The following is an 899,589-nucleotide window of genomic DNA, read 5'->3' as shown; positions in this document are numbered from 1 at the left end:
GACAGTGCCTGGTGGGTAGTTTGACTGGGGCGGTCTCCTCCCAAAGAGTAACGGAGGAGCACGAAGGTTTGCTAAGAGCGGTCGGACATCGCTCGGTTAGTGTAATGGTAGAAGCAAGCTTAACTGCGAGACAGACACGTCGAGCAGGTACGAAAGTAGGTCATAGTGATCCGGTGGTTCTGAATGGAAGGGCCATCGCTCAACGGATAAAAGGTACTCCGGGGATAACAGGCTGATACCGCCCAAGAGTTCATATCGACGGCGGTGTTTGGCACCTCGATGTCGGCTCATCACATCCTGGGGCTGAAGTCGGTCCCAAGGGTATGGCTGTTCGCCATTTAAAGTGGTACGCGAGCTGGGTTTAGAACGTCGTGAGACAGTTCGGTCCCTATCTGCCGTGGGCGTTTGAGAATTGAGAGGGGCTGCTCCTAGTACGAGAGGACCGGAGTGGACGAACCGCTGGTGTTCGGGTTGTCATGCCAATGGCATTGCCCGGTAGCTACGTTCGGAATCGATAACCGCTGAAAGCATCTAAGCGGGAAGCGAGCCTCGAGATGAGTTCTCACTTGGAGTTTAACTCCACTAAAGGGCCGTTGGAGACTACAACGTTGATAGGCAGGGTGTGGAAGCGCTGTGAGGCGTGAAGCTAACCTGTACTAATTACCCGTGAGGCTTAACCATACAACGCCAAAGTGGTTTAAGTTGTTAGAAGTTAAGTATTGACTAAAGTAGACAACGACGAAGTAAAAGACATTAATATCAGAATTCCAGATTTAGTTTACTTGCGGTAGCGAGTAGACGACCAGCTTATGCTTGGTGACAATAGCGTTGTGGACCCACCTGACCCCATGCCGAACTCAGAAGTGAAACGCAACAGCGCCGATGATAGTGTGGCAGCTGCCATGTGAAAGTAGGACATCGCCAGGCTCTAATTAAAGAAAGCCCGATTCGAAAGAGTCGGGCTTTTTTGCTTTGTATGTCTGTAAACTATTATTCATAGTAAGTTAAAGTATTTAATAGCTGTTCTGAATAACTATAAATATCATCTATACTCTCTATGGCATGACGAGTTTCAACTTTATCATTGTCGAAGAGACCTAAATATTTTAGCTTTGTATTAAACCATAGGCGGCAAATAGGTTTTCTATTATTGTCATCAAGCAATATACCGAAATAGCTTTGAGTATCCCTTGCAATTACTCTATGTATATCAATCTTTTGTCTTAAAATAGCTTTAACAACATGGAACGCTTCAATTTCATCCTCTGTAGTTACTATTTTAGGTTTTTCCTCATCGATTTCTGCCTTAACTTCCTGTTCAGAAACATTGGTTGTTTGTGATTCCTCACCTATCGCTGATTTCAAACGAGCATTAATACTATCATTCAAAAATTGCTTCATGGCCTTTTTAGTAATCTCTAGAAATTGGGCCTTAACCTTTGCGGTTTGAACACCGTCATAAACTTTTGATGTTAGTAATTTTACGATGTCTTCTTCTGGATCTAGAAATTGTTCTTGAAGGACACGTTTAATTTGATTTAAATACTTTAGCTCGCCAGCAGCATCTACGATTGATTCTACATCAAATGAAACCTTGGTAAGTTTCTTAACTTCGGGTACTAAATGCTCATCAATATTCTCAATATCTAGAGTTAGAAAAGGCTTCTCATCCATCTTATTGGGGGCATCTAAATCCGTATAAAACTGGTACTGGATACCGTTGGTTAGAATAGCAATTCGCGCATTAGTAACAGAAAAATATCTAAATAGTTGAGCAGCATGCTTCACTGAAAGACTTTCATTATATTTTTTACATTCGATGAGAATCTGGATTTCGCCATTCTTCATGAGTGCATAATCAACCTTTTCTCCTTTCTTGGTTCCTACATCCGCTGTAAATTCTGGTATAACTTCGTTTGGATCAAATACGTCATAGCCTAATACAGTATGGAGAAATGGCATGACAAGAGCATTTTTTGTCGCTTCTTCAGTTTGTAAGCTTGTAGAAACCTGCTTAGCTTTCTGTGATAGTGCTTGCAATCGTTCAATAAAATCCATTAGCAATTCCTTATATCGCAATGTCTAATTTGAGAGTATTGCTGAACGCTTGGTGAATACTCATCCCTTATAACTAACTTATACTAGTAATTTGAATAAATCTAATTAATCGAAGTCAATGAGTAACATTCATACTGCAGCAAAAATTAATTATGCGATTGGGTAGCGACTTCACAAATAGGCGAACTTTTAGAAAGACTTAGCACCTGCAACAATAAAAAAAGCCAGCGTTAGCTGGCCCAATGGGATAAATAAATCGGTTTGAAGGGTTAGATCTTCGTTTTGTACGCAAATAGTTTATAGTCAGCAAGCACTGGAACTGCAGCCGTCAAGGTGTTTTCCTGCTCTGCTAACGCCGCAAAATCACCGCATAACTGATCGGCTCGAGCTTCGATAACTTTGGCCTGTTTTTCCACCTTCTCGTCAATGTTTTTGCCCATACGGTCCATTCGTTCACCAAATTCATCCATGTTTCCACCAGAGCTAATCATTTCGCTACCAAGCGTAACTAACAAGCTGCCTACAGATTGGAACATCGTACTTTGAATAGCATCCTCTAAACGTGATTCAAATTTGTCACTAAACTGATCGCCAAATTCATTAAACGTTTTTTCACCCATAACAAAGTCATTTTGCTGATAGAAGGTGTTTTTCACTTCAACAGATAGCTCATCCATAATCTCATGCATGTCCTTCAGTGAATCCATATCTAAAGCCGTACCCACTTCTTCCAGTGCAACGCCCGCTATTTTGACCGCATCTAGTGCTATTTCAGCCACTTTGGGTAACTCAGCTCTTAGGCTATCGCTATAGTGGCTTGCAGCTTGTCGCTGAGCTGCGGATAAATCCACTCGTTCACCTTGAACATAAACCTCACCTTTGCGAGAAATAGAGATCTTGTTGTTAGCTTTATTCTCTATCGTAATATCTTGATCTGAAATTCTGACGTCATTTTGGAATTCGACTTCACAGTTATCACTACTGATATTGAAGCTGTTCTCATGTGCGACAGTACTAGCACTGATTAATAATGTTCCGATTAAAGCGATTTTTTTCATTTTTGAGTCGTCCTGTCTTTTCAGTTATGAAAGACTAATCAAATTCAATGCCAATATTTAAAATCCAATAAAAACATATAGATAGCTTGGTTTCTAAAAAAGAGAAGAAAGAGTGAAATACATAAATTGACTAAAAATTGGTGAAAATGGCGATTCGCTCGCCATCAATAAAAATATTTTTTTAAAACGATAAAAAAGACTCACTTTTCAGAATTCAAATTAGCAGCTATTTAGACATCTGTAGACCGTTGATGCGCATGAGTGTGCTTTTGACGGGCTTAGAGCAGATATTTAACACCTATTTGGAGTGGATTGTGGGTAAAACATTTTCTTATGATGCGCTTGAAGATGAAGGTTTTGTCAGTGATGATTTAGGCGATAGTGGCCGTAATCAACAAGACAAACATAAGCGAAAAATCAAGAAAAGACTCGATGATTATCTAGAACAAAAGCGTTTGCGCAAGAACTTAGGCGAAGATGACTTTGACTATTTAGATGACGATTACTAGTTTTTAACGAGAATTTTGAAAAAGAGGCTTTTGCCTCTTTTTCACTATGGTGACGTAATCTCAAGAAATTCATCGAGCAAGGTTTTTAGCTGGCGAGCCTTTTCGAGAGAAAAGCGGCTTTGTGTCAATAACTGTGTTGGCAAGCATTGGCAATGTTCTTTTAGGGCCGCCCCTTTGTTTGTTAGCTCGACAATACAGCGTCGCTCATCCGTCTGTAGGCGTTGACGCGTTATTAAACCGTTCGCTTCCAATCGTTTTAGCAGCGGTGTCAGCGTATTCGTGTTTAACTGAGCCGCGTTACCAATTTCACCGACTAATTGCTTATCTTTTTCCCATAATATGAGCATCACAATGTATTGCGGGTAAGTTAATCCCAACTCGCGGAGAGCTGGCTGATACAACCTCGTTACCGCGCGAGACGCTGCATAAAGACTAAAACATAATTGGTTTTTTAACTGTAGCTTGTTTTCGTCATTGCTCACGACAACAATTTCTCGATTTCTTTCTCAATTGCATCTGGCTTCGTAGTGGGTGCAAATCGTTTTACCGGATTGCCCGAGCGATTAACGAGAAATTTAGTAAAGTTCCACTTTATTGCACTTCCAAATAGTCCAGATTGTTTTGTTTTTAAATACTGATAGAGAGGGTGTGCATCTTTACCATTTACATCTATTTTCTCCATCATCGGGAAGCTTACGCCGTAATTGATCAAACATCCCTGTTGAATGCTTTCTGGGCTACCAGGTTCTTGCTGTCCAAATTGATTGCAAGGAAAACCTAAAATCACTAAGCCTTTGTCGTGATATTTCTCGTGTAGTTGTTGCAAGCCCTCATACTGTGGCGTTAAACCGCATTTACTCGCCGTATTGACGATGAGTACTACTTTTCCTTCAAGTTGTGAAAGCGGATAAGGCTGACCTTGAAGCGTGTTCGTTTGAAAATTATAAATAGATTCTGACATAGAAATAACCAAATAAGTCGTGTGCGATATAATCGAGTTCGATTTTATAACTGAGATTGATGTTTTTTCAACCTGTTTATGCGTTGTTTTGACGATTCAAATAAAGGTCGGAAATTCGGCGACGAAGTATTTCATGTTCGCTAGGCGGAACATGGTTGAGGTGAAGGTTCAAAAATTCATGGCTTGGATAAAGTTGCAGCAGAGTTTCATTGATTAACTTAATGATTTCTTCAGATTGGGGTGTTTGTGAACAGGCAATGTGTCCCGCAATGAAACTGGGATGATTAGCAATACTGACCGATCTAATGTCCTCGTTTTTTGGCGCATGCGCATACTGTTTGAATACGGTTGGGTAGGAAACAAGAAAATCAACACGATGTTTTTCAAACATGGCGACCATGGCTGCGTATGCATCCCCGCCCGCCCGCGTGATTAATTGCTCATCACTGAGTAACTGAAACTGGGCGTCTAATACGGGGCCATAGGATTTGCTTGCTTCTATCGCTATTCGGGCATGAGGAAATTGATTCATCAATCTTGGTAGGTTAATCAATTCGTCTCGGTGATTGAACAGTGACTCTGGGAGCGCCGTTCGATTCTTAAAATAGTATAAGCGATGACTTGGATAAAGATGTATGGGGTAGCTATACAGATGATACAAGGCACGCTCATTCGTCTTTATACGGTTTATTGCACACACCGGCTCTGTGCCGCTTAAGATGGCATTAACACGTGCAATAGGCGCTATCTGTAAATCAAAATCAAGTTGTTTGAGGTGGTCAAAAAGCAATCTGTATGAATCGCTCGCGATGTCTTTCGGGCCTTCTTGGACAAATAAGAATTCATCCGCAGGATCGTCACTCAAAATGAGGATCTTGGCCTGCACAAAAGGACATAAAAAGACGACCATACTCAACAGCACGAAACGAAAAAAAACCATACGACACACCTCAGCCATTTTGTTCAAGTATAGACAAACTTTCTGATTTAGCTGGGGTTAAAATGCGCGAGTAGAAAGTCAATTAAGCACTTTACCCGATAGGGCATAAAGTCTTTACGTGGATAAACAAGCCAAGAGGCATTGTCTTTAATTTGATACTCTTCGAGTAAGTAGTGGAGTTGTCCATTGGCTACATAGCTACCCGCAATATCTTGTGCCAAATGAGCGATACCGACACTGTTCAAGCAGGCATGCAGAATAGCTTGTGGATGGTTACTTCGCCACCGACCTGCGACTTTAACCTCAAAAGGCTCATTGTTTTCCACAAATCGCCATTTGGGGTTTATGGCGACCAAACATTCATGTTCCAACAGATCGTCAGGGTGGTTTAGCTGCGGATGTGAGGCGATATATTCAGGTGTTGCGACAAGTGTCATCACTCGATCGGATAGCTTGCGCGCAATCAGCGAGGAATCCTGTAGACGCCCGAAGCGAATGGCCAAATCGAAGCCTTCTTCGATTAGATCAACATTGCGATTATTAAAATCGAGCTCAATACTCACTTCTGGGTGCGCTTTTGCAAAGAGTGCTAAAACAGGACTCACCTGATTTGATACAAAGTCGCCTGCTCCGGTTATGCGGATAGGCCCTTTAATTTCTTGTTGTGCACCTTGAAGCAAGGCGGTCGCGTTTTGTAGTTCAAGCGAAATCGCTTTTAATCGTTTGGCATATTCGGCACCCGCCGCAGTGAGTTTAACGTTGCGTGTGGAGCGTTGAAATAACGCGGTCCCGAGTCTTGATTCCATTTGCTTGAGGTGGCGACTGATAAAGGATGTCGAACAGTCTAGCGCTTCCGCAGCTCGGCTTAATGTTCCGTGCTCCACGATTGCGAGGAAGATTTCAATGTCTTGCCACATAATACGCCTCCGAGATAAAGCGCCATTATAGCTGAAAAAAGCGGTCTATTGTTGCACAACAGCAAAAGTGATTTATTTTATAGCTAGTGTTTAATTTATTATTGCACAGTAAACTTAATGCATCGTTTAGGATAATTGCTTTGGAGTTCACATGTTAAATTTCAGTTTTGTAAATCCGACTCAAATTCATTTCGGCAAAGATCAAATTGCTCATATCGCAAAGGCGATTCCTGCAACTGCAAAAGTACTTGTAACGTACGGTGGGGGCAGTATTAAAAGTAATGGTGTGTACGACCAAGTTGTTGCAGCACTTAAAGACCATGCTTGGGGTGAGTTTTCAGGTATTGAGCCAAACCCTAGTTACCAAACCTGTATGAAAGCCGTTGAGCTAATTAAGCAAGAAGGTTATGACTTTATCTTAGCGGTTGGCGGTGGTTCTGTGATTGATGGCAGTAAGTTTATTGCCGCCGCCGCGAAATTTGCGGGAGAACCGTGGGATATTTTGGCTAAAGGTGCACAAGTTTCAGCGGCACTGCCGCTTGGTGTTGTATTAACGTTACCTGCGACTGGCTCAGAGTCGAATAGCTTCAGTGTCGTCAGTAATCTCGACACACACGACAAATTGCCATTTGCATCGCCTCTTGTTCAGCCATTATTTGCCGTATTGGATCCAACCGTGATGGAATCCCTGCCAACACGTCAGTTAACTAACGGTGTTGTTGATGCGTTTGTACACGTTATGGAGCAGTACTTAACATACCCAGTACAAGGGAAAGTACAAGATCGTTTTGCTGAAGGCTTACTGCAAACATTGATTGAAGAAGGTCCGAAGTTGTTTGCCGATGACGTTAGCTATGAAACGCGTGCGAATGTAATGTGGGCAGCAACGATGGCACTGAATGGACTTATCGGTGCAGGAGTTCCACAAGACTGGTCAACACACATGTTGGGACATGAGATCACTGCGCTTTATGGGCTTGACCATGCACAAACGCTGGCTGTTGTACTGCCGCGCATGATGGCTGCACAAAGAGAGGCCAAACGTGAAAAGCTATTGCAGTACGCGCAGCGCGTACTTGGTTTAGATGTCTCGAATGAAGACGTGGCAATTGAACAAGCAATTGCTGAGACTGAAAGCTTTTTCCACCGCGTACAAATGAAAACGCGCTTCGCTGATTATGGAGTCGGTGCAGAAGCGGTGGAGAAAATTACCGCGCAGCTTGAACGTCACGGCATGACGGCACTGGGCGAGCATCAAGCCGTAACGTTGGATGTAAGCAAGGCGGTACTAAGCGCGTCTCTTTAACTTATAAAAAACAGTAAAACGCTGCCATTCCAAGGAGGGTGGTAGCGTAGATATTATGTGTTTTATACGCGACAGCTACTGCGACGATTGCACCAATTAGGTATGGATTCGAGTAGTGCACATTGAGTTCACCTTCAGGCAGCAACACGATAGGAACCCAAATGGCCGTCAATACGGCGGGTGCGCTAAAACTTAAAAAGCGCTGACCTTTCGGACCAATTTCAAATGGTAAACGCTTGTGGAGAAACAAATAGCGCGTAAGAAAGGTCACCATCGCCATTAAACATAATGTATAAATCATTTCACGCTTCCTCTACTTAAGCCATACCCCACGCTCATGCTAAGGAGCGCAGCAAAAACCAGCCATAATTCTAGCCCTAACGCTTTAAACCAAGTGGCACTGGCACCAGCCGTAATTACCGTTGCAAGTGTTGGCCAATTCTTAATACTTGGGATAACCAATGCGATAAAGGTGGCGGCAATCGCGAAATCGAGGCCTAAATGGGTCAAGTCAGGTAACAGGCTTCCTGCGACAACCCCGATAAAGGTCCAAATATTCCAAAAAACATAAAAGCTAAAGCCAGCACTTAATGCATATATTAATCGTGCTTTTGTTTGATACGCTCTCGGATGGTGCGAAAAAGCAAACAACTCATCGGTGAGCACAAAGCTGACAGGCAATCTTACTTTGAGCGGTTGGGCTATCACCTTGTGACGTACTGATAAGCCATAGAGAAAATGACGCGCACTGATTATAAAGACCGTGATTAGCAGCGTCATAAGTGGCGTATTCTTTGCGATGAGTTCAATGGCAACCAGCTGTGCAGAGCCTGCAAAAACAAGCAGCGACATGAGCTGCGCTTCCCAAGGCGAAAAGCCATTTTGCACCGCCAAAGAACCACATAAAATCCCCCAAGGCACAACCGCTAAATTGAGCGGTAACATATCTAGCTGGCCTTTCCAAAAAGCCAAGTAATTCGCTTTACGCTGTCGACTCATTTTATACCCTCTTTATCCCAGTTATGGGAGAATGGCATAGTGCTTGTGATAGGCTCAAGCTGTTTAGGATAAAAATAGAGGTTCTAATGACAAAAGTATGGGATGGATTTATCCGTGGGTTTCATTGGTTGTTAGTCACGGGAATTGTGTTGCTCTACGTGAGCGGCGAACAAGAGTGGATGGATTTGCATTTTGTCACAGGTTATCTGCTTTTAGCATTATTCGTAGCGCGACTCATTTGGGGCGTGGTAGGGAGTGATACAGCAAAAATTGCGAACTTATTTCATGGTCCTAGAGCGGTTAAACAAGCCTTGAAACATGAGGATAAACGTTATGGTCACAATGCGGCGGGTAGTTACATGGTGCTGCTGTTTTTTGTTTTAATTGCTGTTCAGCTCATCTCGGGTTTGATGTCGACAGACGACATCATGATGGAAGGGCCTCTGGTTGCGATGGTACCAAGTAGTTGGGTTGAAATCGCAAGTGACGTCCATCACCTTAACATCAATTTGCTTATTGCAGCGATTGCCCTACACGTTTTGGCAATTGTCGTTTATCGCTTGCGTGGCAAAAACTTAGTAAAAACGCTTGTGACAGGTAGAACAACTAAAGACCAAACCATTGCAGCCGAACCTAAGATGCGAGCGGGCGTCGTTGGTTACGTCATTTTTGGTGTGTTAAGTGCAGTGTTGATGGCGACTTGGGGCAGTGCTCCACTAAGTGCTCTGTTTAATTAGTCTGATATACGTGAATTAGAAAAGGCACCCATAGGTGCCTTTTTTGTGTAGAACAACGATAAAAGCGGTTTATTTCTGCTTTAACCAAATTGCCGCTTGTTTCGCAAAATACGTCAAAATGCCATCCGCGCCGGCACGCTTGAATGCCAACAGTGATTCCATTACGCAGGCTTCTTCGGCAAGCCAACCATTGTCGATAGCAGCTTTATGCATGGCGTATTCACCACTAACCTGATATGCAAAAGTTGGTACACCGAATTCATCTTTAACACGGCGAACAATATCTAAATAGGGCATACCCGGTTTAACCATCACCATGTCCGCACCTTCTTGGAGGTCTAGCGCGACTTCACGAATGGCTTCATCCGAATTGGCGGGGTCCATTTGGTAGGTCTTTTTATCCGCGCCTTTGAGATTGCCTGCTGAGCCGACCGCATCACGGAATGGACCGTAATAGCTAGACGCATACTTTGCCGAGTAAGCCATAATACGCGTGTGGATGTGGCCTTCAGCTTCAAGTGCTTCTCGGATTGCGCCAATTCGACCATCCATCATATCGGATGGTGCAACTACATCGGCTCCAGCTTCCGCGTGAGAAAGCGCTTGCTTAACCAATATTTCAGTGGTGACGTCATTGATGACATAACCTGTCTCGTCGATAATGCCGTCTTGTCCATGTACTGTAAATGGGTCAAGCGCTACGTCTGTGATCACCCCTAACGAAGGACACGCTTGTTTTACAGCACGCACAGCGCGCTGTGCTAACCCGTCCGGGTTGTAAGCTTCTTCCGCTAAAAGCGACTTTTTGTCAGCTGGCGTGACAGGGAAAAGCGCGATAGCCGGAATACCTAGCTCAACGAGTTCCTTTGCCTCTTCAACCAATAAGTCGATTGAAATACGTTCTACGCCAGGCATTGAGGCAACTGCTTCGCGTTGATTTTCACCCTCAAGGATGAACATCGGATAAATTAGGTCATTCACGCTAAGTTGATTTTCACGCATTAAACGACGTGAAAAATCATCACGGCGCATACGGCGCATGCGAGTATATGGGAATAAATCTAGGCCTGATTGAGCCATCATCGCTTCTCCTCTTCGTTGCGATAAAGAACAACCCGATTGCGACCTTGTTGCTTGGCTGAATATAAGGCTTTGTCTGCGAGGTCGGTAAATAGCGTCGGGTTGTGAATATCAGTGGCAATGGCGCTGTAAATCCCTGCACTGATGGTAAAATCGATAGTCAGTTCGCCAATAGTTAATGCGAAGTTTGCTACATTAGATCGAATTTGTTCTGCGAGTTCATTTGCACCTTCCTCCGGCGTATTAGGAAGAAGTAACACGAACTCTTCACCGCCATAGCGAAACACTTCATCAAAAGGTCGCTGAAGTGCACCTTTTAGTAAATCGGCAATGGCGCATATAGCTTGGTCGCCAACCAAGTGACCGAATCGGTCGTTGATTGATTTAAAATGATCAATGTCGAGCATCACAACACTTAAAACCGATTGTTCACGTCGAGATCGACGTACTTCCATCACAAGACGTTTATCAAAATAACGGCGGTTTTTCACTTTAGTGAGCGCATCTTCCATGTTTAATTTTTCGAGTCTCTCGATTTTTTTCTTCAAGTTCTCGTAGCGTGACTTGGAGCTCAAAGGTACGTTCGTCTATGCGAGTCTCGAGTTCTTCACTGGCTTGTTCTTGTAGTTTCAAACGCTCTTTCAACAAAGCGTCTTCTGCTTGGCTTGCTGCAATTCGTTGTTGTTGGGCTTGGATTGTGCTGTCTCGCATTGCCACGTATTGCTGAGTCAACATATAGCTGACAAACATACTAATAAACAGTGCGCAAAGGTACACGATTGGATGGTCAAGCCAAGCGTGGGTCATCACGCCAAGCGCTTGCAAAAATTGGTAGAGCAATGAGAACAGCAGTAACAAACAACTGCCACTGATCGCCACGCGGTAGCGAAAACCCAAGTGGATGCCAACAGCGGTGAGCGCTAGGTAGCCACAGGTCAACACGAGACTGACAATATAGCTGCTCATAACGGCAAGGCCGATAGGCAGTGTGCTTAGCAATAACAAGCAGATAGCACCAATGATTCCCATGATCTCTAAAGCACGTTTTGCAACGTGGATCATGTGTTGCTTGCCTATGGTATGCCATATCAAAGGAGTAAACAGTAGGGTGGATAACAAGACTAAATGCGCTTGCCCGTACTGTTGTAGCCATTGCCATTCAGAGTAGAGGTAGCGATAACTAAAGCCGTAAATATGGATGACCAACATCCAAAACGCGGCAATAAGTGCAGCACCGGTAATAAAATAGGGTTGACGTGAAAAGTAGTACAGCACGCAATTTGTGAAAACCATGGCGAGCATAAATCCAGCCAGCACGCCATACACTAAGTTAAACCGACTTTTGTATTTTAAGTATTCAATTTGATTCCACAAACTGAGTGAAAACGTCAAAGGGCCATCATGGTCTAATTGAATGTAAATATTTTTATCGACATTTGGATCAAGATGCAGCGGGATCAGTTGCGATTCGTGGCGGATAGGCCTTTTGAACAGTGGGATCTTATCGCCCAAGGCGAGGGTCTGCAGCGCGCTGTTTTGTTGCTGAATATAAACGGTGATTTTGTCCAGTAAGTTGTTGTTTACACTTAAAAGCAAATCTTGTGCTGTCATACCGTGATTGGCAATGTTGACCTTCAACCACAAAGGTTTGGAGACGAGTCCAAGGTTAAGTAAGCCGCCCTCGTGCCGTTGCCACGTCGCTTTATCCAGTAGGCGAATATCCGAGACATCATCGAACGTATATTCAAAATCAATGCCCTGCAACTGCGTAAATTGTGTATCTAGGCTAACATCAGCTCGACTAGGTAGAGCACACAAACATAACCAAATCAGCAGCATCCATTTGTTCATGTTACGCAACCCCAAACAATTTAACGAAGTTGTCGTAACATTGCGTTTTGAGGTCATCAAGTGAGATGTTCTTGAGCAAAGCGACCTGTTTTGCGACTTCAATGAGATACGCAGGTTCATTACGTCGACTTTTAGGTTTTGGCGTTAATGTACGAGGTATTAAAAAAGGAGCGTCTGTTTCCAACAATATTCTGTCATCGGGGATCAAGGGAATCTGAGCTTGCAGCGCTTGTCCACGACGTTCATCACATACCCAGCCTGTGATCCCGATGTATAAACCTAAATCCAGATAACGTTCCAAAGCGTCCTGATCGCCCGTAAAACAGTGTAAGACGCCACGTACATTGTGCTCTTTCAGTATGGCCAATAACGTTTCGGATGCGTCGCGGTCATGCAAATAAACAGGAAGGTCGAGCTTCGCCGCTAACGCTAACTGTTCCGACAAGACCTGTTGCTGTACAGGACGAGGGGAAAAATCTCGATTAAAGTCGAGGCCGCACTCGCCAACAGCTAGGCACTGTGGTGCTTTCAGCAAAGACTCAAGGACATCAAGATAGTGCTCTGATACGGATTTAGCATCATGCGGATGCACGCCCGCGGTGCAATGAAGTTGATATTGCTGCGCAAATTCAAGCGCCGCTCTGCTTGAGTCTTCATCGCAGCCCACCAGTAGCATGTCGTGTACATCCGCCTGTTTTGCTCGGGCGATTACGTCCGCAACATCATCAGCAAATTGATGGTTGCTAAGATTGACCGCAATATCGACCCAAGTTACTGGCATGCTATGCTCACTTATTCATCGTTGTCTGCAGGCTGATTGAAGCATGTCTCCAGCCTATTCTTCTTGTTGTGTCGGTTTAGTGTAAAACGCCGCCAAGATTAAACCAAGCTCAAAAAGTAATAACATGGGGACTGCAAGCAAGGTTTGCGACAAGACGTCAGGTGGCGTTAAAAACATCGCGACAACAAACGCACCGACGACGATGTAAGGACGCTTTTCGCGCAGGCTTTGTGTGGTTGTTGCTCCAGACCAACACAACAGCATAATGGCCACCGGGATTTCAAAAGCGAGACCAAACGCAAAAAACATTTTTAACGCGAAATCGAGATAACTGCTGATGTCTGGTGACAGTGTCATCATCTCAGGACCCACGCTTGTGAAAAACCCAAGGATGATCGGTAAAACCATAAAGTAACAAAAGGCTATGCCACCATAAAACAACAACACACTTGCTGCTAAAATGGGCATCAACAGGCGCTTTTCGTGTTGGTACAAGCCCGGCGCGATAAAGCTCCAAAGCTGGTGCAAAATAAAGGGGATAGCCAAAAACAGCGACACGAACAGCGTGAGTTTAAATGGCGCAAAAAATGGCGCGGTGACGTCGGTTGCTATCATCGTAGCATTGCTTGGTAGCTTCGCGACCAACGGATCTGCCACAAAAGCGTAAATATCATTGGCAAAGTACGCCAGCGCTAAAAAGACGACCAAAATACTAAATAGTGCGCGCATGAGGCGATCGCGCAATTCGACAAGGTGGGCAATAAACCCAGATTGAGTTGTTTCAGACATGCTCACAGCTCGATTAGTTATTCTTTCGGGGCGTCGGGGCTTTTTTGGTAGCTGTGTCGAACTGACTCGGCTGCTTTTTGAAGCTCCGCTACCGACTGCTGAATTTCCGGCGCGAGATTTTCCATGCCTTGCTGTTCAGCTTTTTTCAGGTTGCTGTGCAATTCGTGAATGCGTAATTCTTCATTCACTTCAGCGGTTACCGCGTTAGCGTATGTCTTAACAGTGCGGACCCATTTCATTACTGTTCGAATGGCCACAGGCAAACGCTCTGAAATTTCAGCACGACCAAGCCCACAACAAACACAACCACTAACTCCCAAAAACCCATTTCAGCTTAAGCCTTATCTTTTGCTTTTTGCGTTTCAGCCGATGTGGTCGCTTGGTTATCTTTGAGTTGAGCTGTAGGTTCGTCTTTTGTCGGCGTTTCGTCTTCCGAAATGGCCTTTTTGAACCCTTTCACAGCGCTACCTAAATCGTTGCCAATACCGCGTAATTTTTTCGTTCCGAACAACAATACGATGATTGCTAAAACGATAAGTAATTGCCAAATGCTGATTCCGCCGATACCCATAAAAACTCCAATTCGGTAAACGTTCTATTCAGGCGAATTATACGCCGCTTGTGTAAAATATCATCTTGTTTGTGGATTAGTGGCTCGATTTTCGCCACGCAACCCAAAAACTGACCATGCCTGCCAGCCCAAATGACCCTGCAAGTAAATTTGCGCCTTGAAAGTAACTCAATAATGATCCCATGACCCCTGTCATTGCCAGCAAACCAAGCAGAATAGGTTTCACCGGCGTTATGGTGGTCATGTTTGCACTCGCTGGTGGACGTTTTAAGTTTTGATAAACCAGATCAGGCAATTCCGGCATTTTTTCAGCCCAGAATGGCAAATTAGCATATAACTTTTTTATGACAGCTAATGGACCGACTTGCTCTTGCACCCAATTTTCTAGAAATGGCTTCGCCGTTTTCCATAAATCCAATTGAGGATAGAGTTGTCTACCTAATCCTTCCACGTACAACAGCGTCTTTTGCAACAACACGAGTTGCGGTTGCACTTCCATATTGAAACGACGTGCGGTGTTAAACAAATTGACCAGAACGTGTCCAAACGAAATTTCTGCTAATGGCTTGTTGAAAATTGGCTCACAGACTGTGCGAATGGCAAATTCAAATTCTTCAACATTCGTGTCGTGAGGTACCCAGCCAGAATCCACGTGAAGCTGCGCGACTTGGCGATAATCGCGATTAAAAAAGGCGATAAAGTTCTCAGCAAGATAGCGTTTATCTTCACGGTTCAACGTGCCCACAATACCGCAATCAATGCCGATGTATTGGGGATTATGCGGATTCTCGCGTGACACGAAAATGTTTCCTGGGTGCATATCTGCATGGAAAAAGCTGTCTCTAAATACCTGAGTAAAAAAGACTTCTACGCCTCGTTCCGCCAGCAATTTCATGTTCGTGCCTTGCTCAAGCAAAGCATCGGTATCTGAGACTGGAATACCGTAAATTCGTTCCATGACCAACACATTTTTTCGTGAGTAGTCACTGTAGACTTCAGGTATGTAAAGTGCTTCTGATTTAGTGAAATTACGACGTAGTTGCAGGGCGTTTGCTGCTTCACGCATTAGGTCCAATTCATCGAGTAACGTTTTGCGGTATTCTTTGACGACTTCAACGGGTCTCAAGCGTTTGCCTTCACTAAACCAGCTCGCCAAATAGCGCGCAAATTGCTCCATAAGAGCCAAATCTGCTAAGATTTGCGCTTCGATATTCGGGCGGATCACCTTAATGACCACATCCAAGGCCTGTCCATCTTGTTTTAATGTCGCAGTATGAACTTGTGCAATTGAGGCTGAGGCCAGCGGCGTAGTATTAAAGTGGTCAAACAGTTCGCTGACATCGTCAATTCCAAGTGCCTGTTCAATCAACATTTTTGCGGCATCACCTGGAAAAGGTTCGACTTTATCTTGTAAAAACGCAAGTTCTCTGGCGATGTCGTCTGGCAATAAATCGCGACGCGTTGACAACATTTGCCCAAATTTAATCCAAACAGGCCCTAAGGTTTGAAGTGCAAGACGCAGACGCAGACCCAGAGATTTTTCGGTATGACGATTCGTTAGCCAAAATGCACTACCACGAGCACACTTGGCTAAAAAAGGTTTCTTGTTATCCGGAACGAATTCATCCAGCCCATATTGCAAAAACGTTTTCGTGATTTGATATAAGCGCGACGCAGACAAAGGTTACTCCTTGGTCGATAGCAAGGCATTAATGCGTTGTTCTAAGCTATCTACTTGCTGTTTGAGCTGTCGAGTGTGCTCGGTAAATTGAACGAGTTCGAGAGGATGAATCGTTACTTTTAGTTCATCTTGGCACAGTTGGGTCAGGATTTGACGCAGTGATCCCGCGTGTTTTTGACCCTGATTTTTGGTGTTCACCATGAAATCAAAAAGCTGTTGTGCAGGTGCATCACCTAGGTAGTTTGAGAAATGTTCAGCCCAGTCGATGTCCATGTTACTAAACGCTTTACTGAATGCCTGTGCCAGATGGATATCGCCATCTAAATCGAGTTCGTTCTGACGGATTAATTGCGTCAGTAGGCTGGGATCTTGGAGACGGGTTAAGGTGTTGAAATCCGCACTAACCCAGCAGTCTCCTTTATCTTCAATACCCATAAAGACATGAAATTGAGTACCGGTATAAACCAACCCGATTTGCTGTTGCCAGTCGCGGATGTGCACAACCAAGACTCGATGTTTCACCGCATTGAGCTGCTCACCAATGGTCGGCGACAGCTTCAGAATTTGATTGAGGGCGCGTTCGGCAACCGCCCCAAAAAAGGTCGGTAGCATAACGTGATCAGTATTTGAAACCGCGGTGCAGCGCAACAATGCCGCCCGTCATGTTTTGGTAAGTTACTTGTTCAAAACCCGCTTCGTTCATCATGCTCTTTAGCGTTTCTTGATCGGGGTGCATGCGAATAGACTCTGCAAGATAACGATACGATTCACTGTCATTTGCAACCAATTGACCCATCGTGGGCAATATGTTGAAAGAGTAAAAATCATATGCTTTGGATAGTGCTTCGTGCTGTGGTTTTGAAAACTCAAGCACCAATAAGCGACCGCCTGGTTTCAACACGCGGAACATAGAACGCAATGCTTTGTCTTTGTCTGTCACATTGCGAAGGCCAAAGGCGATAGTAATGACGTCAAAAGTATTGTCCGGGAATGGCAGGGCTTCTGCATTCATTTGAACGTATTCGATGTTACTGACCAAGCCGCGGTTACGGAGCTTTTCGCGGCCGACTTTCAGCATTGAATCGTTGATGTCACCAAGTACAACTTTACCTGTGTCACCGACCAGTTCGCTAAACTTAGCAGTCAGATCGCCAGTGCCACCCGCTAAATCCAACACGGAATGACCTTGTCGAACACCCGAGCAAGCAATTGTTTGACGCTTCCACAGACGATGGATCCCCATCGACATCATGTCGTTCATAATGTCATATTTTGCAGCGACGGAGTGGAATACGTTTGCAACTAATCCAGCTTTGTCGTCCGCAGCAACGGTTTGATATCCGAAATGTGTCGTCTCTGTTTGCTTGTCTGTCATGGCAGTATCTTAACTATGTGACCGAGTTTGGTCATAGTGTACTTGATTGTAAGGCGCTGGTGCAATTGATGTTGTGCCTTGGTTTGATGGGTATCAAACCAAGACGAGGTGTTAGTCACTGATATAACAAGATTGTCCGAGTGAAACGGCTTTGTGTGCAGCGTACGATGCTTGTTTAGCAAGCCCATTGAAATCTTGAGTTGCTTGGTGTTTGGCGATACCAAGTGACAACTTTATGGTGGGTAAGTTGATGGCATTTTTAGAGCTAACAAACTTTAGCTTTTCAACCCCATTGCGGACTTTCTCTGCAATAATATTGGCTGTTTCTGGTTCAAGATCGGCAAGTAACACCGTGAACTCATTATTGCCAGTTCGCCCAGGAAGGCCACTGTCTTTCACATACTTATGGATTTGTTTGGCGACTTTGTTCAGAACCACTTCGCCGACAGTTTCCCCGTAATGTTGGGTGAAGTCGTCCAAATTCTCAACGTGAATTGCGATTGCACAAAGTGCTTTTTCTTGGTTTATCCAAAGCTGAGTTTGTTGATTTAAGTAGTGACGTTTATACAACCCAGTATGCGGGTCAATCATATGTTGCTTACGCAGTTCATTGAGTTGACGCAGGGTTTTCTGGTGTAGCGCCTTCGCTTTGCCTAACTCAGTTTTAAACTGACGATGCTCTTCAAGCAGCGAAGCAGTGTGTTGATTGAGTCTCGAACAGAGCGCGTTTAGTCTTCTGGATATTGTGCTCATCTAAACTGTGTACACATTGACTGATTTGTTCTGCAAATTGTGCCACGTTTCGCTCAGAGCGATCAGCTTGATTGGAAAGTGAAGTAATAACCGTGTCCACGCTTTTTAACATGGCGGTTTCTTGTTTGTGCCCTGGATTTAAATGTTCAAAATAAAGGTGCTCTAGATAGACACTGTCAATTTTTTCATTTTTGACCAAAGCGCGGTCAATCACTTGATTGAGCTGCGGAATGCTTTTACCAACATAGGTATAGGCGACATGATAATTCAATGGCGTAGGGGGCAACTGATGCTGTTCTAAAAACAGACATACCCGAGTCATTTTGTCTTGCGCAACGGCCATGGGATCATGGAACATCATTTGAATTACTGCAACCTATTTACAAAATATCAACAAATAAACATTGAAAACGACTTTGTAGCATCCTGCTTTGGATCAGAAAAAGTTTGTACCTTATTTCTTACACCCTCAGTAACTGTGCATTTCCGAGCACAGTGTTCGATACCATAATCGGTATTTTCGGTATTTAAAAGCAAAATAATTCTATTTGAAATAGAAAATTTACATATTCGCGATTATCCGCTGAAAAACTCAGCAATTTTTCGTAATTTGTCGTAAATTTAATCGCTAAACTAACGCCTCTGGTCGAATTTTCTTGCACCGTGGCTTTGCACTTAGCTATGGTGCGTCTATTCCTTTTGAGTGAGATGTTTTCCGTGAAGTATATTCTGAAACCACTGAGCGCGGCGTTTTTCGCCTTATCATTGGGCGCTTGTCAATTAACTGGCTCTGATAATAACCAACAATTTACGCAAATAGCAGAGCAAGTTTTGCAATTTCGCACCCAGATTGATCCTTATCAACGAGATGATAAAAATGCCGAATACCTACTGCCAAATCTCAGTGCAGAGTATCTCGCGTCGGAAAATGCCAAACGTGAAATGTTCATCGCACAACTTGATGCAATCGATCAGAAGCAGTTAAGTGAAGAGAATCAAATCAACCTGACGATTTTGCGAGATCAAATCCAAAATAATATTGATGAGTACCATTTTCATAGTCATTACATGCCGTTGACTTCTGAATATGGCTTCCACTCATCGTTGTCTTTTATGATCAATTCACATGACTTTAGTAAAAAGTCGGGCTACGAGTTATATCTGCAACGATTAGCGCAAATTCCACGTTATTTTGAGCAAAACATAGGCTGGATGCGTGAAGGGATGAAAGTGGGATTAACACAACCTAAAGCGGTGTTAGAAGGTTATGAAGATTCCATCTCGGCATATATCGTTGAAGATGTAACAAAATCAGAATTTTATAAGCCGTTATTGAAAAATAATACGGCACTTTCAGAAGCGGAATTTGCAGCGTTGCAATCCCAAGCTAAAGCGATTTTGGCTAACCAAGTCATTCCCTCGTATCAGCACTATTTAACCTTTTTTACCGAGGAATACCGTCCGGCAGCGCGTAACGCGATTGGTTTGTCTTCGACTCCTAACGGTGAAGCGTATTACGCGAATCGCGCACGCTATTACACCACGACAGCAATGACGCCAAAAGAAATTCATGAGTTGGGTCTGCAAGAAGTCGCGCGTATTCGTGCTGAAATGGAAGCCATCATCGAGAAAGTCGGTTTTAAAGGCTCCTTTGCCGATTTCGTCACGTTCCTCCGCACAGACCCTCAATTTTACGCCAAGACACCGGAAGCGCTATTGAAAGAGGCATCGTTTATTGCGAAGAAAATTGATGCTCAGCTACCAAAGTTATTCCACACATTGCCCCGACGACCATACGGTGTTGCGCCTGTGCCTGCGAGTATCGCGCCTAAATACACGACAGGTCGTTACGCCGGTGCGAGTAAAGACACCGAGGCTGGTTACTATTGGGTTAACACGTATGCGTTGGACAAACGTCCACTCTACGTATTAGAGGCGTTGACGTTACACGAAGCCGTGCCTGGTCATCATTTACAAATCTCGCTGAATGAAGAGTTAGACTATCTTCCTGAGTATCGCCGCAATTCTTATATTTCGGCATTTGGCGAAGGTTGGGGACTCTACTCGGAATATTTAGGAACGGAAGTTGGATTCTATCAAGACCCTTACAGCCAGTTCGGTCGATTAACGTATGAAATGTGGCGTGCAGCACGTTTAGTTGTGGATACAGGAATGCACATGTATGGATGGAGTCGTGAGCGAGCGATGAATTTCATGAAAGACAACACCGCGTTGTCACTGCATAACATTAAAACGGAAACGGACCGTTATATTTCGTGGCCAGCCCAAGCGCTGTCGTACAAAATTGGAGAGTTGACCATCAAACGTTTGCGCAGAGAAGCAGAAGAAGCCTTGGGCGAGTCGTTTGATATTCGTGAATTCCATCATCAGATATTACGCCATGGTTCCGTGCCTTTGTTTGTGCTTGAGCAGCAAGTGCGTGCATACATTCAAAAAGCGAAGGCTGCATCGAAAGCTTAGTCGTGGTGAATGACAAAATAGAAAGGCAGCGTTCGCTGCCTTTTTCATATTATCTTATCGTTGACCTACTGAATTAAACTCAGCAACAATTGAGAGAAGTCATCTTTATTTTTTACGCTTGAGGCGTTCAGGATCAGTTGCTGGCCGACAAAAAGCGCTTGTACTTGTGCGGCAAGACGTTTGTTGTCGTCTTCAATGCCATCAATATCAGAAACATGAGCAAGTCCGATGGTACGACGAACCAGCTCGGTACCACAATATCCAACCGCGTCTTGTAAAACGTCGACCAAAAAACTCTCCACGTAGCCTTCGGTTTGTAAAGCGAGATCGCGTGTCTTTGTGTGCGCCAAATGCTTAAACTGTTGTTCAAAATCAGACAACGTTGTTTGGATTGTGGACAGCAAGTAAGTGTGTACATCGCGTCGTTTTGGTAAGGCGCTGATCCGGCCATTTTGAGCCACAAAATTAAGCAGCAAATTTCCAATAAACGATCCTAAGTCGAAGCCAATAGGACCGAAAAAACCAAATTCAGGATCGATCAGTTTCGTCGTATTGACATCGACAAAAATGCTACCACTGTGCACGTCACCATGTAATAACGCCTGAGGTGAGGAGAAAAACGTTGCTTTGAGTTTTGCAACGGCAAGCTTGAGTGCAAGATTTGCCTGCAGCTTAGTTACTTCTGGAGCAAGTGCTTTCGGGTAGTTATTGCGTTCGCTTGGGCGATAGGGATCATCAAAGAACAAGTCCTCTGTAATTGAGCACAATTCAGGATTGGTAAACTCCATCACCAGCGCTTTTTTTTCAGCGGGTGTTAAATAAAAATCTGAATAATAAAATGCTGTTGTTGCTAAGTAGGTAGCAACATCGCGACCAAGATTTGGAAAGGTTTTTCCATGATTAAGTTCACCGCGCAAAATGGCCAAGTGGCCTAAATCTTCAAGAATCGTCACGGCTAACGTGTCGTTTTGATGCAGAACTTTAACGGTGTGTGCTTCACACACTGCGCCGTGTTTTAACAACACGTTCGCTTCAATGCGCGCTCTATCAAGGGTGAGTGGCCAGCTTTCGCCAACGCGGCGAGCGTAAGGAAGTGCTTGCTTCAAAATAATGCTGTTGTTTGAGTCGTCAGCAATACGAAATACAAGATTTAAATTTCCGTCCCCAAACTCATAGCAGTTTAAAACCGCATCATCAGCGAAGAACCCACCTAATTGTTGAACATATTCAAGCGCTTTGGCGCTATCGAAGGCGATGTATTCGTTCATGATTGCCACCTCAAGAAGTAAACTGAATATAGCATTCTATATTTTTAAACGTTTGGATGTCTACACATCTTGCTATCTTTAGGTAAAATGGCAATAAGCAAAACAGTATTGAGGAATTGTTATGAAAACATTGGTTGCACGAAGCCTTAAATACCAAGAGGGCGTAGTGAGTGTTTTGGACCAGTATTTACTGCCACATCAAACGACTTGGCACATCTGTCAATCGGTTGAAGAGATGGCCGAGCTTATCCTCACGTTAAAAGTGCGCGGTGCGCCATTAATCGGTTTAGCTGCTGCTTTGTTGGTCGCCCATTTGGCTGAGCAAGGTGCTGACAAAGAGGCGTTGGCTAAAGCCATTGATGAGTTAGAAGCGACGCGACCTACAGCCGTTAATTTAATGCATTGCATGGCGAAATTGCGTATTGCCCTACAACAACCCAACTGGGTTGAAGCGGTTGTGTCGACTGCAGAATCGCTATTTGAAGAAGACATTGCTCTTTGCGAACGTATGGCAAACTTTGGTGCAGAGCTTGTCTCAGCGGGAGATAACCTTCTTACTCATTGCAACACTGGTGCATTGGCAACCGCTGGAATTGGCACAGCGTTAGGTGTGATTCATCAAGCGCATGCAGCCGGGAAAAACATTCATGTATGGGTTGATGAAACCCGACCATTGCTGCAAGGAGGCCGGCTAACCGCGTATGAACTTTCTTGCTGGGATATTCCCTACACCCTGATCTGCGACAACATGGCTGCCAGTCTGATGGCCGCAGGTAAAGTCGATAAAATCTTTGTTGGGGCAGACCGTATTGCGGCAAATGGAGACTTTGCCAACAAAGTGGGCACCTACAATCTGGCGGTACTTGCAAAGCATCACAACATTCCGTTTTACGTTGTTGCCCCAGTAACCACACTCGATACAGCTTGTCCAAATGGTCAGGCAATTCCAATTGAAGAACGTAATCCGTTAGAAGTAACAGGAGTGAGTGGCAGTTTTGGTCAATGCCAATGGGCACCAAGCAATGCCAACGTGTTTAATCCGGCCTTTGATGTCACACCGGCTGATTTGGTGACAGGCTGGGTGTTGGATTCGGGCGTCTATGACCAAGAGGCTGTATCAAGTGGAGCACTGCTGGCATTAAATTAAGGGGATGTATTCGGCAGTACAGATCTGGCGAATGCATCCCAAAACCTGGCTGGTGGTTTAGTCGAGCAACGGAAACTCGTTGGCAAGGGGGGATCCCGTTGCCTTCGCAACCCATCCTTCAGGGTTGTTAAATAAACGAATCGCAGTAAATTCAGGATCTGGTCCCATGTCAAACCAGTGTGGTGTCAGCGCAGGTACGGCGATTAAATCACCTTGTTGACATAAAACTTGGATCACTTCGTCTGCAATGTGCAAACAAAATAGTCCTTGGCCTTTTACAAAAAAGCGGACTTCATCTTCTCCATGGGTATGTTCAAACAAGAACTTTTGACGCAGTTGCGCCGCATCTGGATTGCCTTTCGCGAGTGAGATCACGTCGACAGTTTGGTATCCACCATCGGCTTGAAGACGTGCAATGTCATTGCGATAAGCCGCAATAACATCAGTTTGCTCCATCGCGGGTGTAATAGCTGTTGTGGCCTGCCACTGTTCAAAACGTACCCCTTTCGTTGCAAGCGTGGTCGCGATGACGTGTGCGTCGTTGCTGCTCAATGTGCTCTTTGATGGGTCGATTGCGTTGAAGATAGTCAGTTTGTTCATGCCAATAACTCGCTATTAAATTGTTCAAAATGCTCTATTTTCGGGTGTGACGGGCTGGTGGCTTGGTTATCGCGCCACAGTTGCAGGGTTCTCATGCCCGCTTCTTTGGCTGCGTCCAACTCGTCAACGACGTCGCTTAAAAAGAGAATCTCAGCGGCTTCAACTGGCAGTGCATTGAGGATATTGCGGTAAGACTGCGGGTCTTTTTTGCCGCCGACATTTGTGTCGAAGTAGTCTTTAAACAGTGGGCGAATGTCGCCAAAATCTGAATGGGCAAAAAGCAAATGCTGTGCTTTTACGGATCCAGATGAATAGACGTATAGCGCAAGGCCTGCTTGATGTTGTGCGTTTAAAAACGCCATCGCATCAGGGTAAAGATGACCTTTAAAGTCGCCTTGTTCGTAACCAGTTTGCCAAATTAGCCCCTGCAATTGCTTTAACGGCGTGATTTTCTTGTCTTCTTTAATCCATGTTAAAAGCGCTTGGATCACGTCATCAATGGATGCTTGGGGTGAACCAATTTCTTCACGAACGGCATTGATTTGCTCTGCCACGAAGGCATCGTCTTGATGTGCTTCAACAAAGGAGGGTAAACGAGCTGCTGCATAAGGAAATAGGATGTCTTTTACGAAGGTAATTCGCGTAATCGTACCTTCGATGTCCGTTAAAATTGCTTTAATCATTTAATGCCCTCTAGTTTTAATCGTTCGAGTTCGCAGGCAAACAAAAATTCGAGTCCTTCAATGTGTCGGCGCGTTTCAAATACGTTATCACCCATTGCGTACATGCCGTGTCCACGGATCAATACGCCATGCACAATCGGTGTTGTTTCATGGTGCTTAGCAACAAGTTCGGCCAAACGAGGAATATCTTGGTCATTATCAAAAATGGCGATATTCAGAGGTTCAAGATGAGTTGTTACGCCAGAAAGGGATTTTTGCATTTCATAGCCCGTAACGGAAAAGGCATCACCTTGAAAAAATCGCGAAAGTACCGTCGCGGCAACAGAATGCGTGTGTAAAATACATTGGGTGCTTGGTCTCAACGCATAAAGTTTCAAATGCAATGCCGTTTCAGCCGAGGGTTTTCCCTCACCTGCGACAATGTTTCCATTGTCGTCTAGTTCCAAAAAATGGTGAGTGTCGAGCTTGCCTTTATCATGGCCACTGGCGGTGACCACGAAACCGCTTTGTGTACGCATCGAAAAGTTTCCGCCCGTTGCCGGTACCCAGCCTTTATCGGCGACCCAACGGCCCGCGTCAATCAGTTCCGCTTTTGCAGCATCGTTGTGCATCTTGTGTTACCTTTGCGTTAGGCCATCTATTAGTTTTAGACGGCTATACATCCAATTGATGCAATGATAGCATTCGACGCGACGAAGTACCATATTGAAAGAGAGTCCAGCCGTGAACAGTAAACTACCTCATGTCGGCACCAGTATTTTTAGCACCATGACAGGTTTGGCTAACCAGTATAAGGCCATCAACCTATCACAGGGTTTTCCTGAATTTGATGCGCCTCTTAGATTGAAGACTCAACTGGCGCACTACAGTTCAGAAGGTTTTAATCAGTATTCCCCCTCGTCTGGATTACCGGTGTTGCAAATGCAAATTGCTGCGCTTATTGAGCGAAAGTATGGCCGAACTATTGCGGCGAGCGACTGCGTGACGCTGACGTCGGGTGCAACAGAAGCCTTATTTGTTGCAATCACGGCGCTGGTTCGTGAAGGTGACGAAGTCATCGTCTTTGACCCCGCTTATGACTCTTACGAGCCTGCCATTGAATTGGCTGGTGGTAAAGCTATACATATCGCGTTGTCTGCACCGGATTATGCGATTGACTGGGCGGTTGTAGAGCGAGCCATTACGGAAAAAACACGGGCGATTATTGTCAACACACCACACAATCCTACAGCACGTATTTTGTCAGAAACTGATTTTGCCGCTCTTAAACGCTTGGTGCTTTCTCATGAATTGTATTTGATTAGTGATGAAGTCTATGAACACATTACTTTCGACGGGCAAACACATCTGAGTGTGCTGCGTGACGCTGAGTTGCTTGAACGCGCGTTTGTGGTATCTAGTTTTGGCAAGACCTTCCACTGCACCGGCTGGAAAATGGGTTATTGTGTTGCACCAAGCACACTGAGCCAAGAGTTTCGAAAAATCCACCAGTTTGTGACGTTTTCAAGTTTTACGCCTGCACAGTTGGCTTTGGCCGACATGCTTGAGCATGAGCCGGAGCACGTCGATTCCTTGAGTCTCGTTTTACGAGCATAAACGCGACGTATTGATCAATGCGTTACAGAATAGTCGTTTTAAGCTATTGCCAAGTCACGGCACGTATTTCCTTTTACTCGATTACAGTGCGATTTCTGAACTGGATGATATGGCATTTTGCGAATATTTAGTCAGAGAAATCGGTGTCGCTGCCATACCACTGAGTGTATTTTATCAAACCCCCACATCCGACAAGGTGATCCGTTTATGCTTTGCTAAGGAAGATGACACCTTAATTCGAGCAGCGGAGAAACTATGTCAACTTTAAGTGTCGCATTGGTTCAACATGATATTGTGTGGTTAAACCCAGTTGCAAACCATCAGCGTATTGAGTCTCAACTGGCGGCATTGCCCCGTGTGGATCTCATTTTGTTATCCGAAACCTTTGCAACGGGTTTTGCCATCAATTTGGCGTGCGGCGAGGTGCCGAATGGCCCATCTATGGCTTTTCTAATGTCATTAGCACGTAAACATGATGCCGTCGTTGCTGGATCGGTGCTTGTCGATGTTGATGGTAAGAAAGCCAATCGCTTTTATTGGTGTTGGCCGAATGGTAACGTGGCTTACTACGACAAACGTCATCTTTTTTGCTTAGGCAAAGAAGGGGATTTTGTTGTGCCTGGCACCACTCGACCGATATTTGAAATCAATGGGTTTCGGATTTTACCTCAGGTTTGCTATGACCTGCGTTTCCCCGTGTTCCAGCGCAATCGCAACGATTATGATGTGATGGTGAATGTGGCAAATTGGCCTGCAGCCCGACGCCGTATTTGGGATACGCTATTACAAGCTCGAGCGATTGAAAATCAATGTTTTGTGCTTGGTGTTAATCGTGTTGGCGCGGATGGCAATGGTATTGCGCATAGTGGCGGAACTGCGGCATATGATTTTGTTGGTGAAGCGCTCGTCTGCGCGCAAGACGAGGTAAGCGATGTGATAATCGTAACACTCGACAAAGCATCCCTAAGCGCTTTTAGAGACGCTTTCCCAGCGCACCTTGATGCGGATGAGTTTGAGTTAAACGCAACACTCGGTCAGTAACCAATTCTCAAAATGTTGGTAGTGAACGGTGACTTGGGTTCCTTTTTGGACTAAGTCACTGAGTGACTTGGTGATTTCAAATCTCAGTTGAGTATTGTTAAACTCGATGAGTGCTGCAGCCTCAAAGCCAAAAAACGCGTTAACTGATGGGTAAAGGGCTTTAAATATGCTCTCTTTGGCAGAGAAAACTAAGGTGAGCGGATGTGAACATACGTGCCCAAGCAATTTGAATTGCGTTTGCTCCTGTTCACATAGTAAATGTTTTTGCAAATCATGCTCACGCTTATCACTCATAAAATGCTCAATGTCCAGCCCAATCCCTTTGTATGCAGAAGCATCAATGACCACGGCCATGGCGATGCCCTTTACTGTGCGTAATAGCGCCGAGCACGTTTTTAGGCCAAATAGGCGCGCGATCTTGGCCTGCAAGAACTTGAAAGTCGTTCACTCCGACCATCGAGAGTGCGTGTTGTGCGCAGATCCGTCCTGCTAAAAACTCCGCTCTACGCTTAGGCACGGCTTTGTCTAATTTCGGTGGAAAGCTGGTTCCATGCGTTTCGAAGTCCTGCTGTTCGAACGAATCCATGTCAAAACGTAGAGCAAAAGAGGCGTTAGACAGAGTGCTTTGTACAGACGGAAGTTGACTAAAATACATTAAGATCTCAAAACAAAAAGCGGAAAGTCGAGGATTGCCTCGACTTTACTTTCATTACTATTTAACGGGCAAATAAATCGCGTTGCTTTGTAAAATACTGGCTGGCGCAGGAATGGGTAAACCATCACTGACAAGCGGTGGCGCTTGTCTTGGTGATTTCGGTACAACAGTTGGGCACTGTCCAGTCGAAATATGTGATAGAGCAGTACTCAATAACGCCTCGTCGTTTGAACCTAAAAGGTGTTCAAAGTCGTCTGCAACTACACAGCCTTTCACATCGGTAGCCACAGAAGGGGATTGCGAAGGCGAAAAGCCATCTGCATAGTCGCCAAATCCTTTTTCATTGCTGCTTTTGAATTGGATGGTATAAAACACGTTGCCGCAGTTCGGTGTTGGGAAGAAACCATAAGGTTTTCCACACGTTGTCTCGCCGATAAGCACCACATTTACATCAATACCACGCAAGCCATTAATTAAGGATTCGCTCGCAGAACACGTGTCACCCGTTGCCAAAATATAGACCGTGTCTAAATCCAAATTAGGCAGTGTATTTGCCGTAAATTCATAAGTGCTGTAATTGATTTCTCGGTTATAAAACGGGGAAATGCGTTGATTGTCATTTTTGTAGAGATTGCCTTTCCCGTTATCAATGGCTTGGTTGAAGATGCGATTAGATGTGCGACCAGGACCTGCAACCATATAACCGAGTTGCGAAGATAGGGCGAGCGCCCCACCGCCGTTGTAGCGCATATCCAGTACCAAGGCATCGATTTGGGCACTTGAAAACGTGTTAATAGCTTCAATCAGCTTGGGTTGAGCAATGCTAATAAATTGATTGAATTGGACATAACCTACATTTTTACCATTAAATGGGATCACCTTGGCATTCTGTACGGGGGTTTGCTGTACTTCTTGAGCCAGCAAAGTCACGTCGCGCTCCTCTCCAAGCATTGTCTTCACACGGAACGTATGAGTTTCATTAAGCTTTGGTGCTAAGCCCGCATTCAACGCTGCAACGCCTTCGTCGGTGTTATCATTAATATCAAAACCATCCACTGCAAGGATCGTATCACCTCGGATCAAGCCGGCATTTTCGCCAACCGAATCCGTTTGAGTGTAGGCTACGCGGACTTCGCGCGGAGGAATCGCGTTAATGATTGCCCAGTTAACACCATAACCAGATGCGAGTTCCACTTTGGGCTTCTTTCGCGTAGGCGTCATACGGCTGAGAAAAATGGAATTGATCTTTTAATTTGCCTGATTCGGTGGTGGCAAAGGTTTTTAATTGATTGAAGTAATCAAGTACGGAACTGTAGGTTCTAGGATCGTTATCGCGTAATTCATCAGCCCAAAGGTATGTTTCATGGCTATAAGAACGGATCCAGAGTTTTTCTTGTAGTGCTGTACCTTGTTTGTCCGGATAAGGCGTATTCTCGTTATAGGGATCGTTCCCTACACGCGGCACTTCGCACATGTTCTGAAGTACGCTGCTGTCAGCAAAACTGCCCTGTATCCAACTGGTGGTGTTGCCAGCGTTTGGCGGCGTTGTAACTGGGGTTGTCGTTGTCGAAGTACCTCCACCGCCACACCCGAATAAGGATAGCCCTAGGCTAAATCCAAGCAAGCATCTCGCAAAACGCATTAATTTCTCTCCCTGAATTGAGTTGCTGACCAAAATATCATTCTAGTACCTTTTCGGCAAACGCTATTGGTGCGTGTTACTTAACCATACTTGGTAAAGTTTTCGTTGTTTATCTGAAATCTGCAAGCCATATTTTTTTTCCATATAAAAATATGCTTCGGCGATTTTCTTGCGAGCGCGCATCGGAGGTTCCACTAATTTGTTTTTAAAATCAATTTTCATGTCACACAGCCCATATCGACCCTTTTCTTGAGGTAGCATCGCAAATTTATAGTTACTCCTATCGCCGTTCACTTCGCCGACAGCAGGCACGAGATTGTGAATGTCGGCTTCCATGAGACGAAATTGCTCGCTGACTTTTATGCAATTTTTTCGACCACCGTCTTGCCAACACTGCAATTGATGGCCAAATTCCCACGCAGAGACGATATGTTCCCATTCAATGCGGTGAACACGCGGGTTGGGATGACCATTCTTCAATGTTGGATTTCGTGCTTTATAGCCACAGGATTCGAGATCGGGTTCCAACTTTTTACCTTTTTTCTTGATATCGCAACCACAATAAAACGTTTGTGCGTCTTTGGGTAAATGAGTGCGTAAATAGGTTTTTGCCTCTGAAAAGTTATCAATATCGGCAACGTTGGTTGGTTTTGCGAAAGACGCAAAAGAAAGACTTAGAAACAGCAGTAAAATGTAGCGCATAGAGTTAAATTTCAAATTGTTATATGCGCTACTATTTTAATTATTATTGATTACGGTGCAATGAATGCGGTTTATTTTTGCGTGCGTCGACGTCGCCAAGGGGGTGACTGAAATAGCAATATGATGCCGCTTAAGCAAAACAGCACGCTCGTTGCGGAGAAGGTGATAAGCAATGGGTTATTAAAGTCTTCACGTTCGTTGTAATCCATAATGTGAAGCATCCAGAAAAAGTCGAATATACGCCATAAACGGCTTCGCACGGTCACGACTTGTCCTGATTGAGCGTCTAGGTACAGCGTGGTTGAAAGTGTGTCGGCCATTTCAACACGCCAAACCTGTTCGCGGTAACCCACTTCTCTTGGCCCTTTTTCTACCTTCTCGATGTGTTTAATACTTTTCGTTTTATCCATTAAATGCGCTTTTGCTTGCATGATAATGTCTGTTTGGGTCGGTGCGGCAAAGGGTTGCGCGGTTATTCCGTTAAAGTAGCGCGTATCGTTATCTTCGATGATTTTAATGACTGGCGTGGTTAAGAAGTGTGTCAACTCAACGTTGTGCAAGGCACCAAAGGAGTCCCATGGTAGAAGAGGCCAACCTGAATAATCCTTAAAAACAAATGGGTTATCTATCTGACGTTGCGCTAGATGTTTACCATGGACTTTTTCAAGCGGGATCGCACTCATAATTAGGCCGCCCAATAGCCAAAAGAAGAGTTGAATTGCTAGCAAGTAGCCGAGTGTTTTGTGAATTTTCCGAGCCGTTTTCAACCAAGCTGATGGCATAACCAGATATTCTTTTTATTGTTTGCAGGCACAGTAACATAGCTTGTTTCATTCCCAAAATTGGTTTGTTAAACAAATTTTAGGCAAAATGGCTTTTCGCGTAGCAAGTCATGCAGTACTTCGATAAACTGAGCGGTGTAATAGATTATTTTGTAAAGAGGGTTGTTTCGCTTGAAACCAGAAATTCAGTTTTTAAATGTCGATCTTGAGCTTGAATCTAAACAAGATATCAGTGTATTGGTTGCCGATTTAAGTAAGCAAGCTGTTGTATTGCATTACGATAAAGACGAATTTCGTCAGCTAGCTCGTATCGAAGCTGGGGAAGAAGTTAGCAGCCCAGATAAAGCCATAAATCACTTGTGTGAGTTAATCGAGTCGTGCTCACGAGAAGGCTTGAAACAATGGTTATCCTGCTCAAAACGTACTTTTGATCTTGGTTTCAGTTCTGGCGTCTCGCCAAAATGTTACTCGCAAGCGCTTCACGTTGATACGTTGCTGCGTATTTCCGCAATTGGCGCGGGTATCGAAATCACGCTTTACCCTGTTGAAGGATGATACAGGGTATAGCCGCACTCTCCATTCAATCGATTTTCCTTTTATTAACCCTTTAGAATTTTTGCTCTAGCCATTATTGAGTTATTAGTGAAGATTGGTTTTACAACGTGGATTACGGTGTAAACCCTCCAGCTTAACGCTTCCTTCTTGAGACATAAATCGGATAAGCCAGCGGCTCTATTTGCGTTCAATGTCAGGTTTTCAGCTATTTCCATTTAACAAAGCGTTGAAGCATTGGTGTCTTCGTGGTTCGTGGAAAATCATTTATTTTTAATGACTAAGCATAATACAAACGGGTTGTTTTTCGTTTTTGAACTAGGTCGAATATCGATCCGATTGCAAAAAAATTATATTTAACAGGTAAAATTGTTGATCATTTGTTAAATAAAGTTTAATGTTTGTTTCGCACACGAGGATAGCAAGGAACAAACAATGAACGCATTATCGACCATCTTATTCGCAGGCCTAGCGGCGACCACAGCGGCAAACGTCAATGCTGAACCTGTTGAACAAACGTTAACAGTTGAACAACAGAGCATGTCTGTTTTTTCGCAAAAGCAAATCATGGCGAAGCAACTAGCTAAGCAATTACCGCAGAGCGCAGCGCACTGGCAAAGTGCCTTTTCAAGTTACCAGTTAAATGTATCGGTAGATGAATTACGCGCGCCAAGTACCTTAAAACAACAACTTCGCTCGTTTAATTCGCAAACCCGAGCTATGCAGGGTCTTAACGAAGACGGCCAACAGTTATATCGACTACGTTTGGTGAATGGCGAGATGCTTGCGCAGTGGCAGCAAGGTGAAACCCCATTGATTGCGTACGCACCTCAAGGCGATGAAAAACAATGGCAATACATTGAAGCATTTGATTCAAAAGGTAATGTGCATCTTCTTGATGTTTACGCACAACCTAACGTGCCTGTTTTAGTGCTAGAGGTGAATGCAAAGCAGAGCCTACGTGAAGGTTTAGCCGTTATGCAAGCTGAGTTTGATAGAGCGCGCGGTGTGACGTTTGCAGCAAAAGACCAAAGTATTTCAGGGACTGATGCACCAATTTCAACAAGTGTGATCAACCGAATTCGCTTAAATGATGACCAAGAGCCGTGGATTTTAGGTGACGCGGAGATTTATGCTGTCGTGAATGGTGTAAATCCAAGCCGTGATGAGCCGGTCTTAGATGTGGTTGATATGCCATACCTAGATACGGATGGTCGTGATTATGCGCCAAACCAAATTCTGATTTATTGGGATCGTTACCGCTGGCAGGCTGCGGATGTGCTGCTGATGGAACATGATGACAATACAAACTACAAAACGCTGGCAACGACGTTACTCGATATTGTTGCAGCAGCAATGCGTGCCATCCCTGATCCAACCGTGCAAGGGTATGCGCTTATCCCACAATTAACGAACCAGCTAATAAAAGCGATGCCAGATCATTGGTTCAGCAATGATGATGACTACGTTGATGTATTTTATACCTTATTCGAAGGCCGTCAGTATGTTGGTCAGATGGGTGCAAGTGGTAACGCGAGAATGTCTTTATCTCCCTTGACCATCAATCCACGTTAACGAATTAAGGATTGACATGTTGGTATTGGCTTAAAGGACTAAGCCAGTTTTTTTCCAAGGATCGAAGAAACGATATCAGCATAATATAGAGCTAAAGAGAGCTACAGAGTCTTAGCGCGGTAGACCGTGTTCGCAAGGAAGGTCGTGAGTTCTACTGCTTGAGCGTGTAAAGCAAATGCCACCGGTATTCGGTGGCATTTTTTTTTGTTTACGGCCTTTCATGTTGCAAGGGGTATCAATAGGTTTATTTCTGTATAGCTTGCTTGCGCATTTGTCCTTTTTGTTACCCTAAGTGAGCTTTATTGATGTTAAAGAAATAAAAGGCTGATGGCGATTTGGCTTAAATTCACAAATTTGTTCAGTAAAAATACATTTAATACTGCGTTTTCAATTGATTATTATAAATTAGTGCTTTAGTATTATTTTTGCTGGAAAAGCAAGATTCACATTATTACAAAAACAATTTGGTCATTCTGAAAAAAGGAACGGCCCTTTGATGGATCTTTACTGATGGAATTCGAGGCCTCGTTAGCACATTCTGCGCAATGCTTAAAAAAAGCAGTACCTTTAATGGTGAAGTATGCGATTCCCGTCACACCAATGAATTACGCGATATGGTATTGCTATGTTTCAGGCTCCCAGCCTGCGTTGAACCAAGAACTTGATGCCACCATTGCTCATTTAGCGACATGCCCTCCTCATGTAGCTAGACGACTTTTTGATAGGTACTTGTCTGAGCGAGATTTAGCCCTTTTCCATGAACTTTCTGGCTCTTTTCATGGCGCTATTTCCACTGTGCAAGGTGATATTGCTAAAACCCTTGAGACTGCACAAGATTATTCTGCCGTATTGGCTGAGTGTTACGCGGGTCTTTACAACATTAAACGTAATAATGTGGAATCGTTTGATGGGGTACTGAACTACGTTGAACGCTTAACCGCAGAATCCATTACTATGCAACAAGAAGCGTTTTCGTTTCAGAAAAAACTCGAATTTGCATATCAAGAAATTACCGAATTGCGAGAAGCATTACTCGATTCTCAGATCCAAGCAAGTATTGATAAACTCACTGGTTTGTACAATCGCGGCAAATTTGATGAGGATGTCGTGCATTTTTGTCAGTCTTTCACGGATCTGAAACAAGCGGCGTTGATATTTATCGATGTCGACCATTTCAAATCGTTAAATGATACTTTTGGGCATCAAACAGGCGATGAAACGCTGAAAAAAATAGCGGCCAAAATCTCTCGTCAGACAGAAGGTAAAGGTGCTGCTTATCGTTATGGTGGTGAGGAGTTTTGTATCCTAGCCTGCTTTAGCAGTGTTGGTGAAGCTGTGAATTTTGTCCAATTGCTACGTCAAGACATCAGCAAATTATCCGTGAAGAACAAAGAGCAGAACAAAGCGGTGCATCCGATCACCGCCAGCTTTGGCATGGCGTTTGTGAAAGTGGATATGGATAAAAGTGAGTTGATTGCAAAAGCAGATAAAGCACTCTATCTTGCTAAAACACATGGCCGGGATCGGGTCGAGATCGCTTAGATTGCGCTTTAAAAGCCGGATAAAAAAGAAGGGCACGAGGCCCTTCTAAAACTCAGATAATGTTTATTACCAAATTGCTTCTACGTATTCTGGGTGGTCAACGTACGGATTACGGTTACCTTGATGATTGAATGCGGCATCATTGCGCGCACGCTCAATTGCATCAACCGGGTCATTTTGGTGCCAACGTTTTAGCATGTTGATAACCCAAGGTTCGAACACGACATCACTTGTACCGTTTAGTACTGCATCGCTGTACGTGGTGTTCTTTTCCCAAGTTGAAATGACATTCTGGTAGCGTGTTGCCATGTAGAAATACGCACGAGCGAAATCACCTTTAAAGGCGTCAATTGGTTCAAACACGGTGCCAGTATAACCAAGCGATGTTGACGCTGAACCTAGCTTGCTGCCATTACTTGATACATAGCTTGCACTCGCCACTTCACCATAAGGGTAGTTGCTACGCTTAGAGTTCACGTAGCCGTCTGTTGCGAAGATGTGATGAACATCTGAATGCATCGGTTCTACTGTGCCGCCAAACCAGCTTTTCGGGAAAGAATGCTCACGGTTGTAACAACCACCTTCCGTGCTGTACGTGCCACATTGGTCCGTAACGGCCGTGAAATGAATGCTATCAGCACCACTTGGTTTTTCAGAGTAACGGTCAAGAATTGAGTTATCTTTTTCGAAGTACGTATCGCGCTCGTATTGGTCGTAGAAGTTCCAAATCGCGCTATAGCCTTGGTTCTGATGGTTATTAATGATGTTGTATAATGCTGTTTTCAACGCGAAACCATTAAGGCCTTGTGCTGATGCATAATAACCCGTGGTATCACCACCATTATTGCCACCTGTGTCACCACCACCGGTATCGCCTGAACCAAGAGTAAAATTGTGGCTTTGTTGAGATGTAAAGCTGCTACCTGACGCGAGTTCTGTCGAGCCTTCTTTTAGTGCGTAATTGCCATTGCCGTAGCTACAACAGATACCGTCACCGTATGCATCAAAAATAGTGAAAGTATAATCACCATCGTTTAAGCAGAAGTTTTCAGTCACAGTTGCATTGTTGTTGTAACCGTTGCCGGATGCAACTTGTGTACTTCCTGCTTTTAACGTCCAGCTAGTTTCGCTTGCGTAACTATCTGTGGTCAACGTCAATGCAACGTTATGGGCGCTACAGCTTTGTGGTGGAGGCGTTGTGCTTGTCTCACTTGGCTGGAAATCATCTACATAGACAACTTCACTGCCATCAAAACCACTGACATCATAAAAACGAAGACCAATTTGAATGGTCTTCGATGCAGATGCTGTGTAATTAAAACTTATTTGTTGCCACTGATTCAGTGTAAAAGGGTCTGAATAGTTTTGGTAGCCATCTGCAATCAAGCGTGCCTTGATACCACCTTCAGTGTGATATACCCAAGTACTAAAGGTATAGCTTTTTCCTGCTTCTACAGCGATGTCTTGTAAAAAGTCAGTATCGCCTTGCGTACCTGTATTGACCGTTACTTTTGCCGCGGTTTGGCCGGCTTTGACGATTTGTGTCGTCGACGTAACGTTAATACCACTGTCGATAATAGACCAATTACTCGGTACGCCATTAGACCACGTTTCAAAGCCGCCATTGGCTACATCAGCCGACGCCATAAACGCGCTGCTCAGTGCAGATAGCGCTAATAGTTTAGTTATATTCCCGTGTTTCATTGTTTTCTCTTTATTTAAGTTATAAAAAACAAAGGCTGAGCTTACGTTACCTTTGTTGCAGCAATGTTAACATGCTTTGTCCCGATTTATTAAATAATTCTTTAAAACTGTTTTTTAAGGATAAAAGTGTTTTCAATAACTAAATGGAATAACAAAGGCGATTCTATTCTTTTTTGTTGGGCGTAGATCTCAGTATCCTGCACGTATAGAAATCCATACTCCGGGAATCGGAGTGCCACCATTTCGGGTTACGGGGAATCATCAGATGTTGTTAAACCTACTCAGTGCCGCGGCAAGTCCGCTAACACAAGAGCAAATTCAGAAATTACAAGGGTTAGTGGCTGAGCTAAATCCAATCCAACAAGCGTGGGTGAGTGGTTATTTAGCGGCGAGTGCGAACAGTGCGTCTTTGGGCGGTATTGCACCAGTAGCTGCAGCAGGCGAAAGTGCGTCATTGACGATTTTATATGGTTCGCAAACGGGTAACGCGAAAGGCGTGGCAAACAAGTTAAAAGAACAAGCAGAATCACGAGGTTTGGCTGTTCAACTTGTGAATATGGCCGATTACAAGCCCGCCAACTTAAAGAAAGAAAAGTTTATTGCTATTGCCGTTTCGACATACGGTGAGGGTGAGCCACCTGAGCCTGCAGAGACGCTGCATGCCTTCTTAGCGAGTAAAAAAGCACCTAAACTTGAAGGGGCAAAAATCGCGGTATTGGGGCTTGGTGATACAAGCTATGAATTTTTCTGCCAAACCGCAAAAGATTTTGAAACGCGCCTGAGCGCACTTGGTGCTGAAGTACTGCATCCTCGTGCCGATCTGGATGTTGATTATGACGCGGAAGCCGCAACTTGGATTACGGGTGCACTCGACGCATTCGAGCCGTTAATTAAAGCACAAGCTGGTGCGCAGAACGTTACCGCAAATCCGTTTGCAATCAGTGCATCACTTGAATCTCAATACACGAAACAAAACCCATTTGACGCAGAACTGTCTGTAGTACAAAAAATCACGGGTCGTGATTCAACAAAAGACGTTCGCCACATTGAAATTTCGTTGGAAGGGTCAGGTATCACCTATCAACCTGGTGATTCATTGGGTGTTTATTTCCTCAATGATGAAGCGCGAGTTGAGGAAATAATTGCGTTGTTGAAGTTGGATGCATCTACGCTTGTGAACGTCGCGGACGAGCAAATCACGTTACGTGATGCGCTAATCGAAAAACTCGAGCTGACACAATCTTATCCGGGCTTTGTTGAAAAGTACGCGCAAGCAACGAATAGCGCTGACTTGCAAGCGGTCGCGGCAGATAAAGCTGCGCTTCGCGAATACATCGCAGCACGTCAAATTTTCGATGTCATCAAACAAAATCCGGCAACAATTGACGCTCAAACGCTGGTGGACTGCTGTCGAAAAGTTCAAGCCCGTCTTTATTCTATTGCTTCTAGTCAAGCTGAAGTAGAGGAAGAAGTTCACTTAACGGTCGGTTTAGTCGAATTTGATGCCTTTGGTGAAACACACCACGGCGGTTGTTCGGGTTACCTTGCTTTACGTGCAGAAGAAGGCGCAAAAGTGAAGGTTTTCTCTGAGCACAATGATAATTTCCGTCTTCCGCAAAATGATGCGACGCCAGTAATCATGATTGGTCCGGGTACAGGTATTGCGCCATTCCGCGCGTTCTTACAAGAGCGCGATGCACGCGGCGCGGAAGGAGAGAACTGGTTGTTCTTTGGTAATCCTCACTTTACCCAAGATTTCTTGTACCAAGTTGAAATTCAAGGTTACGTGAAATCAGGTTTACTGACAAACGTCGATCTGGCGTTTAGCCGAGACCAAGCGCAAAAAGTGTATGTGCAAGATCGTATTCGTGAAAAAGGTGCAGACGTTGTTGCTTGGCTTGAAAAAGGCGCGCATGTTTATATCTGTGGTGACGCAAACCGCATGGCAAAAGACGTACATCAAGCGCTTGTCGATGTACTTGTGTCGCACAGTGGTCGCGATGCAGAACAAGCGGAAGAATATTTAAAAGAGTTGCGCAGTGCGCATCGTTATCAAAAAGACGTGTACTAATTCTTGTGTGGAGGTTTGCGGCGAGTAGCGACGCAAACACCACCAAATTACACGTTTACTACCGTCAAAGAACAGAATTTAGGATTTAAAATGAGCAATTCAGAATTCAAGCCAAACAGTAAGCTCGACCCGAATGCAAAATTGGCAGATAACGAGCGCTTAAAAACACAAAGCAACTTTTTACGTGGCACGATAGAAGCGGATTTATCGGATCCGCTAACGGGTGGTTTTAACGGCGATAACTTCCAGTTGATCCGTTTCCACGGTATGTATCAGCAAGATGACCGTGACATTCGTCCAGAGCGCACAAAACAGAAATTAGAACCATTGCATAACGTGATGCTTCGCGCCCGTATGCCTGGTGGGATCATTACGCCAGCGCAGTGGTTAGCGATTGATACGTTCGCCGATGAAAAGACGATGTACGGCAGTATTCGTTTAACGACACGTCAAACATTTCAGTTCCATGGCGTATTAAAACCGAATATTAAAGACATGCACCAAATGCTCAATAGCGTCGGAATTGACTCCATTGCGACGGCAGGTGACGTGAACCGTAACGTACTGTGTACGACCAACCCGGTTGAGTCTGAGCTGCATCAAGAAGCGTATGAGTGGGCGAAGAAAATTTCTGAGCACCTCCTGCCTCACACCAAAGCCTATGCAGAAATTTGGTTGAATGGTGAAAAAACAGAGACCACCGAAGAGCCTATCTTAGGGTCAACGTACTTGCCGCGTAAATTTAAAACAACGGTTGTTATTCCGCCGAATAACGAAGTCGACGTGCATGCGAACGACTTAAACTTTGTTGCCATTGCTGACAACGGCAAGTTAGTTGGGTTTAACGTGCTCGTTGGTGGCGGCCTTGCGATGACACACGGCGATGTGGAAACGTACCCACGTAAAGCGGATGATCTTGGTTTTATTCCACTTGAGCATACGTTGAAGATTGCAGAGCACGTCGTGTCTGTACAACGTGATTGGGGTAACCGTGTTAACCGTAAGAATGCGAAAACAAAGTACACCTTAGATACCTTCGGTACAGATGCATTCAAAGCAGAAGTGGAAAATCGCGCAGGTGTAAAATTCGAACAAAGCCGTCCATATGAATTCACACACCGTGGCGACCGCTTTGGTTGGGTAGAAGGTATTGATGGCAAGTTCCACTTAACCGTGTTTATCCAAAACGGTCGTATTCTCGATTTCCCTAACAAGCCTCTTAAAACGGGTTGCCGAAAAATTGCAGAAATTCACCAAGGGGATTTCCGCATGACAGCAAACCAGAACTTGATTATCGCTGGTGTGCCTGCGGACCAAAAAGTGGTGATTGAACAGCTCGCCCGTGAACATGGACTAATTGACGATACCCACACGGAGCAGCGTAAAAACTCAATGGCGTGTGTGGCTCTGCCAACGTGTCCATTAGCGATGGCTGAAGCGGAGCGTTATTTACCAGAGTTAATCGACAAGGTTGAAGTGTTACTTGCAAAGCACAATGTGGCTGAAGACCACATTATTCTGCGTGTAGTGGGCTGCCCGAACGGGTGTGGTCGAGCCATGTTGGCGGAAGTAGGCTTAGTTGGAAAAGGACCGGGTAAATACAACGTGTATTTAGGTGGTAACCGTGAAGGCACGCGTATTCCGAAACTTTATCTTGAGAACGTGGGTGAAAACGTTTACTTACCAGCCCTCGATGAATTGATTGGTCAATGGGTTGCAGAGCGTCAAAGCGAAGAAGGTTTTGGTGACTTTGTTATTCGTAAAGGCATCGTAGCCGAAGTCAAAGTCTCAAAGACAGACTTTCACGCTTAATTGAATGAGGCTTGGCAGCAAAGCTGCCAAGAAAGCATATGAGCGACTATAAACAGTTATTGCAGTTAGGTTCGGAAGAACAAGCTGCGTTGTTGGCACAAGCAAATACCTTGCTGTCATCAAAGACAGCGGAAGAGCGAGTGGCATGGGCACTTGAAAACTTACCTGACACTGCATTTTTATCGTCTAGTTTTGGTATTCAAGCAGCCGTGATGTTGCATTTGGTCACGCAAGCCCGTCCAGATATTCCGGTCGTGCTGACCGATACCGGGTATTTGTTTCCTGAAACATATCAGTTTGTGGATTACTTAACTGAGCGTCTAAAACTGAATTTAAAAGTGTATCAGGCTCCTGTGGTCCTGCTTGGCAAGAAGCACGTTTTGGTAAACTCTGGGAGCAGGGCGAAGCGGGTATTAAACAATATAATCAGTTGAATAAAGTCGAACCAATGACTCGCGCTTTAAAGGACATTGGTGCAGGTACGTGGTTTAGCGGTCTGCGTCGTAGCCAATCGTCGACACGTGCGGAAAAGCCAATTCTGGAAATAAGCCGTGGTACGGTGAAAGTGTATCCGATCATTGAATGGCACAACCGTGATATTTACCAATACCTCACGAAACACGATTTGCCATACCACCCTCTCTGGGAGCAAGGTTATGTTTCGATGGGCGATGTGCACACAACACGTAAATTAGAACCCGGTATGACGGAAGAAGAAACACGTTTCTTTGGATTAAATCGTGAATGTGGCTTGCATATTGACGGAGATGGTATTTAATTAGAGACGCGTAACGATTTTTTCATTCTCCTTAAAAAAGGCGCAACGGATGCGCCTTTTTACTTCTCGATTCATCGATTCAGACCGTGAACAGAAGATCCCAAGGAGCGGCATTGTCTCCCCAACACGGAGAGTTTATGCGTTTTTTAATCGTGATAGTGTCTTATTTTTGTGTGTGTTTTTCTTTGGCAGCTTCCGAGCGGCCATTGTCTGTCGTATTGCTAAATTCCCCTTATCCACCCTATGTATTAGCGCCTGAGCAAGGCACTGGCATTGTGCTTGATATTCTGAATGCCTATTCAGCCAAAACTAAGCAACCACTCAAAATCGAATACGCACCGGAAGTGCGCACTCTCAAGTTAATCGAAACCCAGCAAGTCGATGCTCGGATCGAATCGGAAGTGTGGTTCTTAGGCACTACAACCCATTGCTGGAGTCGACCGCTAATTCAGGTGGATGATGTTGTCGTGATCCAAAAAAATAGTGGGATCAGCGAGCATCGAGGTTTTAATGGAATGGTGATGTTCGCGCGTTTTGGGTATACCTATCCCAAATTTGAAGACGCCGTTAATCATGGTGAAATCGAGCGCCGTGACTTTTATTCTGAACTCGAGATCTTATTAGCGTTGGCGAAAAGCGAGGTCAATAATGAGCAGTTTGGTGTAGTAGCGAAACCAACTCTCGAGTGGTATCAACGGCACTACGAGCTGCTAAACGAGCGTTTGGAAAATTTAACCGTGATTGATAGCGCACCATTACAACTTCAGTTTGCTGCAAACGACGAAGCCACTAAAGCTTGCCTCCATCTCAACCAGTTTTTAGATGAGTTTCTTGGGTCGAAGGAGTACTATCAGATACTCAAGCAGTATCAACCTGAGCATTAAAGGATTAATCATGAAGTCAGCGAGTTATTTCCTCATAATGATATTACTCATCGGTCTTGGCAGTTTGTTTGTATTGAAGCGTCCCGATGGCAAGCCTTGGCTGAGTTTTGAGCAAATTGAGGAAGCCACCTCCCGTAAAGCAAACGCGTTGAGCTATGAAGGAAAGCAACTCCTTCAAAAGGCGGCGCAAGAAGTAAAGAGCGTGTCAGATAGCCCATCTGATAACAGCGGTAAAATATACAAGTGGCAAGATGAACAAGGCGTTTGGCACTACTCGGATAGACCAAATGCACGAGGTGAATCAGAAGAGGTCATCCTCGACCCAACTAAGATCACGGTAATGAGTGCCGAAGATACAAGCGTTTTCGGGGGATTGTCGACGCCAAAAAATGAACCCATGAAATCTCCGCTAGGCCTCACGACAATAAGTCCCGCTTCGGTAAAACAACTTGTGGATGATGCTAACAACGTGCAGAAACTGATGGATGAGCGACAAAAGAAGCTTGATGAGGCGCTCGAGAAAAACAACTAAACTGCGGAGCCGTATCGCTGAACAAAACAAAAAACGATACGGTTTGTGACGTTACTCAAGCCATGCAGGGCTAATCTTCAAGAGCCCTTTCAACGTATTCAGCAATCGCTAAACTCGCCGTCAATCCCGGCGACTCAATCCCATATAAGTTAACAAGACCTGGTACAGCATGATCTTTTCGGCTTTGAATGACAAAATCTTGAAAGCCAGATTGACTGAGCTTAGGTCTTACTCCGGTATAATCAGGTAGTAGCTTACTGGCATCTAGGTTAGGCCAATATCGTCTAATTGCCTCGACAAAAGCGTACTGCCGAGTCTCGTCTAGGTGATAATCAAGCGAATCGATAAACTCCGTATCTGGGCCGAATTTCAACTGACCATTGAGATCTAGCGTCGCATGTACGCCTAAACCATGTGCTTCAGGCATCGGGTATATTAGGTGCTTAAATGGGTGTTGACCATGGTATCGAAAATACACGCCTCGACAAAAAAACTGCTCGGGAATAGTGGCGGCGTTTAGCCCCATAATACTATGTGCCAAAGGCTGTGCGCCATGGCCAGCGGCATTGATGAGTTGTCGACAGCGAAGCTGCATCGTTTCGGATTGGCTGTTGAGCGTCACAATAAATCCGTCGTTGGTGACGTCAATATGGGTGACTTGTGTTTGGCAGACTAGTGATCCTTGATGTTGTTCCAGTTGTGCAAGAAGAGATAGCATGAACTGATGGCTGTCGATAATGCCTGTTGAGGGAGATAACACGCCTTGATGTGTTTTTATGTCAGGTGCGTAGTGCGATAATTGTTGCCTGGATAAAAACGCCAAATCTTCCACGCCGTTTAACGTTGCCTGCGCTACTAAGGCGTTGAGTGACGACGTTTCCGATGCATTCACGGCGACTAATACTTTACCGAGTTGGGCATAAGGGATTTTTCGACGTCGACAGTACTCATAGAGCAGCGCTTTGCCAAGAACACACAGTGTGGCTTTGAGACTGTCGGTCGGATAATAGATACCCGCATGAATGACTTCACTGTTACGACTACTGGTGTGCATAGCAAACTGTTTTTCGGTTTCGACCAGCAATACTTCGTGTTTTTCAGATAAACGAGCGGCAATAGCAAGCCCGATGCAACCTGCACCCACGACTAAGGTGTCAATGTAATCCATCGTAATCTCAAACGTTCAACGAGACGATAGCATAGCAAACTTTGTTGAGTCTCGCAGTGGGTAGCAAAGCGAATAGTGTTGTTTAAACACTTGGCTTTTCTTGTGTCGAGGGTTTCTCTCGACGCATCAACAGAATCGTCAGATAGATTTTAGTTGGCAGGGACATAATCAGGCCTAAGGCAATACAACTTGCGCCGATAACAAAGCCAAGTGGGCCAAGGTGATTTAAGGTATCCGAAGTCACGAGATAGTGTCCTGTAAAAATTAGCAACAGGCCAGACACAATAACTAAATGCAGAATTCGGATGAGTGTTTTTTGCGCCATTTGGTACTTCCAATCTCGTTGTCTATGTCCAGTATAGAGAGTGGTTGCCAGATGGCGAGAGCTAATGGCGCGAGTGTTGCGGCAGATCAAACTATCCGAAATCGCGATTAATCTTGTGCCTTCGCGCGTTCAATGACGGCGGCAGTCATCCTTGATACACAGCATAACTCCCCACGTGAGTTTACGATTTTGACTTCCCATACGGAGGTGCGTTTGCCAAGATGTAACGGGCGTGCTGTCGCGGTCAATAAACCATTTCGGGAGGCTTTCAAATGGTTTGCATTAATCTCTTGGCCGACACAATAAAACTTCTCAAAATCAACAACAAAATTGGCAGCGTAGCTTGCGACCGTTTCCGCTAATGCCACATTCGCACCGCCATGGACCATACCAATTGGGTTGTGGTGGTCTGGTGTTGCAGGCATGGTTGCCACGATAAAGTCATCGCCGATTTCGCTTACGGTGATACCCAATGTCTTCATTAAAGAGCCTTTGCCATGCATTCCTTCATCGAGTTGCTGACAGAATTCGAGGGTGATTGGACGAAACCAAATCGACATGTAACTTCCTTAAATTAAAAACCGCTGTTGTTCGCAGCTTACTCGATTGTGTTCAGTTTGCCCATCACCACAAAATGCCAAAAAAAGAAAATGCCGCTGAGAAAATGGATTTTTCCACTTGTCAGGTACGGGAATGTTTTGTAGATTACGAGTGTAATCTACAATAAAAGGACTTGCTATGCGTCATTCTGTGCTCTGTGTTATTGCGTTAATTTTATTGGGCTGCCAGAATTCAAAAGTACATGTATTTATGGAAACACTCTCTGAATCTCGACAAGCTCAAGTTGAGCAGTCGCTCAACGAGCATCATATTGCCTATGAGATTGCGTCGAGCCGGACGCCCAGCAGCTATTCGGGTGCTCGATTGAATAAATTCCCAGGGAATGAAAATCGTGCGCTCTATGATACGCTCAGGGAGTTAGTTCAACATATTGGATTTCAATCCTTGGATATTCAGGATTTCAACCAAGACAAACACTCGTTCAGCAATGGGCACGTGGGTTTATATTTGATTGACGAGTCAAAAGTGCGAACTGTGCCGGAGTTAATGGTTGCCCAACACTGTGAACAATCCGAGCGGCCCATCGTGTTCAACGCAAATTACCGATGGAAAACACAAGATGGTCAATGGCGTGGGGACTGGCGATATTACCAACCCTACTTGACGCTTAGGTATGACAGTGATGATGGATACTTTGAAGAGCAATCATTCGAATTGCGTGAGGAAATCGAATTAACGCCGTTTGGTGAAAAACCTAAACTAACGTTTGTTGCAATGGGGCATCGTCGTAAAGCAATGCCCATCTTAAACTGCGACTTTGTCGCGGTGATTATGGATTAACCGAAGGAAATTGGTTTTCGACCGGTTTTCTTGTCACGTGATTTATCCGCTCGTGATGTTTTAGCCGGCTTATTTTGTTTTGGTGCGGTTTGAGCTGTTTGACTTGCCGTGTGAGGCATGGGGGTTGACTGTGCGCGTTCAGCAGGGACGACACCTTCTGCTAGTGACACCACAAACTCTTCGTCATTAAAGCTAAACTGATCGCCCGCGTAGATTTTTTTGCGCTTTTGCGTGCAAAGCTCACCATTTAGGTGCACATAACCTTCACTAATAAACAGTTTTGCTTGTCCACCCGTATCCGCAAGACCCATGAGTTTTAACAAATTACACAATTCGATTGGTTCTTCTTCTAATTCAATCTCGTACATCATCAAACCTTACAGGCGTTCAATCTGCTTTACGATAGTATACCGTTTTTGTGCGATAACGAACGCAACTTTTTTCGTTTTCGAAGTGTCTTTCATATAAATGCAGTAATTGGTGTGTATCTTGCAATCCGCCAAATGAAGCGTTGTATTTTGCACTAAATTGGAGAAAACATGGGCATTCGTTCTACTCTTAAAAAAGAACTAATGAATTTAGACGCGCAAGGGTTAATGACAGCAGATGATGTCAGAGATTTTTTGAAACGCCGTTTACAACCTAAGTCTCAAGATGATTTTACCCAGATTAGTTTAATTGGGCGATTTAATGAGCACCACAGTTTAGTTCAAGCGGGTTTACCAAGCCGTGAGCGAGAGTTGGCGTTTGAACGTCATCGTTTGTTTAAGGAAATTCTATACCCGAAGAAAGCGGTCGAATCTTGGTTAAACCGAGTTTAATGGGACAAACCCTTAGCTCACCAAAGTGAGGCCCGCGCTTGGCGAGGTTATTTCAAGGAATGGAGTAACTCGTCAAAGCGATGAATGACTTGGTAGTCTTTTTGCCCGCTATGGGTGAGTGTCAGTGCTCTGAAATCAATTTTTTCCCACTCTTTGGACTGCCGTATTGCACTAAATTGAGCAATGTTGTCCTTCGTGATTGCTTCCAAATCAAACTCCATTTTCTGATGTGTTGCCCAATATGGATTGCCATGGTGGTAGTCATATAGAGATATGAGCGCCCATACGCCCATCATGAAATGCCCGCCGACCGATGCACTCAATTTATCTTTTTCAATGAAGGCCAACGCATCATCAAGCCAATCAAAGCCACCAATCGCCACATGGGATGTTGTTGCCGATTGCCGCAATGCGGTTTCACTGCCCAGAGCCATGAGGTCCGACGCACACCAAATCAAATTTGTGTCAGGGTAACGTTTCATTAATTTTTCGGTTTTCTCCATGGCTTGGTCTTTTGACCACGCAGCAAAAACTGTTTGGGCAACGTCGATACCTTGTTCTTTAAAGTAGGCTTTAGCACCGTCGCTACGCGCATCTGACTCACTACCGTAATGACCATTAATCAATATGGGTTTAACGAGTTCTTTGGGTTGCTGAAGTGTTTGTGTCAGGGTTTTGGCGAGCAGATAGCCCGCTTTAAAATTGTCATGGTATATCTCACCTAACCAATTTTTGAAATGCTCCCCAGCATGACCTATTGCGGTTCTCTCTGCGCCTGAAATCGTTTGTTCTAACGTGACAAATTTGATGTTGTATTTGCTAAGCATCGACAAGGATTGCTCAGCACCACCTGGGTAGTTAATGAGAATGAGGTAGTCAGGGGTTGCACGATATTCTAAGTAGCGCTTAAGCACATCAAGCTGCGCGAAGCGGTTACCTTCACCGTAAATCACTTCAAAATGAACACCCAATTGTGTCGCGGCCTCTTGCGTAAGCTGCTCTACTTTACGCCAAAAAGGGTCATCTTTAACGGATGGATTTACCATCACAACGGACATCGGTCGTTCTTTTTCGGGGCTAGGCGTCGCGCTAAAGGCATTGATTGAGAGTGTGATAAAGAGAAAACACCAAAAATGACGCAGCATGATAGGCAGTAAACCAAAGGGGACGTTAGTGTGAATAATAGCACAGCAATGGCAGCTGGTTGTTCGAGTAAAATTGAATTAGGTCTTTTTTGTGACGGTATAGCGAAGTGGGGGGACAAAATTATTCGTATAATAAAGAACAATTTTGTCCATCAGACGAACCTCAGGTGAGCGTATTTCTAGGTGATGAACTGGTTAGCTTTGGGTTATTTTAAAAAGCTGTCGTCATAGACACTGAAACTGTCACTGGAAGCCTTGTGCCACCAGTTTGTCCAGTGGTTTATCTCGCTCGACATCAATAACTCGTCGGTCGACAAGGGTTTCACCAGACTACCTATAGACATTTGTAAGCCATGTGGTGTGCGGCGTTTTACCATTTGTGGAAGGAGTTTGTCTGGGTCATCTAAGCCAATACTACCTAACAGTTCATAGAAGGTATGTAGCGTGTTCTTGTGGAAGTTTTTAACACGCTCACTCTTATTTTCCACGTCTATAGCTTTGGCTCTTGCAGGGTCTTGCGTTGCAATGCCGGTCGGACAACGGTTGGTATTACAGTGTTTAGATTGGATACAGCCAAGAGCAAACATCATAGTGCGTGCTGCGTTCACCGTATCTGCACCAAGGGCAAGCTTGGTGAGTAAATCAAATGCTGAGGCCGTTTTGCCAGACGCAATGACCTTAATGTGTTCACGAAGACCCGTTCCGACCAAGGCATTATGTACAACATACACTCCTTCGAGGCAGGTCATACCTAGGTAATTGGCAAATTCAACTGGAGCTGCGCCTGTGCCACCTTCTGACCCATCGACGGTGATAAAGTCGGGATAGATTTTCTCTTCGAGCATGGCTTTGCAAATCGATAAAAACTCAGCCGGATTACCAATACACAATTTGAACCCAACAGGTTTTCCCCCGCTAAGTGCACGTAGTTTAGCCACAAAATGCAATAACTGTTTCGGGGTTTGGCATTCAGGATGCATTGCCGGTGAAACGCAATCTTGGCCTTGATCTATCAAACGGATCCGCGCAATCTCTTCCGTAATCTTGGCCTTAGGTAATACACCACCGTGACCAGGTTTAGCGCCTTGACTGAGCTTGATTTCAATCATTTTAACCTGTGGCAGTTGTGCCTTTTCTTTGAAGGTCTCTTCATCAAAACGGCCATCCAAGGTACGGCAACCAAAAAGTCCGGACCCAATTTGCCACACAATGTCACCTCCATGCTTCAGATGATAGGGACTCAAGCCGCCTTCTCCCGTGTTGTGACTGAAATTACCTTTCTTGGCCCCTAAATTCAGCGCTTCAATCGCTGTGTGGCTTAACGCGCCAAAACTCATGGCGGAGATGTTTAATCGAGAGGCGCTGTAGGGCTGAGTACAATCCGGACCACCAAAAGTGATTCGTTTTGTTTCATCTTTAACTTCAGTCGGCTTTAAGGAGTGCCACAAACTCAAATAATTCTCTTCAAGTAAATCATGTTGTGTACCAAACGCGATGGTGTCTCTGACATTCTTCGCACGTTGATAAACCAGCGAACGCTCCTCGCGATTAAAAGGCCGCTCTTCGGTGTCGTTGGCAATGAAATATTGTTGAATTTCAACACGAAAAGATTCTAAAAAGTAACGAAAATACGCAACAACGGGATAAAGTCGATTGAGGTTTCGTTTGGAGAAAAACAGGTCGTGCAAGCCAAGAATGCTGTACAACCCGATAAAACAAACTAGAAAAAAGGTGAAATCGTCGGGGTGGTATTGCCAAAGCGCAATGCTGGTGGCGTTACCAAAGAAGAAAATGGTCCAGAAGACCTTTTGCATGAGTGTCACGTCAACATCCGTTTAATAATTCTTGGTTATTTTTATAGCATATTGAACGACACGAACCAATTAACTTTGCGTAAAGTTGACGCGCGCGAGGACCCATACCTTTCCATATAACGCATTGACGTGTTTGATATTAATCTAGCTGATAGCGACTGGCTTCTTTTGTTGCAGCAAGAAGTGCCTCAAAGTTATCAACAGTACCGAGCAGTTCTCGTTTTATGGCGCGCCACTGCAAATTATGATGGCCGAATTGTTGGTTCCAAACCGCACGCTCACTTTCGTTGGGATGATAGACTTGAACACCTCGTTGAATAAATTGATTGAGACATCGTTCATACGTTTGATGGACGGTTTTTAAATGCATTTTAAAGGTTGCATCGGAGGCTGCAGTTACTGCTTCTCGTAAAGAGCGAGGCAAATTATTTAGCCATGTTTGGTTGACCACATTCACCCATGCATCTGGCACACTTTGAAGTGTACTGATAGCCCCAACCTGATCTCGCAATTGATAAGGACCAGCGTAAAGACCGACGACTCCGGGGTCTAGTACATCAATGTGTCCCGTTCTGGCCATATCCGCGACTTTCGACCAAGGCACTTCAACCACATTAGCAGGCGTCATCTTGTAAAACTGCGCGAGTACTCGACTGGCTGGCACGCGCACAACGACATTGTTTAATTCATTTGGTAGCCGAAAAATTCGACCGCATGATTTAGTCGCTGAAAGCGTTCGTGCTCCCACGACATAATGATAGAGCACTTCAAGTGGACTTCTTGGCTTTGATGACATCAAGCACGTTTTGTTGCCAATAACTCGAGGTGACTAAATTTAAATATGCTTGGTCATTGGATGCCCAAAAGGGAATGTTGAGTATATCTAAAATAGGCAGAGACTCGGGAGAGATTAGAAACCGAAATGAGTGCACAGGCAACTTGTCCTCGAGTAACGGCGGCCATCAATTCAGTACCGATGCCAACGTGTCCCGCATCGACAATTTCCACGAAAATACGACCTTGGGAAAACTGTTCAATATTTTCCTTAAATTCTCGATGCATATGGGGAATGTAAAGGGCTTCAGCCGAAGAATACGGCGACGCAAATTGCATGACGTATTTAGCCGCACGTCGTTTGTCTGCTTCTACCTCTTGCGCATTACTCGTAAATAAAGGCCCCATGCCACCCACTAACGCACCTACGCTCAGCAACGCAGAAGATTTCAAAAACTGTCGGCGATTGATTTTGACCTGAGTCACACTACAAAACGCTTAATACGAACAACGGATTAGATAAGCATAGTTCAAAATAGATGAACTGAACAAAATAGGGTTGATTCAAGGATAATCTAGGAAAGAAGAGAAAATGGTGGCCCCACCTGGACTCGAACCAGGGACCTAACGATTATGAGTCGTGTGCTCTAACCAACTGAGCTATAGGGCCATTTGAGGTGCAGAATAAAGAAATGGGATTTCTTAAAAGCGCTGGCAGTATAAAAACTTTTGTTTGGCTTGTCACTAATGAATTGCCAAAATTTAGCTGTCTTTCAATCGATTGCTTAAAATACAGGCAAGTTTGCTGCATGAAAAAAGCCGGCATAGCCGGCTTGGAGAATGGGTTTTTACAAACCTAATTTTTTTTCTAAATAGTGGATGTTTGTACCACCATTTTTGAAGTTTTCGTCCGCAAGGATTTTCTTGTGCAGAGGTGTATTGGTCTTGATGCCATCGATAACCAATTCATTCAATGCGTTACGTGCGCGAGCAATCGCGACATCACGGTTTTCACCGTACGTAATCAGCTTTCCTATCATTGAATCGTAATGCGGAGGTACAGAGTAATCGGCGTAAATGTGGCTATCCCAACGAATACCTAGACCGCCAGCAGGGTGGAATCGAGAGATTTTACCTGGTGATGGAATAAACGTTTCTGGGTCTTCCGCATTGATACGACACTCAATCGCATGACCGCGGATCACGACATCTTCTTGCGTGATAGACAATGGTTGACCCGCTGCTATCTTCAATTGTTCTTTGATGAGGTCAATGCCGGTAACCATTTCTGTTACAGGGTGTTCTACTTGAATACGTGTATTCATCTCGATGAAATAGAACTCACCATTTTCGTACAAGAATTCAAATGTACCTGCACCACGGTAGTTAATTTCAATACATGCACGCACACAACGATCACCGATATACTTACGCATCTCTGCCGTAATGCCTGGTGCTGGAGCCTCTTCCACGACTTTTTGGTGACGACGTTGCATTGAACAGTCACGCTCGCCTAGGTGGATTGCATTGCCTTGGCCATCGGCAAGTACTTGCACTTCGATATGACGAGGGTTTTCAAGGAATTTTTCCATGTAAACCATGCTGTTACCGAAGAATTGTTTTGCTTCAGATTGTGTTAGTGCGATCGCATTAACCAACTCGCCTTCGTTGCGTACAACTCGCATACCACGACCACCGCCACCGCCAGCCGCTTTGATTATGACTGGATAACCGATACGTTTCGCGATTTGTAGGTTGCGGTCATTGTCGTTTGTCAGCGGGCCGTCTGAGCCTGGTACACAAGGTACACCAGCTTTACGCATTGCATCGATAGCAGAAACTTTATCACCCATCAAACGGATGGTGTCACCACGAGGACCGATAAAAATGAAACCGCTTCTTTCTACTTGATCAGCAAAATCGGCATTTTCAGATAGGAAACCATAACCTGGGTGGATAGCAACAGCGTCTGTTACTTCCGCAGCTGCGATGATACGAGGAATATCCAAGTAGCTTTCAGAAGCAGCAGGCTTTCCAATACAAATGGTTTCATCAGCCAGAAGCACGTGTTTTAGATCGCGGTCTGCTGTTGAATGCACAGCCACCGTTTTGATCCCTAGTTCTTTACAGGCACGCAATACGCGTAGCGCAATTTCGCCACGGTTTGCAATGAGCACTTTATCTAACATGGAGTTGACCTCGTGCTCAATTATTCGATGATGAAGAGTGGTTGATCGAACTCTACTGGCTCGCCGTTATCAACAAGGATTGCTTTTACAACGCCTGATTTGTCAGAAGTGATTTGGTTCATCATCTTCATCGCTTCGATGATACACAGCGTATCGCCTTCTTTCACACTAGAACCGACTTGCACATATGCAGACGCTTCAGGAGATGGAGACGTGTAGAAAGTACCAACCATTGGAGATTTCACTTGATGACCTGACGGTTGTGCCGCGGCCGCTGGAGCTGCTTCTGCAACTGGCGCTGCTGCTGGTGCTGCCATTGGGGCTGGTGCTGCTGCATAGTGCATAGGCGCTTGCATAACTGGTGCGTTGCTGTAACGGTTGATGCGTACTGATTCTTCACCTTCAGTGATTTCTAGTTCCGCGATACCTGATTCTTCTACTAATTCGATAAGCTTTTTAATCTTGCGAATATCCATTGCTTGACCCGCCTGTTAGTTAATTTTTGTTTAATCTTTATTTTGCAAAAGGTCGATAGCACCAAAAAGAGCGGCTTCATAACCTCTTGCACCTAATCCACAAATGACCGCCTGCGCAACATCCGAAAAATACGAATGATGGCGAAACGATTCGCGTGCATGCACGTTGGTGAGATGCACTTCAAAAAACGGTATTGCAACACTGAGGAGCGCATCACGTAACGCCACACTGGTGTGGGTAAAAGCCGCAGGGTTGATAATAATGGCGTCTATTTGCTGCCAAGCAGCATGGATCGCATTTATCAATTCGGCTTCGCTGTTACTTTGGATGTCTGTCAGCACTACATTATGTTGTTGTGCGGTTGCGTGCAGCGCAGTCAAAATATCATTCAATGATTGCGTGCCGTAGCGTTCAGGTTCGCGTTTACCCAACATATTTAAGTTTGGGCCATTTACAACTAAAATCTTTAACTTTGCTGTCATAATTCGCGAAATCCCTGAGTTAAGTGAACAAACTAAAATTATTATCAGATTTGTTTGTTAACTTAAGCCGTTCAACAACAAATAGCAAACTTTTCTCACGTTCGTGCACTATTATAGAGCGTTCGAGGTAAATAGCAGCAAAATACTGGTCTAATGAGAGAGGGAGCTTGAACGCTCCCTCGTTGACATTACGGATGGACCGCAGAATAAACGCGATCTAAATGCGTGGCAAAAGCCTCTTCACGAACGAAACCCGTTACGCGATATTGCGGGAGTTCGTCGCCATTGGCATCAAAAAACAAAATGCTAGGGAGGCCGAAGACTTGGAAGGTTTCCATAATCTTGATGGTGCGCTCGTCACTTTCGGTTAAATCGAGTTTAAACAAGGCGTAGTTTTCGAAGGCCTTTTGGACTTTTGGTGTTGGGAATGTGTATTTCTCGAATTCCTTACACGCAACACACCAGTCAGCATACAAATCCACCATAGCCACTTTGCCTTCAGCATTGGCCTGTGCCACGGCTTTATCGAGTTCCTCTAAGTTCGCGACTAGCGTAAACTCCCCCTTTTTGCAGCTCTGGTGTTTTAGAGAAAGTCGTTTGCGCTTGCTCAAAATACACGTGATGAAGACTCAATCCGCCCCCCATTAACCCTATAACCGCAAGTACTCAAAGCACGGTTTTTCCTTTACTTTGTACAAGTCCACTTTGCCAATGATGAAGATACAAGGAAAAAGCTATGCACCACAGTGCAAATGCTGTCCATAACCATTGACCATCAACGATACGTTCGAGTAGTACAAGTGGTACGACTAACATGACAAAACCAAATGCGGTTTTGACCTGTTCCATCCAAGCGCCTGCTTTTGGTAGTAGTTTGCCGCCAGATGTACCAAGTAAAAGCAATGGCACACCCATACCTAAACTGAGAGCATATAAGGTGATCCCACCAACGAATAGGTCGCCACTTTGTGCCACATACAATAAAGCAGCCGATAACGGTGCTGTTGTGCAAGGTGATGCAATTAGGCCCGACAAAACGCCCATAATAAACACGCCAAGGATGTTGCCACCTTGTTGTTGATTACTGATGTTGGTGAGTTTTTCTGTCAATTTACTAGGTAAACTCAGTTCGTACCAGCCAAACATGGATAATGCGAGCAACACAAAGAGTAAACTGAAACTGATTAATACCACCGGTTGTTGTATATAACCTTGAACTTGCCCACCAAAATGGGCGATCACTAAGCCCAGCAGTGCGTATGTTATGGCCATGCCCTGAACATAAACAAAGGAAAGGCCAAATGCTTTACGTGTTGATAAGCCTTGTTGCCCTGCAATTAAACTAGACAATATCGGGAACATCGGGAAAACACAGGGTGTAAAGGCGAGACCGAGGCCTGCGATAAAGAACAGCCCAATGTTGGTTAAAAGCCCTTGGTTTGCCAATTTTTCCGTAAACGTTTGGTCGCCAGCAGTTGACGTGTTTTCTTTTTGTGCAGTGGTTGGGTCTTTTGTTATTTCAGGTTCTTGACCGATGGCTGACAAAACTGACGCCGCAACAGAGGGAGTTTGTGTTGGCGTTAACGGAATGGTGAAAATCTCAGGAGGGTAGCACAATCCTGCTTCAGCACAGCCTTGATAGCGCACCTTGATAACGCCATCTTGTACGATATCACTCAGTTTCGCCACCACGGAAAATTGATTGAAATATACTTCGGTTTTACCAAAAAACTCGTCGTCGATTTCAGTCCCGTGGTCAAATTCGGGCAAAGCGATGGATGCACCTTTGCCGATAAACTCAAGCTTCTTCTTATATAAGTAGTAACCTGGTGCAATGTCCCATCCAACAAATAGGGTATTACCTTGCTGATCAAAGTCGAGCTTAAACGCTTCATGTACGGGTAAAAACGTTTGTTGTTTTGGGGCTAATAAATTGTCTAACACTGAAGTGGTCGCTTGTGCGGGCAGAAGCACCAAACTCAGCAATAAAAGCAGCAAAATCCGCATTAACCTAATACCTCGTCCATCCAATGAAAATAATCGGCATGACCATCAACAACCGGAACAACTTGGATCTCTGGTACGTCGTAGCTGTGATGTTCAATTAAAAATTGTTTTAGCGCGTCCACTTTGTCCGCACGCGTTTTAATAATGAGTTTACACTCAGTGTCTTCAACGACGTTACCCTGCCATTCGTAAATAGAGTGCACGTTGTTTAATAAGTTCACGCAACTCGCTAATTTGTTTTGCACAATTTGTGTTGCAAGCGCTTTGGCTTGCTGCTCATTGCCAGTTGTCGTAAACACCAGCCGATATTTGCATTGCTCCATGATGGTTCTCATGTCGTTGATGTCTATACAGTCTATCGAATGCAAAGTAAAAAGTGTACGCATTGTCGGTCAATCGCCGTAGCGAAAGATACTGACGTTGACTTGATTTAAGACCGCCTAGCCCATAGATCGCTTTCATTACTCAGGAGAACTTATGTTTCGATTTTTATTTTTGTTGTTTATTGCAGTGCCAATCATTGAAATTGCATTGCTCATCCAAGTAAGTGAAGTAATCGGCGGTTTTTCAACTATTGCACTTGTGATCATCACCGCAATTTTAGGTGCGAGATTAGTAAAGCAACAAGGCGTTCATGCTCTTCGCTCAGTTCAAGGCGAAATGGCGCGTGGACAAATGCCCGCAAAAGAATTATTTGACGGTCTGTGTGTGGTCATAGCTGGCGTATTGTTGTTAACGCCTGGGATCATGACGGATGCATTCGGCTTTTTATTATTGACCCCGATGGTGCGTGCACATCTAGCAAGCCAAATTATGAAACACGCTACTGTGCATGTCGCTGGGTATTCGGCTCAGACATCTGGCTTTGAAAGTTACTCAGAACCAAGAGTGACACGTCCACAATCAAACTCGTCCAGTTCGAACACCATCGAAGGCGAATTTGAGCGAAAAGATTAAAAAATTTTTTAACTCGCCTCTTGGGTTTTCAACGAATACCCCCCATTAAAAGAGGCAATTAATTTGAAAAGAATTTTCTGTAGTTGATCAGAAACTGTTAGGAGAACTTAATAAAATGAACATTCGTCCTTTACATGATCGCGTAATCATTAAGCGTCTTGAAGAAGAAACCAAGTCAGCTGGCGGTATTGTTTTAACTGGCTCTGCTGCTGAGAAGTCAACTCGTGGTGAAGTTATCGCTGTTGGCAATGGCCGCGTGCTAGATAATGGTGAAGTGAGAACGCTTGAAGTTAAGGTAGGCGACACTGTGTTGTTCGGCTCGTACATTGAAAAAGCTGAGAAAATCGAAGGTCAAGAGTACTTGATCATGCGTGAAGACAACATCCTAGGGATCGTTGGTTAATTCGTCTCAACCCATTTTCAAACAACCGAATTTAGAGGAATTTAAACATGGCAGCAAAAGAAGTTCGTTTCGCAGGTGAAGCACGTGGCAAGATGCTAAATGGTGTGAACATTCTCGCAGATGCAGTAAAAGTAACATTAGGTCCAAAAGGCCGTAACGTTGTTCTAGACAAATCGTTCGGTGCGCCTGTAATCACTAAAGATGGTGTGTCTGTTGCTAAAGAAATCGAGCTTGAAGATAAGTTCGAAAACATGGGCGCACAAATGGTAAAAGAAGTGGCGTCTAAAGCGAATGATGCAGCAGGTGACGGCACGACAACAGCGACAGTACTTGCTCAAGCAATCGTGAACGAAGGTTTAAAAGCGGTTGCAGCGGGTATGAACCCAATGGACCTTAAGCGTGGTATCGACAAAGCCGTTGCTGTAGCGGTTCAAGAACTTAAAGCGCTTTCAGTGCCATGTGCTGATGCAAAAGCGATTGCACAAGTAGGTACTATTTCTGCGAACTCTGACAGCGAAATCGGCGACATCATCGCAACAGCGATGGAAAAAGTAGGTCGTGAATCAGGTGTTATTACGGTAGAAGAAGGTCAATCACTCGAGAACGAACTTGATGTGGTTGAAGGTATGCAATTCGACCGTGGTTACCTATCACCATACTTCATCAACAACGCTGAAAAAGGCGCGGTTGAATTAGATAATCCATACATCCTATTAGTGGATAAAAAAGTATCTAACATCCGTGAATTGTTACCAACACTTGAAGCGGTTGCTAAAGCAAGCAAACCACTACTTATCATCGCGGAAGACCTAGAAGGCGAAGCGCTTGCAACACTCGTTGTGAACAACATGCGTGGCATCGTGAAAGTAGCGGCGGTTAAAGCACCTGGTTTCGGTGACCGTCGTAAGGCGATGCTACAAGATATCGCTATCCTAACAGGCGGTACGGTGATCTCTGAAGAAGTAGGTCTAGAACTTGATAAAGCAACAGCAGAAGACTTAGGTACTGCGAAGCGCGTTGTGATCACTAAAGATGACACAACGATTATCGATGGTGCGGGCGATCAAGGCGCGATCGACGGTCGTGTATCACAAATCAAAGCACAAATCGAAGAAGCAACGTCAGATTACGACAAAGAAAAACTTCAAGAGCGCATGGCTAAATTAGCTGGCGGTGTAGCGGTTATCAAAGTAGGCGCTGCAACTGAAGTTGAAATGAAAGAGAAGAAAGACCGCGTTGAAGATGCGCTACACGCAACACGTGCAGCGGTTGAAGAAGGCGTAGTCCCTGGTGGTGGTGTTGCACTTGTACGAGTGGCTGCAAAAATCACTGAATTAACGGGTGATAACGAAGACCAAAACCACGGTATTAAAGTTGCACTTCGTGCGATGGAAGCACCTCTTCGTCAAATCGTGACAAACGCGGGTGATGAAGCATCTGTGGTGGTAAACAACGTTAAAGCAGGTGAAGGTAACTACGGTTACAACGCAGCAACAGGTGTTTACGCTGACATGCTAGAAATGGGTATTCTTGACCCAACTAAAGTAACGCGTTCTGCACTGCAATACGCGCCGTCAGTTGCTGGTCTGATGATCACAACTGAAGCGATGGTTGCAGAAGTACCGAAGAAAGATGCTCCAGCACCTGATATGGGTGGCATGGGCGGAATGGGCGGCATGGGCATGATGTAAGCCCTTACGTTCAATCGTTCAAAAAACCCGACTTTAGGTCGGGTTTTTTGCTTTTAAGCGGCCATTAAGTTTGGATGATCTTAACTCATCGTATAAGGGTAATAAGTCACTTCAGGCTTTTGATAGACGGATTACGTTGTCTTAAAAATCGCCCAAAGTAATGTTACGTGGTATAAGTTGTTATCGAATGTTGTAGGGTGTCGGCGTTTGTCTTAGTTTGTGCCACAGTAAGTCAAATGCAGTCCTATTCTCGTGTACTGATTCCTTGCTAAGGAGGCTCAAATGAAAGGTTCGTTTTTTACTTTGCTTGTTGCAGTTGGATTGTGCCACGGTGCAGCACAAGCTGCTGAAGTTGCCGTACAGTGGAAAGACTTCAAAGAATATCGCGATGTATATCCTTCAAACGAAGCGCGAGGCGGCTATCATAAGCGTATTGCCACTCAATTCGAAAAGCACTTGAATAAGCTCGCTGAACAGCTGCCTGCAGGCTATAACCTTGCAGTGAGCTTTGATGACATTGATTTAGCGGGTGATGTTCACTACGGACGCAATGATATTCGAGTAATAAAGCCGATTCATTTCCCAAGTCTAACAATCAGCTATACGCTAAAAGATAACAGCGGCAAAGTGCTGTCTGAAGGGCAAGCCGTTCGCTTAAAAGACATGTCCTTCATGGACCGATCAAGACTCGGTGACAATGAATCATTCCATTACGACAAACGTTTACTAAGTGAATGGTTTGAGCAGACAATATTGCCTGCTACCACTAAGTCAGCGAGCTAACATAAGACCAATTCTCACTCGCATATCCGTTGATAGAGAATTGGTATAGATGCAACTTATTTGAAGCTTGCAAGCAGACTGTGAAGTTGCTGCATTTTAGCGACAGTGTGCTTTAGTTTTTCTTGGTCCATATTATCCTCTTCGCTGAGCGCTGAAACGTCGGCAGCTACATCGAGGACGTAAGGTTTAAAGCGCTTTGATTCGACGTTGAATCCAGCGTCTTTTTGAAAAAGTGCGGCGAATTTGCCGTGACCTTGGCGCTGGAGTTCATCCAGTTTTTGGTCCGCATCTAAAGCTTGGCGATACAAGACCTTAAGGTTTTCGTTCAAGTGTTCGATGACCGATTGCATAATTAACCTAAAGTTTCCGCTAAAACGGCCGATAGTCTACGTGGATTCAAACAAAATGTCAGGTACATGCTTATGAATATTTCCGGAAGTAACCTTCCTGTAATGTCTGGTATGGGTCAAAGTGGCGAAGTATACAGCGCTTCATTGGCTAAAAAACAGCAGCAAGCAGATGGTCGAGCAGCACTTGCATTGATTGAAGCCGCAGGGTCTACAGCATCAGCTCAAAGCCCCGCTAAATCAACCACTGCAAGTTTAGGGAACAACATTAACGTTTACGTTTAGTCGTTCCTTACTGTAGTTGTAAATCAATCGGTGTCTTACTTCGTTTGCCACCGATTTCTCTTACTAACTTCGGTACCAAAAAGCCCGGTAGCGTCTCGAGTAACCCAGCCATCAGTAGACGCGCCTCTTTTTCTTCCACATCAAAATGACTCGCCCCTTCAACCTTGTCGAGTAAATGCAAGTAATAAGGCAGTATATCTGCGTCAAACAACGCCTCGCTTAGTTCAGCTAAACAGTCAACGGAATCATTAATTCCTTTAAGCAACACCGTTTGGTTTAATTGCGTTACCTGTGCAGCCTTTAGACGCTGGGCCGCCGCTTTAAAAACCTCGTCAATTTCGTTGGGATGGTTTATATGGTGAACAAACACGACCTTAAGTCGAGAGGTACTAAAGCGCGCGCACAGCGTGTCTGTAATTCGCGACGGAATAACCACCGGAAGGCGCGAATGAATGCGTAGACGTTTAACGTGAGTTATTTGCTCTAGCTGCGTCATAAACCAATCAATCGAATCGTCTTTTGCCATCAGCGGATCTCCACCGCTTAAGATCACTTCGTTGATTTTGCTATCCGAATTGATGTACTCAAGCGCATTTCTCAAACCTTGTTTGTTAATTTGATTGTCTTGGTATGGAAAATGGCGTCTAAAGCAATAGCGACAATTAACGGCACAGCCTGTTTTGAATAACACCAATACGCGTGATTGGTACTTGTGCAAAAGCCCTGGGATGGCGCTTTCTTGCTCAGCGAGAGGGTCTTTAACGTATCCCGCTTTTTGCAGAAATTCAGTATGAAGGGGTAAAACTTGACGGAGCAATGGGTCATTTGGGTCACCTTTTCGCATTTTTGCGATAAAAGGTCTCGGTACACGCATTGGAAATAGTTGTCTAGCCGCTACATCCTTTTCGCCAAAAAAGCTATCTATTTCTAAGGTTTGCATTAACTCTTTAGGGTCGGTAACCACATTTGTTAATTCTTTTTGCCAGTTATTGTGCAAATGAACTTCATTTCTTTGTATCATTACGGGGATAGCAACTCAATATATAGAAGATTTAGAGGATACGATGGCGAATTATAGCACCAACGAATTCAAGGGCGGTTTAAAAATTATGATCGACGGCGAGCCTTGCTCGATCCTTGAAAACGAAATGGTTAAGCCAGGTAAAGGCCAAGCATTTAACCGCGTAAAAATCCGTAAGCTAATCTCTGGCAAAGTGCTAGAAAAAACATTTAAGTCAGGTGATAGTGTTGAAGGCGCAGACGTAATGGATCTGGATTTAGCCTACTTATATACTGATGGTGAATTCTGGCACTTTATGAACAACGACACATTTGAGCAAATCGCTGCAGATCAAAAAGCGGTTGGCGATAACGTGAAGTGGTTAGTTGAAAACAACATGTGTACTATCACACTTTGGAACGGCAATCCGATTGCGGTAACGCCACCAAACTTCGTAGAGCTTGAAATCACGGAAACAGATCCTGGCCTAAAAGGCGACACAGCTGGTACTGGCGGTAAGCCTGCAACACTCACCACTGGTGCAGTTGTACGTGTTCCATTGTTCGTACAAATCGGCGAAGTGATCAAAGTTGACACGCGTAGCGGTGAATACGTGAGCCGTGTAAGCAAATAAATGATTTTGACTTACGAAAATCCCGGTTAGCCGGGATTTTTTTTGGATGGAATTTAGGAGTAAATCGTCATGTGGCAACCAAGTGCATCCATCGACACGCTCAAGCAGCGCGCAAGCATGCTGGCACAAGTGCGAGCCTTTTTCACGGAGCGCGGCGTATGGGAAGTTGAGACACCCATTTTAAGTCAAGCAGGCGTTAGTGACGTCCATTTACGTACGTTTGAAACGACGTTTGTAGGCCCTAGGTACGCGCACGGTTTACCTTTGTTTCTTCATACCTCGCCTGAGTACGCGATGAAGCGCTTAGTGACTGCGGGCAGTGGTGCAATTTTCCAGATCTGCAAAGTGTTCCGTAATGAAGAAGCGAGCAGTCGGCATAATCCTGAATTTACGATGTTGGAATGGTATCGACCGGGTTTTGATGCTTTCGCATTAATGGCGGAACTTGAAGCTCTTATCATCGACTTGCTGAAATGTGGCAAAGCAGAGTATTTGTCCTATCAGACGGCATTTAACATGCACTTAGGGGTGTGTCCTTTGACTGCGGACGTTGCAACATTAAAGCGATTGGCCAGCGATAAAGGCTATGCAGACATCGCCGAAATTGAAGATGACAAGGACACGTTGTTACAGCTGCTTTTTTGTATGGAAGTCGAGACTCAAATAGGACAGGAAGTGCCTTGTTTTGTGTATGATTTTCCAGCTTCACAAGCGGCACTTGCCCGAGTAAATCCCGAAGACACACGTGTTGCAAGTCGATTTGAATTGTATTTTCGAGGACTTGAACTGGCCAATGGTTTCGATGAGTTGACTGACGCGACGGAGCAAAAAGCACGTTTTGAACGTGACAATGCGCAAAGACAGGCCATGGATTTGCCCTCTGTCGATATCGACACTCGCTTTATTGCTGCATTGGAAGCCGGTATGCCAGATTGCGCTGGTGTTGCGGTTGGTTTGGATAGGGTCATGATGCTGGCATTTAACAAACCAACCATAGCCGATGTGCTTTCCTTTGACGTAACCCGAGCTTAGGCTCGGGTTATTTGACAAAGCGCTGTAGATCTTTTTGGGTATTCTCACTTAATCGCGCCGCTTGCTTGCAGGCTGTGACGGCGGTGTCTACGTGTGTTTTGGCATCTTGTCCTAGTTGAACAATTTGCTCGACGGTTTGATGTGTGCGAGCTTGTGTATTTTCGAGTTGGTGTACTGCACTGACAATGGCTTCGAGTTGTGATTGATTGTGCGCAAATTCTTTTGTCATTGCATCAAAGCCGTTTGACGTATCTCGAATGGCTTTCTCTGCACTGCTGGAGTGGGCTATCAACTGTTCGGATTCTTGATTGGTTTCACTCACCAACACATTCATTTGATTGATAAACTCGCTGATCTGCCTCGTGGCGTTATTCACTTTGACTGACAAGTTACGCACTTCATCAGCCACCACGGCAAAACCACGTCCTGCTTCACCTGCTCGGGCGGCTTCAATCGCGGCGTTTAACGCCAGTAAGTTGGTTTGGTCGGAAAACTCTTCCACCATTTTTAGAATACTGCGAATGTTTTCACTGTTTTCACGAAGGCCTGACACGGTGGTCGAAAACTTGCCAAGCAACTCCGTGATTTTTTTCACTTCTGCCACAAGCGCAGTTAATTCTTTTGCGGAATTACGCACAAATCCTAAACTTTCGGTGTTGGCTTGATAGACACCATCAGTATTAACCACAATGCTTTGCAAACTCTGGGTGACTTCATCGCTGGCGGCAATGATAGTATCACCTTCTCGGATTTGTTTTGCACCGAGTTGTACGGTGGTTTGCATCGCATCAGTCACGCTGTGTGTACTGGTCGCCGCCGCTTTCGCACTTTCATAGCTGTCGGCCAACAATTTACTCAAGTTGCTCGTGAACGCGTTGTATTGCTCGGAAAGATCACGAAACTCATCAAAAGTGAATTGTGGTAATTTGGCGTTAAGATTGCCATTTTGGTGATTGATTTGAATAAGTTGGTCGCGCATTGCTCGCACGGGACGCACGATAAGATAGCACATGTAAAACACGGTAAAAGCAAACGCAGACAAGGTCACGAAAACCAGTCCCCAGAACCAGCCAACGGTTTGAGCCGTCTCACTTAGTGCCTGATAAAGCCAGTAAAAGCTGACTAATTGGAAGAGCAACACAAAGGCTAAGTTACCAACAATCTTCCGTGTAAGCGTAAAGAAAAAGTGTTCTTCTATTAAGTTATAAATGCGCATGTACCAACTCATTGTAGGGCGGCCTCGATTGTCCATTGCCCTAAAGTATTAGTTATTTATTCAAAATATCAAGTACTTAAGAATATTTTTGCCTGGCATGGATAATTACTAAAAATGCCATCAACGCCCAAGGATTTAAGGTGTTCGATGTCTTTTTGCTTATCGACCGTGTAAGCGTAGACTTTAAGTCCACGCTGTTTTGCGTCGTTAACAAAATCAGTATTAATAAACTCTCGGTCGACATGCAAACTAAATGCGTTCAAGTCTTGCGCAAATTTCGCGTATTCAAGAGGAATACTTGCCGTTAATGCGCCAATTCGTGCGGCTGGGAGCAATTCTTTTACGCGTTTCAGTAGCGGGTGATTGAATGACGAAATAAGCAACTGTTCAATGCGGATAGTCTGGTCATCAAGGTTACGCAAAATGAGGTCAATAAAACCTTCGATATTTGGTACCGTTTTGAGTTCAAGATTAATTTCTAAGCGCGTACCGACAAGGTCAAAGACTTGCTGGAGAGAAGGGATCGCTTCACCTTGGCCTGCATCAAATTGAGCCAGCTCCGCTGCGGTGTAATCCGAGACTTTACCATCACCCGATGTTGTCCTATCCAACCAAATGTCGTGTAAAACAACGAAATCGTCTTTGCAGCTTTGAATATCGATTTCAATACCGTCAGCTTGGCTTACGAGCGCGCCTTGAATTGCACTCAAGGTGTTTTCGGGGAAGTTACCACTGGCTCCGCGATGGGCAAAAACCTTCATTTTTTACCTCGTGCCTTTTTTGAAATTGACCAAGTTTCATAAAATGCGGCGCTTATTACCAATAAACCACCGACTAACGTGGTTAAGGTTGGACGCTCAGATAACAGCATAAATGCCAGCACAGTTCCATACAAGGGTTGCAAGCAGGATATTAAACCTGCGGTGGTGGCGGATAAGTGTCGCAAGCTTTGCGCAAACATGGCATGAGGCAAAGCGGTAAAAACAACCCCCGCGAGTAGTAATAGGTATACGCTGGGTTCCGTGAGTGCTTGAGGAGGAACTTCAACAAATGCGCACAGCATCAGTGCTGCGACAAACGTTTGATATAACATGGTATGTGGGCCACTGTAGGCGGAGAAATACTTCTTTTGGAGAATGTTGCGAAGCGCAAAGAACGCGCCAGACACAATACCCGTGAGTATGCCAAGCGTTACGTCATTGCCTAAATTAGCCTCAGGGACAAGCAAATAAATACCAAAAAGAACAACCACAGCAATCAAAATGTCTTTAAGCTGTGGCCTTGTTTTAGCAAACAGTGGTTCTAAGAAAACCGTCATCACAGGATAAGTAAAAAACGCAATGATCCCGATGGTCACTCCTGCCAGTTGCATTCCAACGAAATAAGTCACCCAATGCAGTCCAACCACAACACCCAACATAATCGCAACAAAATAGTCTCTGCGACTGTCGAGCTTAATGGTTTTGCGCTGAATAAGTCGTAACGCTAATAACGTACAACCCGCGATGGCTGTTCGATAGACCGTAATGTCTAAGGCGCCGAGATCGATTAATTTAGAAAAAAGAGCCGTACCACCAAAGAGTAAGACGGCTAGGTGTAATAAAAGTAAGCTTTGTTGTTCTATGCGCATGAGTGAGGGGGGATCATTTTTTGGCTCATGATAAAGGCTTTTTGTGTCGGTTTATAGTGTTGACGAAGTAGACGGGTGAGAATGTTGTGACAGTTGTCACTCGGATTCTGATATGGTTTCCCTATAATGGATAAATGTGATTGAAAAACGTTACGACTTTTTCATTTCGCGAAAACCGAATCGTATTTTTGTTTCCGATGGAGCTTCACCATGCGTTGGCAATCTCATTCAATGCAATTAGCCACCCCAAGTAGACAATTTTGGAACTGGGTACTCTTTAATTTTTTCGGGCTTTTACTTTTTACCATTGGTAAATACTTGGCATAAAGTCTCTACGTTTAATCTCATTATGCAGGTTGTTATCTACCTTGTGTTTGTTGGGTTATACGCAGTGGCTTTATATCAGCGTGGGGCGCGAGTTTTCCCTATCCTCGTTTTGATGTTTTCGGTGTGTTCTATCGGCTCGTTCTTTACTTACGGTACCCATAGCATGTTTGGGTTTATCGCTTACTTCTGTGGGTTCAGTTTTCTTTTTCCTTTCAACTTACTCATGCTGGCTTTGCTGCTTGCGGTGGTCGGCATAAATGCCGTGTTGATCCTACCGGAAATCAGTTACTTTTATTTGGGGCCTGCTGGCCTTTTGAGTATAGGTTTGTTCGCATTCGGTTGGATGGAGCAGCGTGAGCGAGTCCATCGCAAGAAAGAAAAGCAATCGCAAGAACAACTTGAACAATTAGCTGCGATTGCTGAGCGAGAGCGCATTGCGCGCGATTTACATGATGTATTAGGGCACTCATTGGCCTCGATAGCACTAAAAGCAGAACTTGCGAACAAACTCTTATTGTCCAATCAAACGGAGCGTGCGCAGTCTGAAAGTGCACAAGTGGCGCAATTAGCTCGGGAGCTATTGAGTGAAGTGCGCGAGGCTGTCAGTGGGTTGAAAGCAAAAGGGCTTCGAGCGGAAGTGGATAGTACGGAATCGTTGCTAAAAAGTAAGGCGATTGACGTCGAGATTGAGTTGGATGAGGTTGCGTTAAATGCCAAACAGGAAACCACTTTGGCGATGGTGTTAAGGGAGGCCACGACTAACATAATCAAGCACAGTAGTGCCCAGCATGTGTCGTTAAAACTGTGGCAAGAACAAAACAACGTACATTTCCAAATTTCGGACAATGGCACATGTCAATTGCTCAAATTTGGTAATGGTTTGAATGGGATTAAGGAACGTGTTGAAGCGTTAGCAGGAGACATTAATTTGTCGACGGACAAAAATGTAACCATGACAGTGCGGTTACCCGTCTGAAATGAGACGTTAAGGTAGTGAGGTTTTTATGCGTTTTAGTATCTCTAATTGATTGAAGTTTAATGTTTTCTATCTTTATTTCAAAGGGTTGTGGGTTTGGCTGACACGGTTGTGAGTTAAATAAATGACCTCATGCAATTTATTTTTGCTTGAGATGTTGCAAGAAGAATATATCTAAAAATTTAGCAGATTGTTAAATTGTTGTTCTTTATACCTAAAGATGGTACTTTGAGGTACTCTTTTGAAAAAGGGTACAAATGAACAATAAGGAAAATAAAAAGTGAAATTGAAATTACAAAAAAAACTACTTAAATCCCTATCTAATAACGCAGCACTAAACGCACAAGTAACTCCTCAAGTAGCTGGTGGCGTTAAGCAAACCGAATGGTGTAGCATGGGTCCAAAATGTCTAGTTACGAATACCTGCTATCCAACGGATAAAGTTGGCTGTACGGAAATGTAATATCAGTTCGTGATGCGAACGTAGTTCGTATCACGTTTGCTCTTCAACTGCGCTTCATTCAATTCCATCTTTTAAACATGCCAATCGCGCTATTTATTATGTAGTAATAAATTTAGATAAATCTTTAAATCCTTGTTTATAAATGATAACTAGGCATTATCCCGAGTTCTAATCGATCTGTTTGGGGGATAGGGCTACTACAGAGTGTTGGCGAGAGACAAATTTTACGGAAGGGAAAATGTATGATTAAAGTATTAGTGGTTGAAGACCAAGCTTTGGTTCGAGGGGCGATAAGTGCCTTGCTGGGCCTTGACCCACATATTGATGTGATTGCTGAAGCAAGTAACGGCAAAGAAGCACTGCAATCACTACAAGAACACACACCAGATATTATCTTGACCGACATTGAAATGCCGGAAGTCACCGGACTTGAATTGGCCGAACATCTAAACAAAAGTGGCCATAAGGCAAAAGTCGTGATCATGACCACTTTCTCTAGAGCGGGTTATATTCGTCGAGCACTTAATCACGGAGTGCGGGGTTTTGTGTTAAAAGAAGCGCCAAGTGAGTACCTCGTTGATACCCTAAAAAAAGTCATGCAAGGCCAAAAAGTCATTGACCCTGAAACTCGCCATAAATGCGTTAGATGATGCCGATCCTCTGACTGAGAAGGAGCGTAAAGCATTAAGACTCGCAGGCGAAGGAATGACAACAGCACAAATTGCTAATAATTTGTATCTTGGGGAAGGGACGGTCAGAAACTACCTTTCTGAAGCAATATCAAAGCTTAATGCGACAAACCGAATTGATGCAGCACGAATTGCTAAGCAAAAAGGATGGCTCTAACGGATTTCTGGGTGCAGAATTTGCTTAAATTAAACGATACGGGTTTATCTGTTCCTCGATTAACGATAAAATTACGTCTTTCGTATTAGTTTTTATTATTGGTTTGTTGAATTTTTATCATGAAAGAACTGCTGCTATTACATGTAGTCATCACGTTATGCTCTTGTGTGAGTACGGTTTTCTTATGGTTAAATTGGCGTATTCATCGCAATTTGCACGGTACGAAAGAGTGGGCGCTTTATGGCGCAAGCCTTACTCTGGCCAACGCGGCGTTAACGTTACAAGACTATTTACCAACTCAATGGATGGTGTTGCTAGCCAACTTATTCACCTTTGGTTGCAGTTACTTTTTTGCAAAAGGCACAGAAACATTTTATGACAGGCCAGTTTCGGCACGCTTGTGGTTGGGCCTTATGTTGGTTTGCATACCCACGCTGTGTTGGTTTGCCCTTATCGACCCGAATATCCAAATACGTTTATCGATAAATTATCTCGTGTCGTCTGTGAGTTTGTTTATTGCACTTCGCGCACTATTAATGTCGACAATAATTTCAAGACAAACCATCGCTGAGAATGGTTTGATGTTTTCTATCGTCGTGATCTGGTCAGCATTGACGGCTCGCGTGGTCATGCTGGCTGATTTTAAAGCCACAGACAGTGTACTTACTCCCAATCTTGCCAATGAAATCTTTGCGGTTGCCGTTGCGATTGTGCCTTTAGTTGTGGGTTTTTCGATGTGTTTGCTGTGCAGTGCGAAACGAGAACGAACGCTTTCAACACTGCAAGAGCAGGCGAGTTTAGATGCAGATAGAAAAAGTCGTTTTCTCGCGATGTTAAGTCATGAACTGCGCACACCTCTAAATGCGATTGTTGGCCATGCACACATGCTTAAGCGTATACCACATGAGCCAGCCAAGCATGCACAACTGTGCGATACGATTGAACACGCCGCTTTATCGTTGGCTGATTTAGCAAATCAAGTCTTGTTGCAAGCAAAAGGCGAGGTGACACCTGGTCAGCATCAATCCACTACCCTTAAAGCGATGGTGGAGCCTTTGTTTAAATTGTTACGCCCTTTGTCTATTCAGAAAGAGCTACATTTCCATTATGCCATCACGCCAGGGTTTCAAGATTTACATTACTCCTTGGTCAAAGAACCCGTTCAACTTGTGCTGAAAAATCTTCTATCCAATGCGATTAAGTACACGGATAAAGGAGAAGTGATGCTGTCTATCAGTGTTGAGCAGCAAATCGGCAATAATGTGCGTCTGACATTTGCGGTATCCGATACTGGACCAGGGATTTCGGACGAGCTGCTTGAGAAGATTTTTGATCCGTTTGTGACCGGGCAACTTGTTGAAAATATTGCGGATGGGGCTGGCTTGGGGCTGGCACTTTGTCAGCAGTTGCTTAGCAATGTTGGGAGCAGTCTCGATGCAGAGTCAGTACTCGATGAGGGCAGTTGTTTCCGTTTTTCCATTGAATGTGAATTGAGTGAAAGAACCCCAATTGCAATGGAATCTGAACTCAGCCCAATGCCCTCTAGTCGGATGATGTGCAATGTCCTTGTGGTTGAAGATGTAGAGTTAAATCAGAAAGTGATTGAACATTATCTTGAGCTTGCACATTGCAACTATCGAATTGCAGGCGATTTACGACAAGCGAGCCAATTCTTGACTGAATACGCCTTTGACGTTGTGTTACTGGACATGCGTTTACCTGATGGTTATGGGTTAGATTGGTTGACTGAGATCGTGCCCAATCTCACTGTAAAGCAAAAACCCTGTTTTATTGCGTTAACCGGTGATGTCTCGCAAATGGACCGAATTGCGTATCAACGCGCAGGGATCTTTGGCTGTTTAGATAAACCCATCGAACCTCAAGTCTTGTTTAGTCTCTTGCGTCAAGCGTTGGGCGAGCCTCTCGAAAAACAAAGTGGACTACTCGATTTAACTGCAGTTGACCATTTATTATCTGTGGTAGAAGAACACTATTTACAGACTAAGTTAATGTATCTTTCTGATACCTATGACTATGAAATTGCGCAATTGCAAGGTTTGGCGGATATTGGTGCTGAAGAGGCATTGACTGAGAAGTTAGATAAGTTAGTCAGTGAAAGTGCCGCTTTGGGCATGCAGTCGCTGACAGAAAAATTGAAGTCATTAGCGGAAATTGAAAATGGGGTTGAGAATTACAATTGGTCTGAACTTCGCGTGTGCATCAAACAAAGTTTAGAAGAACTGAAACAGTATTGCCGAGAGTTCCGAGCGAAAGAAGCAAGTCCTGATTAAGCACCAAATCGGCTGGCTATTTAACGCGTTAATTAGGCCACCTTTCCCCTGTTTATACAACGTAAAAGCATTGATCGATCTGTCGCGGTTGGTGGTTTTACGTTACACTAGCTAGCATAATGCAGTGAAAAAGAACGCGCATGTCAAAACAAGACCCATATCTAAGTCGTGAACAAGAAAAATACGATAACCCCGTTCCCAGTCGTGAATTTATTTTAGAGCATATCGCCAAAGCTGGTAAGGCAACGTCGTTTGCCGATCTGTGTAAAGCAATGAATGTGCTTGATACGGAACGCCAAGACAACTTTAAACGCCGACTACGCGCCATGGAACGTGATGGTCAATTGCATTTTAATAAATTCAAACGCTATGTGATCCCAACGGATGATGGCTTAGTGAAAGGCCGAGTCATTGGTCATCGTGATGGGTTTGGATTTCTTGAGGTCGAAGGCGAGCCAAAAGATTGGTTTATTGCAAAACATCAGATGCAATCAGTCATGCATGGTGATTGGGTGCTTGCCAAAGCGGCCAGTCGAGGTTCGGGCGGTAAAGTCGAAGCACGTATTGTGCGTGTGTTGGATGGCGAACGTTCACCGATCATTGGTCGATTTTTCAAAGAGAAAGGTACCTCTATAGTCGTGCCTGAAGATCCGCGTATCACGCAAGAAATTATCGTATTACCGGGTGGTGAAGGCGGTGCACGGCACAATCAAATGGTGCAAGTACAAATCACTCAACCCCCTTCACGGAATATGAATGCGGTCGGCAAAGTAATCGATGTACTCGGTGAACATATGGCTCCGGGTATGGAAATCGAAGTTGCACTTCGAAACCATGACATCCCTCATGTGTGGCCGGAAGCCGTGCTTGCGCAAGTTGCACCGTTAGGCGAAGAAGTGGACGAAGCTGCGAAAGCTGAGCGCGTTGACTTGCGTTCACTGCCACTGGTTACCATTGATGGTGAAGATGCCCGAGACTTCGATGACGCTGTGTTTTGTGAGCGCAAAAAATCTGGCGGTTGGCGCCTTTGGGTCGCAATCGCTGATGTGTCGCACTATGTGACGAAAGGCAGTCCGCTTGATCTCGAAGCGATAGAGCGTGGTAACTCAGTGTATTTCCCTGAGCAAGTCATCCCAATGTTGCCAAAAGTGCTATCAAATGGACTTTGTTCGTTGAATCCGCAAGTAGACCGTTTATGTATGGTCGCAGAAATGACGATTGCGGATTCGGGTAAGTTATCAGGCTATAAATTTTATCAAGCGGTGATGAACTCCCATGCTCGTTTGACCTACACCCAAGTACATCAAATACTGCAAGGTGACGAAGTACTCCGTGAGAAATATCAAACGCTAGTGCCGCATTTGGTCGATTTACACCAGCTCTATATGACGTTGAAAGCAACACGCTTAGAGCGAGGGGCCATGGAGTTTGAAACGTTAGAAACCCGTTTTGTGTTCAATGCTCAGCGTAAGATTGAAGCAATTGTTCCTCTTGTGCGTAATGATGCTCATAAACTAATTGAAGAATGCATGATTTTGGCCAACGTAGCGGCGGCGAAACTGTTGGAAAAGCATGAAGCGCCAGCGTTATATCGTGTACATGATGAACCAGACCAAGAAAAGCTCAGTCATTTTAGACAATTTTTACATGATCTTGGGGTAGAAAACAGCCTACCACTAGATCCATCACCGATTGAGCTGAGCAATGCTATTAGTTCGCTGGGTCCACGTCCTGAATTGGAATTAATTCAGACCATGTTGCTTCGCTCAATGAAGCAAGCGGTGTATCAAGCGGAAAACATAGGACACTATGGTTTAGCGTTACCTGCTTATGCGCACTTTACATCTCCGATTCGTCGTTACCCAGATTTAGTGGTTCATCGCGCCATCAAAGCAATTTTAGCGGCTCAAGGGCAAGTGGTTTCAGGCGCATTTGCCTATGAAACAGAAGAAGTAAATCAGCTCGGTGAGCAATGTTCGACAACAGAACGTCGAGCTGATGATGCGACGCGTGAAGTTGCGGATTGGCTGAAATGTGAGTTCATGCAAGACCATGTTGGCAGTGAATTCACGGGGGTTGTCTCTTCGGTGACGAATTTTGGCTTGTTTGTGCGTCTCGACGATTTCCAGATTGACGGCATGATCCATGTCAGTACGCTGGGTCAGGAATATTTCCATTACGATGGAGCTAAACAAGTGTTGGTGGGTGAGCACAGCAAAACGGTGTTCCGTTTGGGTGATAAACTGACGGTTCAGGTTGCTTCTGTAAGCTTAGATGACAGGCGCATCAACTTGGTGTTAGCGGGAGAGGCAATACCTGATCGCTACGCGCGTCGCAGCCGCCCGAAGGGCGATAGTAACAAGTCGTCATCAGCCAAGAGTGTCCGAGAGCAATTACGTGTTGGTGATGTACCAGGTAAAAAAGGTAAGAAACCAAGCAAAAAAGGCAAAGTAGCAAAGTCGACCGGAAAAGCAGGCAAAGACACTAAAAAGTCTGTGAAGAAGACCAAAGCAAAACGCCCGGGTAAAAATGCCCGAAAACGCAATAAAGCTTAATTCAGGAGAGACATTGCTGTGAGCAGTGAATTGATTTTTGGCTTCCATTCGATAGAAGCTATTTTGGCAAAAGAGCCTGAGCGCTTTTTAGAAATTTACGCACTAAAAGGACGTGAAGATAAGCGTCTCAATCCGGTACTTGAGCAAGCCCGTCGTTTTGGCATTTCTGTGCAATTTATGCAGCGTGCGGCTTTAGATAGAAAAGCGGATGGTGAACAGCATCAAGGGATCATCGCAAACATTAAGCCGGGTAAAACTTACAATGAGCGTGATTTAGATACCATTTTGCAAACGAATACTTCGCCGTTCTTTTTGGTGTTGGATGGTGTCACCGATCCACATAACTTAGGCGCCTGTTTACGAAGCGCAGATGCGGCAGGCGTACATGGGTTAATTGTACCAAAGGACAAATCCGCAAAGCTGAATGCTACGGCGCGGAAAGTGGCTTGTGGCGCAGCAGAAACGGTTCCGCTCATTCAAGTGACGAATTTAGCGCGCACACTTCGTGATTTGAAAGAAGCGGGAGTTTGGATTGTGGGTACTGCCGGTGAGACGGACACCGAGTTGTTTGACGCAAGTTTAACCGGACCTATTGCGATAGTAATGGGGGCCGAGGGCGATGGGATGCGTCGCTTAACGCGTGAGCACTGCGATGTTTTAGTCAAAATCCCAATGGTCGGTAGTGTATCGAGTTTAAACGTATCGGTTGCGACTGGTGTGTGCTTATTTGAAGTTCTACGTCAACGTAAAGCGGTAGCCGTTTAACGACAAGAAATTTGAAAAGCGCCTTTTGAGGTCACTCGAAAGGCGTTTTTTCGTTTAGTTATAGCGATTAGTAGCCAAATCCAAGCAACAAATCCTCCAACTCTACCAACGAGTTTACCGTGTAGGTTGGCAGGATTGCTTCAGGGCAAACCGCGCCGGGATGTTGAAGCCAGCATGAATCTATGCCGAATTGGTTTGCACCTAAAATGTCAGATGCCGCTGTGTCACCAACCATAAGCACTTTCGCTTTATCGGGATTGCCGAATAGATTGAGTGTGTGTGCGAAGATACGTGGATCCGGTTTGGCACAACCAATCAGTTCCGAAATGACAATATGTTCAAAGCTATCTTTTAAGCCCGTGTGTGCGAGACGTCTTTCTTGCAGCGCAGCAAAGCCATTAGTGATAATGCCAAGCGATGCTTTGCCTTTTAGGCGTAGGAGCATTGAACGAGCCTCCCGGTAAAGGCTCACATATGCTTGCCATCGCATTTAAAAAACCTTCATTCAGTTCTTCAGGCGAAACCCCCAAGCGTTCTCCCCAGGCTTTAAAGCGGGTAACTTGTAACGTGCGGGCATTGATTTTACCATTCTGGTATTCCACCCAGAGCGGCGCGTTGACGGCTTGATAGGCTTTGTTATCGTTTTCTGTGAACTCAACGCCGTACTCTGCAAACAAGGTTTTAAGACCGAGGAAGGCATTGAAACTAAATAAGGTTTCGTCAGCATCGAATAAAATGTGCGTGTACTTCAAAATTACACTCCTATATACAGCTCAGGAAAGTTAAAAGGCGCCATCGCGAGGGTTAAGGCTTGCGTATAGGTACTTTCTCGTGTCGCATGATGATGTGTAAGCAGTCCAATTGCACCGCCTTTTTGCTTCACGTTGGTGGTATTAAACGCGTTGTCCAACACATTACCAAGCTCTTCACCACTCAGTAGCGCCTGATAGAAAACTGGCGGCAAAGGCAGATTCGAGCTACGTCCAATACTGGTGTGGTCACGATTGGCGATAACGACATACGCAAAGGTTGCTGGACCGAAAGAAAAGTCAGCGGCGCCACCTTCCATTGCACAGTAGAAATCAGCGTCATGATTGGCTTGTAAAAAGATCACACGATTTTCTGCGCCAATACGGGTTTCATCTTCACCAATTGGTTGATCCGGTACTTTGCTCGGAGCATGAAGGCCTAGGCAATCAATTTCATGATCTGGGTAATACAATTCGAAAACGGTTTTTGCCGCGACGACTTTGACCGGATTTTTTGAACCCACAAGAATTTTTAATTTTTTCACGACGCATCCCATGCAAGTAAAACAAGCTCGTAGTTTACGAGCTTGTATGCAATGGCACAACAGCGGAGCGGGTGAGAATGTTCGAAGAAAAGGTTGGGTGTATTTAGATAGGTAAATCAACTGGCGCCATGTTTTCAAGCGCGCGTTTTTTGACAAGTAAATCGCGAATAAGCGGTGTAAGTACCAACTCCATTGCCAAACCCATTTTCCCGCCAGGTACAACGAGTGTGTTGATACGAGACATAAAACTGCCATCTATCATTTGCAGATAGTAAGGGAAATTTACGTCTTCAATGCCACGAAACCGGATCACCACAAAGCTTTCGTCAAGCGAAGGAATATCTTTGGCACTAAATGGATTCGACGTATCCACAGTTGGTACGCGCTGAAAGTTAATGTGGGTGCGCGAGAACTGTGGTGTGATGTGCTGAATATAATCGTCCATACTGTTGACGATGGAACTCATCACTGCCTCACGAGAGTGACCTCGCTCATTGGTATCACGGATCAGTTTCTGGATCCATTCGAGGTTAATAATTGGCACCATGCCAATGAGCAAATCGACGTGCATCGCGACATCATGTTGCTCCGTCACCACACCACCATGTAGCCCTTCATAGAACAGAATATCTGAGTTTGTTTCTAATTCTTGATAAGGCGTAAAGGTACCGGGAAGTTGATTATAAGGAACCGCTTCATCGAAAGTATGAAGGTAACGTCTGACTTTCCCTGCACCCGTAGCGCCATATTCTTCAAAAAGAGACTCTAATGCGCCAAAGTCATTGGCTTGTTCGCCAAAATAACTAATGTGTTTACCCGTTTGGATAGCTTCTCGTTTGAGCTTATCCATTTCTGGGCGAGTAAAACGATGGAAGCTGTCTCCTTCAACGTAGGCAGCTTTAGCATTAAGACTTCGGAAAATGTGTTTAATAGCACTGGTTGTCGTTGTTGTCCCTGCACCTGAACTACCTGTAATCGCGATGATGGGATGCTTGTCTGACATAATTTCCTCGGAACGTGTAAGTTTAAGGCAGGGCAAATTGCCAGCCTTTTGGATGACGTCGCAGATCAACATATCCTAAGTTTTGTGATTTGTCACCCAAGCCGTTATGATGGAAAAAATGGACAAGTGAGATGGATATATGAACTACCTAACCTGCTGCGTAACCGCGTTGTTGCTACCATTGAGTGTTAATGCGAGTCAAATTTTTCTAGCTAAAGCGAAAGATAATGTACTGCAAGTAACGGCCATTACAAGTGATATTGGTTACCATAACCAACCGCTTATCGCTGCGAATGGCGTGTATTTTACAGGCGAAGCCGGCAATGAAAAAAATACGCAAACGGACCTGTTTTTCTATGATTTTCAGTCTCAACAAACTCGTAATCTCACTAACTCATCGGTAAGTGAGTTTTCTCCAACATTGTATCCTTATGATGCAGGGCTTTCGTCGGTTGTTGTAGAACCCGATGGCACACAGCGCCTGTGGTTTTACCCTTTTGATACGTCTAAAAAACCGCAGCGGTTATATGATGATTTGAAGCCGGTGGGTTATCATGCATGGGGTGCAAAAGACGATATGATTTTGTTTATGCTCGGTGAGTCCCCATTATCTCTACTACAGCGACAGAGCATCAACGCACCGACAAAAAATGGCCAATGACATAGGCCGAAGCCTTTCGTACAACGCAGCTGCACACGCGTTTTCTTTCACGGTTAATGCGGATTCCCAGCAATGGTTTACAACGCTTGATGACGAAAACAAACAAGTACAGCGCCGTTTTGCCTTGCCGGAACAAGTACAAGACTACACATGGGTGGATGAAAATCACATCGCCTATGCCATTGGTGCGAAGGTTTTTCGACGCAATGTCAGCAATCCAACAGAAATTCAACCTTGGTACGATTTTGCAGAATATTGCGGTCAGATAAGTAGAATGAATTATCTTAACGAGACTCTGGCATTTGTGTGTGAACAGCGCTCAAACGAGCAATAAGGCACCTGCAGAACGTCAATATTGTTGAGCGAGCCTCCAAGGGTTTTAGGTTGTTGCCCACATAAATTCTCGGTATCAATGCTCCAATATTACCTTCGAATGTGGTTAAATAGCGCTAATTTATTGGAATTTAGACTGAGGCAATTGATGGCCATATTAGTTACAGGCGGAGCTGGGTACATCGGTTCACACACTGTTTTAGAATTACTCAATGCAGGGCAAGACGTTATTGTTGTCGATAACTTAAGCAATTCGTCTTCAGTATCTCTTGAGCGAGTAAGTCAACTGACAGGAAAGACGGTAACGTTTTATGAAGGGGATATTTTGGATAAACCCTTTTTGGACACCGTGTTTGCACAACACACTATCGAGCAAGTAATTCATTTTGCTGGACTAAAAGCGGTCGGAGAGTCAGTGCGAAAGCCGATTGAGTACTATCAAACGAATGTACAAGGCACATTGTCATTACTTGATGCGATGCGTGATGCAGGCGTCTTTAAACTGGTCTTTAGTTCTTCTGCAACCGTGTATGGCGATCCTGCGTCACTGCCTATTCGTGAACATTTCCCTGTTGGCGGCACCACGAATCCTTATGGCACATCGAAACTCATGGTGGAAATGATGCTACAGGATGTGGCGAAATCGGATACGCGTTGGTCGTTTGCGATTTTACGCTACTTCAATCCGGTTGGTGCGCACGAAAGTGGCTTGATTGGTGAAGATCCTAACGGAATACCAAATAATTTATTGCCTTATATTGCGCAAGTCGCAGTTGGAAAGTTGTCGCAGCTTGGTGTATTTGGCGATGATTATGATACACCTGACGGAACGGGGGTTCGTGATTATATTCATGTCGTAGACCTTGCGATTGGACACCTAAAAGCAATGCACAAAATTGAAAACGTTTCGGGTGTACACATCTACAATCTTGGTACAGGAAATGGATATTCAGTATTAGACATGGTGAAGGCATTCGAAAAAGCAGCTGGGAAAGCAATCCCATATGAGGTAAAGCCGCGTCGTGCTGGTGATATCGCTGCAACGTATGCCGCGACAGAAAAGGCACTTGAAGAACTTGGATGGCAAGCTGAGCGAGGTATTGATGACATGATGATTGATACTTGGCGTTGGCAAAGCAATAACCCTAATGGTTATCGAACTTAATATCCGTTAGGAGGGTGTGCGCACACCCTCCAGTGCTTTACCTGCTTCTGTGGTGATGAAAACGAATTTAGCAGTTTCTGTCGTTTCAACCGTCAAGACGTATTCAATTAATGGCCACTTAATTGGTTTTCTTAGTCAGCTTTCTCTAACCAATTCAACGCTAAATCACCTATCAACGCACAGATTGGCTTACTTGCAACTTTTACGTGATTATCAAGATAGACGATGTGCTTACGATTACGCCCCTAACGCGCAAATATAACCCCATCGCTATTCTGTCATCGAGTTTAGCAAGACGTTAAAACACCAAACAAAGCCCAAATCCGCCCCAGCCAAAACAAATAGCCCAGTCAGTAAACATTTCTCCTGTTGAAGCCAACGTGGCACTTGAAAATGCGAGTAGTGCAACCGTGCTCATTGCTTTAATCATATCAATATTCCTTATTTAATATATATGTTGAGTAATTTGGAGTGACTGTCTAAGACGTAGTCTTGCATCGACTCCTTTTGCATTGTGCAGGCCGTACAGTCAAACCAGTCAGGTGAAGCAGAAAGTAAAACTATTTTCTGCTCCTTACCTGATTGCTCTAACAAACCTGCCATTCCTGGCAAACGTTTTAGTTTTTGCCATGAAGACTGGGTATAACTGGCGTCCTCTGAATGCTCTCCTGATTCAATTAGTTCATTCAAGGCATCGCTAGAACCGCCAATTTGATAGTAGATAGGTGACCCTTCCGGATTTAACACAAAAAGATGTGGAAGGCGTTTTTTTAGTCCTGATTGTTTGAATGCCGCCTTATCAATATAGATCGATTGAGATTTTATTTCTGAGGCAACACTTGAAAATGCAATACATGTAGCGGCAAGTGCCACTGCGAGTCCTTTCATTTTTAATCCTTGCTGATTCGTGTGAAAACAAGTGTAGTTAGATATTCTTGGCTTGTAATAAAAATGCAATGAAACTTATTCAGTTTGACAGCTCAAATTGTCGCTTCAGCTTCGTAGTGTGTATATATGCACGCTAACGGCCTATTTAACTTATTGTATTTTAGTTGTTTTATTGGTTTAGTTTTTTTCAATTGTGAAAGGCCGTTAATAACAGAATCTAACCTTAACTGTATAAAATTCCTTTTCCCAAAGTTTAATTGAGATGACGTTGTTGGGGTGCTGCTTTAATTGGATTGATGTATAATGATGGATTGAGATTGTACTTGTCTTGCATGTTCATTTTCCTGAGCAGAGTGACGCCGATTAGCCGTATGAGCGATTTTTCATGACTGACTTATCCCCAAAAAATACAATGAGTGACTTCCGTCGTTTTTCCGTGGCACCGATGCTCGACTGGACGGACCGCCATTGCCGTACTTTTCACCGCAAGCTGACAAAGCATGCTGTGCTGTATACCGAGATGGTTACGACGGGTGCAATTATTTTCGGTAAAGGTGATTACCTCAGTTTTGGTGAACATGAAATGCCCGTGGCATTGCAACTTGGTGGTTCAGATCCAAAAGCATTGGCGGAATGCGCTAAACGAGCTGCAGCGCATGGTTACAGTGAAATTAATTTAAACGTGGGTTGTCCATCAGATCGTGTTCAGAATGGTCGTTTTGGCGCCTGTTTAATGGCTGAACCGAAATTAGTGGCTGAATGTGTGGCGGCGATGCAGGCAGAAGTCTCAATTCCTGTGACGGTTAAAACGCGGATAGGCATTGATGAACAAGATTCGTATGAGTTTCTAACTCAATTGATTGAAGATTGCCATAAAGTTGGCTGCGATGATGTCATTATCCATGCACGTAAAGCGTGGCTAAAAGGCCTAAGTCCAAAAGAGAACCGCGAAATTCCACCACTCGATTACCCACGTGTTTATCAGCTGAAAAAAGATTACCCGCAACTACACGTAAGCATTAATGGTGGCATTAAAACTATCGAAGAATGCCAACATCACTTGCAGTTTGTTGATGGCGTGATGATAGGCCGTGAAGCCTACGCAAACCCGTTTATGCTCAGTCAAGTGGATGAACTTATTTACGGTGATGCACCGTTTACAATGACGAAGCATGAAGTCGTTCGCAGCATGTATGACTACATCGAAACACAAATGACGCAGGGTTCTAACTTCTGGCATATTGCACGCCATATGTTAGGTATTTTCCAAAACCAGCAAGGTGCGCGTTTATTCAGACGCCATTTGTCAGAAAACGGCCATAAGAAAACGGCTGATCTTAGTGTGTTAGAAGCTGCTCTCGCCCTCGTACCAGAATAAAGTAATTTTCAACTGTCGCGAAAGCCACGTTTTGCCAATAACAAAACGTGGCTTTTTTATTGCCGTTGCAACATTGTTTACACTCTATCTCGCCTGAAATTGGGTCGACACTCAGCCTACCTCTGCCTTTGTGTTGCTCTTTTAAAAACTCACTAAAAAATAGTCAAATTGACTAACTTTGCCTCATACTGAGTTCGGCTTTAGTGATTCAATCTTTTCTAATTTATTGATTTTTATTATTTTAACTAAAGTGGCACGGAGCTTGGAATATCTTCCGTAACAATAAGTTGAACTCTGAGGAAAATACCATGGCGCTAATCGAACGAATCGAAAATGTCATTAAAGCAGAACTAAATGCACTTTTAGACAAGGCGGAAGATCCAAAAAAATTGGCGAGTGTCACGCTTAACGACTTGCAAGAATGCCTTGCGGAGTGTCGTGCTACGGCGGCTGGTTTGATCTGTGAGCAAAAAGCAATTTTAAGACATCGTGAGCAAAGCGAAAAACAGATCGAACAGTGGCAAGAAAAAGCAGAACATGCGTTAACGAAAGGCCGTGATGATTTAGCGAAAGCGGCGTTGTTTGAGAAACAAAAAATGGCTCAAGCGATGGAAAGCAAAGCGTCAGAACTCGTACGTATCGACGAAGCGCTTGCCAAACTTAATGAAGACGCGGGTACGTTGCAAGCAAAGATAGAACAATTGAAAACGTTACAATCTCAGTTGCAGCGTCGTGAAAACACAGCGAGCGTCCGTCTGAAAGCAAAACAAGTGCAAAGCACTGAGCAAGCACATGCAGCGATGGAAAAATTTGAGTTTTTAGTGTCTAAGGTGGAACGTTTGGAATCGGAGGTCGAAAGTTATGATCTGGGCGCGCAATCCACACAAGCACAATTTGCGAAATTAGAACAAGACGAAAAAATGGAGCAAGAACTGGCTGCATTAAAAGAAAAAGTTTCTAAGAAAAAGGCGAGCGCGTAACTGCACGCGCTGATATTGCACAAAATAGGCTGAATTGGAGGGCATGACATGTCTCAATTTTATCAAAAAAAATATCAACCGATGACGCGTAACCTAAGCAACAAAAAGTTAGCGGGTGTGTGTAGTGGATTTGCTGAGCGTTTTGACATGCCAGTTTGGCTTGTACGCCTACTAACTTTATTGGTTTTCTTTAAATTCCCAGTGTTGATTGTGATTGCGTATGGTTTGGCGGCATGTTGTTTACCGACTAAAACCATTGGGTCGTAAGGACTTTAAATGATGAAAACGGTATTTATAGCCTTACTTATATTGATGTTATTTATGGCATTGCCGTTGACGCAATCTCCTATTGTATGGTTTTCGATGGGAGATTGGCTTGCGGATTGCGATTGGGTCGGACTTGAGTTGTTAAGTTCTATCGCCGTTATAATTGCCATATTTGTCGTTATTACACTGATTAGCTTAGGCATTTTTGCCGCCGTTTTGATGGCCTTGTTTGCTGGGCTTTTAGCGCTACTCTTTAATTCAGCGTTTATTTTGTTGCCACTGGGACTTATCTTACTCGTGTATTGGCTTGTAACCGACAAAAAAGCGGCTCAACCGTAAGAAACGGTGGGGCTGCGGTGCAAAACGCCGTTAACGTCTAGAGACAATATGCGTATCGCGACAAAACGTTGTAACTTTAGCCGATACAAGTACGCGAGGTGCGTAAAATATGCTAGGTTATTCCTCATCTTATCTATAAAGGAATCGCCATGTTTACGCGTTTATTCAGTCTTATTTCGTTAGGCTTTTTTACTTGCACATCTTTTGCGCATCAAGGTCACGAACATGAACATCACACTGACACGGTAGAAGCTATATCGGTTTCTCACGCGTGGGTACGTGAATGGCTGCCGGGCACACCCTCTACTTCGGCCTATTTTATGGTTTCGAATCAAGATCATCACGCTGCGAAGTTAGTCAAGGCGACGGTGGAGGGTGTTGGACGAGTTGAAATGCATGAACACATTCATGCAGATGGCATGATGAAAATGCAGCAAGTGGAGTCCGTTGAGGTCGCACCAGAAAGCACATTGGCGTTTCAACCAGGCGGCTTCCATCTCATGTTATTTGAGCCAGCAAAACCAATCAAAAAAGGCGATAGCCTGAAGTTAACGCTATATTTTGCTGATGGCGATCGTGTCTTTACGATGGCTGACGTGAAAAGCGTAATGGAACAAGAGTCTTCTCATCAACATCATCATTAGGAGATACGATGGCTGAACATAAAGGAAAAATAGCGGCGGCATTTGGCGCTATCTTACTGCTTTTTTACCTTATTGCAGTTTATTGGAGTATTGAACCGGCGCGCTTTAATGTCGTAGAAAGCGCGAAGGCGGATGCGATGGCACGCAATGAGAAAATAGTTGTTGGTTATACGACAACCACGACTCTGATAAAGGTTGCCGAAACGCTATTGGATAAAAATGGGGGGTATCTTTCAAATGATGTGATACCACCCAGTGTCCTGATGGACAACATGCCTGCTTGGGAATACGGTGCGCTTGAGATGGTACGCGACTTGGCTTTATCAATGCGCAAAGATTTTAGCCGCTCTCAGTCTCAATCTACAGAGCATCCAAGTTTGAAAAAAGCACAACCGCAATTTAACATCAGCTCGACAGCTTGGATGTGGCCAAGTGCTGAGGGCGAATATCGTAAGGGCATTGAGTACCTTTACGAATATCGCGCGCAAATCGCCAATCAACAAGACGCGAATAGCCAGTTTTACGCTCGGGCAGATAATCTCCGTGGCTGGCTAAAAGAATCGGAAAAGCGCCTTGGTAGTTTGAGTCAACGCTTGAGCGCAAGTGTCGGCCAAGAGCGAGTAAATACCGATCTTGCTGGTGACAGCGCTGCGCATCAAGCTACTAATGCACCTCTTCGTCATGAAATTAAAACATCGTGGTGGCAAATTGATGATGTTTTCTACGAGGCTCGTGGCGCGACTTGGGCGTTATTGCATTTCTTAAAAGCGGTCGAGTATGACTTTGGTGACGTTTTAGATAAAAAGAACGCACGTATTAGTTTGTTGCAAATTGTACGAGAACTTGAAGCGACACAAGATACAGTTTGGAGTCCTATGATCTTGAACGGCAGTGGTTTTGGTTTAGTTGCGAATCATTCCTTGGTCATGGCAAACTATATCTCACGCGCCAATGCGGCATTAATCGAACTAAGTGAACTCTTAGCGCAAGGATAATTTGAATGAAAAAACTTTGTTTAGCGTTAGCTCTAGCGACAGCTGGATTAGCACCCGTTGCTCACGCAGATACCTTATTAGGGTTATACGTCGGCGGTGAAGGATGGAAAACTTCAAACGAAGGTAGTTTCGCAAATAAAGGCAATCTGCAAAAATTTAATTTCGAGGATGAAACGTTCACGAGCTACTACGCAGCGCTTGAGCACCCGATCCCATTAGTACCAAACATCAAGTTAAAGCACACCGAACTTGAGATTACCGGTTCAACTACGTTATCAGAAACGTTTGAATTTGGTGGCACCGAATATCGTACGAATACGGCTGCAACAACCGTTTCTGACCTCACACACAACGACATTATTTTATATTATGAGCTGTTTGATAACGATCTTGTCTCGATTGATTTTGGTGTCAATGTGAAGCAATTCGACGGTGAAATAACGGTAAAAGGTGAAGATCAAGCAACTGGCAATATGACGACAGAACGCGTGGATTTCTCAGGCTACGTTCCTATGGGTTACCTGCGTGGTGAAGTGGGCATGCCGTTTACAGGCTTAAGTCTTTTTGCTGAAGGTAGTGTACTCAGCATTTCTGGAAGCAGCATCCAAGACTACCAAGTTGGTGTCGCTTGGGCTTTTGTTGAGAATATGGCGGTAGACGTTGCGGTTCGCGCAGGTTACAGAAGCTTGCAATTAGAGCTAGACGATATTGACGATATTGATACCGATTTAGATTTTTCGGGTCCATTTTTGGGACTAGAACTCCACTTCTAATCGTTGTTAGTATTAGACAAAAAAGGGGCTTAAGCCCCTTTTTTATTGGAACCGAACAATCCTAAGCTTTATGTCAGAGGGATTATTCACTCCATTGTAACTGAAAGTCTTCTTCAAAGGCTTGCTGCAACGCCTGCTTGTAAAGCTTGTTAATGGGCGAATTGATGAGCTTTTTAAGTTCATCCCCCGTCTGGGTCAATTTGTAATAGCACAACACTAAATCACTGTGCTTGGCATTGAGAGCTAACTTTTGGCGTTGAAAACGAAATTGCAAAGCTTGATCCGATTTAAGTTCAGCTGATTCAATTTCTTGTCGATAAATTAAGCCAATATCCATCAGGGTAAGAATGTGTGGAAAACTTAAACCCGCTTTACTCAAATTCAAGCTCTCACGGTTACTTTTACGTAATAAGTCGAAGAACGAAGGTTTGCGATAGAACCCGAGAATGATGATGTGACTGTCGTCTTTTTCTGAGTAACCACACAAGCCAGCAGCACGGTGTAAGGCATCGGCTTCTCGTTGCGTCATTTGCTTTAATGTCTGCAAACTTTTAATCGAAAACGTACCCGGCGAGATTGTTTCCCCAACCAAAATTTTTGCCCATAGCAACTGCATTTGTGTGTTGGAGGTGTCTTCAGCAAGGTGAATAAAACGGTCCACCCAATCTGCATCTGGCAAGCCTTGGCTGGTCACCTCGGGGCAGACACGCATTGCTTCGCACATGATGGCTTCAATATTTTTCTGGCGCTGGATTTTGGTGAGTTGATTTCGTTTCAACGCACGTTTAAGTAAGCCGACATTGCTTTTTATCGCAAAGTTTTCGCCTTGCTTTCCACCCACCGTATAGCTGTTTTCATCAGCAGAACTGAGGCGTCGAGAATCAGCTTTGATAACTGGAAAGCCCAATTTGTCCTCAATGATGTAGGCCAAACTTAGCTTGGCTTGGGCATTTTTTACCGTCATGCGTGTCACTTTCTTGTGTTGATTGTTTATTTCTACAGGAGTCTGCAATATTTGGCTAGTCCCTTGTTAGAGCTAGGCATTGTAGGACGCCTTTTGGTCTTGGATAAAGATGTGAGAGTCTGATATCCCCCCCGCCAAATGAATATCGACAATGCGCAATGTCATCGGAAAAGACAAATTTGATGAGAGAATGTTTGCAGCAAATGTGCGGCGTCTAAGCTCAAGTCATTGGAATTAATTTATTTTCAGTCAGGTAGCAGCAATGCTGCGAACTTAGTCTATACTAATTGATGTCAGAAAATTTATGCTACGTCTTTTCTTTTATGCACATATGTTTAAAGCCGATTTATCAAAACAATTCGAATATTATCAATGGCTCGGCATCAATGCGGGCTTTTCTCGTGTAATACCCGCTTGTATTGGACTGAAGGAAGTAGAATGACACCAGAAGAGACCGATTTCCTATTTGCCGATCATGAAGATGAGGCTACCCCTGTTGCTGAAATTCGGGATTTTTGGGATGTACTTATTGTAGATGATGACCCAGAAATTCACTCCGTGACAAAGCTCGCGTTATCTGGTGTTACGTTTTGGGAAAAAGGTATTCGCTTCCATGATGCGTTTTCAGGCAAAGAAGCCATCGAGATCCTTTCACAACCGAATTCGATTTGCGTTGTTTTACTTGACGTCGTAATGGAAACGGATGATGCGGGTTTTCATGTTGTTCGGTTAGTCCGCGAACAATTAAACAATCGGTTTATTCGCATTATTCTGCGAACGGGTCAGCCAGGTTTTGCACCTGAAGAAAATGTGATCCGTGAGTACGACATCAACGACTACAAAACTAAAACCGAGTTAACCCGTAGCAAACTCGTTACTTCGTTAATGACAGCGATTCGTTCTTTTGAACAGTTACAGCAATTAGAATCTCATAGTGCGTCACTGGCGAGTATTCTGGAGGCGTCAAAAGCGATTCTTGGTCACACGGATATTCAAGTGTTCGGCGAAGCGGTGATCCATCAACTGGCGAATATTCTTGATGTTGAAGCCAAAGGGATCATGTGTGGCATGATCGGTGACGACAAACGAATCCTAGTCATTGGGGGGAGTGAAGATTATCAGCAGTATGTCGGCTCAGGACTCGAACAGCTCGATAATGGCCGAATTATTTTGCAGATGCAAAATGCCTTTGATTGTTTGTGTCATCAACGTACCGACCATGATTTAACCTTTATTTTGAAAACAAAATCGCGTTCAGCGGCAATTTACTTGGAATTAGAGGCGCGTCCCAATGATGCGCAGTTGCAGTTTGCCGAGTTATTTTTAACTAATGTGAGCGTCGGTTTAGATAACATTCGACTGTTCAACAAATTACGTGATGTTGCCTACAAAGATCCGCTGACCAAATTGCCGAATCGTTCCAACTTTGTTGAGATGATTGAAAAAGAGTACGAGCCGGACCATAACGAGTTTATCTTCGCGATTGTCGATATTGCGCAATTCTCCGATATCAATAACGAGAACCGGTCAGGAAGTGGGTAATTTGCTGTTGCTCGCGGTAATGGAACGTCTTCGCGTCGAATTTCCTGAGGCAAAAATGCTGTCACGTATCGGCGCTGATGTTTTTGCTCTGTTATTACCAAATGCAACGTTTGATGACGAACTGTTTCTTGATGCCTTATTAATCCCATATGCGGTCGGAGAACACGTACTAACAGTCCATTTCCATGTTGGTCTGTGTGAACAGCAAGACTTTCATAAACAAGGACTCGAGACGTTAAAATTGGCCTATATTGCATTGAACCAAGCAAAAATGGGCAAAGTCACTGTTGGACGTTACTCGGCGGACTTGGAAGAGCGAATGGCATGGCGACTGGGAATTATTCGCCAACTTCGACAAGACTTTGAACATCGGAAATTGGAAGTTTGGTATCAACCACAGCTTAATTTCCATTCACTTGAGGTTATTGGCTGTGAAGCGCTGCTGCGCTGGCCTTCTGGTAATGGCAATTACATTTCGCCAGCGGTGTTTGTACCAATGGCTGAAGATTCCGGTCTCATCGTTGATATTGGCCAATGGGTATTAGAGCAGGCTTGCGAACAACAACGGTTGTTGGCTCAACGTGGTTTCGATATCAGCGTCGCAGTCAACGTATCGGTACCTCAATTTAAAGTCCCTAATTATGCTCAGTCCGTTAAAGATACGCTCGAAGCCTATAAAATCCCATCGAATAAAATAGAATTAGAAGTCACTGAAAGCGTAGTGATGGATGACATCTCAGGTGTTATTGAAACACTTAAAGAACTCAAGAATTACGGCGTGGAAGTCGCCATAGATGACTTTGGTACCGGCTTCTCGTCACTGAGTTATTTACAAAAACTGCCGCTTGCAAGGCTTAAAATTGACCGTGCGTTTGTTAAAGATATTCCAGATAACGACAGTGGTGCGATTGCCTCATTGGTTATTTCTTTAGGCAAAAGCTTAGGTTTAAAAACGATTGCGGAAGGGGTGGAAACTCAAGAGCAGGCAACGGTACTTAAAACACTCGGATGTGATGAGGTACAGGGGTTCTTATATGGTAAACCCATGAAGAGCGATGAGTTATTCGATTTCTTGCAAAATACCAAGAGCGAAAGCCAGTAAACAAGCGGGATTACGCTATTTTTATTGTAGTAAGACGTGTATAATTCGCTCCTTTTTTAGCCACGGCCAAAGATTTCACTACGACTATGAGCGGATTAAAAGCAGAACGTTCGTTATTTTCCTATCCTAAATTTTGGGCAGAATGTTACGGCCCAGCACCATTTTTGCCTACAACTCGCAAAGAAATGGAACAACTGGGTTGGGATAGTTGCGACATTATAATTGTTACTGGTGACGCGTACGTCGACCATCCAAGTTTTGGTATGGCGGTGATTGGTCGTGTGCTTGAGGCGCAAGGTTTTCGTGTAGGTATCATTGCGCAGCCGGATTGGTCCTCTAAAGCGCCTTTCATGGAGCTTGGTAAACCAAACCTATTTTTTGGTGTTACCGCGGGTAACATGGACTCCATGATCAACCGCTACACTGCCGAAAAACGTTTACGTCACGATGATGCCTACACGCCAGGCAATGAAGGGGGTAAACGCCCAGATCGCGCCGTTATTGTTTACAGTCAACGTTGTAAAGAAGCGTACAGCGATGTTCCACTGGTCATTGGGGGAATTGAGGCAAGCCTACGCCGTATTGCACACTATGACTACTGGCAGGAAAAGGTACGTCGCAGTATTATTTTTGACGCCAAAGCAGACATCTTAATCTACGGAAATGCCGAACGTCCGCTTGTTGAAGTTGCGCATCGTTTAGCTGCAGGTGAAACGCCAGAGCAAATTCAAGACGTTCGTGGCACTGCCGTGATCCGTAAGACACCACTACCTGAATGGCGCGGTAGCGACTCCACCGCAATTGATAAAATTGGTAAAATTGACCCTATTCCGAATCCGTATGGTGCCGACGATGTGGGTTGTAGCAAATCCGAATTTGCTGCGGCAGGGATCGATTTGCAAGCGGAAGCGGCAAAACCCATCGTAGTACAACCGCCACGCTTAAAACCATATGAGAAAGCTTATGTGAAGTTGCCAGCCTTTGAGCAAGTGAGCGTCAACAAACCTCTGTACGCACACGCTTCACGTATTTTGCACCAAGAAACAAATCCAGGGTGCGCTCGAGCATTATTCCAGCGTCATGGCGATCGTTATGTATGGGTAAATCCGCCTGCCTATCCTTTAGAAACCGAAGAAATGGACCACGTTTTTGGTTTGCCATACCAACGTGTTCCTCATCCAAAATACGGTAACGCGAAGATCCCGGCTTATGACATGATCAAAACGTCGGTCAATATTATGCGTGGGTGCTTTGGCGGATGTAGCTTCTGTTCAATCACGGAACATGAAGGTCGTATTATCCAAAGCCGTTCGCAAGAGTCGATTTTGGAAGAAATTAATCAGATCCGAGACAAGGTGCCTGGGTTTACTGGAGTGATCTCGGACTTAGGTGGGCCAACGGCCAATATGTATGGGTTGCGTTGTAAAAACAAGCGTGCAGAAAGTACCTGTCGACGTTTATCGTGCGTTTATCCGACCATATGTGAACACATGGATACGGATCATACTCCAACGATTGAACTCTACCAAAATGCGCGCCAAGTCAAAGGGATCAAGAAAATCCTGATTGCGTCGGGCGTACGTTATGATTTGGCAATTGAAGATCCACGTTACGTGAAAGAGTTGGTGACACATCATGTGGGCGGATATTTGAAAATTGCGCCTGAGCATACCGAAAATGGTCCATTGTCAAAGATGATGAAACCGGGCATGGGAGCATACGATAAATTTAAGGAGCTGTTTGAGCAGTATTCGAAAGAAGCAGGTAAAAAACAGTACCTGATCCCTTACTTTATCTCGGCTCACCCTGGCACTACAGACGAAGACATGGTGAATTTGGCGCTTTGGTTGAAATCACATGACTTCAAGTTGGACCAAGTACAAAACTTCTATCCTTCACCGATGGCAAATGCGACAACGATTTACCATACTGAAATGAACTCGCTAAGAAACATTAAGAACAACACGGAGACCGTGGCCGTGCCGAAAGGGGCGAGGCAACGTCGCTTACATAAAGCGATTTTACGTTATCACGATCCGGCTGGTTGGCCAATGATCCGTGATGCACTTCGAGCGATGGGGAAAGCGAATTTAATTGGTAAAGCGCCGCATTGTTTGGTGCCTGAAGAAGGTCGCAATGAACGACCAAAGACAACGTCGAAAGGCCAGCCTGCGTTAACGAAACACACCGGTTTTGCTCAATTCAAAAAAGCGAATACCAAGCCGCGCGTTGGCGATAATAAAAATCGCAAAGAAACGTTTGGTAAGAAGCGTGCAAAAAACGCATAAAGAAGGCGAGCTTAGCTCGCCTTTTTCTTTAATTTAGAACCTTAAAAGCGATATTCCCAACTGCTACTAAAACGTGTATCGCTCGAGGTGTCTTGCGGATTCTCTTGGCGGACATAATTGGCAGATACGCGCCAAAGTCCATTGAACAATCCGCGTTGATAGCGAAGTTCAAGTTCAGAGAAATCGCTTTCTTCTTTAGAGTGTCTTTTTAGTTTGGCGCCATAACCTTGACCCGACGACTCAAAACGTTCGTAACCTAGCGTCCAGCCTGACATTTGCTGTGGCAGTGCACTGCCAAGCCACCAATCGCGGTTGGTAAACTGGTTTTTAGGAACGACGTCTAAATTACAACCCACCAAAACGCGACTTTCAGAACAATTTTGCTCATTGTCCGTGTACTCAATATAGTATTTACTGCGACTTGAAGCGGTTGCAGTGAACGTTTCAAAGCCTGCCGTAAACGTAGGAGAAATGGGTGTTAAGCCGGATTGGTTGTGGCCCATCCATTCCCCGTAAATACTAAATGGAATCTGGCCTGCAAGCATTGAATATTTGACATCGAAACTTTGCAGCGTCTGTTTTTTCGGGGTTTCTCGTTCCAACGTTCGGTCATATTCAAAAACGAATTCACTGCTCAATGTGCTGGTGGCGATTTCCAAGCCCGGTAGAGGGGTGGCTGCAAATCGCAAAGCCCACAAGTTAGATGAAGGGTTCTTTTTTACGTTAGCGATTGGTTGACTAGGACGCTGTTGCGCAGCAATCGCCGTCACTTGCCAAGGACCTAAAAAAGATAAAAATGACGGGCCAAGTTGCGAACTTGCACGAGTTAGGCGAAGTCCTGTCATTGGTGGAGCATGATTTGACAAGAGCTGTGCGTTGTCATTGCTTGAATTTCCACCAGTACGATAAGCGCTCTGCACTTACTGCCCAGTTATCAAATAAAACCGCAAGATGACTGCCATCGTAATTGGTTGTCTTGCCATCAAGTCCATCACGCTGATAGTTCACTTGCACTTTGGCACTGACATTTTCACTCGTCATTAAGCCGTATGTGTCCAACCCTGCTTTTGCTTTGTCGCGTGGAGCGAAACCTTGCGTCAATTTAGCATCACTGGAATAGTAGGCTCGAACCCCAGAATCACGCTTTAACTTTGCGACGCGCAGAGAATGTTCAACGTGTTGTAGGGCAAACATCACTTCTTGTGGAAGTGTGGCTCTATCAATATCAACCAGATCAGACGCAATACCCTGCCACATCAAAGGATATTGATTTACCGGGTGATGAATAACACCGTAGCTGACAAGCAAGTCGATAGAGTTTTTTAGTTGAGTATCACCTGCATCAATCCAAGGTGACGCTAGGGAACCTTGGCTTACTAATGCAAGACTCAGACAAAGCAGACGCTTTTTCATCCGTGGAGTTTTTCCTGTAGTGCTTTTGAGACGAGAGGGTGGACAAATTGGCTAACGTCACCGTGGTGAAGCGCCACTTCTTTAACTAAGGTCGATGATATGAATGAGTTTTTTTCTGATGGTGTTAAAAACACGCTTTCCAAATCTGGGTTTAAACGTCGATTCATGTTGGCAAGTTGAAATTCATAGTCGAAATCAGACACGGCTCGAATGCCTCTAATCAACACATTCGCATTTTGTTGTTTCGCTAAATCAACCAATAACCCTGTAAAACCAATGACTTTTACATTCTTCAAATCACGTGTAATTTCGCTCGCTAATGCCACTCTTTCATCCAACGTGAAACATGGTTTTTTATTTGGGTTGTGTGCAATAGCCAAAATAACGGTATGAAACATTTTTGCGGCACGTTGGATTAAGTCCATATGCCCATTCGTTAACGGATCAAACGTACCAGGGTAAAGTGCAACTACATTCATTGTCGTATCATCGAAATTCAAATTATTGATATATTAACAAGCTTTTATTGGAATAACAGCAGTTACTCTGTGTGAAACTGTTTCCGTTAAAAGACCAATCTGTCTCACGTGAATAGGTTGATAGAGCGTAGCAATGGGGGTTGCACGATAGCGAATTCCAAACCGTGATTTAGCATGGAATTTTCTATAATCATGGTGTTTGAACAAAATTCATCCCCATTTGGTGAAGTTACCCTAGGTATCACCTTTGGAATTGGCTATACTGCGGCCAAGCTGTTGGTCGTTGTAGCGACACTTATTCGCGGATCTTTGTTGCGTGGCAATATATTACCTGCGGTAAGAATGCGCACTTGGCTACTGAAAATTGTTTCGTCATTTGATTAAGCGTTCTATGGCGAAACCTTTACAACAGCATCGTTTATTTGCAATTCAATGGGACTAGGAAATGAATACCAAGGAAAAAATTATTCGAACTAGTATTGCCATGTTTAACCTAAATGGTGAGCGTGCCGTGACGACAAATCACATTGCAGCGAATTTAGGAATCAGTCCTGGCAATTTGTATTATCACTTCAAAAATAAAGAAGACATCATTCGTCATATTTTTTCCTTGTACAGCGAACATCTCAATACGCATTTTAAACCACTTAGTCTTGGAGAAAATGCGCTAGAGCAGCTAACGTTATACTTGGATTCCTTATTTGATTTGATGTGGCGTTACCATTTCTTTTACGACAATCTGACCGACATTTTGGCAAGAGACAACGAATTGAAAAAAGACTACATCGCTTTTCAATCTCAGTTGTTTGAGCAAGTGAAGGCCGTTGTCATTGCATTGCGAGATGTAGACGTAATAGCCATCGACGATGAGGATGCAAAAGAGTTAGCTCACATGTTGAAAATGACGGTTAGCTTTTGGACGCCTTACGTTAAGGCTAGACGGTTGACAGGGGTGTTAGAGCAGCAAGATATCTACAATGGTATCGTGAAAGTGTTAATGTTGTTCAAGCCTTATTGCACGCAAATGAGTAAGCAAAAAATTGCCCAACTGCAAGCACATTATCAAACGCTGGCAGACGAATCATTACCGAGCATTGCGTAAAAAATCAGCGTTTCCTACTTGCTGACATTTTTGCTATAATCCCGCGCCTTGTTTTTGGGTGCGGGTTGTAGTCGTCACATTTGAACTCACTCAGCACACGCAAGCTTACTTCGTTTGTCGCAAACAAGTAAACTAACCTCTTAATTCGAGTGAGTTTTATGTTGAAATTTATCGTTAAACTACATCCTGAAATCATCATTAAAAGTAAGTCTGTGCGTAAGCGTTTTACGAGCATTCTTGAGCGCAACGTGAAAATGATTCTGCGCAAATTTGATGAGAAAGTCGCTGTAAAAAACAATTGGGACAACATCACGATTACCACCCAACTGAGTGATGAACAAACTCGTCTAACGTTTATTGATGAGTTAAAGCGCGTACCAGGTATTGAGCAAGTGGTTGAAGTTAAAGAAGTGATCTTCGACACGTTGGACGACATCTATCAACACGCGCTGGGTTTAGTCGCGCCAGTCATTGCTGGTAAAACGTTCTGCGTGCGTATTAAGCGCCAGGGTACTCATGACTTCACGTCGACTGAAGCTGAGCGATATGTTGGTGGTGGCTTGAATCAAAACGTAGAAGGGGCGAGCGTTAAGCTTACGCGTCCGGACGTAACTGTAAAAATCGAGATTAAAGACAATCGCGCTTACCTTTTAACTGAAATTCACCGTGGTTTGGGTGGTTTCCCTCTACCAACGCAAGAAGATGTTCTCAGCTTAATTTCAGGTGGCTTTGATTCTGGTGTGGCTACGTACCACATGATGCGTAAGGGCGCCCGCACGCATTTCTTGTTCTTTAACCTAGGTGGTGCGGCTCATGAAATTGGGGTTAAGCAGGTAAGTTATTTCCTTTGGAAACAGTTTAGCTCAACACACCGCGTGAAGTTTATTGCGGTTGATTTTGAACCTGTAGTGGCCGAGATTTTAGAAAACATCGACAGTGGTGAAATGGGCGTGGTGCTTAAACGTATGATGATGCGTGCAGGTAGCAAAATCGCAGAGCGTCTCAATATCCCTGCACTGGTCACTGGTGAAAGCATTGGCCAAGTTTCTAGCCAAACATTGGCAAACTTGAGCGTCATCGACCGTGTCACTGAAACACTTATTCTACGTCCACTTATTCACTTGGATAAGCAAGAAATCATCAGCACCGCACGTCAAATCGGGACGATAGAAATGGCGGAAGCGATGCCGGAATATTGTGGTGTCATTTCTAAGAAACCGAACGTCAAAACACGCATTGGTAAAGTGCAAGCGGAAGAAGAAAAGTTCGATTTCGACGTGTTAAACACCGTAGTTGATAACGCGCGCATCATGGATATTCGTGAAATTGAAGAAGCCACGAAAGAAGAAGTGAAAGAAGCTGAATCAGTTAGTGAATTACCACAAGGTGCAGTAGTCCTTGATATTCGTTCACCTGAAGAAGAAGACGACTCACCACTGGAAATTGAAGGCTTTGAAGTGAAGCACCTACCATTTTTCCGTTTGGCTACACAGTTTGGTGATTTGCCTCAAGATAAAGAATACTTCTTATATTGTAAGAAAGGGGTAATGAGTCAGCTTCAAGCCCTGATTTTACATGAAAAAGGGTATCTCAATGTACGAGTGTACAAGCCGTCTAAGTAGTTAAAAAAAGCGCCTCAGGCGCTTTTTTTCTGTATCTGTGTAAGTAAACGCGCGTTGAAAGGCGTTTGAGAGCCTTTCTGCTGTGCCTGCCGACATATGAAACCACAAATAGCATCTATTTCTGTTTCCCTTTTTAAATGAATATCTTGACGCATGGATGAGCGATTATGAGCTGTCTGCTGCATCACTTGGTAGGCTAACGCGAGCGCGTCCGAAAGCGAAATAGTTACTCCATTTTGATTTGCTATCCAAACCGCTTCATTTAATAGCCCCAGTATTTCACTGGCAAAGTAGGGTTGCCGCAACACGCCATTATCGACATCTTCACGCGCTGATATCGGATTAATGGCGACATTGACCAGTAACTTTTGCCAGCGCAGCAGCTGTATATTTTCATGTATCGCACACTGTGGAAAGTGAGTTTGCATGGCAGTAATCAGAGAAGGAATGGCTAGATTGCCTTGGCTTAAGTTACCCAACCAAGTCGCTCCAATCCCTTTGTGTACAACCGTGTCAGGGGATGACTTAAACCCCCCCATATTTGTGGTTGCAAACCACATCTGTTGCTGTTGAGTGAGCCTTTCAAGCCATGGGGTCAAATCACTCATGCCATTGTGACTGATTACAATCGTTGCGTCGTTGCTTAGGTAAGGCCAAAGTTGCTCAAGCGCTGTGGGCAACTGGTAAGCCTTTACACAGATCAGTACTCGTTCAATAGACTGCCGTTGCAGGTGATCAAAGTGAGCATGACTCACGTTGAGCGGCGTGGTGACCAATTCATGTTGATAAAAATAGGGTGTACCGGTTTGATTAGACCGAGTGACCACGGTAACCGGAGCGAAAAGTTGGCAATATCGTGCAAAAAGCAGCCCAACGGCGCCCGCTCCAACTACATAAACAGGCTTATCGCGTTTTTTTGGTTGCTTTTGTCCAGCCATAATATCCTGCGAAATAGACAATAGCGCCGGCCATATCGGCAACGAAATCCGCAAACGAGGCTTGGCGATAAGGAACAAAAGATTGCAACACCTCGATACTAGCACCATAAAATGCGAGCAGCACTAAATGCAGCCACACGGGAAGTCGAAAGGCATGGTGAAGGATAAACGCCAAGCCAAAGAAGATAACAAAATGCACAACCTTATCGACATGTGCAAACAGTACGAGATTCGTTTTTACCTCTTTGATGAACAATGCGGTACAAATAATGAGACTCGCTAAGAAAAGAAATTGGTAAACACGCCTTGTCACGTTAATTCCTACTACGACTTTATTATTGCCTCGAGTATATCATCGAAACGTGGACGTAACATGAATATTCTGGTCTCTCCTTCGAGTTTCCATGTGCTTACTTTGGATTTTGTTTGCGCACAATTATGTTGAAATTTTCCTTCTGATAACGAGGGCTGGTATACTAATCGTAATCAATTTTAGGAGAAAATTATGCCATCATTTGACATCGTGTCAGAAATTGAAATGACAGAAGCAAAGAACGCTGTAGATAATGCTGCTCGTGAATTAGAAACGCGTTGGGATTTTCGTGGTGTAAATGCGTCGATTGAATTAGATGACAAACTGGTTGTGTTAAAAGGTGAAGCGGAACACCAATTAATGCAACTGTTTGATATTTTAGTAAGCAAAGCAGCTAAGCGCGGCTTAGATGTTTCATGTCTTGAGCTGCAAGACGTTGTGCATTCAGGCAAAACGTTTTCTCGCAAAGTAGGCTTAAAACAAGGTATTGATAAGGATATGGCGAAGAAAATTACCAAACTTATCAAAGAATCAAAAATTAAAGTGCAGTCGAGCGTTCAGGGCGAAGAAGTACGTGTAACGGGTAAAAACCGTGACGATCTTCAAGAGGTGATGCAACTCATCCGTGGTGCAGAACTTGGTCAACCGTTCCAGTTCAAAAACTTCCGCGATTAATCCTGCCTGTCGGAAGCAGTACCCACTGCTTCCTGCATCCACTTCACCCCTTTTATAGCTTTCTAGACGTCCATTGACATTTGGCCGCCAAATTTGGACAATAGCGCCTCTTTTCAAGGTGCTTGATAGTCGTTGTTTTGGACAGCAGACTGGCAAGATAATCGGGAAGCTTGGTGCGGTTCGCAAGATGTAAGCCTAATCCAACACTGCCCCCGCAACGGTAAACACAATAGTGTAAGTCCGGAGACCGGCCTTGGAGCTATCTTACTTACAACTTGTGCGGTGGGCGCAGGTCAGGGGACATCATGTACAAACTATCATTGCTTGGCGTTGCAATTGCTGCGTCTTCGTCACTTTATTCCACATCTGCTCTGGCAAACAATGTTGAGCGCATAACGATTACAGCAAATAAATTAGAGCAAAAAGTCGCGGATGTAGCTGCTTCTGTGATTGTTATCGAGCGCGCGGATATTGAAAAAAGCGGTGTGAATGATGTTGCAGCATTGCTGTCACAACAAGCTGGTTTCCAAATTAATCGTAACGGCGGACTTGGTCAAAATACTGGGTTGTCACTTCGCGGTTCGAACACACGTCACACACTCGTCCTTATCGATGGTGTACGCGTTGGTTCTGCAACGCTCGGTTATAAATCAATTGCCAATATTGCACTTAGTAGCATCGAAAGAATTGAGGTCGTCAAAGGTTCACGTGCTGCTGTATATGGTTCGGATGCATTGGCAGGTGTGATTAACATTATTACCCGACAAACGACGGCAACAGAAATTACAGTCGGAGTGGGGTCAGACAGTTATCACGTTGCTGAACTGGCTGCGGGCACACAAAAAGGTGGCTGGGACGTCGACCTTAATGCGAGTTTTGAGAAAACCGACGGTTTTGATGTTATGCAGACACTCCAATTCGATAACGATGGCTACCACAATGTCAATGTTGGGCTTGCTGCATCATACCAAGACGAAAGCTTAGGTCAGGTATCGGCGAAAATTCAACATAACCAAGGTGAAGTCGATTACGACAGTGCTTGGGGTGGTATTAACGCAACCGATTACCGAAGTGAATTCAAAAATGATTTGCTGTCATTAGGTTGGAATAAACGCATTGATAATGTCAGCCTCGCGTTGGATATCAGTCGCGCATCAGATGAATCGGACGATATAAGCGAAGGGTTTGTTAGCACTTTTGACACCACTCGAACCACGAAAGAAGCAAAAGTAACGTGGTTTGCGCTTGATTCTGTGACCGCATTAGCAGGCTTCTCGCACAATAAAGAAGATGTTTCGGGCAGTTCTACGATTTATGATTTAAATTCCCGTTCGACATCAGCTTGGTTCATGGGCGCGACATATGCAGAGAAGGCTATCCAAGCCGAGGGCTTTGTGCGTCGTGAATCCGATGATCAGTTTGGCAGTGAAATAACGTACAGTATTGGGGCAGGCTACGATATTCGTCAAAACTTGACGCTCCATGTATCACAAAGTACCGGTTTCAAAGCGCCAACCTTCAACGATTTGTATTTCCCAAATTCGGGTAACGCAGCATTAGAGCCTGAGAATTCACGTCATCAAGAACTTGGTATTAAAGGCTTTACGCAAAACGTGAGCTTTGAGACGGCTATTTTCAGCACCGTATTCGACAACAAAATTGCATGGACTCCAAATGCTCAAGGTAAATGGCAACCTGCAAATATCAATGAAGCGCGCCATCAGGGCATCGAAGTGAGTGTCTCTCATACGTTGTTGGGACTTGATTCATCTTGGAACTACACGTACTTAGATGCTAAAGACGAACAAACAAACAATGAACTGACCTACGTGTCCAAGAACACATTGAACTGGCGTTTGGCTGAACAATTCGATGCGTTGGAAGTCGCGACAGAAGTGCAATATCGCAGTGACCGTTTAGGGAAGTACACACAGTTACCGTCATATACGCTTTTTAACTTAGTTGCAAACTACACATTTACGAATGAAGTTTCGTTGAATGCGCGCATCGAAAACGTATTTGATAGGGACTACAACGCGGTAGATGCGGGTATTGCTGACAGTGGCGTGTTTTATTACAACACGGCTGAGCGTCGATTCTACCTGAATTTACGAGCTAAGTTCTAAATCGGTTTGAGCTTGAGATGAGAAGAAAGAGGCAACCCGAGTTGCCTCTTTTTTTGTGCGATTAGTCGTTCAGCAGTTCTGCAAAATGCCGCGAAAACTTCGCTAACTTAGGTGCAATAAGTACACTGCAATATCCTTGTTCTGGATTCAAATTGTAATAGTCTTGGTGGTAAGTTTCCGCCGAGTAAAAGACGCCTGCTTCACTCACTTCAGTAACAATGCGCTCTGAGAAATGCGGCGCAACTCGCTCAATGAATTGCAGAGTTTGTGATTTCTGTTCATTGGAGTGATAGAACACCACACTTCGGTATTGCGTACCAACATCGTTACCTTGACGATTGAGCTGAGTTGGATCATGCAATACAAACAGCATCTCTAACAGGGTTTCAAAGGACACAATACGTTCATCAAACGTGATTTGTACCACTTCGGCATGGCCCGTTAAACCTGAACATACAGCGCGATAGGTGGGGTTGTCGATATGCCCGCCCATGTAGCCGGATTCAACGTGTGAAACCCCTTTGACACGGCGAAAGGCCGCGTCAATACACCAAAAACAACCACCACCAAACGTTGCAACTAGCATCTTAGTTTTCTCCTTATTTTAAAGGATGTTGGGTATCTTGCTCGTCGAGTCGTTTTGCAAGGAACTCAGGCGATTGTGTTTTTCGCGCGAGCGCAAGATAAGCGGTTGGGACGACAAAAAGCGTAAGTAATGTGGCAACGCTGACCCCAGCGAAAACCACGACCCCGATAACAGCACGACTTTCTGCACCTGGACCTGTTGCCAACACCAGCGGAATTGCGCTCATAACCGTCGTTAACGAGGTCATGATTATTGGACGCAAACGTTGCTTCGAGGCACGGATCACCGCTTCTTTGAATTCTACACCACGGTCACGCAATTGATTGGAGAATTCAACGATGAGAATACCATTTTTGGCGCTTAAACCTATCAACATAACAATACCGATTTGGCTATAAATATTGATGGTATTGTCGGTGACAAATAATCCAAACATCGCGCCGACCAAACCAAGAGGTACGGTCAACATGATCACAAACGGATGCACAAAACTTTCAAACTGTGCCGCTAATACTAAAAAGGTGACCGTAAGGGCGAGAATAAAGACATACGTCATTGCGGAGGCGCCCTCGTAAAACAGTTGAGATTCACCTTTGTAGTCGATTGCACCGTCGTTTTTGTTTTCTTCCGCCGCGACTTGGTTGAGGAAGTTAAGGGCTTCTTCGAGCGTGTAATTATCAGCTAAGTTGGCTGATATAGTGATAGCCCGCATGCGGTTGTAACGGTTAAGTCGGGCAGCGGTCGCTTGTTCCGTTAATGTTACTAAACTGTCCAGCGGAACAAGTGCACCCGTACGTGACTTCACGTAGATGTTGGCGATATCCGACGGAGATGAAAAATCGGCTTTTTCCCCTTTTAGTATGACATCATATTCTTCACCGCGATCGATAAAGGTCGTGACTCGGCGTTGCCCTAACATGGTTTCAAGTGTTTTGCCCACATCGTTTACGGAAACACCGAGATCGGCCGCTTTCGCTTTATCGATACTGACTAAAAATTGTGGGAAGGTTTCTTTGTAATCGTGGTCGATACGGACCAAGCCAGGATTTTTCTGAGCTTTAGCAATGATGCGATCGCGCCACTGCGCCAATTCGCTGTAGTCGTTTCCTTGGAGCACAAATTCAACCGGGCGAGAATTGCCGCCACCACCAATGCCTCGGCGCATAATCGCAAAAGCTCGAACGTCGGTGACTTCTGTCATTTTGCCACTGATTTCATCCATGACTTGCCAAGTTGAACGTTTACGTTCATCCCAATCCGGCATCCCGACAATCGCAACGCCGCCTTGTCCACCCCAGCCCGGTACTCGCACTAAAACACGGCTAAGCTCGCCTTGTTCTAGGTAAGGCATTAAACGTTGTTCGATTTCCGCCATGTTTGCAGCGTTGTTTTCATAGGACGCACCTTCAGGACCGTTCATCATGATGAAAAACGTGCCACGATCTTCTTTCGGTGTGAGTTCTGATGGTGTGAGTTTAAACAATTGATAACTTGCGAGAGCGGCTAACGCCAACACACCAAAAAGCCCCAATTTGCTCTGAATGTTATTGTGCAGGATGCGCTCATAGCCTTGCTCGATTCGACCAAATTGTCTGTCCATCCAACGGCTAAATGCGCTGTCATTCTGATGGTTTTTCAATATTTTAGAACAAAGAGCAGGAGACAGCGTCAGTGCCGTAACGCTCGAGAAAATTACCGCAGCACTGACCGCCATTGCGAATTCGGTAAAGAGGGCACCAATTCGACCTTCCATGAAAACAAGAGGAACGAATACGGCAACTAACACCAACGTCGTTGCAATAACCGCAAAGCCAACCTCACGAGCACCACGGTACGAAGCAAGTAGCGGAGGCTCGCCCATTTCAATACGGCGGTGGATGTTTTCCAGCATAACAATCGCATCGTCCACCACCAAGCCTATGGCTAAAACGAGCGCGAGCAAGGTCAGCAAGTTGATTGAGTAACCCATAGCTAACAAGAACATAAACGTTGCTACCAAGGCAACGGGAACGGTGACTGCTGGAATAAGCGTCGCGCGGACACTTCCCAAAAAGAGATAAATAACCATAACGACCAGTGCCATTGCAATGGCGAGCGTACGATAAACTTCATGGATAGATTCGCGTATGAAAATTGACGAATCGTAGCTGTCTTCGATGGTTGTACCTTCAGGCAGGTTACGCTTAATTTTGGCCAGTTCTGCGCGGGCGTTATCGACCACCTCTAAAGTGTTCGCTTTTGCCTGTTTTACAATACCAAGACCTATCATATTTCGGCCGTTGCCACGGAAAAGACTTTCGTCGTCTGCGGCTTCTAGGCTTACTTTTGCAACTTCACCTAATCGCACTAGATAGCCCTGGTCACCACGTTTGATGACCAAGTTATGGAAATCAGTTTGTGATTTATAGCTTCTCGAAATGCGAACAGCAAAATCTCGGTCGAGCGACTCAATTTCGCCTGCGGGAAGTTCAACGTTCTCATTACGTAACACTTGTTCAATGTCGCTACTCGTAATACCACGTGCGGCCATTGCTTTTCTATCCAGCCAGATTTTCATGGCATATTGGCGTTCACCACCGATGCGAACGTTAGAGACGCCATCGACCACGGCTAAGCGGTCAACGATGTAGCGCTGTGCGTAGTCCGACAGTTGCAGTGAGTCCATCGTTTGGCTGTTTAGCACAAACCATGCAATGGGACTTTCATCGCTGTTTGATTTTGAAACTTCAGGCGGTCGAACTTGATCCGGCAACCTGTCTTGAGCGCGAGATACGCGTTCGCGTACATCGTTTGCGGCGGCATCGATATCACGGTCAATTGTAAATTCAATCGTAATGTTCGAACTGCCATTGCGACTTGATGAGGTGATGCTTTTAATGCCTTCAATACCGGAAATACGGTTTTCAAGAATTTGAGTGATTTTGGTTTCGACTACTTCGGCACTTGCACCTGGGTAGTCGGTACTCACACTGACAATAGGCGTATCAATATCTGGATATTCCCGAAGCGGCAACATGGTAAAGGCAACTAAACCAAATGTGAGCAACAAGAGATTGATTACAATAGCGAAAACGGGGCGTTTGACGGCGGTATCTGTTATTTTCACGCAATTACCCCTTTACTGACACAGCACTGCCTTCACGCAGTTTTAAGGTTCCTTCAGTGATCACTTGTTGTCCTTCTTCAAGACCCGAAGCGATCGCTACCCAACCACTGAAGCGAGTTTGGATTTTTACTTGGGTTCGGTGTGCTTTTCCGTCGTCGCCAATAGCGAAAACAAAATGTTTGTCTTGAATGGGAATAATGGCCTTTTCAGGCACCATCAGTGCTGAGACCTCAGCTAACTGAAGTTTGGTAAAAAGTAACATCCCCGGACGTAAATAGTGTTTAGGGTTGTTGAATTTCGCGGTGACAGAGACTGAGCGAGTTTTGTCATCAATACGTGTATCGACGTGGGATAATACCCCTTCAAAAGGGGCGTTTGGGTAGGCATCACTCAAGGCGGTGACACGCATGCCGATTTTTAGTTGCGCGAGGTATTTTTCCGGTACTTGGAAATCTACTTTAATTACGCTTAAATCATCCAATGTGGTGATCACGGTATTGGTTGTAACATACGCGCCGACAGAGATTGAACGACGTCCTAATGTGCCTGCAAAAGGAGCGCTGATGGTCATTTCTGCGAGCTTCGTTTTTGCAGCATCGAGTTGAGCAGTAAGTGCATCCACTTTTGACCGTTGTTCTTCTAATTGTGATTTAGCGGCGCTTTGACTTTTAGCTAATTCGGCTAATCGTTCGAGTTGACGTGTTTGTTCTTTCAAATTAATGGTGAGCTTCACTCACTTGAAGGCGTTCTTGTTGGTCTTGCAGTTGGACCAGCTTTTGCCCTTTTAATACAGTATCGCCATCTTTGAAATAAATACTGGTTACATAATCGTTTTGTGCACTGGTGATGTCTATCGCCTGGTTAGCTCTAGCGCTACCTACGCCATCAACGGTGACGGGTTGATTGTCCATCATGACTTTATGAGCAGACACTTCGACTTGTTGTGCGCCCAGTTGAGTTTGCCCGTCGGCTTTTGGCAGATAAAGATAAACACAAAGCCCTAATAGCACGAGCATGATGAAGGGGAACAGCGCTTTTCCTGATTGATGTGAATGCATGTTTTGTAACCGCTAAATAGATTATTATTAAGTGTACTTAAAAACACCCATGGCTTGCGTACGGGATGTCTCATTATTTTGTGTATTAACCGTAAAAAAGCCTAAATTCTTTCATAAGTACCTAAAAGAAGAACTAAATTAAATTCAAATGAGAGGTAAAAGTGGCAGAAAAGGAGCCTTGTCAGCGATGCCGAACTATCCGCCTATTGGTGATTTGGGCAATCCTAATGTATGGTTTTTACTACTGGATTAATTTGGTATGACAAAAAGTGTAAACAACGAATCAGTTAAGTTGCGCGCCACCGCGAACCAACACGCCGTTGAGTTTATGTTGGTGGGGGCGATTGCAATCATTGTGGTGATGTTGTTTGTGTTATTACGTCCTACTCCTATCTCCAAGGTAGAGATTTTCATCGCCAGTGCTGGCATCGTGGCGATAATTATCGGTTTTTTTAAAAGCCAAGAACCGTATTTTAGTGTAGAGATAAATTGTAACAATCTGATTTATTGGCATAAATTTGGTTTCTGGCGATTGCCTAGGAATAATTTAGTCGAAGCAGGTATTCCAAAATCGATTCAAGGTGAATTTGAGCTTGAGTTAAATGCTGTTGGTATTAAAATTAAAGACATAGATGAATTTTTACTGTCATTATCACCTCGATTAGCAGCAAAATTATTGATTGAACAGCGGCATATTTTTTTACAAGCTGTTAAAATGCATTGCGAAAATGGCAACTGCCCAGAGGATTGGTTAATCGAAGACTCTGCATATTGTTCGCCTAGCGGTAAGAAGTATAGTGGTTTACTCGCGATGTTCGGCAACAGAATGGCACACTTTAAGCTGGCGACAGGCTATGACTTAATGTTGACGGAAACGGTGCTTGACCGAGACATTTGGCGATTTGCAAATTTGCTAAATCATTGGAAAAGAGACCCTGAAAGGGTGCTTAACCAATTGCAGCAGAGTTTGCTGAGAAGTAAATAGGGTAAAGTGATGAGCATAGAAAGAGCGTTTCTTAAAAGTGGTCGAAACACTATCATTCACAAAGAAAAAAAATTAGATTTGGTGATAGTCAACGGGGATAACCATCCCAAGATCAAGGTTACCCATATGGGCCTTGTACCGTTTAAAGAAGAGTTGCCACGTAATCGACGTGAAGCAAAAGAGCGAGATTTGGAGATCGTTCAGATTTCGCATAATGATGTCTTTGGCGAGGTCAAACGTTTGTTGTTTATTCAAGCGCTTGATGGTAAAGAATATAAAGTTGATTACAGTAAAATAGGCACAAAATTGTTTGTGCGTATTCATCAGGACAGTTATTTATAACATGAAATCATATCACGCCATTGTATTGTTCGTTTTTACCTTGCTATCGGCCTGCGGAGGCGGGGGAGGAGGGACTGGCAATGGCAGTGTTAAAGCCAGTGTTAATGTTGGTGATGATATTAATGCAGACGAAAAAACGTCAGTCAAACTTTCAGCTGTCGTCTCACCTTCCGGTGGTACGGTGACTTGGTCTGTAAGCCAAGGTGACAGTATCGATGGTTTGCCCGAAGAAGGCGAGTCAATCGATCTTGAGATACCTGATGTCAAATCAAATAGCACTTATACAATCAAAGCAGACTACCGAGCGCCCGATGGTAGCCTCGTGTCGGATACTCTCATTCTTCAAGTCGCCTCTCTCAATCAGGTGCCAACCGTATCAGTCACACAGACAGGGCCAGAAGAGCTTCCAAGTAAATGGGGTGATACAGTTGTTCTCAGTGCCGAGGAGTCTGAAGATCCAGATGAAAATGGTCAAATCGTCTCTTATCAATGGCAGCAAACTGGCGGTGTTAGCCTAACACCAACGTCGCTGACCGACAGCACATTGCAATTTGAGCACCCGTTACTTGCGGCGAGTTCCACAGTGAGTTGGCAAGTTACGGTCACGGATGATGAGGGTGGGCAAGCGAGTAACAGTATTTCGATTGTCTTGGCAAAGAACGACCAGCTTGTTTTTGCCAAAGCCGGAAATGATGAACTTATAACTGAATATGAAACAGTGACGCTGGATGGTTCATCAAGCCAAAGCGTAAGCGCTGACTATCGCTGTAATTGGCAACTAGTCAGTGGACCTACGGTCACATTAGCTGACGCCAATGCGTGCGTAACAACCTATACGGCGCCAGATGTGGATGCCGAAGTTGCAATGACGTGGCAGCTCACAGTAACGGATGTAGCGGGCTACGTCGGGACAGATACTAAAGTTGTTACTATAGCGCCGATGAAACTTGGTTACCTCAATGACTCTGGACAGGTTAGTTGTTATAACGCAACGGCGAAAATAGACTGTACGAGTAGTAATGATTTTGCGGGTCAAGACGCTAAAACAGGGCGTGATAGCGTAGTTGCAAGGCTTGCTAAAACAGGACAAGGCGACAATGGATTTGATTTCACCAAACTAGACGCGTTTGCAGACGAATTACCCAATGACAGTTCGTCGTTTAGCTGCGTTCGGGATAACGTGACAGGTCTCATTTGGGAAGTGAAAGAAGCTCCTGTCGGAACATTACCAAATGTAACGTTGCGCGCCTCTCATAACCGCTACACTTGGGGATTTTCGGGTGTCACGGGCAGTGTTTTCGGGGCAGCAAATAGCACTTGTGAAAGTGACGTGAATTGTTCACTCGAGGCCTATGTGCAAGCCGTAAACGCAACAAATTACTGCGGTGGTGTGAATTGGCGTGTGCCTACTTATGTGGAGTTATTGGGATTATTAGATTTTGAAAAGCGAAGTCAAAACTTAATGATACCGACCCAATATTTTCCTAACAGCCCTGCTGCATCACTGAATGGAAACTTGTACTACTGGACCAAACAAACGAGTGCAGATGGTACCAGCTTGTCTCAAGCCTATGTGATTGACTTGCAGACGGGCAATGACGTTGCCTACCCGAAAGCGAACACCGCGTATGTTCGTTTAGTGAGAACCCCATAGGAGTTTCTGCATGAAGCAAAAGTTCAGTTTAGTCTTTGCTCTGTTGGTGCAGCCTTCGATTGCATTTGCTCAAACGTGTTTCACACAAATCCCTGCTTCAACACCTACCACTCGATTCGTCGTGAATGAGGATGGCACGGTGTCTGACTCGAAAACAGGCCTTATGTGGCAACTGTGTTCATATGGTCAAACGTATTCGGTCGCGGATAAAGTGTGCACGGGCACTGCTGCGAGAGTCACATGGCAGCAAGCACTCGTGGTTGCAAAAGCGAATACAACAGCCAACCATGATGATTGGCACGTACCTAACATCAAAGAATTATCAACCGTTGTTGAGCATCAATGTGTTGAGCCGTCGATAAATGAAAAGGTGTTTATTGGTACACGTAACGAAAACTATTGGACCAGTACATCGGATCAGGTAAGAACGGATCATGCGTGGGTCTACCAGTTCGCCGATGGCAAAAATAACCTCAAAGAAAAAATTTCCGACTTATATATTCGACTCGTTCGATTCGAAAAATAAGCTTCCCGCTGTTTCCAAATTTTGCTACGCTCTTCGCGATATTGGTGGGAGAGTAACATGCGTGTTGTTAGTTTAGTCGTTGCGTTTGCATTACAGTGCGGTGCCGTACAGGCTGCGACAAGTAAGTGTGATGTCGAACTTGGTCATGGTTTGATCATTACGGATGACAGCATTCGCATTGTCGATAACAACCAAACGCGTGTACAAATCAATCATGATGATCAATTACTTATCGGTGGATATTGGATCAATCTCAATGAAGCCGATACCATTGTATTACGTGAATATTCCCAAGGGATCCGTGATACGGTGCCAGAGCTTGTGAACCTCGCCACTGATGGAGTCAACTTAGGCTTGTCAGCCATTGAACAAGTCGTTGAAAGTATGTCAGACAAAGAACCTGAAGTACTTAAAACGCAGCTCCAATATGTCGAGCGAGCTCTAATGGACAAGTTTAAGCGTGGAGATGACTTTTTCTTTATTGCGCCACAGTCGCTTTCTAAAATTGATGATTTTTTTACAAAAGAAATCAGTCAAAAAATCCATTCAGCAGTTCATGGTTCGTTGGGTGCTATTTTAGTGTCGTTGGGAGATGCGTTTAAATCTCGTGAGGGCAATATCGAAGATAGGATTAACGATATGGGACAGCGTATGGATATCATTTCTAAAGAAATAGATAAGTCATTGCAAAAGAAAGCACATCAACTTGAAGCGAAAGCCACTGAATATTGTGAATGTTTGAATCGTTTGGACGATACGGAGTCGCGTTTACAGGCAATTGTACCGCAGTTGCTGGATTATGATTTAGTGAGAATTCGTTCTTAACTCAAGCCAGCCAAACTACAAGCCATAGCACTTCTTGGCATTTAAATAGGCTACTTTGTTAAAACTCGATGGCGATGGCCACGACGTCAAATATTGCTGCCACATCTTTTCATACGTCATTTGCTGTAAGCATACCGGATAATTGGATGCGAGCATTATTCTATCCTCACCAAATGTCGCAACAAGAAGTTCAAACGCTTTTTTTGTTTCTACAGGGTTGGACAGCATTTCTTGCCCCGAATACTTTATCCAAATGTTGGGTGCGCTGGCTAATTCCTGTAAAACGTCAGGCACGTTTTCTGATTCTTCCAATAGTCCAAAGTGTGTGACGACAATGCGAAGCGCAGGACACGTAAGAGCGAGCTTGAGCAGTGTTTTCCGCGCCAATTCCAGTCCAAAATGACCTTGTGCTTCCCAAATAAGCGAGCGTTCACTCAGCGATGCTAAATTCGCTAGTACATTTGGTGATAGTAGGCGCTGATAGTCTTCGTTTTCCGTAATATCACGAATACCAATCAAAGCATCTTTAGGCATTTTTTCCAGACGTTGCAAAAACTCGTTTGGCTCAGCATCAATGGGGCAATAAGCGATCGCTTTAAAGGGAAACTGGCCGAGTGTTTTTTCTAGCCACTGAAGCTCTCGCTCAGGGTGTACATTATCGAAGCCGGCTTCGATATGTACAATGCCTTTGAGAGCAAATAAAGCGACGTTTTGGATGTCCTTCAAACCGTGGTCTTGCTTGATCTTATCAAGATTTTTCCAAGGTGGAGGTGTTGAGTCCACAAGCCAAGAATAGTTGCCTTCTTGAAGTGCAAAAAAATGCAAGTGAGGGTCAATAATGTCCATTATTGTGCTGTGTATCCGCCGTCGATGGCTTGTAGGCTACCCGTAATAAAGGATGCCTCGTCGCTCAGCAAAAATGCGGTAAGCGCAGCAACTTCTTCGGGTTGACCGAGACGGCCGAGAGGCTGTAGAGCGGCCTCTTCACTGACAATATCTTGCTTATTTGCGCCAGAGCGCGCGCAGTATTTATCGATAGCATTGTGAAAAAGCGGCGTCTCGATTGTGCCAGGGCAAACGGCATTTGCACGAATGTTGAACGGTGCATAATCTAACGCGGTTGTTTTGGCGATAGACGCGAGAGAGGCTTTGGTTAGGTTGTAAGCGAAAGAGTTTCGTTTACCAACGAATGCCTGATCGGATGCAACAAGGACTATTGATCCCGAGTTTGCAGCCTTCATTGCGGGGAGTACGGCTTGAATAGCGGCATACGCCCCTTTTACGTTCAATGCGAACATCGCATCGAGGGTATCTTCATCTGTTTGCTCAATATTAGCACTCAAATGCTTTCCGGCATTTGAAACTAGAGCATCAACGCGTTGGGTTTCGGTAACAATCGTCTGAATCGTTTGCTTAACCGCAGTGACATCAGACACATCACAATGGCGATATTCACCTAATTCACTTGGGTGAATGTCGAGATTAAACACACGATAATTCAGATCTTGTAATTTTTTGACGACAGCGTGGCCGATACCCAAACTGCCGCCCGTAACGATTGCAACGCGTTGAGACATAATGAATCCTTAGTGCGAGTGACCACAACCGCCGGCGGCATGTACGTGACCGTGCGCTAATTCTTCAGCCGTTGCTTCACGCACTGACATTAACTCAACCGCGAACGTTAAGGTTTTGCCAGCTAAAGGATGGTTCAAGTCACAATCTGCATTGAAACGACCTACTTTAACGATAGTGACTTGGTGACGACCTTGATCAGTGTGAATGATTGCAGTCATACCAGGTTTCCATACCTTTGCACCTTGTAGGTGTTTAAGTGGAATACGTTGTACGAATTCGTCACGGCGCTCACCGTACGCTTCAGCAGGTTCAAGCGTAACACTGAATTTATCACCAGCCGCTTTACCTTCCATCGCTGCTTCAAGACCAGGCAGCATGCCTTCATTGCCGTGCAAGTAAACGAGCGGCTCACCGTTTGTGTGGCTGCTTTCAATTTGGTTGTCTGCTTCGCTTAGCGTGTAGTGAAATTCAACTACGGTATCTTTTGCAACTTGCATGATAAATTCTCGAAAAAGTGAAAACGGTTATTCTACGTGAGCTTAACGCGGTTGGCTATTTTGTTTCAATTTTAGTTGGAGATCGGCAAGTGGATCATTGGGTGACACCGGTTCGGAGGACAGTGGACGAGGAAGTTTAACGGTGAGTATTTGTCCCAGTTTGAGCAAGGATTTTCTGCCTAGTTTATTCCAGTCGCTTAAATCACGCATACTGACATGGTATTGCTGACTGATAGACCAAAGCGATTCACCCGACGCGACGATATGTTGGTGATCGGCGAGCGTTATTTTTGGTTTATTGAGTTTGGCTAAGAAAGGGCTGATTTCATAGTCGACCAACAAATTAGCCTTCTTCGTTGGCCGACTGACTTTGAGTGTATCACCCACTTTGAGTAGATTGTCTTGCTTGTTGTTTAACGTACGAAGAGTGTCTAGGCTCATACGGTGGTTCTTGGCTATCTTGTAGAGGGTATCGCCAGAAACGACACGATAGTTCAGAGTAAAATGCTCTTTAAAAAAAGGTTTACTTACGAGCGCCGATTCAGCAAATGGAAACAATACATTTTGTGGACCTTTTGGTGAACTTCGGTGTTGTAAAAAACCGGTATTCAAACGATGCAGCTTGTCTTTGTCTACCCCCGAAAGTTTAGCCAGTACGGCAAAGTCAAAAGGCTGTCCAATATCCAAAACGGTCGTGATCGGCCTGTTGGCAATAAACGGTTGTTTAAACTTCCCATGCTGAGTTTTGAGCAAATACGACAGGGCGAGTAATTTAGGTACGTATTCTGAGGTTTCTTTTGGTAATTTCAGGTGCCAAAAATGAGTACTTTTACCCTGTTTGCGATTTTTCTCAATGGCTTGCTTTACGCGCCCTTCACCACTGTTGTAGGCGGCAATGGCATGCAACCAGTCACCGTTAAACCGTGTATGGAGGTACTTTAAATAAGCCAATGCGGCGTCCGTTGAGGCTAACACATCGAGTCTTCCCTCATACCATTCATCTCGTTTTATACCGAAGTGATGAGCAGTGGAAGGCATTAATTGCCACACGCCGAGCGCTTGCTCAGATGACCGTGCTTTTAAGCGAAAATCACTTTCAACAAACGGCAGTAGAGCCAGTTCCATGGGTAAATGCAGTTGCTTAACGCGTTTAACGATGTGATAGAGATAAGGCTCAGCACGTCTATTAGCACTGGTGAGATAGGTCGGTTGCTGCAAATACCAATCGATACGTTTTTGTAAACGCGGATGGGATTGGGTATTGAATTTTAGGTTAGCGCCGATTTCATCCCAAAGGTTATGGTACGCCACTGGTGCAGTCTGCTTTGGGGGGATTTCACTTCGGGTTTCGGCGTTTCGACTTTACGCGTCGGGATGTCGAGCGACGCTACAATCTGCTGCGCAGAAGCGTTTTGCTCGTTAAAAGGCGCTGGTTTCTCGGAAGTTGGGAGCGATTTACAAGCCCCCAAAGTTGAGATGGAAAATATAAAAATCAATAACTTAATGTGAGACATCTGCACTTCCTCATATCATCCATTATTGTAGCAGGAGATCCATTCCACTGCGTAGGATTGTGCAACAAATAACCAAGCTAGTGTGCCTGATTATTTCGTCGAGTCTCAACTTTTCACACAGAGTTTTGAGCGCGGAAGATGTGTTATCAGCGTCTTTATTAAGTGCATTCACTTCATGGCAAAGGTGTAGCGCTGCCATTAATAAGGCATTGTGCTCATTTCGTACTGTCGAGCGATTCTTCATTTCCTCGACGCGTCGATTCAACAGCGAAACTGCATCATAAAGTTCCTGCTCTTGACCTTGCGTACAGGTAAACTGCTGTGGTTTACCAAGTACGTCAGCAGTCACTTGAATCGTTTTGTTGGCCATAATGATGTGGAAATCTTTGTTTCGTTTAGCGAATTAGTCGATGCTTTGAAGCTTCGACAGCAATCCAGCCAATGCAGTGCTGGTTTCTTTCTGTTTTTCTTCGCTTTCTAGGATCTCAAGTTGCAGGGTTTCATTCTCGTCAATCAGTTTTCCAACTTGTTCCTTCAATGAGGAGACTTCACTATTGAGTTGTTGGTTTTTCTCTAATAATTTTTCAATCAGCTGTTCGAGTTGAGGAAGAATTTCGTTCATGTAAATAGCGCTCATAGTTACGGTGATTGGTGCCGCCAATGTAAATCAAACGCCAAGGCAATACCAGTATTTACGCTACTTTGTGCTGATTTTTGTGAAGATTTCGGCGATAATGCCGATAACAAATGTTTCCGTTCATTTTTGATTCATCGACTGATTAATAAATCGCCGATGTTTTTGTTCGCTTCAGCGTTTTGAGGACACTATGCTCAGCTACCGACATTCTTTTCACGCGGGAAATCCTGCGGATGTAATAAAACACCTAGTACTGGCGCAAGTTCTCGATTACATGAATCGTAAAGATAAGCCATATGATTACATCGATACGCATTCGGGAGCTGGTTTCTTCGAACTCGCGAGCAGTGATGCGCAGAAGACACTGGAATTCGAGCAAGGGATTGGGAAGCTTTGGCATGCGCCACTTTCGCATCCAGCCCTAGTTGATTATGTCGAACTGGTAAAACAGTTCAACAAAGAAAAACTGGCTTTTTATCCAGGTTCACCAAAAGTGGCAGAGTCGTACCTTCGTCGCCAAGATAAAGGGTGGTTTTTTGAACTGCACCCACAAGATTTAAAACGACTCGAAGCGAATACAGAACATAAGAAGTCATTGCGCGTAAGAGCAGAAGATGGATTTAAGGGCTTACTTGGTTTGCTGCCGCCTTCAAGTCGTCGCGCGGTTGTTTTGATGGACCCGCCCTATGAAATCAAAAAAGATTACGATACGGCTGTGGAATCCATCGTGAAAGCGTATAAGAAGTTTGACTCTGCTACGTACATGATTTGGTATCCGGTGGTTGAACGTGAACGAATTGATGGTATGGAAACCCAATTGAAAGCATCCGGTGTCAGAAACATTCATTTGTATGAATTGGCGACAAGCGCGGATACTTTGGAACGCGGTATGACCGCATCAGGTATGATAGTGATTAATCCCCCTTGGACATTGACCAAAACAATGTCTGAAGTGTTACCGGAATTGACCACTCTGTTAAGTGATGCAAGTGGGTTCTATCGCTGCGAAGAACTTGTACCTGAATAGTGTAACGCCATTAGCCCCGTTTCATTGGTAAATTAGTGAGGATCGTGGGGCAAAGAATGTAGATTAGTAACATAGCTTTGCTCTATTTCCGCGACCCGACCACTGTCACGCAAGACCTGAATTGCAGCATTTAACTTCGGTAAAAGTGCGCGATGTTTGGCGAGCAAACGTAAATGCAAAGAACCGCTGGAGTGCTCTGCGTTGAGTTCAAAATCAATTCCGAGTTTCTCGCCCCAATATCTGGCCGGTAAATCACCGATAATGATTCGGTCCACTCGCCCCATCTTAAGTGCCTGTAGTAGTTCCCTTTCCGAACTAAAATCAAGGCGCTCAAATAACATGTCGTCGTGGTAGTAATACCCTCTCACTGTGCCGACTTGTTGACCTCTTAGCAAAGGGCCTTTTGGTGTTTTCTGTTGCGTTACCACAAATTCTTTGATGTCCATGATGGGCGCGGAGAAAACAAACTTTGGGTTACGCTTTTCTTCGTCGGTAAGCCAGCTTGGGCTTAGAATATCGAAATCGATTTGCTCACTATTCAGGTATTGAATGGTTCGTTTAGCGGGCAACTCTAGATTCTCGCCTTGGATATTGGCCGTGGTTAGAATAGCTTTCACAATTTCTGGGAGAATGCCTGGTTTGTCTGCATCGTGGGTGTAATAAGGATAATAGTTACCTGAGCCGCTTAGACAATATTTTAAGGTCGTAGCAACTGGGTCAGGAGTATCTTCACTCGCCACAGAGGCGAACGGCAGAAGGAAATAGAGTATTAAGATAAACCTCATTTACTCATCATAGCGTATTTTTTTTTCACAATGCAAAACTGTTGCTTTGTCTCCAAATTTTTTCAATTTTGTTATCGCTTTGGTTTGCCGTGGCCGAATTGTTACCGTATGCTCAAAGTATAGATAGTAAGTGTAAATCACATTAATTAGCTTGATGTAGGAATGGGATGTTAATGAGCGGTATTGAAGCGAAAGTAAAGAATTCGACCGTGCAGTTTATTGCTCGACAGGCAATCCTTGACGCGGAACAGAACATATTCGCCTACGAATTATTATATCGAGATTCACACAATAATGCGTTTCCGGTGGGCGTGAGCGACGCGCAAGCTACTGGGCGTTTGTTTTTTAATTCTTTAATGTTTATAGGTATTGACCGCTTAGCAGCTGGCCAGCGCGCATTTATTAATTTATCGGACGAGTCTTTATTACAAGAATTGCCAAGGTTGTTAAAACCAAACAATTTAGTGATCGAAATCGTTGAGCGTTCACAAAATATTCCCTCGTTAGTTGAAACGGTGACGAAGCTCAAGAAACAAGGGTACAAATTTGCGCTCGATGATTACGACGGTGACGAAAAGTGGGAGCCGTTACTCGGGTTAATGGATTACATCAAGTTAGAAGTGCAAGAACCATTAATTAAGACCACGATGGCGTTAAAAAAATTAAAACGCCAATTCGCTAACGTGAAAATAGTGGTTGAACGAATTGAAGACATGAACACGTACGAATACTTGAAGCAAGCTGGTTGTGATTTGTTCCAAGGCTATTACTTTGCCCACCCAGAAATGATGAATCATGGCAACATTGAGCCATCAAAAATGGTGGTTTTCGAATTACTACGTTGCACGGCAAAAGCGAATATCAACTTCAAAGAAGTTCAAACCATGGTGGCAAAAGACATCAGTTTGACTGCGCGTATTCTGAAGTTGGCGAACGCCCGCTCAGGTGAAGGACGGTTAGAAATGAAATCCATTTCACAGGCCGTTGTTTATCTTGGTGAAGACGCTATCCGACAATTTGTTCGCGTACTCGCGTTAAGTGAACTTGGTGTAGACAAGCCGACAGAACTAACCAAAATGGGACTTCGCTCGTGCTCGATTTCTTGAGGTATTTCTATTCCCTGGAGGTCCAGAAATGGCCGAGCAAGGCTATTTGATAGGTTTGATGTCCATCCTTGACGCCATTTTAGAAATAGAACTCGCTGCAATTGTTGCTGAGTTTTCTTTGGATTCTTCGCTCTCTAGTGCGCTGCTGTCCTATCAAGGTATGCTCGGAGGCAGTTTACAACTTGCTTTGGCGGTTGAACGTAACGATTGGCAAGAAGCGGAAAATATTCTACTTGCTATTCGCCCAGCTACGCCGGTTACAAGCTTGTATGAAATGGCGTTAGAATCTCGTCAGTACAGTGATGACATTTTCAGTGTGGTGAGTGACATCGCTTAACGCAATGTCACTTTGCTTCACGTCCAGCCAATCAAGCGGAATGTGCTTGTCCTTTAATTGAACTGCAAATGGAAATTGATTGAGCGCCAGTAATTGGCTTCTCGCTCTAAATCAGCAGCAAATAGTGTATGCTGTTCAAGCCATTCAGGGTCTTCAAATTGTATGGTAAGACTTTGTTCTGTCGGGTGCAATTGAACTGCTGGACGCAGTTCTGGCTGTCGCTTTTGGTTCAGCAGTACAGCGAGTCGAAACACGAGCAGTAATCTAAAAAAATGGTGATTACTGAGCGTTAAAAAGAACGGCATCTCATTGATTTTCAGCTTTTTACGGTAAAAACGGATCAAGCTGCTCAGTAACTGTTGTTGTTCTTGTGTAAACCCGGGTAACTGCGTATTACTCACAATATAGGCGCTGTGTTTATGTAAAGCCGAAGAGTTTATTGAGAGGCCTACTTCATGAAGTTGTGCAGCCCATTTTAGCAACTTAATGTCCATTTTTCCCAGTTGCCAAAGCTCACTGACCTGTGCGGCGAGTAGTTGGATAGAGTCGCAAATGTTTGAGGCGTGTGTGGTGTCTACTGCATAACGTTCACTCAAGGTATTGATGGTATTTGCCCGAATGTCGACGTCGTAATACGACTGCTGCATGTCGTGAAGTAACCCTTCGCGAAGCGCGAAATCACAATAATGCATTTCTTTCAGTTGTAACTGATTAAAAACGGCAATTAGTACAGCCAGCCCCCCAGGTAAACTGGTTACACGGTCTGGTGTTATGCCTTTCACTTGTAATTCACTGAGTGAATTAGCTGTCGCTAAGTCTGCTTTAATGCTGTTCAAGCGCTCCAATGTGATTAGCGGGTCTTGCCAGCGATCTTGGCAAATAGCACTGATTGCTTTAATTGTTCCGGACGTGCCATAACAAATTTGCCAACCGTGTTGGCAATATTTGCCGGCAATATTTTCTAACTCTTGTTCCGCTGCAATAATGGCTTTATTGAGGCGCTTTTCTGTTAATTTATCATCAGCAAAGTAGCGTTGAGTGAGAGTAACGCAGCCACAATTGCGACTTGCAAGTAAGCTGTGCTGTTGATGTTTACCGATAATAAGTTCAGTACTCCCACCTCCGATATCAACAACCAGACGATGGTGGGCATCATGTAGGTGCCTAGCAACCCCTTGATAAATCAAACGAGCTTCTTCTTGGCCTGAAATCACTTCAATTCGGTAGGGAAAAACCTTTGCCGCAAGACTCAGAAATTGTTGGATATTTTTAGTTTTTCTAAGTGTGTAGGTGGCAACCACTTTGACGTTCTCGGCTGGAAAGCCTTGCAACGTGGCGGCGAACTGCTGCAATACAGCTATACCACGCTCAATGGCTTCTAAAGACAAATTATCGTCCTCATCCAAACCCATCGCAAGAAAGACACGTTGTTTTTCACGGTGCAACAGTTGCATCTGGCCATCCACTTCGCGTGCAACGACCAGATGAAAACTATTTGAACCCAAATCGACAGCAGCGATAGCAGGGTAGTCTGACATTTATTAAGTGCTCTCCCACTTTTTCAGCAAATCGTAAATGGCGATTTGCGAGCGAATTTTCTTATTATTACCACGTCTTACGTAGGTATTCTTTTGTTCAGCATCGACAATTCGAGCTTTAGTGCGATCTTTAAAATGCATCTCAACAATATCAATGAGCAATTGCTTAAGTCGAGGGTCTAATATAGGCGTACCGACTTCAATGCGATGATCAAGATTTCGAGTCATCCAATCGGCGGACGACAAGTACACCTGTGGATCGCCCGCGTTATGAAAAATCATGACACGAGGATGCTCTAAGAAGCGATCGACAATACTGATCACTCTAATATTCTCACTGAATTTTGGCAATCCCGGCACAAGGGAACACATCCCACGTACAATTATACGAATTTTCACACCTGCACGGCTTGCTTGATAAAGCCTATCAACCAATTCCTTATCAACCAAATTATTGATTTTGATTGTTATACGTGCGGTTTTGCCTTCTTTAGCGGCTTTCACTTCATTACGGATCAAGCGGTATAGTTTTTCGCGAACATTGATTGGCGAAACCATTAAATGTTCGAACTTGTACTGACGAAAACTACTCTCGATAAAGCGGAAAACCATATCGCACTCTTCCGTGAGTTCTTCGTGTTTCGTGAATAAACTGAAATCGGTATATATTTTTGCCGTCTTTTCGTTGAAGTTACCTGTACCGATATGGGCGTATTTTACGATTTGCCCTTTTTCTTTTCGGTGTACAACACACAGCTTGCTATGCACTTTCAGGGCTTGGATCCCCATTAATACTTTTACGCCGGATTCGCTCAGGGTTTTTGCCCACTCGATGTTGTTCTGCTCATCAAAGCGAGCTTTGAGCTCAACCATTACCGTGACCTTTTTGCCATTCTTTGCGGCGTTGATCAACGAAGAAATCAGGCGCGATTTAGACGCTACACGATAGATGTTGATTTTGATTTGAGTCACATCGGGGTCAAAAGCAGCTTGACGGACAAACTCCAACATATGATTGAAGGTATGGTATGGGTAATACAGTAAAATATCTTGGTCGCTGATGGATTTAAACACACTCGCATGACGCAAAAAGGCAGAAGACTGCAAAGCAGGCAACGGTTTATTTTCCAAATAGCCGCGACCCACATTCGGAAAGCTGATGAAATCTCGGAAATTGCGGTAACGGCCACCAGGGATCAGCGCATCGTGAGAGGTAATACCTAGGCGCTTACGCATAACCTTCTGCATTTCTTCAGGCATCGACTGCTCGTAGACTAGCCTTACGGGTTCTGCATATAGGCGTTGCTTCAAACCTTTTGACATTTTATCCAAAATGCCTTCTTCAATTTCGTCATCAAGGTTGTATTCGGCGTCTCGTGTTACCTTAATTGAATAACCTTGAATGCTGGTGAACTCAAAAAAGCTATTGAAAACATCAGCAAGGAAATAGCGGATCACATCATCAAGCAAAACAATGGTCTTATGGCGGCGCGTGCGTTCAGGCGGCAGTAGAATAAAACGGTTCAAACGGTCGGTGGGTATCTCTAAAAACGCGTAGTGGTTCTTCTGACCAATCATTTCAACGAATAAATAGGTCATTGTATCGTTGATGTTATCGGAATAGTCGATGGCTTCGGTCAACAGCATCGGAGCCATGTGTTGCAATACGTCATCTTGAAAATAGCGCTTCAACCAGTTTATGTGAAATTCCGATAATTCTTCTGGCTGAACTAAGTGAATATTGTGTTCGTGTAAATCCAACAGGATTTGTTGATAAATGCTATTAAACTTCTTACCAAGCTCCAATACCTTGCTTTGCATAACAGACATTAGTTCTTCTGCTTCATCAAAGTTCGTATCGGGCAAGTTATTCAAAAGAATACGGCGACGAACGTCAGCGACACGTACACGAAAGAATTCATCTAAATTGTTGGAGAAAATACCGAGAAAGCGAATTCGTTCGATAATTGGATTGGATGGATCTTTTGCTTCTTGAAGCACACGGTCGTTAAAGGATAACCAACTCAATTCTTTAGGAAAGTAATTGATCACGTGCGTCGGTTGGGTTGAGGCGTTCATTTTTCTGTCCATGATACTGCAGGCCATACTATACTAAGTGGCACTTGTGACGCTTTTGTGACAAACGCCGTTTTCGCGGCGCTTGTCCCGTAATGCCTAGGCTTCTTCTACGTCGACTATCAAATCGGATGTAATATTCTCCAAAGCATCAATAACCGCATCTTTATTCATTCCAGGCGGAAGTGTAACGGTTGCCATTGCACTAAATATTGGCACACCCCAATTAGGGGCACTTCGTTGTTTCGAACTAAGCTGGGTGATGTTCGCCCCTTTGTGGCGAATAACTGATGCTAATTCTTGAACAATGCCAGGGCGGTCGTTACCTGTGATGATTAAATTGATGCGTTCAGCTTCTTTGTTGGTATCCATTTCGCCGTCACCGCATTCAATGCGGATATCAAGACTTGGAAGCTCTGATAAAGCGGATTGCAATGGTTGCAAATGTTCATCTGCGACTTCAAGTTGAACAATCCCTGCGAAATGTCCGGCCAAGTAACTTAAATTACTTGTGAGCCAGTTACCGTGATGATTGAGTACAGTGGTCGAAATTTCTTCCACGAGACCAGGTCGGTCCTTACCTATGATAGTTAAAACTAACTGCTTCATGATGCATGTCTCTTATTATTGTGGGCCTGATGAGTGTGGCCAATTTGTAATACCGTTTGTCATAAAACTTACTCTAAGTGTGTAAATCTTAAAGTATATTGGTACAAGTCTTAGCGCACTTTTAAGTATTAGCGTTGTAATTCCTTTTGTCCAATTTATTAAGACAAGAAAATACCTATTTTTGCAAATAAAAATAACGTAAAAATGAATAAGTATGCGCCTTTCTAGGCCTTGTCATTGCTGTAATTAATGCGCGTTGTAACATAACTGTCATCTTCGCGTCATATAATGTTGGGAATTATCGTAATTAAGGGTGTTTTGATGACTTCCAATCCGCACAAACCGTCTTTTACAACGGATAGAAGCCGTCTCATCAAAGATCGTTTTGCACAGTTTGGTATTTCAGCTGGTGGCTTAATGGTGTTGGTGGCTTTGCTATTAATCTTCTTCTACCTCCTGTACGTGGTTCAGCCTATTTTTGAATCAGTGAAAGTAGAAAAGCGTGCTGAAGTGAGCTTGAACGACGCAACTCGATATGTCGGAGTGGGTGTTGAAGAGCAAACGGAAGTGGCCTACGTGTTGTCAAACACAGGTGAAGTGGATTTCTATCAAGTTGCAGGCAAGAGCGCAGGTAAACCGCTTATTCAGGCACAAGTTACGCTAGAAGGTAAAGTAACCAGCTTTGCGAAATCGGCCCCACATGAAGGCCTGTTTGCATATGGTTTGGACAATGGCCAAGTACAAGTAGTTAAGCCTAGTTTTCTTGTGACGTTTCCAAACAACAAGCGTTTACTGACACCAACCGTACGATACCCGCTTGACGAAAAGCAGCTTGTGGTTGATGAACAAGGTAAAGCACTGACCAAATTCGCGTTTACGCACACCGGTGAGAAAACTGCAGTCGTGGCACAAACATCGGATAAACGCGTACTTTTTGCGTCGTTCACGCAAGAAGAAAATATGTTTTCTGGCGAAGTTGAATGGACGTCTCAGCGTACTGAATTGAATGTTGAAGGTCGAGTCGACGAGTTGCTTATTACACCCGATAGCAGCCGTGTATTCGTTCGTTCAGCGAACCAAATTTACATCTACAATACGCGCAACGCAGACGATGTTGAATTAATTCAAGTGCTTGCTGCAAATGAAGAAAATGCCAACTTAACGGGCATGAATCTACTAGCTGGTGCAAACTCGTTAATGATTGCAAACGATAACGGTGAAGTTTCACAGTGGTTTGAAGTGAACACGGATGAAGGTCGTGTGTTTACCAAAGTTCGCGCCTTTGAAGGCGTGAAAAAAGCGTCAATGGCGCTTCACAGTGAGTTTTATCGTCGTTCATTTTTCACCACAACCAATCACGGTGACCTAGGTGTGTATTACACGACGAGCCAAGCTACGCTTTGGAAAGGCAAGATCAGTGACGGTGCGATCAGCCAATTTGCCATTGCGCCACGTGCAAACGCCGCAGTCCTTTTGACAAACGATACCCTTGTTGTTTTGGATATTCACAACGAACATCCAGAAGTGACGTGGTCAGCACTTTGGCAAGAAGTATGGTACGAAGGGTATCCAGAAGCCCGACTATGTATGGCAATCAACTTCAGCAAGCGATGATTTCGAATCGAAGTTCTCACTTGTACCAATTTCGTTCGGTACGATTAAAGCTGCGTTATACGCGATGCTGTTTGCGGTGCCAATTGCGCTTTCCGCTGCAATTTATACCGCATACTTTATGTCGAGTGAATTACGTCGTGTGGTTAAGCCGACAGTAGAAATTATGGAAGCACTTCCAACGGTTATTCTAGGTTTTCTCGCCGGTCTTTGGTTGGCGCCGTTAATTGAAGAAAATTTGCCGGCGGTCATTGCTATCTTATTCTTACTTCCTCTAGGGATTTTAACGGCGGCGTTCTCTTGGACTAAGTTGCCAGAGACTATCCGCCACCGCGTACCTGAAGGTTCACATGCCATCTTGTTGATCCCGGTAGTATTGGTGATCGGTTGGCTGTCGTTTGCGATGAGTGAGACACTTGAACTTTGGTTCTTTGACGGCAATGTGCGTAAGTACCTGACCAACGATTTAGGTTTGACGTTTGACCAACGTAACTCGCTGGTTGTTGGTATTGCAATGGGCTTTGCTGTTATTCCGACGATTTTCTCAATCGCAGAAGATGCGGTATTCAGTGTACCAAAACACTTATCAAACGGTTCGTTGGCGCTTGGTGCAACACAATGGCAAACGCTAGTACGTGTTGTATTACTGACGGCAAGTCCGGGTATTTTCTCCGCAGTAATGATGGGCTTGGGCCGTGCTGTTGGCGAGACGATGATCGTGCTGATGGCAACAGGTAACACGCCAATTATGGACTGGAGTATTTTCCAAGGGATGAGAACACTCGCGGCAAATATCGCGGTTGAAATGCCGGAATCTGAAGTCGGTAGTTCACATTACCGTATCCTGTTCCTAGCCGCGTTTGTACTGTTTGTGTTCACCTTTATTTTCAACACGATAGCTGAATTTGTTCGTCAGCAGCTACGTGAAAAATACAGTTCAATGTAAAGGAGAGACGAGACATGGTAAAGCAGTGGTTTAAGTCAGGTTCTCCTTGGATCTGGATGACAGGCGGCGCAGTAAGTATCAGCCTTATCTCAGTAATTGGTTTGCTCGCAATGATTGCTTGGAAAGGTTTGTCCTTCTTTTGGCCATCAGAAGTTGTGCAATTGGAATTGTTGTCAGCAAATGGCAAACACACAGTTATCGGTGAAATTTACGACAAAGAGCTGGTACCGACATCGCGCCTGAAGGCTGCGGGTGTGGATGTGTCAGCGATGAACACGGATCACGTCGAGCGATTTTTGGTAAAAACAGGTAATCGTGAATACGTAGAGTTGGATTTCCGTTGGGTACTGGAAACCGACATCACGAACAAGTCAGCACCAGCCGCATTGGCCGTATTCGAGCGTAGTAAAAATGGTAACTTTTATGGTTACGTAGAACGCGTGATAGAAAATGGCCAAGTGGTTGCAGACAAACCCGTTGAGCGTCTTCATGAACTCGTTGAACGTGCCGTTGATTTGAATGACAAAGCATTGAGCCTACAAAATGGTGATATTGGTCATATTAACTACGAGCTAGAACGCCTTCGTTTAAAAGAGCGCGCATATCTATTGGATGATGCGCTGACGGATGAGCGTGTGGCTGAGCTTGCGGAGCAACGCAAAGCGTTACGTGAGCAATACAAAGTCTACGAAACAGAATTGTTTGAGTTACGTAAAGAAGCAAAACGTGACCAAGTTATTGTTCGTGACATGCGTGGTGAAGAAGTGACTTTACCGCTTTATCAAGTGCTCGACGTGTGGTTCCCAAATGACATGAACTTCGCACAAAAACTAGGTCACTATTTAGTTCAAATTAGTAAGTTTGTCAGTGACGATCCGCGTGAAGCAAATACGGAAGGTGGGGTATTCCCAGCTATCTTCGGTACGGTGTTTATGGTTATGTTGATGGCGGTTATCGTAACGCCGTTTGGGGTGATTGCAGCCATCTATTTACATGAATATGCGGCGAAAAATGCTATTACGAAAATGGTCCGTATCGCGGTTATCAACCTCGCGGGTGTCCCTTCAATCGTTTATGGGGTATTCGGTCTAGGTTTCTTTGTATACATGTTAGGTGGTTCTATTGATGAATTGTTCTATCCTGAAGCATCACCGAGTCCAGTCTTTGGTACACCTGGCGTTATTTGGTCAGCACTGACCTTGGCGATTCTAACGTTGCCGGTGGTGATTGTTTCTACGGAAGAAGGTTTATCGCGAATTCCAAGTGCAGTCCGCCATGGTTCACTCGCGCTTGGTGCGACGAAAGCGGAAACGTTGTGGCGCATCGTTGTGCCAATGGCAAGTCCTGCGATAATGACAGGTTTAATCTTGGCAGTTGCTCGTGCTGCGGGTGAGGTTGCGCCATTGATGTTAGTTGGTGTTGTAAAAATGGCACCGACTTTACCAATCGATGGTAACTTCCCATTTGTGCACTTAGATCGCAAATTTATGCACTTGGGCTTCCACATTTATGATGTGGGTTTCCAAAGTCCAAACGTTGAGGCGGCACGTCCGCTTGTGTACGCCACCGCATTCTTACTGGTAACAGTTATCGTGGCTCTGAATATTACGGCTATCGGGATCCGCAATCACTTGCGTGAAAAATTCCGTTCACTTGAACACTAAGCGTAAAGAATTAAAGTAGGTATTGAAAATGATTACAGTCGCGCCTCACGTTAATCAGGCAAACGGTCAGTTAAAGCTTGATTTAGAAAATCTAAGCCCAGAGCTTACTGCACTAGAGATCAAAAACCTCGATCTTTACTACGGTGAAAAGCAAGCGCTGAAAAGCATTAATATGAAAATCCCAAAAGGCCAAGTGACAGCGTTCATCGGTCCTTCTGGTTGTGGTAAATCAACGTTACTCCGTTGTATTAACCGCATGAACGATCTTGTTGATTCATGCCGTGTAGAAGGTGAAATTAACTTACACGGTCAAAACATTTATGACAAACGCGTCGACGTAGCGGCTCTGCGTCGTAATGTTGGTATGGTGTTTCAGCGTCCAAACCCATTTCCGAAGTCAATTTATGAAAACGTCATCTATGGACTTCGTCTTCAAGGCGTTAAAGATAAACGTAAATTAGACGAAGTCGTTGAGCGTTCACTGCGTGGTGCAGCGCTTTGGGATGAAGTAAAAGACAGACTTCATGATAGCGCCTTTGGCTTATCCGGCGGTCAGCAACAACGTCTTGTTATTGCTCGTTCTATAGCGATTGAGCCTGAAGTGCTATTATTAGATGAGCCGACATCAGCACTTGACCCTATCTCAACGCTGGTGATCGAAGAGCTGATCAATGACCTGAAAAATAAATACACTGTAGTGATCGTTACGCATAACATGCAGCAGGCGGCACGTGTGTCGGATCAAACCGCGTTCATGTACATGGGCGAGTTAATTGAGTATTCCGACACTAACACGTTATTCACTACGCCTGTTAAGAAGAAAACGGAAGATTACATCACGGGTCGTTACGGTTAATTGTTGCGCGGATTGACGAGAGGTTAGGCTATGGAACACAACATTAGTAAACATATTTCTGGACGTTTCAACGAAGAGCTTGAAAACGTTCGTAACCATGTATTGAGCATGGGTGGTTTAGTTGAGCAGCAATTAAACTTAGCACTTGAAGCAATCGCTGAAAACGACGCGGATAAAGCAAGAAAAGTCAGTGAAACTGACTATCGCGTTAATGCGATGGAAGTGCAAATTGATGAAGAATGTACGCGTATTATTGCGAAACGTCAGCCAGCAGCAAGTGACTTACGTTTGGTTGTTGCGATTGCGAAGACAATTGCTGATTTAGAACGAATTGGTGATGAAGCGGAGCGTATCGGCAAAGTGGCACTCGATTCATTCACGAAAGACCAGCAGGATTTGTTGGTCAATCTTGAAAATATGGGTCGCCAAGTATCAAAAATGCTTCATGACGTACTTGATTCATTCGCGCGTATGGACGCACGTCGTGCATTCGAAGTGCATAAAGAAGACGTAAAAATTGACCGCGAATATGAAGCATTGACGCGTCAAATTATGACTTACATGATGGAAGATCCACGTTCAATACCAAAAATTATGGATTTGATTTGGTCTGTTCGCTCGTTAGAGCGCATCGGTGACCGTTGTCAAAATATCGCAGAATACGTGATTTATTTTGTAAACGGTAAAGATATTCGTCATACATCTCAAGAAGATATCGAAAAAAGTCTGTGATGTAAGGCGAATTTAAGCAAAAAAATTTAGCGGTATTTTTGCTTAAGATGGCGGCATTTTGCCAAATAAAAGCGTTCAAAATCGTGTTGAATGCTGTAAAATTCATACCGCAAGCATATAAATATGATTTAAGGGTCAGTTATGCCTACAAATGCGTTTTTAGGAGTATTTGCAAAATCTCCTATTAAACCAATCGAAGAGCATATCAAAATTGTGCATCAAGCGTCTGAGACCTTGGTTCCATTTTTTGAACATGCCTTCAAAGGTGAGTGGAAAGAGGCTGCTGAATATCAGCAGACAATTCGTAATCTAGAGCGTGAAGCGGATGAGCTTAAGCGAGTAGTGCGTTTAACGTTACCTCGTGGCTTGTTTATGCCTGTAGAAAGAACGGATTTGCTCGAACTAATTACGCACCAGGATAAAATTGCGAATAAGGCGAAAGACATCGCAGGTCGTGTAATCGGCCGTGAACTGCTTATTCCTGCTGCAATTCAAGAAGATTTCCTTGCTTATGTGAAGCGTTGTGTTGACGCAACGAAACAAGCATCAGAAGCCATTAACGAGTTAGACGAACTATTGGAAACGGGTTTCCGTGGTCGTGAAGTCACTTTCGTTGAGAAAATGCTTGTTGAGCTTGACGCAATTGAGCAAGACACGGACGACATGCAAATCAAAATTCGTCGTGAACTTCATGCCATTGAAGGCCAATTAAACCCCATCGATGCTATGTTCCTATATAAAATTATCGAATGGGTTGGGACGCTTGCTGATCAGGCAGAGCGTGTTGGTTCAAGACTAGAGTTGATGTTAGCGCGCTAACGTCTCGACGTTCTTTTAAAAAAGGTTAAGGTTTTACAATGGATATCATTGCATCCTACGGCTCTGTGCTGGTTATTATTGCCGCGCTTGTGGGCTTTTTCATGGCTTACGGTATCGGTGCTAACGACGTTGCAAATGCGATGGGTACATCTGTAGGCTCAAAAGCGCTTACAATTAAACAAGCTATCCTCATCGCGATGGTTTTTGAATTCGCTGGTGCTTATCTTGCTGGTGGTGAAGTAACTTCAACTATCCGTAAAGGCATCATTGATGCGACACCATTCATGGACTTACCAGAGTCTCATGGTACTTGGTATGATCTCGGCGCTTTTGCCGCTGGCGTATGGTTATTGCTTGCTTCGTACCTTGGTTGGCCGGTGTCAACTACACACTCAATCATCGGTGCTATCATTGGTTTCGCATTAGTTGCTGTTGGCAGCGAAGCAATCCAATGGGGTAAAGTAACAGGTATCGTAGGGAGTTGGATTGTCACACCTGCAATTTCTGGCTTTATTGCGTACCTTGTATTCATGAGTGCACAGAAGTTAATTTTTGATACAGATGAGCCGCTTAAAAATGCAAAACGTTTTGTTCCAGTGTATATGGGCTTAGCGGGTTTTGTAATGGCGCTTGTGACTATCAAGAAAGGACTTAAACACGTTGGCCTACAAATGGGTAACGTTGAAGGTTTTGCATTGGCAATTGGTATTGCGGTACTTGTGGGTTTCATTGGTAAGTTGGCAATTGGCCGCTTGAACATCGACCCATCTGCAGACAAAAAGATGCAGTTCAACAACGTTGAAAAAGTATTCGCTGTTCTAATGGTAATGACAGCATGTTGTATGGCTTTCGCGCATGGTTCGAATGACGTTGCAAACGCGATTGGTCCACTAGCTGCGGTTGTGAGCATCGTTGAACACAATGGTGAAATTGCGAAGAAAGCGGCACTTGCGTGGTGGATCCTACCACTTGGTGGTTTTGGTATCGTTGCGGGTCTTGCTATCCTTGGTAAGCGCGTAATCAAAACAATCGGTGAAGGCATTACACATTTAACGCCAAGTCGTGGCTTTGCTGCAGAACTAGCAGCGGCTTCAACAGTCGTTATTGCTTCAGGTACTGGTCTACCGATTTCAACAACGCAAACGTTAGTTGGTGCGGTACTCGGTGTGGGTATGGCGCGTGGTATTGCGGCCCTGAACATGGGTGTTGTAAGAAATATCGTTGTTTCTTGGGTAATTACCTTGCCAGTTGGCGCTGCACTCTCTATTGTTATATTCTACATCCTACGCTTAGCATTCGGCGTTTAAGTAGAGACAGACTTTTAGCTTGAAAAGATCTCAGTGCCGTTGGTGCTGGGATCTTTTTATTTTTGGGGTATCTGAAACGTGACAAACCTACCTAGTATCAAACAACTTCAATATTTAATCGCAGTTCACCAGTACCAACATTTTGGTAAGGCGGCAACCGCGTGTTTTATTGGCCAATCAACGTTGAGTAGCGCCATTCAAAATTTGGAAGAGATCCTAGGTTGTCAGTTAATTGAACGTGAAAACCGCAGTTTGATGTTTACGGATATTGGTGAAGAGGTTGTAGAGCGAGCAAGAAAGATAATTGATGACACCATGAGCATCAAGGAGCTAACTCGAAGTTTCAAGCATCCTTTAAGTGGTAAGTTAACGCTCGGTGTGATTCCGACGATTGCATCGTTTATTGCCGCGCCGTTATATCAGTATTGTAAGCAGGTTTTTCCTGATCTTAATTTTGTCTTGGTGGAAGACACCAGTGACAATCTACTCGACAAGCTCGAACATGGTCACGTTGACATGGCGTTACTTGCACTGCCTTATCGTACCGAACGATTCCACACGCAAATTTTGGCTCAAGATCGTTTTTCTTTAGTGCATCATAAAGATTACGATGCGGCAAAAGCGGTGGTTGATTTCAACGAGCTTCCTGAACACAGTGTCTTTTTATTGGAACGTGAACATTGCATGACCGGCCATGCATTGAGTGCGTGTCACTTGAATCGAAGTGAATGCATCAATCCCTTTGAAGCATCAAATCTACATACGTTGCTTAGCATGGTTGAATATCAAAATGGTGTGACGTTCTTACCGCAAATGGCAATCAATGCAGGGATCCTCGCTGGTAAAGACATGGTCGTAAAACCTTCACAAGGCGATGCATACCGAGACATAGGTCTGATATGGCGTAAGACAACAGGCCGTATTCGTGATTTCCGCTTATTCAGTGATAAGGTCGGGGAGTTCATCCAAACACGTTGTGAAAGTAAATAGGATCCCTCTTCACCGCGTCATCTATTTATTCATGCCCTGCGGATGTGGGGTACTCTCCTCTTTATCGCTACTCTCGATGAGTTTTCGCATCGCCGCCTTTCTATACATCGCAAATTTTTAAAAAACTTTCATTCAGATTAAAACTATTTGCGATTGCTAGTCGACTAATTGAGTAAATGAATTCATGTTATTAAGTGACCATCGGGTACACATGGCATCAGCACACAAAGAGGTCTCGTGATTTTTTCAACGGAAGCAGGGCTAATCAAAAAAGCACAGGCTGGACATAAGCAAGCATGGCTTACTTTGGTTACGCGTTATGAGAAGCAGGTGTTCAACCATTGCCTACGTATGGTGGGGCATCGTGAAGACGCGTGTGACTTAATGCAGGAGGTGTTTGTAAGCGTGTTCACTGCATTGCCTCAATTTGCAGGGGACAGTCAATTTTCAACGTGGCTGTATAAAATTACCCATGCGCGCTGCGTTGATTTTTTTAGACGCAAGAAACCGCTTGAAATCATCGACGAAGAGCAACATGACTTAAGTGCGGAGCAGTCGATGGTGATTGATGCAACAAACAGAGAAGTGTATTCAGCTCTACAGCAATTGCCGATAGAGCAAAGACAGATTGTTGAACTTAAATTCTTTCAACATCTTACGTTTGAAGAGATTGCCGACATAACGGATCTGAGTACGAACACCATTAAAACAAGGCTCTATAGCGCGCTGAAGAAGATGAAAAATCAATTAGAGGTGGTTCATGGCTAGTGCAGAAATTCTATTCGCAAAATGGCTGGATGGCATAGCGCTATCAGACGATGAGCTGAAGCAATTACGTCTTGACGCTGATTTCGGTCCCATGTTGGCAGAAGCGCAAGTTTGGCAATCTCGGGCACAAAATATGTTAGATGAGGATGTTCCCACGTGGAACAGAGAATCCACCTATGTCGGTACTAAGAGGAGCGCAAGCCAATGGTACGCAATTGCTGCCAGTGTAGCGGTCATCGCATTGGCAAGTTGTGTCTTTATGTGGTCCCAAAACCAGCAATTAACGGAACAAATGGCTTCACAACAGCAGCTAGTGCAACAGCAACAGCAACAAATCACAACCTTGCTTGGTCGGATAGACAATCAACAGTCTAGCCAAAACTCGAAGTTGTTAGATGCTGTAGAACACGTACTGGCGACAAGTCGGGATGAACGACGTGAAGACATGAACGCGTTACTGCAACTTTGGAAAACACAAAGGGCACAAGACCAAGCTTTACTTCGATTGCAATTGAATGACATTGCTGAACAAGTTGAACACCTACCACAAACGAATGTGGCTAAATTAGAGGATCGTTAGTATGAAGATGAATTATATCGTTGCTGCATTCGCGGTTGCCTTTAGTGGCAACACCCTAGCAAAAGATCTTGATCTCAGTGCGATGGAAAGAGACGTGAGTATTTTTGAAAATGTACTGGAGAGTGCACTCCAGCATGATGTGGGTAAGTCTATTCGTGACGTTAAGGGGTTCTATCTTAAGCACCAAGGGATTGTATTTAATGTCAACGTTAAGACAGGGAATCGCTGGTTTTCACGATTCAGTGATGACAGTGGCGATGGCGCAATGGCATTCATGAGTCTTGACCCTGAAAGCCTTGACGCAATTGCAGAGCATTTGGGGAATTTCGGTGAAGATTTGGCCGATGCCTCGCGCGAAGCTTATCACCAAACCATGGAAAATGTGCGTCTGCAGGCCGAAGAAGTGCGCAGAAGTGCCGAGCAAGAGCGGGAGTTAAGTCGGGAGATCCGTGAACTGGAGCGGGAACGAAGAGAACTCGGGTTCGCGAAGGGCTTAGAAGATAAGGATGAAAAAGCGGAGACCGAGCAGCGGCTAAAAGAATTGGAAGCGAAAATTAAGACGCTGCAATCTCAACAAGAAACCTTAGCGGCTGAGCAAAAAGAGCTTAAGCGCACAATGGCAGATCAAAAAGCAAAGCAGGCGTCACAAAAACAAGAAGCACAAGCTGCAACCCAAGAAAAGCTAGACCAAGCATTGAGCAAATCGCTTTGTGATTATGGGGCTGGTTTAAAAACACTACCCGAGAATGAACACGTAAGCTTTATTGTTACGGGCCTTACAGGCAGTGGCAAACAGGTACATGTTTATACAAAGGATGATATTCAAGCATGCGTGAGCGGCAAATTCAGTGTTGCCAAATTACGAGAGAAAGTAGAACGTTACACGTTTTAAGAAATTAGGTGGCATTAGCCACCTTCTCGTATAGCTAAAAAGGCTCAATATTGGTGAAAACGGCCTGTTTCAGCGAGATTTGGCAAGAAGAGTAAATACACCCACACGACCAAATTAAAATAAGGAATAAAGCCTAGTCCTGCAAACAGCTTAACTGGATATCCTTTCAAGTGCGCATTTTTGTAACATTGGTAAGCGATAAAGCAATTGGCTACCAGTAAAAAAGAGAGCAAAGCGAACATAATGAATCTCCTATTTATCCATGACGAGCCAATATCCATCAAACTAAACTATGTATTATCTAATTTAGGTAATCAGTAAGTTATGTAGATTGGTGTTTTTTAGCTCGATGTCGCCTATTTATCTGGAAAATCCCATTCCAAGGCGACATCACTCGTAATGATCAGTATAGACGCTTCTAGGGGAAGTGGAAGCAAAAAATCGTGTAAAAGTGTTATGAAGCTGTTTTCTCGAGCAAAATAGTTTTGAGAGCGAGCGATAATTTCTCTATTGGCAATGGTCTTGAAATGTAATATCCCTGTCCATAATCCACACCAATTTCCTTCAAAGCATCAAAAATTTCTTCATTTTCAACGTATTCAGCAACAGAACGCTTGTCTAGTGATTGACTAATATCATGCACCGCTTTGACCAGAGCGTGATCAATCGGATCATTCAACATATCGCGAACGAATGAGCCATCGATTTTAACGTGTTGGGCCGGTAGTTGTTTTAAGTAACTGAATGTACTAAACCCAGTACCAAAATCATCAATCGAGAAGTGACACCCCAAGTCATTGAGCTTTTCAATCATCGATCGAGTCGCGTTCAAATTGTTGATACTTGCCGATTCCGTGATCTCAAAGATGATCTTTGCAGGTGAAACTTGATATTCCACCAAGCAGTCTTGAATATGTGGCAATAATCGCTCGTCCAAAAACGATTGTGCGGAAAGGTTTATCGCAACTTGGTTGAGATCCCTATGTAGTGACACAGCATGAATGGCATTGCGAATCACACATTGGTCCATCAAGTAAGTGTCGTTAAGCATTTCTAGAGACGGAATAAATTGATTTGGGAATATCAGCTCATCGTTGATTTTAAGGCGCAGCAACACTTCAAAGTAAGCGACTTGAGCACGCTTAAAGTCCCAAATTGGTTGGTAGTGCAGCTCAATTTGATTGTTTTGTAGAGCTTGGCGTACGTTGTGTCCCCATTCAAGACCGGTTTGCATTGCATTGTTGTGTGAATCTTCTTTTGAATAACAATGGACAAGATTACGACCGAGGCTTTTAGCAACATAAAGCGCAATGTCTGCTTGTTTTAGGCATTCGCTTGGGTCACAGTTTTCTGTAGTAATTTGAGTCAATCCGATAGAGCAGCTGATTGCATAGCTTTGTTCTTCAGAGTGGAATTGGTGACTATCAATCGCCATACAGATGCTTTCTGCAATTAAATGCGCGTCCAGCAATGACTTATGCTTCAACAGTACCGCAAATTCATCACCGCCAATACGGAAAATTAAATGTTCGTCATCGATGTTGTGATTAAAAAGTTCAGCTACCTCTTTTAAGACGATGTCACCTTGTTGGTGGCCTTTTGAATCGTTGATGATTTTAAAGTGGTCAAGGTCGATGTAAATCAACGCATGCTCTTCATCCTCTGCCGCACGCGTTTCGTTGCAGAGGTTATTAAGCTGTTGGTCAAAATAATAGCGATTATGTAGACCGGTTAATGTGTCATGCAAGGCAAGATGGCGTAGCTGTAATTCTGCTTCTTTACGTTCATGGATGTTGTCGAGCGTAGCGGTAATTGTCGCTCGGCTAGTTGAATTTTTAATGAGCTGAAAACGGCATTCTACCCAAACCTCTCGGCCATTTTTGTGCATAAGACGAATTTCAGTCTGTGCTTGTTGTTCATGACCCGACAAAATACGTGCCATGACCTCGCGAAGCGGTTTGCGGTTTTGTGGAACCGTAAATTCGGTTAATTCATGCCCAAGGCTCATTTTTATGCCATGGCCCGAAAGCTGCTCCCACGCTGGATTAATAAAGCGAATAAGCCCTGTTTCATCAAGCTCCATAACCACCGTGTTGAGATGGAGCAGAATTCGTTGGTGGGCAGAGAAAAGGTCTTTATAACGTTGTTCACTGCGACTGAGTTGTTCCACTTTTTCGGCAAACTCGGCATAACTCACCATGAAATCCTCACGACGAGCGGCGTGGTCACAGACCTTGCTCAAAATGGAAATATCATAAGGTTCACGCACGAAGTCCGTGACCCCCAAAAGCAGTAACTGCTCAGCGTAATCCGCATCACGGTTATCTATGATAGTAACAATCGCTTGATTGGGGTTGTGCTTTAGTATGCTTTCAACGAGTTGCTTTGCCGATTCTGAGCGTGTGGATGTCGCGTCAAGCAACACAATTGCGTACTGATTTTGAAGATATAAAGACAACGCTGCTGTGTGTGATGTGACATGAGTACATGCGAAGTTCAGCGCAAGGTGCTGACAAATTTCGTCTGCGCGCAACGGATTCGGTTCTAATAATAGTAAATTTAACCGGCTGCTTTTTTCTAAATGCGTAGACAATACGTTGGCGAGCACCTGCGGCAAAATATCTTGGCGTTCAAAAGGAAGCACCGCATCAATGCTGTAGCTGCGAGCTGTGGTTTCTGCAATACGTTCGCAATAAGTAGGTGGCGTGAGCAATATCGGTGTATTTTTGGGCGTGTGTAAAAGCCCCGAACGCACCATACGCGCGAAACGCCAACCATCGATACGACCTACGTTGAGTTCCCGTAATAATGACATCAACGGATCGTGTTTTAAGCAGCTGCAATGCTGTTAAACTGTCGTCGCTTTCAATGAATTGAAAAACGTCGAGGTTACTGAGGGTTTTTTTAATTATCGACCGTTCAGTATCACTGGCATTCAAAATGAGTAATGTCAGTTGTTCAGCCATGAAGAGAACACTCCAAGCCGATGTTGAGGTGATAAACCACGCGCGCCTCGAATCTAATATATTGCTTCATAAAGTAAAATAGCAAAAGTAATGTGCCGAAACAGGTAATGTACAGCAATTACTAACGGTTGAACGGTTAGATTAATGCCTAATTGAGTGATAGACAAGCACTTGATTATACCTTTATTGCGCAATAGACTTGCGGCAATTTTGGTAAAAGAGGTCTGTCATGCGCGTAGCTGATTTTAGTTTTGAACTTCCTGATGAATTGATTGCACGATTTCCAAAGCAGGAGCGTTCGTCGAGTCGTCTTCTCGCACTTAACGGCAACACGGGTGAAATCACGCACAAAGTCTTTACCGATATTCTCGATTACATCGAGCCAAACGATTTAATTATTTTCAATAACACCAAGGTGATCCCGGCTCGCATGTTTGGGCAAAAAGCCTCGGGTGGCAAAATCGAAGTGCTGGTTGAGCGCGTGCTAGATGAACACCGAGTGCTTGCGCACGTACGTGCGAGTAAAGCGCCAAAAGCAGGTGCCAAATTGTTGCTTGAAGGTAAAGTTGACGCGACGATGGTGGGTCGTCATGGTGAATTATTTGAATTGCATTTTGATTGCGAACAAACGGTTTTTGATGTTTTAGAAGACATTGGTCATATGCCGTTACCACCTTACATCGACCGCCCTGACAACGATTCTGACAAAGAGCGTTACCAAACTGTCTACGGTGAAAAACCTGGCGCGGTTGCTGCTCCAACGGCAGGATTACATTTCGATGAGCCGCTTTTGGAAAAGTTGAAAGCCAAAGGTGCCGAGATGGCATACGTGACGTTGCATGTTGGTGCTGGCACATTTCAGCCAGTCCGTGTCGATTCGGTAGAAGAACATGTAATGCACTCTGAGTACATTGAAGTGCCACAAGACGTTGTGGATGCGGTAAACGCGGCCAAAGCCAAAGGTGGACGAGTTATTGCAGTAGGGACTACGTCTGTACGCTCGCTGGAATCTGCGGCAAAAGCCCATGGTGGGGAATTAGCGCCATTCTATGGTGATACCGACATTTTTATTTTCCCAGGCTATCAATTTAATGTGGTTGACGCCATGGTAACGAATTTCCATTTGCCTGAATCAACCCTCATCATGTTAGTGAGTGCGTTTGCAGGGCAAGACCATATTATGAATGCCTATGATGTCGCGATAAAAGAACAATATCGCTTCTTTAGTTATGGCGATGCGATGTTCCTTACACGACAAAACGAAAAATAAAAAAAGCCTCGAGTGTCTCGAGGCTTTTTTTTACGGCTCTTTAATTGTGGTTTTTTGGCTCAATAATTAGAATTGCTTCTCTAAACAAGGTAAAATCGGGCAGTTTTAATCCATTGAGTTGAGCTACAACTCCTAAGCAGTTGGACTGTTTTTCCGACAAAAGAGGTCAAAATGAAATTCGAATTGGACTGTACATACGGTAAAGCCCGTCGCGGACGCTTGATTTTTGAACGTGGTGTTGTTGAAACACCTGCATTTATGCCAGTAGGTACTTACGGTACAGTTAAGGGCATGACGCCTGAAGAATTGGCAGGAACTGGGGCGCAGATTTGCCTTGGTAATACTTTCCACCTGATGTTGCGTCCTGGTACAGAAATCATCAAGCAACATGGTGATTTACATGATTTTATGAATTGGGATAAACCAATTTTGACTGATTCAGGCGGTTTCCAAGTTTTCAGCCTTGGTGCAATGCGTAAAATCAGTGAAGAAGGCGTGTTGTTCAAGTCACCAGTAAACGGTGAACGTATTATGCTAACGCCTGAGAAAGCGATGGAAGTACAGCGCGACTTAGGATCAGATATCGTGATGATTTTTGACGAATGTACGCCATACCCAGCGACAGAAAAACAAGCGCGCGATTCGATGGAATTGTCGTTACGATGGGCGAAGCGTTCTAAGCAAGCGCATGAAGGTAATGACTCTGCGCTGTTTGGTATTATCCAAGGTGGTATGTATCCAAACCTACGCGCTGAATCTCAGCAAGGTCTAGAAGAAATCGGCTTTGATGGTTATGCATTAGGCGGTTTATCCGTCGGTGAGCCAAAAGAAGACATGATCAACATTTTGGACAATTGTGCCTATAAGATGCCAGCAGATAAGCCGCGTTACTTAATGGGCGTCGGGAAACCAGAAGACTTGGTTGAAGCCGTACGCCGTGGTATCGACATGTTTGACTGTGTTATGCCAACTCGTAACGCGCGTAACGGTCACTTATTTGTGTCAAATGGTGTCATTAAAATCCGTAACGCAGACGCACAAAACAGATACCAGCCCGCTGGATGCTGAATGTGATTGTTACACCTGTAAAAATTATTCTCGTGCTTACTTACATCACTTAGACAAGTGTAATGAAATCTTGGGAGCACGTTTGAATACGATTCACAACTTACGTTTTTATCAACGCGTTATGGCAGGGCTTCGCAACGCCATTGCGGAAGGTAGGTTAGATGAATTCGTGGCAGATTTTTATGCAAGACGTGGATTGCCTGTACCTCCTCTTGCGGAAAACGAAGAATAAAACATTAAAAATTTAAGAAACTAAGAGGAAGTGTTATGAGTTTATTTATCTCTTCAGCACACGCAAGTACTGCTGGCGCAGCGCCTGCAGGTGGCGGCATGGAAATGTTAATTATGCTAGGTATTTTTGGCCTAGTGTTTTATTTCCTAATATACCGTCCACAAGCTAAGCGTGTGAAAGATCATCGTGAACTAATGGGTGCATTAGCTAAAGGTGACGAAGTTTTAACGCAAGGTGGTCTTGTAGGTCGCATTACAAAAGTGTCGGATGACAAAGATTTTCTTGTAATTGCGCTTAACGACCAAGCAGAAGTGACTGTGCAAAAGGGTGCAGTTACGGCTGTGTTGCCTAAAGGCACAATGAAAGCACTATAACAATAAGGACTAAGCAGTGTTAAACAAGTATCCTTTATGGAAATACTTGCTAGTACTTACCGTTTTGCTAATGGGGATGCTTTACGCTGCCCCAAACTTGTATGGCCGTGATCCGGCCATTCAGGTTTCTGGTACGAAAGGTGCCAGTGCAGATCTGACGGTACTTGAGCAAGTAAATACCATCATCAACAAGCACCAGCTCACGCCAAAATCATCACGTTTGGAAAATGGTCAAATTCTCGTGCGTTTCAAAAACGTAGAAGACCAATTAAAAGCGCAAGATGCATTACGTGAAGAGTTAAGCAGCGAATACATTTCCGCAATTAACATGACGCCTGCGCAACCAGAATGGTTAAAACAACTAGGCGGCAACCCAATGAAATTGGGTCTGGACTTAAGTGGTGGTGTTCATTTCACGATGGAAGTGGACATGTCTACTGCGCTCGACAATGCGTTGTCACAAATGGAACAAGATTTCCGCTCAAGTTTACGTGATGAGAAGCTTCGCTATCGCACGGTACGCCGAGTAGCTGGAAGTGAGCGTATTTTGGTTGAAATGCGTTCAGCGGAAGACAAAGATGCAGCGGAACGCTTCTTGAAAAAGCGCGATCCATTAAACGTCTTTACTGATGACAGCAGCAACGAAAATGCGTTTTATGTGGCCTTGAGCGAACAAAAACTTAAAGAAATTCGTGACTATGCTATCAAGCAAAACGAAACCATCATTCGTAACCGTATTAACCAGTTAGGTGTTGCAGAACCAAACGTTCAACGCCAAGGTGCAGAGCGTATTATTGTTCAACTTCCTGGTGTTCAAGACACAGCGTTAGCAAAAGAGATTTTAGGTGCAACCGCAACGCTTGAATTCCGTGAAGTAGACGAAGAAGCGGATGTGCGTGCAGCCGCCGAAGGACGCGTACCACCAGGTGCTGAAGTGCTGAAGCATAAAGATGGTTACCCTGTTGTACTGAAAAAACGCGTGATTCTTGAAGGTAGCCACATTACGGGTGCGCAAAATAGTCTTGATGAATACCAACGTCCACAAGTTAACATTAACTTAGACAGCGCAGGTGGTGCAAAAATGAATGCATTCACTAAGCGTGCGATTGGTAAACGTATGGCAACGGTCTTTATCGAATACAAGCCTTCAGGGAAAAAAGACGCCAACGGTAAAGCGCTTCCTCCAACGAAAGTGGAAGAGGTGATTAACGTGGCGACTATCCAAGCACGTTTAAATAGCTCATTCCGCATTACGGGTATCGACAGCCCAGCAGAAGCACATAACCTTGCGTTATTACTTCGTGCCGGTGCTTTGGTGGCCCCAATCCAAATCGTTGAAGAACGTACGGTAGGTCCAAGCCTTGGTCAGGAAAATATTGATGCTGGTATGATGGCTGTGGTGCTTGGCTTCGTGTTTGTACTTGCGTTCATGGCGATTTATTACAAAGGCTTTGGTCTCATTGCGAACTTGGCGCTTGCAGCGAACCTTGTCATGATTGTCGGTGTTATGTCGATGATCCCAGGTGCGACACTGACCTTGCCAGGTATTGCTGGTATCGTTCTTACGGTCGGTATGGCGGTTGACGCCAACGTACTTATTTTTGAGCGTATTCGTGAAGAGTTAGCGGAAGGACGCAGTCCTCAGCAAGCAGTACACCATGGTTATGACAGCGCGTTTAGTACTATTTTTGATGCGAACATTACTACATTAATTGCGGCGATTATTCTGTTCGCAGTAGGGACTGGCCCAATTGCAGGTTTCGCGGTAACGTTAGCGATTGGTATCATGACGTCGATGTTTACAGCAATCGTTGGTACTCGAGCGGTAGTGAACTTACTCATTGGTGGTAAGAAAGTCACTAAGTTGTCGATTTAAGGAGCGAACATGCAGTTATTGAATTTACAAAGCACCGTCCGCTTTATGTCCGTACGCAATCTAGCGATGGCGTTTTCGGGTTTACTGATGTTGGCAGCCGTTGTGTCTATGTTCACAAAAGGGATCAACTTTGGTTTGGACTTTACCGGTGGTACATCGGTAGAAGTGAGTTTTTCACAACCGGCAAATTTAGCTGAAGTACGTAAAGTACTTGCTGAAAACGATTTTGCCGATGCCTCTGTACAACTTTATGGTAGTAGTACAGAAGTATTGGTGCGTTTAGCCCCTCGTGAAAGCAGCATTAAAGCGGAAGTTATTGGTAACCAACTGATTTCAGTTTTAAAAACGGTTGATCCTCAAATCGTAATGCGTAGCATTGAATTCGTAGGCCCAAGCGTCGGTGAAGACCTTAAAGAGCAAGGTGGTCTTGCTATGCTGACCACGCTTATCTGTATCCTTATCTACGTAGCGTTTCGTTTTGAATGGCGCTTCGCAGTCGGTGCAGTACTGGCGCTTTTCCACGACGTGTTATTGACTGTCGGTTTATTCTCGGTGTTAGGTCTTGAATTTGACTTAACTATCCTTGCAGCCATCTTGGCGGTAATCGGTTACTCGCTGAACGACACCATCGTTGTGTCGGATCGTATCCGTGAGAATTTCCGTAAAGTGAGAATCGACGACACGATTGAAATTGTCGATATTTCATTAACGCAAACTTTAAACCGTACATTGATCACTTCATTGACAACGATTTTAGTACTTATTGCACTGTTCGTTTGGGGTGGTCAAACAATCCACGGTTTTGCGACCGCTCTGTTGTTTGGTATCTTCGTAGGTACTTATTCATCAGTTTACATTGCAAGTTCAATCGCCATTTTAATGGGGATCAGCAAAGAAGATTTGATCCCGGTTGAAGTTGAGAAAGAAGGTGCAGAGTTCGACGCAATGCCATAAGCACGTCGACGCTCTATCTTTAAACGCCGCGACCTCGCGGCGTTTTGTTTTTAAAACCTGACATTTGGAGAAGTCTATGCAGACCAAATGGCTTGTAAATGCCTTAATGCCTATCTTGTTCACGTTGCTTGTCGCGTGTGGGCCAACGAGTCCAAACGAATCGACTTCACCACCATCCGCTTTCCCGTTAGATGACGTACTTACAATACAAATTGAAATGCAATTTGCGTTGGATGAACTGGACGCTCAGCATGATACTGCACGAATTACTCGTCATATCTTAGCGGTACTTGGGCAGTTGAATCTAATGCAGGAAAGTATGGTTCAACAAGAACGCTGTATAGCTGATTTCAAAGTGACAGAGGTGTTATTTGGTGCGTTAGAACAAGAAATGGAATTGAGTAAAATGGAAAAGGAATACGAGCGTATTAAACAAAAGAGCTCAGATTCCACATGCTTTTACATCAATGCGACAATCTGGCAGCTCGCGCGTGCAAACCAACAAGTTGAACAAAGTGCGTATGACAACAGCCGTTATCATCTCTTATTGGCACTGACATTCTTTGATCAATACATTCGTACAAAGACACGTTAAATGATTGAAAAACATTCAAGGATAAACCACTGAATTCTATCGAGGAGTACATCGAACAAAAAACGACAACGAAAGCGTAAATTGGCGTGGTTTTGGTAAAATCTATCTGAAATATAAAACAAACCTAACTAAAGTTGTCAAAAAATAGGCAATTTAATGTTTTGAGTCATCTCAAGCATAAACAGGTACAAGCTGAAAATCTGCCATATTAGTGTAATAAAGTACTGATAACGTCAGTCATCTTTCATGTTCTTTAGGTTTTGGCGCAGTGAGCGAGCAGCAGGTATTACACAGCATCATTGAAAAAGGGGAAATACAAACCGTATTTCAACCCATATTTGATATTGCGAAGAAGCAAATACTTGGCTACGAAGCGTTAAGCAGAGGACCTAAAGGATCGGTGCTTGAATCACCTGATAGGCTATTTACAACCGCGAATGAAGCCGAAAAGCTCTCAGAGCTCGAGCTTCTTTGCCGTGATAACGCCATAAAACAGTTTGTCGCACTCGACCTCCCTGGCAAGCTGTTCATTAATGTTAGCCCTGTTACGTTACTCGACCCACATCACCCTAGAGGTAAAACGCTTCATTTGCTTGATAAGTATGGCTTATCGGCCAATCGGGTGGTCATCGAAGTTACAGAGCAAGACAAAGTAGACGATGGGTTTTTGTTACTAAAAACCATTGCTCACTATCGTGAACTTGGCTTAAGTATTGCGATTGATGACTTAGGTGCAGGCTATTCAGGGTTAAAACAATGGTCGGAATTGTGTCCTGATTTTGTCAAACTTGACCGCTATTTTGTCGACCATTGTGACCAAAGTATCGTCAAGCGCGAGTTTTTAAAAACCATTATTGAATTGGCGAAAGCAACAGGGACGGCCGTGATTGCTGAAGGCATTGAACGTTCTGAAGAGCCTCCGGCTACTTGAATCCTTGGGAATTGCACACGCGCAAGGTTTTTTGTTAGAGCGCCCTTCAAACAAGCCAAGTAAAGCACTGCATGACAATCGCTTATCGCAATTAAATCTAGCCGGTCCGAAAAGTACCTTACAAACGTCGATGGTGATCGGTAATTTGGTACTAAAGCAACAGGCGATTGCGAGTTATACCAAGTGCAAAGACGCACATCATGTTTTTGAACAAGATAAGCGTGTTGTCAGTCTTGCCGTGGTGAACGAGTTTGGTCAACCAATTGGCTTGTTGCACCGTGACCAACTCACGGAAGTGTTTGCAGGTCCGTACGGACACGCTTTGTTTGCGAAAAAGGCCGTGACGGAGTTGATGGATAAGCAGCCGTTGATAGTTGACGAAAATGATAAGCTAGATGTTGTCAGTCATCAGATCACCGAGCATGAATTTGATATTCGTCGCCACATCATTGTGACGCGCCATAGCAGTTACTTGGGTCTGGCGCCGCCGCGTGACATTTTAAAACACATCACCGAAGAAAAAATTCGTCACGCGCAACACGCGAATCCGTTAACCATGTTGCCAGGAAATGTGGCAATTAACGAAGCCATTGAACATCGGCTGCGGTCACAAAATGATTTTTCTCTTGCTTATGTCGACCTAAATCACTTTAAACAGTTCAACGATTTATATGGCTACGCAAGCGGAGACAGTGTGATTAAATTGCTTGCGGATGTTACGGTCCAAGTCTGTGCCGCGAGTCAATGTTTTGTGGGTCACATTGGCGGAGACGATTTTATGGTGGTATTTGATGGAGACGATGCGGAATTGCTATGTCATCAAATCATCGAGCAATTCGAAACCCAATCAAAAGCCTTTTTTACACCAGAGCACGTGAAGTCCGGTGGATATTGGGCGACGAATCGGGAAGGGCAAAAACAATTTGTGCCCTTATTGACGTTGTCGATTGGCCTTGTCAGACCGGATCTTGAGTTTTGTCAAAATAGTCATCAGGTTGCAGCATTGGCAACGGATGCGAAGAAAGAAGCGAAACGTTACCGTAACAGCTATTTGTTCGTCTGTAATCGCCGTAAACCTTCCGCTCCCGTAGTGCGACTGGCAAAATCAACGCAAGAAATGGTGTAAGTAAGCGGCTATTTGACTCCGCTTTAACGGGCTTCAATGAGTCTTTTTCACTCTAAACAACACGTTTTAGCGCGTGATATTTCTCTTTTATACGTCGTTAAGCCTTCATTCCAAATAACAATTATTTCACTTGAGTATTTGCACCAGCCTGTGTAGCTTAGTTTAAACACAAAAAGGGGACAATCCATGAAGTGGTTAGTGACGCTGTTGGTATTGAGTCAAAGTTTTTGGGTCTATGCACTCGACACGGTGTATGTTGTGAAAGAGCAACGGCCATTGTATGACAGAGATGTTTATCTCTTTGAGTTATTGGAAAAAGCGCTTCAGGCAGCAAAATACAATGCACCACTGGAATACGTAAAAGTGCATCCTCATCAACAACGCACGTTAATGATGTTAGCCCAAGGCAAAGTCGATGTACTTTGGAGTATGACCAGTCCTGAACGAGAAACCTTAGGTATCGCCGTCAAAGTGCCCTTGTTTCGAGGTTACATTGGAAAACGCGCGATATTGGTGAATCAAGACCAATTGGACCGCTTTGCCAATATCACAACGCTAGATGGGCTTCGTCCACTCGTCGCTGTCCAAGGTCATGATTGGCCTGACACGAAGATACTTGCCCACAATGACCTGACCGTTCGCCCCCAAGCTAAATACGAAGCGATGTTTTCGATGCTCAATAGCCATCAGGTGGATTATTTTCCTCGCGCTTTTATCGAAGTATCCTCAGAGCTTGCATCATTTCAACGCTTTCCCTTAGCCATCGTGCCCAACGTTTACCTTCATTATCCAGCCGCATTTTACTTTTTCGTGAACAAAGATAAGCCCGCACTGGCCAAGGCGATAGAAAATGGGTTGGCGATTATGGAAAAAAATGGCGAGTTTAAATCGTTGTTTGATCGCTATTTTGCGGCCAGTATCGCCGCGCTTAAGTTAGACAATGCGACCGTTATCGAGTTGGAAAATCCATATTTTGAGGTTGATGCGAATGAAGGTTAAGCGTAGAAAAAATTAAAGGGCAAAAAAAAGGCTCGTCCTCGAGCCTCTTAAATGGAGAATTCTAAGTAGCTTACTTAAGTAAAGATTCAGTAAGTACTGGGCGAATTTCTTTCACGATAGCTTGGCAAAGCTTCGGCGCACCACAAATGATGTTACCGCTACGGTTGTAGTTTGCACCGCCTGCGAAATCAGTGATCATACCACCGGCTTCTTTTACCAGTAATTCACCAGCTGCTGTATCCCACGGCTTAAGACCAATTTCATAGAAACCGTCAACGCGACCTGCTGCAACATACGCCATATCTAATGCCGCAGAACCTGCGCGACGAATATCGGCTGTGTGCACGAAAAGGGCTTTGAACGCATCTAAGTAAGCATCCATGTGGTGCTTGTTTTTAAATGGGAAACCTGTCGCAAGTACAGTACCAGATAAATCGTTTGCATTTGAAACACGAAGACGCTTGCTGTTAAGTTGAGCGCCTTGGCCACGGCTTGCCGTAAATAGTTCGCTACGCACAGGGTCGTATACAACCGCTTGTTCTACGCGGCCTTTAACTTTAAGTGCAATAGAAACTGCAAAGTGAGGAATACCCTTGATGAAGTTTGTTGTGCCATCAAGTGGATCGATAACCCAAAGGTAATCTGCATCTGTTCCTTCGATTTGACCTAGTTCTTCGCCCACAATTGAATGATTTGGGTAGGCTTTTAGAATTGTTTCGCGGATTACCGCTTCAGCGTCTTTATCTACATTCGTTACAAAGTCATTGCTGCCTTTTTGTGACGCTTCAACTTTTGATAAATCTTCACAAGCACGAAGGATAACTTTACCTGCATTACGCGCAGCGCGTACCGCAATGTTTAACATTGGATGCATAGCATTACCTTTAAGTTTTAAAAGAACAGGATCATTTCAAGCCGGCGTATTTTAGTGATTTTTATTCCGTTGTAAACATCTATTCGAAAAATTTTAGTGTAAAATTTGAACAGTGTTGTTATCGCTGACAAAATATGCAAAAGGCTAGGTCACGTTGCGAGCCTGTGCTAAAATCCGCGCCCGTTGTAAAGATTAAGAGTTGTGCTAATGGCTTTAAGTGATATTCGAATTGTACTGGTGAACACCTCCCACTCTGGCAATATCGGCTCGGTAGCCCGAGCGATGAAGACGATGGGGCTGTCAAAGTTATATCTTGTCGATCCTGCGTGTGAAGTGGATAGTCATGCAAGTGCACTGGCTGCTGGTGCAACGGATGTGCTTGGCGCAAGTCAAACGGTTGCTACGTTGCAAGAAGCCATTGCGGACTGTTCATTGGTGATTGGCACGAGCGCGCGTTCAAGAACGTTGTCTTGGCCGATGGTTGAGCCACGTGAATGCGCGGATAAGTTAGTTGCGGAAGCCGTCAATGGCCCTGTTGCATTAGTGTTTGGTCGTGAAAACAGCGGCTTAACCAATGAAGAACTACAGCTGTGTAACTACCACGTATGCATTCCGGCGAACCCAGAATACAGCTCACTAAACCTAGCGATGGCCGTTATGACGCTGAGTTATGAAATCCGCATGTCGCATCTCGCCACTCAAGATAAAGTGATTGAAGAAGACGACGTACGTTACCCAACTCAACAACAAATGGATCTGTTTTTCGAGCATTTAGAAAAAACCTTGAATGAAACGGGTTTCATCATCAAACAGCACCCAGGTATCGTGATGACACGCCTGCGTCGCTTGTTCACACGCGCAAGACCAGAAGATCAAGAACTTAATATTTTGCGCGGTATTCTGACGTCTATAGACCGTTCAATGAATGACAAAAAAGTAGACTAATCGCTAAGACAAATTCTGAAACGCGACGTCTATAATACTTGACTAATTTACTCAGGTAATTAGAATATGAGCTAATACCTGAGTAAATTTATCAAGTATTCGCTGTTAACTGAACAACAATACTTGACTATCTTAGTCAGGTAATTAAAATTTGCGGTCTGGTTTTTAGCAAGGGGCGTGCATGAAACTCACATCAAAAGGTAGATACGCGGTTACCGCCATGTTGGACGTGGCATTACACGCGAGTATTGGGCCAGTTCCCCTTGCCGATATTTCCGAGCGACAAGAAATTTCATTGTCCTATTTAGAGCAACTTTTTGCTCGTTTACGTAAACACGGACTTGTCAGCTCGGTACGTGGCCCTGGCGGTGGTTATTTACTCGGTCGTGAAGCCGTCGCGATTTCCGTTGGTGACGTGATTAACGCGGTTGACGAATCGGTTGACGCGACACGTTGCCATGGTTCAACCGGTGGTTGCCAAAGTGGTCTACGTTGTTTGACCCACTCGTTGTGGTCAGACTTGAGCATTCGAATAGAAGACTTTTTGAACAATATTACACTCGCTGAGTTGGTATCGAATACAGATGTACAATCTGTGGCGACACGCCAAGATAACCAAGTCAAAAATACAGTGCAGCAATTAAATAATATTCAGGTGAGCTGTCAACTTTAGGTTGAAGCACAGCGGAGATAGAGATGAAGTTACCGATTTACTTAGATTATGCAGCAACTACTCCTGTGGATCCACGCGTTGCAGAAGCAATGATGCAATGTTTAACGATGGATGGCACATTTGGCAACCCGGCTTCGCGTTCACACCGCTTTGGCTGGCAGGCTGAAGAATTAGTAGATCAAGCGCGTAACGATATCGCTGACTTAATCAACGCAGACCCGCGTGAAATCGTGTTTACCTCTGGTGCAACTGAATCAAATAACTTAGCGATTAAAGGCGCTGCGCATTTCTATCAAAAGAAAGGCAAACACCTAATCACGGTAAAAACAGAGCACAAAGCGGTACTTGATACGTGCCGTGAACTCGAGCGTCAAGGTTTTGAAGTCACATACATGGACGTGGAAGAAAACGGCATGTTGGATCTTCAGAAACTTGAAGCGGCAATGCGCGACGACACGATCCTAGTGAGCGTAATGCACGTAAATAACGAGCTAGGTGTTATTCAAGACATCAACGCAATCGGCGAAATGTGCCGCGCGCGTAAAATCATGTTCCACGTAGACGCTGCGCAAAGCGCGGGTAAAGTGGAAATCGATTTACAGTCGCTGCCAGTAGACTTTATGTCTTTCTCAGGCCACAAAATTTATGGTCCAAAAGGCATCGGCGCTTTGTATGTTCGTCGTAAACCGCGTGCACGTTTAGAAGCACAAATGCACGGTGGTGGTCATGAGCGTGGTATGCGTTCAGGCACTTTGGCGACACACCAAATCGTTGGTATGGGCACGGCGTTCCGCGTCGCGAAAGAAGAATTTGCAAAAGACCATGCACACATCAGCAAGCTACGTCAGCGTTTGCTTGACGGTGTGAATGGTATGGAAGAAGTGTATTACAACGGTTGCCCTGAATCGTCAGTCCCGGGCATTGTGAACGTAAGTTTCAACTTTGTGGAAGGCGAATCATTGCTGATGGCAGTAAAAGACATTGCGGTTTCTTCAGGTTCTGCATGTACTTCTGCAAGCCTTGAGCCATCGTATGTACTTCGTGCATTAGGTCGTAATGATGAGCTAGCGCACAGTTCAATCCGTTTCAGCATCGGTCGTTTTACAACTGAAGAAGAAATTGATTACACCGTTGATTTGATTAAAAACTCAATTGGTCGTCTGCGTGAAATGTCTCCACTTTGGGAGATGTTCAAAGATGGTATCGATTTGGACAGCGTTGAGTGGGCACACCACTAAGCCGCAATTACCGAGCAAGTAAAGATTTCGGGTAGTCAGAAGTGAAGGCTGGTTACCCAAACGAGTAGTGAGGAAAGCGTTATGGCGTACAGTGAAAAAGTAATTGATCACGTGGAAAACCCACGTAACGTTGGCTCGTTAGATAAAAACGACCCAAGTGTAGCGACAGGCATGGTTGGGGAATCCAGCATGTGGCGACGTAATGAAGCTACAAATCAAAGTGTCTGAAGATGGCGTAATTGAAGACGCAAAATTTAAAACTTACGGTTGTGGTAGCGCGATTGCTTCTTCATCACTTGTAACTGAGTGGGTGAAGGGTAAAACGCTTGATCAAGCTGCTGAAATCAAAAACACGGATATCAGTGCTGAGCTTGAATTGCCACCAGTGAAAATTCATTGTTCAATTTTGGCAGAAGACGCAATCAAAGCAGCAATTGCAGATTACAAGAGTAAACACGCGAAGTAAGAGAGTCGTAAACGATGGCAGTGACATTGACAGACGCAGCAGCCAGCCGCGTTCAAGCATTTTTGAAAAACCGTGGTAAAGGCGTTGGTTTGCGCGTAGGCGTTAAAACCACCGGCTGTTCAGGTCTTGCTTATGTACTAGAGTTCGTTGACGAAGTTGCAGAAGATGACGAAGTTTTTGAATTAAAAGACGTTAAGATCATCGTTGATGCAAAAAGCTTAGTGTACATTGATGGCACTGAGTTGGATTACACCCGCGAAGGTCTCAATGAAGGGTTTAAATTTACTAACCCAAATCAAAAAGACGAATGTGGATGTGGTGAGAGCTTCACCGTCTAACGCCTATTACTTTGCTTGAGTCCGAAGCCCTGCCTTGGTGGGGCTTTGCCGTATCATAAAGATAGGACATTATGCGCTATTTTGAACTTTTTGGATTAACGCCAAGCTACCAAGTAGATTTAGCCAAGCTAAATCAACACTATCTCGAACTACAACGTGCCGTCCATCCTGATAAATTTGCGGGCAAAAGCGAACGTGAAAAATTGTTGGCCGTACAAAAAACGGCAGAGATCAATGATGCCCTCGCCACCTTAAAACACCCCGTGAAACGTGCAGAGTATATGCTTAGCGAAAAAGGCGTGGACATTCGTGCGGAACAACAAACTCTCCAAGACCCAATGTTCCTGATGGAACAAATGGAACTGCGTGAAGCCTTAAGTGAAATCCCAGACGCTGCAGACCCTGATGATGCGATTGCTGATTTCGAACAACAGATTAAAGTGTTGGATAAACGTTACAGCAGTGAACTGGGTGAGTTATTGAGTTCGAATGACAACGCGCAATTACAAAAAGCAGCAGATCACATTCGCAAATTGAAATTCGTTTATAAACTTAAAGACGAATTATCTCGCATTGAAGACAGTTTATTGGATTAAGCATTAGTAGAGCATTGACCTCTATTTATGACGAGTGAAGAGCATCATGGCATTATTGCAAATTGCTGAGCCGGGGCAGAGCGCGGCACCTCATCAACACAAATTAGCTATCGGTATTGACCTTGGCACAACCAACTCTTTGGTTGCGACGGTACAAAGCGGAGAAGCAAAAACGCTAGTTGATCACGACGGTAAAGCCATGCTTCCGTCCGTTGTTCATTACCAAGAGAGTCGCGTTGTTGTCGGTCAAACAGCGTTAGATAACGCGATAAACGACCCTAGTAACACGTTGGTGTCGGTAAAACGTTTCCTTGGTAAGACAGCTACAGAGATCACTGCAAGCTATGGCCAGCTACCCTACGTATTCAATGAAACGAGTGGTAGTTTGATGATTGAAACTGCGCATGGTCTTCAAAGCCCAGTGCAAACGTCCGCTGAAATTTTAAAAGTCTTAAAAGCGCGTGCCGAAGAAAGTTTTGGTGGTGAACCCATTGTCGGTTCAGTCATTACAGTGCCTGCCTACTTTGATGATGCGCAGCGCCAAAGTACAAAAGATGCCGCGGAACTAGCTGGCCTAAATGTGTTACGTTTATTGAATGAACCAACAGCAGCCGCAGTAGCTTACGGTCTGGATTCGGGTCAAGAAGGTGTGATTGCCGTTTATGACTTAGGCGGTGGCACATTTGATATCTCGATTCTGCGTTTGAACAAAGGGGTCTTTGAAGTACTTGCTACTGGCGGGGACTCGAGCCTAGGTGGTGATGATTTTGACGCCATTTTGGTTGAACACTTCAAAGCGCAAACGGGCATTACGGATCTCAACAACAAAGAACACCGTTTATTCATCAATAAAGCAAAAGCCTGTAAAGAAGCGTTGAGTAGTTATGAGAAAGTCAATGTAGGCCTTGAGCTACGTGATGCTCAGCATATGGTGACCGTAACGCGTGCACAGTTTGCGGAGTTAGTCGAAAGCTTAGTGAAAAAGACGCTTCGAGCGTGTCGTCGTGCAGTTAAAGATGCTGAAGTAGAACTCGACGACATCATCGAAGTCGTGCTGGTTGGTGGTTCAACTCGTATGCCGGTTATTCGTGAGGCTGTTGAAGAATTCTTTGGCAAAACGCCTCTGACGAGCATTGACCCTGACCGTGTTGTTGCTATTGGCGCAGCGATTCAAGCGGACGTGTTGGTCGGTAACAAGCCTGACTCTGAAATGTTGCTTTTGGACGTGTTACCACTTTCATTAGGACTCGAAACCATGGGTGGATTGGTGGAAAAGATCATTCCACGCAACACCACAATCCCCGTTGCAAGAGCGCAAGAGTTTACGACGTTCAAAGATGGTCAAACGGCAATGTCTTTGCACGTACTGCAAGGTGAGCGCGAGTTAGTGGATGATTGCCGTTCACTTGCTAAATTCAGTTTGAAGGGTATTCCACCAATGGCTGCGGGTGCTGCACACATTCGTGTGACATTCAAAGTGGATGCGGACGGATTACTCAGTGTAACGGCTATGGAAAAATCCACAGGTGTGCAAGCTGAAATCCAAGTGAAGCCTTCATTTGGTTTGTCAGATGACCAAGTGGCAAACATGTTGAAAGAATCCATCAGTCATGCTCGAGATGACATGAAACTACGCATGCTCAAAGAGCAGCAAGTTGAAGCGCTACGTGTATTAGAAGCGCTTGAAGCATCACTTGCGACCGACGCACATTTATTGGATGAAGAAGAACTTAATGAACTTCGCGTCGCCATGAACGAGTTAAATGTGAAACGCGAAAACGCAGCAGACCCAGATGAAATTAAAACGGCAATCGAAGCCGTAGATAAAGCGAGCAGTGAATTTGCTTCTCGCCGTATGGACCAATCAATCAAGCGAGTACTGCAAGGGCAGTCAATCGACGAGGTGTAACATGCCACAAATTATTTTCTTACCCCATCATGAGCTTTGCCCTGAAGGTGCGGCAATTGAAGCCAAAAGTGGCGAAACAGTACTTGATGTTGCATTGAAAAACGGCATTGCGATTCCTCATGCCTGTGAAAAATCGTGTGCCTGTACGACTTGTCACATTGTCATTCGTGAAGGCTTTGATTCGCTCGAAGAAAGTGATGAGTTAGAAGAAGACATGCTAGATAAAGCATGGGGTTTGGAACCCGAGTCACGCCTAGGTTGCCAAGCGGTTATTGCAGACGAAGACTTAGTTGTCGAGATCCCGAAATACAATCTGAATATCGTGAACGAAGATCACTAATCGAATGCAGAAAAGAAAAGGCGGTTTACGAAAGTAACCGCCTTTTTTGTTTGTGTATGGAAGGTTTCGTGTTGCAGTGGATATTAAATCTTTCGAGGTTAAGAGATAATTCACCCTTTCTCCCCTAAAGTTAGGGTTAAAACGGTTCACATCACAATTGAATCCCATCAATTTTATGACTTCTAGGAGTAACGCTATGGATAAAATCACATCTCGTTTTAAAGGTGGTTGGCAGCAACCTGAGTCTGCACAAGCAGGCTTCTTTGCCGTGTACGATCCTGCGACTCACGAAGTCATTGCCCGTGTTGAGGAAACTGCACTGGATTCATTCGCGCAAGTGGTCGTTAATGCACAAACTGGGTTAGCCGCTCTTCGTCAGAAAACGGCAACTCAACGAGCACAAATTTTGCGAACCTGGTATGAGTTGATTGTCGAAAATCGCGATGTGTTAGCGGAACTTGTAACACGAGAAAGTGGTAAACCTTTGAGTGAATCACTCGCCGAAGTGGATTACGCTGCAGGCTTTGTGATTTGGTACGGTGAAGAAGCGAAACGAGCTTACGGACAAATCATTCCCGCGACAGCCATTAATCAAAAAGTCTCCACGATTAAACAGCCTGTTGGGGTGGTGTTTGGTATTACACCATGGAATTTCCCATTGGCGATGATCACGCGTAAAGTCGCCCCAGCCTATGCCGCAGGATGTAGTTTTATTTTAAAACCGTCGGAAACCACGCCGCTTAGCGCTATTGCGCTGCATCATCTTGCACTTGAAGCGGGTTTCGAAGCGCAAGATTGGCAACTGGTCCATACACAAGAACCGAAAGCTCTCGCGTCCTATTTCTGCGATTCAGCAGCGGTGCAGAAAATTACGTTTACTGGCTCAACTCAAGTGGGCAGAAGCTTAATGGAGCAGGGTGCATCGACGATTAAACGGATGTCATTAGAACTTGGTGGTAATGCGCCGTTTATTGTTTTTGCGTCCGCGGATGTAGATGCTGCCGTAGAGGGGTTGATAGCTGCAAAGTACCGTAATGCGGGGCAAACCTGTATTGCGGCGAATCGCGTGTTTGTTGAATCGGCTTGTTATGAGGAGTTTTTGACGAAATTAACGGCCAAAGTAGCGACACTCAAACAAGGAAATGGTCTGCAATCGGGTATTGCCTTAGGGCCTCTCATTAACGCGAAAGCAAAAGAACGCGTAACTTCCGTTGTAAACGAGGCGCTTATTGCGGGGGCGACTTTGCATTATCAAGCGAAAGATTTGGGTGGGAATTTCTATCCGGCCACTATTTTGACTGAAATTAAGGCTGAGATGGCAGTGGCGAATCAAGAGTTGTTCGGCCCGATTATCGCCATTCAACAGTTTACGACTGAGGATGAAGCCATCGCCTTCGCTAACAACGTGCCAGAAGGTTTAGCGAGCTATTTCTACAGTTCGCATGCTGGGCAAATCGAACGTGTGGGCAATGCCCTGCAGTTTGGGATGGTTGGCATAAACACGGGGGCAATATCCAATCCCGCCGCGCCTTTTGGGGGGATGAAGCAATCGGGTTTAGGTCGTGAAGGTGCGCAGATTGGATTGGATGAATATTTGGAAGTGAAATACCTTTGCCAAACTTTTTGATCAGTGAGTCATCCTCGCATGACGTTGCTCGACCTATGGTCTATTGCAATTTCACCTGATGACGCTAGACTCTCGAACCTATTATTGTTTCTAAATCTAGTTCAATGGCATGACTGATCCTGTCTCTGTTTCGTTGTTTATTCTAGCTGGTGGTTTTGGTAGTCGCTTTGGTGGCGATAAGCAAATCGCTGAACTGCCTCATTTTCGTAAAACGATTATGGAACTCAATATGCTAGATGCGTATCAAGCGGGGATCCGCAGAGTGGTACTTATCATTAATGACAAAGTTGAAACAGCGATCCGAGAGGTTATTTTGTCGAGGCTTCCTAAAGATCTCGATGTTGTCTTAGTCAATCAGCGCATAGAAAACGTGCCAAAAGGGTTTGAGCTTAAAGCACAAGCACGAGTGAAACCGTGGGGAACAGGCCATGCGCTTTGGTGCGCAAGAAGCCAAGTAATTGGACCCAGTGTGTTAATTACCGCGGATGATTACTATGGTGATGATGCGTTTTCACAGATTGTCGCGCATTTTGCCAAAAAGTCCGCGCAGTGCGCCATGGTGGCTTACCCATTGGAACACACATTGTCGGAGTCGGGTGGCGTGAATCGTGGTATTTGTCAGGTGAAAGATGGGTTGCTCGAACTTGTTGTCGAGCACTTAGACATTGAAGTTTATGCAGGGCAACTCATGGGGCGCACTGATGCAGAAGCAAGAGTCTTGCTTGATAATAGCGCACCATCATCAATGACGTTTTGGGGTTTAACACCAGCCATTATTCCTTGTTTGGAGACGGGTTTTGGCGAATTTATGGAAAAGTATGACACCGATGTCAAAAAAGAGTACTATTTGCCCGATTGCATCCAGCAAGCAATCGTTGCTAACCACATTGAGGTTGCAGTATATACTGCGACTCAGCCTTGGTTTGGTATGACTTACCAACAAGAATTAGAACGCATTTCGGAAAAGATTTATGAATCACGTCAGGGACGCTATTCAAACTGCCCAGCCAGTGACATCAAAGAGTAGTTTAGATATGAGTAATTTACCCCTCGCTGTAGAACTTGCCGGCCTGTTTGGGCTTTCTGAGCAAGGTCTAAAATTAAACCCTATCGGTAATGGTCATATCAATACAACAATGTTACTTCGTGACAAAGAACAGGCTTTGGTTGTGCAAAAGTTGAATACGGACGTATTTCCAGATCCGGAACAGCTGGTGAATAATGCTCGTTTGATTGAAAAGCATCTGTCAGAAAAAGCGGAAAACGCGCTTTATTCGCTAGAGATAATCAAACATCTCCCAACCACACAAGGCGAGTTTCTTGCGGATATAAATGGTGAGAAATGGCGTGCTCTCGAATTTATCGGGGGAAGTTTTAGCGAAGAAGTAGTGAAAAGCGCCGAGCAAGCAGAAATTGCAGCCAGTGCGTTTGGGCAGTTTGCTGCAGCGCTACAAGACTTTGACGCCAAGCAATTGTTTCCCGTTATCCCTAATTTTCATAATTTGGCGATGCGTGTCGAATTGTTTAAAGACAAAGTGGCAAAAGACGTGGTTAGTCGTGTTGCTACCGCGCAAAATGAAATCGCATTTTGTTTTGATCAATTTGGTTTAGCGGATGAGTTGGCCAATTTACGCAATGTGCCGTTACGTCCCTGTCATAACGATACGAAAATCAACAATATGCTTTTCTGTACTGAAACAGAAGTCGCCAAAGCGGTGATTGACTTAGATACGTGTATGCCGGGTTACTGGTTGTGCGATTTCGGCGACATGGTACGCACATGCTGCTCTCCAGAAGCGGAAGACTCGACAAACTTAGAGAACGTTAAGGTACGAGAAGATATCTTTCATGCACTTGTGAAGGGCTATGCGAAGCCTCTTGCGCCATTTATTACAAATGATGAACTTCAGAGTTTTTGGCTCGGTGCGAAAGTGTTGCCGTTTATGATCGGGTTGCGTTTTTTGACGGACTACCTCGACGGTGATAACTATTTTTCGACTAAATACGCCGAGCATAACTTGGTGCGAGTCCGTAACCAATTTGCGTTATACCAAGACGTATGTCGCCAAGAATCAGTCTTAAAATCGATGCTGGAAGCGATTTAAAGCCGCGTCGACAAGACAATGATTACCCTAAAAAGCGCCTTGGCGCTTTTTTTGTTTGCTGAACGCAATGTTTTGATTTTAGAAACTGCTTGAGCTAGGTTCGATGCAAAAGAAAAACCAAGGAAATGTAATGAAACACGTGAATCGTCGCGACTTTTTAAAAGCCGCAGGAGTCGCCGCGGCTGCGGGAGTCGTGGCTGGCTGCGCAAGTTCATCAAATGCCACTGCAACTTTGACACCTCGTCGTCAGGGAGAATCGGTGATTGGGCTAGTTGTTCCCAAAATGCCGGTTGTTCGTGTGGGATTCATTGGAGTCGGACAGCGTGGATACGGTCATGTTAAGCGTATGAGCCATATCGAAGGGGCACAGATTGTGGCGTTATGTGATACGCACGATGAGGTCCTTGAGCGTTCCGCTGCGTTTTTGGTTGAACGAGGTCTTCCTAAGCCAACGTTATATCGAGGCAGTGACACGGCTTATCAAGCGATGCTTAATCGCGACGACATCGACATAGTCATCATTTCTACTCCGTGGCGTTGGCATGCGCCTATGGCCATTGATACGATGAACAGTGGCAAACATGCCTTTGTTGAAGTGCCATTGGCTTTGACGGTTGAAGAAATGTGGGCCATTGTCGACACCGCAGAAAAAACCCAAAAGAACTGCATGATGATGGAGAACGTCAATTACGGTCGTGATGAGTTGATGGTCTTGAATATGGTTCGTCAAGGCGTCTTCGGTGAGCTTTTACATGGTGAAGCGGCCTATATTCATGAGTTGCGTTGGCAAATGAAGGAAATAGAACACAAGACGGGATCGTGGCGTACCGCGTGGCACACACGCCGAAACGGAAACTTATACCCCACACATGGTCTTGGCCCTGTTTCGCAATATATGAACATTAACCGTGGCGACCGCTTTGATTATCTGACGTCAATGAGACTCACCGGCTCTTGGTCGTGCAGCTTACGCGCGACGTGAATTCGCCCCCGAACACGGACGTAATCGGTTGAATTACATCGCGGGTGACATGAATACAACGCTTATTAAAACGGTGCAAGGCCGTAGTATCATGGTACAGCATGATACCACTACGCCGCGCCCATATTCGCGTCACAATTTAATCCAAGGTACGAATGGCGTATTTGCCGGATTCCCTAACCGCATTGCGCTGGAAGACGGGGGATCGCAATCGTTCCACGAATGGGATTACGAAATGGAAAGCTGGTATCAACGTTACGACCATCCGCTTTGGAAAAAAATGGGGGCGGAAGCGGAGCGTAATGGTGGGCATGGTGGTATGGATTTCTTAATGTTCTGGCGCATGATTTACTGTCTGCGTAATGGCGAAGCGTTGGATCAAGATGTCTACGATGGTGCCGCGTGGTCAGTGATTTCACCATTGTCAGCGCAATCGGTTGCGAACCGCAGTGATTCCGTTACTATCCCCGATTTCACTCGAGGTGCGTGGCAAACAGCAAAGCCTCTTGGGATCGTAGATATCAACGTTTAATCATGAACTTCGGCTCGGCTTTTCTGGTGTTTTTCAGTTACAATGAAGGCACAAACAACGAAAAGGCGAGCCAATGAAACTCTCTGTTGAAATCAGTAAATACCCGCTCCACAGTGATTATATTCCATTTATAAAAGACTTTATCGATCGCCTGAATCAGCATGAAGGTTTGCAAGTACTGACCAACACGATGTCGACCCAAGTGTTTGGAGACTATGATCTGGTTATGCGCGTGCTGACAGAAGAAATGAAGCGTTCACATGAGCAATTCGGTAAAGCAGTATTTGTGTGCAAATTCATTGGCGGAGATCTCTCGCCAGAGGCCTAAAGCATGAGTGAGTTTTTTTCACAAACATTAACTGGCTTTACAGCGATGTCGCATTGGGAATACATCGCGGTGTTTTTTTCTGTTGCCTATTTGCTGTTCGCGATTAAAGAAAACAGTTGGTGTTGGCCTGCAGCGTTTGCCAGCACATTGATTTATACCTTGTTGTACTGGAATGGGGCGCTTCTGATGGAGTCGCTGCTCAATGTTTATTACATGGTAATGGCCATTGTGGGATGGTATTGGTGGAAAAATCCCAAGCAGCAAACGCCGTTAGAGATCCAGTCATGGTCACTTGAAAAGCATACCGTGGTGATCGTGTGCACCGGTGTTGCAACATTGGTGTTTGGTTATTTTATGGATAACTATACGCGTGCAGAGATGGCCTACTTGGATAGCTTTACGACCTGCTTTGCTATTGTGACAACCTACCTTGTGGCTCAAAAAGTGTTGGAAAATTGGCTTTATTGGGTCGTGATTGATGCGGCTTCAATGTACTTATACTACGCAAAAGGGTATTACCCTACTTTGGCGCTCTTTGTCTTCTATACATTAATGGCAATGTGGGGGTTCAAAACGTGGTACGAAGAACTGGAACAGCGCACGGGAAAGAAACTTGTTGAATTGTGACCAGTTGCTTGGTTTAGCGACGACGTTATTAAAAATTGATTCGACGAATGTAGCCTGTTCGCTTAGCCGTTTAGCAAAAGGGCTAAACAATAATAATTACTTGCTTGTTGTGGGTGAAGCTCGTTATTTAGTGAAAGAGTATCGAGTCTCATATGCCGGTTGACGCGCTTTTTCAACAGCAACGACTCTCCTTGAAAAACATCACCACTAACCCCATCGCGTGGCATACGAAAGCCCAAGTTGCTGTCTTTGATTATTGGCCAGGACAAGTCTATCGCGGCCAAGAGTGGACTCGGTTTCTACCACTGCTTCTAGACGTTCATCAGAGTTTTCGACCAAAAAAGCATTCTAAGCAAGATTGGAGTATCGACTTAACACAAGAGTTTCAACGTATAGTGTTTAACGATGAACGTGAAAGTAAGGCTGTGGCTCAGGCGCTTTTACGCTTAAATGACTTTCCAGATTATACTGCGTATTGCCACAACGATTTAGTCATTGAAAATTTACTGTGCGATGGTGAGTCTCTGCGAATGATTGATTTCGAATTTGCGGGGTTTAATGATGTGTATTTTGATTTGGCGGCGTTGGCAGTGAGTCTACAATTGGCCGAGAGTGAAGCGATGCGGATGCTGCGGGCTTATCACGAATTCGATGCCGGCTCGCCAAAAGCAAATGAAGAAAAACTCAAAGTTTATCGTTATTTATACATTGTGCTGTGTAAACATTGGTATTTGACTCGAGGCCACACAAGGGAAGCCACACAATTAGACATGCAGCTTCACTTGTGGTCGTAAGGCAAATTAGATACCGCCTAAACGTTGTGCTAACTCTTTATATTTTTCAACGTCCGTTTTGTCGAAGGTTGGTTCGCCTTGGTCATCCTGGCCTTTCGCAACCAACAGATTTTCACGAGCAAGACGTCTTACACGCTCAACCTTCACTCCTAAAAATTCTGCAACTTGTTCTGTAGTCATTAGTGACATATTTGTATACCTCATTGATGAATGAGCGTGCTTTCTAGGAAATTAGTCGCTCATACTTAATTATTGTTCTTAAAGGATAGTTAAATAACGCGTTTTTAACAGTCTGTATAGTTTTTTTTGTTTTTTGATGGTTTATTAACCATATAAACGTTCCAAACTAGCAATTTACACGTTATCTCATTATTATGGCGAAGTTCTTTGAACATGCGAAACGCTCTCGTGGTGAAATGGATATCACGTGGCCCTCCGGAGGCCAAGTTACAGGTTCGATCCCTGTCGAGAGCGCCATCAGCATCCTCACTAATTTAAAGCCATTTTCGCCAGCGAAAATACACGCCAATTCCAAACGTTAATACCACCAAAAAGACAACAAACAGTATAAACGCGAATGGGTTTTCAGTGCCTGGGATCCCGCCGATATTCACACCAAGTAAACCAGTTAAAAAGCCTAAGGGTAAAAAGAGTGCCGCGACGACCGACATCACGTACATACGCTGGTTAAGTTGCTCCGACATTTGGCTGGTCATGCTCTGATGCAGTACGTTTGCGCGCTCAATACTGGTTTCAAGCTCTTCGATATAACGGGTTAAATCATTGACGATTTCGGCCAGTTTTAAGCGATCTTTGTCCTCGAGCCAGTCGACTTTTGCTTGACCTAGTTGCCAAATTGCCTCTTTTTGCGGGCGAATGTGTCTTTTTAGGCTAATCGCTTGGCGACGACATTGAGACAGTGTCGTTGTGTCATAGGGTGGGGCGTGCGCTTCAACATGTTCTTCGATAACATCAAGCTGCTCGTCCAATGCGTAGATGACATCTTGCATTCGAATAGTGAGGCGATTGAGTATTTCATCGACTAACGCTGAAATAGAAGCAGGGCCTTGTTGCTGCTTAAGGGTACCAAGTACATCTTGCACGGAACGAATTAAACGTCTTCGACAGGTGATCAATAGATTGTCCCTGACGAAAAAGCGAATGGCGACCATGTCTTCTGGACTTTGGTCTGGATTGAGGTTTACGCCCCGCACGAACAACATATCGCCTTTTTGTGCTTTACTGAGTCGTGGACGTGTTTCATCCGCAATGAAGGACTCAAGTTCAAGGGTGGTGAATAAGTTTTGTTTGCTCAACCAATCAATTGAACTTTCGTCACTAAAGTCCATATGAACCCAAAGCGGCTGCTCTTTTGTGGCCATGTTCATGGCTTCAGCCACGTTTGGAATCGTAATACACCCACCTTTACCGTCAAGTTGTACAGCGTGTACGAGTCCTTTAAATTCTCTCATCCTAATACCTAAGCTAGTTTCATTGAGTTGTTTATATCTTTATCGCTTATAGTTTAAATAGCAAACGGTTTCAGACTTAACGCATTGCACGGCTTTTTTATTGTTTAAATGTCATTAAATGTACGCCGTTAGCTCAATAAAATTCCCTTATTTATTGGATAAAAATATCTTGCTGGCGTATTGTAACTGTTAGCGTATAAAGCACTTTTTTAGCGAAGAAGAGACGATGGCAGAACAGTTTCAAGTAGGATGGCGCGAGTGGCTGGCATTGCCAGAACTGGGCCTCGACCGTATTAAAGCAAAAATCGATACGGGAGCACGGACGTCTTGTTTACATGCTTTCGAAGTTACACCGTTTAAAAAAAATGGCGAGCAATGGGTGGAATTTTGGATTCATCCACATCAAAACGACACCGAAACAACGTTACGTTGTGAAGCTAAAGTGAAAGACAGCCGTGTTGTCACGGATTCAGGTGGACACAGAGAAAGACGTTTTGTTATCGAGTCGATGTTGGAAATTGCCGATCATCGTTGGCCTATCGAAATCACGCTAACAAATCGAGATTCAATGAAATTTAGGATGTTGCTTGGGCGCACGGCGATGAATGGCCGAATAATTGTTGACCCAGCAGCATCATTTTTAACCGGACAATAGGACTTACAAGATTATGAAGATAGGTGTGCTCTCACGCAACAAATCCCTATATTCAACCAAACGATTAATCGAAGCGGCGCAACAACGTGGTCACGAAGTGGAAGTGATCGATGCACTGCGTTGTTACATGAACATTAATTCGGATAAACCTGAGATTCATTACAAAGGTGAAGAATTAACGAATTTTGATGCAGTTATTCCACGCATCGGCGCATCGGTGACATTCTATGGCTGTGCGGTTTTGCGTCAGTTTGAATCTATGGATGTGTATACGCCTAATGGCTCAGTCGCGATTACACGCTCGCGCGATAAATTACGTTCGCTCCAGGTTTTGTCAAAGCGCGGCGTAGGCATGCCAATTACTGGATTCGCGAGCAAGCCTGATGACGTTAAAGATCTTTTAACGATGGTCGGTGGTGCGCCGGTGGTCATTAAATTACTTGAAGGTACGCAAGGCATTGGTGTGGTGCTTGCGGAAACGCGTAAAGCGGCAGAAAGCGTAATTGAAGCGTTTATGGGCCTTAAAGCCAACATCATGGTGCAAGAGTACATTAAAGAAGCGGGTGGTGCGGACATTCGTTGTTTTGTCATTGGCGACAAAGTGATTGCATCAATGAAGCGTCAAGCGCAAGAAGGTGAGTTCCGTTCTAATCTACACCGTGGTGGTTCGGCTGCGCTGGTCCGTATTACGCCTGAAGAGCGCCGAACGGCGGTTAAAGCTGCAAAAGCAATGGGCCTTGGCGTTGCGGGTGTTGACTTACTGCGTTCAGAGCGTGGACCATTGGTTATGGAGGTTAACTCTTCACCTGGTCTTGAAGGTATTGAAACGGCAACAGGTAAAGACATTGCGGGTATGATCATCGACTACATAGATAAAACGCTTCAACAACGCAAAGGGTCGACTCGTGCCGAGGGGTAAGATAAACCAACCCTTTACTCTTTTAGATACGACCGTAGGCGTCGGCGAAAGGCGGACGCTTGATTTGGAAGTATCTAAATTATACACCCACACGCCGCTGACGATCCCGATTGAGGTTGTTAACGGTGTGCTCAAAGGGCCTGTACTTTTGGTGTGCGCTGCCATCCATGGTGACGAATTGAATGGTGTCGAAATTGTGCGCCAGCTACTCTCCAAAATTGACCCAAGAACCCTGCAAGGTACGCTTATTGCCGTACCGGTTGTGAACGTGTTTGGTTTCATCCATAAATCACGTTATCTGCCAGACAGACGAGATTTGAACCGGTGTTTCCCAGGATCTGTTCGAGGCTCTTTAGGGGCGCGCATGGCTGAGATTTTTTACCGCCAAGTCGTCGGGAAATGCACGCACATTATTGACCTACATACCGGGGCAATCCATCGCTCAAACTTACCGCAAATTCGTGCCGACTTAAGTAACCAAGATGCCGCTGAAATGGCGAAAGCATTCGGTACGCCAGTGGTCATCGATGCGTCGTTACGAAATGGCTCTTTACGCAGTGAAGCGGCTAGTATGGGGATCCCTGTGGTGACTTACGAAGCTGGTGAAGCATTACGCTTTGACCCGATTGCCATCGGGGCGGGACTGTTAGGCGTTGAAAACGTCATGCGAAAGCTCAAGATGATAAAAGGGCGTGGCAAAAAGCGTAAAGCGGACCCGGTCATCGCCGCGGCAACGAGTTGGGTCCGTGCGGATACGGATGGCATTGTACGAGCGCAAGTAAGCCTAGGTGAACGCGTTGCGAAAGGGCAAGTACTCGCCTTTATTGATAACCCGCTTGGCAGTAATGAGGTGCAGTGTGTCGCACCGCGAAGTGGGATTGTGATAGGCCAACAAACGCTGCCATTAGTGAATGAAGGTGATGCGGTCTTTCATCTTGCGTATTTTGCGCATGCAAACAGCTTGGTTGAGCAGCAGTTGGAAGATTTTATTGATGAAGTCAGTGATTTTGATGAACTGAAGAGCGCTGATTTTTATGGTAATTCCTAAACTGGGCTGAGCGGTTTTTGAGAGATTGGCCGCAAGTAAACCAATCTCTCTTGTTTTACTTCACGACTTATTTTTTTGGCCCCAATGTGCGTTTCGGCGCGATCACTTTTGGTTTTTGTGGTTCGTCATTCAAAACAAGCACTGGACGCGTCACAAACAAGTTGTTTGGGTACACAATTTTGTGGCCATCAACATGTCGTAACATCACATTCATCAATCCCATTTCAACAATGCGACCTTCCATAAAGTTAGCCCCATCAACGACACGAACCCATGTGCCCACTTTATAGTCATTCTGTACGAACATAATTAGAAATGAAGTCAGGTTTGATAGCAGCGACCATCCTGCAAACAGTGCGACACCCGCGACAGCAAAGAGTGACGACCCCACGACCAACAGGCCTTTTAATTCAATGCCCCAAAACACCAGCAACGCGCAGAATAAAATGATGGCCACAATGATTTTCAGTAGTAACTCCGCGCGAAACTGACGATGTTCATCAATTTTTCCTCGAGTTACTTTGGCAAGAATGCGCACTGATGCAGATTGAAACAGTGGAAAGCTGAGTAACACCAGTAAGGTAATGATCAGACGATATTGGCTTTGTAGAAATTGGATGATTTCCATGCCAGAAAATGCTCCTTTGCAATGAGAACGCTTAGGATAAATAAATTGGCCGTTAAAAGCGATTTTTCACGGTAAATTGCCATTGCATTGAGTCGACTTTTTCGTCTTTTTGTATCGGCCAAGCAATATCCATGTGCAGCATTAAATTTGAATTAGCGCGGCTCGGTGCGAGTCGAAGACCGAAACCCGCATCACTGAGAGTACCCAGTTCCGGTTGAAAAAGGGGTTTACCCGTTGTTTTGCCAATATCGACGAACAGTGCACCGCCGACTTTAAATAACTGCCATAAATCGTATTCCCAATAGTAGCGCTTTTCTAAATTCAGTAACCATTTCGAATCACCTTGGAGGTAATGAGCGGGGTAACCACGAAGTCCGGTTTCACCGCCAAGAGTGAGTTGTTTATCTAGCGTCATCTTGCGAATGTGTTGGTATTCAAGGTTGGCAAACCAAGATTCAGTCGCGCTATCGTTATAGTAGTATTGAAGCCCAAGCTGCAGGAGTTGATTTTCAGCGTCACTGCTGTCGACCTTCCATGCACCTTGGCTTAGTGCACTAAATTTTACGAGACTGCGATCATTGACGTAGTGTGATTTCGAGGCAAAAAGCCAATACAACCATCGCGATTCGTCGTCACTTAGCCCTTTATCCGAATACCCTAATTTTGCACTGATATTCCACCCTAGCTGTAAATCTTCGGTTCGAAAAATCGAGTCTACATTGCGGACTTTGACGTACGCGTTTTCAAGCCAGTTGTATTCAATGTAAGGATAACGAGCACTGCGGTCTGCGGGTAAGGCTCGAGTGCTGGCTAAAAGAGAAGTAAAGCGTTCTTTATCTTCTTGATAGCCAAAAAGGAGGCGGCGAGTCCAATTTTTCGCCACGGTCGTTGAGTGCCCAAAATAGATTTGATGGAGGTCAGTTTGCTGACTGAATTCATGAACAACTTCACCGCGTTCATACAAAGATTCAGTCCGCTTATTTGAACTCGTAGCAAAACCATAGGCGTAGGGCGTATCGAGTGCGTAAAAAGGGTAGGCCATCGACAACATGTGCATTTGCCCATCGTCATTGTCGGCGTAATCAAGGCGACCAGTATAACGAGAAGCTCCCAAATATTGGGGTCTTCGTAGACGAATAGGTACCCTTTTCGGCTTTCATCCGTGGTGTAGGTGAGCGACAAGCGCTTCCCTTTTCCCAGTAAATTTGTTTCTCGAAATCCAATGCGACTTTTGCTTTCGCCACCGCTGTGGCTAAAACCGAGATCGGGTAATAAAGTCCATAAATCACGCGTGACCACGGTGACGTGAATGTCTCCTTCACAGGCTACATCGGCGTAAATGCGAGCATCGTAAAGGTAGCGTTGTTGACGCAATAAACGTTCGCTTTCCATTAATTTTTCGGGCAAATACTCATCACCTTCTTGAAACAGTAAAACCTGCTTAATGACTTCTGCTTCAGTTTGAATGTGCGCGCGATTAGCGAACCGAAACAAGGCGTTATTTTCTTCGGGTAAATCGGTGTTGAAAACGTTTAATTGCACAAGCTCAATGTGGTGAATCGTGCGCTTAGGCTGGCGATTTGGGAGTGGACTGGCTTCTAAAATTTGGCGATTTGGCGCCAGCGATTCTTGATTTTTATCGTGCGCATTGGCGCAGGCTTCATTGCTAAAATCCTGTGCCATAAGTGGGGCGCTCAGTAAGCAAATGCTGAACCAAACAACACCGTACGCACGCCTTAAGCTGCGAGGAGCGTTGAATGTTAGGCTTTCAAAAACAGCAAGTTGCATTGTGCGCCCTTTATAACTTTGTAAAGATGGTTTTCTTTTAAGTGTAATGGGCGCAGGCGAGTTTGCTTAAAATATTTTGTGAAGTTGAAGCAGTAAAGCCTCCGCTTCTATCCCTTCAGGGTTTATCCAAATGCTGTCCGAGTAATAATCGTAATTGAGATTAAAGCTCTCTTCTTGAAAACGAAATCGAACTTGGCAGCGATCTGCTCCCGTATGCATTTCAAGCCAAGTTAACGCATCATGATGCAAAAAGACGGTCGCCCAAAGCTCAAACTCTTCTTGGTACGGAAACAGGTCTGGTTTAACCCAAATAATGGCGTGTTGTTCATCAAAGTGAAGCGTGGTCATAATGGCCTTTGTTAGGATTCATCTAAAGCGAGGTGATTCTCGATGAGCTGCATAAATGGCCCACCGTATTTCATTAATTTGGTGAAGCCAACACCGGACACTTTCAAAAACTCGCTGTCTGTCGTTGGAGTTTTCTGAGCCATTTCAGCCAGTGTTTTATCGTTAAAGACCACATACGGTGGAACGTCATCGGCATCCGCCAGTTCTTTGCGCAAGCTTTTTAACTTCGCAAAGAGTTTACGGTCGTAACTGAACTTGGCCAATTTGTCTTCGTATACGTGCACTGCTTGTAAGCGTGGTTCGGCTAACTCTAACGTGTATTCGTCGCGTAGCACCGCTCGAGACGCTTCGGTTAATCGCGACGTAGCACCTTGCGTGATATCTTGTTCCAGCAAGCCATGGTGGACGAGTTGCCGCAATACGCTGAGCCAATATTCGCTGCTGTGATTTTTTCCAATTCCATAGGTACTGAGCGCATGATGCTGGTTGTCGCGGATGCGACTCGTGTTTGCACCACGCAGTACATCAACGATGTAACCAAAGCCAAATCGTTGTTCAGCACGATACACACAGGATAGCGCTTGTTGCGCGACCAGCGTACCATCAAATCGCTTTGGTGGGTTAAGGCAGATGTCGCAGTTACCGCAAGGGTTGCGCTGATATTCACTGAAGTAGTTTAAGAGAATTTGGCGTCGACAGGTTTGCGCTTCAGCAAAAGCAGCCATAGCAGAAAAGCGTTGTTCTTCGACTCGTCGACGATGCTCGTCTTCAATGTCTTCAAAAAAGCGACGCACGCGCCCAATATCCGCAGGGTCAAAATACATAATTGCTTCGGCAGCCAGTCCATCTCGGCCAGCCCGACCTGTTTCTTGATAATAGGCTTCAACGCTTTTAGGAATGTCATAATGTAAAACGAAACGCACATTGGGCTTGTTGATCCCCATGCCAAACGCCACAGTTGCAACCACAATATGGATGTCGTCACGAGAAAAGCCGCTTTGTACAAATTGCCGTTCTTCGTTTGATAAACCCGCATGGTAAGCTGCAACATTAAATCCCGCTTCGCTCAACTTTTCGGCGACTTCATCGACGCGTTTGCGACTAGTGCAATAGATAATGCCACTTTGACCCTGTTGAGTTCGCAAATAACGCATCAGCTGCGCCATCGGTTTAAATTTTTCTTCGATGGTGTAACGAATGTTAGGGCGATCAAAGCTCCCCGTATAGATAAACGGGTTTTGCAGAGCAAGCTGATGCACAATATCGCGCCGTGTTGCGGTGTCTGCAGTGGCGGTTAATGCCATCATTGGGACATTTGGGAAAGCGTGCTTGAGTTGTTTCAGTTGACAATAATGAGGTCGAAAATCATGGCCCCAATGAGAGACGCAGTGCGCTTCATCAATGGCAAACAGGGATAACGGCAAATGGTGCAAGCGCTCGATAAACTCACGTTGCAGCACTTTTTCAGGCGCAACGTAAAGCAGTTTAATTTCACCATCGTGCAAGCGGCGATAGATGTCTACTTGGTCTTCGCGGGCAACACTGTTATTGATGAATTCCGCGGCAACACCCAACGCTTGTAACTGTGCAACTTGGTCTTGCATTAAAGATATCAGTGGGGATACAACAACCGTGAGTCCACTGAGTGCTAAAGCAGGAACTTGATAGCAAAGGGATTTTCCACCTCCGGTTGGAAGCAAAACTAAACTGTCTTTGCCGCTGAGTGCTGCTTGAATAACATCGCGTTGACCATCACGAAACTCGTGATAGCCGAAAACGTCATTCAAAATAGATTGCACATCAGGCGTAACAGGCATAGGAGTGGCTATCTGGTTCATGCGGGGCATTCTAGAAGTTTTTGTAGGGGATGTCTTTAGCTTTTTTAGGTTGATGCGGCAAGAGAAAGCGAGTAGGGTAAACTCATCGTACCAGTCGTGTTGGATAAGCTCATGGATAAAAAAGCATTAATGGATAAGGTTGAATGGATTTTTGTAAACCAAATGCCGTACAACCAATTTCTCGGTATTTCGGTTGCGGTGTTGAATGCTGAGCGGGCAGAAATCGTCTTGCCTTGGAAAGATGAATTTATTGGCAATCCAACGCAGAAAATCCTTCATGGTGGGGTTATTTCAGCCGTTTTGGATAACGTGGGCGGAATGTTAGCGGCGGCATCCATCATTGATAAACTCCCCGACTCGGAACTTCACACCGTACCAAGCAAACTGGCCACATTAGGGACGATTGATATTCGCACGGATTTTATTCGTCCAGGACGTGGTGATTCGTTTGTGGCCAGCGCACAGCTCATACGTTCGGGTAATAAAGTGTGTGTATGTCGGATGGAATTACACAATGATGAAGGTGTACAAATTGCCTTCGGTACAGCAACTTACTTAGTTGGATAGCCAAAAGCGAAGCGAATGCCTCGCTTTACCAGTTGCTAGACAAGTTTATCGTACAGTGCCGTGCCCCACACGAGCGCAACGATCGTCAAGCTGAATGTCACAGCAGCGGAGTCCCATGTCTTTGGCGCGCCCAGACAATTCGTGACGCTCTAAACTTACCCGATCGGTTAAGGCTTCGATAGCTGAGTTGAGCAGTTCAACAATCATCACCAACAGCAATACGCTCACCAGCAATGCCCAGTGACCTAAAGATTGTGCCAGCCAAAATGAACCTGGCAACATAACCAATGCAAGCATCGCCTCTTGTCTGAAAGCAGCCTCGTTTTGCCATGCGGCAATCATGCCTTTTCGAGAACAATCAGTGGCTTTAATCACACGCAGAATACCGTCACCGTTGGGCTTGTTTATCATGCTTTATCTCTTGAGGTTAAATGAGTAAATGGTGTTAAGGAGATGACTATCCAAATAATGGAGTTTGCGACCCCTCTGACTTTGCGGGACAGGGTAATGCATCCATATTGGCTCTGCAACGGAAAATCTGTAAAGAAGTGCAAGTTGCGAAATAGTGAGATTCTGCTTAACTGACAGAACGCTAATTAGGAGCAAAATTATGGCTATCGTTTCGTCTTCACCCGTTCACACATTTTGCTGGGCAGAGCTTTGTTCAAGTGATTGGAAAGCCGCTAAACAATTTTACCAAACCTTATTTAATTGGACATCGATTGATCAACCCATTGGAGCCGATTGCTTTTACACCATTACCCAAAAAGACGGGGTTGATGTCGCGGCAATGTATCAGATGATGGCCTCTCAACAAGCTGAGCAAATCCCAAGTCACTGGCTACTTTATATCGCTGTGAACAACGTGGATGAAATGGCTGTAAAGGCCACCGCCCTCGGGGCTGAGATCATTCATGGTCCCCATGATGTGCCGGGCGCCGGGCGTATGGTTATGTTGAATGAACCGGGTGGTGCGGTGTTCGCTTTATGGCAGGGCAGTGAACACATGGGCACGCAACGGAAATTAGAAACCAATGTGCCTTACTGGCATGAACTGGCGAGTAAAAATGCGTCAAAAAGTCGAGCGTTTTACAGTGCGCTGTTTGATTGGGAAGTCCAGATAAAACCAATGGAGGGCATGGAGTACTCGTTGTTTTGTCAACATGGCCAGCCTATCGCAGGACTCATGGAAATGACTGAAGAATGGGGAGATATTCCTGCACATTGGATGGTCTATTTTGCCGTTGCAAACACCGATGCTATGGTGGACAACGTCATCAACTTGGGCGGTGAGGTGTGTGTTCCGGCGACAGACATTCCCGAGGTTGGACGATTTGCTGTGATCACCGATCCGAGTGGGGCCGTATTCTCGATTATTCAGTCGTCAATGGGCGATGTTGAGTTGGCTTAGGCGCAAAAAAATAATCTCGTATCCTTGCATTAATTGGTATAAGTATTCGATGGGGCTATAATGCCCCTTTATTTTTGATGGGAAGAGACAATGGCACACACACAGCAAACCGTGGTTATTACTGGTGCAAGCCGAGGGATTGGGTTGGCATTATGTGAGCAGTACCAGCGCCTCGGCTATTCTGTTGTCGCGGTTGTTCGGACTTCATCTCCTGAACTTCGTCAGTTAGGCGTGGACATTCTAGAAGGAATAGACGTCACCAAAGCCAATGATGTCGCCAAGCTTGCACAATACATGGCAGGGCGTGCAATCCATCTTTTGATCAATAATGCTGGGCTTTTCCACAACGAGACATTAGACAGCCTCGATTTTGATGCGTTAGAACAGCAGCTTCAAGTAAACGCCATCGCCCCAATTCGGGTAACGCATGCGCTTTGCGCGTGCTTGAACTCTGGTAGTAAAGTGGCCATGATCACAAGTCGTATGGACTCAATTGCAGACAATAGTTCAGGCGGTTACATTGGCTATCGTATGTCGAAAGCGGCATTGAATGCGGCGAGTGTTAGTTTGTCGCACGAACTGAAACCAAAAGGCATCGCCCTTGCGTTATTGCATCCTGGGTTTGTGCAAACTCAAATGGTAGGGTTTGCAGGTGATATTTCGCCAAGCGAAGCGGCAGATCGATTAATTACTCGAATTGATGCGTTGAATTTAGATAATACGGGTCGCTTTTGGCATGCAAATGGCGAAGCGTTGCCTTGGTAATTTAGGAAATAACTCGTGAACGAAGAAAATAAGATTGTGCTGACTTTTGGGTTGTTTGAACTCAATGACACACTCGCCACTCGCGATATGAATGCTGCGGATTTAGAACTCACCGTCGTATTGGCGGATGATGCGATTGAAGCGTTATCGCAAGAACCAACAGAAGAAGAAAGTGTTAGCATTCATGTTGAGCAGTTTAATGTTGAGGCATTGAATAGCGCGTTTGCCAAGACGATAGAAGGTGACCTTGATGTACAGCTACTGTTAAATCATGGACCTGTACTGAGCGCGGTTGTTGAAGTGCCAACCGGTAAATTGTTTGTGTCTCCACCAATGGAATTACTGACCGCCTAAGCGCGTTGAAAGTTGAGCGAGCCGCTTGCCATAGCGTATGATAAAAACAAAGAAATTGAAGAGAGTGGAAGATGTCTACAAACGTTGCAAAACTAGTTGTTATGCTTGAAATGCAAAATGCGATGAACACCAAAGTACATGAAAGTTGGTTTGACCAAGGCTTTGATTGGTATCGTGCTATTTGGGTTGAATGTGCAGAAATGTTGGACCACTACGGTTGGAAATGGTGGAAAAAGCAAACGCCGGACACAGAACAAGTGATCCTTGAGCTGGTGGATATTTTCCATTTTGGATTGTCACTGCGTATTGATGGCAAAACATCCTTTGCGGACATCGCGGCGCATTTACACACGGAGCTAGACGCGCCAGTCCAAGGCGAAGACTTTAAAGTAACGCTCGAAAAACTAGCGGGTGCAGCAGTGACTGAAAAACGTTTTGATGCGCAGGCATTTGCTGGTTGTATGGCTCAAATCGGTATGTCATTTGATGATTTATATCGTGGTTATGTTGGTAAGAATACGTTGAATTTCTTCCGTCAAGATTTCGGGTATAAAGACGGTACTTACATCAAAGTTTGGGATGGCAAAGAAGATAACGAACATCTCGTTGAAGTGGTTAAATCACTTGATACCAGTGCGTCTGACTTCGCGACGCAAGTGTACGAAGGCTTAAAGTCTCGCTATCCAGCTTAATGATTTAGCTCTACACCCCATCGGGCACCTATTGGTGCCCGAACCATTGCTTTTCACTTTCCCACTAAAACGTGACACGCATGCCAAGGCCAATGACATCCGCTTCCTGTTTATCATTTTGATTGGACTTTGCCTCACCATGAGCGCCATAGAACATCAGCGTGCTATGTTGGCTGAGGTGGTAATCTACACCCAACGTGACGCTTGCATTGTTATCACCCTTAATCCCGTAGAAGGATTTGATACCCGTAGTAAAGCGAGCATTTATCCACTGCGCTTTGAACGTTAATTTGTCTAAATGATAGAGCACACTGACCAGTTGGCCGGATTGCTTGTCGAGATTGTTTTCCGTCGCGACACTCTGTTCAGTTAACACCCCGATTTGCCACTGTTCATACTGATAGGTTGCCGATAATCTGAGCAGATCTTGTTGCGTAATGTTTTGTTCATAAGCCAGTGCAACATAAAGGTTGTCGAGTTGGTATTTAATGCTGCTAGAGGTTCCTCGGCGTTCACGCGCATCCCCGTCTTTATCAACCAACACATAGGCAACAGCAGCGCTGACACCGTGAAGAGGCGCGGATTCGATGACCACCATGTTTTCAACGTATTCACCGGGTAAAAAAGTCCTTAAATCAACTACATCGTTAAATGCATCAACGCGGCCTTGAGACAGTTTAAATGGGGTATTACTGAAACCGAGCTTGAGACTACCATATTGATTTTTAAGTCCTACAACGGCTTCGCGTAAGAAAAACGAGTCGTCCTTTTTTTGTGTCTTCAAGTTCACACCATATTCCAATAAATAGAAGGCGTGCTCACTGTCAGAAAACGCTTCTTCACCTTTTACACCAATCCGTGATGCCTTACTTCGAAACGCACTGCTGTCATCCGACAACGACTCATCCGTGTACTGAACGTCTTCGCCAGCCAGCGCGACAATGCCATAAGAGGTTAAAGAAGGTGATGCCGCAAAAAGCGGTGTGGCGACGAGTAAAAGTGCCGTAGTGCAGGCGTGAGTGATTAATTTCATAGCGGGTAAGTATCGGTTTTACAACTTGTTTAAATTTACAAATTATTAAACTTTAAGGCGATAAGTTAATCTACTGTAACATGTTGCAGTTGTTGCTTTCGAGCAATGCAAGAATAATTGGCCTCATAAACACGCACACTTATTGAACGAACCGAATGGCGAATGCGCTGAGTGAGCAACGAATACTTTAATTATATGTAGGCCATAAAATGACCCGTAAATCAGAAATTATCTTTAACGAAGCAAACAAATACATTCCAAATGGCGTGAGTTCACCGATGAGAACGTTCTCTCTTGTGGGCGGTGACCCAATCATTTTGGAATCAGCGAAAGGCACGAAAATCATTGACGTAGACGGCCGTGAGTACACGGACTTTCTAAGTGGTTTTGGCGCAATTTTCCTTGGCCATTCACGTGAAGAAATCTCTCAAGCAGTCGCAGCTCAGCTAGACAAAGGTCTAGTTGTGGGGCTTTCTACAGAAATAGAGAAAGAGCTGGCGAGAAAGATTGTGGAAAGCACACCGGCTATCGACAAACTTCGTTTTGTTGTGAGCGGAAGCGAAGCGGTTATGACAGCACTTCGTATCGCACGAGCGTATACCGACCGTAAATATTTCGTCCGCTTTGTTGGCTCATATCATGGTCATGCAGACGCATTGTTAGCGCAACCAGGCGGCAATGTTGCGGTGGCTGTGAAAGGCACTACAAACGGTGTTGCTGAAAACAACGTGATCATGTGTGAATACAATAACTCTGAACAACTACGTCAAATTTTCGAAGAACGTGGTCATGAAATTGCAGCTGTTATTGTTGAGCCATTCGCAACAAACATGGGGTTTGTTAAACCTCACGCAAACTTCCACCAAGACATCAGACAGTTGTGTACAGATTACGGTTCACTGTTCATCTTCGACGAGGTTGTGACTGGCTTCCGTTTCCGCTTTGGTGGCGTGTCTGCGTTACTCGGTGTTGACCCAGATTTAACGACGTTCGGCAAAATCATTGGCGGTGGCGCTCCAGTTGGTGCGTACGGTGGTAAAGAGAAGTTCATGAAGTTAGTCGAAATCGGCAACAAAGTGTTCCAATCAGGTACGTTTGCAGGCAACCCAATCACCATGGCTGCAGGCAATGCAGCGCTAGATTTGATGGCTAAGCCTGGTTTCTATGAAGCAATGGATGAAAAAGGCGCGTTGCTTGAAAAAGAAATCAAACAGAATTTCGAAAAATACGACATCCCATTCCACTTTACTCGCTTTGGTGCGCTTTCTGGCATCGCATTTAGACGTTCTGCTGCAGACATGCAGAACTATTCCGATGTGAAACAACAAGAATACGAAATCTATAAAAACGTGCATTTAGCGATGCGTGAAAAAGGTTTCCTAATGGCACCGAGTTTAGAAGAGCCAATTTTCTTGAATGATGCACATACAAACGACGACATCATCCGTTTTGCTGAAGCGTTAGCGGTATCGATCGCAGAACAAATTAAGTAAATGAATTACCGCGTGCGCTTCCTGTAGCAAAGCGCACCGACTCAATTTTGAATACCAATTTTAAAGGATCTAAACCATGAGCAATTTAGCAACCAAAATTCTACCAAACGTAGAAAACGTGAAGAAAGAAGCAAACAACATTAAGCATTGGTACCGAAAAGCGACGGTGAGAACAACCGATCGTATCATCGTGCCAAGCTTAAACAGTGATGAATACATTTTCCCACCATCACGTCAGCCTTTAGTGTCACACCCAATGGTGATCAACAAAGGTAAAGAGACAATTTCTTATATTTTGGCGCAATCAGCGTATCGCTACATGTATGAAATCGGTTTGTTGGAAACGCGTTTTGTTATCGACTGTTCATTAAACATCGTTAATAACGTGATTGAAGGCTTCAGCGATGTCACCAAACGTGAAGCGTTAGCTATCGTGATTGACGAAGGCTACCACGCATACGTTGCATTGGATTTCATCATGCAAATGAAAGAGCAAAATGCAATTCAACCGCTTGAAGTACCACAAACAAATGGCAACTTAGATGCTGTACGCCACGCATATCAGGTATTGAGTTCAGAAATTCATCACCATTTCCAACTACTGTCAGTCACGCTTGCTGAACACACGTTAACAAAAGATTTGTTGGCGATTGGGGAAGAAAAGAGCGCGACTGAAACCTTTAACCAAGTGATGACAGACCACGTAGCGGACGAAGGTCGCCACGCGAGTTTCTTCATGACGGCAACGACAAACTACTGGGTGAAATTACCTGACGTAGTTAAAGATGAAATCGGTCAGTTCTTACCTGCGTACATCGACGAATACTTGAAAGGCGACGAAGAGCGAGATTTCGACCGCAAAGTGTTGTTAGCAAGTGGTTTCACTGACGCTGAAACACAGCAAATTCTGGATGACACGGCAGAAGTTTATCTTGGCAAAATGAACGCATACATTGAAAAGACAACTCTTCAACTTGTTGAGTGTGTTGAAAAAATGGGTTTATTGAACCACGAGAAGACAAAGCAAGCGTTCATTGCTCACGGCCATAACGTTTAATTTCCAAAGTGCAGGCAGGCGTGGCGAGAGTGTCACTCTCGTGACCGCTTGCTCACTTTAAATCAATGAAATGACATACCTCTTGTCAGGGAAGCTAAAACCAGACGACGTGCTTAATACCGAGGTATGAATGTTCTCTGCACAGGGGAGTTAAGCAAAATGATAGTACAAGCCTTATTAAACAACGCATTAAAATTTGAACATGATAATGCTGTAGTCGCCCAAGGAAAAAGCGTTACGTACGCTCAATTGGCGACTCAAGCGACGATGATGGCCAAAAATCTTGTACGTTTAGGCGTATCACGTGGTGATGTTATTGCGATTTATTCAGATCGTGGCATCAACACCGTTGTAAGCATGTTTGCTGTCATGCTATCAGGCGCTGCCTACACCATCGTAGAAATGACAGAGAAGCGCATTGAATGCGTGACTCACACAAAAAACATTGAACCTGATTTCGTCTTAGCGGATGCGAAGGAAGCGGCGATATTCTCTGACGTCGTGCCATGTTTTATTTTTGAAGAATTGACACGTGCAACATCTGACGACATTACCTTGCCAGAATTAGCGCAAGAAGACGTTGCCTATGTGCTGTATACCTCCGGGTCTACTGGCAAGCCAAAAGGCGTAAAAGTGAGTCACGGGAATATTGAGCACTACACTCAGTCTATTGCCACACTGACGCAAGTTCCTGAAGGACTCAACTATGGTCATTTAAGTACGTTAGCCGCGGACCTTGGCAACACCTCATTGTTTTTGTCGCTCTACAAAGCGGGTAGCTTGCACCTTATCGATCAATACACACGTAAAGATCCCATCAAGTTATTCGAGTACTTTGTTGCGAACCGCATTGAATTTGTGAAGATCACCCCATCTCATTGGTCTGCTGTTTCGGACGCGCACCAATTGAGTGGTAACCCATTCCCTCACCTTGAATACCTTGTTTTTGGTGGAGAGCCATTGCTCAAAACCGTCGTTGAAAAGGTGTTGAATTCAAACACAGTCAGTAACGTATTTAACCACTATGGACCAACTGAAACGACCGTTGGGGTTGCCGCGTTACGTTTAGAAAGCCTTGAACATGTGTCGCACATTCCAGGTGATGTGATCCCAATTGGATCCCTTTTGGCGAAACGACGTTCTATATTTTGGATGAGCAAGGGCACTACCGTTCAAGCTCGGTAAAAGGTGAATTACTGATTGCAGGGCCTTCTGTGTCAAAAGGCTACCGTAATTTGCCAGAAGAAAACGCGAATCGCTTTATTACCATTGAACTCAATGATGGTCGTGCCGTGCGTTGCTACAAAACGGGCGATTACGTAGACATCGATGAGGATGGTATCACCAGCTTTATTGGTCGTTTAGACCGCCAAGTGAAAATCAATGGCTATCGAGTTGAGTTGGAAAGTATTGAAAATACGATGCGTGACAACTTACCTATCTTTGGTGCATCGGCTGCGTATTTTGAATTGAACCAAAAGAAATGGTTAGTTGCCGCGATTACGCCACCGAGTGAACCATGTGCGGATATGACAGCTCGCCTTGAAGACGTCATGCCGGGTTATATGGTGCCACAGCGCATTTACGTGTTGGAAAACTTCCCGCGTAATGAGAATGGCAAAACAGACGTTAAAGCCATCAAAGCTATCTTGACCGAGAAACTGACGGAAGAATTGGCAAATCAAGCGAATAGCTCAGACACGCCGTCAATTGAACAAGATTATGACGGTGTCGCGTTAGAGGTCTACCTCGGCGTACAGCCGATATTCCACAAATACATCGCGAAAACCGAGTACACCATCCATGATAGTTTCTTTGAATTAGGCGGTAACTCACTTGATTCGGTGCAACTAGTCGCGAACCTTCAGTATAAAGGACTGTCGCTGTCGGCATTCGATTTTAACAACACGCCGACCATCGATGGCATTGTCAAAAGTGTGGTTAAAAACCGCGAGTCAGCGAATAAAGCGGGTAACGTTGTCGAGCGTACGGAAGTGACTGCGTTCGCAGCCGCGCAAGATTTCTTCTTTAAAGAAGAGCTTGCGTCACCTGATCTGTACAACCAAGCGTTGATGTTCCGCATCGACCAGCGTGTTGATTTTGACGTGTTGAAACAGGCGATGGGGATTTTGTGTGAACAGCACGAATTGCTCCGAACCTCATTTGCGCGTCAAGAAGGTCATTACGTTGCCAAACCACTCAACGCGTCAATTGATAGCGTGTTAAGCCGCTCTACGTTGCCTGCGAATGAAGATCATCGCACACTCATTAAAACGCGATCAACAGCGGTACAAGAGGCAATTAACCTTGCGTCTGGCGAAGTGTTTAAAGCACACCTTTTTGAAACAACCGATGCTGAAAGTTACTTGTTGCTCGTGGCACACCACATCAGCGTGGATGTGATTTCATGGCGCATCATCACCAGTGAATTGTCACAGCTTTATGGTGATTTAATTGACGGGATCGACATCGTGTCGAACCCCGTGCGTTGTAGCTTTTGGGATTGGGTTGACCACCTTGATTCGTCAATTGCAAAAGACACGTCCTCCTCGGTTAGTGCAGATCCTAAGCCGTCAGTATTCGCGTCAAAAATGCCGCACACAGAAGGTAACGCGCATACGTTTTGGTTCGCCTACTCCAAAGAACACTCGATTGAATTGGAGGCTGCATCAGCCGCTAAAAACGTCCCGCTGCATACACTTTTACTTGGCACATTGGCACATGAATACGGCAAGTTGAACAACGCAAACCGCGTATGCATTGATGTTGAAAGCCATGGCCGTGTGTCGTTTGACCCAGAAGTGGATATTTCACGCGTTGTTGGGTGGCATACTTCAACGTATCCGTTTGAAGTGGATGTGGACGCTTACGTGATTGACCAAACATTGTTGAACACCAAAAAAGAGTTCGATAGTGCAGTCAATTTAGGTGTCGAAAAAAGTTGGCAAGTAAAACACATCGAAGATGTTGAAACGCTTTACCACGCACCAATTTGTTTTAATTACTTGGGTGACACAGACTTCCCACATGACGACCGTTTAGCCTTAACGCCTAGCACGATGGACATCGGGCCATGTCGTGGCCGAGATAATATTCGTTTCCATGACATCAAAGTGTCTATTCAAAAAATGCATGGGCAATACGTCGTCGATATTTCCTATCCGTCGGTTTGCGATGAAACCCAAAAAGCACAGATCGTTGCGCTACTTGAACGCTATCGTGACCGCTTAAACAGTCTTTTGGTCGACCAATCGACGGTAATGGCACCGGTATTAATGGAAGGAACCAGTACAGGAGCAATTCATTATTGCCCTGAAGGCTTTATTTCAGCATCGGAGTCAATGCATCAGCGTCACTACGGTACGGTTCTGCTCACAGGTGCAAGCGGGTTTATCGGCGTGCATTGTTTAAAAGAGCTGCTAGATACCACGTCGGCTGAAATTGTCTGTTTGGTTCGCTCTTCAGCGGACAAATCAGCCGCAGAACGCCTATATGAAAATTGGTGTTGGTACTTCAGTGATGAAGATTGGCAGACCTATGCAGGCCGTATTGCGGTGTTAGAGAGTGATTTAACACGCACGCAATTTGGCCTTCGTGATGAACAGTATGAAGGGCTGAAAAACGTCGTTGATGCGATTTACCACTTAGCCGCAGACACGCGCTTAATTGGCTCAACGCAAGAGTTTTATGAGTCAAATATTGTCCCTCTAAAACAAATCATTAATTTCTCAAAAGTGGGCAAAGTTAAGGATCTGCACTACATGTCGACACTGGCTGTATGTGGTGTGAACCGTGACATGGTGAAGTTTAGAGAAAGCTCACTCAACATCGGTCAAGACTTCCAAAACGGTTACGAGAAAACCAAGTACCAAGCCGAAGAGTTGGTGAATAGCCACATCGTTGAGGGCTACCGTGCGTATATTTACCGAACAGGTAACGTATCCGGTAACTCTGTAACAGGTAAGTTCCAACGTAATTCCAAAGCAAACCGCCTCATTCAATTTTTGAATGCCACGGCAAAAGTTGGGGTATTGCCGACCAGCATCGACGAAGAGGTCAACTTAAGTCCTGTGGATGTGGTCGCTGCCTTCGTTGTGAAATTGTCATTGGATCACGAACAAGCCCCGGGCGTTTTCCATGTGGATACACCGCATTATTTCTCCATGAAGGCGCTCTATAAAGCGTTAGCGAATAACGGCTTTACGTTAAACCACTCAACAAACAAAACCTTTGGTGACGTGTTTGGATGGCTCGACAGTACGGTGGATTCCGATTTTGCACTTGGCAAATTATGGAGTTCGAGAAGCCCCCGCAACGTAATTTACGACCACAGTGTCACGCTCAGAAAGTTGGAGAAATTGGGTTGTCGTTTCGAGGAGCCAACAGAGGCTTGGATTGAAAAATTCATCTGCCACTTGATTGAACAAAAGGCGATTTCGAAATCCGACCCAGATCTACTGCACTTGGGCCAATTTACGAGAAAACGGATTTTCAAAAATCCGGATTATCCATCAGTTTTGCTGAAAGCTTCAGCGTAAAAATGTAGCAATGTTTATTTAATTCTGACAAAGAAAAGGACTAGTAAAATGAGAAAGTTAAACCCAGATTTCCAGCTAACAGCGGATCACGTCGAGAAATATCAACGCCAAGGATTTGTTGTATTAAAGCAATTCTTCTCGCTAGAGATGATTGAGTTTTTAAAAGCACGTGTAAACGATGAGTTTGAAACGCCAACAGACCACTATCAAAAAGGGTTTGATAAGTTGCGTTATGACCTATGTAACGGTGACGAAACGATTTTTGAATTACTTGAAGAAGAAATGTTCCAAAACGTTATGTTGTCACTGTGCCAAGAAGATTTGTTCTACACACAAGGCGTGGGTTTTAGCTTAAAACGCAGTGAACCAGGTAAAGTAAACAAAGGCTTTACATGGCACATCGAGTCACAAAGCTTTGGTTTTAACCGTGCAGAAGACAACGGTACGACGCTTTGGGCACCACTGCACGCAATCGATAGTAAGAAGCAACGTGGTGGAATGTGCTACGTGCCGCGTGACATCATCTCGGGTGAATTCATGTATGACTTCATTGACCCAGCTGTATTCAGATGTATGGATGAACACATCAAATCAGGTGGAATTGAATTTGAAGACTACGTAGCGCTTCGTGACGACCCGCTAAACTCAGGTGGTATTGCACGTTTGCTTGAATACTTCTCAATCGAAGATGACTTTGAGCTTGGTGACGTCATTCTATTCGACAAGTACGTTTTACACCGCGACGCACCTTTAGAAGCGGGTCCACTTGAAGCGCGTGATGCGTTCTCATTACGTTTTATTTCAGCAGACTCTCGTTATGACAAAGAGCGTGCAGAAATGATTGAAATTCCACGCAACTACTACGGTTACGAAGGTCCAACAAAGTTCCACTTAGAAATCTGCAAAGAAGACAACGAACTGATTGTTGAAAGTGCCTATTTTGACGCAGACCGCGAGCGCCGTTTCATTCGCGCAGACGCGAATTTCTACGATAACTTGAAGCCAAACAAACTTGAAGAAGTCGCGTAAGGATTAACATCGTGGATCAAATTAAATTTTATGAAAGTAAATTAGCGTTTGAAATGGATGCGTGGGATTTACACGAAGCGATGAAAGCAGGCCAAGACGTTGTGGTACTTGATGTGAGACAAACTCCGTCTTTCAACAAAAAACACATTGATGGTGCGGTAAGTTATCCGCACAAAAACATCACGGCGGAAAACCTCGCTGACTTTAATCAAAACACCTTATACGTCACGTACTGTGACGGCTTGGGCTGTAACGCGGCAACCAATGGCGCACTCAAAATGGCGAAATTAGGGTTGAATGTGAAAGAGACTCATCGGTGGATTGAGCTGGTGGAGTGAACACGGTTACCCAACGGTGTTGGAAACGTCACCAGCACGAGCTGCTTCTTAACCATAAGCTGTCAATGAGACAGCGAGTAAGACAAAGGATAAATATAATGCCGTACGTAAATATTAAAGTGACACCAACGCCAACAGGTATCACTAGAGAGCAAAAAGCAGAGCTAATTGAAGGCGTTGCAAAAGTACTAAAAGATGTACTCGGAAAACCAGAAAGCCTAACCACCGTCGTTATTGACGAGGTGGCATTAGATAACTGGGGTTCTGGAGGTAAACAAGTTCAGAAGCCTGTTTAAGCCATATTTAGTAAATATATTTATTAGCGTCGAGTATAGGTGCTCTTTATTAAGTTATATTAATAAGAGTGCCTATTATTTTTTGCTAATTATTATTTGCATAAATATTATCTGGCACTATAAAACATGTTATTGTGCTGTTGATATTGTGAAAAGGATAGTGATAAAATATTATGGCTGATTTATTTAAAGTATTTAAAGAGATAGCGAAGGATATGTCTCTTTCAGCAATTAATGCTGGATTCGTGACGGTATTGGTGGGTTTCACCAGTTCAGTTGTTATTGTATTTCAAGCCGCTCAGGCACTTGGTGCTAACCCACAGCAAATCAGCTCGTGGATTTTGGCGTTAGGCCTTGGGATGGGGATTTCAGGTATTGCGCTCTCCATCCGTTATAAAACACCAATTACCACTGCGTGGTCGACATCCGGTGCGGCGATGCTGGTGACGGGCGCATCTGGTGTTAGCCTTAACGAAGCAATTGGCGCATTTGTGCTTACTGGTGTGTTGATCAGTATCGCTGGGTTTAGCGGGCTGTTTGAGCGCGTGATGAAGAAAATCCCACTCTCACTTGCTGCTGCAATGCTGTCGGGCGTATTACTGGACTTCGGTATTAATGCATTCTCGGCGATGCAATCAAACTTAGTGCTGGTACTTGCGATGTTGTTAGTGTTTATCGTTTGTCAGAAGTTTTCAGCACGCTACTCGGTGATCTTAGCGTTATTGGTGGGCTGCTTAATTGCCTACAATCAAGGGATCATCCAGGCTCAAAGCCTAGATTTTGTGATAACAAAACCTGAGTTTATTATGCCTGAGTTTAGCATGCAGGCATTTATCGGTATTACTATCCCGCTGTTCATCGTAACGATGGCATCGCAAAATCTACCAGGCCTTTCTGTATTGCGTGCCTCTGACTATAAAGATACGCCCGTTTCTCCGCTTATCGCATGGACAGGTGTGAGTACAACGGTACTATCCGTGTTTGGTGCTTATGCCATCAACCTAGCGACGATTACGTCAGCAATTTGTGTCGGTAAAGAAGCACATCCTGATCCAAGCAAACGCTATGTCGCGGCTATCGCAGCGGGTTTTTTCTATATCTTAACGGGAATTTTTGGCGCAGCAGTTGTGCAAGCGTTTACGATTTTCCCTGAAGCGCTGATCCTCGCGATTGCCGGTATTGCGCTTCTTGGCACGATAGGTAATGCGTTAAATTCGGCAGTGCAAGATGAATCAAACCGTCAAGCGGCGATGATCACCTTCTTAGTGACAGCTTCCGGTATCTCATTTATGGGAATCGGCTCAGCATTTTGGGGCATTATTGCAGGCGTGTTTGCGATGCTGGTGAATCATCCACGTTTTGTGACTTTCTTTAGCTCAAAATGGGCAAAAAAGAGTAAAACGGCTCAGTTCGAAGTGTCGAAATAGGTAAGTACTCAAATGGATCTATTCTTTGGATATGAAATTTGGGTCGTGGTCACACTGGTTTTTGTCGCGCTGTGCGCTGGCTATATCGATGCCATCGCCGGCGGTGGCGGGGTATTGCAAGTGCCTGCATTACTCTTATGTGGTGTGAGTCCGATTTCATCGTTAGCAACGAACAAAGTGGTGTCGATGGTGGGCACCAGCTTTGTTGTGCTGAAATACTCGCTCAACAAGTTAATCAAATGGCGTTATGTCGCGTTGGCTATCATACCGTGTTTCTTAGGGTCTATTTTAGGTAGTAAATTGGCGATTTTGGCACCGGATTGGTTTCTCGAAGGCCTTATCCTGACCAGCATCGTGGTCGCATTGGTGTTCACGCGTTTAGTCAAAACCGATCAACACGTTGAAGACCAGCCACAAAGTAAGCCTAAATTTGTGTCACTCTTAACCGGTATTGGTGTATACGACGGATTAGCAGGGCCGGGTACGGGCTCTTTTATGGTGCTGGCAACCAACAAAAGCCTACGTTATGACTTGCTGGTGTCTACTGCCATCGCTAAACCAATTAACTTGACCACTAATGTTGCAGCAACACTCGTGTTTGTGTTTGCAGGCAAGGTCGTGTGGCCGATAGCCATTCCTATGTTAATCGCCAACTCCATCGGTGGTTGGATAGGTGGACATGCCGCGGTTGCCAAAGGTGCTGGATTTGTGAAGAAAATACTGAGCTTTGTTCTCATTGCCATGCTCTCAGCTAACGTTGGGAAAATGGTGTTTAACTTTTAGCCTGTTTCACGTTCACTATTTTTACCTCGCACGGCTGGATACGTTTATGTAACCAGCCGTTTTTATTTCTACGCCGCTATTAGCTCCCCGATACCTGCAGTTGTGCGTGATGAAAAGCGTGCTAATTGGCTGCATAACCTTAAAAACAGCGCTGTATTCGATACACTATTATCCATTTATAAACAGCTGGTTACCTGTAGTTTATATTTGCATATTGCAATACCGTATGTTGTAGGTGAGGGGCAAAAGCCGAGGCGGTAGCTTAATGGCTAAAGGATAGGTCAATACCCGTACCATTGAGACTGCTATCGAGTTGACGAACTGATTAAGGTGTCGTTTCTATTCCGATTTTCAGCAGCAAGGCATTTATATCGGACTCTTTTTATAGGCAATTAGGTAATAAAGTGTTGAGTTAAAAACGGTGTTGTTGTGATGAGAGGTGCAATTTGCAGATTTAAAGCAGTTGTTTGTGCATGTAGACAGAGTGAGTAATCAAGGGTTGGTACCACACGTTTTTACAACGAACCAACATCCTTATGTTTAATGCTTATTAGGGCTGTTCGCGCTTCGCTTTACGCAGTGCCCAAACGTAATCTAATCCTAGGTAAGGAATCGCTTCGCCATTACCATCTAAGAAGAGTTGTGGGTTCGGTGGACCAACGTAACCTAGCTTTTTACCATGAATATTGACTTCTTCGAGTAAAAAACCAATCGGTTTTGGTGCGCCTTCTTCACCTTTTACAGCCAAAGCATGGCAGGTGATACAAGAACTGGTTTCCAAGTCCATAAAAGCTTCAAGTTGTGAGTTGGCCAATACCGTTGGAACCCCTCTATTTGTTGACCAGTCAACTTGAGTGCCACGTAATCGGTAGTTTGCCCAGCGAGTACCTTCAAGTCCAAAGCCACTAGGGATCTCGTTACACGCTAAATTATCTGATGAGCAAGCAGCATGATCAACGGATTGTGTTAACCAACCGACAAAAGCGGTAGGGTATGTTTGCGCCCAACGGCGTTCGTTGTCTACGTGCTCAAAGGTCGCCCAAAACCACGTTGGACTGTCTTTTGAAACAATGTGCAGTCCGGATAAACCGTAGAGGTCAACATGGCCATCACGTTCGATTTCTTGCCAGTGGTAGTTCGGTTTATCCGCTTCAGTAATACGCACCCAGTTGCCTTTTACCGTCATTGACCCTAGTGGGAAATTAACGTTTTCGACACCGGCGCGAGCCAGACGTTCTTGCTCGTCAAGGCTATACAATTTGTGGTCTCGGATGTAGTCATAAGCGGCTTTATTGAGACGAATTGTTTCGTCAGCAAAGACACTGTAATCGCCCGTAGGCAAAGAGGTAAAGCCGCCTTGTTTACAGCCTTGTCGCCAGGTTTGCGGTTCAGCTGCTCCGTCTAAAAACGTTTCTTCGCGTGATTGCCAGCTTTCCCAGACTGTTAATCCCGCTTCGCCAAGTTGTGCATACGTGTCTGCTTTGCAGCGCGACGTGTCTGCAGGCCAGTTCAATGCGACAAAAAGCTGCCATGCATAGTAATCAGGGTTATTCATCGCCGTGGTTGTATCTTGAGGGATCAACCAAGGTTTTTCCGCGTTCCAAGGGCGGTGCTTAGGCCTATCGATGTTTTCTGCGGCCGAAAGCTGAGAAAATAACATCAAATTTATTAATAGGAGTCTTCCCACTAAACTTCTCATTATATTTCCTTATGTGTTGTGTTGTGTTGTGTTGTGTTGTGTTGTGTTGTGTCTTCTAGACTTGTACATTTCTAAAAGTTGGTTTCACGATCCCTTTCATGATCGCGAGTGCGACAGCGTGCTGCCTGTTATTTGCTTGTAGTTTTGAGATGATATTCATCAAGTGAAAGGTCACTGTACGTTGTGAAAGACCAATAATTTTGGAGATTTCCCATGCAGTTTTTCCTTCGCATGCCCAAAATAAACAGTCGTTTTCACGTGGTGAGAGTTTGCTAACTGCGCCGCATTCTTCTTTGATTCGCACATAACTTGCGAACAAATAAGAGGAAAAGGTATGTGCAAACACGAGAATTGAATCCAATTCATTGGCCTCCAATGGTGTTTCACATACCAAGTTAAAAAAGGCTAAGTCACCACTTTTTGCTTTTATTGGGATATTAACCCCACAAGTGAAACCATATTTACTGAAGAACGTTGCAACCATTTTTACATCAGAATTACCCTTAGAACTTTTCGCATCCCAATGTTGAGGTGTGTAATTATCTAATTGGCAATTAATAAATGCACTTTCACCTTCGCTACTCGATTTAATATCATTTTTAACTTCATCAGAAAGGTTTGAAAAGTTTCTTAGTTTTGATGAATATAATGAATTATTCTCAACGATGGTGAATATAAATTGCTTCATGCTTGCTAGTTTTGCAAACTCTTCACATAATAAATGAATGCTTTCGAAACAGCTGATAGATGTTGTTCTTTTTGCTAGACTGGAGAACTTTTTAATATCCATGGTGACGAATTTCCTTGTATGCTTATATCAGCACTTAGGTCTCAATATTTCGAAGTAAATCGATGAAATATTCAGGTGGTCGAGTACCGATAACCACTTGTTTGCCGTTAATACGAAGTGCCGGAACACCTCGTGTCGTGATTTGTCTTGCACGTTGGTACTTTTCAACTAAAGCAGGTTCTTGGAACTGTGCTGTGAGAGCTTGTTTTGCTTCACCTAGGTCTAAATCTAGACGCGCTGCTAGTTCCAACAATTGGTCTACTTTTGTTGGGTTAAGGCCTTTTTCAAAGTACCCTTCAATCAATAGCTCATTCATTGCGGCTTGTTTGTTCGACAGGCTTGCAAAATGCACCAAGCGGTGGCCAAGCGAGGTATTGTAGTAATGCGTGCGTTTTGAAAAGTCGATTTTGACGCCAGCTTGAGCCGCAGTTCTTAATAGACTTTCTCTGTATTCCGCATGCTGTTGCTCATTCCAGCCATTTAGCTTCATGAGATGTGTACTGATTTTTTCACCTTCCACTTTGAAGTTTGGTTTTACTTCATAAGGAAGAAATTCAATCTCAACGCTCACTTCATCGTTAAGCGCTTTAATTGCGGTTTTTAAATTTGCGTAGTTGATCGGACACCATGAGCAATCGATGTCGTGAACATACTCAATTTTTAAATTTTTCATAAAATTGGGCCTATATTCAGTGAATGAGGACAGGCGCTGACGCGCCTGTCTTCGAGTTAACGCTAGTTTTGCTGTTCAGCTTCTTGAGAAGCTTTGAAGCTAGGTAGATTGCTAACTGTGTCGATAAGCTTCGCCGTTTTGTCACCAATAACGATATCAACTGGGAAGTACTGACCCCATGAGTGATAAACAGTTAAAAGAATATCTGCAGCAGAGTAGTGGTCGCCGCCAAGGAAAGGTTGGTTTGCTAATTTAGCTTCAACCACTTTCCATAGTTGGTTGATTGACTGTGCAGCACTTTCTAGAGTAGCTTGTTTTACTTCCGTGTCAGTCATTGATTGACCGATGAAGAATAGCTTGCTGTACGCAGGATGCATTGTTGCGTTAGCAAAAAGTAGGTTTTGAATTGCTTCTTCACGTGCATCACCAGACGCCGGGAATAGGTTGTTTGCGTGCTTATCTAAAAGGTGTAGCAAAATTGCAGCGCCTTCAGTGTACTTTTTGCCGTTGTCTAAAAGTACTGGTACCGCGCCAACTGGGTTGATAGCTTTGAAATCTTCTACAGAGTCTTTGTTGATTAGCTTGAATTCAACGCCTAGCTCGCGAAGTACTACTTGAGTCGCTAGAGAACAAGCGCCCGTCATATAATAAAGTGTATACATGATAGATCCTTTTAAATTGATATCGCTTAGAGGGCCTTCTAGCTCCTAAGCACAAACGTTCAGCTCCTATTGCTCAACGTTGTGACAAGGTTAATCAGTTCGACTTTGACGATAAACAGTCGCTTTTCAAACATACCGTTTACGTACAGGAAACAATCCTGTTTATGGATGATTGTAAAAATGTAATTTAAATGTTGTTTTTTTTGAGGGGCGTTAGTGTACGATACGCCTTCATTTGTTCATTTAGGTAGGTGGTTCAATGGATAGATTAGGGGCGATGGAGATTTTTATCCGTCTATCAGAGTTAGGCAGTTTTACCGCAGTGGCGGAAGAAGCAAACTTGTCTAAATCTAAAATAAGCAAAGAAATAAGTAAGTTAGAAGAATATGTTGGAGCGCGTTTGTTACACCGCTCGACACGCCATTTGCAGCTCACGTCACTTGGCATGATTTACTTAAAGCGCTGTAAAAGTATTTTGCGCGAAGTAGAAGAAGCCCATTCTGACATTCAATTAATTCAAAAACGTCCAGCCGGAAAACTTAAAATTAGTCTCCCGATGGCATTGGGTTTGACAGAACTGTCTCCCATTTTCACCGAGTTTATGCGTTTGTATCCGCATATTGAGACTCGAAGTTTTTTTAAGTGATGAATCAATTGATCTCATCGAGCAGGGATTTGATGTCGGATTTCGAGCCGCGAGTGCGACATTCGATTCAAACTATGTAGGTAAAAAATTAACGCAATTCAACTACCATGTGGTTGCATCACCTGAGTATTTGTCTGCGCATGCGCCTATTCTCTTGCCTGAAGATTTAGAACGGCACAACTGTTTTGTCTATCGTTACTTTAGAAAAAAGAATGTGTGGCCCGTTGGGCAGGGGGTTGCGGTCAACGGATCGTTAAAAGCCAATAGCACAATTTTCATGTTAGATTTGGTCAGGGCGGGTCATGGAATTGGCTTCTTTCCCGATTTTGTCTGTCAAAAAGCGATTGATGATGGGGAAATCGTGTCCATCTTATCGGAGCATAATACGGCGAAATTAACGCTTTATGCGATGTATCCAGCACGTCATCATGTGCCTACTTCGTTACGGCACTTTTTAGACTTCTTTGAGCAGTGGTTTAAGAAGAAAAACGACCTAAAATCATCAAATTGATAAATGTCTTTGAGTCAGTGAGCAGTCAAGCAACAATTCAATATTGCGCTGTTTGACCTCACTCGAGTCCAGCTCGCCGGTGGTGTAAAAGGTCACCTCTGAGGTTTTAGCCTGTTCGTTGAGATTACATTCCATTTTTAGCAATGTATTTACTCGGTTTGCAATTGCCAATCCTGAATCAATGACATTTACATGACTTGGGATTGCACTTTTGATCTCGTCATTCAATAACGGAAAGTGCGTGCAGGCAAGAACCAATACATCGGTTTCGCTCGCCGTATGTTGAGCGAAAATGCGTTGCATTTCTTGTGTTACATTTTGTCCATCGAAGGGATCTGATGTGAGCTTTTGCTCTGAGGCTAGGACTAACGCTTCAGAGTCTTCAACAAGTACTCGACACCCCGTCGCAAAGTCGGCGATGAGTTGTTTTACATAGGCGGAATTAACGGTAGTATGCGTCCCGAGTACCATCACTACCCCTGATTTTGTCAGCGCTGCAGCGGGCTTAATCGCGGGTACAACACCAACAATCGGCACATTGAGTTTTGCTCTGAGTAAATCGAGCGCAATCGTACTTGCGGTATTACAGGCAATGACGATGATGTCGGGTCGAGTTAGTTCGCTTGCGGCTGAAACGACATCTAAAATGCGTTGTTTGAGTAAATCATGTGGCTTCTTTCCATAAGGAAAAAAACCACCATCAGAGACGTAACTCAGTTGTACGTTTGGCATTTTCTTTCTGATTTCGGCTGCGACCGTGAGTCCACCAGAACCTGAATCAAACACCAAAACCGAATTACTCATTGCACCTACCTTCAGATATACCTTAATTCTATGATTAGAGAGATGCCCCCCAGTTAAACGGGTTCTAATTCACTTTGGCATGTCTCTTCAAGAGGCGTATCTTGCGCTTTCAACTTGTTCTGATCAAGAGGAAGGTGCTTAGTAAGCACTTTTTTCGCAAATAAAAAGTCTTTCGGGTTGTTGACGCAATCAACAGCTTGCAGTTGTTCGCCATCAAAATACCATAGCGAAAATTTATCATTTGTGCCTCGTTTTATCGTGTGAGTATATCGCAAACTCAGACCCGCAATTTGCAGTTTGGTCTGATATTGATCTGACCAAAACCAAGGTGTTTCTTCATTTGGTATGGTTTTTTGGCACAGCGTTGCTGCCGCTTTCTTGGCTTGAAAAACCGCATTTTGAATCGATTCGATGCGAAGATGGCGACCACTTTGTGGATGAAATTGGACGGTACAGTCGCCCGCCGCAACAATATCCGGATCGCTTGTTTGACCTTTGGCATCGACCACTATGCCATGGTTAACTTCAAGCTTAGCTTCTTCAGCAAGCATGCTATTTGGTGTCACACCAATCCCAACGATGACAAGGTCGGCATCAAAGTGTGCACCATTGTCGCACTCCACGCCCGAGACCGTGTCGCTGCCCTTAAACGCCGTGACTTTTGTATTGAGTATGATGTTTACACCTGCTTGTTGATGCAAAGCAGTAAAATAGGACGATATTTCTGGAGCAGAAACGCGCGCAAGAATTCGGCTTTCGGTTTCAATCAAGGTAACATCGATGTTGAGTTTGCGAAGGCTACTGGCAATTTCAAGACCAATAAAACCGCCGCCGACGATCACCGCTTTCTTTGGTTGCTGCACTGAAATCATGGAACGTAAAGACTGAGCATCAATAAAGCTGTTTAGATAAAAGATGTTTGCTTTGTTGTATCCTTCAATCGTGAGATGCCTTGGTGTTGCTCCTGTACATATCGCGAGTTTATCGTAGTGAAGCTGCTGTCCATCTGACAACGTGACCTGTTTGGCCGCTCGGTCTATTTTGGTGACTACGGCGTGCCGCTGCACGTGAATGGCTTTTTTTTCATACGCCCCAGTACTTTTTATCGCGATGTCATCCGCTGTTTTTTCACTAAATAAGAATTCTTTTGATAAAACGGGTTTTTGGTATGGCGCTTCTGCCTCCGCGCCAAGTAACGTGATAGGGCCAAGCCAGCCTTCTTTTCTTAAGCTAAATGCAAGTTGCGATGCGGCCTGACCGGCACCGATGATGAGACAAGTTTCAGAGTTCATATGTGTCCTAATTTCAAGCGCGACTTTAAATGTTTCTCAAATGTTATATTTTTATTTATTAAAAATTAACCTGAAACATTTTACATCTATACAGTGACTAGGCTCGTCCGTAGTATGGAAGTCGATATTGAGATTTAAGAAAAACGAATTAGTTAAGGAGAATGCATGCCAAATATCATCGTCACCGACACAGAAGGTCAACGTAGCGAAGTGCCAATTGCTGTTGGCGAAATTTTAATGGAAGTGTTAAACGAGAATGATTTTGAGGAAATCGAAGGGGTATGCGGCGGCATTCGTTCTTGCGCTACCTGTCATGTTTATGTGAAAGAAGGTTGGTTAGATAAATTATCTGACAAACACGAAGAAGAGTTGGAACTGTTATCAGGACTTTCAACGCAGCAAACAAACTCGCGTTTGTCTTGCCAAATTCAAATGACTGACGCATTGGACGGCTTAGAGCTTACTATCGCGCCATTTGAAGATTAAGCACAAAGCAGCGGTAACATATAAGCTATCGCTTCGATGCTAAGCAATGATTCTAGTCTCCTAGTTTGGGAATTCGATGCGGTAGACGAGTATTAAACGCGCATACTCGTCTTGAATTACCCAGCGGTGTACTAATGTGAAAAGGAATGGGCTTTCATTACGGTCGCCACAACCCGAAAAGTATCTACCCATGCTTGTCGAAGTTCAGGATTCCATTTTTCACCAAGCCCTTGTTTTAGCGTATAAAGTAGAGCATTACCTACCGGCGTGAAATGAGAAGCTTTGACACCATAATCCACGTGACGAGCTGCAAGTTGTTGCAATACAGGGACTAAAGCATCTAAATCATCGGTGCCCCTTGACGGCGACTTTTTAGCGTCATCATGAGTTTTTTACCTTGGCTTTTTAGGTCAGATTTAAATAACGGTTTCAAGCTTGGTTCGTAGGTAAATAAGGTTTGATAAAAAAGCCCCGCAGCTTGCTCAGCAATGGGTTCGACCAACTTGAAACTTTCTTGTACAAGCAATTTTTGGCGTGGAGTGATGGCCATTGTCCTTTCCTGTAGTGCGATATTCCATTAACTATAAGTAGAGATTTCAATTATTTCCAAATTTACATTAAAGAGCTGCGTTACAACTGACATACTTTTTTACACTTCACGATGCAACTAAATCGACACTTTCACCGTCTTATCTTATGAGTAGAGCATTTAGCGTTTTGAAGTTCGTTTTACTTTTCACATTCTCCCATTATTTTGATGTTACTGTTTGGCCAGTTTTTCTGGCCTTTTTTTTGCCTGCTACAAACACAAACAAGATATGCACTGATCACTGTTTTAGGTGGTTGTCGGCAAAAGTTGCGATAGATCATGTTGTGATGACTTAGCGCAAGAGTCAAAAGCGATTTGTACTAGAGTTAAAGTAACAAAGGAGAAGCCAATGACTGAAGCTCGCCAACAATTACTTTCGCTCCAATTGCAATTACAAACCCGTTTGGAGAAAGTCCGAACCGATTTAACACGCTTAACTTCAGCGGACAGCCAAGAACAGGCTCAACAGCGTGAAAATGATGAGGTTTTGCAAGAGCTGGAAAAGCACCTAAGTGATGAGCTGGACTTAGTGGCCTTTGCGCTTGCACGAGAAGCCGCAGGTCAATACGGGCATTGCAGTGCTTGTGGTGACGATATTGCAAAGGAACGACTAAACGCCGTGCCCTATACGATACACTGCCAACGCTGCGCCTTATAAAGCGTCAGTTCAAGGCAATGCTTGTGTTTCGCGTTCAAAGTACGGATTGACTATGCATTTCTACTCAATTCGTATTCTCGACTGTGATAAGTCAGCTCGGGATCCAAATAGCCAACAAACGGATAATTCGAAAGGGGTTTAAACGAGTTGCAAAAAATATTGGCGAACTAGTGAAAGCAAACTCCAAGATAAAACCCAACATGCAGTACAGAAAATGCCCTTACTACTGTTGCCTGCAGTAAGGGCATGTGAAGAGGTTTTTGGTTACAACGCTTTAAATCGAATTGCTACGCCACCGCTAGTTGCTAAGTGCAAAGACAGCGTGTCTTGTTGTGTGACAATCTGTTTTCTTACCTCTAACTCATACGGTTTCCATTTCCATTCCGCGTCTTTACCGTCTTGGTAAATTTGCGCTTCAAAGCGTTTGCCCGCTTCAAGGAAATCCAGTTTGACCTCGATATCGCGTGCCTGTTCATCGGTAATAGCACCAAGGAACCAATCGTTACCAGAGTACTGTTTATGCTTTTTGGCCTTTCTCGTATACACCACGTAGTCACCAACTTCTCCTGCCAGTGCGATACTTTTTTCCCAATCGGTTGGTACATCCTTAATAAATTGGAATGCATCTGGTCTTGCTTCGTAGTTTTCAGGCAAGTCAGCGGCCATTTGAATTGGACTGTAGAGCACCACGTACAGTGCGAGTTGTTTCGCAAGGGTCGTTTGTGGACGATTTGTTTGATCACCTAAGCCGTTAAAGCTCATATCAAAAATGCCAGGCGTAAAGTCCATAGGACCCGCCAACATACGTGTGTAGGCGAGCATTGTAGTGTGTTCCGGAGGATTCGGTGGCGTGCCCCATGCATTAAATTCTTGGCCTCGCGCGCCTTCGCGAGCTAACCAGTTCGGGTAGGTGCGGCGAAGGCCCGTGTCTTTAATAGGCTCATGGGTATTGATGCTGATTTTGTATTTTGCAGCCAATTTCACGTTGTCGAGGTATTCGTTCACCATGAACTGACCGTCATGCCACTCGTAGCGCGCGATTCCATCGGCATCAATTCGCTTGATGTTACCGCCATCTGCAACGTAGCCGGTTTTCACTTGGCTGACGTTGTTTTTCGCATAAAGTTCGAATGCGTCCGTCATTTGATTGCGGTAGTTGGTGACATTCCCTGAAGTTTCATGGTGGCCGATAAGCTTTGCACCGACCTTTTTACCGTACTGTGCAATCGCTTCAATATCAAAATCATCATAAGGTTTTGAAAAGCTGAACACATCGCCATTGAAGAACCAATCGCCATCCCAACCGATGTTCCAACCTTCAACGAGCACACCATCAAAGCCATTTTTTGCAGCGAAATCGAGGTAATGTTTGGTGTTTGCAGTTGTCGCACCATGCTTGTCGCCACTGCCCCATGTATTTTTGTTTATGTGCATGCCCCACCAGATACCCACATACTTGCCTGGTTCTACCCATGAAACATCGCCAAGTTTGTTTGGTTCGTTGAGGTTTAGAATAAGGCGAGAGTTGAGTAACCCTACGGTGTCTTTGGCGATTTGAATGGTGCGCCATGGCGTTTTAAATTGTCCGTTGGTTTTCACCGCAGTGCCATCAGACCAAGGCGTTAAATTACTTACAAAGGTTCCTGGACGGCGCTGATCCAGTACCATAGCTGAGTAGTCAACGAGCGCAGCTTCGTGAATACTTAAATGAACGTTATCAGCGTTTTTAAACGTAAATGGCGTGTGGACGAGTTGTGCTTGTTGCAAGGGGGTTGTGTTGTAGACATATTCATAACGGTTCCAACCGCGTGCGGGGATCCACCATGCTGTGGCTTTCTCGCTTTGCGCCACTGAAAACTCAGTCAATTCACGCACAACCGTCAGCGGTTTAGCATTATTGACTTCGTAACGAAATCCAATGCCATCATCGAAGGCACGAATGCGTACAGTATAAGCTTGTTGTTTAGCTTTATTGTTGAAGGTCACGGCAAGTTCATGGTGGTTGTCGGTGATTTCTCGTTCTTCACCCCATGGTTGTTGCCAAGTAGACGAAACGTTATCTTGGGAGGACGAGACAATTTCGAAGCCATCGCGAAATGAAGGGGCCGTTTGAAAATCAAAGCCGAGCTTCGACTCATTAATGACGGGCTTACCTTGGAAAAAGACAGAATAGTGCGGATGATTGTCATCCGAAATGTGTACTTCAATCTGACCATTGGGCGAGCGGACTTGCTCTGTTTTTGCCAAAGCGTTTGCAGACAACACTGCTAAACACAAGGACAGATAACGTAATCGCATAGGTGGTCCTTTATTTTTTGTAAGTAATTCTCTCACCTTACCTAGGGGAACAGGTCTACACCATATTTTGCATACGTATTCAAACATTGAATGAAAACCTCTACTTAGGCGGTCTTGTCGCTAAAGCCACGCATTCGTTGAACACTTTAGGTTTTGGCTGTGCAAAATCTAAACTTGGCGTATAGTGAATGGAATAAAATCAGGTCTGATTAGTATGGAAAACGTGATGAAAAAAATGGGACTGTTGCTATTGGCGCTCAGCTTGCCTACACACGCGGTCACGGTATCAGTGACGGATAAGCAAGGCAATGCCTTATCAAATGCCGTGGTTTGGATGATGGCAAAAGTGCCTACGGCTATTTCGAGCGACGCCCATTATGAAATGGGCCAGAAAAACCGAACTTTCCAACCACACATCTTAGCCGTGCCAGCAGGCGCGAATGTCGATTTTCCTAATTTCGACAATATCTTGCACCATGTGTATTCCTTTTCTGAAACAAAGCCCTTTGAACTCAAGCTGTATCGCGATAAACCCCATGCGCCTATTCAATTTGAACATGCGGGGATTGTTGAGTTGGGTTGTAATATTCACGACTGGATGCTTGGCTATATCGTGGTGGTGGATGGGCCTTACTTCGGTATTACCGATGCGTCAGGACAGGTTGAATTGAACATTCCTGATGGCCAATATCAAATGAAGGTTTGGCACGAGCAATTTGCTGATTTGAACCAACCGGAAACGCTCGCGTGGCGAACGTTCCAAAATACCGACAGTGTGTCGTTGAGTATTAAACAAGACCTTGTGCATAAATTAGAATCGATGGCGGATGAATTCGATGAATATGAATAATAGTCGCATTTGGCACTGTGCCATTGCCGGGTTTGGGCTTGTGGTTTCAATGGCTGCGCAAGCAAATATTACGTGGCAGGGGAAAGTACAAGCCAGTGCTTTTGAACGCGATGACAGCAAAAGTTGGCTAAACCATGGCTGGGGAAATCAGCGTTTTGATAAAGAAGCCGAACTGATTGAAATATCACGAGCGTGGGTTGATGTACGTGCAGAACTTGGCATGGATTGGTCAGCGCACGTCAGTGCTCAATATGTGCCGGATCCTTCCGATAAAATAGGCGTTACAGAAGCTTTCTTAAAATACAACCCTTTGACAAACAATCCATATCAATGGAATGTCAAACTTGGCGGTTTTTATCCTGCAATGTCGATGGAAAATCCACAAGTGGGTTGGAGTTCACCTTACACCTACAGTTTTTCAGGCATCAACGCATGGCTAGGGGAAGAGGTGCGTACCTTCGGAGCTGAATTTGAAATCAGCCGATTAGGTAAACGGTTTCGTTCTCCACACGATGTGAGTGTACATGCGGCGTTTTTCAAGGGGAACGATCCCGCGGGAACGATGCTAGCTTGGCGTGGTTTTGCGTCACATGACCGTCAATCCATGTTCAATGAATCGGTGTATTTCCCGCCAGTTCGTTCCTTAAACGAACCGCAACTGCGTTTTCAAGCGCCTCAAGTGAAACCGTTTTCAGAAGTGGATGGAAAATGGGGATATTATTTTGGCGTACACTGGGATTATCAAAAGCAGCAGCAATTGAAAGTGTATTGGTATGACAATCAAGGGGACCCTGCGGCGATTAACAAAAATACCGGTCAATATGCGTGGGATACCAAGTTTTTAAGTGTCGCTTGGTTATATAAATTCAATAAGCAAACGCGTTTGATTGCTCAGTGGTTGGATGGCTCAACTGCGATGGGTAAAAATAGAGGTGTGAACAACGACTTTTCAAGTTACTACGTTCTGTTGAGCCATAAAATGGCGGCGCATCGTTTTTCGGGGCGAGTAGAGCGAAGTAAAGTGACGGATAAGGACACATGGGCATTTGATCCAAACACGAGTGACACCGATGCGTTAACGTTGACTTATCGTTATCAATTCGACAAGCATTGGCAAAGTGGTGTGGAATGGCTTTACCAAAAAAGTGATGTTGAAAATCGCAGTGCAGCAGCGTTGCCAGAGCAAGTTTCGCAGTCGCAATGGCGCTTTGTGACGGAGTACTCATTCTAATGTCGAAATCCTTCACGTTCAGCTTGTCATTTAGAAAAATGCTGTTGAGCATCTGTGTATTTGCGGCGTGGCAATGCCATGCGGCAGCAAGTTTTCGTTTTACCGCAAGTGCACCTGCGTATGAAGCCAATGCCTATTTACTGGAATCAAAAGAAGGTTGGGTGCTGGTGGACGCTCTCATGTTACGCGATGATTTAGCCCCAATTATTGCGACAATTAAAAACAGCAAAAAGCCATTGAACGGGGTGCTAATCACGCATCCGCATGTTGATCATTTTGCGGGTATAGCGTGGTTACAAGCGGAGTTTCCGAAGCTCTCGGTCTATATGACAAAAGCCTCGGAAAAGGCGATGTATGAGGTACATAAGGATGCACTGGCAAGCGGCTGGATAAACGTATTTGGCGATCAATATCCCAAAACGTTAACGCCTAACGTTGTGGTTATAAATGATGGCCAGACGCTTAATGTAGATGGATTAATCTTTAAAGCGCATGCGTTGGGAGCGGGAGAAGCTGCTGAGCATATTGCCTACGAACGTGTGGATACACGTCAACTCTTTACGGGTGATGCGTTGGTATCTTCTTATGTTGTCTATGTAGGGGAGGGGCGTTCAAAAGCGTTGCTTGCGCTTTACGATAAAATGGAAACCCTTGTTGCTGCGGATTACAGGGTTTATCCAGGTCATGGTGGTGTACAACCTATTTCTCAGGTCGTGGCAGACAACCGTAAGCAGGTGATGACGATGCGTAACATAGCCATGCAGTATGTGCAGCAAAGCACCGAACAGCTCAAAACAAAGCGCTTCACCGCGGATGATATTCGTCACGTTGGAGGCTTCTTATCTCAACGCAATTCAGTGGTTATTCTGGCTACGGAATGCCCATTCAAATGCTTATCACAGGATATAATGTGCGAGGATTGTTGGCGGAAGTCGCGAATGAACTTAACGAAAATAAATAAAGGGCATTTAGCCCTTTATTTATTTGAATAGGTGTTTTATTTCTGGACGGTCAGTGTCGGCCAAGACCACGGACTGAGTTCAAACACGCTATCACTAGACGTATTTCCTTGGCTACACACATCGTCCTGTCCAATGATGCGAACAGGGAGCTGCTCGGTGTAGCTTTTCATGATGAGTTGATATTGGTAATTCGCAACTGGCGAATCTAAACTCACATGCCATGTCATTGATGGACCATCAACAATACAACTTTCAAAATGGGCACTGTTTTCAATTGGTAAAAGACGAAAATACAGCGCGTTGTCGCCATTTGGCCCTGAGCGCGTAATCACCTCACTTACCGTGCCATAAACATCATTGGCAGCAAATGCGTTACTGCTTAATAGAGTCAGCACACTGAGTAAAAGTGCATTTGTTTTCATTTCGTATCCTTACCTGTAAATAATTTATTCTTGTTAAATAATACGTTAACATTTTGTGGTGGAAAATAAAAGAAACGAGTAGAAGTAGAAGGGCAGGAAAACAAATGCGCAGCAGGTTTAGTCACTACGCATTCGTGTTAGTCGGTATTAAAGCCAGATTTTTTGCAATTCTTGCCACTGTGTATCGAACACAGCCGAGGGACTTTGTTTAAAGTCACTGCGTACGAATTGGTTCATTTTACCTTCAACAAAGGCAAGAAAGAGGTTGGCAAGAGCACCTTCATCTGTTGAGAATGCTTTACCTTCACGCAGTTTTCGTTCGCGAAGTACCTGTTTGAATTGCGTTTCCAGCTTATTAAAAAAGCCTTGAACGCGCTCGCGCAAACGTTCTTGTTCACCTTGTAGCGCGTCACCCGTTAAAATTCGTGTGATTCCGGGGTTACGTTCTGCAAACGTAAGTAGCAACATCATGATGTTATAGATACGACTTTGCGTTTCTTTTTCGTTTTCCAAAATAAGATTGATGCGAGACAGCAAAGTATCTTCGATGAACTCTATCAACCCTTCAAACATACGTGCTTTACTTGGAAAGTGACGATACAGAGCGGCCTCTGATACGCCCACTTCGGTGGCCAATTTAGCGGTTGTGATGCGTTGTCCTGGACAGGTTTCGAGCATTTGAGCAAGACATTGCAGGATCTGCTCTTTGCGGTTGCTGCGCTTTGTCGCTGGCATGAAGCTTCCCTTATTTATCATTATTATAATTTTGCATGAACCCACCTCCATGCAAATGGTGAGTTCATGTTAATGTTTTATTCAGTTTCTTTCCAGCATTTTAAAGGGTGGTTATGACAGCTTGGTGGCAAGCCGTTTTAAGACAGTAAGCGCTAGCTCTTTTTTATCACTCTGTGGTAATTCAACACTTTCATCTTGCCAAAATAACGTTAACGCATTGCTGTCCGCATTAAATCCTAAGCCTTCACGCGATACATCGTTGGCACAAATCATATCGAGCTTTTTGTTTTTCAATTTGCCCTTCGCGTAATTTGCCACATCCTGCGTTTCTGCAGCAAAACCCACGGTATAAGGTCGATTTTCGGTTAAATGGGCAACTTCTGCGATGATGTCTGGGTTTTTCACCATTGTAATGGTGAGTTCATCACCTTGTTTTTTCATTTTTTGCTCAGCAACAACCGCGGGGCGATAATCTGCAACAGCAGCGCAGCCGATAAAAATGTCTGACTGAACGGCTTGTTCGAGTGCAGCAGCTCGCATGTCGAGTGCGCTGTCAACGTTAATACGTGTCGCGCCTTGTGGTGTACTGAGTGAAACAGGCTCCGCAATCAGTGTGACCTTTGCACCCAATTTGAGTGCCGCTTCGGCTAACGCAAAGCCCATTTTTCCTGAACTGTGATTACTAATAAAGCGTACGGGATCAAGTGCTTCTCGAGTAGGACCCGCTGTAATTGTAACGGTTTTGCCTGCAAGTAATGGTACTTCAGGTGAAAGAGCTGCAAGGCAATGGGCAACTAATTCATGGGGTTCAAGCATGCGACCCGCACCGACATCACCACACGCTTGTTCGCCAACGCCTGGACCCCAAATCGCAATTCCGCGACTGGCGAGCAGGCTTAAATTCGCTTGGGTTGCGGCGTGCTTGTACATTTGCTGGTTCATTGCCGGGGCAATCGCAACCTTTGCCGGAGTGGCGAGCAGCAAAGTTGTGAGTAAGTCATCAGCAATGCCTGCCGCCATTTTAGCTATGGTATTTGCTGTAGCAGGAGCGACCAAAATCAAATCAGCCCATTTCGCAAATTCAATATGGCCCATCGCAGCCTCAGCACTTGGGTCGAGCAGCGAATCTGAAATCATTTCGCCAGACACTGCCTGCATGGTCAAAGGCGTAATAAATTCTTTGGCCGATTCAGTCATGACGACTTTCACTTGATGGCCGTTGTCTTTTAATCGGCGTACTAGCTCTGCACATTTATAGGCTGCAATACCACCCGTGATCCCCAAAACGATTTTTTTAGCACTTTGACTCATTCACGTTTACTCAAACTCGAAAAACTCGCACAACCTTACCACACTCTGTTTAGTCTGTTGAGCTTTCGCCGTGAAGTTGCAGTGTCAACTGGCACTTAGTGCAATTCGGTCTACACTTAGCGGCCCAATCAATTCAAGGAAGGATAGTATCGGGATGCATTTACTTGCTTTACCTAAATCTCAGCGACCAAGAGAAAAACTGTTGAATCTCGGGCCTGAAACGCTTTCAGACGCAGAACTTTTGGCCATCTTTTTACGCACCGGAATCGCCGGGATGAATGCGGTCGAACTGGCGGAAATGCTGCTTCGAAAAACGGAAAGTCTCCACAATTTGTTTAATGCAACATTGCCTGAATTTGCTGCGATTAAAGGTATGGGAGAAGCGAAATATGTTCAACTTCAAGCGGTGCTTGAATTGTGTAAACGTTATCTCAAAGAGCCTTGCTTGCGCACCACGTTGTTTGATTCACCAGATGCTGTGAGAAACTACCTCACCATGAAGTTACGAGGACTTCGGGCATGAAGTCTTTGTAGTACTTTATTTAGACAATCAAAATCGTTTGATTAAAGACGAAGTACTTTTTCAAGGAACAATCAATGCAGCGTCAGTGTATCCCCGAGAAGTAGTGAAGGCAGCGTTAAAAATTAACGTCTGCGTCACTGATTTTGGCACACAATCATCCTTCGGGCGTAGCAGAACCAAGCCAAGCAGACAAACTGATCACCAAAAAGTTACAACATGCACTTGGATTAATAGATGTGCAGGTTTTAGACCACCTGATAGTGGCAGGTCCAGACTGCTTGTCGTTCGCGGAGCGAGGCTTGATATAGCGTAAATTCGCGCTAACTTCGTGGTTCTAGGCGAGATTTCATACAGCAGCTCCTGCGTCGGTAAAAATAGTTTAATTTAAATGCAGTTTTTGCTTTCGTTTCGGGCGATGGATCATTATAATTGGCCGCTATCAAATTTACACATGAGCTGATTACATAGGATCAGATCCTTGATCTCTGCCTGTATATGCTGTATAAAGAGCGCCCTTCGATTAATCCCGGGGCACGCAGTTAACGGCCTCAAGGGAAAAATTAAGCTCGAGCGAAGTTATTGGAGATACATAGACATGTCTAAAGTCTGTCAAGTTACAGGTAAGCGCCCAGTGGTTGGTAACAACCGTTCACACGCGCGCAACGCGACTAAGCGTCGTTTCCTACCTAACCTACAAACTCACCGTTTTTGGGTTGAAAGCGAAAAGCGCTTTGTTACTCTACGCACTACTACTAAAGGTATGCGTATTATCGATAAGAAAGGCATCGACGCGGTATTAGTAGATATCCGTGCTCGCGGCGAAAAGATTTAAGGAGCTAAGTCATGCGTGATAAGATCCGTTTAGTTTCTACAGCTGGTACTGGTTATTTCTACACTACCGACAAGAACAAGCGTAACATGCCTGAAAAGATGGAGATCAAAAAATACGATCCTAAAGTTCGTAAGCACGTGATCTTCAAAGAAGCAAAAATCAAGTAATTTGCTTCCATGTTCGCAAAAAGCCCGGTTTAGCCGGGTTTTTTTATGCCTGTGATTTGAGTTTTAATACAATAGCTTGCGACGCCTTGCTACCAGATAAAAGTAAATTGCTTCGTTCAAATTACGGCGTAGCAGCCTCTACTTCGCAGTGAAACTGAATGTTGACAATATAGAAGTAATAAAAACATAATTAACATTTTTATAATGTTGTCGTTGTTGCTGAAGGATTGAATAAGTGGCTATGGGGATTCAATGTAGTTATTCGGATGTGTGTAATGCAAACACCTGAAGAATATGAAATTACCCTACGCGTAAATGCGTTAGTGAAAGGGCTTAAAAAACGCCGAGGTTATACTAAAAAGGACATCAGCCAGAAACTAGGTATTGGCCTTACCACGTTTAATGACTACTTAAATGGCGTTAGCTCTTTTAAACTCGGCACGCTTATTAAATTTGCATCTCTGTGTAAACTCACCTTACCGGATATTCTCGATGATACGCTGGAAGCGAAAAAACTTTACTCGGAAGACCTAGCGGATAGAGCTAATACTGGTAAAAATACGCTGGATTTTTTGGCTTTCATTTTATTGGTACCTGCTGCTACTAACGCCCATAACACTCAATATTTATTCTGCTTTCTACATATTTTGCTCATTTTTTTCGCAAGAAAAGATCTTAATAGTATGACAATGTCGTTAGTTTTTTTGGTTACATACGTAATAGCTGATCTCATCTTTTACCCAATTGATATTTATATATTTCCAAACTTCAATAGCTTGATACAAAATGCAGTGGCTTTTGGGGCGTGCATTGTAGTCGATATCTTGTTGATTGTACTTTTAAAAAACCGAACCTTACTTTCACTTTGGTTTTCAAAAGGAAATAACAAACGAGTGCTGGAAAAGAACTTTATTGAAGGGCCTATATATGCTGTAGCGATAGGTTTTTTGTTGGTGGATGGAGTGGCATTTGTTGAAAATCTAATTCGCAATCTAGAGTATTTAGGTTTTGACGAAAGTTTTGCCAAATATTTTTGGAAAATAACGTATGTCTATGACTATTTTGAATACTTAAAATCAGGTCTGATGGCAAGCGTTGTAATATTGCTTTTCATTGGCACTCGCATTAGACAGCAGCCGCCAAATTTCGCGTTAACTTAACTAACATCTTAAAAAGCCTTTTAATCAACAGCATGTTCTTTATACATAACCGGATTAGATAGACTGGGTTCGGTATTGAGTTTTAATGAGTAAATTAGCATGTTAACTGATTTTCATGACATCAAATGAAGGATAATACCGTGCAAAGGACAGATTATTAAAGATGCAATCACCAGAAGAGTATGAAATCACGGAACGTGTAAATGCGTTAGTGAAAGGGCTGAAAAAGCGCCGAGGCTATACAAAAAAAGACATTAGCCAAAAACTAGGTATCGGTCTCACCACGTTTAATGATTACTTAAATGGGGTTAGTTCTTTTAAACTCGGCACGCTTATTAAATTTGCAGCGCTGTGTAAGCTCACCTTACCGGACATTCTCGACGATACATTAGAAGCGAAAAAGCTCTACTCGGAAGACCTAGCGGATAGAGCTAATGCCGGTAAAAATACGCTGGATTTTTTGGCTCTTGCTTTCTTCTTACCTGCAATTTTGTCTGTCAAATATATGCTTATAACCACTTGCCTTTCATTTATTGCACTGATTTTCCTTTCTGGAAAAAATATAAACAATCGGTATTTATCGGGATTGATGTTAGTTCACTTTTGTGTTGAATTACTAATACTCTATCCTATAAAGCTAGTTGTATTTCCTCATGTAAATGGCTTTGAAGGAAATACAATTGCATTTGGTATTCAATTCATTCTTTTTGTTTTACTTATTTATTTTGTTCGATTCCGAATTGTCATTTCTCTTCGTATGACAAAAGCTAAAGACCCAAAAGTGTTACAGCTAAACTGTATCGACGCACCTTTAATTGTTCTATTGTTTGGTTATGCGATACTTAACTTAGGCGCATTCATTGAGAACTTAATAAGAAATTTGGAGCATTTGGGGATAGAAGAGGACTATGCAAGGCAATTTTGGAAACTGACATATATTTACGATAATTTTGAAGCTTTCAATCTAATCTTGACGTTCATGACTGTAATTGTCCTATACATAGGAATCAAGATCCAAAAACGACAAGATAGGCAGAGCGTGGTGTTTCAATCGCAAAAATCGATTTAAAAATAGGGAATGAGGGATAGTAGCGTGCAAAGGACAGATTCTTAGAGATGCAATCACCAGAAGAGTATGAAATCACAGAACGCGTAAATGCGTTAGTGAAAGGGCTTAAAAAACGCCGAGGCTATACAAAAAAGGACATCAGTCAAAAACTAGGTATTGGCCTCACTACGTTTAATGATTACTTAAATGGGGTTAGTTCTTTTAAACTCGGCACGCTTATTAAATTTGCAGCGCTGTGCAAACTTACCTTGCCGGATATTCTCGATGATACGCAGGAAGCGAAAAAGCTTTACTCGGAAGACCTTGCGGATAGGGCTAATGCAGGTAAAAATACCTTAGATTTCTTGGTCTTTGTAATTCTTATCCCTACAGTACTAGGTGCATTTACAATTCAATGGGTCTTTTTAGCTATATTGATTCTCCTACTTTTTTACGCAAGAAAAGATCTCAATAGCCAGTCTCTTTCACTGGTATATATTGTTGTTATGGTTCCATTCTACCTCATGTTCATTCCTATTGAAGAGTATATATATCCAAATTACAGTGGCTTTATTCAGAATATTGCTGCTTTTAGTTTGGCGATATCGTCTGATTTATGTCTACTGTATCTATTAAAGAACAAAATGCAGCTTGGGATCAGATTGAGAAAGAGCAACTTTTCGGTATTACTAGAGAAAAACTATATTGAAGGGCCTCTTTATGGTGTAACAGTTGGGCTTCTATGTGTTGATTTATTAGCATTTTTGGAAAATATTATCCGTCATTTGGACAAACTTGGTATTAGTAAAGAGTTTGCCAAACAGTTTTGGAAAGTCCGATTTATTTATGACCATTTCGAGTACTTTAAAATTTTCTTAATGGCGTTGATTCTTGTCTTGCTATTTGTAGGCACGCGAATTAGGCAGCGACAGCACCGATTAGCTATGGGCGAGTCCAGACTTGGTATGAATACCTAGTTCACAAACAGTGAATCTGAAATGCAAAAAAGATGCGTGTCTGAAAAAGGTCCGAAATCCATCACATTTCGTTGAATATTTTTTTGTTACTGCTAAAATTCACTTTTGTTAAATTTATGTGTGATTCTAGGTTGCTCGATACGAGCGTTTGATGGTGGGGCAAGATGCAAACACCCGAGGAATATGAGGTCACTGAACGCGTTGCTACGCTAATGAAAAGCTTGAAAAAACAGCGCGGTTATACCAAAAAGGACATTAGCCGACTATTAGGGGTTGGCCTTACAACGTTAGACGATTACTTAAATGGTGTCAGTTCATTTCGCTTAGGGACATTGCTAAAATTTGCACAACTTTGTAAAGTAAACTTAAGTGATATATTAGAAGATTCGGAAAGATTAACGAAACTATATGGAAGAAATACAGATGAAGCTGATTCACAGTCAAAAATTGAAACTGAATGAAAAAAAACAACTTAATGCTAGACAATGCGAGCAGATATTTGGTTCAAATGGCACATTTAAAGGACCAACCAAGAGGACTGAAGCTAAATTGGCTCCGCCGATTGAGTCTCAGCCTGTAATCCCTGTAACAGAGGTTAGTCCATGAAGGCATTGCTATTGTTATTATTAGCAATTCTTGGTGGGGTATTACTTGTAGATTCAGTATCTGCAGGACAGAACATTCAATCAGTATTTTGTGTCATTTTACTGCTTTTGGTTGTTTTGTCTAAAAACGAGTTTAACAGTCTGTTTTTGGTTCTTATTTTTTTTGTAACATTTTTGCTGAGTAAAATATTATTTTACCCAATAGAAGCATTTATTTACCCTAAATATTCACCTTTATTAGTTAACTCAGTTGCTTTTGGTGTGCAATTTTTTGTTGATGTATTGATGATATATTTTGTAAAAAATAGAATGCGATTCTCATTGATGCTTACTAATGGTAAAGACCCTTCTGTAATGGAAAAAAACTATGCTGAAGGTCCCCTTTATGGGTTACTTTTAGGGTACGCGACTGGTGGATATGTTAGCGTTTATAGAAAATGTTGTTCGCAATTTAGATAAGTTAGGTATAAACGAGCAGTACGCAAAGCATTTTTGGGAAGTGTCATTTTTTTACGACTACTTCGAATATCTAAAAGGGGCTTTAATGGCCTTAAGTATAGCTGTGCTTTACATGAGCGTTATTATCCGTAAGCGTCAAATGCCAAGTGCTGCATAGAAAATCTGCACGATAAGAATTCAGACAATAAAAAACCGAGGTTAGCCTCGGTTTTTTATTGTCTCGATTTGATATACCAAAAAGAGCTTATGCAAATGCGTCTTGTAGTGGTGGCACAACTTGCTTTTTACGGCTTAGCACGCCATCTAACCATACGCGGCCTGCTTCAGGCTTCGCATTGTATGCTTTCTCGATGATAGATTCATCGTTAGACACGATGAGCATCTCTGAACCTTCTTTCATGATGTCAGTAAGAAGAAGCAGGACAGAGTGACGGTTTCCTTCTTCTTTTAGTTTGGCAATATCAGCTTCTAGGTCAGCTTTGATGTCGTCAAATACCGACAAGTCAATTACTTCAAGTTGGCCGATTCCAACTAGATTGCCGTTCATGTTGAAATCTTTGAAATCACGCATAACGAGGTCACGCACTGGTGTACCTTGTACTGCTGATTTTACTTTGAACATGTCCATGCCTAGCTCTTTAAAATCTTCAACACCTGCGATTTCAGCAAGTGCTTCAACACACTTGATGTCTGCAGTTGTGCACGTAGGTGATTTGAAGATAACCGTGTCGCTTAGGATTGCGCACATCATGATACCCGCGATGTTCGCAGGGATTTCAACGTTGTAGAAGTCATACATCATTTTGATGATGGTGTTGCTACAACCCACTGGGCGGATCCAACACTCAAGTGGTGTTGACGTAGTTAGGTCGCCTAATTTGTGGTGGTCTACGACGCCGACAACGGTTGCTTGGTCGATGTCATCAGGAGCCTGTGTTTTTTCAGTGTGGTCAACAATGTAAACTTCTTCACCTGCGTAGCTCATTTTTAGTTCTGGTGCGTCAAAACCAAAACGGTCCAGAATGAATTGGGTTTCAGGCGACACTTCACCTAAACGCGTAGGGATTGCTGCTTCACCGATTTGGTTTTTTAGGTAAGCAAGCGCGATTGCACCACAGATTGAATCAGAATCAGGGATCTTATGACCCACTACATACATTGCCATTGACGGAACTCCTTAAAAATTTGCTGGATATTTTAGCAAAGATTAGCCTGAATGAAATCCTTGCCGAGCGGCAATTGTGCTTATCTTAGATGATGATTTTCGATACACTGGCAAAATGAGGTAAAGGAGAGACGAATGTTAAGTCGTGCTGGTTGGAATAACGTGGTGATTTTCTCCATGTTATTAATGATATTTTTTCTAAATGGCTTACATCATAAACTGTTTAAAGAGTCGGATTCCTATCCTGTTTTGCCCGTGCTACCGGAATCGAGTTTTGTACTTGCCGCAGCACTGCCGGGTGTAAAGGTTGAGCGAATTGGGACATCATGGCGAAGTGAGGGGATTTGGCAGACAAATGCAGCGGACATTGAAGCTTGGCTTGTTGCTTGGACCTCCACAACGTTACAAACCATTGAGATGCCGCAAAACTTGCCAGCACCATCGAGTGCAATTCAATTTTGGCTTGCAGGACAAGAGTTACCTTGGGTGGTGACTCTTTATCAACAAGGGAATACCCCATTTTTTTATGATAAACAGCGCCAAGTTTGGTTTGCACCTACGGCTGAACAAGTCAGTCAATTTTTTAAACCTATTTATGCCAATGCACGTATGTCTGAGTCGTCGGAAGTAACGTCAGAACAAAGCGAATAAGTCCATGCCAGAATTACCAGAAGTCGAGGTGAGTCGACTGGGCATAAGCCCGCACATTGAAAAGCAACTTGTGGTTGAGGTGAAAATCCACAACCCGAATTTACGTTGGCCAGTACCTGAAGAGGTTAAATCGCTCATCGGACAGACGATTACACAGGTTGAGCGTCGAGCCAAGTATCTACTTATCCATTCCGCAGTTGGTAGTGCGATTTTGCATTTAGGGATGTCTGGTAATTTGCGGGTGGTCACGCAGTCTGAGCCATTGAAAAAGCATGACCACATTGAATTTCACTTCGACAATGGGTTGGCGGCTGCGGCTAAACGACCCTCGTCGCTTTGGTGCTTGTCTTTGGCAGCAACCGAATGAATGTCATTCGGTGTTTAAAAAACTTGGCCCAGAGCCACTCACTGATGCGTTCACAGCAAAACATTTATTTGACGCATCACGAGGAAAGAAAGTCCCGATTAAACAATTTATTATGGACAATCACATTGTGGTTGGTGTCGGGAATATTTACGCGAATGAATCGCTGTTTAAGGCGGGTATTCACCCACAATTCGAAGCCGGTAAAGTGTCTTTAGCACGTTATCAGCGCTTAACACCTATTATTAAGTCGACCTTAGCGGCAGCCATTGAACAAGGTGGAACGACGCTTAAAGATTTTGCGCAAAGCGATGGTAAACCAGGCTACTTTGCGCAGGAGCTGTTAGTGTACGGTCGTAAAGGACAGCCTTGTGTAACGTGTTTCACTGAGTTGACGGAAATCCGCTTAGGGCAGCGCAGCACGGTGTATTGTAAGCGATGCCAACGTTAAACGTTGGCCATCTCTACAGCTTCTTCGAAACAGAGCGCCGCAAGGATTTTACTGACTTGCTCAATGCGTTTTGTGAAGCTCGATTTCAACGCGCGTTCATGAATCGTGTGGTCACCGTCACCAAATGGGCCAAATCCATCTAAGGTGGGCACACCCGCGACGGCGACAATATTGGCATCTGATACACCTCCGCGGCGTTCTGTTGGAATGCTTTCACCCAAAATTGCCGCTACCTCTTCGAGCAATTGTTGTTGTGCTTCTGATGGCATCATCACGGGACGCTGCAAGCCCCCGGATAGCGTTACTTTTACGCCTGTCACCTCAATGGCTAAACAAATATTTTCAATGCTATTGAGTAATCGCGCTTGCTCAACGTCACTGGTAAAGCGAGCTTCAACCAACATCGAAGATTTGGGTGAGATGGTGTTGGCACCAATACCACCTTGAATTTTACCTACATTGACCGTGCTACCCTTTTTCAAATCAGTTAGGTTACACAGCTCAATGATCATATTGGCCGCCGCGTAATTGGCATCGATGCCATCGGCGTAATGATTGCCTGCGTGGGCAGCTTTGCCTTCTACGTTGATTTCAAAGGTTGCAATGCCTTTACGGGCAACCACCACTTCATGATTCTTGCCCGCTGCTTCAAAAACCAAACATGCGTCATAGTTTTTGGCGAGGTGTTCTGTCAATGAACGACTATCGTCACTGCCAATTTCCTCGTCACTGACTAAAAGAAAGTCGACGTTCGCGAGCTGACCAAATTGTTTTTTGAGAAAACGTAGCGCTTCAAGTGCAACGAAGTTGCCACCTTTCATATCGCAAGCACCAGGTCCATAAACCCACTGTTCGTCCATGTGGAAATCGGTAAAGGTATCGGGTGGAAAAACGGTATCTAGGTGGCCTAGTAGTAACACTTTCTTACCTGAACGACGGGCTGAGCGAAACAATAAATGGTCGCCCACTGTGTCGCGTTGGTAACGAGTTAGAGACATTCCTAATGGTTGGATAAGTTCAACCATGAGTTCTCCGTGTTTATCTACTCCGGTTTTGTGTTTGCTGTATGAATTGCAGTTTATCAACGTAGCTAAGTCGGTGAAATTGAGCGTGTCCATGATGCTTCCCTTTTCAAAACTGCGCTCATCGTGGCGAGGATTGGTTGCAGTTCAGTGAAGGTTTTATGAACAGTTTTTGGCGTGCGGATTTGGTCAAAAAGTTGTCATAGAGCAACGCGTACAATAAAAAAGGATTAAATTTTGAGCAAAAATGCTCGCGCAAAATGGAGACAGGCATGACGAACACAGAGATGAATCCTCACGTAGGACTTTGGATGTATCAAAACAGTGGTGGGGCAGCGATTGAAGAGAAATTAGTAAAAGCGTTGAAAGCGCGTGGCATCCAAACGACGACGGGATTGAATCTGCGCGATGCGCGCGCGCAAGATGGGATCATCACGTGCAATGGCGTCAACATGGAATCGCTTTCAACATTTTTAAGCTACAACGCTGGTGAACAAAGCCAATTCCAAGTTTATCTCTATCAAGTGTTAAGTCAGTCTATTCCGACGATTAATGATTTTAATGCCTTTGCGTTAGCAGAGGATAAGTTCCGCACATCGCATTTGCTTAATCAGCATGGGATCCACACGGCTGATTATCGCTTGTGCCATAAACATGATATGGACGGGTTAAAGCAGGCTCTGCACGAGTTTGGTGGCAAGCTAGTATACAAGCCAACCGAAGGTTGGGGCGGTGTGGGAATTGTTAAAATTGACAGTGAACAAGCACTCAACATGCTGACGCCATTCCTCACGCGCACGGATTTACGTTACTTCTATGTCGAGCGTTTCATCAATTATGATCACACCGATTTTCGAGTGGATGTTGTCGATGGTCAAGTTGTAGGGTGTTATGGCCGTAAGGCACCCAAAGACGATTGGAAGACCAATATCACCAGCGGTGGTTCGGTGTTTGTGCGCGAACTCAATGATGAAGTGGCCGAGCTCGCTATCAAAGCGACAGCGATTTTGGGATTAGACATTGCAGGCGTCGACATTATTTATGACCGTGATTTCGAGCGTTATGTAGTACTTGAAGTAAATACTATTCCCGCATTTGCGACGCCTGATCAGGAAGCTCTGGGGATCAATTTCAACGCGCGCAAATTAGAGGCGATGGTGGGCTTAATTGAAAAGCGTGCTTACGGGCAACTCGCAAAAAAGCAATCTAAGGTGGCTTAGTCATGAAATCATCATTACCTAAAATCGGCTTATTGTATTTGGATTATGTACTGCGCTTTTTTGATAAATCGAATTTCAAAGGCTGGCCAGAAAAAATTGAAACGGTTACTTATCACTGGGGCAAAGATAAAGCGCGTTTCATTGCAGAAGTAAAACGCAAAAAGATCGATGTGTTAATCGGCAACATTCCGGCAACGGCGTATGAAACGTTTCGTGAAATCGCGCGAGCACTTCCTCATGTGCGTTTTTTACCGTCACTCGACAGTCAGTTTTCCAACAAATCAAAAGAAAACGTGACGCATTTTTGCCACAAGTACGATTTACCGGTCCCTCACACCGAAATTTTCTACATCCCAGAAAACGCAGAGCGTTATCTGGCAAAAGCGACGTATCCGAAAATTATTAAACGCTCATATGGCCCATCGAATTATGGCGGTTATTTTGTCCACAAAGTGGATAACGCGAAAGAGGCGATGGCGCTGCTACAAGAACGTAAATATTACCCCGTCTACGTGCAAGACTTTGTGCCAATGGAAGCTGACATTCGAGTGATGTTAATTGGTCACAAGCCAGTTTGTGCATTTTGGCGTAGACCGCCTGAGGGTGAATGGTTAACGAATACCAGCCAAGGCGGTTCGATGGACTATCAAGATGTGCCTAAATCCGTTCTAGCGTTGGCCGCTCGCGCATCGAAAGCGGCAAAAGCGGAATACTGGGCGTGTGATATTGCGCTTGGTAAAGATGGCAAGTTACGCATTTTAGAATGTGCAACAGCCTTTGCCGCCTTTCCGTACATCCGAGATTGGATAGGGCAGTATTTAATGTGGCTATTATCTGACGGTAAATTCCGCAAGCCGTTCATCCCACTGTTTAACTGGGAAGAGCTTGGCAAAATTGATTCAAGTTTGCTGCGAACAATGCGCCATATCTATTTTGGCCAATATACGCCAAGCCAAGATGTTGGTGACCAATTTGTGGATATGGATGAACAGCAATTTCCATTGCTTTCTAACTCCCCCTTTAATGGCGAAGAATGGCCAAGTGAGCACTGGAACTTCCAGGATAATTTCCGTCTTAGTGCAAAAGTGATCCCTGCCAAAGCGGTGCAACGCATGTTAGATGCGGATGAAAGTGGCGAAATACTCTCCAACGTATCCGGCGCGGAATTCAGCGAAGCTGAATTAAAATCCTTGCTTCTTGAGGTCAAAGGCGTGGGCAACAAAATGGTCGAAGACATGTTTGGATTATTTGGCGTGGCGGGCATTGTCGAGGCGTTAAACCACGATCCTTATCGTCTTTGTGAAGTGCCTAATTTGAAGCAAAAGAAACTAGAAAAAATCGTTGCTCATTGGCGTGAACAATTCGCCCCAGCGTGACCAATTGGGGGGAGGGGAAACCCTCTCCTCCTCGATTCCTCTATTCGCGCGGAAAGTCACAAATCAGGACGTCAAGCTTATGAAAATTCAATACACTTCGTATCAAGAAACCATTGCCTTTTTGCAGCGTGCAATGAGCGCTCACCCACATTTAATTCGCCTACAAAGTATCGGTGAAACGTGGGAAGGCAGACCTATCATGCTCGCGACTATTTCGCTCGACGTGACATACGCAGACGACAAACCTGCGTTACTGTATACCGGTTCTATTCACGCAAGGGAATGGATTGGTAACGAACTCGCGATCAAATTCATTCAATATGTGATGGATAACTATCGTTTTAACCCTAAATTACAAAGCGCGTTGACGCGTAATACGTTGTATATGGTGCCTTGTTTAAACCCCGATGGTTTTGAATACTCGCGCAATCATTTCTCTTTTTGGCGCAAAAATCGTCGCAACAATGGAGATGGCACGTTTGGGGTCGATTTAAATCGCAATTTTGATGCTAAGTTTATGAAAAACCAAAATACGTCATCTAACACGTATGGCGGTCCTCACGCTTTTTCAGAGCCTGAAACGTGCGCTATCCGTGATTTTGTGGAAGCGCATGCCAACATCCGTATTGCGCTTGACTACCACTCTCAAGGCAACGTGTTTTTCCCAGCGCATAAATTCAATCACGAAGTTGAAATTGAAGGTACGGATCTCAACGTGCTGTGCGCCAACATGAATCATGAAATTAAGAAAGTAACGGGACGCCAATACGGTATCCACCGAGGCAAGCCGCCAGCACAACTCATTCATGGAAGTGGCCGAGAATATTATTATCGAAAAGGGATCATTGCGACCGTTGTTGAGGTGGGTACACGAAACATCCCTGATTACATGAAAAACATGTCAGAGAGCATTGCTGAAAATATCCCTGCGATTTTGTATGCGCTTAGCGAGTCGATAAATTATTCCCCCATTGCTCCTGCTCGTGTTGAAGGATTTACAATCAAAGACGTGGATCATGATAGTGTGGAGCTTGAGTGGCAATATCAGAGCCGTGACGATATCTATTTTGAAGTGTATCGCAATGAACACAATAAAAGTGCGTGTGGTGAAAGCAGCTTAGTCGCTATTACTAAATCTCTGTCGTTCACGGATACGCAGTTGAAGAGTGGACATTTCTATTTCTACAACATTCGAGCGGTAGACAAAGTAACGAAAATCAAATCACCTTTTAGTCCTGAGCTGCGCCTCAAAACCCGTCTTGAGCGCCATGAAAGTGCGCGAACCTTATTTCCAACTCGTGACACCGTTGGGTACTTGTCTAAATTGAATCAGCAAAAAAACCGTGAGCATTTCGGTTATAACTCGATGTTTATTGGGATAGACAAACAACGCGGGATAAGCGTTGGGGTCGTGCAATTTGATTTATCCACGCTTGTGCCAAAATCCACAATTCAAACGGCACACTTTTACTTGTATCCCATGAATCGAGTGGCCGCAAAAATTGAAAATTACGGTGAGTGGTCCGTGTCTATCTTAGATGTCACGAGCGTGGCAGACATCTACGATTATGACAGCGTGATGGGGGCAAAGGTGTTGCATACCCTTGGCTACACGTATGGCTCAGACAAAATGACGCAAGGCATTTGGTTAAAATGGTCGTTTAACGGTGTTGAGCGTGCGATTCTCGATAAGCTTATAGAAGGACGTAAATTGTTACTTCGTATTCAAGGGCCAACGAGTCTGCCACTTGGAAACGATTCACAAATTATGCAGTTTGATATTGGTTATGGTCCATTTGGTTGTGGCTTACACTATCGTCCAAATCTTGAACTCGTTTACCAACTACCTGAAAGTGAATTGAAACTTGCCCCGAGTAGCTGCAACACCATTTTTAAAGAGTACGTGGTAGCTGACCGATTAGCATCTGGATTTGATGGCGCGGGTGACATTGTTTATGGGCAAATGGCGTTTGAATTGAATACCGAACTTGAGCCTGAAAAAACCGTTTTCACCAGTGCGAGGCTAACGCTACGTTCCAGTAACGCCATTGCTGGTGCAAAAGACGTACGTTTTACGATAGAGTTGGTTGAACTGAATGACGTGGATTATGCCCATGTGAAACAACGTCAAAAAATCGAATACATTGGTTATGAAGTCAGTAACGAGCAATTGAAGGAACGTGCTGTACATCACTTCATCTTTGACAGTTTCAGTTTGCAGGAGCTAGAACGGTTACATGAAGCGAAACGTCCTTTTTATTTTATTATCCGAGCCACGGCAGAATCAAAGGCAACAGACGCGCTAGTCAATTGGAATAATTGCCAAGATTCACAACCAGCAGAGCTTCACATTCGCTACATTGAACGACGCAAAGAACCCGTCGAAGCACCCACCAATTTGCAGGCGCAAGTGGAAAATGGCGTCGTCAAACTCACGTGGAATAACCCAAGTGATGAGGATTTTGTGGGTAGTTTTGTCGTGCGTAACCGCTTCCATCCCCCCCGTTCACCATTCGATGGTGTGAAATTATATGGGGGTAAAGATAACTACACCTTAGACAATTTTGGCAATCCGAGTGTGCCAAAATACTACGCCGTATTCAGTTATGATGATGCGCCGAATTATTCAGAGCTCGCGCAGTTGCATTATTCTGGCAACCAATAACGGCTAACAGACAAAGCGAATATCTTTGACCCTATGGGCGATATTCGCCTTGTTTGGTTTACGTTAAACAACGTGAGCGGTCATTAGTGTGTCAATGCATTTTGGCAGGTAGACACCACTTCTTGCAGGATAAAATTCACTAACGTCGGTGAAATTGCGCAAATCTGAGCAATGTCCTTTTGCTTGTAATCCCCCCATTTGTACAAGCTTAATATCGTTTGATGGCGACTTGATAATGTTGTCACAGCTTGCATGATCCGGCGATTGAGGTTTTGTTCGATCAGTGAATCTTCAGCACTGGGCTGATTATCGATACATTGGCATGGGGAGGTATTGTCGAGATCTACCCAGCTTTCGCGTGTGCGCTTACGCAGCATATCAATGGCAATGTTACGTGCAGTTTGATAGCAATAGGCCGATGGATTTTCAACCTCCTTAAGCTGCTCTATGGACAGGTTTGAAAGGCGGATAAACGTTTCTTGCAATGCATCTTCTGCAAGATAGTGGCAGTGCAAAATGGACGTTAGATACGCAATCATTTTCTCTCTCTGCGTTTGTATCAGCCAAGCCCAATGATCCCTTTTTGCTACGCAGTTTGAGCTCACGACCTCACTCATTTTATCCCTCAGTAATCAATAATGAAAATAATTATCATTTAGATTCTAAGATCGATACAGGGTTAATGTCAAGGCTTCTTAAAATTAAAAATTTACCTATTTGTAACGTTTGTATCTTATTTAGGCGCTTGGTTTGGTTTTTGCTCTGAGATAAAAATAATTCGTATTTTTATTAAATTTTTCTAAAAGTCACTCGTCATGATGGCGTTGGATGTACAGAAATTTTTTGTTTTAACTATAAATTTCAGTTGTTTAAATTTTATTCTCGAAGCCTTTTCACATTGTTCGAATTGTTTCATCACAATTGGGATTCGAGGAATATGCAAATACAAAATTAGACTGGGTGGTTTTATGTTAAAAAGTTGTATCGATTGGCCTATGGAGGAACGTGCGCAGTATCGTCAAGCTGGGTATTGGACCGATGAAGAGCTTAGTCTTATTTTGGAACGTCAAGTTCGAGACAACGCCAATGGCGTTGCTATCATCGATGGCGCGCGCGAAAAAACCTATGCATGTTTGGATAAAGCATCCACCCAACTTGCAGGCTATCTCCATGCTCAGGGTGTGCGAGCGGGTGATACCGCAATCGTTCAGTTACCAAACTGCTATGAATTTTACGTGGTGTTTTTCGCGTTGCAAAAACTGGCCGTGCTTCCGGTTAATGCGTTGATGAATCATAACCAAATAGAGTTATTGCAATACGCAGACGCGCTGAATCCAACACTTGTTATTGCCGATGCAAAACACCCACTTTTTGGCACAAACGACTTTACCCAAACATTGCAGGCGAAGGCCAATAACTTGCGGCACGTATTGCTCAAAGGGCCTAGCAGTTGGGCACGTAATTTAGTTGAGAAACTGCATGCCTCGGCGTGTATAAATCATCATGCGGCGTTGCCATTTCGAAAGCACAACGCGGATCATGTGGCGTTTTTCCAACTTTCCGGTGGCAGTACTGGTACACCTAAACTCATTCCGCGTACGCACAATGATTACTTCTACAGCATTCGTCAAAGTGTGGATGTATGCCAATGGAGTTCAAACACGCGCTACCTGTGCGCACTGCCTGCTGCTCACAATTTCCCGCTGAGGCTCGCCTGGTGCATTGGGTGTATTTTACGCCGGTGGTACGGTGGTGTGCGCACCAGATCCTTCTCCAAGTAGCTGTTTTCCGTTGATAGCACAACACCGCGTAACGTGGACCGCGTTGGTGCCACCCGCTGCAACCTTGTGGTTGGATTCCAAAGAGCGTTGCCATGCTGATTTAAGTTCGCTTGCCATTATTCAAGTGGGTGGAGCAAAGCTCAGTGCCACTGTTGCAGCAAGGCTGGAAGATGAACTGGGCGTGCTACTGCAGCAAGTGTTTGGGATGGCGGAAGGACTGGTGAATTACACGCGTTTAGATGATGACGCGTGGACGCGCCATCACACGCAAGGTCGGCCGATGAGTGAAGCTGACCGCGTTCAGATTGTGGATGAACACAACCAACCCGTCGCGCTAGGCGAAACGGGTCTTTTGACGACAAAAGGACCGTACACTTTCCGTGGTTACCTCAATGCACCTGTTCATAACTTACTCGCTTTTACGCCTGAAGGATTTTATCGAAGTGGTGATCTGGTGAAACAAACCGCGTCAGGTTATCTGATTGTGGAAGGACGCGATAAAGATCAGATTAACAAAGGTGGAGAGAAGGTAGCGGCGGAAGAGCTCGAAAATCACTTCCTTGCGCACCCTGCGGTGCATGATTGCGCGGTGGTCGCGATGCCGGACACGCTGCTCGGCGAACGCATCTGCGCGTTCATTGTTAAACGAGAACACGAAGCTGAACCGGTTAGTCGCGCCAGTTTAGCCCGCTTTATTCGAAGTGTCGGGCTTGCCAACTACAAAATCCCTGATCGTATCGAGTTTATCGATGTTTTACCCAAAACCAAGGTTGGGAAAGTCGATAAAAAAGCGGCGCGCGAACACATCAAGCGTCTACTGAACTGTTTACCTACAGCATAATTTTTAAAGGGAACCTTTATGGCTATTCCACGTATTGCATCTTACCCATTGCCAATCACTCGACCGGACAATCGCACACAGTGGCAACTTAACCCAGACAAAGCGGTGTTGCTTGTTCATGACATGCAATCTTATTTCGTCAATTTTTATGACGTAAACAGCGCACCAATGAAGCCGTTGATAGAGCGTATTGACGCACTCATCCGCGTCTGCGAAGACTGCGGGTATTCCAGTGGTGTATACCGCGCAGCCCGCGGATCAAGATCCGAGAGAGCGAGCATTATTGACGGACTTTTGGGGAACCGGTTTGACCGCGAAAGACACGGCTATCTTACCCTCGCTTGCACCCAAAACGGACGATAAGGTTTACACCAAGTGGCGCTACAGTGCATTTAAACGCAGCACTTTACTTGACGATATGCAGGCGCAAGGTCGCGATCAGCTACTTATCTGCGGTATTTATGCACACATTGGTATCTTATCGACGGCACTGGACGCGTTTATGTATGACGTAAAAGCCTTTGTGGTGGCGGATGCGGTTGCGGATTTTAGCCAATCTGAACACAACCAAGCCATGCAGTATATTGCAACACGATGTGGGCAAGTACAGCTACTGGATGAAGTTATCGAAGCGTCGCGGTCAAGCGACTCGTCGCAAATTATTTCGGTCAAATCCATCCAACAAGCAATTGCATCGGTATTGTCTATTGATGTTACAGAGGTTTTACCAGACGAAAACTTGATTTACTTAGGCCTCGATTCAATACGGGTGATGGTACTCATTGATGCATGGCGGGCACAAGGAATAGACATTAGCTTAGCCGAGCTGTCGGAATGTACCACTGTGCTTGAGTGGCATGACGTGCTGAGTCAAAAAGCGCGCAATGAGGCTGCCGCGGCATGAAAACATGGCCTATCACTCAAGCACAACAAGGCATTTGGCTAGGGCAGGTTAAGTCGCCTGAAAGCACCCGCTATAACACAGCCGAATTTATTGAGTTGAATGTTGCCCTTGATTCGCAAAAGTGGCTTGGTGCGGCATCCCGTGTGTTGCACCGTTGTACGGCGCTGAATGTACAGTTTGTGGAAATGTCTGGCGTGTTGTCGCAAAACCCGCTGTGTGAGGCGCAGCGCGTAAAGGTGCTTGGCGAATACCTCGACCTAACGAATGAGGTTGAGCCGCTTGATTCGGCAAAGCGATTTTTAACCAACTGGTATGCGCAACCTTACAACTTGAGCGAAGGGCACCTTTATCGCCACGTGCTCATTAAACTTGCAACCAATCACTATTATTGGGCGTTAGGAGCACATCACATTGCGTTGGATGGCTTTAGTTTTTCGCTTTTGACGAATCGAGTGGTTGCAGCCTATGACGGTGAGTCTGTGACGTCGGATGAAGCGCAGTATCTGGCAATACTCGAAGAAGATACCAAATATCAACATAGTACCGCATATGCGCAGGATAAAGCCTACTGGCTTGAAACGTTGCGAGACTTCCCAAGTGCAGCGACGCTACGAGCTGGGGATGAGCCAAGCGGCGATGAAAAAATTAAAGTTGCCACCACACTGAGTCTCAAATTTAATTAATCGTTTAGACGCACAAGCACAGGAAGTCGGTGCAAACTGGACGGAACTGCTCTTGGCGGCGGTGGCGTTTCTAATTCATGAAAAGACGGGTGTTGCACGCACAATCATAGGCTTACCTGTCGCCAACCGTTTTGGTTCAAAAGCCGCGAATACACCCTGCATGCATATGAATATTGTGCCGGTGTGTATGCAGTTTGAAGACTGTGAACGCTTCGCTATGTTACTGCAGCAGGTGTGTGTTGAACTCAAAAAGGCGCGCAGACACTTTCGATTTCGTTATGAAACACTTGGCAGCCTAGCGCACGTTGAGCCGCTTCCTACCCGTTTGTTCGGGCCAGTTGTTAATATTTTACCATTTGAACGACAAGCCGAATGTGACGGTGAACCAATCTTAAGTCATACCTTAAGTGCCGGCCCAGTAGATGATTTGGCCTTTATCTTCATTAAGCATGCTGATGGCAAAGTGAGCTTTGAACTGGAAGGTCAACAATCAGGTTATACCCATGGCGAGCTTTTGGTATTGCAAGCCAAGGTGGTGAGTTTACTGGGGGCGCTCAGTAAAACGCTTGATGTGCCTTTGGAACTTAAAGATGCAAATTTGGCGATGACTTCGTCGCCAACCGAATTGGTTTACTCAGAGACGTTCGATGTGGTCTCACAATTTTTTGCGTGTGCGAATGCCACGCCGACTGCGACGGCACTTGCCTTGGTCGATGGGCCAAGTTGGACGTATGCACAATTGGCTGAGCAGGTGAGTCTACTTGCAAGCCACCTACAAGCTCTGCATCAAACCAGTGGAAATACGATTTTATTGCTACTGCCAAGAAGCCCAAAAACCATTATTGCCATGTTAGCGGTGCTCGCGGCCAAACAACGCTTTGTGTTCATTGACGTGGACGCACCGATTGAACGCAACAAACGCATTGTTTCAGATGCAAAGCCGTCATTGGCGCTGGTGGATGAACAGACCGCGTTGTTTATGTCAAAACTCGATGCATTGCTACCGAGTATGAATGTGACAACGCTCGCCGCGTCAAACACGATGGCGGCATTGAATCCACTTGATGACAGTGATGAAGCGTATTTAATTTACACATCCGGTTCTACTGGCCAGCCCAAAGGTGTGCAGGTGAATCATGGTGCGCTGACGGGGTTTATTGTTGGAGCGCGTGAAGCCTACCAAGTGAATGCTGACGATACAGTACTGCAATTTGCACCGTTTCATTTCGATGCCTGTATTGAAGAAGTGTTTTTGACCCTTACAACAGGGGCTAAATTGGTGCTTCGCAATGACGCGATGCTCGATTCCTTCGATGCGTTTATTGCCGAAATAGCACGTTTGCAGATCACCGTGTTGGATTTACCGACCGCGTACTGGCATGAACTGTGTCGTTTTGTGTGCGAATCAAACCTCACCCAATTAGGTCAAGTGCACACCATCATTATTGGTGGTGAAGCAATCAATCGCCATCGTATCGACGCGTGGCGTAGGCAGATGGGATCGTCAATTCGAGTGTTGAACACCTACGGCCCAACAGAAACGACGGTCGTGGCCACGTGTATCGATTTAAGCCAAAGTAATTCGACCAATTCGATAGGCTTGCCGTTACCAGGCCGTGGTGCTGTGGTTATGCGCGATGCGGAGCACATCGCCAAAATGGGTGAGCGTGGCGAGCTTTATCTGACGGGCGCTGGACTGGCTACAGGCTATTTAGGTCAAACAGAACTGACCGAGGCCGCGTTTGTGTCGTTTTGGGATCCTGTTGTGCGGCAAAGAACGCGAGCTTATCGCACGGGCGATATGGTACGCATGCTGGGTCGTGGTCAATTAGACTATTTAGGACGTGAAGATGCGCAGCTAAAAATCAGTGGCTATCGCATTGAACTGGGCGAAATCGAAGCCGTCATGTTAGAAAACGCGGCGATAGTGGATGCCGCAATCACGCTTTTACGTGATAGTGAAGGTCATCCTAAAGCCCTTGCAGCACATTTAGTTTGTGAGACACCGTGGTCATTGGAAGCATTCCGTGCCCAGTTCTCAGATCAGCTACCTGCTCCCATGCTACCTGTGCAAGTGAACTATTACGCGGCATTACCAAAAACACCTGCTAATAAAATTGACCGAAAACGTTTAGCGGCTACGTCACAGATGACCAATACCCCAACAGAGACTCAGCGATTTTGAGGGGTTAATCGCGGACGTATGGCGTGACATTCTGGGTGTGCCGTCGATTTGTCGTGACGACAATTTCTTTTCCATCGGTGGGCAGTCGTTGCAATGTATTCAAGTGGCTGCTCGTTTATCCAATTTGTTAGAAAAACCGGTCAATGTCACCTTTTTGTTTGCCCACCCGAAGTTAAGCGATTTGTGTGATGCACTCAATAATGAGACCGAGCAAGCGCAAACGTTGCACACTCAATGGCAAGAACCACTCCTCGAGAACGTTGCCGCCTTTAACCGAAGACTGGCGCATATCGATGAAGTAAAGACGGTGAAATTAGCTCAGCCAACCGTGTTGCTCACCGGTGCAACGGGCTTTGTCGGGGCGCAGTTGTTGAGTGTTTTGCTCGCAAGTCCAAACGTAAACGTTATTTGTCATGTCCGAGCCACGACAACGGAAGCTGCTTTTGAACGGCTAACGAAGGCGTGCCTACAGCAACATCTCGACGTACCAGATTTTACGCGAGTAGAAATTTTATTAGCGGATCTAAGTACGCCAAACTTGGGGTTAAATGCAAAGGACTATGACGCGCTCGGTAGTGGTGTCACGCATGTGATCCATAATGCCGCGCACACGTCAGTGCTTCGTGATTACACCAGTTTAAAAGCCGCAAACACCGAGTCGACAGCAGAGCTTTTGCTGTTCGCGAAACGTTTTTCTGTGCCATTTAATCATGTTTCAACCATCGCCGTTGCACCGCTGTCGCCTGAGCCTTTGGCGGAGAACTTTGTCGCCCTTCATGACGACTTACATGATGGTTACCAACAATCCAAATGGGCCGCAGAACGTCTTGTTGAGTCTGCCATCGAGGCGGGGGTGAACGCACAAGTGTATCGTCTTGCTCGGGTCATCGGCGCAAAACAGACTGGGTTCATTAATGGCAATGATTTGGTGTGGCGAATTTTACGTACGGGATTGAGATTAAAGCGATTACCTGACTTGTCGGTCGCCGAGCCATGGACGCCAGTCGATGTGGTCGCACGCTTTATTGTGGCGCAAACGTTTGCTGGACGCGCCTCGCAAGTATTTAACGTGACACCTGAGACGTCGCTGCATTTAGTGGATCTCTATCAGTGGTTACGTGAGTTTGGGTTTGAGTTTGACTCGTTGTTGATAGCGGATTGGGTGCGTGAAGCTGAGCAATCAAGTGATGAAAACGATCTTACCATTGCGAGCTTCTTCAAAGGACAAGCACAAAAAAGCGCAAGCAATCGAGCGATGCTCACGGACAACACCCAGTTCAAACAATCCGCCGCGGAGTTCAAGTTAAGTTTAGCGCCATTCGACCGCGACGATTTAGCAACGTATCTGCAGTTTGCGTTTGAACAGGGCATTGTGGACGCGGCTCAACATCCACATGCCTTTTTGCGATTACAACGCATGGCCAAGACGACAAGCAACGAGGTGTATTCATGAGCGTAAGACAGCCAATTCCACCTACAGGGCCACGCCGTGTGTACTGCACCGCGAAGCGATACATCACCCCGAACTTGTTGCGCATAACCGTCAGTGGTGATGAATTACGAGGCTTCCCAGAAGGTTATCATGGCGCACACATCAAGTTATTTTTCGCCAATCGTATTACAGGCAAATTAGAACTTCCCACAAGAGAAGCATCTGGAGCCATACGCTGGCCAGCCGACCGTCCAATTACACGTGCCTATACCGTGCGCGCCTTTCGTGCCAATCAAAACGAACTAGACATTGATTTTGTGGTGCACGGCGATAAAAGCCCGGCTTCGGGTTGGGCTGTGAACGCTGAGATAGGCAGTGAACTGGGGGTCGCAGGCCCTGGTGGTCCAGATCCGTTGCTTGCGCCTGCGGATTGGCATGTGCTGGCTGGCGATTTAACGGCTGTGCCAGCTATAAGTGCATTGCTTGAACATCTGCCAGAGAATGCACTGGCGGCGGTATTTATCGAAGTTGAAAGTGAGCGCGATATTCACTTCATAAAAGCCCCAAGCGGTGTGCACATTCATTGGCTTAAACGAGTGCAAGGACAACCTACTCAGCTTGCAAGCGCTATCCAAACGGTATCACTTCCTCCAAACACAACCTCAATCAGCGCCTTTATCGCTGGGGAAAACAGTGCCGTTTTAGCGTGTCGGAAGAAGTTGATTGAGGACTTCGGACTAACCAAACAGCAGCTTTATGCAATACCGTATTGGCGAAGAGGTCAAGATGAGGAAACCTACCACGAGCAACGCCACGTGATAATGGATGAGGTGTACTGATGTCTGTGAAAACGGAATTTACAGGTCGAGTTGCTTTGGTGACAGGTGCCTCACGTGGCATTGGCGCTGCAACGGTGAATGTGTTGCGAGCAAAAGGCGCCATTGTTGTCGCGGCAGATATTGCGTTTTCCTCGGCGGTGTTACAGGAAGCGGCCGCGAATTACTACCAAATTCAGCTAGATGTCACCAAGCAACAGGATGTGCTGCGTGTTGTGAATGAAATTGAACGAACACTGGGTGCTATTGATTACTTAGCGAGTGTTGCTGGTGTTTTACATATGGGTGAGTTAACCGAGGTAACGGATGTTGAGTGGCAACACACCTTTGCCGTTAATTGTCATGGCCCCTTTTATCTTTGCCAAGCGGTGGCCCACCACATGAAAGGTCGGTGCGCTGGCGCGATGGTGGCCGTTAGCAGTAATGCCGCTTCTACACCTAGGATGGGCATGGGTGCTTACTGCGCCTCGAAGGCAGCGCTTTGCGCCATGGTGAAAACGTTAGCACTTGAGTTGGCGGCATCAAACATTCGCTGCAATTTAGTCGCCCCAGGTTCGACTGATACGCCCATGCAGCAACAAGTATGGCGAGACGCGCAAGGAGCAACTCGCACGATTTCAGGCGACCTAGAGCAATTCAAGGTGGGCATTCCACTTGGTCGTATCGCCTCGCCCGAGGACATCGCCAACAGCATTATTTTTCTTTTAAGTGAACAAGCCAGACACATCACGATGACCAGTTTATTGGTTGATGGTGGTGCGACGTTAGGCCACTAATTTTCCGAGGATGTTATGAATAATCAGCCACTGTCTTTTACGCGTTCAGAGCAACTGCAAGCGCAAGGCGAACAACTGATTGCGGGGTTCACGCAATCAATGATGAAAAAACCAGAGCAATTTTCACCGGGCGCATTTCCGGTGTATATCGAAAAAAGGTGAAGGAGCTTTGGTTACGGATGTTGATGGTAATCAGTACATTGATTTTATTTGCGGATTGGCTGCCAATACGCTTGGCCATAACCATCCAGTAGTGGTGAATGCCATTACCGACAATTTGAGTAAAGGGTTAATCCATTCTTTGCCGACACCGATTGAAGTAAGTACGGCAACAACGTTGCTTGAGGTGATCCCTGGCGCTGAAATGGTACGCTTTTTTAAAACGGGTGCGGATGCTAATTCTGCCGCGGTACGTTTAGCGCGTTACGCAACGGGTCGTGATGAAATCATGACCGTGGGCTACAACGGTTGGCATGATCAATACATGTTTGATACACCTGGAGTCCCCGCAGTCATCGCTTCACTCACTCATCGAATGCCATTGTTTGCACCTACCGATGAACCGCTCATTTTGGAAAAGATTGAAGCTCGCGGCGATAAGCTGGCAGCGGTGTTACTGTCAGTTCCATACAATCGAGAGTTGGACAACGCGTTTTTGCAGCAATTACGAGAGGTGTGTACTCGTACCGGCGTGATACTGGTCTTCGACGAAGTCGTGACTGGTTTTCGTCTAGCGCCCGGTGGCGCGCAAGCCTATTTCGGTGTGCAAGCGGATCTAGTGACGTTGTCAAAAGGTATTGCGGCGGGTATGCCGCTGTCGGCAGTGGCGGGGAAAAAGGCGCTCATGTCTAAGCTTAATGAGTTACAAGTATCCACAACGTTTGGTGGCGAGATGTTATCACTGGCGGTGTGTGACGCAGTGCTTAAAGAATATCAGCGCATTGAATTTACCAAGCATATTGCCAAATTAGGGGCGTTACTCAAAACCGAAGTGAACCAAATTGCAGAACAACTTGATACACCCCTGCGGATTGTTGGTTATGATGCTATCCCAATGTTTTTATTTGCCAAAGACCCTCAAACCCATGTGAAGTTTGCAATCCCGTTTCTGGCTGAAATGGCGAAGCGAGGAATTTTGCTACGCCGTGAAGTGAATTTCATTTGCGCTGCTCATACTGAGGCTCACATCAATCAAACAATTACCGCAGTCAAAGAATCGTTAATTGCGATGAAAGAAGCGGGTTTATTTAAGCCTTCGGACGTCACTTCATGAGCTGTTCATGCCTAACTTCTTCACGATTTTCGGCCCTAACCCGTGCGTATAGCGTGGGTTCGGAACCATTTGGCAGTGCGCAATTGACCGAGCCTCTAAATTTACACGCGGTACGTAAAAAGCCTCAGCCCCAAGGAAAGCGTACACTCATTCACAATGTGTTTATTTACACCGCAGACGAAGCGAATACCACTATCGCGAATGGTTGGCTGCTGGTGCATGATAAGCGGATAGTCGCGCTTGGCGACGCAAGTCAGTTACCGCTGGATTATGACGTCAGTATCGACGGGCAGGGGAAACTGATGCTGCCGGGGTTGATTAATCCGCATTGGCATGAAAGTTTTGTCGCACCGAATTTTGAGTCTCCAGATGATTCGCACCTCGAGCCTACGCCGTACTCAAATGGCGGCGATATTCAAGCATTAGGCTCGATGTTTGGATTTATCTCAACGGTGGGCGATAAACTTACATTGGAAGAAGGTCTTGCCATTGCCAGATGGAGCATGTGGACGCAACTGCGTTCGGGAACGACAGCGCTTGGCGACGTTGGCTCGGCAAATAAAGCTGACGCGATGGCCCTTGCGGCTATTGATTTAGGGATGCGGCTACGCGTCAGTCGATGGGGTTCTGACATTATGTTGGAAGCAAACAAATCGACGCCAACCTATATTGCGGACACGGCAGCGCAAACGGCGGATTGGCTTGCGCTCATCGAGACATGGAACAATCACAGTTCGGGATTGGTTGGAGCAATGCCCTCGGTTATGGGGGCCTTTGGTAGTTCAGATAAGCAACTTGAGGCATTGGCTAGTATCGCGCAGCAATACGATGTGCCGTACGCGACTCACCTTGCGCCACTCAAACATGAACGACTCGAAGTTGAGCGGGTGTTCGGCCGCTCACCTATCGCTCGATTTGATGAAATGGGTTTGCTCACGAATAAACTCTTGGCGGTGCACACAGCATATGCAAGCGACGAAGAATATCAACGCCTTATCACGACAGGTGTCAATTTGTGTCATTCGCCAGCCCACTACGGCATGTTAGGGGAGGCCACGATAAGTGAAACAGGGCAGTTAGGGCGATTCTTACGAGACGGCGTGTGGGTATCCAGCAGCACCGATGGCGATATTTCGTTTATTGGCGGTATGTGTGAAGCCATGCGTGGCGCGCACCTCGGTCATAATGAGGCACAAAACTGCAATACAGCCTGCCCTCCAACCTTGGCATTAAAAACCGCAACCTTGTTTGGTGCAAAGGCATTGGACTGGCTATCAGAGATTGGTTCCTTAGAAGTGGGTAAGCAAGCGGATTTTATATTGGTTAATAACGATGATTATCGTTACAAACTCTCAGCCCATCCGTTACGAACCTTTATTGTTACTGGCAGTAGTCATGACGTTGATTCGGTTATGGTTGCAGGGGATTTTGTGGTGAAAGACGGGCGCAGCACGCGTTTTGATGAAGACGAATTGTATCAGGATTACCTCAAAGCGGTGGCCGCGGCAAGAACACGTATCGGAGGTCCATCATGACACATACGCGATGGGCAACGTGGTTTTTGCTGCTCGCCAGTACGATGACCATTCTTGCGAGTGCAACCTTAGCGCCGGCTATGCCCGCAATGACAGAGGCCTTTAGTACGCTGCCGAGCGCGGAGTTTTGGGTTAAAATGACACTCACTTTGCCCGGTTTAGTGATTGCGTTGTGTGCGCCATTGGCAGGGGGCTCTTGTCGATAGATGGGACAGTCAGAAGTTGCTCATGTGCGCCTTGGCAGCGTTTGCGGTCAGCGGTTTTTTAGGATTTTACTGGCAGACATCGCTGTGGCTTATCCTCTTTAGTCGAGCGCTAATGGGGATTGCGGTGGCCTTCATTATGGTGAGCTGCACAACGATTGCGAGTCGGTATTTTGAAGGCCCAAATTTTTCACGCTATATGGGCTGGCAAGCGGCGTTTGGTGGATTCGGTGGGGTGCTATTTTTATCGATAGCAGGCGTGCTTGCTGAGCAACATTGGACATGGGTATTTGCAATCTATGGACTGTCGCTTCTGGTGTTGCCGGGTGTTTGGCGATTTGTTAAAGCCCCACCTCTGCAAGACCAAGATTCGTCAAAAACAACACCAGCAACGAAGTGGATGAGTCAGGCATTTGCAGGATGTTGTGTGCTGGCTTTTGTGGAAATTATTGTGCTGTATGGCTTAACCATACACTTACCGTTTTATCTGAGCCATCACCATGCTTCCGCAACCGAAATTGGATTTGTGATCGCAGGTTTCTTACTTGCCATGTCTTGTTTATCAATGAGCTATGGGTATTTCAGACGTTACTTCGGGATTAAGCAACTGCATATGATAGGTTGGATAGTCATTGCTCTGGGTTTTGCTTTTTTGAGTGTGGTGGAAACCATTCCTCGCATTGTCTGTTCAAGTTTAATTGTCGGGACGGGACTTGGTTTGATCCGCCCAAACTTGGTCGTTTGGTTGTTTGAGTTTGTTCCGCCGATGATGCGAGGTAAAGCGATGGGGATCATGATGACCTGTTATTTTACAGGCCAGTTTATGAGTCCGGTTTTGCTAGAACCACTGACGTCCACGTTGGGGTATGCTTTGTTTTTCCGCTCGTTGGCCGTCATTATTTCAATGGTGGTCGTGGTTGTTTGCCTTACCTATTTTATGTGGTTCAGTAAACGCCAAGCCGATGTGATTTAGTCTCCTGCCTAATGCTTTAAAACGGCCGATGCTGTTTAATAAACTGCATCGGCGTTACACCAAATTGTTTTTTAAATGCCGCGATAAAATTCCCAACGTGATCGTAACGCGCTAAATAAGCCGCTTCACCAATTGAAAGACCATCGACCAGCAAAGCGTAGCGTGCTTTGAATAGGGTATGTTGCTTAATGTATTGTTTTGGTGTGGCATTAAAGTGAGTTTTAAAAAAACGCAGCAAACTACTCAAACTCATGGCTAATTGCTGTGCGACGTCTTCGACAGTGTGACCCGCTTCAAGCAAGGCAACGACTTTAAGTTTTTTCACTTCGACATCCTCCTGGGGAGGCAAACGATAGCTTGCTTGCGAAGACGGATTGTCGCTAAGCATTGGCAGGATAAGCGCACTTAACCATTGCATTGCTAATCCTTCACATTGCAACTTTTGAATTTTAGAAAGTGTGTTTGAAGTCGTCAAAAGATGCTGTGTTTGCTCAAGTGTCTCGTCAGTGACAGGCAATTCAATCACTTTGCTGGTGGTCAGTAATTGCCCGTCCTCCTTTCCAAAACGATCCATAAACCAAGGGAGAGACACGCTGACGGTGACTTTTTCTATTTTCTGTTGGCTTCGCATATAGCGAGTAAATGGCTCGGCGACAGCGATAATATTGGCAAATGCAATGGGGCATTGAGCTGCATCAAAACGGTAGAACTTATTCCCCACGCGAAATTCGACACACCCTTTGAGTAGTACCGTGATATTGAGACTTGGTGAAAGAAGTACCGCGTTACTGGCTTTTTGTTGCTCGACATAGCAACAGAGGTGTAATTGCATCGCCTCACTTAACGGGATAAAGGAAAGACGCCCAATCGCAATAGGGGTATCGTGTTGTTGTGCAACTCGGCTATCCATACCATTTGAGACCAAAAGTCGGTCGCTCAGTTGCTCTGCTGAAATTATCCCTTCCATGAACCCTGCCATTTATTTTTAAAACGCATAATGGATTGACGATTTTGCATAACTAATATTTAGAAAGCAATAAAAGGAAAGAGATATAATATTGCGAGTGATTCGTATTAGCATCTAATTTTAAGGGACATATATGTTAGTTTCTCGCACTAAGCAATTAGGCTTTCGCTATTCAACTATCGCATTAACATTAGCTGGAGTGTTATCTGCACCGGCTTTCGCGGATGACGACAAAATTGAAAAAATTGAAGTTTGGTCAACGGAAGTCAAAACGTCAGCATTGTATTTGAAAGAACAGGACATCGCAGATAAACAAGCGGATCATATTTCTGATTTACTGCGTTCAATCCCTGGCGTAGATGTGGGTGGTGCGCACTCACTTAACCAGCGTATTACTATCCGAAGCATGGATGATAAAGATTTACGTATTTCGATAGATGGCGCAGACGCAGAACACGTATATGTACCACCATATGGGTAACTTACAGATCCATGCGGATATTCTGAAGTCAGTTGAAATTGAAACTGGAACTAACTCAGTTATTAATGGTGGCTTAGGTGGTTCAGTTCGTTTCGAAACAAAAGAAGCACGTGAACTACTCACGGACGATGCACGTTTTGCCGTGCGTGTTTCCGCAGGTGCCGCAGACAATGCAGGTCGCAACTACTCCGTCACCAGTTTTGGTTTGTTGAGCGATGACGTAGATTTCCTAGCCTATTATAACTCGGTACAGCGTGATAATTACGAAGTGGGCGGTGGCAAAATTTTGGACCAAGACGACAAGGTCGTTGCTGGGACAGATGGTAAAGTACGCGGATTAGAAGGCGATGTGAGCGACGCGTTGGTTAAGCTTGGTTGGAACATCGACAACAACCAGCGTATTGCGGTGAGTTATGAAGCCTACAAGGATGAAGGCGATTATAGCTATCGACCAGACATGGGACTTGCTACGGATACGGCTATTACCAACAGTTTGCAAATCCCTTTATTGTGGCCAACAGAGTTTACGCGTGACACCGTGACGCTCAGTTACGATTTAAATTGGGGTGGTCATTCAACGCTTAAAGCAAGCCTTTATTCAAACACCAGTGAGCTGTACCGTGATGAATCTGGATGGTCACAATCACCGAGTCCTCGATTCCAAGCATACGCGGGTAAGGTAACCGGCGAGGCGAAGAACTCTGGCTTTAACGTATTGGCTGAAACCTTTACAAATGGTCTATTTGGCTCAGAAGAGCACACGTTCACCTATGGTACCGATTACGTCAAACACGACACAGAATATGATTTGGTTATCAGCACAGGTGGGAATAAGCATTCGGAAGAATCGGCGAAAAACTTGGCGTTGTTTGCACAAGATCGTGTTGAGTTCGGTAACGGCTTTGCCGTGATCCCGGGTGTACGTTATGACCGTTATGATATCGATTCTGGCACTGTTGATAACGACTTTACTGAGTTTTCATTCTCGTTAGCCGCAGAGTATCAAATCACCAATAACTTGATGGTTAAGCTAAGCTCAACGGAGCTATTCAAAGGACCTGAGATTAGTGAAGTATTTGTGGGCGCGGGTCTGGATGACAAACCAAATCAAGACATGGAAGCTGAAACAGGTTTAAACAGTGAATTGTCAATTGCCTATGAAGGAAAAGTGGCGGCGGACAAAACACTGCGTTTAGGTGCCACCGCATTCAATACCAAAATCGATGACTATATCTTTGACAATGCGGCAGTACCTGGTGGCCAACCCCGTGAAACATGGAAAGACAACGTCGGTGATATGACGGTGAAGGGATTTGAAGTTTATGCGGGTTTTGCATTTGATGCGTTTTCAATGCAGCTAACGTATTCAAATTCGGAAAGTGATCTGGACGCCTATTCTCAATACGCTTCACTCGATGGTGCGCGATTGGAGCGTGAACAGGGTGACACGATTTCGGCTGATTTTACGTATCAACTGAGCCAGTACAACTTAACCTTAAATTGGGATTTCATGGTGGTGGACGACGTGGCAGCCGGCACGGATTTGTATGGTGCTGATTTGGACAACAGCAAGGATGGCTTTAGCGTACACAACATCAGTGCTCATTGGCAGCCTGAAGCGGTGGCGAATCTACATGTTCGAGTCGGTGTGGATAATGTGTTTGACGAATTCTATGCGTCTCAATCTTCCAAAAATGGTGTGTCATTCCATCCTGTATTTGGAAAACTATTCTTAATGGATTACGAACCAGGTCGTAACATTAAAGCCAGTATTTCTTACCAGTTCTAAACTGGTACCCTGACCCAGAACAAAGCCCGGCAATATGCTGGGCTTTTTTTGTTTCCAGCGTTCGCTTCTTTGCGTTTGGACGGGGGCTTTTTTTTAACAAAAGCAAGGCGTGGCCGAGTGTAAAAATAGGCAAACAGGGTCACGCTAGACATTTAACGTGACCGCGCTATCGGCAAGGTTTAGACAGGTGATTAGGCTGTTTCTAATAGGGATTCTTGAGTGACTTGTCGGTAGGCCGTGGTAGCGTGTAAGGCGTTCAACATAGTAGACAGTTTTGCTTCAGTTTCTAACCATTCGGCGGTTGGATTTGACGCGTGGACAATACCTGCACCTGCAAAAAGACGGGCATGGCGACCGTTTATTTCACTACTTCGGATCACCACAACCCATTCCCCATTACCGTGCTTATCACACCATCCGACTATGCCTGAGAAAAAGTGACGGGATTCACCTTCGAGAGCTTTAATCCATGGGTAGGCGTGTTGAGTGGGCTTTCCACACAATGCGGGTGTGGGATGAAGGCGATTGGCTAATGCTAAAACATGGGTTGCGGGGGTGTGCAGTTGGCCTTCTACTTCGGTCGATAAATGCCACATTGTTGCTGTACTTAAGAGAGAAGGTACGCTTGGAATGTGCAGTTGATGACACCAAGGTTCGAGTACTTGCGACATTTCAACCAACACGACCGCATGCTCGAACCTATCCTTTTTTGAGTTCATGAGTGTTCGTTGGCGTTGCACATCCACAGCGGGATCTGACGTCCGCTTTGCTGAACCGGCTAATGGGTTGCTGAAAATAGCGCGGTTGCTTTTTTTGAGCAGTAACTCAGGACTGACGCCCAAAAGAGTTGCCCCCGATTCTGTGGGAAACGAAAATGGAAAGCCACTTGCACTTTGTTGCAATAAATTGGCGAGCACTTGTCCTTTAGGGAGCGCATCATCAAAGTACAAATCAACTTGTTTGCCTAGCACAATTTTTTCTAACTCCTCCCGCTCAAAGAGTGCCTTTGCGCGCAAAATGGCATGTTCGTACTGTGTTTGTGATTGTCGATGATGAACATTATCTAATTCAGGAAAACGAACGCCATCAAGCTTATTTTGGGACGCGAGGTACGCGGTAAAATGCGATTTGTCGAGGGTCTGAACGTGATCCGACACTAAAAACTGCGCTTGCTCCGATTTGCAAAAAGGCAAGACGCCAAAAACGACAGCATCCTCACTTGGACATTTTGCCAACTCCGTTTCGAGTGTGTTGACGAGTGTTTCATGATTGTCGATGGGGGATGTAAAACGATGATGTGGATGCTGTGCTAAGTAACAGCGTTGACCTGACACAAACAAGGCGTGTTGTTGAGGGTCAAACGGGCGTTCTGGTGCAGCAAGGTCGGTTAGCGCGTCGAGTTCGCTTAACATGGATTTTCCTCATTTCCAGTGCATAAGTTTTGGTTATCCAAATGACGAAATGAGGTGAAGAATATTTAGAGAAAGTTTGGTGTTGATGCTGAAAGAGAAGAAGGTTGAGTTTGCAAACCGACTAGGGGCTACAAACTCGATAATGTCAAAAAGGATACTGGTTAGAGTTCAAACGGGGCAACGCCCACGGCTTGCATGGTGTAACCAGTTTGGGCCATATCCCCTTTCCAAGTTTCCACTTTAATGACCCCAGTAACTGAAATCGCGTCATAAAGACTTTCTATGGGCACGCCGTCTTTAATCTTAACGTGCACAATTTGATTTGGTGGTGGCGGTGGAACGTGAATGCAGGCACCGAAGTAAGGCACAAGCAGGAACTCGGTAATGATCTCACTGTTGCCTTCAAGAGGCACGACAAAGCCTGGTAACGTGACTGTTTGATTGTTGAGCTCTGGGACAACAGGAGCGTTAAGATCTGGCTGAACCCAATTTTGCTCTGTCCCATCGTGACTTGCCGCATCTTGATTACTTATTTGTAAGTGGCCTTTTGGAATAAGGTCTTCCCAAAATATTTCTTTGGGTTCATTCGCTAAAAGGTGAGTGCTGACAAGGCCTGCACATAAGAAAAACGCGACTCTAAAAAATATTTTCATGTAATGTCCACTTAAACTTTAATGCTCATGCCATCGGCTAAAGAATAGAAATAGGCGCGAAGTGCTGGAATTAAACCGATGAGCGTGCCCGCCCCAATGATAGCGGCAAGAATCTGCAGTTCATAGTGATTCAACACCGAAAGGCTAATTCCAATCCCAAATTGTGCCTGCAATACAGCGTATCCAGCGTGCAGTGCAAGATAGAATAACCCAACGCCCGCAAGGCATCCAAGGGTTGTGATAAGTAATGCTTCACCCATTAACAGGGCAATAATATGGCTAGGACGCGCTCCCACTGAACGCAAAATGGCAAGTTCACGTCGGCGTTGTTGCAATGTGGCCAACATGGTCGTTAGCATTCCTAGTAAACTGATGAAAACTAATGCAATTGAAAACAACAACAGCAGTTTTTCGACCATGCCAAGCATCTCCCAAAGTTCACGTAGCGTAACGGTTGGCATAATGGCTAAAAGCGGCTCGGCTTTATATTGATTGATGTTTCTTCTCACCTGTAGGGTGTAGAGCGGCGAGTCAAAGCCCATAAGAAAGGCCGATATTTGCTTTGGATGACCGACTAAATCGTTGTCATCATCTTCATCATGGTCGTGTGTTGTGTGAATTTGGTCATGTATTTGTTCAATGGCAGCAAGCGGCACATGCAAGGTTTTATCGACGGGTGTGCCTGTCGCAGCTAAGATCCCGACGACCGTCATCGGGTGGTCGTCGTGATGGTGGAAACTCGTTTTGCCAAGGCCATGAGACAGAATAATCGGATCGCCCAGTTGGTAATGCATTTTCGCGGCGACCTCAGCACCAAGGACTACCTCATGTGGGGTGGTAAAAGGGTGTCCGTGCGCAAAGCTAAGTAACTGCTTATTGCCATAGCGGTAATGTGCAAAGTAATCAAGGGTCGTACCGAGTACCGCAAAACCTTTGTGACTGTCACCCAGACTCAGAGGTATCGTCCAAGCGACGCCCTTTTTCGATTGAATGTCTGAGTAGCTTTGCCAAGACACACCATTATTGGTGTAACCCAACCGGAATACACTGGCTAGGAGCAATTGAATATCACCTGTTTTTGCACCAACGATAAGGTCAGTGCCTGAAAGGGTGTTGCTAAAACTGACTTTAGCTTCGTGTCGAATGCGTTCAATTGTTAATAGCACCATGACACTAATGGCAATGGCGAACAGGGTTAATAGAACAGCACCTTTGCGGTTGAAGGTACTTTTAATCGCTAATCGAAATAACGTCATTATACCTTCTCATCTCGTTGGTTAATCTCAGCTAAACTCAGTTGCCTTGAAAACATCGGGGCTAAACTTTGGTCGTGGCTAACAAATAACAACGTTGCGTTACATTGTGTCGCCTGTTCAAACAGTAAGTTAATAAATGCAGCGCGGTTGTCTGCATCCAGCGCAGATGTTGGTTCATCAGCGATGATAAGTTCTGGTTTGCCAATTACAGCACGTGCCGCGACGATGCGTTGTTGTTGCCCTATGCTGAGTTCGCCGACGCTATGGTGAAGTAGCGGCTCTGAGATGCCCAGTTGAGCGAGTAAATGGCGGGCTGCTTGTTTGACCGAGCCATGTTGTTGCACTGCTTTGTTTGTACGGAGCGTTGAAAAGTGACAGCCCAACATCACGTTTTCAAGTGGGTTTAAATAAGCAAGTAAATTGAAATTTTGAAAAATAGTACCAATGTGATCTGCGCGAAATTGGTCTCGTTTGGCGTTCGACAGAGACGTCAAATCTTGGTTCAAAATGGAAATTTTGCCGAGTGTTGGCCGGTGGATACCTGCTAATAAACCCAATAAAGTCGATTTCCCTGTGCCGCTTGGACCAAACAGAAAAATGCGTTCCCCTTGCTGGATTTGCAACTGCTCAATGTGAATGGTGTCAATATCGTGTTTTGGCCAGCGATAACGTAGCTGTTCGAGTGTGATCATAGTCATTCGTTATAATGGGACTCTCACCATGTTAGCGCACTTAACCTTGGACACTAAACCCTCGTGCGGCAAAGTGCGAAAAAACACCGATGATTGAAGACGCCCCCCTTCGTTTGCTTACACATCAAATTTCGGGCGACCAAGCTGGCGTGGTGCAAAGTCATTTGAATACGATGGCAACAATTGTGATTTTTGCGCTGCTCGACTATTATACTCGCCTCTAACCCCCTCATTATTTTGCGCCCTTTAGCAAGGTGCAGCCATTCCTTGGAGACACAATGAGTAGCTACAAAGTTTTAGACGTCAATGACGATCTTCCTATTCGCACAAAAGGTGCGGTTCACAGTGGTAAAGTACGTTCAGTTTACTGGTTAACCGACGAAGACAGTGCACGTTTAATCGAAGAAAAAGGCTACGATGTACCAAAGGGTACTGAGCTTGCGATCATGGTTATTTCCGATCGTATTTCTGCATTCGACTGCATTTGGCAAGGTGAAAACGGTTTAAATGGTGTGCCTGGTAAAGGTATCGCACTGAACAGTGTGGCATCACACTGGTTCAAATTGTTTGATGCTGCGGGTCTTGCGGGCAACCACATTGTAGACATTCCACACCCATACGTTTGGATTGTGCGTAAAGCAAGCACCGTTCGTGTTGAAGCGATTGCGCGCCAATATATTACAGGCAGCATGTGGCGTGATTATAGCAAAGGCGTGCGTAACTTCTGTGGTATCGATTTACCGGAAGGATTAACGGCAAACCAAAAATTAGCCGAAGTGCTTATCACTCCTTCTACGAAAGGCATCATTCGCGGCGTAGCGGAAGTGCCAGAACAAGACGACGTGAACATTACCCGTCAAAACATTCTTAACAATCTTGACGCGTTTAACTTCAAGTCGGCAGCGGACGTTGATAAGTACGAGCAATTGTTAACGCAAGGCTTTAACGTGATTGCGGCGGAACTCGCAAAACTAGACCAAATCTTTGTGGATACGAAGTTTGAGTTTGGTTACGTTGAAGACACTAGTGGTGTAGAAAAATTGATTTACATCGATGAAGTCGGCACGCCAGATTCATCACGTATTTGGGATGGTGCGGCATACCGCGATGGTAAGATCATCGAGAACTCGAAAGAGGGTTTCCGTCAGTTACTCATTAATAACGTACCTGACAGTGACGTATTGCTAAACAAAGACCGTATGCCTGAGCGTGAAGCACTTGCTCAAGGTTACAAGTTACCTGAGTCGGTGATGCTTGACGTGTCGAATACCTATGTAGGTATTGCGAGCAAAATTGTAGGTCATGCACTGACAATCCCTGCGGATCCGCGAGCTGAAGTGATTGCGATTCTTGATGAGCAATATGGTCTAATTGATTAATAACGCTCCATTTTTAGGGAAAAGTTGGTTTTTTTATGGCTTTTCCCTCATTCCCCTTGCAATTGCACTGCAACTCACTTTTACTTAACGTATTGCGCATTTTTTAATATTGAGTAAATCATGTCTGTTTGGAGCAACTTAGTTGCAATGAGTTTTATCACATCATTGTCAATGAGTAGCTATGGCGCAACCGTGTTCATTGTTGATGGGCAGGGTGGCCCGCTTGCGAATGCGGTGGTCGAAGTGCTGGATGATTCGGTGCTGGCAGAAAAGCCAATGGCTATTATGGATCAAGTAAACAAGCAATTTGAACCGTATGTGCTGGCTATTACTCAAGGCCAACTCGTGAACTTTCCAAACAGTGACGACATTCGCCATCACGTTTATTCATTTTCAAATACCAAACCATTCGAGCTTAAGCTGTATCACGGGACACCGAACAATCCAATCTTATTTGAGAATCCTGGCGTGGTGGTGTTGGGCTGCAACATTCATGACTCGATGGTGGGATACATTTACGTTGCACACTCAGCCAACGTATTTAAAACCAATGATTCAGGCACAATCCGTTTGCCTGAGTTGCAACCACAAACTGTTTTGCGGGTATGGCATCCAGAACAACAACAAGGCCCAGAAAGCGCGCAAACAATACGTTGGTCAGAGGTAGAAAAAACAGGCTCCGTGGTGATTAACACACAAGCTCCTGCGCCTCGCAACACATTTGGGGAAAAGTTTAAGGTAAATCATGCTCACTAGTTTGAAGCACAGGATTATTGCACTATGCATAGGCTTAGTGGTGTTAACGGCCACAGGCAGTTTAATGGGAACTTGGTGGTCTTCCAGCCAATTTAACGAGCGGAAAACGCAAGAAGCCATCAGCGTTGCAGAAAACGTTTATACGCAATATTTGCAAGCGAAACAGCGGTTATTGTTGACTGCAGCGAGTGTCTTGACGTCGGATTTTGGGTTTAAGCAAGCCGTCGCCACGCGCGATGCGGAAACGATTGCCAGTGTCCTGTACAACCACAGCCAACGTATTGATGCTGAATTGATGGTGTTATTAGATACAAGTGGCAACCTTATCTCAGCTAACCGCCAAGACTTACAATTACCAAGTGATTCGCGCAGTGTGATGCGTGACCTGCTTTCACACGAAGATGATTCGACATTCATTGTTATCGATAAAACGCTTTATCAAGCCATCATTTTACCTGTCAAAGCACCAAGAACGATAGCATTTACCATTGTTGGCTTTGCAATAACCCCTGCGGTTGCAAAAGATTTGCGCAAAGTCACCGGCATGGAAGTGAGCTTCGTGGTTGAAACGGGCACTACGAAAGTATCGAGTATGGCATTACCTGAAGGCATGGGCGTGCTTGAGTACACAAACTCTAAGCGAGTACAACGCATCATGGGGACATCGCCGATGTATGCGAATGCGTCCGTTGCTTTACCTGCTTTGACAGACAGCGCAGTGAGCGTCATTTTGAGTGCTGACCTAAAAAGGGACTACGCTGAATTCGATAAAATGGTTCTGACGGTAGTGATTCTCTCGCTCGTGACCGTGTTATTGGGTTTTTTGGCCAGTGGCTTTTTAGCCCGAAATTTAACACGCCCATTGCAACAATTGACGCAAATGGCGAAGGCGTTCGCGCAAGGTAACTATAAAGCGAAAGTCGCATCCACAAAACCCAGTTCAGAAATTTGTGCTCTGATGGATGCCTTCCATGACATGGGTGAAAACATTCAGTCACGTGAAGCTCAAATCCGCTTTGCCGCGAGTCACGATTCCATGACGGGATTTTTAAATCGCAGTGCCACACTTGAAACGTTGAACGTACGACTGATATCCGAGATGCCGCAATATTTAATCGGTGTTGATATTAAAGGGCTGCGCCACATCAACGATAAGTTAGGTCCACGAATTGGTGACGAATGTATCGTACAAGTTGCTGAAAGAATGCAAAAGCATGCCTCGGATTTTAACGCCGAATTCGCGCGTTTAGGTGGTGACGAGTTACTGGTTGTTGTTGAGGGAAAACCTGACTGGTCGATTGAACGTTATGTCACGACACTAAAACTGGCTCTGGAAGCGACCTACCATATTCAAGGCCTAGAATTGACGTCTGCGGTTTAGTATTGGAGCCTTATGTGCCCCGGAGCATGGCGACAACGCTGAAGATTTGTTACGCCGAACCCTGATTGCTGCGGATAATGCAGCTCAAGAAGGGGTCAATGTTTATTACTATCGTAAGGGCGAAGACGAGGAATACTTAGCGCGATTGCAATTGATAGACGAGTTGAAACAAGCGCTGTCGGATAACGATGGCCAGTTGTTTATGGCTTATCAACCTAAACTCAATTTCCGCACTCATCAAATCGACAAAGTCGAGTCGCTAATTCGTTGGCGACGTTCTAATGGTGAATGGGTGTCACCAGAAATGTTCATTGACTTAGCAGAACAATCTGGGCTGATTGTGGAACTTACTCAATGGGTTATTGACACGGTGGTTGGACAAATCGCGGCATGGCAAAGCAAAGGCATTGTTATGAAAGCGGCGATTAACGTTTCAGCTCAAGACATTGTTGATGAAGGGTTTTTACCTCACTTACAAGAAACGCTGATCAAATATAAAGTGCCATCTAAGCTGGTCACCATTGAGCTGACTGAGCGAGACATGATTGAAAACGAAACAAAAGGCATTGCAGCCCTAAACAGTTTGAAAGCATTAGGGGCAGTTGTTTCTCTCGATGACTACGGCGTCGGTCAAACTTCGCTTGGGCGTTTAAAAATGCTGCCAATTGACGAACTTAAGTTAGATAAAGTGTTCATTCTTAAACTCAATGAGTCACATGAAGATCAATGTATCGTGCAATCGACAATCAGTCTTGGTCATCAACTGGGATTCAGTGTGGTGGCAGAAGGTGTCGAAAATCAAGCATCGCTTACTTTGTTACGAGAAATGGGATGCGATTATGCACAAGGCTACTATCTAAGCCGACCATTGCCAGCGCTTGAGTTTGAGAAGTGGCTAGGAGAGTATCATGAAGCGGGTTAACTCATTGCTTCTTGCTGTAGTGTTTAGTGGTTCAGTCATGGCTGCCGACGGTAAAATTCTGGCCACACCCGGCGTTTCACAAGTGGAAGGCAGTGCTGGCGGGGGGATTGTGCCTTGGGCGCAATTAGCGGGTTACGCCAGCGAAGACGAATGGTCCATCAGTGGTTTTTGCAGTCGCGCGGATGTATCGGATTACCAATTAGATGTCTGCGGCGTACAAGGAAACGTGTTTGACACCGTTGAGTCTCAGCGTTGCAGAACAGCGTTTTGATGTTCCGGCGTTAAACACGACAATAAAACAGCGCATTTATGGTGCTAAATGGCGCGTTTACGGTGATATTGTCTACAGTTCAATGCCTCAAGTGAGTATCGGATGGCAGCACAAATCGTTAGATGATGGCACCGTTGCGTCCTTGGTTGGCGCGAAAGCGCTTAGTGGAAATGATTTTTATATTGCGGCTAGTAAACTTCATTTAGGTGCGATAGCCGGATACAACTGGTTTTGGAATGTCGCGCTACGGCATTCGGAAGCCAATCAGCTTGGCTTACTTGGTTATGGCGGTGCGAAGCAAGATAATCGCTGGCAGCTAGAGGCAAGTAGTGCGGTATTCATCAATCCAAACTGGGCGGTTGGCGTCGAGTATCGACAAAAACCAGATAACTTAGGTCTTGGGGAAACGCATTGGCAAGACGCTTTTATCGCTTGGTTTCCAAACAAATCGATAAGCGTGACAGCCGCCTATTTGGATTTGGGGCGTATTGCAGGCGCACCAGATCAAACAGGATGGTATGTGTCGCTTACTGGGTATTACTGAGGTTCAGGAACGATTTATTGAAGGTGCAATTTGATGTTTTTTCCGAATTTTAAGCAGACAATCAACATGCTGCTCTTTGCACTGATTGTGAGTGGATTGAGTGCTTGCCAATCTACTTCTGGAACATTGTACGAGCAAATTGGTGGTGCTGAGGGCAATGAAAAGTTAGTGGATGCGTTTATAAATCAAATTGGTAACGACCCGGTGATTTTACCTTTTTTTGAAAACGCGAGTGTCGCGCATTTTCGCGCGGGATTCCTGACTCACCTGTGTGATGTACTCGACGGTCCTTGTGAATTTCGAGGTGACTCAATGGTGCAAATCCACACAGGTATGCACATTGGGGAAAGTGAGTTTAATCGTGTTGTCGAGTTATTAGTGGCAGCGATGAATGAGCGACGCATTTCAACGCCGCTACAAAATCAAATATTAGCGCGTCTTGCGCCGTTACGCGGCGAGGTTATTCATCGCTAAGCCGTGACATGAGCGATTGGAACGTACGCAGCACTTCAGCGGGTTCAATCGATTCAATGATACGGTGATCATCTAATGAAAATCCATTGGCCACGATCGCCTCAAACTTAGCCACTTTGGGCGCGACAATGCTCCAAGGCGATGTACCGAGGCCAACGAGGGCTACGCAGGGTGTTCCTGTCGCACAGGCCATGTGCATTGGGCCAGAATCAATAGAAATCAGTGCGGTTAATTGACCAGTTACATTCACCAGTTCCGGTAGGCTTGTTTTTCCTGCTAAGTTCAGAACACGTGTTTGATGATTTGTGAGCTGTTCTATGATGGCCTGATTATCCGCAACTTCTTGTTGGTCGCCGAGTAATACAACATCGCATGGCGTATTGTCTAAAAGTAGCGCGACAACCTGCGCACTCAATGCGGTCGGGTAATAACGGGTATCTTTGTTTTTTCCACCAAAATAACAGCCGATCGTCGGTGTTTGTGGGGATACAAACGGTGATTCACGTGTAGACAACGAAGGTGCATTAAATGAGTCGAATGGGGAACCATGTGCCTCGTTAACGATACGGCAATAGCGATGAATGTAGTGGTGATTCTCATTCAGCTTAAGGGCGTAACTCAGTAAAGGTTTCCGGCCATTTTGGGCGTAACCAATCACGGATTTGATACCTGCAAGTCGACAGAGCACTGCTTCGGCCAATGAGCCGCGAAACAGTACCGCAAGTTGGTAGTTTGCTTTTTTCAGTGCTCGTGACTTTTTAAATATCCCCCATTTTGGCTTCGCGTAGCGTTTGTCTTCAATAACATCGACTAGGGGGAGGTTTTGCGCTTCAAACAGCGCAACAAGATGTGGACGCACGAGAAAATGAAAAGGCGTTTTTGGATACAGCTGTCTTAACAATTCAATTGCAGGTAACGTATTGATTGCATCGCCAATAAACTTCGGAAAGACGATTAATATTGGGTCAGATTGATTATCTGGCGTTATCGTTTTGTTCGACATGGTGTAATCTATATATTTGATTTGTCCGCATTATAACCGAGCTAAATTGAGGATTCACGCCATAACTAACGTGAAACACTTTCGGCCATAAACACAAGGAGAGGCGATGAAACACTTTAAGTCGTGCGAATGGGTCTACGAGCATTTATCAACAGTAAAGCTTCTCGATGCAGGTATTGTTAAAGCTGGACTCAGCGGTCCTTACGTTCCTCCAGCCGTCATTCAGGGTGCTCAACGCTTTGACTTCGGTAAAACATTTGCAGATGAGCAAAGTCTCATTAGTAATACCATGTGTTCAGCCAATCAATTTGAGCGCGAAGCGCAAAAGCTAGGTCTTTCGCAGCAGGACACTATTATCGTTTATGACGTACAAGGGTTGTACAGTGCGGCAAGAGCGTGGTGGATGTTCAAGGCCGTAGGATTTAACGAAGTCTATGTGTTAGATGGTGGCTTAACTCGTTGGATGACGTTGGGTTATCCAACAGCTTCATCTTACGCAAAGGCAAGTGAGATTGGCAATTTTAAAGCCTCGGCGCTTACAGATTTCTTCGTTGATAAACACCGTATCTTAGAAGTGATGGAAACGTCGCACAGCCTCATTCTGGATGCGCGTGGTCAGGCTCGTTTTTCTGGGGTGGAAAAAGAACCGCGAGCGGGAATGCGTTCAGGTCATATTCCGTCAAGCCAAAGCTTATCCTATAGCTTAATTAGTAACGAGGACGGAACTGTAAAATCAACCGATGCGTTAGCATCGCTGTTTCGTGAGCGTCAGGCACAAGATAAAACATTGTATTTTAGTTGTGGTTCTGGCGTGACGGCTTGCGTGCTAGCTATCGCGGCAAGTGAATGTGGTTACAGTGACTTGCATGTGTATGATGGTTCGTGGAGTGAGTGGGGCGCTGACGATTCACTGCCCATTGCGACGGGTCAGGAATAGGGGCAATGGCGACAGCCGTTGCCACAACAAGCGCCTCGGCGAAGGTGATACCAACGACCGAGTACCATCAAGCCATCTTCGATGTGGTAGTCCAAACCTTCTTGCAGTGGGGCTTGTTTGTAAGGCGCGGCAATGGCTAGTTGTTCCGCAATGGGTTTAGCTGAAAGGGCGTCGAGGTAGGTGTGAATTTTAGTCAACAAACAATCTCGACAATAGCAGCCAGCTCCCTCGTTGAGCGGCAAAATAGCCGGCAGCGTCATGCACCAGCAGCCATCAGGGTTACATGCCATGGTTTGGTGGCAAGCGGTACATTGTGTAGTCATAGTGAATTGGATCAGGTGAAAAGTGCAGTCTAACATAACTCCCCAATTAGCAATACAGGCCCTACTAAGTTGGGGGGCCGACCGAAATCAAGCAATTAGTTTATTGCTTGCTGGTGAATTAGATCGTTTTCTGCCGATTGAGGTGAAGGTATCGGATTTACGTGATGTGCTCGTTCGCGTGATGAGTCAGCAACTCAGTCTTGATGATCTCGAATTGTGGGCCAATATGCTAGAAGCACGAGATGAGTTTGATATTACGGAAATTGAAGGTGAAATTTATGCGCTGGCTAACGCAGAGCAAATGGGAGAACTTTCGCAAGAGAAAGTGCAGCAATTGCTTGATTTACTAGATTAAAAAGGAAAGTTTTAAATAAAAGTCGTGCAAAAATTAGGGGAGGAGCGTTGTATAAGACAACGCTCCTAGCCGTGCATTACGCTTGGTCAGAATTAATTTTGGCTTCTAACTCAGCAACTTTGGCTTCAAGTTCCATCAACTTTTCACGTGTACGGATCAGTACTTTACTTTGAATATCGAATTCTTCACGGCTAACAAAATCCATTTCTGACAATTTATTTTGTAGCACTTGCTTCGTTTTGCTCTCAAACGAATCAGCAATATTTTTAAGGCCTTGAGGCATATTGCTTGAAATTTGCTTTGCAATCTCTTCGAGTTTTGATGGGTTTAACATGGAATAACCTTAATTCGCGTTGATACCTTCATCTTAACGCGAATTGGTCCTTGCAGCAAAACAAAGGGGACCGCTTTTGTGACTTTGCGCAAACTCCCCCTTAGTTTACAATATCAGGCTTCCAGTTCTTATGTTTGTGGTGCTATGAAACTCAATCCTCGCCAAGATGAAGCGGTGAAATATATCAGTGGTCCGTGTCTGGTGCTTGCTGGCGCAGGCTCAGGTAAAACGCGTGTTATTACCAACAAAATTGCTTATCTAGTGCAAGAATGTGAGTACAAAGCGAAAAACATTGCGGCGGTGACTTTTACGAATAAAGCCGCTCGTGAAATGCGTGAACGTGTTGCACAAACGTTAGGTAAGCAAGATGCCAAAGGACTTTGGGTATCAACATTTCACACCCTTGGCCTTGAAATCATTAAAAAGGAAATTAAAACGCTGGGCTATAAGCCTGGTTTTTCGCTTTTTGACGATCAAGATACCAACCAGCTGTTGGCGGAACTGACTGAACCCGAATTGGAAAGAGACAAAGACTTACTCAATTTGTTGAAAAACCAAATCAGCAACTGGAAAAACGAATTGATTCTGCCTGAGCGTGCTATTCGCGAAGCCCGTGAAGCGCAAAAGGCACAGTTTGCTCAGCTTTATGCTCGTTATCAAATTCAGCTACGTGCCTATAATGCGCTTGATTTCGACGATCTGATTATGATCCCAACCCTGCTTCTCAACCAATCTGTAGAAGTTCGGGAACGTTGGCAGGCACGTTTTCGCTACCTTCTAGTCGATGAATATCAAGACACGAACACCAGTCAGTATCAGCTCGTTAAGTTGCTGGTTGGTGAGCGCGCGCGTTTCACTGTGGTAGGGGATGACGATCAATCCATTTATTCATGGCGTGGTGCGAAGCCACAAAACTTAGTGTTGTTGAAAAAAGACTTCCCGGGTCTTCGTCTGATTAAACTTGAGCAAAATTATCGAAGCAGTGGCCGAATTCTTAAGGCGGCCAACATTTTGATAGCGAACAACCCGCATGAGTTTGAAAAACAGTTATTTAGTGAATTAGGTTATGGTGAACCTCTGCGTGTTATTGCAACAAAAGATGAAGAACACGAGTCTGAGCGCGTTGTGGCGGAGATCATTTCCCATAAGTTTATGAATCGCACTAGTTTTAAAGATTACGCGATTTTATATCGAGGTAACCACCAAGCACGTGTATTTGAAAAGGCGTTGATGAGCAACCGCATACCATACAAACTCAGTGGTGGAATGTCCTTTTTTGGCCGTGCAGAAATCAAAGACATGATGGCGTATTTACGTATTTTGGTGAACCAAGATGATGATAATGCGTTTATTCGTATCGTTAATACGCCAAAGCGTGATATTGGACCCGTTACCTTGGAAAAGCTAGGGACGCTCGCCAATGAAAAGCACATCAGTTTGTTTGAGGCGTGTTTTGATCAAGAGACTCGCTGGACGACTAAACGGACGAGGTATGAATGCCCTGATGGGATTTGCACGTTGGGTCGTCGAACTTTCTGACCGAGCAATGCGAGGCGATACATTAGATGCTGTGCGCGACATGGTTCGTGAAAGTAATTACGAAGCTTACTTGTACGAGTCATCAACGAGCGCAAAGGCTGCCGAAATGCGGATGAAGAACGTTTCGGAGGCTCTATCGTTGGATAAGCGAAATGTTGTCAGGGGATGAAGATAATCCACCGATGACGCTACCGGAGGTCGTCAGCAAGCTCACGCTTCGAGATATGTTGGAGCGTAACGAAGGTGAAGATGAAAGTGATGCGGTGCAATTGTTGACTCTGCATGCGTCTAAAGGTCTGGAATACCCGCACGTGTTCATGGTTGGCATGGAAGAAGGCTTACTGCCTCACCAAACCAGCATCGACGAAGACAATGTTGAAGAAGAACGCCGTCTGGCCTACGTCGGTATTACGCGTGCACAACAAACCTTGACGATGACGTATGCCAAAAGCCGACGTCAGTTTGGCGAAATGATCACACCAGAACTCAGTCGCTTTGTGGAAGAGTTACCGCAAGATGATTTGGCTATCGAAGGTAAACAACCGGTAAAAAGCCAAGAAGAGCGCATGCAGCATGGGCAAAGCCGAGTCGCGGGTTTGCGGGCGATGTTAAAACGAGATTAGTGCTGATAGGCTATTTGGATTGCTCGTTGAATCTGTTATTCGGCGAGCAACTCACTGTCCGGTAAATCATACAAATTTTGAGCTTGTAAACTTTGTTGCTTACCAAAAAAGAGTTTCAAACCGTGTTTTTCGAGTAAGGTTTGAAAATTCAAAATCGCAGGGCCTTTAGCCACTACTTGAATGTGTTTACACGCGGTGACAGCCAAAATCCCTTTCAATTGCACTTCATAGCTCGATTGCTGTAAAACTCGTTTACTGAATGTAGAGCTGAGCAATACGTATTTAAAATCCAATTGGCTCACTAATGTCAAATCGCATCGGTCTTTTGCAAACTCATTAATCCCAACTGCCACGCCACTTTGGGTGAGCAACTTGAGGTTTTCGAGTTGACGACTAGACGCAAAACGCACGTCCAACTCATTAAACAAAAGACACAGTTTGTACTGGCTTGCGTTCAAATGTTTTTGTAGTTGAGGGAAGGTGTGTTCTTCAAGCAATAATGTTGAGCATGAGAAAAGGGTATTTCCGTCGAATTGCTTTGACCAGTTTTGTGCTTCTTGAAGTAGCTTTAACTCAATTTCAATTTGTTCGTCTTTCTCTGCTGCAAATTTTTTGAGGATATCAAAGCTCGTACTACCTAAAACGGGGTGTTCTCCGAAGGCTTCAAGTACGCGAATTTTAGCCCGCTTTCCATCGTTAGAATCGTCTAAGTTGCTTATCTCAGTTGAACGGAAATGGGTAGGCAGATCACATAAATGATGTTGTTCAGCGTGACGTTGGATGTTCTTGCCAGCCGTTAGGAGAGGATGATAGAACTCGAAACGTCCTCGGCCTGCATTTTTCGCATAGTACATTGCCGCATCAGCATCGCGGATAATTTCGTCGGTATCTGCATAACGCTTGTTGCTGTAAGTTATCCCAATACTTGCACCACTTTGTACACAAATACCTTTCATACAAAATGGCTTTTGCATTACTCGAATGATCCGTTTCGCGACATCTTCAGCTTGCTGTTTATCCGTTAAATGGTTTAACAGCACGACAAATTCATCACCGGCTAAACGGGCCAACAGGTCGTGTTCACGAATACAATCGGCGAAGGATTGGCTGACACTTATCAAAAATTGATCGCCAGCATGATGGCCTAATTGATCGTTAATCTCTTTGAATTTATCAAGGTCGATAAACAAAACGGCAAAATGGTGGTCAGGGTGGCGTTGATAAACCTGCAGTGTCCGCTCGAGCTGAGTTAGAAATAGACTGCGGTTTGGTAATCCGGTTAAAGAGTCATGGTGCGCATCGTGGTAAAGTTGCTGTTCAATTTTCTTACGTTCGTCAATCTGCATTTGTAAATGCAAGTTGGTCTGGCGCAACTCTTTGGTTTTTTCGAGTACACGATGTTCCAGTTCTTGATAACTTGCTTTTAAGGCTTGATTGGCCAAATGCGTTTGCAAGACAGCCGCAATTTGATGCGAGACGAAGGAGATCAATTCCATGTCATCGTGATCAAATTCATATTTATGATCATACGCCTGACACGCGATCAGACCGATAACCCCTTGAGACGTTTTGAGTGGTGCGCCAAGCCAACTGGTTGCACGGTTTTCTTCAGGAACATGGACGGCTCGTTCAACAATCCCATTTTCAATCAACAACTTTGCACGGTGGCTATCAATTAATTGTACACGCTCAGTGCTGATAACGAGTTCACTGTAGCCTTTGGCAAATTCGCGAGGTTTTGACGCTGCGGTTTTTTGATCCACACAATAAGGGAAAGTGAGCCAACCGGATTCTTTGTCATACAGCGCAATGTAGAGATTTTCTGCAAAGGTGATTGAACGAATGATTTGATGGACTTGTAAGTAAACGTCTTCGATGTGTTCAGAGCTGGTTGCCAATTCCGCTATTTTAAAGAGAATTTGTTGGCGTTCTAACGCTTTCTTGCGATGATCAATTTCAGAATTGAGCGCTTCATTACTTTGCATCAGTGCACGTGTACGGATTTTGACTTCCGATTCGAGGAGTTCTCGTTTTTTCACACGTTCAATGGCTGTTGCAAGGTACAAAGACATCACTTCCAAGAGCTCAATTTGTTGATCTGAATAACTTTGTGTCGGATTGTAGCTCTGCGACACCATCACTCCGATGATGGTTTTTTCTCGATAAATAGGCACCCCAACCCAGTGTTCAGCGGGTGAACCTAGCGCTTTAAAATGGCCATCTTTTACGGCATCTTGCATCGACTCTTTCGTATAGTAGACGGTTTCCCCCAGTCTAAAGACATGGCCCGTTACGCCTTCGCCAAACTGATTGGCCAGATGCATCGGTACTGAAATGCCATCCTTCTCATCAACGAAATAGGAGAGTTCAAGGGCTTGGGTAAATTGGTTTTGCAGAACGACGTAAAAGCTACGACTAGGTAAGTGTTGCTCAAGAATGTGGTGGATTGCAGGATAGAGTAAGGTTAATTCAGGGACAGTGCTAGCTTGCTCTGATAATTGGATCAGTGCATTTTGGAGCTGATGGAGCTGTTTGTACTTTCTTAACAGTGCTTGCAAACGGCGATTATGCCGAGCAAGTTTGTTATGCCCTGTTGTGGAATCGTCCAATGATATTAACCGATTATTATTGTTTAATTATTATTCACTATAATTTCACTTATTGCAGCGAAAAGTCAAGTTTTAAACGGTTTTAGTTGTGTTGCTCGAGGAGGGAAAAAGGGCCTAATTTAGGCCCTTTTTGGGATTACTTTGATGACATAAATTCGATTGCCGCAGCAAGCTCATCATCGCTACAGTTCATACATGTACCACGTGGTGGCATAGAGTTAAAACCGTTGATAGCATGATTAAGTAATACGTCTTTGCCTTTTGCTAGACGAGGTTCCCAATCGGCGTGCGCTTTTGGCGCGCCAAGTGCACCTGTACCGTGACAGGCGAAACATGCCGCTTGATATACTTGCTCGCCAGAACGAGGACCAGTCGGCTCAGCTGCAGCAGCTGATTCAGCGCCTGCAAGGTATACAGAACCAACAGGCTCTAGACGCTGTTTGATTGCATCTTCTGTTAGTGAATTGTCATAAGGCTGTGCAAACACAGCGGTAGATAGCAATAATAATGCTGCTGAAAGTTTTTTCATTTTGCCTTGCTCACTTCGATTTGCACGTGATATTCACGAGCTGACCCAAATGCGGGTGATTATAACGTCACCAATCGATTTATAAAACGTAAACTTAAGTATATCTTCGCAAAAAATACAATTATTTGTGCCATCGCAAACAAATGTCGGCTTTTTTGGCCTTTTAATGGGCACAAGTCGATTGTTTATTTACGCGATTTTTACTTGCACATTTTTAATACTTGATTAACCAGTTTTTCAAGTCCAGTGTTGGCTTCAACGATTGATTGAGCCAGCATATAAGCAGGTGTACTCACAACCTGATGCTTTTCGTCAATGACGATTTCATCCACTAAACACGTGACATGAGAGCCACCCATTGCTTCGATTGCGGTAGCTGTGTCCGTATCATTGCCAATGGTTAGTTGTACGCCTTGACCATACACTTGTGGAATGAGAGCTGGCGCAATGCACGCATAGCCTGCCGGTTTTCCCGCTTGTGCAAAAGCATGACATACAGTGAAAACGTCCTCGTGAATAACCATGTTTGCGCCGCTAAGTGCAAAATCACACAGGTTTTTGGCTGCGCCAAATCCGCCGGGCACAAGTAGTGCGTCAAAGTCTGCAACATTGAGTTCACGCAGAGACTTCACTTCACCACGTGCAATGCGTGCCGATTCAACGAGCACATTTCTATTTTGCGCCATGACTTCACCAGACAAATGGTTAATGGTATGCAGCTGGTCTATGTCCGGAGCAAAACACTGGTAATGAGCACCAGCTTTTGCAATATGTAAAAGCGTGAGCACAGATTCATGAATTTCCGCACCATCAAAAACGCCACACCCAGAGAGAATTACCGCAACACGTTTCATCATGTTTGTCCTTTAAATGGTTTAATTGCTGCTAGTTTAGCATTAATTCAGGGTCGTTTTGATGAAACTCGCTGTTTAGATTAATTTCAGTAGTAACGCTTACGAGTTCGTAGTTAAACAAAATAACTTTGGTTGTTTCTTGTGCGAGAAACGGTGTCGATCACAGGGTGAATCGGCTATATGCCGAACGGCAAAAGGGCTTACAATAAAAAATTATAAAGGATCTACTTTGATCTTTGATCCAATGTGGTAGTATACCCGTCCGCTCAATGAAAAGCGGTCATAAAATGTGCTAAATAATAGAGCTTAAAACTCGTTTTCCACATTCAACGGAATAATAATAATAACGAAAGCCGTACCATTATTCCTTTTAAATCCAATGAATTACAGGTCCTCTTGGGAAGCGCTTTACGCTCAGTTCCTAGAGTCTTTTGTGTTTGTCTACAAAGTTATCCACAGATTATGCAGCCCGTAAAGTAAGACATCTTGGGTATTTCAAAGCTCGTTTTCTAACGGTTGCTATGGCATGCTATAACCTATTCATCTTTGTTTCTTTCAGGATCCCTTCTTTATGTCAAAGATCCCTCAAAATCCACTTATTTTGGTTGATGGTTCATCCTACTTATTTCGTGCTTATCACTCACCACCGCACCTGACTAACTCAAAAGGCGAAGCCACGGGGGCTATCTACGGTGTGGTCAATATGTTGAAAAGTTTGATAAAGCAATATCAACCTTCGCACATGGCCGTGATCTTTGATGCTAAAGGTAAGACGTTTAGAAACGATCTATACAGCGAATATAAAGCGCACCGTCCACCTATGCCGGACGATTTACGTACCCAAATCGCACCATTGCATGAGATCATTAAAGCGATGGGCTTTCCGCTTATCAGCATAGAAGGCGTTGAAGCGGATGACGTAATTGGTACGTTTGCACGCATTGCGTCTGAGCAAAAGCGTCATGTACTTATATCCACGGGAGATAAGGATATGGCACAGCTCGTCGATGAGCACGTGACACTGATTAATACCATGACAGATACGATTTCCGATCCAGACATGGTGAAAGAAAAATTTGGTGTGGGACCTGAGACTCATCATTGATTATCTTGCTTTAATGGGTGATAAGGTCGACAACATTCCTGGTGTTGAGGGCTGTGGACCAAAAACGGCGGTAAAATGGTTGCAACAGTACGGATCGTTGCAAGGCGTAATAGATCATGCGCACGAAGTCAAAGGTAAGATTGGCGAGAAACTTCAACGAGCACTCACACAGTTACCGCTGAGCTATGAATTGGCTACGATCAAATTAGATGTTGAGGTCGACAACGATCTTGAATCACTGATTTTAAAAGAGCAAAACAATGATGCTTTAATTGAATTGTACGGTCAGTGTGAGTTTAAGCGTTGGCTTGCGGAGTTGTTAGATGGCAGTGCTACCGCGAAACAAGCGGCTACAGTTGACCGCTCTGCGGTCGCTGAAGATGAGCCAAATTCAGTGGTTGTGGAAGCTCACTATGAAACGATCCTTACCGAAACTCAACTAAAAACATGGTGTGACAAACTGAAAGCGGCAAAGGTGTTCGCTTTTGACACCGAAACGACCAGTTTGGATTATATGGAAGCAAAGCTTGTCGGGATGAGTTTCGCTGTGGCAGCTGGGGATGCCGCGTATCTACCTTTAGCTCACGATTACGTTGGCGCACCGGAGCAGCTACCGCTCGATCTTGTGTTATCGCACATGGCACCAATCCTTGCGGATAAACAACTGCTTAAGATTGGCCAAAACTTGAAGTACGACAAAAGCGTACTTGCGCAGGCAAACATCGAGTTAGATGGAATTGCGTTTGATACGATGTTGGAATCGTATGTGTTTAACAGTGTAGGTACACGACATGACATGGATTCGCTAGCGCTCAAATATTTAGGCTACAAAACAGTGAGTTTTGAAGACATTGCAGGAAAAGGCAAAAACCAGCTTACGTTTAATCAAATTGAGTTAGAGAAAGCGGCATTTTACGCGGCTGAAGACGCGGATGTAACGTATCGACTGCATGAGGCGTTGTGGCCTAAATTGGCTGCCGAGACGCCACTAATGAGTGTCTTTACTGAAATTGAATTGCCTCTACTTAGTGTACTTTCAGACATCGAACGCACTGGTGTAGCGATTGACGTTGATATGTTAGGAGCACAAAGCAAGCACATTGCAGAGCGATTGATTGAGCTTGAACAACAAGCACATGAAATTGCTGAAGAGCCATTCAATCTAAGTTCGACAAAGCAACTCCAGCATATCTTGTTTGAAAAACTGGGTTTGCCAATCGTCAAGAAAACACCTAAAGGTGCACCATCTACGGCTGAAGAGGTATTGCAAGAGTTAGCGCATGATTATCCATTGCCTAAAATTATTATGGAGCATCGCGGCCTGTCGAAATTGAAGTCGACCTACACGGACAAATTACCATTGATGGTGAATGCGCATACAGGTCGTGTGCACACGTCTTACCATCAGGCAGTAACCGCAACTGGTCGCTTAAGCTCAACAGATCCGAACTTGCAGAACATTCCAATCCGCAGTGAAGAAGGGCGTCGAATTCGAGAAGCATTTATTGCCTCCGAAGGACATCAAATTGTTGCCGCGGACTACAGTCAAATCGAACTGCGGATCATGGCGCACTTATCGCAGGATAAAGGTCTGCTCAATGCGTTTGCACAAGGTCAAGACGTTCACAGCGCAACTGCCGCAGAAGTTTTTGCGGTGAGTTTAGACGACGTCACGACGGATATGCGTCGAAAAGCGAAAGCCGTTAACTTTGGCTTGATTTACGGAATGTCTGCATTTGGTCTGTCTCGTCAATTGGATGTACCGCGAGCAGAAGCACAGCATTACATCGATAAATATTTCGAACGTTTCCCAGGCGTACTAGAGTACATGGAATCCACGCGTCAAAAAGCGTCTGAAAATGGGTATGTCGAAACGTTGTTTGGTCGCCGTTTGTACTTGCCTGACATTAACGCGCGAAATGGCGCAGCTCGAAAAGCGGCTGAACGTGCAGCAATCAATGCGCCAATGCAAGGGACCGCTGCTGATATCATCAAACGAGCAATGATTGCGGTGCATGACTGGTTGAAAACAACCAGCAAAGACGAAATTAAAATGCTTATGCAAGTACACGATGAATTAGTCTTTGAAATCCGCGCCGATAAAGTTGACGAGTACAAGCAACATATATGTGAGTTGATGTCGAATGCGGCTAAGTTAGATGTGCCACTTTTAGTGGAAGCGGATAGTGGCGACAACTGGCAACAAGCACATTAGTTCTAAACAAGGTCTGGGGAGCAAAGAACGCGTCATCTTTAACAAAATGTAAGTCGCTATAAATTATTGTAGCCAAAACATCAAATAGGCCTATATTTTGCTTGGAAGTGTTTATTTCTGGATGGCTATTTGCTAGAGTGCGCGCCGTCCTTATCCTGTAGGACATCCTGTTGATGATGTATCTCTCTTTTTGAGGATACAGCGTATTGATAGCTTCTCCCCAGATTGCTATACCGGCTCGTCGTTTTGACGAGCCGTTTTTTCTTTTGATGAATCTTTTCTTTTCCCCTCATTCGAATAGCCTTACACTTAAGCGCATAGTGGACTTTATTAATCATCTTAACTTTATAAAGGAATTCGTCATGCTTAAAACGATTTTCATGGCTGGGGCTACACTGGCATCTAGTTTGTTTGCAGCAAACGCTGTAGCAGATTGGCAAATCGATCCAAGTAACAGTGATGTTCAATTTGTCTCTGTGAAGAAAAACACGATCGGTGAAGTGCATCATTTTACGCAGTTCGCTGGTCGTCTATCAGATGCAGGCGAGTTCTCTTTTTCTATCGAACTCGCGTCAGTTGAAAGCATGATCCCAATCCGCAACGAGCGTATGCAACAAATGCTGTTCGAAGTTGCTGCGTTTCCTAAAGCGCAATTGACCGCATCATTAGCAAAACAACTTAGCGGTTTGAAATCAGGTATGAACAAAGTGGACGGCGTTGAAGCGACGTTGTCACTGCATGGCAAAACACAAAAGGTGATGTTGGACCTGAATGTAGCGAAGCTAGGCAACGATCTTTTCGTGACGACGCGTAAACCTCTTCTAATTAATGCAAAAGATTATGCATTGGATGCAGGCGTAGAAGCGCTTAGAAAAGTTGCGGGATTAGACGCCATTGCACACGCGGTGCCTGTTTTTGTATCTCTTCATTTAGTTCAAAAGTAATAGCAATGCGTGGCGCTTTGTTTGCGCCACGTATCGTATTCTAAACCATTTTATGCAAAGCCTTGATGCTCTTATTACTCAGCTAGTGTCCGTACAGGGACCACAAGCACATTGGCAACCCACTCAATGTGGAACGCTACCAATCAAAATCGATACAGAGGCAAATTGGTTTCATGATGGTACGCGGGTAACGCGGCAAGAAATGATAAAGTTATGGGCTAGTGTTCTTCGTGTTGAGTATGAAAACGGCGAGTCGTTTGTCGGTGCGAGCTATCATTTGACCACACCCGCTGAAGATGTCGAAATTGAAGTAGATGATGTACCCTTTATTATTCAATCTTGGACAATCGTGTCCGTTGAGGAAGGAGAGGTCATTGTCGTTACTGATAATTTACACCGGCAATGGCCATTGTGTACGCACTTTCCCCTCATTAATCGAGCCTTTCGAGAACAGCACATTCCCTACATGGTATTAAAAGGGGGGTTATTAGCTCGAATATCAAGACATGTTTATTATCAATGGGCAGAGCGGGCGATTGAGAATGAAGGGCTGTTTTGGTTAGTGTCGGGAAACGACCGCTTTTTATTGGCAGACTAGGGCGCTCAGTTCACGCCCTTCCGACACATCGCTTCGTTAATTATTCCGCTTCTGCAGGTACTTCTTTAACGTAGGGACCTAAAAACCAATCGTCAAGTGTCCACGCCAAGTCAGTTAAACCAATGCCTTTCAACGATGAAAAAGCATGAACTTTAATGTCACCGCCAAGTTCTGCAAGCGCTTTGCGGACCTGCAGTACTTCCGACTTACGTTTTCCTTGCGCATATTTGTCAGCTTTTGTGAGTAACGCTAAAACAGGAATTTCACAGCCGACCGCCCATTCAATCAGATCTAAATCCAGATCCTTAAGTGGATGACGAATATCCATAAGCACGACGAGACCTTTCAAGCTGTCGCGTTTTTGTAGGTATTCACCTAGCGACTTTTGCCACTTAATTTTCATCTCGAGTGGGACTTTTGCGTAGCCATAGCCTGGCAAGTCGATTAATCGTTTTTCTGCATCAAGCTCAAACGTATTGATCAATTGTGTGCGGCCCGGCGTTTTACTGGTGCGTGCCAATTTTTGATTTGTCAGTGCGTTTAGCGCACTTGATTTACCTGCGTTTGAGCGACCAGCAAATGCCACTTCGATACCTTCATCAGCAGGTAAACGCGTAATATCGGGTGCACTGGTAACAAACTTTGCAGTGCTGTACTTAATACGAGATTTGAGCACGTACACATCCTCGATGCTAAAAAAGCGATAAAAATAAAGTTAAAGGGTGTCCAAGGATGGCATTTTAGCCTAAATTGCGCTGTCACAAAAGCAAACAACGGGTTAGTTGGCGCTTTGAAAAATTAATCTATGTCAAAACCCTATAATTTATAAGACTAATGTGGGTAGAAAACGTGCCACATAAAATATTATCGTGTAGAATGTAGCAATTGCATCTTTTAGAATGTAACCGTATACATACAGGGTCGGAAACAGAGAATTCACCATGAAAAAAATAGCACTCACTATAACTATGCTGCTTGGTGCGTTGTCAGCAAACAATGCAGTAGCATTTGACGGCAATGCAGAAGCAGGCAAAGCAAAATCAGCAACGTGTGCAGCGTGCCATGGTCCAGATGGTAATGCACCAGTCGCAATGTATCCAAAAATTGCGGGTCAACATGCTGATTACATCTATAAGCAGTTGAAAGATCTTAAGCTTGGTATGACTTCTGGTGGTAAAGAAGGTCGTATGGATCCTGTGATGAGTGGTATGGCTATGCCTCTTTCTGATCAAGACATGAAAGATTTAGCTGCGTATTTCTCTTCTCAGAATATGTCTGCAGGTTCAACACCTGAAGAAATCGTTGAGATTGGTAAAAAGCTTTATAAAGCAGGCGACGCTGAGCGCGGTATTCCAGCTTGTTCAGCGTGTCACGGTCCGCGTGGTAACGGTACGTCTCTGGCTAAGTTCCCGAAAATTTCGTTCCAACACCCTGATTACATCAAGTCACAGCTATTGAAGTTCCGTGAAGGTACTCGTGCGAATGACATGAATGGCATGATGCGTGACATCGCGAAAAAACTAACTGATAAAGACATCGAAGTATTGTCAAAATACCTTGGTGGTCTTCACTAAGCCTATAAACTAAAGTCGTATTGTGGGGTAACCACCTACTACTTTATGATATATGTTGTGAGAAAGCGGCTTTTAAGTCGCTTTTTTTATCTGTGAAATTGTGAGATATATCCTACAACAATGTAGGATAATGGCTTGGTTTAGTTGTAGGTTATAGCTTATTTTTCAGTTTGCGTTCATTTTAACCTAATGTAAAACCTGATTTTTTTATGTTTTAAATAATTTTTTTTTAATAAAATTGTTATTAATGTGTTGTGTATAGATGACGAAAGGGTACATTTATTCGTGTCGCAGACAACAATAACAACACGGATTTATTCGTACAGGAAGCGGGCGACAACGGTTGGTGTTAAGGTTGACACCCTATGGAACTAACAAGAAAGTGTTAGGAAGACCGAAAATAAAAAAGTAAGCATGGAAGTCTGATAATAAAAACAAAATGGAATGGCCACGGAAGTCATAATAAAAACAACACGGAAGCGATAATAAAAATAAGAATAAAGCAGACTAAAAAGTCGAAGGGAGAAGTGTCCAGTATTTGAGACGCTCAGATTAGTAGGCGGTAGAGCTAAGCTCTATCGCCTTTTTATTTTCTACCAAGTAACTTCAATTCAAACTCTTTTAAGCAAGTCATGTTGTACGGCGACCTGAGCGCACGTCTTTTCCGCATATTTTACCTTTCTAGAACACGAACAAAAAAACATTTTATCCGTTGATTTTGATAATGCGGGCAAGGCAATTGATGGTACAATGTGCGATTGTGAATTCCTTTGTTTGGTTTCGACATGGTTTCAGAATGCTGTGGATTATGTGGTTGTTCGCAACTATTGTTTTTCGTTGAGGATAAACGTCGCACTTATCTACAATGCGCAGAATGCAAATTGGTGTTTGTACCTTCGCAGCAGCATTTATCTCAGCACGACGAGAAGGCCATTTATGATCAACATGAGAATGCGTTGGAAGATGATGGCTATCGTCTCTTCTTAAGCCGAGCGTTAGAACCTGTAGTAGCGCGTGTCGGGGTTGGTTCTTGTGGATTAGAGTTTGGCTGTGGTCCAGGACCTTTATTGGCTAAAATGCTTGAAGAGAGAGGAATGCAAGTCGAGTTATACGATTTGTACTACTATCCTAATAAGACTGTATTTAACAAGCGCTATGACTTCATAACGTGTACAGAAGTCATAGAGCATGTGGCGCAACCGAAAGCGGTATTTGAACAGTTATTTTCAATACTGAAATCGGGTCAGCCTTTAGTGATGATGACAAAGCTTGTCATTGATGCCGAGCGGTTTAGTACTTGGCATTACAAAAATGATTTAACCCATATTTCCTTTTTTAGCCGTGAAACGTTTGAGTTCGTTGCTCGGCAATATAACGCGACGCTCGAGATAATCGGTGCAGACGTTATTGTCTTAACACAGTGATTGCGTCTTAGACGTAAGGTGAATTAGCAAGATGACCAGAAAGAAAAAGTCGCGCAAAGTAAGTACAAACATTGCGCCAAAGTTAAGCAAAGAGAAATTGCAGGCCCTTCGCGCGGCAAAAGAAGCACGTGCGAAGAAGCAAAGCAAAGGCTTAAAAGCAGGCTCTCGTAACGCACAAGAAGCTAAAGTAGTAGATGCCAAGAATGGTGGTTCGAGTTTAAAAGATGCGCGAATTGGTAGTAAAAAGCCAATTGCTCTTGTGCCGACGAAAGATGTACAGACAGCAAATGATGAGCCTAAGTTTAACCGTAGCGCTCAGCCAAAAGTCGTTCTGAAAAAAGTGGCAGAACCTACTTTGACGCCTGAAGAAGAGTTAGCGCAATTAGAAAACGATGAACGTTTAATGGCGTTAATCGACCGTCATGAGCGTGGTGAATTACTCACAGGCAAAGACGCGAAATTCTTTAATAAGTCGATTGCCCGTCATCAAGAGCTATGTGAAATCCTAGGTATCGATGATGAGTTCGAAGAAGATGAAATCTTCGAAGCGGATCCTATGGCTCAATTTATGAGTGATGATCTGGCGAAAGAGTGGTTTGATGATGAGGACATGAAGGACTAATGACTTCTTCTTGGTATGTTGCCATTGTTGTTGGTGCGTTGATTATCGCAGGTCTGGCATTTTATGCCGGACAACTGCTTTGGCAAGTCAAAACGCAGCGTGAAAACATGGCCAAGCAACAAGCAAAGGCAAAAGCGGAGCTAGAAACTAAACGCGCAGAACGAAATGCAAAGCTTGCAGACAACATCAACCTGATTGCGAGGGCGATGAAAGAGAAGCAGTGCGAGTATTCTGAGGGCTGTTTGCGTGTTTGGGTGCTCATGTCGCAATACAGTTTCGAGACGCAACGTGACTTGCAAACCGAGTTTTCTGGTATCTTCAAGATGTACGAAGAAGTGAAGGAAATGCCGACGCACGATGCGCGAAAAAAGTACTCAAAGAAAGAAATCTTCAAAATGGATTCGCAGCGTTGGCGAGCTGAAGAACGTTTGGCCGATGAAATAGCGGCGGATTGTGAAAAGTTAATCGGTGAATTTCATCCGTTACCAGGACAAGAAAACGTCGTATTTAGCTAGAAACACCTGTTCTAGAAGAAGGCGACGATTTAGTCGCCTTTTTTATTGCCGCTTTTTGAGTCAGACAAGTTTTTGTTCAGCTGCGCGCTCTATATTTGTGATGATGTACAAGCTCAAATTGCGTGACCTAAAGTCTGTAAGCGCGTGAATAAAAAACGAAATCGGTAAATTGGTATACAGTTAAACTAGCTTAGTATTGAGATGAAGTGGTCTTTGAGTAAATTGAGCTAACTCGCGCTCAAAGCAACCAACGAATAAAAAGTAGAGAGTAACATGCAAGATCTTTGGCATTGGTTTGATTTAGTCGGTGTGGCTGTATTTGCTATCTCTGGCACCTTAATTGCGCACAGCAAACATATGGATGGATTTGGGGTGATCGTTCTCGCAACGGTTACTGGTATTGGTGGCGGTACCGTCAGAGATATTATTTTGGATACTCCGGTGTTTTGGCTACGAGATCCGAGTTACTTTATTGCTATTTTCACCGCCATTGCGCTCAGTATTTATGTGTTGAATCGTCAACGCAATATGCCTGCGCAACTGTTGCAAATAGCGGATGCGTTTGGCCTCGCGTTTTTTGCTGTTATGGGAATGCAAAAAGCTGTATTGCTCGGCATGCCGAATACCACCGTTGTGATTATGGGCGTTTTAACGGGTTGTTTTGGTGGCGTGATCCGTGATGTGTTAGCGAGAGAGATCCCCCTTTTACTGAAAGGGGAATTGTATGCGATTACCTGCATTGCTGGCGGTATTGTCTATACTCAAGCCTTATCGTTTGATTTAGGTATGACGGTTGCGATGTGGTCAGCGATGGCGACGACCTTATGCATGCGTTTAGCTGCCATGCGGTGGAATTGGGTAATCCATGTTTTCCGTTATCCAGAGGGACATCAATCGTCATAATATTACCTTCATACATTTGTGGAGAACGACAAGGATATGTCATTAGCCAGAGTATTAACCCGTGCTCAAGTGGGAGTACGGGCACCACTAGTCCAAGTGGAAGTTCATTTGAGTAATGGGTTGCCAGCTTTTCAGATAGTAGGTTTACCTGAAACCTCCGTTAAAGAAGCCAAAGAGCGTGTGAGAAGCGCACTAACCAATGCCCATTTTTCATTCCCTGATACACGTATTACCGTTAATTTAGCCCCCGCAGATTTGCCAAAAGAGGGAGGTCGCTTTGATTTGGCAATCGCCATCGGTATTTTGGTGGCATCAGGGCAATTGCCAGACACGGTGACCAACCAAGCTGAATTCTTTGGAGAGTTAGCCTTAAATGGTGAACTTCGGCCTGTGCATGCAATTTTGCCCTCCGTTATCGCTGCCTCACAAGAGAAGCACCATTGCTTCATACCACTATTGAATGATCCCATGGCCAGCCTCGCATCACACTCAGAACGATATGCGGTCGATTCACTGCAGTCATTGTGGAGATTTGTGCAAGGTGAACCCACTGCACAGGTTAATGCGATTTATCACACTGACGTAGAACAATTGAACATGGATGTCGATTTTAGTGAAGTCAAAGGGCAGAGTGCGGCGAAGCGTGTACTCGAAATTGCGGCGGCAGGCGGACATAATGTATTGTTTCTTGGTCCCCCTGGTACAGGAAAGTCGATGTTGGCGCAGCGTTTTCCATCAATTATGCCATTAATGAGCGAGTCGCAAGCACTTGAGAGTGCAGCTGTGCATTCACTCATGGGGCATGCCTTTGAACCCAAACGTTGGCGGATCAGACCGTTTCGAAGTCCCCATCATACTTGTTCTGCTGTCGCCTTAGTAGGCGGTTCATCGAATCCTAAGCCTGGCGAAATTTCGCTTGCCCACAACGGCGTACTCTTCCTTGATGAGTTGCCTGAATTTGATCGAAAAGTGTTGGATTCACTTCGCGAACCGATGGAAACCGGTGTGGTGACTATTTCTAGGGCTGCGAGACAAGTGGACTTTCCAGCCCGTTTTCAATTGGTTGCAGCATTGAACCCGAGTCCAACAGGACATCACACCGATAAACGAGCAACACCTGACCAAGTATTACGTTATTTAGCCAAGATAAGTGGTCCATTTGTAGACCGAATTGATTTACAGATAGAATTGCCCAAACTTTCCAGCATTGAGCTGATGTCGTCTTGCCAAGCGGAGAGTAGCGCTGTTATTCGAAAGCGCGTTCAAGCGGCTTTTGATTTTGCACAACAACGTCAAAATAAAACCAATGCGTTATTAGGGTCTAAAGAGGTGGAACGTTTTTGTCATTTAAATTCGGAATGCCAAGCCTATATGAGTAAGGCGATGGAGAAATTGAATTTGTCACCTCGTTCTTATCATCGAGTATTGAAAGTCGCGAGGACAATTGCTGACTTAGAGCAATTGCCTGTAATACCGCTACAGGCAATCAAAGAAGCGCTCAGCTATCGGGCTTTTGAGCGCTTATTAAACCAATTAGGTTGAAAGCATGTAGCCTTTACCACGTACAGTGACGATACGTTTTTGTTCTTTTTCGTCACCAAGCTTCTTGCGTAAACGGCCAACCAGCACATCGACGGTACGGTCATTTGGACTCCAGTCTACTTGACCTATGTCTTCCGAAATTTTTTCACGTGAGGTGGCTTTACCCGCGTTAGCAATGAGACAAATTAACACTTTATGCTCAGCTTCGGTTAAACGTGATTCATACCCTTGGGGATTAATCAATGTACGGTTATCTGGATGCAACTTAAAGTCTGCATATTCGATGTATTCTTCTTCCTCGTCGTCTTGTTGCTGGAATTGACTCGCAAGGCGTTTATATACAGCACGCATGCGCAGTTCAAGTTCCAATAAATCAACGGGTTTACAGATATAGTCGTCTGCACCTTGTGCAAGACCCGCTATCCTATCAGCTTGAGAATCTCGACTGGATAACACAATAACGCCGACGTTGGTCAACGTATTGAGTTCACGAGAAAGCTGTAAACCATCATGATGAGGCAACACCACATCGACAATAGCAAGGCGAATGGGATTGTTTTCTTTTACGCTTTGTTCGACCTGCTCCAAAGCTCGCGCACCCGTGTCATCAACCGAAATAAAAAATTCGGTGTTCTGAAAGTGGCTTTGGATCCGTTTTACTAAAAGCTCGTCGTCTTCGACTAACAAGACGTGAATGGCCATACTTAACCTAGTATTTTAACATTATTCTTATATTAGCATCGTAAAAAGCGCGCTGAGAAGGGTAAGTCCATTAATTCTTTGTAAATTTTCGTGTATTTATTTAGGGACTGTTGAAAAAGTCGATTCAATGGTCTTTGTCTTCACAAACTAGAACGCGTTCTATTGTCTATTTTTAGCACTAACTTTATAAAATTTATAGAAATTATTGAATGTTTTTTATTCTAGATTGATTCGGCAATTACGCAGTATGAGAATGTAAAAACATAAGTCGTACCAATAAAAAAGGAGCCGAGGCTCCTTTCTAATCGCTATTTACCTTGATATAGGTAATCCCACCATTGTGGCTCATCTTTTAGATGCTTATCAAAGTAGGCTTGCATTGTATCCCACCATTTAAAGCGACGGTCGCGTGCAAAGATTTGATGGTTAGCGCCTTTGAATTCAACTAACTCAACATCTTTACCTAGGATTTTTAGCGCCGTATACATGTTATGACTTTCGCCTGGTGGCACGTTTGTATCGGCATCACCGTGGATTAGCAGTAAAGGAGAGTTCACTTTGTCTGCATGGAAAACCGGACTGTGTTGTGAGTACAGAGTTGGGTTATTCCATGGGAAACTATTTTTTGAAGCTTCACCTGAATACAAGTATCCCCACCAACCTTGGCCCCAATAGGACGTAATATTGGAAATACCAGCATGGGCAATTGACGCACTGAATAAATCGGTTTTGGTCGCAAGTAACATGGTCATGAAGCCACCATACGACGCGCCTAAATTCCCCACTTTTTTAGGGTTTACAAAGTGATACTGCTTCAAAAATGCCTGAGTACCTTGAATAATGTCATCCGCTGTTTTTTCACCCCATGCATTTACGTGTGCAGAAGAGAATGCTTGGCCAAAACCAGTGGCACCTGTTGGTTGCAGCACATAGACGACATAACCTTGCGCAGCCCAGTAATTAAATGGGTAACGTCCAGTGAAACCACGATTAACCGGTGATGTGCCACCGTAATAATAGACTAATGCAGGGTATTGTTTCGTCTTATCTAGGTTCGTAGGTAAGTAAACTCGACCTTTTATCTCAATTCCATCTTGGTTTTTGAAATTGAACTCTTCCAATTGAGGAATCGCGGTATCCGCATAGGCAAGTGGTTTCGAGTCCCACAACGTTTCTGGTTTGTTTTTATTGACGTTCAGTTTTACCAATTGTTGTGGTGAAGTCGCGGTTGAACCTGTGACGTAAACGTCAGGAGTACTAGAGTGAGTGACCGCAAATTTTTCCGTGACATCCAGCCCCGTTTTCAAGCGTGTGAAGCGATTTTTAGAGGCGTCGTAGAAGAACAAGGGTTTTGTGTCTTCTTCGGTGACGGACAATATCAGGTCTTCTTTGTTAACGACTTCAAAGCCACCGATGGAAGGGTCGAACGTTTTGCTAAGCGCCTCGACGTCTTTACCATCCGAAGAAAGCCAATAAAGCTGTCCATCATAATTATTAGCCAACTGTCCTTCTGGAATAGCGCGACCGGCGCCGTTCATAAAATCAGGACCCGCCACAACATAAAACCCTTTTTTGCCGTAACGCGCCTCATTGAAGGTTCTGTATTGACCAATCATCGTTTCTTTATCTGATGTTAAGTCAACCTCAACCAATTCCGTCATCGCATGGGGTGCTGCGGCATAATCGCTTAATTGGCGACTAATAAGAATCGTGTTTCTTTCGGAATCGAAATCTTCAAGTGTGGCACTTAATTTACCTTTGGTCGCAGCGGTGATAAGACCACTTTCGAGATCAAGGCGGTAGATTTGGCTGTTTTCTCTAAAGTAAGACCAGCGATCTTCAAGTCCTCGATAATGTTTAGTGATTTTATCATTATCATCCGTGTTTTTTGACCAAGAGAAAATCAAAGAGTTGTTATCGAAGAACTGCCAATCAGAGGTCGATGCGAGATTATATGGCATAGTGTTGAGATTAAGTGTCGCCACATCAAGGATGTTTAATTCATCATTCGATAGAAACGCAATACGCTTACTGTCTGGCGACCAACTTAATGCAGCAGCGGAATTTCCAGCAAAACGGTATTTCACGTCACCGTTTGCGCTAAATAATGTTGTAACGCTAATAGGCTTATTGCCTGTTTTATCACTGTACTTACGTTCCGTTGTAATATAGAACTTACCGTTTGGTGACAAAGAGATAGCGCTTACGGTTGGCGCATCGAATAATTGTTTAGGAGACAGTGAGTGTGTAGGAGAGGTGTGTGGCAAAACTACATCATGATCTGCTTTACCCTCAAATGAGAGCGTGACTTTATTCCAATCAGGGACTTGCTCGGCCACAACTAATAATTCGTAATCACCGGTAGGCAATGCGATAGACTGTGTCGTTGAGTCACCTTGACGCTCGCCATTCAAATAGACGGTCGCTTTCTCAATTCCAACAAGCGTAAATTTACCTTCAGTAAAACGAGTTGTCGAAAAACGATATTTTAAGGCTTGCATCCCTTCAATTGTCAGTGCACTTACAGAGTCGTAAGACTGCCACTTCAGCGTTTTTTGACCCAGTATTAGTTTTTCATGTGATGCACTTAACGTAGCTGCAAGCGCATCAACCATCTCATTTCTATGCGGCGTTTCAAACGGCTTCAGCGTTGAACCTGAGGTCAATGGTCCAATGAATTCTATTTGTTGTTTTTCAATCTGAGCTGCATTGAGGTGTAATGACAATGCACAACACAGCAAAGAAAGTGTCGTTGTTATCTTCATGGGTGAGCCTATTGTAGGTAATTTTGTGTGACTATATCACGGATAAATTGGGAGGTATGCCGCATGCGACTAGTCGCAAAGTTTTACGTTGCATCGCGAGCCAATGTTGATGTTTTTAAATGCACAACGTTCAGCTTACTAACGTTTAAAAGCTGAAGCTTTCTCTGATTCAATCAGCTGCGTCAAAGTATTGTCTACTGGTCTGAATTAATCATCCTGAGCCAAGACAGCGCCCAGCGCAGAAACTCTCGTTTCGATTTTGGGCGTGATATTAGAAAGCCTTGCATGAGTAGTGTATTTTTATAACGTTCAAGGTAGTTCAGTTCCTCGATGCGTTCAATGCCTTCGGCGACAAGGACAATGCCTTCATTTTGTGCGATGTCGACGAGTCCATCGACAATAACTTGCGAAAATCGATCCGTATCGATGTGTGACACCAATGAGCGGTCTAGTTTTATTTCATTTAAAGGTAAGGTTTTTAATTGACTTAGGTTAGTAAACCCTGTGCCGTAATCATCCAGTGAGATATCAAAGCCCCGCATACGAAGTCGGTTTAGTGTTTCTAACTGAAGTGGGCGATTTAAGGGTTGATGTTCTGTAATTTCTAAAATGATGTTTTCCGGTTTTAGATGATTGAGTTCTAGTATTAGTGCCAGCTTGTCAGGGCAGCCGTAATCATCTAATTGCAATGGCGACAAATTGAAAGCGAGTTTAACTTCGCCATGTAAGGTTTGGCGAATTTCTTGGAAGTCTTCAGTCGCTTTTTCAAATAGCTGGAATGTAATTAGGTTTATAAGATCGAGATCTTCAGCAACGCCAATAAAGCGATCGGGTAAGATCAGTTGCCCAGTTTCGTTGGATACGATGCGAGCCAGTACTTCAACACTTGTGATGCGTTTTGTTGCTCGGTTGATTTTGGGTTGGTAAAACGGCGTGATTTCATTTTTACTGATAGCATCGAGCAGCAGGTCTTCCGTAATTGGCTGATTGGCTTGCTCAACAGGCTCTATGAAAAGTTTTAATTTTTCTAATACTCGGCTGACTTCACTTAATTGTACTGGTTTAGATATATTGCCAAGGAGATGAGTGCTGTGAAACCGAGCGAGATTGGCAGCCAATTCGATGATTTTGGAATCCATTTCAGAAATGATAACGATGCCACCCTGAAACTTACATTCACCAAGCTGGCGAATAAATTCCATTCCGTCCATTTCAGGCATATTTAAATCGGTAAAGACGGCATCGTAACCTAGAGGGCGCTTTTTAATGAGTGCAAGTGCATCAATCGCGGAATTACACATCGTTGCGTTGGTCACGTCCAACTCTGTCATAATGGCTTGCATGACCAATAAAATCGCGGGTGAATCATCAACTATTAAGATCCGCGTCTCTGAATTTTGCATGCTAGCTCCCCTGCTATCAACGGATAAATCTAATACTAAGTGTAGTAGAGTTCCTTATCTTGTCATCAATTTTGCTCAGAAAATGGACGATGGCATGGTGGAAGAAGCACGCTTTTTGCTAACGTAATGCAATTTATAAACTTAATACCAAATTCAACGTGTGGCGTTGTGAGTTTTGGATCAAGTTGCGATAATGGAACCACGTCGTCGAGATATAAACAACAATGAATAGAATCGAATTACACCTTGCGAATAAGCCGTGTCATGTTTTGTATAACCAACATGATATCCTGCAAGTTTACGTTGATCAGCAAGCATTACCTCTCAACTCCATTGATGCGAACAAATACCAAGTCGAAATCGATGGTCAACAAGTCATTTTGAATGCGCAGCATTTGGCAGAGGGGGTTTTACTCGTACAGATTGGCAACGACCCTGAATTTGCAGCTGAAGTTAACCATTTTAACGTTGAAGGTCGAGGAGGAAAACTCGGTGTTTTAGCGCTGGTATTTAAGCTGTTTAAAAGTACCAAAGTAATTAAGGCGGCACTTGCTGGCGCGTCTGTCGCAGGCTATGCATGGTTATTTAGCTGGCAATTTGCACTGATGTTGGTGCTATGTTTGGTCGTTCATGAATACGGTCACGTTCGTGCCATGCAATATTTTGGCATTAAGACCAAAGGGATTTATCTAATTCCATTCGTTGGTGGTTTGGCTGTGTCCGATGAAAAAATCACCACGCGCTGGCAGGATGTTGTGATCTCCCTAATGGGGCCTGCATTTGGATTGCTCACCTCATTTTTAGGGGTTGCGTTATATTACGCGACTGAACTCGAAGTGTTTGCAGGTGTTGCTGCGCTCAGTGCGTTGATTAATTTATTCAATCTATTGCCAATGTTGCCACTTGATGGTGGACATGTGCTGAAAAGCATCAGTTTCTCTTCCCGTTCTTGGGTTGGTTTAACCTTGTGCTTAGGTGGTGTACTGTTTGGATTATGGCTAAGTTACACGTTTGGCCTTACGTTGCTCGTCTTATTTTTATTTTTGGGCACGCTTGAAATTATCTTTGAATGGCGAATGAGGAATTTGTCGCATTTGTTACCGTTAAATACATACGGACAAGTCGTGTCTGCGCTTATGTATTTATTGGTGGTGCTAGGCCATTTGGCTGTTATTTTCCATTTTGCCGATTCAGAGCATCCAATATTGAGTTTACCAGTTAAGATTCTGTCTAGCTGAGACTGCTGATAAGTAAGCGGATAGATGGCTTTTAGTCCTCTATCCGTTGATTCGGATCCACTAAGCTGGAATGAAGGTCAGGCACAGCGCGATGATAGCACCTGTAACGAAGAGCTGAACAAGACAAAAACCCATAATGTCCTTTGCACGTAAACCCGCAATGGCAAGTACCGGCAACGCCCAAAATGGCTGAATTAGATTCGTCCATGCATCTCCCCAAGCCACTGCCATCGCGACTTTCGGTATATTTGCTCCCAATTCAAGCGCCGCTGGCAGCACGATAGGGGCTTGAACTGCCCATTGGCCACCACCTGATGGAACCATGATGTTAATGAGTCCTGCACTTAGAAAACTCCAAAGTGGCAAAGTCTGCGCATCGCTGATGTTAATAAAACCCTGAGCGATGGATGCGGCTAATCCTGTTTTTACCATGACGGCCATAAGCGCCGCGTAAAAGGGAAATTGAATAATGATCCCCGCGCTGCCTTTTACTGCTTCATTTAGGCTACGAAGTAAGTTTGCCGCAGATTGATGGAGTGTAATTGATAAAAATAAAAATAGGGCGATGACGCTGTTTAAGTTGAGCGTTCCTGCTTGTTGGACAAAATAAACAAGCAGGTAAACTAGCCCCAAGAGACCGATGGTAGTGCCTAACACTTTGCTTTGTTCAATACGCTCTGCTGGTGTTGTCGCCTTTGGTATATCGATAGGTACTTCGTTTAGTTTTGATGCAGAAACGATGATTTGCTCTGACTCTGGCGGGAGTAAAGCGCGGTTGAGTATCGGTAATACGATAAGGAGTGCAATTAATATAATTAAGTTGAACGGTGCAAACAGCGTTGATTCAGTGTTGATGATTCCTATCAAATCGCTAGTGAAATGGGATGGTGTAGCGATAGTAAGCGGCACTGATCCGGAAAGACCACCGTGCCAAACAATAAATCCCGAATAACTGCTGGCAATCAGTACTCGATAGTCAACGGTTACACGTTGCGCAAGGGCTTTGGCAAAGAGCACGCCAACAACAAGACCAAATCCCCAATTGATCCAACTAGCAAGCATAGAAACGACGGTGACCAGCAGAATCGCTTGACCACCACTTTTGGGTTTTTCAGCAATTGCATCAAGGAGTTTGATACATGCAGGGGTATTGGCTAACATGTAACCACATAGCAGGACGAGCACCATTTGCATTGAAAAGGTGAGTAGATTCCAAAAGCCACTCCCCCATATTTGCAAGACGTCAAGAGCTGAAGTGGGCGTAGCGAGCGTCGCAATCGCTAAGACCATGAAGGTGAGCAAGATAACGAAAACAAATGGGTCTGGTAAAAAGCGCTCCACACATTTTGTGAAAGGCTTTGCGATGTGGTTGAGCATATTGAGCAAATCCTGTTACTTTTGACTAATAATTAGTAAAACACACAAGGAATATCATTATTAGTGTTTTTATTATTTTAAATCATGTTGATTTTAAAGGAGTTTAAGAGTTGGCATGAAAACTGTAAACATTCCAATAAACGTAAAGAAAACAAAGTAAGAATAGTGAGGTTACTATGGCAGGACAAGGTTCAGGCGGAAATGTATTGGCTGCAATCTGTAATGTGTTTTTTCCAGGGTTAGGGCAACTCGTTCAAGGTCGTGTTTTAGCTGCTTTGATCTTCGCCATTGTTTTTGTTGGTGGTGCGGCGTTGTGGTGGCTAGTTGTTCCAGGCATTATTGCTGCAATTGTCTATGTGTGGGCAATCATTGATGCAGCCAAGTATGACCCGAATCGATAGCGATGATGATAGGGTGTGCAAAGAGTTAGGCGAGTAAAACGGCCTAGCTCAATGCCGACCACATTAGGGTGTTAAAATACTTATCCAACCACTGAGTGTTAACGCACTTAACATAGTTGAAAGTACCACTCCTCCAGCCAATTGAGGCTGCATAGTATTAAGCTGACGTGAAACTAAATAAGCGTTAACGCCAAGTGGCGCTGCACTCATGAGTGTGACCACTGCAATTTGTTGTGATGTTAGCGCGAATCCATATTTAGCCAGAGCAAAGACACTTGCAGGTAAAAGTATCAATTTAATGAGACTGATTAATGCCGCTTCTTTCCACATAGATCCAATTTGGTAGTAGCTTAGGTTAGCACCTAAGACAAACAGTGCGCCTGCCAGCGCAGGTTGTCCAGCCAAAGTCATGGCATCAAGCAACACAGATGGGAAAGGTGGCAAGAGCAAATTAGCTAAAATACCTAAAGTGATGCTGGCTACAATGGGATTTTTCACCAAAGAAGACATTATTTGCCGTTTACTTGCTTCTGGGTTGCGAGCAAGTAAAAAGGTCATTGCAAACAGCAACGCACTGTGAAAAGTAATGATGACAAACACCATTGCACCAGCTTCTAAACCAAATTGCAGCAAGATAACTGGGAGCGCCACAAGCACGGTATTTGAGTAAGTACACCCCAACGCAAAAACCGCCATATCGACTTTTTTATAGGCTAACACCATGCTTCCTATTGCGTATACGATGACAAACGTGAGCACCACAGGTACATAGAAAGACAACATGCTCGCGAGATTCAATTGCGCGTGAAGATCCGCTTTCAACATATTGGTAAACAAAAAGATGGGCAGGATTAAATTAAAAATAAAATGGCGTATCCCATCGAGTTGAGCTGTGTTTACCCAAAGGCGTTTTGAACTGATAAAGCCAAATAACACGATAAAGGCGAGTGGGAAAATAGTGCTGAATGCGCTCATTTATATAGCTTGAATGGAGTTTTAATTATTATCCCAATCGAACATTGAAGTAGCAAGCAAAAGGCTATTTGCGTGAATAACTTGCCAAAAAAAGTGATAAACATATTTGATTATTCAATCTGTCTTTCTCGCAAGTGGCAAAGTGTTGACCTTCAAACCATGCTTTAGTAAGTCAGGCTTTTGGGTTCGAACAGGTGGGACTGCACACAGGAGTAAGCTACAATGCGCATCCATTTTTCGAGGAAGTTGTATGGAATATCAATTCATTCGAGATCCCCTCTTTGGGATCCGCTGTAAAATGACCGACGAGCACGTCTTAGTAGGGCGCTGGTTAAGCGATGAAATTGGCCCTGAGCGCGTTGCAGAAGTGGTCAAATGGATTGAACTAGTTGAACGTGAGCCTCAAACGCTGGTGGACATGGGGTCGGAAATACGTTTGACCTTAACTCGGCAAGAAGCATTATTAGAATCACATGCGTTATTCATGGACGACGAGAGCCTGCTAGATGCTTATCGAGATGATCAGCTTGAATTTGATGAAGAAGGATTAGTTGCGGCGTGTGGTTTTGAAGACTTCAAAGCGCTGATCCACGATTTCTCTGAATTCATCTCGAAGCGCTAGCGACGAGATGAATCAATACAGCCTTTTTATTGTGGTGGCTGTCCGTAGATCTGTTCCGCACGATTGAACAAAACCCAAGATGTAAGAATGTATTTGTCATTCGATTTAGGCATGTTTCCGCGGTGCGTATGCGTGAAGTAAGCAGGTGCAATCACCATTGAGCCTTTCACAGGTTTCAACTTTCTTTGCTGGTAAAAGAACTCAGTCTCTCCACCTTCTTCAACATCATTTAAATAAAACATAAACAAAACTACGCGATGCAATGCTTCGTTGTGCCCAAGTTGCGGATAAACCTCACTGTGCCAGTAAGGATAACCACCTTGATTAATCGGATATTTTTGTGCCTGTATCGGCCCTAAGCGGAATAACTGCTGCGTCAGTATGGGAAGCTGAGGTTTGGCCACTTCTTCAAAGTTATCAGCGGTAATGTCAACGGGTTGGCCTGTTTGTGGATGATACACTTTCAGTCCAAATGCTCCGATCATCATAAAAAAGTGTTCTTCAATGTATTCAAATAGGTATTTTGCCGTAACTTGTTGAATGTGTGTCAGTTGCTTGGCATAGTCAGGGAAAGAATTTAAATACAAATCCTGACTGACTTTTTTACTCGTATCAATGCCGCCAGAAGTACGGCCTTGAGTGATATGCGGGGAGTTATCAAATGTTTGAACGAATTGATCGCAAAAGTCTGCGCTTAACGCATTTTCGTAAATACGAATAAAATCAGTCATAAGAACCTAACTTGTTATTGGAATTTTTATGTATAAATTGATGGAACAAGTACACCCTCGTTTTAGCGAAACGGATGCGCTCGGACACATTAACAATACCGTAGTCCCTGTTTGGTTTGAAGCCGCGCGTACCCCAATCTTCAAAATATTTACACCAAACCTTGATCCAAAGCAGTGGAAGCTCATCATTGCCAAAATCGAAGTCGAGTTCAAAGGCGAACTTTTTTATGGTGAAGAAGTCGAGATCCGAACAGGGATAGAACGTATTGGTAATAGTTCTTATGTGATAGTTCAAGAAGCTTGGCAAGGGGGGCGCGCGTGTGCCGTGGGGAAAACCATTATGGTGCGATATAGTTTTGCAGATAAATCAGCGGTGTCCTTGTCAGAAGAAGAGCGTACGGGACTATCCGCATTCCTCATCTGAGTTTAAATAACGTGCAACTCTCCCTTTGAACATTTCGGGAGAATTGCACCCTTGCCAATCGTAGGCTCTACGCATTATTTAGGTTGCTTGAACTGGTGACCAAGCGCCGCGGAAATGCACGGTTTGACTTCGTATCGGTATCGCAAAGGTTGCGTTGAGTCTCGGAAAATTTCAACTATCTCAAAATCATTTAATTCCACAATACGACTCTGTGTATCATGCTCACAACGTGACTTTTCATCGGCTTCCTGAAAATAAACGAAATTCGCGATGAACTGTTTTATATGTTGGTCGTAGGCTTGCCCTTTTTGGCGGATCTTTGAGTTTCGTTCGCGTACTTTGTCCAATTTCAACTGGTTCGCACTGACGTTTTCCGGCTGGGGAGTTGGTGAGTCCTCTGATTGTAATTGAACATCTAAACTGATACCGAGCGGTTCTTCAGGTTCAGCGTCTTGTGGAGCATCCTCATTATTGACATCAATAACCCCATCAAAACCTCGCGCAATTCCGCTCAGCGTTTCATTTATACTGGTTGATAAGCCGCTCTCTTGTGTCATGGTCACTGCAGCCGCTAACAACGTTAGGCTAAATCCATAACGCACAATGCCGGTGATAAATGGAAAACGATAATCTGGTGAATGAAAATATTCATGGACACCTAATGGTCTTAATATGAGCAAGGCTAAAAGATACAGCGGCATAGCCAATTGCGTAATCAATAAGACAAACAAAGTGGTGATGGCAAACCATGAAGGGATGGAAAGTAATAGTGCCATATTGTGACTGTAGGGAAATTTGTCTGCATTTAGGCCAGTGATATCGTTGATCATGCCTGCAGCTTGAACTAAGGCATAATTGGCGACAAAGGCATAAAACAACAAGATGATTGCTTTACCCGGTAAACTTTCCCAAAAATGGTAGAAGCGAGGCCAAAATTCAACAACGAGCGCAATGAGTGCAATGAACAGTGCAAAATTTATAAAAGGATTCGAAAAAGTGGGTGGTGTCTCGTCCATCACTGGCAAATCGACAAACAACCCGTTAAGACAAATCATCAAAGCTGAAAAGTAACAACGTTGTGGAAATGTGAGGCTAAGCCAAAAAGATTTTATGCGGACGAGTCCAAATCGACTCGACCAGCGTTTTATGGGAGCGAGCAAGCGCATCATGTCATCCCTGTTTTTTTATTATGATGCGCTCATCTTAGGGTCTTAAAGTAGGGGTTTCAAGTATTTCCCTGTGTGAGATTGAGGACAATCAGCAACTGCCTCAGGTGTGCCCGAGATTAAGATCTGCCCTCCACCTGAACCGCCTTCTGGACCCAAATCAACAATCCAATCTGCCGTTTTAATCACATCAAGGTTGTGCTCAATAACGACAATTGTATTTCCATGGTCACGCAATCGATGCAATACGGTTAACAGTTGAGCGATGTCGTGGAAATGAAGACCCGTGGTTGGTTCATCCAATATGTATAGCGTCTTACCGGTATCACGTTTAGACAACTCTCTTGCCAGTTTTACACGCTGTGCTTCACCACCAGACAAGGTTGTTGCTGCTTGACCCAAGCGAATGTAAGACAAGCCAACGTCCATCAACGTTTTCAACTTCCGATGGATAGCTGGAATGTTAGTAAAGAACTCACATGCATCTTCGACCGTCATCTCAAGGACTTCGTGAATATTCTTACCTTTGTACAAGACTTCTAATGTTTCACGGTTATAGCGTTTACCCGTACAGACATCACAAGGTACATAAACATCAGGCAAAAAGTGCATTTCAACTTTGATCACGCCATCACCCTGACATGCTTCGCGGCGTCCGCCTTTGACGTTAAAGCTAAAGCGCCCAACTTTGTAACCGCGAGAGCGAGCTTCTTGGGTGCCTGCAAACAATTCTCGGATCCCAGTAAAAATTCCGGTGTAAGTTGCAGGATTAGATCGTGGTGTACGACCGATAGGGCTTTGATCAATGTCGATCACTTTGTCGAAATGATCGAGGCCTTTAATTTCTTTGTACGGTGCAGGCTCCGCGGTCGTTGCCCCGTTTAATTCTGTCTGCGCAAGCTGATACAACGTGTCGTTAATTAACGTTGATTTACCTGAACCAGATACACCCGTAACACACGTCATTAAACCGACGGGTAACTTTACATCAACGTTTTTCAAGTTGTTGCCACTTGCACCAAATAGTTCAAGCCATTTATCACTTGGTGCGTTGCGCTCTTTTGGTACTTCAATGCATTTAGTGCCAACAAGATATTGCCCAGTTAGAGAGTCTTTACATGCCATGATGTCATCACGAGAACCTTCCGCTACAACACGACCACCATGCACGCCAGCTCCTGGGCCAATATCGATAATATGGTCTGCCGCACGAATTGCATCTTCGTCGTGTTCAACGACAATGACGGTATTGCCAAGATCTCGAAGGTGCGTCAATGTGCTGAGTAGTCTGTCGTTATCACGTTGGTGTAAACCAATAGATGGTTCGTCTAGCACGTACATTACGCCAACGGTTCCAGCTCCTATTTGACTGGCAAGTCGAATACGCTGTGCCTCACCACCCGAAAGGGTTTCGGCACTGCGTTCGAGCGACAGGTAATTGAGGCCAACGTTGACCAAAAAGCTCAATCGATCTCGGATCTCTTTTAATATTTTCTCAGCAATTTGTGCTTTTTGACCGGTAAGCTGAATTTCGGTGAAAAACTGCAATGCGTCACCAATGCTCATTAACGTGACCGTTGGTAAGTTTGTTTTACCGATGAAAACATGGCGAGCTTCTTCACGTAGTCGAGAACCGTGACAGGTTGGACACGCTTGTGAGGTTTGGTATTTTGCCAGTTCTTCACGCACCGAATTCGATTCTGTTTCGTGATAACGGCGCTGCATGTTGTTCAAGATGCCTTCGAACTCATGATGGCGCGTTAATACATCGCCACGGTCATTCCGATAGTGAAAGGCTAATTTCGTTTTTCCACTGCCTTCGAGCACGACTTTTTGCGCTGCTGTAGGTAGTGAGTTAAACGGCGTATCTAGATCAAAATCGTAGTGTTCCGCGACAGATTGCAACATCTGAAAATAGTAGAAACTGCGTTTATCCCAGCCTTTGACTGCGCCTCCCGCTAAACTCAGTTCAGGATTATGAACAACACGTCTGGGATCAAAGTATTGTCTCACACCAAGGCCATCACAGCTTTGACAAGCACCTGCTGGGTTATTGAATGAGAACAAACGAGGCTCTAATTCTGTCATTGCATACCCACAAGTTGGGCAAGCAAAGTTCGCTGAAAACACCATTTCTTCGGAGAGTGATTCATCCATCGCGGCGATTTGTGCAATGCCACCAGATAACTCAAGTGCAGTCTCGAAAGACTCAGCCAAGCGTTGTTGTAAATCGGCTTTTACTTTAAATCGGTCAACAACCACTTCGATGGTGTGTTTTTTGTGAAGTTCAAGCGTTGGCGGATCGGATAAATCACACACTTCACCGTCAATTCGGGCACGAATATAACCCTGTGCAGCGAGCTGTTCTAACAATTTGACGTGCTCGCCTTTTCGCTCTTTAACCACCGGAGCAAGGAGCATTAATTTACTGCCTTCAGGCAGTGCAAGTACACTATCGACCATTTGTGACACTGTTTGTGCTGATAATGGCAGGTCATGCGTAGGACAGCGTGGCTCGCCCACGCGGGCAAACAGTAGACGTAAGTAATCGTATATTTCAGTAATAGTGCCCACTGTTGAGCGAGGGTTATGAGACGTGGATTTCTGTTCGATTGAAATGGCGGGAGAAAGCCCTTCAATATGGTCAACATCGGGCTTTTCCATCAAGGATAAAAATTGTCGAGCATAGGCGGAAAGCGACTCGACGTAGCGACGTTGTCCTTCAGCATAAAGGGTATCGAATGCAAGCGACGATTTACCCGAACCAGATAGGCCGGTTATCACTATAAGTTTATCACGAGGGATCGTCAGTGAAATGTCTTTCAAGTTGTGCGTTCTAGCACCACGTACTTCAATATTGTCCATGTTGACCTTGTATATTACTGAAACGTATAACTGTGATTTTGTACAGTATCGCATACTTTTTGAAAAAGTAGAGACTCTTTTTAAAAACCAACTAAGCTATTTAATAGAGTGAGTTAAACTACGACAAATAGATGTACCGAATTATTTTATTTGCGTGTTTTGTTTTCGTATTTAGCAGTTATGGCTGCGAAATAACAGTTCGTTTTGAACGATACGGAGTACAAGCGCAAAAAGATCCTGAATTGGGTTGGCATGGCCTTGATGTTGATTTTGCCAAAGCGTTACTTGAAAAAGCGGGTTGCAAATATCGTTTTGTCAGCACGCCTTGGGGTCGTGCAATTAAAATGCTGGAACTAGGTGATTTAGATCTTGTTTTGAGTGTGAGTGATAATCCAAAGAGACGCGCTTTTGCGTATTTTGTCGGCCCTCAACGTATGGAAAATATTGTCTTCGCAGTACATCGAGACGCTCCGGTTGAGTTGAATTCAATGGAGCAATTATTTGCGCTTGATAGGCCAGTGGCAATTCAGCGTGGGGCATTTTACGGTCAAAATTTTGAGACTCATTTAGCGGCGCTGAAAGATCCAGAACAGCAATTTATCTATGTTGCGGACAATAACGTTAAGATTAACTTGCTTAAAAATCAGCGTATCAGCGGTTTTCTAGAAGAAAAATACAACTTACTTTATCAGATAGAAAATAATCCAAACTTTTCAGAGGTGAGGATCAATACATTTATCGTGAATCAGGAGTCCGTGTATTACGCGTTTAGTAAAAAGTCCATCACGCCAGAACAACTCACGCAGTTTGAAGCAGCCTACATTGCGTTACAAAAAAGTGGTGAACTCAAAGCGATTTTGAAGAAGTACAAGCTAGATTAATTGTGTTAGACTAATCGCCGCTTTTTAAAACAGTAAACAATTCGGTAATTATGTCGTCAGCTGCGCTTAATCAATTGGAAAAACGCGCTGCCATTTCATTGGCCAGTGTTTTTGCGTTTCGAATGTTAGGTTTGTTCATGCTCATGCCGGTATTGGCAGTGTATGGACAACATTATCAAGATGTTTCCCCTCTGTGGATTGGTATTGCTATTGGCGCTTATGGCCTTACACAAGCGTTGCTTCAAATCCCAATGGGATGGTTATCCGATAGACTTGGGCGAAAGCCAGTTATCGTGGGCGGCCTCTGTGTTTTTGCGCTTGGTTCCGTTATTGCCGCGATGGCTGAATCCATTCATTGGGTCGCAGTCGGACGTGCATTGCAAGGGATGGGCGCTATCGCGAGTGCTTTGTTAGCATTGGCGGCAGATTTGAGTCGCGACGAGCAAAGGCCAAAAGTTATGGCCGTGATTGGTATGTGCATTGGCATGAGTTTCGCCGTTGCCATGTTACTTGGGCCGATGGTAGCAGCATCGTTTGGTGTTACAGGCGTATTTTGGCTGACAGCCGCGTTGGCACTTTTAGGTATAGGTATTATTTTGTTCCTTGTGCCCAATGCGGTTAGCCGAGCACCAAAAGGTGACACCGTTGCAAGTATCAGTGCAATTAAGCAGCTTATTAGAGATGGACAACTGATCCGCCTTGATTTTGGGGTACTCTTGTTGCATTTAACCATGACGACCCTGTTTGTATCTTTACCGGGGCAATTGATAAAAGATGGGCTTGCTGCAGAATCTCATTGGAAATTGTACATTCCCGTCTTTCTACTGGCGTTCGTGCTCATGGCCCCGATGATGGTTATCGCCATCAAAAAACAACAGGAACGCGCCGTTTTCCTATTGTGTATATCACTGCTCGTTTTGAGTACCGGATTGCTGAGCGTGCTGGCTACAAACGTTTGGGCAATTGCAGGCTGTTTGCTGATTTATTTCATTGCATTTAACTTTCTTGAAGCAACCATGCCAGCACTTGTATCTCGCTTAGCGCCAGCTGCACAAAAGGGCGCGGCAATGGGGATATTTTCCTCTGGCCAATTCTTCGGAGCGTTTTTAGGTGGGATGCTCGGTGGAGTGTTGGCGCAATATTTTAATGCGCAGATGGTGTTTGCGGCTTCGGCTATGGTTGGGTTAATATGGTTACTTATTGCTTGGGGAATGCAAATCCCTCAACGTAGCAAAGTGATCAATATTTTGGCCGATATCGCCAATGATAAGGCCGCACAAGAGCTTGCTGCGAAACTTGTCGCGCTACCAGGTGTATTGGAAGCGACAGTAGTGAACGAAGAAAATCGTTGCTATTTAAAAGTGGATGAAAAAGAGTTTGATTTAAACGCGGCAAGACAACTTGCTGGGTTAAGCTAATTTAGTTTGAGGAGACGGTGCCATGGCACGTGGTGTAAATAAAGTCATTTTGGTTGGTAACTTAGGCCAAGATCCAGAAGTGCGTTATATGCCAAATGGCAATGGTGTTGCGACGATCAGTATCGCGACAACGGATAGCTGGAAAGATAAAAACACGGGTCAAATGCAAGAGCGTACAGAATGGCACCGCGTAGTGTTATTTGGAAAACTTGCAGAAGTGGCTGGTGAATACCTGCGTAAAGGTTCACAAGTGTACATCGAAGGTCGTCTACAAACGCGCAAGTGGACTGATCAAGGTGGTCAAGAACGTTACACGACAGAAATCGTTGTGGACATGGGTGGCCAGATGCAGATGTTAGGCGGTCGTGGTGAAGGTCAATCAGGTGGCGGTTACCAAAATGCGCCTCAGCAATCGGCTCCGCAGCAACAAGGCCATTCAGGTGGTTATGCACCGTCACAGCCAGCTATGCAGTCTCAAGCACCGCAATCTGCACCACAACAAAATCAGTACAATCAAGGTGGTTATAGCAACAACCAAAACCAAGGCGGCTACGCACCAGCGCAAAGTCAACAAGCCTATGGTGGTTTTGCACCTAAGCCACAGCAATCTGGTCCACAAGGTGGCGCGAGCAACCCGATGGAACCACCAATCGATTTTGACGACGATATTCCGTTCTAATCGAGTAATGGATTGAATTTAAAAAAGAGCCAAGCATTTGCTTGGCTCTTTTGTTTTCGCTGCTTGCAGAACGTCCTCTTTTGAACAACACTTAGTAAACACTCACGCAATCTAGGTGCATTATGGCGAGCGATTTTTCGCACATTCGTACACCCGTTTTCACGTCGTTGATCTGGGTTGCTTTCCTGTGTGCATGGGTTGCTTCAAGCGCCTTTCTATACCATTCTCTTCATGCAAAATTACACCAGCAGGGTATTTCGTTAGTAAAAGAAATTGAAGAGGCATCACTGGACCCAAATAACCCATCAGATGTAGACGGAATTCAAACTATTTTAGAGCGCCGTGGCTTTTCGCTAGGTAGTATTGATGAGCAGTCGCAAGATTGGTTTTACAATAACGTGGAACATGAAGTCTTCACTGCGAAAGGGATCACTCTGACGCTCAAACATCCGACGATTGGTATTTACTATGCGCATTGGTTCGTCGTGTTAACCGGTTTGTTCATTGGTGTTGGCTTTGGCCTTTGTCGCTGGAATTTAAGACTCAATAAAAAATTAGCGATAGAGAGTAAGGTCAACGCCAGTCATCTCGTAAATCAATCACCTCAAAAACCAGACAGTGCCGAAACCGTCAATATGCTGTTGGTGGAACAATATGGCTTGTTCAGCCTTGTGAACTTTGACGTTAAATTACCGGAAGAGTGCGATGCTGAAACGTATTTTAAAGTCGTGTTGGCAAAGGCATTTACAAAATATCAGAAATGCCGTGTACGTTATTTAAATGATGGACTACTCGCTATAACGTTTCCGGTGGTACCTAAACCTGAAATACAGGATATGACCGCCGTTATTCATGAGCAGATATTCAAATCGCTGCGCAAATTTCGTCATGATTTGTCGCGTAAAGCCGTTAAAGTTGGCACATGCTACTATCCACATAAAGCAGAACAAGCCAAAGTGTATCAGTTGGCTCGGTCTGCTTTAGCTATCGCAACAAATAATCTCTGGCACCATTATCATTGCCAGCCTTTGAATCACACACAGAGTGAATTGTTTGAAGAGCAACAAGAAGTGCTTAACTACATTACTCGTGGCCGTTTTTTACTGCTGTTTCAACCACTCATTGGATTTGATCAACAGGATATCGTAGCAAGCGAAGCATTATTGCGTGTTCGGCACAGTAAAATAGGATTGATGTCTGCTAAACAATTTATCGTACACGTTCAAGAGCCGACCCATTTTATTGAACTAGATAAGCACGTCATTGGGCAGGTATTTAACCTGTTGAATAAAGAGCCATCAAACTTAGATGTCCATATTAATATTCATTGCATGAGCTGGTGTAGTAGTGATTTTAGGAGCTGGCTTTTGGCGCAATTAGCGGATTTTAAATATGCGTATCGTCTCGTGTTCGAAATCGCCGCGTTTGATTTCTACCAGTACAGTATCCAACTGCACGACATTTTTTGTGCATTACAAAAGTCAGGTGCACGTGTCATGGTTGATCATATCGAAAAACCTCTCGAAGTGAGTCGCTTTCGAGCGCTTCCTGCGGTCGTCGGCCTTAAACTGAGTGTTGAGTTAGTGCACAACATAGAAGTAGACCTGCAACGTCAGCGGTTGGTTAGAGAGATCGTGACCCAAGCGAAATTACTGAAGTTACCCGTTTTTGCTATCGGAGTTGAAACGCATCAAACACTTCTGTGTTTGCAGAAATTAGGCATAAAAGGCGCACAAGGGCACTACTTTAGTGAGCCGCTTCAGCAATTCTCTGATTCCGATCTTATATCAGGCCACGATACTTAAGCCCCATTAATCCCTGTAAACCGCCAGTGTGAACTGCGCAAATCGTGGTTTCAGGTGCGAAATAGTCAGCTTGGATGAGTTGCCAGAGTCCGTAAAACAGCTTACCTGTGTATATTGGTTCTATCGGGATATGATGTTGTTCGGTAAAAGCTTGGCAAAATGCCCACAATTCGGGTGTAAAGCGCCCATACCCACCCGCGTGAAATTGCTCAAAGAGTTGCCAATGTGAGTGTTGATGTAATTCTGGATATTTTTCGAGTATTTCGTCCTGCAAATGTTCATCTTTTAGAACAGCAAAGCCTAAAACACGCTTCGTTGCTTGCAACCCAAGCGCTAAACCTGCAAGGGTACCGCCACTACCGACTGCGCATGCAACGGTATCGCAAGGAGGTAAACTTGCAGCCAGTTCCAGCAATCCAGGTAGTGCTAATTGGTTACTGCCACCTTCTGGTACGACCCAGTAGTGAGGAAAGGATTGTTTGAGTTCTTGCAAATATTCATCTTCATATCGACGACGGTATGTCTTTCGGTCGACAGCAATTAATCGTGCCCCACACGCTTTTGCAATTTTGAGAGTCGGGTTATTGGCGTCAAGAGGTGTTCCTCGGACAATGATTACACTGTCAAGTCCAGCCAATTTACAAGCCATGGCTGTTGCATACAGATGATTTGAAAATGTACCGCCAAACGTGAGCAAACCTTGATATTGCTGTTGTTTTGCATGCTCAATGTTGTATTTCAGTTTGCGAAGTTTATTCCCACTGATGACAGGATGATTGAGATCGTCGCGTTTCACCAATAATCGAATTTTTTTCTCACTAAGCAAGGGAGATTGTAATACTTGTATGGGAGATTCAGGGTATGACAGCATCAGTTGTTAATTTTTATAAAGTCTCAGCGGAAGTTTAGCAAAATAAACGTGCATAAATGTGGAAAATTTCCCGACAAAACTGGTCAGACGTAGGCTAATGGTTGTAAACTCAGATATTAATTGTGCAAAGCTTGTGTTTTAGGCGTTAAGTACATAGCATAAAGCCCTAATTATAAAAAATAACAATGACCAAATAATTGCCGCTTTTGGGAATGGAAACTATGCGAATTGCTCCTTTATCTCTTTTCGTGACTGCAGCATTGCTGGCGACTAGTGCCTTTGCTCAGGACACTGCCACAGTGAATGCAATCGAGTCTGAATTAACAGCTAAACAAGCTGAATTAGACAATTTTACCACGGTGTTGGATAAGCATATTGCTGAAGAAACCCGTTTACAAAGCCAATTAGGCTTGCTCAGAAAGCGTTCTACAGAGCTTGAAAAAGAGAAAAATCAAGCGCTTGATGCAATGAACGAAATGTATCGTCGTATGATTGACGATCCAAATCTAGATATCTCTGCGGCACAAACGAGATACCAGCAATCAGTAGCAACCCACAAACAGAACAAAGATGACATTGCGATGCAACTGGCGGCAATTGCGGCGCAACGTAAAGAAATTGAGCAAATTCGAGTAGCAAAACATACGCTAGTCAACACTTTAGAGAATCTAAAAGATCAACTTAGCACGGCTCGAGTTGAGCGTCTTCGTAATGAATTTACACGCGAAGGTACGTTAGAAGTTGAACACACTATAAATTGTAAACGTACTGAAACCTTGGCCGCGTGTGAGCAACGAGGCCAGCAGTTAGGTCTACAAAAAGCAACAAAGCGATTTATCGATCAAATCTTTGCTAACCTGACGGAACAACGAGTTGTAGAGCCAAAACGCAACATTGCCGGTGCACAAGTTCAAGTGATGAGCAGCCATGTAGTGAACAGTGCTTTCAGTGGCCAAGGTAACTACACCGTCAATTTGAGTGTCACCATGCGTGGCGATGTAAACGGCAGTCGACTGTGTGGTTTACTGAACATCGACAATCGATTCTGTTCAGAATATGGCCAGCCACTTGCAATTGGTTATCAATCACTTTACCCGACGACCTACAGCGATGCTCAGCTCAGTTTCCCTGAAGACGCACCTGTTGCCCCCGCTTCAAACACCTCAGATACCGTGAGCGTTGCAAAAATGGAGGTGGCACCCATTGTCGAAACTTCACTAAAAAAGTCTGAACCTCTACCTGAAAAAAAAACGACGGTAGAGTTTACAGTTCGATCTAATGTTTTCGATGATGAAGTGTTTATTAATGGGGTGAGTTACGGCTCTACTAAGCTTGTCACAAGCCTTGCTCCGGGAATGTATTCTCTCGAAGTAAGAAAACTCGGTTATGAAACCTATTCAGCACAAGTCGATTTACGTAAAGCACGTACATTGAATGTTAAACTATTAAAAAAACCTGAGTTGATTGCAGCTCCCACACCAAAAAAAGTTGAGCCAATTGTCGCCACAGCGGACAACACACCTAAAAATCAAACGGTTGTGATCCCTGCAGGTAAGTTCATGATGGGCGATTTGACAGGCAATGGACTGGCAAATGAACGTCCAGTTGTTGAAAAAGTGCTTAGTCATTCATTTTCTATGCAAAGTACAGAAGTTACAGTAGCGCAATTTCGTCAATTTATTGAGCGTTCAAGCTTTGTAACCGATGCGGAGAAAGGCCGAGGTTGTGCGCACTACAAAAATGGTGAACCAGTTTGGGACATTGATTACAACTGGAAAAATCCAGGTTACGAGCAAAAAGATTCCTTTCCAGTTGTTTGCGTTTCATATGAAGATGCAAAGGCGTTTGCGGATTGGCTAACGGCTGAATCGGGTGAACAATATCGTTTACCAAACGAAGTTGAGTGGGAATACGCCGCGCGTGCAGGTTCAAGTGCCGAGTACCCGTGGGGTAATGAAATTGGTCGCAATCTAGCAAACTGTGGTTGGTGTGGCAGCGAGTGGTCGAATATAAGCCCTTCTCCCGTCAGTGAGTTTTCACCCAACGCTTATGGGTTATATGATACGGTTGGTAATGTTTGGGAGTGGACGCAAAAGCGTGCATCGCAAGAAGACGTTACGGTCCGAGGCGGAGCATGGAATTTCGCGCCAAGCTTAGCACGTGTTTCAACTCGCTTAACGCTTGCGCCTGATTTCAGAGCGAATTACATCGGCTTTAGGTTGATAAAAGAAAGATAAAAACACTTGTTTTTCGACAGGGTAGGAAGGCAACGAAAGTTGCCAATGGTTAAGAATTCAAAGGTTGTTCAGCCTCATGTTTAAAAAATTACGCGGATTATTTTCGAACGATTTGTCGATTGACCTTGGTACGGCAAACACACTTATTTATGTAAAAGAAGAAGGCATTGTACTCAATGAGCCTTCCGTAGTTGCAATCCGTCAAGAACGTGCGGGTGGCCCGAAATCGGTAGCTGCGGTAGGTACCGTCGCGAAACAAATGCTGGGTCGTACACCAGGCAATATCAAAGCGATCCGTCCGATGAAAGACGGTGTCATAGCTGACTTTTACGTCACTGAAAAAATGTTGCAGCACTTCATCAAACAAGTGCATAACAATAACTTTATGCGTCCAAGTCCACGAGTACTCATTTGTGTACCATGTGGTGCAACGCAAGTAGAAAAACGTGCTATCCGTGAATCAGCTATGGGTGCGGGTGCAAGAGAAGTTTACCTAATCGAAGAACCAATGGCAGCCGCGATTGGCGCAGGTTTACCAGTGTCAGAAGCAACAGGCTCTATGGTTGTTGATATTGGTGGTGGTACCACGGAAGTGGCAATTATTTCCCTGAACGGTATTGTGTATTCCTCTTCAGTTCGTATTGGCGGTGATAAGTTTGACGAAGCGATTATCAACTACGTGCGTCGTAATTTCGGTAGTTTGATTGGTGAAGCAACCGCTGAACACATCAAACATGAAATCGGTTCTGCTTGGAAAAGTGAGACACCAATCGAGATTGAAGTACGTGGTCGCAATTTAGCTGAAGGTGTACCTCGTTCATTCATTCTTAATTCGCATGAGATCTTAGATGCATTGCAAGAGCCATTAATGGGGATTGTGAGTGCGGTTCGCGTGGCGCTTGAGCAATCTCCACCGGAACTTGCGTCAGATATTTCCGCACACGGTATGGTACTCACGGGCGGTGGTGCGTTGTTGAAAGATCTTGACCGACTGCTAATGGAAGAAACGGGTATTCCGGTCGTTATCGCTGATGATCCACTGACTTGCGTTGCAAGAGGTGGCGGTAAAGCGCTAGAAATGATAGATATGCACGGTGGCGACGTATTTAGCTACGACTGATGAATCTATTATTTGGCCGAACAATCTCTTTACAACTGCGACTGTCTGTCGCAGTTGTGCTTAGTATTGCACTCATTGTTGGTGACCGTTACACCGTAGGTGGCTCAATGGTCCGAACAGGGTTGAATACGCTAGTTAGTCCCTTGTTATACCTTGCTAATGTGCCTTATGAGCTTCTTAACTTAAGTGTGCAAAATCTACAAACGAAAGAACAATTACGTCTTGAAAACGAACAGCTGAAGGAAAAACAGCTGATGCAAGGCGAGCAATTGCAGCAGTTGGCGTTCTTACTCAAAGAAAATAAAGAATTGCGGGCGCTGCTAGGTTCATCGGCACGAGAAGCTAATCGACGCTTAATTGCGCAAGTGCTATCTGTTCACTCTAATCCTTATAGTCATCAAGTCGTGATCAACCGTGGTACTGTAGATGGTGCTTTCGAAGGTCAGCCTGTGATCGACGAAATGGGCATAGTGGGTCAGCTCTTAAAAGTAGGCACAACGACTTCCCGAGTGATCTTAATGACGGACACTACCCACGCGACGCCGGTTCGTATCTTACGTAATGATGTCCGAACGGTGGTAGAAGGTATCGGTAAGCTTGATAAAATGCGTTTGTCTCATGTACCTCATAGCCTTGATATCCGCATTGGTGACGTACTGGTCACATCAGGACTCGGTGGCACCTTCCCTGAAGGATACCCCGTTGCCGTGGTGACGGAAATTAACCGTGATGAAGGACGTCCGTTTGCACAGGTCTATGCTGAGCCTGTTGCTCAGTTAGATCGTATTCGCCTGTTGGTGCTCTTGTGGAAACAACGAGAGGGGCAGCCATGAAGTCGGCTCATTTTTTAATTTCCGTGTCCGTGTTTGCAGCTTTAGTTATGGCGCTGATGCCATTGCCGCTATCCTTTGAACCGTTTCGTCCCGATTGGGTGCTGCTGGTGCTGATGTATTGGTCACTCGCTGTGCCGCATCGTGTCAATCTAGGATGGGCCTGGATCACCGGTTTGATTATGGATTTAGCCATGGGTTCAACACTTGGTGTGAATTCATTGACGTATTCGGTTTGTATATATATTACCGCTAGCAATTATCAGAAAATTCGCAACTTTTCAATTTGGCAGCAAGCGGTGCTTATTGGGTTGTTCTTAACGCTTTATCATTTACTGCAATTCTGGCTCAATCATTTTTTAATGGATATCTTTTTTAATCCGCAATATTTGTGGCCTGCAGGGGTGGGTATGCTTTGTTGGCCTTGGGTCTTTTTGTTATTAAGAAAATACCGTCGTCATTTTAGGATCCGTTAATGGCTCGAAAAATCTATTTAGCGTCAGCTTCACCTCGTCGTCGAGAGCTTGTGGAGCAACTTGGCTATCAATTTGAACAATTCTCCGTAGATGCCGATGAAAGTTTACTTGATTCTGAATCCCCTCGCGAATACGTTGAACGTTTAGCTCGTTTGAAGGCCGAATCAGGTGTTGCGCTTGGTTACACGAGTTACCCTGTACTTGGTAGCGACACCTCTGTTGTTGTGGACGGACAAATTCTTGGGAAACCTGAGAGTTATGAAGACTTTCAACGTATGATGACGCTGCTATCTGGCCGCACCCATGAAGTATTAACTGGTATTGCATTTGCGACTAAGCATTCAACTATCAGTGACGTTGTAGTGACTCAAGTCACGTTCAAAGCATTGACCGAAGCCGAGGTTGAGTCTTACTGGCAAACAGGTGAGCCTGCGGATAAAGCCGGTGGATATGGAATTCAGGGGTTTGGCGGCCGATTTGTCACCAATCTCGAAGGTAGCTATTTTGCGGTGATGGGCTTACCTTTATATGAAACGGATAGGCTGTTAACACGTTTTTTAGCGGAGGCGAAATGAGTAGTGAACTACTGATAAACGTCACACCCAGTGAGTGCCGAGTCGCTTTAATCGAGAATGGGGTGTTACAAGAGGTTCAAGTTGAGCGTCAGGGAAATCTGGGTATTGTCGGCAATATTTATCTAGGCAAAGTAAGCCGTGTGTTACCAGGTATGCAAGCCGCATTTGTCGATATTGGGCTTGAGAAAGCCGCATTTCTTCATGCATCAGATATTGTGAACAGTGCGTCTTTCGAAGAAGGCGTGGATGAACAACCTGTAAAAAAAGTGCAGGACATTCGAGAGCTCGTAAAGCAAGGCCAGTTCATTATGGTACAGGTGGTGAAAGATCCACTCGGTACCAAAGGGACTCGATTAACTACGGACATTACTATCCCGTCTCGCTATCTTGTATTTATGCCAGACGCGACGCATGTCGGTGTAAGTCAACGTATCGAAACTGAAGAGGAACGAGGTCGACTCAAAGAAATCGTTCAGGCCTACAATGACGAACAAGGTGGCTTCATTGTGCGCACAGCGGCAGAAGGTGCGACCGAAGCAGAACTCCAACACGATGCTGAGTTTTTGAAAAAAGTATGGACTAAAATCGTCGCAAAACGCAGAAAAACAAGTAAAGCAACGATTTTACATAAAGACCTTACTCTCGCGTTTAGAACCCTTCGGGATTACGTCGGTGAAGATATGGAGCGGATCCGTGTTGATTCTAAATTGACGTATCAAGAGCTGACGCAATTTACAGAAGAATTCGTACCGCAACTGGCAAATGCGTTGGAATATTATCCGGGTGAACGACCAATCTTCGATTTGTTTGATGTTGAAAATGAAATTCAGAAAGCACTCCACCGCAAAGTGGAATTGAAATCAGGCGGCTATCTAATCATCGATCAAACAGAAGCGATGACGACGGTAGATGTCAATACGGGGGCATTTGTTGGTCATCGAAATTTAGAAGAAACCATCTTTAATACCAACGTAGAAGCTACATCGGCGATTGCACGTCAGCTTAGGTTAAGAAATCTAGGTGGTATCATCATTATTGATTTTATCGATATGATTTCGGAAGAACACAAACGTCGTGTATTGCACTCTTTAGATGTTGCGTTGTCAAAGGATAGAGCAAAAGCGAACATTACTGGCCTGTCTGCGCTTGGATTGGTTGAAATGACGCGTAAGCGTACTCGTGAGAGCCTCGAACATATTTTGTGTGATACGTGTCCGGTGTGTTCCGGACGTGGGTCTTTGAAAACGGTGAAGACAGTTTGCTACGAAATATTAAGAGAGATCATGCGTGTGAATCGTGCGTACGATGCGGATAAGTTCATGGTGTATGCCTCTCCAGCGGTGAGCGAAGCCTTGTTGAACGATGAATACCATAATCTCGCAGAGCTCGAGGCTCTTTATAAGTAAGCAAGTGGTTGTTCAAACCGAGAGCTTATACAGCCAAGAACAATTTGATGTCGTTATGATGTAAGTGATTTTGAGAGCATGAAGTTTAGAACCATATCGTTTTATTTACTGCGCAAAGTGTGGCAGCTATTCGCTGTTACGCTTGTGCTGCTTGCGGTGGTTGTTTCTGCTCTCAAATACTCTTTGCCGTACGCTAATGACTATAAGCAAGACATCGAAACGTTGTTGTTTGATGAGTTCGGGGTCGATATTGCTATTGGTTCTATTTCTGCAAGTTGGCAGGGCAATGGCCCTGCATTGGTCTTGGAGGGTTTGTCCTTTGCTGATAACCAGACTTCGCCAATTGCACTTGATATTGAAAACACCAGTTTACATATTAACCTTGTCGAGTCGGTTAAGACTTGGCAACTTAAATCCAATTACTTTGTTTTATCCGGCCTTTCGGCCAACATAGATGCGAGCCGATTCAATTCTGGCAATGGGGAATTTGAACAACAATCCCTTCTTGAAAGCCTTTTCTTGGGTGAGACAGGCCATTTTGAAGTCAAAGACAGCCAGCTCCAAATCAAACTACCAGATGGGAAAAAACGGACGTTATTGGTCGATAGTTTGCTTTGGCAAAACCAGCCTGAACAACATCGAGGCTATGGTAAAATTGCAATTCCGGGAATTTCGGAAGGTGAGTTTACAGCTAACTTAGCACTACATGGCCGCACCTTTGGTGACGTGGCTGGTGATATCTACTTTTCAGCACAAGGTGTTGATGCGGCAACGTGGTTAGGGCCTTGGCTAGATAAAAATAAGCAGCAGGTTAGTACCGACCTTAACGCGACGGCTTGGTTATCGGTGAATTCGGGTCGTTTTTCCACCGCTTTGATGCAATGGCAGCCGAGTTATATTCACTGGCAGCAAGATAATATTGCTCAGGAATTGAGTTTAGATGCGGGTGAAGCGCAAGTTTTCTTTGACCAGAATCAAGGGTGGGATGTCGCAGCATCGGCTTGGCATTTTAGTCATGGAGGCCGCGATTATCCTGCGATTGAATGGCAAGCAAGTCAAAAGCAAGGGAAATTAGACATTTGGCTTAAGTCACTCAGCCTATCACTAGTCAGTGAGTTATTAGACTTCTCAAATCAAGAATCAATCAAAAATACCTTAGCCTTTCAACCGCAAGGAATGGTTTCTGCCGCGAAAATTGAGTGGCAGGACAAAACAAATTGGCAAGCTTATGGTTCGGTTGAGGAATTAGGTTGGCAAAATAGGGATGGTGTGCCTGGCGCGCAAGCGTTATCCGCTGAGATTTTTGCTGTGCCTGAGCGTATTCGACTGGCGGTAAACGGTGAGAACAACCATCTATTGACTGGTAATGTGTTTAGTAAAGCGATGGCTTACGAGCAATTACATGCCGTTATTGAAGCAAGGCAAAGTAGCGAAGGGTGGTCATTGCAAAGTGATGATATTTGGTTTGCAAATAATGAACTGAATTTGGCGGCTGAATGGCGAATGGACCTATTTGGCGAGCAGTTATTTTCACTCTATGCCGAACTGACTGGGGGCGATGGAAAAAATGCCTCTCAGTATTTTCCCATTCCTGTCATGGATGCAAATCTTATCGCTTACTTAAAAGGTGCTATCAAGTCAGGTCAACATCAGCGCTCTCAGATATTACTCAATGGCAATTTAAGTGATTTTCCTTTCTCGGATAATAGTGGGCAGTTTGAAGTTAAATCTGAACTCAATCAGGTTGAATTTGCGTTTGCGCCAGATTGGCCTGCGATTACGAACGCTCAGGTTGAGCTAGATTTTACCGATGAGAAGATGACGATTTTGGCGAAAGATGGGCAATTACTCAATCAAACGATTCATCAACCAGTCACTGTATACATCAATGATTTAATGCATGCCGATCACTTGTATGTAGACATAAAAACCACCACAGAGTCATCAACGCTGCCTCGTTTTTTTTCGCAAACGCCATTAGCAAAACATTTAGATCCCGTATTTGAAGTGATTAAGCCACAAGGTAACGTAAGTGGCGATGTATTGCTAACTGTCGACTTGCGCTCTAGTCATGTGAATGCGGTGGGTAATGTGGATTTTCTCAGTAATACCTTAGAGATAACTCAGCCGGGCATGTCTTTAACCAATGTTTCTGGACGCCTCGACTTTAGTGACGAAAACTTATCAATTTCTGAATTGAGTGGGTTGTGGCGAACGATGCCCATTGTAGTTTCATTAGATGCTCAAACCAAGCAACAAGACTACGTGGTTGCAATTCAAAGTGGGTTGTCAGCTAACCACGAAGAGCTGGACCAAGTAACGAGTGGACTTACCCAAAAGTTTGTTACCGGTGAGACAGAGATCAAGACTGACATAACACTGAACTTTTCACCGACAGGGTTTCATTACACCGCGAAAGCAACGTCAGACCTAAAAGGAATGGCCATTTCATTACCTGAGCCTTACACCAAACGTAGCGATCAAACACAGGCACTTTCTGTGTCGATACAAGGCGACGACATCTCAAATTTAATTACGGCTCAATTGAATAATCAACTGTATTTCAATGGCATTTTAGACAATGCGACAGGCAAAATCAGTAATGCCAATATTGTGGTGGGTAACAAGAATCAAGGGTTGTCAGATGAAGGTCTAGTTGTTTCGGTGAATCAGCCATCATTACAGTTAGAACCATGGTTCCCATTTTTAAAACGATTGATTGACGTTAGTTCAAAACCAAGTGAGCAGGGAATTCTACCGTCACTTACTCGAGTTAATGGCGATTTTAATCAGTTGGATATTGGGCCGCTGCCCTTTAGTGAAGCGCAGTTTGTTCTCAAGCCCGACCCAGATGGTTATGGCGCAACAATAACGGCAAAAGAGTTGCGCGCAAAAGCCACATTGCCGCCGAGTGGCTCTTCAAGACCAATCGGCGTGTTGATTGATTATTTACGTTTACTACCAAAAGAAAATACGACAGAACAACAAGATACGGTTGAGAATTTAGAGTGGTTGACGCACATTCCCGCCGTAGAAGCACAATGTCTAGATTGTAAAATAAAAGGGTATCAACTCGATAAAGTCAGCCTATCGTTATTTGGCGATGGAAAAAATTTGATGATCCCTGAATTGGTTGTTGATAAGAAAGAACATGTTTTGCGTGGTGAAGCAAAGTGGAGCCAAGGCGTATCTGAGTTTAAAGGGAAACTTGAGAGTAAGGATGTGGGGTCATTGTTCGATGAGTTTGATATTACCACTACGGTAAAAGACTCTACGGCGGACGTTAACTTTGCATTGAATTGGCAAGGAGCACCGTATCACGTCGACCTTAATAGTTTAGGTGGAGAAGTGAAATGGCGTCTTGGCGAGGGGCATCTTACCGAAGTCAGTGATGGAGGTGCGCGAGTATTCTCATTGCTCAGCCTTGATTCACTAGTCAGAAAACTCAAACTCGACTTTCGTGATGTGTTTTCAAAAGGCTTTTTCTACAATCAAATAACTGGCTCAATGCAAATAAAGTCAGGGATTGCTTACACTCAAGATACAAAAATGGATGGCGTTCCAGCGGACCTTACCATAAAGGGATACGCGAATTTAGCCACGAGAGAGATAGAATATGATTTATCCGTTGCGCCTCAAGTAACATCGAGTTTACCCGTTATTGTTGCTTGGATGGTTAATCCGGTATCAGGGTTGGCTGCGCTCGCTTTAGATAAAGTCGTACACTCTGCTCGAGTTATATCTGAAATTAAGTTTAAGGTTTCGGGGACAATGGATGAGCCGCATGTGACTGAAATTGATAGGAAAAGTCGCGAGGTGGAATTACCACAAGCCGCACAGAGTCAGCCACCAGAGGAACAGAACGATCCAGCAATCGAGCAACAACAAGATGCAATGGACATGTCGGAACAAACTCAGGGTATTTCATTATGAGTAAGTTAGTTTTTGCGTTACAAATGAACGCCACATGTAATGCTCAAGAAAACATTGATTTTATTGATGAGCAAATTAGTGCGTTGAATTTACAAGAACCAGCACTGATTTGTTTGCCAGAAGCTTGTTTGGCCTTTTGTCGAAACGTTGCCGAGAACCAACAGCTCGCGACTGAACATGAAACGTGGTTAAAGACATTTGGAAAACTGTGTCAGCGTCACAATGTTTGGTTGGCGATTGGTAGTATGCCTGTTCCAGCGCCAGATGGCCGCTATTACGCCGCGTCTATTTTGCTCAATAATGATGGGCAGATTGTCGGCGACTACCATAAATTGCATTTGTTTGATGTAACAGTAGCCGATGGTACAGGTAACTATCATGAATCTAAAGGCACCGCTCCTGGTCAGCATATCCAAGTACTGAAGACACCATTTGGGAAAATTGGTCTCAGTATTTGCTATGACATGCGCTTTCCGAGTTTATTTCAACAGCTACGTGCTTTAGGTGCCGAAATCATCCTAGTCCCAAGCGCGTTTACCACGGTGACGGGCGAGGCTCATTGGCATGTATTATTACGTTCTCGAGCAATTGAAACACAATGTTATGTGATTGCTGCCGCGCAAGTTGGCTTGCATGAAAATGGTCGTCAAACTTATGGGCACACTTTGATAGTCTCCCCATGGGGAAATGTTGTCAGTGAGACTCGGTTCAGGTGTCGGAATGATACAGGCTGAGCTAGACTTTGATAAGTTACAAGAAATCCGCCAAGCCATGCCCTTGGTTAATCACAACCGATTTTTAGAGCAGTTAGTATGAATCAAGTAGAACAGCATTTATTAGCGGACAGTCAGCTCACTCGCGAGCAACTTGCACAAACATTGTCATACATTCATCAACATAGTGTTGATTATGCGGACCTCTATTTTCAATCGAGCTACAACGAAACTTGGGTGCTCGAAGATGGTTTAATTAAAGAAGGCACGTACAACATTGAGCGCGGAGTCGGAGTTCGAGCGGTCAGTGGAGAAAAAACTGGTTTCTCGTACTCAGATGCAATCAACATGGAAGCGCTTAATAAAGCGGCTGAAGCAGCAAGAAGTATTGCCCAAGCTGGCGAAGAGAAACGTATTCAGGTATTTAGCCAAGTTACAGCTCCTGAGCAATTTGCACCAAGACAGCCGATCACAAGCATGACAGACGATGAAAAAGTGCTGTTGCTACGAGAAGTCGAACAGGCAATTCGAGAATTAGCACCAGACGCAGAGCAAGTCGTCAGTTCGATGTCAGCGGTTTATGAAGAAGTACTGATAGCGGCGAGCGATGGTACATTTGCGACAGATATTCGTCCTTTAGTGCGGTTAAATTGTTCTGTGCTACTCAACCGCAATGGTCGCAGAGAACGAGGTAGTGCAGGTGGCGGAGCGCGATTAGATTATGGCTATTTCCGCGAGCTACAAGATGGAAAGCCTCGCTGGTTTGGCTATGTTAAAGAGGCGGTACGTCAAGCTGAAGTGAATTTAGAAGCCATAGACGCGCCAGCGGGTACGATGCCAGTGGTTTTAGGTTCAGGGTGGCCTGGCGTGCTACTTCATGAAGCGGTTGGACATGGTTTAGAAGGGGACTTTAACCGCAAAGGTGCTTCAGCGTTTAGTGGGCGAATCGGCGAGAAAGTCGCATCTTCACTTTGCACCGTGGTGGATGATGGCACTCTTGTCGATCGCCGAGGATCACTCAATGTCGATGATGAGGGAACGCCTGCTGGTTACAACGTACTCATTGAAAATGGCATCCTGAAAGGGTACATGCAAGACAAGCTCAATGCTCGACTCATGGGGGTTAACCCGACGGGCAATGCTCGTAGAGAATCCTATGCGCACCTGCCTATGCCACGTATGACGAACACTTACATGTTGCCAGGTCAACACAGCCAAGAAGAAATCATTTCTACAGTGAAAAAAGGGATTTTTGCGAGCAATTTTGGTGGTGGTCAGGTTGATATTACATCGGGTAAATTTGTTTTCTCTGCATCAGAGGCCTACTTAATTGAAGATGGCAAAGTAACTCGTCCAATCAAAGGAGCAACGCTGATTGGCAATGGTCCGGATGTTATGCAGAAAATTTCGATGGTAGGGAATGATTTGCAATTAGACAAAGGCGTTGGAGTTTGCGGCAAAGATGGCCAAAGTGTTCCCGTTGGCGTTGGGCAGCCAAGTTTGAAAATTGATGAAATCACGGTCGGTGGAACCGCTTAACGACTAACTGAAAACCCCGCTCTCGCGGGGTTTTTAGTTAGAATATCTCACAGTCATTTGCCCTACGGCATAATGACTTCTTTGATGTACTGAAACAGTTCTTTGTAGCCTTTTGCTGGTTTTTCCGCTGCCGCTTCTTTTTTCGCTTGGCGAATTAACTGACGCAATTTTTGGCGTTCGAGCGAGGGATATTTATCTAACAATTCATTCGCTTTTTCGTCGCCAGTTGAAATTAATTCGTTGCGAATACGCTCAATTTTGTTCATCAACACGTCTGCTTGATTGTTCTTATTTAAAAGTAAATCAATCATCGCTTGGATATCAGGAACATTATCGGTTTCACGTAATGTTTTTGATATGTAACTCATATGGCGGCGTAAAGCTTCATGTTTACCTTGAAGTTTGTCGGCTAAAGCCATTGCTTCAACAAGCGCTGGAGACAAAGGTAACTTCTCTCGTTGCTTCTTACTTAAACCAACAATATCAACACCCAGTTGAAACAGTTCTTGTGCATCGCGCTTTAATTCGCTTTTTGAAACGTAGATGATCTCTTCTTCGACTTCAAACGGATCGGGACGTTTTCTCGCCATGATAAATTGCCAAATAGAATACTTATTGGCAAGTATACCAAACCCATTACCACTTTGCTTCTGTGTTGTAGAAATGTCGGCTTTAAATACTCTAGGTAAAATCTTATTTGTTGTTCCTAAGGCCGAAATGAGAGATGTGTGGTAGCATTAAAAGAGAAAGTTTAAATATGGAATATGCCATGAACCAAACACGAAACGCGCCTATTTATCAACGTATTGAAGAAGTTAAACAAGCTGTATCCGAAGCGTTGGACTATGCAACCTCATTGGGCGCAACTGCGGCAGAAGCCGCAATGTCGAGCACCTCAGGTTTGTCTGTGAGCACTCGTTTGGGCGAAGTGGATACCATCGAATTTAATCAAGATGGTGGGTTAGGCATATCCGTTTACGTAGGCAACCATAAAGGTTCAGCTTCTACTGCCGATTTAAGTCCTTCTGCGCTTAAATCGGTGGTAAAAAAGGCTGTTGAAATAGCGAAATATACGTCTGATGATCCTTGTAACGGTCTGGCGGATAAAGCGCTGATGGCGTTTGACTATCCTGATTTAGATTTGTTTCATCCAGAAGATATATCGCCTGAGCAAGGTATCGCGCTATGTCAGCAAGCTGAAAAAGCAGCGCTTGATTTCGATTCACGTATTGTGAACTCTGACGGGGCGAGTTTTTCAAGTCATCAAGGGCTTCGCGTCTATGGAAATACGCACGGCTTTCTGGCCGGTTTTCCTCGTACACGGCATTCTTTAAGTACGATGGTGATAGGCAAAGAAGGTGACATGATGCAGCGTGATTCTGCATACACAATTTCTCGCGTGTTTTCTGAACTAAAGCAAGCGGCTGATGTTGGTGTGGAGGCGGCAGAGTCAACGCTTGCGAAGCTTAACAGTCGTCAAGTTGCGACCCAGAAAGTCCCTGTGATTTTCCGTGCAGACATCGCCAATAGCTTGTTTGGACATTTAGTGAATGCCATAGGCGGTGGCGCGCTTTACCGTAAATCGAGCTTCTTACTTGATAGTTTAGGTACTCAAGTTTTTAGCTCATGCGTTTCTGTTTCTGAACGTCCACATATGCTTAGAGCATTAGCCTCAAGCCCGTTTGATAGCGAAGGCGTCAGAACCTCAGACAGAGAAGTATTAGTGGCTGGAGAGCTACAAACCTACCTGCTTGCTAGTTACGCGGCGAAAAAGCTCGGGATGCAGGCGACTGGGCATGCAGGTGGTACTCACAACTGGTTAGTTCATCCAACGGAAGGCGGGCTAGACAGCTTGTTGAAATCAATGGGTAAGGGATTATTAGTGACAGAATTAATGGGCCACGGTGCAAATACGGTAACTGGCGATTATTCTCGGGGTGCTGCGGGTTTTTGGGTAGAAAATGGCGAAATCCAATTCCCTGTGAGTGAAATTACCATTGCGGGTAATCTTAAAGAAATGTTCAAAAACATTGTCGCGATTGGTAATGACATTGAGAAACGCGGCTCAGTACAGACTGGTTCGATTTTAATTTCAGAAATGCAAATCGCAGGTCAGTAACACGCCGAATTTGGTAGACGTTTAGTCTACCAAAATCCACGTAGCAGTACCTAAGAAGGCGAAAATACCCACAATATCGGTCACGGTTGTTAAGACCACGCTACCAGCAAGAGCGGGGTCAATGTGTAAACGTTTTAGGATAAGCGGAATACTTGCCCCAGCAATACCAGCCGCGACTAAATTCATAAACATCGCAAAGGCGATTACGGCGCCAAGTTTAAAATCCCATTGCCAAACGGCGATAACACCCGCAATAAGTACAGACCAAAGCAAACCATTCAAAGCCCCAATCGCCAGTTCTTTACCTAAAATAAACCGTTGGTTGGCGCTGTTAACGTGTCCTAATGCAATACCGCGAATGACCAGTGTCAATGTCTGACTCCCTGCAACACCACCCATACTCGGTACGATGCCATTGAGAACCGCAAGGATTGGGAGAATGTCTAACGTACCTTCAAAAAAGCTTGCAACAAATGCAGCAAGCAATGCAGTTAGCAAGTTAATACCAAGCCAGATCGAACGGCGTTGGCTGGACTTCATGACGGGCGCAAAAGTATCTTCTTCGTCATCAAGACCCGCCATACTCATTAAACTGTGCTCTGCATCTTCACGGATAACATCGACGATATCATCAATCGTAATACGACCTAGGAGATGTTTGTTGTCATCAACAACGGGCGCTGAAATCCAATTGTGACGCTCGAACAACTGTGCAACTTCGCTTTCATCCATGGAGATAGGAATGGCCTCTTTTTCAAGATCCATGAGATCCCGGACAATTTTATCCGGCGAATTGGTGAGCAGCACACTCAGCGGCAATGAGCCTAAGAAGCAATTATCTTTATCGACAACATACAAGTCATCTGTACCGTCAGGTAGCTCTCCTTTCAGCCTTAGATACCGTAACACAACATCAAGCGATACATCCGGACGAATAGTCACGGTATCGCTGTTCATCAACGCACCCGCAGTACGCTCCTGATAGGATAGGGCTTGCGTTGCACGTTCACGGTCAATCGCATCCATTGCGCCTAATACATCTTGATAGACAGGCTCGGGTAAGCTTCGAAGTACTTCACCTAAGTCATCGTCGTCCATGTCTTCCGTTGCTGCGGCGATGAGTCTCAGGCTCCATCTGAGCGATGATGCCAAGACGCACGTCTTCAGAGAGTTCTTCAAGGATGTCGCCTTGAATATCAGGGTCAACTAATTGCCAAAGTTGTGTACGAACTTTATGTGGAGAAGATTCAAGTAATAGGGCGGAGTCGCAAGGTGCCGTTTCGGCAAGCATACGTCGAACCTGAACAAACTGCCCACTGTTAAGCGCTTTTGTGACTTGTTTTAATTGCTGCAGTGTGTAGTCTTGCTCGAAGGTTTCCGGCATAGGCGTTCCTTGATTGTACGGTTAAATGAATGTGCTAAGCACAAAAAGGAGGCCTCTAGTATAAGTGTAACGAATTAACTCACGCTTACCAAGCCGGATTTAAGGAGAAAATCAGCAACTTATTCAGATTCATGGAAACGATCGTCGATAAGTTCCCCTATTGCATCCAAAGCAGGTTCCGCATCGGGTCCTTCACAAATAACTTTAATTTCTTTGCCTTGGCTGCTTTCGAGTAACATTAATGCGAGAACACTATCGCCTTCTGCCATTTTATCGTCCTGATACAGCGTAATTTGTGCATCGAACTGCATGGCTAGTTGCGCTAAAACCGTGGCTGCGCGCGCATGTAAACCTAGTTTATTTTTAATTAAAAACGTGTTCTCAACTCGCATGATTGGGTTGCTCTCTATGGCGAATTTTTACGTTGCTGTGCATGGTTTGGAAACTTTCACCAATCGTTTGGGCAAGATACACGGAACGATGTTGGCCACCTGTACATCCAATAGCAATGGTGAGATAGCTGCGGTTATTGCGCTCTAAATGTGGCAGCCACGTTTGTACAAACGTCTGAATTTGCCATGTGAATTTTTGCACAATACTGTGGTTGGCGAGATAATCTTTTACGGGTTGATCGAGGCCGGTCAACGGTTTTAATTCAGGTTCCCAATGCGGATTTGGCAAGAAACGAGCATCAAAAACGTAATCCGCTTCTTTTGGAATTCCATGTTTGAAGCCAAATGACATAAAGGTAATGATGAGCGTTTTATCTTTCTTACCTAAGATTTTCTCTCTAATCGTCTCTGCAAGTTGATGTACGCTCATGTCTGTTGTATCGATGAGAACATCTGCTCGATTGATGATAACGTCTAATAATACTTTCTCTTGCGCAATAGCCATATCCAGTGGAAGACTGTTGATTGAAAGAGGGTGAAGTCGGCGAGTTTCAGAAAATCGGCGAATTAACGTATGATCATCACTGTCTAAATAAAATAAGGTTGGTTTAGCAAACTGCGGTAAGTATTCGAAGATTTCATTAAATTCTTGTTGTTCTTTTGGTAGGTTACGGACGTCAATGCTTACTGCCACTTTGTCATAGTTATCGGCAGATATACGCACAAGAGAAGGTAATAAATTAACAGGAATATTATCTACGCAATAAAACCCTAAGTCTTCTAAGACTCTTAATGCAACTGACTTTCCGGATCCAGAGCGACCACTGATAATTATAAGTTCCATTTTACCACCTCTACTTAGCTATCCAGTACCTCAAACAATTCTTCATCTGTTTGTGCATGTCGTAAACGACGACAGTATTCTTTGTCCCTAAGTTTATCAGCGATAGTGGCTAAGGTCTTTAGATGTGATTGATGTTCCCCTTCTGGTACGATCAGTCCAACAAATACGTCGACTGGACGATTGTCTATTGCATCGTAATCAATCGCTTCTTGGTTCGTAAGGATCATGACGAGCGGCTTTTCTATACCGATTAAACGCCCATGCGGAAGAGCAACACCTTTACCAATTCCTGTGCTTCCCAGTTTTTCTCGAGCAAGCAGAGCATCAAGGATTTCATGCTGATCTACTTCTGGAAGCTGCTGTTGTGCTAATTCACTAAGATATTCTAGAACGCGCTTTTTACTAGTAAAAAGGACTGCAGCTTTCGTGCAGTCCTTTGAAATGAGTTCGCTAAGTTTCATTGTTAGTGTCGAGTCATCTTTTCTTTATGTTTTATTACTTGACGGTCCAACTTATCCAAGAGTAAATCGATGGCCGCGTACATGTCCTGGTGTTCCGTTGATGCAAAGAGTTCCCCACCATTTACATGTAGAGTTGCTTCTGCTTTATGCGTGAGTTTTTCAACATCTAATATAACGTGAACATTATTGATGTGATCAAAATGTCGCTCCAGCTTCGCAAACTTACTGTTTACATAGTCTCTTAAAGAATCTGTGATTTCTACGTGACGACCAGTTAGATTTAGTTGCATAAGCATTTTTCCTTCTTGAGTTTTACGTCTTAGATCAGGCTTTTACGCTGATTTGACGGTGGTATAGCCAAAGACTCGCGATATTTTGCAATCGTGCGTCTCGCCACTTGAATTCCTTGTTCCGCTAAAATATCCGCAATTTTGCTATCACTCAATGGTTTAGCTGCATTTTCTGCGGCAATTAGCTTTTTAATGAGCGCTCGTATCGCAGTGGATGAGCACTCACCTCCGTTTTCGGTACTAACATGACTTGAGAAGAAGTATTTCAGTTCAAAAATGCCGCGAGGTGTATGCATGTATTTTTGTGTTGTAACACGTGAAATGGTGGATTCGTGCATTTCGACCATCTCAGCGACATCATTTAACACCATTGGACGCATGGCTTCAGGGCCATGTTCAAAAAAGGCCTGCTGCTGTTTTACGATGCAGTTAGCCACTTTCATTAGCGTCTCGTTACGACTTTCTAAACTTTTAATAAACCATTTGGCTTCTTGCAGGTGAGAGCGAATAAACTGACTATCACTTGAAGAGCGAACGGAACGACTCATTGCTGCGTATTGATCGTTAACACGGATCTTTGGCATGCAATCAGGATTTAATTCAACAACCCAACGGCCTTTGACCTTTTTCACTGATACATCTGGCACCACGTACTCTGGTTCTTCATGGATCACTGAGGCTGCAGGTTTAGGATTAAGGCTATGAATTAGCGTCATGACTTCTTTTAAATCACTTTCTTTAAGCTTAGTCTTTTTCATTAAAGTGCGATAGTCACGACTTGCTAAAAGCTCAATGTGTTCATTAAGTATTTGTTTTGTCTCAGCTAACCATGGCGTTGATGAATCATATTGGTTTAGTTGGATACAGAGACATTCTTGTAAGCTTCGAGCCGCGATACCAATAGGATCAAAGAGTTGAACTCGCTTTAATACGGCTTCGACTTCATCAAGCTCAATGGGCTTCTTCTTCATCGCTACCTTCATTCAGACTGTCAACTATGTCTTGTGTTGAAACGGTGAGCGTACCTGACTCATCTACGGCCTCAACAATGGCAACCGCAATGGCACGATCAGTTGGTGAAAATGGGGTGAGTTCAAGTTGCCACATGAGATATTCATGAAGCGTTTCGGTCGTTTCGCCTTGATAAACCATGTCATCGTCAGGCATTGGTCCTGACGAGGCGGCTGGAGCCGCACTCATATATTCATCCCAAGTTACGTCCATTGCCAGTTCGTCACTGACCGTGTCTTTATTTAGTGCGTCACCGGATTCCATTTCATAGTCAGTGACTTGTTCTTCGAAGTCATTGGCTGGTTCTGATGAGCTGGTTTCTTGAGATGAGGCATAATCGAAGTCGTCATCTTGTTGGTTATTTTCAGGACTATTTTCCTGATCATCGACTTCTAATAAAGGATTGCTGTCCAGCGCTTCTTGAATTTCTTGCTGAAGATCTAGCGTGCTCAACTGCAACAAGCGTATTGCTTGCTGCAATTGTGGTGTCATTGTCAGTTGCTGCCCCATGCGGAGCTGTAATGATTGCCTCATGTATCTGTAACAATCCTTTCTCTAGTGTTCAATTCAATTAGGCGACTGTACTACGTAAACTATAGCCTGAATTGTTCGCCTAGGTAGACATCGCGGACGGTTTGATTTGCCAAAACGGATTCAGGGGGGCCTGCCGCGATTAATTCACCATGAGAAACAATGTAGGCCTTTTCACAGACATCTAATGTTTCTCTTACGTTGTGGTCCGTGATGAGTACGCCGATACCACGATTTTTTAGGTGTTCGATTATTTTCTTTATATCTAACACTGAAATGGGATCAACGCCAGCAAAAGGCTCATCTAAAAGGATAAATTTTGGCGAAGCGGCTAAAGCGCGAGCAATTTCAACTCGACGACGCTCTCCACCGGATAAAGCCATACCCAAACTATCTCTAATATGTTGAATATTAAACTCATCAAGAAGTTCATTAAGGATTTGCTCACGGCCAGCTTTGTTGAGATCTTTACGAGTCTCAAGGATCGCCATCAAATTTTGATAGACGGTCAGTTTTCGAAAGATAGACGATTCTTGTGGTAAATAACCAATACCTAATCGCGCTCGACTATGCATTGGCAACAAAGTGATATCTTGATCGTCGATATGAATCGTTCCTTTGTCACTTGGAACCAAACCAACAATCATATAAAACGTTGTGGTTTTTCCAGCGCCATTTGGACCGAGTAAGCCAACAATGCTGCCCGCTTCGATACTCAAGCCGACGTTCTTTACGACTTGCCTTCCCTTATAACTTTTTGCTAGGAATTCTGCGCGTAACGTACTCATGGATTACCTTGCTCCTTGCTTTTGTCTTTTTGTTCCGGCACAAGGATGGTGCGCACTCGCGACTGGCTTTCATTGCCTCGCTCTGCACTTATAAGCTGTTTTTCCATGTCATAGACAATCACTTCAGCATTAATTTTTTGACCTGCTTGGCTGATTTCAGCCCCACCTTTGATGGTCAGTAAGCGATTTGCGACGTCATAACGAACTTCTTTCGCTGTCGCTTTCAAAATGCTGCCGTCATCTTGAGTTTCTTGGAATACTGCTGGATTCCCTGTCGCTACGAGCAATTCAGCATTTTCGCCCATTTCTTCGCGGCGATGGACTTCTAATCTGTCCGCTTTAATTTTTCGCTTGCCATGAACGATTTCAACATTTTTTTCAAAAATACCAATGTTGGACTTTAATTGTGCAAGTTGTTTCTCAGCGACGATCGACACAGGTTCAAGCGGCATTGTCACAGCAAAAACCGATGTGCTCATTAAAACTGCGATTAGCGTTATCAAAGGCTTATTTTTCATAGTAAATCGTTCGTGTATGGTTATTAAGTTCAATTGTGTCGGTTTTGAGATCCGCCAATAAACCTTGGCCAGTGATCGTTAAGTTTGGACCAGACACAACAACGGGTTGTTCGGAAAGCATTTTTTTATTCGTTATATCAACACGAATATGAGCAGCGTTTATGTGGCTAATCATACTTGTATTGTCCATATTTGTAGCAACAACATCGCCTTCCAAAATGAGGGTATTGTTTTCATACAGCGTTGCTTCATTTGCTGTGAGTTGCCAATTCTGTTGCTGGTTATACAAGGTGAATGTCGGTGATTGAAAGTGAGAGAAGCCAAGCTCCTGAAACATTTCAACTTTTATCGCATTTACCGTATGAGTCAGCTGTCCTTCTTTGTTGTACATCGACTGTCTTAAGTCCATGGCAATGTAGTCAGGTTGCGCTAGGACGTCTTGTTTATCATCTTGAGCTGCTTGCTCATTTGATAGGTAAGAGTACCAAAGCCATACCATGACCGCTAGAAAAATGACGAGCAGCAAGGCACGTGAATGACTCATGCACTGGTTCCTTGATAACCTAACGTCTTATTTTGACTCAACATAATTAAATCGGTCAGTTCTCTAACTGCGCCATATCCACCAGGTAGCAATGTTGTGTAATGTGATAAATGTCGAATGATGGGATGTGCATCATTTACTGCAACAGCAAACCCAACTTTTTCCATTACTGGCATATCTGGCGAATCATCACCTATATAAGCAACTTCGTCGTCGGCCAAACCGAGTTTTGCCTTTAAATCAGCATAGGCAATCAGCTTGTCTTCTTGGCCTTGATAAATATACTTTACGGTTAAACTAGTCATGCGTTGCTGAACTATTTGTGAATGTCGGCCAGTGATAACGGCCACTTCTACGCCTGATTGGATCAAGGCTTTGATGCCGAAGCCATCTTTCGTGTTGAATGCTTTAAGCTCTTCACCATGATTACCCAAATAGATACGTCCATCTGAGAATACACCATCAATATCGCAGATTAGTAATTTGATTTTCTTGGCTTTGTTGAACACTACATCGCTAACAGGTTGGTATAATTCTGCAAACTGCATGGTTAAAGCACTCCCGCTTTGAGTAAGTCTTGCATATTAAGTGCGCCAATTGGACGGTTTTGGCTATCAATGACAATTAGACCGTTAATGCGTTTTGTTTCCATAATATTTAGCGCTTCGGCAGCGAGCATTTCTGGATTCGCGGTGGTGCATTTTCGTGTCATGACGTTTTCAATCGTGGTCGAATGGATGTCAATGCGTTGTTCAATAATACGGCGTAAATCGCCATCAGTGAAGATCCCAACCATACGCCCAAAACCATCGACGACAGACGTCATGCCAAGGCCTTTAGCAGAAATCTCAAACAGGGCAGCCGTGACCGTTTGATTAAGCTCGACTCTCGGCACCTGAGTTTCTTTATGCATGATGTCATCAAGTGTTAGAAGTAAACGTCGGCCCAGACTTCCACCAGGGTGTGACAGCGCAAAATCATCCGCGGTAAAGCCTCTTGCTTCGAGCAGTGCCACGGCTAGTGCGTCGCCCATGACGAGGGTCGCGGTTGTACTTGCAGTAGGCGCGAGTCCTAATGGGCAAGCCTCTTGAGAAACGGTGACTTGAATATGGCAATTAGCTAGCTTAGCCATCGAACATTGGGCATTCCCTGTCATCGCGATAATGTATGCACCAATTCGCTTTATGACTGGAACTATGTTGAGGATCTCGCTTGTTTCCCCTGAGTTGGAAATAAGCAAAACAACATCGTCTTTGGTGATCATGCCTAAGTCGCCATGACTTGCTTCACCAGGGTGTACAAAGAAAGCGGGTGTGCCCGTTGACGCGAGTGTTGCGGCTATTTTATTACCGACATGACCGGATTTTCCCATTCCAACAACAATGATCCGGCCTTGGCAATCAAACATGGCTTGGCATGCCGTGTCGAAGTTGACATCAACATACTGTTTTATTTCCGAGATAGCCTGTCGTTCGATATCGATGACGCGTTGTGCACTAGAGATAAAGTTGGTTTCTGACATGCCTTACCCAAAACTAAATAATAAAATAAAGATATGCGAAAAACGCAGCAACCAATACACCGCCTTCTAAACGGTTTATGCGTCGCATGCCTTTTATATTTAGGCTCATCACGACTAAAATCAATGCCGTCGCGAGCATGACGTAAATATCTCTGCTGGATACGGCGCTATCAATGGTTGCAGGGTGGATAAAACCACCAATAGAGAGAACGGCGAGAATATTAAAAATATTGGAACCAATAATATTACCAAGCGCGAGGTCGTCTTCCTTTTTCATAGCACCCGCAATTGAGGCTGCAAGTTCGGGCAAACTCGTGCCAATCGCAATAATTGTTAAGCCTATAAGTAAATCGCTCATGCCAAAGTATTTGGCAATATCCACAGCCGCATCTACTAAGTATCCAGAACTCACTGGCAACATAATCATACCGATAATCAGCCAGAAAACCGCTTTAGAGGTTTTGACCCCCTCTGGAATTTCGTCACACGTTTCGCTTACAAGCGGGTCTTCGTTGTCGGTGTTGTTTTTCGTAATGTAAATTAGACCTAAGATAAACATCACAAAGCCTATCATAAGCGCTATCGCTTCGTTAAAGCTGAAATAATTATCACGGAAAATATACCAAGCACTGAGCGAAACAATGATTAGAATTGGCATTTCACGTTTCAGAATGCCAGAGCTTACCGTCAAAGGGCGAATTAAGGCTGTAGCACCGAGTACTAGTAGAACGTTAGTGATATTAGAACCGACTACATTTCCGACGGCCGTATCTGTTTTTCCAGCAAGTGCAGCTTGAGCTGCTACCATCATTTCAGGAGCTGATGAACCCATCGCAACAATAGTCAGGCCAATGATCAAAGAAGGAACACCAAAATTTTTGGCAAGTGCCGCGGCACCAAAGACGAATCGATCAGCACTCCAAACAAGTGCGGCAAGACCTAGAAATAGGATTGCAAAAGAAGTCAGCATAGATTGTGGGTAACTAAAGCTATTGGTAATGCAATAAATAGTAACAAATTAGCGCGTAAATGTATAAGCAATTGCGATGTGCTAGTTTGCATTTAAACAGGGGTCTATCGTATAATTGAACGATTATTCAAGATTACAAAATTTTACGAATTCTCTTTTCCCAACATAATTTAAAAAACGTATGATGGGCGAATATTGAGGAATCACACATGGAGCGCGAGTTGTCTAAAGCTATAGTCGAAGTCAAAGGACTTACTTTTTCGCGCGGTGATCGGACGATTTACGAAAATATGAGCTTCACTGTTCCAAAAGGCAAAATAACAGCGATTATGAATTTCAAGTGGAATAGGTAAAACGACGATGTTGCGGTTAATCGGCGGGCAATTGAAACCGGACAACGGTGACATTCTCTTCGAAGGGAACAGCATCCCTGCAATGTCTCGCTCTGAGCTGTACCAAACTCGTACTAAGATGAGTATGCTTTTCCAAAGTGGCGCGTTGTTTACAGATATGTCGGTTTTTGACAATGTCGCGTTTCCTTTACGTGAACACACTCAACTTAGCGAATCGCTTATCCGATTAATCGTGCTTATGAAATTACAAGCTGTGGGTTTGCGCGGTGCGCAATCGTTAATGCCCGCAGAACTTTCGGGTGGTATGGCGAGAAGGGCGGCTTTAGCGCGTGCTATTGCACTTGACCCTGAACTTATTATGTACGATGAGCCTTTTGCCGGCCAAGATCCTATTTCGATGGGCGTATTAGTTCGTTTAATCAAATCACTTAACGAAGTGTTAGGGCTTTCTTCATTAATCGTTACGCACGATGTAACTGAGGTGATGAGTATAGCCGATCACATTGTGATTATTGCGGAACAAGGCGTTATAGGAGAGGGAACCCCTGAAGAAATGTTGAAGCATGAATCACCGCTAGTGCAACAGTTTTTACAAGGTCTTGCAGATGGTCCTGTGCCATTTCACTTCCGCGCTGAGCCGTACGAAGATGAATTGCTGTCCGGGAGCGCAAGATGATTTCATTGTTTCAAGCGTTAGGTCAAAAAACGTTAGAGCGTTTTGCGGCAATCGGACGTGCAACGCAAATGTTGCTTGGCGCGCTTTTAAATGTGCCGAATGTTCGCAAAGGTACGCCGTTGCTGGTTCGTCAACTTTACATGGTTGGCCACCAATCTTTGTTAATTATCATGGTTTCTGGTCTTTTCATTGGTATGGTTCTGGCGCTGCAAGGCTACACCGTACTCGTTGATTATGGTGCTGAAGACAGTTTAGGTCCTCTAGTTGCGCTTAGTTTGCTGCGAGAATTAGGGCCTGTTGTGACTGCGCTATTGTTTGCTGGACGAGCAGGCAGTGCATTGACAGCCGAGATAGGCTTGATGAAAGCAACTGAGCAACTATCAAGTTTAGAGATGATGGCCGTTGATCCATTGAAACGCGTTATTGCTCCTCGCTTTTGGGCAGGTTTTATCAGTATGCCATTATTGGCGCTTATCTTTTCAGCCGTGGCAATCTTAGGTGCACATTTGGTTGGGGTAGATTGGCTCGGTATTGATACAGGTAGTTTTTGGTCAATTATGCAAGCGCAAGTGTCGTTAGAAAAAGACATTTTAAACGGTCTTATTAAGAGTTTTGTGTTTGCTTTGGTCGTGACTTGGATAGCACTTTATAAAGGTCATGACTGTATCCCAACGTCTGAAGGGATCAGTAAAGCAACAACGGAAACCGTTGTGCATTCATCACTTGCAGTACTCGGTTTAGACTTTGTATTAACCGCAGTGATGTTTTCGAACTAATTAGGTTGAGATATGAATTCACGGAAAATTGAAATTTTAGTTGGTGTGTTTGTTTTCTTAGGGATTGCTGCATTTACGATGCTGGCATTAAAAGTAGCAAATGCAGGGATTGGCGGTAGCAACGAAACTTTCGGCCTACACGCGAAGTTTGACAACATCGGCTCTTTGAAAGTGCGTGCGCCAATCAAAGTCGGTGGTGTTGTGATTGGTCGAGTTGATGGGATCTACGTTGATCCGGTTGAATTCGTGCCTGTCGTAAACATGGCTATCGATAAACAGTATGAATGTAAGTTTGCTGACACAACCAATGTATCAATCTTAACGTCAGGTATCCTTGGTGAGCAATATCTAGGGCTGTCGCCTGTGATTGCATCTAATTCGTCCCAGCAAGCTTGTTTAGGACACGAAGTAAAGCAAGAGTCGGACGATCTTGATTCTCTGTTTGGTGTTGAAAGCAAGGCACTTAAAAATGGCGATCGCGTTACAGATACTAAGTCTGCGTTAGTATTAGAAGAGTTGATAGGTCAATTCCTATTTAATCAGGGGGGTGAATAACCCATGTTGAAACGAATTTTAACAATGCTGTTTGTTTCAGTGAGTCTGTTTTCTACTGCACATGCTGAAGTAGATACAAAAGATCCATTTAAAATGGTTCAAGAAGTTGCAGACAACACATTTAAACGAGTGACTGCTGAGCAACCAATTATTGTGAAAAACAAAGAGCATCTTCGTGTTATTGTTGAAGAAGAGCTTTTACCTTACATCGATTACAAATACGCAGCATATCGTGTGCTTGGTAGCTACATTCAAAAAGTGCGCGCGATTGAGGATCCAGAAGAGAAAAAGCAAGCGGTTGAAAACATCAAAGTATTCATCGATGTGTTCAAACGCTACTTGGTTGCAACCTACGCAGGTGTATTCACACAGTATACCAATCAAAAAGTCGAATTTTCTCAAGATCGCGACTTTGCTGGTGACGATATTGCGATTGTGCGTACACGTATAGTGGAGCCGGGCAAGCCTGACATCAGTATTGATTTCAAAGTGCGCCGAGACAAAGATAATGAGTGGCGAGCATATGACATGATTGCTGAAGGCATTAGCTTGCTGGACGCGAAGCAAACAGAGCTTCATGGCATTTTACGCCAGCAGGGCATAGAGTACGTTATTGAACTTCTCGACAAGAAAAGTAAGTTACCTGTTCAGTTTCGAGGTAAGAATAGCGATGAGTGAGCTGCAGCTCAAACCAATGAATGAAGGCCATTGGCAGTTGGTTGGCGAAATGACGAGAAACAGCCTCGGGAATGAACGGCTTCTTAACCAACTGCTACAAAATGTCCAAACAACACTTAAATTAGACCTTTCTGAGGTGTCTAGGGTTGACACAGCGGGATTAGCTTGGTTAATTCACACATTGAGTGAATTAAAGAAGCGAGACTGTCGTCTCGAGCTAATCAATAAACCTGACCAATTACTCAATTTGATGGAATTGGGGCAGGTTAGCAATCTATTTGAGTGAGTCTAATGGAAACTACCCAAGTTGAAGCGTTGCTTCGTGAAAAACTGGCTTTGTCAGAAGTCATCGTAAAAGCGAATGGCAACCACTATGAAGTAATCGCAGTTGGTGAGTGTTTTGACGGTTTAAGCCGTGTTAAAAAACAACAATTGGTTTATGGCCCACTGATGCAAACAATTGCTGATGGCACCATCCATGCGGTCAGCATCAAAGCGTATACGCCTACAGAGTGGCAAAGAGAACGTAAGTTTATCCTTCCTCAATAATTGGAGCCGCTATGGATCAGTTTGTTATCCAAGGTGGCACTACGTTAGCCGGAGAAGTTACAATCTCCGGCGCGAAAAACGCCGCCTTACCTATATTATTCGCCTCATTACTTGCCAATGGCAAGAGTACCTTTCTGAATGTTCCTCAGTTACGTGACATCTCAACCACAGAAGCGTTATTGCGCACGCTGGGTGCGGAAGTTTCGTGGCAAGGGGATGCCTTGTTGGTGGACGGTAGTACAGTTAATAGTGTCCTTGCACCTTATGAACTCGTAAAACAGATGCGAGCGTCTGTTCTTGCTCTTGGACCCTTATTGGCTCGTTTCGGTCAAGCTCAAGTATCTCTACCTGGTGGATGTGCGATTGGTGCACGCCCCGTCGACCTTCATATTCAAGGTCTTGCAAGAATGGGAGCTGATATTAAGGTTGAAAATGGCTATATCCATGCCAAATCAGCGGGTCGTTTAAAGGGCGCTGAAATCTTTATGGATATGGTGAGTGTTGGCGCAACCGAAAACTTATTAATGGCTGCGGCATTAGCCGATGGCCGCACTGTTTTAGAAAATGCAGCTCAAGAGCCTGAAGTTGTTGATTTGGCTAATTGTCTCATTGCGATGGGCGCTAAAATATCAGGAGCGGGTACGAAATGCATCACGATTGATGGCGTAGAATCGCTCGCAGGTTGTGAACACCGTATCCTGCCTGATCGCATTGAAACAGGAACTTTCCTCGTCGCAGCGGCAATGAGCGGTGGAGAAGTATTGTGCCGTGAAACGGATTACCACAGTTTAGAGCCGGTGATTGAGAAACTTAGAGCGGCAAATGCGTTTGTCGAGTTAACGGATTCGTCAATTTATCTTGATATGCGCGGTCGCGAATTGAAAGCGGTTAATATCAAGACCATGCCACATCCTGGTTTCCCGACGGATATGCAGGCGCAATTTACCGCGCTAAACGTTGTGGCAAAGGGCAGTGCAACAATCACAGAAACGATTTTTGAGAATCGTTTTATGCATGTTCCAGAGCTACAGCGTATGGGTGCCAATATTCGACTTGAGGGCAATACCGCGATTTGTGGTGATACTGAGCGACTGACCGGTGCCCAAGTTATGGCAACCGATTTACGTGCTTCAGCGAGCCTTATCTTAACGGGGATTGTTGCGGAAGGAGAAACGGTAGTCGACCGTATCTATCATGTAGATAGAGGCTATCAACGTATTGAAGATAAGCTTAGCCGATTAGGTGCGAAGATTAAGCGCCGTTCAGCGTAAGTTACTGTCTAAACGGAAGATATAAAAACGCGGATACCAGTCCGCGTTTTTTATATTTAAATACGAGTTTCAAGCTCTGCGACTTCGACTTCCACTTCTTTGTACTCGCCGTCACGGTAAATCTCGAATGTCAGCTTTGTACCGGGGCGTGTATTCCCAATCAGATGAAGTGCGTCTTGAGGCGTCGTGACGGATTTCCCCGCCATCTTGACGATAATATCATTGTCTTTCATGCCCGCTTGCCAAGCAGGCCCCAGAGGATCAAGATTGTTTATGAGAATGCCAAATACGGGCGTGTAGCGGTCAGTGATCTCAATACCGTACTGATCAACTGGTTTTCCGGTAAAACCTAGGTAACCACGGATCACTCTGCCATCTTTAATCAACTTTGCCATAACCTCTTTAGCGAGAGCGTAAGGTACGGCGAACGAGATACCTTGAATATCGATATTATATCTTGCTCTAAACTGTGCGGAGGTAATGCCGACTAAAATACCATTTGAGTTGACCAAGGCGCCCCCAGAATTCCCCATGTTTACAGCGGCGTCCATCTGCAACAAGCTGTTATATGGGCTATCGGTAAGCGTTTGCTTACCCGTAGCGGAGACAATACCCTGTGTGATTGTTTGCCCAATGTTGAGTGGGTTACCAATTGCTAAAACGACATCGCCAACTTCAGGGATAAAATCGTCATCTTTAGGGATCACAGGTAAATGCTTCGCGTCTATCTTTAATAGTGCAAGGTCAGTGATCGGATCGAATCCGATGAGCTGTGCATCTGTAAAGGTACGCCCGTCCGTTAAAATGACCACGATTTGGTCTGCATTATTGACGACGTGGTAGTTTGTCAGAATATAACCATCCGAGGTCATGATAACGCCAGAGCCTAACTCTTGAACTTTGTTCTGCCTTTTATAGCGAGGCTCGGTGACATCCCCTTCTGAGAAAATGGTAACAACAGCCGGGGCAGCTTTTTTAACCCCATCCGCAAAACTCATATGGCCAGCTTTGATTTTCGCCGCGATTGATAGGTTGGGCAAAATGCTCGAACGCATTTCAGGGACCGCCAAAATAATGATAAATGCAATCGCAAGTCCGAAAAACAAAGGGGGTACAAGAAACTTTAAGAATTTAAGCACGTATCAAAATCATTTTTATAGTTGTCGAGGGTTTATGATGGCACAAAAAAAAACACAGCGGCAAGTGCCACTGTGTTTTTCTAGCGTTTTTCTTACTGAATTAATAAGAAGACAGAATCTCTTCCACGTTTAATTCCAAGCACCACGTTGCCTTTGATGTCATCAATGATGCTGCTCATTTCACGTACCGAAGTGACGCGTTGACGGTTGACTTGCATAATAACATCGCCTTCTTCCAAACCAACGCGCGTCGCGTTTGAACGAGCTTCGACAGCAGTAACAACAATACCTTGGTTTCCATCGCGTTCACCACTTTCTAGCGTTGCGCCTTGAAGCGCTGGGTGAATTCGTTGTGCATCAGCAGTCTTCTCGCTTTGGCCTTTCAATGTAACATCGATTTCTTTCGTTTTCCCATCGCGGTGAATGCCCATTTTCAGTGTTTTGCCTTCACCATGCGTTGCTACTTTGCCGCGTAACTCTTCAAAACTCGCAATTGGATCACCATTTAAGCTGACGATTACATCACCGGCTTTGATCCCTGCTTCATTTGCCGCACCTTCAGGCATAACTTGCATGACATAGGCACCTTGTTTCACCTCTATACCCTGCGCTTTCGCGAGACCCGCATCGAGTGTTCGACCAGCAAGACCAAGCGAGCCACGGCGAACTTGACCATATTCAATGATCTGATCCACTAAGTTTTTCATCATATTTGATGGGATAGCGAAACCGATACCAACGTTACCACCTGATGCGCCGAGAATAGCCGTGTTAATCCCAATTAACTCACCATTGAGGTTCACCAATGCTCCACCAGAATTACCTTGGTTAATTGCGGCATCTGTCTGAATAAAGTCCTCATAGCCTTCAATATTAAGGCCACTGCGGCCGAGAGCACTAATAATACCGGATGTTACGGTGTGGCTCAGACCGAATGGGTTACCAATCGCAACGGAAAAGTCACCGACACGCAGTTTATCTGAGTTAGCTAATTTGATTTCGGTAAGGTCTTCGGCATCAATTTCAAGCAATGCGATGTCGGCTTCTTTGTCGGTGCCAACTAATTTAGCTTCGAATTCACGGCCGTCTTGTAACGTCACCACAATTTTCTCTGCGTCTTCAATAACGTGGTTATTTGTCACGATATAACCTTCGCCCGCATCAATGATGACACCAGAGCCTAAGCCACTGAACGGTCGTTTTTGACTTCGTGGTTGTGGATTACCAAAAAAGAAATCGAAAGGGTCGACTCGGCGGCGTACTTCTTTTGCCCCAGAAACTTGAATACTCACTACACCTGGCGTGACGCGTTCAAGCATCGGTGCAAGCGTAGGGAGGTTTTGTCCGTCTACCGCGATAGGTAATTTCGCTTCTGCGTAAACTGGGCCTAGCAGCATAGTAGCGGAGAGAAGTGCTGCCGAAAGTACAGATAATTTCATTTTCATAGTCTTGTTCTGCTCCAAATAGAGATTAATCGTTATTAAAGCGGACACATTAACCAACATTTTGTGCTCAAAATTTGTTTGCGTTAAACATTAAGTATTTTGATATCAAAATGTTAAAAGGATAGTGTGTCGCACAAATGATTTAAGACGTTCACTATCCCTAAAGACTATGGGGTCAAAAAAAAGTTCATCAAGAAATTTTTATTTGCTCGTTTTCTGAGCTATTTCCAGAAAAAATACCTGATTTACCCTCTACGAAGTCAGTTGGCTGCGATGTTGCGTTTGAGCGATCACTGCGACGTTCTGGGCGCTTTTTAAGGGAAGCTTGCAGTTGTTCAGTCGTTTCTTTTGAAAAGAATGGATCACTGCTGATGACTTGCTTATCAGACAGTAAAAGTTGATTAGTTTCTTCTACTTGATTTAACAACTGGGTGTAGTTGTCTTGCATGCGCGAAACCAGTTTGCGCGTGTTATCTAAATGATCGGCGACATCCTGACGAAACTGTTCTAGGTCTGCTTTTGCTTCGTTCGCTTGTTGCTCAAGCTCATCCTGTTTAAACTTTTTCTTGGTAAACATTGCGCCAAGCGAAAAAGCCGCGACGGCAACAATAACAACTAAACCAATCCAAGCAATTGTGTTCATTTAAATACTCCTAAGTTATTGGTTTGAATCTTGATAAAAACAGAAACCAAATTTCCACATTCGCACATGCGCTAATATACGCTGTAGCAGGATGCGTGTTAAGATATAGCTATCAATTCAACCAGATTTAAATACGTTTCTTATGACGCCTTGGCAAAAATACCAACACGATCTCAAACGCGATGATTTTCAATATGATGCTGCTCAAGAGAATGCGGTAAAGCATTTGCAACGTCTATATGATGACTTGTTGACCGCAAGTGAGTACAAACCTACGTGGTTGGACCGTCTATTAGGTAAAGATAGCATGCCAAAAGTAAAAGGGCTTTACTTTTGGGGGGCGTGGGGCGTGGTAAGACCTATTTAGTTGACACGTTTTATGAAAGCTTACCAACAGAACGTAAGCTTCGAGTTCATTTTCACCGCTTTATGCACCGCGTTCACGATGAATTGAAACAACTGCATGATGTCACAAATCCACTGGAAATCGTTGCAGATAAGTTTAAATCTGAAACCGATATTATCTGCTTTGATGAATTTTTCGTCCAAGACATCACTGATGCAATGTTATTGGGTGGTTTAATGCAAGCGCTGTTCAAGCGCGGCATTGTGCTCGTGGCGACGTCGAATATTATTCCAGATGAACTGTATCGCAATGGCCTTCAGCGTGCGCGGTTCTTACCAGCTATTGAGCTTGTAAATGCCAATACTGAAGTAGTGAATGTTGACTCTGGCATTGATTATCGACTTCGAACATTAGAGCAAGCTGAAATTTTCCATAGTCCACTGGATGAACAAGCGGACAAAAACCTCTTTGAATATTTTGATAAGTTAGCGCCTGAACCTGGCACATTCGATGAACCAATTGAAATTGAAGGGCGTTTAATCAAAACGCGCAAAGTAGCAGATGGTGTCGTACTGTTTGATTTTTCTTCAATCTGTGAAACAGCTAGAAGCCAAGTTGATTATATGGAGATCAGTCGTCTATATAACACCGTTTTGATTTCTAATGTGAAACAAATGGGGCAGCAAAATGATGATGCTGCAAGACGTTTTATTGCATTAGTGGATGAGTTTTACGAGCGCCACGTCAAATTGATTATCTCTGCTGCAGCACCGATTGAAACCCTGTATACACAGGGTACTTTGAACTTTGAGTTCAAACGTTGCATCAGCCGTTTGCAGGAAATGCAATCGTTAGAGTATTTAGCGAGAGAACACCTCGCATAACCTTTTATTCCCTTCGAGAAATTTATGTGGAAAAAAGCACCAGCCTCTAGTCAGGTGTCTTTTCTGCTGCTATAATTCGCGGCCTGCCACGTTGCGTTCTATTCCTTTCGTCGGTTTAGCCTCTGGCGTCAGGGTATAAAGTCTTCAACTCGAAGGGGTTAAAGCACCAATAGTAGAGCGGCAGTTAATTCTGCCTGTGGTTTTAATTGAAACATTGGATTTTTATAAATGAAAACGTTTGTTGCTAAACCAGAAACAGTAAAACGTGACTGGTACGTAGTTGACGCTGAAGGTAAAACTTTAGGTCGTATTGCTACTGAAATCGCTCGTCGCCTTCGCGGTAAGCATAAAGCTGAGTACACTCCACACGTAGATACTGGTGATTACATCATCGTTATCAACGCTGAGAAAGTTACTGTAACAGGTAACAAATTCGAAGACAAAATGTACTACGCTCACTCTGGTTACCCAGGTGGCCTTAAGTCTGTAAACTTCGCTAAGCTTCAAGCTGCAAAGCCTGAAATGATTATCGAAAAAGCAGTTAAAGGTATGTTACCACGTGGTCCTTTGGGTCGTGAAATGTTCCGTAAACTTAAAGTTTACGCAGGTAGCACTCACAACCACGCTGCGCAGCAGCCTCAGGTTCTTGACATTTAAGGAGCACTAACATGGCAAATCAATACTACGGTACAGGTCGTCGTAAAAGTTCAAGTGCTCGCGTATTCCTACGCCCAGGCACTGGCAACATCGTAATCAATAAGCGCTCTTTAGAAGAGTACTTCGGTCGTGAAACTGCTCGTATGGTTGTTCGTCAACCTCTTGAGCTAGTTGAAATGACTGAGAAGTTTGACCTATACGTCACTGTAGAAGGTGGTGGTATCACTGGTCAAGCTGGTGCAATCCGTCACGGTATTACTCGTGCGCTTATGGAGTTTGACGATTCTCTTCGTTCAACACTTCGTAAAGCTGGCTTTGTTACTCGCGACGCTCGTAAAGTTGAGCGTAAGAAAGTGGGTCTTAAGAAAGCACGTAAGAAGACACAATTCTCTAAGCGTTAATTTATTACGTTTCAGAATTCAAAAACCCAGCTTTTGCTGGGTTTTTGTTTTTTAAATCTTTTCTTTTTCCTTATATTCAGAATTTTCAATATTTTTCGCATTTTTAACAGAATAAATGTCGATTCCTTCACCCCTATGGATATTTTTTTTGCTACAATTGCGTGGCAAGTAATGTGAATAAGATCAAGGCTTACGACCTTGAGCGTTGTAGTCTCGTTGATCTTGGTCAGTAAATTGTGAACCTAGAAGTGTTACCATGCGAAGTCCTTCCCAGAAGAACGTTTTAAAAATTGGGAAAGACCGTATTTGTGCGGGTAGAAAATAGGAATAACCTTGTTTTAATCAAGGCTTTTCTTTATGATCGCTTCTATTTTGTAATTTCTTGAAAATTAACCTGCTGTAACTGATTTTCTCAATATAGCAAGTGTTGAGGATCATAGTGGAGATAAGTGGATGAGCAATGCGCCTGTAGACAACAGCCGACGTCGCTTCTTAACCATTGCTACCTCGGTTGTAGGTGGTGTGGGTGCGGTTGGTGCTGCTGTTCCTTTTATAGCGTCTTGGAATCCAAGTGAGCGAGCTAAATCTGCGGGTGCGCCTGTAGAAGTAGATATCAGCAAACTTGAACCAGGGCAACTAATTCGTGTTGAATGGCGAGGTAAACCTGTTTGGGTTGTATACCGTACGCCTAAGATGCTAGAGCAAATGAAAGCTCATGAGAACAAGTTGAAAGATCCAGGTTCAGAAGAACCACAACAACTTGAATCTGCAAAAAACCCTTACCGTTCAAAGCGCCCTGAGATTTTCATCGCGGTTGGTATTTGTACACACTTAGGTTGTTCTCCATCGTTCCTTGAAGGTAGCTTTGGTGAGAAGGTTGAAGGTACCGAAGATGGTTTCTTCTGCCCATGTCATGGTTCTAAGTTTGATATGGCGGGACGCGTCTTCCAATCTGTACCTGCACCATTAAACCTAGAAGTTCCTCCGTATACTTTCTTAGATGAAACCACCATTATTATCGGTGAAGAACAAGGGGTTGCGTAATGTTTGGCACTATCATCAACTGGATTGATGACCGTATTCCAATGACTCGTGTCTGGAATATGCACATCGCCCAATATCCAGCACCAAAGAACTTTAACTTCTGGTATTTCTTTGGCTCGCTAGCTATGTTAGTACTTGTTAACCAGATCGTTACTGGTATTTGGTTGACAATGAACTTCGTTCCTTCATCAGAAGGCGCGTTTGCTTCTGTTGAATACATCATGCGTGATGTTGAATATGGTTGGTTACTACGTTACTTGCACTCAACGGGTGCGTCTGCATTCTTTATCGTAGTTTATCTGCACATGTTCCGTGGAATGATCTACGGTTCTTACCAAAAACCACGTGAACTATTGTGGTTGTTCGGTATGTTTATTTTCTTAGCGCTTATGGCAGAAGCATTCATGGGTTACTTACTTCCATGGGGCCAAATGTCATTCTGGGGTGCTCAGGTAATCATCAATCTGTTCGGTGCAATTCCGGTCATTGGTGGTGACTTAACTGAATGGATCCGTGGTGACTACGTAATTTCGGGTGCAACGCTTAACCGCTTCTTCGCACTACACGTAATCGCGCTTCCACTTGTGCTTGTTATTTTGGTCTTCCTTCACATTGTTGCACTTCACGAAGTAGGTTCAAACAACCCAGATGGCGTTGAAATCAAACGCAAGAAAGGTTCTGTTGCTGAAGAAGATAAACCAAAATTCAAGTTCCACGAATACTATACAAATAAGAAAGACATTGTTGATGCTATTCCATTCCACCCGTATTACACAGTGAAAGACATTGTTGGTGTGGTTGGTTTCCTTCTTATTTTCTGTTGGATTGTATTCTTCTCACCAGAGATGGGTGGTTTCTTCTTAGAAGCGCCAAACTTTGAACCAGCTAACCCGCTGAAAACACCTGCGCACATTTTCCCAGTATGGTACTTCACGCCATTCTATGCGATTCTGCGTGCGATCCCTGATAAGCTAATCGGTGTTATCGCGATGGGTGCGTCAATCGTGGCACTTGCGTTATTGCCTTGGATCGACCGTGGTTCAGTTCGCTCAATCCGTTACCGCTGTGGTTTCCACAAGTTGAACATTGCGCAGTTTGTTGTAACGTTCGTAATCTTGGGTTGGGTTGGTGCAACTCCACAAACTGATTTCAAAACGTTGTTATCACAAATCACGACGATCACGTACTTCATGTTCTTCGTACTATTGTGGTTCTACAGCAAAAACGAAAAGACTAAGCCATTACCAACGAGGTTGACGAAATGATGAAAAAGCTAATTATCGGTTTATTCGCATTCTTGCCAACGCTTTCAATGGCTTCAGGTCCTGACGTTGAGCTACAACATGCAAAAATTGACTTAACAGATAAAGCGTCTTTACAACGCGGTGCAAAATTGTTCATGAACTACTGTCTTGGTTGTCACCAAATGCAGTATCAACGTTATGAGCGTACGTTCCGTGATATCGGTATCCCTGTGGAAATCGGTAAAGAACAGCTTATTTTTGATGGTTCAAAAGTAGGTAGCCACATCCTTAACGCAGTTAAGAAAGAAGATGCGGCAAAATGGTTTGGTGCAGCTCCACCAGATTTAACATTGATTGCTCGTGTTAAATCACCAGACTACATCTACACCTATTTAAAATCATTCTATAAAGACGAGTCTCGTCCTTTTGGTGTGAACAATATCGTGTTCCCATCAGTAGGTATGCCACACGTACTTCAAGAGTTACAAGGTCTTCCAACACCAGTAACACACGAAGTTGAAGAGCACGGCCACAAAGTAACCAAAGTAGTGGGTACAGAAGTGGATGGTTCTGGTGAACTGAGCACGGATGAATATGATCAAGCTGCTCGTGACATTACAAACTTCCTAGAGTATGTTGGTGAACCAACTCGTCTAACTTCAGAAAGCATTGGTATTAAAGTATTAGGTTTCCTTGTGATCCTATTTATCCTTGCTTTCTTATTGAAGAAAGAATACTGGAGAGATGTTCATTAATATTGAACAACTACTTCAGTAATTTGGTGATAGGGGCATGTGCCCCTATTGCTGTTTAAGAATTGCTTATGTAATGAATTTGGAGGTAGGCATGGCTATTGCTGCCAATAAGCGCCCTGTAATGACTCTGTTTTCTGGTGCAAACTGTATGTACAGTCACCAAGTACGTATCGTACTTGCGGAAAAAGGAGTAAGTGTTGATATTCATCTGGCTGAAAAGGACAATCTGCCGGAAGCGCTGCATGAGATTAACCCTTACGGCACGGTTCCAACACTGATCGATCGTGAATTGGGTTTATACCAAGCAAGTATCATCAACGAATACCTAGACGAGCGTTTCCCTCACCCTCCATTGATGCCTGTATATCCTGTAATGCGTGGTCGCAGTCGCTTAATGATGTACCGTATTGAAAATGATTGGTACAGCCTTGCAGAGAAAGTAATTGCAGGTGGTAGCGATGCAGAGCAAGCTCGTAGAGAGTTAACTGAAGCATTGCTTGCTATTGCTCCTATTTTCAACGAAGCACCTTACTTTATGAGTGAAGAGTTCAGCTTAGTTGATTGCTTCCTAGCTCCATTATTGTGGCGTTTACCAGAACTCGGTATTTCGTTAACAGGTGCTGGTAGTAAAGAGCTTAAAGAATACATGGTTCGTTTGTTCGAACGTGAATCTTTCAAAGCATCTCTTACTGATGCAGAACGTGAGATCCGTGCGTAATGAACATGACCCCGAATCGTCCTTACTTGCTACGTGCGTTTTTTGATTGGATTATCGATAACCAGTGCACTCCGCACATTGTTGTTAATGCAAACTACACGGGCGTGCAAGTGCCGGTTCAATTTGTTCAAGATGGGCAAATCGTACTGAATATCAGTCCATCTGCGGTGATGCAGTTTAGCTTAGATAATCAAGCATTAAGTTTTAATGCACGTTTCTCAGGGCAGCCTATGCAAGTTTATGTACCAATGGGTGCAGTGCTTGCCATATATGCTCGAGAAAATGGTGAGGGTACTGTATTTTCGGCTGAATCGTTTGAAGAGGAAATGCTGGAAGAGACAATACCCGAAGAGACACAGCCAAGTGTTTCAGAGAGTCAGCCTGAAAAGAAAAAAGGCTCACACCTACGGATAATTAAATAAGTCACGCACATCGAAAAAAGCCCCTAAAATAGGGGCTTTTTTGTATCTTCATTTATCTGCGGGTTGGCTAGAGGTATTCAAATACCTTCACTACGCGTTCTACTCCATTGATATTACGCGCAAGGTCTACCGCGAGACCAGCTTCATTTCGACTTACAAGGCCGAGCAAGAATACTTCGCCATTTTCAGTTACAACTTTAATGTTGTTGAAACTCACGTTTTCAGTCGTCAAAAGACGTGATTTAACTTTAGATGTCAGCCAAACGTCATGTGTTTTAGTGGTGATCCCAACATTACTGCCGATGCGGATTTGATTGTGTATTTGACGAATACCGTCCACTTCTTTAAGGGACGCTTCTACTTGGCTTCGAAGCTCTTCATCAGGCACCTGGCCGACGAGTAAGACAACACCATTAACGCTTACTACTGAAATATTCGCATCTTTTGCCGTATCGTTGATGGATTTGATTGCAAAAGTCGCTTTGATCTCAATGTTGTTATCGTCAATCTGTGCGCCAATTGTACGTCTATCAGTCGCTGCCGTAACGGCGCCAGCTGTCCCTGCAACAACAGCGGCTGCACAACCTTGCAAAAGTGCGACAGTGCACAACACAGTCGCTAATTTAATTTTTGTATTCACATGTCCTCCTGTGGGAAGAGCGTATTGTCAATTAACTGGCTGAGGCAATGTAAATTAAATAAATGCGATTCAACAATACGAGCTGGGCGCTTACTTGGTACTTTAATTTCAACATCATTTGGACCCAGTAAACCAGTGAGTTCGCCTCCATCATCACCTACGAGCGCAATGATCTTCATATCTTTCGTTAGCGCCGCTTCGACAGCAGAAATCACCGTTTTTTCTGAACCATCGACAGATACAACCAGCAGAATGTCACCCGATTGACTAAATGCTCTAACTTGGCGAGCGAATAGGTCGTGATCTTCAGTGGATGCTGAATAGCTTAGTTGGCGGTGTTCTGCGGTTAACGGAATTGCTGGAAGACAAGGTCTTTCAGTTTCAAAAAAGTTCACCAAAAGGCCAGCAAAGTGTTTTGCCAGCATATCGCAGCTCGCACTTCCGCAGCTTAATAGCTTATTCCCATTAAGCAGGGTTTGTGCAATCGATAGGGCACCCGATTCTAGGGCGTCTTGGAGAACTTCCCCTGCGGCTATCTGAGCTTGAATACTCTCTGTAAAAATCGTTTTGATTAATTCTTGCATAGCTAGTAAATATTTTTGATCCAGTGAAATTCTTGTTCGCCATCGATGGCTACGAAATCTATTCGTAAGGCTCGTTGCGATAAGTGATTGCTTTGACAATAAAACGCTATTGTCCTACGTATACGTTGCATTTTTTGGGGCGTTAAGCTGTGTATTGCACCACCAAACTGTTTTTCCGCCCGGTATTTTACCTCAACAAAAACGATTGTCTCGCCAAGTTTCATAATCAAATCAATCTCTCCGAAACGACATCGAAAGTTTCGCGCGACAGGTGTTAGACCCTGTCGAATTAGAAATTGTTCAGCTTGTAACTCGTAGTAGCAACCTTTTTCAGTTGAATTAGCGAACCAACCTAACCATTTTTTCATTTAAACCTTATTTAAGAAGCGACACAGTTGAAGCTGCGATTTCCTGCATAAATAAAGGTTTAGGTGGTTTTTCATTAAATTCAATGCGGTTAATCGTTTTATTACGATATTGCGCCCAACTTAATGCGCGAGAAAACTGATTATTTTGAGTGACTTTCAGTTTGCCCGTTAATCCCACAAATTCTCGGCCTGGAATTGAGGCGAGCTGTTTAAGGTCGGGAATGACATTGACGGCATCATAGGCCATGGCGAATAAGCGTTGTTCTATGTCGGCTTGTTCAGGCCAAAGTTGGTCATACGCTTCGCGCAGTTGACGTTGTTCAAGCCCTGGAAGCATCCATGGTTGTTCCGTAAAATACAGACCTTCTAAATCACTTTTATCTGTGCTGTCGATGCTTTTACTGTAGCTACGAGAAGTCGCAAATAGAGGAATTCGCTGCGCAAATGTACTGACATTGACGTCTAAATAAGGTTTTAGCAGACGAGTTTCAGTTGAATCACCCAAAATATACACCGCATCCAAATCTGCTCTCGAACGTGTTTCGCTTTCAATCTCATTTTTGAACAACGACTTAATCGTCTTTATACGGCTTTTAGAAGCATCCACTTCAAGTATCGCAGCAACGACGTCAGCCATGTTTTTACTGTCAGTGTAAAAGCCGACTTCAGGCTCATTTTCGCTGTATACTTTCCACTGATTTTTGAATCGTTCAACCAAGCGTTGACCATTAGCCGTTTGTGGCGCGAGTAGCATCGGTTTTTGATAGCCTTTCGAAAGAAAATGAAGCATGGCTTGGTCAACTTCATGTTCAGGATTTAAGGCAAAGTAATAGTGGTCAGGATTGGTGTTGGTTATGTCATCTACATTCAAAAATAACGTTGGTCGTGACTGTAATAAGTTCGCCTGTTGAATTTTCGTTACGTTATTTTTTAACAGCGGGCCAATCACAAAATCAATATTTAGCAGACTGAGTTGCGACTCAATGTCCTCGGCACTCGCCATTTCATCTATAAAATACACGCGCTCGATAGGGTTTTCATCAAGCGCAGCTAAAATGCCATTTTTCAAAGCCGAGCCAAGGCGTTCGCTGAAGTTCTGATTGTGGCAATAAAACGGCGAGTCGGTTTATTTGATAAGGCGCTAAATTCACTTTGCTGCGAAGCGCTTTGGGTATAATGGCTGTTGCTGGGTGATTCACATATCGCTTTTGCCAATTGTTCAGTGCTTCTTCAAAAAGCGGCCCTTTCCCGACGTAAATTTGCTGGTATTTAGCCAATTTAACCCAGCCTTGCTGGAGTACAGAACCTCTATCGAAGCGGTCTAGGGCATAAATAGAGAGTTCTTGTAGAGCTTGCCAAATCTCTTCATCTAGACCGACTAAAACGAGCTTTTCATCATCGACGATATCTGCTGCATTAAAGAAGTGAGGAAGTGCTTGCTTAGGTAAATTTTGAGATGCGTAAATGCTGCCCATCAAGTATTGATGCCACGCCCGATGCGCAGGTGATTGCAAGGCATCTTCTACAACACGAAGAATGGCTAATGCGCTTTCATATTGCTGGAGATGCTGACGAGCAAGCGCGAGATAAAGTGCATTTTGCACGTGGTCAACACTTGCTTTTTGACTGAGCATTTCCGCTACTTTTTCGAGTAATGCCCAATCTTGGCTTTGTAACGCGGCATCTCGTGCCATGTAAAGCAATTGAAATTGAGCGGCAGGATTAGCGGTTTGTGCTCGGTCAAAAAGGGATTGTGCACTGCTATCTGTTGTTGGGTTTGCCGTATTTTCTATCGGTTGTGACTTTCTAGGCGTATTTTCAGTTGTACTACACGCTGATAACCCCGACAATACCACTATTAACAGACTCACATGTTTCAGTCGCACACAACACCTTTAGGTTATTCAATTGAATGGCTTATCTTACTGACAGTCGCAGGAGACCACAATGACAAATGCGGAGAATGGCAACAAAATTGGCACTCTTTTCATCGTTGCAACGCCGATTGGCAACCTCGCTGATATTAGCGAACGTGCTTTACAAACCCTAGCGAATGTTGACTTAATCGCGGCTGAAGACACGCGCCATACCGGTAAGTTGCTTAGTCATTTTGGGATTAAAACACGCACATTTGCGCTTCACGATCACAATGAAAAGCAAAAAGCGCAGCAACTACTGGATTGGCTCAACGAAGGTAAAGATATAGCGCTAGTGTCTGATGCGGGTACGCCGTTAATCAGCGACCCCGGTTACGCAGTCGTCAACTTATGTCGACACGAAGGCGCAACAGTGACACCTGTTCCTGGGGCATGTGCGGCAATCTCAGCGCTGTGTTGTTCTGGCTTGCCAACCGATCGCTTCCAGTTTATCGGCTTTACCCCTGCAAAAAGTCAGGCACGTCAGCAGTTTTTCATCGACGCGTACGACAGCGGTATTACGAGCATTATGTATGAAAGCACGCATCGAATTATGGCAAGTTTAGAAGATTTGAGTGCGGCGCTTGGAGCTGAACAACACGTCGTGTTTGCCAAAGAGGCTCACTAAGACGTATGAGACGTTTTTCAGTGGTACGGTAAGCGAGCTATTTGCATTTTTAACCAGCGAGCCAGAACGTCAACGTGGCGAGTTGGTGTTGATGTTACCTGGAAAGCCAGCTCAACAGGATGAAATTCCTGATGAAGCAAAGCGTATGTTAACTCTGCTTGAACCTGAAATGCCGCTGAAAAAAGCCTGTGGTATTGTGGCGGATTACTTTGGATTGAAAAAAAATGCCCTCTACAAATCGGTTATTGATTCGCGCGAAGGATAATTCACTGGGCAAAGCCAATAGTTTCGGTATAATGCGCGCTGAGTCGGCTAGATAATCGCTGCCTGTGACGAAAATGATCAGGGGGAGGAAAGTCCGAGAACCACAGGGCAGGGTGCCAGCTAACGGCTGGGGGGCGCGAGCCTACGACCAGTGCAACAGAGAGCAAACCGCCGATGGCCTTCGGGCACAGGTAAGGGTGAAAGGGTGCGGTAAGAGCGCACCGCGCGGCTGGTAACAGTTCGTGGCACGGTAAACTCCACCCGGAGCAAGACCAAATAGGGTTCCTTAAGGTGTGGCCCACATCGGAACCGGGTAGGTTGCTTGAGCCTAAGAGTGATCTTAGGCCTAGACGAATGATTATCCACGACAGAACCCGGCTTACCGGCTGACTCAACAAATTATAAAAAAGCCTCGCATTTTGCGGGGTTTTTTTATTCACAAATCGAACTAAGACTTGAAAACAGGTTACCTAGCCCTTATCTTCTAGCAAGATTAAGGGAGTCGTTGTCACTATGCCGCGCGTTGTTTTAGCCATTTTGTTGTTTTGTACGCTACTGGGTTTTGGTAGTCGTGACGCTATGGCAACTACTTGGCATACAACGTCAGTAACCTCAGTGCATACATTAGTAAGCGATCAAGACGTCGCCAATGAATTGCTATCGGTAGACGAGACCTACGCATTTGGGGGAGGTGTTAAGCTTTTCCATCCGACGATGCCTAAATCAGGAATACAGCACCAGTTGCCAGCGCCACATCCTGTGGAGCTTCCTGAACGCAGCCGCGTGACTCACCCAAGCTATTTTTTACATCCAGATCAACAACCCAATTATTTTCTCGTTTACACTTTGGCGGATACTGAAATCTGTCGAGATGTTCAATATCGTCCTGAGAAACCTGAGATTCAACCATGGTATCAATGCGCCTCCAGGCCACGTACTGGTGCTATTGATAACTGCCAACCAGCCAATTTAACCTATCGAGCCAGACTGACTTACCAGTTAAATGCCTGATCTCTATTCATAACACAAGTTAAGCCACGGCTTAGCAGAATGGAATTTTTATCAGGTAACAAGCTGTCGTGTTTTGCCTTTTGCATTTGCACAGCAGCAAAGTGAGTTTAGTATGTTTAAATCAAAAAAATCAGTGCGCACGCCCTGGCAAGCGCATTTAAAACGCATGGTTATCCTTCTGGTCATTATTGCGCTTGGGTTGTGTGCCTTACCCAATTTTTACCAAAATAACACGGTGTTGCGTATTAGCCCATTGAAGGCTGGGGATGAAATTCCTAGCCCTGATGTAATTCAACAGGTGCTACTACAACATCAGTTCAATGTCGCGACTATTCGTTCAAACACGGACTCGGCAAGCACCGAAGTGATGTTAATACCTCAAACAGCGTCCGCTGCTGCACAAGAAGTACTTTCCGATGCCTTACACGCGAATGTAACGGTGAAAGTCGCGGAGCAGTCTACCGCGCCAATCTGGTTACAAAAGCTCGGGTTATCGCCAATTAAACTGGGCTTGGACCTAAACGGCGGGGTGCTTTTTGTACTAAAGGTTGATACAGACAAGGCGCTAGAGAAACGCATGGAAAATATTGCGTTGGAAGCGCAGGCATTCCGCGTAAAAGAGAAATTGCACGGTGTGCGCATTGAGCGCAGTACAACCAATAACGTGGAACTCATTGCACTACCAAAAGGTCAAGATGCCTTGCGACAATTGCAAGCCGCGCTGTTAAAGCAATTCCCACAATTAAGTGCAGTTACTCACCAACAAGGTAATTTGCAACGTTCGACACTAAGTTACAACGAAGAGGGTAAAGCCACATTTGAAAAGCAAACCATGATACAAGCCTTGACTACATTACGTTCTAGAATTGAAGAGTTAGGTATTACGGAAGCGGTTACACAGCGCCAAGGTGCGAATTACATTCGAATTGAATTACCCGGCGTACAAGACCCAACAGCAGCGAAACGAATTATCGGTGCGACAGCACAACTCTCATTCCACGCACTACAGGACGTTGGAGGCAAAGCGGTTAAAGCTGAACACGGTATCGTGAACTTAAATCCACTCGCCATTTTTAGTGGCGCAGACATTGACTCGGCCCAAGCGGGACGAGATGACTATGGCAAGCCGTTAGTTCAACTTCACTTAACTTCGCAAGGTGGGGCAAAGATGCTCCGCTTTTCTAGGAACAATGTGGGCAAACCCATGGCGACATTATACAGCGAATACGTGGCCGACAGTCGGGGGGAAATTCATGAAAATAGTACAGTAATTTCTGTTGCCACTATTCAGCAAGTACTTGGCCAGCGCTTTAGTATCACGAACATGGGGTCGTGGCAAAAAGCGGAAGACTTAGCGCTTCTGTTACGCGCAGGTTCTTTAGATGCGCCTTTGACCATCGTGACTGAGCGGACAATTGGTCCAAGTTTGGGGGCACAAAACATCAATAGCGGATTTAAAGCGCTTGCACTTGGCTTGTCGTTAACACTTGGGTTCATGTTGCTTTGGTATCGCAAACTCGGGGTGATTGCTTGTATCGCACTCGTTGCTAACTTGGTGTGTTTAATTGGTTTAATGTCGCTATTACCAAATGTCGTGTTGACCTTGCCTGGTATCGCGGGGTTGGTACTTACTATCGGTATGGCGGTTGATACAAATGTCATTATTTTTGAGCGGATCAAAGAGGAACGCAAACAAGGTAGCCGTATGGTCACGGCTTTGCAGCGTGGCTATCAACAAGCTCAAAGCAGCATCGTCGATGCGAACTTAACCACAATGATCACCGCACTAGTGCTTATGGCTATTGGTTATGGCCCAATCAAAGGATTTGCAATTACGTTAGCCCTTGGGATCGTAACCAGTATGTTTTGTGGGGTAGTGGTTTCAGCTCAATTATCGCATTGGTTTTATCGAGCACCAGAACTGGCAAATAGAACGATAGAAAATAACAGTGTGAAAGGGGTGCAACATGGTTAATGTATGGCAAAAAATTCGTACATCTGGTCTGTGGTTGAGCATCCTTGCCGTTGTGTTGAGTTGTATTTTGATTACCCAGCGAGGTGTTTTACTCGGGCAAGATTTTACGGGGGGCTACGTTACCGAATTTCAAATCGCAAAAGACTTTACTGCAAGCGAATTAGAGCATGAGTTGAATGCGGTTGTACCGGGTAGTTTTCGTTTATCAAGCAATGGTGTGCTGCAATGGCAACTGTTTCAACCGCCTCAAAATGAGGTTGCTGAGCCATTGAGTTGGCAAACTAAACTCCCTGAATCAATGGGATTAAAAATTTTGGACAGTCGCTTTGTTGGCTCTCAGGTAGGAGCGGAATTAGTTGAGCAAGGCGGATTGGCCTTGCTTGTTAGTTTGCTTGCGGTTGGGCTATATCTCATTGTGCGATTTGAGTGGCGTTTGGCCGTTTCTGCGAGCTTAGCGTTGTTGCACGATATTGTGATTACGGTCGCGTGTTTTTCGTTAACGGGAATGGAGTTCGATTTAACCGTACTTGCTGCACTGTTAGCGATTATCGGTTATTCCCTGAATGACTCCATTATCATTGGCGATAAAGTGCGAGAGCTGGTACGTGTACGTCCGAATGCTCCGGTAAGTGACACGATTGATGAAGCACTAGGTACTACGCTTGGTAGAACAACGATAACGTCTTCAACCACGTTGACGACTGTCGCGGCGATTTGGTGGCTCGGTGGAGCGAGCCTACAAGGTTTTGCCTGTGCGCTTTTTGTTGGGGTTGCGGTTGGTACGTGGTCATCTATTTTTGTTAGTGCCACTTTACCTCAATGGCTTGGACTCAGCTTCGCGAACTATCAGCGCGTTTACACTGAGCAAGAGCAACAACAGCTAGCGGAGCCCTAATTGTTGCGGGCAGGGCAAGATGTTAACTTGCCTTGCCCTAACGTTGCAACGGTATCAAGCATTATTGGTTTCGTGCACTTGCGACATCACACTGCTCGACTGCATTTGCTGCGTTTCGTGCATCAAATTTAACCACAACACACTCGTCGTATTTGTCCTGATTTAATTGCTGGAAAATAGAGAGGGTTTGCGCCAACGCGTTTCCCACTAAACACCAAGTCGCGTCCTTTTTATTTAAATTTGAACAGGCCGCGTCCACTTCTTGGTTGGCTAAACGGTTTCGATTGCGTAGTTGGTTTGCCAACTCAATATAAGCTAGTTGATGCGATTGAGGTATATCCAGAAGTGCCAGCGAGCCTGCGTTACGCAACATGTAAAAGTCACCGACAAAATCCATGAGCGTAGTGCTTTTTAGCAGCTGTAAGTCTTTACTTGGTAATGTATCCGTATGTGTGGGCAGCTTTTGAAGTAAATTGAATAGTGAGGTATCCAATAGTTCTGATTTGAATACTTTTGACCATTCCGTTGGGAAAAATCTCATTCTGGCAAGCGCCAACAAATGAGCTTTGGCAAATTCATGATAATTCCTTGCATGCAAGATATTGTCGTCCCAAACCGCCTTAGAGTGAGTCGCTGTTAGGTATTGGTGTTCAACAAGGTAAGCAGGAAAAAGCGCATTGAAATGAGTGACTTCATCCAATTTAATCGTGTTAATCTGCGCCACATCATTGTGCACCGAAACGAGTTTGTATGCAGGTCGATACGCTGCAATAGACGGAGATTGTACGTTTACCAGTACATTTTCTGGTGTACGCGTGACACTGGTGTCGTTCATGTGCATATGGCCTGCGATGTGTAAGCGTAGACCTGTTTTCGCAAGCACGTCACTGGTGCTCGATAGTGGTTCTCGCGCAAGTTGGAATGCCTCATGACCAAACACGTCACGTATAGCTGGTGATTGTTGCTTGTAGAATTCGGCCATCGGAAAATGGCTAAATGCAATCAAGGTCTTATTTTCAACTTTTGCCCGAGCCACAATCTCCTTTATCCACGTAAGTAAAAAAGGTTTTTCCGTCAATATCTTATTGTATCCCGCATTGCCGGATCCCTGAAAATGGACTTCGCTGGATACCAAGGATGGCATATAAACGTTCGCGTCAATCGCTAAAAGCCAAAGGCCTGGAGTGGGTTCAACGAGATAGCTGGTATCAGGCATCGAGACACACGTTTTTTTATCACTTGAACATTGTTTGTAATGACGAAAAGTTAACGAAGACTTGCTTCTGTCTTTGGAAAAGGGCGTTTCCCAAAGAACATCGCGTGGGTCAGGTGTTAAACCGAATGGCGCCAGTTGAGCCATAATATCAGCGTAGCCTGCGTGTTTTATCGCCTCACTGCAAATAGTTGGCGTTGTTATTCGGCGTTTTGTCGGCTGGCAATTTTTATGTTCAAGACTGAAAACGCCGATTTCAGTTCCGGTAGCCGTTAGAAAGTCGCTTTTGCCACCCGCTTTACCAAATGGACTGACCGGATCGTGATTTCCAGGAATGGCGAAAAATCGCATACCATGTTTTTTTTCGTATTCTTTTAATAGCGTTTTTAAGCCTTGCAAGTGGGCAGGTTGCCCATCATCGGTAAAGTCTCCTGGTAGTGCGACGAATTTTATTCCTCGGGAGGCTATATCATCTAGCGCACTTATTAGCGCAAAGTAATTCTCGTTAAATAAGCGAGTAGAGTGAAGCTGAGCTGCCATTGAGCGAATGCTGACGGGCTTATTGAGTCCAGCAAGTTTAATACCCTGAAATGCCGCAGAGTTAAAATCGGCATAAATATCATGGAAATGAACATCAGGTAGAAAAGCGATGTCGACATTTTGCGCATTCCGTGCGGACAGCGGTTGGCAAAAAAGGCATAGAAGAACGGCTAAAAAGGCTTTCATATTCAGTTTTCTAAAATCACGTAATGTTTAAAAAACGCTCGACCTACGTTGATTTAAACGCAGGTCAAGCGCCAACTGGGTTTAGAAATTACCTCTGATACCCAAGGAGAGGCGGCGACCCGAAAACTCATACATCGTTGGGAAAACAGGGTTGAGCGTGTAGCCCGTCGTCTCTTCATTGAGAATGTTTATCCCTTCAAGTGTTACCTTAACCATGTCATTCACACGGTAGCCCAATGAAATATCCGTTTGTCCATAAGCATTGCGGTACACGGGATACATATCACGCTCAATTCGCTCGACGTATTTATCTTTGTAGTTGTAAGAGATACGGGCATCAAAGCGCTGATTTTCGTAATAGAAAGTCACGTTATAGGTTTCTTCCGCAAGCCCTTCCGGTGGCGTCGGGATCCCAAGGTCAGATGCGCCCGTTAACGAGTTATCGAGTACGGTGTAGTTCGCATTGATGCCAAAGCCACTGAGCATTTCATCAAAGTAGGATAGAGGTAATTGAGCGACCAATTCGATACCACTGACATCGTACGAGCCTTCAGCATTTACTTTTTGGTAGATGTCGAAATCATAAATGCCATCGACGGTGCCATTGTCATTGTATTTCGTGACATTGTTGACCACGCCCGTAAGTGATTCACGCACAACGCCTTCTATTTCTTTCTCAAAATATGAAACGGCTAGTAATGCACCTTCATCCAAGTACCATTCAAGGCCAAATTCCCATTGATCAGCATAAGTTGGCTTCAGATCCGGGTTACCATCACGATATTTAAATTCGTTTAAGCTCACACTACGTTTATAAGCAATGTCAGTTAACGCAGGGCGAATAAAGGTTTTTGAAGCGGCCGCGCGAAGCAACAAATCGTCTGTTAATTCCAAGGCGAAGTTCACGCTTGGTAACGTTTCTTTGTAATTGCCATCTTTAGAGACTGGTTTTGCGGTAAAACCCGTTGTGCCATCTTCATTTTGCACTTGGTGATAACCAGAAGAGTGCACTTTTGTGTCAATGTAACGGACACCCGCATTTAACGTCGCTGGCATGGTGGCGATGTCGAAGTGGAAATCAGCCATTGCATATAAAGCGAGCGTTTTTTCCTTCACTTTATAATATTGATCCGGCTCGTAGGCGACGCTAAAGCCCGTGTAACGCAATTCGTTACGGGCATAACTATTGGCAATTTGCATCCAGTTTACTTTGCTGTCTACTTCGGAGAGGTACTCACCACCAGAGACAAGGTTTGAAATGTCGGTCAGTTGACTGTCAGCCAGTGTACGTACACCAACCCAAGAACTGTCGCCTTCCGATGGACCTTTCACGCGATTTGTACCGTAGTCTCGCTCTTTCGATTTGTCAGTGACACGCACCCCAAATTGTATTTGCGCCAACGCTGGGAAAAAGTCGAGCTGCAAGTCGCGTTTGAAATCGAGTTGTGTCGCGTATTTGTCGTCGTTGATGTGTTCTTGGTTCACTTCGTAATAGTCAAACAGATAAGCATCTGGCGAGTTATACATATCAAACGTGTTTGGGTTACTACTTGGCAGAGTTTCACCACCCGTGCTGGTGTATCGCGTTCGCGTTGGACGATAGGCTGTATGTTTAAGGTTTGTGGTTTCTGCTTGTTTTTCCGCGCCACTGTAGCCTACTATGCCGTAGATTTTCCATGCCGCTAGCTGCCAATCCAGCGTTAAACTAAACTGCTGATAATCAGTATCTTGGCTATTTTCTTTGCTTAGAAATTCGTGTTGTGTTGCGGCATAGTCTACATCCGTTAGTACCGTGATGCCGTAGTCTGAAAGTGTAGCGCTATCGTATTGATTGATTTTTTCAAGTGAACTGATACTGGATGCTGTATAGGCTGCTGCGTCGTACTCGTCTTCATGGTTGTCGAAATTACCTAGCAGTCCATCAAACGTTAAGCTCAATTCACTGCTTGGTTTGTATTGTAACGACAGTGTAGCCCCCCATTTATCTTGCTCCGTTAGATAGGCGCGATCGCCTACTTTATCTAAGAATACGACGCGGCTAGTTTCGTCTTTGTTTTTACGGTCATTGATGGAAATGCCGGTGTCACGAAGCAAAACATCCGCTGCTTGATCGGCTTGCCATTGTGATTTGCCTGTTTTTTCTAACCAACGTGAAAGAGGGCGGAAGTTAATCCCGGAATTACTGTCGGTACGGTTGCTGCGCTTTGAATAGGCAAACGACGCAAGTGCCCCCCAATCACCAAAGGTGTCACTGGCAAGTACGGCAAATTTGGGGTCTGATTTTTCTGATATGTCGTTGTAAGCGCCTTCTGCAGAGACAACCAATTGGCGGCCATCGTAGTCAAATGGGCGAGCGGTGGTGATTGCGACTGAGTCCGCAATACCACCTTCTTCATCTGCCGCAGTAGGGGACTTTTTCACTGTAACACTTTGAATGATCTCTGATGCGAACATGTCAAACTCGACATCGCGTCCGCCGCTGCCTGATGCTGTCGCCAAGTTATTAATAGACACGAAGGTAAATTCACTCGGTAGGCTACGAACATTGACTTTTTGACCTAGCCCCTTATTTCGTTCTATCGTTACGCCCGGCATACGTTGCAGCGCTTCCGCAAGGTTTTGCTCTGGAAAATCGGCAATGTCCGATGCAACGATGGAATCCGAAAAGCCAATATTCACACGTTTTAAATCAATCGCCTTTTCTAAGCTTTTGACATAACTGCCAGTGACAACAATTTCTTCGATGTCATTGGATGGTGTTGCTTGGTCATCTGCAAGCGCATTGGTGCTTGATAAAAGAGTGCCGAGAGCAAGCGCTAGAGGCGAAAGTACAAATAATCGGTGAGTCTTCATAATTGTTCCTGTCAGTATGAATGGCGACTTTTATTAAAATTCGCCAGTAAAGACAGCGAAGGAATTCAGAAGGGGACGTTTGATTTTAATGAAGTTTTTGTTTCATTTTTACGGCAGTTACGACATAAAACTGTCATGGAATGTTCATGAAAAAGATGTCCCCTCTAGGTTAAGTTTGCCGTCTTATAGAAAAAGCGATGTTGTATAAGAACAACCCATTTATGTCTTCAATTCATTTTTCTTCCTCATCGTTCGGCGAGGAAAAGGAACAGGCGCGAACGTTAGTACAGTGCTTTATCGCTAATCAGGATGCGTTGAAAGGGTATTTTCGTCGAGCTGTGGGTGAACAAGCTGACGCTGAGGATTTATTCCAAAAGTTGTTACTCAAAGCGCTGAAAGCAGAGCCTAGTTCACACATTGAAAACCCATTGGCTTACGGTTATCGAATGGCGCGGCATTTGGTCATTGATCACCATAACGAACAAAATAAATCACCTGAAAGTCTTGAACACGAACCTGAGTGCGATGCCCAATCGTTGGAATCCATGCTGGAACATGAACAACGTGTGCAACTCTATCAGCGGGTGTTGAGCGAAATGTCCCCGTTGAGGCGAGAAATATTCGTTCGTCGTCGTTTACATGGCGAAACGCGCGTGCAAATAGCACAAAGTTTATCGTTAACGGATGAAGCCGTGAAAAAACATATTTCTAGAGCGATGGACACGTTTAAACGTGCTATGCAAGATTCTCTGGATACGTGTGTAGGTGACTTAGCGCGTTGATTAGGCAACCTCCACCTTGTAGGTATATTTTTTAGGTAGATAGATCCGATGACTTCACCAGAATTCGATAAAGATCAAAAACGTAATTCGCTAGAAAATGCGATCTGGAATGATCCAGCTTTACTTGAAGCCCTAACTAAAGTGGCGGAAAAGGTTCCCAGCGAAGAGGCAGCTGATATTCGTTCTTCAGTTCCCCAATCTGGGTGGAAATGGTTTGCTGTTGCCGCGGCAACATTACTGCTCTCATTCTCAAGCTGGTGGTTTTCGAATGCGGACAAGCTGAAGAATGAAGTAGTGGTATCAAAAGCTCAGCATTTTGACGCCAGTGGTCCCAAAGACGTTAATCTTTCAGACGGTACATTGGTCAACTTAAATCGTCACGCGAAATTGCAGTTCAAAGAAAGCGGCGCACAACGTATGGCCACATTGAGTGAAGGTGAGGCTTATTTTGAGGTAAAACGCGATGAGAACCGACCCTTTACCGTCTTTACGGGGAATGCGACCGTACAAGTGCTTGGTACAGCATTTAATATAGATAAAACATTAGTAGGAACTCAAGTTGATGTATTTCATGGCAAAGTGTCTGTAAGCACCCAACAAGGCAACAAACGAGTTGAATTAACGAAAGGGATGCGTGCATTTGTCACATTAAATGACATCGAAGTCACCGCTTTCTCGGCGTCTCAGCCGGATTGGCAAATGGGGTGGCTAGAGTTGGATGATGTGAGTATTCAAGATGCGATATTTCAGCTAAATCGTTATAGCGATATTCCTGTTGTATTGACGAGGGTGGACCCAAGTATTCGTGTAAGTGGTCGTTTTAAGGCAAATGATGTGCTAGGTACGACTCAATTGATTGCAGAATTACACCAGTTGAATGTGCGAAAGTTTCCCGACTCTATCGCGTTGGAACCTAGATAAGTGCTTGCTGTTATGGCAACTGAAGTTGAATGACGTGATGTCTATTTAGTTGCCCTTATCTCAATAATTAGTCATATTTTCTTCATCTGTTTTCGTCAAACTAGTCTTTTTCAAAGCAGGAAGGAACAAAGAGCAAATGTCGCCGTTTTGCCGAAATTTACTGTGTTTCGCGATAGTTTTGCCCTTTTCCTGTATTGCAAAGGAAGAAAGCTTAAGCCTTTGCTTAAATCGTCTCGCCCAACATCACGATCTCCCATTAGTGTATGACCATTCTAAGCTTGCTGATGTATACGTTGACTGTGAATTATCTACCGATGATTCGATAGAAAACGCGTTTGCACATTGGCTCACGCCACTCGGTTTACGTTGGCGACAAACGGAAGTGGGACTTGTGATCGACACCGTCGAGCCTCTTCAAAGACAAAACGAGCAGGCAACGCAAGCGACCATAGAAGAAGTGACGGTTATTGCAGAGCCAGTCCGCTACGGGTCAATTCAGCGTTTTCAACATAATTATCAACAAGCAGCTGAATACGCGAGAAAAAACAAACAAAATGCAGTCGGCGAACAAGCGTCTTTGGTCGGCGCCATGTTGACTCAGCTTCCAGCCGAAAACTTGGCGGAAGCTTTACAAGTTGTACCCGGTGTTAGCGTCACACGAGATAGAGGCGAAGCGCTAAATATCAATGCCATGGGGTTGGGGGCAGAATACCAAATGGTTTTGTTGAACGGACGAAGGGTCGCGAATACGGAGAATGTTCGCAACTCGAACCAGTATGGGCAACAATTCCGTTTCGATACGTTGAGACTCAGGGTTGTTCTCAAATGTGTCGGTATATAAAACCTCAGATGCGCGTTTACCGCTTGGTGGAATTGGGGCAAACATTGATTTAAAAAGTACACGTCCGCTTGAGTTTGAACACAGTGCAATGAACATCGGTTTAGATGTAGCTGCATTGGAAGGTGATCGCAACTTTCAGCCAAATATCTCCATGTCAGCCAATACCATGAGTGCAGATAGGGCTGTAGCCGGGGTATTCAAAGTCTCGTATGAAAACCGGTTACAGCGTCAGTACCAATTCGAGAGTTGGCATTGGGGTGAAAACCAAGGTGCGACAATAGACTACCATTGGCCTGCGTTACCAGACAGCACCTTAGTCCCTACCGATGGTTTGGCGCTGACCATTGAAAACGAAGATAGAACGCGTACCTCTGGATTGGCTGAAATGAGTTGGCAGTTAAATGACCATGTGCAACTAGATGGGTTGTGCTTTCACTCAAATACGGACTTCGCCTTTGATGAGCATCGACTCGCTATCAATCCACAGAGTGCACTTGGACAGGCTGCAGTCGATGAATCAAGCGGCCAAATTAAGCAGTTATCTTTTTTGAATGTCGATGCAAAAACTTCTCGTGAAGAGTCGCAACTGAACTATACCAATCAAACAACACAGCTAACCGCAACTCTAGATATGAAAGCATGGCAGTTTTCGCCTTTTTTCAGCCATAGTGCTGCAACGAGCATCACAAAAAAGCCCATTTCGCGTGTACACGTAAAACTAGCGCCGGGTAATGCGTTGGTCGAGTTTCAAGGCAGCGCAATCAATCGTTTTCAATTTTCACACTCGCTTGGGCTTGTTGAGAGCTATAACCAGATTTCCCAGATGCGAAAACGTTTAACCAAAGTACGAAATCGTGTTGATGAATGGGGGCTAGATTCGCGGTGGCAAGCCACTGAACAAGCGCGAGCATGGTGGGTAGAATTGGGATTTCTCCATTCTAAACAGCGCCATCAGTATCAACGTCAAGATGTGAGTCTTAGCGCCTCGTCGCTCAACGCATTACCGAGTCTCGACGGCCGTTGGTTGGAACCACTGCCGGTGGCGTTTGACGCAAAGTTTATAAGCAATACGCCTTACTGGTTAATTCCAAAAAGGGATTTATTCCAGTTGTTTGATATCGCACTTCCATTTAGCGACAAAACAGAGAGTGATTTGCTCAACAGTTATGAGGTATCGTTCGAGTCGATAGAAAGTTACTTCACATCAAACTGGCATTACGCGGAGCTCGAGTGGCAAGTTGGAGCCAGATATTCTGACACACGCAGTGCCGCATTGGGCACCCGTATTGGCGACAGTGGTGGGCTGCGCGCTGACGAACAGGTGCAGCGTTACGTAAAGTGGCTTCCCTCCGTTAATGTTAAATGGCAATCATCGGCGCATTGGCAGTGGCGCAGTACCTACAGTTGGGCCTTGAATCGCCCCAACTATTCTGACATGAACCCAAAACTGCACGTCAATTCAGGTGGACTCCCCTATGCAGAGCAAGGTAATCCAGCTTTAAAGCCAGTGCTTGGGAAAAGTTACACGTTATCGCTGACGCATAGTGCTGAGGCTACGGATATTCAGGTATTAGTATTTCAACATGAGATTGATGATTTCATTGTCGAAGACGTTACAACTCTGGACTACCAAGGGCAATCCTTTAGCGTACTACAAAAAAACAATTCAGGTCAGGGCCACATCACTGGATTTACGAGCAGTATAGAGTGGCAATTACCGGCACTGACACAGGTATGGCGACAAAATCGATTGTCAGCTAACGTCACCCAACTAGTTGAAGCTGATGTTTACACTGAATTTAATGAGAGGTTCAATCTGGAGGGCGTCTCCGATTGGATGGGAAATGTACGATTTCTAACGGGCAATGAAGTTTGGCAATTCGCATTCAATTTAAATTATCGCAGTGCATTTCTCGAACATCGAGACAGAAGCAACAATGCGGATATTTGGGTTGATGCATTCACGAGTTTAGATTTGGGCTTGCTGTGGCATTTATCGCCACGTTTCAGTGTACGATTTGATGTGTTTAACACGACGAATCAAGTATTGCGCCGTTTGGCGGTTGCCGACCATGCTTCAAGCCTTATGAAAGTTGAGGAATTTGGGCGGCGCTTCATGGTGGGATTGGAGTTTTCGTTGTAATAAAGATGTGTGGTAACAATAAATTCACAATATTATCTGTCTCCTTTTCGCTTAAATAGGCGTTAGACATGTGACCCATTTAACTTAACTAAAGGAAAGTCACATGAAAACCCCCGCAACACTTAAGACCTCGGTTATCGCCATCTCGCTCATTTCAATGATCCATATTACGCATTCTCATGCCGATGAGGCTCCCTCGCTTGGACGAAGCGGTGACGTGGTATAACCAAGCTGCAGTAAGAAACTTCGCGCCGGTCTTTGATTTTGATTCGGATGGGTGCTATCCCGCAACGCCGTTCAACAAAAATAATAACCTTTCGCAAAACAATGGATTGGACGCTGCTTGGTCAACTCCTTGGGGAAATTGCCGAGATGCGGGTTGGGAACAGTTTGCCAATACAATTCACCGCCAGATATGTCACACATCCCCAAATGGAGAGCAACTAAACTGCGCACATTTTTATGAACTTTATTTTGAAAAAGATCAGGCCGTTCATTGGTCCTTTTTAGGTGGGCATCGTCATGACGTTGAAACCGTTATCATTTGGACGGTTAAACAAGGTAGCAAAGAAAGCATCACCCATGTAAGCACGAGTGCACATGGCAACTACGACACCAGAGCGTTTGCAAGTGTGTTGCAGCAAAATGGGCATCCCATGGTGGTGTACCATAAAGATGGTGCAGGAACACACGCATTCCGATTCGCCAATCAACAAGATAAAGATAATGTGGAGTTCCAAGGAAATTGGGGTGTGTTTTATACACCGCAAATATTGAGTCATTATCGCGCCGTGGCCAGCTATCAATCGACAAGTTGGGATAGATATTGGGCAAATCGCCGCTATAGAGATGCTCTGGCGCAAAGTAACTTTGGCTCCGCGAGTTTTAAAACACGAAGTGATAACGTGCTAATAGACCAAGCGAACGCCGCGAAACCAACCGATGAGGTTTGGCAATCAATGCAATTCAACACCAATGATGTTGAGCAAACAAAGCGTGCGGAATTAAGTGCAAACTACGCGGATATAGCGAGTGAAATAAACGAATAATTAGAGGTACGTATAGCAGGGTGAGTAGATTGCCCTGCTATACAAAAAGACTGTACGCAAAAATAGAGCACTATCCGTTCTCTTATCAACTGGTTAGAACTTATAGCAGAGAATACGACATCAATGAGCCGAATGTGATCGAATCGACAAACAGTTATAGTCGATGAGTTATTTTGAGACCGAGACATTCTTTTAGTGTGCTTGCGTCACTGTTCTTGATAACGCATAGTGGTTGAGCCATCTTAACGCTAAGATAGTGCCATAATGCGGCAAGGGTTTTTCTTCCGCTTACGAATATCAATCAAGGAAAGTCATTTTGAATTATCACGCATTGGCATGGGTTGGAATTGCAATTTTCGTTTATTCGCTTTCCGTTCGGCAGTTACAGCGGGCTGAGTTGACCGGACCAATGTGGTTTGTACTGATTGGCATCAGTTTAGCGCTCGGCTTTGATCAAACGCTTTTATTAAATCAGTTAGACCGAGAAATTTGGCAACCGCTGGTGGAATTAACGTTGGCCATTTTCCTGTTTTCAGATGCCGCCAAAACACGTCTGCGAGTGCTAATGGAAAGCGTTCATCTACCCCTGTTGTTGTTGCTTGTTGGGCTACCTTTAACGGTTGTGTTTGCAACTGTCATGGCTCACTTTTCTTTAGGTCTATCGTGGCTCGCGGCCGCCCTCTTAGCCATTATTATTGCACCGACAGATGCAGCGTTGTGTCGAGGATTTATTACCGCTAAACAAGTACCTGCCAATTTACGTGAAGCTATCAATGTCGAAAGTGGCTTGAATGATGGTTTATGTGTGCCGCTTTTCCTTCTGGCAATGAGTGCATTTAATAATCCTGAAGAACTCTCCGGTGCTAGTTTGTTGGCTGTGTTCGTACGTGAAATAGGGATCGCGGTATTGGTTGCCGTGACCTTTACCGCATTAGCGATATTTCTCATTTCAAAAGCAAAAGAGCGTCATCTTTTTGCACAAAGCACGAGTCCTTTTTTGTTTGTTGGATTTGCCATTACGGTTTATGCCCTTACTCAAGGCCTGCACGGCAGTGGTTTTATTGCGGCGTTTGTCAGTGGCTTGTTGTTCGATAAGTTTTATCATGATGCGTTCAAAGACCAATTGATCGAAGAGGGTGAAAACATAGCGGAATTGGCGTCGGTATTAATCTGGATACTGTTTGGTTTTATTTCGGTATCCACAATAATGAGCTTGAGCTGGGAAACGGTTTTCTATGCACTTTGTGCTGTCACATTACTCCGTATTGTACCGGTTGTATTGGCCTTATATTTTAGTCGGGAAAGCTGGAAATCAAAGCTAACACTAGCGTGGTTTGGGCCGCGTGGGATGGCGTCTGTCGTCTTTACGATGATGCTGTTAGAGCTGGAACAGCCAGAGGTACAAACGATCTCCCAAGTTGCGGTATGTACCATCCTGTTAAGTGTGTTTCTACATGGACTTACTACACGACCCATTTCTTTGAGTTTTTCAAATAAATCATGAGGTTGTGACTTTTAAATGTAATTTTCGTGAAATAAAATCGTCATTAAATGTCCCTAGACTGTGCCGCAATTTAGAACAAGAACTCTACTTTGGGGACAATAATGAAAAAATCCGTGCTCGCGCTCAGTATTTCTGCGCTCTTTCTAACCGCTTGTAATGACACTGATACAAAAACAGTTGAAGTGATTAAAGAAGTCGAAGTCATTAAAGAAGTACCAGTGACACCAACACCTGTCACTTCCGTGAAAAACGTGATCTTAATGATCGGTGACGGAATGGGTGCTCAGCAAGTTGGTTTACTTGAAGAATACGCAAGACGTGCCCCAAACTCGACGTACAATTCAAAAAATAACAAGACCGCGTTACAGAAGCTGGCAGAGGTAGGTCAATTAGGTCTATCACTTAACCAACCTTATGGTGCAACGTCAGGTAAGTTGGTTGTGGATTCAGCGTGTTCTGCTACTCAACTTGCAACGGGTAAACCGGCCGGTTCAGAAATGATTGGTTTGGACGACCAAGGCTACGTTGTTGAAACCATCCTTGAAAAAGCAAAGAAAGCAGGTAAGGCAACGGGTCTTGTATCAGACACGCGCATTACACATGCGACACCTGCGGCTTTCGCATCTCACCAACCACATCGTTCACTTGAAGATAAAATCGCCGTTGATTTAGTGAGACTCAGGCATGGTGGACGTGTTGTTGTCAGGTGGTGCTCGTGTGTTTATTCCATCCGATATCAAAACGAATACAGCAGCACAAGAAACATTAGCAGCCCTAGGTGCACCTGCCGGTGTTGTGAAAAAATCAAAGCGTAAAGATTCACGCAATCTTATCGTTGAAGCAAAAGAAGACTATGGATACAGCCTTGCATTTGACAAAACACAACTAGCAAATGCGGACGCAACAAAGTTATTAGGTTTGTTTGCAAACTCAGGTATGGCAGATGCGATTGCTTACAAAGCATGTCAAGAAGCCAACACCTGTTCAGAGCCTTCATTGAAAGAGATGACGGTAAAGGCACTTGATATCCTTTCTAAAGATGAAGATGGTTTCTTCCTAATGATTGAAGGCGGTCAAATCGACTGGGCAGGTCATGCGAATGACGCGGGTTGGATGTTGAACGAACTTTTAAAATTTGATGAAGCTGTTGATGCTGTTTATGAGTGGGTGAAGGATCGAAATGACACGTTAGTCGTTGTGACGGCAGACCATGAAACAGGCAGTTTTGGCTTCAGCTACTCGCGTAAAGACATGCCTGAAGGTAAGTCGTTGCCGGGTGATGGTATGGGTGGACAAGATTACAAGCCAAACTTTAATTTTGGCGATCTGGCAAACCTAGACATGCTTTACAAACAGACAGGTACATTCTTCAACATGATGGATGCAGCGAATGCGGATTGGGATTTTGCTTCTGCGACAGCATCTGATTGGATGAATGCAATCAATATGTACAGCGAGTACAAAGTCACTATTGACCAAGCGGCAAAAGTAGGTGAGCGCGAAGTGAACGAATATTACGTGCCAGATCACAGCTACCAAAGTGCGACGATGGTGCCTAAATTTGAAGATTTCAAAGAGTTCTATGTTTACGCAGATGAAGACCACACAGGTAAAATTGCACGAGCGCTTGCAGCGGACCAAAACGTTGTATGGGGCACAGGCACGCACACTGCAGCGCCAGTTCCAGTATATGCATTTGGCCCTGAAGGTGTGACACGTGCCTTCTCTACAATGCAACACCATATTGATATTGCAAATAAAATGATGGTTGCGTTAGGCGTTTCTGAATAACCGTAACGATCCCTAGATCAAAAGCCACTTCTCGATATTGAGGGTGGCTTTTTGTTTTTGAGTTGCGACCAAAATATCGACTTCCGCGACTGTTTGTTCTGACCTTTAACCTTGTTCTACTCATCCCTTATTCTAGGTTCCTCAATCGATTTTAAATGCTTTTTGGTGGTGTTTTATAGTGTCGTATGGCGCTATTTTCGTCAGTTTGCGCTGAAAAATAACGCGAATTTAATAGTTTTGTGTGACGTCCATTTCTAATCCCATTTTTGGGATTATTGTGATTTTTCTGTTATTGCACTGTTCATTTTTATGCATCGCCACATTTTCCCACCGAATTCATAGACTTCCTTGGAGGCCTTATTTTTTCTGGCTTTACAGGTGATATTCACCGGGCTATTTCCTTGACAACTAGGTGGTTCAAGCCCTAGACTGTTCCATTGTGGTAAAAAGTGGTTTTAAGTGGATCAAACTGGATCTTGGTATGAGTTTTTAGAGTCATCTGGTAACAACAATGAATTTTCGCGGTGCAACATCACTGAGTTTGGATGAGAAAGGACGCTTCGCGGTACCAACAAAGTACCGTCATAGTCTGCTGTCTGAACACGAGGGAACTGTGATATGCACTGTGGCATTGAATGAACCGTGTTTGTGGCTCTATCCGCTAAGTGAGTGGCAATTGATTGAAGCCAAGCTAGCGAAGCTCTCTAGTATGAATCCGCGAGCTAGACGTATGCAGCGGCTGTTACTTGGTCATGCAACGGAATACCAATTAGATAAAAATGGCCGAATTTTATTAGCTCCTTCGCTGCGCGCTCACGCAGGGCTTGGGAAAAAACTAATGTTGGTTGGCTTGTTAAACAAATTTGAGATTTGGGACGAAGATCGCTGGGCTGCTCAGATGGAACAAGATGTTGAAATCGAGCGAAGTGGTGATTTCGAATTTGATCCGGATCTTGATTCGATATCGTTGTAAGCAACAATTTTAAGGCATACACAAAGCACATGACTGCGCAATTTCAGCACATTTCTGTATTGATGGACGAAACCATTGATGCACTAGATATTAAACCGGATGGCATTTACGTCGACGGCACATTTGGTCGCGGTGGTCATTCGGGACAAATCTTAGCTCGTTTGGGTGAGAATGGTCGTTTACAAGCAATCGACCAAGACCCGACGGCAATTGCAGCTGCTGAAAAATTCGCGAACGATGCTCGTTTTTCAATTGCACACAACCGTTTTTCCAACATGCGCCAAGTGGCTACCGAAGCTGGTATTTTAGGCCAAGTTGACGGCATTCTACTGGACATTGGCGTGTCGTCTCCACAATTGGATGATGCGGAACGTGGTTTCAGTTTTATGAAAGATGGTCCGCTTGATATGCGTATGAATCCAACGTCTGGACGCGGCGCGGCGCAGTGGTTAGCCGAAGCGGATTTAGAAGACATCACGTTTGTCATCAAACAGTACGGCGAAGAAAAATTCGGCCGTCGTATCGCGACGAAAATCATTGAAACACGTGATCACACACCGATAACGACGACTAAACAACTCGCCGATTTGGTGGACGAAGCCGTACCGGTAAAAGATAAACACAAGCACCCTGCTACGCGCACGTTCCAAGCAATTCGTATTTACATCAACAGTGAGTTGGAAGAAATCCAAACGGCGCTGAGCGAAGCATTGGATGTATTGAAACCAGGTGGCCGTCTTGTAGTGATTTCGTTCCATTCATTAGAAGACCGAATTGTTAAACAGTTTATTAAAAAACAAAGTAAGGGAGAGGCGATACCTAGAGGTCTGCCTTTAACGGATGCACAATTAAAACAAAACTTGACGTTGAAAGCGGTAGGTAAAGCCATAAAACCAAGCGCAGCAGAGATTGCGCAAAATCCACGGGCAAGAAGCTCGGTGTTGCGGGTGGCGCAGAAACTCTAATGAACCAAAAAGCGCAGTTGCGCCAACCCAATTTATTTAACGAAATTATCAAGGGCTTGTTCGCGAACAAGTTCATTGCGTTTTTATTGGTGTTGATTTTTTTTTCGAGTTTAGTGCTTGTACAAATCACGCATTTAACTCGTCAGCAACTGATTGAACAAGACAAGCTATTACAACAACGCGATGAGTTGGATCTTGAATGGCGTTATTTGATTGTTGAGGAGGAGTTTTATTCTCAACATGCTCGCATTGAAGAAGTTGCTATCAGCCAGCTCGATATGAAAAGACCAACAAGCAAAGACGAACAGGTGGTGGTACTACCATGATTGCCCCGAAGAAGACCGTGAATAATTTGATCACATGGCGCTTCATTTTAGTGTGTGTAGTGCTGGTTTTTGTGTTTGTCACGCTAATGGCAAGGGCTGCCTATTTGCAAGTTATTGAGCCGGACAAAGCTCGTGAAGAAAACGAGAAACGGACCGTCCGCGTTGAAAAGCTTAAAGTTCAGCGAGGAATGATTTTCGACCGCAATGGAAATGAGCTTGCAATCAGTGTTCCTGTAGTGAGTGTGTACGCGGATCCGCTTGCGCTTGATAAAGAATTGGCGAAGCGAGTTTTAAAAACGGCGAAAAAATCGGGTGAGAATGTTGATGCACTCGAAAAAAATGAGGTGGAATTAACCCACCGAAAACGCGAACTCTATCAAAATGATCTGCGATGGCGAGAGCTCGCAGACGTATTGCAAGAAGACAACACCGAAATTAATGGAAAACTGCGCGCTAACACGAGTCGGCGCTTTGTGTATTTAAAACGTCAAGTAACTCCAGCAGTTGCAAACTACATTGACGATCTGAAATTGCCAGGTATCCATCTCCTCGACGAATCAAAACGTTTTTACCCAAGTGGTGAAGTGTCTGCGCACGTACTTGGTTTTACCAATATCGATGGTAAAGGGATTGAAGGGGTCGAAAAGCTTTACGACAAAGCTCTTACGGGAGCTGAAGGTCGACGTACCATCCGTAAAGATGCTCAAGGCCGCGAAATTCAAGTACTTGATGAGCAGCAACGCGTAGAACCTGAGAGCATCACATTATCGATTGATGAACGAATTCAAGCAATCGCCTATAAGGCGCTCAAGTCGGCGGTTTTATCCTACCAAGCGACCTCAGGTTCGGCCATGGTGGTGGATGTGACAACGGGTGAAATATTGGCGATGGTTAACAGTCCTTCATTTAACCCTAACAATATGCGTGATGCCGCACCACACAAAAGACGCAATCGTGCGATCACCGACTTATTTGAACCGAGACTCAACTGTTAAGCCTCTAGCCATATTAGCTGGTTTAGAGTACGGCGCTGTAAAGGCAACTGACACCATAAATACATACCCAGGCTGGATGCGCATCGGAGGAAGTCTTGTCACTGATCCTCGAAATCACGGTGAAATGACGCTTCGCGAGATTTTGAAAGTGTCGAGTAACATGGGCGTTGCTAAGATAAGCCAAATGATGCCAAAGGATTACTTCGTTGAAACTTACCAAAAAGTAGGGTTCGGTGAAGAATCGGGCACGATGATGATTGGTGAAAGCAACGGGTTGTTTTACCCAAATCGTCGCTGGTCAGATTTTGAAATTGCAACGCTTGCGTACGGTTACGCGGTAAGCGTGTCGACGGCGCAAATGGCTCGGTTTTACTCGATATTAGGCGCAGGTGGAATTAAACGCCCATTGACCATTATCAAGCAGGATTCGCCACCACCAGGTGAGCGTATTTTTCAAGAAAGCAATGTAAAAGCGGTTGTTGAGATGATGGAAAGCGTGTTTGAAAGCGGCGGAACTGCATCCAAAGTGAATGTAGACGGTTACCGTGCAGCGGGCAAAACAGGGACTTCCATTAAAGCAGTCGCAGGCGGGTATGGTAATGAATATGTCGGTTACTTTGCAGGCATCGCACCAGTAAGTAATCCTCGTTTAGCGGTCGTTGTTATGGTCAACGAACCTGGCGGAGATGTTTATTATGGCGGTGCTACTGCGAGTCCTGCATTTGCCGAAATTATCTCAAATGCATTGCGTATATTGAATGTTGCGCCAGACAAAGAACGTGTGGCGTATTTAACAGGAAAAGATAATGATGCGTGATTTAAAAGATGTACTTGCGCATTTTGGGAAAACCATCAAAAGCTTGATGGTTAAAGACTTGCGAATTGATAGCCGAGAAGTCAAAGAAGGGGACGTTTTTGTTGCCCTTGATGGCCATCAAGCACATGGTGCACAGTTTATTGATGCTGCATTAAATGCTGGCGCAGTGTGCGCGTTAGTCAACACCGCGAACGTGTCGCAAGGTCATGACGAACGTGTGATTGGCGTTGATAATTTAGAAGATCAGATTGCGGCACTGGCGACGGAGTTTTATAGAAAACCGTCTTCAGCCATTCAGCTTATTGGTGTTACTGGGACTAATGGTAAATCCACCACGACAGCACTTATCGCAAATTTAGCAACGTTATGTGAACATGCCGGTGCGGTTATTGGCACGCTAGGTTATGGAAAACCAGATGACCTCGCGCCTCTTGCGAATACGACGCCGAGTCATGTGGACCTTGCACGAATTTTGAACGAGTTGAAAGAAGAACACCAAATAGTGGCAATGGAAGTTTCTTCCCATGGCCTTTCTCAAGGTCGTGTTGACGGACTTGAATTTGATGTTGGCGTTTTTACTAACTTAAGTCGCGATCATTTGGACTACCATGGCGACATGGCAAGTTATGCGGATGCAAAACTGCAACTATTTAAAAAGCACCAACCTACTTTTTCCGTCATCAATGTTGATGATGCGATTGGACAAACTTGGATCAAAAACGATCAAGTACAGTCAATCGTTGGATTTGGGCGTATGAGTGCACAATTAAGTGCGCTACCACATTTCGTTGCGTTTCAGCATGAAGAATACACTCCGGATGGTATCCATTGTGAATTTGTGACCAGTTGGGGAACGTGCCAAATCGTAACTTCGTTATATGGTGAATTCAATCTTTACAACCTCGCCGCTGCATTCGCCACTTTGTTAAGTCTTGGCTATGAGTTTGATGCACTGGCAAGAGCGGTGAGTAGCTTACAGACAGTTGCAGGTCGCATGCAGCCTTTTAGTGTAGCGGGCAAACCAACCTGTATCGTCGATTACGCACACACCCCAGATGCACTTGAACAAGCGCTCAAAGCGTTGCAACAACACGTGCCGGGCAAAGTTACGTGTGTTTTTGGCTGCGGGGGGATCGTGACAAAGGTAAGCGCCCACAGATGGCTGCTATCGCTCAAAAATATGCGGATAAAGTAATCGTCACAAGTGACAATCCTCGAGCGGAATCACCGATTGCGATTATTGACGATATTCTCGCTGGCTTTACTTCACTGCAAGGCGTGCACGTTGAGTCAGACCGAGACTCGAGCGATTGCGTCCGCAATAGCCATGTCTGCACCGGATAGCGTGGTGCTAATTGCGGGCAAAGGACATGAAGATTACCAAATCATTGGCAAAGATATCTTGCCGTTTTGCGACCGAAAAGTGGTTCAAGCGCTTCTAGCAGGAGAGTCATTATGATTGCCATCGATTTAAATTGGATTGCAAACGTACTGAATGCGGAAAAACCCGCACACAACCTCGCAGTACACCAAATTAGTACAGATACGCGAAGTGTAAAGCAAGGCGATGTATTTGTTGCGCTTCAAGGCGAGCAGTTCGATGCGCATGACTTTGTAGCCAAAGCGGTCGAAAAAGGCGCTATTGGCGTGGTGGTCTCAAAACCAGTTGATGTGAACATACCTCAATTTGTAGTTGCTGACACCAAGCTCGCTTTGGGTGAACTGGGCAAAGCGGTCATGAGTCATGTTCAACCCAAAACGATAGCAATTACGGGCAGTGTTGGCAAAACCACGGTTAAAGAAATGTGCGCTGCAATCCTTCGTCAAAAAGGGAAAGTGCTCGCAACCGCAGGAAATTTTAATAATGAAATTGGTGTGCCATTAACGTTATTGCGACTCAGTGAAGATGATGAGTTCGCGGTAATTGAATTAGGGGCAAATCACATTGGCGAAATTGCTTACACTGTTTCTTTAACTCAACCAGATGTTGCGACGGTCTGTAATGTTGCACCTGCGCATATTGAAGGTTTCGGTTCAATCGACGGTGTTGGTCAGGCAAAAGGGGAGATATTCACAGGGTTGAAAGCGACTGGCACAGCACTGTTTAATGAAGAATGTCCTTACATTGTGGATTGGTATCACCATTTGTCTTCACAGTCCGTAGTGAAGTTTCACAGTGAAACACCGAGTGACTTTTACCCTACCGAGATTTCGCTTGACGCTTTAGCGCGTGCAAGTTTTACGTTGAACACGCCAAATGGATCTAGACGTATCCAGCTTCCTTTGTCTGGCCGACATAATGTGATAAATGCGGTGATAGCCGCGGCTTTAACCAGTCGTGTAGGCGCATCGCTAGACGACATCATGAATGGTCTTATGCAAATGGCTGAGGTAAAAGGTCGAGTTAACGTCAAACAAGTTAATGCCCTCCTGACTGTGATTGATGACAGCTACAACGCGAATGTGAAATCGGTAAAAGCCGCAATCGATTTGCTTGCTGATTTACCAACACATCAAGTACTCGTGTTGGGGGATATGGGTGAATTAGGACCAAACGCCGCACAGTACCACACCGAAATTGGTGAATATGCCAAGCAAAAGGCCATCCCTACGTTATTTGCATTAGGAACGCTAAGTCGTTCATACGTCGATGCTTTTGGTCACAATGGACAACATTTCACTACGCGTGAAGCATTGCTGCAAGCGTTAAAAAATTACCTAGAAGAACAACAAAAAGAAATTACCGTTTTAGTTAAAGGATCTCGAAGTGCACGCATGGAGTTAGTGGCAGACGAGCTAGTTTCAGAAAGCCGACACGGCAAAGAGGGAGTAGTATCATGTTAGTTTGGCTGGCTGAATATCTGACACAATTTTACAGCGGATTTAATGTATTTTCGTACTTAACATTCCGAGCTATTTTGGGCATTTTGACAGCACTTATGTTGTCACTTTATTTTGGCCCTAAGTTGATCCGAGCGCTTCAGCGTATGCAAATTGGGCAGACAGTGCGTAACGATGGCCCTGAATCTCACTTCTCTAAGGCGGGTACACCGACAATGGGTGGGATTTTAATTCTAGGCTCTATTTTTGTCAGCACGTTAATGTGGGCTGATCTGAGCAACAAATATGTTTGGGTAACCCTATTTGTTGTTGGAAGTTTAGGTATTGTCGGGTTTGTTGATGATTATCGCAAAGTGATCAGAAAAGATTCAAAGGGGCTAATTGCTCGTTGGAAATATTTCTGGCAATCCGTTATTGCGATCAGTACCGCTTGTTTTATGTATTTTTCATCTGTAAATCCATCGGAAACGATGTTGGTTGTGCCGTTCTTTAAAGACGTGCTTCCACAACTTGGTATTTTCTATTTGGTTGTGACGTATTTCGTACTTGTAGGCACATCCAATGCTGTAAATCTCACCGACGGTTTAGATGGTTTAGCAATTGTCCCAACGATTTTAGTTGCTGGCGCGCTCGCAATCATTGCGTACCTATCAGGTAACGTTAACTTCTCGCATTACCTCAATATCCCTCATTTACCCCTTGCGAGTGAATTGGTTGTTGTGTGTACCGCGATTGTCGGTGCGGGTCTTGGCTTTTTGTGGTTTAACACTTACCCAGCGCAAGTGTTCATGGGCGATGTCGGGTCGTTGGCACTTGGTGGTGCGCTTGGCATTATTGCAGTGCTTGTCCGTCAGGAGCTTGTGCTTGTGATCATGGGGGGAGTATTTGTAATGGAAGCCTTGTCGGTCATTCTGCAAGTAGGCTCGTACAAGTTACGTGGTCAGCGAATTTTCCGTATGGCACCGATCCACCACCACTATGAGTTAAAAGGATGGCCTGAACCTCGAGTGATTGTGCGCTTTTGGATTATTTCATTGATCCTAGTTCTCGCTGGCTTAGCAACGTTGAAGTTACGATAAATGACCTATTTAGATGAGTTAAAGCAAAAAAATATTATAGTCTTAGGCCTCGGCATAACGGGGATAGGGATTGTACGTTTTTTACTTCAACATGGTATTACGCCAAAAGTAGTGGACTCTCGCAACGAACCTCCTGGAGCGGCTTGGTTATCGCAACAGAATGTGGATTGTGATGCCGTATTTGGCAATTTGGCTGAAGCATGTCTGCACGAGTGTGATTTACTCATTGTAAGCCCAGGTATTCCGCTGTATGAGCCGAACATTGCGAATGCAATTACTCATGGGGTTGAAGTAATTGGCGATATTGAATTATTTGCTCGCTTTAACGATAAACCTGTTGTCGCGGTAACCGGATCGAATGGTAAATCGACCGTCGTTTCACTTGCGGCGGCTGTCCTGAAGGAAGCGGGTTTCAAGGTTGGTCTAGGTGGTAACATCGGCACAGCAGCGCTTGATTTACTCTCGCTTGATGCCGATGTATACGTGTTGGAGCTGTCTAGTTTTCAGTTGGAAACGACGCACACTTTGCATTGCGAAAGCGCGATGATCTTGAACTTATCTGAAGATCACATGGACCGATACGCGGATTTTGCCGCTTATTGTGCTGCGAAACAACGTATCTATTCACATGCAAAACGCGTTGTCGTGAATGCCGATGACGAAAATACGCACTTCTCGATGCAACCAAATAGCCAACAAGAACGGGTGACAGTGTCTTTGACACAAGGCGACTACAGCTTAGTGGTGGAGCAACAGCAGGCTAAATTCAGTGCATTTGGAGAACCTTGGTTTTCGACAAATGCACTGAGCTTACTTGGCGGCCATAACCAGTTCAATGCGTTGTCTGTGATGGCTCTACTTCAACCGTTTAATGTTCCTGTGAATGTTTTTGAACGCGTTTTTACTTCTTTTGTTGGGTTACCTCATCGCTGTGCGCTCGTCGCCGAAGTGAACGGAGTGCGTTATATCAATGACTCAAAAGCCACCAATGTGGGTGCAACTATCGCCGCGATTGAGAGTTTAAATGACGCGCTAGGGAAAATGATTGTCATTGTTGGTGGTGACGCAAAAGGCGCTGATTTGTCTGTGCTTAAATTCGTGCTTCGCAAATACTGTAAATCGGTATTAGCGTTTGGCCAAGACGGAAAAGCCTTTTTAGGACTCCACCCTAATGCTCAGCTTGTGGCTGACTTAGGTGAAGCCGTTGGCGTTGCCGCTGCACAAGCAACGAGTGGAGACCAAGTTTTATTGGCACCAGCGTGCGCAAGTATAGACATGTACAGCAACTACGTTGCTCGTGGTGAGCATTTTGTCTCTCTGGTGGAGGCACTCTAATGCAACTGGTCGATAAAGTGAAAGCATGGTTTTTTCCAGAGCCTCAAGTGCGCTCTACGATGTGCCATTGTTATATGCCATGTTGTGCTTGATAGGTGTTGGCTTTGTGATGGTTACAAGTGCCTCAATGCCAGCAGGTGAGCGTATTTTTGGCAACCCGTATCACTTTACGTTAAGACATGGTGCTTTTATCGCGTTATCAAGTTTATTGTTTGTGATGGCGACAACCGTACCGATGGATTGGTGGAAAAAAGCAAATCCATATTTGCTCCTTATCGGTGTTGTACTCTTGCTTATTGTATTAGTTGTAGGTCGAGAAGTGAACGGTTCAAAGCGTTGGATTCCCGTGGGACCTGTCGGTATTCAGGCCGCGGAATTAGCTAAGCTATTTTTCTTCAGTTACATCGCCGGTTATCTCGTACGCAAACGGGAAGAGGTTCAAGAAAACCTTAAAGGCTTTGCCAAACCAATGGCTGTATTTGCCGTGTACGCTTCGTTAATTTTGCTTCAACCGGATTTGGGCACGGTTGTCGTTATGTTCGTCACAACGGTGGGGTTACTGTTTTTGGCTGGCGCAAAATTATGGCAGTTCTTTGCACTGATATTGACCGGTGTTGGCATGGTGGTATTACTCATTATTGTTGAGCCATACCGCATGGCACGTGTTGTTAGTTTTTGGGAACCGTGGAATGACCCATTCGGCAAAGGTTACCAACTGGTTCAATCGCTTATGGCGTACAGTCAAGGTGGCTGGTTTGGTCAGGGGCTTGGCAATAGTGTTCAAAAGTTGCAATACCTACCAGAAGCACATAATGACTTTATTTTTGCTGTTATCGGTGAAGAACTTGGTTTTGTAGGCGTGGTCAGCATTTTGATGTTGTTAGCTACCTTAGTATTTCGTGCCTTATTTATTGGTCAAAAAGCCCTTAAAAATGGCCGTGAATATGAAGGATACTTAGCGCTTGGGATTGGGATCTGGTTTGCATTCCAAACCATGGTGAACATTGGAGCAAGCGCCGGTATTTTGCCAACCAAGGGCCTAACATTGCCTTTTGTATCTCAAGGTGGCTCTAGTTTTATGGTGATGACGGTTGCTGCGGGTGTATTGTTCCGCATTGATTTTGAAACAAAGATGGCAACACGCCAAGCAACAACGCGAGGCTCAAAACGATGAGTAAGCATTTATTGGTTGTTGCAGGAGGCACGGGTGGTCATATTTTCCCGGGAATTGCAGTCGCTGAGACATTAAAACACGCCGGTTGGACCGTCAGTTGGATAGGAACTGCAGATAGAATGGAAGCGGACGTTGTACCAAAGCACCACATCGAAATCGACTTTATTGAAGTTAAAGGTGTGCGAGGCAATGGTTTAAAACGTTTGTTGAGTGCGCCGTGGATGGTCACGAAAGCAATTAAAGACGCCATAGCAGTGATTAAAAAACGCCAACCAGACGTGATTTTAGCTATGGGGGGTTATGTTACTGGTCCTGTTGGAGTTGCGGCTAAATTGCTTGGGATACCACTGGTTATCCATGAACAAAATGCCGTTGCAGGGTTCAGCAATCGTTGCCTATCTCGCATAGCGTCAAAAGTGTTAGCGGCGTTTCCTGGGGCCTTCAATGGTGCGGAGGTTGTTGGAAATCCGGTCAGGGCAAGTGTTGTAAAGCTTTCACCAAAAGAGGCCATCGGTGCGTTAAAGGTTCTTGTGGTAGGTGGTTCATTGGGGGCACAAGTCTTTAATGACGTTTTGCCAGAAGCGTTTAAAACCTTAAGCGAACTAGGTGAAATACAGGTTCGCCATCAGACTGGTCGCAATAATTTATCAAAAGTTCAATCGTCGTATGACGCCATTGGATTGTCGGCTCAAGTTGACGAATTTATTAGTGACATGGATGCAGCGTATGATTGGGCTGACATCGTGATTTGCCGAGCAGGCGCATTGACGGTGAGTGAAATTGCGGCGGCTGGGAAAATGGCGTTATTTGTTCCGTACCCATATGCGGTAGATGACCATCAGACAGCAAACGCTAAGTTTTTAGTCGATGGTGGAGCCGCACATTTAATCGCTCAAAAAGACTTTAACAAAGAAAGTATTGTGGCATTATTACGCCCTTATTTTTCAGCTCGTGACGCGATTTATGAAAAAGCCTGCATGGCTAAGCAACTTGCAGTGACTGACGCTAGCCAGAAAGTGGCGGCAATATGTGAAGCATTAACGAGTTAATACTCAAACAGATTAATAAGAGAATCACGTGATAGAAACGAACAAACCAAGAGCAATGAGACGGATCAACACGATTCACTTTGTGGGCATCGGTGGTGCCGGCATGGGGGGAATTGCTGAGGTGATGGCTGTTGAAGGTTATCGCATCACCGGTTCTGATCTTGCAACCAGTGCGATGACTGAACGGTTAATCAAAGTGGGTGCAGAAGTGTTTATTGGTCACCATGAAAACAACGTGAAAGATGCTGATGTCGTGGTAGTTTCAAGCGCAATTGATGAGCGTAACCCGGAGATTGCAGCTGCAAAAGCGGCGCGTATTCCAGTTGTTCGCCGTGCTGAAATGCTCGCGGAGTTGATGCGCTATCGTCATGGTATTGCTATTGCGGGTACGCATGGCAAAACTACAACGACAAGTTTGATTGCGAGTATTTTTGCAGAAGCGGGTCTCGATCCTACGTTTGTGATTGGGGGTCTGTTAAACAGTGCAGGTACAAACGCGAAATTAGGCAGCAGCCATTATCTTGTCGCTGAGGCAGACGAATCAGACGCGTCTTTCCTACATTTACAGCCGATGGTATCTGTTGTCACGAATATTGAAGCCGATCATATGGATACCTATGGTGGCGATTTTGAAAAGATGAAAGACACTTATGTCGAATTCATCCACAACCTGCCTTTTTATGGTTTAGCGGTGGTTTGCAGTGATTCAGATGTCATCAATGAGTTGATCCCGCGTTTTGGACGCCCTGTGATCACATATGGCTTGAATGGTGAAGCGGATTACCGTTTGTGTGAATTTACGCAAACCAGCGGCAGTTCGACATTTAACGTAGTGACAAAACAAGGTCATAGCTTGAATGTGACTTTGAATATGCCAGGTCTGCATAATGCGCTTAACGCGACGGCGGCAATTGCGGTAGCAAAAGATCATGACATCGCGGATCACGCGATTTTAAGTGCACTAGCTAAGTTTGCCGGGGTAGGTCGTCGATTTCAGCATTATGGAACGTTCACGACCGAGAAAGGTGACGTCATGCTGGTTGATGATTACGGTCATCATCCATCTGAAGTTGCAGCGACTGTCCAAGCAGCACGCGCAGGATGGCCTGATAAACGTTTAGTGATGATTTATCAACCGCATCGTTTCAGTCGTACGCGCGATTTATATGAAGATTTCGTAAAGGTACTTGCTGAAGTCGACCAATTAATCTTGTTGGATGTGTACTCAGCAGGTGAGGCACCAATAGTCGGTGCTGACAGTAAGAGTTTATGTCGAAGCCTTCGCAAGCGAGGCATCGAACCAATTCATGTGGCAAATCACGTTGAGTTGGGCCAAGTCCTTGCGGATGTCATGGAAAACAATGATTTGGTCATTACACAAGGCGCAGGCAATATCGGTCAACTGGTGAAAAAGTTGGCGGCGGCAGAACTTTCAATTTCGGTTTTAAAACAGGTGGATTATGAGCCAGTTTGGTAAAGTAGCAGTCTTACTAGGCGGGCATTCAGCGGAGCGTGAAGTTTCGTTGAAGTCAGGCAATGCCGTATTAAACGCAATACAGAATGCAGGTATTGATGCGTTTGGGTTTGACCCAAAGGAACAATCTCTTTCTGCTCTTGAAGATTTGGATGTATCACGCGTATTTATCGCGTTGCATGGTCGAGGCGGTGAAGATGGGACGGTGCAAGGTGCACTGGAATATCTGAATTTACCGTACACCGGCAGTGGCGTACTTGGTAGTGCGCTTGCAATGGACAAAGTACGTTGTAAGCATCTGTTTAAGTCAGCAGGCCTGAGTACCGCGCCTTACGAAGTGGTTTCGGCTTCAGAACCTTTTGATTCAGAAGCAATCATTGCCAAGTTGGGCAAAGTAATGGTGAAACCTAGCCATGAAGGCTCAAGCATTGGTATGTCACAAGCTTCAAATGCTCAGGAGCTGGATGTTGCGCTACAAGAAGCGTTTAAGTACGACAGCCAAGTATTAGTAGAGCAGTGGATCACGGGACGTGAATTCACCGTTTCGGTGCTAGGTGATCAAGTATTGCCAGTAATTGAAATGACTACACCTCGCGGTTTTTACGATTACCAGGCAAAATATCAGTCTACAACAACACAATATCATTGCCCTGCCGCGCTTAGCGAGACGGAGACCGTTGATTTGCAAAAGCTTGCCAAGCAGGCATTTGACCTAGTCGGCGCAAATGGTTGGGGTCGCGTTGATGCAATGCGAGACGAAGCGGGAAATTTCTATTTATTGGAAGTAAACACCGTCCCGGGTATGACCGAGAAGTCTCTCGTGCCAATGGCTGCGAAAGCAGTAGGATTAACATTTGAGCAATTAGTTGTTCGCATTTTGGAGCAAACACTTTAATATGCGAGCATTTTTGGGAAAGGTTTACCGCGGTGCAAAACGTCAAAACTGGTCGTTGATTGGCGGGGTAAGCTTTTTCCTTTGTGTCGTGATTGGCATTGGGCAGTTGTTCTTTGGTGTGAGTGATTGGTTGGTCACTCATAAAGACGCTCAAATCAAACAGTTAGCTGTTCTTGGAAAGCCAAAGTACACAAATGAAAATGAAATATTGAAGGCAATTCGAAAAGTTGATTTGAGCAGCTACTTTGAATTGGATGTCAAACAGGTTCAGCGAGAAGTGCAAGCGCTACCTTGGGTTGCTACAGCTTCAGTTAGAAAGCAGTGGCCGAATACACTGCAAGTTTATGTTGTTGAGCATACGCCTGTGGCCATTTGGAACAGTGATTTATTGCTCAATCAGGCTGGGGAAGTGTTTCAAGCGAATAGCGACAAATTGCCCCCACATCTGCCGCAACTGTATGGCCCCGAGGGAAGTGAGCAAGAAGCGTGGGAAGTGTTTGGTCAGCTAAAAGCGCTATTGGCTGTGAATCAGTTCAAATTAGAGAGCCTTGCGCTGTCTGAACGATTTGCATGGCAACTATGGCTAGATAATGGGATCCGTTTGAATTTAGGGCGGACCGAAAAAGCGAAACGAGTACAACGATTTATAGACGTTTTTCCGCATTTGGAAAAACCTGAAGGCGCGCAGATAGATGTAGTCGATTTGCGTTATGACACTGGCCTTGCGGTCAGTTGGAAATACCCAGATAAAGAACAATCACAAAATAAGAGTGCAGCATGACCAAATCAGTTGAGAGAAATTTGGTAATTGGATTAGATGTTGGAACGTCAAAGGTCGTTGCAACGGTCGGTGAAATCACCGCAGACAATAAATTAAGTATTGTCGGTGTGGGTCGTCAAGTTTCTCATGGTATGGATAAAGGTGGCGTGAACGACCTTAATTTAGTGTCTGACTCCATCCGTCGTGCGATTGACGAAGCTGAATTGATGGCAGATTGCCGCATAAGCTCGGTGTACTTAGGTATTTCTGGAAAGCACATTCAGTGTCAAAACGAAAGTGGTGTTGTGGCGATTAACAATGCTGAAGTCACTGATGATGATATTGCCAATGTGATCCACATTGCGCGCTCAGTCCCTATTTCTGCTGAACGCAAAATGTTGCACTCATTACCACAAGAATACAGCATTGATATGCAAGAAGGGATAAAAAACCCTTTAGGTATGAGTGGTGTGCGTATGGAAGCTCGTGCGCACATCATTACGTGTTCCAATGATATGGCAAAAAACATCGAAAAATGTGTGGAACGTTGTGGATTGCACGTCGACCAACTGATTTTCGGCGCTTTAGCGTCTTCTTATTCTGTGTTGACGGAAGATGAAAAAGAACTTGGTGTTGCGGTTGTCGATATTGGCGGTGGCACAATGGATATCGCTATTTTCATTAATGGCGCTCTGCGTCACTCAGCGGTCATTCCAGTGGCAGGTAATCAAGTGACGGGGGATATTGCAAAAATATTCCGTACACCTATCTCACATGCTGAATCGCTTAAAGTACAATACGCGTGCGCAAGCAGCCAAATGGCGAGCAGTGAAGAAACAATCGAAGTGCCAAGTGTTGGTGGTCGTCCAGCTAGATTGATGTCTCGACATACCCTTTCAGAGGTAGTTGAGCCACGTTTTAGAGAATTATTTGAACTTGCCTACGAAGAAATTCGCGACGCAGGTTTTGAAGAGCAAATTGCAGCCGGAGTTGTCCTTACGGGCGGCACGGCAAAGATGCAAGGGGCTTTGGAAGTGGCGGAAGAAATCTTCCAAATGCCAGTAAGAGTTGGTAAGCCACTCGGTGTAGTGGGTCTTACTGATTATGTTAACGATCCTGCTTTTGCAACGGCTGTTGGTCTTTTACAATATGGCCGTACGTTGCAAACGATGAATGCACAAAAATCGAAGGACAACCAGCAGGATAGTTGGTGGAGTCGCATGACAAAGTGGTTCCAGGGTGAGTTTTAAGACTCAATAGTCGGAGAGTGATGAAGATGTTTGATATTATGGAACAGCACAGCGAAGAAGCTGTCATCAAAGTCATCGGTGTAGGTGGCGGCGGCGGAAATGCCGTTGAACACATGGTAAAACAACAAATCGAAGGCGTTCGTTTTATCGTTGCAAACACTGATGCGCAAGTATTACGTAAGTCAGCTGCTGACATTACCGTTCAGCTAGGCAAGCAAATTACCGCCGGTCTAGGTGCTGGAGCTAATCCAGATGTAGGCCGTAAAGCAGCCGAAGAAGATGAAGAATCAATCCGTAACGCGCTTGAAGGCGCAGATATGGTGTTTATTGCAGCTGGCATGGGCGGTGGTACTGGTACCGGTGCTGCACCTGTCGTTGCGCGTGTCGCAAAAGACATGGGTATTTTGACGGTTGCAGTGGTTACACGTCCTTTCGACCTTGAAGGCAAAAAGCGTATGGCGGCGGCAGAGCAAGGTATCTCTGAACTAGCTGAAATCGTTGATTCACTTATCACTATCCCGAATAACAAGCTTCTGAAAGTTCTAGGCAAAGGCACGACGCTTCTCGATGCGTTTGGCAAAGCTAATGACGTGTTATACGGTGCGGTACAAGGCATTGCAGAGTTGATTACGCGTTCAGGTCTAATCAACGTCGACTTTGCAGACGTAAGAACGGTTATGTCGGCAATGGGCACAGCGATGATGGGGACTGCGTCAGCAACCGGTCCAGATCGAGCACAAGAAGCAGCAGAAGCAGCGATTTCAAGCCCATTACTTGAAGACGTAGATCTAACGGGAGCGAAAGGCATTCTCGTTAATATCACCGCAGGTATGGATATCACGATCGAAGAATTTGAGATTGTGGGGAACCATGTGAAAGCGTTGGCGTCTGAGAATGCAACTGTTGTAGTCGGTGCAGTTATTGATCCTGAAATGAGTGAAGAGTTGCGCGTTACTGTTGTAGCGACAGGTTTAGGCGGTGATCGTCGCCCTCAATTTGGCATTGTGAATAACAATTTCAAAAAGGCGGTGGGTGCAGATACAACCCCAACAATGAGTCTCAAGCACAAATGCAGGTATGTTTGTACCAAGTTTCACTAGCCCAGTTTCGGATGATGATCTTGGGATGGTGTCAAAACCTGAAGTGCAAGCAAGTGATGCTCCAAAAGCAGAATCAGTAAAACCAGCGGCTAAGAAAGATAATGCAGATTATTTTGATATTCCTGCATTTTTGCGTAAGCAAAGCGATTAATTAACCGTAAGTTGTGCTCGGTGAACATACAATCAATGAAAAATCATTGGTTGATGTTTAAACAATTTGGCAGCTGGTCGTATCTGTGATACGATCCGCACCCTTATGTATTAGAGTGGGCGAACCTATGATAAAACAGCGTACGATTGCAGAAGTAGTCAAAGCAACTGGAGTAGGGCTTCACAAAGGCGAAAAGGTCACTATTACTCTCCGACCCGCGAGTGCGAATACCGGTGTGGTATTTCGTCGCGTTGACCTCAACCCTGTTGTGAACTTTGAAACTACACCGGAAGCGGTTGGTGATACGCAGTTGTGTACCTGTTTAACAAACAAAGATGGTGTTCGTCTATCCACAACCGAGCATTTAATTGCAGCTGTTGCTGCATTAGGGATCGACAATCTAATCGTCGAACTTGATAGTGCTGAAGTGCCAATTATGGACGGGAGTGCATTACCGTTCATTTACCTTATTCAAAAAGGTGGCATTAAAGAACTAAATGCAGCGAAAAAGTTTATTCGTATCAAAGAAAAAGTACGTGTTGAAGACGGTGATAAATGGGCTGAAATTGAGCCTTACGACGGTTTTCATATCGATTTTGAGATTGCGTTTAACCACCCTGCGATTAATGATAGTCGCCAACGTATTGGTCTTGATATCACGCCACGCAGTTTTACTGAAGAAATCAGCCGTGCTCGTACCTTCGGATTTATGAAAGACATCGAGTACATGCATGCTAACAACCTAGCATTAGGTGGAAGCATGGATAATGCGGTTGTACTAGACGAGTTTAAAGTATTGAACCCGAATGGTCTTCGCTACCCGGATGAATTCGTTAAGCATAAAATCCTAGATTGTGTAGGTGACATGTTTATGGCGGGGTATAACATTCTTGGCAAAATTACGTGTTTCAAATCAGGTCATGGTTTGAACAACAAGTTACTGCGCCAAATTATGGCGACAGAATCTGCTTGGGAATGGGCGACGTTTGATGAACAAGTTCACATGCCCGCACCGGGATTGGAACTTGTTACTGCATAATTGAGTTGATTAAGAAAAATGGCGCTTAGGCGCCATTTTTTATGTCTGAAAATCAACAAAATCAGCGGCAAAGTGCAACATTGCAGCTAGTTGTCCTACTCTCGGTATTTGTTATACTTTGCCGGCGTGTTTAGCAAGGCGCTGTAACTTTTCTTTCAAGCCTTGCGGGGCATTTTCTGCAATCGCATTTAAATGTTCAGCGGTTTGTTCGCTCATTTGTCGTTTAGCACTGTTGTTAGATGTTTGGTAAGCTGTTTGTTTTTCTTTTACTGCAAACCGAGTCTGAGCGTCCGGAGAGCTGGAGATTTTCACCTGAATACATTCAGGGTAACCGGCTTGACGCACGGCGGATAGAATATCCATTCTCATGTAATTTAATCGAGTGGCAAGCGTCGCTGAAGCCGCTTCAATAAAGAGAGTGCCATTTTGATAATGAGATACACGGCATTTTTTAATTAAAATAGGCCCTAGAGCCAGTTCAACTGCTTGTTGCAATTCAGTTTGTTTCGCTGTCTGTGAAGCAAATGTGCGTAATTTATTACTTACGGACATTCCTTGAAATACCTCTTCAACAGGTTTTGGTGCGTAACGATTTTTAGCCATTTTTTAATGCGATAAATTGCAGCAGTTGGGTTAAAGTCTAGCAAAGTTCGGGTTGGGTGAGAATCGGAGATTTGTTTTTTGGATCAAACTTGAAATTCAGTCATGCCGCCTTCATATCTTACCAATACAATGTACATTTTGTTGTCTCGAATAAGATTTTTAACGTTGTTATGCATTCATTTTCATCAATTGGTTTGCAGCGTCGTTAAGTCTGGTATGATATGGCAACTTTTTAGACTCTAGAGCTATTCAACTTAACATTAAGTTGACGAAGGTGAGCACGCGGCTCATCAAAAATAACGTAACGGTTTTAACATGATAACTAAAATTTTTACCAAACTGTTTGGTAGTCGAAACGACCGCACCATTAGAAACTTAAGAAAAACAGTCGCCCTCATCAATGCATTAGAAAAAGACATCAGTGCCCTTTCTGACGAGCAATTGAAAGCGAAGACCGCCGAATTCCGTGAACGTTACGATGCAGGTACGAGTCTAGATGACTTATTACCAGAAGCGTTTGCAGTGGTCCGTGAAGCGTCAAAACGTGTGTATGGCATGCGTCATTTCGATGTACAGATGATTGGTGGTATGGTGCTTCATCAAGGTCGCATCTCTGAAATGCGTACAGGTGAAGGTAAAACGTTAACAGCAACGTTACCTGCTTACCTTAACGGTATTACGGGTAAAGGGGTTCACGTTATTACGGTAAATGATTACCTTGCAAAACGTGATGCTGAAAATAACCGTCCGCTTTTCGAGTTCCTAGGCTTAAGCGTGGGTTGCAATGTCCCAGGTATGATGGGAATGCAAAAGAAAGAAGCGTATGCGGCCGATATTACGTACGGAACCAACAACGAATTTGGCTTTGACTACTTGCGCGATAACATGGCGTTTAGCATTAATGAACGCGTACAGCGCCCTCTTCATTACGCGGTTGTGGATGAAGTGGATTCAATCCTTATTGACGAAGCTCGTACTCCACTCATTATCTCTGGACCAGCGGAAGACAGCAGCCAACTTTACACTGAAATCAACACGATCGTCCCTGAACTGATTCAACAAGAAAAAGAAGATGAAGAAGGTGTTGAAGGTGACGGCGATTACACGATTGACGAAAAGAGTAAGCAAGTTCACCTTACTGAACGCGGCCAAGTTAAAGTTGAGGAGCTACTAACTTCTCGAGGTTTGTTACAAGAAGGCGACTCTTTGTATTCAGCGGGCAATATCACGTTGCTAAGTCACGTTTATGCGGCACTTCGCGCTCATAAACTGTATCAAAAAGACGTTGATTATGTTGTGAAAGACAACGAAGTTGTGATCGTCGATGAACACACCGGCCGTACGATGGAAGGTCGTCGTTGGTCTGAGGGTCTTCATCAAGCCGTTGAAGCGAAAGAAGGTGTTCGTATTCAAAACGAAAACCAAACACTGGCTTCGATCACATTCCAAAACTATTTCCGTCTATACGAAAAACTTGCCGGTATGACGGGTACTGCAGATACTGAAGCGTTTGAATTTCAATCTATTTATGGTTTAGATACCGTTGTTATTCCTACGAATAAACCGATGATCCGTGATGACCGTACTGACTTGGTTTATTTGACTCAAGAAGAAAAGTACGAAGCCATTTTGGCAGACATTCGCGACTGTCAAAAACGCGGTCAGCCAGTTTTAGTTGGTACAATTTCAATCGAGAGACTCAGAGTATTTGTCTCACTTTTTACGCAAAGAAAAAATTGAACACAATGTACTGAATGCGAAATTCCATGCGCAAGAAGCCGAAATCATCGCGGATGCGGGTCTTCCTGGAAAAGTAACCATTGCAACAAACATGGCTGGTCGTGGTACGGACATTATGTTGGGTGGTAATTGGCAGGCGGAAGTTGCAAAAATTGAAAATCCAACGGATGAGCAAATCGCAGACATTAAAGCGACTTGGAAAGAGACGCAAGCGAAAGTCTTAGAAGCCGGTGGTCTGCATATTATCGGTACTGAGCGTCACGAGTCTCGTCGTATTGATAACCAGCTGCGTGGTCGTTCTGGTCGCCAAGGTGATGCGAGCTCAAGCCGATTCTACTTGTCGATGGAAGATGCATTGATGCGTATCTTCGCTGGCGAACGTATGACCAACATGATGCGTAAGCTTGGTATGCAACGTGGTGAAGCGATTGAACACCCGTGGGTAAACCGTGCGATTGAAAATGCACAGCGTAAAGTCGAAGCGCGTAACTTTGATATCCGTAAGCAACTTCTCGAATACGATGACGTGGCGAATGACCAGCGTAAAGTGGTGTATGAGCAACGCAATGAACTGCTAGAAGAAGGCGATATTTCAGAGACTATTACCGCTATTCGAGCTGATGTAGTGAACGATGTTATCAATCAATACATCGCACCGCAGAGCTTAGCGGAAATGTGGGATATCTCTGGGCTTGAAGAACGCTTACGCGCCGACTTCCTTGTTAGTTTACCGATTTCGCAGTGGCTACAAGACGACAATAAACTTTACGAAGAATTATTGCGTGAACGTATCCTTGAAAACATCGAAGCAGCGTATAAGCAAAAAGAAGAAATGGTTGGAGAATCAGTGCTTCGCCAATTCGAAAAAGCAGTGATGTTGCAAAGCTTAGATCAGCATTGGAAAGATCACCTTGCTGCAATGGATCATTTACGTCAAGGTATCCACTTACGTGGTTATGCGCAAAAGAATCCTAAGCAAGAATACAAGCGTGAATCTTTTGAGTTATTCTCGCAAATGCTTGAAAACTTGAAGATCGATGTTGTCGGAATTTTGAGTAAAGTACAGGTTCGTGCGGAAGAAGATGTTGAGAAAGTTGAAGAACAGCATCGTCGCAGTGAGCAAGCGCCACGTGAATATCAGCATGCAGAAGCAGAACACATTGGTGGCGAAATTCCTGAGGGTGCAGTGGTTGCACGTAATGAACCTAAAGTGGGTCGTAACGAAGCATGTCCTTGCCAATCAGGTAAAAAGTACAAGCAGTGTTGTGGTAAGTTGAGCTAATCACAACGCAATGAAAGAAGCGACGTAAGTCGCTTTTTTTTATGGAGTAAATATGTCTAAAAAGCAAGTTAACGTCGCTGTTGGCGTGGTTGAACACCATAACCAAATACTCATTTGCAAACGCTCAGCAGAACAACATCAAGGCGGTTTGTGGGAATTTCCGGGTGGCAAAATTGAACAGGATGAAAGTGTATTTGACGCACTTAAGCGAGAACTTAAGGAAGAAGTCGATATTACTATTCAAAGCGCAACACCGCTAATCACCATTGATCATGATTATGGTGATAAGTGTGTATCGCTTAAAGTTCTTTTAGTTCAAGATTTTATAGGCGAAGCTAAAGGGTTGGAAGGTCAACCTTTGTGTTGGGTTGATAAGCAACAACTTTCTACTTATGAATTTCCAGAGGCGAACAAGCAAATTATCGCAGCAATCTTGAAATAGAGACACATATCTTGTTACAAAATACATGGTTTTCAGTGTAAACCTTAGAAGGGTACACTACTCAAGTTTGCTTCACTATTAACAACAAACGACTCACGCATTTAGCGAATGGGTCGGGTATACAAAGAGATGGCGATGAAAAAGATTACATTAACGGCAGCAAGTATTGCGCTTGCACTAGGCCTTGTTGGTTGCGGCGAAAAGGTCGCAACGGAACAGGTAAAACCAGCAGCAGAACAAGCATTACAGAAATCAGGTATTGATCTCTCTAATATGGACGAGTCGGTCCGCGCGCAAGATGATTTTTATTACCATATCAATGGTAAATGGCTTGCTCGTACAGAAATTCCTGCAGATAAATCAAACTACGGTTCTTTCACTCAGCTTTATGAAAACTCACAAAATGCGATGAAGGAAGTGCTGGAAGCGGCTTCTGCAAAGCTTACTGCTGACACAAACAGCGATGAGTTCAAGTTAGGTGCTTTCTATAAAAGTTACATGAACGTCAACGCGCGTAATGAACTCGGTATGGCTCCTCTCAAGCCTTACTTAACTGAAATTGCGGCGTTGGAAAGTAAAGACGGCTTATCTGAGTTGATGGCGGATTTACAAATCAAAGGTGTGACAATGCCTTTTGGTTGGTACGTAAATAATGACGAGAAGAATTCAAGCCAATATGCGTTATATGTATATCAATCAGGTCTTGGTTTACCTGACCGTGATTATTACTTAAAAGACGACGAAAAATTCAAAACGATTAGAGATAAGTACGTAGCTTACATGTCGAGTGTACTTATGCGTGCAGGTATCGCGAATTCAGATAAAGCGGCAGAGCAAGTGCTTGCGCTTGAAACGGCAATTGCACAAGCTCAATGGAGCCGTGTGGAAACTCGCGATGCAACGAAATCGTATAACAAAATGTCTGTTGAAGACATGAACAAGCTACTTGGTGATATTGATGCTTCTGCATATTTGAATGCTGCAGGTGTGTCGATATCTGAACTTATCGTGGGCCAACCAAGTTATCTTGAAAAGCTAGGTGCTATTTACAGTGAAACTGATTTAGCAGTATGGAAAAACTATTTAGCATTCCACACGGTAAACGATTTCGCTAATTTACTTGGCCAAGAGATGGTTGATCTAAACTTTGACTTCTATTCAACGACTTTACGCGGTGTGAAAGAGCAATCACCAACGTGGAAAAAAGCGGTGGACGCGAGTAATGAAGTGTTAGGTGAGATTCTTGGTAAAATTTACGTCAAAGAGTATTTTCCACCTGAAGCGAAAGCGCGTATGGAAGGCTTAGTTGCAAATCTAATCAAAGGCTTTGAGCAAGCGATTGATGGTCTTGAGTGGATGAGTGCTGAAACGAAAGTCGCAGCGAAAGAAAAACTCAACAAATTCACGCCTAAGATTGGTTATCCAGACAAATGGAAAGACTACTCAGCGCTTGAGATCAATCCAGATGACTTAGTCGGCAACTATGTTCGACACAATACTTGGGCATATCAAGATATGGCTCAAAAATTGGGTAAACCAGTGGATCGCTCAGAGTGGTTTATGACACCACAAACTGTGAATGCGTACTACAACCCAGTAAATAACGAAATCGTATTCCCAGCCGCTATTCTACAGCCGCCTTTCTTTAACTTAGAAGCGGATGATGCGGTTAACTATGGTGCTATCGGTGCAGTAATCGGCCATGAATTAGGTCACGGATTTGACGACCAAGGCGCGAAATACGACGGTGAAGGTAACCTTCGTAATTGGTGGAGTGAAGCGGATCTTGCGCAGTTTGAAACTCGTGGTAAGCAATTGGTTGCTCAATACGATGGTTTCAAACCATTTGACGATGCGAACGTAAATGGCCAATTGACACTGGGTGAAAACATTGGTGACTTGGGTGGTTTAACTGTAGCTTACAAAGCGTATCATATCTCTCTAGGTGGAAAGCAGGCGCCAGTAATTGATGGTTACACGGGCGAACAACGCTTCTTTATGGGATGGGGTCAGATTTGGCGTCGTAAATACCGTGACGAAGAATTACGTAACCGTTTGATGACGGATCCACATTCACCAAGTCAATACCGTGTAATTGGTATTCTGTCTAATATGCCTGAGTTTTACCAAGCATTTGACGTAAAAGAAGGTGACAAAATGTACATCAAACCAGAAGAACGTGTGAAAATCTGGTAAGTCTTTTTTGGACTATATTTGTACCGAAACCCGCCGTATGGCGGGTTTTTTGTCTCAGTACAGTTAGGATTGGTCGCAATCACGTTGCTGCTTTGAAATTGAGCGATAAAGTGAATACACCAATTCTCTGTATAACGAAAAAAATAATGATACTTACAAAGTCGGTAGGCTCACTCACTAAGCACACCTTGTTACTCACGTTAACGCTTCTCTCAAGTTTCTCAGTTTCCAGTTTTGATAGGATAACGGGAGAGCATTTTGCAAGTCGTTCAGAAGTCATCGCTCCACATGCGATGGCTGCAACTTCGCAACCATTGGCAACTCAAGTAGCGCTAAATATCATGAGACAAGGAGGAACCGCTATCGATGCAGCGATTGCCGCGAATGCGATGCTTGGCTTAGTGGAACCGACGGGTTCTGGGATTGGCGGCGACTTGTTCGCGATAGTTTGGGATGCCAAACAGCAAAAGCTATTCGGCCTTAACGCAAGTGGTCGCTCACCAAAGTCGCTCACGCTAGATATACTTAAACAGCAAGGTACCAAAATTCCATCTTACGGCCCGCTTCCTGTATCTGTTCCTGGCGCGGTTGATGGCTGGTTTGAACTGCACGCTAAATTTGGCAAATTACCAATGAAAACATTGCTTGCCCCTGCAATTGAGTATGCTAAACAGGGTTTTCCGGTCAGTGAACTTATCGCTTATTACATGCAAAAGAGTGTGGCGGTTCGCGGGCAGTATCCAGGCTTTAAAGAAGTATTTATGCCAAGTGGCACAATGCCTAGAAAAGGAGAGTTATTCAAAAATCCGGCATTAGCCAAAACCTATCAGGAAATTGCTGATACAGGACGAGATGCGTTTTATAAAGGAAAAATAGCGCGAGAAATTGCCAGATATATGAAAGCGCAAGGTGGTTATTTAAGTTACGAAGATTTAGCAACACACCATAGTGAGTGGGTTGAACCGATAGGCGTGGATTATCGTGGTTACACGCTTTGGGAATTACCACCAAACGGGCAAGGTATCGCTGCACAACAAATTTTAAACTTACTTGAGGGTTTTGACTTAAAAGCAATGGGTTTTGATAGCCCCGAATACGTACATACGTTTGTCGAAGCGAAGAAATTGGCGTTTGCAGATAGAGCAAAATATTATGCAGATCCTGATTTCAATTCTCTCCCTATAAAACAATTAGTATCAAAAGAGTATGCAGAATCGCGACGAACGTTGATTGACCCTGAGAAAGCCGCTAAGCGTGACCATGCTGGACCTGTTGAAGGTGATACCATTTACCTGACCACGGCTGATAAAGACGGAAACATGGTTTCACTTATTCAAAGTAATTTTAGAGGAATGGGATCAGGCATGACACCACCAACACTCGGATTCGTGTTACAAAATCGAGGCGAATTATTTAGTCTTAAAGAAGGTCATAACAACGTTTATGCTCCAGGCAAGCGTCCTTTCCATACCATTATTCCAGCTTTTGTGACGAAAGAAGGTAAGCCCTTTATGAGCTTTGGTGTTATGGGTGGGGCAACTCAACCGCAAATGCATGCCCAGATCCTGATCAATATGATTGATTTTGGCATGAACCTTCAAGAAGCTGGCGATGCGCCAAGGATCCTACATTCGGGATCAAGTCAGCCGACGGACGAAATTATGCTCGATGGCGGTTCTGTGCATCTTGAGAATGGCTTCAGTGCTCAAACTCGTCGTAGCCTTATCGAAAAAGGCCATAAGTTGCAGGAAATGGTTGGACCTTATGGCGGTTATCAAGCCATCATGCGTGACCCAACTACGGGTGTTTACTATGGCGCTTCAGAATCTAGAAAAGACGGCCAAGCTGCCGGATACTAGTCTTTTCAGGCGTTTCTGCGACGAAGCGCCTTTTTTATGAGGAAAAATTGATAGCGCTGTCATTTTTGTTTATATATGATGAAAGAGACAAGTTGAGCAAAATATCTGCAATAATTAGAAGGTTGCCTGAAACCACCAAGGTTCGGAGAAAGAAGAATGAAAAAGCAATATCAATGGATTCTGGGCGCGTGTGCCGCGGTCCCGTTGTTTGCCAATGCAAACTTTAATCAGCAAAGTTTAAATGCGTTTGCGAAAGACACCACACTAATGTTCACGTCTGAAGATAATTTTTTTGGTAAAACAGGAGAAGTATTAGCTTCAATTGCCTTAACCAACAATTCAAACGTTGAGCTGCCCAAAGGCCTAGGTGATTGGCAAATTTACATTCATTCTATTCGAAAAATTGCAAAAGTTCGCCACCCAGGTTTCAAACTTGAACACGTTAATGGCGATCTCCATCGCCTTATCCCCACCACTGAATTTCCAGGATTAGCACATGGTCAGTCAATAAAAGTTGAATTTGAAGCTGCCGCGTGGATTGCGGCATACTCCGATTTTATGCCACGTGCTTTCATCGTATCAAAACAATTGCAACCAGCTATTTTTGCTAATACGGACACGGAAGATCTGACTCAATTTGTGACACCGTTTACCCGTGAAAATCAACTAAAGCGATATAACGACCCAGTAGATCAAACGGTGACGCCGACTGCGGCTATCCGTTTTGAACAAAACTTGGCAGTAAATAGCATTGAAATCAAAGATGCGTCCACACGCATTATTCCAAAACCTCAGCAAGTTGAGTTTAAACGAGGTTCAACAAGACTCAGTAATGATTGGCACGTTCGATTTTCGGGTCGTCTGGCATCCGAAGTCAGCGTTTTCAAAGAAGATTTGGCTGAGTATGGTCTTACATTAGCAATGCAGGCTGACCACATACCTTTAGAGAAGGGGGCTAAAGCGATAGAGCTTTCTGTTGATAAAAAACTTAAGGATGCCCAAAGTTATACATTGAATATCGATAGTGACCGAATTCGCATTGTGGGTGCGGATAATGCGGGGGTATTCTATGGTATTCAAAGTTTATTAGCGCTGTTCCCGGCCAATGCAAACAATGAAGTCGTGCTTCCTCGCGGTGAAATCAAGGATGCACCTAGATTCAATTGGCGAGGTATGCATTACGATAATGGACGTAATTTCCATGGCAAAGACGCGATGTTTAAACTTGTTGGACAAATGGCAAAGTACAAACTGAATAAGTTTCATTGGCATTTTTCGGACGATGAAGGTTGGCGACTTGAAATTAAAGATTTACCCGAACTGACTGACATAGGTGCTACACGTTGTTTTGATTTACAAGAGCAGACATGCTTACTTACTCAGCTTGGCACGGGGCCGTTTAAGTCGGGTAGTGGGAATGGATACTTAAGCCGAAATGATTTTATTGAACTACTTAAGTTTGCCAAAGCTCGACACATTGACATCATTCCTGAAATCGAAAGCCCTGGACATGCACGTGCTGCGATTAAAGCAATGGAAGCTCGTTATCACCACTATTCTGCCAAGGGAAATTTGGTCGCTGCAAAGGCATATCTGCTTAGTGAAGCAACCGATACTTCAACTTACTCAACGGTTCAAAGTTATACCGACAATGCACTGAATGTTTGCATGGATTCCTCGTATGCTTTTATTGAAAAAGTGACTTACGAAATTCAATCGATGTATCGAGAAGCAGGTGTACGTTTGACGAACTTGCACTTTGGCGGAGACGAGGTCGGGCACGGGGCTTGGACTGGTTCCCCTGCGTGCCAAAAGCTGTTCGAACAAGCTGACAATGGCGTGGCTGGTGTTCAAGATTTAAAGCCTTACTTCACACAACGTGTTGCTCAAATATTTTCCCGCCGTGGAATAACGCCAGGTGCGTGGGAAGATGGTTTGATGTATGACGCAACCACACCATTCAACCGCGAAGAGTTTCCAAACAAATCTTTTACAGTTAATGCGTGGGACAATATTTGGGAGTGGGGAGTTGCGGACAGAGCGTATCGTCTTGCGAATGATGGATATCAAGTGATTTTATCTCACGGAACTCACCTGTACTTTGACCACCCGTACGAAGCGCATCCTTTAGAGCGTGGCTACTATTGGGCTGCTCGCGCGACGGATACGCAAAAGGTGTTCGGGTACATGCCGGACGATTTATATGCCAATGCTGACGTGACTCGGGATCTTGACCCAATTGATAATTTGGAAGCGCTCGTAGGGCGTGCATTGCCACAGCTTGAAAAGCCTGAAAATATACTCGGTATACAAGGCCAAGTGTGGAGTGAAACAATACGGACTGAATCTCAGTTTTTAGAAATGGTATTTCCGCGTTTATTGCCGCTTGCCGAACGTGCTTGGCATAAAGCAAAATGGGAAGGCCAAACGATAAACAAAGCTCAGCGCCTAGAAGATTGGGCACAATTCGCAGCGACACTTAGCGAAAAGGAATTAGCAAAACTTGACGCCGCTGGGATAGGTGCACATTTACCTGTGCCAGGTGCAATTATTGAAGATGGCAAACTACACGCCAACAGTGCATTTCCTCTATTACCAATCCAATTTAGTATTGACGGTGGAAAGTCATGGCAAACTTACTCAGGTCCAACCTCTGTGGCACAGGGTTCATCAGTACAGATCAGAACCTACCTCGGTAATAAAAATGTAAGCAGAATTACATACTTACCAAATTAAGGTACGATATTTCATGCAATAAAGGGCTATTTGGCCCTTTTTCACTATTGTTTGGTTAAGAAAAACACACTGGTCAAATAATAAATTTTAACGTAAAGTAAAATGTCAGCGCTGTCATTTTTAAGCGCCTATTCATAATAGATAAAAAAACACTGACATTGAGTCGGTGATAACATAACCTCAATTGCAACGAGATGAAGTTTATGGAAGCCACAGTGGAATATGAACAAAACAAAAAAAGCAGTTTAATGCCTATGATTGTTGCTGCGTCGTCGTTTTTCTTGCTTGGATTTATAGCATGGATCAATGGCTCGCTAATGCCTTATCTTAAGCAAATGCTTGAACTCACCCCTTTTAAAACCTCACTTATTATTTTTACTTTTTACATATCGGTGACGTTTAGTGCGATTCCATCAGCGAAGGTGATCCGAAAAATCGGTTATAAGAACAGCATGGCGCTTGGCATGTTAATTATGATGACTGCCGCACTTCTGTATATTCCTGCTGCCAAAACACATATGTTTGAAGTGTTCCTCGCTGCCCAGATTATTTATGGTATTGGTTTTACATTACTTCAGACCGCCGTTAATCCTTACGTAGTTAAATTTGGCCCAGAAGAATCCGCTGCGGTACGTGTTAGTATCATGGGCATTTTGAACAAATTTGCAGGTGTTATCGCACCGCATATCTTTACTGCGTTAATTGTTGTAAATCTTGATTTTTCTGTGGGTAGCACGTTAACGGAAGAGCAAAAGAACATGATGGCGCAAAGTTTGGTGATGCCTTACATTTATATGGCACTGCTCATTTTGGCGTTTACTCTATTTGTTAAGTTCTCTTCGCTGCCGGAATTACAGTCCGAAGATGATGGAGTAGAGCCAGGCGCTGGCGATATCAAAGAAGCCCTTAAATACCCAAATCTCGCATTAGGTGTACTTGCGCTTTTCGTTTATGTTGCCGTAGAAGTGATTGCCGGTGACACCATCGGTATTTATGCGCTTTCATTGAAGGTCGAAAATTACAGTATCATGACGTCTTACACGATGTTTTGTATGGTAATTGGTTACATTATTGGTATTTTGTTAATTCCAAGGTTTATTTCGCAACAATCGGCATTGACGGACTTCGGCTGTGATTGGTATTTTGCTATCACTAGCGATTGTGTTCGGCAATTCAGAATCTTATGCTATTTCTAATGTGCTGTTAGTTCCGTTTGGGCTTATTGCATTACCAGATACGTTGATGTTTATCGCAGCGTTGGGTCTTGCGAATGCAATGGTCTGGCCAGCCGTTTGGCCATTGGCACTTTCTGGACTCGGGCGCTTAACTAGTGTAGGTTCTGGTTTATTGATTATGGGTATTGCGGGCGGCGCGTTTGGTCCATTGATTTGGGGCGGCGTGAGTGCAACGGGTCTTGGCCAGCAAGGCGCTTACATTGTTATGATCCCGTGTTATCTGTTTATTTTATTCTACGCGTTGAAAGGCCATAAGCTTAAGCGCTGGAACTAATGAGTTTTAAAATAATAATAAAAGAAACGCATTTCTATCTGTAAATAGAAATAATCCCGTGTGTGATGCCACCGAAAGGTGGCATTTTTGTTTGCTTCTTCCAATAGTTAAAGGTACCCAAAGTAATCTCTGATATTTTTACCTAGCAACCTAAAACCCATCCATAAATTAAGAAATGGAATTGTGGAATGTTTTTAAACTTCTGCTAGTACAGCACAAAGAGCGTGACGTAAATTCTGGCTGGTTATATTAAAAGGAGCTAGAAAGCGTACCATTAGTTTAGGCAGTTTTTATCATTGGTCATTATAACGTTTTACGATATCTGTCATTGCCCCTGATGCTACAACTTTCTGAATTGCTACTAGAAGTCTTGAAATTTCATCCGCGGACAGTTTTGGCGATAACGCACAGTATAGGTAGTTGTGATCAATTAAAGCGCTATGTTGTGTTTGCGCAGTGTCGATTATCGAAGCTTCAGTCTTTGCAATGACAAACATTGGAAAATCCCCTCGCAAGTAGCGTTGATAGCTTATTGAAGGAGAGATACTATCTATTCGAACGAGTTTGCCACGGTCAAAAAGTGGCTCCAAGCTAGGATAGCGATAGCCCAGAACAGTGCCAATCAGCGTTGGATCCGCTTTACTCTCAGCGTAAGTAATCAACTGCTCAACAGAACTCAAATTGAGGTGGTTGATCAGCAAATCAGGATTATCATATAGCGGCTCACTCCAAATCAATTCGGATGAGGTCAGCCATTTTGGGTTTGCTGTACAGTTAATATCAACAAATTTGTCTAAAAGTAATTGTTCGAGCCTCGCTCTTGGTGTTTTTAAAAACTCGATTTGAATATTCAGTTCACTACCGAGGGCATTCGCTAAGTCAAATAAGATCCCAGATTTTATGTCACCGTCATCACTTAGGATTACTTGAGGAAAAGTGTTTACTTCGCCATAGGAAAAAGTAAGTTTTGGTATGGATGCAACTACGGTATAAGAGTTGAAAAAAAACACTAAACCAAGAAAAATCGATTTCAAAGACAAATAAAGAACCAAATGAAAAACGAATAGAGTGTCAGCTTAATAATTATTTTATGAAAATGCTAGGGAATCGTAAAAGAAGTGGGGCGACTGATGGGGATTGAACCCACGACAACCGGAATCACAATCCGGAATCTACCAACTGAGCTACAGCCGCCACTATAAAGAGTTGTACACCTCGTGTGGTGTGGCGCGCATAATACATAAAACATCCTGTAATGGAAAGGAAAAATTTAAGTTTTTTTGAAATTAATAAATTTTTCTGTTGTACAGGCAAAATTCATATACGCTATGTATGATCAATGGATCATATAATAATCAGCTCACATTCAAATCGGAGTGGACATCATGGAATCAATTTTAGATTGGGTTAGAAATAATACTGATTTAATCATACATTACACAATCCAAGGCGTATTAGCGATCGTCATTTTGTTCGTTGGTATGCGGATTGCGCGTTTTTGTGAAGGTCTAACTGAAAAAGCGTTTGCAAAAAAAGGCGTAGATAAAGCGGTAGGCTCATTTGTTGCGAATATCTTTTATGCGTTGGTCTTTGCTGCATCGGTACTAATGGCGCTATCGCAAGTTGGTATTGAAACGACGAGTTTCATTGCGATATTAGGTGCTGCAGGCTTAGCTGTAGGTCTTGCCCTTCAGGGATCGTTATCAAACTTTGCGTCAGGCGTATTGATTATTATGTTACGTCCATTTAAATCGGGCGATTACATTGAAGCCGGTGGTCGTGCGGGGAGTGTTCAAAAGATTGAAATTTTCTCTACTGAACTTCGCACTCCAGATAACAAAGTTATCATTATGCCTAACTCGGCAATTATGTCGGGTCCTATCGTGAATTTCTCGCGCGAAGCGACACGTCGGATTGATTTAGTCATTGGCGTTAGCTATGACTCCGACTTGAAAAAAGCAAAAGAAGTGCTTCAGTCGGTGCTCGACAACGAGTCTAGAGTACTTAAAGATCCTGCTTATACAGTAGCGGTGCTGGAGTTAGCCGATTCAAGTGTTAACTTCGTGGTACGCCCTTGGGTCAATACGAGTGAGTATTGGCCAACGTATTTTGCTATTGTAGAAAACATTAAATTAGAGCTTGATGCAAACGACATCACTATTCCGTTCCCTCAAATGGACGTTCATTTACACAAAGATTAATTGAAAAGGGTTTGAAACACATGAAACTACCAGTTTTTACGGTATTGGCGGCTGCTTGTTTAAATGCGAATGCTTTCGCGGATAACGACAAAACATGGGAAGTCACAAGTGAAGTTGGCGCGATTATTACAAGTGGTAATACCGAAACGACAACACTAAAAGGTGGCATCAAAGCTAAACACAGTTTAGAAAGTTGGGAAAACGAATACAAACTTGATGGAATCTACAAAGAAGATGAAATTGAGGGCGATAACGGGGAAAAACGCACGCAGCGTACAAATGAAAAATACGCGGCCTCTGTTCAAGGTAACTATAAACTAAACGAAAAGCACAGCCATCTGTACCTTTATGGAAGCTATGTTTCTGATTATTTTGGTGCATTCCGAAGTGAATCAGTTGTTTCGCTTGGTTATGGTACTCGTTTCATCAACACACCAGATATGGTGTTGAATGCGGAAATCGGTCCAGGTTATAAGTATTTTGAACATCAAGAAAGTGATGATGGTAGTGACCCAAAAGCCGGAGAATTTGAGGGAGAGATGATTGCCCTTGGAAAACTGGATTTTAGCTGGAAGCTTTCAGACAACGCAAAGTTCACGCAATTGGTTGCAGTTGAATACGGTGATAGCAACACGAAAACGAAATCTGAAACAGCGCTTTTAACTAAAATCAATGGCTCACTTCAGATGAAAGTTGCATACAACATCACAAACAACTCCGATGTTGCGGAAGGCAAAGAAAACACAGATACAGAGACTTCTTTGACTTTGGTATACAGTTTTTAACAAACTAACTAAATCAGGGGCGCACTGCGCCCTTTAATTTCTTTCAAACTCAGGTAGAATTGCCTGCAATAAAATCTATAACGGAAGAGATTTACGTGAATTTCCTCAGACTGTTCATCTTGTCGTTGTTTTTGCTTGTAGTAGATACAGCGTTTGCAGCATCCCCAAATCAACAACAAATCGAGCAATTCAAAAAATTGCCAAAAGCTCAACAAGAAGCTTTAGCTAAACAATTGGGTATAGCATTACCGAGTTCTTTGGATGAGAAATACAAAAACGATGAAAAGTCGAATGAATCGTCTATTTTGCCACGAGATCAAAAAGTGGAGCCGGAAGAATCGGACTTGGATGACAAGTTCAAACCGAAAAAAGAAGAAATAAAAGCATTCGGTTATGAGTTATTTTCTGGTCAGCCGACTACTTTCCTTCCAACAGAAATGGCACCGATAGCGGATGATTATTTGGTCAATATCGGCGATGAAGTAAAAGTGAATTTATATGGAAAGACTACATCGGAATTTTATCTAAAGATTGATAGAGAAGGACGCCTATCAATCCCTAATTTGTCGCCAATTCATGTAATCGGGTTAACTTTTTCTGAATTAAAAGAACTTGTTAAAACCAAGATTCAAGAAGAAATGATTGGTGTACAATCCTATTTAACGATGGGGTCCCTAAGTTCTATGCGCATCATGATTGTCGGCGATGCATACAGACCTGGAAGTTACATGGTTTCACCATTGGCAACTGTTACACATGCTTTATTTGTCGCAGGAGGTGTCAATGAAGGGGATTCTCTTCGTAATATTCAAGTTAAGCGCGGTGGAAGACTAATAGCGAATTTCGATCTTTACGATTTATTGCTGTTTGGCGATAGTTCAAGCGATGTTGTCTTGAAATCTGGTGATGTTGTATTTATCCCTCCTGCCCAGAAAAAAATCACTGTCAAAGGTGAGGTTAATCGTCAAGCTATTTTCGAGTTAAAAGAGTCTGATAGTATCGAAAGTATCATTGCTATGGTGGGCGGACTTAAAGCTAATGCAAATAAAAGTAAGGTAGTTGTATCTCGTTATGATGCCAGTGGTCGTCGCGTTGTTGTAAATGCAAACTTTAATGAGAATAAGGGATATACCCCAATTAATGGTGACGAAATCACGGTAAACCAAACGTCATCTAGGCTACAAAATACAGTAACTGTTGTTGGAGCAGTGACGAACCCAGGAAACTTCCAATGGCAAGAAGGGCAGACGCTTCAAACATTATTTTCAAATCCTCGAGAGGACTTCTTAGCGATCGCGGATTATTCTTATAGCTTGTTGATTCGTGAAGTTAATTTGAAAGGCGACATTGAAATAGTTCAATTCGCATTGCAAGACATCATTATCAATAAAACCCAAGATATTGATTTGAAATCGAACGATACCTTGGTTATTTTTAGTCGTTATGAACTCAAAGAAGAAGAAGAGAAATTACTCTCTGATTTTGCATTTAGTAAAGAGCAACTAAAGCTGCAAAAGAGTATTCAGTTGTGGGAACAGTATGAAAAACAACAATTTTTACGTTACGTTGGTCAATACGATGAAGAAGCTTTGTTGCTGGAAGAAGAAAAAAGCTCTGAGGTTGAACGCAAAAAGGCGCAAAAAGTAAAAAGTATTGATTCATTACTAGAAACTGAAGAGCCTGATGAGGCTGATTTTGCAGTATTTAGTCGCCGTAGTCTATTACCTGCGATTCTAACAAAATTGCAAAGTCAATCATCGGCTGAAAACCCCGTAAAAGTATTAGCCATTAATGGCAAAGTTAAATTTCCAGGTGTATATCCTCTGCCTATAAACCCTAGTTTCAAATTAGCTATTCAAGCGGCGGGAGGATTACAGGAATCAGCTTATCTTGAAAAAGTTGAGATTACGCGAATATATAATTCTAGTAAGGATGATAAACGTGTAGAGCATATTCAATTTAATGCTGCAAATTCAGAACAAATAGAATCGTTAATTTTGACCAGCAAAGATACTATCACCATTTTCCCGAAACCGAATTGGCAAGATAAATTAGAGGTCAAGTTAGTTGGGGAAGTCATGTTCCCTGGCTTATACACCATATATCGAGGTGAAAAGCTTGATGACGTTATTCGAAGAGCTGGAGGTTTTACAAGTTATGCGCACAAAGAAGCCGCCATTTTCACAAGAGAATCCATCAAAACACGTGAACGCTCCCAAATTCAGAGACTTTCTGAAGAGTTGAGGCGTGACATTGTATCTTCTACTTTTAAAAATGGCCCGTCTAATGTATCTCGTATGTCGTATACAGATATGGATAAGATAATGCAAGATTTGGCTGACGTCGAAGCTTTAGGTAGACTTGTAATCGATCTTGATAGCCGTGAATCACTTGATTTACCTTTAGAGAATGGTGATGCGCTCTATGTTCCATCTCTTCAAAACTCAATCAGTGTAATAGGTGAAGTATATATCGCATCAACCCACATTTATGAACCAGGAAAGGACGTTTATGACTACATACGAGCATCTGGAGGTTTTAAACAAAAAGCAGATGAAGAGCGGGTGTATGTGATTAAGGCCAATGGTTCAGTTGTTATTCCAAAATCACAGTCTTGGTTTAGTGTTTCTGACGCAAAAGGCTATTTAGAGCCGGGAGATTCTATCGTTGTTCCATTGGATACTGAACAGTACGATACTTTAACTGTGTGGAGTCAAGCAACCCAGATTCTTAGCCAAATTGGTTTAGCAGCAGCTTCTCTTGCGACATTAAATAAATAAGGAATCATCATGCAGTATTCTGAAGCTGAACTGATTAAATACAGTGAAATTGATGTACAATCTTTGTTTCGCGTTGTTTGGAAAGGAAAGTGGTTTATAGCCGCCATAACTGCATTATCGATTACGGCTGGAGTTTGGTTTGCTTTGAGCTTACCGAATGTTTACTCCTCTACAACGTTACTTGCGAAGGTAGAAGATGGAAAATCAAGTGGATTCTCTTCTTTGAAATCAGAGCTTGGTGGATTTGCTGCGCTTGCGGGTGTTGGTCTTAATGCAAAAGGTGGAAATAACACAGATTTAGCATTGCAAATTCTAAAAAGTCGTCAATTCGTCAATGAATTTGTTAATAAATACAAACTCAAAGCTGTTTTGATGGCTACAACTTCTTGGGACAAAGATAATGATAAACTCATTTTCAATCCTGATATCTATGATGTGAAATCGGGAAGTTGGAAGGTGAATCAGCAGACTGGAAAGTCTTTTGAGCCAACAGTCCAAGAAGTCAGAGATTATTTCATAGGTAAAATAATTGGTGTTGAAGAGGATAATAAAAAAGGCTTAGTAACTATTACAGTGACTCATTTTTCACCGCGAGTCGCAAAAGAGATATCCGACAAGTTAGTTTCCGAAATTAATCTAAATATTCAGAATGCTGATATTGAAGAGGCCGTAACTCGTATTGCCTACCTCAAAAAGGCTTTACTTGAAACACCAATTGCTGATATGCAAAAGATTTTTTATCAGTTGATCGAACAGCAAGAGCAAAAGAAGATGCTTGCACAAACGCAAAATCAATATGTATTTAAGGTGATAGATCCTGCAATAGAACAAGATAAAAAGTCAGGCCCCCGCAGAGCACTGATATGTATTGCAGCGGCGTTTGCAGGCGGTGTTTTTTCACTGTTTGGAGTGATCGCTTTTCATTATCTTGTTACTAATCGTTCTCGTAGATAGCGTATGATGGAATTTAGCAATGAAGTGCAATACAATATCGGATCGTAAATTCAATTTAACCAAAAGTAGCAGACTGTGATTATCGCCATTTTCGCTTTTATCAGTTCATATTTAGCAATATTGGCTATTAAGCCAGTTGCGGTGCGTGCAGGTTTAGTCGACTTACCCAATCAGCGTAAAAAACACGTAGGTGCCATTCCGCTGATTGGCGGCGTATCAATCTTTATTGCTGTTTTTAGCACTGCGCTCCTATTCTTTCCGCTGGAAAAAGCACTTCTGACCTATTTGGCTTGTGCTGGTGCGATAGTTCTACTTGGTGTTATTGATGATTATCGCGAATTAGGTGTAAGAGTTAGACTTTTTGTGCAAACGATCATTGCGTTAGTCATGATTTGGGGCGCAGAAAATACAATTTCCGAACTCGGGAACCTTTTTGGCTTTGGGAATGTCTCACTGGGATATTTCGGTGTTGTATTTACAGTGGTTGCAGTGGTCGCAGCTATCAATGCTTTTAATATGATTGATGGTATAGATGGTCTTGCCGGCTCGATGAGTTTGGTGACTTTCACATCAATTTTTATACTTATGGCGTTTAATGGCGATACTCAATGGAGTCTATTAGCGCTTGCGATTATGTCAACAATGCTGCCTTACCTTGCGTTTAACTTAGGGCTATGTGGCCACCAAAATAAAAAAATATTTATGGGTGATGCAGGGTCTATGTTTGTAGGGCTAAGTGTGATTTGGTTGTTAATGCAAGCGACTCAAGCTATTGATGTTAAAGTGTTTCGCCCTGTTACAGCGCTTTGGATTATTGCAGTTCCATTGATGGATATGGTTGCAATTATCATTCGCAGGGTTCGAAAAGGTCAATCACCATTTAAACCCGACAGAGATCATTTACATCATGTGTTTATGCGTATTGGCTTTAGCTCTCGTCGTGCCTTATTCAGTATCGCCATGTTCTCTATTTTCTTGGCTGGAATAGGGATAGTGGGTGACATATCGAATGTCCCAGAATGGGTGATGCTTATTGTATTTGTTGGTGTTTTTTTGTGCTATTTGTATTGTTTGATACACGCTTGGAAGGTAGCCCGCTTTTTAAGAACTCATGTTGTTAGAAAATCAAGACGAAGAAGAAAGAGTTAAATATATGCTTAAAGTAAGTTTGAGAAAAAATAAGAATGCTGGTTTTACTATGATGGAGTTACTCATAGTAATTGTGATTTTGGGCTTATTGGCTTCTCTTGTAGCTCCAAAATTTTTCGGACAGTTAGGTAAAGCCGAGCGAGGAACTGCGGTAAGCCAGATGTCAGCCCTTGAAACTGCTCTAGATACGTATCGTTTAGATGTTGGTCAATATCCACAAACGCTTGATGAATTGCGAAAGAGCCTCACATCCTCGTTGGGATGGTCCGTATTTGCCTAAAGATGTGCCATTAGATCCTTGGGGCAATCAATATGTATATAAAGTACCGGGCGATAATGGTAACCCTTATACATTAATGTCTTATGGTGCAGACGGAAAGCCGGGTGGTGTTGAAAATAACGAGGATATTTTACACTAATGCAACTCGCGGAATTGTTGATTGAATCATATGGAATTAGCGCCTCAGATTTAGAAAAAGCAAGCACTTACCAACAACGAAACGGCGGTCGTTTGGAGCAGATTCTCTTGAACATGGGAAGTCTTGCTGAGGAAAACTTACCAAAGGTCATTGCTGAAGCATACAATTTTTCCTTACTCGATATAAGCCTATGGGAAGAACAGCTTGATAGCTACAGTAATACTAAGCACGGAGCATTTCTTCACGAACGAAAGTGGGTTGTGCTGAAGAGCGAAAATCAACACTGGACCTTTGCTACATCAAACCCATTGGATTTGGAAGTGAGCGAATGGATTAGTCTGCAGGGAATTACTCCGACTATTTTTGTAGGCGCTGAATCCGATATTCAGACTTTGATATCAGCGGTCATTTCAACAGCCATAGAAGATGAAAATTACTCCTTAGATGAAGAAGAGCGACTAAAAGAGTTAGCAACAGAAGCACCAGTAGTCAATTTATTAAATACATTAATGTCTCGAGTCTCTTCGTCAAGGTGCCTCAGATATGCATGTTGAACCAAACAAAGGCAGCTGGCGGGTCCGTTATCGCGTGGATGGGGTTTTGCACGAAGCTGAGCGTATTCCAACTAAACTTCAAAAACCATTAATTACACGTTTAAAAATATTGTCAGGGATGGATATTGCTGAAAAACGTAGACCTCAAGACGGAAAGATTGAAACGCGCATAGCGAATCAAGAAATAGATATTCGTGTGTCTGCATTGCCTTTAAACGACGGTGAATCTATTGTTATGCGTTTTTTGCGTAAAGATAATGTGAAATATGACATGGCAGTGTTGGGATTATCCACTGATATTGAAAATCAAATAAAGCGTGATATTAAATGCACGGCAGGAGTTATTCTGCTCACAGGACCTACAGGTTCAGGGAAAACAACGACACTCTATACTTTTCTTAATGCGCTTAATAGCGACGATGTGAAAATTATCACCTTAGAAGATCCTGTCGAATATCAATTGGAAGGCATTAATCAAGTTCAAGTTAACAGTGAAATAGGTTTCGATTTTTCCGCAGGTTTACGGTCAATAGTGCGTCAAGATCCGGATATCATTATGCTCGGGGAAATTCGGGATAGGGAAACTGCTCAAATAGCATTGCAGTCAGCTCTTACAGGTCATTTAGTGTTTAGTACTGTCCACACAAATGATGCGGCAAGTGCATATACACGTTTACTGGATCTTGGAGTAGAGGAATTCCTACTTAACGCAGCGTTAGTTTCAATTGTAGCCCAGCGTCTTGTACGTAAATTGTGCATACACTGTTCAGAACCCATTTCTGTAGAGGAAGCAAAGACAAGTGAGCTTAACTTAACTGCAATAGCACAGCGATTCAATATTGAGAGGATTGACTTACGAAAAGCGAAAGGTTGCGAACATTGTAATCAAACTGGTTACAAAGGACGAATGGCAATTACCGAATACTTGGGTTGCGATGAGGTGATTCGAAGCATACCTAAGGATGAAAACTTTATTGCCCAAGCCAAAAAACACAATGAAGCACTAAATCGTAGGACTCTATTAGAAGATGGAATGCTCAAAGCATTGCAAGGTTATACGACTATAGATGAAGTATTCAGAGTTGCTGGTTAGTGAAAACATTTCAATATAAAGCGTTCGAACAGTCAGGCGCTAAAAATAATGGTTTTATAGAGGCGTCGGATGAGTTAAAGGCTTTAGAGATTTTAAAGTCTCAAGGTCTGCTAGTTGTTTCTATTGAAGAACCACAAAAAAAGCTTGGTCTTTCATTATTCAAGCAAAAAGTATCGTTAGCGGATGTGGAGTTCTTAACTTCAGAGTTAAGTCTTTTATTAGCTAGCGGAGTTAAAATTGACAAAGGCTTGGATATTATCAAGCGTTCAAAATCAAATCCCGCATTGGCTGTTTTACTAAGTGAACTGAGCAAATCTCTTAAGTCTGGCATGAGTTTATCTGAAGCATTCAGGCAGCAAAGCGATACCTTTGATGAGTTGTACTGTAGTTTAATTGCTTTAGGTGAAGCTTCTGGGAATTTAAGCCAAGTGTTCCATGATCTTTCACTTGATCTAAAGTTTAAGCGACAATTACAGCAAAAGATAATTAGCTCATTAACATACCCACTTGTGATTTTTTGCGTCTGTATTTTAAGTGTTTTTTTTATTTTTAACGTGATCATCCCTCGCATGGCAGTGATGTTTAAAGATGCAGACTCCATTCCGTGGTACACCGAACTGATGCTTAATACCAGTGATTGGATGACAAATTACCAATGGTTTTTGATATCTGGAGTTGTACTTTCTGGCGCTGTGATATGGAAATTTAGAAAGTCTCCACAATTTCAGCTTTGGTGGCAACGTAAAGCGATAAAACTCCCATTGATTAAAAAAGCAGTTTTGCTTATTGAATCTATCCGATTTAATTCGGGTCTTACTATGATGATCAAAGCCGATGTGCCTATTGATAAGGCGCTGGCGCTGTCTTGTAATAACATCAAGAATCTAGAGATACGCCGCGAATTAGAAATCGCGAGAAATAACATCAAAAAAGGGCATGTGTTATCATCGGTGCTAAGACAGACCTCAATTTACCCAGAATTCTACATTTCGCTACTAGAAGTCGGTGAAGAGTCTGGAAAGCTAGATGTTGTATTTGATGAAATTACCAATCGCTCAAGAACTGAATTTGAAACGTGGACACAGCGAGTGACATCATTGATTGAACCATTAATGATACTTATTATGGGTGGGTTAGTTGGCGGTGTTGTGGTGATCATGTTACTCAGCATGGTGTCAATTAACGATATTGGTGTCTAATGTTAAGTCGCATTAGGGGCTTTACTTTATTCGAGTTGCTTATAGTGATTGCAATCACATCACTTATGGCTTCCCTGGTTGGGCCAATGGCATTTTCTAGTTTAGAGCGAGTTCAAGCAAAAGACGAAATGTTAAGGTTAAAACAATTAGTATCAAATACTTCTAAACGCGCTTTCGTTCGTCAAATGGCTCATGATATCTATTTAGATGGAAACCATTATTCAGTTAAAATGAACCAAGTAGTTCTAGCGGAAGGGACTTTTGATTATATCACCGCACATCAACTCCACATTCACCTAAATGCAGTAGGGCTTAGCGAACACCCTTCCTATCAAGTTCTGTATAAAGATAAGCACTATGCGATAGAACTAAGGAAACTCGACAGTGACACAGTTTCAGATTAAACCCCGTAAGAAGCGAGATACTGGATTCACACTGATTGAAGTTTTAGTTGCCAGTGTAATCTTGTTTAGTGCAGTAAGTGTTAGTGCTTTGATATATAGAAACGCCACAATGGCGAGTATTAAAGCAACAGAAACACTATCTTTCGCGACACAGCTTAAATCGACATTGAGCGCAATAGAAGATGACATACGAGTGCGTAGTCAAAGTACTGACACTAAGTTGTCAGGTCAAGGAACAGAGGATCATTTTCAATATCGTTGGATTGCGGTGTTAGCGGAACAGGCATCCCCACCTCCTCGTTTTGACCCTGATACAGGAAGTTTTTTACCGGCAAAACGCAGCTATAAGTTGTGGCATGTTGAGCTTACAACCACTATTGCAGGTAAATCAAAAGAGTATGATTTTTATGAAATGGGCTGGCATGATGAAAAGTAAACGAGGGTTTACCTTAATTGAGCTGTTAATCTCATTTGTCATATTATCTATGTTACTGACTGTAGCGACCACCACCTATCAGTTACTTGTTAGCAGGTGGGAGAAAAATAGCACTGCATTTGAAGAGGCTTATCAGGTGTATCGTGATCAAGAACTGCTACAGAATATCTTGGCAAACACATATCCATATGTTGTTGTCGATAAAAATGAACCGAGTTTCTTTTTTGTTGGTTCTGAAAGCTCTATTTTGGCAGTGACAAGAAAAGGGGTTTTTGACCGTGACTATCCTGAAATTTATAAATTAAGTGTAATTACAGAGCCATCAGGTAAACAAAAATTGCTTTACCAAGCTAAAAGTTTCAACCATTTATTATTGAATAGCCCAAACCAAGAGATTGTATTTGACCAGCAAATTGAGCTTTTTGCTCAAGCTGACCGAATCCAATTTCGTTATTATGGACAGGAATCTATTTTTACCGCCACTTCGGAAAACGTTGTGAATGCGACATGGTACGAACGGTACTCAGGGCTAAGTCGGATGCTATTTCCAATTAAAATTGCTTATGAAATAGAAGCTGGAGAGCAACAACTAAAGTTTCAGGCGGCATTTCATGAGGACTCATTTAAAGAGCTAAGTCGTTACGTGGTGGGCGAGCAATGAAGCTGCAAAGGGGTATCGCATTAGTACAAATTTTATTGTTTGTCGCCATATTTAGTGCAATTATGCTCTACTTCAGCCAAACCGCAAAAGAGCAAATAAAAATAGCGCAATTGGTCCAGGATAGAGCGCTTGCGGAGCCTCAACATACACAGTGCATCGCAAAAGCTTTATTTTGAGCTTTTAATAGAGGATAACGGGTTTTCATCATACGACCTGCAGCATCGTAAAAATTATTTCGGTAAAGCGTTTGAGCTTGTTGAAGATGTGGAAGTCAAACTCTTTGACGTGTCCAGTAGACTGGATTTGCGTTACCCGAATCAAGACAACTTAAAGGCTCTACTGGTCTATGGTGGTCTTAATGAAGAAGATGCAGGGGCTTTGGTGAGTGACTTGTTAGACTATCAAGATGTTGATAAAATCGGCCGCTTAAGTTTTGATGAAAACAAGGTAACTCAATTTGGCAACCGAAATGGTCCGCTAAGTGATATAGGTGAACTGCGTTTGTTTGAGTTGCCAAAAGAGATGCTCGAACTCTTGATTGATAACACCTCAATTTTTAAAACAGGTTCATTTAATCCATTAAATGCCAGTGCAGAGCTGTTAACCGCATTGTATGGACAGCAAACTGCAAATGAAGTAATTGCATTACGCGAACAAACGAATATCAGTAAACAAGAGTTTTTAATGAGAACAAGAATAAAAGAAACAGAAGACGTGTTTGTCTTTACTGGTACGTCGTTTGAAATTCATTTTTCAAGCAAAGTGAATGATATCAAATTGAACAAGCAAGTTACTTTGCAAGTAAAACCATATTCACAAGCTGACCAAAGCCCACTAAATATTTTAGAGATTAGGCAATAGATTTCCCATGCTTCAAATTAAAAAGCCACAATTTGGCAATTCCATACTCGTGAATCAGTGTGGTTATCTCGCTGATAAACTCTATCGATTTGTATGGCAAGACGAAGAGTTGAATTTTGCTGAAGCTGACGAGTCATTCGAGCCAAAGATCTTAATCTTAAGCCGCGCACGATATACTGAAAGCCAAGGGAAATTGCCATTTGATAATAAAAAACAAGTGAGTCGTTTCTTTAAACTAGCAAGCAACCAAGAGCTGAATAAAAAAGTGACAACGTTGATCCACAAGTGTGTCGAAGGGCAAACGGTATACACGCAATGGCGATGGGACAAGGACTACTGTAAGGGGTGGCTAACGTTACCTGAGTCTTTATTGTTTGTACAAAGCTCCTCGGATTTGGTTGAAGTGAATACAAATGACCAGACCCTTTGGTGTACAAAATCGGATAACGGGGTGCACTCAATACTGGCTAATGTTTTAGTAAATAGTGCTGAGCGCTTTTTGGTCTCAATTGGTGCTGCTGCCAAGCCCGTCATTAAAGTCGAGGCGAGTAGCAGACCCATACTGTTGCTAAATAACTTGTTTCATGTTGGTTTAAACAACCTTGCTAGCTTTATCAATATTCCTTCCAAAGCGTTTATAGAAGCTAGTTTTAAGAAAGGACTTAAAACAACTTCGATGATACTTGCTGGGTATTTGCTTTTCAGCTCTATTTTTGTCTTAGCAAAACAAGCTTGGTTAACGCATCAGCTAGAGGGTTTGAGCGCCGAGGTTAACACGGCCCTGACGCTGCAAAATGAGGTTGAAAAGCAAGTAGCGCTTTATACAAGTGGTAAACAACTCTTAAACGAGTTGCCAGAGCAAAGTCCGTTTTTGCAAATTTTCGCTGAGATAGTCCCTAAAGCTCAGTTGACCAATATCCGCTTTGAAGCCGGCCGTTATGAGCTGAGGGGCCAAGCCCAACAGGCAACTGAAATTTTGAGTTTTCTGGTCAATCACCCGTCAGTGAAAGAAGCTAAGTTTGACTACCCAACACGTAAAAGTCGCGACAAAGACGTGTTTGTTATTAGCTTTACAGTAAAGCAAGCAGGGGAGAATAGCTAAAATGGATTTCAAACAAGAACTATCCAAAAATGCCCTGCCACTATTGATCATTTTTGCTTTAGCTTCACTTAAATTTATCGTCGTACCGCTCGTGCAATGGCAGGATACTGAGCTTTCAGAGACTCAACAGCTACAATCGCGCTTATCTAAATCTCAGCGAGTGCTAGAAAATCAAACGTTGAATACGGATTTACACGACCGTTTAACACCTGAATTAGCTCGTTTCGTCGATATTGTGTACCGTTACGATTTAGAAAGTAACTTTCAACTAGCTCGTCAACAAGAGTTTGACAGTCTTGCCGCTGAGCATAAAGTAACATTAAATTCAGTTGCTTGGGAAAACATAAAGCCGCTCAAGGAGTTAAATTTGATCCGACATTCTGTAGAAGTTAGGGTTGAAGCAAACGGTTTTGATGTCCTTAAGTTTATTGCTGTGCTGAATGAGAAACCCAAATTAACTATTACAGAATTTAACCTCGATATTGCAGGGCAAGGAGATTCATTAGGGTTGTATCGAGGTACGCTTAAATTGGCGTTATATCAGGAGGCAAATGATGGTTATTAAGCAAGGTCATTTGTGGATTGGTTTCGTTGTTGCGTTATGTTTGCTTGATTTTTTTACGCGAGTTCAGCTGTCGAGCACAAGTAGCTCTAACAATAATGAACCATCGCAGCTGCAAGTGACACCTTTGTCATTGCCACAAGCCCTCGCGAGTGAGGAGCTTATGCTGTCGTTCGAGCAGTTTAAGCAAAACACTGGAGTACAAAAGTCTGCAGCAAACGAGAGTATGCTATCCATCTCAGATGAAACCAAGCTCATCGCGAATAACCAGCAGTTTGAGCTTAAAGCGGTTATCAAAGATACTCGCAGTTACGCAATACTATTGGTCACTGACCTGAAATCAAATACTTCTAAGCTACATAAAGTATCCGAAGGTGAAACACTATTTGGTTACGAAATTGAGTTTGTCGCGGCTACTAGAATTAATTTAGTCAATGCTGCAGGGTCTTACTTATTGATGATGTATCAACCGAATAATAAAGAGAAAGCATAACATGGCTAAGTTAAATCTTAAGTTGGCAGTCGTTCTCCCGCTCCTTTTAACGGCTTGTAAGAGCACTGAGCCACAAAAACTGCAAGTCGGCAAATCGTATTTAAATGAAGGCGCTCAGTCGCAATCCGTGACAAAAGGGAATGCGGCGTTAAGCGCTAACTCAGCGCTAAGTAATACCAAAGAGGCTTCCTATTTTCAGGTGTTACAGTCTGCTAATTGGGGTAATACGAAATTGGGCAGCGCACAAGAAGTATTAGACCGCTTTAGCGCTGATGAAAAAGTAACGCTTAGCGTCGATGAACTAGCGGTAAAAGACTTTTTGCATTACGTGTTTGGTGACGTATTGAAAGTAAGCTACATCATTGGCGATGAAGCTAGCGCCGATCCACAAACGTTAACGCTAAACGTGCAAGAGCAAGTGTCTAAGCAAAAGCTCTATCAGCTTAGCGAAGAACTACTAACGCAAAAAGGGTATGTGGTTCGTTTTAACGATGGCATTTTTTACATTCATAAGGCAGAACAAGGGGGTAAAGCAGCCGTAGTATTCGGTTATGGCTTTACCGCTGAGTCGGTACCTGATAGTGCGCAAGATATCGTGCAATTTATCCCGTTTCGTTTTGGCCGCCGCTTCTCTATTATTGGTGCCATCAATGAGTTGTTTAATGTTCAAGCATCGAGCGCGTCAGAAAACGATGCCATGAAGGTGATGGGCAAGCGTCGGGAAATCTTGAAAGTCATCGATTTTGTCTCGATATTAGACAGACCCACCTTGGTCAATAAGCAAATCGCGTTTTTTAGACCAGTGTATGCGAGTGTTAATGCAATTAACGAAGAGCTGCAAAACGTCCTAAAAGAAGAAGGCATTATCTATTCCAGTAAGGGCGATATAGGCACGGCGGTTTCTGCCGTACTGCTTGAACGCAGTGGCGCAATGGTATTATTCGCTAATGAAAAATCGATACTGGCGCGCGTTGAGTTTTGGCTACGTCAGCTCGATCAGCCTACTCAAGGTAACGATAAAAAATACCATGTGTATCAACCTGAGTTTGCCAGAGCCACCGATCTAGGACAAAGCTTAAGTGTATTAATTGGTGGTGCGGGATTTGGATCGGGGCAACCTACAGCATCTACCTCAGCGCGCAGTGAGGATGCCAGAACTTCGAGTTCAAATGCTGGCAACAGCACTAATAAAACTATGGTCGCAACCGGTAGTGACATCAAAATGGTGGTGGATGAGCGCTCAAATAGCTTGATTATTGAAAGCTCAGGTCAAAAATACCGCGATTTATTACCTTTAATAAAGCGCCTTGATGTGATGCCAAAACAAGTGTTACTTGAAGTCATTATAGCCGAAGTAACTTTGACTGGGTCTTTTGAGCAAGGTGTCGCGTTTACCCTAACTAATCAAAGTGAAACTAATATAGTCTCGCGTACGCTTACCGGGGCTTCGGGTAGTCTAAATTATCTACTTAAAGGTGGCAGCGGCGACTTAACCTTAAAATTTCTTGAGAGCAATAGCAATGTTGAGGTGCTTTCCAGACCTTCGGTGGTAGTGCGAGACGGAGTGTCGGCTTCGATTACAGCAGGCGACAGTATTCCAACGGTAAGTAAAATCGTATCGGATGGCTTAAATGGCAATCAGCAATCCGTAGAACGATTAAAAGCTGGTGTGCAACTTTCGGTAACGCCAACTATCAATGCTCAAGGTGTTGTGCTAATGGAAATCAGCCAGTCAATTAGTAATGCTTCTAAAAGTAGCAGCGCTGTGCAAGGGGCGCCTATCATTACTGAGCGTGCAATAGAAACCGAAGTCGTCGCCGAAAGCGGCCAAACGGTCGTGCTAGGTGGGTTAATCCGAGAAAGCAACACAAATGGCGATGGGCGTATTCCTGTGCTGTCTGATATTCCTATATTAGGTCGGTTATTTGACTCAACCAGCCGCCAAAAAGACAAAGTAGAACTCGTCGTCATGGTAACGCCAAAAATTATCGAAGATTCAAATGATTGGGATATGGTTAGGAAGCAGTTTCAATCACAGTTTCAGTATTTGGAGTTAGAAGGTAACTAATTTTTTACTCTCAAAAGTATTAAGAATTGCATTTTGTAAAACGACTATTGCGGTTGAGATAGATAAGATAGTTTTCAGATACGTTAAGTCGCCTTCAACATCTTGACAATGTTAAATATTAGCAAGTATGATCGCGTAGCTTTGTAAAATTATCGTGTTGTTTTACGCCTGCAGTATAAAAAAAATACAGTTGCTGATAAACACAAAGATAATTGTTGGCATTTTATTTTGTTTACGCTAGGCTTTGTGCGTAAATTTAAAAGAATTTAGTGCATTCCTTTCGAGGGGGCATTTAAATAATCCTGAATCGGGGGTTCCTCCCCTTTTAGGTTTCATGAAACTAGGAGAATGGAAAACATGTTCAAAAAATCTCTACTAGCACTAGCGCTCTCTGCTACTGCGTTTGGTGCAGCTGCATCTACAATCGAAGCTGTAAATGTAACTACAGCTGAAGTTACTACTACTGGTTCAGAAGCGCTTGCTGCCTTTACTTCATATAAGTCAACAGGAACAGGTACTCCAGCTCGCGCTGCTGTATTCTCAAAAGAAGGTCTTGCTTTAGCTGGTGACAAAATTACTGTAAACGGTGTTTCAGCTGTAAATACTTTCGGTATTTCTTTTAAAGCTGGTGCAAAATACCCTAACGGTTCAGCTGTTACATTCTTAGTAACTGGTGCTGAGTTTGATACAAGTTCAACTGTTACTCATTCACTTGATGCTGCTGCTGATACAACAACTGGTGTTACTGCTGCTCAAGCTCAAGCTAAAGACATGACTTTCTTGAGCAAAGCTGCTGATAAGCTAGTATTCCAAGTTGCGGATGGCGTCGATGAAGATGCAGTTACTTACTTGCTTAGAACTGGTCTAACAAAGATTACTGGTGATGTAACAATCACAGCATATGCTTCTACGCCAGTTGTAACTGAAATCGACAAGACATCGTTCAAAGTCGCAACTGTTAAAAACCAGTTCAAAATCACACCAACTAAAGCTTCTGGCGTAATCAACGTATCAGCTGACCGTAAGTCATTCGCTGATACTGTAGCTGCAACGGGTGTTTCTGCTAAAGCAGACTTCAGCGTAAAAGTTGAAACTGACAACACTCCAGATGTGTTAGCAGCTGTAGCTGATTCTGTAACGGTAACGTTAAATAACGACCTATCAGTATTCGATACAGATGCTGATGGTGCTTTCGATGACGGCGTTAAAGTTGTAGCAACAGACGCGACGAACACAACGTTTACTTACGATAAAACTAAGAAAACTAGCGTAATCGCAACTAAAACAGCTGGTAATACTGCGTTTTCTCGTGATTACGGTTTAGATATTGATCTGACATCAAATGGTACAGCAGTTACAAACGGTATCGTGTTAGCTCCTACTACTTTCTCTGGTAAAGTAGAGGCTAAATACACTGGCTCTTCTAAGTCAGAAACATTGACTGCAGACGTAGCGCTTGGTGCATGGACGTTAAACGGTTCAGTAGTTAAAGTTCCTTATATGCCATTTGGTGACAACACTGCTGTAGTTTTACGTTTAACAAACACTTCTTCAAAGACTGGCGACCTAACAGTTCGTTATATGCTTGAAGATGGCGTAAGCGAGTGGAAATCAGTAGGCGTTGTAGCTTCTATCAAGCCAGGTCTAACAAACATTTCTGACTTAGTTATGAATGCAATCAAAGCTGATGCTAAAGTAACTAAAGGTAAAGTAGCTATCGAGCTAACTACTAACGTTCCGTCTAGCGATGTTACTATCACTGCTCTATTCCGTGATATCAAAGAGCAAGACCGTGCAGTAGTTGGTACTAATTAATAATTATTTATAATTGTTATATAAAGCAGGCTTAGGTCTGCTTTTTTTATGCCTGAAATTTGTAACGTTGTTTATTAATGGTATGATAAACGACGGTTTTTTTAGAGCGTTGTAATGTTAAGTCACTCTCATCAAGCTTTATTTGTACATGTGCCTAAAGTAGCTGGGCAAAGTATTGAGCTGGCACTACTTACTGATATGGGGCAATCTTGGCAAACACGAGCACCATTTTTACTTCGCCCTAACAATGATGTGATTCAAGGCCCGCCTCGTTTAGCCCATTTAACTGCCTGCGAATACCTAGAGCTCGGGTATATAGACTGTGCTACGTTCGACGCGTATTTTAAGTTTTCATTTGTACGCAACCCCTGGGCGCGGCTCTATTCTGAATTTCGCTATCGTCAGGCCCTAGGCGTAGCAAAGTATCAATGTGACTTTAAAGCTTTTTTATTTGAGCGTTTTCCTGTGGCTGAAGACGATTGCTACACAACACACCGAGACCTATATCGTCATGTCGTTCCGCAATCGGAGTTTTTATACGATCAACATGGCCAATGTTTAATGGATTTTGTGGGGCGCTTTGAAAACCTGACTCAGGATTTCGCGTATGTTGCTAATAAGCTTAATTTACAGCAGCAAAATCTGCCGCATAAAAACAACACTCAGCAACTAGACTCTAAAGCTATTATAAAGCGCACAGTCAAAAAGCTTATTCCAAATTGGCTTTTACCTAAGCAGTCACCCATTGACTACCGTATCGCCTACGACAATGAAATGATTGATTGGGTTGCCGCGTATTACGCGAAAGATATCGTCAATTTCGGCTACACGTTTGATAAGTAACCATGAATAAAACCTTGTTATTAACGACAGCAAAAGTGTATTTTCTAAAGCTAGCGATAGTAGTAATTGGTTTTGCTATTGTGGCTGGTTTGGCTAGAAACGTTGAACCAAGCGCGCTTGGTGACTATTTTTGGCTTTTGTCGTTTGCAAGCGTTGCGGCTGTTGTGCTGCGCTTTGGGCGTGATAATCTGTTGGTAAAGCAAATGGCCAATGCTGTTGAGCTTGAGCGTCACCGCTTCGTCAAGCAGGCTTTAGGAGTTGTCCTTAAACTATCCGTTGTGCACATCTGTATCGTGTTATCACTTTACTTTACCGAATACATAACGCTGAAGGAAAAGATGCTTGGTATAGCGATGTTACCCCCTTTGGTTGCAGTTTTGTCGGTGTTTGGTTATTGGGCGCAAGCGGCGAAGCAAGCAGAATTGCAACAGTTACTCAATGCGGCTCCGAGATTACTCAGTGGCATTGCCGTACTTTTCGCACTCTGGTTTTATGACTATACAGTTTCATTGAGTATCGCTTTAATTTTTACAGCTGTGTCAGTAGCACTGCTTTGTATTACTTATTTGTTTGTTTCCCAGCCAGCAAAGTCGGATAATCATCTAACACAGGCCGATTCGGCAACCGAAGTGCTAAGAAGTGCACCTAACTACGCGCGTTATCTTATGATTGCACTGTGCTCAACGATAATGATGGAAGGCGCGGTTTTATTAGCGGGGTTATTAACCGAAGCCGCTGAAGTCGCAAAACTAGCCGTTGTCGTGCGCATTGTAAGTGTCGTGAGTTTTATATTGTTAGCGTTTAACGCGGTATTAATGCCAGAGTTTGCAGTCCTGGCTAAGCGTGATAATGCGCAAGATATTAGAATGTTGTTTCAAAAGTCTCGCAACGTGTCGCTGTTATCAGCCCTGTTTGTTGCCATGCTCGTTTTGGTTATCCATAAACCCGTGCTGAGTTTTTTTGGGCAGTTTTTTGAATCGAGCAACCATATCCTTTTTGCACTGCTTTGTGTGCAGCTCGTGAAGGTGGTGGTGGGTCCAACGGGACAGTTATTAATGATGAGTGGCTATGAACGTATTCAGCAATATTCATTGATGTTTAGTTGCGTTAGTTTGACTGTTTTTGGATTAACATTGATCCCAACATATGGAGCTTTAGGAGCCGCCTATGCGTTGCTGATTGCTGTCAGCGTAAATAATTTTACAGGGCTCTATTTTTGCGTGAAACATTATCAGGTTCCTTGGCTTCCTTTTGTTAAGGTTAGGAGCGTATAGATGGTGCGTAATCTCGCAATATTTGTTGATAGCTTTCCGAGCCGCTCTGAGACGTTTGTAACTAACCAAATAATGGCATTGCTCGATGCCGGTGTTAACGTTACGATTTTGAGTGTCTATAGGGGCGATGTATCTTTGTTTGAGCAGTGTCATCTTAAGCCCTATAAGCTTGCACAGCGCACGTGTTATTTACTTGATGAATTACCAAGTAATAGTGCGTTGAAAAAGTTATTGCAACGCACTAAGCAAGTGCTCGCTACGCCAATAATTTTGGCATTATTAGTAAATATTAAAAAACGGGCCTTGCCTGTTCAGACCTTAAAGTTACTAGCCTGTGCGAGCAGACTTAAAGAAGCAAATACCACGTTCGATTGGGTGGTGTGCCACTTTGGACATAATGGCGTTTTTGCCAATCAGCTGCGTCATTTGAGGCTTATACAAGGTAAAATTGCAACTATTTTTCACGGTGCAGACATCTCGGCGGTAGAGCCTGATGATGCTGTTGGGAGAGCATACCGTACCATGCTGGAGGATACCGAGTTAGCACTACCCATCAGCGAGCTTTGGGCAAGGAAAATAAAACGATTAGGTGTACCAGCCGATAAAATAGTCATACAGCGGATGGGAGTAGAATTAACGCGTTTTCATTTTCGATTTACTCCCCACACCCAGGGGCCATTAAAGGTGTTTTGTGCTGCCCGTTTTTCTGAAAAGAAAGGTCTGCTCGATGCCATTGATGCGATAGCCATCGCCTCAAAGCATACTCAGTTGCATTTTGAATTAGGAGGCTTTGGCGAGCTTGAGCCTCAAATTAAAGCGCACATTGCAAGTAAACAATTAGCAGAACACATTTCTTTACTTGGTCCTCTGAGTAGTGAGCAGGTCTTGCAAAAACTCAATGAATCCCATGTCTATCTGCTGCCCAGCATAACAGCAAGCAATGGAGACAGAGAAGGTGTGCCTGTTGCACTGATGGAAGCGATGGCGGCTGGCGTTCCAGTGGTAAGCACACAACACAGTGGTATCCCTGAACTCATAGACCATGAAGTGTCGGGTTTGTTGGCACCTGAGCGTTCGCCCGAGGTATTAGCCTCTTATTTGGTGAAGCTTGCAATCGACGATTCGCTTCGAGAAAAGTTAGCCATTAGCGCACGCAACAAGATAGAATGGTTTAGTGACGTAGATAAGCTAAATAAGCAGTTAATGCAAACGTTGGCAAATAGGTAAGAATAAGAGTGATGGGTAAGCAGTACGATCATGGCAATTGGATTGCCCAATCAAAACACGATATTCCAGATTTTATGATCATTGGTGCTATGAAGTCAGGCACGACCACACTGCATGAAATGTTAAATCGTCATCCTGACATCGCTATTCCTCGTGGCGAATTGTTCTTTTTTTCTCAAGATGATATTGCCGAACATCCGAATTTTGCCTCGCGCGATAGTCATGGTTTAACCGGTCGAGCATCGAGCGAGCATTATCCCGATTGGAGTTGGTATCGTGAACAGCAAAAAGTGGCAACGAACGCTCGTTTATGTGGTGAGGACAGCACCACCTATTTGTGTTCAAAGCGTGCCATTACGCGTATAGCGATGCAACCCAAACCGGTTAAATTGATAGTGATGTTGCGCCATCCAACGCTGCGTGCATATTCACAATATTGGCATATGGTGAGAGCGCGCAGAGCACTGTATTCTTTTGATGATACCTTGCGATTTATGCCGCAGCAGTTGTTGTCACGTAGTCATTATTTATCTCAATTAGAGTGGGTTTACCAACATGTTCCACGCGCGCAGGTAAAGGTGATTCAATTCGAAACCTTTATTCATCATCCTCAGCAAGTGTTAGACGATGTCAGTGATTTTTTAGAGATTGATCGTGCCAAATTTCCTGAGGATACATTTACTATGCATGAGAACGCGGGCCAATTACCGCGGTTTTTAACGTTAGAACTTATTTTCAATCGCGTAAAGCGTGGTCATGATGGACTAAGCTCCTCACATTTCTCTAAAACCAAGTCTGAAAAGCGAGTGTCGCGCGCGTTGTATCGTATTTTAAACCCATTGGTAAACAAGCGTCCGCCAAAAATGAATGTAGCGACAAAGCAGTATCTTGATATGTATTTTCAGCAAGAGCTTGAAGGCTTGGATGAGGCTCGTTGGACAACCACTACTTGCAACTTGGTTTAAATCCGAGGTAAGCCGCTCATGAAACGCTTAAATCGGTTGGTCGCATTGTACCGACGCGTGAGTCACCCTGATACCATTTTTATTTATCAAATGGGTAAGGTGGGGTCAACCTCGTTAGAGCACTCTATTCCGCACGCAATGCACGTTCATGCTTTTTATTCAGGTAATCATACGTGTCCAATTCGGCAGCAGGGGCTTGCAGGTAATGGGTTGCGTTACTTCTTTAAACGCACAATGCAAGAACTTGAGTATTGCGTAATGCGTTGGGCGTTTAGAAAACGTGCTAAAACAAAAATAGTAACCTTGGTTCGAGAGCCATTAAAACGTAATATATCGATGTTTTTTCACGATTTGGATAGCTATTTATTTGCCTATTACACTGGGTTTGGGCAAGTTAACTCAGCACCAAAAACAACGCGAGAGCAACATGTAGATGTACTTAAAGCGTGTTTTTTAGAAACGTTCCCGCACACATATCCATTGCATTGGTTTGATAACGAGTTCTATCGCATGACGGGCATTGATATTTTTGCACACCCTTTTGATAAGCAAAAAGGTCAAGGCGTAGTGCAGTCTGAAAAATACGAGGTTTTAGTGCTAAACATGAACAAATTATCTGAGAACACCGAGTTGCTTAGTGAGTTTACTGGTGTGAATGTTGATCTTTGCAACAGTAATGTTGGCGATAATAAATGGTATGCGGAACTCTATAGTCGTTTTAACGCTGACGACCCTGCCTTTGCGACACTCAAGCAGCAATTTACTGACAGCAAGTACTTTAAGCACTTTTACTAAATGAAAAAACACATCATCTTAACCAGCAATGCTTATTACCCTAATCTAGGTGGTATTGAAAACTCACTTTTTTATTTAGCCAAATCTTTTATGCAAAGCGGTACTGAGGTTGATATTGTGGTGAGTGATGTCAATGGAATGAATGATGAGGTTTTACCTAGGTTCGAGGTGATTGATGGCGTAAATGTACATCGTTATGGTGCAAAAACAGCACTTCCTTTATTGGGGAGTATCAGTAGTTTTTACGTGTTGTATTGTTTGTTAAAAAAACTCAAGCAGCCGCAGACTTTAGGCGTGGTAAGTCGTTTTCACCATACCACCTGGATAGCAAAACTAGCTCGAATTGGAAAAGTGCTGTATTTGGTCCCTGGTGTAGTTGCACATCAAGATGCGCCACATAATTTACAGCTTGTTGACGGGCTTAAACGGTTCAAACTTGTGGCAAAGCAAAAACTGCATGCACTTTCACAGCGGATTGCGTTCAAATATGCTGATGAAGTATTTGTTTTTAGCCAGAATATGCTCAAGCAAGTAAATCAAGTTATAGGTAAGTCAGGCGCGCACATTCAAATCGTGAAACCCGGTGTAGACACGGATAGATTTTGTCCTCCAACTTTAAGTGAAAAAAAGGCGTCGCGTGAGTCCTTGAATATTACGATGGATAAAGTTTTGGTCGTGGCTATCGGGCGTTTTGTTCGAGCAAAAGGGTTCCACCATCTCATTCAAGCGATGAATCATTTGAGCGACGTTCATTTAATCATAGTTGGTGATGGCCCACAAAAAGGCGAGTTAGAGCAAGTAATTGCAGATCATAAACTCGAAAGCGTTGTAACGCTGTTACCATTTACCCCTGAACCATTAATGTATTATCAAGCCGCGGATGTATTTGTGATGTCTTCAACTTACGAGCCTTTGGGGCAAACGATATTAGAAGCGCTGTCTGTAGGATTACCAATTGTAGCATTCGAGCCTTCGTTAGTTCCTGACACCGCAACGTTCGAGCTGCTAGGTTCTGAGCATGCAAGTTATGCATCAAGTTTAAATGGAAACGCTTTAGCATTAGCGATTTCAAATGCCCATGCGCAGTACCAAGATGAAGGTTTTGTATTAAAAAACAGATTGTTAGCACAGGAGATGTTTGACTGGGATAAATTATCGAGAGATTTGCTCCTCAAAACAGCGAAGTAATAGGTATTTTTGTACCTCGACTAGAGGTGTATGACTAATCAAAATTATGTATCCCTTTGCATATCTTCAACTAAAAATTTCCTTTATAATACCACGCTTAAGTCTACCCGAGGGATGCCCTCCAGATTCATTGTTAGTGCTTACGAAAACATAAAACAGGATTGTTTGTGGTTCGGCATGGTTTCTTTTTGTCTGATTGTAAAAGGGGTTTGTTGTTCTATGCTATGCCATTGTATAGCTAGAGTATCGCTGAGTTAATATGAAGATATCGGTTATTATTCCACTTTATAACAAAGCGAGCTATATCAGGCGCACCTTAGAATCTATATTTGCACAAACTGTGCCTGTATTTGAGATTATCGTCATCGATGATGGCTCGACCGATAATGGTGTAGAAATTGTAGAATCAGGGTATGTGAACGATGTTAAATTGCTCCGTCATGATTCTAATCAGGGTGTATCAACCGCAAGAAATACAGGCATTAAGGCGGCAAGTGGTGATTTTATTGCTTTTCTTGATGCAGACGATTACTGGCAGCCCCAGCATGTATCGGTTTTGTATCAGTTAAGACAGAAATATCCGCAAGCGAACGTGTTGTGCGCGGGTTATGAATTCTATGATGGCCTGTCACATCGAGCGTTTCGTAATATGCATTTGCCAAAAGATAGAGGTGTGATCGACGACTACTTTAAAGCTTGTTGTCATGCAGACTTACCTATCACCGCCTCATCGGTGTGTGTAGCTAAAACTAGTTTGGATGCGATAGGTTTGTTTCCGGTCGATATTGCCTTAGGTGAGGATCAAATTGTTTGGGCCAAGTTAGCCTGCTCTGAAACAGTGGCTTTCGATGCGTCATTAACTGTTGTTTATGACTTAAGTGCCTCTCGAGGCAAAGAGTTCCTGAAGGATAAAACGCTTCCATCCCCGCATACACAAATATTGACAACAATGCTTGAGTCAGGTGCCGTTCCGGATGGATTGCACAGAAGTTTAGAGTATTTGTTGCATTTGACTATTTTAAATTGTGTAAAGCGTAATCTTCAGACTGGAAACAAAAAATATGCCTTCGAATTGCTTCGCAAGCATGAGTTACTTTGTTGGGACAAATATCGTGTGTTAGCATTTGTCTGTTTGATGCTACCAACGGCTCTATTAAATAAGGTCTTTTCGTATGCTCGTAATTTTAGATAAGCTTAAATCGTCAATGGATATAATTGAGCAGTTTGAAGCGACGATCAACAAGCCTGTTGGTCATACCCAAGCGATTAGTTTTGTAAATCCTTACTCTTACCTAAAATTACGCGATGAGTTGAATATCTTAAGAGGCTTGGATGGGCTTTATACTGACGCCATCTCATCAGCATTAACGTTCAGTATGTTACTCGGTAAACACATTCCTAGAACAAGTTTCGATTTAAGCTCGTTCGCTCTGTACTTTCTTGAACGAGCCAACGAAGAAAAACTTAAAGTTTTTTTACTAGGCGCTAAAAAGGAAGAACTGGAAAAAACAGTTGCAATATTTAAGGCCAACTACCCAGAAATTGATATTGTTGGATACCGAGATGGCTATTTTGATGATGATGAAGCGGTTATTAAACAAATTTCAGACAGCGGTGCGGAATACGTGTTATGTGGTATGGGAACGCCTCGCCAAGATAGATTTGCAATAAAGTTAAAACAAACTCAAACTGGTCAAGTAAAACAAATTTATACCTGCGGTGGATTTTTACATCAGACATCGGAACGTTTACACTACTATCCAAAATGGGTTGATAAGCTACATCTTCGTTGGCTGTATCGTGCATTTGACGATTCATACGTCTGGGAGAGACTGTTTGTTCATTACCCTAAATTCTTTTTCTTGATTTTAGGTGATAGACTTAAAGACCAAAAAGATATTGAAGTAAACGTATAGTCGATGCAGCAATTAAGGTTTCTGGTTACTGGTGGGGCTGGTTTTATTGGCTCTGCTTTGGTTCGTTTTTTAATAAACAGAACAAACTCAGTTGTTTTGAATATCGACAAGTTAACCTATGCAGCAAGTTTGTCCTCCCTTGAATCTGTTTCAGCCAGTTCACGTTATTCATTTGTCCATGCGGATATTTGTGATCATCAAAAGATGGTTGAGTTATTCAACGATTTTAGGCCCGATAAAATCATTCACCTTGCAGCAGAAAGTCATGTTGATCGATCTATTGGTGGACCAGGTGCTTTTATCCAAACAAATGTCGTCGGAACTTTCACGCTGCTTGAAGCCGCTAGACAATATTTTTGTTCTTTGTCTCAGACTCAACAAGCTGGTTTTCGTTTCCATCATGTCTCAACCGACGAAGTTTACGGTGATTTGTCTGAAGCCGATTTACCGTTTACAGAGACTCACCGATATGAGCCAAGTTCACCTTATTCTGCTTCTAAAGCAGCAAGTGACCATTTAGTTCACGCATGGAGCAGAACGTACAAACTACCTTGTTCTATTAGTCATTGCTCCAATAATTATGGACCATTCCATTTTCCTGAAAAGCTTATTCCTCTAACTATTATTAGTGCGTTGCAAAACAAATCTATCCCTGTATTTGGTGATGGTTTGCAGATCCGAGATTGGTTGTTTGTTGAAGATCATGTTGAAGCAATTTATGACATTGTCATTCAAGGGAAAGTCGGAGAAACCTATAATATTGGCGGAAATTGCGAGCGAACTAATTTGGCCGTCGTTACTTCTATTTGCGAAATTTTAGATAGGCTTCAGCCAAGTAAAACAGTTGTTTCTTATAAAGAGCTTATCCAATTTGTTACCGACAGAGCAGGACATGATCGCCGTTACGCCATTGATGTTTCAAAGCTGACAAATGAGCTTAATTGGTACTCAAGCGTAACGTTCGAAGAAGGTTTAGAACGGACTGTAAGCTGGTTCATAGATAACAAAAACTGGTGGCAAAATATTAGTGCTACAGAACGTCTTGGGGTGGTGAGGAATTGAAAGGGATAGTACTCGCCGGTGGTTCTGGTTCTCGTCTGTATCCAATTACTCCTGGGATTTCAAAACAATTATTGCCGGTCTATGACAAGCCATTAATTTACTATCCAATCTCTGTGCTAATGTTGGCTGGAATTCGGGATATTCTCATTATTACAACGCCAGACGATTTACTTAGTTTTCGACGAATACTGGGAACTGGAGAACAATTTGGCGTTTCGTTCAATTACGCGATTCAACCAGAGCCTAAAGGCATCGCGCAAGCATTTATTATAGCCGAGGAGTTTATTGGCAACGATAATGTATGTTTAGTGTTAGGTGATAATGTGTTTTATGGTCAGGGTTTCACCCCGAAACTAATGGCTGTTGCGGCACGCAAACAAGGTGCCAGTGTTTTTGCCTATCAAGTCGTCGACCCAGAGCGTTTTGGTGTTGTGGAGTTTGATGATAACTTTAACGCGCTTTCTATAGAAGAAAAACCCGAAGTACCGAAATCGGATTATGCGGTTACTGGATTGTACTTTTACGATAATCAAGTAGTTGAACTAGCAAAGAAGCTCGAACCCTCGAATAGAGGCGAGCTAGAGATTACCGACATAAATAAAGTGTATATGAAACAACAGCAGTTGAGTGTGGAGTTATTAGGCAGAGGGTTTGCATGGCTAGATACTGGAACGCCGGATAGTTTATTGGAGGCCAGTCATTTTGTGCAAACGATCGAACGCAGACAAGGACTGAAAATTGCCTGTCTTGAAGAAATAGCTTATCTCAAAGGGTGGTTGAGTGCTGAGATTATTTTTGAACGATTTAAAGGACAGCAAAATACTTATGCAACCTATTTAAAACAGTTAGTTTCAAAATCCTCAGCACATAACAAAAAAAGGATTGAACGTAATGGTTAGGCAATCTTTTATACTCTTTTTCTTGGTAATGATTTTAGCTAGCTTTATTTCGTACAAAAGCACATTTAACTATAACATACTGCCAACAAATGCATTGTTTGAATTGTTGGTGGTGATTAGCCTTTTTTCGTTTCTAAACGCATGCCGCTTAGAGCTTGGTTTGTGTTGGCGGTCAGTCTTGTCTATATTATATACGCATTTATTAAGTCTAAGTTAAATTACACCCACCCAGTAGATTTTATTTTAGCTTTTAAGGCATTTATTTATCTAATATTTCTTTGCTTCTTCACTCAAAAAGTATTGTTTGCTCGATTCTCGTTGGTTAAAGGTTTGGACTATTTGCTAGTCATTTTTTTAGCAAAGTATGTTATTTGGATTCTGTTAGGTGGAGGCCTGAGACCTGGCTTATTTACTGAAAACAACTTCGAAATTATGTTGGTGTTATTTTGGGCGTTAACTGTATGGAATTTGGAAGGTAAACTGACTTTAAAGCAGTGGTTGTTATTGACTGCTGTTATTTTCTTGTCGGGTTCTCGTTCTGGTGTAGTGTCATATTTTGCGATGCTATGCATTCTGCTTATACGACAATTTGATTGGAAAACGATTTTAAAGCTCGCGCTTTTGGGGTTGATTGGCGTAGGAGTGGTTGGCATTTTTATCAGCCGAATGTCCGGAGGTGATTTAAACTCAATAGACAGAGTCGTGTTTTTCCAAGGGTTGTTAATTGCAATGAGAGATTGGGAGCTGATGGACTATTTAATCGGTGCACCACCGTTAACCGCAATGCCTGAAGTGGTATGCCAACGTATGCAATATTACACGACCTTGTTTAGTGCGAAAGACCCTTCAGTTTGCTATTCGGTAATTTTGCATTCCTTTGTTATGCGTATCGTTCATGACCATGGATTCTTCGGACTTGTATTCTTGTTCTGGGCGACCAATGCGTTATTAAAACTGAGTTTTGTGGCAAAAAGAGTTAGAGTGACTGTATTAGCTATATTATTTCTCAACGGATTGTCGGTAAGTTCTTTAAATAGTGTTTATGCACTGGTTGGTTTAATTGTTTTAGTAGTCGCACCTTATAAAGAAAAGGTGATATTTTTGCAAAAGGCGGATCACAAAGCAGTTACTAGCTAAAAGCTGTTAACTGCTCTTGGTTTGAGATTTAGCGTGTCTCCAGTAATAGTTTTCTTTCTTGATACTTGCTGGAGTTCCTGCGATTACGCATTCATCTGTGCTAAAGTTTTTGGTAATAGTGCTCGACATTGCAACTAGACATCGATTGCCAATTACGCTGCCAGGAGCAAAGCGAGAAGCACTGCCAATATAACAATCATCACCGATTAACACCGTAGTTTTTGTCGAACCTGCACCGTGAGTCCAAAACTGTGACTGTAGCCCCGCAATCCACGTATTTGTGCCTATTTCTATGGTGCCTGCTAGGTCAAAATAATGATGAGAAGTGATTAGAGAGTTTTCCTTTAACAGCAAACTTCTAGAGTAAACCGTGCTTGCATGCTGAGGTTCAATAACCCACCAACCGCATTCAAAGACATTACTTTTATCTATAGAGGCATTAGCCTCCATAACAAATCTAAACGGTCCAGTGAAGCGGTTGTTCCTGCCAATTCTGCACGAATCAAGCTTGGCTGAATCAACAACAATAACCGTTTTCCAACCAATGATAGAATTGCGGATATCATAACCAAACAAAGTTTTGTATAAGCTACAACGGAGTATATTTGTAGGAACGTAGGCAATAATATTTGCTAAAACGATTCTTAGCTTTCTATTTTTAAACATACGTTTTTCCTTTTACTTCATGTTGTTTAAAAAGTTATCAAACGAGAACTTCTCTTCAAAAAGCGTTCTATCAATAGGTTCAAACCGAGTTGTTAAAGCCTTCGCAATCTCAGAGGCGTACACCCTTTCGTCAAACTCAATTTCATTGGGAAAGTTGAACAGCTCTAATAATTCACGAGCACCACATTTAGTAGTGATCACAGGTGTTCCTAATACAGCAGATTCAATGACAACCGTTGGGAGACCTTCAAAATGAGATGTCATACAAACTAGATCGGCATTTTTTATGTATTTATAAGGGTTGTTGACAAACCCAACGAAGTTAACGTGGTCTTCAATACCCAATTTTGTCACGAGGTCTTCGAGCGACTTTCGTAATTCACCATCACCGAGCAAGTGTAATACAATTGCTGAATCGTGCTTTGTATATTCCTTAACAGCTCTTAGAAGAAACTCGAAGTTTTTTTGATAAACCATTCGTCCGACAGCGACGATATGCTTTTTGTTCTCATCGATAAAACGCGGGTCGTCAATCGCTTCTTCAGTAGCCTTTTGCTCTATGTAGTCGATATCGATAAAGTTGTAGACGGTTTTAGTGTTCTTGATGTTCGAAATTGAACTTTTTACATAATTTGATACGCAATTGATAACCGATGACTGGACGGCATATTTGTTAAAAAACCATCGAACCGGATTAAGTGAACTGTATAAATCAAAACCGCAATGCAACCAGCTAATTTTTTTACAATCTACGTCGCTAACAGAGTGAATGATAAGATCAGGCCAACCTTCGAGAAATGAAATGAGCTTCATAGCTGCCGTTTTCTGAACAAAATTGGCGTGCGATCTGCTTTTTGAACAAAAACAACTTTATCAAACACAAGTAGCGATTGAGTCTTGAAGTCGGTTCGTAAACAAAGTCTATATTTTCTGGTAACTCTTGCTGTAATAGCTCACCTTCTTTTAAGAGCACTACAATTTTTAATTGATCTCTCGAAAAGCGCTTGTTAAATACCTTTGCAAAGTTAATCAAAATACGCTCAGCACCACCACCGTTAAGTGATTTTATAACGATTATTTTCTTATTCATGCGTTTGTCTAATCTCGTTAAAAAAGTTAAGGCGCATAATTTCATTTAAAGACGCGTCGATTGCGCTAAGTTCTGACTTAGGAACTGTGAAATATTGATTGCGCTCAATAAACTGCTGAAGTTCTGCAACGGACTTGTCAGATAAATCATCGAGTTTAAAGCACCAGGATGGTTTGTTCTTGTCCACTATATCTTCATAACCTAAGACTATAGGAAAACCGGCAAGAAGATATTCCCTAACCTTTAAAGGACATGCTTCCGATAAACCTTTTCTGTGCAAGGCCAACGTACCAATTGCAACATGGCATTGAGACAGAATTTTGCCATAATCGCTAGATGTCAAAAAACCATGATAAGTAAGATTACTTCGATTTTCACCGGATGGACCTATTATGTGAAAGTCATACATTGGAAGTCTTTTTGCTATTTCTTCAATAATGTCGGTGCCATGCCAATCTTGATTGGGTGAACCTAAAAAACACAGCGATGTTTTTGCGTTTTGCTCACTGCATTTCAACGGCTTATATTTATCTAAATTGACCGAATTGGTCACCGTAATGTGGGGTACGGCATTGGACTGGTTATACTCAAGTCGAAAAATTTCATTAGTGACAGAAACAACCCCTTTAATTCGCTTACTAAAAAGCTTATTAAATACAAGCAATGATGTATAGCGCAGTAAGGCTTTTAAGGATGAGTCGGTCTTAAGCTGTAACCACGCTTCTTGAATGCTCGCGGTATTGGATTCAATGATCAGTTTAAATTTAGACGCTAGTTTAAATACCGTTGAATTCCAAAAGTCGTACCTGAAATACAGAATATCAGGATTGAAAGCGGTTATATCATTGAGCAAATCTGAGTTAACAAAAATGCGGCTTTTGATTGCTCCTTCGAAGGGGTAACATTTAGCTTTCAAAAGACTCTTATCACCATTTTTGCATATCGAAAATACAATAACTTCATGCCCCTGTTTTTCCCAAACACTTATCTGATCGATAATTTTTTTGACTACGCCGTCATTGCTATCGATATTGTGGCTTAAAACATATGCAATTTTCATTTGGCAACAAACTAGATTCGTTGTCTGACTAAGCTCGGGATATAACTTCACTACCAATCTATAGGCAAACATATTATTTGAAATTACCACGATGATACCTGTAAAAGGGTCTTTTCGGAACTTCTTGTTTAATTAAGTAGTACTTTCAAAGTAGATTTCAGATTTAACGACCCTTACTAAATTTAGGCTTTTTGTTCACTTCCTTTTTGTAAACCTCCCCCTAAAATAGCGTCATGCCTTTTTAGTGTTTTTCTGCGTAAACTGAGTCAATAGAGGAGAACTCCTGATGAAAAAGTCCCGTTACATATAGTCACAGATCGTGAAGATCTTAAAGGAAGTGGAAGCTGGCAGACTGGTCAAAGAAATCTGTCGTGAGTATGGTGTTTCAGATGTAACCTACTACAACTGGAAAACTAATTACGGTGGTATGGAAGCCTCTGATATCAAAAGGCTAAAAGACCTTGAAGACGAAAATCGGGGACTTAAAGCAATGTTCGCGGATTTAAGCTTGGAACACTGGATACTCAAAGATATCGTCGAAAAAAGCTGTAAAGCCAGCGATAAGGCGTGAGCTTGTTGATTATGCGCGATAGCAGCATGGTGCTAGTTTACGTCTTGCATGTCGCGCTGTTGGCATCAGTGATTCAGTCAACCGATATCAGCCTGATCAAACGCGGGATGATAAGGTCAACGCCAAACTGATAGAAGCCGCTGAATGCTATCCAGCCTATGGATTCAGCAAGCTGTACAAAATCTAGCTGCGTTGGGGTCATGGCTGGGATCATAAGTGTGTTTACCGGATTTATTGCGAGCTGAAGCTAAATATGCAACGCCGTGGAAAACGCCGTCTACAGCTAGAAACCCGGAGCCACTAGCCGTTCCTGTCCAAGCTAACCATTGCTGGTCAATGGATTTTATGTACGACAGCCTACAATGTGGGAGACGCTTCAGAACGTTCAATTTGGTGGATGACTTCAACCGTGAAGCACTGGCTATATAAAATGATCTGTATTTACCATCGCGACGCGTAGTCAGGGTATTGGAGCGTCTCTTCGCCTGGCGGGGTTAACCCAATAAACTTCGTATGGACAACGGGCCGGAATTTATCTCAGTTACTCTGGCAAGCAGGGCAGAAGACATGGTATTGCGCTGGAGTTTATTAAACCGGGAAAGCCTGCTCAGAATTCCTTTATCTAGAGATTCACCCGCACTTACTGGGCGGAAATACTCAACATGTATGTCTTCAAAACATTAAACGAAGTACGTGAGCTGACCGAAAATTGGATGAAAGAATACCACGAGGAACGACCCCATGATGCGCTGAATGATCTGACAACATGGGAATATTTAAGTAAGCATGAACAAGCCGAAATCTCTAATTATGGATGTAACTAATTAGGGGGAGGTTTGCAAACCAACGAAGTCTCAGTACCAAACAAGTGTAAGCCTAGAGCCTTAAAGCATCAAAACGATGTAATTTGTTATGATATAGACCAAAGCAGGCAGAAAAAAGAGATACTGTAATTTTTTGTTCTGCGTATTACTCGGAATAAAAAAAACTGGTATACTCTGCGGTCGATTTAGGGTTGGTAATTAATCGATCTTCAAAAAATAACGTTGTGGATTGCTCTCTTTGATAAGTCACATGGATTCATTCTATTTGTGGTACTTTGATTAAGTTTTTGTTTGTCAATTTAATCTCTGTTCCAAAATGTCGAGAGATAAAAAACTCTATATTTCGGCCAAGCTAATGGAGGTCGAATGAGTTGCTGCAGTGTTGGATTCAATCATTGAGACAACCGGAAGGGTTTTAGAGTAGGACAAATATGTTTCAGCCATCAGCAGAATCTAAAATAGGTATTATTGGACTTGGATACGTAGGTCTCCCATTGGCTGCCGAGTTTGGTAGAAAGTTCGATGTAGTTGGGTTTGATATTAACCAAAGTCGTATTGCTGAGCTATTAGAGCATGTTGACTCGACTCTTGAGGTTAGTAAAGAGCAGCTAGTTGCCGCAGGACGTCTTACTTTTTCTTTTAACGAAAGCTCTCTTTCAGATTGTAACATATTCATTGTTACGGTCCCTACGCCTATCGACGAAAGTAACGCACCAGATTTAACACCTCTTCGCAAAGCGTCAGAACTACTTGGTCGTCACGTTAAAAAGAATGATGTGGTTATCTTTGAATCGACTGTTTACCCTGGCGCGACCGAAGAAGTTTGCTTACCTATCATAGAAAAGGTTTCAGGCTTAAAGTTTAACCAAGACTTTTTTGCCGGTTACTCGCCTGAGCGAATCAATCCAGGTGATAAAGTTAATACATTAACTAAAATCATGAAGATTACTTCTGGTTCTACACCGGAAGTTGCTGATTTTGTTGATGGTTTGTATCGCTCAATCGTGACCGCGGGTACATATAAAGCGAGACTCTATTAAAGTAGCGGAAGCAGCTAAAGTTATTGAAAATACGCAACGTGATTTGAATATTGCGGTAATTAACGAGTTTGCTAAGATTTTTAACCGTTTAGGTATTGATACTGAAGAAGTATTAAATGCGGCAGGTACTAAGTGGAACTTTTTGAAGTTTAAGCCTGGTCTGGTTGGCGGTCACTGTATTAGTGTGGACCCTTACTATTTAACGCACAAAGCCCAAGAGGTCGGTTACCGTCCTGAAGTTATTCTCGCGGGGCGTCGCATTAACGATGGTATGGGTGAATATGTTGCGACACAGCTCGTCAAAAAACTCGCATCGAGAAAGATCCACATCGATGAAGCTAAGGTGCTAATTCTTGGTTTTACTTTTAAAGGCGACTGTCCAGATGTTCGTAACACTAAGATAGTGGATATTGTGAAAGAGCTGCAAGATTTCAATATGTCCGTCGATGTATATGATGACTGGGCAAGCTCAGAAGAAGTTGAACATGAATACGGCCTCAAGCTTATCTCACACATTAAACCAGGTCATTACGATGCCATTGTTGTCGCGGTAGATCATTCTGAATTTAAAACATGGGGCGCGACGAAGCTTCGTTCGTTTGGTAAAACAGAGCACGTTTTATACGATGTAAAACACGTATTGAAATCAAACGAAGCAGATATCAGATTATAATTTAGGACACGCACTTACATGAAAAACTTTGCATTAATCGGTGCCGCTGGATATATCGCACCTCGTCACTTACGCGCAATTAAAGATACGGGTAATAATTTGGTTGCTGCAATGGATATCAATGACTCCGTAGGAATAATGGACAGTCATTTCCCAGACGCAGAGTTTTTTACCGAATTTGAAGACTTCACTGCATTTGTTGAAGATCAAGCGTTAAAGGGTAACAAGCTAGACTATATCGCAATTTGTAGCCCTAACTATTTGCATGCGCCGCACATGAAATACGCGCTTAAAAATGGCATTGATGTTATCTGTGAAAAGCCACTAGTACTGCACTCAGAAGATATGGATGTGCTTAAAGAATATGAGCAAAAATACGGTGCCAAGGTTAACTCTATTCTTCAACTACGCCTGCATCCATCGATTATTGCACTGCGTGAAAAAGTAGCAGCGGCACCAGCGGATAAAGTGTTTGATGTTGACCTAACGTACATGACGTCACGTGGAAAATGGTATATGAAGTCATGGAAAGGCTTTGACCACAAATCCGGTGGTGTTGCAACAAACATCGGTGTGCATTTCTATGACATGCTACATTTCATCTTTGGTGACTTAAAAAGTAACGAAGTGCACTTTAGAGATGAGAAAACGGCAAGCGGATACTTAGAATATGAGCGCGCGCGCGTTAAGTGGTTCTTATCTATCGATGCAAACAACCTACCAGAGAATGCGGTAAAAGGGGAAAAACTCACTTACCGTAGTATCACGATTAATGACGGTGCAAAGACGGAAGAGCTTGAGTTTTCGGGTGGCTTCACCGATTTGCATACGCAGAGCTATCAAAATGTTCTTGCAGGTAATGGTTTTGGGATTGATGAAAACCGCGTTGCCATTGCCACGGTTGAAGATATCCGTACTCAGGCTGTTGTAGCCGCTGGTGACAAAGCGCACCCACTTCTCACAAAGGTCCTGTGATCGATGGATTATCACGTACATCCAAGCGCTATCGTTGATGAAGGTGCGCAAATCGGTGAAAATACACGGGTTTGGCATTTTGTGCATATATGCGGCGGTGCAAAAATTGGCTCAGGGTGTTCTCTGGGTCAAAACGTTTTTGTTGGTAATCGTGTAACGATTGGTAACAACGTAAAAGTTCAAAACAATGTGTCAATCTACGACAATGTGTTTGTTGAAGATGATGTGTTTTGCGGACCAAGTATGGTTTTTACCAACGTCTATAACCCTCGCTCCTTTATTGAACGTAAAACCGAATACCGTGACACCTTTGTAAAACGTGGTGCAACACTTGGTGCAAACTGTACGATTGTGTGTGGCGTGACTATTGGTGAATACGCTCTGGTTGGTGCTGGTGCGGTTATTAACAAAGACGTAAAACCGTTTGCGCTTATGGTAGGTGTACCAGCGAAACAAATCGGTTGGATAAGCAAGTACGGCGAGCAGCTTGAGTTACCACTACAAGGTCAAGGTGAGGCGACCTGCCCACATACTGGTGATAAATACGTATTGCGCGACGGACTCGTCGAGTTGATTTCTAAGTAAGGGTTGTACATGCAGTTTATTGATTTGGCAGCGCAATATCAGCATCTTAAAGATAAAATTGATGCGCGTATTCAAGCTGTGTTAGACCATGGTCATTACATCATGGGGCCGGAAGTGGCTGAGCTGGAAGAAAAGTTAGCTGATTACGTTGGTGTGAAACATGCAATTACCTGCGCCAATGGTACAGATGCCCTCACACTCGTCATGATGGCGCTAGATATTAAACAAGGCGATGCAGTCTTTTGTCCAACGTTCACGTTTTTTGCTACTGCTGAAGTTGTGGCGTATGAAGGCGCAACGCCTGTTTTTGTGGATTCAAACGAAGATACGTTTAACATCTGTCCAATTGATTTGGAAAAGCAAATTCAAAAAGTGATTGCCGAAGGTAAGCTAACCCCAAAAGCTATAATAGCGGTAGATTTATTTGGTCTTCCTGCTAATTACCCAGAAATTCAACGCATCGCTACGCAATATGGCCTCAAGCTAATTGAAGACGCAGACGCAAGGTTTTGGTGGTGAAATCAACGGCAAGCGCGCTGGCTCATTTGGTGATATTGCGACAACCAGTTTCTTTCCAGCTAAGCCATTAGGTTGTTATGGCGACGGCGGTGCAATTTTTACTAATAATGACGACTATGCACAACTCATCAAATCTTTACGCGTGCATGGCAAAGGTAAGGATAAATACGACAATATTCGTATTGGCATGAACAGTCGTTTAGATACCATTCAAGCCGCCGTTTTGCTTGAGAAGTTAGTAGCCTTTCCGCAAGAGCTTACCAACCGTAATATCGCCGCTGAGAAATATCACTCAGAATTGAAAGAGCAGTATAAAACGCCAGTAGTGCCAGCGGGATATGTGAGTCTCATGGACTCAATATACGCTTGTGGCAGAGGATAGAGCGGCAGAAATGGAAAAGTACAAAGCGCAAGGTGTTCCAACGATGGTATACTACGGCACTTGTATGCACGAACAAACCGCGTTTGCTGATTTAGGCTACAAGTCGGGTGATTTCCCGGTGGCAGAGCGCTTAGCAAAGTCGGTATTTAGCTTGCCAATGCATGGCTATTTGGTGAAATAGGAATTTAGAGTAGAAAGATGATTGAATTAAAAAATAAAAAGATTTTTATTACAGGTGGTGCAGGCTTCATTGGTTCTACGCTAATTGGCAAGTTAATTGAAGACAATGAAATTATCGCGTACGACAATCTTGATCGTAACACGCTAAAAAGTCAGTCTTTTGCAAACCATAAAAATTTGACCTTGGTTCAAGGTAACGTATTGGATCGCGACCACATTGTAGAAGCAGCTAAAGGCTCTGAGATTTTCGTACACGCGACGGCGATAGCAGGTATTGATAACACGGTGAAAAGTCCTGTTCGCACCATGACCGTAAACATGACTGGCACTGCGAACGCACTAGAAGCTGCGCACTTATCTGGCACGTGTCAACGTTTCCTTGAGTTTTCTACGTCAGAAGTATTTGGAAGCCGCGCTTACCGAGTAGAAGAGATTGATTCAACGACGACAGGTGCAGTTGGTGAAGCGCGTTGGACTTACGCGGTAAGTAAACTAGCGGGTGAACATTTAACACATGCCTACCACCGTGAACACAATCTACCAACTGTGACGTTCCGACCGTTCAACGTGTACGGTCCAGGTCAGGTTGGTGAAGGTGCTATTTCAATCATGATCCGTAAAGCACTTAAAAACGAAGATATCTACATCTTCGGTGATGGTTCACAGATCCGTGCTTGGTGTTATGTCGATGACATGGTTGATGCGCTAATGAAAGCATTAACTATGCCTAAAGCCGTTGGTGAGTCATTTAACATTGGTAATGCCCGTGCCGTAACAACAATCTTTGGCCTTGCAGAAACAATCTGCCGCGTTTTGAATTCAAAGTCGAAAATCATTTTCCGTGATGCATTATCTGCAGATATTGAACTACGTATTCCAAAAGTGGATAAATCTCGTGATCTACTAGACTTCCAAGCTAAAGTCGATCTGGAAGAAGGTCTAATCAACACCGCAGAGTGGATCGCTCGTAATATGGACGATTTACCACAGATGCCAGACATGTTCTTGAGCAAAAAATAATATGATCAAGCTATCACAACCGCAAATTCCAGAATCAGCAATCGAGAGAGTAGGAGAGATCCTACGTAGTGGTATGTTGGTTCATGGTGAAGAAGGCATTAAGTTTGAACAAGAACTTGCAGAGTACCTAGGTGTAAAGCATGCCTTGGTTGTGAGCAATGGTACAGCAGCGCTCCATGTCGCGCTGCTTGCTCTAGGGATTGGCCCTGGTGACGCAGTTATTGTTCCTGATTTCACGTTTACTGCGACTGCTAATATTGTTGAAATGACTGGTGCGAAGGCAATTATTGTTGACGTTGAACCTGATTCTTACAATTTAGATCCAACTCAACTTGAAGCCGCGATTGAAAATTGGCAAGGGCCGGAAACATTAAAAGCAATCATGCCAGTATTAGAGTTCGGTAATCCTAAAAACTTGAAAGTGTACCGTGATTTAGCAAAAGCCAACGGGTTGTTTTTAGTTGAAGACGCGGCATGTGCGTTGGGTGCTAAAGACGACGACATCATGGTCGGTAGTGCTGCTGAGTTTGGTTGTTTTTCATTTCATCCACGTAAAACCCTAACGACAGGTGAAGGTGGTGCCATTACCACCAATGATACTGCGCTTTACGAAAAAGCTGCGCTTATCCGCAATCACGGTATGGTACGAACGGATACTGGGATTGAATTTAAGTGTGTCGGCCTAAACTACCGTTTAACGAACTTCCAATCTGCGATTGGTCGCTCGATTCTTCCATCTTTAAATGATTGGATAGCAGTTCGCCATACGCTTGCAGCCCATTACACACAACAACTTGAAGCATTAGTAAGCGACGGTTTATTGCGTCTTCCTACTATCCAACCTGGCCATAGCGTACAAACCTACATGGTGGTTTTGGCGAGTTCGATTGAAAGAGCAAATGTCATTACTGCACTTAGAGCAAAGGGCATCGAATCCAACTTAGGGGCACAAAGCATGAGTGCGCTAGGGCTTTTTGCTCACCCACATAACTCCACTGAATTTAACCCAAATGGTAACGAGTTATATCGTCAAGGTTTAGCATTGCCAATGCACGAACATATGACGTTAGCTGATGTTGACCAAGTGATAGCTGTTTTAACTGAGGTGTTAAAAAGCTAATTATGCTGGACGCATTAAAAGCCTTTTTAGTAGCCGCGCTCTTTTTTTAAAGAGCGCTACAATCGCGTCCTGCCCTTTGGTGATGTGATAGTCGACCGTTGGGAAAAGGCTAAATTACTTGGTTTTGGTGAAGGGACGAGTATTTATGACAGTAGTTTGGTACTCGGTGATGTTACGGTAGGCGAACAAACTTGGATTGGACCAAGTACTATCCTTGATGGCAGTGGCGGAGGGTTAAGCATTGGTTCGCACTGTTCAATTTCTGCTGGTGTACAAATTTATACTCACGATACAGTGAACCGCTCTCTTACTGGTGGCAAAGCACCTATTGCTCAATCCCCAACTCAAATCGGCAATAATTGTTACTTAGGCCCTAATTCGATTATTGCTAAAGGTGTAACGATTGGTGACAATGTAGTGATTGGTGCTAATAGTTTAGTCATGATAGACATTCCAAGTAACAGTACAGCATATGGAACGCCTGCACGCATCGTAGGTGACAGTTACAAATATCAGGTGAATGAATGATATCGGTTATAGATTGCCAAATGGGAAATATTGGTTCGGTTGTAAATATTATTAAGCACATCGGCCATGATGCTAAAATTATTACGACACCCGAAGAAGTCCTTGCTGCAGATAAACTGATTTTTCCTGGGGTAGGGCATTGGAATAATGGTGTTACCAACCTCAATGCGAGTGGCTTAAAGCCTGCGATTTATGAAGCTGTACTTGAAAATAAGACCCCTTTACTTGGCATCTGTTTAGGGATGCAACTGCTATTTAAAGAAAGCGAAGAGGGTAACAAAGAAGCGCTAGGATTAATTCCTGGTAGTGTAACTCGCTTTAAATTCGACCAAAGCCATAAAGACCCAATCAACCCTGAGCGTAAGCTACGTATCCCGCACATGGGATGGAACGTGGTAAACCCGGTTGGTGAACACCCAATATTTAACGATTGGGCTGAAGAGTCTCGTTTTTACTTTGTGCACTCTTTTCACGCTAATCATGTACCGCCAGAAAACCAGTTAATGACTTGTCATTATGGTTACGAGTTTGTCTGCGCAGTGCACAAAGACAATGTGTGGGGTGTGCAATTCCACCCAGAAAAAAGCCATAAGTTTGGCATGCGCTTACTTAAAAACTTCATCGAGAACATATAATGCTACGAACTCGCGTAATGCCAGCTTTGCTGCTAGACGGTGAAGGGTTGGTGAAAACCACACAATTTAAAGCGCCTCGTTATGTAGGTGATGCGTCTAACTCTTGCCGAATTTATAATCAGATGGAAGTTGATGAACTAGTGCTTATTGATATTCGCGCATCGAGCGAGCGAAAAGCTATTCAATTCGATTTGATTAAACAAATAGTCTCAGAGTGCTTTATGCCCATTTGCTACGGTGGCGGCGTTAAGACACTCGAAGATTTTCGTAAGCTGTTTTATCTAGGGGTCGAAAAGGTTTCAGTGAGTTCCTTATTATTCGAAAATCCTGAAATCGTTCGCCAAGCTATTGAAATTTATGGTGCTCAGAGCATCATCGCCACGATAGACGTTAAGAAATCTCGTTTTAGAAAGCGTTATTGTGTCTACACGCACAATGGAAAAACACGCCAAAAACATTCATTAACAGAGATGATTACCCTACTTAATGATATTGGCGTTGGTGAAATAGTCGTCAACAACATTGACAATGAAGGAACGTGGACTGGTTTCGATACTACGTTGCTGCGCACGGTATCCGATAATACTCAGGTGCCAGTAGTTGCTTTAGGTGGTGCGGGTAAGCTCAGCGACATAAAAGCTGCCGTCAAGGAAGGTCACGCTTCAGCGGTAGCCCTTGGTAGTATGGCGGTATTTCAATCAAAGGATATGGGTGTTTTAATTAAATTCCCAAAAATTAAAGAATTAACAGAGTTATTAGGATAAGTAATGAGTCTCACAGATTTGTCAACGTTGTATCTATGACGAAAAAGTACCCAATATCGCTTTTGATAATGAAGGTATTTGTAATTATTGTCGTCAAATAGAAGACTTAGAACAACAGTTTCCTAATGACGAGCGTGGTGAGCTTGAACTGCAACGACTTGTTGACGAGATGAAAGCCGCGGGTAAAGGTAAAAAATATGATGCACTTATCGGTGTATCAGGTGGCTGCGATTCTTCCTATTTAATGCATCTAATGACCCAAAAATACGGTCTACGTTTGCTTGCAGTGCATTTTGATAATACCTGGAACTCGACGATTGCAACGCAGAATATTCATGCTGTGACAGATAAACTTGGTATTGATCTTTATACTCATGTTGTTGATGCTAAAGAATTTGATGACATCGTATTGTCGTTTTTAAAAGCGGGTGTACGTGACATTGAGTGTCCAACCGACATTGGTTTGGCGACAACGATGAACATGGCTGCTGAAAAGTATGGTATTAAGTATAAAATCGACGGTCATTCATTTAGGACCGAAGGTTCTGCGCCGATGGGCTGGATTTATATGGATGCCAAGTACATTGAAAGCGTACACAAGCAATTTGGTAAGTTACCAATGAAGACCTTCCCAAATTTGTGGCTTCATAAACAGTTAAAATGGATGTTGTTTAACCAAATTAAGTCAGTGCGTCCCCTCTATTATCTTGATTATGATAAAGAAGCAGCAAAAGAGATGTTGACTAAAGACTATGGTTGGACGTGGTACGGTGGTCATCACCTAGAAAACCGTACCGCTGCGTTTTTCCACAGTTACTTTTTCCCAAAACGTTGGAAGAGCGATTTCCGTATTGTTGGCTATTCTGCATACTGTCGCGATGGCCGTATGACGCGCGACGAAGCTTTGGCATTAATGAACGAAGAGCCACATATTGAAGAAGGTTTAGTCGAGTATTACAAGAAACGCTTAGGGTTGTCAGCCGCAGAATTTGATAAGCTAATGACTCAACCGAAAAAATACTACACTGACTTCAAAAACTACAAAAAGACTTTTGAGCGTATGCGCCCATTCTTTTTCATGATGGCAAAAGCAGGTCTTATTCCATGGAGCTTCTATATGAAGTACACGCTTCCTCACGAAGTGATTAAGGACGAGGAATAGTCGGTTGTTCAAATTTAGACTGAAGTTTGCGATACAAAAACTGCTGTTTTTGGTATCGCTTTCTGTGTTTCGTATCGCTTTTTGGGGACGGAAAAAGCAAGGCACAGTCATAGGTAACGAAGAAATAGCCTCTATTCTATATTCTCTCGGGCAGGCACTTCCTAATTCGGTAACAGTGAATGTTGCCAATAACCCTTACTATAAGTTCAACTACGACTATCATATTGGTAAATATGCAATTACGCGTAAATTCAATGCCTACATCACACCTCTATTGCTCGGGTATCTAGCGCCGCAATATAAAAATTTTATTTATATGAGCGCACCAGGGTTTTTATGCAGGGAGTTGGATGGTCGTGCCTTTGAATTTAAAACACTGAAAAAACTGGGCTGTAATGTAATTTGTTATTTTACAGGTTCTGATATTCGCTCATTTGATCTGACTCGCGAATTCTCAAAGCAGCACAACATGGACGTGATCACTAGTTATCAGCATATTTCGCACAAAGGAATCGACTTACCAGCAAACGAGCTTGTACGCAAAAAAGCGGCTGAAGCTGCAGATAAATACGCGAGTGCGATTTTCAACCCTATTGTAGATCAATTAACCTATATAAAACGTGACTGCCACCCATTTTTGTACTTTGCTGACAAAGATCAAACGCACTTTTTTCCAGAGAAATTTAAAGAAGGCACTCGGAAAGTGATTGTGCATGCACCGTCTTCGCCCATTATTAAAGGTACTCCAATTGTTCGCGCCGCAATTAAGCAATTGCAAGAAGAAGGCTATGATTTTGAGTACATTGAGCTGATCGGTGTGCCAAATTCGGTTGTGCTTGAGTCATTAGCTCGGGCACATATTGTGTTGAACGAGTTTTATGCGTTCGTTCCTGGGGTATTTGGTATCGAAACCATGATGAATAATGCTGTATTGTTAACTTCAGCAGATCGGGATATTGAGCCAACATTATTTGACGGTGCGAATGATGCTTGGGTAGTGACGCCGTATTGGCGTATTTACCAAAACTTGAAAGCGCAGCTAGAAAGCCCTATGGCCGAGCTACAGCAGCAAGCCAATAAAGGCACGGATTGGGTGCTCAAATATTGCACCTATGAATACAGTGCAGACTATATAAATAACGTTATAAATGAGCTTGAAGCAGATAACCACGCTGAGTCAGCTTAATGATTAAACGTTTTCTTAAAGATTCGGTGCTTTACACCTTGGCAGGACTCTTTACCAAAGGTATTGGCTTTATCATGCTGCCAATCTACCTCAGTTACTTATCAAAAGCTGAGTTTGGATTGTTTGATTACCTTATTACCATTGGTATGGTAGTGACGGTTGTTATCACGTTAGAGCTCGCTCAAGCGGTGGTTCGGTTTGTGCCGGAGAGTTCACATAATACCTATGTGCAGCGGCAATACATGTCGACGGCACTTGCTTTTCTTCTCGTTGGTTACCTTTTACTTACTTTAGTAGTGCTTGTACTCAAAGATCCTATCGCCGCGTTAGTCCTAGATGCTCCATTCAACAACAGCAACATTTTACTTTGGGCTACATTAGCGTATTTTTCGATGAGCTTGATGTACATCACCACAGTTTTTCAACGTGCCATGTTGCAATCTAAGCAAGCAACCATTGCATCAGCTGCTTGTGCTGCACTTACAGCCGTTGTGAGCTGGGTATTCCTAGCACAATTCAAATTAGGTTTTTATGGCGTTATATTAGGTCTTATTGTTGGGCAGCTTAGCATTGGCGTATTCAACGGGGGTTACCAATTTCGAAATATCGCAGCAAAACCAAGTCTACCTATACTCAAAGAAATGCTCGTATTTTCATGGCCTCTTGTCTTCTCTAGTATTGGAGTTATTGCTGCAACTTTGGTTGATAAAGTCATGATAAAAGAAATGATGACCTTAGCAGACTTGGGAGAATACGGCGTAGCCGCTAGATTTGCATCGATATTGACATTGGTAATGGTGGGTATACAAAGCGCACTTGCGCCACTGACATACAGTAATCATAACAAGCCTGAAACACGTGCAAAGCTACGCAAATTATTAAAAGGTTATCTGCTACTCGGTTTATTAGGCGTATTGGCGCTTTATTTTATCAGCCCTATTCTTATCCAAATATTGATAGGTGAGGGGTATGAACAAGTCAACATTCTGATGCCTTTACTCGCTCTCGCTGTTGTTATACAAGGAGCATATGCGTTTTTCCCAGGCCTCAGCATTGTTAAAAAGACCTCGTTGCTGGCTATACTAAATGTGTTTGTAGGATTTGTTAATATAGGCTTGAACCTAGCGTTAATTCCTCAATATGGTCTCCATGGTGCTGCATTTTCAACATTATGTAGTGGAATGTTTTATTTTGGGTTGAATGCGTACTTTTCAGAAAGGTACTACCCGATATTGAAAAAGTTATAGAGCATCTTAAAAGTGCAACGTAATTACAAAACCAGTCGCAAATAACTAATGAGACTTCTAAACAACTAGTTTTATAGTGACATCGATATTGTTTATAATCTTCAATAATTTTTTGCTAAAAGTTTTTTGTTTAGGGAATGTTAACGATTATTGTCGTAACTTTTGTCAATCGAATAACAAACTAACATTAATAAAGGGATTTTTTATGAAAATCGCAGTAGCAGGTACGGGGTACGTAGGCCTATCTAATGCACTATTACTCGCACAGCACAATGAAGTTGTGGCGTGTGATATAGATGCAGCTAAAGTAGCTAAATTGAACTGCGGCATGTCTCCTATCGTAGATAAAGAAATTGAAGAGTTCTTAGAAAATAAAGCGCTTAATTTTAGGGCGACGACAGATAAACACGATGCTTACTCGAATGCATCCTACGTGATTATCTCTACTCCTACTGATTATGACCCTGCTACTAATTACTTTAATACTAAAACGGTAGAATCGGTCTTAGCAGACCTCAACGCCATCAATAGCTGCGCTACAGTTGTGATAAAATCAACAATTCCTGTAGGTTATACGAAGCGTGTAAGAGAGCAATTTCCTGCTCTTAAAATTATATTTTCACCTGAGTTTTTGCGCGAAGGCAAAGCGCTTTACGATAATTTATACCCGTCTCGTATTATTGTTGGTGCGCAGTGTGAGGATGCAAAAATATTCGCAAACTTACTTGAACAAGGTGCACATAAAGAACACATCGAGGTGTTATTTACTGACTCAACTGAAGCCGAAGCTATTAAGCTTTTCTCGAATACATACTTGGCTATGCGTGTTGCGTTCTTTAATGAATTAGACAGCTACGCAGAAAGTCATGGACTTGACAGTCGTCAGATTATTCAAGGAGTGGGGTTAGACCCAAGAATAGGGAATCATTACAATAATCCTTCGTTTGGCTATGGTGGTTATTGTCTACCAAAAGACACGAAACAACTTTTGGCAAACTACGAAGATGTACCTAACAATCTTATTCGAGCAATAGTTGACGCTAATACAACTCGTAAAGATTTCATCGCTAATAGTATTCTGAAACGCAATCCGAATGTCGTGGGGATTTATAGACTAATCATGAAATCGGGTTCGGACAATTTCAGAGCATCGTCTGTTCAAGGCGTGATGAAACGATTAAAGGCTAAAGGGATCACTGTCGTCGTTTTTGAACCTGAATTAAGAGAATCTGAATTTTATCGCTCGGAAGTTATCCGTGATTTGAGCGAATTTAAAAAGCGCCGCGACGTTATCGTCTCTAATCGTATGTTTACAGAGTTAGAGGATGTGGTAGAGAAAGTCTATACTAGGGATCTGTTCAATAAAGACTAAATCTTTTTTCCATTGAATTTTCTAAAGAGCTTAGCGAGCGACAGTTGGAATTGATTACGCTCATGATAGCGAGCGAAAACCAGTCGTAAGCTTTTTTCTAGCTGGCTTTTACTATATTAAAAGCTAGCTGTTGATTGTCCTAATTTGAATTCTACTAAATTTCACAGCAATTAATCACCCTCGCTTTTATTGTTTGAGTTATTTTGCTTTGCTGCATAATTGCTCACTCTTTGGGGTGAAAGGTCATGTGAAATCTCATCCCTCACTCTGATTGTTTAAACTGTAAGAAAGTGTAAAATACCCTCTTCAGGGAATTACATTGGATGTAAGAAGAAATGAAAAAGTGGTATTTGCTCTATTGCAAACCAAAACAAGAGCAGCGAGCGCTCGAAAACCTTGCCAATCAAGGTATAGAATCCTTTTTTCCTGCACATTTTCACTCTAGACTCTCGCGCGGTAAACGTGTGGTCACAGAAAAACCATTATTCCCAAACTATCTTTTTGTAGCGTTAGATTGCGACTCTGGGTCATTTTCTCAGGTCAAAAATACTCGAGGTGTTTCCTCATTCGTGATGTTTGGTGCCAATTATCAAGTAGTGTCAGAACAATTAATTGATGATTTAAAGGCAGTAAATCCTTCTGATAACACCATCGATGAATTACCTTTTAGTGGTGACAAAGTCATCATACACAATGAGTCATATAAAACACTTGAAGCGATTTATTTCGAACCTGATGGAGACAAGCGCTGCATTCTGCTTCTAAATCTGCTTAACAAAGATGTAAAAATTAGCGTTAAGAATAGCGATATAACTAAACTCGACTAATACAGCAATTAGATACTATACCGACTAGTCCAAAGAAAACTTTGAAAACAATTTATAGAAACAAAATCAGCATCTGGGGGCTGCAACCTAGGGGCGGTAGCGTGTCTGTTGCGGATGTAATAACTATAAATTCCAATATCTCCAAAGCGAATCAAGCTCAATAGGGCTGAAAATCGAAACGTTGATCGAATGGTCAACGAGAAAGAACACCGGCACGGTGTATAGTCGCGCCTACGTTGTAGGATTTGTCCTGTAGGCGCTGACTATTTCCATGTAAAAACAAAGAAATCAATCAACATAGTTACGTGTTGGATGAGTTTTGTGCAATGTTCATTGGTATATGTATTTCAGTACTTTGTCTGCTTGCCCCATGATGGGATGCGTGGTTTAATTTTACGAATATCATAAATTACTTAACAAAAGTAAAAAGAATAACTTAGGAAACGTTATGGATTTACGTTGTAAAACACTCCTAGCAACCTTCATTACCTTTACTTTAGGTGGCTGTAACATTATCCCTGGCAGTCATTTTGAAGGGATTGAGTCTTCGTCGAACGCTGAGCAATATCAAAATGAACTCGATAAAGTAAATATTCAACTCATTGATTCTGAGTTGATCGCGCTTGAGAATTCGCGCCAGACGGTCAATAGAAAGGCCGGCAAAACTCAAGCTCTAGATATAAGCAAATACGAATACCGGCTAGGTGTGGGTGACGTGCTTACTATCGGTGTTTGGGATCATCCTGAGTTGACGATTCCGGCAGCCGTGCAACGTACTGCCGAATTCGACGGCTTCCGTGTTCAGGCTGATGGCACGATTTCTTATGCGTATGCTCCAAATATTCAAGCAGAAGGCAAAACAATCGCTGAAGTGCGGGCTGAGTTGGTGAAACGATTGAGCCGAGTTATTGAGAATCCACAAGTGGATGTCAAAGTGGTTGGTTTTCGCAGTCAACGTACTTATGTAACTGGTGCAGTCACAAAACCCGGTGTATTTCCCATCACAGAAGTACCAATGACTTTAATCGATGCGATTAATCAGGCTGGTGGACTTACTGAAAACGCGGATTGGACGTCAGTCACCTTTACACGTGGTGATAAGACAGAAGTAATCGCCATAAATGATTTTTATGAGCAAGGCGATGTATCTAAAAACCGCTTGCTAAAACATGGTGATATTGTTCACATTGCGCGCAATGACCAACAAAATGTGTTTGTGTTAGGGGACGTTAAGAAATCAGGCACTGTGGGCATTAATCGTTACGGGCTGAGCTTGGCACAAGCGTTGAGTGAATCTGGCGGTCTAAACGAAAACACTGCAAATGCAAGCGGCGTCTTTGTTCTGCGCAAACGAGACCTCGAAAAAGAAGGGGTGCTTGCTGATGTGTACCAACTTGATGCTAAAAGTATCACTGCGTTAGTTCTTGCAGATAAATTTAGATTACAACCAAGCGATATCGTTTATGTAACTTCAGCACCGGTTGCTCGCTGGAATCGTGTAATTAGCTTATTATTGCCTTCTGTAACAGCTGTAGAGCGTGTAGATAATCTCGGAAACTAAGGGATCTTTATGTTTGATTCAGTTTTAGTGGTGTGTGCAGGCAATATTTGCCGAAGCCCAACCGCAGAATATGTACTAAAACAAAAGCTCGAAGGGAAAAACATAGCGGTTAGCTCAGCAGGGCTGACAGCTATGGAAGGCAAGCCAGCCGATGCGATGGCTCAGCAAATTGCAGCCAAGCATGGGGTAGATTTAAGTGTTCACACAGGGCGCCAGCTAAACAGTAGCTTAGTGGCGCAAAACGCGGTGATTTTAGTGATGGAGCAGCGCCACTTAAGTGACCTCTGCACCCGTTACCCACAAGCGCGTGGCAAAACCTTTTTACTTGGTAAATGGCTAGGTGATAAAGACGTTCCCGACCCATATAAGCAAAGCCAAGAAGCCTTTGAGCACGTATACCAGTTAATTGACAGCGCCTGCAATGCCTGGCAAAAATATTTATAGGGATCAGGGAGTATGAATGTTCCTCCTCCAGTTATGATGAATAGCCCAACTAAACCTCAGCAAAATGATGTTCAAGAAATCGATCTGATGGCGCTAATTGGCGCATTGTTAGACCGTAAATTATTTATTGTGTTGGTTACGCTACTATTCGCGTTCGTCGGTATTGCCTATGCCGTGTTCTCAACACCAATTTACCAAGCAACAGCCATGATCCAAGTTGAGGAAAAGTCCTCATCAGTACCCGGGTTTGATGATGTGTCGGGGATGTTTGAAAGTACCTCTGCAGCAGTAACTGAGATAGAACTGCTTAAATCACGCAGTGTGATTGGTGAAGCGGTTGATTCACTTAAACTTGATATAGTTGCAGAACCCAAGTTATTCCCAATTATTGGCGGACGTGCGTTTAGAAGCTTCCATGTTAAGCAAGTCGGTGAGTTAGCTGAACCCACTTTTGGTGCAAGCTCATACGCGTGGGGCGGCGAGCAAGTTGAAATCTTTAAATTTGAAGTACCAAGCTATGCCATTGGTGCAGAGTTTACTTTGCAGGCTTTGGGCAATGAGCAAGTTGCGCTATTAGATGCAGACGGTGAGCAAATCCTAGCAGGGCCAATTGGCGAACAAATAGAGCAAGGCGCGTTTATTCTTACAGTTAAAACCTTAATTGCCAACGAAGGCACCGAGTTTTTATTGGTAAAACGCGATAGACTAAACACCATTTTAGACTTGCAAGCCGATATCAACGCCAGTGAAAAGGGTAAAGATTCCGGCATTATTAACCTCGCATTTCAACATGAAAACTCCCATTACGCACAAAAAGTGCTAGATAAAGTGGCCGATATTTATGTACGCCGCAATGTTGAGCGTAATAGTGCTGAAGCACAAAAGTCACTAGAGTTTTTAGAAGTACAACTACCTGAGGTAAAGAAGGAGCTAGAAGCCGCAGAGCAAAAGTTTAACAACTATAAGGTTAAACAGCGCTCAGTCGATATTAGTTTAGAAACCCAAGGCGTACTAACCCAAGTAGTTGAGCTGGATACCAAATTGCAAGAGTTAGAGCTAAAGCGCTTAGAGCTTGGTCGTAAATTTAAAAAGGACCACCCAACTTACCAAGGTATGCAGGAGCAAATTGCAGTTGTAAAAGAACAAAAGCGCAAACTGACCAGTGAAGTAAGTAACCTGCCAGAAACACAACAAGAGTTACTGCGCCTAACGCGCGATGTTGAAGTAAACAACCAAATCTACACTTTATTACTGGGTAAAACCCAAGAGCTGGATATAGTACGGGCCGGAACTGTGGGTAACGTGCGGGTGATTGACTCTGCTGAAGTTAACCGTTCAAAACCAGTTAAACCGAAAAAAGCCTTGATAGTAGTAATGGCCACTATGCTAGGCGGTATGTTGGCCGTTGCCATTGTGCTTATTCAGCGCGCATTACACCGTGGTATTGAAGACCCGGGTGATATTGAAGCGCTAGGTATTCCAGTTTATGCCAGCATTCCATATTCTGAATACCAAGATAAACTCACCGGCTTTAGTAAAGTACGTAAAGGTAAAAAAGAGGGTAAGGCGCGCTCAATACTGGCGGTAGATAACCCGGCTGACCTTTCGATTGAAGCAATGCGAAGCCTGCGTACTAGCCTGCACTTTGCGTTACTTGAAGCAAAAAACAATATTATTTCAATCTCTGGTCCAAGCCCAGGTGTGGGTAAATCATTTGTTTCGGTAAACCTTGCCACGGTACTAGCGCAAAGTGGCAAGCGAGTGCTGGTAATAGACTCAGATATGCGTAAAGGATACTTGCAAACTCAGTTTGGTATGGAGTGGGGCAACGGTTTAAGTGATTATCTATCAAACCGCCTGACACTCGAACAAATTATAAAGCACTCGCAAGTTGCTGGGCTTGATGTCATTACTCGTGGGCAAATACCACCCAACCCAAGTGAGCTTTTAATGCATGCTAACTTTACCCGTTTGGTAGAAGAAGTAAGCAAACTGTACGATTTAGTGATTATCGATACCCCGCCAATTTTAGCGGTAACCGACCCTGCTATTGTCAGTGCCCACGCAGGCTGTACACTCTTGGTTACCCGATATGGTCAAACCCATGCAAAAGAGCTGGAAGTAACCCGCAACCGCTTTGAGCAAAATGGCGTAGATATTAAAGGCGTGGTATTTAACGGTGTATTACGTAAGGCATCTAACGCCTACGGTTACTACGGTTATTACTACAACTACGAATATAAATCAGACAAGTCTTAACTCAAAACCCTGTAGGTGCGATTTTATATCGCGCTTCTAACAGAGAATCGCAAAGCAGCCGAATAAAACCAAAACCCTGTAGGCGCGATTTTGCATCGCGCTTCCAGCTGACAATGGCAAAGCTGCCAGATAAACCCAGAACTTTGTAGGCGCGATTTTATATCGCGCTTCTTACAGACAATGGCAAAGCGGCCAAGTAAAACCAGCGCCCTGCAGGCGCGATTTTACATCGCACCTCTAACAGCGAATCGCAAAGCGGCCGAATAAAACCAGCACCCTGTAGGCGCGATTTTATATCGCGCTTCTAACAGATAATCGCAAAGCAGCCGAGTAAAACCAGAACCCTGTAGGCGCGATTTTTTTGTCGCGCCTCTAACAGACAATGGCAAAGCGGCCGAATCAAGCCAGAACCCTGTAGGCGCGATTTTATATTGCGCTTCTGGCGGACAATGATAAAGCAAACCTTGTAGGCCCGATTTCACATCGCGCTTCTTACAGATAATGGCAAAGTGATGAGATTAAATCAGAACCCTATAGTCGCGATTTTATATAACACTAAAATTGGTTTTATTATTTGCTATTAGTATATTATTGGATTAGTGAAAGTTAGGGCTTTTAATGGGGTTAAATTCATTTTTATTTTAGCTACCTGGTTTTTGTAGAAAGTAAAGTGGATTATTGTTTGAAGTTAAGAGTTTTTTTGCTATTACTGTTTTTTATTATAACAAGGAGCTTTCTCCTGATGAGAAAAATATTGGTTACTGGTGGTGCCGGTTTTATTGGTTCTGCCTTAGTGAGGCATATAATTACAAATACGCAAGATAGTGTAATTAATGTTGATAAGCTTACTTATGCTGGTAACCTTGAGTCACTAATATCGGTACAGAGTGATCGACGTTACTATTTTGAACAGCTAGATATCTGTGACCGTTTAGGCCTTGACCGCATATTTTCAACATATCAGCCTGATGCAGTGATGCATTTGGCTGCTGAATCTCACGTAGACCGCTCTATCGATGGGCCTGCCGCTTTTATTGAAACCAATATTGTTGGTACATACACTTTATTAGAAGCAGCACGTAGTTATTGGAATACCTTGGACGGTGAGCGCAAAGCTACGTTTCGCTTCCACCATGTCTCTACCGATGAAGTGTATGGTGATTTAGAGGGCACAGACGACCTATTTACCGAAACTACCTCCTACTCACCAAGTAGCCCTTATTCTGCGTCCAAAGCATCGAGTGATCACTTGGTCCGTGCGTGGTTGCGTACTTACGGTTTACCAACTATAGTCACCAACTGCTCGAACAATTACGGACCGTACCATTTCCCCGAAAAACTCATTCCTCTGATGATTCTCAATGCGTTAGAAGGTAAAGCGCTGCCTGTTTATGGCGATGGCATGCAAATTCGCGATTGGCTATTTGTTGAAGATCATGCCCGTGCACTGTACAAAGTGGTTACGGAAGGAGAAGTGGGTGAAACTTACAATATCGGTGGCCATAACGAGAAAGCCAATATTGAAGTGGTGAAAAAGATTTGTTCGCTGCTTGAAGAGTTGGTACCAAATAAGCCCCAAGGTGTAGCTCAATATCTAGACCTTATCACTTACGTAAAAGACCGCCCAGGCCATGATGTTCGCTACGCCATCGATGCGAGCAAGATTGAGCGTGAGTTAGGTTGGAAACCACAAGAAACCTTTGAATCAGGTATTCGAAAAACGGTTGAGTGGTACCTAGTCAATCAGGAATGGTGGACTTCGAGTGCTAGACGGTTCCTATTCTTGCGAGCGGCTCGGCGCAAACTAACTTATAGCATTTTCAAATTTTTGATCTGTTGTTCTAGTTTTTCTCTAAAACCTCGGATCTAGAAACCTAGGACTTATACTTAATGAAAGGTATTATTCTTGCTGGTGGATCGGGCACAAGGCTTTACCCTATTACCCGTGGGGTATCAAAACAGCTTTTACCTGTCTATGATAAACCTATGATTTACTATCCAATATCAGTATTAATGTTAGCGGGTATTCGAGAGATATTAATTATTACCACACCAGAGGATCAAGATAGCTTCAAACGATTACTAGGAGATGGTTCAGATTTTGGGCTTCATTTGCAATATGCCATCCAGCCTAGTCCTGATGGGTTGGCACAAGCTTTTATTATCGGTGAAGAGTTTATTGGTGATGATTCCGCGTGTTTGGTACTAGGCGACAATATTTTTTATGGCCAGTCATTTGGTAGACAATTGAAGCGTGCATGCGACTTGACTGCCCAAGGGATTGCGACGGTATTTGGTTATCAGGTGAAAGATCCTGAACGATTTGGTGTGGTAGAGTTCGACCAAGAGATGAAAGCCATTTCAATTGAAGAAAAACCATTAAAGCCGAAATCAAACTACGCAGTAACAGGTTTGTACTTTTACGATAACCGCGTAGTGGAAATGGCAAAACAAGTGAAACCCTCTGCCCGCGGAGAGTTAGAAATTACGGCCCTCAATGAAATGTATCTCAATGATGGCTCGCTGAATGTAGAACTATTAGGTCGAGGCTTTGCGTGGTTAGATACAGGTACTCATGAAAGCTTACACCAAGCTTCTTCTTTTGTTCAAACTATTGAAAATGTGCAAGGTTTAAAAGTGGCCTGTTTAGAGGAAATTGCTTGGCGCAATGGTTGGCTAACTAACAAACAATTAGAGGCGATTGCAAAACCAATGCTTAAAAATGGCTATGGTCAATACTTAGACTCATTAATAAAGTAACCCGAAATTAGAATGAAAGTATTAATTACTGGATGTAATGGCCAAGTGGGTTCTTGCCTTACCGAACGTTTAATAGCTGAAGCTGAAGTATTGGCCTTAGACTCTAAACGGTTAGATATTACAGACAGAGAAGCTGTATTCAGCATCGTATCTGAGTTTAAACCGAATTATATTATTAATGCAGCAGCGTATACAGCTGTTGATCGCGCTGAGCAGGAAATAGAGCTTTCATATGCTGTTAACCGCAATGGCCCGCTCAACTTAGCGCAAGTTGCTAAAGAGATCGGTGCTGTACTGTTGCACATATCAACCGACTATGTATTCGATGGTGATGGTGGCAACCCATATAAAGAAAGTGATAAAACTGGTCCAAAAAGCGTGTATGGGCAGAGTAAATTAGCAGGGGAGCGAGCTATAGCAGAAGCCTGCCCTAAGTATCTGATTTTACGTACTGCTTGGGTTTTTGGTGAGCATGGTACTAACTTTGTAAAAACTATGCTTCGTGTTGCAGAAAGTCGTGATGAGCTGAGTATAGTAGGCGATCAGTTTGGCGGCCCAACTTATGCGGGAGATGTTGCTGGTGCGTTGATTACTATGATTCAACATGTTGAACAAGGTAAGGACACAAAGTGGGGCGTATATCATTTTTCTGGAATGCCGTACGCCAGCTGGTTTGGTTTTGCATCAGCGATTTTTACGGCCGCGGAACAACAGCAGGTTCTAGCGAAAATACCTACACTTTCTTCCATTCCTACATCAGCTTACCCAACACCAGCCAAACGCCCCGCAAATTCCAGATTAGATTGTTTTAAAATAGAAAAACAATTTGGTATTAAGCCAAGCGATTGGCTGACTGCATTAAACAACATTCAAGCTTATAAGTAATTAAAACGATGAAAGTTATTGATACGAAAATCCCTGATATAAAAATTATTGAGCCAACCGTTTTTGGTGATGAACGCGGTTTCTTTATGGAAACATGGAACCAAAAGCGGTTTGAAGAATTAGTAACGGGAAAACCAACTCAGTTTGTGCAAGATAACCACTCAAAATCAAAAAAAGGAATTTTGCGAGGCTTACATTATCAAACTGAAAATACTCAAGGTAAGTTGGTAAGGGTGGTGTCGGGAGAAGTGTTTGATGTAGCTGTCGACATACGTCGAGGCTCACCAACTTTTGGTCAATGGGTAGGTGAATATCTATCTGCTGAAAATAAACGCCAATTGTGGATTCCTGAAGGTTTTGCGCATGGTTTTTATGTGACAAGCGATGAGGCTGAATTTGTTTATAAATGCACGGATTATTACAACCCGCGAGCTGAAGTTTCTATCATGTGGAATGACCCTGATATTAAAATAAAATGGCCGAGAGGTATTGATCCAATTTTATCTACCAAAGATCGGGGTAGTTTTTTATTCGGAGAGATACTAGGGGTGTAAATTACTTTTTCTTGGTAACCAATGTTTTAATATGGGCTAGAATATATGAAAAGATTAATTGTCGATTTAGACGGAACCTTGACATTATTGGATACAAATGACTACAAGAATGTTTCACCAAATATGCATGTAATCAATAAGTTAAAAGAATATAAGTTATCTGGATTTGAGATCGTAATTTCGACGGCAAGAAATATGAGAACATATGATAGAAACGTCGGCAAGATAAATATACATACTCTTCCTACTATTATTGAATGGCTGGATAAGCATTCAGTGCCGTACGATGAAATAATTGTCGGTAAACCATGGTGCGGAAATGAAGGGTTTTACATCGATGATCGGGCTATTAGACCATCAGAATTCGCTAAATTGTCATTTGACGAAGTTAATAAGTTATTGAAAAAGGAAAACGTATGTTCTTGATTATGTCAGCAGCATACGTAGGGCCTGAGATACAATCAGAGTTTGGAAAAATACCTCCTAGTTTTTTACCTTTAGGAAATAGACGTCTATTTCAACATCAGGTTAACCTAGCACCCCAAGGAGTTAAAGTTTGTCTTTCGGTTCCTGAATCCTATTTAATTTCTAAGATTGATATGAAATGGTTAGATAATCATGGTATTGATGTTGTTCGTGCACCTGATGGTTTATCACTCGGTGCGTCACTTGTCGCATCTCTCAATCTATCCGATCACCCATTAGATACGCCGTTACATGTATTATTCGGAGATACATTATTTACTGAGCTGCCAGTTGGTGATGACATTATCAGCGTTTCAGAAGTTACAGATAGCTATAACTGGGCGATCGTAACAAATGATAGTATGCAATGGTTGAAAGATTGCGATAATAGACTTGATCCTGATTCACATAGTGGAGTTGTAAGCGGGTATTTTAAGTTTAGTAGTCCGAGACAACTAATAAAATCAATAACTCAAAGTAACTGGCAGTTTCTAGAAGGGTTAAACAAATATCACGATAGGGTTGGTTTGACATCTGTTTTTTCAGATGATTGGCTAGATTTTGGACACGTGAATACCTACTATCGTAGTAAAGCGAGCTATACTACTCAACGGGTGTTTAACGATTTAAAAATTACCGCAGATTGGGTTGAAAAGTCTTCTTTTAAAAACCGCAAGATCGCTGCTGAAGCCAACTGGTTCTTAAACTTACCACTTACTCTGCGTAGCTACATACCACAGTTTCTTGGTAGTACTCAAAATGATGATAGAGTCTCGTATCGTTTAGAGTACTTACATCAAACATCATTAAGTGAGCTGTATGTTTTCAGTGAGTTACCAGCAACTATTTGGGAACAGATACTTATAGGTACCGTTAAGTTCCTAAAAAGTTGCTTACAGGAATCTGCGTCTAAAAATGAACCCGTAAATAGATTAAATGATTTACTCGGAGAAAAGACAACTCAGAGGCTATTATGCTACTGCCAAGAACATAATATAAATATTGAAGATGAATGGTATTTCAATAATGAGCCTCCGGTATCTCTAAAAACAATTTTAGAGAGAAGTCAAAAGCATCTACCAATCATTAACGATGACTGGCCTATAAGTGTTTTACATGGCGACTTTTGCTTTAGTAATATATTGTATGATTTTAGAACTAACCGTATAAAAACCATAGATCCTAGAGGTTTGACAACAAATGGAGAGCTTACTATATACGGTGACATTAGATATGATATTGCGAAGTTAGGGCACTCAATTTTAGGCATGTATGATTGGATAATCGCAGGCTATTTTGACATCAAGTTAGAGAACAGGAATATACAGTTTCAGATTGATGTACCGTCACAACATAAGCTTATTCAAAAACACTTTGTTAAGCTCGTAGTTGAAGAGTTTGGTCTCACTGATGTTTCGCTAATGGCTATGCAAATTCAACTGTTTTTATCAATGTTACCTTTGCATAGCGATGATAATAATCGTCAAAAGGCACTATTTGCGAATGCATTTAGAATTTATAACATTATGAAAAGATTGTAAATTATGATAGTGATACCGATGGCTGGCCTAAGTTCAAGATTTTTTTCGAGCGGGCTATAAAAAGCCAAAATATATGTTAACAGCTCACGGGAAAACACTTTTTGCTCACGCAGTCGAAAGTTTTCTCAATTACTTTGAAAATGAGCACTTTATATTTATTGTACGAGACGTTTACGAAACACCAGCATTTGTTGAAAACCAAGTTAAACTCCTTGGTATTAAAAGTTTTAACATTGTAGAACTTCATGAGGAAACGCGAGGACAAGCTGAAACTGTCACTCTAGGTATTACGGAATGGAAGAAAAAATCTAGATTCAGTGGTGACTGTCCTATCACTATTTTCAATATTGATACTTTTCGACCTAATTTTGTATATCCTGATCTAACTCAATTGAGCGACGGCTTTCTTGAAGTCTTTAAGGGAACAGGTTCGAACTGGTCATTTGCAAAATCAGCGTCAGATAACTCCACGGTTGTTATACAAACTGCTGAAAAGAAAGCCATATCGGACCTCTGTTGTACCGGTCTATATCACTTTAAGTCTATGGACGACTATTTTTCTGCTTATTATGATTATATCAGTAAACCTAAAGATGAGTGGGAGCAAGGCGAATTGTACGTAGCTCCGTTGTATAACAATCTGTTACAAAAAGGGAAGATAATACACTATAATTTAATACCAAGAGAAAGTGTTATATTCTGCGGGGTACCCGAGGAATATGAGGAGTTTTGCAATAAAAATGATTGATATAGTTTTATTAGGAGGAAGCAATTCAATAAAAAAAAACGGGTTGAGAAAGGCTTTATCTGATGAATGTTTAAAATGTTACGCATTAGGAGCTACAAGCAGTTTACAAAACCTATACGAACTAGTAAGACATCATGAAGATATTAAAAAGTCAAGCCTAATAATTAGCGAATCAAATGTAAATGATTTTCACATCCATAATATTTTAAATATTAGCTTGTCTGATATAGAGATTAATATAAAAAGATTATACCGAGAGTTATCTACTACTGGTTGTAGAGTGGTGGTTATTTTACTTCCACTTCAAACTCCCAAGTTTAAGAACGCTCAGAAAATAAATTCTATGCATAAGCATTGGATTAATTATTATGGACTTGATTATTTGGATGTAGATAGTTACTTTGAATGTAATGAATTGTCATCGTTTTTCTATTTTAATAATTTAGATCATCCGCTAGATAGACATATGTATGAAATAGGTAAGAGATTAATCAGTTTATTTGAAAATCTTTCTATAAAAAGAAATAATATATGCGAGGAAGAGTTTCATATACATAGTGATTTTTCTTTGGAAAAATTTGAAAATAAAAATAGCATTTTTTATGAAAAGGTAAATGTCATAGATAACCCAGTTGAGGTGTCAGTAGGAAAAGATAAGAGAGTCATCGGCATACATAGTTGGTCTTATCACAATAGTAAGATAAAAATATCTTCAAGTGAATTTTGTTATATAAGGTCTGCCAATACAGAGAATCAATTTCACGATATATCTGCCGATTTCATAATAACAGATAGTTTTTATATCGAAAAATCAAACGACATTGACTCAGAAAAAAGTATACGAGTACTTAAAAGTAATGGTGATAGTTCTATTAGTCCATTTGGACTGGTTTCGCTATTTTCAGTTAGCTCTTCTAAAAATAAGGTATGTGAAATAAATTCAGTATCCGTTAATGTTTCTGATTGTCTTTCTTTCATTGTAGAAGATATGAATCATATAAAGCAATATATGTCATATAAAAGAGCCAATAGACCTCTATATCAATTCTTTATAAAAAACAAAAGTAATGCACTAATTTCTCTTATATATAAATTTAAAGATAAGATCTTGAAGTAGTATGAAAAAGTTGAATACGGCAATTGCACATACAATATTTGGCAAGTTAGGAATCTATGCTATCCAAATTATCACGCTCATGTTGTATGCTCGTATGTTTTCGCCAGAAAATTTTGGCGCAGTTGCATCTATAGTTGTTTTTATAGCATTTTTTCAATTATTAACCGATATCGGAATTGGTCCTGTAATCATAAACGAAAAAAATACGAAAAATGAAGAACTAGGTGGTATCTATTTTATCACTATTATTCTGGGTAGTTTAACGTCCATATTTTTTTATCTGTTGACCGGCCCCATTCTTGATTATTATCATTACGACTTTTCACCAATAGTATTATATATATCAATACCAACTATATTTTTTAGTTGTATATCTATTGTACCTTATACATTACTAATAAAAGAACTTAAGTTTTTAACAGTGTCCTATATCGATGCTGTTTCTCATATAATTACATTAATTTTCATCGCGTCTCTATTCGGAATGGAAGTTGATCCGCTGTTTCTTCTAATGTCCAAAACCTCGATCTATTCGATATCCAGATTTTTTTTGCTTAAATATTATGAGCAAAATACAAAGTTAGGTAATTATTCTATAACAAGAAACTTTAGCTTTGTAAAAAGAAACTACCGTATGGCTGCGTATCAATTTGGATTTGGGCTTATCAATTATTTCGCAAGAAACTTGGATAATTTACTTGTTGGAAAGTATCTTGGTGCTGCTAAATTAGGTCTATATGACCAAGCGTATCAGTTGATGAGATATCCATTGCAGTTAATTTCGTTTTCACTTAGTAGTGCTATCCAGCCTGTTTTAAGTGAATACAAAGATAATAAAATAATCCTAGAAAGAGAACATGTATATCTGGTAGGTAAACTGGTAATAATAGGTGTTTTAATTTCTTTGGTTATACACTTCAATGCTGATACTATAGTATATATTTTACTTGGTTCTAAGTGGAGTGGCGTTTCAGAACTGATCCGTGTTTTAAATTATTCATTGCCAATACAAATGGTCATTGCAACATCCGGAGGATTTTTTCAAGCTTTGGGCAGGTTTGATCTTCTTTTTCGAGCTGGCTTGATTGGTTCAATAATATTTGTAACGAACATAGTGTTTGCTATATATTTATTTGAAAACTTATTAGCAGTAACATATGCAGTTACGATAAGTTTTATTGTTAATAGCATTTCGATCTATTTTATTATGTATAAGTATGGGTTTGGTATTAGTTCAATTAAATTTAGACTCAGTCTGTTGGTTTCGTTATTTAAATGTGTTCCACTATTTTTCCCCTTCCTTATTTTTGATGTGTTGAAAGTGTATTTTGAATTAAATATTTTAACTATGGTAATAAATTTGTTTCTTCCGTTTTTTATTTGTATTCCATATATTTACTTTTTAGTCTTAAAAAGGAGGGCCACATGAAAAAATGTGCGGTTCTGATTGCGGGACCTTCAAGGTATATTAATTCAACAGTTGCTCAGTTAGAGAAGTATTCATCAGAATACGACTTTGACCTGTTTATTTTCCTTTGGTCAGGCGATTCAGGTAATAAAGTAAGAGAGCAGGAAGAAGAATTTAAACTCGACATGAAAAGGTCTTATTGTGAAGTTAAGTTTATAACATATGCTCAACCTTATTCTCAATCAGAGTATGATAGCATATTTAAAACAAGAACAGAGAATGGACAATCCCCGGCATCCAGTATTATAGGGATGTTTAATAGTATGAGAATCCTGATCGCTCAATTAGAAATAACAACACAAGAATACGATCTTGTTTTGAGGATCAGGACAGACTGTGTTCTTATTAGTAAAGACTTTTTTCAACGAACGATACTAAAACATGGTACGCTCAATGTATCGAAAAATTATCTTATCCCACATGCATGGGTGTCCGATCATATCATATCTGGAAGTAAATCCGACATGATTAAACTTTGGAAATGGTCATCAAATGAAGAGCTGTATAAAAGTTACATGAAAAATGACATGAACCCAGAAAAGCTACTTGCCTATAAAGTTAAAAAGGAGGGGCTAGAAGTTAATGAATTATGGGTTAGATATAGGGATTATCATATAGTTTATTTTCCAATAAAAAGTACAGAGCCTAGAGCATATAATGTGATTATAAGTAATAAATCGGTGGCTTATTTTTATGAAAATGCTAATGGTATTTATAATGAAAGCGACTTTGAGGTTGAAAATATGATTAGCAAAATGAAGAACAATCAAGACTATTATGCTAAACCTAAGGTTTTAAAGGCAATTATAAAAATGAAGAAGATTTTATTGAAATGATGATTCTTTATATTTTTAGTGTCGCTATCCTTATCTTTAGACAATACGCGATTTCAAAAGATATTGTGTCACCAATTTACGTGTATGCGGTCTTTTCGTTTATTTATACATTTTTTCCTTACGTATATTTGGTCTTCGGTTCAGAAGTTGTAAATATTGAATTGCACAATCTAACGGTCGATATATCTGAGCTAGTGGTTATATATGTTACGATAACTAATGCTTTTATTTTTTTATTTTCCTTTACTCATTTTGGTTTTAAATTATTGTCTTTTGACTACGTTGATGTTGTTGTCAAAAGCCAGCTAAGTTTTTACTTGTTTTTTATTATTTTTCCTTTTGTAGCATATTTTGTAAATATCGCACCTTGGCCAGAGTACGGAGAAGAGTTCACATTAAATCATACTATTGCAGCGTTTTTAAAAACAACATTGGTATTTCTATTTTGTATAGAAATACAAAGTGAAAATAGAAAATGGTATTTGTTACTACTGTTTCTTATGATGTGTGTGATATTTGTATTGGATTCCTCAAGGACATTCTTTTTTGTTTTTGTATTTGCTCTATTGTTTGTATTAAGAGTTAAAGTTTATTCAATAATAAGGAATTTGATCCCTCTACTTTTAATTTTGTTTGTGTTTATTTTTGTGACTTTGTCAAGAAATGATATACCATTATCATTTGAACTTGTTTTATGGCCTTTTTATTCAGAAGGTATATTTGGTAGCTATGGAGCTTATAATGTAATTGCGGTATATAGTGAATATGATTACGATTATTCCTTTTTTTTGGGTTACTTTATCGACTTGCTTTCAACAGTTATAGGAATTGGCCAGCCATACTATGCGACATTTATTAAAGAGTATTCAGGTTTTTTGATTCATGGAAAGGTTTATCCATTTGGTGGTCATTTTTTCTTGTCTGATGCTATTCTTTATTTTAACTATTTAGCACCTTTATTCTTCATGTTTTATTTCTATTTTTTTCTTTTTATAATATATAGTTCTAAAAAGAACCCTCTTCTATATGTTTTTCTTGTATCCAATTTCTTTTTTATTGTTAAAACGCCAGTTTTTGTTTTTATTAAAACTTTAATGCTAGTCTTGATAATATATATTCTATATGTGATTTTATTGAATGTGTTATCTAGGAGGGGCAATAGTTGAAATATATAGATTGTAGATTGGTTTCAGTAAAACCTACTGGTATATCAAATTTTATATTGAAAGTTGTTTCAAATATAGATTCACCGGATTGTTTTTATATAGTTAATAGTTACGATGAGAGGTTGCCCAGTAATCAGATTGTTGTTAAATATAAACCATTTAATATTGTTGATTTTATCAAATTTAGTTTTTGGTTGAGAAGTGAAGGCCCATCGATTTATATGTCAATGTTTTACTCTGGCTCATTACTCTCTTTCGAAAAAACAAAACAGATGATGGTAATTCATGATTTGATGTATAAGTTTGTCCCTGGCTTTTTCGGTAGTAAGTGCAGAACGTTTTTAGCCAGAATGTACTTCGATTTTATTGTCGATCGTTCTTTGCAAAATTGTTCTGTTATATTTTCAGTCTCTGATTCAACAAAAAAAGATGTGAGAAAAATATATAATAGAGATTCAATTGTTATTGGTGAGGGAGTAACTTTGAATGTTGCTGAGAATAAATTTAAATTCCGTCGCTTCAAGGAGTCATTCTTTTTATATGTAGGAAACTCTCGCCCACACAAAGGTTTGGATGAATTTGTTTTGGGGTATGAGAAATATAGAAATAATGGAGGAGAGCATTCTTTGATAATAGTTGGAAATTCTAAGAAATTTGAAGTGGAAGGGATTAGAAGTATTGGATATGTCGACGATTTAGAGTTAAGTATCCTTTACCGAGAGTCTGTAGGGTTAGTGTTTCCATCTCATTATGAAGGCTTTGGCTTACCAGTATTAGATGCATTAAATCATGAGACACCTATCTATTGTAACTCAATCCCCGCTTTTATGGAGTTCAAAAATAGTAATATCCGTTATTTTCAGACTAAAGACCCCGACTCAATCGCTAATTGTTTGTCTGAAAATGTTAGATTTAATCCTGATGAAGCAGGAAGGATATTGAGTCGATTTAGCTGGGGAAAAACATCAAAAATTTTGAAAGATATGCTCAATGAAGAAAATTAGTAAGATATATATACTACATGATTTCGATGGTCGGCCATACTACAAGGCGGTCGAAAAAAGTCATGATATTCAATACCTTAATACTCGCCCCTTTCGCTTTGCTATTCGTGACTTGGTCAAGAATAAAAAGCTTACAAAAGATACAATTAACTCTTTGCTCTTTCTTTTTAAAATGCCATTTTTAGGCGGCGAAAATATCATTTTAGCAATGGCACCGTTCAATTTTAGAGTTATTTTTTATGGTATGCTCAGTTATAGAAATAGAGTTCACTACCATACGTCTTGGCCTTTTTGGCATGGACACGTTCCATTTGAATACCCGCGTCCTGTAAGAAAGTTGCTGCAAAAAATTTGGATGAATCTATTGAACTCTTTTGAATCAAGAATTGCCGTTACCGCAGGAGCCTCGAAATTCACTAAGTAAATTTTTAAACTGTAACAATGTAGTTCAATTATCTCATTCTGTTGATGTTGAGGTTATAAGTGATTTTGATTTCGGAAATAAATTTTGCAGGAATGATGTCCGAGTCGGTTTTCTTGGTCGGTTAGATGAGTCGAAAGGTATTAAACTATTTTTAGATGTTTATAATAGTTTTTCTGATACCGATAAAGTCAGGTTTTATTGTGCAGGGAAAGGAGCTTATTCCGATAAAGTTATATCCTTAGCAAAATCTAACTCTAACTTTAATTATATTGGTTTTATTGCTGAACGAACTCAAGTAAAACGTTTTTTGTCAGAAATTGATTTTTTATTAGTACCATCTCTCAGAAGTAACTCTTGGGAAGAGCTGTTTGGGTTGGTGATTATAGAAGCAATGAGCCAAGGGGTTGTGGTCTTCGCAACTGATCATATCGGTCCTGTTTCAATATTAAATCATGAAGTCGATGGCTATATACTCAAAGAAGATATGTTTGTTGAAGAATGTTGTAAATATTTAGTACAGGAAAAAGGTCTGTTTAAACCAGTCGCGTTAGAGGCTATTATAGCGTCTAAAAAATATAAACTTGACGTTTTGGCTTCTGAGTGGGAAAAGTACTTATGACTGATTTTTGCAGAAAAAAAATATTGGTCGATGCTCGCAGTTTGGTAGATAACCCAGCTGGCATTGCTCGCTATACAGCAAATATTGTTAAAGAGCTGTTTGAATTAGGTTGCGAAATTGAGTTGGTTTCTAATAAAGAAATTGTTTTACCAGAAGTTTTGAATAATTTAGGATTGAAAATCCACAATCAATGGTTTTCTAAATATATACCAGGAAGTCTATATATTGCAATTTCTGGGTTGTTTTTCTCCGGTAGGAGTTATGTTTTTTGGGGGCCTAATCATGTTGTTCCTCTATTTGGTTTGAGAAATATATTGACTGTTCATGATATCGTTATGATACGGCATCCTGAAACTATGACATTAGTGAATAAGTGGTCTAATAAAGTTTTTCTAATTCTCTCTTTGTTTTTTTCTACCAAAGTCACAACGGTTTCAGAGTTTACCAAGAATGAATTAGTCAAGGTATTTGGTTTTATGAAAATGAAGACCGTTGATGTAATCAGAAACTCAGTTGACAGAAGTGTTTTTAATAATAAGCATAAAGAAGGTGTTAGACATCCTAATCGATTTATACTGACAGTCGGCACTCTAGAGCCTAGGAAAAATTTAAGTTCTGTAATTGAAGATTTCATTGCGTTGGTTAAGGAAACCGATTATGAAGGAGATCTACTGATAGTTGGAAAGAAAGGATGGTTAATTGAATCTTATCTTGATAACAAAATAGAAGTTAAGATGAAGGATAGAATAAAGTTTACAGGCTTTATATCGGACTCACTTTTGGCCTTATATTACTCAACCTGTGATTTGTTTGTATTTCCTAGTTTATATGAGGGTTTTGGTATTCCGCCTTTAGAAGCATATTGCTGTGGTGCTAAGGTCATATCTACTAAAAATAGCGAGATACCTAGTCTAAATCTAAAAGGAATTATATTTCTAGATCCAAAGGAGCAACGATTTGTAGAGGCAATGAAAACCATGCTTAAAAGTAAACACGAAATTTCTGAGTATAGAGAAACTTGGAGGATTAACTCTATTGCACTGAAAAGATTGTTAGATGATATAGCAAGAGAATGATTTAATAATGTGTGTCAGTGATCTCACATGAATACTATTGAATGATTATTGAACTTTCATGTGTAGAGTGATTGTCTGATAATTCTATGGTTGTTGTTAATGTCATTCTTTTAGTTTGTGATTTTTACTAATTTGAAGGTTTAAAGGTTTTTTGTCAGGGCAAGATCATGAACTTTACCTTGACTTAATTTTATGATCTTATACTGTTTTTCAGATTAAGCAGCCCAATTATGTCAGCCAATACGTTGTTCGAACACTTTTCTTCCATTGATGACCCACGCCAGCAATGCAAAGTGCAACATCCATTATTCGATATTCTGTTTCTAACTATCAGTGCCGTAATCGCAGGTTGCCAAGGTTGGGAAGAAATTGAAGATTTTGCCCATGACAAACTATCTTAGTTACGTAAATTTATAGCATTATCGAACGGTGTGCCTCGGCGCGACACGATTGCAAGGGTTATAAGCCGTATCGTTATGACCTAGTTTCAAGCTAGTTTTTCTCAATGGATGCAAAATTGCAGTGAGCTAACAGACGGCAGCGTGGTTGCCATTGATGGAAAAAGGCTAAAAGGTTCATATAAACAGTCTGATAGAAAAGATGCTATCCATATTCTCAGTGCGTTTGCCTGTGAAAATGGCGTGGCGTAGGTCAATGCAAGACCGACTCGAAGTCCAATGAAATCACAGCAATCCCAGAGTTGCTGCAGCTACTAGAGCTAAAAGGTTGCTTAGTGACGATTGCTGCGATGGACTGCCAAAAGGAGATTGCGAAGCAAATTTTAGACAAAGAAGCGGATTATTTACTGGCTCTCAAAGCCAATCAGGGCGGCCGTTGTCTGCCATGATATGGCTCAAATTCCCGCAAGTGCTAGCTGGCCCAATTTATAAAGTGTAGGCGCGATAGTGTCTTACCGTAAATCGGTTAACCAACAGCAAGGAGAGTTAACATATCAATATTACATAAGCTCAGTGAACTTGAGTGCGCAAAGACTAGCTGAAGCCACACGATCACATTGGCATATTGAGAACAGTCTTCATTGGTGTTTGGGTGTGGCAATGAATGAAGGTGGTTGACGTATACGCCGCGACGGTGCAGCAGAAGTGTTTGCTGGTGTAAGACATATTACATTGAATTTATTAAAGAAAGAGACACCCTTTAACAAAGGTGTGCGCGCTAAGCAGCAAAAAACGAGTGCTATTTAGAAAGGGTATTGATTAGCAAGAGATTTTTCTTGTTCTTGCCCTGGATTTTTTATTGGATGGATTCTAGCTGTAATTTAGGGTTTGGTGCGATTGGTAATTTTTTTTGTGATATAATAATATTTGGCTTTGTTGTTTATTTGTGGTTGTTGTAAGTTTTCTTATTTCTTTTAATTTTGATGTTGCTTTTATATTAAAGGTTAAGTAATTTGTTGTGTATGTTTTTTAATGATTTTCATGCGTATTGCTAATAATGATTTTGCTTTTAAGTCTTCTTCGCCTTTTGGTGTTAAAGTTGTGAGTTGGTTTTGGTATGGTAAGGTATTTAATTTGTGTAGTCTCTCATGGGCATGCTCGTTATATCTTAGATAATAAAGAGCTTGCTGAGCTTTCAGAGTTTGATAATGTCGATATTGTAGTTAGAGATAATTTGGGTGAGTTATCTTTAAAAGAGTACTGCGCTCAAAATGGTTTTGCTTATTTGCATAGCCCATTACCTCTTGGGTTTGGTGATAACAATAATGCTGTTTTTGATTATGGTGTGCGGGAATTGGGTTTTACAGACCAAGACTGGTTTCTAATGATTAACCCTGATGTGTTAATAGAGAAGGAGCAGTTTAAAGCTTTGATTGTTGAGCTAAATGAAGGGCGGAGAGATTTTTACACTATTAATTTGTATAAAGATCATGGTTTTACAATACCGGAGAATTCTGTTAGGTATTTCGCTGGTTTTCTAAGTTTATTTAACCCCATTTTATTAAGGCCAATTAACTCGATTTATGATAAGAGTGTTTTGGAGGATAATTCTTATGTAGAATGGGCTTCTGGGGCGTTTCTGTGTATAAAGTTTGGTGTCTTTGGTCGTGTTGGTGGTTTTGATTCGCGTTACTTTATGTACTTTGAAGATGTGGATTTGTGTTTTCGATTGAAAGAGCAGGGAGTGTATTTGACTTATCTAAAAAATATTAAAGCGATTCATTGTGGGCAGTATAAAAATCGCTCTCTCTTTTCAAAGCATTTTAGATGGTATTTAAGCAGTCTTTTTAGGTTTTTGTTTGTTCGAAGGCGTTTTATTTAATTTGTTTATTCGTTTTTTATTAAAGCGTGATTTCAGATAATAAGTGCGGCACTCATAGAAAAGTGTATAAGAGGAAGCCAACAGTTAAAAATTTTAAGATTTTCTCTCCCAAATAAACAAGCAGTAATACTATTAGTTATCAGCCGTTGTCCTAGGGGAGAAAATACCTGATTTCTAGCCATTTGGAACTGGGAGTTTCAATCTCTGAAAATGCCAAAAGAATTGAAGTGCCACCGTGCAACGGTGAATCGTGAGTTAAAAAGAAACCAAACACACGTTAGTTATCGCTCTCAGAATGCTCACATTTATTCTGCTAGCAGGTGCAAATTAGTTCGCAAGTATCGAATACGAGCTAAGCTAATTTAGTTCGTGCATTTGTTGTTTAGTATTGATTGAATTCCTTAGCAAATTTCCCATGTTCTAACAAGCATGGGAGTTTGCGTTAGCTATGAATGGATTTATCGCTATGTTGCTAGTCGAGTTAAATACCAAGGCGGCAAGCTTTATCGTCATTTGAGATAGAGGCGAAAGCGAGATCGCAAAGGCGCTAAAATAGAAAGCCCCCCAAAAAAGCGGTATCAATTAATGGGCGCCCATCAATTATCGATAGTAGAGAACGCTTTGGGGATTGGGAAATCGGCACAGTGTTAGGCTAGTATGGCACGGGAGCTATCGTGACCATTTTTGAGCGGAAAAGGCGCTTTTATTTGGCTAAGAAAATACCATCAAAATCGATAGATGCAATGATAAACGCAATAATCGGTATACTAATGCCACTCGAAGACTGTATGAACACAATCACTGCAGATAATGATAGATAATTAGCAGGCCATGAGCAGATTAGAGTTTTACTAGATGCTGAAATGTATTTTACCTATCTGTATAGCTCCTGGGAGCGAGGCGCAAACGAAAACGTCAATGGTCTGTTGAGGCATATGTGAAGAAAGGTGCGGACTTGAGAAAGGTAGCTGATGAGGATATTCCGCTCGCCCAATCAATGATTAACAATCGTCTTAAAAGGTGTTTAGGGTTCGAGCAGCCGTTATTTTTAATGAATTAGTAATGGTCGCTTGATATTAGAAAGTGCTGCACGTCTAAGTTGAATTCGGGCTTTTGAACTTTGTTTGGGAAAGTTTGCGATTTTCCCTTTAGGATATACTTTTAGAGGAATGTTAGATGATTTTACCAGTAATAATGGCCGGTGGTTCGGGAACAAGGTTATGGCCACTATCTCGAGGTAATTACCCAAAGCAATTTTTGTCGCTAAATGGCGACTTGACGATGCTGCAACAAACGGTAGAGCGTTTAAAAGGCATTGAGCACAAGCGAGTTATGCTCATCTGCAATGAAGAACATCGCTTTATTGCAGCTGAGCAATTGCGTCAACTAGGCATTCAGCATGGCGGTATTTTCTTAGAGCCTGTTGGCCGAAATACCGCGCCTGCAATTGCGTTGGCAGCATTCAAGGCAATTGAAAGCAATGATGATGCAATGCTATTGGTGTTAGCCGCAGACCATATCATTAAAAATACCGCTGCTTTTCAGCAAAGCGTTGTAGCTGCACAACTACTTGCAGAGCAAGGAAAGCTAGTTACCTTTGGTATCGTTGGCGACAAACCTGAAACAGGTTATGGCTACATCAAACGTGGTACCGCGATACTGAATAGTCAAGCATTTGTGGTCGAGCGTTTTGTTGAAAAGCCAGATGTAACCACAGCAAAAGAATACATGGCTTCAGGTGAATATTATTGGAATAGCGGTATGTTTATGTTTAGAGCAAGTCGTTATTTGGAAGAGTTAAAAGTCCATCGGCCAGATATCTATGATGCGTGTAAAAAGGCAATTGCTGTGCAAAATACCGATATGGACTTTATCCGTGTTGATAAAGCGGCGTTTGAAGCCTGTCCTGACGAATCTATTGATTATGCGGTAATGGAAAAAACACGCGATGCGGTCGTTATCCCTATGGATGCAGGGTGGAGTGATGTTGGCGGTTTTGCGGCACTTTGGGAAGTCTCTGAGCAAGATGAAAACGGTAACGCTTTCAAGGGCAATGTTAAAGCGATTGACACCCATAATACGCTAGTGTTTGGTGACAACCAGCTTGTTGCAACAGTCGGCGTTAGTGATTTAGTGATTGTTAACACTAAAGATGCCGTTTTGGTTGCTCATAAAGACAAAGCACAAGAAGTAAAACAAATAGTTAATCAATTAAAGGCTGAAAAGCGCTCAGAAGTGACCTTCCATCGAGAAGTTTTCCGTCCTTGGGGCAAATACGACTCGGTTGACAGTGGAGAGCGTTTTCAAGTGAAGCGTATTACAGTGAAGCCAGGCGCGAAGTTGTCAGTGCAAATGCATCATCATAGAGCCGAGCATTGGATTGTGGTTTCTGGTACTGCAAAAGTGCAAATTAATGATACAGAGCAGTTTGTTACTGAGAATGAGTCGGTGTACATTCCAATCACGGCGGTGCATGCGTTAGAAAACCCAGGCAAGGTTGATTTAGAGCTGATTGAAGTTCAGTCGGGCTCTTACCTAGGTGAAGATGATATTGTTCGCTTTGAAGATCGCTATGGACGTGTTGAGGGGAAGTAATATGCTAACGACTAAGCAAATTATCCAAGAGAGTGGTATTGCGTTTGGAACAAGCGGTGCTCGCGGTTTAGTTGTAGATTTTACTCCAAATGTTTGCGCAGCGTTCGCAATAGCGTTTGTCGAAAGCATTAAGCCGCGTTTTCAGTTTGAAACAATTGCACTTGCAATCGATAATCGCCCCAGTAGTTTAGGAATGGTACAAGCTATAGCAAGTGCTCTAGATAAAATTGGTGTGCAAACTGAATATCACGGTGTGGTGCCAACACCTGCATTGGCTTATTACGCCATGCTGCATAAGTTGCCGTGTATCATGGTAACAGGTAGTCATATTCCATTTGATAGAAACGGTCTAAAGTTTTATCGCCCAGATGGTGAAATTACTAAAGAGGATGAGCAAGCTATTGTAAACATTGATGTTGCTTTACCGGAACTAGGTGATTTTGGCAAATTAACGTTGTTATCTGGTGCACAAGAGGCTTACATTGAGCGCAATACAAGTATATTCGATTCTAACACACTTGGAGGAAAGCGTATTGGTATTTACGAGCACTCAAGTGCGGGGCGCGATACCTACAAACAGATATTCGAGGCACTAGGTGCAGAAGTGATTTCGCTAGGCCGAAGCGATGAGTTCGTACCCATTGATACAGAAGCTGTCAGCGAAGAAGATAAAAGGCGAGTCTCGAAAATGGGTGGTTGAACATCAATTAGATGCGCTTTTTTCTACTGATGGCGACGGTGATAGACCGCTACTTTCCGATGAACAAGGTGAGTGGCTTCGAGGGGATGTTTTGGGTTTGCTTTGCAGCAAAGCATTAAAAATAGACGCTCTAGCTGTTCCTGTAAGCTGCAATACGGCCATCGAAAAATGTGATTTTTTTAAACATGTCGAACGGACTAAAATTGGTTCCCCATATGTCATAGCTGGATTTGAAAAGTTAGGAAAAAGCTTTAATTTAGTAGCTGGATTTGAAGCTAATGGTGGTTACCTATTGGCTTCTGATATCTTGGTAAATGGCAAGTTGCTAAAAGCATTGCCTACACGGGATGCTATTTTGCCCGTTATCTCAGTTTTAGCCGAGTCAGAATCTCTTATCAACCAAGTAAATAAATTACCAAAACGCTTTACTGCGAGTGACAGGTTAAAGGACTTTCCAACGTTGAAAAGTCAGCAATTATTACTTGATATTAAAACTAATCCAATAAGTTTTTTAAAAGGCTTAGGTCTAACTCAAGAAATAGTAGACCTCAATCAAATAGATGGCTTAAGAATAACTTTTGTAGATGATGTGGTGGTTCATTTTCGCCCCTCTGGAAATGCGCCTGAACTAAGATGTTATGTGGAAGCAAAAGCTCAAAATATTGCCTTAAACCTTCTGGAAAGCACCTTATCATCTATAAAGAGTGTACTTTGTGAAAATTAGTATAATCACCGTCTGTTACAACAGCGCAGCAATAATTGAAGACACCATAAAATCTGTTATAGCTCAAACTTACGATAACATAGAATACATTATAGTCGACGGTGGGTCCAAGGATGAGACTTTAACGATAGTAGAAAAATATAAAGAGCATGTAGATGTTTTGATTTCTGAACCTGATAAGGGTATTTACGATGCAATGAATAAGGGGATTGAGGTTTCGACTGGTGAAATAGTGGGGATCTTAAATTCTGATGACTTTTATGAAAGAGAAGATGTAATTAGAGCGGTGGTAGAAAACTTTGATTCATCTATAGATTTATTATTTGGTGACTTAGTATTTGTCAAGCCAGAAAATTTAAAGAAAGTTACTCGTTATTATTCTTTACCTAAATTTAAAAGATGGCATTTGAGGTTTGGTTGGATGCCCCCTCATCCAGCTACGTTTATTAGAAAGGAGGTGTATAACCAATTTGGGTTGTATAAAACGCATTATAGAATCTCGGCAGATTATGAGTTTTTGTGCGATTATTCTTGGTCAAGAAATTAAAATTTGGTTATATAGACAAGATATTAGTTAGAATGAGAGACGGAGGAGTAAGTACGTCAGGGATTAGGAGCCTCACTTTCGCTTAATAGTGAGATCGTGCAAGCATGTACTGAAAATAATGTATATACAAATTTGCTATTTGTACTTAGTAAAATACCTTTCAAGCTTTTTGAATTATTTAAAGGCCTAAGAATGAGCGATAAGATTTTATTAACCGGTTACTCGGGATTTGTAGGTCATCACTTTTTGAATATTGTGCAATCACTAGAAAGTTTGCATTTACTTGGCCGAACAAATCCTCCAAATGGTTACAAATATTTACAAGCAAATATAGATGCAACATCGGAGTATTTTAAGGTACTGGAGGGGGTTGGGGTTGTAATTCACATTGCCGCTCGCGTCCAGGTTATGAGAGAAACAGGTCTGAATTCACAGCAAGAGTTCCGAGAGACAAATACAATCGGTACTCTTAATCTAGCCAAGCAAGCAGCTAATGCAGGTGTTAAGCGATTTGTATTTGTTAGTTCTGTCAAAGTTAATGGTGAGAGCACAACTAATAAGCCGCCTTTTAGATTCGATGACGAGCATCGTCCAGAAGACCCTTACGGAATTTCGAAATCAGAAGCTGAACAAAAGTTGTTTGATTTAGGAAAAGAAACAGGAATGGAAATAGTGGTGATTCGGCCTCCATTAGTTTATGGAGAAGGGGTTAAAGCCAATTTTGCTTCATTAATGAAGCTTGCTTCAAAAAAATCCTGTTACCATTTGGGGCAATTAGCGCGAATAAACGCAGCTTAGTGTCAGTATATAATTTGATTGATTTAATAAGAACGTGTATCGAACACCCTAAAGCAGCTAACCAAACGTTTTTAGTTTCTGACGATAATGACCTTTCAACCAAAGAAATAGTTGAGTTAATGGCGAAAGTACAAGGAAAGAAATTAATTAATCTACCTGTTCCTGTTAAGTTGTTCGCGTTGTTAGGTAGGTTGACTAGTAAGCAAGCCGTTGTAGATAGGCTCATAGGGTCATTGCAGGTTGATATTTCACACACAAAGGACACGTTAGGTTGGGTGCCTCCATACTCAGTAGAGCATGGTTTTAAATTGGCGGCCAAAGGATTAAAGGATAAGTAACATGTTACGACTTTTCGATATTTTGTTTGCATTTTTTGGTTTGTTATTCGCAATCCCTTTTTTAGTCATTTTATTTGTTATAGGCTTATTCGATACTGGCTCGCCTGTTTTTCGGCAAAAGCGTGTTGGTAAAAATAAAAAACCATTTACTTTAGTGAAGTTTCGTACAATGACGGTCGGTACTGAATCGGTTGCTAGCCATTTAGCAAATTCAGCTGAGATTACCAAGTTTGGGGCTTTCATGCGTCGAACTAAGTTGGATGAATTGCCGCAGTTATGGAATGTGTTAAAAGGTGAAATGAGTTTAGTTGGTCCTCGTCCCAATCTTTTTAACCAAGAAGACTTGATCGTAGAGCGAGAAAAATTAGGTGTGTATGACTTTCGTCCAGGTATAACAGGACTGGCCCAAATTCAAAATATCGATATGTCTACACCTGCGCTGCTTGCAAAAACCGATAAAGAAATGATTGATTCGTTAAATGTAGCTAAGTACTTTCAATATATTATTGCTACTGTTGCTGGTAGTGGCAGTGGTGATGCGGTTAAGAATAGAGACTAAGTGATAAAGTGTTTTATCTAATGCTTTTGGTTGGTATGTCGATTTATTGAACATACAGGATTCGTTACCGTAATATTAATGAGGTAAATGAGCGAGACGTTCTTCGGTTTAGCGGCAATTTTACTAAGGTCTATTAAGAAAAGGCGTTGATTAATAGTCATGGTGACGAACTGAAAGTTTACCGAATGCGGTTGAATTAGGAGAAAGGTCTATAATGTTTTTGGTACACCCAACATTAAAAGACTGTGAAATTGAAAAAACGGTAGCTGCAATAAAAACGGTTTATGCACTTGCTTCAATAGAGCAATCCTAGTTTCTGGGTAAGAGTATCTTACCCTCTCTGTTTTTGCTAGAACTGATACTTTTTTCATCATTTTAAATATTTCTTCATACTTTCTCCTTTTTGTTTAGATACAAATAACAAGCTATAGTTACTAGCGACATAGGTCAGTTGATGTGACCCTTTTAAGGATATACATTGGAAAGTTTATTGCGCTCCTTATTTAGTGCATCTCGCACTCACAAACGTCTTGTGACATTGTTTTTCGATTTCTTGTGCATTGTAGTTTCTTATTGGCTAGCACTTGTTATTAGATTAGATAGTGTTGACCCAATAACTGAACTGGATAACTGGCTTGTCCTAATCCCTCTGATACCAATCAGTTTACTTACTTTCGTAAAGTTAGGTCTCTATCGTGCTGTATTACGTTATGTAACAACACAAGCTATTTGGGCTGTGGCAGGAGGAGCAATCATCAGTACTATATCTTTAGTGATGATTTCATTCTTTATGCAAATCCATATACCACGGACACTACCATTTATTTACGCTTTGCTGGTGCTAATAATGGTCGGAGGGTCACGCATTGTTGCACGTTCATTGTTGAGTCGAATGACTCTCAAGACAAAAGAACCTGTTGTTATTTACGGGGCAGGAGATGCCGGCAGGCAGTTGGCTTATGCACTTTGGTCAAGTCCAGAATATTATGTTACAGCTTTTATTGATGATAGTGAGATAAAACAAGGCGCAATTATTCAAGGTATCCAAGTTGTTGACATAACACAACTGCAGGAGCTGATAGAAAAGAAGAAAGCGAGCAAAGTATTATTGGCTATGCCCTCTGTAAATCGAGCTCGCAAAAAAGAGATATTGGCCTTGCTTGAACCATACTCGATAAAAGTTCTTACAGTTCCAGGTATTGCGGATGTTATAGAAGGGAAAGCCAATCTGTCTGAGTTTCGAGAAATAGAAATAGAAGATTTATTGGGGCGTGATTCTGTAGAGCCTAAGGATGAGCCTCATCAAGGCTAATATTGAAAATAAAGTCGTGATGGTCACAGGTGCAGGAGGCTCAATAGGCTCTGAACTTAGTAGGCAAATTATATGCTATAAGCCAAATAAAATAGTGCTTTTTGAACTATCCGAGTTTGCTTTGTATTCTATTGATAAAGAGTTACAAGAAATTAAATCAAACGAAGGTTACGATGTTGAAATTATTCCAATTATAGGGTCGGTTCAACATATTAATCGACTCGAAAACTGTATGAAAGCATTCCGCGTTCAAACAGTATATCATGCAGCCGCCTACAAACATGTGCCATTAGTCGAACATAATGTGGTTGAGGGTGTAAGAAATAATGTATTTGGAACCTATTACGCAGCCAAAGCTGCGATGCAAACTAAAGTAGAAACGTTTGTACTTATTTCAACCGATAAGGCCGTTCGCCCGACTAACGTTATGGGGGCGACAAAGCGCATGGCTGAGCTAGTTCTGCAGGCGTTTGCACAAAATGTGGAGAAAAGAACAACGCGTTTTTGCATGGTTCGTTTTGGGAATGTTTTAGGCTCCTCGGGCTCCGTAGTCCCTTTATTTAGAAAGCAAATTGCTGAGGGTGGACCGATAACTTTAACACATCATGATATTACTCGATATTTTATGACCATCCCAGAAGCTGCGCAGTTAGTTATTCAAGCTGGAGCTATGGGCAAAGGTGGAGATGTATTCGTCCTTGATATGGGAGAAAGTGTCAAAATCATGGACTTGGCTGAAAAAATGATTCGATTGTCAGGCTTAGAGGTGAAGTCTGCCCAAAATCCATTTGGTGATATTGAGATTAAATGTACCGGTCTTCGCCCTGGTGAAAAGCTATATGAAGAGTTATTAATAGGTGACAACGTTTTAAATACAAGTCACGAGCGAATTATGACAGCAAGAGAAGTTATGTTACCTTTTGCTGAATTGAATGTCTTTTTAGAAGCCTTGGATATTGCTTGCCACAATTTTGATCATGAGGCTATCCGTCAGTTGCTAATTGATGCACCAACAGCTTTCACGCCTACTGATGGAATATGTGATTTGGTGTGGAAACAAAAGGCTGAAAGCGGAAAACAAAATAATGTAGTGAGCTTTAAAGCGAGTTAGGTTCAATTAACTCAAGTTAAAGTAGCGGGTTAGCAAATGCAATTAAAGTACTGGAGAACTTGAGCTCACAGCTCTATTTTAAAAAAATATAAAGGTATTGCCTAAAAAATTAGCTGTTAATCAGCAGAAGTTTGGCTTCTCGAGCATCTAGCTATCAGCATAATGGGTCTATTTAACGCATTGGTTTTTTGAGTAACCGATGCATTCGTTTAAATGCTTCAACTAGCAGCTAAAGTTCATCCCTCACTTTTATCGTAGAAAATCCAAAGCCACCTTATTGAAAAGGTGGCAATTTTCTCAATTAAACGTGATATATGCTTCTTTAAGACGTTCCACATGATTCAGCACGTAATCAGAAGAGAGTCTATCCTGGTTCAAAAAGTTACGTTCAATACTCTGATTTGTTTGTAATTGAACGGCTGTACCAAAACTTAAATCGTTACGTGTTTCGCCAATACGAGTACGTATTTGATGTCGCCAGTTTTTATTACCAGTTAGTTGGCCAAACTCGGTAACGCCGTAATCCTTACGTGACGTAAGTGGAATATTCAAACCAATACCGACCATTTGAACGTCTGTATTTTGGTAGAAAAGGTCGATGGCGGTATCGCCAAACCAGAATTTACTTTCGAGCTTAAAGCCTGTATCACCATAGAAAAATTTACCAGCTTTGGCTGACAGAGTGATGTCGTAGTCGCTCAAGTTATAGCGGTACCCGCCTAAGTAGGTTTTCCGATTACCCGAGTAATCTTTGTATTCAAAATAACCAGCTTCAAAGCTAAATTGGTGTGTCCCTTGTGGGCTTTGCCAAACGCTTTGGTTTTTTGCGCCGTAGTAATCGTAATATTCGTTGTAAATACCAACTTGGGTTTGGTTATAGACGTTAAATGGTAGTTTTACTGTTTGCGTGAAGAGGATGTCTTTAACACCGCTCTTGTGCTCGTAGTAGTGGAATGGTTTACCTTCCTTGTAATCGTCGGAGCTCGCGACGTGTTGACGTGCTGATACATCAATCGAGGCACCTTGCCAAAGTGGCAAACTTACGTCTGCTTGAAGCGCCAATGAATAGTCAAGCACTCCGAGTTCAGTTGCAAAGCCTGTTACAAGTGCAGGACTTAAGCTCACTCTAGGCTTCCAATAAGGGGCATTTTTTGCTCCATGATGGACCCATTTTAATCCACCACGTTCAACATAATCGTTTTGATTCACAGCTAAATCAGGAAGGCTGCCATTTTCTATGAATGCTTGGTAACTTGCGACTAAGCCTTTTAGTTGAATTTGTTGGATATCAAACTTTTTCATCGTTACAGTGAAACGAAGTTCCGAAGGCATTGATGCCTGAATTCGTCCAAGCACCAAACCAAGCGCATCGAGTTCATTGCGATTAAAGACATGGTTTTCAAAAATGACACTGATCTCTTGATTGTTAAAGCCTACTTCGACATTCTCAAAGCCATCTTTTAGTAACGCATATTTTAGTTGGATAACTTGCTGCTCTAAATTGGATGTTTGCGTATCTTGGTTTTCACTGTCATTCACATAATATGACTGCTTAGTAAGTGAGTTTGCTTTTATAAATTTGGCGTTTTCCATCGGCATTGGCGCAGCGAAAGCTTTTGCCCTATGCTCGTTTATCATCACGTTAAACTTGGCGTTAATGCCGAAGTAAGCACTGTCTTCATTTCGGTTATCATCCACATCACTATATAGTTTACCACTGAGTGTTAAGTCGACCCAATCACCTGTCCATTCAGATGGAACATGTACTTTAACACCGGCATTCAGAGCCTGAGCATCGTGTTCAGCGGCAATAGTCAGCCATGTAAAAGGCATCCATTCTACCCCCCAAACGCACCATCTAAACGCCCTGTGGCATTTTCAGTTGTGCCGCCGCCAAGCGTAATACGAAAATCGCCGATCTCTTTACTTGCCGCTACATAATATGCTTCGAAATTATTGGCTGCCCCCCTAAGTCTTGAGCACCAATCGCTAGTGAAAACCAGTCTTTAGGAATATAAGGAATTTGATATTTGGCGTTAAAGGAAAGGTCGCGTATCTCACCTTTACCTTCGGAATAAAACAGATTGTGATTCATTGAAGACGCAGCCACTTTGCCTGCAACTTCTAATCCATCAAACAAACCAGCCGTAAAGTTAAAGTTGTGACCATCAACGTATTTGCCTCTAAACTCTAACTGATTATTATAACCAATCGCCATTTCGCCTGTTTTTAGCGTTTCTGCGTTGGGAATGTTGAATAGGCCGGTAAATCCATAATAGGCTTGGTCTGTTTGATTATTTGCAAAAGAAGAGAAGGTCGCGCCTGCACAAAGGCTGGCTAAAAGAAGCTGAGCTTGACGAGAGTGTTTCAAGGTGATGCCCTTTATAAATTATTGTTTCGCCCGCATTTGCGGCGTGTCCTATAGGTGTTTATTATGCCTGCTAACCACGTTTGTTCAAGTTTAATTCGGTGTAACGGCTAAGCAAGTTGAGCTGAGTTTGGAGGTAGTGTGCTTAAACGAATTCATCATATTGCTGTTATTGGCCGCAATTATGAAAAATCGAAATGGTTTTATTGTGAGGTGTTAGGTTTTTCGGTTCTTGCGGAACACTATCAAGCACATCGAGATAGTTATAAAATCGACCTAGTGTTACCAAGTTTGTGTCAGCTTGAATTGTTTATCTTTAAAAGTGCTCCACCTAGGCCCAGTTTTCCAGAAGCCTTGGGGTTGCGCCATTTAGCGTTTGAAGTCGATAATTTGGATGAAGAGATTGAGCGAATTACCCGCTTAGGGATTGAGAGTGAAGCGGTGCGTATTGACCCATACACGAACAAGCGTTTTTGCTTTTTTGCAGACCCGGACGGATTACCCATTGAGTTGTATGAAACAAACTAACACAACGTTAAAGTCTGGCCGAAGTCAGAGAGTCTAACATTGGGTTAAATGAGCGGTAATTAAACGCGAAATCTTAAGGATTTCTAATTCTTTATACTACGCTTGATATATACAGGAAAACTAGGAGGTTTGAATGTGGAAGAGTGGATTTAGGGGGTGGCTAGTACTTGTTACGTTAATCGTGAAGTCCCGCAATAGCATCCGATGTAGTTCGCTACAATCGCTCGCAAACGGTAATCGACCCGAAACAAAACTATTACATAGCATTGTTGACGCTTGCACTGCAAAAAAGTAAGGACCCATTTGGTGATTTTCAACTGCAGGAAGTCTTTATTGAGGAATCAAACCAAGCACGAACACTCGAATTTTTAGAAGCTGGGCAATTTATCGATGTGCACTGGACAATGACCTCAATTGAACGTGAGCGTAAGCTGGGTACGGTATATATTCCGCTGTTAAAGGGAATGATGGGAGACTCGTCTTTTTATCGTTCACAAAGACTCATTACCGCGGCTGAGCCAATTGAAAAATTCATTGAAACTAAAAGAGCTATCGGTAGGAAGTGGATTTGCTTGGCCAGATACGCGAATTTTGAAAGACAATGGTTTTGAAGTAACGGTTGGATCATCCGAGAACTTGATCAATATGTTAGAAAAGAAGCGGTTTGCTTTATTTCCGCGTGCGATTCATGAACCTTGGTCTGAAGTGAGCGGCAGAACGGAGTTAGTTGTAGAGGAAAATCTTGGATTATGCTATCCAGTTGCAATGTATTTTTTTACCAATCAACATAACTCAAGATTACGTGAACGCTTACAATACGGTTTAGAAAAAGCGATTGAAGATGGCAGCTTCGACACGTTGTTTGCGACTCATCCAATTACCGCAGATGTTTTATCGCTAGCGCATTTTGAGCAACGAAAAGTACTACCACTTCAAAACGAAGGTATAACGGCGAGAACACGACAAGTGTTCAATACACCATCTTTAGTTTGGCAGCCAGTATTTGATTGCGTGAAACGTTTTAACCCGCAACTTTAAAACCGAGGCCGTTGGTTTTGGCTTCATACATCACCTGATCCGCCTGACTCAATAGTACTTCTTCACTGATCCCATCTTCGGGGTAAAGAACACCACCAATACTCAGTTCCAATTGGATCTCAACGATTTTGCCATTGAGGTCTTCCACGCAATAAGTGTCAGCTAGTTGCTCATATTTAATGCGTGAAAGTTGTTCTAATTCATCAACGGAATTAATGTGCTTAGCAATAATGACAAACTCATCGCCTCCATAGCGAGCAATGTAGTCTGACGCTCGATTATTCATTTTTAATTTTGCGCCAATCAATTTTAATAGCTGGTCACCTGCTTGATGTCCATATAAGTCATTGACGGGTTTGAATTTGTCTAGATCTATGAATAATAAAGCAAAACGTAGCTGGTGGCGCTGTGCTTCTCGGATGGCTAATTGGATCTGTTCGTCAAAAGCACCGCGGTTGTAAAGCATCGTAAGGCGATCAAGTTTAACGAGTTGCTCCAAATTTTTATGAAGTTCAAATCGCTCTTTTGAGATAACAATCGTTCGACTTAACAGAGGTCCGCTTATATCACTTTTGGGTAAGTAATCCTGTGCGCCAAGTTGAATGGCTTTTTCACCAAAGTGTTCCTCGGCATTGCCAGTTAACACAATGATTGGGACATCATGTGCGAATTGTTTAACCGTCACTAGGGTATTTAACCCGAGACTTTCTGGCAAATTTAAATCAAGAAGCAGTGCATCAGGCCTCACGCTGCCCAGTGTTTGTTTGAGCGACTGTATAGTGCTAAACACTTTTACTCTAAATCGGCGCTTACTTTGAATATTGGCTAAGTACTCTTGCACCAAATAAGCATCGTCTTCATTGTCTTCAAGTAAATAAACCAACCAGCTGTTCATTACACTTCCTTATAAAAACGGTTGAACTTAAACCAATATCTACTCAACGTTTGCAATAGATCGATCATCTCAACGAGAGTCCCCGGTTTGCTGATAAACGATTTTGCACCGAGTTCGTAAGCCCGTTTTACATCATGTTGGTTGCTGGATGTCGTAAATCCGATGAAACACAGGGTATCTTTTTCAGGAAAGGCATTTAACTTTGCCATCGTCTCTAAACCATCCATAAGCGGCATATTTAGATCAATTAGGATAACTTTGTCTCGACAATCCTCTTGTTCAACTAGTTGCATTAATTCAGCGCCATTTCCAAGCACAGCAACATGTGGTTGCGGCTCAAGGTGTTCACAAGCGCTCATAAACAAGTACACGTCATCAGGATCGTCTTCAACTAAAATAATCTCGGCTTTAGTCATCATGAGTTGCTTCTCTCCTTTTTCGGCAATTCTATTTGGAATTGAGCACCAATTTTGTCTATCGGATCGCTACACATAATAGAGCCACCGTGGCGCTTAATAATTTGCTTGCAAATAGCGAGTCCCATACCGCTACCTGGATAGCGGCTTTGTGCATTCAAGCGGCGAAATGGTTCGAATACCTGTTGTCTAAACTCATCGGCAATACCAATACCGTTATCTTGATAGCTGATTTTCCAACTGTAGCTGCTTTCAGTAACACTGATTTTAATAATAGGTACTTCGTCCGGTTGCCGGAATTTAATGCTATTCGCTATCAAATTTTGAAATACCTGAATAAATAACGAATGGTCGAGTTTAAGTTCAATGTCTTCACCGGTATAAAACAATTTGGCTTTGCTTTCATGAAGTATATAACTGAGCTGATCTTGGGTGTCTTCTACAATCGCCTTTAATGTCGTTGGTCGACGAGTGAGTTCTGTGGAGTGAATGCGAGAGAGTTTGAGCAAGTCTTGGATCATTGTCCGCATTCGTGATGCAGAGTCGACTAATCGAGATAGTTCAAATTCAATTTTTTCGTCTTGCTCTGCGTGCGCCTTGAGTCGACTTCGAAGGCTATCTGAAAAGGCTGATATTTTTCTGAGTGGTTCCTGTAAGTCGTGAGAAGCGACAAAAGCAAACTGTTCGAGGTGTGCATTTGACTCCTGCAGTTGATTGAGCAATAAAGTTTGTTCAGTAATATCCACAAACGTACCCAACACAATCTCAGGGGTGGTTTCATTCTTGAACGTAACAACCGTATTCACGCAATAGCACCATACCCAGCTGCCATCTTTGTGTTTAAAGCGGTATTTAATCGGCAGCAATTGACCTTCACTCCCTTGTTTGACCGCTTGCCAATGTGCCGTCATGCTTTCAATATCATCAGGGTGATAGCAGTCATTTTGTGTCTCAACGTCTTGCAGCTCGTCTAAGTCATAGCCAAGCAAATCAATAAAGCGTTGATTGATCCTAACTGTTTTACGTTTACCCAGATGGAATAGGTAAAGACCACAGACCGCGGAATTAATCATTTTTTCCAAAAACTGTTGGTTCTGATTTAACGCCTCTTCTATTTCGATTCGGGTACTAATATCAATTGCCGAGCCAACAATTTTCGTAATACTGTTTTTTTCAAACAATGGGTAGAGTGTCGTTTGATACCATCGAGGCTCGTTGCCTAGAGGGATACATTCGATGTATTCGATAGGCTTAGCTTCTTGGACGCAACGTCGATAATTGCCATTGAGCTGTGCAGTGAGTTCGTCAGAAATGACTGTTTTGGCAAGTTCGGATAGACGTTTACCGATAATGTTGCTGACAGCTATCCCACTGCGACTTGATGCGGTTTCATTGAATTCAAGAAACGTGAAGTCATTTTCTTCAACTTGCAATAACCAAATTGCTTGGCTTGAACCATTATAAATCGCATTGAGAATGTCTGTTTTCTCTTTTACTTGCAGTTCTAACTGCTTGCTGCGTTGAATATTTCTTAATGAGCCAGACATTACAATCGCGTTGCCTTCATCATCAAACTGACTGTCACCAATGGCTGAAAACCAACTGTATTCGCCATCTTTATCGAGTCCAAGATATTGAATTTGGTATTTATCTTTTGAGGCTAGGTGCTGGTTAATCGCATTCATTACCTCCGTTCGATAATCGGGGTGAATATGCGAAAACCAATCTTCGAATTGTGGTTTCTCAATGTGTGCTTTTCCGATGAGTTTCATCAATGTATTCGAATAGACGACGCGGTTCTCTTGTACGTACCATTCCCAAATACCATCTTCCGTCGCATCGATAACTCTTTCCATTCGTTTATGGTAATCAATAAGTTGTGCTTCAATTTGACGTTGTTCAGACAAGTTCAGAAAAGAAATTAATATCATGTCTTGGTCGTGGAGTTTCTCTTGGACTACCGTCATGCTCATTGGGATTTTGGTGCCTTGTGCTGCGACCACATGACAAAGTGCCGTTTGGGTTAGCGACGTTGTCTTTTCTAATAGTTCACCCAAAGAACCGAAGCTGATATCTGGGTCATCAATGGAGATGAAGTCGCTTAGGTGCTTTCCTATGAGCGCCCGTTTGTGTGGGTAATTCAGCTCGCGCAATATTGCTGGGTTGCAATAAACGATTGTTAAACTGTCATCAATAAGTAAAGTACCCGCCGGATGTGCATTTAGCATGAACTGTGTTAATTGATGTTCAGCGACTTGGTTTTTAAGATTGGCACTTTCTTTGTTTGCGTGGACAAGCTCTGCTTGTACGCCTTCAAATTGGATGAGTGTCGGAAGTTTTATCGCTTCGGGGATTAATCTAAACAAATACACTGCGGTGATCAGCGATACCGCTGCTGTTGCAGCCTTGGAGAGGCCTTGTAGGCCGTACGTGCCGTTCCAAACAGTATAAATACCCATTAAATGGGTAATGCCGCACAGCAAAATAAACGCCGAAAACAGCAAAAAGAGCCAATGAAACCCAACATCTTTACGTTTGTTTGCAAAAATTAGGATAGCGATGGGAATGGAGAAATAGGCTGTGGCTATCACCAAATCAGACACGACGTTTGTCCACAAAATGTGTTCTTGCCACAAGTAACAGTGACCGTGCGGCATATAGGCATTGCTGAAGAATGATTTAACGGAATTGAGGCTCCATCTAACTTGTCCCTAATTAGCTGTTTTTTATGGTGCTTTTCTAGTTTAAAAGTAGCTCTTTGGCGTGGAATATCAACCAGTAGTACAACAAGAAATTGTAAATGTGCGAGAGGGGGTTTTTGGTAGCAACAAAGAAGTTGGTGAAGTCTGAGCAATGCGGTCAAATCGCCCAAGTATTATATTGACCAAAAACTACCCGAATGAATATTCCATAACTATACTTATCATGAATGGAGGTGGGTATGTTAAAAGTGAATGTTTACTTCGAGCAAATCGAAGACGCGTTGGAAGAGCGACAAAACCCCGATAGAAGAAAACGGCAGATCCCGATTTCCCCAGAGCAAGAACGACGACGGTCACAACGGCGAAAGAAAACGTCAACAATGAACATGAGGTCGCTATTTGCATGATATGGGCCTACGTTGGTAAGTTGAAAGGCCAGTGGTGCCGTTTTAATTGAGAATTTGAAGAAGTAAATAACAGGAAAACGAGGTCGTCCCCGTTTTCCTGTTTGGATCTGAGGCGTAAAAATTGTTTTTACCAGTTCATTGAGCGTGTCTATGCACGAGATTGGGCTTAACGTAATCAATAACGCAGACACGCATACAAGTGAGTTTGTGATTGGCAAAAGAGAAATGCTAAATCTGGGCATAGGCCGGTCAGCGTTGTTGAATTTGTTTCGTGTGTTGTAAAGTCGAGTCCTTCAAAAATTACTTTCCTATATCAAAAAGCGGTTCGACAGGGCGTTTGTTCAGGTTGCATTGGAGGTTGTGCTTAAAGCTTTATCCTGCGATGAGTTATATGCAATTAGTAAGTAAGAAGTATATTCCGCCTGCTGACAATTATTCTCTACACTGCTCGTATCTCTGATAAACTTATAACATGCTAATTTTTAACACATACTATGAACGTTTTTGACACCCAAATTCACGATGTGAAACTAATCCAACCACAGGTTTTTAGTGACGAACGAGGTTACTTTCTTGAAACATTTCAACAAGAACGTTACGAAGCGCTGTTAGGTTGCTCGCTGCAATTTTTACAAGACAATTACAGCCGCTCAAAAAAAGTGTGCTTAGAGGTTTGCATTTTCAAAAGACGCAGCCGCAAGGCAAGTTGATTCGCGTGAGCGAAGGCGAGATTTTTGATGTGGTGTTCGACCGGCGTGTGGAACTCCCCGTCATTTGGTCAGTGGATAGGGTGTATACTTTCTTCGTCAAATCACCATCAATTATGGGTGCCACCGGGGCTTGCGCATGGTTTTCTCGTGTTGAGTGAGTCCGCTGACGTCGAGTATAAATGCACGACTTTTTACAACCCAAGTGATGAAGGTGCAATACGTTGGGATGACCCTGAAATAGGCATTGAGTGGCCTTTGACGGGAGAACCTTTGGTATCCGAAAAAGACCAAAATGCACCGTTTTGGACGTCGATAAAATGACGTGGATGATTGTTGGGGCAGGAGGGCAACTTGCGTCCTGCTTAATCGATAGACTGCCTCGAACTGTTGCTGTGCACGCCTTTTCTCGGGAGCAGCTCGATATCACCAATGAAGAAAGACTTTTGCAGGTGGTTGAACAAATTAGGCCATCGGTGGTTATCAACTGTGCAGCATTCACACAGGTGGATTTAGCCGAAGAACATCAAGCACAAGCTTATGCCGCCAATGTGTTGGGCGTTGAGATTATTGCTCGTTGTGCCAATCTAGTCGGCGCATTGGTTGTGCATGTTTCAACGGATTATGTCTTTGCCGGAGATGCTCACACGCCTTATGAAGTCGATGCTTTTTGCGCCCCTAAAACGTTTTATGGGCAAACTAAGCTAGAGGGCGAGAGGTTGCTAATCGCGACGGCATTTGATTTTGTGATTGTGCGTACGGCATGGTTGTTTAGTGAATATGGGCAAAACTTTGTCAAAACCATGTTGAAGCTCGCCAACACCCATTCCTCTTTAAAAATCGTAGAGGATCAAATCGGCAATCCGACTTATGCTGGGGATTTGGCGAGGTTTATCATTTGGCTGGTGGAGTCAAAACAATATCGCAATCAAATCACTCATTTTGTCGGAGACAAGTCGCTCAGTTGGGCTGAGTTTGCGAAAGTGATTTTTAATCGAGCATTAACGCTTGGCGTACTTGATAAGGTCCCTGACGTTATTCCAATAACATCGGGCGATTATCCAATTAAAACACCAAGGCCAGCTTACAGCGTATTAGCAACTACGCCTTCACCAGTGCCGAATGACTGGCAAGCATCCTTAGTGCAGGTTTTAGGCTGTGTGGAACGACAGGTGAAAGTATTCTCTTCGCATGATTGAGTGGATTTGATTTTATCTTCAATCTGAGAAGCGAGGCATAACGCCTCGCAGCAGGAGTCAATATCAGCTTTGCGTTAACCGTAAAAACTTTTCGGCTAATTCATCGAGTGTTTCACGCCGTTCTGGATCGGGCTTTACGCAATCGATAGGGCAGACACTGACACACGTTGGTTTGTCGTAATGGCCAACACATTCCGTACACTTATCTGGGTCGATTTCATAAATCTTTGCCCCCATATAAATGGCTTCGTTCGGGCATTCCGGCTCACACATGTCACAGTTGATGCATTTTGAGTTGATGAGCAATGCCATTTATTAGCCCTTCTTAAACGGGTTACGAGTGTCCTCATGATCGTTTAAGTTACGCATCAAAATAGCGTGTGACAAGTCAATATCTTCAGGCAATGGTATTTTCACAATGTGGCCAGAGCCTTTTGCATCGTCAATTTTTTCGCCTTTACGGTTTTCCATGTGCTCAAGGTTAAAATGAATGTTGCCTTGCGGAGTCATCAATTCAAGTCGGTGACCAGTACAGAACTTATTTTTGACGTCAATTTCGACTAATCCATTACTTGTACGACCCAGCACTTCACCAACAAATTGCTGCTGGTCCGAGACAGAGTGGCCATAGTCGTAGTTTTGATATTCTTGGTGTACGTGACGTTTTAAAAAGCCTTCAGTGTAACCACGGTGAGCAAGGTTCTCTAGCGTACTCATTAAGCTGGCATCAAATGGGCGACCTGCAACGGCATCGTCAATCGCGCGGCGGTAGACTTGAGCTGTGCGTGCTACGTAATAGAATGATTTAGTACGGCCTTCAATTTTTAGGCTGTGTACACCCATTTTAGTTAGTTGATCAACGTATTGAACTGCACGTAAATCTTTGGAGTTCATGATATACGTACCATGCTCGTCTTCGAATGCAGGCATATATTCGCCCGGACGACCTTGTTCTTCTAGTAAGAAAATTTCGTCAGTTGGTTTACCTTCGCCAAGCGTTGGGATGATTTGTTTTGGGTCAAATTTATGGACAACATCACCCGTGGCTGTTTCAACGGCCGGCTTTGCATCGTAGCTCCAACGACATGCATTTGTACATGTGCCTTGGTTTGGATCGCGCTTATTGATGTAACCAGACAGCAAGCAACGCCCTGAATACGCCATGCAAAGTGCGCCATGAACAAACACTTCGAGTTCGGTCTGTGGACATAGTTCGCGAATTTCTGCGATTTCTTCAAGTGACAATTCGCGTGACAAAATAACACGCTCAATTCCTTGTTTAGCCCAGAAGTTCACCGTGGCAAAGTTAACCGCGTTTGCTTGCACTGAAAGGTGAATTGGCATCTCTGGCCATTTTTCACGTACCAACATAATCAAACCAGGATCCGACATGATTAGCGCATCAGGTTTCATTTCAATGACAGGTTCAATATCGCGCATGTACGTCTTTACTTTCGCGTTATGTGGCGCAATGTTTGAGACTACGTATAATTTTTTGTTTTGCGCATGCGCCTCGTTAATACCTAATGCGAGGTTATCAAGATCAAATTCGTTGTTACGAACACGTAGACTATAACGCGGTTGGCCCGCATAAACGGCATCGGCTCCGTAGGCGAACGCGTAGCGCATGTTCTTTAAACTACCTGCCGGTGATAATAATTCTGGTGTAAACATGAGAACCTCATACATTGAACTGAGTACAAGTCAGCTGCTGGGGTAAGTAATAAGTAATAAGTAATAGGCATTAATTTAATCTATGCCACATTCTGAAAGCGGCGTATTATACAGAAATGCGAAAATAATTACATTACTTTTAGTGTGGTTATTATTTTCAATCGGTCGCAATGAGTTCACCACTTAAGGAATCGCTCCGTCTTCGTATTTCTGTAAAACAATCCACGTAAATTGGTTTTGTTGCGCAAAAAATGTGCGCAAAAGTTAAAACGAGCCTAGGTTTTTCACACTAAAGCGCGTATAATCCGCGGCCGTTAACATTCACTAAGCTAATTTTGGAGCAAAAGATGGCTTTAGAGCGTACTTTTTCTATCGTTAAGCCTGATGCGGTTGCTAAGAACCACATCGGTGCTATTTACAGCCGTTTCGAAGCAGCAGGTCTTAAGATCGTAGCTTCTAAAATGGTTCACCTTTCACAAGAGAAAGCAGAAGGTTTCTACGCAGAACACAAAGAGCGTCCTTTCTTTGGCGCACTAGTGTCTTTCATGACTTCTGGTCCAGTAATGGTTCAAGTTCTTGAAGGTGAAGATGCAGTTCGTAAGAACCGTGAAATCATGGGCGCAACGAACCCAGCTCAAGCAGCTGCTGGTACTTTACGTCACGACTTCGCTGACAGCATCGACGAAAACGCAGTACACGGTTCAGACGCTCCAGAGTCTGCAGCACGTGAAATCGCGTACTTCTTCGCTGACGAAGAAATCTGTCCACGTACTCGTTAATCTCGAGTCTGGCCAAGAAAAAGGGGCTTTCGAGTCCTTTTTTCGTCCCTAAGCTCACTCGCAAAATTGCTTTCCCACCGTTTGATTAAAGCCATTTTGCAAGTTAGCTAAACTGGTTTTGTTTGGTTGATTTTTGTACAATTATCATCTGAAGTGTATTTGTCATGCCAATGCAATCATAGCGCAGACACAAACACGTTGTTGTTACCGTCACAGAGGTTGTTCCATGGACACTAATGTTAAGAAAATTAATCTACTTGATCTCAACCGCGAGGGAATGCGTGAATTATTTTCGTCATTTGGCGAAAAGCCGTTCCGTGCGGATCAGGTGATGAAGTGGATTTATCACTTTGGTGTCGACAACTTTGACGATATGAGCAACCTTAACAAAAAGCTACGTGCGACATTGATTGAAAAATGCGAAATCAAGGCACCGGAAATCGCGGTTAAGCAAGTTGCATCAGATGGTACGATTAAATACGCACTACGCCTTGAAGGTGGTCAAGAAGTTGAGAGTGTTTGGATCCCAGAAAAAGACCGCGCAACGCTGTGTGTGTCTTCGCAGGTTGGGTGTGCGCTTGAATGTACGTTCTGCTCAACAGCGCAACAGGGTTTTAACCGTAACCTAAAAGTGTCTGAAATCATTGGCCAAGTATGGCGCGTTGCGACCGACATCGGTTTGTATAACGACAGCACACGTCGTCCTATTACGAACGTGGTAATGATGGGCATGGGTGAGCCGCTTCTGAATCTCAACAACGTTGTTCCAGCGATGGAACTGATGATGGACGATTGGGCATTTGGCCTATCAAAACGTCGTGTAACGCTGAGTACGTCAGGTGTTGTTCCTGCACTAGATTTACTTAAAGAGAAAATTGACGTTGCGCTTGCAATTTCATTGCACGCGCCAAACAACCCGCTTCGTGATGAAATTGTGCCAATCAACAAAAAGTACCCAATTGAAGAATTCTTGGCTGCATGTCGCCGTTATATCGATGGCTCTAAAGCGAACAAAGATGTGACTATTGAATACGTAATGTTGCAAGGCATTAACGACTCAACCGATCACGCTCATGAATTGGTTCAAGTATTGAAAGGCACACCGTCGAAAATCAACTTGATCCCGTTTAATCCGTTCCCAGGAAGTGATTATCAGCGTTCAAGTAACAGTCGTATTGACCGCTTTTCGAAGGTCTTACAAGAAGCTGGTCTTACCTGTATCGTTCGCCGTACACGTGGCGATGACATTGATGCTGCCTGCGGTCAGTTGGTCGGAGATGTTAAAGACCGTACGAAGCGCTTATTGAAGAAAAAGCAGCTTGATGACAACGCGATTGATGTCTCAATCAACGCGGGCTAAATCAAAAATGGGGGTAGGTCGTCAGGCTTTACCCCCTTTGTTTTAACGAATTTTGAAAAATCCCATTCAATTTTCGAAAAATAGATGAATCACAAAGGCTTTTCGGTAATATAAAGGCAATAACGGATTGAGATGCAAAACGTAATGCGAAAAGTACTTGTCTTACCCTTCACGATGTTTGCACTAAGCGGATGCGTAACGCAAACCACTTACGTTGGTAGCGAACAACCTGTCGTTGAAAATAAAATTGATAACATCGAAGCGGCGAAAACGCGTGTTTCTTTAGCGTTACAATACCTTACTACCGGCAACACCACACAAGCGAAGTTTAATTTAGAGCGAGCTTTAAATCTTGCACCGTCGTTACCTGAAGTGCATTACTCCCTTGCTTATTACTATCAAAACGTCGGTGAAAATGCGATGGCCAAAAACGCCTATATCAAGGCGCTTGAAATTGAGCCGAACGACCCGAATACCTTAAATAACTATGGTGCATTTTTGTGTGGTATCGGTGAATACGGTGCAGCAAATGAACAGTTTTTAAAAGCGATAGCCATTCCAAGCTATTTGCGTGTTGCGCAAAGTTATGAAAATTTGGCCTTGTGTTCGATTAAAGACAATAAATTTGATGCGGCTGAACAACACCTTCGCAGTGCCATAAATCACAATGGTCAGCGCCAATCTTCACTGTTGTTGCTGGCTTCGCTTCTGTATGCAAAAAGTGATTTGCACCAAGCGCAGCAAGTTTTAAAACTGTTTGAGGACAAGGGCTTCATCTCTGCGGAAAGTTTGTTTATTCACTACTTGGTTGATACGCGTATGGGACGTATCGAACAAGCTCAAACACAAAGCAAAACATTATTGCAAACCTATCCAACCTCTCAACAAGCCGGATGGGTAAGAGACAACACGATTGCTCAAAGTGATGTAGAGCAACTTCGAGAGCAATACCGCCAAGCACAATTGGACGCGTTAACGCATGATGGTAATGAGCGTTTTGTAAAACAGCCAACGATAAAAATAACGCGAAAAATTGCCTCAAGTCAGGCCGAAAACAAGGGGCAATTCAGAGTTGATTCAGCGCCCAAACAGAAAATAAGTAAACCTGAAAGTACAGCGAGCAGCGTGTCCATTAGAACGGCTCAAAAACCTCGTACAGAAGCGCGTACTGAAACAGAAGCGCACCCAGTGCAGTTTTATGAACCGGATCCAAATGACATCGTGTTTAGTGAGGAAGGTTCGCAACCACAGGTTAGTTTTGTCGAGTCTTCGTCAGTTTCTAGTACGAGCGAAAATACGTTGTTGAACCCTGATATTCAGTTACCTAAAGTGCCATTTCATGAACTGCAAATTGGTGAAAATCTGTTTAGTGTTTCGGTTAAATACAACATTAAACTTGCTATGTTATTACAATGGAATGACCTTAAAGAATCGGCTCGTTTGTCGATTGGCAGCAAAGTCTATTTAAACAACCCTCGTGTTACTGCACCGATCGAAGCCGGTGACTCGTTACTGGATGTGGCGAATCGCTATCAGGTTATGGTCGATGAATTGATGCGTTGGAATAAATTAACACCGGACGTGACCCTAAAGAGGGGTACTCCTTATTAGTCGTGGATCCAAGTACCTACAAGCTATGAGCGAAGAAGAAAATACACAACCGCAAAACACTCTCGGACAAACCCTAGCGCAGGCGCGTGCAAGCCGAAATATAAGCGTCGACTTTATTGCGACTCAGCTTAAAATTACGCCACAACAAATCGAACGCATTGAAGCGGATGATTACCTGACACTCGGACCGGAAACCTTTGTCCGTGGCTATATCAAGGCATATTGCCGGATTGTGGAGCTAAACCAAGACGAAGTCTTTGCGCTTTATGTGGGCCATCCAGTACCTGAAAAGTCTCGTCGAATGAAAAGCTTTTCGCGCCGTACAGAAAAAGAGGCAAACGACAGTCGTCTAATGTGGGTAAGCTACGCCATTTTGGCCTTGGTGATAGGATCGTCTATTTTTTGGTGGTGGCAGACAACCTCGTCATCGGAAATAACGCCGCCAAATAACACTGCACAAACCATTGAATTGACGCAAGCCGAGAGCAATGACAGTGCACCTGAACTTGAAAAACTCGCAGATAAACTTGAAAACGTCGAGGTTGAAACGGCAGAAAGTGCGCCGATTGTGGAACCACCAGTATCCGATTTAAGCGCAGATAAAGCGGAAAACAACTCGAAAGCGAGTGATGGTTTGAGTACAATTGTGATGAATTTCCGTGAAGAAAGCTGGGTTGAAATTTTTGATGCTACGTCTGAGCGCATAGCGTTTGGTGTCAAAAAGGCGGGTTATCGAATGACGGTTGCGGGTAAAGCACCATTTTCAGTGGTGCTAGTCAAACATCACGCGGTGGATGTGACGCTCGATGGTCAGCCAGTTGATTTGTCGCACTTGCAAAAGAATCGCTTAGCTAAATTTAAATTACCGTTAACTGAGTAATCGTGATGTTTTCAGAATCTCCTATCATACGTAGAAAGTCGACACGCATTTATGTGGGCAATGTACCCATTGGTGATGGTGCACCAATCGCTGTTCAGTCGATGACGAATACCAACACGATGGATGTTGATGCAACCGTCGCGCAAATCCGTGCAATTCAGATGGCTGGCGCTGATTTAGTTCGTGTGTCCGTGCCGACAATGGACGCAGCTGAAGCGTTTCGTAGCATTAAAGAACAAGTCGATATTCCGGTCGTTGCGGATATTCACTTTGATTACCGTATCGCGCTAAAAGTAGCAGATTATGGCGCGGATTGTTTACGCATCAATCCTGGTAACATCGGTAGTGAAGATCGAATTCGTGCGGTGATTGATGCGGCAAAAACGCACAGTATTCCGATTCGAATTGGTGTCAATGGCGGCTCTCTCGAGCGAGATCTACAAGAAAAATATGGCGAGCCGACACCTGAGGCGTTACTCGAGTCTGCAATGCGTCATGTCGACATCTTACGTCGCTATGATTTTGACCAGTTTAAAGTTTCTGTGAAAGCATCAGATGTGTTTCTTGCCGTAGGTGCGTACCGTTTGCTTGCTAAAGAAATCGAGCAGCCACTTCACCTAGGGATTACGGAAGCCGGTGGATTTCGTGCTGGTTCTGTAAAATCCGCAGTTGGTCTCGGTATGTTGCTGGCTGAAGGAATAGGGGATACGCTCCGAATTTCATTAGCTGCCGATCCTGTTCAAGAAGTGAAAGTGGGTTATGACATCTTAAAGTCTCTGCGCATTCGCTCTCGAGGCATTAACTTCATCGCTTGCCCTAGTTGTTCAAGACAAGAGTTTGATGTGGTTAATACCATGAATCAACTTGAAGAACGATTAGAAGACATTATTGATCCTATTACGGTTTCGGTCATTGGTTGCGTGGTGAACGGTCCCGGTGAAGCTTTAGTGAGCGATATAGGGCTTGCGGGAGCAAATCGTAAGTCGGGTTTATACATCAATGGTGAACGTCAAAAAACACGCATTGACAATGATGATGTCGTTGATCAACTTGAAGCGCAGATCCGCGGATATTTACAAAGCAAAATCGATGTAAAGGTGGTAGAATAACCACCTTTTTCGTTTAAAGATCGTTTACGTTTTAGCCGAGCTAGTTATAATAGCGAGCTATTTATTTTCTATATTCTGGGACAGCTCCCTCTCCTGTGGCTTTGAAGCGCACAGTGCATTGATTAAAGGTTAGGATTTTTTCGTGGCAAAACAAATTCAGGCAATTCGTGGCATGAACGATTGTCTGCCAGGCGATACGCAAATTTGGCAGAAAGTTGAAGGCATCTTACGTGAGACCGTTGCGTCTTACGGATATCAAGAAATTCGTTTCCCAATCGTAGAGTCAACGGACTTATTTAAGCGTTCAATTGGTGAAGTGACCGACATTGTTGAGAAAGAAATGTACACGTTTGCCGATCGCAATGGTGACAGTCTGACGCTTCGCCCTGAAGGTACAGCTGTCTGTGTACGTGCGGGCAATGAAAATGGCTTGCTATACAACCAAGAACAACGTCTTTGGTACATGGGACCGATGTTTCGCCATGAACGCCCACAAAAAGGTCGCTACCGTCAGTTCCATCAGTTTGGATTGGAAGCGTTTGGCGTAGCAACAGCGGATATTGATGCAGAAGTTATTTTGCTTACAGCACGTTTGTGGAAAGCTTTTGGGATTAGTGATTACGTTCGCCTTGAATTAAATTCATTGGGTTCAAACGAAGCTCGTGCGAATTACCGTGATGCATTGGTCGCTTTCCTTGAACAGCACATTGATGTATTGGATGAAGATGCAAAGCGTCGTATGTATTCAAATCCATTGCGCGTTCTAGACACTAAAAATGCGGACATTCAAGCGGTGTTAGTGGATGCGCCAAAGCTGTCTGAGCATCTCGATGAAGAATCTCGCGAACATTTTGCAAATTTATGTGAACGTTTAGACGCAGCAGGCATCCAATACCAGGTTAACGAAAAGCTAGTTCGTGGTTTGGACTACTATAATCGCACTGTTTTTGAATGGGTTACCGATAGTTTAGGAGCCTCAAGGTACGGTGTGTGCGGGTGGTCGTTACGATGGTCTCGTTGAGCAACTGGGCGGTAAAGCCACGCCAGCGGTTGGTTTTGCGATGGGGATGGAGCGTTTAGTTCTACTTCTTCAAGCATTAGACTGTGTTGGTGAACTTCGACGTGATGTTGATGTTTTTGTCGCAGCAATGGGTGATAAAGCTAGTATTGCCGCGCCAGTGATAGCAGAAGAACTGCGTACGTCAGTGGCTGGTCTTCGCGTAATGGTTCACGCGGGCGGTGGCAACTTTAAGAAACAATTTAAGCGTGCAGATAAAAGCGGTGCACTCGTCGCTCTGATTTTTGGGGAAGATGAGTTGGCACAAGGTGTGGTTACAGTTAAGTATCTGCGCGAAGAAAAAGAACAAGTTACGCTTTCTATAAACGAAGTTAAAACACTTCTAGCGGACTTGATTGCATAAGAGGTAAGCATGGAAATTTATTCAACAGAAGAACAACAAGCCGAAGCAATAAAACGATTTTTCCGTGAAAATGGTGTTTCACTTGCACTGGGTATTGTCTTAGGTCTTGGCGGCCTTTATGGCTGGAAAGCCTATAATGCGCATCAAATCGATGTGGCAGACAAAGCATCAAATGCGTTCAACACGTTTGTTGAATCTGAAGACGCTTTGGCAAAGAGCGATGCGTTCATTGCGGATAACTCAGGCTCAAATTACGCGGTATTAGCTGCATTTGTCGCGGCGAAAGAAGCCGTTGAACAAAAACAACTGGACAAAGCCGCTGAGAAATTAACGTGGGCAGCTGAAAATGTGAAAAATGAAGAGCTCAAAGCAACAGCATTACTTCGCTTAGCTCGAGTTCAAGCGGCCCTTGGTCAAGCAGATGTTGCTTTTGCAACGCTTGAGCAAAAAATGCCAGAAGGTTTCGCGGCTCAAGTAGCAGAAATCAAAGGTGATATTAAACTGTCTTTGGGTGATGAAGCCGCGGCGCGCGCAGCATACCAACAAGCGGTTGATAAAGGTGGTTTGGACAATAACCCAACCCTACAAACGAAGTTAGACAATCTCGCTCAAGCTGCAAACTAAGGAGTGAGAATGAAGAAGTTCAGTCTAGCTGTACTTGCGCTCTGTGGCTCTGCTTTATTGGCGGGTTGTACATCGAAAGATGAAGAAGAATTGGTGTTACCTGAAATTAATAACCAGTTTAAAACGCAAGTCGTTTGGCAAGAAAGTGTCGGCAATGGCGTAGAGCATTATTTCTCGCGTTTAACGCCTGCCGTTTATAAAGACACCGTTTATGCTGCCTCTCGCGATGGTATTGTTTCCGCATTCGCATTAGCGGATGGTAAGCGTTTATGGCGCACTGATGTGCGTGAAAACAGTTCAATTTGGCCATGGCAAGGCGGTGAAGGTGCAAAATTGTCAGGTGGCATTTTGCAGGCGTTTGGAAAGCTTTACATCGGCTCTGAACACGGTTCGGTTATCGCGCTTGATAGAGAAACGGGTGAAGTGTTATGGCGTAAATCGGTGCCGGGCGAAGCGCTGTCTACACCAGCCGCAGGCGAAGGTCTTATCTATGTCAATCTAGGTTCAGGTAAGTTACTTGCTTTACACCCAGATACGGGTGAAGAACGTTGGACGTATGAACAAGAGATGCCAGCATTAACCTTGCGCGGCCTCAGCTCACCAAACGTTGCGGCGGGCGGTGTGTTGGTTGGTGAGGAAACGGGACGTCTATCTGTATTGATTGCAAATTCAGGTTTCGCAGCATGGAGCGCGGATGTTGCAGTGGCAAAAGGCGCTTCAGAATTTGAACGTCTTGTTGATGTTGACACAAAACCACTGGTTAGTGGCGCATATGTTTACTCAATAGCCTATAATGGCAACTTAGCGGCACTGGACTTACGTACCGGCAACGTGGTTTGGAAACGTGAGTACAGCAGCTACCGTGAAATGACCATCGAAGGTCAAACGATTTACCTTGTTGATAGTGACGGTGTGGTTTATGCACTCGACAAAGATTCTGGTATTGAACGTTGGAGTCAATCAGCGCTGCGCGGTTGGTATTTAACTGGACCAGGTGTTTTGGGTGACTATTTAGCATTGGGTGACCAAGAAGGTAATCTACATTGGTTGAATCGAACAACGGGTGAACTCGTTGCTCGAGCAGAATTTGATGGTTCAGGCTTCTATGTTGAACCGATTCAAGCGGACGATAAATTAATCGTTATCACCCGCGATGGCGAGATTAGCGCAATCGCCAAGCCTTAATCCGGAATAATCCGAATGGTTTTTTGAGGCTTCGCATTGCGAAGCCTTTTGTTGTTTATTGAAGGGGTTGTATATGCTTCCTGTGATCGCTCTGGTAGGGCGACCTAATGTTGGTAAGTCTACACTGTTTAACCGATTAACTCGTACTCGCGACGCGTTAGTTGCCGATTTTCCTGGTTTAACTCGTGACCGTAAATATGGTCATGCGAGTTACGAAGGATATGAGTTTATCGTTGTTGATACTGGCGGTATCGATGGTTCTGAAGAAGGCATCGAGACGGAAATGGCTCAACAATCGCTGTTAGCGATTGAAGAGGCTGATATCGTTTTGTTCTTGGTCGACGCGAGAGCGGGTCTTACGAGCGCGGATATTGGTATTGCCCAGCACCTTCGTAAACAGCAAAAGAAAAGCTTTGTTGTCGCTAACAAGACGGACGGAATCGATGCTGATTCTGCTGCGGCTGAGTTCTACCAACTGGCTTTAGGCGATGTGCATCACATTGCTGCTGCACATGGCCGAGGTGTGACTCAGCTACTTGAGCATACACTGCGCCCTGTGCTTGGTGATTTGAACGAAGAAATTGCGGAAGAAGAAGCCGAGCACGACAACGAATTTGAAGCGTACGACGAAGAACACGTTGAAGGCGAAGAAGAAGAGGAAGCGGAAGATAAGCCAATTAAACTGGCCATTATCGGTCGCCCTAACGTAGGTAAGTCTACGCTTACAAACCGTATTCTTGGCGAAGAGCGTGTTATTGTTTACGATATGCCGGGCACCACGCGTGACTCTATTTACATTCCAATGACACGTAACGATCGTGAGTACATTTTGATTGATACGGCAGGTGTTCGTAAACGTAAGAAAGTCTCAGACGTAGTTGAGAAGTTCTCGGTAATCAAAACGTTGCAAGCGATTGAAGACGCAAACGTTATTTTGTTGGTTATTGATGCACGTGAAGGGATCTCAGATCAAGACTTAAGTTTACTTGGTTTTGCTCTGAATTCAGGTCGTTCATTGGTTATTGCCGTTAATAAGTGGGACGGGCTTGATGAATACGTTAAAGAGCGTATTAAATCTGAGCTTGACCGTCGTTTAGGCTTTATTGACTTTGCACGTATTCACTTTATTTCAGCGTTACATGGTACGGGTGTCGGCCATTTATTTGAGTCGGTAGAAGAGGCTTACGATTCTGCAACGCGTCGTGTGTCGACTGCAATGTTACGTCGTATTATGGATATGGCTCAGGCGGACCATCAGCCGCCAATGATCCGCGGCCGTCGTGTTAAATTAAAATACGCGCATGCGGGTGGATATAACCCACCTCGGATTGTTATCCACGGTAACCAAGTGGATGACTTACCTGATAGCTATAAGCGTTACTTGATGAACTACTATCGTAAAGCGCTTAATATCATGGGGACGCCAATTAAAATCGAATTCCGTGAAGGGGATAACCCGTACGCAAATCGCAGCAACAAAATGACGCTTTCACAAAAGCGTAAGTTGCGCCGCTTTATGTCGGAAAATCGTAACAAGTAGTTAGTTGCGCACGCAAACTTAAAACCCCTCGAAGCACAAGCTTCGAGGGGTTTTTGCTTTTAGAGCGGAATTTTTATTTGGCATATTTTAGTGATAATGAAAGCCATCCTTTATTTTGGGACCGCTCAAGCATACTTTTTTGATTTGAAATGGCCGCGATTGGACACACCGAGTAGCGCACAATTTGACTTACTTCTATTCCATACTTCAATATAAAAAGAATATATATGAAAAAGAGAGAGTCTATGTCGCAAGTCATCAAAATGGTGATTTATGTGGAGGATGTCCCTGAGGTCTTAGATTTTTATTATCAGGCGTTTGGACTGACTACAGCGCATTTAAGTGAAATGGGCGATTATGGCGAATTAGATACCGGTGAGATTGTCGTCGGCTTTGCGACGCATCCATTGGCTCAATCGCAATTTAAGCAGAATTACATTCGGAGCCACCCAAAACAACCAGCATTAGGGTATGAATTAGTCATTTCCTGTACGAATGTGTTTGAAGCGTATGATAAAGCAGTGGAAGCGGGAGCTGAGCCTTATTGTCCCCCGAGTATTCGAGGAAGTGATTGTAAGGGATACGTGCGCGCAATCGAAGGGACGCTTATCGCGCTGGTGAGTATAACCGAGCAGTAGTAAGGCAAAGCAACGCTTCGCCTTACTATGACATAGAGACTTAGTCTTCTAGCGCGCGTGCAAGGCCAGTAGGTTCGATTTCAACACACACGTTATCATCGTTCCAGTTCAAGCCAAGTAATGCACTGTCTGCATTCAACTCTTCAATCCACTCGTCAAGCAGTTCGTCCAATGGAATAGCCACAGGTTCGAATTCTGCCCACTCTTCATTGCACTGTGCTTTTGCTTTTTCTTCACTATCCCAAAGTAACAACACATCTGTGTCATCAAATTGGTTTGAGTCACACACGACAAGTCCTTCATCGTCCGCACCTAAAGCCCATACTTGACTTTGTTGGCGAACTGCAGTTACGAAGTTTACGAGTTCTGAATCGAGTTCTAATTCATTCATTTTGTTTCTCTTTAATGGTTACGTGGATCGCTTTGTGCTACATCATCTTGCGTTGAAAACACCGAATAAAAATGTTGCAAATTCGGGTGTTCATCAAGTGTCCACAATGCGCGAAATGCAATCCAATCCAACAAGCAGTATAAACTGATTGCCAAATAACTGCAGTTAATAAATGAGGATTTCTCACACTCCTCATCCAGTAAAGTTAATAGTGATGACACTCGTTCACGCTGCAAATTAAAAAACAGTTTGTCGTCTTTCGTATCAAAACCTGAGCGGTCACAGAGCAGCAATTCAACACAGGAATCGTTACATGCATTAATGTAGGTCAACACATTCTCTTGTTGCCACGTTAACGCGGAGAGTTGAAACTTTTGTGACACGTAGCGAAAAATGACATTGGAATCACAGATTACCGTCGCGCCGTCGACGAGAAATGGAATTTTTTTCGCCGGGTTATGTTCATTTAAAATTGCACGGCCTTCAGTAGAGAAAATATCAATGTGTTGATAAGTAAAAGGCAAATGTTCTCGCGCTAACCAAAGTCTCAATCTGCGGGCGAACGGTGACGTGTTTGAGCCGTAAAGTATCATGATGCAGTCCTTGTATAGTTGTCGCTGGTGTTTGATGAGTGAATAGACAATATCTAATCTTAAGCACTTTTATACCGTGATTAGAACCGCTTGCCAATGCTCCAATGATAGCAATTTAAAAGGTCTGCAATGAGCGTGCAGGTATAAGAGCCATGCAATTATCTGCTTAAGATAGTTAAACAAAAAACGCAGCCATCGCCGCGTTATGTTTTACTGCTTGTACACATTACTCTGTGCGATTGGTCACCTCTAACAGATGATAACCAAATTGTGTTTGAACAGGGCCTTGCACTTCATTAATCGGTGCGGAAAAAACCACTCGGTCAAACTCAGGCACCATCATACCCGGTCCAAATTCACCAAGCGCTCCGCCATCTTGGCCAGATGGGCAATTTGAATAGGTTTTAGCTAATTCGGCGAAATCTTCTCCGGCTATTATCCTTTCTTTGAGGTCTTGGCACTGTGCTTCACTGTCCACCAAAATATGGCGGGCATTCGCAAGTTTCATAGGCTTATCCTTATTATTCTAGAAATCATACTTTAGTCTAGGAGATATTTTTAAATTTGCACCGTTATTTCAAAAGCTTTTCGATGGCGCTGCGAAGTTCCTCTGAATCGGGCTTCGTGCGGCTATTGAAGCGCTGAATTTCTTTGCGATCTTTTGAAACAAGATATTTGTAGAAATTCCAATTTGGTGAGCTTGTCTGTTCATTTAGATATTTAAACACCGCATTAGCATTACTTCCTCTGACTTCAGATGTGGCCATCATTGGAAAGGTAACGCCATAATTCATAAAGCACACTTTAGCGGTATCTGCCTCGTCGTTTTCTTCTTGTAAAAAGTCATCGGATGGAAAGCCTATCACGACCAGACCTTGATCTTTATATTCCTTATATAAGGCTTCAAGCCCTTTGAATTGGCTGGTAAACCCACAGTTACTTGCCGTGTTTACAATGAGAAGCGGTTTGTCTTTGAACTCACACAGGTTTATGGATTCTTTGGAATGGAGTTTCCTAAAGGTCGTATTCGTAAAATCGTCGCAGGTTTCAGACGCTGACGTAGCAAACGATAAACTGCTTATACACAAACCAATACACAATGATGCAATTCGTAGCATTCTTATTTCCTTCCTAATAGAGCTGCTCTACTATACGAAACGATACCACTTTTTGATCAAGAACCCGAATAATGACGCAAAATTTGCTTTTCACTGGTGACTATACAATACGTTTGGCTCAACGCGATGATCTCCCTGCTATTGTTGCAATCTACAACGAAACTATAGAAGGACGAATGGTTACAGCGGATACCTCGCCTGTGACGGTAGAGGAACGTGAAACGTGGTTTGCAAGCCACAATGAAAAAAGACCTATTTTCACTGTCCAAAAAGGCGAACACACTGTTGCGTGGCTGAGTTTTAAGTCATTTTATGGTCGCCCAGCCTACGATGGCACTGTTGAAGTCAGTATTTACATCACTAAAGCCGCTCACGGTCAGGGATTAGGTAAAGCATTATTGTTGTTTGCGGAGCAACATGCTCCGACTATTGGCATACACACCTTGCTTGGCTTTATATTCAGTCATAATTTACCGAGTATGAAGTTATTTGAACGCTTAGGTTATGCCCTCTGGGGACAGTTGCCAAATGTCGCTATGATGGATGGTAAAGAATTCAGCTTGAGTATTTTAGGTAAACGCCTTGTCGAGTCCGTTTAAGTATAGGATCGTTGCCTGCAGCTTTGTTTCAATAGCTGCTCATATTGCATTTGATGAAAAAGAACTGGGAAATCTGCTTGGGTCAGCGTTGTAGACTCTGGCGTAACTATCAAGCAAGGCTTTAGAGTTTACGTTATATGTCACTGATTAGTGAACCACGATGATTTACTCTCTATTTTTCAATACGTCCAAATAAATTCGTCTACACTGATTACTGAAGGATTAGTTTCGGTGGCGATATGTCAGATCAAGTTCTCATCATAGATAACAACAGTGTTCTAGCCATGCGCATAAAAGTGCTTTGTGAGGCTCTTGGGGTGTGAGGTTGAACATAACCATTTTTTAATGTTGTCCGAAAATGTCGATTTTTCGCTCTACAATGTCATCGTCATTGCGCACGGATTACCTCGTGACTATATCCCCATTCTTCAACCACTGAATCGACATCAGAAGATCATCTTATTAGCGCCAAAACCGGATAATGCGGAACATCTCAAAGCATTCAGCGAACTAAACAAAGTTTTGCCGAACGCCATTGTGATCTACCCATTTTTTGCAAACAAAGATATTTCTAACTTACTTGAACGTGTGCTGGAAGTCGGTGGGAACAGCCGCTTAGTTCTGCCAACGGTATTGGTTGTTGACCATGATGAAAATCGGTTAAACCAAATTTGTACTAATTTGCGTAGTGCGCAGATTAAGGTGTTCTGTGCGACAGGGAAAGAAAACGTTTTAGATATTATTGCTGAAAATGGCATCGACTTGTTAATTAGTGACTTCAATTTTGCTGACGTATCAGGACTCGACCTTTTTACGTTGGTTAAATCTAGGCAACCTAATTGTCGTTGTTTGTTGATGACATCGCGTGCTTCGCAAGTTGATATGTTGGTGGCAATTCGCCAAGGTGTCGACGATGTTTTGGTGAAGCCTATAAACGAAAACATGTTGCTGCAGGCATTACATCGAGTTTGGCAAATTGAGTTATTACGACGTCATAACCAAGAATTGGTTGAGCGTATGCAAGCTACAGTTGATGCCTTAATTGAACGTGACAGCCTATTGCGTGTTATCTACAAACACACGCCAGACCCAATCATGTTGTTTAATCGAAATGGTCTTATTATTGAAGCGAATGATGCGTTCACTCAACTTGTCGATAAAACCTCCGAAGAATTGGCCGGGTTTTCGTTTTTTGATTTGTTACAAAATGGGTGTGTCGACAAACTAAAGCAGACTATTCAATCTGATGCGCACAAACGTCAATTTAGCTCAGACGTGAATTTTCCAACCAGTGAGGGGGAAATTCCGATGATGGGGTCGTTCAACGAAATCGACCATCATGGTGAAATGGCATTTGCTGTTATCTTCAAAAACATTGCGCACTTAAAGGAAAAAGAAGAACTGCTTACGGAAGCAAAGGAAATGTTGGAAGAGCAGGTATTAGCTCGAACTGCTCAGCTGCAATTAGCGAAAGAACAGGCGGAAGCGGCTAATTTAAGTAAATCTGAATTTCTAGCCAACATGTCCCATGAACTGCGCACTCCGATGCATTCAATACTTAGTTTTGCTCGTTTTGGTCTTGAAAAACTTGAGTCGCATAGTGTACCTGTCGACAAATTAAATAAGTATTTGTCCCGCATTGAAACAAGTGGAGAGCGGTTGTTGTCCTTACTCAATAATTTGCTGGATTTATCTAAACTTGAAGCGGGTAAGTTTCCATTTAGACCAGAAATGCATGACATTGCGTCTATCATTAAGACCGCCATTGATGATGTTTCTGGTAGCGCACTTGAAAAGCACATCGAACTTATATTTCACCCGCCTAAAGAACCTGTCCGTTGCTTATGTGACCGAGAGCAGCTTAATCAGGTATTCCGTAACCTTTTAGGAAATGCGCTGAAATTTAGTGGTCCAGAGTCACAAGTAATGGTTTCGATAACCCATGACGATACGTTGGCTCGCGTCAAAGTTATCGATAGCGGTGTTGGGATCCCTGAAGACGAGTTAGAGCATATCTTCTCGAAGTTTGCACAGAGTAGTAAAACGAACAGTGGTGCAGGTGGTACAGGGCTTGGATTAGCAATTTGTCGTGAGTTTGTGACGCTTCATGGTGGGCAAATTTTTGCAGCGAATAACCCTCAAGGCGGGGCCACTATCCACGTCGAGATCCCACTGCAAAGCGAAGCGACAATTTGAATTAATTCATGATGCTACTGGCAAGCTTCGAGTTTGTCGCTATAACTTAATATGAGAGCCTTAATTGATTTCAAATTTGGGATAAACGTTGCCCTCGTTAAATCAAAAGTGCTCAGCTTTGTTTTTAAAAAGAATTTTTTAGTACTTTGATTTTACTCACTTGGGTTTGCGTGAAAAGGAAGATTAGATGGAATTAAGACGTATCTTGGCGGTGGATGACGAACCGTTTAACCTCGAAATTATCGAAGAAATATTAGAAGATTTGGACTTTGAATTGGCGACGGCAGCCAGTGGTCCCGAATGTTTAGAAATGGTTGAAGCGTATAATCCGCAAGTTATTTTGCTGGACGTCAGTATGCCACAAATGAATGGCTATGAAGTTTGTAAAGCGCTCAAGGCGAACCCTAATACCAGTCACATCGTTGTCATGTTTGTATCGGCCCGAGGCTCCGTTGAAGAGAGAATGGAGGGCTATTCGGTTGGTGCCGAAGACTACATCGTGAAACCATTTGGGCATACTGAATTAAAATCAAAGCTTATGAATTTGAATAAGCTGCTTGAAGAAAAAGCATCACTTACCCAGCAAATTGAAGATGCGACGAATACAGCATTCAGTGCTATGGCGACCAGCAGTGAAATGGGGCAAATCGTCAACTTTATTGAGCAAATCGGTGAAATTGAAGACGTCAATGAGCTTGCTCATGCTCTCTTGCGCTGTTTAGAAAACTTTGGTTTGTCGAGTAACCTTGAGTTTCGCATTGATGATGAACGCCGACATTACGCCTCGTCAGGTGTGTGTTCCCCCATCGTCATCGAGCTGTTCGATATCTTAAAAGGGAAAGGTCGACTGCACGAATTCACAAATCGAATTTTGGTCAATTACCCAGTAATTAGCCTGTTAATTTTAAACATGCCAACGGATGACCCTGACAAGCGTGGCCGGATCCGTGACCACATCTGTTTTATTGTTTCCGTGACGGAGCAGCAATTAAGAGCGATCCTGACACGTTGTCGATTACTCGATCAACAACGAAACTTGAATGATGCAATCGCCATGATCCACACGAAATTTCATGGCATGGTCACGTTGCTCGATAAAAATCGCAAAGAAAACGAATCGGTGTTCAAAGAGCTGCAGGAAGAGTTTGAAAACAGGATCCCAACGATGGGATTGGATGAAGACCAAGAAGTGTTTATTTTTTCGAAGTTGGATACATCTATCCAACGTTCAATTGCTAGAGAAGGTGCGATACAGGACGTAAAAGGTGCATTTAAAGAAATAGAAAGTGACTTAGCTTTACTCGCGCAACACGTGAATAATTAGTCTGGAACGATATATTTTACGGTTTTGAGTCTAACGTTGGGCTGGTGAGAAATCAGCCCTTTTTCTTTATTGATTTTAAGTAAGCGGAGTTTCCTTATAAAACTACGAATCTCGCGGAAGTCCTTTTTCGACAATACGAATTAAGCGCGCCATTTTTCTATTTTTTTCAGTGTATTTAGTCGCTTGTTGTTTTAGTGCCCAATCAATGTGCTCCAGAAGCACAGGTGTGGCATTTTCTCGACGTGACTCTAAGGCTGACACGATGGTTTCGTCATAGTCTGCGTTTCCCATACCTACCGATAAATTGCGAAGCCATTTTTCATGACCGATTCGACGTATAGCACTGCCTTCCGTGTGTTTCAGAAAGGTTACTTCGTCCCATAAAAACAGTTCTGCAAGCGGTCTGTCTTTGAGCTTAGCCCGCGGTAAAAAATCGGTTTCTTGAGTAAGTTGGCCGTAACGATTCCAAGGGCAAACAAGCTGGCAATCATCACAACCGTAGATCCGATTGCCCATTTTTTCCCTAAATTCGACAGGAATGGGTCCATCATGTTCGATGGTGAGGTATGAAATACAGCGTCTAGCGTCAACAACGTAAGGTTCGACAATCGCCCCTGTTGGACATAGTGTTAAGCACGCAGTGCATTTACCGCAATGTTCAGTCTTTTGAACTTCCTCTACGGGCAGCGGAAGATCAACAAACAGTTCACCTAAGAAAAACCATGAGCCGGCTTGTCGGTTGAGCAACAAGCTATTTTTCCCCCGCCAACCGAGTCCTGCATTTTCAGCAAGTTGACGTTCCATCACTGGGGCTGAATCGACAAACGGGCGATAACCTAATTCAGCGACATGTTGTTTTATCTGTTCGCCAAGTTGCTTAAGTTTGTTTCGCATTACTTTGTGGTAATCGCGGCCTAAAGCATAGCGGCTAATATAGGCCGTTGATGGTGATGACAACGCTTTTGCAAAGTGAGCATCAGGTGGTAGGTAGTTCATTCGTACACTTATCACGCGAAGTGTGCCTGGAACAAGTTCTGCTGGGCGTGCGCGTTTTAGGCCGTGCGCCTCCATATAATTCATCGTGCCATGATACCCTTTTTCAAGCCACTCAAGAAAAGGCTGTTCATGTTCACTTAAATCAATGCCCGTTATGCCAACATCATCAAATCCAAGCGTTTTTGCCCATTGCTTAATTTGGTTAGCTAGGTCACGATAATCAATAGTCGGAGTGCTCACGAGAATACTTAAATAAATGAAACAATTCAGCGCTAATTTACCACAAAAAGCCTATACCGCGCAGCAAGTAAGAGACAATGAAGCATTGGCAGCAGAACAAAGTGGTACAACTTTGTCTCAGTTAATGCAACGTGCAGGAAGTGCAGTTGCAGCGTACGTGCAATCTTACTGTCAGAGTCAGGAGTTAGATGGTGCTTATACGGTCGTATTATGTGGTAAAGGCAATAATGCGGGAGACGGCTACATTGCGGCGAAGCTCCTTAAAGAGGTAGGTTTACGGGTCGTTGTTTGGTCGTTGTTTGATCCCTCGTTGTTAAAAGGTGATGCACAAGACGCATTCAAAGCTTTTGTCGACTTCGGTGGTGACGTAACGCGTAAATGCCCGCTTGATTTAGATGAAGCAGCTATCACAATTGATGCGGTATTTGGTGGGGGATTCCATGGACAACTGCCTGAGGCGGTTCAATCAGCATTTGATAGCATCGAAAATGCAAGTACCTACAAGGTAAGCGTTGATATTCCCAGTGGCGTTAACGGCACGACCTCAGAAGTGAGTGATAATGCGTTTCAAGCGGATGTCACCGTTACTTTTATTGCGCTAAAACAGGGTATGTTAACCGGACAGGCAAGAGGCTGTTGTGGGCAGATCCTGTTTGCCGGACTTGGCGTTGCAAAAGCATTTTCTAAACTTGTTGCAGGTACATCGTCTTTTTCATCTGAGGTGCAACATTTTCGTTCTATTCCTGTACGCGCATACGACAGCTATAAACATCAATTAGGGCACGTTTTATTGATTGGCGGCGGCAAAGGGATGGCAGGTGCAATCCGCTTAGCCGCCGAGGCGTGTTTACGCTCTGGTGCCGGTTTAGTTAGTGTAGCGACTCACCCAGACAACGTTGGTGCGGTGCTGCAAGGACGGTACGAATTGATGGTACATGGTGTTGAAACAGCGCCACATTTACATGCGTTATTGGAAAAAGCGACAATCGTGGTGTTGGGGCCAGGTCTTGGATTAGATGCCTGGGCCAAGGAGTTATTTTTTGCCTGCAGTGAGGTAACGTGTCCACTCGTCATCGATGCGGATGGGTTGACCTTATTGGCGCAAAATCCGCAGGCGCTGAAGGCGACAGTCGTTACACCTCATTTGGGCGAAGCAAAACGATTGCTTGATAAAAATGACGTAGAGTACGTTCATCATCGGTTTGAACTTGCGGAAAAGGTATATCAGACGACTAAAGCCATTACGGTCCTAAAGGGACCAGGAACCATCATACAAGGCTACGAGCGGAGAAATATTAACCGATCAGGAACGCCTGCGATGGCGAGTGCTGGGATGGGGGATGTATTGTCTGGTATCATTGCGGCTTTGTTAGCGCAGCAAGTTCCGACATTTGCAGCGGTTTGTTTAGCTGTGTATATTCATGGATTAGCAGCTGAAGAGGCAGCAAAAGACGGTGCATTAGGATTAGTTGCTAGCGATTTGTTTAGCCATATCAGACGTATATTGGGGTAGTCATGAACTTGCTTTTTTCCAGAGCTTTAGAGAATGAAGATGCAACCGTTGCCATGGGACGTCAACTTGCTGATGTATTACACCTAGGTGGGGTGATTTACCTTAAAGGGGATTTGGGCGCGGGTAAAACCACATTGAGTCGCGGAATTGTGCAAGGGCTTGGCCATACTGGTAAAGTAAAAAGTCCAACGTATACCTTAGTAGAGCCGTATGAATTGGAACGCGTCAATATTTACCACTTTGATCTATATCGACTAGGTGACCCAGAAGAGCTTGAATACATGGGGATCCGAGATTATTTCAGTCCCGAAACGGTATGTATTGTTGAATGGCCTGATAAAGGAACGGGATTTATTCCAAAACCTGATTTAGCGATTGAGATGCGCTACGTGGGAGATGCACGAGAAATCGCCATTTCTGCTTGTTCATCTCGTGGTCAGGAATTGATCGAAAAACTACAAAGTGATGAAAATAAATAAAATAATAATCATATTTTTAGTGTGGAGCGCGTTGTTCATTACGCAGGCGCATGCCAGCAACAAAATTGAAGGGGTGCGGGTTTGGCCTTCTCCTGAGAGCACACGGGTTGTTTTCGATCTATCGAGCAAGCCCGATTACTCTTATTTTATGCTTAAAAATCCCTATCGATTAGTGGTGGATTTCTCGGATACAGATAAATTGCCATCCTTGCCTGAGGTGCCAGACGAGCATCGCATAATTAAAAAATTGCGTTATAGTTCCCCGAAAAGTAAAGGTGGCTCCCGAGTCGTATTCGATTTATCGCGTACAGCAAAACCGGTGGTGTTTGCTCTTGCGCCGACAGGTCCTTATAAAGACAGGTTGGTTGTAGATTTATACGGCACTCAAATGAGTGCCTACAGCAATGAAAGTACAAATAAAAAGTCAGAGTCACGGGAAAAAGATCGCAACATCGTTATTGCGATTGATGCGGGGCATGGTGGTGAAGACCCAGGTTCAATTGGCCCTTCTGGTACGTATGAGAAAAACATCACGCTGCAAATTGCCAAACGTTTAGTGCGGTTAATTGATAATGAACCCGGTATGGAAGCTAAATTGATCCGTACGGGGGATTATTTTCTAAAACTTAACACACGAACAGTGCGGGCACGGGAACGCAAAGCGGATTTCTTTGTGTCTATCCACGCGGACGCGTTTACTCGACCTGAACCAAGCGGTTCTTCTGTATGGGTACTGTCTTTAAATCGAGCCAATTCCGAAATAGGTAAATGGCTAGAAAATACGGAAAAACACTCTCAACTATTGGGCGGTGCAGCCGACGTTATCAAAGACACCGAGAATGAACGATATCTAGCAAAAGCGTTGCTCGATATGTCGATGGATCATTCAATGAAAACGGGATTCCAAGTGGCGGAGGAAGTTATTGGGGAACTGCGCAAAGTGACCAAACTTCACAAACGAACACCACAAGCGGCAAACTTAGGCGTACTGAAATCACCAGATATACCTTCAATTTTGGTAGAAACAGGGTTCATCTCTAATCCGACAGAAGAGCGAATGTTACTGTCTAGCTCACATCAAGACAAACTAGCTCGAGCTGTGTTTAACGCAATCAAAGGCTATTATTGGCAAAATCCGCCAGCTGACTCATTGTTTGCCTCGATGAGAGACGATAATCCGGTTAAACACACCGTGAAGGCGGGTGAATCGCTCAGTGTTTTGGCAAGTCGCTATAAGGTGAGTGTTGAGTCGCTAAAGCGCTTTAACAGTTTAAAATCTAACACATTGTTTGTTGGGCAAGTGCTCACTATTCCAAAGGCTTAAACATGGCAATTGAAATTTTACCTGCACGTTTGGCGAACCAAATTGCAGCAGGGGAAGTTGTCGAACGCCCTGCGTCAGTGGTTAAAGAATTAGTCGAAAATAGCCTCGATTCCGGGGCGACGAAAATTCAAATCGACATTGAGCGAGGTGGGCACAAGTTAATTCGGATCCGAGACAATGGCAGCGGCATTATCAAAGAGGAACTCACCCTTGCGCTTTCTCGCCATGCGACGAGCAAGTTGAAGACGTTAGATGACCTTGAAAACATCATTAGTCTAGGGTTTCGTGGAGAAGCTCTCGCATCGATTAGTTCTGTTTCACGCTTAACATTGAGTTCGAAGCCAGAGGCGCAAGAAACCGCATGGCAAGCTTTTGCCGAAGGTCGTGACATGGCGGTTCAAGTGCAACCGACATCACACCCAAACGGAACGACAGTTGAAGTCAAAGATCTCTTTTTTAATACGCCTGCGCGGCGGAAGTTTTTAAGAACAGAAAAGACCGAATTTGCACATATTGATGAATTGGTTAAGCGAATAGCCCTGAGTCGTTTTGATGTTGCTTTCACACTAACTCACAATGGCAAAGTAGTACGTCAGTATCGAAGCAATGGAAGTGTTGAAGCCAATATACAACGTGTTGCACAGGTTGCTGGTAAGGCTTTCTTAGAACAAGCGGCATTTCTAGAGTCCGGCACGGATGGTTTAACTCTGTTTGGTTGGTTAATGCCAGTAGGAACCTCGGGGACTACGCAGTACACGTACGTTAATGGTCGCATGATGCGCGATAAGCTCATTCAGCATGCTATCCGACAAGCGTACGAAGAGATTGCGGGTAGTGAAGAAGTTCCATCTTTTGTCCTTTACTTGGTGTTAGACCCGAGGCAGGTTGATGTGAATGTCCACCCCGCAAAACATGAGGTGCGCTTTCACCAAGCTCGGCTAATCCATGACTTTATTGTTCAAGCGGTTAAACAAGTTGTATCAAGTGAGCAGCATGCTTTTGGTGAGATTGCCACAAACGCAGTCGCTGAGAACGAAATTGAAACACCATCGTTTGAGCTTATTCAATCAGAATCGAGGAATTTCCACACACCTGAATTTGCCTATGCGCAGGAAGCGAAGGAGCACAGAGAGTTTGTTGCACCACTTACTCGTTCTTTTGGTTCGACAAGTGGCGCTCGAAGTGGCGGTGGCTACACGGCTTCCCATAAATCGACACATCAGTACAACGTTAACCGGCTTTATCAAGAATTGGATGTTCCTTTGCATCCTCGCGAGAATGAGTCTGTTGACAGGATTAGCGAAGCGCAGCCAACGACGGGTTCTAAGCTTCAAGACGTTCTTCCTGTAGCAGGAGGCTTGCGCTTGTGGACTCAATCAGGCGTTTTGTTTGGCGTGCACTATCGTGAAGCATTGCCTGTATGGTGGCAAAATGTAATAGAAAGTGATGGGGCATTGCCTTCGAAAGCTTTGCTATTGCCAGTTAGAGTTGCAATAGATGAGCGTGATTCAGCGAGCGTCAAGTTACAAGAAGCGACACTAGCGTTAATTGGCTTTGAAATTCATACGGCTGAACGTTTTGTCATCGTGAAAAAAACGCCGCCAAGTCTATATCAATTGGATGCGGCTGAATTGATTCAGCGGCTTCTTGCGAAAATAAACCATTCGGAATCGAGCATTGAATTGAGCGAATGGTTCGACTGGATGGCACAAAATGTACCGGATGTCTTTTTTGAGAGTCAAGCGTTCTTAATTAACGTTACAGAACTTGAAAAAAATCCGATTTGTATCGCCCGTTTAGCCGAAAAAGCAGTTAAAATAGATACCAATGTCTTAATGACACAGATATTGGATGCGAAGTAGATTGAAAAAATTACCAGTAATCACCTTAATGGACCTAACTGCTGCCGGGAAAACCGATTTGGCAATCGCGCTTTGTCAACATTTAGACACAGAAGTGATCAGTGTCGATTCAGCGTTGGTGTACAAAGGGATGGATATTGGTACAGCGAAACCGACGCTTGAAGAGCAGGCACAAGCGCCACATCAACTGATTGATATACTCGACCCAAAAGAAAGTTATTCTGTGGCTGATTTTCGCCGAGATGCAATTTCGCACATTGAACGATTGCATAGTTTAGGAAAAGTGCCGATTTTGGTCGGTGGCACCATGATGTATTTCAAGGGGCTAATCGATGGTCTTTCCCCGTTGCCCGAGGCTGACCCAAGTATTCGAGCCGTGCTTGAACAGGAGGCTGCAGAATTAGGCTGGCCTGAAATGCATAAAAAGCTGGTGGAAGTGGACCCAATTGCTGCAAGCAAAATCAGTGAAAATGATTCGCAACGTATTAATCGTGCACTCGAAGTTTATCGAATTACGGGCAAATCGATGACTGAACTGCAAAAAACAAAAGAAACCCCGCTTCCTTACGAGTTTCATCAATTTGCAATTGCACCAGCTGATCGTAGTGTATTGCATGAACGTATTGAGCTTAGGTTCAAAAAAATGCTTGCAGAGGGGTTTGAAAATGAAGTTTCGGCCCTATATCAGAGATCTGATTTACATCCAGATTTGCCCTCCATCCGTTGTGTTGGGTATCGGCAAATGTGGGACTACTTAGCGGGTCGTTGCGATTATGACGAAATGGTATTCAAAGGGATTGCCGCGACTCGACAGCTGGCTAAGCGACAGCTGACTTGGTTAAGAAGCTGGCCGGAAGTTACATGGTTAGATAGTGCTGACCAAGAAAACTTGCAACGTGTTGTAAGTTCGCTAAGCTAATAGAAGTCATACGAAAAAGTTACGTAAAGACTTTGCGGGCAAAATTACAATAACACCTAAGAACTAAGGAAAATAACATGGCAAAAGGCCAATCGTTACAAGACCCATTTTTGAATGCGCTACGTCGTGAGCGTGTTCCCGTTTCAATTTTTTTAGTTAACGGAATCAAATTGCAAGGCAAAATCCAATCGTTTGACCAATTTGTGATTTTGCTTGAAAACACGGTAAACCAAATGGTTTACAAACACGCCATTTCTACAGTTGTGCCAGCTCGCGCAATTACCTTCCAAGGTATTCAAGGTGCGGAAGGCGATAGCAACGCAGACGATGGTAATTATTAAGAAGTAGGAGCGTAATGCTTGTTTGACCGTTATGAAGCCGGCGAACAGGCAATCTTAGTTCACGTAAACTTTTCTAATGACAGCAATCGTGAAGATTTGAACGAATTAGAAATGTTGGTATCTTCTGCGGGTGTTAATACGTTGGCGGTTGTGCAAGGCAGCCGTCAATCGCCCCATGCCAAATTGTTCGTCGGTACAGGCAAAGCAGAAGAAATAGCTGAGATTGTCAAATTCCACAACGCAGATGTCGTCATTTTTAACCACCAACTCAGTCCCTCTCAAGAACGAAATTTAGAGCGAGTGTGTCAATGCCGTGTGTTAGATCGAACTTCGTTGATCCTTGATATTTTTGCTCAGCGTGCACGTACGCACGAGGGGAAACTACAGGTTGAGCTTGCTCAACTACGTCACATTTCTACACGACTTATCCGAGGTTGGACACACTTAGAACGTCAAAAAGGCGGGATTGGTTTACGCGGTCCGGGTGAAACTCAGCTTGAAACAGACAGACGACTACTTCGTGAACGTATCAAAAGCATTATGAAACGTTTGGAAAAAGTAGCAACGGTACGTGAACAGGGACGACGAGCTCGAGCTCGCAACGACATCCCGACGTTATCGCTTGTCGGTTATACTAATGCGGGTAAATCAAGCCTATTTAATCGCATTACTGGTGCGGATGTTTACGCGGCAGATCAGTTATTTGCGACATTGGATCCAACGCTACGAAAAATCGAAGTAGACGATGTGGGGCCAGTAATTTTAGCCGATACGGTTGGGTTCATTCGCCATTTACCACATGATTTGGTTGCCGCGTTTAAAGCAACATTGACCGAAACGCGAGAAGCTGATTTACAACTGCATGTTATTGATGTTGCAGACCCGCGCCGTCAAGAAAACATTCAAGAAGTGCAAAAAGTATTGGCGGAAATAGAGGCCGATCACATTCCTCAACTGCTTGTTTTTAACAAAATAGATTTACTTGAAAAAGTCAGCCCGCAAATCGATAGAGACGACGAAGGACTCCCAATTCGAGTTTGGTTGTCAGCCCAGTCTGGTGAAGGAATAGAACTGCTCTTTCAAGCAATTACCGAACTGTTATCTAAAAAGGTGTTTGATGCACAACTTAAGGTACCACCTAGATTTGGTAAATTGCGAGGTGCGCTATTTGGATTAAATGGTGTGCAAAATGAGCAATATGACGATGATGGTAACTGGCTGGTTTCCGTGCGCATACCAATGGTCGATTGGGAAAAGCTAAAAAAGGAACAGCAACTGGACTTAGATAACTTGATTGTTGAATCGGTAGATAGGACAATCTAATTTACGTTTATGCACAGGCTTGTGCTGCAAGTGAGTGGGAAAACTGAGAAATAGTCGCGCTTTTTTCTGTCAGTGGCGCGATATATTTGTTAGATTTAACTTAATTCATTTTAATAACAATGGAGTAGAGCTATGGCCTGGAACGAACCGGGTAACAATGGCAATGACAAAGATCCGTGGGGTAACCGCGGTGGTCGTGACCAAGGGCCTCCTGAGCTTGATGAGGTGTTTCGCAAATTCGGTGATAAATTTGGCGGACTATTTGGTGGTAAACCAGGTGGCAACGGCGGACTAAGTGGCATCGGATTCACTCTTGTTTTCTTAATAGCGCTTGTCGTGTGGGCACTAAGTGGTGTTTATACGGTAAAAGAAGCGGAACGTGGCATTGTATTGCAATTTGGTAAATTTGATCGCATAGCAGACCCCGGCTTACGTTGGAAAATGACGTTTATTGAACGCGTTATTCCAATTGATATTGAAGCGGTACGCTCGTTGTCAGCGTCTGGTTTTATGTTAACTGAAGACGAAAACGTGGTAAGCGTTGAGTTTGAAGTTCAGTACCGAGTTGTTGACCCGACACTTTATCGTTTCAGTGTAACGGACGCAGATCACAGTTTACAACAAGCGCTAGACAGTGCTTTACGTTATGTTGTCGGCCATTCGCGCATGGATGAAGTGCTGACTACGGGTCGTGAAATCGTTCGTCAACGTACGTGGGACGAACTTAATAAGGTTATTGAGCCTTATAAGTTGGGTATCATAGTTACTGACGTCAACTTCAAAGACTCTCGTCCTCCGGCAGAAGTAAAAGATGCGTTTGATGACGCAATAGCTGCACAAGAAGATGAAGAGCGTTTCATTCGTGAAGCAGAAGCTTATGCTCGTGAAATCGAACCTCGTGCCCGCGGTCAAGTAACGCGAATGACTCAAGAAGCTGAAGGTTATCGAGAGCGTGTAGCGTTAGAAGCTCGAGGTGAAGTAGAGCGCTTCGAAAAACTTTTACCAGAGTATAAAGCTGCGAAACAAGTAACTCGTCAACGTTTGTACATCGAAACGATGGAAGAAGTGCTTGGTAACAGTTCAAAAGTACTTGTTGATGTTGAAGGCAGCAACAATATGTTGTACTTGCCTTTGGACAAGATTATGGAAAATCGTGGTGCGCAAACGCCAACTTCGTTACCAAATCAAAACGACATCAACCACCTACGCAGTAAACTAAGTACGTCAGCGCGCAATAACAGCTCGCCGCAAAGCACAGACCGCTTTGCCAATGACCGTTTTAGTAATGGGAGATAAGACTGATGAGAAACTTTAGTGTTGTGTTACTCCTAGCTGCCGTTGTGCTGTGCTTTTCCTCTGTATTTGTCGTAACAGAAGGTCAACGAGCGATCGTTTTATTGTTCAGTAAAGTGCAAAAGGACTCTGACGACAAAGCGGTGGTGTATGGTCCAGGTCTGCATTTTAAAGTGCCATTCGTTGCGCAGGTACGCCTTCTTGATGCGCGTATTCAAACGCTAGACGGAGCACCTGATCGTTTTGTTACGAGTGAGAAGAAAGACTTGATTGTTGATTCGTATGTGAAATGGCGAGTGAACGATTTCAGCGCATTCTACCTCCGTGCACGTGGTGATAAGCAATATGCTGAAACGCTACTTAAGCAAAAAGTGAATAATGGACTTAGAACGAACTTTGGTTCTCGTACAATCAATGAAATCGTGTCTGGTGAACGTAGCGAATTGATGGAAGAAGCGCTCGTTCAAGCAGGTGAAAGTGCAAAAGAACTGGGGATCGAAGTGCTTGACGTTCGCGTTAAACAAATTAATTTACCAGGCGAAGTAAGTAGCTCTATTTACCAACGTATGCGTGCAGAACGTACTGCCGTGGCTAAAGAACACCGTTCGCAAGGTCAAGAAAAAGCTGAAACTATTCGTGCTGAAGTTGATCGTAGAGTGACCGTAATGCTTGCAGACGCGGAGCGTAACGCGCGAGCGGTACGTGGTGAAGGTGATGCTTTATCTGCCAAGATTTATGCAAATGCTTATAACAAAGACGCTGAATTCTTTGGTTTTGTACGTAGTCTAGAAGCCTACAGAAAGACCTTCAAAGATAAGAATGATGTGATGGTACTTTCACCGAACAGTGATTTCTTTAATTATATGAAGGAAGCGAAAGCTAAATAATCTTATTTGGTTATCACTTCTGAAAAGCCTCGAATTCGTTCGGGGCTTTTTTATTAGTTAGATCATATAGTTTTAAAAAGAACGAGATGAACGCAGAAAAATTAACCATTACGGGGGTGTCTTCCCTTTGCTTTTCTGGTAAAATCTGCCCCTAATTTTTTCTAAGTGATTTTGCAATGGGTAAAAACGTCGTTGTATTAGGCACCCAATGGGGTGACGAAGGTAAAGGTAAGGTTGTTGACCTACTTACAGATAAAGCGTCTTATGTCGTTCGTTATCAAGGTGGTCATAACGCTGGCCATACACTAGTGATCAACGGAGAAAAGACGGTATTACATTTAATTCCATCTGGCGTTTTGCGTGATAACGTAAAATGTATCATCGGCAACGGTGTAGTACTTGCACCAGATGCGTTGATGAAAGAGATTGGCATGCTAGAAGAGCGTGGCGTTCCAGTACGTGAACGTTTGCTTATCAGTGAAGCCTGTCCGCTGATCCTGCCATACCACGTGGCATTGGATAAAGCGCGCGAATTAGCACGTGGCAATAAAGCAATCGGTACTACTGGTCGCGGTATCGGCCCTGCGTATGAAGACAAAGTAGCTCGTCGCGGCCTACGTGTTGGTGATTTGTTCAACCCAGAGCAATTCGCTACGAAACTAAAAGAAATTCTAGAGTTCCATAACTTCGCACTTGTTAACTACTACAAAGTAGATGCAGTTGATTTCCAAGAAACATACGACCAAGCAATGGCTGTGGCTGACATTCTGAAATCAATGGTTGTTGACGTAACTGAGCTACTTGATACTGCTCGTAAAAATGGCGACAACTTATTGTTTGAAGGTGCGCAAGGTACGTTACTTGATATCGACCACGGCACATACCCATACGTTACGTCTTCAAACACAACGGCTGGTGGTGTAGCAACAGGTTCTGGTTTTGGTCCTCTTTACCTAGACTATGTGTTAGGTATTGTTAAAGCATACACAACGCGTGTTGGTTCTGGTCCTTTCCCGACGGAGCTTAGCTGTGAAGTTGGTGAACACTTAGGTGTTAAAGGCCATGAATTTGGTGCGACAACGGGTCGTAAGCGTCGTACAGGTTGGTTTGATGCGGTTGCAATGCGCCGTGCTATTCAAATCAACAGCATTACAGGTTTCTGTTTAACGAAACTTGACGTTCTTGATGGTCTTGAAACGATCAAAATCTGTACTGGCTACCAAATGGAAGACGGCACAGTAACAAACGTGTCTCCGCTTGCAGCTGAAGGTTACGAGAAAGTAACTCCAGTTTACGAAGAAATGCCAGGTTGGAGCGAAAATACGTTTGGCGCAACGACAGTTGAGCAGCTTCCACAAGCGGCTATCAACTACATCAAACGTCTTGAAGAAATCACTGGTGTGCCAATTGATATCATTTCAACGGATTCAGACCGTGTTGAGACGATGATCGTTCGCAACCCATTCAGCGCATAATTTGCGTTGAAAAGAAAAAAGCTGCTTCGGCAGCTTTTTTTGTGCCTGTTGGTATACTTTTTGTAGGTCAAATTGTAGTGAACAATTTAGAGTGTCAAAAAATAGGCGAGAACATGCAGAAAAAGCTAACGCGTGTTGGGTTGGTTGTGCTGATTTGCAGCAGTGTCTTCGGTCATGCTTATGCCGAAGAAACAAAACCGTCTGATAACGAAGCTGTACCGCTTTATACGCAAGAAGAGTTGGTCAACCTCATCAATAAAAATGAGCATTTGCAGCGTGTCAAAGCGGATGAATGCCAGCTTGTCGACGATATTAAAGCGCGAGCAGAAGTTATGGCGTTGCCAAGCTATCAGTTTTTATATGGCGATATGCTGGCGTATGCCGTGTGTGTAGACCAAGACGTAGAACTTGGTGTTTATTACATGCGCCGAGCGGCGGAACAAGGTCTTGCCAGCGCGCTTGAGCAGCTTGGGCGTTATTACGACACTGGCAAATTGGTGCAACAAGACAAAGCAATGGCAATTACTTATCTACGTGAAGCGGCCTCTCAGGGGAATTTAGCTGCGCAAATTCGATTTGTGAATTTGCTGAATGATGGTCATGGGAGTCCACGAGACTTTGAAGCGGCATATCGTTGGCTGTTTCAATCCATCGTTGCGGATAAAGGCATGCACAAAAAAGTGGAAGAGGCGCTTGCGAGATTGGCAATGAAAATGCCTGAAAGTGTCGTGAAACGAGACTCGTTTAGCAAACTAACTTTAGCGCTGCTCCATAAAAATTCTGCTCAAATTCCCAAGCAAAAAGCGAGAACCCATTTAGTTCTCGCTTTGGTATTTATTCATGAAAATAGGTGGCGTTTTATTTCGACGCTAATTTCTCGCCAATAGTCATATCCTTATTCGTGTTGCCACTTAATATCGTCATTTTCGGTGGCTGTAACGAAATGATCCGCTCTCCAACTTCAGGAGGCTTATTCATATCGGTAATAAAGGGGCGGATGCGAACTGTTTCATCTTCTTTACGTTGTTCTGATAGAATGAAAAGCGGGATTGCCTCTTTATTATTGGCCTGGAATTGCTCCCAACTAAATTCCTCTGAGATGCGTGTAGAGCTGACTTTTCCGCCTTTAGCGATGATGCTCGATAATTTGGAGTAGTTGCCAAGATCACCAAATAGAATTTGGCGAGATAAGAAAGTGGCACTGTCCTTATTCGCTTTTGCGTGGTTTGTCGAAGAGCGCAGTGAAAACACATTTTGGTCGCCAAGTAAGTGCGAAAAATACTGAACGCCAAGCGCATTATGGTGCCTGTTTGGTGACAGCGCGAGTACTGATTTTACCGAGGTGAGAGGTAAATACCGCTCTGCATGTTCGGATTGAGGATTGCCGTAATAACAATTTAGTCCATCCATCCGTGCCATCTTACAGTTTTCCCAAGCTGGGTCTGACAAAAAGACGTCTATATTTTGTTCTTTCAATCCAACGGCAATTGCACGCGCTACATGGTTTGCACCGATAATTAAGAAGGTATTCGGAGCAGGTTGGCGAACCCCCAGTAACTTGGCAAGTGGTGTCGCGGTTAGACTTTGCGAAACAACCGTTACGATGATAACGGTAAATATGAGAGGTACGATTTTGTTGGCATCTGGAATTTGAGCTTCTACCATACTAAGCGCGAAAACAGACCCGACGGCTGCAGCCACAATCCCTCTTGGTGCTATCCAAGCGAGTACCAGACGTGATTTAAAAGGAAGTTCTGAACCATAGGTAGAAAGCGCAATACATACTGGGCGTGCAATAAATAAAACGATGGCGAGGAATAAAAAGACTTTGAAATCTAGCAACATGAGATCTGCAATTTGCAAACGCGCCGCAAGAAGGATAAACAACGTCGAAATCAGAATCATCGACAAATCTTCTTTGAATTCCAACACAGAATCGATTTCAAGGTCGTCTTGGTTAGCAAGCCAAATCCCATAAACGGTGACAGCCAATAGACCGGATTCTAACGCGAGATAATTCGAACCAGTAAAGGACATGAGAACAAACGCAAGAATTGCAAACTTATGTAGTTCAAAAGGCAGCCATTCTTTGCGGATCATGTGGCTTGTCAACCAACCGGATAAAACGCCAACAGAAAGGCCAACCGAAACGGTTTTAAATAACGCCATAAGCGTGTGATTTACTATCCCTTCATCGCCCACCAACATTACAGCTTCGAACACAAGAACCGCAAAAAGCGCCCCGATAGGATCGATAACAATACCTTCCCAGCGAAGCACTCTGTCAATATCTTTATTAGGCCGCATGGTGTTGAGCATCGGCGCGATAACAGTTGAGTCCGTGACAACCAATACGGCTCCAAGTACAGCGGCAACCCGCCAATCAAGCCCCAAAATACCGTAGGCGCTCAGCCCAATAAGGACAAACGTGCTGAACATACCAATTGAACAAAGGTTACGTACGACTTTGCCAATACCTTTTAATTCTTGGAAGTGTAAGGTCAATGAACCTTCGAAGAGTATGACTGCAACGGCTAACGACACAACAGGAAATAGGAGATCGCCAAGAAGCATATCGGGATCAAGTTGCCCGGTAATTGGGCCAAGAATAAGACCGACCAACAACAAAAACAAAATGGCGGGAACCTTGAAAAACCATGCCATCCATTGAGCGAATACGGAACACATCGCAATTCCTGCGATATAGATCGCTGACATAAAATCTCCAGTAGTAGTAAAAAACGGTGAACTCTGGCTTATGAGAGTGTTATAACACAGATACTGACTTTGTATAGTGAATAAGGCGTTGAAATCCCAATACTATCAATAAACACGATAGTCGACATAGGGAATTAAAATGCAATCGACTTGAAATCAATATCTTATCGCGTTAAGGTATAAAGGTAAGCTTGTTCTTACATCAGAAGTTCAACTCTTTTGCGTAATTTTTCATTGCGTTTCAAGTCATTTGAATCCCATCAAACCATGATGGTCCAATTCAAATCGACTAGATGCGAGTTATACGGCGTGTGCCACACTCAGCATCACAATCCAATTTATGATGTCTTTGGCGAAAGCCACATTTGACTAAACTCTAGTCTGTTTTTTACTTTTCATCTCGAAAAGCGGTTCGCTTTTTCCATCGACTTCGTTCCTTTTCTTACGCACGCTTAGAAGGGCATTATTTGTCTTAAACCATGTTGGGGCATTTCTTTGGCGTTGCGTATGTTGATTCATCTGTCGTGTGATAGATATCGAATTATTTCCCATAGGGTGGCAATTCTTAGGAGGAAACTATGTCAAGTAAACCAACGGAACGCTTGGTTTTAAAAATAGGCAGCGCGTTAATTGCACCAATGCAAGATGGTTGCCGTTCCGCAAATTTATTGCGAGTTGCGCAGTTTATCGTTGATGCGCGAGCGCAGGGCAAAGAAGTCATTTTAGTATCTTCAGGTGCTGTTGCGGCTGGGTCGCACCATTTTTCGAATGCGAAACCGCAAACTGTCGCGGTTAAAAAAGCGATGGCTGCAGCAGGTCAAACAGCGATGATGTCGATGTGGGATCGTTTTTTTGATTTTCCTTGTGCCCAGTTATTACTGACCCATGCTGACTTACGTCACAGAGAGCGCTATACCAGTATTCGTCAAACATTATTCACTTTACTCGAGCAAGGGATCTTACCTATTATCAATGAAAATGACGCCGTCACTAGTGACAATCTAAAGGTGGGTGACAACGATAACTTATCCGCGATGGTCGCGACGGCAGCGGAAGCGAATACGTTGGTGATTTGTACGGATGTGGATGGGCTTTTCGATAAAAACCCTCATACTCATGCCGACGCAAACCTCATTAAGGAAGTTTACCATATCGACTCGTCGATAATTGCCTCCAGTGAGGGACCGTCGAGCAGCGTTGGTACTGGTGGAATGAGTACCAAATTGGAGGCTGCAGAAAAGGCAACATCACATGGTATAACAACGTTTATCGTCAACGGTTTTAAAGATGAAACGTTCAAAGCGCTGATCTTGGGCGAAAATCCAGGAACACAGTTGATGCCGTATGAAAAGCCGTTACAAGAGCCTATTCACTGGTTAACGCATACTGCGGCTGCGCAAGGTGAACTGATTGTTCAACCCGAAGCAATAGAAGAAGTCAGCGAAGGGGGAAGTGGACTTCGTTGTGATGAAATTCAATCCGTGGAAGGAGACTTCTCAGCGGGTGAAACCATTTTAATCAAAGATGAACAAGGCAAGCCAATCGCTAAGGCGAAGTCGAATTACAGCAGTTGTTTGCTAAATTTCATTACTGAACACCAAGAGGGGCTGTTTACCTCACAAATGCAAGACAGCATCGGACCTATCATTTCACAGCAGGATATTGCCGTATTGGAGAAGTAAGACGTGAGTTTAATCAAAGAATTATCAAAAGGTGCTGCGAAAGCAGCGAAGAAACTAGCTTTGTTATCTACAGCACAGAAAAATCGAGTATTAAGCGCAATGGCGCAAGGATTACGTGAGCAGCAAGCCACCATCCTAGAGGCAAATAAGCTTGATTTAGATGCTGCGCACAATGCTGGACTTTCGCCCGCAATGATAGACAGATTGACGCTTACACCCGATAGAATTGAGGCGATGGCGCAAGGTATCGAGACTATCGTTTCGTTGCCCGATCCGGTTGGCGCGACACGTGAACTATGTACTCGTCCAAATGGCATTCATATCCGAAAAATGCGCGTGCCGCTCGGTGTGGTGTGCATGATTTATGAGGCGCGACCGAATGTTACTGCTGATGCGGGAGCTTTGTGTTTTAAGTCGGGTAATGGCGTTATTTTACGAGGTGGTAAAGAGGCATTACAAAGTTCATTAGCGATTGCATCTGTGCTTCATCAAGTGCTCGAAACTCATGGCGTGCCTAAAGATGTTATTACCGTTGTTCCAGATCCAGACAGAGCCTTGATGATGGAACTAATGCAACAAAAAGACTACATCGATCTTATTATTCCCCGAGGCGGTGAAGGGCTAATTAATTTCGTTACAGAGAATAGTACCGTGCCGGTGATCCAGCATTTTAAAGGCGTATGTCACCTGTATGTCGATAAAGAGGCGGATCTAGACGTTGCACTCTCGCTTTTGCTAAACGGTAAAACACAGCGGACAGGGGTTTGCAATGCGCTGGAAGGGTTGTTAGTACACGGTGAAATTGCCGCGGCGTTTTTACCGCTTGTGGCGCAGGCTTTGGCAGATAAGCAGGTCAAAATTAACGCGTGCCAGAGGTCGTCTAGCTACTTTGAAAATGCGACCATTTTAGCTGATGATGAATTTGGCGAAGAGTATCTTAGCTTAGAAATTGCCGTACGTATCGTAGATGATTTTGATGCAGCATTAGACCACATTGATGCGTTTGGTAGTCATCATACCGAAGTGATTTGCACGACAAACGCTCAAACAGGAGCATTGTTTCAACGTAGCGTTGATGCTTCCGTTGTGATGGTTAATGCCTCGTCTCGTTTTTCGGATGGTGGAGAGTTGGGGCTTGGAGCTGAAATTGGTATTGCGACGAGTAAACTTCACGCGTATGGACCAATGGGGCTTGAATCGTTGACCACGGAAAAATATTTAGTTGATGGTGAAGGCCAAGTGAGAAGCTAATTTATGGCGTATTTGCAGTATCGGGGCATTGCTTCGGTATTGCAAATGGCTGTAACTATCAAAATAGAGTAGGAAATAGAAATGATTAAATCTTGATATTTATCGTGTGGAGTTTAACGTTTAGAAATGACTTTAGAGTGGAAAGTGGTGGAGCTAAGCAGGATCGAACTGCTGACCTCCTGCGTGCAAGGCAGGCGCTCTCCCAGCTGAGCTATAGCCCCACATTCCAGTCGGTGTTCTTTATCAGAATCACCTGAAGACGTTGCGCATTATAAGAATTTATCAAAAAGCGTCAAGCCCCTAAATTGAAAAAATACTAATAAATTGAAAAATAGCGTTCTTTTGGTGATTTAATCATCAATTGGGCCGTGCTCATTCCAATTTTTGAACCAAACTAACAGTGCCATGGACAAACAGTTTAGGTTCTGCATTATCCATGGGTCTTGATGGCGTTCAGCTCATTTTGCCCACGTTAAGGCAAACTTGTGTACAATGCATACGAGTAACATCGATCGTCTAGTAGAAACGGCGATTGAAAAAGATAATATCTCTACTGTTTGGTAGCCAAATAAAGCAAAAATAATGAATAAGTTAGTTAAAAACATCCCTTTATTTTTAATCACCCTGATACTGAGTGCCTGCGCGGCAAAGCCTGAGGCGCCTAAATACCAAATAGAAAACGAGAAGTTTTATCAACGAGGTGTCGACGGTGGTCGTACCGAGTTTGTGTTTATCGTCACCGTAGCGGCGACGCCAGCTTTGACCTTTGCCAATGGTCAGCCTTCAAATCAACGTGAAATGCGAGCCTTTATTGAACATGAGCGTGTTGAAGATTCACCTGCACTTAAAATTGAACTCGAAGAGGAAGCTGTTCGTCGACTGAAGCATACGCTTCAAGATAGACAAATTTGTCGTCAGGGGCATAAAATCGACCAAGTGTTTTGGCGCGACCGCAGTGTACAACTACGCGGTGGGTGCTATGAGTAGCCCTCAAGCACTGCTTGAACAGCACCCAAATCGTCCTTTACTTTCAAAGACTCTACATGACCTTGGGATTGAGTGGTTATGCTATGAACATCCTCCACTCTATACGTGTGATGAAGCCGATGCATTAGGACTTAAACGAGACGGGACTCGCATTAAAAATTTATTCTTGCGGGATAACTATGGGCGAGCGCATTTTCTATTGCTCACTCATGCTGAAAATCAAGTCGATTTGAAATCATTGTCCCGCCAATTAAACTTATCACGGCTCGGATTTGCCTCATCAGAACGTTTAATGCGGTATCTTAAAGTGAAGCCCGGGTGTGTATCGGGATTGTCACTATTCAATGATGAAAATCGCTCTGTGGAGCTTTGGATAGACCATGCACTTTGGTGCGATGCTGAATTGTGGCAATGCCATCCATTTGACAATCACTTAACTTGGGTTCTAAAAAAAGCAGATTTAGTCCGCTTTTGGACACATCTGGGCTACGAACCAAAGTTAATCGAGCTACCAACCTTTTAATTCATTCAAACGCGTATCTCTAACCTGCACTTTTTACAGACTCTGCACGTTGTCGGTTTTCTCTTTAACCTGTGTAATACACCATGTGCCAAGCAGACACACGAATGTCAATGTTAGTAAAAAGCCATGGGTACCGAAGTGCTCAAAAGCAAAACCAGGAAGAAACGAGCCGAGTGCACCACCGCTGTAATAAAAGGAAACGTAAGCGCCATTTGTCACCGTTGACGGGGCTTGGCTGAGGTGATTGGCAAATCCCGCTGCCGTTGTATGGATCATAAACATTGCCATACAGAATAACGTAAATGCAGTGATAAAGAGCCAAAATGAAGGAAACTGCATGACCGTGAGCGTCATGACATAAAGAATAAAAATCCAGAAAATAAACACCGCTGCACTAGGGCATTTTTTTACTATCCATGGGCTTGCCACACTGAGTGCTGCACCGACTAAATAGCCGGTATAAACCAGACCCACATCTTTCGGATCGGTGATAGCAAAAGTATCTTGTAAAATAAATGGTAAGAAATTCATTAATCCAGCAAAACAGAAGAACATGCAAAAAACCGCAAGATAAAGCGAGATAAGCGCGCGGTTTTTGAGGGGGCGCAAATAGTCCTTTGGCGAGTTAGCGGCCTTTATTTGTGCTTGATGATTGCTCGGCTTGATTAAACAAGACAGTAATACGAGCAGCACGGCAATAACATAATAAAAACTTTGCCAGTCGAGCATCGATGCGAAGCTGGCGGATAACACTCGACCTAGATACCCTCCAAGAATGGTACTACCGATGTACAAACTCATGTTCTTATGAAGCGCCGTACCTTGGTAACGCATACCAATGTAGCCCGTCATACTGGTTAACGCAGCAGGTAATAACAAGCCTTGAATAAATCGAAGCCATTGTAATAGATAAAAGCTATCCACGTGGACAAAGAGTAGACAGGATATTGCAAGCCCAACCATGGTCATCTTAAGAACTAACAACACGTTTCGTTTTGCTAAAAAGAGCCCATATACGATTGGCGCAATGGCTAGGGGAAGCATGGTGAGCGACATTAATGAACCACTTTGTGCCGGCGATACATTAAAATTACTACTGAAAAGAACTAGTAGCGGTTGCGGTGCATAAAGAACAAAAAAAGTTACAACCGAACATAGCAACAATAATACAAGAGGCATGAGGGACTCGGTGTTCTGAATTGCGCAATATCTTACCTAAATTCAAATTTTTTCGCTTAGAATATCTGATAAAATTTTGCGCTAAATCACAGAATTAAATGTAATAGCTGGTAGATTGATAGGCGCTGCTACTTCTAATAATGAATCTGCCTGTTTACAATGTACGTATAAGCGAATACAGATTGGAGTATCACAATGGGTTCTCTTCAAGAACAATTATTGAAAGCTGGGCTAACTACAGCACACGATGCGCGAGTCGCGAAATCTGAAAAACGTAAACAGCAAAAGAAAAAGAAAAAAGGTGCAACGAGCGAACAAAGTGATTTGCAAAAGCACATCGAGCAAACCAAACTCGAACAACAGAAAAAAGCGCAAGAGCTTAATGAAGCTAAAAAAGCTGAGCTGAAAGACAAAGAGCAAGTAGCGCGAGCCAAGCAAATTCTTGAGCACCATAATCAAGAAGAAATTAAAGGCGATTCCGTATTTAATTTTGCGTACGAGGGCAAAATTAAAGAGTTGGATGTCAATGAGGCTACACGTAAAGCACTGTCAAAAGGGCGTTTAGCAATTTGTGTGCTTGAAGGTGCGTTCTATGTTTTACCCGATGAGCCAGCACGAAAAATAGCTGAAATTGACCCAAGTTATATTGTGGTTCATGCGATTAATGAGAACGATAAGCCAGCGGAAGACGATCCTTATGCGGATTATGAAATTCCAGATGACTTGATGTGGTAGACACCTGAATTGCAGTTCCTAAAATGCTGATAAATAGCATATTGGTACGCTTGGTCTACACTCAAACAGGATTTAACGTTAAACAATAAGAGATAGGAACAATGAGCAAGATTAAATATTTAGTACTTGGTACTGCACTTTCAATGTCTGCATTCGTTTCAACATCAAGCCAAGCGGCAGATGGTGCAGGTTTGTATACTGCAAAAATGTGTCAAACGTGCCACGGTGCGGAAGGTAAAGCGCCAATTATGGACTCTTATCCAAAGCTTGCGGGCCAGAATAAAGATTACTTAGTCCAACAAATGAAAGACATTAAGTCAGGCGCTCGAAACAACGGTATGGCAATGGCAATGAAAGCCATGGTTGCAAATGTTTCTGAAGAAGAAATGGCCGCGATTGCTGAATATCTATCACAATTAAAGTAATCACAGCAGTGTAATTTAAAAAGAAAACCATCGCATAAGCGATGGTTTTTTTATCCAGAGATTGAAACGTAAACTTTTCTATTTTAGACTTCTAAACATCCATTTGGATGTGGAACACAGAAACGGAGTGATCATGTTTGAGCTGCCTAAATTTAGTCTTAAAGGCAAAGTAAGTGACGAAGAGTGGCAACTACGCGTAGACCTAGCTGCGTGTTATCGCTTGGTGGAGCATTTTCGATGGGGCGATTTGATCTATACCCATATGTCTGCACGTGTACCTGGAACAAACCAATACTTAGTCAATGCATTTGGACTCAGCTTTGATGAGGTTACTGCGTCTAATCTAGTTAAAGTGGACCTCGATGGTAACATTCTGGAAGACTCTCCATATTCAATAAATCCAGCAGGTTTTACTATCCACAGCGCAATACATGAAGTAAGAGAAGATGCACATTGTGTAATTCACCTTCATACAAAAGAAACCATTGCAGTCGCTACACTAGAATGTGGTTTATTACCCCTGAGTCAGCACGCGATGTTCTCGTTACCGTCATTGTCCTATCATGGATATGAAGGTTTAGCGGTGAATGAAGCCGAGAAGGCTCGTCTACAATCGGATTTAGGTACGACAAATCACATGCTACTGGTGAATCATGGGGGGTTAACCGTAGGTCCTACCGTTGGTGATGCGTTTATGCGTTTTTATGATTTACAACGCGCCTGTGAAATTCAAGTGGCAATTATGGCTACCGGTCAACCCGCGGTGCCGGTGCCACAACCTATAATCGATAATATTTATAATCAAGCGAACGTGGTTCACAGTGGTAGTACTGGTGGACAGCTTGCGTGGCCTGCCATGCTCAGAAAGGCGTATCGTTTAGACCCAAGCTTTGCTGAATAGGAGCAAACATGAAAGTAACTCGCGTCGAAGTTTTTGATATCCATTGTCCTGATAGACCACAGTGGACACCCGTTTTTGTCCGTATTCATACTGATGAAGGCATCTCTGGAGTGGGTGAAGCCGGTCTTGCCTATGATTTAGGCCACAGTGCTGCTGCTGCGATGATTAAAGAAATGGCAGAAGCGTTTCTAATTGGCCATGACCCATTCCAAACCGAGTTACTTTGGTCTCGTATGCTCCGTGAAAGTTTCTGGGGTTTAGGTGGGGGTCCAGTTATTTATTCTGCCATGAGCGCCATCGACACGGCTCTTTGGGATATTAAGGGTAAAGCCTTAAACCTACCGGTTTACCAACTGTTAGGCGGTAAAGTGAACGATGAATTGCGTACCTACGCATCACAGTTGCAGTTCGATTGGGGTCCTGAGTTTAAGAAACTAATTCGTCCTGAAGAATACGCAGAGGCGGCGTTAAAAGCGATAGCCGAAGGCTATGACGCGGTGAAAGTTGACCCAATCATGTACGATAAAGACGGTAATACTTACTACGACCGAACGAAGCTGATTTCACGCACGGAAATGAAGCTTTACCGTGCACGTATGCAGGCTATCCGTGAAGCCGTTGGCGATGAAGTCGATATTATTTTTGAGTGCCACAGCCTTCCTGGTGCGACTTCGGCGATTCAAATAGGTCAGATTGCGGAAGAATTCGATTGTATGTATTACGAAGAACCAGTGAATTACCTTAATCATTCGTTACACGATAAGGTGGCAAAAAAGGTCAATGTACCTCTAGCTGGTGGTGAGCGCTTGTATAACCGCTGGGCATTCCGTCCTTACTTTGAAGACCAAAGTATTGACATATTACAACCCGACATTGGTTTATGCGGTGGTTTTACTGAAACGAAGAAAGTATGTGATTACGCGGATATCTTTGATATTCGTATCCAAGCACACGTTTGCGGTGGTCCAGTTGCAACTGCGGCATCTTTACACCTTGAATCTGCAATTCCTAACTTCTTGATTCATGAACATCACACGTATGCAATCAAACAGTGGAACAGGGAACTGTGTATTCAAGATCCTCAACCAGTAAACGGTAAGTTTAAAGTGTCTGATTTACCGGGTATTGGAATTGAATTAAACGATGAAGTCGTCATGCGCTCACCGAGAGTTGAGATAAAATAGGTATTCACTTAAAAAGGGGCTTTAACGATGCCCTTTTTAATATGGAAAGCTGACATTAAGGTTTCGAAAGGGCAATACTTAGCGAGAGCCTTTCGGCTTTAACGATGGAAGTATTTTATATTTATGTTCACAGTGTGATTCATAAAGCATGTAGCCAAGAATGCTAGCTGATATTGAAAGCATTAAATAACCAGTAATGTCATAAGTACTGAAGAAAAACTGTACCTTGTAGCCTAAACCATTCCTTAGATAATTTTCAATTAACGCGCAAAATACTTTTATCGTGGAAAACAGTAATGCCCATGGAAATACTGTATCAGCAAGAGTGAGTTGCGGTTGATAGTCTTTCCAAATTTTTTGTTGTAACTCTACTCGCATAACCATAGGGATTAGAGCGATAAGGCTTATAACAAATTGGACGCCGAATATTATCGTATTTTGCATCAAACGGTCTTCATCGCTTGATGTAAGTGATATCAATCCCAAATTGAAAATCAGAACTTCCAGAAAAAAAGGAACGAACGCTAAGAAACCGATAAAAGCAGTATCTTTGTCTCCTAGTTTATAAGCGTATAGGGTCACTAGAGCGACAAAGCCTAAATATGCTCTCAGAAAATAAAATGGAAGGTGAAGCATTGCAAAAAATACTACCGTGGTAGCAACGACCACAGGTAGTATTTTAGAAGCGTGATGACGCTTATCCATATGCGTTGAAGTAGCTTATGGCTTATCAGGTGGAACTACTGTGCCGCCTGCAATTTTCTTACACTCGTTAAGCGCTAATTGTTTCATGATCATATTCCTTATTTTAGTTCAATCTTCTAATTTGCTCCAAAGAGCATAGCGTTCCAATACAAGCATACTACAATGGTTTTGCTATCCGACAAACTGTAAAATCGAGCTTGCTCAATTTCCCCAAGTCGGTAACTACTTTTTACCCCACCGTTAAATAAAAGTAAATTAAAAATTAAGCTGAGATTAAGATTAATTTCACAGTTTATCATTAGATATGGAGGTTTTTATCCCCCATATCTTTGAAAAAACTAATGATTTATTCTAGAGTTAACATTCAAATTTGGTTATTTCATGTTCGAGTTGATGTGTTAAATTTTTAATACTGTCAGTTGCGGTATGGGCTTGCTGCGAGACACGAGCCGTCTGGGAGGCTGTATCTGAAATTGTCACTACCCGTCTTGCTGTGTCTTCGCCAGCATCAAGCTGTTCTTTTGCTGCAATCGCGATTTGATGACTCATCTGAGAGATTGCACTCAATGACTGTGCAACTTTGCGGAGTTCTTCACTGGCCTTTTTCGACATCGAAACGGTTTTTTCGCTCGTGCTAATACTGGTTGCGACGGATGTTTTTGCTTCTTGAGTCGCAGATTGCAACTTACCTATCATGGTACGGATTTCTTCTGTACTGGTTTGGGTGCAGCTGCGCGAGTTGCCTTACTTCGTCGGCGACCACCGCAAAACCACGTCCTTGTTCACCAGCCCTAGCAGCTTCAATCGCTGCATTGAGTGCAAGTAAATTCGTTTGTTCAGCAATGCTTTGAATAACACTGAGTACATTTGCAATATTATTAACTTCAGAATCCAGTACTTGGATGTTATTACCAGCGCTGTCAATTTGTTGCTCTAGTAACGCGATTGTATTCGACGCTTCAGTTGTTAGCTTGTCCGCATTTTGACCTTGGCTTTCAGCCTCTTGAACTGAGTAGGCCGCTTGTTCTGCGTGTTCAACGACCGTTTGTGCCGATGCTGTAAGTTCGGTAATAGCAGAGGCAACCATTTGCGTTTCATCACTCAAGCTGCGAGTTAAGTGCTCAAGTTCAGTTGAGCGAGATTCGCCATCATGACTTTGTACTTGCAAGGTATTGCTTGCTGATTTGATCCCTTCAACAACACCTCGCAGACCTTTTTGCATGTACTGCATTGCTGCAATAATGCTGTCATCGCGAGCTTTAGATGCGTCAATAGGAGAGCGTAGATTGCCTCGAGAAATTTGTTTAACAATAGTGAGTACTTGATCAAGTTCACCACCTAATTTATTGGTGATCCCAAGACCAAATCGCGCAAGTACAAATGTCATCGCCACAGCAATAGCAAGAGATAGGCCAAGCAGCCAACTTGCCGTATTCCAGTAACGCTCATCGACTTCTTTGTAGCTTATGCCTGTGCCAATATACCAACCAAATACAGGTGTTTTCTGCACTACAGAGGTAAGATCGACCACTTCGCCATTGCGTTCAGAGTTCCAATGATAAGTAATAATTTGATCCGTTCGACTGCCGACTAAGGTTTTTACCATTTGGCCGATGCTGTTTCCACTTGCATCTTTAAAATCATTGAAGCTTGTACCGTGTAATTGTGGATCATGTGGCGTTGCCACAAAGTTCATTTTCTCATCTACGGCATAGACGTACTCGGAATCTTTGTACTTATTTTCACGAAGTATTTGAGTGGCAAATTGCTTTGCCTGTTGTTCAGATAGTTGTCCAGTTTGGACGAGTTTTTCGAATTGCTCTACCACATTAACTGTGCTTTTCATCAACTGGTTAATACGTTCAATATTGTCTGATTCACTCGCCACACGGAGTGATTGAAGACCAAAAACGGCAACCAGTAGCAATGATAAGAAAATTGCTGCAGCGAAAATTACTATTTTTATTCTTAAAGAGAGTCCCGACAGCACAATACGCCCCTTTTAAATGATGCCCAATTACTATCTATCACGAAATTCGTATCGATGTAACTAAGTTATAGATCAAAGAGGCTTATTTTGAGGTGATTTTTACTCAAGTTTGTGCTTAATATCGGCACGTTTGCATTAATAATGCAATATTTCGTTTTCAGAGAGTAGGCGGTACTGGCCTTCTTCCAACTGTTCATCAAGTAAAATAGAACCAATTTTTTCTCTATGGAGGCTCTACAACTTTATTTTCTACAGCAGCGAGCATCCGCTTAACTTGGTGGTACTTGCCTTCGGAAATCGATAGACGTAACTGATAACTGGCTAACTTTTCAACTATTGCAGGTCTAGTTAATTCACGTTCACCGTGTAATTGCACGCCATCACGCAATTGTTGTATCGCTTCATCAGAAATCGGGTCTCGTGTTTCGACTAGGTAAGTTTTAAATTTTTCATGTTTAGGAGAGGTTATCTTGTGCGACCAATCACCATCATTGGTAATTAAAACAAGACCTGTAGTATCAATGTCGAGTCTACCTGCAACATGAAAATCCTTTAAGTTTGGTTCGTCGAGCAAATCAAAGACCGTTGGGTGCATTTCATCGCTGTTTGCGCAGACGTATCCCTTTGGTTTGTGGAGCATAAAATAGCGTTTACCGAGATAAACGAGTTGTTGGTCCTTCCAAAGAACTTCATCACTTGGAGATATACTGACATCGAATTTAGACACGACTTCACCATTGACTTTGGCGTATCCGCGCTTTATGCCACCGCGTACTTTCGTACGTGGTGATTCGATTAAATGACTGACAAATTTGTCCAAGCGACAAGGAAATTTCATTAGTTTTTCTCAATTACAAAAAAGATAAAAAATTCCAAAATATTGGAATTATTGTTTTCGGTAGATCTCAGGCAACAAATCATAGACGTGAACACTCAAGCTATAACTCGTGTCACAATAAGTTGCAATGCAATTTAAAAGCGCTTCGCTCAGCTTTTGCTTTTGCTCGGTGCTTCTACCTTCCATTATGTGTGCTTGGATGTGAATAAAACCTTCAATATTTTGGGCAAGTGCATAATGTTGGTAGCTCGGCGCGCGGGTTTTAACCGTTGTTGGGTCAAAAAGGTCTGTGGCAATCGCGGCTTTATGTACACGCTCGACTAATACTTGTGGCAATATAGGTAGATGCTCTGAGTGCTCTATGATGATATGAGGCATAACGGAAGACACTTCGTAAATTTGCGACAAGTTTAGCAAGCTTATGGCTGATGCAAAAGGAATCTAGAATGAGAATTTTTGAAAAACAGATGAAAACCGCACTTATGATGAGTGCACTCGTTTTATTAAGTGCGTGCAGCGACGATGCGGCGAAAGTAAGTCTTGGTTTGTTTACAACGAAAGACGTCATAGTAAGTGGCTGGACGGACCCCAAAGTAACCGGGGTGACTTGTCATGTCAGTCATATTGAAGCCAATTTGGATTTTGCGGATCCGTCCGACATGTCGATTGCGTGTCGTCAAACGGGACCAATTACGGCTGAGCAAATGAGCCAAGTTAAACTTGGCAACTCGGGCGAAGTGGTATTTAGTACGTCTAAAAGTGTGCTGTTTAAGTCGCTCAAAGTGCGCCGTGTATACGACCCTGAGAGTAAAACGTTGCTGTACATTTCGTACTCAACAAAAGAAACGTCAGGAAGTCATCATCACGCGCTTTCAACGGTGCCGTTGTTTGGCACGGATGCGTGGGATTGGGCCTCAAGCCAGGTAAAAAAATGATACTCGACTTATTCACAAAAAAACCGTTAATTGATGACGATGAATTGGCGTTTATCGCCGACACTTTTGTATGGGCGGCGACCCATCTCGACGGTGAATATTTTTTGCATGAGACACAAATTATTACGCCATCAGGACAATTTTTTCCTGAACAAGTCAGTAGTATCGAAGAAATGGCAATAACGGTATTTAAACGCGTGGTGGATTATGCTGGATTGTCTCATTGGCCGCTCACGTTAGTCTCGCCTGCAGATGCCCGAGCACAAACCTTGCCGAGATTACAGGTCACAAATCGACTCCGTGGTAGTCGAAGTGAGGTTTATTCGGAAAATGGCGCATTGATTCCATTTTCATTTAATCCTCAACAAATTAACCAACCTGAAGACTTGGTCGCAAGTTATGCTGTTGGTTTAGCCCATCTACTAGTCGCAGCTGTGAATCAGCAACAAGGTGCTCTGCCACCTGGCGGGCCAGAAAAATTACCACAAGCTTGCGATGTCATCGCTGTGTTTCTGGGCTTCGGCGTCATGTTAAGCAATACGGCCTATCAATTTAAAGGCGGATGTGGTTCTTGTTATAATCCGTACGCAAACAGACAAGCTGCGCTAACAGAAGCACAAACGGTATTTGCGCACGCATTAATTTCCCATTTTAAGCCTGAACAACGTTCGAATACCTATTTAAAACCGCATTTGCGAGGGCAATTTAAACAGGCCAAATCACAGCTCAAACGTTATATGAACACCTCGTCTCACCCATTATTGCTTGCTATGGAGTCAAAGCAACATGCTTAGTTATTTAGATGAATTTTTTCTGATTGTTATCGCTCATTTTTTTGCAGTGGCAAGTCCAGGTCCTGATTTTGCAATCGTACTAAAGCAAAGTGTGCAGCATGGTCGCAGTAACGCACTTTGGACCAGTGCAGGTATCGCGCTTGGTATTTTTGTCCACGTTGCATACTGTCTGCTAGGCGTTGCGGTGGTATTAAGCCAATCGGAGAGCTTATTCAACGCGTTAAAATATTTAGCTGGTGCGTATTTGCTCTACATTGGCATTCAAGCATTGCGGGCAAAAGCAGCAACAGGGCCGTTGGAAGAAATAAAACACGATGATAAGCAGGAATCTGCATTTATTGCGTTACGTCGAGGGTTTCTCGTGAATGTGCTCAACCCGAAGGCAACGCTCTTTTTCTTGTCTTTGTTTACTTTAGTTATTAGTGCGGATACTCCCTCATCAATTCAAGCTATTTACGGCTTGTATATGGCCATTGCGACATGGGCGTGGTTTTCGGGATTATCGATGGTTTTGAGTAAGCCTAATGTTAGGCAGTTCTTTCATCGAGCCGGACACTGGTTTGACCGAGGTATTGGTGTGATATTGGTGGGATTAGCGATTCGTGTGGTCGCCCAATAACATGGAAAAACGCTACTTGAATTTCGCTTATGGCTCAAACATGGCAAGAGACTCGGCTCTTTTCTCGCTTTCCGAATGCAAAACGTGTGTCGATTGCTAAATTAGACAATTGGAAGCTGACCTTTCGTATGCTTGCTGTTGATGGTTCAACGAAATGCGATATTGAGCCATCAAGTGGTGAGCGGGTCTTTGGTGTCGTGTATGCATTAAGTGAATCAGAAAAGCGCTTACTCGATGCGATAGAAGGTGAACGTTACGAATGTGTAGAAGTCTGCGTTTCAACGCAAGATGGACAACATCTAAACGCATTTGCCTATGTTGCGAATACACATAATGATAAGTTGAAGCCTTATTCATGGTATTTAAACCATGTAATACAAGGTGCCTATGAGGCTCAAGTTTCTGATTCTTATATGGCGATGTTAAAACAAACTCCTGTTCAAGAAGACCAAGACAAACTACGAGCAAAAAAAGAATGGTCAGTTTACGAGATGAATGAGCAGGGAAAGTAGTAAGGTAAAACATGAAAATTGGCACTCAGTCACTCAGTCGAATTGCATTAGGCGCATGTCTCGCGATGTCGAGTTTAAGTACGTCTTGGAACGTGCAAGCCGCCGTCAACGTAGGTGATGTAGACATCGCCGTTAAAGCCGCAATGAAAGCGTTCAACATTCCAGGCATCGCAATTGGTGTGGTTGAAAATGGCAAAGTGGTTATGGCAAAAGGATATGGTGTCACGCATCTTGAGACACAAGCGCCAGTTAATGAAAATACTTTGTTTGGTATAGCCTCTAACTCAAAAGCGTTTACTGCAACTGCTTTAGCGATGTTAGTGGACGAAGGTAAATTAAATTGGGACGATAAAGTTATCCAACATTTGCCTGAGTTTCAGCTCGCAGATCCCTATGTAACCCGTGAAATGACAATTCGAGATCTACTAAGTCACCGCAGTGGATTAGGTCTTGGCGCGGGCGACTTAATGATTTGGCCTGATACAAACAAGTCAATGAAAGATATCTTGGCGGGCCTTAAATATCTAAAACCCGTTTCAAGTTTTAGAACGCAGTACGCTTACAACAATTTGATGTTTGTAACAGCCGGGGAAGTAGTCGCACGAGTATCAGGAAAGCCTTGGGCAGAGTTTATTGAAACACGCATTTTGGCTCCACTTAAAATGAACAATTCCCACGCCGGATTTTCAAGGATCCCAAAAACAAATAAAAACTTCGCCACAGGTCACGTTCCTTATGAAGGCAAATTACATCCATTTTTTGTCGATTATCTTGAAGACTTTCAAGGAGCAGGGGCGATTGCGTCAAGTGCTAAAGACATGAGTCAGTGGTTACTTACTCAGTTGTCACATGGTGTTGCCCCAAGTGGAGAGCGAATTTTTACCGAAGAGCAACAACAGCAGTTATGGCAACCTCACATTATGCGTACGGTGAGTCAAAGAGATTTTGAAAGTACACAACGACATTTTGTTGGGTATGGTCTTGGGTTTGCGATGGAAGATTACTTTGGTTTGAAAAAGTTAGGCCACGGTGGTGGGATTTTAGGTATGGTATCGCATGTTGCTATCATTCCTGAGAAACAGCTTGGTGTTGTTATCTTGAGCAATCAACAGGCGTATCCCGCACTCGCGGCAATAGCGAATGAAGTCTTTGAAGATGCACTGAAACTCGAAGACAGAGACTGGGTTAGCGAACTGAGCACAAGCTATAAAGAGAAAAAACAAAAAGCCTACTCTGCGCTTTTACCAAAACCTATTGATGTGGTTCAAGCAAGTCTCCCAACGGAGTTTTATACCGGCACATTAAAGAGCGACTGGTATGGTGATGTGGTCATCGAAAAGTTGGACAAGACGCTTCGCATTGATTTTACCCATACGCCACTGTTAAAAGGAATGTTGCAGCATCGTTCAGGTCACACGTTTCTTGTGAAATGGGATCAGCCATTGTTGGAAGCTGAAGCCTTTATCACGTTTGAGGTCGATGAAAACCAAAAGGTAATTGGTGCAAAAATGAGGTCAGTTAATAACGATATTACTGATTTTAGTTTTGATTTTCACGACTTGGATTTAAAAGCAAAGTGACGTATTGCTAGCGTTACTTCGTCAGCCAAAAGTAGCAAAGCGTTCACTGTAGCGCTTTGCTACACTGCTCGTATTGCCACAGCCAAGGATTTGCCTTTATGCGCACCGCGATAATTACTCATCCTCTTTGCCGCCGACATAAAATGATTGCGGATCATCCAGAATGTCCTGAACGACTCGATGCAATATCAGATCGTATTTTAGCCTCCGGATTAGATTTATCCTTGCTTCACAAAACGGCACCAAAATGCTCGATGGAAGACATAACCTCTGTCCACAGCAAAGCGATGGTCGAGCAAGTGATTAATACACTGCCTACGGAAGGTCTCGCTTCACTCGATGGGGATACGTGGTTATGTCCAGATTCCTTTAAAGCAATCGAACGTGCAGTCGGCGCTGGTATTATGGCCGTTGATGGCGTGTTGGCTGGTGAGTTCGATGCGGCATTTTGCTCGGTAAGGCCTCCGGGCCACCATGCAAATCAAACGAGTTCTTCAGGATTTTGTGTGTTTAATAACTTGGCGATTGCGGTAAAACATGCGCAACAGTTAGGGGTTAACCGTATTGCTATTTTAGACATCGATGTACACCACGGAAATGGGACGCAAGATATCTTTCATGATGATGAAAACGTTCTGTTTTGTTCATTGTTTCAATACCCATTCTACCCAAACACTCCGATTGAAAATAATGAACATATCGTCAATTCACCGATGAAGATTAATAGTAATGGTGCGGACTTGAAACAGGTTGTGACTAATGATTGGTTACCTAGATTACGCGAATTCCGTGCAGAGCTCATTTTTATCAGTGCAGGCTTTGATGCCCACCTTGAGGATGACATGGCAAGCCTTGCTTTTGTCGAGGCGGATTATTCGTGGTTTAGCGAGGTAATTGCAAAACTTGCCAAAGAGTTTGGCTGCAAAGGGATCATTTCATTTTTGGAAGGTGGGTATGAGCTGTCGAGTCTTGGGCGCAGCGTAGCCGCACATCTACGTGCGTTGGTTGAATGTGAGTAATCACATCGCAACCTCTTTGTTCGTCTGGATTGCTAGTGCGTTTGGAGTAACGCAAACGCTTCTTGAACGTTCGTTAGCGTAATTTTTCCAACGCAGCAATGCCCATCTTGTACTAAGGATTGTTGCACCAAACACGTCAGTTCTGCCATTGACAGTGCAGGTAAGGCATCCCCTTTTAGACTAAAGTTGCAACCGTCAATGGTGATGATTCTGTAGCTTTCTAACTCTTTGTCTTCAATATAAAAAATCTCACTCTCAAAGGTTTCTTGATCTTCAATGAGTTGTATTTCATGACTCGAAATGAGCAATAGTGGGTACGAATTTGTGCTCATAAATTGTTCTCAATCAAAGTATAAAGACTTAGCCCAAGTATACTCGATAAGATGTGTGATACGCGAGGGTTGCTAATGAAGTCAGGTGATACGAGACAACTAAAAATCAAGGACGTGTTATCTAATCAGTTATTAACATGTGATGTGTCAACGCCGTTGATTGATGCAGTGCACATGATGCGTGGCAAGAACGTAAGTTCAATATTTGTCACGGATAATGACTTAATTGTGGGAATTTGGACGGAATCCGATTGTGTACGTATTGATTTCGAAGACCCCGATTTCGCATCTCGGCCAATTGCGTTAAACATGGCATCGCCAGTTCATTCAATCAACGTTGACAAAACATTGAGTGAAGCGACGATTAAATTTCATCAACTGGGCATTCGGCACCTGTTAGTCGTTGATAAGTTTAATACGCCCTGCGGCGTGGTATCTTTATCCGATATTGTGCGTAATCAAGGGCTTGATCACTATTTGCACTTTAGGCCTATAGACGCTCATTTTGAGAAAAATGTACGTATTCTTGATAGCGAGCAATGTCTTTCGGATGCGATACATTTGATGCGTGAAACCAAGATGACGGCCGTGCTTGTATACAATCAGCAGAAACAAGCTTACGGCATCATCACACAGCGCGATATTGCCTACATCATTCTCAATCCGGATTGGCGCAAAGCTTGTTGGGAGATCTGCAGCTACCCCATGCTACATGTGACACCAAAAGACTCCTTGTTTGACGCATATCGTTTAATGACCACGAATGCAATTCGTCATCTTGTCGTGAAAGATCCTGAAACAAAACAGGTACTTGGTCTACTTGCTCTGAAAAATGTATTGACCGAAATCGAAACCGCTTACTGCAGCGAATTGGAAAAAGTGTTGGTACAACGAGACCTTGCGCTTCAGAAATCGGAGAAAAACCTCTATCTTGCAAATCGTATCATCAATGCCTCATTGGATGGCATCATGATTACGCGCAGCAATGGCGAAATTATTCAAATAAACCCTGCGTTTAGCGCTCTTACGGGGTATCAAGATTATGAGGTGTTAGGTAAAAAACCGAACTTACTCAGCTCAGGTATTCACCCTGCGGAATACTATGAAGACATGTGGGGGGCTTTGCGAGAAAAAGGTGTTTGGCAAGGTGAAATCTGCAACCGTAAAAAATGCGGAGACATCTATGTTGAATGGCTGACAATTATTGAGATTAATGAACCTTACAGCGATGATGTACTGTACGCCGCGATTTTTAGTGATATTACGGAGCGCAAAAACGCCGAAGAGAAAATCGTCCGTTTAGCGTATTTTGATGAGTTAACAGGTTTACCCAACCGTAGATTGTTCAATGATCGACTTTCTATGGCGCTGGCTGCAGCACATCGTGAGAAACAGAAATTGGCGGTCATGTTCATTGATTTAGACCGATTTAAAGAAGTAAACGATACACTTGGACACAGCGCAGGTGATGAGCTTCTGGTGCAAGTCAGTGAACGTATCAAGCGAATTTTACCAGAAGGAGACACGCTCGCCCGCCTGGGCGGTGATGAGTTTGTGGTACTGTTGACCGAAGTGAAAGCAATTGAACTCGTGGTCAATTTCGCAAATCAGATTTTGAGTGAATTAAGCAATCCTTTCAGCATCGCCGGTATGAATGTCGGCGCAACAGCCTCTCTTGGCGCGGCAATTTACCCTGAAGATGGCTTGGATAGTGAAGCGTTACTTAAACATGCTGACGTGGCCATGTACCGCTCTAAAGAAGTCGGCCGTAATTCTTTCCAACTCTATAAAGCGTCGATGAATGCGCGTTCACTCGAACGGTTATCGATGTTGAGTCGATTTCAAAATGCGTTGGAATATGATGAATTTGAACTGCATTATCAGCCGTTAGAATGTTTGAGTAGTGGTCAGATTTTAAGTGTTGAAGCCTTGGTTCGTTGGCGCGACCCGAATCTTGGGATGATTTCTCCGGCACATTTCATCCCACTTGCTGAAGAATTAGGCTTGATTATCAAGCTAGATAATTGGGTAATCGATAAGGCCTGTAAGCAATTCAAAGCATGGCGAGATGCAGGTACGAATATACATCGCATCGCCATCAATGTGTCTGCACAACACCTGTGCCAAGGCAATCTGGCTGAGACAGTAGCTCAGACCCTTGAGAAGTATGGGATTGATGGCCGGAATCTGGAAATTGAATTAACCGAAAGCAGTTTTGTGAGTAACTTTCATGAAGCAAAAGTGGCGTTAAAGCGTTTAAAAATGCTCGGGGTGAGTATTGCTTTGGATGATTTTGGCACGGGCTACTCGGCACTCAGTTACCTCACAAAATTACCTATCGACATTCTGAAGATTGATGCCAGCTTTATTGCAAAAATTCCAGATGAATACGGCAACAGTGAGATCGTGAGTGCGATTGTTGCGATGGCGAAAGCTCTTAATCTGCGTGTTGTAGCGGAAGGGGTGGAGAAAGTGGAACAGAAACAATTTTTACAAAAGTTAGGTTGCCACACGAGCCAAGGGTACTTGTTCTGCAAGCCCCTTAGCGCCGATGATTGGGAACGATTTTATTCGCAGTGGAAAGCCACCTCATAAGAGGTAAATTTGCGAATATTAATCACGCCAGTATCAAAAATGAGGTACTGGCCTTTAATACCTTTTAGTATACCGCTTGCAACTGGGTCTTTATCAAAGTTGAACGAGGTTAGTTTTTGTGCGCTTTCAAGCTTTGGATAGTTTAAATCCACTACTTCTTCGTCAAGAATTTCGATGGCGCCCTCACCGTATAAGGTATTTAATTCACTAATCTTTGCCTCTATCTGTGGTAAAAGCTCAGCTGCGGCTTGTTTTAAATCCACGACATAGGTGATGTCTTTCAACATATTACGCCAATTGGTTTTATCTGCGATAAATTCAGCCAAGGCAACTTCAACTAGGCCTGATTGCAAACGAGTGTTCACTTTCATAATTGGTAAAGCCTGAGTAGCTCCTTGATCTATCCAGCGCGTTGGAATTTGCGTGTGGCGGGTGATCCCGACCTTGAGACCCGATGTATTCGCGAGGTAAACGTAATGTGGGATCATGCAATTTTGCTCTCCCCATTCGGGTTCTCGACACGTACCTGCATCAAAATGACAAGTTTCAGGCTTCATGATACACATGTCGCAACTGGCCAGTTTTTTCATGCAGACAAAACAGTGACCTTGTGAGTAACTTTTCTTTGTTTTTTTCCCACAGTTACAGCAATAGATATTTCCCGAAAACGTTAATGTAACGTGTTTTCCAATGTGTTCGTTTAATGAGATAAGCTCTTCACCAAGCGGAAGAAAATAGTGAATTGGTTTGGTGTGTTGCGCTTTGAGTTTACTCAGCGTGCCCTGCATGTTTTGCCCCTAAATACAGTGGTTTGCCAGCTCAATCGTACTGTTTCTTTAAGACATAAAGAAACAGGGCGATTAAACTCGATTCATTGCTATCTAAGCACCGTGTTCTGCCTACATAGTATTAAGGAAGGCAGTCTAGCACATCCTGAGGCGAGGAGATGAGAACTCGAGGCTAATTAGTGGTATTGAGTGCTTCTGCTTGCGCTTTACAGGCATTGTATTCGTCAATACATTGATTGTTGCATATCTGCTGTGTCAGTGTCGCATCGATGCTTTGGCTTTGACAGGATTGTTCACATTGATAATTCTGCTGTGCGCATTGTTTGAGTTCAGGGCTAATTTTGCTTTGGCAACCCATAAGTGGCAATAGCATTAAACAGGACATTAGAGTAAAACGAGAATAACGTTCGCGCATGAGACATTCCTTTTTATAATAAGAAAAGGGTCGTAATCGACCCTTTTTTAAATCTATGCATTGACCTGTATGTTGTCAATGAGTCTGACTGACCCTAAGTATGCCGCAACTAAGATGACAAAATGCTTATCATCAGAGGTCGCATTTCTTAACGTGTCTCGTTCAGCGATACCAAAATAGTCAATTTTTAAGCCTTTGGCTTCAATCGCGGCTTTCGCTTGTTGTTCGAGAGTGTCGAAACGGCGGTCCCCAGCTTCTAAAGCTTGAGCTGTATTTGTAAGCGTTTGATAAATAACACTAGCAGTCTCTTTTTCCTCGTCGCTCAAATACCCATTGCGAGAACTCATTGCAAGGCCGTTTTCTTCGCGTTTGGTGGCGACACCGACAATTTCGACAGGGATTGATAAGTCCTTAACCATGGAGCGGATGACAGCGAGTTGCTGGAAATCTTTCTCGCCAAAACACGCGAAATCAGGCTGAACTAAATTGAAAAGTTTTGTAACTATGGTCGCGACGCCGACAAAATGGCCTGGGCGAGACGCACCACAAAAGCCTTGAGACACCGTTGGAACGTCAACGGAAGTTTGCGCATTCAACCCATTTGGGTAAATGACATCAACCGTTGGCGTAAAAATCAAATCGGTATCAAGTTCTGCTAAGCCTTTTTGGTCTTCAACGAGGGTACGTGGGTATTTGTCCAAATCTTCGTTTTGACCAAATTGCATCGGGTTGACGAAAATGCTCACAACCACTTTATCCGCAAGCGTTTTGGCTTTCTCGACTAATGAAAAGTGACCTTGATGAAGGTTGCCCATCGTTGGCACAAACGCAATACTTAAACCTTGTTGGCGCCAAGCTTTTATTTGACTACGTAGCGATTTGATTTCACTAATTGTTTGCATTAATTAAACTCGTGTTCAGGGCCAGGAAACGCACCCGATTTTACATCATTACAATACTTCTTAACGGCATCGACCATGTTGCCAGTCTCTGCTAGGAAGTTCTTTGAAAATTTAGGAATATAGCCGGCCGAAATGCCCACTAAATCATGCATAACTAGAATTTGACCATCCGTTTCTTTACCTGCACCAATACCGATCACTGGGATTGTTACAGCTTCGCTGATTTGTCTCGCCAGAGCTGAAGGAATGCATTCGAGAACTAACAGTTGCGCGCCGGCGTCTTGCAGAGGCTCTTGCATCGGCAATCATTTTTTGCGCTTTGTCGGATTCTCTTCCTTGGATTTTAAACCCACCAAAAACATGGACGGATTGCGGTGTTAAACCCAAATGACCACAAACAGGAATACCTTGTTGAGTCAGTAGCTTAATACTGTCGTAAAGCCATTCACCACCTTCCAATTTAACCATGTTGGCGCCTGCACGCATTAACTCAGCCGCATTCTCGCATGCTTGCGTTGGATTTGCGTAACTCATAAACGGCATATCAGCGACCACAAATAAGGCTTTGCTGCCTGCACGAACACAACGCGTGTGATAGGCAATGTCTTTAGTCGTTACAGCAAGTGTGTCATCTCCACCTTGTAGTACCATACCAAGTGAGTCGCCGACCAAAACGATATCAACACCGTTATCAGCAAAGAGTTTTGCAAAGCTTGCATCGTAAGCCGTTAATGCGGTGATTTTATCGCCAGCTTGCTTCATTTTTTGTAAAGTGGATACCGTAATTTTTGACACGACAATTTCTCCGTTGGCGCGCACCATTAGTATGCGAAAGGGACTAATCCATTCGCAGGAACGTGTTGTTTTAAATCGGCAATGCGTGTTCCACACGGCATGACCAACTCTGGTGCGATATCAAATAATGGGTAGATAACAAATTCTCTGACCTTCATACCATAATGAGGAACCGTTAAACGCTCCGTTTCTAGTACGTCTTGATTGAAAAGTAAGATATCGAGGTCGAGAGTTCTTGAAATTCCAGCGTTCGTCTTTTCGTACTCGGCCATAATCGAGACTCGATTTGTTGTAGCACGTCTAACGTGGCATCGGGCGATAAAGCCGTTGTAAAAGAAGCAACCGCGTTTACGTAATCGGGTTGATCTTGCGGACCCATCGGTTTGGAGGCATAAAAGGGCGACACAACAACATCTCTTACCTCATTGTGGGCCTGCAATGCCCTGATAGCCCCTTGTAATTGGGCTACAGGATCGTTCAAGTTGGCACCAAGTCCGATGTAAACTAGGTTCATGATGGATCCGGTTTCTTTCTTGGTTTACGACGGCGAGGACGACGAGGGCCTGAACGTTCATCGAGCGATTTAACCATGTCTTTCTGTCCGGTCACGTCTTTTTCTAAATAATTTGTCCACCAAGCCGCGAGCGATTGTAATTCAGTTTCACCGCTTTCGACACGAAGAAGTAAGAAGTCATATGCCGCCCTAAATTTAGGCTGTAAGCTCAAGCGATAGGCTCGTTGACCACTGCGCTTATCTAAGCGTAATTGCAAATGCCAAATATCACGTGCGCCAATGGTAAAACGTTTCGGTACCGCCACTTGTTTCGCACTATCGGATAACACCGCGTTCATCGCGATATTATAAGCATCATGTGCGAACATGCCGTCTTTCTCAACGAGAGCGTCTGCACGTTGACGAAGGGGGAGCCATAGAAGTGCGGCAAAGATAAATGCCGGCGTTACTTTTTTATCTGCGTTAATTCGAGCATCGGTATTTGCGAACATTTGCTGAATAAAGCGCTCAGCAAAACCATCTGTTGATGCATTCAAGGCACGCTCTGTTGCTGGGAAGAGATACTTGAATAAGCCGAGTTCACGCAGCATTAGGAAGTTTTGTTCCGCTTTGCCATTTAAAAACAGCTTCAAGCACTCTTCGAATAAGCGAGCGGCTGGAATATTTTCAAGAAGTGAGGCCAACTGAGGGATTGGATTCTTCGTCGCAGGAGCGATGCTCATATCAAGTTTCGTTGCAAAACGAACCGCACGTAACATACGGACGGGGTCTTCTCGGTAACGTGTTTCAGGGTCGCCAATCAGCTCTATTTGACGAGTCTCGAATTGCAGCAAGGCCACCGGCATAATCGCGAATGCTGAAATCTTCAATAGAATAATAAAGCGCATTGATTGAAAAATCACGACGCTCAGCGTCTTCTTCAATGGTTCCGTAAACGTTATCGCGAAGTAGTTGTCCCTGTTCACTCGCTTGGCTGATGTTGTTGCTTTTTCCTTCATCACTATGATGGCCGCGCATTGTCGCTACTTCGATAATTTCTTGACCGAAGACGATATGAGCGAGACGGAAACGACGACCTATGAGTCTGCAATTGCGGAAAATTCGTTTTATTTCTTCTGGCTTAGCATTCGTCACGACATCGAAATCTTTGGACTCTAATCCAAGCAATATGTCACGAATACAACCGCCCACAAGATAGGCTTCAAACCCCGCATCTTTTAAACGGTACAATACTTTGACCGCATTGGGACTAAATTGTTTGCGCGAAATACTATGCTCACTGCGAGGTACAATCACAGGTTCCGGTAATAATGTCGCGGTTGCCGTGTGCTCATCACTTTTGCTCGCAGGGCCAATTATTTGGCGGCAAATTTGGAATAGCTTGGAAATAATAACGATTCTCCTAACAAGTTTGCAGCTTGAAGTTTAGGCGATTTTATAAGGGTCGTTATCATATACCAGCTCTTAATAAAAATTAAGAGGTAGGCAACGAGAATTGATACCCTTTATCGCTTAGTTTTACGACAATTTCACGAGTTTTTGGGATGTTTTCTCGCTGATAGTGCTCAATTGCCCATTTCAATAAAGCTTCCACCGAGTGGATGTCGACATGATTATCAGGGAATAGGCCGAGGAATTGCAGAGTTGCAAGTAGGGCCGGCGCTGGATTTTTCTTGTCAACAGCGGGGGCATGATTTTGCTTAGAAAGCTTAAATCCTGGCGATTGAACCGCTAATGGTACGTGACCATATTGTGGTATTGGCCAGCTTAACTGCGAAAACAAGCTCATTTGCCGAGAAGTTGGTTCGACAAGATCTGCGCCGCGAATAACATGACTAATACCTTGTAAGTGATCGTCAACAACGACAACTAACTGATAAGCATATAAGCCGTCGCCGCGCTTCACAATGTAGTCTTCGTTTGCCAGTTCAGAAGGGGTTGTAACTTGCCCTTGAACTAAATCATCAAAAGTAACAATAGGATGGGTCTGTGTAATACGCAGAGCATTGCGTTCAAACGTATTGTTTAACGGTAAACAGTGTCCAGTATACAAACCACCGAGTGCTTTTATTTGCTTGCGCGTGCAGGTACAGGCATACAACTCATGACGAGCATTCAGCGTAGATAGAACGTCTTGGTACAGCGAATGTCGTTGGCTTTGCCAAACTACCTCTTCATCCCAATGAAGCCCAAATGCTTCAAGTGTATGAAGAATGTCAGTATCAGCACCTTTGACCACTCTCGGGGTATCAATGTCTTCGATACGAACTAACCATCTACCTTGGTTGCTTTTTGCATCCAAGTAGCTTGCAGTTGCGGCGATGAGTGAACCAAAATGAAGAGGGCCGGAGGGGGAGGGAGCAAATCGACCGCGATAGCTCCCTTGAATATCTGGGGTAAGCATGTTCGGGGGGGTTATCCGCGTCCCGTTTGCTTCTCTTTAATTTCTGCAAGAGTCTTACAGTCAACACATTGGTCAGCTGTAGGACGAGCTTCTAAGCGACGGATACCGATTTCAATACCACATGAGTCGCAGAATCCGAAATCGTCGTCTTCAATGTTTTGTAGCGTTTTTTCAATTTTCTTGATGAGTTTGCGTTCACGGTCACGTGCACGCAGTTCCAATGAGAACTCTTCTTCTTGAGCCGCACGGTCAACTGGATCAGGGAAGTTTGCAGCTTCGTCTTGCATATGCGTTTTAGTACGATCTACTTCATTTCTTAGATCGTTGCGCCATGCCTCCAAAATCTGTTTGAAATGGGCAAGTTGCGCCTCATTCATGTATTCTTCGCCTGGTTTTTCTTGATACGGCTCTAAACCAGCTTGGGCTAACAACCCAAGTTTCTTTTGCTCTGGCATAGCAATCTCCTAAATCCTTAAAATCTTACCCCAGCTTCCGCCGGCGGCTATAAATAGCAGAATCCTACTACCTAGGCAATTACTTTTTTCCTATTTAGTGTGCCAAAAGCAAGATTCTACCTAATTAAAATGGATGGGTTTTAGCCATTTTTGACGACAAGTCAGAAGGTTAAAACAACCTGTAGAAAAAATAATTTTCCCAAATATGGGGGGCTTTTTTAAATAATCAAGCGTTACCCTTTAATTATTATCGGCAATGGGTCGGTAATAATAAGTTCCTCTTTTGACACTTGTGCGCGATAAGCGAGAAATTCAACCCCCGCTTTTTGCGCGTCGATACATAAACTGGCGTAATGAGGATCAATATGTGCAGCAGGATGTACGTTTTGAATGCCATTATGCATTACGATAAAAAGCAGAACGGCACGATGACCCTGTGCTTTCATTTCCATCAATTCGCGTAAGTGTTTTTGACCTCGAACGGATGGTGCATCAGGGAAATATCCCTTGCCATTTTCTAACAATGTAACGGATTTCACTTCTACGTAGCAATGCGCCTCTGGATTTATAGATTGACTGAGTAACGCGTCGATTCGGCTTTTTTCACTGCCGTAGGGTACTTCGGCTTGCACTTTATCGTAATGAGCAAGTGGTGCAATTTTACCTGACTGTAATGCTTCTATCGCAACGTTATTTGCGCGTGCGGTGTTAACGCAAATTAAGTGACCATCAAGGCTTGTTGTAAGTTCAAGCGAATGCGGGTATTTGCGTTTTGCATTATTACTTGTGGTGTAATACGCCAGCGTATTTGGCTCCGCACAGCCAGTCATTCTACCCGTATTTGCGCAGTGCACGGTTAAGATGCAGTTGTTGACGTCAAGGTCAACCAAAAACCGTTTATAACGTTTAATCATTAAGCCAGTTTGCAGTGGCGGCACGTATAGCATTATTTCTTCGCAGATATTTGGGTCGACATTCTGGCTAGTGTACACTGTGCAAAACACATTGAATATGAGTGAACTACATGTCTGAACAATTTTTAGTCCGTCTAAGTGAAGAGCCTGCAAAAGGCGTTTGGGCGCAGTCTGGCACAAGCTTTGATAGCCAAGGTGCGGTTATTCATCTCCCAGAAGCGAGTGCGTTGAAACATGTTCAACGTGCCGCTCGCGCGATTGCAACGCAAGGTTTAGCGAAAGTAAGCTTGCAGGGCGAGCGTTGGACTACTGAGTTACAGTGGGCCTTTTACCAAGGATTTGTCAGTCCAAAACAACTTGGTGGCGTGACGTTTATCGACAATACGAACAGCGATTTGGCCGCGCTTGAAGCATTAAAAGTCAGTGCGACTTGGGCACGCCAAATGATTAACGGTACAGCAGAAGATATTTACCCAGAGAGCCTTGCTGGCAAAGCGGCTGAGTTTATCCAGTCTCTTGCTCCAGAGCACGTAAGTTACCAAATCATCAAAGGTAAAGCGTTGTTAGAACAACAATGGATTGGTATTCATGAAGTGGGTCGTGGTAGTGAACGACCTCCAGTGCTATTGGAACTTGATTTCAACCCAACAGGTGACGATGATGCACCTGTGAGTGCGGCTTTGGTTGGCAAAGGGATCACGTTTGATTCAGGTGGTTACTCAATCAAAGCAAGTGAAGGTATGCTGGGCATGAAATGCGACATGGGCGGCGCCGCAACGGTGACAGCAGGGCTTGCTTTGGCGATTCAACGTGGTATTCAAAAGCGCATTAAACTCTTTTTATGCTGTGCGGAAAACTTAATCTCAGGCCATGCCTACAAACTAGGTGACATTCTTACCTATAAAAATGGCACCACAGTTGAAATTGTGAATACGGATGCGGAAGGCCGTTTAGTGCTTGCGGATGGGTTGATGGCGGCAGCTGAAACAGGTGCTCCATTGATTCTTGATGCGGCGACGTTGACTGGGGCCGCGTTAATGGCTGTAGGACAGGAATACAATGCGATTTTCGAGAACCGATAAACCTTTAGTGCGTGAAGTTTGCCAGTTTGCTGACCTAGAAAGTGAAGCGGTTTGGCCATTACCTCTTGAAAAATGGCACCAGAACGCTTGCCCATCTGCTTATGCGGATACGGCAAACAGTCGCCCAGTAAAAGGCGGTGGTGCTGGTGGCGCATCGAATGCTGCTGGTTTCTTATCACGTTTTGTACCAAACGACGGCCAAGGTTGGATCCACTTAGACTTAGCGGCGTGTTTTAGAGACAACGCTTCTGCAGACTGGTCTGCAGGTGCGACAACGTTGGGTTTCAGAACCATTGCTCGTTTCTTGCAAGAAAAAGCGTAATTCATTGCTCTTTAAGAAAAAAAAGCTCGCGTAATGCGAGCTTTTTCTATTCTATTTATACCGAATTGCATTCTTTTAAAATTCACCCGCGATTAAACGAATCCACCTTCGACAATTTTTGCAAATAATTTGAGCTTACAAGTGTTCGCTGTACGAGTTATAATGCCTCCAGTTTTACTGTACGGAGAGTTCCCGTTGCTTGCTGTAGTTCGAATTATCGCGATGGCGATATTTATCGTGATGAGCGCTTTATGCGGTCTAGTGCTTTGTTTATTCAAACCATTCCACAAAAATAACGTACATATTGTGGCCTCATGGTTTGGTAGCATGGCGCGTATTTTAGGTGTCAACGTTGTGATTAATCGTGCACCTGGTGTTGATGAAATTGGTCCTGCTATTTACATTGCTAATCATCAAAACAACTATGACTTGTTTACTTTGCCAGGGGCTGTGCCAAAAAACACGGTAAGTATGGGGAAGAAAAGCTTAAAATGGATCCCATTTTTTGGGCAGCTTTATTGGCTTTCTGGCAACATTCTAATCGATCGTGGCAATCGCTCTAAAGCGGTTGGTACACTTGGTAAAGCGGCGAGTAAAATAAAAGAAGATGGTGTTTCCGTGTGGATGTTCCCTGAGGGAACTCGAAGCTATGGACGTGGACTACTACCGTTTAAAACCGGCGCTTTCCATACTGCGCTAAATGCCAAGGTTCCTGTCGTTCCCGTATGTATGAATTCAACACATAAGCTTATAAAGCTAAATCGTTGGGACAATGGTACAATATTCATCGATATGATGGAGCCTTTGATGCTCGATGAGAGTGTAAGTGCACGAGATCATGCACAAGCGACTCACGAATTGATGGCACAAAGAATTGCACACCTTGATGATAAAGTGAGAGAAGCGAATGGAAAATTGGCGTGAGATCAGCGAAGACATCGTTGAGTCGTTGCTAGAAGATGGTTCTAACCCTGAAGTGTTGTATGAAGTGGAACACCACTTTGTATGTGAAGACTTTGATAAATTAGAACAAGCCGCATTAGCCGCTTTTAAACTCGGATACGATGTTGAAGAGCCAGCCGAATTAGAACTGGAAGAAGGCGGTACTATTTGGGGCTTTGATATCGTTGTTGAATGTGAGCTAGACGTTGAAGCGATCATGGAAGACGTTGATAAATTGGCAGCGCTTGCAACACAAACTGGTGTTGAATACGACGGCTGGGGCACTTACTTTCAAGAGTAAATCTGCTTTTTGCGATATCAGGCCGACGTTGTTCGGCCTGATTTGTTTTGAGCACGAGTGAGCAGAATCACTAATAACATTTCATTAATTATTTTCGTTAATCTAGACAAGACCAATAAAAAAATGCTAATAATCGCGTCTTGTTCCCTTTGTGTGAAAAATCGACTTCATGCTGGTCACGCTACCGATTACAGAACTACAGCCAGGAATGTTTGTTGACAGTGTTAGCAAGCAAAGCGGTAATTCTAAAGTTAAGATTAAATCTCGAGGCATGGTGCGTGATAGCGGGATCATCAAACAGCTTAAGGCCAAAGGGGTTTTAGAGCTTAAAATTGATTTCACACAAAGCGATATTTCAATCCCTGACAAATACCAGCCTAAGCCTCCAATACCGGTTGTTGAACCTGAGCCGGAAAAGCCACAATCAAAACCTGATGGGACATTATCGACAGCTAAAAAGGTCGTTAAAAAGCCTGTAGAACCAAAAAGTCAGCAGCAACAAGAGACTCGTTTCACTTGAAAAAGAGTTTGCTCAAGCTATCCAACAATTTGAACAACACAATCGCAAAGTTCAGACCCTTTACGGTGATATCACCGCAGGCATGCGAGTTGATATGGGATTAGTCAACGAAGTCAGTAAAGAAATAGTCGAATCCGTATTTCGTAATTCGAATGCGATGGCGATTATGACGCGTTTGCGTGATAAAGATAATTACAATTGGCGTCACATGATCAATTGCACCATATTGGTCACGGTCTTTGCTAAATATCTCGGGTTAAAGCCTGCAATGGTTGAACAGTTGGCCCTTGGTGCAATGCTGCACGATGTGGGACATGCTAAATTACCTCAAGGCATCTTAAATAAAGAGAGTAAGCTTACCGATCATGAAATGAAAGCGCTTGAAAAACACGTTTCGCAATCGTTGGGGTTGGTCAAAGGTGAGGCGGGTTTGTCAAAAATTGTGATGGACATGATAGTGAACCATCATGAGCGACTGGATGGTACCGGTTATCCAAGGGGCCTTAAAGCAGAAAACATTTCTAAAGTGGCACGTATTATGGCCATAGTTGACGTGTATGATGCAATCACTGCGGATAGACCACACGCAAGTGGGAATGAGCCAATTCATGCACTGCGTTATCTACTGACGAATAAGCAATTGTTTGATCCAGAACTGGTGCAACGATTTATAAAATGCATGGGGGTTCATCCGGTCGGCACGATAGTAAAACTGACCAATGAACGTTTAGCCTTAGTGCTTGAGGGAAATAGGCTGCAGCCGACAGCGCCAAAAGTGCGTATCTTTTACAATACAAAGCATAATCATCACATCACTGCGAAAGAACTTGATTTAAGCGAACCGGAGCATGGTGTTAAAATCATCGTCGCGGTTAAACCGCTGGATTACCAAATTAACCTCAGCCGTTTGTTAAAAGATCATTTGTTGGTTTAGTCATCCGCTTTTGGCATTTGCGCTTACTGCGCCTCACACCTGCCCAACTCGCCCCTGAAAAGCAGCCAGCCATCATCACAAGCCAAATAAGAGAACCAAGTTGACTGTGAAAGGCAAGACAACACAGCGACAGCGCAAGCACCGCACTGGAAATTGCGGCTATCCAATAGAAATCAATTGGTTTTTTGCAGTGTTTTGCATTAGCGCAGGCACATTCATTTGCTTTCAAGAAATAAAAACAACTAACGCCACATAAAACAAGGCCTACGGTAAGTAAGAGCCATTCCATGATACACCCATTTTAAAATTCACGACCTAAGTAGTGTAATCGCTTCTGTATTTTTCTTCAATAAAAATGATAACCATTATCAATTAAATGGATGGGTGGTCTAATCTGTTTACAAATAGTTTAACTTTGGTGTTTTTATGTGCGATCGAACAGCGATAAGTCGAGAACCAGAAGCTTTTTCATAAAAAATTCGCTAGGGTGCGTATCGATTAAATTTGGTATGTAAACCAAATCGAAAAAACATATGGGATTTGAGAATGAAATTATTTACTAAGTCACTACTAGCATTAAGCTTAGCTGGTCTTTCAGCACAGTCTTTTGGTGCTGCGTTTCAACTAGCAGAGCAAAACGTTTCAGGTCTTGGTCGTGCGTATGCTGGTGAAGCTAGTGCTGCTGACGATGCATCCGTTGTAGGTCGCAATGCGGCACTTATGACTCAATTCAGCAGTGCACAACTTTCTGTTGCGGCGATGTACGTCGAGCCAGATGTGAGCCTAGATGGCACTTCAACAAATAATGGCCTTCCGGCAAATGTGCTTGACGAAAGTAGCATTGCGCCAAGTGCTATCGTACCTGCGGTTTATTACACTCGTGCTCTGAATGACCAGTGGTTCATTGGTGCCGGTATTTACTCTCAATTTGGTCTAGCAACGGACTTTGAGAGCGATTATGCAGCGGGTCAGCTTGCCGGCGAGACGGAAATTGTCACGATCAACACAAATTTAAGTGTTGCGTACAAAGTTGACGAACAGTGGTCGGTAGCATTTGGTCTTGACCATGTCTATGCGGATGCAAAGATTGTTCGTAACCTAGGTGCTAACCCATTCAACGTACCGGCACAAACAGAAGCGGTTCGTCTAGAGGGTGATGACAGTGCGTTCGGTTGGCATGTTGGTGCATCTTACCAAATGGATGCAAAGACTCGTTTTGGTCTAAGCTACCGTAGCGAAACAGACATTAAATTCGAAGGTGATTTCAGCAACCAATTACCTGCAACTCCACCATTTTATGGAACTGCATCTGCTAAACTTCCAGGTTCTGTGGACTTAACGCTTCCAGCTATCGCTGAGTTATCAGCAACACATCAGTGGAATGACATTGTAACCGTTCACGCAAGTGTAATGTGGACGGGCTGGGATAGCTTCCAAACGCTTGCGGCAGATGTTGAAGGCCGTGGAACGGTATTTACCAAGAACGAATCATTCTCAGATTCTTGGCGTTACGCAGTGAGCTCTGAATACCGCTTCTCGAAAGCATTAAAGCTTCGCATGGGTCTTGCGTATGACACATCGCCGGCTGACGATGCGCACTTGTCTATCTCAATCCCAGACACCGATCGTATTTGGTTCTCGTTTGGTGGTGAGTATCAGTTAGACGACCATAGCAGCATTGATTTAGGTGCGAGCATTCTTCGCGGTAAAACGCAGAACTTTGTTGAGCATGATAACTTTGGCAGCGCATGGGGTTTTGAGTCTCGTGGACACGCGGCGATTGTTGGTGCGCAGTACAACTATCAATTTTAATCAAAGAGTAGTTTGATAAAAAACGCGGGGTTCTGATACCTCGCGTTTTTGTTTTCTGAAATAAAAAAGCCACCTTAAAGGGTGGCTTTTTTGGCAAGAGGCCGATTATAAGCTTTCAATCTTCGCTTTTTGAGCGAGTAGCTTATCTTTTGCATCTTGGTATTCAGCAAGTTTCTCATGCTCTTTCGCCAGCACCGCTGGTGGCGCATTGTTTACAAACTTTTCGTTTGCAAGCTTGTTGCTTACCTGAGCCAAGCCTTTCTCTGCTTTTTCTAATTGCTTTTCAATACGAGCAAGTTCCGCTTCAACATCAATCAAGCCTGCCATCGGGATCATGATTGCTAAGTCACCGATAAACGCAGTTGCTGATGCCGGTGCATCATCTTTGTTTTCAAGTACTGTAAAGCTTTCTAGTTTTGCAAGTGAACTCAAGAATGCACTGTTACTATCGATGCGACGCTTGTCTTCTGCACTTACACCCGCCAGTAATACGTTGAGAGGCTTACTTGGACTGATGTCCATTTCACCGCGGATATTACGTACAGCAAGGATGAATTGTTTCACCCATTCAAGATCCGCCATCGCTTCTGAATCAACTTGAGATTCATCGAAGCTAGGGAAGCTTTGTAGCATGATTGTTGAAGCTTCAATGCCTGCAAGCGGTGCAACACGTTTCCAAATAGTCTCGGTGATGTATGGCATCAATGGGTGCATTAAGCGCAGCAAACCTTCAAGGACCGTGATCAACGTGTGGCGTGTGCCACGTTGTTCGATTTCAGAGCCTTTGAATAGGACTGGTTTTGTTAACTCTAAGTACCAATCGCAGAACTGGTTCCACGTGAACTCGTATACCGTGTTTGCAGCAAGGTCAAAACGGTAGTTATCTAGGTGCTCACGGAACGTTTTTACGGTGTGTTGGAACTGACCTAAGATCCAGCGATCTGCAAGAGACAGTTGTTTGTCGCCACCGTTGAAACCGCAATCCTGTTCTTCGGTATTCATCAGCACGTAACGGCTTGCATTCCAAAGCTTATTACAGAAGTTACGATAGCCTTCTAAGCGGTTCATATCCCAGTTGATATCACGACCTGTTGACGCCATAGCCGCCAGCGTAAAGCGCAGCCGCATCCGTACCGTGTGCTTCAATACCATCAACAAAGGTCTTGCGCGTATTCTTCTCAATCTTTTGCGCTAGTTGAGGTTGCATCATGTTGCCAGTGCGCTTTTCAACTAAGCTTTCAAGATCGATACCGTCTATCATGTCGAGAGGGTCTAGCACGTTACCTTTAGACTTCGACATTTTATCGCCATTTTCGTCACGAATTAGACCGGTTACGTAAACAGTTTTAAAGGGGACTTGTGGTTTACCATTCTCATCTTTCACGAAGTGCATCGTCATCATAATCATACGTGCAACCCAGAAGAAAATGATGTCGAAACCCGTTACAAGCACGTCAGAAGGGTGGAATACTTTTAAGTCTTCCGTTTGCTCTGGCCAACCTTGTGTTGAGAATGTCCAAAGTGCTGACGAAAACCACGTATCTAATACGTCTTCATCTTGTGCAAGTACAACGTCTGCGCCTAGGCTGTTTTCTGCGCGAACTTCTGCTTCATCACGACCAACATAGACGTTACCTGCTTCATCATACCAAGCTGGAATACGGTGACCCCACCACAATTGACGTGAAATACACCAATCCTGAACGTCACGCATCCATGAGAAGTACATATTTTCGTATTGCTTAGGTACGAACTGGATTTCACCGTCTTCTACCGCCTTAACGGCTTGCTCAGCGAGCGGAGCAACTTTTACGTACCATTGGTCAGTAAGTAAAGGCTCGATGATAACGCCAGAACGGTCGCCGTAAGGAACAGTTAAACTGTGATCGTCGATTTTTTCTAACAAGCCAGCTTGTTCAAACTCTTCAACAATTTTTGCACGCGCATCGAAACGATCAAGGCCGTGGAAACGCTCAGGAATTGGCGCGTCCAGGTCAAGTTCTTTGCCGTCAAACGTATAGGTTTCACCTGCATTCAAAATTGCCGCGTCTTTGTTGAACACGTTGATCATCGGAAGTTGATGACGTTTACCTACTTCATTATCGTTGAAGTCATGGGCTGGCGTGATTTTCACACAGCCAGTGCCTTTTTCCATGTCCGCGTGTTCGTCAGCAAGGATTGGGATACGGCGATTTACGATAGGCAGCAAAATCTCTTTACCAATCAGGTCTTGGTAACGTTCGTCATCAGGGTTAACGGCAACACCAGTATCGCCCAGCATGGTTTCTGGACGGGTAGTCGCAACGACAATGTAATCTTTGCCATCTTTCGTTTTAACGCCATCGGCTAAAGGATAGCGTAGGTTCCACATGTGACCTTGCTTGTCTTTGTTTTCAACTTCAAGGTCAGAAATCGCTGTGTGCAATTTCGGGTCCCAGTTTACTAAGCGTTTACCACGATAAATAAGGTCATCTTGATAAAGACGAACAAACACCTCTTTAACCGCGTTTGACAAACCCTCATCCATCGTAAAACGTTCGCGATCCCAATCAACCGACGCGCCTAAACGACGAAGTTGACGTGTTATCGTGCCGCCTGACTCGCCTTTCCATTCCCACACTTTCTTAATGAATTCATCGCGGCCTAAATCGTGGCGACTTTTCCCTTCTTCAGCGGCAAGCTTACGTTCCACAACCATTTGCGTTGCAATACCCGCATGGTCTGTACCGACTTGCCAAAGTGTGTTGTTACCATTCATGCGTTTATAACGAATTAGAGTGTCCATGATGGTGTCTTGGAACGCGTGGCCCATGTGTAAGCTGCCGGTGACATTCGGTGGCGGGATCATGATGGAGTACGCTTCACCTTGGCCAGACGGTTTAAAGTAGCCATTGCTTTCCCAGTCTTGATATAAAGACTGTTCAATATCTTGTGGATTATAGGTTTTATCCATTACACAGAACCTTAAAATATACTTTTATTGCGAGATTTCTTGAGTTGAAAGCACTGCGCCAAGCTGCCTAAGTTGTTTAAATCTTTCTCGAGCGGCTTGTTTTTGCACGGCCTCAACGGGCACAAAATCAAATACTTGATTAAAACGTCGAATGAAGTCGGGCAGCGCCATCGATAAGTTAATGAGTACTGTTCGACGGCCTACGGGCGGAGTCACACCGATTTCAACGGGCGCGCCACCTTTTGGTCCTTCACCTTGTAAATTGTGTGGCACAAAACTGTCAGCTTCAAATTGCCATAAATGTTCATCGAACTGATGCGCCAAAGCGATGTCATCGATGTAGACAAACACACGTTCACCAGAGCGAAACTGCTCTAATGCGATTTTTGCGGCCAAATCAAAATGAGCCGGTACTGTCGTGTCCGGCCCATGCTCTTGGTTTAGCACATAGAAACATGCGTTTGTGGTCATATAAAGGCTATTTTTTCAATCCGACGCGGTCAAATCGTGATGTAAAGCACTGCGCTTGAACGACACGAAACCAGCTGTTTTGGTTATCAATTCGACGGCTAAAAATAAAACCGCATTCTGACACAGAATGCGGTTTCCTTCAATCGTCGACACGCCTTGAAAGGGCGCATTACATAGCAAAAAAGGGACTAATCTGCTTGTCCTTGACCGACGTTCGCTCTATTGAGCAAATATTGCGTTAACAATGGTACAGGACGACCAGTTGCTCCTTTGTTTTTGCCACTACGCCATGCTGTTCCTGCGATATCTAAATGTGCCCAATTATATTTCTTGGTAAATTTAGATAGGAAACATGCGGCGGTAATAGTGCCTGCAGCGCGACCTCCAAGATTGCTAAAGTCTGCAAATGGGCTTTCGAGTTGTTCTTGGTAATCGTCCCAAAGCGGCAATTGCCAAGCGCGGTCGCCACTTTGTTCAGACGCTTTTAAGATGTCATGAGCTAGCGGGTTATGGTTTGAAAGCAAGCCTGTTGCATGATGACCAAGGGCTACGATACACGCGCCTGTCAGCGTAGCTACGTCAACAACCGTTTCAGGCTCAAATTGTTCTACATACGTTAATGCGTCACATAGCACCAAACGACCTTCTGCATCGGTGTTTAATACTTCAACCGTTTGGCCGGACATTGTGGTAAGAATATCACCCGGGCGATAGGCATTGGCGCTTGGCATGTTTTCACAACCAGCCAAAATACCAATGACGTTAAGTGGCAGTTTGAGTTCAGCAACGGTACGCATTAAGCCTAAAACGGATGCCGCCCCGCCCATATCGTATTTCATTTCGTCCATGGCTTCGCCAGGTTTGATTGAAATACCACCGGAATCAAACGTCAAACCCTTACCAACAAACACAACGGGGGCTTGTGAGTCTGGGGCGCCAGTGTAATGGATAACAGACATAATGGACTCGTTCGCACTGCCTCGTCCTACAGCAAGGTAGGAATGCATGCCAAGATCTTCCATTTCTTTTTCACCGACAAGATTCACCGTCACGTTATCAAATTCGTTCTCAAGAATTTTAGCTTGTTCGCCAAGATAGGCTGCATTACAGATATTCGGTGGCATATTGGCTACGTCTTTACAGAGCTTAGCACCGGAAGCAATCGCTAAACCGTGCTCGATGGCCGTTTCGCCAATGGGAAGTTCGCGGCGTGTTGGCACATTGAAGACGATTTTACGAAGGGGTCTGCGCAAATCGCTTTTTTTACTCTTGAGTTGATTGAAGGTATATAAGCAATCCTGAGTTGTTTCAACTGCTTGCCTTACTTTCCAATACGTATCACGACTTTTCACATGTTGCTCTGTTAAAAAGCAAACTGCTTCCATAGACCCTGTTTCATTAAGAGTATTGATGGTTTTTGAAATAATCTGTTTGTACTGTTTGTCATCTAGTTCACGTTCTTTGCCGCAACCGACAAGTAACACGCGCTCACTAAGAATGTTCGGTACATGATGTAACAGTAAAACTTGCCCGGTCTTTCCTTCGATATCGCCGCGGCGAAGTAAATTAGAAATGTATCCTTCACTGATTTTGTCGAGTTGCTCACCGATAGGTGATAGGCGGCGTGGTTCATAGACACCCACGACGATACATGCGCTTCGTTGTTTTTCTGGACTACCGCTTTTTACGCTGAATTCCATTGCGACTCCTGAGTCTGTGATAGGTCAATTTGAACTTTATACGCCATTTTTCATCAATACCAGTAAAGGCCTTATATTTCTTAAATTGGCCCAAACAGTTGGTAGGATTATTGACACTGTTGGCATATAATAAAGTGACTAAAATAAAGAGTTTACCCAATTTTTTGCACTATTCCAGTGAAATAAGACGCTTATAGGGGCAAACATTGCTAATTTTTCGTTATTTAACTGCTGAAGTTCTGAAATCTCAGATAGCGGTTTTCCTTACATTGATGACTATCTTTTTGTCGCGGCGCTTTGTGGTGATCTTAAGCTCTGCGTCCGAAGGCAGCATACCTGGCAAGTTAGTACTTGCTTTTTTGGCACTGAAATTACCTCAGTTGGCATCGTTAATACTGCCACTCAGTTTATTCCTTGGGATCATATTGGCTTACAGCCGCATATATGCAGATAGCGAAATGACGGTGTTACGGGCCTGCGGAGTAAGTGAATGGTATGTTGTGCGTGTTACGCTTATATCCAGTGGTATTTTAGCCGTTTTAGCTGCGGTTTTGACGCTTTACATCGCGCCTTGGGCAAGTGAAAAAGAATATCAGCTTCGAGAGCAAGCAGATGCAGAGTCTGGGCTGTCCACGCTCAGAGCCGGGCGCTTTCAACAAACTGGAAACGAAAAGGCTGTGGTGTTTGTTCACAACATCGATAACGGTGGGACTGATTTACACAAAGTATTCGTCGCCCAATTACCGAGTAAAGATTCGAATCAAGCTGCACGTATTGTATACGCTCAGTCAGGCAAAGTGTTGGAATCAGAAAGTGGTGAACAGCAATTGCTGCTTGGCACGGGGAAACGATACGAAACAGATGAAAGTAATTTATCGATGAACATTACGGAGTTTTCGAGTTATCAGGTCCAGATACGTGAACAGGCGATAGAACACCAACGTCGAAAGTTAGAAGCGGTTCCAACCATCAGACTTCTTGATATGAAAACGCCTGAAGCCGTTGCTCAATTTCAATGGCGCATAGCAATTCCTTTAGCCATCCCGTTACTGACATTAATTGCAGTTCCGCTCAGTGTGGTGAACCCAAGGCAAGGTAAATTTGCTAAGTTGGTCCCTGCAATTAGTTTATACCTTGGGTATTTTATTTTACTTAATGCTGCGCGTTTTGCGGTGGCAGACGGGAAGATCCCGCCCTCCATTGGACTTTGGTGGATCCATCTAAGCGCCTTGTTTATTGGTGCTTATCTTATCGTTAAGGGGCGTCCAATTGGCGTGTGGTTACGTTCAATCTTTTTGCGTAGAGAGAGCACATCATGATGAAAACCTTAGATGTGTATTTGGGACGTAGCCTCGTTCAAACTACCGGTTTTACGCTGTTAGTTCTTGTTGGCATAAGTACGCTTATCAAGTTTATTGAACAATTGAAATCCGTTGGGCGCGGTACTTTTGATATTATGGATGCGCTCTTATACACGCTTTACAGTGTGCCGGGAGAGCTGGTCGTATTCTTCCCGATGGCTGTGCTGATTGGTGGCCTAACAGGACTTGGTGCGCTGGCATCGAACAGTGAATTGATCGTTATGCAAGCAGCTGGAATGTCCCGATTGCAGATTATCTCTTCGGTAATGAAAACTGCCGTTGTACTCGCTTTATGCATGATGGCTGTTGGGGAGTGGGGTGCTCCACAAGCCGAGAAAATTGCGCATGATTTGAAAAGTCGTGCAATTCATGGCGGTGAGGTCTTTAATGCACAAAAAGGAATTTGGGCAAAAGACGGCAATAATTTCATTAACATCGCCAATGTTGATCAGCTCGGAATCTTGCAAGACATTAATATTTATCAATTTGATGAGGCGCTTAGCTTAAATTCGATCATCCGAGCTAAATCTGGCCATGCACGCAATGATGGTTGGCTATTCAAAGGGGTTGAAACGGTTAGCTTGGATGGTGAGTCTATTAATTCGAATAAACAAGCGGAGTTATTTTATTCGTCGGCATTGAACGCTGAAAAATTGGGGGTGGTTTCAATTGATCCGGATTCCTTATCTTTTTCAGGGCTTTGGTCTTATCTTGGTTATTTAAAACAAAACGATCAGGATACGAGTACCTATGAGTTAGCGCTTTGGAGAAAGATAGTGCAACCTATAACTGTAGGAGTTATGCTGCTCGTAGCACTGTCGTTTATCTTTGGCCCGCTTCGTTCAGTCAGTATGGGGGACTCGTATCATAATGGGTGTGGTTACTGGTATTGCATTCCATCTTACTAATGAGATTTTTGGACCTATTGTGATGGTCTACCAAGTGCCAGCTGCCTTTGGTGCAATAATGCCAAGTATTCTTTTCATCGTATTTGCTAGCTATTTGTTAAAGCGACGAACATAGTTTTTAGCGTGAGAATTGAAAACAAAAAAGTCGCGTAGGCGACTTTTTTGTATTTAAGATGTAGACCTTATCCGCGTGGATTTAATCCAAAGAACGATAGACTCGGCGATTTTCTTCTTTACTTAGAACAATGACATTTGTGCCCGTTAGCCGGTCTTGCAAAGCTCTTTTATGTTTGAAATCGATGAGCACTAATAGATTTCCTAAACCTAATAACGCGCATACGCTGCGCAGTGCTGCTTTGCCCCATGATAAAGGTGCACCGTCAGTGGTAACGACCTGAAGACGCCAAGCGCGCATCCCAATTGTTTGCCCACTTTTTTTCCAGAAGTAGGTAAAGAAAAACACCGAAACACTAACTAATAATGCTAAACGTAGCCAATAGAGTAAAGGTGTGTCTTGAACAAAAGCGGAAATATCTTCATGCCCCGACATTGAGAGCCATTCAAGGCTAATCGCTCCTTGCACGAGTAAAAGAAATAAAACAGTCGATAACATGGCGAAAGCTATCACCACTAAACCATCATAAAGCAATGCAGCTAGACGGCGGAAAAAGCCCGCATTAGGAAACTCAGACATGGGGAACCTCAAAAATAAACTTTGTTTATTTTACACCAATGACCCTAAAAGTGCAGTGATGTTGGCGTTTTGTTCAAAGAAGAAGCAGTTAACACTGGGAAATCAAAAAATTGCTTGCTGCGACAAAAGATATTTGTATAATGCAAAGCATAGAGACGAGGGCATATAAACAAAGCCCAAGCTCAAAGTGGTTTTTCTTTATCTTTTAATCTTAGAAGATTAAAGAAAAATGATGCCAGTGTGATGGAATTGGTAGACATGACGGATTCAAAATCCGTTGCCTTCGGGCGTGACGGTTCAAGTCCGTCCACTGGTACCACTTTACTAACCCTAACCTATTTGGTTGGGGTTTTTTTATGTCTGAATTTTGTAGTTTTTTGCTAACTTCCAAATCGATTCATTCAATGCTCCATTGGAATCCTACCTACATCGACGTATTTCAAACATTCTCCCATCGATAAATCTTTACTAATTCGTTGTATGTAATAGGTTGTAAGAGAGTGATGCAACTGAATTGGACAAAAACTCTAGTGGCAGGACAAGAAGATGTGTTGTGGTATCAAGGAGTAGGTGAGCATTAGATGCTCACCAATCGACCGGGTCGTTTTATTGGAAGAAATCGTCTTGATTTTTTGCCAACATAGCTTCAGCTTCTTCGATCAAGCGTTGCTTATCTTCCTCTGATAATGTGTGTTCAGTGTTAAGTACCGATGAAATCTTATGGTTTTCCATTGACCATTCTCCAAGGTCAATGAGTTGACAGCGCTTGCTGCAAAAAGGGCGATAAGGGCTTCTATCAGACCAAATAACATCCGCTTGGCAAGTAGGGCATGCGACAATTGTAGGCATTGTTATTCTCAATAAGTTCTTTGTTGCTAGTCTAACGAGCTGGTCTGGAAGGTCAAGGGAGTGTAGTGCACTCCCCATATCTAAACGGCTGTTTAAAAGCTGGTGACGCGATTAATTTCGGTAAGAGAGCTAACACCAGCTCCTGCTTTTTTGAGACCAGAAATACGAAGGTTCGCAAATCCAGCTTTGTTTGCCATTTCTGCAATTTCAAGGCTATTGCCACCTCGCATAATCACCTGTGCGATTTCTGGAGTGATTTTAACTACCTCATAAATACCGACTCGGCCTTTGTAGCCATCGGTACAATGATCGCAGCCTTTTGGCGAAAACAACGTTACATTTGGGATGTCAGCTTCTTTGAAACCCTGTCTTAAGAGCTCTTCTTTCGGCAATGTTTCTGGTGTTTTACATTTTGGGCATAAACGACGAGCAAGGCGGCTGCGCGATAATCAAACTCACTGAGCTGGCAACGTTGTAGGCAGGCACGCCCATGTTGAGTAAACGCGTGAGTGTTTCGGGGGCAGAGTTGGTGTGAAGTGTACTTAACACCAAGTGACCGGTTTGTGCCGCTTTAATGGAAATTTCTGCCGTTTCCAAATCTCGGATCTCACCTACCATGACAACATCTGGATCTTGACGTAGGAAAGCTCGAAGTGCATTAGCGAACGTCATGTCAGCTTTGGTATTGATTTGAACTTGGTTAATACCTTCAAGGTTTATTTCAACAGGGTCTTCAGCGGTACTGATATTACGTTCAGGTTTGTTGAGAATGTTTAAACCCGTGTAAAGTGAAACCGTTTTACCCGAGCCTGTCGGCCCTGTGACCAAAATCATCCCTTGAGGCTGATTGAGCGCGTCAAGGTAAAGCTGTTTTTGTTCAGGTTCATAACCCAAAACATCGATGCCGAGCATTGCGCTGGAAGAATCCAGAATACGCATTACAATCTTTTCGCCCCACATGGTTGGCAACGTGCTCACACGGAAATCGATGCTTTTCTTATCCGATATTTTGAGCTTAATGCGACCATCTTGAGGTTTTCGCTTTTCCGCAATATCAAGACGAGACATAACTTTGATACGGGCAGAAAGTCGGTTTGCTAGCGTAACCGGTGGGCTTGCCATTTCATGTAAAATACCATCGATACGAAATCGAATGCGGTACTTGTGCTCATAGGGTTCGAAGTGAAGATCCGATGCACCTTTTTTGATGGCATCCATCAGTATCTTATTGATGTAGACGATGATAGGCGCATCGTCTTTTTCTTCTTCCTGTTGTGCTTGAACGGTTTGTGAGTCATCGGTTTCAAGTGAACTGAACTCATCAAACTCAGCTTCCGACATGCCAAGTCCACTTGATGAGTCGAACAAAGAGTCAATTTTCTTTTCAAGTTGACGATAATCGACAACGACAACTTCGCATTGAAGGCCTGTACTGAACTCGAAGTTTTCTAGGGCGCCATAATCGGTTGGATCAGACGCGGCGACGTACAATTTACGTCCTTTACGGTTGAGTGGAAGAATATGATGTTGTCGAATGAGCTTTTCTTTAACAAGTTCTTTCGGAATGTTTTCCACGTCAAACTCATTCAAATCGAATAAGGGAACTCGAAATAGGTCTAGGCATTGTTCGGCTAACTCTTTGCCATCCATGCCGCTGCACATCGCAATTAACTCTGCAATTGAACTTGCATCTTTTTGCTTTGCTTTAACCTGCTCAGCGGTCACGCGTCCTAACGTTAAGAACTTACGTAATAATGGGGAGTTTTGCTCCATTGAATACCTTTATCTGTTTAACTCTGTTTTTCTGTCGGAATAATGTCTTAGTTTATCACTTTTCAAACGGTTAAAAAGCCAAAATGAGGTAAGCGTTGATTTCGCTCAATCCCCACTCACTAATTGCGCCTGCCTTAAGTAAAATTCATGTAATTCTTTGAGTTTAGTATAGGTTTGCGATAACGCATTAGAATTGTCGAGTATGTCGTCAGCAAGTGCTCGCTTTTCATTCCGACTCATTTGGGCGCTAATGATCGCCTTTACCTGTTGTTCACTCACTTGATCGCGTTCTATCGTTCTAATTAATTGAATTTCTTCAGGAACATCAACAAGTAAGGTGCGCTGACAAAACTTCTGCAGTTGATTCTCAAAAAGGAGAGGGGCGGCAAGAATGCAATAAGGCGATTGGCTTGAACTCAACGCCATTAACGTGTTTTCACGGATCAAAGGATGCAGCAAATTGTTGAGCCAGTGCTTTTCAAGTTCATTGGAAAAAATACGTTCGCGAAGTTTCGCTCGATTAAGAGTCCCATCGTGTTGCAGTATTGTTTCGCCAAAATGTAGCTTAATTTGTTCAAGAGCTGCACTACCAACGGCCACAACATCACGCGCAATAATATCTGCGTCAATGACTTCGATGCCTAAGCGCTCGAACTCCTTGGTGACCGCAGATTTACCTGCACCGATACCACCGGTTACGCCTAAAACCCACTTTTTCATAGCTGCAGCATCCCAAAATACCAACTTTGGATTTGTGGACCAAATAACATGGCAATCCAACCTGCTGCGGCAATGTAAGGGCCGAACGGAATTGGCGTTGCCGTATTCTTGCCTTGTACGGCCAGTTGAACGCTGCCAATGAAGGCTCCTACTACACTTGAGAGTAAAACAATTTGTAAAATGTACTCCCAACCCAGCAAGCCTCCAAATACCGCCATGAGTTTAAAATCACCATAGCCCATGCCTTCTTTGCCAGTAAGTAGTTTAAATAACCAGAACACGCTCCAAAGGCTCAAATAGCCAATGGCAGCGCCAATGATGGCTTGCTGAGGTTCTATCGTAATATTTAGCGTAGATGCAAGTAGTGCAGCCCAAACTAAAGGTAGAGTGATTTGGTCAGGGAGCAACATGTGATCGATGTCGATAAAAGTAAGTGCGATTAAGGCCCAACTAATAACGATATACAGCAGTGCTTTTTCGGTAGGTCCAAAATACCAAGCGACTAAGACACTCAAAGTGGCAGTCAGCGTTTCAATGAGCGGATAGCGGATACTTATCGACGTTTGGCAAAATCCGCGACGACCTTTCAAAAGCAGCCAACTCACTAAAGGAATGTTATGCCACCACTTAAGAGAAGCTTGGCATTTTGGGCAATGCGAATTAGGAAAGGCAAGGTTGAATGTTGTTCCATTGTCGTCTTCATTTGTGTCGGTTAGGTGCTCGGCTAACAGGAGTTTACATTCAGTTTGCCATTCGCGTTGCAACTGTATGGGGAGTCGATAAATAACTACATTAAGGAAACTGCCTATGCACAGTGAAACCAATCCAACGGTGGCGACGTAAAAAGCAAGATTGGTCTGTAAAAGCGTTAATGTGTTCGTAAAAAGCTCTAACATAGTACAACTTAAATTTAAGAGTTAAACAACAGAACCCAATTGGAAAATAGGTAAGTACATCGCAACAATTAAGCCGCCGACAATAACGCCTAAGACGGCCATAATGAGAGGCTCGAGTAGGCTGGATAACCCATCTACAGCGTCATCTACCTCTTGCTCGTAAATACTTGCTACTTTTGCGAGCATATTATCGAGAGAACCAGATTCTTCACCAATGGAGACCATTTGAACAACCATATCAGGGAATATCTTTGAGTTTCGCATAGCCCAGTTCATTTGGTTACCTGAACTGACTTCTGCTTTTATCTCGATGATGGCATCACGGTAAATAACGTTACCTGAAGCTCCTGCTGCGGAATCCAACGCATCAACTAAAGGCACACCTGCGGCAAAGGTAGTTGAAAGTGTTCGTGCATAACGAGCAACTGCTGCTTTTTTTAGAATATCACCAACGATAGGCAATCGAAGAATCATACGGTCATTAAAGTTACGTACGGCCTTACTTTTAATCAAGGCTTCTTTATAAGCAAAGATAAAACCGACTATTGCTAAAAGACCAAGCCACCAATATTCCTGCATAAATTCGGAAATGGCGATAACCATTAGCGTGAACGCGGGGAGTTCGGCACCAAAGCCATTAAAAATATCTTGGAATTGTGGAACAACAAACACGAGTAAGATAGAGGTAACAATCAACGCTACAACCATAACGGCGATAGGGTAGAATAGCGCTTTTTTAATTTTGGATTTTAGCGCTTCGGCTTTTTCTTTATACAGCGCGACTCTATCATAAATACGGTCAAGCGCGCCTGATTGTTCGCCTGAGTGGATTAGGTCACAGTATAAATCATCAAAGTAACGAGGATGTTGTTTCAATGCGGCGGCTAGAGGTTGGCCTGCTTTTACATCACTCGATACTTTTTCGATTAATTTGGCTAAACTTTTGTTTTTTGTCCCGGATTCAATCATATCCAGAGACTGAATGAGAGGTACGCCGGCGGTCAGCATGGTCGCAATCTGTCGTGTGACTACACATATGTCTTTCGCGGTAATTTTCTCTGCGGTGCCAAGACTTAGAAATGGTTTTTGCTTTCGCTTGACTTTAAGCGGTGTAATCCCTTGTTTTCGCAATTGCGCTTTTAACAGCGCAATACTTTGAGCGCTCATCTCGCCCTCAAGTTTTTTTCCGCGCGCGCTAATTCCCGTCCATTGAAAAATGTCGACTGAATCGGTGGTTGTTTTTTTTTGCATATAATTCAATTAGACGTGTGTTGCGGTGGGCAAGCCACCGCAAACCTACCTTAGCAAAGGTTTGTAATTTTTGCAGTAGTACACGTACCGCCTTTAGCGAAAATGTAAGTTGAAGGATTTGTTCCTGCTGCAACTGTTGGTGGAGTTAAAGTATAAGTAAACCCACCCGCATTTGCATTAGCAGTCGCTGTAATTATACCGGTTGTTTCTGTTATTGCTACGGATGCTAAGTTAGTTGTACCAGCTGGTGCAGCAATATTTAATTCCTCAAATGTATCACAAGATGCAATCACGTTATTATTAGATTGCATACACTCGGCCATTGTAAATTTTACAGACTCAGCCGCTGTAATTACTTCAGTAAAACGGGCTTTAACGGTGTAGTTTTGGTATGCAGGAAGTGCAACTGCCGCCAAAATACCCACGATAGCCACTACGATCATTAATTCAATTAGGGTAAAACCCTGTTGCTTTTGTTGCGTCATCTTTTCTTCTCCTAAGGATAATCAACAATTGCCAGTTTAATTTGGCAATACGTCTAAAATCATACAACTCAAGGTTAACATCCGTAGTGTGAGTTGCTCTGCAACGCCATTTGCTTCCTTAATTTAGGCAGGCTTTGGCCGATTTGACAAGGTAGCCTTACCGATTCGACGTTGCTTAATTCTACTTTAATTCTAAATCATTACAGTAACAAGAAATTATCATTCTAAAAGGTGGTTTTTCTTTGTTTTGCCTAGGTTTGTTTTATTTTTGTGCAATTTGTTTACAAAAGCAGAGGCGAGAAACTACCTGAAATTAAAGAATTGTTACAACATCAAACTTTATTCGTATTTAACGTTTTTTAACCATAGTTGTCAATGAATTATGTTCCGGAGTCGATTACACCGCATTACAAGGTGCTTGAGAGTCTCAAATGCGCCAAGGGAGTGAGGTTTATGGGGTTTGCTGTGCGAATGGTTTCCAAAATATAAGTTGAAATGGAAAATATAGAAGGATAGGTAGCGGGAAAGACTTGAGATGGAATCGAAGAAGACTGATGTTATATCGCCTAAGTGTTGCAGACGAAACAACCGATGTTCGTCTGCAATTGGGTCTAGCTCAAAACGGTTAAGCAAATCGCATTGATAAATCGATGCTTTGTACGTTTTTGGTTAATGCGCCACTTGAAATAAAGTCGACACCCGACTGAGCATAAGCGCGAAGCGTGTCAATAGTCATGTTGCCCGAAACCTCGAGTTTTGCTTTGCCTTCGGTAATTCTGACGGCTTCTTGAATGTCGGCAATGGTAAAATTGTCTAGCATGATAATATCCGCGCCCGCACCGAGTGCCTCCTTAAGCTCACTCAGGTTTTCAACCTCTACTTCAACAGGTTTATCAGGGTGGTTTGATTTTGCAGTCGCGACCGCTTTTGATATTCCCCCACATGCATTGATGTGGTTTTCTTTGATCAAGAATGCATCGAAGAGCTCCAATGCGATGATTCTTGCCACCGCCACACAGTACGGCGTATTTTTGAAGTGCGCGAAGTCCTGGAATGGTTTTGCGAGTATCAAGTAATTTAGTGGTGCTTTCGCCCAATTCCGCAACGTAACGAGCCGTAGTCGTTGCCGTACCTGAAAGCGTTTGCACAAAATTAAGTGCTGTACGCTCTGCAGTCAAAATGGCGCGTGCAGATCCTGATGCCGTAAAAAGTGGCGAGTTGGCTGAAACCACATCACCATCCTCGACCAGAACGGTAACTTCAACGCTTGGATCAACTTGCTTAAAGACCTCTAACACAATCGCTTTTCCACAAAACACACAGTCTTCACGCGTGATAACCGTTGCTTTGCTAATCTGGCTTGCAGGGATGAGTTGCGCCGTAATGTCGCCCTCGGTGGCAGACAAATAATTCAAATCTTCATCCAATGCGAGTTTGACCAATTGGCTAATAAGCTCTGAGGATGGAGTTGGGTACGACGACATGTTGGCCTCTCTTATCGTATATCTGCATTGCAAATGCACATAGAAATATATGCGGGGTGTTGCGGTTAATTTTACGAGGTTTTCGTTAACAGCACAATCTAACCACAAGGTTGGCAAAGCAAATTGTGTGTTGACTTTGAGACGAACTTGAACAGGCTCTACCAGTGAAAGATGGTCAGCACACGTTTTAATTGGTATGTTACCGCCTATAAGATTTGATTTAATAAATGGCTTATTTTCAGTATCATGCCAATAATTGACCACTTTCTAGACAGTGCGGAACGCCGTCAATCATCACATTTTGATGAAAGGCCAAATACGCGCGATATTAGCCTTGTTGTTATCCACTGTATTTCATTACCAGAAGGCGAATTTGGTAAGGGTTATATCGATGACTTATTCATGGGGTGCATCGATTGTCGCGCGCATCCAAGTTTTCAGTCATTAGAAGGGGTTAGGGTATCGGCACATCTTGTTATTGATAGAGAGGGTACTACCAAGCAGTATGTACCGTTTAACAAACGTGCTTGGCATGCAGGTGTGTCAATGTTCAATGGACGCAAACAGTGTAATGATTTTAGTATTGGTATTGAACTTGAAGGTACGGATAGAGACTCGTTTACTGACCAGCAATATAGAAAACTGAGCCGCATTATCACTGAATTGCAAATAGCCTATCCAAACATTAAGCAAAACATTGTCGGGCACAGTGACATCGCGCCAGGTCGTAAAACCGACCCTGGTATTGGTTTTGATTGGGATAAATTGCATGCTGAACTTAAACGCATTGGATAAAACGAATTTACAACGGAAGAGCGTATTATGATTTTGATTTCTATTATTCTAGCTCTGATCATTGAGCGGTTAGGTGCGAGAGCGCCTTTTTGGCAAGCTGAGTTTTATGTTTCAAAATATCAGGTTCACAGTGGCAGTGTTTTGAAAGACGGTGGATTATTTTTTACACCCGTTGGGTTTATGGTGTGGTTGGTACTCCCTGCGCTCTTGATAGCGTTTATTTGGCAGCTTTCCGATTTTATTTTGTGGCAATTTGCTTTAAACATTTATGTGCTTTTAGTTGCGTTTGGTTGTGCGGATGTGCGTTCTAAGTACAAAGGTTACTTGAATGCGTTGAGTCGGGGCGATAATGAGGCGGCAACACTGTATGCGCTGCAAATTGGCCAACGTCGAACTGAAGATCAAAAAGGGGGGGAAACGTTTGGTCAAACCCTTGCTTGGGTTAATTTCCGTCATTACAGCGCGGTCATTTTTTGGTTCGTGTTGCTCGGCGCTCCAGGTGCAATCTTGTATGCAACGGTCCGTACGGTCGCTGACTGGACGTACAATGACCGAGAGCATGAATTAAGAGTTCACCGTGTCCGCTTACAAAGTGTGCTGTTTTGGTTGGATTGGTTGCCTGCGAGAGTGGCCTCATTCGGTTTTTTGATTATTGGCAACTTCTCGAAGGGGACTGGTTATTGGCTGAAATATTTACTCGATTTCAACACCTCGAATCGTAAAGTCGTCACGTTAACGGCGTTAGCCGCGGAAGAAATAGAACAACAGCATTTTGGGTGCACCTATGAAGCCACGTGTATGATGCGATTAGTTAAGCGTAATATCCTATTCTATTTAGTCCTAATCGCACTGTTAACTTTATTTGGTTTAGTTGCATAAAAGGTAAAGAGTCCCTGACGTCGTCTCAGGGGCTTTACGTTTGGTTTTAAATTCTCTCATTATTTCATATCGCTCTTCTGCACCTTCCGTTCGTTAAATCCTAATCTTCGTTTTCCTTCTTGTTTGTCGTTAATAGATTGTCGCTGTCGTAAAAAATTCATTAAACAACTGGTATGACCATTTGTATCTAACTAGGCAAAATGAGGTTTTTGATACATGTTTATCTATCGCAAACCGAGCAAAAATGCGGAAATTGTGTTTACGTGAACGTAAACTGGATGTTTTTTAGCTTTACTTTGACAGAAATGCGGCTTTTTGGTAGTGTATAGGTTAAATTTGGTATGACCAATTTACCCTTGTGGTTTTAGGCCGATCCTAGCTCGACGTTATTGCTGATTAAATTTGTGTAAAGGTCTTCGTTGTTTTATGCATTGAAGCATCAGTAATGTTTTGGGATCAAAGGGTTAAAACACACCACAATTTCGGTGCTAAAAAATGTCACTAAAAATAAAAGCTGCAAAACTATCTGATGTCATCGTAGAGCAACTCGAGAATATGATTCTTGAGGGGTCGTTGTTACCAGGAGAACGCTTACCTCCTGAACGTGAACTTGCGAAACAATTCGAGGTTTCACGGCCATCGCTACGCGAAGCAATTCAGAAATTAGAAGCCAAAGGCTTAGTGACTCGCCGTCAAGGTGGCGGAACGTTTGTTAAAAATCAACTTGAGGAAGGGTTAAGCGATCCTTTGTTCAATTTAATAAGCAAACATCCAGAATCACAGTTTGATTTATTGGAGTTTCGTCATGCCTTAGAAGGTATTGCTGCATTTTACGCGGCAATGCGAGGCACAGAAAACGATTTTAACAAAGTGAAACAAAGTTTTGAGAATATCGCAGAAGCCTCTGATGATTTAATTCAAAAGGCCAAAGCGATAAATGCTTTTCACTATACTGTTGCTGAAGCGTCACACAACGTTGTACTGCTCCATTTAGTTCGTGGCATGCAACCGTTACTTGAGCAAAATGTATTACAAAACCTTGAAGTACTCTTACAGAAATCGGAAGTCAGTGAACAGTTAGCTGAACATCGCCGTGTGCTTATGGATGCGGTGATTAACAGTAATCCGGAAGAAGCGAGATTGGCAAGTAATGCGCATTTAGCGTTTATTGAAGATGCGTTATTGCAAGCAGGTAAAGAGCGTTCACGCATTGAACGTAGCCTACGCCGGACTAAACCTATTTAACTGAAGTGTGGTTTAACCATAACAAAATTCGAATTTTAAACATAAGGAAACTTCCATATGTCTGAAGTCACCAAAGTTGACATTGACGCGTTAGAAACCAAAGAATGGTTACAAGCGCTGGAGTCGGTAGTAAAAGAAGAAGGTCTAGAGCGTGCTCAATATCTTCTTGAGCAAGTGTTAGAACAAGCTCGCCTTGAAGGCGTTGATATGCCAACAGGCATCACAACAAACTACGTAAACACGATCCCAGCAGCACAAGAACCTGCGTATCCAGGTGATGTGAATCTAGAACGTCGTATTCGTTCTATCATCCGTTGGAACGCAATCATGATCGTATTACGCGCGTCTAAAAAAGAGCTTGAGCTTGGCGGACATATGGCGTCTTACCAATCTTCTGCAGCGTTTTATGAGATGTGTTTTAACCATTTCTTCCGCGCACCAAATGCGAAAGACGGTGGCGATTTAGTCTACTATCAAGGCCATATTTCGCCGGGTATCTATGCGCGTGCGTTCGTTGAAGGCCGTTTGACAGAAGCGCAACTAGATAATTTCCGTCAAGAAGTCGATGGCAATGGTCTACCTTCTTACCCTCACCCGAAGTTAATGCCTGAGTTTTGGCAATTCCCAACGGTTTCTATGGGCTTAGGTCCAATTTCTGCAATCTACCAAGCGCGTTTCCTTAAATACCTTGATGGTCGTGGAATGAAAGACACCTCTGAGCAACGCGTGTATGCGTTCTTAGGTGATGGTGAGATGGATGAGCCAGAATCACGTGGTGCAATTTCATTTGCTGCTCGTGAAAAGCTAGACAACCTATGTTTCCTCATTAACTGTAACTTGCAGCGTTTAGATGGTCCTGTTATGGGCAACGGTAAGATCATTCAAGAATTAGAAGGTCTTTTCAAAGGTGCAGGTTGGAACGTCATTAAAGTTGTTTGGGGTTCTGGTTGGGACAAACTTCTTGCTAAAGACACAACGGGTAAATTGCTGCAGCTGATGAATGAAACAGTGGATGGCGATTACCAAACGTATAAAGCGAAAGACGGTGCGTATGTTCGCAAGCATTTCTTTGGTCGTTATCCGGAAACAGCAGCCCTAGTTGCGGATATGACTGACGATGAAATCTTCGCATTGAAACGCGGTGGTCATGAGCCTTCTAAACTTTACGCTGCATTTAAATCAGCGCAAGAAAACAAAGGTCGCCCAACAGTAATCCTGGCTAAAACGGTAAAAGGTTACGGCATGGGTGCGGCTGCGGAAGGTAAAAACATAGCGCACCAAGTAAAGAAAATGGACATGACTCACGTTGCGCATTTGCGTTCACGTCTTGGTCTTGATGACCTAGTGTCTGATGATGATTTGGTAAACCTACCTTACTTAACACTTGAGGAAGGTTCAAAAGAGCACGAATACTTGCACGCTCGTCGTAACGCGCTTCATGGTTACACTCCACAGCGTCTACCAAACTTCACAGAGTCATTGACACTGCCTGAACTCAGTGATTTTGCGCCACTGTTGGAAGAGCAAAAACGTGATATCTCTTCTACAATGGCATACGTTCGAGCATTAAATATCTTGTTGAAAGACAAGAGTATCGGCAAGAACATTGTGCCTATTATTGCCGATGAAGCACGTACATTCGGTATGGAAGGTCTATTCCGTCAAATCGGTATTTACAATCCACACGGGCAAAACTACAGCCCAGAAGACCGTGATATCGTTTCTTACTACAAAGAAGCAACGTCAGGTCAGGTACTGCAAGAAGGTATCAACGAGCTAGGTGCAATGTCTTCATGGGTAGCGGCGGCGACATCATACAGCACGAACAACCTACCAATGATCCCATTCTACATCTACTACTCGATGTTTGGTTTCCAACGTGTCGGCGATATGGCGTGGATGGCGGGCGATCAACAAGCTCGTGGCTTCTTACTTGGTGCAACGGCAGGTCGTACAACACTGAACGGCGAAGGTCTACAACACGAAGATGGGCATTCACACATTCAAGCGGGCACAGTACCAAACTGTATTTCATACGATCCAACGTATGCGTACGAAGTAGCTGTAATCCTGCAAGACGGTATTCGTCGCATGTATGGTCCTGACCAAGAAAACGTTTTCTATTACCTGACGCTGATGAACGAAAACTATCATCATCCAGCGATGCCAGAAGGTGCGGAAGAAGGTATTCGTAAAGGTATCTACAAGCTAGAAACGCTTGCTGGAGACAAAGCACAAGTGCAGTTACTTGGCTCAGGCACAATTCTGAATGAAGTCCGTAAAGCAGCACAAATCTTAAGCGAAGAGTATGGCATTGGTTCTGATGTTTTCTCGGTTACCTCGTTTAATGAGTTATCTCGTGATGGTTACGCTTGTGAGCGTTTCAACATGTTGAATCCTGAAGCCGAAGCGCAAGTGCCATATATCACGACAGTGCTTGGTTCTGCGCCTGCGATTGCTGCGACAGATTACATGAAGAGCTATGCTGATCAAGTTCGCGCATTTATGCCGAGTGAGACATATAAAGTGCTTGGCACGGATGGCTTCGGTCGTTCAGACAGCCGTGAAAACTTACGTCGTCATTTCGAAGTGAACGCAGGTTACGTGGTTGTTGCAGCGCTCGGTGAACTTGCAAAACTAGGCAAAGTTGAGAAATCGGCAGTGGTTGACGCTATCAAGAAATTTGATATCGACACAACGAAAACTAACCCTCTGTACGCTTAATAGGAGAGATCATGGCTATTGAAATTCATGTTCCAGATATTGGTGCTGATGAAGTAGAAGTTACCGAGATCTTGGTACAAGTGGGTGATTCAGTAGAAGTGGATCAATCACTTATCACTGTTGAAGGTGATAAAGCTTCAATGGAAGTACCTGCTTCACAAGCCGGTGTTGTAAAAGAGATCAAAATCGCTGTTGGTGACAAAGTTGCGACAGGTACATTGATCATGGTGTTTGACACGGATGCACAAGCGGCACCTGTGTCTGCTCCTTCAGTAGAAGCAGAAGCGGCTCCCGCTCCAGTTGTTTCAGCAGCAAGTGAACTGAAAGACGTATTCGTGCCTGATATCGGTGGCGATGAAGTTGAAGTGACAGAAGTTTTGGTTTCAATCGGTGACGTGGTGACGGAAGAACAGTCATTAATCACGGTTGAAGGCGATAAAGCGTCAATGGAAGTACCTGCTCCATTTGCTGGTACGGTTGTCGATATCAAAGTGGCAGCGGGCGCGAAAGTGTCTACTGGCAGCTTAGTGTTTGTGTTTGAAGTTGCAGGCTCTGCGCCAGCGGCCTCAGCAGCACCTGCGTCAACTCCAGCTCCAGTAGCGGCGCCAGCGGTTGCTGTATCTGCTGCAAAAGACGTATTTGTACCAGATATCGGTGGCGACCAAGTTGAAGTCACTGAAATTATGGTTGCAGTCGGTGATGTCGTTGCTGAAGAACAATCGTTACTGACAGTTGAAGGCGATAAAGCGTCAATGGAAGTACCTGCACCTTTCGCTGGTACAGTTAAAGAAATCAAAGTGGCAGCTGGCGATAAAGTTGGCACGGGTTCATTGATTTTCGTTTTCGAAACGCAATCCGCGGCACCAGTTGCAGCGCCAGTTCAAGCAGCTGCGCCTTCCACGGCTGCTCCAGCTAAAGCAGCACAAGTTGCAGCAGCATCGGCGCCAGCCGCGAAAGAAGAGTTTGAAGTGAACTCGGACTACGCACATGCGTCACCAGTTGTTCGTCGTCTTGCCCGTGAGTTTGGTGTAAACCTTGCGCGCGTAAAAGGCTCCGGCCGCAAAGGTCGTGTCGTTAAAGAAGACGTGCAAAACTACGTGAAAGAGCTTGTGAAAAAAGTCGAGTCAGGGCAAATCAGCACAGCATCTGCTGGTGGTGATAACTCAGGCTTGAACTTGATCCCATGGCCAAAAGTGGATTTCAGCAAGTTTGGTGAAGTGGAAGAGAAAAAACTTTCACGTATCCAAAAATTGTCTGGTGCAAACTTACACCGTAACTGGGTTCACATTCCACACGTAACGCAATTTGACGAAGCGGACATCACGGCACTTGAAGATTTCCGTAAAGAGCAAAACGTGCTTGCTGAGAAGAAAAAACTTGGCGTTAAAATCACTCCACTTGTGTTTGTGATGAAAGCTGCAGCGAAAGCACTTGAGGAATTTCCAACGTTTAACTCATCACTTTCAGCAGACGGTGAGAGCTTGATCCTGAAGAAATACGTTCACATTGGTATTGCGGTCGACACACCAAATGGTTTAGTTGTACCGGTCGTTCGTGATGTGAACAAGAAGGGGATCATGGAGCTTTCAAGCGAGCTGATGGAAATTTCTAAGAAAGCGCGCGAAGGTAAACTCACTGCATCAGATATGCAGGGTGGTTGTTTTACCATTTCAAGCCTAGGTGGTATCGGTGGCACGGCATTTACGCCAATCGTCAATGCACCAGAAGTGGCAATCTTAGGCGTATCTAAATCGGACATCAAACCGAAGTGGAATGGTAAAGAGTTTGAACCTCGTTTAATGGTGCCATTAAGCTGTTCATACGACCATCGTGTCATTGACGGTGCGCTTGCTGCTCGCTTCACTGCGACCTTAGCAAGTTACCTCAGCGACATCCGCCAACTGGTGATGTAATTTATTGTCCCGCCTAATATTTAGGCGGGACTTTAGTATGTGCCAGTGTTACACTTGCGCACACAAAATGATAAACAAGCTTGCTAAGTTTGCTTGCGTGTTAAAACACAAACTTAGCCGGCATTTTTGGCTGCGACACTCGCGAAACTGCATGTGCGAGCATAGTCCCGTTCAATCTTAGTTAAGGTAATAACATGAGCAACGAAATCAAAACTCAAGTTGTAGTACTAGGCGGTGGTCCTGGTGGTTATTCAGCAGCATTCCGTGCTGCGGATTTAGGTTTAGAAGTAACCTTAGTAGAATCTCGTAACACGCTAGGTGGTGTGTGCTTAAACGTAGGTTGTATTCCTTCTAAAGCTCTACTACACGTTGCTAAAGTAATCGACGATGCTAGCGAAATGGCTCACCACGGTGTGACATTCGGTGCACCACAAATCGATTTAGATAAAATCCGTTCTTGGAAAGAGTCAGTGATCGGCCAATTAACTGGTGGTCTTGCTGGTATGGCGAAAATGCGTAAAGTGAAAGTAGTAAATGGCTACGGTAAATTCACTGGCGCTAACACCATTGCAGTTGAAGGTGCAGATGGCACATCAACAATCACGTTTGATAACGCAATTATCGCAGCGGGTTCTCAACCTGTAAGCCTACCGTTCATCCCACAAGACGAGCGCATCATTGACTCAACTGGCGCACTTGAGCTTCAAGATGTCCCTGGAAAGCTACTTGTCTTAGGTGGCGGTATTATCGGTCTAGAGATGGGTACTGTTTACCGTGCACTAGGTTCACAAATCGACGTTGTTGAATTTGCTGATCAACTAGTACCTGCAGCTGACAAAGACATCATCAAAGTTTACCAAAAATACGTGAGCGACAAGTTCAACGTAATGCTTTCTACAAAAGTAGTGGCTGTTGAAGCAAAAGAAGATGGTATCTACGTATCATTCGAAGGCAAGCAAGCGCCTGAAGGTCAAGTACGTTATGACAAAGTATTGGTTGCTGTTGGCCGTACGCCAAACGGTAAACTAATCGACGCTGAAAAAGCGGGTGTTGCGGTTGATGAGCGTGGCTTTATCAACACAGATAAGCAACTACGTACAAACGTAAACCACATCTTCGCAATCGGTGACGTTATCGGTCAACCAATGCTTGCGCACAAAGCGGTTCACGAAGGTCACGTTGCGGCAGAAGTTATCTCTGGTCAGAAACACTTCTTCGATCCTAAGTGCATTCCTTCAATCGCTTATACAGACCCAGAAATCGCATGGGTTGGTGTGACTGAGAAAGAAGCAAAAGAAAAAGGCCTAAGCATCGAAACGGCTGTGTTCCCATGGGCAGCGTCAGGCCGTGCTATTGCTTCTGCACGTACTGAAGGTCAAACTAAACTAATCTTTGATAAAGACTCAGGTCGTATCATCGGTGGTGCGATGGTTGGTATCAACGCAGGCGAAATGCTTGGCGAAATCTGTTTAGCAGTAGAGATGGGTGCAGACGGTGAAGACATCGCGCTAACTATCCACGCTCACCCAACGCTAAATGAGTCAATCGGCCTAGCAGCGGAAATTTTTGAAGGTTCAATCACTGACCTTCCAAACAAAAAAGCGAAGAAAAAGTAATAATCTAAGCTGATTTGATAAAAAAGCGAGACTAGGTCTCGCTTTTTTTATGCCTAAACGAGAGAACCGTGTTGAAGGTTCTGAATGGCGTTTGAGCACCATTTTTAAGGACAGTTACGAAATGAATCACTTAAGTGAGAGATTCTCTTTCGTGGTTTTTGCAAAGACATTGAAATAAACAAAGCGTTTTAAAAGCGCGTTACCACCAAGTATGAAAATGGACAGTGGCGCATAGAAAAAGATAATCATATAAAGAAAAAACGTGGATCCAATTTGTTCAAACTCGGCAAATGTCACCAATGCGCTTAGTAAGATGAGTACTGCAGCAAATGCTCTAAACAAATATTCCCTCATTGAACTTCCTATTTAGTAATGAAATTAGGTACTTACTGAGTTTATCATTGGTTTAGACAGTTTGAATAGTTATTTGTTTTGCTTTTTAGTTGTGCTGGATTCGATATTTTTGTGAAGTGAAAGCGATTGAAAGATATCAATCGCTTTGGCTGACAATGGGGTTTTAGGAAGCAAAAAACAGCGTCATTTGATGATACAGACCAATCCCGATGATGACGTTGAATGGAAATGTGGTCTCAAGTGAGCTTAGCATAGCCAAACCGATATCAGCCTGTGGGATAGCCGCTTTTATCGCAGCAGGAGCAGCTATATAAGAGGCACTGGCAAGTAGAGCAGCTAAAACCACAATAGAGCCTTGTTCTAAGCCTAACATCATCCCGACAAATACTCCGATTGAACCGAGAATACTTGGCACCGTTAGAGCGAATAGAACGAGGCGCCATTGGTGCCAAGGCATAGGGCGTAGCGTGCGAGCAGCCGTTATCCCCATTTCAAGTAGGAACAGTGCTAACACAACTTTGAAGCTTGAGGTCAATAGACTAGTGACTTGCGATCCTTGCTGTGTGCCGTACATCATACCGATGACCACACCTCCAACGAGCAAAATGACGCTCTTGTTGGTCAGCGTTTCGTGCCACAGTGCTTTTAGAGATGGCTGCTTCTGAGTTCCTCCCTGTGTTTCAAAGCGACGGAAGAGTAAAAGGCCAACAATGATGGCAGGGAGCTCGAGCATGACAAGATACAGTGTGACTTCTGGACCCACCATTAGATTTTGACTTTCGGCAAATGCTAAAGCGACAGCAAATGTTCCTGCACTCACCGAACCATAATGTGCCGCAATACTCGCACTATTGGCAACGGACAAGCCAATAACATGCTTTAGGAAAGGATAAAGGGTTAATGGAATAAGCGCACCAAGTGCTGCAACGGTAGCCATTTCTGGCAGCAACCGCCACTCTAAATTGCCATGGAGCACCATGCCGCCTTTTAATCCAATTGTGAGCATTAAAAGTAAGCTGAGCGTTTCATATGTCGCTTTGGGAATGGCTAAATCAGAGCGAAGTAATCCGGCTAATAAACCGAGCACAAAAAACATAACCACGATATCTGGCATGACAACCTCATAGTTTGACTGAATTGAGCTTAGTCTAACGAATTCAATGTATAGCAAATAATAAAATGATTGGTATAGTTATATAGATAATTATCTATGAGGTGGAAATGGATCTCAGGCATCTTTCTTTTCGTTTGTTGGAAGTCTTTATGTGCGTGGTACAAACTGGGTCGATAAGTGAAACAGCACGAAGATTACATCTTACTCAACCAACCGTCTCTTTACAGATAAAACGGCTGACAGAAACCGTTGGTGAGCAACTGTTTTACACTCAGCATCAACGTTTAATGACAACGGAAGCGGGTCTCGAACTATTTAGAACGTGTTTGCAGGTTTTTGAACAATTCGATGATTATCAACGTTATTTGAAAGAAATTCAGGGTGGAGAACGGGGGCATTGTCGCATAGCAATGGTAAATACCGCGCAGTACATATTACCCAAACTACTCGGTCCATTTAGTCTCGAGCATCCGAATGTCGATATGAAAGTGGAAATCGGCAATCGAGAACAAGTACTCGCTCGTTTTGAACGGGCGGAGGATGATTTGTATGTATTTAGTCATCCCCCCTCACTTGAACATGCCTTGGCCGGGCGCTTTTTACAAAACCCATTAGTGCTTTTAGCACCTGCGCATCATCCGCTGGCAGCGCTTTCACAAGTATCCTTAAGCGATATTGTGCAATATCGCTTTTTGCTCAGAGAACCTGGTTCAGCGACTAGAATGCTATTTGATAGCGCGCTACAAAGTCGAGGATTAGTTCTTTCAGACAGTATTCAAATGGCGAGCAATGAGGCGATTCGTGTCGCGGTAAGTGCAGGAATGGGAATTGCGGTGTTATCACGACATGTTATTCCGGCTCAAGATACTACGTTAAAAATTATACCTATCAAAGATTTAGAACTTGCGAGTCATTGGTATTTTATTGTACGTACAGATAGACATATTGCTCACGCAGCAAAACATTTCTTGCGCTTTGCGCAGATGAATTTGGAAAACTACTTGGACAAAACATGGGTCAGAAATGGCTTAAACGAATTGAATCAAGCTTTGTCGAAGTGACGTTCTCTGTTGCACATTGCTAAGAGAACGTCCTTTGGACTTGCACTTTACACTAAGGCAGTAAAACGCAACTAATCGATTAAAGGTTTGGTGTAGTACACCACTTCTGTTTGCCAAGTTGGATCGGTATGTATGTCTTGCTTAACAAAATGCATGCCTAGCTTCTTCATGACTGCAATGGAACCGATGTTATCTACTGCTGCGACAGCGCTAAATGACTTTAATTCATTTAATTTTTCAATATGGGTCGCGACGTGCAAAGCCGCTTCAGTAGCGTAACCTTGCCCCCAAGTCGTTTGTTTAAAACGCCAGCCAAGTTCCATGTCGGTGTCGTCTCGTTCTTCAGTGAAATAGAACATTGGACGAACCAAAATCCAACCAATAAATTCATGCTCTTCTTTGGTCGCAACATGCCAAAGACCCCAGCCTTTTTCTTCATTATGAAATGACGCAATTCTTGGTAAAAAGCGATTGTGAATATCTTCCATGGAGGTTGGTATCCCACCATTTAGGTATTGCATCACCGAAGGGTCTTGGTCCAACTCAAACAGAAGCTGTGCATCATCTGGGGTGATCATTCGATACATGAGACGCGCGGAAGGTGTAATTTTCATAATGAATTCCTTACTGCTTTTTTTATTCTAGTTGCTTACAATACGCCGCTTAATATCTAAGAGGCAAGAAATGAACAATTCGGTACTTCAACTTAGGCAAGTTTTGTTGGCCAATGCGACTCGACCTTTCAATGCGAGAGGTGGTCGTCTTATCCGTTGTGAAACATGTTTACTTGCTACCTCTTTGTGCATCTGTTCATCACGTCTTTTTGCTCACGATTGTCAAAGTGCGGTGCTGATGTTGATGTCTCACAATGAGCCGTTCAAACCTTCTAACACCGGGCGGCTGATAGCCGATATTGTACCAGACAATTACGCGTTTAAATGGAGTCGCACAGAGCCGGAAGACGCACTACTTGCTTTGTTAGCGGATCCAAGTTATCAACCAATCCTTGTTTTTCCGGCAGAAGAAGCGGATGGACGGCAGATCATCGAATCCGTGCAGCGTGAAGAAAACAAAAAACCACTGTATGTCTTTTTAGATGGTACTTGGCGGGAAGCAAAACGGATGTTTAGACGAAGTCCCTATCTAGACAATTTACCTGTGCTATCAATCACGCCAAAAGCGCTCTCTGATTATCGTTTGCGGGTCGCACCATTTGAAAATCAGTTGGGTACTGTTGAAGTGGCAACAATTGTATTAGCGCAAAATGGTGAGGCGCAAGCTGCAGAAAATCTACAAGCACATTTTCTTGACTTTAGAAGTGCTTATTTAAAAGGTAAAAACCGAAAAGTGGATTAATTTGGCTTGGTCATGTTTCGAATGAAGTGATGGGCTAGGAAAACGCTGTTTAAGACATTAAGAATCCCAAATAAAGAAGGGCGCAACCCAATGGGCTGCGCCTGCGGAATCTTCTTTTCGCGTCCTGCGATAGAGTACTTACTCGTACAACACTGTCCTAATTGGCATCCTTTACTACGTTGGTTAGGGTCTACGTAGTTTCAGAATTACTCCCTGAGTACACCTTAATAAGATTTACTCGAAGGTAACACTGTTCCTCACTTCCTGTTGTGTTTCCATTCACTTGCTCATCCTGAGCAATCCATCTTATTTACTGCTTGGCCTCGGTCATTCCCAGAAGGGGTAAACGTCCGCTGTTCCTTTGCCTACTTCTTCCTGGCAGCATCCTGCTATCGATTCCATTTCGAACAATCCGTGTGTCCACTACAACTTCCTGTCAGCCAATCTGTCCTTTTGATTGGATATCTTCCTTACGCGTCCATTGCCCAGCTTCCAATGCTGAATTATCCTTGTCTTTGCTTATCCTAAGCTGAATCGTTCCTTCGATATTCCTTTCCTTTGCTATCCTTCCTGGTTAGCAACGTTCTTCCTGAACGTTTCCCTTTTATCAGCGTTTTCCCTAGCTGATGTGAACAGTATAGTTAGCGATGGTGAGCTTGTATCCGATAAAAACCGAATGATTTTGTGTTTACACTGGTTTACTTTAGATTAAGTCTTTTAATTTCATGGTATTACAAATAATTTAGGGGTTTTTTATGCAGTATCTTCCACGATCGCTGTCAGCGCCGTGAGAGATCTCTCACATACAACTTCCTCTTTTGTGATTCCATTTTGGAAACGAATGGTGAGTTTAGACTATTAACTCCATCGCAAGCCGCATGAAATCTAGTGTTGAATAAATTATCCATATCATTCATTTGTCGTAGATTTGAGTTATTCTCACTCATTTTTGTGTGTATATACGCGTATGGATGCTCGAATATCTAACAATCTGCATTCAAAAACACCATACTAACGTCTCGATTGACAGTATGGGTTGCTGAAATTTATCGCCTCGACATATACTTACCTTTGGCCAGACACAATTAATTACACTCAAAAGCTATTCGCTAAAGGCGAGCGAAAGCACTTCAGGTGTTGTTATTTAGGTTGCGGCTAATGCTTTGATGCTTTGCATTGAGGTTAATTAGCGTAAGAGGGCCGAATAACATCGAGTTTTGGCTGTAGGCTGTTGCTTTTACAATTTCGTTGTGGGGCATTTGCTTGAATGCGAAAAATCAGAGTGGCATACAAAACAAAACGTTTTGTGTCGCTGGATAACAATAATATCAATAATTGGGTACTGTTTCGGTATGGCGCAAGCGCAATCAGGACTTTGTGCAGAGGCAAATCTGCATGGATTACATCTCTTTTTTAACGTGTTAGACGGTCATGATGAAGCAGTGCGTGTTCAGCTCCCGGAATTGTTGTTGTTGCAAGAAGAGTTTAATGATCAGTTTTCTGAGTCAATGATTAGTTCTTTTATTGCTGTCGGTGCGCAATATTGGCCACATATCTATCCTGAATTTATTCCATCTGAACTTCGAAGTTTTCCCCATATCAGCCATTCAGAACACAGTATTCATAGCCAACCGTTTGATTTACTTTTGGTGATTCGTTCCGATAGAGAAGATGTAAATCACCTTTTTGCACAGCGCGTACTACAAATATTTGGCTCAGGCGTTGAACTGGTATCTCAAGTTCGTTGTTTTCGATTTCTCGATGGACGAGATTTTAACGGTTTTGTGTATGGCGGTGACGCGCCTCATGGCCGTTTAAAGCGGCAAGTTGCTTTGGTTAGTAGTCCTAATCAACCAGATGATCAAGGCAGTTATGTGCACACCACGCGTGTAAAATTTGAATTGGCGGGTTGGCATCGTTTAGATGTGAGTGAACAAGAACAAATAATGGGTCGAACTCGGTTAGACAATCAATTGATCCTGCCCCCAACGCCTGATAGTCATGCGACGCTGAGTGAATTGAAAGATGAAAATGGTCTAGCTTTGTTACTAAATCAGAGTATGCCGTTTGGTGATGTTCACGTTCAGGGCAGTTTATGGCTGAGTTGCAGTGCGCATGGCGACGGTTTGGCACTCGTCCTGAAAAAACGATTCGGTGATGATGAATGTTACGACCGATGGCTAGATTTTACCCATAGTGATATGGGCGCTGCTTTTTTCGCGCCCTCTGTCCAGTTTTTGAAATCGATGGCTGAGCGATTAGACGTTATCGAATAGCGTACGAACTCGGTCTAACGTTAAATCAATTTCTGACACTTTTGCTGGTGCAATGAAGATAGTGTCATCACCGGCAATCGTACCAAGTACTCCATCTGCTTTGCCAAGAGAATCGAGCAAGCGAGCGATAAGTTGTGCAGCGCCAGGGCTTGTTCGAATGATTATCATCATCTCATTGTGCATGATATCTAAGACAAGTTGTCTAAGTGGGCTTTTCGCGGTCGGTACGCCCATTTCTACAGGTAAACAGTAGACCATTTCTTGTTTAGCATTACGAGTGCGAACGGCCCCAAATTTGCTCAGCATTCTAGATACTTTGCTTTGGCTTATGTTATCGAAACCTTGATCTTTGAGCGCATCGACAATCTCGCCTTGCGAAGAAAGGTTTTCTTCTTTTAACAATGCCTTGAATGCTTTTACTAGTGCTTCTTGTTTTTCTTGAGGTTGCATAACTACTCGCTCGTTTATTGCCATATCTGGATGATTCTACACAAATACGTACTGATGCCCAAGTTTTCGTGATGATGTTTTCGCCGTAGGCGGCACAAGTAGCGACATATCGCAATGAGCACTTATGCTCAATTGTAGTCTTACAATGGCACTAAGTGTCGCGATGTTTACAACTATGGTCGAAAAAATCTCGAATATAAGCAGGATTAATTTGTTTTTATCGGTGCTTTTCATTATCTTTATGGCACTTTTTATTCCTACCTCAAATTATGGAGAATTCCCATGAAAGTTGCTGTTTTAGGTGCTGCCGGTGGTATCGGCCAAGCTCTATCTCTACTACTAAAAACTGGTTTACCAGCAGGTTCTGAGCTAGCGCTTTACGACGTAGCGCCAGTTGTACCTGGTGTTGCTGTTGATTTGTCTCACATCCCTACAGCAGTGAAAGTGACAGGTCATGGTAAAGATGATCTTGACTCAGCGCTTGTCGATGCGGATATCGTTTTAGTTCCTGCAGGTATGCCACGTAAGCCAGGTATGGATCGCTCTGATCTATTCAATGTAAACGCGAGCATCGTAAAAGCGTTAGCGGAAGGCATGGTTAAAAACTGCCCTAAAGCACTAGTAGGTATCATCACTAACCCAGTAAATGGCACTGTGCCAATCGTTGCTGAAGTATTCAAAAAGGCTGGCGTTTACGATGCAGCACGTATCTTCGGTGTTACAACGCTAGACGTGATCCGTTCAGAAGCGTTCGTTGCTGAACTTAAAGGTCTAGATGTTGCAAACGTTAAAGTACCTGTGATCGGTGGTCACTCAGGCACAACAATTCTTCCTCTACTTTCACAAGTTGAAGGTGTAGAGTTCACTGAAGAAGAAGTTGCAGCGCTTACTCCACGTATCCAAAACGCGGGTACTGAAGTAGTTAACGCGAAAGCGGGTGGCGGTTCAGCAACACTTTCAATGGGTGCAGCGGCAGCTCGTTTCTGCTTCTCATTAGTTAAAGGTCTTCAAGGCGAAGCAAACGTTGTTGACTACGCATACGTTGCAGTTGAAAACGGCGATGCACCTTACTTTGCACACCCAGTACGCCTTGGCAAAAATGGTGTTGAAGAGATCCTTTCTTACGGTCAATTAAGCGCATTCGAAGAGAAAGCGAAAAACGACATGTTAGAAACACTAAACAAAGATATCCAAGAAGGTATCGATTTCATGGCGTAATTGCTATTGAATTGAAAAGCCCGCAGATGCGGGCTTTTTTATTTGTGCAATACGTAAAAACGTTGATGCTTCGCGCTATGGTCAATTACTCATTATCGTTAAATGCTGTGCAAAGTAGATGCGTATATCGTCCTAACGATGCGTAGGCATCTTGGCGGTTAAATTTAAGCTCCATGGCAAGTAGTTCGTTGAACTGGTTCTCCGCCTTTTTAGGATCTCTCAAATAATCATTTATGCAGCGCACGCCAGTCTTTGCCAGAACGGATAAATTTAAATCGTTTAACCACGCAGCAACATCCTTCGGATCGAGCGGCTGATTTGGATTCAAACTGACTTTCTTTTTAACCTTTAAATCGTTTTGTACGTAGTCGAAGTTACCGTAAACTAAATTTGCAAAGCGCTGTGCGTCACGATTGTAGTACATCAGCGATAGAAGTCCGTCACGTTGCATACAGCTTTTCAATATTGTTAAGGCTTTCTGCTGCTCAACTACCCACTCTAAAACAGCGTGACACAAAACCAAGTCAAACTGGCCCAAAGCTAAATCAGGAATAGATTGCAAAGCCCCATGAACAGTTGTGAGATTTTGCTGAAGGTTTTGTTGAGTGGCATTACTCATCGCAACATCAAGCATCTCCTTGGAAATGTCGATGAGCGTAACGTGGTGCCCCTGCGCTGCCAAAAAAAGTGCAAGTTGGCCCTGTCCTCCACCCACATCTAAAATTCGCATAGAGGTGTTGATACCAAGCCAAGGTACACCTTCTGTTAAATCCCGCTTTAGAACCGCTTCACGGATCTTGCCTTTATTCGTGCCATAAATATTTTTCGAAAATTTAGAGGAAATAGTGTCAAAACTTCTGTCGTTTTTCATTTATGGGCATCACACCGGATTGTGGATATCAATAAATTCAACCTCTAGGTCAAATTGTGTCGCAAGGTATTCACCTAATGCTTTCACGCCATATCGCTCTGTTGCATGGTGTCCCGCGGCGAAAAAGTGAATGCTCTGTTCATTGGATGAATGGATAGTTTGCTCAGATGCTTCACCAGTAAGATAAGCATCAATACCTTGGCTTGCGGCTAAATCTATAAAACTTTGTCCGCCACCCGTACACCAAGCAACCGTCTTGATTAAATGGTCACCCGCGGCGTTAACAAGAGGAGCTCGACCCAATTTGTTCTCAATCAAAATCGCAAAATCTTCGACCGACATCGGTGTAGCAAGTTTGCCTTTTACTGCGACGCTCGATTTATTCCATGGTTCAAGAGGGCGTTCAATATCTAAGCCTAACAATGCGCCGAGTTGTGCGTTGTTGCCAAGTTCAGGATGTACATCTAAGGGGAGGTGATAGGCAATTAAGTTAATATCGTGTGCAAGCAAGCGCTGAATACGACGTTTTTTCATGCCCGTGATTGTCTGATCTTCACCTTTCCAGAAATATCCGTGATGAACCAAAATTGCATCAGCACCACGTTCAATAGCAGCATCGATTAGTGCGTGACTCGCGGTAACGCCAGTCACGATTTTCTTTATTTCAGACTTACCTTCGACTTGTAGGCCATTCGGACAATAGTCACTAATTTGAAAAGGCTTGAGCAATTCAGTGAGATGGTTAATTAATTTTGTACGTTTCATAATGCTCCCCCTAAAAACCGCTAGTTTAGCGCTTTTTAGGGGGATGAAAAGAGGCGAATGAGATATTCCAAATCAGGTATCTCATCTATAGGATTCGACGTTGCAGCATACTGCCATTTTGCAATGTCGATGCGTTGTATAAACTTCTTTGAAGTCTGTGGAATACCTATCAAATAAAGTTGATTAGCCTTCACTGCCAAGTAGTGCTGCAGCCAAACGAACAAAATCAGATGAGGTGATAATACCCTGCAATTTGCCATCTTCAGTAACAACAGGCAAACAACCATGACGGTTTTTAACGAAATAAGTTGCCACGTCTTTTAGTTTTTCGTCAGGGCGTACTGCGACGAAATCAGTTGCCATGACTTCTTGAGCCTTTTGTTGTTTTTCTTTTCGTTCGAGAGCGAGTTGGCCGTAAGTTGCCAGTATTTTCATGACGTTTGCAATCATGATTTTTTGGGTCAACATACCTTGCAACTGACCTTGGTCATCAATAATTGGAATATGGCGGATGTTTTTTTCACGCATTAGATCGTGTGCGACTTTTAACGAATCCGTTTGGCTAATGCAAAGTGGATCTGGTGTCATGAGGTCAGAGACGTATTTTAACATTTATTTACCTATTTAACGTTGCAAGTTGCTCTAATTCTAGTCATAAATGTGCGTTCTTACTTGGTCTTAGATCAATAAATTGTATGGCAAGATTTTGTCTTTTAAATCATTTGTAGGAAGGTAAAGGTGAAAGGATTATCGATATTAATTTATATGCTGGTTTTAATTACGACGCCTGTCTCGATGGCTTCAGAGCGTTCATCAGACTATGCCAAGCTAAACTCGATATTGAGCCTGTTAAAAGCAGTTAAATCGCCGTATCTATCTGGCAAAGCACAACTTGAGATTAAGAATGAGACCATCCAGCTCGACGACGTCAAAATATGGTTCACAAAAGATGGGAACCTATTGTCAGAAGTAAAAATAGGTGCGGATGCAACATTAGATTTGCCAGTTTATGAAGATGCTAAAAACATCAAGATGCACGTCAATCAAGAGAAAGACGATGTCTCCATCTCGTTGAGTACCAAAATCAAAGAACTCGATGTGACAGAAATTGCCTACAATGATTTGTTTGTGTTGTTGGACGATATCAACTCATTTATGGACGGTATGGCAGGGGGGATGAGTTTCATGGTCCCCACAATGGATGCAATTAAATTTAAGTTTGCGTCTGATGCAACAATAGAAGTGTTGTCAGCTAAACAGGTTTATCGTTTTCAGACCAATAAAGAGCACGAAATTTCCATTGATGTATCGAAGAAGCTGAGGAAAGAAAATCCGATGGTAAGGTTTAGTCAGTTACCGACCACAATGTCACCAGAAGATTAAATGTTTACGGTGTTACGGTCAGGTGACTGACCGTGTTCGGCGTTTCTGGCGCTTTGTCAGCAAGTTGAATGTATTTGTTTTCCACTAATTGAGAAACGGGTACTAATTCAAATCCTTGTGCGCTTAGCAATGGCAACTGCGCCATTAAAAATGATTGAGTTTCAGGATAAGGGTGTGCAATTGCCACGGCAAACTGGTTCTGAGTCGCAATACGTTTTAGTTCCTCTAACTGCACTAACATTGCTTCCTCGTTGAGATCATTATCGAGAAACACGTTGCGTGAAATGTTCATCACACCCACTAAATTGGCAACGTGTTGAGCTTGCGTTTGCACGGTCGTGCGACTATCGAGAAAAAATAAGCCTCGTTTTTTCAAAATTTCCATGGTCCAACGCATCGGCTCAGTTTCTTGAGTTAATCTTGAACCCATATGATTATTCACACCTTTTACCTGCGGTAAGCTTGCAAGAGCATGGCCTAACGTACTTTGTAACTCGAGTCGTCCCATATCAGAAGTCAGGCCGCCAGGCCCTAATAGCTTGTCATTGGTCGATTCCATCGGAACATGGAGCAGCAATTCTTTACCTTGTTGACTCGCTTTGAAAGCAAAGCGCTGAGAATATGGCGTGTGCGGTAAAATGGAATAGGTGAGCGTGCCGGGTAGATTCAGCAAATCCATATCGCGTTGATGATAGCCTATATCATCGATGACAATGGCAATCCTTGCTGCCTGAGCAACGGCACAAGGCAGCAAGAAAAGTGCGATACCAAGTAGGTAAGACGTTATTTTATTTGTTAGCACTCAATCGTTTTTATTATTTTTCAGCCAGTAAATGTGAATCCAATTTTGCGAGAAGATTCGTTATCTCAGGCTTTATTTGATTATTGTTACGGTCCATTATAACGGCTTTACTCAATTGTGAAAGTACCTCTTTATTCATCTCTACATCTGGTTTGATACCAATTCCATCAATAGAGCGGCCGGATGGTGTGAAGTATTTTGCGGTGGTCAACTTGAGCGCTGTTTTTCCTTCTCCAAGGGGAATAAGCGACTGTACCGAACCTTTACCGAAAGACCTTTCGCCCATAATGAGTGCCCGATGGTTATCTTGCAAAGCGCCAGCGAGAATCTCTGCCGCCGATGCCGAGTTTTCGTTGATCAGAACTGCGATAGGCGCACCTCGAAGTAGGTCACCTCGTTGAGCTTGGTAGATTTGATTTGCATCGAAGAAACGTCCTTTAGTCGTCACAATGAGTCCGCTATCTAAAAACAGATCAGAGATTGCAACAGCACTGTTTAATGTACCTCCGGGATTGTCGCGGAGATCTAGAATCAAACCACGCAGTGTACGCCCATACTTACTTTTAAGCTTCTTAATGTGGTTTGCAACATCGTGGTAAGTGTGATTATTGAAACTCGCAATAGAGACATAACCAATGCCGCGTGGAAGTAATTGGCTCGTTACGGTATCTAAGGAAATCTCTTCTCGTTGCAAAGCGAATTCCATGTTGGTTTGAGAGCGAGACACAATTAGATTGATAGTCGATTTTTTCGCAGAACGCAGCATATCAGAGACGTATTTTAATGGCTTGTCAGCCACTTTCTGGCCATTTACGAAAAGCAACACATCACCTTTTTGCAGTCCAGCTCTGCTCGCGGGTGAATTGCTCAAGGTGTTCGTGATAACCAGCGTACTCTCTCGTTCTTCCACTTCTATTCCAAGTCCTGTGTACTGGCCGCTTGCGGTACTAAAAATGGCGTCTAGGTCACCTTCATCTAAATATCTTGAGTAGGGGTCTAAATGTTCAAACAACGTGGCTAAACTGTTTTGACTTAGCTCACTGATCGGTAAGTCCTCAACGTAATAAGCGTGAATGTGGAACAGAATTTCGTTACTTTCTTCTTCACTTAACGTGACATCAGTGATTGATGCGAATACAGGATTTATCAGCGTAAGAAACACAAACAGAATAGCAAAAAAGGTATTTACTAAGGTGTGTGCTTGGCGCAGATTTGCTTGTGGTATCGTATTCATGAGCTGCTCCTCTTAGTGCAGCGATACGTACCTTACGATTTTCTGCACCATTCGATAGGATTTACAGCGCGTCCCTTATGCCGTATTTCGAAGTATAGACCAGGATTTTGCTGTCCGCCGCTTTGACCAACTTTAGCAATCGGTTCACCGCTTTGCACAAGGTCGCCAACATCTCGCAGTAGTGTTTGTGCATGACCATAGAGGCTCATAAACCCTTCACCATGGTCGACCACGATGACCCACCCATAACCATTTAACCAATCGGCAAAAACCACCTGACCTTGTCGAATACTGGTGACGTTACTTCCTTCATTTGCTTGGATCAGAACACCATTCCAGTTAAGGCCAGTGTGTTTTTTCGCACCAAAACGGTTTCCGATTCGGCCTGTTACTGGCCAAGGTAATTTTCCTTTGGCGTTATTGAGGCCGACCATTTCTTGAGATTGCGCGGTTTGGGCTTTGACTGTTTGCAATTGAGCCAACGTGTCACGAAGTGTTTTTTCATTGTCGCGAAGGTATGCAATGGCCGTTTTTGTCGCATTTAAGGTGCTTTGCAGTGCTTTTGATTTTTCAACCTGTTCAGCTTGTGCGACTTTAAGCCCGTCTAACCTTCTTTGCTGTTCGTTAGATAAATCAGCCAGCTGAGACTGCTTTTGCAATAAACGCGTTTTGTTTTGGTCTATTTTTGCGACTATCTCTTTTAATGCATCGAGTTGCGAAGTTCGAGCATTATTTAGGTATTCGTAGTACACAATCATTCGTTCCAAAGTCGACGCATTCTCTTGGTTTAACAGCATCTTGGAATAGTCGTGAGCACCATTGATGTAGGCACTTTGCAGTTGTTTGGCGAGAATAGCTGAGAGTTGGCGGCGCTGTTTGGATAAGCGGTTTTGTTCTTCTTCCAATATTTGCTGTTGCTGGCGATTCTCCGTCATCCCTTGCTGCGTTAACTCAAGTGCGCGAACATGTTCAGCAACAGCTGCGTTCGACTTGTCTGAGTTGTTTTTCCTGCCTCTTTAGCGCGCTCTTTTGCTCGGCAAAACGAGCTTCAGCGCGTTTAATTTCTTCTTGGACCTCAACAAGATCTTGTTTTGTTCGGTCTTCATTTGCGAGTAACGAACTACACCACGAAAAAGACAATGCACAAAAAATCATACACAGCAGTGACGTGACGTAACTGCTGTGTGATTGCGGTGAGCTTAAACGAGCTGTGTTCATTACTTCAAAGTAACGATAGGGGAACCGGTCATTTCTGGCGGTTGCTCCATGCCAAGTAGGTGTAGCATGGTTGGGGCAACATCGCTTAACGTTTTACTTGAATGTGCGACTGCATCACGGCCAACGTAAATAAAAGGAACAGGCTCGCTTGTGTGTGCGGTGTGTGATTGTCCTGTGCTTGGGTCTGACATTTGCTCAGCATTACCATGGTCTGCGGTTATTAGCGCTTCTCCACCGACTTCTCTTAATGCCTCAACGACGCGTCCAATGCAACGGTCTACTGCTTCACAGGCCTTTACTGCAGCATCGAATACACCCGAGTGACCAACCATATCGCCATTGGGGTAGTTGACGACAATCACATCGAACTCACCACCGTGGATTGCATCAACAAGCTTATCGGTTAAAAGCGTAGAGTTCATTTCCGGTTGAAGGTCGTATGTAGCTACTTTTGGTGATGGAATCAGTTCACGTTTTTCGCCATCAAACAACGCTTCACGACCACCACTAAAGAAGAACGTTACGTGAGCGTACTTTTCTGTTTCAGAAATACGTAACTGAGTTTTCTGATGTTTCGCGAGCCATTCACCAAGCACGTTGCTTAAAGATTCAGTAGCAAATGCAATTGGTGCTTTAATATCAGCGGCATATTCAGTCAACATGACAAATGCACTGAGCGACGGAGTGCGAGCTTTCGAAAAGCCATCGAAGTTCGCATCGACAAATGTACGTGTCATTTGTCGAGCGCGGTCAGCTCGGAAATTCATAAAAATGACGGTGTCATTGTCGTTCATCACTGCCGCGTTTTCGCCAGCAGGAACAATAGTCGTTGCTTTAACAAACTCATCATTTTCTTCACGAGCATAGGCCGCTTCTAGAGCGCTTACACCATCTTCAAATGTGAAGTTCGCTGTACCATCCACCATTAAGTTGTAAGCGGCTTCGACGCGATCCCAGCGGTTATCTCTATCCATGGCATAGTAACGACCGATGATGGTTGCTAATCGTCCGGTGCCAAGGCGAGCAAATTCTTTCTCAATGCGTTCAATTGATGCTTTTGCACTGCGAGGTGGTGTGTCACGACCGTCTAAGAATGCATGTAGATAAACGGCTTTAGCGCCACGTTCGACGGCAAGCTGCATTGCGGCTATGATGTGGTCTTCATGGCTATGTACACCACCTGGGCTTAATAATCCCATCAAATGAACGGCTGCGCCTTTAGCAACAGCTTTATCAATATTTTCGACAAGTACTGGATTGTGTTGAAATTCACCGTCGTCGATTGACTTGGTAATACGAGTAAAATCTTGATACACGATGCGACCAGCACCCAAGTTCACGTGACCCACTTCAGAGTTACCCATTTGACCTGCAGGTAAACCAACATCAAGTCCTGAGTCTCGAAATTAGTGTGTGCGGACATGTTGCCCAGAGTGAATCTAAAATTGGCGTATTTGCAGCTAAAATAGCGTTGCTTTCTGCTTCTTCTCTGTATCCCCAACCATCTAAAATCATTAACACTAAAGGCTTTTTCTTCGCGGTCATTTGGACTCCTGACATGTGGCACGAACTTCCTCTGTAGCATATCGTGTTTTGTGCATCTTTTCAGCCTTTGTCGCGTGATTTCTCTTCAAGTACTCTAAAATATCAGAAGAACGATTCGCTAACGCCAAAAAGCTGTTTTACCTCGAGAGTCTGTGTATACTTGCGCGCATAAGACGAAATTTCATTGGGCATAACGCCCAGAAACCTTCACAGAAAGAGTATAAAAGCATGGATCAATATATTGCATTCGTTGGTAACCACCCCGTTTTAAGTATTTTGTGGATAGTGATAGCGGCAATGCTGGTGGGTAGTTGGTTTAAAAGTCAGTTTTCAAAAATTAGACAAATCAACCCGCAACAACTTACTTTGCTCGTGAATCGTCAAGAAGGGCAAGTGATTGATATCCGCGCGCAGAAAGAGTTCAGTGCAGGTCACATTGCAGGTGCTATCCACTTAAACGCAGAAAAAGCGAAACAAGGGGAACTTTCTAGCCTTGAAAATTTCAAAAGCAAACCCATTATACTTGTGTGTAATGCTGGTATCACGGCTTCAGCTGTTGCTGAGAAATGTTTGAAATCAGGATTTGAGCAAGTTTATGTGTTGTCAGGTGGCATGGGTACTTGGCAAGGCGCGGGTTTACCGACCAGCAAATAATAGAAGAAGTGAACTTATGAGTAACGTTGTCATTTATACCAAAGACTACTGTCCGTACTGCCATCGCGCTAAAGCTTTGCTTGATAGCAAAGGGGTACAGTATACTGAATTTGACATTGGCCAACAGCCGCAATTAAGAGATGAAATGATTGCAAAAGCGAATGGCCGTACAACGGTGCCACAGATTTTTATCAATGAGTCGCATATCGGCGGTTGTGATGACATGATGGCATTGGAAGCTCAGGGCAAACTTAATTCATTGCTTAGCGCTTAAACGAATATAAATTTAATTAAGACCTTTCGAAAAAGGTCTGGATAACAAGATTAGGAATAGTAATGTCTGAACAAAACCAAAACGAAGCAGCAATGCAAGACGGCGCACAATTTGCAATTCAGCGTATTTATGTGAAAGATGTTTCATTTGAAACACCAAATTCGCCAGAAATCTTCCAACTTGAGTGGACACCTGAAGTTAAGTTAGACATGGACACCCGTTCAAACAAGCTGGGCGACAACGTTTATGAAGTGGTTTTGGCATTAACGGTAACTGCAACGCTTGGCGACAAGACTGCGTTTTTATGTGAAATCCAGCAAGCTGGTATTTTCAGCATTGCAGATTTAGACGAGCTACAAATGGCGCACATGTTAGGTGCTTTCTGCCCGAACATTCTATTCCCATACGCTCGCGAAGCGGTTGCAAGTTTAGTTAACCGTGGTACTTTCCCACAACTTAACCTAGCTCCAGTTAACTTTGACGCGCTATTTGCACAATACATGCAACAACGCGCGGCTCAACAAGGTGCTGAAGAGCAAGCAGAAGCTAACGCTTAATTAAGTGACATTATGAGTACAGCATCATCAGCTGTTACGGTTTTAGGGGCGGGGTCATATGGCACCGCCCTTGCTATTTGTTTTGCCCGTAACGGTCACAAAGTTACGCTGTGGGGTCGCAACTCTACAGACGTTGAAAACATCGCTAATACCCGAGAGAACGCGCGGTATCTGCCTGGATTAAAACTGCCTGAATCACTTGAGCTTGAAGCTGATTTAGAAATGGCGGTTAAAGCCAGCCAACTCATATTGGTTGTTGTGCCAAGTCATGCGTTTGCAGAAACCCTGAAGCAAATAAAGCCTTATCTGCTTGATGGCGCACGAGTTGCCTGGGCGACAAAAGGGTTAGAACCCGATACTGGTCGCTTGTTGCAAGAAGTCGCGCTGGAAGTACTGGGAGAGCAAGTTCCACTTGCTGTATTGTCAGGTCCTACGTTTGCAAAAGAAATGGCAGCAGGTTTACCCACTGCGATTTCAGTTTCGTCGACATGCTCAGATTTTCGCAGTCAACTGGCGAAATTGCTACATTGTGGACGCTCGTTTCGGGTCTATAGCAATGACGATTTTATCGGTATCCAACTTGGTGGTGCGGTTAAAAACGTGATTGCTATTGGGGCGGGGATGTCCGATGGTTTTGGTTTTGGAGCGAACGCAAGAACAGCGCTAATCACTCGAGGTTTAGCTGAATTGTGTCGCCTAGGCTGCGCGCTTGGTGCACGGTCAGAAACCTTTATGGGTATGGCGGGGCTGGGTGACCTCATTTTGACTTGTACGGATAACCAATCACGTAACCGTCGTTTTGGTCTTGCGCTTGGGCAAGGCAAAAAGGTGAATGAAGCGATGTCGAGTATTGGTCAAGTGGTTGAAGGCTATCGAAATACCAAAGAAGTGTACCTTTTAGCTAAGCGCACAGGGATTGAGATGCCGATCACCGAGCAAATTTATCAAGTACTTTATCAGCAAAAAGACGTTAAAGAAGCGGCAATGGCTCTGCTGGGACGCGAGCAAAAAGCCGAGTAATGGATGAACTAAGTAGATTAGGCTAAGTGTTGCTTAGCTTAATCTGCTGTTGTACTTTAATATCTTCCAAAAGACGAAGTGCTGCATCTGACATCAGTGGTTTTGAATAATAGTAACCTTGCAATATGTTACAACCCATAATGCTTAAAAGATAAGCCTGTTCTTCTGTTTCGACCCCCTCCGCGACCACTTCCATATTTAAGTATTTTGCTAATCTAATGATCGTCGACGTGATATTTCTATCTTGTTCCCCATTGACGATATCTAAGATAAAGGATCTATCGATTTTGAGTACATCGATAGGGAAATTCTTCAGTTGACCCAGTGAAGAGTGTCCAGTGCCAAAATCATCCAGTGCGATGGTAAAGCCCAGTGATTTGAGCGTTCTCATTTGCCTCAATGCAAGTTCAGGGTTATCCATCATCGCACTTTCAGTAATTTCTAACTCAATGTTCTGGGCTGGCACTGCATACTCTTTGAGTAACTGAGAGAGCGTGTCAACTAAACTTGGGTTTTGAAAATGAAGGGCTGAAATATTAATTGCCACTCGTCCAAAAACCAGTTCTTGCTTTATCCATTGTTGAACGGTAGCAAACACCTGTACAAGTAGGGTGTCGGTGAGTTTGATAATCGTACCGTTGCTTTCCGCGAGTGGAATAAACTCATTCGGTGGTACGCTGCTGCCATCGGTTTGCGGCCAGCGAGCCAAAGCCTCAAAGCCACTTAACTCATTGCCATTGCCATTGCCACTATATTTTGGTTGGTACACGAGAATAAACTCGTTATTTTCTATACCTTTGAGCAATGCACTTTCTTGAGTAAGCACTTTAGGGTCAAGGCTATGTAATGTGCTATCAAAGAACTGAAAGCGATTCTGACCTTGTGATTTTGCATGACTTAAAGCACTGTCTGCCGCACGCAATAGGTGCTCAGTATCGTGGCCGTTATCAGGGTACACGGCAAGTCCGCAAGACGCAGAAATAGTCGTCTCGACGTCATTATGAATGAACGGTCGTGTAAAGGACTTGAGAATGGTATCTGCGAGTTTTTTGGCAAAGAAAATGGTCATACCTGAATAAAGGTATGGAGGCACTAGTATTGCGAACTCATCACTACTAAAACGCGCAATCGTATAGCCCTTATCTAGACATGTTTGCAGTCGAGTCGCAATGTCTTTAAGTAGAAAATCTCCCGCCTGATGTCCAAGTAAATCATTAATTTTTCTAAAATTGTCAATGTCGACTAAAATCACCAGTAAGGATGGGAAAGTGTCGTTGCAACTTGAAATTGCTTGGGTGCACGATTCCATGAAGAGATTTCTATTGGGTAAACCTGTAATTGCATCTCGAGTGGATAGAGTTAAAAGTGCTTCTTCATTATCTTTTCTTGATGTGATGTCTGAAAATACCCCTAAGTAATAGAATTGTGCTTTCTCTCGTTTTTTTAGCGCGAGCTTTGTCACAGCTAAATCCAGCGCCATTTTCTGTCCGTTTGCGCCAAGCATCCACAACTCACCACTCCAATGACCGGTGCTTTGTACTTCTCTTGCTATGTAGCTTTCTAATTGCCTGTTCCTACCGGTTTTAGTTTTAATTTTCGGGCGTTTACCAATTACATTGTCCGGTTTAAACCCTGTGACTTGGCAGTAGGCATCATTAACTTCAACGATCTTAAATTGTTCATCAGCAAGCCAAATAGCATCTTTCGAATGGCTCATGAGTGCTTGAGCAAATTCGTTGTGCCGTTTGAGTTGCTGTCTGGACCATAACCAAGCGATGGCCATTACCCCGCCAATCAGCATCATGATAACTAGGCTGGGCCAAGGTAAACTTGATGCTAAACTCGATTTAAGATGCAAATAGAGTGGCGCTGTAGAGCTACCATCATTGCCCATAATTTTAATGGTAGAGTATGCATGAGCGGGGAAATGGATTTGGTTTTCAGGGCTGCTAACTGGCTTCCATGGGCCGTTATCAAAACTCACTTGATATTGGCAGGTATCACAGCCACTGAGCCAAATCGTTACGGTGTCAGCCAATGTGGGTATAACAATGTTGTCGGTTGGACGCCAAATATGAGTTTCTCCGGTCAAATCGTTGCTTAGAGCTGTGTTGGTTTGAGAAAAACGAACATGGCTTACGAACCACTCGCGTGTTGTGGATGGGGCATAGCTGCCGAGTAAGAATAGGTGGCTCTCTCTGAGCATTAGCACTTTGTCGCGATAGGATGCCATCGCAAAATGTTCGAACGGTGGTTCTAATTCATCAACTTGATACGCATCAGGAGCAAAGCTCTGAGAGCTAATGGGTAAATGTAAATGCGCAATGTGAATGTCCCCAACAAGCCATACCCCTTGCCGTGAAGCTTTAATTGTTCGGACTCCAAAGTCGGTGACTTTTCGAGACCTTTCTACGTTGAATTGATCGCTAAGATCAACGCTCCAAACTCCTGTTTTTGTGCCTACGAGTAATTTGTCCGTCGAATAGGCATAGACTGACGTCACAAGTGCTATTTCAGGAGGCAAAGCAATGGGCGAAATAACGTTAGTTACTTCATTGAGTTTAAGAAGTTGGCCATTCGAAACAAAGGCTGACAAGTTTTGCGTTAGAGTGGTAACGTCTTGCACTATGGTGTTAGGTAACTCAACTAAAATTTCTTGCTGTTGGAAATTGTAAAGCCAAGCACCTTTTTCGCTTACGAGCCAAATAGTGTCTCCACCACTGTAAAAAAGATGAGTAATATCGGTTTTATCTGAAAATAAGGTAAAGCTGCCTTGCTGCGCTGAAAACCAATAAACCCCAGAGTTGCTAGCAACGGCCCAGCGGTCAGAACGCAGATACACAAAGTCAAAGACGGAGCGTGTTTTTTTAAATTCTTGGAAATCCTCAAGCCCTTTGTTAAGCACGCGATTTTGTGGCTCATTGGAAATGGTTGGATCATCACTTGCTTTGAACGAATAGGGGGTGAGTGTCGGTATAATCCATTGTCCAGTGCGATTCTGCGCCCAAAGATCTCTCCCTACAGCTAAGGTATTTGCATAAAATGATGGCCAGCGAGAGATTGTTTGTTGAAATGGCGGAGAAAGTTCCGTTCTTGTCAGCGCGCCGTGCTTGACCGAATAAAGGGCTTTGTTGAAATAAGATAGATGATTAATGCCCGTTAATCCCAAGTAATCGATGCGAGTATCGTGAACTAAAAATACCTCGTTAGATTCATTGATTACAGCAACTCCTAATGGCGTTGCAGTAATCTGTTTAACTGCCCACGGTAATTGCTGAAGTAATTGTGCTTGTTTATTCTCTGACCATTGCCAAAGCTGACCTGATTTCGTTAAACCAAAGAAAAGGCCATCTACGCTTGCCCATCGTTGAAGAGGCTCAACAATCGGGACTCTGATAGGTTTTTCTTTGTCAGTTCTAAATAGGTTGCTGTTTAACAGATAGCCTACATGGGCCTCATCAAGACGCTGTAGTTGTTCAACAGCATGGTGTGTGATTGGTTCTAATTCATCCGAGTAGAGATCCAGCCTGAGTAAGACTTCAGGCATTGAAAAATAAAGGTATTGTTCCGTCGCGACCAATTGAGAAACATTATCTAAATGAATTTTTGTCAGTTGTTTTGAGGGGTAAGCGAATTGATGTTTTCCGTCACTTTTGAATAGCTGGCCTGAGTGAATAAACCAGAAAATGTTTTTGTGGTCGACAGTAATATTTTGGCTATGGGCTGGAAAGGTAAGGTAGTTTTGTTGTGCGAAGGTCGGGCTGAAAAAGCCAAATAAGATTAGGTAAAAATAAAAGTAACGCGCAATGCTCCGCATAGATTAGCCAGTTTAACTTCCTTGGTAACAATAAAGCCTAGTCAATGCTAGGCTTTTTTACAAAATAGAAACTGTAAAAATTTATTGCGCGTTTGGAAAGCCCAATTGTCGCCAAGATTCGTAAACAAACACGGCGACTGCATTGGATAGATTCATGCTGCGGCTATTCGGACACATTGGAATACGTACGCGGTGTTCCTCGGGCAATGAGAAAATTAAGTCTTCTGGTAAGCCCCGAGATTCAGGGCCGAAGAGTAAACAATCCCCAGCCTGATAATCTGGCTCGTGGTGGAAACGTTTTCCCTTGGTTGTACAGGCAAAAATACGTTTGGGCTGGCGAGCCGCCAAGTAGTCTTCTAAACAAGCATGACGTTGCACATCCGTAAATTCATGGTAATCAAGACCTGCTCGGCGTACACGTTTGTCATCCCATTCGAATCCAAGCGGTTCAATCAGGTGAAGTGCATAACCGGTGTTGGCACATAAACGAATTATATTTCCCGTATTTGGCGGGATCTCTGGCTCATAGAGAACGATATCTAACATGGATAACCCCAAATCTGTTGCAGCTGGCAGTATACCGAATCCCTTTTCAGCTTAATAGGTTTGCGTTGTGTTACTATCCTATTGTCCACGCTAGTCAATTGGAGTCTGAACTCTTACACTAGAGCGTAAAAGAGCAAAAATGAGAAGCGGAATGAGTAACAAATATCGACGTTTAGTGCGTCTTGCAGGCTACGCAACCATGAGTTTGGTCAGCTTGATGATCCTAACAAAAATTTGGGCTTGGGTGAGTTCTGGCAGCGCAGCAATGCTTGGCAGTTTGACGGACTCCTTACTCGATATTAGTGCATCGCTCATGAGTTTCATGATTTTAGGGTATGCGCTTCGACCAGCGGATGACGATCATCGATTTGGGCACGGAAAAGCGGAAGCGCTTGCGGGACTTGGGCAAGCGGCCTTTATTGCTGGGAGTGCCTGTTTGCTGGCGTTCCATGCTTTTGAACGTGGTTTAAACCCCGTGGCTATCAAACATTCACAAACGGCGATTATTGTCAGCCTTTTTGCCATTGTCTGCACCTTAGCTTTGGTTGCTGTGCAATATTATGTTGTTAAGCACACTAAATCGATTGCAATTAAAGCCGATTCAGTTCATTACAAAGGTGATATTTTGCTGAATCTAGCTGTACTGGCTGCGATTATTCTAAGCGACATGGGATACATGATTGCAGATCCTATTTTTGCGGCATTGGTATCGTGTTATCTGTTGTATAACGGATTTGAGATAGCAAAAGAAAGTGCTGATCATTTGATGGATAAAGAATTACCTGACGATGAAAAAGAGGCCATCTTGCGCATCGCGACAGAGCATGAGCAAGTATTTGGTGTGCACGACCTCAGAACACGGCAAAGTGGAAAAATGAAATTTATTCAACTCCACCTTGAATTACCTAAAGACTTACCGCTTTGGCATGCTCATCAAATCGCGGTAGAGGTAATGCGTGCCATCGAAGCCGCATTCCCTGACGAAATGGACGTACTAATCCATCAAGACCCTGTATCTTCAGAACATACCGTCGCAGCAAACGAATAGAATCGCGTCATAACCTCAGTGCGAATTACATCTTGCTCAAAGAGTAGTTCGTGCTTCGCGTTTGGTACTGAATGAACGCTCGTATTTGGCCAGCGAGCAGTGATACATGGATGACTTTTGCTGTTGACGATGGTGTCTTCTTGAGCGCTGACGATGTGGATGGGTAAGGTCAGTGTTAACTCCGCTATCTTTGCCATCGCCTCAAGAGCGGCGGATAACCAACCATAGCTAATGCCGCCAAGCTGTAATTGAGGATGCAGGCGATAAAGTGCGCGGAAATTTTCGTAGCGTATTTGGCTGTGCGACAACTCGTTTAACTCAAACGCAACAGGAGCATAGGGGCCTTGGCCTAAAGCGTATGATTTGGCAAGGCCCAGCTTGCACATAGCTATAGCGAGGTACTTGACTAGCCACATGGGTTTTCCATGGGTGTGTATTGCAAACATTGGCGCCGATAGAAAGGCGGCCTTACAGTGTTTTGGGTATTGCGCTAAAAATAGACTCGCAATAGCACCGCCCATCGAATGTGCGAGCATGATAATGTTGTCTTTGAAAGGCTGCATCGCCTCATGCGCGAAAAATTGAGCAAGGCAATCAACATAGTCTTGAAAGTCGTCAATGTAGCCAAGGTGCGGGTCTTGAGATAAGCGACTTGAGCTTCCCTGTCCTAAATGGTCTAACGTAAATACCGCATACCCATTTTGGTATAACTCCCAAAGCAACTCTTGGTATTTATGTGCAGCCTCAATACGTCCTTGGCAAACAAATACGGCGTGTTTGGCATGCTTGGGGATGGCATAGGCGTAAAAACAATGTAAGCCCTTTTTAACGGGAATTGTGCCCTTTTGCATTGAATTCCAAAACGAGGCGATTGACGAGGTATTCTGCGCCAACGCGGCTTCTGTGCTAAGAAAAGGAGTCGTCATAAATGCTAAGTTGTTTTATCGATGTATTTTGAATTCAAAGGCACGGTAATCGTTGCCGTAAGACCATGTGGATTTGCTTGAGATAAAATTAATTCACCTTTGTGGGCCAACACAGCACGATGTGCAATAGCAAGTCCAAGACCAATGCCACCACTGTCTCGACTTCGAGACTCCGAGGTACGATAGAACGGTTCGCAGAGCTTTTGTAAAACCTCTTCGCTGGCACCTGGTCCATCATCCGTGATCATGATAACCAAATTCTCGTTTTGCGTGATAGCGGTAAATTCAATTTGATGATTAGCGTACTTTATTGCGTTGCGAATGATATTTTCAACTGCGCTGCTAAATAAAATAGAATCGCAGTTTACTTCAAGTGATTCTGGACAGTTCACTGAAAGTGTTTTATTGGCGGATTGCGCCTCAAAACTGGCATCAGCTAAGACATCATGCAATACACTGCGCAGGCTTTGCACCGAAAATTCGAGCATTTGGTTTTGCCCTTCCAATCTCGATAAGGTCAGTACATTTTGCAGCATTTCTTCCAAGCTGTTCGCTTCTTTGACAATGCGCTGTAAATACTTTGTTTGCTGCTCATTTAAACCTGATTCGAGTAGGCCGCACGCTAATAGCAAACGTGTCAATGGCGAACGAAGTTCGTGAGAGACGTCACCAAGCAGCCGCTTCTGAGTGGTCATACTGTCTTCGATGCGCTGCGCCATGTCATTGAATTCGTTGCTGAGCTGCGCAAGTTCAAATTGAGGGCGTGACTTGTGCCGTACTCGAGCTGAAAGTTTTCCTCGTGCAAATTCCTTCGCTGCCACAGTCAGAACTTGGATAGGTTTTGTTAGGCGTAAACTAAACCACCAACTAAACAGCACGCTCGGCAACAAGATAGCAATTAACTTTTCCCACCACGGCATAATCCGCATTCGGATCCAAAAAGGGGGTTCCCGATGAGGCATGATTTGATACAACTGGTATGTGGTCTCGCCAACATGAATGGCGGCAGGACCTTGCGCGCTAAACCGTTCAGTGACATACAAAATTGGCTCTGCAGGCGTATCATAGTAAAGCTGAGATAAATCAAGCCGTTGAACATTTGGACGAGAGCTCAGACTTTTATCAATATCCGGGTGGCTCAAGTACAGCCAACGATGTTTCGCGTAGGATGTGGTTTCTAGTAATTTAGCTAACTTCTCTTCTGAGCCGTCGGCCTTACGCTCCATATTTTTGGCCAAATGTTCTAGGTTATCAACAATGTGAGGAGGAAGAGGGCGAGTGCGGAGGCTCATCAGAATGGAGTGTGCCAAAGGCCGCAATCAAAAGGACCATGGATAAAATGGTCAGCCAAAACCATAAAAATACTTGTAAGGATAAGTTACGCATCATCACCCAACGTTAAAACATAGCCAACACCACGAACAGTTTGAATGGGGTTATGAGTACCCGTTTGAATTTTCTTCCTTAAATTACTGACATGCATATCAATTGAACGGTCAAAAGGCGCTAAGCGTCGACCCAGCACATGAACCGAGATATCTTGTTTACTGACAATTTGCCCTGGTTTTTGCAACAACATATGAAGGATTTCAAACTCAGTGCCTGTGACGATGATTTGATTGTCATGGCAAAGGACACTTCGCGACATTAAATCCATGCTAAGGTGGCTTACTTGCAGCTTTTGGTTCAACGTACTCGGTTGCTGACAGAACTCCACTCTGCGAGTAATAGCGCGGATGCGAGCAACAAGCTCTCGATGATTAAAGGGTTTAGGTATGTAGTCGTCGGCACCTAATTCAAGACCAAAGATCCGATCAAAATCATCGCCTTTCGCGGTGAGCATGATAACTGGGGTTAAAATGTGAGTACGTAACGCCTTGAGTACTTCAAACCCGTCCATTTCAGGAAGCATGACGTCGAGTAAAATGACATCAAACGATTCCTTTTTGGCTACTTGTAAGCCTTCTTTACCATTATTACAAACGGACACATCGAATCCTTGCTGAGTTAAATATTCACTCAATAATTCAGTCAGTTCGATGTCGTCATCGATAAGCAGAAGTGAGGCCATACGGTCATCCTAATGGAGTCTTGATTGGAAGCAGTTTACCTCGTTGACAGCAAAATGGCATAACTTTACACAGTCTTTACATTGCTTTGCGCTACTTTGCGAGCGGCTTGTTAAGCTTAAATACAACACAAACACAGAAGGTGAGTTGAGATGAATGCAAAGAAAGTGATGTTGGCCGTTTTAGTGGGTGTTGGTTTAACGATGGCGCAAGGCGCAGTGGCAAAGCCGGAACGTGGTGGACCGGATGCGTTCTTGTTACAACCACGCTTGGCTGAAAAATTGGGCCTAAGTGACGAACAAAAAGCGCAAATCAAAAAGATTTTTGAAGACAACAAAACAGTACGAGATTCATTGGGCGGTGACCGTCGTGTCCATGCTGAGCAATTTAAAGCGTTAATGAATAGCCCGACATTTGACGAGGCAAAAGCTCGAGCGATTTTGGAAGGTGAGCAATCAGAGCGTTTAGAAATGCATATTCAACAGTTAAAAGCACGTCATCAGGTATTGCAAGTTTTAACGCAAGAACAGCGTGATAAATTGCAAGAGCTTCACCAAATGCGCGCCGAAAAACGCCAAAAAGGCCATCGACACGAAGGCTAAGCTATTGAACTTTAGAGATTAGAGAGGCTGCATTTGCAGCCTTTTTTGTTGTTTAGAATGGAGAAACAGTCAGGCTCAGCTACGCTTATTGGGGGAAGATAGGAGTTGGGCGTGAAATTAAAACAGTCTTTAATTTTTTTTAAATCAGCAGCACTCGCTGGTATTTTGGTTATCACTGTCGGTTGCGTTTTAATTTACGAACAGATGGCTAAAAATGCCACGATGACGAGAAAAATGGATATGCTGCAAAACAGCATCAATCAGCTTGTAGATCAAGAAGCAGCCTTTATCACTGATAGAACACTGCATGGCGGCGTGGCAGAGATAAAACCGTTAGTCGGGGCTTATTCACTTCAACAACAGAGCTTACTCAGTGAAATTGAATCTATTCCATACTTGTTCGAGCGACTCCAAGCGCTTGATAAAAGTGTGCATGAATTTGCAATGGTGTACGAGCAAATGGTGTCATTACAAGCTCTGGTGGGATTTGATCAACAAAGTGGACGCTATGGGCGATTTCGGGATGCGGCACACGCATTGCAACGAGAAAGCGAACACAGCAATGACTTGCGCCTTACAACCTTAATTTTAGAGTTACGTCGTCGGGAAAAAGATTTTCTGTTGCGATTCGACTCGGTCTATTTGCAAATGCATGAAAAGTTGATCGAGGAAACAAGTACGTACGTCAGTAAACTTGGACAATCTAAAGAGACTCTGCAACCTTTACTTGTTACATATAAACAAAACTTTGATACCTACGTAGAAATTTTACAAAAGCAAGGACTGACGCCCAATCAAGGACTTCGAGGTGAAAGCAAATTGGCTCAGCAAGCTATGCGTTTGCAACTCTCCGCCTTATCTGAAGTACTTATTCAACATTCACAGTTGGAAACTGAGCGCTTAATTTGGTGGGTTTTACTGCTGATGGTGGTGATAACGACCGCAAATTACGCTTTGCTCAATTACCTCAATGGGCGAATCTCAAACGATATTTTAGCCATCAATAAAACACTGTTTAAAGTGACTAAAAATGAAGACTTTTCACTTAGAATTGACAGTAAAGGGAATGATGAAATCGCCCAAATATCGCATCAATTAGATGAGTTGCTTGAATTTATTGAAACGCTATTATCGCGACTCAGCGCCGCACAACAGCGTTTGATCGAAGAAGCCAAAATGGCGGGACTTGGCAATATGGTCAGTGGTTTTGCGCACGAGTTGAACACGCCGCTCGGCATTGCAATTACCAGTCACTCGCATTTAAAAAGCAAAATGGAAACGTTGCGTGAAGACTTTGACAGCGGAAAGTTGAAAAAGCATACGCTAAGTGAACTAATCAGTGAAGCTGAAGCTGCAATGACGTTACTTGAAAACAACTTGATGAAAACGGCGAATTTGATCGATGATTTTAAAGAGGTCGCCGTACATCAGCGACAAGACTGCAAATCTGAATTTAGCCTAAAAAGTTTAATCAAAGGGGTACTCGATTGCTACGAAAGCGAGCTTGTTGGATCCCGAGTATGTCGTAACACTTGAAATCCCAGATAATCTTTACTTATTTAGCTATCCGAGTGCGTTCAACCAGATATTCCGATACACCATCAACAACTGTATCAAACATGCCAAAATTGAGGGGAAACCATTAGCCATTACGCTCAGCGCGAAGGTGGTCAACGATTATATTCATTTGTATTGCAAAGATGATGGGCACGGGATAAGTAAAGATTTACTGCCTTTGGTGTTTGAACCCTTTGTTACGAGTAAACGAAATCAGGGGGGAACCGGACTCGGACTTAGCGTGACTTACAACTTAGTCACGCAAAAGCTAGAAGGTGAAATCAAAATGCAAAGCTTGCCACAAGGGGGGGTCTGCATTCACATTATTCTCCCAAACACGACGTTTAACCTTAAGGACTAGAGTGCTCGGTTGGCTTGGCATGACGTTTAAAAAAAACAAAAACCGCGGTCATGACCGCGGTTTTGCATTAGCGTAATTCAAAGTGTTGAATTATGCTTTTTTCTTCGCAACCCATTCATTCACGAAGTTTTCAAGTACGTTTAATGGCACTGGACCATTTTTAAGTACTACGTCATGGAATTCACGAATATCAAACTTGTTACCAAGTTCTTTTTTCGCAGCTTCACGAAGTTCTAGGATCTTAAGCATACCAATTTTATACGCCGTTGCTTGTGATGGCATGACAATGTGACGCTCAACCATTTTCACTGCATCAGATTTTGCGTTCGGTGTATTGTTTACGTAGAAATCGATACCTTGCTCACGCGTCCACTTCATTGCGTGAATACCGGTATCAACAACTAGACGACATGCACGCCATAGTTCCATTGAAAGGCGACCAAAATCAGAATACGGATCAGCATACAGGCCCATTTCTTTAGGTACTAGCTCAGAATATAAACCCCAACCTTCGATGTAAGCTGTGTAGCCACCGAACTTACGGAACTTAGGCATGTTATCTAGCTCTTGAGCAATCGCGATTTGCATGTGGTGGCCCGGAATACCTTCGTGGTAAGCCAATGCTTCCATTTGGTACGTTGGCATCGCATCCATAGCGTACAGGTTTGCATAGTAGATACCAGGACGCGAACCATCTGGTGCTGGTTGCTCATAGAAGGCTTTACCGGCAGCTTTCTCGCGGAACGCTTCTACGCGTTTCACAAGTAAGTCAGCTTTAGGCTTAACAATAAATAGCTCGTCGAGGCGTGACTTCATGTTGTCGATGATCGCCGTCGCATCCGCTAAGTATTTTGCTTTACCTTCTTCTGTGTCAGGTAAGTAGAATTGCTTGTCAGTCTTCATGAATTCCATAAAGGCTTTCAAGTCGCCTTTGAAGCCAACTTTATCTTTGATTGCCGTCATTTCTTCGTGAATGCGCTTCACTTCTGAAAGACCAATTTCATGGATTTCTTTTGCCGTTAGCTTGGTTGTTGTTGTGCGCTCGAGTGCAACATTGTAGTACTCTTCACCATCAGGGAATTTCCATGCACCATCACGAGTGTCTGCACGTTTTTCAAGCTGCTGAACGTAGCCAATTAATTTTGTGTATGCAGGTTTTACTGCCGCTTTTAGCGCGTCATTTGCTTTTGCAATTAGCGCTGCTTTTTCGTCGTCAGCAATTTCTAAAGCGTTAACTTTACGTTTGAAATCAGCAAGTAGTGTCGAGTCTTCACCTTTTTCAAACGGCGCGCCTTTAATGATATTTTTGCTTGATTCCACTACGTGCGGGAATACAAATTTTGGCGCGATAATACCTTTGTTTGCGCGTGTTTCTAAGTCATCAATTAGTTGGTCGAATACCGCTGGAATACCATTAAGACGAGCGATATACGCTTCAGCATCTTTTACGTCACTGATTTGGTGCTGGTTAATAAGAAATGCCGGTACACTTGAGTGCGTGCCATACATTTGATTGACTGGATAACCATGGAAACGCCATTTGAAGTCGTCAATTTCTTCTTCTAGGTTTTGCTTGAACAAGTCGTAACTTACTTGTGTTTGAGCGTCTAGCTTGCTGCGATCGATTGCTAAAAGTGCCACAAGATCTTTCTTGTTCAGCTCTAAGTCTTCTAAACGGCGCGCTTCTGTATCGTCATCCCATTTATCATAGTCTTGTTTAATGCCCATGTAAGTTTGGTAAATTGGGCTACGCATTACGCGCGCATAAACGACTCTTCAAAAAGCGCATTGGCTTTTTCTACTTCACTTTGAACAACTTGTTGTGTGTTCGCAACGGTTGGAGCTTTTGCTGTCGACTCGCTTGTCGTTTGACAGCCCGCTAATAGCGCTGCGCTAACTGCTGCAGCGAGAAAGGTGAGTTTACGCATTGTTTTACCCTTGTTGTTATTTGCCAACTTGGCCATGTTTTTAAACCATTGATTCTAGCAGGTCATTCAAATATCTGTGGCCCTTAATTGTAACCAACCATGAATGACCAATGTCTTCGAGCAATTCCTTTTTTATCGCATCGTCAATGAGCGGTTGAACAGATTCGAGTGCCAACCCAGTAAAGTCTTCGAAATCCTGTTTTGGACAGGCTTCTTGTAGACGAAAACGGTTCATAAAAAATTCAAATGGCCGCTCTTCCTCACTGACATCCCACGTCGAATCCATGTAGGGTTTCGTGAGATCCATGTAGCCACGAGGATGTTTAACTTTTACGGTTCGTACAATTCGGTTATCGTCTGGCAAGGTTATTTTGCCGTGTGCACCACACCCAATGCCTAAATAGTCGCCAAATCGCCAATAATTTAGGTTATGCTGACACTGAAATCCCTTCTTCGAATAGCCTGAAATTTCATATTGCTCGTAACCGTGTTCAGCAAGAAGTTGCTGACCCTGCTCTTGAATATCCCACAATATATCGTCTTCTGGTAAAACGGGTGGTTTTGAGGCGAATTGCGTGTTTGGCTCGATAGTTAGCTGATACCACGACAAATGAGGGGGATTAAGTGCAATAGCCTCTCGCAGGTCAGATAGTGCGTCGTCGAGCGTTTGATTTGGCAAACCGTGCATTAAATCAAGGTTAAAGCTATTTAACCCAGCTTGTTCAGCTTCATGTGCTGCATTGACGGCCTCTTGTTCATCATGAATCCGGCCTAGAGCCTTAAGCTTATCGCTTTGCATGCTTTGTACACCAATCGAAATTCGATTAATGCCCGCTGTGACGTAATGTTTGAAACGATCTTTTTCTACGGTACCTGGGTTTGCTTCGAGGGTTATTTCAATGTTGGGTTCGAAGCCTATTAAGCGCTCAATTTCGCTCAATAGGGTATCGTAAGCTTTACCCGACAGCAGACTCGGCGTGCCCCCGCCAACGAATATACTGTGTATTTTACGCCCTTGTACTAAGTGAAGATCTTGCTGCAAATCGGCCAGTAAGTGCTGGACGTATTCCGTTTCAGGGATAGTGCCTTTTTGACCGTGGCTGTTAAAGTCGCAATAAGGGCATTTTTGAACACACCACGGAACATGGATATAAAGACTCAGAGGAGGTAATTTCACGACATTACCTTGAGCTTTTCAGCTAATTGTTTAAGAGCTTGACCACGATGACTAATGGCATTTTTTTGCACTTTGCTCAAGTCTGCTGCCGTGCAATCCAATGATGGCACATAAAATACGGGGTCATAACCAAAGCCACCATGGCCATTGGGGGTGAGGCTTATCTCGCCTTCCCAACTGGCTTGGCAAATCACAGGTGTTGGGTCGTCGGCATGTTTCATGAAAACCAATACACACCAAAAACGTGCACTTCTAGAAGGGTTATCGCCCAATTCTTGCAACAGCTTTGCGATGTTGTCGGCATCGCTTGCGTCATCGCCCGCAAAGCGAGCTGAATACACACCAGGCGCGCCATTTAAGGCATCTACTTCCAAACCTGAATCGTCGGCAACAGCGGGTAATCCGGTAATTTTGGCTGCATGTCGAGCTTTAATAATGGCATTTTCAACAAACGTCGTGCCAGTTTCGGCCACTTCAGGCACGTCAAATGTGCTTTGAGGTAACACTTCGATATTGAATGCGTCTAGCATGCTTGCTAGCTCTTTTACTTTGCCTTGGTTACCCGTAGCCAGAACAAGTTGTTTAATCATGATTATTGCGCGTAAAACTTTTGTTGAAATTTAAGAGTCTGTTCTTGGTTATCTTGACGAATGGTGATGTCAAAACGATAGATCTCTTCGTTGTAAAAATCCATTTGCGCAAGGTAATAAATCGCGTCACCTTCGACGACTTCTTTGAATTCAAGCGTCGGGCCATTGCCAATAAGGTTTTTCGCAGTACCGCTAATTTGCACGTGTTGCGCAGGTGTTCCTTCACGATTTTTTAAAACAGAAATGTTGATAATCGCTTTTTTCTCATCGCGCGTAAGCCCGTAGGCTTTGGCGATAGCGGGTTGAATGAAGGTGGAAGGGAACGCGATGTAATGTACTTGCCAATCACCGAGTAACTTATATTGACCACCTTTAGCGTCGCCATCAGCGGCCATGACGGTCGGTGCGATGGCAACCATTAACCCCAATACTAGCGTTCGAAATAGTGCTTTCATGATTTATCTCTTTTTTGTAAAAATGGCGCTTATCGCGCCAATTTATACCAATCTCGTTTTGCGTCGATTGGTCGTGTTAGCGTAGCAAATCCATAGCCAGAATTTGCAAAAACTGCATACCGATTAGCAAGACTAAAATCGACAAGTCGAGTCCTCCAATAGGTGGGATCACTTTACGAATAGGTCGTAACATGGAGCTCTGTGAGTTGATCAAAAACGGCGGCAATTGGGTTATATCCTTGCGCAACCCAACTTAAAATAGCGCGAATAATGAGCACCCAAAATATTAGGTTGAATGCTTCTTTGAGCATGGTAATTAATCCACCAAGCGAGGCCTGTTGAGCATCCCACATGCCATAAAACATCAACATGAGCGCTGACATTTTACCGACGCCAACGAGATAGGCTAATAAAAGAGACGCTAAATCAACGCCGCCCAAGCCAGGAATAATTTTTCTCAGTGGGTTCACAGCAAATGCTGTCGCTTTAACCACAAATTGGCTCAATGGGTTGTAAAAATCGGCGCGTGCCCATTGCAACCAAAAGCGCAAAAGCACAACCATTAGGAATAAATCAAAAACAATTCCGACTATAAACTGCAGTGCATTCATAAAGGATCCTTAAAGTTCCTGTTCCATCTCTTTTGCACGAGCAATACATGCATCCATCGCATCAGAGGTTATTTTATTAATATGGTTTGCTTTGTATGTTTCAATAGCTGCGTGCGTTGTTCCACCTTTTGACGTTACATTTGCGCGTAACTGTTCAAGGCTTATCGCTTGTTGGTCGCAGGCCATCATTGCGGCACCGAGTGCGGTTTGCTCTACCAATTGTCTTGCCTGAACAGCTGAAAAGCCGAGTTCTAGAGCTTTCGCTTCAATTGTTTCCATAAACAGGAAGAAATAGGCGGGAGACGAACCGGTAACCGCGATAATGTCATTGATTTTTTGCTCTTCATCAAGCCAGACAACGATACCTGTGGAGCTAAAAACTTGCTCAATAAGGGTTTGTTCATCGACGCTTACATCAGCAGCGAATAGCCCCGACACGCCTTTTCCAAGTAAAGACGGTGTATTAGGCATACAGCGTACCAAGCGCACAGGATGACCGAGCATTTCTCGAAGTCGCGTAACGGTAATGCCAGCGGCGACTGAAACAAATAATTTGTTTTTAAAATCAATTCCAGATGCTTGGATTGTTTGGCATAACTCCGCCATCATTTGCGGCTTAACGGAAAGGACGATTACCTCCGCTTGAGCAATTGCATCTAAATTATTCGTTGTTGTTTGAACACCAAAATCGGCAGAGACTTTTGCGAGTTTTTCTTCATTCCGGTTCGTAGCTATTATGTGCTGAGCATCGAAGCCACTTTTTACCATGCCACCGATGATGGCGTAGCTCATGTTGCCGGTGCCGATGAAAGCGATTGTTTTATTTGCCATAGTCTGCTTTTACCTCACTGTCGTTGACCGAAGATATCCGTGCCAATCCTCACCATAGTGGAGCCAGCTTGAACTGCTTGTTCCAAATCACCACTCATGCCCATGGATAGGGTATCGACTTCAGGATATTGGACTCTTAGTGTATCAAAGCATTGACGCATTTGCTGGAAATAATTCAATTGCTTATTTTTATCATCAGTGAGTTCAGTAATGGTCATTAAACCGCGTAAAGTGAGTTTTTCCGCACTTGCAATGAACTTAGCTAGCGAAGCGATTTCATCAGGCATACATCCCGATTTGGCTGGATCTGAACTAATATTAACTTGTATCAAAACCTGAAGCGCGGGCATGCCGAGAGGACGTTGTTCGTCTAAGCGTTTGGCTATCTTTTCTCGGTCTACGCTTTGTACCCAATGAAAATGCTCGGCAATGGGGCGCGACTTATTTGATTGAATCGGGCCGATAAAGTGCCATTCCATATCTGGCGTGTTGGCGAAATACTGAACTTTTTCAATTGCTTCTTGGACATAAGATTCTCCGAAGCAGCGTTGGCCGTAATCATACGCCGCTTGAATCGATTCAATGGGCTTGGTTTTTGATACGGCAAGAAGCCTAACTGGATGAGGGTACGAAGATTTTTCCGCTGCATCCTGAAGTCTTTGATAGGCGGAATTCAGTCGTTCTGCTATTGTAACCATATTATTATCAGCTCGTATTGGAGTCTTAAATGGATATTACCGAATTATTAGCCTTTAGTGTGCAACACAAAGCGTCTGATTTACACCTTTCTTCAGGTGTGTCGCCGATGATCCGAGTTGATGGCGACGTCAGGCGCATTAATATCCCTGTGCTTGAAGCTAAAGACGTCAATAGTCTCGTGTATGACATCATGAATGATAACCAGCGCAGAGACTATGAGCAAAATCTTGAGGTGGATTTTTCATTTGAAGTACCTAACCTTGCTCGTTTTCGTGTGAATGCGTTCAATTCAAATCGTGGTCCTGCTGCGGTATTTCGTACGATTCCAAGTGAAGTGTTGACGTTGGATGATTTAGGTGCGCCCGATATTTTCAGAAAAATCTCTGAAAATCCAAGAGGTTTGGTGCTTGTAACCGGACCGACAGGTTCCGGTAAATCAACAACGCTGGCCGCAATGGTGGACTATATAAACCAAAATAAACACCACCATATTTTAACCATCGAAGACCCAATTGAATTTGTTCACCAAAACAAGCTCAGTCTTATTAACCAGCGTGAAGTGCATCGCGACACACACTCGTTTTCGGCGGCTCTGCGCAGCGCACTACGTGAAGATCCTGATGTCATTCTGGTGGGTGAATTACGGGATCTAGAAACCATACGTCTTGCGATGACCGCGGCGGAAACTGGCCACTTGGTGTTTGGTACGCTTCATACAACGTCTGCACCAAAAACGGTTGACCGTATTATCGACGTATTCCCAGGTGAAGAAAAAGACATGGTTCGTTCTATGTTATCCGAATCATTGCAAGCCGTTATCTCACAAACCTTGGTGAAAAAATCCGGCGGTGGTCGTGTTGCTGCGCATGAAATCATGTTAGGTATTCCTGCCATCCGAAACTTAATCCGTGAAGATAAAATCGCACAAATGTATTCGGCTATCCAAACCGGTGCTTCGCATGGCATGCAGACGATGGATCAGTGCCTCATGAATTTGGTGAATCGTGGCATTATTTCACAGCAAGAAGCTCGAACTAAAGCGCACGATAAAAATCAGTTTGGTTACGGGATGTAGGAGATACTGAGATGTCATCACCACTAGAACCTTATTTACATATGATGGTTGAGCGTAAAGCATCGGACATGTTTGTTTCTGCGGGACTACCTATCAGTGCAAAAATTGATGGCGATTTGCAGCCTCTAGACGACGTTGAAATCAGTCCCGAGCGGGCGCTTCAGTTTGTTGAATCAGTAATGAGTGAAGCACAAAAAAGTGAGTTTCATACGACTAAAGAATGTAACTTTGCAATTGCAAACGATGAAGGGCGTTTTCGTATTTCAGCGTTTTGGCAACGAGACTGTGCTGGGATGGTTATTCGTCGAATCGTGACACAGATTCCAGATGTCGCTGACTTAAAACTGCCTTCGGTACTTACCGACGTGATCATGATGAAACGTGGTCTAGTGTTGTTCGTGGGTGGTACAGGAACGGGTAAATCTACGTCACTTGCCGCGCTCATCGGTTATCGAAATCGTAATCAACGTGGGCACATTCTGACAATCGAAGACCCCATTGAGTTTGTGCATACGCACAAGAAAAGTATGATTACGCAACGGGAAGTTGGTATTGATACCGACAGTTTTGAAGCCGCGTTGAAAAGCTCATTGCGTCAAGCGCCAGATGTTATTCTCATTGGTGAAATTCGTTCTCAAGAAACAATGGAATACGCGTTAAGTTTTGCGGAAACCGGGCATTTATGCGTCGCAACATTGCACGCGAACAATGCGAACCAAGCGATTGACCGTATTATGCACTTAGTGCCAAAAGAGAAACATGACAAGCTTAAATACGATTTAGCGTTGAACTTGCGCGCGATTGTCGCTCAGCAGTTGATCCCAACGTCGGATGGCGAAGGCCGTGTTGCAGCCATTGAAGTCATGTTGAATTCGCCATTAGTCGCCGAGTTGATTAAGAAAGGCGATGTTGGCTCTATCAAAGAAGTGATGGCTAAATCCAAAGAGCAAGGCATGCAAACGTTTGACCAAGCTTTGTTCGAACTATATCGAACACAACAAATCAACTACGCGGATGCGCTTCATCATGCAGACTCGCCAAACGACTTACGTTTGATGATTAAACTTCAAAATAATGAGCAAAAGGGAGCTGGCTTCTTGCAAGGTGTCACCGTAGATGGTTTGGGTAAAGATTAAACCTGTTACGCGATTGCTCCAATGGGTTGTGCTGGTGGCCTTATGGCTACCCGCTATACCTTATGTCTACGCCACAGAATCTGTGGAAATGTTTATCCGCGATGATGTGTATGAAGACTATCTTCGATTTCTCAATGGTCGCTCTCCCTTAGACGTTGATAATTTTAAAGGGCATTACATCCGTCGTGATGTTGTCGATATGATCATCGTACAGCAAGCGCTCATGCTGGGGGGATATAAAAAGACATTTCAATACCGACCAGGCAAAGTGAATTTCCGCAATACTCGGTTATTAGAACAAGGCAAGTTGCTGCTCAGTTTTGATAGCTATTGGTTAGCAGACGCAAAAGCGCTGGCCGATAAATTGTTTATTAGTGCTCCGGTGATACGAAAAGGAGAATACTTTGCAGGAATTTACGCAAATCCAACGAACGAAAAGGTGAAAACCCTATCCCGAATCGAAGATTTTGAGAAATTGACCGCTGTTTCAACTCCTCGTTGGCGTACGGATTGGCAAACGTTAACTGGATTACCTTTAAAAGAGTTGTTTATCGAACATGAATGGCTCGCGCAGGCTCAAATGGTTCATCGTCAATGGGCCGATTTTATGATGATGCCACTCATGCCAAGCCTCGATAATGCTTATCAACTTGAAGATATTCGCCTTGTGGCGCATCCAAAATTTATTCTAGAGTTGGATGGGAGTCGACATTTTGTGGTGTCCAAAAATCACCCTGAAGGCGAAAGAGCGTATCAAGCGATAGAAAAAGGGTTGTCAGTATTACGTGCACAAGGGCGAATTAAAAAAGCCTACGAGCAAGCAGGCTTTATTCCAGATTTAACCCGTTATACGGTTATCAATCCGCACTCAAAGTGATTAAACATCACCCCATTGTTGTTCGAAATAGCTTTCTAAAATGATCACTGCGGCCATACCGTCAATGTTGTCTTTGGCCAAGTTCCGATAGCCACCTTGTTCGAATAAGCGAGCTTTTGCATCGGTTGTGGTTAACCTTTCATCATGCGTCTCTACTGGCTTTCGAGTCAGGTTATGTACTCGATTTGCAAATTTTTTCGCTGCAAATGTTACCTGCTGATTGGTGCCATCCATATTCAATGGTAAGCCGACAATGATTAGATCGGGTTGCCATTCGTTAACTAATTTCTCTAAGGCATTCCAATCAGGTATTCCATCACGAGCTTTTAATGCCCCTAAACTGGATGCTGTACCTGTAATTTCCTGACCAATGGCAACACCAATGCTTTTTGTGCCGAAATCAAAGCCCATTACGGCGCGCTGTCCCGCGGGGGTAGTTGTTTTTTTGTTCATAGGTCTGTTTTGCAAACTCGAGAAAAGGGTAAAAGTAACAATTAAACGACGACATTACGTCATTTCAGAAAGTTCTTCTGAACACGCATTCTAGCTAACTTTGGCAACTTTGAATAACTTGAAGTCTGACAACGTCATCAGAAAGACCACGTAAAATTAAGCGTGGCCTGCCTGAAGACTAAGTTGAGCAACGTCAATACCCAGCATTTTCACCGCTTTTTCCCAACGTTCTTCAACCGGAGTATTAAAGATTAAATTAGCATCCGCTTCGACGACGAGCCATGCGTTATCAAGGAGGCTCTTGCTCTAGCTGACCTTTTGACCAGCCTGCGTACCCAAGCGTAATGATAAATGCCTCGGGGGCATCGTCACGAGTCAACGTTTCGAGCACGTCTTTTGACGTTGTTATCATCAGCTCAGAACTCAACGCTTGGCTTGACGTAAAGCCACGTTTGGGTGAATGCAGCACAAAGCCACGGTCAACTTTGACAGGCCCACCTGCCAAGACCGCTTGGCCTGAAGCTGAGTTGCTTTTGTCATTATCGATGTCGATTTGGTCCAATAATTCGCCAACGGTCACGTTGATGGGATGAGTGAGGACTAAACCCATTGCACCGTCGTCGTTGTGCTCACAAATGTACGCAACGGAGCGTTTGAAAAAGGGGTCATCCATGCTTGGCATTGCAATAAGAAAATGATTTTCGAGCGATTTCATAAAGCCCCCTTTATTATCTTCTATTTAGTATGGCCTAGTTTTGACTCTATCGCGCCAAAAAGCATGTCCATAATAGAAATATCGTACGCTGCTTCAATTTCTTTAACGCACGTTGGCGCAGTGACGTTAATTTCTGTTAAGCGATCGCCAATGATGTCTAAGCCGACAAAAATAAGGCCTTTTTCTTTCAATACCGGAGCCACAGCTTCCGCGATACGACGGTCTGCATCGCTAATAGGACGAGCTTCACCTCGACCACCGGCGGCAAGATTACCTCTTGTTTCGCCATTTTGTGGAATACGAGCAAGGCAATACGGAACGACTTGGCCATCAACAACCAACACGCGTTTATCACCGTCTTTGATCGCGGGAATATAGGTTTGCGCCATGGCAAAGCGTGAACCGTGTTCCGTCAACGTTTCACAAATTACACCGATGTTCGGGTCATCTGCTCGAACGTGGAAAATGGAAGCGCCACCCATGCCGTCAAGCGGTTTTAAGATGATGTCTTGATGCTTGTTTAGGAAAGAACGAATTTGTGCTTGCTGGCGCGTCACCAGTGTTTCTGGCGTGTGTTCGCTAAACCAAGCCGTGAAGAGCTTTTCGTTTGCATCGCGTAAGCTTTGTGGTTTATTGATTACTAGGGTGCCTGCGTTTTCGGCGCGTTCTAAAATATACGTTGCGTAGATGTATTCAGTATCAAATGGTGGATCTTTACGCATGAGAATAACATCCAGATCCGCCAGATTAATTTCTTGTTTTTCTTCAAGTTCATACCAGCGAGTTGAATCGTTGAAAACCTGCGCTTTTGCAGCCGTAGCTTTTGCTTCGCCTTGCAATAAGAACAGGTCATTCATTTCCATGTAGTAAAGTTCGTAACCGCGACTTTGCGCCGCCATCATCATGGCAAAGCCAGTGTCTTTTTTAATATTAAATCCGCTGATAGGGTCTGAAATAATGCCCAGTTTAATTGCCATGGTAGATACCTTTCATTTCATCGTTTGTTTCAATATGGGGATGTACGCTTTGTTTTTAAACCGTTAAATCACCAAATTGCAATTGCAGTGCGCTAAGCACTGTCAAAGCTGCTGTTTCAGTGCGCAGGACGCGAGGACCTAAGCGAACATCGACAAAGCCTTGTTCTTGAGTCAGGTGCATTTCATTGTCGGTAAAACCGCCTTCGGGGCCGACCAGAAAACGTACTCCATGTGTAGGTGCTGGTAACGTTTTAATTGAATGCTCTGCACGCGGGTGCAATGTTAACTTCAATTCGTCACTTTGTTCTTTCAACCAAACGTTAATTTCTTTTGGAAAATGGACAACGGGTACGCTGTTTCGTCCTGATTGCTCTGCCGCGGCAATGGCTATCTTTTGCCATTGCTGATGTTTCTTTTCCAGTCGGTCACCAGAGAGTTTTACCCCGCGACGCTCCGTGAACAGGGGAGTTATCTCGGTAATGCCAAGCTCCACGGATTTTTGAATCGTGAAATCCATTTTGTCACCACGAGAAATACCTTGACCTAAATGGATTCGTAGCGGTGATTCGACACAGCGATCTACAAATTCATATGGCGTTGCGGTAACCGTTTTCTTTCCTACTTCCGTTAGCGTTGCAAGGTATTCACCACCTTCGCCATTAAATAGAGAAACTTTGTCGCCTTCGCGCATGCGCAAGACTCGCCCTATATGACCGGCCGCGTCATCATCTAATTGCACACACACATTGAGAGCGAGTTCAGATGGTTGATAAATATGTGGAATTCGCATAGGAAAATATGAAATAAGTTACAGTTGTACTAATGGTACGAAGGAAGACTGAGCGGGACAAGTTATTCGTTCAAAATTGTTCTTCAGAGTCCATTTTGCACAGTGACTCGGAGATATCATTTGTGACTTCGGCTACTTTGCTGCTGCAGGACAAATGATTGTCGTGGCCTACGTCTAGTAAGCGTTCAAAATAAAATTCCCCGAGTTCATTTTCTTCGACTAGATAGCGAACGGGATGAAGTGAATTAAAGATAAACTTTTGTTCGTCGTCAGCTAAGGTGTAGTCATGAGCGTTAATCAGCACGGCTGAAACGTTGTGGTGTTCATGCAGGTAGGAAGCAAGCTCTGATACGCTAATCTCGTTGCTAATGTCACAATAGCAATAATCTTTAATGAGTTCTTGGAACATCATTTTTACTAAGATCCGAGTGTTATCTCCCGCCACAATTAAGTTACTGGGACGTTGATGCGCTTCGCTAAAATGGCACTCTGCAAAGCTTTTGGTGAACTCGGTATTCGTGTCCACGAGTAATAGGGCATCAACGTTTAAGAGCATATCTATCGCCGAGTTGGGGTTCATAGAGCATTCCTTTGCGCTATAACGTTTACACAGAAAACATACTTATTAGTAAATAGCCCATTGCACAAAAAACAGCAAATTCCAAACACGCTACGCCGATGTTATCTTGGTGGTCTACTTCGAGGCCAATGTCGATTTTGGGGAGCGATAAATGTTTAAGAATTATTGTTCCAACGTAAAGTATCAGCCACATTGCGCCACAGTGCGCGGCTAACGCGAAAAGATTATCGACAAGTTTTGCATCAACGTAAGGCGCAGTGCTAAGTCCGGCGTAAAGCGCTAAAGACAAACCAATGGATTTTCCTGCATAGCGAATACCGATTGACGTATTATCAAGATTGAAATTCTCTTGAAGCGACGCCCCTTGGTTGAATTTGGCAAATCGGGTTTCTCGTACGCGGCTGTCGATAGCAAAAATTGCCTGTAGCAACAAAAAGGCGAGCGTCACAATTAAGAGATTACTAAGGCCTTGAGGATGCACCCAGCGATAAAGACCAAGTACAACCACACAATTGCCTAGCAACATACCTGAGTCAACAAGTGCTGCACAAATATTCTGCTTTAAAATCGCAGACTCTTCGTTAAAGCGGTGCAAAATCCACTTTCGGTGAATAAGCTGACCTAAAAAGATAAACACGAAAAACAGTGTAATGAGCAGAAATACGTGAACTGGTTCTTGTTGTGCCGTATGCAAACTTATTTCATCAAATAGAAATGCCATGCTGATACACACTACGGCAATCTGTGTTGCGTAGTTAATTCCAAGGGCAAAGTTGTCACGTTGAGCGAGTTCATCGGACAGCGTTTTCTTCGCCCGCCATTCTGTAATGCGGCGCAGCACGATGATTGCTGCACTAATAATGGTGAAACTCACTAAAATCGCTAAAAAATTTATGTTGGCTAAAGACAAATCAAGCATACAAGGTGTAAGGTTCAAGTTAACTTACTGCTACTATAACGGCTAAATTGAAAACACCCAAATGATTGAGTACTAGCCACTTTTGGAGAACAACATGTCACTGTCTGGTGTGAATTGGACGCCTCAACTTAGAGAATTATCTGTCGCCCGAATGCAAGAACTCGATTTGGATGTTGCGACGCATCCTGACATTGCTCGACTTGTTGCCTTGAGCGATTTTGCCCACCGCATTTTAAAATCAAGACCAGAACTTGTTGATTGGCTTGAGCAGCCGCAGCAGAAAGATAATCGAGAAATACCAGACCCTTTACCAGAAGACCTCGATGGCCTTGATGACGTAACGTGCAGTCGTCTGTTACGTCGCTATCGACAGCAGTATTGGCTCAAAGTGATGTGGCTCGATTTAGTGCATAACAATGCCATTGATGACAGTGTATGTTATGTCTCGTTGCTTGCGGAGAAGTTAATCGACAGCGCAAACCGCTGGGCATTTAATGATGTCGCCAAATTAAATGGTATGCCAATGGATGAGCATGGCAATCGACTACCGATGTTAGTACTCGGTATGGGAAAGTTGGGCGGACAAGAGCTGAACTTCTCGTCTGATATCGATCTTATTTTCGCTTTTCCTCGCGCGGGTGACACACAAGGCGGGCGTCGTAGCATCGAAAACCAAGTGTTTTATACCAAAGTTGCGCAAAAACTCATTGCAGCACTCAATCAAACAACTGCGGATGGGCAAGTTTTTCGTGTCGATATGCGGCTACGTCCCTTTGGCGATAGCGGCCCATTGGTGATGAGTTTCGCAGCGATGGAAGATTATTATCAAGATCAAGGGCGAGAGTGGGAGCGTTACGCAATGCTAAAAGGACGTTTGCTTGGAGAACCAAACGTTTATTGGCAAGAGTTTTACACCTTGCTTAGGCCTTTTGTTTACCGCCGTTACATTGACTTCTCTGTAATAGAATCACTTCGTAAAATGAAACACATGATTGCCCAAGAAGTTAGACGTAAGGGGTTAGTCAATAACATCAAACTGGGTGGTGGTGGCATACGCGAAGTGGAATTTATTGTCCAAGCACTCCAGATGATCCGTGGAGGTCGTGAAAAAGCGCTGCAGGTTCAATCGCTACTCGTCGCAATGAATGAATTAGAACGCTTAGACATCATTCCTAGTCAGGTCGCAGCACAGCTCCGTACGAGTTACTTACATTTGCGTCGTATCGAGCAATTTTTGCAAGCGTTTGACGACAAACAAACTCAAACGTTGCCGGACAATGAATTAGATAAAGCTCGATTAGTCGTACTGTTAGACGTGAATGACTGGAATGAGGTACTTGTTTTCATTGAACAAACTATGGCAATAGTGCGTGAAGAATTCAAGCAAGTGATTGGCGATGAGCCAGAGGACGAAAGCGCGCTGCCTGAATGTTTTAGCCTTTCGTGGGAGCAAAATGATTGGAGTGCGATGGAGCAGTTGCAGGAAACCCTCAAACTCGACTGGCAAAACGCTGTGATGGAGTTTCGTTCTCGGCTCAGCAAAAAACCGATTGGTGCGCGAGGACGCGATATTCTAGATAAGCTAATGCCGCGCGTTCTGGCCTACCTTCTTGAGTCAGAACACGCCATTTCTACTTTTGAGCGAGTCACTCAAGTCATTGAGAAGGTTGCCTCTAGAACAACGTATTTGGAATTACTTTATGAAAACCAAGGCGCGCTCCAACAGCTAATCAAGCTTTGCGCACACAGTAAATGGATTGGCGAGCACATTGCTCGTTATCCAATTTTGCTTGATGAACTGATAGATCCGGCACTTTTATACCGTCCGTTGCCGCTGACAGCCTATAAAGCAGAGGTTCGACAATACTTTTTACGCCTAGAGAGCGACGACTTGGAACTGCAAATGGAGTCCCTACGACAGTTCAAACAAACGCAACAGCTGCGAATTGCGGCAGCTGACGCGACAGGCGTGCTTGATCTCATGAAAGTAAGTGATCACTTAACAACATTGGCGGAGGCCATCGTCGAACAAGCGGTTAATTTAGCGTGGGAACAAATGGTGAGCCGTTTCGGTAAACCAGAAGGTACAGATATAGATAACAAAGGGTTTGCCGTTATTGCGTATGGAAAAACGGGCGGCTTTGAACTCGGTTACGACAGCGATCTTGATTTAGTCTTTGTCCACAACAGTGACGGTAATGCCGTTACAGATGGTGAGAATGCAACCGCCGCACGTCAATTCTATTTAAAACTTGCGCGACGGCTAATGCATTTGTTCAACACCCGTACAGCGTCGGGGATTTTGTATGAATTGGATACACGTTTAAGACCAGAAGGCAATTCTGGGTTACTGGCAATCAATATTGAGAGTTATTACGAGTACCAGCGCACACAAGCGTGGACTTGGGAGCATCAAGCCATTGTGCGAGCTAGGTTGATCTATGGTCACAACAATCTTAAAACTCGATTTGGTGAAATTCGCCATGAAATTTTATCGCTACCGCGCGATGAAACTAAGCTCAAAACCGATGTTATCGAGATGCGTGAGAAAATGCGGCAGCACCTTGCTAAAGATACGTTAGAGTCATTCGACCTTAAACAAGGTTTGGGTGGTATGACAGACATTGAATTTATGGCGCAATATTTGGTGTTGAAATATGCCTCTACATTCCCAATGCTGACGACCTATACAGACAATATTCGAATTTTTGAACAGGCGTTTGTGGCGGGGATCATTGAAGAGTCGATGCAAACAAATCTTACTCAAGCGTATTGTTTGTTTAGAGATACCTACCACGTACTATCATTAAATAATCAGAGTCGTTGTGTTGAAAAACAACAGTTTGAGCAAGCAACGGCACACGTTGTGGAGGCTTGGCAATGGGTTTTTGCATAACCCATTGCCAATTGTTTACGTAATTAACTTTCGAGTTTTCGGCAGCTTGTACGCACAAATTCGGAAGGATTTTCAGTTATGACTGCGGCGCGTTGACGATGACAGTAGAACGCATACACTTCAAATTCGAAATCATCGTTTATCGCACGGCTAACTTGATAAAGCGTTGAGACAAAGTTGGTATCAACACGGAAATTCAGTTTTACAACGTAGTCTTTTTCTAGGTACCAAAAGAGTTCAATGTCTTCATCGTGCGCATAGCGAGTGAGGACCCCTTTAAGCGTGTCACCACTGTCAAAACGACGAGGTTGTACTTGGCCTTTCCAGTTTACTGGGGACGGTTTTACGACTAAACCTCGTTGTTGTAAGGCGTCTTCGAGAGGAAACGTTTGTTTGCCTAAATTAATAACGTATTTGTCTCGGTCTAAATCTTTATCGTTAACTCGATTACGAAAACTTTCGTAAAACTGAGATAAACCTTGTGCAGCCGCGTTTTTCGTTTCTCGCATATCGAACGATGGCATTGCACCATATAAAAAGTAATAGGCTGCCCATATCAAAATGCCTGCAAGTGATAAATGTTTAATCCAAAACCAAGCATTAGATAATCGTTTTTTAGTTTTATTTGTCATTGTCTTTATACTTCATTCTGATCCGCTATTAGTAATAGGATGGATCGGTTTCATTGGGTCTCGTTTTAAAACGACGATGAACCCACATGTATTGTTCTGGTGCCAAAGTAATGGCTTGTTCCATGCGCTCATTTACTCTCGTCACATCGTCTTTTGGCGATTCGCTCGGAAAGTCCTCAAGGGCAGGTAATACGTTCAAGTGATATTTGCCTTGTGCATCGCGGTAGCTGGTCAAACTTAACGTTTCACAGTTGTTGCTGCTGGCAAATAGTAACGTTCCTGTTGTCGTTGCCGTTTCTTTTACGGCAAAGAAAGGAACGAATTCACTACGGTTTCGTCCGTAGTCTTGATCGGGCAGGTAGTAGCATAGCTTTCCATCTTTTAACGCTTTTAAGAGTCCTTTTACATCACGCTTCCCAATCAAAAACTCATTGGAACGTAGACGCCCACGCGTCATGAAAAACTCCATCAACGGATTATTGTGAGGGCGGTAAAAACCAATACCTTGCTTTTCGGTTCTAGCACTCTTCCCGTCATTTCTAAATGTAACATATGCGGGACAAGTAACAATACACCTTTTCCTTTGCTAGACGCGTTTTCAAGGTGTTCAAGTCCCGTAATCGACCCAAGCGTTTTCTTAATCCGCCAAGTAGGCCACCACCATGCCATACCGGTTTCGAAGGTGGCGATACCGGTGTGCTCTAAGTTCTTTTTGACCATGATGGTCTGTTGTTCCGCATTTAACTCAGGAAAACAGAGTTTTACATTTACTTCAGCGATATGACGACGCTTTTTCATTAAACGGTAGACGAGTTTGCCAAGTAGCTTGCCTAGAAAAAATTGCACACGTTGTGGTAGCCAAGACAAAGTGTATAGCAGGAATACACCGACCCAAGTTAACCAATATTTGGGGGCAAGATAGGACAATTTAAAAGGGGGTTTTGTGACCACTACCGCTTCTCGTTATGAAAACATCCGCGCTAGTTTAACGATTTAGAGCAAAAAAAACAAAAGCCAAGCAACTCTCGCTACTTGGCTTTTATGCTTACCTTAAGAGATTCTTATTTAAGGCCTTGGTTTATCGCTTCTAGATCCGCGCGAGACAATGTGCCTTCGGCTTGTTTTAGTTGCAGCGATGACATGACGTATTGGTAACGGATGTCAGCCAAGTTACGTTTAGCGTTATATAAATTTTGCGTACTGATTAATACGTCAACAATAGTACGAGTACCTACTTCAAAACCGGTTTCCGTTGCTTTCAATGCGCTTTCTGCAGAAATAACGGCTTGCTCAAGTGCGCGGTATGTCGCAACGTTCGCATTCACTTGGTTGTAAGATGTAATCACTGAGCGAGTTACATTGCGTAGGCTCGATTCTAAATCTTGGCTTGCAGCAACAAAGAGGGCACGAGCTTGATCTGTTGATGATTCAACACGGCCACCAGAGTAAATAGGCACATTTAGTGACAAACCAATAGAGGTTTGATCACCACGAGGTGCATTTACACGACCATCAGAATCAACAAGAGAATCACCGTAACGCGCTTCTAAATCTAGCGTTGGGTAGTGTCCAGCTTGTGCATTGTCGATACGGTCTTTTGCGATTTCAACATTGGCTTTCGCAACCTGTAATGACAAGTTTTGTGCTTTAGCTGTTTCGATAAATGCGTCTACTTTCTTTGCAGGTTTTACCGTTGAGAACTTTTCAGTATTCAACGCATCAAGTTGAGCATGGTACTTGCCTGTAATTGTACGTAAGGTTTCGCGTGCAGTTTCAACGTTATTTTCTGCAACAATTTCATTTGCCACAGCTCGGTCAAATTGAGCTTGAGCTTCATGAACGTCAGTAATTGCAGTTAAACCAACTTTGTAACGTTGTTTTGTTTGCTCAAGTTGACGCTCAATTGCACGTTTTTCAGCTTTTACGAACTCAAGATTGTCTAACGAACGTAATACGGCAAAGTAGCCGTCAGCAATACGAACGATTAGGTCTTGTTTCGCTTGCTCATAAGACGTTACCGCTTGCATTGCTTGTTTCTCTGCAATACCAAGTTGGTCCCATGTTGCAAGATTAAAAATTGATTGTGTCAGCACGATACCGCGAGAAAAGGTATCTTCAAAACCATCACCCTTAATGTAACCAGTTTGGTCATTTTGGGAGTTAGAAGCGCCAGTAAAATCAGATTGCTTATAGCCGATACTTGCCGCCACTTGCGGTAGTAAAGCACCGAATGCAATATCTTTAGCTGATGCTTGAGCATCCGCTTGTGCTTTTGCACGATTCACCGCAGGATCATTTTGCGTTGCGATATCGTATACTTGTAGTAAGTCTTCTGCGTATGCTACGTTCGCGCTAAGTGCGCAGCCAAGACCTACCAATAGAGATAAGATGGTTTTTTTCATTATGAATGCAGTCCTTAGACAAATTTTGAGCTAAAGCCATGTTAACCTGTTTTTTTAAGATAACGAAAAAAAATAACGTAAATCATTTCGAACAAGTGTAACAGAATATAATTAGCACGAAATAAACGACAAATAACCAATATTGGGGCGAATTTCGTTATTCAAAGAGCAAAAAATGACTAAATCGACAATTAATGAGTTTGCCAACGAGCATGTACAAATATTAGAAACGGAACGGGTTTTTAACGGCTTTTTTAAAATCGATGCGTATTATTTTAAACACGCTTTGTTTGACGGAGGCATGTCAGAGACTATCCGCCGTGAGATTTTAGAAAGAGGGCATGCCGTTGCGGTATTGCCTTACGACCCGCAAACCGATTCAGTGTTGCTGATTGAGCAAATTCGGATTGGCGCAATGGTCTCAAAGGACTCACCTTGGTTGCTTGAATGTATAGCTGGTATGGCCGAGGGAAGCGAAGACTACGAAGGGGTTGCGCGTAAAGAAGCCAAGGAAGAAGCCGGCTTAGAGCTTGATGAATTGCATTACATGACGTCATACTTATCAAGCCCTGGAGGCACAACAGAACGTTTGTATTTGTATATTGCTAAAGCTGATTTGACACATGCTGGCGGCGTGTACGGATTGCCAAGCGAAGGAGAGGATATTAAAACTCATGTGATCTCGTTTGATGAAGCAATGGCGCGATTGAATAGTGAGGAAATAGATAACGCTGCGACGGTGATTAGTCTACAATGGTTAGCCTTGCATAAAAAAGAACTGCTCGACAAGTGGCAATAGGAGTGAAGAAGTGAGTATCGTTTCGGCGCGTGATTATGTTCAGTCTTTACCGAAGTACATTACTTTGTGTGAACGTAATTATCTGCGTTTATTGCGACTGTTACCTGAAGAGGTAAAAGGTGAGCAAAAAACCATCCGAATCGCTGGGAACGAATACCGCCTTGAAATTACGCACTGTGCGAAATACACCACCGATGTCGAAATCGCTCAAAGCCATTCTCTGATTAAAGATCTTCCTCTGTGGGGGATGCATGTACGACTTTATCATGACGCACGCGTCGCGGAAGTCGTGTACCCCAACTATCATCAACGAGTGAAACCTTCTTATGGTTATCCGAATCCGGATATGCACCAAAAAGATGAGAAATACCAAGTAAATGCATTTCTAGGTGATTGGCTCACTGCGTGTGTTGAAAACGGACGCAGTAATTTTCACTGGGAAGTGAACAATGACTTGGTTTAACGAGGTTCTGCGCATAAACAAACCGCATGCTGCGATTGCACATATAACGGACGCACATCTCTTTGCGACAACCGAGGGCCGTTATTTTGATGTGGATACGGCACATCATTTTTCGCAAGTATTAGCACGCTTGAGTCTTGAAGACATCGATGCCGTCGTATTTGGTGGAGATTTAACACAAGATCACACATTTGAATCCTATCGTCTGTTTGCTGAACTTATCCTCCAATCAAATTTGACCTGTCCGGTACTGTGGGTGCCTGGCAACCACGATGACATTGAATACTTGCAAGAAATTAGTGTGGGTCAAATTCATGCAGCCAAGGTGATTCAAACACAAACGCAGCAAGTGCTGCTCGCGAACAGCAAAGGTTCAACGCCTGCTGGTTGGTGTAAGCAAACTCATTTGCTTGAACTTAAAACCATGATAGAGGCTTTTGAAGGTACATCGACCGTTATCTGTCATCATCACCCAATGCCTATTCACGGGTATTTAGACAAACACATTTTGGAAAATGGGCCGGCACTTTTAAACCTTTGCGCTGAAAGCAATCGTGTTAATGCCCTTGTGCATGGACATGTCCACAACGATTACTTTCTCTCGTATCGCGAAATGCCTGTTTATGCCACACCAGCAACATCTATTCAGTTCAGTCGTCACAGCTCTACATGGCAACAGCAAAACCTTGGTCCGGCATATCGATTGTTGGCGTTAACAGATAACAAGTTTGCCACGTGGGTCAAATGGGTTTGAAAATACTCTATGTGCACGGTTTTAATAGTTCTGAACACTCTGCAAAGGCGGTGGCTTTGCGTGAGTGGCTTCGCGACTACGATGTAGAATATGCTATCCCAAGGTTGCACTACGACCCGAGGGTTGCGATTGCTCAACTTGAAGCCTTGCTGACGAATGAGACAAAGCTCATTGGCAGTTCGCTCGGTGGCTTTTATGCAACATATTTATCGCAAACACACCAAATTGATGCTGTGGTAATCAATCCCGCAGTGAGACCCGCAAGATTACTTGCAGAGTTTCTTGGGCCTCAATACAATCCTTATCAGGACTGTCATTATCAGTTAGATGAATCACATGTTGCGGCACTTAATACGTTATACTTGCCGCAATTGCCTTACCCTGAAAGATTGCTGTTACTGCAACAAATGGGCGATGAAGTTTTGCCCTATATAGATGCAGTCCGTTATTATCAAAGTACGAAGCAGTACGTTGATTTTGAAGGTGATCATAGTTTTCAAGGATTAGCGCGGTATTTGCCCGCTATTGTTAATTTTTTAAAAATCACGTAAAACAAATCGACTTAAACAACAAGAAAGCGCTTATGAGTCAGCAAAATTACAACGCGGAAGCGATAGAAGTATTAAACGGACTAGAACCCGTCAAACGTCGCCCGGGTATGTACACGGACACGACAAGACCAAACCATTTAGGCCAAGAAGTTATCGACAACAGTGTCGATGAGGCGCTTGCAGGACACGCAACGAAAATTGACGTGATTCTTCACGAAGATAACTCACTTGAAGTGATTGACGATGGTCGTGGGATGCCGGTGGACATTCACCCAGAAGAAGGGATCCCAGGTGTTGAACTTATCCTGACTAAACTTCACGCAGGCGGTAAGTTTTCCAACAAAAATTATCAGTTCTCAGGCGGTCTACACGGGGTAGGTATCTCGGTGGTGAACGCGCTTTCAACTCGAGTTGAAATCAGTGTACGTCGAGACGGTCAAGTTTACGAAATGGCGTTCGAACATGGCGACAAAGTTCAAGACTTGGAAGTTACAGGCACCGTTGGTAAACGTAATACGGGTACAAGCGTACATTTTTGGCCTGACGCGAGCTATTTTGATTCCGCTAACTTCTCGCTTTCTAAGTTAAATCACCTGTTAAAAGCGAAAGCTGTTTTATGCCCTGGCCTGCGCATTCGTTTCGTGAATAAACAAACGAAAGAAACGCAAGAATGGTTTTACGAAGCTGGACTGCAAGATTATTTAAAAGACAGTGTTTCAGGCTTTGAAACGTTGCCAAATAATCCGTTCACAGGAAGTTTCTCTGGCTCAACAGAAGGCGTCGATTGGGCGTTACTTTGGTTGCCTGAAGGCGGCGAATCACTGCAAGAGAGCTACGTAAACTTAATCCCAACAGCCCAAGGTGGTACGCACGTCAATGGTTTGCGTCAAGGTTTGCTTGAAGCAATGCGTGAATTCTGTGAGTTCCGAAACTTGTTGCCAAGGGGCGTAAAGCTCACCCCTGAGGACATTTGGGATAAATGCAGTTATGTACTTTCGGTGAAGATGCAAGACCCTCAGTTCGCGGGTCAAACGAAGGAAAAGTTGAGTTCACGTTCATGCGCGCTGTTTGTTTCTGGCATTGTAAAAGATGCGTTTAGTCTTTGGCTTAATGAACACACGGATACCGCGGAGTTAATTGCTGACCTGTGTATCAACAATGCGCAAAAACGTTTACGTGCAGCGAAAAAGGTGGTGCGTAAAAAAGTTACTTCTGGCCCTGCATTGCCCGGTAAATTAACGGATTGTTCGGGCAGCGAAACGGAACGTGCGGAAATATTCCTTGTGGAAGGGGACTCTGCGGGCGGCTCGGCAAAACAAGCAAGAGACCGTGAGTTTCAAGCAATTATGCCGCTTAGAGGTAAAATTCTAAATACGTGGGAAGTAGAGTCTGGCCAAATATTAGCGTCTCAAGAAGTGCACGATATCTCTGTCGCATTAGGGATTGATCCTGATTCTGAAGATTTAAGCGGCCTGCGCTACGGCAAAGTGTGTATCCTCGCGGATGCGGATTCCGATGGTCTGCACATTGCGACGCTATTGTGTGCATTGTTCGTTAAGCATTTCCCAGTACTTGTGAAACAAGGTCATGTTTTTGTCGCGATGCCTCCACTGTATCGAATCGACGTGGGTAAAGAAGTTTATTACGCACTCGATGAGGACGAAAAGAAAGGTATTCTAGACAGAATTGAAGCCGAGAAAAAGCGTGGCAAAGTCAACGTTCAGCGCTTTAAAGGTTTGGGTGAGATGAACCCAATGCAGTTGCGTGAAACGACGATGGATCCGAATACCCGTCGTCTTGTGCAACTGACGTTGGACGAAGAAGAACAAACACTGGAAGTGATGGATATGTTGCTTGCCAAAAAACGCTCAGGCGATCGCAAGCAATGGCTTGAAGAGCATGGTGACCGTGCGGTCATGGAGTGATCAGGAGATGAAAAAATCATTTGCGGTTTTATCACTGTTACTCCCTTTCGCGGTGGTCGCTAAACCGGATCTCTCGCGTTTACACGTACCCAGTGGTTATAGCATTTCTTTGTTTGCGGATAATGTCGAAAACGCTCGTCAAATTGCGGTATCAAAACAAGGTATTGTGTATGTTGGTTCGCGTAAGGCTGGCAAAGTACACGCATTGATCGACTTTAATAAAGACGGTGTTGCCGACAAAACCATTTTGCTTGCGGAAGGTTTGACAATGCCATCCGGTCTTGCGCTTAAAGACGGTGACTTGTACGTTGCGGCGGTAGACAAAATCCTGCGTTTTAAGCAAATTGATAAGAATTTAAACTCACCAAGTTATGACGTATTCTACGACAAATTACCTGACAAACGTCATCATGGTTGGAAGTTCATCCGTTTTTCACCCGAAGGTGAATTGATCATTCCGATTGGTGTGCCTTGTAATGTGTGTAAAGAAGAAGCGCCGTTTGGTGAAATAGTTGCGTTAAACCTCGAAACGAAAACACTAAAAACGTGGGCAAAAGGGGTGCGTAACTCAGTCGGATTTGATTTTCATCCAGAAACACAAGGCTTTTGGTTTACGGACAATGGCCGCGACATGATGGGTGATGATATTCCACCTTGCGAAATTAATCGTTTAAATGACATTGGCGACCATTTTGGTTTCCCCTATTTCCATGCGGGTGGGATCCCTGATCCTGAATTCAATGCAGGCCGCAACGCTTCTGAGTTTGTTGCACCGAAGTTAGCGTTGGGAGTCTCATGTCGCACCGTTAGGTATTCATTTCTATCGTGGCAAACAATTTCCTCAACAAATGAAGAATAAATTGTTTGTCGCGGAACATGGTTCATGGAATCGTAGTAAAAAATCCGGCTATAGAGTGATGCTTGCGACGGTTAAAGATGGCCAAATTACGGGATATGAACCCTTTATCACAGGCTTTATGAAAGACGAACAAACCTACGGTCGTCCAGTCGCTTTTGCTGAACTTGAAGATGGCAGTTTATTAGTATCGGATGACTTTGCTGATGCTATTTATCGCATCAGTTATAACAAGAAATAGGGTGTTAAATGAGTGATTTAGAAACCCTGTCTTTGCAGGGCATTGAGCAGCAAAGTATGGGGCGTTTTACTGAAGACGCCTATTTAAATTATTCCATGTACGTCATCATGGATAGAGCTTTGCCACACATTGGCGATGGTTTAAAACCAGTGCAACGTCGTATCGTTTATGCGATGAGTGAGCTGGGATTATCCGCGAGCGCGAAATACAAAAAATCAGCGCGTACAGTCGGTGACGTGTTAGGTAAATATCACCCTCACGGTGACAGTGCATGTTACGAGGCGATGGTCCTTATGGCGCAGCCGTTCAGTTATCGCTATCCACTGGTGGATGGACAAGGTAACTGGGGTGCTGCGGATGATCCCAAGTCTTTCGCCGCAATGCGTTATACCGAAGCGCGTTTATCTAAATTCTCGGAAGTGCTTCTCAAAGAACTTGGTCAAGGTACGGTGGACTGGACACCAAACTTTGATGGTACGATGGATGAACCAAAAGTATTGCCTGCGCGTTTACCGCATATCCTCCTCAATGGGGTAACGGGTATTGCTGTTGGTATGGCTACGGATATTCCACCGCATAACGTTCGTGAAGTGGCTAGTGCGTGTTGTTTGTTGTTGGACAACCCCAAGACTGAACTTCAAGAATTACTTGGTTTGGTACAAGCGCCTGATTATCCGACAGAAGCCGAGATTATTACTCCTCGTAGTGAAATTGAAAAAATCTACACGTCTGGACGTGGTTCAATAAAAATGCGTGCGGTTTTCACCGAAGAGCAAGGTGAAATCGTCATTACGGCGTTACCACATCAATGTTCAGGTGCAAAAGTGCTTGAGCAAATTGCTGCGCAAATGACCGCGAAAAAGTTACCTATGGTTGCTGACTTACGTGATGAATCGGATCATGAAAACCCGACTCGTATCGTCATTGTGCCACGCTCAAATCGAGTAAAAGTGGAGCCGTTAATGGCGCATTTATTTGCGACAACGGACCTTGAAAAAAGTTACCGCATCAACTTAAACATGATAGGTCTTGATGGCCGTCCTCAAGTTAAAGACTTACGCACGATTTTATCCGAGTGGTTAGATTTCCGCCGTGAAACAGTGCGCCGTCGTTTGCAGTATCGTCTCGATAAAGTATTAAACCGCCTGCATATCTTAGAAGGTTTATTAATCGCTTATCTCAACATTGATGAAGTGATTGAGATCATTCGTACATACGATGAGCCAAAGGTTGAGCTGATGTCGCGTTTTGGCTTGAGCGATAAGCAAGCCGAAGCCATTCTAGAACTTAAATTACGACACTTGGCTAAACTTGAAGAGTTCAAGATCAAAGGTGAACAAGACGAGCTTGCTAAAGAGCGTGACAATCTAGAGAAAACGTTAGGCTCTGAGCGTCGTATGTCGACGTTAATGAAAAAAGAAATTCAAGAAGCAGCTGAGATGTATGGCGATGACCGTCGCTCGCCTGTCGTTGAACGTGCAGAAGCCAAAGCGCTCACGGAAAAAGAATTGATGCCGACGGAAGCGGTGACAGTTGTATTGTCCGAAAAAGGTTGGGCACGTATTGCCAAAGGGCATGATATTGATGCCGAAGGACTCAGTTACCGTGCGGGCGATAGTTTCAAAGCGCAAGCGCACGGACGTAGCAACCAACCCGCAGTATTCTTGGATTCGTCAGGTCGTGCGTTCGCAACTGATGCACACAGCCTTCCATCAGCTCGAAGTCAGGGTGAGCCGATGACTGGCCGATTTAATTTGGCCACAGGGACTAACTTCGAACATGTCATTATGGGCGAAGACAAGCAGATGTATTTGATGGCAACAGATGGTGGTTACGGGTTTATCTCAGAATTCACTGATTTGGTGTCGAAAAACAAAAATGGTAAAGCGCTTGTTACTGTGCCAAATGGTGCATTGTTAATGGAACCAATTGAAGTCAAAGATCTCACGACGGATTTGTGTATGGCGATTTCAAGCGAAGGTAGAATGTTATTGTTTCCACTGAGAGATTTGCCAAAACTTGGCAAAGGTAAAGGGAATAAAATTATTTCTATCCCAAGCGCTAAAGTACAATCGCGCGAGGAATTTGTAAAAGTGTTAGCGGTTGTGCCCAGTGGTGCATGCGTGACACTGCATGCAGGTAAGCGAAAGTTAACGCTTAAGCCAAGCGATCTGGAGCACTATTATGGTGAGCGTGGTCGTCGAGGAAATAAACTTCCTCGGGGTCTTCAGCGTGTTGATGAGTTTGAAATTGAATATCAGGCGCCCGCAGTCGAAGCAGTGACTGAAGAACCAATGGATTCAATAAATCCGTCGCTTGAACCGAACGAAGAATAAATGCAAAAGCCCACGAGAACGTGGGCTTTTTTATGTGAAACGTTAAGTAGACTTGTACGATGAAATAAAAAAGCAAAAAGCCTGATTGTGCTTTGATAATTCGCTTTGTTGATCTGGGCGCTGATTTTTTATTACGTTTTTGCTAAACTTTGCGGTTAAATGCATCCACGGGATTTTTGTACATGTCAGACAAGGTTTTTATCACCGCTCAGCAATTGCTTGAAAATTCATTTCGTTTAGCGGCTCAAGTTTATGAAGATGGCTTCCGCCCTGATTTCATTATTGGTATCTGGCGTGGCGGTGCGCCAATTGGTATCGCAGTACAAGAATTCTACGATTTCAAAGGTATCGACACTGACCACATCGCTGTTCGCACGTCGTCGTACTACGGCATAGGTAAGCAGTCGAAAGAAATCAAAGTTCACGGTTTGCACTACATCATCGAAAATGCAAATGCAGATAACTCATTACTTATCGTTGATGATGTATTTGATTCAGGTCGCAGTATTTATGCACTTAAAGAGAAGTTAGGCGAACTGATGCGTCTTAACCTGCCTACGGACATTCGTGTAGCGTGTCCGTATTACAAGCCAAAAAACACGAAAGTGCCGATGAAGCCGGATTATTATGTGATTGAATCTGATGAATGGTTGGTGTTTCCACACGAACTTTCTGGTTTAACACAAGATGAGCTACTCAACGGCAAATCTGACTTGGCAAATATCAAAGAACTATTTGTTAAGTAATTTTGTTTCAAAATAAAAAAAGCCAACCTCGGGTTGGCTTTTTTATACTTGCGCAAAATTAGATAAAGCTATCAACAAAATCCGCAAGTTTATCGATATCAACAGGCTTTAAACCATCCGTAGAGCGGATTATGAGGCCTTTATCGACAAGTTCAGTCACGACTCGGCGATAGGCGCGTTCCGTGGTCGCAAATCGTTCTGCTTCTGCGCTGACGGTTGGATATGCACGTAATAGCGTCGGGTGATTGTTTTCCGCTCGAAGTAGGCAGTCTCGAGCAATGTTGTACGACAACGGTAACAGCAATTTATCCAAGTTCACCTTTTGATTTTCTGTGAACTTCGCTGCAATCGTTTGAGCTGTGTATAAACTGAGTTCAGGTTTATCCAGCAGCAATTGGCGCCAATGTTTGAGCTCAATTAAATTGTATTGTACGTCACTTAAACAGGTAACAGTGTACACGCACGGATCGTTGCTGAGCGCTTCAATTTCGCCAATCAAGGTATTTTGACAATCCAATTGGCCCAACAGCAAACGGCGACCATTCCCCACGTCGTAACTAAATGACACGGTCCCGCTGCGCACCAAAATGAGTTTCGTTAATGGTTCATCTTGGTGAATAAGCACATCTTTTTTACTGTGATGATAAGTATTGCCTGCGAAGGACAATAACTGATCGACAAGATTGGTTGAAAAATGATATTGGAACATCTAGACGGCTCTTCGGACAATTGTCCTATTTTATTACGTTCTAATGAAGTTAGTATGACAACTACTGAGGCAGGGGGTATGGTACTTGCCGACATAGTTTTCATGCTAACTCACTCCTGTTTTTTTGGTTTACCAAAAAAGCTTGGCCCAGCTTCCCGTGTTTTGAGCTTACGTTAGGGTTGTACCTAGTTTTTTGGGTTTCTGGTGAGTTGGCTTCTTTATTTGCTAATCTTAGCTCACCATTGGTTATGCTAACCTAAGAGAGAGGAGAGAACAAATGAGTTGGGAATATTTAGGCTATTTTGCTTCCGCTTTTTTGGTTGTCTCGCTCACTATGACGGATGTGGTGAAGCTGAGATGGTTTAATTTGGTCGGTTGTATCTGTTTTACCATTTATGGTCTGGCGATTGAAGCATTGCCGGTAGCCATTACAAACGGACTACTGTCTATTTTAAACATTTATCATTTGTACAAGTTGCACATTGAGAGAGAGCCAACAATCGATTAACGTCGGTTGTTGCATTTGATGTGGCGAGCAATTGCTCGCCAATTTTTTTACTGCTTATTTATCGTCTTTTTGTACCATTCGTTTATACACCAACTGTCCCGCTACCCACGTTTCATCAACCTGAATATCTCGAATTTCAAGTGCAGGAACATTGAAATAATCTTTATCAATTAAAATAAAATCGGCCCATTTGCCTTTTTCTAAACTACCTAGTTTATGTTCTTGAAACGCAGCGTAGGCAGCATCTAAAGTAAACGCGCGCAGTGCTTGGTCTCGGCTTAAAGCTTCCTCTGCTCGCCAGCCTTGCTCTGGCTGACCATGAGGATCTTGGCGTGTTACCGCGGAGAAAAGTCCGTGGAACGGTTCAGCCAATTCAACAGGAAAGTCTGACCCAGCAGCAATTTTACTGCCTTGTTTTAAAAAGGTTTGCCATGCATAGCCGCCCGCCAACTGATTATCGGTAAGTCTTTTCTCTGCCATGTGCATGTCTGAAGTAGCGTGAACCGGTTGCATCGATGGGATGATATCAAGCGATTTAAATCTAGGGATATCTTCTGGCGTGACAATTTGGGCATGTTCTATTCTATTGCGTAGCAACTTACCCCCTGTTTTTTTGAATTCAGCCTCGTATGCATCAAGCACCACGCGGTTAGCTTTGTCACCGATTGCGTGAGTGTTTGCGCTAAAGCCGTGTTTAAAAGACAGTCGCATTAGTTCACGTAGTTTATCGTATGTTTCTAGCATCAATCCGTGATGACCAGGGCGGTCTTTGTAGCTGTCGATAAGTGCCGCTCCGCGACTCCCAAGCGCACCATCTGCGTAAATCTTCACACTACGAACCGAGAGATGGTCGTTCGGATCTTTGATGATACCAGCTTTAAGCATGGTCTCTAGTTTTGGGTCTGACGCACTTAACATCGCGTAAATACGAATTGGGATAGCCTTGTTTTTTGCTTGCTCTTGATACACTTGCCACGTTGTATAGTCTATTCCAGCGTCGTGCGCAGACGTAATACCAAGACTAAGTAAATGCTCAGATGCTTTGTTCAGTGCACGCTTCACATCGTGTTCCGATGCTGCGGGTACATGTTTTCGAACCAGCTCCTCTGCTTTATCTACAAATACGCCGCTTGGTTGATGGTTACCCGCGTAAATGATTTCACCACCTTCAGGTGCCTTTGTCTTTTCATCAATCCCCGCCATTTGCATCGCTTTGGAGTTGACCCAAATGGCGTGGCCGTCCACTCGAGTGAGCATAACAGGGCGGTTGCCTACGTATTTGTCTAAGTCTGCTGCACTGCCAAATTGTTGGGAAGACCAAAGCGTTTGATCCCAACCACGGCCGACTATCCATTCCCCATCGAAGTGATCACTATACGCTTTGAGTTTTTCTCCGATTTGCTTAATGGACGTCATGCCGCGTAAATCGAGTTCCACAAGGTTGTTGCCAAGACCAATAATGTGACCATGCGCATCAATGAGACCAGGTAGTAGCGTTTTACCATGGCCATCGTAACGAGTCGCCTCAGGAAATTGTTTCAGCATGTCGTCGTTACCGGTAGCAACGACTTTGCCATCTCGTACAACAAGCACCGAAAAGGATTGTGTAGCGCCCTTTAATGTTGGTGTATAGCCAGAGATATTATGAATCAGCGTGGTATTGGCCAGTGCGCTTGTACAAATCAGCGACAACCCAGCGATAAGCCATTTTTTCATGTTGATGTCCTTGTTGATTTTTTCTCACCCTATCAAATTAACGTGTAATCGCCCAGAGGTGTGAGATAGACTTATACGGTTTTTAGGGAGAATAGAATGAAGTTATTTATGGTTTATCTTGGTGGCCGCGTTGCTGGTTGCCATATCGAAATGCACGATGTTCGTTTTGTAATTGGCGAATCGATTGAACAAACTTATGGCAAGTTGAAAGCGCAATGGGTTGGCGATAAAAATGCGGTTCATATGGATAGCTACGTGGAAGTAAAGCATGTTGATGGCTATTCAGTTGAGTTAAAAAAAGAAGCCAATCGTGCCGAATTGAAATTGTACTTTGTCAATTTAGGCGGTTACATTCCGACAAATTTAGCCGAACAGCATGAGTTTGCTTTGATCGTAGCCACAAATGAACATGAAGCAAAAGAAAAGGCTAAATCACAATTGTTAGTGGGTATGTCGCATCAGCACAAAGACAATTTGCATGAAGTGGACGATTGCTTTTCTATAGATTTACTCGACACTGAATATTACATCCATTTAACCCCGAGTGGCGAATCGCAAACCCTACACCCAGATTGGTTTGGTTATCATATTTTATAACGGCAATTAGGTATGACAAAGAATAGGGGCAACATCGTTGCCCCTATTCTTTGTTTTCCGCTTTTATTGCTTTTCGAAAAGCAATCACCACAATGCCGAACATAAGAAACGGCAGTGCGGCAAGGAAATACTCTGCAATATGGCTGTCTTGATAATTCGGCTGAAGAATAAAATGACCACCAACGCACATCACAATCACCACAAACAGCAAAGGCAGCATGGATAGTTCTTTTTTCCCGTTATGTTTTGTCATCGTTATTCCTTAAGGTTGCGTTGCCGTTAATTCAGAATCAGCAGGGGTGTCTTCTAGTAAATGCACTTCTTTATGGCGTTGGCTAATGGCTACACCAGCGAAGACTAAGGCAATCGCTGCCCATTGCCAAAGGTTTAAACGTTCTGCAAGTAGAACGGCCGAAAACAGCAAAGTAAAAACTGGGACGAGGTTAGAATAAGCCGCCGCGGTTAACACAGATACACGGCTGATTGCGTAGTTATAAAGCCCATAGGCACCCAGTGTTACAACTGAGCCTAAGTACAAAATACTCAAAACTGCATCTTGGTTTAGCACTGAAAAATCGGGGAAATCGCTAAACGGTAAAAAGCAGGCAAAAAAGACACTGCCACTCAAACCCTGAACGCCAATAAGGGCGAGCGGCGAATAACGCGTTGCTAAGCGTTTTACGCTGATAGTATAAAATGCAGCGCAAATCATTGCTAAAAATTCCAATGTATTGCCAAGTAAGGGATTGGGCGCTTGTTCGGAGCTTGGAGACAGAAATGTCAGTGCAATTGAGTTCTCCAATACATAAGGTGAAGCCACTGACGATGCTCTTGCTCAATCGCTCTTTGAGTAAGAAATACGCCAACAAGGCGACGATAAGCGGCAAGCAGGCCACAATGACCCCAGCTTGTGAGGCGGAAGTGTATTCGATTGCGTGCCCTTCAAAGAGAAAGTACAAGCAAGGCTCAGCCAAAGACATCGCAAGGAGGTATTTAAGATCGCCTTGCTGATAGGTAAAGCGTTTAGTGTAACGGAACAGGGCAAGGCACAAGATAAGCGTGGTCAACATGCGAAAGAAAATAACCACATGGGGATCGTACAAGTCAATCGCAAATTTCAAGGCAACAAACGAGCTACCCCAGAGCATAGTAGCAATTAAAAGACACAAGCCTGCTGGCATTTTTAGACTCCCATTCAAGACGCGAGAATGGTATCACAGCACACGGTATTCGATAGAATGAGATTGAAGAAAATTTACTTGTTTAGATCAATAAAAAGCCGTTATCTTTTGGTGCACTGCAACACGTTTAAAGCAACGTCACGAAAATTGGGGAATGAGTCGTGGAAGGTAAGTCACAAACTATTGTAATCAAGCTGGGCACTAGTGTGTTAACAGCAGGACAAGCGTCACTTAACACCGCGCAAATGGTGGAACTTGTTAGACAATGCGCTCAACTGAAAAAGCAAGGGCATCAAGTGGTTATTGTCTCTAGTGGGGCGGTAGCCGCTGGACGAGCGGCGCTGAATCGACCCTGTGGCAATAGTTTAGTTGAAAAACAAATGTTGGCAGCCATTGGACAAGGACAACTTATTCATTTGTGGCAAAATTTATTTGCTTTGTATGGTATTACCGTCGCGCAGATGTTGCTGACTCGCGCGGATGTTGAAGAACGCAGCCGTTACTTAACTGCTCGTGATACTCTAACTCAACTGCTGGCGTTTGAGGTGATCCCGATTATCAACGAAAATGACGCTGTCGCAACGGCAGAAATTAAAGTCGGTGATAACGATAATTTGTCGGCAATGGTGGCGATTCTCGCTAACGCAGACAAGTTGATGTTGCTTACGGATCAGGCGGGCCTATTTACAGCCGATCCTCGAAACAATCCTGATGCTGCTTTTATTCATGAAGTGCACCATATCACTGACGAGTTGAAATCATTGGCTGGTGGCAGTGGAACTTCATTGGGTACGGGCGGAATGGCGACAAAACTGCAAGCCGCAGAAATTGCCACGCGTGCCGGTGTTGAAGTGCTCATCGCCAGAGGAAGTGCGCCGAATATTATCACCGATGCACTCGCAGGCAACGCACCAAGTACAACGTTTGTGTGTTTTAAAGCACCGATTGATGGGCGCAAAAAATGGTTGTTAGCAGGGCCGAAAAGCAGCGGTAAAATCATTTGTGATGACGGTGCCGTGCATGCACTTAAAGACAAAGGCGCGAGTTTACTTGCAAAAGGGATCACTCGAGTTGAAGGCGAGTTTTCAATAGGGGAATTAGTCTCACTTTGTGATGAAAAAGGCACTGTGTTTGCCAAAGGGTTAAGCCGTTTTAATCATGAGGAACTCGCACTAATCAAAGGTGCACATTCGAGCGAATTACAAAGTTTGCTTGGGTACATTCCATCGAATGTTGTGTTACACCGTGATGACTTAGTCGTTCTGCAAGGTGAACACGCTGAAATTGCCTACAAAACCCAAAAATTCAACTAAGCTTACAGTATTGTCAAGTACTTAACCTGAGCAAGCGAGCACGCTTTGTTCAGGTCCTCTTAGGTCAATATGGATAAAGTGTTACGTTGTGGTCATGAATGGGCTATTGCCTTAACCGAGCAACTCGATGACTCGGACCTAGACGACGTATATCAATGCATCTTAGAAAAAGCCCTGAATGGTGGAACATTTGGACTCTGGCTCAATCGCACATTTGTTGCGGATCTTTTACCTTCTTTTATTTACGGCAATGAGCTTGTTAACTCGCTCGAAGTCGAGTCGTATTTTGCACGAGCAGCGAACCTTCCTCTTAACCAAATATTCTTAACCCGAAAGGGGCTTATCGTCTTGCCAATTCGGCACAAAGAAAAAACGTTTGGCATGGTGTGTATCAGTTCGGTGGGTAAATTCGAGGATACCTTACTCGTTGTATTAGCCTATCTTTCATCTGTCTACATCAATCAACTTGCGACGCTTCATCATGCAAGGCTCGACCCCTTAACCGAATTGCTCAATCGCCAGACCTTTGAGCAAAAAGTGGTGCAAATTATGGCTGGTGCGGGCTTTAACCAACCAAGAGGTGGACAACCTGAGCGAGCTTGGTTTTTAGCGATGATTGACATCGATCACTTTAAGTCTGTCAATGACACCTATGGGCATGTTATTGGGGATGAAGTCATCCTCATGGTCGCGCAGTTACTTAAACAAAATTTCCGAGCAGAAGACTATGTGTTTCGTTATGGCGGTGAGGAATTCGCCACGTTATTTCAATGCGTAAGCGACACCGCGGCGATGCAGGCATTAGAACGATTACGCGAGGTCGTGTCTGCCCACCGATTTCCCCAAGTGGGGCGAGTCACAGTTAGTCTCGGCTTTGTTGAAGTACGTGATTTTTGCCAAGTAACCTCATTAGTAAATCGAGCGGACATGGCACTTTACGAATCAAAGCATCAAGGGCGAAATCGAGTCACTGCATTTTCGGCGTTAAATGTGCCTGAAAGTCAGTTGGATGACAGTGATATCGAACTTTTCTAAATAATTTACAACACAGTGGTTAAATACCCTCGTCAAACTTAAAAGCGCCTATTTGAGACCGTTATCGGCTATGATAGGATCGCCTCCATTTATTACACTAAGTAAAAGAGATTCAAAATGACTATCCGCACACGTGTCGCGCCATCGCCAACGGGTGATCCGCACTTAGGTACCGCATACATTGCACTTTTCAACTACTGCTTTGCAAAACAGCAAGGTGGAGAGTTTGTTGTTCGTATTGAAGATACTGACCAAGTACGCAGTACAAAAGAATCTGAACAAGCAATTATGGACAGCCTGCGTTGGTTAGGTCTCGATTGGGATCACGGTCCTGATGTGGGTGGTGAATTTGGTCCATACCGTCAATCAGAGCGCACCGCACTATATCAAAAGTATGCTCAGCAATTAGTAGAGACAGGTAAAGCATTTTACTGTTTTGCGACGTCGGAAGAACTTGATGCGATGCGCGAAGCGCAAATGGCGGAAGGTTTAACACCGAAGTACGACGGTCGTGGTCTGTTGCTTTCTGAAGACGAAATCAAAGCGAACCTAGATGCAGGTAAGCCATACGTTATCCGTATGAAAATCCCCGCAGAAGGGACATTTAAGTTTAACGATTACCTACGTGGCGAGATTGAAATCCCGTGGGAAAACGTTGATATGCAGGTGCTTCTAAAAGCGGATGGTTTCCCAACGTACTTCCTTGCAAACGTTGTTGATGACCACCACATGCAAATTAGCCATATCTTCCGTGGTGAAGAATGGATCAACTCTGCACCTAAATTACTTAAACTTTATGAAGATTTAGGTTGGACAGCACCAGAATTGGGTCACTTACCTCTACTTCGTAACCCAGATAAATCGAAGCTATCTAAGCGCAAGAACCCAACTTCAATCAATTACTACAAAGAAATGGGTTATTTACCAGAAGCGTTATTGAACTACTTAGGTCGTATGGGTTGGTCAATGCCGGACGGTCGTGAAAAGTTTTCGCTACAAGATATGATTGAAAACTTTGACATGAAACGTGTGTCGTTAGGTGGTCCAATTTTCGATATTGATAAGCTAAATTGGTTAAATGGTCTTTGGATCCGCGAGAACTTAAGCAATGAAGAATTGATGGCTCGCTTCATCAATTGGAAATTTAATGCTGAGTTATTCAATCGTGTTTTGCCTGAAGCTAAAACGCGTATTAATACTTTAGCTGATCTTGTTGATTTGGCAGGTCATTTTGTTGCGGGAATTCCACAGTATGATGCGGCGCTATTGACTGCAGGTAAAGCGGATGAAGACGTAGTTCGTCAATCATTGCAATTCTTTATTTGGGAATTGGAAGCGCTACGTACATGGAACAAAACGGAAATTTTCGCGATTGCAAAAGCGGTTGCAACATTCCATGAATTGAAGATTAAAGATTTCTTAGAGCCTATTTTCGTTGCGATTACAGGCAAAACATCATCTACATCTGTAGTTGATGCAATGGAAATTCTTGGTTCTGACCTTTCTCGTGCACGTTTACGTGTGGCGCTTAACCACATTGGTGTATCGAAGAAGCAAGCTAAATCGCTAGAAAAAGCGTATCGCGATTACCCAAAAGCATAAGCTCTTAATCGCGCTAAAAATAAAGCCTCCCTAGGGAGGCTTTGTTGTTTTTGGATTACTTACGATGGAACTTAAAAAACGCGACTTTTTTCAACACATCTTGAATTTGCGCCGCAACTTCGTTGCTGGCTGTCGTTGTCGTGATAGCGATTTGTGAGGTTCGGTCGCTAAGCGTTTGAATTTCATGCATGTTAGAACTGATGTCACCCGCTACGGCACTTTGCTCTTCCGCTGCCGTTGCAATTTGTTGGGTTTGGTCATTTACTTGATGGATAGTGTCCATAATTTGTGAAATTAGCAAATTGCTCTCCGTCATTTTCTGTTCGGCATTTGCTGCTACCTCGGTACTATCATTCATCATTCCGACTGCGTTTTCGCTCGCGGTTTTTAATTGCGAGAGCATGGTTTCTATTTCATTTACTGACGTATGAGAGCGCTGAGCGAGCGTTCGGACTTCGTCGGCGACAACTGCGAAGCCGCGACCTTGCTCTCCTGCACGAGCCGCTTCAATCGCTGCGTTGAGCGCAAGGAGATTGGTTTGCTCAGAAATGTTACGTATAACATCGAGGATGGTTTCAATGCGATTTGACTCGGTTTGAAGTTTGTTGACGACACTCGCGGCGCTGGCTAGAGTTTCTGAGAGTTGCACTACCGCGTCTTTTGTCTGCTCGGAGGCATTGAGACCAGATTGTGCCAAATTCATCATTGAGTCGCTAGCATGGGCAGTCTCAGAGGTATTCACGGCGATACTACGGCTAGTGACTGATAATTCTTCAATGGCGGTAACGGCTTGCGTGGTGTTGTCGGAAACCTCCACGACACTTTGATGAATATCGTTGTTTGATTTTTTTAGCGCCAGACTATTTTCACCAACAATGTCCGCCGATTGTTTGATACTTTGTAAGGTGTTGTTCAAATGCTTGATTGTGGCGTCTAACGCGGAGCTCAATGCGGCAACTTCGTCTTCGCCTTCAACACTGGATAAACAATCGAGTTCGCCGTTTTCCAGCGCATTGGCACTTTGGCGCAGTTTGCTCAAACCTTGGTTAACCTTTGCGGCAATTAGGTGGCTCAGTAATACAGATAAACAAATAGCCACAATGGCGGACAAGTAAAAAAGCCAGTTGGCTTGAGAAATGGCAACCTCGTTATCTTGTTTCGCGGAATTAGCGCTTTGTTCATTCAACTCAGTAAATTTGCCGTAAAACTGATTCAATTCAGTGAGCGCGTCCACAAAGGCTTTGAACACGGGGTAGGGCGCTTTGTTATCCGGCTGGCTTTCCATTTCTTGTTTAAAAAGCGCGACGGCTTTTTGGTAGTTATTCAGCAGCCGATCCATTTGATTAATCTGACCGATATCCCCTTGATAATAGCGTTTTAGCTCGTTAAAAAGCTTAGGCGTCAGCGCGAGTTTGTCGTCGATTCGGTCGATGAATTCACCCGCTTGGTCATTAAGTTTTAGTAAATAAACAACTTGCAACCCTCTAATTTCAGACGTTATTTCGACTTGCGTATGCTCTATTTCGGCGCTTAAGCGCAAAACTCTAAAGTTGTCGTTATAAAAGTGGCTGAAATTATTGGCAACTCGGTCATTGGATAATTTTATTGCCCACATAGAAAGGATGAAAATGGCGCAAATCAAACTAGATAACAGTAAAAACTTTTGTTTCATTGATAAGTTGCTTATCCGCATTGTTGTGATTACCTGTCTGAATGGTTCACCATTAACTGTAATCTATATTCATGAATTCGCACGTAATGTGGGGGTTTTTGTCGGGAGAAGTGAGTATGAGTGAAGTAAAGCGCATTTAATTGGCGAAATGCAGATAGCTCGGCAAAGCTATCTGCAATGAAAGGATTAACGTACTTTACTCTTTCGGATCATTTTATAGAGTAATTCGGGTGAGAAACGTGAAACCCAGGCTGCTAGGCGCTCTTTAAAGCCACCGACGACAATATAGTTTTTGTCTTTAAGCAGTGCTGCAAGTGTTTTTTGGGCGAACTCTTGTGCTGACATGGCGTTTGCTTGCGCATTGTCCATTTCACCAAGAGGCTTTCCATCCCCGGTTAGCGCGTTTATCGAAACGTCTGTTTTTACAAAGCCAGGAAACACGTTAGCCACCGTGAGTCCAGTATCGCCAAGTTCTGCTCGAAGTGAATTTCCCCACATATGAAGCGCGGCTTTTGCTGCGCTGTAACTGCCTCGATATTGGGTGCCGACAAGACCAGCTACGCTAGACACAAATACAATCTTTCCTTTTTGTGCCACTAGGGTATCCAACGCAATACGCGTGAGTTGAAGTTGGGCAAAGAAATCAACTTCAAACAAGCGACGGTCAGTTTCAATCGTGGTATCGACAATCAGTGCTCGCTGGCTTAGACCGGCGTTATTGATTAGCCAATCAACGTGTCCATACTGTGCCTTGATTGCGGTTAACGCAGTTTCACACGCGGAGGTGTCGGTGATATCAAGTGGAAGACAAAGATGAGAATCTGCGTTGTTCATTTTTAAACGAACTTGCTCCAGTGCGTCTTCGCGTCTGGCACTCAACACGACTTTCGCTCCCAACGCGGCGAACTGAATGGCAAGCGCTTCCCCAATGCCTCCAGAGGCACCAGTTATCCAGATGACTTTGTTTGTTATTGTTGTCATTGTGCTTTTAAAATGAGTCATAATGATTCGAATATGACACGTTCTTTTAACAGATTCGACCTCTATTTATCAGTTTTCTGGTAATATGCCCCGGTTTTAATGTGGAAATAGAAGTGAATTATGTTAACGCCGTTCTTCCAACACGATGAAAATTACGTTGTCATTACCCGCGAACAAGGCAGTGCCTTTGCTAAGCAAATCGCAGATGACTTCAATCCCTTGCATGACATTGATGCAAAAAAGTTTTGTGTTCCAGGAGATTTACTCTTTTCACTTGTATTGGAACACTATGGTGTTAGCCAATCCATGACGTTCAGCTTTGCGGGAATGGTTGATGAGACATCTCGTCTTGAATTTCCGCAAGCAAGTAGTGAAATTAAAATCGTCAGTGCTGATAAAACCATGCTGGTGGTCGAGCGTGAAGGTGAGTCCAGTGTGTGTAAAACGCTCGTTGAAACCCTGATCCGCAACTATGTCGCATTCTCAGGTACGACGTTTCCTCATGTCATTATTCCACTCATGGCTGAGCAGGATGTGATGATTAATCCAGCACGCCCTATGGTTATCTATGAATCGATGAGTATTTCTTTAGAAAAACTCGACATCAAAACGGTGGATTTAGAACCAGGAAAGCATGAATTTAGCTTTGATGGTAAACGAGGCAAGATAGTGCTTCGATTCGATCTTGTCAGTGATGGGGACGTGGTTGGTCATGGTGAAAAGCATATGCTGGTATCAGGCATTAAATCGTACTGTGAGCAAGAAGTCGCCTCGTTGATTGAGTACTACAACAATCGTAAAACGACCCTTCGTTAAACCGAGTTCAACGCTGTGCTCGTCCAAATGACGTTACATCAGGACGAGCACTTACTAATCTGTTAAGGACTGGTATAATAGAGGCTTACTGTTAAAAGCGAGTCACTATGTCCTTCCAATCTCTGAGCCTTGATCCAATCCTGTTGGAAACCCTGACTAAACTAGGGTTCACTTCGCCTACGCCAATTCAACGTGATGCAATTCCTGCCGTACTAACGGGTAACGACTTGCTTGCTAGTGCTGAAACGGGTAGTGGTAAAACGGCTGCATTCTTATTGCCGTTGTTGAACCAAATAATGCAGCACTCGGACCTTGGGATCCCAAGAGCTCTTGTTCTTGCGCCGACACGTGAATTAGCTCAGCAAATTATGAAGCATGGTGAAGCGTTAGCCCAAAGCACTGCGATTCAATTCGTCCTGCTGCAAGGTGGTGCGAATATTGGCCCGCAGTGTGAAAAGCTCGAAAAAGGGGTTGATGTTGTGGTGGCCACACCAGGTCGTCTATTGGACCACCTTATTAAAGGCTCCCTAAAATTAGACCATATCCAAAGCGTTGTTTTCGACGAAGCAGACCGCCTGTTAGACATGGGGTTCAAAGACGAAATTCAACGTATTCGAAGACGATTGCCCGCGCGCCGCCAATCGTTACTCTTTTCTGCCACGATAGATAAAGCCATTGAAGAGTTAGCACAGGTTTTACTTGAGAACCCAACAAGGGTGAGTGTGGAAGGAACCAATAAAGCCGCTACGCCTATTACTCAGCAGTTTTTTGCGGTTGATGAAGAGAAAAAACAAAAACTAGCGGCGTACTTAATTGGTAAGAACAATTGGCGTCAAGTGCTGGTTTTTGCGCGGACAAAGCAATTGGTGGATGAGTACGTAAAAGAGTTTAATTTGGATGGATTACCAGCTTCCGCACTGCATGGTGACAAAACACAAGGCCACCGAAACAAAGCGCTGGAGCAGTTTAAAGAAGGGAAAATTCGCGTACTGGTCGCAACCGATGTCGCTGCCCGCGGCATAGACATTCCAGAACTTTCTGTCGTGATGAATTTGGAACTACCGTTTGTTGCAGAAGACTACATTCACCGTATCGGTCGTACAGGTCGTGCTGGCAAAGAAGGCTTGGCACTGTCGTTCGTCAGTGTAGATGAAGATTGGATGTTGCAAGAATTAGAAGTCTTACTGGATGAGCGTTTAACGCCGCAGTGGGTTTCCGGTTTTGAACCAGACTTAACGCGAGAGCCAAAGAGTATCAAACGGAATAGCACTAGCGCGCGAAAAGCGAGAGACAAGAAACGTATTCTTGGCCAGCGAGCGAAGAAGCGAAGCTAAGTAACGAGTTATTCAGAGTTGTTCGAGCAAGTACTAGAAAGATAAAAAGCCATGCATTGGCAATTGCATGGCTTTTAGCAAGCATATAGGAATTTTTCGGGATTAAGCTGATACGGCTGATATCTGTTTTTCAGCGAGGCACAACTCCATCGTTGCTTTCAATAAGCGATATAGATTCATTGATGCGTCAATTTCTTCTTTACGGTTGGTTAAGCTTTCAATGTTTAAACCAAGCGGTATATCTAAATGCGAGCAACTTTTCAGGATTAAATCGAGGTTTTCACGGCAAATACGAATAGATTCACTCAATGGTTCATTTGAATCTAAGATCCGCCATTTGGTCGCCTCAGGAACGGAAATACCCAGCCATTCCATAAACGTCAGTGTTTTTTCACCACCACAAGGCGTAAACGTTAAAATAATGCGCTTTGGCTCAATTCCTTGTTGACGGCAGGTTCTTGCATAGCTAGTGATTAAATCAATCGTCGCTTGAGCGTTGTAAACGGCTTGAGAAATAAAGAACTCACAACCTTGTGCCGTTTTCTCAATGAGACGTTGGTGTTCATTACGCTTGTTAGCATGACGTTCAGCAATCGTCACTCCGCCCAAAAAGAACGACTCTTCATGGGACTCAAGCGTTTGATAGGCGTCATTTAAAGACAGTTTTATGTCTCCGTGTGACGATGGACTCCCCACTAATACAAGGTTTTTTAGGCCATATTCACGCTTAGTTTCGTTTAGCCATTCGCTAAATTCAGCCTTACCACGCTGTGCGACACTCTTATAGGTAATGACGTCTAAATGCGAAATTTCTCGCAAAAGTTGACTGTATTTGCGCGGATCAACGGTTTGCTTAAAAGGGAATGGACGAGGCAGTTCAGTGCGGCTGCTTTCATCTTGAATGTCATAAATCACCACGCCGTCATATTCAATCTCATGCAGGCGACCTAACAGCTTTTCAGCAATGCTTTTTAATTGCTCGTCGTCTGTGCCGTGTTTTGGTGGTGTGGTACCAATCAAGTAGACCCCCTGATTAGGGTCTAAAATTTTCTCTTCGAGTGAAAGCGCCATGTTCCTCATTCCCAGCGTAATCTTGCTTATAGGATGTAATATAGCAGCCATTTAGACGTCTAGATAGATTTTTTTTGGTGAAAGAATTTCAATGATTATGAATTTTGCTCATGTTGATTTGTGCAATAAAGAGGGAAGAGTAAGTGATTTCAATTGGTTAAAGCCGAAGACAGATTAAGCTTGGGACAGAAATTAAATGGAAAATTACAATGAAGATAGGAAAGAGGAATAAGCAAACTGAGACAAGCTCAGTTTGCTAACAAGGACTGATTACTTTTTCTTACAAGTTTCAACAACGCACGTCATGTTACCTGTGCCATCTTGTGTAGGTGCCCAGCCACCTGCTACTGCAGGAGTTTGTTCAATTGGCATAGCTTTAACTGAATTAGAAAGCTCTTTCATTTTCTTTTTATTGATTTTTAACATGGTGAATTTCCTTTTTATTTTTCAGAGGTTGCTATCTACTTGGAGAATCGACAATAAAATTATTTTTTCTTACACGTTTCAACAACGCACGTCATGTTACCTGTGCCATCTTGTGTAGGTGCCCAGCCACCTGCCACTGCAGGGGTTTGTTCGATTGGCATTGCCTTAACGGAGTTAGACAATTCTTTCATTTTCTTCTTATTGATTTTCAACATAGTGAATTTCCTTTTATAGGTTAACGAAGTGATTACTTCTTGAACTAACGTGCCATTGGAGAATAATTTAGTCAATATTTTATTCATTAAAAATTAACAAAAATAAATAATAAATTTACTTTTCAATGTGTTCATATTCTTATCTATCTGTAATTAAAAGAATTTATTACCACTGTGACAGTGAGGTTTTTTTGAATTGTTTTCCTTTACGAATCAAAGCGGAGGTGAACGAGAGAATTGAGGTTTGCAGCAAAACAATTGTTTACATAATTTAGCGCAGCTTTTTCGGTAAGTTTCCTATTTTGGGGCATAATGTGAGGTTGAAGAACGAGGAGCATGGTATTCAATTCATCGCAAATTGTTTGAACGTTTTGCGGAAATTGGGTGCTATGAAGGGACAATGATAACAAAGTTGAGTTCTATGAATTTCAAATTATTAGCAACAAGTATGGCGGTTGCACTCGCGCTAAGCGGATGTGCGACAACAAAGAATAATGAAGCAAGCCAAACGGCAGCTGTAGCCTCAAACAATAAAGTATTCTCACAAGACTATGTGTTGGAAGAGTTAGATAATGGCCTTCGGGTGATGGTCGTTAAAACAGACTATCCAGACGTAGTCTCGCTACAAATTCCCGTTTCCGTCGGTTCTAGAAATGAAGTCGAAGCGGGTAAAACAGGTTTTGCGCATTTCTTTGAACATATGATGTTTAAAGGGTCGAAGAAGTTTCCACAAGATGTCTATTCAGATATCTTAAAGAATTCTGGCGTCGATAATCGTGCCTATACAACGAATGATTACACCAATTACCACCTTAACTTTTCTAAAGAACATTTGGATAAAGTGCTCGAGATCCAAGCGGATATCTTCCAAGATTTAACGTACTCTGAAGAACAGTTCAGAACAGAAGCGTTAACGGTAAAAGGTGAATACCTAAAAAATAATGCAAGTCCTGTCCGTAAGCTGTTAAGTGCTGTTAGAAAAGAAGCTTTCGACAAACATACCTATAAACACACGACAATGGGCTTTTTTGAAGACATTGAGGCAATGCCGGATCAAATGGCTTACGGCCAAGAATTCTTCAAGCATTTCTACAAGCCTGAAAACGTATCGCTAGTTATCGTGGGTGATGTTGACCCGAAAGAAACGATCGCAATGGTGAAAAAACATTGGGGTGCGTGGAAAAAAGGGAATTACTCAGTCGATATTCCTAAAGAGCCAAAACAAGCTGCGCCGCGTTATGTTCATGAGAAATATGATGGACTTCCAGGACATTGGTTGTTGGTCTCTTATAAAGGTACGCCTTGGATCCCAACGAAGAAAGATCGCTCTGCGTTGGATTTAATTTCTCAGCTGTATTTTTCAGAAAATTCTGAGTTGTACCAAGAGCTGGTTGTTGAAAAGCAAATCGCAAGTCAAATGTTTACTTACAATCCTGAGACTAAAGACACGGGGTTATTGCACGTTTTTGTCAAAGTAGATAAAGAAAGTGACTTAGCGGTTGCACGTGATGCAATCAATCGCACCTACGCTAAAGCTCGTACAGAACTTGTCTCAGAAGAAAAACTAGCTGCGCTTAAATCAAATTTGAAATACAGCTTTATCAATGGTCTCGATTCTTCTCAGGCGATTGCTGATGTACTTGCCAGCTACATGCATTTTGAACGTAATCCAGAAGTGATTAATGAACTGTACGCAAGCTCTGATGCGGTAACGGCGGAAGATATTCGTCGTATTGCAAACGAGTATTTTGTTGATTCGAGCCGCACTACCGTGACGATGTCCGCACTTGATAAGGTAGCCGGTTTTGATAAAGAAGTGTCACTTGAAAACTTAGTTGCTCAGGCGAGTAAGCCGACTGAGCGACATTTCAAGGTACTAGACAAGAGCAATGCATCACCTTTGGTGGATGTTAACTTCCTTTTCTACACCGGCGCGGCAGCTGACCCTAAAGGTAAAAAAGGGGTCGCGGCTCTGACGGCAGCAATGATTGCCAAAGGCGGAAGCCAAACGAAATCATTCAAAGAAATTCAGAAGGCGTTGTATCCGATCGCGGGTAGTTTTTCATATCAAATAGATAAAGAAATGCTCTCATTCCGTGGACGTGTGCACAAAGATAACGCGGACAAATGGTACGCTCTGGTCTCTGAGCAACTGCTTAATCCAGGCTTCAGAGAAGATGATTTCAACCGTTTGAAGAAGGAACTGATTGATAACATCAAATCAGGTTTGAAAGCGTCAAACGATGAAGAACTAGGTAAAGAAGTACTCTATAGCGCACTTTATCAAGGTCACCCTTACGCTTCATACAACTTAGGCGATCTTTCCGATTTAGAAGCATTAACGTTAGATGACGTTAAGGCTTTCTATCGTGCAGAGCTTACCCAAGCGAAACTAAACCTTGGGATCACGGGCGCATTGAATAGCGATGTAAAAGCAAAAATGCTTACCGACTTAGCGCGCTTACCGCAAGGCAATGAAGCTCGCTTAAGTGTGCCGGATGCCCCGGTATTAAAGGGCAAACACGCGACAATCGTAGAGAAAAGTGCTCAATCTACAGCGGTTTCATTTGGTTTTCCAATTGATACTGTGCGTTCAAGTAAAGATTGGACGGCGCTCTGGCTTGTCCGTTCATACTTTGGTGAACACCGCAGTTCAAATAGCTTCTTGTATCAACGAATTCGCCAAGTTCGAGGCATGAACTACGGTGACTACGCGTATATCGAGTACTTCCCACGTGGTATGTTCCAAACTAAACCAGATGCAAACTTAGGTCGCTCGGAGCAAATTTTCCAAGTGTGGTTGCGTCCACTGCGTTCAAACAACGATGCGCAGTTTGCGTCTCGCGTTGCTTTGTTTGAGTTGGACAAATTGATTAAAGACGGTATGTCTTCATCAGACTTTGAGGCCACACGTAACTTCCTGACAAATTTCGTCCCGCAACTTGTAGCGAGTCAAGACCGTCAACTGGGCTACGCACTTGATAGTGAGTTTTACAACACAGAGAGTTTTGTTGAATATGTTCGTAAGCAATTAGCGAGTCTTACCGTTGAAGACGTAAACCGCGTGATCCGTGAAAACTTACAAACTGAAAACATGCACTATGTGTTCATTACGGGTGATGCGAAAGACATGCAAGCTCGTCTTGCCAAAGAACAAACTTCGCCAATGACTTACAATACGGAAAAGCCAGCAGAGTTAGTGACAGAAGACACTGAAATTGCGAAATACCCTCTAGGTATTCCGGCTAAAAACATCGAAGTGATGAACGTTGAGGATGTCTTTAAGTAACGTTTTACCTACGGTAAATTGGTATTAAATTAAGCCGCATTTTGCAATTGACGTGAAATGCGGTTTTTTTGTTCGTGTTTGTGCTAAAAAGTTATTATATATAACGATAAGTGCAATTGTGTATCGCCACATCAGATTGGAATTTAGGTAGACTATCCCAATATTGATGCGACGGGTATTTTGAAGAGGTGGACCATGCGTCACGAGATTTGGCAAAAACTAAGAGAAGAAGCAACGGATTTAGTAACACGAGAGCCGCTGCTTGCGAGTCACGTTTATTCTAGTGTGCTGAATCATGAGTGTTTGGGTTCTGCGCTCAGTTTTATTGTTGCGCATAAGCTTTCAGATGCCGTTGTATCAGCATTTACAATCAGAGAATTATTCGACCAAGCCTTCGTAGATTGTGACCGCATGCTGACGCACGTTGCACATGACATAAAAGCGGTTAAAGATCGTGACCCTGCTGCCGATAGTTATCTCAACGTGTTATTAAATTTGAAAGGCTTTCATGCAATCCAAGCTCATCGATTGGCTCACTGTTTATGGCGACAAAACCGAAAAGAACTCGCTCGCTTTGTCCAAAGTCGTACCTCCGAAGTATTTGGTGTTGACATCCATCCTGCTTGTAAAGTCGGTCATGGTATTATGTTTGACCATGCGACTGGTATAGTCATTGGTGAAACTGCGGTAATTGGTAACAACGTGTCTATCCTTCAGGGGGTTACGTTAGGTGGTACTGGTAACGAGCAAGGCGACCGTCATCCAAAAATCCGAGATGGTGTGCTTATTGGTGCTGGTGCGAAAGTGTTGGGTAACATCATTGTAGGTGAAGGCGCGCGCGTCGGTGCTGGCTCGGTTGTCTTGAAAGCAGTTCCTGAGCACACCACGGTTGTGGGGATCCCTGCAAAAGTCGTTGGTAAAGCGTGTGTTTGTCCGGCAGAAAGCATGGACCAAAACTTCTTAGAAGAGCAAAACGATGATGAAGCAGCATTGGCTGTTGCATCGATAAAGTAAACCCGCTACTTTGAGTAGATTGTTCACCTTTTATTGAATGTGATGAAGATAAAAGACATTGCGCTGCTCTTTGCTGGCATTCTTATCGGATTTTCTACTCGTGGATTGATTAGTGACACACTGTTCGGTCAATCCACCTCAGAACAAGTTTCCTCTGTAACAACAAAGACTCTAGAACCCCTAACCCACGAGACAGTACGTCAGCGAAGCGCGCAATCAAAGGCTGCCATGAACATCGTTGCTCAGCCGGTAAATCAAGCCACGATACTTGAACTGAATGAAGCGCGAGAAACTGAGAAAGATACGGTGTTTCGACTTGAAAAAGAGAACGCACGTCTTTTGGCTGAGTTGGCGAATTTGCAAAGTGAGATCAACGCCAACTCAACAATGCCAGAGATGGCGGAGCAGCTTCGTAACATCTTCATACAAGAGAATCGAGATCCTGTTTTTGCTGATGAAACGGAAATGCAGGTCAAAGATTTTATTTATCAATTTGGTTTTTCAGATCGTGTCGAAGTCAAGCAAGTAGGGTGTAAAACCAGCGTGTGCGAGATTCATTTCGTGCCTAAAGAGTCTGACGAGTTTGATTCTAAACTGTGGCGGGAACTGAGTGACAAGTTGCATGAAACACCGTGGTGGAAGAAGTTTCAAGCCATGACTTCCCGTTCTACGGATGAACAGTTGGTAATTTTGGCCACGACTCAATGGCAAACGACACCACAAGAAACACAATAATCACAGCGAATTACTTTGCCAAAGTACGGCGACTTAACGCATTTAATTCAATTAAACTAAACAGCACCTGTACTTGGCAATATTTTACGTGGTGATTAGGGGTTACGATTTCGTTGAAATTGAAGCTATGTGACTGATAATTTGTCCATCCACGAGATCGGTGACCAAGGGTTTGCTTTGATCGATCTCCGACACATTTTTTATCACGATTTCATCTTGCTTTGTAATGCTGTAACCACGAGCCAGAACTTGCAACGGACTAACACTGTTTAATTGCGCGCTTAGCAGGGCCAAGCGTTTGTTGTGCGCATCTAAATGCTGCCCAATTGCACGTTCTAGTCGTTCAGAGAGTGCATTGTGCTGGTGCTGAAACTGAATAAGCTTCAAGTTCGGTGCTTGTTTATGAAGCCTAAAACTTAGGTTGTCGAGCTGTTTAGCATGACGTGCTATTACACCAACAGCGGCACGCTGCAAACGCGCCAAACACTCATCCAAACGCTGCTGTTGCTGCTGCAATTGCCGTTCTGGGTGAAGTAGTTGAAGCTGGTGGATCTGCGAGGTGAGTTGAGCTTGCTTTTGATTAAGGTGAACTTTCCATGCATGAACGAGTGCCTGCGTGAGGGAATTCAAGCGCGTAAGCAGTTGGTGTTGGTCAGGACATACTAATTCAGCCGCGGCCGATGGTGTCGGTGCTCGAAGGTCGGCCACGTAATCGGAAATCGTGGTATCAATTTCGTGACCAACGGCACTGATGATTGGGAGCTGACTTGCAAAGATGGCTCGGGCAACGACTTCTTCGTTGAAACTCCATAAATCTTCAAGAGAACCGCCTCCGCGCCCTACAATCAACACATCGACTTCGTTACGCGTATTAGCCAGTGCTATTTTCTGTGCGATTTGTGAAGGAGCTTCGACGCCTTGCACAAGACAGGGATAAATAACCACTTCAAGCTGTGGCGCTCGGCGTTTTAGCACCGTGAGTATGTCTTTAATCGCGGCACCTGTGGCGGAGGTGACAATTCCAACGCGGTGTATTTGTGTTGGCATTGGACGTTTGTGCGAAGCGGAAAAAAGCCCTTCCGCGACGAGACGCATTTTCAAAGCCTCAAATTGCTGTTTGAGTAAACCTTCACCAGCGGAGCTCTATGTGTTCGACGATGAGTTGATATTCACCGCGAGGTTCATATACGGATACTCTGGCGGTGACAAGCACTTGTGCGCCATTATCAGGACGAAAGCGCGCGTAGCGGTTGTTGCCGCGCCACATTGCCGCTTTGACTTGGGCTTTGTCATCTTTGAGTGAAAAGTACCAATGGCCAGATGCCGCAGCGATGAAGTTGGATATTTCTCCAGTGAGCTGAATGTTAGTAAACCCACGTTCGAGCAACGCTCGGATCTCTCGGTTTAATTTCGAAACACTGTAAAGAGGAGAAGAAATAGCCGATTGCATCAAAAATAAATTCCAATATAGAACAACGCAGTGGTCGTACTTTAGCATTTTTTTGTCGATGATGCTTTACTCATTTCAATTACGCTGATAAAATTCGCACGCAATTCCTATTACTCAATCCTACTTGAGAGAAGCCGCAAACATGCTAAGAATTGCAAAAGAAGCTCTAACCTTTGATGACGTACTTTTAGTACCTGCTCATTCAACTGTGCTGCCTCACACGGCAAACCTCGCCACTCGCCTGACTCGCAAAATCAACCTAAACATTCCTCTTGTCTCTGCGTCTATGGACACAGTTACAGAAGCGCGTTTAGCGATTGCTTTAGCGCAAGAAGGTGGTATTGGTTTTATCCACAAAAATATGACCATCGAAGAACAAGCGCGTAACGTACGTAAAGTAAAAACGTACGAAGCAGGGATTGTTTCTTTCCCTGTAACCGTGCCTGCTTCTTTAACTATCGCTGAAACACTGGCGTTAGCAGATGAGAAAGGTTTCTCAGGATTCCCAGTAGTTGGTGCGAATAACCAGCTAGAAGGGATTGTGACGAGCCGTGACATGCGTTTTGAGACCAAACTAGACCAGCCTGTAGCAACCGTTATGACGTCGAAAGAACGTCTTGTTACGGTGAAAGAAGGCGCCTCTCGTGAAGAAATTTTAGGTCTTATGCATGAGCACCGCATCGAAAAAATCTTATTGGTTGATGATGCGTTTACGCTTAAAGGCATGATAACCGTTAAGGATTACCAAAAAGCACAAGACAAACCAAACGCGTGTAAAGATGAACAAGGTCGTTTACGCGTTGGTGCGGCGGTAGGTGTGGGTCCTGGTACTGACGAGCGTATTGCTGCGTTAGTCGAGGCGGGTGTAGATATACTACTTATTGATACGTCACATGGTCATTCTCAAGGCGTTATCGACCGTGTTAAAGAGACTCGAGCTGCATTTCCTAATCTCCAAATCGTCGCGGGTAACGTAGCAACGGCAGAAGGTGCGAAGGCACTAGCTGAAGCAGGCGCTGACGCAGTCAAAGTGGGTATCGGTCCTGGTTCAATCTGTACAACACGTATCGTGACAGGCTGTGGTGTACCGCAGCTTACGGCTATTTCTGATGCGGTGGAAGCGCTTAAAGATTTAAACGTTCCAGTTATCGCTGATGGTGGTATTCGTTTCTCTGGTGACATCGTGAAAGCGTTGGTTGCTGGCGCTTCGTGCGTGATGGTGGGTTCAATGTTCGCAGGTACTGAAGAGTCGCCAGGTGAAGTTGAACTATACCAAGGTCGTTACTACAAGTCATACCGTGGAATGGGATCACTTGGTGCGATGAATCAGAAAGAAGGTTCATCTGACCGCTATTTCCAAACGTCAAAGCAAGCCGAAAAATTGGTTCCAGAAGGCATCGAAGGCCGTGTGGCTTACAAGTACTCAATTTCAACAATCGTGCACCAGCAAATGGGCGGTATCCGTAGTGCGATGGGTTTAACTGGTTGCGCAACAATTGCGGAACTGAATGTGAAGCCTCAGTTTGTGCGAGTAACGTCTGCGGGCATGGGTGAATCTCACGTTCATGACGTACAAATCACGAAAGAAGCACCAAACTACCGTCTAGGTTAAGGTGAATAGGGCTAGCTTCGGCTGGCCCTAATTAATTATTCCGTAAAACAGCCACTGTTTTACTTAGTTTTCGATTTTTAATCACGAGACTATCAATGAGCAAAGACATTCATGATTCCCGAATCCTTATTTTGGATTTCGGTTCGCAATACACGCAACTTATCGCCCGCCGTATCCGTGAAATCGGTGTGTACTGTGAACTATGGGCATGGGACGTAACTGAAGAGCAGATCCGCGAGTTCAACCCGCAAGGTATCATTCTTTCTGGTGGTCCAGAATCTACGACTGAAACAAACAGCCCACGTGCACCTGAGTATGTGTTTAATGCAGGCGTACCTGTGCTTGGTATCTGCTACGGCATGCAAACAATGGCGATGCAACTTGGCGGTCGTGTGGAAAGCTCAAACCAAAAAGAATTTGGTTATGCGAAAGTTGAAAAAGTGTCGGATTGCGCGCTGTTCAAAGACATTCAAGATCATGTTGAAAACGGTCTTGGTGTTCTAGATGTGTGGATGAGCCACGGTGATAAAGTGGTTGAAATCCCATCAACATTCCAAACGTCGGCTAAAACGGATACCTGTCCACATGCTGCTATGTCTTGGGAAGAAAAGCGTTTCTATGGTGTACAATTCCACCCAGAAGTAACGCATACTCACCAAGGTTTACGTTTACTTGAGCGTTTTGCGATTGATATCTGTGGCTGTGAAAAGCTATGGACTCCAGCGCAAATTATCGAAGATGCAATTGCTCGCATCAAAGAAAAGGTCGGTGATGACGAAGTGATCCTTGGCTTGTCGGGCGGGGTAGATTCGTCAGTGGTTGCGATGTTGATCAACCGCGCGATTGGTGACAAGTTAACGTGTGTATTCGTAGACAATGGCTTACTTCGTTTAAACGAAGGTCAACAAGTCATGGACATGTTCGGCGACAAGTTTGGATTGAACATTGTTAAGGTTGATGCAGAAGAGCGCTTCCTAAACGCGCTTGAAGGAATTGACGAGCCAGAAGCAAAACGTAAGGCAATCGGCCATACGTTTATCGAAGTATTCGATGAAGAAGCGTCAAAACGCGTTAACGCAAAATGGCTAGCACAAGGGACTATTTACCCTGACGTTATTGAGTCTGCTGCCTCTGCGACAGGTAAAGCGCACGTAATCAAATCTCACCACAACGTAGGTGGTCTCCCTGAAGACATGGAGTTGGGTCTAGTTGAGCCACTTCGCGAACTGTTTAAAGACGAAGTACGTAAGATTGGTCTTGAACTTGGTCTTCCTTACGACATGCTATACCGTCACCCATTCCCAGGTCCGGGCCTTGGTGTACGTGTACTTGGTGAAATCAAGAAAGAATACTGCGATTTACTGCGCCGCGCAGACGCTATCTTTATTGAAGAATTACACAATGCTGATCTTTACCACAAAGTATCGCAAGCATTCACCGTATTCTTACCGGTTAAATCAGTAGGTGTAATGGGTGATGCACGTAAATACGATTGGGTAGTGTCATTGCGTTGCGTTGAAACTATCGACTTCATGACGGCACGTTGGTCACATCTTCCATACGATTTCTTGGGTCGTGTATCAAACCGCATCATCAATGAAATTGATGGTATCTCGCGCGTTGTTTACGATATTTCTGGTAAACCACCTGCGACGATTGAATGGGAATAAATCCATTCGTTTCTTGAAACGAGCTAAACCGGTGCATTTTGCGCCGGTTTGTTTATTTAAGAAGCAGTTGAATCAAAAAACGAATTTTTTCCTTTACCTTTTATTATTCACCATTATAATGCGTCGTCATTGCAGGGGCGTAGTTCCAATTGGTAGAACAGCGGTCTCCAAAACCGATGGTTGCGGGTTCGAGTCCTGCCGCCCCTGCCACTTCCTTTATTTTCAAGACTTTTCCCCTTATAGTAAGCACCTAGTCATTTTCTGATTGAATAATCTTATGTCTTCAACACTGCACAGTCTTTTTGGTCTTGAATTGCTTCAACCAAGAGGAAAGTATGTTACAGAAACACAAGCACAGACCGTTTCGTTCATTTCTGTAGAACCACTTGAGCAGCTTAGACAGTTTCAATGGTTTATCGATTTTACGCTCGTTTTCGGTCAAGCATTGACGTTTGATTTGGAGCTTGGTGACGATATTCATGTGAGCGAAAATAAGCTCATATTGCCTGCCCAAGTGTTAACCTCGGAACAAAAAAAACACCTTTGGAAACAAGTACAAGCTTATGTATGAATTTAAGTCGGTTGATGAATCCTATTTAGATGCGCTAATGAACGTGGAGCTCGCGTGCCACTCATTCCCATGGTCTCGAAATACCATGAAGTCTTGTATTGGTGGTCGCTATTTTAACTTAGCGGTGTTCGATGGCGAAACGTTGATTGCGTTTTATGTCGGAGAACAAGCGGGGCCAGACTATACGCTCATGGATATATGTGTACACCCAACGTGGCAGCGTCGTGGTATTGCGAAACAACTCCTTACTCACTTTATAGACACGTGTACTGCGCGTGACGCTGAAAATGTGTTTTTAGAGGTTCGTGCGTCGAACAAAAATGCGATTCATCTATATGAACAAGCGGGATTTATCGAAATGGGGGTCCGTAAAAACTATTACCCGACCGCGAATGGAAATGAAGATGCCATTCTGATGGGCATGTCGTTTTTTGGTGAGTTTGGAATATAATGCGTTCGTCGGGAATTAAATTTTCTTCAATGCCCGTATTGACCTGTCTATGCGCATAACACAGTGCAGAACAGATAAGCGATATTTGGACTGTTGATTTATAACGGCTAATTTAGCTTTTCTGCAGGCATACTTAACGTGTATTTTATCGCTTCAATAAGCAATAAATGGTTGTAATGCCATCTTTCCGCATTACGTTCTTTAAGCGATTGTTCGAGTTGGCCCGCAGCTTCATGAATGTTCATAAAGCCAAAACACCCTGAACTTCCTTTTAAACTGTGGGCGAGCGCGCGTAAAGACTCCCACTCATGCTCAAGATAGTACTGATTCAAAAGCTCGAGTTGTTCGGGCAATTTACTGCGATAATTCTCGCTGATCTGTTTAAATTTCTCGCTTTGAAGTAGAGCATCCCAGCGGCTCTCGTTGTTTTCTTGTAATTGCAGATATTCGACCAACACTTCACCAAGCAAACGTTTGTCAATTGGTTTGGCGAGCGTGGCATCACAGCCCGCGACGAGATAGGTATCAATATCCTGTTTCATTACATTCGCGGTTAAGGCGACGATTGGACCATCATACGCTGCATGGCGCAGCATCTGCGTTGCTTCAAGGCCGCCCATGACAGGCATTTGCATATCCATCAGGATTAAGTGGTAATCATTCACTAATGCCGCTTCAACGGCTTCTGCGCCATTGTTTACGATATCAGGGGTCAGTCCCCATGCTTCAAGTAAAAGCTTCACTAGCATCTGGTTATCTGGATTGTCTTCGGCAAGCAGAATCTTCGCATCAAGCTTCATTGCACTAAGCTCAGTGTTAACATCTAGCGGTGCTTGTTCTTCTTCAATTTTTGCGAGTAATTCGTACGGTTTGTTTTCATAATTGCCTGCAACGGTGACGACAAACTCACTGCCTGCGCCTTGCTTGCTGTAAACCGATACGTCTCCACCAAGCAATTGTGCGAGGTTTTTAGATATACACAGGCCAAGGCCTGTTCCGCCAAAGCGCCGTGTAGTCGTGCTGTCTGCTTGCTCGAATGGCTTGAATACGCGTTCGATTTCAGCACTAGACATGCCAATCCCTGTGTCTCGAACGATGAACTCAAAACACGCGGAAATCTCGTTAAATTTAACCGTAAAGGTAATACCACCAATCTCAGTGAACTTAACGGCATTACTCGTGATATTCAGTAAGATCTGTTTTAAACGTGTTACGTCACTGTATAAGTATTTTGGAATAGGTAGGTCGTAGAATATTTCAAACGTGAGCAATTTCTCACTCGCCATTGGCGCGACGATAGCCTCAATATCACGTACTAAAGCGACCACGTTCATCTTGGTTTTCTCAACCGCTAATTTTTCGGCTTCAATTTTTGATAAATCGAGAATGTTATTGATTAATTCAAGCAAGTGTTTGGAGTTTCTGAGAATTGTTCCTAGATATTGTTCATTGCTTGCGGAACTTGGGTTTTGAATAAGTTGCTCGGTAAATCCCATAATGGCGGTTAATGGGGTGCGGATCTCATGACTCATGTTTGCCAAGAAGCGACTTTTTAATTGGTTTGCTTGTTCTGCTTGCGTGATGGCAAGGGCAAGCTGCTGGTTCATTTCCTCAAGCGCGCGAGTGCGGGTCTCGACTTTTTCTTCGAGGTGCTCTTTGAACCCTTTTAGCTCTATTTGAGTATCCCGAATTTGCCCTACCATGTGGTTAAAGTCAGTGAATAAAATACCAATTTCATCTTTATTGTGCGCAGGCAAATAGACTTCTAAATCACCATCTCCCACTTTGTGGCTAGCCTCACCTAATAATTCAATGGGCGAGAGGAGCAGACCACGGACAACGACAAAAATTAAGAAAGGCAGAGCGAAAACGGAGAAAATGATAATGAGCGCGGTAATTAAACTAATAATGCGACCTGATTCGTAGAGCAAGGATTTAGGAATGGTCGAAATGTAGTAATAACCGTTGGCCAGTTGAATGGAATAGATCATTCGTTCCATTTCGTCGATGCTTGGGAACATCGCCGCGGCGAGTTTTGTTTGTTCTGACTGTTTTTGCACTCTTGTCATTTCATCATTTTGCAAGTAGAGACCACGTAGGTTGGCGTCAGAGCTGAACAAAATCAGACCTTCTTGGTTAAAAATGAGGTTTAACGTGTGGTCAAATGGCGCTTCAAGAATGCTCGTGGAAATTAAACTGGGATCGACTTTCAACACTACGTACCCCTGACGTTGTGGTCGTTTTAGTTGATAATCAATTCCGTAAATCTGCTGTACAAAATACAATTTAGCCGTTTGCTCTCCCGCAGGAGAAATAAAATATTGTTGGCGAACATTGCTGTTTTGTAGGCGCTGGAAGAATGGGTACTCGCTTGGTAACTCACTCAGCTCACTTGAATAATAAGCAATGCTCTCACCATTAGGGCTGAGTAAATCGATACTAACAATATCGGGATAGGCTTCACTGTAGCTTGCGAAGACATCCAAAAGTGCGCTCAGTCGAGAGGTATACACATCAGACTCCGCACCACTCAATGCCATAAAGTCGTTCAAGACAGGTGAACTACTAAGTAACTTAGTTGTGGATTGGTAGATGTTGATGTAGTTGAGAATTTTTTGTTGTTGTTGTTCAACAAACCGACCGACGACCAGCTCCGCTTGCTGCTGTGTGGAATTCGTCACGTTGGACAGCGTAAAACCACCAAGAAACAGCAAAGGCAAGATCACCAGTGGAGTGATATACCATAAAAGTCTGAGGCTTAGCTTGCTGGTTTTCATGGAGGTAATGACGGTCCGATGTCAAAAACATTATTGCTAAATAATAAGCGGATAACGGGCAACGGACAAGTCAAACCACGAAATGCATAAATATATTGTTTTTTATCCTTATCCGTGAATCCGTTGATTGAGAAATATGCCAAGATCGGCGAAAATAACGCAATTCACATTCAACTTTTTGACTCGATGGAAAACGGTGTTTTCTGGGAACTGTAATTTGTCAGTGCCATTCGAGTCCTCGATAGTTAAGAAGATTAATTAATGTCAAATTCACCATTCCAGCAAGAAGTTTCGCGTAGACGAACGTTTGCTATTATCTCGCACCCGGATGCGGGTAAAACAACGATTACTGAAAAAGTATTATTATTCGGAAAGGCGTTACAAAAAGCCGGTACAGTAAAAGGCCGTGGTTCAAATCAACACGCTAAATCTGACTGGATGGAAATGGAAAAAGAACGTGGTATCTCAGTAACAACGTCGGTGATGCAGTTCCCTTATAATGAAGCGCTGGTGAATCTTCTTGATACGCCTGGACACGAAGACTTCTCTGAAGACACGTATCGTACGCTGACTGCGGTTGACTCGTGTTTGATGGTCATCGATGCAGCCAAAGGTGTTGAAGATCGTACTCGTAAATTGATGGAAGTTACACGTCTTCGTGATACGCCAATCGTCACATTCATGAACAAACTTGACCGTGATATTCGTGATCCAATGGAGCTGCTTGATGAAGTAGAAACCGAGTTGAATATCATGTGTGCGCCAGTGAGTTGGCCGATTGGTTGTGGTAAAGAGTTTAAAGGTGTTTACCACATTCACCGCGATGAGACGATTTTGTACCAAACAGGTCAGGGCCATACAATTCAAGAAAAACGCATTATCAAAGGGATTGATAACCCTGAATTGGATAACGCGGTTGGCAGTGATTTAGCAGAACAACTACGTGAAGAACTTGAGCTTGTCGTTGGTGCATCGCATGAGTTCGACAAAGAATTGTTTTTAGAAGGTAAATTAACGCCAGTATTCTTCGGTACCGCACTTGGTAACTTTGGTGTTGATCACATGCTAGATGGCTTGACCGATTGGGACTCCTTCACCACAACCACGTAAATCAGAAGACCGTGCCGTTGAAGCGACAGAAGAAAAGTTCTCTGGTTTCGTTTTCAAGATCCAAGCAAATATGGACCCGAAACACCGCGACCGTGTAGCGTTTATGCGTATTGTTTCCGGTAAATACACGCAAGGTATGAAAATGAACCATGTGCGTATTGGTAAAACGGTGAATATTTCAGATGCGGTAACGTTCATGGCGGGTGATCGTGAGCGTGCTGAAGAGGCTTTTGCTGGTGATATCATTGGTTTACACAACCACGGCACGATTCAAATTGGCGATACGTTTACGCAAGGTGAAACGTTGAAGTTCACGGGTATTCCTAACTTCGCACCTGAATTGTTCCGTCGTATTCGTTTACGTGATCCACTTAAGCAAAAGCAATTATTAAAAGGTTTGGTACAACTTTCGGAAGAAGGTGCGGTACAGGTGTTTAGACCTTTGATTAACAACGATTTGATCGTTGGAGCAGTCGGTGTGCTGCAGTTTGACGTCGTTGTTGCGCGTTTGAAGTCAGAGTACAACGTAGATGCATTGTACGAGCCTGTACAAGTGCAAACGGCGCGTTGGGTAACCTGTAAAGACGGTAAGAAGTTTGAAGAATTTAAACGTAAGTGTGAATTGAACTTGGCTTTAGATGGTGGTGACAATTTGACGTACATCGCACCAAGTCGTGTGAACTTGAACCTGACCATGGAACGCTACCCTGACGTTGAGTTCCATCAGACTCGTGAACATTAATCGCTGCGGATAAGGATTTAGACATGAACATTAAGCAAATATTAGTAGAAAAAGCGATCGCAGCTATGAATGCCGCGGGCGTGCCTGAAGGTTCAAACCCAGCCGTTACACAAAGTACTCGTGCCCAGTTTGGTGATTACCAAATTAATGGCGCGATGGGCGCGGCAAAAGCACTTAAGATGAATCCTCGCGAACTTGCGCAAAAGATTATTGATAACCTAGATGTAGCGGATATCGCTGCAACGGTTGAAATTGCGGGTCCGGGTTTTATTAACATTCATCTAAAACCAGAATTCTTGGCATCAAGCCTAATGAATGCTGAGAAAGATGCAAAGTTAGGTGTTTCTGAACATGGCAATGCGCAGAAAGTAGTGGTTGATTTTTCATCGCCAAATCTTGCTAAAGAAATGCACGTAGGGCATCTGCGTTCGACTATCATCGGTGATGCTGTGGTACGTGCATTAGAATTCCGTGGCGACACGGTTGTTCGTCAAAACCACATGGGTGACTGGGGTACGCAGTTCGGTATGCTTATCGCGCACCTTGAAGACTTGCTTAACCAAGGTATCGATTTGGAAAAAGTCGCGCTTGCGGATTTGGAAACTTTCTACCGTGACGCGAAAAAGCGTTTTGATGACGAAGAAGGTTTTGCAGACAAAGCGCGTGACTATGTAGTGAAACTACAAGGTGGTGATGAGCATTGTGCAAAGTTGTGGCAGTTGTTCATTGATACATCAGTAAAGCATTCTGAAGAAGTGTACGCCAAGCTAAACGTGACGTTAAAGCGCGAAGACATCAAGGCTGAAAGTGCATATAACGATGCCTTAGTTGGTGTTATTGAAACACTAAAAGCGAAAGGTCTAGCGGTTGAAGACCAAGGCGCACAAGTTGTGTTCTTAGAAGAACTTGCGAATAAAGATGGTGAGCCTTCTGCGTTTATCGTACAAAAATCAGGTGGCGGTTTCCTTTACGCGACCACGGATCTTGCTGCTTGTGACTATCGCTCAAACCAATTGAATGCAGATCGCATTCTTATCTTTGTTGATGCTCGCCAAAGCCTTCATTTTAGTCAAGTTGAACTGACTGCGCGTAAAGCAGGCTTCCTTCGCGATGCAACAAGCTACGAGTTTTGTCCATTTGGTACGATGATGGGCGACGATGGTAAGCCATTCAAAACTCGTACTGGTGGTACGGTTAAACTGGCCGATTTACTTGACGAAGCAATCAGCCGTGCAACAGACAAACTCGCGGCTCGTGAGTCGGATTTAAGTGAAGAAGCGCGAGCGGAAATTGCGCGTAAAGTTGGTATTGGTGCAGTTAAGTACGCGGATTTATCGAAACACCGTACAAGCGACTATATCTTTAACTGGGATACGATGCTGAGCTTTGAAGGGGCGACGGCACCATACTTACAATATGCTTATACTCGCGTAAGAAGTATTTTCCGTAAAGCGGGTGTTGATAGCGCAAATCTTGCGGGCAATGTTGAAATCAATGAGCCACAAGAAAAAGCATTAGCATTGAAACTGCTTCAACTTGAAGAAGTCCTAGATCTGATGATCAGTGAAGCAACACCACACGTATTGTGTGGATACCTCTATGAATTGGCGAGTTTGTACATGAGCTTCTATGAAGCATGTCCAATTCTAAAAGAGGATGTGGCACAAAGCGTCAGAGAAAGTCGTCTGTTACTGTGTAACCTAGTTGCCAAGACCCTTGCTACGGGACTTGATTTGCTCGGTATCGAAGTAATGGAGCAAATGTAAGTTTGCTAGAAGCCGCAGAATCTGCGGCTTTTTTGTAAGGAGTAAACATGAAGTTAGAAGATATTCGCCGCGAATACACGAAAGGTGGCCTGCGCCGTGACATGTTAGACGAGTCACCATTTACTCAATTCGATGTGTGGCTCAAGCAAGTAGTCGACGCTGGTTTCCCCGACCCAACCGCTATGGTCGTCGCGACAGTCGATGAACATGGGCAGCCGTCTCAGCGAATCGTGCTGCTGAAGCACATGGATGAGCAAGGTTTCGTCTTTTTCACAAATACAGGCTCTCGTAAAGCACAGGAAATTCAGCAGAACAGCAAAGTATGTTTGCACTTTCCTTGGCACGGCATTGAGCGACAAGTGATCGTGTACGGTGAAGCGAAAGCGTTGCCAACATCCGCAGTCGCAAAATACTTTTTATCTCGCCCTAAAGAGAGCCAGCTTGCTGCTTGGGCATCTCAGCAGTCGAGACCCGTTTCATCACGTAAAATGCTGATGGAAACCTTTCACGCGATGAAAAGTAAGTTTGCTAATGGCGACATACCATTGCCGGATTTTTGGGGTGGTTATTGTGTAGTACCTCATAAAATCGAGTTTTGGCAAGGTGGTGAGCACCGGTTACATGACCGTTTTATGTATGTAAAACAGGATGATGGTAATTGGCAAGTCGAACGCCTGAATCCCTAATTGACAGTCATTGTCATCTAGATTTCGACGAATTCGCGCCGGACAGAGACGAGCTTGTTCAGCGCGCTTTTTCTCAGGGCGTCAAAGGGTGGGTCATTCCGGGAGTGACACTCCAGCAAAGTAAAGAGCTGCTTGCGTTCACATTGCCTGTTGGTGACGTATTTTTTGCCCTAGGACTGCATCCTTACTTTTTAGCACAGCATCAAGATACCGACCTTCAATTGTTGGATCAGCTGATTGAAATGAATCACGCTCGCATTGTTGCGGTTGGAGAATGTGGACTCGACTCGAGCGTGGGGGATATAGATAGGCAGACGAGGCTTTTTGAAGGTCAAATCCATATCGCTAATCACCATCAGCTCCCTCTAATTGTGCATCATCGTCAAAGCCACCATCTAATTGCGCAATCGTTTAAGAAAGCAAAGCCAAAACAGGGTGGGATTATTCATGCCTTTAGCGGCTCACTTCAGCAAGCGAATTATTACCGAGATCTTGGTTTCAAACTCGGAATTGGGGGCACAATCACCTACGAGCGCGCGCAAAAAACCAAAAACGTCGTGGCAGAACTACCTCTAGATGCGTTTGTTCTTGAAACGGATGGTCCGTCAATGCCACTTAATGGTTATCAAGGAAAGCGTAATGAGCCTGAGCAATTAGTGCGGGTATTTGAATCCTTTTGCTCGTTAAGAGCTGAGTTCTCAAAATGGACATTGCTGCTGCGCTTGCTCGCAATACTTGTGACGTCTTAGGTGTGGAAATTTCAAGTTGAGCAAAACCTTGCTGACACTTGGCAAGTGACGTGATAAAACAGCGTTGCAGTTACAGGAGAATAAGAAATGCAAGCAGCTCACATTGAATGGAAAGAACTACCAAGCCTTCAGCCAGTGTCTACACCCCCACAAAGCAAACAAAGACTGGTGGTGTTTGGGCACTCAATAGATGACACGTTGTTGGGCAAATTAGTCACAAGTTTAATTGGCGAAAACATTCCCGTTACGCATGTTACGTTGTTTAAACCACATGATTTTCTTGAGACTGCAGCAAGTCTTTCACTCAATATTCACCCGAATAATCTAACTCAAGCATTTAAAGCTCGAGTGAGGGCTATTTTCGCTGAGCATGATTTGGAAGCCGCTATCATCGAAAATGCTCCATCGTTGCAAAGCCCTGGTTTATTGTTGATGGACATGGATTCAACCGCGATTAAAATAGAATGTATTGATGAAATTGCACGTTTGGCTGGAGTCTATGATGAAGTGGCGGCCGTGACTCAAGCTGCGATGGCAGGACAATTGGCGTTCAGTGATAGTCTTGTGCAACGTGTGGCAAAATTGCAGGGCATCGAAATGTCCTTGCTCGATACAATTCGGTTTGATTTACCGCTCATGCCGGGTATTGAGCTGCTTTGTAGCGTGTTAAAAGCAAATGACTGGAAGTTGGCTATTGCGTCCGGTGGTTTTACGCTCTTTGCTGAACAACTACGTAAGCCGTTGCAATTGGATGAGATTGTTGCTAATGAACTGGCATTTAATGGAACTGCGTTAAATGGTAAAGTAATTGGCCGCATTATTGATGCCAAAGCAAAGCAAGAAACGCTTTGTGAACTGGCCGCGCGATACGATATCCCATCGACTCAAACTGTAGCGATTGGTGATGGTGCAAACGATTTAATGATGATGGCCGAAGCTCAGTTGGGGGTCGCCATTCATGGTAAAGAAAAAGTGGTGTACGAAGCCGATGCTGCAATTTGCCATGGTTCACTATTGCAATTGGTTTACTTCCTAAGTGCGCCTTAAAACTTATCAAGCCATGCTTGACGGCGAGCACGCATGGCTTCAAGTGTTCTTGTATCAATATCAAAGTAATCCATTACTTTGTCCGAAACATCCACCAGATCACCCACCGCAGTAACAGACCAGAGTGTTTCCTCTAAATCTTTCGCTTTATGCAGCGCGTAATGGCTGACGTATTTTAATTCGTTGGCAAGATAATCAATATCGGGTTTACCCGTTTTAGAAATGTATACTCGATAAACGAACAATAGTTCCTTTTTCACCGCTTTTTTAGCAAATAGATAGAGAGAGTCGAGTGGCTCCGTGGCTGCAATACATTGGCTCTTTATGGCTTCTTTAATCTTCAATTTTGTTGGATCAAAGCGGACAAAGAGTAAGTACTGAAGTGGTTTATCTTGTCTCGTTTGCATCCGGATCGCGTCACTGAGTGTGGTTTCAGTGAAACCATCAGGAAAGAGTTGTTCTGTGGTAATAAGCGTTGGATTGTTTGTTTCAAACTGGCCCAAGATGCGGTGTAATGCTGTGCGATAAAGCCCAAGTCCCACCGCGCCAATTTTATAGTGAGCAGCTTGCTTATGAAAATAAATGGGGAATTGGCAAATGCTTTTAGTGACCATGTTACGCAAAGCACCCGATAAGCCCGGGATCTTCGGTGTTTCTTCACAAGCTTGCAACTTGCTTTTGTTCATGTCAATTAACTGAGTAAAGAACTGTACGGCCAGACTTTTCGACTCGGTTGGTTGATTTACTTTTAAATTAATAATGGTTTTCGATTTACTTACCGCCATGACCTCGTAGCAGAGATTGTGCAGGTTGTGCTTGGTCGTGATGCGTTGTAGCTCCGGTAAGGATAAGTAAATTAAATGACCTTTTTTTACGTCTAACGGCGCTGCAACTTCAATTTGCATGCCCATCACAGAGAAGTCGCGCGTAAATCCTGTAACCTTGGTGTCAGCATCTTGATTGATTTCCACCATGGTTTTATAGAGATAACGTTTGTGAGGCTCTTAGGTTCACGTACTCGAGTGCAACGGCTTCTAGCGGCGGGGGATTGGCTGACTTTCCATGCCCAAACAATTTCAGTTGGGGTAACAGTTCTTGTTTATAACTTAGTTTCTTGTAGTGTTCACGAACCGCGGGAATACTCACCTCAGTCAGAACCGCGAGATATTGAACCTGCTGTATAAGTCCTTGAACTCTTGGTGTAGGGGGCTTGTTGAGCTTTTCTAAACTTTTGCCAAGTGATTCAGGTAAAGAAAGAGGAATAAAGGCATCTTCATGTGTACTTGGCATCAGTTGTAGCTTAAACACCATCCAACTCTCTTTGTTACTTCCATAAGCAAAAAACAGATCTTTCAATTCTGGATTTTGGTTAAGCTCCTGAGAAGTCGCAGAGTAAAAATAAATTTTCCCGCCAACGGTATGCGTAAAGGTGTAGAGCAGTAATTCTTTAACTGAAGTGTGTTGATCTAAAAGAGTTTTCAGGCGCTTTTGATTGAAAATATTGTACAAACACGACGTTTGTCGTTCATCTTGGAAATAGCGTTGAATGAATAGGCTATTTTCATTGTGCAATGCCATCGATGGATAGAGTATCGAATCTTTTTTGCTCAAAAAAACGAACAATGACATCACTCTAGGGATGTAATATTGTTCGTAACTTTTACAAATAATGGCATCCATCGTGTTATCGAGGTTGATTTTATATCGACGTTTGTTGCCATGAATAAAGCTATTTAAAAAGTCATCAAAACTTTTATTGTTTTCGACAAACGTGCGCTTCAAACGAATATGATTGTATTCTCGCGTGACAGGTTCAACCGCGACCACTTCATATTGGATACCGCTTTTTAGACCAAGCTCAAATTCTTGCTCTAGACCTACCAATCGGATAGTGAGCATATCACTTGGTTGTACGGTATGCTTGGGGGATAGCTTGATTTTTGCACCGCTCAACGAAATATCGGATGTTGATGCGCTAACTTCTCGGCCTTTTGGCAGATTAACAGAGATTTTAATCGAATAATTCATCCGTTCTTCAACACGGCTTTCATACGAGGCAAAGCGGACAAGTTTAACGTTATTTGGGTTTTCTTCAGGAAGAACTTCACCAGAAGCTTCTCGCTCTTGCGCGGCTTTTTGCATGACTTTGAAATTGTTTTCGGTGTTCATGACCGCTTCGTAAACGGCGAGCGTGTATTTTCCGTGCCTAGCGATTTCCTCTTCAAACACTGAGACGGCAACATCGTCCATAAAATGTTGCTTGCCCTCATATTCGTAGGGCTTTACTTCACCTGAAACTTGTCCTCGTAAATCGATAAATCGAGCGACCGGCTGTGAAAGGCGGTTCATCTCCATTTTGACAAGAAACTGGTCTGGCTTTGACAGGTGGGATGTCATTTGGCGAAAGATTTTATCAAAATTAGGATCGCCGAGCTGAAGTTTCAACTCGTTGATTAAATCTTGATATTTCAATAATTTATCTTCAGCCATTGTATTTGTCACCCGTTGCGTAAAAAGTTGCTATACTCCTTCACGCACGATTCGTTATTATTATTTCTTTATCTGCCAAAAGATTGGCAAATTCAAGCACCTACTTTAAGTAGGATTTTATTAAGCAATTAACATGCCTTATGTAAGTCTATGGTAAAAAAGAAAACCGCATTTGTCTGTAGTGATTGTGGAGCGGAATTTGCTCGTTGGCAAGGACAATGTTCAGAATGTAAAGCTTGGAATACAGTTACGGAATACCGTGTTCCTTCAATAAAAACAGTCGCATCGGGATCGAACATGGCAGGTTACGCTGGCATGGTAGAGGCGAAGGTGCAAACGCTCGATGAAGTCAATTTAGAAAGCCTCCCTCGTTTTTCTACTTCCTTTGCAGAGTTTGACCGAGTACTGGGTGGTGGTGTCGTGCCAGGTAGCGCGATATTGATAGGGGGGAACCTGGCGCGGGTAAAAGCACGCTGTTGCTGCAAACAATGTGTATGCTCGCTGAGCACATGAATACCCTTTATGTTACGGGTGAAGAATCATTGCAGCAAGTCGCCATGCGTGCAAAGCGATTAGGGCTTCCAACCAATAAACTGAAAACTTTAGCTGAAACTAACGTCGAAACGATTTGCCAATTAGCGCTTCGCGAAAAACCGAGCATTATGGTTATCGATTCCATCCAAGTCATGCATATGACGGATATCCAGTCTGCACCTGGCAGTGTTTCTCAAGTACGTGAAAGTGCAGCCTATTTAACCCGTTTTGCAAAGCAGAATCAGGTTGCCATTATTATGGTAGGTCATGTAACAAAAGACGGTACGTTAGCTGGGCCTAAAGTGCTCGAACACTGTATCGATTGCTCAATTTTACTCGAAGGGAGTAGCGATAGTCGTTTTAGGACGCTCCGTGGCAATAAAAACCGCTTTGGTGCAGTTAATGAGTTGGGGGTTTTCGCGATGACGGGCAATGGCCTACGTGAGGTGAACAACCCTTCAGCGATTTTCTTAAACCGTGGAGAACAGCAGACGCCGGGTTCGCTTGTCATGGTTATTTGGGAAGGGACCCGACCACTTCTCGTGGAGGTGCAAGCGTTAGTGGATTACTCTCAGCTAAGCAACCCAAGAAGGGTGACCGTGGGCCTTGAACAAAATCGTCTCGCGATGTTGTTGGCCGTACTCCACCGACATGGTGGCTTGCAGGTGTCTGATCAAGATGTGTTTGTAAATGTTGTTGGTGGTGTCAAAGTCACTGAAACTTCTGCGGATTTAGCGTTAATTGCGGCATTAGTGTCGAGTTTTAAAAATACCGCTCTCGATAGACAATTAGTCGTCTTTGGTGAGGTGGGCCTCGGTGGTGAAATACGCCCAGTTCCAAGTGGGCAGGAACGATTAAGAGAGGCTGCTAAACACGGTTTCACAAAAGCAATCGTTCCTTCCGCGAATAAACCGAAAGAGCCAATTGAGGGTATGGAGATTGTGGCGGTGGATCACCTGTCAAAAGCGCTTGAAGCGCTGTTCTAGAATCGGTTTATCGATAACACTTAGCGTTCGTCATCACGTTTAAATGCGTTCGATTGAAGGTGGATAAATCAAATGTCTAAAACCAAAAAAGCGAGATATACCTCTCGCTTTTTTGATGTTAATTTATAGTGACTCAAGAGTTTAGTGCAAAATACGCGCTCGGATTGTGCCTTCGACAGCGCTGAGTTCTTTGAGTGCGACTTCAGAATGGTCACTGTCGACATCAATAACTACATAACCAATTGAAGCATCTGTTTGTAGGTACTGCGCTGCGATGTTGATACCATGTTGTGCAAACGCTTGGTTAATTTGCGTTAATACACCCGGACGGTTTTGGTGGATATGCAATAAACGGCTACGACCAGAAAGTTCAGGAAGTGATACTTCAGGGAAGTTTACTGCACTTAATGACGAACCATTGTCTGAGTATTTAGCGAGTTTACCCGCAACTTCAATACCAATGTTTTCTTGTGCTTCTTGAGTTGAGCCACCGATGTGTGGTGTCAGGATGACATTATCAAATTCACGTAGAGGAGAAACAAACTCTTCGTCATTACCTTTTGGCTCGACTGGGAAAACGTCAATTGCTGCACCTGAAATGCGTTTATCACGCAAAGCTTCAGCGAGCGCATCAATATCTACCACCGTCCCGCGAGAGGCGTTAATCAGAATGGCGCCGTGTTTCATCACTTCGAGTTCAGCCATACCAATCAAATTCTTAGTTTGTGGTGTTTCTGGTACGTGTAGGCTTACTACGTCAGCACGTTGTAAAAGCTGCGTCATGTTTTGAATTTGCGTTGCATTACCTAGCGTTAACTTGTCTTCAATGTCATAAAACTCGACTTTCATACCGATGTTTTCTGCCATGATACCAAGTTGCGTACCTATGTGACCGTAACCAATGATCCCTAGCGTTTTTCCTCGTGCTTCGTATGAACCATTGGCCGTCTTTTGCCAAAGTCCACGGTGCGCCATGGCATTGCGCTCAGGAATACGGCGGAGCAGTAGTAGAATTTCGCCTAACACTAACTCAGCAACTGAACGGGTATTTGAGAAAGGCGCATTAAAAACGGCAACACCACGAACACGTGCTGCGTTTAAGTCGACTTGGTTAGTACCAATGCAGAAACAACCGACCGCCACTAATTTTTCCGCTGCTTCCAACACACGTTCATTGAGGTGTGTACGAGAACGAATGCCAACAAAATGCGCGTCTTTAATGCGTTCGATAAGTTCATCTTCAGGTAAGGACGTTTTTACATAATCAATGTTGCTGTAACCATTGCGTTTGAGTGTTTCAACCGCACTTTGGTGCACCCCTTCAAGCAGAAGGATTTTAATTTTGTCTTTTGCTAACGATACCTTACTCATGACTTATCCTGCTATTAAGCTTAATTAATTTGTGGTCCCTCTGGCGTGCCAGTAATCACCACATCTGCGCCGCGTTCGGCAAATAGACCGTTAGTAACGACACCAACAATCTGGTTAATACGAGTTTCAAGCGCTTTGGCCTGAGAAATTTCTAAATTGTGAACGTCTAAAATGACATTCCCGTTGTCCGTGACGACACCTTGACGATAAAGCGGATCGCCACCTAATTTAACTAATTCACGTCCAACATAGCTGCGAGCCATTGGGATCACTTCAACGGGTAATGGAAAACGACCTAACGTATTGACATGTTTCGTGTTATCCACGATACAAACAAATTTCTTGGCCACGGCTGCGACAATTTTTTCACGTGTCAGTGCTGCACCACCGCCTTTTATCATTTCGTTCAGACCGTTGATTTCATCGGCACCATCGATATACACATCCAAGCTATCGACATCGTTCAGTTCATACACTTCAATGCCGAGCGCTTTTAGTTTCGCCGTAGAAGCTTCAGAACTTGATACTGCACCGCGGATCTTATCTTTGATCGTACCAAGAGCATCGATAAAGTGGTTTACCGTTGAACCTGTACCGACGCCAACAATACTATCTTCCGTTACGTAATCGAGTGCTGCCCATGCAGCCGCTTTTTTCATTTCATCTTGGGTCATAGAAATCACACTTTTATGTTGTCAAACTTGGCACAATTATACTTGTTTTAGTGCAAAAAGAGACCCGAAAAGTGTGTTTACCAATGATAAAAGGTTGTCGGCGTTAGAATTGCCTGAAGAGGAACATCCCATGCTTCTGTGGGCAGCCTTTCTACTTTCTGACAATCATGGGCAAGGCCAATTAATTTTGGCACAGGCCACTTATCTCGGTAGTAGCTGCTTAATGTGCGGTCGTAATAACCACCACCCATACCCATACGATTACCCATCGAATCAAAAGCAACGAGCGGTAAAAGTAGAATATCGAGTTGAGAAACGGGACAAACTTCACTGCAATTCAACTTAGGCTCCAAGATACCATAGCGATTTGCTTTCATGGGTGAAGTTTTTTCATATTTCTGAAAGAGCAAATTTGTTGAGTTGAAGGGGTGAATTATGGGGAGGTAAATAGCGTGGTTTTTACTCCAAAGTTCTTGAATTAAAAGGGATGTGTTGAGTCTCGCCATCGTTGCTCAAATAACACCCGATACGGGCGTTTTGGGGGAGGGGTACATGTTGAAGAAAACTAATAATCAAACGTTCTGATGCTGTTTTTTGCACTTCCATTGAAAGGTTGTTTCGTTTTTCTCGAATTTCCCTACGGATTAGGTGCCGTTTTTCACTGTGACTATTAGTATTTTTCATATTTAAGTTGTTAAAAATTCATAATGTCAGGGTAGATCAGTGTTAAAGCCAGTAGAATTACTAGAATTGCAACACCAGACACTAAGCTGTAAAGCACAATCGGTGAGCGTTTTTTTGGTTGCGGATCAATATCTAAGTCGTCCAGAAAGCCGTCATCTTCCCAATCTTCTTCGTCATCAACGGAATGCTCAATGGCTGGTGTTTGTCCTAAGCGTTGTTCTATTTCTTCTAATCGTTCTTCTAAACGAATTAAACTACTAGTGATGTAATCAAGTGCTTCAAACAATCGTTCATCACGTTGTGCTGAACTAGAATCGTTCGTTGCGCCAGAAGTTTGCAATTTAGCTTGGATCCCCATACTTGCAAAAAGCTTAACTTGCTTCATCGCCTTTTCTTTATCGGCCGGCGCGAAGAGCGGTTTTTTTGCAAAGAAGGCTGCAGCCTTGTTTTCAGGGAGCTCCAATTTGGTTGCAAGGCGAGTAATGGCGACTTCCTGTTCGATTCCTGAGTCTAGGCCAGTATAGATTACACGGTATTTATCCGTCATGAGGTAATCCAAATAGAGTGCTAATGCTTTGAGTATACCCAAAAATTTAGGCAAAGGGAGTAGGAATTTATGCGCACAAAAGGCAACAATGAAGGATTCGGTTGATATTGTGTGTGTTGAATTACCATTCGGGGCAATCAATTGAAAGTGATGAATTAGGAATAATCGTATTTTGATAGTCACGTTATAGAGTGACTGGTTGCTCTAAATAGACACAAATAAAATGTGGTGCTCAGCAGCAAAACAGCCGCTGCTGGCACCAACTGGGGGATCAATATTTAGCAGCTTGACCTTTCGGTAATGCGTTTAAAATAAATTCACGAAGATCTTGGTTTGATTGCGCTAAATCAGGTCGGCGGAGATACATCATGTGACCAGACTCATACCCTTTAAACGATAGACGAGCACTCATTTTCCCGCTTGGGTCGAGTTGCCACATAGTGTATTTCGCGTCAAAGTAATTCGTTGCACCGTCGAAATACCCAGATTGGATCATGACATGTAAATAAGGATTTTGTGCCATGGCTAATCGAAGCTGTTCACCCGTTCGATTGTTGCTCTTATCCCAAGGTGAGACGTCCGCAAGCATGTTGTACTTCACATCGGTTTTATAGTTGAGTCTCTTCGCGTAGATAGTAATTGATAGCAGGTGTAAACGAATGCAGCCAAGAAGTAAGCTCTGGCCAATAATCTGGACCTGCACCGGCATCACGTTTATCCAAACCTAAATAACGAGAATCCAGACGACCAATTGTGTATCCTCTGTCGCGCAGTAACGCCTTCCAGAATGTACCAGTCGGGATGTCTAAGTTATTTTGTAGAACAAACTGCTCTGTTAAACCGGAATAAAGTGCAACTTGTTTTGCGACTTTTTGTTTTTCTTCGATATTTAGGAAACCACCTCGAGCGAGTGCTGGTAAATAAGTATCAAGTGTGTACGTTTCTACCTCCGCAAGTAAAGATTGCAAATCTTTGTTTTGTAATTCTTTACTGAGCGCTTTGTGATACCAAGCGGTTGCTGCGTAGTATGGCAAACGATTTGCAGCTTCAATGGGGCCTTTACGTTCAATGCCGATTTCGGTTGGGGAAACAAGGATCACCCCGTTTAAAAACATCCATTGTTCGTTTTGTAATTCATGGGCAAGACCGGAAACGCGTGTTGTGCCATAACTTTCACCAATAAGAAACTTTGGTGATAGGGCACGATTATGGCGATTGATGAAGGTATTTAACCAACTTGCCAGGTATTTAATGTCCGCATTCACACCGAAAAACTGTGCTTTTTGACTTTCTTTACTTGGTAATTTGCCATTTTCATCGGGCAGTACACGAGAATAACCTGTGTTCACTGGGTTGACATAAACGATGTCGGCAACGTCCAAAATTGAGTGGGTATTTTCAATCAAACCATAGGGCTGTACAGGGTAGCCTTCATCGTCAATTTTTAATACTTTAGGACCCGTGTAGGCGATGTGCATCCAAACTGATGCAGAGCCTGGTCCGCCGTTAAAGCTGATTACGAGCGGGCGGCTGGCGCTGTCTTGCGCTTTTTGGCGTTGATAATAAGTATATTGCAGTGTCGCAATTGCTTTGCCTTCTTCATCCCATACCGGCTGCGTTCCTGTCTCGGCTGTATAAGAAAACTTTTCGCCATTAATATTGGCTTTGTGCTGTGTAACAACATTGCTGTCGATATCAATAGCGATGTTATGTGAACTGGGTTTCTCATTGGCGATTGCAGAGCCTCACCGTTGTAGTACTTAACGCAAGCGCGATGCAGAGAACGATTTTTTTCATTAGCTGTATTTCCGAACAAGATGTGCAGACTACATTAAAGAGAAGTTTTGGGGATTTTTCAAAACGATTGAGGTAAATAGACAAAAGCACATGTTTAACCGCAAGACCTACAGAAAAACAGTCAGTTTCGTGTACTAAATGATGGTTTTTCAGGCGCAAATGTAAGCAAACTTAAGTTCAACAGCGTGTAATTTGCGACAAACGTGACGATTTCTATACAAAGATTGTGTTTTTTTTGTAACACATTTCCAGTATATTTAATACTTATGTCCGTAGTATGAAAGTATTGAAGATCTTACCCGCTCATTTGATCTCTCGTCTTTCTCTTGAAGTTTGAAGAGCCCATTCCATGCAGAGAGTTTTAATTGTTGAAGACAGTAAAGTCGTTCAACAAGTGCTGCGCCATTTGGCCGCCCAACACCTGAAAGTTGCCATTGATTTTGCGTGGTCATTACAAGAGAGCATGCAACTGCTTGCCCGTAATGAATACACGTTGGCTTTGGTTGACCTTACACTACCGGATGCAGCGGACGCAGAAGTAGTGAAACTGACTTTGGCACACAACATTCCAACCGTTGTGCTGACTTCAAAGATTGATGAATACAGTCGTCAGCAAATGCTCGAAATGGGCGTTGTGGATTACGTGATTAAAGACAATCGTGACTCCTATTTGTATGCGGTGAAGCTAGTCTCTCAATTACTTCGCAACCAAGGCGTCAAGGCGCTCATTGCGGACGATTCGGTGATAAGTCGTGTTGTGATGCGACAAATGCTGGAAAAACAGCTTTTTGAAGTGATGGAAGCAAAAGATGGACAAGAGGCGTTAGCTCAACTTGAAGCACATCCTGATATCAAGTTACTGCTGACTGATTTCGCGATGCCAACAATGGATGGTTTTGAGTTGGTCAAGGCCGTACGTAACTCGCGTGGACGCGATGATTTAGCCATTATCGGCTTATCAGGGGCGGGTAGTCATGGCCTTTCGGCCAAGTTTATTAAATACGGTGCAAACGACTTTCTTGCCAAACCGTTTATGAACGAAGAATTCCATTGCCGAGTCATGCAAACAATGGAGCAATTGAATTTATACGCTGAAATCAAAGAATGCGCATACCGCGACTATTTAACAGGTCTTTACAATCGTCGTTATTTTTATCAGCAAACCGAACGGTTACTGAAAGTTAAACCGAGTCAATATGTGTTGGCGCTTCTAGATATTGATCATTTTAAACGGATCAACGACGAATTCGGACATTTGGGCGGTGATGAAATTTTAAAACAAGTGGCAGACCTTCTAAAAAGCGCTTTCAGTCGCTATGTGTTGTCGCGCATTGGAGGTGAGGAATTTGCCGTTGTACTCAAGGGGTTTGAATTGGGTGACGCGATGGAAGTGTTCAATGATTTTCGCAAACGTTTCGCCGATCACGAATTTACGATAAATGGTATTCCTTATAATTGTACGATTAGCATTGGTGTTACCTCGTGTTATTCACAGTCGATGAGTGAAGTCATGCGTGCTGCGGATAGGGCCTTATATGAAGCGAAAGAACGCAGCCGGAATTGCGTTGTAAGTGCACACGACTAGATTGCACCACTTTCGAACAAGTAGAAAAAATGCGCACCTATATGGTGCGTTTTTTTTGTCCAAAAAATCGGTTTTTTGTTTAACCATCTGTTTTATATAAAGAAAAAATTATGGCACGAACGTTGGATTATTGTCTGCAACAGGATAAGGCGAGTCCAAGGGGACCTAACATGAAAATGATAAGTGCAATAATAAAACCATTTAAATTGGATGAAGTGCGCGAAGCACTTGGAGAGCTAGGCGTCGAAGGGATGACGGTGGTTGACGTAAAAGGTTTTGGTCGCCAGCGTGGCCATACTGAGTTGTATCGCGGTGCGGAATATCAAGTCGATTTCATTCCAAAAATAAAACTAGAAATTGCGACGCGCGACGAAAATTGTGAACGTGTTGTTGAAACCATTACTCGAATCGCGAGTACGGGCAAAATTGGTGACGGCAAGATATTTGTGTATGACTTAGACCAAGTAGTGCGGATCCGCACAGGTGAACTCGACGAAGAAGCGATTTAAGGGGACCGCAGATGGAAAATACCGTAATTGAATTAAAATTTTCACTCGATACTTTTTACTTTTTAATATCGGGTGTCTTAGTAATGTGGATGGCAGCAGGTTTTGCGATGTTAGAAGCAGGGCTGGTGCGTTCAAAAAACACCACAGAAATCTTAACGAAAAACATATGCTTGTACGCAATTGCTTGTACGATGTACTTGTTCATTGGTTACAACATCATGTACGTAGACAATGCAGAAGGTGGCTTTGTGCCTTCATTTGGTGCGTTGATAGGTGTTCAAGCAGACGACGCTAATCATTCACTGCAATCCGATTTCTTTTTCCAAGTTGTTTTTGTTGCAACCGCGATGTCAATCGTTTCAGGTGCGGTGGCGGAACGGATGAAATTGTGGGCGTTCTTGGCTTTTTCGGTGGCAATGACCGGCATTATTTACCCAATAGAAGGTTTTTGGACGTGGGGCGGTGGCTTCCTATCTAAGTTAGGCTTTGTAGACTTTGCGGGGCTCTGCAATTGTGCATGGTGCGGGCGCTGCAGCCGCTTTAGCTGGTGTATTACTGCTCGGTGCACGCAAAGGTAAATACGGCAAAAATGGTGAAATCTACCCGATCCCTGGTTCTAATCTACCACTTGCAACACTTGGCACGTTTATTCTGTGGATGGGCTGGTTTGGTTTCAATGGCGGTTCGCAATTACTGCTTTCAGACAAAGCCAATGCAATCGCAGTAAGTCAAATTATGCTCAATACCAACGCGGCAGCGGCAACGGGTGCAATAGCAGCACTTGTGGTTTGTAAATTAATGTGGGGCAAAGCAGATTTAACGATGATCCTAAATGGTGCATTGGCAGGTCTTGTGGTTATCACCGCAGAACCAGCGTCTCCAACCCCTATGTTCTCAGCGCTATTAGGTGCATTAGGTGGTTCATTGGTTGTTCTAAGCATTATTTACTTTGATAAAGTGAAAATTGATGACCCAGTTGGTGCGATTTCAGTGCACGGTGTGTGTGGCGCGCTGGGTATCATGATGGTTCCGTTCTCTAACACTGACGCGACGTTCGTTAATCAAGCTATTGGACTCGTTTGTATCCTCGGCTTCGTATTCGTCGCATCGCTCATTGTCTGGGCTGTGCTTAAGAAAACGTTAGGGATCCGTGTTGGTGAAGAAGAAGAAATCAACGGTATGGATCAGCATGATTGTGGAATCGATGCATACCCTGAATTTGTGACAGTGCGTGGTAACTAGTCGCAAAAGTACCGTGTTTTTTGGTTGTTCGTAACGACAAAGCCTATCGAAAGATGGGCTTTTTTCGTTTGAGTAATGCCGCTTAAGCGCGAGTTAATCTCCTAAGCTTATGATAGACTGTTCGTAATTTTCTTCATAATGCAAAGACTACATGGCTGAAAAGGCACCGAAAGGCAAAACAAAAAAAACAACGGCAACCTCTCCATCATGGAAACAGCGCTTATGGCGCGGTGTTTTGAGTATCCTATGGAAAAGTACGCTCGCTGGTATTGTAGCGGTAGGGTTATACGTTATTTACCTTGATGCCAAAGTAACACGTCAATTTGAAGGAAATAAATGGCAGTTGCCAGTGCAAGTCTACGCACGCGCTATGGGGTTTTACCCGGACCAATATCTGTCTGAGCAAGAGGTTCTATGGGAGCTAAATCGACTCAACTACTCCTCGGTAAACTACATTAGCCGAACGGGCCAATACATTAAAAAAGGGCGCACGATCACCATTCACCGCCGTGCGTTTGAGTTTTTTGATGGTAAAGAAGAGTCGAAAAAGTTTACTTTGACGTTCTCAGGCCAGCGTTTAACGACCATTACGGATGAACGAGGGCAGAGTTTGCGTTTTGCTCGTCTAGAGTCCGTGCAAATCGCGCGTATCGGCAATGAGTCACAGCAAGACAGAGAATTTTTGCCGCTTGAAAAATTTCCAAAAACGCTAAGAGACACGCTGCTTGTTGTAGAAGATAGACAATTTTATCAACACCATGGCGTGTCGGTGATGTCAATCTTAAGGGCGTTGTACACGAATATCCGCGCGGGTAGAACGGTACAAGGTGGTAGTACACTGACGCAGCAGCTGGCGAAAAACTTTTATTTATCGCGTGAGCGTTCGATTGTTCGTAAGCTCAATGAGGCGTTAATCGCACTCATTTTGGATTTTAGATACAGTAAAGACGACATACTCGAAGCCTATCTTAATGAAGTATATTTGGGCCAAGCTCATAACCAAGGTGTCCATGGCATGGGTTTGGCTTCCGAGTTTTACTTTGCTAAACCAGTTGATGAACTTGAATTTGATCAAATGGCACTGTTAGTGGCTATGGTTAAGACCCATCTTATTACAATCCAAGACGGTATGCCGAACGCACTATGGAGCGTCGTGATTTGGTCCTTCGCCTTATGGTGGAAAACGGCTTAATTAACACCAATGAGTTTCGCCAAGCATTAGCTCGACCCGTCAAAGTTCAGCCGTTGAAAAAGAGCTTTCATGAAGCCTACCCTGGGTACTTAGAACTTGTCAGCCGAGAGCTTGAAAAACGCATTCCAGACGAAAAAGTCATCAATGGCGGAGTTCGAGTTTTTACCTATTTTGAGTTACAAAAACAAGCGGCAATGGAAGAAGCCGTAGAGAAAGGGCTGTCTTACCTTGAGAAGCGCGCCGAAGCGGCAAATTTGGAAACTGCAATGATTTCTGTCAATTTGGCGAAGGGGGGTGTTTCTGCGCTTGTAGCGGGCAGAGACATGCGTTTTTCAGGTTATAACCGAGTATTGGATTCAAAACGTACAATAGGCTCATTAGTCAAGCCAGCCGTTTATCTCACCGCGCTTGAGCAGCCTCAATATAATTTGGCGACACCTCTTTCAGATGCACCATTGAGTATTTCGGATGAGCAAGGGCAAATTTGGAATCCAGAAAACTTTGATCATAAATACCGTGGAGATATGCCGCTCTACAGTGCATTTAGCCAAAGTATTAATTTACCAGCCGTAAACTTAGGGCTGCAGCTTGGTGTTGAGTCTGTTACCGATACCCTCAAAGGGCTTGGCGTTACTTCACCGATTAACCAATATCCTTCCTTGTTCTTAGGCGCACTGGAACTATCGAGTTTAGAAGTCGCGCAAATGTACAGTACGCTTGCCAATGATGGTATTTATAAGCAATTAACGTCCATTTCGGCTATCACAAATGCCGTGGGTACTGCGCTATACGAACATGTTTCAGAACCAGAGCGACGTTTTGAAACCGAAGCCGCCTATATGACCAAGTATGCACTCAAACGAGTAACAAAAGACGGTACTGCGAAACGCCTCAATGCTCATTTTCCATCGTTAGTCTTGGCAGGCAAAACGGGCACGAGTAATGACTTGCGTGATAGCTGGTTTGCGGGCTTTGACCACAATACAGTTACGGTCACATGGGTTGGTCGTGACGACAACAAAACTACCGGACTGACGGGCGCGGTTGGTGCTTTAGAATTGTATATACGCTACTTAAAATCCCTAAACCCAGAGGCAATTGCGGATTCACGTCCTGAAGGTATCCGTTGGGCTTTTGTGGATGTTGATAGCGGTCGTCAAGCACCGCCAGGTTGTGGCAATGTCAAGCAATTACCAGTTCGAGCATCACAGTTTGAGCCAAGACCTAAGTGTCGCAGACATTAAACTTTGTATTGCGACACTTGCTTTTGAAGCGACTTAGAAACCCCTTCAAGTTGCTTCACATTGGTTTGAGTTTGATTGGCTGACGTGAACGTGTGCTCTGCCAGTTCGTTAATACTTACAGCATCTGCCAAAGCGGTATTGGTTGCGGATGCTTGTTGCTCAACCAAACGCGCAATTTGAGTCCCTTGATCACAAATTTCCTGCATACTTGACTGCACCGCTTCAAGCATTGATTTCGTCGAAAGTGCAGCTTCAACACCACTGTGCATTTGCTCAACACTTTGCCGCATCTGTGTTTGCGTTTGGCTCGAGGCTTGTTGCAGCGACGCAATTATGGCGTGAATTTCTTCGGTTTGCTGTTGTGTTCGCTTTGCTAATGTTCTTACTTCGTCTGCCACAACGGCAAAACCGCGGCCTTGCTCTCCTGCACGAGCCGCTTCAATAGCTGCGTTTAGTGCTAATAAATTGGTTTGTTCTGCAATTTCACTAATTGCCTGACTTACTTTACCAATGTTCTGTGCATCAAGAGCAAGCTTATCAAGCGCAATTCGACTTTGTTCAAATTCTTGTTGTAATCGTGTCATCTGGTCGGCCAATTGATGCATGTTTTGGTTGCCTTGATTCACCTCATCTGCGGTTTTTATTGCCAATGTCTGTGCATGTTGAGTAGCATCAATAACCTGATTACCAGCACCATTGAGGTCGTCTAAAGCATGATGAATCGCCTGTAAACGGTGCTGTTGATTGGCAACATCTTGCTTGGTTGAGTTGCTTAGGGCAGTCAAGCTTGTGGTTGACTCGTTCACTTGGGCACTGCTTTTAGTGAAGTGTGAGAGCACCTCTTTGAAGCTATCGAGAAGTTGATTGAACTGCACGATAATGTCGGAAAGTTCATCTTGTCCTGCGGTCACCGCTCGTGCGGTTAAATCACCTTTTGACGCAAGTTTTGCGACGGCCGAAAAATTGTTAAGTGTCGTCATTATTGCAAGGTAAAAACCCATCATAAGGTACATGGCAACTGCGAGACAAACAAGAGAGGCAATAAGTACGCTCAATTGTATCCAACGTTTTTGGTTTAATTCCGCATCTAAAGAGTTTTGCATGGCTGGTAATGCTTTACTCACAAAGCTATCCAATGCGGTTTTGACTTGGTTTTGTAATGGGCGTAATTGCGCCAATGAAAGAGCAAGTTCGTCAGGCACTAACATTCCCGATTGGATAGCATTGGTAAAGTTTTGAATAGCACGAGACAGCGACGTTAGTTCATTAGAAAGCGCAAAGATTTTTCCATTCTCTCCTTGCATCGCTACATTGAGTTTTGCTTCAAAAAGGGCGAACACTTTAGGCATTGCTTTATGTGTATTGGATAGCGAGATAAAGGTATCGGGTGTAAAAGCACCACTATTTAGGACTTGTTCTGCATCACGATTAAGATGGCTGATTTCTGCTGCGAGGCGTGGGAGAGATTCAACTAACGCGCGATTGAGGTAATTTCGATTGATAACGGGGTCAATCGCTAGATTTGACCGTTGTGAGACTTGTTCCAGTAAGTCTGCGGGAGTTTCTTCATTCAATGCAAATTGATTTTTCAACGGCGTATTTAACGATACTTGATTTTGATTGTTAAACAGTGCATCGAGCAGAGGCGCGTAAAGCGTTAAGCCTTGCGACTGTCTAGCCAAACGACTGATCTCGGTACTGAGCGACGCATTGAGAAAAAACAAACTCAGTAATAACGGTGCTAGGAAAATGCTGAAAACCAAACTCATTTTGTTCTTGTAGCTAAGGTGACTCATGAGTCGCATTGCGGGTTGTGCAAATGAAGAAGGGTGTGCCATCAGTAATTCGGTTCCTAAACGTAGACTAAATAACTATAGACCGTGAAATGGGTAAATATCATTCACAAAAGGATTTAGTTGAATTTTATTTTTTCATTGGTATAAATTTTTGTCTTTGCCAAGTACACTGATTACAGAGGTTAGTTGGATTTTACGCGCATGGAACAAATCGAAATATTCGAAATCCCGAGTCCCTGCCGTGGGATTTGCCAAGTAAACAATCGGGGATACTGTAAAGGGTGTTATCGTAGCCGTGACGAGCGTTTTCAGTGGAATACGATGACGGATCAACAGAAGCGCCATGTTATTTTATTGTGTCAGCAGCGCTATAAACGTTATCTTCAAAAACAACAGCACCAATCCAATGACGATGGAATGCAGCAAAGTGGTTTTGATTTTTAAATTTACTAAATTACTTTAAGTCTTTGTCTTCTAAATCGTATTTCTCCCTCAACATTTTCATGGTGCCATTGTCCGCGAATTGCTGAAATTGAGCCTGAAGTTGAGGCAGAAGGGCGATGTGTTTTACATGGACAAAATGGTATGTTTGAACTAGTGCGATGTTGTCCCGTGACCAATCAGGTAAATGTTGCTCCATAAATGAGTCTGGTAGGTGAAAATCTATGACTAGTGCTGCGTCTACTTTTTGTTGTGACAGTAAATTGAGTTGAGTCGAAATCTTTTTCACACGGACTAGATTTCCAGAAAAGGGATGATGTTGAAGGTAGTTCTCCATTACAGGATACCCTTCCGTAATCACAAGGCTTTTCAAGTCATTTAAAGCACACTTTTTGCAGTGTTTAAGTGCTTGAAGATTAAACGCGTACAAAGAAAAGGGCACGCGTATTAAATTAGGATAAATGTCTCCGACCTGTTCAATGCGGGCGAGCTGACCGTCGAGTTCCCCCTCATTGGCGGCAACAAGCGCACTGCGATGATTAAAATCAACAATTTTAACGTCAATACCAAGGTTTCGATACGCGAGGCTAACAAGCTCGGTAATGTACCTTGATTGCGGATTGTCAGCAGGGCGATTGAATAAGAACGTACTTTTTTCAGCGGCATGACTTTGCGCGGCAAAAAGTAAGAGCAATATCAGGCGGAACAAATGTTTATCCTTATAACACTTTGTGGCGGCATCGTTAGTTGGAGTTAGTGTACAACAGAAGTCCGACTTTATGGTTAAATATGTTAAGCTAGTTGAGAAGTTTATCGGAGATTTTAGTGTGAATTACAATTTGTGCTTACTACCAAGAGCTGAGAAATATCAAATCCAACTGGATTATGAAGCTTCTTTTTGGGCTTATCAGATTAAAAAAGGGAAGAAATCGCGTGAAGCTATTTATGAAGCAATTAATGCTCGACCAATGTCAGAACAAAATGTACTGAAACAGCGATTTGAGTATTATTTAGCCTTGATGTTAGCCTAATTAGACCGTTCTCGTAGCGCTTTAAAACCTACAGTGATACATTTTTTAAAACAACTACAATAATAAAATGCGGGTGGGCCGTTGTACTGGAACCCCCAATCTATGTGAGATTAAAAAAATGAGTAAATGGGTTTATGTTTTTCTTTGGCTAATGAGTTTTTTTGCCTCTGCAGAAATTATCCGTTTATCTCCAAACGAAGGATTATCGCAAAGTTCGGTCAATACGATGTTGATTGATGACGATGGATATCTTTGGGTCTCAACAGAAGGGGGCTTGAACCGTTACGATGGTTATCAGCCACTCAAGAAAGTCGGAGGACCAAGCGGCGAGTTACTCGAAGCCAATATTGACCGTATATACCAAGATCCGCTAGGTAAAATTTGGATAACCTCAAGTATTGCTGGCTTGTTCCAATTTGATCCAAAAACAGACCAATATCGTCAATATTCGGCAGCCCCCGTCACTGAAGAAGAATTCGCAACCAAACCCGTCTTTGAAATGCTGATGCTTGATGAGCATCATTTGTTGTTAGGTCGCAGCAAAGATGTGGCGTTATTAGATGTTGATACCGGAGAGTTAACGACGTTAGTCGCGCTCCCAGATCCTAAAACCACCACGTTTGTTCGGGATATTATTGTTCACAAAGGCAATATGTATATCGCGACGAGTGACGGCGCTTGGGTTTACAATTTGGCGTCGAAGCAACTTCGGACGCTTAATCATATTTCGGTCATTGAACATCCTTACCAAAACAACACGAAATTTTTGTACCTTAAAGATGACAATACGTTGCTCCTTGGCGCTGTTCAGGGGTTATATGAAATTGACATTGGCAATGCCGACGAGTCTCATTGCGAATCCATCCGCCCAATTTACCCATCGGGTCATTATTCCAGATTTAAATATATGGCATATTCTGCCCGAAGACGGCGGTTTGATTCTGGGCACAGATAAGGGGTTGATGCATTTCGATTGGGCGACAAAAGCAGTGTCTGCGGATATGCGATTAGCTCAATCTGAGTACAATCTGGTCGACCCCAGCATTATCTACTTAATTAAAGACCGCATGGGTGGACTTTGGGCGGCGACGCGCACCGATGGCGCCTTTTATCTTCCACCGGAACTCGGTGACTTTACGAACATCAATAACCAAACTTTAAAAGACGGTGAATTTACACATCAAAACGTTTGGGATGTGGTGGAATTGGATGGTTACTGGTGGATTGCCACCCATGATGGTATTACGCGTTATGATCCGGTAACCAATACGGCAACCCCCTTATTTAAAGGGTATATGGGCGAAGCCGTTTTTCCGGAGTTTGTCGTTTACAAACTGATGGAATACAAGGGGAAAATATGGGTCTACGGAATGAGAGGGTTGTTTGTATTAGACCCTAAAACACTGACACTCACGAAACCCAAAAGCCAGAATGAGCGAATGGACGAGGTCATCGATGGACGTATTTCAGGCCTTACTTTACTACCCAACGGTAAGTTGTATTTTGTGCACTCTGAAGAAGGGATGTTTGAATATGACATTGATAAAGGACAGCTCAACGATATTACACCGGCGTTTAATGGCGTAGATCCCTTTTTAAGTCACGGATTTTCAAAGCCATTAAAGTCACATCCTGACGATCCTCTCTTTTATTTTGGTGGTGTTTTAAGTCGGTATGAAACCAGTACCGGCACGCTTCACTCAATTTATACTGTGCCAAACGCCAACGATCATTTAGGCATTGGTGTGAATTCGTATGCCATCGACAAAAACAATATCCTTTGGCTGTCGCTTTCTAACTTTGGCTTGATTGGACTGACAGCAGACACCTATGAGCACGTGTACACAATTGATTTAGAAAAAAATAACTTAGGCACATTGATGTATGACATGCATACCGACAGTGAAGGTATGATTTGGATGAGTAGTCATAAAGGGATATGGCGATTAGATCCAGACAATTTGCATTTCCAACAGTTTTCAACGCAAGACGGTTTAATTGTTAATGAATTTAATAGTGGGGCTTCAACGGTTCTCCATGATGGTCGTATTGTGTATGGGTCAGTTCAAGGGGTCACGGTATTTTCTCCGAAAATAAACAACCCGCGAGCACCCTTAATTACGCGGGTGAACATTACATCTGTGAGTTTGATGTCGCGAGATATTCGTGAGCAAGGGATCAAAACGTTTAAGAAAATTGTACTGAATCACGATGATCTTGGGTTGGAAGTTGCCTTTTCCGCGATGCTGTTTAGTAATCAAGACCGCGTGGTTTATGAATATCAGATATCCGGTGGACAAAAAACGTTTAGTCGCAACAAGCAATGGGTGTTGTTTCCTCAGCTGAGTTCTGGTAGTTATGAGCTAAAGGTTTGGGCGAAAGACCCCTTGACGGGCAACTACACACCGCCAGCAAAGTTGGACATTGAAGTGCTATATCCGCCTTGGCGTTCTCCGTTAGCGATTGCCAGTTACGTATTTTCTGTATTTATTATCATCGCATTATGGTTGGTACGTCGTAATCGTATTCAACAAATGTTACTAAAAGCTCACCGAGAAACCCGCCACAGTGAAGCACGTTTGAAACTGGCTTTAGAGGGCAGTAATTCCGGAGTTTGGGATTGGAAAGCTCAAAACAGTTTAATTTATCAACCAAGGTTAAAAGCTGAACTTGGCTATCCACATGAAAATGTAACGTTGGATGAATACCTCGCCAAGATACATCCGCAAGACAAAGCGATTTTCCGAATTGAATGGCTAGAATTTGTCTCGACCCAAAAAGGGTACTTTAACTGTACGTACCGGTTGCGGCATAAAGATGGACATTGGCGCTGGTATAAAGACTTTGGCAAAGTCATGGAGTGGCAAGAACACAGTCCATTGACGGTAGCGGGTACTTACACCAACTTAACACGAGAACGCGTTTTTGAAGAGCGGACTCGCGTGTTTGGTGCCGCATTTGAACAGACACGAGATTGGGTGTTTATCCTCGATAAACGCTTGCGTATACGAGCGTGCAATACTGCGTTGCAACAAGCATTTGGTATGGCTGAAGTGCCTTTGAGTAGTTCGAGTCTGACGATGGGGTTAAGTCGTCGTAATCGAATGCAGTACCTTCGAACCATCAGCCAATTAAGTCCGGGTGAGCATTTCAGTGTTGAAGAATCCGTAACCTTGCACAGCGGTGAAGTTCGTCAAGCATTGGTGAAAGTCAGTGCTGTTGCTGGTGATAATACGGATATGGTGAGCTACGTTGTGGTCATGACGGATATTACTGACCAAAAGCGGGCTGAGCAGGAGGCTCTACCAGTTAGCTAATTATGATGCCATCACGGGTCTTCCCAATCGCACGTTAATCATTGACCGAATTCATCACGCTGTTGAAATCGTTGCAAAGAAAGAACTACCAGTTGCGGTGCTTTCTATCAGCGTGAAGCGTTTACAGAATGTGGCTGAAATTTACGGTGCTAAGGTGTATGAAGCCTTATTAAGAACGGTGACGAAGGTACTACAAACGGAACTACGTGAATTTGATAGTTTGGCTATCGGGGCGCAAAAAGAATTTTACGTGCTGATGGAACGGCTAACGGATGTCTCTCGGGTAACCAATTACTGCAAAGACGTGATTGCTGCATTTGAACAGGGCTTTCATGTATTAGATCAGGACATTTCATTGTCTGTCAGCATTGGCGTAGCGGTTTATCCTGACGATGAAAACGATGCCATCAAATTGCTGCAACTGTCTAATTTAGCACTTCATCACGCAATGCTTCGCAACGACAGTAGTTATCAATTCTTTAAACAAGAAATGAACAATCGAGTCCAGCGAGCGGGCGAGATAGAACGGGCATTGTACTCTGCACTTAACCAAGGTGCATTTTATAACCATTATCAGCCTATCGTGGATAGTAAAAGTGGCAACGTATTGGGATTTGAAGTGTTACTACGTTGGCCACAATGTGTCGAATACAGCGTAGAGGAACTCGCTCGAGCGGCAGAACAAACGGGTTTGATCACACGATTGACACTTCAGACCCTAGAGCGCGCGTTATTGGAATTGAAAGCGTGGCAGTCTCTTAACAATAGCCTATATGTATCGGTCAATTTATCGGCTCATGATTTTCAAGTGCCGAACATTGTTCAGTTGATTGCGGAAATCATAGAGCGGGTAGAGGTCTCAGGGCATTGTGTCGCGTTTGAAATCACAGAGTCGGTTATGTTGGCCGATATTCCGCACGCCATCGCCGTAATGCACGCGCTAAAAGCACTGGGCTGTCGTTTGTTAATGGATGATTTTGGTACGGGGTACGCCTCGTTAACCTACTTGCAGTCGCTTCCCGTGGATGTATTGAAAATTGACCGCAGTTTTGTCGCCGATATGGTTGCGTCAAATTCGCATGCGGTGATTGTGCGATCTATTCTTGGGCTTGCACATAACCTTGGTAAACGTTGTATTGCGGAAGGTGTCGAGACGGCTGAGCAAATAGTGATGTTGCAAGAGCTTGGCTGCGATTTATATCAGGGATATTGGTTTAGTGAGCCGGTGTGCGGTGATGAGGCAACGAACCTCATCACACGTTCATGGAAACAAGCGTTGAGTCTTAAAGCTTTTGACCACAATGACGACAATACAATGAGTGCACGCGCTGGCTCATAATAAGCTTAATGGCTTTGTTGGCCTCGGCATGACTGAGGCCAAGTTCAGCACGTAAGTGGTCCAAGTGCTCGCGTTCATCGCGAGTAAGTTCACCGTCGACTAAGCTGTGTAGTACGGCCTCTTGAAAGGCTTCACGACGCTTACGTAGTTGATCCGCGAAGCTTGACGCGAGCAAACCGGTTGGGATCGCAACCATCCCCATACTTAATACGGTGATTGCGCCGCCAAATAGTTTGCCAACGTGCGTAATAGGGACGACATCGCCATACCCTACGGTCGTTAATGTGACAAGTGCCCACCACATCGCCGCTGGAATAGAACCAAATTTATCTGGTTGAACGTCGTGTTCAAGTAAGTAGATGCCGCAGGCCGCCAAAATCATCACAACCGTCATAATGAAAAACGCGACGATAAGTGAACTCCGTTCTTCTTTAAATGATTCAAGCAACAGTTGCATCGCACGGGAATAACGGGTGAGTTTGAAGATTCGAAGCAAACGAACCACACGCAGAAAACGTAAATCAAAGCTAAAGAACATCATTAGCCAAGTCGGTAGTATCGCGAGAAGGTCGATAAGTGCAAGTGGCGTAAAAAAGTATTTTATCCGCTTTTTCAACGCGCTGTCTTCGCTGCTTGCGTACTCGATGCGATCGACACAGCTCCATAATCGCACAACGTATTCGAGAGTAAAAATGGCGACAGAAATAAGCTCGATTGTTAAAAAATATTGGCTGTACTGCTTGTGAAGTTCGGGTTCACTTTCAAGCACGATGGCGACGACGTTAAACAGAATTAAACAAATCAAAAAAATGTCTAAGGCTTTGCCAATTTTGGCGTAAGGTCGACTGCCTTCAAATATCAGTGCAATTCGGTTTCTTAACGTTTTCATTTTAAAACTAACTTCATGTGGATAGTACCTTCTTCAAAATCACGACTGACGACAAACCCGAGCCGTTTTGATAGCTCAATCATACCTTTGTTTTCTGGAAGCGTGATCCCTTCAATGATTTCAACACCTTGCTTTTTGCAATGTTCTATTGCCGCAGTCATTAACATTTTACCAAGACCCAGCCCCTGACAGTCAGAGCGAACTACGACCGCAAACTCTGCAATGAGGTTGTCTGGGTCCATTAATACACGAGAAACGCCTAAAGTGCGGTAGGTCGATTTATAGGACTCGGTGACGATAAAGGCCATTTCTCGGTCATAATCAATCTGCGTCATTTTCGCGAGTTGCTCATGGTTAAACTGAGGTAATTCACCAAAAAAGCGACGATAGCGGTCCTCTTTGGTCAGCGATTTATCGAATTCTTCATGTGCTCGTTCATCTTCGGGACGGATTGGTCTCAAAATCGCTTCAACGCCATTTTTCAGGACGACAGGCGTGACGAGTTCTTTAGGGTAGGGGCGAATAGCGAGTCGTTTTCGGCGTTTGTCAGTGACGTATTTGGATAACGTGATGCTGGCATCCAAGACTAAAAATTGCCCCGCGTTCGCGAGCACTGGATTTAACTCGACGCTTTGAATATCCGGCTGATCAATGACAAGTTGAGAAATACGTGTAATAAGCGCGCATAATTTGTATTTGTCGACTTTGTTGGGAAGCGCTTTTTCTTTCAGAACACCTTTATCATGGGCAGCAGCAATAAGGTATTTAGCCAGGTTCATGTTGAGTGGGGGAAGCGCAACGGCGGATTGTCCAAAGCCAAGTCCCGTGCCCGCTTCGCCAAGTAGGATAACGGGACCAACGCTTGGCTCGCTTTTAATCGCAATTCTTAGCTCCTCCGCTCCCGCTCTTGGTGCCATGGGCTGCAATGAAAACCCTTCGACTTCCGCCTCTGGAAAGGTTTCGTTGATGCGTAGGAGAATTGAAAACGCAGTTTGTTCTACTTCATTTCCGTCATTTAGGTTGAGTACAACGCCGCCAACCGCGGATTTAGACGGAATGTCTTTACTGACTAATTTTAGCGCGACAGGGAAGCCAAGTAACTCGGCTTGTTCACGTGCCTCTGATGGCGTCAATGCGATTTCAGTGCGAATACACTCAATTCCATATTCATTCAAAATACGCGTCGCAAGGTGAGTGGATAATTGGTGATGTCCAGCATCGATAAGTTGATTAATAATGGTTTTTGCATCGTCAGCGTGGATCAACTTATCCTCTACGATGGATTCTGGTGTTTGCGTGAGATGCTTTTGGTTACGACGGTAGCTGATCAAGTGCATGAATGCACCTACCGCACCCTCCGGTGTTCGGTAAGTGGGTATCCCGCGCTGAGCGCGACGGCGTCTCGCTTCATAGGCTGCATCTTCTCCCATAAAATTTGTCATGACGTAAGGTCTCGCCATTTTGGGAATCGCATCCAACGTGTCCGCGATGATTTCGGCGTAGGCTTCACTTGGCGCCAATGCAGACGGAGTGTGAATGATCAGTAAATTTTGTACTTCAGGCGCTTTCAGTAAAATTTCCAACGCTTGTTTATAGCGAAGTGGCGATGAGTCGCCAAATATATCAACGGGATTATAAATTGATTCGGACTGTGGTGTGGCGTTCCTCAAAGCCTCCAAAGTGGTGTCGCTGAGCTGAGCCAGTTTTCCCGAATTCTGAAGCAAGGTATCAACGGCCATTACACCCGGGCCACCACCATTGGTTAAAATCGTTAGTGGTTCTACTTGGAGCAGTTTAGGATGCAGTGCCAGTGTTTGGGTGGCGGCGAACAGCTCTCGCAAATCGTTTACACGCAGCATACCTGCACGTTGGAAAATGGCGTCGTAAACCGCATCGTCGATTGAACGTCCCCCCGTATGCTGTTGTGCGGCTATTGCGCCCGCCTGAGTGCGTCCGGTTTTAATTGCAATCACCGGTTTACTGAATGCTGCAGCACGAGCTGCGGAAATAAACCGTCTTACTTCGGAGATGTTATCGATGTAAAGCAGAATGGCCTGCGTTTTTGCGTCTCTACCTAAAAAGTCGAGCAATTCGGCAAAGTCCATGTCAACGCAATCACCGACCGAAATAAAATATGAAAAACCGATTTGCTTCTGCTGCGCCCAATCTAGAATTGTTGAACAAACAGCCGCAGATTGCGATATAAATGCAAGTTTACCTCGTTTGGCAATGGTATGAGAGAAGCTTGCATTTAACCCTAAATGAGGAATAAGTAACCCTAAGCAATTCGGACCTAGTAAGTCTACTTGAGCCTGTTTTGCGGCTTCTTTTAGTGCCAGGCGTTGTTCGTGGTTTAAACCAGATGCAATGATAATTGCGCTTTTGCAACCAATCTCGCCAAGCTCGGTGACTATTTGCACGAGAGTTGTTTTGTTTGTACAAATTACGGCGAGGTCAGGAACTTTCGGGAGTGCTTGGATCGAATTGTACGCCAGCACGCCATGTACAGCTTGGTGTTTTGGGGATACAGGCATAATCGGCCCTTTGAATCCGCCTTGCAGTAAGTTACGCATCACTACAAAACCGGCATGTCCTGCGGTATTGGATGCACCAATTACGGCAACGGACTTTGGATTAAAAAACTGACTGACACGTTTTACCGACATCTGCTTTCCCTCGGCGTTTATTCATGAAATTATCAGGTTGTCAGGCGTATGCTCAAGCCGAGCCTAACCAAGTGCCAAACTGGATAGTAGCTTGGCATAAAAAACCGTCTTAAATTGCGACCGCGTGAACCTCGTCTTTTTAAGTCGGTCAGTCTTAACACTGATAGCTAAATTTGTTCTAGTAGCCTTAACTGTAATGACTTTATTAGTGTTTTTCGAGTTTTAAGCTCCCTTTGTTTGATCTAACAACAGATGAGAAGAACTATGCAACAAAATGATAAATGGATGTGGTGGGGAATTGCAGGGCTGATAAGCTCGGGTTTTGTCCTATCGTCACTGGTCCTAAGAGACACCGCTCTTTCCTTTAAAGCGATGGAGCGCACGGTTGTCGTAAAGGGGTTAGCAGAGCATGAAGTTCAAGCAGATACAGTGATTTGGCCGCTTGTCTATCGTGATGCTGACAATGACCTAAATAAGCTAGTTAGCCGTGTGGAACGAAAGAATCAAGCAGTGAAAGCGTTTTTGACGCTAAATGGTTTCTCGGATCAAGAAATCTCATTCGTTGCACCATCTGTTACAGATAAACTTGCGCAAGAATACAGTTCGCAAGATAACGGTTTTCGATATGTAGCCAAATCAGGCATGACGGTATACACAAAAAGCCCTGATAAAGTAAAAAATGCCCTTAAAGCTTTGGGTGAATTGGCTAAGCAAGGAATTGCGATCACTGAAAATTATGACAATCGAATTGAGTACATGTTTACGGGATTGAATGAAATAAAACCCGAAATGGTTCAGTCTGCGACAAAAGAGGCACGAGAAGTAGCGCTTAAATTTGCTAAAGATTCTGATTCAATACTCGGAAAAATAAAGCAAGCTAACCAAGGTCAGTTTTCTATTCGCGATAGAGACAGCAACACGCCGGAAATTAAAATTGTCCGTGTGGTAACGTCAGTTGAATATTATTTATCAGATTGACGTCATACAAACTCGTTATTCGAGTTTCCATCTTTTTTAAAATGGCCTCGTATTCGCCGTTTTTCTTAATACTTTTGAGTGCAACCGTAAGCGCGGTTGCGATTTCCAAGGGCAGTTTTTTATTTGCTGCAATGTGCAGCTCAGAAGGGAAGTCATGCACGGCGAATTTCTCTTCAACTAAACTTGGATCTAAGCCTGAATCTCGAATTTCTTTATCGATTGTAAGCGCATTGGTCATCACTAAATCCGTGCGTTGTAGATAGAGCATTTGCCAAAGGCTGTGAAACTCGGTAGCCAAAACGAGGTTTTCTTCTTCTGAAAAGCCATTTTCCAGTAGATATCTAGCGCTATGATAGCCACGAATAGTACTCACTCGGTAATTTTGAGCGTCTTCTAAATTGTTGAGCGCAAAGGTTTTCGCTTTTAATCCGAATAGATAGGCAGTTGCGTGAAAGGTCGCACCAAGAAATTTGAAGTCACCTTCGCGGTCATGGGTTTTAAGCAATGAGAACATCAACGTGTTAGAGTTGTGAGAAAGCTCATGGACAGCACGTGCCATTGGCATCAGTTCGATTTCAGCTTGCAAGTTAGCTGCATCAACCACCGCTTTAACTACATCAACCAGCATACCATCAATTTTGCCACTGCTGTTGTGGTAGTGGTAAGGGGGCAAATCTTCCGCAACAAACCTAAGTGTTTGGGCTTGCAAAGAAGCACACATTGAGAGTCCAACTATCAATAACCACCACTTTTTCATGCGTTACCTCGATGTGTTGCAGTGATGTGCTCGAAAAGCACAGCGCTTTTGTTAGAGTGCCCAAGAACCCCTTCGAATGTCAAATGAAAGTTGTAGTTTCAATTTGTACAATTCATCATAAATAATGGCGTTTTAGAAACGCATTCAACTCCTGCTCATTAACGAGTTGCATGCCACTTTGCTCGAATTCCTGTAACTCCAAATCGGTAGGAAAGGTGTAGTAGCCACTTTCTCCTTGTTGGCGAAGTGAAGGCAGAGAGCCTCGAATTCGCAAGGGTGTTCACTGCCGCCAACATGTCCACGATGCCCTGTTGATACAGTGTCAACACATGCCAAAGATAGGAGCGACCTGCTTCTATCGGGCGAGTCGAGATTTTTACGATTTCACCCGTATCAATGCTGGCGTCGGAAATCCTGTGTAATGTGGTGCCAATGTGTGTTTCGCTGTTTTTCATAGACCAAAACGTCGCCATAACACCTCGATATTGTGGCAATACGCCCGAATGCAAATTCAGTATGCCGTGATTTGGAATGGCAATCGCTTGCTCTTTCAGTATGCAGCCATAGCGTATAGATAAAATAAGATCGGGGTTTAGTGCCTGCAGTGCTGCAAGACTTTCTGTGTCATTGATATTGTTTACCGTTTTTAAAACACAATGGCACTGTGTGGCAAGTTGCGAGAAAGTCCTAAATCGTTGTTCTATTTGGTGAGGCAGCTTTTCGATAAGCGGGGTTAAATAGTCACTAAGTAGACGCTGTTCGAAAAAGGCCAGTTGTTCTAGTGCGGGTGGTTTGCGACTGAGCTTGCCAACGGCGCTTGATTGCCAGAGGGTGAGTGAGTGTTCGGATAACAATTTTGGGATGAGCAAATTTAGTGCGTAATTACTTGCTAGATCGTTGTTTGTTAGTATTAATATCTTCAACTTATCACTCAATTATGGCGTTAGGTATCCGTCAATTTATACGCAAAATGAGTTCGATGTGAAGCGACTCAATGAAATAAAGTATTCCAAAGAAGTCATTAGCGTTTATTAGGCAGCCATTTGTTCATCGCTTCATTATAGGCAGAGTTGATAGCGTCTGGCTTACACTTAACTGGGGCTGTCCATGTTTTTGGAAAGCCATCTGGTGGTGGATTGTTGGGATCCATGTTCATGACTTTGTAGCAGCTATCACCATCTTTAAATTCCGTCCACAGCTCGTTTTTCGAAACAACGGTTCGCTTGTCTCTAGTCAATAAGTCCTTATGTTCACTTGGTACAGTCAGTCTAGAAGGCGTATTTCGAGATTGACTTGTCGTGCGGGGCTGCGCGTTATCAACCGCATTTTGTTGGCGAATACGTTCCAGCACACTACTCGGCGACAGTTTCAAAAGTTTAGGTTCTGAAACAACTGTTGCGGAAGGCTTTGCTGGTTCTGGCTCTGCTTTATCGACCGATTCTTCTACAGCTGGTGGAGTAATCGGTGGATCGATTGGCTTGTTTATTTCAGTATCCAGCGCTTTTGAGACAGCTTTATCTTCAACAGTCAGTGGTTCGGGTTGCTTAGGAGGAGGTGGAGTTTTTGGTTCGATCACTAAATACGTTTTTAGTGCTTTTGGTGTGTGTAGTGGTTGAGGTGTGACGACATGACGAGCCAATAGCCAAAATAGACAGGCGTGTGCAAGTACTGAAACAGTAATAGCGCGTTTAGCAAATCGCATTGTCGTCCTTGATAGATAAATGTATGGTTTTTAGAAACTTACATACTTTAAAAGTTCATGAGTTCCGTTTTTATTTTTTGTAGCACCGCCAATTCACGGTGAACGGAAAATCCGGCAATGTCACTGTCCAGAATTTTAAGATTGTGCGCAATGGCATCGTTGATATTCACCCAGCGTGCTTCAAGGCCACTGTTTATTTCATATTCCTCAGGCATTGCAGTACCTAAAGGGGCATTCAAACTGCAAACATAGTAATAAGACTCAATGTGCCACGCAACATTCGATTCATGTCTATCTGGTCGATATTCTTCGTAGACACCAAACTCTCGATGGATCTGAATGTCAACGGCACCAATTTCCTCTCGTAGTTCGCGCTTTAGTGCCTCATTAGTTGACTCACCTGCATCAATCCCGCCTCCAGGCAACCCGAAATCATCATATCGTTTGGTGTAGACGAGCAGTATGTTCTTACCATCGACGATGATTGCGCGAGCAGTAGGTCTTGATTTGAGGGTTCCAGTTAAAGGTGTGACAGGAACAGGATTGAGATTTCGCATGGTCGACTTCTATGTATTCGAAAGCGCTACACTTTAAATTGAGCTGGCGCTTTCTTCAAGTCTTCTGCCTGCTGAGGCTTTTTGGGATTAAGCTCAATGTGTGAAATTACATGGTTTGATCATTGAATAAGGTGTGCCAATGCGGCCTATTGCCGCATTGGTGTTAATTAAAATGGCATAGGGTATTGCTGATAAACTGAAAATATGTCGTTGAGCAGTGTTTCGTCCAAAGGAAGCGAAAATGCCTGTAAATCTTCTTTCAACTGGCCCATTGTAGTCGCCCCAATAATTGTCGAGGTAACTCCATCTACCTGATTACACCAAGCAAGTGCTAATTGGGCTGGAGTCATGTTATGCGCTTTTGCAACGTCTACGTAGGCGGCAATTGCCTTATTTGAAAGTTGAGTATCTCGAAATAGTCCTTGGCGCTGTACGAGGCTCCAACGAGTGCCTTCTGGTCTTGCTCCGTTTAAGTATTTCCCCGTCAGTGCTCCTCCTGCAAGTGGTGACCACGGGAGGTAAGCAATGTCTTCATGGATGCACTGTTCGATGAGGTATGGCCAATCTTTCGTATGCAGTAAATTGAATTCATTCTGTATAGACACAACCTTTGGTAAATTGTTGGCCTGTGCTAAACGTAAATAGGTTTGGATCCCCCAAGGCGTGTCATCTGACAACCCAAAGTAGCGTATTTTTCCGGCATCAACGGCTTTGCCAATACTTTCTAGGATATCTAACATATCCGCGATTTCTTGTTCGGTATCTTCATGCGTTGGCTGGACCATACCTGGCCAATGTTTTCCAAAATGTGGTGAAATACGATTTGGCCAATGCAGTTGGTACAAGTCGATGTAGTCGGTTTGCAAGCGAGTTAATGAATCATCAATCGCTTCGGTAACTGACTTACCTGAAATGGGATGACCTTCGCGCACCCACGATAAACCGCCACCTGCAATTTTGGTTGCGATGATGACTTCATCGCGTTTCTCTTTATGTCGGTGTAACCAACTACCGATGATGGATTCGGTTTTGCCGTAGGTTTCTGGGGACGGTGGCACTGCGTACATTTCCGCGGTGTCGATAAAATTGACCCCTTTGGCAAGCGCGTAATTGATCTGTTCATCAGCGTCATGTTGGTTGTTTTGTTTGCCCCAAGTCATGCTGCCTAAACAAACCTGAGAAACTTGTAATCCGCTACTACCAAGACGTCGATATTCCATGTTTACTCCTTTGAAATGTTCAGGTGTGAGTTTTAATTTTTAATTACTGCACTAGTTTAGGCTTAATTTACTGACATTGCAGCACTTTGAGTTGAAGCAATAAAGACTTGCGAAAAAGGCATAAAGTGATTAATAATAACTGTATAAATAAACAGGTGTTGGCGATGAGGAAATTCATTCATATCGACATGGACTGCTTTTACGCAGCCGTTGAAATGCGAGACAATCCAGCACTTGCCAATGTGCCTATGGCGATTGGTGGTCGAAGCCACCGTGGCGTATTGTCTACCTCAAATTATCTCGCCAGAGAATTTGGTGTGCGGTCCGCTATGTCAAATTACCATGCTAAAAAACTATGCCCTGATTTAGTCATCGTACCCGGGCGTATGTCGGTTTATAAGCAAGTCTCACAGCAGATACGTGCTATTTTCGAACGTTATACGGATAAAATTGAACCTCTGTCGTTAGATGAAGCTTACCTCGATGTCTCCGCTTGTGCGTTATTCAATGGCAGTGCCACATTAATTGCTCAGCAGATACGTGCTGACATTGAACGAGAAACGGGATTAACCGCAAGTGCTGGTATTGCGCCTATTAAATTTCTCGCCAAAATTGCCAGTGATGAAAATAAACCAAATGGCCAATTTGTTATCGCTCCAAACCAAGTCGCTGATTTTATTGATTCATTACCGCTAAAAAAAATACCAGGAGTCGGCAAGGTTACCCATGAAAAGCTACTGGCAATGGGGCTTGAGTTTGGTCGAGACGTTAAAGCACTGGATGAACTCACCTTAGTTCGTCAACTTGGCAAGCTTGGCGCGCTATTGTGGCGTCGATGTCAAGGGGTTGATGAACGGGAAGTGGTTACAGAACGAGTTCGAAAATCGGTTGGCGTAGAAACGACTTTTGAGGTCGACATCTCGGAGTCCGAAATATTGAAAGCCATTTTGCATGAAAAACTCCTTCCTGAACTCATTCATCGATTAACGTCGGTGTTAGAAACCCGTTCAATCACAAAGTTGGGAATCAAAGTGAAATACCACGATTTTCAGCAAACCACCAAAGAGTGTCAGTTTACCTCAGTTCACCCCCCAATATTTGAAGAGTTGCTAAGTGACATACTGAGCAAACGAATCAACAAACCAGTCCGCTTACTCGGTGTGCAAGTCGGTCTCAATGACGTAGATCGTGAAAAGCGCCGAAGTGAATCTCAACTCGGTCTATTCGACTTCGACTAAATGATGAGTGCTTTTTGTACTCGGTGTGCTAGCGTAAAGTTGCGCTTGTTCTGTCAGTAACATCAAGTAAAAAGCGTATGCTGCTCCTATACCGTAATTAAACCTCGGCGAAATTGGAGAAAACAGTGTGCGAACAATAATGACAACTAAAGGAAATTCGTATGCAATCAGTCGTGATCGTGCTTGTGGGCATACTCGGTATGCTCTTTGGATGGTTTGTATACTCCAAATTTATAGCCGAAAAAATCTTTAAAATGGATGATGATTTTGTCACTCCTGCTCATGAAATTAATGATGGCGTTGACTATGTACCGACAAACAAAGTGGTACTGTGGGGTCATCATTTTACTTCTGTCGCAGGGGCGGCACCAATTGTTGGGCCTGCAATTGCGGTCTATTGGGGATGGGTCCCTGCTGTGTTATGGGTCGTGTTGGGGACGATATTCTTTGCGGGCGTCCACGACATGGGAGCGCTTTGGGCTAGTGCTCGTCACAAAGGTAAATCGATGGGGGCATTATCTGAAACGGTAATTGGCAAACGCACACGAGCGTTATTCATGGTCGTTGTGTTCCTTGTACTGTTAATGGTGAACGCGGTATTCGGTGTCGTGATTGCCAACTCATTTGTTGCTAACCCAAGTGCCGTATTTCCAGCGTGGTCCGCAATCGCAGTTGCATTGGTCATTGGTTTCCTTTTGAAACGTAATGTGCCGATGATGCCACTTGTCGCGATTGGTGTGGCTGTGTTGTATGCCACTATTTATATGGGATCCAGTATGCCGCTCGCATTGCCGAGTGAAATGTTAGGTTTAAGTGACAAAGCAAACTGGATTCTGATTTTATTCGTGTACGCGGCTGTTGCGTCATTGCTACCGGTTTGGATGCTTTTACAGCCGCGTGATTTCATCAATGGTATGCAATTACTTGTTGGTTTAGTGCTTTTGTATGGTGCGGTATTTGTTGTTATGCCTGATATTACCGCGCCTGCATTTAACACTGAAACTGTCGCAAATACACCGAGCATTATTCCGTTGTTGTTTGTGACTATCGCGTGTGGTGCGGTTTCTGGCTTTCATGGCATCGTGTCATCTGGAACTTCATCAAAGCAATTAAATAAAGAAACGGATGGTCGTTTTGTTGGGTACTTGGGAGCTGTTGGTGAAGGCTCACTTGCGCTAATTACATTGGTTGCGGTGAGTGGTGTTATGCTTGCGGTCACACCTGAGCAATGGCATGAGATATACAGCCATCTTGGCGCTGGAAGCGTGGGGGCGTTTATCACGGGTGGTTCAAACATGATCCAAGCAGGTTGGGGGATACCAAGTGAAGTGTCTTCAACTTTGCTGGCTGTAATGGTTGTGTTGTTTGCGGGAACAACGATGGATTCAGGGGTTCGGCTACAACGTTACATCATCCAAGAGTGGGGCGAAATTTATAATATCCCTGTGTTAAAAAGCGGAATAACTGCGACACTCGTTGCTGTCGCATGCTGTCTTTTATTGGCATTTGGTGCAGGTGGAGCTTCTGGAAGTGGTGGGATGATTATTTGGCCACTATTCGGGTCGACAAATCAGCTCTTAGCAAGTTTGACGTTGTTGGTCATCTCGGTTTACCTTATCAAACTTGGCCGGCCAGCTAAATACACGTTAATCCCAATGAGCTTTGTGCTTGTAATGGCGTTTTTTGCTGGGGTGATCAAGTTGTCTGAATATTACGAGAAGGGCAACTGGTTGCTGGTTGGGCTAGACGTTATTGTGTTGGTCGTTAGTGTTCTGGTGATGCTTGAAGCGTGGTCTGTAATCGTTAAGCATAAATCAGAACAGCAAGATTCTGAAGCTGAGCGCGCCAATTAGTGCGCTCTAACTGAAAAGTAAAGGCAGCCTCAGCCTAGCTTTAATGTAGAATATGTTTGATAATTTGAGTACTTAATCTCTCTTAAAGGGCCTTTTTATGTCTTTCCCTATCGCAAAACCGGCTACTACAATGTGGCACGCTGATGCAGATGTTCTCATTGTTATTGCCGCTAATGTCACGTCGCTTGGTCATGAACTTGACACACTTGTAAAACCTTACCTTGCCGTTGACGCTCGTATGACGTCGAAAGTGAGTTTACTTGTCAATGAAAAAGCGCCTGGTCAACGTTTGATCCTTGCGCCGACAGGCCCTTTAAACCGTGACTACGATGATGTTCGTCGAGTTTTTGATGCGGCAAAATTAGCCATACTTGAAGCGAAAGCAGCGGGTGCAGTGCGTCCAGTACTTTGTGTCACTGGCGTTGATATTGATGCACGTTATCAACACGCGTTGGAAGTTGCATACCTTGGTGCATGTCAGGCCCTTTGGCAACCGCTTGAAGCGCGAGAGTCCTTAGGTGAACACATCGAACCGGTTGAGTGTGTTTTCTTAGTAAATGCAGATGACGCACTGTGCACGCGTTTAAATGCATTGGCAGCGGGGCATTATGTTGCGCGTGATCTGTGTGGCACTGAGCCTGAGCGTATGGCGCCACCTCGTTTTGCCGAATATTGTGTGGGTGCATTCGCAAACACAGGTGTTTCCGTAGAAGTGATTAATGACCGTGAAGTGCTTGACCGTCATTACCCAATGTTATCTACCGTGGCGCGAGCATCCTACGCGGTTGAGCGACATCATCCGTGTGTCATTAAGTTAACTTATGAACCTCAAGGTGATGTAGAGCGTACACTGATGTTTGTCGGTAAAGGCCTTGTTTATGATACTGGTGGTGCAGACCTCAAAGTAGGTGGTTTCATGGCTGGCATGAGTCGCGATAAAGGGGGGCAGCAAGTGTTGCCGGCTTTATGAAAGCGGTAGCGCAAGCGCAGCCAGCAGGTGTAAAGGTTGTTGCATTCTTGGCGGTAGTTCGCAATTCAATTGGGTCTGATTGTTTTGTGCCTGATGAAATTATTAATACGCGTGAAGATGTCCGCGTGCGTATCGGAAATACGGATGCTGAAGGGCGCTTGGCTATGGGTGATCTGCTGAGTGAATTAAAAGATCAAGCTCTCAAAGAAGTGAACCCAATCTTATTCACGGTTGCCACGCTTACTGGCCATGCGGCAAGAGCGATGGGACCATACAGCGCTTACGTTGAAAACGGCCCAGCTCGCCAAGCGAATGTGTCTCGTGAGCTTGCACAAGTAGGTGATTTATGGGCGGACTGTGCTGAAGTTTCTCGTAGTCGTCGCGAAGACTTTGACTTTGTGAAACCGCGTACGTTAGCTGACGATGTGCTTTCAAGTAACAACGCACCATCTGCCGTTACAGCGCGTGGTCATCAGTTCCCGATGGCGTTTTTGAATATTGTCGGTGGTCTTGATAAACATGGGTCAGATTCTGAAAAACCATTACCTTATGTTCACATGGACATCGCAGGAAGTGGTGTTGAAGGAGGCGATTGGCAACATGGCAAGCCTTTCCCTGCCACCATTAGCAGTTTATTCGCGAAATACTGCTAATTGATAAGGAAGCGGAGGCTCTCCTCCGCTTTTTCGTTTTACCCTAATTTCCTCAACTAATCTTAAATCCAGACACGACCTCGGTTAGATGATGACTGGCTTTTTTCAGATTTTCACTCGCGCTTGTCAGTGCTTGTGTCGTATCCAAACTATGATGTGTGGAGTCCGAAAGATCGGAGATACGGCGATTGACATCCTGCGCCACGGTGCTTTGTTCGTCGGCACTTTGCGCAATGTGGCTGTTCATTTCGGAAATGACTTGAATTAAACGTTCTATTTCGTCAAGCACCGTATTCGCTTGAGCCGCCTGTGTCACCGTAGATTGAGAAATACTTTGACTCTGTGTGACAGCGGTCACTGCAGCGCGAGCACCTTGCTGTAATTTTTCAATCATTACTTGAATTTCATCAGTACTTTGCCCTGTGCGACTCGCTAACGTTCTTACTTCATCCGCTACGACGGCGAAACCACGGCCTTGCTCACCCGCTCTGGCGGCTTCAATGGCGGCATTTAATGCAAGCAGATTAGTTTGTTCTGAAATCCCACGAATAACATCAAGAACAGAGCCGATACTGTTGGTTTGGGCAGCAAGTTCAGCGGTCACCTTGCTCACTTCTTCGATGGTGTTAGACAGTTTATTGATAGCAGAAATGGTTGTATTAATGACTGATTTCCCTGCAGTCGCGTTGTTTTGAGCTTCTCGCGCGACGGTATCTGCGGCACTCGCATTATCACTGACCTCTCGGATCTGATGACTCATTTCTTCTACGGCAGTGGCGATTTGACGGCTGCTGTCGCTTTGTTCTTCTATAAAGCGCAAGTTCTTATGACTCGCCCCATCAACTTGAATGGCCAGTCGCTCTACTTCAATTGCATTATGTGACACACTTTGCATACTTCGGCGCATTTTTTCCGTATATGAATTAAAATACGTTGCTAATTCTGCGATTTCATCACTGCCTTTAAGCTCTAAGCGTTGAGTTAAATCGCCTTCTCCTTCTGCAATGTTTTTCATCATCGAAACAGCTCGGTTGACAGGGGTCACGATGCTTCGGCCAATCACGACACTCAGCGCAATGAGTAACAAAATGATAAGGCCCACGTCAAACAACATAAAGTTTCGTAATTCAGCATGGCTCGCATCAATTGTATCAAGGTAAATACCGGAGCCAATGATCCACTGCCACGGTTTGAAACCTTTTACATAAGAAATTTTATCGACCGGTTTGTCCTTTCCTGGTTTCGGCCATTTGTACGGTATGAACCCCGCGCCTTGCTTAGTGACAATATTGACCATTTCAACAAACAGCTTTTTGCCATCAGGGTCTTGGTTGTTAGCAAGAGACTGTCCATTGAGTGCGGGCTTCATTGGATGCATGACCATTTTCGGTTGGAAATCATTAATCCAAAAGTAATTGTTGTCTTCGTAACGTAACTCTGCGACCGCAGAAAGAGCGGCTTGTTTAGCGTCTTCTTCCGTTAATTTGCCCGAGACATACAAGTTATGAAAATGCGTAACTAAACTGTGTGCATTCTCGACAACGTGCTGAGTTTTTTCGTATTGAAGTTTTTCAAGAGCTTGATACTGCTGATTGAGACTCGTAATGCTCAGTAAGACGAGTCCCATTAACACGACGATGACCAATAAGGCGAGTCGTTGAAAGATTGAAAAACGGTTGAGGACATCCATCTTGTACTCCTTTTTAATATGGGCCGCTTTTTAATATGAGCGTTGAATATCCATATTACCAGTTCTGAAATGATGAAAATTGAGTTGAAACAAAGGACTAATAAATGATGAATTGGAAAGGTGGTCAATTAGCAATAAGTAGTAGGTCTAGTTTCTCGAATAAGAAAATAGACCTACTTTGGACGGGACCTACTGTTTGAAGTGGCGATCGAAGAACTGCGTAATGGTTTGATGTAAGTGTGTTTGTACACTTTGACCATTTAGGCTGTGTTTTGAGCCTGGGTAAGTCATCATTTCAAACGGTTTGACTTCATCTTGCAGATTCTTAAAGATTTTTGTTGCATGAGTGAATAGCACATTATCGTCCGCCATACCATGATAGATAAGAAGGGGACCTTTCAATGCGTTACTGTATGGGAATACCGCACTTTGTTCATAGCCAAGCGCATTGGTGTCGGGATGACCCAAATATCGTTCGGTATAATGTGTATCATAAAGCGCCCAATCTGTTACAGGCGCACCAGAGACACCCGCTTTAAAATAATCACCCGCTTTAAACATAGTCATTAGCGCCATATACCCACCATAGCTGTGGCCATAAATCCCAATGCGCTCTGGATCAACAAAGTCTAGGCTTCGGAGATATTTAACCCCTTTGATTTGATCGGCAACTTCAACCACGCCGAGGTGCTTGTAAATAGCATCTTCAAAGCGTTTACCACGGTTAAACGAACCTCGGTTGTCGAGTTGGAAAATGACATAGCCTTGTTGAACTAAATATTGGAAGTATAAGTTTTTACCGCGCCAACTGTTGGTAACCCGTTGAGCATGCGGGCCACCGTAAACGTTCACAATAACCGGGTATTTCTTGCCTGCCTGCAAAGTTTTCGGTTTAAAAATGCGATAGTAGAGGTCTTGTCCATCTTCCGCTTTGAGTGTGCCATATTCTGGTTCAACAAGATCGCCCGCGTAACGTGTTAGAGGGTGGGTATCATCTAATTTGTTTTGCTCAAGCCAGGTTACAAAGTTACCATTTACCTGACGCAAAGAGACGGAGCTTGGACGGTTGACCGAGGACGCATTATCAATAAACGTTTTTGCGTCGTCAGCAACAACGACATCATGGTAAGCGCCTGTCTCAGTCAAGCGCTTAACTTGACCCTCAGAAAACAATGGTGCTTGATACAAGTGACTTTCAAGCGGCGTATCTTTACGGCCGGCAAAATAGATTAATCCCTGTTTCTCATCAACGGCTTTTAGGCTATCAACAACCCATTCGCCTTGAGTGATCTGCCGTACTAACTGACCATTTAATTTATAGAGGAATAAGTGTTTATAGCCATCACGCTCCGAGGCCCAAACAAAATGTTGTTTGTCTTTTAAAAAATACAGATCGTTGTGTAAGTTGATCCATGTTTTGCTGGATTCAGTGACGACAACATTTTGTGTTTTGTTTGCAACGTTGTAAAAACGCAACTCTAATTGTTGCTGAGCGCGGTTTTGCCATTGATAACTCAGCACATTGCTGTCTTCTGACCAGCCTGCACGCGCGACATAAATGTCTTTGTCCTTACCCAAGTCAACCCAATCCACTTGTTGGTTGTTGAGCGAAACAACGCCAAGTTGAACGTCGACATTGTGTGTTCCGGTAAAGGGATAACGTTGATTAAACAGTTTTACTTCATCAGCGTAAATTTCATTGCGGATCGCTTCTTTAACTGGCGTTTCATCTATACGCGTAAAGGCAATTTTGCTCTCATCACCAGACCACCAATAGCCGGTCATACGACCCATTTCTTCTTGTGCAACAAATTCAGCCATACCATATTTGACTGTACCGCCGCCGTCTTTACTTAGAGGGATTTCTTTGCCTGAACTTAACTCTAAGGCATACAGGTTTTGCTCGCGGATAAATGAGACATAATGACCTTTCGGCGAAAAACGTGCATCCGTTTCAAAAGCGTCTGTGTTTGTGAGTTTTTTACTTTTGCCCGTTTCTAATTGGTAATAGTACAAGTCACCATTCAGCGGGAAAAGCAGTGCTTTACCGTCTTTCGACCACGTGTATTCTAAAATACCGCGACCGAAAATACGTTGGCGTTCACGGCGAGCCTTTTCTTCATCAGATAGCTCTTCTTTTCCAGAAAACAGGGCTTGAGAATCAACGAGTAAACGGTTGGTTTTGTCCTTTAAGTTGTATTCCCAAAGATCGTAACGTTTTTGATCTTCAGCTTTACCTTGAAGGTAAGTAACTCGTGTGCCGTCAGGGGAAAACTTCAATTTAATCGGTGCTTTTCCGGCAAGACCAGGACTTGCAAACACGCGTTCTAGCGTAAGGGGGTCTGCTGATACAACAGTACTTAATAGAGGTAAGCAAAGCGCAGCAGTTCTGAGAGTTGTACGCACAGGATTATCCTTTTATTTTGGGTAGAAAGAGATGGTAGCTAGGTCGGTAGGCAGGCGCAATAAAATAGGGTAGAGTGCCAAAAATTAGTGACTAATGTGAACAAGGACTAACATGACTTTTGAACTTGCGCCCGAGTTGCTGCGCGACTGTATTTTTTTAACGGACTGGCCATTGTGTCGAGTTTTATTGTTAAACGATAGCCAATATCCTTGGTTTGTACTTGTCCCGCGGGTAGTTGGTGCTCGAGAGATAATCGATTTGAGCGAACAACAGCAATTACAATTTTGGCAAGAAAGCGCTTCATTGAGCAAACTGATCATGTCGGTATTTTCACCAGACAAACTAAATGTGGCCGCGCTTGGCAATATGGTTCCGCAACTTCATGTTCATCATATCGCGCGTTTCAAAGTGGATATTGCTTGGCCAAAGCCTGTTTGGGGACTGTTTCCTACTAAACCTTATTCGCAAGAGCAAATAACTGCACTTAAAGCGGAATTGGCTCTTTAACGTCTATTTACCTCAACGTATTGGCTAATGAGTCGTTCAATCTCCAAAAAAAACGACTCATATTTATGGCTCAAGAAATTAAAACGTCGTAAAAATAAGTAGTCGCTAACTAATCGAAATAACGTCCAACATGCCACCCTCGATGCCAATGTCACACGCTCCTCTTGGGAAGTAGCGTACAACGACAACAACTGCTGTTGCGCATCCGTATCCACAATACATTCTTGAGCATGCCAATTTATCAGGGCCAAATCGAACGCGCGATCGCCAAATTGGCTACGTTCCCAATCAATCAATTTCAATGAGCCTCCAGAATCGACGATAAGATTTTCATAATGAATGTCGCCATGCAGCAGCGAAAACTCGGTTATTTCATGAAAATGAGTTTGGTTTGACGCCAAAATTGTTAAAACGTGGTCGAATATGCGCTCAAAACGAGGTGTTTCTTTCTTGATTTGTGTACGCATCAACCGTGCTCGCTTTTGCAATTCAAGGTGTGGCGTAAGTTTGGCTTTTGTTGGGTTGAGTACATTGCCGGCAAAGGGAGTAGAAATGTGATGTATTTCTTTTAGCGCTAAGGCCAATTCTTCGAGTATTGGAGGAGACCATGTATGGATTTTTTGGCCCTGAACATATCTCACGAATAAACAGTTCGATTCGGCAGCTGTGCCTTTGGTTTGGAGAAAACTGTCGAGATGCAATTCGGTCTCTTGCAATAAGGTGTAAGTTTTCGCTTCTTTGCGAAGTCCATTGGCGACATAACCTTTAGCGCATTTTACGACCCACCGCTCAGAGTTTTGAAAGTGAAGTAAAAAGTGGGTATTGCTCAAGCCTTGTTGCAGCGGCTTTATAGAGCTTAGTATTGTCTGTCTTTGCTTTGCAAATGTGGTGATTGCTTGCTTGTAATGAGGTGGCACTTCAGCTCCCAATTGGGAGCTGTGTGTTGTGTGCGTTAGGCACGACATGAAGGGCGTTTCAATTACGTCGCTCAATCAAGGAAACTTCTCAATACTTTAGCGTAGACTTCGACATCTTGTGCCCCCGTCAGCATTTTTTCATTGTTGAAAATCATAGTTGGAACGCCGTGAATGCCCATGTTTCGCCACTTGGTTTGTTGGTCTTTGATTTCCAAACTAAATGCACTACTGTCAAGAATTTGCTTCGCTTCCTCAACGTTTAGACCCGCTTGTTCAACGAGTTTTATGAGGCTTTGAAAACTAAAGTTGCCGCGATTGCCAAAAAATTCCGCAAACATCACTTTTGCAAGATCTGTTTGAAGCCCTGAATTTTGCGCCCAAAAGAGTAATCGATGGCAATCATGCGTGTTTAGCATTCGCATTTCATCAAAGTAGTTAAATGTGAAGCCCACTTCTGCACCCAAATTAGTCAACATTGCTCTAGCGCGAATACTTTGGTCTAGCGTTGTTCCATATTTATTCGCAAGGTGCGTTCGCAGATTTTCACCTTCAGGAACCATTTTGGGGTTGAGTTCAAATGGATGCCAAACGATTTCTGCACTTACTTCATCTTGCAGTTGCGATAACGCAGCATTCAGTCGATAAAAACCGATAGCACACCACGGACACACGATGTCTGAGATAATATCGATTCGTAACGTTTTAGCGTGATTCATTAATAATTTCCTTTTTTGAGCACTAGGCATTTAATTGAATTGAGCCTGTTTGGACGATGTGCTCAATTTCTTATAGTTTATAATAGTGACCAAGTAATGTTATTCAACTAGTATACTTTTAGTAACCTACTTGTTTTTGAAGGGAAGAGAATGGAAACTGTTTTAAAAACAGAAAGTAAAGAAGAACAAAAAGTTTTTAATACTTGCTGGGAGCCATGTGCCATTGAAAAAGGGATGCGACTAATTGGGGGAAAGTGGACCGGCTCAATTGTGTATCACTTAAAAGAGGGACCGATACGCTTTAATGAACTGACCCGTCGCTTAGCAGGGGCAAGTAAAAAGATGATAGACCAACGATTGAAAGAACTAGAGTCCAATGGAATGGTGAAACGCCAAGTACTTAACACCCGTCCCGTTGGCGTGACTTATGAACTTACGCCATTTGGAGAGTCGGCACTGCACATACTTGAAGAGTTAAGAGTATGGTCTGAATCACACGACATCTAAACGGTTTGTTCTACTCACGATACTCAATGGGTAGGTACTGTGAGTTTAGCAAGTACAACGAGTATGGTTGGTATTTCCTTTTCAATTCATTTCGTATTCTAATTCTAGCAACAGGATGAAGGTATTTTTTAGCGAGAGAAATCGCAACAAGTGCAGAGTATCTTGTTGCGATATGGATACGTTACGAAAGGACCTGATCTCGAGAATCTAAAAAGCCAGATAACTTGGTTAAAATGGTTGCAAATACCACTATCAGTGCTCCTATCCATGCGGTGTCCGTTAATGCCATGTCTTCCACGATGAATCCACCGATAACGGAGCCAAAGGCAATGCCGACATTAAACGCCGCAATATTGAGTCCAGATGCGACGTCAACGGCGTTAGGTGTGTGTTTTTCCGCAAGTTGCACGACGTAAACTTGAAGGCCTGGGACATTACCAAACGCAAACGCTCCCCAAAGTAGCACCGTCAATACCGCGCCAACGGGATTCGCCGCAGTAAAAGTAAACACGAATAATACAAGTGCGAGCGCGGTAAAAATAATATGTAACGCTTTTATTGGCCCCATTTTATCGGCAAGTTTACCTCCCAAAATATTACCAATAGCTACAGAAACGCCGTACACAAGCATTATCAAACCAATAGAGCTGGAGGCAAATCCTGTTACTTGCTCTAGAATTGGTGCAAGGTACGTGAAGGCGACGAATGTGCCTCCATACCCTACGGCGGTCATTGCGTAAACCAGCAATAAACGAGGGTTAGTGAGTACTTGCATTTGCTCCCTCAATTGAGCCGGCTTTGCCTGTTTTAAGTTAGCCGGTACGAGCAGCGCACTCCCGACTAAGGCGATGAGACCAAGCGCCGAGACCACAAGAAAAGTAGCACGCCAACCAAGTGTTTGGCCTATCCAAGTCCCAAGTGGAACCCCCGTCACAAGCGCTACTGTCAATCCTGTAAACATGATCGCAATTGCGCTGGCTTCTTTGTCTTTTGAAACCAAGTTGGTCGCGATGGTTGCACCAATAGAAAAGAAAACGCCATGCGCCAGACCAGTTAATATTCGCGCTAAGATCAGCGTCTCGTAGCTGGGTGCCCGCCATGCTAGTAGGTTACCAAGGACAAATAACGCCATTAAGGACAGCAAAACGGTTTTACGGTTCCAACGTCCTGTTAATGCCGTTAAAACCGGTGCGCCAATTGCGACACCGAGCGCATACAAGCTCACAAGCAGACCAGCTGAAGGTAGTGAAACGGCTAAGTCATTTGCAATGGTCGGGACCAAGCCGACGATAACAAACTCAGTCGTTCCGATAGCAAATGCACTCAAAGTGAGAGCAAGTAAAGCTAAAGGCATAGTAAGTATTCCTCACAAAGTTAAAGTGAGGGCAGTTTGAACGAAATGAATGATTACAAAAACAGCAAAAATAACAAAATAAATTTGTTAAAAGTGTAATAATTAAATCTAGCAAAGGTAGATAAGAGGCAAGCGAGCGTGCGGGTGAAATCTAAAACTGAAGATTTAGAGAGTTTTCTGATGGTTGTGGACAGCGGCAGTTTTAGCGCCGCCGCAATTGGTCTCAATACGCAAGTTGCAAAGATTTCTCGGGCAATTGCCCGACTTGAAAAGGAACTGGATACGACACTTTTTAACCGCAGTACAAGACGAATAGAATTGACCGAAGCAGGGCAGCTGTTTCTCAAGTATGTGCGGGAGAGTTTAGATTTGCTCAACCGTGGCGAAGAGGCCCTCAATAGCCTACAAGGAATGCCGAAAGGTAAGCTTAGAGTTGATGCTGCAAGTCCCTTTATTTTTCATCAAATTGTTCCTCACATTGCAGCGTTTAGAGCGGCATATCCTGATATTCAGTTAGAACTGATTTCAGGGGAGAGCTTTATTGATTTAATTGAGAAGAAAACGGATGTAGCAATCCGCATTGGACGACTACAAGACTCCAATTTGTATGCACGAACACTCGGCATAAGTAAGCTTCGATTGGTGGCAAGTCCTAGGTATTTGGGCATTCATGCTGGCCCGACATCGTTGGCTGAGCTGAAAACCCATACCTTAATCGGTTTTGCGGATTCGCCGAAATTAAACAATTGGCATTTAGGTGAAAACGAATTGATTAAGCCACATATTTCAGCGAGCAATGGCGAGACAATTCGGCAACTGGTGCTTGAGGGCAATGGCATTGCTTTGTTGTCAAACTTTATGGTTGAGGCAGATCTCAAGCAAGGCAAACTGGTGGAAGTGCTGCCTGACTCTGTACAAACGCCAAACCCTAGAGAAGCTGTGAATGCGGTTTACTACAAGAATTCAGCAGCGAGTGCGCGTATTGAGGCGTTCATCGAATTTTTCAAAGGTAAATTTACACTCTAATTCACAAAGCCCAAAGAAAAAGCCACTTTTAATGTTCAAAGTGGCTTTTTAAATGTTTCGTGTAGCGAGGTAGAAAGGTTAAAGACCTAAAACGGCTTTACCTTGCTTGAATGTAACGTCTACAGGGATGTTGGCTTTAGCTAACTTCTCAAGGTCACTTGCTAATTCAGCTTTTATCTCACCGTGACTTGCGATAAGCGCAGAAACGCGTTCGTAATCACCGTCACCTTGAATGGTTAAGATTAGACGCGATAGATTTTCCATCGCTTTAGCCATTTTCTCCATGTCTACTTCATAAAGGCCTTCAGCATTGCGAGAGAATGCACCTTGTTCCTTAAAGAAGTTAAAACGGATCATGTTTGCTTTACCATGAGCGCTTGATGCACCAAAACGTACTGAGCGGAAGATACCAGCCATAAACGTGATGTAGTAATCTTCTAATGTACCTTCTGTGATTTCGCCTTTCTTCAACAGTTGCTCAACCATGTAAAGGCCTAGAATATCCGCTTTGCCTTCTTCTAGGGCACTCGCATGCTCTTGCAGAGATTGACGAACCGTACCTTTGTTTGTGATGGTGTTTTTGATACCTAAACCATGTGCAACTTCGTGGAACATTGTGTTCGCAAAGAATGCATCAAACGTAATGTGTTGACGCTGTGAAGGAACAATCAACTGTTCTGAGATTGGTACCATGATCTTGTCGAATTTTGCACGCATTGCGTTTTTAAGTTGTAGACGGCGAGTACCTTTCTCGAGCTGAACTTGCTCGTCATTTGGCAAGTTGATTGCAATTGTTTTACTCCCTGCATTCGAGTGACCTGCGTAATAAATGACGTCGTACGCGTTTAAGTCAGCATCAGAACCAGGCGTTTCTTGTTTGTATTTTGCATCAACTGGTAAGTCTTTTTGAAGTTCAGGTAAAAACGCAGCAAATTTGGCAAGGCGCTCACTCCAGGCCAAATCTTTAACAAGGACGTAAGACTCAAATGCTGCGCGGTAACCAAATAATTGGTCTTCATACGTTTCAATTGGTCCAATAACGATATCTACAGGGTTATTCTTCATGTCCATCCAAGCAAAATCAGACGGTTGATAATCGTTATTCACAAGCGCATCAGCGCGAAGAGTTAGGTAGTTAGCAAACTCTTTATCTTCAGCCAGCACACTCGCTTCACGAAGTAGTTTCGCCACTTCATCAATTTCTTTTTTATAAAAGTCTGAATACGGTACGCTGTAAAGCTGACCTTTGTCATCACGGCGAACAACAGAGTAAAGGCCATTTTTATCTTTTACTGTAGAACCATTCAGTTCTTCTTTTGTCATGTCATGCGGATAAAACTCAGCGCCTAACGCTTTTTCTTCAAACCCGGTTAAGAATGGTTTGTCACCGTTTAAACGGTCCCATGGGCCATAGTTGATGTCTGCAAACTGGCGTACTTCAGCGTCATTGATGTTCGCAAGAAATGCCGCTTTGTCCATACCAAACGCTTGCTTCCAGAATAGGTCGTCCATGATTTTTGACGCATCAATAAGCTTAGCAATCATTTGTTTTTGATTTGCACTAAAGTGAGATAAATCTGAAGTAAGTGAAACTTCAGTATAAATGCCAAGACGCGAACGTTCTGCGTTCGTTAATGTGTAGCTTTGTGTCGATGTTTCTTTGGCTGCAGGAGCTGAGGTTTGTTTTGCAGGTTCACTACAAGCGGTCAAGCCTAGTAGGCCTGTAAGCATTAAAGCGTGTGAGAGTTTTGACAGTTTCATCGTATACCCAAATGTTTTTGTTGTTCATTGTTAGCAGATCACCTTACCCGATTTTGGGGGGATTTCCGCATTTTATTGGCTTGTACCTTGTTAAATTCTCGATAAAAATAAATTCATGAATATTTTTTCAACTTTTCTTAACTTTATCCTAAAGTTAGACAATACTTGAATCATAAAAAACAGAGTTTGCCGTGTACGTCCTTGTGCGATAAGGGCGTTCTAAAATTGAGGGATCTTTGCCTATGTCGACAGAAAATGCCTTACTGACCATATTAATAGATAGAATAAACAACGACACTCTGGTGTTGCCGACCTTACCTGAAATCGCGGTAAGAGTGAGACAAGCGGCCGACGATCCTGAAGTGAATTTGATGCAAATGGCGGATGTCATTTCTCATGACCCAGCGCTGGCTGCGCGAATGATTAAAGTGGCGAACAGTGCTTTTATGGGACGAACCGTAAAAGTAAGCAACCTTAATCAAGCGGTTACACGAATTGGTCTGCGTCAAATTAAAAACATCGCAACTGCGATGGCAATGGAGCAACTGTTTGTTTCTCATAATAAATTAATAAAAACCTACATGGACAAAGCGTGGGACAAAACGTTAAAGGTAGCGTGCCAAGCAATTACGGTAATGGATTTTTATTTACGCGTGAATAAGCACACGTCGATGAACAAAGACACCATTACGCTTGCCGCGCTGGTGTTTAATATTGGTGTATTACCGATTCTGACCGAAGCTGAGCGTCATCCAGAAGTGTTTGCTAACCCGAGTTTCTTAGCTCATGCGATTCAAAAACTGGCTGGTAAAATTGGCGGCGCAATAATGCGCGAATGGGATTTTACGGACGAGTTTGTGGAAGTTGCTGAAAGTTGGTCAAATCCGAACTATAAGCCAGATCACGTGTGTTACGTCGATTTTATTCGGGTAGGGGCAATTGCAGAAGGGATTTTACAAGTCTCAGATAAAACATCTGCTTTGCAACTCTATGTAGATAAAGGCGTTCTTCGCTCACTCGAACAGTTAAGTGATGACGTGTTCCTTGATGTATTGGAAGACGTTAAAACCATGTTTGCTTAAATACATTACGTTGATATGTTAATCATAAAAGAGCGCTCAAGGCGCTCTTTTCATTGGCATAGACTGTAACCGAAATTATTCAGGCTCGCCTAAGCCTTGTTTTAAATCTGCAAGAAGCGCTTTAATTTCTTCCGATACTAAAATAAAATCAGCGTCTAACTTTACTGCCATGTCTTCTTTTGGAATGTCTGCATTTTGTTCTTTTAACGTTTCAGCATAGCTCATACGTTTAATAGAACCGTCATTTTGGAATAGAAACTTAACGCGTTCTTGCCAATCAAGGGCGAGTTTGGACACCAGCTTACCATTGTCTAAATGTTGCTTTATCTCATCGCTCGATAGGTCAAACTGTTTAAATTTAACCTGCGCACCGCTTTCATCTGGCTCTTGAAGCTCTGCATCAAGACCAATGGCAAAGCCTTCTGGTGCTGCAAATTTAGCAAGCCAGTCTGTGAGGTGTAGCGTTAAGTCGTAGTTTGCAAATGCGGGTACAACTGGCAACGTGCCTAAACTTTTTCGTAATAGCGCTAGAAGTTCTTCCGCTTTGTTAAAGCTCGCGCTATTAACAACAACCCAACCATTGTCTAAATCGATGAAAGCGAACTGCAATGATGACTTTTTAAATGCTTGTGGTAACAGCGTCGTCAGTAAAGTTTCTTTTAGCTCGTCTTTTTCTTTTTTCTTTACAGGACGATTTTCTTCTCGCTCAATAAGCTCGATTTTTTCTGCGAGCATTTCATTGATAACCGATGCAGGAAGTACTTTTTCTTCACGCTTTGCACAAACCAAAATGCAGTTTTGAGAAAAATGAGCAAGCGTTTGAGCGTGTTTACCAAATGCATTGGTCCAGCCGAACGAGACTCAGCTCTTGACTAGTACAAGGTCTAAATTGATCTTGCTCTAGTGCTTTTTCAAACTCAGCCTGATCATAAGAAACGTCTTGCTTAAATTGATAGCAGATAAGGTTACTAAACCACATTTGTTTCATCCTTTCTAAATTGAGGCGTAATCATAACAAGAAAATTTCCTCGATGGCGACTCTGACCCTTAAATTAAGACGGCAGATCGTTTTAGTAGTGACGTCTTCATATTGAACGATTACCATAGCGACAATTCAGATAATAACCAATCATTCGACAAGATTGGTCAAAGGAGTCAATGAATGTCTAACGATGCTACTCGCAAGCGAGAATGGCTGTTTATCTTTTTGAAAGGGGCAGGAATGGGGGCTGCTGATGTGGTTCCTGGTGTGTCAGGTGGCACCATCGCCTTTATCACAGGCATTTACGCCAGACTCTTAAATGCGATTCAAAGCGTGAATTTGCAAGCTCTGCTTATCTTAAAAGAGAGGGCCTTGCGGCAATGTGGAAACACATTGATGGCAATTTTTTGGTTTGTTTATTCGGCGGTTTGTTAACTAGCGCTGCGTCTTTAGCAAAATTGATTACGTATTTACTCGAGCATCATCAAACCTTAGTTTGGTCATTCTTTTTTGGACTGATTTTAGCGTCGTTTTGGCATGTGGCAAAACAAGTAAATAGCTGGAATCGCTCCACGGTTATCGCCTGTTTAATCGGTGCAATTACGGCTTTTGTTATCACCACCATTTCACCTGCAGAAGCAAATCCAGCGACTTGGTTCTATTTTGTTGCAGGGTCAATCGCCATTTGCGCCATGATTTTACCGGGTATTTCAGGTAGCTTTATTTTACTTCTAATGGGCATGTATGGTCATGTTTTGGCCGCCGTAAATCGCATGGATTTGGTGCTAATTGGACTCTTTTTAAGTGGCTGTGTTGTTGGCTTAATGGCATTTTCTCGTTTTTTATCTTGGTTATTGAAGGTGTATGAGCAAGCGACATTTGCACTTTTAGCAGGGTTCCTTTTAGGCTCATTAAACTTGTTGTGGCCATGGAAACAAACATTAAGTACCTACACAAATAGCCATGGCATTGAAAAACCATTAGAGCAGGCAAATATTTTACCTTCACAATTTTTTGCGCTGTCTGGGCAAGATCCTAACACTGTTTATTGCCTACTTTTGGCCGTGTTTGGACTCTATCTAATTCTTTTTGTAGAGAAAATCACTACAACAAAATAAGGCGCTTTCAGCGCCTTTTTCTTGCCTTAAATTCAAAAATCTGATTTTCTCTACTAATGTCGCTTTAACCATTTGAAAAAGCTGTGCTAACTTAGTACATAAAAGCAGCAATATTTTTGCACTCTAATTTAAGGAATCTTCATGCTCAATCTGCGTGCATTTCAGTTTCTGATGCTCGGTCTCCTTGCGAGCTTTACGCCCAGTGTTTGGGCTTCGGGTGATAGCGTCAATCTCACCAACAACATCATTGGTTTTATCTCTATTGGTATTTTCTGTTTTGCGTATGTTTTGGTCATGTTGGAAGAAAAAATCCACATGCGTAAATCCAAGCCTGTTTTAGTTGCTGCAGGTATAATTTGGGCGTTGATAGGTTATTACTATGCAACGCACGGAATGAGTGAACTCACTCACGAAGCATTTAGACATAACTTACTCGAATTTGCTGAATTGATGCTGTTCTTGCTTGTCGCAATGACCTACATCAACGCCATGGATGAACGCGGTTTGTTTGACGCGCTTCGTATCTGGATGGTACGTCGTGGGTTTAGTTTCAGAACGTTGTTTTGGATAACGGGTTTTCTCGCATTTTTTATCTCGCCTATTGCAGACAATCTAACAACCGCATTATTGATGTGTGCGGTTGTCATGAAGGTGGCTGAAGGTGACAAGCGCTTTATCAATCTGTCCTGTATTAACATCGTGGTTGCGGCCAACGCAGGGGGAGCATTTAGTCCGTTTGGTGACATCACAACGCTGATGGTGTGGCAAGCCGGTAAAGTTGAGTTCATGGAGTTCTTCTCACTGTTTATCCCATCTGTGGTCAATTACGTTGTGCCTGCCTTTGTGATGAGCTTATACATCAAAAATCAGCGCCCAGAAGCGGTGCGTGAAGAGTTTGAGTTAAAGCGTGGTGCACGTCGTATTTTGGGTCTTTTCTTGCTGACGGTTGCTACAGCGGTTGCTGGACACACCTTCTTACATCTCCCTCCAGTGATGGGTATGATGGCTGGCCTTGGTTATCTCCAGTTCTTTGGTTATTTCTTAAAAGTAACTCACCACCGCTGTATCGCGCGAGTGACGAGAAGAGCGGAAGGTTTAACCGAAGAAGAACGTCTAGAGCGATTTGGCAATGTCGTGCCGTTTGACGTTTTCTCAAAGGTTTCACGTGCTGAGTGGGACACCTTGTTATTCTTTTACGGTATTGTTATGTGTGTGGGTGGTCTTGGCTTTATGGGGTACCTCGCATTGATGTCTGAGGCGTTATATGGCGGCTGGTCAGCAACCAGTGCTAACGTTTTCCTTGGTATTGTTTCTGCACTTATCGACAACATTCCAGTCATGTTCGCTGTACTGTCAATGGACCCTCAAATGTCGCATGGTCAATGGTTGTTAATAACCCTAACGGCAGGTGTCGGCGGTAGTTTACTTTCTATAGGTTCCGCTGCAGGTGTTGCGCTGATGGGGCAAGCTCGAGGCTACTATACGTTTTTTGGCCATCTTAAATGGACGCCAATCATCGCGCTAGGCTATGTTGCAAGCGTATTGTGCCATTTGTGGATTAACGCTTCACACTTTTAATCGGCAAGGGGGTGTCAAAGTCACCCCCTTTCTTTAAAATCCCTTCAACGCCTCTTCATGGGCGTTTAACCAATACATCGATACAGGTTTCGGATCTTGAATCGTGTTCTCGATGGGGGTTGCGATAAGATTCCCACCCACTTCCCCAAGCATAACTAGGTGTTGTTTCTCTGCAATGGCCTGCACGGCAGCAAGGCCTAATTTGGACGCGAGTAATCTGTCTTCGACAACAGGGCTGCCACCACGTTGGATATGACCTAGAATGCAGACCCCAGAATCGATGTTTGCAGTTTGTTTTAGGGCTTGTTGTAGACCTGAGGGGCCATCTGGCCACAAGTTTTCAGCAAGTATAATTAGAAAGCTCGAATGCTTATTGTTTTGTTGCTGCTGTATTTGTACGGCCAATTTTTCCACGTAAGCTTGCGCTTTTTCGGGGTCGAAGTTTTCGAACGATAAGATGCTTTCGGCGCCTGTAGCTAAACCGACATTGAACGCAATGTGGCCGCTGTGACGTCCCATGACCTCTACAATAAATACTCGTTCAAAAGCATTTGCGGTATCACGAATTTTATCAATCGCTTCTGTTGCAGTTTGTACAGCAGTAGCAAAGCCAATGGTTTTGTCGCTATGAGCGAGGTCATTGTCGATAGTACCCGGTAAACCAATCAGTTGCCCACTCCAGTGATGCGACAGCGCTTGCATGCCACGAAATGAGCCGTCACCACCTATCACAATTAGGGCATCGATATTGTGCTTATTGAGGGTGTTCGCAGCTTGTTTTGGACCTTCTGGCAACAGCATTGATTTGCAACGGGCGCTCTTCAATAGCGTGCCGCCTTGCTGCAGATAAGGATTGACCAATTCGGAGGTTAAATTCACGGCTTGGTCATCCATCAATCCATTGTAACCATGATAGAAGCCGATACACTCATAGTGGTGCTGTTCACACGCAAGGGTAACTGCGCGAATAGCCGCATTCATACCGGGCGAGTCTCCACCACTGGTTAGTAACGCGACGCGACATTTTCTTTCCATAGGACCATTCTCAAGACGTTATATACTGTCTAGGGTATTCGAGTCGTTAAAAAAAGGCGAATGAAACGAGGGAAATTAATGGGGTAGATCAAGAAATTGATTAGTTTTGACTGCCGTAAATCGCAACAAAGAAAAGCCCCTTAAAAAGGGGCTTTCATTATTTCGCTAAAAGCTTTTCTATTTCTTCTTTTTGCGCTGTAGGCAGATTATCGACAACGATATGATATGAGTCGTCAATCATCTTTTTTATTTCACTCTCCGGTACAGTACCGTCAAGGTAAACCGTGTTCCAAAGGCGTTTATTCATATGGTATCCAGGGACCACAGATTCGAAGCGGTCTCTTAAAATGAGCGCCTCGTCAGGATCACATTTTACGTTTAACCACCAAATTGGTTCGCCATTGGCGTCAGTTTGACCTTCTTTACCTTCGTAAAGAGTGGCAAACATTTTGTGTTGTACTTTGTATACGTCAGTTTCTTGTGCAAAAGGCTTAGTGATAAAGGTTGCAGGCTTGCTCTGCAAATATTCATGTACGCTTTTCTGATCCATAGCCCGTGTCCTTGAAGTCACTTATGTTTCTACGACAATATTGTAATTCTAGCAGTTTTTGGAAAATTTCTATAATTTAGACTCATCAAAAACTATCAGAAATCACAACCTATGAAGCCTGAGTTTTGGCGGTTTTTGCTCACGCGTAAATTCAAACTTCAAATTCATGCTTTTTATTCATTATGTTATGCAATTCTTCAAACTATTCCTTCTATTTTCGCTCACCAAAGGAGAGTAAAACAAACGTCCTAGTTGGCCCATGCAGGCACGTTTTTTCTAATAGTGCTCCAAATCGCTGGGGTGCTATTAAAGTAAATAATGCAATATATTGCAACAATAAAGTTCGGTTTGTCTGTTTTTTGATCGTGTGATAGGATGCGCGTCTATTTTTTGAACGACTTTGTGAGGCCAAATTTGATCTATCTGCTTTCGGCTATTGGTGCCATTATGATGTTTGTACTTTCCCATACAAATGGAATGCCGGTAAAGCGCTGGACGTTTCTTGGTTCCTTAGTTGGTCCTTTAGCGATATTGCTGTTTTCGGTGCATCTTAGAAGGGCGTGGATGAAAATAAATAAAGAGATGCCGTGTATTGGATGGCGTGCCTAACGTTCGCTGCCGTTTGCGACAACTTTCAATTTAGGGCGGACGACTTTCTGAGCGTGGTGATTACGCAAAAACAGCGTAAATTCTTCGTAAGATAGCGGTTTAGAATAGTAATAGCCTTGGATGGTTTGGCAATTAAGCGCTTCTAAATAGGTCAGTTGATCCGCGCTTTCGACACCTTCTGCAACCACGTGTAAATCAAGGTTTTGTGCGATGGTGACAATAGAATCCACCATATTTCGCCCTCGTTCACTGTGCATATCGTCAATAAAGGCTTTATCGACCTTCAGTGTGTTGAGTGGAAACTGCTTTAAATACGCTAAAGAAGAATAACCTGTGCCAAAGTCGTCCATCGCGAGATGAATGCCTCTAGCACTCAGTGAACGCATAATAGCAATCGCTTCTTTCGGGTCATCCATAACTGTACCTTCGGTAATTTCTAGCTCAAGGAAATACGAGGGCAGTTGGTTTTTTTGTAAGATAACGTCGATACGCGTGGTCAGGTCGGGCAAACTAAATTGTTTTGCTGACAGATTGACCGCGACTCGGCCATCGAATAATCCTGCATCTATCCACGTTTTTACGTCACGACAGGCTTTATCTAGGACAACTTCACCAATATCAATAATTTGACCAGTTTCTTCAGCGATAGGAATAAATACGTTTGGCGGAATTATGCCTTTTTTCGGCGTAATAAAGCGAACGAGCGCCTCCATGCCCACCAATGCGCCAGATTTGATGTCCATTTTGGGCTGGTAATAAACCACAAAATGGTCCTCTTTAAGGCCAAATCGCATGAGGTTTTCTATCTGTAAACGCTTCACCGCTTGTTCATTCATGCCATCGTTAAAGAATAAGTAATGATTACCTTTTTGCTTTGCGTGATACATTGCGGTATCCGCATTCTTCAATAGTATCTCTGGAGTATTGCCATCTTCTGGAAATAACACGATACCAACCGACGACGTGATAACGAGTTCATGGCTTGCCAGCTTAAACGGCGTGGCGATGGCGGCTAGGAATTGTTTCGCGGTTTTTGTGATGGTATGTATATCGTTCGTTCCGGCCATAACCAAGGCAAATTCATCGCCACCGAGACGATAGAAAGTATCTTGCTGTCGAGCCAGTTTATTCAATCGCATCGCGAGTTTAGCCAGCAAACTATCCCCAAGTTGGTGACCCAACGAATCGTTTATCTTTTTAAAGTTATCCAAGTCAAATACCAGTAAGGCATGATGAGTGCTTTGCTGGCCTAGTTTTTTGAGATTGGTAAAGAACAAGTTGCGGTTAGGGAGGCCTGTTGTACGATCTCGATTCGACAAGTCATGCAGTTGTGATTCGGCTTTCTTCCGCTCGGTGAGATCGGAAAACACAACAACGTAGTTGGTAATTTGGCCATGATTATTTTTAATTTCATCAATGGTGACTTCAATTGGTAGCAACACGTGATTTGCATTACTTAATTTTAATTCTTCTTGCCAATGTTCAGTCTCTTGCACTGCGGCTTTCAATTCTTCGACATAGCGTCCATCGTAGCCGGGAAGCGAAAATGGTTTGTTTAGATATTGCTCCCGAAATCCACCAAACAACTTCAGATAGCTTGGGTTAAGATCAACCAATCGGTAATCCGCATCATAGATTGCAATGGCATCGGTTAATGACTCCACGCATTTTGCAAATAAGTTAAGACGTTCTTCTGTTGTTTTAAGATGGCTGATGTCTCTGACAATACCTGTCATGCGGATAGGGTTGAGATTTGTGTCTTTCTCTATTACTTTGCCTTTGTCGAGAACCCAATGCCATTCATCCATATTATTTTTGATACGGTAGCTGGCTTCAAAAAATGCAGTACGTTCAGCAAAGTGTTGTTTGAGAATGCGTTCAACCATAGGAATATCTTGTGGATGTATGCAATGCTGATTGGGAATGAATTTACCTTGAGGTGCGCTGTCCATATTGAACTTGTCATTGATCCGAACGATTTCACCAGTTCGGATATTCCAGTCCCATAAGGTATCGCCGCTGCCTTCTACGGTACTCTTGAGTCGTTGCTCAGATATTAACAATGTTGAGAAGCGCTTTTGTTGCTGAAAGTATTTGAATAGTAAAATTGAAAAAGCACAAAGCGTAATAAGTAACAGAAAAATAAAAAAAGAAAACAACATATTATCGGATTTGAATTCATCTAATCCGAAGGCATAGTTGCTGTATATAGTTGCTAAAAGCAAAATAGTTGCGGTTCTTTTTATTCTTCTTGTTAACATAAAAGAAAACTCAATCGTCTCTCTGCTAATCTAATTCAATGCAGCGTGTGAGTCAAAGTATTGATGCGAAAAAATGGTTAAATAAAAGGTACTACTTACGCAGAGATAATAAAGACACGGCCCTAACAGTATGGCGAGTTAAATGGCCGTGTGAAGGTTGAATGGGGTTTAGCACGTTAAGGTAATGCTCGCGGCATTTGTCGCGAACAGTTGCTCAACAAACGTTTTCATGTCGTCTAATGTTAATGTTTCGAGTGCATTTACCAATTGTTTTTGAATGCCAAAGTCATTGCCATGGCTTATCGCCAGCCAGAGTCGTTGGGAGCGCAGACGAAGGTTTTTGTCTTTTTCTGCCACAACCGTTTTTAGCGCTTGTTTTTGGTTCTCCCAATCGTTCGGTGAAAGCGTAAGGAGTGATGACTTAAACTCTTCAACAAATTTATCGTGGGCTACCAGTAATTCGTCGGCACTGTATTGGGGAGACTGAATATAAAAAACAATCCCAGCGCGTGTATTAAATGGCGCATATCCAGAACCGACAAGGTATCCAAGTTGCTGCTGTGTACGTAATGCCTCAAAATAATCTTGATTCATCAGTTGGTTTAAACACATGAATGAAATTTTTTCTTTTGCGTCTGCGGATTGCGATTGGTAATAGCGCACGAAACCAGCATCCCCCATTGAGTGTTCTACAGCACAATACTCCGATTGTGTGAGTATATTTAGGGGTCTAACTAGACAGGGTAAAATTTCACTTTCAGAGAAATGAGATAATAGTTTTTTCTCAAGTTGTCTTGCTTGGTTTTCTTGCCAATTCCCATGCAAAAAAGCCGTGATATGGATGGTTTGGAAAAACTTCTCACGGAACGTTAAAAAGTCATTATAACTGGTCCGCTTGAGCGCGGTTGCAAGGGTACTCGGTGTTGGATTCCAAGGCATCAAACGTGCGCCAAGTAGACTAAATAGCTCGCCAACGGGCTTATTTTGATTGTGGGCTTGCCAGTGTCTAACCAGTTGCTTTTTATACTCAGCAAAACGTCGTTGGCAGATAGGCATGGTGAGTAGTGAGACAACCAATTCATCAATCAAGCGCAACTGACTCGCCGATAAGCCTGATGTTTGTAGAGTTAGGCCGCCTTGATGTGAAGTTAGGTGATAGTTTAAACCAGCTAACTCTGCTGGATAAAATTGCTCTGCAACGCAATCCATAAAAAGGTCAGCAAATAAACGAGTCATCGCAATGTGCTGTTCATTCTCAACTGCGACCATCGAGTCGATTTCAAGGTAAAAGTGTCCTTTTGCAACACGGAACTTTCCATCTTGCTTGAACCAAAATTTAAATCCGGTTTTTTCAGTAATTAGGTGAGGTGATTTCTGTCTCGACTCTAATGGTAAAAGAGGGTTTTCGTCACTCAAATAAGGATTTGTTGATGGTAGCGCCATTTGATCGAGTGGCTTGTCGATTGAAGCAAGCGAAGTCAACCAAACGTCGTCGAGGGTCTCAAGTTGGTAAGGCGTTTTATACCATTTTGCCTTTTTGGTTACTGCGACATCAGGGTGAATGAGCACAAGCCGCATATTCCAAGGCGTAAAGTGACTCAGTAATGTGTTGAACTGCGGTAGATCAAAGCCATCCATGACGTAGTCGCCATAGATGTAATCGTCAGGCTCAAAATGATGCATGTTATTGCTAAGCCCGCACACCCAATCCAGCAAACGGCCCGGTTCTTGGTTGTCAAAAGCAATATCTAACAACTTACGTTTATCATTATAAAGTGCCGCAAGCGACTCACCTTGCTGTTTGATAAGCGTTAAGTATTCAAACACCATCTCCACGATGTCTTCGTAATATTCGATGCCTTCATCGGTTAATGCAATACTGACATTGAAATCTTTAAAGTTACTACCTTGTATACCGCCGCCAGCCGATAACGCGTTGATCCAACCTTGTGACTTAAGAATGGAATAAAGCGAACCTTCGCCTTCATAGCCAAGCAGATGGGCTAAAAAGTTAGTGAGCTTTTTCCTGTAATCTGTTCGTTGTGTTGGGATAGGGAAGCTGACAATAAGCTTCTGCATTGGTTTTCGTGGTTCAATGTGGATCAGACGCTTTAAGTCTTCTTCTCGATACAGCGGTTCTTCTATCGCAGGCTTTGGCAATTGATGACTTTTGATTTGGCTAAAGGCTTGAGTGACACATTCACTCGTTTCATCTAGTTCAAAGGGGCTACACACTACGAGTGTCATCCAGTGAGCTTGATATTGTGTTTCAAAGTAGGCCCTAATTTCTTTCGCGATTGAGCCTGATTTATCTTTCAGCGTATCAAAATTGCCGACGGAGAATTTTGTGAAGGGGTGAGCTGGGTTTACCGTTTCTTTGTGAACTTGATAAATACGACGACTGTCATCCTTTATTTTCATTTTAAATTCGGCATCAATCGCTTTCCGTTCATTTTCCGTATCTGCTTGATTAATCAACGGACAGATAAACAGTTCTGCAAAATGATTTAGCGCTTCAAAGAATAACGCGTTTTGGACATCAAAGAAGTAACTGCTGTGTTCAGTGCCTGTCCATGCATTACTGTGGCCACCGCCTTGACTGACAAATTTCGGGAAACTTCCTGATTCGGGATGTTTTTCAGTACCAAGGAACAGCATATGCTCCAAAAAATGGGATAAACCTTCTCGTTCTTTGGGATCGTCAAAATGTCCCACATTGACTGTCAGTGCGGCTGCTGATTGCTGAGAATCGCTATCTTTGACAATAAGTGCCTTAAGACCATTGTCGAGTGTGAGTTGTCTATATTGACGACTATCATTAGTACTGACTTTCAACTGAACTCCAAATTTGTCGGCGAAACGTAAATAAAGCACATGGATAGTAAAGTTGCTAAACTTCTTTCGCGCTGTAGGTGTTTGTTTTAATATAGCGAACAAACGGACCTTGAGGCTACCAAAAAGGTCCAAAACTTGGAATCGCTGGAGAGCTATGAAAACCATTTTAATAATGCGCCATGGTGAAGCTGAACCGCTCGTTCGACATGATGAATCTCGAGCGTTGACTGAAAAAGGCTGTCAGCAAGCGAAAATGATGGGGCAGTGGTTGGCCGAGCAGGCGTTTTCACCTGAAGGTGTGTTAATCAGTCCTTATCTTCGTGCGCAGCAAACTGCAAACCAAGTTCTGCAATTTAATTCTCCTCGCTTCCTTGAAACGTGTAGCGATATCGTGCCAAATGGTAATGCAAGTTTTGCAATTGATTATTTGGAAACGCTAATTTCAATGCATCCTGATATCGATAATTGGTTATTGGTCGCACACATGCCCATTGTTAGCTATTTAGTCGATCAACTCAGTCCGGGTGACATGCCCATTTTTCAGCTTGCCGCTTGCGCGCAGATAGAATATGACGAGCTAACTCGAAAAGGGATCCTTAAAGGCCTTCACATTCCAGAACGAGTGGCTGCATTTCAGTAATTTTTTACCTTAGTTGAAATTACATTTCCCCCGAGTGCGAGAGGACCGTTTGCATTGCTTGGTTGCGAGTATTGTGCAATTAAATCTTTCACAAGACACCTCAATTACTCGCTAAGTAGCCGTTTGTTTACATTTGTTCATATTGATATTTTTATATATTACATATAGATACGCTTAAATTCCGTAATAATTAATTTTCCACACTCGACCTAGTTTCAAATAACAGTACACTGTTCCTGTTTGTCGTTTTAAGGACTGAGTATCTTGATCCAGCGTGTGTCTTGGCTAATTGCATGTTTAGTAGGTGGATTTATTCCAGTTGCTCTGGCACTGGCGCATGTCCATTTTTCGGCAAGTGAATTGAGTCACAATAAGGCGGACGCACTGTTTCAAACCGTCGAATCAGTCGTTAGCAACACCACCTTGAAGACAGCCGAAAAACAGGCCAAACTGATCGATATAATTGCTAAGGCTGACCCATCTGACACTACGTTCTTTGTTTATGACACGAACGGCAAGATGATTTTCCATCCGACTCACCCAGAGTTTAACGGCCGTGTTCTTACTTCACATGCGAATCCTATTGTTGCAGGGGCATTTCGCCACCTTGTTAAATCGGCAAATGCGTACCCAGAAGCCGTGGTCAGTTATCACTGGCAATCGGGTGTTAGTGGCAAAATAGAAAGTAAAGTTGCGTACATTCGTCGAATTGATAACTGGAATTGGGTTTTTGCAGCCAGTGTTGTTGAAGATGAGACGCCAGTATGGCAAATGTGGCTTGTTTTGAGTCTTTTATTTTGTAGCATTGTGGTTGCTTGGATTGTCTATTCTAAGCGAAAGGTAAAGTAAGGCGTCTTATTCGCAACGTACCGTTATCTTACAACATGGGTCGAAACAGGTTTCTTGTTCCATCTAACTAAAAGTTAGTGTCTGCTCCTCTATGATTCCTTCTCTAAACACGCTGTTTATTTGATTATTCGATGGTCATATTCAAGTACTGAAGTTTTCTTCACGAAAGGAAAATGAGAATTTGAGTACATAGTTCGTTATTTCCATTTGTGTTAACGCTTCACGACTAAACACGACTTCATTTTGACTGTTTAATTGCTTTTATTAAGACAAATCTCTTGTTTCTTTTTTGGAAAAATAGGGTGGGTTGCAAGTCAAGGACAATTGTCATGCCTCTGGACCTCTTAAAGGGGCTGGCTGTCAAAAAAAAGTTAAGATTTCAATCATAAAAAGGACAAATGTCCTTATTTGTGGTTTGTAATTGAATAAAAGTTTCTTTTTTTAAATTATTATTCGATAATAATTCAAAAAAATTTACAAAATCATTCCTCTTTTTGCAGCAAAACTGTCATTTGCTGCTATAATATTGACCCGTCACGTTCAGCCTCTTTACTCGCTTAGCACTCTCGATTTTGAGGTCCGCGCCAACCCATAAAGCGCGAAAAATTGAACGTATCACGCCACTGTTTTACGGCGCCCATACAACCGTTGAACGAAAGAGTGCTCCAAGAAGGTTTATACCAAACATGAAAGCAATGAAAAGATCTACGTTAGCGACATTAATCAATGCAACGTTGTTCTCTGCTGTAGCAGGTACTTCATTCTCTACGCTCGCTGAAGAAGGCGAAAAAGCTAAAAACAATCAACTTGAAGTTATTCAGATCACTGCGCGTAAACGTGTAGAAAACGCACAAGAAGTGCCTGTTGCTGTATCTGCGCTTCAAGGCGACAATCTTGATGCATATAGCTCTGCGGGTATGGATATTCGCTTCATGAACGCGAAGATCCCGAGTTTATCTATCGAATCTTCGTTCGGTCGTACTTTTCCACGTTTTTATGTTCGTGGTTTAGGTAACACTGACTTCGATCTGAACGCTTCTCAGCCAGTTTCTTTGGTTGTTGACGAAGTTGTTCAAGAAAACCCAATTTTAAAAGGTTTCCCTGTATTTGATATCGGTCGTGTAGAAGTTCTACGTGGTCCACAAGGTACGCTTTTCGGTCGTAACACGCCTGCGGGTCTTGTAAAATTTGATTCAGTGAAGCCAAGCCAAGAGTTTGAAGGTTACGGTGCTGTTTCTTACGGTAGCCGTGGCGCAGTAGACTTTGAAGGTGCAGTAGGCGGTGGTTTGACGGACAAACTATCTACGCGTGTTTCTGTACTTTGGCAAACTAAAGATGATTACATCGACATCAAAGCACCAGGTCATGAAAAGAAAGACGTATTAGGTGGCTACGACGAAAAAGCAGCGCGTATCCAATTCCTATATGAAGGCAATGACTTCACTGGTCTACTTAACTACCACGTACGTGATCTTGACGGAAAGCCAATAGTATTCCGTGCAAACCTAATTGAAAAAGGTTCAAATAACATCGTTGATGGTTACTCACACGATGTAGCATTCCACGATGCGGCAGACAATGCGACTCAACAAGTAGAGTCACAAGGTTTGTCATTGAAACTTGAGTGGGATTTGGCAGAGCATACGGTAACGTCTATCACAGCATGGGAAAGTGCTGAAATCTATTCACGCGCTGACGTTGACGGTGGTTACGGTGCGGTATTCCTAGATAACTATCAAGGTCCAGGTTTGATCCCATTCTCTGCAGAAAGTGCGGACGGTATTCCTGATCATAACCAATACACACAAGAGCTTCGTTTGAGCAGTAACTTCACAGGTGATTTTAACTATCAAGTAGGTATGTTCCTATTTGAAGAAGACCTGATGATTGAGAGCTTCTCTTACGACACATTGGCCGGTGGTGTTGAGAACGGTTATGCGTTCCAAAACCAAGATACCTCTGCATGGGCTGTATTTGGTTCATTTGATTTCACTTTGTCTGATGACCTGAAATTGACAACAGGTGTTCGTTACTCAAGTGATGAAAAAGATTTCACGGCAAAACGTACTAAAAATCCAACACCTTGGAATGGTTCACCAGATGAAATGACGGGTTCAGCAAATCCATCTGACAACCATGTAAGCTGGGACGTAAGCTTAGCTTACAAAGTGAATGACGATGTAAACTGGTTTGGCCGTATCGCGAATGGTTTCCGTGCGCCAAGTATCCAAGGTCGTATTCTTTTTGGTGACGTCGTTACAGTTGCGGATTCTGAAACAGTTAACTCGATTGAAACAGGTATTAAATCGGATGTGCTAGATGGCCGTGGTCGTGTTAACGCAACGGTATTCTACTTCCAAATGGATGACCAGCAACTTACGGCAGTAGGTGGTGATGCGAATTTCAACCGTTTGATTAACGCAGACAAAACGACTGGCTATGGTTTTGAACTAGATACTGAATGGGTATTAACAGACGAACTAAATGCAACGTTCAATCTAAGTTACAACAAAACGGAATTGAGCGATAAAGACCTTGCAGTTGCCGTGTGTGCGCAATGTACAGTAACCGATCCTTTAAATAGCAAAGGTTTGGCGATTCTAGATGGCAACAGTCTGCCACACGCACCTGAATGGATCTCTAACTTCACGCTTCGCTACAGCAAAGAAATGGGTGAAGGTGAGTTCTTCGCATACACAGATTGGTCGTACCGCAGTGCAATTGACTTCTTCTTATACAAGTCAGTGGAATTTAAAGGCAAGCCATTGCTAGAAGGTGGTTTACGTGCAGGCTATAACTGGTACCAAGGTGATAACGAGTATCAAGTTTCTGCGTTTGTTCGTAACATTTTCGACAAGCAAGAAGTTATTGGTGGTGTAGATTTCAATAACTTGACTGGTATGACGAATGAAGAGCGTTTTGTTGGCGCTGAATTCAAAGTTAAATTCTTCTAATAGATGACGTTTTTAAAACCCGCCTAAATGGCGGGTTTTTGTTTTCAGAGTAATGAAAATGGCATGAGAAGCTGGTAGAGTGCGCGCTATCCGTTTTAGCTTGCTTGATGTGTTTAGTGCCTATTTGATTAAACGCTTTAACATTGTTGCTGAGCTACGTCGAAGCGACAGAAAGCGTTTATGCAATTGGTATCCCATCGTTTTATGAGGAAATAGTAATGGCTGGATTTTGGAACTACCGTGTAATTGAGTGTGAAGGCAAAGGTGATGAGCCAACACTTTATCAAATTCACGAAGTGGAATATAACGTAAATGGTCGAGCAACAAACTGGTCTGAAACAGGAGCTTCACCAGTGGGAACAAGCATAGAAGAATTACGAGCTGATGCAGAGCGTTTAGCTTCGGCGTTTGAAAAGCCAATTTTAAAAGTCGTTCGTTTGCAACGTGGCTATGAGCTTGTTGAAGTTGAAACGGGTGAACTTGCCCAAGCAGAACCGCCAGCAGGCCTATAACCTGACTTTAAACGGTTAACGTGAAAAAGGAGATGAATATGGATATTCAAGCAATTTTATTCGATTTTGATGGCACTTTAGTCGATTCTGAAGTGTTGCATTATTTGAGTTGGGTAAAAGTGCTGGCTCCTTTTTCAATTGTATACAGCGAATCAGATTTTTGTGATGAGTTTTCGGGAGTGCCAACCTTAGAAACCGCTGAAATTCTTCGATTAAGACATCAACTACCACTGAATGCCCAAACGCTCACCGAGCAAAAAAATCAACATTTCGTGGAAACCTCAAAAACACTTCCTCCGACGTTGATGCCAAACGCAAAAGCAATTTTGCAAGAAAGCGCGCGTGATTTTCGTCTTGCTTTAGTTACGGGAAGTAGCCGTGCAGAAGCAATTCCCGTGTTACAACACTATGGCCTTCTTGAGCTATTTGAAGTAGTGATTTGCAAAGAGGATGTGGAAAACCCTAAGCCCTCTGCGGAGCCTTATCTAAAAGCGTTAAAGGCAATGCAGCTATCGGCTTACGAGGCAGTGGCGATGGAAGATTCTGCAACCGGTTTAGTCTCCGCAAAGTCAGCTGCGTTATATTGCGTTGTAATCCCTCACCAGCATTCGGAAAAGCAGGATTTTGCTCAAGCGGATCACCGAGCGTCTGACTTATCGCATGCTTTTTTTCACGTTCAGTCACTCGCAAGCCATAAAAACTAGTCTACACTGAGTCTGGTTTTTACTTTAAGGTCTGTTTTCCAAGGAGCCGGAAGCATGTGGCGACACTGTATTAATGCATTTATCATACTTTTATTCTTTGCATCTCGATTTGCTTAAGCTGAAGCTCCGCCAGTTCAGCTTGCGCAAGTTTATACACAACAGCTCCCAGTGGATCGTTACTTGGTTTCCGAAAAATTTGATGGCGTGCGGGCGTATTGGGATGGGAAACGATTGATGACCCGAACCGGGCAGCCTATTTTCGCTCCTGGATGGTTTACGGAACCATTGCCTGCAACGGATTTAGACGGCGAGCTATGGATTAATTATGGTGAATTTGAACGTGTAAGTGGTTTAGTTCGCCGTCATCAAATCGATGATACGGCTTGGGAGCAGGTTAAATACCTTATTTTTGATGCCCCAAAACTTCAAGGAACGTTTGTCGAACGATATGCCGAACTACGTAAACGTTTTCGAACTCAAGCGTCCACCCATCTCCAACTGATCGAACAAAAAGAAATTCCCTCTGAGCAATTACTTGAGCGTTGGTTACAAGAAATTGTGTTACGAGGAGGAGAAGGTTTAATCCTGCATCGCAAAGATGCATTGCATCAGGCAGGACGAACCGGAGCGGTCTTAAAATATAAGCCGTATCAAGATGAAGAAGCGAAAGTCATTGGACATCAACCTGGTAAAGGTAAATTCCGGAATATGCTTGGTGCGTTAATTGTTGAAAATAAACAAGGTCTCATATTTGAGTTGGGAACTGGGTTTAACATGAGTGAGCGAATAAAGCCCCCTGCAATTGGCAGTATTGTTACATTTCGCTATCAAGGTAAGACGAAGAATGGCAAGCCGCGGTTCGCGCGCTTTTTACGAGTTAGAGATGTTTTGTAAGCGCACAACTCATGCGCTTACTGGAGTACGAGCGGGATTAGGCCAAACTCTCGCTGTATTCATTTAGGATTTGCTCTATCCACGTCGCGATGCGTACATCACTTTTGTCGTACTGACTATCTTCATCTAGCGCAAGGCCAACAAAATGAGCTTTATCCTCAGTGAGTGCTTTAGATGCCTCGAATTCATAGTCACTGGAGTTTGGCCATAAGCCAATAAAATGAACACCTTGTGGTGCAATTTTGGCGTGTAACATGCCGAGTGCATCTTGAAACCACTGGCCGTAACCTTGTTGATCACCCATGCCAAACAAAGCAATCGTTTTACCTGCAAGGTTTACTTCATCAATGTCATCCCAATGTGATTCCCAATCTTCTTGAAGTTCACCAAAATCCCAAGTTGAAATACCGAAAATCACGAAGTCGAAATCTTCTGCCTTTTTAAGTGACTCATCTTTTATATTAAAAAGCGTGACGAGTCTCATCACCGAGGATATCGCGCATCTTTTCTGCGGCCATTTCGGTGTAACACGTTGTCGAGCCATAGAATAAGCCTATATTCATAGTGTTTATCACTGTCTCAAGGGCTGTTATGATTGGGGCAGAGTCTACCTTATGCAGATGAAAATTGATATATGAGTACAAGTAACGACGAATCGTTGGTTAAACAAATAGATCCAAGGAATGAAACACTTATCGAAGAGTTTTTAGACAACTTGTACCTTGAACAAGGTTTGAGTGACAACACAATCTCATCCTATCGAAATGATTTAATTAAGTTTGCGCAGTTTATTGGTGAGTTACAGTGGGCCGACGTTCAGCATTTAACGGTAGAAGCCTATTTAGCCTATCGTACAGACGCTGGACTTAAATCCAGAAGTACAGCGCGTGCGCTTAGTGCGCTGAAGCGATTCTTTCAGTATATGCAACGTGACCATCAGTTGACCGACTCTCCATTAAAGAATATTGCTCAGCCGAAAATTGGGCAGTCGTTACCAAAAACCCTAACAGAAACAGAGGTTGATGCGTTGCTAAGCGCGCCGGATGTGTCGGAACCGATGGGAATGCGTGACAAGGCAATGCTTGAGTTACTGTATGCCACAGGCCTTCGAGTGAGTGAGCTTGTTGGGCTGCGAATGGAGCAAGTTAATTTACGACAAGGAGTGGTTCTGGTCAGAGGTAAAGGGGGTAAAGAGCGTTTGGTGCCAATGGGAGAAGAAGCACAAGATTGGATATTGCGATTTTTGCAAGAGGGTAGACCTAGCATGATCAAACACGCGACCGATTTTCTATTTCCATCTAAGCGAGGAATAGGAATGACGCGACAAACTTTTTGGCATCGAATCAAACACTATGCTATTTTGGCTCAAGTTGTGTCACCGTTATCACCACACACGTTACGCCATGCATTTGCTACACATTTGTTAAATCATGGTGCGGATCTCCGAGTGGTACAAATGATGTTAGGTCACAGTGACTTGTCGACTACCCAAATTTATACGCATGTGGCAAGTGAGCGTTTGAAATCACTGCATCAAACTCATCATCCTCGTGCGTAACGGAATTTTTTAGCAAATATTTCGGTCTATATAGACAGTAATTGAGAATAAGAGACATATTGATGAAAAGAATAGTATTAGCGGCGGCACTTTTGTGCGGCTTTGGTGCTCAGGCTGAAGTGGAAGTACAAGCTGCACCATCAACGGAAGTTGCGGCAACCCCATCACCTGTTGTGGCGAAATTTGCGCAATTGGGCATTGCGGTAAAAGAAGTGCGTTCAAATCCAATTGCGGGTTTGGTCACGTTAATTACGGACAAAGGTGTGTTGTACGGTAGTCCTGATGGTCAGTATCTTATTCAGGGCACTCTTTTGGACATTGATAGCCGTGAAAACCTGACGGAAAATGCGTTGAGTGATGTCCGTAAAGCGGGCGTTTCAGAATTTGAAGACTCAATGATCGTATACAAAGCGGAAAATGAAAAACACCAAATTACAGTGTTTACGGACATTACCTGCGGTTATTGCCGTAAATTACATCGTGAACTTCAAGATTACTTAAACGCTGGCATTACAGTGCGCTATATGGCTTTCCCTCGCGGTGGTTTGCGTGGTAAAGGCTACGAAGATCTTCGTAATGTATGGTGTGCAAAAGATAACCACAAAGCGCTTACTGAAGCAAAAGCAGGTAATGATGTTGCTAAAGTTGAGGGTTGTAATGCGCCAGTTGCAGAGCATTATCAACTAGGTCAAAGCTTTGGTATTTCTGGTACGCCAGCGATTATTCTAGAAGATGGTACGATGATCCCAGGTTATCAACCAGCGGATAGCCTTGCTCAAATTTTAGATGAGCATGCTAAGAAATCGTAAGACGAAATATTGACATTGAGTCTCATAAAAAAGGGCCTAAGAGCACTTTTTTAGTATAATGTTTTGCTATGATATGGTGAGCCACAAAGAGAGCTTTACACGCCGTAATGGAAGGACTGAAAGTACCCAGATGAAACGACTGATCCAAGCTAGACCCCCTGTTAGTGATGACCATTTGCCAGCTCACCTTCACCCTGTAATTCGTCAAATCTATGCCTCTCGAGGTGTACAACATATTGAAGAAATAAATAACTCAGCTTCTGGTTTGCTTGATTTTCGGCTGTTCAAAGACATCGATAAAGCGTGTTCGCTGCTCGACAATGCGTTGAAACAGCATGAGCGAGTGTTAATCGTGGGCGATTTCGATGCAGATGGCGCGACCAGCACTGCGTTGTTAATGACGGGGTTGCCGTGGTTTGGTTTTAACTCGGTTGATTATCTCGTGCCGGATAGATTTAGTCTTGGTTATGGACTCAGTCCTGCGCTGGCCGAGCACATCATCACGCTTTCACCAGATTTAGTGATTACAGTAGACAATGGCATCTCGTGTGTTGAGGGAATTGCCAAAGTAAAAGCTGCGGGCATTAAAGTGCTTGTCACGGACCATCATCTACAAGGCGAACAATTACCTGTTGCCGATGCCATCGTGAATCCGAACCAGCATGGTTGCCAATTCCCGTCAAAGTCCATTGCAGGGGTAGGCGTTGCATTTTATCTCCTTGTCGCGTTTAGACACCATTTAAGGCAACAGAACTACTTTAATGAGACCCACGTTCCAGAACCAAATTTAGCCGATTTGCTCGACATTGTGGCGCTTGGCACTGTAGCGGATGTTGTGGCGCTAGATGCTAACAATCGCACGTTAGTGCACCAAGGGCTTGCGCGCATTCGAAGTGGTAAAACACGTCCGGGTATAAAAGCTTTGATTGAAGTAGCGAATCGCAACAGCGCACGTTTAAGTGCGAGCGATTTTGGTTTTTCCTTAGCGCCGCGTTTGAATGCAGCGGGACGCCTCGACGACATGAGTTTGGGCATAGCGTGTTTACTTTCAAAAGATGAGTATCAAGCTCGTCGAATTGCAAATGAATTAGACGGACTTAACCACGAACGCCGCGAAATAGAGCAAGGCATGCAGCAAGAAGCCATGGCACTACTTGAACGCTTGGTCAACCAAACATCAACCATTCCGGATGCAGTATGCCTTTTTCAAGATGATTGGCACCAAGGCGTCATAGGCATTTTGGCTGGTCGTTTAAAAGAACATTTTCATCGTCCAACCGTGATTTTTGCGCAAGGCGACGATGGTGCGTTAAAAGGATCTTGTCGTTCTATTGAAGGGTTTCATATGCGCGATGCGCTTGAGCGGATAAACACGTTACATCCAGAGTTGATTGCCAAATTTGGTGGGCACGCGATGGCGGCGGGCTTGACGCTGAACCCAGGTTGCTTCGACGAATTTAAACACGTATTTACGACTTTTGCGGCAAGTGAATTAAGCGAAGAACACAAGCAATGTGTCGTGCTTACGGATGGGGTGTTACCTGCGACGTGTTTTAGCTTAGACTTTGCGGGACTGATTCAACAATCCGGTCCATGGGGACAGAAGTTTCCAGAGCCGTTGTTTGAAGACACGTTTGAGATCATACAACAGCGTTTGGTGGGTGAAAAACACTTAAAACTCGTGGTGAAACACGCGGATGGTAAATTGTTTGATGCGATTGCCTTTAATGTTGACCTGCGTGCATGGCCTAACAGTTCCGCACAGCACGTTCATATTGCCTTTCAACTCGATATTAACGAGTTCAGAGGTAAGTTTTCACTGCAATTAATGGTTAGAGAGCTTCAGGCTCTCTAGATTCCGATAAAAAGTCCATAATTCAGGTGATTTTATACTCTGCAAATGCACGGAAATTTGCTAGGATTACCCGTTTTATAAATTATCGATTTTTAGCCTACGAATGGCGTGAAATTTAAGCAATTTTTGGAGTGATGTAAATGTTTGAAGTGAATCCTGTGATTAATCAAATCAAGGAAATTCGCGAACGCACAGAACTGCTTAGGGGGTATCTTTGACTATGCGCTAAAACAAGAGCGCCTAGAAGAAGTAAATGCAGAGCTTGAAGACCCAGCAGTATGGAACGAACCAGAACGTGCACAGGCACTAGGTCGCGAAAAATCAGCGTTGGAAGCGGTTGTAGAAACGATTGATAACTTAGTGTCGGGTGCGGATGACGCCGAAGGTCTCGTTGAGCTTTCGGTTGAAGCTGAAGATGAAGATACGTTTACGGAAGCTGAGGCTGAAGTAAAAGGCTTAGTTACGCAATTAGAACAACTTGAATTCCGTCGTATGTTCTCAGGTGACCATGATGCGTCTGATGCGTACATCGACTTACAATCAGGGTCGGGTGGTACGGAAGCACAAGATTGGTGTAATATTCTGCTTCGTATGTATCTACGCTGGGCGGAAGCGAAAGGCTTCAAAACGGAAATCATCGAAGCAACGGACGGTGACGTTGCAGGTATTAAAGGTGCAACGGTACGAGTTTCGGGCGAATACGCGTATGGCTGGTTACGCACAGAAACCGGCGTACATCGTTTAGTACGTAAGAGTCTCGTTTGATTCAGGTGGCCGCCGCCATACGTCGTTTGCATCTTGTTTTATCTATCCAGAAATTGATGACAATATCGAAATTGATATTAACCCGTCTGATTTACGTATCGACGTATATCGTGCATCGGGTGCGGGTGGTCAGCACGTTAACCGTACAGAATCAGCGGTACGTATTACACACTTACCGACGAATACCGTTGTTCAGTGTCAAAATGACCGTTCACAACACAAAAACAAAGATCAAGCAATGAAGCAGTTAAAAGCAAAATTGTTTGAACTAGAATTGCAAAAGCAAAATGCCGAGAAACAAGCGCAAGAAGACGCTAAATCAGATATCGGTTGGGGTAGCCAAATTCGTTCTTACGTATTGGATGACTCACGTATCAAAGATTTGCGTACGGGTGTTGAAAACCGCAACACCCAAGCAGTCCTTGACGGCGATTTAGACAGATTTATCGAAGCCAGCCTGAAATCAGGCCTGTAATCCACAAGCTAAACAAGAGCTAGAAAATGACAGATCATATTCAAGATGAAAATAAACTTATCGCTGAGCGCCGTGGCAAACTAGACGCTATTCGCGAAAAGTGCCCGGCTAATGGCCATCCGAATACTTTCCGCCGTGAAGACTACACTGGTGATCTACAAGCTAAGTTTGGTGATAAGACTAAGGAAGAGTTAGAAGCCCTTAATCACCAAGTTGCGGTTGCAGGTCGTATTTTGGCTAAACGTGGTCCTTTCTTTGTACTTCAAGATATGAAAGGCCGTATCCAAGCGTATGCGTCAAAAGAAGCTCAAACGGTATTAAAAGACAAATACGGTGTGTTAGATATCGGTGACATTATCGGTGTTAAAGGCCCATTACATAAATCAGGTAAAGGCGACCTTTACGTAGATATGGTCGAGTTCGAATTAGTGACCAAGTCACTTCGTCCACTACCTGAGAAATTCCACGGACTAACAGACCAAGAAATGAAATACCGTCAACGTTATGTTGATTTAATCACGAACATGGATACGCGTGAAACATTCCGTATTCGTTCGAAAATCATTGATGGTATTCGCCGTTTCTTAACAGACCGTGACTATATGGAAGTAGAAACGCCTATGCTTCAGGTGATCCCAGGTGGCGCGTCTGCACGCCCATTCGTGACTCACCATAATGCGTTGGATATCGATATGTACTTACGTATCGCGCCAGAACTTTACTTGAAGCGTCTAGTGGTTGGTGGTTTTGAGCGTGTGTTCGAAATTAACCGTAACTTCCGTAACGAAGGTTTATCAACGCGCCACAATCCAGAATTCACGATGATTGAATTCTACCAAGCGTACGCTGATTACAACGACATGATGGACTTAACGGAAGACATGCTACGCACAGTGGCACAAGATGTGTTAGGTACTACGACTATCATCAATACTAAGCGTAATGCTGATGGTGAGGTGTTAGAAACGATTGAATACGACTTTGGTAAAGCATTCACTCGTCTTTCAATGTCAGATGCTTGTATTCAATACAACCCAGATGTTGATCCTGCTATTTTCAAAGACCCTGTAAATCACTTTGAAGAACTAAAAGCATACGCGAAGAAAATTCACGTTAAGATCCCTGAAAACTGTGTTTGGAAATTCAGGTAAGTTTTTGTGTGAAATCTTCGAAGAAACGGCTGAGCACATGTTGATTCAACCTACGTTTATCACTGAATATCCGTGGGAAGTGTCTCCGCTTGCGCGTCGTAACGATGCCAATGAATTCATTACTGACCGTTTCGAGTTCTTTGTTGGTGGCCGTGAGCTTGCGAATGGTTTCTCTGAGCTAAATGATGCTCAAGACCAAGCTGCTCGTTTCATGCGTCAAGTTGAAGAAAAAGACGCAGGTGATGATGAAGCGATGCACTATGATGCAGACTACATCAATGCGCTTGAGTATGGTCTTCCGCCAACAGCGGGTGAGGGTATCGGTATTGACCGTTTGGTTATGCTGTTTACTGATTCACAAAGCATTAAAGACGTTATCTTATTCCCTCACATGCGTCCGCAAGTTGAGCAATAAGTTGACTTTTGATTAGTTAAAAAGGGCGCTTCGGCGCCTTTTTGTGTTTTAGAGCGTCTATTTATTGGTCTTTCGCTCATCATTGCCCCATGTCATAAAAACGAGATTGGTTCTTCTTACTAAATTTTCATTGTCGATGTCACTATCGCTGGTATGCATTTTACGAGGTTCCAGATAGATTTTCCGTTTTGGTTATTTCCCTTCGAATTCGAATTTGGTACATGCATTTGGCTTAGCCAAAAGGAGGGGGGGATGCCTTTTTCGTATAATTCCGTAAGATATATCGTACAAATTCACAAATTCACATCTTAGCTGTATGAATTTAAATCATTTTGGCTTTTTATTATCTATGAAAGGAAAGTGCCCAAATGGGGGATGTCGTGGCGCAATATGAAGAGTCTTTTATACTGGATGCTGCTTTGCGAAAGCTAACTCTCAGGATGAATAATGTCTACAGAAAAAAAGAACCACAGGATATTGAAGCCGAACGTCAATCTTATTACCGCGCTTGCATGAGTCAATTTCACACTTTGGGCTATCTCGAAGAGCTTAGAGAATTTGACAGATGCATAAAATCATCATGTTCACCTGCCGAAGAAACGACCATTGAAAAAGATAAATAGGCCAAAAAATGCTTTTTTGAACGGCTAAGTCCGCTTTTTTGGGCCGAGCTGTGCAATCTATCACCATATAGACTGTTTTTACAAGAAAAGTGTTTGACTTATTTTCTCAACCCATTATTATACGCCCCACGAGACGGAGAGGTGGCCGAGAGGCTGAAGGCGCTCCCCTGCTAAGGGAGTATAGGGTTTGTAGCCCTATCGGGGGTTCGAATCCCCCCTTCTCCGCCATTCTCGTAAAACGGACGCGTAGCTCAGCTGGATAGAGTACCTGGCTACGAACCAGGCGGTCAGAGGTTCGAATCCTCTCGCGTCCGCCACTTTTCTTCAAGTGGTTAAAAATGAAGACACCCAATACGGACGCGTAGCTCAGCTGGATAGAGTACCTGGCTACGAACCAGGCGGTCAGAGGTTCGAATCCTCTCGCGTCCGCCACTTTTCTTCAAGTGGTAAAAAATGAAGAACAACCTAATGCGGACGCGTAGCTCAGCTGGATAGAGTACCTGGCTACGAACCAGGCGGTCAGAGGTTCGAATCCTCTCGCGTCCGCCACTTACTTCAAGTGGTTAAAGATGAAGAACACCGATGCGGACGCGTAGCTCAGCTGGATAGAGTACCTGGCTACGAACCAGGCGGTCAGAGGTTCGAATCCTCTCGCGTCCGCCATCTTCACTTGAAGAAGAAACCGACGAAAGTCGGTTTTTTTGTGCCTGCGATTCGCTCACGTTAACCACCTCATCGTGTTGAAGCTTTTCTAAACCGCGTTAAAATGACCATACGTTCAAATTCCGATACATGTTCATGCGCGTACTGTTTCTTTTCTTATGTTTAGCGGTTTCCTTTCAGGCTGTTTCTCTCACGCTGGGAATTCAAAAGCTCGACTCTATAGTGCCAGATTTAAAGGACAAGCGAGTCGGCGTAGTTGTTAATCACACGTCTCAATATCAAGGTGTCCACTTGGTCGATAGCTTGCTTGCGAAGAACATTAAAGTTGTACGGATTTTTTCGCCAGAACATGGGTTTCGTGGTGACCAAGATGCAGGAGCTAGCATTGCGAATGGGCAAGATACTCAAACGGGTGTTGCGATTTTTTCATTGTATGGAAAAACCAAAAAGCCAACACCTGAATCGCTCGCTAATATCGATATGTTGATCTTCGATATTCAAGATGTTGGTGTTCGGTTCTATACCTATATCAGCACAATGCACTACGTCATGGAGGCTGCTGCGGAACACGGGATCCCGTTGATTGTCCTTGATAGACCAAATCCTAATTTGGCGTTTGTTGATGGCCCAGTACTAGAGCCTGAATTTCGCTCTTTTGTTGGTATGCATCCGATACCCGTATTACATGGAATGACCGTTGGTGAGTTGGCAAAAATGATAAAAGGAGAGGGGTGGATTGCACCGGCTGAAAAATTGCAGCTTACTGTTGTGCCAATGTCTGATTATAACGAAAGCGTACGAGTCTCCCTGCCAATTCCTCCAAGCCCGAATTTACCCAATGACCAAGCAGTACAGTTGTACCCGTCATTGTGCTTTTTTGAAGGGACTGCCGTTAGCGTAGGCAGAGGAACATCTTGGCCATTTCAGCTCTATGGTCACAATAAGGTAGCACTTGGGAAGTTTAACATTACACCACACCCAAATAATGGGGCGTCTAATCCGAAATTAAATGGTCAATTGCTTTACGCAAGCGATCTTCGTCAGAGTAACGTGCACGGACTATCATTGGAATGGCTAGTAAGCAGCTATTCGAAATTTGCCGCTGCAAACGAACCTTTTTTCACCGCGGCCAGTTTTTTCGATAAGCTAGCTGGAACGGACAAGTTAAGGCTTGGGATATTAGCAGGGAAATCAAGCGAGCAGATAAAGAAGGACTGGCAAGACGATTTGCTCGCTTTTCGTACTCGCCGGTTCCCCTTATCTAATTTATGAGCGGGTTTTAGATCCCAAGTGATTCGATAAAGCCGTTCGCTTGCGCCACGCGTTTTTGTAAATGTAAATTGGAATTCGAAAGCGCGATAACGATCAGATCAACAATATAGTGTTGAGAGGAACTCGTTAAAATGCCGCTGTGTGGCACTGGCTCTTCTTCCGACACCGAAAACAAGCGATGATCTGCTAATTCAGAAATCGCGTTTTGGGTGAATTTTGTCATCGAAATCACCGTAACACCTTCCAATTTAGCCAACTCAACTAACGTGCGTAGGCTACGTGGATGTGCAGAATGGCTTATCACAAAGAGTACATCCCCTTTGCCGAGTACACTCAAGGCATTGGCTGCTTGAATGAGATCGGCTTCACATTGCGCCGCGACGCCGAGTTTTTGTAATTTAAAAACACAGGTTCTCGCAACCAGAGACGAGTTACCTTGCGCCACAAATAAAACACGATTTGCCGATTTTAGCGCATCAACGGCCTTCTCTATCTGAGTCGCCTCATTCAGCTGTTGAGTATGAGAAAGAATAGTGTGTTGCTTTGAGAGCAGTTTTTGCGACACTAAAGTTATATCATCTTGATGAGTGAATTCCGTGAGTGGACTTCGTTTCTTGTTTTGATTGTTGATTGAGGGCATCGACTACGGCAAATTTAAACTCGGGGAACCCTTTGTAACCTAGTTTCTGTGCGAACTTCACAACACTTGATTGGCTGACATTTGCGGCACTCGCAAGTTCTATTGATGATTGGTTTCGGATGAGTTCGGGGTTGTTCAATGTGTAATCGGCAAGTTTTGATTCACTATTTGAAAGGCTAGCCCGAAGCGCCTTAATTTTGATGAAAAGTGACATGGGACCTTGGTAACGTTTACTGCAGTTGGTTTTATTATAGGAACATTTGGATCGTTACGATAGTCCAACCAGTAACTTTTACGTAAAAATGTCTAGATGGCTAAATTGACTTTCAACGGTGATGTTGTAATTTGTCATCGCCCTCAAAAACTTGGCAAGGTGAATAGAACAAATTAAGCTACCTGTCTTGCCATTACCGATAGGTTAATTGGACATAATTATAATAAGGGGACTTATGAGTTGGGTTTCTATTTTGCCGCCACTGATTGCAATAGTCGTGGTCTTTTGGCGTAAAGAGGTCATTTTGGCGCTCTTACTCGCGCTAATCTCATCAGAATTTTTGCTTGCCATTCAGAATGACACATCGGTTTTGAGCGGGACATTTATTGGCAGTATTGAACGCGTCATCAGTATCGCAACCTCCGCGGGTAACAGTCGAATACTGATTTTCAGCATTGTTATTGGGGCGCTATTAGTCTATATCCGAGAATCAGGAGGGGTAGCAGCGACGGTCAATATGTTGATGCGTCGTGGCGTAGCGAGAAGCAAGCGTCAGGTTGGATTTTTGACGATGTTCACGGGTGTTGCGGTGTTTATCGAATCCAATATGAGTGTCCTAACGTCAGGCATAGTTGCACGAGGTCTATTTGATAAATTCAAAATGAGTCGCGCACGTTTGGCGTACATCATTGACAGTACTAGTGCGCCGGTGTGTATCCTTATTTTGCTCAACGGTTGGGGGGCCTATGTTCTTGGGCTTCTGAGTAACTATGAGTTAGAACAATCGGCTGTCAGTATTTTGTGGGGAAGCGTTGCGTTTAACTTTTACGCCATTATCGCGCTTGCTCTGGTTGCTTACACCATCATCACAGACAAAGTGCATGGTCCTATGAAACAGGCTGAGCTTGAGTTACAACATCAGCAATTTGAGATGGAAGCGGTGGCGACCGCGACGAAAGCTCGTTTTATGTTAGTACCATTACTGACCTTGATTGCTAGTATGATAGGCTTTATGTATTGGACGGGGGAGGGTGTACTTGCCAATGGCAGTGGATCTAAATCAGTGCTTTATGCAACCGTTCTTGCTTGCACGGTAGCCTATCTATTACTGCTTCAATCAAAACGTTTTGAACACAAAGAACTGATGCAACTTGGCTTTAAAGGTATGGGGGAACTCCTTCCTTTGGTCAGTATTGTCTTACTATCTCTCACCTTAGGTGCAAGTTTAAAAGAGCTCGGCACAGGCGTGTTTGTGGCCTCTGTTGTGGGGGATTATTTACCTGTCTATTTCATCGTACCTGTGTTGTTTTTGACCGGTGCTGTGATGTCCTTTACTACAGGCACTTCTTGGGGAACCTTCGCTATTTTAATCCCAATTGGTGTACCGCTCATTCAGTCATTGGGATTGCCTCCTAGTCTAGTTGTCGGAGCGATTTTGAGCGGTGGTATTTTTGGCGACCACTGTTCACCCATCAGCGATACCACGGCGGTCTCGGCGTTGGCCTCAGGGTGTGACTTACTTACTCATGTGAAAACACAGTTGCCATACGCATTATTTGGTGGGGCTTTGTCACTCGTTGCATTTTTTGTTGCCAGTATTGTGATGCTCTAAGGGCAGATTTGCCGCTTAGGAACTCGAGATATTCGGGGTGAAAATCTGAATGATTTCACCCCTTTCATTTTCTCGAATGGCTAACAACGTTTCCCCTAAGTTTGGCGTACTTTGTTCAAGCGAATTTAAAACACTCATTTTCAGCATTAAGCGAGTTTGCTGTTCGCATGTTTCAACTAACCACGCCTGAGCATCTTGTTTTAGCACTTTCACGAGAACGACATTTTCGGCGTTAATGGCTGAGGATGGTGGCTTTACACGTGCCTGATAAGCGTCATCCAATTGTTGTTTTTGCTTTGCAATATAACGCCGATACTCGCCATTGATGACTTCATGCACTTCTACATCGGCTTCAACTTCGATGGTATCTACAGACGTTAAAGATGAAACTGGATCCGTGACGTGCAAACTAAAGTAGCCAAAGCAGGTTAGAGCAAATCCTGCGGCGATCCAGCGTAAGTAATTTAAAAGTTGTTGAGTTTCGCGGCGATCATCGACATGTTTACGTCGAATCGCACGTTTTAAGGCTGCTTTATCCGTGTCGACTTTTTGCTTTTCCTTTAGATAGGCCTGCGCTAATTGTTTTTCAAAGTCATTCATGTAGGTTCCCCAAATGTCTTTTCAAGCTGAGTTTCGCATAACGCAAACGGGTTTTAATTGTTTCTTGGTTTGTGGTGGTGATCAGCGCAATTTCTTCTAGCGAAAAACCTTCAAGTTGGAGCGTCAATGCTTCCTTTTGTTCGAAAGGTAACAAGCAAATAGTTTGGTAAAGGAGCTTTGCATCTTCTTGGTCGCTTGAATGACTACTTGTCGTGAGGTTAATGTCGTCTTCCAGCGCGACAAACTTATTTCTATAACGATGGTCGTCATGTAACGCATTACGTGCAATGGTAAAAATATAGGCTTTAGGAGTGCCTTGCTGTTTGTAGTAATGACGCTTTGTGATCAAGGTGAGCCAAGTGCGCTGTGCAATATCGTTGGCGCTTTCGGTATCGGTAATTGACTGCAAAAAGTGCAGTAAATCATTCGCGTACAAATCGACCAACGCTTCGAGATGTGAAGGGTCGCCACTTAATTTGTATTCTAAAAGCCAATCAACCTGACGGTTCATTGGCTTGAATAGCTGTTTTAAGACAAGCAGCATAGGCAATTCTACCTAATTAGAAAGAGAGAATTCGAGTACGACGGTCTGATTTTCTTGTATCACAGCACTTCCATTTTGTACTTTAGGTCTGTATTTCCAGCGTTTTAACGCTTTTAAGGCCTCCCTGTCAAAAATTTTCGCAGGTTCAGATCCAATTACTTTTGCATCAACAACCGCACCAATCTCTGAGATAGAAAAAGACAATTTGACCCAACCTTCTAAACCATCACGGGCAGCTTGGATAGGGTAGTTTGGTGTGATCCGAACGATAGGATTGGCATCGTAGTTACTCGGCTGACCAAAATCCCTTGTTAGAACGGTATCAATGTGGATATTGCCTGCGTCGATGACCCCTAATTCCGCAGTCGAGCTAGTTTCTTCTGGCACTTCAGTTGCTCGAGGCGGCATGGGTTTCATCCGAGGTGGAGGTGTTAGCACCTTAGACTTTTCTTTCACCTCTGAATCGGTATGAGCGCTTAGGAGCACGGCTACTGGCATTATTTCACTAACGAGAGGTCGAGAGTTGTCTCGCGAGATGAGGTGCTGCATTAAAGCAAAAGTAGCGAAGGTTAAAACAATCGCGCCAGAAACAGCTACCACAGGTTTTGTCCATGCGTTTTGTTCAATCAAAATAGTCATCGCATTATCCCTCTTTTTGTTTTAGTTCATAGATAAAACGAATAAGTGTGTAAAAAGGGGTGAAACATTTTCTTTTTTTTATTGACCTTCGTACAATGCCTGCCAAATTAGCTCTCGTACTTTTAATTGGACGTTGCATGAAACTCAAAGAGATAGATAAAACACGTTATCGTAAGCATTTAAACAAGGTGATTTATGCCTGTGTACTGAGTTTAACCGCAGGCAGTCTTGGGATAGCACAACTCTTGATCGCGCTCTTTCCTGATGCCAGTGGGACGCATTTCCACTGGAATTTAACGGGCGTCATCATTACAGCAGTGTTCATTGGTTTCGTGCTCAATAAGTACCGTAGTCACCCCTTTATGACCGAAGTGGTTTACGTGTGGGAATTAAAGCAAGCGCTTAATCAAATTACGCGCAAAATGGCTAAACTTAAGGTGGCAGCGCAAAATGGGGATGTCGATGCTATGCAAGCTATTCACTACAGCTACGCTGGCTCTCGCCAACTTTGGACTCTAGATGACAATACGATCACCATGGAGGAACTCGGGCTTTGGCAAGCAGAGTTAAATACACTGGCGGAAAAATATCACGTCACACTTGATGCAACGAGCTACGATGCGAAGGTATTGAAGCGATTCTAAACGTTCCCCCTGCGGTGTAAAACATTGTTAGAGATGATAAAACGCAAAATCATTCTTCGTAGCGAGTTTTACACTGTACATTGCATTATCAGCCTTTTCGATAAGCTCATGCAGCGTCTCTGCGTGGTCTGGATAGCACGCAATCCCAATGCTGGCGCTCACTTTGAGTTCCAATGATTGATTGTCTTTTTCATAAGGCATAGGCATTGCGGTCTTTGCAACGAGATGGGAAGCTATTTTCTGTAAACCATCTTTCGCAATATGAGGCACAGCAACAATAAATTCATCGCCACCCCAACGTGCAACAAGGTCATCATTGCGCACACATTCTTTTAGGTTGGCAGCAATATGTTTAAGCATTTCATCCCCAGCATTATGCCCGTAAATATCGTTAATGGGTTTGAATTTGTCGAGGTCGACAAGCAGCAAAGCAAATGGAATTTGATTGTCTAGCCAAAAACGCAATTTCAATTCTGCACCATAGCGATTGTTCAAATTAGTGAGTGGATCGAACTGTGCTTTTTGCTTTAACTCGTTAATCATATTACGACGATAACTAACGTCATTGATGAATATCTGCAAATACAGACCTTCTTCACTTTCGGTCGGAATGATGACGATATTCAGCCAAACAGGTAGATGCGTTAAAGCGCTCTCGAACTCGATTTCCATCTGTTTAACTTGTCCCTGATTGGTTGCGTCGTTTATCAGACTATCCAGTGAGTCCGGAGATTTACACAATGGCATTAAACACTCCGGAAATGTTTCTTCGGCAGATACATTTAGGCCAACCAAAAGGTCTTGTGCGGCATCATTGGCAAGTTCGATGAGTCCAGACGACTTTACCAGTAGGGTCGGCGTTGAGGCCCTTTCGAACATTAACCGAAAACGTTGTTCCAGAACGGATATGGCTTTACGCAGTTCTCGCTCTTGGTTGAACAGACTTTGTGTCTTGTCTAAAAGGTGGTTAATGCTTTTGGTTACTTGGCCAATTTCGCTGTCTTTGTGATTGGCCGGAGAGCGCAGGCGCTGAGACTCCCCAGGGGGATCTCTTGAAGCTGCTTAAATAATACCCCCATCGGACGTGTGATCATGATGTAGGCTAAGCTAACAAATAAAATCAGCATAGGAATGATGAGCAAAACCAACGTTTCTACACTATCACTGGCGATAGAGGAGGCTTGTTGGCGTATAAAAACTTCGTTTGGAACGAGTAATATAACCCCGACATTTGCCGTGGGGATAAAAGGGTGAGACAAAACAAATTGATTGCCGGGCTGTCCTTTGTAAAGCAAGCTTTTTGCCAGCGTTTGTGTATCCGTATCTATTTTTGCAGCGAGAATGACATCATTGCTGATCAAACCATTGAGTACTTCAATCGCAAGATCCGCATCTTCTAAATACGCAGCAATGGACGCCGTGGTTGAGACCGTCTGTCCAATTTGTTCAATGGTGGTTTTCGAGCGCGCGAGTTCGTCTGCGTATACGCTTTTGTAATATAATTTGGAGTAAATTACTCCAAACAAAAAACTGCTTAATGCAAGTGCAATCGTCAGTCGAATAATTAAACTAGATTTATTTATCAAGCGTAAATACCACCTTCACCTGATCTGTGACGTCTTCAGCCCAGATATAACCTATTGCTAACGGGTCTTTTTGTACAGCCTTTATTATGGCATCCGAATTAGGCATCGCAATAGGAAACGAGGCTTTACCACTGAATTTGATTCTAGAGCGGTATGCGTTGATTTGGCTAAGGTCTCTGCCTGTTAAACGCATATAAAATGTTTCTTTAAGTGGCATCGTTGAATCGATGTCGATAGGTTGAGCTGGCATGCCATTGTCAAAAGCTTGGTATTTACCCATGTATAAATCAATCAGCGCCCTTTGGCTTACGTGAATGACGGGATTTGCTTTATTTACAATCACGGCAATACTCTGCTGTGCAAAGCAATGCATCGGTAACACGAGGACTATGAGTAGACGCAAAAGCATGCTCATAAGTCAAAAATCCAATGACTAGAGATACTGAACGTTGAAAAACTGCCGTCAGGATTGCGAGAAAAGTCATGTAGGTACAATCCCGAAGGCTGATACCTAACGTGAGTATGATCGAACTGTGCTTTCAGTGACCATGTATCCGACAAGTCATATCGCCACGAGAGTGAACTTGTGTTTTGTCTTAATCGGTAAAAATCAGTAGCGCTTTTTACTGCGGTATATAACGCATTCAGATTTGGGTCTGAAATGAGCGGAGGCTCGATAGTTGGTGCATCTGCTTGGATGTGTGAGTAGGTGAGCATTAGCGTGTGTGAGCCTAGACGTGTGCCGGCACTCACATACCCACTGAGTAAGTCGTTCAAAAGAATACTTTTGGAGTCAACTAATGACATCTCACCTTGCAGTATAACGTCAGCATTATCATAACGCGCTCCAACAGCTGAATAGGTTAGTTTTGAGTTCTGAAAAAGCAACGATTCTTTTACGGACATGACTGAGGGCCAAATGGCATCAGGTACTTGATTGAGTGCGGACACAAGTTCATTTTGGCCGGGATAGCCATCTTCAGCGGTCGTTTGCGTGTGATTGACACGTACCAGCCAATCTTGCTGTTCCAATTGAATTGTGAAACCAAAAATATTTTTAAGGCGTACTTCCCACGTAAAATCACCATCGCTGATGACTGGCGCTTTGCTTCGTCCGTAGAAAAACTTAGAGGTGATTAGTCCAAAATCACTGGCATGCTTGTAACTAATATCGAGTCCATTGAGGGACTCATGTGGAATTATTCCGTAAAACTCGGTGGGTAAATGCACGGGAATATAGGCGTAACCAATGTCGCGATAGTCCGTCATCATATACAAATCAATGGCCGTCCTACCCAAATTTACCGTGAGGCTCTGGTGAAGGAGAATAACGCAAAAAAGCCATTTTGATCTTGTCATCGAGACTGTGGTCCGCGCTATCTTTTAAAACCAGTTGAGAAACGAACTGGACTTGATTGGAGAAACGCCACTCAGCTTGCAAACCGGCCGAGGAAATTTGTCGCCAGTCGATTTCATCGGCAAAAAGTGCGTCGTGTTGGCTTACTTGAGTACGAATCCCCGCGTACTTAGAATCGGTCAGGCTTGCCCCGATATTGGCAAATCCGTCGAGCTTTAGCGAAGCAATGCTTGGCATAGAGTATACTGTTATAAACAAGGCAACAATGAAGCGCATGTCTCTAGCTTTGTTAGAATTCATTATCTTATAGAGAATAGCATAGAAAGTTAGGCTTGCGCGGTTGTTAATCGTGGTTCACGCACCCATATAGGCGGTAGTAATGATAGTATACCTATGTGATAATATAACGAAATCCAACCAAAGGTTAATTCGTCGTGGCTGAAGTTAGAGCAAGAGTTGCGCTGAATGTAGGACAGCATAGTCATATTCCTGCAGAAATTGTTTCATTTTCCGGTTTAAAAGATGGTCAAGAGCACGTCGCTTTAATCTTTAATAAGGCTGACGAGTTAGAGGCTACACCACTGATCCGCATGCATTCAGAATGTCTTACAGGTGATGTTTTTCATTCGTCACGTTGCGATTGTGGTGAGCAACTGAATGAATGCATTGAAACGATGCATCAACAAGGTGGAATTCTTCTTTATTTACGCCAAGAAGGCCGTGGAATTGGTCTATACAATAAAATCGACGCTTATGTGCTCCAATCTCAAGGCATGAATACGTACGAAGCAAATAACCATTTGGGTTTTGCGGACGACCTTCGTGAATTTGGTGACGCTGTACTTATGTTACAAGCGCTCAATGTGCCAAAAGTTCGATTAATGACAAATAATCCTAGCAAAATTAAAGCGTTAAAAGAGGCTGGCATAGACGTTGATATGGTCGTTGGTACTCAAGCACATATTAAAGCGGGACACGTCGGCAATAAAGCGTACCTTGAGACAAAAGTGAAGCATGGCTCGCATATGTTAGACATCAAAAAGGTAGCAAAACCGTAGTTTGAAATAGTATCCTTTGTTGGTACGCAGTCATCCTCAGCACTTTGGTGAGTTGAGTCAAAATAAGGAATTTAGGTGAGTTACAATGTTTTAAACGCCAGTGTAGGCGTGGCGTGGTTAAAAGAGGCTTGGTCTATTTTTAAACGCCAACCTTTTACGTTTATTATGATGCATGTTTTCATCATTGTTGTTGGCCTGCTGCCTATGCTTGCGCCTGTTTTAAATATTGCCGCCTCGCTGGTGGCGCCATTTCTAACCATTGGTTTTTATCAGGCTATTTTAAAAGTTCAAGCAAACAATAAAACACAACTTTCTGATATTACTGCGCCTTTATTTGCAAAAGGCCAAAGGCGTGCGGTATTTCATCTAGCGATGTGCCAAGTGGTTGTTGCATTGCTGATTTCGTTGTTAGCTCAATTCCTTTTTTCTGACATGATCGAAGTATTGGTTAATGCAGAAGAAAACATGAACGTGACAACCCTGATCAATGACTTAATTGGTAACTTTAATCCGGCGAACTTTCTTATGTTTATGGCTGTTATGATCATCAATTACGCCGCTTTTGCCTTTGCATTGCCTTTGGTTTTCTTCAAAAAAACACCGCTTGTTGCTGCAATTCAGCAGTCCTTGAAGGTGTTTTTTGGAAATATGGGAGGCTCTTAGCGTTTTCGGTGGTTTAGTTGCACTGTTGATGGTGATTTCGATACCATTGCAGTTACTTCCTTTGTTAGTCATTATGCCGATTTCATATATTGGGTTCTTTTTGGCGTTTAAATCGATTTTCAGCTATAGCGAAAATACACCAACGAAAACAGCGCAAACGGCACCAACACCCGACAATGGCCGATTTGACGCTTAATGGATGACAAAGAGCAAGCAAAGCTTCGACGATATGCCGTCTGGCTGTTATCGCGAAAAGATTACAGCCGAACAAAGCTAGAATATAAGCTTCGCAGCAAATGTGAAGACGAACAATTTATCCAGAACCTAATTAGCTGGTGCGAATCACTTGGTTATGTCGATGATGACCGCTTCTGTGCTCAGTATGTGAGACGACAGATCGAAAAAGGACTGGGTAAACAAAGACTGCTGGCAGACGCTTATGGAAAAGGCATTGATAAAAAGCAGGTTGAGAAATGTTTAAATGGTCTCGAAATAGACTGGTATGAACACGCCTGCAATGCCTATAATAAGAAGTTTTTTAGCGCCTTTGATAAGAAAAATTATCAAGAAAAAGCCAAGCGACAACGCTACATGGTAGGTAGAGGCTTTGGCTTTGACGAAATAGAATATGCAATGCAAGTAGCACAGATAGGTGAATAATCACATGCAGCACATGACGACCGCCCAAATCAGGCAGAGTTTTTTAGATTTTTTCGCAAGTAATCAACATCAAGTTGTACCTTCAAGCTCACTCATCCCAGGCAATGACGCCACGTTGTTGTTTACGAATGCGGGTATGGTGCAGTTCAAAGATGTATTCTTAGGCGCTGAAAAGCGTCCATATACACGCGCGGCAAGTTCTCAGCGTTGTGTGCGTGCTGGCGGTAAGCACAATGACCTCGAAAACGTAGGTTATACGGCACGTCACCATACATTCTTCGAAATGTTAGGCAACTTCAGTTTTGGTGATTACTTCAAACGCGATGCTATTTCACTTGCCTGGAATTTCCTTACAACGGTTCTCCAACTGCCTGCTGAAAAGCTGCTTGTAACGGTTTATCACGAAGACGATGAAGCGTTCGATATTTGGAACAAAGAAATTGGCCTTCCTGCTGACAAGATTATTCGCATCAGTACGTCAGATAACTTCTGGTCGATGGGCGATACAGGTCCTTGTGGCCCATGTTCTGAAATTTTCTTTGACCATGGCGACCATATTTGGGGTGGTCCTCCGGGTTCACCAGAAGAAGATGGTGACCGTTTTATTGAAATCTGGAACTTGGTATTCATGCAATTTAACCGTCACGCAGACGGTTCAATGGAACCCCTACCAAAACAATCAGTAGATACTGGTATGGGTCTTGAGCGTATTTCGGCAATTATGCAAGGCGTTCACTCGAATTATGAAATTGATCTTTTCCAAGGTTTAATCAATGCAACGGCAAAAGTAACAAACGCGACGGATTTAGAAGATAAATCGTTACGTGTTGTAGCTGACCACATCCGTTCATGTGCATTTTTAGTGGCTGATGGTGTTATGCCATCGAATGAAGGACGAGGCTATGTGCTTCGTCGTATTGTCCGCCGCGCAGTTCGTCATGGTAACAAACTCGGTGCAACAGAACCGTTTTTCTATAAGCTCGTTGCAGCGCTTGTTGAGCAAATGGGTGAGGCGTATCCTGAGCTTGTTAAACAACAAGCCATTATCGAAAAAGTACTACGAATTGAAGAAGAGCAATTTGGTAAAACGCTCGACCGTGGCTTAGCGATTCTAGAAGAAAACTTAAGCTCATTAGAAGGTTCGGTTATCCCAGGTGAATTGGTCTTTAAACTATATGACACTTATGGGTTCCCAGCGGATTTAACGGCTGACGTTGCGCGTGAACGCTTCTTATCGATTGATGAGCGTGGTTTCCAAGAACATATGGAAGCACAGCGACGTAAGGCACAACAAGCCGGTAAGTTCGGAGCAGATTACAACGAGTTATTGAAGTCAGACAAATCGACTGATTTTAAAGGTTATGAAGCAGAACACTTCACTGGTACTGTGGTTGAAATGTTCCACGAAGGCCAGCACGTTAATGTACTTGAAGATGGTCAAGAAGGTATTGTGGTACTTGATAGAACACCATTCTATGCGGAATCAGGTGGCCAAGTAGGCGACACCGGTGTGTTGAAAGTATCTGGCGGTGAATTTGTTGTGGCGGATACAACCAAGTTGGGTAACGCGTTTGCTCACAAAGGTAAAGTGATTGGCCGTATCGGTGTAAACGATAAAGTTGATGCACAGATTGATGCTGAACGCCGCGATCGAGTGAAGAAAAACCACACAGCGACGCACATTCTTCATGAAGCGCCGCGCCAAGAGCTTGGTGAGCATGTTGCTCAGAAAGGTTCATTGGTGATGCCCGACCGTTTACGTTTTGACTTCTCGCATTTTGAAGGTGTGACAAAAGATCAACTACGTAAAATTGAAGACGCGGTCAATGCGGAAATCCGTCGCAATTTTGAATTGAAAACAGAGTTGATGGACATCGACGACGCGAAAGCAAAAGGTGCGATGGCTTTATTCGGTGAGAAATACGACGATGAAGTTCGCGTTGTGACAATCGGCGAGTATTCAATTGAATTGTGTGGTGGTACGCACGTAACGCGTGCCGGTGATATCGGTTTATTCAAAATTGTGTCTGAAAGTGGTATTGCTGCTGGTGTGCGTCGTATAGAAGCGGTCACAGGCGCGGATGCAATTGCGTATGTTGCAGAGCAAGAAAAACAGTTATCTGAAATTGCGTCGTTGCTTAAAGGTGATGTTGCGTCAGCGTTCGATAAAGTGAGTGCGTTGTTTGAAAAAGCCAAAGGTTTAGAAAAACAAGTGGCTCAATTGAATGACAAACTAGCGTCCGCTGCTGGCGCATCATTGATTGAAAGCGCGAAAGAAGTTAACGGTATCAAGTTACTCGTTGCAAACGTTGCTGGCACGGAATCTAAAGCCTTACGCGGCATGGTTGACGATCTAAAATCGAAATTAGGTTCAGGTGTGATTGCACTAGGTGTTGCTGATGGCGAGAAAGTCAGTTTGATTGCTGGTGTGACAAAAGACCTTACCGGTAAAGTTAAAGCGGGTGACCTTGTTAATCACATGGCTTCATTTGTTGGTGGTAAAGGTGGTGGTCGTCCTGATATGGCACAAGCTGGTGGTACTCAACCTGAGCACCTTGATGCAGCACTTTCTTCTGTTGAAGCTTGGTTTCAAGAGCAAACAAAGTAAGCGATGATGAATGACAAAAAAGCGCCTTATGGCGCTTTTTTGTTTTTCGTCGCAAACTTGTCTACGAAATAGGTTTAGTGTGTCATGTTGGGGCTGATTCTAAGGAAAAGGGCGTTTTGCTGTAATTTTTGCGTAAAACCAAAGATTTTTTTCTGGAAAGTATTTAGTTGTTGAGTTTTACTTACTTTTATAAGAACTTTTCTTTAAAATGTAATTGCAGCGGAATCTTTTGAATTAATCGGAATAACAGGAGCAAGAGAATGCTAATACTTACTCGTCGAGTTGGTGAAACCCTCATGATCGGAGATGAGGTAACTGTGACTGTGCTAGGTGTGAAAGGAAACCAAGTACGTATTGGCGTAAATGCGCCTAAAGATGTTTCAGTACATCGTGAAGAAATCTACATGCGTATCCAAGCGGAGAAGACGGGTCCTTCTTCAGATAGCATGTAATTATGCGTTATCGCGTAAAGCCGAATTAAAAAAAGTAGCCACTGGCTACTTTTTTACTTTCTGGAGGATTTGTTCTAGTAAACCGTCTGGCATGTGAGCATCGCTCAGATAATGGTTGCCTTTGTTGCTTACCAACACGATACCTTTTTCGGTTCGATGTATCTGCAAAAATTCACCCCATGTCCAACTCATCGTGTTACCTCGGTTTTTTGTTTCAATGCCCTTGTTTGTGACATTAACCTCTACTTTTGAACCACCTGCTCGTGACCATAACTGTCGTTGTACCCACCAAGCTTCTTTGAAGTAATAAGCAATGCATTCAAGCACCGCAAGTAAAATCATAAAGTTACCCAAGTAATGATTGTTTAGTCCGTAAATGGAAAACAAGCCAAGAGCGACTAAGCTAATCAATAGTAAATACTTGGGTTTGTTTGCTGCACTGTAGGGTGCGCATTGTTGAAAACACTCGCGATAAAACGCTTTATCCAATGTGTATTGATAAGAAAACTGCATGTGAAACTCACTCTTTGATAGCAGAATTGATTATACCGCAATCGCAAGGCAAAGGCTTTTCGTCGTGGCGTTTTTCCTAAATTGATATTTTGAGTGAAACAGGGCGTGATTGTTTGGTAATACCAATTCTTGGTTGTTTACTTGAAGAAAACAACGTTAAAGAGAGCGGTTATTAATGAAAGGTATTTTGAATATTTTTCATGTAAATAGCCTGTTTTTCGTTAATTTACCGTTATCTTTATGAAATCAATATGAATTATATTTGGTAATACCAATTTACAATAAGGTAGACAGTTGTTACGGATTTGATATTATCGAAGAATAATTATTCAAAAAAACAGCGTAAATATCATTTAGGGGGAGAGGAATGGACGTCACATCGACGCTTATTACAGCAGCAAATATCATGTTAACAGGCATGGTTGGCGTATTTGTTTTTCTGGTCTTACTCATTTTTATCGTCAAATTGGTCGCTAAGTTAGTTGGTGAAGAAGCACCAATTGAAGCGAAGAATGTTAAGAAAACCTCTTTACCAAAGGTAGCTGAGGGGGTATCCCCAGCTCACGTTGCAGCAATTAGCGCAGCTGTCGCGCAATATAAAAAACAACATCAACAGGGGTAAATCATGGCGCAGCTTAAACTTACAGAACTCGTTCTACGCGACGCTCACCAATCTCTTCTCGCAACGCGTATGCGATTGGAAGATATGCTTCCTATCGCAGAGAAGATTGACAACATTGGTTATTGGTCAGTTGAATCTTGGGGTGGTGCGACGTTTGATGCTTGCATCCGCTATCTCGGCGAAGACCCTTGGTATCGTATTCGCGCACTGAAAGAGGCAATGCCAAAAACAAAACAACAAATGTTATTACGCGGACAAAACTTGTTGGGTTACCGCCATTATGCAGATGATGTTGTTGAAAAGTTCGTCGAAAGGACTCATCACAGTGGTGTAGATGTATTCCGTATTTTTGATGCAATGAACGATATGCGTAATTTAGAGACCGCTATTCGTGCGGCGGTGAATGTCGGCGCGCATGCGCAAGGAACGATTTCATATACAGTGAGTCCTGTTCACACGCTTGATATGTGGTTAGAACAGGCTAAGAAATTAGAGGAAATGGGCTGTCATTCTATTTGTATCAAAGACATGGCGGGTCTTTTGAAACCGTACGATGCAGAGGCGTTGATTTCAGGGTTGAAAAGCACGGTTTCTATTCCAATCGCGATGCAATGTCATGCTACAACTGGCTTGAGTACAGCTACATATCAAAAAGCGATTGATGCTGGCATCGACATGCTGGATACCGCTATCTCGTCAATGAGCATGACATACGGGCATAGCGCGACGGAAACGCTAGTGGCAATCTCGGAAGGAACTGAACGAGATACGGGGCTGGACCTGAATGCATTAGAGGAAATTGCTGCCTATTTCAGAGACGTACGTAAAAAGTACGCTGCATTTGAAGGCAGTCTTAAAGGCGTTGATGGGCGTATTCTTACCGCACAAGTGCCAGGTGGTATGCTGACTAACATGGAGAACCAGCTCAAAGAGCAAGGCGCGGGAGCTCGTTTGGACGAAGTATTACTCGAAATACCAAAAGTTCGCGAAGATCTTGGTTTCATTCCACTGGTCACTCCAACGTCGCAAATTGTAGGGACCCAAGCTGTACTGAATGTGCTTACTGGTGAGCGTTATAAATCGATTACGAAAGAGACGGCTGGTGTATTAAAAGGGGAATATGGTTCTACTCCTGCCCCAGTTAATTCAGAATTACAAGCAAGGGTGTTAGAAGGTAAAGACGCAATAACGTGCCGTCCTGCCGACTTGTTGCAACCAGAGATGGATCAACTTGAGGCAGACTTATTAGGGCAAGCAAAGCAAGAAGGTATTGAGTTAAGTGAATCCCACATTGATGATGTCCTAACCTACGCGCTCTTTCCTCAAGTCGGACTGAAGTTCCTGAAAAACAGAAATAACCCAGATGTGTTTGAACCGGCTCCTGGTTTAGTTAAAGCAGCGGATGAAGCAAAAGCCACTGTAGTGACAAAACCAAGCTCAAATGCAACGGAACATTACAGTGTGAAAGTGGACGGTAAAGTCTATGACGTGGTTGTAGCACCTGGCGGGGAGCTCCAGAAAGTGAGCGTTCAACACAGTGAGATAGTGCCTCAGTCCGCGTCAGTGTCTCCAGGAGAGACGTTAAACGCACCATTGACCGGAAACATCGTAAAACTGAGAGTTCGCGCAGGTGATACTGTCGAAAAAGGGGATGTGGTTGTCATTATGGAAGCAATGAAGATGGAAACGGAAATTCGCGCGACTCATTCCGGTTCAATCGCAACAATGTTGGTGTCGGAAGGTGATTCTGTCTCTGCAGGCGATCCGCTAATCGAGCTTGCCTAAGGAGAGGTCATGGAAGGGTTGTTAAATTTATGGCAAGCAACCGGTCTTGCCAACTTTACTGTGTCTGCACTTATCATGATGGCAGTCGGTGGTTTGTTACTGTATTTGGCAATAGTTAAAGGGTTTGAGCCGTTACTGTTAGTTCCTATTGGTTTCGGTGCCATTTTAACAAACATCCCAGTAGCAGGGCTTGCGGAGCCTGGTGGTTTACTCTACTACGTGTACTACATTGGTATTGATAGTGGTGTATTTCCTCTGCTTATCTTTATGGGAGTTGGTGCATTGACTGACTTTAGTGCACTTATCGCAAATCCGAAAATGCTGCTATTAGGCGCTGCTGCGCAGTTCGGTATCTTTGCGACCTTATTTGGCGCAATCTTATTGAACTTAGTGCCAGGATTTGAATTTACACTCAAAGACGCCTCGGCAATTGCCATAATTGGTGGTGCTGATGGTCCGACTGCGATTTTCCTTGCGTCTCGATTAGCGCCCGAGTTACTTGGTGCGATAGCAGTAGCCGCGTATTCCTACATGGCATTGGTACCGATTATTCAACCGCCAATCATGAAGGCTTTGACGACAGAACAAGAACGTCAAATTGAAATGCCGCAACTGCGTTACGTCTCAAAGAAAGAGAAAATCATTTTCCCTTTGGTGGTGTTGGCGATGACTGCACTCTTTCTTCCTTCTGCGGCACCATTAGTGGGTATGTTCTGTTTAGGTAATTTGATGCGTGAATCGGGTGTGGTAGAGCGTTTGAGTAATACAGCACAAAATGAGTTGATCAATATTACCACCATCTTTTTGGGACTTGCGGTTGGTTCGAAGTTGGCGGCAGACAAATTTCTGCAATTAGAAACTCTCGGTATCTTGGCGCTTGGAGCAATAGCTTTTGCTATAGGGACTGCGTCTGGAGTTTACATGGCAAAAATGATGAATCGTTTCTCAAGCGATCCGATAAACCCCTTGATAGGCGCAGCTGGGGTTTCTGCTGTACCGATGGCAGCTCGCGTTGTTAACAAAGTAGGTTTAGCAAGTAACCCGCACAACTTCTTACTGATGCATGCTATGGGGCCTAATGTGGCCGGTGTACTTGGCAGCGCGGTTGCGGCGGGGATTTTACTTGCCTTGATTGGCTGATGGTTTTCCAATCGACATGGCCAGTATATGACAGCGCAGCATTGCTGCGCTTTTTTCTTATCCGTCTACGTTATTCACTTTACCGTTGTTATATCACGCTCATCAATTTGCTGAAGTTTTCTCTAAACGGAAATAGCTCCTTTGGATTTCAGCGCCGTCGCGATAATCGATATTGTTTACCTGGGTAGAACTTACTTTATGGGTCTATACGGCGAGATTTTATTTCGTTACATCTTTGATTTGGTTTAAAACGTGATTTAGGTTTAGTCTAGAGGTATGCAACGAGTTCAATTACAAAAGGAAAGCCTTATGTACGTTCTTTTAATTGCTGGAGCAATCGTGGCTGCAATGGCATCAATTATCTATTTAATTAAGAAAACAGGCTAAGCTTCTCGGTATGAAAGCAATACTGATTATTATCGCCGTTTTTGCCTTGCTGGCTTTGTTAGTCCCCTTAATTGAGAAGGCCACGGGTGGAAAACCGAGTCCAAGTTATCCGAAACTAGCAAAGTGGATCCTTCCGTTGGTCTTCTTAACGTTGGTCGTAAAAATGCTTTATGTGTGGATTAATGGTTAAATAAAAAGGCGCTTGAGCGCCTTTTTATTAGTTATTTAAAGCCAATTGAAGTGAGCGATTACGTTCTAGCATAGCGAGTCGTTCGTTTGCTAAAGGTGTAAACGTCGCTAACTCAGATTTTGGTAATGACTCTGATTTAGGCAATTTCACTGTTTTAGGATTTTTGTGTTGGCCATTTACTAAAAACTCATAATGCAGATGAGCGCCCGTTACTCGGCCAGTAGCGCCAACAGTACCAATTTTTTGACCCTGTCTGACTTTGTCATTGGTCTTCACGGTACGTTTATTCAAATGAAGGTATTTCGTCACGTATTGCGAACCATGTTCAATAAATACATAGTTGCCGTTTAAATTATTTCTGCCAGATTTAATGACTTTGCCATCACCAGATGCAACAACCGGGGTACCGACTGGCGCCGCATAATCAATGCCACGATGTGCGCTTACTTTTCCTGTCACTGGGTGTAAACGACGTGGATTAAAACTAGAACTGATGTATTTAAAATTAACGGGTGCTCGCAAGAAGGTTTTGCGCATGCTTCGACCTTCAGGTGTGTAGAAATTACCATCACTGTGTTTTACAGCGGCAAAACGTTCACCTTGGTTAATAAATTCAGCCGCAAGAATGTCGCCTGTACCGACAAATTCCCCATCAACATAATGCGTTTCATAGAGTAAAGAAAATTGGTCGCCTTCACGGATATCGTTTGCAAAGTCGACGTCCCAGCCGAAAATGTCTGCAAAATTCATGATTTGTCGCTCGCTCAGTCCCGCCGAAATACCTGCGGTCCAAAAGCTTGACTTGATTTCCCCACTCACCGATTGTGAAACGGTGTCGACTTCTTTCGTATCTACGTGTGAGTGAAATTGACCAGTCGTATCTCGAGTAACAAGTAGTGTTTCGGTTTTCGAAAGCACGTACTTAAGCTGCAACAATTCACCATTATCATCTTTTGCAAAGCTGACCGTTTCACCTGGATGAATTTTAGTTAATTGCTCAGATGTTTTATCAAGATTGACGATGCTATGTAGGGTTTGTGCGGATAATCCCGCCTTTTTAAATAGCACAGCGAGACTATCGCCGGCTTTCACCGTGAAATCATTGAAACTTAACTCTTGAGCTGGTTCTTTTATTTGTTCTTCGTCAGATTCAAGAGTGACTTCTGTTGTGATGTTAGGCTCAGTTACGGTAATTGGGAGTTCGTAGCGTTTGCCAATTTCTAGTGCTGAAGCATCGTTGTCTTTCGACGCGGTAGCTTTTTCTGATGGGATAAGTGCAATGCCAACAATGCCAGCGAGAATACCCAAAATAAGCACTTTGTGTTTTTTAGGGAGCTTATGAACAACGTGAACCATAATGCGCCTTTTCTGCTGTCAAGAAATTTCGTATCTAATATTGCAGGATATACGTTATAAAGCACTAATACCAGTATTTTGTTGATTTAAACTCGCGCGAATATACGCTAGAATCGGTCAAAAGCCGAATACAAACTTGGAGTGAGAGATGGTGGACTTAGAAACCGCGTTCGCAGAGATTCAACGCGGTGCGGAAGAGATCTTATTGGAAGACGAGTTAAAAGATAAATTGAAATCTGGTAAAAAACTGCGCATTAAGGCAGGTTTTGATCCAACAGCGCCAGATTTGCATTTAGGTCATACTGTACTTATCAATAAAATGAAAACCTTCCAAGACTTAGGCCATGAAGTTATTTTCCTAATTGGTGATTTCACTGGAATGATTGGTGACCCGACGGGAAAAAATGTCACGCGTAAACCTCTTACCCGTGAAGATGTGTTAGCAAACGCTGAAACATATAAAGAACAGGTATTTAAAATTCTTGACCCAGCTAAAACGACCGTCGCATTCAACTCTGAGTGGATGGAGAAATTAGGCGCAGCGGGCATGATCAAACTAGCGGCACGCCAAACCGTCGCGCGCATGCTTGAACGTGATGATTTTAAAAAGCGTTACACGAACGGGCAATCAATAGCGATTCACGAATTCCTCTACCCACTTGTTCAAGGTTGGGACTCGGTCGCGCTTGAAGCCGATGTTGAATTAGGCGGTACTGACCAACGTTTCAACCTGTTAATGGGTCGCGAACTTCAAAAAGAAGAAGGTCAAACTCCACAAACGGTATTGATGATGCCGTTGCTTGAAGGGACTGATGGCGTACAAAAAATGTCTAAGTCACTTGGAAACTACATCGGTATTACTGACGCGCCAACAGAAATGTTTGGTAAAATCATGTCTATTTCTGACGATTTGATGTGGCGTTACTACGAGCTACTCAGCGCGTTGAGTTTAGATCAAATTGCCGCACTGAAAGAAGAAGTGACAAACGGCAAAAACCCACGTGACATCAAAATTGATTTCGCAAAAGAAATGATTGCACGTTTCCATAGTGAAGCTGACGCAACGGCGGCTCACGAGGACTTCATTCAGCGCTTCTCTAAAAATGCATTACCAGATGATATTCCTGATGTAACTGTAACGAGCGAAGAGCCTGAAATGGTTATTTCTGTGCTACTAAAAGAAGCGGGCCTTGTAGGCAGTACATCAGAAGCGATGCGTATGATTAAACAAGGCGCAGTGAAGCTAAATGGCGAAGATAAAATCACTGATGCTAAGATGATGGTTGCTAAAGGCACGACGGCAATTTACCAAGTTGGTAAAAGAAAGTTTGCAAATGTAACCGTGGCTTAATTGCCCAGATATAAGAAAAGCCAGCATTCGCTGGCTTTTTTATTGTCCAAACAGCCCTAAATCAAAGGTGAATCGAATACTTTGCCTAACAATCAATGTGTCTAGACAAAAAGAACGGTCTATTTAAATTTAAAGTTGAGCGCAAACGTAAACAAAACCCAAATCAAAGCGATGAAAAGTACGCCAAACCATTGCAGCTGTCGAATTAATGCGGTCGCGACTTTTAGGTCGTTAGGTACGGGAGGGCGTTCAAGGCCGATGCGCGTTTTTTTTAGCTTCTCACCAAGGTAATGTGCTGGCCCGCCAATCTGAATATTCAAACTTGCGGCAAAGAGTGACAGTATCCAGCCACTATTAGACTGATAAGCGTGCTTTCCATAGTGATGGATGTAGTGCCAGGTTTTTTTGTAATTCTGGAAAATAGACAACAGAGCGATTAAAACCCGAATTAAAGGATATTCTAGAATAAAAAGCGTCTTGTTGAGGGGTTTTAGGAAATAGCTATTTGGTAACACAAAGGTACGCCAAGCATGGTTAATCAGCAGTAGTAGTTTGTATGTCACCATAAGCCATGGCCCTGCGATAACATAAAACAAAATGACCAACCAAAATTGGCGAATATGATTTAGGCTAATCGATTCGACGCAAGCTTTGACGATACCCATTTCAGACAAAGACGTGGTGTCTCGTGCGACAAGTTGAGACGTCATTTGTTTCGCTGTTGCCTTCTGGTTTAGTTCCAAAAAACGAGCGATTTTGTCGACTTTTCTGGTTCAGAACTTGTTTCCAAGCACAAATACAGTAGCAGACCATCTATCCAATTTGGGAAAAGTGCGAATGCTTTGATGCCAAATATCAACGCCAAAATGATCGCTACAGGCAACACAAATGCAAGCGTGCCTGAAATCATCAATTGATGAGCAGGGTGCGATTTTTTATAAACACGTTTAGCAATGTTTTTGAACAGGTGGCTTAAAAAGGAATTAGGGTGATACCAACTGTTAAGAGGAAGGAGTTGGGAAAGCGCAACGGCGCCGAGAAAAACAAGCAAGCCCTCATGGGCTTGCAGTACAGAAAGTATCACTTATAGCGTTACCGAGGTTAATTTCTCAAGTAGTGCAACCACCATTTTAGACGAATTCTTAGAGGCAACTTCTAAATATTCTTCAAATGACTGAGGTGATTCTTTGCCAGCGATATCTGAAAGTGAACGGATCACAACAAAAGGAGTTTGCAATGAATGACAAACTTGAGCAATTGCCGCACCTTCCATTTCAACGGCCAGCATTGAAGGGAAATCTTGGCGTGCTTTGTCGATTTTCACTGGATCGCACATGAATGTGTCACCAGTACAAATCAACCCCACCTTTGTTTGGACGTTCTCAACTTCCGCAACACTGATTTTCGCAGCGTTAATTAACTCAGGGTGCGCTTTAAAACCAGCAGGCATTTGTGGAACTTGACCAACTTCATAACCAAAAGCAGTTACGTCTACGTCGTGATGGCGAACTTCGTCAGAAATGACTACATCACCTACATTTAGCGACGGCTCAAAACCGCCAGCTGAACCCGTGTTAATCACGCAATCAGGGGTAAAGTTATCAATTAGCAATGCTGTCGCAAGTGCTGAGGCTACTTTACCAATACCAGATTGAACTAAAGTAACTTGTTGACCTGCAAGGTCGCCAGAGTAAAACGTAAAGCCGCCTTTAGTTAAGGTTTCTACGTTTTGCATCGTATCACGCAATATTGCAACTTCCGGCTCCATTGCGCCGATAATGCCTACTTTCATGTCTTATATCCTATTTCAATAATGTCGAATATTATACGTGACCAAAATGAAAATGCGAGTTTAGCCTTTGACCAAACTCGCATTGCATTTACAAGTTGAAAACGGTTCTTTCTTTAAATTTCAGCAAGCTGAGTGGACATGGCCTTAACTTGTGAACTAGATAATACCGCTGGTTTATAAGTGCGATTGCGCATTTCACGAGGTTCTGGACGCTCGTTTTTACCCAGTTTGAATAATATAGCAGCACGTACTTCGGCTGGTTTGTAGCCTGCGCGCACTTTCATACGAATATGTGGGATGCCAGCGGCTTCCAACGCTCCAGTAACAAACCAATCTTTTTGAGCCTTGTGACCAGATTTATTGGAATTGTTGACTAAATCAACAGCGGCGACAATGTTTAATGAATCTTTGTCTACGAGGACAAAATCAAGTTGTTTGTTTTTAGCTTTGGTAATTGCAGCGCGGCGAGCTTTTGGAGAAAGGCCCGGCTTACACTCAATAAGGTCAACGAGTTTCACGCGGCTCACAACCTTATAACGGTCACCGATTGCACGCTCAATTAAATGCAGAAAAGAAGACTCAACCGCAGTAAATACACTTTCTTTACGACTAAATGGATATGGATTACCTGTATTGTCGTTATATTTAGCAGCAACAACTGAGGCAACGATAACTAAAGCAAGGATAGCTAATAAAGCAAGTTCCATAAGACACTCCACTTTCAACATTTTGACAACTGATTTTATTAAGCAAAACCTGTGCCGAAGTGGAGTGATTCATTTAAATATTAAGGTTTAAAGCCGTTCGAGATACCTTTTACTGCGATGGCGACGGCATCATGTGCATGTAGCGATTCAAAATGATCTACGCGAATATAGAAATCTTGAAATGTCTTCGCATCGAGAAGAACTTTCAATTTTCTTGCCGAGTCTTCACAAAACATCAGGTTTTGTCCATTTAAACGAGCAAACTCTTGCTCATCTTCACGTTTCACCGCTGCTTGGACTGGTGTTTTTAGGGTTGATTCAATCGAATCGATGAGATCAACAATGTCAAATTCTTGACTCGCATTGTCTAAAACGACTTTGACCGTTGCCACTGAGCGTTGTGAATGAGGTGTCGCGACAATGCCTTCGGTTGTTCCTAGCCAGCGGCGAACTTCTTCTCGGTCAACGCTGGTATCTGAGAATCGAGCATCAAATGCATGTTGGATAAGTTGACGCGCAAGCGCGGCTGAACATGGACAGGTCGAAGAGTAGGTCACACCGACGCTTAATTCGATTTTGGTCACGCCTTGAGCGAGCGAGGCATTGATTTCTACGGGGTAACCTTTCCAACCTTGTTTACCACTTAAAAGTGACTTCCGACGCAATAACAACTCGAATCGGAAACTCACTTTTGCGCTTTGGCTTAAGCCTTCATGCGTTGTGATAAAGCGATCAAGCAGCGTATTTATGGATAGAGGAGATAGCGTTGATTCGTTAGAGAGTTCATCCAAGGCTAAAAAAAGGCGAGACATGTGAATGCCTTTCGCTTGTTCATCATCTAAACTCACAAAAGCATCGGCCTTCGCAGACACAGAGCAAGGTGAAAGCCCTTTGGTCTCCAACAGAATAGGTAACTCAATATTGCTCATACCAACCCAATCGAGACGGCCGGTTTCTAACGCTTCAGCACTGTGTGCAATGTCTGGCATGCTAGCGGGCATAGCTTCCTCTATTCGTAGAACTTTAAAAAACGCGCATACTACATGAAATTTGAGCGAAAGTGGAAAATAATCGAGATGGCGTGAAAGAGATTAATTCAAGTTTTGTGCATTTACAGATACATTTCTCGCCTCTTTGGGCTGCATGAGTATAATAGAAGAAACCGGAGCGGTAAGACGTAATTATGATAGATTCCTCAATGGATCCTTGGACGCGATTAGTATCCAATCTTCTTGAAAAACATGGTGATTTAAAAGCAGGACTGGCGTGCTACGCAATCGTACTGCTTGTTGCGCTAGTTACGGGTTGTATGTTTCTCTACGTGGCGCTTGGCGAGATCAATCTTCTCGATGTGTTGTCTGTTGTGTTCTTTGCAGCAATTGCATCTCCCATGTTGATTATGATGACGATTCAAGCGTTGAAAGGATTGCACTCTTCGCGTGCCTACATTGAGTCAGCGACACAGCAAGAAAAACTTTTAAACCAGACGCTTAAAGACAACATCAATCGCTTGAATAGCGAGATTGATGAAAGAAAAATTGCCCTCCACGCAAAGCACCGTGCAATCGATGAATTACGAAAAGAAATCACTGAGCGTAAAAAAGCGCAGTTAGCATTAGAAACTGCATATAAAGACAAAGGGAAATTTATTGCCACCCTGAGCCACGAGTTGCGCACGCCACTCAACGGGATTGTCGGTCTAACACGCATGTTGCTCGATACTGAATTAAATAAACAACAAAAAAGTTGGTGTAACACGGTCTTTTCGAGTGCAGAAACGCTCGGCAATATTTTCAACGACATAATCGATTTAGACAAAATAGACCGGGAACAATTGGACATTGCTGCTGATAGCATAAATGTGTCTGACTTTATTAATGACGTGGTCAACTTCGCGGGACTCATAGCCGATCAAAAAGGTCTTGAGTTTAATATTCAGCGCCAAGGTATTTTGGATGTCTATGCACTACTTGACCCAACTCGTTTGCGCCAAGTGTTGTGGAATTTGATTAACAACGCCGTGAAGTTCACTCATCGAGGTGGGGTTTCACTATTGTGTCACCGCGAAAATTTAGAAGAAGGTCCTTGGTTATACATTAGTGTCATCGATACTGGTGTGGGTATCCCAGAAGACCAACTCGAGAAAATTTTTGATATGTACTACAAAGCGCCAGATTCTACGGGGGCGAATGCCATCGGTTCAGGTATTGGACTCGCGGTGACTAAGGCATTGGTGGAAGCCATGCACGGTACAATCTCGGTGTCTAGCGTGCAAGGCGAGGGAAGTCGTTTTGACGTAAAATTGCCGCTTAAACTGACCACGGCACCTAAAGCCCAGAGTTATGCAGGTAGAAGTTTAAACATCCTATTGGTTGAAGACGTGCCTCTCAATGCGGAAATTGCGACAAATCTGCTCGAGCAACGAGGCCATGAGGTCATTTGGGCGGAAACAGGTGAAGATGCGCTTTGCTTGGTGGAAACCGAGGATGATTTAGATCTTATTTTGTTAGATATGCAGCTTCCGGATATTAATGGAGATGAAGTTGCCCGACATATTCGTGAAGACAGCCGTTTTGATGATTTACCTATTGTTGCGCTTACCGCGAACGTTCGCAGTGCAGAGCAAGAGCTTGAAGGTATAAGTATTCAAGGGGCGTTGGCTAAACCAATAAACACGACGCGTCTAGACCGTATGCTTGGTGAGTTATTTGGACTCAACGCGCAAAAGAGTGCAAACCCCGATGAACTGCATGTATATGAGACTCGTTGATGAAGCGCAGGCCAGCCACTTAGATATTGAAACGATCAGCGATTTTGTCGCGTCAATGGGCGTAACGGCTTTCCAACGTAGTACAGAACTGTTTGGCCGCTTGAATCCGAAATATTGTGAGGAGCTACGTGAAGCACTTGCAAACGGTGATATTGAGGAATATGGCTCGGTAGCACACAAAATGAAAGGCGTCGCGGGTTCTGTAGGATTATTGCAAGTTCAATTACATGCAAAAACGATGGAATTGGATTCGCCGAACGAGTCAGCCGAGGTATTGTCTGCGTGGGTAGATGAGTTGACTGCAAAAATAAATGAAGGGCAGTTAGCCCTTCATTCATTAATTGCAAAGCTGGCTGAAACCGAATAATGCTTAGTTATCGATTTTCCCAATGAAGCGATAGCCTTCACCGTGGATAGTGCTGATAAGCTCCGGTGTATTCGCATCGCTTTCAAAGTGTTTACGGATACGACGAATTGTTACGTCAACCGTACGGTCGTTTGCTCGTAGCTCACGGCCCGTCATGTGCTTGATAAGCTGTTCACGGCTGAAAATACGGCCTGGTGAGTCGAGCATCAAGCGTAGCGCGCGGTATTCACCTTTTGGTAGACGCTTAGCAACGCCTGCAGGTGAAGTTAGGCAACGGCTATTCTCATCAAGCTCCCAACCATTGAACGTTAATACGCCGTTGGTTTCTAGCTTTGATTCTTCCGCAGTTGAACCTGTACGCGAGATCAAATTGCGAGCTCTGATAGTAAGCTCACGTGGGTTGAATGGTTTAGTGATGTAATCATCAGCACCAATCTCAAGACCCAAGATACGATCGACATCGTTGTCACGTCCGGTCAAGAAGATTAATCCGATGTTTCTCTTCTGGCGAAGTTCACGAGCTAGGATCAGACCGTTTTTACCTGGAAGATTGATATCCATAATTACGAGGCTTACGTCATCATTTGACGTCAGCTTGTCGTGCATGTCATCACCATCAATGGCTTCAAGAACTTTGTAACCTTCAGCTTCGAATAAACTAACGAGGTTCAGCCGAGTTACGTCTTCATCCTCTACGATCAGAATGACTGGCGTTTGCATTATATATTAACCTTTTGGGAATATTTTATTTACATTAAATTCGGTACAGTATAATAAAAACCGAATATTGATGATTATAGGAGCATATTCAAATGTTAACAAGAAAAATCAGTCCGGATGAAATTTTGCTACGGCAAGCAGGCGAGATAACACTTTAAAATTGTGCCTATTCATAGCTTGCTTATTGATATACAAACGAATTTTGCTCCCTTCTTGGACCAGCGCTGCAACACCACCGTGTTCTAAAAACGCGAGGCTCTCACCCACAGTTACGGTATTTAATGCCATTGGCTCAGTCCAAGCATTCAGTATATCATTTTCATGACTTTCATCAACGTAAGTAATATCACAACGATCTGATAAATCGACTAATGATAATGCACTATTTATTTCTTTAACCTGAATGGGTTTGTCATTAATACTAAGTCCAGTGTTGGATGATAATACCGAACCTGGACCTTCTTTTAATGTATAAAAACAAAATCTTAGACTATTTTCAGTTTGAGATTTTGGAAATTCGATAAATTTAGCCATTTGGAATAAAAACGCGGAACGTACCTGCTCGGGTGATTTTGCAGCAGCTTGGCCGCATATTATCAAAAATAGCAGAATTCCCAGGCGTTTCATCACAGCACCTCTTTCAAGGGTAAAGTGATAACAAATCGACTACCTTTCTCAGTATGCTCATCTAAATAAATAGAACCATTAAGCGCTTGTGTAACTAAATTGTAGACCAAGTGCATGCCCAGACCACTGCCTCCCTCGCCACGACGCGTTGTAACGAATGGATCGAAGATGCGCTTACGGATACTGTTTGGTACACCAGAACCATTGTCCGCATAAATGAATTGTACTTCGTGTTCAGAAGGCTCTATCTGGATGCTAATGTGGTGGTCATGGCTCTCCGAATCGCCAAACGCGTGAATAAGAGAGTTAGAGATCAGTTGTTCAAATATTTGATGCAGCGGCCCAGATTTACTATTGAAAACATATTTATCTGGGCAATCGATGCTGACATCGGCGCGTTTTAGCGTAAGCTCTGCGCGCATAGAGGTGACAACATCCCGCAAGAGATTCTCAATTTGAATGTTTGTACTCAGTTCTAAATCTTGACTTACAGCGACTTTCTTAAAGGCGGAGATGAAGCTCTGCAGCGCGGTTAAGGTTTCGATAAATAAGGTCTAAATTTTCAATACCATCGTTGATGAAACGCTCGAGTTGTTTTGACGTGAGGGCTTTGTTTTCAAACGCCATTTTGATATCAGAAAGTTTATCTCTTAACAACGTAGAACCGGTTACACCCAGACCGATAGGGGTGTTAACTTCATGCGCAACCCCTGCGACCATTTGACCAAGAGACGCCATTTTTTCGTTTTCAACGATTTGGTTTTGATATTGATGCATTCGCTCTAGCGTATTCAATAGTTCTTGATTTGCTTCGCGAAGCGCAATAGTGCGTTGGTTTACCTTTTCTTCAAGACTTTGGTTTAATTGTTTAATTTCTAATTTATCGGCTTTATGGCGTTCTATTTGGTTTTGCGTGCGAGCGAGCATTAAATTTAAGTTATTTGCGAGGATATTAATTTCTTCAATGTTATTTTTATCTGCGCGAGCACTATAATTATGATTTTTGGACACGTCTTGCAGCAATAAACTTAATGCCTCGATTGGTGTCGCTATTCGTTTTTGTATCCCTCTAGCGACAAAGAGAACTAGCACTAAGACGAATATCGTTAAACAAATATCAACTAATATTTTACGTTTTATATATCTATTTAATCGCTCTAAGCCGCCTCTTATATATACATAACCTTCCGTTTTTCCTTCATAAACGACAGGTTTTATCAGTTCAATATAGTCACCGCTGATTTTGGGTGTTAACAATTCATCTATGTTATTCACCTTTAGAGGAACAGGTGGCGTTTTACTCGCATTATAACTGGTAAAGAAAACTGGTTTATTGGTGATGTCATCAATCGCATAAATATGAATGTTTTTAACCAATTCGATATTGCTAAACGATTGAAGGCGCTTATCTTCCGTTTTTCGGTCATCGAAGATAAGCGTGATTTGCGCGTTAAAAGCGACAATTTCTGCAAGAATACCAAGCTTTTCAATAAGAAGTTGTTTTTGTTCTTTTACGTCTAAGTAGGTGGAAATAGAAATGGACAGGGATAAGCATAATGCAGTAACAAGCATAACCGCGCTTATCAGGGCTTTTCTGATACTTGTTTTAGATCCTGGCTTTGGCATTGTTTGTAATAGTTCTCTTGCCCGTTTCGGTTACTTATTCAAGTGTAGCAAACAGTTAAAATAAAAAAACAAAAAATTTTCATCGGCAATACAATCCTGAAGATTGTGGTAACAATTTGCTGAAAAGGAACAAAATTGAAAGGAAATGCGTTCTATCTTGGAAAAGCGAAAGAATTTCGCAGGAGGATACAGAGTAATAATGAGGCCTAAAAGGCCGCATTATTAGGAGAGTTTTACTGGCATTGATAAATCGTGAATTTGTTATTTTTCGCTGGAATATCAACCATTTTAAAGTTTTCTTGGAGTATTGGTAAGTACTTTAAGAACGAATTTGCAACAAGGATAAGCTGCCCTTTCTTAGCCAGTATTGACGCCGCACCTTTGAAAAAACGTTCAGAAATGGTGTAATCCGTAGCGAGACCTGTATGGAATGGTGGATTACTCACCACTGCGTTATAAGTATCGGTAATTGCATTGAGGCCATCACTCAAAAGTGTTGTGCCTTTAACATTATTCAGCCTGAATGTTTCATTCGTTGCATAAACCGCAAGTGCACTTACATCGAGCGCTGTTGGGTGAATAGACGGGTTCTTTAGTGCCATAAATGCACTGATGATCCCTGCGCCACACCCAAAATCCAATACATTGCCCGATAAAGTATCGGTATTTAGTGCGTTGAGAAGTAAAGCTGTGCCTGAGTCGAGAGAGCCGTGATTAAATACACCAGGTAAGCTCGCTACGTTGAAAGTCAGTTCGTCAATCTTTACATCAAAGCGTTTTAAATAACTGTTTATCTCGAATTTATCTAGTGCAAAGAGGCCTCCGAATTCAAATAGCACACAGTGTTTTGCACTTTCGAGTTTATAACAGACTTCGGCTTTGTCTTCTAATTGCTTCTGGGCAGATTTAACACCACCTTTATTATCACCAACGACCAGCAAACGCGTTTGTTGCGATGCAATCGCCCGAATATTATCAAACATCATTTGCGCTTCAGGCTTTGATTTCGGGTAGTAGTAAATAATCAAATCAAAGTCGCGTTTCGGCAGTTCTACATCAACAATCGCTTCTGCATTTGCGTTTTTATCGAGTGAATCGATGTCGGCCATATTGTAGCTAAATGCAGTAATTTTAGATTCGGGATTCAGTTTACGCAGTTTGCGAATAAATCCATCTCGTTCAAAATTAATGACGAGGATATCGTGACCAATGAGTCTCATGCTCATTTCTAAGCAGAAGGAGACTCGGATTTTCCATAGAACCAGACATACCTAAACCTTTTAACAGAAAAGGGCCTAAAGGCCCTTTAAATCGAACTTGCTTTTACTTCACAAAGCGAAGAAATCTAATTGCTGTGAACGATATAACAATTTACTTAGATTTTCACTTAAGCGGTGCGCTTAAACATCAAATCCCATACGCCGTGGCCTAAGCGATGGCCTCGTTGCTCAAACTTGGTCAATGGGCGGTGATCAGGACGAGGTACGTAGTCATTCGTTTCAGACGTATTCTCATAACCTGGCGCTTGCGACATGACTTCAAGCATATGTTCAGCGTAATTTTCCCAATCCGTAGCCATATGGAAAACACCGCCAATCCGAAGCTTAGAACGTAAACTTTCAGCGAACTCTAGTTGTACAATACGACGTTTGTGGTGGCGCTTTTTGTGCCAAGGATCTGGGAAAAACAATTGTAATGTAGCTAGACTGCCATCAGGAATGCAATCCGCTAAAATCTCCACCGCATCGTGTTCAAAAAGACGCAAATTTGTTACGCCTTGCGCATCCGCATCCATTAAACAAGCGCCAACGCCTGGTTTATGCACTTCGATACCAATGTAGTTTAAATGTGGATTGTTCTTCGCCATCTCTACCAGCGATTTACCCATGCCGAAACCGATTTCCAATACAACGTCATTGTTGTTACCGAAAACGTCTTCGAAATTAAGCATGCCCATGTCATGCGTTAGGCCCATTGTTGGCCAACACTTTTCAATTGAGGCAGCTTGGCCTTTGGTCAAACGACCTTCGCGTTTTACGAAGCTGCGAATTCTACGCATGTATTTGCCGTCTTGTTCGGCTTGCTCAATAGTCAATTTGCTTGATTCTGACATGGTCTTCACACTGGCTAAAAAAATGGTCGCATATTATCCCTGTAAGGACGCACAAGCACAAGTGCTTGACCTTTTATATTTGCCCACTAGACTGGCGCCACATACAAAAGAATATAGTCGAATGGCATGAGTATTTCTGCAAAAGAGGCAAATTGGTTTTCACAGCAGGTTGTGGATTGGTATGAAATCCACGGGCGAAAAACACTTCCTTGGCAACTAGGTAAAACACCATACAAAGTATGGGTGTCTGAAGTGATGTTGCAACAAACTCAAGTTGCCACCGTAATACCTTATTTTGAGCGGTTTATGTCAAGTTTCCCCACCGTTATAGACTTAGCTAATGCGCCAGAAGACGAAGTTTTGCACCATTGGACAGGTTTAGGGTATTACGCAAGAGCACGAAATTTACATAAAGCCGCCAAAAAAGTTCGGGATGAATATGCCGGTAAGTTCCCTGAAACTCTCGAAACGGTAATGGATTTACCTGGGGTGGGGCGTTCAACCGCCGGGGCTATTTTGTCTTTATCATTAGGGCAGCCGCATCCAATCTTGGATGGTAATGTGAAAAGAGTCTTGGCCCGATTTTTTCTAGTCAGTGGTTGGTATGGCGTAAAAGCAGTTGAGAACGAACTGTGGTCGTTAAGCGATTCTGTGACGCCAAAGAACAACGTGACTCAATTCAATCAAGCGATGATGGATTTAGGCGCAAGTCACTGTTCGCGTACAAAGCCTAATTGCCTTGCATGTCCTCTTCAGGAAAAATGCCTTGCGCATTTAGAAGGAAAAACGAAAGAATTTCCAAACTCAAAGCCGAAGAAAGAAAAGCCAAAAAAGCAGGCGTATCACTTAATTATAAAATCGACAGATAAATTGTTAATGGAAAAACGTCCAAACAGTGGTATCTGGGGGGACTCTTTAGCTTTTTCGAGTTTGAAACCTTAGAAGCCATGAACGTCTTTATAGCGCAGCAAGGATTGGATGGTCAGATAAGCTACCTTGAGCCTTTCGTTCACGTGTTTAGCCACTTTGAGTTGACGATAACCCCAAGTGTTTTGGCGTTAAGCCGTATTCCAGATGTAGTGCATGATAACGCCATTATCTGGTTTGATATTACACAGCCACCATCTGTCGGATTATCGACACCAACGAAAAAGATGGTTAAAGAGATTTCATTGTTAGGGTACACTTAACCCATAAGACTATTTAGGAGACTTTCATGGCTCGTACCGTATTTTGTCAAAAGCTACAAAAAGAAGCACCAGGTTTAGATTTCCAGTTGTACCCAGGTGAATTGGGAGAGCGTATTTTTAACAACATCTCTAAGGAAGCTTGGCAGCAATGGCAACACAAGCAAACGATGTTGATCAACGAGAAAAAACTCAACATGATGAATCCAGAGCATCGTGCTTTATTAGAAGAACAAATGAGTGGTTTTTTGTTCGAAGATAAAGAAGTAGAAATTGAAGGTTATCGTCCACCAGAGAAGTAATATCTCTTGAGTGTACAAAACAAAAGGCCCGTACGGGCCTTTTGTGTATCAATACATTGTCTAATCAGTTGCGATTAAAGTTGTGCATTATTCTCCGTACTTTCTTTGAGCACTTTTTCAATAAAGGTAACCGCTCTAGCGTATGCATTTTCAAGCAGATCACGTTGCTTGATTAAATCATCACTCGAGAGTTTTTCAGCTTTGCAATTCCCTTCAAAGGCAATCGCTTGTTCAGCTACTTCCATTGCACCAATCGTTTTTGAAATGGATTTGAGCTGATGACACGAATCGATGATCACGTCCTGATTCATCGACACAACACCAGAATTAACATCGCTAATAAGTTGAGAACTTTGGTCTAAATACATTTTAAAGAAACGCTGGCGTTTGCTCACATCATTGTTCACGTACTTATTCAGCGTATCCAAATCTACGGCAGGCACTTCTATCACCGCCACAGTGTCCTGTTGTGGCGCGAGTTCAAGAGTTGGGCTTTGCTCAGCGGCACTACCAAATTTCTCTTTCCATTTATTCAGCGTCGTTTCGAGTACATTCAATTCTATCGGTTTTGTGATGTAATCGTTCATACCAGCAGTTAAACAGCGTTCACGCTCGCCTTTAAGTGCATTGGCCGTCACCGCAATTATGTATGGTTGCGCATTAGGATCTTCATCTTTTTCTGCAAGGTCTCGAATTTTTGCCACCATGTCGTAGCCTGACATCTTCGGCATGTGCAAATCAGTTAGAATCAGCGGGTAATGACCTGATTCCCAAAGCTCTAAGCCTTGTTGACCATTCTCAGCTACTTCTACTCCATAACCTAATAGGTGAAGTTGGTCAGTAAGTACCTGCTGATTCAAAATGTTATCTTCAACAAGCAGTACAAGTTTGTTTTCTGCACGAGCTTGGTCGATGCTCAAATAATTGTTTAAGCTACTGGTTTGTTTTAGTTCTTTCGGTTTATGCAACCCTGCAGCAACCAACACCGAAGTCATAAAACTCGACTTACACAAAGGTGAGGCATTTAAGTAGAAAACTTTTTGGTGATTAATTGCAGCTTCATCCATTTTACTCAGCACAATGATCTGCTGCGTATAGCGTTCGATTGAGTAGAGAAGTGAGCGAAGAGGGTTGGTGATCGTATTCATGCCATCCAAAGCATCTAGAATCCAAATCACATTATCGATGTTTTGGAATTCTTCCATTTCGGTTTCATTTTGAGCAAAAGCAACCGTGGCTCCCATAAAGCGCAGATAACGACTCAAAATGGCACTTCTTGCTGCATTGTCCGTCATTAATACGACTTGATAGCCATTAAGAACAGATTTATTCGCGTATTCAACTTTCCCTTGGGTACTAAACGGCAGTTCAACCACAAATTCACTACCCATGCCAATATCACTTGATACGTGAATAGATCCAAGCATGAGTTCAATTAAGCTTTTACAGATAGATAAACCAAGGCCTGTGCCACCATATTCACGAGTAATAGAGTTTTCTGCTTGAATAAATGGATTAAAGATCTCACGAAGCTGCGCTTGCGTCATCCCTTTGCCGTTATCCGTAACGGTGAATCGCAACGTATAGTGCTCAGAGGTATTTTGGGCCACTTCCACAGCAATTTTCACAAAACCTTGGCGGTCTTCATCTGTTGTCGTGAATTTAATTGCATTACTACAGAGGTTATAAAGCACTTGGCGGACGCGAACAGAGTCACCAATCAGATTATTGGGAATGTCCGGTGCGATACTAAGTTGTAGATCGAGCCTGCGCTTTTTCGCCACTGACGAAAGCACTCGAGCAACTTCTTCAATGGTTTCCGAAACCGAAAATGCACTGTTATCAATCGCTAATTTGCCGGCTTCAATTTTTGAGAAGTCGAGAATGTCATCTAATATGCCCAGCAACGAGAAGGCAGAGTCGCGAATGATCGTAGACAGACGGTGTTGAGCACCATTGAGTTCGGTTTGGCGCAAGAGGTCGATAGTGCCAATTACCCCATTCATTGGTGTGCGTATCTCATGGCTCATCGTGGCTAAGAATGTGGTTTTGGCGTCGTTTGCACGTTCTGCATTTAAGGTGGCCTTTTCGAGAGCGAGAGTACGAGACTGCACTTCGGTTTCCAGACCTGTTTGTAATTGCTTAAGCTCTTTCTCTGCAGCTTTACTTTGAGCTAGGGCACTTTGTACTTGTTTAAGCAATTTGTTTAATGTTTTTACGAAGTTTTCGAGATTGCCAAATCGAGATGCTTCGAGTTGCGCACTATAATCTTGTTGCTCAATAATCTGGTGTAACTCTTTTTCAACGTCTTCGGTAATGTTCGTCATGCAGCCAGCCGCTCGAGAACAGATAAGCTTAGCTCCACCAAAAACCGCGAGAAGTGATAGTAATGCAAAGAGATAAGCAAGCGGTGAGCCTTTGGACGCAGAAGTTGGTAACTCTGCAATCACAAGTTCGCCAACGAGCTGGCCGTCTAGTTTTAATAACAGGTGATTTTGAATCTTTCCATCTCGTTCATATTGCTGCGCTTGTCCAATCGCTTTGGGTGCTGTTTCTGACGAGGCATAAATAAGTGACGCATCAGTCATGCCGTTGTGACTATATAAGTAGTATTCCTTATTTGGTGTTAAGGCTTTTAAACCAGCCACAATTTGTTTGGCTTGACTGAAGTTAACCTTCATCATTGTGTTAGCAAGACCTTCGGCAAGTGCTTCATTATCAACTAACGAGGCAGGTGATTGAACAATGGTTGTGGTACTTGGCCACATATACCCTGCAACACCAGCAAAAGCGCTTGCAACTAATGCAGTTACTAATACGAGCGGGATTACTCCCTTAAAAGGAAAAGGCACTTTGTTTTGCATCTCTGCTTCCAGCTATCAATGAGTGAGTTCGTGTTCTTTTTGTTATTGCTCTAACACTACTATATACCAAGAAAACGAAATTCCTCGGCGAATGTTCAGTATCTTGAAAGTATGCTAACACTTTCCTTGTTCCCTTAACTAGTATTTAATGCCTTTTTGAAACGGCGCAACCCAGATGGGTTGTGTGTTTTTTGCCCATTAATCATTGCAATTAGCTGTTATTTATCCATCTTGGGTGAAAACTGCGCAAACGATACATTGATTTAAAAAAAGGGTTGACTTAAAAAGGCAAAACCCGTTTAATACGCCGCACGCCCAGATAGCTCAGTCGGTAGAGCAGGGGATTGAAAATCCCCGTGTCGGTGGTTCGATTCCGCCTCTGGGCACCATCTTTCTTTCAAGTTGTTGAATTAAAGATACTAAGGTGCGCCGACTTAGCTCAGTTGGTAGAGCAACTGACTTGTAATCAGTAGGTCATCCGTTCGACTCGGATAGTCGGCACCATTTCTCGCTACGAAATAAAACATAGCAAACCTGTTTGCCCAGATAGCTCAGTCGGTAGAGCAGGGGATTGAAAATCCCCGTGTCGGTGGTTCGATTCCGCCTCTGGGCACCATCCTTCTTTACGTTGGATTCCGGTGCGCCGACTTAGCTCAGTTGGTAGAGCAACTGACTTGTAATCAGTAGGTCATCCGTTCGACTCGGATAGTCGGCACCATTTCTCGCTAAGAAACAAAATTAGCACTTCTTGTTTGCCCAGATAGCTCAGTCGGTAGAGCAGGGGATTGAAAATCCCCGTGTCGGTGGTTCGATTCCGCCTCTGGGCACCATCCCTTCTAGCTTTGCGCTAAATTTCAAAAAACTGTTTCCTACAAAAAGACCTATTTCCCATAAAAAACTGTTTTCGTCGCGTATGACGGAGGCGAATTTGCGAACGCCAGAAAGCAAAAAACCGCGATAAAGAAACTCAGATTAAGTTTGGCGACTTAAGTTTCTAACGCGGCTTTTATAAACATAGTGATGTTTATGTGACTATCTTAGCTGTAGGGTAATCCTATGTCTAGTGGGTAGTTAAAAATTTGCAGACTACGTTCCTATCGAATTTTATTTGAATACGGGAAAAAACTCAGATTTCAAAAAAAGAGCAGACTTGAAAGCTTCTCAAGTTAAAAGACAGGTGTTCTTTTCACTTGAGGTGCTTACTGCGACACAGTCAGAAACACAGACTTTGGTGTTTAGCCACATCGCATTTCTTCATGCCCGATTTGGAAAATTTAATTCAAGTACATCGGCCATAGCTAAACACTTACGTTATTCGGTCAATGCAGTCAAAAACGCATTAAGCGAGTTGCTCGATAGCAGAGAGGGGAAAACTCCACTTCTTATTGAAGAGCAGTCGCAAGGCTATAATCTATGCCTTAAAATAAATCTACAGCATCCATTAGGCTATAGATTGCTGCAAAGCTATACGCAAATGCTAAATAAGCAGCAGTCACCTCATACATTACCACTTTATTCCGTGCGACTTGATTTGGTTGATCCCAAAAGTCGATATGACTCACGCCATCAACACAAAATGCTTATGCTGTACGGGCTTATTAATAGCAAAATCAAAGCGAACAAAATTGCTACGCGCAACAAACAGAAGAGTTATCGACAAAGTATTTCGCAGCTTAGTAAAAAGCTAGGTTGGGTTTACATGACAGTAAAGTCCTTGCTCGACACTATGCTATCAATGGGGCTTCTAACTGTAGAAAAAGATTACTCTGTTCATGTTATGCGTGTCGTTTTTTCAACCATTGCAAAATTACAATCTGCCTCTCAAGGGCGGCAAAGTGTGCTATCCAATGACATCCCTATTGAGCGCTATAGAGATAGGCCAGTAGTTACTTAGCGCCTTTCCCCTCTATATTCTAGAACTGCCTCGATGCAGTGCTTTTGCACGTCTGAAATTTGATAGTTGGCGCAATTACCATTTATTTCAAGTTTTTATCGTAATGAAAATAGGTCGGTTTTCTCATGCGGCTAGAATGCGAGTGATAAAATCCTTCCCCCATCACCTCTAAATCACCCAACTGATAAATTAGTGATAGTTTTTCCGTGTGTCATCTAAGTTAGTGCCGCCTATGCTAAATTCAGTGACTTATAGCTTTCATTTGGCGATACCTTTAAATATAGTGTTTAAATATAAAGAGATAGGTTTTACCAAACGCAGTTTGGCCAAAACCAATTTGTGTTTTTTTCTAAAAAGGGTGCGCAATGGAAACGATCGAGTTAGGCGTTGAGCCAGTCACTTTTCAGTATGAACTTGATGGTGAGCAGGTGTTTTTCTGTGTCGGGCTTACTGACTTTGAACGATTTGGCGTTGAGTGTGCCTCAAAACAGACAGTCTTAAAAGGCGTTTCTGATGATGAAACTGAAGCAATTCAAGACTATATGATACAAGTTATTTTGAGTGTGGATGACGAGAAATTTACTAGTCTAATTCATTAGTAGCTTTTAGATAGCTGCTATGAGCGAAAAGCGGACGTTTAAGTTTTATAAATTCTTTTTTATTTCTTTTCATAACTAGCAACTTGCCCCCATAGTCATGGAAACGATCCAATAGGTTATTTTTATGTCTTGTGGAAAACACAACAGTTATAAAAATACGATATGTAGCAACACCTTATAATTTATGCTAAAACTGGTTCAATCAGATAAACGACCCAACCAATGGTAGAAAAACGACCCGTTGGGTCGATATTAAATTGTTGAACTGACCCCACTAACCAACAAGGAATTTAGTAGTTGATTAACTTCATAAGATCTTTCCGTAAAAAATATCAGCCTTCCCCAAATCCAGAAGTGCTACTCACAGCACTTGATTTCAAAGGAGCTGGTAGAAGAAATGAATGTTTCTTAAACGCCTTTGTTGCTGTAAATAGATTCGACGAAGTAGAAAAATATGTTTTGGGATACGTCTACTTTAAATCAGACGTCGAATCATCGCCTCAAGAACATGCGTGGGTAAAAGTTGGGGACTGTTACCATGACCCAACTATTCAACCTGAAAGTCAATCTAGAAGGTTTCGGTACAGCCCGGTTTTTGAACTAAGCAACGAAGAAGTAAAACAAATCATATACTCACAGCATACCCAAGAAGAGCAGGAGCTCATCAAAAAGGGAGAGTTTCCTTTTGAGCCGCCAACAATTCGTGAGGTAGTTGAGCATAACAAGGCATTGCAGCGGACTAGCCGCTGAATGCGTCGTTATATTTAATAGGAAAATCAGGTGTACACCAAAAAGAAAAATTATGAAGAAAAGCAGATCCCGCTGGCTGACCTGAAAACCAAATTTCATTATGAGTTAAAGTATTTGGCCGAGTACCTTTCATTTACTAATGACCTTACACAGAAAAAAGATGCTCAGATCTCTCAGTTGATGTCTGACGACTATGAAGAAAACATAGAAGCAGAAGCTATACTTCAGGGTCTATATGAGAAAGAAAAAGATGCACTTCTGAGCTACTACCATCATTCCGCAATCGTACTTGTCTACACTATCTTTGAAAGTATGCTGGCGGATATATGTAGTGAAGTTCATAGGTTTGCTAAGGCTGGATTTACACACAATTGCCTATCTGGTGGAAATCTTATTGGGAAGTCAAAGACATATTTAGAACTAACGTCAGATATGCCATTTAGCTTGATAGAAGGGGAATGGGCAAGAATTGGTCAGTTCCAAAAGCTAAGGAACATGATTGTTCATCAGAACTCATGTTTTTCAGGTAATGAAAAGAGCATTAAAGACCAACAAAAAAAGATTAAAAACAACTTTAACACTATAAAAATTTCGGAAGCCTACAATAGATTTTATATCTTAGATGATGTACTGATTCATGAGTTTATTGCACTTGTAAAAGTGTTTGTAGATAAGGTTATAGATCACCTCGAATCTGTGATATTCATGGTGGAAAGAACAACAGAAAAACCCAATATGAATTATGTGCCATTTTAAATATAACAAACAATTCAACAGTGATTCGCAACGCTCTGCGCTTTCACTTCGGATTGAGTTTGGTGTTTACGGCGCAGTGGTTTAGCCTGTGGCAGCGTTTCTCACACGTTAATTGGGCGTTACCGAACGTCTGCTTTTGTAAATCTCGCATATTTTATATGAATGCCTGAACGACTCTTAATGGCACAAACCAGCAATAGTTTCATTCTCTAAGTTAACGGCCTTGGTTCAGAGGTAATTCACAAGTCACCCTGTATTTCTACATTCGCAAAAACACCGCGTCACTCCCCTTTGAAAAGGGAGTGACGCGGTGGTAAACCCCGCGCTAAACCAAGCAGAACAAAGAGGGGAGAATCAATTGTTGACGTTCTGTGCGCGTTATGACACTCTAGAAACGATTCCAGTAAAAGCGAGACGAATGTCATCGCGTCAAGACATAAAGCCTTTGGCTTTATCATATCAGTGAGATCTACTCACAACTAAAAACCAAGCTTTCGGGCTTTTTACTTCACAAATTAGTTCATCTGATTTAGGCATTTTTGTGCCTTGAATTTGGCTATTTGTACCTGCATTTTGCAGAGACTTACGCGAACTCTAACGAACCAAATAGGAGAAATGTTACTACCTAACCGACCCGTGCATAGTACATTTAAAACAACGCTTTGCTGTGTACGCCTTTTCAGGAAACCGTCAAAGCGGGGCAAATTTGGCCATTTTGAACTATTGTGCCGTTATTCACTTTGTGTGGAAATCGTATGCTCCAACATACGATTGGCATTTAAAACTTACCTTTGGATATTGGTTCAAATAGTTGGTTGGTAGTGACTCTTTTTAAAATCTTGCTGCTGGGAGCTTAAAACGTGAGTAATTTAAAATATCAACTGCAAGGATTAATGCTTAGAAACCAAGATGGCAGTTATGGAGTGAAAGCTGAGCGTAAAAAGTCGCTTTTACAAATCAGTAGTCAACTTAAAGAAGGTGGCTACCGATTGCATTCAGTACACTCACTTAAACCGAAACACGTCGATTATTTGGTGACTCGTTGGCTAGACGAAAACTTATCAGCAGGAACAATTAAAAACCGTTTGAGTCATGTTCGATGGTGTGCGGAGAAAATCGGCAAGGCCTCTATGCTACCCAAATCGAATACCGGGTCGAATCAAGCTATCGTTTTAGATATAGAAAAGCGTACTTATGTACCAGTAAATTCAAAAGCCAAAACCCTTGATATAGTGAAATTAGAGAAGATAAGTGACCCACTCGTTAGGCTGTCACTGCGTTTACAACAAGAGTTTGGCTTAAGGCGTGAAGAAGCCATTAAATTCAGGCCTGATTTTGCAATACAGGATAGTGAAATCGTATTGAAAGCATCTTGGACAAAAGGAGGTCGGCCAAGAGTTGTGCCCATTAGAACTGAATCCCAGCGCACTTTACTTAAAGAGATTAAACAGGTTGTTCGAAATGGAGCATTGATTCGAGCAGACCGAAACTATATAAAACAACTTAAATCGTATGAGCGTCAAACGAGTTTGGTTGGGCTTTGCAAAAATCATGGTTTGCGCCATCTATACGCGCAGCAACGATACCTTGAATTGACAGGCTGGAAAGCACCGATCGCCGGAGGACCAAAAAGTCCAGAGTTAACTCAAGAGCAAAAAGCCAGTGATAGATGCGCTCGATTGCTGATTTCAAAAGAGCTTGGTCATTCGAGAGAGCAAATTACTGTCGTATACTTAGGTCGGTAAGAATCACTATGGCAAAGCGTATTAACTACGAAGGGGATGAAGGCGTGTTTCTGTCCGAATCAGAATGGCAGAAGCTGGTCGCAGATGTTGAAGCCCAAAATAATCAAATTAGGGCGCTAACCTCCGAACTAGATCGAGCACGGACTGAAGCCAAGTATAAACTTAAAAAGATGCGCAAGATTATTGAAAGGAAAAAACTCAATTCGAGAGACGAAAATCTTTGAATGATAGTTCAGTACTTCATGTTTTTTAGAAGTCAGATTGTCACAATGATTATTGGTCAGTACGTTTACGCTTCTGACCAATTGACAAGAATAAAAGCGCACTATAGTTCATGACTATCAGTTTGCGTGTGGGTGGTCCAGTTTGTGATCAGGAAAAAACTTTAGTCGCACGGAGACGCTTCACTAAAATCTTTCACCAGTGTCCGTAACTGCGCCAGTTCAACCTTTTTCAACAGCACCTTTTGATGAAGTCGGTAAATGCCAATTAAACAGGCGGGCGATACTATCAGGCTATAAAACAGCAACATATTTAACGATATATTGTCCAGCCGAAACAAATACATCAGCCATAAGATCAATGTAAACAGTATCAGTGCCGAGCAACTTAGCTGGGTGTAGCGGTAATAGCGCAGGCTTAGCTGGCAACTGTTAAGCCTAAAATTGAGTAAGCCACTGCTGCTCCAGTTGTCATAGGCCAATATTGGCCGGTGTACCTGCCAACTGATATAGATTGTGGCAATAGCGCCTATCAGCAAGAATAGCACCGCGATGCAGTCCAACCAGCCTGGTTGGTTAAACAGCAACCATAATGCAGCGGCTGCCATAATCAATGCGCCAAGCCATTCTCCATACATCAGCATCTTTTGTGCGCGCTGGCGCTGTTGTGCTGGGGCCAGATCTGTCTTACTGGGCAGCATTTCTTCCGCCACCGTTTGCTGCCGCCAACTCTTAGCTAAGGTGGTAAAATCAAAATTATCGGCCATCTTACATTAACTCCATTAACTCGGTTTTGGCGCGGTTAAGACGCACCCGCACAGCACCGTGGCTTATTTGCAGAATATCTGCAATTTCCGGTGCAGTTAATTCTTCCATCGCCAACAATATCACCTGACGGTTCGCCGCGGACAATCGCCGTACAGCTTGCATTAGCTGTTGACTTTGCTGTTGCTCATCTAACTGTAGGGAGGGGCAGTCATCGAGCAGTTGGTATTGTACCTCGTCATCAAGCGGGTGCCATTTCTGTTGCTGCGCCCGAGCAATATGGTCAACCGTTACATTGTGTACAATGCGAAATAAATATGCGCGGGGCAACTCTGCCGTTTGTATGCGTTCAGCTGCCTGATACAGCGCAAGGAAAATATCCTGCTTTAAATCCTGTCGGGCCGCTGGGTCGGCCTCATTCGCCAGCAGGCTACGACTTATTGCGCCCTGATGCTTCTGCCAAAGCAGCATCACAAAATCGATAGCGCGTTTGCTGTTCTTGCTTCCTGTGATCAAAATTTGCTGCCTTGCTGTTAAGTGAGTTGTGTTAACTGGTTATGCAGTTATCTATTGTGCATACCCGTTAAGTCTGTTGTTAACCATCAAGTGTTACACAAAAATAAATAAAAATAATCTGTAACATCTAAAGAGAATTTAATGACTTAACTTACAACACCTGAACTTAACTAGAGTCACATTATGACTAAAGTTTTTACCTTAACCGTTATCGAAATGGTGTTGTATCACAATGCTACTTTAGCTAACCCAGCTACCAAACAGCTACTAGGCAATGGCTGGCTGATGGTAAAAGATGGCCGCATAGTACAAAGAAGTCAGCAGTAAGGCTATGTCACCTTGTTGCTGCTTTATAAGCCATATTAGCGAATCTGAGTAGCATTGAATTGTAAACTTGATTTTAAAACATACTAAATCTAGCGAGGAAATAATGATGGAAACTATTCAACAGTTAATCACGCCATATATTAATGTTTGGCAACAGGCCAACAACCAAAAACTGATATCTTTCGGCATATCGTTTGGTCTCTTGTGGCTGATTGCCATGGTGATTGAAGCCACAGTTAAAAAAGTGACAAAGGAATACTAAATGATGGAAAGCGTAAACGTGCTTATGAGTTCTATGATTCGAGCTTTTCAGCATGCTGATGCGGTATTTTTTATTGGCTTTGGCTTGTTCTTTTTAGCAGTGTGGTTTTTGCCTAGCTTGCTGGCTCTTGCATTTAACCGCAAACATCTGGGTAAAATTGCATTGCTAAATATTCCTGCAGGAGTTTCATGGGTTGCCTGGCTGGCACTTTTAGTATGGGCGGTAACTGGCAAGATTAGTAACAAGCTGGCAAGCAAAGAACATTTAAAGAAGGTGCAGTAGCTCTCATTTTACAATGCTATACGGCCCCATTTAAATTCTGCAGCACCTAGTCATTTAGTGCTGCTGCATTTTTATGTAATCGCGCCAGAAGAAGAAGGTTCTTCTGTATTTATGCCTAATATAAAGCAAAACGGCGTGACTGGTATGCATGAGAATTAAATAGCTTAATATTCGTTTTTTATTGAACGGGTTTGAGACTAATCGATGCACATATTTTGGGCAAATTCTCAGGAGTCATTCCTGATTGCAGAAATCCATCTGATGAACTCAATTTGGCTCTTTCTAATTCATTTGCTGCCATCATTTTATCTATCCAATCAATGTGAGTGGAAATCCTTGTGTAAAGCTCTTTCACTCCATATTCACCAACGTCTTTAAACCATGAATCCACTCTAGAACTAACACCGAGTATATAATACCCATCATTTTCTTTTATATAGGCAGGACCTCCACTGTCTCCATTTCCAGAGACGCCCTCAAGTTCGAGTCCTTCTTGACCTGATTCAAAGACGAATCGAAGGTCTGACTTAGTTACTGCTACAATCTTATTTTGCGCCTTACGTAATACGCCGCCATTGTCTTTATAGCTTATCGTTTCGCCAGTTAACCCCGTACCAGTGCCGCCACTTCCAATAAACCATATTTCTTTATCACGTTCATCTTGACTGCGAAACAATTTTGCTGGTTGTACACTAAGTACAGGCCTCATTAGCCTGATGAGTGCTAGGTCGTGTTCCTCACCTAGCTCGTAAGATGGGTAGCTGTACCTAGCCGCCACTTCGACCATTTCATTGCCAACTTGAATGTTCTGTCCACGATTCAAACAAAAAACGGTGTGAGCAGCGGTGAGGACCCATTCTGGATCAATCAATGTTCCATGCACACCGATATTATAAAATGTAGCAAGTGGTGGAAAATCTTCTTTGACAGCGAGATAGCTGTCAGCAGGTTTGTCATGTCGAATTACAATTGCTAGAGCTTTGGATGGCAATATCAGATTGACTATTAACAACGCGCTTAATCTTATCAAATATGAGTTTTTATGCATGTTTATTATTGTAATTGCGAAAGATTTTCACAAGAATGCCACACAATCTTGTGTCCATTTATTGTTAATTGTAAGAAAGTATTGTGATTGTTTTTAATACCTATTCTGAAAGTCCATAAGCGCTCAGGTTATTCAAGATTTCTAGCGCAAATGTTCGTTTGGTTCTTGCGTAGAACAGGATAAATGTTTTGCGTATTGCACGCTGTTAAATACTTTATCAATGGCTGCTATTCGTTCAAGGTTACTATTCCAATAAGGCTAACAGGCAGGATCTGCTATTTGAATTCGAGAGTTAAGGCTGGTCGCAAGGAAATTATTAGTGCAATTGTCGATACTTCAAATTCTAGCTAATATTGACAATAAGTCTTCATTTTGAAAGAGATAAAAAGTGTTCTTATTGATTTGGTTACTAGGGTTGAGCGTTACACTAGTATGTCTTTTGGGACTATATGCCTATGCTGGGACTTTAGACAAACAAGATTAATGCTACAAATTGCCCCGTCTAATTTTGTTTGAGGTATTGCATTTCAAAACCTTCGAAACTAAAGTAAAAAAAGCTGAAATATTGGGAAATCAGTAGAAATAAGCAAAAGCGAAATCCTTGAATTATCGCGAATAAGGTTAGTCCCAATTGGTTCATAGCTTTTGCGCTATGTTTTACTTATTCGTTTGGAGGATTTTGTGAATACATTCCTTTCTAAATCAGAAATCGTTGAGCTTACGGGTCGTAAGCAGCGTCAAAAGCAAATTGAACAACTTGCTGCTATGCACATCGTATTTACGATAGACGCTTTCGGTTGGCCAAAAGTTCTACGTAAAACCCTTGAATCTGAGCTTGGAGCTGTAAATTCGAGCTCGACTAGGCGAAATACTTTTCTTAATGACGATGAACTTTTCTTGGGGTAACTGTCATGGGAAGAAAACGTTCAGCGGAAAATGAAAATTTACCAAAAGGTATGATTTTCAATAAGAAAGGTCAAACATACTACTTGCGCGCGCACGGTCAAAAGGACATAAGACTAGGGAAAACAATCGCGGAGGCATTTCGTAATTACTACGCCTATGCTCAAATTAATTTTGAATGCCATACAATGCATGACCTAATTGATAGGTATCTAAAAGAAATATCAGTTACAAAGGCGATTGAAACCCACAAGAGCAATATAAGTGCTTCCAAACACTTAATGAAGAGGTTCGGTCATATGAACCCGCAAATGTTGAGGGCTAGGCATGCATATCAATATTTGGATTTGAGAAGTAGAGAAGGTGCGCCTATACGAGCAAACCGAGAGTTTGCGCTATTAAGTTCTATTATGTCACACGCGGTAAGATGGGGGGTTATAGACGATACGCCGTTCCATAAAATTATCCGCAACCCCGAGAAACCAAGAGATCGTTTAGTGACGGATGAAGAACTCACTAAGTTTTTACCATTTTGCCCTCGCTGGCTTCAGCTTTATATTGAGCTAAAGCTAGTCACTGGATTACGCCAAACGGACATGCTCAAATTAAACAGTAAAGATTGGGATGACAGTATTGGCTTAAAAGTGCAGGCATCAAAAACCAAAAGCCGGATCTTGTTTACAAACACTGGGTATATTAACGAGATTATAGCGGAGCTGAAACAAATCAATGGTTACCGAGGAACTCGTCACAATACACCTATACTCCATTGGTTTTTCTTCGCGTCTAGCAGTACTGCAATGAAGGACAGACCACTAACAGCGGAAGGGTTAAGAACTTCATGGAATAAAGCTATGAGAGCGGCAATTGGAGAAGGTAGTTTACAGCCGAATGAACGATTTCAAGAACGAGACTTAAGAGCTAAGACAGCAAGTGATTGTGAAAATATAATGCAAGCGTTTGAATTAATGGGACATTCGAGTATTGCGACAACAAAGCGAGTATACCGAAGAGGGTATTCGCAAGTAGATCCCCTTAACAGGCAAAAAGAACTCAATAAGGCAAAAAAACAAAGCATTGAAAAATAGAGTCAAAAGAGGCATTATTTTGAATAGCGATACAGTAAAATTAGCTAAGGCCTTTAACTTACTAAAAAATATAGGAGTTTTGGCTAATTTTACTTTGAATTTTAAACTAGACGAAAATAATAGGAAATTTTTGTTGATTTGTTTAGGAAAAACAGTATGATGCGCGCGTTGTCTCAGAGGATTGAAAATCCCCGTGTCGGTGGTTCGATTCCGCCTCTGGGCACCATCCCTTTATAAGGTATAGTGCCGACTTAGCTCAGTTGGTAGAGCAACTGACTTGTAATCAGTAGGTCATCCGTTCGACTCGGATAGTCGGCACCATTTATCCCTAAACATCTAAAATTCCAGAATTTCATCATCAAATTAGTTAATCTCTGCTGCTGTATTGCACATCCAAATTATTTTCATATTTCGCCACTTCGTTCTTAGATCAATTCAATAAAATCTTTGTATTTTCTGGGTATTCACTTAAGTTTTTGAAAATCAAATATAAAAATATGACTGCAGTTAAACAAACAAGAGATCCAATTTTTGGTAATCGTGCTTTTTGAGAAGTGGTAACGTTGAGAGAGTAAAGACATCGCTATATAGAAAAGAAGGAGTTCCCAAGCTTCGCGGATGCTGATGTCAGCCCTTGAACCCTAAGGTTCAAGGCGGAAAGCAACAGCCCACCGTAGGCTTCTCGGTACATGCCGAGCCTGCTCAATAGCAAGCAAACTGCATTCCTGAAAGAAAAGTATCGGCTCAGGGACTTAATCAACTGTCCAGCGAGCGAGGGAACAAATCAATTATATAAAACAACTATGGTATTCGATAGGGGAAAATTCAAATAAAAGTATCGTTTGCTTGCAATTTGACCCGATTGTTTAGACGCTAATCAACGTGGTGTACAGTAATTGCTTTAAACATTGGTGAAAGAAAAAAGCTAGTGTTAGCATTACACTATTGAGATAAGTCAAAACCGAGAATCGTGCATACATGATAGAGTTCCCAGACTACCAAGAAGCGCAAATGCTTCTAGAAAAACAAGATATTTTTGTCGCGCCATCTGAAGTACACGGCACCATCAGTGGTTTGTTGGCGTGTGGCCTGAGTATTGATGAAAAAGAATACCTCACTTTGTTAAGCGATGTGTTCAACGAGGGCCAAGCGTTTTCGACTGAACTGAAAGACTTATTCAGCAACCTCTACACTCAAGTAGTGGAAGGGTTTACGGATGAAGAGTTCCACTTTGATCTGTACTTACCGTCTGGCGATGAAACGCTCACGGATCAAGCCAACGGTTTAGTGTCTTGGGTGGCGGGCTTTATGTTAGGTTTTGGGCTTAAACAAAAAGACTACGGCAAGCTGTCTGCTGATGTGAAAGAAATCATCAAAGACTTTACTGAAATCTCACGTCTGGATACGACGTTTGACGACGGTGAAGAAGATGAAGCGGCCTTACATGAAATCATCGAATACGTTCGTGTGTCTTCTTTGCTTTGTTTCGCTGAAATGGGAAAAGACACGACTTCAACGACTAAAAAGAAGACGTTGCACTAATGATTGAAATTGCTGAATTCGTACAAAGACGAGCGCGCTTACTGGCGCAAATGAAACCCAATTCTATTGCCGTTGTTCCGGCTGCTCGTGAAGTGACACGAAGCCGCGATACGGAGTTCCCATTTCGTCAAGACAGTGACTTTTTCTACTTAACCGGCTTTAAAGAACCGGACGCGTTGTTGGTATTAACTAAAAGTCGCGAAGGCGAAACGCAAAGCATCTTATTCTGTCGTAATAAAGACAAAGTTGCAGAAATTTGGCACGGGCGCCGTCTTGGATATGAAGCAGCAAAAACCACATTAAGATTTGATGAGACGTATCCGCTTTCTTCGTTAGATGACAAGTTGCTTGAACTGCTTAATCTGAAGCGAGTGCTGTATTTTGCACAAGGGACTTATGCTGATTTTGATGAGCAAGTTTGGGGGCTTATCAGTACACTACGTGGAGCGCCTAAAAAAGGTTACCGAGCGCCTGAAATCATTCGCGATATTCGCACATTAGTGCATGAAATGCGTTTGTTTAAGTCACCAGCTGAACTTGATGTAATGCGCAAAGCTGCACAAATTAGTGCCGCTGCACATATTCGAGCGATGCAATTCTCAAAGCCTAACGCGACAGAATTTCAACTTGAAGCCGAAATCCATCACCACTATGCAATGAATGGTGCAAGACATCCGGCTTACGGTACGATTGTCGGTTCTGGTAACAATGCCAATATCCTGCATTACACTGAAAATAGCGACGTTTTAAAATCTGGGGATCTCGTACTCATTGATTCTGGCTGTGAACTTGAAGGTTACGCGGCGGATATTACGCGCACATTCCCCGTAAATGGCACTTTCAGTGACGCACAGAAAGCGATTTATAACTTAGTATTGGCTGCCCAGCTTGCCGCATTTGAACATGTAAAGCCCGGTGGAACATTAGTGGCCGCCAATCAATCGGCTATGCAAGTGATGACAAAAGGCTTGATTTCACTGGGTATTTTGAAAGGCACGGTAGATGAGTTAATGGAAAGCCAAGCGTGCAAGGCGTTTTATATGCATGGTCTTGGACATTGGCTGGGTCTTGATGTGCATGATGTGGGTGAGTATAAGCAAGACGAAAAAGATCGTCCTTTTGAACAAGGCATGGTGCTAACCATTGAACCAGGTTTGTATTTTGATGAAGATGCAGAAGTACCCAATGAATTTAAAGGCATTGGTGTGCGTATTGAAGACGATTTATTGGTGACCGCTACAGGTTACGATGTGTTGACGAAAGATGTGCCAAAAACAGTCGCTGACATTGAAGCGATCATGCAGAAATAACAAAAATCGAAGAAGTACTTGGACTCATGGAAAAAACGTCGAATTTTGATGTGGTGATTGTTGGTGGCGGACTGGCTGGAGCAACCGCGGCGCTGGCAATTAAAAAGCGATCACCACAGTGCTGTATTGCCGTGGTAGAAGCGAGTAAACCACAGAGTGAATACCATCCAAGTTTTGATGATCGCAGCATTGCATTGGCTGCCCAATCTGTTGAATACCTTTGTGACCTCGGTATTTTCTCTTTGAATAATGAGTACATGGCGAAAATCCATGATGTTTCAGTGTCCGATCGTGGTCATTTTGGTAAAGCATGGATCAATAAGGATGAATACGGTGTTGACGCTTTGGGTATTGTGGTCGAAGTCGCGCCGTTTGGTCATCAACTTCATACACAGATGTTGCAAAACGACATTACTCTTTTTTGTCCAGATACAGTAGAACGTATCGAACCAACTTTGGAATTCAGCCAAGTAACCCTTAACTCGGGCCTACAATTGAAGACAAAGCTGGTTGTTGTTGCGGATGGAGCGAATTCGCCAACTCGGCAATTACTGAAAGGTGAGTTTGACCGTGTAGCATATGAACAAGGTGCATTGATAGCGAATGTTGGGACTTCGCCCAGCCACATCATGGTAAAGCCTTTGAACGTTTTACGCAGCATGGGCCAATGGCATTATTACCAATGAGTCGAAACCGCTACTCTTTAGTTTGGTGTATGCCACAAGCAGAATTAGAAACATACCAAACGTTGCCTGAGGACACGTTTTTGCACGAATTACAAAGTGCGTTTGGCTACCGAGCGGGACAATTTGTACAAGTAGGTCAACGGGCGACCTACCCACTTGTGTTGGGGCGTGTAAATCCGTTAGTGCAGCATCGTTGTGTGTTTGTTGGGAATGCTGCGCATGCTATCCATCCGATTGCTGGGCAAGGATTTAACTTAGGCCTTCGTGATATCCAAGTGTTAGCCAAATTATTTGCGGAAACTCCGGCAGCAGAGTGGGGGGATTTTCGTTTTACCGAGGCTTACAAAATAGCTCGTGAACCCGATATTAAAAAGGTCATGACGTTGACCGATGCGTTAGTGCGATTGTTTTCAAATGAAAGTCGAATGATGGCGCTAGGCCGGAGCCTAGGGTTACTGTCCATGACACTTTCTCCGTCTTTAAAATCCCCATTGGCAAAGCAGTTAATGGGTAATATCGCGCAAGGAGTTTAAGTGATGCAGCAAGTTCAAGTTTGTATCGTGGGTGGCGGATGTGTTGGCCTTGCTGCTGCACTCGGTCTTGCGAAAAAGGGCGTACGCGTCGCCGTGATTGACAGTGGTAAAGCACCACATGCTTTAGGTGATGAGTACGAAACCCGAGTGTCAGCGATAAGCCTTGGCAGCCAACAGCTGTTCGACGCGCTCGGCGTGTGGAATGACATCGCCGCAATGCGTGCCGCGCCTTATCATGAAATGGATGTTCGCGACAAAGACAGTGCTGGGAAAATCGCTTTTAGTGGTAAAACGCTGGATTTACCCGAGCTTGGTCACATCGTTGAAAATGAAGCCATTCGCTTTGCGCTTTACAATGCGCTGAAGACGAATGTGAATGCAGAAGTACATTACAACACACGTTACCAAGCGTTACACCAAACACACACTGATGTGTTAGTCACGCTGGAATCAGGCATGCCCATTATGGCTAAATTGCTTGTAGCAGCAGACGGCGCAAATTCCGCAATTCGTAAACAGTTCAACATGCCCATTACATACTGGGATTACGACCACCACGCTATTGTAGCGACGGTTAGAACGCAGTTGCCGCACAATAGCACGGCACGCCAAGTCTTTTTGCCAACAGGGCCATTGGCGTTTTTACCGCTTCAAGACAGTTATAGCCATTCTATCGTTTGGTCGACTGAGCCAAGTCACGCAAGTGCGTTAATGGCGATGGACGAAACTGAGTTTAACAAAGCATTACATGAAGCGATTGATGGCCAATGCGGTCTTTGTTCACTGGTCAGTGAACGTGCGGTGTTTCCACTTACGATGCGCTACGCGAAAGAGTGGGTACAAGGGCGAGTGGTGTTGATGGGGGATGCGGCACACACGATTCATCCACTTGCGGGTCTTGGTATGAATTTAGGCTTGAAGGATGCCGCGCTGCTTATTGAGTTATTAAGTGAGCCAGCTGAAGAGTTCTGCAGTACAAAACTGCTTCGCGAATACGAGCGCCGTCGTAAACTTGATGCCCAAAAACACATTGCGATGATGCAAGGCTTAAAAACCTTGTTTGAAGGCAACAACCCACTGAAAAAACTTATTCGTGGTGTTGGGTTATCAATGGTTGATAAATTGAAATTTCAATTAAAGATTTATTTGCCAAGCAGGCGATAGAAGGCAAGTAGTTATTTTAATAAGGGCATTAGCTACTTCTAAAAACGCGACTTTAGGTCGCGTTTTTAGTTGAGAACCAGTTGAAGCGAAAATTCTATATACTGGTCCTTTTTCTTTGTTTTTATTCTTAAAACCAAATATTGTTTAGTGTTTGTACCTTTATCGTGGTATTTTTGTCCCTTTTATATAGTTGTACTAAAAGGGATAAAACTTCATGAGGAAGAATCTAGTCACATTAGCCTCTCTGGGCATTCTTGGAATACCATTCTCTACATTATCAGCGCCTTTAACTCAATACGATTCCGAAATCGTTGCAGGTGAGTTACAGCATACATTGCAAGTAGCGAATCAACTAGATATTGAAGGTGGTTCGCTTTCTTCATTATCGCGGATTGTAGTAAGTGCAAACGTCGCCGTTGCGTGGAGTGGTAGTCGGTTAGTGACGTTAAAACATGAAGAAAACAAGGTTGTTTTGCTTGCAGAACAATCGGTTGATCGTGAGTTATTTAATGATAATGAAAACTTTAACTTCTTAATTCATAGCGGTAAGGTGTTACTTTCTGTCGTAAATAGTGGCAGCAATCCGAAACTGGTCCGTTACGCATTTGTTGATGGTCAGTGGGCTGCGCAAGAATCAACGTCGTTGAGCATTAATGGATACAACACTCAATTCTCTCTTACGCCCTCAAATCAGCATTTAGTCTGGATAAACCGCGATAGTGCTGGGGTCTATAAGCTAGCCGAAAACGGCAGTGCTAGTTTAGTTGGTCAAATTAAAACAGTTAGCTCGAATAGGATCGGATTCAATAGCGCATTTTTTGATGAAGATAAAAATCGACTTTATCTATCAAATCATAATTATTCTAATGCAGAAACCGTATTAATGGAGCAGTGGACGCTTGATACGTCGACCCAGCAATTTAATAAACAAAAGTCGCTCACGGTATCTGAAAATAATTACAATCGCATCAAAACGGTTTTTCCGCATTTTGTTAATGGTAAACTTTACGCAACACGAGACGACGACCTATTAGAGATTGATGCAGAGTCAAGTGAGCAAACGTTATCTATTTTAAGTGCAGTTGGATTGCCGGGCTGGAATGAACCTACACAGATTGGCGACAGATTGTATCAAAATAGCGGTAGTTCAGTGTTCGAGATCCGTTATCTCAATGGTTCAATTTCGTCAAGAGCGATCAATTCAACTACTGGTATTAGCTCGAGCCAAATGACCGAATCGCACAGTTGGAGCTTTACGCAAAACGGAATCACAGCTGGAAAACTATCCCATACCTCTGGCAGTATCGTTGATTTAGATAGTATCTTTGATGGTGAGCAAAACATGCCTGCTTTCAATGATGCCAAGTCAATCTATCTTGATGACCAAGGACTGCTGGTTACAGTGTCACAACGCGCCCTAGATATCACATCAGTGTCTTCACAGCCGATCGCAAATCGTAATTATCCGCTGAAAAGTCTGGGTTTGAGAGAAAATAGTATTTATGGTGATTTGCTACCTTTTGCAAATGGCTTTTTAGTTAGTGGCAGAGATATCACAGCAGCTAACCGCGGTAACGAAGTGGTTTATATTGACCTAAGTGAGCCTGAGTCCCCAAAGGTAAAAGGTCTCAATCTAGAGGTAAATGGTAATCAGCTGTCTTTTGACTATAACAATCTGCGCTTGGTGGGAAATCGTTTATATGTGCCAGCAAATAGCAAACGCAATCTTGCCGTTTTTTCCTTGAATAATTCAGGGGAAGCAACGCTTGAAGCACATGTCGGGCTAGAACTCGTTTTTCGCGACAGTTATTACATCAATTTGTTCGCTGCTGATGATGCGGCTTTGATGAGTTATGAGGGGCAGTTATATAGTACAGAGTTAAGCAACGGTAGTATTAAGTTTACTAAAATGGCAGTACAAGATGTTATCTTGTCCACCGTCACGCGTTGGTCTTATGAATTTGGTAAATATCAAGTTCGCGATGACAGCTATCTCCATACTTTCGTAGCAAAAGACAACAAACTACAGCATCAAAGTACACAATTTGTTGGATGGAATAGCTACCGAGAAAAAAGACTGTCACCTGGCTATATGTTATCGGTTTCAGGCAGCGCAATCTTGGCCAACGCGATAAATCCGTACAACGGGGTTATCTCAAATCGTGCAGATGAAATTATCACACAAGAGTCTGGTGTTAGTTTTGATTCGTTTTTGACATCAAATAGCACTTCAAAAGACAAAGTGGCCATTAAAATAACAGATTCCTACTATAACGGTTTGCCAGCGACAATATCCATTGTGTCGTTTAACTCATCACCTTATCAGAGTAAAGAATTGGAGCCATTGTGGTTCCATGAAGGCGCCGACAATCAGTTTAGCCTGTCTGACTATGTGCAAGATGACAATGCTGGCGATGTGCTCACTTTCGCAAGCGATTCACTGCCTGCCAATGTTGAACTTTCTGACGCAGGCGTGCTAAGTGCAAAAGAAATTGGCACTGCATCACAAGACGTGAGCTTTACGGTTACAGACAGTGCCAATATGTCGTTAGCGCTAAACACGACGCTTCATTTTAACCATGCGCCAACGCTTTCAAGCGAAGTGGAGCTTTGGGCAAACCCAAATGCATCGTTTGCGTTTGATTTTAATGATTACGTGACTGACCCTGAGGGGCATACTTATTCATTTGAAACATCAGCAACGAGTGCTTTACCGGTAAAAGCAAACGGCTTAGTAACCGGAAGTTTCACTGAGTCAGGTGAAACCCAGCTCAGTGCCGTGGTCATTGACGAGTTCGGTGCTAAATCGACCTTAAGTGTATCCGTTATTGTAAACACGCCACCAACAGCAGGTCAGTTACCTGCAATTAATGTCAACGTGGCAGAAGCAATCTCAGCGGATCTCAGTACTGTTTTTAGCGACCCGAATAATCATGAGCTAACGTTCTCAGCACAAGGCTTGCCTGAAGGGCTACAAATCAGCTCAGGCGGTGTGTTGTCTGGCACCATACGTACGGCTGGAACCTACAGCGGGACGATAGTCGCGACCGATGAAATGGGGTTAGTTAACTTAGCAATATTAACAGTAACTGTAACTAAGCCTGTTGAACCTGCTGCAGAAAAAGAAAGCTCAGGCGGTGGTGTTGGATTGGGATTACTTGGCTTAATGCTATTAGGTGTAGGGCGCAGAAAGAAAAAAGCTTAAGGCTATTTTAACCACTAGGCGAGGCTTTATGCCTCGCATTTCAATCTGAAAACCAACGTCAAACCAAAAGTCAGCGAAGGGTAAACCTTCGCCTACATACCGCGTGCTTCAATTTGAAAGCCATTGCCAAACAATAAAGCCTATCCTGTAGGCGATGCTTTATGCCTCGCATTGCAAATTGAAAACCAACACCAAATCATAAAGCCAGCGAAGGGTAAACCGTTGCCTAAAGGCCAATCGATATAACCGTTCACAGACTAGGCTTAACTTCTTGCTTCTTACACAACTAATCTCGATGAAATAAACTCCGCCAATTTGTCCACGGCATTACTGGATTCATTGGTGTGTTTGACCAAACTAATCCCAATTGGACCAAGTTCAGGTAGTACTTCGGATTGCGCCTGATAAGGCAATTCATTTGGAACGGTGCTGCGGGCAAGTACCGTGATCCCTAACCCTTCTTTCAGTGCCGCAGTGAGGCCTGTTAAGTCTGCATTGCTGTAAATAATTCGATATTTCAAACCCGCATTGTCGAGTGCCTCAGTTGCGCGGCGGCGATAGATGCATCCTTCTGGAGCTGTGACTAAGGTAATGACATCGCGGTGCGCCAAACTTAAATCCCCAACCCAAACTAACTGATCCTGCATAAATGAAGGGAGGGTAGCAGAGTCTAAATCTTCATTCAGCGCTAATACTAAATCGAACTGGTCTTTCCGTGATACTGAAAGTAAGTGTTTACTCAGTCTCGATTTTACTTCCAATGCGACATCGGGATAGAGTGCAACGAAGTCACCAATAATGGCAGGTAAGATACGGGCGGCAAACTCAGAAGGAATACCCAAACGAACTTTACCCGTTACACTTTCAGAGGTGAATTGCTGTAAAATAGCGTCGTTGTATTGCAGCATTTGCTTAGCTAGCGGCAGCAACATTTCACCATATTGATTCAACACTTGCCGTTGACCCTGTTTTTTGAACAATCGTCGACCCAGCAAATCTTCGAGCCGCTTAATTTGCAAACTTACGGCTGGCTGAGAGAGTCCCAGTAAATCACCGGCTTTGGCAAAACCACCCAATTCAACTACCGCAACGAAGGTGCGCAACCCATCTAAAGATAAATTTTTCATAATATTAATAATCGAAATTTATAAACCCGCTTACATTAATATTATTTATCAATTGATAAATAATTACAATTTGTTGTTGCTCATGCGCCCCAATATACTCAAGGGATATTGTATCGTTCAGGTGTTTGTATGCCATTTGCAGCTACTATGTTCGCCAAACACACGCTTGGCCAAAACGCAGCGAATAACCAGTTACTCACAACGGGCAAACTGGCTGTATTAGACTTCAGCGGTTTTGAAGCAACCCCTTTTCTTCAAACCGAGCTTGGTCTTTCGCTTACCCGTCTTATGGCGCCAGGGCTTGGTTTACATGGCAAACTGGCAACAGGGGAGTCGTTCACCCTGTACTACTTCAGTGACACTGCCTACCGTTTTATCGCGGATGAAACGGCTATTCACGCCTTGTTACAGCTCTTCAACACCTTTGCATCCGACTACGACATCGCCTACGTTGCGCGTGAAGATCTCGCGGTAGCCACAATTTCTGGTGACGCGGCATTTGATTCGTTAGTCGAGACATTTGATTTAACGCCTGGCCTTCAACTGACTGACATCAAGCTTTGCTATGGTGCACAAAGTGGTGACGTATTTGTGACCTCGCTGGTGGCCGGAGAAGAAAAACAATTTCAATTAGTCAGCCAGACTGAGCAACTGCCAAAATGGCAAGCTCTTTGGCAGGATAAAGGTTTTATGCTGAACTAACCGTTCAGTAACTCCAGTATTGCAACGCGAACGCCTAAGCGTTTGCCAAACAACAAGCAGGAAGATTATGACTCAAAAAACCGTACTACATGCAAAGCACCTTGAAGCTGGCGCAAAAATGGTTGATTTCCACGGCTGGGAAATGCCAATCAACTATGGCTCACAAATTGAAGAGCACCACGCAGTGCGTAAAGATGCTGGTATGTTTGACGTATCGCACATGACGATTGTTGACGTGCAAGGCGCGGATGCAAAAGCATTCCTGCAAAAGCTAGTTGCGAATGACGTTGCAAAGTTAACGGTTGCGGGTAAAGCACTTTACACAGGCATGCTGAACGAGCAAGGCGGTGTTATTGATGACCTAATCATCTACTTCTTTGACGAAACAAACTACCGCCTAGTTGTAAACTCAGCAACGCGTGAAAAAGATTTAGCGCACTTGGCAGCAGTTTCTGCCGATTTCAGCGTAACAGTAACAGAGCGTCCTGAATTTGCGATGATTGCCGTTCAAGGCCCTAACGCAAAAGCAAAAGCAGCAGCGGTATTCACGGCAGAACAAAATGCAGCTGTAGAAGGCATGAAGCCTTTCTTCGGTGTGGAAGCTGGCGGTTTATTCATCGCAACAACAGGCTACACAGGTGAAGAAGGCTACGAAATCGTTGTGCATAACGATGACGCAGCGGACCTATGGCAAAAATTACTCGACGCAGGCGTTGCGCCGGCTGGCCTTGGAGCACGTGATACACTACGTTTAGAAGCAGGTATGAACCTTTACGGCCTAGATATGGACGAAAGTGTGTCACCACTAGCTGCAAACATGGCGTGGACGATTGCGTGGGAACCAGCAGAGCGTAACTTTATCGGTCGTGCTGTAGTTGAAAAACAACGTGAAGAGAAAAGCACCGACAAACTAGTAGGTCTTGTGCTTGAAAGCAAAGGTGTACTTCGTTCTGGTACTAAAGTTATCGTAGAAGGTGGCGAAGGTATTATCACTTCTGGTACATTCTCGCCGACATTAGGCTATAGTGTTGCATTAGCCCGTGTACCACGTTCAACGGGTGAAACAGCGCAAGTTGAAATGCGTAATAAGTTATTTGACGTTAAAGTAGTGAAGCCTTGCTTCGTACGTAACGGTAAAGCTGTTATTTAATAATAAAACGATGCGTATGCCCGTGCGTACGCATCAGTGTCTTAACCAAAGGAACAACAACATGAGCAACATTCCTAGCGAGTTAAAGTATGCGTCTTCTCACGAGTGGGTTCGCGACGAGGGCAACGGTGTTTACACAGTAGGTATCACTGAGCACGCGCAAGAACTTCTTGGTGATATGGTTTTCGTTGAGCTTCCAGAAGTTGGTGACGAAGTTGACGCGGGCGAAGACTGCGCGGTTGCTGAGTCAGTAAAAGCTGCTTCTGACATCTACGCACCAATTGGTGGTGAAATCGTAGCAATCAACGAAGATCTTGAAGGTTCTCCAGAGCTTGTAAACAGCGACCCATACGGTGACGGCTGGTTATTCAAAGTTAAAGCTTCAGATCTAGAAGAACTTGAAAATCTTCTTGACGCTGAAGGCTACGCGAACTCTATCGACGAAGAATAAGCGTAAGCGAATAAAGCAAAAGCCCCAATTTGTTGGGGCTTTTTGCATACCCCGTTTAGGGGTTCAGAAACGAGCGGCTTTCCATACACAGCAAGCGATTTCTGAACGTGCGGCGTTTTACCCAGACGCGCACATATGACACATTTGGCCAATGCCATCATTTGCCAGACTATTGAATTTGGATCATAGGAATCTAGACTAATGTCAAACGCTAAATCTCTTGAACAATTAGAGCAAAAGCAGGATTTTATTCGCCGCCACATCGGCCCAACGCCGGCGCAAATCGGTGAAATGCTATCTGCTCTTGGAGTATCGAGTGTTGAAGAGCTTATCGAGCAAACGGTACCTGCTGGGATCCGTTTACCAAAGCCACTTGAAATCGGTGAAGCACGCACTGAAGTAGAAGTTCTTTCTTACTTAAAATCAGTTGCGGGCAAAAACAAAGTATTCAAGTCATACATCGGCCAAGGTTACCACCCAACGCACGTTCCAAACGTTATTCTACGTAACGTACTAGAGAACCCAGGTTGGTACACAGCGTACACACCATACCAACCAGAAATTGCTCAAGGTCGTTTAGAGTCACTACTAAACTTCCAAACGTTGACATTAGATTTAACCGGTCTAGATCTTGCCTCTGCCTCACTGCTTGACGAAGCAACGGCAGCAGCAGAAGCGATGGCATTGGCAAAGCGTGTTTCTAAAGCGAAAAAAGCAAACGCTTTCTTTATCGCTGACGACGTACACGTACAAACTGCAGACGTCGTTAAAACACGTGCTGAACAGTTCGGTTTCGACATCATCGTAGGCCCAGCGGCTGAGGCTACAAACCACGAGATCTTCGGTGCGCTATTCCAATACCCAACAACAACGGGTGAAGTGGTAGACGTAACAAGCCTAATCGCACAAGTACAAGACAAAAAAGCGATTGCGTGTGTGGCTGCAGACATCATGAGCTTAATGCTACTTAAAGCACCAGGTAAACTGGGTGCAGACGTCGTACTAGGTTCTGCACAGCGCTTTGGTGTACCTATGGGTTACGGTGGTCCACACGCGGCATTCTTCGCAACTCGCGACGAGTACAAGCGTTCACTACCAGGTCGTATCATCGGTATTTCAAAAGACCGTTTAGGTAACGACGCGCTACGTATGGCGATGCAAACGCGTGAACAGCACATCCGCCGTGAAAAAGCGAACTCAAACATCTGTACAGCGCAAGTACTACTTGCCAACATGGCAGCGTTCTACGCGGTATACCACGGTCCACAAGGTCTAAAAATCATTGCTGAGCGCATCAACCGCTTTGCAAGCATCCTTGCGACTGGCTTAAAAGCAAAAGGCATCGCGCTTAAGCACGACACTTGGTTTGACACAATTACGGTAGTTGCAGCAAACAAAGCAGACATCGTGGCACGCTCACAAGCGAAAGGCGTTAACTTTGCAGTTAACCGCGAAGGCGAATTCAGCGTAGCACTAAACGAAACAACAACGCGTGAAGACATCGTTGAACTATTCGACATCATCGTAGGCGAAGGCCACGGTCTTGACGTAGCAGCGCTAGACGCAGAAGTGGCAGCAAACGGCATCACAGGTATTCCTGCAAGCCTAGTACGTGACGACAAAGTCCTAACGCACGAAAACTTCAACAGCTACCACAGCGAAACAGAAATGCTTCGTTATGTTAAGCGTTTAGAGAACAAAGACTTAGCACTTAACCACTCAATGATTTCATTGGGTTCATGTACGATGAAGCTAAACGCGACAGCGGAAATGATCCCAGTAACGTGGCCAGAGTTTGCAAACCTTCACCCATTCTGCCCATTAGAGCAGGCTGAAGGCTACCAAATCATGATGGGCGAGCTACACGACTGGCTTGTTAACATCACAGGTTACGACGCGGTATCACTGCAACCAAACTCAGGTGCACAAGGTGAATACGCAGGTCTAATCGCAATCCGTAAATACCACGAGTCACGTGGCGATGCGCACCGTAACATCTGTTTGATCCCAAGCTCTGCGCACGGTACAAACCCTGCAACAGCGCAAATGGCCAGCATGAAAGTAGTCGTTGTTGCGTGTGACAAAGACGGTAATATCGATATGGCTGATCTTCGCGCGAAAGCCGAAGAAGTATCAGAAAACCTAGCGTGTATCATGGTAACGTACCCATCAACGCACGGTGTATACGAAGAGTCAATCCGTGAAGTGTGTGACATCATCCACTCACACGGCGGCCAAGTATACATGGACGGCGCGAACATGAACGCGCAAGTGGGTGTTACAAGCCCAGGCTTTATCGGTTCGGACGTATCGCACCTTAACCTACACAAAACATTCTGTATCCCACACGGCGGCGGCGGCCCAGGTGTTGGCCCAATCGGCGTTAAAGCACACCTTGCGCCATTTATGCCAGCGCACAGCCTAGTCAGCGTGAAAGGAACAACCGAAACAAACGGTGCGGTATCAGCAGCGCCATTTGGTTCAGCGGCTATCCTGCCAATTTCTTGGGCATACATCGCGATGATGGAACCAGAAGGCTTGAAGCAAGCGACTGAAATCGCCATCCTTAACGCGAACTACCTAACGCAAAAGTTAAGCGAGCACTTCCCAATTCTTTACCGTGGCCGTAATGACCGCGTAGCGCACGAATGTATCGTTGATCTTCGTCCGCTTAAAGAAGCGTCTGGCATCACAGAAATGGACGTAGCAAAACGCTTAATGGACTACGGTTTCCACGCGCCAACAATGTCGTTCCCAGTAGCGGGCACGCTAATGATTGAGCCAACAGAATCTGAGTCTAAAGTTGAAATCGACCGCTTTATCGAAGCAATGGTTTCAATCCGTGGCGAAATCGCGAAAGTGGAATCAGGCGAATGGTCTGTAGAAAACAACCCGCTAGTATTTGCTCCGCACACGCAAGGCGACGTGCTAGGCAACGAGTGGGATCGTGCCTACGACCGTTTCTACGCAGCATTCCCAGTTGCGTCAGTGATGAAAGATAAATTCTGGCCAACGGTTACACGTATCGATGACGTATACGGCGACCGTAACTTAGTGTGTTCATGTCCTTCAACGGATACGTATGCTGAGTAAGTCACTGACTTAAAAGTATAAAAATTGAAAAGCCGACGTAAGTCGGCTTTTTTTATGGGTTTGAAAATTTGTTTCTAAGGTGAGAGTGCGCTCGTCTTTTCTAACCGCCTTCAATTTCAATTCTTGTCGCGTTGGCGATGGCAACCAAAGAGGGGCTGGCGCTTACCCCCTCTCTGGACTCTCCCAGCGCCCCTAAATCACGCTGAATCTTCAAATTACCAATTGATGTGAACGTAAACGGCGACATAGGCCATCCATGGCCTAACTCGCCTTTCATTTCATCCATGAAATGAATTACTCATCAATTGCTTATTTTCAGGCGTGATAGAAGGGGGAGAGGGGGTTGAGTTTGGGGATAGATTGAAGAAATTCTACTAGACAATTAATTTACTAGCGAGTAAGGGAGAAATGCAGATTAATCTTTGAAGTATCAGTCAAAATTATTAAAAGTTGTATTTTTGAAGCTATTGAATTTTAATACAAACACTCAAATGTGTAGTAGTTTCAATGTCGGAATTTAAATTTTTGTAAAGGAGTGAAAGTGGAAATTCAGTTAGAAGTAAAAATTGATTCGCCGGAATATGAAGTGGATATGAAAACAGGTTTGGACACTCTTCAGGGTACGTCTGACACCATTAGAACAATAGCAGAAACGATTCTCAAGAAAAGAATAGTCCAAAAGAAATTTTCGGATAGCTCGATCAGAACAAAAATGAAAAAGACTTTTGAAGGATCTTATGGCATGTTCTTCTCATTGTACATTGGTCCTGATATGGAACCGCAGTACAAGGAAGTAGGGCGCTCAGCACTTTTGGAGTTACTAAGCTTTTTTATGCATGATGCATTACATCTAATCCCCGACTTCACTTTAGGTAATAGAGCCTCAAAATGTGCTAACTAAAATGGGCGATGATGCTGAAGAGCTTACGAAGCAATTGCGTTGTCAAAAAAATGGACTGAAGACTATGCATGAGATATGTGACAAATTTGGATATCCCGTTACAATTTCTTATAAAAAGACAAATGGAGACCGTCTTGAATTGATACGGATAGATAGAAGTACAATTACAAATATGGTACCTAAAGTGGGCAAGGAAGAAAAAACAATTTTTGCGGGAATCACTAGGTTCAATATTCACACTGGAAATGGGAGGCTACTTTTAAAAGGTGACGAAGAAACTGTTTCATTTGGTTTTGGGCTTAAGTTTAAAGACATGGCACACAAAATTAAAAAAGTTTTCACTGAAAATTTAAACCTTAATAATGGGGTTTCATCTGAAAGTTATATAAATTTGAAGTTGGTTGTAAATGAAGTTCAGCGTAATGATGGTGCCATTATAAAATACATTGTTAGGGCAGTATATATTGATGCTTAATGTTATTTTAATTGCAGCTTTTTTGATTTTAAGCATTGCATCTATATATTTATTCTACTTTGGTATTCATCTTGATTTTACAATTTCAAAAGATACAGGAGTTTGGGGGGCTTTTGGCGACTATATGGGGGGAGTTTTAAACCCAACTTTAACGTTTTTAACAATCGTCATTCTCATCCGCTCTTTACAAGCGCAAATCGACGCTAATAATCAGCTGAAATCTGAGCGCCAAGCGAACCAGTTGCTAGAAAAAAGAAAGGCTTTTGAGAGTTTATTTTTCAAAATGTTAGATTCACTTGAATGCTCGTTTTCACAATTTAAGTTAGAGTTTGTTGTTGAAAGTAAGATTAAAGAATTTTACTCAGATGCTGCAATAATTCAATTTGAAAGTTATATTGAAAATTGGAAAAACAGTAATGAATCTGACAGTCCAGAAAAAATGTTTGCTGATTTGGATACTCATGATCAAATTTATAATTTAATTAGGCGATATCAACAAATTCTTAAAGTTATCAATGATAACTTAAGTGATGAATGCGGTTTTGAACAAGCAGATAGGTGTAAATTTATTCAGATAATGATTAGTTTCACAAATTTTTCTTTGTTAAGATTGTTTTTTTATTATATTGCCAATGTTGATAATTTTCGAACAAAGTATTTTATCAATTGCCCTGAATTTAACAAAGTGATACAAGAGAATCGCGTGGCACTAGATGATTTTAAAATCCTAAAAACTGACGAGTCAGCGTGAACTAGAATCGGCGGGGTCACCCCATTAGAGATAAACAGAGTGTTGGGGTCACCCATTAGTCAGCCGTTGTAAAGTGCGCGAGAGACTCTCTGAAATAGCCAGAAATAGCCAACGGGGTCACCCATTAGTCAGCCGTTGTAAAGTGCGCGAGAGACTTTCTGCCGAATTATTTTCAGCATTAAACAGAAGTCACTCAATTTTCACTCGCGCCCGTTTTTTTCTTTGGTTTGATGTCGGATAATCATCCGCACCAGTCACCCATCTGGTTCTAGGTAAGTAACCTTACCCCAAGCGTCTGCTCCACAAAATACTCGGTGCCAGCAACGTGTCCATATAGAAATAACAGAAACTGTGGTTCAATTTAATGACCAACCTTTTAGTGGCTCACGTGCTAGGCGAATGATTAAATCAAGTGGCCGATAAACCCATCCAATCAGAGTCTACTGGTTCATACCAACCCCTTTGCTGGCTTGGGTTTATCAGCCGAACGCTTTGTCAACATCAAACGGTTCATTATTCTTCAACATATAATATGCAGCTCTTGCCAGTTTGTGGGCCACCGCTCTAATAGCAACGATGCCATTCTTTTTTTGGTACTTACGGTCATAAAAAGCTTTCACTTTTGGTTCGTAGCGAACTGCCATATGCGCCGCTTGTGAGAATGCCCAAGAAAGGTATTTGTTACCACTTTTGGCATTACCTTCGCCTTTTTTCTTATTGTTACTCTCCCTTAAACTTTGTACACAACGGCAATAAGATGCGTAATCGCCTACAGTTTCAAATCGCGCAGTAGTACCAGTTTCGAGCAAAATGGTGAGTCCAAGTACGGGGCCTATGCCCGTCATCGTTTGCAGTAAATCAAGCTGTTTCGGAGCTTCGATGGCTTGTTCAGCTTCCTCTTCCAGTAGCTTAATTTCAGACTGGATTGAGCGAAAAATACGTAAGTTGGTGTCCGCAGCTGTTTTTAAGTGATGTGTTAGTAAAGTCACTTCAAATGACTTCTTTTTAATTTGGCTACTACTCACCCGAACGCCAGAGCTGCGCCAAATTTGGTTTTGAATAGACAATAATTGCTTACTAGCTAACTGCACGAGCTGCATTCTTCTGCGCAACATATCACGCACCGCTCGCTGCTCTTTAGGGTAGATGTACCCCGTAGGCAAAATTCCTAAACGCATCAAGTGGGCAAGGTGAAAAGCATCTTTAAAATCACCCGAATATTTAAGCCCTTCATATTGTTTAACAGCAGCCGTATTGACCAACAGCATGTGAAAGCCATTTGCGGCTAAACCATCGACCAACCAGTACCAATTGAATGTTGACTCGACAGCCACGCCGACTAATTGTTCTTTAAACGGCGTTAAGTATTCCAAGCACAGTGAAAGATCATTAGCGATGCGTTTTGAGAAAACGGTTTTATCGTTCTCATCGTTAACAACAATGACGTGATTATTTGAATGTAAATCGATACCACAGTAAAGTGCCATAACAGTCTCCGGTCAGTCTTGGTTTGAGCACCTGTTAGCATAGCTAACAAAGGCCCCGGAGGCTGACTAGAGGATTATCAGGTCTTGCTGACCCTATTAGTTCACAGGCGCCTCAAGTCTGGCCTTCATCCTATAACCTACAGACATCACCTTTTCCCTTTTATCACACCCTGAAAAGAATGAATTGATAAATAATGAGGCAAAAAGTCGTCTACTGAAGTAGTGGCAGTTCAAATCACATTTAACCTTGTGCCTGAAATGGGGTTTAATTAATGAAGGTTGTAAACGTTGGTAATAGTATGTTTCTGTGTTTGTGCTGCTAGTTGAGAAACAGGTTCGAGGGTCGTTCGATATTTAAGCAAAGAAAAACCATCTTTATTATGATAAACTGATTCGTAACGCCTGCTTTTCCCGAGCGCTAGGTACGAGCTTTATTATCGCTGTTTGTATAACTCGACCACTTCCTTAGCGGGCTCCAGTAGTCAATGCTCATCAATTTCGAGCACATAATTCAATGACTGTGAATAAAACGAATGGGTGCCCCCAGCTTTTTCCGATTATCAAACTGAGTGTTTTATGAAAAATATTGCTGTATTTGTGGATGTGCAAAATATCTATTACACCACGCGAGATACCTTCGCTCAATCGCTAAATTACCGTCGCGTGTGGCAATATCTTTCGGAGCAGGGCAATATTGTTCTGGCCAATGCATATGCGATTGCACCAAATGATGACTCTCAACACAAATTTCAAAAAGCGCTCTCGCATATTGGTTTTAATGTAAAGCTGAAACCGTTTATTCAGCGAAAAGATGGATCGGCTAAAGGCGACTGGGATGTTGGGATCACCATCGATGTGCTTGAACATGCCGCTGAGGTTGATGTGATTTGCCTACTTTCTGGTGACGGCGACTTTGATTTATTAATGCAAAAAGTAGCTGCAAAGTTCGGCGTAGAAACTTGGGTAATTGGCGTAGAGCCGTTAACGGCAAATACGTTAATTCAGAGTGTCAGCCGCTTTATTCCAATTGAAACCACGTGGTTGCTGCGATAAGACACCGAATAAAGAGCTGCAAGAAGGTAGCGGTTAAGTTTTGTTTTCGAACATTTATCGAAAGATTAACTCAGGTTAATTAACCTTATTCTGTTTTGGGCTTTGTAATGAACACGGTTGTTGACACTGCTCTGAATAGGTTGAATAGCAAAACTCAGTTCGGCTTACATTTATTTTACAATAAAACTTATTTGTATTAATTTTAGATACATCACGGTACTTATTTCGTGATAGCAAACTTTAAAAATCTACAAAAAGGATATTGAAAATGAAAATAAAGCTTCAAAAAAAGCTACTTAAAAAGCTCTCTCTAGATACTAAACTACCTCAAGATGCGACACCTCAAGTAGGCGGAGGTAATTTTACAGAGGTTTATGGGTGCCAGAACACAATCAGATGTGCATCGCGTCAGAATTTATCAGCGTGTTGTAATCACTCTGATGACGCTAGCTGTAAAATCGGTTTTACTTGCCTTTGTTAGACAGAAGAAGTTAGCAACCTATTTTTAATTGCGGGTGTCGTAACCCGCATTTGGGATGTGTGTTTAAACGTGAAAGGCACATTTTGTCCAAAGGATAGGCGCTGAGACTGGCTAACTGGAGTTGGTTTAAAATTGGTTTTGGCTGCCAATTAAGGCAATGCTTTTTATGTGAGGATGCGCAAGCCACCTGTATACAGAGCATTTTTCTTGGTAATCACGCTTGTGCAATGTCTAATGATAAACCCCAGTTCATGTCATAAAAAATAAAACGCCCGATGTAGTTTATCGAGCGTTTTAAGTTGGTCTGCATCACGCCGAGCAGTGATATAGGTGCCTTCTAAGTGTTATTTAGGTACGCAACTTGATTTATTAAAGAAATATTTAACTTCATAATCTTTGCAGGTCACTAAACCAGAACTTCCACCGTTGTCAGAGTTATAACATTGAAACCCGCCTGAAGATCGAACCTTTTGCCCCGTTAAACTTGCATCGAGCTTGCTTTCAACCTCTCGTGCTATAAACGAGACCATATCAGACACATCGCAGGTGGACGAGATATTGCCAAGTGATTGGTGAACATCAAATTTCTCATTGTCACCAGACGCTGGATCATCAGCATCAAGCCAATCAGTGGCGTACAGTTCCGTTGTGTCTATTAAAGACTTACTAATTTTGTGTATGCCCAGTGAGTTTAGTTCCGTGCCTTGAGTACCATGAAATGCAAAGATCTGCTGCGTAGAGGAAGTAGAGAAAGTGGTGCATTTACCTTGAGGGGTGCCTCCCGAAATACCTTTACCATTACTGGCGCTGAGTTTTAAATAGTAAACAGAGTCGTAGCCAAATTTTAAATCGTCATAACAAACTTTGACTTCACTTAAATACTCACCTTTACTGATGTCAAAATGTAATGCGTTGCTCCATGCGCCACCTTCACCACCATAGGTAACACACTGTATAGGCGTTCCAACTGTAGCATGGCTCAGTCGTTGCTTGGTTTCATAGCAGGCTTTTAACCCATCAATACGAGCGCCTGAACGTACTTGTATATAACTCAAATTATACGTATCACCTATGAGCGCTTTTCGTTTTAATAGACCTATTCCGTCAAAAGCATCACCTTTTGAAGAAGTCCCTACGGCTGCTTTTTTTGCATATTGCCAATCGATATGTTCAGAAGCATTAGGTAGCCAAAAGTTATCAAATGCTTTGTAATAATTTACCCAAGTGGCCTCACTGCCAGCACCTCGAGTAGCTAATAACTTAGTATGTTCATAAGCGTTGTATGGCATACCAAACTCATAGGTGCCGCCGAGGCTCTTACAGTATGCGAAACCGTCTTCCCAAGCCCCTTTGTTCGTTGATAGTTGCCAATTTCTATCGTCGTCCACGCAAGCATGGTACATAGTGCTTGAACAACTTGTATCGGAAATTGAATTGGCAACATCAACGCTCGCACAGTCACCAGACCCGTTTGGATGGTTGCTTTTCCAAGACCAAACATAGTCTTCAATTTGTACTTCATTGGCGCCATAGCCACTCGCTGCAGCCGTGCCATTTGCCTCAACCAAAGCCAACTCGAGTATTTGTGGTCCTTGTTAGCCCAATTACTTATTACCTTACTTCCCGTTTTATCCGATGCAGGTCCATCAGGGTTTAGTTGTGTGGCATCGTCAATGACAACCGACATATTATTTGCTTGATAATGGGTCGTTTTGTCGGTGCCTGTGCAGCCGTTACTGTTATTTTGGCAAAATGGTTGGTTGCTTTGTAAATCGCCATTTTCATCAAATGTGTCAACGCCAATAAATACCGTATCGAAGAATTTCCCGTAGCTACCGTGATCATGGTAAGTACATAAGTTTCCTGCATCTCTAGGCGTTTGTATTACGGCAACGATTTGCTTGCCCGAAGCGAGAATGTCTTTTTTAGTGAGCTTATTAACGGGCAATGATGCACAATTATTTTCCTCATACCCCCAATCTGCAGGTACAAGCAAGTAGTCGCCAATATCTTTTTGCAACCGCTCGCCAATTTTGTTGTGCCAATTGTCATGGTGAATGCTTTTGTAAGCTTCTATTTTTAACAGCACGACTTCATCAGGGTTTTCATCAAGAAACGCTTTAATATCGTCTAGTCCATCCGAGAGCTTAGCATGGTAGGTAGAGGAGCAAAGCGCCTCCTTCTCGCGATTATTGTGACAAAGCATCGGAGTCGAATCTAAGGTTGTTTCTGGATAGATATCAAATTCCATTGCTCGTATTCCGCGTTTTAGTAAACTTTTGGGCGAATAATACTGATTAACATCTGTATATATGCCTTTGTCCCATGAAAAAGATGCATACGCGTTATGAGCACCCGCCCAAAGCGTTTTGGAAAACGGCGCATTGGTGTCAATTTGGCCTTGTAGATCTAAGCGAGTCACTTGCTCACTATCTGTATCAATTGCACTATTAGCGACAAATGGCGTTATAAAAGCAAACAGACCACTGGTAACCAGCATTTTTACCGCATTAGATGGTGTTAAATGTTTCATCGTTAATTCCTCTCCTTTTACAAAGTGTGTTGGTCCTTAAACCTGACTCAATTCAACAATTAGAATCAGTACTGGCTACCGATTTAAAATGTAGGAGTGAATAGTGCAAACAATATGAAATGATCTAGAACCACAGAAAAGTACACCTCGTTAAACTGCGTAAAAGTGCTCAAATTGTTTTAAAATTAAAAGCTTGTCGACTTTACCTGATTGACTGGCAACAGGAGCGCTACAGCAATAATTTGCAAAGCCGTGAAAGCGCGTCATTAAGCGTTTTAGTGACTTTGTTGCACAAGGCCTTGGTGTTGATATTTAGCCAAATTTCGAAAATCACCTGTTTTCGAGCAGTAGAGAGTTATTAAAGCAGCATTTTAAAAAGCGTAGGTTGGCAAAAGCCTATTTAGGCAGGCAGTCCTCTATGAGTGAAATCGCACAGGAATTTGGCGTGCGTTATTCAACGGAGAGTCAGGCTGTTACACGATGCAAGACTTGACCTCAATTGCTTACGGCGGGCATTATTCGGCAGTGAGCCGGGCAGTTGCACGATGCAAGACCTGACGCTTACTATTTCGAGGGTTTCTTCCTCGCTTTTTATACTAATTCAAAGCGCTGACGGTTAGCCTTCATATTCTGTATAGTGGACAGTCTTTCCCTAATTTTGTCACTTTGGGACGCTGTGTAACTATTAGCGACATTAGGAAACGATAAATTACAGGTATGCTCGCAGTGATCCTTTTGAGCGGTATCGAGATTGTTAACTAACCTAAACACACCTTGTTGCAAGTTTCGTCTTTGCCTTATCTCATTGATTCTGTAAACTAACCAAAACCACTGAGTAACAAGGAGTTACAGTGATAAGCGTAACTGATCTATGCTTTTCTCGGGCTGACGGAGACCAAGTACAAACGCTGTTCAATGGCTTTAGCTTTGACATCGCGGCGCAAGAGCAAGTGGCGTTACTCGGCGACAGTGGCTCAGGGAAAACCACCTTATTGCATTTACTTGCAGGGCTACTCAAGCCTGACCGCGGCCAAATTAGTATTAGTGGCGAAGTTATATCTGCCTATAACGACAAACAACTCGCCCATTATCGTCGCAAAATAGGCCTTATTTTCCAGCATTACCAGTTACTGGATTGCCTTAGCGTTAAGCAAAACATCTTATTTCAACATAAGCTAAACTACCCAAATCAAGCAGCGGAAGAATTCGAGCTGTTAATAGAACAACTTGGTCTTGCCAATAAATTACATAAGTTACCCAGCCAACTGTCTGGTGGCGAGCAACAACGGGTAGGTATAGCCAGAGCTCTATTAAATCAGCCCAAGCTTATTCTAGCTGACGAGTTCCCACCGGCAATTTAGACCAAGCCCGCTCCCACCAAGTGGTTGAAATGCTTACTAGCTTATGTAAAGAAAGGCAAATCAACTTAGTCATGGTCACCCACTCACAGCAACTCACACGGTATTTTGATACGGTAAAAGTGCTCGCCAACGGGCAATTCAACGAGTAAAACCATGGCCGAAATTAAACTGATATTGACGACGCATTGTGCATATTTTAGGCGTCACCCTTGGCTGTTATTACTGTTTGTTGTCGGGCTGAGTTTAGGCAGTGCGCTACTCACCGCGATATCCGGGCTTAACCAAGAGGCTAAAAATCGCCACAAGACATCCTCAGCACTCATCGATTCGGCGGTCAGCCACATCGTGAAGCCGCCCATTGGTCAAGACTATATCGATGGCACACTGTGGTTGAAATTACGCGAACAAGGCTTTACCAATGCGCAGCCGGTGTTGCGAGGAAAGCTAACGCTCGCTTCCGGTAAATCCCTCTACTTGCAAGGCATAAATAGCTTAATCTGGATGACTAAGCCTATTCCCGCAGTAACTTCACAACATCAGTCCTCTAAGCGTGAAAATACCGATTTTGCATTTGATGCGATTTTGGTAGACGCCAAACGGGCAGAGCGATACCAACTTAATAAAGACGATAAAACGCTTACGCTACAAAACAGTCCATTTACGCCAAAGCTGGTCTTGGTTGAAGACATTGGTGTTTGGTCTGTGACGGATATTGCGTATGCAGATAGACTACTTAACGCACAAGGCAAACTTAGTTTTATCGAGTTTACCAGCTTAGCCGCAGATCAAATACCGCTCGTAGAAGCCATTTTAGGGCATGATGCCAGATTGATTGCCTCACAAGAGCAAGACTTTGACGCGCTCTCAGAAGCCTTCTTTTTTAACCTCGCCGCTTTGGCGCTACTTGGTTATATTGTGGCCGCATTTTTAAGTTTCAATGCCATAAAGCTGTCTGTTGCGGGGCGCAAAAAACTGCTCACTCAATTTAACCTATTAGGGTGCTCAAAACAGGCCATCACAACAGCAATTGTGATTGAGTTTACCCTGATGAGTTTTGTCACTGCGCTGCTTGGCAGCGTGGCTGGCTTTGTGATTGCCAATGCGCTTGTGCTCGATATCAACCGCACTTTAATGGGGTTATATCAGTTAGATAAAGCCCTTATCATCGGCTGGCAATGGCAATCGTTGGCACTTGGATTTATGGTCAACTTGACGACATTGGCGCTGATGGTTGTCACTCAAAAAAAGACGCTGCAGAACCAAGGCAACACGCTTTTCATGTTATCGTTACTGGGTATTATTACTGCGCTCGGTTATTTATATCTAAACGCCAACTCTGAATTTGAATCGCTGTTATTGTGCTTTTTCATCTTGGCTTTGTTTGTACTGCTAACACCCAAATGCCTACAGGGTTTGCTGAGCTTTAATAACCCGTTTAAGCAGCCCCTGTGGCAATGGCTTTATGCCGACAGTCAATCTCAGTTAACTGAACTGCGCATTGCGATTGTGGCCATTTTAGTGGCGCTTGGCAGTGCCATTGGGATGCAAATTATGGTGAAAAGTTTTAGTCACACCCTAAATGCCCACCTTGAAAAACAGCTCAGTGCAGACATTTATATGCATATCGATACATACCAACCTGAGCTAAGAGCGCGATTAAACACCGATCCTGATATTGCGCGTGTTGGTATTTACATGGCATCAAACGGTTATATCGATAAGATGCCAGCAAAGCTGGCAAGCTTTGGCAACAGCCCCGGTGCGTTTTCACATATCAATTTAACAACGGGCGATCCCGTTACTCAGGCGCACTTTGCTGATAATGGCTGTATTGCCAATGAACAAGCGCTTATCAAGCATGGCATAGCGCTTGGTGATACTGTGTCGTTCAAACAAAACCAGCACAACTATTTATGTCGAATTTCCGCCTTTGCCTATGACTATGGCAATACGGCTTTAAGCCTTATCACCCTCGAAGACAGCATCAAGCAAAGCCCATTACACTGGCAAGTGTATGGCCTATCCCTAACTTTAAGCGAACAGGTTTCAACATCACAGATGACTGAGCGGCTGATTAATAACTACAACATAGAGAGTACGGCCATCTCTGAAAATAAACGCTTTAAAGACATCGCTAACACGCTATTTAACGACACATTTAAAGTCACTAAAGTCTTGAACGGTTTTATTCTTGCCATTGCATTGGTTAGCTTATGTATCAGCTTATTAAGCCTCAGTGCCCACCATAGCAAACAACTTGCGGTGCTCAATAGCCTTGGTGTCGATTCTAATCAATTACACCAACTTAAGCTCATCCAAACCATAGGTTTAGTGGGCTTTACCAGCCTATTTGCGATCCCGTTGGAGCTTCGCTTTGGGTATGGCGCTACTCAAATACGTGATGCCGATTGCCTTTGGCTGGAGCATACATTTTTATCTAGATGTACCTGCGCTATTGGATACCTGTTTATTCTTGCTGCTAGCGGCTGCTATTTGCGCCTATCTTCCGGTAAAAAAGCTCACTGCAAGCTTGCACAGTAAGGAGAGCGCATTATGAAGTCCTTTTTGTCCTTGATATTCGCTTTAGTTTTATTATCGGGGTGTGAACAAGCGCAGCCGCCAGAAGAGAAGCAGCTATTGCATACCATGCACGGTGAAGCCCGTGGATGCTAAACGCGGTGTGACGTTTCCTGACGATCATGGCGCACATTTAGCGCAAGGCATCGAATGGTGGTACGTCACCGCGACCCTCACAGCTGAGACAGGTGAAACCTTTGGCGCGCAGTGGACGCTCTTCAGAACTCAAGTACCTTTGCCTTTCGAATCGACGTGGTGGGACGACCAACTCTACTTTGCGCATTTTGCACTGCAACATCAGCAAAAACACGTTGCCTTTGAGCGCTATGCGCGAGCGGGTCAAGCGCATATAACGGCACTGCCATTTGCGGCTAACTTAGATGATTGGTCGCTAAAAAGTACAGGGCAACGCTTGTTACCTCTGCAAATGAAAGCCAAGCAAGACCGCTATGCCATCGATGTTTCGTTGACGAATAGCCCGCTGACCCTTCATGGTGACAACGGCTACAGCCAAAAAACGCAAAGTGGCCATGCCTCTTACTACTTTAGTTATCCATTTCTTGAAACCACTGGAACCCTCACCTTCGAAGGTAAAGAATATAAAGTGACGGGCAATGCCTGGTACGACAGAGAGTGGTCAGCCAGTTTGATCGACAAAAATCAAATGGGGTGGGATTGGTTTAGCTTGGTGAGCGAAGTTAATGATAAGCCAACAGCAAAAACTGGTTTAATGCTCTTTTGCATTCGAGATGCACAGCAAAACTACGATTACTGCAGCGGCACGCATATTGATGAAAAAGGCCAAACTAAGCCTATTCACAAACAAGATATTCAGTTAGAAAAGCTCGAACACATTCGTATTGATAACAAACACTACCCGAGTAAATGGCGCGTGACTTTGCCGAATATGGCGCCCATCGTGATTGAAACCATCACGAAAGATTCGGTCAATAAACTCGCCATTCAATATTGGGAAGGCCGAGTGAAAGCGAGTGGCGGCTTTAATGGTTTGGGGTATGCGGAGTTATTTGGTTACTAGGTGTTGCGGGGATTAACCCCGCAAAACACGCTCATGTAATGGTTCCATCGGATAAGCGAAGGTAAGAAATCCGACCATCCTGCCATATATTGATAACGATTATTGAAGCATGGGTGCTAAGCCAAAAACCAACAAAGTGCAGGCAATTGACGATAGCACAGACCCGGTACGTACCAGCAGCTTAACTGTAAATTCACTAGTAACCGATGCCGTAAACCCAGCGCCTGCAATCGGAAGTGCTTTACTTGCGCCGGTTACCGACGCTACCGTTATTCCCAGCCAAATAAGCATGAATCCGATTACACAGCCATAGGCGACAAAAATCTCAAAAAAGCGCGGTAACACAACCTGTGACCAAATCACACCAAAGAGAGCCAAGGCTTTGCCGCATTGAATAGCAGTCAAATGACCAGACAGCGCCATGCGAGAATTTTTTACCTTGGGTATTTTAGGTCATTTGACTAAAATATTTTGTTAAGACGGTTATCCAAGTGTTCTCGCTGCAAAAAATATAGCCACTTCAGTAGGCATTAACTCCAAACATGCATTTATTGCATTCGTCTTTTTGTCGACTCAGTGAACTAAGATGCCTGGGAAATGAGTATCGATCCACAATTCAACTATAACGCTGTCCGCTTCATTTGAAACTAATGCACGGTAATTGGAAGGTCATTGACCACTAACGATTGACCTTTTTCTTTGGCGCGAATAAAGCTTGAAATTAAGACGTCGTTTTCCAACGTATTAATATCTTCCACCTTTTCAACCATACAGAACATGATGGAGTCCCAGCCAAGGTCTTTTACAAAAGTAGTAAGGTGTTGCAGATTGTCTTGATAATTTTCATCGGTGGTAAGTAGGCCGATAGAGTGTTGGTTACCGTGTTTGTATTTGTTGTTATTCGTCATTGAACATTTTGCGTAACCGCTGAGTACATAAACTGTATTTGATGTGTTATCCATGATAGTGACATTCTTTAGCATAATTAACGTCTCTATGCATTTTTCAGACCAAACTAAAAGACGGTTTTTTGATGCAAGTTTGCCTCAACGGAGTAGAAAAATAGCTCGTTTGTTTTATGCAACCGTTCAGCAATCTCAAGAGTGTCAATTTTTTGAAATATCAAAAGAAAATGGATAAGCGTTTAGTGGACATCGGTAAGTAATAGGAAGTGGGAATGGTTGAGGCTGTATTGGCGAATAAATTGGATTGCGCCAAGCTCAGTTAAAATGGCTGTATTATTCCAACAAAATCAGCTACATCGTTAGTGCAAAAATTCATACTTCTCGACAAGCTTTGTGTAGTCATCTGATTGTTTAAACGATTTCATCGCGGCATTGAAAGCCTGCATAAGCGCCTTGTCTATGAACGCCACGTGATAGTTGGTTTTTGGAAAAAGTCGGTGAACAACTACATTAGACATGTGTGAACTTCCCATTAGCTCTGTACTTAAGTAGTTAAAAATATTGATGTCCATGACGACGAAATCTACTTTGCCTTTCAACAGCAGTTCAACTTGCGTGCGCTGGTTTGGTAACTCTAAATACAAAGGACTTTTTCTTGTGACTATTCGGTATTCATTACCAAGGACCACAGATGCGTTTTGGAATGCAACAATTGAGTAGTGTTCCAAATCTTGTAAAGAGTTGATTTCGATGCTGCGCCCTTTTAGGCTGATGGCCGCATTTTGATAGGAAATATACGGTTCACTGAGACTCGAGGCCTTCCGTGTCCATGCGTTGATTCATGGTTAAGGCTGCATCCACTCTGCCCAATTTTATCAGGGTATTTGAACGGCCAAATGGCACGTAGACGTAACCTACTGGATACCCCATTTTAGCGAATATGGCAGAAACCATGTCGAGTCTCGAATCCAGAGTTCTCTTCTTCGATTACGTAGGGTGGTTTGTTCCAACCTACTGAAATAGATAAGGTATCAGCAATAACTTGGTTCGACAGTAGTACAGTTAAAAGTAGTGAGTAGAACCACGAGAGATACCTGCGCGTAGGCCTTCCTAATCTTCTATGCACACACTTTACCTTTTTTTCCACTTAGATTGAGAGTAGGACAAATTTTTCCATTCCGACATTAAATTTGATCAGAAAATCTATCGAAACAGTGATTGATTTTCGGCCTTATAAGGACTTATTAGTACGTTTGAGAAGGTGAAATACCGTATGCATCTCACAGGAACAGCAACATTCTAGGGTTGGGATTAAAGCAGGATTCTATGGATGTACCTGCATTGGTAGCTAATGAGGGAGTTGGGTCGTAGACCGTACAATGCTAGTTCAATATGGAAATAACCAATTGATAAAAATGAATAAATATATATCACGCTTATTGGCGTGAAGCTGTTTTAGACTAAGACCGATGGTCGCTATTTCAAAGTGTTTTTTGGCTGTTATTTAGAATCATTCAGTTTGTTGAAGCAAATTGTTTTGGGGTTTGACCCGTGTTGGTTTTAAACGCCTTGTAGAATGACGATTTGGCGTTAAAACCCGATGCTAGTGCAACTTCTAATATTGAAAGTTGGTTTTGCACAATAAGTTGTTTGCTGTATTCGATACGATAGCTGTTTACATAGTCAAAAAATGAACTATTTAAAATCTGATTGAGTGTTTGCGATACGTAGTTCGGCTTTTCTGAAATCTCGGACGCTAAAAGCTTAAGTGATAGATCAGGGTTTAAATAGAGTGCCTTCGCCTTCATTACTTGCTCAATTTTGTCTGCAATTTTTTGTGACCGAGCTTCATCAAGACCCGAACGAGTATACTTTTGTGGTGTATCCTCTTCCGTGTGCAACGCCGTAATTGTTTCAAGATCCTCTTTTTGCAGGTATCGTTCGTTAAACCCGGGTTTTTGACGCAGACCCCAAAATGAAATTAGCCAAAGCAAGGCAAAGTAACCAATCAATAAGGCATAGGTCAAAGCGCTCTGTGATTGTACAAATAGGCTCGTTACAAACACGCAAAAGGCCAGCACCCAAACGACAACTAACCCAGAGATGACGATAAATAACCAGCCCATTTCTCGTTTGTCGTTGGAAGCAAATAGCTGCTTAAGTTCGCTGCGATAGGCCAGTAAACGTCGCACAATTAAATAAACGTAAATCGATGACTGTATAACCCAAGCCAACATAAAGGCGAACGTAAACATAGACATCCATTCTGCGGGTTGCGATAGCGTTTGCGCATTTTCCTGCATGAGTTCTGCTAAATAGTGAGTGGGCATAAATAGAAGAACCAACGCATAGCACAAAGAAAATGCAGGCAGGACAAAATGCAAATTGCGGTTCTCTTTTACATGCCAAATGGTTGGTGAACAGATGCCTTTTACATAAAACCACAAACAGATTGGTTGCAAAATGTAGCAAGGTACAACGATTGCAAGGCTATAAAGTTCAAGAGTCGGCACTGCGTGTATGAACAAGGGAAGGGCGTTAGCGCATGATGTGACAATCAAAAAAAGCGCCAACATTATATAGGCTTGACTGGTTTCTCGTCTTGCAATGAGCATCGGAATGACAATGCTGACGAGTCCGAGAGTCCCGGCCAATATGTAGTTCATAAAATAGCCTTGCATGCTTGGTTTACCTTAGTTTTTGGGGGCTAAATCAGTCCTAGCCGTCACGCGCGGTCGATGAAAACACACAAACACGGCACAGTTTACGTCAATCATAAAATAATTTGAAAGGATGAGACTAGAAAAATGAAATCAGCAAATCGTGTAACTGGAGTCGCAGCAATTGGGCTGTCGCTTATCTATATCTTTGCATTCGTCTACTACGGGGCATTTTGGAATTTTCCCGGTCAAAGTGATGTTCAAACCAAGATGAACTTCCTTGCCGAGCACCAAAGCATCATTTCGGCAGTTTCGTTTATTACTTACATCTTATTCGGCTTGGTTTTGTCCATTCTCGTTGCTGGTACTGTTCGTTGTTTGCAACAAGCCGGAGAGATGCAAAAGTCGATCACTGCAGCTTTTGGGTATTTGTGGGTTGGGCTGGTGATTGCGAGTGGGATGATTGCAATCAGTGGAGTGGGCTATGCGATTAAGTTGGCAAACACGGATGCACAAAAAGCATTTGATGCATGGAGCTTGATGATGACTCTTGCACAAAGTATTGGAGGCGATAACGAGATTGTTGGCGCTGTATGGGTCTTACTTGTTAGTGTGCTTGCGCTTAAGGTTAACGTTTTTTCTAAGTTTCTACATTACTTGGGTATTATCGTTGGCTTAGCGGGCGTTGCAACCGTTACTTCTTATGATAGTTTCAAAGAGCTGTTTGGGGTTTTACAAATTATTTGGTTTTTCTGGTTTGGTGTGTGTTTTTTACAACGAACGTCGGATGATGTGAGTAGCGAAAGGACATTGTAAATTGTTGCAAATTCCTCTTGTGACGAGTTTAAAAAGGTTAACCTCGGTGAGTTAACCTTTTCTTATCTCAGTTAGCCGTAAATGAAAACGTTAAACTGAATAGTTAGTTTGTATGATTACTGGGCGCTTATGCCAATTTCGGCACACACATTTGGGAGATTTTTTTCGGTTAAGCCTGGTAACAGATGTTTTAGTTTTGGGCGGGAGATTTCAGCGCGTTGCTCCTCTGTACCATGCATGATTGTCTGGATCCAATTGTTGAAAAATGAGATTCGAGAGTAATATTCTCGATTGCCATATTTACCGAGTGGACTGCCGAAGTCGCCTCGAGAACTTACGCCAAGTAAATAGTAACGACCGTTTTTCATGATAAAAGCAGGGCCACCGCTATCTCCACCGCCACTGATACCTTCTAAAGGAAGGGCTTGTTGACCTTGCTCGAAGATAAACTGTAAAAGCGGACCTTCTGCTTTAGCGACGGTATTATTCGCTTTGCGTAAAAAGCCATTATTTTTAGCATTATCAATTGTTTGACCCTCTAACCCATTGCCAGTGCCACCGATACCAATAAAGGTTGTTGCCTGACCTAATTCATCAGATGCGGTATAGACTTCAGCCGGTAGTATGTGAGTAATAGGCCGAGCCAATTCGAGTAACGCGAAATCATGGCTCACGCCCGGAGTGTAGTTTGAATGTACAAAACGCCGTTTTACTTTAACCTTTACCCCACCGACCAATATTGTTGTATTGGGATCTGTGCAAAACGTAGTATGTGCCGCGGTTACCACCCAGTTGGGGGCAATCAATGTTCCATGTGCTCCATCGATATAAAATTGAGCAAGGGGTGGAAAGTCGTGCAACGTTGCGGCGTATTTTTCGGGAGCGACATCGTGGCGTATTACAATTGCGGATGCAGAGAGTGAAATTGAAGAAACAAGTGCAGCCGTAATTATAGCTATCGTTTGGTTTGTCATATGTTGATTACGTTTGTAATATTTATTTTTACAATAGACGTTGATGGAATGAATTACAAGTGTAATCTTGTATTCGTCTATAAAGTGATTTCCCGATCATTGTTTGATTGGGGCTTTGGACACTTGAGGCTTGTGCGCTGCACGCCAAATTGCTAACCTCGAATTCAATTAACCGTAAAGAGGTGTAAACATGCAGGCATTTTCCGAGAAATTTCCGATAAAAACCCAAATTAGAGTGGCTTGGGGAGACATGGATGCATTGGGCCATGTGAACAACGTTTCATATTTTCGTTATTTTGAAACGGCCCGAATCGACTTTTTAGCACAAACGGGCTTACTGGAAATCTTATCGGACCCGAGTACCAGCCCTGTTTTACGTGATACTCACGCGCATTACAAACGCCCAGTCGTGTTTCCGGACACGCTTATTATTGGCACGTATATTACCGACATTAAAAGCGATCGTTTTACGATGCGCTATGAAGCGTTTAGTGAACAGCAACAAGCGGTATGTACCACGGGCTATGCCAACGTCGTGATGTTTAATATGAAAAGCGCACAAAAAACACCGATTCCAGCCAACATGATGGATGTACTTTTACAATACAGTGTTGATTTAGCATAGGCCTTTCAGACTCAGCGTCAGGGAATTCTTGTTGTCATCATTACGTGTGTTTTGGTGTATTATTGCGTCTATTGAAATTGGAATAGTTTAAGCATCAGGGGCAGGTTATATGGCCAATACAGCACATGCACTACACATCTTAGTAAAGCATCAAACTCAAGCGGAAGACATTCTTTTGCAGTTAAAAAAAGGCGCTAAATTTCAGACCTTAGCCAAAAAATATTCAACCTGTCCATCGGGTAAAAAAGGTGGTGACCTGGGGGAATTTAAGCGCGGTACAATGGTGCCTCAATTCGACAAAGTGTGTTTCACGTGTGAAGTGCTGACACCGCAACTCGTCAAAACTAAATTCGGTTGGCATATTATTAAAGTCTTATATCGTACATAAATCTAAAAGGTCATCCAGTTATCAGCCGTTGTAAAGCGAGCTAGGTCCTGAATTCACAAGGGATTTTTTCTGTTTGGTCAACACGTTTTTAGCCAGTTTTATCTTTACGAGCAGTTAGAGGGAATAATGTCGTTTGGGGTCTCATCGCTGCACTTAGCAGAGTCAAAGTGCTTGTTCCCCTTGTTGTTACTTGTTAAGGTCTGTCAGTAACTTGATTATTTTAAAGGATTAATCGTGCAAATAAGCAAACGTTTAGTGCTCGCTATGTGCATTGCATGTACTTCGTTATTTAATTCTCCTTTCGTTTTTTCAAAAGTATTGGCTAATGAGGCGAGCCTTGAATCCGAAGTATTGACTCACGTAATGCGTTCCAAGCACCTAGGTGAAGAGCGCAAAATCGTGGTGCAATTGCCGAAGAGTTACAACGCGAGCTCCAAATAAGGTTTATCCAGTGATTTACCGCTTAGATGGAGCAAGTAACTTACCTTTAATTTCGTCGGTTATGGAACGATTACAAAGCACGGATAGCGCGCCGGAGGTGATCGTCGTCGCGATAGAAAATACGGATAGATTAAGAGATTTTTACCCAACGGTGAACAAAGAGCCACAGGGACCCGTTGGCTTAGGAGGGGCGCTGCCAAATTTTTGGATTTTGTAGAACAAGAGCTTATACCCTATATTAATTCCAACTTTCGCACGCATAATTTTAAAATAATTTCGGGTGCGTCTGCTGCAGGTGTGTTTTCACTGTATGCGATGCAGGCAAAGCCAAACCTATTTCAAGCACATTTGGCCTACAGTCCCGCAGTCTGGTGGAATTATGGTGCTGCAACCACACGCACCAAACAGTTTATTAAAGACAATCGAACACTTGAGACCTATTTGTACATGAACATTGGTGAGGAAGGCGGCATAATGCGTGCGCGTTATGATGAACTTCAGCAATTCATTCAACATAACAAACCCACTCACATGACCTACGAGAGCGATGCATTTGATGGAGTGCCACACGATTTAACCGCAGTTGCCGGTGTGTTTAATGCCTACCATAAATTGTTTTTACCGAAACAAATGCCACTCAAGGCCCTTTCGAAAGACATGACCTCCATTGATACTTATTACAAAACGCTATCTAACCAGTGGGGTGAAAGCGTAGCACCTCCAGAGGGGGCGGTAAGGCAATTGGGGTATCAACTCATTGGTGCACAGAATTATGATAAAGCCATACAAGTGTTTGAATATAACACCAAACTGCATCCAAAATCAGTCGATGCGTGGTTTGGTCTGTCTTATGGTTATGAGTCTAAAAACGACAACACAAATGCTTTAGCAACGTTGGAACATGCAATCAAGCTTGCAGATAAATCCTATCCTTACTTCGATATGTTGTTAAGCTCAAAAGCTCGCCTTAAATCGGTGGTCCTTAATTAAGGAAAGTGGCAATTTGGTAATGGGGAGCTATACAACCGCTCTCCATTTCATTCGGTTTTGTTGCCAGCACAGTACTGCGCGCATTACTCATTCCAACTCAGTTCAACAATATCTGCCTGCAAATCCTCTTGATAGGCAAATGCCATCTTTTGGCAATTGGGTGTTACATCAAAACTAATCTGGGTTTTCCTTGGTAGCGTAAAGGCGAGTTGAGTATCACTGTCGATAACTGAATATTGCCAAACGTCACCAGTCATCACTTGTTTTTCGTAGTACAGGGTGTTATCACACAAGGTGTACTGGGTAGTACGGGCCAGATCTGCGATGATTTCATTTTCCACACCCGTCTTGAGGTCGTATTGCCAAATGCCGGTCTGGTCGTATTTTGTGATATACATCGTTGTGTCATCTGCCGCCAGTTTCACTTGATACCCACCGGATGTTGTCACTTGGTGTGTTTCACCATTTTGCAGGTTGAACGACCAAATCTCCCATTGACCGCTTTTATCAGAACTAAAATACAGTTTTAACCCGTCGTGGGCGTAAATCGGAAAGGCAGCACTTTGTTCGTGCAACAACTCGTCAATAGTTTGGGTTGTCAATTGATAGCGTAAAAGCGCCTTGTCTTTAGTGGCAATCACTAATTGCTGGTTATCAGGACTCCAACTAAAACTGTCGATAATCGCGCCTTTGGGTAGCATGGGTGCGGCTACCAATTGTTCGTCATCCGCAATCCATAACTGCATTTCACCATTTCTATCGGATAAAAACGCCAGCTTTCGGCCATCTGGGGAATAAGCAGGTTGGCGTTCTACGCCGCTTGAGCTGAGCGCCAGTTTTTTTGGAGTGACCGTGCTTTCGACTGAATTTTCGTGTAGAGCGGTGAGTTTAGTTTCCCATAAGTTCGCGACGATGGACTCTTCCGAAAACACGACTCTTTTGCCATCAGCGCTAAACATTGGATATTGAATTGCTTTTGGGGATTGGTAGAACGTGGTTATTTGACCAGTCGAAATATCTAGGCGGTTGAGTTTCCCTCCATTTCGATTGTCGCTAAACACAATGCTTTTTTCATCAGGCGACCAGCTTGGTTTCCAGCTGAGAAAGCCCAACTCGCCGATTTTTTTCAGTGCGTTTGTGGTGAGATCCATGACGTAAACTTGGTTATTGCCCCAATACTTATTTCTAAAAAACAGCAGACTGCGTCCTGAAGGCGAAAGGGCGAGTTCATTGTCGCCATAGAAGTTGTTTTCTCGACTGGTCATGGTTTCCAAACGGTTAGTGGCCAGCTCTAAGCGATAGATCTGATAGGGAACCGAACTATTTGCGCGGTCAGTAAAATAAAGCCATTTATCATCTGGCGACCACACCACATTGCTGTAATGCTCAAGTGCCCCGCAAAGGTGCAGAGTGTGGATTGTGTCAGGTTCGCCGTTTGGTAATAGTGTTAGGCGCCGCAATGCGCACTGATTTTGTCCTTTTTGAAAATACGCAATGGACCGTTTGTCGTGCGAAAGTGCTGGCGAACGATGGTCAAATCCGTTGTCGGTAAGTTGAATGGTGCGATTGGTTTGCAGCTGTTTTAAATACAGCTGATAGGGTTGCTCTTGGTTATTTTTATGTCGATAAACCAGCCAACTTGCATCAGCTGAAAGCTGTGCGTCGTATTCGCGCCCACTTTCACTCGTTACTTTTTGAAATGACGGTGGTTTTGTAAAAGTTGTGGCTTGATCCGTTGGTGGAGATGGAATTAGGTGAGTGACCACTAAAACCAACAAGATTAATAGTGTGCAAGCAACAAAGGGTATAAATAGCTTTTGGGCATGGCGTATTGCAGGTGATGTAGATGATTCAAACTTGTTGATGTGCATCGGTTCGCTCATCGAAACCTCGACGACAGCGATAAATTGGTAGCCTTTTTTGGCGATCGTTTGAATATAACGGGGAGAGTCAGTGCTATCAGCCAGGGCTTTTCTGAGTAGTGTGATCACTCTGCTTACTGCGCCGTCACTGACGGGGGCAGGCCAGATGGCGTCCATAAGCTGTTGCTTTGAACATACCTCACCTTGGCGGCTGGCCAAATACACAAGCACTTCCATGACCTTAGGTTCAACTACTAGACATTGGTTATCACGGTGTATTTGATTTAAGCTCGCAACAATTCGGCATGTTCCTACCGTAAAAATATCGGGTAATGGGGGGCCACTAAAGACTCCTTTCTTCTTCAAATTTGATAATAACGCATTGAATTTTAAAGACATCAAAAAAACATCATCAAAGCATCAAGATAAAATCGCGATTCGATTGTTGAGACTCATTTTGCTAAATCGCTACAACAAAAATGCATTTGAATTACAACGAAATTGAAAGGAGCAATGTATGAAATCTGCACCATTTTTTATCGCAACCTTATTGGTGTCAAGTCTAACGGCAAGTGCCAATCCTTTGTCCATTACAAACGCGGTACAAAACCCTAATCGCACGGCTCAAGATATAGCGCGAGATGCAGGACGAAAGCCAGCAGAAATTCTGGCAATCGTTGATGTGAAAGTGGACATGAAAGTGGTGGATTATTTGGCTGGTGGAGGGTATTACACTGAACTCTTTGCTCGCCTATTAAATAATTCAGGCACGGTGTTTAGTGTAAAAGGCAAGCTGGAAAGTAGAAACCTGAGTGAATTCAAAAACATTAAACCGCTTACGTCACTTGAGTTGGACGACTTGGAAGGCCCAGTTGATCGAATTTTTACCGCGCTGAACTACCACGACTTAGTAAACAAAGCGAACTTAAATCGTCAAACACTCTTAAAGTCAATGCATCAGAAGCTAAGCGATGATGGTTACTTAATTATTATCGACCACAACGCCGGTCCTGGAATGGGCATTAGCCAAACGAAAAAACTCCACCGCGTGGAAAACAGTTTTGTGCTCAATGAAGTGCTAAAAGCAGGCTTTGAGTTGGATATGTCGAGTCTCTGTGCTCGCGAACGCGAAAGACGATTACCGTTTAGATGTATGGCAACCTACAACCAAAGGAAACACTGACCGGTTTGTTTATCGTTTCAAAAAGCGTACGCTGTAAGTGTCCAAGTAACCATAACATCGGGGTCTAGTCAGACCCCGAAGTAGGTGTTTAAGGCGCAGTACCAATACGGCTTAATTTGGACTTGATGGTGATTTTGACTGAGACGCGATGCTTTTTTCAAGGCGCTCCATTTGCTCCGCTAATGCATTTTGTGTGATCTCAAGTTGTGCCATGTTTGCACCAATCTCTAGCTGTTTCGAATCTCGAGTTTGAGATTGCGACTTCAATTTATCAAGTTCTGTATTAATGGCCGTTAGCTGGTTTTTCAGAGACTGCGCAACTTGCAATTGCTCTTGCAGTAGCGACATTTTCAATGTGAATCTCAGTTTGTGTTTGCGAAAGAGTTTTTAGGTTTGTCGCAGCATCAGACTGCTGCTTTAGTTGTTGAGTTTGCGCGGCTGTTAACTTGTCAGCCTGATCTTTAAGCTCTTTAATTTCCGATTGATTGCGACGCCACGCTGACGCCCAAAGCTTATCCATTTGTTCCCACAATTCATCAGTCCGGGTTGCAACCGCGGACAACTTAGCTTGAATTGCGCCAGCAGATTGTCCCATCTCTTCACCGGTTGCTGAGAGCGCACGTTCAAGTTCACCAATCCGCAGCTCTGAAGCGCGCAGTTGCGAGAGCGTGGCTAAATTTTGTTTATAGAGTGCATAACCGCCTGCGGCAAAGCCTATTATGGCAAGAATGCCGAGCCAAATTACCGCACTGGAGGATTTGGTTGGTGAAGGTGCAGCTGGCGTATTTGGTTCAATTGTCGGCGCTTTATTTTTCAATTTTGTCTGCGACTGTTTGTAATCCTCGACTTGGTCGAGATCGGGCGCTAGGCTGAACAGTTCAGGTTCAATTCGTTTATTCAACACAGTTACCTATCGTTTTTTAGACGTAATGAAAGCAGCTTACTGTAAAACCGCGAAGGATGGAATCTGCAAGGAGATTCAGGCTACTTTATCTCTTGATTTAAGCGTGAAAATGAGCGCAGCCGTTAACTGATTGACACTATCTGTAACTATTTGAGGTATTTTGTCGGTAAGTTGTTATAATTTCGTTCCCAAAAATATAACTAATAAAAGAATGAACAAACTTACCTTAATATTCGCCGTAGTTGCTTTGCTTAACGGTTGTGGTGGTTCAGAGACTAAAACTACGCCCGTCGTTACAAACCCAGACCAAACAATACCACCGACGAAAGTTGATACGTTGCCGATTCTAAAAATGGACGGTGTGGTTTCACTTAAAGCAGAAGTTGACACCGAAACGGTTTTTGACATTGAAGAACAGGATGGAGACGCACTGAGCGTCGTCTTTTCAAATCCCCCAAATTGGTTAACGTATTCAATTGTTGGTAATAAACTAAAAATCAAAACGAAGCCGACGTTGTTTGCACTCGGGGATTACGACTTACCCTTTACGCTAAGTGACGGGAAAAATAGTCTAGCGTTTACGCTCAAACTTACCGTGGAAGATAACCCGGCAAAGTGGGCTACGTTGTTGCTCGATGAGCAGGCACTTCACGGTGTTTGGATGAACGAAACAGGCGACCAAACATTCAGTTTTATGCACAATCGTCAAGGCTACTGGATAAACAGTAACGGTGAAGTGAAACGCTTTGCTCATTCGCTTTCTTATTCTCTAGCTCTTGATTTGTCGGAGGTGGGGTGTAGGGCAGAGGTTTGTGAAACACTCGATACGATGGAGATTCGACCGATTGCGCAGGCGGGTAATCGAATTCGTTTTTTGGTTTCGGAAAGTGGCAAAGAAGATTACTCGATAACACTGATTAAACCGTCTATGAGTTTAAATAACGGGGCTTACACGATAAAAAATAGCGAACCTAAGGTTAGCTATGTTGGCGTTTCGATTGTCGATACAACGACGGATGAAAGCAGCATTCAAGTTAGCTATGACATTCAGGCCAATGGTAATTCAAGCTCGTGGTATTTAATGCAAACGGCCTACTTTCCAATTGCGTTCAAGGGTGGTGCTACCGAATTACCTGAGTACACGTACCAAGATTCATTTTCTATTAGAAATGAAAACACGTTTGAGCTAGAAGACGTCCAAGTTACTTACCGAGTAAACGCAAACATAATGGGGGCAACGGCTCAACATTTGTTTGTTGAAATTGAAACCATCGGCGAGCCGAATAATCTAAAAGGGCAAATATCAGACTATTCCGGTTTAAGTGATCTGGTGAAGCAACGACACTTTGTGAGCCTGTTGGAAAAATTAGATGCAGCTCCTGCAATCGAATTTGTGCCAGGCACATCATATCTAACGCGTCTTTACGAAAAGGCGCAAACGATTAGTGATCCGAACTACTATGGTGGTTCACTCACGTTTACACTCGATGATGCAACCACAGGTAAAGCGTATGTGCAAAAACCAGATCTCGAAGAAGTCTTTACTGTTCCTTTTAATTATGAATTCGAAGCGGGTAAGTTTGTTGTTACAACAGACGGGCAGGTTGAGGCAAAGCGATTCTATCAGTTTCCAAACGGTCAAACGGGTATGACATTGAAATACACGCATCCCGAGACCAACACCACGAGTTATACACTTTACGCCGTAAAGCCAGTGAATATTACGGCTAACAAAAATGACTACTTAGGTACATTTGAAATACTCGATAATGAATATGAGGGTGAAAAACGCTATTTTACTTTAACGTCAGACGGCAAAGCCGTATGGTCAGGTGCATTGGATGCGATACCTCGTTTTCTTACTCGTTATGAAAATGATGGTAGCTTGTCGCTTTTATATGATGGCTATTGTGAATTCCCCGACCAGCTTTTTGATGACTGCTTAGCCTTTAGTAAAAAGACCAATCCAGATACGTATTACTTGCTCAATATCAAGTTAGTGCACCGAGTTGGTGATCATTATGGACTTGCTTACTCGGTTAATTCGACTTATGGATTTTACAATTCTCTACGCAGTCTGAAAAAAGTGAACTAGTTCGTTTAGTATTAAACACTAAGGCATACCTCGGTATGCCTTTTTCGTTTTTAATCCAAAATTGAAGTTAGAGCGCGTCAATAACAGCGAGCTTTGTGGCGAGAGTTCGCTCAGGTATAATTGACTCAATTTAGTTAGTAATAGCAGTTAGCATGCAGATATTTGAATACAATCCGCCAAGCGACCCATGGCTAGATATTCGTTATGAAGACGATGATATTGTCATTATTAATAAACCTTCAGGTTTACTATCGAACCCAGGACGCGCTGAAGTCACTTTCGACTGTGCTCTAACACGTTTGGAGAAGCAACTTGGTTGTATTTATTTGGTGCATCGCTTGGATTGCTCCACCTCTGGTGTAATGGTGTATGCCAAAAGTAAACGAGTCGAGATTGACCTTAAAGTGCAGTTTCAAAACCGTGAAACCAGCAAAGTTTACATTGCACAAGTGCAAGGCCATTTAGCAGATAAAGAGGGTTGCATTGATTTACCACTTGCAAAAGACCCAGAAAACGTACCAAAACAAAAAGTCTGCCATGAGCACGGTAAAAGTGCAGTGACGTATTATCGTGTAATTGAAGAGCGCGAACACTCGACACTTCTGGAGCTCAAGCCAGTCACAGGCCGTACTCATCAGTTACGAGTTCATATGCTGGCACTCGGTCACCCTATTTTAGGGGATGATTTTTATGGCGATGCGGCCTGTATCACGGCTTCCGCTCGACTCAATTTACACGCGCAAACCTTAAGTTTCACGCACCCAACAAGCAAAGAAAGAGTTAGTTTTAGTGTGGATCATGAGTTTGAATCCCGATAGACGCTACGCAATTCTTTAATTTAACGTGCCACAAAACCAGAATGTTCACTTTATGGATGATGATTGCACTCAACAGGCGTGAACACACTCTCAAATGCGCTTGTTCGTTCATTCATTAACAACGTAGGGCTGAGGCTATTACGCTTGCACCCGAACTGTCTTTTTAAAACGAGAAGCCTGCAACGTTATCGTGCAGGCGGAAGGATTCAATTAAACCGACCCATAACAACAAACCGCGTATCAGGGAATAAGATCCCCGCTTGAGGCAATTTTAATGCCGAAAAACCATAACGCTGCATGACAGGAACGCGATGCTCAGGGCAGTCAAGCAATAAACTCTTTACACCTAAATCGTCACACAAATTGAGGCGCTCACGAATTAAGGCGCTCGCAATCCCTTTACCACGCCAAGAGGGGGCAACAACGAGTCTGCCCATGGTCGCGAAAGGGGCGGGCAGTTCAAGTCCATCGTAGAGTTCTTGTTCAGGAAGATGATTTAAGTTGTTGCTAATGCAAAGACGTGCCGTTGCTATCATTCCTGCTTCGGAGGTTACTGCCCAAAGGTGGGCATGTTTATCAGCTTCTTCTAGCCAAACGTGTTGGCAGGCCTTCTGTCGGTCGCTATGTTGGTTGTCCTGCCAAATAGACGCTCGGAGCGATCCTATTTCGTTAAGGGTATTCGTTGAAGCGTGCTTCGGTTTGAAATACTGCGTGCTAAGCGCCGGCAGAGTTGCAAGATTTGACGGCATAGTAAATGTTCCTTTTTAACGTCACAAAAGCCCTGCAAAACGCAACTGGCCGTAGTTTAAATCGAATTAGAGTTTAGTCGTACAGCGATAAAATGCCGAATAAATGTTTCTTTTTTGTGATTTTATGGTTTGAAAATTGTTTTTAAGCGCCATGAAAAGGCGTCGATATTGGGATTGCTCAAGGCACAATGTTCCCGCAGTCTTTATTCATTATTAAGCCCACCTAGCATCGTTGTTAGGCGTTGCAGCACTATGCTGCTGTTGCACATCGAGTGCGCTCAAATTGTTCAGCCCTTGTGCCAAATTGCACAATGAGATGTTGTTGCTACACTCAAAAAGCAGGGCCATTTGATTCCGATTGTATTGAAATCTAAACGAGTTCTTCTATCTTTTTTAGGTTGCTACGTGACTTGAATGCCTCACTGAAACCGCCAAATTTGGGCACGTTTTGCGCTTTGGAGTGAATAATGAATCTAAATAAAAAGGTCTCCCTTTTGGTTGGCTGCTTGGTGGCATCGTCGCTTATTGGTGGTGGAAATCCCTTACGGAACAGAAAGTGCCATTCGATTAGGGACGTGGCACCATACGGGTTTAGAAACACGCGCAGGGAACGTTCGAAGTACTTCAGACTTTTATGCCGTTTTGGACCATGCGATTTCGGCGTCCTTAAATGGGTTTGTACAGTTTGGCAATGCCAATACTCATTTCAATGAGATAAAAACGCATTGGTCAATTGGGCTGAATTATAAAGGTCTCTTTTACGAGGATGATTTTAGTGGTGCGATGGTGAGCAAGGTGGATGTTTATGGTGCAAGTAGCGAGACAGCAATTGAGCTCTATACAAACATAACAATAAGTGACAACGTTGGGTTAAAACCCGGATTGATTTATATCCACAATATTGCAGGGGATGGGGCGCTTGGCAACGCGACCATAGTCAATTTGAGGCTGAGTATTTCCTTCTAATGCATTTGCCTGTATCAACGACTCAAGTATTGAGACTCCATACCGATATAAAATAAACGCATTGCGGCTGGAGTCGAGATGAAAATTCAGGGAAACGCGTCAAATTATGACGGAAACTTGCCGCTTGGACGCCCAGGAAAAGACAATAATAGTCATGAATTTCCACTTCGTTTATCTCTAGACAATCTAAACAAGAACGAGCCAAGTAAAACAACAGAATCCAAACATGAAGAAGACCTACCAGAGAATATCCGCAAACTTAAAGTCTACATAAAGCAGATTAAGGAACGCCTGGAGATGGCAAAGCAGGAGCTGGATGAACTCAAGGAGCGTACTTTTGAAGATGAAGAACAAAAGGCGGCTCAAATAAAACAGCAATGGAGCGTTGTAAATTCGCTTAATCTTGAACTAATGAATGCGGCTCAATCATTGCAAAAAGCGCTTGAAGATCAAGGTATCACAGACCTAAGTGTGCTGGTTGATGTACTGGTTTAAGCCATCGATTTCGTGCTCCAGACCATATCCTCAGTAACTTACAGATTTCGTATTAATACTAATATCCCCATAAAATGTAATGGCATGTAATAGCGAGATTTGATTTTGTGGTTTACATTTTCTTTACGTAAAAATAAGTCATCGACTCATTCATGCCTGCATCTTGGTGTTCTTTTTGCCCGTTGTCATTACTCAATTGTATTAACAATGTTCATTAAATCATGATGTTAAATGTAATGCTTTGAGCGAAGACAATCTGTGTAAAGTACCTAAGTTTGATTTACAAAATGGTAAATCAAACTTCGTTGCCTACATTGATATCCTTCATCACTCGTGGAGAAAATAATGAGAAGCCTCAAGCAAGGAATGAAAAGTTTCAATATTACCTGTAGCTGTAAAGATCCGATCAAATGTCTCGAACACATGTTCGTTGATATGGTGCAGAAAAAACGAGTGGCTGCTGGACAATGTCCAGTGCGTCGACCTGTATTTTTGAGGACGCATGGCATCATGAAAGGGGAAATCGAAATCCATGAGAAAGTAAGTGATGACTTAAAACAAGGTATGTTTGCTCATGCAGGAAAGCACCCTGTTTACGTGCGTTACTCTTCCGACCTGTCGGATGGGCGTCCTGATTGGAAAAGCACCATTGGTTTGGGGATAAAACTGTTTGGTATCAAAGGGGAGAAGGAAGTATCGGACGATGGCGCAGAGGTCGCTGATTTAATCTTGCAGAATGTGCCTTTCTTCTTTGTGGACAATGCATCTGATTTTTGTAACTTCACCAAAGCGGGGTTTGAAGGGTGGAGCGATCAATGGGTACAAGAAAACTCACCGAAAACAAACATCCTATTAGATAAAATGGCCAAGCCTATTCGTTCAGTATTCGAAACCTCGGTGTGGAGCGTCGTGCCATTTAAACTGGGCAAAGACAATTACTGCAAATACATCGTCAGACCGGGAAAATCGACGTTCTCTGGCGAAGTAGACATCAATGATCCTGACTTTTTAGGTAAAGATTTGGCTGCGCGAATGAAAGCAGGTAACGCAACATTAAACCTCTATATTCAAAGACGCCCAACGACAAAAGAATTTGAACAAGCCTATATTGATAAACACTTCCCGCTCGATAAGGCGATGACAGTTTGGGACGAAGACGTTGCTAAACCTGAACTGATCGCGACTATCTCATTACCTAAGCAAGATATAATGCAACCTGAGCAAGAGATTTATGGGGATTGGCTCGATTTCAATATTGGCAGAGTGCCAAAGCTAAACGCGCCCGCGCCACAAAGTTCGATTGCATTGGCCCGTATGAAGGTTTATGCCGCTGCTGCAAAATATCGCCATGATCAAAATGGTCAACCAAATGAGCAGCCTAAGCAACCCGGTAAACCAATAATTAAAAACCCAACTTGTCCGTTACCAAATCAACCTAAATCAGGACCGGCTCCTAAAAAGCTGACCAAAGAACAAATTGATCGGATAACGTCTGTGCGGATCCATCCGGGAATTGGTGTCGCCCGCGTTGGTGACAGTAAAAGCGACTACTATGTTGGGCCGGAAGTGACTGAGCCAAAATTGGTTCATTTTGGCAGCACTCGAGATGATAGTGGCGCAATTAAGCGCCAAGCAGCGCGATTTAGGGTGTATGGATACGATGCAAATGGTGATGTGGTTGCCGAAATTCAGCAAAGTGAAAATTCAACGATAGAGTGGTCAGTGCATGTCGCAAATCGCAAGGCGCAGTGGTATGAATTTCAATCAGCCTTAGATTTACCACAAACAGCCGGTGTTACAGTTGCACTGCGCAATCCAGAGGTAACTGGAGCTGCGCGAGGTGCATTAGCGATTGACCCCGGACCTTGTAAAATTCAAGGCTTGAATATGAATGATTCGAGCTACAGCATGGTCGGTAATTTCCAGGGCACGCAGGTTTACCTTGGCGAATTGAGGACGGACTCAGTCGGTCGTTTGTTGGTATTGCCGGGCTTTGGTAAATCGGCTAGTCCTGCCAATAAGCCTGTGTATAGACCCGAAGTGCCCACGAGCTTCAATAATGCTGCGGGTTGGTATGATGACATTGCTGACGGACTCGTTCATGCAAAAGTTGTATTAGAAGACAAAGTGTTTAGCGCAGATCCGGCATGGGTGGCTTCAGCACCGCCTAATTATGGCCAAAATCTTGTGGGTTGGCGCACCATGGATGACTTGATGCGCGCTGTTTGGACGGACTGTGGCATGTTGCAGTTGCCTAAGCGCGTGGAGTTTCAGCGTGATGTGTTACCCGTGCTGGCACGCTTAAATGAATTACAATGGGTAAACAAAGGGTTTTTCGCAAGCTTCGGCGCGGGGTCGCCATTTGATTTCTCCGATGTTGAGCTTCTTAAGAAACTCTCTATTGCGCCATTAAGTAGCCTCTATCCAGACCCTTATGCGGAGCTTCGTCGTACTGTTTATCATAATTTCCGAGGTACTGACAGCGTGGTTATATCAGATGGTACAAACGGAAAAGCAGTGAATAGTCAAATTAGTCAATGGCCGATGATGTATGGTGATCTATACGGTGAAACGGTTGGCGCAGGTGAAAATGCAGCATCGACTTATTTAACTTTACCTCCCTATTTTGACTACGTACTCACGTGTTGGGTTAACGGAAACTTTGTCAGTGACTTCAACCCAGAGGCGAAGAATTGTGATGATATAGAACAGGTGCCGCTGCAAGAGCAACCGGATATGCTTGATAGGGCAAATATGCATTTCTGTTTAGCCGATGCCTTCCACCCGGGCTGTGAGTCTCACTTGGCCAATGCGTCATGCTTCAATATACCGTGCGCCGTATCGGATCCGTGAACGTGCAGAAGGTAAGGCACAGCCGAGCTATGGCAGTATGCTAGACCAAAATAAAGTACTTGCCGTAGGGGGTCCTCTGTATGAACAAGGACCGGGTGATTTAACGCGTTGGATGGCCTTGCCATGGCAAGGGGATACAGCATTTTGTCGCTCAGGCTACGATTCAGATTACGACCCATTCATGCCGACCTATTGGCCTGCACGAGTACCGAATAACGTTTTGACCTTGTCGGACTACAATATTTTGGCTGATAAGAAGCAACCCATGGAACTTAGGATTGCGGCATTCAGAAATCGACCAAGTTGGTTCCGCCAGTTACCTTCAGGCGCCGTTGATGCTATGGATTACATGGTGGCACATTTTAATGAAATGGGCATTTTGGAAGCTAAAGACAGACCTGATGATTTAGATTGGCTACCCGAGAAATTGTGGGTAGAAAATCTGACTGCCACGAAACAAGCAGAGCTGGATGAAGCGTACAAAATCTTCCAGAAAAATTACGCCAAATTGGGTCCGAGTGATAAAGCGCTGCAAGAGGCGGGTTGGTTTAATGAGGAGCAACGTGATGAGTTTGCGACGATTGTTAAAAGCTAACCTGCCAATAGGGAGCGTCGTTTGAAGTTCGATTGTGTGATAGCAGGTGCAGGCCCTTCGGCCTGTGCTTGCGCCCTGATTTTACGCCAAGCAGGATTATCCGTGTGTCTTGTTGCGCCAGAAAGTGAGGTTGAAAGTGAGTTTTCAGTTGGGGAATCGTTACCTGGTGCGGCAATCGCGCTACTCAATCGGATGGGTATTCGGTGTTTAAGTGACATCCTATCTCCATTACAAGTCAGTGCTTGTACGGGCAATGCATCTTCATGGGGCAGTAATATTTGGCACAGAAACGATGCCGTGCAAAATCCACAAGGTGGTGGATGGCATATTGACCGAACGGCATTTAACCGTGCGTTAATTAACTATGTAGAACAGTCGGGCGTGATGAGGTTCAAATCTAAACTCGCGAATGCAATGTTCGATTCAAGCTGGAAAATAAGTTTGGAAAATACCACTGCTGTTTTAGACAGCCGCTTTTTGCTTGATGCAACTGGCCGAGCATCCGTTGTGAGTCGTCTTGTTGGTTTTAAAAAGCAATATATTGATTCGCAAACGGCAGTTGTTGCATGGTTGGAATCGGCAAAGGATGACAAAGAGCAATTAACGCGTATCAAGGCCGTTCACGATGGCTGGTGGTACAGTGCGCGATTACCCATTCTGTCTAAAAATGGCTTGCCAGTTCGTGTTGTCGCTAAATTTTCGCTACCAAAAACGGCAAAGCAAACGAATCATGAGGCGCAGTTTTTAGACGAATTGAATGAAAGCAATTTGCTTCCAGTGCGGTGGCATGGAAAGCAAATGTTGGCGCCGTTGCAATTAAAAGACGCAAGCGTGAGTCGACTTGTTCAATTTAGTGATGCCCAAAAAGGTTTTCTTGCTATCGGTGATGCGGTATTAAGCTTTGATCCACTTTCATCGCAAGGGATGTTTTTTGCGCTGTACAGCGGGGTAAAAGCGGCTGAAAATGTACTTTTCAATCACGATAAACTGAACAATGATTTTACCGACTACGATCGGACGATAGAGTCCGTTTTTCATGCAAATCAGAAGTCTAGAAAGTTGTATTACGCCAGCGAACATCGTTTTGCTGATAGCGCATTTTGGCGCACTAAATTTGCCTAGCGCTATCGACGTTGAAACTTACAAATGAGAGAGCACTTCAGAAATATCAGGCCAGTATTTTGAATAGTAAGGGGGAATAGCAACAGCTAGAATATACTGTTTTTGTTCCTAATTTTCCCGCCAGTAAGAAGTGCATACAAGCGCATGGAAAAGCTAATGCCTTGAACAGCATCCCAATGCTCGACAAGACGCCCATTTTCCACTCGCCATGTATCCATAATATTAAATCCTTCCGTCTCAATGCCTCGATGTTTGGCTTTTAACGTTACATGTGAATGCAATACTACGTGGTCGCCATCAACCAAAATGTGTTTAATGTCGTAACTGAATTCAGGTGCATTATTTACAAGACGGCTCACGGCTTCAATAACGCCTTCAATGCCATCCGCGATGTTTCGGTTGTGTTGTGTGTACTGTTGGCCACGATACAGTTCACGAATACCATTGAAATCGTGATCATTCATGATGCGCTGTACAAACTCAACGGCGAGTTTAGCGTTATTTAAATCGTTTTCTGACCAGTGTAGTTTTGTCAGCTTGTTCATATTGATTTTAGGTCCGTGCATAGGAATGGCCTCACTAATTAAATTTAACTTTCAAAATGCAAGTTAAATTATTTGCTTGCAAAGTGCAAGTTAAATATACTTTTCATCATTCTTGTGAGAGGTGCTTATGACTAGACGTTCGGATTGTCCAATTTCAAATGTATTGGATTTGGTGGGAGATAAATGGAGCTTATTGATCCTACGCGATCTTTTGTTTTTTAATAAAAAATCATACTCAGATTTGCAAAATTCAGACGAAAAAGTGGCATCCAATATTTTGTCGAATCGATTGGAAAAATTAGAGCAAGAGGGTCTTATCGCTAAACAGCAAGATGAAAAAGATAAACGGAAAAAAATCTACACACTGACGGAAAAAGGCGTGGATATGTTGCCAATTTTATTGGATATGATTCTTTGGAGCGCGAAATACAGCCCTGATACGAACATTCCTGTGACGTTGGTTAATAGAGCACGTGACGATAGGGATGGGTTACTTGAAGAATTACGAAATCGAGTTGCGTTTTAATCGATGTGCGATGAATTTTCATTCGCAAATTTACTTATCGGTCTAGAAGGTTTGAACGATGAGTGTTGTGCGGAATCATTCGTAACGAGCAGATAAAAGAGGGTCTGTGTAATCGAAAACATCGGATGCTAAGATGTAAACAGCCCTCCAGTCACTGGCTTGAGTATTAGTCTTTCATTGTGCAGCAGTCAGAAGCTTGTGAGTTGCCGCCAGAGGCTTTTGCACCCGCAATTTGTTTTGTTGCAGCGGCTTTAATAAGCTGTGCATCCGTCAATTTTTTCATTTCTTTCTTTTTTAGTGTAAACAACATTGTTATCTCCTTTTTTAAATATGAAGTGTTAATCTCCATCTAATTTTACGTTACACAAAGGAAGTAAAAGGTTCACTATTCAATAGGTTATTTAACATTATCAATTCCTTATCTTTTACAGAGTAATTAGCACGGAGGAGAGCTAAGGCCGTCCTTGACGAAGGTTCATGTGGGGAAGTGCAGTTTGAACGTAAAGTGCGATTGTTTTAAGTCCCTTAAATTCATACAATTAGGTATTATACTTGCGAATTATAAAAGGAAATTTATGCTGCGAAGAGCAATGATGTTTGTCATTCTCGGTGGCTTTCTAGCCTACTGCTTGGGACAATCCCCCAACAACGAATCGATATCTAATCACGTTTTCCTCGTGAATTTTATCTACACCATGTTCATTCCTTTTATCTCGACATGGTTTGTGTTGAAATCTGCGAAATCAGAATTTAATTACAAGGTTAAAATTCAACCCTACTTACACGATTCACTTTTGTTGCTTATCGGCTTGAATGCAATAAATGAAATGCTGATACCTGCACAGGAAAATATTCGCTTAGACTTGTTTCTTGTTATCCCATGTATAGTGGTACAGATTTTGGTTGTATTGGTTGCTCAATTAGATTTGATAACTAAGCATCAAAACAAGAACGATGCTTAGTTTCAGTAAGCTAATACGTCATACCAAGAGTTCGGCAGGAACAGAGACTAAATTAAATCGTTCTGATATTTCCTCAAAAAGCGTACTACAAAGCTTGTCGTAATGTACATTTTCAACGTAGCGGCCACTTGTTGAGGAAGTAATAAATTGGGCGATACCTCTTTCATTGAGACAATTGTTGCCAACACTCAAAGCGATAACGATAGTATTCGTTTCCAATAGGTTATTTACAGCGGTTTCTTTGTTATAGGTCCAGCCTTCGTATACTCTAGTTTCATGCGCACCATGATCACCGTACCACGCAACAATTCTGAGCGCACCAGGTCTCCATCGTGCAGCACCGTAGTTTTATACGGATAATGGAATTACTTGTCCCTCGAGAGTATCGCCGCCTCCGGAAGCAGTTACTCGAGCTAAATTATGAACGAGAGAACTTACGTCCGTGTTTATCGTTTGAATAAAATCAAATGGCTTTGAGTCACCGGTATCTCTATAAATACCGAGTCCGTACGCAAGATTGACCCTTGGGTTACACTTACAATAACTTTAAACATAGCTCTTGATTTCGGTTTTTACGCCGTCAATCGCATTTTGCATGCTGCCCGTAGCATCCATTAGAAAGTACACATCAACTAACATTTCACTTTTCATTTTCAAATTCCTTTGATGTTGAATAGGGTTGAAATGTAAATCTAGAATTGATGTATGGAGCAATCCATTACAACGTATTACATACAGTGAAAAGGCGACATAAGCATAACGACATAAATGCGGTAAGGGGTATTAAGTACAGCAACGTCGGTATTGAACGTAGGTATTTCTTAAACAAGATCAAAGTTGTGGGTCAATTTGCGAGTAAAATGGACGAAAAGACGTTATTTTTGTTCGAAACATTCGTCTTGTAAAAGTTGCAAAATGCTCAGGGAATGCTGTAATTTTAAGGGGAAGGAGGGGATATGCACACATCAATTAAAAACTTGTCTATTGTATTAGCAATCGCGTCAATGCCTTTGGCCGCGAATGTAACTGATTTATCAGGCAATGAAGCGAAGTTTTCGTTTGAAGGTGCGGTTGAACCTGCCTGTAAAACGAGCAGTGGCACGAATACGGTCACTGGATTGACGCTAGACGCCTCTCAAAAAACGCAAGATATCGGCACTTTAGACGTCTGGTGCAATACTGGCGAGAATGCGACAACGGAGTACAGCTCTGCCAATGGTGGGTTTCTTGTCGCGGATAATGCTCAAGGCAGTAAGCTTGCGTATACGTTGAACATAGGTGACACATCAGGAATCGACTTGCAAAGTGGTACGTACAAGCACGTTAAGGCTACTGTCGCGGGTTCCGGTATTGCTGGCGAAACGAAAGCGACATCATTAAAAATTACCCCTCAGTCTAATGGCCTTAATGAAGCGGGCACCTATTCTGACACTATCACAGTAACAATTAGCGCCAATTAGAGTTGTTTTTAGAGAAGGGCTTTCATAGCCCTTTCAATTAAAACATACCGTTAGAATGAGCCATTTGGGCAGGAATTTCTTGAATGACGTCCCAATGTTCGACAATTTTGTTGTTTTCTATTCTGAATAAGTCATAAAACGCTTGGGGTTTGTTGTTCCATCGCCCCTCACTTTGAGTTAGTACAAAGTTTCCTTCTCCAAAGATGTGATGCACTTTTTGATATTCAAAAAGAAAAACGCTAGTCATGCGATGGCTAGCGTTTGTGGGGTTACAGGCAATAAAGATTAGCCATAAACTCCATTGCCTTAAATCTAAATTAGTTAGGGCTTACTGTAACAGTGATTGTATCTGAGTAAGTACCCGCATCATTCAAACCGTTTGAAAGAGGTTTGATTTTTAATGCTGTCGCTTTTGTATCACCCGAAATACCTGTGCCTGCAAGTGTAGCTGTATGTGAATATTTTCCAGTTTGAAGATTGATGTCTGAGATACCATCAACAGTTAGCGTGTACGCAATTTTGCTGCTTTGTGCATTGTCAGCAACTAAGAAACCACCGTTTGCAGACGTGTATTCTGTTGTTGCGTTTTTACCCGTGTTACACCAAACGTCCAATGTACCGATGTCTTGAACTTGTTGTGATGCGTCTAATACCAAGTTTGTTACGCTGTTTGTTGTACCGCTGCTTGTTTTACACATAGGGTCAATTTTGCCAGCAAATGAGAATTTTGCTTCAGACGCTGAAGTGCTTGTAACGTTTGCAGCGTTTGCCGCAGCAGATGTAATTGCAGTTGCTACAAGTAGAGTTTTAAGTAATGTGTTCATGGCTTTTCCCCTTGAATAAGTACAGCTTTGTATTTATTTGTATTTAATGAGTTAGGTTTGATTACCTAGATGAAATACATAAAGCAAAGGGTGTGCCAACTTCTAAAAAATATATTGTGTTAATTTCTGTTTTAAACGAATTTAATATTTAAGTTGTTTAAAATTAATGGTTTATCTTGGGTAGACGGTCAGCGATAAATTGTCTCGGTAAATACCCGCAGGTTTCATTTCAGTATTGCCTAAAATAAATTCAAAGCCGTACCACGTATTTCTGACACCAGGATAAAAGTTGTAGCTCCGCATTAGACGCTCAGATGACGAAATTTTGACGTTATCGAAGCCAATAGTGTAATCAATTAAAGATTGCGTGTCGGATTCATGACGCAAACCATTGAATTCTGAATCCAAAACAACGTCGTATGAACTATTGCTGAGTATTTTGATACCCCAGTAGAAGCGCATGTTTGATTTTAAGTCGCCGAGATCGATTTGATACAGTCCGTTACTACCCGACACTTTACCTTGGCTGGAATTATCAAGCGAAATGGCGATTTGGGGTTCAGAGTAGTAAGTGACATCTAAGTACTGTTCATCAATTACTTTGCTTTTGCGTAGTAGTGTTACTTTTACACTGCCTGTGTAATTTCCTGCAGGGAATAAGCTGTAGTGCCTCAATCGAATCCATAGTTGCGTTGTGCGACTGTTAAGCGGCATGCTCCAAATCCCATTGCGAGGGGATAAGGTATTGAATTGCTCATCGAGAAGTTTGCCGTATTTGTCTTCGGTCGGGCCTGAGAATACAAGGGAATAGTAGTACACATCTTCCACCCAAATTTCATCTGCACAACTGACTAATGAATCCGGCACTTGGATTTTTAAGGGTAAGTAAACGGTCGCGCGATTGTTGTACTCTTCAATCACTTCAGATGAGACTCGACGACACTAATATGTTGCCTTTACACGGTTTTGCAACGGCATTGTTGATTAGCAGCAAGTAACCCAATACAAGTAAAACCAGATTCCTTAATTTCATTTGTTTGAGTTTCCTTTTAAGTTAGTTTGCTTGAGCGTGATACGACCTACTTTTACAAAGCGCTTTTCAGAGTCATAAATCTGGAAGTTGCCTTTTGCACTTCCGACTTCGATTAGATAGTCGCCGGCACTAATGCCTTCCACAACAAATCGGCCTGCACGATTAGTGAAAATTGGCCAGCTCATTACAGGAGTATTATCGTCAGGGCTTACTTTTATGACTTGTCCACGTTTCATTGCAAAGGGTATGCCTTGTTCGTCCTGTAGCGCACCTATCGCGGTGAAAGAGAGATCAGAGCCTATTTGGATATAGTGACCAGTCGCCGCGCCGCCTGTCAGGGTGTAAGTGCCTGAATTTCAATCATATCCCAGCGGAGCATCGGGTACATCAACATTGAATTGAGTTGCGGCATAGCCCGTACCAAGGTTTATTAACGCGCCTACTTGTGTTGAAGGAGTTGTTTGCGCTCGACCCAATCTATCAACGTTGACGGCGACTTCTGTATCGTTAAGCGTTTTGTGTTTCGAAATGACAGCAAAAGGAGCGGTTGTGGTTGATCCCATACCGACATGCCCGTCAGCAATACCGACGCTTGTTGATAAATTGATGCTTGCACTGCTGTCGGCATATTGATGAAGACGCGTGTAATTATTCGCGGTTACGTCCGTTCTAAAAAAAGCACCGGTGTAACTGGCTTTGACTTGTTCTTGCCGAAAATCACTGCCTCTTTCCGAGCGAAGTTCATAGCCATAATCATGTACAAAGTTGTTGTTGGTTCTTTCGAAACTTGCACTGCCGACTTTCGTGCGATTATCGTACTGAGTCTCTAGTTCGCGTATTGGTCTCTCGGTTAAACCCATTCCAGACGATATTTAGTACAAATTGATTATCTGAAATGAGGCGCGTGTCTTCGCTGTTATTGTGGTTATAACCGAATCTGACGCGAAAACCATCATAGCGGACGTTAAACTCTGCCGTAACGTTTTTACTAACTTGGTGATCACTGTCCGTTGAACGTGACGCATTTAAGTTGAAATCCATCGTGTCACTTATGACGTAGCTATAATCAAAATAGGCACGTCTGGTATTGTTGATTGTGTTGAGGTCGAGCCACGGCGTATTCGTAAAATCATCTTTAAGTTCATAGCCTAAACGCAAGTTTGGTGAACCAAAGTTGCCACTGCCAAAGACGCTGTGTTCAGTTTCTATTGAATAAGCGTACCCAGATACTTGAGGTGCTTTACTTCGTGAGTAACGCAGAGATAGATTACCAAGTGGCGTGTTGAGCGAGGTTGTCGAACCAACAACGTGCCCTAAATCGTGGACCGCACCATTAAGACCAACCGTTATCGTATCAGTCAAACCATATTCGTAACTACCTGATAACAAAGCTTCATCGTCATAATGATAGTGGCCATTATCTAAAGACGAAACAAAGCCTAAAACGAGTGAATAGTCACTAAGTCCTTTTGCGAGCAACCGAGAATTGTAGTGCGTTGTGAAATGGAATGCTTGTGTTTCGCCGTTGGCATAGGTCGCAATCAGGTGAATATTATTAACGCCGGAAGTCAGCGGCAAGTCGCTGAGATTGTAACGTCCAGCTTGCAGTCTCAATCGAGATATCAAAAACTCGTTGATAAACACTTCAACGGTAGCGCCACGAGGCAGCACAAATTGTTGATTGTTGCTAGGCGAGACCCTGCGCTGAGGTTGTAACTTCGAATAAGCTTTTTCGATGCCAAGACCCGCAAGTTGAATTTCAGCCAAGTGCCCCGTGCTGTTTACTTGCGTATCACCGAGAGTCATTCGCAGAGGCTTTTCAGGCATATCATAAAACAGGGAGGTATCGCCTCGATAAACGTGGCTTTCCTCGCTGGTGCCGCTTTCCCAAAAGACTGAGCTTTGAAAATTGAGTCTCGTTGCCACCACCCACATTGCCGTTTATTAGCCATTCAAATTGTGAATGGTGATTTTGATTATTGTTACTGCGCTCATGGCTTAAATTGAGGTTATTTAACATTGCCCAATAGGCTTCCCCTTTGGGAATTTCAAAATGTTTTTCGCGGCCATAAGATAGACTGTCGGTGGCCATCGCGGATTCACTCAAAGTCATTTCGATAGTAAGATCTTGTGGCTGCATCACAAGCGTAATGCCATGAGCTTTGAATTCATCCGGGGTGATCGCTTCATCTTCGCGACTTGCCAGCCAAGCTAAGACTTCGGTACTCAACACGGATTGCAAATTTTGTCTAAATTCACGAGCACTGACAGAGGCAAGCTCAAAACCATCGACGGCTGCAGAAATTTGCCCCACTTCGGCAACATTTAGCCGCACGGGAAAATCCATGTAATAAACTGTCGCGGCACTTTGTGCCGCACAGGTAACCAACAGGGTATAGAAGGCAGGTTTGCATAACCAAGGCCAAGTCTTGGAGCCTTTGTTCAACATCGTTAAATGATTACTTCTTATTAGACAAATTGACTATCGTGACCGTTTTGGTTGGTTTATCTTTCAATAAGGTTTTTAAGTCAACGCTCATCGAATGATTGGGCATGATAAAGCGACCAGATGTCACAGCCTGAAAATCGGCCCAATTTATGACAGTATTTTCTTGATGAAAGCGATATTCAAACTGAGCTAAATCTAGAACACGTTCTCCGTCATTACGGATGGTCAGTTTACATTCGTCCAGTTTTTCACAATTCAGTGTGTTCGTGAGCTGCGCTTGCACGCCGTCAGGACTCACAAAAACCAGTGTTGCAAAGTTATAAACCATTTTTACACCGGACTGCTCATTTTCACTAGGTAAAGGAAGCTGTTTAAACACGATGCGGTAAGATTCCGTCTTCTTCAGCTCTGGTGACCCTAAATATTTAGCACGAAACACTTGATAACCATTGGCTGGCACTTCAATTTGTGGAGGCAAAACAATGAAGTCTTCTTCAGCACTGACCAAGACTTCTTTTTGGTTTTCATCAAAGGTACGCTTAAAGACTTCCACTTCGATGGGGAGCGTACTTTCGCTCGGATTTTGCAGTCGGTAGGTGACTAACGATTTTTTTCCATGAGAAGCAAGATCAACGATCATTGGTTGAACTTGATAAGCAATTGCAGGTGCGGATAACCACACGAAAAGTAAAAACAGTTTACGCATCTGACTTCCAACTCCGAAAACGTGACTTACCATTTGCTAAACACGGTGCGCACCTTCAACGTTATCAAAAACGTAGAACGTGTCCGTCATCAGCAAGCGAACAACCAAAAGAATTGGCTTCAAAAACGGTATTATACCGCTTTGAGAAAATTCGTCAGTTTTTTAATCACTTTGTTAATAAAATCGAGATATTCAGAAGCCGAAATGAACCGCCCGAACAGGCTAACGTGGCGGTTTAGAAAGAGGCAAAGTTACCATAAAGCGCGCGCCGCCTAATTGCTCACTTGGCTCGACATTCACTTCACCCTGCAACCAGTGCGTAATCCGTTCAACTAGTGCCAGCCCAATGCCAAATCCTTCCTTACTTGCTGTTGTTTGCTGCGCTAAACGAACAAATGGTTTGAATATTTTTTCTGAATCACTTGTCGCAATTCCAGTACCGTCGTCTTCGACACTTACCAAGACGGCAGAATTCGCTTGGCTAAGCGTTACACGGACCTTTTCGTTGCAATGTTTCAGTGCATTGGTCACGAGGTTGCTGAACAACAAGCTGAGGTAATTTTCATGACCGACAATCGAATGTTCGTCCCCCTCTATAAACAGCGACAAGCGTGGGTCATTGGCCTTCGTGCAAAGTTGCCTAAGTACGGCTTGCACATTGACGAGCGATTTTTCAGTATCATTAAGTGAGTGTTGCAACCGGGCAAATTTGAGTAACGCATTTATGAGCGCTTCCATGTCATCTAAATTTTGATTGATGCGTAGCTCGTATTTGGTGCGCAGTGATTCGTCTTCAGTATCACAAAGCGTATCTAACCCCATTCGGATCCGCGCCAGTGGTGTACGTAACTCGTGTGACAAACCACCAGACAGCAAGCGCATGTCTTGCATGAGATTTTCAATGCGTTCGGCCATTAGGTTAAACGTTTGTTCTATATCTTTAAGATACCAAAGCGATCCTACGGTCAAACGCGTAGTCAGTTTGCCTTCACCAAAGGCCATTGCTGCTGAACGTAGGCGATAAATTCGCAGCAAAAACGGCGTTAAAAATATCAACAATAAACACAGTAAAGCCCCATAAAAACCGATAGTAAGCAATAAGGGAAGAGTATCTGATTCGTTGCCGATTTTTTGTGTAATAAGAAGCACCGTTTTTGGGTCGATGAACGCATAGGCTGTAAGCCCATCATTCGATTCTAAAAATACCGCGCCAGCAGACTTCAATTGGTCAAGTAAGGCGACGGGTAATGGGTAGTCTTTGAGCGATTGTATTTCATAACGAACAGTGGAGGTCGTTGAACTGAGTGCCAGCCATTTAGGAAGTGTGTCTACAGCAACCCCAGATGCTAACGCACTCTGGATGAGGTTTACTTGACTCATCAACTGCTGTTGTTCTGTACTTAATCGTTGTTCTGATTGACGTGTGGCCAGTGCATCAAAAAGTTGACCAACGAATATGCTACCCATCACAACGAGGAGGAGTAACGCCAGAGTAAAGCGCCACATTAGCGGGCAATCTCAGGGGCAAGTAAATAGCCCTTACCCCAAATCGTCTTGATTTTGTAAGGCTCAGCTGCATCGTCCATGAGTTTTTTTCTTAACCGCGAAATCCGCAAATCGATAGTTCTATCAAAGCCGTCATACTCAAAGCCACGTAGTTGCTGACTTAAAGATTCTCGACTGACAACATTGCCGGCATGTTGTGCAAGTATCCATAAGACATCAAACTCATTGGTCGATAATTTCAAATGAATGCCACCAAGTTCAGCCGTGCGAGCAGACTTACATATAGCTAACTCACCTAGAGTAAAAACATCTTGTTCGATGCACACTGTTTGGCTTGGGTTTATGCGTCTTAACAGCGATTTGATGCGGGTTTCAAGCAATCGACCGCGAACCGGTTTGGTGAGGTAGTCATCCGCGCCCATTTCCAGCCCTAAAATCTCGTCAATTTCCTCGTCTCGAGCCGTTAACATAATGATTGGGACTTGAGAGTGCAACCGTATTAGTTTACAGATGTCGAGGCCATCCATTGAAGGTAACATACCGTCGAGGATAACGAGATCAGGAATACTTCGACGCGACGCTTCGTAGGCTTGCTTTCCATCGTGATACACGGTGACATGATATTGTTTTGCACGTAAGTATTCGGCAATCCAACAAGCCAGTTCTTGATCATCTTCTACTAATACGATTGAAGTCATTGGCTCTCCATTAGAACATGCGCCACCGCATGGCTTTGCTGTTATTTTTTTTATGTACCCATGCATAGCGAATGGTGTGTGTATGCAGCGTTTGTTGGTGGAGTGACGTAAGACGTATCTCCATATTGTCGGTGATAGTCAAGGCTTGCTGCCAAGTGCCTTGGTCAACATTATGCCAGCATTTAAGTTTTTGCTGGTCTGCATAAAGGCAATAATCCGACGTAGACGGCATATTCCAAACGACATCTAAATCCAAATAGCATGTATCACCTTGTTTTAAAGCAGTACATTGTTTTGGTGAAACAACCAGATTGACGGTGTGTTCGGTTGTTTCAGCAAGACTTGGATTAGTCAGTATCGCCGCATAGGTTAATAGGAGTAATTGAAGGATGTTTTTCATCTTTTACTCCTAAAACACGTAGTTGATAGACAGGTTAAACAGGCTGCCTTGGTCGCTTCGACCCTCATTGAATTTGAGAATGTTCTGCGAATAAGGACTATCGACAATGCTTGACGCATAGTGGGTGTAACTAAAAAAGCCTTCTATAAGCCAATGTTCATCGAGCGGTTTTTTGACGCCCAATTTATAGAGGTAATTAAATCCACCAGTTGCTTGAAATGGCTCTGTAACTTGCGCGGACTCTGGAACGCCATAATAATAATCGAGTATGGCATCATTGCGGTACTGCGCGCCAATAGACGAGTACAGAGTCCAATTGTTAATGTTCCAGCTTTTTGCAAGCCATGCAGCGGCGTAAACCCCACCACTGTAATCCATTTTATTGCTGTTTGTGCCCACCACAAACATCGCGTCTAAGTCTGCAATTGTGCCCATGGCGCGTAGACCAAAATAGGGCGACGCTTCTTTACTGAACCCATCTTGCTGTGCGTTGTATTTGATTTCTCCATGTGCCATCGAAAGCAGCGCGTCAAATTCCCAGTTGCCGAGATTAGCGATGTTGTATCCCAATGCAAATTGACTTTCAAATTTGTCGGACAACCCTGGAAACTCGAGTAAAAAGCCGTTTTCAAAGTAATAGGCCCCGTGAACATTGCCTTTTAGTTTAATTCCTGAAGATTGATATAGGCCTTGTTGATTTTGAACCGCAATGCCGACAGATAAGTAACCGCCAGCATCTCGTTTGTTTGTAAACGCATCCACCCAATTAGCCGAATTTTGGGTTTCGTTCGCGGCGCTAAGTGCGCTAAAAAAAAAGAAAAGTGTGAATATAAACGTTTTCATTGCAATTTCTTATGATAGTTAATTTGCCGTTATCCTATTTCGGTTGATGGAGTTTAACCGTAACAGTCAGTCTATGAGTGTATCAATGTGTATCACCTAAAACCAATCAAAAGCAGTAGGTTAGAAACACAAGGTGATATTGATACAAAGAGATACATATCGTTAAAAGGCGATACAGCTTGCTGTTTTGTGCCGCGCTAAGTTAGTGACATCAAAACTAATTTGGATGTCAAAATGAAATTAAAATTTAAACACGTGCTACCGACACTAACGACCTGTTTTCTGTCACTCGCGCTCACAGCATGCGGCTCGAAAGGCAGCGAAACGCCAGAGCCTCAAACTGAGCCTTCCACGCCTTTCGATTATCAAGCATTAATTGAGAATGCGGTACTCGGCGAGTTGCCCGGTGTAGTCCTATACATTGATTCTCCACAACTGCATTTTTACAGTGCTGCGGGGATAGCCGATCAGGAAGAAAATGCACCTATGCAAATAGATGCTCGCATTCCAAATGGTAGTGCTGGGAAAAAGCTAACCGCTTTGTTAGCCGGAATGCTTGCACAGGAGCAGAGACTCGATTTGGATAAACCGATAACAGCGTATCTTGCGCCGGACATTACCGATCACATTCCCAATGCATCTATCATGACAACAAGGCAAATGCTTCAACACACTGCTGGGCTATTCGATTATTTAAATGATTCTAATGGCGCATTTTATGACGCAGTTATTGAGGATCCTGACAGCATTAAAATGGATGAATTTGCACTGCAATTTGCATTGGACAAACCAGCGCATTTTACGCCTAGTCAGGGCTGGCGATACTCAAATACAGGTTATATTTTGAGTGGTCTTATTTTAGATAAGGTACTTGGCGCGCATCATTCAGGCGCAATGCGTTCGATGATTATCGAGCCATTAGGGCTGACGAGTATGAGCTATGGTGGTGTGGAACAAAATCTAGGCTCCATTACTTCCGGCTACTTTAAAAATGAAGATGGTATGCTGAACACTCGGCCGTTTTATCAAAACATTGGTGTGGCCGATGCCCCTGTAGTCGGCAATGCGAAAGACATGGCAGATTTACTCAAAATAATAGTTGAGGGAGCGCTCTTGAGTGAGTCAACACATCAATTCCTGATGGCTGATGATCACTTTATCCCAACGGGGATCAATGGACTGCAATACAGTGCTGGACTTTTTAAAGAGATGATTAACGGTAAGCATGTTATACATCATGGTGGTTCTGAATTGGGTTATGCGACCTATAATTTTTACGTTGTCGAAAGCAAAACGACGGTTGCGATGCTAGTGAATTGCAACGGTTACAAAGCCTGTGATGATGCGCACGATGCGTTATACCAAAAGGTGGTCAATGAATTGACAAAGTAAGCCAACGTGAGAAGAAAGTGAGGAATGACATAATTCCTCATTTTCGTTTTGCCTACTTCATTGATAAACGCCCACCTGATGACGCAACGAGTCAAGCGATTGTCGTCATATCGAGTTCCTAAAACGTGCGTCTACGTTATCTGAAAATTACACAAATGAAATTTTGAAACGTCTGCTTGGACATAAAGCGATGCCTCATTTTTCCTTGAATTTACCTCGATTTTTCTTTTCCTATCAAAAATTTTTCCAGTAGCCTGTAATAAGTTGCGCGCAGAGGTCACTAATAAGAACAAATCAATTTATGGAACGGGGTGAATGGGAAGCGACTTTTATCAGCAATCAATTTTGCCGTATGCAGGGATCATTATCAAAATATGCAGAGCCTACACTCATAATCATGCGGATTTTGAAGATTATTACCAAGAAGTCTGTTTACAGATATGGCGAAGCCGAGCGAACTTCAATGAACAAGCGAAATGGTCTACATGGGTTTACAAAGTCGCACTCAATGTGTGTTTAACTCATTTAAAACAGCACAAGCGTGGAGAAAGGCGATTTGCATCAGATGCATTATCTGAACTCGAATTCGACGAGGTAAAAGCATTTGACTCAGATGAAATTAATCAACTTTACAACGCAATAAAGCATCTATCTGAAATTGATAGAGCGGTGATATTGCTGTATTTGGAAGAAAAATCCTATGCCGAAATTGCGGAGATAATTGGCGCGAGTAGCAATAGCATTGGTGTTCGAGTTTCGCGAATTAAAGAACGCATTAACAAAATTATTCATCAGACGGGGTGAGTGTATGAGCAAATCAATCGAAGCGATGTGGAAACAAGGGTTTGTCAATGAAGGTGAACTTTCCGCGCCAAAAGTTAATGATTTATACAATCAAAAATCGCAAAATATTGTCGATAAGCTTCAAGCGATGTTTGCGTTAAATATCAAAGCGATCATCATCGGCTGTGCGGTGATGTTCGTTGTGATGACGATGATAGGTGCGCCGTTATTAGGTGGGTACATTTGTTTGTTAGTTTCTCCGCTTATTTATATCGCAAAGCGAGAGTTGAACAAATCGTATGATTTATCGAAAGGGCAGAGTAGTCTAGATTATCTACAGAATTTTGATCTTTGGCTAAAGAGCTCGATTGCAGCATATGGGGCGTATTATCGTGTTGCATACCCTTTGTTGTATCTAGGTATGGTGACGCAAGCGATCGTAAGTCAAGCAGGTCACAAGGTTTTGGCTCTGTGTTTGACCCAACTTCCAACGGACTATGTTCTCTTTGATGTGCCGTATTACCTTTGGTTAGTGATACTCTTGGTGTTTGTTGTCGTTGTTCGTTATTCAGAGGCTATTTATCGCTTTGATCTCAATGTGGTTTACGGTCGACAATTCAAAAAGCTAGAAGAATTAATAGCAGACATGCGGGAGCTTAAAGGCGTATAAAGTGACTCGAAGTGCCATCGTGCAAAGGCACACAGGCTATGCACTTCGTTTGGCAGGAAATCTATCTCAAATATAGGGAAAGCGAATGAACACCAAAGACATTTTTTTAGCATTGTTGGTGGTATTGATCTGGGGAGTAAATTTTTCATTCATCAAAGTGGGGCTTCAGGAACTGCCACCGATTCTTTTTTCTGCCTTGCGTTTTGCGGTGGTAGCACTTCCTGCGGTGTTATTTATACCGTTTCCTAAAACATCGAAATGGAATGTGATTGGCGTAGGTATGTTTTTAGGAGTCTTCAAGTTTGGTTTATTGTTTATTGCCATGAAATCGGATGCGTCCGCGGGTCTATCGTCACTCATCTTGCAAGCCCAAGTGTTTTTCACCATCGTGCTCAGTGTGCTGTTTCTTAAAGAACATATTGCGAAAGTACAAATCGCAGGTATTGGTATTGCCGTGATTGGATTTAGTTTTTATATGTTTAATGCAGGGGGAAATATTACCGTACTCGGTTTGATGCTGATTTTATCTGCTGCTTTTTTCTGGGCGATTGCCAATGTGATGATGAAAAGAATGCAGGGAGTAAATCTGTTTCACTTTATAATTTGGGTGAGCTTGATACCACCTTTGCCACTGTTGGCGCTATCTTTGTTAATGGAAACATCCAATCCAGTCGAGGTTTTACTGTCGACTTCTATGAAAACATGGGGAGCATTAGCCTATGTTAGCTACATTTCGACTCTACTTGCATTCGCCCTTTGGGGAGCGTTGCTTAAAAATTACTCAGCAGCTTCGGTCACTCCGTTTGCATTATTAATCCCGGTGGTCGGAATGTTGACCTCCAACATTATGCTTAACGAAAGTTTAGAAACCAGTGAAATTGTTGGTGCATTGATGATTATGTCCGGACTCGTTATTTGCGTGTTGGGGAAAAGGTTATTGGCACTTTTGGTGGCGCCAAGCTTGCAGAAAAACTTGGGTTAGCGCCATTTCATTGATTTGGTGCTTTGCACGAAAGCATAAAATTGGCGCCAGTTGTCTAAAGGTAGAGGACTACGTGACCGCATTTAGCGAGTTCAAACGGTATTGAACCTTTTGCTCTGCTGCGTAACATACTGTTTTTAGTCCGAAGCTGTACATCAAAACAAGCATGCAAACGCCAAGTGCAGGGCCAAATTCGTGCTCTACATTTTCGATATTTACAGCTATGGCAACGTCACCAATAAACGCGGTGAATATCGACATCAACACGGCAGTATTACCCAACACGCGATAGAATTGCTTTGCATTTTGCATCTGTAACGAACTCAATGCGAGCTCGTCATTATACAAAAGTGCAAAAGCATTTTTCATGTCTTTGACCGATGTGACGCCAATCGCAAATAAAATTGCAGGTGGAAACGTCAATATGAGCGATGGCAAATCAGCAAAAGTATCGCCGATGCTGCCATCAACACTGAACCACAACGCCATGTATGACATTGCAGAAAACACGAATAAGCTTAATACGAACATAAGTATTCCTTTTTTAGTTTGCCAAATATATTGATTTGACGTACGAAGTACCTGCTTTATGTACCACTGAGTTGCGCAAGCTTGGTTGCTAAAATGAAGTAACTGAAATTCTTCGGCCAAGTCTCCGAGCAAAGGCTCTTTAAGTTCTTCCGGTAGTGACCAGCGTAAAAAGCGTTCGGCGAGTTTGGGTGGTTGTTGATAATTAGCCAAAAAAATCTCCCTTTAATTGGAAGGAGAGTCCTTGCCATAAATTAGTTAACGCATCCTTTGAACGTTTCAATGCCTGAAGGCCATCAGCGGTCACATTAAAGTATTTTTTTGCTCGACCACCTCGTTCGCTGGTCGATTCACCTAACATACTGGTTAAAAGCCCTTTTTTCTCGAGCCTATCCAATGTGGTATAGAGTGCGCCAATAGAGACGTCACGTTGAATGGTTTCTGCTAACAATTGCCGAATGGTGGCACCATAGGCATCTTGCTTTAGTCGAGCAATAGCGAGCAAGACCATCTGTTCAAATTCGCCAAGGTACTTTTCTTTTTCATTCATAATAATTACTACATTGTAGAGTATATATTGAGTGTAATTTGCACTTTAAGTGAATGCAAGGGTTTAATCTACAAAGTAGAGTAAATTTTATTGAAAAAGATGTGGCCTGTTTGAAGCAAAGCTGCGTCTATGTCTATGTCTATGTCTATGTCTATGTCTATGTCTATGTCTATGTCTATGTCTATGTCTATGTCTATGTCTATGTCAGCTGTGTGGTAGGGGGCGATTGAAATGTTCAACACTCATAGCTTCGTCGACATATTTGAAATGAGTTTAGGTAATAAATAATGCTCAAGTTTTGAGCTTTGTAGCCGATAATGAGACATAGCTATTGTCATCTAAAGGACTGAGATGAAAATTAACTCACCAAACCTTCCCAATGTGTTGTTGCCAAAATCGGATACCGCACCCTCGTCAACTACGCTTGATGAGATGTCTCAGGCTGCCCGCAATTTCCAACAAACTACCGAATTAGATAAATACAAAGAATTCGAGAATGCGCCTGTTATTGCCTATGAAGATCCATTTAAAGGTCGCAATGCATCATTGCAGCAGTATTCTCGTTTTGTTGGTATGAGGCATTATCGAATTCAATCGAGTGCGATTGAAATGGGTAACCCGAACAAAGAGCGAACCTACCAATATGGTGATTTAACCGAAGCCGACGACATTAATGCGTTCTTGGATCAGCTTGAAAGGCTCAGTGGTGACCAAAAACTAATGTTTGAGCATGTGAAACCAACGAAAGAATTACTCGAGTTGGCGACTAAGTTGACCGATGAAGAACTTGGTCAACTTGCGGAGTTTATGGTGGAAGTGTCGCAGTATGATTTTTTGCAAAATAAAAGTAGCAAATTAGCGGAACGGCTTATTCCCGCGCTCAATGATCTCTCTGCGGACGCCTTAAGGTCTTCAATTGGCGCGATGAAGTCGCTCCTTGAAAATGGCCAATCATATAAGAAGAATCCTCCGCCAGTTGGGCTAGATGATCGAGGATTAGAAAATGTATTGTTCACTGCAAGTGAAGATGGCATGGATTTTAAGGCTGGTTATTTAGCGGCGAACGCAGACACGGAGTTGTCCAAGCGCTACGCCGAGCTTTTAATCACAGGTAAAATGTCAGACGAGCAAACCGTCCAATTCAATACACATCTTTCTCAAAGCTCGTTTGAACAGACTAGGGGCATTGTTGATATGGCAAGTCTTATTAAGACACATCAGATTGATGACATGTTGGCTATGTTTAATGACGTCGATAAAGACTCGGAACAGGATTTATTTGCGTACCTCGGTGAACAAGTGAATTATCAAGCGCATCGACAATATTACCAAACCGAGTCAGGTGACTATGTTGCTCAGCAAGACGATATCGCTTCCGAATCCGACCGCCGTAGCCTCTATAAAAACGTGCTCAAAGCGTATAATGAATTTGGAGTAGGCTGGATTAATGACGCGTTGAAGGAAATGGAAGGCTCTCCAGCTCAAATACAAAAAGAACTTTGGAGTAAGTTACTTGCGGATAAAGACGAGATGCCAGAGCAATTCTCTAAGTCCGATGCACTTGAGCAGTGGGCTGTGAACAATGTAGATAATGGAGAGTCAAAGTTTCATTTCAATCAAGTGATGAAAATCCACGAGTTCAATCAAACTCGATATTTTCCAGAGCGTCTTGGGACACTAACGTTTTATGCAAGTGGTAACCTGTCGATTGTCGAGGGGAGCACTTCAAAAGAGAACAGCAATCTCTAATAAATAAGAGACTGTCATTCGAAGTTTACCTTGGCTTATCAAGGCAAACAGGGATCGCTGAATTTGAAGGCGTAGGTGGTTGGAATATTTAACCGAAGTGGTCTGGGCGTGACAACGGTCGAAACTAAATGAGTAGGATCGGTATCGGATACTCATATCAAATCGAGCCTTTGAACTAACGCAGACTGTCGCGCAGGTTCTAGGTGGTAATGCTAAGTTGAACTCTGTTTTTATCATGCTCATTTGTGAGCGCTTTTGGCGTTATCTGGGGTCCGTTAATTGAATGCCACTAGCCTGCCTGTTATAGTTTTTTAAACACATACTGGACGAACCTCATTTGCTCGACGCAATCGCTCATCTAACTCAAGTTGTTCATCGCTACAGTGCATTAAGTAAAGAGTCGCTTGGACTTTACTTGGATGCGTGCAAGGTGAAACATCTAAAGAAAGGTCAATTATTATACCGGATCGGAGAGATACCAACGAGTTTTGCTTTTATTCACCAAGGGTTGATGCGAAGTTATGTCGTGGATGAACGAGGAAATGAATTTAATAAAAACTTCTTTGCTGAAGGTCGATTTCCAGGCTGTATGTCTGCTCTTTTGCAAGGTACGCCAACTTTGCTTGCAATCGAGGCACTCGAAGACTGTGTACTCATTGAAATTGATTTTAAGCTATTTCGATCCGCATTACTTACCAAACCCGACCTTATGATCTATCAGATTAATTACCTCGAAACACACTGGTTGTTGGAAAAAGAACAAAAAGAGATTGAATATTTACAGTTCGACGCCAAACAGCGTTATCTGGCGTTTTTGGATACCCATAAGGCAATAATTTCGCGGTTAACGCAATACCACATTGCGAGTTACTTGGGTATTACACCAACTCAGCTAAGTCGTGTCCGTAAAGATTTAAAATAAGTCCGTTGTCTCAACATATGTAAATGCGTTGTCGATTGCTTAGGCGCTAAACTCGTTACTTACTCGTACTCTACTTGGAGTCTGTTATGACGTTTCTTTGGCCTATTGCGTTATTTGCGGGGAGTTGTATTGCTGTGCAAGCGGCAATGAATGCGAGGCTCGGACAACATTTCAATAATGCTTGGCTTGCCACAAGCTACGCATTTTTAACGAGCTTTCTACTTATTGGGTTTGTGCTAATCGTCACTCAATTTAAGTCTCTTAGTGCTCAGTTTGAGCAGCTTCAAACAAGTGCAATTCCTTGGTATCTGTGGCTATCTTGCTTTTTGAGTGTAATTGGCGTTGGCAGCATGTACTGGCTCATTCCCAAAATGGGTGTAGGCAATTTAATGAGCTATGCGTTAACAGGCCAACTGTTGATGGCAATGTTGATCAGTCACTTTGGTTTGTTTGATTCGCCTCAAAAGCTGCTCTCTACAACAAAGCTTGTAGGTGCTACCCTGCTAATCTTTGGCATTCTTTTGATAAACAAAGAATAGCCTCGAGCTGGTGAAATGGACAGAGTAATCAAGTTAAAGCCAATTTTTAAAATTGGCTTTAACAGTCAACCTGAAATTATGGTTGAACTACCGTTACATATGGGTCCCAGTTAATTTCTTTTATCAACTGTGAGCCTTTGTATACTTTTACCCAAAACGTATAAGCTTCAATTTGTGATGTACCCGGATCTGGGCGACCAGGTAGGCGAGCAGTTGCTTGAACGTAAGGTTGGTAGCCTGTAACTCGTTTTACAGGCACTTCACCATCGTCGTTCATGCTGATGGCATCACTCTCATACACGTAGACGTCCATATCACCTTGAAATGCAGTCCAATCTTTTAGTAGGGTATTGTTATTCCAGTCGTGTTCCGCTGAAATGATCACCGCGTAGTTTTCTGTACTGCCTTCTGGCTGTACTACTTTTGGAAATGCTGACCATCGAAGTACATCGTCATTATCTACACGTACACTCAATTCATACGAACCTTGAGAATTGCTTACAATAATATCTGGTGACGCAAACATATTAACAGCAGTATATGCTGCAGCCCCGTTTTCGATGCTCTCACAATCGACTACAACTTCAATGCGTTGAATTGCCATAATTTTTCCTTAAAGGTAATTTCACGTTGTTTTACCAATCCCCTTTACTCCGTGGGTATCAGCAAAACGGATATACAACTACATTTATGTGTTTGAATAATACGAGATAAAAATACGGTTATCTAAATGTAAAATTCGAGTTAATAGTAACGGTGAATTTGAATTCCGCAAGGTCATGTTTTAAAAAAATTGGCAAATTTTAGTTTTATAATTCCGTACATCCTTGGTTTTTGGATTGAATCTTCAAAACAATTTAAGTTAATGCATTTATAAGTTTTCTCTATTTTTGAGTGATCTAGTCAGTTTCTTAAAGGTGTACCCCGATTTGAATTTGATAAACAGTCTATAAATCAGCATGAACGTGTTTATTTAGGCTAGTTATTGGTGGGTGAGTATTTCATCTATCCACCGTATCTTTAATTTGTCATCGTTGCGATTCATTACATAAAATTACAAACAGTATCAATAAATGAACGATTCCTGACAGTGAATTACTTTTAGCGCAAGTATGCTGCTTGTAATTCAATAAAAAAGGAATTCAAATGAAAACATCTTTTCACTTAGTCGCACTCGGTATTTCCGCGTCGTTGTTATCCGGTTGTTTTTCCGGAAACCACAAACCGGACATACAAGTAGAACGGCCAGATCTTACACAGGTTGTAACTAGCCAAGCTGTGCTTATCGCGTCGGTTACAGACAAAGACAATAACCTTACTGAGATCCGCTGGCAGCAAGTGAGTGGACCTACTTCGGCCATTTTACATGTTGAAGGCAAACAGGATCAGAGTATCGAAGTCGACCTGCCAAATATCCCCGGTACGTATACGTTTAAAATTACGGCGGAAGATAAATTCAAGTCAAAAAGGGAAGCAACCTTTACAGTTAAAGCTCAAAGTGTTGAAGAGATTATATTTCCAAAGTTAGATGAACTACTGAAACTAAATTTTGAATCTGCAAATGCAAAGACGATAAATATGTCCGCCTTGATTGATTTTAATATCCCTAACGTTATTTGGCGCGGTGCTTTAGGTGAGACGCATCACGGAACAGGCATCCCGATGACAAGCGACCAGCAATTTCGAATTGCCAGTATTTCTAAAACGTTGTCAGCAGCGGTTGTTTTTAAACTGATAGAACAGGGTCGATTATCGTTAGATACAACCTTGGCGGAGTTAATTACTAATGAAGACATGCCAAGTGGATTTGTTGTGGATGACTTCTACGATGATGGACAACAAAAATACGGGGGTAAGTTAACGGTAAGACAGCTACTAGACCAAACATCAGGACTAGATGACTTTAATTCCTATCTAAGTGAACCCGATTCACCTGATAGTAGGGCGATACTGGAAGTATTATCAGGTGAAGATATGAACGTACCTGATATTTGGCATGCCGATTTGATAATCAAAGAGTTTCTTGAACGCGGCATGACAAGAAATCGAATTCATAAACCGGGTGAGGCTTACAACTACACCAATACTAATATCGATTTGCTTGCATGGGCTATTTCCAAGTATCTCAATAAGCCTTTTGAACAACTGTTACACGAGATGGTGTTTACACCACTCAATATGTCTATGACTTACATGGATTTTCACGAAGCTAAAGTGGGCGAAGGCCCTGTCGACCATTATTTCTACATTCCGATTGAGTCATGGATAGCGCCTATACTTTCGGGTAATCATAATATACTTGAATTGGGGGTAAATACGTCATTTATCTGGGCGGGTGGCGGGATCATTTCTACTTTGGATGATTTAAATCGTTTTTTTAAAGCGTTAAAAGACCAAACCTTTATTACAGAGCCTGCGCTTAATCAAGCACTTCAAAGTCACTGGATTGACGTGTCTGATGGTACCGGTGATAAAAGCTACTACGGTCTAGCTCTTGAAAAGGAAGTGTTTGCAACTTATTCGGTTGTTGGTCACTATGGATTTTGGGGTTCAAGTGCGGTGAACGTCGATCCCATTAACATTCGAATTGTAAGCTGGATTGGTCAAGCCAACACAGAGGTGTTTTTTAACTTTGAGCAACAGGCCATTAAGTATATTCAAGACTTAGGGTTTAATGGTAAACAACCCAAACAAAACTGAGTAATAAATTGAAAAGCCACCTCAATGTGGCTTTTCAAGTTTGCTTATTTCACTTCAATACGAACCTGCGTATTGTTAGACGGTAAATCAACAGTGCCTTTTGAGCCTACTGCTTTATAGCCAGAGCCTCGAACTTTGCGAATGTAAGTAAAATTACCTTTTGTAGTATTATCTAATTTCCAACCTGTACGTGTATCAGAGAAATAATTGATATCACCACCAAAATAAGGTTTACCATTATTTCCGTTAACTAGAGCTCCTTGAACATGCCAACCCCATTTATCGGTAAGGTAGGTTGCAGCGGAGTAATTATGGTTCGTCGCTGTAAGAGTATTAATTTGAATATTGTTCGCACTTTTAATATTCATATCTTTTACATATCGAGAACCTTTTGTTGGGTCAAAAGAAGTGCTTTCGGTAAATAATATTCGAACCCCGCCAGCTGTGCCTTTTTCTTCTGCAACAATATCCTTCATGTAAATGTAGGTCCCTTTTGCTTCCGAATTGTATACTAACGTTCTTGGGTCGTTCTCAAGTAGAGGAAGTGTAAGTTTTTCACCTTTGATGTTATACCAAACAGTAGGGTTGAGTGTATTAGAACGGATGACGTGAATATTTGCTCGTCTGTCCAAATTAAAATTTGGATGGTAGTTATAAGCGACATAGAATTCTCCATCGTCATTGGTATCGCTTACTGCATAATGTCCACCTTCAACTAACTTCCTTTCAGTACCGTTATTATCTACCCATAGTGTTCTTACTGAACTGGTTCCTACATATTCATATCGAGTAAATATGGCGAGTCTATTAGCTGAATGGTCTAGGTGTAGTTGTGGATAAGACTGATTAAAATCACCGTGATTTGGTGCCCCTTTCAATTTTTGAAAGTCAGTTCCATAAGGTGCTGTTGATTTATACAGATGTCCGCTTCTGTATTTGTGTCCGAGGCCCCTTGACGAGAGTTGCACATACACATAGCCATCTTTGTCAACGTCAACAACCGCGTTGGTATGCGGATCATTCCAGTTGTATTCAGTATGAACTTTGACTTTTTCATTGTAGTTTTTTACTAAATAAGTAACGAGGTTTCCATTTTCGTTATTTGAAAAAACTTCAAAATGATTACTGTTTTTTTCAACAGCAACAGGAATGTGCTTATAAGTATATGTTCCTGTCGCGCCGCAGTATTTTGGAACGCCATTGTAAAGTTGTTGATCTAGACAAAAATAACTTGATTGGTATCCGCTGTCATAGACGTCGATGTTGGTAGCTAATACTTGACCAGATGACATTAGCGCGGCCATTGCAAAAATTGAATGCTTCATAAATTTCCTTATAGTGCATTACGTAAATGAGTTTTAGGATGGGTTTGCTAAAACAGGAACATGTTGGCGGTGTTTGTATTTGTTGTCAATATCATGTTTATTTTATGTATCAAAATGAGTTGGCGAAAGAGTGGATTCTTACGAAGCGAAAGTAGACTTAAACAATACAAAACACTCAGAAATGTCTAACGAACTATGTCGATAGGCTTTGTAATTATCATTGCAAAGCAAATTCGAAATGGTCCGTTAAACATCTGAATTTATATAAATCGCATTTTAATGCAGTTTCATTTTCGGTCTGACACTTCTCATCAACTTTTCACATAGCCACAAACCGACTGTTTTAACTGGCCCATGAATTGCGCTTTGATGCATACGATATAGTGAAACGTACATGAGGCGAGCGAGTTTTCCTTCGACGTACATCGAGTTGCCAGTCAAATTGCCCATTAGGCTACCAACAGCACTGTAGCGGGCCAAATTGACTAAAGAACCGTGGTCATGATATTGAAAAGCGGTGAGCGATTTTCCATTCAGTTTTGCGACAATATTAGCTGCAAGATTACTTGCCATTTGATGTGCAGCTTGCGCTCTTGGGGGTACAAAACTACCGTCTGGTTGTTGACAAGCGCTTGCGTCGCCTAATACATAGATGTGCGCAGTTCCTTTAGCTTGGAGATATTCATCTACTAGAATTTGGTTGTTGCGAGTGAATTCGAAACAATCCATCGTTTTAATAAAGTCAGCTACTTTAACGCCAGCAGCCCAAATCATTAAATCGGCACCGATAGTTTCGCCTTGTTTAGTGATGAATCCCGTTTTGGTTGCCTCACTTACTTGCGTACCTTCAAGCACAGTTACACCGAGGTTTTTTAGTTCCTTACGCGCCGCATCACTGATCCGTTTTGGTAACAGAGGTAAAATACTTGGGCCAGCTTCAATTAGTCGAATGCTCAGTTTGGTACTTTTAAACTCGCTCATCCCATAATGTTTCAGTAATTGAGAAACGTGAATAAGCTCTGCACTCAGTTCTACACCTGTTGCACCTCCGCCGACAATTGCAATGGATAAATGGTTCGACGATTCAGGCTCTTCGCTGGCCATTTGGTGAACACGGGTAAATCGGTCAAGAAGGGCGTGTTGAAAGCGCTCGGCTTGGGATTGTGAATCTAGGAAGTAGCAATATTGGCTTACACCAGGAGTATTAAAATCGTTGCTGACACTACCCACAGCGATAACTAATTCATCATATCGAATATGGCGCGGAGGAATAAGCAATTGACCGTTTTCATCGAGAAGTTGATTGAGAGTAATGGTCTGAGATTCTGCGTTGAGTGCATTAAATTCACCCAAAATAAATTGAAAGCCATGTTTTGCGGCATGAGCTGAGTAGGATACGCCATCAAGACTGGTGTCGAGAGAACCTGTCGCAACTTCGTGAAGTAACGGTTTCCAAATGTGCGTACGGTTTTTATCAATAAGTGTAATGGTTGCGCGTTGGGACTTTCCTAATTTATGTCCTAATTTCGTGGCGAGCTCTAAGCCGCCAGCACCACCGCCGATGATGACAATATTAGGATGCGTGTTGATCATGATTGTGCCCTTTTAAAAGTTATAAAGAGCTGAACACTTTGAAGACTCTGCGTTTTGACACAGTATAGATATTCAGGTCATTTATAACCTGGCACAAGCTAACACTAGCATAACGCTAAAGCTTAGGAAGCTAAAGCGATAAACTATTTCAAAATGTGTCGATTGACATTGGTAGAGATGCACTTGAAATACGTTAAACAGGACAACCTAAAAGTGAATGGTTCAAGACAATTATCCCCTTAGGTTGCCTGTGTTACTCATCTTTATCCAACTGTTTTAATGTATGAGCAACGAGTGGATCATCTGGGACGAGCTGCTGTGCAACTTCAAGGAGTTGAATAGCATCCTGCGGATGTTCATCTTGATGTTTAATGGCGATATCAATCAAAGGTTGAATATCAATCTGCGCTTGATGCTCTTGTACGTGCTCAACTTTTTCTTCAAGTAAGATGTTATGCGCTTTGCTGAGTAATTCAAGCCGATGCAGAGATTTAGCATTCGCCTTGTTGAGGCGTTTGTAATAGTCTTCTTTGAAACGTAAGGTTTTGGTTTGCTGTCTAAATTGAGCGATGTCGATGTGTTCTGAACGCATAAAATCGACAGCGATTTGTTTGTAAAAACCAAATTTGTTCATGTACGTTGCATGTGTACCGTGACCCATTCCAAACACCCTTAAATGCGTCAATCCGGCGTAACGTTTCGCGTGTCTTCGGTCTATTGGGTTTGTTGGATCATAAATAATGTATCCTTGCGCTTTGCCTAAATCTAGGTCGTGATAATCACCTTCCCAGTCAAATTGCTGTGCAATGTCAGTGCTAGAACGAGTATCCCAATACGCTTTCGCTTTGTTTTTTGTGCTGACAGGATGAAAAAGTAACACGGTATCGAGTTGTAGTAGGTTTGCAAATGCGCCAACACCGAATCCGCCACGGCTGGTACCATAGCCAAGTCGTCGATTAAATGGCTCGAGCAGTGTCGCGAGTTGCTCCAAGAAGAAGATTAAATTGCGGCTTCGAAACCAATTGCTTCGACCCAAATGCTGAAAGGCAATAATGTTTACCCCTTGCTTCTGAGCCAAGCGATAACCCCATGGCGAAAAATCCGCATGTAAGTCATGTTCTTGATAATTTGTACCTGCTGGGGAGAAGGTAAAGAGGAGAGGTTTGTCGAGGTCAACGAAGTGGTATTTTACAAAAACATCATCGAGTAAATCGTCACCAGTAAAAGGTAACTGTGCTTGTTGTTCATTCTTGGAAAGGGTTAGCCAGTCATCAAGCCAATACAGTAACTTCATTCATCCTCCATTTACGCAAGTGAGATATTGTAGCAAATTTGAGAGGGTGATGAAAGTTGTGCAAAATTCAATCAGGTTGTTTGTGAGTAAATTCAGTTGTAAATCATCAGGATTACAGTGGGAAATCCTGATGAATCTTTCGTATTATAACGACCTAGTTAGCGAGCAAACTGCTTGGAATATCGACGCTTTAACAACTTAATGCTTATTGCACCAATCACACTTGGCAAAATCCAACTCATTAGTTGCAATGAAGCAACATGTGCAAAAAGCGCACGTCCACCAAAGGCGAAAAAAGCGGTATAACAAGCGATACCAGATCCAATCATGCTACTGAGATGTTCAATAACCCATTCTTTCGCCGACAGTGTTGCTTTGAAACTGTAGTAGAGAAAACTACAGGCTAACAGAGCTCCCAGCGAACCAAAAATAATGAGCAATACTCGATTTAACGTCCAACCATAGTAGGCTAGACAGGGGCCTGCAATGAACAACGCGGCCATCAGCATGAGATGACTAACCTGCCTTAGCTGCGTACGTTGTTGCTTTGCCTGTAACACAAGAGTGGCGTGACGTACCGTAGTGACGGTTAATAAACTTAAGTACAGTAGAAAAAGACGTGTTGCTTGCAACTGGAGTAATTCTGCGGCACTAAGGACACGTCCCGCTAATGCTTCAGGGTAGCACAAGCCCAGTAATGACATCATCGTGCCAACACCCGCCGCGACATACATTACGTATACATAAGCCCGGCCGGATTGATTATGCTGGCGGCTGCCTTTTTTAAAGTAGACTGGTAACCAAAATAAGATGAGGGCAGAAGCGCCGGCCAAAATATGTAAATAAAGTAACGTTTGGTAAATTGTGTTCATCGTTTACTCCTTTTTGAAGACTGAAATCATCTTAATCAGAAGTGTCACCTACGATGAGTGCCAAAAGTCATGATTTTTACGTTAGCGTTGCACTACGAAGGATTAATCTGTTAACTAAATATTCATTTACACATTACAAAAGGTTAAATAGTATTTAGAGTGATTCTAATAAAGGAGATAGTTATGAATCTAAAACTTAAAAAGAAGAATATGAAAATGCTGTCAAACGACAAAAACGCCTTACCCCTAAATAAGACGGCGTTGGTCGCAGGTGCGTTACTCACGATTGATATTCGTACGACGCGCACAGAAGGTTTTGCAACAAAGACAACGTTGGTCGGCGAATTGGCTGACGTAGGTCCGAGTGTTGGCCCTACCACTGGGGTTTAAAACTCAGTGAACTCGACTAGCGCGAAGTATTTCGCGCTAGACTTAGCATTATGTTTTTCTGTGGCAATGTTTTAGTTCCTCAATTAAGGCTTGTGCAAGACTGGATGTGCTGTTTGTTTTTGATGTGATCAACATAACAGGGATTTGATAGGAATATTGCTCTGGCAGAATCGCTTTAAATACACCTTTATCCACCCAGTATGCGGCATAATGTTCGGGCAAATAGCCTATGAATGCGCCAGATAAAATCAGATGTGCAATCCCCTCATCGTGGTAAGCAATTGCGCTGTTTTGATAGTTTAATCCATCATTGCGCGTTTCTTTGTCACGCATGTAATTACTGGTGACGACTTCCGCGTCGAGCAATAGTTTATGTAACGATTTCGGCTCGCAGTCAAATAGTGGGTGTCCCTGCGCACAATAGAGATAATTGGTTTCGTTGTGCAGTGGATAATAATCAAGACCGCGAATTTGATGACGGCTAACGCCAAGCCCAACGAGCGAACGCCCATTGACAACGGATGTTTCCACTTCTCTTGCTTCACATACATTGATATCGAATTGGAGATTCTTGCCCTTTCGTTTGAGAATTGAAATGGCTTTTGCTACGCCGCGGCGTGGATCGCTGACCATCGTATCAATAATGGCAATGGTCGCTCGTCCAGAAAGTTCATGTTTAGAACTTGCCACGGTTGACGCAAACGCTTCGCATTGCTGCAAAAGCTCAAGTGATGCTTGATACGTTACGCGACCAGCCTCGGTTAATTCAAATCCGTCTGCGGCCACGTTTACACAATTTAAGCCCCAGACGAACTTCTAAGTCCGACAAATGCGAACTGATGGTTGAACGTCCGATATTAAGACGGGACTCTGCGGCCGATAATCCGCCACTTTCAACAATCGCGACAAATATGCGCAGCAAACGTAAATCAACGTCATGGACTTGCATAAAGCTATCTCTCTTTAGTTCGATAGAATCGGAATGAATTACGATTATTATGCATTTATAAAACTTCATGAGCAAGCTAGCATAAGGTCAATATAAGCGTTACGACGCATAAAGAATCAGCAAGTTAGGAGACGAATATGACGTTTAAATACGGTGTAGACAGATTAAATCTGGATATCGTAAACGGGATTGCCAACGGCACAATTAAGGCTGAACTGTGCCAAGAAGCGTTAGATAAAATTAATAAAAGCCGCCGCAATGTCGATATTATGGCGAGTTCCGATAAAGCAATTTACGGTATCAACACAGGCTTCGGTCCACTTTGCGATACACAAATCTCTCCTGAAGAAACGCATTTACTGCAAAAGAACTTACTGATTACACACGCGGTAGGGGTGGGTGAACCTATTGCAAAACCAATTTCTAAGCTAATGCTAATCACTAAAGTGCACGCATTAAGCCAAGGTTTTTCAGGTATCCGCTTGGAAGTGGTGGAACGCATGTTGGCGTTCATTGAATTAGACCTTATTCCGGTTGTTCCTGAGCAAGGTTCTGTTGGAGCATCTGGTGATTTGGCTCCTTTATCACACTTGTTCTTACCTTTAATTGGTGAAGGTGAATTTTGGCAAGGCAGTCAAATCGTGCCAGCAGCGCAAGCATTAAAAGAACATGGCTTAGCGCCACTTGAATTGCACGCGAAAGAAGGTTTAGCCCTTATCAACGGTACACAGTTTATCCTTTCGCACGGTATCACGGCATTGACAAGAATGCGCTACTTGCTTGATTTAGCTGATCTTGCAGGTGCAATGAGCATTGAAGGTATGCAAGGTAGTCAATCACCATTTAGACCAGAATTACATGAAATTCGTGCGTTTGCAGGCAATATTGAAGTGGCTACACGTATGCGTCGATTCTTTAAAGATTCAGAGAATATGGCAGCCCATACGGATTGTGACCGCGTCCAGGATCCTTATTCACTGCGTTGCATTCCACAAGTACACGGTGCATCACGTAACGCTTACAACCATCTTAAAGACATGGTTGAAATTGAAATGAACTCTGTAACAGATAACCCAATAGTTATTAGTGCGGAAGAGGCGATTTCAGGTGGTGGTTTCCACGGTCAACCTTTGGCGATGGTACTTGACTATGCTTCTATTGCTGCCGCTGAACTGGGTAATATCTCTGACCGACGTTGTTATTTATTGCTAGAAGGATTACACGGTTTGCCGCGCCTACTCACGACGTCGGGTGGCTTGAATTCAGGAATGATGATCCCGCAATATACAACGGCTGCATTAGTAACTGAAAATAAATCGTTGTGTTTCCCGCCCTCCGCGGACAGCGTGCCAACATCAATGGGGCAAGAAGATCACGTTTCAATGGGCAGTATCTCTGGTCGTAAATTGAACCAAATTCTTGGTAACCTTGAAAAGATTTTTGCCATCGAACTAATGTATGCAGCGCAAGCCATCGAGTTCCGCCGTCCAAACAAATGCTCTGATTTAATTGAAGAAAACTTCAGTATTATCCGAGCGAAAGTGGCAAAGCTCGAGGAAGATAGATTATTAAAACCGGATATTGATGCGATGATCACGTTGGTGAAATCACAGGCGTTCAACGTACAAACTGGGAGCTTATAACGATGGAAGCAAGCATGACGTTTCAAGAACAAATTAAGCAAGGTATTCCGAGTGAGCTGCCTGCTGTAAAACCCTATCCAGAAGACGCGAACCGTGCGCCAAAACGCAAAGACATTCTGTCAACGGAAGAAAAACAGTTGGCTATTCGTAACGCGCTCCGTTACTTCCCTAAAGAGTGGCACAGTGAACTGGCGCCAGAATTTGCAAAAGAATTAAACGATTTTGGCCGTATCTACATGTATCGCTTCAAGCCAAACTATGAGCTTAAAGCGCGAGCAATTTCTGATTATCCAGCAAAATGTGAGCAAGCGGCTGCGATCATGTTGATGATTGACAACAACTTGGATCCAGCGGTTGCACAGCATCCTGAAGAGCTAATTACGTACGGTGGTAATGGTGCAGTATTCCAAAACTGGGCGCAATATCGTCTGGCGATGAAGTACTTAAGTGAAATGGAAAGTGACCAAACGCTGCATATGTATTCAGGTCACCCAATGGGCTTGTTCCCATCGTCAGAAGACGCACCTCGTGTTGTTGTTACGAACGGTATGATGATCCCGAATTACTCAAAACCAGATGATTGGGAGCGCTTTAATGCACTGGGCGTTACCCAATACGGGCAAATGACAGCAGGATCGTTCATGTACATCGGTCCACAGGGGATCGTTCACGGAACGACAATTACCGTCATGAATGCTTTCCGTAAAGTATTGAATAAAGGCGAAAGTCCGAAAGGAAAGATCTTCCTAACGGCCGGTTTGGGAGGCATGAGTGGTGCGCAGCCGAAAGCGGGTAACATCGCAAACTGTATTACGGTTTGCGCGGAAGTAAATCCGAAAGCCGCAACAAAACGTCATCAGCAGGGTTGGGTTGATGAGCTTATCGACAACATGGACGCGCTGATTTCTCGAGTTCGTGAAGCACAAGTAAATGAAGAAGTCGTATCGATTGCATTCATTGGGAACGTAGTTGATGTGTGGGAAGCGTTTTACGAGCACAACATTTTTGTTCACTTGGGGTCGGACCAAACTTCTTTGCATAACCCTTGGTCAGGCGGCTATTACCCAGTTGGAATTAGCTACGAAGAATCAAATCGCTTGATCCGCGAAGAGCCAGAGGTTTTCAAAGCGAAAGTTCAGGCGACATTGAAACGTCATGCTGATGCGGTAAACAAACATACCGCGAAAGGTACGTATTTCTTTGACTATGGTAATGCGTTTTTACTTGAAGCGTCGCGTGCAGGTGGCGATGTCATGGCAGATAACGGTATTGATTTTAAATACCCATCGTATGTACAAGATATTCTTGGACCAATGTGTTTTGACTATGGTTTTGGTCCATTCCGTTGGGTGTGTACATCTGGACAGTCAGAAGATTTAGATAAGACAGATGCCATCGCAGCACAAGTGTTGAATAAGATTATGGAAGAATCGCCAGAAGAAATTCAGCAGCAAATGCAAGATAACATCACTTGGATTAACGATGCTAAGCAAAACAAGCTCGTCGTTGGTTCTCAAGCGCGTATTCTTTATGCTGACGCACAAGGCCGGATGGAAATTGCTAAAGCATTCAATGATGCGATTAATCGAGGTGAAATTGGTCCAGTTGTACTTGGGCGTGATCACCACGATGTAAGCGGCACTGATTCACCTTTCCGTGAAACATCAAATATTTATGACGGTAGCCGTTTTACCGCGGATATGGCGATTCACAACGTGATTGGTGACAGTTTCCGTGGTGCGACTTGGGTCTCTATTCATAACGGTGGTGGTGTTGGCTGGGGCGAAGTGATCAATGGTGGTTTCGGCATGCTTTTAGACGGAAGCGAAAGTGCAGAACGCCGCTTGAAATCAATGTTGTTGTTCGATGTAAACAACGGCATTGCACGCCGCAGTTGGGCGCGTAATGAAGAGGCAAACTTTGCCATTAAACGTGAGATGGCTCGTACACCTAAGCTGAAAGTCACACTTGCAAATACGGTTGATGATGAAATTTTAAACGGTTTGTTCTAAGTCATTTCTCTTCAATTGAAGAAAAGCGCTGTGAGTGAATAACCACAGCGCTTTTTTATGGTTGGGTTGGAAACGATAAAATTAATCGCCTAGGTTGTTATCCATCCATGTCTTGCACGCTGACCAACCTGATTTATCCGTAAGGTCATCTAGGTTAGGGTATTTCTCACGGAGCTTTTCAAGTACTTGGGGTTGTGTGCGACCTGACACGTTTACACGAGCACCATTGTGGTACTTAATGTGATCGTTGTGGTGGATATGCCAAGCATTCGCATCACCCACAAATGAATTTTTACCATTTGCCATAATTTAATCCTTTTATTCATCAGTCTGCCCACCGTCTTAAATGCGGCACAATCAGATTAATCAAAAACAGAGTGGCGAATTCGGCTGAATCTCTGCTGTTGTAGGTCAATTTAGCCAAATAACTTTAATCAAATCGTGTGCATTAACAAATGTGGTTGAGGCTCATAAATAGTTCACTATATTCTCTAAAGTGAGGTGTTCGAATTAGAGAGTGTCAGTGCAAAGGAAACCGCTATCTACAGCTAACATGATAAAACTGCTTAGTATTTTGCTCGTAGTCGCTTTGGTAGTAGTGCAAGCGGTATTGTTTTGGTTGGAGTCACGGGAGGAATCATCGACTGTTGTTCTTCCTGCAACAACCTCGAAGGCAACACAAGCTGTAGAGCCGCACGACATTGAAATCGTTGTTCCTCATATTAACGTTGAACAGAAAAGTGAAGAAGCACAGGACCACTCAACAACGCAAAGGTCGTCCGATGGGGAAGTGTACACGCAGTCTGCGCCTCATCCATGGTTAGAAGTGACACCGTCAAAAGCTGACCTTGAATTGTGCCGTACGCTTGAACGACTGCCAATTGTGTATGACGAGAAAACGGAGCACTTCTCGGACTTATATCAACTTGATATTAAACTCGTTTATAGTCGTCGCTACACCATGCCGCTGTCGGAATTCGTTAATCAAAGATTCGAGAAAAAGATTTATGAGACTGTCTCGACGCATTTGGACAAAGTATATCGCCAATATATCGATTGGCTTGGTTATGAAAAACTCTATCAATCTAAAATCGATATTCTTATTGCCTATGATTTGGAAACCTATGAAGCATTACTCGACAAATACCATGCTTCTATGCCATCAAATATTCCCGGTGTTTACTTACCCTTAGAACATATTGCGCTAGTGCATTTACCTCGGACGTACGAAGGGTATATCGATACGAACAGTTTGTTGCGTACCACCATTCATGAATCCGTTCATGCTGTAAACTTTGTTCAATTTGGCTACATGCATCGCTGGGCACAAGAGGGATTAGCTCAGTATTTTGCGCATTTTTATGAAAGCGAAAATCCGGAATTGTTTTTAGATAAAGCAACTTGGGATGCGCGCAGTAACTATTTAGGTGCACCTCTGTTATTTGATGATGTCATTAATACAAATGAGATGTGGCGCGACAATCGGCATGCTTTGTATGCGTCTGCATTTGCTTTTATACAGTATCTAAGTACTTTACCAAAAGCAGATAATCCCTTGTTAAGAATACTTAAGTTTGAAAATGAACAACCTTGCTCGGTAGTGAATAAAGCTTGGACAAGCGGGGCGCTCGATTTTGATGGCATGTTTAATAATAATGTGCTGACGTGGTTTGAATACCTTGTGTTAGATCATGAAGCCCGTTTACTTGAAAAACAAAGTGAGCGGCCGACAAAATAACGTGTTCTAGAACTAGGCTGTGTGGGTCACCCGCGATATTCGTATTAACTTAAACTAATTTCATTTGAATAAAATTCATTTGCTGGTTAAAAATTGACTGCGCTGTCATTTTGTCTATTGCAGTTGCTAATGTGGCATCGCGTTATTAACCAATAAAAGGAAATTTGAATGAAACCTTTCAACAAAGCGGTGATAAGCGTCGGTGTTGCTGCAGTTTGCATGCTATCAAACACCGCGATTGCACAGCCACAAATCGACGGTGTAGAAGCCCAATCTTCGGCAAAACTCTATCGACTTAAACTAAACTGCCAACAAAATCCGTTGGCATTACAACAATACGCAGCTCGAGGCGTTTGGTTTAAAACACAATCTGAATTAGAAATTCGAGGCGAATGCCAAGGTCCCGTGACGTTTGAGTCTGACAACATTTCAATTGTTGGCGACTCATCCGTCGCAAGCAGCATTAAGTCCACTCAGACAGACAAGAGTGCAGTTACGGCCATCCACTCAGTCGTCAATTTAAAAAATCTGACGATTGCAGCGCCAAGCAATGTTCAAGCTTTTGTGGCGAAAGGCAACAGCACAGTCACGCTTGAAAACATTACGACCAACAGCGAAAACAGTGACGGTGTGTTTTATCCTTTTTCAATTACAGACAACAGCACAGCCTACGTGAGTAAACAGTCACAAGCTAAATTTAGGGTGTCGGGTAGCTCAGCCATTGAGTTCCAAGCAGAAAACACAGGTGTTACCTTAAATGTCTTGGATACCTCTTTTGCCCGTTCCACCTCTGGGAGTCAGTTTAGCTCGGTGGAAGTCTCAGGTAACGGCTATTTCCTTGCCGACAATCAATCCTCAGTTGCGTTACTTATGATTTGGAGTAAAGGCGCTGTGGATGTCGACAATCAAAGTACCGTTGGCCATTTGATGATGGGAGGACAAACGTTGTTTGCAGCCTACCGTGAATCTTCTATCTTGAAATTCTACGAGATATACGGTAACGTTGTGTTTGAACTAGAACACTCAACGGCGACAGGTTGGACTGCGGTAGATAAACCTCATTCTATTTTTACAGGCAACGATGCTGTCGTAAATGGTGTGTTGTATCCAAGCTGGAGTTGGTATGGACAAGACGGACAATAATAAAATGATCAATTACTAAATCACACAACGGTGTCGTCATAACGACACCGTTGTTGCTAAGACGGCGAGACTATTTTGTTATCGGACTAGTCGCCACGGGCTGTTCGTCCGTCGCGGATGGGTGTTCAGAGCCTTCACTAGGTTGTTCAATGTTTTCCGAATGATGTGAGTCGTCTTCTGCTTTAAGCGCGTCTTCTTGCTCGTCTAGTCCATCTTCTAAGTCGTCTTCAATGCGTTCATTATCTTCACCCACAACCAATAACTGTTCATGGGCCATCGTTTCTTCAATACGGGGATCCATAGTTGCCGCGAGTGGTGAATTGGTAACGTCAGAAGTACCCATAACGTAATCGGTTGGCTCTGGTTTCTCTGCTTTTTGTTTTGAGTTAATGAAGCTCAAAATCATGAACATGAGAATGGTTAAAACGGTGATTGACGCATACAAAGCTTGGTGTCCAAACAAGGCCATGATCTTTGCGTTGGCCGCTGGTTCCAGTGCTGCACCTGAACCAAATGCAACAAGTAGTGCGGACGATACACCGACACGGTCTTCATCTTCCACTCGTGAATTAGCAAGAGCGGAAGAAAGTGGATAGAGCGTAAAAGCGAACAGACCAAATAAAAAGGTGAGAATATATGCTGAGATCTGCGAAATCGGCAGAATAAACATCAATAAGCTTATCACCCCAATAGCCACTGCATTACTGCGAATGAGAACGCTACGACGGATTTTATCCGACACAATCCCCATCGGCCATTGCGCTAACAAACCCGCAAAGATGGTGACTGACATAAACATCGCAATTTCAGTGGCATTAAAACCCGATAAATTGGCAAACGTGGGTGCAAGACCATAAAAGCTACCGTTAATGATCCCGGCGAAATGAACTGCGGTGAGTGATTGCGGCACTTTCTTTAAATAACCAAACAGACTTACCTGAAGAGGCTTCAGGGGTTTGGGGTGAATTCGGCGCGTGATGGAGATAGGAATAATACCGACCGACAATGCCATACAAACCAAGAAAAGAGGGGCGTAGCCGAGTTCAGGGAACTGCGACAAGGCATATTGACCCATAACCATCCCGAGGTAGGAGGTGATCATATAAAAAGAGAAAACGCGGCCACGCGATTCTGGGGCGGCTTGTTCATTTAGCCAACTTTCCAAAACCATGTAGTTACACATCATTCCGAGGCCGACAATAAAGCGCAAAGCAAGCCATAGATAAATGTTGTCACTTACCCCATGTGCAGCGACACAGGCGGTTACTGCCGCAGTACTGGCTGCAAAAGTACGAATATGACCAACAGATTTAATGAGCGTGTAGCCGAGTTTGGAACCAAATAGTAGACCAAGGTAATAGCAGGAGGTCAATAAACCTATCCAAAAAGTCGAAACGCCGTGTTGACCAAGGTATAGGGCAAGATAAGTGGTCAGTAAGCCTGTGCCACCGATCAGAAAGAGATTTGTAAAATACAGTGAGGGAAATGATTTCATTTATATACAAAATAGCGGCAAATACAGTCACATACTAGTGTAACTAGGTGGGATTTCCAAGTCAGGATAGCAGAATTAGACCATCATTCCTGCAATACGCTGCTTGAAATCAATTTTGTGCTGCAAAATCTCGTTTGGATGATTTTAGTTTCGCATTACTATTGAGCGTAAAGATGGGATTACCTACAATACACGTCATCAATTGATTACAGTAGATAAGACACAATGAACGACACAACGACATTACCGGCATTACCAGATCGCCTATCAATTAACCCGCGCAGCAAGTTCTACTCTGAAGAAGTACTTCAGCACGATATCGGCATTCGTTTGAATGGCAAAGAGCGTTTTGATGTTGAAGAATATTGCATCAGCGAAGGTTGGGTAATGATTGCCTCTCCAAAAGCATTAGACCGTCGTGGTCAGCCACTGCTTATCAAATCAAAAGGCACGGTAGAGGCATTTTATCGCGAAGCATAATTCGCTTTCCTGCCTTGTTAGATAAAAAGGAAACCTCAGGTTTCCTTTTTTGCTTTACGTATTCCCCAAAGTTAATCCAGTCGAAGTGCAGTCAGTGTGGTATGCTGTAATTAATTAAGACAAACATGCATGGAGTGTAAGTATGTCTCTTTCTCTACTTTTTGCGGTTTCTAGTTGGATAGCCAGTACAGCGTCCTCTGTTTATAAATGTGACAATGGCGGTACCGTCGTGTATTCGCAGTTTCCCTGTGGCGACAATCAACAAGTGGTGACAATCACACCACCGCCGAAAATGTCGACCAATGAGCACGCAGACAGTATCGATAACCTCAAACACCAAAAAACGCTTGAACAAGTAGATTTGTACGTAGAATTGGAGCAAATCAAACGAGAGTTCGAACAACTAGAAGGCAAGCGCAATCGGTTGATGAAACAGCGTGATGCAAAATTGGATGCGCTGATGCGTAAAAAGCAAAGTGCAAATAACAATCTTGCCGGAGCGCAATGGGAAACGAGCATCAGCGAAGAAATGAATGCAGTCAGCAAGTCATTTGATACCGACATTAAAAGCTTGGATGCGCGATTAGACCGACTTGTTGAGAAAATTAAAGCGTTTAAACGTCCATAGTGTCCTTTTCGTATTAAGCCCACAATGAGTAAGTCCTTTCACCTGAGTACTTGCTCCCAAATCAACGTTACCTTTCACAAAGTCTTTGCGCATTTTCACTTCATTTTTTATTGCATTTATCAATCTTATATTTTCAATTGCGTAACACTTTACTTACCTATAAGCTGGTTAAGCTTTGAACAAAAACATGTAAAGGAGTCAATAATGACACAACGCAATAAAGCGACGCAAAACGCCATGATAAGCGCTTTGACACTCGTCACCCTTGGGCTATCTTCGTCCGTTTATGCCTTTGACTGCACAGGTCTCAGTACATGGGAGCAAAATGCAGTGTATACCTCAGGCAGCAAAGTCACACTACAAAATACAGCCTATGAAGCCAAATGGTGGACTCAAAACCAAACGCCAGCAACGAACAGTAATACGTATGATGTTTGGAAAGTGTTAGGGACCTGTGGTGGTAATCAGTTTCCTGTGGTGGCGATTGATTCGCCAACGGACAACAGTGTTTTGGCCGAAAATGACAGCGTTATCATTAAAGCATCCGCAACGGATAATGATGGTTCAATTGCCCATGTTGCATTCTATGTTGATGGCAATTTGCTCGGGGAAGTAAGTAAAACACCTTATGAGATCAGTTGGTCTGCGGTGCTTGGTCAACACCGACTGCTTGCTAAAGCAACGGATAATGACGGGGCAACAACAGAAAGCTCGAGTGTAAATATCTCTGTTCAGTCAGCATCGGGTAATGTGCCGCCAACGGTCTCTATTAAAAACCCTGTATCGGGCAGTCAAGTTAATCTAGGCAGCACGGTCAGTATTCAAGCGGAGGCATCGGATAGCGACGGGAGTGTTAAATCGGTCACGTTTTGGTTGGGTGATACACTTCTTGCGACACTCAATAAATCACCATATCTAATAGATTGGCAAGCAAACACCGTTGGAAGCCAGACATTAAAAGTCATTGCGACAGACGATAAAGATGCAACGACAATGTCCAGCGTTTCAGTAAAAGTGGTGGAACAGCAGTCTGGTGGTTGTGCTGGCCTTGCAAGTTACGTTGCAGGACAGGCATATAGTGCAGGGCAATTTGTCGCACATAACAACTTTAAATATCGTTGTGATGTTGCTGGCTGGTGTAGCTCTAATGCTGCTTGGGCTTATGAACCAGGAACTGGCCAATATTGGAAAGATGCATGGACGGAAAGTGGTTTGTGTGCAGCTGTGCCTACTGTTCAGTTTCAAACACCAGCGCCGGACAGCACAATATTGAAAAACGCAGTGACTAAAATCCAAGTGACGGCAAATGACGCCGATGGACAAGTGAGCCAGTTGGCCGTCTTTGCAAACGACACGTTGCTTACGCAAGTAAGTCAAAGCTCATTACTATTTGACTGGACACCAACCCGTGTTGGCAACGTAACCTTAAAAGCCCAAGCGACTGATAATGAGGGCAATGTTGGTGAAAGCACACAACAAGTTGTCGTTACCGATCAATCGGTTGTAACTTCATTAACGGCACCAAGCGCAGGGAGTCGTTTAGTACTGGGTAAAACAGTGCAATTGCAAGCAGATGCATCGGCATTTGCAGGTCAAATCTCACAAGTACAGTTCTTTGCCAATGGTTTGCTGCTCGGTACGGACACCACGTTACCTTATCAATGGGCTTATACACCGGCGGCAATTGGCAACGTAACGTTATCGACAAAAGCCAAAGATGATGCAGGGAATGAAGCATCAAGCCAAGGTGTATCGGTTGAGGTCGTTAACGCGCCAATTGGTAAAACACATAAGCTCATTGGCTATTGGCACAACTTCGTTAATCCAGCGGGCTGCCCAATTCCACTTTCAGATATTTCGCCTGCTTGGGATGTAATCGATATTGCGTTTGCAGAAAATGATCGAAACTCTAGCGGTACAGTACATTTCACGCCGTTTGTTCAAGATATCCACTCAACTTGCCCTGCGATTGACCCGGTTAAATTCAAAAATGATGTAAAAGCCCTACAAGCACAAGGCAAAGTAATTGTACTGAGCTTAGGTGGTGCAGAAGGAACGATTACACTCAATACCGATGCAGATGAAGCAAACTTTGTAAGTAGTCTAACGGCGATTATCAATGAATGGGGATTTGATGGCTTAGATATCGATTTAGAGAGCGGCTCAAACCTTGTACATGGTTCACAAATTCAAGCGCGTTTGCCGCGTGCATTGAAAAAGATAGAGCAGAACATAGGTGGTGATATGTTCCTTACCATGGCACCGGAGCATCCTTATGTTCATGGCGGTATGATTGCGTATTCTGGGATTTGGGGGGCTTATATTCCTTTGATAGATGAGCTGCGCGATATGCTTGATTTGCTTCATGTGCAATTGTACAACAATGGCGGTTTACCTAACCCATATGAAGCGGGTAGTGCACCAGAAGGTTCGGTAAATATGATGGTTGCACACGCGAAAATGCTGGTGGAAGGTTTTACACTAGCAAACGGTCAACAATTTGCGCCTCTGCGTGACGACCAAGTCGCAATCGGTTTACCCTCAGGTCCTAAATCGGCAAATTCGGGTCAAGCACCAACAGCGAATATTATCGCGGCACTAGATTGCTTAACCAAAGGAATGCAATGCGGGTCAATAAAGCCATCTAAGTCGTATTCGCAATTTGGTGGAGTAATGACCTGGTCAATCAATTGGGACAAATTCGATGGTTATAATTTTTCAAAACCTATCGGCGATAAACTCACTCAAATGAACCAAGGGCAGTAATTCTGCGCTGATATTGCACGTCGGTATTACGTGAACTAACGTAATACCGACTTTTCTGGTTGACTTTGTTCAATGGTTAATTCGATGTGGTGATTGTGCTTTGCGAGAGCACTTTTACAAAATGTGGCAACATGCTTTGCTCAATCCGCTGTCCGAAATGGTCACCATGATCGCCTTCAAAGACATTGACTTTGACTATGCTGTCAGCTTCTTCGCTGGCCACTTTTAACGTTACGCATCCATTTGTGATCCAACGAAACTCATCATGGTCTCCAACCTCAATCACGACTGAATTCAGGTTATCGAGCACGGAAGAGGACATGTACATAGTTAGGATGTCGCCGAATCCAGCTTGCCATTTAGGGTAGGCTCCTTTTTTCTCTGAGTAATGTATGCCAAAAGCCTCATTTGGACGGCTTGCAAAAGCGCCTCCGTAGGCCAGAATAAAGGCATAATCGCTATTTTCATCGCCATTATCCCAAAGTTTATCACCTTGGAATGGGGCGAATTCCTTACTCATGAATGCCAATTTATCGTCAACCTTCGCATAGTGTTGGCGAAAGGTGTTGTAGTGCTCTATTGCCGATTTATTCGAAAGAAACGAATCCTCAAGGCCTGTTTTATTAAACACTCCAGGACTTAACGCGTAAACATGCCCAAATTGGGTTGGATATCGAGCGGCAAGTCGCAACGCTCCTGTGCCACCCATTGAGTAGCCTGCTATTGCCGTAAGACTTGGATTCTGGGAGACCCTGAAATGACTTCGTACCCAAGGAATCGCCTCTGACATGATGAAATCTTCAAAATAGCCATGCGCCTTCGAGTTAACGTAAAAACTGCCTCGCAGAGGCGTATCGCCATCTAGCATCACCACAATAAACTCGATAGGTTGATTTTTGACACCGAAGCGGTCAATGCGTTTCTCCATTGGAAGTGCAAAATCATTGGACCAACTGTAGGCACCAAGAAAATAGACAACAGGGTAAATTTTGTTTGGTGTATCGTCGTAACTTGCTGGTAAATAGACACTGATGACCCGTTCGGGATTCGTACCAATTACATTGTTTTCAATCGATTTTGAATAGTATGTATGGCGTTCTAATTTTGCATTTACAAAGGGGCTACAAAGCAACGCAAACAGCAAAAAAAAGGAGAGTAGTTTTGTCATTTCTAACACCTATTTTGTCATTGCTTTAAACACTAAAGGTAAGTTAAATAGAAAACAAATATATAGAATCACGGTATTTATATTTTATGGATATAAATCAGTTGGACCTCAAAAAGTTAAAGTACTTGGTCACCGTTGCACAAGAATTGAATTTTAGCCGCGCGGCTGAGCGACTGAACATCGCACAACCGCCATTGAGCCAGCAAATTAAAAAGATCGAAGAAAGCTTTAATATCCAGTTGTTTGAACGCTCAACTCGTCAGGTTAAATTGACGCCTCAGGGCGAGCGCATAGTTCAACAAGCGGGTCGAGTTTTAGAGGCACATAGCGAGTTAATGCTGTATATCCGTGCTCAATCAGACGTTGATAATGCGCCACTACGCTTAGGTGCTATTGGGCTTGCCATTGATGTTTTAATTGCACCGCGCATGATGGCATTTCGTCAACTAAGGCCGAATGATGTGATCCACCTAGAAGAAGGAACAACGCAACAATTACTGGCAAAGTGCCATAATAAGCTGATTGATGCCGCCGTTATTCGACTGCATGAAATGAATTTACCTGAAGAACATTTGTATCTTTTGAAGCGCGAACCATATGTATTGGCAGTACCAAAATCTTGGAGCGAGTTTGGCGACCATGTTTGTTTGTCGCAACTTAAAGACAAACCTTATATTGGCTACCCTCGGGAGCTTCATCCTGAACTCTATGACGAAATTTACGCGGTGTTTGATTCGGTTGGTGTCACGCCAAAATTAGTTCAAAAGGTGAGGACAAAATCAGCTACGCTCGCCTTGGTTGCCAATCAAATCGGTTGTGCAATTGTTCCTAAATCACTTTCATCAAAGTATCAGCAGGACATCCATTTTGCGAGTATTGAGCAAGCTTTACCAACGGTTGATTACTATTTTTATTGCCAAGATAAACGTCTGCATCCAGGGATGGCGGACTTAATTAAGTTATTAAAATCATAAATCAAACGAAACTCCAGGCTTCTTATAGGATGCGAGCCAGGGCAAAAGCCTCTGGCTCAATTATCCACAATGAGGCGCTAAGCCTACAGAGAGTTTAGTTTAGTTAGAATTTGCGAGTAGTTTTCGCCTTTGATTTCATTGGCGTACTGTGTACGTACAGTCGTCAAGTAGTCGTAGGCGAGTTCTTCTGCTTCTAAACGACCTAAGATTTCGGCATCCCAAGTTTTATAAGGTTTGCCAGGTAATAGAGCTTGTACGATACAGCCTTGTGGCGCCATTGGCTGAACTTCACGACCCTCGATTGAGAACGTTTGCTCCGCTTCAACATCCATCTGATGCATTTCCTTATCTTGTGACAGTGTACCCCAGCAACCGTTACCAAAGGTACGAACGTAGCCCATTTTACTTGCTTTAGAATCAACCGCTGCACCTAAACTTGAGAGTGTCGATGCCATCGCTTTAGCTTGAGAGCGAACAAAACTTTGCGAAACATAGCCATTAACGTAACGCTCAGTAAGTACAGTTACATTAAGTGACGCCATTAACGAGTAAGATGTCGTTAGCGCATAGGCATTAGAGTTGTATCCTAAGTCGTATGCACGGTGATAACGCAATGTATTTACGTAGTTTAATAGGCTACTTAAAATCGCAGAATCAAAGCGACCTGAATTTAAAGAATCTTGGTAATACTCAAATGTTGTTCCAAAACCATTTAATTGGCTTTTTGCATCGTAGACCGCATCCGTGATGATGACGTCAGTGATCATGTTCTCGATTTTTTGCAAATCTTCTTCATGCAAACGAACGATAGCTGGGCCTGTTGATTCACCGCTACCAAACAATAAATTTTTAATAAAACTTTTTGCTTGGCTTGCGATGGCCCCTTTTGCTTGATCAAGTAACCATGACGCAACAATGCTTGTCGTGACAGGGTCTACAACCATCGTGCTCATTTCTTGATTATCAAGATATACATCATGTTGGACCGGTGATACGGCTGACTCCGCAGCCGCCACGTTCAATGAAAATGCCAGTGCAACTACTGACGCGATTGACGAAAGTCTAAATGTGTTTTTCATAAAATTTTCCTTTTATTGTTTTCCTGTGTTTGCTTTGTAGAACAGCAACGAACTAAGGTCTGACAAAGCAAAATGACGTTAAATATTTATTTTCAAAATATCAACAAAAGTTTAATTTTAAATTGTAACTTAACTTTTCGATTAATGGATGGGTAGGGGAGCGGCAGTTTCTTTAGTTTTTAAATTAATTTTTCTTATTTAATAATGCTTAAATTTGATTATGTTTTTTTATTTATAATGTAACAAAATAAAACAGATTAAACGTGTTTGGTTAGTAAAATGGTGCTTCATTAATAATGAGGTATAGTATGAATATTGTAACATTTCAGGGCGAACCTGTATTTATTGGTGGAGATATTCCACAAGTTGGCGCATTAGCACCAGATTTTACATTGTGTGCAGCTAATCTTGGAGAGATTACCCTTGAACAATATAGAGGAAAGCAGGTCATTCTGAATATTTTCCCAAGTATTGATACGCCAATTTGCGCACAAAGTACCATTAAGTTTAATAAAATGGTTTCTCAACATGATGATACTGTTGTGCTATGTATTTCGGCCGATCTGCCTTTTGCAATTAGTCGCTTTTGTGCAGACGAAGGACTGGAGAATGTCGTCATTGCGTCCTGTTTCCGACATCCTGAGTTTCTAGACATTCTTGGCTGTGGTATTGAAAAAGGCATTTTGAGAGGCTTGGCAGCCCGCATGGTTGTTGTCTTGGATGCCAACGGCTACGTGACACATTGTGAACTTGTGAGCGAAATTACTCATGAACCAAATTACGATCTGGCAATTAATGCACTGAGAGCGTCACAATGCGAGGCCTAGTCTCTCTATTGGCGGTCGGCGTATCATGTATGTATGTTCAAGCCTTCGAGTTTCCGACTACGTCTGAACATGCTCAAACTGGTGACTCGCAAACGGTAACGTTGGAGCGAAAGAATGTTTTTCATTTAGCAGGAAAAACATTAAAAGTAGGTGATGATTTTCCATCAATGCTTTTGCAAACCAGCGAGTTAAGCTTGTTTGATACCGGGGTTGGCGGTAAAGCACGTATTTTCAATGTATTGGCGTCTGTAGACACGCCAGTGTGCGTTCAGCAAGCACAAGAGTTAGAAGCCTTTATTAAATCCAACCCTGACATTGCAAGTCGTGTGGACATTGTCGCAATTAGTGCCGATACCGTGTTTGCTCAGCAACGATTTATTAAAGCTCAAGGACTGACAAATACAATTTACTTATCAGATGCAAAAGATCATGTATTTGGTCAACAAACAGGAATGTTAATTTCAGAATTGGGCCTTTTGACGAGAAGTATTGTGGTTGTAGACGCCAAAGGTAAGGTCAAACATATTCAGAGAGTACCTGAATTGACTTCGTTGCCGAATCTCGAAGAAGCCGTAGCTATCGCACTTAAGTAAATATCTCGATCTAATTGGGATGATGTTCAAAGCTCATTATTATAATGGGCTTTTTTATTATGATATTTAAAATGTAAAAATAAAAAAGCCTCTTTCGAGGCTTTGAAGGGGGGTAGTGTCAGTTAAAAAGTATATCGGTAGCTCAAGTTTACTAGCGACATTTCATCAAAATCTTCATAGCTGATTTCGATATTAGAATGTTGGTCTACTTTATACCCGAAGCCAATACCAAATCCGTTGTCATTCGCTTGATAACTTGCCTTATTTTTCGTTCCAACTTGTTTGACGTCACCAATTGTCCGCGCGTAAGTTGGCTGTACAAAAATCGAAAAAGCTTCAGTAGCCTGATAGGTAGAGCGAATGCTAAGTGCCGCAAAATAATCAACCGATATATTGTGACGAACTGGCTTACCATCCTTCGCAAGAACCGGCTTTCCATCCTCAGTTTCTGTGTAACCAAAACTATTAATACCTGTACCAAATCTTAATATTGGGACGATTTTTATGGATTGAAAGTCAGTTGGAATATCAAAGGAAACACCTGCAGTTACAATCTGCGCGTTTTGCTTCTCAATTCGCATGTTTGTGATATCACCAGTAACGCCCCAGTTGGCTAAAGTGGTGCAAGAGGTCAATGCTAATACGCAACCCAATAGATTTTTCATAGAGATCCCAAGTTGAAGGTTCAAAAAACGCGTTCATACGAACAAATTAGAAGGGCGAAGTGTACGGATTTCGGGCCTTTGTATCTGTTATCAGATGCCGTAAAAATGTTTTTGAGTGTTAAAGCGTAGAATTTTGTTCTAGGTGTGTTTAGTGGGCTAAATATCGTCGAGCTAAAAAGTTGACTTGTTTAATTGCTAATCTATATTTCTAAATGATATAAATTATATCCATGTGGAATATGAGAGCGCAGAATGGGTCACAGTGAAATGAATAGCTCGTTTGGATACACAGCGACTAAGTCGCCAATACATGTAGAAGCCTTTTTGGACAGCGACAGCGAAACGTTTAGCTATGTGGTTGCCGACATTAGCACCAGCAAAGCGATTGTGATCGACCCGGTGTTAGACTTTGACTACAAATCCGGACGTACTAGCACTGAAAGTGCTGAGAAAATAGTGGCTTATCTAAAGCAACAGGGTTACCAGTTAGAGTGGGTTTTAGAAACGCACGCTCATGCGGACCATGTATCTGCAGCCCCTTTTTTAAAGGCTAAAACGGGCGCTAAAATCGGCATTGGTGAACATATTAAAGTCGTTCAGCAAACCTTTAAAACAATCTTTAATTTAGAGAAATCGTTTTTGCCAAACGGTACGCAGTTTGATCATCTTTTTAGCGATCAAGACATTATTGCCGTCGGAGGCATGTCCATCCGGATAATGCATACCCCAGGGCATACCCCAGCTGATTTGGCTTACATTATCAACGAAGAAATGGCGTTTGTTGGTGACACGCTGTTTATGCCCGATGTGGGCACTGCGCGCTGTGATTTTCCTGGTGGCAGTGCTAAAACGCTGTACCGCTCGATCCAATCTTTGTTGGCATTAAAGCCACAAACCGAATTGTATGTGTGCCACGACTACCCAACAAAAGACCGAGGACACGAATGCTGCACAACGGTTGCGAAACAACGCGAGTTGAATATTCATATACGTGACGGGGTGAGTGAAGCGGAATTTATAGCACGTCGCGAATCGCGTGATAAAACGTTGTCGATGCCTCGCCTTATCCTACCCGCCATTCAACTCAACATTCGAGCAGGCGACATGCCGCCAGCGGAAGATAACGGCCAAATCTACTTAAAAATTCCTTTGAACATGCTCTAGTCAGCGCAATCGGGAGTACAGACGTGATGTTGCAAGCGCTATTTGGCGCCACAATTATCGGCCTTAGTTTGGGCGTGTTTGGGTCTGGTGGTTCAATTCTGACCGTACCAATTCTCATGTATCTACTTGACGTACCTGCGCCACTCGCGATTGCCTCTTCATTGGCGATAGTTGCTGGGATTAGTTTTGGTGGGAGTATTTTTAACGTGTTGAAGCGCCAAGTGAGTTATCGGCACTTAATTTGGTTTGGTCTCCCTGGCATGTTTGGTACTTACTTCGGTGCTTGGTTTGGTTCAATCGTGGGCAGCCGAGTTCAACTCTTCGTGTTCGTGGTGCTGATGAGTATTGCCGCCGTGTTTATGTGGCGAGGACGTAAAGAATCGACATCAACAGCGGTGCAGCCTCTACAATTATTGCTGCTTGAGGGTTTTGTTGTTGGGGTTGTGACTGGTTTTGTAGGCGTCGGAGGAGGCTTTTTAATTGTTCCCGCTCTAATGTTTTTTGCAGGATTACCAATGTTGCTCGCAACAGGAACAAGTTTAATGATTATCGCAATGAATTCCAGCTCGGGGTTTGTGAAGTATTACGAGGCTCTACAGTGCTCAAGCGATGATCTTTGATTGGGCGCTGATAGGTGTAATGGTGTTTGGCGGGATTTTAGGTAGTTTATTTGGAAGTAGGCTTAGTACGTTGTTGCCCAAACAATGGTTGCAAAAGGGGTTTGCCGTGTTCTTGCTCGCCATGTCTGGTTTCGTATTCATGCGTAGTGTCTATCTGTAGTCTAATTAGAGGGTTATATGGTCAAATCGTCACAACAGTTAGTTGAACAAGCAAAAGGTGCGATAAGTGAAGTCTCTGTGCTTGAGCTGTTCGAAGCGTTACAAAACGATGACTCTGTTTTAATTGATGTGCGTGAACCCGAGGAGTTCAACGTGGGACACCTCGCCAAAAGCGTAAACTTTCCTAGGGGCGTGCTTGAAATGAAGATTCATCTCCACCCGATGGTGTGTGATTTGTGTGATAAAGATGCACTTGAATGCCTCGCACATCGTCCGATTTACCTTATTTGTCGCTCTGGTGCACGTTCAGCCCTTGCAGCGCTGAGTTTAAAAGAAATGGGTTTTGAGAAAGTCTATTCAGTCGCGGGTGGTTTTATCGAGTGGGTTAACAGTCACTTACCTGTTGAAAACGGTGGCTAGGCTTATGCCGATAGCCACGGGGTTGATTTTCGTTAAGCATCTGTTTCATTTAATTTTCGATAGTTTTTGCTGACTGCTTTAGATTCAACATGAGCACCAATACCGTGGCACAGGACAGCGACAATGCCGTTGCTATCGCGGCGCCTTCGATGTCATATTTTGGAATAAAGTAAAGGTTCGCCGCTAAATCAATCATTATTGCCGCCGCGCCAACATAAACGATTTGTAAGCCATTCCCGTTGTACTGTTGCCAAGTAACACTTGGCGCTGCAAATGCCCATATACTGTATCCTGCAATCAGCCAAACCAACGCGGGTTCAGCATTTAAGTAACTTTCACCAAAAATGGCTAAAAGTGAATTTGAAAATAGGAAAAGCAATACCGCAATTGCAGCAATGACCATAATCGTGATGCGCTGTGCTTTTTTTAATAACGCAAGTGCTTGGTCAGGCTGTTTGTCAAAGTAGTGACCAATTAAGGGCATAAAAAGACTTGCGATAGTCACTTGAGTTACGGGAATAAGGTGCGCCAAGGTATTTGCTGCACCGAAATGGCCGACCGTATGCTCTTGTGAAATCAGCTCCAACATAAATATGTCGGTTTGGTTTAGCAACATCGTGACGAGCATCGCGAGCATCATTGGGATGGAGAGTTTGAGCAACTTCGAGGTGTCTAAACTATGCGTCGGTTTGAGTGAATGCAGTAATCCAAGCTGCTTTAAATAGCGTAATTGCCAAAATAAAATGGCCAGTACTACCGAGATCCCTGCTGCTATTACATGAATGACCGACAACGTAGTAAACCATTTTGCAAGTAATAGCACACAAAGCGCTTTGAGCGCGGGGAGTGCAATTCGCCACGGTAAATTAGATGCAGCAAGTCTTTTAGCACTTTGCAGCACTCGACTTAAAATTGCACCAACTGCGATGAGTGGTACTGCAAGCACCATATAAGCCATCGCATGGTGGTCTTGTTTATCAAAGGAAAACAGGTAAGCAAAGCTTGCCACCCACGTCAGAACAATAACGATAAGGCTAAGCACAAACGCATTTTTAAGATAAAAGGCGAGGTAATCGATAATGGTGCTGGTGTGCTGCTCTGAAATAGGCCTTGATAAAATACGGGGGGCCAGTCTGTCTCCACCTAGTAACACGAGTACTGACATTAACGTAGTGAAACCATAGGCGACTTTGTAATCGCCATATTCATGTACGCTTAAATGCCGAATTAGTGTCAGGTTAAACGTATAGTCAGCGACGTATCCAAGCAAAATTGAAAGAATTAGAAAAAGCGCGCCTTGGCTTAAATACTGATTATGTTGCTCAGACATACTTGTGGGTACTTAAAGGTAAAGTTAGTTTATTTTAACATTTATTTATCATTTTAAGCATCCTCTCGATGCATCAAATTCGATTTATTTCTAATCGGTTCAAGCTGATAACTCAAATTTCTGTACGTAGTGATTGTATTTTGTCAGTTAGTTTTTAACAAAGCCCCAAGACATCGTCGTGGGGTATTTTAACGTTTAACTGGTGCGAGTTTGCACCAGTATCGAAAGGTGGGTAACTCAACTTACCGCGTGTTTCTGTGTTGCTTTGAGAATGGATAGGTTGCTGATAAGCAGAAAGACGGTACAACAAATGAGCGCCACTTTAATTGATGCGTAGTAGTCGTAAATAAATTGCCAATGGTAAAATTGAGAGGCAAATGATTCGTCAATCCCCAGTCTTTCCAAATTTCTTATTTGATTTTCCACTATCGCAGCTAAGTCAACAAAGCAGAAGACAAAGTACAACGACATCATCGGAGCGTGAATATAGCATTTTTCAAAGAGATTCAGTTTTACCGTTAAAGGTCTGGATTTGTAAAAATAGCACGCTAGAGTTTGATAACTCCAAATGCTAATCAAGGTAACTATGTCCATGGTCAAATGTATAGGGAAAATGACATTGCCTTGAGTGTAGCCTGAGTAATCTCGCATAAACAGGTGATATGGGATTGTTAGGCCTATCTCAATGATTGTGGATATGATTATTAGTAACGTTATAAACTGTGAAGAACGGGACTTTTTTGATAAAAAATAGATTCCAGCAAGCATTACCACATACAAACTTAGATAATAGACCCCTGATGACATGGCGATTAAAATAATAATGCTTAGTTCGGCTCCTTTGCGAGCGATTTCCTTTAGTTTGAATTCCTGTGAAGTCTGAAGTTGACGGTCGTAATCTCTTGTCCCTTCAACGATTTCCGAAAGACTTAAACGACTAATTTGCGATAGCTTTATCAAGGTATCGAGCTTGAACGACGACTTACCATTGAGGTAATCGTCTAAGGTGGATTGGCCAATACCCAATAAGTCACAAACGCGTTTTTTCGTGTAACCGCGTCTTGCTTTAAGCTCATCGATTATTTCACGAACGCGCTGTGTGACTTCTAATTCTTCTGGCGATTGCATATCAAAAGTCTGTACTCATCAAACCCAGCGTTAATCAAATTTGAGAAGTGGAAATCGTTCTTTGAGATTTAATGTTCCTTATATATATTGAAAAAAACAATAAGGCAACCAAAGAAATGAGCGTATATTTAATGTATGCGTAACTATCATAAAAAAAACGAATGCTTTTGAATTGCTGCACAAATTCCTGATCAAAGCCTATTTTATCTAAATGTCTTAAAAAGTTTTCTCCAAGAGTCAAAATGTCTGCAGAACAGAATAAAACATATACACCTAAAAGTGGGGCATCTAGAATGGATTTTGAAAAAACTCTAGCTTGTTGTGCGGGAGTAATGTCTTTGACTACTCTTAGGCACATACTTTTCCGGTTCGAGATACAGTACGCAGTCAAAAAATCAACCGCGAGATGGTAAGACAAAATCATCGTATTCCCTACAAAACCAACATATTGGCTGTTGATTCTTGGGAATAGAGTTATTCTCAATATAATTTCAATTAAGGTGAATGATATAATAACAATAGATAGATAGCGATAATTGAAGTCATCTTTATTTAAAAACGCTAGTATTAAAATAAAGGAAGTGAAAAGTGGCAGCAATATCATGTCTGAATATAGATATGTCGCACCTAAAAAACCTAGTACGATTGAAATAATTCCAATTTTTTTCAAAGAGTTCATATAATATCCTTGTTATTATATTCCACTTTTTAGAGGTGTTTTTGGTGGTGGGGCTTTCATCATTTCTCTTGCTTGTGCAGGTTCGCTAGTCAGTTCGCCTCCAGAGCCACCTGAAATTGAGATTAACGCCTTAACTTCAAGGATTTTCTTGCTTGATAGGTTCGATTTCTTCTTCATGTTGGGTGTCCTTTTTTAATTCCTGATCAAATTCTTTTGTGCCTTCAAGAATGTCGCCTAAACGTGTGCGGCTAATTTGAGCAAATTTAATTAGTGTACCTAAGCGAAAAGAACTGGTGCCATTGAGGTGGTCATCTAACGTGGTTAAGCCAATCCCCAACAGTTCACTGATTTTTTTCTTGGTATAGCCGCGTTTGGCTTTCAGCTCTTTAATAATGGTATGGATCCTAAGTGTGACCTCATACTCTTCGGGTGATTGCATGGCTCCCTCAATGCTAAAATGCCAAACTTTCGCATTACATTGTTACCTTACCTAAAACAATGGATGTTAGAAAGTTTGAAATAATAAATTAAGTAAAATTAATTCCTTGTATTTACAGTGTATAAATAACGTTAACAAAAATATCATATCTCGGTATCAGTGAAAAGAATATTTTGTGAGGCGTTCCTAATTTTGTAATCTATTCATTGTATTGTAGGGAGCGCGGGGACGAGTAAGTGTTTACGGCCCACGCGGGGCCGCAATGAAAAAATGTTTACAATTGTGCCGATAAAGGAACCTGTTTGCGACTTTGGTTTGGTTTTCGACGTCTGAGCCACAAATAACTACCTGTTATGGTGAAAATGAGCGGGGTTAGGCCGATTACACACCATATAATCTTACTTGTTAGCCCTGCAAAATAACCGAAATGCAGCTTTCTAAAGCTATCAACAACGGTGAAAAAAGCAGGCGCTTCACGGATGTCAAAATTAGGTTCAAGCACGCCAGACTCTTTGTTGAAAGTTACAGTTGATGAATATTCACTGGAAAGCACACCAATGTCACCGACTTCACCAAAGAAGGTAATTTGGCGACCTTCTTCGAATGGGAAAAGTAAATACGTTGTTCTAAATCCCCCCATTTGCGTTTGCGCATTTTTCGCCATTGCATCGAGTGAAAGAGCTTGATTGTATAGTGGCCCAGTTACCACCTTCTCTTCATCATGATGCTCAAATTGATGATGGATTATTTCTGAGATGTTCCAATACGCACCGGTAAAGCCAAGTACCAAAAGAATTGGTGCTGACCAAATGCCCGTGAGCTTGTGAAGATCGCTAAAAAATGCAGTGCGCTTGACGTTCAGTCGCAAACTAAAGAATTTTTTCCAAAACTGTCGATAAATCACAAGTCCAGAAATGCCCATGAACAATAAGATTATTGAGGCTACACCAGTTATCCAAAGACCAGTTTCACCAATCAGAAATTTGTAATGAAGGTCCAGTAGCCAGTCGGTTAGATAGAAGTTGGCGGGTACAGGTTCTGAGCGGACAGTGCCCGCATATTGATCGAGATAAACTTTGTACCAGTCGAGCGTACCATGTTTTATTAGATAGATGCGGTCAGCTGTTTGTCCATCGTCAAAGATTTCCCAGCTACCAATCTCATAATCTCGAAACCGATTTTTTAGTAAAGTATTTAATTGGTCGTAGGGAAGGCGGGTACCAACTTGTGCGTCGACTTTCGCCAATTCAGGCATGATCAAATGGTCTAGCTCTTCTTTGAAAACGAGTATGCTGCCCGTTAGTGAAATGACCAAAAGTGGTATGGCAATGATAAGACCCAAATATCGGTGCCACAGGTGCAATGCTTTTTTCATTCGGTGACGTCCTTAAAAAAAGCCAACCGCCGAGGTCGGTGATTGGCATAACACGCAAATTACGGTGCAACTAAGGCACGATTACAGTGCCCAATTAAGCGTTAATGAATAATTACGTGGTGCACCATAGAAACCTTGCGCCCAATAAAGTGAGTTAATGTACTTTTTGTCAAATACATTGTTCGCGTTAAACGTAAGGCCAACCGTTGGTGAAATTTGATAGCTCGCCATGAAATTGACTAAGGCATATGCCTTTTGCTCGGTCACAACTCGAGGTGATTGAGCTTGCACGCGACTGATGTCATCTTGCCAACGCATGTTCATACCAAAGGTTAACCCTTCTAACGCCGCAACATCGTATTTAGCAGCAAGCTTAAATACTTGTTTTGGCGTATAATTTTTAACAAGTTCGGCTTCTGTGTTGCCAGCATCAACCGAATCGGCAACGTCAATATTCGTGTAGGTGTAACCGAGGTTTGCACTAATCCCAAAACCTAAATCGCCGCTCAGTTCAATTTCGTAACCGGTCGATTGAATTCCAGGTGCTGCTTTATAAACTGAATTATCTGGCGTCGAGTTTTCGACGTCAGCAACCGCAATGTTCACTTGTTCGGCATCGAAAAGTGCAATGTTCAGCATCAAATTGTCGTTGAAAAACTCCGCTTTTACGCCGATTTCACGTGTATCGCCTTCAATCGGAGCGAGTGATTTTTTATCAATGCCTTGCTCAAATTGTGGCGCAAACGTTTCACTGTAGGAACCGTATACGTTCAAATCGTCGTTGAAGGTGTACACTGCGCCAAAATAATGCGTTGTATCACTGTCGTCGCGGCCTTTATTTACTTGATAAGCGGCTCCTTCCGTTTCCCAATCAGTATGGCGAAGGCCGGTCAGAAGTTTTAGGTCTTCATTGAGTGAGAAACGGGCTGAGACGTATTGAGAACGCTGACGGTTATCAATTTGTGAGTCTCGTTAGACCATCGACAAGCGTTGGACGAGGCGCATAACCATCCCATGTACCAAGGTTTGGCATTGCAGGAAATCCATTACCTGTTGTGAAATCGTAAAGTGAACGCTCGTGATAAGCCATTTTGGCTTGGCTCGCACCCACAGCGATTAGATGATTTTGACCAAAGAGGTCAAAGCTGCCTTGTGTATAAACGTCAAAGAGGTTATGTCTGTCTTTTAATTCATAGTCGCTCGCATAACCGGTTAGTCCTAAGCCTGTTTGAGCGTCAGGTGTACCATAGACGTAGAACAGTTCAGAGTCTTGTTCTGTTTGAGCGTGAGCGTATCGAGCGAAAAGCGTCCAATCTCCGCCGAGGTAGTGTTCTAGTTCAACAAATGCTTGCTTTGAGGTGTTGTTCCAAAATGCCCAATTTGATGCGGTCGATGTTGAGACGTCCAAATCCGTTGCATTCCCCGCTGAATCGAATAGCGGAAGCGCGCCCCAAAGTGGGCTGTCGGCATCATTTTGTTGGTAAGTCAGGCTGGTTGTTAACGTTGTATCGTCTGTTAGGTTAAATTCGGTGATGCCATAAAATACGTTACGGTTAACGCTGTAACGGTCGAGATAAGAATCACGGACTTGGCTCACAACCACAGCTCGGGCGGCAACGCTGTCATTAATGCGACCTGATACATCCGCATCAATACGGCGGTTTGACCATGAACCCAAAGTAAAAGAAAGGCTTGCTTGTGCATCATCGGTCGGTCGTTTGCGAATAAAATTTACGGTAGCAGAAGGATTACCTGCACCTGTCATCATGCCATTTGCACCCATCACGACTTCTACACGCTGATAGATTGCTGTGTCCAACGTGCCTTGTAGCGAACCGCGTTCTTGTGGAAGACCTAAACCATCCACTTGGAAATTGGTGATGTCGAAACCACGCGCTTTATAATAGGTACGGTCCGTTTCAATTTTTTCAACTGAGATGCCTGGTGTGGTTTCAAGAACTTGGTTTACGTCATCTAACGAAAAATCATCCATTAGCGCACGAGTAACAACCCGAACTGATTGCGGTGTATCTTTGATTGAAATCCCAAGTTTTGAAGCAGTTTGTGCTTCAATCCCTAAATAATTACTTGGTTTGTCGCCAAGTACCGCAATTTTCTCGATGTCTTGGTCTTTAGCTTCATCAGCAAAAGTAGGGGTGGAAAGTATTGCTGAAGTTGCAATAAATAATGCGCTTAACTTGAACATTTGATGAGTCATAGTGAGCCTGAGTCAGTGTGATTATGTGATTTTTGCGCATGCTAATACAAATGCGAATAATTCGCAAATAAATAAAGGTGAATTTCTGTACTGTAATAGGGACGGTTTGTTTCGCAAGAAAATTCATTTCGATCTGTTTAAATTCAATAGGTTGCTTGCCTATTTAGAATGGCAATAGGCTTTCGCTTTTTGACGCCGAGTGTTGGAGTTGAAAGTTAACGTTGACGAAGAAAAAAGATTTTTTGCAAAGCCTGCAACTTAAATGCGACGGCAATGATCTGATTTATTTAGTAATTTGCAATTTAAGGCTGTGGGCTAATCTATTTTGCCTCTTTGATTTTTCTTATTGTCGATTATCGATAGATGGGAAGGTACAAGTACGGCTATTCGTTGAATACGTATGCAATTAAGAATTCATTGAGCAATCCTCAAAACAGTCGTAACGTGCCAAGAAAAGAATAATAAATATACAGCCCATGAAAACCATACTTTCGCTCTTTGCGACGATGATGAGCTTGTGCGTTATGGCGCAGCCAATAAAGTTGCAAAGCTATTCACAAGACAGCTCATTACCACACAAACTGCTAGTAAAAGCACTTGAACGAGCACATCTGAATTACACGCATCCCTATGAGAGCGATAAGGACATCTCAAATGCACGTATTTTAAACGACGTGAAAACAGGTCAGTTGGATGTTATGTGGAGCATGACCTCCAAAGAACTTGAGCAAGAGTACCAAGCAATCTATATCCCGCTGTTTCGCGGCTTGTTAGGTATGCGTGTCGCTATCGTCACTCAACACAATGAGCACCTGTTCAAACAAGTTCGTTCACTTGACGATCTCAAGCGGTTTACTGCAGGACAGGGGAAAACTTGGCCGGACACGGCGATATTGAAAGCGAATCAGTTACCCGTTGTAACGACGTTAAAATACCCAAACTTATTTTTCATGCTTGAAGGGGAGCGATTTGACTACTTTCCTCGAGGCGTCAATGAACCTTGGGATGAAATTCTGTCTCACGCTGATTTAGGGCTAACGGTTGATCCATATCTGGTGATTAAGTACACCGCACCGTTGTATTTTTTTGTGTCTAAGAACAATACCACGCTGGCAGTGGCACTCGAAAAGTCGCTTAACGACATGGTGCAAGATGGCACATTTAACACGATGTTTTTTGGAGATAATCAAGTTAAAACAGTCCTTTCAAAAGCGCACTTGAGCGAGCGACTCATTTTAACTATCGACAACCCCGCACTGAGTGCAAAAACACCGCTAAGTCGCAAAGAACTCTGGTTTAATCCACTTGAAGAAGGCGTCCAATAAAGATGAAGTCATTACAATACAAAATATCTATGGCGCTTGCTGTGGGCTTAGTGGTGGTGTTTATCGCGGTCCTCGCCGTAAATTACGCTTTGCTGCAACGAAATGAAATTGAACGCTTTGACACAAACGTTGCGGCACTTAATGAACAGGTAAACGTTATTCTATCCGAGCCGGTTTTTTCATATGACAAACCACTGATTGAGCAAATCCTCAATGCATTTGGTTCAAGTCCTGATATTGCTGAAATCAGGGTGTTCGATCATCGCAACATCCTGCTTGGGGAAATCCACAATCAAACGCCGCCTGCGAAGTTTGCAAAAGCGCATGAGTTGAATTTACGTTATCAAGACAAAGATATTGGCCATGTTACCATTGTGTACAGCAAACAAAATCTCGCGAACAGTATCAGCAGCGCTTTACTGTCCATGGTTATCACGTTGGGTATATCGTTCGCAGTGCTTGGGTTTGTTGTCCTTGCGGTGATCCGCATGTTGGTTGTAAACCCAATTGTGAGTGTAAACAGCCTAGTTAAGAAACTCGCCGCGGGTGGGGGAGACTTAACGCAACGAATTGACTATCACTCGTCAGACGAAATCGGTCATTTAACCCAAGGTTTTAATCGATTTATCGAACAAGTCCAAAAAATAATTCAAGGATTAGGTGCAACTTCCCATGAACTTGAAATCATTGCTCAGCACGTAAAGCAGGCGACACTCAATTCCAAAAAAGAAGCCGAACAAGAATACGACTTGACAGAAAGCGCTACAGATTCTTTGACACAATTAACGGATGCAACCAAAGAAATTGCCGAGGTTGCAAGCAAAACGGCGTACCAAACTACACAAGTTCAAACGTTGTGTAAGCAAGGTGCGACCAGTATGAACGAAAACGACGGCCAGCTGCATGCGCTTGAAGACAAATTGGACTACACCTCAACGGTTGTTGCGCAACTGGAACGCAGAAGCACGGAAATCAGCCAAGTACTTGATGTGATCAAAAGTATTGCTGAACAAACCAATTTACTCGCACTTAATGCGGCAATTGAAGCTGCGCGGGCAGGTGAATCAGGACGAGGGTTTGCTGTGGTTGCAGATGAAGTGCGGGCACTTGCAAGTAAAACGCACCAATCAACAACGGAAATCGAAGCCATTATTAGCGCACTACAAAATAACGCGTCAGAATGTGTGGAAGCCACATCCCAAAGTAAACAGGTGAGTGCGAATGTGATGGAAAGTAGTCGTACGAGTCAGTCCATCTTCAATTCCATCGCACGGCAAGTGGATGAGATTAATCTGATGAATGAACGAGTTGCAGCAAGTTCTGAAGAGCAAAGTAATGTTACACAAGGGGTGCTTAATACCATGGAGCAGATTAACCATGGTGCTCGTGCACTGAGTGCCCAAACCGAGCAATTAGAAAGAACGGTGGCTCAGTTAAACGAGTTAGAGAAAGGTATCGTGACTAAATTGGAACTCTTTAAGTACTAACGCGCCATGGCAATCAAATTCGGAATAGCGGGTTAATGAACCAATGTTTGTGTGCAATGGTCTATCGTAAAGAGATAGGGAACACCTTTTCCGAATAATTGCATCCGATGTGCATAACGAGAACAATAATGGTCAGTGAAAATAAAGACATGCTAATAAAAGTCCCTGCGGTTACCCTTGGATTTTGGGTGATTAAAATACTGGCAACGACGCTGGGCGAAACCGGTGGCGATGCGGTTTCAATGTCGATGGAATTGGGGTATTTAGTTGGCACCGCTATTTTTATGACGCTATTCGTTGCTGCCGTTTTCTGCCAAATTAAGGCTAAGTCGTTTAACGCATCGCTTTATTGGCTCACGATTATTGCTTCGACAACCGTCGGAACGACACTGGCTGACTTCGCGACACGTTCACTCGGGATAGGCTATTTAGGCGGCACGGCACTGCTCACGTTGCTTTTAGCAGCAGCCCTTTTCATTTGGTACAAGGATCTAGGGCGTGTTGATGCGGGATCCATATCTACACCCAAAGCAGAATTCTATTATTGGGTAACGATAATGTTTTCTCAAACGTTGGGGACTGCATTAGGCGATTGGACCGCAGATACCGCTGGACTTGGCTATCTAGGTGCTGCGGCCATATTCAGCACGTTACTGCTTGTTGTTGTAGCGCTGTACTACGTCAGCACCGTATCAAAAGCCGTTTTGTTTTGGTGTGCTTTTGTATTAACTCGACCTCTCGGCGCTGTGGTTGGCGACTTTTTGGATAAACCTATCGCGCAAGGTGGTCTTGAACTAAGCCAATATTCTGCAACAGTCGCGCTTGCTACAGCAATTCTAGTCTTGGTTGTGGTGTTACCGCAAAGAGCCGCAACTCAATCCCACTAATGATAAATGTGTGATTGAGATAAGATTTGTCATTGTCGAACAAGTGAATAGAGCAAAAGCGATTAACATGGTAGCCGTCTGCGATTGTTACCATGTTACGAGGTTGCCCCAGTTAAACAAATAGTTAGCAAGCTTTGATAACGAATTGTGCTTGGATCATGCCTGCTTGATAAAACGTTGTTGGGTTCTCAAAGCCCGCTTTCATAATCACTTCGTTTAGAGAACCTTGAGACAAAATAGCAACGTCCGTTGTGTAGGCTTGTTTTGCTTTGTCGATAAGCTCCTGTGATAAATCAGCATTCATCATAAGTGTCAGCCAAAAATCAAGCAAAGCAGCGTAACTGGTTCCGAGTGTATCTGCTGTTAGGTCGGCATTTATCAGGATGCCACGTGGTTTCAATCGCTGTGCAATTTGGGCAAAAAACTCACTACGAACGTGATTGTCCATAAAGAAGTGCGACACCAATAAGCTGGTTGCAGCATCGTGACGTGTCGCGTCATCTAAAGTGTCTAAAAATCCACAATGGAAAGTACAGCGTTCATATATGCCCAATTCATGGGTCATGGAAATACACAAATCCATCATGTTTCTTGCCGGCTCTACAACGGTAAATTGTAGAGAAGGGAAGTGTTTTGCTAGATGCGCAATTTCTTTTCCTGTACCAGCCCCAACACAAAGCAGAGAACCGTCTTCAGGTATGTTTTTTAGAATGGACTCCATAAAAAAATACAGTGTGTTGGTGATGGGGGCCATGCGAATCCATTGTGCGTTGTAGTTTGGTGCCATGTCATCAAACGCTTGGACTATTTCATCTTTGTTCATTCAATCATTCTCTTATCAATTTTAACTAACGTAACAATTATAGTTACGTGAGATGGTGTTTTGCAATACATGTAACTTTAAAAGTTTCTTGATATACTGACGCCGGTCTCACCTTATTGGAGCTTATTTTGAGAAAAGACAGTCGGTTATCTCGGGTATTACATGCATTGGCACACATGTCTCATCTTGGTCGTGCTGTGACTTCAGAAGAAATGGGAAAAATGCTCAATACTAACCCTGTGGTGGTTAGACGGACGATGGCGCTTTTAAAAAAAGCGGGTTACATCACGTCGGTTAAAGGTCATAACGGCGGGTGGTCGTTGATTGGTGAATTGTCAGAAATCACCTTGTTGGATATTCATCGTGCACTCGGTGAACCTACGATTTTTACGATTGGATTATCGGATGAACATACTGAATGTCTGATTGAAAAAGCGATCAATGAATCATTAAGCGGTGTAATGGATGAAGCGCAATCACTCATGTTACGTCGTTTTGGTGAGATAACGCTTGATTTAATTGCGAATATTACCCCGCCAAGCGAATAAAAAACCTATACCTGATTTGCGAAACACGATTTCACGGCATGAAAACTACCGCAAAGAAGGCAAATAACGGGAAAAATGCACGTTAAATGTCACTCTATTGTTTAGAAAATATATAAACTGATTGTTCAAAAATAGATATTATCAACATTTTATTTATTTACTATGCTAGTCCCACACCACAACGAAGGTGTAGGAGAAAAACATGTTTGAGCATATTGGATGGATTGTAGAAGCAAAAATACGTCAGGGTAAAAAAGCCGAATTCGAGGCTGTTATGTCAGAGATCGTTGCCAAAACGCGAGAAGAGCAGGGAACATTAAACTATCAATATTACCTTTCTGAAGAAGGGGATGTGTTGGTGTATGAACGCTTTGCGGATGTGGCGTCTGCTCATATCCATGTAAGTAATTGGGATACTTTCGCCGAACGTTGGGTTGCGGCGGCGATACCCACTCGTATGGTTCATTTAGGGGAATTACCTGAAGATCTGCGCGCACGACATAGTGCGTTGGCACCTCTGTGGTTAAAGCCTTTTGGTGGCTTTGCACGTTCAGTTTAACCTTAAGTTTAATGATTTTGAGGAGACAATAATGGCTTACTATTCAGTTTTAGATGTAACACCGACAAGTGAAAGCTGGATCCCAGCATATATAGCGCCTGCAAATCGTTTGGTTGCTCAATATGGCGGAAAATACATTGCACGTACATCTAGTCATGAGCGATTGGATGGGCAAGGTGATACACCTGCGCTCAGGATTATTATTCAATGGCCATCAAAGCAGGCTGCAATTGATTTTATGAACGATCCTGAATATTTACCGCATTTAAAAGCACGAACGGAAGGCTCGGTGAGTAACCATTACTTAATCGAAGGCATTGACGGACTTGCGTGATCTGCAATGTGCGTTGCGTATGGGGAAAATAGACAATTAAACATCTGAGGTGTAAGGGATTGCCCTTAGAAGATTTGTATTTTGGAATTAAACAACGAAGGGAGAACATTTGTGCGGTGATAACACCGCACAATTAGGGCTTGGTAAGCTTAGATAACTTCTACGTCGTCAGCTTGTAAACCTTTAGCGCCTTGAGAAGTTGAGTAGCTTACTTTTTGGCCTTCAGCTAGAGTTTTGAAACCGTCGCCTTTGATAGCACGGAAGTGAACGAATACGTCGCCACCGTTGTTATCTTGAGAAATGAAACCAAAGCCTTTTGACTCGTTGAACCACTTTACTGTACCTGTTAACTTAGACATAAATATAAACCTATAATAAATAATTAAAAAATTATGTTTGGTGTAGACTTGAATTTTACAAATGTAGCTAGATTTAGGTTTTATTTAGTAAAACAGAATATAGCGAACAACAAATAACTCAGACATCTTCAAACGACCACCACTATACGCGTTATTTTTCTAATGTCGAGAGGTTTTGTACAAAAAATACACAAAAATTAATAAAAGTCATCTTTGGAACCTACTTTTTTTTAAAATTATTCTGTTTTTCCGCAAAAATCTAATTTACTGATTGGTTTAATTGAATATATTGGCTCGCGAACAGCTTAACTATGGGCGTCGTGATTTTTGCAAAGTCATGGAAACGATTTGTTTTTACATTGGTGTTGATAGCGAGTGAAAGTTGAAAAGCGGGAACCACAACAAGAAAGCACTGCGCACCACGCGATACACCACCATGATGATAGTAATCAACCAGTCCCATTTCAGTTCCGAGATCAAGTTGGCCTTTGCGCCAGCCAATGGCGTAATTCTGTGGATTCACTTGGCCATTGTTTAAAATCTGAGGCGACCAAAACTGGTTTCGTATAAATGCTGGGATAAACTCCTCTTGCAACATACTTTGCCCTAATTTAGCTAAATCCTCGGATGTCGAAATCCAACCACCACCAGCAAGTCGATGACTTAAATCCACTTCTCGCCAAACACGTAAGGACGTAGGAGTGGCTTTCGGATGCCAGTAAAACGTGGCGAGATGATGTGCAGTTTGATCACGCACGTTTTGCTCTGTTGCGGTATTAGTTAACTGCAAAGGATCTATGACAGACCCCTGCATCCATTGTTGGTATGGCATGTTTGCACGGATCTGCATCACGTCACTTAATAAGACGGTCCCCAAACTGGAATATTCAAATTGCTCACCGGGTTTAAAAAGTAAATCACTGTCTTTAAAAAGACTAACGGCGTCATGCACATCGTCAAAGTGACGGTCGAGTCTGATGCTGGCAAGTAAACCACTCAATTGCGTGTTTTCTCCGTAGTGGGGGATGCCTGCCATATGTGAGGCGAGTTGGCGTGGTGTCATATTTGCCCACTGAGGATTCGGTAAATCGTGATAGATGGCCTCAAGCGGCGTATCTAGCGTAATTAGGTTTGCTTTTACGAGCTGTGCAAGACCTACAGAGGTAAGCGCCTTAGACGTACTCCCAATGCGAAATTGCGTTGCCGAGGTCATGGGCTGTTGCGTTTCTATATCGGCCCAGCCAATAGCACCAGTCCAAACTCGATGATTGTCTATGGCGATGGACGCTGTTATTCCTGGTACTTGGATTTCCTCTTGATGTTGCGCAAGTAATTTGAGTGATTGCGCCGCAACTGATTGATAACGTCCATCATAAAGCTCGGTATTTTGTGGGAGATGACCCTGCAGTTCGAGCCAGCCCCAAGGTGACATCGGCAGTTTTTCTTTGTGGCTATAAAAGCCGTAGATTGGTTTTAAGTACACCCCAATAATCAACAGGACGAGCAGGAAAATCGTTTTCTTTAAGTGCTTCATGTGTTCCATCCACATTCATAATATTTATCGCTATCTTTATGAATTGAATGAAAATAGTCTTATCAAAAATGAAAAAAGCTGTGCATTTTTAAAATTGATCACGAAATTCTGTCGGCGTTATCTTCATTTGTTGTTTGAATGCTCGATTGAACGACGCGATAGAACCATATCCCATATTTAGGGCTAACGTTAGAATCGGTGTCTGTCTGAATTTAGGGTCTTGCAACTGCGCGCAAATCGCTGGGATCCGATAGCTATTTAGGAAATGGGAAAAATTGCTATAGCCCAATGATTGGTTAATCAGTTGCCTAAGTTGATGTTGTGGTACACCAAGTTCCTGCGCAAGCAGAGCAATAGTGAGATTTGAACGTGTGTAGAACTCGGCGTCCATTAAAGCTTGAAGTGCTGACAGCATGGGATTACGGGCACTGGACGTGGGTGTCAATTTGATTTCTTTTTGTGACAATTCGGCCGCAATTTCAGTGCGCTTTACTATGCGAAATGCAGCAAAACTGGTGGCAGCAAGTACACTGGCGGAATTGCAAAGGCTAAAAAGCCAATGATCTTTGATGCTACTGATCGATAATTCGAAAACAGTTAGGATCCCCATATAAAGCGCGCAGCCTATCACGAGTATGAGGCGAAACTTCCGGCGAGCGTCAATTAAGTCATCTTGGTAACCTGATATCCCCAAAAATAGGGTGATCATCAACAGAATCAAACCAACAGCGTGATTTATGTCATGTAGCGGGTGATTAGCGGTCGTGAATAGGAAAAAATAGCACATTAATACAGACCACAATCCCAATAACCAAATTGCCCATTTGGGGTAGTGAGAAAACGGGAGGTCCGGTTTCAGCTGCGTGTAGGCAAACAGCAAAATCGCAGTAGCGCTTAAGTCGGTAAACAGTAACAGTGGACGTCGCAAAAGCCCGTAGTGGTGGTCTTCAATTGGTGCTGTCAGTAAAAGATAGGAAATCGCGGTGACTATCAAAAAACTTTGGGCGTATCGCTGCAATACGCTCGTCTGTTTAAATGCAAGTATAGCAAGCAGAAGTAACTGGCCAACAGCCGCAAATCGAAAGAACAGGTCGACAATTTGGTCGGAGGATAATGAAATCATCAATAATAATATAAAATCGTTGCTAAGCGCAGGCTAACAAAGTTATCTGTAGTAACGCAATGAATCATCTGATTTTTTAACGTACACTGTCGTGGTCATTTCAATTCAAGGAGGACAAATCCAATGAACAACCTAACCTGCGCAACCGGGCTTGCCGCCATCTTATTTGCAACGCTGTCGACTCCATTAAGTTCAGCAGAATCGCCTATACAGGTCTCTGAAATTGTTAAGTCCACACACAGCTGGGATGGCACAGCACTTCCTGCCTACCCACAAGGCCAACCTGAAATTCGCATTTTGAAATTCACCATTGCAGCGGGTGCGACACTGCCACTTCATCAACATCCAGTGATCAATGCAGGAGTGCTGTTGAAAGGAAAATTACACGTTGAGAAAAAAAGTGGTGAAGTGCTTATTTTAAATCCAGGCGACCCGATTGTTGAAGTAATTGACACATGGCACTTTGGCCGCAGCATTGGTGAAGAAGCTGCTGAAATTATGGTATTTTACGCAGGCATTGAAGGCAAACCCATAACCTTAAAAGCGAAATAGGCGAACATATCTATAATGTATTGGAGGTCAAATACAGCAAGTTTATTTGGGTCGATACATGGTATCGAGACCCGGAATGTTTTGTTCCCAAATGGGTATATCATCACCTAGATAATGGCGCACAGCATCCAAAAAGAGCCTAGTTCGCACCGGTAAATCTCGATGTGGGTAAACGGCATACATTGCACTGAAATCTGGGAGATGCACGTCAGTGAGCATCGGCACGAGGTTGTTGGCGTCAATGTGTTTGGAGAAGAAAAACGCAGGCGTCGTAAAGTATGCGGTGTGCGAAAGCACTTTTGCTAGCAACGTTTCACCATCATTAGAGCGAAATACGGGGTTGATCACCTGTTCTTTCGGTTCGCCATTACTGTCAATGTAACTGATAGATTCAAAGCGAATGTGTGAGTTGGTATATACCGCGGCCGGCAATTCAGCAAGGTCATCCATTGTTTTTGGTTCACCGTAAATGTCGATAAACTTTGGTGTCGCTAAGATGAGCATGCGGATCCTCGCGAGTTTCCGTGCGACAAGCGACGAGTCTCGTGGCTCACCAATACGAAATGCGATGTCAAAACCCTCAGAAATAATATCAACCACTCGATCGTCAAGTCGAAGCTCGACATTGACTTGTGGGAAGCGCTTCTGAAAATCGTTGATAACGGGCATGAGGTAGTGCTTGCCAATGTAATTGGCGGCCGTGATGCGCAGCAATCCTCGCGGTTCTTGGTGATAGTTTTCAGCCATTTGCACGGTATCTTGCAGCAACATTCGCAGCTCGGCGGCTTTTTTCACCATCTCCGCACCCGCGGCCGTCAGGGAAAAGGACCGAGTGGTGCGATTGAGCAGCCTGACACCTAAGTCTTCCTCTAGCTTACTAATTTGCTTCGATATCACTGAGCGATCGATATTTCGAAGTTCAGCAGCTTTTGAAAAAGAGCCTTGCTCAACGACTTCAAGCAGCATGATGAGACGACTGGTTGTATCCATACTTACCTAACCTATACACAATAGCGCAAAACATTGATGCGATTCTGGCACTAATAATAGCAAAAAACCACTGCAACCCTAGGATTTATCTGAGGTTTAGCGATTTTTTAATGTATAGGTGATTCGTCGGGTTTCTTATAACGGCGCTTGTTGCAATCGTTCGCAAATGATTTAATAGCAAAATATGCAAGAGTTGTTAACGAACGGAACATATCGGCACAACTTGAGTAACAGCCGCAGGACTAAGTCGGCAAATAGGTAAGAAACAGGAACATCATGTTGTCAACTAACACAAAGATGTACGCAATTGAGCTTGTAGAAAGTGGTCCACAATTAGAACTGGTTAAGGCAGAACACGATATGCCTGGTTCTCGGTGACAATGAATTACTGGTTGCCATTGAATATGTTGCACTAAATCATCTGGACGCAAAACTCGCACGAGATGGTTTTGAACAGTGGGAATATCCTCACATTTTGGGCCTTGATGCGGTCGGTACTGTGGTGAAAGCGGCCAAAGGTGTTTTCCCCGCAAAAGGGTCTCGCGTCGTATTCAATGTGTGTTTGTCGCAGCAAGGCATGTTGCGTGAATACGCTGTTGTCCCCAATCATTCTGTTTCTGAAATCCCAGATTCTGTCGGCAGCGAAACCGCGGTGACGTTGCCAAATGCTGGTATGGCTGCGTTGTTAGCAATTGAAAAGTTGCAAATACAACAAGGCGATACGCTTGCTATTAATAGTGCACAAGGCGCTGTGGCGCATTTCGCTATTCAATACGCTAAAATGCGAGGCGCGCAGGTTTTTGCGTTTGCGCAAAAGTCTCATCATAAACGGTTATTGTCGTTGGGCGCGGATTTCGTTTTTGATTGTGAACAAAACAATATCTGTGAACAGGTTAAACGCGAAGTGGGTAATGGTGGCTTTGATTGTGTGCTAAACACCCAAGGTGGAGCGTCATTTCTGCAAGATTTGCAGCGTTTACGATTCTGCGGTCGTATTGTTTGCTTAAATGGTTTTGGTGAGATCCCCGAGCGATTATTGTTCGAGAAGGCACCAAATATCGGCGTGGTGTCGGTCGCTGGTGCGTGGCTTGCGAATAGCTTGTGCGCACAGCAAAGATTATGTTTCATGGGTCAGCAACTACTTAACGACGTCGCGAGTGGAAAAGTTAAGTCTCCAGAAGTGTCATTAATTGACTTTGACGTAAGTGCGGTACGTGATGTGTTGTCGCGTTTGCTCACGCAAACCTGCCAGCAACGACCCGTTATTAAAATCCCTCATCAAGCGGATTAAACAGAGCAATTCACGAACAAAAAAGCGCGACATTAACTGTCGCGCTTGTATGCTTTTTAACCTCGGTCATGCAGTAGCCGAAATTGAAGTGGTCAAAAGTAGCTAGAGTAGGACAATGACAAGAAATCCAGCCCTGGATTGGGCTTTTTAAAGCCCGCATTTGAATAGTGCATGTAACGCGCCGCGATATTGGCTTTCCCTAAACTATAAACTAGGCCTAATCTATCTTCAAACTGATAGTGTGTGCTTACATCTTTTCCGGCAAACTCGGTATCGTCCAGCAGGGCCGCACCGATGCCAAACTCAACAGAAAGTGGTCGACCGTTGATTTGACCAAAAGGGTAGCGAAACACTGGAGTAACGGCCAAAACAAAGTTTCGGTCATGATTGTTGTTGTCACCATAACGCCAAAAGTTGACGCTACTTTCAAAGAATAAGTCCAAATGTTGCCAATCCTCTGGCAAAAATTCTTTCGCATGATATTGATAGGCTAATTTAATGCCATCGACATCACCTTCGCCGTGAATAAAGTGAACCGCATAACCATGACGTTCTTGTGCAATTAAAGAAAAGGATAGGAGCAATAAAATAAGAGCAGAGATGAGTTTGTTTACAGTGTACATACTTCGCGTACCTATATCTAAAAGGACGCGCATTGTTTCTGCTTTTTGTGATTAGATCTGCAAATAAAATAGCACCATATTGGTGATGAATTTGCATCAATTGGCTAATGCATTGTTTTTTCTTGTTTTGTCATTGTGTGCAAAATTGGCATCAATCAAGTGCTACTTTGCGTCTTTTTCATCATGAAATACAAGAGTAACATGGCCTCATTGAATAAACGGGGGAATGTTATGACACACATATTTAAAGTTTTATCTTTATCAATTTTATTAATTTTCAGTAGCTTAAGTTTTGCTGCTGGTTCATCTCAAACAGCCAACTCAACACCTTATGTGCTGATTCAAAATGTTGGTAATCAACTGTTTAGTGATATTGCTAAATTGAACGAGTTGGACGAGAAGACAAAACGCGAACAATTAAAGCTACTGATAAAAAGTCAGCTTATGCCTCACATTGATACCAAGTTTGTGTCGTTTAAGTTACTTGGTAAACATGTAAGAGAGATTAAAAAAGAACAGGCAGTTACCTTCATTGATGCGGTAGAACAATATTTGGTTGGTACATACACCAACGTTTTAATGAGCTACAAAGGTCAGGATGTACATTTTATTGAGCCTGTTTTCGACGTCGCGAGTCAGTACGCTTCTGTAAAATCAGAAATTGTTGCTGAAGGAGCGCCGACGATTGACATGATTTTCAAGTTTCGTAAAAGTAAATCGGGTCAATGGCAAGTTTATGATATTGAAGCAGAAAGCATTTCATTACTAAGCGCGAAACAAAAAGAAATTGTATCTCGTATCAGTGAGATTGGTATTGACGCGGTGAGCAAAGAGCTGATTGCTAAGAGCTAACAGCGTGAATAGCGGAATAGGCGCCGCTTAATAAAAGAGCCTGTACGTTCCAATGTTGTTGTAAGTTTTGTGTTTAAGGCGGGCAAGTCAAGATTGCTTCCCCTGTGAATCGTTTGTCCGCCTTTTTTCTTCATGCCTTATCTTCCTTTAAATTGCTCATTATTATCTTGATATTGCGTCTTCAATCTCTCAATGAACACTTTCGATTTTGCTGGCAAGTAATTACGCGAGACGTATAGCGCGTTTAGTGGCGAACTTGGAAATTCATAGTCAGGTAGAATTTCAATTAAGTTTCCTGCACCTAAATCATCGGCAAATGCCCATCTAGGCCCCAGATGCATGCCTCGTCCGGACAATACTAATTGATGTATTGCCTCAACACTGTTTACCGTAAACGTCCCGCTAATTGGTTGAGAAAATACCTGACCATTTTTCATCAACTGAAGGTTTTTGGCGTTAATCGAGTTGCGATAGAGGATGAAATGGTGATTTTTTAACTCAGAAAATGTGGTTGGTAACCCTTTTTCTTGAACGTAACTCGGCGCGGCGACCAATACGCGTGATACATCGCCTATTTTTCTGCACATTAAACTGGAGTCCGGCAGTAATCCAATTCGAATGGCGACATCGATCCCTTGCTCTTTTAAATCGGCGAAATCGGAACCCAGAACGAGTTCTACTTCCAGTTGAGGATAGTCTAGAGTCATTGCTTCAAGCACGGGCATGACAAATCGGATCCCGAAGTCATGGGGGGCCGCCACACGTAATCGGCCAATAGGGGTTTCAGTATGTGCGCTGACGTACTGTTCAAGGGCGTTTTGCTCATCGATAATGTGTCTCAAGCCTTGATAGTAAATTTGCCCAGCATGAGTGGGTGTGGAGCTACGGGTTGAGCGCTCAATGAGTTTGGTTGTAAGCTTTTGTTCAAGTGATGCAATCCGTCTGCTGATGATCGATGGGTCGCCACCAATATGTTCAGCAACGGCTTTAAAACTGCCCATTTCAACCACAAGAAGGAAAAGCTGTCCATTTGAGTAAGATTTCATCTTTTAAGTGCATTTTTTGCATGTAGTAAATGAGAAAATAGCGAATACCTAAAGTTTACGCAACAAACTACACTTTACCTCGTCATCAAATACAACGAGGAAAACTCATGAACACAGTAAACTCTATCGCACTGGTTACCGGCTCTGCACGCAATATGGGACGCGCTTTTGCGCTGGCTTTGGCTGAAAAAGGAAGTGACATTGTGGTGCACTTTAACAGTGAAAGTTCACGAGCAGACGCCATAGAAACGGTTAGTATGATTGAATCATTGGGTCGTAAAGCGCTACTCGTGCAAGCGGATTTAACTCAGCCTACGCAGGTAGAAGGCATGTTTACGCAGATCCAAAATGCATTCGGTCGTTTAGATATTGTCGTGAACAATGCGGGAAAAATCGTTAAAAAGGCGTTTGTAGAGTATAGCTTGGACGATTTTGATAGCTTATTTAACATCAATGCTCGTGCGAGTTTTATGCTACTGCAGGGCGCGGCCAAAATGTTGAGTGACAATGGCCGGATCATCAATATTGGTACTTCTTTATTGGCTGCATTTACTGGGCATTACGGATTGTACGCAGGCTCAAAAGCGCCGCTTGAACATTTCACCCGTGCACTGGCGAAAGAATTAGGTGGCCGAGGCATCACCGTAAATATGGTTGCGCCGGGTCCAATCAATACTGCTTTTTTCCATGGTCAGGAAGACGCAGGAACGGTTGCTTATCTAAGTTCGGCAAGTGTGCTCGGTCGCTTGGGCGAAATTGATGATATTGTGCCAGTTGTGGCGTTCCTTGCTTCTCCTGAAGCGAAATGGATGACAGGCCAAACTCTGCTTGTTAACGGTGGTTTTGTTACGCGTTAAACAAAAAAGAAGCGGTAAGTACAACCGCTTCTCGTTTCGTTATTTCAAATCAAGGTGTTTGAATGTGTAACTCGGCTTCTTCCTCGGAGGAGGCCTGATGCGAAAGACGATATTGATTAGGCGTAAAGCCGGTAAGCGATTTAAAAGCGCGCGTAAACGGACCAACCGAAGCAAAGCCACTTTCAAGGCCTACAACAAGGATTGACCAATGCTGTTTGTCTGGATCTAGCAACAACCGACTTGCGTGTTCAACTCGCAGTTTATTAATGAAGTCATTAAAGTTTTTGGCATTGAGCTGATTTCGAAGCGCTTTGCTTATTCGGTATTCAGACACATCGAGTCTCTCGTGCGATATCGACGACTTTCAGGTTAGCTTGTAAAAAGCGTTGTTCGTCGACTAAAAGTGCCAAAATGGCTTTCGCGAAATTGCGCTCTTCGGCGTTTTCTATGTGGAGGGCAGAAACGGTATTTGGCTCTTTGGTTTCATCGTAGCGAGTACACAACGTTGTATTGGCGGCTTGAATTGACCTAGTTCGCCAATAAACCAAAATCTGTGTGTTGATGAGGACCGTCAGAGTAATCAAACCTACCCCCCAATCTATGGCGGAGGGATTATCGACAAATAGACTATTTGATATAGTGCTCAATCCGATAGCGCCCATGATGGTTGCTAGATAGAATGTACGTTGCTTTTTCTCAAGTTTATTCGCCTGCTGAAACCCTCTAAAGCCCTCCCAAATCATCAACACCAAAATGCACGATGAAAGTAACCCGATTAGCTCACCTAAAAGATGTTGTGTAAACGAAGGGAAAGAATGAACGTCGTATAAGTTGGAAAAAAACAAATAGCCTTGTTTAAACATAACCAAGCCAGCAATGGAAGCCGCCATAATCATATGTGGCAGTGCGATAGCGTTCTTTGTTCTAAATAAACTGCGAGATAGCAGCCAATACACATTACATGTAGCGCACGTTGTCATACCGATGAGATATTGGTATGCCCCAATTTGCTCTCCTGTGATTTTCTTTAATGCGACCATAGCAACCGAACCACAAAAGACGGCAAACAATACGTGCATCGTGCGTTTTTGCTTTATGCATATTTGAGTCAGTAGCAGGGCAATTGCAACGACGAGCAAGAGCATATAGAGATTGCTTTGTGACATGAGCGGCCATTTTCCTAACGAAACTTGGGTTCATGTTAGCGAATGATTTTTTGCAACTCAAATTCACTTTGTAAGAAAACTTAACGCAATTTCCATGCGCCGAATTTCGAATTCGGTGCGACGCCGTCGTATTTTTATGTCACTTTTCATTTTAAATCAATATATTAATGGAAGGTGTTATAACATGTTGATGTCACAGACCAAGACGCTGCTGCCGTCATTCTCAATCGACTCTATCTTGGATGGAGTGGTTAAAAGTTGGGTAACAATCGTTCTGATTGGGCAGTGGATGTTCGGACTGTATATTTTTATTTTGTACGCGATGCCATCACTTTTAGGTTCGCCAGAACTTGCCTCCAAGTTATCACCTGCAACAGGGATGAAAAAATCTTTGGGTGCAGATTTGATGGTACTCTTCGTCCATATTTTGCCTGCAATCATTATGGCTGCAAGTGGCTTACTCCAATTATTCCCTCAGCTTCGTAAACAATATCCATCCTTTCATCGCTGGAATGGACGTGTCTTTTTTGTTCTCGCGCTCAGCGGGGCATTTACCGGCATGTATCTAACTTGGGTTGCTGGATTGCGATTGAGTGATATTGGGGCGATGGGCGTCAGCTTTAACGGCATGTTGATCCCCATTTTTATAGCTTTGGCTTGGTATACTGCGGTGACAAAGCGATTTGCCGCACACCAACGATTTGCGACTCACAGCTTTATTTTAGTCAATGGGGTGTGGTTTTTCCGATTGTATTTGATGGGTTGGTTTGTCATGAATCAAGGCGCAAACGGGAATACCAATAAGATTGATGGTCCGGCTGATATCGCGATTTCATTTCTATGCTATTTACTGCCCATGGCTATCGTAGAATGTGTCTTGTTCGCTAAGCGCTCGTCAAAGACAAGTGTGAAATGGATGGTCACGATGTTCGCGTCACTCGGCGCGTTGATAACGCTGATTGGTGTCGGCTCAGCCGTTCTTTTAATGTGGTTTCCTCGTATTCAATCGGTATTCGATGCACTTTGAACGCATTTAAATAAGTAAATCAGGTGGTGCAAACCACCTGATTACCATTTCAACAGAAGGCATCATTGCTATACATAAAACTGCACAGCGGTGTGCCTTAATATTGACGCTCACCTTTAACGTAAGTGCTGAGCACAGTAACGCGTTTAATTTGTGAGGGGGTGAGTTCAAAGAGGTTTTTATCTAAAATGATGAAATCCGCTTCTTTGCCAATTTCAAGCGAACCAACTTTGCGTTCTTGACGCATGGCATAGGCACCCGATAGGGTATATGCCTTAATCGCTTCTTCAAGACTGATTGATTCTGGTGCGCGGCTTAGCGCATTTGCGATACCAACAAACGGGTTTAATGAACTTACATTCCAGTCGCTGCTGAGTGTCAGTGTCGCACCATTGTCGGCAAGACTTGCGATAGGAACAAGGTGATCTGCCCGTTCTGTACCGAGTAATGGTTCCATTTCTGACCAATGTGCAGGCTTTGTAAAGTCACCTGCAACTTGCGCATCCGCTATCACGCCGAGTTGTTTGAAGCGCTTATAGTCGAGTGGATCCACAACTTCAACATGGGTAATACGGTGTCTAGCGTTACCCGATGTCACGTTTTCAATTGCATTTAGCGCTTCGTGGATCCCCCGATCGCCAATGCCGTGAATATTAAAGTCAAAGCCTACTGGTTCTAGTGCCTCTAGGTATTTTTCCAAACGAGCTTGGGTAAAGTAGTTCAAGCCTTTGTCTTCGGGTAACCCCAGCCAACTTTCTTGATATGGCGCTTTCATTGCTGCGGTTGTGTTAACCAGTATGCCATCCATATACACTTTGATTTGATCCACTTTTAACATTGGACTGAAATTTGTGTTGTAAAGCTTCTTTAGTTCCTCAATTTGACGTTCATCATTTGCGTCTGGATACGCCCAAAGGCCAAGGCTGACACGCAAATTCAATGCCCCGTCGCTCGCAAGCTGTTGCCACGTATCAAGCTGACCTCGCTGCCAATACACGCGAGCATCGCTTATCGACGTTACACCGTGCTTTAGCAATTCTGGTTGCGTATAGTCTACAAACCCTTGGTAATTACGTTCTCCTTCTGAGCCGATAGCTTGCATTGCAATGTCCATCACCAAGTTTCCTGCATTGTCATAAAGAACGCCATCGAGATGCCCCGTTTGGGTTCGGCCTAACACCCCTCCAATAGGGTCAATGCTAGCTTGATTGAGATTCGCTAAGACAAGGGCTTTTGAATTCACCCACATGGAATGTGAAGTTTGCTCCATAATGATAATCGGTCGCTCAGTGGACACTTCATCTAAAATCACGCGAGGTGATTGAGAAAATGCGAGTAAACCATCAATGTTGTGACCATATCCGATTAGCCATGGTGCGGATGGATTTTTTGCTAGCGCATCGGCGACAATGTCTTGATACTCTGCGATAGAAGCATATTCAGGCAAAGTAAAATGCGTCGCATCAGAAGCCGATTCCAAAGGATGGATGTGCACATCGTGAATGCCTGGCATCATCATTTTGCCATTAAGATCGTGGACGACGGTTTTTGGCCCAATTAGCTTCGAAGCTTCTTCAGAGCTGCCAACAAAAATGATTTTGCCCTCTTTTGTTGCCATAGCTTCGGCCCAAGGTTGGGTTTCGTTAACGGTGTAAATTGACGCGTTATCAAAAACGTTGTCGGCATAAAGCGCTGCCTCACTTAACGAATTCGTGTTTCCACCACACGCAACGAGCGTGCAAGTGAGTGCAAATGCGGTTGTCATCATCATTTTAGTACTCATGTGTTGTCTCCTAAAGATGTGAACAGCCTAACGGAGTCTAGGTAACCGAAAGGTAACGAGGGGCACGACGTATCCGAATTGTAGGTCGCAATCTTGAACATAACGAGCTAGCATGCAAAAAGAGGCTAATGTTGTGTTGTTTGATATGCTTATTTTGCTCGTTGAAGATGACCGCGCACTTGCGGCAAATACCATAGATTTTTTGCATCATGAAGGCATAGAGGTTGATTATGCGGATTCGATTGCACATGCAAAGCACATCGCAGATGGACAACAGTACGATGCGTTTGTTCTGGATGTTGGCTTGCCTGATGGTGTTGGGTTTGAATTGGCGCGTTATTTTCAGCGCTCACATCCGGCAGTGCCTATTTTGTTCCTAACCGCAAATAGCCTTTTAGACGCAAAGCTCGAAGCATTTTCGCTGGGTGCACTCGATTATTTAACCAAGCCCTTTGAGCTCGCAGAGTTAGCCATCCGCATAAAATTGCTCGGTGTAAAGCGGCAAGACAGTCTCCATCAGGTTTTTAGATTGGGTGATTTAGTCGTCGACCAAGCAAAGCGCATCATTAGGCGTGGTGAGCGAGTGATTACCTTGTCCCCACAGCAATGGACCTTGTTAACTTTGCTTATTGAACACACACCAAATCCAGTGAGTAAAACGCGAATATTGGAGCGCGTTTGGCCTGAACAAGACGCCAGTATCACGATGTACAAAACACTCATCACGCGCTTGCGTAGTAATTTGTCGCAAGAGCACGAGAAGCCTTTACTGCACACATTAAAAGGGGTAGGAGTGGTACTGCGTGACTAAACAACAGACCTTACATCGCTTTTTGCAAGTCAACTTGCTCGTGCCGTTTGCGTTGTTTGGCTTGCTTTGGCTTTACATTGCTACTCAATTTTATTGGTCCGCGTTAGACGAAACCGCAGAATATTATGTGTTCGAGGACGCATATCAATTTGCTGAAATCCCAACCCGCATTAAAACCTCGTTTCGTATCGTTTCTGATGACTTGAAAGACTTTCCTTTGGAGTTTCAAAAACGCTTCAAAAATCAGGCTTTACCGACAGATGAAGTTCAGTATCTTTCAACCCAAGGGCACGACTTTTATTACTTGAAGCATCATCCCAGTAAGGAGCTTGAAGCAGTTTACGTGTTGCATCAATTTGCAAAATCGGACTCGCAAGACATTAGGCCTTTATTGCTGGTGATCATGTTGCTCAGTTTATTGTGTTTTGCCCTTTGGCTACTTGGCGTGATACAACGAGTGCGTGCGCCGTTAGCGCAATTTACACAGAATATTCAGCAGGGGCAGGAGAACGCCTTAGTGAAATTCGAAGAGTTCCAATCGGCACAGAACATTACACTTGCTGCACTCGCAATTCAAAAGCAACAAATTGAGCAACAGAAGGCATTTGCGAGCTTTTTAAGTCATGAAGTCAGGCACCCGATTACTAAACTGGGTCATCAACTTGCCCAGTTTGATCACATGGATGAGCTTTCCCTTGAAACACTTAAGCAAATAGATGCATTGAAAACAACACAAAAAGAAACCGTGCAACTCAGTAATACCATCTTAAATTTGCTTGATGTTCATGCGCCTACTGAGGATCAGGGTAGCAGTGATTTAGTGATTGAATTGTTTAACTGGGGAAATTCAACACCGTTTCCATGTGAGATAGACACTCAGCTAGAGCAATTTTTTGTTTCGTTAAATACAGAATATTTGGCCTTGTTATTGAACCAAGTGAATACCAATATGCTGCGCTACGGTAGTGGGTGTCTAAGGGTTAGACTGAAGACCCATGAGCTTGTATTTGAAAACGACATAGCGGCAGGAAGGGTTTCAAACCAAGGGTTTGGTGTTGGTCTCTTTATTGTGCATGCGGTTGCACGTAAAGTGGGGTGGCGAGTTGAATCCACAAGGGTCGGTGAATGTTTTCATTTAGCGCTGAACTTTAAGTAAAGAGATGAATAAAATGCATAACAATAAAAGAAAACATTTCTTGATGAGTAATCTACCGCGTTTGGTGGCTTTTTTAGCGCTTTGTATGACCACTTTAGCGTCGGCAGCAGATTATCGAATAAACCCCAATCAAATCCTGCAAAAACAAGACGTGTACCTTCAGCTTGACCCCCGAGAAGAAAGCTATTCTGGTGTGACGACTCTGTATTTGTCGTTTGCTCAAGATGCTTCCGAGGTCGCGTTTCACAGTAAAGCGTTGCAAATTGAATCAGTAACACTTGTGCAAAATGAGCAATCGACAACATTGGCTTTGTCTCAGGCTGACGAGTTTGATGTTGTTAGGCAAACGTTGGTTAGCCCCATATCGGGCAGTGTTAAGTTGATTGTCCATTTTAAAGGGCTATTTTCAAATGCAGTGGAGGGATTGTTTGTACAACGAACAGAAGGTAAGAAGCCATTTATCTTCTCGCAGTTTCAAAAAATGCTCGCAAGACGTGCATTTCCAACTGTGGATGACCCAAGTTTTAAAACACACTTTACCTTCACGTTAGACATTCCCAAGCATTACCAAGCACTTCACAATACGGTTGCCGTGAAAGAAGAAATAAAGGGCGAACACAAAGTTGTCCACTTTAAACCAACAGCAAAACTGAATACCGATGTGCTTGCGCTCGCGGTCGGCGAGTTTAAATCCACCGCATTGAATGAAACGCAATTGAAATCCAAAGTATTTAATCCTGTTGATTCTGACGTTTCAGTGCCTGCGTATTTTTCGGATGTGTTAAACCATGCTGTTTCAGGTATCGAAGGTTACCTTAATAGCCCATTTCCATTTGATAAACTGGATTTCTTTGTGGCTCCTATCGAGACCCTTGCGGGTATGGAAAATGTTGGCTTGGTTGCGCTTAATCCCAATCAGTTTCTTGATGATGACGATGGCCAAAGTCAATGTGAATTTACTAAGTTGGTGGCGCACGAAGTGGCGCACATGTGGTTTGGTAACTCAGTGACAATGGCTTGGTATGACGATTTTTGGTTGAATGAGACGTTTGCAGAGTTTATGGCAGTGAAAATCGTTCGACGTCATTTTCCAGAACTTGCTTCTTGTACTTACGGCAGAAAATCAAGGCTTTACCATTTTGATACAAATTCAGTAGCGCCAATGCGGGCTAAGATGCAAAAACTTGGTGACAACATCCCCATGGATGATTTTCATTATGTCAAAGGCGTTGCGGTGCTCAACATGGTAGAGCAAGTGATTGGCGAAGATGCCTTGTCAGGCGTGATGCAAGCTTATTTTGCAGAGAACAAATATGGCAATGCCAATACGAATTCGTTCCTCAGTAAATTGAGCACTTTTCCTCTGGCACAACAGCTGGTGGACAGTTTTACCTCACAATCGAGTTATCCATTAATCACATTAAAAAAGAACAATGGGGAATTCTCGTTAGAACAATCGGACTTTAATGGTAATTCGGATAAGCGATGGACTGTACCTGTGTTCATGAAAATTTGGAATGGACATTCGATGCTATCGAAACAAGGGATTGTTTCAGGTAAAACATTGGCAATAAAAAACATACCAAGTGATAGCCGTATTTGGCTCAATGAAGATGACAAAGGTTATTACCGCTTTTTCGATGCTTCAGGGCAAGATGGTCTGTTACTGACAAAGCTCAATGAACGCGAGCGAGAAGTCTACTTTGATAATTTAGATGCGCTCGCGGAGCATGGTTACATCGATTTCCAAATGTATCTTGAACAGCAGATAACCACAATAAACACGATGCCAAAAGGCAGTCGAGCGGTATCGATTGCGTTTTCAGCGTTGTCCGATGCGTTTGTGTCGACGATACCTGCTGAAAAACAGGCGGTTTTTAGCGCGTACTTGAAAACAAAATTGCCACGTATTGAAGATTGGTCCGAGGTCGCTGCATTATCTACAGCACAAAGCTGGTTGTCATTTTACGGACTCTACTTACACGACGACAGGGTGTATCAGTATGCTCTGCGCCAGTATGCTGAGTCGGATTTTTTGCACTCAGATAATCTAGAGGCATTGGTCAAAGTACTGGCATTTAATGCAAATAAGGCCCAGTATCGAGCGCTTCTCGGGTTGTTTGAAAAAGCTGAAGCAGAGTATAAGGATGTGCTCTTAGATTCATTAGGTTATGTGTCAAATACAGAACACGTCAGCCTGTTTTATGACTTACTTTTGAGTGACGCAACGGTAGGATTTGCTATTGGTTATCGCTTCCAATACCCGGCCTTTCAACCGCGATTTAGGGCGCATGTCGCGCAATTTTTTGCAACCAACCAAGCGCGAGTCGCAACGCGTTTGGCGCAGGATGAACTGCAATGGATGCCGTACAACTTTATGACCGCTTGTTCTGAAAAAGAACGAGATCTAGTGATTGAGGCGTTTTCGCAATGGCAGAAAATTCCGGGACTGGCAGCAAAAGAGCAAGAAATAGTTGAACGGATCCTAGCGTGTAGTGGTAATGCCCAAAAAGCATTGAACAGCATGCAGACTATTTTATCGCGTTGAATAAAATGATCTGGCCGGACCAGATTTGTTCTAAATCAACGTTTCGAGCGCTACAGCTTGAGGTTTTTAAATTAAAATGCGTTACTGGATAGTGCGGTAGAAAGTTAGCGAAGTCAGTCGTTTTAGCAACGTTGAGGGCGGCAGATCTTTGTTTTATGTCGCCTGAACAGAGTAAAAAATGCCAATGTGTGCTGAGGTTTGTGAAATGAATCATTCCAGTTCAACTCGTTACAACCAGTGGTCGATTATGCTCCACTGGATTATGTTTTTACTGATTGCTGCAACGTTTGCTTCAATCGAATTAAGAGTGTTATTCGACAAAGGAACACCTGAACGTGATGCGATGAAAACGTGGCATTTTATGCTTGGGTTGTCTGTGTTTTTTCTAGTTTGGCTGCGCATCGTCGTGCGAGTAGTTACAACCACTCCACCCATTATTCCTGAGCCGGCTAAATGGCAGGCGTTATTAGCGAAAGTGGGGCATCTCGCCTTGTATTTGTTCATGATTGGCATGCCCTTAGCGGGTTGGTTAATTCTGAGTGGTGAAGGCAAAGCTATCCCTTTCTTTGGTTTTGAACTGCCAGCGCTGATTGCGCCTGATAAGTCACTTGCGCACGATATTGAAGAAGTCCATGAGGCGGTTGGCGAATTTGGTTATTGGTTAATTGGTCTTCATGCGTTGGCCGCTATTGTTCATCACCATGTACTAAAAGATAATACGATGCTACGTATTTCACTGATTAAAAAGCAGTAATTCAAAGGCCAATCAAATAGCAATGGGTGAGGTAGTTATCTGTTTCTGCCCATTGTTTCCAGAAAGAGACACGCGTGCGTGTTTTTGTACAAGTTAGATTGTTTTAATATTTGGACGTGTTGATTGTTCATCGCTATGATAACCGTTTATACGTCCGAAAATCGTAGCTAAATTCTGGTTTTAAACAATCATGCTATCACTATGTCAGCGTCATCTATCATCATTCAAATGTCTTAGCTTACTGGCTTTGTTTCTCTTTCCTGTCTTTTTTCACAGCTCGCTTTATGCGATGTCTTTGGAAGCCGGTAAAAGGCAATTTGAAGAGTCTGAACGCGTGCGTCAAAGCGACCCAAGCAAGGCTATTTTTCTCTTGAATCAAATCGTTCATGACGAAGAGTTAGCCGATGAAACGGATTTACAATTGCTTGCGCTTGAAAGTTTGGGATTTGCCTATAACGACGAAGGACAATATGACTCTGCGATAAAAGCCGTTACTCGACTTGGAGAATTGGCGTTAAAGGCGCAAAACTTTGATTTTCGTGTAACAGCGCTTCTTTTACAGGGCTATATCTATGACGTGCAGGATAACTATAAACAAGCTGAGTTTTATTATCGTGAAGGGCTAAAGCTTGCTGAAGGTGCGCAAGATGATGAATTAATATCACAAGCTTACGAGCGAGTGTCGGCTGTGCAAAGGCGACAAGACAAATATACCGAGGCACTAGAAACGGCACAAAAGTCAGTGCAATCCCTAGCGGGTTCACCCAAAACGAAGACGTATATTTTTGCACTTCGGAATTTAGGAATTTTAGAAGCACTGGTCGGTGACTATAACGGCGCAATTGATACCCTGACTCAAAGCTACGAGTTAAGTGAGCAACGTGGTTTCCAGCAGGGAGTGGCGGATGCTGTGTATGAGATTGCAGAAGTCTACCGAAAAATGGGTAACACCAAATTGGCGTTGGAGTATTTCAAACTTTCACACGAGATTGATGTTCAACGCAATGTGCCTTTAGAAGTCGCAAACAGTGCCTTCAAAGTGGGTAATTTATCTTTCACAGAGAAAGATTATGAAACCGCACAGGCCTTTGCTGAAAAAGCCTATAAGTTATATGTAGAAGTAAACAATAAAGTGGGATTGGTTATTTCGCAAACGCTGCTTGGCCAGTTAGCTTATCAACGTGGTGACAAAGCAAAAGCGCTTGAACTCATAGAAGCGGCCATCGTTATCGCCAAAGAACATAATTTAAAAGCGCGGCTCATCACGACTAACATTGCAAAAATCAAAATTTCCCAACAAGAAGGTGATGTTCAAGCTGTGGTTTTTCTTGGCGAAGAAACATTACAACTCGCGCAAGCCTTGGAAGAACTTGAAGATCAAATGACGATTTTGAATTTATTAGCTGAGAGCTATCAACAGCAAGATCAATTCGAAAAGGCATTTAACGCATTTAAAGAAGCAACAAAAATTAAAGAT

782 protein-coding genes, 17 tRNA genes, 2 rRNA genes, 2 other RNA genes, 92 pseudogenes and 1 riboswitch (2 of these 896 running past the window's edge) are annotated in these 899,589 nt (G+C 43.5%); of the genes and pseudogenes, 548 read left to right on the top strand and 347 right to left on the bottom strand.

The genetic code is table 11. The features are described from left to right. Together J5O05_RS09130 and rrf are read left to right on the top strand one after the other, a co-directional pair. Positions 1-681 (top strand): 23S ribosomal RNA (locus tag J5O05_RS09130) (it extends 2,204 nt beyond the left edge of the window). A gap of 131 nt (positions 682-812) precedes the next feature. Continuing rightward, positions 813-927, top strand: a 5S ribosomal RNA gene (gene rrf, locus J5O05_RS09125). Positions 928-990: 63 nt separating this feature from the next. On the opposite strand, the gene J5O05_RS09120 is transcribed toward rrf, so the two are convergent. Together J5O05_RS09120 and J5O05_RS09115 are read right to left on the bottom strand one after the other, a co-directional pair. Next, the gene (locus tag J5O05_RS09120) at positions 991-2,058 is read right to left on the bottom strand and encodes a type I restriction endonuclease (protein WP_208841805.1); all 1,068 of its coding nucleotides are present in this window, start codon (positions 2,056-2,058) and stop codon (positions 991-993) included. Between the two features lie 269 nt (positions 2,059-2,327). Beyond that, positions 2,328-3,116, bottom strand: a complete 789-nt coding sequence (locus J5O05_RS09115) for a YggN family protein (protein WP_208841804.1) — start codon at positions 3,114-3,116, stop codon at positions 2,328-2,330. Between the two features lie 314 nt (positions 3,117-3,430). On the opposite strand from J5O05_RS09115, the gene J5O05_RS09110 reads away from it, so the two are divergent. Then, the gene (locus tag J5O05_RS09110) at positions 3,431-3,625 is read left to right on the top strand and encodes a PA3496 family putative envelope integrity protein (protein WP_208841803.1); all 195 of its coding nucleotides are present in this window, start codon (positions 3,431-3,433) and stop codon (positions 3,623-3,625) included. 44 nt (positions 3,626-3,669) lie between these two features. Here the strand turns inward: J5O05_RS09110 and J5O05_RS09105 are convergent, their stop codons facing one another. The 4 genes from J5O05_RS09105 to J5O05_RS09090 form a co-directional block, all read right to left on the bottom strand. Next, positions 3,670-3,972 carry a MarR family winged helix-turn-helix transcriptional regulator gene (locus J5O05_RS09105; RefSeq protein ID WP_244369977.1) on the bottom strand — a complete coding sequence of 101 codons (303 nt, stop codon included), beginning with the start codon at positions 3,970-3,972 and terminating at the stop codon, positions 3,670-3,672. Positions 3,973-4,103: 131 nt separating this feature from the next. Continuing rightward, the gene (locus J5O05_RS09100) at positions 4,104-4,586 is read right to left on the bottom strand and encodes a glutathione peroxidase (protein ID WP_208841801.1); all 483 of its coding nucleotides are present in this window, start codon (positions 4,584-4,586) and stop codon (positions 4,104-4,106) included. Positions 4,587-4,662: 76 nt separating this feature from the next. Further along, positions 4,663-5,526: a hypothetical protein gene (locus J5O05_RS09095; RefSeq protein WP_208841800.1), complete on the bottom strand. Its 864-nt coding sequence runs from the start codon at positions 5,524-5,526 to the stop codon at positions 4,663-4,665. A 47-nt stretch (positions 5,527-5,573) separates the two neighbouring features. Then, positions 5,574-6,443 carry a LysR family transcriptional regulator gene (locus tag J5O05_RS09090; RefSeq protein WP_208841799.1) on the bottom strand — a complete coding sequence of 290 codons (870 nt, stop codon included), beginning with the start codon at positions 6,441-6,443 and terminating at the stop codon, positions 5,574-5,576. A 151-nt stretch (positions 6,444-6,594) separates the two neighbouring features. Between J5O05_RS09090 and J5O05_RS09085 the strand changes: the two genes are divergently transcribed. Then, positions 6,595-7,749: an iron-containing alcohol dehydrogenase gene (locus J5O05_RS09085; RefSeq protein ID WP_208841798.1), complete on the top strand. Its 1,155-nt coding sequence runs from the start codon at positions 6,595-6,597 to the stop codon at positions 7,747-7,749. 1 nt (position 7,750) lies between these two features. On the opposite strand, the gene J5O05_RS09080 is transcribed toward J5O05_RS09085, so the two are convergent. Further along, entirely contained in the window at positions 7,751-8,050 is a 300-nt protein-coding gene (locus tag J5O05_RS09080) for an AzlD domain-containing protein (RefSeq protein WP_208841797.1), read from the bottom strand. Then, entirely contained in the window at positions 8,047-8,748 is a 702-nt protein-coding gene (locus J5O05_RS09075; RefSeq protein WP_208841796.1) for an AzlC family ABC transporter permease, read from the bottom strand. Before J5O05_RS09075 ends, J5O05_RS09080 begins: the two co-directional genes overlap by 4 nt. Positions 8,749-8,834: 86 nt before the next feature. On the opposite strand from J5O05_RS09075, the gene J5O05_RS09070 reads away from it, so the two are divergent. Next, a complete protein-coding gene (locus tag J5O05_RS09070) occupies positions 8,835-9,485 on the top strand; it encodes a cytochrome b/b6 domain-containing protein (protein ID WP_208841795.1) in 651 nt (216 codons plus the stop codon). A gap of 69 nt (positions 9,486-9,554) precedes the next feature. Here J5O05_RS09070 and hemB read toward each other — a convergent pair whose 3' ends face one another. The 11 genes and pseudogenes from hemB to J5O05_RS09020 form a co-directional block, all read right to left on the bottom strand. Then, complete coding sequence (gene hemB / locus J5O05_RS09065; RefSeq protein WP_208844500.1) at positions 9,555-10,565, bottom strand: porphobilinogen synthase; 1,011 nt, start codon at positions 10,563-10,565, stop codon at positions 9,555-9,557. Then, positions 10,565-11,077: a GGDEF domain-containing protein gene (locus tag J5O05_RS21815; protein ID WP_244369524.1), complete on the bottom strand. Its 513-nt coding sequence runs from the start codon at positions 11,075-11,077 to the stop codon at positions 10,565-10,567. Before J5O05_RS21815 ends, hemB begins: the two co-directional genes overlap by 1 nt. Then, positions 11,058-12,416, bottom strand: coding sequence for a 7TM-DISM domain-containing protein (locus tag J5O05_RS09060; RefSeq protein ID WP_244369522.1), 1,359 nt, complete (start codon positions 12,414-12,416; stop codon positions 11,058-11,060). The genes J5O05_RS21815 and J5O05_RS09060 overlap by 20 nt, the downstream gene beginning before the upstream one ends. 1 nt (position 12,417) lies before the next feature. Further along, a complete protein-coding gene (locus J5O05_RS09055) occupies positions 12,418-13,197 on the bottom strand; it encodes a TatD family hydrolase (RefSeq protein WP_208841794.1) in 780 nt (259 codons plus the stop codon). Between the two features lie 54 nt (positions 13,198-13,251). Beyond that, complete coding sequence (tatC, locus tag J5O05_RS09050) at positions 13,252-13,986, bottom strand: twin-arginine translocase subunit TatC (RefSeq protein ID WP_208841793.1); 735 nt, start codon at positions 13,984-13,986, stop codon at positions 13,252-13,254. A 17-nt stretch (positions 13,987-14,003) separates the two neighbouring features. Then, positions 14,004-14,225 (bottom strand): Sec-independent protein translocase family protein, encoded by a 222-nt coding sequence (locus tag J5O05_RS09045; protein ID WP_244369520.1) that lies wholly within the window; start codon positions 14,223-14,225, stop codon positions 14,004-14,006. A gap of 95 nt (positions 14,226-14,320) precedes the next feature. Further along, a complete protein-coding gene (tatA, locus tag J5O05_RS09040; protein WP_208841792.1) occupies positions 14,321-14,557 on the bottom strand; it encodes a Sec-independent protein translocase subunit TatA in 237 nt (78 codons plus the stop codon). A 76-nt stretch (positions 14,558-14,633) separates the two neighbouring features. Beyond that, complete coding sequence (ubiB, locus tag J5O05_RS09035; protein ID WP_208841791.1) at positions 14,634-16,238, bottom strand: ubiquinone biosynthesis regulatory protein kinase UbiB; 1,605 nt, start codon at positions 16,236-16,238, stop codon at positions 14,634-14,636. A gap of 3 nt (positions 16,239-16,241) precedes the next feature. Continuing rightward, the gene (locus J5O05_RS09030; RefSeq protein ID WP_208841790.1) at positions 16,242-16,850 is read right to left on the bottom strand and encodes a ubiquinone biosynthesis accessory factor UbiJ; all 609 of its coding nucleotides are present in this window, start codon (positions 16,848-16,850) and stop codon (positions 16,242-16,244) included. A 7-nt stretch (positions 16,851-16,857) separates the two neighbouring features. Further along, positions 16,858-17,613: a bifunctional demethylmenaquinone methyltransferase/2-methoxy-6-polyprenyl-1,4-benzoquinol methylase UbiE gene (ubiE, locus tag J5O05_RS09025; protein ID WP_208841789.1), complete on the bottom strand. Its 756-nt coding sequence runs from the start codon at positions 17,611-17,613 to the stop codon at positions 16,858-16,860. A gap of 111 nt (positions 17,614-17,724) precedes the next feature. Beyond that, positions 17,725-18,709, bottom strand: a pseudogene (locus tag J5O05_RS09020) (GGDEF domain-containing protein). A 365-nt stretch (positions 18,710-19,074) separates the two neighbouring features. Here J5O05_RS09020 and J5O05_RS09015 point away from each other — a divergent pair. Further along, on the top strand, positions 19,075-20,847 hold the full coding sequence (locus J5O05_RS09015) for a DUF885 domain-containing protein (RefSeq protein ID WP_208841788.1): 1,773 nt from the start codon (positions 19,075-19,077) through the stop codon (positions 20,845-20,847). A 65-nt stretch (positions 20,848-20,912) separates the two neighbouring features. Here J5O05_RS09015 and mtnK read toward each other — a convergent pair whose 3' ends face one another. Continuing rightward, positions 20,913-22,115: an S-methyl-5-thioribose kinase gene (gene mtnK, locus J5O05_RS09010; RefSeq protein ID WP_208841787.1), complete on the bottom strand. Its 1,203-nt coding sequence runs from the start codon at positions 22,113-22,115 to the stop codon at positions 20,913-20,915. Positions 22,116-22,236: 121 nt separating this feature from the next. Here mtnK and mtnA point away from each other — a divergent pair, with 121 nt between their 5' ends. Further along, a complete protein-coding gene (gene mtnA, locus J5O05_RS09005) occupies positions 22,237-23,262 on the top strand; it encodes an S-methyl-5-thioribose-1-phosphate isomerase (RefSeq protein WP_208841786.1) in 1,026 nt (341 codons plus the stop codon). Positions 23,263-23,319: 57 nt separating this feature from the next. On the opposite strand, the gene J5O05_RS09000 is transcribed toward mtnA, so the two are convergent. The 3 genes from J5O05_RS09000 to J5O05_RS08990 are packed head-to-tail and all read right to left on the bottom strand — an operon-like array spanning position 23,320 to position 25,156. Further along, positions 23,320-23,862, bottom strand: a complete 543-nt coding sequence (locus J5O05_RS09000; RefSeq protein WP_208841785.1) for a 1,2-dihydroxy-3-keto-5-methylthiopentene dioxygenase — start codon at positions 23,860-23,862, stop codon at positions 23,320-23,322. Continuing rightward, the gene (gene mtnC, locus J5O05_RS08995) at positions 23,859-24,545 is read right to left on the bottom strand and encodes an acireductone synthase (protein ID WP_208841784.1); all 687 of its coding nucleotides are present in this window, start codon (positions 24,543-24,545) and stop codon (positions 23,859-23,861) included. The genes J5O05_RS09000 and mtnC overlap by 4 nt, the downstream gene beginning before the upstream one ends. Then, positions 24,542-25,156, bottom strand: coding sequence for a methylthioribulose 1-phosphate dehydratase (locus tag J5O05_RS08990; protein WP_208841783.1), 615 nt, complete (start codon positions 25,154-25,156; stop codon positions 24,542-24,544). Before J5O05_RS08990 ends, mtnC begins: the two co-directional genes overlap by 4 nt. A 157-nt stretch (positions 25,157-25,313) precedes the next feature. Between J5O05_RS08990 and J5O05_RS08985 the strand changes: the two are divergent. Next, positions 25,314-26,409, top strand: a pseudogene (locus J5O05_RS08985) (methionine aminotransferase). Continuing rightward, positions 26,397-27,182 carry an amidohydrolase gene (locus J5O05_RS08980; protein ID WP_208841782.1) on the top strand — a complete coding sequence of 262 codons (786 nt, stop codon included), beginning with the start codon at positions 26,397-26,399 and terminating at the stop codon, positions 27,180-27,182. Before J5O05_RS08985 ends, J5O05_RS08980 begins: the two are co-directional and overlap by 13 nt. On the opposite strand, the gene J5O05_RS08975 is transcribed toward J5O05_RS08980, so the two are convergent. The 6 genes from J5O05_RS08975 to J5O05_RS08955 all read right to left on the bottom strand — a co-directional run bounded on the left by J5O05_RS08975 (position 27,159) and on the right by J5O05_RS08955 (position 30,963). Then, the gene (locus J5O05_RS08975) at positions 27,159-27,536 is read right to left on the bottom strand and encodes a 4'-phosphopantetheinyl transferase family protein (RefSeq protein WP_208841781.1); all 378 of its coding nucleotides are present in this window, start codon (positions 27,534-27,536) and stop codon (positions 27,159-27,161) included. The two genes, J5O05_RS08980 and J5O05_RS08975, sit on opposite strands and share 24 nt — an antisense overlap. Continuing rightward, positions 27,520-27,837, bottom strand: a complete 318-nt coding sequence (locus tag J5O05_RS08970) for a 4'-phosphopantetheinyl transferase family protein (protein ID WP_208841780.1) — start codon at positions 27,835-27,837, stop codon at positions 27,520-27,522. The genes J5O05_RS08975 and J5O05_RS08970 overlap by 17 nt, the downstream gene beginning before the upstream one ends. A gap of 57 nt (positions 27,838-27,894) precedes the next feature. Beyond that, positions 27,895-29,031 (bottom strand): S41 family peptidase, encoded by a 1,137-nt coding sequence (locus J5O05_RS08965; RefSeq protein WP_244369518.1) that lies wholly within the window; start codon positions 29,029-29,031, stop codon positions 27,895-27,897. Next, complete coding sequence (locus tag J5O05_RS21810) at positions 29,003-29,479, bottom strand: hypothetical protein (RefSeq protein WP_244369516.1); 477 nt, start codon at positions 29,477-29,479, stop codon at positions 29,003-29,005. The genes J5O05_RS08965 and J5O05_RS21810 overlap by 29 nt, the downstream gene beginning before the upstream one ends. A gap of 63 nt (positions 29,480-29,542) precedes the next feature. After that, complete coding sequence (locus tag J5O05_RS08960) at positions 29,543-30,181, bottom strand: endonuclease (RefSeq protein WP_208841779.1); 639 nt, start codon at positions 30,179-30,181, stop codon at positions 29,543-29,545. 71 nt (positions 30,182-30,252) lie between these two features. Next, on the bottom strand, positions 30,253-30,963 hold the full coding sequence (locus tag J5O05_RS08955) for a hypothetical protein (RefSeq protein WP_208841778.1): 711 nt from the start codon (positions 30,961-30,963) through the stop codon (positions 30,253-30,255). Between the two features lie 171 nt (positions 30,964-31,134). On the opposite strand from J5O05_RS08955, the gene J5O05_RS08950 reads away from it, so the two are divergent. From J5O05_RS08950 to J5O05_RS08940, 3 genes are all read left to right on the top strand, one after another. Continuing rightward, positions 31,135-31,518: a hypothetical protein gene (locus tag J5O05_RS08950; RefSeq protein ID WP_208841777.1), complete on the top strand. Its 384-nt coding sequence runs from the start codon at positions 31,135-31,137 to the stop codon at positions 31,516-31,518. Positions 31,519-31,950: 432 nt separating this feature from the next. Beyond that, a complete protein-coding gene (locus J5O05_RS08945; RefSeq protein ID WP_208841776.1) occupies positions 31,951-33,090 on the top strand; it encodes a DUF3103 family protein in 1,140 nt (379 codons plus the stop codon). A gap of 570 nt (positions 33,091-33,660) precedes the next feature. Further along, positions 33,661-34,632, top strand: a complete 972-nt coding sequence (locus tag J5O05_RS08940; protein ID WP_244369514.1) for a GGDEF domain-containing protein — start codon at positions 33,661-33,663, stop codon at positions 34,630-34,632. Between the two features lie 66 nt (positions 34,633-34,698). Here the strand turns inward: J5O05_RS08940 and J5O05_RS08935 are convergent, their stop codons facing one another. Next, complete coding sequence (locus J5O05_RS08935; protein WP_208841774.1) at positions 34,699-36,336, bottom strand: endonuclease; 1,638 nt, start codon at positions 36,334-36,336, stop codon at positions 34,699-34,701. A 265-nt stretch (positions 36,337-36,601) separates the two neighbouring features. Here J5O05_RS08935 and J5O05_RS08930 point away from each other — a divergent pair, with 265 nt between their 5' ends. The 5 genes and pseudogenes from J5O05_RS08930 to J5O05_RS08910 all read left to right on the top strand — a co-directional run bounded on the left by J5O05_RS08930 (position 36,602) and on the right by J5O05_RS08910 (position 42,413). Then, positions 36,602-38,407, top strand: a complete 1,806-nt coding sequence (locus tag J5O05_RS08930) for an assimilatory sulfite reductase (NADPH) flavoprotein subunit (RefSeq protein WP_208841773.1) — start codon at positions 36,602-36,604, stop codon at positions 38,405-38,407. Positions 38,408-38,497: 90 nt separating this feature from the next. After that, entirely contained in the window at positions 38,498-40,219 is a 1,722-nt protein-coding gene (gene cysI, locus J5O05_RS08925) for an assimilatory sulfite reductase (NADPH) hemoprotein subunit (protein WP_208841772.1), read from the top strand. Between the two features lie 38 nt (positions 40,220-40,257). Beyond that, positions 40,258-40,997, top strand: a pseudogene (locus tag J5O05_RS08920) (phosphoadenylyl-sulfate reductase). A 137-nt stretch (positions 40,998-41,134) separates the two neighbouring features. Further along, entirely contained in the window at positions 41,135-41,881 is a 747-nt protein-coding gene (locus tag J5O05_RS08915) for a type 2 periplasmic-binding domain-containing protein (RefSeq protein ID WP_208841771.1), read from the top strand. A 10-nt stretch (positions 41,882-41,891) separates the two neighbouring features. Next, positions 41,892-42,413 carry a DUF4124 domain-containing protein gene (locus J5O05_RS08910; protein ID WP_208841770.1) on the top strand — a complete coding sequence of 174 codons (522 nt, stop codon included), beginning with the start codon at positions 41,892-41,894 and terminating at the stop codon, positions 42,411-42,413. A 70-nt stretch (positions 42,414-42,483) separates the two neighbouring features. On the opposite strand, the gene J5O05_RS08905 is transcribed toward J5O05_RS08910, so the two are convergent. The 3 genes from J5O05_RS08905 to J5O05_RS08895 form a co-directional block, all read right to left on the bottom strand. Then, positions 42,484-43,581 (bottom strand): NAD(P)/FAD-dependent oxidoreductase, encoded by a 1,098-nt coding sequence (locus J5O05_RS08905; RefSeq protein WP_208841769.1) that lies wholly within the window; start codon positions 43,579-43,581, stop codon positions 42,484-42,486. Between the two features lie 82 nt (positions 43,582-43,663). Further along, on the bottom strand, positions 43,664-43,906 hold the full coding sequence (locus tag J5O05_RS08900) for a hypothetical protein (RefSeq protein WP_208841768.1): 243 nt from the start codon (positions 43,904-43,906) through the stop codon (positions 43,664-43,666). A 107-nt stretch (positions 43,907-44,013) separates the two neighbouring features. Then, on the bottom strand, positions 44,014-44,466 hold the full coding sequence (locus J5O05_RS08895; protein WP_208841767.1) for a PaaI family thioesterase: 453 nt from the start codon (positions 44,464-44,466) through the stop codon (positions 44,014-44,016). Between the two features lie 178 nt (positions 44,467-44,644). Between J5O05_RS08895 and J5O05_RS08890 the strand changes: the two genes are divergently transcribed. Then, on the top strand, positions 44,645-45,307 hold the full coding sequence (locus tag J5O05_RS08890) for a hypothetical protein (protein ID WP_208841766.1): 663 nt from the start codon (positions 44,645-44,647) through the stop codon (positions 45,305-45,307). On the opposite strand, the gene J5O05_RS08885 is transcribed toward J5O05_RS08890, so the two are convergent. After that, positions 45,304-45,675, bottom strand: coding sequence for an RNA-binding S4 domain-containing protein (locus tag J5O05_RS08885; RefSeq protein WP_208844499.1), 372 nt, complete (start codon positions 45,673-45,675; stop codon positions 45,304-45,306). The genes J5O05_RS08890 and J5O05_RS08885 overlap by 4 nt on opposite strands. Positions 45,676-45,846: 171 nt before the next feature. On the opposite strand from J5O05_RS08885, the gene J5O05_RS08880 reads away from it, so the two are divergent. Further along, complete coding sequence (locus tag J5O05_RS08880) at positions 45,847-46,128, top strand: hypothetical protein (protein WP_208841765.1); 282 nt, start codon at positions 45,847-45,849, stop codon at positions 46,126-46,128. A gap of 47 nt (positions 46,129-46,175) precedes the next feature. Here the strand turns inward: J5O05_RS08880 and J5O05_RS08875 are convergent, their stop codons facing one another. The 10 genes and pseudogenes from J5O05_RS08875 to cutA form a co-directional block, all read right to left on the bottom strand. Further along, entirely contained in the window at positions 46,176-47,273 is a 1,098-nt protein-coding gene (locus J5O05_RS08875; RefSeq protein WP_244369512.1) for an ABC transporter substrate-binding protein, read from the bottom strand. Between the two features lie 206 nt (positions 47,274-47,479). Continuing rightward, positions 47,480-49,096 (bottom strand): FMN-binding glutamate synthase family protein, encoded by a 1,617-nt coding sequence (locus J5O05_RS08870; RefSeq protein WP_208841764.1) that lies wholly within the window; start codon positions 49,094-49,096, stop codon positions 47,480-47,482. 130 nt (positions 49,097-49,226) lie between these two features. Continuing rightward, positions 49,227-49,883, bottom strand: coding sequence for a type 2 periplasmic-binding domain-containing protein (locus J5O05_RS21805; protein WP_244369510.1), 657 nt, complete (start codon positions 49,881-49,883; stop codon positions 49,227-49,229). Between the two features lie 53 nt (positions 49,884-49,936). Continuing rightward, complete coding sequence (locus tag J5O05_RS21800) at positions 49,937-50,347, bottom strand: substrate-binding domain-containing protein (RefSeq protein WP_244369508.1); 411 nt, start codon at positions 50,345-50,347, stop codon at positions 49,937-49,939. A gap of 107 nt (positions 50,348-50,454) precedes the next feature. After that, a tRNA-Ile gene (locus J5O05_RS08860) sits at positions 50,455-50,531 on the bottom strand. Positions 50,532-50,709: 178 nt separating this feature from the next. Next, entirely contained in the window at positions 50,710-52,050 is a 1,341-nt protein-coding gene (gene accC / locus J5O05_RS08855; RefSeq protein ID WP_208841763.1) for an acetyl-CoA carboxylase biotin carboxylase subunit, read from the bottom strand. A gap of 20 nt (positions 52,051-52,070) precedes the next feature. Further along, positions 52,071-52,526 (bottom strand): acetyl-CoA carboxylase biotin carboxyl carrier protein, encoded by a 456-nt coding sequence (accB, locus tag J5O05_RS08850; RefSeq protein ID WP_208841762.1) that lies wholly within the window; start codon positions 52,524-52,526, stop codon positions 52,071-52,073. Positions 52,527-52,556: 30 nt separating this feature from the next. Next, positions 52,557-53,009, bottom strand: a complete 453-nt coding sequence (gene aroQ / locus J5O05_RS08845) for a type II 3-dehydroquinate dehydratase (protein WP_208841761.1) — start codon at positions 53,007-53,009, stop codon at positions 52,557-52,559. A 188-nt stretch (positions 53,010-53,197) separates the two neighbouring features. After that, positions 53,198-55,016: pseudogene (locus tag J5O05_RS08840) on the bottom strand (protein-disulfide reductase DsbD). Continuing rightward, positions 55,016-55,402, bottom strand: coding sequence for a divalent-cation tolerance protein CutA (cutA, locus tag J5O05_RS08835; RefSeq protein WP_377097405.1), 387 nt, complete (start codon positions 55,400-55,402; stop codon positions 55,016-55,018). Before cutA ends, J5O05_RS08840 begins: the two are co-directional and overlap by 1 nt. 91 nt (positions 55,403-55,493) lie before the next feature. Between cutA and J5O05_RS08830 the strand changes: the two genes are divergently transcribed. The 4 genes from J5O05_RS08830 (at position 55,494) to J5O05_RS08815 (ending at position 58,850) form a co-directional block, all read left to right on the top strand. Further along, the gene (locus J5O05_RS08830; RefSeq protein ID WP_208841760.1) at positions 55,494-55,973 is read left to right on the top strand and encodes an FxsA family protein; all 480 of its coding nucleotides are present in this window, start codon (positions 55,494-55,496) and stop codon (positions 55,971-55,973) included. Positions 55,974-56,088: 115 nt separating this feature from the next. Then, entirely contained in the window at positions 56,089-56,376 is a 288-nt protein-coding gene (locus tag J5O05_RS08825; RefSeq protein ID WP_208841759.1) for a co-chaperone GroES, read from the top strand. Positions 56,377-56,423: 47 nt separating this feature from the next. Beyond that, on the top strand, positions 56,424-58,067 hold the full coding sequence (groL, locus tag J5O05_RS08820; RefSeq protein WP_208841758.1) for a chaperonin GroEL: 1,644 nt from the start codon (positions 56,424-56,426) through the stop codon (positions 58,065-58,067). Positions 58,068-58,349: 282 nt separating this feature from the next. After that, a complete protein-coding gene (locus tag J5O05_RS08815) occupies positions 58,350-58,850 on the top strand; it encodes a DUF3016 domain-containing protein (RefSeq protein WP_208841757.1) in 501 nt (166 codons plus the stop codon). A gap of 56 nt (positions 58,851-58,906) precedes the next feature. On the opposite strand, the gene J5O05_RS08810 is transcribed toward J5O05_RS08815, so the two are convergent. Then, a complete protein-coding gene (locus J5O05_RS08810) occupies positions 58,907-59,200 on the bottom strand; it encodes a prephenate dehydrogenase (protein ID WP_208841756.1) in 294 nt (97 codons plus the stop codon). Positions 59,201-59,272: 72 nt separating this feature from the next. On the opposite strand from J5O05_RS08810, the gene J5O05_RS08805 reads away from it, so the two are divergent. After that, positions 59,273-59,482, top strand: a complete 210-nt coding sequence (locus J5O05_RS08805) for a hypothetical protein (protein ID WP_208841755.1) — start codon at positions 59,273-59,275, stop codon at positions 59,480-59,482. A 7-nt stretch (positions 59,483-59,489) separates the two neighbouring features. Here the strand turns inward: J5O05_RS08805 and epmB are convergent, their stop codons facing one another. Further along, positions 59,490-60,503: an EF-P beta-lysylation protein EpmB gene (epmB, locus tag J5O05_RS08800; RefSeq protein ID WP_208841754.1), complete on the bottom strand. Its 1,014-nt coding sequence runs from the start codon at positions 60,501-60,503 to the stop codon at positions 59,490-59,492. Positions 60,504-60,546: 43 nt separating this feature from the next. Between epmB and efp the strand changes: the two genes are divergently transcribed. Then, entirely contained in the window at positions 60,547-61,116 is a 570-nt protein-coding gene (gene efp / locus J5O05_RS08795) for an elongation factor P (protein ID WP_208841753.1), read from the top strand. A 69-nt stretch (positions 61,117-61,185) separates the two neighbouring features. Continuing rightward, positions 61,186-62,148: an elongation factor P--(R)-beta-lysine ligase gene (epmA, locus tag J5O05_RS08790; protein ID WP_208841752.1), complete on the top strand. Its 963-nt coding sequence runs from the start codon at positions 61,186-61,188 to the stop codon at positions 62,146-62,148. A 7-nt stretch (positions 62,149-62,155) separates the two neighbouring features. Here epmA and J5O05_RS08785 read toward each other — a convergent pair whose 3' ends face one another. From J5O05_RS08785 to J5O05_RS08775, 3 genes are read right to left on the bottom strand one after another with little or no spacing between them, the layout of a single operon-like run. Continuing rightward, the gene (locus J5O05_RS08785) at positions 62,156-63,376 is read right to left on the bottom strand and encodes a methyl-accepting chemotaxis protein (RefSeq protein WP_208841751.1); all 1,221 of its coding nucleotides are present in this window, start codon (positions 63,374-63,376) and stop codon (positions 62,156-62,158) included. A gap of 56 nt (positions 63,377-63,432) precedes the next feature. Further along, positions 63,433-64,125: a glycerophosphodiester phosphodiesterase gene (locus J5O05_RS08780; RefSeq protein ID WP_208841750.1), complete on the bottom strand. Its 693-nt coding sequence runs from the start codon at positions 64,123-64,125 to the stop codon at positions 63,433-63,435. Continuing rightward, the gene (locus tag J5O05_RS08775) at positions 64,122-64,994 is read right to left on the bottom strand and encodes a DMT family transporter (RefSeq protein ID WP_208841749.1); all 873 of its coding nucleotides are present in this window, start codon (positions 64,992-64,994) and stop codon (positions 64,122-64,124) included. Before J5O05_RS08775 ends, J5O05_RS08780 begins: the two co-directional genes overlap by 4 nt. Before the next feature lie 391 nt (positions 64,995-65,385). Here J5O05_RS08775 and J5O05_RS08770 point away from each other — a divergent pair, with 391 nt between their 5' ends. From J5O05_RS08770 to rlmB, 6 genes and pseudogenes are all read left to right on the top strand, one after another. Beyond that, positions 65,386-66,297, top strand: a complete 912-nt coding sequence (locus J5O05_RS08770) for a sensor histidine kinase (protein ID WP_208841748.1) — start codon at positions 65,386-65,388, stop codon at positions 66,295-66,297. 280 nt (positions 66,298-66,577) lie between these two features. Next, positions 66,578-66,760 carry a hypothetical protein gene (locus J5O05_RS08765; protein ID WP_208841747.1) on the top strand — a complete coding sequence of 61 codons (183 nt, stop codon included), beginning with the start codon at positions 66,578-66,580 and terminating at the stop codon, positions 66,758-66,760. 242 nt (positions 66,761-67,002) lie between these two features. Next, positions 67,003-67,606, top strand: a pseudogene (locus J5O05_RS08760) (response regulator transcription factor). Between the two features lie 119 nt (positions 67,607-67,725). Further along, on the top strand, positions 67,726-69,897 hold the full coding sequence (locus J5O05_RS08755; protein WP_208841746.1) for a hybrid sensor histidine kinase/response regulator: 2,172 nt from the start codon (positions 67,726-67,728) through the stop codon (positions 69,895-69,897). A 140-nt stretch (positions 69,898-70,037) separates the two neighbouring features. After that, the gene (gene rnr / locus J5O05_RS08750; RefSeq protein ID WP_208841745.1) at positions 70,038-72,452 is read left to right on the top strand and encodes a ribonuclease R; all 2,415 of its coding nucleotides are present in this window, start codon (positions 70,038-70,040) and stop codon (positions 72,450-72,452) included. Between the two features lie 18 nt (positions 72,453-72,470). Further along, a complete protein-coding gene (rlmB, locus tag J5O05_RS08745) occupies positions 72,471-73,217 on the top strand; it encodes a 23S rRNA (guanosine(2251)-2'-O)-methyltransferase RlmB (RefSeq protein ID WP_208841744.1) in 747 nt (248 codons plus the stop codon). Positions 73,218-73,284: 67 nt separating this feature from the next. Here the strand turns inward: rlmB and yjjG are convergent. From yjjG to J5O05_RS08730, 3 genes and pseudogenes are all read right to left on the bottom strand, one after another. Beyond that, positions 73,285-73,969: pseudogene (gene yjjG / locus J5O05_RS08740) on the bottom strand (pyrimidine 5'-nucleotidase). Positions 73,970-73,971: 2 nt separating this feature from the next. Next, positions 73,972-74,511: an inosine/xanthosine triphosphatase gene (gene yjjX, locus J5O05_RS08735; protein ID WP_425281493.1), complete on the bottom strand. Its 540-nt coding sequence runs from the start codon at positions 74,509-74,511 to the stop codon at positions 73,972-73,974. Between the two features lie 103 nt (positions 74,512-74,614). Beyond that, entirely contained in the window at positions 74,615-75,514 is a 900-nt protein-coding gene (locus J5O05_RS08730; protein WP_208841742.1) for a phosphoribulokinase, read from the bottom strand. A gap of 139 nt (positions 75,515-75,653) precedes the next feature. Between J5O05_RS08730 and J5O05_RS08725 the strand changes: the two genes are divergently transcribed. The 3 genes from J5O05_RS08725 (at position 75,654) to galE (ending at position 77,673) form a co-directional block, all read left to right on the top strand. Continuing rightward, complete coding sequence (locus tag J5O05_RS08725; protein ID WP_208841741.1) at positions 75,654-76,175, top strand: hypothetical protein; 522 nt, start codon at positions 75,654-75,656, stop codon at positions 76,173-76,175. Beyond that, a complete protein-coding gene (locus tag J5O05_RS08720; RefSeq protein WP_208841740.1) occupies positions 76,165-76,509 on the top strand; it encodes a hypothetical protein in 345 nt (114 codons plus the stop codon). Before J5O05_RS08725 ends, J5O05_RS08720 begins: the two co-directional genes overlap by 11 nt. A gap of 147 nt (positions 76,510-76,656) precedes the next feature. Continuing rightward, entirely contained in the window at positions 76,657-77,673 is a 1,017-nt protein-coding gene (gene galE, locus J5O05_RS08715; RefSeq protein WP_208841739.1) for a UDP-glucose 4-epimerase GalE, read from the top strand. A 298-nt stretch (positions 77,674-77,971) separates the two neighbouring features. Here the strand turns inward: galE and J5O05_RS22410 are convergent, their stop codons facing one another. Both J5O05_RS22410 and J5O05_RS08710 read right to left on the bottom strand, forming a co-directional pair. After that, positions 77,972-78,103, bottom strand: a complete 132-nt coding sequence (locus J5O05_RS22410; RefSeq protein WP_280117625.1) for a hypothetical protein — start codon at positions 78,101-78,103, stop codon at positions 77,972-77,974. 11 nt (positions 78,104-78,114) lie between these two features. Then, positions 78,115-78,561, bottom strand: coding sequence for a hypothetical protein (locus tag J5O05_RS08710; RefSeq protein ID WP_208841738.1), 447 nt, complete (start codon positions 78,559-78,561; stop codon positions 78,115-78,117). Between the two features lie 385 nt (positions 78,562-78,946). On the opposite strand from J5O05_RS08710, the gene dusA reads away from it, so the two are divergent. The 7 genes from dusA (at position 78,947) to J5O05_RS08675 (ending at position 83,937) form a co-directional block, all read left to right on the top strand. After that, complete coding sequence (dusA, locus tag J5O05_RS08705; RefSeq protein ID WP_208841737.1) at positions 78,947-79,939, top strand: tRNA dihydrouridine(20/20a) synthase DusA; 993 nt, start codon at positions 78,947-78,949, stop codon at positions 79,937-79,939. A gap of 308 nt (positions 79,940-80,247) precedes the next feature. Further along, entirely contained in the window at positions 80,248-80,919 is a 672-nt protein-coding gene (locus J5O05_RS08700; protein WP_208841736.1) for a PspA/IM30 family protein, read from the top strand. 48 nt (positions 80,920-80,967) lie between these two features. Beyond that, complete coding sequence (locus J5O05_RS08695; protein WP_208841735.1) at positions 80,968-81,186, top strand: PspC domain-containing protein; 219 nt, start codon at positions 80,968-80,970, stop codon at positions 81,184-81,186. 9 nt (positions 81,187-81,195) lie between these two features. Then, positions 81,196-81,525: a hypothetical protein gene (locus J5O05_RS08690; RefSeq protein ID WP_208841734.1), complete on the top strand. Its 330-nt coding sequence runs from the start codon at positions 81,196-81,198 to the stop codon at positions 81,523-81,525. A 149-nt stretch (positions 81,526-81,674) separates the two neighbouring features. Then, complete coding sequence (locus J5O05_RS08685; RefSeq protein WP_208841733.1) at positions 81,675-82,169, top strand: copper chaperone PCu(A)C; 495 nt, start codon at positions 81,675-81,677, stop codon at positions 82,167-82,169. 8 nt (positions 82,170-82,177) lie between these two features. Continuing rightward, positions 82,178-83,164 (top strand): DUF2333 family protein, encoded by a 987-nt coding sequence (locus J5O05_RS08680; RefSeq protein WP_208841732.1) that lies wholly within the window; start codon positions 82,178-82,180, stop codon positions 83,162-83,164. 5 nt (positions 83,165-83,169) lie between these two features. Beyond that, the gene (locus tag J5O05_RS08675; protein ID WP_208841731.1) at positions 83,170-83,937 is read left to right on the top strand and encodes a TIGR04219 family outer membrane beta-barrel protein; all 768 of its coding nucleotides are present in this window, start codon (positions 83,170-83,172) and stop codon (positions 83,935-83,937) included. An 82-nt stretch (positions 83,938-84,019) separates the two neighbouring features. On the opposite strand, the gene J5O05_RS08670 is transcribed toward J5O05_RS08675, so the two are convergent. After that, positions 84,020-84,901, bottom strand: coding sequence for a TIGR03899 family protein (locus tag J5O05_RS08670; protein WP_208841730.1), 882 nt, complete (start codon positions 84,899-84,901; stop codon positions 84,020-84,022). Between the two features lie 438 nt (positions 84,902-85,339). Here J5O05_RS08670 and J5O05_RS08665 point away from each other — a divergent pair. Next, positions 85,340-87,545, top strand: a pseudogene (locus J5O05_RS08665) (bifunctional diguanylate cyclase/phosphodiesterase). A gap of 86 nt (positions 87,546-87,631) precedes the next feature. Then, a complete protein-coding gene (locus J5O05_RS08660) occupies positions 87,632-89,833 on the top strand; it encodes a YgiQ family radical SAM protein (protein ID WP_208841729.1) in 2,202 nt (733 codons plus the stop codon). Between the two features lie 41 nt (positions 89,834-89,874). Here the strand turns inward: J5O05_RS08660 and J5O05_RS08655 are convergent, their stop codons facing one another. The 3 genes from J5O05_RS08655 to coaD are packed head-to-tail and all read right to left on the bottom strand — an operon-like array spanning position 89,875 to position 91,725. Beyond that, on the bottom strand, positions 89,875-90,753 hold the full coding sequence (locus J5O05_RS08655) for a capsule assembly Wzi family protein (RefSeq protein ID WP_208841728.1): 879 nt from the start codon (positions 90,751-90,753) through the stop codon (positions 89,875-89,877). Then, positions 90,713-91,246 (bottom strand): hypothetical protein, encoded by a 534-nt coding sequence (locus tag J5O05_RS08650; RefSeq protein ID WP_208841727.1) that lies wholly within the window; start codon positions 91,244-91,246, stop codon positions 90,713-90,715. Before J5O05_RS08650 ends, J5O05_RS08655 begins: the two co-directional genes overlap by 41 nt. After that, the gene (gene coaD / locus J5O05_RS08645; RefSeq protein ID WP_208841726.1) at positions 91,243-91,725 is read right to left on the bottom strand and encodes a pantetheine-phosphate adenylyltransferase; all 483 of its coding nucleotides are present in this window, start codon (positions 91,723-91,725) and stop codon (positions 91,243-91,245) included. Before coaD ends, J5O05_RS08650 begins: the two co-directional genes overlap by 4 nt. A gap of 174 nt (positions 91,726-91,899) precedes the next feature. On the opposite strand from coaD, the gene J5O05_RS08640 reads away from it, so the two are divergent. From J5O05_RS08640 to thiI, 3 genes are all read left to right on the top strand, one after another. Next, positions 91,900-92,109, top strand: coding sequence for a hypothetical protein (locus tag J5O05_RS08640; RefSeq protein ID WP_208841725.1), 210 nt, complete (start codon positions 91,900-91,902; stop codon positions 92,107-92,109). 61 nt (positions 92,110-92,170) lie between these two features. After that, on the top strand, positions 92,171-92,827 hold the full coding sequence (locus tag J5O05_RS08635; protein ID WP_208841724.1) for a TetR/AcrR family transcriptional regulator: 657 nt from the start codon (positions 92,171-92,173) through the stop codon (positions 92,825-92,827). Between the two features lie 158 nt (positions 92,828-92,985). After that, the gene (gene thiI, locus J5O05_RS08630) at positions 92,986-94,449 is read left to right on the top strand and encodes a tRNA uracil 4-sulfurtransferase ThiI (RefSeq protein ID WP_208841723.1); all 1,464 of its coding nucleotides are present in this window, start codon (positions 92,986-92,988) and stop codon (positions 94,447-94,449) included. Positions 94,450-94,463: 14 nt separating this feature from the next. On the opposite strand, the gene J5O05_RS08625 is transcribed toward thiI, so the two are convergent. After that, positions 94,464-95,387 (bottom strand): ketopantoate reductase family protein, encoded by a 924-nt coding sequence (locus J5O05_RS08625; RefSeq protein ID WP_208841722.1) that lies wholly within the window; start codon positions 95,385-95,387, stop codon positions 94,464-94,466. Beyond that, on the bottom strand, positions 95,353-95,700 hold the full coding sequence (locus J5O05_RS08620) for a VanZ family protein (protein WP_208841721.1): 348 nt from the start codon (positions 95,698-95,700) through the stop codon (positions 95,353-95,355). The genes J5O05_RS08625 and J5O05_RS08620 overlap by 35 nt, the downstream gene beginning before the upstream one ends. 192 nt (positions 95,701-95,892) lie before the next feature. On the opposite strand from J5O05_RS08620, the gene J5O05_RS08615 reads away from it, so the two are divergent. Both J5O05_RS08615 and J5O05_RS08610 read left to right on the top strand, forming a co-directional pair. Further along, positions 95,893-96,375, top strand: coding sequence for a YajQ family cyclic di-GMP-binding protein (locus tag J5O05_RS08615; protein ID WP_208841720.1), 483 nt, complete (start codon positions 95,893-95,895; stop codon positions 96,373-96,375). A gap of 99 nt (positions 96,376-96,474) precedes the next feature. Beyond that, a riboswitch (cobalamin riboswitch) is annotated at positions 96,475-96,645 on the top strand. Between the two features lie 35 nt (positions 96,646-96,680). Continuing rightward, a complete protein-coding gene (locus J5O05_RS08610) occupies positions 96,681-98,501 on the top strand; it encodes a TonB-dependent receptor domain-containing protein (protein ID WP_208844432.1) in 1,821 nt (606 codons plus the stop codon). Positions 98,502-98,562: 61 nt separating this feature from the next. Here the strand turns inward: J5O05_RS08610 and msrA are convergent, their stop codons facing one another. The 3 genes and pseudogenes from msrA to J5O05_RS08595 form a co-directional block, all read right to left on the bottom strand. Next, complete coding sequence (gene msrA, locus J5O05_RS08605) at positions 98,563-99,087, bottom strand: peptide-methionine (S)-S-oxide reductase MsrA (RefSeq protein ID WP_208844431.1); 525 nt, start codon at positions 99,085-99,087, stop codon at positions 98,563-98,565. A gap of 13 nt (positions 99,088-99,100) precedes the next feature. Next, entirely contained in the window at positions 99,101-102,193 is a 3,093-nt protein-coding gene (locus tag J5O05_RS08600) for an efflux RND transporter permease subunit (RefSeq protein WP_208844430.1), read from the bottom strand. Positions 102,194-102,197: 4 nt separating this feature from the next. Beyond that, a pseudogene (locus tag J5O05_RS08595) lies at positions 102,198-103,251 on the bottom strand (efflux RND transporter periplasmic adaptor subunit). A gap of 259 nt (positions 103,252-103,510) precedes the next feature. Here J5O05_RS08595 and J5O05_RS08590 point away from each other — a divergent pair. Genes J5O05_RS08590 through J5O05_RS08570 form a run of 5 tightly spaced genes read left to right on the top strand, consistent with a single transcriptional unit; the run spans position 103,511 to position 107,583 of the window. After that, positions 103,511-104,236, top strand: a complete 726-nt coding sequence (locus J5O05_RS08590; RefSeq protein WP_208844429.1) for a DUF2982 domain-containing protein — start codon at positions 103,511-103,513, stop codon at positions 104,234-104,236. 9 nt (positions 104,237-104,245) lie between these two features. Then, positions 104,246-104,578, top strand: a complete 333-nt coding sequence (locus tag J5O05_RS08585; protein WP_208844428.1) for a hypothetical protein — start codon at positions 104,246-104,248, stop codon at positions 104,576-104,578. A 1-nt stretch (position 104,579) separates the two neighbouring features. Next, positions 104,580-106,232, top strand: coding sequence for an Lcl C-terminal domain-containing protein (locus J5O05_RS08580; RefSeq protein WP_208844427.1), 1,653 nt, complete (start codon positions 104,580-104,582; stop codon positions 106,230-106,232). 10 nt (positions 106,233-106,242) lie between these two features. Next, positions 106,243-106,758, top strand: a complete 516-nt coding sequence (locus tag J5O05_RS08575; RefSeq protein ID WP_208844426.1) for an Lcl C-terminal domain-containing protein — start codon at positions 106,243-106,245, stop codon at positions 106,756-106,758. A gap of 57 nt (positions 106,759-106,815) precedes the next feature. Beyond that, a complete protein-coding gene (locus J5O05_RS08570; protein ID WP_208844425.1) occupies positions 106,816-107,583 on the top strand; it encodes a YggN family protein in 768 nt (255 codons plus the stop codon). Between the two features lie 15 nt (positions 107,584-107,598). Here the strand turns inward: J5O05_RS08570 and J5O05_RS08565 are convergent, their stop codons facing one another. From J5O05_RS08565 to J5O05_RS08540, 6 genes are all read right to left on the bottom strand, one after another. Then, positions 107,599-108,429, bottom strand: a complete 831-nt coding sequence (locus J5O05_RS08565) for an amidohydrolase family protein (protein ID WP_208844424.1) — start codon at positions 108,427-108,429, stop codon at positions 107,599-107,601. After that, positions 108,429-109,160, bottom strand: coding sequence for an SDR family NAD(P)-dependent oxidoreductase (locus J5O05_RS08560; protein WP_208844423.1), 732 nt, complete (start codon positions 109,158-109,160; stop codon positions 108,429-108,431). The genes J5O05_RS08565 and J5O05_RS08560 overlap by 1 nt, the downstream gene beginning before the upstream one ends. Positions 109,161-109,169: 9 nt before the next feature. Beyond that, a complete protein-coding gene (locus J5O05_RS08555; protein ID WP_208844422.1) occupies positions 109,170-109,658 on the bottom strand; it encodes an FKBP-type peptidyl-prolyl cis-trans isomerase in 489 nt (162 codons plus the stop codon). 42 nt (positions 109,659-109,700) lie between these two features. After that, a complete protein-coding gene (locus J5O05_RS08550) occupies positions 109,701-110,969 on the bottom strand; it encodes a transglycosylase SLT domain-containing protein (RefSeq protein ID WP_244369934.1) in 1,269 nt (422 codons plus the stop codon). A 225-nt stretch (positions 110,970-111,194) separates the two neighbouring features. Further along, positions 111,195-111,542, bottom strand: coding sequence for a cell division protein ZapA (locus J5O05_RS08545; RefSeq protein WP_208844421.1), 348 nt, complete (start codon positions 111,540-111,542; stop codon positions 111,195-111,197). Between the two features lie 33 nt (positions 111,543-111,575). Then, positions 111,576-111,794, bottom strand: coding sequence for a DUF904 domain-containing protein (locus tag J5O05_RS08540; protein ID WP_208844420.1), 219 nt, complete (start codon positions 111,792-111,794; stop codon positions 111,576-111,578). A 205-nt stretch (positions 111,795-111,999) separates the two neighbouring features. Between J5O05_RS08540 and J5O05_RS08535 the strand changes: the two genes are divergently transcribed. Further along, on the top strand, positions 112,000-112,836 hold the full coding sequence (locus J5O05_RS08535) for a 23S rRNA (adenine(2030)-N(6))-methyltransferase RlmJ (protein ID WP_208844419.1): 837 nt from the start codon (positions 112,000-112,002) through the stop codon (positions 112,834-112,836). A 32-nt stretch (positions 112,837-112,868) separates the two neighbouring features. On the opposite strand, the gene J5O05_RS08530 is transcribed toward J5O05_RS08535, so the two are convergent. Further along, complete coding sequence (locus tag J5O05_RS08530) at positions 112,869-113,621, bottom strand: substrate-binding periplasmic protein (RefSeq protein ID WP_208844418.1); 753 nt, start codon at positions 113,619-113,621, stop codon at positions 112,869-112,871. 167 nt (positions 113,622-113,788) lie between these two features. On the opposite strand from J5O05_RS08530, the pseudogene J5O05_RS08525 reads away from it, so the two are divergent. After that, a pseudogene (locus J5O05_RS08525) lies at positions 113,789-115,064 on the top strand (EAL and HDOD domain-containing protein). A gap of 53 nt (positions 115,065-115,117) precedes the next feature. Here the strand turns inward: J5O05_RS08525 and ppx are convergent. From ppx to J5O05_RS08510, 3 genes are all read right to left on the bottom strand, one after another. Further along, positions 115,118-116,602, bottom strand: coding sequence for an exopolyphosphatase (gene ppx / locus J5O05_RS08520; protein ID WP_208844417.1), 1,485 nt, complete (start codon positions 116,600-116,602; stop codon positions 115,118-115,120). A 3-nt stretch (positions 116,603-116,605) separates the two neighbouring features. Continuing rightward, the gene (gene ppk1 / locus J5O05_RS08515) at positions 116,606-118,681 is read right to left on the bottom strand and encodes a polyphosphate kinase 1 (RefSeq protein WP_208844416.1); all 2,076 of its coding nucleotides are present in this window, start codon (positions 118,679-118,681) and stop codon (positions 116,606-116,608) included. Positions 118,682-118,777: 96 nt separating this feature from the next. After that, positions 118,778-119,287: a glycine cleavage system transcriptional repressor gene (locus J5O05_RS08510; protein WP_208844415.1), complete on the bottom strand. Its 510-nt coding sequence runs from the start codon at positions 119,285-119,287 to the stop codon at positions 118,778-118,780. 321 nt (positions 119,288-119,608) lie between these two features. On the opposite strand from J5O05_RS08510, the pseudogene J5O05_RS08505 reads away from it, so the two are divergent. The 10 genes and pseudogenes from J5O05_RS08505 to J5O05_RS08460 all read left to right on the top strand — a co-directional run bounded on the left by J5O05_RS08505 (position 119,609) and on the right by J5O05_RS08460 (position 130,452). Beyond that, a pseudogene (locus tag J5O05_RS08505) lies at positions 119,609-121,844 on the top strand (ABC transporter permease subunit). Positions 121,845-121,858: 14 nt separating this feature from the next. Next, positions 121,859-123,508, top strand: a complete 1,650-nt coding sequence (gene pstA, locus J5O05_RS08500) for a phosphate ABC transporter permease PstA (protein WP_208844414.1) — start codon at positions 121,859-121,861, stop codon at positions 123,506-123,508. A 28-nt stretch (positions 123,509-123,536) separates the two neighbouring features. After that, the gene (gene pstB, locus J5O05_RS08495) at positions 123,537-124,364 is read left to right on the top strand and encodes a phosphate ABC transporter ATP-binding protein PstB (RefSeq protein ID WP_208844413.1); all 828 of its coding nucleotides are present in this window, start codon (positions 123,537-123,539) and stop codon (positions 124,362-124,364) included. A gap of 30 nt (positions 124,365-124,394) precedes the next feature. After that, positions 124,395-125,096 carry a phosphate signaling complex protein PhoU gene (gene phoU / locus J5O05_RS08490; protein WP_208844412.1) on the top strand — a complete coding sequence of 234 codons (702 nt, stop codon included), beginning with the start codon at positions 124,395-124,397 and terminating at the stop codon, positions 125,094-125,096. Between the two features lie 141 nt (positions 125,097-125,237). After that, positions 125,238-125,915, top strand: coding sequence for a TIGR00153 family protein (locus tag J5O05_RS08485; protein WP_208844411.1), 678 nt, complete (start codon positions 125,238-125,240; stop codon positions 125,913-125,915). A gap of 38 nt (positions 125,916-125,953) precedes the next feature. Then, a complete protein-coding gene (locus tag J5O05_RS08480; RefSeq protein ID WP_208844410.1) occupies positions 125,954-127,222 on the top strand; it encodes an inorganic phosphate transporter in 1,269 nt (422 codons plus the stop codon). Between the two features lie 78 nt (positions 127,223-127,300). Beyond that, positions 127,301-128,212, top strand: coding sequence for a hydrogen peroxide-inducible genes activator (locus J5O05_RS08475; protein WP_208844409.1), 912 nt, complete (start codon positions 127,301-127,303; stop codon positions 128,210-128,212). A 237-nt stretch (positions 128,213-128,449) separates the two neighbouring features. After that, positions 128,450-128,980, top strand: coding sequence for an RNA polymerase sigma factor (locus J5O05_RS08470; RefSeq protein ID WP_208844408.1), 531 nt, complete (start codon positions 128,450-128,452; stop codon positions 128,978-128,980). Continuing rightward, entirely contained in the window at positions 128,973-129,560 is a 588-nt protein-coding gene (locus J5O05_RS08465; protein ID WP_208844407.1) for a hypothetical protein, read from the top strand. The genes J5O05_RS08470 and J5O05_RS08465 overlap by 8 nt, the downstream gene beginning before the upstream one ends. A gap of 1 nt (position 129,561) precedes the next feature. Next, positions 129,562-130,452: a hypothetical protein gene (locus J5O05_RS08460; RefSeq protein ID WP_208844406.1), complete on the top strand. Its 891-nt coding sequence runs from the start codon at positions 129,562-129,564 to the stop codon at positions 130,450-130,452. A gap of 44 nt (positions 130,453-130,496) precedes the next feature. Here the strand turns inward: J5O05_RS08460 and J5O05_RS08455 are convergent, their stop codons facing one another. After that, a complete protein-coding gene (locus tag J5O05_RS08455) occupies positions 130,497-130,694 on the bottom strand; it encodes a hypothetical protein (RefSeq protein WP_208844405.1) in 198 nt (65 codons plus the stop codon). Between the two features lie 212 nt (positions 130,695-130,906). Then, positions 130,907-133,267, bottom strand: a complete 2,361-nt coding sequence (locus J5O05_RS08450) for a putative bifunctional diguanylate cyclase/phosphodiesterase (protein WP_425281513.1) — start codon at positions 133,265-133,267, stop codon at positions 130,907-130,909. Between the two features lie 380 nt (positions 133,268-133,647). Between J5O05_RS08450 and queA the strand changes: the two genes are divergently transcribed. From queA to J5O05_RS08410, 8 genes and pseudogenes are all read left to right on the top strand, one after another. Next, a complete protein-coding gene (gene queA / locus J5O05_RS08445; protein WP_208844404.1) occupies positions 133,648-134,688 on the top strand; it encodes a tRNA preQ1(34) S-adenosylmethionine ribosyltransferase-isomerase QueA in 1,041 nt (346 codons plus the stop codon). A gap of 171 nt (positions 134,689-134,859) precedes the next feature. Continuing rightward, positions 134,860-135,988, top strand: a pseudogene (gene tgt, locus J5O05_RS08440) (tRNA guanosine(34) transglycosylase Tgt). 35 nt (positions 135,989-136,023) lie between these two features. Then, a complete protein-coding gene (gene yajC / locus J5O05_RS08435) occupies positions 136,024-136,362 on the top strand; it encodes a preprotein translocase subunit YajC (RefSeq protein ID WP_208844403.1) in 339 nt (112 codons plus the stop codon). A 16-nt stretch (positions 136,363-136,378) separates the two neighbouring features. Then, positions 136,379-138,238 (top strand): protein translocase subunit SecD, encoded by a 1,860-nt coding sequence (secD, locus tag J5O05_RS08430; RefSeq protein WP_208844402.1) that lies wholly within the window; start codon positions 136,379-136,381, stop codon positions 138,236-138,238. A 9-nt stretch (positions 138,239-138,247) separates the two neighbouring features. Continuing rightward, a complete protein-coding gene (gene secF, locus J5O05_RS08425) occupies positions 138,248-139,192 on the top strand; it encodes a protein translocase subunit SecF (RefSeq protein WP_208844401.1) in 945 nt (314 codons plus the stop codon). Positions 139,193-139,268: 76 nt separating this feature from the next. After that, complete coding sequence (locus tag J5O05_RS08420; protein WP_208844400.1) at positions 139,269-139,787, top strand: hypothetical protein; 519 nt, start codon at positions 139,269-139,271, stop codon at positions 139,785-139,787. A gap of 268 nt (positions 139,788-140,055) precedes the next feature. Beyond that, positions 140,056-141,844: pseudogene (locus tag J5O05_RS08415) on the top strand (bifunctional diguanylate cyclase/phosphodiesterase). A 186-nt stretch (positions 141,845-142,030) separates the two neighbouring features. After that, on the top strand, positions 142,031-142,843 hold the full coding sequence (locus tag J5O05_RS08410) for a substrate-binding periplasmic protein (RefSeq protein WP_208844399.1): 813 nt from the start codon (positions 142,031-142,033) through the stop codon (positions 142,841-142,843). A 70-nt stretch (positions 142,844-142,913) separates the two neighbouring features. Here the strand turns inward: J5O05_RS08410 and suhB are convergent, their stop codons facing one another. Further along, positions 142,914-143,717: an inositol-1-monophosphatase gene (gene suhB / locus J5O05_RS08405; protein ID WP_208844398.1), complete on the bottom strand. Its 804-nt coding sequence runs from the start codon at positions 143,715-143,717 to the stop codon at positions 142,914-142,916. Between the two features lie 207 nt (positions 143,718-143,924). Here suhB and trmJ point away from each other — a divergent pair, with 207 nt between their 5' ends. The 16 genes and pseudogenes from trmJ (at position 143,925) to J5O05_RS08325 (ending at position 157,217) form a co-directional block, all read left to right on the top strand. Further along, entirely contained in the window at positions 143,925-144,662 is a 738-nt protein-coding gene (trmJ, locus tag J5O05_RS08400; protein ID WP_208844397.1) for a tRNA (cytosine(32)/uridine(32)-2'-O)-methyltransferase TrmJ, read from the top strand. A gap of 181 nt (positions 144,663-144,843) precedes the next feature. Continuing rightward, on the top strand, positions 144,844-145,335 hold the full coding sequence (iscR, locus tag J5O05_RS08395; protein WP_208844396.1) for a Fe-S cluster assembly transcriptional regulator IscR: 492 nt from the start codon (positions 144,844-144,846) through the stop codon (positions 145,333-145,335). Between the two features lie 23 nt (positions 145,336-145,358). Beyond that, complete coding sequence (locus J5O05_RS08390) at positions 145,359-146,573, top strand: IscS subfamily cysteine desulfurase (RefSeq protein ID WP_208844395.1); 1,215 nt, start codon at positions 145,359-145,361, stop codon at positions 146,571-146,573. An 81-nt stretch (positions 146,574-146,654) separates the two neighbouring features. Further along, positions 146,655-147,039, top strand: a pseudogene (gene iscU / locus J5O05_RS08385) (Fe-S cluster assembly scaffold IscU). Between the two features lie 14 nt (positions 147,040-147,053). After that, entirely contained in the window at positions 147,054-147,377 is a 324-nt protein-coding gene (gene iscA / locus J5O05_RS08380; RefSeq protein ID WP_208844394.1) for an iron-sulfur cluster assembly protein IscA, read from the top strand. Positions 147,378-147,448: 71 nt separating this feature from the next. Next, entirely contained in the window at positions 147,449-147,973 is a 525-nt protein-coding gene (hscB, locus tag J5O05_RS08375) for a co-chaperone HscB (RefSeq protein WP_208844393.1), read from the top strand. A 46-nt stretch (positions 147,974-148,019) separates the two neighbouring features. Then, a complete protein-coding gene (hscA, locus tag J5O05_RS08370; protein ID WP_208844392.1) occupies positions 148,020-149,882 on the top strand; it encodes a Fe-S protein assembly chaperone HscA in 1,863 nt (620 codons plus the stop codon). 1 nt (position 149,883) lies between these two features. Beyond that, a complete protein-coding gene (gene fdx / locus J5O05_RS08365) occupies positions 149,884-150,222 on the top strand; it encodes an ISC system 2Fe-2S type ferredoxin (RefSeq protein WP_208844391.1) in 339 nt (112 codons plus the stop codon). Between the two features lie 196 nt (positions 150,223-150,418). Further along, complete coding sequence (locus tag J5O05_RS08360; protein WP_208844390.1) at positions 150,419-151,849, top strand: NAD-dependent succinate-semialdehyde dehydrogenase; 1,431 nt, start codon at positions 150,419-150,421, stop codon at positions 151,847-151,849. 109 nt (positions 151,850-151,958) lie between these two features. After that, on the top strand, positions 151,959-152,876 hold the full coding sequence (locus J5O05_RS08355) for a nucleotidyltransferase family protein (RefSeq protein ID WP_208844389.1): 918 nt from the start codon (positions 151,959-151,961) through the stop codon (positions 152,874-152,876). A gap of 7 nt (positions 152,877-152,883) precedes the next feature. Next, positions 152,884-153,954 carry a phosphotransferase enzyme family protein gene (locus tag J5O05_RS08350; protein WP_208844388.1) on the top strand — a complete coding sequence of 357 codons (1,071 nt, stop codon included), beginning with the start codon at positions 152,884-152,886 and terminating at the stop codon, positions 153,952-153,954. A gap of 130 nt (positions 153,955-154,084) precedes the next feature. Beyond that, positions 154,085-155,468, top strand: a pseudogene (locus J5O05_RS08345) (Gfo/Idh/MocA family protein). A gap of 73 nt (positions 155,469-155,541) precedes the next feature. Continuing rightward, on the top strand, positions 155,542-155,796 hold the full coding sequence (locus J5O05_RS08340; RefSeq protein WP_208844387.1) for a hypothetical protein: 255 nt from the start codon (positions 155,542-155,544) through the stop codon (positions 155,794-155,796). A 3-nt stretch (positions 155,797-155,799) separates the two neighbouring features. Continuing rightward, positions 155,800-156,423 carry a nicotinamide riboside transporter PnuC gene (pnuC, locus tag J5O05_RS08335; protein ID WP_208844386.1) on the top strand — a complete coding sequence of 208 codons (624 nt, stop codon included), beginning with the start codon at positions 155,800-155,802 and terminating at the stop codon, positions 156,421-156,423. Beyond that, positions 156,410-156,586 (top strand): hypothetical protein, encoded by a 177-nt coding sequence (locus J5O05_RS08330; protein ID WP_208844385.1) that lies wholly within the window; start codon positions 156,410-156,412, stop codon positions 156,584-156,586. The genes pnuC and J5O05_RS08330 overlap by 14 nt, the downstream gene beginning before the upstream one ends. Beyond that, positions 156,576-157,217 (top strand): phosphotransferase family protein, encoded by a 642-nt coding sequence (locus tag J5O05_RS08325; protein ID WP_208844384.1) that lies wholly within the window; start codon positions 156,576-156,578, stop codon positions 157,215-157,217. The genes J5O05_RS08330 and J5O05_RS08325 overlap by 11 nt, the downstream gene beginning before the upstream one ends. Before the next feature lie 6 nt (positions 157,218-157,223). Here J5O05_RS08325 and J5O05_RS08320 read toward each other — a convergent pair whose 3' ends face one another. Beyond that, entirely contained in the window at positions 157,224-157,406 is a 183-nt protein-coding gene (locus J5O05_RS08320) for a helix-turn-helix domain-containing protein (RefSeq protein WP_208844383.1), read from the bottom strand. 213 nt (positions 157,407-157,619) lie between these two features. Between J5O05_RS08320 and J5O05_RS08315 the strand changes: the two genes are divergently transcribed. Next, positions 157,620-157,694, top strand: a tRNA-Arg gene (locus tag J5O05_RS08315). 17 nt (positions 157,695-157,711) lie between these two features. Here J5O05_RS08315 and J5O05_RS08310 read toward each other — a convergent pair. Continuing rightward, positions 157,712-158,689 (bottom strand): zinc transporter ZntB, encoded by a 978-nt coding sequence (locus J5O05_RS08310; RefSeq protein ID WP_208844382.1) that lies wholly within the window; start codon positions 158,687-158,689, stop codon positions 157,712-157,714. A 226-nt stretch (positions 158,690-158,915) separates the two neighbouring features. Here J5O05_RS08310 and J5O05_RS08305 point away from each other — a divergent pair, with 226 nt between their 5' ends. The 3 genes from J5O05_RS08305 to J5O05_RS08295 are packed head-to-tail and all read left to right on the top strand — an operon-like array spanning position 158,916 to position 161,311. Continuing rightward, a complete protein-coding gene (locus tag J5O05_RS08305; protein WP_208844381.1) occupies positions 158,916-159,344 on the top strand; it encodes an ATP-dependent zinc protease family protein in 429 nt (142 codons plus the stop codon). A 13-nt stretch (positions 159,345-159,357) separates the two neighbouring features. Continuing rightward, positions 159,358-160,263, top strand: coding sequence for a 30S ribosomal protein S6--L-glutamate ligase (rimK, locus tag J5O05_RS08300; protein ID WP_208844380.1), 906 nt, complete (start codon positions 159,358-159,360; stop codon positions 160,261-160,263). Beyond that, positions 160,250-161,311, top strand: coding sequence for a succinylglutamate desuccinylase/aspartoacylase family protein (locus J5O05_RS08295; protein ID WP_208844379.1), 1,062 nt, complete (start codon positions 160,250-160,252; stop codon positions 161,309-161,311). The genes rimK and J5O05_RS08295 overlap by 14 nt, the downstream gene beginning before the upstream one ends. Positions 161,312-161,378: 67 nt before the next feature. On the opposite strand, the gene J5O05_RS08290 is transcribed toward J5O05_RS08295, so the two are convergent. The 5 genes from J5O05_RS08290 to recQ form a co-directional block, all read right to left on the bottom strand. Continuing rightward, positions 161,379-161,939 carry a mechanosensitive ion channel domain-containing protein gene (locus J5O05_RS08290; RefSeq protein WP_208844378.1) on the bottom strand — a complete coding sequence of 187 codons (561 nt, stop codon included), beginning with the start codon at positions 161,937-161,939 and terminating at the stop codon, positions 161,379-161,381. A 52-nt stretch (positions 161,940-161,991) separates the two neighbouring features. Next, positions 161,992-162,822, bottom strand: coding sequence for a BamA/TamA family outer membrane protein (locus J5O05_RS08285; protein WP_341874717.1), 831 nt, complete (start codon positions 162,820-162,822; stop codon positions 161,992-161,994). After that, positions 162,750-163,727 carry a hypothetical protein gene (locus J5O05_RS22725; protein WP_341874716.1) on the bottom strand — a complete coding sequence of 326 codons (978 nt, stop codon included), beginning with the start codon at positions 163,725-163,727 and terminating at the stop codon, positions 162,750-162,752. Before J5O05_RS22725 ends, J5O05_RS08285 begins: the two co-directional genes overlap by 73 nt. Before the next feature lie 66 nt (positions 163,728-163,793). Further along, positions 163,794-164,075 carry a DUF3630 family protein gene (locus J5O05_RS08280; protein ID WP_208844376.1) on the bottom strand — a complete coding sequence of 94 codons (282 nt, stop codon included), beginning with the start codon at positions 164,073-164,075 and terminating at the stop codon, positions 163,794-163,796. Between the two features lie 11 nt (positions 164,076-164,086). Further along, a complete protein-coding gene (gene recQ, locus J5O05_RS08275; protein WP_425281512.1) occupies positions 164,087-165,922 on the bottom strand; it encodes a DNA helicase RecQ in 1,836 nt (611 codons plus the stop codon). A gap of 102 nt (positions 165,923-166,024) precedes the next feature. Between recQ and J5O05_RS08270 the strand changes: the two genes are divergently transcribed. Then, complete coding sequence (locus J5O05_RS08270; protein ID WP_208844374.1) at positions 166,025-166,480, top strand: thioesterase family protein; 456 nt, start codon at positions 166,025-166,027, stop codon at positions 166,478-166,480. Positions 166,481-166,515: 35 nt separating this feature from the next. On the opposite strand, the pseudogene J5O05_RS08265 reads toward J5O05_RS08270, so the two are convergent. Then, a pseudogene (locus J5O05_RS08265) lies at positions 166,516-166,891 on the bottom strand (diacylglycerol kinase). A gap of 199 nt (positions 166,892-167,090) precedes the next feature. Between J5O05_RS08265 and J5O05_RS08260 the strand changes: the two are divergent. The 4 genes from J5O05_RS08260 to J5O05_RS08245 all read left to right on the top strand — a co-directional run bounded on the left by J5O05_RS08260 (position 167,091) and on the right by J5O05_RS08245 (position 169,702). Beyond that, on the top strand, positions 167,091-167,891 hold the full coding sequence (locus J5O05_RS08260) for a VOC family protein (protein WP_208844373.1): 801 nt from the start codon (positions 167,091-167,093) through the stop codon (positions 167,889-167,891). A gap of 90 nt (positions 167,892-167,981) precedes the next feature. Next, positions 167,982-168,656 carry an SDR family oxidoreductase gene (locus J5O05_RS08255; protein WP_208844372.1) on the top strand — a complete coding sequence of 225 codons (675 nt, stop codon included), beginning with the start codon at positions 167,982-167,984 and terminating at the stop codon, positions 168,654-168,656. 15 nt (positions 168,657-168,671) lie between these two features. Then, positions 168,672-169,010, top strand: a complete 339-nt coding sequence (locus J5O05_RS08250) for a hypothetical protein (protein WP_208844371.1) — start codon at positions 168,672-168,674, stop codon at positions 169,008-169,010. Between the two features lie 71 nt (positions 169,011-169,081). After that, positions 169,082-169,702, top strand: a complete 621-nt coding sequence (locus tag J5O05_RS08245; protein ID WP_208844370.1) for a dUTP diphosphatase — start codon at positions 169,082-169,084, stop codon at positions 169,700-169,702. A 64-nt stretch (positions 169,703-169,766) separates the two neighbouring features. On the opposite strand, the gene J5O05_RS08240 is transcribed toward J5O05_RS08245, so the two are convergent. After that, the gene (locus J5O05_RS08240) at positions 169,767-170,735 is read right to left on the bottom strand and encodes a porin (RefSeq protein ID WP_208844369.1); all 969 of its coding nucleotides are present in this window, start codon (positions 170,733-170,735) and stop codon (positions 169,767-169,769) included. Between the two features lie 209 nt (positions 170,736-170,944). Between J5O05_RS08240 and J5O05_RS08235 the strand changes: the two genes are divergently transcribed. The 9 genes from J5O05_RS08235 (at position 170,945) to J5O05_RS08195 (ending at position 181,696) form a co-directional block, all read left to right on the top strand. After that, a complete protein-coding gene (locus J5O05_RS08235) occupies positions 170,945-172,228 on the top strand; it encodes an aspartate aminotransferase family protein (protein WP_208844368.1) in 1,284 nt (427 codons plus the stop codon). A 76-nt stretch (positions 172,229-172,304) separates the two neighbouring features. Next, positions 172,305-173,285, top strand: a complete 981-nt coding sequence (locus J5O05_RS08230; protein WP_208844367.1) for a diiron oxygenase — start codon at positions 172,305-172,307, stop codon at positions 173,283-173,285. A 159-nt stretch (positions 173,286-173,444) separates the two neighbouring features. Continuing rightward, entirely contained in the window at positions 173,445-174,470 is a 1,026-nt protein-coding gene (locus tag J5O05_RS08225) for an AMP-binding protein (protein ID WP_208844366.1), read from the top strand. Beyond that, positions 174,434-177,823, top strand: coding sequence for an SDR family oxidoreductase (locus J5O05_RS08220; protein ID WP_208844365.1), 3,390 nt, complete (start codon positions 174,434-174,436; stop codon positions 177,821-177,823). The genes J5O05_RS08225 and J5O05_RS08220 overlap by 37 nt, the downstream gene beginning before the upstream one ends. Before the next feature lie 48 nt (positions 177,824-177,871). After that, positions 177,872-178,852, top strand: a complete 981-nt coding sequence (locus tag J5O05_RS08215; protein WP_208844364.1) for a phytanoyl-CoA dioxygenase family protein — start codon at positions 177,872-177,874, stop codon at positions 178,850-178,852. A gap of 11 nt (positions 178,853-178,863) precedes the next feature. Then, the gene (locus J5O05_RS08210; RefSeq protein ID WP_208844363.1) at positions 178,864-179,190 is read left to right on the top strand and encodes a rhodanese-like domain-containing protein; all 327 of its coding nucleotides are present in this window, start codon (positions 178,864-178,866) and stop codon (positions 179,188-179,190) included. A 98-nt stretch (positions 179,191-179,288) separates the two neighbouring features. Further along, complete coding sequence (locus J5O05_RS08205) at positions 179,289-179,486, top strand: tautomerase family protein (protein WP_208844362.1); 198 nt, start codon at positions 179,289-179,291, stop codon at positions 179,484-179,486. A gap of 173 nt (positions 179,487-179,659) precedes the next feature. Further along, a complete protein-coding gene (locus J5O05_RS08200; protein WP_208844361.1) occupies positions 179,660-180,913 on the top strand; it encodes a benzoate/H(+) symporter BenE family transporter in 1,254 nt (417 codons plus the stop codon). Positions 180,914-180,925: 12 nt separating this feature from the next. Further along, a complete protein-coding gene (locus J5O05_RS08195) occupies positions 180,926-181,696 on the top strand; it encodes a sulfite exporter TauE/SafE family protein (protein WP_208844360.1) in 771 nt (256 codons plus the stop codon). A 550-nt stretch (positions 181,697-182,246) separates the two neighbouring features. Here J5O05_RS08195 and J5O05_RS08190 read toward each other — a convergent pair. The 4 genes from J5O05_RS08190 to J5O05_RS08175 all read right to left on the bottom strand — a co-directional run bounded on the left by J5O05_RS08190 (position 182,247) and on the right by J5O05_RS08175 (position 185,520). Continuing rightward, on the bottom strand, positions 182,247-183,395 hold the full coding sequence (locus J5O05_RS08190) for a hypothetical protein (RefSeq protein WP_208844359.1): 1,149 nt from the start codon (positions 183,393-183,395) through the stop codon (positions 182,247-182,249). Between the two features lie 55 nt (positions 183,396-183,450). Beyond that, positions 183,451-184,185 (bottom strand): LuxR C-terminal-related transcriptional regulator, encoded by a 735-nt coding sequence (locus J5O05_RS08185; protein WP_208844358.1) that lies wholly within the window; start codon positions 184,183-184,185, stop codon positions 183,451-183,453. A gap of 34 nt (positions 184,186-184,219) precedes the next feature. Then, entirely contained in the window at positions 184,220-184,858 is a 639-nt protein-coding gene (locus J5O05_RS08180) for a DsbA family oxidoreductase (RefSeq protein ID WP_208844357.1), read from the bottom strand. Positions 184,859-184,920: 62 nt separating this feature from the next. Then, positions 184,921-185,520, bottom strand: a complete 600-nt coding sequence (locus tag J5O05_RS08175) for a glutathione S-transferase family protein (RefSeq protein WP_208844356.1) — start codon at positions 185,518-185,520, stop codon at positions 184,921-184,923. A 259-nt stretch (positions 185,521-185,779) separates the two neighbouring features. On the opposite strand from J5O05_RS08175, the gene J5O05_RS21790 reads away from it, so the two are divergent. Together J5O05_RS21790 and J5O05_RS21785 are read left to right on the top strand one after the other, a co-directional pair. Next, positions 185,780-186,166 (top strand): LysR family transcriptional regulator, encoded by a 387-nt coding sequence (locus J5O05_RS21790; RefSeq protein WP_244369932.1) that lies wholly within the window; start codon positions 185,780-185,782, stop codon positions 186,164-186,166. Further along, the gene (locus tag J5O05_RS21785) at positions 186,141-186,677 is read left to right on the top strand and encodes a substrate binding domain-containing protein (protein WP_244369931.1); all 537 of its coding nucleotides are present in this window, start codon (positions 186,141-186,143) and stop codon (positions 186,675-186,677) included. The genes J5O05_RS21790 and J5O05_RS21785 overlap by 26 nt, the downstream gene beginning before the upstream one ends. Here the strand turns inward: J5O05_RS21785 and murI are convergent. Continuing rightward, positions 186,669-187,481: a glutamate racemase gene (murI, locus tag J5O05_RS08165; protein ID WP_208844355.1), complete on the bottom strand. Its 813-nt coding sequence runs from the start codon at positions 187,479-187,481 to the stop codon at positions 186,669-186,671. The two genes, J5O05_RS21785 and murI, sit on opposite strands and share 9 nt — an antisense overlap. Positions 187,482-187,534: 53 nt before the next feature. Continuing rightward, positions 187,535-188,773, bottom strand: a complete 1,239-nt coding sequence (locus tag J5O05_RS08160) for an NAD(P)/FAD-dependent oxidoreductase (RefSeq protein WP_208844354.1) — start codon at positions 188,771-188,773, stop codon at positions 187,535-187,537. Between the two features lie 165 nt (positions 188,774-188,938). Here J5O05_RS08160 and J5O05_RS08155 point away from each other — a divergent pair, with 165 nt between their 5' ends. After that, entirely contained in the window at positions 188,939-189,259 is a 321-nt protein-coding gene (locus J5O05_RS08155) for a 2Fe-2S iron-sulfur cluster-binding protein (RefSeq protein WP_208844353.1), read from the top strand. 131 nt (positions 189,260-189,390) lie between these two features. On the opposite strand, the gene J5O05_RS22720 is transcribed toward J5O05_RS08155, so the two are convergent. Beyond that, positions 189,391-189,558 carry a globin domain-containing protein gene (locus J5O05_RS22720; protein ID WP_341874715.1) on the bottom strand — a complete coding sequence of 56 codons (168 nt, stop codon included), beginning with the start codon at positions 189,556-189,558 and terminating at the stop codon, positions 189,391-189,393. A 41-nt stretch (positions 189,559-189,599) separates the two neighbouring features. Further along, positions 189,600-189,809 (bottom strand): globin family protein, encoded by a 210-nt coding sequence (locus J5O05_RS21780; protein ID WP_244369929.1) that lies wholly within the window; start codon positions 189,807-189,809, stop codon positions 189,600-189,602. A gap of 388 nt (positions 189,810-190,197) precedes the next feature. Between J5O05_RS21780 and J5O05_RS08145 the strand changes: the two genes are divergently transcribed. After that, a complete protein-coding gene (locus J5O05_RS08145; RefSeq protein WP_208844352.1) occupies positions 190,198-190,506 on the top strand; it encodes a TraR/DksA family transcriptional regulator in 309 nt (102 codons plus the stop codon). A gap of 264 nt (positions 190,507-190,770) precedes the next feature. Here the strand turns inward: J5O05_RS08145 and J5O05_RS08140 are convergent, their stop codons facing one another. After that, a complete protein-coding gene (locus J5O05_RS08140; protein WP_208844351.1) occupies positions 190,771-192,804 on the bottom strand; it encodes a glycoside hydrolase family 97 protein in 2,034 nt (677 codons plus the stop codon). A 226-nt stretch (positions 192,805-193,030) separates the two neighbouring features. On the opposite strand from J5O05_RS08140, the gene J5O05_RS08135 reads away from it, so the two are divergent. From J5O05_RS08135 to J5O05_RS08125, 3 genes are read left to right on the top strand one after another with little or no spacing between them, the layout of a single operon-like run. Then, positions 193,031-193,654, top strand: coding sequence for a methylamine utilization protein (locus J5O05_RS08135; RefSeq protein WP_244369927.1), 624 nt, complete (start codon positions 193,031-193,033; stop codon positions 193,652-193,654). Beyond that, complete coding sequence (locus J5O05_RS08130) at positions 193,641-194,885, top strand: hypothetical protein (RefSeq protein WP_208844350.1); 1,245 nt, start codon at positions 193,641-193,643, stop codon at positions 194,883-194,885. Before J5O05_RS08135 ends, J5O05_RS08130 begins: the two co-directional genes overlap by 14 nt. Then, positions 194,885-195,877, top strand: a complete 993-nt coding sequence (locus J5O05_RS08125; RefSeq protein ID WP_208844349.1) for an MBL fold metallo-hydrolase — start codon at positions 194,885-194,887, stop codon at positions 195,875-195,877. Before J5O05_RS08130 ends, J5O05_RS08125 begins: the two co-directional genes overlap by 1 nt. Before the next feature lie 5 nt (positions 195,878-195,882). Here J5O05_RS08125 and J5O05_RS08120 read toward each other — a convergent pair whose 3' ends face one another. The 3 genes from J5O05_RS08120 to coaBC all read right to left on the bottom strand — a co-directional run bounded on the left by J5O05_RS08120 (position 195,883) and on the right by coaBC (position 198,315). Beyond that, positions 195,883-196,269 (bottom strand): hypothetical protein, encoded by a 387-nt coding sequence (locus J5O05_RS08120; protein ID WP_208844348.1) that lies wholly within the window; start codon positions 196,267-196,269, stop codon positions 195,883-195,885. 147 nt (positions 196,270-196,416) lie between these two features. Beyond that, positions 196,417-197,004 (bottom strand): nucleoid occlusion factor SlmA, encoded by a 588-nt coding sequence (gene slmA / locus J5O05_RS08115; RefSeq protein WP_208844347.1) that lies wholly within the window; start codon positions 197,002-197,004, stop codon positions 196,417-196,419. A gap of 111 nt (positions 197,005-197,115) precedes the next feature. Next, complete coding sequence (coaBC, locus tag J5O05_RS08110) at positions 197,116-198,315, bottom strand: bifunctional phosphopantothenoylcysteine decarboxylase/phosphopantothenate--cysteine ligase CoaBC (RefSeq protein ID WP_208844346.1); 1,200 nt, start codon at positions 198,313-198,315, stop codon at positions 197,116-197,118. 154 nt (positions 198,316-198,469) lie between these two features. Here coaBC and radC point away from each other — a divergent pair. From radC to J5O05_RS08070, 8 genes and pseudogenes are all read left to right on the top strand, one after another. After that, positions 198,470-199,146 (top strand): annotated as a pseudogene (gene radC / locus J5O05_RS21775) (RadC family protein). A 287-nt stretch (positions 199,147-199,433) separates the two neighbouring features. Further along, the gene (gene rpmB / locus J5O05_RS08100) at positions 199,434-199,670 is read left to right on the top strand and encodes a 50S ribosomal protein L28 (protein ID WP_208844345.1); all 237 of its coding nucleotides are present in this window, start codon (positions 199,434-199,436) and stop codon (positions 199,668-199,670) included. A gap of 11 nt (positions 199,671-199,681) precedes the next feature. Next, positions 199,682-199,837 (top strand): 50S ribosomal protein L33, encoded by a 156-nt coding sequence (rpmG, locus tag J5O05_RS08095; protein ID WP_005493124.1) that lies wholly within the window; start codon positions 199,682-199,684, stop codon positions 199,835-199,837. Positions 199,838-200,112: 275 nt separating this feature from the next. Next, positions 200,113-200,997: a helix-turn-helix domain-containing protein gene (locus J5O05_RS08090; RefSeq protein ID WP_208844344.1), complete on the top strand. Its 885-nt coding sequence runs from the start codon at positions 200,113-200,115 to the stop codon at positions 200,995-200,997. Between the two features lie 163 nt (positions 200,998-201,160). After that, positions 201,161-202,066, top strand: coding sequence for a helix-turn-helix domain-containing protein (locus J5O05_RS08085; RefSeq protein ID WP_208844343.1), 906 nt, complete (start codon positions 201,161-201,163; stop codon positions 202,064-202,066). A gap of 47 nt (positions 202,067-202,113) precedes the next feature. Then, a complete protein-coding gene (locus J5O05_RS08080; protein WP_208844342.1) occupies positions 202,114-203,022 on the top strand; it encodes a helix-turn-helix domain-containing protein in 909 nt (302 codons plus the stop codon). Between the two features lie 164 nt (positions 203,023-203,186). Next, positions 203,187-203,483, top strand: coding sequence for a helix-turn-helix domain-containing protein (locus J5O05_RS08075; RefSeq protein ID WP_208844341.1), 297 nt, complete (start codon positions 203,187-203,189; stop codon positions 203,481-203,483). Positions 203,484-203,624: 141 nt separating this feature from the next. Continuing rightward, the gene (locus J5O05_RS08070; protein WP_208844340.1) at positions 203,625-204,086 is read left to right on the top strand and encodes a hypothetical protein; all 462 of its coding nucleotides are present in this window, start codon (positions 203,625-203,627) and stop codon (positions 204,084-204,086) included. A 244-nt stretch (positions 204,087-204,330) separates the two neighbouring features. Here the strand turns inward: J5O05_RS08070 and J5O05_RS08065 are convergent, their stop codons facing one another. Continuing rightward, entirely contained in the window at positions 204,331-205,251 is a 921-nt protein-coding gene (locus tag J5O05_RS08065; protein WP_208844339.1) for a manganese-dependent inorganic pyrophosphatase, read from the bottom strand. A 135-nt stretch (positions 205,252-205,386) separates the two neighbouring features. On the opposite strand from J5O05_RS08065, the gene J5O05_RS08060 reads away from it, so the two are divergent. Together J5O05_RS08060 and mutM are read left to right on the top strand one after the other, a co-directional pair. Then, positions 205,387-205,902, top strand: coding sequence for a hypothetical protein (locus J5O05_RS08060; RefSeq protein WP_208844338.1), 516 nt, complete (start codon positions 205,387-205,389; stop codon positions 205,900-205,902). A gap of 4 nt (positions 205,903-205,906) precedes the next feature. Further along, a pseudogene (mutM, locus tag J5O05_RS08055) lies at positions 205,907-206,717 on the top strand (bifunctional DNA-formamidopyrimidine glycosylase/DNA-(apurinic or apyrimidinic site) lyase). Here the strand turns inward: mutM and J5O05_RS08050 are convergent. Beyond that, on the bottom strand, positions 206,714-207,835 hold the full coding sequence (locus J5O05_RS08050; protein ID WP_208844337.1) for a M20 family metallopeptidase: 1,122 nt from the start codon (positions 207,833-207,835) through the stop codon (positions 206,714-206,716). The pseudogene mutM and the gene J5O05_RS08050 overlap by 4 nt on opposite strands. Before the next feature lie 176 nt (positions 207,836-208,011). On the opposite strand from J5O05_RS08050, the gene J5O05_RS08045 reads away from it, so the two are divergent. From J5O05_RS08045 to J5O05_RS08035, 3 genes are all read left to right on the top strand, one after another. Continuing rightward, positions 208,012-208,959 carry an ATP-grasp domain-containing protein gene (locus J5O05_RS08045; protein ID WP_244369925.1) on the top strand — a complete coding sequence of 316 codons (948 nt, stop codon included), beginning with the start codon at positions 208,012-208,014 and terminating at the stop codon, positions 208,957-208,959. Positions 208,960-208,961: 2 nt separating this feature from the next. Beyond that, positions 208,962-210,335, top strand: a complete 1,374-nt coding sequence (locus J5O05_RS08040; protein WP_208844336.1) for a hypothetical protein — start codon at positions 208,962-208,964, stop codon at positions 210,333-210,335. A 79-nt stretch (positions 210,336-210,414) separates the two neighbouring features. Then, positions 210,415-213,000 (top strand): M14 family zinc carboxypeptidase, encoded by a 2,586-nt coding sequence (locus J5O05_RS08035; protein ID WP_208844335.1) that lies wholly within the window; start codon positions 210,415-210,417, stop codon positions 212,998-213,000. An 83-nt stretch (positions 213,001-213,083) separates the two neighbouring features. On the opposite strand, the gene J5O05_RS08030 is transcribed toward J5O05_RS08035, so the two are convergent. After that, positions 213,084-213,617 carry an RNA polymerase sigma factor gene (locus tag J5O05_RS08030; RefSeq protein WP_280117688.1) on the bottom strand — a complete coding sequence of 178 codons (534 nt, stop codon included), beginning with the start codon at positions 213,615-213,617 and terminating at the stop codon, positions 213,084-213,086. Positions 213,618-213,968: 351 nt separating this feature from the next. Between J5O05_RS08030 and J5O05_RS22405 the strand changes: the two genes are divergently transcribed. The 13 genes from J5O05_RS22405 (at position 213,969) to J5O05_RS07990 (ending at position 226,422) form a co-directional block, all read left to right on the top strand. Further along, entirely contained in the window at positions 213,969-214,781 is an 813-nt protein-coding gene (locus J5O05_RS22405) for an AMP-binding protein (protein ID WP_280117687.1), read from the top strand. Beyond that, entirely contained in the window at positions 214,723-215,622 is a 900-nt protein-coding gene (locus J5O05_RS22400; RefSeq protein WP_280117686.1) for an AMP-binding protein, read from the top strand. The genes J5O05_RS22405 and J5O05_RS22400 overlap by 59 nt, the downstream gene beginning before the upstream one ends. Before the next feature lie 190 nt (positions 215,623-215,812). Then, positions 215,813-216,526 carry an isochorismatase gene (locus J5O05_RS08020; protein ID WP_244369921.1) on the top strand — a complete coding sequence of 238 codons (714 nt, stop codon included), beginning with the start codon at positions 215,813-215,815 and terminating at the stop codon, positions 216,524-216,526. Then, positions 216,523-217,209, top strand: coding sequence for a condensation domain-containing protein (locus J5O05_RS21765; RefSeq protein WP_280117685.1), 687 nt, complete (start codon positions 216,523-216,525; stop codon positions 217,207-217,209). The genes J5O05_RS08020 and J5O05_RS21765 overlap by 4 nt, the downstream gene beginning before the upstream one ends. A 52-nt stretch (positions 217,210-217,261) precedes the next feature. Next, positions 217,262-219,394, top strand: coding sequence for an amino acid adenylation domain-containing protein (locus tag J5O05_RS21760; RefSeq protein ID WP_280117684.1), 2,133 nt, complete (start codon positions 217,262-217,264; stop codon positions 219,392-219,394). 37 nt (positions 219,395-219,431) lie between these two features. Continuing rightward, positions 219,432-220,847, top strand: a complete 1,416-nt coding sequence (locus J5O05_RS21755; protein WP_244369914.1) for an SDR family oxidoreductase — start codon at positions 219,432-219,434, stop codon at positions 220,845-220,847. After that, a complete protein-coding gene (locus J5O05_RS08010; protein ID WP_208844334.1) occupies positions 220,844-221,665 on the top strand; it encodes a siderophore-interacting protein in 822 nt (273 codons plus the stop codon). The genes J5O05_RS21755 and J5O05_RS08010 overlap by 4 nt, the downstream gene beginning before the upstream one ends. Then, positions 221,665-222,438: a 2,3-dihydro-2,3-dihydroxybenzoate dehydrogenase gene (gene dhbA, locus J5O05_RS08005; RefSeq protein WP_208844333.1), complete on the top strand. Its 774-nt coding sequence runs from the start codon at positions 221,665-221,667 to the stop codon at positions 222,436-222,438. Before J5O05_RS08010 ends, dhbA begins: the two co-directional genes overlap by 1 nt. 15 nt (positions 222,439-222,453) lie before the next feature. Next, entirely contained in the window at positions 222,454-222,600 is a 147-nt protein-coding gene (locus J5O05_RS22395) for a hypothetical protein (RefSeq protein ID WP_280117683.1), read from the top strand. Positions 222,601-222,607: 7 nt separating this feature from the next. After that, positions 222,608-223,711: an aminotransferase class III-fold pyridoxal phosphate-dependent enzyme gene (locus J5O05_RS08000; protein WP_280117682.1), complete on the top strand. Its 1,104-nt coding sequence runs from the start codon at positions 222,608-222,610 to the stop codon at positions 223,709-223,711. 53 nt (positions 223,712-223,764) lie between these two features. Next, on the top strand, positions 223,765-225,246 hold the full coding sequence (locus J5O05_RS07995; RefSeq protein ID WP_244369913.1) for an amidohydrolase family protein: 1,482 nt from the start codon (positions 223,765-223,767) through the stop codon (positions 225,244-225,246). Then, on the top strand, positions 225,243-225,452 hold the full coding sequence (locus J5O05_RS21750) for a hypothetical protein (protein ID WP_244369911.1): 210 nt from the start codon (positions 225,243-225,245) through the stop codon (positions 225,450-225,452). The genes J5O05_RS07995 and J5O05_RS21750 overlap by 4 nt, the downstream gene beginning before the upstream one ends. Positions 225,453-225,474: 22 nt before the next feature. Continuing rightward, positions 225,475-226,422 (top strand): MFS transporter, encoded by a 948-nt coding sequence (locus tag J5O05_RS07990; protein WP_244369909.1) that lies wholly within the window; start codon positions 225,475-225,477, stop codon positions 226,420-226,422. A 16-nt stretch (positions 226,423-226,438) separates the two neighbouring features. Here J5O05_RS07990 and J5O05_RS07985 read toward each other — a convergent pair whose 3' ends face one another. Beyond that, entirely contained in the window at positions 226,439-227,389 is a 951-nt protein-coding gene (locus J5O05_RS07985) for a helix-turn-helix domain-containing protein (protein ID WP_208844331.1), read from the bottom strand. A gap of 133 nt (positions 227,390-227,522) precedes the next feature. Between J5O05_RS07985 and J5O05_RS21745 the strand changes: the two genes are divergently transcribed. Next, positions 227,523-227,870: a Plug domain-containing protein gene (locus J5O05_RS21745; protein WP_244369907.1), complete on the top strand. Its 348-nt coding sequence runs from the start codon at positions 227,523-227,525 to the stop codon at positions 227,868-227,870. Continuing rightward, positions 227,851-229,659, top strand: coding sequence for a TonB-dependent receptor domain-containing protein (locus J5O05_RS07980; RefSeq protein ID WP_244369906.1), 1,809 nt, complete (start codon positions 227,851-227,853; stop codon positions 229,657-229,659). Before J5O05_RS21745 ends, J5O05_RS07980 begins: the two co-directional genes overlap by 20 nt. A 191-nt stretch (positions 229,660-229,850) precedes the next feature. Here J5O05_RS07980 and J5O05_RS07975 read toward each other — a convergent pair whose 3' ends face one another. The 4 genes from J5O05_RS07975 to J5O05_RS07960 all read right to left on the bottom strand — a co-directional run bounded on the left by J5O05_RS07975 (position 229,851) and on the right by J5O05_RS07960 (position 233,672). Continuing rightward, entirely contained in the window at positions 229,851-231,071 is a 1,221-nt protein-coding gene (locus J5O05_RS07975) for an isochorismate synthase (RefSeq protein ID WP_208844330.1), read from the bottom strand. Between the two features lie 161 nt (positions 231,072-231,232). Then, the gene (locus J5O05_RS07970; protein ID WP_208844329.1) at positions 231,233-231,724 is read right to left on the bottom strand and encodes a DUF3299 domain-containing protein; all 492 of its coding nucleotides are present in this window, start codon (positions 231,722-231,724) and stop codon (positions 231,233-231,235) included. 11 nt (positions 231,725-231,735) lie between these two features. Then, the gene (locus J5O05_RS07965) at positions 231,736-232,980 is read right to left on the bottom strand and encodes an ABC transporter permease (protein WP_208844328.1); all 1,245 of its coding nucleotides are present in this window, start codon (positions 232,978-232,980) and stop codon (positions 231,736-231,738) included. Further along, positions 232,980-233,672 (bottom strand): ABC transporter ATP-binding protein, encoded by a 693-nt coding sequence (locus J5O05_RS07960; protein WP_208844327.1) that lies wholly within the window; start codon positions 233,670-233,672, stop codon positions 232,980-232,982. Before J5O05_RS07960 ends, J5O05_RS07965 begins: the two co-directional genes overlap by 1 nt. A gap of 89 nt (positions 233,673-233,761) precedes the next feature. On the opposite strand from J5O05_RS07960, the gene J5O05_RS22390 reads away from it, so the two are divergent. From J5O05_RS22390 to J5O05_RS07935, 6 genes and pseudogenes are all read left to right on the top strand, one after another. Continuing rightward, on the top strand, positions 233,762-233,896 hold the full coding sequence (locus tag J5O05_RS22390; RefSeq protein WP_280117681.1) for a hypothetical protein: 135 nt from the start codon (positions 233,762-233,764) through the stop codon (positions 233,894-233,896). Between the two features lie 54 nt (positions 233,897-233,950). Further along, positions 233,951-235,051, top strand: a complete 1,101-nt coding sequence (locus J5O05_RS07955; protein WP_208844326.1) for a phosphoribosylaminoimidazolesuccinocarboxamide synthase — start codon at positions 233,951-233,953, stop codon at positions 235,049-235,051. A gap of 120 nt (positions 235,052-235,171) precedes the next feature. Further along, positions 235,172-235,807: a methylamine utilization protein gene (locus J5O05_RS07950; protein ID WP_208844325.1), complete on the top strand. Its 636-nt coding sequence runs from the start codon at positions 235,172-235,174 to the stop codon at positions 235,805-235,807. Beyond that, positions 235,797-238,110 (top strand): annotated as a pseudogene (locus tag J5O05_RS07945) (bifunctional diguanylate cyclase/phosphodiesterase). The gene J5O05_RS07950 and the pseudogene J5O05_RS07945 overlap by 11 nt, the downstream one beginning before the upstream one ends. Beyond that, positions 238,097-238,925: pseudogene (locus tag J5O05_RS07940) on the top strand (DUF3034 family protein). The pseudogenes J5O05_RS07945 and J5O05_RS07940 overlap by 14 nt, the downstream one beginning before the upstream one ends. A gap of 66 nt (positions 238,926-238,991) precedes the next feature. Then, positions 238,992-239,399: a group I truncated hemoglobin gene (locus J5O05_RS07935; RefSeq protein WP_208844492.1), complete on the top strand. Its 408-nt coding sequence runs from the start codon at positions 238,992-238,994 to the stop codon at positions 239,397-239,399. Here J5O05_RS07935 and J5O05_RS07930 read toward each other — a convergent pair. Beyond that, the gene (locus J5O05_RS07930) at positions 239,386-240,402 is read right to left on the bottom strand and encodes a glycosyltransferase family 9 protein (protein ID WP_208844324.1); all 1,017 of its coding nucleotides are present in this window, start codon (positions 240,400-240,402) and stop codon (positions 239,386-239,388) included. The two genes, J5O05_RS07935 and J5O05_RS07930, sit on opposite strands and share 14 nt — an antisense overlap. Positions 240,403-240,508: 106 nt before the next feature. On the opposite strand from J5O05_RS07930, the gene J5O05_RS07925 reads away from it, so the two are divergent. Continuing rightward, positions 240,509-241,339 (top strand): sulfurtransferase, encoded by an 831-nt coding sequence (locus J5O05_RS07925; protein WP_208844323.1) that lies wholly within the window; start codon positions 240,509-240,511, stop codon positions 241,337-241,339. On the opposite strand, the gene J5O05_RS07920 is transcribed toward J5O05_RS07925, so the two are convergent. Continuing rightward, complete coding sequence (locus J5O05_RS07920) at positions 241,330-241,662, bottom strand: C1orf53 family protein (protein WP_208844322.1); 333 nt, start codon at positions 241,660-241,662, stop codon at positions 241,330-241,332. The genes J5O05_RS07925 and J5O05_RS07920 overlap by 10 nt on opposite strands. Before the next feature lie 22 nt (positions 241,663-241,684). Between J5O05_RS07920 and J5O05_RS07915 the strand changes: the two genes are divergently transcribed. Next, a complete protein-coding gene (locus J5O05_RS07915; RefSeq protein WP_208844321.1) occupies positions 241,685-242,017 on the top strand; it encodes a hypothetical protein in 333 nt (110 codons plus the stop codon). Between the two features lie 76 nt (positions 242,018-242,093). Here the strand turns inward: J5O05_RS07915 and ubiK are convergent, their stop codons facing one another. Continuing rightward, positions 242,094-242,351 carry a ubiquinone biosynthesis accessory factor UbiK gene (ubiK, locus tag J5O05_RS07910; RefSeq protein ID WP_208844320.1) on the bottom strand — a complete coding sequence of 86 codons (258 nt, stop codon included), beginning with the start codon at positions 242,349-242,351 and terminating at the stop codon, positions 242,094-242,096. Between the two features lie 144 nt (positions 242,352-242,495). Here ubiK and rep point away from each other — a divergent pair. Beyond that, a pseudogene (rep, locus tag J5O05_RS07905) lies at positions 242,496-244,513 on the top strand (DNA helicase Rep). Positions 244,514-244,548: 35 nt separating this feature from the next. Here rep and J5O05_RS07900 read toward each other — a convergent pair. The 3 genes from J5O05_RS07900 to elbB form a co-directional block, all read right to left on the bottom strand. Next, positions 244,549-247,122 (bottom strand): bifunctional diguanylate cyclase/phosphodiesterase, encoded by a 2,574-nt coding sequence (locus tag J5O05_RS07900; RefSeq protein WP_208844319.1) that lies wholly within the window; start codon positions 247,120-247,122, stop codon positions 244,549-244,551. A 136-nt stretch (positions 247,123-247,258) separates the two neighbouring features. Beyond that, positions 247,259-247,651, bottom strand: a complete 393-nt coding sequence (locus J5O05_RS07895) for a c-type cytochrome (protein WP_208844318.1) — start codon at positions 247,649-247,651, stop codon at positions 247,259-247,261. A gap of 200 nt (positions 247,652-247,851) precedes the next feature. Next, complete coding sequence (gene elbB / locus J5O05_RS07890) at positions 247,852-248,505, bottom strand: isoprenoid biosynthesis glyoxalase ElbB (RefSeq protein ID WP_208844491.1); 654 nt, start codon at positions 248,503-248,505, stop codon at positions 247,852-247,854. Between the two features lie 571 nt (positions 248,506-249,076). Between elbB and polA the strand changes: the two are divergent. The 3 genes and pseudogenes from polA (at position 249,077) to J5O05_RS07875 (ending at position 253,367) form a co-directional block, all read left to right on the top strand. Next, positions 249,077-251,825, top strand: a pseudogene (gene polA / locus J5O05_RS07885) (DNA polymerase I). Between the two features lie 362 nt (positions 251,826-252,187). Further along, positions 252,188-252,769 carry a YceI family protein gene (locus J5O05_RS07880; protein ID WP_208844317.1) on the top strand — a complete coding sequence of 194 codons (582 nt, stop codon included), beginning with the start codon at positions 252,188-252,190 and terminating at the stop codon, positions 252,767-252,769. Positions 252,770-252,821: 52 nt separating this feature from the next. Further along, positions 252,822-253,367, top strand: a complete 546-nt coding sequence (locus tag J5O05_RS07875; protein ID WP_208844316.1) for a DUF1285 domain-containing protein — start codon at positions 252,822-252,824, stop codon at positions 253,365-253,367. 40 nt (positions 253,368-253,407) lie between these two features. On the opposite strand, the gene yihA is transcribed toward J5O05_RS07875, so the two are convergent. Further along, complete coding sequence (yihA, locus tag J5O05_RS07870; protein WP_208844315.1) at positions 253,408-254,043, bottom strand: ribosome biogenesis GTP-binding protein YihA/YsxC; 636 nt, start codon at positions 254,041-254,043, stop codon at positions 253,408-253,410. A 265-nt stretch (positions 254,044-254,308) separates the two neighbouring features. Between yihA and J5O05_RS07865 the strand changes: the two genes are divergently transcribed. From J5O05_RS07865 to J5O05_RS07840, 6 genes are all read left to right on the top strand, one after another. Beyond that, positions 254,309-254,941, top strand: a complete 633-nt coding sequence (locus J5O05_RS07865) for a c-type cytochrome (RefSeq protein ID WP_208844314.1) — start codon at positions 254,309-254,311, stop codon at positions 254,939-254,941. A gap of 785 nt (positions 254,942-255,726) precedes the next feature. Further along, entirely contained in the window at positions 255,727-256,365 is a 639-nt protein-coding gene (locus J5O05_RS07860) for a class I SAM-dependent methyltransferase (RefSeq protein WP_208844313.1), read from the top strand. A 31-nt stretch (positions 256,366-256,396) separates the two neighbouring features. Beyond that, a complete protein-coding gene (gene yihI, locus J5O05_RS07855; protein ID WP_208844312.1) occupies positions 256,397-256,987 on the top strand; it encodes a Der GTPase-activating protein YihI in 591 nt (196 codons plus the stop codon). Then, on the top strand, positions 256,987-257,502 hold the full coding sequence (locus tag J5O05_RS07850; RefSeq protein ID WP_208844311.1) for a DUF2489 domain-containing protein: 516 nt from the start codon (positions 256,987-256,989) through the stop codon (positions 257,500-257,502). The genes yihI and J5O05_RS07850 overlap by 1 nt, the downstream gene beginning before the upstream one ends. Positions 257,503-257,775: 273 nt before the next feature. After that, complete coding sequence (locus J5O05_RS07845) at positions 257,776-258,405, top strand: trimeric intracellular cation channel family protein (RefSeq protein ID WP_208844310.1); 630 nt, start codon at positions 257,776-257,778, stop codon at positions 258,403-258,405. 36 nt (positions 258,406-258,441) lie between these two features. Continuing rightward, complete coding sequence (locus J5O05_RS07840) at positions 258,442-259,947, top strand: YifB family Mg chelatase-like AAA ATPase (RefSeq protein ID WP_208844309.1); 1,506 nt, start codon at positions 258,442-258,444, stop codon at positions 259,945-259,947. Here J5O05_RS07840 and J5O05_RS07835 read toward each other — a convergent pair. The 3 genes from J5O05_RS07835 to J5O05_RS07825 form a co-directional block, all read right to left on the bottom strand. Beyond that, the gene (locus J5O05_RS07835) at positions 259,939-260,649 is read right to left on the bottom strand and encodes a response regulator transcription factor (RefSeq protein ID WP_208844308.1); all 711 of its coding nucleotides are present in this window, start codon (positions 260,647-260,649) and stop codon (positions 259,939-259,941) included. The genes J5O05_RS07840 and J5O05_RS07835 overlap by 9 nt on opposite strands. Positions 260,650-260,957: 308 nt before the next feature. Then, the gene (locus J5O05_RS07830) at positions 260,958-263,414 is read right to left on the bottom strand and encodes an alpha/beta hydrolase family protein (RefSeq protein WP_208844307.1); all 2,457 of its coding nucleotides are present in this window, start codon (positions 263,412-263,414) and stop codon (positions 260,958-260,960) included. A gap of 194 nt (positions 263,415-263,608) precedes the next feature. Further along, positions 263,609-264,817 carry an EAL domain-containing response regulator gene (locus J5O05_RS07825; RefSeq protein ID WP_208844306.1) on the bottom strand — a complete coding sequence of 403 codons (1,209 nt, stop codon included), beginning with the start codon at positions 264,815-264,817 and terminating at the stop codon, positions 263,609-263,611. 224 nt (positions 264,818-265,041) lie between these two features. On the opposite strand from J5O05_RS07825, the gene J5O05_RS07820 reads away from it, so the two are divergent. Then, positions 265,042-266,055 carry a metalloprotease gene (locus tag J5O05_RS07820; RefSeq protein ID WP_208844305.1) on the top strand — a complete coding sequence of 338 codons (1,014 nt, stop codon included), beginning with the start codon at positions 265,042-265,044 and terminating at the stop codon, positions 266,053-266,055. Between the two features lie 60 nt (positions 266,056-266,115). On the opposite strand, the gene J5O05_RS07815 is transcribed toward J5O05_RS07820, so the two are convergent. Beyond that, entirely contained in the window at positions 266,116-267,432 is a 1,317-nt protein-coding gene (locus J5O05_RS07815) for a short-chain fatty acid transporter (protein WP_208844304.1), read from the bottom strand. 176 nt (positions 267,433-267,608) lie between these two features. Here J5O05_RS07815 and J5O05_RS07810 point away from each other — a divergent pair, with 176 nt between their 5' ends. Beyond that, a complete protein-coding gene (locus J5O05_RS07810; protein ID WP_208844303.1) occupies positions 267,609-267,833 on the top strand; it encodes a hypothetical protein in 225 nt (74 codons plus the stop codon). Between the two features lie 63 nt (positions 267,834-267,896). On the opposite strand, the gene J5O05_RS07805 is transcribed toward J5O05_RS07810, so the two are convergent. Then, on the bottom strand, positions 267,897-268,808 hold the full coding sequence (locus tag J5O05_RS07805) for an AEC family transporter (protein WP_208844302.1): 912 nt from the start codon (positions 268,806-268,808) through the stop codon (positions 267,897-267,899). Positions 268,809-269,058: 250 nt separating this feature from the next. On the opposite strand from J5O05_RS07805, the gene J5O05_RS07800 reads away from it, so the two are divergent. Beyond that, entirely contained in the window at positions 269,059-269,430 is a 372-nt protein-coding gene (locus tag J5O05_RS07800) for a YacL family protein (RefSeq protein ID WP_208844301.1), read from the top strand. Between the two features lie 26 nt (positions 269,431-269,456). Here the strand turns inward: J5O05_RS07800 and J5O05_RS07795 are convergent, their stop codons facing one another. Further along, a complete protein-coding gene (locus J5O05_RS07795) occupies positions 269,457-270,161 on the bottom strand; it encodes a 2OG-Fe(II) oxygenase (RefSeq protein ID WP_208844300.1) in 705 nt (234 codons plus the stop codon). A gap of 28 nt (positions 270,162-270,189) precedes the next feature. On the opposite strand from J5O05_RS07795, the gene J5O05_RS07790 reads away from it, so the two are divergent. Continuing rightward, positions 270,190-270,585: an acyl-CoA thioesterase gene (locus tag J5O05_RS07790; RefSeq protein ID WP_208844299.1), complete on the top strand. Its 396-nt coding sequence runs from the start codon at positions 270,190-270,192 to the stop codon at positions 270,583-270,585. Positions 270,586-270,659: 74 nt separating this feature from the next. On the opposite strand, the gene J5O05_RS07785 is transcribed toward J5O05_RS07790, so the two are convergent. Both J5O05_RS07785 and uvrA read right to left on the bottom strand, forming a co-directional pair. Further along, positions 270,660-271,754, bottom strand: coding sequence for a hypothetical protein (locus J5O05_RS07785; RefSeq protein ID WP_208844298.1), 1,095 nt, complete (start codon positions 271,752-271,754; stop codon positions 270,660-270,662). 42 nt (positions 271,755-271,796) lie between these two features. Then, complete coding sequence (gene uvrA, locus J5O05_RS07780) at positions 271,797-274,616, bottom strand: excinuclease ABC subunit UvrA (RefSeq protein WP_208844297.1); 2,820 nt, start codon at positions 274,614-274,616, stop codon at positions 271,797-271,799. A gap of 131 nt (positions 274,617-274,747) precedes the next feature. Here uvrA and J5O05_RS07775 point away from each other — a divergent pair, with 131 nt between their 5' ends. The 4 genes from J5O05_RS07775 (at position 274,748) to J5O05_RS07760 (ending at position 279,399) form a co-directional block, all read left to right on the top strand. After that, the gene (locus J5O05_RS07775) at positions 274,748-275,497 is read left to right on the top strand and encodes a substrate-binding periplasmic protein (RefSeq protein WP_208844296.1); all 750 of its coding nucleotides are present in this window, start codon (positions 274,748-274,750) and stop codon (positions 275,495-275,497) included. 50 nt (positions 275,498-275,547) lie between these two features. Then, positions 275,548-276,915 carry an MFS transporter gene (locus J5O05_RS07770; protein ID WP_208844295.1) on the top strand — a complete coding sequence of 456 codons (1,368 nt, stop codon included), beginning with the start codon at positions 275,548-275,550 and terminating at the stop codon, positions 276,913-276,915. A gap of 22 nt (positions 276,916-276,937) precedes the next feature. Further along, positions 276,938-277,594 carry a single-stranded DNA-binding protein gene (gene ssb, locus J5O05_RS07765; RefSeq protein WP_208844294.1) on the top strand — a complete coding sequence of 219 codons (657 nt, stop codon included), beginning with the start codon at positions 276,938-276,940 and terminating at the stop codon, positions 277,592-277,594. A gap of 122 nt (positions 277,595-277,716) precedes the next feature. Further along, positions 277,717-279,399, top strand: coding sequence for an EAL domain-containing protein (locus J5O05_RS07760; RefSeq protein WP_208844293.1), 1,683 nt, complete (start codon positions 277,717-277,719; stop codon positions 279,397-279,399). Here the strand turns inward: J5O05_RS07760 and J5O05_RS07755 are convergent. Beyond that, positions 279,377-280,270 carry a 1-aminocyclopropane-1-carboxylate deaminase/D-cysteine desulfhydrase gene (locus J5O05_RS07755; RefSeq protein ID WP_208844292.1) on the bottom strand — a complete coding sequence of 298 codons (894 nt, stop codon included), beginning with the start codon at positions 280,268-280,270 and terminating at the stop codon, positions 279,377-279,379. The genes J5O05_RS07760 and J5O05_RS07755 overlap by 23 nt on opposite strands. A 221-nt stretch (positions 280,271-280,491) precedes the next feature. On the opposite strand from J5O05_RS07755, the gene J5O05_RS07750 reads away from it, so the two are divergent. The 9 genes and pseudogenes from J5O05_RS07750 to tldD all read left to right on the top strand — a co-directional run bounded on the left by J5O05_RS07750 (position 280,492) and on the right by tldD (position 293,099). Beyond that, positions 280,492-282,507 carry a formylglycine-generating enzyme family protein gene (locus J5O05_RS07750; protein ID WP_208844291.1) on the top strand — a complete coding sequence of 672 codons (2,016 nt, stop codon included), beginning with the start codon at positions 280,492-280,494 and terminating at the stop codon, positions 282,505-282,507. 76 nt (positions 282,508-282,583) lie between these two features. Next, positions 282,584-283,627 (top strand): rod shape-determining protein, encoded by a 1,044-nt coding sequence (locus J5O05_RS07745; protein ID WP_208844290.1) that lies wholly within the window; start codon positions 282,584-282,586, stop codon positions 283,625-283,627. Then, positions 283,627-284,460 (top strand): rod shape-determining protein MreC, encoded by an 834-nt coding sequence (gene mreC / locus J5O05_RS07740; RefSeq protein WP_208844289.1) that lies wholly within the window; start codon positions 283,627-283,629, stop codon positions 284,458-284,460. Before J5O05_RS07745 ends, mreC begins: the two co-directional genes overlap by 1 nt. Then, the gene (gene mreD / locus J5O05_RS07735; protein WP_208844288.1) at positions 284,457-284,933 is read left to right on the top strand and encodes a rod shape-determining protein MreD; all 477 of its coding nucleotides are present in this window, start codon (positions 284,457-284,459) and stop codon (positions 284,931-284,933) included. The genes mreC and mreD overlap by 4 nt, the downstream gene beginning before the upstream one ends. After that, positions 284,933-285,508, top strand: a complete 576-nt coding sequence (locus J5O05_RS07730) for a Maf family protein (RefSeq protein ID WP_208844287.1) — start codon at positions 284,933-284,935, stop codon at positions 285,506-285,508. Before mreD ends, J5O05_RS07730 begins: the two co-directional genes overlap by 1 nt. Then, a pseudogene (rng, locus tag J5O05_RS07725) lies at positions 285,505-286,978 on the top strand (ribonuclease G). Before J5O05_RS07730 ends, rng begins: the two are co-directional and overlap by 4 nt. Positions 286,979-286,992: 14 nt before the next feature. Beyond that, the gene (locus J5O05_RS07720; protein ID WP_208844286.1) at positions 286,993-290,847 is read left to right on the top strand and encodes a YhdP family protein; all 3,855 of its coding nucleotides are present in this window, start codon (positions 286,993-286,995) and stop codon (positions 290,845-290,847) included. Next, positions 290,844-291,663 (top strand): annotated as a pseudogene (locus J5O05_RS07715) (carbon-nitrogen hydrolase family protein). The gene J5O05_RS07720 and the pseudogene J5O05_RS07715 overlap by 4 nt, the downstream one beginning before the upstream one ends. Continuing rightward, positions 291,660-293,099, top strand: a complete 1,440-nt coding sequence (gene tldD, locus J5O05_RS07710; RefSeq protein WP_208844285.1) for a metalloprotease TldD — start codon at positions 291,660-291,662, stop codon at positions 293,097-293,099. The pseudogene J5O05_RS07715 and the gene tldD overlap by 4 nt, the downstream one beginning before the upstream one ends. Before the next feature lie 62 nt (positions 293,100-293,161). Here the strand turns inward: tldD and yjgA are convergent, their stop codons facing one another. Beyond that, a complete protein-coding gene (gene yjgA, locus J5O05_RS07705; RefSeq protein WP_208844284.1) occupies positions 293,162-293,689 on the bottom strand; it encodes a ribosome biogenesis factor YjgA in 528 nt (175 codons plus the stop codon). Between the two features lie 179 nt (positions 293,690-293,868). Here yjgA and pmbA point away from each other — a divergent pair, with 179 nt between their 5' ends. Further along, a complete protein-coding gene (gene pmbA / locus J5O05_RS07700; protein WP_208844283.1) occupies positions 293,869-295,218 on the top strand; it encodes a metalloprotease PmbA in 1,350 nt (449 codons plus the stop codon). Between the two features lie 21 nt (positions 295,219-295,239). On the opposite strand, the pseudogene mgtE reads toward pmbA, so the two are convergent. The 12 genes and pseudogenes from mgtE to J5O05_RS07640 form a co-directional block, all read right to left on the bottom strand. Continuing rightward, positions 295,240-296,602: pseudogene (gene mgtE, locus J5O05_RS07695) on the bottom strand (magnesium transporter). Positions 296,603-296,721: 119 nt separating this feature from the next. Continuing rightward, positions 296,722-296,994, bottom strand: coding sequence for an HPr family phosphocarrier protein (locus tag J5O05_RS07690; protein ID WP_208844282.1), 273 nt, complete (start codon positions 296,992-296,994; stop codon positions 296,722-296,724). Continuing rightward, positions 296,984-297,838, bottom strand: coding sequence for an RNase adapter RapZ (gene rapZ, locus J5O05_RS07685; RefSeq protein WP_208844281.1), 855 nt, complete (start codon positions 297,836-297,838; stop codon positions 296,984-296,986). Before rapZ ends, J5O05_RS07690 begins: the two co-directional genes overlap by 11 nt. Positions 297,839-297,852: 14 nt before the next feature. Continuing rightward, positions 297,853-298,299: a PTS IIA-like nitrogen regulatory protein PtsN gene (ptsN, locus tag J5O05_RS07680; RefSeq protein WP_208844280.1), complete on the bottom strand. Its 447-nt coding sequence runs from the start codon at positions 298,297-298,299 to the stop codon at positions 297,853-297,855. A 2-nt stretch (positions 298,300-298,301) separates the two neighbouring features. Then, positions 298,302-298,589, bottom strand: a complete 288-nt coding sequence (gene hpf / locus J5O05_RS07675; RefSeq protein ID WP_208844279.1) for a ribosome hibernation promoting factor — start codon at positions 298,587-298,589, stop codon at positions 298,302-298,304. A 29-nt stretch (positions 298,590-298,618) separates the two neighbouring features. Continuing rightward, a pseudogene (locus J5O05_RS07670) lies at positions 298,619-300,134 on the bottom strand (RNA polymerase factor sigma-54). 59 nt (positions 300,135-300,193) lie between these two features. Next, positions 300,194-300,919 (bottom strand): LPS export ABC transporter ATP-binding protein, encoded by a 726-nt coding sequence (gene lptB / locus J5O05_RS07665; protein WP_208844278.1) that lies wholly within the window; start codon positions 300,917-300,919, stop codon positions 300,194-300,196. Next, positions 300,916-301,437, bottom strand: a complete 522-nt coding sequence (gene lptA / locus J5O05_RS07660) for a lipopolysaccharide transport periplasmic protein LptA (protein ID WP_208844277.1) — start codon at positions 301,435-301,437, stop codon at positions 300,916-300,918. The genes lptB and lptA overlap by 4 nt, the downstream gene beginning before the upstream one ends. Beyond that, positions 301,427-301,981 carry an LPS export ABC transporter periplasmic protein LptC gene (gene lptC, locus J5O05_RS07655; protein ID WP_208844276.1) on the bottom strand — a complete coding sequence of 185 codons (555 nt, stop codon included), beginning with the start codon at positions 301,979-301,981 and terminating at the stop codon, positions 301,427-301,429. Before lptC ends, lptA begins: the two co-directional genes overlap by 11 nt. Further along, positions 301,978-302,529: a 3-deoxy-manno-octulosonate-8-phosphatase KdsC gene (kdsC, locus tag J5O05_RS07650; RefSeq protein ID WP_208844275.1), complete on the bottom strand. Its 552-nt coding sequence runs from the start codon at positions 302,527-302,529 to the stop codon at positions 301,978-301,980. Before kdsC ends, lptC begins: the two co-directional genes overlap by 4 nt. Before the next feature lie 2 nt (positions 302,530-302,531). Continuing rightward, positions 302,532-303,503: a KpsF/GutQ family sugar-phosphate isomerase gene (locus J5O05_RS07645; protein WP_208844274.1), complete on the bottom strand. Its 972-nt coding sequence runs from the start codon at positions 303,501-303,503 to the stop codon at positions 302,532-302,534. A gap of 13 nt (positions 303,504-303,516) precedes the next feature. After that, positions 303,517-304,473 (bottom strand): calcium/sodium antiporter, encoded by a 957-nt coding sequence (locus tag J5O05_RS07640; RefSeq protein ID WP_208844273.1) that lies wholly within the window; start codon positions 304,471-304,473, stop codon positions 303,517-303,519. A gap of 290 nt (positions 304,474-304,763) precedes the next feature. Between J5O05_RS07640 and J5O05_RS07635 the strand changes: the two are divergent. The 7 genes and pseudogenes from J5O05_RS07635 to murA all read left to right on the top strand — a co-directional run bounded on the left by J5O05_RS07635 (position 304,764) and on the right by murA (position 309,331). Continuing rightward, a pseudogene (locus tag J5O05_RS07635) lies at positions 304,764-305,502 on the top strand (ATP-binding cassette domain-containing protein). Next, entirely contained in the window at positions 305,499-306,278 is a 780-nt protein-coding gene (gene mlaE / locus J5O05_RS07630) for a lipid asymmetry maintenance ABC transporter permease subunit MlaE (protein WP_208844272.1), read from the top strand. The pseudogene J5O05_RS07635 and the gene mlaE overlap by 4 nt, the downstream one beginning before the upstream one ends. Before the next feature lie 12 nt (positions 306,279-306,290). Then, entirely contained in the window at positions 306,291-306,833 is a 543-nt protein-coding gene (gene mlaD / locus J5O05_RS07625; protein WP_208844271.1) for an outer membrane lipid asymmetry maintenance protein MlaD, read from the top strand. 3 nt (positions 306,834-306,836) lie between these two features. Further along, positions 306,837-307,511, top strand: a complete 675-nt coding sequence (locus J5O05_RS07620; RefSeq protein ID WP_208844270.1) for an MlaC/ttg2D family ABC transporter substrate-binding protein — start codon at positions 306,837-306,839, stop codon at positions 307,509-307,511. Continuing rightward, positions 307,504-307,797 (top strand): STAS domain-containing protein, encoded by a 294-nt coding sequence (locus tag J5O05_RS07615; RefSeq protein ID WP_208844269.1) that lies wholly within the window; start codon positions 307,504-307,506, stop codon positions 307,795-307,797. The genes J5O05_RS07620 and J5O05_RS07615 overlap by 8 nt, the downstream gene beginning before the upstream one ends. A 5-nt stretch (positions 307,798-307,802) precedes the next feature. After that, on the top strand, positions 307,803-308,060 hold the full coding sequence (locus J5O05_RS07610; protein ID WP_208844268.1) for a BolA family protein: 258 nt from the start codon (positions 307,803-307,805) through the stop codon (positions 308,058-308,060). A gap of 11 nt (positions 308,061-308,071) precedes the next feature. Beyond that, positions 308,072-309,331, top strand: coding sequence for a UDP-N-acetylglucosamine 1-carboxyvinyltransferase (murA, locus tag J5O05_RS07605; protein WP_208844267.1), 1,260 nt, complete (start codon positions 308,072-308,074; stop codon positions 309,329-309,331). A 56-nt stretch (positions 309,332-309,387) separates the two neighbouring features. On the opposite strand, the gene J5O05_RS07600 is transcribed toward murA, so the two are convergent. From J5O05_RS07600 to J5O05_RS07590, 3 genes are all read right to left on the bottom strand, one after another. Continuing rightward, positions 309,388-310,470 (bottom strand): trypsin-like peptidase domain-containing protein, encoded by a 1,083-nt coding sequence (locus J5O05_RS07600; protein ID WP_208844266.1) that lies wholly within the window; start codon positions 310,468-310,470, stop codon positions 309,388-309,390. A 92-nt stretch (positions 310,471-310,562) separates the two neighbouring features. Next, positions 310,563-311,915 (bottom strand): Do family serine endopeptidase, encoded by a 1,353-nt coding sequence (locus tag J5O05_RS07595; RefSeq protein WP_208844265.1) that lies wholly within the window; start codon positions 311,913-311,915, stop codon positions 310,563-310,565. A gap of 190 nt (positions 311,916-312,105) precedes the next feature. Next, positions 312,106-312,558 (bottom strand): ZapG family protein, encoded by a 453-nt coding sequence (locus J5O05_RS07590; RefSeq protein ID WP_208844264.1) that lies wholly within the window; start codon positions 312,556-312,558, stop codon positions 312,106-312,108. 142 nt (positions 312,559-312,700) lie between these two features. Between J5O05_RS07590 and zapE the strand changes: the two are divergent. From zapE to J5O05_RS07550, 8 genes and pseudogenes are all read left to right on the top strand, one after another. Then, positions 312,701-313,788: pseudogene (zapE, locus tag J5O05_RS07585) on the top strand (cell division protein ZapE). A 228-nt stretch (positions 313,789-314,016) separates the two neighbouring features. Next, entirely contained in the window at positions 314,017-314,445 is a 429-nt protein-coding gene (gene rplM, locus J5O05_RS07580) for a 50S ribosomal protein L13 (RefSeq protein WP_208844263.1), read from the top strand. An 11-nt stretch (positions 314,446-314,456) separates the two neighbouring features. Beyond that, complete coding sequence (rpsI, locus tag J5O05_RS07575) at positions 314,457-314,846, top strand: 30S ribosomal protein S9 (RefSeq protein WP_208844262.1); 390 nt, start codon at positions 314,457-314,459, stop codon at positions 314,844-314,846. Between the two features lie 453 nt (positions 314,847-315,299). Next, positions 315,300-315,890: a ubiquinol-cytochrome c reductase iron-sulfur subunit gene (gene petA / locus J5O05_RS07570; protein ID WP_208844261.1), complete on the top strand. Its 591-nt coding sequence runs from the start codon at positions 315,300-315,302 to the stop codon at positions 315,888-315,890. After that, positions 315,890-317,155: a cytochrome b gene (locus tag J5O05_RS07565; RefSeq protein ID WP_208844260.1), complete on the top strand. Its 1,266-nt coding sequence runs from the start codon at positions 315,890-315,892 to the stop codon at positions 317,153-317,155. The genes petA and J5O05_RS07565 overlap by 1 nt, the downstream gene beginning before the upstream one ends. Further along, positions 317,152-317,889 carry a cytochrome c1 gene (locus J5O05_RS07560; protein ID WP_208844259.1) on the top strand — a complete coding sequence of 246 codons (738 nt, stop codon included), beginning with the start codon at positions 317,152-317,154 and terminating at the stop codon, positions 317,887-317,889. The genes J5O05_RS07565 and J5O05_RS07560 overlap by 4 nt, the downstream gene beginning before the upstream one ends. A gap of 91 nt (positions 317,890-317,980) precedes the next feature. After that, entirely contained in the window at positions 317,981-318,607 is a 627-nt protein-coding gene (sspA, locus tag J5O05_RS07555) for a stringent starvation protein SspA (protein ID WP_208844258.1), read from the top strand. A gap of 5 nt (positions 318,608-318,612) precedes the next feature. Next, the gene (locus J5O05_RS07550) at positions 318,613-319,029 is read left to right on the top strand and encodes a ClpXP protease specificity-enhancing factor (protein WP_208844257.1); all 417 of its coding nucleotides are present in this window, start codon (positions 318,613-318,615) and stop codon (positions 319,027-319,029) included. A 67-nt stretch (positions 319,030-319,096) separates the two neighbouring features. Here the strand turns inward: J5O05_RS07550 and dolP are convergent, their stop codons facing one another. The 4 genes and pseudogenes from dolP to J5O05_RS07530 form a co-directional block, all read right to left on the bottom strand. Further along, the gene (dolP, locus tag J5O05_RS07545) at positions 319,097-319,669 is read right to left on the bottom strand and encodes a division/outer membrane stress-associated lipid-binding lipoprotein (protein WP_244369902.1); all 573 of its coding nucleotides are present in this window, start codon (positions 319,667-319,669) and stop codon (positions 319,097-319,099) included. Next, the gene (locus tag J5O05_RS07540) at positions 319,666-320,253 is read right to left on the bottom strand and encodes an SIS domain-containing protein (RefSeq protein WP_208844256.1); all 588 of its coding nucleotides are present in this window, start codon (positions 320,251-320,253) and stop codon (positions 319,666-319,668) included. The genes dolP and J5O05_RS07540 overlap by 4 nt, the downstream gene beginning before the upstream one ends. Positions 320,254-320,255: 2 nt before the next feature. Then, entirely contained in the window at positions 320,256-320,621 is a 366-nt protein-coding gene (locus J5O05_RS07535) for a YraN family protein (RefSeq protein WP_208844255.1), read from the bottom strand. 7 nt (positions 320,622-320,628) lie between these two features. Next, positions 320,629-322,507: pseudogene (locus tag J5O05_RS07530) on the bottom strand (penicillin-binding protein activator). A 61-nt stretch (positions 322,508-322,568) separates the two neighbouring features. Here J5O05_RS07530 and rsmI point away from each other — a divergent pair. The 5 genes and pseudogenes from rsmI to secF (J5O05_RS07505) all read left to right on the top strand — a co-directional run bounded on the left by rsmI (position 322,569) and on the right by secF (J5O05_RS07505) (position 327,310). Further along, positions 322,569-323,430, top strand: a pseudogene (rsmI, locus tag J5O05_RS07525) (16S rRNA (cytidine(1402)-2'-O)-methyltransferase). 39 nt (positions 323,431-323,469) lie between these two features. Next, positions 323,470-323,827, top strand: an RNA gene (gene rnpB, locus J5O05_RS07520) — RNase P RNA component class A. Between the two features lie 115 nt (positions 323,828-323,942). Next, positions 323,943-324,440: a hypothetical protein gene (locus J5O05_RS07515; RefSeq protein WP_208844254.1), complete on the top strand. Its 498-nt coding sequence runs from the start codon at positions 323,943-323,945 to the stop codon at positions 324,438-324,440. A 112-nt stretch (positions 324,441-324,552) separates the two neighbouring features. After that, a complete protein-coding gene (gene secD / locus J5O05_RS07510; RefSeq protein WP_208844253.1) occupies positions 324,553-326,415 on the top strand; it encodes a protein translocase subunit SecD in 1,863 nt (620 codons plus the stop codon). Then, positions 326,408-327,310: a protein translocase subunit SecF gene (gene secF, locus J5O05_RS07505; RefSeq protein ID WP_208844252.1), complete on the top strand. Its 903-nt coding sequence runs from the start codon at positions 326,408-326,410 to the stop codon at positions 327,308-327,310. The genes secD (J5O05_RS07510) and secF (J5O05_RS07505) overlap by 8 nt, the downstream gene beginning before the upstream one ends. A gap of 61 nt (positions 327,311-327,371) precedes the next feature. Here secF (J5O05_RS07505) and J5O05_RS07500 read toward each other — a convergent pair whose 3' ends face one another. Both J5O05_RS07500 and J5O05_RS07495 read right to left on the bottom strand, forming a co-directional pair. Further along, positions 327,372-329,249, bottom strand: coding sequence for a metallophosphoesterase family protein (locus tag J5O05_RS07500; protein ID WP_208844251.1), 1,878 nt, complete (start codon positions 329,247-329,249; stop codon positions 327,372-327,374). A gap of 81 nt (positions 329,250-329,330) precedes the next feature. After that, positions 329,331-332,102 (bottom strand): TonB-dependent receptor, encoded by a 2,772-nt coding sequence (locus J5O05_RS07495; RefSeq protein ID WP_208844250.1) that lies wholly within the window; start codon positions 332,100-332,102, stop codon positions 329,331-329,333. A gap of 197 nt (positions 332,103-332,299) precedes the next feature. Here J5O05_RS07495 and J5O05_RS07490 point away from each other — a divergent pair, with 197 nt between their 5' ends. The 24 genes and pseudogenes from J5O05_RS07490 to lpxC all read left to right on the top strand — a co-directional run bounded on the left by J5O05_RS07490 (position 332,300) and on the right by lpxC (position 359,356). Next, on the top strand, positions 332,300-332,884 hold the full coding sequence (locus tag J5O05_RS07490) for an RNA polymerase sigma factor (RefSeq protein ID WP_208844249.1): 585 nt from the start codon (positions 332,300-332,302) through the stop codon (positions 332,882-332,884). A 48-nt stretch (positions 332,885-332,932) separates the two neighbouring features. Then, positions 332,933-333,805 carry a FecR family protein gene (locus J5O05_RS07485; RefSeq protein ID WP_208844248.1) on the top strand — a complete coding sequence of 291 codons (873 nt, stop codon included), beginning with the start codon at positions 332,933-332,935 and terminating at the stop codon, positions 333,803-333,805. A 136-nt stretch (positions 333,806-333,941) separates the two neighbouring features. After that, the gene (locus J5O05_RS07480) at positions 333,942-334,646 is read left to right on the top strand and encodes a TonB-dependent receptor plug domain-containing protein (RefSeq protein WP_208844247.1); all 705 of its coding nucleotides are present in this window, start codon (positions 333,942-333,944) and stop codon (positions 334,644-334,646) included. Beyond that, complete coding sequence (locus J5O05_RS07475; protein ID WP_208844246.1) at positions 334,633-336,789, top strand: TonB-dependent receptor domain-containing protein; 2,157 nt, start codon at positions 334,633-334,635, stop codon at positions 336,787-336,789. Before J5O05_RS07480 ends, J5O05_RS07475 begins: the two co-directional genes overlap by 14 nt. Positions 336,790-336,892: 103 nt before the next feature. Beyond that, positions 336,893-337,015, top strand: a complete 123-nt coding sequence (locus J5O05_RS22385) for a hypothetical protein (RefSeq protein ID WP_280117680.1) — start codon at positions 336,893-336,895, stop codon at positions 337,013-337,015. Continuing rightward, positions 337,002-337,838, top strand: a complete 837-nt coding sequence (locus J5O05_RS07470) for an NPP1 family protein (RefSeq protein ID WP_208844245.1) — start codon at positions 337,002-337,004, stop codon at positions 337,836-337,838. The genes J5O05_RS22385 and J5O05_RS07470 overlap by 14 nt, the downstream gene beginning before the upstream one ends. Before the next feature lie 316 nt (positions 337,839-338,154). After that, on the top strand, positions 338,155-339,342 hold the full coding sequence (locus J5O05_RS07465; protein ID WP_208844244.1) for a cation:proton antiporter: 1,188 nt from the start codon (positions 338,155-338,157) through the stop codon (positions 339,340-339,342). A 101-nt stretch (positions 339,343-339,443) separates the two neighbouring features. Continuing rightward, positions 339,444-341,133, top strand: a pseudogene (locus J5O05_RS07460) (alkaline phosphatase). A gap of 511 nt (positions 341,134-341,644) precedes the next feature. Beyond that, entirely contained in the window at positions 341,645-342,106 is a 462-nt protein-coding gene (mraZ, locus tag J5O05_RS07455; protein ID WP_208844243.1) for a division/cell wall cluster transcriptional repressor MraZ, read from the top strand. A gap of 29 nt (positions 342,107-342,135) precedes the next feature. Then, positions 342,136-343,071 carry a 16S rRNA (cytosine(1402)-N(4))-methyltransferase RsmH gene (gene rsmH / locus J5O05_RS07450; protein WP_208844242.1) on the top strand — a complete coding sequence of 312 codons (936 nt, stop codon included), beginning with the start codon at positions 342,136-342,138 and terminating at the stop codon, positions 343,069-343,071. Then, the gene (gene ftsL / locus J5O05_RS07445; RefSeq protein ID WP_208844241.1) at positions 343,071-343,397 is read left to right on the top strand and encodes a cell division protein FtsL; all 327 of its coding nucleotides are present in this window, start codon (positions 343,071-343,073) and stop codon (positions 343,395-343,397) included. Before rsmH ends, ftsL begins: the two co-directional genes overlap by 1 nt. Beyond that, positions 343,394-345,209 (top strand): annotated as a pseudogene (locus tag J5O05_RS07440) (penicillin-binding transpeptidase domain-containing protein). Before ftsL ends, J5O05_RS07440 begins: the two are co-directional and overlap by 4 nt. After that, positions 345,202-346,668: pseudogene (locus J5O05_RS07435) on the top strand (UDP-N-acetylmuramoyl-L-alanyl-D-glutamate--2,6-diaminopimelate ligase). The pseudogenes J5O05_RS07440 and J5O05_RS07435 overlap by 8 nt, the downstream one beginning before the upstream one ends. Beyond that, positions 346,665-348,053, top strand: a complete 1,389-nt coding sequence (locus tag J5O05_RS07430; RefSeq protein ID WP_208844240.1) for a UDP-N-acetylmuramoyl-tripeptide--D-alanyl-D-alanine ligase — start codon at positions 346,665-346,667, stop codon at positions 348,051-348,053. Before J5O05_RS07435 ends, J5O05_RS07430 begins: the two are co-directional and overlap by 4 nt. Further along, complete coding sequence (gene mraY / locus J5O05_RS07425; RefSeq protein WP_208844239.1) at positions 348,047-349,129, top strand: phospho-N-acetylmuramoyl-pentapeptide-transferase; 1,083 nt, start codon at positions 348,047-348,049, stop codon at positions 349,127-349,129. Before J5O05_RS07430 ends, mraY begins: the two co-directional genes overlap by 7 nt. Then, positions 349,130-350,464 carry a UDP-N-acetylmuramoyl-L-alanine--D-glutamate ligase gene (murD, locus tag J5O05_RS07420; protein WP_208844238.1) on the top strand — a complete coding sequence of 445 codons (1,335 nt, stop codon included), beginning with the start codon at positions 349,130-349,132 and terminating at the stop codon, positions 350,462-350,464. A 25-nt stretch (positions 350,465-350,489) separates the two neighbouring features. Further along, entirely contained in the window at positions 350,490-351,638 is a 1,149-nt protein-coding gene (ftsW, locus tag J5O05_RS07415; protein WP_208844237.1) for a cell division protein FtsW, read from the top strand. After that, the gene (gene murG, locus J5O05_RS07410) at positions 351,635-352,687 is read left to right on the top strand and encodes an undecaprenyldiphospho-muramoylpentapeptide beta-N-acetylglucosaminyltransferase (RefSeq protein ID WP_208844236.1); all 1,053 of its coding nucleotides are present in this window, start codon (positions 351,635-351,637) and stop codon (positions 352,685-352,687) included. The genes ftsW and murG overlap by 4 nt, the downstream gene beginning before the upstream one ends. Before the next feature lie 55 nt (positions 352,688-352,742). Next, positions 352,743-354,164 (top strand): UDP-N-acetylmuramate--L-alanine ligase, encoded by a 1,422-nt coding sequence (murC, locus tag J5O05_RS07405; RefSeq protein WP_208844489.1) that lies wholly within the window; start codon positions 352,743-352,745, stop codon positions 354,162-354,164. Further along, positions 354,148-355,056, top strand: a complete 909-nt coding sequence (locus tag J5O05_RS07400; protein ID WP_208844235.1) for a D-alanine--D-alanine ligase — start codon at positions 354,148-354,150, stop codon at positions 355,054-355,056. Before murC ends, J5O05_RS07400 begins: the two co-directional genes overlap by 17 nt. A 1-nt stretch (position 355,057) precedes the next feature. Then, positions 355,058-355,837 carry a cell division protein FtsQ/DivIB gene (locus J5O05_RS07395; protein ID WP_208844234.1) on the top strand — a complete coding sequence of 260 codons (780 nt, stop codon included), beginning with the start codon at positions 355,058-355,060 and terminating at the stop codon, positions 355,835-355,837. Further along, the gene (gene ftsA, locus J5O05_RS07390) at positions 355,834-357,066 is read left to right on the top strand and encodes a cell division protein FtsA (RefSeq protein ID WP_208844233.1); all 1,233 of its coding nucleotides are present in this window, start codon (positions 355,834-355,836) and stop codon (positions 357,064-357,066) included. The genes J5O05_RS07395 and ftsA overlap by 4 nt, the downstream gene beginning before the upstream one ends. A gap of 26 nt (positions 357,067-357,092) precedes the next feature. Continuing rightward, positions 357,093-358,317 (top strand): annotated as a pseudogene (ftsZ, locus tag J5O05_RS07385) (cell division protein FtsZ). Positions 358,318-358,444: 127 nt separating this feature from the next. After that, entirely contained in the window at positions 358,445-359,356 is a 912-nt protein-coding gene (gene lpxC / locus J5O05_RS07380) for a UDP-3-O-acyl-N-acetylglucosamine deacetylase (protein WP_208844232.1), read from the top strand. Positions 359,357-359,467: 111 nt separating this feature from the next. Here the strand turns inward: lpxC and J5O05_RS07375 are convergent, their stop codons facing one another. After that, a complete protein-coding gene (locus tag J5O05_RS07375; protein WP_208844231.1) occupies positions 359,468-359,959 on the bottom strand; it encodes a DUF721 domain-containing protein in 492 nt (163 codons plus the stop codon). Between the two features lie 315 nt (positions 359,960-360,274). Between J5O05_RS07375 and secA the strand changes: the two are divergent. The 6 genes and pseudogenes from secA to nagP all read left to right on the top strand — a co-directional run bounded on the left by secA (position 360,275) and on the right by nagP (position 371,723). Beyond that, positions 360,275-362,981 (top strand): annotated as a pseudogene (gene secA / locus J5O05_RS07370) (preprotein translocase subunit SecA). A gap of 52 nt (positions 362,982-363,033) precedes the next feature. Beyond that, positions 363,034-363,423, top strand: coding sequence for an 8-oxo-dGTP diphosphatase MutT (gene mutT / locus J5O05_RS07365; RefSeq protein WP_208844230.1), 390 nt, complete (start codon positions 363,034-363,036; stop codon positions 363,421-363,423). Between the two features lie 135 nt (positions 363,424-363,558). Further along, positions 363,559-365,619 carry a M13 family metallopeptidase gene (locus J5O05_RS07360; protein WP_208844229.1) on the top strand — a complete coding sequence of 687 codons (2,061 nt, stop codon included), beginning with the start codon at positions 363,559-363,561 and terminating at the stop codon, positions 365,617-365,619. A 146-nt stretch (positions 365,620-365,765) separates the two neighbouring features. After that, positions 365,766-367,478 carry a gamma-glutamyltransferase gene (ggt, locus tag J5O05_RS07355; RefSeq protein ID WP_208844228.1) on the top strand — a complete coding sequence of 571 codons (1,713 nt, stop codon included), beginning with the start codon at positions 365,766-365,768 and terminating at the stop codon, positions 367,476-367,478. 156 nt (positions 367,479-367,634) lie between these two features. Next, complete coding sequence (locus J5O05_RS07350; RefSeq protein ID WP_208844227.1) at positions 367,635-370,214, top strand: family 20 glycosylhydrolase; 2,580 nt, start codon at positions 367,635-367,637, stop codon at positions 370,212-370,214. A 203-nt stretch (positions 370,215-370,417) separates the two neighbouring features. Beyond that, positions 370,418-371,723: pseudogene (gene nagP / locus J5O05_RS07345) on the top strand (N-acetylglucosamine MFS transporter NagP). A gap of 293 nt (positions 371,724-372,016) precedes the next feature. On the opposite strand, the gene J5O05_RS07340 reads toward nagP, so the two are convergent. Both J5O05_RS07340 and J5O05_RS07335 read right to left on the bottom strand, forming a co-directional pair. Then, positions 372,017-372,757: a hypothetical protein gene (locus tag J5O05_RS07340; protein WP_208844226.1), complete on the bottom strand. Its 741-nt coding sequence runs from the start codon at positions 372,755-372,757 to the stop codon at positions 372,017-372,019. An 85-nt stretch (positions 372,758-372,842) separates the two neighbouring features. Next, positions 372,843-372,917: transfer RNA gene (locus tag J5O05_RS07335), tRNA-His, on the bottom strand. A gap of 191 nt (positions 372,918-373,108) precedes the next feature. On the opposite strand from J5O05_RS07335, the gene J5O05_RS07330 reads away from it, so the two are divergent. The 29 genes and pseudogenes from J5O05_RS07330 (at position 373,109) to J5O05_RS07195 (ending at position 402,565) form a co-directional block, all read left to right on the top strand. Then, positions 373,109-373,924, top strand: a complete 816-nt coding sequence (locus J5O05_RS07330; RefSeq protein WP_208844225.1) for a mechanosensitive ion channel family protein — start codon at positions 373,109-373,111, stop codon at positions 373,922-373,924. A gap of 20 nt (positions 373,925-373,944) precedes the next feature. Then, on the top strand, positions 373,945-374,709 hold the full coding sequence (locus tag J5O05_RS07325; RefSeq protein ID WP_208844224.1) for a DUF481 domain-containing protein: 765 nt from the start codon (positions 373,945-373,947) through the stop codon (positions 374,707-374,709). Positions 374,710-374,804: 95 nt separating this feature from the next. Further along, positions 374,805-377,489 carry an SLBB domain-containing protein gene (locus J5O05_RS07320; protein ID WP_244369900.1) on the top strand — a complete coding sequence of 895 codons (2,685 nt, stop codon included), beginning with the start codon at positions 374,805-374,807 and terminating at the stop codon, positions 377,487-377,489. Positions 377,490-377,498: 9 nt separating this feature from the next. Beyond that, entirely contained in the window at positions 377,499-378,443 is a 945-nt protein-coding gene (locus J5O05_RS07315) for a Wzz/FepE/Etk N-terminal domain-containing protein (RefSeq protein ID WP_208844223.1), read from the top strand. A gap of 75 nt (positions 378,444-378,518) precedes the next feature. After that, entirely contained in the window at positions 378,519-379,592 is a 1,074-nt protein-coding gene (wecA, locus tag J5O05_RS07310) for a UDP-N-acetylglucosamine--undecaprenyl-phosphate N-acetylglucosaminephosphotransferase (RefSeq protein ID WP_208844222.1), read from the top strand. Next, positions 379,555-380,011 (top strand): annotated as a pseudogene (gspG, locus tag J5O05_RS07305) (type II secretion system major pseudopilin GspG). Before wecA ends, gspG begins: the two are co-directional and overlap by 38 nt. Next, a pseudogene (locus J5O05_RS07300) lies at positions 380,011-381,658 on the top strand (GspE/PulE family protein). The pseudogenes gspG and J5O05_RS07300 overlap by 1 nt, the downstream one beginning before the upstream one ends. Next, positions 381,658-382,857, top strand: coding sequence for a type II secretion system F family protein (locus J5O05_RS07295; RefSeq protein WP_208844221.1), 1,200 nt, complete (start codon positions 381,658-381,660; stop codon positions 382,855-382,857). Before J5O05_RS07300 ends, J5O05_RS07295 begins: the two are co-directional and overlap by 1 nt. Further along, positions 382,857-382,931: pseudogene (locus tag J5O05_RS22840) on the top strand (prepilin-type N-terminal cleavage/methylation domain-containing protein); the annotation flags it as partial. The gene J5O05_RS07295 and the pseudogene J5O05_RS22840, both read left to right, overlap by 1 nt. A gap of 12 nt (positions 382,932-382,943) precedes the next feature. Further along, positions 382,944-383,261, top strand: a complete 318-nt coding sequence (locus J5O05_RS07290; RefSeq protein WP_244369898.1) for a hypothetical protein — start codon at positions 382,944-382,946, stop codon at positions 383,259-383,261. Next, a complete protein-coding gene (locus tag J5O05_RS07285; RefSeq protein WP_208844219.1) occupies positions 383,242-383,697 on the top strand; it encodes a PulJ/GspJ family protein in 456 nt (151 codons plus the stop codon). The genes J5O05_RS07290 and J5O05_RS07285 overlap by 20 nt, the downstream gene beginning before the upstream one ends. Further along, on the top strand, positions 383,669-384,358 hold the full coding sequence (locus J5O05_RS07280) for a type II secretion system protein (protein ID WP_208844218.1): 690 nt from the start codon (positions 383,669-383,671) through the stop codon (positions 384,356-384,358). Before J5O05_RS07285 ends, J5O05_RS07280 begins: the two co-directional genes overlap by 29 nt. A 129-nt stretch (positions 384,359-384,487) precedes the next feature. Next, the gene (locus J5O05_RS07275) at positions 384,488-385,219 is read left to right on the top strand and encodes a type II secretion system protein GspK (protein ID WP_208844217.1); all 732 of its coding nucleotides are present in this window, start codon (positions 384,488-384,490) and stop codon (positions 385,217-385,219) included. A gap of 7 nt (positions 385,220-385,226) precedes the next feature. Then, the gene (locus J5O05_RS07270) at positions 385,227-386,321 is read left to right on the top strand and encodes a hypothetical protein (RefSeq protein WP_208844216.1); all 1,095 of its coding nucleotides are present in this window, start codon (positions 385,227-385,229) and stop codon (positions 386,319-386,321) included. Position 386,322: 1 nt separating this feature from the next. Next, positions 386,323-386,886, top strand: a complete 564-nt coding sequence (locus J5O05_RS07265; RefSeq protein WP_208844215.1) for a hypothetical protein — start codon at positions 386,323-386,325, stop codon at positions 386,884-386,886. After that, complete coding sequence (locus J5O05_RS07260) at positions 386,873-387,376, top strand: hypothetical protein (protein ID WP_208844214.1); 504 nt, start codon at positions 386,873-386,875, stop codon at positions 387,374-387,376. Before J5O05_RS07265 ends, J5O05_RS07260 begins: the two co-directional genes overlap by 14 nt. 1 nt (position 387,377) lies before the next feature. Beyond that, positions 387,378-389,444, top strand: coding sequence for a secretin N-terminal domain-containing protein (locus J5O05_RS07255; RefSeq protein ID WP_208844213.1), 2,067 nt, complete (start codon positions 387,378-387,380; stop codon positions 389,442-389,444). Between the two features lie 357 nt (positions 389,445-389,801). Continuing rightward, positions 389,802-391,259, top strand: a complete 1,458-nt coding sequence (locus J5O05_RS07250; protein WP_208844212.1) for a hypothetical protein — start codon at positions 389,802-389,804, stop codon at positions 391,257-391,259. A gap of 114 nt (positions 391,260-391,373) precedes the next feature. Next, on the top strand, positions 391,374-392,102 hold the full coding sequence (locus J5O05_RS07245) for a sulfotransferase family 2 domain-containing protein (RefSeq protein ID WP_208844211.1): 729 nt from the start codon (positions 391,374-391,376) through the stop codon (positions 392,100-392,102). 2 nt (positions 392,103-392,104) lie between these two features. Further along, a complete protein-coding gene (locus J5O05_RS07240; RefSeq protein WP_208844210.1) occupies positions 392,105-393,376 on the top strand; it encodes an oligosaccharide flippase family protein in 1,272 nt (423 codons plus the stop codon). Beyond that, positions 393,377-394,603: a glycosyltransferase gene (locus J5O05_RS07235; RefSeq protein ID WP_208844209.1), complete on the top strand. Its 1,227-nt coding sequence runs from the start codon at positions 393,377-393,379 to the stop codon at positions 394,601-394,603. It abuts the gene before it with no gap. 11 nt (positions 394,604-394,614) lie between these two features. Beyond that, complete coding sequence (locus J5O05_RS07230; protein WP_208844208.1) at positions 394,615-395,568, top strand: sulfotransferase family protein; 954 nt, start codon at positions 394,615-394,617, stop codon at positions 395,566-395,568. Positions 395,569-395,586: 18 nt separating this feature from the next. Beyond that, the gene (locus J5O05_RS07225; RefSeq protein ID WP_208844207.1) at positions 395,587-396,363 is read left to right on the top strand and encodes a putative capsular polysaccharide synthesis family protein; all 777 of its coding nucleotides are present in this window, start codon (positions 395,587-395,589) and stop codon (positions 396,361-396,363) included. After that, on the top strand, positions 396,364-397,551 hold the full coding sequence (locus tag J5O05_RS07220; RefSeq protein WP_208844206.1) for a glycosyltransferase family 4 protein: 1,188 nt from the start codon (positions 396,364-396,366) through the stop codon (positions 397,549-397,551). A 259-nt stretch (positions 397,552-397,810) separates the two neighbouring features. Further along, a complete protein-coding gene (locus J5O05_RS07215) occupies positions 397,811-398,743 on the top strand; it encodes a glycosyltransferase family 2 protein (protein ID WP_208844205.1) in 933 nt (310 codons plus the stop codon). After that, positions 398,724-399,467 carry a WecB/TagA/CpsF family glycosyltransferase gene (locus J5O05_RS07210; RefSeq protein WP_208844204.1) on the top strand — a complete coding sequence of 248 codons (744 nt, stop codon included), beginning with the start codon at positions 398,724-398,726 and terminating at the stop codon, positions 399,465-399,467. Before J5O05_RS07215 ends, J5O05_RS07210 begins: the two co-directional genes overlap by 20 nt. A 3-nt stretch (positions 399,468-399,470) precedes the next feature. Then, on the top strand, positions 399,471-400,529 hold the full coding sequence (rfbB, locus tag J5O05_RS07205) for a dTDP-glucose 4,6-dehydratase (RefSeq protein ID WP_208844203.1): 1,059 nt from the start codon (positions 399,471-399,473) through the stop codon (positions 400,527-400,529). Further along, positions 400,526-401,428 carry a glucose-1-phosphate thymidylyltransferase RfbA gene (gene rfbA, locus J5O05_RS07200; protein WP_208844202.1) on the top strand — a complete coding sequence of 301 codons (903 nt, stop codon included), beginning with the start codon at positions 400,526-400,528 and terminating at the stop codon, positions 401,426-401,428. Before rfbB (J5O05_RS07205) ends, rfbA (J5O05_RS07200) begins: the two co-directional genes overlap by 4 nt. Positions 401,429-401,767: 339 nt before the next feature. Then, positions 401,768-402,565 (top strand): hypothetical protein, encoded by a 798-nt coding sequence (locus J5O05_RS07195; RefSeq protein ID WP_208844201.1) that lies wholly within the window; start codon positions 401,768-401,770, stop codon positions 402,563-402,565. A gap of 6 nt (positions 402,566-402,571) precedes the next feature. Here the strand turns inward: J5O05_RS07195 and J5O05_RS07190 are convergent, their stop codons facing one another. From J5O05_RS07190 to J5O05_RS07175, 4 genes are read right to left on the bottom strand one after another with little or no spacing between them, the layout of a single operon-like run. Further along, positions 402,572-403,231, bottom strand: coding sequence for an LbetaH domain-containing protein (locus tag J5O05_RS07190; protein ID WP_208844200.1), 660 nt, complete (start codon positions 403,229-403,231; stop codon positions 402,572-402,574). A gap of 12 nt (positions 403,232-403,243) precedes the next feature. Then, positions 403,244-404,044, bottom strand: coding sequence for a glycosyltransferase (locus J5O05_RS07185; RefSeq protein ID WP_208844199.1), 801 nt, complete (start codon positions 404,042-404,044; stop codon positions 403,244-403,246). Beyond that, positions 404,010-404,321 carry a glycosyltransferase family protein gene (locus tag J5O05_RS07180; protein WP_208844198.1) on the bottom strand — a complete coding sequence of 104 codons (312 nt, stop codon included), beginning with the start codon at positions 404,319-404,321 and terminating at the stop codon, positions 404,010-404,012. Before J5O05_RS07180 ends, J5O05_RS07185 begins: the two co-directional genes overlap by 35 nt. Continuing rightward, positions 404,314-405,381, bottom strand: a complete 1,068-nt coding sequence (locus J5O05_RS07175) for a glycosyltransferase family protein (RefSeq protein ID WP_208844197.1) — start codon at positions 405,379-405,381, stop codon at positions 404,314-404,316. The genes J5O05_RS07180 and J5O05_RS07175 overlap by 8 nt, the downstream gene beginning before the upstream one ends. 316 nt (positions 405,382-405,697) lie before the next feature. Between J5O05_RS07175 and J5O05_RS07170 the strand changes: the two are divergent. The 20 genes and pseudogenes from J5O05_RS07170 to J5O05_RS07085 all read left to right on the top strand — a co-directional run bounded on the left by J5O05_RS07170 (position 405,698) and on the right by J5O05_RS07085 (position 425,255). Continuing rightward, positions 405,698-406,776 (top strand): annotated as a pseudogene (locus J5O05_RS07170) (IS3 family transposase). Positions 406,777-407,207: 431 nt separating this feature from the next. After that, positions 407,208-408,489 (top strand): annotated as a pseudogene (tviB, locus tag J5O05_RS07165) (Vi polysaccharide biosynthesis UDP-N-acetylglucosamine C-6 dehydrogenase TviB). An 18-nt stretch (positions 408,490-408,507) separates the two neighbouring features. Then, positions 408,508-409,464: a Gfo/Idh/MocA family oxidoreductase gene (locus tag J5O05_RS07160; protein ID WP_208844196.1), complete on the top strand. Its 957-nt coding sequence runs from the start codon at positions 408,508-408,510 to the stop codon at positions 409,462-409,464. A gap of 3 nt (positions 409,465-409,467) precedes the next feature. Beyond that, positions 409,468-410,049, top strand: a complete 582-nt coding sequence (locus J5O05_RS07155; protein WP_208844195.1) for an acyltransferase — start codon at positions 409,468-409,470, stop codon at positions 410,047-410,049. 9 nt (positions 410,050-410,058) lie between these two features. Next, positions 410,059-410,568, top strand: coding sequence for a DegT/DnrJ/EryC1/StrS family aminotransferase (locus J5O05_RS22380; RefSeq protein ID WP_280117679.1), 510 nt, complete (start codon positions 410,059-410,061; stop codon positions 410,566-410,568). Next, on the top strand, positions 410,537-410,950 hold the full coding sequence (locus J5O05_RS22375; protein WP_280117678.1) for a DegT/DnrJ/EryC1/StrS family aminotransferase: 414 nt from the start codon (positions 410,537-410,539) through the stop codon (positions 410,948-410,950). The genes J5O05_RS22380 and J5O05_RS22375 overlap by 32 nt, the downstream gene beginning before the upstream one ends. Positions 410,951-410,960: 10 nt before the next feature. Then, positions 410,961-411,131 (top strand): DegT/DnrJ/EryC1/StrS family aminotransferase, encoded by a 171-nt coding sequence (locus J5O05_RS22370; RefSeq protein ID WP_280117677.1) that lies wholly within the window; start codon positions 410,961-410,963, stop codon positions 411,129-411,131. A gap of 17 nt (positions 411,132-411,148) precedes the next feature. Beyond that, entirely contained in the window at positions 411,149-412,150 is a 1,002-nt protein-coding gene (locus tag J5O05_RS07145) for an NAD-dependent epimerase/dehydratase family protein (RefSeq protein ID WP_208844194.1), read from the top strand. Between the two features lies 1 nt (position 412,151). Continuing rightward, complete coding sequence (locus J5O05_RS07140; RefSeq protein ID WP_208844193.1) at positions 412,152-413,270, top strand: DegT/DnrJ/EryC1/StrS family aminotransferase; 1,119 nt, start codon at positions 412,152-412,154, stop codon at positions 413,268-413,270. An 84-nt stretch (positions 413,271-413,354) separates the two neighbouring features. Then, positions 413,355-413,798 (top strand): acyltransferase, encoded by a 444-nt coding sequence (locus J5O05_RS07135; RefSeq protein ID WP_208844192.1) that lies wholly within the window; start codon positions 413,355-413,357, stop codon positions 413,796-413,798. Then, complete coding sequence (gene hisH, locus J5O05_RS07130) at positions 413,795-414,433, top strand: imidazole glycerol phosphate synthase subunit HisH (protein ID WP_208844191.1); 639 nt, start codon at positions 413,795-413,797, stop codon at positions 414,431-414,433. The genes J5O05_RS07135 and hisH overlap by 4 nt, the downstream gene beginning before the upstream one ends. Continuing rightward, on the top strand, positions 414,433-415,197 hold the full coding sequence (locus tag J5O05_RS07125) for an AglZ/HisF2 family acetamidino modification protein (protein WP_208844190.1): 765 nt from the start codon (positions 414,433-414,435) through the stop codon (positions 415,195-415,197). Before hisH ends, J5O05_RS07125 begins: the two co-directional genes overlap by 1 nt. A gap of 16 nt (positions 415,198-415,213) precedes the next feature. Further along, entirely contained in the window at positions 415,214-416,359 is a 1,146-nt protein-coding gene (locus tag J5O05_RS07120) for an N-acetyl sugar amidotransferase (protein ID WP_208844487.1), read from the top strand. Positions 416,360-416,363: 4 nt separating this feature from the next. Further along, positions 416,364-417,545, top strand: a complete 1,182-nt coding sequence (locus tag J5O05_RS07115; RefSeq protein ID WP_208844189.1) for a hypothetical protein — start codon at positions 416,364-416,366, stop codon at positions 417,543-417,545. Then, positions 417,545-418,792, top strand: coding sequence for an oligosaccharide flippase family protein (locus J5O05_RS07110; RefSeq protein ID WP_208844188.1), 1,248 nt, complete (start codon positions 417,545-417,547; stop codon positions 418,790-418,792). Before J5O05_RS07115 ends, J5O05_RS07110 begins: the two co-directional genes overlap by 1 nt. 205 nt (positions 418,793-418,997) lie before the next feature. After that, a complete protein-coding gene (locus J5O05_RS07105; protein ID WP_208844187.1) occupies positions 418,998-420,164 on the top strand; it encodes a nucleotide sugar dehydrogenase in 1,167 nt (388 codons plus the stop codon). A gap of 335 nt (positions 420,165-420,499) precedes the next feature. Then, positions 420,500-420,991 (top strand): transcription/translation regulatory transformer protein RfaH, encoded by a 492-nt coding sequence (gene rfaH, locus J5O05_RS07100; protein ID WP_208844186.1) that lies wholly within the window; start codon positions 420,500-420,502, stop codon positions 420,989-420,991. 448 nt (positions 420,992-421,439) lie between these two features. After that, a complete protein-coding gene (locus J5O05_RS07095) occupies positions 421,440-422,552 on the top strand; it encodes a polysaccharide export protein (protein WP_208844185.1) in 1,113 nt (370 codons plus the stop codon). 9 nt (positions 422,553-422,561) lie between these two features. Further along, positions 422,562-422,996, top strand: coding sequence for a low molecular weight protein-tyrosine-phosphatase (locus J5O05_RS07090; protein ID WP_208844184.1), 435 nt, complete (start codon positions 422,562-422,564; stop codon positions 422,994-422,996). Positions 422,997-423,008: 12 nt separating this feature from the next. After that, entirely contained in the window at positions 423,009-425,255 is a 2,247-nt protein-coding gene (locus J5O05_RS07085; protein WP_208844183.1) for a polysaccharide biosynthesis tyrosine autokinase, read from the top strand. 224 nt (positions 425,256-425,479) lie between these two features. Here the strand turns inward: J5O05_RS07085 and J5O05_RS07080 are convergent, their stop codons facing one another. Next, positions 425,480-425,737: a hypothetical protein gene (locus J5O05_RS07080; protein ID WP_208844182.1), complete on the bottom strand. Its 258-nt coding sequence runs from the start codon at positions 425,735-425,737 to the stop codon at positions 425,480-425,482. 260 nt (positions 425,738-425,997) lie between these two features. Between J5O05_RS07080 and rfbB (J5O05_RS07075) the strand changes: the two are divergent. The 26 genes and pseudogenes from rfbB (J5O05_RS07075) to J5O05_RS06960 all read left to right on the top strand — a co-directional run bounded on the left by rfbB (J5O05_RS07075) (position 425,998) and on the right by J5O05_RS06960 (position 450,882). Next, a pseudogene (gene rfbB, locus J5O05_RS07075) lies at positions 425,998-427,063 on the top strand (dTDP-glucose 4,6-dehydratase). An 82-nt stretch (positions 427,064-427,145) separates the two neighbouring features. Then, a complete protein-coding gene (gene rfbA, locus J5O05_RS07070) occupies positions 427,146-428,015 on the top strand; it encodes a glucose-1-phosphate thymidylyltransferase RfbA (protein WP_208844181.1) in 870 nt (289 codons plus the stop codon). Positions 428,016-428,027: 12 nt separating this feature from the next. Beyond that, complete coding sequence (gene rfbD, locus J5O05_RS07065; RefSeq protein WP_208844180.1) at positions 428,028-428,900, top strand: dTDP-4-dehydrorhamnose reductase; 873 nt, start codon at positions 428,028-428,030, stop codon at positions 428,898-428,900. Positions 428,901-428,908: 8 nt separating this feature from the next. Continuing rightward, positions 428,909-429,454, top strand: coding sequence for a dTDP-4-dehydrorhamnose 3,5-epimerase (rfbC, locus tag J5O05_RS07060; protein WP_208844179.1), 546 nt, complete (start codon positions 428,909-428,911; stop codon positions 429,452-429,454). A gap of 45 nt (positions 429,455-429,499) precedes the next feature. Continuing rightward, positions 429,500-429,880: an HAD-IIIC family phosphatase gene (locus J5O05_RS07055; RefSeq protein ID WP_208844178.1), complete on the top strand. Its 381-nt coding sequence runs from the start codon at positions 429,500-429,502 to the stop codon at positions 429,878-429,880. Continuing rightward, the gene (locus J5O05_RS07050; RefSeq protein ID WP_208844177.1) at positions 429,871-431,460 is read left to right on the top strand and encodes a capsular biosynthesis protein; all 1,590 of its coding nucleotides are present in this window, start codon (positions 429,871-429,873) and stop codon (positions 431,458-431,460) included. The genes J5O05_RS07055 and J5O05_RS07050 overlap by 10 nt, the downstream gene beginning before the upstream one ends. 73 nt (positions 431,461-431,533) lie before the next feature. After that, entirely contained in the window at positions 431,534-432,208 is a 675-nt protein-coding gene (locus J5O05_RS07045; protein ID WP_244369896.1) for a glycosyltransferase family protein, read from the top strand. Further along, positions 432,201-433,325 carry a hypothetical protein gene (locus tag J5O05_RS07040; RefSeq protein ID WP_208844176.1) on the top strand — a complete coding sequence of 375 codons (1,125 nt, stop codon included), beginning with the start codon at positions 432,201-432,203 and terminating at the stop codon, positions 433,323-433,325. Before J5O05_RS07045 ends, J5O05_RS07040 begins: the two co-directional genes overlap by 8 nt. Position 433,326: 1 nt before the next feature. Next, positions 433,327-434,754 (top strand): oligosaccharide flippase family protein, encoded by a 1,428-nt coding sequence (locus J5O05_RS07035; protein WP_208844175.1) that lies wholly within the window; start codon positions 433,327-433,329, stop codon positions 434,752-434,754. After that, positions 434,751-435,629: a hypothetical protein gene (locus J5O05_RS07030; protein ID WP_208844174.1), complete on the top strand. Its 879-nt coding sequence runs from the start codon at positions 434,751-434,753 to the stop codon at positions 435,627-435,629. Before J5O05_RS07035 ends, J5O05_RS07030 begins: the two co-directional genes overlap by 4 nt. Next, entirely contained in the window at positions 435,626-436,795 is a 1,170-nt protein-coding gene (locus J5O05_RS07025) for a hypothetical protein (RefSeq protein WP_208844173.1), read from the top strand. The genes J5O05_RS07030 and J5O05_RS07025 overlap by 4 nt, the downstream gene beginning before the upstream one ends. Next, entirely contained in the window at positions 436,792-437,799 is a 1,008-nt protein-coding gene (locus tag J5O05_RS07020; protein WP_208844172.1) for a glycosyltransferase family 4 protein, read from the top strand. The genes J5O05_RS07025 and J5O05_RS07020 overlap by 4 nt, the downstream gene beginning before the upstream one ends. Continuing rightward, positions 437,786-438,223: a hypothetical protein gene (locus J5O05_RS07015; protein WP_208844171.1), complete on the top strand. Its 438-nt coding sequence runs from the start codon at positions 437,786-437,788 to the stop codon at positions 438,221-438,223. Before J5O05_RS07020 ends, J5O05_RS07015 begins: the two co-directional genes overlap by 14 nt. Further along, a complete protein-coding gene (locus J5O05_RS07010; protein ID WP_208844170.1) occupies positions 438,174-438,842 on the top strand; it encodes a glycosyltransferase in 669 nt (222 codons plus the stop codon). The genes J5O05_RS07015 and J5O05_RS07010 overlap by 50 nt, the downstream gene beginning before the upstream one ends. Then, positions 438,824-439,918 carry a glycosyltransferase family 4 protein gene (locus J5O05_RS07005; RefSeq protein WP_208844169.1) on the top strand — a complete coding sequence of 365 codons (1,095 nt, stop codon included), beginning with the start codon at positions 438,824-438,826 and terminating at the stop codon, positions 439,916-439,918. Before J5O05_RS07010 ends, J5O05_RS07005 begins: the two co-directional genes overlap by 19 nt. 230 nt (positions 439,919-440,148) lie before the next feature. Then, a pseudogene (locus tag J5O05_RS07000) lies at positions 440,149-441,123 on the top strand (ISAs1 family transposase). A gap of 310 nt (positions 441,124-441,433) precedes the next feature. Further along, positions 441,434-442,198: a glycosyltransferase family protein gene (locus J5O05_RS06995; RefSeq protein WP_208844168.1), complete on the top strand. Its 765-nt coding sequence runs from the start codon at positions 441,434-441,436 to the stop codon at positions 442,196-442,198. 167 nt (positions 442,199-442,365) lie between these two features. Beyond that, positions 442,366-443,258: pseudogene (locus J5O05_RS06990) on the top strand (IS30 family transposase). A gap of 116 nt (positions 443,259-443,374) precedes the next feature. Next, positions 443,375-444,793 carry a mannose-1-phosphate guanylyltransferase/mannose-6-phosphate isomerase gene (locus tag J5O05_RS06985; protein ID WP_208844167.1) on the top strand — a complete coding sequence of 473 codons (1,419 nt, stop codon included), beginning with the start codon at positions 443,375-443,377 and terminating at the stop codon, positions 444,791-444,793. Between the two features lies 1 nt (position 444,794). Beyond that, the gene (locus J5O05_RS22710; RefSeq protein ID WP_341874712.1) at positions 444,795-445,493 is read left to right on the top strand and encodes a phosphohexomutase domain-containing protein; all 699 of its coding nucleotides are present in this window, start codon (positions 444,795-444,797) and stop codon (positions 445,491-445,493) included. Continuing rightward, positions 445,486-446,217, top strand: coding sequence for a phosphohexomutase domain-containing protein (locus J5O05_RS22705; RefSeq protein WP_341874711.1), 732 nt, complete (start codon positions 445,486-445,488; stop codon positions 446,215-446,217). Before J5O05_RS22710 ends, J5O05_RS22705 begins: the two co-directional genes overlap by 8 nt. Then, positions 446,207-446,764: a glycosyltransferase family 2 protein gene (locus tag J5O05_RS06975; protein ID WP_244369894.1), complete on the top strand. Its 558-nt coding sequence runs from the start codon at positions 446,207-446,209 to the stop codon at positions 446,762-446,764. Before J5O05_RS22705 ends, J5O05_RS06975 begins: the two co-directional genes overlap by 11 nt. Before the next feature lie 96 nt (positions 446,765-446,860). Further along, complete coding sequence (locus J5O05_RS22700) at positions 446,861-447,562, top strand: NAD-dependent epimerase/dehydratase family protein (protein ID WP_341874710.1); 702 nt, start codon at positions 446,861-446,863, stop codon at positions 447,560-447,562. Continuing rightward, positions 447,562-447,900 carry a Rossmann-fold NAD(P)-binding domain-containing protein gene (locus J5O05_RS22695; RefSeq protein ID WP_341874709.1) on the top strand — a complete coding sequence of 113 codons (339 nt, stop codon included), beginning with the start codon at positions 447,562-447,564 and terminating at the stop codon, positions 447,898-447,900. The genes J5O05_RS22700 and J5O05_RS22695 overlap by 1 nt, the downstream gene beginning before the upstream one ends. A 1-nt stretch (position 447,901) precedes the next feature. Beyond that, positions 447,902-448,459 carry a sugar transferase gene (locus tag J5O05_RS06965; protein ID WP_208844166.1) on the top strand — a complete coding sequence of 186 codons (558 nt, stop codon included), beginning with the start codon at positions 447,902-447,904 and terminating at the stop codon, positions 448,457-448,459. A gap of 478 nt (positions 448,460-448,937) precedes the next feature. Continuing rightward, positions 448,938-450,882 (top strand): annotated as a pseudogene (locus tag J5O05_RS06960) (polysaccharide biosynthesis protein). Positions 450,883-451,179: 297 nt separating this feature from the next. Here the strand turns inward: J5O05_RS06960 and J5O05_RS06955 are convergent. Next, a complete protein-coding gene (locus J5O05_RS06955) occupies positions 451,180-452,715 on the bottom strand; it encodes a hypothetical protein (RefSeq protein WP_244369892.1) in 1,536 nt (511 codons plus the stop codon). 100 nt (positions 452,716-452,815) lie between these two features. Further along, the gene (locus J5O05_RS21740) at positions 452,816-453,253 is read right to left on the bottom strand and encodes a YjbH domain-containing protein (RefSeq protein WP_244369890.1); all 438 of its coding nucleotides are present in this window, start codon (positions 453,251-453,253) and stop codon (positions 452,816-452,818) included. A gap of 138 nt (positions 453,254-453,391) precedes the next feature. Between J5O05_RS21740 and gloA2 the strand changes: the two genes are divergently transcribed. Next, positions 453,392-453,778: an SMU1112c/YaeR family gloxylase I-like metalloprotein gene (gloA2, locus tag J5O05_RS06950; RefSeq protein WP_208844165.1), complete on the top strand. Its 387-nt coding sequence runs from the start codon at positions 453,392-453,394 to the stop codon at positions 453,776-453,778. 522 nt (positions 453,779-454,300) lie between these two features. Then, positions 454,301-454,816, top strand: a complete 516-nt coding sequence (locus J5O05_RS06945; protein WP_208844164.1) for a hypothetical protein — start codon at positions 454,301-454,303, stop codon at positions 454,814-454,816. Here the strand turns inward: J5O05_RS06945 and J5O05_RS06940 are convergent. The 3 genes from J5O05_RS06940 to J5O05_RS06930 are packed head-to-tail and all read right to left on the bottom strand — an operon-like array spanning position 454,800 to position 458,784. Beyond that, the gene (locus tag J5O05_RS06940; protein WP_208844163.1) at positions 454,800-455,711 is read right to left on the bottom strand and encodes a GGDEF domain-containing response regulator; all 912 of its coding nucleotides are present in this window, start codon (positions 455,709-455,711) and stop codon (positions 454,800-454,802) included. The two genes, J5O05_RS06945 and J5O05_RS06940, sit on opposite strands and share 17 nt — an antisense overlap. After that, on the bottom strand, positions 455,711-456,130 hold the full coding sequence (locus J5O05_RS06935) for a response regulator (protein ID WP_208844162.1): 420 nt from the start codon (positions 456,128-456,130) through the stop codon (positions 455,711-455,713). Before J5O05_RS06935 ends, J5O05_RS06940 begins: the two co-directional genes overlap by 1 nt. Beyond that, positions 456,127-458,784 carry a PAS domain-containing sensor histidine kinase gene (locus J5O05_RS06930; protein WP_208844161.1) on the bottom strand — a complete coding sequence of 886 codons (2,658 nt, stop codon included), beginning with the start codon at positions 458,782-458,784 and terminating at the stop codon, positions 456,127-456,129. The genes J5O05_RS06935 and J5O05_RS06930 overlap by 4 nt, the downstream gene beginning before the upstream one ends. A gap of 284 nt (positions 458,785-459,068) precedes the next feature. On the opposite strand from J5O05_RS06930, the gene J5O05_RS06925 reads away from it, so the two are divergent. The 3 genes and pseudogenes from J5O05_RS06925 (at position 459,069) to rfbD (J5O05_RS06915) (ending at position 461,142) form a co-directional block, all read left to right on the top strand. Then, positions 459,069-459,236 carry a hypothetical protein gene (locus J5O05_RS06925; RefSeq protein ID WP_208844160.1) on the top strand — a complete coding sequence of 56 codons (168 nt, stop codon included), beginning with the start codon at positions 459,069-459,071 and terminating at the stop codon, positions 459,234-459,236. Positions 459,237-459,730: 494 nt separating this feature from the next. Continuing rightward, a pseudogene (gene rfbC, locus J5O05_RS06920) lies at positions 459,731-460,267 on the top strand (dTDP-4-dehydrorhamnose 3,5-epimerase). Further along, positions 460,264-461,142 carry a dTDP-4-dehydrorhamnose reductase gene (rfbD, locus tag J5O05_RS06915; RefSeq protein WP_208844159.1) on the top strand — a complete coding sequence of 293 codons (879 nt, stop codon included), beginning with the start codon at positions 460,264-460,266 and terminating at the stop codon, positions 461,140-461,142. The pseudogene rfbC (J5O05_RS06920) and the gene rfbD (J5O05_RS06915) overlap by 4 nt, the downstream one beginning before the upstream one ends. Positions 461,143-461,205: 63 nt before the next feature. Here rfbD (J5O05_RS06915) and J5O05_RS06910 read toward each other — a convergent pair whose 3' ends face one another. Continuing rightward, positions 461,206-461,454: a YfhL family 4Fe-4S dicluster ferredoxin gene (locus J5O05_RS06910; RefSeq protein ID WP_208844158.1), complete on the bottom strand. Its 249-nt coding sequence runs from the start codon at positions 461,452-461,454 to the stop codon at positions 461,206-461,208. A gap of 3 nt (positions 461,455-461,457) precedes the next feature. Then, a complete protein-coding gene (gene trhP / locus J5O05_RS06905; RefSeq protein WP_208844157.1) occupies positions 461,458-462,816 on the bottom strand; it encodes a prephenate-dependent tRNA uridine(34) hydroxylase TrhP in 1,359 nt (452 codons plus the stop codon). 347 nt (positions 462,817-463,163) lie between these two features. On the opposite strand from trhP, the gene ndk reads away from it, so the two are divergent. The 10 genes and pseudogenes from ndk to J5O05_RS06855 all read left to right on the top strand — a co-directional run bounded on the left by ndk (position 463,164) and on the right by J5O05_RS06855 (position 473,963). Continuing rightward, a complete protein-coding gene (gene ndk, locus J5O05_RS06900) occupies positions 463,164-463,595 on the top strand; it encodes a nucleoside-diphosphate kinase (RefSeq protein ID WP_208844156.1) in 432 nt (143 codons plus the stop codon). Positions 463,596-463,821: 226 nt separating this feature from the next. Beyond that, a complete protein-coding gene (gene rlmN, locus J5O05_RS06895) occupies positions 463,822-464,955 on the top strand; it encodes a dual-specificity RNA methyltransferase RlmN (RefSeq protein WP_208844155.1) in 1,134 nt (377 codons plus the stop codon). A gap of 144 nt (positions 464,956-465,099) precedes the next feature. Then, positions 465,100-466,566: a type IV pilus biogenesis/stability protein PilW gene (gene pilW, locus J5O05_RS06890; protein WP_244369888.1), complete on the top strand. Its 1,467-nt coding sequence runs from the start codon at positions 465,100-465,102 to the stop codon at positions 466,564-466,566. Between the two features lie 25 nt (positions 466,567-466,591). Beyond that, the gene (locus J5O05_RS06885) at positions 466,592-467,446 is read left to right on the top strand and encodes a RodZ domain-containing protein (RefSeq protein WP_208844154.1); all 855 of its coding nucleotides are present in this window, start codon (positions 466,592-466,594) and stop codon (positions 467,444-467,446) included. A 5-nt stretch (positions 467,447-467,451) separates the two neighbouring features. After that, the gene (ispG, locus tag J5O05_RS06880; protein ID WP_208844486.1) at positions 467,452-468,555 is read left to right on the top strand and encodes a flavodoxin-dependent (E)-4-hydroxy-3-methylbut-2-enyl-diphosphate synthase; all 1,104 of its coding nucleotides are present in this window, start codon (positions 467,452-467,454) and stop codon (positions 468,553-468,555) included. A 142-nt stretch (positions 468,556-468,697) separates the two neighbouring features. After that, positions 468,698-469,976, top strand: a pseudogene (gene hisS, locus J5O05_RS06875) (histidine--tRNA ligase). Between the two features lie 9 nt (positions 469,977-469,985). Continuing rightward, a complete protein-coding gene (locus J5O05_RS06870) occupies positions 469,986-470,600 on the top strand; it encodes a YfgM family protein (RefSeq protein ID WP_208844153.1) in 615 nt (204 codons plus the stop codon). Between the two features lie 9 nt (positions 470,601-470,609). Next, positions 470,610-471,785, top strand: a complete 1,176-nt coding sequence (gene bamB, locus J5O05_RS06865; protein WP_208844152.1) for an outer membrane protein assembly factor BamB — start codon at positions 470,610-470,612, stop codon at positions 471,783-471,785. A 73-nt stretch (positions 471,786-471,858) separates the two neighbouring features. Then, positions 471,859-473,325, top strand: a complete 1,467-nt coding sequence (der, locus tag J5O05_RS06860; RefSeq protein ID WP_208844151.1) for a ribosome biogenesis GTPase Der — start codon at positions 471,859-471,861, stop codon at positions 473,323-473,325. A 245-nt stretch (positions 473,326-473,570) separates the two neighbouring features. Continuing rightward, positions 473,571-473,963 carry a VOC family protein gene (locus J5O05_RS06855; protein WP_208844150.1) on the top strand — a complete coding sequence of 131 codons (393 nt, stop codon included), beginning with the start codon at positions 473,571-473,573 and terminating at the stop codon, positions 473,961-473,963. Between the two features lie 40 nt (positions 473,964-474,003). Here J5O05_RS06855 and J5O05_RS06850 read toward each other — a convergent pair whose 3' ends face one another. The 4 genes from J5O05_RS06850 to J5O05_RS06835 all read right to left on the bottom strand — a co-directional run bounded on the left by J5O05_RS06850 (position 474,004) and on the right by J5O05_RS06835 (position 476,065). Next, positions 474,004-474,354: a DUF2750 domain-containing protein gene (locus J5O05_RS06850; protein WP_208844149.1), complete on the bottom strand. Its 351-nt coding sequence runs from the start codon at positions 474,352-474,354 to the stop codon at positions 474,004-474,006. Between the two features lie 11 nt (positions 474,355-474,365). Further along, the gene (locus tag J5O05_RS06845) at positions 474,366-474,947 is read right to left on the bottom strand and encodes a glutathione S-transferase family protein (RefSeq protein WP_208844148.1); all 582 of its coding nucleotides are present in this window, start codon (positions 474,945-474,947) and stop codon (positions 474,366-474,368) included. A 226-nt stretch (positions 474,948-475,173) separates the two neighbouring features. Beyond that, the gene (locus tag J5O05_RS06840; protein ID WP_208844147.1) at positions 475,174-475,455 is read right to left on the bottom strand and encodes a peptidylprolyl isomerase; all 282 of its coding nucleotides are present in this window, start codon (positions 475,453-475,455) and stop codon (positions 475,174-475,176) included. Positions 475,456-475,519: 64 nt separating this feature from the next. Beyond that, a complete protein-coding gene (locus tag J5O05_RS06835; protein ID WP_208844146.1) occupies positions 475,520-476,065 on the bottom strand; it encodes a glutathione peroxidase in 546 nt (181 codons plus the stop codon). A 71-nt stretch (positions 476,066-476,136) separates the two neighbouring features. Between J5O05_RS06835 and J5O05_RS06830 the strand changes: the two genes are divergently transcribed. From J5O05_RS06830 to J5O05_RS06820, 3 genes and pseudogenes are all read left to right on the top strand, one after another. Next, a complete protein-coding gene (locus tag J5O05_RS06830) occupies positions 476,137-476,664 on the top strand; it encodes a GNAT family N-acetyltransferase (RefSeq protein ID WP_208844145.1) in 528 nt (175 codons plus the stop codon). A 239-nt stretch (positions 476,665-476,903) separates the two neighbouring features. After that, positions 476,904-478,860 (top strand): annotated as a pseudogene (locus tag J5O05_RS06825) (sensor histidine kinase). Positions 478,861-479,047: 187 nt separating this feature from the next. Continuing rightward, complete coding sequence (locus tag J5O05_RS06820) at positions 479,048-480,184, top strand: response regulator (protein ID WP_208844144.1); 1,137 nt, start codon at positions 479,048-479,050, stop codon at positions 480,182-480,184. A gap of 102 nt (positions 480,185-480,286) precedes the next feature. Here the strand turns inward: J5O05_RS06820 and queG are convergent, their stop codons facing one another. Beyond that, on the bottom strand, positions 480,287-481,420 hold the full coding sequence (gene queG / locus J5O05_RS06815) for a tRNA epoxyqueuosine(34) reductase QueG (protein ID WP_208844143.1): 1,134 nt from the start codon (positions 481,418-481,420) through the stop codon (positions 480,287-480,289). Between the two features lie 16 nt (positions 481,421-481,436). Between queG and J5O05_RS06810 the strand changes: the two genes are divergently transcribed. The 11 genes and pseudogenes from J5O05_RS06810 to J5O05_RS06760 all read left to right on the top strand — a co-directional run. Beyond that, positions 481,437-482,933 (top strand): NAD(P)H-hydrate dehydratase, encoded by a 1,497-nt coding sequence (locus J5O05_RS06810; protein WP_208844142.1) that lies wholly within the window; start codon positions 481,437-481,439, stop codon positions 482,931-482,933. Positions 482,934-482,935: 2 nt separating this feature from the next. Beyond that, positions 482,936-483,412: a tRNA (adenosine(37)-N6)-threonylcarbamoyltransferase complex ATPase subunit type 1 TsaE gene (tsaE, locus tag J5O05_RS06805; RefSeq protein ID WP_208844141.1), complete on the top strand. Its 477-nt coding sequence runs from the start codon at positions 482,936-482,938 to the stop codon at positions 483,410-483,412. Further along, positions 483,399-484,736, top strand: a complete 1,338-nt coding sequence (locus J5O05_RS06800) for an N-acetylmuramoyl-L-alanine amidase (RefSeq protein WP_208844140.1) — start codon at positions 483,399-483,401, stop codon at positions 484,734-484,736. The genes tsaE and J5O05_RS06800 overlap by 14 nt, the downstream gene beginning before the upstream one ends. Before the next feature lie 2 nt (positions 484,737-484,738). Beyond that, positions 484,739-486,598, top strand: a complete 1,860-nt coding sequence (mutL, locus tag J5O05_RS06795; RefSeq protein ID WP_208844139.1) for a DNA mismatch repair endonuclease MutL — start codon at positions 484,739-484,741, stop codon at positions 486,596-486,598. A 1-nt stretch (position 486,599) separates the two neighbouring features. Then, on the top strand, positions 486,600-487,517 hold the full coding sequence (miaA, locus tag J5O05_RS06790; RefSeq protein WP_208844138.1) for a tRNA (adenosine(37)-N6)-dimethylallyltransferase MiaA: 918 nt from the start codon (positions 486,600-486,602) through the stop codon (positions 487,515-487,517). 77 nt (positions 487,518-487,594) lie between these two features. Then, positions 487,595-487,858 (top strand): RNA chaperone Hfq, encoded by a 264-nt coding sequence (gene hfq / locus J5O05_RS06785; protein WP_208844137.1) that lies wholly within the window; start codon positions 487,595-487,597, stop codon positions 487,856-487,858. Between the two features lie 18 nt (positions 487,859-487,876). Next, complete coding sequence (gene hflX, locus J5O05_RS06780) at positions 487,877-489,181, top strand: ribosome rescue GTPase HflX (RefSeq protein WP_208844136.1); 1,305 nt, start codon at positions 487,877-487,879, stop codon at positions 489,179-489,181. A 132-nt stretch (positions 489,182-489,313) separates the two neighbouring features. Beyond that, positions 489,314-490,477, top strand: a complete 1,164-nt coding sequence (gene hflK / locus J5O05_RS06775; protein ID WP_208844135.1) for an FtsH protease activity modulator HflK — start codon at positions 489,314-489,316, stop codon at positions 490,475-490,477. A gap of 5 nt (positions 490,478-490,482) precedes the next feature. Further along, positions 490,483-491,361, top strand: coding sequence for a protease modulator HflC (gene hflC / locus J5O05_RS06770; protein ID WP_208844134.1), 879 nt, complete (start codon positions 490,483-490,485; stop codon positions 491,359-491,361). A 176-nt stretch (positions 491,362-491,537) separates the two neighbouring features. Further along, the gene (locus J5O05_RS06765) at positions 491,538-492,836 is read left to right on the top strand and encodes an adenylosuccinate synthase (protein ID WP_208844133.1); all 1,299 of its coding nucleotides are present in this window, start codon (positions 491,538-491,540) and stop codon (positions 492,834-492,836) included. A 113-nt stretch (positions 492,837-492,949) separates the two neighbouring features. After that, a pseudogene (locus tag J5O05_RS06760) lies at positions 492,950-493,573 on the top strand (tetratricopeptide repeat protein); the annotation flags it as partial. Between the two features lie 121 nt (positions 493,574-493,694). Here J5O05_RS06760 and J5O05_RS06755 read toward each other — a convergent pair. Further along, entirely contained in the window at positions 493,695-495,554 is a 1,860-nt protein-coding gene (locus J5O05_RS06755; protein ID WP_208844131.1) for a cation:proton antiporter, read from the bottom strand. Positions 495,555-496,132: 578 nt separating this feature from the next. On the opposite strand from J5O05_RS06755, the gene proB (J5O05_RS06750) reads away from it, so the two are divergent. Together proB (J5O05_RS06750) and J5O05_RS06745 are read left to right on the top strand one after the other, a co-directional pair. Then, positions 496,133-497,236, top strand: a complete 1,104-nt coding sequence (gene proB / locus J5O05_RS06750; RefSeq protein WP_208844130.1) for a glutamate 5-kinase — start codon at positions 496,133-496,135, stop codon at positions 497,234-497,236. A 3-nt stretch (positions 497,237-497,239) separates the two neighbouring features. After that, positions 497,240-498,487, top strand: coding sequence for a glutamate-5-semialdehyde dehydrogenase (locus J5O05_RS06745; RefSeq protein ID WP_208844129.1), 1,248 nt, complete (start codon positions 497,240-497,242; stop codon positions 498,485-498,487). A 145-nt stretch (positions 498,488-498,632) separates the two neighbouring features. Here the strand turns inward: J5O05_RS06745 and J5O05_RS06740 are convergent. After that, positions 498,633-498,708 (bottom strand) — tRNA-Ala (locus J5O05_RS06740). Between the two features lie 361 nt (positions 498,709-499,069). Between J5O05_RS06740 and J5O05_RS06735 the strand changes: the two genes are divergently transcribed. Further along, on the top strand, positions 499,070-499,474 hold the full coding sequence (locus J5O05_RS06735; protein WP_208844128.1) for a hypothetical protein: 405 nt from the start codon (positions 499,070-499,072) through the stop codon (positions 499,472-499,474). Then, positions 499,467-499,997 (top strand): prolyl-tRNA synthetase associated domain-containing protein, encoded by a 531-nt coding sequence (locus tag J5O05_RS06730; protein WP_208844127.1) that lies wholly within the window; start codon positions 499,467-499,469, stop codon positions 499,995-499,997. Before J5O05_RS06735 ends, J5O05_RS06730 begins: the two co-directional genes overlap by 8 nt. Positions 499,998-500,030: 33 nt before the next feature. On the opposite strand, the gene J5O05_RS06725 is transcribed toward J5O05_RS06730, so the two are convergent. Beyond that, entirely contained in the window at positions 500,031-501,176 is a 1,146-nt protein-coding gene (locus tag J5O05_RS06725; protein WP_208844126.1) for an MFS transporter, read from the bottom strand. 195 nt (positions 501,177-501,371) lie between these two features. Here J5O05_RS06725 and J5O05_RS06720 point away from each other — a divergent pair, with 195 nt between their 5' ends. The 4 genes from J5O05_RS06720 (at position 501,372) to J5O05_RS06705 (ending at position 504,421) form a co-directional block, all read left to right on the top strand. Further along, positions 501,372-501,911: a DUF2058 domain-containing protein gene (locus J5O05_RS06720; RefSeq protein ID WP_208844125.1), complete on the top strand. Its 540-nt coding sequence runs from the start codon at positions 501,372-501,374 to the stop codon at positions 501,909-501,911. Between the two features lie 101 nt (positions 501,912-502,012). Next, positions 502,013-502,336, top strand: coding sequence for a c-type cytochrome (locus tag J5O05_RS06715; protein ID WP_208844124.1), 324 nt, complete (start codon positions 502,013-502,015; stop codon positions 502,334-502,336). A 133-nt stretch (positions 502,337-502,469) separates the two neighbouring features. After that, positions 502,470-503,237 (top strand): class II aldolase/adducin family protein, encoded by a 768-nt coding sequence (locus tag J5O05_RS06710; RefSeq protein WP_208844123.1) that lies wholly within the window; start codon positions 502,470-502,472, stop codon positions 503,235-503,237. Positions 503,238-503,245: 8 nt separating this feature from the next. Next, positions 503,246-504,421, top strand: a complete 1,176-nt coding sequence (locus J5O05_RS06705) for a mandelate racemase/muconate lactonizing enzyme family protein (RefSeq protein WP_208844122.1) — start codon at positions 503,246-503,248, stop codon at positions 504,419-504,421. Between the two features lie 78 nt (positions 504,422-504,499). Here J5O05_RS06705 and J5O05_RS06700 read toward each other — a convergent pair whose 3' ends face one another. From J5O05_RS06700 to J5O05_RS06685, 4 genes and pseudogenes are all read right to left on the bottom strand, one after another. Beyond that, positions 504,500-505,126 carry a hypothetical protein gene (locus J5O05_RS06700; RefSeq protein WP_208844121.1) on the bottom strand — a complete coding sequence of 209 codons (627 nt, stop codon included), beginning with the start codon at positions 505,124-505,126 and terminating at the stop codon, positions 504,500-504,502. A 357-nt stretch (positions 505,127-505,483) separates the two neighbouring features. Beyond that, positions 505,484-507,116, bottom strand: a pseudogene (locus tag J5O05_RS06695) (methyl-accepting chemotaxis protein). A 135-nt stretch (positions 507,117-507,251) separates the two neighbouring features. Further along, positions 507,252-507,954, bottom strand: a pseudogene (gene rsuA, locus J5O05_RS06690) (16S rRNA pseudouridine(516) synthase RsuA). Between the two features lie 48 nt (positions 507,955-508,002). Then, positions 508,003-508,332: a 5-carboxymethyl-2-hydroxymuconate Delta-isomerase gene (locus J5O05_RS06685; RefSeq protein ID WP_208844120.1), complete on the bottom strand. Its 330-nt coding sequence runs from the start codon at positions 508,330-508,332 to the stop codon at positions 508,003-508,005. A 68-nt stretch (positions 508,333-508,400) separates the two neighbouring features. Here J5O05_RS06685 and J5O05_RS06680 point away from each other — a divergent pair, with 68 nt between their 5' ends. The 6 genes from J5O05_RS06680 to J5O05_RS06655 all read left to right on the top strand — a co-directional run bounded on the left by J5O05_RS06680 (position 508,401) and on the right by J5O05_RS06655 (position 513,413). Next, positions 508,401-508,889 carry a CreA family protein gene (locus J5O05_RS06680; RefSeq protein ID WP_208844119.1) on the top strand — a complete coding sequence of 163 codons (489 nt, stop codon included), beginning with the start codon at positions 508,401-508,403 and terminating at the stop codon, positions 508,887-508,889. After that, on the top strand, positions 508,889-509,683 hold the full coding sequence (locus J5O05_RS06675; RefSeq protein ID WP_208844485.1) for a hypothetical protein: 795 nt from the start codon (positions 508,889-508,891) through the stop codon (positions 509,681-509,683). Before J5O05_RS06680 ends, J5O05_RS06675 begins: the two co-directional genes overlap by 1 nt. Beyond that, positions 509,676-510,302, top strand: coding sequence for a LysE family translocator (locus J5O05_RS06670; protein ID WP_208844118.1), 627 nt, complete (start codon positions 509,676-509,678; stop codon positions 510,300-510,302). The genes J5O05_RS06675 and J5O05_RS06670 overlap by 8 nt, the downstream gene beginning before the upstream one ends. A 29-nt stretch (positions 510,303-510,331) precedes the next feature. Further along, positions 510,332-510,814 carry a gamma-glutamylcyclotransferase family protein gene (locus tag J5O05_RS06665; RefSeq protein ID WP_208844117.1) on the top strand — a complete coding sequence of 161 codons (483 nt, stop codon included), beginning with the start codon at positions 510,332-510,334 and terminating at the stop codon, positions 510,812-510,814. A 65-nt stretch (positions 510,815-510,879) separates the two neighbouring features. After that, positions 510,880-512,394 (top strand): serine hydrolase, encoded by a 1,515-nt coding sequence (locus tag J5O05_RS06660; protein WP_244369963.1) that lies wholly within the window; start codon positions 510,880-510,882, stop codon positions 512,392-512,394. A gap of 98 nt (positions 512,395-512,492) precedes the next feature. After that, positions 512,493-513,413, top strand: coding sequence for a histone deacetylase family protein (locus J5O05_RS06655; RefSeq protein ID WP_208844115.1), 921 nt, complete (start codon positions 512,493-512,495; stop codon positions 513,411-513,413). Positions 513,414-513,445: 32 nt separating this feature from the next. Here the strand turns inward: J5O05_RS06655 and J5O05_RS06650 are convergent, their stop codons facing one another. Beyond that, positions 513,446-513,745, bottom strand: coding sequence for a DUF4144 family protein (locus tag J5O05_RS06650; RefSeq protein WP_208844114.1), 300 nt, complete (start codon positions 513,743-513,745; stop codon positions 513,446-513,448). A 75-nt stretch (positions 513,746-513,820) separates the two neighbouring features. Here J5O05_RS06650 and J5O05_RS06645 point away from each other — a divergent pair, with 75 nt between their 5' ends. Next, on the top strand, positions 513,821-516,340 hold the full coding sequence (locus tag J5O05_RS06645; RefSeq protein WP_208844113.1) for an EAL domain-containing protein: 2,520 nt from the start codon (positions 513,821-513,823) through the stop codon (positions 516,338-516,340). Here the strand turns inward: J5O05_RS06645 and J5O05_RS06640 are convergent. The 9 genes and pseudogenes from J5O05_RS06640 to sfsA form a co-directional block, all read right to left on the bottom strand. Next, positions 516,313-517,128, bottom strand: coding sequence for a DUF2797 domain-containing protein (locus tag J5O05_RS06640; protein ID WP_208844112.1), 816 nt, complete (start codon positions 517,126-517,128; stop codon positions 516,313-516,315). The genes J5O05_RS06645 and J5O05_RS06640 overlap by 28 nt on opposite strands. A gap of 172 nt (positions 517,129-517,300) precedes the next feature. Then, entirely contained in the window at positions 517,301-517,543 is a 243-nt protein-coding gene (locus J5O05_RS06635) for a hypothetical protein (RefSeq protein WP_244369886.1), read from the bottom strand. 53 nt (positions 517,544-517,596) lie between these two features. Beyond that, positions 517,597-518,445, bottom strand: coding sequence for a pantoate--beta-alanine ligase (gene panC / locus J5O05_RS06630; RefSeq protein ID WP_208844111.1), 849 nt, complete (start codon positions 518,443-518,445; stop codon positions 517,597-517,599). Then, a pseudogene (panB, locus tag J5O05_RS06625) lies at positions 518,445-519,240 on the bottom strand (3-methyl-2-oxobutanoate hydroxymethyltransferase). Before panB ends, panC begins: the two are co-directional and overlap by 1 nt. 26 nt (positions 519,241-519,266) lie before the next feature. Next, positions 519,267-519,754: pseudogene (gene folK / locus J5O05_RS06620) on the bottom strand (2-amino-4-hydroxy-6-hydroxymethyldihydropteridine diphosphokinase). Next, positions 519,751-521,047 (bottom strand): annotated as a pseudogene (gene pcnB, locus J5O05_RS06615) (polynucleotide adenylyltransferase PcnB). Before pcnB ends, folK begins: the two co-directional pseudogenes overlap by 4 nt. A gap of 181 nt (positions 521,048-521,228) precedes the next feature. Then, positions 521,229-522,158: a tRNA glutamyl-Q(34) synthetase GluQRS gene (gluQRS, locus tag J5O05_RS06610; RefSeq protein WP_208844110.1), complete on the bottom strand. Its 930-nt coding sequence runs from the start codon at positions 522,156-522,158 to the stop codon at positions 521,229-521,231. A gap of 11 nt (positions 522,159-522,169) precedes the next feature. Continuing rightward, positions 522,170-522,613: an RNA polymerase-binding protein DksA gene (dksA, locus tag J5O05_RS06605; protein ID WP_208844109.1), complete on the bottom strand. Its 444-nt coding sequence runs from the start codon at positions 522,611-522,613 to the stop codon at positions 522,170-522,172. A gap of 233 nt (positions 522,614-522,846) precedes the next feature. Then, entirely contained in the window at positions 522,847-523,560 is a 714-nt protein-coding gene (gene sfsA / locus J5O05_RS06600; protein ID WP_208844108.1) for a DNA/RNA nuclease SfsA, read from the bottom strand. Positions 523,561-523,637: 77 nt separating this feature from the next. Here sfsA and pepB point away from each other — a divergent pair. The 4 genes and pseudogenes from pepB (at position 523,638) to J5O05_RS06580 (ending at position 527,628) form a co-directional block, all read left to right on the top strand. Then, a pseudogene (gene pepB / locus J5O05_RS06595) lies at positions 523,638-524,931 on the top strand (aminopeptidase PepB). A gap of 195 nt (positions 524,932-525,126) precedes the next feature. Beyond that, positions 525,127-525,855, top strand: coding sequence for a 1-acylglycerol-3-phosphate O-acyltransferase (locus J5O05_RS06590; RefSeq protein ID WP_208844483.1), 729 nt, complete (start codon positions 525,127-525,129; stop codon positions 525,853-525,855). Beyond that, a complete protein-coding gene (gene rraB / locus J5O05_RS06585) occupies positions 525,839-526,174 on the top strand; it encodes a ribonuclease E inhibitor RraB (protein WP_208844107.1) in 336 nt (111 codons plus the stop codon). The genes J5O05_RS06590 and rraB overlap by 17 nt, the downstream gene beginning before the upstream one ends. 169 nt (positions 526,175-526,343) lie before the next feature. Beyond that, positions 526,344-527,628, top strand: a pseudogene (locus tag J5O05_RS06580) (cyclic di-GMP phosphodiesterase). Here the strand turns inward: J5O05_RS06580 and J5O05_RS06575 are convergent. Continuing rightward, complete coding sequence (locus J5O05_RS06575; protein WP_208844106.1) at positions 527,594-527,917, bottom strand: hypothetical protein; 324 nt, start codon at positions 527,915-527,917, stop codon at positions 527,594-527,596. The pseudogene J5O05_RS06580 and the gene J5O05_RS06575 sit on opposite strands and share 35 nt — an antisense overlap. Positions 527,918-528,174: 257 nt before the next feature. On the opposite strand from J5O05_RS06575, the gene J5O05_RS06570 reads away from it, so the two are divergent. Continuing rightward, positions 528,175-529,440: an outer membrane protein transport protein gene (locus J5O05_RS06570; RefSeq protein WP_208844105.1), complete on the top strand. Its 1,266-nt coding sequence runs from the start codon at positions 528,175-528,177 to the stop codon at positions 529,438-529,440. 105 nt (positions 529,441-529,545) lie between these two features. Here the strand turns inward: J5O05_RS06570 and J5O05_RS06565 are convergent. From J5O05_RS06565 to pepA, 3 genes and pseudogenes are all read right to left on the bottom strand, one after another. Further along, positions 529,546-532,393: pseudogene (locus J5O05_RS06565) on the bottom strand (valine--tRNA ligase). Between the two features lie 24 nt (positions 532,394-532,417). Next, entirely contained in the window at positions 532,418-532,864 is a 447-nt protein-coding gene (locus J5O05_RS06560) for a DNA polymerase III subunit chi (RefSeq protein ID WP_208844104.1), read from the bottom strand. 188 nt (positions 532,865-533,052) lie between these two features. Then, positions 533,053-534,564, bottom strand: a complete 1,512-nt coding sequence (gene pepA / locus J5O05_RS06555) for a leucyl aminopeptidase (RefSeq protein WP_208844103.1) — start codon at positions 534,562-534,564, stop codon at positions 533,053-533,055. A 206-nt stretch (positions 534,565-534,770) separates the two neighbouring features. Here pepA and lptF point away from each other — a divergent pair, with 206 nt between their 5' ends. Next, positions 534,771-535,883: an LPS export ABC transporter permease LptF gene (gene lptF, locus J5O05_RS06550; RefSeq protein ID WP_208844102.1), complete on the top strand. Its 1,113-nt coding sequence runs from the start codon at positions 534,771-534,773 to the stop codon at positions 535,881-535,883. Further along, positions 535,880-536,948, top strand: a pseudogene (lptG, locus tag J5O05_RS06545) (LPS export ABC transporter permease LptG). The gene lptF and the pseudogene lptG overlap by 4 nt, the downstream one beginning before the upstream one ends. 81 nt (positions 536,949-537,029) lie before the next feature. Here the strand turns inward: lptG and J5O05_RS06540 are convergent. Further along, positions 537,030-537,527, bottom strand: a complete 498-nt coding sequence (locus tag J5O05_RS06540) for an RDD family protein (RefSeq protein WP_208844101.1) — start codon at positions 537,525-537,527, stop codon at positions 537,030-537,032. A 234-nt stretch (positions 537,528-537,761) separates the two neighbouring features. Here J5O05_RS06540 and J5O05_RS06535 point away from each other — a divergent pair. Next, positions 537,762-537,846 (top strand) — tRNA-Leu (locus J5O05_RS06535). 287 nt (positions 537,847-538,133) lie between these two features. Here J5O05_RS06535 and yacG read toward each other — a convergent pair. The 7 genes and pseudogenes from yacG to nadC form a co-directional block, all read right to left on the bottom strand. Next, positions 538,134-538,376 carry a DNA gyrase inhibitor YacG gene (gene yacG / locus J5O05_RS06530; protein WP_208844100.1) on the bottom strand — a complete coding sequence of 81 codons (243 nt, stop codon included), beginning with the start codon at positions 538,374-538,376 and terminating at the stop codon, positions 538,134-538,136. A gap of 92 nt (positions 538,377-538,468) precedes the next feature. Continuing rightward, a pseudogene (gene pilB / locus J5O05_RS06525) lies at positions 538,469-540,149 on the bottom strand (type IV-A pilus assembly ATPase PilB). Positions 540,150-540,254: 105 nt separating this feature from the next. Further along, on the bottom strand, positions 540,255-540,869 hold the full coding sequence (coaE, locus tag J5O05_RS06520) for a dephospho-CoA kinase (RefSeq protein WP_208844099.1): 615 nt from the start codon (positions 540,867-540,869) through the stop codon (positions 540,255-540,257). After that, positions 540,866-541,765, bottom strand: a complete 900-nt coding sequence (locus J5O05_RS06515; RefSeq protein WP_208844098.1) for a prepilin peptidase — start codon at positions 541,763-541,765, stop codon at positions 540,866-540,868. Before J5O05_RS06515 ends, coaE begins: the two co-directional genes overlap by 4 nt. Before the next feature lie 21 nt (positions 541,766-541,786). Next, positions 541,787-543,016, bottom strand: coding sequence for a type II secretion system F family protein (locus J5O05_RS06510; RefSeq protein WP_208844097.1), 1,230 nt, complete (start codon positions 543,014-543,016; stop codon positions 541,787-541,789). A gap of 50 nt (positions 543,017-543,066) precedes the next feature. After that, on the bottom strand, positions 543,067-543,501 hold the full coding sequence (locus tag J5O05_RS06505; RefSeq protein WP_208844096.1) for a pilin: 435 nt from the start codon (positions 543,499-543,501) through the stop codon (positions 543,067-543,069). A 625-nt stretch (positions 543,502-544,126) separates the two neighbouring features. After that, positions 544,127-544,985 (bottom strand): annotated as a pseudogene (gene nadC, locus J5O05_RS06500) (carboxylating nicotinate-nucleotide diphosphorylase). Positions 544,986-545,231: 246 nt separating this feature from the next. On the opposite strand from nadC, the gene ampD reads away from it, so the two are divergent. From ampD to lpdA, 6 genes are all read left to right on the top strand, one after another. After that, positions 545,232-545,780: a 1,6-anhydro-N-acetylmuramyl-L-alanine amidase AmpD gene (gene ampD / locus J5O05_RS06495; RefSeq protein ID WP_208844095.1), complete on the top strand. Its 549-nt coding sequence runs from the start codon at positions 545,232-545,234 to the stop codon at positions 545,778-545,780. 27 nt (positions 545,781-545,807) lie between these two features. Further along, the gene (ampE, locus tag J5O05_RS06490) at positions 545,808-546,659 is read left to right on the top strand and encodes a beta-lactamase regulator AmpE (RefSeq protein WP_208844094.1); all 852 of its coding nucleotides are present in this window, start codon (positions 545,808-545,810) and stop codon (positions 546,657-546,659) included. Positions 546,660-547,154: 495 nt separating this feature from the next. Then, positions 547,155-547,904: a pyruvate dehydrogenase complex transcriptional repressor PdhR gene (pdhR, locus tag J5O05_RS06485; RefSeq protein WP_208844093.1), complete on the top strand. Its 750-nt coding sequence runs from the start codon at positions 547,155-547,157 to the stop codon at positions 547,902-547,904. Between the two features lie 57 nt (positions 547,905-547,961). Then, a complete protein-coding gene (aceE, locus tag J5O05_RS06480; protein WP_208844092.1) occupies positions 547,962-550,628 on the top strand; it encodes a pyruvate dehydrogenase (acetyl-transferring), homodimeric type in 2,667 nt (888 codons plus the stop codon). Between the two features lie 11 nt (positions 550,629-550,639). Continuing rightward, on the top strand, positions 550,640-552,541 hold the full coding sequence (gene aceF, locus J5O05_RS06475) for a pyruvate dehydrogenase complex dihydrolipoyllysine-residue acetyltransferase (protein ID WP_208844091.1): 1,902 nt from the start codon (positions 550,640-550,642) through the stop codon (positions 552,539-552,541). A 194-nt stretch (positions 552,542-552,735) separates the two neighbouring features. After that, positions 552,736-554,157 carry a dihydrolipoyl dehydrogenase gene (gene lpdA / locus J5O05_RS06470; RefSeq protein ID WP_208844090.1) on the top strand — a complete coding sequence of 474 codons (1,422 nt, stop codon included), beginning with the start codon at positions 552,736-552,738 and terminating at the stop codon, positions 554,155-554,157. A gap of 126 nt (positions 554,158-554,283) precedes the next feature. Here the strand turns inward: lpdA and J5O05_RS06465 are convergent, their stop codons facing one another. Next, on the bottom strand, positions 554,284-554,511 hold the full coding sequence (locus tag J5O05_RS06465; RefSeq protein WP_208844089.1) for a hypothetical protein: 228 nt from the start codon (positions 554,509-554,511) through the stop codon (positions 554,284-554,286). A gap of 163 nt (positions 554,512-554,674) precedes the next feature. Beyond that, complete coding sequence (locus J5O05_RS06460; RefSeq protein WP_208844088.1) at positions 554,675-555,625, bottom strand: sodium-dependent bicarbonate transport family permease; 951 nt, start codon at positions 555,623-555,625, stop codon at positions 554,675-554,677. Between the two features lie 107 nt (positions 555,626-555,732). On the opposite strand from J5O05_RS06460, the gene J5O05_RS06455 reads away from it, so the two are divergent. After that, positions 555,733-556,686: a LysR family transcriptional regulator gene (locus tag J5O05_RS06455; protein ID WP_208844087.1), complete on the top strand. Its 954-nt coding sequence runs from the start codon at positions 555,733-555,735 to the stop codon at positions 556,684-556,686. A gap of 71 nt (positions 556,687-556,757) precedes the next feature. On the opposite strand, the gene J5O05_RS06450 is transcribed toward J5O05_RS06455, so the two are convergent. Continuing rightward, positions 556,758-557,300: a GNAT family N-acetyltransferase gene (locus J5O05_RS06450; protein ID WP_208844086.1), complete on the bottom strand. Its 543-nt coding sequence runs from the start codon at positions 557,298-557,300 to the stop codon at positions 556,758-556,760. Positions 557,301-557,370: 70 nt separating this feature from the next. Between J5O05_RS06450 and J5O05_RS06445 the strand changes: the two genes are divergently transcribed. Beyond that, entirely contained in the window at positions 557,371-558,042 is a 672-nt protein-coding gene (locus J5O05_RS06445; RefSeq protein WP_208844085.1) for a tRNA-uridine aminocarboxypropyltransferase, read from the top strand. 1,352 nt (positions 558,043-559,394) lie between these two features. Further along, positions 559,395-560,318, top strand: a complete 924-nt coding sequence (locus tag J5O05_RS06440) for a Dyp-type peroxidase (RefSeq protein WP_208844084.1) — start codon at positions 559,395-559,397, stop codon at positions 560,316-560,318. On the opposite strand, the gene argR is transcribed toward J5O05_RS06440, so the two are convergent. Next, positions 560,301-560,768 carry a transcriptional regulator ArgR gene (gene argR / locus J5O05_RS06435; protein WP_208844083.1) on the bottom strand — a complete coding sequence of 156 codons (468 nt, stop codon included), beginning with the start codon at positions 560,766-560,768 and terminating at the stop codon, positions 560,301-560,303. The two genes, J5O05_RS06440 and argR, sit on opposite strands and share 18 nt — an antisense overlap. 282 nt (positions 560,769-561,050) lie before the next feature. Here argR and mdh point away from each other — a divergent pair, with 282 nt between their 5' ends. Next, positions 561,051-561,986, top strand: coding sequence for a malate dehydrogenase (mdh, locus tag J5O05_RS06430; protein ID WP_208844082.1), 936 nt, complete (start codon positions 561,051-561,053; stop codon positions 561,984-561,986). An 85-nt stretch (positions 561,987-562,071) separates the two neighbouring features. Here the strand turns inward: mdh and J5O05_RS06425 are convergent, their stop codons facing one another. From J5O05_RS06425 to J5O05_RS06415, 3 genes are all read right to left on the bottom strand, one after another. Beyond that, positions 562,072-562,857 (bottom strand): methyltransferase domain-containing protein, encoded by a 786-nt coding sequence (locus J5O05_RS06425; RefSeq protein WP_208844081.1) that lies wholly within the window; start codon positions 562,855-562,857, stop codon positions 562,072-562,074. Positions 562,858-562,866: 9 nt separating this feature from the next. Then, on the bottom strand, positions 562,867-563,622 hold the full coding sequence (locus J5O05_RS06420) for a Nif3-like dinuclear metal center hexameric protein (RefSeq protein ID WP_208844080.1): 756 nt from the start codon (positions 563,620-563,622) through the stop codon (positions 562,867-562,869). Between the two features lie 183 nt (positions 563,623-563,805). Continuing rightward, complete coding sequence (locus tag J5O05_RS06415) at positions 563,806-564,234, bottom strand: CBS domain-containing protein (protein ID WP_208844079.1); 429 nt, start codon at positions 564,232-564,234, stop codon at positions 563,806-563,808. 126 nt (positions 564,235-564,360) lie between these two features. Here J5O05_RS06415 and J5O05_RS06410 point away from each other — a divergent pair, with 126 nt between their 5' ends. Further along, positions 564,361-565,005 carry a DUF2987 domain-containing protein gene (locus J5O05_RS06410; protein ID WP_208844078.1) on the top strand — a complete coding sequence of 215 codons (645 nt, stop codon included), beginning with the start codon at positions 564,361-564,363 and terminating at the stop codon, positions 565,003-565,005. A gap of 4 nt (positions 565,006-565,009) precedes the next feature. On the opposite strand, the gene J5O05_RS06405 is transcribed toward J5O05_RS06410, so the two are convergent. From J5O05_RS06405 to gpmM, 4 genes and pseudogenes are all read right to left on the bottom strand, one after another. Then, the gene (locus J5O05_RS06405; RefSeq protein WP_208844077.1) at positions 565,010-565,807 is read right to left on the bottom strand and encodes a divergent polysaccharide deacetylase family protein; all 798 of its coding nucleotides are present in this window, start codon (positions 565,805-565,807) and stop codon (positions 565,010-565,012) included. Between the two features lie 13 nt (positions 565,808-565,820). Next, the gene (locus tag J5O05_RS06400) at positions 565,821-567,041 is read right to left on the bottom strand and encodes a S41 family peptidase (RefSeq protein ID WP_208844076.1); all 1,221 of its coding nucleotides are present in this window, start codon (positions 567,039-567,041) and stop codon (positions 565,821-565,823) included. A 32-nt stretch (positions 567,042-567,073) separates the two neighbouring features. Next, positions 567,074-567,976 carry a murein hydrolase activator EnvC family protein gene (locus J5O05_RS06395; RefSeq protein ID WP_244369884.1) on the bottom strand — a complete coding sequence of 301 codons (903 nt, stop codon included), beginning with the start codon at positions 567,974-567,976 and terminating at the stop codon, positions 567,074-567,076. A gap of 282 nt (positions 567,977-568,258) precedes the next feature. Further along, positions 568,259-569,804, bottom strand: a pseudogene (gene gpmM / locus J5O05_RS06390) (2,3-bisphosphoglycerate-independent phosphoglycerate mutase). Positions 569,805-570,032: 228 nt separating this feature from the next. Here gpmM and J5O05_RS06385 point away from each other — a divergent pair. From J5O05_RS06385 to gpsA, 4 genes are all read left to right on the top strand, one after another. Further along, positions 570,033-570,458 carry a rhodanese-like domain-containing protein gene (locus J5O05_RS06385; RefSeq protein ID WP_208844075.1) on the top strand — a complete coding sequence of 142 codons (426 nt, stop codon included), beginning with the start codon at positions 570,033-570,035 and terminating at the stop codon, positions 570,456-570,458. A gap of 16 nt (positions 570,459-570,474) precedes the next feature. Further along, positions 570,475-570,732, top strand: a complete 258-nt coding sequence (gene grxC / locus J5O05_RS06380) for a glutaredoxin 3 (RefSeq protein WP_208844074.1) — start codon at positions 570,475-570,477, stop codon at positions 570,730-570,732. 62 nt (positions 570,733-570,794) lie between these two features. Further along, positions 570,795-571,289, top strand: a complete 495-nt coding sequence (secB, locus tag J5O05_RS06375) for a protein-export chaperone SecB (protein ID WP_208844073.1) — start codon at positions 570,795-570,797, stop codon at positions 571,287-571,289. A 12-nt stretch (positions 571,290-571,301) separates the two neighbouring features. Beyond that, complete coding sequence (gene gpsA, locus J5O05_RS06370; protein WP_208844072.1) at positions 571,302-572,309, top strand: NAD(P)H-dependent glycerol-3-phosphate dehydrogenase; 1,008 nt, start codon at positions 571,302-571,304, stop codon at positions 572,307-572,309. Between the two features lie 22 nt (positions 572,310-572,331). Here gpsA and J5O05_RS06365 read toward each other — a convergent pair whose 3' ends face one another. Together J5O05_RS06365 and trmL are read right to left on the bottom strand one after the other, a co-directional pair. Then, positions 572,332-576,126 carry a sensor domain-containing protein gene (locus J5O05_RS06365; protein ID WP_208844071.1) on the bottom strand — a complete coding sequence of 1,265 codons (3,795 nt, stop codon included), beginning with the start codon at positions 576,124-576,126 and terminating at the stop codon, positions 572,332-572,334. An 81-nt stretch (positions 576,127-576,207) separates the two neighbouring features. Continuing rightward, positions 576,208-576,672, bottom strand: coding sequence for a tRNA (uridine(34)/cytosine(34)/5-carboxymethylaminomethyluridine(34)-2'-O)-methyltransferase TrmL (gene trmL / locus J5O05_RS06360; RefSeq protein ID WP_208844070.1), 465 nt, complete (start codon positions 576,670-576,672; stop codon positions 576,208-576,210). Between the two features lie 151 nt (positions 576,673-576,823). Between trmL and J5O05_RS06355 the strand changes: the two genes are divergently transcribed. Further along, positions 576,824-577,720 carry a cation diffusion facilitator family transporter gene (locus J5O05_RS06355; protein ID WP_208844069.1) on the top strand — a complete coding sequence of 299 codons (897 nt, stop codon included), beginning with the start codon at positions 576,824-576,826 and terminating at the stop codon, positions 577,718-577,720. Here the strand turns inward: J5O05_RS06355 and J5O05_RS06350 are convergent. The 3 genes from J5O05_RS06350 to J5O05_RS06340 form a co-directional block, all read right to left on the bottom strand. Then, on the bottom strand, positions 577,675-578,646 hold the full coding sequence (locus tag J5O05_RS06350; RefSeq protein WP_208844068.1) for an alpha/beta fold hydrolase: 972 nt from the start codon (positions 578,644-578,646) through the stop codon (positions 577,675-577,677). The genes J5O05_RS06355 and J5O05_RS06350 overlap by 46 nt on opposite strands. 5 nt (positions 578,647-578,651) lie before the next feature. Beyond that, complete coding sequence (locus tag J5O05_RS06345; RefSeq protein ID WP_208844067.1) at positions 578,652-579,938, bottom strand: ATP-binding protein; 1,287 nt, start codon at positions 579,936-579,938, stop codon at positions 578,652-578,654. Positions 579,939-580,024: 86 nt separating this feature from the next. Next, positions 580,025-580,717 (bottom strand): response regulator transcription factor, encoded by a 693-nt coding sequence (locus J5O05_RS06340; protein ID WP_208844066.1) that lies wholly within the window; start codon positions 580,715-580,717, stop codon positions 580,025-580,027. 150 nt (positions 580,718-580,867) lie between these two features. On the opposite strand from J5O05_RS06340, the gene J5O05_RS06335 reads away from it, so the two are divergent. From J5O05_RS06335 to J5O05_RS21735, 3 genes are all read left to right on the top strand, one after another. Then, on the top strand, positions 580,868-581,317 hold the full coding sequence (locus J5O05_RS06335) for a Spy/CpxP family protein refolding chaperone (RefSeq protein ID WP_208844065.1): 450 nt from the start codon (positions 580,868-580,870) through the stop codon (positions 581,315-581,317). A gap of 111 nt (positions 581,318-581,428) precedes the next feature. After that, the gene (locus J5O05_RS06330; RefSeq protein WP_244369882.1) at positions 581,429-582,853 is read left to right on the top strand and encodes a sensor histidine kinase; all 1,425 of its coding nucleotides are present in this window, start codon (positions 581,429-581,431) and stop codon (positions 582,851-582,853) included. Further along, entirely contained in the window at positions 582,822-583,235 is a 414-nt protein-coding gene (locus J5O05_RS21735; protein WP_244369880.1) for a sensor histidine kinase, read from the top strand. The genes J5O05_RS06330 and J5O05_RS21735 overlap by 32 nt, the downstream gene beginning before the upstream one ends. Before the next feature lie 90 nt (positions 583,236-583,325). On the opposite strand, the pseudogene J5O05_RS06325 reads toward J5O05_RS21735, so the two are convergent. From J5O05_RS06325 to J5O05_RS06295, 7 genes and pseudogenes are all read right to left on the bottom strand, one after another. Then, positions 583,326-585,163: pseudogene (locus J5O05_RS06325) on the bottom strand (DUF885 domain-containing protein). Positions 585,164-585,203: 40 nt separating this feature from the next. After that, entirely contained in the window at positions 585,204-586,340 is a 1,137-nt protein-coding gene (gene hemW, locus J5O05_RS06320; RefSeq protein WP_208844064.1) for a radical SAM family heme chaperone HemW, read from the bottom strand. Next, positions 586,337-586,930: an XTP/dITP diphosphatase gene (locus J5O05_RS06315; protein ID WP_208844063.1), complete on the bottom strand. Its 594-nt coding sequence runs from the start codon at positions 586,928-586,930 to the stop codon at positions 586,337-586,339. Before J5O05_RS06315 ends, hemW begins: the two co-directional genes overlap by 4 nt. Before the next feature lie 2 nt (positions 586,931-586,932). After that, a complete protein-coding gene (locus tag J5O05_RS06310) occupies positions 586,933-587,349 on the bottom strand; it encodes a DUF4426 domain-containing protein (protein WP_244369958.1) in 417 nt (138 codons plus the stop codon). 112 nt (positions 587,350-587,461) lie between these two features. Beyond that, positions 587,462-587,996 (bottom strand): annotated as a pseudogene (locus J5O05_RS06305) (YggT family protein). 9 nt (positions 587,997-588,005) lie between these two features. Then, the gene (proC, locus tag J5O05_RS06300; RefSeq protein ID WP_208844061.1) at positions 588,006-588,827 is read right to left on the bottom strand and encodes a pyrroline-5-carboxylate reductase; all 822 of its coding nucleotides are present in this window, start codon (positions 588,825-588,827) and stop codon (positions 588,006-588,008) included. Positions 588,828-588,841: 14 nt separating this feature from the next. Further along, positions 588,842-589,525 (bottom strand): YggS family pyridoxal phosphate-dependent enzyme, encoded by a 684-nt coding sequence (locus J5O05_RS06295; protein ID WP_208844060.1) that lies wholly within the window; start codon positions 589,523-589,525, stop codon positions 588,842-588,844. Positions 589,526-589,554: 29 nt separating this feature from the next. On the opposite strand from J5O05_RS06295, the gene J5O05_RS06290 reads away from it, so the two are divergent. The 3 genes from J5O05_RS06290 to J5O05_RS06280 are packed head-to-tail and all read left to right on the top strand — an operon-like array spanning position 589,555 to position 592,614. Continuing rightward, positions 589,555-590,601: a type IV pilus twitching motility protein PilT gene (locus tag J5O05_RS06290; RefSeq protein WP_208844059.1), complete on the top strand. Its 1,047-nt coding sequence runs from the start codon at positions 589,555-589,557 to the stop codon at positions 590,599-590,601. 11 nt (positions 590,602-590,612) lie between these two features. Further along, positions 590,613-591,737 carry a PilT/PilU family type 4a pilus ATPase gene (locus J5O05_RS06285; RefSeq protein ID WP_208844058.1) on the top strand — a complete coding sequence of 375 codons (1,125 nt, stop codon included), beginning with the start codon at positions 590,613-590,615 and terminating at the stop codon, positions 591,735-591,737. Next, positions 591,718-592,614, top strand: a complete 897-nt coding sequence (locus J5O05_RS06280) for a hypothetical protein (protein ID WP_244369878.1) — start codon at positions 591,718-591,720, stop codon at positions 592,612-592,614. Before J5O05_RS06285 ends, J5O05_RS06280 begins: the two co-directional genes overlap by 20 nt. On the opposite strand, the gene ruvX is transcribed toward J5O05_RS06280, so the two are convergent. From ruvX to J5O05_RS06250, 6 genes and pseudogenes are all read right to left on the bottom strand, one after another. Beyond that, positions 592,615-593,067 carry a Holliday junction resolvase RuvX gene (gene ruvX, locus J5O05_RS06275; protein WP_208844057.1) on the bottom strand — a complete coding sequence of 151 codons (453 nt, stop codon included), beginning with the start codon at positions 593,065-593,067 and terminating at the stop codon, positions 592,615-592,617. 156 nt (positions 593,068-593,223) lie between these two features. Beyond that, positions 593,224-593,782 (bottom strand): annotated as a pseudogene (locus tag J5O05_RS06270) (YqgE/AlgH family protein). 20 nt (positions 593,783-593,802) lie between these two features. Continuing rightward, a complete protein-coding gene (gshB, locus tag J5O05_RS06265; protein WP_208844056.1) occupies positions 593,803-594,759 on the bottom strand; it encodes a glutathione synthase in 957 nt (318 codons plus the stop codon). Between the two features lie 55 nt (positions 594,760-594,814). Then, positions 594,815-595,549: a 16S rRNA (uracil(1498)-N(3))-methyltransferase gene (gene rsmE / locus J5O05_RS06260; protein WP_208844055.1), complete on the bottom strand. Its 735-nt coding sequence runs from the start codon at positions 595,547-595,549 to the stop codon at positions 594,815-594,817. A 70-nt stretch (positions 595,550-595,619) separates the two neighbouring features. Further along, a complete protein-coding gene (locus J5O05_RS06255; protein WP_244369876.1) occupies positions 595,620-596,129 on the bottom strand; it encodes a hypothetical protein in 510 nt (169 codons plus the stop codon). Between the two features lie 25 nt (positions 596,130-596,154). Continuing rightward, positions 596,155-597,048: a DUF350 domain-containing protein gene (locus J5O05_RS06250; RefSeq protein WP_208844480.1), complete on the bottom strand. Its 894-nt coding sequence runs from the start codon at positions 597,046-597,048 to the stop codon at positions 596,155-596,157. Between the two features lie 94 nt (positions 597,049-597,142). On the opposite strand from J5O05_RS06250, the gene glnE reads away from it, so the two are divergent. Beyond that, the gene (glnE, locus tag J5O05_RS06245; protein WP_208844054.1) at positions 597,143-599,944 is read left to right on the top strand and encodes a bifunctional [glutamate--ammonia ligase]-adenylyl-L-tyrosine phosphorylase/[glutamate--ammonia-ligase] adenylyltransferase; all 2,802 of its coding nucleotides are present in this window, start codon (positions 597,143-597,145) and stop codon (positions 599,942-599,944) included. A gap of 23 nt (positions 599,945-599,967) precedes the next feature. On the opposite strand, the gene J5O05_RS06240 is transcribed toward glnE, so the two are convergent. The 3 genes and pseudogenes from J5O05_RS06240 to tolC form a co-directional block, all read right to left on the bottom strand. Continuing rightward, a complete protein-coding gene (locus J5O05_RS06240) occupies positions 599,968-600,576 on the bottom strand; it encodes a TcpQ domain-containing protein (RefSeq protein WP_208844053.1) in 609 nt (202 codons plus the stop codon). Positions 600,577-600,604: 28 nt separating this feature from the next. Beyond that, a pseudogene (gene lpxL, locus J5O05_RS06235) lies at positions 600,605-601,527 on the bottom strand (LpxL/LpxP family Kdo(2)-lipid IV(A) lauroyl/palmitoleoyl acyltransferase). A 110-nt stretch (positions 601,528-601,637) separates the two neighbouring features. After that, entirely contained in the window at positions 601,638-602,978 is a 1,341-nt protein-coding gene (gene tolC / locus J5O05_RS06230) for an outer membrane channel protein TolC (protein WP_208844052.1), read from the bottom strand. 175 nt (positions 602,979-603,153) lie between these two features. Between tolC and nudF the strand changes: the two genes are divergently transcribed. From nudF to J5O05_RS06190, 8 genes and pseudogenes are all read left to right on the top strand, one after another. Continuing rightward, positions 603,154-603,777 (top strand): ADP-ribose diphosphatase, encoded by a 624-nt coding sequence (gene nudF, locus J5O05_RS06225; protein ID WP_208844051.1) that lies wholly within the window; start codon positions 603,154-603,156, stop codon positions 603,775-603,777. A 10-nt stretch (positions 603,778-603,787) separates the two neighbouring features. Further along, positions 603,788-604,240: a DUF1249 domain-containing protein gene (locus J5O05_RS06220; protein ID WP_208844050.1), complete on the top strand. Its 453-nt coding sequence runs from the start codon at positions 603,788-603,790 to the stop codon at positions 604,238-604,240. Beyond that, positions 604,227-604,994 (top strand): metallophosphoesterase, encoded by a 768-nt coding sequence (locus J5O05_RS06215; RefSeq protein ID WP_208844049.1) that lies wholly within the window; start codon positions 604,227-604,229, stop codon positions 604,992-604,994. The genes J5O05_RS06220 and J5O05_RS06215 overlap by 14 nt, the downstream gene beginning before the upstream one ends. Next, the gene (locus J5O05_RS06210; RefSeq protein WP_208844048.1) at positions 604,985-605,545 is read left to right on the top strand and encodes a YqiA/YcfP family alpha/beta fold hydrolase; all 561 of its coding nucleotides are present in this window, start codon (positions 604,985-604,987) and stop codon (positions 605,543-605,545) included. Before J5O05_RS06215 ends, J5O05_RS06210 begins: the two co-directional genes overlap by 10 nt. A 32-nt stretch (positions 605,546-605,577) precedes the next feature. Beyond that, the gene (parE, locus tag J5O05_RS06205) at positions 605,578-607,470 is read left to right on the top strand and encodes a DNA topoisomerase IV subunit B (protein WP_208844047.1); all 1,893 of its coding nucleotides are present in this window, start codon (positions 605,578-605,580) and stop codon (positions 607,468-607,470) included. 7 nt (positions 607,471-607,477) lie between these two features. Beyond that, positions 607,478-608,567: pseudogene (locus J5O05_RS06200) on the top strand (PQQ-dependent sugar dehydrogenase). 8 nt (positions 608,568-608,575) lie between these two features. Continuing rightward, on the top strand, positions 608,576-610,903 hold the full coding sequence (gene parC / locus J5O05_RS06195; RefSeq protein ID WP_208844046.1) for a DNA topoisomerase IV subunit A: 2,328 nt from the start codon (positions 608,576-608,578) through the stop codon (positions 610,901-610,903). Between the two features lie 182 nt (positions 610,904-611,085). Next, entirely contained in the window at positions 611,086-611,649 is a 564-nt protein-coding gene (locus tag J5O05_RS06190) for a phosphoribosyltransferase (RefSeq protein WP_208844045.1), read from the top strand. A 58-nt stretch (positions 611,650-611,707) separates the two neighbouring features. Here J5O05_RS06190 and J5O05_RS06185 read toward each other — a convergent pair whose 3' ends face one another. Then, on the bottom strand, positions 611,708-612,358 hold the full coding sequence (locus J5O05_RS06185; protein ID WP_208844044.1) for a Crp/Fnr family transcriptional regulator: 651 nt from the start codon (positions 612,356-612,358) through the stop codon (positions 611,708-611,710). Between the two features lie 277 nt (positions 612,359-612,635). Between J5O05_RS06185 and J5O05_RS06180 the strand changes: the two genes are divergently transcribed. Continuing rightward, entirely contained in the window at positions 612,636-612,866 is a 231-nt protein-coding gene (locus tag J5O05_RS06180; RefSeq protein WP_208844043.1) for a YgjV family protein, read from the top strand. 54 nt (positions 612,867-612,920) lie between these two features. Here the strand turns inward: J5O05_RS06180 and J5O05_RS06175 are convergent, their stop codons facing one another. Then, the gene (locus J5O05_RS06175; RefSeq protein ID WP_208844042.1) at positions 612,921-614,582 is read right to left on the bottom strand and encodes an amidohydrolase; all 1,662 of its coding nucleotides are present in this window, start codon (positions 614,580-614,582) and stop codon (positions 612,921-612,923) included. A 96-nt stretch (positions 614,583-614,678) separates the two neighbouring features. On the opposite strand from J5O05_RS06175, the gene J5O05_RS06170 reads away from it, so the two are divergent. Then, complete coding sequence (locus J5O05_RS06170; protein ID WP_208844041.1) at positions 614,679-615,179, top strand: DUF1543 domain-containing protein; 501 nt, start codon at positions 614,679-614,681, stop codon at positions 615,177-615,179. A gap of 43 nt (positions 615,180-615,222) precedes the next feature. On the opposite strand, the gene J5O05_RS06165 is transcribed toward J5O05_RS06170, so the two are convergent. Together J5O05_RS06165 and J5O05_RS06160 are read right to left on the bottom strand one after the other, a co-directional pair. Beyond that, positions 615,223-615,432: a hypothetical protein gene (locus tag J5O05_RS06165; protein WP_208844040.1), complete on the bottom strand. Its 210-nt coding sequence runs from the start codon at positions 615,430-615,432 to the stop codon at positions 615,223-615,225. 9 nt (positions 615,433-615,441) lie between these two features. After that, positions 615,442-616,360, bottom strand: a pseudogene (locus J5O05_RS06160) (DMT family transporter). Between the two features lie 161 nt (positions 616,361-616,521). On the opposite strand from J5O05_RS06160, the gene proB (J5O05_RS06155) reads away from it, so the two are divergent. The 3 genes from proB (J5O05_RS06155) to gltX all read left to right on the top strand — a co-directional run bounded on the left by proB (J5O05_RS06155) (position 616,522) and on the right by gltX (position 620,310). Next, positions 616,522-617,673, top strand: coding sequence for a glutamate 5-kinase (proB, locus tag J5O05_RS06155; protein ID WP_208844039.1), 1,152 nt, complete (start codon positions 616,522-616,524; stop codon positions 617,671-617,673). Between the two features lie 69 nt (positions 617,674-617,742). Next, positions 617,743-618,708 carry a GGDEF domain-containing protein gene (locus J5O05_RS06150; RefSeq protein WP_208844038.1) on the top strand — a complete coding sequence of 322 codons (966 nt, stop codon included), beginning with the start codon at positions 617,743-617,745 and terminating at the stop codon, positions 618,706-618,708. Positions 618,709-618,825: 117 nt separating this feature from the next. Continuing rightward, the gene (gene gltX / locus J5O05_RS06145) at positions 618,826-620,310 is read left to right on the top strand and encodes a glutamate--tRNA ligase (protein WP_208844037.1); all 1,485 of its coding nucleotides are present in this window, start codon (positions 618,826-618,828) and stop codon (positions 620,308-620,310) included. A gap of 55 nt (positions 620,311-620,365) precedes the next feature. Here gltX and J5O05_RS06140 read toward each other — a convergent pair whose 3' ends face one another. Beyond that, a complete protein-coding gene (locus J5O05_RS06140; protein ID WP_244369874.1) occupies positions 620,366-621,982 on the bottom strand; it encodes a methyl-accepting chemotaxis protein in 1,617 nt (538 codons plus the stop codon). A gap of 186 nt (positions 621,983-622,168) precedes the next feature. Then, positions 622,169-622,984: an SDR family oxidoreductase gene (locus tag J5O05_RS06135; protein ID WP_244369872.1), complete on the bottom strand. Its 816-nt coding sequence runs from the start codon at positions 622,982-622,984 to the stop codon at positions 622,169-622,171. Between the two features lie 99 nt (positions 622,985-623,083). Here J5O05_RS06135 and J5O05_RS06130 point away from each other — a divergent pair, with 99 nt between their 5' ends. Then, complete coding sequence (locus J5O05_RS06130) at positions 623,084-623,779, top strand: DUF3581 family protein (RefSeq protein WP_208844035.1); 696 nt, start codon at positions 623,084-623,086, stop codon at positions 623,777-623,779. Between the two features lie 107 nt (positions 623,780-623,886). Next, complete coding sequence (locus J5O05_RS06125) at positions 623,887-625,113, top strand: DEAD/DEAH box helicase (RefSeq protein ID WP_208844034.1); 1,227 nt, start codon at positions 623,887-623,889, stop codon at positions 625,111-625,113. A 102-nt stretch (positions 625,114-625,215) separates the two neighbouring features. On the opposite strand, the gene J5O05_RS06120 is transcribed toward J5O05_RS06125, so the two are convergent. The 3 genes from J5O05_RS06120 to J5O05_RS06110 form a co-directional block, all read right to left on the bottom strand. Continuing rightward, positions 625,216-626,184, bottom strand: a complete 969-nt coding sequence (locus J5O05_RS06120) for a methylenetetrahydrofolate reductase (protein WP_208844033.1) — start codon at positions 626,182-626,184, stop codon at positions 625,216-625,218. Positions 626,185-626,454: 270 nt separating this feature from the next. Beyond that, positions 626,455-626,610 (bottom strand): hypothetical protein, encoded by a 156-nt coding sequence (locus tag J5O05_RS06115; protein WP_208844032.1) that lies wholly within the window; start codon positions 626,608-626,610, stop codon positions 626,455-626,457. Positions 626,611-626,669: 59 nt separating this feature from the next. Next, positions 626,670-626,825, bottom strand: a complete 156-nt coding sequence (locus tag J5O05_RS06110; protein WP_208844032.1) for a hypothetical protein — start codon at positions 626,823-626,825, stop codon at positions 626,670-626,672. 421 nt (positions 626,826-627,246) lie between these two features. Between J5O05_RS06110 and J5O05_RS06105 the strand changes: the two genes are divergently transcribed. From J5O05_RS06105 to J5O05_RS06095, 3 genes are all read left to right on the top strand, one after another. Beyond that, positions 627,247-630,114 (top strand): M16 family metallopeptidase, encoded by a 2,868-nt coding sequence (locus J5O05_RS06105; protein ID WP_208844031.1) that lies wholly within the window; start codon positions 627,247-627,249, stop codon positions 630,112-630,114. Between the two features lie 195 nt (positions 630,115-630,309). After that, on the top strand, positions 630,310-631,128 hold the full coding sequence (gene cysE / locus J5O05_RS06100) for a serine O-acetyltransferase (RefSeq protein ID WP_208844030.1): 819 nt from the start codon (positions 630,310-630,312) through the stop codon (positions 631,126-631,128). A gap of 42 nt (positions 631,129-631,170) precedes the next feature. Next, entirely contained in the window at positions 631,171-631,863 is a 693-nt protein-coding gene (locus J5O05_RS06095; RefSeq protein WP_208844029.1) for a hypothetical protein, read from the top strand. Between the two features lie 102 nt (positions 631,864-631,965). Here J5O05_RS06095 and xseA read toward each other — a convergent pair. Beyond that, positions 631,966-633,313: pseudogene (gene xseA, locus J5O05_RS06090) on the bottom strand (exodeoxyribonuclease VII large subunit). A 142-nt stretch (positions 633,314-633,455) separates the two neighbouring features. Between xseA and guaB the strand changes: the two are divergent. The 5 genes from guaB to rimI all read left to right on the top strand — a co-directional run bounded on the left by guaB (position 633,456) and on the right by rimI (position 637,617). Then, on the top strand, positions 633,456-634,925 hold the full coding sequence (guaB, locus tag J5O05_RS06085) for an IMP dehydrogenase (RefSeq protein ID WP_208844028.1): 1,470 nt from the start codon (positions 633,456-633,458) through the stop codon (positions 634,923-634,925). A gap of 95 nt (positions 634,926-635,020) precedes the next feature. Further along, positions 635,021-636,595, top strand: a complete 1,575-nt coding sequence (gene guaA, locus J5O05_RS06080) for a glutamine-hydrolyzing GMP synthase (RefSeq protein ID WP_208844027.1) — start codon at positions 635,021-635,023, stop codon at positions 636,593-636,595. Between the two features lie 133 nt (positions 636,596-636,728). Continuing rightward, positions 636,729-636,805 (top strand) — tRNA-Trp (locus tag J5O05_RS06075). A 67-nt stretch (positions 636,806-636,872) separates the two neighbouring features. After that, complete coding sequence (locus J5O05_RS06070) at positions 636,873-637,166, top strand: hypothetical protein (protein WP_208844026.1); 294 nt, start codon at positions 636,873-636,875, stop codon at positions 637,164-637,166. Then, on the top strand, positions 637,159-637,617 hold the full coding sequence (gene rimI, locus J5O05_RS06065; protein WP_208844025.1) for a ribosomal protein S18-alanine N-acetyltransferase: 459 nt from the start codon (positions 637,159-637,161) through the stop codon (positions 637,615-637,617). Before J5O05_RS06070 ends, rimI begins: the two co-directional genes overlap by 8 nt. Before the next feature lie 107 nt (positions 637,618-637,724). Here rimI and J5O05_RS06060 read toward each other — a convergent pair whose 3' ends face one another. Continuing rightward, a complete protein-coding gene (locus J5O05_RS06060) occupies positions 637,725-640,394 on the bottom strand; it encodes a hybrid sensor histidine kinase/response regulator (RefSeq protein WP_208844024.1) in 2,670 nt (889 codons plus the stop codon). 261 nt (positions 640,395-640,655) lie between these two features. Between J5O05_RS06060 and prfC the strand changes: the two are divergent. From prfC to serB, 5 genes and pseudogenes are all read left to right on the top strand, one after another. Beyond that, positions 640,656-642,246: pseudogene (gene prfC / locus J5O05_RS06055) on the top strand (peptide chain release factor 3). A gap of 23 nt (positions 642,247-642,269) precedes the next feature. Then, the gene (argS, locus tag J5O05_RS06050) at positions 642,270-644,012 is read left to right on the top strand and encodes an arginine--tRNA ligase (protein WP_208844023.1); all 1,743 of its coding nucleotides are present in this window, start codon (positions 642,270-642,272) and stop codon (positions 644,010-644,012) included. 47 nt (positions 644,013-644,059) lie between these two features. After that, a complete protein-coding gene (pdxH, locus tag J5O05_RS06045) occupies positions 644,060-644,698 on the top strand; it encodes a pyridoxamine 5'-phosphate oxidase (protein ID WP_208844022.1) in 639 nt (212 codons plus the stop codon). After that, positions 644,671-645,447: a TatD family hydrolase gene (locus tag J5O05_RS06040; protein ID WP_244369870.1), complete on the top strand. Its 777-nt coding sequence runs from the start codon at positions 644,671-644,673 to the stop codon at positions 645,445-645,447. The genes pdxH and J5O05_RS06040 overlap by 28 nt, the downstream gene beginning before the upstream one ends. Before the next feature lie 87 nt (positions 645,448-645,534). Continuing rightward, a complete protein-coding gene (serB, locus tag J5O05_RS06035; RefSeq protein ID WP_208844021.1) occupies positions 645,535-646,494 on the top strand; it encodes a phosphoserine phosphatase SerB in 960 nt (319 codons plus the stop codon). Here the strand turns inward: serB and J5O05_RS06030 are convergent. Further along, a pseudogene (locus tag J5O05_RS06030) lies at positions 646,491-648,984 on the bottom strand (PilZ domain-containing protein). The gene serB and the pseudogene J5O05_RS06030 sit on opposite strands and share 4 nt — an antisense overlap. 150 nt (positions 648,985-649,134) lie before the next feature. Here J5O05_RS06030 and radA point away from each other — a divergent pair. Continuing rightward, positions 649,135-650,504, top strand: a pseudogene (radA, locus tag J5O05_RS06025) (DNA repair protein RadA). Between the two features lie 141 nt (positions 650,505-650,645). Here radA and serA read toward each other — a convergent pair. From serA to J5O05_RS06000, 5 genes and pseudogenes are all read right to left on the bottom strand, one after another. After that, positions 650,646-651,875, bottom strand: a complete 1,230-nt coding sequence (gene serA, locus J5O05_RS06020; RefSeq protein ID WP_208844020.1) for a phosphoglycerate dehydrogenase — start codon at positions 651,873-651,875, stop codon at positions 650,646-650,648. Between the two features lie 20 nt (positions 651,876-651,895). Then, entirely contained in the window at positions 651,896-652,549 is a 654-nt protein-coding gene (rpiA, locus tag J5O05_RS06015; protein ID WP_208844019.1) for a ribose-5-phosphate isomerase RpiA, read from the bottom strand. Positions 652,550-652,626: 77 nt separating this feature from the next. Then, positions 652,627-653,233: pseudogene (locus tag J5O05_RS06010) on the bottom strand (5-formyltetrahydrofolate cyclo-ligase). A 10-nt stretch (positions 653,234-653,243) separates the two neighbouring features. Continuing rightward, positions 653,244-653,780 carry a hypothetical protein gene (locus J5O05_RS06005; protein WP_208844018.1) on the bottom strand — a complete coding sequence of 179 codons (537 nt, stop codon included), beginning with the start codon at positions 653,778-653,780 and terminating at the stop codon, positions 653,244-653,246. A 271-nt stretch (positions 653,781-654,051) separates the two neighbouring features. After that, positions 654,052-655,516, bottom strand: a pseudogene (locus J5O05_RS06000) (S10 family peptidase). A 410-nt stretch (positions 655,517-655,926) separates the two neighbouring features. On the opposite strand from J5O05_RS06000, the gene J5O05_RS05995 reads away from it, so the two are divergent. The 4 genes and pseudogenes from J5O05_RS05995 (at position 655,927) to mrcB (ending at position 661,349) form a co-directional block, all read left to right on the top strand. Beyond that, complete coding sequence (locus tag J5O05_RS05995; RefSeq protein ID WP_208844017.1) at positions 655,927-657,162, top strand: response regulator; 1,236 nt, start codon at positions 655,927-655,929, stop codon at positions 657,160-657,162. Positions 657,163-657,332: 170 nt separating this feature from the next. Then, a complete protein-coding gene (locus J5O05_RS05990; protein ID WP_208844016.1) occupies positions 657,333-657,671 on the top strand; it encodes a P-II family nitrogen regulator in 339 nt (112 codons plus the stop codon). A gap of 11 nt (positions 657,672-657,682) precedes the next feature. Continuing rightward, positions 657,683-658,913: pseudogene (locus tag J5O05_RS05985) on the top strand (ammonium transporter). A 151-nt stretch (positions 658,914-659,064) separates the two neighbouring features. Then, positions 659,065-661,349: pseudogene (mrcB, locus tag J5O05_RS05980) on the top strand (penicillin-binding protein 1B). Here mrcB and J5O05_RS05975 read toward each other — a convergent pair. Next, positions 661,346-663,187: a methyl-accepting chemotaxis protein gene (locus J5O05_RS05975; RefSeq protein WP_208844015.1), complete on the bottom strand. Its 1,842-nt coding sequence runs from the start codon at positions 663,185-663,187 to the stop codon at positions 661,346-661,348. The pseudogene mrcB and the gene J5O05_RS05975 overlap by 4 nt on opposite strands. A 159-nt stretch (positions 663,188-663,346) precedes the next feature. Between J5O05_RS05975 and J5O05_RS05970 the strand changes: the two genes are divergently transcribed. Next, the gene (locus tag J5O05_RS05970) at positions 663,347-663,589 is read left to right on the top strand and encodes a DUF1289 domain-containing protein (RefSeq protein WP_208844014.1); all 243 of its coding nucleotides are present in this window, start codon (positions 663,347-663,349) and stop codon (positions 663,587-663,589) included. A 10-nt stretch (positions 663,590-663,599) separates the two neighbouring features. Here the strand turns inward: J5O05_RS05970 and J5O05_RS05965 are convergent, their stop codons facing one another. After that, entirely contained in the window at positions 663,600-664,295 is a 696-nt protein-coding gene (locus J5O05_RS05965; RefSeq protein WP_208844013.1) for a type 2 periplasmic-binding domain-containing protein, read from the bottom strand. Positions 664,296-664,413: 118 nt separating this feature from the next. On the opposite strand from J5O05_RS05965, the gene J5O05_RS05960 reads away from it, so the two are divergent. The 4 genes from J5O05_RS05960 to J5O05_RS21720 all read left to right on the top strand — a co-directional run bounded on the left by J5O05_RS05960 (position 664,414) and on the right by J5O05_RS21720 (position 669,273). Further along, positions 664,414-664,617, top strand: coding sequence for a DUF3283 family protein (locus J5O05_RS05960; protein ID WP_208844478.1), 204 nt, complete (start codon positions 664,414-664,416; stop codon positions 664,615-664,617). A 118-nt stretch (positions 664,618-664,735) separates the two neighbouring features. Then, positions 664,736-665,572, top strand: coding sequence for a ligand-binding sensor domain-containing protein (locus tag J5O05_RS21730; protein ID WP_244369869.1), 837 nt, complete (start codon positions 664,736-664,738; stop codon positions 665,570-665,572). Beyond that, a complete protein-coding gene (locus J5O05_RS22685; protein WP_341874724.1) occupies positions 665,454-667,934 on the top strand; it encodes a PAS domain S-box protein in 2,481 nt (826 codons plus the stop codon). The genes J5O05_RS21730 and J5O05_RS22685 overlap by 119 nt, the downstream gene beginning before the upstream one ends. Further along, complete coding sequence (locus J5O05_RS21720) at positions 667,885-669,273, top strand: putative bifunctional diguanylate cyclase/phosphodiesterase (protein ID WP_341874723.1); 1,389 nt, start codon at positions 667,885-667,887, stop codon at positions 669,271-669,273. The genes J5O05_RS22685 and J5O05_RS21720 overlap by 50 nt, the downstream gene beginning before the upstream one ends. On the opposite strand, the gene J5O05_RS05950 is transcribed toward J5O05_RS21720, so the two are convergent. Both J5O05_RS05950 and J5O05_RS05945 read right to left on the bottom strand, forming a co-directional pair. Beyond that, entirely contained in the window at positions 669,218-670,162 is a 945-nt protein-coding gene (locus J5O05_RS05950; RefSeq protein ID WP_208844012.1) for an ion transporter, read from the bottom strand. The two genes, J5O05_RS21720 and J5O05_RS05950, sit on opposite strands and share 56 nt — an antisense overlap. After that, positions 670,159-672,828, bottom strand: coding sequence for a bifunctional acetate--CoA ligase family protein/GNAT family N-acetyltransferase (locus J5O05_RS05945; RefSeq protein WP_208844011.1), 2,670 nt, complete (start codon positions 672,826-672,828; stop codon positions 670,159-670,161). Before J5O05_RS05945 ends, J5O05_RS05950 begins: the two co-directional genes overlap by 4 nt. Before the next feature lie 264 nt (positions 672,829-673,092). On the opposite strand from J5O05_RS05945, the gene J5O05_RS05940 reads away from it, so the two are divergent. Continuing rightward, positions 673,093-673,806, top strand: a complete 714-nt coding sequence (locus tag J5O05_RS05940; RefSeq protein ID WP_208844010.1) for an SIMPL domain-containing protein — start codon at positions 673,093-673,095, stop codon at positions 673,804-673,806. Here the strand turns inward: J5O05_RS05940 and J5O05_RS05935 are convergent. From J5O05_RS05935 to J5O05_RS05915, 5 genes are all read right to left on the bottom strand, one after another. Further along, positions 673,757-674,563, bottom strand: a complete 807-nt coding sequence (locus J5O05_RS05935; RefSeq protein ID WP_208844009.1) for a substrate-binding periplasmic protein — start codon at positions 674,561-674,563, stop codon at positions 673,757-673,759. The genes J5O05_RS05940 and J5O05_RS05935 overlap by 50 nt on opposite strands. A 158-nt stretch (positions 674,564-674,721) precedes the next feature. After that, positions 674,722-675,486 (bottom strand): formyl transferase, encoded by a 765-nt coding sequence (locus J5O05_RS05930; protein ID WP_208844008.1) that lies wholly within the window; start codon positions 675,484-675,486, stop codon positions 674,722-674,724. 98 nt (positions 675,487-675,584) lie between these two features. Further along, a complete protein-coding gene (locus J5O05_RS05925) occupies positions 675,585-676,265 on the bottom strand; it encodes a hypothetical protein (protein ID WP_208844007.1) in 681 nt (226 codons plus the stop codon). 47 nt (positions 676,266-676,312) lie between these two features. Continuing rightward, entirely contained in the window at positions 676,313-676,822 is a 510-nt protein-coding gene (locus J5O05_RS05920) for an NUDIX hydrolase (protein ID WP_208844006.1), read from the bottom strand. A 167-nt stretch (positions 676,823-676,989) separates the two neighbouring features. Then, on the bottom strand, positions 676,990-678,042 hold the full coding sequence (locus tag J5O05_RS05915; protein WP_208844005.1) for an aldo/keto reductase: 1,053 nt from the start codon (positions 678,040-678,042) through the stop codon (positions 676,990-676,992). Between the two features lie 164 nt (positions 678,043-678,206). Here J5O05_RS05915 and dinB point away from each other — a divergent pair, with 164 nt between their 5' ends. The 3 genes and pseudogenes from dinB to J5O05_RS05900 all read left to right on the top strand — a co-directional run bounded on the left by dinB (position 678,207) and on the right by J5O05_RS05900 (position 682,756). Beyond that, the gene (gene dinB, locus J5O05_RS05910) at positions 678,207-679,280 is read left to right on the top strand and encodes a DNA polymerase IV (protein ID WP_208844004.1); all 1,074 of its coding nucleotides are present in this window, start codon (positions 678,207-678,209) and stop codon (positions 679,278-679,280) included. 161 nt (positions 679,281-679,441) lie between these two features. After that, complete coding sequence (locus J5O05_RS05905) at positions 679,442-681,133, top strand: carbon starvation CstA family protein (RefSeq protein WP_208844003.1); 1,692 nt, start codon at positions 679,442-679,444, stop codon at positions 681,131-681,133. Positions 681,134-681,230: 97 nt separating this feature from the next. After that, positions 681,231-682,756 (top strand): annotated as a pseudogene (locus tag J5O05_RS05900) (M17 family metallopeptidase). Between the two features lie 52 nt (positions 682,757-682,808). Here the strand turns inward: J5O05_RS05900 and J5O05_RS05895 are convergent. Then, complete coding sequence (locus J5O05_RS05895; protein WP_208844002.1) at positions 682,809-684,446, bottom strand: methyl-accepting chemotaxis protein; 1,638 nt, start codon at positions 684,444-684,446, stop codon at positions 682,809-682,811. Between the two features lie 189 nt (positions 684,447-684,635). Further along, positions 684,636-686,852 carry a S9 family peptidase gene (locus J5O05_RS05890; RefSeq protein ID WP_208844001.1) on the bottom strand — a complete coding sequence of 739 codons (2,217 nt, stop codon included), beginning with the start codon at positions 686,850-686,852 and terminating at the stop codon, positions 684,636-684,638. Positions 686,853-686,964: 112 nt separating this feature from the next. Here J5O05_RS05890 and J5O05_RS05885 point away from each other — a divergent pair, with 112 nt between their 5' ends. Continuing rightward, complete coding sequence (locus tag J5O05_RS05885; protein WP_208844000.1) at positions 686,965-687,360, top strand: HIT domain-containing protein; 396 nt, start codon at positions 686,965-686,967, stop codon at positions 687,358-687,360. Here J5O05_RS05885 and J5O05_RS05880 read toward each other — a convergent pair. Together J5O05_RS05880 and J5O05_RS05875 are read right to left on the bottom strand one after the other, a co-directional pair. Further along, a complete protein-coding gene (locus J5O05_RS05880; RefSeq protein WP_208843999.1) occupies positions 687,357-688,277 on the bottom strand; it encodes a phosphotransferase in 921 nt (306 codons plus the stop codon). The genes J5O05_RS05885 and J5O05_RS05880 overlap by 4 nt on opposite strands. A 71-nt stretch (positions 688,278-688,348) precedes the next feature. Then, positions 688,349-688,993: a DsbA family oxidoreductase gene (locus tag J5O05_RS05875; RefSeq protein ID WP_208843998.1), complete on the bottom strand. Its 645-nt coding sequence runs from the start codon at positions 688,991-688,993 to the stop codon at positions 688,349-688,351. 150 nt (positions 688,994-689,143) lie between these two features. Here J5O05_RS05875 and J5O05_RS05870 point away from each other — a divergent pair, with 150 nt between their 5' ends. After that, complete coding sequence (locus tag J5O05_RS05870) at positions 689,144-689,500, top strand: winged helix-turn-helix transcriptional regulator (protein WP_208843997.1); 357 nt, start codon at positions 689,144-689,146, stop codon at positions 689,498-689,500. 181 nt (positions 689,501-689,681) lie between these two features. Here the strand turns inward: J5O05_RS05870 and J5O05_RS05865 are convergent, their stop codons facing one another. Further along, positions 689,682-690,854 carry an MFS transporter gene (locus J5O05_RS05865; RefSeq protein WP_208843996.1) on the bottom strand — a complete coding sequence of 391 codons (1,173 nt, stop codon included), beginning with the start codon at positions 690,852-690,854 and terminating at the stop codon, positions 689,682-689,684. A gap of 138 nt (positions 690,855-690,992) precedes the next feature. Between J5O05_RS05865 and J5O05_RS05860 the strand changes: the two genes are divergently transcribed. Then, positions 690,993-691,880: a LysR family transcriptional regulator gene (locus tag J5O05_RS05860; protein ID WP_208843995.1), complete on the top strand. Its 888-nt coding sequence runs from the start codon at positions 690,993-690,995 to the stop codon at positions 691,878-691,880. Between the two features lie 78 nt (positions 691,881-691,958). On the opposite strand, the gene J5O05_RS05855 is transcribed toward J5O05_RS05860, so the two are convergent. Beyond that, positions 691,959-693,641 (bottom strand): dipeptidyl-peptidase 3 family protein, encoded by a 1,683-nt coding sequence (locus J5O05_RS05855; RefSeq protein WP_208843994.1) that lies wholly within the window; start codon positions 693,639-693,641, stop codon positions 691,959-691,961. Between the two features lie 242 nt (positions 693,642-693,883). On the opposite strand from J5O05_RS05855, the gene J5O05_RS05850 reads away from it, so the two are divergent. Then, positions 693,884-694,723 (top strand): HDOD domain-containing protein, encoded by an 840-nt coding sequence (locus J5O05_RS05850; protein WP_208843993.1) that lies wholly within the window; start codon positions 693,884-693,886, stop codon positions 694,721-694,723. Positions 694,724-694,798: 75 nt separating this feature from the next. Here J5O05_RS05850 and rdgC read toward each other — a convergent pair. Continuing rightward, a pseudogene (rdgC, locus tag J5O05_RS05845) lies at positions 694,799-695,702 on the bottom strand (recombination-associated protein RdgC). 270 nt (positions 695,703-695,972) lie between these two features. On the opposite strand from rdgC, the pseudogene J5O05_RS05840 reads away from it, so the two are divergent. Continuing rightward, positions 695,973-696,823: pseudogene (locus J5O05_RS05840) on the top strand (DUF368 domain-containing protein). Between the two features lie 141 nt (positions 696,824-696,964). Next, entirely contained in the window at positions 696,965-698,401 is a 1,437-nt protein-coding gene (gene nhaD, locus J5O05_RS05835) for a sodium:proton antiporter NhaD (RefSeq protein WP_208843992.1), read from the top strand. Between the two features lie 33 nt (positions 698,402-698,434). Here nhaD and J5O05_RS05830 read toward each other — a convergent pair whose 3' ends face one another. From J5O05_RS05830 to J5O05_RS05815, 4 genes are all read right to left on the bottom strand, one after another. Continuing rightward, on the bottom strand, positions 698,435-699,436 hold the full coding sequence (locus tag J5O05_RS05830) for an ATP-dependent 6-phosphofructokinase (RefSeq protein WP_208843991.1): 1,002 nt from the start codon (positions 699,434-699,436) through the stop codon (positions 698,435-698,437). A 157-nt stretch (positions 699,437-699,593) separates the two neighbouring features. Continuing rightward, the gene (locus J5O05_RS05825) at positions 699,594-699,986 is read right to left on the bottom strand and encodes an MmcQ/YjbR family DNA-binding protein (RefSeq protein ID WP_208843990.1); all 393 of its coding nucleotides are present in this window, start codon (positions 699,984-699,986) and stop codon (positions 699,594-699,596) included. Positions 699,987-700,591: 605 nt separating this feature from the next. Continuing rightward, positions 700,592-702,856: a putative bifunctional diguanylate cyclase/phosphodiesterase gene (locus J5O05_RS05820; protein ID WP_208843989.1), complete on the bottom strand. Its 2,265-nt coding sequence runs from the start codon at positions 702,854-702,856 to the stop codon at positions 700,592-700,594. Positions 702,857-703,024: 168 nt separating this feature from the next. Beyond that, a complete protein-coding gene (locus tag J5O05_RS05815; protein ID WP_208843988.1) occupies positions 703,025-705,691 on the bottom strand; it encodes an insulinase family protein in 2,667 nt (888 codons plus the stop codon). 154 nt (positions 705,692-705,845) lie between these two features. Between J5O05_RS05815 and sixA the strand changes: the two genes are divergently transcribed. From sixA to J5O05_RS05785, 6 genes and pseudogenes are all read left to right on the top strand, one after another. After that, positions 705,846-706,331 (top strand): phosphohistidine phosphatase SixA, encoded by a 486-nt coding sequence (sixA, locus tag J5O05_RS05810; RefSeq protein WP_208843987.1) that lies wholly within the window; start codon positions 705,846-705,848, stop codon positions 706,329-706,331. Between the two features lie 264 nt (positions 706,332-706,595). Continuing rightward, positions 706,596-707,180, top strand: coding sequence for a cache domain-containing protein (locus J5O05_RS05805; protein ID WP_208843986.1), 585 nt, complete (start codon positions 706,596-706,598; stop codon positions 707,178-707,180). A gap of 686 nt (positions 707,181-707,866) precedes the next feature. Next, entirely contained in the window at positions 707,867-710,134 is a 2,268-nt protein-coding gene (locus J5O05_RS05800) for a TonB-dependent receptor (protein WP_208843985.1), read from the top strand. A 218-nt stretch (positions 710,135-710,352) separates the two neighbouring features. Then, positions 710,353-710,646 carry a hypothetical protein gene (locus J5O05_RS05795; protein ID WP_208843984.1) on the top strand — a complete coding sequence of 98 codons (294 nt, stop codon included), beginning with the start codon at positions 710,353-710,355 and terminating at the stop codon, positions 710,644-710,646. Positions 710,647-710,684: 38 nt separating this feature from the next. After that, complete coding sequence (locus J5O05_RS05790) at positions 710,685-711,350, top strand: HAD family hydrolase (protein WP_208843983.1); 666 nt, start codon at positions 710,685-710,687, stop codon at positions 711,348-711,350. A gap of 132 nt (positions 711,351-711,482) precedes the next feature. Continuing rightward, positions 711,483-712,244, top strand: a pseudogene (locus J5O05_RS05785) (DNA ligase); the annotation flags it as partial. 37 nt (positions 712,245-712,281) lie between these two features. Here J5O05_RS05785 and fldB read toward each other — a convergent pair. Beyond that, positions 712,282-712,807: pseudogene (gene fldB / locus J5O05_RS05780) on the bottom strand (flavodoxin FldB). Positions 712,808-712,878: 71 nt separating this feature from the next. On the opposite strand from fldB, the gene xerD reads away from it, so the two are divergent. The 12 genes and pseudogenes from xerD (at position 712,879) to J5O05_RS05720 (ending at position 721,852) form a co-directional block, all read left to right on the top strand. Then, positions 712,879-713,802 carry a site-specific tyrosine recombinase XerD gene (gene xerD, locus J5O05_RS05775; RefSeq protein WP_208843981.1) on the top strand — a complete coding sequence of 308 codons (924 nt, stop codon included), beginning with the start codon at positions 712,879-712,881 and terminating at the stop codon, positions 713,800-713,802. Positions 713,803-713,864: 62 nt separating this feature from the next. Beyond that, a complete protein-coding gene (gene dsbC / locus J5O05_RS05770; RefSeq protein WP_208843980.1) occupies positions 713,865-714,611 on the top strand; it encodes a bifunctional protein-disulfide isomerase/oxidoreductase DsbC in 747 nt (248 codons plus the stop codon). A gap of 130 nt (positions 714,612-714,741) precedes the next feature. Next, positions 714,742-716,466 (top strand): single-stranded-DNA-specific exonuclease RecJ, encoded by a 1,725-nt coding sequence (gene recJ / locus J5O05_RS05765; RefSeq protein WP_208843979.1) that lies wholly within the window; start codon positions 714,742-714,744, stop codon positions 716,464-716,466. 140 nt (positions 716,467-716,606) lie between these two features. Further along, positions 716,607-717,706, top strand: a pseudogene (gene prfB / locus J5O05_RS05760) (peptide chain release factor 2). Positions 717,707-717,732: 26 nt separating this feature from the next. Continuing rightward, positions 717,733-719,272: pseudogene (gene lysS / locus J5O05_RS05755) on the top strand (lysine--tRNA ligase). Positions 719,273-719,640: 368 nt separating this feature from the next. Next, complete coding sequence (locus J5O05_RS05750) at positions 719,641-719,895, top strand: hypothetical protein (protein ID WP_208843978.1); 255 nt, start codon at positions 719,641-719,643, stop codon at positions 719,893-719,895. Positions 719,896-720,030: 135 nt separating this feature from the next. Beyond that, positions 720,031-720,123 (top strand) — tRNA-Ser (locus J5O05_RS05745). Between the two features lie 12 nt (positions 720,124-720,135). Further along, positions 720,136-720,212, top strand: a tRNA-Arg gene (locus tag J5O05_RS05740). Positions 720,213-720,250: 38 nt separating this feature from the next. Further along, positions 720,251-720,327 (top strand) — tRNA-Arg (locus J5O05_RS05735). A 40-nt stretch (positions 720,328-720,367) separates the two neighbouring features. Then, positions 720,368-720,444, top strand: a tRNA-Arg gene (locus J5O05_RS05730). A gap of 37 nt (positions 720,445-720,481) precedes the next feature. Further along, positions 720,482-720,558, top strand: a tRNA-Arg gene (locus J5O05_RS05725). A gap of 129 nt (positions 720,559-720,687) precedes the next feature. Continuing rightward, positions 720,688-721,852 (top strand): annotated as a pseudogene (locus tag J5O05_RS05720) (exo-beta-N-acetylmuramidase NamZ family protein). On the opposite strand, the gene J5O05_RS05715 reads toward J5O05_RS05720, so the two are convergent. Together J5O05_RS05715 and J5O05_RS05710 are read right to left on the bottom strand one after the other, a co-directional pair. Then, positions 721,838-722,395 carry a MurR/RpiR family transcriptional regulator gene (locus tag J5O05_RS05715; RefSeq protein ID WP_208843976.1) on the bottom strand — a complete coding sequence of 186 codons (558 nt, stop codon included), beginning with the start codon at positions 722,393-722,395 and terminating at the stop codon, positions 721,838-721,840. The pseudogene J5O05_RS05720 and the gene J5O05_RS05715 sit on opposite strands and share 15 nt — an antisense overlap. A 10-nt stretch (positions 722,396-722,405) precedes the next feature. Further along, complete coding sequence (locus tag J5O05_RS05710) at positions 722,406-722,684, bottom strand: MurR/RpiR family transcriptional regulator (protein ID WP_208843975.1); 279 nt, start codon at positions 722,682-722,684, stop codon at positions 722,406-722,408. Positions 722,685-722,919: 235 nt separating this feature from the next. Here J5O05_RS05710 and J5O05_RS05705 point away from each other — a divergent pair, with 235 nt between their 5' ends. After that, complete coding sequence (locus J5O05_RS05705) at positions 722,920-724,296, top strand: Na+/H+ antiporter NhaC family protein (protein WP_208843974.1); 1,377 nt, start codon at positions 722,920-722,922, stop codon at positions 724,294-724,296. A gap of 15 nt (positions 724,297-724,311) precedes the next feature. Here the strand turns inward: J5O05_RS05705 and J5O05_RS05700 are convergent, their stop codons facing one another. Genes J5O05_RS05700 through J5O05_RS05690 form a run of 3 tightly spaced genes read right to left on the bottom strand, consistent with a single transcriptional unit; the run spans position 724,312 to position 726,079 of the window. After that, complete coding sequence (locus J5O05_RS05700; protein WP_208843973.1) at positions 724,312-724,896, bottom strand: hypothetical protein; 585 nt, start codon at positions 724,894-724,896, stop codon at positions 724,312-724,314. Continuing rightward, a complete protein-coding gene (locus tag J5O05_RS05695; protein WP_208843972.1) occupies positions 724,889-725,440 on the bottom strand; it encodes an RNA polymerase sigma factor in 552 nt (183 codons plus the stop codon). The genes J5O05_RS05700 and J5O05_RS05695 overlap by 8 nt, the downstream gene beginning before the upstream one ends. 12 nt (positions 725,441-725,452) lie before the next feature. Then, a complete protein-coding gene (locus tag J5O05_RS05690) occupies positions 725,453-726,079 on the bottom strand; it encodes an energy transducer TonB (RefSeq protein WP_208843971.1) in 627 nt (208 codons plus the stop codon). Between the two features lie 137 nt (positions 726,080-726,216). On the opposite strand from J5O05_RS05690, the gene J5O05_RS05685 reads away from it, so the two are divergent. Next, entirely contained in the window at positions 726,217-726,723 is a 507-nt protein-coding gene (locus tag J5O05_RS05685; protein WP_208843970.1) for a DUF3087 domain-containing protein, read from the top strand. Positions 726,724-726,750: 27 nt separating this feature from the next. Here J5O05_RS05685 and J5O05_RS21715 read toward each other — a convergent pair whose 3' ends face one another. The 5 genes from J5O05_RS21715 to J5O05_RS05665 all read right to left on the bottom strand — a co-directional run bounded on the left by J5O05_RS21715 (position 726,751) and on the right by J5O05_RS05665 (position 729,942). Continuing rightward, on the bottom strand, positions 726,751-727,602 hold the full coding sequence (locus J5O05_RS21715) for a sensor domain-containing diguanylate cyclase (protein ID WP_244369865.1): 852 nt from the start codon (positions 727,600-727,602) through the stop codon (positions 726,751-726,753). 101 nt (positions 727,603-727,703) lie between these two features. Continuing rightward, positions 727,704-728,309: a hypothetical protein gene (locus tag J5O05_RS21710; RefSeq protein WP_244369863.1), complete on the bottom strand. Its 606-nt coding sequence runs from the start codon at positions 728,307-728,309 to the stop codon at positions 727,704-727,706. Next, positions 728,299-728,724: a type 2 periplasmic-binding domain-containing protein gene (locus J5O05_RS05675; protein ID WP_208843969.1), complete on the bottom strand. Its 426-nt coding sequence runs from the start codon at positions 728,722-728,724 to the stop codon at positions 728,299-728,301. Before J5O05_RS05675 ends, J5O05_RS21710 begins: the two co-directional genes overlap by 11 nt. Further along, positions 728,721-729,581 carry a hypothetical protein gene (locus J5O05_RS05670; RefSeq protein ID WP_208843968.1) on the bottom strand — a complete coding sequence of 287 codons (861 nt, stop codon included), beginning with the start codon at positions 729,579-729,581 and terminating at the stop codon, positions 728,721-728,723. The genes J5O05_RS05675 and J5O05_RS05670 overlap by 4 nt, the downstream gene beginning before the upstream one ends. A 19-nt stretch (positions 729,582-729,600) precedes the next feature. Beyond that, positions 729,601-729,942, bottom strand: coding sequence for a hypothetical protein (locus J5O05_RS05665; RefSeq protein WP_208843967.1), 342 nt, complete (start codon positions 729,940-729,942; stop codon positions 729,601-729,603). Positions 729,943-730,100: 158 nt separating this feature from the next. Here J5O05_RS05665 and J5O05_RS05660 point away from each other — a divergent pair, with 158 nt between their 5' ends. The 6 genes from J5O05_RS05660 (at position 730,101) to csrA (ending at position 735,107) form a co-directional block, all read left to right on the top strand. Further along, positions 730,101-730,724: a GTP cyclohydrolase II gene (locus J5O05_RS05660; protein ID WP_208843966.1), complete on the top strand. Its 624-nt coding sequence runs from the start codon at positions 730,101-730,103 to the stop codon at positions 730,722-730,724. 108 nt (positions 730,725-730,832) lie between these two features. After that, positions 730,833-731,387: a DUF2189 domain-containing protein gene (locus tag J5O05_RS05655; protein ID WP_208843965.1), complete on the top strand. Its 555-nt coding sequence runs from the start codon at positions 730,833-730,835 to the stop codon at positions 731,385-731,387. After that, the gene (locus J5O05_RS05650; RefSeq protein ID WP_208843964.1) at positions 731,365-731,583 is read left to right on the top strand and encodes a hypothetical protein; all 219 of its coding nucleotides are present in this window, start codon (positions 731,365-731,367) and stop codon (positions 731,581-731,583) included. Before J5O05_RS05655 ends, J5O05_RS05650 begins: the two co-directional genes overlap by 23 nt. After that, the gene (locus J5O05_RS05645) at positions 731,583-732,047 is read left to right on the top strand and encodes a regulatory protein RecX (protein WP_208843963.1); all 465 of its coding nucleotides are present in this window, start codon (positions 731,583-731,585) and stop codon (positions 732,045-732,047) included. The genes J5O05_RS05650 and J5O05_RS05645 overlap by 1 nt, the downstream gene beginning before the upstream one ends. Positions 732,048-732,051: 4 nt before the next feature. Beyond that, the gene (gene alaS / locus J5O05_RS05640; protein ID WP_208843962.1) at positions 732,052-734,655 is read left to right on the top strand and encodes an alanine--tRNA ligase; all 2,604 of its coding nucleotides are present in this window, start codon (positions 732,052-732,054) and stop codon (positions 734,653-734,655) included. A gap of 260 nt (positions 734,656-734,915) precedes the next feature. Further along, on the top strand, positions 734,916-735,107 hold the full coding sequence (gene csrA, locus J5O05_RS05635; RefSeq protein WP_208843961.1) for a carbon storage regulator CsrA: 192 nt from the start codon (positions 734,916-734,918) through the stop codon (positions 735,105-735,107). A 45-nt stretch (positions 735,108-735,152) separates the two neighbouring features. Here the strand turns inward: csrA and J5O05_RS05630 are convergent, their stop codons facing one another. Continuing rightward, positions 735,153-735,620, bottom strand: a complete 468-nt coding sequence (locus J5O05_RS05630) for a YcxB family protein (RefSeq protein WP_208843960.1) — start codon at positions 735,618-735,620, stop codon at positions 735,153-735,155. 367 nt (positions 735,621-735,987) lie between these two features. On the opposite strand from J5O05_RS05630, the gene J5O05_RS05625 reads away from it, so the two are divergent. The 4 genes from J5O05_RS05625 (at position 735,988) to J5O05_RS05610 (ending at position 739,744) form a co-directional block, all read left to right on the top strand. Further along, positions 735,988-736,242: an OadG family protein gene (locus J5O05_RS05625; protein ID WP_208843959.1), complete on the top strand. Its 255-nt coding sequence runs from the start codon at positions 735,988-735,990 to the stop codon at positions 736,240-736,242. Positions 736,243-736,245: 3 nt separating this feature from the next. Further along, positions 736,246-738,027, top strand: a complete 1,782-nt coding sequence (gene oadA, locus J5O05_RS05620; RefSeq protein WP_208843958.1) for a sodium-extruding oxaloacetate decarboxylase subunit alpha — start codon at positions 736,246-736,248, stop codon at positions 738,025-738,027. A gap of 9 nt (positions 738,028-738,036) precedes the next feature. Then, positions 738,037-739,167 (top strand): sodium ion-translocating decarboxylase subunit beta, encoded by a 1,131-nt coding sequence (locus tag J5O05_RS05615; RefSeq protein WP_208843957.1) that lies wholly within the window; start codon positions 738,037-738,039, stop codon positions 739,165-739,167. Between the two features lie 397 nt (positions 739,168-739,564). Then, positions 739,565-739,744: a hypothetical protein gene (locus J5O05_RS05610; RefSeq protein WP_208843956.1), complete on the top strand. Its 180-nt coding sequence runs from the start codon at positions 739,565-739,567 to the stop codon at positions 739,742-739,744. A 27-nt stretch (positions 739,745-739,771) separates the two neighbouring features. Here J5O05_RS05610 and J5O05_RS05605 read toward each other — a convergent pair whose 3' ends face one another. Continuing rightward, entirely contained in the window at positions 739,772-741,100 is a 1,329-nt protein-coding gene (locus J5O05_RS05605) for a peptidoglycan DD-metalloendopeptidase family protein (protein ID WP_208843955.1), read from the bottom strand. Between the two features lie 151 nt (positions 741,101-741,251). On the opposite strand from J5O05_RS05605, the gene tyrS reads away from it, so the two are divergent. Then, a complete protein-coding gene (gene tyrS / locus J5O05_RS05600; protein ID WP_208844477.1) occupies positions 741,252-742,451 on the top strand; it encodes a tyrosine--tRNA ligase in 1,200 nt (399 codons plus the stop codon). A gap of 119 nt (positions 742,452-742,570) precedes the next feature. Here the strand turns inward: tyrS and J5O05_RS05595 are convergent, their stop codons facing one another. The 5 genes from J5O05_RS05595 to folE2 form a co-directional block, all read right to left on the bottom strand. Next, positions 742,571-743,161 (bottom strand): hypothetical protein, encoded by a 591-nt coding sequence (locus tag J5O05_RS05595; RefSeq protein WP_244369861.1) that lies wholly within the window; start codon positions 743,159-743,161, stop codon positions 742,571-742,573. Between the two features lie 23 nt (positions 743,162-743,184). Next, a complete protein-coding gene (locus tag J5O05_RS05590; protein WP_208843953.1) occupies positions 743,185-743,535 on the bottom strand; it encodes a CobD/CbiB family protein in 351 nt (116 codons plus the stop codon). After that, positions 743,536-744,243 (bottom strand): 5'-methylthioadenosine/S-adenosylhomocysteine nucleosidase, encoded by a 708-nt coding sequence (gene mtnN, locus J5O05_RS05585; RefSeq protein WP_208843952.1) that lies wholly within the window; start codon positions 744,241-744,243, stop codon positions 743,536-743,538. It lies immediately after the preceding gene. A gap of 113 nt (positions 744,244-744,356) precedes the next feature. Beyond that, on the bottom strand, positions 744,357-744,950 hold the full coding sequence (locus tag J5O05_RS05580; protein ID WP_208843951.1) for a DUF2726 domain-containing protein: 594 nt from the start codon (positions 744,948-744,950) through the stop codon (positions 744,357-744,359). Between the two features lie 80 nt (positions 744,951-745,030). Continuing rightward, positions 745,031-745,951 carry a GTP cyclohydrolase FolE2 gene (folE2, locus tag J5O05_RS05575; RefSeq protein ID WP_208843950.1) on the bottom strand — a complete coding sequence of 307 codons (921 nt, stop codon included), beginning with the start codon at positions 745,949-745,951 and terminating at the stop codon, positions 745,031-745,033. 182 nt (positions 745,952-746,133) lie between these two features. Here folE2 and J5O05_RS05570 point away from each other — a divergent pair. Further along, positions 746,134-748,087, top strand: a pseudogene (locus J5O05_RS05570) (ATP-binding protein). Between the two features lie 3 nt (positions 748,088-748,090). On the opposite strand, the gene arcA reads toward J5O05_RS05570, so the two are convergent. From arcA to trmB, 5 genes and pseudogenes are all read right to left on the bottom strand, one after another. Next, on the bottom strand, positions 748,091-748,807 hold the full coding sequence (gene arcA, locus J5O05_RS05565; RefSeq protein ID WP_208843949.1) for a two-component system response regulator ArcA: 717 nt from the start codon (positions 748,805-748,807) through the stop codon (positions 748,091-748,093). 108 nt (positions 748,808-748,915) lie between these two features. Next, a complete protein-coding gene (locus J5O05_RS05560; RefSeq protein ID WP_208843948.1) occupies positions 748,916-749,434 on the bottom strand; it encodes a YfiR family protein in 519 nt (172 codons plus the stop codon). Next, positions 749,434-751,060, bottom strand: a pseudogene (locus J5O05_RS05555) (ATP-binding protein). Before J5O05_RS05555 ends, J5O05_RS05560 begins: the two are co-directional and overlap by 1 nt. A gap of 233 nt (positions 751,061-751,293) precedes the next feature. Further along, a pseudogene (locus J5O05_RS05550) lies at positions 751,294-752,329 on the bottom strand (methyltransferase). A gap of 118 nt (positions 752,330-752,447) precedes the next feature. Beyond that, complete coding sequence (trmB, locus tag J5O05_RS05545; protein WP_208843947.1) at positions 752,448-753,173, bottom strand: tRNA (guanosine(46)-N7)-methyltransferase TrmB; 726 nt, start codon at positions 753,171-753,173, stop codon at positions 752,448-752,450. A 126-nt stretch (positions 753,174-753,299) separates the two neighbouring features. Between trmB and mutY the strand changes: the two are divergent. Both mutY and J5O05_RS05535 read left to right on the top strand, forming a co-directional pair. Next, positions 753,300-754,363, top strand: a pseudogene (mutY, locus tag J5O05_RS05540) (A/G-specific adenine glycosylase). A 26-nt stretch (positions 754,364-754,389) separates the two neighbouring features. Next, positions 754,390-754,662: an oxidative damage protection protein gene (locus J5O05_RS05535; protein WP_208843946.1), complete on the top strand. Its 273-nt coding sequence runs from the start codon at positions 754,390-754,392 to the stop codon at positions 754,660-754,662. 74 nt (positions 754,663-754,736) lie between these two features. Here J5O05_RS05535 and J5O05_RS05530 read toward each other — a convergent pair whose 3' ends face one another. Beyond that, positions 754,737-757,526 (bottom strand): ATP-binding protein, encoded by a 2,790-nt coding sequence (locus tag J5O05_RS05530; RefSeq protein ID WP_208843945.1) that lies wholly within the window; start codon positions 757,524-757,526, stop codon positions 754,737-754,739. Between the two features lie 313 nt (positions 757,527-757,839). Between J5O05_RS05530 and J5O05_RS05525 the strand changes: the two genes are divergently transcribed. The 11 genes from J5O05_RS05525 (at position 757,840) to J5O05_RS05475 (ending at position 763,494) form a co-directional block, all read left to right on the top strand. Next, positions 757,840-757,915, top strand: a tRNA-Phe gene (locus J5O05_RS05525). Positions 757,916-757,954: 39 nt separating this feature from the next. After that, positions 757,955-758,030 (top strand) — tRNA-Thr (locus tag J5O05_RS05520). A 36-nt stretch (positions 758,031-758,066) separates the two neighbouring features. After that, positions 758,067-758,142, top strand: a tRNA-Phe gene (locus tag J5O05_RS05515). Positions 758,143-758,168: 26 nt separating this feature from the next. Continuing rightward, positions 758,169-758,244, top strand: a tRNA-Thr gene (locus tag J5O05_RS05510). Between the two features lie 36 nt (positions 758,245-758,280). Beyond that, positions 758,281-758,356: transfer RNA gene (locus J5O05_RS05505), tRNA-Phe, on the top strand. Between the two features lie 320 nt (positions 758,357-758,676). Continuing rightward, positions 758,677-759,420, top strand: coding sequence for a hypothetical protein (locus J5O05_RS05500; RefSeq protein WP_208843944.1), 744 nt, complete (start codon positions 758,677-758,679; stop codon positions 759,418-759,420). A 365-nt stretch (positions 759,421-759,785) separates the two neighbouring features. Next, complete coding sequence (locus tag J5O05_RS05495; RefSeq protein ID WP_208843943.1) at positions 759,786-760,019, top strand: hypothetical protein; 234 nt, start codon at positions 759,786-759,788, stop codon at positions 760,017-760,019. A gap of 297 nt (positions 760,020-760,316) precedes the next feature. Continuing rightward, entirely contained in the window at positions 760,317-760,769 is a 453-nt protein-coding gene (locus J5O05_RS05490) for a hypothetical protein (protein ID WP_208843942.1), read from the top strand. Positions 760,770-760,799: 30 nt separating this feature from the next. Beyond that, a complete protein-coding gene (locus J5O05_RS05485; protein WP_208843941.1) occupies positions 760,800-761,525 on the top strand; it encodes a hypothetical protein in 726 nt (241 codons plus the stop codon). An 860-nt stretch (positions 761,526-762,385) separates the two neighbouring features. Then, positions 762,386-763,270 carry a phage integrase N-terminal domain-containing protein gene (locus J5O05_RS05480; protein WP_208843940.1) on the top strand — a complete coding sequence of 295 codons (885 nt, stop codon included), beginning with the start codon at positions 762,386-762,388 and terminating at the stop codon, positions 763,268-763,270. A gap of 8 nt (positions 763,271-763,278) precedes the next feature. Further along, positions 763,279-763,494, top strand: coding sequence for a hypothetical protein (locus J5O05_RS05475; RefSeq protein WP_208843939.1), 216 nt, complete (start codon positions 763,279-763,281; stop codon positions 763,492-763,494). A 161-nt stretch (positions 763,495-763,655) separates the two neighbouring features. Here J5O05_RS05475 and J5O05_RS05470 read toward each other — a convergent pair whose 3' ends face one another. Together J5O05_RS05470 and J5O05_RS05465 are read right to left on the bottom strand one after the other, a co-directional pair. Beyond that, positions 763,656-764,258: a hypothetical protein gene (locus tag J5O05_RS05470; protein ID WP_208843938.1), complete on the bottom strand. Its 603-nt coding sequence runs from the start codon at positions 764,256-764,258 to the stop codon at positions 763,656-763,658. A gap of 1 nt (position 764,259) precedes the next feature. After that, a complete protein-coding gene (locus J5O05_RS05465; RefSeq protein WP_244369858.1) occupies positions 764,260-764,772 on the bottom strand; it encodes an RNA polymerase sigma factor in 513 nt (170 codons plus the stop codon). 183 nt (positions 764,773-764,955) lie between these two features. Between J5O05_RS05465 and J5O05_RS05460 the strand changes: the two genes are divergently transcribed. The 3 genes from J5O05_RS05460 to J5O05_RS05450 all read left to right on the top strand — a co-directional run bounded on the left by J5O05_RS05460 (position 764,956) and on the right by J5O05_RS05450 (position 765,643). Further along, positions 764,956-765,099 (top strand): hypothetical protein, encoded by a 144-nt coding sequence (locus tag J5O05_RS05460; protein WP_208843937.1) that lies wholly within the window; start codon positions 764,956-764,958, stop codon positions 765,097-765,099. A 103-nt stretch (positions 765,100-765,202) separates the two neighbouring features. Then, the gene (locus J5O05_RS05455) at positions 765,203-765,361 is read left to right on the top strand and encodes a hypothetical protein (RefSeq protein ID WP_208843936.1); all 159 of its coding nucleotides are present in this window, start codon (positions 765,203-765,205) and stop codon (positions 765,359-765,361) included. Then, the gene (locus J5O05_RS05450) at positions 765,362-765,643 is read left to right on the top strand and encodes a superinfection immunity protein (protein WP_244369857.1); all 282 of its coding nucleotides are present in this window, start codon (positions 765,362-765,364) and stop codon (positions 765,641-765,643) included. It begins immediately after the preceding gene. A gap of 178 nt (positions 765,644-765,821) precedes the next feature. On the opposite strand, the gene J5O05_RS05445 is transcribed toward J5O05_RS05450, so the two are convergent. Further along, complete coding sequence (locus tag J5O05_RS05445) at positions 765,822-766,655, bottom strand: S1 family peptidase (RefSeq protein ID WP_244369856.1); 834 nt, start codon at positions 766,653-766,655, stop codon at positions 765,822-765,824. A gap of 717 nt (positions 766,656-767,372) precedes the next feature. On the opposite strand from J5O05_RS05445, the gene J5O05_RS05440 reads away from it, so the two are divergent. The 3 genes from J5O05_RS05440 to J5O05_RS05430 all read left to right on the top strand — a co-directional run bounded on the left by J5O05_RS05440 (position 767,373) and on the right by J5O05_RS05430 (position 769,003). Continuing rightward, positions 767,373-767,597: a DUF4224 domain-containing protein gene (locus J5O05_RS05440; RefSeq protein ID WP_208843934.1), complete on the top strand. Its 225-nt coding sequence runs from the start codon at positions 767,373-767,375 to the stop codon at positions 767,595-767,597. 296 nt (positions 767,598-767,893) lie between these two features. Beyond that, positions 767,894-768,682 (top strand): tyrosine-type recombinase/integrase, encoded by a 789-nt coding sequence (locus tag J5O05_RS05435; protein WP_208843933.1) that lies wholly within the window; start codon positions 767,894-767,896, stop codon positions 768,680-768,682. 245 nt (positions 768,683-768,927) lie between these two features. Next, positions 768,928-769,003: transfer RNA gene (locus J5O05_RS05430), tRNA-Thr, on the top strand. Positions 769,004-769,281: 278 nt separating this feature from the next. Here J5O05_RS05430 and ssrS read toward each other — a convergent pair. Beyond that, positions 769,282-769,464: non-coding RNA, 6S RNA (gene ssrS, locus J5O05_RS05425), on the bottom strand. A gap of 196 nt (positions 769,465-769,660) precedes the next feature. Here ssrS and J5O05_RS05420 point away from each other — a divergent pair. The 5 genes and pseudogenes from J5O05_RS05420 to J5O05_RS05400 all read left to right on the top strand — a co-directional run bounded on the left by J5O05_RS05420 (position 769,661) and on the right by J5O05_RS05400 (position 777,122). Further along, positions 769,661-770,224, top strand: coding sequence for a UPF0149 family protein (locus tag J5O05_RS05420; RefSeq protein ID WP_208843932.1), 564 nt, complete (start codon positions 769,661-769,663; stop codon positions 770,222-770,224). Further along, positions 770,224-771,534, top strand: a complete 1,311-nt coding sequence (pepP, locus tag J5O05_RS05415; protein WP_208843931.1) for a Xaa-Pro aminopeptidase — start codon at positions 770,224-770,226, stop codon at positions 771,532-771,534. The genes J5O05_RS05420 and pepP overlap by 1 nt, the downstream gene beginning before the upstream one ends. Before the next feature lie 26 nt (positions 771,535-771,560). After that, a pseudogene (ubiH, locus tag J5O05_RS05410) lies at positions 771,561-772,753 on the top strand (2-octaprenyl-6-methoxyphenyl hydroxylase). A gap of 3 nt (positions 772,754-772,756) precedes the next feature. Next, positions 772,757-773,928 (top strand): annotated as a pseudogene (locus J5O05_RS05405) (FAD-dependent oxidoreductase). Positions 773,929-774,131: 203 nt separating this feature from the next. Continuing rightward, entirely contained in the window at positions 774,132-777,122 is a 2,991-nt protein-coding gene (locus J5O05_RS05400) for a putative Ig domain-containing protein (protein ID WP_208843930.1), read from the top strand. Between the two features lie 278 nt (positions 777,123-777,400). On the opposite strand, the gene J5O05_RS05395 is transcribed toward J5O05_RS05400, so the two are convergent. Then, on the bottom strand, positions 777,401-778,249 hold the full coding sequence (locus J5O05_RS05395; protein ID WP_208843929.1) for a LysR family transcriptional regulator: 849 nt from the start codon (positions 778,247-778,249) through the stop codon (positions 777,401-777,403). A gap of 129 nt (positions 778,250-778,378) precedes the next feature. Between J5O05_RS05395 and J5O05_RS05390 the strand changes: the two genes are divergently transcribed. The 4 genes from J5O05_RS05390 (at position 778,379) to gcvP (ending at position 783,645) form a co-directional block, all read left to right on the top strand. Beyond that, the gene (locus tag J5O05_RS05390; RefSeq protein ID WP_208843928.1) at positions 778,379-778,951 is read left to right on the top strand and encodes a hypothetical protein; all 573 of its coding nucleotides are present in this window, start codon (positions 778,379-778,381) and stop codon (positions 778,949-778,951) included. Positions 778,952-779,018: 67 nt separating this feature from the next. Further along, the gene (gene gcvT, locus J5O05_RS05385) at positions 779,019-780,101 is read left to right on the top strand and encodes a glycine cleavage system aminomethyltransferase GcvT (protein ID WP_208843927.1); all 1,083 of its coding nucleotides are present in this window, start codon (positions 779,019-779,021) and stop codon (positions 780,099-780,101) included. 61 nt (positions 780,102-780,162) lie between these two features. Then, positions 780,163-780,552, top strand: coding sequence for a glycine cleavage system protein GcvH (gene gcvH / locus J5O05_RS05380; protein ID WP_208843926.1), 390 nt, complete (start codon positions 780,163-780,165; stop codon positions 780,550-780,552). A gap of 201 nt (positions 780,553-780,753) precedes the next feature. Continuing rightward, positions 780,754-783,645 (top strand): aminomethyl-transferring glycine dehydrogenase, encoded by a 2,892-nt coding sequence (gene gcvP, locus J5O05_RS05375; RefSeq protein WP_208843925.1) that lies wholly within the window; start codon positions 780,754-780,756, stop codon positions 783,643-783,645. Positions 783,646-783,745: 100 nt separating this feature from the next. Here the strand turns inward: gcvP and J5O05_RS05370 are convergent, their stop codons facing one another. After that, a complete protein-coding gene (locus J5O05_RS05370) occupies positions 783,746-783,931 on the bottom strand; it encodes a hypothetical protein (RefSeq protein WP_208843924.1) in 186 nt (61 codons plus the stop codon). A gap of 255 nt (positions 783,932-784,186) precedes the next feature. On the opposite strand from J5O05_RS05370, the gene J5O05_RS05365 reads away from it, so the two are divergent. From J5O05_RS05365 to J5O05_RS05355, 3 genes are read left to right on the top strand one after another with little or no spacing between them, the layout of a single operon-like run. Continuing rightward, the gene (locus J5O05_RS05365; protein WP_208843923.1) at positions 784,187-784,546 is read left to right on the top strand and encodes a hypothetical protein; all 360 of its coding nucleotides are present in this window, start codon (positions 784,187-784,189) and stop codon (positions 784,544-784,546) included. Further along, positions 784,536-785,021, top strand: a complete 486-nt coding sequence (locus J5O05_RS05360) for a hypothetical protein (protein WP_208843922.1) — start codon at positions 784,536-784,538, stop codon at positions 785,019-785,021. The genes J5O05_RS05365 and J5O05_RS05360 overlap by 11 nt, the downstream gene beginning before the upstream one ends. Continuing rightward, a complete protein-coding gene (locus J5O05_RS05355) occupies positions 785,011-785,772 on the top strand; it encodes a hypothetical protein (RefSeq protein ID WP_208843921.1) in 762 nt (253 codons plus the stop codon). Before J5O05_RS05360 ends, J5O05_RS05355 begins: the two co-directional genes overlap by 11 nt. A 479-nt stretch (positions 785,773-786,251) precedes the next feature. Here J5O05_RS05355 and J5O05_RS05350 read toward each other — a convergent pair whose 3' ends face one another. Further along, positions 786,252-787,259: an IS110 family RNA-guided transposase gene (locus J5O05_RS05350; protein ID WP_208843242.1), complete on the bottom strand. Its 1,008-nt coding sequence runs from the start codon at positions 787,257-787,259 to the stop codon at positions 786,252-786,254. Positions 787,260-787,835: 576 nt separating this feature from the next. On the opposite strand from J5O05_RS05350, the gene J5O05_RS05345 reads away from it, so the two are divergent. After that, on the top strand, positions 787,836-788,312 hold the full coding sequence (locus tag J5O05_RS05345) for an NYN domain-containing protein (RefSeq protein WP_208843920.1): 477 nt from the start codon (positions 787,836-787,838) through the stop codon (positions 788,310-788,312). Positions 788,313-789,137: 825 nt separating this feature from the next. Here J5O05_RS05345 and J5O05_RS21705 read toward each other — a convergent pair. Both J5O05_RS21705 and J5O05_RS21700 read right to left on the bottom strand, forming a co-directional pair. After that, a complete protein-coding gene (locus J5O05_RS21705; RefSeq protein WP_244369855.1) occupies positions 789,138-790,082 on the bottom strand; it encodes a jacalin-like lectin in 945 nt (314 codons plus the stop codon). Beyond that, positions 790,046-791,326, bottom strand: coding sequence for a phosphatidylinositol-specific phospholipase C domain-containing protein (locus J5O05_RS21700; protein WP_244369853.1), 1,281 nt, complete (start codon positions 791,324-791,326; stop codon positions 790,046-790,048). The genes J5O05_RS21705 and J5O05_RS21700 overlap by 37 nt, the downstream gene beginning before the upstream one ends. 851 nt (positions 791,327-792,177) lie before the next feature. Here J5O05_RS21700 and J5O05_RS05335 point away from each other — a divergent pair. The 3 genes and pseudogenes from J5O05_RS05335 to J5O05_RS05325 all read left to right on the top strand — a co-directional run bounded on the left by J5O05_RS05335 (position 792,178) and on the right by J5O05_RS05325 (position 796,303). After that, positions 792,178-792,836, top strand: a pseudogene (locus J5O05_RS05335) (ABC transporter ATP-binding protein). A gap of 4 nt (positions 792,837-792,840) precedes the next feature. Next, a complete protein-coding gene (locus tag J5O05_RS05330; protein WP_244369851.1) occupies positions 792,841-795,228 on the top strand; it encodes an ABC transporter permease family protein in 2,388 nt (795 codons plus the stop codon). 121 nt (positions 795,229-795,349) lie between these two features. Continuing rightward, on the top strand, positions 795,350-796,303 hold the full coding sequence (locus J5O05_RS05325; RefSeq protein ID WP_244369849.1) for a lipocalin-like domain-containing protein: 954 nt from the start codon (positions 795,350-795,352) through the stop codon (positions 796,301-796,303). Positions 796,304-796,402: 99 nt separating this feature from the next. Here J5O05_RS05325 and J5O05_RS05320 read toward each other — a convergent pair whose 3' ends face one another. The 5 genes from J5O05_RS05320 to J5O05_RS05305 all read right to left on the bottom strand — a co-directional run bounded on the left by J5O05_RS05320 (position 796,403) and on the right by J5O05_RS05305 (position 799,874). After that, complete coding sequence (locus J5O05_RS05320) at positions 796,403-796,726, bottom strand: hydrogenase (RefSeq protein ID WP_244369847.1); 324 nt, start codon at positions 796,724-796,726, stop codon at positions 796,403-796,405. A 224-nt stretch (positions 796,727-796,950) separates the two neighbouring features. Further along, positions 796,951-797,265 carry a hypothetical protein gene (locus J5O05_RS05315; protein ID WP_208843919.1) on the bottom strand — a complete coding sequence of 105 codons (315 nt, stop codon included), beginning with the start codon at positions 797,263-797,265 and terminating at the stop codon, positions 796,951-796,953. Between the two features lie 302 nt (positions 797,266-797,567). Then, positions 797,568-797,852: a hypothetical protein gene (locus tag J5O05_RS21695; RefSeq protein WP_425281511.1), complete on the bottom strand. Its 285-nt coding sequence runs from the start codon at positions 797,850-797,852 to the stop codon at positions 797,568-797,570. Positions 797,853-798,009: 157 nt separating this feature from the next. Then, positions 798,010-798,162: a hypothetical protein gene (locus J5O05_RS21690; protein WP_244369846.1), complete on the bottom strand. Its 153-nt coding sequence runs from the start codon at positions 798,160-798,162 to the stop codon at positions 798,010-798,012. 560 nt (positions 798,163-798,722) lie between these two features. Further along, positions 798,723-799,874: a helix-turn-helix domain-containing protein gene (locus tag J5O05_RS05305; RefSeq protein WP_208843918.1), complete on the bottom strand. Its 1,152-nt coding sequence runs from the start codon at positions 799,872-799,874 to the stop codon at positions 798,723-798,725. A gap of 141 nt (positions 799,875-800,015) precedes the next feature. On the opposite strand from J5O05_RS05305, the gene J5O05_RS05300 reads away from it, so the two are divergent. Next, positions 800,016-800,684: a hypothetical protein gene (locus J5O05_RS05300; protein WP_208843917.1), complete on the top strand. Its 669-nt coding sequence runs from the start codon at positions 800,016-800,018 to the stop codon at positions 800,682-800,684. A gap of 116 nt (positions 800,685-800,800) precedes the next feature. Here the strand turns inward: J5O05_RS05300 and J5O05_RS05295 are convergent, their stop codons facing one another. Beyond that, positions 800,801-801,658, bottom strand: coding sequence for a S1 family peptidase (locus J5O05_RS05295; RefSeq protein WP_208843916.1), 858 nt, complete (start codon positions 801,656-801,658; stop codon positions 800,801-800,803). Positions 801,659-801,848: 190 nt separating this feature from the next. Here J5O05_RS05295 and J5O05_RS05290 point away from each other — a divergent pair, with 190 nt between their 5' ends. From J5O05_RS05290 to J5O05_RS05280, 3 genes and pseudogenes are all read left to right on the top strand, one after another. After that, on the top strand, positions 801,849-802,283 hold the full coding sequence (locus J5O05_RS05290; protein WP_208843915.1) for an acyl-CoA thioesterase: 435 nt from the start codon (positions 801,849-801,851) through the stop codon (positions 802,281-802,283). 109 nt (positions 802,284-802,392) lie between these two features. Continuing rightward, on the top strand, positions 802,393-802,671 hold the full coding sequence (ppiC, locus tag J5O05_RS05285) for a peptidylprolyl isomerase PpiC (protein ID WP_208843914.1): 279 nt from the start codon (positions 802,393-802,395) through the stop codon (positions 802,669-802,671). A gap of 264 nt (positions 802,672-802,935) precedes the next feature. Next, a pseudogene (locus J5O05_RS05280) lies at positions 802,936-804,102 on the top strand (alpha/beta hydrolase-fold protein). A gap of 83 nt (positions 804,103-804,185) precedes the next feature. On the opposite strand, the gene J5O05_RS05275 reads toward J5O05_RS05280, so the two are convergent. Continuing rightward, entirely contained in the window at positions 804,186-806,363 is a 2,178-nt protein-coding gene (locus J5O05_RS05275; protein WP_208843913.1) for a winged helix-turn-helix domain-containing protein, read from the bottom strand. A 118-nt stretch (positions 806,364-806,481) separates the two neighbouring features. On the opposite strand from J5O05_RS05275, the gene J5O05_RS05270 reads away from it, so the two are divergent. After that, the gene (locus tag J5O05_RS05270) at positions 806,482-807,147 is read left to right on the top strand and encodes a hypothetical protein (protein WP_208843911.1); all 666 of its coding nucleotides are present in this window, start codon (positions 806,482-806,484) and stop codon (positions 807,145-807,147) included. 111 nt (positions 807,148-807,258) lie between these two features. Here J5O05_RS05270 and J5O05_RS21685 read toward each other — a convergent pair whose 3' ends face one another. Together J5O05_RS21685 and J5O05_RS05265 are read right to left on the bottom strand one after the other, a co-directional pair. Further along, on the bottom strand, positions 807,259-807,414 hold the full coding sequence (locus tag J5O05_RS21685) for a hypothetical protein (protein ID WP_244369844.1): 156 nt from the start codon (positions 807,412-807,414) through the stop codon (positions 807,259-807,261). Positions 807,415-807,430: 16 nt separating this feature from the next. Beyond that, positions 807,431-808,048: a hypothetical protein gene (locus J5O05_RS05265; RefSeq protein WP_244369842.1), complete on the bottom strand. Its 618-nt coding sequence runs from the start codon at positions 808,046-808,048 to the stop codon at positions 807,431-807,433. A 214-nt stretch (positions 808,049-808,262) separates the two neighbouring features. Here J5O05_RS05265 and J5O05_RS05260 point away from each other — a divergent pair, with 214 nt between their 5' ends. Both J5O05_RS05260 and J5O05_RS05255 read left to right on the top strand, forming a co-directional pair. After that, positions 808,263-810,146 carry a hypothetical protein gene (locus tag J5O05_RS05260; protein WP_208843909.1) on the top strand — a complete coding sequence of 628 codons (1,884 nt, stop codon included), beginning with the start codon at positions 808,263-808,265 and terminating at the stop codon, positions 810,144-810,146. Positions 810,147-810,298: 152 nt separating this feature from the next. Further along, complete coding sequence (locus J5O05_RS05255) at positions 810,299-810,964, top strand: RluA family pseudouridine synthase (RefSeq protein ID WP_208843907.1); 666 nt, start codon at positions 810,299-810,301, stop codon at positions 810,962-810,964. 206 nt (positions 810,965-811,170) lie between these two features. On the opposite strand, the gene J5O05_RS05250 is transcribed toward J5O05_RS05255, so the two are convergent. Then, a complete protein-coding gene (locus J5O05_RS05250) occupies positions 811,171-811,713 on the bottom strand; it encodes a GNAT family N-acetyltransferase (protein ID WP_208843906.1) in 543 nt (180 codons plus the stop codon). Positions 811,714-812,211: 498 nt separating this feature from the next. On the opposite strand from J5O05_RS05250, the gene J5O05_RS05245 reads away from it, so the two are divergent. From J5O05_RS05245 to J5O05_RS05225, 5 genes are all read left to right on the top strand, one after another. Then, the gene (locus J5O05_RS05245; protein ID WP_208843904.1) at positions 812,212-812,679 is read left to right on the top strand and encodes a carbohydrate porin; all 468 of its coding nucleotides are present in this window, start codon (positions 812,212-812,214) and stop codon (positions 812,677-812,679) included. A gap of 78 nt (positions 812,680-812,757) precedes the next feature. Beyond that, positions 812,758-813,174, top strand: a complete 417-nt coding sequence (locus J5O05_RS05240; protein WP_208843903.1) for a hypothetical protein — start codon at positions 812,758-812,760, stop codon at positions 813,172-813,174. 345 nt (positions 813,175-813,519) lie between these two features. Beyond that, positions 813,520-816,027: a LodA/GoxA family CTQ-dependent oxidase gene (locus J5O05_RS05235; RefSeq protein WP_208843902.1), complete on the top strand. Its 2,508-nt coding sequence runs from the start codon at positions 813,520-813,522 to the stop codon at positions 816,025-816,027. After that, positions 815,984-816,622, top strand: a complete 639-nt coding sequence (locus tag J5O05_RS05230) for a LodA/GoxA family CTQ-dependent oxidase (RefSeq protein WP_208843901.1) — start codon at positions 815,984-815,986, stop codon at positions 816,620-816,622. Before J5O05_RS05235 ends, J5O05_RS05230 begins: the two co-directional genes overlap by 44 nt. A 21-nt stretch (positions 816,623-816,643) precedes the next feature. Continuing rightward, positions 816,644-817,744 (top strand): NAD(P)/FAD-dependent oxidoreductase, encoded by a 1,101-nt coding sequence (locus tag J5O05_RS05225; protein WP_208843900.1) that lies wholly within the window; start codon positions 816,644-816,646, stop codon positions 817,742-817,744. 86 nt (positions 817,745-817,830) lie between these two features. Here the strand turns inward: J5O05_RS05225 and J5O05_RS05220 are convergent, their stop codons facing one another. Next, positions 817,831-818,310, bottom strand: coding sequence for a nuclear transport factor 2 family protein (locus J5O05_RS05220; protein WP_208843899.1), 480 nt, complete (start codon positions 818,308-818,310; stop codon positions 817,831-817,833). A gap of 106 nt (positions 818,311-818,416) precedes the next feature. Here J5O05_RS05220 and J5O05_RS05215 point away from each other — a divergent pair, with 106 nt between their 5' ends. Next, on the top strand, positions 818,417-818,815 hold the full coding sequence (locus J5O05_RS05215) for a winged helix-turn-helix transcriptional regulator (RefSeq protein WP_208843898.1): 399 nt from the start codon (positions 818,417-818,419) through the stop codon (positions 818,813-818,815). A 166-nt stretch (positions 818,816-818,981) separates the two neighbouring features. Here the strand turns inward: J5O05_RS05215 and J5O05_RS05210 are convergent, their stop codons facing one another. Further along, positions 818,982-819,125 (bottom strand): hypothetical protein, encoded by a 144-nt coding sequence (locus J5O05_RS05210; protein WP_208843897.1) that lies wholly within the window; start codon positions 819,123-819,125, stop codon positions 818,982-818,984. Positions 819,126-819,390: 265 nt separating this feature from the next. Between J5O05_RS05210 and J5O05_RS05205 the strand changes: the two genes are divergently transcribed. Together J5O05_RS05205 and J5O05_RS05200 are read left to right on the top strand one after the other, a co-directional pair. Then, positions 819,391-819,777 (top strand): hypothetical protein, encoded by a 387-nt coding sequence (locus J5O05_RS05205; protein ID WP_208843896.1) that lies wholly within the window; start codon positions 819,391-819,393, stop codon positions 819,775-819,777. A gap of 956 nt (positions 819,778-820,733) precedes the next feature. Then, a complete protein-coding gene (locus tag J5O05_RS05200; protein WP_208843895.1) occupies positions 820,734-821,237 on the top strand; it encodes a hypothetical protein in 504 nt (167 codons plus the stop codon). 37 nt (positions 821,238-821,274) lie between these two features. Here J5O05_RS05200 and J5O05_RS05195 read toward each other — a convergent pair whose 3' ends face one another. The 12 genes from J5O05_RS05195 to J5O05_RS05155 all read right to left on the bottom strand — a co-directional run bounded on the left by J5O05_RS05195 (position 821,275) and on the right by J5O05_RS05155 (position 829,696). Beyond that, a complete protein-coding gene (locus tag J5O05_RS05195) occupies positions 821,275-821,484 on the bottom strand; it encodes a nuclear transport factor 2 family protein (RefSeq protein WP_208843894.1) in 210 nt (69 codons plus the stop codon). A 70-nt stretch (positions 821,485-821,554) separates the two neighbouring features. Then, complete coding sequence (locus J5O05_RS05190) at positions 821,555-822,061, bottom strand: hypothetical protein (protein WP_208843893.1); 507 nt, start codon at positions 822,059-822,061, stop codon at positions 821,555-821,557. Between the two features lie 171 nt (positions 822,062-822,232). Further along, positions 822,233-822,982 (bottom strand): hypothetical protein, encoded by a 750-nt coding sequence (locus tag J5O05_RS05185; RefSeq protein ID WP_244369840.1) that lies wholly within the window; start codon positions 822,980-822,982, stop codon positions 822,233-822,235. Positions 822,983-823,090: 108 nt separating this feature from the next. Continuing rightward, complete coding sequence (locus J5O05_RS21680; RefSeq protein ID WP_244369838.1) at positions 823,091-823,330, bottom strand: hypothetical protein; 240 nt, start codon at positions 823,328-823,330, stop codon at positions 823,091-823,093. A gap of 120 nt (positions 823,331-823,450) precedes the next feature. Beyond that, on the bottom strand, positions 823,451-823,954 hold the full coding sequence (locus J5O05_RS21675) for a hypothetical protein (protein ID WP_244369836.1): 504 nt from the start codon (positions 823,952-823,954) through the stop codon (positions 823,451-823,453). Then, complete coding sequence (locus J5O05_RS21670) at positions 823,905-825,029, bottom strand: fimbria/pilus outer membrane usher protein (protein ID WP_244369834.1); 1,125 nt, start codon at positions 825,027-825,029, stop codon at positions 823,905-823,907. The genes J5O05_RS21675 and J5O05_RS21670 overlap by 50 nt, the downstream gene beginning before the upstream one ends. Continuing rightward, positions 824,923-825,543: a hypothetical protein gene (locus tag J5O05_RS21665; protein WP_244369826.1), complete on the bottom strand. Its 621-nt coding sequence runs from the start codon at positions 825,541-825,543 to the stop codon at positions 824,923-824,925. Before J5O05_RS21665 ends, J5O05_RS21670 begins: the two co-directional genes overlap by 107 nt. A gap of 10 nt (positions 825,544-825,553) precedes the next feature. Then, the gene (locus J5O05_RS05175) at positions 825,554-826,249 is read right to left on the bottom strand and encodes a fimbrial biogenesis chaperone (protein WP_208843892.1); all 696 of its coding nucleotides are present in this window, start codon (positions 826,247-826,249) and stop codon (positions 825,554-825,556) included. A 222-nt stretch (positions 826,250-826,471) separates the two neighbouring features. After that, complete coding sequence (locus J5O05_RS05170; protein ID WP_208843891.1) at positions 826,472-827,755, bottom strand: sensor histidine kinase; 1,284 nt, start codon at positions 827,753-827,755, stop codon at positions 826,472-826,474. Then, on the bottom strand, positions 827,755-828,453 hold the full coding sequence (locus J5O05_RS05165) for a response regulator (RefSeq protein WP_208843890.1): 699 nt from the start codon (positions 828,451-828,453) through the stop codon (positions 827,755-827,757). The genes J5O05_RS05170 and J5O05_RS05165 overlap by 1 nt, the downstream gene beginning before the upstream one ends. Before the next feature lie 10 nt (positions 828,454-828,463). After that, complete coding sequence (locus J5O05_RS05160; protein WP_208843889.1) at positions 828,464-828,853, bottom strand: DUF3019 domain-containing protein; 390 nt, start codon at positions 828,851-828,853, stop codon at positions 828,464-828,466. Between the two features lie 9 nt (positions 828,854-828,862). Beyond that, positions 828,863-829,696, bottom strand: coding sequence for a MipA/OmpV family protein (locus J5O05_RS05155; protein WP_208843888.1), 834 nt, complete (start codon positions 829,694-829,696; stop codon positions 828,863-828,865). A gap of 234 nt (positions 829,697-829,930) precedes the next feature. Between J5O05_RS05155 and J5O05_RS05150 the strand changes: the two genes are divergently transcribed. The 4 genes from J5O05_RS05150 (at position 829,931) to J5O05_RS05135 (ending at position 833,523) form a co-directional block, all read left to right on the top strand. Then, on the top strand, positions 829,931-831,088 hold the full coding sequence (locus J5O05_RS05150) for a serine hydrolase domain-containing protein (RefSeq protein WP_208843887.1): 1,158 nt from the start codon (positions 829,931-829,933) through the stop codon (positions 831,086-831,088). A gap of 315 nt (positions 831,089-831,403) precedes the next feature. Continuing rightward, positions 831,404-831,892: an RNA polymerase sigma factor gene (locus J5O05_RS05145; protein ID WP_208843886.1), complete on the top strand. Its 489-nt coding sequence runs from the start codon at positions 831,404-831,406 to the stop codon at positions 831,890-831,892. 4 nt (positions 831,893-831,896) lie between these two features. After that, the gene (locus J5O05_RS05140; protein WP_208843885.1) at positions 831,897-832,541 is read left to right on the top strand and encodes a hypothetical protein; all 645 of its coding nucleotides are present in this window, start codon (positions 831,897-831,899) and stop codon (positions 832,539-832,541) included. Between the two features lie 85 nt (positions 832,542-832,626). Beyond that, the gene (locus J5O05_RS05135; RefSeq protein WP_208843884.1) at positions 832,627-833,523 is read left to right on the top strand and encodes an EamA family transporter; all 897 of its coding nucleotides are present in this window, start codon (positions 832,627-832,629) and stop codon (positions 833,521-833,523) included. 69 nt (positions 833,524-833,592) lie between these two features. On the opposite strand, the gene J5O05_RS05130 is transcribed toward J5O05_RS05135, so the two are convergent. Further along, on the bottom strand, positions 833,593-834,264 hold the full coding sequence (locus J5O05_RS05130) for a hypothetical protein (RefSeq protein ID WP_208843883.1): 672 nt from the start codon (positions 834,262-834,264) through the stop codon (positions 833,593-833,595). Next, positions 834,257-834,601: a PadR family transcriptional regulator gene (locus J5O05_RS05125; protein WP_208843882.1), complete on the bottom strand. Its 345-nt coding sequence runs from the start codon at positions 834,599-834,601 to the stop codon at positions 834,257-834,259. The genes J5O05_RS05130 and J5O05_RS05125 overlap by 8 nt, the downstream gene beginning before the upstream one ends. A gap of 351 nt (positions 834,602-834,952) precedes the next feature. Between J5O05_RS05125 and J5O05_RS05120 the strand changes: the two genes are divergently transcribed. From J5O05_RS05120 to J5O05_RS05110, 3 genes are all read left to right on the top strand, one after another. Beyond that, a complete protein-coding gene (locus tag J5O05_RS05120; RefSeq protein WP_208843881.1) occupies positions 834,953-836,350 on the top strand; it encodes a hypothetical protein in 1,398 nt (465 codons plus the stop codon). 337 nt (positions 836,351-836,687) lie between these two features. Further along, positions 836,688-837,272, top strand: coding sequence for a Crp/Fnr family transcriptional regulator (locus J5O05_RS05115; RefSeq protein ID WP_208843880.1), 585 nt, complete (start codon positions 836,688-836,690; stop codon positions 837,270-837,272). An 86-nt stretch (positions 837,273-837,358) separates the two neighbouring features. Further along, on the top strand, positions 837,359-837,811 hold the full coding sequence (locus J5O05_RS05110; RefSeq protein WP_208843879.1) for a DMT family transporter: 453 nt from the start codon (positions 837,359-837,361) through the stop codon (positions 837,809-837,811). Between the two features lie 76 nt (positions 837,812-837,887). Here J5O05_RS05110 and J5O05_RS05105 read toward each other — a convergent pair whose 3' ends face one another. Further along, positions 837,888-838,415 (bottom strand): AidA/PixA family protein, encoded by a 528-nt coding sequence (locus J5O05_RS05105; RefSeq protein ID WP_208843878.1) that lies wholly within the window; start codon positions 838,413-838,415, stop codon positions 837,888-837,890. 542 nt (positions 838,416-838,957) lie between these two features. Between J5O05_RS05105 and J5O05_RS05100 the strand changes: the two genes are divergently transcribed. Then, positions 838,958-840,511: a serine hydrolase domain-containing protein gene (locus J5O05_RS05100; RefSeq protein ID WP_208843877.1), complete on the top strand. Its 1,554-nt coding sequence runs from the start codon at positions 838,958-838,960 to the stop codon at positions 840,509-840,511. Positions 840,512-840,555: 44 nt separating this feature from the next. Here the strand turns inward: J5O05_RS05100 and J5O05_RS05095 are convergent, their stop codons facing one another. From J5O05_RS05095 to J5O05_RS05080, 4 genes are all read right to left on the bottom strand, one after another. Then, the gene (locus tag J5O05_RS05095; RefSeq protein WP_208843876.1) at positions 840,556-841,836 is read right to left on the bottom strand and encodes a hypothetical protein; all 1,281 of its coding nucleotides are present in this window, start codon (positions 841,834-841,836) and stop codon (positions 840,556-840,558) included. A gap of 276 nt (positions 841,837-842,112) precedes the next feature. After that, positions 842,113-843,429, bottom strand: coding sequence for an NAD(P)/FAD-dependent oxidoreductase (locus J5O05_RS05090; RefSeq protein ID WP_208843875.1), 1,317 nt, complete (start codon positions 843,427-843,429; stop codon positions 842,113-842,115). A 253-nt stretch (positions 843,430-843,682) separates the two neighbouring features. After that, the gene (locus J5O05_RS05085) at positions 843,683-844,723 is read right to left on the bottom strand and encodes a cytosolic protein (protein WP_208843874.1); all 1,041 of its coding nucleotides are present in this window, start codon (positions 844,721-844,723) and stop codon (positions 843,683-843,685) included. 158 nt (positions 844,724-844,881) lie between these two features. Beyond that, complete coding sequence (locus tag J5O05_RS05080) at positions 844,882-845,595, bottom strand: hypothetical protein (RefSeq protein ID WP_208843873.1); 714 nt, start codon at positions 845,593-845,595, stop codon at positions 844,882-844,884. A 183-nt stretch (positions 845,596-845,778) separates the two neighbouring features. Here J5O05_RS05080 and J5O05_RS05075 point away from each other — a divergent pair, with 183 nt between their 5' ends. Then, the gene (locus J5O05_RS05075) at positions 845,779-845,985 is read left to right on the top strand and encodes a hypothetical protein (protein ID WP_208843872.1); all 207 of its coding nucleotides are present in this window, start codon (positions 845,779-845,781) and stop codon (positions 845,983-845,985) included. A gap of 48 nt (positions 845,986-846,033) precedes the next feature. Here J5O05_RS05075 and J5O05_RS05070 read toward each other — a convergent pair. Then, positions 846,034-846,934 (bottom strand): annotated as a pseudogene (locus J5O05_RS05070) (LysR family transcriptional regulator). Positions 846,935-847,071: 137 nt separating this feature from the next. Between J5O05_RS05070 and hutH the strand changes: the two are divergent. Next, on the top strand, positions 847,072-848,577 hold the full coding sequence (hutH, locus tag J5O05_RS05065; protein ID WP_208843871.1) for a histidine ammonia-lyase: 1,506 nt from the start codon (positions 847,072-847,074) through the stop codon (positions 848,575-848,577). Between the two features lie 14 nt (positions 848,578-848,591). Beyond that, complete coding sequence (locus J5O05_RS05060) at positions 848,592-850,589, top strand: urocanate hydratase (protein ID WP_244369824.1); 1,998 nt, start codon at positions 848,592-848,594, stop codon at positions 850,587-850,589. 81 nt (positions 850,590-850,670) lie between these two features. Here the strand turns inward: J5O05_RS05060 and J5O05_RS05055 are convergent, their stop codons facing one another. After that, positions 850,671-850,895, bottom strand: a complete 225-nt coding sequence (locus tag J5O05_RS05055; RefSeq protein WP_208843869.1) for a hypothetical protein — start codon at positions 850,893-850,895, stop codon at positions 850,671-850,673. Positions 850,896-851,142: 247 nt separating this feature from the next. On the opposite strand from J5O05_RS05055, the gene J5O05_RS05050 reads away from it, so the two are divergent. Continuing rightward, on the top strand, positions 851,143-852,327 hold the full coding sequence (locus tag J5O05_RS05050; protein WP_208843868.1) for a hypothetical protein: 1,185 nt from the start codon (positions 851,143-851,145) through the stop codon (positions 852,325-852,327). A gap of 168 nt (positions 852,328-852,495) precedes the next feature. Beyond that, positions 852,496-853,470, top strand: coding sequence for a hypothetical protein (locus J5O05_RS05045; protein WP_208843867.1), 975 nt, complete (start codon positions 852,496-852,498; stop codon positions 853,468-853,470). 70 nt (positions 853,471-853,540) lie between these two features. Here the strand turns inward: J5O05_RS05045 and J5O05_RS05040 are convergent, their stop codons facing one another. Next, a complete protein-coding gene (locus J5O05_RS05040; RefSeq protein ID WP_208843866.1) occupies positions 853,541-854,965 on the bottom strand; it encodes an MFS transporter in 1,425 nt (474 codons plus the stop codon). A gap of 225 nt (positions 854,966-855,190) precedes the next feature. Here J5O05_RS05040 and J5O05_RS05035 point away from each other — a divergent pair, with 225 nt between their 5' ends. The 3 genes from J5O05_RS05035 to J5O05_RS05025 all read left to right on the top strand — a co-directional run bounded on the left by J5O05_RS05035 (position 855,191) and on the right by J5O05_RS05025 (position 858,839). Beyond that, positions 855,191-855,445: a DUF3297 family protein gene (locus J5O05_RS05035; protein WP_208843865.1), complete on the top strand. Its 255-nt coding sequence runs from the start codon at positions 855,191-855,193 to the stop codon at positions 855,443-855,445. A gap of 142 nt (positions 855,446-855,587) precedes the next feature. Next, positions 855,588-856,073 carry a DUF4124 domain-containing protein gene (locus tag J5O05_RS05030; protein WP_208843864.1) on the top strand — a complete coding sequence of 162 codons (486 nt, stop codon included), beginning with the start codon at positions 855,588-855,590 and terminating at the stop codon, positions 856,071-856,073. 204 nt (positions 856,074-856,277) lie between these two features. Then, the gene (locus J5O05_RS05025) at positions 856,278-858,839 is read left to right on the top strand and encodes an Ig-like domain-containing protein (protein ID WP_244369822.1); all 2,562 of its coding nucleotides are present in this window, start codon (positions 856,278-856,280) and stop codon (positions 858,837-858,839) included. Positions 858,840-858,915: 76 nt separating this feature from the next. Here the strand turns inward: J5O05_RS05025 and J5O05_RS05020 are convergent, their stop codons facing one another. After that, positions 858,916-860,007 carry an alpha/beta hydrolase gene (locus tag J5O05_RS05020; protein ID WP_208843863.1) on the bottom strand — a complete coding sequence of 364 codons (1,092 nt, stop codon included), beginning with the start codon at positions 860,005-860,007 and terminating at the stop codon, positions 858,916-858,918. An 86-nt stretch (positions 860,008-860,093) separates the two neighbouring features. Here J5O05_RS05020 and J5O05_RS05015 point away from each other — a divergent pair, with 86 nt between their 5' ends. Next, a complete protein-coding gene (locus tag J5O05_RS05015; RefSeq protein WP_208843862.1) occupies positions 860,094-860,981 on the top strand; it encodes a LysR family transcriptional regulator in 888 nt (295 codons plus the stop codon). An 83-nt stretch (positions 860,982-861,064) separates the two neighbouring features. On the opposite strand, the gene J5O05_RS05010 is transcribed toward J5O05_RS05015, so the two are convergent. Next, the gene (locus tag J5O05_RS05010) at positions 861,065-862,060 is read right to left on the bottom strand and encodes a hypothetical protein (RefSeq protein WP_208843861.1); all 996 of its coding nucleotides are present in this window, start codon (positions 862,058-862,060) and stop codon (positions 861,065-861,067) included. Positions 862,061-862,368: 308 nt separating this feature from the next. On the opposite strand from J5O05_RS05010, the gene tpx reads away from it, so the two are divergent. Next, positions 862,369-862,887: a thiol peroxidase gene (tpx, locus tag J5O05_RS05005; protein WP_208843860.1), complete on the top strand. Its 519-nt coding sequence runs from the start codon at positions 862,369-862,371 to the stop codon at positions 862,885-862,887. Next, positions 862,875-863,480: a peroxiredoxin gene (locus J5O05_RS05000; protein WP_208843859.1), complete on the top strand. Its 606-nt coding sequence runs from the start codon at positions 862,875-862,877 to the stop codon at positions 863,478-863,480. Before tpx ends, J5O05_RS05000 begins: the two co-directional genes overlap by 13 nt. 122 nt (positions 863,481-863,602) lie before the next feature. Here the strand turns inward: J5O05_RS05000 and J5O05_RS04995 are convergent, their stop codons facing one another. After that, positions 863,603-864,145 (bottom strand): hypothetical protein, encoded by a 543-nt coding sequence (locus tag J5O05_RS04995; RefSeq protein ID WP_208843858.1) that lies wholly within the window; start codon positions 864,143-864,145, stop codon positions 863,603-863,605. Between the two features lie 252 nt (positions 864,146-864,397). On the opposite strand from J5O05_RS04995, the gene J5O05_RS04990 reads away from it, so the two are divergent. From J5O05_RS04990 to J5O05_RS04980, 4 genes are read left to right on the top strand one after another with little or no spacing between them, the layout of a single operon-like run. Then, entirely contained in the window at positions 864,398-865,309 is a 912-nt protein-coding gene (locus tag J5O05_RS04990) for an MBL fold metallo-hydrolase (protein WP_244369820.1), read from the top strand. A 26-nt stretch (positions 865,310-865,335) separates the two neighbouring features. Then, complete coding sequence (locus J5O05_RS04985; protein WP_280117676.1) at positions 865,336-865,929, top strand: sulfite exporter TauE/SafE family protein; 594 nt, start codon at positions 865,336-865,338, stop codon at positions 865,927-865,929. Then, the gene (locus J5O05_RS22365; protein ID WP_280117675.1) at positions 865,919-866,089 is read left to right on the top strand and encodes a TSUP family transporter; all 171 of its coding nucleotides are present in this window, start codon (positions 865,919-865,921) and stop codon (positions 866,087-866,089) included. Before J5O05_RS04985 ends, J5O05_RS22365 begins: the two co-directional genes overlap by 11 nt. Before the next feature lie 17 nt (positions 866,090-866,106). Further along, a complete protein-coding gene (locus J5O05_RS04980) occupies positions 866,107-866,508 on the top strand; it encodes a rhodanese-like domain-containing protein (protein ID WP_208843857.1) in 402 nt (133 codons plus the stop codon). Positions 866,509-866,557: 49 nt separating this feature from the next. Here J5O05_RS04980 and J5O05_RS04975 read toward each other — a convergent pair whose 3' ends face one another. The 6 genes and pseudogenes from J5O05_RS04975 to J5O05_RS04950 all read right to left on the bottom strand — a co-directional run bounded on the left by J5O05_RS04975 (position 866,558) and on the right by J5O05_RS04950 (position 873,677). After that, entirely contained in the window at positions 866,558-867,838 is a 1,281-nt protein-coding gene (locus J5O05_RS04975) for an oligosaccharide flippase family protein (RefSeq protein WP_208843856.1), read from the bottom strand. A 237-nt stretch (positions 867,839-868,075) separates the two neighbouring features. Continuing rightward, positions 868,076-868,966 (bottom strand): helix-turn-helix domain-containing protein, encoded by an 891-nt coding sequence (locus J5O05_RS04970; protein WP_208843855.1) that lies wholly within the window; start codon positions 868,964-868,966, stop codon positions 868,076-868,078. A 34-nt stretch (positions 868,967-869,000) separates the two neighbouring features. Then, positions 869,001-869,645, bottom strand: a complete 645-nt coding sequence (locus J5O05_RS04965; protein WP_208843854.1) for a hypothetical protein — start codon at positions 869,643-869,645, stop codon at positions 869,001-869,003. A gap of 136 nt (positions 869,646-869,781) precedes the next feature. After that, on the bottom strand, positions 869,782-870,084 hold the full coding sequence (locus J5O05_RS04960) for a helix-turn-helix domain-containing protein (protein WP_208843853.1): 303 nt from the start codon (positions 870,082-870,084) through the stop codon (positions 869,782-869,784). A 274-nt stretch (positions 870,085-870,358) separates the two neighbouring features. After that, entirely contained in the window at positions 870,359-871,459 is a 1,101-nt protein-coding gene (locus J5O05_RS04955; RefSeq protein ID WP_208843852.1) for a PepSY-associated TM helix domain-containing protein, read from the bottom strand. 81 nt (positions 871,460-871,540) lie between these two features. Beyond that, a pseudogene (locus J5O05_RS04950) lies at positions 871,541-873,677 on the bottom strand (TonB-dependent siderophore receptor). Positions 873,678-874,153: 476 nt separating this feature from the next. Between J5O05_RS04950 and J5O05_RS04945 the strand changes: the two are divergent. The 3 genes from J5O05_RS04945 to J5O05_RS04935 all read left to right on the top strand — a co-directional run bounded on the left by J5O05_RS04945 (position 874,154) and on the right by J5O05_RS04935 (position 877,376). Next, complete coding sequence (locus J5O05_RS04945; protein WP_208843851.1) at positions 874,154-875,002, top strand: type 2 periplasmic-binding domain-containing protein; 849 nt, start codon at positions 874,154-874,156, stop codon at positions 875,000-875,002. Positions 875,003-875,004: 2 nt separating this feature from the next. Next, positions 875,005-876,489: a methyl-accepting chemotaxis protein gene (locus tag J5O05_RS04940; protein ID WP_208843850.1), complete on the top strand. Its 1,485-nt coding sequence runs from the start codon at positions 875,005-875,007 to the stop codon at positions 876,487-876,489. Positions 876,490-876,617: 128 nt separating this feature from the next. Beyond that, the gene (locus tag J5O05_RS04935) at positions 876,618-877,376 is read left to right on the top strand and encodes a COG4705 family protein (RefSeq protein WP_208843849.1); all 759 of its coding nucleotides are present in this window, start codon (positions 876,618-876,620) and stop codon (positions 877,374-877,376) included. A gap of 124 nt (positions 877,377-877,500) precedes the next feature. Here the strand turns inward: J5O05_RS04935 and J5O05_RS04930 are convergent, their stop codons facing one another. Further along, positions 877,501-878,199: a class I SAM-dependent methyltransferase gene (locus tag J5O05_RS04930; protein WP_208843848.1), complete on the bottom strand. Its 699-nt coding sequence runs from the start codon at positions 878,197-878,199 to the stop codon at positions 877,501-877,503. 128 nt (positions 878,200-878,327) lie between these two features. Here J5O05_RS04930 and J5O05_RS04925 point away from each other — a divergent pair, with 128 nt between their 5' ends. The 3 genes from J5O05_RS04925 (at position 878,328) to J5O05_RS04915 (ending at position 879,640) form a co-directional block, all read left to right on the top strand. Continuing rightward, positions 878,328-878,747, top strand: coding sequence for an Rrf2 family transcriptional regulator (locus J5O05_RS04925; RefSeq protein ID WP_208843847.1), 420 nt, complete (start codon positions 878,328-878,330; stop codon positions 878,745-878,747). Positions 878,748-878,949: 202 nt separating this feature from the next. Beyond that, entirely contained in the window at positions 878,950-879,306 is a 357-nt protein-coding gene (locus tag J5O05_RS04920) for a putative quinol monooxygenase (RefSeq protein WP_208843846.1), read from the top strand. Between the two features lie 31 nt (positions 879,307-879,337). Beyond that, positions 879,338-879,640 carry a DUF1330 domain-containing protein gene (locus tag J5O05_RS04915; protein WP_208843845.1) on the top strand — a complete coding sequence of 101 codons (303 nt, stop codon included), beginning with the start codon at positions 879,338-879,340 and terminating at the stop codon, positions 879,638-879,640. Positions 879,641-879,789: 149 nt separating this feature from the next. Here the strand turns inward: J5O05_RS04915 and J5O05_RS04910 are convergent, their stop codons facing one another. From J5O05_RS04910 to J5O05_RS04900, 3 genes are all read right to left on the bottom strand, one after another. Further along, positions 879,790-879,999, bottom strand: a complete 210-nt coding sequence (locus J5O05_RS04910) for a cold-shock protein (RefSeq protein WP_208843844.1) — start codon at positions 879,997-879,999, stop codon at positions 879,790-879,792. Between the two features lie 259 nt (positions 880,000-880,258). Continuing rightward, positions 880,259-881,533 carry a serine hydrolase domain-containing protein gene (locus J5O05_RS04905; RefSeq protein ID WP_208843843.1) on the bottom strand — a complete coding sequence of 425 codons (1,275 nt, stop codon included), beginning with the start codon at positions 881,531-881,533 and terminating at the stop codon, positions 880,259-880,261. Positions 881,534-881,621: 88 nt separating this feature from the next. Then, positions 881,622-882,656: a helix-turn-helix transcriptional regulator gene (locus J5O05_RS04900; RefSeq protein ID WP_244369945.1), complete on the bottom strand. Its 1,035-nt coding sequence runs from the start codon at positions 882,654-882,656 to the stop codon at positions 881,622-881,624. 123 nt (positions 882,657-882,779) lie between these two features. Here J5O05_RS04900 and J5O05_RS04895 point away from each other — a divergent pair, with 123 nt between their 5' ends. Continuing rightward, positions 882,780-883,208, top strand: coding sequence for a cupin domain-containing protein (locus tag J5O05_RS04895; RefSeq protein ID WP_208843841.1), 429 nt, complete (start codon positions 882,780-882,782; stop codon positions 883,206-883,208). Positions 883,209-883,250: 42 nt separating this feature from the next. Here the strand turns inward: J5O05_RS04895 and J5O05_RS04890 are convergent, their stop codons facing one another. Continuing rightward, on the bottom strand, positions 883,251-884,198 hold the full coding sequence (locus J5O05_RS04890) for a LysR family transcriptional regulator (protein ID WP_208843840.1): 948 nt from the start codon (positions 884,196-884,198) through the stop codon (positions 883,251-883,253). Positions 884,199-884,556: 358 nt separating this feature from the next. Between J5O05_RS04890 and J5O05_RS04885 the strand changes: the two genes are divergently transcribed. After that, positions 884,557-885,489 carry a zinc-binding dehydrogenase gene (locus tag J5O05_RS04885; RefSeq protein ID WP_341874721.1) on the top strand — a complete coding sequence of 311 codons (933 nt, stop codon included), beginning with the start codon at positions 884,557-884,559 and terminating at the stop codon, positions 885,487-885,489. A 92-nt stretch (positions 885,490-885,581) separates the two neighbouring features. On the opposite strand, the gene J5O05_RS04880 is transcribed toward J5O05_RS04885, so the two are convergent. Further along, a complete protein-coding gene (locus J5O05_RS04880; protein ID WP_244369812.1) occupies positions 885,582-886,145 on the bottom strand; it encodes an acyloxyacyl hydrolase in 564 nt (187 codons plus the stop codon). A 198-nt stretch (positions 886,146-886,343) separates the two neighbouring features. On the opposite strand from J5O05_RS04880, the gene J5O05_RS04875 reads away from it, so the two are divergent. Continuing rightward, a complete protein-coding gene (locus tag J5O05_RS04875) occupies positions 886,344-886,964 on the top strand; it encodes an MlaC/ttg2D family ABC transporter substrate-binding protein (protein ID WP_208843839.1) in 621 nt (206 codons plus the stop codon). A gap of 137 nt (positions 886,965-887,101) precedes the next feature. Here J5O05_RS04875 and J5O05_RS04870 read toward each other — a convergent pair whose 3' ends face one another. After that, positions 887,102-888,010 carry a LysR family transcriptional regulator gene (locus tag J5O05_RS04870; RefSeq protein WP_208843838.1) on the bottom strand — a complete coding sequence of 303 codons (909 nt, stop codon included), beginning with the start codon at positions 888,008-888,010 and terminating at the stop codon, positions 887,102-887,104. Positions 888,011-888,117: 107 nt separating this feature from the next. Here J5O05_RS04870 and J5O05_RS04865 point away from each other — a divergent pair, with 107 nt between their 5' ends. Further along, a complete protein-coding gene (locus J5O05_RS04865) occupies positions 888,118-888,867 on the top strand; it encodes an SDR family oxidoreductase (protein WP_208843837.1) in 750 nt (249 codons plus the stop codon). Between the two features lie 49 nt (positions 888,868-888,916). On the opposite strand, the gene J5O05_RS04860 is transcribed toward J5O05_RS04865, so the two are convergent. Continuing rightward, positions 888,917-889,201 (bottom strand): helix-turn-helix transcriptional regulator, encoded by a 285-nt coding sequence (locus J5O05_RS04860; protein WP_208843836.1) that lies wholly within the window; start codon positions 889,199-889,201, stop codon positions 888,917-888,919. Next, the gene (locus J5O05_RS04855; RefSeq protein WP_208843835.1) at positions 889,194-890,033 is read right to left on the bottom strand and encodes a hypothetical protein; all 840 of its coding nucleotides are present in this window, start codon (positions 890,031-890,033) and stop codon (positions 889,194-889,196) included. Before J5O05_RS04855 ends, J5O05_RS04860 begins: the two co-directional genes overlap by 8 nt. Positions 890,034-890,217: 184 nt before the next feature. On the opposite strand from J5O05_RS04855, the gene J5O05_RS04850 reads away from it, so the two are divergent. After that, the gene (locus J5O05_RS04850) at positions 890,218-891,060 is read left to right on the top strand and encodes a DUF2306 domain-containing protein (protein WP_244369810.1); all 843 of its coding nucleotides are present in this window, start codon (positions 890,218-890,220) and stop codon (positions 891,058-891,060) included. Positions 891,061-891,157: 97 nt separating this feature from the next. On the opposite strand, the gene J5O05_RS04845 is transcribed toward J5O05_RS04850, so the two are convergent. Next, positions 891,158-892,843 (bottom strand): amidohydrolase, encoded by a 1,686-nt coding sequence (locus J5O05_RS04845; protein ID WP_244369808.1) that lies wholly within the window; start codon positions 892,841-892,843, stop codon positions 891,158-891,160. A 112-nt stretch (positions 892,844-892,955) separates the two neighbouring features. Here J5O05_RS04845 and J5O05_RS04840 point away from each other — a divergent pair, with 112 nt between their 5' ends. The 5 genes from J5O05_RS04840 to J5O05_RS04820 all read left to right on the top strand — a co-directional run. Next, positions 892,956-893,654 (top strand): response regulator transcription factor, encoded by a 699-nt coding sequence (locus J5O05_RS04840; protein WP_244369806.1) that lies wholly within the window; start codon positions 892,956-892,958, stop codon positions 893,652-893,654. Next, complete coding sequence (locus J5O05_RS04835; RefSeq protein WP_208843834.1) at positions 893,647-894,810, top strand: histidine kinase; 1,164 nt, start codon at positions 893,647-893,649, stop codon at positions 894,808-894,810. Before J5O05_RS04840 ends, J5O05_RS04835 begins: the two co-directional genes overlap by 8 nt. 13 nt (positions 894,811-894,823) lie before the next feature. Then, positions 894,824-897,358: a M1 family metallopeptidase gene (locus tag J5O05_RS04830; protein WP_208843833.1), complete on the top strand. Its 2,535-nt coding sequence runs from the start codon at positions 894,824-894,826 to the stop codon at positions 897,356-897,358. Between the two features lie 205 nt (positions 897,359-897,563). Then, complete coding sequence (locus J5O05_RS04825; RefSeq protein WP_208843832.1) at positions 897,564-898,112, top strand: cytochrome b; 549 nt, start codon at positions 897,564-897,566, stop codon at positions 898,110-898,112. A gap of 295 nt (positions 898,113-898,407) precedes the next feature. Then, a protein-coding gene (locus J5O05_RS04820; RefSeq protein WP_208843831.1) for a tetratricopeptide repeat protein crosses the window boundary here: on the top strand, positions 898,408-899,589 show its 5' portion. It continues 945 nt past the right edge of the window; the window shows 1,182 of its 2,127 coding nt (coding positions 1-1,182); the start codon lies at positions 898,408-898,410; its stop codon lies beyond the right edge, outside the window.

This window comes from Pseudoalteromonas xiamenensis (assembly GCF_017638925.1).
Classification (GTDB): Bacteria; Pseudomonadota; Gammaproteobacteria; order Enterobacterales; family Alteromonadaceae; genus Pseudoalteromonas; species Pseudoalteromonas xiamenensis.
Note: the sequence above shows the minus strand (reverse complement) of the source record. Positions and strands in the feature narration are given on the sequence as shown.

Coding starts and splice junctions, on each gene's coding strand:
- J5O05_RS07040 (WP_208844176.1), top strand. CDS start 432,201: ATGATTGATATAGTTTTATTAGGAGGAAGCAATTCAATAAAAAAAAAC.
- parC (WP_208844046.1), top strand. CDS start 608,576: ATGAGTGATTTAGAAACCCTGTCTTTGCAGGGCATTGAGCAGCAAAGT.
- J5O05_RS05345 (WP_208843920.1), top strand. CDS start 787,836: ATGAAAAATATTGCTGTATTTGTGGATGTGCAAAATATCTATTACACC.
- J5O05_RS07540 (WP_208844256.1), bottom strand. CDS start 320,253: ATGCAAGAATTAATCAAAACGATTTTTACAGAGAGTATTCAAGCTCAG.
- sspA (WP_208844258.1), top strand. CDS start 317,981: ATGGCTATTGCTGCCAATAAGCGCCCTGTAATGACTCTGTTTTCTGGT.
- J5O05_RS06350 (WP_208844068.1), bottom strand. CDS start 578,646: ATGACGACTCCTTTTCTTAGCACAGAAGCCGCGTTGGCGCAGAATACC.
- J5O05_RS05045 (WP_208843867.1), top strand. CDS start 852,496: ATGAAACCTTTCAACAAAGCGGTGATAAGCGTCGGTGTTGCTGCAGTT.
- J5O05_RS06310 (WP_244369958.1), bottom strand. CDS start 587,349: ATGGTTGCCATCGCACCGACCGTCATGGCCGCTGATGGCGACGCTAAA.
- J5O05_RS06415 (WP_208844079.1), bottom strand. CDS start 564,234: ATGTTAAAATACGTCTCTGACCTCATGACACCAGATCCACTTTGCATT.
- slmA (WP_208844347.1), bottom strand. CDS start 197,004: ATGCCAGCGACAAAGCGCAGCAACCGCAAAGAGCAGATCCTGCAATGT.
- J5O05_RS07145 (WP_208844194.1), top strand. CDS start 411,149: ATGATTGAATTAAAAAATAAAAAGATTTTTATTACAGGTGGTGCAGGC.
- der (WP_208844151.1), top strand. CDS start 471,859: ATGCTTCCTGTGATCGCTCTGGTAGGGCGACCTAATGTTGGTAAGTCT.
- J5O05_RS04880 (WP_244369812.1), bottom strand. CDS start 886,145: ATGCGCGTCCTTTTAGATATAGGTACGCGAAGTATGTACACTGTAAAC.
- J5O05_RS07980 (WP_244369906.1), top strand. CDS start 227,851: ATGTACCACCATATGGGTAACTTACAGATCCATGCGGATATTCTGAAG.
- J5O05_RS21745 (WP_244369907.1), top strand. CDS start 227,523: ATGTTAGTTTCTCGCACTAAGCAATTAGGCTTTCGCTATTCAACTATC.
- J5O05_RS08010 (WP_208844334.1), top strand. CDS start 220,844: ATGAGCGTAAGACAGCCAATTCCACCTACAGGGCCACGCCGTGTGTAC.
- J5O05_RS05990 (WP_208844016.1), top strand. CDS start 657,333: ATGAAAATGATAAGTGCAATAATAAAACCATTTAAATTGGATGAAGTG.
- cysI (WP_208841772.1), top strand. CDS start 38,498: ATGAGCAATTCAGAATTCAAGCCAAACAGTAAGCTCGACCCGAATGCA.
- J5O05_RS06445 (WP_208844085.1), top strand. CDS start 557,371: ATGAACAATTCGGTACTTCAACTTAGGCAAGTTTTGTTGGCCAATGCG.
- J5O05_RS05915 (WP_208844005.1), bottom strand. CDS start 678,042: ATGGAATATCGACGTCTTGGTAGTAGCGGATTACAAGTTTCTCAGGTT.
- J5O05_RS08235 (WP_208844368.1), top strand. CDS start 170,945: ATGACCCGTAAATCAGAAATTATCTTTAACGAAGCAAACAAATACATT.
- J5O05_RS04930 (WP_208843848.1), bottom strand. CDS start 878,199: ATGAACAAAGATGAAATAGTCCAAGCGTTTGATGACATGGCACCAAAC.
- trhP (WP_208844157.1), bottom strand. CDS start 462,816: ATGTTTACACCAGAATTATTATCACCGGCAGGTAGTTTAAAGAACATG.
- J5O05_RS08270 (WP_208844374.1), top strand. CDS start 166,025: ATGGATAAAAAAGCATTAATGGATAAGGTTGAATGGATTTTTGTAAAC.
- J5O05_RS05675 (WP_208843969.1), bottom strand. CDS start 728,724: ATGAGCATGCTTTTGCGTCTACTCATAGTCCTCGTGTTACCGATGCAT.
- J5O05_RS08160 (WP_208844354.1), bottom strand. CDS start 188,773: ATGAACTCTGAAACTTGTCTCATCATCGGTGCCGGTCAGGCCGCATCG.
- mlaD (WP_208844271.1), top strand. CDS start 306,291: ATGAATTCACGGAAAATTGAAATTTTAGTTGGTGTGTTTGTTTTCTTA.
- J5O05_RS08155 (WP_208844353.1), top strand. CDS start 188,939: ATGCCAAATATCATCGTCACCGACACAGAAGGTCAACGTAGCGAAGTG.
- J5O05_RS07830 (WP_208844307.1), bottom strand. CDS start 263,414: ATGAAGATAACAACGACACTTTCTTTGCTGTGTTGTGCATTGTCATTA.
- J5O05_RS06840 (WP_208844147.1), bottom strand. CDS start 475,455: ATGAAACTTGCGAATGCCCGCCATATTTTGGTGGACAGTGAAGCACAG.
- J5O05_RS09045 (WP_244369520.1), bottom strand. CDS start 14,225: ATGAAATGGGTCCGCACTGTTAAGACATACGCTAACGCGGTAACCGCT.
- J5O05_RS08080 (WP_208844342.1), top strand. CDS start 202,114: ATGCAATCACCAGAAGAGTATGAAATCACAGAACGCGTAAATGCGTTA.
- rfbD (WP_208844180.1), top strand. CDS start 428,028: ATGAAAGTATTAATTACTGGATGTAATGGCCAAGTGGGTTCTTGCCTT.
- secB (WP_208844073.1), top strand. CDS start 570,795: ATGTCTGAACAAAACCAAAACGAAGCAGCAATGCAAGACGGCGCACAA.
- J5O05_RS06210 (WP_208844048.1), top strand. CDS start 604,985: ATGGGTTTGAAAATACTCTATGTGCACGGTTTTAATAGTTCTGAACAC.
- rfaH (WP_208844186.1), top strand. CDS start 420,500: ATGAAAAAGTGGTATTTGCTCTATTGCAAACCAAAACAAGAGCAGCGA.
- J5O05_RS04920 (WP_208843846.1), top strand. CDS start 878,950: ATGTTTGAGCATATTGGATGGATTGTAGAAGCAAAAATACGTCAGGGT.
- J5O05_RS05630 (WP_208843960.1), bottom strand. CDS start 735,620: ATGCAGTTTTCTTATCAATACACATTGGATAAAGCGTTTTATCGCGAG.
- gshB (WP_208844056.1), bottom strand. CDS start 594,759: ATGGCAATTAAACTGGGCATTATTTCAGACCCTATCAGCGGATTTAAT.
- J5O05_RS06725 (WP_208844126.1), bottom strand. CDS start 501,176: ATGCCTCTTGTATTATTGTTGCTATGTTCGGTTGTAACTTTTTTTGTT.
- J5O05_RS06115 (WP_208844032.1), bottom strand. CDS start 626,610: ATGTTAAAAATCAATAAAAAGAAAATGAAAGAGCTTTCTAATTCAGTT.
- J5O05_RS08175 (WP_208844356.1), bottom strand. CDS start 185,520: ATGTATACACTTTATTATATGACGGGCGCTTGTTCTCTAGCGACTCAA.
- phoU (WP_208844412.1), top strand. CDS start 124,395: ATGGAACACAACATTAGTAAACATATTTCTGGACGTTTCAACGAAGAG.
- J5O05_RS05125 (WP_208843882.1), bottom strand. CDS start 834,601: ATGAATGAAAAAGAAAAGTACCTTGGCGAATTTGAACAGATGGTCTTG.
- J5O05_RS07480 (WP_208844247.1), top strand. CDS start 333,942: ATGTCGCCGTTTTGCCGAAATTTACTGTGTTTCGCGATAGTTTTGCCC.
- J5O05_RS06935 (WP_208844162.1), bottom strand. CDS start 456,130: ATGATGACTAAAGCCGAGATTATTTTAGTTGAAGACGATCCTGATGAC.
- glnE (WP_208844054.1), top strand. CDS start 597,143: ATGTCACTGTCTGGTGTGAATTGGACGCCTCAACTTAGAGAATTATCT.
- J5O05_RS06420 (WP_208844080.1), bottom strand. CDS start 563,622: ATGAAACGTACAAAATTAATTAACCATCTCACTGAATTGCTCAAGCCT.
- J5O05_RS08755 (WP_208841746.1), top strand. CDS start 67,726: ATGAAAGAACTGCTGCTATTACATGTAGTCATCACGTTATGCTCTTGT.
- J5O05_RS08460 (WP_208844406.1), top strand. CDS start 129,562: ATGAAGATGAATTATATCGTTGCTGCATTCGCGGTTGCCTTTAGTGGC.
- J5O05_RS08510 (WP_208844415.1), bottom strand. CDS start 119,287: ATGAAGCAGTTAGTTTTAACTATCATAGGTAAGGACCGACCTGGTCTC.
- J5O05_RS09070 (WP_208841795.1), top strand. CDS start 8,835: ATGACAAAAGTATGGGATGGATTTATCCGTGGGTTTCATTGGTTGTTA.
- J5O05_RS05950 (WP_208844012.1), bottom strand. CDS start 670,162: ATGAAAACGTTAAGAAACCGAATTGCACTGATATTTGAAGGCAGTCGA.
- argR (WP_208844083.1), bottom strand. CDS start 560,768: ATGCAACCTCAAGAAAAACAAGAAGCACTAGTAAAAGCATTCAAGGCA.
- fdx (WP_208844391.1), top strand. CDS start 149,884: ATGCCACAAATTATTTTCTTACCCCATCATGAGCTTTGCCCTGAAGGT.
- gcvH (WP_208843926.1), top strand. CDS start 780,163: ATGAGCAACATTCCTAGCGAGTTAAAGTATGCGTCTTCTCACGAGTGG.
- J5O05_RS07550 (WP_208844257.1), top strand. CDS start 318,613: ATGACCCCGAATCGTCCTTACTTGCTACGTGCGTTTTTTGATTGGATT.
- pilW (WP_244369888.1), top strand. CDS start 465,100: ATGCGAAAAGTACTTGTCTTACCCTTCACGATGTTTGCACTAAGCGGA.
- J5O05_RS06335 (WP_208844065.1), top strand. CDS start 580,868: ATGAATGCAAAGAAAGTGATGTTGGCCGTTTTAGTGGGTGTTGGTTTA.
- J5O05_RS04900 (WP_244369945.1), bottom strand. CDS start 882,656: ATGATTTCATTATCCTCCGACCAAATTGTCGACCTGTTCTTTCGATTT.
- J5O05_RS04910 (WP_208843844.1), bottom strand. CDS start 879,999: ATGTCTAAGTTAACAGGTACAGTAAAGTGGTTCAACGAGTCAAAAGGC.
- trmL (WP_208844070.1), bottom strand. CDS start 576,672: ATGTTAGATATCGTTCTCTATGAGCCAGAGATCCCGCCAAATACGGGA.
- J5O05_RS05470 (WP_208843938.1), bottom strand. CDS start 764,258: ATGGCCGATAATTTTGATTTTACCACCTTAGCTAAGAGTTGGCGGCAG.
- J5O05_RS05160 (WP_208843889.1), bottom strand. CDS start 828,853: ATGAAAAACATCCTTCAATTACTCCTATTAACCTATGCGGCGATACTG.
- J5O05_RS07620 (WP_208844270.1), top strand. CDS start 306,837: ATGTTGAAACGAATTTTAACAATGCTGTTTGTTTCAGTGAGTCTGTTT.
- J5O05_RS07565 (WP_208844260.1), top strand. CDS start 315,890: ATGTTTGGCACTATCATCAACTGGATTGATGACCGTATTCCAATGACT.
- J5O05_RS07290 (WP_244369898.1), top strand. CDS start 382,944: ATGGCATTTTCTAGTTTAGAGCGAGTTCAAGCAAAAGACGAAATGTTA.
- J5O05_RS06665 (WP_208844117.1), top strand. CDS start 510,332: ATGGCTCAAACATGGCAAGAGACTCGGCTCTTTTCTCGCTTTCCGAAT.
- lptB (WP_208844278.1), bottom strand. CDS start 300,919: ATGAGTACGTTACGCGCAGAATTCCTAGCAAAAAGTTATAAGGGAAGG.
- hemB (WP_208844500.1), bottom strand. CDS start 10,565: ATGGCTCAATCAGGCCTAGATTTATTCCCATATACTCGCATGCGCCGT.
- J5O05_RS07180 (WP_208844198.1), bottom strand. CDS start 404,321: ATGAATAAGAAAATAATCGTTATAAAATCACTTAACGGTGGTGGTGCT.
- J5O05_RS07025 (WP_208844173.1), top strand. CDS start 435,626: ATGATGATTCTTTATATTTTTAGTGTCGCTATCCTTATCTTTAGACAA.
- J5O05_RS07090 (WP_208844184.1), top strand. CDS start 422,562: ATGTTTGATTCAGTTTTAGTGGTGTGTGCAGGCAATATTTGCCGAAGC.
- J5O05_RS07045 (WP_244369896.1), top strand. CDS start 431,534: ATGTTAACAGCTCACGGGAAAACACTTTTTGCTCACGCAGTCGAAAGT.
- J5O05_RS21750 (WP_244369911.1), top strand. CDS start 225,243: ATGACACATACGCGATGGGCAACGTGGTTTTTGCTGCTCGCCAGTACG.
- J5O05_RS06255 (WP_244369876.1), bottom strand. CDS start 596,129: ATGAACCCCAACTCGGCGATAGATATGCTCTTAAACGTTGATGCCCTA.
- J5O05_RS22410 (WP_280117625.1), bottom strand. CDS start 78,103: ATGATTAAAGCAATGAGCACGGTTGCACTACTCGCATTTTCAAGTGCC.
- J5O05_RS06250 (WP_208844480.1), bottom strand. CDS start 597,048: ATGCTTGATTTGTCTTTAGCCAACATAAATTTTTTAGCGATTTTAGTG.
- J5O05_RS05075 (WP_208843872.1), top strand. CDS start 845,779: ATGAATCTAAAACTTAAAAAGAAGAATATGAAAATGCTGTCAAACGAC.
- rpiA (WP_208844019.1), bottom strand. CDS start 652,549: ATGACCCAAGATGAAATGAAAAAAGCGGCTGCATGGGCAGCACTCGAT.
- J5O05_RS07210 (WP_208844204.1), top strand. CDS start 398,724: ATGCTCGTAATTTTAGATAAGCTTAAATCGTCAATGGATATAATTGAG.
- J5O05_RS08310 (WP_208844382.1), bottom strand. CDS start 158,689: ATGAGAGAATTTAAAGGACTCGTACACGCTGTACAACTTGACGGTAAA.
- J5O05_RS09030 (WP_208841790.1), bottom strand. CDS start 16,850: ATGCTACCGACCTTTTTTGGGGCGGTTGCCGAACGCGCCCTCAATCAA.
- J5O05_RS06345 (WP_208844067.1), bottom strand. CDS start 579,938: ATGAGCCTCCGCACTCGCCCTCTTCCTCCTCACATTGTTGATAACCTA.
- J5O05_RS08785 (WP_208841751.1), bottom strand. CDS start 63,376: ATGAGTTGGTACATGCGCATTTATAACTTAATAGAAGAACACTTTTTC.
- J5O05_RS09000 (WP_208841785.1), bottom strand. CDS start 23,862: ATGAACAAACTGACTATCTTCAACGCAATCGACCCATCAAAGAGCACA.
- J5O05_RS05210 (WP_208843897.1), bottom strand. CDS start 819,125: ATGTTGTTTACACTAAAAAAGAAAGAAATGAAAAAATTGACGGATGCA.
- J5O05_RS06130 (WP_208844035.1), top strand. CDS start 623,084: ATGTTAACGCCGTTCTTCCAACACGATGAAAATTACGTTGTCATTACC.
- J5O05_RS22385 (WP_280117680.1), top strand. CDS start 336,893: ATGAAAACCCCCGCAACACTTAAGACCTCGGTTATCGCCATCTCGCTC.
- J5O05_RS08880 (WP_208841765.1), top strand. CDS start 45,847: ATGGGCATTCGTTCTACTCTTAAAAAAGAACTAATGAATTTAGACGCG.
- J5O05_RS06570 (WP_208844105.1), top strand. CDS start 528,175: ATGAAATTATTTACTAAGTCACTACTAGCATTAAGCTTAGCTGGTCTT.
- tpx (WP_208843860.1), top strand. CDS start 862,369: ATGAATATTGTAACATTTCAGGGCGAACCTGTATTTATTGGTGGAGAT.
- J5O05_RS05855 (WP_208843994.1), bottom strand. CDS start 693,641: ATGAAACTGTCAAAACTCTCACACGCTTTAATGCTTACAGGCCTACTA.
- J5O05_RS08555 (WP_208844422.1), bottom strand. CDS start 109,658: ATGCAAGTTGCAAAAGATACCGTAGTTGAATTTCACTACACGCTAAGC.
- nhaD (WP_208843992.1), top strand. CDS start 696,965: ATGCTCAATCTGCGTGCATTTCAGTTTCTGATGCTCGGTCTCCTTGCG.
- J5O05_RS05330 (WP_244369851.1), top strand. CDS start 792,841: ATGGCCGAAATTAAACTGATATTGACGACGCATTGTGCATATTTTAGG.
- rpsI (WP_208844262.1), top strand. CDS start 314,457: ATGGCAAATCAATACTACGGTACAGGTCGTCGTAAAAGTTCAAGTGCT.
- J5O05_RS07105 (WP_208844187.1), top strand. CDS start 418,998: ATGAAAATCGCAGTAGCAGGTACGGGGTACGTAGGCCTATCTAATGCA.
- J5O05_RS05820 (WP_208843989.1), bottom strand. CDS start 702,856: ATGTTAACAAGAAGAATAAAAAGAACCGCAACTATTTTGCTTTTAGCA.
- J5O05_RS08085 (WP_208844343.1), top strand. CDS start 201,161: ATGCAATCACCAGAAGAGTATGAAATCACGGAACGTGTAAATGCGTTA.
- hpf (WP_208844279.1), bottom strand. CDS start 298,589: ATGCAACTAAATCTAACTGGTCGTCACGTAGAAATCACAGATTCTTTA.
- J5O05_RS04970 (WP_208843855.1), bottom strand. CDS start 868,966: ATGCAATCGCCAGAAGAATTAGAAGTCACACAGCGCGTTCGTGAAATA.
- J5O05_RS06365 (WP_208844071.1), bottom strand. CDS start 576,126: ATGCGGAGCATTGCGCGTTACTTTTATTTTTACCTAATCTTATTTGGC.
- oadA (WP_208843958.1), top strand. CDS start 736,246: ATGGCGCAGCTTAAACTTACAGAACTCGTTCTACGCGACGCTCACCAA.
- J5O05_RS05625 (WP_208843959.1), top strand. CDS start 735,988: ATGGACGTCACATCGACGCTTATTACAGCAGCAAATATCATGTTAACA.
- J5O05_RS05220 (WP_208843899.1), bottom strand. CDS start 818,310: ATGCACGGACCTAAAATCAATATGAACAAGCTGACAAAACTACACTGG.
- J5O05_RS05350 (WP_208843242.1), bottom strand. CDS start 787,259: ATGGCACTTTACTGTGGTATCGATTTACATTCAAATAATCACGTCATT.
- J5O05_RS06995 (WP_208844168.1), top strand. CDS start 441,434: ATGGTAAGGTATTTAATTTGTGTAGTCTCTCATGGGCATGCTCGTTAT.
- J5O05_RS06940 (WP_208844163.1), bottom strand. CDS start 455,711: ATGAACAGCTGGTTGGTTTATTTACTTGAAGACAATGAAGACGATGCT.
- folE2 (WP_208843950.1), bottom strand. CDS start 745,951: ATGCCCGCTAGCATGCCAGACATTGCACACAGTGCTGAAGCGTTAGAA.
- J5O05_RS07805 (WP_208844302.1), bottom strand. CDS start 268,808: ATGAGCGCATTCAGCACTATTTTCCCACTCGCCTTTATCGTGTTATTT.
- J5O05_RS21715 (WP_244369865.1), bottom strand. CDS start 727,602: ATGTTCGAAAGGGCCTCAACGCCGACCCTACTGGTAAAGTCGTCTGGA.
- J5O05_RS07955 (WP_208844326.1), top strand. CDS start 233,951: ATGAGTAGCTACAAAGTTTTAGACGTCAATGACGATCTTCCTATTCGC.
- J5O05_RS05645 (WP_208843963.1), top strand. CDS start 731,583: ATGGATGACAAAGAGCAAGCAAAGCTTCGACGATATGCCGTCTGGCTG.
- epmB (WP_208841754.1), bottom strand. CDS start 60,503: ATGATACAAAGAAATGAAGTTCATTTGCACAATAACTGGCAAAAAGAA.
- J5O05_RS06650 (WP_208844114.1), bottom strand. CDS start 513,745: ATGAGCACAAATTCGTACCCACTATTGCTCATTTCGAGTCATGAAATA.
- J5O05_RS04990 (WP_244369820.1), top strand. CDS start 864,398: ATGGGTCACAGTGAAATGAATAGCTCGTTTGGATACACAGCGACTAAG.
- J5O05_RS06125 (WP_208844034.1), top strand. CDS start 623,887: ATGTCCTTCCAATCTCTGAGCCTTGATCCAATCCTGTTGGAAACCCTG.
- secF (WP_208844252.1), top strand. CDS start 326,408: ATGGTTAATGTATGGCAAAAAATTCGTACATCTGGTCTGTGGTTGAGC.
- J5O05_RS22370 (WP_280117677.1), top strand. CDS start 410,961: ATGGAAAAGTACAAAGCGCAAGGTGTTCCAACGATGGTATACTACGGC.
- J5O05_RS06340 (WP_208844066.1), bottom strand. CDS start 580,717: ATGGCCTCACTTCTGCTTATCGATGACGACATCGAACTGACTGAATTA.
- J5O05_RS06315 (WP_208844063.1), bottom strand. CDS start 586,930: ATGATTAAACAACTTGTTCTGGCTACGGGTAACCAAGGCAAAGTAAAA.
- arcA (WP_208843949.1), bottom strand. CDS start 748,807: ATGCAAACGCCAGTCATTCTGATCGTAGAGGATGAAGACGTAACTCGG.
- J5O05_RS05830 (WP_208843991.1), bottom strand. CDS start 699,436: ATGGAAAGAAAATGTCGCGTCGCGTTACTAACCAGTGGTGGAGACTCG.
- J5O05_RS08910 (WP_208841770.1), top strand. CDS start 41,892: ATGAAGTCAGCGAGTTATTTCCTCATAATGATATTACTCATCGGTCTT.
- J5O05_RS07160 (WP_208844196.1), top strand. CDS start 408,508: ATGAAAAACTTTGCATTAATCGGTGCCGCTGGATATATCGCACCTCGT.
- J5O05_RS06855 (WP_208844150.1), top strand. CDS start 473,571: ATGTCGCAAGTCATCAAAATGGTGATTTATGTGGAGGATGTCCCTGAG.
- mraY (WP_208844239.1), top strand. CDS start 348,047: ATGTTAGTTTGGCTGGCTGAATATCTGACACAATTTTACAGCGGATTT.
- sfsA (WP_208844108.1), bottom strand. CDS start 523,560: ATGCTATACGTGCCGCCACTGCAAACTGGCTTAATGATTAAACGTTAT.
- J5O05_RS07245 (WP_208844211.1), top strand. CDS start 391,374: ATGTTAAGTCACTCTCATCAAGCTTTATTTGTACATGTGCCTAAAGTA.
- J5O05_RS07930 (WP_208844324.1), bottom strand. CDS start 240,402: ATGTCGAACAAAACGATAACGCCAGATAATCAATCTGACCCAATATTA.
- J5O05_RS06355 (WP_208844069.1), top strand. CDS start 576,824: ATGAGTAACAAATATCGACGTTTAGTGCGTCTTGCAGGCTACGCAACC.
- J5O05_RS05895 (WP_208844002.1), bottom strand. CDS start 684,446: ATGGATGTCCTCAACCGTTTTTCAATCTTTCAACGACTCGCCTTATTG.
- J5O05_RS08610 (WP_208844432.1), top strand. CDS start 96,681: ATGTACAAACTATCATTGCTTGGCGTTGCAATTGCTGCGTCTTCGTCA.
- J5O05_RS08230 (WP_208844367.1), top strand. CDS start 172,305: ATGAGCAATTTAGCAACCAAAATTCTACCAAACGTAGAAAACGTGAAG.
- J5O05_RS06965 (WP_208844166.1), top strand. CDS start 447,902: ATGTTACGACTTTTCGATATTTTGTTTGCATTTTTTGGTTTGTTATTC.
- J5O05_RS07325 (WP_208844224.1), top strand. CDS start 373,945: ATGAAACTACCAGTTTTTACGGTATTGGCGGCTGCTTGTTTAAATGCG.
- J5O05_RS07960 (WP_208844327.1), bottom strand. CDS start 233,672: ATGATCACACTCGAACAGCTACGTTATCGCTGGCCAAAACACGATATT.
- rlmN (WP_208844155.1), top strand. CDS start 463,822: ATGGACACTAATGTTAAGAAAATTAATCTACTTGATCTCAACCGCGAG.
- hflC (WP_208844134.1), top strand. CDS start 490,483: ATGAGAAACTTTAGTGTTGTGTTACTCCTAGCTGCCGTTGTGCTGTGC.
- suhB (WP_208844398.1), bottom strand. CDS start 143,717: ATGCATCCAATGTTAAACATTGCGGTACGCGCTGCGCGTAATGCAGGT.
- grxC (WP_208844074.1), top strand. CDS start 570,475: ATGAGTAACGTTGTCATTTATACCAAAGACTACTGTCCGTACTGCCAT.
- J5O05_RS07215 (WP_208844205.1), top strand. CDS start 397,811: ATGAAGATATCGGTTATTATTCCACTTTATAACAAAGCGAGCTATATC.
- J5O05_RS07095 (WP_208844185.1), top strand. CDS start 421,440: ATGGATTTACGTTGTAAAACACTCCTAGCAACCTTCATTACCTTTACT.
- J5O05_RS08225 (WP_208844366.1), top strand. CDS start 173,445: ATGATAGTACAAGCCTTATTAAACAACGCATTAAAATTTGAACATGAT.
- yihI (WP_208844312.1), top strand. CDS start 256,397: ATGACCAGAAAGAAAAAGTCGCGCAAAGTAAGTACAAACATTGCGCCA.
- J5O05_RS06290 (WP_208844059.1), top strand. CDS start 589,555: ATGGATATTACCGAATTATTAGCCTTTAGTGTGCAACACAAAGCGTCT.
- ppk1 (WP_208844416.1), bottom strand. CDS start 118,681: ATGAACGCCTCAACCCAACCGACGCACGTGATCAATTACTTTCCTAAA.
- J5O05_RS04915 (WP_208843845.1), top strand. CDS start 879,338: ATGGCTTACTATTCAGTTTTAGATGTAACACCGACAAGTGAAAGCTGG.
- J5O05_RS05920 (WP_208844006.1), bottom strand. CDS start 676,822: ATGCGAAATCTCAATCCTGTTCCTGTCACACCTTTAACTGGAACCCTC.
- aceF (WP_208844091.1), top strand. CDS start 550,640: ATGGCTATTGAAATTCATGTTCCAGATATTGGTGCTGATGAAGTAGAA.
- J5O05_RS08420 (WP_208844400.1), top strand. CDS start 139,269: ATGCAGACCAAATGGCTTGTAAATGCCTTAATGCCTATCTTGTTCACG.
- J5O05_RS05450 (WP_244369857.1), top strand. CDS start 765,362: ATGATGGAAAGCGTAAACGTGCTTATGAGTTCTATGATTCGAGCTTTT.
- J5O05_RS07845 (WP_208844310.1), top strand. CDS start 257,776: ATGCAAGATCTTTGGCATTGGTTTGATTTAGTCGGTGTGGCTGTATTT.
- J5O05_RS22365 (WP_280117675.1), top strand. CDS start 865,919: ATGATCTTTGATTGGGCGCTGATAGGTGTAATGGTGTTTGGCGGGATT.
- J5O05_RS07050 (WP_208844177.1), top strand. CDS start 429,871: ATGTTCTTGATTATGTCAGCAGCATACGTAGGGCCTGAGATACAATCA.
- J5O05_RS06105 (WP_208844031.1), top strand. CDS start 627,247: ATGAATTTCAAATTATTAGCAACAAGTATGGCGGTTGCACTCGCGCTA.
- mtnA (WP_208841786.1), top strand. CDS start 22,237: ATGAAAACATTGGTTGCACGAAGCCTTAAATACCAAGAGGGCGTAGTG.
- J5O05_RS05320 (WP_244369847.1), bottom strand. CDS start 796,726: ATGGCGCTGTCTGGTCATTTGACTGCTATTCAATGCGGCAAAGCCTTG.
- petA (WP_208844261.1), top strand. CDS start 315,300: ATGAGCAATGCGCCTGTAGACAACAGCCGACGTCGCTTCTTAACCATT.
- iscA (WP_208844394.1), top strand. CDS start 147,054: ATGGCAGTGACATTGACAGACGCAGCAGCCAGCCGCGTTCAAGCATTT.
- J5O05_RS08580 (WP_208844427.1), top strand. CDS start 104,580: ATGAAATCATATCACGCCATTGTATTGTTCGTTTTTACCTTGCTATCG.
- J5O05_RS08990 (WP_208841783.1), bottom strand. CDS start 25,156: ATGCACAACGATGCTGCAAAAGCGGAACTGATTGACGCGGGCCGTTGG.
- gluQRS (WP_208844110.1), bottom strand. CDS start 522,158: ATGCTTACCCCAGATATTCAAGGGAGCTATCGCGGTCGATTTGCTCCC.
- J5O05_RS08905 (WP_208841769.1), bottom strand. CDS start 43,581: ATGGATTACATTGACACCTTAGTCGTGGGTGCAGGTTGCATCGGGCTT.
- gcvP (WP_208843925.1), top strand. CDS start 780,754: ATGTCAAACGCTAAATCTCTTGAACAATTAGAGCAAAAGCAGGATTTT.
- secD (WP_208844253.1), top strand. CDS start 324,553: ATGTTTAAATCAAAAAAATCAGTGCGCACGCCCTGGCAAGCGCATTTA.
- J5O05_RS08485 (WP_208844411.1), top strand. CDS start 125,238: ATGCCTACAAATGCGTTTTTAGGAGTATTTGCAAAATCTCCTATTAAA.
- J5O05_RS05560 (WP_208843948.1), bottom strand. CDS start 749,434: ATGAAACGCCTGGGAATTCTGCTATTTTTGATAATATGCGGCCAAGCT.
- galE (WP_208841739.1), top strand. CDS start 76,657: ATGGCCATATTAGTTACAGGCGGAGCTGGGTACATCGGTTCACACACT.
- J5O05_RS06505 (WP_208844096.1), bottom strand. CDS start 543,501: ATGACGCAACAAAAGCAACAGGGTTTTACCCTAATTGAATTAATGATC.
- J5O05_RS07085 (WP_208844183.1), top strand. CDS start 423,009: ATGAATGTTCCTCCTCCAGTTATGATGAATAGCCCAACTAAACCTCAG.
- uvrA (WP_208844297.1), bottom strand. CDS start 274,616: ATGGACAATATTGAAGTACGTGGTGCTAGAACGCACAACTTGAAAGAC.
- J5O05_RS08290 (WP_208844378.1), bottom strand. CDS start 161,939: ATGGAAATCATCCAATTTCTACAAAGCCAATATCGTCTGATCATTACC.
- J5O05_RS06685 (WP_208844120.1), bottom strand. CDS start 508,332: ATGCCTCATATCATCATAGAGCACTCAGAGCATCTACCTATATTGCCA.
- J5O05_RS06140 (WP_244369874.1), bottom strand. CDS start 621,982: ATGAAACAAAAGTTTTTACTGTTATCTAGTTTGATTTGCGCCATTTTC.
- trmB (WP_208843947.1), bottom strand. CDS start 753,173: ATGTCAGAATCAAGCAAATTGACTATTGAGCAAGCCGAACAAGACGGC.
- J5O05_RS09015 (WP_208841788.1), top strand. CDS start 19,075: ATGTTTTCCGTGAAGTATATTCTGAAACCACTGAGCGCGGCGTTTTTC.
- kdsC (WP_208844275.1), bottom strand. CDS start 302,529: ATGCAGTTTGCAGAATTATACCAACCTGTTAGCGATGTAGTGTTCAAC.
- pmbA (WP_208844283.1), top strand. CDS start 293,869: ATGAACCAAACACGAAACGCGCCTATTTATCAACGTATTGAAGAAGTT.
- J5O05_RS06715 (WP_208844124.1), top strand. CDS start 502,013: ATGAGCAAGATTAAATATTTAGTACTTGGTACTGCACTTTCAATGTCT.
- J5O05_RS05110 (WP_208843879.1), top strand. CDS start 837,359: ATGACGTTTCTTTGGCCTATTGCGTTATTTGCGGGGAGTTGTATTGCT.
- J5O05_RS08825 (WP_208841759.1), top strand. CDS start 56,089: ATGAACATTCGTCCTTTACATGATCGCGTAATCATTAAGCGTCTTGAA.
- ssb (WP_208844294.1), top strand. CDS start 276,938: ATGGCACGTGGTGTAAATAAAGTCATTTTGGTTGGTAACTTAGGCCAA.
- murI (WP_208844355.1), bottom strand. CDS start 187,481: ATGAGTAATTCGGTTTTGGTGTTTGATTCAGGTTCTGGTGGACTCACG.
- J5O05_RS21780 (WP_244369929.1), bottom strand. CDS start 189,809: ATGGCCATCACTCCACGCCAAAAATTGCTTGTACAAGAAAGTTTCAAG.
- J5O05_RS06810 (WP_208844142.1), top strand. CDS start 481,437: ATGAAACAATTCAGCGCTAATTTACCACAAAAAGCCTATACCGCGCAG.
- J5O05_RS05095 (WP_208843876.1), bottom strand. CDS start 841,836: ATGAAGCATTCAATTTTTGCAATGGCCGCGCTAATGTCATCTGGTCAA.
- J5O05_RS07240 (WP_208844210.1), top strand. CDS start 392,105: ATGAATAAAACCTTGTTATTAACGACAGCAAAAGTGTATTTTCTAAAG.
- tldD (WP_208844285.1), top strand. CDS start 291,660: ATGAATCAAGTAGAACAGCATTTATTAGCGGACAGTCAGCTCACTCGC.
- J5O05_RS07975 (WP_208844330.1), bottom strand. CDS start 231,071: ATGTTAAGCGAACTCGACGCGCTAACCGACCTTGCTGCACCAGAACGC.
- J5O05_RS08725 (WP_208841741.1), top strand. CDS start 75,654: ATGAACTACCTAACCTGCTGCGTAACCGCGTTGTTGCTACCATTGAGT.
- dhbA (WP_208844333.1), top strand. CDS start 221,665: ATGTCTGTGAAAACGGAATTTACAGGTCGAGTTGCTTTGGTGACAGGT.
- ubiK (WP_208844320.1), bottom strand. CDS start 242,351: ATGTTAAACCCATCAAAACTCGAAGAGATTGCAAAGCAAATTTCAAGC.
- J5O05_RS06465 (WP_208844089.1), bottom strand. CDS start 554,511: ATGAGGGAATATTTGTTTAGAGCATTTGCTGCAGTACTCATCTTACTA.
- J5O05_RS05030 (WP_208843864.1), top strand. CDS start 855,588: ATGTCTCTTTCTCTACTTTTTGCGGTTTCTAGTTGGATAGCCAGTACA.
- murG (WP_208844236.1), top strand. CDS start 351,635: ATGAGTAAGCATTTATTGGTTGTTGCAGGAGGCACGGGTGGTCATATT.
- guaA (WP_208844027.1), top strand. CDS start 635,021: ATGAGCAAAGACATTCATGATTCCCGAATCCTTATTTTGGATTTCGGT.
- rimI (WP_208844025.1), top strand. CDS start 637,159: ATGTATGAATTTAAGTCGGTTGATGAATCCTATTTAGATGCGCTAATG.
- J5O05_RS08930 (WP_208841773.1), top strand. CDS start 36,602: ATGTTGTTAAACCTACTCAGTGCCGCGGCAAGTCCGCTAACACAAGAG.
- J5O05_RS21730 (WP_244369869.1), top strand. CDS start 664,736: ATGAGTAAATGGGTTTATGTTTTTCTTTGGCTAATGAGTTTTTTTGCC.
- rfbB (WP_208844203.1), top strand. CDS start 399,471: ATGCAGCAATTAAGGTTTCTGGTTACTGGTGGGGCTGGTTTTATTGGC.
- J5O05_RS07500 (WP_208844251.1), bottom strand. CDS start 329,249: ATGAAAGCCTTTTTAGCCGTTCTTCTATGCCTTTTTTGCCAACCGCTG.
- hflK (WP_208844135.1), top strand. CDS start 489,314: ATGGCCTGGAACGAACCGGGTAACAATGGCAATGACAAAGATCCGTGG.
- J5O05_RS06800 (WP_208844140.1), top strand. CDS start 483,399: ATGAAAATAAATAAAATAATAATCATATTTTTAGTGTGGAGCGCGTTG.
- ptsN (WP_208844280.1), bottom strand. CDS start 298,299: ATGAAACTTAGCGAACTCATTTCAAAGGACTGCACGAAAGCTGCAGTC.
- accB (WP_208841762.1), bottom strand. CDS start 52,526: ATGGATATTCGCAAGATTAAAAAGCTTATCGAATTAGTAGAAGAATCA.
- alaS (WP_208843962.1), top strand. CDS start 732,052: ATGCAGCACATGACGACCGCCCAAATCAGGCAGAGTTTTTTAGATTTT.
- mdh (WP_208844082.1), top strand. CDS start 561,051: ATGAAAGTTGCTGTTTTAGGTGCTGCCGGTGGTATCGGCCAAGCTCTA.
- J5O05_RS07375 (WP_208844231.1), bottom strand. CDS start 359,959: ATGGCTAAAAATCGTTACGCACCAAAACCTGTTGAAGAGGTATTTCAA.
- J5O05_RS07850 (WP_208844311.1), top strand. CDS start 256,987: ATGACTTCTTCTTGGTATGTTGCCATTGTTGTTGGTGCGTTGATTATC.
- J5O05_RS05090 (WP_208843875.1), bottom strand. CDS start 843,429: ATGATCAACACGCATCCTAATATTGTCATCATCGGCGGTGGTGCTGGC.
- rapZ (WP_208844281.1), bottom strand. CDS start 297,838: ATGGAACTTATAATTATCAGTGGTCGCTCTGGATCCGGAAAGTCAGTT.
- J5O05_RS04865 (WP_208843837.1), top strand. CDS start 888,118: ATGAACACAGTAAACTCTATCGCACTGGTTACCGGCTCTGCACGCAAT.
- J5O05_RS08065 (WP_208844339.1), bottom strand. CDS start 205,251: ATGGCAATGTATGTAGTGGGTCATAAGATCCCTGATTCTGATTCAATC.
- J5O05_RS06820 (WP_208844144.1), top strand. CDS start 479,048: ATGGAATTAAGACGTATCTTGGCGGTGGATGACGAACCGTTTAACCTC.
- pepP (WP_208843931.1), top strand. CDS start 770,224: ATGATTGAAATTGCTGAATTCGTACAAAGACGAGCGCGCTTACTGGCG.
- epmA (WP_208841752.1), top strand. CDS start 61,186: ATGTGGCAACCAAGTGCATCCATCGACACGCTCAAGCAGCGCGCAAGC.
- ispG (WP_208844486.1), top strand. CDS start 467,452: ATGTTTTCAGAATCTCCTATCATACGTAGAAAGTCGACACGCATTTAT.
- J5O05_RS08560 (WP_208844423.1), bottom strand. CDS start 109,160: ATGTCTCAACGCGTTGCAATCGTTACGGGCGGCAGTTTGGGTATCGGC.
- J5O05_RS08030 (WP_280117688.1), bottom strand. CDS start 213,617: ATGAGTGAGGTCGTGAGCTCAAACTGCGTAGCAAAAAGGGATCATTGG.
- J5O05_RS05435 (WP_208843933.1), top strand. CDS start 767,894: ATGAACCCGCAAATGTTGAGGGCTAGGCATGCATATCAATATTTGGAT.
- J5O05_RS05295 (WP_208843916.1), bottom strand. CDS start 801,658: ATGACAAACCAAACGATAGCTATAATTACGGCTGCACTTGTTTCTTCA.
- murA (WP_208844267.1), top strand. CDS start 308,072: ATGGATCAGTTTGTTATCCAAGGTGGCACTACGTTAGCCGGAGAAGTT.
- J5O05_RS05120 (WP_208843881.1), top strand. CDS start 834,953: ATGAAAATTAACTCACCAAACCTTCCCAATGTGTTGTTGCCAAAATCG.
- J5O05_RS07775 (WP_208844296.1), top strand. CDS start 274,748: ATGTACCGAATTATTTTATTTGCGTGTTTTGTTTTCGTATTTAGCAGT.
- J5O05_RS08145 (WP_208844352.1), top strand. CDS start 190,198: ATGACTGAAGCTCGCCAACAATTACTTTCGCTCCAATTGCAATTACAA.
- J5O05_RS08140 (WP_208844351.1), bottom strand. CDS start 192,804: ATGCGATTACGTTATCTGTCCTTGTGTTTAGCAGTGTTGTCTGCAAAC.
- J5O05_RS08075 (WP_208844341.1), top strand. CDS start 203,187: ATGCAAACACCCGAGGAATATGAGGTCACTGAACGCGTTGCTACGCTA.
- J5O05_RS07535 (WP_208844255.1), bottom strand. CDS start 320,621: ATGAAAAAATGGTTAGGTTGGTTCGCTAATTCAACTGAAAAAGGTTGC.
- J5O05_RS05610 (WP_208843956.1), top strand. CDS start 739,565: ATGAAAGCAATACTGATTATTATCGCCGTTTTTGCCTTGCTGGCTTTG.
- J5O05_RS07265 (WP_208844215.1), top strand. CDS start 386,323: ATGGATTTCAAACAAGAACTATCCAAAAATGCCCTGCCACTATTGATC.
- J5O05_RS05790 (WP_208843983.1), top strand. CDS start 710,685: ATGGATATTCAAGCAATTTTATTCGATTTTGATGGCACTTTAGTCGAT.
- J5O05_RS08260 (WP_208844373.1), top strand. CDS start 167,091: ATGGCTATCGTTTCGTCTTCACCCGTTCACACATTTTGCTGGGCAGAG.
- J5O05_RS04955 (WP_208843852.1), bottom strand. CDS start 871,459: ATGAAAAAAGCATTGCACCTGTGGCACCGATATTTGGGTCTTATCATT.
- J5O05_RS06070 (WP_208844026.1), top strand. CDS start 636,873: ATGTCTTCAACACTGCACAGTCTTTTTGGTCTTGAATTGCTTCAACCA.
- parE (WP_208844047.1), top strand. CDS start 605,578: ATGAGTCAGCAAAATTACAACGCGGAAGCGATAGAAGTATTAAACGGA.
- J5O05_RS05305 (WP_208843918.1), bottom strand. CDS start 799,874: ATGAACTACATATTGGCCGGGACTCTCGGACTCGTCAGCATTGTCATT.
- J5O05_RS07795 (WP_208844300.1), bottom strand. CDS start 270,161: ATGACTGATTTTATTCGTATTTACGAAAATGCGTTAAGCGCAGACTTT.
- J5O05_RS07155 (WP_208844195.1), top strand. CDS start 409,468: ATGGATTATCACGTACATCCAAGCGCTATCGTTGATGAAGGTGCGCAA.
- J5O05_RS08465 (WP_208844407.1), top strand. CDS start 128,973: ATGGCTAGTGCAGAAATTCTATTCGCAAAATGGCTGGATGGCATAGCG.
- J5O05_RS05495 (WP_208843943.1), top strand. CDS start 759,786: ATGGAAACGATCGAGTTAGGCGTTGAGCCAGTCACTTTTCAGTATGAA.
- J5O05_RS06670 (WP_208844118.1), top strand. CDS start 509,676: ATGCTTAGTTATTTAGATGAATTTTTTCTGATTGTTATCGCTCATTTT.
- J5O05_RS05270 (WP_208843911.1), top strand. CDS start 806,482: ATGAAATCTGCACCATTTTTTATCGCAACCTTATTGGTGTCAAGTCTA.
- J5O05_RS05925 (WP_208844007.1), bottom strand. CDS start 676,265: ATGCGATTTGCTAAACGCGCTATTACTGTTTCAGTACTTGCACACGCC.
- J5O05_RS06135 (WP_244369872.1), bottom strand. CDS start 622,984: ATGACTCATTTTAAAAGCACAATGACAACAATAACAAACAAAGTCATC.
- J5O05_RS07235 (WP_208844209.1), top strand. CDS start 393,377: ATGGTGCGTAATCTCGCAATATTTGTTGATAGCTTTCCGAGCCGCTCT.
- serA (WP_208844020.1), bottom strand. CDS start 651,875: ATGAGTAAGGTATCGTTAGCAAAAGACAAAATTAAAATCCTTCTGCTT.
- csrA (WP_208843961.1), top strand. CDS start 734,916: ATGCTAATACTTACTCGTCGAGTTGGTGAAACCCTCATGATCGGAGAT.
- J5O05_RS04870 (WP_208843838.1), bottom strand. CDS start 888,010: ATGAAATCTTACTCAAATGGACAGCTTTTCCTTCTTGTGGTTGAAATG.
- J5O05_RS05200 (WP_208843895.1), top strand. CDS start 820,734: ATGCACACATCAATTAAAAACTTGTCTATTGTATTAGCAATCGCGTCA.
- J5O05_RS05215 (WP_208843898.1), top strand. CDS start 818,417: ATGACTAGACGTTCGGATTGTCCAATTTCAAATGTATTGGATTTGGTG.
- J5O05_RS05800 (WP_208843985.1), top strand. CDS start 707,867: ATGAAAGCAATGAAAAGATCTACGTTAGCGACATTAATCAATGCAACG.
- J5O05_RS08540 (WP_208844420.1), bottom strand. CDS start 111,794: ATGAACGAAATTCTTCCTCAACTCGAACAGCTGATTGAAAAATTATTA.
- J5O05_RS04975 (WP_208843856.1), bottom strand. CDS start 867,838: ATGTCTGAGCAACATAATCAGTATTTAAGCCAAGGCGCGCTTTTTCTA.
- rfbC (WP_208844179.1), top strand. CDS start 428,909: ATGAAAGTTATTGATACGAAAATCCCTGATATAAAAATTATTGAGCCA.
- J5O05_RS08045 (WP_244369925.1), top strand. CDS start 208,012: ATGACGAACACAGAGATGAATCCTCACGTAGGACTTTGGATGTATCAA.
- J5O05_RS05290 (WP_208843915.1), top strand. CDS start 801,849: ATGCAGGCATTTTCCGAGAAATTTCCGATAAAAACCCAAATTAGAGTG.
- J5O05_RS07720 (WP_208844286.1), top strand. CDS start 286,993: ATGAAGTTTAGAACCATATCGTTTTATTTACTGCGCAAAGTGTGGCAG.
- nudF (WP_208844051.1), top strand. CDS start 603,154: ATGACTAAATCGACAATTAATGAGTTTGCCAACGAGCATGTACAAATA.
- murC (WP_208844489.1), top strand. CDS start 352,743: ATGAGACGGATCAACACGATTCACTTTGTGGGCATCGGTGGTGCCGGC.
- J5O05_RS05710 (WP_208843975.1), bottom strand. CDS start 722,684: ATGTCACTTTTCATCAAAATTAAGGCGCTTCGGGCTAGCCTTTCAAAT.
- J5O05_RS08970 (WP_208841780.1), bottom strand. CDS start 27,837: ATGTATTTTAGTCAACTTCCGTCTGTACAAAGCACTCTGTCTAACGCC.
- J5O05_RS05870 (WP_208843997.1), top strand. CDS start 689,144: ATGGAAACTGTTTTAAAAACAGAAAGTAAAGAAGAACAAAAAGTTTTT.
- J5O05_RS08810 (WP_208841756.1), bottom strand. CDS start 59,200: ATGCAATCGGTCATCGAACACTTGAACGAAAACCTTAAGGTCTTGTAT.
- J5O05_RS04965 (WP_208843854.1), bottom strand. CDS start 869,645: ATGAACTCTTTGAAAAAAATTGGAATTATTTCAATCGTACTAGGTTTT.
- J5O05_RS07985 (WP_208844331.1), bottom strand. CDS start 227,389: ATGGAAGGGATAATTTCAGCAGAGCAACTGAGCGACCGACTTTTGGTC.
- lptA (WP_208844277.1), bottom strand. CDS start 301,437: ATGAAAAATAAGCCTTTGATAACGCTAATCGCAGTTTTAATGAGCACA.
- J5O05_RS08975 (WP_208841781.1), bottom strand. CDS start 27,536: ATGGCCGTGGTCATTGATGCTTCTGCATACAAAGGGATTGGGCTGGAC.
- J5O05_RS08040 (WP_208844336.1), top strand. CDS start 208,962: ATGAAATCATCATTACCTAAAATCGGCTTATTGTATTTGGATTATGTA.
- J5O05_RS06515 (WP_208844098.1), bottom strand. CDS start 541,765: ATGTTAGAGCTTTTTACGAACACATTAACGCTTTTACAGACCAATCTT.
- J5O05_RS07255 (WP_208844213.1), top strand. CDS start 387,378: ATGGCTAAGTTAAATCTTAAGTTGGCAGTCGTTCTCCCGCTCCTTTTA.
- J5O05_RS07315 (WP_208844223.1), top strand. CDS start 377,499: ATGCAGTATTCTGAAGCTGAACTGATTAAATACAGTGAAATTGATGTA.
- J5O05_RS06730 (WP_208844127.1), top strand. CDS start 499,467: ATGAGTAGCCCTCAAGCACTGCTTGAACAGCACCCAAATCGTCCTTTA.
- J5O05_RS05020 (WP_208843863.1), bottom strand. CDS start 860,007: ATGACAAAACTACTCTCCTTTTTTTTGCTGTTTGCGTTGCTTTGTAGC.
- J5O05_RS05995 (WP_208844017.1), top strand. CDS start 655,927: ATGCAGAGAGTTTTAATTGTTGAAGACAGTAAAGTCGTTCAACAAGTG.
- sixA (WP_208843987.1), top strand. CDS start 705,846: ATGAAAACCATTTTAATAATGCGCCATGGTGAAGCTGAACCGCTCGTT.
- J5O05_RS04830 (WP_208843833.1), top strand. CDS start 894,824: ATGCATAACAATAAAAGAAAACATTTCTTGATGAGTAATCTACCGCGT.
- J5O05_RS07970 (WP_208844329.1), bottom strand. CDS start 231,724: ATGAAAATATTTTTTAGAGTCGCGTTTTTCTTATGTGCAGGCCTTGTC.
- J5O05_RS08360 (WP_208844390.1), top strand. CDS start 150,419: ATGGATAAAATCACATCTCGTTTTAAAGGTGGTTGGCAGCAACCTGAG.
- J5O05_RS07865 (WP_208844314.1), top strand. CDS start 254,309: ATGAAAAAAATAGCACTCACTATAACTATGCTGCTTGGTGCGTTGTCA.
- J5O05_RS22685 (WP_341874724.1), top strand. CDS start 665,454: ATGCCGACGAGTCTCATTGCGAATCCATCCGCCCAATTTACCCATCGG.
- J5O05_RS08730 (WP_208841742.1), bottom strand. CDS start 75,514: ATGTCAGACAAGCATCCCATCATCGCGATTACAGGTAGTTCAGGTGCA.
- J5O05_RS07125 (WP_208844190.1), top strand. CDS start 414,433: ATGCTACGAACTCGCGTAATGCCAGCTTTGCTGCTAGACGGTGAAGGG.
- J5O05_RS07270 (WP_208844216.1), top strand. CDS start 385,227: ATGCTTCAAATTAAAAAGCCACAATTTGGCAATTCCATACTCGTGAAT.
- J5O05_RS05885 (WP_208844000.1), top strand. CDS start 686,965: ATGACTTTTGAACTTGCGCCCGAGTTGCTGCGCGACTGTATTTTTTTA.
- J5O05_RS06705 (WP_208844122.1), top strand. CDS start 503,246: ATGAAAGTAACTCGCGTCGAAGTTTTTGATATCCATTGTCCTGATAGA.
- J5O05_RS04840 (WP_244369806.1), top strand. CDS start 892,956: ATGCAAAAAGAGGCTAATGTTGTGTTGTTTGATATGCTTATTTTGCTC.
- J5O05_RS08690 (WP_208841734.1), top strand. CDS start 81,196: ATGATGAAAACGGTATTTATAGCCTTACTTATATTGATGTTATTTATG.
- J5O05_RS08720 (WP_208841740.1), top strand. CDS start 76,165: ATGGCCAATGACATAGGCCGAAGCCTTTCGTACAACGCAGCTGCACAC.
- recJ (WP_208843979.1), top strand. CDS start 714,742: ATGAAACGACTGATCCAAGCTAGACCCCCTGTTAGTGATGACCATTTG.
- J5O05_RS05135 (WP_208843884.1), top strand. CDS start 832,627: ATGAACACCAAAGACATTTTTTTAGCATTGTTGGTGGTATTGATCTGG.
- J5O05_RS09055 (WP_208841794.1), bottom strand. CDS start 13,197: ATGCCAGTAACTTGGGTCGATATTGCGGTCAATCTTAGCAACCATCAA.
- J5O05_RS07330 (WP_208844225.1), top strand. CDS start 373,109: ATGGAATCAATTTTAGATTGGGTTAGAAATAATACTGATTTAATCATA.
- J5O05_RS21670 (WP_244369834.1), bottom strand. CDS start 825,029: ATGTGGGTGGTGGCAACGAGACTCAATTTTCAAAGCTCAGTCTTTTGG.
- J5O05_RS05535 (WP_208843946.1), top strand. CDS start 754,390: ATGGCTCGTACCGTATTTTGTCAAAAGCTACAAAAAGAAGCACCAGGT.
- J5O05_RS08185 (WP_208844358.1), bottom strand. CDS start 184,185: ATGGATATTAAAAAGTTCTCCAGTCTAGCAAAAAGAACAACATCTATC.
- iscR (WP_208844396.1), top strand. CDS start 144,844: ATGAAACTCACATCAAAAGGTAGATACGCGGTTACCGCCATGTTGGAC.
- J5O05_RS06885 (WP_208844154.1), top strand. CDS start 466,592: ATGAGCGAAGAAGAAAATACACAACCGCAAAACACTCTCGGACAAACC.
- J5O05_RS06925 (WP_208844160.1), top strand. CDS start 459,069: ATGTTAAAAGTGAATGTTTACTTCGAGCAAATCGAAGACGCGTTGGAA.
- lptC (WP_208844276.1), bottom strand. CDS start 301,981: ATGAGTCATTCACGTGCCTTGCTGCTCGTCATTTTTCTAGCGGTCATG.
- tatA (WP_208841792.1), bottom strand. CDS start 14,557: ATGGGTATCGGCGGAATCAGCATTTGGCAATTACTTATCGTTTTAGCA.
- J5O05_RS05000 (WP_208843859.1), top strand. CDS start 862,875: ATGCGAGGCCTAGTCTCTCTATTGGCGGTCGGCGTATCATGTATGTAT.
- J5O05_RS06755 (WP_208844131.1), bottom strand. CDS start 495,554: ATGTCAGCGATCTATATCGCAGGAATTGCGATGTGTTCCGTATTCGCT.
- J5O05_RS05300 (WP_208843917.1), top strand. CDS start 800,016: ATGAAATCAGCAAATCGTGTAACTGGAGTCGCAGCAATTGGGCTGTCG.
- J5O05_RS22405 (WP_280117687.1), top strand. CDS start 213,969: ATGTTAAAAAGTTGTATCGATTGGCCTATGGAGGAACGTGCGCAGTAT.
- ndk (WP_208844156.1), top strand. CDS start 463,164: ATGGCTTTAGAGCGTACTTTTTCTATCGTTAAGCCTGATGCGGTTGCT.
- J5O05_RS06190 (WP_208844045.1), top strand. CDS start 611,086: ATGTCAGACAAGGTTTTTATCACCGCTCAGCAATTGCTTGAAAATTCA.
- J5O05_RS07190 (WP_208844200.1), bottom strand. CDS start 403,231: ATGTTTAAAAATAGAAAGCTAAGAATCGTTTTAGCAAATATTATTGCC.
- tatC (WP_208841793.1), bottom strand. CDS start 13,986: ATGTCTGAAACAACTCAATCTGGGTTTATTGCCCACCTTGTCGAATTG.
- J5O05_RS08545 (WP_208844421.1), bottom strand. CDS start 111,542: ATGGCCAACAAAACGATTCAAGTGACTGCTGACGTACTTGGTAAACCA.
- J5O05_RS08940 (WP_244369514.1), top strand. CDS start 33,661: ATGGTGAAGTATGCGATTCCCGTCACACCAATGAATTACGCGATATGG.
- J5O05_RS05100 (WP_208843877.1), top strand. CDS start 838,958: ATGAAAACATCTTTTCACTTAGTCGCACTCGGTATTTCCGCGTCGTTG.
- J5O05_RS08895 (WP_208841767.1), bottom strand. CDS start 44,466: ATGTCGATTTGGTTTCGTCCAATCACCCTCGAATTCTGTCAGCAACTC.
- J5O05_RS08590 (WP_208844429.1), top strand. CDS start 103,511: ATGACAAAAAGTGTAAACAACGAATCAGTTAAGTTGCGCGCCACCGCG.
- J5O05_RS05315 (WP_208843919.1), bottom strand. CDS start 797,265: ATGGATAACACATCAAATACAGTTTATGTACTCAGCGGTTACGCAAAA.
- recQ (WP_425281512.1), bottom strand. CDS start 165,922: ATGCCCCGCATGAACCAGATAGCCACTCCTATGCCTGTTACGCCTGAT.
- J5O05_RS07820 (WP_208844305.1), top strand. CDS start 265,042: ATGAATAGAATCGAATTACACCTTGCGAATAAGCCGTGTCATGTTTTG.
- J5O05_RS04825 (WP_208843832.1), top strand. CDS start 897,564: ATGAATCATTCCAGTTCAACTCGTTACAACCAGTGGTCGATTATGCTC.
- J5O05_RS07260 (WP_208844214.1), top strand. CDS start 386,873: ATGATGGTTATTAAGCAAGGTCATTTGTGGATTGGTTTCGTTGTTGCG.
- J5O05_RS08875 (WP_244369512.1), bottom strand. CDS start 47,273: ATGCTGCGTCATTTTTGGTGTTTTCTCTTTATCACACTCTCAATCAAT.
- mreD (WP_208844288.1), top strand. CDS start 284,457: ATGAAGTCGGCTCATTTTTTAATTTCCGTGTCCGTGTTTGCAGCTTTA.
- J5O05_RS09120 (WP_208841805.1), bottom strand. CDS start 2,058: ATGGATTTTATTGAACGATTGCAAGCACTATCACAGAAAGCTAAGCAG.
- J5O05_RS21690 (WP_244369846.1), bottom strand. CDS start 798,162: ATGGTTTCTGCCATATTCGCTAAAATGGGGTATCCAGTAGGTTACGTC.
- J5O05_RS07035 (WP_208844175.1), top strand. CDS start 433,327: ATGAAAAAGTTGAATACGGCAATTGCACATACAATATTTGGCAAGTTA.
- J5O05_RS07935 (WP_208844492.1), top strand. CDS start 238,992: ATGCTGCTCTTTGCACTGATTGTGAGTGGATTGAGTGCTTGCCAATCT.
- coaD (WP_208841726.1), bottom strand. CDS start 91,725: ATGAATGTAGTTGCACTTTACCCTGGTACGTTTGATCCGTTAACGAAT.
- J5O05_RS06170 (WP_208844041.1), top strand. CDS start 614,679: ATGAAGTTATTTATGGTTTATCTTGGTGGCCGCGTTGCTGGTTGCCAT.
- J5O05_RS07745 (WP_208844290.1), top strand. CDS start 282,584: ATGTTTAAAAAATTACGCGGATTATTTTCGAACGATTTGTCGATTGAC.
- groL (WP_208841758.1), top strand. CDS start 56,424: ATGGCAGCAAAAGAAGTTCGTTTCGCAGGTGAAGCACGTGGCAAGATG.
- J5O05_RS08325 (WP_208844384.1), top strand. CDS start 156,576: ATGCCGGTTGACGCGCTTTTTCAACAGCAACGACTCTCCTTGAAAAAC.
- J5O05_RS08815 (WP_208841757.1), top strand. CDS start 58,350: ATGAAAGGTTCGTTTTTTACTTTGCTTGTTGCAGTTGGATTGTGCCAC.
- J5O05_RS07785 (WP_208844298.1), bottom strand. CDS start 271,754: ATGATGCGCTTGCTCGCTCCCATAAAACGCTGGTCGAGTCGATTTGGA.
- J5O05_RS05370 (WP_208843924.1), bottom strand. CDS start 783,931: ATGGATGAAATGAAAGGCGAGTTAGGCCATGGATGGCCTATGTCGCCG.
- J5O05_RS21680 (WP_244369838.1), bottom strand. CDS start 823,330: ATGAAACGTGGACAAGTCATAAAAGTAAGCCCTGACGATAATACTCCT.
- J5O05_RS05010 (WP_208843861.1), bottom strand. CDS start 862,060: ATGAAAAACACATTTAGACTTTCGTCAATCGCGTCAGTAGTTGCACTG.
- J5O05_RS05605 (WP_208843955.1), bottom strand. CDS start 741,100: ATGGTTCACGTTGTTCATAAGCTCCCTAAAAAACACAAAGTGCTTATT.
- J5O05_RS21705 (WP_244369855.1), bottom strand. CDS start 790,082: ATGCCATACAACGCTTATGAACATACTAAGTTATTAGCTACTCGAGGT.
- rpmG (WP_005493124.1), top strand. CDS start 199,682: ATGCGTGATAAGATCCGTTTAGTTTCTACAGCTGGTACTGGTTATTTC.
- hisH (WP_208844191.1), top strand. CDS start 413,795: ATGATATCGGTTATAGATTGCCAAATGGGAAATATTGGTTCGGTTGTA.
- J5O05_RS05250 (WP_208843906.1), bottom strand. CDS start 811,713: ATGCCGTCAAATCTTGCAACTCTGCCGGCGCTTAGCACGCAGTATTTC.
- J5O05_RS05085 (WP_208843874.1), bottom strand. CDS start 844,723: ATGAAGTTACTGTATTGGCTTGATGACTGGCTAACCCTTTCCAAGAAT.
- J5O05_RS08570 (WP_208844425.1), top strand. CDS start 106,816: ATGCGTGTTGTTAGTTTAGTCGTTGCGTTTGCATTACAGTGCGGTGCC.
- rnr (WP_208841745.1), top strand. CDS start 70,038: ATGTCAAAACAAGACCCATATCTAAGTCGTGAACAAGAAAAATACGAT.
- J5O05_RS05530 (WP_208843945.1), bottom strand. CDS start 757,526: ATGCAAAACAAAGTGCCTTTTCCTTTTAAGGGAGTAATCCCGCTCGTA.
- J5O05_RS05420 (WP_208843932.1), top strand. CDS start 769,661: ATGATAGAGTTCCCAGACTACCAAGAAGCGCAAATGCTTCTAGAAAAA.
- J5O05_RS07990 (WP_244369909.1), top strand. CDS start 225,475: ATGTGCGCCTTGGCAGCGTTTGCGGTCAGCGGTTTTTTAGGATTTTAC.
- J5O05_RS08410 (WP_208844399.1), top strand. CDS start 142,031: ATGAAGTGGTTAGTGACGCTGTTGGTATTGAGTCAAAGTTTTTGGGTC.
- mutL (WP_208844139.1), top strand. CDS start 484,739: ATGGCAATTGAAATTTTACCTGCACGTTTGGCGAACCAAATTGCAGCA.
- rraB (WP_208844107.1), top strand. CDS start 525,839: ATGGAAAATTGGCGTGAGATCAGCGAAGACATCGTTGAGTCGTTGCTA.
- J5O05_RS21665 (WP_244369826.1), bottom strand. CDS start 825,543: ATGTTGAACAAAGGCTCCAAGACTTGGCCTTGGTTATGCAAACCTGCC.
- J5O05_RS22725 (WP_341874716.1), bottom strand. CDS start 163,727: ATGCAACTTGCTGTTTTTGAAAGCCTAACATTCAACGCTCCTCGCAGC.
- J5O05_RS07615 (WP_208844269.1), top strand. CDS start 307,504: ATGAGTGAGCTGCAGCTCAAACCAATGAATGAAGGCCATTGGCAGTTG.
- J5O05_RS08780 (WP_208841750.1), bottom strand. CDS start 64,125: ATGAAGGTTTTTGCCCATCGCGGAGCCAGTGGTAACTTCCCCGAAAAC.
- J5O05_RS06425 (WP_208844081.1), bottom strand. CDS start 562,857: ATGAAAAACGACAGAAGTTTTGACACTATTTCCTCTAAATTTTCGAAA.
- J5O05_RS08805 (WP_208841755.1), top strand. CDS start 59,273: ATGAATATTTCCGGAAGTAACCTTCCTGTAATGTCTGGTATGGGTCAA.
- J5O05_RS08710 (WP_208841738.1), bottom strand. CDS start 78,561: ATGAAAGGACTCGCAGTGGCACTTGCCGCTACATGTATTGCATTTTCA.
- J5O05_RS09100 (WP_208841801.1), bottom strand. CDS start 4,586: ATGTCAGAATCTATTTATAATTTTCAAACGAACACGCTTCAAGGTCAG.
- elbB (WP_208844491.1), bottom strand. CDS start 248,505: ATGAAACGTGTTGCGGTAATTCTCTCTGGGTGTGGCGTTTTTGATGGT.
- J5O05_RS08205 (WP_208844362.1), top strand. CDS start 179,289: ATGCCGTACGTAAATATTAAAGTGACACCAACGCCAACAGGTATCACT.
- J5O05_RS08280 (WP_208844376.1), bottom strand. CDS start 164,075: ATGACCACGCTTCACTTTGATGAACAACACGCCATTATTTGGGTTAAA.
- J5O05_RS08830 (WP_208841760.1), top strand. CDS start 55,494: ATGTTTCGATTTTTATTTTTGTTGTTTATTGCAGTGCCAATCATTGAA.
- J5O05_RS05175 (WP_208843892.1), bottom strand. CDS start 826,249: ATGCGTAAACTGTTTTTACTTTTCGTGTGGTTATCCGCACCTGCAATT.
- J5O05_RS05875 (WP_208843998.1), bottom strand. CDS start 688,993: ATGAATCACGCTAAAACGTTACGAATCGATATTATCTCAGACATCGTG.
- J5O05_RS06455 (WP_208844087.1), top strand. CDS start 555,733: ATGGATCTCAGGCATCTTTCTTTTCGTTTGTTGGAAGTCTTTATGTGC.
- J5O05_RS04845 (WP_244369808.1), bottom strand. CDS start 892,843: ATGAGTACTAAAATGATGATGACAACCGCATTTGCACTCACTTGCACG.
- J5O05_RS06280 (WP_244369878.1), top strand. CDS start 591,718: ATGGTTTGGGTAAAGATTAAACCTGTTACGCGATTGCTCCAATGGGTT.
- murD (WP_208844238.1), top strand. CDS start 349,130: ATGACCTATTTAGATGAGTTAAAGCAAAAAAATATTATAGTCTTAGGC.
- yjgA (WP_208844284.1), bottom strand. CDS start 293,689: ATGGCGAGAAAACGTCCCGATCCGTTTGAAGTCGAAGAAGAGATCATC.
- pstB (WP_208844413.1), top strand. CDS start 123,537: ATGATTACAGTCGCGCCTCACGTTAATCAGGCAAACGGTCAGTTAAAG.
- J5O05_RS07925 (WP_208844323.1), top strand. CDS start 240,509: ATGAAACACTTTAAGTCGTGCGAATGGGTCTACGAGCATTTATCAACA.
- aceE (WP_208844092.1), top strand. CDS start 547,962: ATGTCTGAAGTCACCAAAGTTGACATTGACGCGTTAGAAACCAAAGAA.
- pdhR (WP_208844093.1), top strand. CDS start 547,155: ATGTCACTAAAAATAAAAGCTGCAAAACTATCTGATGTCATCGTAGAG.
- rsmE (WP_208844055.1), bottom strand. CDS start 595,549: ATGCGAATTCCACATATTTATCAACCATCTGAACTCGCTCTCAATGTG.
- ftsL (WP_208844241.1), top strand. CDS start 343,071: ATGAACCAAAAAGCGCAGTTGCGCCAACCCAATTTATTTAACGAAATT.
- J5O05_RS05275 (WP_208843913.1), bottom strand. CDS start 806,363: ATGTCTTTAAAATTCAATGCGTTATTATCAAATTTGAAGAAGAAAGGA.
- gcvT (WP_208843927.1), top strand. CDS start 779,019: ATGACTCAAAAAACCGTACTACATGCAAAGCACCTTGAAGCTGGCGCA.
- J5O05_RS21675 (WP_244369836.1), bottom strand. CDS start 823,954: ATGGGTTTAACCGAGAGACCAATACGCGAACTAGAGACTCAGTACGAT.
- J5O05_RS07790 (WP_208844299.1), top strand. CDS start 270,190: ATGTATAAATTGATGGAACAAGTACACCCTCGTTTTAGCGAAACGGAT.
- J5O05_RS08255 (WP_208844372.1), top strand. CDS start 167,982: ATGGCACACACACAGCAAACCGTGGTTATTACTGGTGCAAGCCGAGGG.
- J5O05_RS05105 (WP_208843878.1), bottom strand. CDS start 838,415: ATGGCAATTCAACGCATTGAAGTTGTAGTCGATTGTGAGAGCATCGAA.
- J5O05_RS05235 (WP_208843902.1), top strand. CDS start 813,520: ATGAGAAGCCTCAAGCAAGGAATGAAAAGTTTCAATATTACCTGTAGC.
- J5O05_RS06560 (WP_208844104.1), bottom strand. CDS start 532,864: ATGACCACAAACGCATGTTTCTATGTGCTAAACCAAGAGCATGGGCCG.
- J5O05_RS08915 (WP_208841771.1), top strand. CDS start 41,135: ATGCGTTTTTTAATCGTGATAGTGTCTTATTTTTGTGTGTGTTTTTCT.
- J5O05_RS04855 (WP_208843835.1), bottom strand. CDS start 890,033: ATGTCACAAAGCAATCTCTATATGCTCTTGCTCGTCGTTGCAATTGCC.
- J5O05_RS05060 (WP_244369824.1), top strand. CDS start 848,592: ATGACGTTTCAAGAACAAATTAAGCAAGGTATTCCGAGTGAGCTGCCT.
- J5O05_RS04995 (WP_208843858.1), bottom strand. CDS start 864,145: ATGAAAAATCTATTGGGTTGCGTATTAGCATTGACCTCTTGCACCACT.
- hscA (WP_208844392.1), top strand. CDS start 148,020: ATGGCATTATTGCAAATTGCTGAGCCGGGGCAGAGCGCGGCACCTCAT.
- J5O05_RS07770 (WP_208844295.1), top strand. CDS start 275,548: ATGTCGTCAGCTGCGCTTAATCAATTGGAAAAACGCGCTGCCATTTCA.
- J5O05_RS06400 (WP_208844076.1), bottom strand. CDS start 567,041: ATGAATACGATACCACAAGCAAATCTGCGCCAAGCACACACCTTAGTA.
- J5O05_RS05140 (WP_208843885.1), top strand. CDS start 831,897: ATGAGCAAATCAATCGAAGCGATGTGGAAACAAGGGTTTGTCAATGAA.
- mtnK (WP_208841787.1), bottom strand. CDS start 22,115: ATGAACGAATACATCGCCTTCGATAGCGCCAAAGCGCTTGAATATGTT.
- J5O05_RS06095 (WP_208844029.1), top strand. CDS start 631,171: ATGAAGATAAAAGACATTGCGCTGCTCTTTGCTGGCATTCTTATCGGA.
- J5O05_RS07490 (WP_208844249.1), top strand. CDS start 332,300: ATGTTGTATAAGAACAACCCATTTATGTCTTCAATTCATTTTTCTTCC.
- J5O05_RS05040 (WP_208843866.1), bottom strand. CDS start 854,965: ATGAAATCATTTCCCTCACTGTATTTTACAAATCTCTTTCTGATCGGT.
- proC (WP_208844061.1), bottom strand. CDS start 588,827: ATGGCAAATAAAACAATCGCTTTCATCGGCACCGGCAACATGAGCTAC.
- J5O05_RS08680 (WP_208841732.1), top strand. CDS start 82,178: ATGGCTGAACATAAAGGAAAAATAGCGGCGGCATTTGGCGCTATCTTA.
- J5O05_RS07430 (WP_208844240.1), top strand. CDS start 346,665: ATGATTGCCATCGATTTAAATTGGATTGCAAACGTACTGAATGCGGAA.
- J5O05_RS05905 (WP_208844003.1), top strand. CDS start 679,442: ATGCAATCAGTCGTGATCGTGCTTGTGGGCATACTCGGTATGCTCTTT.
- J5O05_RS07640 (WP_208844273.1), bottom strand. CDS start 304,473: ATGCTGACTTCTTTTGCAATCCTATTTCTAGGTCTTGCCGCACTTGTT.
- rfbA (WP_208844181.1), top strand. CDS start 427,146: ATGAAAGGTATTATTCTTGCTGGTGGATCGGGCACAAGGCTTTACCCT.
- dusA (WP_208841737.1), top strand. CDS start 78,947: ATGACTGACTTATCCCCAAAAAATACAATGAGTGACTTCCGTCGTTTT.
- J5O05_RS05055 (WP_208843869.1), bottom strand. CDS start 850,895: ATGGCAAATGGTAAAAATTCATTTGTGGGTGATGCGAATGCTTGGCAT.
- J5O05_RS06240 (WP_208844053.1), bottom strand. CDS start 600,576: ATGACAAATAAAACTAAAAAACGATTATCTAATGCTTGGTTTTGGATT.
- J5O05_RS06295 (WP_208844060.1), bottom strand. CDS start 589,525: ATGGTTACAATAGCAGAACGACTGAATTCCGCCTATCAAAGACTTCAG.
- ubiE (WP_208841789.1), bottom strand. CDS start 17,613: ATGACAGACAAGCAAACAGAGACGACACATTTCGGATATCAAACCGTT.
- J5O05_RS05205 (WP_208843896.1), top strand. CDS start 819,391: ATGCTGCGAAGAGCAATGATGTTTGTCATTCTCGGTGGCTTTCTAGCC.
- dinB (WP_208844004.1), top strand. CDS start 678,207: ATGAGGAAATTCATTCATATCGACATGGACTGCTTTTACGCAGCCGTT.
- J5O05_RS08695 (WP_208841735.1), top strand. CDS start 80,968: ATGTCTCAATTTTATCAAAAAAAATATCAACCGATGACGCGTAACCTA.
- J5O05_RS08240 (WP_208844369.1), bottom strand. CDS start 170,735: ATGAAATTAATCACTCACGCCTGCACTACGGCACTTTTACTCGTCGCC.
- J5O05_RS05145 (WP_208843886.1), top strand. CDS start 831,404: ATGGGAAGCGACTTTTATCAGCAATCAATTTTGCCGTATGCAGGGATC.
- J5O05_RS07220 (WP_208844206.1), top strand. CDS start 396,364: ATGAAAAAACACATCATCTTAACCAGCAATGCTTATTACCCTAATCTA.
- J5O05_RS05685 (WP_208843970.1), top strand. CDS start 726,217: ATGAAACTCAAAGAGATAGATAAAACACGTTATCGTAAGCATTTAAAC.
- J5O05_RS05050 (WP_208843868.1), top strand. CDS start 851,143: ATGATAAAACTGCTTAGTATTTTGCTCGTAGTCGCTTTGGTAGTAGTG.
- J5O05_RS08180 (WP_208844357.1), bottom strand. CDS start 184,858: ATGAAAAATTTAAAAATTGAGTATGTTCACGACATCGATTGCTCATGG.
- J5O05_RS06385 (WP_208844075.1), top strand. CDS start 570,033: ATGGATCAATATATTGCATTCGTTGGTAACCACCCCGTTTTAAGTATT.
- cutA (WP_377097405.1), bottom strand. CDS start 55,402: ATGCGTACACTTTTTACTTTGCATTCGATAGACTGTATAGACATCAAC.
- J5O05_RS07950 (WP_208844325.1), top strand. CDS start 235,172: ATGTCTGTTTGGAGCAACTTAGTTGCAATGAGTTTTATCACATCATTG.
- rsmH (WP_208844242.1), top strand. CDS start 342,136: ATGACTGCGCAATTTCAGCACATTTCTGTATTGATGGACGAAACCATT.
- hfq (WP_208844137.1), top strand. CDS start 487,595: ATGGCAAAAGGCCAATCGTTACAAGACCCATTTTTGAATGCGCTACGT.
- J5O05_RS06930 (WP_208844161.1), bottom strand. CDS start 458,784: ATGCCGCACGGTCACTGTTACTTGTGGCAAGAACACATTTTGTGGACA.
- ampE (WP_208844094.1), top strand. CDS start 545,808: ATGATTTTGATTTCTATTATTCTAGCTCTGATCATTGAGCGGTTAGGT.
- J5O05_RS06165 (WP_208844040.1), bottom strand. CDS start 615,432: ATGACAAAACATAACGGGAAAAAAGAACTATCCATGCTGCCTTTGCTG.
- J5O05_RS07645 (WP_208844274.1), bottom strand. CDS start 303,503: ATGTCAGAAACCAACTTTATCTCTAGTGCACAACGCGTCATCGATATC.
- J5O05_RS08060 (WP_208844338.1), top strand. CDS start 205,387: ATGTTAAGTCGTGCTGGTTGGAATAACGTGGTGATTTTCTCCATGTTA.
- argS (WP_208844023.1), top strand. CDS start 642,270: ATGAACATTAAGCAAATATTAGTAGAAAAAGCGATCGCAGCTATGAAT.
- J5O05_RS05150 (WP_208843887.1), top strand. CDS start 829,931: ATGAAATTAAAATTTAAACACGTGCTACCGACACTAACGACCTGTTTT.
- pepA (WP_208844103.1), bottom strand. CDS start 534,564: ATGGAATTCAGCGTAAAAAGCGGTAGTCCAGAAAAACAACGAAGCGCA.
- J5O05_RS06005 (WP_208844018.1), bottom strand. CDS start 653,780: ATGACGGATAAATACCGTGTAATCTATACTGGCCTAGACTCAGGAATC.
- J5O05_RS07225 (WP_208844207.1), top strand. CDS start 395,587: ATGAAACGCTTAAATCGGTTGGTCGCATTGTACCGACGCGTGAGTCAC.
- mtnN (WP_208843952.1), bottom strand. CDS start 744,243: ATGAAAGTAGGCATTATCGGCGCAATGGAGCCGGAAGTTGCAATATTG.
- ftsA (WP_208844233.1), top strand. CDS start 355,834: ATGACCAAATCAGTTGAGAGAAATTTGGTAATTGGATTAGATGTTGGA.
- J5O05_RS06285 (WP_208844058.1), top strand. CDS start 590,613: ATGTCATCACCACTAGAACCTTATTTACATATGATGGTTGAGCGTAAA.
- proB (WP_208844130.1), top strand. CDS start 496,133: ATGTCAAGTAAACCAACGGAACGCTTGGTTTTAAAAATAGGCAGCGCG.
- J5O05_RS07595 (WP_208844265.1), bottom strand. CDS start 311,915: ATGAAAATGAAATTATCTGTACTTTCGGCAGCACTTCTCTCCGCTACT.
- dksA (WP_208844109.1), bottom strand. CDS start 522,613: ATGCCAGAGCAAAAGAAACTTGGGTTGTTAGCCCAAGCTGGTTTAGAG.
- J5O05_RS08305 (WP_208844381.1), top strand. CDS start 158,916: ATGGCAGAACAGTTTCAAGTAGGATGGCGCGAGTGGCTGGCATTGCCA.
- J5O05_RS06955 (WP_244369892.1), bottom strand. CDS start 452,715: ATGCCTTTTACATGGCTGACTATTGCCGCTGAACACGATGCTCAGGCT.
- J5O05_RS07360 (WP_208844229.1), top strand. CDS start 363,559: ATGAAAAAGATTACATTAACGGCAGCAAGTATTGCGCTTGCACTAGGC.
- J5O05_RS04945 (WP_208843851.1), top strand. CDS start 874,154: ATGAAAACCATACTTTCGCTCTTTGCGACGATGATGAGCTTGTGCGTT.
- J5O05_RS07485 (WP_208844248.1), top strand. CDS start 332,933: ATGACTTCACCAGAATTCGATAAAGATCAAAAACGTAATTCGCTAGAA.
- J5O05_RS05395 (WP_208843929.1), bottom strand. CDS start 778,249: ATGAAAAATTTATCTTTAGATGGGTTGCGCACCTTCGTTGCGGTAGTT.
- J5O05_RS07015 (WP_208844171.1), top strand. CDS start 437,786: ATGAAGAAAATTAGTAAGATATATATACTACATGATTTCGATGGTCGG.
- J5O05_RS08355 (WP_208844389.1), top strand. CDS start 151,959: ATGACTGATCCTGTCTCTGTTTCGTTGTTTATTCTAGCTGGTGGTTTT.
- J5O05_RS06765 (WP_208844133.1), top strand. CDS start 491,538: ATGGGTAAAAACGTCGTTGTATTAGGCACCCAATGGGGTGACGAAGGT.
- J5O05_RS08535 (WP_208844419.1), top strand. CDS start 112,000: ATGCTCAGCTACCGACATTCTTTTCACGCGGGAAATCCTGCGGATGTA.
- J5O05_RS06640 (WP_208844112.1), bottom strand. CDS start 517,128: ATGCAGGGCACGCTGAGTAAACTCAAAGCGCAACACACCAAACCAATT.
- ruvX (WP_208844057.1), bottom strand. CDS start 593,067: ATGAACAAAAAAACAACTACCCCCGCGGGACAGCGCGCCGTAATGGGC.
- J5O05_RS06395 (WP_244369884.1), bottom strand. CDS start 567,976: ATGACGGAGAATCGCCAGCAACAGCAAATATTGGAAGAAGAACAAAAC.
- J5O05_RS08050 (WP_208844337.1), bottom strand. CDS start 207,835: ATGGACACGCTCAATTTCACCGACTTAGCTACGTTGATAAACTGCAAT.
- J5O05_RS07250 (WP_208844212.1), top strand. CDS start 389,802: ATGTTCAAAAAATCTCTACTAGCACTAGCGCTCTCTGCTACTGCGTTT.
- J5O05_RS08390 (WP_208844395.1), top strand. CDS start 145,359: ATGAAGTTACCGATTTACTTAGATTATGCAGCAACTACTCCTGTGGAT.
- J5O05_RS05705 (WP_208843974.1), top strand. CDS start 722,920: ATGAGTTGGGTTTCTATTTTGCCGCCACTGATTGCAATAGTCGTGGTC.
- lpxC (WP_208844232.1), top strand. CDS start 358,445: ATGATAAAACAGCGTACGATTGCAGAAGTAGTCAAAGCAACTGGAGTA.
- J5O05_RS05595 (WP_244369861.1), bottom strand. CDS start 743,161: ATGACGTCTCAACTTGTCGCACGAGACACCACGTCTTTGTCTGAAATG.
- J5O05_RS05475 (WP_208843939.1), top strand. CDS start 763,279: ATGGCAAAGCGTATTAACTACGAAGGGGATGAAGGCGTGTTTCTGTCC.
- J5O05_RS07140 (WP_208844193.1), top strand. CDS start 412,152: ATGATCAAGCTATCACAACCGCAAATTCCAGAATCAGCAATCGAGAGA.
- J5O05_RS21810 (WP_244369516.1), bottom strand. CDS start 29,479: ATGCGTTTTGCGAGATGCTTGCTTGGATTTAGCCTAGGGCTATCCTTA.
- J5O05_RS21790 (WP_244369932.1), top strand. CDS start 185,780: ATGGATAGATTAGGGGCGATGGAGATTTTTATCCGTCTATCAGAGTTA.
- J5O05_RS07840 (WP_208844309.1), top strand. CDS start 258,442: ATGTCATTAGCCAGAGTATTAACCCGTGCTCAAGTGGGAGTACGGGCA.
- mtnC (WP_208841784.1), bottom strand. CDS start 24,545: ATGATTAAAGCAATTTTAACGGACATCGAAGGTACGATTACGCGAATT.
- J5O05_RS07400 (WP_208844235.1), top strand. CDS start 354,148: ATGAGCCAGTTTGGTAAAGTAGCAGTCTTACTAGGCGGGCATTCAGCG.
- J5O05_RS08945 (WP_208841776.1), top strand. CDS start 31,951: ATGAACGCATTATCGACCATCTTATTCGCAGGCCTAGCGGCGACCACA.
- J5O05_RS07350 (WP_208844227.1), top strand. CDS start 367,635: ATGAAAAAGCAATATCAATGGATTCTGGGCGCGTGTGCCGCGGTCCCG.
- J5O05_RS06700 (WP_208844121.1), bottom strand. CDS start 505,126: ATGGATAAGCGTCATCACGCTTCTAAAATACTACCTGTGGTCGTTGCT.
- thiI (WP_208841723.1), top strand. CDS start 92,986: ATGTTGAAATTTATCGTTAAACTACATCCTGAAATCATCATTAAAAGT.
- J5O05_RS08215 (WP_208844364.1), top strand. CDS start 177,872: ATGAGAAAGTTAAACCCAGATTTCCAGCTAACAGCGGATCACGTCGAG.
- J5O05_RS05190 (WP_208843893.1), bottom strand. CDS start 822,061: ATGAACACATTACTTAAAACTCTACTTGTAGCAACTGCAATTACATCT.
- J5O05_RS07755 (WP_208844292.1), bottom strand. CDS start 280,270: ATGCTGTCATACCCTGAATCTCCCATACAAGTATTACAATCTCCCTTG.
- J5O05_RS06060 (WP_208844024.1), bottom strand. CDS start 640,394: ATGAAAACCAGCAAGCTAAGCCTCAGACTTTTATGGTATATCACTCCA.
- accC (WP_208841763.1), bottom strand. CDS start 52,050: ATGTTAGATAAAGTGCTCATTGCAAACCGTGGCGAAATTGCGCTACGC.
- J5O05_RS08700 (WP_208841736.1), top strand. CDS start 80,248: ATGGCGCTAATCGAACGAATCGAAAATGTCATTAAAGCAGAACTAAAT.
- J5O05_RS04905 (WP_208843843.1), bottom strand. CDS start 881,533: ATGAAGCACTTAAAGAAAACGATTTTCCTGCTCGTCCTGTTGATTATT.
- J5O05_RS08565 (WP_208844424.1), bottom strand. CDS start 108,429: ATGGACATTATTGACCCTCACTTGCATTTTTTTGCACTTCAAGAAGGC.
- J5O05_RS09115 (WP_208841804.1), bottom strand. CDS start 3,116: ATGAAAAAAATCGCTTTAATCGGAACATTATTAATCAGTGCTAGTACT.
- J5O05_RS06835 (WP_208844146.1), bottom strand. CDS start 476,065: ATGCTACGAATTGCATCATTGTGTATTGGTTTGTGTATAAGCAGTTTA.
- J5O05_RS05240 (WP_208843903.1), top strand. CDS start 812,758: ATGAAAATTCAGGGAAACGCGTCAAATTATGACGGAAACTTGCCGCTT.
- pnuC (WP_208844386.1), top strand. CDS start 155,800: ATGAGTGAGTTTTTTTCACAAACATTAACTGGCTTTACAGCGATGTCG.
- J5O05_RS07875 (WP_208844316.1), top strand. CDS start 252,822: ATGCAAAGCCTTGATGCTCTTATTACTCAGCTAGTGTCCGTACAGGGA.
- J5O05_RS06175 (WP_208844042.1), bottom strand. CDS start 614,582: ATGAAAAAATGGCTTATCGCTGGGTTGTCGCTGATTTGTACAAGCGCA.
- gpsA (WP_208844072.1), top strand. CDS start 571,302: ATGAGTACAGCATCATCAGCTGTTACGGTTTTAGGGGCGGGGTCATAT.
- J5O05_RS09105 (WP_244369977.1), bottom strand. CDS start 3,972: ATGCTCATATTATGGGAAAAAGATAAGCAATTAGTCGGTGAAATTGGT.
- panC (WP_208844111.1), bottom strand. CDS start 518,445: ATGCAAACAATTAGTGAAATCAAATCGCTACGTAGTCAAATAAAAGCT.
- J5O05_RS05690 (WP_208843971.1), bottom strand. CDS start 726,079: ATGACTATTTTGATTGAACAAAACGCATGGACAAAACCTGTGGTAGCT.
- ampD (WP_208844095.1), top strand. CDS start 545,232: ATGCCAATAATTGACCACTTTCTAGACAGTGCGGAACGCCGTCAATCA.
- J5O05_RS08575 (WP_208844426.1), top strand. CDS start 106,243: ATGAAGCAAAAGTTCAGTTTAGTCTTTGCTCTGTTGGTGCAGCCTTCG.
- J5O05_RS22395 (WP_280117683.1), top strand. CDS start 222,454: ATGAATAATCAGCCACTGTCTTTTACGCGTTCAGAGCAACTGCAAGCG.
- mraZ (WP_208844243.1), top strand. CDS start 341,645: ATGAATTTTCGCGGTGCAACATCACTGAGTTTGGATGAGAAAGGACGC.
- J5O05_RS05750 (WP_208843978.1), top strand. CDS start 719,641: ATGGGGGATGTCGTGGCGCAATATGAAGAGTCTTTTATACTGGATGCT.
- J5O05_RS07920 (WP_208844322.1), bottom strand. CDS start 241,662: ATGACTACACAATGTACCGCTTGCCACCAAACCATGGCATGTAACCCT.
- J5O05_RS07730 (WP_208844287.1), top strand. CDS start 284,933: ATGGCTCGAAAAATCTATTTAGCGTCAGCTTCACCTCGTCGTCGAGAG.
- J5O05_RS08530 (WP_208844418.1), bottom strand. CDS start 113,621: ATGAGGTTTATCTTAATACTCTATTTCCTTCTGCCGTTCGCCTCTGTG.
- J5O05_RS08090 (WP_208844344.1), top strand. CDS start 200,113: ATGCAAACACCTGAAGAATATGAAATTACCCTACGCGTAAATGCGTTA.
- J5O05_RS08955 (WP_208841778.1), bottom strand. CDS start 30,963: ATGCCATCAGCTTGGTTGAAAACGGCTCGGAAAATTCACAAAACACTC.
- ggt (WP_208844228.1), top strand. CDS start 365,766: ATGATACTTACAAAGTCGGTAGGCTCACTCACTAAGCACACCTTGTTA.
- J5O05_RS07230 (WP_208844208.1), top strand. CDS start 394,615: ATGGGTAAGCAGTACGATCATGGCAATTGGATTGCCCAATCAAAACAC.
- J5O05_RS08660 (WP_208841729.1), top strand. CDS start 87,632: ATGAGCGGATTAAAAGCAGAACGTTCGTTATTTTCCTATCCTAAATTT.
- J5O05_RS08585 (WP_208844428.1), top strand. CDS start 104,246: ATGAGCATAGAAAGAGCGTTTCTTAAAAGTGGTCGAAACACTATCATT.
- J5O05_RS06510 (WP_208844097.1), bottom strand. CDS start 543,016: ATGCAAAAAAAAACAACCACCGATTCAGTCGACATTTTTCAATGGACG.
- J5O05_RS06710 (WP_208844123.1), top strand. CDS start 502,470: ATGTTTGAGCTGCCTAAATTTAGTCTTAAAGGCAAAGTAAGTGACGAA.
- J5O05_RS08885 (WP_208844499.1), bottom strand. CDS start 45,675: ATGTACGAGATTGAATTAGAAGAAGAACCAATCGAATTGTGTAATTTG.
- J5O05_RS06110 (WP_208844032.1), bottom strand. CDS start 626,825: ATGTTGAAAATCAATAAGAAGAAAATGAAAGAATTGTCTAACTCCGTT.
- mutT (WP_208844230.1), top strand. CDS start 363,034: ATGTCTAAAAAGCAAGTTAACGTCGCTGTTGGCGTGGTTGAACACCAT.
- rpmB (WP_208844345.1), top strand. CDS start 199,434: ATGTCTAAAGTCTGTCAAGTTACAGGTAAGCGCCCAGTGGTTGGTAAC.
- rfbD (WP_208844159.1), top strand. CDS start 460,264: ATGACGTGGATGATTGTTGGGGCAGGAGGGCAACTTGCGTCCTGCTTA.
- gltX (WP_208844037.1), top strand. CDS start 618,826: ATGACTATCCGCACACGTGTCGCGCCATCGCCAACGGGTGATCCGCAC.
- J5O05_RS07860 (WP_208844313.1), top strand. CDS start 255,727: ATGGTTTCAGAATGCTGTGGATTATGTGGTTGTTCGCAACTATTGTTT.
- hutH (WP_208843871.1), top strand. CDS start 847,072: ATGACGTTTAAATACGGTGTAGACAGATTAAATCTGGATATCGTAAAC.
- J5O05_RS06735 (WP_208844128.1), top strand. CDS start 499,070: ATGAATAAGTTAGTTAAAAACATCCCTTTATTTTTAATCACCCTGATA.
- J5O05_RS05795 (WP_208843984.1), top strand. CDS start 710,353: ATGGCTGGATTTTGGAACTACCGTGTAATTGAGTGTGAAGGCAAAGGT.
- J5O05_RS05665 (WP_208843967.1), bottom strand. CDS start 729,942: ATGCGCTTCATTGTTGCCTTGTTTATAACAGTATACTCTATGCCAAGC.
- J5O05_RS05390 (WP_208843928.1), top strand. CDS start 778,379: ATGCCATTTGCAGCTACTATGTTCGCCAAACACACGCTTGGCCAAAAC.
- J5O05_RS05935 (WP_208844009.1), bottom strand. CDS start 674,563: ATGAAAAAGTGGTGGTTATTGATAGTTGGACTCTCAATGTGTGCTTCT.
- J5O05_RS09075 (WP_208841796.1), bottom strand. CDS start 8,748: ATGAGTCGACAGCGTAAAGCGAATTACTTGGCTTTTTGGAAAGGCCAG.
- J5O05_RS07055 (WP_208844178.1), top strand. CDS start 429,500: ATGAAAAGATTAATTGTCGATTTAGACGGAACCTTGACATTATTGGAT.
- J5O05_RS05580 (WP_208843951.1), bottom strand. CDS start 744,950: ATGGAACTTGCTTTATTAGCTATCCTTGCTTTAGTTATCGTTGCCTCA.
- J5O05_RS08775 (WP_208841749.1), bottom strand. CDS start 64,994: ATGCGCATAGAACAACAAAGCTTACTTTTATTACACCTAGCCGTCTTA.
- J5O05_RS08120 (WP_208844348.1), bottom strand. CDS start 196,269: ATGAAAACAAATGCACTTTTACTCAGTGTGCTGACTCTATTAAGCAGT.
- dsbC (WP_208843980.1), top strand. CDS start 713,865: ATGAAAAGAATAGTATTAGCGGCGGCACTTTTGTGCGGCTTTGGTGCT.
- yajC (WP_208844403.1), top strand. CDS start 136,024: ATGAGTTTATTTATCTCTTCAGCACACGCAAGTACTGCTGGCGCAGCG.
- J5O05_RS04985 (WP_280117676.1), top strand. CDS start 865,336: ATGTTGCAAGCGCTATTTGGCGCCACAATTATCGGCCTTAGTTTGGGC.
- J5O05_RS07965 (WP_208844328.1), bottom strand. CDS start 232,980: ATGACGTTATTTCGATTAGCGATTAAAAGTACCTTCAACCGCAAAGGT.
- J5O05_RS04935 (WP_208843849.1), top strand. CDS start 876,618: ATGGTCAGTGAAAATAAAGACATGCTAATAAAAGTCCCTGCGGTTACC.
- J5O05_RS08890 (WP_208841766.1), top strand. CDS start 44,645: ATGCGTCATTCTGTGCTCTGTGTTATTGCGTTAATTTTATTGGGCTGC.
- J5O05_RS07280 (WP_208844218.1), top strand. CDS start 383,669: ATGAAATGGGCTGGCATGATGAAAAGTAAACGAGGGTTTACCTTAATT.
- J5O05_RS08130 (WP_208844350.1), top strand. CDS start 193,641: ATGAATATGAATAATAGTCGCATTTGGCACTGTGCCATTGCCGGGTTT.
- J5O05_RS21815 (WP_244369524.1), bottom strand. CDS start 11,077: ATGGAAGATGCGCTCACTAAAGTGAAAAACCGCCGTTATTTTGATAAA.
- J5O05_RS06150 (WP_208844038.1), top strand. CDS start 617,743: ATGGATAAAGTGTTACGTTGTGGTCATGAATGGGCTATTGCCTTAACC.
- J5O05_RS05400 (WP_208843930.1), top strand. CDS start 774,132: ATGAGGAAGAATCTAGTCACATTAGCCTCTCTGGGCATTCTTGGAATA.
- secF (WP_208844401.1), top strand. CDS start 138,248: ATGCAGTTATTGAATTTACAAAGCACCGTCCGCTTTATGTCCGTACGC.
- J5O05_RS06830 (WP_208844145.1), top strand. CDS start 476,137: ATGACGCAAAATTTGCTTTTCACTGGTGACTATACAATACGTTTGGCT.
- J5O05_RS05170 (WP_208843891.1), bottom strand. CDS start 827,755: ATGTGGCGCTTTACTCTGGCGTTACTCCTCCTCGTTGTGATGGGTAGC.
- J5O05_RS06845 (WP_208844148.1), bottom strand. CDS start 474,947: ATGATACTTTACGGCTCAAACACGTCACCGTTCGCCCGCAGATTGAGA.
- J5O05_RS05825 (WP_208843990.1), bottom strand. CDS start 699,986: ATGGATCAGAAAAGCGTACATGAATATTTGCAGAGCAAGCCTGCAACC.
- cysE (WP_208844030.1), top strand. CDS start 630,310: ATGCGTCACGAGATTTGGCAAAAACTAAGAGAAGAAGCAACGGATTTA.
- efp (WP_208841753.1), top strand. CDS start 60,547: ATGGCGAATTATAGCACCAACGAATTCAAGGGCGGTTTAAAAATTATG.
- J5O05_RS05260 (WP_208843909.1), top strand. CDS start 808,263: ATGAACAAACTTACCTTAATATTCGCCGTAGTTGCTTTGCTTAACGGT.
- tolC (WP_208844052.1), bottom strand. CDS start 602,978: ATGAAAAAAACCATCTTATCTCTATTGGTAGGTCTTGGCTGCGCACTT.
- J5O05_RS08070 (WP_208844340.1), top strand. CDS start 203,625: ATGAAGGCATTGCTATTGTTATTATTAGCAATTCTTGGTGGGGTATTA.
- J5O05_RS04940 (WP_208843850.1), top strand. CDS start 875,005: ATGAAGTCATTACAATACAAAATATCTATGGCGCTTGCTGTGGGCTTA.
- J5O05_RS06985 (WP_208844167.1), top strand. CDS start 443,375: ATGATTTTACCAGTAATAATGGCCGGTGGTTCGGGAACAAGGTTATGG.
- J5O05_RS07880 (WP_208844317.1), top strand. CDS start 252,188: ATGCTTAAAACGATTTTCATGGCTGGGGCTACACTGGCATCTAGTTTG.
- J5O05_RS05080 (WP_208843873.1), bottom strand. CDS start 845,595: ATGAACACAATTTACCAAACGTTACTTTATTTACATATTTTGGCCGGC.
- J5O05_RS08135 (WP_244369927.1), top strand. CDS start 193,031: ATGAAAAAAATGGGACTGTTGCTATTGGCGCTCAGCTTGCCTACACAC.
- J5O05_RS04960 (WP_208843853.1), bottom strand. CDS start 870,084: ATGCAATCACCCGAAGAGTATGAGGTCACACTTAGGATCCATACCATT.
- J5O05_RS07030 (WP_208844174.1), top strand. CDS start 434,751: ATGAAAAAATGTGCGGTTCTGATTGCGGGACCTTCAAGGTATATTAAT.
- J5O05_RS08625 (WP_208841722.1), bottom strand. CDS start 95,387: ATGGCTGGACAAAAGCAACCAAAAAAACGCGATAAGCCTGTTTATGTA.
- J5O05_RS08650 (WP_208841727.1), bottom strand. CDS start 91,246: ATGAAAAAGCGTCTGCTTTGTCTGAGTCTTGCATTAGTAAGCCAAGGT.
- J5O05_RS05195 (WP_208843894.1), bottom strand. CDS start 821,484: ATGACTAGCGTTTTTCTTTTTGAATATCAAAAAGTGCATCACATCTTT.
- J5O05_RS07495 (WP_208844250.1), bottom strand. CDS start 332,102: ATGAAGACTCACCGATTATTTGTACTTTCGCCTCTAGCGCTTGCTCTC.
- J5O05_RS05850 (WP_208843993.1), top strand. CDS start 693,884: ATGTCGACAGAAAATGCCTTACTGACCATATTAATAGATAGAATAAAC.
- J5O05_RS06645 (WP_208844113.1), top strand. CDS start 513,821: ATGAAGTCAGGTGATACGAGACAACTAAAAATCAAGGACGTGTTATCT.
- J5O05_RS07835 (WP_208844308.1), bottom strand. CDS start 260,649: ATGGCCATTCACGTCTTGTTAGTCGAAGACGACGAGCTTTTAGTAAAA.
- J5O05_RS05230 (WP_208843901.1), top strand. CDS start 815,984: ATGCGTCATGCTTCAATATACCGTGCGCCGTATCGGATCCGTGAACGT.
- J5O05_RS07760 (WP_208844293.1), top strand. CDS start 277,717: ATGGCGAGCGATTTTTCGCACATTCGTACACCCGTTTTCACGTCGTTG.
- J5O05_RS08320 (WP_208844383.1), bottom strand. CDS start 157,406: ATGTCACTAATGACTACAGAACAAGTTGCAGAATTTTTAGGAGTGAAG.
- J5O05_RS06575 (WP_208844106.1), bottom strand. CDS start 527,917: ATGGAATGGCTCTTACTTACCGTAGGCCTTGTTTTATGTGGCGTTAGT.
- yacG (WP_208844100.1), bottom strand. CDS start 538,376: ATGCCTACAATTGTCGCATGCCCTACTTGCCAAGCGGATGTTATTTGG.
- ftsW (WP_208844237.1), top strand. CDS start 350,490: ATGGTTTTTTCCAGAGCCTCAAGTGCGCTCTACGATGTGCCATTGTTA.
- J5O05_RS05165 (WP_208843890.1), bottom strand. CDS start 828,453: ATGACTTCAATCGTATTAGTAGAAGATGATCAAGAACTGGCTTGTTGG.
- J5O05_RS21805 (WP_244369510.1), bottom strand. CDS start 49,883: ATGTCATCAAAGCCAAGAAGTCCACTTGAAGTGCTCTATCATTATGTC.
- J5O05_RS06850 (WP_208844149.1), bottom strand. CDS start 474,354: ATGAATGAATTAGAACTCGATTCAGAACTCGTAAACTTCGTAACTGCA.
- rimK (WP_208844380.1), top strand. CDS start 159,358: ATGAAGATAGGTGTGCTCTCACGCAACAAATCCCTATATTCAACCAAA.
- J5O05_RS05945 (WP_208844011.1), bottom strand. CDS start 672,828: ATGTCGGTAAAACGTGTCAGTCAGTTTTTTAATCCAAAGTCCGTTGCC.
- J5O05_RS08035 (WP_208844335.1), top strand. CDS start 210,415: ATGAAAATTCAATACACTTCGTATCAAGAAACCATTGCCTTTTTGCAG.
- J5O05_RS05940 (WP_208844010.1), top strand. CDS start 673,093: ATGCAACAAAATGATAAATGGATGTGGTGGGGAATTGCAGGGCTGATA.
- J5O05_RS09085 (WP_208841798.1), top strand. CDS start 6,595: ATGTTAAATTTCAGTTTTGTAAATCCGACTCAAATTCATTTCGGCAAA.
- J5O05_RS07560 (WP_208844259.1), top strand. CDS start 317,152: ATGATGAAAAAGCTAATTATCGGTTTATTCGCATTCTTGCCAACGCTT.
- J5O05_RS08980 (WP_208841782.1), top strand. CDS start 26,397: ATGTCAACTTTAAGTGTCGCATTGGTTCAACATGATATTGTGTGGTTA.
- J5O05_RS08685 (WP_208841733.1), top strand. CDS start 81,675: ATGTTTACGCGTTTATTCAGTCTTATTTCGTTAGGCTTTTTTACTTGC.
- J5O05_RS22380 (WP_280117679.1), top strand. CDS start 410,059: ATGCAGTTTATTGATTTGGCAGCGCAATATCAGCATCTTAAAGATAAA.
- J5O05_RS07175 (WP_208844197.1), bottom strand. CDS start 405,381: ATGAAAATTGCATATGTTTTAAGCCACAATATCGATAGCAATGACGGC.
- J5O05_RS05460 (WP_208843937.1), top strand. CDS start 764,956: ATGACTAAAGTTTTTACCTTAACCGTTATCGAAATGGTGTTGTATCAC.
- J5O05_RS04895 (WP_208843841.1), top strand. CDS start 882,780: ATGAACAACCTAACCTGCGCAACCGGGCTTGCCGCCATCTTATTTGCA.
- J5O05_RS05455 (WP_208843936.1), top strand. CDS start 765,203: ATGATGGAAACTATTCAACAGTTAATCACGCCATATATTAATGTTTGG.
- ppx (WP_208844417.1), bottom strand. CDS start 116,602: ATGTCAGACTACCCTGCTATCGCTGCTGTCGATTTGGGTTCAAATAGT.
- J5O05_RS08245 (WP_208844370.1), top strand. CDS start 169,082: ATGTCTACAAACGTTGCAAAACTAGTTGTTATGCTTGAAATGCAAAAT.
- J5O05_RS08670 (WP_208841730.1), bottom strand. CDS start 84,901: ATGACGGTAAAAAATGCCCAAGCCAAGCTAAGTTTGGCCTACATCATT.
- trmJ (WP_208844397.1), top strand. CDS start 143,925: ATGGCTTTAAGTGATATTCGAATTGTACTGGTGAACACCTCCCACTCT.
- J5O05_RS08640 (WP_208841725.1), top strand. CDS start 91,900: ATGGAATTTTCTATAATCATGGTGTTTGAACAAAATTCATCCCCATTT.
- hscB (WP_208844393.1), top strand. CDS start 147,449: ATGCGCTATTTTGAACTTTTTGGATTAACGCCAAGCTACCAAGTAGAT.
- J5O05_RS05670 (WP_208843968.1), bottom strand. CDS start 729,581: ATGATGACGGACTATCGCGACATTGGTTACGCCTATATTCCCGTGCAT.
- J5O05_RS07590 (WP_208844264.1), bottom strand. CDS start 312,558: ATGAACACAATTGCTTGGATTGGTTTAGTTGTTATTGTTGCCGTCGCG.
- xerD (WP_208843981.1), top strand. CDS start 712,879: ATGAGTACAAGTAACGACGAATCGTTGGTTAAACAAATAGATCCAAGG.
- tsaE (WP_208844141.1), top strand. CDS start 482,936: ATGAACTTGCTTTTTTCCAGAGCTTTAGAGAATGAAGATGCAACCGTT.
- J5O05_RS06720 (WP_208844125.1), top strand. CDS start 501,372: ATGGGTTCTCTTCAAGAACAATTATTGAAAGCTGGGCTAACTACAGCA.
- J5O05_RS08195 (WP_208844360.1), top strand. CDS start 180,926: ATGGATCTATTCTTTGGATATGAAATTTGGGTCGTGGTCACACTGGTT.
- J5O05_RS05970 (WP_208844014.1), top strand. CDS start 663,347: ATGGAACAAATCGAAATATTCGAAATCCCGAGTCCCTGCCGTGGGATT.
- J5O05_RS06180 (WP_208844043.1), top strand. CDS start 612,636: ATGAGTTGGGAATATTTAGGCTATTTTGCTTCCGCTTTTTTGGTTGTC.
- J5O05_RS06450 (WP_208844086.1), bottom strand. CDS start 557,300: ATGAAAATTACACCTTCCGCGCGTCTCATGTATCGAATGATCACCCCA.
- queA (WP_208844404.1), top strand. CDS start 133,648: ATGCGCGTAGCTGATTTTAGTTTTGAACTTCCTGATGAATTGATTGCA.
- J5O05_RS08455 (WP_208844405.1), bottom strand. CDS start 130,694: ATGTTCGCTTTGCTCTCTTTTTTACTGGTAGCCAATTGCTTTATCGCT.
- J5O05_RS06540 (WP_208844101.1), bottom strand. CDS start 537,527: ATGTCTGAGTTTCCTAATGCGGGCTTTTTCCGCCGTCTAGCTGCATTG.
- J5O05_RS07110 (WP_208844188.1), top strand. CDS start 417,545: ATGATTAAACGTTTTCTTAAAGATTCGGTGCTTTACACCTTGGCAGGA.
- J5O05_RS07825 (WP_208844306.1), bottom strand. CDS start 264,817: ATGCAAAATTCAGAGACGCGGATCTTAATAGTTGATGATTCACCCGCG.
- pstA (WP_208844414.1), top strand. CDS start 121,859: ATGGTAAAGCAGTGGTTTAAGTCAGGTTCTCCTTGGATCTGGATGACA.
- J5O05_RS04850 (WP_244369810.1), top strand. CDS start 890,218: ATGTTGATGTCACAGACCAAGACGCTGCTGCCGTCATTCTCAATCGAC.
- J5O05_RS09060 (WP_244369522.1), bottom strand. CDS start 12,416: ATGAACAAATGGATGCTGCTGATTTGGTTATGTTTGTGTGCTCTACCT.
- J5O05_RS05015 (WP_208843862.1), top strand. CDS start 860,094: ATGGATATAAATCAGTTGGACCTCAAAAAGTTAAAGTACTTGGTCACC.
- aroQ (WP_208841761.1), bottom strand. CDS start 53,009: ATGACAGCAAAGTTAAAGATTTTAGTTGTAAATGGCCCAAACTTAAAT.
- J5O05_RS04890 (WP_208843840.1), bottom strand. CDS start 884,198: ATGGATACAACCAGTCGTCTCATCATGCTGCTTGAAGTCGTTGAGCAA.
- J5O05_RS08125 (WP_208844349.1), top strand. CDS start 194,885: ATGTCGAAATCCTTCACGTTCAGCTTGTCATTTAGAAAAATGCTGTTG.
- coaE (WP_208844099.1), bottom strand. CDS start 540,869: ATGAAAAAGTGGGTTTTAGGCGTAACCGGTGGTATCGGTGCAGGTAAA.
- J5O05_RS07800 (WP_208844301.1), top strand. CDS start 269,059: ATGGAATATCAATTCATTCGAGATCCCCTCTTTGGGATCCGCTGTAAA.
- J5O05_RS08340 (WP_208844387.1), top strand. CDS start 155,542: ATGAAACTCTCTGTTGAAATCAGTAAATACCCGCTCCACAGTGATTAT.
- lpdA (WP_208844090.1), top strand. CDS start 552,736: ATGAGCAACGAAATCAAAACTCAAGTTGTAGTACTAGGCGGTGGTCCT.
- J5O05_RS05615 (WP_208843957.1), top strand. CDS start 738,037: ATGGAAGGGTTGTTAAATTTATGGCAAGCAACCGGTCTTGCCAACTTT.
- J5O05_RS05035 (WP_208843865.1), top strand. CDS start 855,191: ATGAACGACACAACGACATTACCGGCATTACCAGATCGCCTATCAATT.
- J5O05_RS06120 (WP_208844033.1), bottom strand. CDS start 626,184: ATGGCGCTTTCACTCGAAGAGAAAATTTTAGACCCTAATCAGGGGGTC.
- mlaE (WP_208844272.1), top strand. CDS start 305,499: ATGATTTCATTGTTTCAAGCGTTAGGTCAAAAAACGTTAGAGCGTTTT.
- J5O05_RS05700 (WP_208843973.1), bottom strand. CDS start 724,896: ATGAATGACTTTGAAAAACAATTAGCGCAGGCCTATCTAAAGGAAAAG.
- J5O05_RS21700 (WP_244369853.1), bottom strand. CDS start 791,326: ATGAAACATTTAACACCATCTAATGCGGTAAAAATGCTGGTTACCAGT.
- J5O05_RS04875 (WP_208843839.1), top strand. CDS start 886,344: ATGACACACATATTTAAAGTTTTATCTTTATCAATTTTATTAATTTTC.
- J5O05_RS09080 (WP_208841797.1), bottom strand. CDS start 8,050: ATGATTTATACATTATGTTTAATGGCGATGGTGACCTTTCTTACGCGC.
- J5O05_RS08615 (WP_208841720.1), top strand. CDS start 95,893: ATGCCATCATTTGACATCGTGTCAGAAATTGAAATGACAGAAGCAAAG.
- J5O05_RS05865 (WP_208843996.1), bottom strand. CDS start 690,854: ATGCCTTTAGCTTTACTTGCTCTCACTTTGAGTGCATTTGCTATCGGA.
- msrA (WP_208844431.1), bottom strand. CDS start 99,087: ATGCTAGTTGCAACGTTTGGTGGTGGTTGTTTTTGGTGTATTGACGCG.
- J5O05_RS06680 (WP_208844119.1), top strand. CDS start 508,401: ATGAGAATTTTTGAAAAACAGATGAAAACCGCACTTATGATGAGTGCA.
- J5O05_RS06870 (WP_208844153.1), top strand. CDS start 469,986: ATGGAAATTTATTCAACAGAAGAACAACAAGCCGAAGCAATAAAACGA.
- J5O05_RS08350 (WP_208844388.1), top strand. CDS start 152,884: ATGAGTAATTTACCCCTCGCTGTAGAACTTGCCGGCCTGTTTGGGCTT.
- J5O05_RS08190 (WP_208844359.1), bottom strand. CDS start 183,395: ATGAGAAGTTTAGTGGGAAGACTCCTATTAATAAATTTGATGTTATTT.
- guaB (WP_208844028.1), top strand. CDS start 633,456: ATGCTAAGAATTGCAAAAGAAGCTCTAACCTTTGATGACGTACTTTTA.
- J5O05_RS08200 (WP_208844361.1), top strand. CDS start 179,660: ATGGCTGATTTATTTAAAGTATTTAAAGAGATAGCGAAGGATATGTCT.
- J5O05_RS21765 (WP_280117685.1), top strand. CDS start 216,523: ATGAAAACATGGCCTATCACTCAAGCACAACAAGGCATTTGGCTAGGG.
- J5O05_RS06215 (WP_208844049.1), top strand. CDS start 604,227: ATGACTTGGTTTAACGAGGTTCTGCGCATAAACAAACCGCATGCTGCG.
- J5O05_RS08480 (WP_208844410.1), top strand. CDS start 125,954: ATGGATATCATTGCATCCTACGGCTCTGTGCTGGTTATTATTGCCGCG.
- J5O05_RS07815 (WP_208844304.1), bottom strand. CDS start 267,432: ATGCTCAACCACATCGCAAAGCCTTTCACAAAATGTGTGGAGCGCTTT.
- J5O05_RS06185 (WP_208844044.1), bottom strand. CDS start 612,358: ATGTTCCAATATCATTTTTCAACCAATCTTGTCGATCAGTTATTGTCC.
- bamB (WP_208844152.1), top strand. CDS start 470,610: ATGAAGAAGTTCAGTCTAGCTGTACTTGCGCTCTGTGGCTCTGCTTTA.
- J5O05_RS05695 (WP_208843972.1), bottom strand. CDS start 725,440: ATGCTGCTTGTCTTAAAACAGCTATTCAAGCCAATGAACCGTCAGGTT.
- J5O05_RS06655 (WP_208844115.1), top strand. CDS start 512,493: ATGCGCACCGCGATAATTACTCATCCTCTTTGCCGCCGACATAAAATG.
- J5O05_RS07610 (WP_208844268.1), top strand. CDS start 307,803: ATGGAAACTACCCAAGTTGAAGCGTTGCTTCGTGAAAAACTGGCTTTG.
- J5O05_RS09090 (WP_208841799.1), bottom strand. CDS start 6,443: ATGTGGCAAGACATTGAAATCTTCCTCGCAATCGTGGAGCACGGAACA.
- J5O05_RS05155 (WP_208843888.1), bottom strand. CDS start 829,696: ATGAAAACGTTTATATTCACACTTTTCTTTTTTTTTAGCGCACTTAGC.
- J5O05_RS06910 (WP_208844158.1), bottom strand. CDS start 461,454: ATGGCATTGCTCATCAACTCAAAATGCATCAACTGTGACATGTGTGAG.
- serB (WP_208844021.1), top strand. CDS start 645,535: ATGCAAGCAGCTCACATTGAATGGAAAGAACTACCAAGCCTTCAGCCA.
- J5O05_RS05025 (WP_244369822.1), top strand. CDS start 856,278: ATGACACAACGCAATAAAGCGACGCAAAACGCCATGATAAGCGCTTTG.
- J5O05_RS09095 (WP_208841800.1), bottom strand. CDS start 5,526: ATGGTTTTTTTTCGTTTCGTGCTGTTGAGTATGGTCGTCTTTTTATGT.
- ppiC (WP_208843914.1), top strand. CDS start 802,393: ATGGCCAATACAGCACATGCACTACACATCTTAGTAAAGCATCAAACT.
- J5O05_RS08675 (WP_208841731.1), top strand. CDS start 83,170: ATGAAAAAACTTTGTTTAGCGTTAGCTCTAGCGACAGCTGGATTAGCA.
- J5O05_RS07895 (WP_208844318.1), bottom strand. CDS start 247,651: ATGAAAAAACTTTCAGCAGCATTATTATTGCTATCTACCGCTGTGTTT.
- J5O05_RS07185 (WP_208844199.1), bottom strand. CDS start 404,044: ATGAAGCTCATTTCATTTCTCGAAGGTTGGCCTGATCTTATCATTCAC.
- J5O05_RS04980 (WP_208843857.1), top strand. CDS start 866,107: ATGGTCAAATCGTCACAACAGTTAGTTGAACAAGCAAAAGGTGCGATA.
- J5O05_RS08450 (WP_425281513.1), bottom strand. CDS start 133,267: ATGTCATTATTACGGGAACTCAACGTAGGTCGTATCGATGGTTGGCGT.
- J5O05_RS05255 (WP_208843907.1), top strand. CDS start 810,299: ATGCAGATATTTGAATACAATCCGCCAAGCGACCCATGGCTAGATATT.
- J5O05_RS08900 (WP_208841768.1), bottom strand. CDS start 43,906: ATGGCGCAAAAAACACTCATCCGAATTCTGCATTTAGTTATTGTGTCT.
- J5O05_RS06440 (WP_208844084.1), top strand. CDS start 559,395: ATGGCGCAAGCGCAATCAGGACTTTGTGCAGAGGCAAATCTGCATGGA.
- J5O05_RS07750 (WP_208844291.1), top strand. CDS start 280,492: ATGCGAATTGCTCCTTTATCTCTTTTCGTGACTGCAGCATTGCTGGCG.
- J5O05_RS06635 (WP_244369886.1), bottom strand. CDS start 517,543: ATGCGCGAACGTTATTCTCGTTTTACTCTAATGTCCTGTTTAATGCTA.
- J5O05_RS07395 (WP_208844234.1), top strand. CDS start 355,058: ATGCGAGCATTTTTGGGAAAGGTTTACCGCGGTGCAAAACGTCAAAAC.
- J5O05_RS08635 (WP_208841724.1), top strand. CDS start 92,171: ATGAATACCAAGGAAAAAATTATTCGAACTAGTATTGCCATGTTTAAC.
- pdxH (WP_208844022.1), top strand. CDS start 644,060: ATGAAGTTAGAAGATATTCGCCGCGAATACACGAAAGGTGGCCTGCGC.
- rplM (WP_208844263.1), top strand. CDS start 314,017: ATGAAAACGTTTGTTGCTAAACCAGAAACAGTAAAACGTGACTGGTAC.
- J5O05_RS06460 (WP_208844088.1), bottom strand. CDS start 555,625: ATGCCAGATATCGTGGTTATGTTTTTTGTGCTCGGTTTATTAGCCGGA.
- mreC (WP_208844289.1), top strand. CDS start 283,627: ATGAATCTATTATTTGGCCGAACAATCTCTTTACAACTGCGACTGTCT.
- J5O05_RS22390 (WP_280117681.1), top strand. CDS start 233,762: ATGATTGAAGACGCCCCCCTTCGTTTGCTTACACATCAAATTTCGGGC.
- J5O05_RS22710 (WP_341874712.1), top strand. CDS start 444,795: ATGCTAACGACTAAGCAAATTATCCAAGAGAGTGGTATTGCGTTTGGA.
- J5O05_RS07690 (WP_208844282.1), bottom strand. CDS start 296,994: ATGCGAGTTGAGAACACGTTTTTAATTAAAAATAAACTAGGTTTACAT.
- coaBC (WP_208844346.1), bottom strand. CDS start 198,315: ATGAGTCAAAGTGCTAAAAAAATCGTTTTGGGGATCACGGGTGGTATT.
- J5O05_RS08935 (WP_208841774.1), bottom strand. CDS start 36,336: ATGAAACACGGGAATATAACTAAACTATTAGCGCTATCTGCACTGAGC.
- J5O05_RS05975 (WP_208844015.1), bottom strand. CDS start 663,187: ATGGCACACCCTTCTTCATTTGCACAACCCGCAATGCGACTCATGAGT.
- J5O05_RS06660 (WP_244369963.1), top strand. CDS start 510,880: ATGTCGAGTTTAAGTACGTCTTGGAACGTGCAAGCCGCCGTCAACGTA.
- J5O05_RS08960 (WP_208841779.1), bottom strand. CDS start 30,181: ATGCGCTACATTTTACTGCTGTTTCTAAGTCTTTCTTTTGCGTCTTTC.
- J5O05_RS07515 (WP_208844254.1), top strand. CDS start 323,943: ATGCCGCGCGTTGTTTTAGCCATTTTGTTGTTTTGTACGCTACTGGGT.
- J5O05_RS07810 (WP_208844303.1), top strand. CDS start 267,609: ATGGCAGGACAAGGTTCAGGCGGAAATGTATTGGCTGCAATCTGTAAT.